The 897,789-nt window shown below is 65.4% G+C and carries 858 protein-coding genes, 8 tRNA genes, 2 pseudogenes and 3 riboswitches (2 of these 871 cut by a window edge); of the genes and pseudogenes, 461 read left to right on the plus strand and 407 right to left on the minus strand.

The genetic code is table 11. The features are described from left to right. From ACM1PE_RS26360 to ACM1PE_RS26395, 8 genes are all read left to right on the plus strand, one after another. On the plus strand, positions 1–614 hold the 3' portion of the coding sequence (locus tag ACM1PE_RS26360; protein WP_059377534.1) for a branched-chain amino acid ABC transporter permease. Its footprint begins 385 nt before the window's first position; 614 of the gene's 999 nt are visible here — the last part of the coding sequence; its start codon lies beyond the left edge, outside the window; its stop codon occupies positions 612–614. After that, positions 611–1,375 (plus strand): ABC transporter ATP-binding protein, encoded by a 765-nt coding sequence (locus tag ACM1PE_RS26365; protein WP_059377532.1) that lies wholly within the window; start codon positions 611–613, stop codon positions 1,373–1,375. The genes ACM1PE_RS26360 and ACM1PE_RS26365 overlap by 4 nt, the downstream gene beginning before the upstream one ends. Further along, positions 1,368–2,087, plus strand: coding sequence for an ABC transporter ATP-binding protein (locus tag ACM1PE_RS26370; RefSeq protein ID WP_059377529.1), 720 nt, complete (start codon positions 1,368–1,370; stop codon positions 2,085–2,087). The genes ACM1PE_RS26365 and ACM1PE_RS26370 overlap by 8 nt, the downstream gene beginning before the upstream one ends. A gap of 19 nt (positions 2,088–2,106) precedes the next feature. Further along, positions 2,107–2,859: an SDR family NAD(P)-dependent oxidoreductase gene (locus tag ACM1PE_RS26375; protein ID WP_059377527.1), complete on the plus strand. Its 753-nt coding sequence runs from the start codon at positions 2,107–2,109 to the stop codon at positions 2,857–2,859. Positions 2,860–2,868: 9 nt separating this feature from the next. Next, positions 2,869–3,597 (plus strand): SDR family NAD(P)-dependent oxidoreductase, encoded by a 729-nt coding sequence (locus ACM1PE_RS26380; protein ID WP_059377524.1) that lies wholly within the window; start codon positions 2,869–2,871, stop codon positions 3,595–3,597. Between the two features lie 5 nt (positions 3,598–3,602). Beyond that, positions 3,603–5,309, plus strand: coding sequence for an FAD-dependent oxidoreductase (locus ACM1PE_RS26385; RefSeq protein ID WP_419341485.1), 1,707 nt, complete (start codon positions 3,603–3,605; stop codon positions 5,307–5,309). A gap of 25 nt (positions 5,310–5,334) precedes the next feature. Further along, positions 5,335–5,934: a glutathione S-transferase gene (locus tag ACM1PE_RS26390; protein WP_059377518.1), complete on the plus strand. Its 600-nt coding sequence runs from the start codon at positions 5,335–5,337 to the stop codon at positions 5,932–5,934. Positions 5,935–6,134: 200 nt separating this feature from the next. After that, complete coding sequence (locus ACM1PE_RS26395; protein ID WP_251878771.1) at positions 6,135–6,641, plus strand: hypothetical protein; 507 nt, start codon at positions 6,135–6,137, stop codon at positions 6,639–6,641. Between the two features lie 60 nt (positions 6,642–6,701). Here ACM1PE_RS26395 and ACM1PE_RS26400 read toward each other — a convergent pair whose 3' ends face one another. Beyond that, a complete protein-coding gene (locus ACM1PE_RS26400; RefSeq protein ID WP_419341486.1) occupies positions 6,702–8,039 on the minus strand; it encodes a DUF3100 domain-containing protein in 1,338 nt (445 codons plus the stop codon). Positions 8,040–8,331: 292 nt separating this feature from the next. Between ACM1PE_RS26400 and ACM1PE_RS26405 the strand changes: the two genes are divergently transcribed. From ACM1PE_RS26405 to ACM1PE_RS26420, 4 genes are all read left to right on the plus strand, one after another. Continuing rightward, positions 8,332–9,267, plus strand: coding sequence for a LysR family transcriptional regulator (locus tag ACM1PE_RS26405; protein WP_419341487.1), 936 nt, complete (start codon positions 8,332–8,334; stop codon positions 9,265–9,267). Positions 9,268–9,341: 74 nt separating this feature from the next. Then, positions 9,342–9,533 (plus strand): DUF2970 domain-containing protein, encoded by a 192-nt coding sequence (locus tag ACM1PE_RS26410; protein WP_059377509.1) that lies wholly within the window; start codon positions 9,342–9,344, stop codon positions 9,531–9,533. Between the two features lie 343 nt (positions 9,534–9,876). Further along, positions 9,877–11,619: a nitrite/sulfite reductase gene (locus ACM1PE_RS26415; protein ID WP_059377508.1), complete on the plus strand. Its 1,743-nt coding sequence runs from the start codon at positions 9,877–9,879 to the stop codon at positions 11,617–11,619. Continuing rightward, the gene (locus ACM1PE_RS26420; protein ID WP_059377506.1) at positions 11,612–12,157 is read left to right on the plus strand and encodes a DUF934 domain-containing protein; all 546 of its coding nucleotides are present in this window, start codon (positions 11,612–11,614) and stop codon (positions 12,155–12,157) included. The genes ACM1PE_RS26415 and ACM1PE_RS26420 overlap by 8 nt, the downstream gene beginning before the upstream one ends. Here the strand turns inward: ACM1PE_RS26420 and ACM1PE_RS26425 are convergent. Further along, positions 12,154–12,951: an IclR family transcriptional regulator gene (locus ACM1PE_RS26425; protein ID WP_059377503.1), complete on the minus strand. Its 798-nt coding sequence runs from the start codon at positions 12,949–12,951 to the stop codon at positions 12,154–12,156. The genes ACM1PE_RS26420 and ACM1PE_RS26425 overlap by 4 nt on opposite strands. Positions 12,952–13,053: 102 nt before the next feature. Between ACM1PE_RS26425 and ACM1PE_RS26430 the strand changes: the two genes are divergently transcribed. From ACM1PE_RS26430 to ACM1PE_RS26440, 3 genes are read left to right on the plus strand one after another with little or no spacing between them, the layout of a single operon-like run. Continuing rightward, the gene (locus tag ACM1PE_RS26430; protein WP_059377500.1) at positions 13,054–14,037 is read left to right on the plus strand and encodes a tripartite tricarboxylate transporter substrate binding protein; all 984 of its coding nucleotides are present in this window, start codon (positions 13,054–13,056) and stop codon (positions 14,035–14,037) included. 10 nt (positions 14,038–14,047) lie between these two features. Next, positions 14,048–15,565: a class I adenylate-forming enzyme family protein gene (locus tag ACM1PE_RS26435; protein WP_419341489.1), complete on the plus strand. Its 1,518-nt coding sequence runs from the start codon at positions 14,048–14,050 to the stop codon at positions 15,563–15,565. Further along, positions 15,562–16,347 carry a citryl-CoA lyase gene (locus ACM1PE_RS26440; protein ID WP_419341491.1) on the plus strand — a complete coding sequence of 262 codons (786 nt, stop codon included), beginning with the start codon at positions 15,562–15,564 and terminating at the stop codon, positions 16,345–16,347. Before ACM1PE_RS26435 ends, ACM1PE_RS26440 begins: the two co-directional genes overlap by 4 nt. A 63-nt stretch (positions 16,348–16,410) precedes the next feature. Here ACM1PE_RS26440 and metH read toward each other — a convergent pair whose 3' ends face one another. Continuing rightward, the gene (metH, locus tag ACM1PE_RS26445; RefSeq protein WP_118933646.1) at positions 16,411–20,184 is read right to left on the minus strand and encodes a methionine synthase; all 3,774 of its coding nucleotides are present in this window, start codon (positions 20,182–20,184) and stop codon (positions 16,411–16,413) included. A 443-nt stretch (positions 20,185–20,627) separates the two neighbouring features. On the opposite strand from metH, the gene ACM1PE_RS26450 reads away from it, so the two are divergent. From ACM1PE_RS26450 to ACM1PE_RS26475, 6 genes are all read left to right on the plus strand, one after another. Further along, positions 20,628–22,673: a TonB-dependent receptor gene (locus ACM1PE_RS26450; protein ID WP_059377493.1), complete on the plus strand. Its 2,046-nt coding sequence runs from the start codon at positions 20,628–20,630 to the stop codon at positions 22,671–22,673. Between the two features lie 53 nt (positions 22,674–22,726). Then, complete coding sequence (locus tag ACM1PE_RS26455) at positions 22,727–23,665, plus strand: cobalamin-binding protein (protein WP_419341493.1); 939 nt, start codon at positions 22,727–22,729, stop codon at positions 23,663–23,665. A gap of 148 nt (positions 23,666–23,813) precedes the next feature. Continuing rightward, a complete protein-coding gene (locus ACM1PE_RS26460; RefSeq protein WP_054454980.1) occupies positions 23,814–24,617 on the plus strand; it encodes a thiazole synthase in 804 nt (267 codons plus the stop codon). Beyond that, positions 24,614–25,456 carry a bifunctional hydroxymethylpyrimidine kinase/phosphomethylpyrimidine kinase gene (gene thiD, locus ACM1PE_RS26465; RefSeq protein ID WP_419341494.1) on the plus strand — a complete coding sequence of 281 codons (843 nt, stop codon included), beginning with the start codon at positions 24,614–24,616 and terminating at the stop codon, positions 25,454–25,456. The genes ACM1PE_RS26460 and thiD overlap by 4 nt, the downstream gene beginning before the upstream one ends. Positions 25,457–25,557: 101 nt before the next feature. Further along, on the plus strand, positions 25,558–26,238 hold the full coding sequence (locus tag ACM1PE_RS26470; RefSeq protein WP_059377489.1) for a protein-L-isoaspartate O-methyltransferase family protein: 681 nt from the start codon (positions 25,558–25,560) through the stop codon (positions 26,236–26,238). Between the two features lie 79 nt (positions 26,239–26,317). Continuing rightward, the gene (locus ACM1PE_RS26475) at positions 26,318–27,649 is read left to right on the plus strand and encodes a TolC family outer membrane protein (protein WP_059377668.1); all 1,332 of its coding nucleotides are present in this window, start codon (positions 26,318–26,320) and stop codon (positions 27,647–27,649) included. A gap of 19 nt (positions 27,650–27,668) precedes the next feature. Here the strand turns inward: ACM1PE_RS26475 and rfaE2 are convergent, their stop codons facing one another. The 6 genes from rfaE2 to ubiE form a co-directional block, all read right to left on the minus strand. Continuing rightward, positions 27,669–28,157, minus strand: a complete 489-nt coding sequence (rfaE2, locus tag ACM1PE_RS26480) for a D-glycero-beta-D-manno-heptose 1-phosphate adenylyltransferase (RefSeq protein ID WP_059377488.1) — start codon at positions 28,155–28,157, stop codon at positions 27,669–27,671. A 22-nt stretch (positions 28,158–28,179) separates the two neighbouring features. Further along, positions 28,180–29,058 carry a ferritin gene (locus ACM1PE_RS26485; protein WP_054454988.1) on the minus strand — a complete coding sequence of 293 codons (879 nt, stop codon included), beginning with the start codon at positions 29,056–29,058 and terminating at the stop codon, positions 28,180–28,182. A gap of 184 nt (positions 29,059–29,242) precedes the next feature. Next, a complete protein-coding gene (ubiB, locus tag ACM1PE_RS26490) occupies positions 29,243–30,796 on the minus strand; it encodes a ubiquinone biosynthesis regulatory protein kinase UbiB (protein WP_059377486.1) in 1,554 nt (517 codons plus the stop codon). A 3-nt stretch (positions 30,797–30,799) separates the two neighbouring features. After that, positions 30,800–31,438, minus strand: coding sequence for a ubiquinone biosynthesis accessory factor UbiJ (locus tag ACM1PE_RS26495; RefSeq protein ID WP_059377483.1), 639 nt, complete (start codon positions 31,436–31,438; stop codon positions 30,800–30,802). 185 nt (positions 31,439–31,623) lie between these two features. Then, positions 31,624–32,631: a Tim44 domain-containing protein gene (locus ACM1PE_RS26500; protein WP_059377480.1), complete on the minus strand. Its 1,008-nt coding sequence runs from the start codon at positions 32,629–32,631 to the stop codon at positions 31,624–31,626. 176 nt (positions 32,632–32,807) lie between these two features. Then, positions 32,808–33,584 (minus strand): bifunctional demethylmenaquinone methyltransferase/2-methoxy-6-polyprenyl-1,4-benzoquinol methylase UbiE, encoded by a 777-nt coding sequence (gene ubiE, locus ACM1PE_RS26505; protein WP_059377478.1) that lies wholly within the window; start codon positions 33,582–33,584, stop codon positions 32,808–32,810. 161 nt (positions 33,585–33,745) lie between these two features. Here ubiE and phoB point away from each other — a divergent pair, with 161 nt between their 5' ends. The 6 genes from phoB to serA all read left to right on the plus strand — a co-directional run bounded on the left by phoB (position 33,746) and on the right by serA (position 39,816). After that, complete coding sequence (gene phoB / locus ACM1PE_RS26510; RefSeq protein WP_006227196.1) at positions 33,746–34,444, plus strand: phosphate regulon transcriptional regulator PhoB; 699 nt, start codon at positions 33,746–33,748, stop codon at positions 34,442–34,444. 12 nt (positions 34,445–34,456) lie between these two features. Continuing rightward, a complete protein-coding gene (gene phoR / locus ACM1PE_RS26515) occupies positions 34,457–35,764 on the plus strand; it encodes a phosphate regulon sensor histidine kinase PhoR (protein WP_118933466.1) in 1,308 nt (435 codons plus the stop codon). A 65-nt stretch (positions 35,765–35,829) separates the two neighbouring features. Further along, positions 35,830–36,519 carry a heavy metal response regulator transcription factor gene (locus ACM1PE_RS26520; protein ID WP_054454998.1) on the plus strand — a complete coding sequence of 230 codons (690 nt, stop codon included), beginning with the start codon at positions 35,830–35,832 and terminating at the stop codon, positions 36,517–36,519. Further along, the gene (locus ACM1PE_RS26525; RefSeq protein ID WP_419341495.1) at positions 36,516–37,916 is read left to right on the plus strand and encodes a heavy metal sensor histidine kinase; all 1,401 of its coding nucleotides are present in this window, start codon (positions 36,516–36,518) and stop codon (positions 37,914–37,916) included. Before ACM1PE_RS26520 ends, ACM1PE_RS26525 begins: the two co-directional genes overlap by 4 nt. Positions 37,917–37,991: 75 nt before the next feature. Continuing rightward, positions 37,992–38,450, plus strand: coding sequence for a DUF411 domain-containing protein (locus ACM1PE_RS26530; protein ID WP_059377471.1), 459 nt, complete (start codon positions 37,992–37,994; stop codon positions 38,448–38,450). Between the two features lie 166 nt (positions 38,451–38,616). Further along, positions 38,617–39,816, plus strand: a complete 1,200-nt coding sequence (serA, locus tag ACM1PE_RS26535; protein ID WP_118933464.1) for a phosphoglycerate dehydrogenase — start codon at positions 38,617–38,619, stop codon at positions 39,814–39,816. A 50-nt stretch (positions 39,817–39,866) separates the two neighbouring features. On the opposite strand, the gene ACM1PE_RS26540 is transcribed toward serA, so the two are convergent. Beyond that, positions 39,867–40,733, minus strand: a complete 867-nt coding sequence (locus ACM1PE_RS26540; RefSeq protein WP_059377665.1) for a LysR family transcriptional regulator — start codon at positions 40,731–40,733, stop codon at positions 39,867–39,869. 150 nt (positions 40,734–40,883) lie between these two features. On the opposite strand from ACM1PE_RS26540, the gene ACM1PE_RS26545 reads away from it, so the two are divergent. From ACM1PE_RS26545 to ACM1PE_RS26560, 4 genes are read left to right on the plus strand one after another with little or no spacing between them, the layout of a single operon-like run. Further along, the gene (locus tag ACM1PE_RS26545) at positions 40,884–41,315 is read left to right on the plus strand and encodes a VOC family protein (RefSeq protein WP_054455008.1); all 432 of its coding nucleotides are present in this window, start codon (positions 40,884–40,886) and stop codon (positions 41,313–41,315) included. Between the two features lie 24 nt (positions 41,316–41,339). Beyond that, positions 41,340–42,071, plus strand: coding sequence for a 5-oxoprolinase subunit PxpB (gene pxpB, locus ACM1PE_RS26550; protein WP_118933463.1), 732 nt, complete (start codon positions 41,340–41,342; stop codon positions 42,069–42,071). Then, positions 42,068–43,063 (plus strand): biotin-dependent carboxyltransferase family protein, encoded by a 996-nt coding sequence (locus ACM1PE_RS26555; RefSeq protein ID WP_118933462.1) that lies wholly within the window; start codon positions 42,068–42,070, stop codon positions 43,061–43,063. Before pxpB ends, ACM1PE_RS26555 begins: the two co-directional genes overlap by 4 nt. A 13-nt stretch (positions 43,064–43,076) precedes the next feature. Then, on the plus strand, positions 43,077–43,844 hold the full coding sequence (locus ACM1PE_RS26560) for a LamB/YcsF family protein (RefSeq protein ID WP_419341496.1): 768 nt from the start codon (positions 43,077–43,079) through the stop codon (positions 43,842–43,844). Positions 43,845–43,870: 26 nt separating this feature from the next. On the opposite strand, the gene ACM1PE_RS26565 is transcribed toward ACM1PE_RS26560, so the two are convergent. Beyond that, positions 43,871–44,572, minus strand: a complete 702-nt coding sequence (locus tag ACM1PE_RS26565) for a GntR family transcriptional regulator (RefSeq protein WP_419341498.1) — start codon at positions 44,570–44,572, stop codon at positions 43,871–43,873. 111 nt (positions 44,573–44,683) lie between these two features. Then, the gene (locus ACM1PE_RS26570; RefSeq protein ID WP_059377459.1) at positions 44,684–45,322 is read right to left on the minus strand and encodes a trimeric intracellular cation channel family protein; all 639 of its coding nucleotides are present in this window, start codon (positions 45,320–45,322) and stop codon (positions 44,684–44,686) included. A 223-nt stretch (positions 45,323–45,545) separates the two neighbouring features. On the opposite strand from ACM1PE_RS26570, the gene ACM1PE_RS26575 reads away from it, so the two are divergent. Then, positions 45,546–46,415: a universal stress protein gene (locus tag ACM1PE_RS26575; protein ID WP_059377457.1), complete on the plus strand. Its 870-nt coding sequence runs from the start codon at positions 45,546–45,548 to the stop codon at positions 46,413–46,415. A 78-nt stretch (positions 46,416–46,493) separates the two neighbouring features. On the opposite strand, the gene ACM1PE_RS26580 is transcribed toward ACM1PE_RS26575, so the two are convergent. From ACM1PE_RS26580 to ACM1PE_RS26595, 4 genes are all read right to left on the minus strand, one after another. Then, positions 46,494–47,744, minus strand: coding sequence for a muropeptide transporter (locus ACM1PE_RS26580; RefSeq protein WP_059377456.1), 1,251 nt, complete (start codon positions 47,742–47,744; stop codon positions 46,494–46,496). Between the two features lie 102 nt (positions 47,745–47,846). Further along, on the minus strand, positions 47,847–48,461 hold the full coding sequence (gene metW, locus ACM1PE_RS26585; protein ID WP_054455023.1) for a methionine biosynthesis protein MetW: 615 nt from the start codon (positions 48,459–48,461) through the stop codon (positions 47,847–47,849). Continuing rightward, the gene (gene metX, locus ACM1PE_RS26590; RefSeq protein ID WP_181953334.1) at positions 48,458–49,717 is read right to left on the minus strand and encodes a homoserine O-succinyltransferase MetX; all 1,260 of its coding nucleotides are present in this window, start codon (positions 49,715–49,717) and stop codon (positions 48,458–48,460) included. Before metX ends, metW begins: the two co-directional genes overlap by 4 nt. After that, a riboswitch (SAM riboswitch) is annotated at positions 49,707–49,788 on the minus strand. (Overlaps the previous gene by 11 nt.) An 87-nt stretch (positions 49,789–49,875) precedes the next feature. Next, the gene (locus tag ACM1PE_RS26595; protein WP_419341499.1) at positions 49,876–50,631 is read right to left on the minus strand and encodes a GntR family transcriptional regulator; all 756 of its coding nucleotides are present in this window, start codon (positions 50,629–50,631) and stop codon (positions 49,876–49,878) included. 186 nt (positions 50,632–50,817) lie between these two features. Between ACM1PE_RS26595 and ACM1PE_RS26600 the strand changes: the two genes are divergently transcribed. The 5 genes from ACM1PE_RS26600 to ACM1PE_RS26620 all read left to right on the plus strand — a co-directional run bounded on the left by ACM1PE_RS26600 (position 50,818) and on the right by ACM1PE_RS26620 (position 55,494). Further along, positions 50,818–51,099 (plus strand): UxaA family hydrolase, encoded by a 282-nt coding sequence (locus ACM1PE_RS26600; RefSeq protein ID WP_042795507.1) that lies wholly within the window; start codon positions 50,818–50,820, stop codon positions 51,097–51,099. Positions 51,100–51,126: 27 nt separating this feature from the next. Next, positions 51,127–52,302 carry a UxaA family hydrolase gene (locus ACM1PE_RS26605; protein ID WP_059377451.1) on the plus strand — a complete coding sequence of 392 codons (1,176 nt, stop codon included), beginning with the start codon at positions 51,127–51,129 and terminating at the stop codon, positions 52,300–52,302. Between the two features lie 179 nt (positions 52,303–52,481). Beyond that, positions 52,482–53,492, plus strand: coding sequence for a Bug family tripartite tricarboxylate transporter substrate binding protein (locus tag ACM1PE_RS26610; RefSeq protein WP_059377449.1), 1,011 nt, complete (start codon positions 52,482–52,484; stop codon positions 53,490–53,492). A 20-nt stretch (positions 53,493–53,512) separates the two neighbouring features. Continuing rightward, a complete protein-coding gene (locus ACM1PE_RS26615; protein ID WP_251878737.1) occupies positions 53,513–54,448 on the plus strand; it encodes a hydroxyacid dehydrogenase in 936 nt (311 codons plus the stop codon). A 38-nt stretch (positions 54,449–54,486) separates the two neighbouring features. Continuing rightward, positions 54,487–55,494, plus strand: coding sequence for an Ldh family oxidoreductase (locus ACM1PE_RS26620; RefSeq protein ID WP_059377446.1), 1,008 nt, complete (start codon positions 54,487–54,489; stop codon positions 55,492–55,494). Positions 55,495–55,587: 93 nt separating this feature from the next. Here the strand turns inward: ACM1PE_RS26620 and ACM1PE_RS26625 are convergent, their stop codons facing one another. Then, positions 55,588–56,484 carry an AEC family transporter gene (locus ACM1PE_RS26625; protein ID WP_419341501.1) on the minus strand — a complete coding sequence of 299 codons (897 nt, stop codon included), beginning with the start codon at positions 56,482–56,484 and terminating at the stop codon, positions 55,588–55,590. Positions 56,485–56,695: 211 nt separating this feature from the next. Between ACM1PE_RS26625 and ACM1PE_RS26630 the strand changes: the two genes are divergently transcribed. Further along, positions 56,696–56,935 (plus strand): helix-turn-helix domain-containing protein, encoded by a 240-nt coding sequence (locus ACM1PE_RS26630; RefSeq protein WP_118933458.1) that lies wholly within the window; start codon positions 56,696–56,698, stop codon positions 56,933–56,935. Here ACM1PE_RS26630 and ACM1PE_RS26635 read toward each other — a convergent pair. Continuing rightward, entirely contained in the window at positions 56,925–57,464 is a 540-nt protein-coding gene (locus ACM1PE_RS26635; protein ID WP_059377439.1) for a hypothetical protein, read from the minus strand. The genes ACM1PE_RS26630 and ACM1PE_RS26635 overlap by 11 nt on opposite strands. A gap of 60 nt (positions 57,465–57,524) precedes the next feature. On the opposite strand from ACM1PE_RS26635, the gene ACM1PE_RS26640 reads away from it, so the two are divergent. The 3 genes from ACM1PE_RS26640 (at position 57,525) to ACM1PE_RS26650 (ending at position 60,625) form a co-directional block, all read left to right on the plus strand. Continuing rightward, a complete protein-coding gene (locus ACM1PE_RS26640; RefSeq protein WP_187524003.1) occupies positions 57,525–58,418 on the plus strand; it encodes an alpha/beta hydrolase in 894 nt (297 codons plus the stop codon). Between the two features lie 32 nt (positions 58,419–58,450). Next, the gene (gene gshA / locus ACM1PE_RS26645; protein WP_251878732.1) at positions 58,451–60,022 is read left to right on the plus strand and encodes a glutamate--cysteine ligase; all 1,572 of its coding nucleotides are present in this window, start codon (positions 58,451–58,453) and stop codon (positions 60,020–60,022) included. Between the two features lie 81 nt (positions 60,023–60,103). Then, positions 60,104–60,625, plus strand: coding sequence for a lipocalin family protein (locus ACM1PE_RS26650; protein ID WP_059377434.1), 522 nt, complete (start codon positions 60,104–60,106; stop codon positions 60,623–60,625). Positions 60,626–60,641: 16 nt separating this feature from the next. On the opposite strand, the gene ACM1PE_RS26655 is transcribed toward ACM1PE_RS26650, so the two are convergent. From ACM1PE_RS26655 to ACM1PE_RS26710, 12 genes are all read right to left on the minus strand, one after another. Continuing rightward, positions 60,642–61,586, minus strand: a complete 945-nt coding sequence (locus ACM1PE_RS26655; protein WP_419341503.1) for a succinylglutamate desuccinylase — start codon at positions 61,584–61,586, stop codon at positions 60,642–60,644. A 49-nt stretch (positions 61,587–61,635) separates the two neighbouring features. Continuing rightward, positions 61,636–62,625 carry a Bug family tripartite tricarboxylate transporter substrate binding protein gene (locus ACM1PE_RS26660; RefSeq protein ID WP_419341504.1) on the minus strand — a complete coding sequence of 330 codons (990 nt, stop codon included), beginning with the start codon at positions 62,623–62,625 and terminating at the stop codon, positions 61,636–61,638. Positions 62,626–62,775: 150 nt separating this feature from the next. Next, positions 62,776–63,690 (minus strand): LysR family transcriptional regulator, encoded by a 915-nt coding sequence (locus tag ACM1PE_RS26665; protein ID WP_059377426.1) that lies wholly within the window; start codon positions 63,688–63,690, stop codon positions 62,776–62,778. 31 nt (positions 63,691–63,721) lie between these two features. Continuing rightward, complete coding sequence (locus ACM1PE_RS26670; RefSeq protein WP_059377423.1) at positions 63,722–64,606, minus strand: alpha/beta hydrolase; 885 nt, start codon at positions 64,604–64,606, stop codon at positions 63,722–63,724. Next, positions 64,599–65,372, minus strand: coding sequence for a GntR family transcriptional regulator (locus ACM1PE_RS26675; RefSeq protein WP_118933452.1), 774 nt, complete (start codon positions 65,370–65,372; stop codon positions 64,599–64,601). Before ACM1PE_RS26675 ends, ACM1PE_RS26670 begins: the two co-directional genes overlap by 8 nt. 81 nt (positions 65,373–65,453) lie before the next feature. Further along, positions 65,454–66,146, minus strand: a complete 693-nt coding sequence (locus tag ACM1PE_RS26680) for an ABC transporter ATP-binding protein (RefSeq protein WP_118933469.1) — start codon at positions 66,144–66,146, stop codon at positions 65,454–65,456. After that, a complete protein-coding gene (locus tag ACM1PE_RS26685) occupies positions 66,133–66,903 on the minus strand; it encodes an ABC transporter ATP-binding protein (RefSeq protein WP_118933451.1) in 771 nt (256 codons plus the stop codon). Before ACM1PE_RS26685 ends, ACM1PE_RS26680 begins: the two co-directional genes overlap by 14 nt. After that, positions 66,893–67,879 (minus strand): branched-chain amino acid ABC transporter permease, encoded by a 987-nt coding sequence (locus tag ACM1PE_RS26690; protein ID WP_059377416.1) that lies wholly within the window; start codon positions 67,877–67,879, stop codon positions 66,893–66,895. The genes ACM1PE_RS26685 and ACM1PE_RS26690 overlap by 11 nt, the downstream gene beginning before the upstream one ends. After that, complete coding sequence (locus ACM1PE_RS26695) at positions 67,876–68,790, minus strand: branched-chain amino acid ABC transporter permease (RefSeq protein ID WP_054455060.1); 915 nt, start codon at positions 68,788–68,790, stop codon at positions 67,876–67,878. Before ACM1PE_RS26695 ends, ACM1PE_RS26690 begins: the two co-directional genes overlap by 4 nt. Continuing rightward, complete coding sequence (locus ACM1PE_RS26700; RefSeq protein WP_419341507.1) at positions 68,787–69,971, minus strand: ABC transporter substrate-binding protein; 1,185 nt, start codon at positions 69,969–69,971, stop codon at positions 68,787–68,789. Before ACM1PE_RS26700 ends, ACM1PE_RS26695 begins: the two co-directional genes overlap by 4 nt. A gap of 54 nt (positions 69,972–70,025) precedes the next feature. Continuing rightward, positions 70,026–70,937, minus strand: a complete 912-nt coding sequence (locus tag ACM1PE_RS26705; protein WP_251878726.1) for a fumarylacetoacetate hydrolase family protein — start codon at positions 70,935–70,937, stop codon at positions 70,026–70,028. Positions 70,938–71,025: 88 nt separating this feature from the next. Next, positions 71,026–72,150: a cupin domain-containing protein gene (locus tag ACM1PE_RS26710; protein WP_059377411.1), complete on the minus strand. Its 1,125-nt coding sequence runs from the start codon at positions 72,148–72,150 to the stop codon at positions 71,026–71,028. Between the two features lie 198 nt (positions 72,151–72,348). Between ACM1PE_RS26710 and ACM1PE_RS26715 the strand changes: the two genes are divergently transcribed. Both ACM1PE_RS26715 and ACM1PE_RS26720 read left to right on the plus strand, forming a co-directional pair. Further along, positions 72,349–72,594: a hypothetical protein gene (locus ACM1PE_RS26715; RefSeq protein WP_054455066.1), complete on the plus strand. Its 246-nt coding sequence runs from the start codon at positions 72,349–72,351 to the stop codon at positions 72,592–72,594. A gap of 180 nt (positions 72,595–72,774) precedes the next feature. Continuing rightward, the gene (locus tag ACM1PE_RS26720) at positions 72,775–73,767 is read left to right on the plus strand and encodes a Bug family tripartite tricarboxylate transporter substrate binding protein (protein WP_419341510.1); all 993 of its coding nucleotides are present in this window, start codon (positions 72,775–72,777) and stop codon (positions 73,765–73,767) included. A 34-nt stretch (positions 73,768–73,801) separates the two neighbouring features. Here the strand turns inward: ACM1PE_RS26720 and ACM1PE_RS26725 are convergent, their stop codons facing one another. Together ACM1PE_RS26725 and ACM1PE_RS26730 are read right to left on the minus strand one after the other, a co-directional pair. Beyond that, positions 73,802–74,722 carry a LysR family transcriptional regulator gene (locus ACM1PE_RS26725; protein WP_306635049.1) on the minus strand — a complete coding sequence of 307 codons (921 nt, stop codon included), beginning with the start codon at positions 74,720–74,722 and terminating at the stop codon, positions 73,802–73,804. Positions 74,723–75,421: 699 nt separating this feature from the next. Then, on the minus strand, positions 75,422–76,321 hold the full coding sequence (locus tag ACM1PE_RS26730) for an MBL fold metallo-hydrolase (RefSeq protein ID WP_059377402.1): 900 nt from the start codon (positions 76,319–76,321) through the stop codon (positions 75,422–75,424). Between the two features lie 232 nt (positions 76,322–76,553). On the opposite strand from ACM1PE_RS26730, the gene ACM1PE_RS26735 reads away from it, so the two are divergent. The 3 genes from ACM1PE_RS26735 to ACM1PE_RS26745 all read left to right on the plus strand — a co-directional run bounded on the left by ACM1PE_RS26735 (position 76,554) and on the right by ACM1PE_RS26745 (position 79,132). Continuing rightward, on the plus strand, positions 76,554–77,432 hold the full coding sequence (locus tag ACM1PE_RS26735; protein WP_118933447.1) for an RNA polymerase sigma-70 factor: 879 nt from the start codon (positions 76,554–76,556) through the stop codon (positions 77,430–77,432). Between the two features lie 118 nt (positions 77,433–77,550). Next, positions 77,551–77,985 carry a cupin domain-containing protein gene (locus tag ACM1PE_RS26740; protein WP_059377400.1) on the plus strand — a complete coding sequence of 145 codons (435 nt, stop codon included), beginning with the start codon at positions 77,551–77,553 and terminating at the stop codon, positions 77,983–77,985. A 142-nt stretch (positions 77,986–78,127) separates the two neighbouring features. Next, positions 78,128–79,132, plus strand: a complete 1,005-nt coding sequence (locus ACM1PE_RS26745; protein WP_118933445.1) for a LysR family transcriptional regulator — start codon at positions 78,128–78,130, stop codon at positions 79,130–79,132. A 3-nt stretch (positions 79,133–79,135) separates the two neighbouring features. On the opposite strand, the gene ACM1PE_RS26750 is transcribed toward ACM1PE_RS26745, so the two are convergent. The 6 genes from ACM1PE_RS26750 to ACM1PE_RS26775 all read right to left on the minus strand — a co-directional run bounded on the left by ACM1PE_RS26750 (position 79,136) and on the right by ACM1PE_RS26775 (position 84,844). Further along, entirely contained in the window at positions 79,136–79,630 is a 495-nt protein-coding gene (locus tag ACM1PE_RS26750) for an Ohr family peroxiredoxin (RefSeq protein ID WP_059377396.1), read from the minus strand. Positions 79,631–79,650: 20 nt separating this feature from the next. Next, a complete protein-coding gene (locus ACM1PE_RS26755; RefSeq protein ID WP_059377393.1) occupies positions 79,651–80,406 on the minus strand; it encodes an SDR family oxidoreductase in 756 nt (251 codons plus the stop codon). A 9-nt stretch (positions 80,407–80,415) separates the two neighbouring features. Next, positions 80,416–80,895: a carboxymuconolactone decarboxylase family protein gene (locus ACM1PE_RS26760; RefSeq protein ID WP_059377655.1), complete on the minus strand. Its 480-nt coding sequence runs from the start codon at positions 80,893–80,895 to the stop codon at positions 80,416–80,418. A gap of 135 nt (positions 80,896–81,030) precedes the next feature. After that, positions 81,031–83,556 carry a DNA ligase D gene (ligD, locus tag ACM1PE_RS26765; RefSeq protein ID WP_419341512.1) on the minus strand — a complete coding sequence of 842 codons (2,526 nt, stop codon included), beginning with the start codon at positions 83,554–83,556 and terminating at the stop codon, positions 81,031–81,033. 2 nt (positions 83,557–83,558) lie between these two features. Continuing rightward, a complete protein-coding gene (locus ACM1PE_RS26770) occupies positions 83,559–84,482 on the minus strand; it encodes a Ku protein (RefSeq protein ID WP_059377389.1) in 924 nt (307 codons plus the stop codon). A 182-nt stretch (positions 84,483–84,664) separates the two neighbouring features. Next, entirely contained in the window at positions 84,665–84,844 is a 180-nt protein-coding gene (locus ACM1PE_RS26775; protein WP_059377386.1) for a hypothetical protein, read from the minus strand. 424 nt (positions 84,845–85,268) lie between these two features. On the opposite strand from ACM1PE_RS26775, the gene ACM1PE_RS26780 reads away from it, so the two are divergent. The 3 genes from ACM1PE_RS26780 to ACM1PE_RS26790 all read left to right on the plus strand — a co-directional run bounded on the left by ACM1PE_RS26780 (position 85,269) and on the right by ACM1PE_RS26790 (position 89,008). Further along, positions 85,269–85,445, plus strand: a complete 177-nt coding sequence (locus tag ACM1PE_RS26780; RefSeq protein ID WP_165867897.1) for a hypothetical protein — start codon at positions 85,269–85,271, stop codon at positions 85,443–85,445. Between the two features lie 105 nt (positions 85,446–85,550). After that, a complete protein-coding gene (locus ACM1PE_RS26785) occupies positions 85,551–86,834 on the plus strand; it encodes an HlyD family secretion protein (protein WP_419341513.1) in 1,284 nt (427 codons plus the stop codon). Next, positions 86,831–89,008 carry a peptidase domain-containing ABC transporter gene (locus tag ACM1PE_RS26790; RefSeq protein ID WP_419341514.1) on the plus strand — a complete coding sequence of 726 codons (2,178 nt, stop codon included), beginning with the start codon at positions 86,831–86,833 and terminating at the stop codon, positions 89,006–89,008. Before ACM1PE_RS26785 ends, ACM1PE_RS26790 begins: the two co-directional genes overlap by 4 nt. Here the strand turns inward: ACM1PE_RS26790 and ACM1PE_RS26795 are convergent. Beyond that, the gene (locus ACM1PE_RS26795) at positions 88,947–89,573 is read right to left on the minus strand and encodes a response regulator transcription factor (protein WP_059377378.1); all 627 of its coding nucleotides are present in this window, start codon (positions 89,571–89,573) and stop codon (positions 88,947–88,949) included. The two genes, ACM1PE_RS26790 and ACM1PE_RS26795, sit on opposite strands and share 62 nt — an antisense overlap. Then, a complete protein-coding gene (locus ACM1PE_RS26800) occupies positions 89,570–91,399 on the minus strand; it encodes a hybrid sensor histidine kinase/response regulator (protein ID WP_059377375.1) in 1,830 nt (609 codons plus the stop codon). Before ACM1PE_RS26800 ends, ACM1PE_RS26795 begins: the two co-directional genes overlap by 4 nt. A 208-nt stretch (positions 91,400–91,607) precedes the next feature. Here ACM1PE_RS26800 and fdx point away from each other — a divergent pair, with 208 nt between their 5' ends. Then, complete coding sequence (gene fdx, locus ACM1PE_RS26805) at positions 91,608–91,946, plus strand: ISC system 2Fe-2S type ferredoxin (RefSeq protein ID WP_059377373.1); 339 nt, start codon at positions 91,608–91,610, stop codon at positions 91,944–91,946. Between the two features lie 28 nt (positions 91,947–91,974). Here fdx and ACM1PE_RS26810 read toward each other — a convergent pair whose 3' ends face one another. Genes ACM1PE_RS26810 through ACM1PE_RS26830 form a run of 5 tightly spaced genes read right to left on the minus strand, consistent with a single transcriptional unit; the run spans position 91,975 to position 97,396 of the window. After that, on the minus strand, positions 91,975–92,823 hold the full coding sequence (locus ACM1PE_RS26810) for a class I fructose-bisphosphate aldolase (RefSeq protein ID WP_419341515.1): 849 nt from the start codon (positions 92,821–92,823) through the stop codon (positions 91,975–91,977). A gap of 13 nt (positions 92,824–92,836) precedes the next feature. Further along, positions 92,837–93,817 (minus strand): aldo/keto reductase, encoded by a 981-nt coding sequence (locus ACM1PE_RS26815; RefSeq protein ID WP_419341516.1) that lies wholly within the window; start codon positions 93,815–93,817, stop codon positions 92,837–92,839. Then, complete coding sequence (locus tag ACM1PE_RS26820) at positions 93,814–94,800, minus strand: ABC transporter permease (protein WP_419343861.1); 987 nt, start codon at positions 94,798–94,800, stop codon at positions 93,814–93,816. The genes ACM1PE_RS26815 and ACM1PE_RS26820 overlap by 4 nt, the downstream gene beginning before the upstream one ends. Before the next feature lie 41 nt (positions 94,801–94,841). Then, the gene (locus ACM1PE_RS26825; protein ID WP_419341517.1) at positions 94,842–96,365 is read right to left on the minus strand and encodes a sugar ABC transporter ATP-binding protein; all 1,524 of its coding nucleotides are present in this window, start codon (positions 96,363–96,365) and stop codon (positions 94,842–94,844) included. Further along, positions 96,362–97,396 (minus strand): substrate-binding domain-containing protein, encoded by a 1,035-nt coding sequence (locus ACM1PE_RS26830; protein ID WP_419341518.1) that lies wholly within the window; start codon positions 97,394–97,396, stop codon positions 96,362–96,364. Before ACM1PE_RS26830 ends, ACM1PE_RS26825 begins: the two co-directional genes overlap by 4 nt. A gap of 178 nt (positions 97,397–97,574) precedes the next feature. Here ACM1PE_RS26830 and ACM1PE_RS26835 point away from each other — a divergent pair, with 178 nt between their 5' ends. Genes ACM1PE_RS26835 through ACM1PE_RS26845 form a run of 3 tightly spaced genes read left to right on the plus strand, consistent with a single transcriptional unit; the run spans position 97,575 to position 101,583 of the window. Then, positions 97,575–99,065 (plus strand): FGGY family carbohydrate kinase, encoded by a 1,491-nt coding sequence (locus tag ACM1PE_RS26835; protein ID WP_419341519.1) that lies wholly within the window; start codon positions 97,575–97,577, stop codon positions 99,063–99,065. Next, on the plus strand, positions 99,062–100,831 hold the full coding sequence (locus ACM1PE_RS26840) for a glycerol-3-phosphate dehydrogenase/oxidase (RefSeq protein WP_419341520.1): 1,770 nt from the start codon (positions 99,062–99,064) through the stop codon (positions 100,829–100,831). The genes ACM1PE_RS26835 and ACM1PE_RS26840 overlap by 4 nt, the downstream gene beginning before the upstream one ends. After that, positions 100,828–101,583, plus strand: a complete 756-nt coding sequence (locus tag ACM1PE_RS26845) for a GntR family transcriptional regulator (protein ID WP_059377355.1) — start codon at positions 100,828–100,830, stop codon at positions 101,581–101,583. Before ACM1PE_RS26840 ends, ACM1PE_RS26845 begins: the two co-directional genes overlap by 4 nt. A 100-nt stretch (positions 101,584–101,683) precedes the next feature. Here the strand turns inward: ACM1PE_RS26845 and ACM1PE_RS26850 are convergent, their stop codons facing one another. The 3 genes from ACM1PE_RS26850 to ACM1PE_RS26860 form a co-directional block, all read right to left on the minus strand. Beyond that, positions 101,684–101,998 (minus strand): XRE family transcriptional regulator, encoded by a 315-nt coding sequence (locus ACM1PE_RS26850; RefSeq protein ID WP_419341521.1) that lies wholly within the window; start codon positions 101,996–101,998, stop codon positions 101,684–101,686. Next, a complete protein-coding gene (locus tag ACM1PE_RS26855; RefSeq protein ID WP_419341522.1) occupies positions 101,991–102,356 on the minus strand; it encodes a type II toxin-antitoxin system RelE/ParE family toxin in 366 nt (121 codons plus the stop codon). Before ACM1PE_RS26855 ends, ACM1PE_RS26850 begins: the two co-directional genes overlap by 8 nt. A gap of 387 nt (positions 102,357–102,743) precedes the next feature. Next, a tRNA-Arg gene (locus ACM1PE_RS26860) sits at positions 102,744–102,818 on the minus strand. A 232-nt stretch (positions 102,819–103,050) separates the two neighbouring features. Between ACM1PE_RS26860 and ACM1PE_RS26865 the strand changes: the two genes are divergently transcribed. Continuing rightward, positions 103,051–103,968, plus strand: a complete 918-nt coding sequence (locus ACM1PE_RS26865) for a c-type cytochrome (RefSeq protein ID WP_059377346.1) — start codon at positions 103,051–103,053, stop codon at positions 103,966–103,968. A gap of 75 nt (positions 103,969–104,043) precedes the next feature. Here the strand turns inward: ACM1PE_RS26865 and ACM1PE_RS26870 are convergent, their stop codons facing one another. The 4 genes from ACM1PE_RS26870 to ACM1PE_RS26885 are packed head-to-tail and all read right to left on the minus strand — an operon-like array spanning position 104,044 to position 107,222. After that, positions 104,044–105,009, minus strand: coding sequence for a tripartite tricarboxylate transporter substrate binding protein (locus tag ACM1PE_RS26870; protein WP_059377344.1), 966 nt, complete (start codon positions 105,007–105,009; stop codon positions 104,044–104,046). 44 nt (positions 105,010–105,053) lie between these two features. Then, a complete protein-coding gene (locus ACM1PE_RS26875) occupies positions 105,054–105,566 on the minus strand; it encodes a carboxymuconolactone decarboxylase family protein (RefSeq protein ID WP_059377342.1) in 513 nt (170 codons plus the stop codon). A 23-nt stretch (positions 105,567–105,589) separates the two neighbouring features. Then, a complete protein-coding gene (locus ACM1PE_RS26880; RefSeq protein ID WP_118933367.1) occupies positions 105,590–106,411 on the minus strand; it encodes an SDR family NAD(P)-dependent oxidoreductase in 822 nt (273 codons plus the stop codon). Positions 106,412–106,427: 16 nt separating this feature from the next. Then, on the minus strand, positions 106,428–107,222 hold the full coding sequence (locus ACM1PE_RS26885; protein ID WP_059377338.1) for an SDR family NAD(P)-dependent oxidoreductase: 795 nt from the start codon (positions 107,220–107,222) through the stop codon (positions 106,428–106,430). Between the two features lie 92 nt (positions 107,223–107,314). Between ACM1PE_RS26885 and ACM1PE_RS26890 the strand changes: the two genes are divergently transcribed. Further along, on the plus strand, positions 107,315–108,220 hold the full coding sequence (locus ACM1PE_RS26890; protein ID WP_419341524.1) for a LysR family transcriptional regulator: 906 nt from the start codon (positions 107,315–107,317) through the stop codon (positions 108,218–108,220). Between the two features lie 18 nt (positions 108,221–108,238). Here the strand turns inward: ACM1PE_RS26890 and ACM1PE_RS26895 are convergent, their stop codons facing one another. Further along, positions 108,239–109,012 carry an IclR family transcriptional regulator gene (locus ACM1PE_RS26895; RefSeq protein WP_118933368.1) on the minus strand — a complete coding sequence of 258 codons (774 nt, stop codon included), beginning with the start codon at positions 109,010–109,012 and terminating at the stop codon, positions 108,239–108,241. 212 nt (positions 109,013–109,224) lie between these two features. On the opposite strand from ACM1PE_RS26895, the gene ACM1PE_RS26900 reads away from it, so the two are divergent. The 3 genes from ACM1PE_RS26900 to ACM1PE_RS26910 are packed head-to-tail and all read left to right on the plus strand — an operon-like array spanning position 109,225 to position 112,710. After that, positions 109,225–110,289, plus strand: coding sequence for a CobW family GTP-binding protein (locus ACM1PE_RS26900; RefSeq protein WP_419341526.1), 1,065 nt, complete (start codon positions 109,225–109,227; stop codon positions 110,287–110,289). A 10-nt stretch (positions 110,290–110,299) separates the two neighbouring features. Further along, positions 110,300–111,703 carry a dihydroorotase gene (locus ACM1PE_RS26905; RefSeq protein ID WP_280015278.1) on the plus strand — a complete coding sequence of 468 codons (1,404 nt, stop codon included), beginning with the start codon at positions 110,300–110,302 and terminating at the stop codon, positions 111,701–111,703. A 41-nt stretch (positions 111,704–111,744) separates the two neighbouring features. After that, positions 111,745–112,710 (plus strand): Bug family tripartite tricarboxylate transporter substrate binding protein, encoded by a 966-nt coding sequence (locus ACM1PE_RS26910; protein WP_059377320.1) that lies wholly within the window; start codon positions 111,745–111,747, stop codon positions 112,708–112,710. Between the two features lie 94 nt (positions 112,711–112,804). On the opposite strand, the gene ACM1PE_RS26915 is transcribed toward ACM1PE_RS26910, so the two are convergent. The 4 genes from ACM1PE_RS26915 to ACM1PE_RS26930 form a co-directional block, all read right to left on the minus strand. Further along, positions 112,805–114,331: a 3-hydroxyacyl-CoA dehydrogenase gene (locus tag ACM1PE_RS26915; protein WP_118933372.1), complete on the minus strand. Its 1,527-nt coding sequence runs from the start codon at positions 114,329–114,331 to the stop codon at positions 112,805–112,807. A gap of 30 nt (positions 114,332–114,361) precedes the next feature. Beyond that, positions 114,362–115,591, minus strand: a complete 1,230-nt coding sequence (locus tag ACM1PE_RS26920; RefSeq protein WP_059377315.1) for a CaiB/BaiF CoA transferase family protein — start codon at positions 115,589–115,591, stop codon at positions 114,362–114,364. 185 nt (positions 115,592–115,776) lie between these two features. Beyond that, entirely contained in the window at positions 115,777–116,925 is a 1,149-nt protein-coding gene (locus tag ACM1PE_RS26925; protein WP_059377313.1) for an acyl-CoA dehydrogenase family protein, read from the minus strand. A gap of 46 nt (positions 116,926–116,971) precedes the next feature. Continuing rightward, complete coding sequence (locus ACM1PE_RS26930; RefSeq protein ID WP_054455146.1) at positions 116,972–117,595, minus strand: TetR/AcrR family transcriptional regulator; 624 nt, start codon at positions 117,593–117,595, stop codon at positions 116,972–116,974. Between the two features lie 194 nt (positions 117,596–117,789). On the opposite strand from ACM1PE_RS26930, the gene ACM1PE_RS26935 reads away from it, so the two are divergent. Together ACM1PE_RS26935 and ACM1PE_RS26940 are read left to right on the plus strand one after the other, a co-directional pair. Beyond that, positions 117,790–118,761: an NAD(P)H-dependent flavin oxidoreductase gene (locus ACM1PE_RS26935; protein ID WP_059377647.1), complete on the plus strand. Its 972-nt coding sequence runs from the start codon at positions 117,790–117,792 to the stop codon at positions 118,759–118,761. Beyond that, complete coding sequence (locus ACM1PE_RS26940; RefSeq protein WP_059377311.1) at positions 118,758–119,498, plus strand: enoyl-CoA hydratase-related protein; 741 nt, start codon at positions 118,758–118,760, stop codon at positions 119,496–119,498. Before ACM1PE_RS26935 ends, ACM1PE_RS26940 begins: the two co-directional genes overlap by 4 nt. 46 nt (positions 119,499–119,544) lie before the next feature. On the opposite strand, the gene ACM1PE_RS26945 is transcribed toward ACM1PE_RS26940, so the two are convergent. Further along, on the minus strand, positions 119,545–120,378 hold the full coding sequence (locus ACM1PE_RS26945) for an enoyl-CoA hydratase/isomerase family protein (protein WP_013391155.1): 834 nt from the start codon (positions 120,376–120,378) through the stop codon (positions 119,545–119,547). Positions 120,379–120,490: 112 nt separating this feature from the next. Between ACM1PE_RS26945 and ACM1PE_RS26950 the strand changes: the two genes are divergently transcribed. The 3 genes from ACM1PE_RS26950 to ACM1PE_RS26960 all read left to right on the plus strand — a co-directional run bounded on the left by ACM1PE_RS26950 (position 120,491) and on the right by ACM1PE_RS26960 (position 123,705). Next, positions 120,491–121,351, plus strand: coding sequence for an NAD(P)H-hydrate dehydratase (locus tag ACM1PE_RS26950; RefSeq protein WP_059377308.1), 861 nt, complete (start codon positions 120,491–120,493; stop codon positions 121,349–121,351). A gap of 120 nt (positions 121,352–121,471) precedes the next feature. Next, positions 121,472–121,705, plus strand: coding sequence for a hypothetical protein (locus ACM1PE_RS26955; protein ID WP_054455155.1), 234 nt, complete (start codon positions 121,472–121,474; stop codon positions 121,703–121,705). Positions 121,706–122,091: 386 nt separating this feature from the next. Next, entirely contained in the window at positions 122,092–123,705 is a 1,614-nt protein-coding gene (locus tag ACM1PE_RS26960; RefSeq protein ID WP_059377307.1) for an ABC transporter substrate-binding protein, read from the plus strand. A gap of 63 nt (positions 123,706–123,768) precedes the next feature. Here the strand turns inward: ACM1PE_RS26960 and ACM1PE_RS26965 are convergent, their stop codons facing one another. Then, positions 123,769–124,683, minus strand: a complete 915-nt coding sequence (locus ACM1PE_RS26965) for a LysR family transcriptional regulator (RefSeq protein WP_419341529.1) — start codon at positions 124,681–124,683, stop codon at positions 123,769–123,771. 281 nt (positions 124,684–124,964) lie between these two features. Between ACM1PE_RS26965 and ACM1PE_RS26970 the strand changes: the two genes are divergently transcribed. The 10 genes from ACM1PE_RS26970 to dapD all read left to right on the plus strand — a co-directional run bounded on the left by ACM1PE_RS26970 (position 124,965) and on the right by dapD (position 135,836). Further along, positions 124,965–125,936 carry a succinylglutamate desuccinylase/aspartoacylase domain-containing protein gene (locus tag ACM1PE_RS26970; protein WP_118933377.1) on the plus strand — a complete coding sequence of 324 codons (972 nt, stop codon included), beginning with the start codon at positions 124,965–124,967 and terminating at the stop codon, positions 125,934–125,936. A gap of 70 nt (positions 125,937–126,006) precedes the next feature. After that, the gene (locus ACM1PE_RS26975; protein ID WP_419341530.1) at positions 126,007–127,638 is read left to right on the plus strand and encodes an ABC transporter substrate-binding protein; all 1,632 of its coding nucleotides are present in this window, start codon (positions 126,007–126,009) and stop codon (positions 127,636–127,638) included. 49 nt (positions 127,639–127,687) lie between these two features. Beyond that, positions 127,688–128,665, plus strand: a complete 978-nt coding sequence (locus ACM1PE_RS26980; RefSeq protein WP_013391148.1) for an ABC transporter permease — start codon at positions 127,688–127,690, stop codon at positions 128,663–128,665. 6 nt (positions 128,666–128,671) lie between these two features. Continuing rightward, positions 128,672–129,589 carry an ABC transporter permease gene (locus ACM1PE_RS26985; protein ID WP_059377300.1) on the plus strand — a complete coding sequence of 306 codons (918 nt, stop codon included), beginning with the start codon at positions 128,672–128,674 and terminating at the stop codon, positions 129,587–129,589. A 132-nt stretch (positions 129,590–129,721) separates the two neighbouring features. Further along, on the plus strand, positions 129,722–130,705 hold the full coding sequence (locus ACM1PE_RS26990) for an ABC transporter ATP-binding protein (protein WP_059377297.1): 984 nt from the start codon (positions 129,722–129,724) through the stop codon (positions 130,703–130,705). Next, positions 130,702–131,712, plus strand: a complete 1,011-nt coding sequence (locus ACM1PE_RS26995) for an ABC transporter ATP-binding protein (RefSeq protein WP_013391145.1) — start codon at positions 130,702–130,704, stop codon at positions 131,710–131,712. Before ACM1PE_RS26990 ends, ACM1PE_RS26995 begins: the two co-directional genes overlap by 4 nt. Next, the gene (locus ACM1PE_RS27000) at positions 131,712–132,617 is read left to right on the plus strand and encodes an alpha/beta hydrolase (protein WP_118933378.1); all 906 of its coding nucleotides are present in this window, start codon (positions 131,712–131,714) and stop codon (positions 132,615–132,617) included. The genes ACM1PE_RS26995 and ACM1PE_RS27000 overlap by 1 nt, the downstream gene beginning before the upstream one ends. Before the next feature lie 39 nt (positions 132,618–132,656). Further along, on the plus strand, positions 132,657–133,787 hold the full coding sequence (locus tag ACM1PE_RS27005; RefSeq protein ID WP_419341532.1) for a M20 family metallopeptidase: 1,131 nt from the start codon (positions 132,657–132,659) through the stop codon (positions 133,785–133,787). A gap of 7 nt (positions 133,788–133,794) precedes the next feature. Beyond that, complete coding sequence (locus ACM1PE_RS27010; protein WP_419341534.1) at positions 133,795–134,793, plus strand: autotransporter outer membrane beta-barrel domain-containing protein; 999 nt, start codon at positions 133,795–133,797, stop codon at positions 134,791–134,793. Between the two features lie 59 nt (positions 134,794–134,852). Continuing rightward, entirely contained in the window at positions 134,853–135,836 is a 984-nt protein-coding gene (gene dapD, locus ACM1PE_RS27015; RefSeq protein WP_059377291.1) for a 2,3,4,5-tetrahydropyridine-2,6-dicarboxylate N-succinyltransferase, read from the plus strand. Positions 135,837–135,861: 25 nt separating this feature from the next. Here dapD and ACM1PE_RS27020 read toward each other — a convergent pair whose 3' ends face one another. From ACM1PE_RS27020 to ACM1PE_RS27100, 17 genes are all read right to left on the minus strand, one after another. Continuing rightward, a complete protein-coding gene (locus tag ACM1PE_RS27020) occupies positions 135,862–136,482 on the minus strand; it encodes a hypothetical protein (RefSeq protein ID WP_059377288.1) in 621 nt (206 codons plus the stop codon). A 124-nt stretch (positions 136,483–136,606) separates the two neighbouring features. Then, on the minus strand, positions 136,607–137,461 hold the full coding sequence (locus ACM1PE_RS27025; protein ID WP_306634997.1) for a class II glutamine amidotransferase: 855 nt from the start codon (positions 137,459–137,461) through the stop codon (positions 136,607–136,609). A gap of 104 nt (positions 137,462–137,565) precedes the next feature. After that, positions 137,566–139,629, minus strand: a complete 2,064-nt coding sequence (locus tag ACM1PE_RS27030) for a UvrD-helicase domain-containing protein (RefSeq protein ID WP_059377283.1) — start codon at positions 139,627–139,629, stop codon at positions 137,566–137,568. A gap of 208 nt (positions 139,630–139,837) precedes the next feature. Continuing rightward, positions 139,838–141,925 carry a primosomal protein N' gene (locus tag ACM1PE_RS27035; protein WP_059377280.1) on the minus strand — a complete coding sequence of 696 codons (2,088 nt, stop codon included), beginning with the start codon at positions 141,923–141,925 and terminating at the stop codon, positions 139,838–139,840. 304 nt (positions 141,926–142,229) lie between these two features. After that, the gene (gene hemE / locus ACM1PE_RS27040; RefSeq protein ID WP_419341536.1) at positions 142,230–143,303 is read right to left on the minus strand and encodes a uroporphyrinogen decarboxylase; all 1,074 of its coding nucleotides are present in this window, start codon (positions 143,301–143,303) and stop codon (positions 142,230–142,232) included. 174 nt (positions 143,304–143,477) lie between these two features. Then, a complete protein-coding gene (locus tag ACM1PE_RS27045) occupies positions 143,478–144,290 on the minus strand; it encodes a helix-turn-helix domain-containing protein (protein ID WP_059377277.1) in 813 nt (270 codons plus the stop codon). A gap of 256 nt (positions 144,291–144,546) precedes the next feature. Beyond that, positions 144,547–144,972, minus strand: a complete 426-nt coding sequence (locus tag ACM1PE_RS27050; protein WP_013391134.1) for a F0F1 ATP synthase subunit epsilon — start codon at positions 144,970–144,972, stop codon at positions 144,547–144,549. 9 nt (positions 144,973–144,981) lie between these two features. Beyond that, complete coding sequence (gene atpD / locus ACM1PE_RS27055) at positions 144,982–146,382, minus strand: F0F1 ATP synthase subunit beta (RefSeq protein ID WP_059377274.1); 1,401 nt, start codon at positions 146,380–146,382, stop codon at positions 144,982–144,984. A 43-nt stretch (positions 146,383–146,425) separates the two neighbouring features. Continuing rightward, complete coding sequence (gene atpG, locus ACM1PE_RS27060; RefSeq protein WP_054455186.1) at positions 146,426–147,331, minus strand: F0F1 ATP synthase subunit gamma; 906 nt, start codon at positions 147,329–147,331, stop codon at positions 146,426–146,428. A gap of 98 nt (positions 147,332–147,429) precedes the next feature. Then, positions 147,430–148,971, minus strand: a complete 1,542-nt coding sequence (gene atpA, locus ACM1PE_RS27065; RefSeq protein WP_054455187.1) for a F0F1 ATP synthase subunit alpha — start codon at positions 148,969–148,971, stop codon at positions 147,430–147,432. Between the two features lie 28 nt (positions 148,972–148,999). Further along, on the minus strand, positions 149,000–149,539 hold the full coding sequence (locus ACM1PE_RS27070) for a F0F1 ATP synthase subunit delta (protein ID WP_059377271.1): 540 nt from the start codon (positions 149,537–149,539) through the stop codon (positions 149,000–149,002). Positions 149,540–149,551: 12 nt separating this feature from the next. Continuing rightward, positions 149,552–150,022 (minus strand): F0F1 ATP synthase subunit B, encoded by a 471-nt coding sequence (locus tag ACM1PE_RS27075; protein ID WP_013391129.1) that lies wholly within the window; start codon positions 150,020–150,022, stop codon positions 149,552–149,554. Positions 150,023–150,166: 144 nt separating this feature from the next. Further along, positions 150,167–150,409 (minus strand): F0F1 ATP synthase subunit C, encoded by a 243-nt coding sequence (atpE, locus tag ACM1PE_RS27080; RefSeq protein ID WP_003815363.1) that lies wholly within the window; start codon positions 150,407–150,409, stop codon positions 150,167–150,169. 118 nt (positions 150,410–150,527) lie between these two features. Further along, positions 150,528–151,409, minus strand: coding sequence for a F0F1 ATP synthase subunit A (atpB, locus tag ACM1PE_RS27085; RefSeq protein ID WP_054455191.1), 882 nt, complete (start codon positions 151,407–151,409; stop codon positions 150,528–150,530). 82 nt (positions 151,410–151,491) lie between these two features. Next, positions 151,492–151,908 carry an ATP synthase subunit I gene (locus ACM1PE_RS27090; RefSeq protein WP_347881390.1) on the minus strand — a complete coding sequence of 139 codons (417 nt, stop codon included), beginning with the start codon at positions 151,906–151,908 and terminating at the stop codon, positions 151,492–151,494. Between the two features lie 435 nt (positions 151,909–152,343). Then, the gene (locus tag ACM1PE_RS27095; protein WP_251878652.1) at positions 152,344–153,894 is read right to left on the minus strand and encodes a DUF1254 domain-containing protein; all 1,551 of its coding nucleotides are present in this window, start codon (positions 153,892–153,894) and stop codon (positions 152,344–152,346) included. A gap of 256 nt (positions 153,895–154,150) precedes the next feature. Then, entirely contained in the window at positions 154,151–154,927 is a 777-nt protein-coding gene (locus ACM1PE_RS27100) for an enoyl-CoA hydratase (RefSeq protein WP_054455195.1), read from the minus strand. A 31-nt stretch (positions 154,928–154,958) separates the two neighbouring features. On the opposite strand from ACM1PE_RS27100, the gene ACM1PE_RS27105 reads away from it, so the two are divergent. Beyond that, positions 154,959–156,737 carry a M61 family metallopeptidase gene (locus ACM1PE_RS27105; protein WP_419341562.1) on the plus strand — a complete coding sequence of 593 codons (1,779 nt, stop codon included), beginning with the start codon at positions 154,959–154,961 and terminating at the stop codon, positions 156,735–156,737. 273 nt (positions 156,738–157,010) lie between these two features. Here ACM1PE_RS27105 and ACM1PE_RS27110 read toward each other — a convergent pair whose 3' ends face one another. Then, positions 157,011–157,892: a LysR substrate-binding domain-containing protein gene (locus ACM1PE_RS27110; protein WP_059377260.1), complete on the minus strand. Its 882-nt coding sequence runs from the start codon at positions 157,890–157,892 to the stop codon at positions 157,011–157,013. A gap of 238 nt (positions 157,893–158,130) precedes the next feature. On the opposite strand from ACM1PE_RS27110, the gene ACM1PE_RS27115 reads away from it, so the two are divergent. Continuing rightward, positions 158,131–158,892 (plus strand): Asp/Glu racemase, encoded by a 762-nt coding sequence (locus tag ACM1PE_RS27115; protein WP_286012378.1) that lies wholly within the window; start codon positions 158,131–158,133, stop codon positions 158,890–158,892. A 16-nt stretch (positions 158,893–158,908) separates the two neighbouring features. Here the strand turns inward: ACM1PE_RS27115 and ACM1PE_RS27120 are convergent, their stop codons facing one another. The 11 genes from ACM1PE_RS27120 to ACM1PE_RS27170 form a co-directional block, all read right to left on the minus strand. After that, positions 158,909–159,538 carry an ANTAR domain-containing response regulator gene (locus tag ACM1PE_RS27120; protein WP_054455204.1) on the minus strand — a complete coding sequence of 210 codons (630 nt, stop codon included), beginning with the start codon at positions 159,536–159,538 and terminating at the stop codon, positions 158,909–158,911. Next, a complete protein-coding gene (locus ACM1PE_RS27125; protein ID WP_059377640.1) occupies positions 159,538–160,692 on the minus strand; it encodes a transporter substrate-binding domain-containing protein in 1,155 nt (384 codons plus the stop codon). Before ACM1PE_RS27125 ends, ACM1PE_RS27120 begins: the two co-directional genes overlap by 1 nt. 97 nt (positions 160,693–160,789) lie before the next feature. Next, positions 160,790–162,769 (minus strand): nitric oxide reductase activation protein NorD, encoded by a 1,980-nt coding sequence (locus ACM1PE_RS27130; protein ID WP_419341564.1) that lies wholly within the window; start codon positions 162,767–162,769, stop codon positions 160,790–160,792. A 2-nt stretch (positions 162,770–162,771) separates the two neighbouring features. Next, on the minus strand, positions 162,772–163,578 hold the full coding sequence (locus ACM1PE_RS27135) for a CbbQ/NirQ/NorQ/GpvN family protein (RefSeq protein WP_059377251.1): 807 nt from the start codon (positions 163,576–163,578) through the stop codon (positions 162,772–162,774). Positions 163,579–163,647: 69 nt separating this feature from the next. Beyond that, the gene (locus ACM1PE_RS27140) at positions 163,648–164,685 is read right to left on the minus strand and encodes an aliphatic amidase (protein WP_419341565.1); all 1,038 of its coding nucleotides are present in this window, start codon (positions 164,683–164,685) and stop codon (positions 163,648–163,650) included. 25 nt (positions 164,686–164,710) lie between these two features. Continuing rightward, complete coding sequence (urtE, locus tag ACM1PE_RS27145; protein ID WP_059377235.1) at positions 164,711–165,400, minus strand: urea ABC transporter ATP-binding subunit UrtE; 690 nt, start codon at positions 165,398–165,400, stop codon at positions 164,711–164,713. Between the two features lie 14 nt (positions 165,401–165,414). After that, positions 165,415–166,176 (minus strand): urea ABC transporter ATP-binding protein UrtD, encoded by a 762-nt coding sequence (gene urtD, locus ACM1PE_RS27150; RefSeq protein ID WP_118933397.1) that lies wholly within the window; start codon positions 166,174–166,176, stop codon positions 165,415–165,417. Between the two features lie 32 nt (positions 166,177–166,208). Continuing rightward, positions 166,209–167,255, minus strand: coding sequence for an urea ABC transporter permease subunit UrtC (gene urtC, locus ACM1PE_RS27155; protein ID WP_419341567.1), 1,047 nt, complete (start codon positions 167,253–167,255; stop codon positions 166,209–166,211). 4 nt (positions 167,256–167,259) lie between these two features. Continuing rightward, a complete protein-coding gene (urtB, locus tag ACM1PE_RS27160) occupies positions 167,260–168,162 on the minus strand; it encodes an urea ABC transporter permease subunit UrtB (RefSeq protein WP_419341568.1) in 903 nt (300 codons plus the stop codon). 69 nt (positions 168,163–168,231) lie between these two features. Next, the gene (gene urtA, locus ACM1PE_RS27165; RefSeq protein ID WP_059377226.1) at positions 168,232–169,425 is read right to left on the minus strand and encodes an urea ABC transporter substrate-binding protein; all 1,194 of its coding nucleotides are present in this window, start codon (positions 169,423–169,425) and stop codon (positions 168,232–168,234) included. Positions 169,426–169,780: 355 nt separating this feature from the next. Next, entirely contained in the window at positions 169,781–170,704 is a 924-nt protein-coding gene (locus ACM1PE_RS27170; protein ID WP_059377224.1) for a LysR family transcriptional regulator, read from the minus strand. Positions 170,705–170,804: 100 nt separating this feature from the next. On the opposite strand from ACM1PE_RS27170, the gene pcaD reads away from it, so the two are divergent. Then, positions 170,805–171,602, plus strand: coding sequence for a 3-oxoadipate enol-lactonase (gene pcaD / locus ACM1PE_RS27175; RefSeq protein WP_419341570.1), 798 nt, complete (start codon positions 170,805–170,807; stop codon positions 171,600–171,602). Between the two features lie 11 nt (positions 171,603–171,613). Here the strand turns inward: pcaD and ACM1PE_RS27180 are convergent, their stop codons facing one another. Then, on the minus strand, positions 171,614–172,516 hold the full coding sequence (locus ACM1PE_RS27180; protein ID WP_419341571.1) for an NAD(P)/FAD-dependent oxidoreductase: 903 nt from the start codon (positions 172,514–172,516) through the stop codon (positions 171,614–171,616). A gap of 124 nt (positions 172,517–172,640) precedes the next feature. Here ACM1PE_RS27180 and folB point away from each other — a divergent pair, with 124 nt between their 5' ends. Next, positions 172,641–173,000, plus strand: coding sequence for a dihydroneopterin aldolase (gene folB / locus ACM1PE_RS27185; RefSeq protein WP_008164827.1), 360 nt, complete (start codon positions 172,641–172,643; stop codon positions 172,998–173,000). A gap of 2 nt (positions 173,001–173,002) precedes the next feature. Next, positions 173,003–173,971: a tRNA 2-thiocytidine(32) synthetase TtcA gene (gene ttcA / locus ACM1PE_RS27190; protein WP_059377215.1), complete on the plus strand. Its 969-nt coding sequence runs from the start codon at positions 173,003–173,005 to the stop codon at positions 173,969–173,971. Positions 173,972–174,035: 64 nt separating this feature from the next. Here ttcA and ACM1PE_RS27195 read toward each other — a convergent pair whose 3' ends face one another. The 5 genes from ACM1PE_RS27195 to apaG all read right to left on the minus strand — a co-directional run bounded on the left by ACM1PE_RS27195 (position 174,036) and on the right by apaG (position 178,876). Next, entirely contained in the window at positions 174,036–174,992 is a 957-nt protein-coding gene (locus ACM1PE_RS27195) for a D-2-hydroxyacid dehydrogenase family protein (RefSeq protein ID WP_419341572.1), read from the minus strand. A gap of 61 nt (positions 174,993–175,053) precedes the next feature. Next, positions 175,054–175,851, minus strand: coding sequence for a DsbC family protein (locus ACM1PE_RS27200; protein WP_059377211.1), 798 nt, complete (start codon positions 175,849–175,851; stop codon positions 175,054–175,056). Between the two features lie 144 nt (positions 175,852–175,995). Continuing rightward, a complete protein-coding gene (locus ACM1PE_RS27205) occupies positions 175,996–177,165 on the minus strand; it encodes a UbiH/UbiF family hydroxylase (protein ID WP_059377208.1) in 1,170 nt (389 codons plus the stop codon). Then, complete coding sequence (locus ACM1PE_RS27210; protein WP_059377206.1) at positions 177,162–178,463, minus strand: murein transglycosylase A; 1,302 nt, start codon at positions 178,461–178,463, stop codon at positions 177,162–177,164. Before ACM1PE_RS27210 ends, ACM1PE_RS27205 begins: the two co-directional genes overlap by 4 nt. A gap of 38 nt (positions 178,464–178,501) precedes the next feature. After that, the gene (gene apaG / locus ACM1PE_RS27215; protein WP_039882644.1) at positions 178,502–178,876 is read right to left on the minus strand and encodes a Co2+/Mg2+ efflux protein ApaG; all 375 of its coding nucleotides are present in this window, start codon (positions 178,874–178,876) and stop codon (positions 178,502–178,504) included. Positions 178,877–179,005: 129 nt separating this feature from the next. On the opposite strand from apaG, the gene rpe reads away from it, so the two are divergent. From rpe to ACM1PE_RS27250, 7 genes are all read left to right on the plus strand, one after another. Continuing rightward, a complete protein-coding gene (gene rpe / locus ACM1PE_RS27220; RefSeq protein ID WP_054455236.1) occupies positions 179,006–179,734 on the plus strand; it encodes a ribulose-phosphate 3-epimerase in 729 nt (242 codons plus the stop codon). 14 nt (positions 179,735–179,748) lie between these two features. Then, positions 179,749–180,456: a phosphoglycolate phosphatase gene (locus tag ACM1PE_RS27225; RefSeq protein WP_059377203.1), complete on the plus strand. Its 708-nt coding sequence runs from the start codon at positions 179,749–179,751 to the stop codon at positions 180,454–180,456. A gap of 263 nt (positions 180,457–180,719) precedes the next feature. Further along, positions 180,720–182,240 (plus strand): anthranilate synthase component I, encoded by a 1,521-nt coding sequence (gene trpE / locus ACM1PE_RS27230; RefSeq protein ID WP_054455241.1) that lies wholly within the window; start codon positions 180,720–180,722, stop codon positions 182,238–182,240. A 56-nt stretch (positions 182,241–182,296) separates the two neighbouring features. Beyond that, on the plus strand, positions 182,297–182,863 hold the full coding sequence (locus ACM1PE_RS27235) for an aminodeoxychorismate/anthranilate synthase component II (protein WP_059377201.1): 567 nt from the start codon (positions 182,297–182,299) through the stop codon (positions 182,861–182,863). Between the two features lie 12 nt (positions 182,864–182,875). Then, the gene (gene trpD, locus ACM1PE_RS27240) at positions 182,876–183,907 is read left to right on the plus strand and encodes an anthranilate phosphoribosyltransferase (protein ID WP_054455246.1); all 1,032 of its coding nucleotides are present in this window, start codon (positions 182,876–182,878) and stop codon (positions 183,905–183,907) included. After that, a complete protein-coding gene (gene trpC / locus ACM1PE_RS27245; protein ID WP_059377198.1) occupies positions 183,904–184,692 on the plus strand; it encodes an indole-3-glycerol phosphate synthase TrpC in 789 nt (262 codons plus the stop codon). Before trpD ends, trpC begins: the two co-directional genes overlap by 4 nt. Positions 184,693–184,710: 18 nt before the next feature. Further along, on the plus strand, positions 184,711–185,574 hold the full coding sequence (locus ACM1PE_RS27250) for a LysR family transcriptional regulator (RefSeq protein ID WP_059377196.1): 864 nt from the start codon (positions 184,711–184,713) through the stop codon (positions 185,572–185,574). Positions 185,575–185,582: 8 nt separating this feature from the next. Here the strand turns inward: ACM1PE_RS27250 and ACM1PE_RS27255 are convergent, their stop codons facing one another. From ACM1PE_RS27255 to ACM1PE_RS27290, 8 genes are all read right to left on the minus strand, one after another. Beyond that, positions 185,583–186,755, minus strand: a complete 1,173-nt coding sequence (locus ACM1PE_RS27255) for a thiolase (protein ID WP_419341575.1) — start codon at positions 186,753–186,755, stop codon at positions 185,583–185,585. Beyond that, entirely contained in the window at positions 186,752–187,138 is a 387-nt protein-coding gene (locus ACM1PE_RS27260; RefSeq protein WP_059377191.1) for a Zn-ribbon domain-containing OB-fold protein, read from the minus strand. The genes ACM1PE_RS27255 and ACM1PE_RS27260 overlap by 4 nt, the downstream gene beginning before the upstream one ends. Beyond that, complete coding sequence (locus ACM1PE_RS27265; RefSeq protein ID WP_419341577.1) at positions 187,135–188,379, minus strand: CaiB/BaiF CoA transferase family protein; 1,245 nt, start codon at positions 188,377–188,379, stop codon at positions 187,135–187,137. Before ACM1PE_RS27265 ends, ACM1PE_RS27260 begins: the two co-directional genes overlap by 4 nt. Before the next feature lie 35 nt (positions 188,380–188,414). Then, positions 188,415–190,493 (minus strand): 3-hydroxyacyl-CoA dehydrogenase NAD-binding domain-containing protein, encoded by a 2,079-nt coding sequence (locus ACM1PE_RS27270; RefSeq protein ID WP_419341579.1) that lies wholly within the window; start codon positions 190,491–190,493, stop codon positions 188,415–188,417. A gap of 37 nt (positions 190,494–190,530) precedes the next feature. Beyond that, positions 190,531–191,508, minus strand: a complete 978-nt coding sequence (locus tag ACM1PE_RS27275; RefSeq protein ID WP_419341581.1) for a Bug family tripartite tricarboxylate transporter substrate binding protein — start codon at positions 191,506–191,508, stop codon at positions 190,531–190,533. A 40-nt stretch (positions 191,509–191,548) separates the two neighbouring features. Next, the gene (locus ACM1PE_RS27280; RefSeq protein WP_059377178.1) at positions 191,549–191,941 is read right to left on the minus strand and encodes a MaoC family dehydratase; all 393 of its coding nucleotides are present in this window, start codon (positions 191,939–191,941) and stop codon (positions 191,549–191,551) included. A gap of 10 nt (positions 191,942–191,951) precedes the next feature. Further along, a complete protein-coding gene (locus tag ACM1PE_RS27285) occupies positions 191,952–192,389 on the minus strand; it encodes a MaoC family dehydratase (RefSeq protein WP_059377174.1) in 438 nt (145 codons plus the stop codon). 164 nt (positions 192,390–192,553) lie between these two features. Then, the gene (locus ACM1PE_RS27290; RefSeq protein ID WP_419341582.1) at positions 192,554–194,419 is read right to left on the minus strand and encodes a sigma-54-dependent Fis family transcriptional regulator; all 1,866 of its coding nucleotides are present in this window, start codon (positions 194,417–194,419) and stop codon (positions 192,554–192,556) included. Between the two features lie 307 nt (positions 194,420–194,726). Between ACM1PE_RS27290 and adh the strand changes: the two genes are divergently transcribed. Then, positions 194,727–196,256 (plus strand): aldehyde dehydrogenase, encoded by a 1,530-nt coding sequence (gene adh, locus ACM1PE_RS27295; RefSeq protein ID WP_059377164.1) that lies wholly within the window; start codon positions 194,727–194,729, stop codon positions 196,254–196,256. A gap of 57 nt (positions 196,257–196,313) precedes the next feature. Further along, on the plus strand, positions 196,314–196,691 hold the full coding sequence (locus ACM1PE_RS27300; RefSeq protein ID WP_054455269.1) for a DUF779 domain-containing protein: 378 nt from the start codon (positions 196,314–196,316) through the stop codon (positions 196,689–196,691). Positions 196,692–196,719: 28 nt separating this feature from the next. Here ACM1PE_RS27300 and ACM1PE_RS27305 read toward each other — a convergent pair whose 3' ends face one another. The 3 genes from ACM1PE_RS27305 to ACM1PE_RS27315 are packed head-to-tail and all read right to left on the minus strand — an operon-like array spanning position 196,720 to position 197,842. Then, positions 196,720–196,887, minus strand: coding sequence for a hypothetical protein (locus ACM1PE_RS27305; protein WP_419341583.1), 168 nt, complete (start codon positions 196,885–196,887; stop codon positions 196,720–196,722). 41 nt (positions 196,888–196,928) lie between these two features. Beyond that, entirely contained in the window at positions 196,929–197,582 is a 654-nt protein-coding gene (locus ACM1PE_RS27310) for a 2-hydroxychromene-2-carboxylate isomerase (RefSeq protein ID WP_419341584.1), read from the minus strand. Between the two features lie 23 nt (positions 197,583–197,605). After that, a complete protein-coding gene (locus ACM1PE_RS27315) occupies positions 197,606–197,842 on the minus strand; it encodes a DUF2917 domain-containing protein (RefSeq protein ID WP_059377636.1) in 237 nt (78 codons plus the stop codon). 143 nt (positions 197,843–197,985) lie between these two features. Here ACM1PE_RS27315 and ACM1PE_RS27320 point away from each other — a divergent pair, with 143 nt between their 5' ends. Then, positions 197,986–198,903 carry a LysR substrate-binding domain-containing protein gene (locus ACM1PE_RS27320; RefSeq protein ID WP_118932347.1) on the plus strand — a complete coding sequence of 306 codons (918 nt, stop codon included), beginning with the start codon at positions 197,986–197,988 and terminating at the stop codon, positions 198,901–198,903. Positions 198,904–198,998: 95 nt separating this feature from the next. Beyond that, on the plus strand, positions 198,999–201,065 hold the full coding sequence (locus tag ACM1PE_RS27325; protein ID WP_419341585.1) for an LTA synthase family protein: 2,067 nt from the start codon (positions 198,999–199,001) through the stop codon (positions 201,063–201,065). 22 nt (positions 201,066–201,087) lie between these two features. Here ACM1PE_RS27325 and selD read toward each other — a convergent pair whose 3' ends face one another. Beyond that, positions 201,088–202,152, minus strand: coding sequence for a selenide, water dikinase SelD (gene selD / locus ACM1PE_RS27330; RefSeq protein WP_059377154.1), 1,065 nt, complete (start codon positions 202,150–202,152; stop codon positions 201,088–201,090). A gap of 139 nt (positions 202,153–202,291) precedes the next feature. Here selD and ACM1PE_RS27335 point away from each other — a divergent pair, with 139 nt between their 5' ends. Further along, the gene (locus tag ACM1PE_RS27335; RefSeq protein WP_059377152.1) at positions 202,292–203,392 is read left to right on the plus strand and encodes a transglutaminase-like domain-containing protein; all 1,101 of its coding nucleotides are present in this window, start codon (positions 202,292–202,294) and stop codon (positions 203,390–203,392) included. Between the two features lie 31 nt (positions 203,393–203,423). Further along, entirely contained in the window at positions 203,424–203,963 is a 540-nt protein-coding gene (locus tag ACM1PE_RS27340) for a TlpA disulfide reductase family protein (RefSeq protein WP_251878624.1), read from the plus strand. Positions 203,964–203,979: 16 nt separating this feature from the next. On the opposite strand, the gene ACM1PE_RS27345 is transcribed toward ACM1PE_RS27340, so the two are convergent. The 7 genes from ACM1PE_RS27345 to fdnG form a co-directional block, all read right to left on the minus strand. After that, positions 203,980–204,075, minus strand: a tRNA-Sec gene (locus ACM1PE_RS27345). Positions 204,076–204,098: 23 nt separating this feature from the next. Then, the gene (selB, locus tag ACM1PE_RS27350) at positions 204,099–206,033 is read right to left on the minus strand and encodes a selenocysteine-specific translation elongation factor (RefSeq protein WP_251878622.1); all 1,935 of its coding nucleotides are present in this window, start codon (positions 206,031–206,033) and stop codon (positions 204,099–204,101) included. Then, entirely contained in the window at positions 206,030–207,460 is a 1,431-nt protein-coding gene (gene selA, locus ACM1PE_RS27355; protein ID WP_419341587.1) for an L-seryl-tRNA(Sec) selenium transferase, read from the minus strand. Before selA ends, selB begins: the two co-directional genes overlap by 4 nt. Then, positions 207,460–208,416 (minus strand): formate dehydrogenase accessory protein FdhE, encoded by a 957-nt coding sequence (gene fdhE, locus ACM1PE_RS27360; RefSeq protein ID WP_251878620.1) that lies wholly within the window; start codon positions 208,414–208,416, stop codon positions 207,460–207,462. The genes selA and fdhE overlap by 1 nt, the downstream gene beginning before the upstream one ends. Before the next feature lie 138 nt (positions 208,417–208,554). Then, a complete protein-coding gene (locus ACM1PE_RS27365; RefSeq protein ID WP_059377141.1) occupies positions 208,555–209,187 on the minus strand; it encodes a formate dehydrogenase subunit gamma in 633 nt (210 codons plus the stop codon). Further along, positions 209,180–210,079, minus strand: coding sequence for a formate dehydrogenase subunit beta (fdxH, locus tag ACM1PE_RS27370; RefSeq protein ID WP_054455293.1), 900 nt, complete (start codon positions 210,077–210,079; stop codon positions 209,180–209,182). Before fdxH ends, ACM1PE_RS27365 begins: the two co-directional genes overlap by 8 nt. Positions 210,080–210,089: 10 nt before the next feature. Continuing rightward, positions 210,090–213,158 carry a formate dehydrogenase-N subunit alpha gene (fdnG, locus tag ACM1PE_RS27375; RefSeq protein ID WP_306634956.1) on the minus strand — a complete coding sequence of 1,023 codons (3,069 nt, stop codon included), beginning with the start codon at positions 213,156–213,158 and terminating at the stop codon, positions 210,090–210,092. A 299-nt stretch (positions 213,159–213,457) separates the two neighbouring features. Here fdnG and ACM1PE_RS27380 point away from each other — a divergent pair, with 299 nt between their 5' ends. Together ACM1PE_RS27380 and ACM1PE_RS27385 are read left to right on the plus strand one after the other, a co-directional pair. Next, positions 213,458–214,924, plus strand: coding sequence for a DUF1254 domain-containing protein (locus tag ACM1PE_RS27380; protein WP_059377138.1), 1,467 nt, complete (start codon positions 213,458–213,460; stop codon positions 214,922–214,924). A 50-nt stretch (positions 214,925–214,974) separates the two neighbouring features. Continuing rightward, positions 214,975–215,478 carry an acyl-CoA thioesterase gene (locus tag ACM1PE_RS27385; RefSeq protein ID WP_059377136.1) on the plus strand — a complete coding sequence of 168 codons (504 nt, stop codon included), beginning with the start codon at positions 214,975–214,977 and terminating at the stop codon, positions 215,476–215,478. Between the two features lie 93 nt (positions 215,479–215,571). Here the strand turns inward: ACM1PE_RS27385 and ACM1PE_RS27390 are convergent, their stop codons facing one another. The 9 genes from ACM1PE_RS27390 to ssuE all read right to left on the minus strand — a co-directional run bounded on the left by ACM1PE_RS27390 (position 215,572) and on the right by ssuE (position 223,241). Beyond that, complete coding sequence (locus tag ACM1PE_RS27390) at positions 215,572–216,579, minus strand: sterol desaturase family protein (RefSeq protein WP_419341593.1); 1,008 nt, start codon at positions 216,577–216,579, stop codon at positions 215,572–215,574. A gap of 2 nt (positions 216,580–216,581) precedes the next feature. Next, positions 216,582–217,391 (minus strand): polysaccharide deacetylase family protein, encoded by an 810-nt coding sequence (locus tag ACM1PE_RS27395; protein ID WP_419341595.1) that lies wholly within the window; start codon positions 217,389–217,391, stop codon positions 216,582–216,584. After that, on the minus strand, positions 217,375–218,355 hold the full coding sequence (locus tag ACM1PE_RS27400) for a beta-propeller fold lactonase family protein (RefSeq protein WP_013391071.1): 981 nt from the start codon (positions 218,353–218,355) through the stop codon (positions 217,375–217,377). Before ACM1PE_RS27400 ends, ACM1PE_RS27395 begins: the two co-directional genes overlap by 17 nt. 173 nt (positions 218,356–218,528) lie before the next feature. Then, positions 218,529–219,377 carry a DUF2950 family protein gene (locus tag ACM1PE_RS27405; RefSeq protein ID WP_240633235.1) on the minus strand — a complete coding sequence of 283 codons (849 nt, stop codon included), beginning with the start codon at positions 219,375–219,377 and terminating at the stop codon, positions 218,529–218,531. A 23-nt stretch (positions 219,378–219,400) separates the two neighbouring features. Then, a complete protein-coding gene (locus tag ACM1PE_RS27410) occupies positions 219,401–220,831 on the minus strand; it encodes a DUF3300 domain-containing protein (protein ID WP_419341598.1) in 1,431 nt (476 codons plus the stop codon). 122 nt (positions 220,832–220,953) lie between these two features. Beyond that, complete coding sequence (locus ACM1PE_RS27415; RefSeq protein WP_054455309.1) at positions 220,954–221,169, minus strand: TOBE domain-containing protein; 216 nt, start codon at positions 221,167–221,169, stop codon at positions 220,954–220,956. Positions 221,170–221,232: 63 nt separating this feature from the next. Next, positions 221,233–222,129 (minus strand): ATP-binding cassette domain-containing protein, encoded by an 897-nt coding sequence (locus ACM1PE_RS27420; protein WP_419341600.1) that lies wholly within the window; start codon positions 222,127–222,129, stop codon positions 221,233–221,235. Continuing rightward, entirely contained in the window at positions 222,126–222,617 is a 492-nt protein-coding gene (locus ACM1PE_RS27425; protein WP_059377120.1) for an ABC transporter permease subunit, read from the minus strand. Before ACM1PE_RS27425 ends, ACM1PE_RS27420 begins: the two co-directional genes overlap by 4 nt. A 3-nt stretch (positions 222,618–222,620) precedes the next feature. Continuing rightward, positions 222,621–223,241, minus strand: coding sequence for an NADPH-dependent FMN reductase (gene ssuE, locus ACM1PE_RS27430; protein WP_059377112.1), 621 nt, complete (start codon positions 223,239–223,241; stop codon positions 222,621–222,623). 239 nt (positions 223,242–223,480) lie between these two features. Here ssuE and ACM1PE_RS27435 point away from each other — a divergent pair, with 239 nt between their 5' ends. Beyond that, positions 223,481–223,918, plus strand: coding sequence for a universal stress protein (locus ACM1PE_RS27435; RefSeq protein ID WP_059377110.1), 438 nt, complete (start codon positions 223,481–223,483; stop codon positions 223,916–223,918). Between the two features lie 18 nt (positions 223,919–223,936). On the opposite strand, the gene ACM1PE_RS27440 is transcribed toward ACM1PE_RS27435, so the two are convergent. The 4 genes from ACM1PE_RS27440 to ACM1PE_RS27455 all read right to left on the minus strand — a co-directional run bounded on the left by ACM1PE_RS27440 (position 223,937) and on the right by ACM1PE_RS27455 (position 228,645). Further along, positions 223,937–224,944 (minus strand): 2Fe-2S iron-sulfur cluster-binding protein, encoded by a 1,008-nt coding sequence (locus ACM1PE_RS27440; protein ID WP_059377107.1) that lies wholly within the window; start codon positions 224,942–224,944, stop codon positions 223,937–223,939. A 12-nt stretch (positions 224,945–224,956) separates the two neighbouring features. Beyond that, on the minus strand, positions 224,957–225,436 hold the full coding sequence (locus ACM1PE_RS27445) for a GlcG/HbpS family heme-binding protein (RefSeq protein ID WP_419341603.1): 480 nt from the start codon (positions 225,434–225,436) through the stop codon (positions 224,957–224,959). Between the two features lie 38 nt (positions 225,437–225,474). Beyond that, entirely contained in the window at positions 225,475–226,935 is a 1,461-nt protein-coding gene (locus ACM1PE_RS27450) for an aldehyde dehydrogenase family protein (protein ID WP_419341605.1), read from the minus strand. Between the two features lie 177 nt (positions 226,936–227,112). Beyond that, entirely contained in the window at positions 227,113–228,645 is a 1,533-nt protein-coding gene (locus ACM1PE_RS27455) for a hypothetical protein (protein ID WP_059377097.1), read from the minus strand. A 229-nt stretch (positions 228,646–228,874) separates the two neighbouring features. Between ACM1PE_RS27455 and ACM1PE_RS27460 the strand changes: the two genes are divergently transcribed. Both ACM1PE_RS27460 and ACM1PE_RS27465 read left to right on the plus strand, forming a co-directional pair. After that, complete coding sequence (locus ACM1PE_RS27460; protein WP_118932329.1) at positions 228,875–229,618, plus strand: sulfite exporter TauE/SafE family protein; 744 nt, start codon at positions 228,875–228,877, stop codon at positions 229,616–229,618. Positions 229,619–229,696: 78 nt separating this feature from the next. Continuing rightward, complete coding sequence (locus tag ACM1PE_RS27465) at positions 229,697–230,416, plus strand: GntR family transcriptional regulator (RefSeq protein ID WP_059377095.1); 720 nt, start codon at positions 229,697–229,699, stop codon at positions 230,414–230,416. Between the two features lie 96 nt (positions 230,417–230,512). Here the strand turns inward: ACM1PE_RS27465 and ACM1PE_RS27470 are convergent, their stop codons facing one another. From ACM1PE_RS27470 to ACM1PE_RS27485, 4 genes are all read right to left on the minus strand, one after another. Then, positions 230,513–230,863: a 2Fe-2S iron-sulfur cluster-binding protein gene (locus ACM1PE_RS27470; RefSeq protein WP_041652092.1), complete on the minus strand. Its 351-nt coding sequence runs from the start codon at positions 230,861–230,863 to the stop codon at positions 230,513–230,515. Further along, positions 230,860–231,189, minus strand: coding sequence for a ferredoxin (locus tag ACM1PE_RS27475; protein ID WP_118932328.1), 330 nt, complete (start codon positions 231,187–231,189; stop codon positions 230,860–230,862). The genes ACM1PE_RS27470 and ACM1PE_RS27475 overlap by 4 nt, the downstream gene beginning before the upstream one ends. Before the next feature lie 5 nt (positions 231,190–231,194). Next, positions 231,195–231,494: a 2Fe-2S iron-sulfur cluster-binding protein gene (locus ACM1PE_RS27480; protein ID WP_054455328.1), complete on the minus strand. Its 300-nt coding sequence runs from the start codon at positions 231,492–231,494 to the stop codon at positions 231,195–231,197. Between the two features lie 71 nt (positions 231,495–231,565). Then, positions 231,566–232,297: a TenA family transcriptional regulator gene (locus ACM1PE_RS27485; RefSeq protein ID WP_054455904.1), complete on the minus strand. Its 732-nt coding sequence runs from the start codon at positions 232,295–232,297 to the stop codon at positions 231,566–231,568. A 237-nt stretch (positions 232,298–232,534) separates the two neighbouring features. Between ACM1PE_RS27485 and ACM1PE_RS27490 the strand changes: the two genes are divergently transcribed. Further along, complete coding sequence (locus tag ACM1PE_RS27490; RefSeq protein WP_419341607.1) at positions 232,535–232,750, plus strand: hypothetical protein; 216 nt, start codon at positions 232,535–232,537, stop codon at positions 232,748–232,750. Positions 232,751–232,801: 51 nt separating this feature from the next. On the opposite strand, the gene ACM1PE_RS27495 is transcribed toward ACM1PE_RS27490, so the two are convergent. Next, complete coding sequence (locus tag ACM1PE_RS27495; protein ID WP_059377089.1) at positions 232,802–233,197, minus strand: DUF2809 domain-containing protein; 396 nt, start codon at positions 233,195–233,197, stop codon at positions 232,802–232,804. Positions 233,198–233,321: 124 nt separating this feature from the next. Here ACM1PE_RS27495 and ACM1PE_RS27500 point away from each other — a divergent pair, with 124 nt between their 5' ends. The 3 genes from ACM1PE_RS27500 to ACM1PE_RS27510 all read left to right on the plus strand — a co-directional run bounded on the left by ACM1PE_RS27500 (position 233,322) and on the right by ACM1PE_RS27510 (position 236,750). Further along, positions 233,322–234,557, plus strand: coding sequence for a molybdopterin-dependent oxidoreductase (locus ACM1PE_RS27500; RefSeq protein ID WP_118932327.1), 1,236 nt, complete (start codon positions 233,322–233,324; stop codon positions 234,555–234,557). A 10-nt stretch (positions 234,558–234,567) separates the two neighbouring features. After that, positions 234,568–234,912: a sulfite:cytochrome C oxidoreductase subunit B gene (locus tag ACM1PE_RS27505; RefSeq protein WP_419341609.1), complete on the plus strand. Its 345-nt coding sequence runs from the start codon at positions 234,568–234,570 to the stop codon at positions 234,910–234,912. 146 nt (positions 234,913–235,058) lie between these two features. After that, positions 235,059–236,750 carry an MFS transporter gene (locus tag ACM1PE_RS27510; protein ID WP_059377079.1) on the plus strand — a complete coding sequence of 564 codons (1,692 nt, stop codon included), beginning with the start codon at positions 235,059–235,061 and terminating at the stop codon, positions 236,748–236,750. Positions 236,751–236,769: 19 nt separating this feature from the next. Here the strand turns inward: ACM1PE_RS27510 and ACM1PE_RS27515 are convergent, their stop codons facing one another. The 3 genes from ACM1PE_RS27515 to ACM1PE_RS27525 are packed head-to-tail and all read right to left on the minus strand — an operon-like array spanning position 236,770 to position 239,726. Next, positions 236,770–237,507, minus strand: a complete 738-nt coding sequence (locus ACM1PE_RS27515) for a phosphoribosyltransferase (RefSeq protein ID WP_419341610.1) — start codon at positions 237,505–237,507, stop codon at positions 236,770–236,772. A gap of 26 nt (positions 237,508–237,533) precedes the next feature. After that, positions 237,534–238,718 carry a M20 aminoacylase family protein gene (locus ACM1PE_RS27520; protein WP_118932325.1) on the minus strand — a complete coding sequence of 395 codons (1,185 nt, stop codon included), beginning with the start codon at positions 238,716–238,718 and terminating at the stop codon, positions 237,534–237,536. Positions 238,719–238,745: 27 nt separating this feature from the next. Next, entirely contained in the window at positions 238,746–239,726 is a 981-nt protein-coding gene (locus ACM1PE_RS27525) for a Bug family tripartite tricarboxylate transporter substrate binding protein (RefSeq protein WP_280014527.1), read from the minus strand. A gap of 129 nt (positions 239,727–239,855) precedes the next feature. Between ACM1PE_RS27525 and ACM1PE_RS27530 the strand changes: the two genes are divergently transcribed. Next, complete coding sequence (locus tag ACM1PE_RS27530) at positions 239,856–240,821, plus strand: LysR family transcriptional regulator (protein ID WP_419341611.1); 966 nt, start codon at positions 239,856–239,858, stop codon at positions 240,819–240,821. Positions 240,822–240,839: 18 nt separating this feature from the next. Here the strand turns inward: ACM1PE_RS27530 and ACM1PE_RS27535 are convergent, their stop codons facing one another. After that, positions 240,840–241,817, minus strand: a complete 978-nt coding sequence (locus ACM1PE_RS27535) for a tripartite tricarboxylate transporter substrate-binding protein (protein WP_419341613.1) — start codon at positions 241,815–241,817, stop codon at positions 240,840–240,842. A gap of 188 nt (positions 241,818–242,005) precedes the next feature. Between ACM1PE_RS27535 and ACM1PE_RS27540 the strand changes: the two genes are divergently transcribed. Beyond that, complete coding sequence (locus ACM1PE_RS27540; protein ID WP_118932322.1) at positions 242,006–243,415, plus strand: MFS transporter; 1,410 nt, start codon at positions 242,006–242,008, stop codon at positions 243,413–243,415. 7 nt (positions 243,416–243,422) lie between these two features. Here ACM1PE_RS27540 and ACM1PE_RS27545 read toward each other — a convergent pair whose 3' ends face one another. From ACM1PE_RS27545 to hutC, 7 genes are all read right to left on the minus strand, one after another. Then, the gene (locus tag ACM1PE_RS27545; protein ID WP_419341615.1) at positions 243,423–244,175 is read right to left on the minus strand and encodes a carbon-nitrogen hydrolase family protein; all 753 of its coding nucleotides are present in this window, start codon (positions 244,173–244,175) and stop codon (positions 243,423–243,425) included. Between the two features lie 147 nt (positions 244,176–244,322). Beyond that, positions 244,323–245,540 (minus strand): imidazolonepropionase, encoded by a 1,218-nt coding sequence (gene hutI / locus ACM1PE_RS27550; protein ID WP_419341617.1) that lies wholly within the window; start codon positions 245,538–245,540, stop codon positions 244,323–244,325. A gap of 26 nt (positions 245,541–245,566) precedes the next feature. After that, positions 245,567–247,096 carry a histidine ammonia-lyase gene (hutH, locus tag ACM1PE_RS27555; RefSeq protein WP_059377048.1) on the minus strand — a complete coding sequence of 510 codons (1,530 nt, stop codon included), beginning with the start codon at positions 247,094–247,096 and terminating at the stop codon, positions 245,567–245,569. A gap of 27 nt (positions 247,097–247,123) precedes the next feature. Beyond that, on the minus strand, positions 247,124–248,542 hold the full coding sequence (locus tag ACM1PE_RS27560) for a purine-cytosine permease family protein (RefSeq protein ID WP_419341619.1): 1,419 nt from the start codon (positions 248,540–248,542) through the stop codon (positions 247,124–247,126). A gap of 66 nt (positions 248,543–248,608) precedes the next feature. After that, positions 248,609–250,288, minus strand: a complete 1,680-nt coding sequence (gene hutU, locus ACM1PE_RS27565) for a urocanate hydratase (RefSeq protein ID WP_118932319.1) — start codon at positions 250,286–250,288, stop codon at positions 248,609–248,611. Positions 250,289–250,490: 202 nt separating this feature from the next. After that, positions 250,491–251,093, minus strand: a complete 603-nt coding sequence (locus tag ACM1PE_RS27570) for a HutD family protein (protein ID WP_419341620.1) — start codon at positions 251,091–251,093, stop codon at positions 250,491–250,493. Next, entirely contained in the window at positions 251,090–251,833 is a 744-nt protein-coding gene (gene hutC, locus ACM1PE_RS27575; protein ID WP_419341621.1) for a histidine utilization repressor, read from the minus strand. The genes ACM1PE_RS27570 and hutC overlap by 4 nt, the downstream gene beginning before the upstream one ends. Positions 251,834–252,042: 209 nt before the next feature. Between hutC and ACM1PE_RS27580 the strand changes: the two genes are divergently transcribed. From ACM1PE_RS27580 to ACM1PE_RS27590, 3 genes are all read left to right on the plus strand, one after another. Next, positions 252,043–252,333, plus strand: a complete 291-nt coding sequence (locus tag ACM1PE_RS27580) for a metal-sensing transcriptional repressor (protein ID WP_041652083.1) — start codon at positions 252,043–252,045, stop codon at positions 252,331–252,333. A 29-nt stretch (positions 252,334–252,362) separates the two neighbouring features. Further along, on the plus strand, positions 252,363–253,472 hold the full coding sequence (locus ACM1PE_RS27585; protein WP_059377025.1) for an S-(hydroxymethyl)glutathione dehydrogenase/class III alcohol dehydrogenase: 1,110 nt from the start codon (positions 252,363–252,365) through the stop codon (positions 253,470–253,472). A 168-nt stretch (positions 253,473–253,640) separates the two neighbouring features. After that, complete coding sequence (locus tag ACM1PE_RS27590; RefSeq protein WP_419341622.1) at positions 253,641–255,563, plus strand: bifunctional metallophosphatase/5'-nucleotidase; 1,923 nt, start codon at positions 253,641–253,643, stop codon at positions 255,561–255,563. 22 nt (positions 255,564–255,585) lie between these two features. On the opposite strand, the gene ACM1PE_RS27595 is transcribed toward ACM1PE_RS27590, so the two are convergent. Together ACM1PE_RS27595 and ACM1PE_RS27600 are read right to left on the minus strand one after the other, a co-directional pair. Further along, positions 255,586–256,710, minus strand: coding sequence for a glycosyltransferase family 4 protein (locus ACM1PE_RS27595; RefSeq protein ID WP_419341624.1), 1,125 nt, complete (start codon positions 256,708–256,710; stop codon positions 255,586–255,588). After that, positions 256,707–257,699 (minus strand): hypothetical protein, encoded by a 993-nt coding sequence (locus tag ACM1PE_RS27600; protein WP_419341625.1) that lies wholly within the window; start codon positions 257,697–257,699, stop codon positions 256,707–256,709. Before ACM1PE_RS27600 ends, ACM1PE_RS27595 begins: the two co-directional genes overlap by 4 nt. 321 nt (positions 257,700–258,020) lie before the next feature. Between ACM1PE_RS27600 and panB the strand changes: the two genes are divergently transcribed. The 3 genes from panB (at position 258,021) to ACM1PE_RS27615 (ending at position 260,463) form a co-directional block, all read left to right on the plus strand. Further along, on the plus strand, positions 258,021–258,866 hold the full coding sequence (gene panB / locus ACM1PE_RS27605) for a 3-methyl-2-oxobutanoate hydroxymethyltransferase (RefSeq protein ID WP_059377014.1): 846 nt from the start codon (positions 258,021–258,023) through the stop codon (positions 258,864–258,866). A gap of 56 nt (positions 258,867–258,922) precedes the next feature. Further along, a complete protein-coding gene (locus tag ACM1PE_RS27610; RefSeq protein ID WP_059377011.1) occupies positions 258,923–260,032 on the plus strand; it encodes a YcjF family protein in 1,110 nt (369 codons plus the stop codon). A gap of 218 nt (positions 260,033–260,250) precedes the next feature. Beyond that, on the plus strand, positions 260,251–260,463 hold the full coding sequence (locus tag ACM1PE_RS27615; protein ID WP_059377009.1) for a DUF1059 domain-containing protein: 213 nt from the start codon (positions 260,251–260,253) through the stop codon (positions 260,461–260,463). A gap of 97 nt (positions 260,464–260,560) precedes the next feature. Here the strand turns inward: ACM1PE_RS27615 and ACM1PE_RS27620 are convergent, their stop codons facing one another. Beyond that, positions 260,561–261,601 carry an ornithine cyclodeaminase gene (locus ACM1PE_RS27620; protein ID WP_419341628.1) on the minus strand — a complete coding sequence of 347 codons (1,041 nt, stop codon included), beginning with the start codon at positions 261,599–261,601 and terminating at the stop codon, positions 260,561–260,563. A gap of 124 nt (positions 261,602–261,725) precedes the next feature. On the opposite strand from ACM1PE_RS27620, the gene ACM1PE_RS27625 reads away from it, so the two are divergent. From ACM1PE_RS27625 to ACM1PE_RS27635, 3 genes are all read left to right on the plus strand, one after another. Then, positions 261,726–262,151 (plus strand): Lrp/AsnC family transcriptional regulator, encoded by a 426-nt coding sequence (locus ACM1PE_RS27625; protein ID WP_059377005.1) that lies wholly within the window; start codon positions 261,726–261,728, stop codon positions 262,149–262,151. 266 nt (positions 262,152–262,417) lie between these two features. Further along, entirely contained in the window at positions 262,418–263,887 is a 1,470-nt protein-coding gene (gene hydA / locus ACM1PE_RS27630; RefSeq protein ID WP_306634923.1) for a dihydropyrimidinase, read from the plus strand. A gap of 83 nt (positions 263,888–263,970) precedes the next feature. After that, on the plus strand, positions 263,971–264,903 hold the full coding sequence (locus ACM1PE_RS27635; protein WP_187523969.1) for an N-carbamoyl-D-amino-acid hydrolase: 933 nt from the start codon (positions 263,971–263,973) through the stop codon (positions 264,901–264,903). Here ACM1PE_RS27635 and ACM1PE_RS27640 read toward each other — a convergent pair. Beyond that, positions 264,900–265,856, minus strand: coding sequence for a LysR family transcriptional regulator (locus ACM1PE_RS27640; protein ID WP_059376999.1), 957 nt, complete (start codon positions 265,854–265,856; stop codon positions 264,900–264,902). The two genes, ACM1PE_RS27635 and ACM1PE_RS27640, sit on opposite strands and share 4 nt — an antisense overlap. Positions 265,857–265,933: 77 nt before the next feature. Here ACM1PE_RS27640 and ACM1PE_RS27645 point away from each other — a divergent pair, with 77 nt between their 5' ends. Continuing rightward, positions 265,934–266,593, plus strand: a complete 660-nt coding sequence (locus ACM1PE_RS27645) for an aspartate/glutamate racemase family protein (protein WP_419341630.1) — start codon at positions 265,934–265,936, stop codon at positions 266,591–266,593. Positions 266,594–266,598: 5 nt separating this feature from the next. Here the strand turns inward: ACM1PE_RS27645 and ACM1PE_RS27650 are convergent, their stop codons facing one another. From ACM1PE_RS27650 to ACM1PE_RS27670, 5 genes are all read right to left on the minus strand, one after another. Beyond that, positions 266,599–268,359 (minus strand): ABC transporter ATP-binding protein, encoded by a 1,761-nt coding sequence (locus ACM1PE_RS27650; protein WP_118932308.1) that lies wholly within the window; start codon positions 268,357–268,359, stop codon positions 266,599–266,601. Positions 268,360–268,371: 12 nt separating this feature from the next. After that, positions 268,372–269,826 carry an amidohydrolase family protein gene (locus ACM1PE_RS27655; protein WP_306634917.1) on the minus strand — a complete coding sequence of 485 codons (1,455 nt, stop codon included), beginning with the start codon at positions 269,824–269,826 and terminating at the stop codon, positions 268,372–268,374. A 66-nt stretch (positions 269,827–269,892) separates the two neighbouring features. Continuing rightward, the gene (locus ACM1PE_RS27660; protein WP_419341633.1) at positions 269,893–271,470 is read right to left on the minus strand and encodes an ABC transporter substrate-binding protein; all 1,578 of its coding nucleotides are present in this window, start codon (positions 271,468–271,470) and stop codon (positions 269,893–269,895) included. Positions 271,471–271,521: 51 nt separating this feature from the next. Further along, the gene (locus ACM1PE_RS27665; protein WP_059376989.1) at positions 271,522–272,427 is read right to left on the minus strand and encodes an ABC transporter permease; all 906 of its coding nucleotides are present in this window, start codon (positions 272,425–272,427) and stop codon (positions 271,522–271,524) included. Further along, positions 272,424–273,362 carry an ABC transporter permease gene (locus ACM1PE_RS27670; protein WP_059376986.1) on the minus strand — a complete coding sequence of 313 codons (939 nt, stop codon included), beginning with the start codon at positions 273,360–273,362 and terminating at the stop codon, positions 272,424–272,426. The genes ACM1PE_RS27665 and ACM1PE_RS27670 overlap by 4 nt, the downstream gene beginning before the upstream one ends. A 414-nt stretch (positions 273,363–273,776) precedes the next feature. Between ACM1PE_RS27670 and ACM1PE_RS27675 the strand changes: the two genes are divergently transcribed. Then, complete coding sequence (locus tag ACM1PE_RS27675; protein ID WP_059376984.1) at positions 273,777–274,721, plus strand: ornithine cyclodeaminase family protein; 945 nt, start codon at positions 273,777–273,779, stop codon at positions 274,719–274,721. Between the two features lie 19 nt (positions 274,722–274,740). Here ACM1PE_RS27675 and ACM1PE_RS27680 read toward each other — a convergent pair whose 3' ends face one another. Beyond that, positions 274,741–275,640 (minus strand): LysR substrate-binding domain-containing protein, encoded by a 900-nt coding sequence (locus tag ACM1PE_RS27680; protein WP_059376982.1) that lies wholly within the window; start codon positions 275,638–275,640, stop codon positions 274,741–274,743. A gap of 122 nt (positions 275,641–275,762) precedes the next feature. On the opposite strand from ACM1PE_RS27680, the gene dkgB reads away from it, so the two are divergent. The 5 genes from dkgB to ACM1PE_RS27705 all read left to right on the plus strand — a co-directional run bounded on the left by dkgB (position 275,763) and on the right by ACM1PE_RS27705 (position 284,649). Continuing rightward, positions 275,763–276,566 carry a 2,5-didehydrogluconate reductase DkgB gene (gene dkgB / locus ACM1PE_RS27685; protein ID WP_251878578.1) on the plus strand — a complete coding sequence of 268 codons (804 nt, stop codon included), beginning with the start codon at positions 275,763–275,765 and terminating at the stop codon, positions 276,564–276,566. 178 nt (positions 276,567–276,744) lie between these two features. Further along, positions 276,745–278,766: a hypothetical protein gene (locus ACM1PE_RS27690; RefSeq protein WP_251878575.1), complete on the plus strand. Its 2,022-nt coding sequence runs from the start codon at positions 276,745–276,747 to the stop codon at positions 278,764–278,766. 46 nt (positions 278,767–278,812) lie between these two features. Continuing rightward, positions 278,813–281,641 carry a PAS domain-containing protein gene (locus tag ACM1PE_RS27695; protein WP_419341636.1) on the plus strand — a complete coding sequence of 943 codons (2,829 nt, stop codon included), beginning with the start codon at positions 278,813–278,815 and terminating at the stop codon, positions 281,639–281,641. Then, positions 281,599–283,287: a CHAT domain-containing protein gene (locus tag ACM1PE_RS27700; protein ID WP_124260359.1), complete on the plus strand. Its 1,689-nt coding sequence runs from the start codon at positions 281,599–281,601 to the stop codon at positions 283,285–283,287. The genes ACM1PE_RS27695 and ACM1PE_RS27700 overlap by 43 nt, the downstream gene beginning before the upstream one ends. A gap of 24 nt (positions 283,288–283,311) precedes the next feature. Continuing rightward, positions 283,312–284,649, plus strand: a complete 1,338-nt coding sequence (locus ACM1PE_RS27705) for a hypothetical protein (protein ID WP_306634905.1) — start codon at positions 283,312–283,314, stop codon at positions 284,647–284,649. Between the two features lie 15 nt (positions 284,650–284,664). Here the strand turns inward: ACM1PE_RS27705 and ACM1PE_RS27710 are convergent, their stop codons facing one another. Beyond that, positions 284,665–285,444 carry a fused MFS/spermidine synthase gene (locus ACM1PE_RS27710; protein ID WP_419341639.1) on the minus strand — a complete coding sequence of 260 codons (780 nt, stop codon included), beginning with the start codon at positions 285,442–285,444 and terminating at the stop codon, positions 284,665–284,667. Positions 285,445–285,602: 158 nt separating this feature from the next. Between ACM1PE_RS27710 and ACM1PE_RS27715 the strand changes: the two genes are divergently transcribed. Continuing rightward, positions 285,603–286,658, plus strand: coding sequence for a DnaJ domain-containing protein (locus tag ACM1PE_RS27715; protein ID WP_419341641.1), 1,056 nt, complete (start codon positions 285,603–285,605; stop codon positions 286,656–286,658). Between the two features lie 18 nt (positions 286,659–286,676). Here ACM1PE_RS27715 and ACM1PE_RS27720 read toward each other — a convergent pair whose 3' ends face one another. From ACM1PE_RS27720 to ACM1PE_RS27740, 5 genes are all read right to left on the minus strand, one after another. Next, on the minus strand, positions 286,677–287,096 hold the full coding sequence (locus ACM1PE_RS27720) for a universal stress protein (protein ID WP_419341642.1): 420 nt from the start codon (positions 287,094–287,096) through the stop codon (positions 286,677–286,679). A 23-nt stretch (positions 287,097–287,119) separates the two neighbouring features. Further along, positions 287,120–288,103 (minus strand): TerC family protein, encoded by a 984-nt coding sequence (locus ACM1PE_RS27725; RefSeq protein WP_419341644.1) that lies wholly within the window; start codon positions 288,101–288,103, stop codon positions 287,120–287,122. A gap of 169 nt (positions 288,104–288,272) precedes the next feature. After that, entirely contained in the window at positions 288,273–289,049 is a 777-nt protein-coding gene (locus tag ACM1PE_RS27730) for an SDR family oxidoreductase (RefSeq protein WP_059376956.1), read from the minus strand. A gap of 12 nt (positions 289,050–289,061) precedes the next feature. Further along, positions 289,062–289,976: a 3-keto-5-aminohexanoate cleavage protein gene (locus tag ACM1PE_RS27735; protein WP_192330587.1), complete on the minus strand. Its 915-nt coding sequence runs from the start codon at positions 289,974–289,976 to the stop codon at positions 289,062–289,064. Between the two features lie 5 nt (positions 289,977–289,981). After that, positions 289,982–291,205, minus strand: a complete 1,224-nt coding sequence (locus tag ACM1PE_RS27740; RefSeq protein WP_373429040.1) for an ABC transporter substrate-binding protein — start codon at positions 291,203–291,205, stop codon at positions 289,982–289,984. Positions 291,206–291,345: 140 nt separating this feature from the next. On the opposite strand from ACM1PE_RS27740, the gene ACM1PE_RS27745 reads away from it, so the two are divergent. Both ACM1PE_RS27745 and ACM1PE_RS27750 read left to right on the plus strand, forming a co-directional pair. Beyond that, a complete protein-coding gene (locus tag ACM1PE_RS27745) occupies positions 291,346–292,095 on the plus strand; it encodes a Crp/Fnr family transcriptional regulator (RefSeq protein WP_223283354.1) in 750 nt (249 codons plus the stop codon). A gap of 132 nt (positions 292,096–292,227) precedes the next feature. After that, a complete protein-coding gene (locus ACM1PE_RS27750; RefSeq protein WP_419341645.1) occupies positions 292,228–292,722 on the plus strand; it encodes an Ohr family peroxiredoxin in 495 nt (164 codons plus the stop codon). Between the two features lie 58 nt (positions 292,723–292,780). Here the strand turns inward: ACM1PE_RS27750 and ACM1PE_RS27755 are convergent, their stop codons facing one another. From ACM1PE_RS27755 to ACM1PE_RS27775, 5 genes are read right to left on the minus strand one after another with little or no spacing between them, the layout of a single operon-like run. Continuing rightward, a complete protein-coding gene (locus tag ACM1PE_RS27755) occupies positions 292,781–293,443 on the minus strand; it encodes a hypothetical protein (protein WP_419341646.1) in 663 nt (220 codons plus the stop codon). Then, positions 293,440–294,255 (minus strand): SDR family oxidoreductase, encoded by an 816-nt coding sequence (locus tag ACM1PE_RS27760; protein ID WP_059376945.1) that lies wholly within the window; start codon positions 294,253–294,255, stop codon positions 293,440–293,442. Before ACM1PE_RS27760 ends, ACM1PE_RS27755 begins: the two co-directional genes overlap by 4 nt. After that, complete coding sequence (locus ACM1PE_RS27765) at positions 294,252–294,923, minus strand: TenA family transcriptional regulator (RefSeq protein ID WP_251878555.1); 672 nt, start codon at positions 294,921–294,923, stop codon at positions 294,252–294,254. The genes ACM1PE_RS27760 and ACM1PE_RS27765 overlap by 4 nt, the downstream gene beginning before the upstream one ends. Before the next feature lie 6 nt (positions 294,924–294,929). Further along, on the minus strand, positions 294,930–296,408 hold the full coding sequence (locus ACM1PE_RS27770; protein WP_419341648.1) for an AMP-binding protein: 1,479 nt from the start codon (positions 296,406–296,408) through the stop codon (positions 294,930–294,932). Continuing rightward, positions 296,405–297,034, minus strand: a complete 630-nt coding sequence (locus tag ACM1PE_RS27775; protein WP_059376938.1) for a thermostable hemolysin — start codon at positions 297,032–297,034, stop codon at positions 296,405–296,407. Before ACM1PE_RS27775 ends, ACM1PE_RS27770 begins: the two co-directional genes overlap by 4 nt. Before the next feature lie 126 nt (positions 297,035–297,160). Between ACM1PE_RS27775 and ACM1PE_RS27780 the strand changes: the two genes are divergently transcribed. After that, complete coding sequence (locus ACM1PE_RS27780; RefSeq protein WP_059376936.1) at positions 297,161–297,832, plus strand: response regulator; 672 nt, start codon at positions 297,161–297,163, stop codon at positions 297,830–297,832. Continuing rightward, the gene (locus tag ACM1PE_RS27785) at positions 297,829–299,199 is read left to right on the plus strand and encodes an ATP-binding protein (RefSeq protein WP_419341653.1); all 1,371 of its coding nucleotides are present in this window, start codon (positions 297,829–297,831) and stop codon (positions 299,197–299,199) included. Before ACM1PE_RS27780 ends, ACM1PE_RS27785 begins: the two co-directional genes overlap by 4 nt. Positions 299,200–299,216: 17 nt before the next feature. Here the strand turns inward: ACM1PE_RS27785 and ACM1PE_RS27790 are convergent, their stop codons facing one another. After that, positions 299,217–300,347 (minus strand): MFS transporter, encoded by a 1,131-nt coding sequence (locus ACM1PE_RS27790; RefSeq protein WP_419341654.1) that lies wholly within the window; start codon positions 300,345–300,347, stop codon positions 299,217–299,219. Positions 300,348–300,439: 92 nt separating this feature from the next. Between ACM1PE_RS27790 and ACM1PE_RS27795 the strand changes: the two genes are divergently transcribed. Then, entirely contained in the window at positions 300,440–301,207 is a 768-nt protein-coding gene (locus tag ACM1PE_RS27795) for an AraC family transcriptional regulator (RefSeq protein WP_419341655.1), read from the plus strand. 30 nt (positions 301,208–301,237) lie between these two features. Here the strand turns inward: ACM1PE_RS27795 and ACM1PE_RS27800 are convergent, their stop codons facing one another. The 12 genes from ACM1PE_RS27800 to glmS all read right to left on the minus strand — a co-directional run bounded on the left by ACM1PE_RS27800 (position 301,238) and on the right by glmS (position 318,842). Beyond that, positions 301,238–302,590: a type II toxin-antitoxin system HipA family toxin gene (locus ACM1PE_RS27800; RefSeq protein WP_419341657.1), complete on the minus strand. Its 1,353-nt coding sequence runs from the start codon at positions 302,588–302,590 to the stop codon at positions 301,238–301,240. A 4-nt stretch (positions 302,591–302,594) separates the two neighbouring features. Continuing rightward, positions 302,595–302,855, minus strand: a complete 261-nt coding sequence (locus ACM1PE_RS27805; protein ID WP_419343862.1) for a helix-turn-helix domain-containing protein — start codon at positions 302,853–302,855, stop codon at positions 302,595–302,597. Positions 302,856–303,039: 184 nt separating this feature from the next. Further along, entirely contained in the window at positions 303,040–304,260 is a 1,221-nt protein-coding gene (locus tag ACM1PE_RS27810; RefSeq protein WP_118932278.1) for a pectate lyase family protein, read from the minus strand. Between the two features lie 12 nt (positions 304,261–304,272). Beyond that, positions 304,273–306,177, minus strand: coding sequence for a Vi polysaccharide transport protein VexE (locus ACM1PE_RS27815; protein WP_419341660.1), 1,905 nt, complete (start codon positions 306,175–306,177; stop codon positions 304,273–304,275). After that, entirely contained in the window at positions 306,170–307,345 is a 1,176-nt protein-coding gene (locus ACM1PE_RS27820) for a sugar ABC transporter (RefSeq protein WP_118932276.1), read from the minus strand. The genes ACM1PE_RS27815 and ACM1PE_RS27820 overlap by 8 nt, the downstream gene beginning before the upstream one ends. Then, on the minus strand, positions 307,323–308,039 hold the full coding sequence (locus ACM1PE_RS27825) for an ATPase (RefSeq protein WP_251878543.1): 717 nt from the start codon (positions 308,037–308,039) through the stop codon (positions 307,323–307,325). The genes ACM1PE_RS27820 and ACM1PE_RS27825 overlap by 23 nt, the downstream gene beginning before the upstream one ends. 9 nt (positions 308,040–308,048) lie before the next feature. Then, positions 308,049–309,389: a sugar ABC transporter permease gene (locus ACM1PE_RS27830; protein ID WP_059376917.1), complete on the minus strand. Its 1,341-nt coding sequence runs from the start codon at positions 309,387–309,389 to the stop codon at positions 308,049–308,051. A gap of 7 nt (positions 309,390–309,396) precedes the next feature. Beyond that, positions 309,397–310,551: a polysaccharide biosynthesis/export family protein gene (locus ACM1PE_RS27835; RefSeq protein ID WP_059376915.1), complete on the minus strand. Its 1,155-nt coding sequence runs from the start codon at positions 310,549–310,551 to the stop codon at positions 309,397–309,399. Positions 310,552–310,592: 41 nt separating this feature from the next. After that, positions 310,593–312,647 (minus strand): glycosyltransferase, encoded by a 2,055-nt coding sequence (locus tag ACM1PE_RS27840; protein WP_419341662.1) that lies wholly within the window; start codon positions 312,645–312,647, stop codon positions 310,593–310,595. Further along, a complete protein-coding gene (locus tag ACM1PE_RS27845) occupies positions 312,644–315,124 on the minus strand; it encodes a hypothetical protein (protein WP_059376911.1) in 2,481 nt (826 codons plus the stop codon). The genes ACM1PE_RS27840 and ACM1PE_RS27845 overlap by 4 nt, the downstream gene beginning before the upstream one ends. A 39-nt stretch (positions 315,125–315,163) precedes the next feature. Next, entirely contained in the window at positions 315,164–316,423 is a 1,260-nt protein-coding gene (locus ACM1PE_RS27850; RefSeq protein WP_118932272.1) for a nucleotide sugar dehydrogenase, read from the minus strand. Positions 316,424–317,009: 586 nt separating this feature from the next. Then, positions 317,010–318,842: a glutamine--fructose-6-phosphate transaminase (isomerizing) gene (glmS, locus tag ACM1PE_RS27855; protein WP_118932271.1), complete on the minus strand. Its 1,833-nt coding sequence runs from the start codon at positions 318,840–318,842 to the stop codon at positions 317,010–317,012. A gap of 152 nt (positions 318,843–318,994) precedes the next feature. Between glmS and ACM1PE_RS27860 the strand changes: the two genes are divergently transcribed. Next, positions 318,995–319,483: an Lrp/AsnC family transcriptional regulator gene (locus ACM1PE_RS27860; RefSeq protein ID WP_419341665.1), complete on the plus strand. Its 489-nt coding sequence runs from the start codon at positions 318,995–318,997 to the stop codon at positions 319,481–319,483. 11 nt (positions 319,484–319,494) lie between these two features. On the opposite strand, the gene ACM1PE_RS27865 is transcribed toward ACM1PE_RS27860, so the two are convergent. From ACM1PE_RS27865 to ACM1PE_RS27890, 6 genes are all read right to left on the minus strand, one after another. Beyond that, a complete protein-coding gene (locus ACM1PE_RS27865) occupies positions 319,495–320,553 on the minus strand; it encodes a glycosyltransferase family 4 protein (protein ID WP_419341667.1) in 1,059 nt (352 codons plus the stop codon). Further along, on the minus strand, positions 320,550–321,872 hold the full coding sequence (locus tag ACM1PE_RS27870) for a UDP-glucose dehydrogenase family protein (protein ID WP_419341669.1): 1,323 nt from the start codon (positions 321,870–321,872) through the stop codon (positions 320,550–320,552). The genes ACM1PE_RS27865 and ACM1PE_RS27870 overlap by 4 nt, the downstream gene beginning before the upstream one ends. 125 nt (positions 321,873–321,997) lie before the next feature. Next, the gene (locus ACM1PE_RS27875) at positions 321,998–323,410 is read right to left on the minus strand and encodes an MFS transporter (RefSeq protein WP_059376892.1); all 1,413 of its coding nucleotides are present in this window, start codon (positions 323,408–323,410) and stop codon (positions 321,998–322,000) included. Next, entirely contained in the window at positions 323,383–324,756 is a 1,374-nt protein-coding gene (gene glmU / locus ACM1PE_RS27880) for a bifunctional UDP-N-acetylglucosamine diphosphorylase/glucosamine-1-phosphate N-acetyltransferase GlmU (RefSeq protein ID WP_419341673.1), read from the minus strand. The genes ACM1PE_RS27875 and glmU overlap by 28 nt, the downstream gene beginning before the upstream one ends. Before the next feature lie 75 nt (positions 324,757–324,831). Then, positions 324,832–325,608, minus strand: coding sequence for a PhaM family polyhydroxyalkanoate granule multifunctional regulatory protein (locus tag ACM1PE_RS27885; RefSeq protein WP_118932266.1), 777 nt, complete (start codon positions 325,606–325,608; stop codon positions 324,832–324,834). Between the two features lie 40 nt (positions 325,609–325,648). Then, a complete protein-coding gene (locus tag ACM1PE_RS27890) occupies positions 325,649–326,326 on the minus strand; it encodes a glycine zipper 2TM domain-containing protein (RefSeq protein ID WP_119449870.1) in 678 nt (225 codons plus the stop codon). Positions 326,327–326,457: 131 nt separating this feature from the next. On the opposite strand from ACM1PE_RS27890, the gene ACM1PE_RS27895 reads away from it, so the two are divergent. After that, positions 326,458–326,676 carry a DUF3717 domain-containing protein gene (locus ACM1PE_RS27895; RefSeq protein ID WP_059376882.1) on the plus strand — a complete coding sequence of 73 codons (219 nt, stop codon included), beginning with the start codon at positions 326,458–326,460 and terminating at the stop codon, positions 326,674–326,676. Positions 326,677–326,697: 21 nt separating this feature from the next. On the opposite strand, the gene ACM1PE_RS27900 is transcribed toward ACM1PE_RS27895, so the two are convergent. From ACM1PE_RS27900 to ACM1PE_RS27920, 5 genes are all read right to left on the minus strand, one after another. Further along, on the minus strand, positions 326,698–327,303 hold the full coding sequence (locus ACM1PE_RS27900) for an SCO family protein (RefSeq protein ID WP_118935101.1): 606 nt from the start codon (positions 327,301–327,303) through the stop codon (positions 326,698–326,700). A 17-nt stretch (positions 327,304–327,320) separates the two neighbouring features. Continuing rightward, positions 327,321–328,214, minus strand: a complete 894-nt coding sequence (gene cyoE / locus ACM1PE_RS27905) for a heme o synthase (protein WP_054455442.1) — start codon at positions 328,212–328,214, stop codon at positions 327,321–327,323. Between the two features lie 13 nt (positions 328,215–328,227). Continuing rightward, positions 328,228–329,262 carry a COX15/CtaA family protein gene (locus ACM1PE_RS27910; RefSeq protein WP_306637389.1) on the minus strand — a complete coding sequence of 345 codons (1,035 nt, stop codon included), beginning with the start codon at positions 329,260–329,262 and terminating at the stop codon, positions 328,228–328,230. 156 nt (positions 329,263–329,418) lie between these two features. Continuing rightward, positions 329,419–330,000 carry an SCO family protein gene (locus tag ACM1PE_RS27915; RefSeq protein ID WP_054455444.1) on the minus strand — a complete coding sequence of 194 codons (582 nt, stop codon included), beginning with the start codon at positions 329,998–330,000 and terminating at the stop codon, positions 329,419–329,421. Between the two features lie 90 nt (positions 330,001–330,090). After that, positions 330,091–330,897 (minus strand): SURF1 family protein, encoded by an 807-nt coding sequence (locus tag ACM1PE_RS27920; protein WP_419341678.1) that lies wholly within the window; start codon positions 330,895–330,897, stop codon positions 330,091–330,093. Between the two features lie 39 nt (positions 330,898–330,936). On the opposite strand from ACM1PE_RS27920, the gene ACM1PE_RS27925 reads away from it, so the two are divergent. Beyond that, complete coding sequence (locus ACM1PE_RS27925; protein WP_059376874.1) at positions 330,937–331,137, plus strand: twin transmembrane helix small protein; 201 nt, start codon at positions 330,937–330,939, stop codon at positions 331,135–331,137. A 104-nt stretch (positions 331,138–331,241) separates the two neighbouring features. Here the strand turns inward: ACM1PE_RS27925 and ACM1PE_RS27930 are convergent, their stop codons facing one another. The 5 genes from ACM1PE_RS27930 to coxB all read right to left on the minus strand — a co-directional run bounded on the left by ACM1PE_RS27930 (position 331,242) and on the right by coxB (position 335,416). Next, positions 331,242–332,117, minus strand: a complete 876-nt coding sequence (locus ACM1PE_RS27930) for a cytochrome c oxidase subunit 3 (RefSeq protein ID WP_042795688.1) — start codon at positions 332,115–332,117, stop codon at positions 331,242–331,244. A 38-nt stretch (positions 332,118–332,155) separates the two neighbouring features. Then, a complete protein-coding gene (locus ACM1PE_RS27935) occupies positions 332,156–332,380 on the minus strand; it encodes a DUF2970 domain-containing protein (protein ID WP_013390978.1) in 225 nt (74 codons plus the stop codon). Positions 332,381–332,389: 9 nt separating this feature from the next. Further along, on the minus strand, positions 332,390–332,515 hold the full coding sequence (locus ACM1PE_RS27940; protein WP_013390977.1) for a cytochrome oxidase small assembly protein: 126 nt from the start codon (positions 332,513–332,515) through the stop codon (positions 332,390–332,392). 31 nt (positions 332,516–332,546) lie between these two features. Beyond that, positions 332,547–334,154 (minus strand): cytochrome c oxidase subunit I, encoded by a 1,608-nt coding sequence (gene ctaD / locus ACM1PE_RS27945; protein ID WP_054455447.1) that lies wholly within the window; start codon positions 334,152–334,154, stop codon positions 332,547–332,549. A 104-nt stretch (positions 334,155–334,258) separates the two neighbouring features. Then, entirely contained in the window at positions 334,259–335,416 is a 1,158-nt protein-coding gene (gene coxB, locus ACM1PE_RS27950; protein WP_059376871.1) for a cytochrome c oxidase subunit II, read from the minus strand. Between the two features lie 288 nt (positions 335,417–335,704). On the opposite strand from coxB, the gene ACM1PE_RS27955 reads away from it, so the two are divergent. Next, positions 335,705–336,517: an NUDIX hydrolase gene (locus ACM1PE_RS27955; RefSeq protein ID WP_059376863.1), complete on the plus strand. Its 813-nt coding sequence runs from the start codon at positions 335,705–335,707 to the stop codon at positions 336,515–336,517. Positions 336,518–336,559: 42 nt separating this feature from the next. On the opposite strand, the gene ACM1PE_RS27960 is transcribed toward ACM1PE_RS27955, so the two are convergent. Further along, a complete protein-coding gene (locus ACM1PE_RS27960; protein WP_059376860.1) occupies positions 336,560–339,274 on the minus strand; it encodes a cation:proton antiporter in 2,715 nt (904 codons plus the stop codon). A 184-nt stretch (positions 339,275–339,458) separates the two neighbouring features. Between ACM1PE_RS27960 and cpdA the strand changes: the two genes are divergently transcribed. Then, positions 339,459–340,298, plus strand: a complete 840-nt coding sequence (gene cpdA, locus ACM1PE_RS27965) for a 3',5'-cyclic-AMP phosphodiesterase (protein ID WP_059376857.1) — start codon at positions 339,459–339,461, stop codon at positions 340,296–340,298. 343 nt (positions 340,299–340,641) lie between these two features. Here the strand turns inward: cpdA and rpoH are convergent, their stop codons facing one another. The 3 genes from rpoH to fghA form a co-directional block, all read right to left on the minus strand. Further along, positions 340,642–341,526: an RNA polymerase sigma factor RpoH gene (rpoH, locus tag ACM1PE_RS27970; protein WP_373429037.1), complete on the minus strand. Its 885-nt coding sequence runs from the start codon at positions 341,524–341,526 to the stop codon at positions 340,642–340,644. Positions 341,527–341,740: 214 nt separating this feature from the next. Then, positions 341,741–342,430: a hypothetical protein gene (locus tag ACM1PE_RS27975; RefSeq protein ID WP_059376854.1), complete on the minus strand. Its 690-nt coding sequence runs from the start codon at positions 342,428–342,430 to the stop codon at positions 341,741–341,743. A gap of 93 nt (positions 342,431–342,523) precedes the next feature. Then, on the minus strand, positions 342,524–343,390 hold the full coding sequence (gene fghA, locus ACM1PE_RS27980; protein ID WP_419341686.1) for an S-formylglutathione hydrolase: 867 nt from the start codon (positions 343,388–343,390) through the stop codon (positions 342,524–342,526). Positions 343,391–343,624: 234 nt separating this feature from the next. Between fghA and ACM1PE_RS27985 the strand changes: the two genes are divergently transcribed. The 4 genes from ACM1PE_RS27985 (at position 343,625) to ACM1PE_RS28000 (ending at position 351,802) form a co-directional block, all read left to right on the plus strand. Next, positions 343,625–344,386: a hypothetical protein gene (locus ACM1PE_RS27985; protein ID WP_059376848.1), complete on the plus strand. Its 762-nt coding sequence runs from the start codon at positions 343,625–343,627 to the stop codon at positions 344,384–344,386. A 368-nt stretch (positions 344,387–344,754) separates the two neighbouring features. Continuing rightward, positions 344,755–349,494, plus strand: coding sequence for a glutamate synthase-related protein (locus ACM1PE_RS27990; protein WP_059376846.1), 4,740 nt, complete (start codon positions 344,755–344,757; stop codon positions 349,492–349,494). 8 nt (positions 349,495–349,502) lie between these two features. Further along, positions 349,503–350,969 (plus strand): glutamate synthase subunit beta, encoded by a 1,467-nt coding sequence (locus ACM1PE_RS27995; protein WP_059376843.1) that lies wholly within the window; start codon positions 349,503–349,505, stop codon positions 350,967–350,969. 194 nt (positions 350,970–351,163) lie between these two features. Further along, positions 351,164–351,802 carry an OmpW/AlkL family protein gene (locus tag ACM1PE_RS28000; protein WP_059376841.1) on the plus strand — a complete coding sequence of 213 codons (639 nt, stop codon included), beginning with the start codon at positions 351,164–351,166 and terminating at the stop codon, positions 351,800–351,802. 34 nt (positions 351,803–351,836) lie between these two features. Here the strand turns inward: ACM1PE_RS28000 and ACM1PE_RS28005 are convergent, their stop codons facing one another. Beyond that, a complete protein-coding gene (locus ACM1PE_RS28005) occupies positions 351,837–352,709 on the minus strand; it encodes a LysR family transcriptional regulator (RefSeq protein WP_118933491.1) in 873 nt (290 codons plus the stop codon). 65 nt (positions 352,710–352,774) lie between these two features. On the opposite strand from ACM1PE_RS28005, the gene ACM1PE_RS28010 reads away from it, so the two are divergent. The 26 genes from ACM1PE_RS28010 to ACM1PE_RS28135 all read left to right on the plus strand — a co-directional run bounded on the left by ACM1PE_RS28010 (position 352,775) and on the right by ACM1PE_RS28135 (position 372,867). Then, entirely contained in the window at positions 352,775–353,995 is a 1,221-nt protein-coding gene (locus ACM1PE_RS28010) for a YbfB/YjiJ family MFS transporter (RefSeq protein WP_419341690.1), read from the plus strand. A 23-nt stretch (positions 353,996–354,018) separates the two neighbouring features. Continuing rightward, on the plus strand, positions 354,019–354,996 hold the full coding sequence (locus ACM1PE_RS28015; RefSeq protein ID WP_059376832.1) for a tripartite tricarboxylate transporter substrate binding protein: 978 nt from the start codon (positions 354,019–354,021) through the stop codon (positions 354,994–354,996). 18 nt (positions 354,997–355,014) lie between these two features. After that, complete coding sequence (locus ACM1PE_RS28020; RefSeq protein ID WP_419341693.1) at positions 355,015–356,076, plus strand: NAD(P)H-dependent flavin oxidoreductase; 1,062 nt, start codon at positions 355,015–355,017, stop codon at positions 356,074–356,076. Between the two features lie 242 nt (positions 356,077–356,318). Then, entirely contained in the window at positions 356,319–357,155 is an 837-nt protein-coding gene (locus ACM1PE_RS28025) for an ABC transporter ATP-binding protein (protein WP_059376827.1), read from the plus strand. After that, entirely contained in the window at positions 357,152–357,940 is a 789-nt protein-coding gene (mlaE, locus tag ACM1PE_RS28030) for a lipid asymmetry maintenance ABC transporter permease subunit MlaE (RefSeq protein WP_013390959.1), read from the plus strand. The genes ACM1PE_RS28025 and mlaE overlap by 4 nt, the downstream gene beginning before the upstream one ends. Before the next feature lie 12 nt (positions 357,941–357,952). After that, positions 357,953–358,450 (plus strand): outer membrane lipid asymmetry maintenance protein MlaD, encoded by a 498-nt coding sequence (gene mlaD / locus ACM1PE_RS28035; RefSeq protein ID WP_059376825.1) that lies wholly within the window; start codon positions 357,953–357,955, stop codon positions 358,448–358,450. Positions 358,451–358,531: 81 nt separating this feature from the next. Beyond that, a complete protein-coding gene (locus ACM1PE_RS28040; protein ID WP_059376823.1) occupies positions 358,532–359,338 on the plus strand; it encodes a VacJ family lipoprotein in 807 nt (268 codons plus the stop codon). Between the two features lie 38 nt (positions 359,339–359,376). Next, positions 359,377–360,003, plus strand: a complete 627-nt coding sequence (locus ACM1PE_RS28045) for an MlaC/ttg2D family ABC transporter substrate-binding protein (RefSeq protein WP_059376820.1) — start codon at positions 359,377–359,379, stop codon at positions 360,001–360,003. Positions 360,004–360,172: 169 nt separating this feature from the next. Continuing rightward, positions 360,173–360,985 (plus strand): ABC transporter ATP-binding protein, encoded by an 813-nt coding sequence (locus ACM1PE_RS28050; protein WP_419341696.1) that lies wholly within the window; start codon positions 360,173–360,175, stop codon positions 360,983–360,985. Further along, the gene (locus ACM1PE_RS28055; RefSeq protein WP_118933486.1) at positions 360,982–361,794 is read left to right on the plus strand and encodes an ABC transporter permease; all 813 of its coding nucleotides are present in this window, start codon (positions 360,982–360,984) and stop codon (positions 361,792–361,794) included. Before ACM1PE_RS28050 ends, ACM1PE_RS28055 begins: the two co-directional genes overlap by 4 nt. Positions 361,795–361,799: 5 nt before the next feature. After that, the gene (locus tag ACM1PE_RS28060) at positions 361,800–362,045 is read left to right on the plus strand and encodes a BolA family protein (RefSeq protein ID WP_059376809.1); all 246 of its coding nucleotides are present in this window, start codon (positions 361,800–361,802) and stop codon (positions 362,043–362,045) included. Beyond that, positions 362,045–363,313: a UDP-N-acetylglucosamine 1-carboxyvinyltransferase gene (murA, locus tag ACM1PE_RS28065; protein WP_059376799.1), complete on the plus strand. Its 1,269-nt coding sequence runs from the start codon at positions 362,045–362,047 to the stop codon at positions 363,311–363,313. The genes ACM1PE_RS28060 and murA overlap by 1 nt, the downstream gene beginning before the upstream one ends. After that, entirely contained in the window at positions 363,310–363,990 is a 681-nt protein-coding gene (gene hisG / locus ACM1PE_RS28070) for an ATP phosphoribosyltransferase (protein ID WP_059376797.1), read from the plus strand. Before murA ends, hisG begins: the two co-directional genes overlap by 4 nt. A 53-nt stretch (positions 363,991–364,043) precedes the next feature. Then, a complete protein-coding gene (gene hisD / locus ACM1PE_RS28075) occupies positions 364,044–365,348 on the plus strand; it encodes a histidinol dehydrogenase (protein ID WP_059376795.1) in 1,305 nt (434 codons plus the stop codon). Beyond that, entirely contained in the window at positions 365,345–366,433 is a 1,089-nt protein-coding gene (gene hisC, locus ACM1PE_RS28080; RefSeq protein ID WP_280014494.1) for a histidinol-phosphate transaminase, read from the plus strand. The genes hisD and hisC overlap by 4 nt, the downstream gene beginning before the upstream one ends. Position 366,434: 1 nt before the next feature. Continuing rightward, positions 366,435–367,022 carry an imidazoleglycerol-phosphate dehydratase HisB gene (gene hisB, locus ACM1PE_RS28085; protein WP_013390948.1) on the plus strand — a complete coding sequence of 196 codons (588 nt, stop codon included), beginning with the start codon at positions 366,435–366,437 and terminating at the stop codon, positions 367,020–367,022. A 35-nt stretch (positions 367,023–367,057) separates the two neighbouring features. After that, on the plus strand, positions 367,058–367,753 hold the full coding sequence (gene hisH, locus ACM1PE_RS28090; RefSeq protein WP_118933482.1) for an imidazole glycerol phosphate synthase subunit HisH: 696 nt from the start codon (positions 367,058–367,060) through the stop codon (positions 367,751–367,753). 56 nt (positions 367,754–367,809) lie between these two features. Then, positions 367,810–368,550, plus strand: coding sequence for a 1-(5-phosphoribosyl)-5-[(5-phosphoribosylamino)methylideneamino]imidazole-4-carboxamide isomerase (hisA, locus tag ACM1PE_RS28095; protein ID WP_054455505.1), 741 nt, complete (start codon positions 367,810–367,812; stop codon positions 368,548–368,550). After that, the gene (gene hisF, locus ACM1PE_RS28100; protein WP_059376785.1) at positions 368,547–369,365 is read left to right on the plus strand and encodes an imidazole glycerol phosphate synthase subunit HisF; all 819 of its coding nucleotides are present in this window, start codon (positions 368,547–368,549) and stop codon (positions 369,363–369,365) included. Before hisA ends, hisF begins: the two co-directional genes overlap by 4 nt. Before the next feature lie 283 nt (positions 369,366–369,648). After that, positions 369,649–370,053 (plus strand): phosphoribosyl-AMP cyclohydrolase, encoded by a 405-nt coding sequence (hisI, locus tag ACM1PE_RS28105; protein WP_054455509.1) that lies wholly within the window; start codon positions 369,649–369,651, stop codon positions 370,051–370,053. After that, positions 370,050–370,400, plus strand: coding sequence for a phosphoribosyl-ATP diphosphatase (locus ACM1PE_RS28110; protein WP_013390944.1), 351 nt, complete (start codon positions 370,050–370,052; stop codon positions 370,398–370,400). Before hisI ends, ACM1PE_RS28110 begins: the two co-directional genes overlap by 4 nt. Before the next feature lie 17 nt (positions 370,401–370,417). Next, positions 370,418–370,786: a histidine triad nucleotide-binding protein gene (locus ACM1PE_RS28115; RefSeq protein WP_054455512.1), complete on the plus strand. Its 369-nt coding sequence runs from the start codon at positions 370,418–370,420 to the stop codon at positions 370,784–370,786. A 14-nt stretch (positions 370,787–370,800) separates the two neighbouring features. Further along, entirely contained in the window at positions 370,801–371,031 is a 231-nt protein-coding gene (gene tatA / locus ACM1PE_RS28120) for a Sec-independent protein translocase subunit TatA (protein WP_054455514.1), read from the plus strand. A gap of 71 nt (positions 371,032–371,102) precedes the next feature. Next, positions 371,103–371,633 carry a Sec-independent protein translocase protein TatB gene (gene tatB, locus ACM1PE_RS28125; RefSeq protein ID WP_059376782.1) on the plus strand — a complete coding sequence of 177 codons (531 nt, stop codon included), beginning with the start codon at positions 371,103–371,105 and terminating at the stop codon, positions 371,631–371,633. Next, positions 371,630–372,421 carry a twin-arginine translocase subunit TatC gene (tatC, locus tag ACM1PE_RS28130; protein ID WP_251878507.1) on the plus strand — a complete coding sequence of 264 codons (792 nt, stop codon included), beginning with the start codon at positions 371,630–371,632 and terminating at the stop codon, positions 372,419–372,421. Before tatB ends, tatC begins: the two co-directional genes overlap by 4 nt. Before the next feature lie 77 nt (positions 372,422–372,498). Beyond that, positions 372,499–372,867 (plus strand): helix-turn-helix domain-containing protein, encoded by a 369-nt coding sequence (locus ACM1PE_RS28135; protein WP_059376775.1) that lies wholly within the window; start codon positions 372,499–372,501, stop codon positions 372,865–372,867. A gap of 27 nt (positions 372,868–372,894) precedes the next feature. Here ACM1PE_RS28135 and ACM1PE_RS28140 read toward each other — a convergent pair whose 3' ends face one another. Next, positions 372,895–374,055: a trypsin-like peptidase domain-containing protein gene (locus tag ACM1PE_RS28140; RefSeq protein ID WP_059376772.1), complete on the minus strand. Its 1,161-nt coding sequence runs from the start codon at positions 374,053–374,055 to the stop codon at positions 372,895–372,897. Between the two features lie 19 nt (positions 374,056–374,074). Here ACM1PE_RS28140 and ACM1PE_RS28145 point away from each other — a divergent pair, with 19 nt between their 5' ends. The 3 genes from ACM1PE_RS28145 (at position 374,075) to ACM1PE_RS28155 (ending at position 377,129) form a co-directional block, all read left to right on the plus strand. Further along, positions 374,075–374,851 (plus strand): Nif3-like dinuclear metal center hexameric protein, encoded by a 777-nt coding sequence (locus ACM1PE_RS28145; RefSeq protein WP_419341703.1) that lies wholly within the window; start codon positions 374,075–374,077, stop codon positions 374,849–374,851. Positions 374,852–375,120: 269 nt separating this feature from the next. After that, positions 375,121–375,747, plus strand: coding sequence for a glutathione S-transferase family protein (locus ACM1PE_RS28150; protein ID WP_419341706.1), 627 nt, complete (start codon positions 375,121–375,123; stop codon positions 375,745–375,747). Between the two features lie 50 nt (positions 375,748–375,797). After that, a complete protein-coding gene (locus ACM1PE_RS28155) occupies positions 375,798–377,129 on the plus strand; it encodes an MFS transporter (RefSeq protein WP_059376763.1) in 1,332 nt (443 codons plus the stop codon). 33 nt (positions 377,130–377,162) lie between these two features. On the opposite strand, the gene ACM1PE_RS28160 is transcribed toward ACM1PE_RS28155, so the two are convergent. Further along, positions 377,163–378,191 (minus strand): AraC family transcriptional regulator, encoded by a 1,029-nt coding sequence (locus ACM1PE_RS28160; protein WP_059376761.1) that lies wholly within the window; start codon positions 378,189–378,191, stop codon positions 377,163–377,165. 144 nt (positions 378,192–378,335) lie between these two features. Here ACM1PE_RS28160 and ACM1PE_RS28165 point away from each other — a divergent pair, with 144 nt between their 5' ends. Then, positions 378,336–379,103, plus strand: coding sequence for an aldolase (locus ACM1PE_RS28165; protein ID WP_118933479.1), 768 nt, complete (start codon positions 378,336–378,338; stop codon positions 379,101–379,103). A 117-nt stretch (positions 379,104–379,220) separates the two neighbouring features. Here ACM1PE_RS28165 and mscL read toward each other — a convergent pair whose 3' ends face one another. Then, positions 379,221–379,667 carry a large conductance mechanosensitive channel protein MscL gene (gene mscL / locus ACM1PE_RS28170; RefSeq protein ID WP_042795720.1) on the minus strand — a complete coding sequence of 149 codons (447 nt, stop codon included), beginning with the start codon at positions 379,665–379,667 and terminating at the stop codon, positions 379,221–379,223. Between the two features lie 140 nt (positions 379,668–379,807). Here mscL and petA point away from each other — a divergent pair, with 140 nt between their 5' ends. From petA to ACM1PE_RS28200, 6 genes are all read left to right on the plus strand, one after another. Then, complete coding sequence (petA, locus tag ACM1PE_RS28175; protein WP_054455534.1) at positions 379,808–380,443, plus strand: ubiquinol-cytochrome c reductase iron-sulfur subunit; 636 nt, start codon at positions 379,808–379,810, stop codon at positions 380,441–380,443. A 74-nt stretch (positions 380,444–380,517) separates the two neighbouring features. Next, on the plus strand, positions 380,518–381,906 hold the full coding sequence (locus tag ACM1PE_RS28180) for a cytochrome b (protein ID WP_059376757.1): 1,389 nt from the start codon (positions 380,518–380,520) through the stop codon (positions 381,904–381,906). Between the two features lie 23 nt (positions 381,907–381,929). Further along, positions 381,930–382,781: a cytochrome c1 gene (locus ACM1PE_RS28185; RefSeq protein WP_059376756.1), complete on the plus strand. Its 852-nt coding sequence runs from the start codon at positions 381,930–381,932 to the stop codon at positions 382,779–382,781. Positions 382,782–382,935: 154 nt separating this feature from the next. Continuing rightward, entirely contained in the window at positions 382,936–383,547 is a 612-nt protein-coding gene (locus tag ACM1PE_RS28190) for a glutathione S-transferase N-terminal domain-containing protein (RefSeq protein WP_006388039.1), read from the plus strand. Between the two features lie 12 nt (positions 383,548–383,559). Then, positions 383,560–384,003 (plus strand): ClpXP protease specificity-enhancing factor, encoded by a 444-nt coding sequence (locus ACM1PE_RS28195; RefSeq protein WP_419341713.1) that lies wholly within the window; start codon positions 383,560–383,562, stop codon positions 384,001–384,003. A gap of 67 nt (positions 384,004–384,070) precedes the next feature. Continuing rightward, a tRNA-Thr gene (locus tag ACM1PE_RS28200) sits at positions 384,071–384,146 on the plus strand. Positions 384,147–384,203: 57 nt separating this feature from the next. Here the strand turns inward: ACM1PE_RS28200 and ACM1PE_RS28205 are convergent. Both ACM1PE_RS28205 and ACM1PE_RS28210 read right to left on the minus strand, forming a co-directional pair. Then, the gene (locus ACM1PE_RS28205; RefSeq protein ID WP_118933477.1) at positions 384,204–385,169 is read right to left on the minus strand and encodes a Bug family tripartite tricarboxylate transporter substrate binding protein; all 966 of its coding nucleotides are present in this window, start codon (positions 385,167–385,169) and stop codon (positions 384,204–384,206) included. A 30-nt stretch (positions 385,170–385,199) separates the two neighbouring features. After that, positions 385,200–386,621 carry an amidase gene (locus ACM1PE_RS28210; RefSeq protein ID WP_419341715.1) on the minus strand — a complete coding sequence of 474 codons (1,422 nt, stop codon included), beginning with the start codon at positions 386,619–386,621 and terminating at the stop codon, positions 385,200–385,202. A gap of 147 nt (positions 386,622–386,768) precedes the next feature. Here ACM1PE_RS28210 and ACM1PE_RS28215 point away from each other — a divergent pair, with 147 nt between their 5' ends. From ACM1PE_RS28215 to ACM1PE_RS28235, 5 genes are all read left to right on the plus strand, one after another. Continuing rightward, on the plus strand, positions 386,769–387,590 hold the full coding sequence (locus ACM1PE_RS28215) for an IclR family transcriptional regulator (protein ID WP_419341716.1): 822 nt from the start codon (positions 386,769–386,771) through the stop codon (positions 387,588–387,590). Positions 387,591–387,655: 65 nt separating this feature from the next. After that, a tRNA-Asn gene (locus ACM1PE_RS28220) sits at positions 387,656–387,731 on the plus strand. Between the two features lie 134 nt (positions 387,732–387,865). Continuing rightward, the gene (gene gcvA, locus ACM1PE_RS28225) at positions 387,866–388,780 is read left to right on the plus strand and encodes a transcriptional regulator GcvA (protein WP_280014487.1); all 915 of its coding nucleotides are present in this window, start codon (positions 387,866–387,868) and stop codon (positions 388,778–388,780) included. 97 nt (positions 388,781–388,877) lie between these two features. Then, complete coding sequence (locus ACM1PE_RS28230; RefSeq protein ID WP_054455544.1) at positions 388,878–389,351, plus strand: RidA family protein; 474 nt, start codon at positions 388,878–388,880, stop codon at positions 389,349–389,351. A gap of 17 nt (positions 389,352–389,368) precedes the next feature. Beyond that, positions 389,369–390,565 carry an aminotransferase class V-fold PLP-dependent enzyme gene (locus tag ACM1PE_RS28235; protein ID WP_118933473.1) on the plus strand — a complete coding sequence of 399 codons (1,197 nt, stop codon included), beginning with the start codon at positions 389,369–389,371 and terminating at the stop codon, positions 390,563–390,565. A gap of 24 nt (positions 390,566–390,589) precedes the next feature. Here the strand turns inward: ACM1PE_RS28235 and ACM1PE_RS28240 are convergent, their stop codons facing one another. Beyond that, complete coding sequence (locus ACM1PE_RS28240; protein ID WP_118933472.1) at positions 390,590–391,483, minus strand: DMT family transporter; 894 nt, start codon at positions 391,481–391,483, stop codon at positions 390,590–390,592. Between the two features lie 155 nt (positions 391,484–391,638). Here ACM1PE_RS28240 and ACM1PE_RS28245 point away from each other — a divergent pair, with 155 nt between their 5' ends. The 8 genes from ACM1PE_RS28245 to ACM1PE_RS28280 all read left to right on the plus strand — a co-directional run bounded on the left by ACM1PE_RS28245 (position 391,639) and on the right by ACM1PE_RS28280 (position 402,401). Next, entirely contained in the window at positions 391,639–392,529 is an 891-nt protein-coding gene (locus ACM1PE_RS28245; RefSeq protein ID WP_419341718.1) for a helix-turn-helix domain-containing protein, read from the plus strand. Positions 392,530–392,618: 89 nt separating this feature from the next. Continuing rightward, complete coding sequence (locus ACM1PE_RS28250) at positions 392,619–394,061, plus strand: DUF2868 domain-containing protein (protein WP_419343863.1); 1,443 nt, start codon at positions 392,619–392,621, stop codon at positions 394,059–394,061. Beyond that, entirely contained in the window at positions 394,054–395,442 is a 1,389-nt protein-coding gene (locus ACM1PE_RS28255; RefSeq protein ID WP_059376731.1) for a GTPase/DUF3482 domain-containing protein, read from the plus strand. The genes ACM1PE_RS28250 and ACM1PE_RS28255 overlap by 8 nt, the downstream gene beginning before the upstream one ends. Positions 395,443–395,798: 356 nt before the next feature. Continuing rightward, entirely contained in the window at positions 395,799–397,406 is a 1,608-nt protein-coding gene (locus ACM1PE_RS28260; protein WP_059376729.1) for an ABC transporter substrate-binding protein, read from the plus strand. Positions 397,407–397,523: 117 nt separating this feature from the next. Further along, positions 397,524–398,495 (plus strand): ABC transporter permease, encoded by a 972-nt coding sequence (locus ACM1PE_RS28265; RefSeq protein WP_059376727.1) that lies wholly within the window; start codon positions 397,524–397,526, stop codon positions 398,493–398,495. Between the two features lie 10 nt (positions 398,496–398,505). Beyond that, entirely contained in the window at positions 398,506–399,432 is a 927-nt protein-coding gene (locus ACM1PE_RS28270; protein WP_059376724.1) for an ABC transporter permease, read from the plus strand. A 7-nt stretch (positions 399,433–399,439) separates the two neighbouring features. Further along, the gene (locus tag ACM1PE_RS28275) at positions 399,440–401,167 is read left to right on the plus strand and encodes an ABC transporter ATP-binding protein (RefSeq protein WP_059376722.1); all 1,728 of its coding nucleotides are present in this window, start codon (positions 399,440–399,442) and stop codon (positions 401,165–401,167) included. Positions 401,168–401,192: 25 nt separating this feature from the next. Next, positions 401,193–402,401 (plus strand): metal-dependent hydrolase family protein, encoded by a 1,209-nt coding sequence (locus tag ACM1PE_RS28280; RefSeq protein WP_059376720.1) that lies wholly within the window; start codon positions 401,193–401,195, stop codon positions 402,399–402,401. A gap of 90 nt (positions 402,402–402,491) precedes the next feature. Here the strand turns inward: ACM1PE_RS28280 and ACM1PE_RS28285 are convergent, their stop codons facing one another. After that, entirely contained in the window at positions 402,492–403,964 is a 1,473-nt protein-coding gene (locus tag ACM1PE_RS28285) for a YdgA family protein (RefSeq protein ID WP_280014482.1), read from the minus strand. Positions 403,965–404,268: 304 nt separating this feature from the next. Between ACM1PE_RS28285 and ACM1PE_RS28290 the strand changes: the two genes are divergently transcribed. The 4 genes from ACM1PE_RS28290 (at position 404,269) to ACM1PE_RS28305 (ending at position 408,886) form a co-directional block, all read left to right on the plus strand. Beyond that, entirely contained in the window at positions 404,269–405,795 is a 1,527-nt protein-coding gene (locus ACM1PE_RS28290; RefSeq protein ID WP_419341723.1) for a DEAD/DEAH box helicase, read from the plus strand. A 32-nt stretch (positions 405,796–405,827) separates the two neighbouring features. Then, complete coding sequence (locus tag ACM1PE_RS28295) at positions 405,828–406,457, plus strand: LysE family translocator (protein ID WP_059376713.1); 630 nt, start codon at positions 405,828–405,830, stop codon at positions 406,455–406,457. Between the two features lie 110 nt (positions 406,458–406,567). Next, the gene (locus tag ACM1PE_RS28300; protein WP_054455568.1) at positions 406,568–408,175 is read left to right on the plus strand and encodes a peptide chain release factor 3; all 1,608 of its coding nucleotides are present in this window, start codon (positions 406,568–406,570) and stop codon (positions 408,173–408,175) included. 24 nt (positions 408,176–408,199) lie between these two features. Next, positions 408,200–408,886, plus strand: a complete 687-nt coding sequence (locus ACM1PE_RS28305) for a hypothetical protein (RefSeq protein WP_187524009.1) — start codon at positions 408,200–408,202, stop codon at positions 408,884–408,886. Positions 408,887–408,967: 81 nt separating this feature from the next. Here ACM1PE_RS28305 and bfr read toward each other — a convergent pair whose 3' ends face one another. Together bfr and ACM1PE_RS28315 are read right to left on the minus strand one after the other, a co-directional pair. Further along, positions 408,968–409,444, minus strand: a complete 477-nt coding sequence (gene bfr, locus ACM1PE_RS28310; protein ID WP_013390908.1) for a bacterioferritin — start codon at positions 409,442–409,444, stop codon at positions 408,968–408,970. Positions 409,445–409,810: 366 nt separating this feature from the next. Then, positions 409,811–410,725, minus strand: a complete 915-nt coding sequence (locus ACM1PE_RS28315; RefSeq protein WP_059376710.1) for a DMT family transporter — start codon at positions 410,723–410,725, stop codon at positions 409,811–409,813. A gap of 128 nt (positions 410,726–410,853) precedes the next feature. On the opposite strand from ACM1PE_RS28315, the gene ACM1PE_RS28320 reads away from it, so the two are divergent. After that, positions 410,854–411,711: a LysR substrate-binding domain-containing protein gene (locus tag ACM1PE_RS28320; protein ID WP_059376701.1), complete on the plus strand. Its 858-nt coding sequence runs from the start codon at positions 410,854–410,856 to the stop codon at positions 411,709–411,711. A 30-nt stretch (positions 411,712–411,741) separates the two neighbouring features. On the opposite strand, the gene ACM1PE_RS28325 is transcribed toward ACM1PE_RS28320, so the two are convergent. Continuing rightward, positions 411,742–412,023 (minus strand): (2Fe-2S)-binding protein, encoded by a 282-nt coding sequence (locus ACM1PE_RS28325; protein ID WP_054455575.1) that lies wholly within the window; start codon positions 412,021–412,023, stop codon positions 411,742–411,744. A 133-nt stretch (positions 412,024–412,156) separates the two neighbouring features. Next, entirely contained in the window at positions 412,157–413,602 is a 1,446-nt protein-coding gene (gene rpoN, locus ACM1PE_RS28330; RefSeq protein ID WP_118934761.1) for an RNA polymerase factor sigma-54, read from the minus strand. Between rpoN and ACM1PE_RS28335 the strand changes: the two genes are divergently transcribed. Continuing rightward, positions 413,601–414,218, plus strand: a complete 618-nt coding sequence (locus tag ACM1PE_RS28335; protein ID WP_118934763.1) for a hypothetical protein — start codon at positions 413,601–413,603, stop codon at positions 414,216–414,218. The genes rpoN and ACM1PE_RS28335 overlap by 2 nt on opposite strands. Positions 414,219–414,737: 519 nt before the next feature. Continuing rightward, entirely contained in the window at positions 414,738–416,450 is a 1,713-nt protein-coding gene (leuA, locus tag ACM1PE_RS28340; protein ID WP_054455581.1) for a 2-isopropylmalate synthase, read from the plus strand. Between the two features lie 66 nt (positions 416,451–416,516). Here the strand turns inward: leuA and ACM1PE_RS28345 are convergent, their stop codons facing one another. Further along, entirely contained in the window at positions 416,517–417,845 is a 1,329-nt protein-coding gene (locus ACM1PE_RS28345) for an amidase (protein WP_118934766.1), read from the minus strand. A gap of 312 nt (positions 417,846–418,157) precedes the next feature. On the opposite strand from ACM1PE_RS28345, the gene ACM1PE_RS28350 reads away from it, so the two are divergent. The 6 genes from ACM1PE_RS28350 to ACM1PE_RS28375 all read left to right on the plus strand — a co-directional run bounded on the left by ACM1PE_RS28350 (position 418,158) and on the right by ACM1PE_RS28375 (position 424,193). Continuing rightward, complete coding sequence (locus tag ACM1PE_RS28350) at positions 418,158–419,171, plus strand: LacI family DNA-binding transcriptional regulator (RefSeq protein ID WP_059376693.1); 1,014 nt, start codon at positions 418,158–418,160, stop codon at positions 419,169–419,171. Positions 419,172–419,210: 39 nt separating this feature from the next. Then, positions 419,211–420,008: a phosphodiesterase gene (locus tag ACM1PE_RS28355; protein ID WP_118934769.1), complete on the plus strand. Its 798-nt coding sequence runs from the start codon at positions 419,211–419,213 to the stop codon at positions 420,006–420,008. A gap of 120 nt (positions 420,009–420,128) precedes the next feature. Further along, complete coding sequence (locus tag ACM1PE_RS28360; protein ID WP_059376689.1) at positions 420,129–421,184, plus strand: ABC transporter ATP-binding protein; 1,056 nt, start codon at positions 420,129–420,131, stop codon at positions 421,182–421,184. 27 nt (positions 421,185–421,211) lie between these two features. Next, positions 421,212–422,507, plus strand: a complete 1,296-nt coding sequence (locus ACM1PE_RS28365; RefSeq protein ID WP_059376680.1) for an ABC transporter substrate-binding protein — start codon at positions 421,212–421,214, stop codon at positions 422,505–422,507. A gap of 13 nt (positions 422,508–422,520) precedes the next feature. After that, positions 422,521–423,396 carry a carbohydrate ABC transporter permease gene (locus ACM1PE_RS28370; RefSeq protein WP_059376674.1) on the plus strand — a complete coding sequence of 292 codons (876 nt, stop codon included), beginning with the start codon at positions 422,521–422,523 and terminating at the stop codon, positions 423,394–423,396. Then, positions 423,393–424,193, plus strand: coding sequence for a carbohydrate ABC transporter permease (locus ACM1PE_RS28375; RefSeq protein WP_042795754.1), 801 nt, complete (start codon positions 423,393–423,395; stop codon positions 424,191–424,193). Before ACM1PE_RS28370 ends, ACM1PE_RS28375 begins: the two co-directional genes overlap by 4 nt. Positions 424,194–424,268: 75 nt before the next feature. On the opposite strand, the gene ACM1PE_RS28380 is transcribed toward ACM1PE_RS28375, so the two are convergent. After that, positions 424,269–424,586 carry a hypothetical protein gene (locus ACM1PE_RS28380; RefSeq protein ID WP_059376671.1) on the minus strand — a complete coding sequence of 106 codons (318 nt, stop codon included), beginning with the start codon at positions 424,584–424,586 and terminating at the stop codon, positions 424,269–424,271. An 89-nt stretch (positions 424,587–424,675) separates the two neighbouring features. Then, the gene (locus tag ACM1PE_RS28385; protein WP_059376669.1) at positions 424,676–425,023 is read right to left on the minus strand and encodes a DUF1840 domain-containing protein; all 348 of its coding nucleotides are present in this window, start codon (positions 425,021–425,023) and stop codon (positions 424,676–424,678) included. Between the two features lie 320 nt (positions 425,024–425,343). On the opposite strand from ACM1PE_RS28385, the gene argS reads away from it, so the two are divergent. The 5 genes from argS to ACM1PE_RS28410 all read left to right on the plus strand — a co-directional run bounded on the left by argS (position 425,344) and on the right by ACM1PE_RS28410 (position 430,803). After that, a complete protein-coding gene (gene argS / locus ACM1PE_RS28390; RefSeq protein ID WP_175181657.1) occupies positions 425,344–427,026 on the plus strand; it encodes an arginine--tRNA ligase in 1,683 nt (560 codons plus the stop codon). Positions 427,027–427,035: 9 nt separating this feature from the next. Continuing rightward, positions 427,036–427,788, plus strand: a complete 753-nt coding sequence (locus tag ACM1PE_RS28395; protein WP_059376663.1) for an SPOR domain-containing protein — start codon at positions 427,036–427,038, stop codon at positions 427,786–427,788. Positions 427,789–427,869: 81 nt separating this feature from the next. Next, the gene (locus tag ACM1PE_RS28400) at positions 427,870–428,499 is read left to right on the plus strand and encodes a thiol:disulfide interchange protein DsbA/DsbL (protein ID WP_054455603.1); all 630 of its coding nucleotides are present in this window, start codon (positions 427,870–427,872) and stop codon (positions 428,497–428,499) included. A gap of 136 nt (positions 428,500–428,635) precedes the next feature. Further along, positions 428,636–429,847 (plus strand): ABC transporter substrate-binding protein, encoded by a 1,212-nt coding sequence (locus ACM1PE_RS28405; RefSeq protein WP_059376662.1) that lies wholly within the window; start codon positions 428,636–428,638, stop codon positions 429,845–429,847. After that, the gene (locus ACM1PE_RS28410) at positions 429,826–430,803 is read left to right on the plus strand and encodes an alpha/beta fold hydrolase (protein WP_187524007.1); all 978 of its coding nucleotides are present in this window, start codon (positions 429,826–429,828) and stop codon (positions 430,801–430,803) included. Before ACM1PE_RS28405 ends, ACM1PE_RS28410 begins: the two co-directional genes overlap by 22 nt. Before the next feature lie 21 nt (positions 430,804–430,824). Here ACM1PE_RS28410 and metC read toward each other — a convergent pair whose 3' ends face one another. Beyond that, positions 430,825–432,018: a cystathionine beta-lyase gene (gene metC / locus ACM1PE_RS28415; protein WP_059376655.1), complete on the minus strand. Its 1,194-nt coding sequence runs from the start codon at positions 432,016–432,018 to the stop codon at positions 430,825–430,827. Positions 432,019–432,100: 82 nt separating this feature from the next. Next, complete coding sequence (locus tag ACM1PE_RS28420) at positions 432,101–432,826, minus strand: nitroreductase (protein WP_419341726.1); 726 nt, start codon at positions 432,824–432,826, stop codon at positions 432,101–432,103. Between the two features lie 133 nt (positions 432,827–432,959). Between ACM1PE_RS28420 and ACM1PE_RS28425 the strand changes: the two genes are divergently transcribed. Then, positions 432,960–433,586: a LysE family translocator gene (locus ACM1PE_RS28425; protein ID WP_059376646.1), complete on the plus strand. Its 627-nt coding sequence runs from the start codon at positions 432,960–432,962 to the stop codon at positions 433,584–433,586. A 181-nt stretch (positions 433,587–433,767) separates the two neighbouring features. Continuing rightward, positions 433,768–434,796, plus strand: coding sequence for a Bug family tripartite tricarboxylate transporter substrate binding protein (locus ACM1PE_RS28430; RefSeq protein WP_419341727.1), 1,029 nt, complete (start codon positions 433,768–433,770; stop codon positions 434,794–434,796). Between the two features lie 8 nt (positions 434,797–434,804). Here the strand turns inward: ACM1PE_RS28430 and ACM1PE_RS28435 are convergent, their stop codons facing one another. After that, a complete protein-coding gene (locus ACM1PE_RS28435) occupies positions 434,805–435,872 on the minus strand; it encodes an MBL fold metallo-hydrolase (RefSeq protein ID WP_059376642.1) in 1,068 nt (355 codons plus the stop codon). Between the two features lie 72 nt (positions 435,873–435,944). On the opposite strand from ACM1PE_RS28435, the gene ACM1PE_RS28440 reads away from it, so the two are divergent. Both ACM1PE_RS28440 and ACM1PE_RS28445 read left to right on the plus strand, forming a co-directional pair. Further along, positions 435,945–436,325: a MerR family transcriptional regulator gene (locus tag ACM1PE_RS28440; RefSeq protein ID WP_059376638.1), complete on the plus strand. Its 381-nt coding sequence runs from the start codon at positions 435,945–435,947 to the stop codon at positions 436,323–436,325. Between the two features lie 10 nt (positions 436,326–436,335). Continuing rightward, positions 436,336–436,668, plus strand: a complete 333-nt coding sequence (locus ACM1PE_RS28445; protein WP_118934054.1) for a YnfA family protein — start codon at positions 436,336–436,338, stop codon at positions 436,666–436,668. Between the two features lie 112 nt (positions 436,669–436,780). Here the strand turns inward: ACM1PE_RS28445 and ACM1PE_RS28450 are convergent, their stop codons facing one another. Beyond that, positions 436,781–437,752 carry a Bug family tripartite tricarboxylate transporter substrate binding protein gene (locus ACM1PE_RS28450; RefSeq protein WP_419341730.1) on the minus strand — a complete coding sequence of 324 codons (972 nt, stop codon included), beginning with the start codon at positions 437,750–437,752 and terminating at the stop codon, positions 436,781–436,783. 58 nt (positions 437,753–437,810) lie between these two features. After that, on the minus strand, positions 437,811–438,986 hold the full coding sequence (locus ACM1PE_RS28455; protein WP_419341732.1) for a M20 aminoacylase family protein: 1,176 nt from the start codon (positions 438,984–438,986) through the stop codon (positions 437,811–437,813). A 246-nt stretch (positions 438,987–439,232) separates the two neighbouring features. Here ACM1PE_RS28455 and ACM1PE_RS28460 point away from each other — a divergent pair, with 246 nt between their 5' ends. From ACM1PE_RS28460 to ACM1PE_RS28490, 7 genes are all read left to right on the plus strand, one after another. Beyond that, positions 439,233–440,411 carry an isovaleryl-CoA dehydrogenase gene (locus tag ACM1PE_RS28460; protein ID WP_059376629.1) on the plus strand — a complete coding sequence of 393 codons (1,179 nt, stop codon included), beginning with the start codon at positions 439,233–439,235 and terminating at the stop codon, positions 440,409–440,411. A gap of 11 nt (positions 440,412–440,422) precedes the next feature. Then, a complete protein-coding gene (gene aceK / locus ACM1PE_RS28465) occupies positions 440,423–442,279 on the plus strand; it encodes a bifunctional isocitrate dehydrogenase kinase/phosphatase (protein ID WP_059376627.1) in 1,857 nt (618 codons plus the stop codon). Positions 442,280–442,314: 35 nt separating this feature from the next. Next, positions 442,315–443,496, plus strand: a complete 1,182-nt coding sequence (locus ACM1PE_RS28470; protein WP_059376625.1) for an acetyl-CoA C-acetyltransferase — start codon at positions 442,315–442,317, stop codon at positions 443,494–443,496. A gap of 225 nt (positions 443,497–443,721) precedes the next feature. Then, positions 443,722–445,329 carry a carboxyl transferase domain-containing protein gene (locus tag ACM1PE_RS28475; protein WP_059376622.1) on the plus strand — a complete coding sequence of 536 codons (1,608 nt, stop codon included), beginning with the start codon at positions 443,722–443,724 and terminating at the stop codon, positions 445,327–445,329. Between the two features lie 56 nt (positions 445,330–445,385). Beyond that, entirely contained in the window at positions 445,386–447,410 is a 2,025-nt protein-coding gene (locus ACM1PE_RS28480; protein ID WP_419341735.1) for an acetyl/propionyl/methylcrotonyl-CoA carboxylase subunit alpha, read from the plus strand. Between the two features lie 84 nt (positions 447,411–447,494). Continuing rightward, positions 447,495–447,914, plus strand: coding sequence for a VOC family protein (locus ACM1PE_RS28485; RefSeq protein ID WP_118934050.1), 420 nt, complete (start codon positions 447,495–447,497; stop codon positions 447,912–447,914). A gap of 107 nt (positions 447,915–448,021) precedes the next feature. After that, entirely contained in the window at positions 448,022–449,242 is a 1,221-nt protein-coding gene (locus ACM1PE_RS28490; RefSeq protein ID WP_059377596.1) for an MFS transporter, read from the plus strand. A gap of 31 nt (positions 449,243–449,273) precedes the next feature. On the opposite strand, the gene ACM1PE_RS28495 is transcribed toward ACM1PE_RS28490, so the two are convergent. The 5 genes from ACM1PE_RS28495 to ACM1PE_RS28515 form a co-directional block, all read right to left on the minus strand. Next, a complete protein-coding gene (locus tag ACM1PE_RS28495) occupies positions 449,274–450,590 on the minus strand; it encodes an NAD(P)/FAD-dependent oxidoreductase (protein WP_419341737.1) in 1,317 nt (438 codons plus the stop codon). A 27-nt stretch (positions 450,591–450,617) separates the two neighbouring features. Beyond that, on the minus strand, positions 450,618–451,388 hold the full coding sequence (locus tag ACM1PE_RS28500) for an ABC transporter ATP-binding protein (RefSeq protein WP_419341739.1): 771 nt from the start codon (positions 451,386–451,388) through the stop codon (positions 450,618–450,620). Between the two features lie 20 nt (positions 451,389–451,408). Next, entirely contained in the window at positions 451,409–452,179 is a 771-nt protein-coding gene (locus ACM1PE_RS28505; protein ID WP_059376592.1) for an ABC transporter permease, read from the minus strand. Positions 452,180–452,251: 72 nt separating this feature from the next. Continuing rightward, positions 452,252–453,253 carry an ABC transporter substrate-binding protein gene (locus tag ACM1PE_RS28510; RefSeq protein WP_059376591.1) on the minus strand — a complete coding sequence of 334 codons (1,002 nt, stop codon included), beginning with the start codon at positions 453,251–453,253 and terminating at the stop codon, positions 452,252–452,254. A gap of 103 nt (positions 453,254–453,356) precedes the next feature. After that, positions 453,357–454,328 carry a LysR family transcriptional regulator gene (locus ACM1PE_RS28515; protein ID WP_059376590.1) on the minus strand — a complete coding sequence of 324 codons (972 nt, stop codon included), beginning with the start codon at positions 454,326–454,328 and terminating at the stop codon, positions 453,357–453,359. Positions 454,329–454,530: 202 nt separating this feature from the next. Between ACM1PE_RS28515 and ACM1PE_RS28520 the strand changes: the two genes are divergently transcribed. Further along, on the plus strand, positions 454,531–455,154 hold the full coding sequence (locus ACM1PE_RS28520) for a TonB-dependent siderophore receptor (protein ID WP_419343864.1): 624 nt from the start codon (positions 454,531–454,533) through the stop codon (positions 455,152–455,154). A gap of 295 nt (positions 455,155–455,449) precedes the next feature. Then, entirely contained in the window at positions 455,450–456,343 is an 894-nt protein-coding gene (locus ACM1PE_RS28525) for a hypothetical protein (RefSeq protein WP_419341740.1), read from the plus strand. 72 nt (positions 456,344–456,415) lie between these two features. On the opposite strand, the gene ACM1PE_RS28530 is transcribed toward ACM1PE_RS28525, so the two are convergent. Continuing rightward, positions 456,416–457,168: an SDR family NAD(P)-dependent oxidoreductase gene (locus ACM1PE_RS28530; protein ID WP_419341741.1), complete on the minus strand. Its 753-nt coding sequence runs from the start codon at positions 457,166–457,168 to the stop codon at positions 456,416–456,418. A gap of 90 nt (positions 457,169–457,258) precedes the next feature. Continuing rightward, positions 457,259–458,137 (minus strand): LysR family transcriptional regulator, encoded by an 879-nt coding sequence (locus tag ACM1PE_RS28535; protein WP_059376583.1) that lies wholly within the window; start codon positions 458,135–458,137, stop codon positions 457,259–457,261. A 148-nt stretch (positions 458,138–458,285) separates the two neighbouring features. On the opposite strand from ACM1PE_RS28535, the gene ACM1PE_RS28540 reads away from it, so the two are divergent. The 3 genes from ACM1PE_RS28540 to ACM1PE_RS28550 all read left to right on the plus strand — a co-directional run bounded on the left by ACM1PE_RS28540 (position 458,286) and on the right by ACM1PE_RS28550 (position 460,734). Continuing rightward, complete coding sequence (locus ACM1PE_RS28540; protein WP_419341744.1) at positions 458,286–459,410, plus strand: agmatine deiminase family protein; 1,125 nt, start codon at positions 458,286–458,288, stop codon at positions 459,408–459,410. 202 nt (positions 459,411–459,612) lie between these two features. Further along, positions 459,613–460,188 carry an isochorismatase family cysteine hydrolase gene (locus ACM1PE_RS28545; protein ID WP_419341745.1) on the plus strand — a complete coding sequence of 192 codons (576 nt, stop codon included), beginning with the start codon at positions 459,613–459,615 and terminating at the stop codon, positions 460,186–460,188. Positions 460,189–460,248: 60 nt separating this feature from the next. Beyond that, positions 460,249–460,734 carry a hypothetical protein gene (locus tag ACM1PE_RS28550; protein ID WP_223283441.1) on the plus strand — a complete coding sequence of 162 codons (486 nt, stop codon included), beginning with the start codon at positions 460,249–460,251 and terminating at the stop codon, positions 460,732–460,734. Positions 460,735–460,815: 81 nt separating this feature from the next. On the opposite strand, the gene ACM1PE_RS28555 is transcribed toward ACM1PE_RS28550, so the two are convergent. Beyond that, positions 460,816–461,772, minus strand: a complete 957-nt coding sequence (locus ACM1PE_RS28555; protein ID WP_419341747.1) for a hypothetical protein — start codon at positions 461,770–461,772, stop codon at positions 460,816–460,818. Positions 461,773–462,505: 733 nt separating this feature from the next. Continuing rightward, positions 462,506–463,051, minus strand: coding sequence for a DUF2846 domain-containing protein (locus tag ACM1PE_RS28560; protein ID WP_225590423.1), 546 nt, complete (start codon positions 463,049–463,051; stop codon positions 462,506–462,508). A gap of 127 nt (positions 463,052–463,178) precedes the next feature. On the opposite strand from ACM1PE_RS28560, the gene ACM1PE_RS28565 reads away from it, so the two are divergent. Further along, positions 463,179–463,889 carry a hypothetical protein gene (locus tag ACM1PE_RS28565; protein WP_419341748.1) on the plus strand — a complete coding sequence of 237 codons (711 nt, stop codon included), beginning with the start codon at positions 463,179–463,181 and terminating at the stop codon, positions 463,887–463,889. Between the two features lie 25 nt (positions 463,890–463,914). Here the strand turns inward: ACM1PE_RS28565 and ACM1PE_RS28570 are convergent, their stop codons facing one another. Then, positions 463,915–464,310, minus strand: coding sequence for a YkvA family protein (locus ACM1PE_RS28570; RefSeq protein ID WP_059376560.1), 396 nt, complete (start codon positions 464,308–464,310; stop codon positions 463,915–463,917). A 28-nt stretch (positions 464,311–464,338) separates the two neighbouring features. After that, the gene (locus ACM1PE_RS28575) at positions 464,339–464,569 is read right to left on the minus strand and encodes a hypothetical protein (protein WP_419341749.1); all 231 of its coding nucleotides are present in this window, start codon (positions 464,567–464,569) and stop codon (positions 464,339–464,341) included. 156 nt (positions 464,570–464,725) lie between these two features. On the opposite strand from ACM1PE_RS28575, the gene ACM1PE_RS28580 reads away from it, so the two are divergent. From ACM1PE_RS28580 to ACM1PE_RS28595, 4 genes are all read left to right on the plus strand, one after another. Continuing rightward, entirely contained in the window at positions 464,726–465,262 is a 537-nt protein-coding gene (locus ACM1PE_RS28580; protein WP_118934036.1) for a DUF4189 domain-containing protein, read from the plus strand. 157 nt (positions 465,263–465,419) lie between these two features. Beyond that, complete coding sequence (locus ACM1PE_RS28585) at positions 465,420–465,794, plus strand: glutaredoxin family protein (protein ID WP_419341751.1); 375 nt, start codon at positions 465,420–465,422, stop codon at positions 465,792–465,794. A 15-nt stretch (positions 465,795–465,809) separates the two neighbouring features. Then, on the plus strand, positions 465,810–466,235 hold the full coding sequence (locus ACM1PE_RS28590) for a hypothetical protein (RefSeq protein ID WP_419341753.1): 426 nt from the start codon (positions 465,810–465,812) through the stop codon (positions 466,233–466,235). Positions 466,236–466,292: 57 nt separating this feature from the next. Next, a complete protein-coding gene (locus ACM1PE_RS28595) occupies positions 466,293–466,850 on the plus strand; it encodes a sugar O-acetyltransferase (RefSeq protein ID WP_419341754.1) in 558 nt (185 codons plus the stop codon). A gap of 41 nt (positions 466,851–466,891) precedes the next feature. On the opposite strand, the gene ACM1PE_RS28600 is transcribed toward ACM1PE_RS28595, so the two are convergent. After that, positions 466,892–467,224 carry a hypothetical protein gene (locus tag ACM1PE_RS28600; RefSeq protein ID WP_419341755.1) on the minus strand — a complete coding sequence of 111 codons (333 nt, stop codon included), beginning with the start codon at positions 467,222–467,224 and terminating at the stop codon, positions 466,892–466,894. A gap of 452 nt (positions 467,225–467,676) precedes the next feature. On the opposite strand from ACM1PE_RS28600, the gene ACM1PE_RS28605 reads away from it, so the two are divergent. The 6 genes from ACM1PE_RS28605 to ACM1PE_RS28630 all read left to right on the plus strand — a co-directional run bounded on the left by ACM1PE_RS28605 (position 467,677) and on the right by ACM1PE_RS28630 (position 477,755). After that, the gene (locus ACM1PE_RS28605) at positions 467,677–468,753 is read left to right on the plus strand and encodes an RES family NAD+ phosphorylase (RefSeq protein WP_419341757.1); all 1,077 of its coding nucleotides are present in this window, start codon (positions 467,677–467,679) and stop codon (positions 468,751–468,753) included. Positions 468,754–469,396: 643 nt separating this feature from the next. Beyond that, on the plus strand, positions 469,397–470,536 hold the full coding sequence (locus tag ACM1PE_RS28610) for a DNA adenine methylase (RefSeq protein WP_419341758.1): 1,140 nt from the start codon (positions 469,397–469,399) through the stop codon (positions 470,534–470,536). 29 nt (positions 470,537–470,565) lie between these two features. Further along, positions 470,566–472,635 carry an ATP-binding protein gene (locus tag ACM1PE_RS28615; RefSeq protein WP_419341761.1) on the plus strand — a complete coding sequence of 690 codons (2,070 nt, stop codon included), beginning with the start codon at positions 470,566–470,568 and terminating at the stop codon, positions 472,633–472,635. 13 nt (positions 472,636–472,648) lie between these two features. Next, positions 472,649–473,998 (plus strand): hypothetical protein, encoded by a 1,350-nt coding sequence (locus tag ACM1PE_RS28620; protein WP_419341762.1) that lies wholly within the window; start codon positions 472,649–472,651, stop codon positions 473,996–473,998. A 304-nt stretch (positions 473,999–474,302) separates the two neighbouring features. Continuing rightward, the gene (locus ACM1PE_RS28625; protein WP_419341764.1) at positions 474,303–475,910 is read left to right on the plus strand and encodes a TIGR04141 family sporadically distributed protein; all 1,608 of its coding nucleotides are present in this window, start codon (positions 474,303–474,305) and stop codon (positions 475,908–475,910) included. A 477-nt stretch (positions 475,911–476,387) separates the two neighbouring features. Then, positions 476,388–477,755, plus strand: coding sequence for a Fic family protein (locus ACM1PE_RS28630; RefSeq protein WP_419341765.1), 1,368 nt, complete (start codon positions 476,388–476,390; stop codon positions 477,753–477,755). A gap of 88 nt (positions 477,756–477,843) precedes the next feature. Here the strand turns inward: ACM1PE_RS28630 and ACM1PE_RS28635 are convergent, their stop codons facing one another. Together ACM1PE_RS28635 and ACM1PE_RS28640 are read right to left on the minus strand one after the other, a co-directional pair. After that, entirely contained in the window at positions 477,844–478,173 is a 330-nt protein-coding gene (locus tag ACM1PE_RS28635; protein WP_419341767.1) for a YegP family protein, read from the minus strand. A gap of 160 nt (positions 478,174–478,333) precedes the next feature. Beyond that, positions 478,334–479,527 (minus strand): acetylornithine transaminase, encoded by a 1,194-nt coding sequence (locus tag ACM1PE_RS28640; protein ID WP_419341768.1) that lies wholly within the window; start codon positions 479,525–479,527, stop codon positions 478,334–478,336. Between the two features lie 211 nt (positions 479,528–479,738). On the opposite strand from ACM1PE_RS28640, the gene ACM1PE_RS28645 reads away from it, so the two are divergent. Further along, a complete protein-coding gene (locus ACM1PE_RS28645; protein WP_119449803.1) occupies positions 479,739–480,704 on the plus strand; it encodes a Bug family tripartite tricarboxylate transporter substrate binding protein in 966 nt (321 codons plus the stop codon). An 87-nt stretch (positions 480,705–480,791) separates the two neighbouring features. Here ACM1PE_RS28645 and ACM1PE_RS28650 read toward each other — a convergent pair whose 3' ends face one another. Continuing rightward, positions 480,792–481,043, minus strand: a complete 252-nt coding sequence (locus tag ACM1PE_RS28650; protein WP_419341769.1) for a hypothetical protein — start codon at positions 481,041–481,043, stop codon at positions 480,792–480,794. Between the two features lie 154 nt (positions 481,044–481,197). Between ACM1PE_RS28650 and ACM1PE_RS28655 the strand changes: the two genes are divergently transcribed. The 3 genes from ACM1PE_RS28655 to ACM1PE_RS28665 all read left to right on the plus strand — a co-directional run bounded on the left by ACM1PE_RS28655 (position 481,198) and on the right by ACM1PE_RS28665 (position 483,250). Continuing rightward, positions 481,198–482,739, plus strand: a complete 1,542-nt coding sequence (locus ACM1PE_RS28655; protein ID WP_118934970.1) for a helix-turn-helix transcriptional regulator — start codon at positions 481,198–481,200, stop codon at positions 482,737–482,739. A 140-nt stretch (positions 482,740–482,879) separates the two neighbouring features. Then, positions 482,880–483,065 carry a CsbD family protein gene (locus ACM1PE_RS28660; RefSeq protein WP_059376519.1) on the plus strand — a complete coding sequence of 62 codons (186 nt, stop codon included), beginning with the start codon at positions 482,880–482,882 and terminating at the stop codon, positions 483,063–483,065. 56 nt (positions 483,066–483,121) lie between these two features. Further along, on the plus strand, positions 483,122–483,250 hold the full coding sequence (locus ACM1PE_RS28665) for an entericidin A/B family lipoprotein (protein WP_013390837.1): 129 nt from the start codon (positions 483,122–483,124) through the stop codon (positions 483,248–483,250). Positions 483,251–483,332: 82 nt separating this feature from the next. Here ACM1PE_RS28665 and ACM1PE_RS28670 read toward each other — a convergent pair whose 3' ends face one another. Further along, a complete protein-coding gene (locus ACM1PE_RS28670) occupies positions 483,333–484,472 on the minus strand; it encodes a DSD1 family PLP-dependent enzyme (RefSeq protein ID WP_118934971.1) in 1,140 nt (379 codons plus the stop codon). Positions 484,473–484,725: 253 nt separating this feature from the next. Here ACM1PE_RS28670 and ACM1PE_RS28675 point away from each other — a divergent pair, with 253 nt between their 5' ends. The 4 genes from ACM1PE_RS28675 (at position 484,726) to gluQRS (ending at position 489,481) form a co-directional block, all read left to right on the plus strand. Further along, positions 484,726–485,685: a TAXI family TRAP transporter solute-binding subunit gene (locus ACM1PE_RS28675; protein ID WP_059376513.1), complete on the plus strand. Its 960-nt coding sequence runs from the start codon at positions 484,726–484,728 to the stop codon at positions 485,683–485,685. A gap of 110 nt (positions 485,686–485,795) precedes the next feature. Then, positions 485,796–487,820 carry a TRAP transporter permease gene (locus ACM1PE_RS28680; RefSeq protein WP_419341773.1) on the plus strand — a complete coding sequence of 675 codons (2,025 nt, stop codon included), beginning with the start codon at positions 485,796–485,798 and terminating at the stop codon, positions 487,818–487,820. A 239-nt stretch (positions 487,821–488,059) separates the two neighbouring features. Then, complete coding sequence (locus ACM1PE_RS28685; RefSeq protein WP_042795808.1) at positions 488,060–488,518, plus strand: DUF494 family protein; 459 nt, start codon at positions 488,060–488,062, stop codon at positions 488,516–488,518. A gap of 66 nt (positions 488,519–488,584) precedes the next feature. Next, the gene (gene gluQRS / locus ACM1PE_RS28690) at positions 488,585–489,481 is read left to right on the plus strand and encodes a tRNA glutamyl-Q(34) synthetase GluQRS (RefSeq protein ID WP_419341775.1); all 897 of its coding nucleotides are present in this window, start codon (positions 488,585–488,587) and stop codon (positions 489,479–489,481) included. Here the strand turns inward: gluQRS and ACM1PE_RS28695 are convergent. Further along, a complete protein-coding gene (locus ACM1PE_RS28695) occupies positions 489,468–492,098 on the minus strand; it encodes a GDYXXLXY domain-containing protein (RefSeq protein ID WP_059376505.1) in 2,631 nt (876 codons plus the stop codon). The two genes, gluQRS and ACM1PE_RS28695, sit on opposite strands and share 14 nt — an antisense overlap. 62 nt (positions 492,099–492,160) lie before the next feature. On the opposite strand from ACM1PE_RS28695, the gene ACM1PE_RS28700 reads away from it, so the two are divergent. From ACM1PE_RS28700 to ACM1PE_RS28720, 5 genes are all read left to right on the plus strand, one after another. Beyond that, positions 492,161–494,785, plus strand: coding sequence for a DNA topoisomerase III (locus ACM1PE_RS28700; RefSeq protein ID WP_251878413.1), 2,625 nt, complete (start codon positions 492,161–492,163; stop codon positions 494,783–494,785). Between the two features lie 141 nt (positions 494,786–494,926). Beyond that, positions 494,927–495,985 (plus strand): ABC transporter substrate-binding protein, encoded by a 1,059-nt coding sequence (locus ACM1PE_RS28705; protein ID WP_419343865.1) that lies wholly within the window; start codon positions 494,927–494,929, stop codon positions 495,983–495,985. Beyond that, entirely contained in the window at positions 495,985–496,755 is a 771-nt protein-coding gene (locus ACM1PE_RS28710) for an ABC transporter ATP-binding protein (protein ID WP_059376495.1), read from the plus strand. The genes ACM1PE_RS28705 and ACM1PE_RS28710 overlap by 1 nt, the downstream gene beginning before the upstream one ends. Positions 496,756–496,768: 13 nt before the next feature. After that, entirely contained in the window at positions 496,769–497,623 is an 855-nt protein-coding gene (locus ACM1PE_RS28715) for an ABC transporter permease (RefSeq protein ID WP_059376487.1), read from the plus strand. Between the two features lie 107 nt (positions 497,624–497,730). Next, on the plus strand, positions 497,731–498,510 hold the full coding sequence (locus ACM1PE_RS28720) for an SDR family oxidoreductase (protein WP_059376484.1): 780 nt from the start codon (positions 497,731–497,733) through the stop codon (positions 498,508–498,510). Between the two features lie 37 nt (positions 498,511–498,547). On the opposite strand, the gene ilvB is transcribed toward ACM1PE_RS28720, so the two are convergent. Beyond that, entirely contained in the window at positions 498,548–500,368 is a 1,821-nt protein-coding gene (gene ilvB, locus ACM1PE_RS28725) for a biosynthetic-type acetolactate synthase large subunit (protein ID WP_251879580.1), read from the minus strand. Between the two features lie 93 nt (positions 500,369–500,461). On the opposite strand from ilvB, the gene ACM1PE_RS28730 reads away from it, so the two are divergent. Beyond that, a complete protein-coding gene (locus ACM1PE_RS28730; protein WP_419341780.1) occupies positions 500,462–500,932 on the plus strand; it encodes an Lrp/AsnC family transcriptional regulator in 471 nt (156 codons plus the stop codon). Between the two features lie 7 nt (positions 500,933–500,939). Here the strand turns inward: ACM1PE_RS28730 and ACM1PE_RS28735 are convergent, their stop codons facing one another. Beyond that, entirely contained in the window at positions 500,940–501,860 is a 921-nt protein-coding gene (locus ACM1PE_RS28735; RefSeq protein WP_059376476.1) for a bestrophin family protein, read from the minus strand. A gap of 104 nt (positions 501,861–501,964) precedes the next feature. Here ACM1PE_RS28735 and ACM1PE_RS28740 point away from each other — a divergent pair, with 104 nt between their 5' ends. Together ACM1PE_RS28740 and ribB are read left to right on the plus strand one after the other, a co-directional pair. Further along, entirely contained in the window at positions 501,965–502,486 is a 522-nt protein-coding gene (locus ACM1PE_RS28740; protein ID WP_118932755.1) for an SET domain-containing protein, read from the plus strand. Positions 502,487–502,598: 112 nt separating this feature from the next. Next, a riboswitch (FMN riboswitch) is annotated at positions 502,599–502,753 on the plus strand. 111 nt (positions 502,754–502,864) lie between these two features. Beyond that, positions 502,865–503,584, plus strand: coding sequence for a 3,4-dihydroxy-2-butanone-4-phosphate synthase (ribB, locus tag ACM1PE_RS28745; protein WP_088143601.1), 720 nt, complete (start codon positions 502,865–502,867; stop codon positions 503,582–503,584). A 39-nt stretch (positions 503,585–503,623) separates the two neighbouring features. Here the strand turns inward: ribB and ACM1PE_RS28750 are convergent, their stop codons facing one another. After that, positions 503,624–504,823: an arabinose transporter gene (locus ACM1PE_RS28750; RefSeq protein WP_059376468.1), complete on the minus strand. Its 1,200-nt coding sequence runs from the start codon at positions 504,821–504,823 to the stop codon at positions 503,624–503,626. 149 nt (positions 504,824–504,972) lie between these two features. Here ACM1PE_RS28750 and ACM1PE_RS28755 point away from each other — a divergent pair, with 149 nt between their 5' ends. Continuing rightward, the gene (locus ACM1PE_RS28755; protein ID WP_059376463.1) at positions 504,973–505,632 is read left to right on the plus strand and encodes a TetR/AcrR family transcriptional regulator; all 660 of its coding nucleotides are present in this window, start codon (positions 504,973–504,975) and stop codon (positions 505,630–505,632) included. 21 nt (positions 505,633–505,653) lie between these two features. On the opposite strand, the gene ACM1PE_RS28760 is transcribed toward ACM1PE_RS28755, so the two are convergent. From ACM1PE_RS28760 to ACM1PE_RS28785, 6 genes are all read right to left on the minus strand, one after another. After that, positions 505,654–506,163, minus strand: a complete 510-nt coding sequence (locus ACM1PE_RS28760) for a nucleoside 2-deoxyribosyltransferase (RefSeq protein WP_419341783.1) — start codon at positions 506,161–506,163, stop codon at positions 505,654–505,656. 5 nt (positions 506,164–506,168) lie between these two features. Continuing rightward, on the minus strand, positions 506,169–506,738 hold the full coding sequence (locus ACM1PE_RS28765; protein WP_054455727.1) for a flavin reductase family protein: 570 nt from the start codon (positions 506,736–506,738) through the stop codon (positions 506,169–506,171). A gap of 10 nt (positions 506,739–506,748) precedes the next feature. Next, positions 506,749–507,207, minus strand: a complete 459-nt coding sequence (locus ACM1PE_RS28770) for a nuclear transport factor 2 family protein (protein WP_118932751.1) — start codon at positions 507,205–507,207, stop codon at positions 506,749–506,751. Positions 507,208–507,343: 136 nt separating this feature from the next. Then, positions 507,344–507,955 carry an NAD(P)-dependent oxidoreductase gene (locus ACM1PE_RS28775; RefSeq protein ID WP_059376457.1) on the minus strand — a complete coding sequence of 204 codons (612 nt, stop codon included), beginning with the start codon at positions 507,953–507,955 and terminating at the stop codon, positions 507,344–507,346. A 265-nt stretch (positions 507,956–508,220) separates the two neighbouring features. Then, a complete protein-coding gene (panE, locus tag ACM1PE_RS28780) occupies positions 508,221–509,147 on the minus strand; it encodes a 2-dehydropantoate 2-reductase (RefSeq protein WP_059376456.1) in 927 nt (308 codons plus the stop codon). Positions 509,148–509,198: 51 nt separating this feature from the next. After that, positions 509,199–510,128: a DedA family protein/thiosulfate sulfurtransferase GlpE gene (locus ACM1PE_RS28785; RefSeq protein ID WP_059376452.1), complete on the minus strand. Its 930-nt coding sequence runs from the start codon at positions 510,126–510,128 to the stop codon at positions 509,199–509,201. A 476-nt stretch (positions 510,129–510,604) separates the two neighbouring features. Here ACM1PE_RS28785 and ACM1PE_RS28790 point away from each other — a divergent pair, with 476 nt between their 5' ends. From ACM1PE_RS28790 to ACM1PE_RS28810, 5 genes are all read left to right on the plus strand, one after another. Then, positions 510,605–511,636, plus strand: coding sequence for a BMP family protein (locus ACM1PE_RS28790; RefSeq protein ID WP_059376449.1), 1,032 nt, complete (start codon positions 510,605–510,607; stop codon positions 511,634–511,636). Next, on the plus strand, positions 511,633–513,162 hold the full coding sequence (locus ACM1PE_RS28795; protein WP_419341786.1) for an ABC transporter ATP-binding protein: 1,530 nt from the start codon (positions 511,633–511,635) through the stop codon (positions 513,160–513,162). The genes ACM1PE_RS28790 and ACM1PE_RS28795 overlap by 4 nt, the downstream gene beginning before the upstream one ends. Positions 513,163–513,211: 49 nt before the next feature. Further along, the gene (locus ACM1PE_RS28800) at positions 513,212–514,285 is read left to right on the plus strand and encodes an ABC transporter permease (protein ID WP_059376442.1); all 1,074 of its coding nucleotides are present in this window, start codon (positions 513,212–513,214) and stop codon (positions 514,283–514,285) included. Positions 514,286–514,295: 10 nt separating this feature from the next. Further along, complete coding sequence (locus ACM1PE_RS28805) at positions 514,296–515,246, plus strand: ABC transporter permease (RefSeq protein ID WP_054455740.1); 951 nt, start codon at positions 514,296–514,298, stop codon at positions 515,244–515,246. Positions 515,247–515,409: 163 nt separating this feature from the next. Beyond that, on the plus strand, positions 515,410–516,690 hold the full coding sequence (locus ACM1PE_RS28810; protein ID WP_059376437.1) for an amidohydrolase family protein: 1,281 nt from the start codon (positions 515,410–515,412) through the stop codon (positions 516,688–516,690). Positions 516,691–516,723: 33 nt separating this feature from the next. Here ACM1PE_RS28810 and ACM1PE_RS28815 read toward each other — a convergent pair whose 3' ends face one another. The 4 genes from ACM1PE_RS28815 to ACM1PE_RS28830 all read right to left on the minus strand — a co-directional run bounded on the left by ACM1PE_RS28815 (position 516,724) and on the right by ACM1PE_RS28830 (position 521,077). Then, positions 516,724–517,557 carry an AraC family transcriptional regulator gene (locus ACM1PE_RS28815; RefSeq protein WP_118932748.1) on the minus strand — a complete coding sequence of 278 codons (834 nt, stop codon included), beginning with the start codon at positions 517,555–517,557 and terminating at the stop codon, positions 516,724–516,726. Positions 517,558–517,636: 79 nt separating this feature from the next. Continuing rightward, the gene (locus ACM1PE_RS28820) at positions 517,637–518,701 is read right to left on the minus strand and encodes an extracellular solute-binding protein (protein ID WP_419341789.1); all 1,065 of its coding nucleotides are present in this window, start codon (positions 518,699–518,701) and stop codon (positions 517,637–517,639) included. 105 nt (positions 518,702–518,806) lie between these two features. Then, positions 518,807–519,970 carry an alpha-hydroxy acid oxidase gene (locus ACM1PE_RS28825; RefSeq protein WP_419341792.1) on the minus strand — a complete coding sequence of 388 codons (1,164 nt, stop codon included), beginning with the start codon at positions 519,968–519,970 and terminating at the stop codon, positions 518,807–518,809. A 210-nt stretch (positions 519,971–520,180) separates the two neighbouring features. Further along, the gene (locus ACM1PE_RS28830) at positions 520,181–521,077 is read right to left on the minus strand and encodes a phytanoyl-CoA dioxygenase family protein (RefSeq protein ID WP_059376419.1); all 897 of its coding nucleotides are present in this window, start codon (positions 521,075–521,077) and stop codon (positions 520,181–520,183) included. A 160-nt stretch (positions 521,078–521,237) separates the two neighbouring features. On the opposite strand from ACM1PE_RS28830, the gene ACM1PE_RS28835 reads away from it, so the two are divergent. Further along, positions 521,238–521,534, plus strand: coding sequence for an acylphosphatase (locus tag ACM1PE_RS28835; protein ID WP_059376413.1), 297 nt, complete (start codon positions 521,238–521,240; stop codon positions 521,532–521,534). An 83-nt stretch (positions 521,535–521,617) separates the two neighbouring features. Here ACM1PE_RS28835 and ACM1PE_RS28840 read toward each other — a convergent pair whose 3' ends face one another. From ACM1PE_RS28840 to ACM1PE_RS28865, 6 genes are all read right to left on the minus strand, one after another. After that, positions 521,618–522,523: an EamA family transporter gene (locus ACM1PE_RS28840; protein WP_280014443.1), complete on the minus strand. Its 906-nt coding sequence runs from the start codon at positions 522,521–522,523 to the stop codon at positions 521,618–521,620. Between the two features lie 42 nt (positions 522,524–522,565). Then, positions 522,566–523,621, minus strand: coding sequence for a threonine aldolase family protein (locus tag ACM1PE_RS28845; RefSeq protein ID WP_419341793.1), 1,056 nt, complete (start codon positions 523,619–523,621; stop codon positions 522,566–522,568). 5 nt (positions 523,622–523,626) lie between these two features. Then, positions 523,627–524,361: an amino acid ABC transporter ATP-binding protein gene (locus ACM1PE_RS28850; RefSeq protein ID WP_041652034.1), complete on the minus strand. Its 735-nt coding sequence runs from the start codon at positions 524,359–524,361 to the stop codon at positions 523,627–523,629. Between the two features lie 57 nt (positions 524,362–524,418). Next, positions 524,419–525,108 carry an amino acid ABC transporter permease gene (locus ACM1PE_RS28855; RefSeq protein ID WP_419341794.1) on the minus strand — a complete coding sequence of 230 codons (690 nt, stop codon included), beginning with the start codon at positions 525,106–525,108 and terminating at the stop codon, positions 524,419–524,421. Between the two features lie 9 nt (positions 525,109–525,117). Further along, positions 525,118–525,864, minus strand: a complete 747-nt coding sequence (locus ACM1PE_RS28860) for an amino acid ABC transporter permease (protein ID WP_059376401.1) — start codon at positions 525,862–525,864, stop codon at positions 525,118–525,120. A gap of 93 nt (positions 525,865–525,957) precedes the next feature. Then, positions 525,958–526,869, minus strand: coding sequence for an amino acid ABC transporter substrate-binding protein (locus ACM1PE_RS28865; RefSeq protein WP_059376395.1), 912 nt, complete (start codon positions 526,867–526,869; stop codon positions 525,958–525,960). Positions 526,870–527,040: 171 nt separating this feature from the next. On the opposite strand from ACM1PE_RS28865, the gene ACM1PE_RS28870 reads away from it, so the two are divergent. After that, the gene (locus ACM1PE_RS28870) at positions 527,041–527,973 is read left to right on the plus strand and encodes a LysR substrate-binding domain-containing protein (protein WP_088143578.1); all 933 of its coding nucleotides are present in this window, start codon (positions 527,041–527,043) and stop codon (positions 527,971–527,973) included. A gap of 16 nt (positions 527,974–527,989) precedes the next feature. Here ACM1PE_RS28870 and ACM1PE_RS28875 read toward each other — a convergent pair whose 3' ends face one another. Beyond that, a complete protein-coding gene (locus tag ACM1PE_RS28875) occupies positions 527,990–528,664 on the minus strand; it encodes a flavin reductase family protein (RefSeq protein WP_280014441.1) in 675 nt (224 codons plus the stop codon). A 17-nt stretch (positions 528,665–528,681) separates the two neighbouring features. Beyond that, the gene (locus tag ACM1PE_RS28880; protein WP_054455770.1) at positions 528,682–529,164 is read right to left on the minus strand and encodes a VOC family protein; all 483 of its coding nucleotides are present in this window, start codon (positions 529,162–529,164) and stop codon (positions 528,682–528,684) included. Positions 529,165–529,329: 165 nt separating this feature from the next. On the opposite strand from ACM1PE_RS28880, the gene ACM1PE_RS28885 reads away from it, so the two are divergent. After that, a complete protein-coding gene (locus ACM1PE_RS28885; protein WP_059376372.1) occupies positions 529,330–530,253 on the plus strand; it encodes a LysR family transcriptional regulator in 924 nt (307 codons plus the stop codon). A gap of 74 nt (positions 530,254–530,327) precedes the next feature. On the opposite strand, the gene ACM1PE_RS28890 is transcribed toward ACM1PE_RS28885, so the two are convergent. The 6 genes from ACM1PE_RS28890 to ACM1PE_RS28915 all read right to left on the minus strand — a co-directional run bounded on the left by ACM1PE_RS28890 (position 530,328) and on the right by ACM1PE_RS28915 (position 536,301). Further along, positions 530,328–530,774, minus strand: a complete 447-nt coding sequence (locus tag ACM1PE_RS28890) for a DoxX family protein (protein ID WP_059376370.1) — start codon at positions 530,772–530,774, stop codon at positions 530,328–530,330. 11 nt (positions 530,775–530,785) lie between these two features. After that, the gene (locus tag ACM1PE_RS28895) at positions 530,786–532,672 is read right to left on the minus strand and encodes an amidohydrolase (RefSeq protein ID WP_205736599.1); all 1,887 of its coding nucleotides are present in this window, start codon (positions 532,670–532,672) and stop codon (positions 530,786–530,788) included. A gap of 128 nt (positions 532,673–532,800) precedes the next feature. After that, positions 532,801–533,064: a XapX domain-containing protein gene (locus ACM1PE_RS28900; protein ID WP_059376366.1), complete on the minus strand. Its 264-nt coding sequence runs from the start codon at positions 533,062–533,064 to the stop codon at positions 532,801–532,803. 41 nt (positions 533,065–533,105) lie between these two features. Continuing rightward, the gene (locus ACM1PE_RS28905; RefSeq protein ID WP_251878392.1) at positions 533,106–533,810 is read right to left on the minus strand and encodes a pirin family protein; all 705 of its coding nucleotides are present in this window, start codon (positions 533,808–533,810) and stop codon (positions 533,106–533,108) included. A gap of 81 nt (positions 533,811–533,891) precedes the next feature. After that, positions 533,892–535,484 (minus strand): MFS transporter, encoded by a 1,593-nt coding sequence (locus tag ACM1PE_RS28910; protein ID WP_059376359.1) that lies wholly within the window; start codon positions 535,482–535,484, stop codon positions 533,892–533,894. A gap of 130 nt (positions 535,485–535,614) precedes the next feature. Beyond that, on the minus strand, positions 535,615–536,301 hold the full coding sequence (locus ACM1PE_RS28915) for a hydrolase (RefSeq protein WP_054455784.1): 687 nt from the start codon (positions 536,299–536,301) through the stop codon (positions 535,615–535,617). Positions 536,302–536,620: 319 nt separating this feature from the next. Here ACM1PE_RS28915 and ACM1PE_RS28920 point away from each other — a divergent pair, with 319 nt between their 5' ends. Continuing rightward, on the plus strand, positions 536,621–537,544 hold the full coding sequence (locus ACM1PE_RS28920; RefSeq protein ID WP_251878390.1) for a LysR family transcriptional regulator: 924 nt from the start codon (positions 536,621–536,623) through the stop codon (positions 537,542–537,544). Positions 537,545–537,586: 42 nt separating this feature from the next. Here the strand turns inward: ACM1PE_RS28920 and ACM1PE_RS28925 are convergent, their stop codons facing one another. The 4 genes from ACM1PE_RS28925 to dnaA all read right to left on the minus strand — a co-directional run bounded on the left by ACM1PE_RS28925 (position 537,587) and on the right by dnaA (position 543,851). Then, positions 537,587–538,477, minus strand: a complete 891-nt coding sequence (locus tag ACM1PE_RS28925; protein ID WP_419341798.1) for a DUF6216 family protein — start codon at positions 538,475–538,477, stop codon at positions 537,587–537,589. A 261-nt stretch (positions 538,478–538,738) separates the two neighbouring features. Next, positions 538,739–541,186 carry a DNA topoisomerase (ATP-hydrolyzing) subunit B gene (gene gyrB / locus ACM1PE_RS28930; protein ID WP_059376348.1) on the minus strand — a complete coding sequence of 816 codons (2,448 nt, stop codon included), beginning with the start codon at positions 541,184–541,186 and terminating at the stop codon, positions 538,739–538,741. Positions 541,187–541,281: 95 nt separating this feature from the next. Then, positions 541,282–542,391 carry a DNA polymerase III subunit beta gene (gene dnaN / locus ACM1PE_RS28935; RefSeq protein WP_054455945.1) on the minus strand — a complete coding sequence of 370 codons (1,110 nt, stop codon included), beginning with the start codon at positions 542,389–542,391 and terminating at the stop codon, positions 541,282–541,284. 2 nt (positions 542,392–542,393) lie between these two features. Further along, the gene (gene dnaA / locus ACM1PE_RS28940) at positions 542,394–543,851 is read right to left on the minus strand and encodes a chromosomal replication initiator protein DnaA (protein WP_419341800.1); all 1,458 of its coding nucleotides are present in this window, start codon (positions 543,849–543,851) and stop codon (positions 542,394–542,396) included. Positions 543,852–544,247: 396 nt separating this feature from the next. Between dnaA and rpmH the strand changes: the two genes are divergently transcribed. The 5 genes from rpmH to ACM1PE_RS28965 all read left to right on the plus strand — a co-directional run bounded on the left by rpmH (position 544,248) and on the right by ACM1PE_RS28965 (position 548,505). Beyond that, complete coding sequence (gene rpmH, locus ACM1PE_RS28945; RefSeq protein WP_003816025.1) at positions 544,248–544,382, plus strand: 50S ribosomal protein L34; 135 nt, start codon at positions 544,248–544,250, stop codon at positions 544,380–544,382. Positions 544,383–544,434: 52 nt separating this feature from the next. Further along, a complete protein-coding gene (locus ACM1PE_RS28950; protein WP_013397083.1) occupies positions 544,435–544,806 on the plus strand; it encodes a ribonuclease P protein component in 372 nt (123 codons plus the stop codon). Further along, positions 544,803–545,075, plus strand: a complete 273-nt coding sequence (yidD, locus tag ACM1PE_RS28955) for a membrane protein insertion efficiency factor YidD (RefSeq protein ID WP_059376344.1) — start codon at positions 544,803–544,805, stop codon at positions 545,073–545,075. The genes ACM1PE_RS28950 and yidD overlap by 4 nt, the downstream gene beginning before the upstream one ends. 48 nt (positions 545,076–545,123) lie before the next feature. After that, complete coding sequence (gene yidC / locus ACM1PE_RS28960; protein WP_059376335.1) at positions 545,124–546,800, plus strand: membrane protein insertase YidC; 1,677 nt, start codon at positions 545,124–545,126, stop codon at positions 546,798–546,800. Positions 546,801–547,056: 256 nt separating this feature from the next. Then, entirely contained in the window at positions 547,057–548,505 is a 1,449-nt protein-coding gene (locus ACM1PE_RS28965) for a catalase (protein ID WP_419341830.1), read from the plus strand. Between the two features lie 79 nt (positions 548,506–548,584). Here the strand turns inward: ACM1PE_RS28965 and ACM1PE_RS28970 are convergent, their stop codons facing one another. The 10 genes from ACM1PE_RS28970 to ACM1PE_RS29015 form a co-directional block, all read right to left on the minus strand. Continuing rightward, positions 548,585–549,463: an ABC transporter permease gene (locus ACM1PE_RS28970; protein ID WP_419341832.1), complete on the minus strand. Its 879-nt coding sequence runs from the start codon at positions 549,461–549,463 to the stop codon at positions 548,585–548,587. Positions 549,464–549,474: 11 nt separating this feature from the next. Then, complete coding sequence (locus tag ACM1PE_RS28975) at positions 549,475–550,308, minus strand: ABC transporter ATP-binding protein (protein WP_059376322.1); 834 nt, start codon at positions 550,306–550,308, stop codon at positions 549,475–549,477. A 1-nt stretch (position 550,309) separates the two neighbouring features. Then, a complete protein-coding gene (locus ACM1PE_RS28980; RefSeq protein ID WP_059376320.1) occupies positions 550,310–551,353 on the minus strand; it encodes an ABC transporter substrate-binding protein in 1,044 nt (347 codons plus the stop codon). A 51-nt stretch (positions 551,354–551,404) separates the two neighbouring features. Further along, the gene (locus tag ACM1PE_RS28985; protein WP_059376317.1) at positions 551,405–552,310 is read right to left on the minus strand and encodes a TauD/TfdA dioxygenase family protein; all 906 of its coding nucleotides are present in this window, start codon (positions 552,308–552,310) and stop codon (positions 551,405–551,407) included. A 325-nt stretch (positions 552,311–552,635) separates the two neighbouring features. After that, a complete protein-coding gene (locus ACM1PE_RS28990) occupies positions 552,636–553,835 on the minus strand; it encodes a M20 aminoacylase family protein (RefSeq protein ID WP_059376315.1) in 1,200 nt (399 codons plus the stop codon). A 28-nt stretch (positions 553,836–553,863) separates the two neighbouring features. Next, positions 553,864–554,880 carry an ABC transporter ATP-binding protein gene (locus ACM1PE_RS28995; RefSeq protein WP_059376313.1) on the minus strand — a complete coding sequence of 339 codons (1,017 nt, stop codon included), beginning with the start codon at positions 554,878–554,880 and terminating at the stop codon, positions 553,864–553,866. Next, positions 554,877–555,878, minus strand: a complete 1,002-nt coding sequence (locus tag ACM1PE_RS29000) for an ABC transporter ATP-binding protein (RefSeq protein ID WP_059376308.1) — start codon at positions 555,876–555,878, stop codon at positions 554,877–554,879. The genes ACM1PE_RS28995 and ACM1PE_RS29000 overlap by 4 nt, the downstream gene beginning before the upstream one ends. Before the next feature lie 11 nt (positions 555,879–555,889). Next, positions 555,890–556,810: an ABC transporter permease gene (locus tag ACM1PE_RS29005; protein ID WP_059376306.1), complete on the minus strand. Its 921-nt coding sequence runs from the start codon at positions 556,808–556,810 to the stop codon at positions 555,890–555,892. Continuing rightward, on the minus strand, positions 556,807–557,781 hold the full coding sequence (locus ACM1PE_RS29010; protein WP_059376304.1) for an ABC transporter permease: 975 nt from the start codon (positions 557,779–557,781) through the stop codon (positions 556,807–556,809). Before ACM1PE_RS29010 ends, ACM1PE_RS29005 begins: the two co-directional genes overlap by 4 nt. 7 nt (positions 557,782–557,788) lie before the next feature. After that, positions 557,789–559,375 carry an ABC transporter substrate-binding protein gene (locus ACM1PE_RS29015; protein WP_059376302.1) on the minus strand — a complete coding sequence of 529 codons (1,587 nt, stop codon included), beginning with the start codon at positions 559,373–559,375 and terminating at the stop codon, positions 557,789–557,791. Between the two features lie 115 nt (positions 559,376–559,490). On the opposite strand from ACM1PE_RS29015, the gene mnmE reads away from it, so the two are divergent. Next, positions 559,491–560,843: a tRNA uridine-5-carboxymethylaminomethyl(34) synthesis GTPase MnmE gene (mnmE, locus tag ACM1PE_RS29020; RefSeq protein ID WP_419341839.1), complete on the plus strand. Its 1,353-nt coding sequence runs from the start codon at positions 559,491–559,493 to the stop codon at positions 560,841–560,843. Between the two features lie 32 nt (positions 560,844–560,875). Here the strand turns inward: mnmE and ACM1PE_RS29025 are convergent, their stop codons facing one another. Then, the gene (locus ACM1PE_RS29025) at positions 560,876–561,232 is read right to left on the minus strand and encodes a transcriptional regulator (RefSeq protein WP_054455821.1); all 357 of its coding nucleotides are present in this window, start codon (positions 561,230–561,232) and stop codon (positions 560,876–560,878) included. 42 nt (positions 561,233–561,274) lie between these two features. Here ACM1PE_RS29025 and ACM1PE_RS29030 point away from each other — a divergent pair, with 42 nt between their 5' ends. Beyond that, complete coding sequence (locus tag ACM1PE_RS29030) at positions 561,275–561,832, plus strand: hypothetical protein (RefSeq protein WP_059376293.1); 558 nt, start codon at positions 561,275–561,277, stop codon at positions 561,830–561,832. A gap of 25 nt (positions 561,833–561,857) precedes the next feature. Here the strand turns inward: ACM1PE_RS29030 and ACM1PE_RS29035 are convergent, their stop codons facing one another. Then, entirely contained in the window at positions 561,858–562,196 is a 339-nt protein-coding gene (locus ACM1PE_RS29035) for a hypothetical protein (protein ID WP_124260365.1), read from the minus strand. Positions 562,197–562,382: 186 nt separating this feature from the next. Here ACM1PE_RS29035 and ACM1PE_RS29040 point away from each other — a divergent pair, with 186 nt between their 5' ends. After that, positions 562,383–562,835, plus strand: a complete 453-nt coding sequence (locus ACM1PE_RS29040; protein WP_419341841.1) for a GNAT family N-acetyltransferase — start codon at positions 562,383–562,385, stop codon at positions 562,833–562,835. 57 nt (positions 562,836–562,892) lie between these two features. Here ACM1PE_RS29040 and ACM1PE_RS29045 read toward each other — a convergent pair whose 3' ends face one another. After that, positions 562,893–564,260, minus strand: coding sequence for a ClcB-like voltage-gated chloride channel protein (locus ACM1PE_RS29045; RefSeq protein WP_419341843.1), 1,368 nt, complete (start codon positions 564,258–564,260; stop codon positions 562,893–562,895). Between the two features lie 489 nt (positions 564,261–564,749). Between ACM1PE_RS29045 and ACM1PE_RS29050 the strand changes: the two genes are divergently transcribed. The 5 genes from ACM1PE_RS29050 (at position 564,750) to ACM1PE_RS29070 (ending at position 570,092) form a co-directional block, all read left to right on the plus strand. Further along, positions 564,750–565,427, plus strand: coding sequence for a response regulator (locus tag ACM1PE_RS29050; protein ID WP_013397059.1), 678 nt, complete (start codon positions 564,750–564,752; stop codon positions 565,425–565,427). A gap of 97 nt (positions 565,428–565,524) precedes the next feature. Beyond that, positions 565,525–566,901: a sensor histidine kinase gene (locus tag ACM1PE_RS29055; protein ID WP_419343866.1), complete on the plus strand. Its 1,377-nt coding sequence runs from the start codon at positions 565,525–565,527 to the stop codon at positions 566,899–566,901. Positions 566,902–567,021: 120 nt separating this feature from the next. Then, the gene (locus tag ACM1PE_RS29060) at positions 567,022–568,020 is read left to right on the plus strand and encodes a Bug family tripartite tricarboxylate transporter substrate binding protein (protein ID WP_059376284.1); all 999 of its coding nucleotides are present in this window, start codon (positions 567,022–567,024) and stop codon (positions 568,018–568,020) included. A 111-nt stretch (positions 568,021–568,131) separates the two neighbouring features. After that, on the plus strand, positions 568,132–568,569 hold the full coding sequence (locus ACM1PE_RS29065) for a tripartite tricarboxylate transporter TctB family protein (RefSeq protein WP_059376281.1): 438 nt from the start codon (positions 568,132–568,134) through the stop codon (positions 568,567–568,569). Continuing rightward, the gene (locus ACM1PE_RS29070; protein ID WP_059376280.1) at positions 568,566–570,092 is read left to right on the plus strand and encodes a tripartite tricarboxylate transporter permease; all 1,527 of its coding nucleotides are present in this window, start codon (positions 568,566–568,568) and stop codon (positions 570,090–570,092) included. Before ACM1PE_RS29065 ends, ACM1PE_RS29070 begins: the two co-directional genes overlap by 4 nt. A gap of 220 nt (positions 570,093–570,312) precedes the next feature. Here the strand turns inward: ACM1PE_RS29070 and ACM1PE_RS29075 are convergent, their stop codons facing one another. Continuing rightward, the gene (locus ACM1PE_RS29075; protein WP_059376277.1) at positions 570,313–571,479 is read right to left on the minus strand and encodes a pyridoxal phosphate-dependent aminotransferase; all 1,167 of its coding nucleotides are present in this window, start codon (positions 571,477–571,479) and stop codon (positions 570,313–570,315) included. Positions 571,480–571,555: 76 nt separating this feature from the next. Between ACM1PE_RS29075 and ACM1PE_RS29080 the strand changes: the two genes are divergently transcribed. Together ACM1PE_RS29080 and ACM1PE_RS29085 are read left to right on the plus strand one after the other, a co-directional pair. Further along, the gene (locus tag ACM1PE_RS29080) at positions 571,556–572,626 is read left to right on the plus strand and encodes an AbrB family transcriptional regulator (RefSeq protein WP_419341847.1); all 1,071 of its coding nucleotides are present in this window, start codon (positions 571,556–571,558) and stop codon (positions 572,624–572,626) included. Between the two features lie 232 nt (positions 572,627–572,858). Then, positions 572,859–573,065, plus strand: a complete 207-nt coding sequence (locus ACM1PE_RS29085; protein ID WP_006216596.1) for a cold-shock protein — start codon at positions 572,859–572,861, stop codon at positions 573,063–573,065. A gap of 819 nt (positions 573,066–573,884) precedes the next feature. Here the strand turns inward: ACM1PE_RS29085 and ACM1PE_RS29090 are convergent. Beyond that, complete coding sequence (locus tag ACM1PE_RS29090; RefSeq protein ID WP_419341850.1) at positions 573,885–574,163, minus strand: hypothetical protein; 279 nt, start codon at positions 574,161–574,163, stop codon at positions 573,885–573,887. Positions 574,164–575,592: 1,429 nt separating this feature from the next. On the opposite strand from ACM1PE_RS29090, the gene mnmG reads away from it, so the two are divergent. The 6 genes from mnmG to ACM1PE_RS29120 are packed head-to-tail and all read left to right on the plus strand — an operon-like array spanning position 575,593 to position 581,796. Next, positions 575,593–577,512 (plus strand): tRNA uridine-5-carboxymethylaminomethyl(34) synthesis enzyme MnmG, encoded by a 1,920-nt coding sequence (mnmG, locus tag ACM1PE_RS29095; RefSeq protein ID WP_419343867.1) that lies wholly within the window; start codon positions 575,593–575,595, stop codon positions 577,510–577,512. Beyond that, positions 577,509–578,198 (plus strand): 16S rRNA (guanine(527)-N(7))-methyltransferase RsmG, encoded by a 690-nt coding sequence (rsmG, locus tag ACM1PE_RS29100; protein WP_059376266.1) that lies wholly within the window; start codon positions 577,509–577,511, stop codon positions 578,196–578,198. Before mnmG ends, rsmG begins: the two co-directional genes overlap by 4 nt. After that, positions 578,195–578,995, plus strand: coding sequence for a ParA family protein (locus ACM1PE_RS29105; RefSeq protein ID WP_059376264.1), 801 nt, complete (start codon positions 578,195–578,197; stop codon positions 578,993–578,995). Before rsmG ends, ACM1PE_RS29105 begins: the two co-directional genes overlap by 4 nt. Before the next feature lie 9 nt (positions 578,996–579,004). Next, entirely contained in the window at positions 579,005–579,829 is an 825-nt protein-coding gene (locus ACM1PE_RS29110; protein ID WP_059376262.1) for a GNAT family N-acetyltransferase, read from the plus strand. Positions 579,830–579,872: 43 nt separating this feature from the next. Beyond that, complete coding sequence (locus ACM1PE_RS29115) at positions 579,873–580,799, plus strand: ParB/RepB/Spo0J family partition protein (RefSeq protein ID WP_059376259.1); 927 nt, start codon at positions 579,873–579,875, stop codon at positions 580,797–580,799. Next, positions 580,792–581,796 (plus strand): asparaginase, encoded by a 1,005-nt coding sequence (locus tag ACM1PE_RS29120; protein ID WP_419341852.1) that lies wholly within the window; start codon positions 580,792–580,794, stop codon positions 581,794–581,796. Before ACM1PE_RS29115 ends, ACM1PE_RS29120 begins: the two co-directional genes overlap by 8 nt. Here ACM1PE_RS29120 and ACM1PE_RS29125 read toward each other — a convergent pair. Beyond that, entirely contained in the window at positions 581,750–582,682 is a 933-nt protein-coding gene (locus ACM1PE_RS29125) for a LysR substrate-binding domain-containing protein (protein ID WP_059376252.1), read from the minus strand. The two genes, ACM1PE_RS29120 and ACM1PE_RS29125, sit on opposite strands and share 47 nt — an antisense overlap. A gap of 116 nt (positions 582,683–582,798) precedes the next feature. Between ACM1PE_RS29125 and ACM1PE_RS29130 the strand changes: the two genes are divergently transcribed. The 4 genes and pseudogenes from ACM1PE_RS29130 to ACM1PE_RS29145 all read left to right on the plus strand — a co-directional run bounded on the left by ACM1PE_RS29130 (position 582,799) and on the right by ACM1PE_RS29145 (position 587,333). After that, positions 582,799–583,386, plus strand: coding sequence for a hypothetical protein (locus ACM1PE_RS29130; RefSeq protein WP_419341853.1), 588 nt, complete (start codon positions 582,799–582,801; stop codon positions 583,384–583,386). 108 nt (positions 583,387–583,494) lie between these two features. Further along, a pseudogene (locus ACM1PE_RS29135) lies at positions 583,495–584,481 on the plus strand (trans-sulfuration enzyme family protein); the annotation flags it as partial. Positions 584,482–584,568: 87 nt separating this feature from the next. Beyond that, on the plus strand, positions 584,569–586,167 hold the full coding sequence (locus ACM1PE_RS29140) for a rhodanese-like domain-containing protein (RefSeq protein ID WP_419343868.1): 1,599 nt from the start codon (positions 584,569–584,571) through the stop codon (positions 586,165–586,167). A 164-nt stretch (positions 586,168–586,331) separates the two neighbouring features. After that, entirely contained in the window at positions 586,332–587,333 is a 1,002-nt protein-coding gene (locus ACM1PE_RS29145) for a Bug family tripartite tricarboxylate transporter substrate binding protein (RefSeq protein WP_118932719.1), read from the plus strand. A gap of 20 nt (positions 587,334–587,353) precedes the next feature. Here the strand turns inward: ACM1PE_RS29145 and ACM1PE_RS29150 are convergent, their stop codons facing one another. From ACM1PE_RS29150 to ACM1PE_RS29165, 4 genes are read right to left on the minus strand one after another with little or no spacing between them, the layout of a single operon-like run. Continuing rightward, on the minus strand, positions 587,354–588,115 hold the full coding sequence (locus ACM1PE_RS29150; RefSeq protein ID WP_059376242.1) for a DeoR/GlpR family DNA-binding transcription regulator: 762 nt from the start codon (positions 588,113–588,115) through the stop codon (positions 587,354–587,356). A gap of 17 nt (positions 588,116–588,132) precedes the next feature. Continuing rightward, positions 588,133–589,815 carry an ABC transporter permease subunit gene (locus ACM1PE_RS29155; protein WP_059376239.1) on the minus strand — a complete coding sequence of 561 codons (1,683 nt, stop codon included), beginning with the start codon at positions 589,813–589,815 and terminating at the stop codon, positions 588,133–588,135. 31 nt (positions 589,816–589,846) lie between these two features. Further along, positions 589,847–590,854 (minus strand): ABC transporter ATP-binding protein, encoded by a 1,008-nt coding sequence (locus ACM1PE_RS29160; protein ID WP_251878360.1) that lies wholly within the window; start codon positions 590,852–590,854, stop codon positions 589,847–589,849. Between the two features lie 49 nt (positions 590,855–590,903). Next, a complete protein-coding gene (locus ACM1PE_RS29165; protein ID WP_119449757.1) occupies positions 590,904–591,911 on the minus strand; it encodes an ABC transporter substrate-binding protein in 1,008 nt (335 codons plus the stop codon). A gap of 195 nt (positions 591,912–592,106) precedes the next feature. Here ACM1PE_RS29165 and hisN point away from each other — a divergent pair, with 195 nt between their 5' ends. From hisN to rpoC, 17 genes are all read left to right on the plus strand, one after another. Continuing rightward, positions 592,107–592,913, plus strand: coding sequence for a histidinol-phosphatase (hisN, locus tag ACM1PE_RS29170; protein ID WP_059376235.1), 807 nt, complete (start codon positions 592,107–592,109; stop codon positions 592,911–592,913). A 57-nt stretch (positions 592,914–592,970) separates the two neighbouring features. Then, positions 592,971–594,356, plus strand: a complete 1,386-nt coding sequence (locus tag ACM1PE_RS29175; protein WP_059376233.1) for a glutamine synthetase — start codon at positions 592,971–592,973, stop codon at positions 594,354–594,356. A 31-nt stretch (positions 594,357–594,387) separates the two neighbouring features. Further along, positions 594,388–595,776, plus strand: a complete 1,389-nt coding sequence (locus ACM1PE_RS29180; RefSeq protein ID WP_419341854.1) for an aldehyde dehydrogenase family protein — start codon at positions 594,388–594,390, stop codon at positions 595,774–595,776. A gap of 24 nt (positions 595,777–595,800) precedes the next feature. Next, positions 595,801–596,964, plus strand: a complete 1,164-nt coding sequence (locus ACM1PE_RS29185; RefSeq protein WP_419341855.1) for an iron-containing alcohol dehydrogenase — start codon at positions 595,801–595,803, stop codon at positions 596,962–596,964. Positions 596,965–597,077: 113 nt separating this feature from the next. After that, positions 597,078–597,164 (plus strand) — tRNA-Tyr (locus ACM1PE_RS29190). Positions 597,165–597,312: 148 nt separating this feature from the next. Beyond that, positions 597,313–597,386, plus strand: a tRNA-Gly gene (locus tag ACM1PE_RS29195). A gap of 10 nt (positions 597,387–597,396) precedes the next feature. Continuing rightward, a tRNA-Thr gene (locus tag ACM1PE_RS29200) sits at positions 597,397–597,471 on the plus strand. Positions 597,472–597,522: 51 nt separating this feature from the next. Further along, positions 597,523–598,713 (plus strand): elongation factor Tu, encoded by a 1,191-nt coding sequence (gene tuf / locus ACM1PE_RS29205; RefSeq protein ID WP_119449751.1) that lies wholly within the window; start codon positions 597,523–597,525, stop codon positions 598,711–598,713. 133 nt (positions 598,714–598,846) lie between these two features. Next, positions 598,847–598,922: transfer RNA gene (locus ACM1PE_RS29210), tRNA-Trp, on the plus strand. 64 nt (positions 598,923–598,986) lie between these two features. Further along, positions 598,987–599,367 carry a preprotein translocase subunit SecE gene (gene secE, locus ACM1PE_RS29215; protein WP_054459362.1) on the plus strand — a complete coding sequence of 127 codons (381 nt, stop codon included), beginning with the start codon at positions 598,987–598,989 and terminating at the stop codon, positions 599,365–599,367. Positions 599,368–599,376: 9 nt separating this feature from the next. Beyond that, on the plus strand, positions 599,377–599,910 hold the full coding sequence (gene nusG, locus ACM1PE_RS29220; RefSeq protein WP_006389586.1) for a transcription termination/antitermination protein NusG: 534 nt from the start codon (positions 599,377–599,379) through the stop codon (positions 599,908–599,910). Between the two features lie 66 nt (positions 599,911–599,976). Continuing rightward, on the plus strand, positions 599,977–600,408 hold the full coding sequence (gene rplK / locus ACM1PE_RS29225; protein WP_006389587.1) for a 50S ribosomal protein L11: 432 nt from the start codon (positions 599,977–599,979) through the stop codon (positions 600,406–600,408). 2 nt (positions 600,409–600,410) lie between these two features. Next, on the plus strand, positions 600,411–601,109 hold the full coding sequence (gene rplA / locus ACM1PE_RS29230) for a 50S ribosomal protein L1 (protein ID WP_054459364.1): 699 nt from the start codon (positions 600,411–600,413) through the stop codon (positions 601,107–601,109). A gap of 249 nt (positions 601,110–601,358) precedes the next feature. Continuing rightward, entirely contained in the window at positions 601,359–601,883 is a 525-nt protein-coding gene (gene rplJ, locus ACM1PE_RS29235; protein ID WP_013397032.1) for a 50S ribosomal protein L10, read from the plus strand. Between the two features lie 81 nt (positions 601,884–601,964). Beyond that, entirely contained in the window at positions 601,965–602,345 is a 381-nt protein-coding gene (rplL, locus tag ACM1PE_RS29240) for a 50S ribosomal protein L7/L12 (protein WP_042795892.1), read from the plus strand. A 163-nt stretch (positions 602,346–602,508) separates the two neighbouring features. Continuing rightward, a complete protein-coding gene (rpoB, locus tag ACM1PE_RS29245) occupies positions 602,509–606,621 on the plus strand; it encodes a DNA-directed RNA polymerase subunit beta (protein ID WP_059380284.1) in 4,113 nt (1,370 codons plus the stop codon). Then, positions 606,621–610,865 carry a DNA-directed RNA polymerase subunit beta' gene (gene rpoC / locus ACM1PE_RS29250; RefSeq protein WP_059380283.1) on the plus strand — a complete coding sequence of 1,415 codons (4,245 nt, stop codon included), beginning with the start codon at positions 606,621–606,623 and terminating at the stop codon, positions 610,863–610,865. Before rpoB ends, rpoC begins: the two co-directional genes overlap by 1 nt. 109 nt (positions 610,866–610,974) lie before the next feature. Here the strand turns inward: rpoC and ACM1PE_RS29255 are convergent, their stop codons facing one another. Further along, positions 610,975–611,370: a TssQ family T6SS-associated lipoprotein gene (locus ACM1PE_RS29255; protein ID WP_059380282.1), complete on the minus strand. Its 396-nt coding sequence runs from the start codon at positions 611,368–611,370 to the stop codon at positions 610,975–610,977. 155 nt (positions 611,371–611,525) lie between these two features. Here ACM1PE_RS29255 and ACM1PE_RS29260 point away from each other — a divergent pair, with 155 nt between their 5' ends. Beyond that, positions 611,526–612,794, plus strand: a complete 1,269-nt coding sequence (locus ACM1PE_RS29260; protein ID WP_419341858.1) for a serine/threonine protein kinase — start codon at positions 611,526–611,528, stop codon at positions 612,792–612,794. Between the two features lie 12 nt (positions 612,795–612,806). Here the strand turns inward: ACM1PE_RS29260 and ACM1PE_RS29265 are convergent, their stop codons facing one another. From ACM1PE_RS29265 to ACM1PE_RS29275, 3 genes are read right to left on the minus strand one after another with little or no spacing between them, the layout of a single operon-like run. Next, positions 612,807–615,128: a CHASE2 domain-containing protein gene (locus tag ACM1PE_RS29265; protein ID WP_419341860.1), complete on the minus strand. Its 2,322-nt coding sequence runs from the start codon at positions 615,126–615,128 to the stop codon at positions 612,807–612,809. 10 nt (positions 615,129–615,138) lie between these two features. After that, entirely contained in the window at positions 615,139–616,248 is a 1,110-nt protein-coding gene (locus tag ACM1PE_RS29270) for a FecR domain-containing protein (RefSeq protein ID WP_059380279.1), read from the minus strand. Positions 616,249–616,281: 33 nt separating this feature from the next. Next, positions 616,282–616,998, minus strand: a complete 717-nt coding sequence (locus ACM1PE_RS29275) for a response regulator transcription factor (RefSeq protein WP_059380278.1) — start codon at positions 616,996–616,998, stop codon at positions 616,282–616,284. Between the two features lie 385 nt (positions 616,999–617,383). Here ACM1PE_RS29275 and ACM1PE_RS29280 point away from each other — a divergent pair, with 385 nt between their 5' ends. From ACM1PE_RS29280 to ACM1PE_RS29360, 17 genes are all read left to right on the plus strand, one after another. After that, complete coding sequence (locus ACM1PE_RS29280; protein ID WP_373429032.1) at positions 617,384–617,974, plus strand: response regulator transcription factor; 591 nt, start codon at positions 617,384–617,386, stop codon at positions 617,972–617,974. Positions 617,975–618,523: 549 nt separating this feature from the next. Beyond that, a complete protein-coding gene (gene rpsL, locus ACM1PE_RS29285; RefSeq protein ID WP_005017264.1) occupies positions 618,524–618,901 on the plus strand; it encodes a 30S ribosomal protein S12 in 378 nt (125 codons plus the stop codon). Positions 618,902–619,067: 166 nt separating this feature from the next. Then, positions 619,068–619,538, plus strand: a complete 471-nt coding sequence (rpsG, locus tag ACM1PE_RS29290; RefSeq protein ID WP_006216561.1) for a 30S ribosomal protein S7 — start codon at positions 619,068–619,070, stop codon at positions 619,536–619,538. A gap of 18 nt (positions 619,539–619,556) precedes the next feature. After that, positions 619,557–621,659, plus strand: coding sequence for an elongation factor G (fusA, locus tag ACM1PE_RS29295; protein WP_054459383.1), 2,103 nt, complete (start codon positions 619,557–619,559; stop codon positions 621,657–621,659). A 76-nt stretch (positions 621,660–621,735) separates the two neighbouring features. Next, positions 621,736–622,926 (plus strand): elongation factor Tu, encoded by a 1,191-nt coding sequence (tuf, locus tag ACM1PE_RS29300; protein WP_119449751.1) that lies wholly within the window; start codon positions 621,736–621,738, stop codon positions 622,924–622,926. Between the two features lie 75 nt (positions 622,927–623,001). Then, positions 623,002–623,313, plus strand: a complete 312-nt coding sequence (rpsJ, locus tag ACM1PE_RS29305) for a 30S ribosomal protein S10 (RefSeq protein WP_003806903.1) — start codon at positions 623,002–623,004, stop codon at positions 623,311–623,313. Between the two features lie 446 nt (positions 623,314–623,759). Then, positions 623,760–624,449 (plus strand): 50S ribosomal protein L3, encoded by a 690-nt coding sequence (gene rplC / locus ACM1PE_RS29310; RefSeq protein ID WP_008168945.1) that lies wholly within the window; start codon positions 623,760–623,762, stop codon positions 624,447–624,449. Between the two features lie 4 nt (positions 624,450–624,453). Next, positions 624,454–625,074 (plus strand): 50S ribosomal protein L4, encoded by a 621-nt coding sequence (gene rplD, locus ACM1PE_RS29315; protein ID WP_013397019.1) that lies wholly within the window; start codon positions 624,454–624,456, stop codon positions 625,072–625,074. Then, complete coding sequence (rplW, locus tag ACM1PE_RS29320) at positions 625,071–625,367, plus strand: 50S ribosomal protein L23 (protein ID WP_006216557.1); 297 nt, start codon at positions 625,071–625,073, stop codon at positions 625,365–625,367. Before rplD ends, rplW begins: the two co-directional genes overlap by 4 nt. After that, positions 625,368–626,195, plus strand: coding sequence for a 50S ribosomal protein L2 (gene rplB, locus ACM1PE_RS29325; protein WP_025136344.1), 828 nt, complete (start codon positions 625,368–625,370; stop codon positions 626,193–626,195). A gap of 12 nt (positions 626,196–626,207) precedes the next feature. Then, entirely contained in the window at positions 626,208–626,483 is a 276-nt protein-coding gene (gene rpsS, locus ACM1PE_RS29330; protein ID WP_006216555.1) for a 30S ribosomal protein S19, read from the plus strand. Positions 626,484–626,486: 3 nt separating this feature from the next. Continuing rightward, positions 626,487–626,816 (plus strand): 50S ribosomal protein L22, encoded by a 330-nt coding sequence (gene rplV, locus ACM1PE_RS29335; RefSeq protein ID WP_043541551.1) that lies wholly within the window; start codon positions 626,487–626,489, stop codon positions 626,814–626,816. A 9-nt stretch (positions 626,817–626,825) separates the two neighbouring features. Continuing rightward, positions 626,826–627,620: a 30S ribosomal protein S3 gene (gene rpsC / locus ACM1PE_RS29340; protein ID WP_042795906.1), complete on the plus strand. Its 795-nt coding sequence runs from the start codon at positions 626,826–626,828 to the stop codon at positions 627,618–627,620. Between the two features lie 2 nt (positions 627,621–627,622). Continuing rightward, positions 627,623–628,039 carry a 50S ribosomal protein L16 gene (rplP, locus tag ACM1PE_RS29345; protein ID WP_006389610.1) on the plus strand — a complete coding sequence of 139 codons (417 nt, stop codon included), beginning with the start codon at positions 627,623–627,625 and terminating at the stop codon, positions 628,037–628,039. A gap of 11 nt (positions 628,040–628,050) precedes the next feature. After that, positions 628,051–628,242, plus strand: coding sequence for a 50S ribosomal protein L29 (gene rpmC / locus ACM1PE_RS29350; protein WP_003806912.1), 192 nt, complete (start codon positions 628,051–628,053; stop codon positions 628,240–628,242). 2 nt (positions 628,243–628,244) lie between these two features. Further along, the gene (gene rpsQ, locus ACM1PE_RS29355) at positions 628,245–628,526 is read left to right on the plus strand and encodes a 30S ribosomal protein S17 (RefSeq protein ID WP_006216549.1); all 282 of its coding nucleotides are present in this window, start codon (positions 628,245–628,247) and stop codon (positions 628,524–628,526) included. A gap of 115 nt (positions 628,527–628,641) precedes the next feature. Next, positions 628,642–629,139, plus strand: a complete 498-nt coding sequence (locus ACM1PE_RS29360) for a hypothetical protein (RefSeq protein WP_419341884.1) — start codon at positions 628,642–628,644, stop codon at positions 629,137–629,139. 12 nt (positions 629,140–629,151) lie between these two features. On the opposite strand, the gene ACM1PE_RS29365 is transcribed toward ACM1PE_RS29360, so the two are convergent. The 6 genes from ACM1PE_RS29365 to ACM1PE_RS29390 are packed head-to-tail and all read right to left on the minus strand — an operon-like array spanning position 629,152 to position 634,851. Beyond that, entirely contained in the window at positions 629,152–630,219 is a 1,068-nt protein-coding gene (locus ACM1PE_RS29365) for a branched-chain amino acid ABC transporter permease (RefSeq protein ID WP_059379393.1), read from the minus strand. An 11-nt stretch (positions 630,220–630,230) separates the two neighbouring features. After that, positions 630,231–631,241 (minus strand): branched-chain amino acid ABC transporter permease, encoded by a 1,011-nt coding sequence (locus tag ACM1PE_RS29370; protein WP_419341886.1) that lies wholly within the window; start codon positions 631,239–631,241, stop codon positions 630,231–630,233. Beyond that, positions 631,238–631,987, minus strand: a complete 750-nt coding sequence (locus ACM1PE_RS29375) for an ABC transporter ATP-binding protein (RefSeq protein WP_059379395.1) — start codon at positions 631,985–631,987, stop codon at positions 631,238–631,240. The genes ACM1PE_RS29370 and ACM1PE_RS29375 overlap by 4 nt, the downstream gene beginning before the upstream one ends. Then, positions 631,984–632,754 (minus strand): ABC transporter ATP-binding protein, encoded by a 771-nt coding sequence (locus ACM1PE_RS29380; protein ID WP_059379396.1) that lies wholly within the window; start codon positions 632,752–632,754, stop codon positions 631,984–631,986. Before ACM1PE_RS29380 ends, ACM1PE_RS29375 begins: the two co-directional genes overlap by 4 nt. Positions 632,755–632,769: 15 nt before the next feature. Further along, entirely contained in the window at positions 632,770–633,942 is a 1,173-nt protein-coding gene (locus tag ACM1PE_RS29385; RefSeq protein ID WP_118933127.1) for a substrate-binding domain-containing protein, read from the minus strand. 12 nt (positions 633,943–633,954) lie between these two features. Then, positions 633,955–634,851: an alpha/beta fold hydrolase gene (locus ACM1PE_RS29390; protein ID WP_118933126.1), complete on the minus strand. Its 897-nt coding sequence runs from the start codon at positions 634,849–634,851 to the stop codon at positions 633,955–633,957. 168 nt (positions 634,852–635,019) lie between these two features. Here ACM1PE_RS29390 and ACM1PE_RS29395 point away from each other — a divergent pair, with 168 nt between their 5' ends. Continuing rightward, entirely contained in the window at positions 635,020–635,979 is a 960-nt protein-coding gene (locus tag ACM1PE_RS29395) for a helix-turn-helix domain-containing protein (protein ID WP_059379399.1), read from the plus strand. A 99-nt stretch (positions 635,980–636,078) separates the two neighbouring features. Here the strand turns inward: ACM1PE_RS29395 and ACM1PE_RS29400 are convergent, their stop codons facing one another. Continuing rightward, the gene (locus tag ACM1PE_RS29400) at positions 636,079–637,506 is read right to left on the minus strand and encodes an NAD-dependent succinate-semialdehyde dehydrogenase (RefSeq protein WP_118933125.1); all 1,428 of its coding nucleotides are present in this window, start codon (positions 637,504–637,506) and stop codon (positions 636,079–636,081) included. A gap of 147 nt (positions 637,507–637,653) precedes the next feature. Here ACM1PE_RS29400 and ACM1PE_RS29405 point away from each other — a divergent pair, with 147 nt between their 5' ends. From ACM1PE_RS29405 to rplQ, 19 genes are all read left to right on the plus strand, one after another. After that, positions 637,654–638,451 carry an aspartyl/asparaginyl beta-hydroxylase domain-containing protein gene (locus ACM1PE_RS29405; RefSeq protein ID WP_059379445.1) on the plus strand — a complete coding sequence of 266 codons (798 nt, stop codon included), beginning with the start codon at positions 637,654–637,656 and terminating at the stop codon, positions 638,449–638,451. Positions 638,452–638,804: 353 nt separating this feature from the next. Then, on the plus strand, positions 638,805–639,173 hold the full coding sequence (gene rplN / locus ACM1PE_RS29410; RefSeq protein ID WP_006216531.1) for a 50S ribosomal protein L14: 369 nt from the start codon (positions 638,805–638,807) through the stop codon (positions 639,171–639,173). A gap of 11 nt (positions 639,174–639,184) precedes the next feature. Next, positions 639,185–639,505, plus strand: a complete 321-nt coding sequence (rplX, locus tag ACM1PE_RS29415; protein ID WP_006389623.1) for a 50S ribosomal protein L24 — start codon at positions 639,185–639,187, stop codon at positions 639,503–639,505. 12 nt (positions 639,506–639,517) lie between these two features. Next, entirely contained in the window at positions 639,518–640,057 is a 540-nt protein-coding gene (gene rplE / locus ACM1PE_RS29420) for a 50S ribosomal protein L5 (protein ID WP_054457265.1), read from the plus strand. 12 nt (positions 640,058–640,069) lie between these two features. Beyond that, positions 640,070–640,375, plus strand: a complete 306-nt coding sequence (gene rpsN / locus ACM1PE_RS29425; protein WP_006216527.1) for a 30S ribosomal protein S14 — start codon at positions 640,070–640,072, stop codon at positions 640,373–640,375. Positions 640,376–640,385: 10 nt separating this feature from the next. Continuing rightward, positions 640,386–640,781 carry a 30S ribosomal protein S8 gene (gene rpsH, locus ACM1PE_RS29430; protein WP_006216525.1) on the plus strand — a complete coding sequence of 132 codons (396 nt, stop codon included), beginning with the start codon at positions 640,386–640,388 and terminating at the stop codon, positions 640,779–640,781. A 12-nt stretch (positions 640,782–640,793) separates the two neighbouring features. After that, entirely contained in the window at positions 640,794–641,327 is a 534-nt protein-coding gene (gene rplF / locus ACM1PE_RS29435) for a 50S ribosomal protein L6 (RefSeq protein ID WP_054457262.1), read from the plus strand. Between the two features lie 21 nt (positions 641,328–641,348). After that, a complete protein-coding gene (gene rplR / locus ACM1PE_RS29440) occupies positions 641,349–641,714 on the plus strand; it encodes a 50S ribosomal protein L18 (RefSeq protein WP_013397004.1) in 366 nt (121 codons plus the stop codon). 15 nt (positions 641,715–641,729) lie between these two features. Then, on the plus strand, positions 641,730–642,251 hold the full coding sequence (rpsE, locus tag ACM1PE_RS29445; protein ID WP_013397003.1) for a 30S ribosomal protein S5: 522 nt from the start codon (positions 641,730–641,732) through the stop codon (positions 642,249–642,251). Between the two features lie 3 nt (positions 642,252–642,254). Next, the gene (rpmD, locus tag ACM1PE_RS29450; RefSeq protein WP_006216520.1) at positions 642,255–642,440 is read left to right on the plus strand and encodes a 50S ribosomal protein L30; all 186 of its coding nucleotides are present in this window, start codon (positions 642,255–642,257) and stop codon (positions 642,438–642,440) included. A gap of 9 nt (positions 642,441–642,449) precedes the next feature. Beyond that, positions 642,450–642,890 (plus strand): 50S ribosomal protein L15, encoded by a 441-nt coding sequence (gene rplO, locus ACM1PE_RS29455; RefSeq protein ID WP_059379401.1) that lies wholly within the window; start codon positions 642,450–642,452, stop codon positions 642,888–642,890. Between the two features lie 14 nt (positions 642,891–642,904). After that, a complete protein-coding gene (secY, locus tag ACM1PE_RS29460; protein WP_013397001.1) occupies positions 642,905–644,230 on the plus strand; it encodes a preprotein translocase subunit SecY in 1,326 nt (441 codons plus the stop codon). A gap of 8 nt (positions 644,231–644,238) precedes the next feature. Next, positions 644,239–644,457 carry a translation initiation factor IF-1 gene (infA, locus tag ACM1PE_RS29465; RefSeq protein WP_003806927.1) on the plus strand — a complete coding sequence of 73 codons (219 nt, stop codon included), beginning with the start codon at positions 644,239–644,241 and terminating at the stop codon, positions 644,455–644,457. Positions 644,458–644,491: 34 nt separating this feature from the next. Next, positions 644,492–644,605: a 50S ribosomal protein L36 gene (gene rpmJ, locus ACM1PE_RS29470; RefSeq protein ID WP_003806928.1), complete on the plus strand. Its 114-nt coding sequence runs from the start codon at positions 644,492–644,494 to the stop codon at positions 644,603–644,605. A 43-nt stretch (positions 644,606–644,648) separates the two neighbouring features. After that, entirely contained in the window at positions 644,649–645,014 is a 366-nt protein-coding gene (gene rpsM / locus ACM1PE_RS29475) for a 30S ribosomal protein S13 (protein WP_006216517.1), read from the plus strand. A 15-nt stretch (positions 645,015–645,029) separates the two neighbouring features. Then, complete coding sequence (gene rpsK, locus ACM1PE_RS29480; RefSeq protein ID WP_006216516.1) at positions 645,030–645,431, plus strand: 30S ribosomal protein S11; 402 nt, start codon at positions 645,030–645,032, stop codon at positions 645,429–645,431. Between the two features lie 11 nt (positions 645,432–645,442). After that, complete coding sequence (rpsD, locus tag ACM1PE_RS29485; RefSeq protein WP_054457258.1) at positions 645,443–646,066, plus strand: 30S ribosomal protein S4; 624 nt, start codon at positions 645,443–645,445, stop codon at positions 646,064–646,066. A 215-nt stretch (positions 646,067–646,281) separates the two neighbouring features. Continuing rightward, positions 646,282–647,268 carry a DNA-directed RNA polymerase subunit alpha gene (locus ACM1PE_RS29490; protein ID WP_006216514.1) on the plus strand — a complete coding sequence of 329 codons (987 nt, stop codon included), beginning with the start codon at positions 646,282–646,284 and terminating at the stop codon, positions 647,266–647,268. A 184-nt stretch (positions 647,269–647,452) separates the two neighbouring features. Then, positions 647,453–647,845, plus strand: coding sequence for a 50S ribosomal protein L17 (rplQ, locus tag ACM1PE_RS29495; RefSeq protein WP_006389635.1), 393 nt, complete (start codon positions 647,453–647,455; stop codon positions 647,843–647,845). Positions 647,846–647,918: 73 nt separating this feature from the next. On the opposite strand, the gene ACM1PE_RS29500 is transcribed toward rplQ, so the two are convergent. Continuing rightward, positions 647,919–648,356, minus strand: coding sequence for an HIT family protein (locus ACM1PE_RS29500; protein WP_059379403.1), 438 nt, complete (start codon positions 648,354–648,356; stop codon positions 647,919–647,921). 122 nt (positions 648,357–648,478) lie between these two features. Here ACM1PE_RS29500 and cutA point away from each other — a divergent pair, with 122 nt between their 5' ends. Further along, positions 648,479–648,826, plus strand: coding sequence for a divalent-cation tolerance protein CutA (gene cutA / locus ACM1PE_RS29505; protein ID WP_059379404.1), 348 nt, complete (start codon positions 648,479–648,481; stop codon positions 648,824–648,826). Continuing rightward, a complete protein-coding gene (gene dsbD / locus ACM1PE_RS29510) occupies positions 648,826–650,715 on the plus strand; it encodes a protein-disulfide reductase DsbD (RefSeq protein WP_059379405.1) in 1,890 nt (629 codons plus the stop codon). Before cutA ends, dsbD begins: the two co-directional genes overlap by 1 nt. A gap of 105 nt (positions 650,716–650,820) precedes the next feature. Here the strand turns inward: dsbD and ACM1PE_RS29515 are convergent, their stop codons facing one another. Further along, positions 650,821–651,669 (minus strand): IclR family transcriptional regulator, encoded by an 849-nt coding sequence (locus ACM1PE_RS29515; RefSeq protein ID WP_118933123.1) that lies wholly within the window; start codon positions 651,667–651,669, stop codon positions 650,821–650,823. A gap of 153 nt (positions 651,670–651,822) precedes the next feature. Here ACM1PE_RS29515 and ACM1PE_RS29520 point away from each other — a divergent pair, with 153 nt between their 5' ends. From ACM1PE_RS29520 to ACM1PE_RS29550, 7 genes are all read left to right on the plus strand, one after another. Then, positions 651,823–653,574, plus strand: coding sequence for an FAD-dependent oxidoreductase (locus ACM1PE_RS29520; protein WP_059379406.1), 1,752 nt, complete (start codon positions 651,823–651,825; stop codon positions 653,572–653,574). Further along, positions 653,571–654,338: an SDR family NAD(P)-dependent oxidoreductase gene (locus ACM1PE_RS29525; RefSeq protein ID WP_059379407.1), complete on the plus strand. Its 768-nt coding sequence runs from the start codon at positions 653,571–653,573 to the stop codon at positions 654,336–654,338. Before ACM1PE_RS29520 ends, ACM1PE_RS29525 begins: the two co-directional genes overlap by 4 nt. A 76-nt stretch (positions 654,339–654,414) precedes the next feature. Further along, a complete protein-coding gene (locus ACM1PE_RS29530) occupies positions 654,415–655,602 on the plus strand; it encodes an ABC transporter substrate-binding protein (RefSeq protein ID WP_059379408.1) in 1,188 nt (395 codons plus the stop codon). A gap of 32 nt (positions 655,603–655,634) precedes the next feature. Next, positions 655,635–656,558, plus strand: a complete 924-nt coding sequence (locus ACM1PE_RS29535) for a branched-chain amino acid ABC transporter permease (RefSeq protein WP_419341899.1) — start codon at positions 655,635–655,637, stop codon at positions 656,556–656,558. Continuing rightward, on the plus strand, positions 656,555–658,330 hold the full coding sequence (locus ACM1PE_RS29540; protein WP_280015342.1) for a branched-chain amino acid ABC transporter ATP-binding protein/permease: 1,776 nt from the start codon (positions 656,555–656,557) through the stop codon (positions 658,328–658,330). The genes ACM1PE_RS29535 and ACM1PE_RS29540 overlap by 4 nt, the downstream gene beginning before the upstream one ends. A gap of 36 nt (positions 658,331–658,366) precedes the next feature. Next, on the plus strand, positions 658,367–659,077 hold the full coding sequence (locus tag ACM1PE_RS29545; RefSeq protein ID WP_054457241.1) for an ABC transporter ATP-binding protein: 711 nt from the start codon (positions 658,367–658,369) through the stop codon (positions 659,075–659,077). A gap of 138 nt (positions 659,078–659,215) precedes the next feature. Further along, positions 659,216–660,100: a DMT family transporter gene (locus tag ACM1PE_RS29550; protein ID WP_251879564.1), complete on the plus strand. Its 885-nt coding sequence runs from the start codon at positions 659,216–659,218 to the stop codon at positions 660,098–660,100. Between the two features lie 57 nt (positions 660,101–660,157). Here the strand turns inward: ACM1PE_RS29550 and hemB are convergent, their stop codons facing one another. The 3 genes from hemB to ACM1PE_RS29565 form a co-directional block, all read right to left on the minus strand. Further along, positions 660,158–661,174 (minus strand): porphobilinogen synthase, encoded by a 1,017-nt coding sequence (gene hemB, locus ACM1PE_RS29555; protein WP_419341903.1) that lies wholly within the window; start codon positions 661,172–661,174, stop codon positions 660,158–660,160. Then, on the minus strand, positions 661,171–661,794 hold the full coding sequence (gene yihA / locus ACM1PE_RS29560; RefSeq protein ID WP_008169015.1) for a ribosome biogenesis GTP-binding protein YihA/YsxC: 624 nt from the start codon (positions 661,792–661,794) through the stop codon (positions 661,171–661,173). The genes hemB and yihA overlap by 4 nt, the downstream gene beginning before the upstream one ends. 114 nt (positions 661,795–661,908) lie before the next feature. Next, complete coding sequence (locus ACM1PE_RS29565) at positions 661,909–662,037, minus strand: hypothetical protein (protein WP_255509206.1); 129 nt, start codon at positions 662,035–662,037, stop codon at positions 661,909–661,911. On the opposite strand from ACM1PE_RS29565, the gene ACM1PE_RS29570 reads away from it, so the two are divergent. The 3 genes from ACM1PE_RS29570 to ccsB all read left to right on the plus strand — a co-directional run bounded on the left by ACM1PE_RS29570 (position 662,036) and on the right by ccsB (position 666,310). Continuing rightward, on the plus strand, positions 662,036–662,737 hold the full coding sequence (locus tag ACM1PE_RS29570) for a c-type cytochrome (protein WP_041656906.1): 702 nt from the start codon (positions 662,036–662,038) through the stop codon (positions 662,735–662,737). The genes ACM1PE_RS29565 and ACM1PE_RS29570 overlap by 2 nt on opposite strands. A 118-nt stretch (positions 662,738–662,855) precedes the next feature. Beyond that, positions 662,856–664,934 (plus strand): cytochrome c biogenesis protein ResB, encoded by a 2,079-nt coding sequence (locus tag ACM1PE_RS29575; protein ID WP_419341906.1) that lies wholly within the window; start codon positions 662,856–662,858, stop codon positions 664,932–664,934. A gap of 8 nt (positions 664,935–664,942) precedes the next feature. Further along, complete coding sequence (gene ccsB / locus ACM1PE_RS29580; RefSeq protein WP_059379413.1) at positions 664,943–666,310, plus strand: c-type cytochrome biogenesis protein CcsB; 1,368 nt, start codon at positions 664,943–664,945, stop codon at positions 666,308–666,310. Between the two features lie 15 nt (positions 666,311–666,325). On the opposite strand, the gene ACM1PE_RS29585 is transcribed toward ccsB, so the two are convergent. Genes ACM1PE_RS29585 through ACM1PE_RS29605 form a run of 5 tightly spaced genes read right to left on the minus strand, consistent with a single transcriptional unit; the run spans position 666,326 to position 673,238 of the window. After that, positions 666,326–666,709: a DUF4150 domain-containing protein gene (locus ACM1PE_RS29585; RefSeq protein ID WP_059379414.1), complete on the minus strand. Its 384-nt coding sequence runs from the start codon at positions 666,707–666,709 to the stop codon at positions 666,326–666,328. Between the two features lie 44 nt (positions 666,710–666,753). After that, positions 666,754–667,812 (minus strand): pentapeptide repeat-containing protein, encoded by a 1,059-nt coding sequence (locus ACM1PE_RS29590; RefSeq protein WP_118933118.1) that lies wholly within the window; start codon positions 667,810–667,812, stop codon positions 666,754–666,756. Then, positions 667,809–670,436: a DUF2169 domain-containing protein gene (locus ACM1PE_RS29595; RefSeq protein WP_419341908.1), complete on the minus strand. Its 2,628-nt coding sequence runs from the start codon at positions 670,434–670,436 to the stop codon at positions 667,809–667,811. Before ACM1PE_RS29595 ends, ACM1PE_RS29590 begins: the two co-directional genes overlap by 4 nt. 2 nt (positions 670,437–670,438) lie before the next feature. Continuing rightward, positions 670,439–670,843 carry a hypothetical protein gene (locus tag ACM1PE_RS29600; RefSeq protein WP_059379417.1) on the minus strand — a complete coding sequence of 135 codons (405 nt, stop codon included), beginning with the start codon at positions 670,841–670,843 and terminating at the stop codon, positions 670,439–670,441. Between the two features lie 7 nt (positions 670,844–670,850). Next, on the minus strand, positions 670,851–673,238 hold the full coding sequence (locus tag ACM1PE_RS29605; protein ID WP_419341910.1) for a type VI secretion system Vgr family protein: 2,388 nt from the start codon (positions 673,236–673,238) through the stop codon (positions 670,851–670,853). 527 nt (positions 673,239–673,765) lie between these two features. Between ACM1PE_RS29605 and tssA the strand changes: the two genes are divergently transcribed. The 10 genes from tssA to tssH all read left to right on the plus strand — a co-directional run bounded on the left by tssA (position 673,766) and on the right by tssH (position 685,150). After that, positions 673,766–674,809 (plus strand): type VI secretion system protein TssA, encoded by a 1,044-nt coding sequence (gene tssA / locus ACM1PE_RS29610; RefSeq protein WP_419343869.1) that lies wholly within the window; start codon positions 673,766–673,768, stop codon positions 674,807–674,809. Positions 674,810–674,848: 39 nt separating this feature from the next. Further along, positions 674,849–675,400, plus strand: a complete 552-nt coding sequence (gene tssB / locus ACM1PE_RS29615) for a type VI secretion system contractile sheath small subunit (RefSeq protein ID WP_059379420.1) — start codon at positions 674,849–674,851, stop codon at positions 675,398–675,400. 31 nt (positions 675,401–675,431) lie between these two features. After that, entirely contained in the window at positions 675,432–676,934 is a 1,503-nt protein-coding gene (gene tssC, locus ACM1PE_RS29620) for a type VI secretion system contractile sheath large subunit (protein WP_059379448.1), read from the plus strand. 71 nt (positions 676,935–677,005) lie between these two features. Beyond that, the gene (locus ACM1PE_RS29625; RefSeq protein ID WP_088607795.1) at positions 677,006–677,473 is read left to right on the plus strand and encodes an Hcp family type VI secretion system effector; all 468 of its coding nucleotides are present in this window, start codon (positions 677,006–677,008) and stop codon (positions 677,471–677,473) included. A 13-nt stretch (positions 677,474–677,486) separates the two neighbouring features. Beyond that, positions 677,487–678,302, plus strand: a complete 816-nt coding sequence (locus tag ACM1PE_RS29630) for a type VI secretion system accessory protein TagJ (RefSeq protein WP_419341914.1) — start codon at positions 677,487–677,489, stop codon at positions 678,300–678,302. Further along, the gene (gene tssE, locus ACM1PE_RS29635) at positions 678,302–678,853 is read left to right on the plus strand and encodes a type VI secretion system baseplate subunit TssE (RefSeq protein ID WP_059379422.1); all 552 of its coding nucleotides are present in this window, start codon (positions 678,302–678,304) and stop codon (positions 678,851–678,853) included. The genes ACM1PE_RS29630 and tssE overlap by 1 nt, the downstream gene beginning before the upstream one ends. After that, on the plus strand, positions 678,853–680,757 hold the full coding sequence (gene tssF / locus ACM1PE_RS29640; protein ID WP_059379423.1) for a type VI secretion system baseplate subunit TssF: 1,905 nt from the start codon (positions 678,853–678,855) through the stop codon (positions 680,755–680,757). Before tssE ends, tssF begins: the two co-directional genes overlap by 1 nt. Before the next feature lie 28 nt (positions 680,758–680,785). After that, positions 680,786–681,418 (plus strand): DUF3540 domain-containing protein, encoded by a 633-nt coding sequence (locus ACM1PE_RS29645; protein ID WP_059379424.1) that lies wholly within the window; start codon positions 680,786–680,788, stop codon positions 681,416–681,418. A 4-nt stretch (positions 681,419–681,422) separates the two neighbouring features. Beyond that, complete coding sequence (gene tssG / locus ACM1PE_RS29650; protein WP_419341919.1) at positions 681,423–682,526, plus strand: type VI secretion system baseplate subunit TssG; 1,104 nt, start codon at positions 681,423–681,425, stop codon at positions 682,524–682,526. 14 nt (positions 682,527–682,540) lie between these two features. Beyond that, positions 682,541–685,150: a type VI secretion system ATPase TssH gene (gene tssH, locus ACM1PE_RS29655; RefSeq protein WP_306637586.1), complete on the plus strand. Its 2,610-nt coding sequence runs from the start codon at positions 682,541–682,543 to the stop codon at positions 685,148–685,150. A 4-nt stretch (positions 685,151–685,154) separates the two neighbouring features. On the opposite strand, the gene ACM1PE_RS29660 is transcribed toward tssH, so the two are convergent. Both ACM1PE_RS29660 and ACM1PE_RS29665 read right to left on the minus strand, forming a co-directional pair. Next, positions 685,155–685,916, minus strand: coding sequence for an FHA domain-containing protein (locus tag ACM1PE_RS29660; protein ID WP_419341921.1), 762 nt, complete (start codon positions 685,914–685,916; stop codon positions 685,155–685,157). A gap of 27 nt (positions 685,917–685,943) precedes the next feature. Further along, positions 685,944–686,315 (minus strand): TssQ family T6SS-associated lipoprotein, encoded by a 372-nt coding sequence (locus tag ACM1PE_RS29665; RefSeq protein WP_059379426.1) that lies wholly within the window; start codon positions 686,313–686,315, stop codon positions 685,944–685,946. 118 nt (positions 686,316–686,433) lie between these two features. Between ACM1PE_RS29665 and tssJ the strand changes: the two genes are divergently transcribed. Genes tssJ through ACM1PE_RS29695 form a run of 6 tightly spaced genes read left to right on the plus strand, consistent with a single transcriptional unit; the run spans position 686,434 to position 695,395 of the window. Then, positions 686,434–686,994, plus strand: coding sequence for a type VI secretion system lipoprotein TssJ (gene tssJ, locus ACM1PE_RS29670; protein ID WP_059379427.1), 561 nt, complete (start codon positions 686,434–686,436; stop codon positions 686,992–686,994). Between the two features lie 18 nt (positions 686,995–687,012). Then, positions 687,013–688,347: a type VI secretion system baseplate subunit TssK gene (gene tssK / locus ACM1PE_RS29675; RefSeq protein WP_419341924.1), complete on the plus strand. Its 1,335-nt coding sequence runs from the start codon at positions 687,013–687,015 to the stop codon at positions 688,345–688,347. A gap of 27 nt (positions 688,348–688,374) precedes the next feature. Next, complete coding sequence (locus ACM1PE_RS29680; RefSeq protein WP_059379429.1) at positions 688,375–689,652, plus strand: DotU family type VI secretion system protein; 1,278 nt, start codon at positions 688,375–688,377, stop codon at positions 689,650–689,652. After that, positions 689,649–693,278 carry a type VI secretion system membrane subunit TssM gene (gene tssM / locus ACM1PE_RS29685; RefSeq protein WP_059379430.1) on the plus strand — a complete coding sequence of 1,210 codons (3,630 nt, stop codon included), beginning with the start codon at positions 689,649–689,651 and terminating at the stop codon, positions 693,276–693,278. The genes ACM1PE_RS29680 and tssM overlap by 4 nt, the downstream gene beginning before the upstream one ends. A gap of 13 nt (positions 693,279–693,291) precedes the next feature. Further along, positions 693,292–694,008 carry a type VI secretion system-associated protein TagF gene (tagF, locus tag ACM1PE_RS29690; protein ID WP_419341928.1) on the plus strand — a complete coding sequence of 239 codons (717 nt, stop codon included), beginning with the start codon at positions 693,292–693,294 and terminating at the stop codon, positions 694,006–694,008. 19 nt (positions 694,009–694,027) lie between these two features. After that, on the plus strand, positions 694,028–695,395 hold the full coding sequence (locus ACM1PE_RS29695; RefSeq protein WP_419341930.1) for a hypothetical protein: 1,368 nt from the start codon (positions 694,028–694,030) through the stop codon (positions 695,393–695,395). A gap of 59 nt (positions 695,396–695,454) precedes the next feature. Here ACM1PE_RS29695 and lysA read toward each other — a convergent pair whose 3' ends face one another. Further along, positions 695,455–696,747, minus strand: coding sequence for a diaminopimelate decarboxylase (gene lysA / locus ACM1PE_RS29700; RefSeq protein WP_059379433.1), 1,293 nt, complete (start codon positions 696,745–696,747; stop codon positions 695,455–695,457). Then, positions 696,744–696,902, minus strand: a complete 159-nt coding sequence (gene lptM, locus ACM1PE_RS29705; protein WP_191295227.1) for an LPS translocon maturation chaperone LptM — start codon at positions 696,900–696,902, stop codon at positions 696,744–696,746. Before lptM ends, lysA begins: the two co-directional genes overlap by 4 nt. A gap of 54 nt (positions 696,903–696,956) precedes the next feature. On the opposite strand from lptM, the gene cyaY reads away from it, so the two are divergent. Further along, entirely contained in the window at positions 696,957–697,286 is a 330-nt protein-coding gene (gene cyaY / locus ACM1PE_RS29710) for an iron donor protein CyaY (protein ID WP_013396958.1), read from the plus strand. 61 nt (positions 697,287–697,347) lie between these two features. Here cyaY and ACM1PE_RS29715 read toward each other — a convergent pair whose 3' ends face one another. Continuing rightward, on the minus strand, positions 697,348–699,795 hold the full coding sequence (locus tag ACM1PE_RS29715) for a penicillin-binding protein 1A (protein ID WP_059379435.1): 2,448 nt from the start codon (positions 699,793–699,795) through the stop codon (positions 697,348–697,350). A 114-nt stretch (positions 699,796–699,909) separates the two neighbouring features. Between ACM1PE_RS29715 and ACM1PE_RS29720 the strand changes: the two genes are divergently transcribed. From ACM1PE_RS29720 to ACM1PE_RS29730, 3 genes are read left to right on the plus strand one after another with little or no spacing between them, the layout of a single operon-like run. Next, complete coding sequence (locus ACM1PE_RS29720) at positions 699,910–700,551, plus strand: shikimate kinase (RefSeq protein ID WP_054457189.1); 642 nt, start codon at positions 699,910–699,912, stop codon at positions 700,549–700,551. Continuing rightward, positions 700,548–701,624 (plus strand): 3-dehydroquinate synthase, encoded by a 1,077-nt coding sequence (aroB, locus tag ACM1PE_RS29725; RefSeq protein WP_280015351.1) that lies wholly within the window; start codon positions 700,548–700,550, stop codon positions 701,622–701,624. The genes ACM1PE_RS29720 and aroB overlap by 4 nt, the downstream gene beginning before the upstream one ends. Before the next feature lie 2 nt (positions 701,625–701,626). After that, complete coding sequence (locus ACM1PE_RS29730; RefSeq protein WP_373429025.1) at positions 701,627–702,775, plus strand: deoxyguanosinetriphosphate triphosphohydrolase; 1,149 nt, start codon at positions 701,627–701,629, stop codon at positions 702,773–702,775. A 46-nt stretch (positions 702,776–702,821) separates the two neighbouring features. Here ACM1PE_RS29730 and ACM1PE_RS29735 read toward each other — a convergent pair whose 3' ends face one another. Together ACM1PE_RS29735 and ACM1PE_RS29740 are read right to left on the minus strand one after the other, a co-directional pair. Next, on the minus strand, positions 702,822–704,015 hold the full coding sequence (locus ACM1PE_RS29735; RefSeq protein WP_419341935.1) for a M20 aminoacylase family protein: 1,194 nt from the start codon (positions 704,013–704,015) through the stop codon (positions 702,822–702,824). A 23-nt stretch (positions 704,016–704,038) separates the two neighbouring features. Then, positions 704,039–705,040, minus strand: coding sequence for a tripartite tricarboxylate transporter substrate binding protein (locus ACM1PE_RS29740; protein ID WP_419343870.1), 1,002 nt, complete (start codon positions 705,038–705,040; stop codon positions 704,039–704,041). A 128-nt stretch (positions 705,041–705,168) separates the two neighbouring features. Here ACM1PE_RS29740 and ACM1PE_RS29745 point away from each other — a divergent pair, with 128 nt between their 5' ends. Continuing rightward, the gene (locus tag ACM1PE_RS29745) at positions 705,169–706,071 is read left to right on the plus strand and encodes a LysR family transcriptional regulator (protein ID WP_118933105.1); all 903 of its coding nucleotides are present in this window, start codon (positions 705,169–705,171) and stop codon (positions 706,069–706,071) included. A gap of 20 nt (positions 706,072–706,091) precedes the next feature. Here the strand turns inward: ACM1PE_RS29745 and ACM1PE_RS29750 are convergent, their stop codons facing one another. Together ACM1PE_RS29750 and uvrA are read right to left on the minus strand one after the other, a co-directional pair. After that, the gene (locus ACM1PE_RS29750; protein WP_419341937.1) at positions 706,092–706,754 is read right to left on the minus strand and encodes a glutathione S-transferase N-terminal domain-containing protein; all 663 of its coding nucleotides are present in this window, start codon (positions 706,752–706,754) and stop codon (positions 706,092–706,094) included. Between the two features lie 45 nt (positions 706,755–706,799). After that, positions 706,800–709,649, minus strand: a complete 2,850-nt coding sequence (gene uvrA, locus ACM1PE_RS29755; RefSeq protein WP_059379441.1) for an excinuclease ABC subunit UvrA — start codon at positions 709,647–709,649, stop codon at positions 706,800–706,802. A gap of 181 nt (positions 709,650–709,830) precedes the next feature. On the opposite strand from uvrA, the gene ACM1PE_RS29760 reads away from it, so the two are divergent. From ACM1PE_RS29760 to ACM1PE_RS29785, 6 genes are all read left to right on the plus strand, one after another. Then, the gene (locus ACM1PE_RS29760; RefSeq protein ID WP_059379442.1) at positions 709,831–711,048 is read left to right on the plus strand and encodes an MFS transporter; all 1,218 of its coding nucleotides are present in this window, start codon (positions 709,831–709,833) and stop codon (positions 711,046–711,048) included. 281 nt (positions 711,049–711,329) lie between these two features. Beyond that, positions 711,330–711,851 carry a single-stranded DNA-binding protein gene (gene ssb, locus ACM1PE_RS29765; RefSeq protein ID WP_054457172.1) on the plus strand — a complete coding sequence of 174 codons (522 nt, stop codon included), beginning with the start codon at positions 711,330–711,332 and terminating at the stop codon, positions 711,849–711,851. A gap of 227 nt (positions 711,852–712,078) precedes the next feature. Further along, positions 712,079–712,660: a PASTA domain-containing protein gene (locus ACM1PE_RS29770; RefSeq protein WP_419341942.1), complete on the plus strand. Its 582-nt coding sequence runs from the start codon at positions 712,079–712,081 to the stop codon at positions 712,658–712,660. Between the two features lie 232 nt (positions 712,661–712,892). Beyond that, on the plus strand, positions 712,893–713,198 hold the full coding sequence (locus ACM1PE_RS29775; protein ID WP_419341944.1) for a DUF4148 domain-containing protein: 306 nt from the start codon (positions 712,893–712,895) through the stop codon (positions 713,196–713,198). An 83-nt stretch (positions 713,199–713,281) separates the two neighbouring features. Continuing rightward, positions 713,282–713,587: a DUF4148 domain-containing protein gene (locus tag ACM1PE_RS29780; protein WP_088143445.1), complete on the plus strand. Its 306-nt coding sequence runs from the start codon at positions 713,282–713,284 to the stop codon at positions 713,585–713,587. 130 nt (positions 713,588–713,717) lie between these two features. Then, complete coding sequence (locus tag ACM1PE_RS29785; RefSeq protein ID WP_059374037.1) at positions 713,718–714,314, plus strand: TetR/AcrR family transcriptional regulator; 597 nt, start codon at positions 713,718–713,720, stop codon at positions 714,312–714,314. Positions 714,315–714,391: 77 nt separating this feature from the next. Here ACM1PE_RS29785 and ACM1PE_RS29790 read toward each other — a convergent pair whose 3' ends face one another. The 3 genes from ACM1PE_RS29790 to ACM1PE_RS29800 all read right to left on the minus strand — a co-directional run bounded on the left by ACM1PE_RS29790 (position 714,392) and on the right by ACM1PE_RS29800 (position 718,409). Next, positions 714,392–715,252 (minus strand): hypothetical protein, encoded by an 861-nt coding sequence (locus tag ACM1PE_RS29790; RefSeq protein WP_059374162.1) that lies wholly within the window; start codon positions 715,250–715,252, stop codon positions 714,392–714,394. Positions 715,253–715,501: 249 nt separating this feature from the next. Continuing rightward, entirely contained in the window at positions 715,502–716,119 is a 618-nt protein-coding gene (locus tag ACM1PE_RS29795) for a TetR/AcrR family transcriptional regulator (protein ID WP_059374038.1), read from the minus strand. Positions 716,120–716,234: 115 nt separating this feature from the next. Then, positions 716,235–718,409 (minus strand): malate synthase G, encoded by a 2,175-nt coding sequence (locus ACM1PE_RS29800; RefSeq protein WP_419341948.1) that lies wholly within the window; start codon positions 718,407–718,409, stop codon positions 716,235–716,237. A 237-nt stretch (positions 718,410–718,646) separates the two neighbouring features. Between ACM1PE_RS29800 and glcC the strand changes: the two genes are divergently transcribed. Beyond that, complete coding sequence (gene glcC, locus ACM1PE_RS29805) at positions 718,647–719,411, plus strand: transcriptional regulator GlcC (protein WP_013396917.1); 765 nt, start codon at positions 718,647–718,649, stop codon at positions 719,409–719,411. Between the two features lie 48 nt (positions 719,412–719,459). On the opposite strand, the gene ACM1PE_RS29810 is transcribed toward glcC, so the two are convergent. The 5 genes from ACM1PE_RS29810 to ACM1PE_RS29830 form a co-directional block, all read right to left on the minus strand. After that, entirely contained in the window at positions 719,460–720,584 is a 1,125-nt protein-coding gene (locus ACM1PE_RS29810) for a saccharopine dehydrogenase family protein (RefSeq protein ID WP_059374041.1), read from the minus strand. 202 nt (positions 720,585–720,786) lie between these two features. Beyond that, positions 720,787–721,179, minus strand: coding sequence for a DUF4148 domain-containing protein (locus ACM1PE_RS29815; RefSeq protein ID WP_118934576.1), 393 nt, complete (start codon positions 721,177–721,179; stop codon positions 720,787–720,789). A 304-nt stretch (positions 721,180–721,483) separates the two neighbouring features. Continuing rightward, a complete protein-coding gene (locus ACM1PE_RS29820; RefSeq protein ID WP_059374043.1) occupies positions 721,484–721,891 on the minus strand; it encodes a DUF1090 domain-containing protein in 408 nt (135 codons plus the stop codon). Between the two features lie 116 nt (positions 721,892–722,007). Then, a complete protein-coding gene (ubiA, locus tag ACM1PE_RS29825) occupies positions 722,008–722,934 on the minus strand; it encodes a 4-hydroxybenzoate octaprenyltransferase (RefSeq protein WP_059374163.1) in 927 nt (308 codons plus the stop codon). A gap of 108 nt (positions 722,935–723,042) precedes the next feature. Beyond that, positions 723,043–724,242: a PLP-dependent aminotransferase family protein gene (locus ACM1PE_RS29830; RefSeq protein ID WP_059374044.1), complete on the minus strand. Its 1,200-nt coding sequence runs from the start codon at positions 724,240–724,242 to the stop codon at positions 723,043–723,045. A 164-nt stretch (positions 724,243–724,406) separates the two neighbouring features. Here ACM1PE_RS29830 and ACM1PE_RS29835 point away from each other — a divergent pair, with 164 nt between their 5' ends. The 6 genes from ACM1PE_RS29835 to ACM1PE_RS29860 all read left to right on the plus strand — a co-directional run bounded on the left by ACM1PE_RS29835 (position 724,407) and on the right by ACM1PE_RS29860 (position 730,749). After that, the gene (locus tag ACM1PE_RS29835; protein WP_059374045.1) at positions 724,407–724,892 is read left to right on the plus strand and encodes a GAF domain-containing protein; all 486 of its coding nucleotides are present in this window, start codon (positions 724,407–724,409) and stop codon (positions 724,890–724,892) included. A 316-nt stretch (positions 724,893–725,208) separates the two neighbouring features. Next, a complete protein-coding gene (dapA, locus tag ACM1PE_RS29840) occupies positions 725,209–726,105 on the plus strand; it encodes a 4-hydroxy-tetrahydrodipicolinate synthase (RefSeq protein ID WP_059374046.1) in 897 nt (298 codons plus the stop codon). Between the two features lie 123 nt (positions 726,106–726,228). Continuing rightward, entirely contained in the window at positions 726,229–727,005 is a 777-nt protein-coding gene (locus ACM1PE_RS29845) for a sterol desaturase family protein (RefSeq protein WP_059374047.1), read from the plus strand. Continuing rightward, a complete protein-coding gene (locus ACM1PE_RS29850; RefSeq protein WP_223283407.1) occupies positions 726,965–727,897 on the plus strand; it encodes a fatty acid desaturase in 933 nt (310 codons plus the stop codon). Before ACM1PE_RS29845 ends, ACM1PE_RS29850 begins: the two co-directional genes overlap by 41 nt. 33 nt (positions 727,898–727,930) lie before the next feature. Next, entirely contained in the window at positions 727,931–729,853 is a 1,923-nt protein-coding gene (locus ACM1PE_RS29855; RefSeq protein ID WP_059374049.1) for a StlD/DarB family beta-ketosynthase, read from the plus strand. Further along, positions 729,853–730,749 carry a DUF6999 family protein gene (locus tag ACM1PE_RS29860; protein ID WP_419341955.1) on the plus strand — a complete coding sequence of 299 codons (897 nt, stop codon included), beginning with the start codon at positions 729,853–729,855 and terminating at the stop codon, positions 730,747–730,749. Before ACM1PE_RS29855 ends, ACM1PE_RS29860 begins: the two co-directional genes overlap by 1 nt. Positions 730,750–730,753: 4 nt before the next feature. On the opposite strand, the gene ACM1PE_RS29865 is transcribed toward ACM1PE_RS29860, so the two are convergent. Next, positions 730,754–731,626 (minus strand): MurR/RpiR family transcriptional regulator, encoded by an 873-nt coding sequence (locus tag ACM1PE_RS29865; RefSeq protein ID WP_059374051.1) that lies wholly within the window; start codon positions 731,624–731,626, stop codon positions 730,754–730,756. Positions 731,627–731,652: 26 nt separating this feature from the next. Then, positions 731,653–732,984, minus strand: a complete 1,332-nt coding sequence (locus tag ACM1PE_RS29870; protein ID WP_419343871.1) for an aspartate aminotransferase family protein — start codon at positions 732,982–732,984, stop codon at positions 731,653–731,655. A 121-nt stretch (positions 732,985–733,105) separates the two neighbouring features. On the opposite strand from ACM1PE_RS29870, the gene ACM1PE_RS29875 reads away from it, so the two are divergent. The 8 genes from ACM1PE_RS29875 to clsB all read left to right on the plus strand — a co-directional run bounded on the left by ACM1PE_RS29875 (position 733,106) and on the right by clsB (position 742,448). Continuing rightward, positions 733,106–734,086 (plus strand): Bug family tripartite tricarboxylate transporter substrate binding protein, encoded by a 981-nt coding sequence (locus ACM1PE_RS29875; RefSeq protein ID WP_118934586.1) that lies wholly within the window; start codon positions 733,106–733,108, stop codon positions 734,084–734,086. Positions 734,087–734,098: 12 nt separating this feature from the next. Beyond that, on the plus strand, positions 734,099–735,595 hold the full coding sequence (locus ACM1PE_RS29880; protein ID WP_419341958.1) for a M81 family metallopeptidase: 1,497 nt from the start codon (positions 734,099–734,101) through the stop codon (positions 735,593–735,595). 160 nt (positions 735,596–735,755) lie between these two features. Then, positions 735,756–737,039 carry a putative Na+/H+ antiporter gene (locus ACM1PE_RS29885; RefSeq protein WP_059374054.1) on the plus strand — a complete coding sequence of 428 codons (1,284 nt, stop codon included), beginning with the start codon at positions 735,756–735,758 and terminating at the stop codon, positions 737,037–737,039. 230 nt (positions 737,040–737,269) lie between these two features. Next, entirely contained in the window at positions 737,270–737,584 is a 315-nt protein-coding gene (locus ACM1PE_RS29890; protein WP_059374055.1) for an FmdB family zinc ribbon protein, read from the plus strand. Between the two features lie 16 nt (positions 737,585–737,600). Next, the gene (locus ACM1PE_RS29895) at positions 737,601–738,266 is read left to right on the plus strand and encodes a DUF502 domain-containing protein (RefSeq protein ID WP_059374056.1); all 666 of its coding nucleotides are present in this window, start codon (positions 737,601–737,603) and stop codon (positions 738,264–738,266) included. Between the two features lie 40 nt (positions 738,267–738,306). After that, positions 738,307–740,094, plus strand: a complete 1,788-nt coding sequence (gene aspS, locus ACM1PE_RS29900) for an aspartate--tRNA ligase (RefSeq protein ID WP_059374057.1) — start codon at positions 738,307–738,309, stop codon at positions 740,092–740,094. Between the two features lie 279 nt (positions 740,095–740,373). Then, positions 740,374–741,240 carry an endonuclease/exonuclease/phosphatase family protein gene (locus ACM1PE_RS29905; RefSeq protein ID WP_059374058.1) on the plus strand — a complete coding sequence of 289 codons (867 nt, stop codon included), beginning with the start codon at positions 740,374–740,376 and terminating at the stop codon, positions 741,238–741,240. Further along, positions 741,237–742,448: a cardiolipin synthase ClsB gene (gene clsB / locus ACM1PE_RS29910; RefSeq protein WP_059374059.1), complete on the plus strand. Its 1,212-nt coding sequence runs from the start codon at positions 741,237–741,239 to the stop codon at positions 742,446–742,448. The genes ACM1PE_RS29905 and clsB overlap by 4 nt, the downstream gene beginning before the upstream one ends. 10 nt (positions 742,449–742,458) lie before the next feature. Here the strand turns inward: clsB and ACM1PE_RS29915 are convergent, their stop codons facing one another. The 4 genes from ACM1PE_RS29915 to ACM1PE_RS29930 form a co-directional block, all read right to left on the minus strand. After that, a complete protein-coding gene (locus tag ACM1PE_RS29915) occupies positions 742,459–743,328 on the minus strand; it encodes a DMT family transporter (protein WP_059374060.1) in 870 nt (289 codons plus the stop codon). A gap of 19 nt (positions 743,329–743,347) precedes the next feature. After that, positions 743,348–744,700, minus strand: a complete 1,353-nt coding sequence (locus tag ACM1PE_RS29920; protein ID WP_059374165.1) for an MFS transporter — start codon at positions 744,698–744,700, stop codon at positions 743,348–743,350. 96 nt (positions 744,701–744,796) lie between these two features. Next, complete coding sequence (locus ACM1PE_RS29925; RefSeq protein ID WP_059374061.1) at positions 744,797–745,366, minus strand: SRPBCC family protein; 570 nt, start codon at positions 745,364–745,366, stop codon at positions 744,797–744,799. A gap of 90 nt (positions 745,367–745,456) precedes the next feature. After that, the gene (locus tag ACM1PE_RS29930) at positions 745,457–746,707 is read right to left on the minus strand and encodes an O-antigen ligase family protein (RefSeq protein ID WP_280015361.1); all 1,251 of its coding nucleotides are present in this window, start codon (positions 746,705–746,707) and stop codon (positions 745,457–745,459) included. Between the two features lie 709 nt (positions 746,708–747,416). Between ACM1PE_RS29930 and ACM1PE_RS29935 the strand changes: the two genes are divergently transcribed. The 3 genes from ACM1PE_RS29935 (at position 747,417) to ACM1PE_RS29945 (ending at position 751,022) form a co-directional block, all read left to right on the plus strand. Next, a complete protein-coding gene (locus tag ACM1PE_RS29935) occupies positions 747,417–748,520 on the plus strand; it encodes an MraY family glycosyltransferase (protein ID WP_280015362.1) in 1,104 nt (367 codons plus the stop codon). A 170-nt stretch (positions 748,521–748,690) separates the two neighbouring features. Next, positions 748,691–749,731, plus strand: coding sequence for a lipopolysaccharide heptosyltransferase I (gene waaC, locus ACM1PE_RS29940; protein ID WP_118933516.1), 1,041 nt, complete (start codon positions 748,691–748,693; stop codon positions 749,729–749,731). Between the two features lies 1 nt (position 749,732). Next, entirely contained in the window at positions 749,733–751,022 is a 1,290-nt protein-coding gene (locus tag ACM1PE_RS29945) for a 3-deoxy-D-manno-octulosonic acid transferase (RefSeq protein ID WP_419341962.1), read from the plus strand. Positions 751,023–751,058: 36 nt separating this feature from the next. On the opposite strand, the gene ACM1PE_RS29950 is transcribed toward ACM1PE_RS29945, so the two are convergent. The 3 genes from ACM1PE_RS29950 to ACM1PE_RS29960 are packed head-to-tail and all read right to left on the minus strand — an operon-like array spanning position 751,059 to position 752,900. Next, on the minus strand, positions 751,059–751,232 hold the full coding sequence (locus ACM1PE_RS29950; protein WP_165867898.1) for a hypothetical protein: 174 nt from the start codon (positions 751,230–751,232) through the stop codon (positions 751,059–751,061). Positions 751,233–751,248: 16 nt separating this feature from the next. Continuing rightward, the gene (locus tag ACM1PE_RS29955; RefSeq protein WP_118933514.1) at positions 751,249–752,055 is read right to left on the minus strand and encodes a type III pantothenate kinase; all 807 of its coding nucleotides are present in this window, start codon (positions 752,053–752,055) and stop codon (positions 751,249–751,251) included. Continuing rightward, a complete protein-coding gene (locus ACM1PE_RS29960; protein WP_118933513.1) occupies positions 752,052–752,900 on the minus strand; it encodes a biotin--[acetyl-CoA-carboxylase] ligase in 849 nt (282 codons plus the stop codon). Before ACM1PE_RS29960 ends, ACM1PE_RS29955 begins: the two co-directional genes overlap by 4 nt. A 93-nt stretch (positions 752,901–752,993) precedes the next feature. On the opposite strand from ACM1PE_RS29960, the gene ACM1PE_RS29965 reads away from it, so the two are divergent. From ACM1PE_RS29965 to ACM1PE_RS30010, 10 genes are all read left to right on the plus strand, one after another. Beyond that, positions 752,994–754,127 carry an MlaE family ABC transporter permease gene (locus tag ACM1PE_RS29965; protein WP_059374082.1) on the plus strand — a complete coding sequence of 378 codons (1,134 nt, stop codon included), beginning with the start codon at positions 752,994–752,996 and terminating at the stop codon, positions 754,125–754,127. Then, positions 754,127–754,966, plus strand: coding sequence for an ABC transporter ATP-binding protein (locus ACM1PE_RS29970; RefSeq protein ID WP_088154656.1), 840 nt, complete (start codon positions 754,127–754,129; stop codon positions 754,964–754,966). The genes ACM1PE_RS29965 and ACM1PE_RS29970 overlap by 1 nt, the downstream gene beginning before the upstream one ends. After that, positions 754,953–755,909: an MlaD family protein gene (locus ACM1PE_RS29975; RefSeq protein ID WP_419341966.1), complete on the plus strand. Its 957-nt coding sequence runs from the start codon at positions 754,953–754,955 to the stop codon at positions 755,907–755,909. The genes ACM1PE_RS29970 and ACM1PE_RS29975 overlap by 14 nt, the downstream gene beginning before the upstream one ends. Next, entirely contained in the window at positions 755,909–756,508 is a 600-nt protein-coding gene (locus tag ACM1PE_RS29980) for an ABC-type transport auxiliary lipoprotein family protein (RefSeq protein WP_419343872.1), read from the plus strand. The genes ACM1PE_RS29975 and ACM1PE_RS29980 overlap by 1 nt, the downstream gene beginning before the upstream one ends. A 33-nt stretch (positions 756,509–756,541) precedes the next feature. Beyond that, positions 756,542–757,195, plus strand: a complete 654-nt coding sequence (locus ACM1PE_RS29985; protein WP_059374087.1) for an alpha/beta hydrolase — start codon at positions 756,542–756,544, stop codon at positions 757,193–757,195. A 164-nt stretch (positions 757,196–757,359) separates the two neighbouring features. Beyond that, the gene (locus tag ACM1PE_RS29990; protein WP_419341968.1) at positions 757,360–758,625 is read left to right on the plus strand and encodes a D-alanyl-D-alanine carboxypeptidase family protein; all 1,266 of its coding nucleotides are present in this window, start codon (positions 757,360–757,362) and stop codon (positions 758,623–758,625) included. A gap of 129 nt (positions 758,626–758,754) precedes the next feature. Then, positions 758,755–759,621 (plus strand): D-amino acid aminotransferase, encoded by an 867-nt coding sequence (locus ACM1PE_RS29995; protein WP_059374090.1) that lies wholly within the window; start codon positions 758,755–758,757, stop codon positions 759,619–759,621. Between the two features lie 162 nt (positions 759,622–759,783). Continuing rightward, entirely contained in the window at positions 759,784–760,059 is a 276-nt protein-coding gene (locus ACM1PE_RS30000; RefSeq protein WP_054457066.1) for a YbeD family protein, read from the plus strand. Positions 760,060–760,077: 18 nt separating this feature from the next. Beyond that, the gene (gene lipB, locus ACM1PE_RS30005) at positions 760,078–760,716 is read left to right on the plus strand and encodes a lipoyl(octanoyl) transferase LipB (protein ID WP_059374092.1); all 639 of its coding nucleotides are present in this window, start codon (positions 760,078–760,080) and stop codon (positions 760,714–760,716) included. Next, positions 760,713–761,432: a tetratricopeptide repeat protein gene (locus ACM1PE_RS30010; RefSeq protein WP_419341972.1), complete on the plus strand. Its 720-nt coding sequence runs from the start codon at positions 760,713–760,715 to the stop codon at positions 761,430–761,432. The genes lipB and ACM1PE_RS30010 overlap by 4 nt, the downstream gene beginning before the upstream one ends. A gap of 61 nt (positions 761,433–761,493) precedes the next feature. Here the strand turns inward: ACM1PE_RS30010 and ACM1PE_RS30015 are convergent, their stop codons facing one another. Then, positions 761,494–762,300: a LacI family DNA-binding transcriptional regulator gene (locus ACM1PE_RS30015; protein WP_419341973.1), complete on the minus strand. Its 807-nt coding sequence runs from the start codon at positions 762,298–762,300 to the stop codon at positions 761,494–761,496. A gap of 170 nt (positions 762,301–762,470) precedes the next feature. On the opposite strand from ACM1PE_RS30015, the gene lipA reads away from it, so the two are divergent. The 9 genes from lipA (at position 762,471) to wecB (ending at position 776,271) form a co-directional block, all read left to right on the plus strand. After that, positions 762,471–763,475 (plus strand): lipoyl synthase, encoded by a 1,005-nt coding sequence (lipA, locus tag ACM1PE_RS30020; protein WP_118933508.1) that lies wholly within the window; start codon positions 762,471–762,473, stop codon positions 763,473–763,475. Between the two features lie 241 nt (positions 763,476–763,716). Continuing rightward, positions 763,717–764,535 (plus strand): ABC transporter permease, encoded by an 819-nt coding sequence (locus ACM1PE_RS30025; protein WP_280015366.1) that lies wholly within the window; start codon positions 763,717–763,719, stop codon positions 764,533–764,535. Beyond that, positions 764,525–765,817, plus strand: coding sequence for an ABC transporter ATP-binding protein (locus ACM1PE_RS30030; protein WP_306634624.1), 1,293 nt, complete (start codon positions 764,525–764,527; stop codon positions 765,815–765,817). Before ACM1PE_RS30025 ends, ACM1PE_RS30030 begins: the two co-directional genes overlap by 11 nt. 120 nt (positions 765,818–765,937) lie before the next feature. Further along, positions 765,938–767,248: a glycosyltransferase family 2 protein gene (locus ACM1PE_RS30035; RefSeq protein WP_306634623.1), complete on the plus strand. Its 1,311-nt coding sequence runs from the start codon at positions 765,938–765,940 to the stop codon at positions 767,246–767,248. Between the two features lie 118 nt (positions 767,249–767,366). Then, positions 767,367–767,912, plus strand: coding sequence for a dTDP-4-dehydrorhamnose 3,5-epimerase (gene rfbC, locus ACM1PE_RS30040; protein WP_280015387.1), 546 nt, complete (start codon positions 767,367–767,369; stop codon positions 767,910–767,912). 305 nt (positions 767,913–768,217) lie between these two features. After that, positions 768,218–771,505 carry a methyltransferase domain-containing protein gene (locus ACM1PE_RS30045; RefSeq protein WP_419341976.1) on the plus strand — a complete coding sequence of 1,096 codons (3,288 nt, stop codon included), beginning with the start codon at positions 768,218–768,220 and terminating at the stop codon, positions 771,503–771,505. Positions 771,506–771,555: 50 nt separating this feature from the next. Then, complete coding sequence (locus ACM1PE_RS30050; RefSeq protein WP_306634619.1) at positions 771,556–773,736, plus strand: glycosyltransferase; 2,181 nt, start codon at positions 771,556–771,558, stop codon at positions 773,734–773,736. Positions 773,737–773,748: 12 nt separating this feature from the next. Beyond that, complete coding sequence (locus ACM1PE_RS30055; protein WP_280015371.1) at positions 773,749–775,080, plus strand: glycosyltransferase; 1,332 nt, start codon at positions 773,749–773,751, stop codon at positions 775,078–775,080. Between the two features lie 69 nt (positions 775,081–775,149). Further along, on the plus strand, positions 775,150–776,271 hold the full coding sequence (gene wecB, locus ACM1PE_RS30060) for a non-hydrolyzing UDP-N-acetylglucosamine 2-epimerase (protein WP_280015372.1): 1,122 nt from the start codon (positions 775,150–775,152) through the stop codon (positions 776,269–776,271). Between the two features lie 110 nt (positions 776,272–776,381). Here wecB and ACM1PE_RS30065 read toward each other — a convergent pair whose 3' ends face one another. From ACM1PE_RS30065 to ACM1PE_RS30090, 6 genes are read right to left on the minus strand one after another with little or no spacing between them, the layout of a single operon-like run. Further along, complete coding sequence (locus tag ACM1PE_RS30065) at positions 776,382–777,128, minus strand: glycosyltransferase family 2 protein (protein ID WP_306634615.1); 747 nt, start codon at positions 777,126–777,128, stop codon at positions 776,382–776,384. 3 nt (positions 777,129–777,131) lie between these two features. Further along, positions 777,132–777,545, minus strand: a complete 414-nt coding sequence (locus tag ACM1PE_RS30070; protein ID WP_419341977.1) for a capsular biosynthesis protein — start codon at positions 777,543–777,545, stop codon at positions 777,132–777,134. Then, complete coding sequence (locus ACM1PE_RS30075; RefSeq protein WP_306634611.1) at positions 777,526–778,992, minus strand: hypothetical protein; 1,467 nt, start codon at positions 778,990–778,992, stop codon at positions 777,526–777,528. The genes ACM1PE_RS30070 and ACM1PE_RS30075 overlap by 20 nt, the downstream gene beginning before the upstream one ends. Further along, entirely contained in the window at positions 778,989–779,867 is an 879-nt protein-coding gene (locus ACM1PE_RS30080; protein ID WP_419341979.1) for a lysylphosphatidylglycerol synthase domain-containing protein, read from the minus strand. The genes ACM1PE_RS30075 and ACM1PE_RS30080 overlap by 4 nt, the downstream gene beginning before the upstream one ends. Next, positions 779,864–780,691, minus strand: a complete 828-nt coding sequence (locus ACM1PE_RS30085; RefSeq protein ID WP_419341981.1) for a glycosyltransferase family 2 protein — start codon at positions 780,689–780,691, stop codon at positions 779,864–779,866. Before ACM1PE_RS30085 ends, ACM1PE_RS30080 begins: the two co-directional genes overlap by 4 nt. A gap of 1 nt (position 780,692) precedes the next feature. Then, a complete protein-coding gene (locus tag ACM1PE_RS30090; RefSeq protein WP_419341983.1) occupies positions 780,693–781,109 on the minus strand; it encodes a GtrA family protein in 417 nt (138 codons plus the stop codon). Between the two features lie 191 nt (positions 781,110–781,300). Here ACM1PE_RS30090 and ACM1PE_RS30095 point away from each other — a divergent pair, with 191 nt between their 5' ends. Next, complete coding sequence (locus tag ACM1PE_RS30095; protein WP_419341985.1) at positions 781,301–783,025, plus strand: hypothetical protein; 1,725 nt, start codon at positions 781,301–781,303, stop codon at positions 783,023–783,025. 25 nt (positions 783,026–783,050) lie between these two features. Continuing rightward, positions 783,051–784,235, plus strand: a complete 1,185-nt coding sequence (locus tag ACM1PE_RS30100; protein WP_280015375.1) for an acyltransferase family protein — start codon at positions 783,051–783,053, stop codon at positions 784,233–784,235. A gap of 94 nt (positions 784,236–784,329) precedes the next feature. On the opposite strand, the gene rfbA is transcribed toward ACM1PE_RS30100, so the two are convergent. The 5 genes from rfbA to ACM1PE_RS30125 all read right to left on the minus strand — a co-directional run bounded on the left by rfbA (position 784,330) and on the right by ACM1PE_RS30125 (position 788,940). After that, complete coding sequence (gene rfbA / locus ACM1PE_RS30105) at positions 784,330–785,211, minus strand: glucose-1-phosphate thymidylyltransferase RfbA (protein WP_280015376.1); 882 nt, start codon at positions 785,209–785,211, stop codon at positions 784,330–784,332. Continuing rightward, on the minus strand, positions 785,208–786,104 hold the full coding sequence (gene rfbD, locus ACM1PE_RS30110) for a dTDP-4-dehydrorhamnose reductase (protein ID WP_280015377.1): 897 nt from the start codon (positions 786,102–786,104) through the stop codon (positions 785,208–785,210). Before rfbD ends, rfbA begins: the two co-directional genes overlap by 4 nt. An 8-nt stretch (positions 786,105–786,112) precedes the next feature. Continuing rightward, entirely contained in the window at positions 786,113–787,075 is a 963-nt protein-coding gene (locus ACM1PE_RS30115; protein WP_280015378.1) for a glycosyltransferase family 2 protein, read from the minus strand. Between the two features lie 66 nt (positions 787,076–787,141). After that, on the minus strand, positions 787,142–788,203 hold the full coding sequence (gene rfbB, locus ACM1PE_RS30120) for a dTDP-glucose 4,6-dehydratase (protein ID WP_280015379.1): 1,062 nt from the start codon (positions 788,201–788,203) through the stop codon (positions 787,142–787,144). A 176-nt stretch (positions 788,204–788,379) separates the two neighbouring features. Continuing rightward, positions 788,380–788,940 carry a cob(I)yrinic acid a,c-diamide adenosyltransferase gene (locus ACM1PE_RS30125; protein WP_419341989.1) on the minus strand — a complete coding sequence of 187 codons (561 nt, stop codon included), beginning with the start codon at positions 788,938–788,940 and terminating at the stop codon, positions 788,380–788,382. Positions 788,941–789,141: 201 nt separating this feature from the next. Here ACM1PE_RS30125 and ACM1PE_RS30130 point away from each other — a divergent pair, with 201 nt between their 5' ends. Then, positions 789,142–789,447: a copper-binding protein gene (locus tag ACM1PE_RS30130; RefSeq protein ID WP_059374168.1), complete on the plus strand. Its 306-nt coding sequence runs from the start codon at positions 789,142–789,144 to the stop codon at positions 789,445–789,447. Positions 789,448–789,566: 119 nt separating this feature from the next. Here ACM1PE_RS30130 and hslU read toward each other — a convergent pair whose 3' ends face one another. From hslU to ACM1PE_RS30155, 5 genes are all read right to left on the minus strand, one after another. Beyond that, the gene (gene hslU, locus ACM1PE_RS30135) at positions 789,567–790,901 is read right to left on the minus strand and encodes an ATP-dependent protease ATPase subunit HslU (RefSeq protein WP_059374110.1); all 1,335 of its coding nucleotides are present in this window, start codon (positions 790,899–790,901) and stop codon (positions 789,567–789,569) included. 73 nt (positions 790,902–790,974) lie between these two features. Then, complete coding sequence (hslV, locus tag ACM1PE_RS30140; protein ID WP_013396837.1) at positions 790,975–791,514, minus strand: ATP-dependent protease subunit HslV; 540 nt, start codon at positions 791,512–791,514, stop codon at positions 790,975–790,977. A 148-nt stretch (positions 791,515–791,662) separates the two neighbouring features. Then, positions 791,663–792,127 (minus strand): RNA polymerase-binding protein DksA, encoded by a 465-nt coding sequence (dksA, locus tag ACM1PE_RS30145; RefSeq protein ID WP_006389752.1) that lies wholly within the window; start codon positions 792,125–792,127, stop codon positions 791,663–791,665. A 126-nt stretch (positions 792,128–792,253) separates the two neighbouring features. Beyond that, entirely contained in the window at positions 792,254–793,360 is a 1,107-nt protein-coding gene (locus tag ACM1PE_RS30150; RefSeq protein ID WP_419341994.1) for a CobW family GTP-binding protein, read from the minus strand. Between the two features lie 388 nt (positions 793,361–793,748). Beyond that, the gene (locus ACM1PE_RS30155; RefSeq protein ID WP_419341996.1) at positions 793,749–794,255 is read right to left on the minus strand and encodes a Fur family transcriptional regulator; all 507 of its coding nucleotides are present in this window, start codon (positions 794,253–794,255) and stop codon (positions 793,749–793,751) included. Positions 794,256–794,418: 163 nt separating this feature from the next. Between ACM1PE_RS30155 and ACM1PE_RS30160 the strand changes: the two genes are divergently transcribed. Genes ACM1PE_RS30160 through ACM1PE_RS30185 form a run of 6 tightly spaced genes read left to right on the plus strand, consistent with a single transcriptional unit; the run spans position 794,419 to position 798,809 of the window. After that, positions 794,419–794,589, plus strand: coding sequence for a hypothetical protein (locus tag ACM1PE_RS30160; protein WP_306634597.1), 171 nt, complete (start codon positions 794,419–794,421; stop codon positions 794,587–794,589). Continuing rightward, complete coding sequence (locus ACM1PE_RS30165; RefSeq protein WP_118933501.1) at positions 794,586–795,305, plus strand: metal ABC transporter ATP-binding protein; 720 nt, start codon at positions 794,586–794,588, stop codon at positions 795,303–795,305. The genes ACM1PE_RS30160 and ACM1PE_RS30165 overlap by 4 nt, the downstream gene beginning before the upstream one ends. Further along, positions 795,302–796,168: a metal ABC transporter permease gene (locus ACM1PE_RS30170; RefSeq protein WP_118933500.1), complete on the plus strand. Its 867-nt coding sequence runs from the start codon at positions 795,302–795,304 to the stop codon at positions 796,166–796,168. The genes ACM1PE_RS30165 and ACM1PE_RS30170 overlap by 4 nt, the downstream gene beginning before the upstream one ends. 21 nt (positions 796,169–796,189) lie before the next feature. Then, positions 796,190–797,170, plus strand: coding sequence for a metal ABC transporter substrate-binding protein (locus tag ACM1PE_RS30175; RefSeq protein WP_419342000.1), 981 nt, complete (start codon positions 796,190–796,192; stop codon positions 797,168–797,170). Further along, complete coding sequence (locus ACM1PE_RS30180; RefSeq protein ID WP_251878256.1) at positions 797,131–797,814, plus strand: DUF1007 family protein; 684 nt, start codon at positions 797,131–797,133, stop codon at positions 797,812–797,814. Before ACM1PE_RS30175 ends, ACM1PE_RS30180 begins: the two co-directional genes overlap by 40 nt. After that, a complete protein-coding gene (locus tag ACM1PE_RS30185) occupies positions 797,805–798,809 on the plus strand; it encodes a nickel/cobalt transporter (RefSeq protein ID WP_306634589.1) in 1,005 nt (334 codons plus the stop codon). The genes ACM1PE_RS30180 and ACM1PE_RS30185 overlap by 10 nt, the downstream gene beginning before the upstream one ends. A 58-nt stretch (positions 798,810–798,867) precedes the next feature. Here ACM1PE_RS30185 and xerC read toward each other — a convergent pair whose 3' ends face one another. From xerC to ACM1PE_RS30210, 5 genes are read right to left on the minus strand one after another with little or no spacing between them, the layout of a single operon-like run. Continuing rightward, on the minus strand, positions 798,868–799,863 hold the full coding sequence (gene xerC, locus ACM1PE_RS30190) for a tyrosine recombinase XerC (RefSeq protein WP_306634587.1): 996 nt from the start codon (positions 799,861–799,863) through the stop codon (positions 798,868–798,870). A gap of 20 nt (positions 799,864–799,883) precedes the next feature. Then, positions 799,884–800,561 carry a DUF484 family protein gene (locus ACM1PE_RS30195; RefSeq protein ID WP_059374119.1) on the minus strand — a complete coding sequence of 226 codons (678 nt, stop codon included), beginning with the start codon at positions 800,559–800,561 and terminating at the stop codon, positions 799,884–799,886. Between the two features lie 3 nt (positions 800,562–800,564). Beyond that, positions 800,565–801,476 (minus strand): diaminopimelate epimerase, encoded by a 912-nt coding sequence (gene dapF, locus ACM1PE_RS30200; RefSeq protein WP_118933495.1) that lies wholly within the window; start codon positions 801,474–801,476, stop codon positions 800,565–800,567. Between the two features lie 30 nt (positions 801,477–801,506). Then, positions 801,507–802,397 carry a lysophospholipid acyltransferase family protein gene (locus tag ACM1PE_RS30205; protein ID WP_251878252.1) on the minus strand — a complete coding sequence of 297 codons (891 nt, stop codon included), beginning with the start codon at positions 802,395–802,397 and terminating at the stop codon, positions 801,507–801,509. A gap of 34 nt (positions 802,398–802,431) precedes the next feature. Next, positions 802,432–803,298 (minus strand): lysophospholipid acyltransferase family protein, encoded by an 867-nt coding sequence (locus ACM1PE_RS30210; RefSeq protein WP_059374122.1) that lies wholly within the window; start codon positions 803,296–803,298, stop codon positions 802,432–802,434. 277 nt (positions 803,299–803,575) lie between these two features. On the opposite strand from ACM1PE_RS30210, the gene metK reads away from it, so the two are divergent. After that, positions 803,576–804,739, plus strand: a complete 1,164-nt coding sequence (gene metK, locus ACM1PE_RS30215; RefSeq protein ID WP_088143368.1) for a methionine adenosyltransferase — start codon at positions 803,576–803,578, stop codon at positions 804,737–804,739. A gap of 65 nt (positions 804,740–804,804) precedes the next feature. Here the strand turns inward: metK and ACM1PE_RS30220 are convergent, their stop codons facing one another. Together ACM1PE_RS30220 and ACM1PE_RS30225 are read right to left on the minus strand one after the other, a co-directional pair. After that, complete coding sequence (locus tag ACM1PE_RS30220) at positions 804,805–806,232, minus strand: amidase (RefSeq protein ID WP_419342004.1); 1,428 nt, start codon at positions 806,230–806,232, stop codon at positions 804,805–804,807. Positions 806,233–806,311: 79 nt separating this feature from the next. Next, entirely contained in the window at positions 806,312–807,628 is a 1,317-nt protein-coding gene (locus tag ACM1PE_RS30225) for an MFS transporter (RefSeq protein ID WP_059374124.1), read from the minus strand. Positions 807,629–807,709: 81 nt separating this feature from the next. On the opposite strand from ACM1PE_RS30225, the gene ACM1PE_RS30230 reads away from it, so the two are divergent. Further along, positions 807,710–808,714 carry an Lrp/AsnC family transcriptional regulator gene (locus ACM1PE_RS30230; RefSeq protein ID WP_059374125.1) on the plus strand — a complete coding sequence of 335 codons (1,005 nt, stop codon included), beginning with the start codon at positions 807,710–807,712 and terminating at the stop codon, positions 808,712–808,714. Positions 808,715–808,748: 34 nt separating this feature from the next. On the opposite strand, the gene ACM1PE_RS30235 is transcribed toward ACM1PE_RS30230, so the two are convergent. Beyond that, the gene (locus ACM1PE_RS30235) at positions 808,749–809,672 is read right to left on the minus strand and encodes a LysR family transcriptional regulator (protein ID WP_419342008.1); all 924 of its coding nucleotides are present in this window, start codon (positions 809,670–809,672) and stop codon (positions 808,749–808,751) included. Between the two features lie 126 nt (positions 809,673–809,798). Here ACM1PE_RS30235 and ACM1PE_RS30240 point away from each other — a divergent pair, with 126 nt between their 5' ends. From ACM1PE_RS30240 to metF, 9 genes are all read left to right on the plus strand, one after another. Then, positions 809,799–810,776, plus strand: a complete 978-nt coding sequence (locus tag ACM1PE_RS30240; RefSeq protein ID WP_306634582.1) for a tripartite tricarboxylate transporter substrate binding protein — start codon at positions 809,799–809,801, stop codon at positions 810,774–810,776. Between the two features lie 36 nt (positions 810,777–810,812). Next, positions 810,813–812,234 (plus strand): 3-isopropylmalate dehydratase large subunit, encoded by a 1,422-nt coding sequence (leuC, locus tag ACM1PE_RS30245; protein WP_118933259.1) that lies wholly within the window; start codon positions 810,813–810,815, stop codon positions 812,232–812,234. Continuing rightward, a complete protein-coding gene (leuD, locus tag ACM1PE_RS30250) occupies positions 812,231–812,878 on the plus strand; it encodes a 3-isopropylmalate dehydratase small subunit (protein WP_419342011.1) in 648 nt (215 codons plus the stop codon). The genes leuC and leuD overlap by 4 nt, the downstream gene beginning before the upstream one ends. Beyond that, positions 812,875–813,765 (plus strand): alpha/beta fold hydrolase, encoded by an 891-nt coding sequence (locus ACM1PE_RS30255; RefSeq protein WP_419342013.1) that lies wholly within the window; start codon positions 812,875–812,877, stop codon positions 813,763–813,765. Before leuD ends, ACM1PE_RS30255 begins: the two co-directional genes overlap by 4 nt. A 105-nt stretch (positions 813,766–813,870) precedes the next feature. Next, a complete protein-coding gene (locus ACM1PE_RS30260; protein WP_054457003.1) occupies positions 813,871–814,107 on the plus strand; it encodes a DUF1289 domain-containing protein in 237 nt (78 codons plus the stop codon). Between the two features lie 78 nt (positions 814,108–814,185). Then, positions 814,186–815,292: a glycosyltransferase family 4 protein gene (locus ACM1PE_RS30265; RefSeq protein WP_419342016.1), complete on the plus strand. Its 1,107-nt coding sequence runs from the start codon at positions 814,186–814,188 to the stop codon at positions 815,290–815,292. A gap of 35 nt (positions 815,293–815,327) precedes the next feature. Continuing rightward, a riboswitch (S-adenosyl-L-homocysteine riboswitch) is annotated at positions 815,328–815,463 on the plus strand. 100 nt (positions 815,464–815,563) lie between these two features. After that, positions 815,564–816,982 carry an adenosylhomocysteinase gene (gene ahcY / locus ACM1PE_RS30270; protein ID WP_419342019.1) on the plus strand — a complete coding sequence of 473 codons (1,419 nt, stop codon included), beginning with the start codon at positions 815,564–815,566 and terminating at the stop codon, positions 816,980–816,982. 120 nt (positions 816,983–817,102) lie between these two features. After that, on the plus strand, positions 817,103–817,438 hold the full coding sequence (locus tag ACM1PE_RS30275) for a phage holin family protein (protein WP_006389784.1): 336 nt from the start codon (positions 817,103–817,105) through the stop codon (positions 817,436–817,438). Next, positions 817,438–818,286, plus strand: coding sequence for a methylenetetrahydrofolate reductase [NAD(P)H] (gene metF, locus ACM1PE_RS30280; protein ID WP_059374132.1), 849 nt, complete (start codon positions 817,438–817,440; stop codon positions 818,284–818,286). The genes ACM1PE_RS30275 and metF overlap by 1 nt, the downstream gene beginning before the upstream one ends. A 76-nt stretch (positions 818,287–818,362) precedes the next feature. On the opposite strand, the gene ACM1PE_RS30285 is transcribed toward metF, so the two are convergent. The 7 genes from ACM1PE_RS30285 to ACM1PE_RS30315 all read right to left on the minus strand — a co-directional run bounded on the left by ACM1PE_RS30285 (position 818,363) and on the right by ACM1PE_RS30315 (position 825,869). Further along, positions 818,363–819,361, minus strand: a complete 999-nt coding sequence (locus tag ACM1PE_RS30285; RefSeq protein WP_306634573.1) for a tripartite tricarboxylate transporter substrate-binding protein — start codon at positions 819,359–819,361, stop codon at positions 818,363–818,365. 131 nt (positions 819,362–819,492) lie between these two features. Further along, on the minus strand, positions 819,493–820,287 hold the full coding sequence (locus ACM1PE_RS30290; RefSeq protein WP_306634571.1) for a DUF3800 domain-containing protein: 795 nt from the start codon (positions 820,285–820,287) through the stop codon (positions 819,493–819,495). Between the two features lie 345 nt (positions 820,288–820,632). After that, entirely contained in the window at positions 820,633–821,496 is an 864-nt protein-coding gene (locus ACM1PE_RS30295; protein WP_306634569.1) for a proteasome-type protease, read from the minus strand. 55 nt (positions 821,497–821,551) lie between these two features. Beyond that, complete coding sequence (locus tag ACM1PE_RS30300) at positions 821,552–822,355, minus strand: transglutaminase family protein (RefSeq protein WP_118933255.1); 804 nt, start codon at positions 822,353–822,355, stop codon at positions 821,552–821,554. Positions 822,356–822,368: 13 nt separating this feature from the next. Then, on the minus strand, positions 822,369–823,340 hold the full coding sequence (locus ACM1PE_RS30305; protein ID WP_059374137.1) for an alpha-E domain-containing protein: 972 nt from the start codon (positions 823,338–823,340) through the stop codon (positions 822,369–822,371). Positions 823,341–823,342: 2 nt separating this feature from the next. Next, positions 823,343–824,776 (minus strand): circularly permuted type 2 ATP-grasp protein, encoded by a 1,434-nt coding sequence (locus ACM1PE_RS30310; RefSeq protein WP_419342025.1) that lies wholly within the window; start codon positions 824,774–824,776, stop codon positions 823,343–823,345. Positions 824,777–825,194: 418 nt separating this feature from the next. Continuing rightward, positions 825,195–825,869 (minus strand): 5-formyltetrahydrofolate cyclo-ligase, encoded by a 675-nt coding sequence (locus tag ACM1PE_RS30315; RefSeq protein WP_059374138.1) that lies wholly within the window; start codon positions 825,867–825,869, stop codon positions 825,195–825,197. A 115-nt stretch (positions 825,870–825,984) separates the two neighbouring features. On the opposite strand from ACM1PE_RS30315, the gene ACM1PE_RS30320 reads away from it, so the two are divergent. After that, the gene (locus ACM1PE_RS30320; protein WP_059374139.1) at positions 825,985–828,135 is read left to right on the plus strand and encodes a lytic transglycosylase domain-containing protein; all 2,151 of its coding nucleotides are present in this window, start codon (positions 825,985–825,987) and stop codon (positions 828,133–828,135) included. Further along, positions 828,132–829,232 carry a tRNA CCA-pyrophosphorylase gene (locus ACM1PE_RS30325; RefSeq protein ID WP_059374140.1) on the plus strand — a complete coding sequence of 367 codons (1,101 nt, stop codon included), beginning with the start codon at positions 828,132–828,134 and terminating at the stop codon, positions 829,230–829,232. The genes ACM1PE_RS30320 and ACM1PE_RS30325 overlap by 4 nt, the downstream gene beginning before the upstream one ends. Before the next feature lie 53 nt (positions 829,233–829,285). Here the strand turns inward: ACM1PE_RS30325 and ACM1PE_RS30330 are convergent, their stop codons facing one another. The 3 genes from ACM1PE_RS30330 to ACM1PE_RS30340 all read right to left on the minus strand — a co-directional run bounded on the left by ACM1PE_RS30330 (position 829,286) and on the right by ACM1PE_RS30340 (position 833,402). Continuing rightward, positions 829,286–830,473 (minus strand): class I SAM-dependent methyltransferase, encoded by a 1,188-nt coding sequence (locus ACM1PE_RS30330; RefSeq protein ID WP_419342028.1) that lies wholly within the window; start codon positions 830,471–830,473, stop codon positions 829,286–829,288. 89 nt (positions 830,474–830,562) lie between these two features. Beyond that, a complete protein-coding gene (locus ACM1PE_RS30335; RefSeq protein ID WP_306634562.1) occupies positions 830,563–832,362 on the minus strand; it encodes a DEAD/DEAH box helicase in 1,800 nt (599 codons plus the stop codon). 278 nt (positions 832,363–832,640) lie between these two features. Then, entirely contained in the window at positions 832,641–833,402 is a 762-nt protein-coding gene (locus ACM1PE_RS30340; protein WP_419342030.1) for a uracil-DNA glycosylase, read from the minus strand. A gap of 473 nt (positions 833,403–833,875) precedes the next feature. Here ACM1PE_RS30340 and ACM1PE_RS30345 point away from each other — a divergent pair, with 473 nt between their 5' ends. Together ACM1PE_RS30345 and ACM1PE_RS30350 are read left to right on the plus strand one after the other, a co-directional pair. Then, the gene (locus ACM1PE_RS30345; protein WP_419342032.1) at positions 833,876–834,133 is read left to right on the plus strand and encodes a hypothetical protein; all 258 of its coding nucleotides are present in this window, start codon (positions 833,876–833,878) and stop codon (positions 834,131–834,133) included. A gap of 8 nt (positions 834,134–834,141) precedes the next feature. After that, positions 834,142–834,591: a hypothetical protein gene (locus ACM1PE_RS30350; RefSeq protein WP_419342034.1), complete on the plus strand. Its 450-nt coding sequence runs from the start codon at positions 834,142–834,144 to the stop codon at positions 834,589–834,591. Here the strand turns inward: ACM1PE_RS30350 and kptA are convergent. Further along, complete coding sequence (gene kptA, locus ACM1PE_RS30355; protein ID WP_419342037.1) at positions 834,540–835,139, minus strand: RNA 2'-phosphotransferase; 600 nt, start codon at positions 835,137–835,139, stop codon at positions 834,540–834,542. The two genes, ACM1PE_RS30350 and kptA, sit on opposite strands and share 52 nt — an antisense overlap. 420 nt (positions 835,140–835,559) lie before the next feature. Here kptA and ACM1PE_RS30360 point away from each other — a divergent pair. The 5 genes and pseudogenes from ACM1PE_RS30360 to ACM1PE_RS30380 all read left to right on the plus strand — a co-directional run. After that, a pseudogene (locus ACM1PE_RS30360) lies at positions 835,560–835,649 on the plus strand (hypothetical protein); the annotation flags it as partial. Beyond that, the gene (locus tag ACM1PE_RS30365; RefSeq protein WP_419342039.1) at positions 835,646–836,179 is read left to right on the plus strand and encodes a contact-dependent growth inhibition system immunity protein; all 534 of its coding nucleotides are present in this window, start codon (positions 835,646–835,648) and stop codon (positions 836,177–836,179) included. The pseudogene ACM1PE_RS30360 and the gene ACM1PE_RS30365, both read left to right, overlap by 4 nt. A gap of 111 nt (positions 836,180–836,290) precedes the next feature. Further along, positions 836,291–836,563: a hypothetical protein gene (locus ACM1PE_RS30370; protein WP_419342041.1), complete on the plus strand. Its 273-nt coding sequence runs from the start codon at positions 836,291–836,293 to the stop codon at positions 836,561–836,563. 121 nt (positions 836,564–836,684) lie between these two features. Continuing rightward, positions 836,685–836,888: a hypothetical protein gene (locus ACM1PE_RS30375; RefSeq protein ID WP_419342043.1), complete on the plus strand. Its 204-nt coding sequence runs from the start codon at positions 836,685–836,687 to the stop codon at positions 836,886–836,888. Positions 836,889–836,896: 8 nt separating this feature from the next. After that, positions 836,897–837,343 carry a hypothetical protein gene (locus tag ACM1PE_RS30380; RefSeq protein ID WP_419342044.1) on the plus strand — a complete coding sequence of 149 codons (447 nt, stop codon included), beginning with the start codon at positions 836,897–836,899 and terminating at the stop codon, positions 837,341–837,343. Between the two features lie 106 nt (positions 837,344–837,449). On the opposite strand, the gene tenA is transcribed toward ACM1PE_RS30380, so the two are convergent. The 3 genes from tenA to nhaA all read right to left on the minus strand — a co-directional run bounded on the left by tenA (position 837,450) and on the right by nhaA (position 839,871). Next, complete coding sequence (gene tenA, locus ACM1PE_RS30385) at positions 837,450–838,112, minus strand: thiaminase II (RefSeq protein ID WP_118933250.1); 663 nt, start codon at positions 838,110–838,112, stop codon at positions 837,450–837,452. Positions 838,113–838,194: 82 nt separating this feature from the next. Next, positions 838,195–838,584 (minus strand): DUF488 domain-containing protein, encoded by a 390-nt coding sequence (locus ACM1PE_RS30390; RefSeq protein ID WP_118933249.1) that lies wholly within the window; start codon positions 838,582–838,584, stop codon positions 838,195–838,197. A gap of 66 nt (positions 838,585–838,650) precedes the next feature. Further along, positions 838,651–839,871 carry a Na+/H+ antiporter NhaA gene (gene nhaA, locus ACM1PE_RS30395; protein ID WP_118933248.1) on the minus strand — a complete coding sequence of 407 codons (1,221 nt, stop codon included), beginning with the start codon at positions 839,869–839,871 and terminating at the stop codon, positions 838,651–838,653. Between the two features lie 230 nt (positions 839,872–840,101). On the opposite strand from nhaA, the gene ACM1PE_RS30400 reads away from it, so the two are divergent. Together ACM1PE_RS30400 and ACM1PE_RS30405 are read left to right on the plus strand one after the other, a co-directional pair. After that, on the plus strand, positions 840,102–840,479 hold the full coding sequence (locus ACM1PE_RS30400) for a hydrogenase (RefSeq protein WP_118933247.1): 378 nt from the start codon (positions 840,102–840,104) through the stop codon (positions 840,477–840,479). Positions 840,480–840,481: 2 nt separating this feature from the next. Then, positions 840,482–841,639, plus strand: a complete 1,158-nt coding sequence (locus ACM1PE_RS30405) for a glycosyltransferase (protein ID WP_419342045.1) — start codon at positions 840,482–840,484, stop codon at positions 841,637–841,639. Positions 841,640–841,652: 13 nt separating this feature from the next. Here the strand turns inward: ACM1PE_RS30405 and ACM1PE_RS30410 are convergent, their stop codons facing one another. The 4 genes from ACM1PE_RS30410 to ACM1PE_RS30425 form a co-directional block, all read right to left on the minus strand. Continuing rightward, entirely contained in the window at positions 841,653–842,117 is a 465-nt protein-coding gene (locus ACM1PE_RS30410) for an HIT family protein (RefSeq protein ID WP_419342046.1), read from the minus strand. Then, the gene (locus ACM1PE_RS30415) at positions 842,114–842,563 is read right to left on the minus strand and encodes a GNAT family N-acetyltransferase (protein ID WP_059374149.1); all 450 of its coding nucleotides are present in this window, start codon (positions 842,561–842,563) and stop codon (positions 842,114–842,116) included. Before ACM1PE_RS30415 ends, ACM1PE_RS30410 begins: the two co-directional genes overlap by 4 nt. Positions 842,564–842,586: 23 nt before the next feature. Then, complete coding sequence (gene pap, locus ACM1PE_RS30420; protein ID WP_419342047.1) at positions 842,587–844,053, minus strand: polyphosphate:AMP phosphotransferase; 1,467 nt, start codon at positions 844,051–844,053, stop codon at positions 842,587–842,589. A gap of 85 nt (positions 844,054–844,138) precedes the next feature. After that, a complete protein-coding gene (locus tag ACM1PE_RS30425; RefSeq protein ID WP_059374151.1) occupies positions 844,139–845,002 on the minus strand; it encodes an MBL fold metallo-hydrolase in 864 nt (287 codons plus the stop codon). A 123-nt stretch (positions 845,003–845,125) separates the two neighbouring features. Between ACM1PE_RS30425 and ACM1PE_RS30430 the strand changes: the two genes are divergently transcribed. Genes ACM1PE_RS30430 through ACM1PE_RS30450 form a run of 5 tightly spaced genes read left to right on the plus strand, consistent with a single transcriptional unit; the run spans position 845,126 to position 848,406 of the window. Then, entirely contained in the window at positions 845,126–845,470 is a 345-nt protein-coding gene (locus ACM1PE_RS30430) for an ArsR/SmtB family transcription factor (protein WP_059374152.1), read from the plus strand. Continuing rightward, positions 845,467–845,898: a YeeE/YedE family protein gene (locus ACM1PE_RS30435; RefSeq protein ID WP_059374153.1), complete on the plus strand. Its 432-nt coding sequence runs from the start codon at positions 845,467–845,469 to the stop codon at positions 845,896–845,898. Before ACM1PE_RS30430 ends, ACM1PE_RS30435 begins: the two co-directional genes overlap by 4 nt. A 1-nt stretch (position 845,899) precedes the next feature. Then, complete coding sequence (locus ACM1PE_RS30440; protein WP_059374154.1) at positions 845,900–846,319, plus strand: DUF6691 family protein; 420 nt, start codon at positions 845,900–845,902, stop codon at positions 846,317–846,319. 18 nt (positions 846,320–846,337) lie between these two features. After that, positions 846,338–847,573: an NAD(P)/FAD-dependent oxidoreductase gene (locus ACM1PE_RS30445; protein ID WP_059374155.1), complete on the plus strand. Its 1,236-nt coding sequence runs from the start codon at positions 846,338–846,340 to the stop codon at positions 847,571–847,573. 8 nt (positions 847,574–847,581) lie between these two features. Then, positions 847,582–848,406, plus strand: a complete 825-nt coding sequence (locus ACM1PE_RS30450; protein WP_059374156.1) for a sulfite exporter TauE/SafE family protein — start codon at positions 847,582–847,584, stop codon at positions 848,404–848,406. Positions 848,407–848,425: 19 nt separating this feature from the next. Here ACM1PE_RS30450 and ACM1PE_RS30455 read toward each other — a convergent pair whose 3' ends face one another. From ACM1PE_RS30455 to ACM1PE_RS30485, 7 genes are all read right to left on the minus strand, one after another. Further along, on the minus strand, positions 848,426–849,694 hold the full coding sequence (locus tag ACM1PE_RS30455) for a phenylacetate--CoA ligase family protein (protein WP_059374157.1): 1,269 nt from the start codon (positions 849,692–849,694) through the stop codon (positions 848,426–848,428). A gap of 28 nt (positions 849,695–849,722) precedes the next feature. After that, the gene (locus tag ACM1PE_RS30460) at positions 849,723–850,562 is read right to left on the minus strand and encodes an ABC transporter ATP-binding protein (protein WP_306634546.1); all 840 of its coding nucleotides are present in this window, start codon (positions 850,560–850,562) and stop codon (positions 849,723–849,725) included. 187 nt (positions 850,563–850,749) lie between these two features. After that, positions 850,750–852,087, minus strand: coding sequence for an ABC transporter substrate-binding protein (locus tag ACM1PE_RS30465; protein ID WP_419342048.1), 1,338 nt, complete (start codon positions 852,085–852,087; stop codon positions 850,750–850,752). Positions 852,088–852,213: 126 nt separating this feature from the next. Continuing rightward, a complete protein-coding gene (locus ACM1PE_RS30470; RefSeq protein WP_059374159.1) occupies positions 852,214–853,278 on the minus strand; it encodes a branched-chain amino acid ABC transporter permease in 1,065 nt (354 codons plus the stop codon). Between the two features lie 26 nt (positions 853,279–853,304). Beyond that, positions 853,305–854,234, minus strand: coding sequence for a branched-chain amino acid ABC transporter permease (locus tag ACM1PE_RS30475; protein ID WP_042796065.1), 930 nt, complete (start codon positions 854,232–854,234; stop codon positions 853,305–853,307). An 11-nt stretch (positions 854,235–854,245) separates the two neighbouring features. Further along, positions 854,246–855,043: an ABC transporter ATP-binding protein gene (locus ACM1PE_RS30480; RefSeq protein ID WP_054456930.1), complete on the minus strand. Its 798-nt coding sequence runs from the start codon at positions 855,041–855,043 to the stop codon at positions 854,246–854,248. A gap of 5 nt (positions 855,044–855,048) precedes the next feature. Further along, the gene (locus tag ACM1PE_RS30485) at positions 855,049–857,025 is read right to left on the minus strand and encodes an AMP-dependent synthetase/ligase (RefSeq protein WP_059374160.1); all 1,977 of its coding nucleotides are present in this window, start codon (positions 857,023–857,025) and stop codon (positions 855,049–855,051) included. A gap of 169 nt (positions 857,026–857,194) precedes the next feature. Here ACM1PE_RS30485 and ACM1PE_RS30490 point away from each other — a divergent pair, with 169 nt between their 5' ends. From ACM1PE_RS30490 to ACM1PE_RS30500, 3 genes are all read left to right on the plus strand, one after another. Beyond that, entirely contained in the window at positions 857,195–857,899 is a 705-nt protein-coding gene (locus ACM1PE_RS30490; RefSeq protein ID WP_059374161.1) for a Crp/Fnr family transcriptional regulator, read from the plus strand. Between the two features lie 63 nt (positions 857,900–857,962). Continuing rightward, positions 857,963–858,424: a MarR family winged helix-turn-helix transcriptional regulator gene (locus ACM1PE_RS30495; protein WP_054456924.1), complete on the plus strand. Its 462-nt coding sequence runs from the start codon at positions 857,963–857,965 to the stop codon at positions 858,422–858,424. Between the two features lie 143 nt (positions 858,425–858,567). Further along, positions 858,568–858,993 (plus strand): organic hydroperoxide resistance protein, encoded by a 426-nt coding sequence (locus ACM1PE_RS30500; RefSeq protein ID WP_013396768.1) that lies wholly within the window; start codon positions 858,568–858,570, stop codon positions 858,991–858,993. Positions 858,994–859,884: 891 nt separating this feature from the next. Here ACM1PE_RS30500 and ACM1PE_RS30505 read toward each other — a convergent pair. The 7 genes from ACM1PE_RS30505 to ACM1PE_RS30535 form a co-directional block, all read right to left on the minus strand. Next, positions 859,885–860,607, minus strand: coding sequence for an ABC transporter ATP-binding protein (locus tag ACM1PE_RS30505; RefSeq protein ID WP_013396767.1), 723 nt, complete (start codon positions 860,605–860,607; stop codon positions 859,885–859,887). 18 nt (positions 860,608–860,625) lie between these two features. Continuing rightward, the gene (locus ACM1PE_RS30510) at positions 860,626–862,548 is read right to left on the minus strand and encodes a branched-chain amino acid ABC transporter ATP-binding protein/permease (RefSeq protein WP_059379992.1); all 1,923 of its coding nucleotides are present in this window, start codon (positions 862,546–862,548) and stop codon (positions 860,626–860,628) included. Positions 862,549–862,551: 3 nt separating this feature from the next. After that, positions 862,552–863,424 carry a branched-chain amino acid ABC transporter permease gene (locus ACM1PE_RS30515; protein WP_013396765.1) on the minus strand — a complete coding sequence of 291 codons (873 nt, stop codon included), beginning with the start codon at positions 863,422–863,424 and terminating at the stop codon, positions 862,552–862,554. A 143-nt stretch (positions 863,425–863,567) separates the two neighbouring features. Further along, positions 863,568–864,731, minus strand: coding sequence for an ABC transporter substrate-binding protein (locus tag ACM1PE_RS30520; protein ID WP_059379993.1), 1,164 nt, complete (start codon positions 864,729–864,731; stop codon positions 863,568–863,570). Between the two features lie 327 nt (positions 864,732–865,058). After that, positions 865,059–866,000: a LysR substrate-binding domain-containing protein gene (locus ACM1PE_RS30525; protein WP_059379994.1), complete on the minus strand. Its 942-nt coding sequence runs from the start codon at positions 865,998–866,000 to the stop codon at positions 865,059–865,061. Positions 866,001–866,052: 52 nt separating this feature from the next. Beyond that, on the minus strand, positions 866,053–866,364 hold the full coding sequence (locus ACM1PE_RS30530) for an antibiotic biosynthesis monooxygenase family protein (protein WP_419342049.1): 312 nt from the start codon (positions 866,362–866,364) through the stop codon (positions 866,053–866,055). A 108-nt stretch (positions 866,365–866,472) separates the two neighbouring features. Next, positions 866,473–867,105, minus strand: a complete 633-nt coding sequence (locus ACM1PE_RS30535) for a LysE/ArgO family amino acid transporter (protein WP_054457287.1) — start codon at positions 867,103–867,105, stop codon at positions 866,473–866,475. 146 nt (positions 867,106–867,251) lie between these two features. On the opposite strand from ACM1PE_RS30535, the gene ACM1PE_RS30540 reads away from it, so the two are divergent. Then, a complete protein-coding gene (locus ACM1PE_RS30540; RefSeq protein ID WP_042796077.1) occupies positions 867,252–868,151 on the plus strand; it encodes a LysR family transcriptional regulator ArgP in 900 nt (299 codons plus the stop codon). Between the two features lie 19 nt (positions 868,152–868,170). Beyond that, positions 868,171–868,671: a copper chaperone PCu(A)C gene (locus ACM1PE_RS30545; protein WP_419342050.1), complete on the plus strand. Its 501-nt coding sequence runs from the start codon at positions 868,171–868,173 to the stop codon at positions 868,669–868,671. A 242-nt stretch (positions 868,672–868,913) separates the two neighbouring features. On the opposite strand, the gene gdhA is transcribed toward ACM1PE_RS30545, so the two are convergent. Continuing rightward, positions 868,914–870,260: an NADP-specific glutamate dehydrogenase gene (gdhA, locus tag ACM1PE_RS30550; protein ID WP_054456908.1), complete on the minus strand. Its 1,347-nt coding sequence runs from the start codon at positions 870,258–870,260 to the stop codon at positions 868,914–868,916. A 429-nt stretch (positions 870,261–870,689) separates the two neighbouring features. After that, positions 870,690–871,301 carry a LysE family translocator gene (locus ACM1PE_RS30555; RefSeq protein WP_118933238.1) on the minus strand — a complete coding sequence of 204 codons (612 nt, stop codon included), beginning with the start codon at positions 871,299–871,301 and terminating at the stop codon, positions 870,690–870,692. Between the two features lie 110 nt (positions 871,302–871,411). On the opposite strand from ACM1PE_RS30555, the gene ACM1PE_RS30560 reads away from it, so the two are divergent. Further along, a complete protein-coding gene (locus ACM1PE_RS30560) occupies positions 871,412–872,344 on the plus strand; it encodes a LysR substrate-binding domain-containing protein (protein WP_306634535.1) in 933 nt (310 codons plus the stop codon). On the opposite strand, the gene ACM1PE_RS30565 is transcribed toward ACM1PE_RS30560, so the two are convergent. Then, on the minus strand, positions 872,326–873,114 hold the full coding sequence (locus ACM1PE_RS30565; protein ID WP_054456902.1) for an exodeoxyribonuclease III: 789 nt from the start codon (positions 873,112–873,114) through the stop codon (positions 872,326–872,328). The genes ACM1PE_RS30560 and ACM1PE_RS30565 overlap by 19 nt on opposite strands. A gap of 132 nt (positions 873,115–873,246) precedes the next feature. Here ACM1PE_RS30565 and pyrE point away from each other — a divergent pair, with 132 nt between their 5' ends. After that, complete coding sequence (gene pyrE, locus ACM1PE_RS30570; protein ID WP_118933236.1) at positions 873,247–873,930, plus strand: orotate phosphoribosyltransferase; 684 nt, start codon at positions 873,247–873,249, stop codon at positions 873,928–873,930. Here the strand turns inward: pyrE and ACM1PE_RS30575 are convergent. The 5 genes from ACM1PE_RS30575 to gatC form a co-directional block, all read right to left on the minus strand. Then, positions 873,903–874,454, minus strand: coding sequence for a type II toxin-antitoxin system VapC family toxin (locus ACM1PE_RS30575; protein ID WP_419342051.1), 552 nt, complete (start codon positions 874,452–874,454; stop codon positions 873,903–873,905). The two genes, pyrE and ACM1PE_RS30575, sit on opposite strands and share 28 nt — an antisense overlap. Next, complete coding sequence (locus tag ACM1PE_RS30580; protein ID WP_059380002.1) at positions 874,451–874,699, minus strand: hypothetical protein; 249 nt, start codon at positions 874,697–874,699, stop codon at positions 874,451–874,453. The genes ACM1PE_RS30575 and ACM1PE_RS30580 overlap by 4 nt, the downstream gene beginning before the upstream one ends. 99 nt (positions 874,700–874,798) lie before the next feature. Then, positions 874,799–876,256: an Asp-tRNA(Asn)/Glu-tRNA(Gln) amidotransferase subunit GatB gene (gene gatB / locus ACM1PE_RS30585; protein WP_059380003.1), complete on the minus strand. Its 1,458-nt coding sequence runs from the start codon at positions 876,254–876,256 to the stop codon at positions 874,799–874,801. 4 nt (positions 876,257–876,260) lie between these two features. After that, entirely contained in the window at positions 876,261–877,796 is a 1,536-nt protein-coding gene (gatA, locus tag ACM1PE_RS30590) for an Asp-tRNA(Asn)/Glu-tRNA(Gln) amidotransferase subunit GatA (RefSeq protein WP_251878226.1), read from the minus strand. Between the two features lie 3 nt (positions 877,797–877,799). Further along, positions 877,800–878,108, minus strand: coding sequence for an Asp-tRNA(Asn)/Glu-tRNA(Gln) amidotransferase subunit GatC (gatC, locus tag ACM1PE_RS30595; protein ID WP_054456891.1), 309 nt, complete (start codon positions 878,106–878,108; stop codon positions 877,800–877,802). Positions 878,109–878,335: 227 nt separating this feature from the next. Between gatC and ACM1PE_RS30600 the strand changes: the two genes are divergently transcribed. From ACM1PE_RS30600 to rodA, 5 genes are all read left to right on the plus strand, one after another. Continuing rightward, entirely contained in the window at positions 878,336–879,379 is a 1,044-nt protein-coding gene (locus ACM1PE_RS30600) for a rod shape-determining protein (RefSeq protein ID WP_006216320.1), read from the plus strand. A gap of 84 nt (positions 879,380–879,463) precedes the next feature. Continuing rightward, complete coding sequence (gene mreC, locus ACM1PE_RS30605) at positions 879,464–880,348, plus strand: rod shape-determining protein MreC (protein WP_042796087.1); 885 nt, start codon at positions 879,464–879,466, stop codon at positions 880,346–880,348. Beyond that, positions 880,335–880,901 (plus strand): rod shape-determining protein MreD, encoded by a 567-nt coding sequence (gene mreD / locus ACM1PE_RS30610; RefSeq protein WP_059380005.1) that lies wholly within the window; start codon positions 880,335–880,337, stop codon positions 880,899–880,901. The genes mreC and mreD overlap by 14 nt, the downstream gene beginning before the upstream one ends. A gap of 15 nt (positions 880,902–880,916) precedes the next feature. Then, entirely contained in the window at positions 880,917–882,842 is a 1,926-nt protein-coding gene (mrdA, locus tag ACM1PE_RS30615; protein ID WP_419342053.1) for a penicillin-binding protein 2, read from the plus strand. After that, positions 882,842–883,978: a rod shape-determining protein RodA gene (gene rodA, locus ACM1PE_RS30620; RefSeq protein WP_059380007.1), complete on the plus strand. Its 1,137-nt coding sequence runs from the start codon at positions 882,842–882,844 to the stop codon at positions 883,976–883,978. Before mrdA ends, rodA begins: the two co-directional genes overlap by 1 nt. Positions 883,979–884,745: 767 nt before the next feature. On the opposite strand, the gene ACM1PE_RS30625 is transcribed toward rodA, so the two are convergent. The 5 genes from ACM1PE_RS30625 to argB all read right to left on the minus strand — a co-directional run bounded on the left by ACM1PE_RS30625 (position 884,746) and on the right by argB (position 889,894). Beyond that, on the minus strand, positions 884,746–885,798 hold the full coding sequence (locus ACM1PE_RS30625; protein WP_059378320.1) for an Ldh family oxidoreductase: 1,053 nt from the start codon (positions 885,796–885,798) through the stop codon (positions 884,746–884,748). Positions 885,799–885,810: 12 nt separating this feature from the next. Then, positions 885,811–887,304 carry a DASS family sodium-coupled anion symporter gene (locus tag ACM1PE_RS30630; protein WP_059378318.1) on the minus strand — a complete coding sequence of 498 codons (1,494 nt, stop codon included), beginning with the start codon at positions 887,302–887,304 and terminating at the stop codon, positions 885,811–885,813. A gap of 314 nt (positions 887,305–887,618) precedes the next feature. Further along, a complete protein-coding gene (gene slmA, locus ACM1PE_RS30635; RefSeq protein WP_059378316.1) occupies positions 887,619–888,194 on the minus strand; it encodes a nucleoid occlusion factor SlmA in 576 nt (191 codons plus the stop codon). 51 nt (positions 888,195–888,245) lie between these two features. Then, a complete protein-coding gene (locus ACM1PE_RS30640; protein WP_059378314.1) occupies positions 888,246–888,992 on the minus strand; it encodes a pyrimidine 5'-nucleotidase in 747 nt (248 codons plus the stop codon). Continuing rightward, positions 888,992–889,894, minus strand: a complete 903-nt coding sequence (argB, locus tag ACM1PE_RS30645) for an acetylglutamate kinase (protein ID WP_013396740.1) — start codon at positions 889,892–889,894, stop codon at positions 888,992–888,994. The genes ACM1PE_RS30640 and argB overlap by 1 nt, the downstream gene beginning before the upstream one ends. A gap of 264 nt (positions 889,895–890,158) precedes the next feature. On the opposite strand from argB, the gene ACM1PE_RS30650 reads away from it, so the two are divergent. After that, positions 890,159–890,947, plus strand: coding sequence for a MetQ/NlpA family ABC transporter substrate-binding protein (locus ACM1PE_RS30650; protein ID WP_059378311.1), 789 nt, complete (start codon positions 890,159–890,161; stop codon positions 890,945–890,947). Between the two features lie 136 nt (positions 890,948–891,083). Here ACM1PE_RS30650 and ACM1PE_RS30655 read toward each other — a convergent pair whose 3' ends face one another. From ACM1PE_RS30655 to ACM1PE_RS30670, 4 genes are all read right to left on the minus strand, one after another. Next, positions 891,084–891,578: a peroxiredoxin family protein gene (locus ACM1PE_RS30655; protein WP_054457775.1), complete on the minus strand. Its 495-nt coding sequence runs from the start codon at positions 891,576–891,578 to the stop codon at positions 891,084–891,086. After that, positions 891,575–892,315: a BON domain-containing protein gene (locus tag ACM1PE_RS30660; RefSeq protein ID WP_059378309.1), complete on the minus strand. Its 741-nt coding sequence runs from the start codon at positions 892,313–892,315 to the stop codon at positions 891,575–891,577. The genes ACM1PE_RS30655 and ACM1PE_RS30660 overlap by 4 nt, the downstream gene beginning before the upstream one ends. Beyond that, positions 892,312–892,905 carry a phosphoheptose isomerase gene (locus tag ACM1PE_RS30665; protein ID WP_054457773.1) on the minus strand — a complete coding sequence of 198 codons (594 nt, stop codon included), beginning with the start codon at positions 892,903–892,905 and terminating at the stop codon, positions 892,312–892,314. The genes ACM1PE_RS30660 and ACM1PE_RS30665 overlap by 4 nt, the downstream gene beginning before the upstream one ends. Before the next feature lie 86 nt (positions 892,906–892,991). Next, on the minus strand, positions 892,992–893,474 hold the full coding sequence (locus tag ACM1PE_RS30670) for a YraN family protein (RefSeq protein ID WP_059378308.1): 483 nt from the start codon (positions 893,472–893,474) through the stop codon (positions 892,992–892,994). A 66-nt stretch (positions 893,475–893,540) separates the two neighbouring features. Between ACM1PE_RS30670 and rsmI the strand changes: the two genes are divergently transcribed. Together rsmI and ACM1PE_RS30680 are read left to right on the plus strand one after the other, a co-directional pair. Then, entirely contained in the window at positions 893,541–894,476 is a 936-nt protein-coding gene (gene rsmI / locus ACM1PE_RS30675) for a 16S rRNA (cytidine(1402)-2'-O)-methyltransferase (protein WP_059378306.1), read from the plus strand. Between the two features lie 3 nt (positions 894,477–894,479). Continuing rightward, entirely contained in the window at positions 894,480–895,064 is a 585-nt protein-coding gene (locus ACM1PE_RS30680; RefSeq protein ID WP_059378304.1) for a methylated-DNA--[protein]-cysteine S-methyltransferase, read from the plus strand. 16 nt (positions 895,065–895,080) lie between these two features. Here ACM1PE_RS30680 and ACM1PE_RS30685 read toward each other — a convergent pair whose 3' ends face one another. Further along, positions 895,081–896,043 carry a septal ring lytic transglycosylase RlpA family protein gene (locus ACM1PE_RS30685; protein WP_059378302.1) on the minus strand — a complete coding sequence of 321 codons (963 nt, stop codon included), beginning with the start codon at positions 896,041–896,043 and terminating at the stop codon, positions 895,081–895,083. After that, positions 896,040–896,912 (minus strand): RNase adapter RapZ, encoded by an 873-nt coding sequence (gene rapZ / locus ACM1PE_RS30690; protein ID WP_059378358.1) that lies wholly within the window; start codon positions 896,910–896,912, stop codon positions 896,040–896,042. Before rapZ ends, ACM1PE_RS30685 begins: the two co-directional genes overlap by 4 nt. 184 nt (positions 896,913–897,096) lie before the next feature. On the opposite strand from rapZ, the gene ACM1PE_RS30695 reads away from it, so the two are divergent. Then, positions 897,097–897,789 carry the 5' portion of a c-type cytochrome gene (locus tag ACM1PE_RS30695; RefSeq protein ID WP_118933594.1) on the plus strand. The gene runs 60 nt beyond the window's last position, so 693 of the gene's 753 nt are visible here — the first part of the coding sequence; the start codon lies at positions 897,097–897,099; its stop codon lies off the right edge, out of view.

The raw sequence follows: 897,789 nt of genomic DNA on the forward strand, positions 1-897,789 counted from the left end.
GGCAATCGGTCACCAATGGCTCGAACGGCTTCCGGATCTCGCCGGCCACGCTGTTCGGCTACGAACTGGTGTCGGACGCGAAGGCCTATCCCTTCGTGGTGCTGATCGCCGCGCTGCTGCTGTGGGCCACCGTCGCCCTATCCCGTTCGCAGCTGGGTTCGGCGTTTCGCGCCGTGCGCGAGAGCGACGTGGCGGCCCAGGCCATGGGCGTGAACGTCAACGCCATCAAGCGCACGGCCTTCACGCTTTCCGCGGCCTACGCCGGCATTGCGGGCGGCATGTACACGACCTTCGCTTCCTTCATCCACCCTGAGAGCCTGGGCTTCCAGACCACCATCCTGATCCTGACGATGGTGGTGGTCGGCGGCATCGGTTCGGTGCGCGGCGCCATCGCGGGCGCGCTGGCCTTCGGCCTGATCTCCGAGCTGCTACGCCAGGCGTTGTCGTTCCAGGAAATCATCTACGGCGTCATCCTGATGGGCTTCATGATGTTCGCGCCCAAGGGCCTGTTCGCAGGCCGCGGCGCGCGCGGACGGGCTCCGGCGCCGGCCGCGCCCTTGCCTTCCGCCACGCGCCCGGCCGCGGCCAAACCGACCCAAAGGAGCGCCGCATGAGCAGCCATCCCTATCTGGACGTGCAAGGCCTGACCGTCAAGTTTGGCGGCCTCACCGCCATCAACGGCCTGTCCATGCAAGTGGAGCGCGGCCGCATCCATGCGCTGATCGGCCCCAACGGCGCCGGCAAGTCCACCACCTTCAATTGCATCTCGCGCTACTACCGTCCCAGCAGCGGCAGCATCTTGTTCGACGGCGCCGACATCACCCGCAAGAAGCCGCACGAAATGGCGGCGCTGGGCGTGGCGCGCACCTTCCAGAACCTGGAGCTGTTCGGCGCGCTGAGCGTGCGCGAAAACGCCCTGCTGGGCACCTACGCGCATGGCGCCAATAGCCCAGGCAAGCTGCTGCGCCCCGCGGCCGCGCAGACGCGCGAGCGCGTCGAACACCTGCTGGAGCGCGTCGGGCTGGCCGACTTCCTGGACACGCCGGCGTGCAGCCTGGACTTCGGCCGCCAGAAGATGCTGGAGCTGGCGCGCGCCCTGGCCATATCGCCCAAGCTGCTGTTGCTGGACGAGCCCGCGGCCGGCCTGCGCAACCGCGAAATCGAAACGCTGGACCGCCTGCTGACGGAGCTGTGCGAACGCGACGGCATCACGGTGCTGCTGGTGGAACACGTCATGCAGCTGGTGATGTCGATCTCGCATCGCATCACCGTCATGTCCTTTGGCGAGAAGATCGCCGAAGGCACGCCCGCTCAGGTACGCAGCAACCCGCGGGTCATTGAAGCCTATCTGGGCAAGGGAGCCGCCGGTGGCTGATCATCTGCTTGAAGTCGACGCGGTATCGGCCGCCTACGGCAATATCCGCGCCCTGCAGGACGTATCGCTGAAAGTGCCGCAGGGCGCCATCGTGGCGCTGCTGGGCGCCAACGGCGCGGGCAAGTCCACCACGCTGAACGTGATCTCGCGCCTGGTGGCGCCCACCGCGGGCAGCGTGCGCTTTGCGGGCGAACCCATACACCGCCTGGCAGCGGACGCCATCGTCGGGCGCGGCATCGTGCAGGTGCCGGAGGGCCGCGAGATCTTCCGCGACATGAGCGTGCGCGAGAACCTGGAGATGGGCGCCTACCTGCGCACCGACCGAGGCGCGGTGCGGCAGGACCTGGACATGGTGTGCGACACCTTCCCGCGCCTGCGCGAACGCTACGAACAAAAGGCCGCGACGCTGTCCGGCGGCGAACAGCAGATGCTGGCCACGGGTCGCGCCATGATGGCGCGCCCGCGCATGATCCTGCTGGACGAACCGTCCATGGGCCTGTCACCGCTGGTGGTCGAACAGATCTTCGACATCGTGCTGCGGCTGAACCGCGAGCAAGGCATCACCATCCTGCTGGTGGAACAGAACGTGAAGCTTGCGCTGTCGGTGTCCAGCTACGCGTACATCCTCGAAAACGGCGAGATCGCGCTGGAAGGCGAGTCCGCCGCGCTCGCCAGCGACGAAGGCGTGCAGCGCGCCTATCTGGGCGCCTGAGGCGCCGAAAGGACCGACCATGATATCGATGCAAGACAAGCGGGTGCTCGTCACGGGCGCGGGCCGCGGCCTGGGCGCGGCCATCGCGCAGGGCTTCGCCAGGCAAGGCGCGGCCGTGATCGTCGCCGACGTGGACGCCGCACTGGCCGCCGCCACCGTGCAGGCCATCCGCGCCGCGGGCGGCAAGGCCGCGGACGCGGTGCTGGACGTGACGGATGCCGCCGCCGTGCGCGACTTTGCGCAACGGTCCGCCACCGAACACGGCAATCTGGACATCCTGATCAACAACGCCGGGATATCGGCGCGCGCCCCGTTCGACGATCCCAAGACGCCCGAGATCTGGGAACGCCTGATGAGCGTGAACCTGCAGGGCACGTTCAACGTCACGCACGCCTTCGTCGAACAGTTGAAGGCCACGCGCGGCGCCATCGTCAACCTGTGCTCCATCGTGGCCTACGGCTGCAGCATCTCGACCGCGGGCTACGTGGTGTCCAAGGGCGGCGTGCGCTCGTTCACCGAGGTGCTGGCGCGCGACCTGGCGCCGCACGGCGTGCGCGTGAACGCCGTGGCGCCCGGCCTGATGGAAACCGAGATGACGGCGGGCCAGCGCGCGCAGGCGCAGGGCACGGATTGGTACATGCAGCGCGCCCCCATGGCGCGCGCGGGACGGGCCGACGAGATCGTGGGTCCGGTTCTTTTCCTGGCCTCGGACATGGCCAGCTACGTGAACGGCGTGGTGCTGCCCGTGGACGGCGGCTACCTGGCCGTGTGAGGAAACATCATGAATCAGGGCACGGCATTGGTCACGGGCGGCGCCAGCGGCATGGGTCTTGCCATCGTGGAACGGCTGGCGCGCGACGGCTTTCGCGTCGTGATGGCCGACCGCAACGCGGAACTGGCCGCGAAAGAGGCCGAATCGCTACGGGCGCAAGGGCTGGACGTGGAACACCGCGTGGTGGACCTGACGGACGAAGCCGCCACCCGCGCGTTGGCCCGGTCGCTCGCGCCGCTGGCCGCATTGGTCAACAACGCGGGGCTGTTCGACGAACGCAAGTTCTTTGAAGTGGGCAGCGCCGACTACCGCCGCGCCTTTGACGTCAACCTGCTGGCAGTGGCGACCTTGACGCAGGAGGCCGCGCGCGACATGGCGCCGGGCGCCAAGATCGTCAACATCGCCTCGCGCGCCTACCTGGGCGCAAAGAATCATCCGCACTACGTGGCCTCGAAAGCGGCCTTGGTCGGCTACACGCGGGCCTCGGCCATGGAACTGGCCCCGCGCGGCATCCTGGTCAATGCCATCGCCCCCGGGCTCATCGATACACCGCTCTTGCGCAACCTAACCCCCGAACGCCTTGCGGCCCAACTGGCCCTGCAGCCCACCGGCCGCGCCGGCCAGCCGCAAGACATCGCCTATGCCGTGTCCTTCCTGGCCGCGCCGCACATGGACTTCATCACCGGCCAGGTCATCTTCGTGGACGGCGGCAAATCGCTGGGCGGATCGGGAGCATAGGCAGCATGGAAGGCATTACTTGGGACAAGGAAGTCGACGCGCTGGTGGTCGGCTCGGGCGCGGGCGGCATGGCCGCGGCCCTGACGGCGCGCGAGGAAGGACTGGACGTGCTGCTGGTGGAAAAGACCGGCCGCATCGGCGGCTCAACCGCGATCTCCGGCGGCGCGCTGTGGATACCGCTGAACGCGCAGACGGACGCCGCCGGCCATCCGGACAGCTACGAGAAGGTCTGGACCTATCTGGAACAAACCGTGGGTGCGGCGGCGCCCGACGACATGAAGCGCGCCTACCTCGAAGCCGGACCGCGCATGATGGATTACCTGGTGTCGCGCGGCATCCTGGACCTGGCCGCGCGCACCGCCTCGCCCGATTACTACCCCGACCTGCCCGGCGCCGCGATGGGCGGGCGCTCGCTCGACCCGCTGGAGTTCGACGGCCGCAAGCTCGGCCGCGACTTCCGCGTGCTGCGCGATCCCCTGAAGGAATTCACGGTGCTGGGCGGCATGATGGTCAACATCACCGATGTGCGTCATCTGCTGCGCGCCACGCGTTCATTTGCGGCCTGGCGTCACAGCATGAAGCTGGTGCTGCGCTATGCCGCCGACCGCGCGCGCGGCTATCACCGCGGCACCCGGCTGCTGCTGGGCAATGCGCTAGCCGCGCAGCTGTTCCACGGCATGCTGGCGCGCAGGATCGAGTACTGGCTGGACACACCCGCGCTGGCGTTGCACCGCGACGCGGCGGGCCGCGTGCAGGGCGTCGCGGTCCGGCGTAACGGCAAGACGCTGAACATCCGCGCGCGCCGCGGCGTGGTGATGGCCACGGGCGGCTTTCCCTGGGATCCGGCGCGCCGCGCGCAGAGCTATCCCCAGCCCACCGGTCTGTGGTCCATGTCGCCGCGGGACAACGCGGGCGACGGCATCCGCCTGTCCGAAGCCGCCGGCGCCGCGCTCGGCTCGGGCCACGCCAGCCCCGCGTTCTGGGCCCCGGTCTCGCTGCTGGAATCCGCGGACGGCAAACCCCTGCATTACCCGCACCTGGTGTGGGACCGGGCCAAGCCGGGTCTCATCGCGGTCAATGGCGCGGGCCAGCGCTTCGTGAACGAATCGGCCTCGTACCACGAGTTCGTGCAGGCCATGTATCGCAGCCATGGCACGACGCCCAGCATTCCCGCCTTCCTGATCTGCGACCAGCGCTTCATCGACACCTGGGGCCTGGGCCTGGCGCTGCCGGGGGGCCGGCCGCGCCAACATCTGATCGACGCCGGCTATCTGCTGCAAGCCGGCACGCTGGCGGCGCTGGCGGCCCGGCTGGGCGTACCCGCCGATGCGCTGCAGGCCACGGTGGAACGCTACAACGCCCACGCGGCCCAAGGCCAGGATCCGGATTTCGGCAAGGGATCGACCGCCTACAACCGTTACCTGGGCGATCCGGAACACGCTCCCAATCCCTGCCTCGCGCCGCTGGCCGAGGGTCCCTACTACGCGGTCAAGGTCTATCCCGGCGACATCGGCACCGCTTGCGGCATCGCCGCCAATCCGCATGCCCAGGCCCTGGACGGCGCGGGCGCGCCCATTGCTGGCCTCTACGTGGCCGGCAACGACATGCAGTCGGTGATGGGCGGCGCCTATCCCGGCCCCGGCATCACACTCGGTCCCGCCCTGACCTTCGGCTGGATCGCTGGACAACATCTGGCCCATGCACAACACTGACGCCTCTCCACCGACAAGGATCCTCATGAAAATCTTCTACTCGCCCGCCTCGCCCTTCGTGCGCAAATGCATGGTCATCGCCCATGAGCTCGGCCTGGCCGACCGCATCGAGAAGCTGCCGAGCGCGGCTGGCCCCGTCGCCCGCGACCAGACCATCATCCCCAGCAACCCGCTGGGCCAGGTGCCCACCTTCATCACCGATGACGGCCAGACGCTGTACGACAGCCGCGTGGTCTGCGAATACCTGAACGAGCTGGGCGGCGGTTCGCTGTTCCCGGCCGGCAAGACGCGCTGGCAGGTGCTGACGGAACAATCCATGGCCGACGGCATGCTGGGCGCGGCGCTGCTGGCCCGCTACGAAACCGTGCTGCGTCCGGAAGCGCTGCGCTGGGACGGCTGGGTCGAGGGCCAACTGGGCAAGGTCCGCGACGGCCTCGCGCTGGTGGAAAAGAACGCCGCCGCGCTGGCTGGCCGCCTGGACATCGGCACCATCACCATCGGCTGCGCGCTGGGCTATCTGGACTTCCGCTTCCCCGACCTGGACTGGCGCGCCGGCCACCCCGCCACCGCCGCCTGGTACGAAACCTTCAGCCAGCGTCCGTCCATGCAGGCCACCAAGCCCTGACCCGGTTTGGGCAGGCGCAGGGCCGGGAGAACCCGCCGGGCTCCCTGGCCATCACCTGCCTTGGTACGGCGCGGCCCCGAGCAGCGTCGCTAGGCCCCTGACGCGTGCAGGGGCCTTTTTTTCGCCCGCATCGCCCCCAGCTGTTACAGTGAAGTCGGCAGGCGGGCCGATCCGCCGGCCATCACCAGAAGAGGCCCAGCATGAACGTCGCTGCGATCTCCGCCATCCACCGGGCTGACGCGCCCTATCCCGCGCGCTCCGCCGCGCTGGACGCCGCCCGCGCATTTCCCGAAACCCAACGCGTGGCCCATGTCCACGCGGCCCGGGCTGCGGCCGCCGGCCACGCGGCGCAAGCCGGCCGCGAACGCGCCAGCCTGCCATTGCCGCTGACCTCCTTCGACGCCTCGAACGCGGACGCGCTGCGCGACCTGCACGCGGCATCGCGCATGCGCCGCGCCGTTGAGGACTTCACCGCGCAGCCCGACCCCGTGGCCCAGCGCGCCGGCTCCGCCAACGACCTGGGCACGATCGAAGGCCTGATGCCATTGCAGGCCTATCGCCTCGCCATGGGTAATCCGCAAGTCCAGGAACTGCAGACCGCCGTGGCCATGAAGGCGGCGGGCCTGGGCGTTCCCAAGGTCGCCAACATCGGCGCGACCGAGAACGTCACGGACAACGCGCGCTACCGGCCGGGTTTCGCGCCCTGACCAAAAAAAACCGCCTGACAAAAAGCATCAGGCGGTTCTTGATTCGGGAACGGGCCGCGATCAGTGGAAGAATTCCGCGATCATGGTCGCACCCAGGAAGGTGCCGGCGTTGGCGGCCAGGGACACTACCACGATCTTCCAGCCCAGCTTGCGGAACGCCGGCAGGTCCTTGAGGATCGACAGGCCGGCCATGGCCAGGATCACGGTCGTGAACGGCAGGAAATTCACCTTGCCGACCATCGCGATGATCTGGTCCGAGTACGGCAGCACGCCGGGGCAGCCCGCGGTCATGGCGATCAGCGACAGCACGAACACGGCCGGCAGCTTGGGCACCACGCGCAGCACCAGGTCGGTAAGGACGACCAGCAGGATGATGATGCCCATGCCCGGCAAGGCGTCGGCGAACGGCACGTTGTAGCCCAGGCGGTTGCCCACCAGCGCGAACAGGCCGCAGATGACATAGGCGGTCAGGCGGTCGCCGAAGCCCATCTTGACGCCGTGCGCCGGCGCATCCTGCGTGACCTCGTCATCAGCGGCGGCGGTCTCGGCCTTGCCGCGCGAGAAGCGGCCCAGCACGGGCTCCAGCTTGCCATACAGGAAGATGGTGGTCGGCAGCGAGATGAAGAGCGTGAAGTACACGCCCACCACGGTGGTCAGCAGGTTGGCGGCGGCGGCCAGCGCGGCCACCTGGTGCGCGACTTCGGGCGTCTGCTGGGATGCGATCGCGCCCACGCCTGCGGCCATCATGCTGCCCGAGCCCACGCCGGCGCCCATGGCGAGCGAGCGCGGATCGAAGATGTTCAGGCTGGTGATGAAGCCGGCCATCAGGGCCACGAACAGCGCGCCGATCACGGTGCCGGTGATGTATTCGGCCATCACGCCGCGGCCTTCGGGCGAGTTCATGCCGTAGCGTTCGCCGATGATGGCCAGGCTGGGCTCGCGGCCCACCGAGAAAGTGGCGCCGATGGCCTCGCGCTTGATGCCCAGCAGCAGGGCCAGCGGCAAGCCGACGGCCATGGTGCCGAAGAAGTGGCCGAACTCCTGGAACACCAGGGCCCAGCCGGCTTCGCGCACCTGCGGCAAGGCGCCACCCACCATCAGGCCCAGCTTGGCCAGGAAGGGCAGCAGCGCGTATTGCAGATAGCCGCTGATGCGGGTCTGCATGGCGGTGTCGATGTTCAGGCCGGCCGGCATGCGCTGGCCGAAGGCGGCCACGATGGCGCCGATGAAAATCGCCCACAGCATCGGCTGCAGGATGATCTTGCCCGGCCCCACGTTGAAGGTGGCGCTGCCGATCGCTTCAGAAATGACGACCACCAGCAAAATGGCGGCGAGCATGCGGATGCGCCCGGATAGCGGCATGGAAGGCGCGGCCAGGCTTGCGCTGGCGTGAGACATCGGATTCCCCTGATGAACGTGAATAGTCGTCGTGGCTGCCCGCCGCAATCCCGGCCGGCCGGCGCCCGCAATGGGCGTCGCAGCGCGGCGGCGGCGACGGCGCGCGCAGCAGGGCCGATTTTCGCCGGCGGCCTTACGCGCAACCATGACAGGGCTGGCGTAGAAACGTTGCGTAAAATGCAACGGATAGGCTTTTCCAGGGAAAATTTTGCATGATCTCGCACCATGCAAGGGTAAACCCTAGATTGTATCTGTGGATCTGCCGCCGCACTCCCGCCACGGAGCCCTCGCCATGGACGAAAAACTCGACGCCCGCCGCACCCACTATTTCATGCAGGTCATGAGCCGCGGCTCGGTGCGCGGCGCCGCCGAAGTGCTGGACATGGACCCGTCCGCCGTCAGCCGCGCCATCGCCGCGCTGGAACGCGACTGCGGCATCGCCCTGTTCGAGCGCCGCGGGCGCGGCGTGGTGCCGACCGACGCCGGCCATATCCTGGCGCGCTACATCAAGCGCCAGCAGGACATCCAGGAGAGCTTCTTCTCCGAGATCGACAGCCTGCGCAAGGCCGAACGGGGACACATAGACCTGGTGCTGGGCGAAGGCTTCGTGGAGCTGATGTTCGAGCGCGTGCTGCCCGGCTACTGGCGCAGCCACCCGGAGGTCACGCTGGACATCGACGTGGCGCGCACCTCCGAGATCGTGCAGCGCATCGTGGATGACCGCGCCTATATCGGACTGGTGTTCCAGCCGCCCAACGACGCCCGCCTGCGCACCCATTACTCACGGCCTGAGCCCATCCGCGCCATTGTCCGCGAGGACCACCCGCTGACCCTGCTGCGCCGTCCCCTGCTGCTCACGGATCTGGCCGACTATCCCGGCGCGTCCATGCAGGAGGGTTTCGGCGTGCGCCAGCACATCCAGGCCGCCGAAATCAGCGAACAGGTCAGGCTGCGCAACGTGCTGACCACCTCGTCCTTCAAGGCGCTGTGGCAGTTCGCCGCCGCCGGCATCGGCTACGCGCTTACGCCGCCCATCGCGGTCACGGCCGACCTGCGCGCCCAGCGCCTGGCCAGCCTGCCGCTGGCCAACCCCATCCTCAACCAGGGCAGCCTGCACGTGCTGAGCCGCGCCGGCCGCCATGTGTCCCCCGCCGCGCGCGAACTGCTGGACCACATCGTGCGCGGCATCGGCGCCCCCGCCGGTCCGGCGTCTGATACGGTCAGGTAAGGCGGATCTGCATCTGTCTCCGCGGACGGCGCCGGCCTACATTTGCAGCATCGCCACGACGCCAGGAGGTCTACATGCTCAGTTTCTTGCGCACGGTCAAATCCGTGCTGTGGGGATTCTTCGGCGTGCGCCGCGGGCGGGGCTACGATGCCGACATCGCCAACAACAAGCCGGCGCCATTGATATTGACCGGGCTGCTGATGGCGGCCTGTCTGGTGGTCATTCTGGTCGTGGTAGCGAAGTGGGCGGTGAACGCGGCGTTGTAAATCGGCTGTTGAATCGACTGTCCCACAAGAATTGCCGTCCCGCCGCCGGGCCGTCCCAAGGCGGGACAGCCCCCTCGGGGGGCAGCAAGCGCGCGTCAGCGTGCGCAGCGTGGGGGTATACATCGGCCGTCCCGCCGCCGGGCCGCCCCAAGGCGGGACAGCCCCCTCGGGGGGCAGCAAGCCCGCAAAGCGGGCGCAGCGTGGGGGCCCCCATTATCTTATTACCAGAATGACTTAGACGGTCGCCGCAGCTGCCTGTTACGGTTATGAACCCCTTTCCCCTGCCGCATTGCGCCAGGCGAGCGCAAGGGCTCAGACCGAGAAGACTTCAAGGGCAGTAGACATGTACGTGTATGACCCCGTCGACCAGCAGCTCGTCGAGCAACGCGTGGCGCAATTCTCCGACCAGACGCGCCGCTTCCTCGATGGCCAACTAACGGAAGATGAATTCCGCGTTTTGCGCCTGCAGAACGGCCTGTACATCCAGCGCCACGCGCCCATGCTGCGCGTCGCCATTCCCTACGGCATCCTGGCGTCGCGCCAACTGCGCACGCTGGCGCACATTGCCCGCAAATGGGACCGCGGCTACGGCCATTTCAGCACCCGCCAGAACATCCAGTTCAACTGGCCCAAGCTGGAAGACGTGCCGGCCATCCTGGCCGAACTCGCCACGGTGCAGATGCACGCCATCCAGACCAGCGGCAACTGCATCCGCAACACCACCACCGACCACTTCGCCGGCGTCGCGCCGGACGAGCTGGTGGATCCGCTGGTGTGGTGCGAGATCATCCGCCAGTGGTCCACGCTGCATCCCGAATTCGCCTTCCTGCCGCGCAAGTTCAAGATCGCGGTCAGCGGCGCGGTGCAGGACCGCGCGGCCGTGGGCGTGCACGACATCGGCCTGCAAGCCGTCGAACGCGACGGCAAGCTGGGCTTCCGGGTCTGGGTCGGCGGCGGGTTGGGCCGCACGCCCATCGTCGGCAAGCTGATCAACCCCTTCGTCGAATGGCAGGACCTGCTGACCTATCTGCAGGCCGCGCTGCGGGTCTACAACCTGCACGGCCGCCGCGACAACAAGTACAAGGCGCGCATCAAGATCCTCGTCAAGGACCTGACGCCGGAAGTCTACGCGCAACAGGTGGACGAACAGTGGCAGCTCATCAAGGGCGGCCCCGACACCATCACCCAGGAATTCGTCGACAGCATCAAGGCCCGCTTCGTCTGGCCGCAATACGACGCCACTGCCGCGCAGGACGTGGACAACACCGCCGCGCTGGCCGCCGCCGATCCGCGCTTTGCGCGCTGGCTGCGCACCAACGTGCATCCGCACAAGGTAGCCGGTTATGCCGCGGTCACCGTGTCGCTCAAGCCCACCGGCGTGCCGCCGGGCGATATCACCGCCGACCAGATGGACGCGGTGGCCGACCTGGCCGACGACTACGGCTTCGGCGAGCTGCGCGTCTCACACGAGCAGAACCTGATTCTGGCCGACGTGCGCCGCGCGCGCCTGCATGAACTCTGGACCACGTTGCAGGCGCTGAACCTGGCCACGCCCAACATCGGGCTGCTGACCAACATCATCGCCTGTCCGGGCGGAGATTTCTGCGCGCTGGCCAATGCCGTCTCCATCCCCGTGGCCGAAGCCATCCAGCGCCAGTTCGACAACCTCGACTATCTCTTCGAGATCGGCGAGCTGGACCTGAACATCTCGGGCTGCATCAACTCCTGCGGCCACCATCACGTGGGCCATATCGGCATTCTTGGCGTCGATAAGGCCGGCGAGGAGTGGTATCAGGTCACCATAGGCGGCCGCCAGAACGGCGCCGCCAAGCCGCTGCCCGACATCGAATCCACGCGCGGCGGCGGCGCCGCCATCGGCCGCATCATCGGCCCGTCATTCGCGCGCGAGCAGGTCGCGGGCGTGGTGGACCGCCTGATCCGCACTTACCTGGGCCTGCGCGACAGCGAAGAGGAACGCTTCATCGACGTGGTAGACCGGGTCGGCATCGATCCCTTCAAGCAGGACGTCTACTCCGATCCCGCCTTCGCCAAACCCGCGCAGCAAGCCGAGGCCGCCCATGTCTGAAATCTATCCGCACGACGCCCCCGGCCCGCACCTGATCCGCAACGGCCGCCTGGAAGCGGACGCCTCGCGCGCCTTCACGCCTGAACCCGAGGTTCCCGCCGAGGGCCAGGTGCCTGGCGACGCGCCGGGCTGGATCGTGCCGCTTTCCGTCTGGAAGACCTCGCGCGCCACCTTGCGCCGCCACCAGCATCCCGTCGCGGTCCTGCTCGCCCCCGACGCGGATCTGCGCGACCTGGCCGAAGCCGACGGCACCCTGGACCCCGCCGGCATTGCCTTCATCGCCGTGGATTTTCCGATCTACACCGATGGCCGCGGCTATTCGCTGGCGCAGCTGCTGCGCACGCGCTACCAGTGGCAAGGCGAACTGCGCGCGGTCGGCGACGTGATGATCGACACCATCCATTACCAGGCGCGCGTTGGCTTCGACAGCTTCCTGGTCAAGCCCGGCCACGATCCGCACAAGGCCCTGGAAGCCTTCAGGACGTTCACGGTGCATTACCAGAAGACCTACCGGGTGCCGACGCCGGCAGCCGCCTAGGCAGCCGGAAACCCCGGCAACGCCCAGCGCTGCGTCCTGACCTCGTCCTGCGCCAGCTGGGCGCGGATCAGGTCGGCGATATTGCGCTGGCGCGCCGCCTGCATGCGGCTGATCAGGCTGGACACGCTGACGGCCAGGCGCGGATATCCGCCTGCATCGCACAAGGCCACGCCCACGCCTAGCACGCCGGGCACCGCCGCGTTGCCCACCACCGACCAGCCGCGTCCGCGCGTGTTCTCCACCAGGCGCCGCATCTGCGCCACCGTCATGCCGCCGTAAGCGCGCAACGCCTGCTCGTTCTGCGCAATCACCTCTTCCGACTCGTCAGGCGGCAGCGCGGCCAATAGCGCCAGCCCGGCCGCCCCCACGCCCAGCGGCTGGCGGTGCCCCACCGTAACCGCCAGCACCTGCACGGGATAGTTGCCCACTTCACGGTGCAGGCAGAGCGAATCGTTGCCCGCGCGGCAGATGAGAAAAGCGGAATCGCCGCTGACGTCGCTGATCTGCCGCAGCACCGGCCGCAGGCTGCGCACGGCCTGCGCATGCGGATCGCCCGCCATCATCACGCCCAGCTCGGCCACGCGCCAGCGCGGCGCTTCGGACTCGCGCAGGGCGTAGCCCTCCTGAACCAGCACGTCGAGATAGCGGTAGGCCGTGGTCCGCTGCATGCCCGCCGCGCGCGCGATGTCGACCACGTGCATGCCCGCCGCGCCCGCCTGCCGCAGCACGCCCAGCACGCGCAACCCGCGGCGCAATACGCGCGGCCCGGAGCCTTCGGATTCTGGCTTGTTCATTTTTTGGACAGCTTGCGTTGATGAGGCCCCTATCAAAGCCCAATATGAATCCGGGCAGACGCAGAGCTGTCCAAATATTAGACAAACAGGACGGAGACAACAATGAAGATGCAAAGCAAGCGGTGGGCCGCCGCGGCGGCCGCCCTGGGCGCGCTGCTCGCGGCCCCGGCCCTGGCGGCCAAGCCCTATCCCGAGCGTCCCGTGACGCTGGTGGTCGGCTACGCCGCCGGCGGCGCCACTGACATCGTGGCGCGCCTGATGGCGAAGTCCCTCTCGGAAGAACTGGGCCAGACTTTCGTGGTCGAGAACAAGACCGGCGCCAACAGCAACATCGGCGCGGAAATCGTCGCGCGCGCCGCGCCCGACGGCTACACGCTGTATGTGGGCTCCATCGCCAACACCATCAACCGCACGCTGTACAGCCAGCTCAACTATGACTTCGTGAAGGGCTTCGAGCCGGTGGGCCTGTTGGCGACCATTCCGAACATCCTGGTGGTCAATCCCAAGCTGCCGGTCAAGACCGTGCAGGAATACGTGGCTTACGCCAAGAAGAACCCGGGCAAGCTGACCTGCGCCTCGTCGGGCAGCGGCTCGTCCATCCATCTGTCGTGCGAACTGTTCAAGATGCAGACCGGCACCGACATCCTGCACGTGCCGTACCGCGGCAGCGGCCCGGCCGTAGCCGATCTGCTGGGCGGCCAGGTGGATTCCATGTTCGACAACCTGCCCTCGTCGCTGCCGCACGTGCAGGCCGGCAAGCTGCGCGCCATCGGCGTCACCTCGCCGCAGCGCCTGCCGTCCGCCCCCGACACGCCCACCCTGGCCGAATCCGGCTTGGCCGGCTTCGACGTCGAATCCTGGTTCGGCGTGATGGCGCCTGCCGGCACCCCCAAACCCATCGTCGAGCGCCTGAACCAGGCCATCAACAAGGCGCTGGCCAGCCCGGCGCTGCAGGCGTCCTACCAGCAGTCCGGCTTCTACGCACCGCAGCAGCCCAACACGCCCGACACCTACGCCAGGAAGATCGCCAGCGAGATCGATAAATGGGGCAAGGTCGTCAAGAGCGCCAATCTCAAAGCCAACTAGGAACACCAGGATGTACCCGATAGATTTCTTCTTCCGCGCTGCCGAGCAGTATCCGGACCGCATCGCGCTGGACGGGCCCGAAGGCCAGGTCACGTACTCACGGTTGGCCGCCGACACGCGGGCGCTGGCCGCGGCCTTGCAGGAACTCGATCCTGCGCCGCAAACGCGGGTGGCGATCTGCGCCGGCAATTCCGCTCGGCACATCCTGGCGCTGCTGGCCGTGCTGGCCAGCGGCAAGGTGTGGGTACCGCTCAACTACCGCAGCACCGAGCGCGAGATCGGGCGCATCCTGGACGCCACCGAGCCGTCCATCGTGATCGTGGACGGCGTGGGCGCGCCGCTGGCGCCCGAGGCCCAGGCGCCGCAAGGCCGCCGCCACATCCATCTGGAAGACGCGGCGGCGCCGCTGGCGCTGGACGCGCTGCTGGCCCGCTGCGTCGGACGCGAACCGCAACGCCATGCGCTGCCGCGCGACGCCATCCAGGCCATCAAGTTCACCGGCGGCACCACCGGCCTGCCCAAGGGCGTGATGCAGCCTTACCACGCGTGGAACGCGGGCATCATCAACCAGATCATGAGCTGGGGCCTGACCCACGAAGACCGCTACGTCGTGGCAGCCCCCATCACGCATGGCACCGGCACCTACCTCTTGCCGGTGCTGGCTTGCGGCGGCGCCCATCTGCTGCTGGACGGCGTCACGCCGGCCAACATCACCGCCGCCTTCCGCGAACGCGGCGGCACGCTGAGCTTCATGCCGCCCACGCTGATCTACATGATCATGGCGCAACCCGGCGTCTCGCGCGCCGACTTCCCGCGCCTGCGCAACCTGATCTACGGCGGCGCACCCATGCCCGTGGAAAAGATCGACCGGGCGCGCGACTTCTTCGGCCCGGTGCTGGGCACCACCTACGGCCAGACCGAGGCGCCGCAGATCATGACGGTGCTGCGGCCCGCCGATCTGGAAGCCCCGGAGAACCGCGCCTCGGTCGGACGCGTCACCTGGCTCAGCGACGTGGCCATCATGTCGCCCGAAGGCGCGCTGCTGCCGCGCGGCGAGATCGGCGAGGTCGTGGTGCAGGGCGACCTGGTCATGTCCGGCTACTGGCGCCTGCCGGAGAAGACCGCCGAAACGGTCGTGGACGGCTGGCTGCATACCGGCGACACCGGCCTGATCGACGCGCGCGGCTATCTGTTCCTGAAGGACCGGCTGCGCGACGTGATCATCACGGGCGGCTTCAACATCTACCCGGTGGACGTGGAGAACGCGCTATCCGCGCATCCTGCGGTGTACGAGTGCTCGGTGTTCAGCCTGCCCGACGACAAATGGGGCGAAGCCGTTCACGCCGCCGTGCAGTTCCATCCCGGTGCGCAGGCCAGCGCGGACGAGTTGAAGACCCACGTGCGCGCCCTGCTCGGCCCCGTGGCCACACCCAAGCAATTCCACATCCATGACAGTCTGCCGCGCTCCAGCGTGGGCAAGGTGCTGAAAAACGCCGTGCGCGACGCGGCCCTGAAGGAGACCCCATGAAAACGCCCGAAACCCGCCTCTGCGCGCATCACCTCACCGGCATGTCCTACCGCGACGTGGACCTGGTCGAGGACCTGATCGGCAAGAAGACCTTCACCGAAGTCATGATCATGCAGATCCTGGGCCGCGAGGCGCGCCCGGTGGACCTGCGCATCGTCGACGCGGTGCTGGTCACGCTGATGGAGCATGGCCTGACGCCCAGCGCCATCGCCACGCGGCTGATCTACATGAGCGCGCCGGAAAACCTGCAGGGCGCGGTGGCGTCCGGGCTGATGGCGGTGGGCAGCCAGTTCGTCGGCACCATGGAAAACTGTTCGCGCCTGCTGGACCGCATCCGCCAGGCCGACGATGGACGCACGGAAGCCCTGGCGATCGCCCGCGAATTCCGCGAATCGCGCAGCGCGTTGCCCGGCTTCGGACACCATCTGCACAAGCCCGACGACCCGCGCTCGATCAAGCTGCTGGCGCTGGCCGAGGCCGAACCAGAGCTCAAGGGCGACTCGCTCAAGGCGCTGCGCCTGCTCTCGGCCGCCATCGACGAGACCTACGGCAAGCACATCACCATCAACGCCACCGGCGCGGTGGCGGCGCTGCTCAGCGAGATCGGCGTGCCGACCGAACTGATGCGCGGCTTCGCCGTCATCTCGCGCGCGGCCGGCCTGGTGTCGCACGTGGCCGAGGAACAGCAAAGCCCGTCCGGGCGCTACATCTGGGAAACCATCGACCACGCCATTCCCTATGTGGGCCGTGGCAAGACGCATCAGGACGCAGAGCAAGCGTAACGGCACAGCCGCATGGACGGGGGAATGGCCGGCGAGTACGCCTGGCCGCTACCCCGGCAGCGCTCAACCCAGGTTCGGCGCCAGGGTGCGCTTCAGGTCTTCGATGCTGCGGCCGCTGCGGGCCGCATAGTCCTGCAGCTGGTCTTCGCCGATCACGCCCACGTTGAAGTACTGCGACTGCGGGTGGCTGAAGTAGAAGCCGGACACGCTGGAAGCCGGGTACATGGCGTAGCTGTCGGTCAGCATCATGCCGATGTCGGCGCCGTCCAGTACGCGGAACATGTCGGTCTTGATGACGTGTTCCGGGCAGGCCGGATAGCCGGGCGCGGGGCGGATGCCCACGTATTTCTCGGCGATCATGTCCTCGTTGGACAGGGCTTCGTCGGGCGCGTAGCCCCACAGGTCCTGGCGCACGCGGGCATGCAGGCATTCGGCGAAGCCTTCGGCCAGGCGGTCGGCCAGCGACTTGAGCATGATGCTGGAGTAATCGTCCAGCGCCTTTTCGAATTCCGCTTCCTTCTTTTCGATGCCCAGGCCCGCCGTGACGGCGAACATGCCGATGTAGTCCAGCTTGCCGCTGGACTTGGGCGCGATGAAGTCGGACAGCGACTTGTTGCTGACGCCTTCGCGCTTGGCGCCCTGCTGGCGCAGGTTGCGGTAGGTGAACAGCACCTCGCTGCGGGTCTCGTCCTTGTAGACCTCGATGTCTTCGTCGTTGATGCTGTTGGCCGGATAGAAGCCCACCACGCCGTTGGCGGTGAGCCAGCGGCCTTCGATGATGCGCTTCATCATGGCCTGGCCGTCGGCGTAGACCTTGCGCGCCTGCTCGCCCACGACCTTGTCGTCCAGGATGGCCGGGAACGGGCCGAACAGGCTCCAGGTCTGGAAAAACGGGCCCCAGTCCACGTACTTGGCGATCTCGGCCAGGTCGTAGCTCTTGAACGTGCGGCGGCCGATGAACTTGGGGCGCGGCGGCGTGTAGTTGTCCCAGTCGATCGCGGGGCGCGAGGCGCGCGCTTCGGCCAGCGGCAGGATGGGCGTGGCCTTGCGGTTGGCGTGGCGGCGGCGCACCTCTTCGTATTCCTGGGCCAGATCGGCCAGGTAGGCTTCCGACTGATCCGACATCAGGCTGGTGGCCACGCCCACTGAACGGCTGGCGTCCGGCACGTAGATCACCGGGCCTTCGTAGTTGGGCGCGATCTTCACGGCGGTATGCACGCGGCTGGTGGTGGCCCCGCCTATCATCAGCGGCAGCTTGCGGCTGCGGAAGTATTCGTCGCGCTGCATTTCGCTGGCGACGTAGGCCATTTCTTCCAGGCTGGGCGTGATCAGGCCGGACAGGCCGACGATGTCGGCGTTCTCTTCCTTGGCCTTTTCCAGGATCTGGGCGCAGGGCACCATCACGCCCATGTTCACGACTTCGAAGTTATTGCACTGCAGGACCACCGACACGATGTTCTTGCCGATGTCGTGCACGTCGCCCTTGACCGTGGCGATGACGATCTTGCCCTTGGCGCGCACGTCGCCGCCGGCGGCCGCGATCTGGCGCTTTTCTTCCTCGATGAAGGGAACCAGGTGGGCCACGGCCTGCTTCATGACGCGGGCCGACTTCACCACCTGCGGCAGGAACATCTTGCCCTCGCCGAACAGGTCGCCCACCACGTTCATGCCGTCCATCAGCGGGCCTTCGATCACTTCGATCGGACGGCCGCCGCGCGCGGCGATCTTCTGGCGCACTTCCTCGGTGTCCTCGACGATGAAGGCGGTGATGCCATGCACCAGCGCGTGCGACAGGCGGGCCTCGACCTCAGCGTTGCGCCAGGTCAGGTCTTCTTCCTTCTTGGCGCCCGAGCCCTTCACGCTGTCGGCGAACTGCACCAGGCGTTCGGTCGGCGTGCGCTCGTCGTCGGCGTCCGTCTTGCCCACGGGCTCGGCGCGGTCCAGCACCACGTCCTCGACCAGGTCGCGCAGCTTGGGATCCAGGTCGGCGTACACGCCCAGCTGGCCGGCGTTGACGATGCCCATCGTCATGCCTTCCTTCACGGCGTAGTAGAGGAACACCGTGTGGATCGCCTCGCGCATCGGCTCATTGCCGCGGAACGAGAAGCTGACGTTGGACACGCCGCCCGAAATGCGGGCGTAGGGCAGGTTTTCGCGGATCCAGCGCGTGCCTTCGATGAAGTCCACGGCGTAGTGGTTGTGCTCGTCGATGCCGGTCGCGACCGCGAAGACGTTGGGGTCGAAGATGATGTCTTCCGGCGGGAAGCCTTCTTCCTCGACCAGGATCTTGTAGGCGCGGCCGCAGATTTCCTTGCGGCGCTCCAGCGTGTCGGCCTGGCCCAGTTCGTCGAACGCCATCACCACCACCGCCGCGCCGTAGCGGCGGCACAGGCGCGCATGGTGGCGGAAGGGCTCCAGCCCTTCCTTCATGGAGATCGAGTTCACCACGGGCTTGCCCTGCACGCACTTCAGGCCTTCCTCGATGACTTCCCACTTGGAGCTGTCGATCATGATCGGCACGCGCGCGATGTCGGGCTCGGAGGCGATCAGGTTGAGAAAGCGCCGCATGCAGGCCACCGAATCCAGCATGGCCTCGTCCATGTTGATGTCGATGATCTGCGCGCCGTTCTCGACCTGCTGGCGGGCCACGGCCAGCGCCTCGTCGTATTTCTCTTCGCGGATCAGGCGGGCAAACATCTTGCTGCCCGTCACGTTGGTGCGTTCGCCCACGTTGACGTAGAGCGTGTCTTCGTCGATGTTCAGCGGTTCCAGGCCCGACAGGCGGGTCTTCACCGGGATGTCCGGCACGGCGCGCGGGGTCAGCGACATGACCTTGGCCGCGATCTCGCGGATGTGGTCCGGCGTGGTGCCGCAACAGCCGCCCGACATGTTGACCAGGCCAGCACGCGCGAACTCTTCCAGCAGCGCGGAGGTGTCGGCCGGGGTTTCGTCGAAGCCGGTTTCGGCCATCGGGTTGGGCAGGCCGGCGTTCGGATAGACGCAGACGTAGGTGTCGCAGATGCGGGCCAGCTCGGCCACGTAGGGGCGCATCAGCGCCGCGCCCAGCGCGCAGTTCAGGCCGATGGTGATGGGGCGCGCGTGGCGCACCGAGTTCCAGAAGGCTTCCACGGTCTGGCCGGAAAGGATGCGGCCGGACGCGTCAGTCACCGTGCCCGAGATCATCACGGGCAGGCGCACGCCGCGCGCCTCGAACACTTCCTCGGTGGCGAAGATGGCCGCCTTGGCGTTGAGGGTGTCGAAGATGGTTTCGATCAGGACGATGTCGATGCCGCCATCCAGCAGGCCGTTGAGCTGCTCCACATAGGCGACGCGCAGTTCCTCGAAGGTGACGTTGCGCGCGCCCGGATCGTTCACGTCCGGCGAGATCGAGGCCGTCTTGGGCTGCGGGCCCAGCGCGCCGGCCACGAAACGCGGCCGCTCGGGCGTGCTGTAGGCGTCACAGGCCTCGCGCGCCAGGCGCGCGGACACCAGGTTCAGTTCGTAGGCCAGTTCCGGCAGCTCGTAGTCGCCCTGCGCGATGGTCGTCGCGCCGAAGGTGTTGGTCTCGATGACATCGGCGCCCGCTTCCAGGTATTGCCGGTGGATCTCGGAGATCACGTCCGGGCGCACCAGCGACAGCAGCTCGTTGTTGCCCTTGACGTCCTTGCCGTGGCCGGCGAAGCGCTCGCCGCGGAAGTCCGCCTCGCCCAGCTTGTAGCGCTGGATCATGGTGCCCATGGCGCCATCCAGAATCAGGATGCGCTTGCCCAGCAGGCGGGCGAATTCACCGCCATGGGTATAGGCTTCGGGCGGGTAAGGCAGGCGGGGATACGACACGGGCAGGTCCGGATGGAGTTGGCGATGGCGGCGCAATGTGGCGAAAAAGCGAAAAACGCCGCAAAAACAAGCCCTGATCGTAACAAAATGGGCCTATCCGCGCCTCCCGGTGATACAGTTTCGGCCCCGAACCGGTGCTTTCGGCGCACAGGGCAGGCAAGAACGCAACACTTGCCGCACCGCGCGCGAAAGGTAAACGGGAAACAGGAAGAACCTCCCAGGACTGCCGCCCCACAAGGCGCCGGCAACCCCTGGCTCCAGCCTGTGCTGCCCCCGCAACGGTCCCCATGCGCGCAATGCGCCCATGGCAGCCCGATACCGGCCTGTTCGATCGTCAGGAAGTCCATGCATTGCCGCCAGGCCTACACCGGCCCGCCGCGGCTTGGGCATCCTCCCCATCGTGAATGGCCTGCGGGGTCGCGGGTCGCATCGAGGTTACGTAGATGAAAACCCGCTCCATCCGGCGCTATGCCGGCGCCCTGCTCTGCTCCGCCCCGGCCATCGCCGCCGCCCAGCAAGCCGCCTCCTCCACTCCCCAGCTCGACGCCATCACGGTCACCGCCCAGCGCGTGCCGACCGACGGCCGCACGCTGCCGGTGTCGATCTCGGTCATCACCGCCGAAGACATCGCCGCGTCCAGCGCCCGCACCATGCAGGACGTGCTGTCGACCCAGGCCGGCATCCACCTGATCAACACCAGCAGCTCGAGCGACAACTCCATCGTCGACCTGCGCGGCTTCGGCATCACCGGCGCCAGCAACACGCTGATCCTGATCGATGGCGTCAAGCAGAACACCAACGACCTGTCGGCGCCCAGCCTCGGCGTAGTGCCGCTGGACCAGGTCGAGCGCATTGAAATCGTGCGCGGCAGCGGTTCCGTGCAATACGGCGGCGGCACCACCGGCGGCGTGATCAACATCATCACGCGTTCCGATTTCACCAAGGAGCCGGTCGCCGCCCGCGCCACCGCCACCTTCGGCAGCTATGGCCTGCGCCAGTACGACGCGGCCGTGTCCATGAACAATGAAAAGGTCGGCGTCGACGCCTACATGCAATCGCTGCACAGCGACGGCTACCGCGACCACAGCGGCGAGCGCCGCGAGGGCGGCGGCGGCGGCATCACGTTCCGCCACGACGACGGCTCGATCCGCCTGTACGGCCGCACCACCACGCAGAAGCTGGAGTTGCCCGGTCCGCGCACGATCAACCCCAAGACCGGCCTGAACGAGTACCAGGACGATCCGCGCGGCTCGAAGAACGACGTCGATTACGTCAAGACCACGACCACTACCTTCGGCCTGCAGCTCGAGCAGGCGATCGGCGCCGGCACCCTGTACGCCGACCTGTCGACCCGCGAGAAAAAGCTCGACGGCCTGACCTACGACGGCTTCGGCGACATCCTGCGCGACCAGAAGCTGGAAGAGAACATCGCCAGCGTGCGCTACCGCCTGCCGATCAACGGCGGCCACAGCATCGTCTTCGGCGCCGACGGCCAGGAAGCCAAGACCACCGCCAACCAGAACGCCTACTACGACTTCCAGCCCTCGAAGTGGCAGTCGCGCCAGCACCAGTACGGCCTGTTCGCCGAAGGCCAGGTGCGCGCCACCGACAGCACCTACGTGACGGCCGGCGTGCGCCGCCAGTACGCCTCCGACGACCTGGACGTGATCTCTGGCTCGGGCACGGCGTCGGACCGCAGCAACCACCTGACCGCCTGGCAGCTGGGCGTGCGCCAGGACCTGCCCGCCGGTTTCGGCGTGTACGGCAAGGTCGGCCGCAGCTTCCGCCTGCCCAACGCCGACGAACTGCTGTCGGTGCAGACCCCGCTGGCGCCGCAGACCTCCACCGACAAGGAAATCGGCGTGACCTGGCAGTCGGCCAGCAGCAGCGCCCGCCTGTCGTACTTCCGCTATGACCTGACCAACGAAATCCAGTACAACCCGCTGGCTGATGGCATCTGGGGCCCGGGCACGGGAGCCAACACCAACCTGGACCCGACCCGCCGCCAAGGCATCGAACTGGAAGGCCACACCGCGATCTCCAGCAGCGTGTCGCTGGACGCCAACCTGACCTGGATGGAAGCGCAATTCCGCTCCGGCACCTACGCAGGCGTGGACCTGGCGGGCAAGACCGTGCCGCTGGCGCCCAAGTGGCTGGCCAACGCCGGCGTGACCTGGCGTCCCACCGACGCGTTCCTGTGGAACGTGACGGCGCAATACGTGGGCAAGTCGCGCATGGACAACGACCAGGCCAACCAGTTCGCCAAGGAACTGGACGCCTACGTGCTGTTCAACACCAAGGTGGCCTACAAGTTCACGCGCAACATCGAAGGCGCCATCGGCGTGAACAACATCTTCGACCGCCAGTACGCCACCTACGGCATCCGCGGCGGCAATGCTTCGTTCGAGATGCTGGGTCCGGTCGCCAATTACAGCCTGTACCCCGCCCCGGGCCGCAATTTCTACGCGTCGCTCACGCTGCGCTACTGATCGCGGCATTCCGATATAGTCGGCGTTCCCCGCTGGCTATATCGGCTTCCTGCATGCCCCTCGCACGTACCCACCCTCGCATCGCTCCGGGGCTGTTCCTGGCCCTGGGCGCGCTGCTGTCCGCGGGACTCGCCGCAGCAGGTCCGGCGACGGATACCGGGGCGGGTTCCGCCGCCGGCGCGGTCATCCAGATCCGCGACGACCAGGGACGCCAGGTCTCGCTGGCCGCTCCCGCCCGGCGCGCCGTCACCCTGGCCCCGCACGCCACCGAGCTGGTCTTTGCCGCCGGCGCGGGCGACCGGCTCATCGCCACCATCCGTGGCAGCGACTATCCGCCCGCCGCCCGCCAGTTGCCCATCATCGGCGACGGCACCCAGCCCGATCCCGAACGCGTGGCTGCCGTACGTCCGGACCTGCTGATCGCCTGGCAGCCCGCCGCCGCCGCGCCGCTGGCGCGGGTGATGGACAAGTTGGGCGTGCCGGTGTTCTACAGCGACCCGCAGACCCTGGCCGCCATCCCCGACGCGGTCGAACGCATGGGCGCGCTGTTCGGCACCGAAGCGCAGGCGCGGCCTGCCGCCCAGGCCCTGCGCGCGCGCCTGGACGCCCTGGCCGTCCGCTATGCCGGCCGCCGCCCCGTGCGCGTCTTCGTGCAGGCGGGGCTGGACCCCATCTACACCTTGAACGACAGCAGCATCGTCAGCGACGCCCTGCGCGTCTGCGGCGGCGTCAATGTCTTCGGCCAGGCGCCCGTGGTGGCGCCCCAGGTCACGCTGGAAAGCGTGCTGGCGGCGCGTCCCGAGGCGGTGCTGGCCGGCATCTCCCGCCCCGAAGACGGCGTCCGCAACCTGGCCGCCTGGCAGGCGCTGGGACTGCCCGCCGCGCGGCTGGGGCATGTGTACGGCGTGGATGCCGACGCGCTGTACCGCCCGGGTCCGCGTTTGATCGACGCCGCCGAGGCGATCTGCGCCGACCTGGACCGCCTGCGCTGAACGTGTCCGCACCACGATCTGCAAATAGTGGAACGCCGCATTTCACCGAGCACGTCTGCCGCGCGGCGCCGTGCTTTATCATTCGTCCAACGTATCGCCAGTCCCCGCGGGTCTCGCATCGTGCGCACCCGCCCTTTGAACCTCCGCCATGACCACTCAAGACACTCTCACCATCGCCGGCCGCGCCTACTCGTCGCGCCTGCTCGTCGGCACCGGCAAGTACAAGGACTTCGAACAGACCCGCGCGGCGTTGGACGCCAGCGGCACCGAGATCGTCACCGTCGCCATCCGCCGCACCAATATCGGCCAGAACGCCGGTGAACCGAACCTGCTGGACTACGTCCCGCCGTCCAAATTCACGCTGCTGCCCAACACCGCCGGCTGCTACAGCGCCGACGAGGCCGTGCGCACGCTGCGCCTGGCGCGCGAACTGCTGGACGGCCACGACCTGGTGAAGCTGGAAGTGCTGGGCGACCCGCAGACCCTCTTCCCCAACATGCCGGAGACCCTGAAGGCCACCAAGACCCTGGTGGACGAAGGCTTCAAGGTCATGGTGTATTGCACCGACGATCCCATCCAGTGCCGCATGCTGGAAGACCTGGGCGCGGTCGCCGTGATGCCGCTGGCCTCGCTGATCGGCTCGGGCATGGGCATCCTGAATCCCTGGAACCTGCGCCTGATCATCGAGCAGGCCCGCGTGCCCATCGTGGTGGACGCCGGCGTGGGTACCGCGTCGGACGCCGCCATCGCCATGGAGCTGGGCTGCGACGCCGTCCTGATGAACACCGCCATCGCCGGCGCGCGCGATCCCATCCTGATGGCCAGCGCCATGAAGAAGGGCGTGGAAGCCGGCCGCGAGGCCTTCCTGGCTGGCCGCATGCCCAAGAAGCTGTACAGCGGCGCCCCCAGCTCGCCCAACGAAGGCCTGATCACGGCGGGCGCCCCCAAATGAACGGCCGCCAGCAGGCCGCCAGCGGCCGCCCCATCCCCAACGCGCTGACCATCGCTGGCGTCGACCCCTCCGGCGGCGCCGGCATCCTGGCCGACGTCAAGGCCATGAGCGCGCTGGGCGCCTACGGCTGCGCGGTGATCGCCGCGCTGACGGCGCAGAACACCCAGGGCGTCACCGGCATCTCGGCGGTCCCGCCCGCTTTCGTCGGCCAGCAGATCGACACGCTGTTCGCGGACGTGCGCATCGACGCGGTCAAGATCGGCATGCTGGGCCAGCAGCCGGTGATCCAGGTGGTGGCCGAGAAGCTCGCCAAGTGGGCACCGGCCCACGTGGTGCTGGATCCGGTGATGGTGGCCAAAAGCGGCGACCTGCTGCTGGAACGCGACGCCGTGGGCGCCATGCGCGAGTCCCTGCTGCCGCAGTCCACCCTGCTGACGCCCAACCTGCCCGAAGCCGGCGTGCTGCTGGAAGAGCGTCCGGTCGAGACCGTCAAGGAAATGCGGCGCGTGGCCGAACGCCTGCGCAACAAGCTGGCGCATTCAGGTGAGCGCTGGGTGCTGGTCAAGGGCGGCCACCTGCCCGGCAGCGAGACCATCGACCTGCTGCATGACGGCGACCGCATGATCGAGCTGCCCGGCCACCGCATCGAGACCGTCAACACCCACGGCACCGGCTGCACGCTGTCGGCGGCGCTGGCCGCGCTGCTGCCGCAAACCGGGGACGTGCCCGAGGCGGCGCGCCGCGCCAAGGCCTACCTCACGGAGGCCATCCGCCACGCAGAGCGCCTGTCGGTGGGTTCGGGCCACGGCCCGGTGCACCACTTCCACGCCTGGTGGTAGATCCGGGCGGCGTCTGAAACATCTGTCGGCGGGGTCGGGCGTCACAGTACGCTACGAATCGGTACAATGGTCTGTTGATTCCTCTGTTTTTTCTGACCGTCATGAACGCTTCGACCCTGCCCGACGTAGAACAAGCCCGCTTCAACATGGTGGAACAGCAGATCCGCCCGTGGGACGTTCTGGACGCCAACGTGCTGCAAGCGCTGTTCGATGTGCGCCGCGAACAATTCGTTCCGCCGGCCCTGCGCGCGCTGGCGTTTTCCGACCTGGAACTGCCGCTTGAGATCAACGCGGTCAACACCCGCCAGAACATGCTGGCGCCCAAGGTGGAAGCCCGCCTGGCGCAAGAGCTGCTGCTGACCAAGTCCGACTGCGTGCTGGAAATCGGCACTGGCTCCGGCTACCAGGCCGCGCTGCTGGGCTACCTGGCGCAGCAGGTCACCTCGGTCGAAATCGACAGCCGCCTGGTGACGTTCGCGCAGCAGAACCTGCAGATGAACAACGTCACCAACGTCAAGGTCGAAACCGGCGACGCCCGCAACGGCTGGGGCTCCACCGAATACGACGCCATCCTCGTCACGGGTTCCGTGCCGACCGTCCCCGACGCGCTGAAGTACCAGTTGCGCGTGGGCGGCCGCCTGGTCGTGATCGTGGGCCAGGCGCCCGTCATGACGGCCTGTCGCATCACCCGCACCACCGCGGCCAGCTTCGAAACGGTGAACCTGTTCGAAACCGTCATCAAGCCGCTGCGCGGCGTCACGGTATCCCAGTTCAAGTTCTGATCCCCAACCCTGCCGCCCGGCGCCTGCCCCTCTGACAGGGCCGCCGCGCCCCGGGCGGCCCGGCGTATCGTTGACCACCATGCGTTTCCGATTGCTAACGGCTTTACTGGTTTTTACCTGCGCCGCAAGCGTCGGCCCGACGCTTGTCCGCGCGCAGAACCTGATCCAGATCTGGCAATCGGCGCTGGGCAATGACCCGATCTACGCCGCCGCGCGCGCCAACTACCGCGCCGGCCTGGAAAAAGAACCCCAGGCCCGTTCCCTGCTCCTGCCCCTGATCTCCGCCGAAGCCGGCGGCGCCTACCAGGAAACCCGCAGCACCCGCGGCATGGGCATCGCCTACAGCGGCGGCCGCGGCGTCTGGGACCTGTCCCTGACCCAGCCGCTGTTCGACTGGGGCCGCTGGCAGAATTTCGAGCAATCCAAGCTGGTCGTCGCCGACGTCGAGGTGCAGCTGCAACAGGCCTATCAGGACCTGCTGCTGCGCGTGGCCGACGCCTATTTCAACGTGCTCTACGCCCAGGACACGCTGACCGCCACCGAGGCCGAAAAGGCCGCCGTGGCCGGGCAGCTGGAGTCCGCCAAGCGCAACTTCGAACTCGGCAACGCCACCATCACCGACACCTACGAGGCGCAGGCGCGCTACGACCTGGTGGTGGCGCAGGAACTGCGCCTGCAGAACGACCTGGAAGTCCGCCGCGACGAACTGGCCAAGATCATCGGCACGGCTCCCGGCGCCTTGTCCGAACTGCCCTATGGCGTGCAGCTGCCCGCGCCGCAGCCCGCCCGCGTGGCCGACTGGAGCAACCAGGCGGAGTCCTCCAGCCTGGACGTGTTGCGCGCGCAGCTCCTGACGCGCATCGCCGGCCGCGAGATCCAGATCGCCAAGAGCGGCCATTACCCGACCCTGAACCTGCGCGCCAGCAGCGGCAGCGCCAGCGACGCCGTGATGCGCAATGCCGCGCCGGGCAAGCCCATCGACAGCACCATCGGCGTGGTGCTGTCGATCCCGCTGTACTCGGGCGGCGGGGTCTCGTCGCAAGTGACTGAAAAGGTCCAGCTGGAACAGAAGGCGCGCCACGATTACGAGGCGGCGCGCCGCCAGGCCGTGCAAGCCGCACGCCAGTACTACACCGGCGTCACCAGCGGCCTGGCGCGCATCCAGGCGCTGGAGGCAGGCGAAAAATCCAGCCGCGCCGCGGTCGAAGCCAACCGCACCGGCTACGAGGTCGGCGTGCGCATCAACCTGGACGTACTCAATGCCCAGCAGCAGCTCTACGCCACCCAGCGCGACCTGGCGCTGGCGCGCTACAGCACGGTGCTCGCCAGCCTGCGCCTGAAGGCCACCAGCGGCATCCTGGCCGAGGCAGACCTGGAAGCGATCAACCGCCTGCTGCGGGAACCGCGCTGAGTCCGCGAAGGGACTCGGTTTACTTGTTCTGGATTTTCTTCACGAGCGCCGTGGTCGAGCGCTCGAACTCGAACGGAATCGCCACCGCGCGGCCGCCCCAGGTCTTGACCAGGGCGGTCTCGGGCAGCTTTTCCATGTCGTAGTCGCCGCCCTTGACGATCAGGTCGGGCTTGAGCTGGCCGATCAGGGCCTCGGGCGTGTCCTCATGGAAGGACGTGACCACGGTCACGAAGCCCAGCGCGGCCAGCAAGGCGGCGCGGTCTTCCATGCGGTTCAGCGGGCGTTCGGCGCCCTTGCCCAGGCGGCGCACCGACTCGTCGGTGTTCACCGCCACCACCAGGGTCGCGCCCAGCTGGGCGGCCTGGTCGAGGTAGGTTGCGTGGCCCCGGTGCAGGATGTCGAAGACGCCGTTGGTGAACACCAGCGGCCGCGGATAGCGGCCGGCGGCGACGGCGGCGACGCATTCGTCGCGGGACAGGACCTTGGATTCGAAACGGGCGGCAGGCATGCGGCGATTGTATCGCCCCGGCTCAGGCGCCGCCCAGGATGATCTGCTTTTCCTTCGGCACGATCAGCGCCGTCATTTCCTTGCGGTAGCGGTTCAGGTCCTTCACCGTTTCGAAGCTGCGGTCCATCAGCTTGGACAGGATGTGCAGGATGCGCGTGGCGACCTTCTGCTCCCAGACGCCGTCAAAGCGGATCTGCGTGTCCAGCCAATGCTCCAGCCAGCCGGGTTCCGGCAGGCGCGACTGCACCGTGTCGTTGGGGAACAGGTCCTTGTTCACGTGCAGGTTGGTCGGGTGCAGGGCCTGCTGCGTGCGGCCGGCCGACGCCATCAGCACGCCGATCTTGGAGAACGCCAGGCGGGCCTGCTCGCTCGTGTCCTGGCCGCGGTCGTGCAGCGCGCGGCGCATGTACTGCAGATAGGCGCCGGCGTGGCGGGCCTCGTCCTGGGCCACCGTCTTGTAGATGGCCTTGATGACCGGCTCCGTGTGCCATTCGGCGGCGCGGCGGTACCAGTGGTTCAAACGGACTTCGCCGCAGAAATGCAGCATCAGGGTTTCGAGTTCGGGCGCGGCGTCGAACTCGAAGCGCACGTTGTGCAGTTCTTCCTCGGTGGGCACCAGGTCCGGACGGAAGCGGCGCAGGTATTCGATCAGCACCAGCGAATGCTTCTGTTCTTCAAAGAACCACACCGACATGAACGCGCAGAAATCGCTGTCGCCGCGATTGTCGCGCAGGAACATTTCGGTGGCCGGCAAGGCGGCCCATTCCGTGATGGCGTTCATCTTGATCGTGTGGGCCTGCTCGTCCGAGAGCTTGCTGCGATCGAAGTCGCCCCACGGGATGTCATGCGCCATGTTCCAGCGCACGGCTTCCATGGTCTTGAAGAGTTCAGGATAAAGCATGGTCTGCCCTTGTATTCGTCCCGCTAGTGGGGCTATAGATATAGAAATTAAGAATGGCGCGCGCGCTGCCGGCGAGGGCGCTGCATTCATCCACCGCAGCGCTATTTTTCGCCGTGTACCGCGAAGCTATGATGACCGTTTCATGAATGAAACATGACAGATACCGTCTAGATCATCGCGCCGCCTATCGGGTCAAGGCCCATATCGCGACCCCGATGGCAACCGCGGCCACCCCAACCAGCGCTGCAACCAGCCGGTTGTTCTGTTCCTGGGCCCGCCGCAACTGGATCATCTCGGCCAGCAAGGCGGGCGAGACGTTGGGACGGCTCAGGTGGTCATGGACCAGCCTGGGCAAAGCAGGCAGCATTTGCGACCACTGCGCGGCTTCTTTTTCCAGGCTCTGCCGCAGCCCCTTGAATCCGACGCGCTGACGCATCCAGCGTTCCAGATAGGGCTTGGCGGTCTTCCAGAGATCCAGGTTGGGATCGAGCTGGCGGCCCAATCCTTCAACGTTCAGCAGGGTCTTCTGCAACAGGACCAGCTGCGGCTGGATCTCCACATTGAACCGGCGCGAGGTCTGGAACAGCCGCAAGAGCACCTGCCCCAGCGAGATCTCCGACAACGGCCGGTCAAAGTACGGTTCGCAGACGGCGCGCACGGCGCCCTCCAGCTCTTCTTCGCGCGTATCGGGCGGCACCCAGCCCGATTCAATGTGCAGTTGCGCCACGCGGCGGTAATCGCGGTGGAAGAAGGCCAGGAAATTCTGCGCCAGGTAATTCTTGTCGAACTCGGACAGCGAACCCACGATGCCGAAGTCCAGGGCGATGTAGCTGCCCAGCGTTTCCGGACGGTCCGACACGTAGATGTTGCCCGGGTGCATGTCGGCATGGAAGAAGCCGTCGGTGAAGACCTGCGTGAAGAAGATCTCCACGCCGGTGCGCGCCAGCGTCGGGATGTCGATGCCGGCCTGGCGCATGCGCTCCACCTGGCCTACCGGCATGCCGTACATGCGCTGCATGGTGAAGACCGTGGACGCCGTGTATTCCCAGATCACCTCGGGCACGATCAGCATGTCGCCGCGGCCGGACTCGGGGCCGAAGTTGCGGCGCAGCTGGCTGCAGTTGGACGCTTCGCGCACCAGGTCCAGCTCGTCGTGCAGATACTTGTCGAACTCGGCCACCACTTCGCGCGGCTTCAGGCGGCGGCCGTCGGCGCCCAGGCGCTCGATGATGCGCGCCACCACTTTCAGCAGCGACAGGTCTTTCTCGATGATGCTGAGCATGCCCGGACGCAGCACCTTGACCGCGACCTCGCGGCCGTCGTGCAGCACGGCGAAGTGCACCTGCGCGATCGAGGCCGAGGCCACCGGATCCACTTCGAACTGCGCGAACAGCTTCTCGGGCGGCGCACCCAGCGCCGCCTCGATGCAGGCAGCGGCCTGCGCCGAGGGGAACGGCGGCACGCGGTCCTGCAAGAGCGCCAGTTCGTCGGCGATATCGGCGGGGATCAGATCGCGGCGGGTGGACAGCACCTGTCCGAACTTCACGAAGATGGGCCCCAGCGATTCCAGCGCCAGGCGCAGCCTCAAGCCGCGCGGCTTGCGCGGACGCGTGCCCAGGCGGATCACACGTAAGAGGCAGGTGGCCAGCGGATGGTTCAGGCTGGAGAGCACCAGCTCATCCAGGCCATAGCGCAGCGAAACCAGAATGATGCGGAAAAGGCGCAGCAGGGGGAACATGTATCAGGCGCCCCGCTTTGCGCTGGCGGACGCCAGGCGGGTTTGCAGCGCGGTGGCCGAACGGGCCAGCGCATCGGCGCGGGCGTTCAGCTCGGCCAGGTCCAGGCGCCACTGTTCCAGCGCCGGTCGGCTGGCCAGCATGCCGCTTTCCTCGGACAGGTATTCGGACACGTTCTCGGCCAGGCGCAGGCTGGCCGTGCGCGCGCCGCCGGCGGCCGCGCGCGCCCCGCCCACCAGGCGCAGCGCGGCGATGTCGCCCACCACCCGGGCCAGCGCGTCCTCCGGATCCCAGCGCAACTGCTTGGAGAGGTCCGACACCACCTGCGCCAACGCCGCGTCGCCCGAAATATGGGTCGCCTCGGCGAAATCGGGGCGCTCGCGGTCCGCGCCCAGGCGCGGCAGCGGCAGTTTTTCAGGCGCGACCGTCAGGGTCACGTCGGGCACCACGGCCGCATCGGCCTGGGCCGCCAGCCCTTCGCTGTCGATGGTGAGGCCCAGGCTGAAGCCGCCCAGCGCGAAACGCACCGTCTTGCCCGCATGCCGCACCAGGCGCGCGCGCGCCCAGTCCTCGCGCCGCAACAGGGCGTTGAGCGCGCTTACAGCCAGTCGCGAGGGGGTGGGCAGGAACGGAAGAGGCAGCATGGCGGTCTGCAACGGCCCCGATTGCGGGGGTTGCGGAAGTTAGTGGGTAAATCGGGAGTGTAACGGGTTAGATGGATGGGTGTTTTGCGCAAGCACATGGAAAAACCGGCCCTGTGAGGGCCGGTTCAAACAGATGCCTTGCGGCATCCGCAACGGAGGTGGGGATCGGCCCCGGCCGGCCAGGCTTAGCTGGCGAGATCCACCGGGATCTGCTGGATGCCTGCGAGCAGCCAGCCGCCATTGGCAGGCTTGAACAGGTTCCAGACTTCCTCGAAGCGGAAGGCCTCGGCGCCCGGCGCTTCGCGCAGCATGCCGGAGAAGCGCACGCTGGCCAGGTGGCCGTCGGACACGGTTTCGATGCCCAGCATTTCAGCGTTCAGCAGGACCACTTCGGTCTTGTTGGGCGCCGCGCCGCGCTCGGCCAGCTGCGGCTTGAGCTCGGTGATCAGGTCGTCGGTCAGGAATTCGCGCAGGCCATCGGTGCTGCCGCTGTCCCAGACGGCCTGGATGCGCACGAACTGCTCCTTGGCCTGCTTCAGGAAGTTGGGCGTGTCGAAGTCACCCGGCACGAACCAGTTGTTGTCGTCGCCCATCTTGGGCATCGCGGCCGGCGCCGCGGCGGCGGCAACCGGAGCTGCTGCTGCAGCGGGAGCCGCCGGCTTCAGCGTTTCGCGCCACATCGGCTGCTGTTGCTGCTGGCCCGGCGCGTTGTTGGCGCCACCTAACGCGCCCTGCGTGGCAGTGCGCGGACCGGCGCCGCGCAGGCGGCGGATGATGAACATGACGGCGAACACGACCGCGGCGATCAGCAGCGCGGAGCCGAGGAACTCGGCGAAAGCGCCCGACAGGCCCATGCTGGAGAGCAGCGCGGCGATACCCAGGCCGGCGGCGATGCCGGCGATGGGGCCGAGCCAGCGCGACGCGCCGCTCTTGGCGGCGGCGCCCGCGGTTGCTGCGCCGGCCGTGGCCGCGCCGGCGGCTGCCGGAGCAGCGGTGGCGCCCGCCGTGTTGTTGGCGGCGGCCGGCGGCGTGGTCGCCTGGCGCTGCTGGGTCACGTTGGAGGATTGTCGGCCGACGCTGCTGCCGCCACCGGCACGGCGGGCTTCGGCGTCAAACGACGCCGTCACCAGTGCCGCGCCGGAAACGGCGATCAGCGCCGCGGCGACAAACCGCGAAAGACAGAATTTGGACATAGGTTTGCTCCCTCGTACTCGCGCCCCTGCCGCCCCGAGCAGCAGGAAGTCCCACGGACCGCGGGACCTTCGTCGCGACTTTTCTTACATTAATCTGAATACCGTAAGAATAACGGACAAGACGCCGCCCCACAAGTTCCCGCAGGGCGGCGAAAAATCCGGATGGCCGGCGCGGATCAGCCCAGCTTGACGCCTTCGTGCAGAGCGGCGATGCCGGCGGTCAGGTTGAAGTACTGCACCCGTTCCAGTCCGGCCGTGCGCAGCATGTCCGCCAGGGTTTCCTGGTCGGGGTGCATGCGGATGGATTCGGCCAGGTAGCGGTAGCTGGCTTCGTCCTTGGCGACCTTCTTGCCCAGCCAGGGCAGCACATTGAAGGAATACCAGTCGTAGGCGGGGGCCAGCGGCTTGGCCACGCGCGAGAATTCCAGCACCAGCAGCTTGCCGCCCGGCTTCAGCACCCGGGTCATTTCAGCCAGGGCGCGGTCCTTGTGGGTCATATTGCGCAGGCCGAAAGCCACGCTGACGCGGTCGAAATAGCCGGTGGGGAACGGCAGGCGCTCGGCGTCGCACACGGCGGTGGGCACCAGCAGGCCGGCATCGGTCAGGCGGTCGCGGCCCACGCGCAGCATGGAATCGTTGATGTCCGTGAGCCAGACCTCGCCGGTAGGACCGGCGCGCTTGGCGAACGCTTTGGCCAGGTCGCCCGTGCCGCCGGCGATGTCCAGCACCTTCATGCCGGGGCGGATGGCGGCGCGGCCGATGGTGAACGCCTTCCAGACGCGGTGCAGCCCGGCCGACATGAAATCGTTCATGACGTCGTAGCGCTGGGCGACCGAGTGGAAGACTTCGGCGACTTTGCGGGCCTTTTCGCCTTCCGGCACCGTCTGGAAGCCGAAATGGGTCGATTGCGAGGCGGAATCCGCGGAATGTTGCGATTCGGAGGGGTTTTGCATGGTGAATTCCCGATATATCGTTCAATGGTAGCCTATCGGGCTCCCGCGGGCGGCCGGCGGACGCAGACGATGATGCCCGGCGGTCACATACCTGAAATATTGCGGCCATACTATCGCAATGTTCGCGCCGCGCCGGCGCTCAGAAGTGTGCCCAATCCGCCATGTCCAGCACCATCCTCGTCGTCGAAGACGAACCCGCCATCCAGGAACTGATCGCCGTCAACCTGTCCTTCGCCGGACACAAGGTGCTGCGCGCCTTCGACGCCGACCAGGCCCAGACCCTGATCCGTGCCGAGCTTCCCGACCTGATCCTGCTGGACTGGATGCTGCCCGGCACCTCCGGCCTGGCCATGGCGCGCAAGCTGCGCAACGACGAGCGCACCCGCGCCGTCCCGGTCATCATGCTGACCGCCAAGGGTTCCGAACAAGACAAGGTGGACGGCCTGGAAGCCGGCGCCGACGACTACATTACCAAGCCCTTCTCGCCCAAGGAGCTGATGGCGCGCATCAAGGCTGTGCTGCGCCGCCGCGCGCCCCAGTTGACCGACGACGTGATCGACGTGGGCGGCCTGAAGCTGGATCCGGTGACGCATCGCCTGTCGGGCAACAGCCAGTCGCTGCAGATCGGCCCCACCGAATTCCGCCTGCTGCATTTCTTCATGACGCACCCCGAACGCGTGTTCTCGCGCTCGCAGCTGCTGGATCAGGTCTGGGGCGACCACGTCTTCGTCGAAGAACGCACGGTCGACGTGCACATCCGCCGCCTGCGCAAGGCGCTGGAACCCAGCGGCCACGACGCGCACGTGGAAACGGTCCGCGGCAGCGGCTACCGGTTTACTGCCCAGCTCCCGACGCGGTAAAACTCCCGCACGATGATCTGGCTGCGCACTCTTTTCCTGGTCGCCCTGTGGGCGGTTGCCGCATTGCTGGCCCAATGGCTCATAGGAGACCCGGCGGGCTGGATACTTTTCTCCTTCGCGCTGGCCGCCATGCTGCTCTGGCGCAGCTGGCGCCTGCACCTGGTGTCCCACTGGGCCAACCATCCCGATACCTCGCCGCCCGCTTCGGTCGGCCCCTGGGACGATATCCTCGCCCCCTTGTACCGCTACACCCGCGCCCGGGCCCGCGAACTGAACGAAACCCAGAACACCATGCAGGGCATGCTGGCCGCGGCGCAAGCGCTGCCGGACGGCGCGGTGACCCTGAACGAGGATTTCCAGATCGACTGGTGCAACCGCATGGCACGCCAGCACCTGGGCCTGCGCCTGCCGGCCGACCGCGGCCATAACCTGTTGAACCTGCTGCGCGCTCCGGAATTCGTCGAATACGCGCACCGCCCATCCTGGCCCGAACCCATCCTGGTGCGCCTGGGCCAGCAAGGCCAGGAACGGCTGATGATGATGCAGTTGACGGCCTACGCCAGCAACCAGCGCCTGCTGATCACGCGCGACGTCACCCAGATCGAACGCCTGGAAACCACGCGCCGCGACTTCGTCGCCAACGTCTCGCACGAGCTGCGCACGCCGCTGACGGTGCTGGCGGGCTTTCTGGAAACGCTGCGCGACATGCCCGCCGACGCCCTGCCCGCCGAACAACGCGAGCAGTACATCGACATGATGCATGAACAGGCCCAGCGCATGCAGGCCATCGTCGAAGACCTGCTGACCCTGTCCACGCTGGAATCCTCGCCGGGCAGCGACCCGCGCGCGGTCAACATGGGCGCGCTGCTGCAGAAGGCGCGCCAGCAGATCGAGGCCCTGTCGGGCGGCCGCCACGTGCTGGAATGGCATATCGACGAATCGCTGGACGTGCTGGGCGCCGAAACCGAGCTGACCTCGGCCCTGTCCAACCTGCTGACCAACGCGGTGCGCTACACGCCCGACGGCGGCACCATCACCGTGCGCTGGGCGCGCGAGGAAGACGGCGGCGCGCGCTATAGCGTGCAGGACACCGGCATCGGCATCCCCGCGCGCCACCTGCCCCGCCTGACCGAGCGCTTTTACCGCGTGGACCGCGGCCGCTCGCGCGCGGTGGGCGGCACCGGCCTGGGGCTGGCAATCACCAAGCACATCGCCATGCGCCATGACGCCGAACTGCTGATCACCAGCGAACCCGGCAAGGGCAGCGTGTTCGCCCTGCGCTTTCCGCCCGACCGCATCGCCATCGACAGCCCGGCCTGAGCCTGCGCAAGGCGGCTGCCGCCATGCGCGGGCCCAGGCGCCGCGCGAATGGTAAATTTCCTGCCATGCGCATCCTGGTCATCGAAGACGAACCCAAACTGGCCGACTACCTCAAGAAGGGATTGTCGGAGCAAAGCCACGTCGTGGACCTGGCGCGCGACGGCGTGGACGGCCTGCATCTGGCGCTGGAAGGCGTCTACGACCTGATCGTGCTGGACGTGATGCTGCCGGGCGTGGACGGCTTCGGCGTGCTGGCCGCTGTGCGCGAACAGAAGGACACGCCCATCCTGATGCTGACCGCGCGCGACGCCGTCGAGGACCGCGTGCGCGGACTGGAAGGCGGCGCCGACGACTACCTGGTCAAGCCTTTCGCCTTTTCTGAACTGCTGGCGCGGGTGCAAGCGCTGCTGCGCCGCGGACGTTCGCAAGAACCCACCCTGCTGCGCCTGGCCGACCTGGAACTGGATCTGGCCCGCCGCCGCGCCCAGCGCGGCGGCCGCCGCCTGGACCTGACTGCCAAGGAATTCAATCTGCTGGCCCTGCTGCTGCGCCGCCAGGGCCAGGTACTGTCGCGCACCACCCTGGCCGAACAGGTCTGGGACATGAATTTCGACAGCGACACCAACGTCATCGACGTGGCGGTGCGGCGGCTGCGCAGCAAGCTGGACGACCCCTACGACACCAAGTTGCTGCATACCGTGCGCGGCATGGGCTACGTGCTGGAATCGCGCCCCGCGGATAGCCGCCCCGCATGAAGCCGCTGCGCATGCGTTCCATGCAGGCGCGGCTGACGCTGCTGCTGGGCGCCATCGCCTTGCTGGTGTCCAGCCTGGCGGGGGCCACGCTGTTCTGGGCCCTCAAGCGCGAAGTGGAACGCCAGGAGATCACCGAAGTCAGCGGCAAGCTGGAATTGATCGATCACCTGATCGACATGCAGAACAACGCCCGCGGCCTGAAGGACCTGGCCGCCACCTTCGACGACATGCGCGCGGGCGAAGGCCAGCTGGGCATCTGGATCGTCGATGCGCACGGCCATTCCGTGTACGGCGGCCCCGCCCCCGAAACGCTGGCGACGGGCGACGGCAGGCAGGTCGTGCTGCAGACCGCCGACGGCGGCCGCATGCGCGGCCTGCGGGTCGCCATGAATGACCGCATCCTGCCCGGCGCGCAACTGACCGTGGCTGTCAGCACGCGCACCAGCTCGCAGTTCCTGTATGCCTACGGCACCGCGCTGGTGCTGATCTGCGCGCTGTGGGTGGGCGCGACCGTGGTGTTGGCGGCCTGGGCGGTCAGGCGCAGCATGGCGCCGGCGCGCAGGCTGTCCGAACAGGCCGCCAGCATCCAGCCCGACAACCTGGCGCGGCGCCTGCCGCTGGAGGACACGGACCGCGAACTGCATGACCTGGTCCGCTCCTTCAACCGCACGCTGGAGCGCCTGCAGGCCGCGTACCAGCAAATGGAAGGCTTCAACGCCGACGTGGCGCACGAGCTGCGCACGCCGCTGGCCACGCTGATCAACGGCACGCAGGTCATGCTGTCGTCGCCGCGCGACGCGGCCGAACTGCGCGACGCGCTGGAATCCAATCTCGAAGAACTGGAAGACCTGAAGCCCCTGGTCAATGACATGCTGTTCCTGGCGCGCGCCGACCGCGGCGAACGGGCCGCGGACCTGGCGCCGGTGTCGCTGGCCGCCGAAGCGCGGCGCGTGGCTGAATACTACGAAGCCACGCTGGAAGAAAGCGGCGTGCATCTGCGCTGCCTGGGCGACGCCATCGTGGCCGCCAACGCCGGATTGGTGCGGCGCGCGCTGGCCAACCTGATTTCCAACGCCATCAAGGCCACGCCTCGGGGCGGTGAAATCGTGCTGACCTGCTCGGTTTCACCCACCGGCGCGCGGGTGGAAGTACGCAACCCCGGCCCCCCCATCCCGTCGGCCGACCTGCCCCGCATCTTCGACCGATTCTTCCGCTCCAGCCAGGCGCGCGCGCCGCGCAGCGAGGGCCATGGCCTGGGCCTGGCCATCGTGCGCGCCATCGCGCGCATGCATGGCGGCGAGGTCGATGCGGCTTCGGGCGCGCACGGCACCGTGGTCGGCATCACACTGCGCGCGCCGGACGGCCACACGTCTCCGGCCAACATTACAGAATCGTAATGTGCGGGACAGAATGGGGTCACTCCCGTTCTTCTACAGTACGCTTGCAACCACATCGTCCCGCAACGGAGCATCATGAACCTTACCCGCCTCACGCGCCGCCTGGCCCTTGCCGCAGCCCTGTGCGCGCCCGTATTCGCCACCGCCCAGACGCCCGTCAAGGTCGAGGTCTGGAAGACCCCGACCTGCGGCTGCTGTGAAGACTGGGTCAAGCACATGCGCGACAACGGCTTCGCCGTCACCACCCATGACGTCCAGGACACCGGCCCCATCCGCCGCAACGCCGGCATGGCCAACTATGGTTCGTGCCACACCGCCGCCGTCGAAGGCTATGCGATCGAAGGCCACGTGCCGGCCAGCGACGTGCGCCGCCTGCTGCTCGAAAAGCCGGACGCCGCCGGCCTGGCCGCGCCCGGCATGCCGCTGGGCTCCCCCGGCATGGACGGCCCCGAATACGGCGGCCGCAAGACGCCGCACGACGTGGTGCTGGTCGACAAGCAGGGCGGCGCCAAGGTCTTCCAGGCCTATCGTTAACGCGAATCTTCAGGTTCTGTTCGGGCATCGCTCTTTGTGGCGATGCCCGAATCATTTGCGCGCCTGAAACAATTCATCCATGCCGCCTCAATGGCTACTCCTTGCACTGCAGCAAAAATGGGCCACAATCAATAAAACGGATTCCTCACCCACCCCTCAGGCTGTCATGGCACAAATCGTCCTGTTCGAGAACATCCACCCGAGCGCCCGCGCTGTTTTTGAAGCCGCCGGCTACTCCGACATCGTCACGCATGCCGCCGCCTTGCCGGCGTCGCAACTGAGCGACGCCCTGCGCGGCGCTCAGGTGGCGGGGATCCGTTCTCGCACGCACCTGGATGCCGCCCTGCTGTCCGGCAACCCCGACCTGCGCGTCGTGGGCTGCTTCTGCATCGGCACCAACCAGGTCGACCTGGACGCCGCCATGCAACGCGGCATTCCGGTGTTCAACGCGCCGTTCTCGAACACCCGCTCGGTGGCCGAGCTGGTGCTGGGCGAAGCCATCCTGCTGCTGCGCCGCATTCCCGAAAAGAACGCCCGCGTGCACCTGGGCCACTGGGACAAGAGCGCCGCCGGCGCATTCGAGACCCGCGGCAAGACGCTGGGCATCGTGGGCTACGGCAACATCGGCTCGCAGATCAGCACGCTGGCCGAAGGCCTGGGCATGCGCGTCGTCTATCACGACGTCGAAGCCAAACTGCCGCTGGGCAACGCCCGGCCCGCCGCCACGCTCAACGAGCTGCTGGAGCAGGCCGACGTGGTGACCCTGCACGTGCCGGGCGGCAAGACCACCGAAAAGATCATGAACGCGGACACCATCGGCCGCATGCGCCGTGGGGCCATCCTGATCAACGCCTCTCGCGGCACCGTGGTGGATATCGACGCGCTGCACGCGGCGCTGAAATCCGGCCATCTGGCCGGCGCCGCGCTGGACGTGTTCCCGACCGAACCCAAGGGCGCGGACGAACCGCTGGCCAGCCCGCTGATCGGCCTGCCCAACGTGATCCTGACGCCGCACATCGGCGGCAGCACGCAGGAATCGCAAGAGAACATCGGCCGCGAAGTGGCCGAGAAACTGGTGCGCTTCCTGCAGGCCGGCACCACCAAGGGCGCGGTCAACTTCCCCGAACTGCCCTATCTGGAACCCGCCGGCGGCACCCGCATCCTGCACGTGCACCGCAACGCCCCGGGCGCGCTGGGCACGCTGGACAACCTGATGGCGCAACACGGTTTGAACATCGTCAGCCAAACCCTGCAGACCCGCGGCCAGATCGGTTACGTGATCACCGACGTGGAAGGCGAAGTCAACGACGTCGTGATGTCCACGCTGCGCAGCCACCCCATCACGGTCCGCTGCGACCGGCTGTAAACCACCGCCGCCATGGCGGGCGGCGCGTCATGCGCCGCCCGCCAAACGGCTCAAGGCTCCGCCGCGGCGGCCGCCAGGCATTCCGCCATCTTCTCCTGCACGCTGCCGGCATCGAACGGCAGCCGGCCTATCAGGCCGATCTCGCGGTGGAACGCGGCCTCCCCCAGCGGCAACAGCCGCAAGCCCGTCATGTCCAGCCGCCGCAGCTGCGGCAACAGCGCCACGCCCAGCCCCAACCGCACCATGTTGGCGATGGCGTCGATCTCGTCCAGCTCGACAGCCTCGCGCACCGGGATGCGCTGCTTCTTCAGGAACAGGTCCACCACGCGCCCGCCGAATGACGCACGGTCGTAGCGGATGAAGGGCTGGCTTGCCAGCAGTTCGCGCCAGGGCGCGACCGGCATGGACGCGGGCATGGCCAGCATCACCGGTTCGCGCAGCAACGGCTGCCAGCCGAGTTCTGGCGGCAAAGCGAAGGGCGGCTTGATCAGTATCGCCATGTCCACCTCGCCCGCATCCACCTGTCCCAAGAGCGACAGCGAGACACCGGGCACGATGCGCACCCGCACGTCCGGATAGACCGCGCGGAATCCCCCCAGCGCGCGCGCCAGCAGGTCCTGCTGCACGGACGCGATGGCACCGATGCGCAACAGGCCGCTGACATGGCCCGCCCCGCCGGCGGTAATCATGCGCTCGGCCATGGCGACCAGCTCTTCCGCCTGCGGCAGCACTTCGCGGCCATGCGCGTTCAGCACCGCGGCGCGCGCGCTGCGGTCGAACAGCGGCCCGCCCAGGTAGTCCTCCAGGCGCTTGATCTGGGCGCTGACCGCGGACTGGGTCAGGCCCAGCCGGGTGCCGGCGCCGGTAAAGGTGCCGTCCCGCGCCACGGCGATGAAGGTCTTGAACTCTTTGATCACGATCAATTATTTCGATGCTAACTAGCAAAAAATATCGTTTTTCAATCAAAAAAACAATACCTAAACTACCCATCGATGCTAGGCCGTCCCAGCTTGCGATGGCCCGCAATCTGATTGATCATTTTTTCTTTGCCTGACCCGGAGCCTTCCATGACCGCTCAAACCAACCTGCCGCCGTTCCACCTCGCCTTCCCGGTCCGCGACCTGGCCGAAGCCCGCGCCTTCTATGGCGAAAAACTGGGCTGTCCGGAGGGCCGCAGCTCGCCCGAATGGATCGACTTCAACTTCTACGGCCACCAGATCGTCGCCCACCTGGCGCCCGGCGAATGCGGCCACAAGGCCACCAGCGCCGTCGATTCCCACAATGTGCCCGTGCGCCATTTCGGCGCCGTGCTTTCCATGGAACAATGGGAAGCGATGGCGAAGCGTCTGACCGACGCCGGCACCGAATTCGTCATCGAGCCCTACATCCGCTTCAAGGGTGAAGTCGGCGAACAAGCCACCATGTTCTTCCTGGATCCGTCGGGCAACGCGCTGGAATTCAAGGCGTTCAAGAACCTGGATTCGCTGTTCGCCAAGTAATCCGTCTCTACAGGTTTCGTGTCGTTGAACGCAAATTCAGAACCTCCTTCTCCGGCCGAAACCTCCTGGCGCATCCTGCCCCAGGGTGACCGCTGCCTGATCGTTTCCTTTGGCGACCAGATCGACGCCGACGTAGGCAGGACCTGTCTGGCCGCGGCCGGCAAGCTGCGCGACGCGCGGCTTCCCGGCGTGACCGACGTGGTGCCCTCCTTCGTCGCGGTGGCGGTGCATTACCGCCCCGGCGCCAGCGGCGGCCCCACTTATCCGCAACTGGCTGAGCGCATCGGACAGCTGTTGTCCGAAGGCATCGCCGCGGACACCCTGGGCGGACGTGAGATCGACATCCCGGTCTGCTACGGCGGCGCACACGGCCCCGACCTCGACGAAGTGGCCGAAGCCGCCGGCCTCACCCCCGAAGGCGTCATCCAGCTGCACAGCCAGCCGCGCAGCATGGTCTTCATGCTGGGCTTCGCGCCCGGCCACGCCTATCTGGGCGTGCACGACGAAAAACTGAATATCCCGCGCCGCGCCTCGCCACGCACCTCGGTGCCGCCCGGCGCCGTGGCGGTGGCCAACCGGCAGACCGTGATCTACCCGAACCGCCTGCCCGGCGGCTGGAACATCATCGGCGCCACGCCGCTCACCATGTTCGACCCGGCCCGCGAACCCGCCGCCCTGCTGCAGCCCGGCGACTCGGTCCGCTTCGTGCCCATCAGCCCCGAGGAATTCGACCGCATCCGGGGAGCCCGGCCATGAGCGTGACCGTGATCAAGCCCGGCATGCTGTCCAGCTTCCAGGACCGCGGCCGCGAGGGCTACCAGCACCAGGGCATCCCGGCCGCCGGCGCCATGGACGAGCGCGCGCACCGGCTGGCCAATGCCCTGGCTGGCAACCAGGACGAACACGCCACGCTGGAAATGACCCTGACGGGTCCGACCCTGCGCTTTGACGCGGCCGCCTGTTTCGCGCTGGCCGGCGCCGACCTCGGCGCCACGCTCAACGGCCAGGACATCCCGGTCCACCGCCCGCTGGTGGCGCGGGCCGGCGACACGCTGGCCTTCGGCGCCCGGCCGGCCGTGGGCGTGCGCGGCTATCTCGCGGTGCACGGCGGCTTCGCGCTGCCGCGCGTCATGGGCAGCGAAAGCACCTACCTGCGCAGCGGCTTCGGCGGCTTCCAGGGGCGCGCGCTGGCCAAGGGCGACCAGGTGCCGCTGCATGCGCCGCTGGCCGCCGGCCGCGACCTGGATGCCTTGCAGGAAGCGCTGTGGAACCAGCGCGTCTACCTGCCCGCAGCGCTGGGCGCCAAGCGCCGCGAGTTCATCCGCTTCCTGCCGGGCCTGCACTGGGAGGAATTCTCCCAGGCCACCCGCCAGGCCTTCGGCGGCGGCGCCGAATTCCGCATCAGCCCGCAGTCCGACCGCATGGGCTACCGCCTGCTGGGCCCCGCACTGACCATGAGCCAGCCGCGCCAGATGCTGTCGGAGGCCGCCTGTTTCGGCACCGTGCAGGTGCCTTCGGGCGGCGAGGCCATCATCCTCATGGCCGACCGCCAGACCACTGGCGGCTACCCCAAGATCGCGCAGATCGCCACGGTGGACCTGCCCGTCCTGGCGCAGTGCGCGCCGGGACAGACGCTGCGCTTCCAGCAGATCGAACTGGAAGAGGCGCAGCGCCTGGACGGCGAGCGCGAGCGCGCCTTCACGCAATTGCAGGACGCGCTGGCGCCGTTGCGCGCGCTCCTGGCCTAGAAAGGAATTTGCCATGACCACCCGCATCGACATGAACTGCGACATGGGCGAAAGCTATGGCGCCTGGACCATGGGCAACGACGCAGCGGTGCTGCAGTTCGTCAGCTCCGCCAACATCGCCTGCGGCTTCCATGGCGGCGACCCGGCCACCATGCGCAAGACCGTGGCGGCCGCGCTGGCGCGCGGCGTGGCGCTGGGCGCGCACCCCAGCCTGCAGGATCTGGCCGGGTTCGGACGCCGCATCATCCAGATCAGCCCCGATGAAGCCTACGACATTGTGGTCTACCAGATCGGCGCCTTGGCCGGCGTGGCCGCCTCGCAAGGCGCGCGGCTGCACCACGTCAAGGCGCACGGCGCGCTCTACAACATGGCCGCCAAGGACGAAGGGCTGGCTCGCGCCATCTGCCAGGCCGTCAAGGACGTGGATGCCTCGCTGATCCTGTACGGACTGGCCGGCAGCAAGCTGATCGACGCGGCCCGGGCCATCGGCCTGGCCGCCGCCAACGAAGTCTTTGCCGACCGCTCCTACCAGGACGACGGTTCGCTTACCCCGCGCAGCCGCGCCGGCGCGATGATCGAAGACCTGGATCAGGCGGTGGCGCAGGTAGTGCGCATGGTGCGCGACGGCAAGGTGCGTTCGGTCGACGGCAAGGACGTGGCGGTGCAGGCCGATACGCTGTGCATCCATGGCGACCAGCCGAACGCGCTGATCTTCGCCGACGGCATCCGCAAGGCGCTGGAACAGGCCGGCATAGAAGTCCGCACCCCGCCGAGGGGATAGGCGCGGCCGGCTCAGGCGCGGCCGGCTCAGGCGCGAGCGTAGCGCGGCTGCGGTTCTTCCGCGTCCTGCAGCGCGGCCTGGCGATATGCCTGCGCCACGCTGGGCAGCACGTCCGCCAGATAACTGCGCGTCAGATTGGCGGCACGCTCGACGTCGCGGCCGGCCAATGCTTCGATGACGCCGCTGGTGCAGGTCTGGATGCCGGTGAACGGCAGCGCCTGCCTGGCCAACAGGTAGCGCAGCGGTTCGATCTGTTCGTAAAGCTTGCTGAGCATGCCGGCAAGCGGGGTATTGCCCGTGCTGCGGGCCGCAGCCAGATAGAACGCGCAGGCCGAAGCAATGGCGGCGCGCCCATCGCCCGAAGCCAATGCCGCCCCGACGGCGGCGTCATGGAAACGCAGTTCGGCCAACAGCGGCGCCAGATCGGCCGCATCCGCCGCCTGGCGGATGCAATAGGCCTCGAGTTCGGCGCGCAGTTGGTACAGATGGCGGATCTGGGCCTCGGTGTACAGGGTGACCCTGAAGCCCTTGCGCTGGATATGGGTGACCAGACCGCTCAACTCCAGCAGGCGCAGCGCTTCGCGGATCGGGCTGCGGCTGGTGCCGAAACGCTGTTCCAGCTCCTGTTCGCGCAGCGGCTGGCCCGGACGGATGGTGCCGTCCACGATCAATTCACGAATCTGTTCCTGCAGGAAATACGGAATCGTGGCGGGCGCTTTGACGTCCAATCGGCTCCCCTTGTACTGCGCAATGCATGGTATGAGACCTAGTGAAGATACTAGAAATTTCTTGAAACATAAATAAGAAAATTGTTGCAGAGCGCCATGCCGCCCTGCCCCTCAGTCCCAATCGTCCCGGTACACGAACTTCGGCATCTGCCAATTGAAGCGCAGGGCCAGCAGGCGCACCGCCAGGCCCGCCGCCAGCGCGATCGGCACCGCGGCATTGGCGGACAAGCCCAGGGCTTGCGAACCCAGATACAGTCCGCCGGTCACGAAGGACACGCTGGCATAGAGTTCCTTGCGGAACAGCAGCGGCACCTCGTTGCACAGCACGTCGCGCAGCACCCCGCCGGCGCAGCCGGTGATCATGCCGCTGATCAGCACCACCGTGATCGGCAGCTGCATCAGCTGCGCCACCTGGCAGCCGATGACCGTGAAGGCCACCAGGCCCAGCGCGTCCGCCAGCAGGAACAGGCTGCGCAGGCGCCGCATGACGGGCGCGATCAGGGCCGTAAAGATCGCCGCGCCCGCCGTCATCCACAGGTATTCGGGATGGACAACCCAGGTCAGCGGGTAATGCCCCAGCAGCACATCGCGCAGCGAACCGCCGCCCAGCGCCGTCACGCAGGCGATGATGCAGACGCCCATCCAGTCCATGTCGCGCCTGCCGGCCGAGAGCGCCGCGGTCATCGCTTCCGCCACGATGGCGACGAGATACAGCGTGTGCAGCAAGACGGGAGACAGATCCGGGAACATGGGCAGACAGGGAGTGGAACTGGCCCCATTGTATTAAGCCGGCGGCGCGGCGGGCGGCCATTGCCTGCGCGCCCGCCATCCCTTACGCTCGACTTTGCGTTGATATCTATCAAGTCCCCCTCCGCGCAGCCGCGGGACAATGGGGATAAGGCCCGCGAGGGCGGAACGGCTGGAGCGCACGCACGCGGGAGTCGGCAGTCCAGCCACAACCGGGAGAGAACGTATGACACAGCAAACTGGCCCCATCCTATTGGCGACCGACCTGAGCGCGCGCGGCGACCGCGCCCTGGACCGCGCGCTGCAGCTGGCCAAGGAACTCAACACCAAGCTCATCGTCCTGCATGTCATGGAATCCCATGCCACGCCGGCCCGCCTCACCACGCCCGTGTGGCGGCGGCTGTCGACGGACCACAAGGCGCTGGCCGAGCGCGAGCTGGCCGAGGACCTGGCTGCCGCCGACGTGCCGACCGAAGTGGTGGTGGTCAGCGGCGATCCGCTGGTCCGCATCATGGAAACCGCCGACAGCTACGGCTGCTCGCTGATCGTCACCGGCACCGCGCGCGATGAAACCCTGGGCCGCCTGCTGCTGGGCACCACGGTTGAAAAGCTGGCCCGCCAGGCGCGCCAGCCCGTGCTGGTGGTCAAGACCCGTCCGCGCCGGCCCTACCGCGATGTGCTGGTCGCCACCGACTTCTCCGCCGGCTCGCGCCAGGCGCTGCGCGCCGCGCTGCAACTGGTGCCGAACGCGGACCTGACCTTGTTCCACTCCTACGACGTCCCCTTCCAGGGCAAGAACACGCCGGATGACGCCATCACGCGCAGCTTCTACAAGGGGGCCGAGCAAAGCGCCCGGGACTTCATCGCCGAAACGCCCGAACTCGCCCAGGTTGCCGCCCCCAAGGTGGTGCTGGAATGCGGCCAGCCGGAAACCGTGCTGTCGGAATACTCGTTCAACCACCGGTCCGACCTGGTCGTGACCGGCACCCATGGCCGCACCGGCATTCTGCGCACCGCCATCGGCAGCGTGGCCGAACGGCTGCTGGAATCCCTGCCCAGCGACGTGCTGATCGTCAGGTTGCTCGGCGACGAATAAGTCCGTCCGGCCATGAAAAAACGGCGCCTCGGCGCCGTTTTTTTGTATGGCCCCGGCGCCAGGCGCCGGCTTCCGAGCCTAGGCCTGCTCGCCCTGCTTCTCCATGGTTTCTATCGTGCCGCGCAGCAAGTGCAGCAGCACCAACCCCGGCAGCGCGATCACAACCGTCAGCAGGAAAAAGCCTGGCCAGCCCATCGCCTCGACCAAAGGAGGCGTGAGCGGGCCCGCCAGATACGTGCGGCCCACCGCCGACAGCGCCGACAGCAGCGCAAACTGGGTCGCCGAAAACTGCTGGCGGCACAGCGCCATCAACAGGCCGACAAAGGACGCCGTGCCCAGGCCACCGCACAGGTTCTCGATGCCCACGCCCGCAGCCATCAGCCAGAGGCTCTTGGGGCTGACGGCGATCAGCCAGTAAGCCAGGTTCGATACCGCCTGCAGCAGCCCGAACGCCATCAGCGACCGGTACAGGCCCCAGCGCGACATGAGCGATCCGCCCGCCAGCGCGCCGATGATGGTGGCGGCCAGTCCCAGCACCTTGTTCACCGTGCCCACTTCCGTCGGCGTGAAGCCCGCGCCGCGGATCAGGAAGGTGGTGGACAAGGCCCCCGCGAACGCGTCGCCCAGCTTGTACAGCACGATCAGCAGCAGCACCGCCAGCGCCCCGCGCCGCGTGAAGAACTCGCGCAAAGGCTCGCCCACGGCCTCGCGCAGCGTGCGCGGCGGGCGGGCGACGTGCTCGGGCTCGGGGGCCCAGATGGTCGCCAACGCACACAGCAGCATCAGCCCGCCCATCAGCACATAGGTATTGCCCCAGCCTATCCACTGGTCCGCCAGGATCAGCGCCAGCCCGCCCGACACGATCATCGCCAGGCGGTAGCCCATGACCTTGATGGCCGCGCCGGCGCCGCGCTCATCCTTGCGCAGCACGTCCGTGCAATAGGCGTCGAAAGCGATGTCCTGCGTGGCCGACAGAAACGCCACCAGCACGGCCAGCAGGGCCAGCGTCTGCAAGGCGGAAGAAGGCGACAAGGCGCCCATCGCCATGATGGCCACGGCCAGCAGCAACTGCGTCAGCAGCATCCAGCCGCGCCGGCGCCCCAACAAGGGCGGCGCATAGCGGTCCACCAAGGGAGCCCACAGGAACTTGAGGGTATAGGCGCTGCCCACCAGGGTCAGGAACCCGATCTGCTGCAGCGGCACGTTTTCCACCGTGGCCCAGGCTTGCAAGGTGCCGCTGGTCAGGGCCAAAGGCAATCCGCTGGCAAATCCAAGGACCAGCAAGGGGGCCACGCGGGGGCTGGTGTAGACGTTGGATGCAGCGGTAATAACGGTCTCCTGATACGCGCCAGCGCGCCGGCCAGGCGCCGCAGACTTGCGGCATTCTAGGCCTTGGCGACCCTGCGTACAAATAGGAAACGTACCAAAACGTCAGGGCGACGCGAAGCGGTACACCGCCAGGGTGCTGCGCCAGCTGGGCAGCAGCTTGACCTCGCGACCTTCGTTGAAGGTGGCGCGTTCAAGGATGGAGAGGCGCAGTTCGCCGGCCAGCTGCTCGAAGTCGCGCAGCGTGCACAGGTGGATGTTCGGCGTGTTGTACCACTGGTAGGGCATCTGCCCCGTCACCGGCATGCGGCCGCGCAGGATGGCCCAACCGTGCGGCCAGTAACCGAAGTTGGGAAACGACACCACGCCGTAGCGCGCCACCCGCGCCATTTCGCGCAGGATGTGCTCGGTCCGGTGCATGGATTGCAGCGTTTGCGACAGCACCACGGTGTCGAACTGCTTGTCGTCGAACAGCGCCAGCCCGTCTTCCAGGTTCTGCTGGATCACTTCCACGCCGCGGCGCACGCAGGCGATGACGCAGTTGTCGTCCAGTTCCACGCCCGCGCCGCGCACCTGCCGGTGGTCGCGCAGGTGCGCCAGCAGCGCGCCGTCGCCGCAGCCCAGGTCCAGGACGCGGCTGCCGGGCTCGATCCAGCTGGCAATGCGCGCCAGGTCGGGCCGCAGGACGCTGTGCGCGGGTCGGGGAGTCACGGGAGTCATGCGGAACGTCCTTCGGTCTGGGCGGCAACGCCGAGCCCGAGCTCGCGCGCGATGCGTTCGTAATAGCCGCGAACCACGGCATGGTAGCGGGCGTCTTCCAGCAGGAAGGCGTCGTGGCCATGCGGCGCGTCGATCTCGGCGTAGGTCACGGGGCTGGCGTTCTTCAGCAGCGCGCGCACGATTTCGCGCGACCGCTCCGGCGGGAAACGCCAATCGGTCGAGAACGATACCAGCAGGAAATCGGCCTTGGCCGGGGCCAGCGCGCGCGCCAGGTCGCCGCCAGTGGTGCGCGCGGGATCGAAATAGTCCAGCGCGCGCGTGATCAGCAGATAGGTGTTGGCGTCGAAATAGCGGGTGAATTTCTCGCCCTGGTAGCGCAGGTACGACTCCACCTCGAACTCGACGTCGTAGCCATAGTGGTAGGCGCCGTTCTCGGCCGGTGCGCGCTGGGCGCGGCCGAACTTCTCGGCCATGTCGTCGTCGGACAGGTAGGTGATGTGGCCAAGCATGCGCGCCACCGACAAGCCGCGGCGCGGCACGGTATCCTGCGCGTAATAGTCGCCGCCGTGGAAATCCGGATCGGTGATGATGGCGCGGCGCGCCACCTCGTTAAAGCCGATGTTCTGCGCCGACAGGCGCGGCGTGCTGGCGATCACCACGCAATTGGCCACGCGGTCCGGCAGCGTGATGGCCCAGCTCAGCGCCTGCATGCCGCCCAGCGATCCGCCCATCACGGCGGCGAACCGTTCGATGCCGAAGTGGTCCGCGACCCTGGCCTGCGCCCTTACCCAGTCCTCCACGGTCAGCACCGGAAAAGCGGCGCCCCAGGGCTTGCCGGTTTCCGGATTGATGCTGGCCGGGCCGGTCGAGCCGAAGCAGGAGCCCAGGTTGTTGACGCCGATGACGAAGAAGACGTTGGTGTCCACCGCTTTGCCGGGGCCCACCATGTTGTCCCACCAGCCCACGTCGCTGGGATTGTCGGCCGCCTGCCCCGCCACGTGGTGCGAAGCGTTCAGCGCGTGGCAGATCAGGACTGCGTTGCTGCGCTGGGCGTTGAGCGTGCCGTAGGTCTCGACCGCCAGTTCGTAGGCAGCCAGCGACTGGCCGCTCTGCAAGGACAGGGGCTCATCGAAACGGATGAAGGTGGGGGCAACGAGACCGACCGAACCGGGATCAGCGGAAGCGGAAGTCGTGACGGTTGCGGGTACGAACCCGCTGGCCGAATCACCGGCCAAATTTTGGGCAGGAGTGGTCATACGGACCTCTTTAGCTGGATTTATTGGAAGGCGCCCGCAAGCGGATCAGGCAAATCGGCGCCGAAAAATTTTGTACTGCGGCAGGAATTCTAGCACTGCTGAAGCGCGCCGCAACGGCGGACGGCCTATCCGGCCCGCCTGGCGCGCGCGGCGGCCCCTCAGGCGCCGGCCTCCCAGGGTTCCTGGCCCAGGTACTCGTAGCGTTCGGTGTTGACGCGCGAGATGCGCCATTCCACCGCTTGCCGCTTGTAGGAAAACGCCACGCGGCGGATCTCCAGCAAGGGGCTGCCTTCGGCCACACCCAGCGCCCGCGCCTGCATGCGTTCGGCCACGCAGGTGCGCAGCCGCTCGTCGGTGGCGATCACGTTGACGCCGAAGACGTCCTGGTACAGCGCATACAGCGTGCTGGCGCGGTCGCGTAGGTGCTCTTCGGTCATGCCCGGAAAGCACGATTCCGGCAGGCAGATCTCATCCATCATCACCACGTCGCCGTTGAGCGACAACAGGTTGAGGAACTCGAACACCATGGCGCCGGCGGGCAGGTTCAGCTTCTCGCGCGCGATGGCCGAGGCCCGCACGCGGCGAAAACGCAGCAGCTCGGTCGCTGGATAGGACTTGTCGCCGTCCTGCCGCACGATACGGAAGAACTTGAAGAAATGGTGGTTGCGCGTGTGCACCGCCACAAAGGTGCCGCGGCCCTGATGCCGCACCAGGATGTTCTCCGCGGCCAGTTCGTCGATGGCCTTGCGCAAGGTGCCAATGGATACCCCGAAGCGTTCCGCCAGCAGCTTCTCGGGCGGGATCGCCTCGCCCTGCTTCCATTCCCCCTGCGCCAGCGCGGCCAGCACGGCCTGCTTGACCTGCGCGTACAAGGGACTGCCCAAAGGCACGGTCGAGGACAGGCTGGTGTTCATGGGTGCATCGCAAAAATCAGGAGTCCACAGTGTAGCGGCGGGGACGGAACCTGCTCAAGTCATACAATTCATATATATGATTTAGTTGACATACATGAAACACGGTCCTAAGATTTCCTGGCCGTAGCGATCCGCGCCCTGCCGCCGTACCTGCCGGGCGCCCCCAAGCCCAAGAGAGGAAGACAAATGATTCACGCCGTATTGCACGATGCCAAGGACACGGTGGCGGTCGCCGTCGTGGAAGGAGTCACCGCCGGAACCGAACTGAACGCCTGGATCATGGATGAAGACAAGATCATCCACGTGCGCGCATCGCAGGACATACCCATCGGCCACAAGGTGGCGATGAAGGACATGGCCGTGGGCGACACCGTCTTCAAGTACGGCGTCGATATCGGCCGCGTGGTGGAGCCCATCAAGGCCGGCCAGCACGCCCATGTGCACAACATCAAGACCAAGCGCTGGTAAGCCCTCCACCCCGCACAGGAATCCGCCATGTCCATCATCACCGCCTCGACCACCTTCCAGGGCTACCGCCGCGACAACGGCCGCGTCGGCGTCCGCAACCACGTCATCGTCCTGCCCGTGGACGATATTTCGAATGCCGCAGCCGAAGCCGTGGCCAACAACATCAAGGGCACGATGGCCCTGCCTCACCCTTATGGCCGACTACAATTCGGCGAGGACCTTGAGCTGCACTTCCGCACCCTGATCGGCACCGGCTGCAATCCCAACGTTGCCGCGGTGGTGGTGATCGGCATCGAAGAAGGCTGGACCAAGCGCGTGGTGGACGGCATCGCCGCCACCGGCAAGCCGGTCATGGGCTTCAGCATCGAACTGCACGGCGACCACGACACCATCATGCGCGCCTCGCGCTGCGCCAAGGAATTCGTGCACTACGCCACGGCGCTGACGCGCAGCGAGTGCCCCATCGCCGACCTGTGGGTGTCGACCAAATGCGGCGAATCCGACACCACCTCGGGCTGTGGCGCCAACCCCACCGTGGGCAACGCCTTCGACAAGCTGTATGCGCTGGGCTCCACGCTGGTCTTCGGCGAGACCTCGGAGCTGACCGGCGGCGAACACATCGTGGCCGAGCGCTGCGCCAACGATGCGGTGCGCGAACGCTTCATGTTCATGTTCAACCGCTACCAGGCCATGATCGACCGCTGGAAGACCAGCGACCTGTCTGAATCCCAGCCCACCAAGGGCAACATCGCGGGCGGGCTGACCACCATCGAGGAAAAGGCGCTGGGCAACATCCAGAAGATCGGCAAGCAATGCCGCGTGGACGGCGTGATCGACAAGGCCGAGATCCCCGACGGCCCAGGTCTGTGGTTCATGGACTCGTCCTCCGCCGCGGCCGAAATGGTGACCTTGTGCGCGGCCTCGGGTTATGCGGTGCACTTCTTCCCCACCGGCCAGGGCAACGTCATCGGCAACCCGATACTGCCGGTCATCAAGATCTGCGCCAATCCGCGCACGGTGCGCACCATGTCCGAACACATCGACGTGGACACCAGCGGCCTGCTGCAGCGTGACATCGACCTGAACCAGGCCGGCGACAAGCTGCTGGAATGCATGCTGGCCACCGCCAACGGCCGCTGGACCGCGGCCGAAGCGCTGGGCCACCGCGAATTCGTCCTGACCCGCATCTTCGAAAGCGCCTGACCGCGCCTGTCGTCCCCGGCAACGGCGTGTCCGCAAGCAGGATTGCGGACACGCCGTCCTGCCGCCAGCATTTCCCCGCAGCATCGTCTCAGAACCACACCAGCAGACCCGGGCGACATCCGCCGCGGCAGCACAGGCGGTTGCATTCCTACCCGGGCGTCCCCCAAGGAGGAAGACAGATGAACAGCGAACACGATCACCATCCCGACGCCGCGCAACGCCGGCGCCTGCTTGCCGCCCTGGGCGCCGCCGGCCTCTGTGCCGTGGCGCCGTGGCAGCGCGCGTTGGCGCAGAAAGCCTGGCCCGAACGGCCCATCAACTATGTGGTGCCGTTCCCGCCCGGCGGCCTGACCGACGTGGCCGCGCGCCAGGTCGGCAAAGCCCTGAGCGACGCCGAGCGCTGGAACGTGGTGGTGGAAAACAAGCCCGGCGGCAGCGCCAACATTGGCGCGGCGCACGTTTCCCACGCCGCCCCGGACGGCTACACCTGGCTGGCGATCACGCTGTCGCATGCGGCCAACGCCACGCTCTTCGCCGGCAAGGCGGGCTACGACCTGACGCGCGACCTCACGCCGCTGGCGGGACTGGCGTCCTCGCCCATCATGGTGGTGGTCAACGCCAAGAGCGACATCAAGAGCATGGCCGACCTGGCCAAGGCCGCCCGCTCGAAGTCGCTTTCTGCCGGGTCCAGCGGCAACGGCACGCCGCCGCACCTGACCCTGGCGCTGTACCAGAAGCTCACCGGCGTGCCGATGATGCACATCCCCTACAAGGGCGGCGCGCCCTCCCTCACCGACCTGATAGGCGGCCACCTGGACGTGGTGTTCTCCAACTACCCGGAATCGCTCTCGCACGTGAAGAACGGCTCCTTGCGGGCGCTGGCCATCACCACCCGCGAACGCAGCGCGGACCTGCCCGACGTGCCCACCGTGAAGGAGGCCGGCCTGCCCGACCTGATCGTCGAAAACTTCACCGGCGTGCTGGCGCCTGCGGGCACGCCGCCCGAGCTGGTGCAGCGCATCGGCGACGCCATCGTGCGCCAGGTTTCGCAGCCCGCCATGAAGCAGGCGCTGCTGCAGCTGGGCTTCGTGCCGCAGCCGCGCGGCCCCGCGGAGTTCGGCGCCTACCTGAAGTCCGAGGTGGAGCGCTGGGCCAAGATCATCCGCGACGCCAACATCCAGATCGCCTGACCACCGTGGAGTCCCCACCGATGCATATCCTCATTTCCGAGTTCATGGACGCGCCCGCGGTCGACGCGCTGCGCCAGCGCTTCAAGGTGCGGTACGAGCCTGAACTGGTGGAGCAGCGCGAGGCCCTGCTGGCCGCGGCGGCCGAGGCCGACGCGCTCATCGTGCGCAACCGCAGCCAGGTGAACGCCGCCCTGCTGCAGGCGGCCCCGCGGCTGCGGGCCGTCGGCCGCCTGGGCGTGGGGCTGGACAACATCGACCTGGACGCCTGCGCCGCGCGCAACATCGCGGTCATACCGGCCACCGGCGCCAATGCGCGCGCCGTCGCCGAGTACGTCGTGGGCGCCATGCTGATGCTGCTGCGCGGCGCCTATGCGTCGACGGCCGAGGTCGCGGCGGGCGCATGGCCGCGCAACGCGCTTTCGCAGGGACTGGAAGCGCACGGCCGCATGCTGGGCATCGTGGGCTTCGGCGGCATCGGCCGGCTGACCGCAAGCCTGGCGCAGGCGCTGGGCATGCGCGTGGCGGGCTGCGACGCGGCGCTGCCGCCGGACCATCCCGCCTGGCGGGAAACCGGCGTCGCCCCCATGACGCTGGACGAGCTGCTGGCCCAGGCCGATGCCGTCACGCTGCACCTGCCGCTCACGCCCGGCACGCGGCGGCTGATGGATGCCGGCCGCATCGCGCACATGCGACCGGGCGCCGTGCTGATCAACACCTCGCGCGGCGGCATCGTGGACGAAGCCGCGCTGGCGGATGCGCTGCGCACGGGCCATCTGCGCGGCGCGGCGCTCGACGTGTTCGAAGCTGAACCCCTGCCCGCCGGCAGCCCGCTGGCGGGCGCGCCCAACCTGATCCTGACGCCGCATATCGCCGGCCTGACGCAAGAAGCCAACACCCGCGTTTCCGACATGGTGGCCGCCGGGGTGACAATGGCGCTTACGGGCGGCGACCGATGAAGCCACACGGCCCGGCGCAAGCCCATGAAGAGAAGGATATGGCTCACATCTATCTGGACGAATTGCAACATCTGGCAGCGGCAGGCCTGGCCGCCGCGGGCGCCAACCCGGCCATGGCCGACACCACGGCGCGCGCGCTGGTCTTCGCCGAAAGCCAGGGGCTCAGCTCCCATGGCCTGTCGCGCGTGCCTTTCTATGCCGGGCACCTGCGCGCCGGCCGCGCCATCGGTACGGCGGTGCCGCGCATCGTGCATGAGCGCGGCGGCGCCGCGCTGATCGATGCCGGCTCCGGGCTGGCCTTTCCCGCCTGCGCCATGGCGATCGAACAGGCCGGCCTGCGCGCCCGCGAGCATGGCGTGGCCTTCATCGGCGTGGCCAACAGCCACCACTTCGGCGAAGCCGGCTACCACCTCGAAGCCCTGGCCGACCTCGGGCTGGTGGGGCTGGCGCTGAGCAACTCGCCCGCCGCCATGCCCGCCTGGGGCGGCAAGCGCCCGCTCTTCGGCACCAACCCCATCGCCGCCGTCTTTCCACGGCGCGGCGGCGCCCGGCTGGTGATCGACCTGTCGCTGTCGCAGGTCGCGCGCGGCAAGCTCATGATCGCGGCCCGCGACAACCAGCCCATCCCCCTGGGCTGGGCGCTGGACGCCGACGGCCAGCCCACCACCGACCCCAAGGCCGGCCTGGCGGGCAGCATGCTGCCCGCGGGCGGCGTCAAGGGCGCAATGCTGGCGCTGATCGTCGAACTGCTGGCTTGCGCGCTGACCGGCTCGCACTTCGGCTTCGAGACCGAATCGTTCTTCGTCGACGAAGGCGGCCCGGCGCGGCTGGGCCAGGCCTTCATGGCGATCGACCCAGGCGCCCTGGCGGGCAACAACGCCTATCTGGACCGCGTCGAAGTCCTGGTTGATGCCATGCTGGAAGACGAAGGCGTACGCCTGCCGGGCGACCGCCGCCGCAAACTGCGCGACGAAGCGCTCAAGCACGGCGTGGAGATTCCCGATGCGTTGATGGCGCAGTTGCGCGCGATGTCGGGCGCGGCGTAACTCAAGCTCAGCGGGCGCCGGGTACGAAGCACGCAAGCGTCTGGACTTGCGGCCATCGCAATTGTCGCGACAGCGTCGCGACAATTGCCGGGCTCAAGCCCCGCGGCTGAACCAAAGTATCACCGGCGCCAGCAGCAGGAACGCCACGGTCGACACCAGCACCGCGCCCGCCGCGGTATCGCCCTGCGTCGTATAGCGCTTGACGTACATGTAGCTCACCACCGCGCAAGGCATGGCCATCTGCAGGCTCAGGGCCCCGGCCAGCACCGGCTCCAGATCCAGCGCCCACACCACCGCCAGCCCCGCTCCCAGGCCCACGGCCAGGCGGATGGCGGCGACCTTGGCGCCGTCGCGCAGGCCGTTGGACGGGATCAAGGCCAGCGCGTGGCCCAGGCTCAGCAGCATCAGCGGCACGGTCACCGCGCCCAGCATGCGCGAGGTCTCGATCAGCCATGCGGGCACCGGCACGTGCATGAGGCGCAGGGCCACGGCGACCAGGGAGGCCAGCAAAATCGGACTCTTCCAGCTGCCCTTGGTGTTCACGCCCGGCAACAGGCGCACCGCAATGGTATGCATGACAAAGGAACTGACGGCGAAGAACGCGACCGCCACTGACAGGCCGGCGTCGCCAAAAGCCATCTGCGAAATCGGCAAGCCAAGGTTGCCGGCGTTGGGCAGGAAGGCCGTGGGCAACAGCGTGCGCACCGGCAGCTTCCATGCCTTGAGCAACAGCGCGCACACCAAGGCGCACAGCAGCAGCGCCAGCAGCGTCGCCATCGCCACGTCGGCCAGCGCGCGGTCGTCCAGGTGGGTGGTGACGAATGTGTGGAACACCAGGGCGGGCGTGGTCACCGAGGTCACCAGCATGGTGATGAAGGAGCCGCCGAACGGCAGGTCCCGCTTGCCCCAGTACACCCCTATGCCTGCGCAGAAGAGCAAAGGCAGCATCAGCACGATCGATGAAAAATAGAACTGCACGACGGCGGACATGCGCTTATTCCGTTAGAGATAAGAGGTTTGATGCGTGAAGGCATCATCGCTTGCCGGACGGCCTGCCGGGGCGGCAGCATGGGGCAACTCGTCAATCGCCAGGCTTTTGCCCCCCACCGCCATGCCAGCCACCGCCCTTTCCGCCACGTCCCCGCATCTCGCCACAAACGCGGCCAAAAACGCGGCCACGAACCCGGCCGCAAATTCAACCGTGGATGCAGGGCCAAGTCCGGCCCGGCCCATCAAACCCCTGTCGGAACGCCAGGCCAGTTGCCTGCACTGGGCCGCCATGGGCAAGACCAGCTGGGAAACCGCCCGCATCCTGGGCGTCAGTGAAAGCACCGTGAATTTCCATCTGTGCAACGCCTGCGAAAAGCTCGGCGTGCGCGGCCGGCGCGCCGCGGTGGTCGCGGCATTGAGACTGGGCCTGATCGCGCCCGTCACGGCTTGATGACGACGGAACGCAGGAATTCATGCGCCCGCTCGGCCGGCAGGCTTTCCACGGTGCCGGCTGCCACGGCCTCGATCAACATGGTGTCGGTCACCCAGACCCTGGCGCGCAGCCAGCCCGGCTTGCCCATGGCCTTGCCCTGGACTTCGATGTCCTGCCCATAGGCAGGCCATTCGTTGGGCGGCGGCGACTGCATGTTGGCGTAGAGCGAATGCATCAGCGCCATGCCCAGCGCCTGCCTGGCGGCCGGATCCTTCGCGATGTCGGGCGGCAGCGGCGCCGACCCCACCGCAAAGACCGCCTCGCCCACGGTCGCGCTGGCCAGGGTAAAACGCAGGGTATGGGTATCCAGCTTCAGGTCGCGGGTATCGGTCGTGACCCGGTCCGGAAACGCGGCGCGCGCGTGGCCGTCGGCCACGTCGACTTCGCGCCAGTTGTAACTGGGCGAGCAGGCCGTGATCAGCAAGGCCAGCGCGACAATCGCGCCGGCTTTCTTGAACATGAAACGAAACAGCGATGAAATCGTCATTACCCGAGGACCTGGACTGTCTATTCATTTCGAGGAAGCCAGAAATTGTCGCCGATTTCGATGACCCCCGCGCCCGACGGCACGCCACTGGCCAACTATGTGTGGCCAGCCGCGCCCAATGTACCCCCGCCGATCGCCGGCCTGGGCACCCCCAGTATCTACCTGCTGCACGGACTTAGCGAGCATGCCGGGCGCTATGACCGCCTGGCGCGCTGGTTGACCGCGCGCGGCTGGACGGTGGGCGCCCACGACCACCGCGGCCATGGCCGCTCCGGCGGCCGGCCCGCGACCCTGAGCCGCGAAGACGATCTGGTCGTCGATGCGGTCGATCGCCTGCGGGCCTGGACCGCGGCGCACGGACGCCCGCCCATCCTGCTGGGCCACAGCCTGGGCGCCCTGGTCGCGGTGCGGATCGCCCTGCGCCGCCTGACCGAGATCGACGGCCTGGCGCTCAGTTCCCCGCCCTTCGTGGTGCATGTACCGCCGTGGGTGCGGCGCACCTTGACCTGGATGTCGCTGCATGCGCCCGACCTGCGCGTGCCCCATGGCCTGGCGCCCGCCCGCATTTCCCACGACCCGGCCGTGGTCAAGGCCTACCGCAGCGACCCGCTGGTGCGGCGCCAAATGACGGGACGCCTGGCGCGCTTCGTGGACGAAGGCGGCCGCGAGTCCCTGCGAGAAGCCCCGCTGCTGGCCTGCCGCACCCTGCTGATGGTGGCGGGCGACGACTCCATCGTCGCTGCCGAAGGCAGCAGACAGTTCGCCCAGCGCGCCCCCGCCGAACTGCTGACCCTGCGCTGGTACGACACCGCCTGGCACGAGATTTTCAATGAAACCGCCCCCATCGCCGACCCGGTCTACGCCGACCTGGACGAGTGGCTGGCGCGCACCGCCCAGGCATTGTCCCTGTCCCCAGTATTGACTCCCTCGGCACAGGAGGCCGGCACCCCGTAAAATCCGGCGACAGACCCAAACGAGAAGAACCCGTGACTGATACTGCCGCCAACCGCCTCTCCCGCCTGGAGGCCAACCGATCGCTGCTGACCCAGACCCTGCGGGGCATCGAAAAGGAAGGCCTGCGCGTGGACGAACAAGGTGTCCTGTCCCGCAAGCCGCACCCCGCCGGCCTGGGATCCGCGCTGACCAACGAACACGTCACCACCGACTACTCCGAATCCCTGCTCGAACTCATCACGGGCACGCACAAGGACGTCGACGCGCTGCTGGCCGAACTGACCAACACCCATCGCCACGTCTACAGCGTGCTGGACCATGAACTGATCTGGAACCAGTCCATGCCCGCCACGCTGCCGCCCGAAGCGGACATCCCCATCGCCTGGTACGGCAAGTCCAACACCGGCATGCTCAAGCACGTGTACCGCCGCGGCCTGGCCGTGCGCTACGGCAAAACCATGCAATGCATCGCCGGCGTGCACTACAACTTCTCGCTGGCCGAAGACCTGTGGTCCGTGCTGGACACGCAGCCCGGTAGCGTCCAGGACCGGCGTTCGCGCGGCTACATCGGCCTGATCCGCAATTTCACGCGCTATTCCTGGCTGTTGATGTACCTGTTCGGCGCCGCCCCGGCCTTGTCCAGCGACTTCCTGCGCGGGCGCGAACATCCGCTGAAAAAGCTGGATGACAGCACGCTGTACCTGCCCTATGCCACCAGCCTGCGCATGAGCGACCTGGGCTACCAGAACAAGGCACAGTCGCAGCTCAAGCTCTGCTACAACGACCTGGACACGTTCCTGGGCCGCTTGTACGACGCCGTTACCCAGCCCTGGCCCGACTACCAGAAGATCGGCACCCACCGCGACGGCGAATGGATCCAGCTCAACACCAACGTGCTGCAGATCGAAAACGAGTACTACTCGAGCATCCGCCCCAAGCGCGCCACCGGCCGCTGCGAACGCCCGATCACGGCCCTGGCCGAACGCGGCGTGCAGTACGTCGAAGTACGCTGCCTGGATATCGACCCGAACTCGCCGGTCGGCATCGACGCCAGCACCAGCCGCTTCGTCGACGCCTTCCTGCTGTTCTGCACCGCGTCCGACAGCCCTTTCTTCCCCGCCAACGGCTACTGTCAGCGCAGCGCCGACAACTTCTCGACCGTCGTCAAGGAAGGCCGCAAGCCCGGCCTGACGCTGGACCGCGAAGGCCAGCCCATCGGCCTGGCGCAATGGGGCCACGAACTGCTGGACCAGATCGCGCCATACGCCGCGCTGTTCGACTCCGCCCTGGGCGGCAGCGCCTATGCCGAGGCCCTGGCGGCCCAGCGCGCCAAGCTCGACCAGCCCGACTCCACGCCGTCGGCGCGCCTGCTGGCTTCGCTGACCGACAGCGGCCTGTCGTTCCATGACTATTCGCTGGACCTCAGCCGCAAGCATGCCGACGCGCTGCGCGCCCAGGCCTTGCCCGCCGACCTGGCGGCAGCCTATGAACAGGCCGCCGCGCAATCCACGGCGGAACAGCTGCGCCTGGAGCAATCGGACACCGAGGATTTCGATACCTATGTGGCCCGCTACCACGCCGCGCTGAAGGCCCCGCGCAAATAAGGCGTATCGTTAGGGTTTTGATCCGCGCCGACCGCCTGCCGGCCGGCGCGGACCGCTCTGTCACATCAGGAGGTTTTCCCCATGCGCCGCACCGCAACATTCCTGTTGGCCTTGGCCACCAGCGTGGCGGGGGTAGTCCATGCCGCACCGCCGCCCATGCAAACCGTGGAATCGGTGGACCTGAAGCGTTACGCAGGCATGTGGTACGAGATCGCGAATTTCCCCATGTTCTTCCAGCGCGACTGCGTGGGAGACACCACCGCTGAATACACCGCGCATCCCGACGGCACGGTCGGCGTGAACAACCGCTGCCGCACCAAGGATGGCGACATCGATTCCGCCTCGGGCACCGCCAACGTGGTGGAAGGCAGCAACAACGCCAAGCTGGAAGTCTCGTTCTTCAAGCCGTTCAAGGGCGATTACTGGGTCATCGGCCTGGACCCCGAATACCGCTGGTCGGTGGTCGGGACCCCGGACCGGAAATACCTGTGGATCCTGTCGCGCTCGCCGCAGCTGCCCAAGGAAGAACTGGACAAGGCCCTGGATGCGGCCAAGGCCCAGGGCTATCAACTGGACGAACTGCGGTTTACGCCTCAGAAGTAAGACGCGCTGCGGCGCTCTATCCCGCGTAGTCGCGTGCCAGCCGCAGCACCGTTACGCCCGGCTTCAGCTGCCGCAACGACGGCATGACCAGCGTGCATTGATCGTACGGCGTCACGATGGGCTGGCCGTCGGCCCAGCCTATCGTCGAACCGGCCCGCTCGAACGTCTCCAGGCCCGTCCAGGGCTGCGAGAAGCGCAGGTCCATGGACGGCGCAACCACCGCGTCCGTCACTTCCAGCACGCGCTGGTTTTCGGCGTCCGGCAACAGCCAGCCCGCCGGCACGTCCGCCGCATCCGCCACGCCCGATTCCAGCAACATGCGCGCCACCATGTCGCGCGCCACGTCGCGCGCAGCCAGCTCGCCATGGAAACCGCATTCGATCAGCAAGGCGCAGGCGTCTTCGCGGGCCGAATCGCCGAACTGGCCGAAGTCGCGCATGCGCACGCCGTCCTTGTGGCCCGCGTCCACGATCACGTGCTGCGGCGCCTTCAGCCTGCGCGCCAGCGCGATGTTGCGCGGCAGAACGCCGGTCAGCAGCAAAGGCGCGCCCGGTTCATGCATGGAGTGCAGGTCCAGCAGCCAATCCGCGCGCTCCACCCAGGGACGCAGTTCGGCGCCGCGCCGGCGGTCCGGCGTCGTGGGGTTGTCCAGGCGCTCGGCGCTCCAGACGCGGTTCATGTCCTCGGCGACGAAGCGCGACGCATCGTGGTTGGCATGGTCGAAACGGTCGAACGCATCGAGATTGCAGAACGCCAGCGTCAGGCTGCCGCGGCGCGGCCGCAGGCCCGCCGCCAGCAGGTCCTTCAAGGCCCAGGCGCCGCACAGCTCGTTGCCGTGCACCAGCGCGGACAGCATCAACGCGCGCCCCGGCAGGCCTGAATCGAAATGCCACACGCCTGGGGTGCCGGTATTGCCGGCGCGCTCGGCGCTCAGGTCGGGTACGGGAAGCTTGAATTCCATGGATGTCGTCCGCTGCGGTGCTAGGGTGTTGCGATGATCCGGTTTCGAATCACTGGGCTTCGATCTTGGCGGCCTTGACCAGCGCGCCGTACTTCCTGGTTTCCTCGGCCTGATAGGCCGCCGGGTCCAGGCCCGGTTGCGACAGCACGCCGCCGGCTTCCTGCATCTTGGCGCGGAACTGCTCCGACTTCAGCGTCTCGGCCAGCGCGCTGCGCAGCTTGGCCGCCACCGGCTCCGGCAGGCCGGCCGGGCCATAGAGTGCGAACCAGACGCTGATGTCCACGGATTCGAACCCGGGGGTTTCAGCCAAGGCAGGCAGGTCCGGCGCCACTGGCGAACGCTTCTTCTCGGTCACGCCCAGCGCCACGATCTTGTCGGCGCGCACTTGCGGCAGGCCCGAGGACAGCACCAGCATGCCGTAGTCCAGCTGGCCGCTCATCAGGTCCGTCACCAGCGGCGCCACGCCGCGATACGGCACGTGCTCGGCGCGCGTGCCGGTCGACTGGTTGATCATCTCGCCGGCCAGGTGCAGGGTCGTGCCCACGCCGGAAGAACCGTAGTTGAAGCTGCCGGGCGTGGCGGCGCGCAGCTTCTGCAGATACTCGGCGGCGGTCTTCACGCCCGAATTCTTGCTGGCGGCCAGCAGCATGGGCTGCGAGGCAATCACGCCCAACGGCGAAAAGTCCTTCACGCTGTCGTACTTGACCGCATTGTTGATCATGCTGGCGATGACCATTTCATTGGTGGAGCCCAGCAGCAGCGTGTAGCCGTCGGGCGCGGCGCGCGCCACGCGCTGCGCGCCGATGGTGCCGCCGGCGCCGCCCACGTTCTCGACCACCACGCTCTGGCCCAGGCGCTTGGCCAGCTCTTCGCCGAACAGGCGCGCGGTCAGGTCCACGCTGCCGCCCGCCGGGTAGCCGACCACCAGCGAGATGGCGCGTTCGGGATACTCGGCGTGGGCGGAAGACGCCGCGGCCAGCGCAGAGACGGCACAGATAGCGGCTAGCGCGCCGCGCAACGGATGCAGGACGGATTTCATGTTTTCTCCCTGGGGTGCTGAGGCGGACGGCGGCGCCGTCTCATTTGATGTTTCGGGAGCTATTCTCGGGCGTACACCAGGGATATTTCGTGCCGAATCGACACATTGCCGTGCGGATTCGGCACACGCCTGGCGCGCGACCAGCGGATTTCAGGCCTTGCGGCTGGCCGTGGCTTCCCAGGCCGCTTCGGCCAGGTCAGCCAGGCGCGCCCGCGACCGGTACAGCCGCACCTCGAACGAGATTTCCTCGCTGCGGCCGCCCAGGGCGGCCAGCGCGCCGCGGCGGCAATCCGCCGCCACCATGGACCAGGGCAGCCAGGCCACGCCCAGGCCCTTGGCAACCGCGCCATGCGCCGCGTCCAGCGAATCGCTGCGCAGAAATGGCGCCAGGGCGTAGGGCGTGGCCTCCAGGCGGTCTCCCACGATGCGCTCCATGGCCAGGCCGCCCGCATAGGTGATCAAGGGCACGGACGGACCGCCTTCCTGCAGCACGTAACGGGGCCGGCCGCGTGAATCCGCCTGACTGACGGGCACGAGCTTGTCGGTGCCCAAGGTCATGTAGCGGTAGCGTCCTGGACTCAGCTGCACGGACAGAGCCGGATGCTCATAGCAGCACAACAGGTCCACCCGGCCCTGCTCCAGCCGGGCCGCCATGTCCTGCATCATGCCGGTGGACAGCTCGACCTGCGTGCCCTCGGTCAACACCTTGGGCGTGCGGTGGCGCAGGCGCGCAATCCAGTCGGCCACCAGCGTCCGGGCCAGGCTGCGGCCGGTGGCGATGCGCAGCACCGCCTCGCCGCCTGCGCCGAAACTGCGGATGCGATGACGCACCTGCGCCATCTGCTCCACCACCTGCGTCGCAGTCTTGAGCAAGGCCTCGCCTTCGGCCGTCAGGACCACGGGCAGGCGCTGACGTTCGATCAATGGCGCGCCGGCCCAGGCCTCCAGCGCGCGGATGCGCCGTCCGAACGCAGGATGGGTGACGTGGCGCAGCTCGGCCGCACGCACGAAGCTGCCGGTCTGCGCCAGGGCAATCAGATCTTCAAGGAGTTTCAGGTCGGCCATGGACGTCAAGCTTACGCCATCGGCCGGCCCTTCACTTGGCGCCCAGCCCCATCATTGCCAGGGTGGCGCGGGTCAGATCGCTGTCCGGATCTTCCAGCTCATTGACCAGGTCGAAATGGTTGCAGTGCGGCGTCGGGATGCGGGTGGAAGCCAGCCCTGCGGCATTCCAGGCTGCTTCGTATGCCGCCGTCTGGTTCTTGAAGCCCTGGGTCTCCAACCCGCCCACGGCCAGCAGCATCGGGCCCGCGCGTTCCGGCAGATGGAAGATCGGGCTTTGATGCGCGGCTTGCTCGGGCGTGAGCTGCAGCCAGGTGTTGGGCAGGACGTCGCACAGCGGACGCAGGTCGAACAGCCCGCTCAACGCCAGCGTGCCCTTGATCACGTCGTCCGGCACGCCGTAGCGCGCCTGCCACGCCGGCGCGACCAGCATGCCGGCCAGATGGCCGCCCGCCGAGCTGCCGCTGACGTAGATCCTCTCGGGATCCACGCCATAGGCCGCCACGTTGCGATACAGCCAGGCCACGGCGGAACGCACCTCGCGCACCACTTCGCCCAAGGTGGCCTCGGGCACCAACGTGTATTCCAGGGTAGCCACCGCGGCGCCCGCGGCGTTGAAGGCCTCGGCCATTACCGGAGCGTCTTCCTTGCGCTGCGCGCGCCAATAGCCGCCATGGATGAACACGAACAGCGGCGCCGGCGCCTGCGAGGCGGCGGGCAGGAACAGGTCCAGCCGCTCGTCCTGGCCCATGCCGTAGCGCAGGTCCAGCACGCCGGGGCGGCGCGTGCGCACCCGCGCCGAGGACTCGGCATACCGGCGCACGCAGGCGTCGAAATCCGGCACCGATTCGCGCGCGTTGTATTGCACCTCGCGCTCGGCGATGGTGGGAAAGAAGAGATCGATGTCGGTGTTATGCATGCCTGGCCTGCGATGTGGGCTGCGATTGGGGCTGGGAAATGATGCGTTCGATGAACTGCGCGGTCTTGCGGTAGTGCGCGGCCAGCATGGCGACCGAACCTTCCACGTCACGCGCAACGGCGGCGTCCAGCAGCTGACGATGTTCGTCGTCGACGTTGCGCTCCGGTCCGTAGGCGGTCGCACCGGCGCGCGCCGGGCGGCGGTAGCGCTCAGTCTGCGCGTAGAGTTGGGTGGACAGGTCCAGCAGCCAATGGGAGCGGCAGGCGCCGATCAGCGCGTGGTGGAATTCCAGGTGGCGCGCCTCCAGCAGTTCGTCCAGTTCTTCCGAAGGTTCGGCGGCGGCCTCGGCCCGCTGCGCGGCCAGCGTCAGCGCATGGTACGCGCCGACCAGGCGCGTTTCCCAGGCGTCGTCGGCATTGGCCAGCGAGCGGCGCAGCGCGTCGCAATCGATCAGTATGCGGGTTTCACAGGCGTCCCACATTTCCTCGACCGACAAGGGCGCGATGCTGAAACCGCGCGATGTGGTGCTGATGACCATGCGCTCGCTGCGCAGGCGGTTGAGGGCTTCGCGGATGGGAGAGAAGCTGCTGCCGTAGCGCTGCTTCAGCAGTTCCAGCCGCAAGGACTGGCCCGGCGCGAAGGCGCCGCGCATGATGTCGCGCCGCAGCAGGCGGTAGACCTGCTCGGACAGCGTGATTTCCTCCACGCCGGCGCTCCCGTCCGATCCGGGATCGTCCTGGCGGGAAGCTTTGATTCTAGGCTTCAAGATGGTCTCCAGATGTCTGCAGCCGGGGCGCGTATCCGCGCGCGGCCCATTCTACCCGCGCCCCAGGGCCGCGCGGCCTGCTCAAATACCCAGGTAACGCTGCGCCAGCTCGGGCTGGGCGGACAGCTCGGCGGGCCGCCCCGACCAGGCTACCCGGCCCTTGTCCACGATGTAATGGCGGTCGACCAGCGTCGCCATCTCGGGCAGGTTTTTGTCGATCACCAGGATGGTCTGGCCTTCGGCCTTCAGCGCCCGCAGGCAGCGCCAGATCTCCTGGCGGATCAGCGGCGCCAGCCCCTCGGTGGCTTCGTCCAGGATCAGGAGCTTGGGGTTGGTCATGAGCGCGCGCCCCACCACCAGCATCTGCTGTTCACCGCCCGATAGCGTGCGCGATGACTGCCCGCGGCGCTCTTTCAAGCGCGGGAACAGCGTGTAGACGCGTTCCAGGTCCCATCCGCCCGGCGCGGCGCGCGAGGTCGCCACCAGATTTTCCTGCACCGTCAGTGAACCGAACACGCGCCGGCCCTCCGGCACCAGCCCCACCCCCAGGCGCGCCACGCTGCTGGGCGCGGAACGGCCCAGCGTCTGGCCGCGGAACTGCACCGCGCCGCCGGTGGCGGGCAGCATGCCCATCAGGGTCTTGATCGTGGTGGTCTTGCCCATGCCGTTGCGCCCGATCAGCGAGATCACCTCGCCTTCGCTGGCCTCGAACGACATGCCGAACAGGACCTTGCTGGAACCGTAGCCGCCAGTCAGCCCTTCAACCTTCAACATGTTCTTCTCCCAGATACGCCGCGCGCACCTCCGGATGGCGGCGCACCTCCTCGGGCGAACCGCTGAACACCACGCGGCCATAGACCAGCACGCTGATGCGGTCGGCCAGCGCGAAGACCGCGTCCATGTCGTGTTCCACCAGCAGGATGCCGTAGTCGCCCTTCATGCCTTGCAAGAGCCGCGTCATGCGCGCCGATTCCTCGGGCCCCATGCCGGCCATGGGTTCGTCCAGCAGCAGCAACCGCGGCGAACGCGCCAGCGCAACCGCCAGCTCCAGCTGCCGCTTCTCGCCGTGCGCCAGGTCCGCCGAACGCACGTGGCGCCGGTCCTCCAGCCCTACATGCTTCAGCCACTGCATGGCCTCGGTCTTCAACGCCGCATCATGGCGCGGGTTGGACCAGGCCTGGAAGGCGCGGCCGCCCTTGAGCATGCGCGACAGGATCACGTTCTCCAGCGCGGTGTATTCCTGGCACAGCTCGGTGATCTGGAACGAGCGGCCCAGCCCCAGGCGCGCACGCTCGAAGGCGCGCAGCCCGGTCACGTCCTGTCCGTCCAGGTGGATGGTGCCGGAATCCGGCCGGATCTCGCCGCAGATCTGCGCGATCAGGGTGGACTTGCCCGCGCCGTTGGGGCCGATGATGGCGTGGATCTCGCCGGCGCGCACGTCCAGGTCCACGCCGTTGGTAGCCACCACCGCATCGAAGGCCTTGCGCAGCTGCGTCAGGCGCAACAGGCTCGCGCTTGCGTCAGTCGGCATGGCGCGTCTCCAGCAGTTTTCCGAACAGGCCCTTCTGGCCCCACAGCACCACCAGCACCAGGATGGGCCCCATGTACAGCAGCCAGTGCTCGGTCAGGGACGACAGCATCTGCTCCAGCCCCAGGAACACCGCCGCGCCCGCGATCGGCCCCAGCAAGGTGCCCACGCCGCCCAGGATGACGATGGCCATGAGTTCGCCGGACTTGGTCCAGGCCGCCATGTCGGGCGTCACCAGCCCGGCATAGTTGGCCCACAGCACGCCGGCCAGCCCCGTGCCCACCGCCGACAGCACGAAGGCGCTGAGCCGGTACGGCGTGGGCGCCACGCCCAGGTTGATGGCGCGCCGCTCGCTCTGGCGCAGCGCCTGCAGCACCATGCCGAAGCGCGAGTTGGTCACGCGGATGCACAGCAGCGTCCACAGGGTCAGCAGCGCCAGACACACATAGTAGAAAACCATGGGGCTTTCCAGATTGATGCCGGGCAGCTCATTGCGCTGCGGAATCATCAGGCCGTCATCGCCGCCGTAGAACTGCAGCGACACCAGCACGAAGTACACCATCTGGCCGAACGCCAGCGTGATCATGATGAACTGCACGCCGCGCGTGCGCAGCGCCAGATAGCCGAACAGCCAGCCGGCCAGCGCGCACACGATGAGCGCTATCGGCCACACCACCAGCGCGGCGTTGCTGCCGGCCCAGCCGAAGATCGGGCCGGCTTCCGAAGTATGGAAGGCAATGATGCCGACCGCATAACCGCCCAGCCCGAAGAACATGGCATGGCCGAAACTGACCATGGCGCCATAGCCGATCACCAGGTCCAGGCTGACCGCCGCCAGGCCGTAGATCAGAAAGCGCGTCACCACGCCGATCAGGAACGGCGAGCCCGAGGCCAGCGCCGCGGCCGGCAGCAGGATCAGCACCGCCAGACCCGCCAGGCCCCAGCGGGCGCGGTTCGTAAGTGTGTATGCCATCTTCATCCTCGCGCCGGGAACAGTCCACCCGGCTTGGCAATCAGCACGATCGCCATCAATACATAGATGCTGGCGGAAGCCATGCCTGCCGCCAGCGGGTCCGCGGTGGCGGGCGAGAACATCGTCGACAGCAGTTGGGGCAGGAAGGCACGCCCCAGGCTGTCCACCATGCCCACCAACAGCGCGCCGGCCAACGCGCCACGCACCGATCCCACGCCGCCGATCACGATGACCACGAAGGTGGTGATCAGGATGCGCTCGCCCATGCCGATTTCGACCGCCAGCAGCGGCGCGGCCATCACGCCGGCCAGGCCGCAAAGCAAGGCGCCCAAGCCAAACACCAGCGTGTAGAGCTTGCGGATGTCTATGCCCAACGCGTCGACCATCTCGCGGTCGTCGGCGCCCGCGCGGATCAGCATGCCGATGCGCGTGCGGTTGACCAGCCACCACAGGCCCACCGCCACCAGCGCGCCTATGGCGATGAACGACAGGCGGATCAGCGGATACTGGAACCCCGGCGCCAGCGTCACCGCGCCTTCCAGGAAGCTTGGGATGCCCACCAGCGGCGGACGCCGGCCGAAGATCAGGCTGACCGCTTCGTTGGAGAACAGCAGCAGGCCGAAGGTGGCCAGCACCTGGTAGAGGTGATCCCGCTTGTACAGCTTGCGTATCACCACCACTTCGACGGAAATGCCATACAGGCCCGCCCCCAGCAACGCCGCCAGTACGCCCGCCAGGAACGAGCCGGTGGTGCCGATGGCGTAGGCCGCGCAATACGCCCCCACCATGTAGAACGACCCGTGCGTCAGGTTGACCACGCCCATGATGCCGAAGATCAGCGTCAGTCCGGCCGCCAGCATGAACAGCATGGCGCCGAACTGCAGCCCGTTGAGCAGCTGTTCAAACAGAAGCGTCATGACGGCATCTTGCAGAGTTGCGCGTAGGCGTCCTTGTCATCGGACACCAGCTTGCGGACCAGCTTCGGCGACAGGCTGCCGTCGCTATCTTTCTCGATGCGCATCAGGTACAGATCCTGGATCGGATGCTGATTGGTGTTCATGCTGAACTTGCCGCGCAGCGACGTGAACTCAGGCTTGCGCAGCGCGGCGCGGAAGTCCGCGGCCTTGGACAGGTCGCCGCCGGTGGCCTTCAGGCCCGCGCCGATCAGCTGCGCCGTGTCGTAGGCCTGCATGGCGTAGTCCGTCGGCACGCGGCCGTAGGCGTCCTTGAACGCCTGCACGAAGGCCTTGGATTGCGCGTTGTCGAAGTCCTGCGACCAGATGCCGGTGATGTAGGCGCCGGCCGAGGCGTCGCCCGTGGCCTGGATCATGCGCGCATCCATCGAGAAGCTGGGCATCAGCATCGGGATGCTCTTGTTCAGCCCGGCCGCCGCGTACTGCTTGACGAAGTTGATGCCCGTGCCGCCCGGATGGAACTGATAGATGGCGTCGGGCGCCAGCGAACGCAGGCGCGCCAGCTCCACCGAGAAGTCCGACTGGTCGAGCTTGGTGTAGATCTCGGCGACCACCTCACCCTTGTAGGTGCGCTTGAAGCCTTCGATGGCGTCGCGGCCCGCCTGGTAGTTGGGCGCCAGCAGGACGACCTTCTTGTAGCCCAGTTCGTTGGCCGCCACGCCGCCGGCCGTGTGGAAGGCGTCGTTCTGGTAGGACGCCACGAAGTAATTGGGATCGCACTTTTCGCCCGCGAAGTTCGACGGGCCGGGATTCAGGCTGACGTAGAACGCGCCCGACTTCACCACGCTGGGCACGACCGCCGCCAGCACGTTGGAGAAGTTCACGCCGGTATAGAGCTTGACGCCCGATTGCAGCAGGCGGTCGGCCGCCTGCTTGGCGCTGGCGGGCTTCAGGCCGTCGTCCTCGATCACCAGTTGCACGGGCACGCCGCCCAGCTTGCCGCCGCCCTGCTTGATGGCCAGGTTGAACGCATCGCGCTCGTCTTCGCCGATGTAGCCCGCCGGCGTGGACAAGGTGGCGATGAAGCCGATCTTGACCGGTTCCGCGGCATGGGCCGCTCCCATGGACGCCGCTGCGCCCAGCGCGACGGACAACGCGCCGCCCAGTATCTGTTTCTTGATCATGTTTTTCCCCTTGGAGACTGCGTTGCCCGCCGCCCGCGTCGGCGGCCGGGCGTTTTAGACCGCCACCACCGGATGGCGCAGCGTGCCGATGCCTTCCACGCAGGCCACCACCACGTCGCCCGGCCACAACCATTCCTGGGGCTTGCGTCCCGCGCCCACGCCTTCCGGCGTACCGGTGGCGATGATGTCGCCCGGTTCCAGCGTGATGCCCGCGCTGATGTCCGAGATCAGGAACGGCACCTTGAACAGCATGTGGCGCGTGTTGGAGCCCTGCTTCTTTTCGCCGTTGACCGTGAGCCACAGGTCCAGCACCTGCGGATCCGGGATCTCATCGGCGGTCACGATGCACGGGCCGAAGGGCGCGTAGGTGTCCATGCCCTTGGAATAGATCCACTGGCCGGCGCGGCGGCAATCGCGCGCGCTCATGTCCAGCATCACGCTGTAGCCGAACACGTACGACAGCGCATCGGCCTCGGCCACGCGCGAAGCGCGGCGGCCCATGATCACGGCCAGCTCCACTTCCCAATCCAGCTGCTGCGTGATCTTGGCGTTGTGCTCGATGGCGTCGCCCGGGCCGATGACCGTGGTGGGCGGCTTGGAGAAGATCACCGGCTGCTTGGGCAGGTCGGCCGAGGTATCCAGCGTGCGGCTGGATTCCTCCACGTGCTCCACGTAGTTCAGGCCGATGCCGAAGATGTTCTTGCGCGGACGCGGAATCGGCGCCAGCAGCTTGACGTTCTCCTGCGGCAGCGCGCTGCCCACGGGCCAGTTGCCGCGATAGGCCTCCATCAGCTTGCTGGCCTGCGCCACCGCCACGGGACCGAGGTCGATGAAAGCCAGCATGTCGTCAGGCAGGTCCACGCCGCCGGCGCGCCCCAGCAGGGCCAGGTCGATCACATAGCCTTCGGCCAGCGCGCCCAGGCGGGCAGCGGCGGTGGGGTGAGCGCGAAAAGTTACCAGGCGCATAAGAACTCCATTGATTCAGGACGAGTTGAGTCAAGCGCGCGGGCCAAGCCCGCGCGGCGGATGAAAATTCGGGAGGGAACGGGCGGCGCTAGATCAGCACTTGATGGCCGTCGTTTTCCTTGACCGCTTCTTCGCGGTAAAGCGCCAGCGCGCGCATCACGGGCAGGTCGTTGAAGCTGAACAGGCAGGCGTCGTCGTTCGATGAAAGATTGACGTGTTCATGGATGGCCCACGAGGGCACGCAGAAGATGTCGCGCTCGGTCCAGTCATAGCGCTTGCCGTCGATGATGGAATAGCCGCTGCCCTTGGCCACCTGGTAGATGAAGCTGCCGGTATGGCGGTGGGCCTTGGTGTGCTCGCCGGGCCGCAGCAGCTGCATGCTGGCGCCGATGGTGGGCATGACCGGGCCGCCCGTGGCCGGGTTGACGTATTCGAGCAGGATGCCGTCGTAGGGGCTGCCCGCAGTGGTGCGCGCATAGCGGCGCAGCGCCTCGTAGGTGGGCTCCCATTCGTACTTGAAGAGCGGCGAATAGGGCTTGGTCCAACCGGACACCTGGGGCCGTAGCGCCGGATTGGCCCAGGCTGCGCTGGTGTCGTCGACCGGATAGGTCACGGTCTGGTTCAAGTCGGGATGCACGGCATAGAAGCCGGCTTCCATGGCGTTGACCAGCGGGATGTCCAGGCCGTCCTGCCAGATGCAGGTGGTGCCGTCTTCGGCCACGCCATGCTCGTGCCAAGTGCCGTTGGGCGTCAGCACGAAATCGTTCGCGCCCAGCGTCATCTTGTGGCCGTCGACCACCGTGAAGGCGCCCCGCCCTTCCATGATGAAGCGCAGCGCCGAATGCGAATGCTTGTGGGCGGAAGCCAGTTCGCCCGGCTTCATGACCTGCAGGCCCGAATACAGCCAGCCCACGGCGGCGGCCACGTCGCGCCGGCCCGGGTTGTTCAGGTAGATCACGCGCCGGCCCGCCTCTTCGGGCGAAACCAGCTCGGACGAACGCAGCACGTGGCCGCGCAGGTCCTGGTAGCGCCACACCACCGGCACCGAGGCAGACCGCGGCGCCCACGGTTCGATCTTGTTCGCCACCGTCCACAGGGCGCCCGTCTCCAGGCGGGCCAGTTCCTGGTAGTAGGCGATCAGCTCGGGCGAGTCGGCCACATTGGCGCGGCCTATGGTGTCCTCGCGGTACGCGTCATAGCGGTTCGCTTCCATCCCTTGCCTCTTTTTATAAAAGTTCGAATATTTTCGAAAATAATAGAGGCCAGCTGAAAATCGGGCAACGAGTGCGCGCTAGGGGTTTTCCCAGGCCGCCTGAAAATTGTTGGCGCGCCGCCAAACAATACTGTACAAAAACACAGTACAACGTGATACATTTCGCTCGCCCAAAAAACTGTCGTCCAGGAGAACCCTGTGTCAGAAGCTGCCCATCTCGTCCAGTACATCGTCGTTCCCTACCGCGCCGCCGCCGATGGCGTCGCGCCCGGTGAAATCCGCGCCGCCAGCAGCGAGTTCGGCGCCATACGCATCGCCAACTCCATGGCCTCCAAGTTCGCCGGCGTCGCCGCCTACGAAGTACTGGTGGACAAGGAAACCGGCGACATGGAATCGCCGCGCATCCTCGCCCAGATCGGGACCGTACCGGCACTGGACGATTGAACGCGAGGCCGCCGTGCGGCGTCGACCCCGGCCCGGCGGCAACGACTGATCGCCGCTGGGCCGTGTCATGAATTTTCTTTGATTGGAATGAATATTTTCTAGCTTCACTAGGGCAAGGATGTCCGACAGGATGCGGGGTTACGTGCAAATCGCCTACCCACCTTGCCACCAAGAAGCCGCATGATCCGCCAACTCCCCTTGCTCCGCGCCACCACGGCCGGACTCCTGTCCCTGGCTTGCGCCCTGACGCATGCGGCGCATTCGCCGGAGTCCTCCGACTGGCCGACCAGACCCGTGACGCTGGTCGTGCCTTTTCCCCCAGGTGGCGGCAATGACGCAGTAGCGCGCCAGATCGCAGGCCCCGCAGGCCAGGCGCTGGGCCAGCTTCTGGTCGTCGAAAACCGGCCGGGCGCGGGCGGCACCATAGGCTCTGCGACCGTCGCCCGGGCACACCCCGATGGCTACACGCTGCTGCTCTGCTCGACCAGCAGTCTGGTCGTGGCAACAGCGCTCTATCCCAGCTTGCCGTACCGCGTCGAGGATCTGGCTCCGGTCGTCCATATTGCCGATACGCCGACGGTCTGGGTGGCCGATCCGGGCGTATCCGCTACCAATCTCCAGGAATTCATCGCGGCCGCCAAGCAGGCGCCCGGCAAATACGGCTACGCCTCGGGCGGCACGAACACCATGCCTCATCTTGCAGGCCGGACGATCAGCGCGCGCAATGGCCTGAACATGCTGCACGTGCCGTACCGCGGATCCACGCCCGCCTATGCGGATCTCGCCACGGGACGCGTGAACCTGATGATGGACAGCATCATTTCAGCGCTGCCCTTCATCGAGTCCGGCCGCGTCAAGGGACTGGGCGTCAGCGCCGATCAACGCCTGCCGCAGATGCCGTCCGTACCGACCTTGGCCGAACAGGGCCTGGACGACTTGGGCTTCGTGGGCTGGGTAGGTATTTGCGCGCCGCGCGACACGCCGCATGAGATCACCGCCAAGGTCGCTCGCAGCGTGCAGCAAGCATTGGCCCAGCCCTCGTTGCGGGAAACGTTTGCGAGGCAGATTGCGAAACCGGTAGGTAACGGCCCCGACGCGTTTGCGCAGAAGATACAGCGCGATACCGAGGCGTGGCGGCAGATCATCGCGGCGTCTCAAACGGGCCAGGATTGAGGCACAGGCAGCGCACGCCGAAGCCCGGCTGCGCTCAGGCGGCTAGCGTCGGCCCGTTCGCCATGCCATCCGAGACCAGCCTGGCGACCTCGCAAATGCAATCGACCATGGCTGCGCGCAGCGGAATCGAGGGCTGGTCGACATAAGCGGCAAAGTAGGTCTGCTTAGGAAATGGCATGGAAAATGGCAGCCGCACAAGCTTGCCCGAATCGAGCTCCCCGCGGATGAGCTCGATCGGCAAGACCGCGTATCCCGCGCCCGCAACGGCCAACCGCAGCATGACCGACAGCGATCTCAACACGATCAGCTTGAAGCCTTGCATCTGAGGAGACGAAAAATAGCTGGCGATGGCAGAGTACAACAGCGAATCCACCGGATAGGACAACAGAGGCAGCCGCTTCAAGTGGCTCACCGACGGCTCGACATCGCCGCGCATCAGGCTTGGGCTGCAGACCCAGACGTAGTCCAGCTCGAGCAACTGCCGGTTTACCACCATCGGCTCTTCGATGCTGCCCAGCAACAGCCCGATGTCGAGCGTGCCCTCACGCAATTGCTGCCGTATGTCCGTGCTGGTCAAAGACTGCAGGTGCACGGTGACATTCGGCCATTGTCTGCAGAGGGCGGCGGCCATGGGCTCGAGTATCGCTTCCGCAACGGTCCCGCTCATGCCGATGCTGATCTGGGTAAGCCTTACGTCCGTGGTCGCGAACCGGCTGGTGAAGGCTCTCGCATGTGCCAGCAGTTCTTCCGCAGGGCCAAGCATTTCTGCGCCTATCGGCGTCAAGCTCAGTTGCTTGCCCTTCTCCCGCACAAAGACCCTTACGCCCAGTTCTTCCTCGAAGGCCGCAATGCGGGCGGAAATAGCCGCCTGGGACGCGTGGAGTTCTTCCGCGGCCAAAGTCATTTTCTTGAGCCTGGCGGCTCGGACAAACGTTTCCAGAAACCGGAGATTCATGCGTGGATATCCTAAGCCTGAGATACACCCCTGTCCCACCGGCCAGCGGCGGAACAGTCCCGGTCAGTATCGGGATGGGTTATCAGAATCCGAAGGGGCTGGGCTCCCCTGCTGCGACGCACCAATACACTCGCCGGATTGGCGAACGACGGCCGACTTTGGAAGAAAAACAAGGACCGTTAACCCGTTTTTCTCATGGCCCGCAGACGTTGGTATACGCCGACGGGCCTAAATGCAAAGCGGGAGACGACGCTCCCGCTCATAATCCCAAGCGATTGATTTTAACTAAATTTCCGGACTTTAAACACGAAATACCCCTATCAAAACTTCGTGTTTTTTCTCGTATCCCGCCCTTGTGAGACTGCGTCAATCGGCATGCAACCATGAAACTCGACGGCTGCAGCATTCCGCATGTTTCACTGCAACAAATTTCGCCGTCATCGGCATCCTGATCCCGGATTCATGTCTCGCTTTATCAAGCATTTATGGATTTATGCGGACACCTCGTCCGGACAAATCAACGCAAGAGTCGCTGTCCAAATTTCCAATAATCAGCAATAAACAATCATTGCCTGAATTCGAAATTCGTCACGCGCAGAGTTAATCAAACGTATCCAAACCGGCCCCGGCCGTTGACCGGCCGCGGGCCAATGCGCGTCGCCGACGCCCAGCCTTTGCAGAATGGGCGTCTCAGCGCACTCAAAAATCCCAGATGACCGGCACCCAGCGGAACGCGTCGCCGTCAACCGCGACTCGCCCGAGGGACGGAAACGGCAAGTGGGCGGCGACCAGCAACCCACGGTTCTGCGCCAACTCCTGGAACAGACCGAGACGGACGCGGGCCGATTCCTCGGGGTCGTGCTCGAAGCCGTTGTGCCATTCGGGATGGTCGAATGCCACCGGGAACATGGCGTCGCCAGCGAAGGTCAGCCGTTCGCCGCCCGAGACCAGATCGACCACGCTGTGTCCGGGCGTATGGCCGCCTGTCATGCGCACGATGACGCCCGGCGCCACCTCATGCCGGTCTTCGAAGAGCCGCAGACGGTCGCGGTATTCGTTGTAGAAGCTGGTGGCGGTCGACTTCAGCACCGCAGGCACCGGCTTGGGCATGACGGTGTGCGAGAAATCCGGCGAAGTCCAGAACGCCACCTCGGTCGCGGACACGTGGATGCGCACATCCGCACGCAAGCGTTCCTTGACGCCGGGTACGAGCAGCCCACCCACGTGGTCCATGTGCATGTGCGTGATGATCACGTCGGTCACGGATTCCAGCGCGATGCCGGCGGACTCGAGCCGCTGGGGAAACAGCCCGGCGCGCGGAAAGCCCGCGAACTGCCCGCCCAGTCCCGCATCAATGAGTATGGTCTGATCGCCGCTGCGCGCCACCATCACGTTCAACGGCCAGTCGAACGCGTCGGGCGGCATGAACATGTGTTCCAGCCAGGCCGCGAGATCGGCGGGATCGGCATTGGTGGCCATCGTCGAGGTCGGCAGCGGCAGCACGCCGTCGCTGACGACCAGCGCGTCGATGTCGCCGATCTGCAGCGCGTAGCGCGACGGAACCAGGTCGATGGATTCGGTGTTTTCAATGGCAAACATGGCGGTATCTCCAGGAAGGTGCGCCACCAAGGTGGCGGCGCGGAGGCTTCTGCGCGTGGCGAAGTTGGGAGGATCGTAGGTCTGGCGCTTCAGGCGCGGTAGGCGTGTGCGGGGAAGCATGCTGTTGTGCGATCCGCACCAATTCGCGGCGGTTCCTTACTCTTGTTCTGCCCGCGCCGCTACGGCAAAATGCCCTGCCTCCCATCCTTCCCTCCAAGCGTTGGCCCATTCCATGACCGGCTCCGTGACTTTGTTCGACCGCCATCGCCCGCGCCTCCACGCGATCGCCTATCGCATGCTGGGTTCGGTGGCCGAGGCGGAAGACGTGGTGCAGGATGCGTGGCTGCGCTGGCATGGCGCCGACCGTGCCACGCTGGAGAACCCCGAAGCCTGGCTCGTCACCGTCACCACCCGTCTGGCGATCGACCGCCTGCGCGCCGCCCGTGCCGAACGGGAAAACTATGTGGGCGTCTGGCTGCCGGAACCAATGCTGATGGCCGCGCCCTCCACGCCCGAACAGATCCATGAACTCGCCGACGATGTGTCAGTGGCGTTTCTGTTCATGCTGGAGCGCCTGTCGCCGGACGCCCGCGCGGCCTTCCTGATGCGCGAGGTGTTCGACGCCGATTACGAGGACATCGCGCAGACCCTGGACAAGACCCAGGCCGCGGTCCGCCAGCTGGTGCGGCGCGCCAAGCAGCAATTGCGCCAAGGCACCCCGCGCGAGGCCGTGCCGCGCGCGACGCTGCATCGGCTGCTGCTGACCTTTGCCGACGCGATGGACCGCAGCGACTTCCACGGCCTGCATGCGCTGCTGAGCGACGACGCCGAACTCATCGGCGACGGCGGCGGCAAGGCCACCGCCTTTGCCAGCCTGGTGGGCGGCAAGCGGCTGGCGCAGCTGTTCTACGCCGGCAAGCGCCGCTACCGCGAGGCGCTGCGCACCGAAGTGGTCCAGGTGAACGGACAATGGACGCTGCTGCGCTTTATCGATGGCGAGCTTGAATCCGTGCAGTCCTACGAGACGGACGGCAAGCGCCTGACCCGGATTCTGGTGCAGCGCAATCCGGACAAGCTGGCCCGCATCGCGGCCGCGCTGGCGCAACGCTGAGGCCGCCCGCGCCGGCGTTGGTGCATGAGGGGCAACATGGTGATCCCTTGCACGGACCTACCGCCGCGCCGCCCGCGCTTCTACGATGGACCTGTCACCCATCCACTCAGGACAGGCCATGCCGAAACTCACCAAACTCGCGTTGTCTTTCATCGCCGCCGGCACGCTGCTGGGCCAGCCCGCCCATGCCGCATCGCACCACGCGGCGTCCGCCGGCAAGCCGGCGGATCCCATCGTCACCGAAGTAATGAGCAAAGACCTGCCGGACATCCCCGGCCGCGATGCCGTGATGCTCGTCGTCGACTATCCGCCCGGGGCGGCCGACCCCCTGCACCGCCATGACGCCTCGGCCTTCGTCTATGTACTGGAGGGCAGCATCGTCATGCAGGTCAAAGGCGGCAAGGAAGTGACGCTGACCCCGGGCCAGACCTTCTACGAAGGGCCGGACGACATACACACCGTGGGCCGCAATGCCAGCCAGACCCAGCCGGCCAAGTTCGTGGTCGTGCTGATCAAGAAAAAGGGCGCTCCCGCCCTGATCCCCGTTCAATAGGGGACACGCACTTATGCCATCCTGGCCAGCCCCGGGCGCCGCTCGCCCGAGGTTGGCCTATTTTTTTTCCGCGGCAGCGTCACAAAACCGGCCTGCCCCACGTCTTAGGGGGTAGGATCAACCAACTTGCGGCGCTGCCACCATGCCTACCCCTCTCCCCGCCTCCCCGGTTACCTCTCCCGCGAACGGCCCGGACTCCCTGGCCGACAGCTTCGCCACCAGCTATGCCGGCGTCATGGCCTTCCTGGCCGTCGCGGCCGAGGGCAACTTCGCCAAGGCCGGCGACCGGCTGGGCATAGGCCGTTCGGCAGTCAGCCGCAGCGTGCAGAAGCTCGAAGACCAGCTGGGCGTGCGGCTCTTCGTGCGCACCACGCGCAGCACCTCGCTTACCGCCGAGGGGCAGCGCTTTTACGAACAATGCCATCCCGGCGTGGAACGGATCATCCAGGCCCTGGACAATATGCGCGACCTGCGCGAGGGTCCGCCTTCCGGCCTGGTGCGCGTCTGTTCCACCGTGGGGTTTGGCCGCAAGATCGTGGCGCCCCTGCTGAAGGCGTTCCGCCAAGCGCATCCGAATATCTCGGTGGAGCTGCTGCTGGATGACGGCCCGACCGACTTCACCACGGACCGCGTCGACGTGTCGTTTCGCAACGGCCGCATGGAAGACAGCCAGGTGATCGCCAAGAAAGTGATTCCCATGCAGATGATGCTGTGCGCCTCGCCGGACTATGCCGCCAGGCATGGACTGCCGCTCAGCGTCGACGAGCTATCCAGCCATAGCTGCGTGAATTTCCTGCTGGCGTCGGGCCGCGTATTCGAATGGGAGTTCAAGGTCGGCGGCCATCTGCGCAAGTTCGCGCCGCCCGCCATGCTGACCTTCAACGATGCCGATCTGGTCTTGCAGGCGGTGCTGGACGGCCATGGCATCGCGCAGATGGCGGCCTATCAGGTCTGCGAGCATCTGCGCGCAGGCACGCTGGTCGCCTGCATGCCGCAGTACTCGCCCGACGACCGCGGACACTACTTATGCTTTCTGAGCCGCCAGCACCTGCCGGCGCGCATGCGTGTCTTCATCGACTTCATGACCGAAGGCATCCGCGCGCAGGATCTGCTGATCATCGACAGCCTGCTGTCGAAACAGGCCTGAGCGCTATTGGGTCAGGGCCACCACGCTCTGGATCCCGCCCTGGGCCATCTTGGCGTACGGACACAGGCGTTCCGTATTGCGCACCAGTTCTTCGGCGACCGGCGCAGGCACGCCTGGAAGGTGGATGTTGACGTCCGCCGTCAGCGCGAAAAAGCCGTCGACGGGGTCCCGGCCGAACGAGATGGTGGCCGTCACGGCAGCGTCCGGGATGGCCAGACCGGCACGTTCGGCCAGCATGCCGAGCGCGCCATGGAAGCACGCCGCAAAGCCGGCGGCGAATAGCTGTTCGGGGTTGGTGCCCCCGCCCGTGCCGCCCAGCTCCACCGGCAGGCGCAGTTCCACCACCAACTCGCCGTCGTCCGAAATGGCCATGCCGGAGGCCCGTCCATCCGCAGCCTCCCCGCCGCGCACCGTCACGCTGGTGGTGTACAGGGCATGGAAATCCTTCCCCCGGTACTTGTCCAGGAGACGCTGGGAAGGAGGCCGCGGTTTGCTCATGAAGGTCCTTGTGCCCGCCGCTACTTTCTTGCGCCCGAACGGCTGAACCAGGTTTCGAAGCCGATCTTGCCCAGCCGTGGGCCGGCTCCCGGAACCAGCGTGTCGTCGTGGAGCTGCGCGCCGAAGTAGCGCGCGCCGGCGTCCGCCCGCACGGTGCGCGCGTCGCCGATCTTGGCCATGTAGCGCTGCGCCAGCTCGGCCAGTCGCACCCGCTCGGGGCCGGCGATTTCCACGATGCCGTTCACTGGCGGCGCCAGCGTGGCATCGGCCATGGCCAGGGCCACGTCGTCCGACGCTATGGGCTGGACGTAGGCCGGCGACAGCCGCACCTCCGTCCCTTCGGTACCCGACTGCACGATACCGCCCAGGAATTCGAAGAACTGGGTGCTGTGCACGATGGTGTACGGGATGCCGGCAGCCACGATCAGCGCCTCCTGCGCGATCTTGCCGCGGAAGTAGCCGCTTTCGGCCAGGCGCTGCGTGCCGACCACCGACAACGCGACGTGGTGGCGCACGCCGGCGCGGGCCTCCGCCGCCAGCAGGTTGCGCCCCGAGGTCTGGAAGAATTCCAGCACGGCGCGGTCTTCGAACGACGGCGAGTTGGCGACGTCGACCACCGTGTCGACGCCGGCGAGCGCGGCATCCAGGCCCTCGCCGGTCAGCGTGTTGACGCCGGTAGCGGGGGACGCGGCAATTGCCTCATGACCGCGCTCAAGCAGCAGTTTGACCAGTTTGGAGCCGATCAGGCCCGTGCCGCCGATAACCAGGATTTTCATGATGGTTCCTCAGTTGAACTTGGCTTTATCCAGGCCATAAGCCTTGTCGGCCGAACCCGGCACGGTGCGGAAACCCACGTTCAGGCGGTTCCAGCCATTGATCGCCATGATCGCGAAGCTAAGGTCCGAGATTTCCTTTTCGGACAACTGCGTGCGGACGCGTTCATAGATCTCGTCGGGCACGCCCTGCGCGCCCAGCGTGGTCAGCGCTTCGGTCCAGGCCAGGCAGGCGCGCTCGCGCGGCGAGAATTCGCCGGATTCGCGCCAGATCGCCACGTGGTGCAGGCGCAGCTCGCCCTCGCCGTGGATCTTGGCATCCTTCACATGCATGTCCAGGCAGAAGCCGCAGCCGTTGATCTGCGAGGCGCGGATTTCGACCAAGCGCAGGATCGGCTGCTCGATCGCGCCGGACTTCAGCAGCATGCCGAATTCGACGAATTTCTTGAACAGTTCGGGCGATTGCGCAAAGGCATTCAGGCGTTGACTCATGGTGACTTCCTCGATGGGTTGAACGACGCCCAAATCGTAGGTCTGCCCGCAGAGCGGCAGTAGATCCGCGGAGGGGACCATGATGTTGCCGCGACGGCAACAATCGTCAACGCGCGCTGACGGCCATGCCGGGCATCAGGATCGCGGCTCGACCCCGAGCTGCTTCATGGCCCGGCCGATGGCCTGGGGCGCGTAATCGTCCCAAGGCTCGTTGCCCGCATCCAGGCGGGTGTGGATGTTGGCGATGGTCCATTGCGCCGACCCTTTCAGCCCCGCCAGTTCGTCCCAGCGGACGGGTACGGACACGCCCAGGCCGGGCCGGGCGCGGGCCGACCAGGCCGCCACCGTCGTGGCGCCGAAGCCGTTGCGCAGGTAATCGGCGAAAATCTTGCCCACACGGTTCTTGGGACCGCTCTTGGCGACGAACAGCTTCGGCAGTGTTTGCGCCAGATGGCGCACCATGGCTTCGGAAAAGTCCTTCACGGCGTCCCAGCCGTATTGCTTGCGGATCGGCACGACCACATGCAGGCCCTTGCCGCCGCTGGTCTTCAGCCAGCCGCGCAGGCCTAACTCCTGCAGCAGCACGCGCACCAGTTCCGCGCCCTGCTGCACCGCAGGCCAATCCACCCCTGCTCCTGGGTCCAGGTCGAACACCATCCGGTCCGGCTTGCCGATCGCGGTCTTGAGCGCATTCCACGTATGGAACTCCACGACGTTCAGCTGGGCGGCGGCGAGTATCGCCGCTACGTTCGATATTTCCATGAGCGGCGGATGCCCCGGGTACAGGCGTTCAGGCAGCGCAAGCACCCCCGGGATGGAAGACTCCGAATGCCGCTGGAAGAAATGCTCGCCCTCGATCCCCGCGGGCGCCCTGACGAATGAAACCGGGCGGCCGCGCAGGTGCGGCATCATCAGCGGCGCCACCAGCGCGTAGTAGCGCGCCAGGTCGAGCTTGGTCGCGCCTGAAGAGGGATCGATGACGCGATCGGGATTGGACAGCTTCATCCCCTTCGCAGACGTTTCAGCGCCCGCTTTTATGGCTTTGGCGGGGCGGTTGCGGGTGGATATCTTTTCAGCCGGCATGGCAACCTCGCGCGTGATCTTCTTGGGTGGTTTGTCAGTCCGCAGCCCGCGGAAGGTCGAATGGCGTACATGGCCGTCGCCAGTCCATTCTCCGAACGAAATCTCACCTACCAGCGTAGGCTGGACCCAGTGGACCTGCTTGAGGGCGCGCGGCTTGCCTTGGGTCAACGCGCTGGCTTTTTGTTCGATGCCGGCCAGCTTACGATGCAGGTCCTGCAGCGTCTTGTCGTCGAACCCTGTGCCCACGTTGCCGGCGTAGCGCAGCCCGCCATCCGGCTCATGCACCGCCAGCAGCAGCGCGCCGAAGCCCTTGCGGCTGCCCTTGGGCTCGGTGTAACCCACGATGACGAACTCCTGGCGTCTGGTGCACTTGATTTTGATCCAGTCGTCCGTGCGGCGCGACACGTAGGGCGCGGACAGCCGCTTGCCGATGATGCCCTCCAGGCCCAGCTTGCAGGCCGAAGCGACCAGGTCTGCCGCCGGCTTGTCGAAGGCCTCGCTGAACTTCACGTGCTTGTCCTGGCTCGTGGCGATGATCCGCCGCAGCAGATCCCGCCGCAGCCTGAGCGGCTCGTCGCGCAGATCGCGCCCCGTGACGTAAGGCAGGTCAAAGGCATAGAAGACGATGTCCGCCGTACTGGCGGCATCGAAGGCGTTCTGCAAGGCCTGAAAGCTGGGTACGCCTTCGCGCGTCAGCACCACGATCTCGCCGTCGATCCAGGCATTGGCGATCTGCAGCGCCGCCAGTTCCTGGGCCAGGCGCGGCATCCTGGCCGTCCAGTCGTGGCCGTTGCGCGTGTACAGCTTCACGCTGCCGTCGTCCAGCCTGGCCAGGATCCGGTAGCCGTCGAACTTCATTTCGTAGGACCAGTCATCCGCGCCCCGCGGCACGCCCTCGACCAGGGTGGCCAGCTGAGGTTTGAGCGATGCGGGCAGGGCGGCGGCCTTGCCCGGTAACGCTGCCACGGCTGCTGCCGCCTTCGCGGCGCGGATTGGCGGTTCGCTGCGCGCAGTCGCCGCCTTCTTCTTGCGCAACGGCACCACGCTGTCCGGTAGCTCGTCCACCACGCTGAAATCCCGCTCAGGCCGCGCGTACTCGTCGCTTTCCTTGATCAGCAGCCAGGGCGGCTGGCGCTCGCCCTCTTTGCCCTTCATGCGGATCAGCGCCCAGCGCCCGCGCATCTTCACGCCTTCGAGCGTGAACTTCAGATGGCCAGCCTTGTATGCCTTCCGGGGATCGCCGATCGGAGTCCAGCGCCCCTCGTCCCAGATGATCACCTTGCCGGCGCCATACTGTCCCTCGGGGATGGTGCCTTCGAACTGGTTGTATGCGATGGGATGGTCTTCGACCTGCACCGCCATGCGTTTGATGGAAGGATCGAACGACGGCCCCTTCGGCACTGCCCAGCTTTTCATCGCGCCGTCCAGTTCCAGGCGGAAGTCATAGTGCAGGTGGCTGGCCCAGTGTTTTTGAATCACGAATGCCAGGCCTTCACCGCCAGAATCGCCGCCGTCCGCAGGTTCGGGCGTGACGGCGAAATTGCGCTTCTCGCGATATTTCTTCAGGCTGTCTGCCATCGCTAGGCCGCCTTTTTCGCCTGCCTGGCGCTCTTGGCCGCCTTCTTCGCGGGCGCCTTCTTCACGGCGGCGCTGCGCGGCGCGGCTTTCTTCGCGGGCCTGGCATCGGCTTTGGCACGCCCCTTGGACGCCCCGCCGCGCAGGCTGCGCTGCAGCAGCTCGGTCAGATCGATCACGTTATCCGCATACGCCGGCGCTTCCTCCTGCGGCTCGACCACGGTTTCCGTCTTGCCCGCCTTTACCTTCTTTTCCACCAGCCCCATGATGGCCGCCTTGAATTCGTCCTGGTAATCGGCCGGGTTCCACTGCGCCGACATCTCGTCCACGAGCATCTTGGCCATCTTCAATTCGGCCGCGCTGGGCGACATGCTCTTGGCACCGGCCTTGGGCAGATCCAGGTCCTCCACGGACTTCACGTCGTCGCCCCAGCGCATCAGGTTCAGGACCAGCGCGTCTCCCATCGGAATCAAGGCCGCCAGATGCTGCTTGGTCTGGATCACGACCTTGGCAATGCCGATCTTGCCGCTTTTCACCAGCGTGTCGCGCAGCAGCGCGTAGACCTTTTGCCCCTTGTTGATCGGAGCAACGTAATAGGGACGTTCCAGATACACGAACGAGACTTCGGACGCCTCCACGAATTGCTGGATTTCGATGGTCTGGGTGGTGCGCGGATAGGCTGCCGCGATTTCATCGGGCGAGATGATGACGTACTGGCCGTCCTCGTACTCGACCCCTTTGACGATGTCCTTGGATTCGATCTCCTTGCCCGTGCGCTTGTTGATGCGCTTGTAGCCGACCGGGTCCATCGACCGGCGGTCCAGCCAGTCGAAATCCACGCCCGATTCCGTCGTGGCGGTATGCAGGCCCACGGGGATGTGGACCAGGCCGAAGGTGATCGCGCCTTTCCAGATGGTTCGCGTGGCCATGAGCATTCTCCCAGAAGATGGGCGCGCGGCCTCGCCTGCGGGCCCAAACATGCCGCCAGGGCTGTGCGGAGTAGGCTGAGCAGCAAATTCCGTGCCTGGGGCTTCGGCTTCGACCGTCCCGTTGTCTCTGGATTATGGCCTCATGGCGGCATGGCTGGGAACCATGCCGCCTGATCCCGCGTTCAACGATAGAAGCTCGCCTTGGTCACGGACGTGGCATTCACGCGCCCGCCTTGCGGCCCGGGAACCCCCGGTTTCTTGCCATTTGCGCCGCCGCTGACCGCCTGGATTTCCTCGGCGCTCAAGGGGCGGATCTGATCCCCGGCAGTCTGCTGCCGGTTCGTTTGCTCCGTTTTCTTCATGTCCTGCTCCTGCTGTGCTGACGAAAGAAGCCGCGCCAGCGTCGGCCAAGCCTCAGCGGACGGACCGCGCTGGCCTCCTGGCCCGAAGGACCGGAACACCGACGCGCCGGCCGTCGAACGGCCCGACGCGGACAGTAGCAGTGGAGCCGCAGCGCCGAATCGGTCTTTGGTCGTAGGCACGCAGGCGATCCGTCTCCCATCCCGGCCGGCGCGAAACCGTTCCGGTCAGATCGCCGGATTTCCGTCCCTACGACTAAAGACCGATGCGCCTGCACTGGTGCGCTGCTACTGTCCGCCCCGAGCATGCCAGTGTTTGGGAGCTTGGCTTCCCGTTTGCAGCGCATCGCGACGGGCGCCTCGTTTCGGACGATGCTCGGCCGACGCTGGCGCGGCTTCCTTCGTCAGCACGCAGCAGGAGATAGAGATGGAAAAAACTGAACAACCCGATCCGCAGCGCGACGCGGAACAACAGATCAGACCCTTGAGCGCCGAAGAAACCCAGGCGGTCAGCGGCGGCTGGGGACCGAACCGTAACACCATCACCTTTGCCCCCCAGAAAGGCAGCTTCCCCGCCGGCAAGACGGTTTACATGCCGAAGTAGTCAGTCGGAATCCCGGCCGCATCGGACGGATGCCCCGGCTGACATCCGATTTCATGGCGCGGCGGCGCGTTCGCCGCGGTTTTTTTCCACCATGCCGGCCGGCTTTTGCTCACCACGCTTTCCTGGGCTGCCTCCAACGCCGTGACGCTCTATCGCAAACAGGCGCTTGCCGCACAACGCTCCGTCGGGCTGGGCGATATCGTCCTGATCCGGCCGGTGTCGTTCGCACTGGTCACCGCCGTGCTGGCGGGTTTCGTGCTGGCCGTCTGTCTCTTTCTTGCCTTTGGCTCGTACACCAAACGCGCGACCGTGAGCGGCCAGCTGGCGCCGGACACCGGGCTCATCAAGCTTTACGTGCCGCAGGCCGGCATCGTGCTTGAACGCCGGGTCCAGGAAGGCCAGCATGTCGCCGCTGGCGAGGTGCTCTACGTAGTGTCGGGCGATCAGCAAAGCGCCCTGGGCGAAACCCAGGAGGCGATCAGCGGCCAGATCCGGCAGCGCGAAGAAAGCCTGCGGCTGGCGCGCCAGAAGACGCTATTGCTGCAGCAGGGCGAACACGACAACCAGGCCACGGCAATCGCCAGCCTGAAGGCCCAGCTGGCCGCCATGGACGGCCAGATCGAGGGGCAGCGCGCCCGCATCAAATTGGCCGAAGACAGCGCGCGCCGCTATCACGGCCTGATGGAAAAAGGCTATCTGTCCGCCGAGGAAGCCGACCAGAAGCGCGCCGAACTGCTGGAACAGCGCAATCAGCTGCAGGCGCTGCTGCGCGACCGCATCGGGCTGGCCATGGACCTGTCCAACCGCCAGGCCGCGCTGGCGGACCTGTCGTTGCGGCAACAGAACCAGCTGGCGCAGCTGGACCGGGACATGGCCGACATTGCCGTGGACCTCAGCCGCAGCGAAGCCAGGCGCCGCGTCGTCATCTCCGCCCCCCAGGCGGGCGTCGCGACCGCCGTCACCGCCGCGGCGGGCCAGGCCGTGGACGCCAAGCGGCCGCTGGCCACCATCGTCCCCGACGGCGCCCGCCTGCAGGCCGAACTGCTGGCGCCCAGCCGCGCCGTCGGCTTCGTCGCGCCCGGCGACCAGGTGCTCATGCGTTTCGCGGCCTACCCGTATCAGACCTTCGGACAGCAGTCCGGCGTGGTCCAGACCGTGACGCGCACGGCCTTGCCCGAATGGCAATTGAATGAAGCCGCCGCGAATGGCGATGTGCAGGAGGATCTGTACCGGATCACGGTGTCGCTGGATACCCCTGCGCGCGGCCCCCACGGAGAGGCGCTGGCGCTGCGGCCCGGCATGCGGCTGGAAGCGGACATCCTGCAGCAGACGCGCCGCCTGTACCAATGGGCGTTCGATCCCGCCCAGCGGCTGTCGGGGAAACTATGAACATGCTCGAACGCCTGACGCTGGGAGTCAAACGGCGCGTGCCCAGACTGCTGCAGACCGAGGCCGCCGAATGCGGCCTGGCCTGCGTGGGCATGATCGCGGGCTATCACGGCCATGAGCAAAGCCTGGCCACCCTGCGCGGCCGCTTTCCCGTATCGCTCAAGGGCGCGACGCTGGCCACCCTGATCCACGTCGCCAGCCAGCTGGGATTGGCGTCGCGGCCGGTCAAGGTCAGCCTGGGCGCCTTGGGCAAGCTGAAGCTGCCCTGCATCCTGCATTGGGAGTTCAATCACTTCGTGGTGCTGACGGCCATCAACGGCCGCTCGGCCACGCTGATCGATCCCGCCAGCGGCACGCGCAAATGCTCCATCGGCGAACTGTCCGCATCGTTCACGGGAGTCGCGCTGGAACTCTGGCCCACGCCCGACTTCCAGGAGGCCCGGGATCACAAGCGCGTGCGGCTGCGCGAGCTGACCGGCAGGGTTTCCGGCCTGGGCGGCGCGTTCTCGCAGGTGCTGCTGCTGGCGCTGGCGCTGGAAATCCTCACCGTGGTCCAGCCGTTCTTCCTGCAATGGGTGGTGGACCATGTGCTGAACACCGGGGATCGGGATCTGCTGACCACGCTGGCGCTGGCCTTCGGGTTGCTGATGATCATGAAGCAGCTGACTTCGGTGGCGCGCAGCTGGATGCTGATGGTCATGGGCACCACGCTGAACCTGCAATGGCGCACCAACGTCTTCACGCATCTGCTGCGCCTGCCGGTGGCTTACTTCGAGAAGCGGCACCTGGGCGACGTGGTGTCGCGCTTCGGCGCCATCGACGCCATACAGCGCACCGTGACGACGTCCTTCCTGGAGGCGTTGCTGGACGGCCTGGTCATGCTGATCACGCTGGTGCTGATGTTCCTGTACAGCCCGCCCCTGGCATGGATCGCGGTGGGCGCCATGGCCTTGTACGGACTGGCCCGCTGGTCCGGCTATGCGCCGCTGCATTACGCCACCGAAGAGCACATCGTGCACGCCGCCAAGGAGCAATCGCATTTCCTGGAAACCGTGCGGGGCGTCAAGGCGATCAAACTGTTCCAGCATCAGGACGACCGGCGCTCCCGCTGGCTGTCGCTGTTGGTCAACGAGATCAACGCCGACCTGCGCGTGCAGAAATGGACGTTGTTCTTCCGCACGTTCAACGGCTTGCTGTTCGGCCTGTCCTCCATCGCGATACTGTGGCTGGGCGCAAGACTGGTGCTGGACGGCCAGTTCACCGTGGGCGCCCTGCTCGCCTTCATCGTCTACAAGACCTTGTTCGACCAGCGCGTGGCGGCGCTGCTGGACAAGCTGGTGGAGGTGAAGATGCTGCGGTTGCAGGGCGAACGCCTGGCCGACATCGTGCGCGAAACACCCGAGCCGGTCGACGAAAGGTTGCCAGTGCAGGATGAGCACCCGCGCTCGCCCGTCATCGAAGTCCGCAATCTGCGCTTCCGGTACGGGCCGCAGGAACCGTATGTGCTGGACGACATCAGCTTCAGGATCGAGCCTGGCGAGTCGGTCGCGATCACCGGGCCTTCCGGCGGCGGCAAGACCACTTTGATCAACATCCTGCTGGGCGTCCTGACGCCGACCGACGGTGAAGTGCTGATAGACGGCGTGCCGGCGCGAGGCGCGGGCGCGGCCGCCCTGCGCCGCATCGCGGGCACGGTATTGCAGGACGACGTCCTCTTCGCCGGATCCATTGGCGAGAACATCAGCTTCTTCGATCCGCAATACGACCCTGACCGCGCCAGCCGCTGCGCCGCAATCGCCGCGATCCACGACGACATCAGCGCCATGCCCATGGGCTACAACACGCTGGTGGGAGACATGGGCACGGTGCTGTCGGGCGGCCAGAAGCAGCGGGTGCTGCTGGCGCGGGCGCTGTACAAGCAGCCCGCCATCCTGTTCCTGGACGAGGCCACCAGCCACCTGGACCTTGAACGCGAACGGATCGTCAACACGGCCATCGCCAGGCTCGACATGACGCGGGTGATCGTGGCGCACCGGCCCGACACGATCGCGGCGGCCGGACGCGAGATCTCGCTCGTGGCCGGCAAGGTCGCCAGCGACAGCGGACAGCCGCCTAGACAGGCTTCCCGAACACGCCGCCGCGCCGCGCCACTAGCGTCGCCTGCGTACGATTGAGCACGCCCAGCGTGCCCAGGATGGCCGACACGTGCGTCTTGACGGTCTTCTCGGTCATGTTCAGCCGTTCCGAGATTTCCTTGTTGCGCAGCCCGTCGCACATCAGGCACAGCACCTCGACCTGGCGCGGCGTCAGCGCGCGCAGCAAGGCCGCTTCGTCCTGGTCACCTGCGGACAACGCGCTGCGCTGCGGTGGCGCCGCCTCGCTGACCGCTTCCAGCGCGGCGGCCAACTCCTGGCAGCTGGCGGACTTGTTCAGGAAGCCCTGCGCGCCAGCGTCCAGCGCCCGGCGCATGTCATCGGGATCTTGCGAGGCCGACAGCACCAGAATGCGCAGCTGCGATCGGCGCTGACGCAAGCGTTTGAGCAGGTCGGCCCCGGCCATGTCGGGCAGATAGAAATCCATGATGACGTGCTGGATCGCGGTATGCCGGTCCAACACCTCCAGCGCTTCCTGGCCGCTGGCCGCGGGATGGATCGTCAAGCCGGGCACGCCCTGGCCCAGCGCCATCACCAGCGCTTCGCGGAACATGGCGTGGTCGTCAACCAATAACACTGCCGTCATTCGGCATCTCCGGTAAGGGACGCAGCCGCTCTGGCATGCAGCAGGCCCGTCACGTGCTCGCGCAGGGCCTGGACTTGCACGGGCTTGTGCAAGAGCGGCACGCCGCGCTCGGCGGCTTCCGTCAGGCGCGCCGGATCGGTGTCGCCGCTGACCAGCAAGGCAGGCAGATCGGGATCGTTGTATTCCTCGCGCAGCCTTTCGATCACGTGGATGCCGGTCTCGTGTTCGCGCAGCCGGTAATCGGTGACGATCAGGGCAGGCGTCTCGGCCAGCGGCAGCACGCGCTCGAACAGTGCATTGCCGCTGGTCGCGGCGATGACGCGGCAGCCCCAGCTTTCGAACAGCATGGACAGGCCCGCCAGGTTCTGCGCGTCGTCGTCCACCAGCAACGCCAGCTTGCCGCGCAGGCTGTCTTCGCTTGCAGGCGCCCGGGGCAGTCCTACATTGGCATCCGTGATCGAAAGGCCTGCCGCGGCCGGATCCGACAGCGGCGCCGTGACCGTGAAAACCGTGCTGCGGCCTTCTTCCGAGCGCAGCGCCAGTTCGTGGGCCAGCAGCCTGGCGGTGCGGCGCACGATGGCCAGGCCCAACCCCAGGCCCTTGCTGCGGTCGCGCTCGGGATTGGCCAGTTGATGGAACTCCCAGAAGACGCGCTCCTGCTCGGCCTTCGGGATCCCCGGGCCGTTGTCCCAGACCTCGATGCGCAATCGGCTTCCGCGCCTGCGGCAGCCCACCAGGACGCGGCCGCCGTCGGAGTGCACGATGGCATTGCTGATCAGGTTGCGCAGCATGCGCTCCAGCAGCACGGGATCCGAACGCACGCTGGCCGCGCACGCGCGCACCCGCAGCCGTATCCCCTTCTCTCCCGCCTGCGGCGCGTACTCGGCCTTCAGCTGGTCCAGCAGCGGCTGCATCCTGAACGTCTCGAAGCGAGGCTCGATGACGCCGGCGTCCAGCCGCGACAGGTTCAGCAAGGCGTCGAACAGATGGCCCATCGCCGACAGCGCGCTGGTGATGTTATCGACCAGATAGCGTCCGTGCCGGGACAAGGGCTCGTTGGCCAGCAGGCCCAGGAACAGGTTCACCGCGTGCACGGGCTGGCGCAGGTCGTGGCTGGCCGCCGCCAGAAAGCGGGACTTCTCCAGGTCGCTGCGTTCGGCGGCTATCTTCTCCTGGCGCACCTGTTCCAGCAGCGCCAGGTTCTCATAACCCAGCCGCAAGGCGTCCAGGTGGGTGCGGTTCATGCGATGGATGAAGGCCAGGGTCGCGATCAGATATGCGAGACCGCCCGTCACCAGCGCCAGATGGATGGCGGAAGGCTGCGCCGCCAGCGCGATGAACATCGGTGCGAAGGCCGGCACCTCGAACGCGTACATCACCGGCAGCATCATGTAGTTCGAATAGATGGCGCCGGTGCCCAGTCCGAACAGGATGACGATGAAGAACAGCTGGTACTCCAGCGGGACGAAAAAGGTCCAATAGGCGAACGGTAAGCCCCACAGAATGCCCGAACACAGGTTGCCGGCCAGCATCCGGCGCACCCAGCGCTGCGCCGCCGACGGATCGGTGTGATGGCGGTCGTAGGCCACCACTGCGGCCCAGCGCAGCGCGCCCACCATCAGCGTGGCGCCCAGCCATAGCAGGATCTCGTGCTGGGGCAGCACGCCGACCAAGGCGAATGCGGAAAAACAGGCGCTGATCAGCGACCCGGCCAGGGCGAACGGAAAGCTTCGGCGCAATGCGTCGACCTGCACCTGATGGATGCGGGCGGCATAGGACGAACTTGGCGGCGCGGAAGCGGAAGTCTGACCGATGGCGGGCTGCAATGGCGTGGGATGTTACGTGCGAGGGACCTGCCGCTTGTGCAGGCACGGATCGAAACGTGTGCGGATTTTAGACCGATCGTGTGGATTTCCACAGGGTTCTCGCGCATTTCTGGCGGCCTTGACATTCCAACGTTGGTAAGCCCCAGGCTTCTCTCACGCCACTACGCCTTCCTTTGAACAGGGAGACGTCCTTGAACAGGAATCAGATATGCCCAAGATCACCGTACTCCCACACGCAGAACTGGCGCCCGAAGGCGCCGAGCTGGAGGTGCAGGCCGGCGCCACGATCTGCGAGGCCTTGCTGGCCAACGGCATTGCAATAGAACATGCATGCGACATGAGTGCCGCCTGCACCACCTGCCATTGCATCGTGCGCAAGGGTTTCGAATCCTTGAACGAAGCGAATGAGTCCGAAGAGGATCTGCTCGACCGCGCCTGGGGATTGGAAGCGCAGTCCCGCCTGAGCTGTCAGGCGATCGTCGCGGAGGAAGACCTTACCGTCGCCATTCCCAAGTACACGATCAACCATGCCAAGGAGGAGCACTAGGAACCGTGCGGCCGAAGCGCCGCGCGCCCTATCGGCCGCCTGCTTCGTAAAGGTCCCACGCCTGCCTGGCGCTGGCGTCGTCATGGATCATGGCCATCAGCGCCCGCACCACTGAGGACGGATCGGCGTGCTGGTAGACATTGCGGCCGTATACCAGCCCCACCGCGCCTTCATCCAGCAATTCGCGCGACCGCTCGAAGACCTGGCGCAGGTCTTCGCGGCCGCCGCCGCGCACCAGCACCGGGCAGCGCGCCGCCTGCACCACGCGATGGAAATCGCGCGTGGCGGTGGTGGGGTCGGCCTTGACGATATCGGCGCCCATTTCACGCGCCAGCCTGACCAGCGTGACGATCTTCTCGGCGTCGCCATCGACCATGTAGCCGCCGCGCGCGGAGTGCGGGGCCATGACCAGGGGTTCGATCATCAGCGGCATGCCGTAGCGGTCGCAGTCCGCACGGACTCGCGCGATGTTGGCGACGCATTGGCGAAACAGGTCGGGTTCGTCCGGCAGCATGAACAGGTTGACCACCACGCAGGCCGCGTCTATCTGAACCGCAGGCAGCACCGGGTCCTGCTCGTTCTGCAGCACGGCCCACATGACGCGATGGGTCGTGGCGTTGTAGGGGTTGCCCATGTCCAGGCGCATGACCAGCGCGGGCTTGTCCCGGCCTGGACGCTGCTGCAGCAGGTCGGCCTGGCCGTAGTTCAGCTGGATGGCGTCGGGCCGCGCCGCGGCCAGCTGTTCCATCACGGCCGGCATGTCCTCCAGTCCGGACAGGAAGCTGGGTTCATTGCAAACGCCGTGGTCGACGGCGATGTCCAGGCAACGGCCGCCGTTCAGCAGCCGGTTCAGACGCGCTTCTTTTCTGTGCAGCATGGGAATTCCTTGTTCAATCCAGTGTTTGCAGGTGGCGCCCGGCCGCCTGGTCGATGGCGCCGAGGTCTTCAGGCGACAGTTCCAGCGCGGCGGCGCCGGCGTTCTGCATGGCCTGCTGCGGCGTGCGGGCGCCGCACAGCGCCACGGACACGCCGCCTGGGCGCGTGGTCCAGGCGATCATCAGCTGCGAAGCCGAGCAGTCCAGCCGCTGGCGCAGCGGCTCCAGTTCCGCGAAGAAGCCTTGCAGCCGGCTGCGGTTGGCGACGCTGAAGCGGGGGTTGCCGGCACGCTGGTCGTCGCCGGTAAAGCGGCGCTCTGGATCGATGGGGCCCCCCAGCAGGCCGAGCGCCAGCGAGGAGTACCCGAGGATGCCGACGTTGTGGCGGCGGCACAGCGGCATCAGCGTGGCTTCGATCTCGCGGTCGATCAGGCTGTAGCGTTCCTGGATGGCGTCGACCGGGCCATGGCGCAGGTATTCCGTCAAGGTGCCGGGATCCACGTTGCTGACGCCGATGGCGCGGATCTTGCCTTGCCGCTTCAGATCCAACAGGGCGTCCATGGTCTCGGCGACGGGCGTGCCGGCGTCCTGCCAATGGGTGATGTAGAGGTCGATATAGTCCGTCTGCAGCCGCGCCAGGCTTTGCTCCACTTCGTGGAAGATGGAGGCGCGGCCCAGGTGGCGGTGCACGGCCTGGCCCTCCTCGTCGAAGAAATGCTCGCCCTGGCGGGTGTGCCAGACCAGTCCGCATTTGGTGGCGATGACGGCTTGCTGGCGGCGCCCCTTGAGGGCCTGGCCGACCAGGCTTTCGGCATGCCCCAGGCCATAGGCAGGCGCGGTGTCGATGAGCCGCACGCCCGCATCGAGGGACGCCTGGATGGCGGCAATGGCGGCCGCGTCGTCCCCGCCGCCCCACATCCAGCCGCCCATGGCCCAGGTGCCCAGGCCGACGGATTCGCAGACGATGCCGGACGCGCCCAGTGTTGTAGTCTTCATCGGGAAACCTTTTTGACGTTCATGAGATGGTCGACGGTGACGGCGCCCAGCAGGATCAGCCCCTTCACGACGTCTTGCCAGTACGGCGACACGTCTAGCAGGATGAGCGAGCTGGTAACGACCGACAGCAGGGCCAGGCCCAACACCGCGCCCAGCACGGTGCCCGAACCGCCCTTGAGGCTGGCGCCGCCGATCACAACCGCCGCGATGACGTTGAGTTCCATGCCCACGCCGAAGTTGGGCGTGGCAGCGCCGAAGCGGGCCGTGTAGACCACGCCGGCGACGCCGGCCAAGGTCGAGCACAGCACCGTGACCCAGAACTTCACGCGGCCGGTGCGGATGCCGGCATAGAGCGCCGCCTTTTCATTGCTGCCGGTGTAGAACACCTTGCGCAACAAGGAGGCGCGGCGCAACGCGAAGTCGCTGACGACGACGATGGCTGCGAAGATCAGGATGACGGCGGGTATGCCCGCAATGGATCCCTGCCCGATGAACTTGAACTGCGGGGGCAATGAGAACAGCGATTGCGGCGTACCCTGGGTAATTGCCAGGCACAGGCCGCGCACGATCACCATGAACGCCAGCGACGCGATGAAATGGCTGAGGCCGATGCGCGTGACGCAGCCGCCGATAAGCGCGCCCACCATCGTGCAGACGGCGATCGCGGCCAGGCTCGCGGTCCATGGGTCCAGCCCCAGCAGGAAGAGCTTGCCGGTGATGACCATGGCCAGGCAGACCACCGAGCCCACCGACAAGTCGATGCCGCCGACGATGACCAGAATGGTCATGCCGACCACCACGATGCCTTCGATGGAAAACGACAGCAGCATGGCGCGCACGTTTTCCCAAGTCAGGAAATGCGGCGATGCGAAACTCATGACGACGCACAACGCGGCAATGATCAGCAGCAGTCCCGCTTCGCGGAAGCTGCCCAGCCGGCGCCCTGAGCGGGGCTCCGTCGGCAGGCCGGCGGCGGGAGGCATCAGGACCGCTTGCGCCGCCGGCTGGGTTTTCAGGTCGCTCGTCATGTGGCCTCCTCGGCGGTCAGGCCCGAGGCCAGCCGCAGCAGTTTTTCTTCCGTCATCTCGCTTGCCGCCAGTTCTCCGGCGAGCCTGCCGTTGCGTATGACCAGGGCCCGGTCGCACAGCCCGATGATCTCCGGCAGCTCGGACGAGATCACCACCACGCCCACGCCCTGATTGGCCAGGTCGCGCAGCAGGTGATGGATCTCGGATTTGGCGCCGACGTCCACGCCGCGCGTCGGCTCGTCCATCAGCAGCACCGAGGGGCGGGTCGCCAGCAGTTTGGCGATGGCCACCTTCTGCTGGTTGCCGCCCGACAGGCAACTGGCATCGATCGCCACGCCGTCCGACTTGAGCCTGAGCCGGGCGCCCAGCTCGACGGCCAGGCTGCGTTCCGCCGCGCGTTTGAGCAGGCCGAAGCGCGAGCTGATGCGGCGCAGCGCCATCGAAGACACGTTCTGCTCGATCGGCATGTCCAGGAACAGGCCGGCGGCCTTGCGGTCTTCGCTCAGGTAGGCGATGCCGTGGCGCAGGGCATCGGCGTAGCGGCGCAGCCGCAGGGGCTGGCCGCGCAGCCGCACGGCGCCTCGCCGCGCGCGCCGCAGGCCGCACACGGTTTCGGCCAGTTCGCTGCGGCCCGCGCCCATCAGGCCGGAGATGCCAAGGATTTCGCCCCGGCGCAGCGTGAACGAGATGCCGTGGACGGCGGCGCCATCGGCGAGGTCCTCGACTTCCAGCAGGGTCTCGGCCGGCGCATCGCCAGCCGCCTGCCGGGGCGGGTAATAGTTGCCCAGGTCGCGGCCCACCATGCAGCGCACCAGCGCATCCGGAGAAAGCGCCGCAATATCGGCGCTGTGCACGTCGCGGCCGTCCCGCAACACCGTGACGCGGTCGCAGTGCTCGAAGATCTCGGCCATGCGGTGACTGATGTAGACGATGCCGATGCCCTGGGCCTTGAGGTCATGCAATACGCGGAACAGCGCCACGGACTCCACTTCCGTCAACGCGGCGGTGGGTTCGTCCAGGATCAGCACCTTGCAGTCCAGCGTCAAGGCGCGGGCGATCTCGACCAACTGCTGGCTGGATATGCCCAGCGCATCGACCCGCAAGCCCGGATCGATGTCCTGGCCCAGCCGCCGCAGCACGGCCGCGGCGCGCTCTTGCAGGCCGGCATAGTCCATCCAGGCCTGCGCGCCGGCGCTGATCATGGGCATGAAGATGTTCTCGGCCACGGTCGCGTCGCCGCAAAGCGAGATTTCCTGGTGGACCAGGCCGATGCCCAGGCGCATCGCATGGGCCGGCCCATTGATGGCCACGCGCTCGCCTTCCAGGTAGATGTCGCCGCTGTCCGGCTGATGGATGCCGTCGATGATCTTCATCAGCGTCGACTTGCCAGCGCCGTTCTCGCCGCACAAGGCATGGATTTCGCCCCGGCGCAGCGTGAAGCGCACGTCGGCCAGGGCTTTGGACGCGCCGAACTGCTTGCTGATGCCTTGCAGTTCCAGCAGCGCTGCGGGCGCCTTCATTCGTTGATGCCCTTGGTGCCGCGACGCGCCAGGTACTTGTCCCAATAGAAGTCGTCGGCGTTCGCCTTGCTGACGATGGACAGGCCGTTGTCCAGGAACGGCACGGCCATGGGGTTGGTGCCGTTGCGCTTGGCGTCGTTCATCGGGTCGATCAGTTGCTGGTTGCGCGCCAGGAACAGCAGCATCATGCCCATGTAGCCCTGCACGCCCTGGTTCGGGTTGACGGAGCCAAAGACCTCGCCCGACTTGATCATGTCCAGGATCTTGGCGTTCACGTCGCAGCACAGGACCTTGATGTTCTTCTTGGTCTCGATGGAGGCCTGCGCCGCGCCCAGCGCCGAATTGGCTTCGGGCATGAACAGCGCGCCCAGGGCGGGGTTGGCCTGCGCCAGGCTCAGCGTGGCCTGGTATGCCTTGTTCGGATCCTGGTTGCTGGCCGCGCGGCCCACCAGCTTCATGCCGGGGTGCTGGGTCTTCATGCGATTGATGAAGGCGGCGACGCGGCGGTCATGGTTGTCCTGGCCGGGGTTTTCCAGCACCGCGTACTCGCCCTTGCCATTGAGCGAGGCCGCAATGGCGTCGGCGGCCTGCGCGCCTTCGCGGTCGTTGTCGGACGTGACAAACGACACGCGCTTGGAATTGGGCGAGTCGGCCGCGAAGGTCACCACCGGAATGCCCATGGCCGCGGCGCGGTTGATGGGTTCGATGAAGGGGTCGGGGTTCATGGGATGCAGCAGGATGCCGGCCGGCTTGCGCGCCAGTTCCTGCTCGAACGAGGCCAGCTGCTTGTTGACGTCGTATTCGGGCGTGCCCGAATAGCGGGTGCGCACGCCGAGCGAATGGCCCAGCTGTTTCATCATTTCGTAGACAGGAAACCAGTACTCCACCCCGGACACCATCACGTTCATCACGTAGACATCATTGGCGTTGCCGCGCAGCCCGGGGGCTTGCGGGGTGTTCTGCGCAAAGGCGTTGGCGCTCGCCAGGCCGGCGCCCGCCGCCGCTACGGTCTTCAAGAAATCTCGTCTCATGTTCCGCTCCTTTTTTCGCATCGTTCCAAGAACCCTGCAGCCCTCGGTGCCTGTTGTTCAACCTGTTTCGGTCGAATCGTTGTTATGACATCGCTGAACTATATTGCAGCCGGATTTTTTAAATTACTAGGGGAAACACTGCTATCCTGCGTGAAATTTCCGTAGACAATGTTATGACATGAGAACAGACATCTACCTCGGCATAGACATGGGTTCCACGGGCTTGAAGGCGGTTGCCTTCGAGGCCGGGAGCGGCGCCACACTGGCCGCATCGGGCGGCGCGCTGCCCTATCGGCAATTGGCGCAAGGCGGTTGCGAGCTGCCCGCGGACGCCATCCACACGGCGCTGGCGCGGGCCTTGCAAGGCGTGGCCGCCCAACTGGGTCCGCGCGTGGCCGACGTGCGCGCGCTGTGCTGCACGGGTCATGGCGCCGGCTTGTATGCGCTGGATGCCAGCGGTCAATTGCTGGGAGGCCGCGCGGTGGCATCGACCGACCAGCGCGCCGCCGCCCGCGCCCGGGCGCTGGGCCGCCGCATGGGCGACGCGCTGTATGACGAAGTCGGCTGCCGGCCATGGTCGGGGCAGTCGTCGCTGATCGCGGCCGAACTCTACGGCGCGGACGCCGGTCAACTCGGCCGCATCCGCCACCTGCTGTTCGCCAAGGACTATCTGGGGTTCCTGTTGACCGGCGAGATCGCCACGGACGCCAGCGACGCCAGTACGGCGGGCCTGCTGTCGCTCGATGCCGGGACTTGGTCCACGATGGCTTGCGAGGCAGCCGGCCTGTCCGGCCTGGCCGCCACGGCGCTGGCGCCCATCGCGCCCAGCGGCGCCGTGATCGGCCGGCTACTGCCAGCCCAGGCGGCCGCCTTCGGCTTGCCGGCCGGCCTGCCCGTGGCGCTGGGCGCAATCGATCTGCTCGCCTCGCTGAAAGCGGTGAATGCAGAACGCCAGGGCCATGCCGTGGCCGTACTCGGCACCTGGTGCGTAAATGCGGTGGTGGCGCCGGCCCGCGAACCGAAGCCGGAAGTTGGCGCCATCGTCAGCTTCGGCGATCCGGATCGCAGGCTCTATCTGGAAAACAGCCCCTCATCGATGGCGAACGTGGCCTGGCTGGCGCGCACCCTGCAGTTCCAGGATGCGGCCGCGGCGGTGAATTGCGCGATGGAGGTGCCCTTGGGAGCCGAGGGTCTGCGTTTTCTGCCCTTCATCAATGGCGGCAGCTGGCCGGCGGGAGCCAGCGCGGGATACGTCGGCCTGCAAGGGCATCACACCCGCGCGCACATGGCGCGCGCCGTGGTCGACGCCGTGGTGGCGTTGCACGCGCGGCATCTGAAACGCCTGGCGGCGCTTGGTCTGGGCGTGCCGGGCAGAGTGGCCGCGTTGGGCGGCGGCGCCCGGGACTTGCGCTTGGCGCGCCTGCTGGCGGGCTTTCTGGGCCACGCCGTGGAACGCTGCGGCGACGACGAAACCGGCGCGCGCGGCGCCGCCTTGTATGCCGCGCTGTCGCAAAACCCTGGCGGCGATGACTTGCTGCCCGCCCCATGCGAACGGGTCGAGCCCCTTGCCGCCGAAGCGCAGGCGCACGCCGACTTCTACGACAGCTTCCATGGCTTGGTGGACAGCATGGCCCTTGCTTTCGGCCATCTTGCGGGACCCGCCCGATGACCCCGCGCACCTCGCCTTTCGTGCGCCCGGCCTCCCTGGCGGGCCGCCATTTTTCCACCGTGATCGTTGGCGCGGGCATCAACGGCGCTGGCGTGTTCCGCGACCTGTCGCTGCAGGGCGTGGATTGCCTGATCGTCGACAAGGGCGATGTGGCCGCAGGCGCCAGCAGCGCGCCATCGCGCATGATCCACGGCGGCTTGCGCTACCTGGAAAGCGGATCCTTTTCCCTGGTGGCGGAAGCCACGCGCGAACGCAATCTGCTGCTGCGCAACGCGGCGCACCTGGTGCAGCCGCTGGAAACCGTGGTGCCGCTATCCAGCCGCTTCGGCGGCCTGTGGGGCAGCATGCTGCGCTTTGCCGGCCTGAACGCCTCGCCGGGCGCGCGCGGGCGGTGCGTGGTGGGACTGGGCTTGCGCCTCTACGACAAGCTGGGCCGCAACCAGCGCGTCATGCCGGAACATCGCATCGAACGCGTGCCGGCGGCGGACAGTACGCTGTTCGGCGCGGCGGTGCGCTGGACGGCCACGTACTACGACGCCTGGATACGGCATCCGGAATGGCTGGTGCTGGAACTGATCGACGATGCGCATCGCGGCCATCCGGCCTCGGTCGCATCGAACTACTGCAGCGTGACGGCTTGCCAAGGCCGCGTCATTACGCTGCGCGATGCGCTGACCGGCGAATCCGTGCAAGTCACTGCCGACACGGTGGTCAACGCGACGGGAGCCTGGCTGGACCGCGCGGCCGGCGCCCTGGAAGGCGATGGCTCGCGCGTCATGGGCACCAAGGGGTCACACCTGATCCTGGACCATCCGGCGCTACGCGCCGCGCTCCAGGGGCGCATGGCTTACTTCGAAGCGTCCGACGGCCGGGTGTGCATCGTCTACCCGTTCCTGGACCGGGTGCTGGTGGGATCCACCGACATTCCGATTGATGATCCCGACCTCGCCGCGACCGAGCCGGCGGAGATCGACTACCTGCTCGACGTGTTGCATGAGGTGTTTCCCCGCCTGCATTTCAGCCGCAAGGACGTGGTCTACACTTACGTGGGCGTCAGGCCGCTGGCCCAGTCGGATGCCGACAAGCCCGGACAGATATCGCGCGATCACGCGGTGGTGATCGACCCGCCCAACGCCCGGCGCGAGGTGCCGATGGTGTGCCTGGTCGGCGGCAAATGGACGACCTTCCGTTCGTTGGCGCAACTGGCGGCCGACGCGGTGCTGCAGCAGCTGGGCCGCGCACGGCGCCAGTCGACCGAGCAGGTGGCTATCGGCGGCGGGGCGGGCATGCCTGCCGATGCGGCGGGACGCCAACGCTTTCTGGACAGCATTCAGGCAGCCGCCGCGCTGGACCGCGGGCGCGTCGCCGAACTGTTCATGCGCTATGGTTCACGGGCAGGCGCCATGGCGGCGGATTTCGCCGCGGCGGGCGATAAGCCCTTGCGCCACGCGCCAGATCATTCAACCGCCGAGATCCGCTATCTGTGCCGCGAAACGGCTGTGCAGCACCTGGCCGACCTGGTGATCCGGCGCACCTTGCTGGCCATCCGCGGCCAAGTCACGCCGGCACTGCTGGCGGAACTGGCGGATATCGCCGCGGCCGAGCTGGGCTGGAGCCTCGCGCGCCGGCAAGACGAGTTACGAGCCTGCACCGCGACGCTGCGGGACCGGCATTGTGTTCAACTTCCTCCAGACGAGGCGTCCTGGGCAGAGCCCGCCGAATCCGCCTTGGCTACAGGTTCGATTTCAAACTCTTTGACGACATGAGCAGCCCCATCTCCACCGAAGCCATATTGGACCGCAGCGCCGGCGCCCCGCTTTGGACTCAGTTCCGCGACGTGGTGCGCGGCAAGATCCTGCAAGGCGAACTGGCCGTCGGCGACAAGCTGCCCACCGAGGCCGAGTTCGGCGAGCAATATGGCATTTCGCGCATCGTCGTGCGCGAAGCGCTGGCGGACCTGGTCCGCAACGGCCTGATCTACAAGATCCGCGGCCAGGGCGCCTTCGTATCGGCGCGCGAGCGCGACGAAGACTTCGTGTCCACCGTGCTGGGCTTTTCGGACGAAATGGAACGCAAGGGCCGCACGGTACGCACCCAGGTGCTGCTGCAGGAACTACGCGCACCCACGACGCACGAAGCCAGTTCGCTGGGGCTGGCCGAAGACAGCCAGGTCGTGGCGCTCAAGCGCCTGCGCAGCGTCGACGGCGAACTGCAATTGCTGGTGGAAACGGCCGTGCCCGCCGATCTGGTGCCGGGCCTGCACCGCACCCGCCTGGAAAACCGCTCGCTGTATGACGTACTGCGCAGGCAGTACGGCCTGCGCATCGTGCGCGCGGAACGTTGGATCGACGCGGTGCAGCCGGACGCCCAGACCTGCGAATTGCTGGGCATGAAGGAACCCGAACCCCTGCTGCGCATCGAGTCCATCGCCTATGGCGCCAACGGGCGCGCGCTGGAGCACTACCGCGCCTTGCACCGCTGCAAGTCCAGCCGGCTGCATGTGCAGACTACGACCTGAGACGGCAGGAAGCTTGCAGATTTGGCGATCGGATCAAGAGCGTTGGCAGTCCGCGCAAGGATCCGCGGCGGACTGGACTGCTCTCCTATGACCCCAGACTCTACGCGGCCAGATCAGAAAAATTGGTGATCTTGACAGCGCCATCCGGGAAACGAGCGACCACTTCAAGCTTGCCACCCATTGCCTCAATGTGGCTTCGTAACGTTGATATATACATGTCCGTCCGCTTCTCCATTTTTGCAATGGACGGCTGTTGAACATGCAACACCTCTGCCAGAACTTTCTGCGACAAACCTCGTGCCTGTCGCAGTTCCTGAAGCGGCATCTCTTGAAGCATCTGCTCTGTGGCAGCCTTGGCGCGAAGCTGTGATTCCGGCGACATGGCGGCGCGGAGCGTCCCAAATTTCCTAGCCATTTATCTGCCCTTCCTTTCGCAATAATCTCAAATGATCGTCATATAGTTTGTCTGCCAACGGCACAAACTCTTCATACCAACGATCGTTGCCCGTCTTGTCCCCGCCTATCAACAAAATTGCCGCTCGCCTTGGATCAAAGGCATACAACGTGCGCAGCGGGCGGCCTCCGGCTTGAGTCCCAAGCTCCCGCATGTGCTCGTGCTTGGAACCGTTGATGCCGCTGGAATGCGGGAAGCCGAGGGTGGTGCCACGAGCTTCCAGAAGACCAACGGTAGCGGCGACAGACTCCTGTTCTCGCTCCGACAGACCATTCCACCAAACCTCAAATTCGTCCGTGAACTCGACTTCCCAGGCCATCGCTCCCCCGTCAGCACGGCAACCGAATTATAGCCCCGAAGGAATATTCCATCAAGGGAATATTCCTTCTGCTTGAATCCTCAGAAGATTGCCTCCGGGGGAGTCGGTACAACTTCCGCCGCGAGTGGATGGCCGGCACCGCAGCCCTCGGAATCTGGAGATCAGAGTTGCGGGAGCTAGACATTCGGGAGCGCATACGCGAGGAGCTGCTCTTCGAGGTCTACTCGAAGTGGATCGACAAGATCGCAAATCAGCGAGGAGGAGACAAGATGCGGCGACTTGCTGCGCGGCACCTTCCGGAGAGGCCAATCAGACCTTCTGAACCGGAGTCGGAACAGCCACGTCAGGCCCAGTGTGGACCCAAGCCATTCTTAGTCTTGGAGTTGGTGGCGCGCCCGACAGGAATCGAACCTGTATCAAGAGCTTCGGAAACTCTCATTCTATCCATTGAACTACGGGCGCAGCGCAAGGAGGCGGTATTGTACCCAGTTTTCGCTGAACTGCATGAACTGGATCAAATCTTCCGTCAAACTCAGCGAAAACCCCGTCGGTTGCATTGGACTCGTGTCTATGACACCGTTATATAATCCAGCGTTTGCTTGCAAGGCGGGCTCTTCATGCCGCCGACTTGTGCAGTACTGATTTTCTGTTGCCGCCGCCAGGCGCCCCCGGTACCCGTTAGCAGGATTTGGTCATGAGCAACGAGCAGGAACACATAGAAGAGCACTCCTCCCCCATCAAGACCCCGAAGCAACTGATCGTCACGATCGTCCTGTCTTTCGTGATCCCGATCGCCATCATCATCCTACTGGTGAACATGGTGGTCTCGGGCACCAAGACAGGAGCGGGTTCGGACACGCTGTCCCAGGAAGCCGTCGCCAAGCGCATCGCCCCCGTCGCGGGTTTCCAGCTGGTCGATGCGAATGCCCCCAAGGTCTTCAAGACCGGCGAACAGGTCTTCGCCGCCGTCTGTACGGCCTGTCATACCGCCGGCGTGGCTGGCGCACCCAAGGTGGGCGATAACGCCGCCTGGGCGCCCTTCATCACCGCGGGCTACGACGCCATGATGAACGTGGCCCTGCACGGCAAGGGCGGCATGCCCGCCAAGGGCGGCAACCCCACGCTGTCCGACTACGAAGTCGCGCGCGCCGTGGTGTACATGGCCAACAAGTCGGGCGCTTCGCTGCCCGAACCCGCCGCTCCGGCTGCGGAAGGCGACAAGAAGGAAGCCGCTGCCGCTCCAGCCGTCGCAGCTGCGGCGCCTGCTGCTGCCCCGGCTGCTGCTGCTCCCGCGGCCGCGGCACCGGCCGCCGCGGCGCCCGCCCCTGCTCCGGCAGCCCAGGCCGCCGCGCCGCAAGCCGCGGCAGTCAACCCGGCCGGCGAAAAGCTGTACAAGAGCGTCTGTTTCGCCTGCCATGCCACCGGCGTGGCCAACGCCCCCAAGTTCGGCGACAAGGCCGCCTGGGATCCGTACATCAAGACCGGCATGGACGCGATGGTCAAGGTCGCCATGCAAGGCAAGCCGCCGATGCCCCCGAAGGGCGGCGCGGCCAACGCCTCGGAAGACGACATCCGCGCAGCGGTGCAGTACATGGTGGATGCGGCGAAGTAAGACTCGCCTCCCATGATGAAAAAAGCCCCTTGAGCAAATCAAGGGGCTTTTTCTTTGCGCGCGCTGGCACGCCGATTATTCGCGGATCAGGCCGATCGCCCTGGAAAACAACGCTCGCTGCTCCTGCAGATAGGCGCCGTACTCCTGCGGGCTCAGCACGCTGATTTCCGCGCCTATGCCGCCCAGGGTCTTGTTCACCTCATCGCCCTGCTCCGCCACGACCTTGCGGGCAGCCTGGTACAAGGCGTCGACCACCTGGGGCGGCGTGCCCTTGGGCGCCATCAGCCCGTAGATGGTGGGGCTGCCGACGTCGTAGCCCAGTTCGCGCAGGGTCGGCACGTCCGGATAGGCCACCAACCGCTTGCTGCTGAAGACGGCCAGTGGCCGCAAGCCGCCGGACTGAATATGCGCCTGCGCCGGCCCCACTGCGGACACGGCGATATCCGTGTGGCCGCCCAGCAAGGCGGTGACCGCCGGCGTGCTGCCCTGGAAGGGAATGTGGCGCAACTTGACCTTGGCCTCCGAGGCGAACGTTTCGCCCAACAGATGGCTGATGCCCATGGCTCCCGAGGTGCCGTAGGAGATGGCATCGGGACGCGCCTTGGCGTCGGCCACCACGTCGGCCAGGGTCTTGTACCTGGACTTCCCGGGCGCGACGATCATCATGCCGCCCAGGGATATCGCGGCGACCGGAGCGAAGGACTCCGTTGTGTACTTGATTTCCTTGTTGGCCAGCGGAACCACTACCAGCGCCCCCGGCGAACTGCCCACGATGGTATAGCCGTCGGGCGCCGCCGAGGCCGTGTATGCCGCGCCTATGCCTCCTCCCGCGCCGGGCTTGTAGTTCATCACGATGGGCTGGCCCAGGTATTTCCCCATCTTCTCGGTGATGGGCCGCAACATCTGGTCGGTATCGCCGGGCGCGAACGGAATGATCAGTTGCACCGGCTTTGCCGGATAGCCGGCATGGGCTGTCGCGCTCAGGGCCAGGCCCAGCGCAAGGGATGCGAACGCGCCACCAAATCGTTTGAAGCTGTGCATGCATGTCTCCTGTTTTCTTATTTACCGGCTGTGCAAGAAGCCGTTCATTCGTGGTCGATCTGTATCGCCTCCAGAAAGCGCGACACCATGTTGTACGCGGCCACCGTGGCCGTGATCTCAACGATCGCGCGGGCATCGAAAGCCTCGCGGATGGCCGCGAACGTGACGTCCCGGACCCGGATGTCGCGCGTCATCTCGTCGCAATACGCCATGGCCGCGCGTTCGCCCAAGTCCAGCGATGCGAAATTGCCGGTCTTCAAGCCCTGCACCTGATCTTCGCTGCAGCCCGCCTTCAAGGCGATCGGCAGATGTTGATCGAACTCGTAATCGGCCTGGTTCAGCACCGCGACGCGCAGGATGAGCATCTCCCGCAGTTTGGGCGCAAGCCCGCTGTGCTGGCGTATCGCCGTGAGATAGGCCAGCCAGCCTTGCGCCACCGGGGGGCTGTTGAGCAGCATCCGATAGAGATTCGGCAGGCTGGACCGCTCCCGTTCGATGCGTTCGACCAGCGGCCGGATCTCCGGCCTGGCGATATCCGCATATTCAATTCGCGCCATCGTGATTCTCCTCAGCTTGGTTTTCAGTCGCAGCGGGCGCTCATGCCCCCGTCCACGATCAACTCGGTTCCGGTGATGAAACGCGCCTCGTCCGAGGCGAGAAAGAGCACGGCATTGGCCGTGTCCCGGCCATCGCCGGAAAACGGCAGCGGAATGCGGCGCCGCCGCCGCTCCAGCAGGGCGTCGATATCGCCCGCGCTCTGCTGGCCAGCGAGGAAGGCATCGACCAGCGGCGTATGGAGCTGGCCCGGCAAGACCGTATTGATGCGCACCCCCTTGCTGGCGTATTCCACGGCGGCCACGCGGCCGAACTGCATCACGCCCGCCTTGGCGGCCGCATAGCCGACCTGCGGCGCGCCGGTCCAGCGTATGGCCGAGGTCGAGGACACGTTGACCACGGCGCCGGCGCCCTGCTCCTCCATGATGGGCAGGACGTAGTGGCAGGTCGTGTACACCGAGGTCAGGTTCAGGTCGAGCTGCCTATGCCAATCCGTTTGCGTAAGCGCCGCCGGACCGCCGGGAATGGGGCCTCCCACGTTGTTGACCAGAATGTCGATCCGCCCGTGCCGCCGCGCCACGGTTTCGACCAACGCGGCGACCTGGGCAGCGTCGCCCACGTCGCAGATGTGGGTTTCGATGCGGGACCGGTAGCGCCCAGCCAACTCCAGAGTCTCGGGCAAGGACTCCGGCCGCATGTCCACCGCGACCACCACAGCCCCCTCCTGGGCGAAACGCACGGCGATCGCTCGCCCGTTGCCCCATCCCGGTCCGACGCAACCTGCGCCGAAGATCAAGGCCACTTTGCCCGCCAGGCGCCCGGCGCTCGCTTGCTCATGCACATGCATCGCGACTGTCCTCCGCTCAACGCGTCGCCATGGTGATGCCGCCATCCACCACGATCTGTTGCCCCGTGATGTAGCGGCTCTCATCGCTGGCCAGGAAAGCCACGGCATGGGCCACATCCCAGGCGTCGCCCATGCGGCCCGCCGGCACCTGGGCATGGCGGTGGGCCACGAACCCCTCGTAATCGCCCTTGGCGTATTTCTGCGCCAGGCGCTCCACCAGGGGCGTGAACATCAGTCCCGGGACCACCGAGTTCAGCCGCACGCCGTCTTGCGCATAGATGACAGCCGTGGTTGCCGTCATCTGCATCAAGGCGGCCTTGGCGGCGGCGTAGCCGACCTGGGGTTTGCCCGCATAACGCAGCCCGGCGATGGATGAAATATTGATAATCGATCCTCCACCGGCGCTCTTCATGAGGGGGATGACGTGCTTGCAGCACAGGAAGGCGGAGGTCAGGTTCACCTGGATCTGATCGTGCCAAAGATCCTCCGGCATGGAGACCGGATCGCCCGGTTCCGAGCGGCCCACGTTGTTGACCAGCACGTCGATGCGGCCGTATGTGTCCATGCAGGCCCGCACCAGTTCCGCCACCTGGCCGCCATCCGTGACATCGCACTGCCGGACCGTAATCTTGCCGCCCTCGGCGGCCACGGCCTGCGCGGACTGGCGCGCCGCGTCGATGTTCAGGTCGCAACCGAAAATCGCCGCGCCCTGCCTGGCAAGCACCGCCGCGGCGGCCTTGCCATTGCCCCACCCCTCGCCCAGCGTGCCGCAACCGGTCACCAGGGCTACCTTGCCATCAAGACGAAACATCCCAGCTCCAGAGAAAGATCGTGATGTAGAGGCTAAGGCAGCCGGCTCCTCCGGTTAAGTTCCAATTTGAACGGCATTGATAGACAAGAAGAATGAATCTGACGACGAGACAACTGCGCATCTTCGTGCTGCTGGCAGAGACCCTGAGCTTCCAGAGGACCGCCGAAATGCTGCATGTGACTCAGCCCACGCTGAGCAAACTGCTGAAGGAAACGGAAGAGACGCTGGGCGTCAAACTCTTCGAGCGCACCACTCGCATGGTGCGCCTGTCGCGCGAAGGCCAGGACATCCTGGAGATCGCGCGCAAGATCACGGCACTGCACGAGAAAGGCATGCTGGAACTGGACCATCGGCTGCGCGACCGCAACAACCGCGTCGCCGTCGCGGCCTTGCCCACGCTTGCGGCGTCGCTCATCCCGCTATTGATCCAGAGTCTCGCGCGCAAGCACCCTCGGGTCCGCGTAGAGGTCTACGATCCCATCGCCAACGAAGCCCTGCAATTGCTGCGCGAGCGGCGGGTGGACATTGCCGTGACCACGATGAACGAGGAAGGCGCTACCGACCTGGTCTATCAGGAGTTGTTTACCGAGCCCTTCGTGCTGTTCCACAGCGTCCAGATCAAACCGGACGTCACGCGTTGGATGCCCACGGAACTGGCCCGGCTGCCCTTGATCAGCATGCCGCCTGGCACCAGCGTGCGCGTCCTGACCGAACGCGCCTTTCAGGCCGCGTCCCAGCCTTTCAATCCACTCTATTCCCTGCGGGACCTGAACACCATCGCGCGCTTCGTGCAGCACAACTGCGGCATTGCGCTGTTGCCGGAGTCGTCGCTGGACAACGCGACGCAGCGCGGCGTGCGCAAGACCCGCCTGCGGCAGGCGCTCTCGCGCTCGGTCGGCATGTATGTCCGGCGGGAGAGCGAGCCCTCGGAGTTGCTGCGCCACACGCTGGATGAATTGCGCCGCCTGGGCCGGGACCGCCAGTTGCGATCCGACTGAGCGGCTGGAGGCCTGTGTTCAGGTGCGGGCGACCCAGGCGCCGTCCACCGCGGCCAACTGGCTGCTGATCTGGCTGGCGGCGTCGATGACCGCCGCGCGGAAAGGCTCGAGACGGCAATGCTCGGTACGCACGATCAGGCTCAGTCCGGCCACCACGCGCTGCTCCAGGAAAATGGGCGCTGCAATGCCTGTGGTCCCCGGCGTGATTTCTGAATCGCTGACGGCGACGCCCGCCTCGCGGATGGCATCGAGTTCCAGGCACAGGTCCTTCAGGCTCTTCCAGTGCGAAATGGCGCGCACTTCCTCTTCATGGGCCAGGTACATGCGCTCCAGGGCGCGACGGCTCTGGTGCGCCAGGATGACCTTGGAGGTAGCGCCTCGGAACATCGGCATGGTGGCGCCGCGTTCATAGCGGCCGACGCGCGCGGCCGGATCGCCGATTTCCTGGTGGATGCACATGACCTTGTCCTGGTAGCTGCGCGTGAGCACCGAGGCCGACGAAGGCGTGGTTGCCGCCACCAGCCGCCGCATCAGCGGCTCCGCCACTTTGAGCAAGGGGTCGCCATGGCGCATCAGCAGATCGAAATGGGCAAACGTCGGCCCCAGCACATAGCGCGCGCCCATCACCGGAGTCAGGAAATCCGCGCGCACCAGTTCCTGCACGTCGCGATAGGCCGAGCTGACCGACACATCCATTTCAACGGCGATTTCCTCCACCGACCATGCGGCGCTCCTGTCATAGAGCTGCAGGATGTGCAGTATCCGGTTGCGCGTCCTGATTTCACCCGCCACGTCGCCCTCTCCCTGTCGTTACGCCTCTACGGCGCGAAATTTCGCATCCATTGCGAAATTTTATTCCCCCGCGATTCTAGCAGCGCCATCCTCCCGTCTGCTCCCCGGGCCAACGGTGCGAAATCGCGGGGGCTTGCCAAAGCGTCAACTCGATGCAAAAATCCATTTAATCGCAATAGTTGCGAATTTAATGTTTTTTGCAAAGGTGGATCATGGCAAACGGTGAGACCCCCGAACCGCGTATTCCGGTCACGTTGCTGACGGGCTTCCTGGGCAGCGGCAAGACCACCTTGCTGAATCATTGGCTGCGCGACCCCGCGCTGGCCGATGCGGCGGTCATCGTCAACGAGTTTGGCGAGATCGGCATCGATCATTCCCTGATCGCCAGCAGCAACGACAACACCATCGAACTGAGCACGGGATGCCTGTGCTGCACCGTGCAAGGCGATCTGGTGGAGACGCTGCGCGATTTGCGCGCCAAGCGCAGCGCCGGCCAGATTCCGGCCTTCGACCGCGTCCTGATCGAGACCACGGGCATGGCCGACGTGGTGCCGGTCATCCAGGCCTTGATGACATTTCCGGTGGCGCGCTCGTTCCGCCTGAACCGCGTGCTGACCGTGGTGGACGCCGTCAACGGTCCGGCCACCCTGGCCGCGCACCCGGAGGCCGTCAAGCAAGTCGCTGTCGCCGATGCCTTGATCGTCACCAAGACTGACCTGCCCGGAGCGCAACTCGCAGCGCTGATGGACACGCTTGCGCGCGTCAATCCGGGTGCCATGCGCGTGGCCTGCAACCTTGCGACCCGGCCGGATGCTTCCGTGCTGGAAGGTCCTGACGTCTATGACATGGACGTGCGCCCGGAGCAGGCCCGGCAATGGCTCAACGCCGCGCCCTACGCGGACGGGCACGGGCATCACCATGAACACGCGCATGCCCATGACCATGACCATGCGCGCATCGACAGCTTCTGCCTGGACTTCGCCGCCCCCTTGCACTGGCCGCAGGTCAGCGCCTGGCTGGATGCGCTGGTCATGGCGCACCCGGACGAACTGCTGCGCGTGAAGGGCATCCTGCACATCGCTGGCCACGAACGCCCCATCGTGCTGCAAGCGGTGCAGCGCCTGTTCCATCCGCCTGCCGAGTTGCCGCAATGGCCCGACACGGACCGGCAATCCCGCATGGTTTTTATCACCAAGGGCCTGAGCAAGGACTACGTCCTGCAGGTCTGGAACACGGTGCGCCAGCGCGCCCTCCCGCCTGCCGCCCGCGCGGCCTGATCGTTTTGGCATTCCCCATCACAAGGAAAACAGCATGGACACTTTGATCAAGAACGGCCTGGTGGTCACTCCCCAGGGCCAGGTGCGCGCCTCCATCGGCATCCGCGACGGCAAGATCGCCGGCTTGTACGAGGCCGGCAGCGAGCCCGACGCGCGCAACGTCATCGATGCCAGCGGCCTGGCAGTATTGCCAGGAGCCATCGACATGCATTCGCACCACCGCCAGGGTTCGCAGAAGGGATTCGAGTACAAGGACACCATCCTCACCGCCACGCAGCAATGCGCCGCGGGCGGCGTCACCACCAGCGTGGGCATGCCCAACGTCAATCCGCCGCCAAACTCGCTGGACCTGCTGGAGAAGCAGTTCGCCATCTACCGCAGCGATGCCGTGGTCGACTGGAACTTCAACCCGGCGCCGACGATAGAGTCGGAAATGGAAGCCATGACCGCCACGGGCATCGCCGCGTTCAAGATCTTCATGGTGGTAGACACGGGACGGGACTATCCGCACATGCCCGGCATCGGCGTGCATGACCACGGCAAGCTGCTGCGCATCATGCAGCGCTGCGCTGAACTGGACGTGCCCTTGATGGTGCATCCACACGACCAGGCCCTGATGGACGTGATCGAACAGACCTATTGGGACCGGGGCGAGCGCGACGCCCTCGCCTATGCGCGCGCCTACGCCGCCCACGACGGCGTGATCTGGGAAACCGCCATCGCCACCTTGCTGCGCCTGCAGAAGGCGGCCGGCTGCCATCTGCACATCCTGCACACCCAGACCGCCGGCAGTGTCCAACTCATCCGCGAGGCCAAGGCGGCGGGCCAGAAGGTCACCTGCGAAATCAATCCCTGGGCCTTGTTCCTGGGTTGCGAATGGTCGGCCATCCAGCGCCTGGGCTCGTATGCGCTGTCGTACTGGGTGCCGGAGAAGAACGTGCCGGGCTTGTGGGAAGGCCTGAACGACGGAACGATCGACATCATCGCCACCGACCATGCGCCGCACACGCGCGAAGAAAAGGAAGTGGGCTGGACCGATGGCTGGAAAGCCCACACCGGTACGCCGTCGACGCAGTTCTACCTGAGCATGTTCCTGACGGCGGCCCAGGAAGGCAAGATCAGCCTGGAACGCGTGGCCGAGGCATGTTCGGCCAAGCCCGCCGAATTGTTCCGGTTGCGCAGCAAGGGCGAAATCCGCGTGGGCCTGGACGCCGACCTGGTGCTGGTCGATCTGGAGACGGAATACGAAGTGCGCGACGAGGACGTGCTCAGCCTGGTGGGCTGGAGCCCCTATGCCGGCCGCCGCCTCAAGGGCAAGCCTGTGCATACGCTGGTGCGCGGCGCCACGGTGTATGCGGACGGTAAAGTGGTCGGCGCCAAGGGCGGCGGCCAGATGGCTGCCGCGGTACGCTGACGCCCAGGCCGCGCACCACTACGACACAAGGGGAAAACATCATGAATCGTCGTCAGTTCTCGCGACTGCTGGCCTCTGCGCCATTGCTGCTGCCCGCGTTGGTCCGCGCCCAGGACGGGACCGCCATCACCTTGATCGTGCCGTATCCGCCCGGCGGCAACACCGACTATGTGGCGCGCATTACCTCCGATTCGCTGCGCCGCACCTTGGGCTCATCGGTCGTGGTGAAGAACCAGGCCGGCGCAGGCGGCACCATTGCCACCGATGCGTTGATACGCTCGCGCAACGACGGCAACACGCTGATGGTGGGCTCCATCGGCCAGGTTTCGCTGGTGCGCTTTCTGTTCAATGTGCGTTACGACCCGTTGAACGATCTGGTGCCGGTCGCCAACATCGCCAGCAATCCACTGGTGCTCACGGTGCCGTCCAGCTCGCGTTTCCAGAACCTGGCGCAACTGATCGAGTATGGCCGGGCCAAACCGGGCGCGCTGACCGTCGCGCACGGCGGCGAGGGGTCGATGTCGCATATGTCGGTGCTGGTGTTTCTCAAGCGCGCGGGTATCGAGGCGACGCTGATCGGCTATCGCGGCGGTGCGCCCGCCCTGCTGGACACCATGGGCGGCACGACCGATCTCTACTCGGCCAACATCTCGGAGATCCTGCCGTACAAGGACAGCGGCCGCATCCGCTTCCTGGGCGTGTCCAGCCGCCAGCCCGTACCTCAGCTGCCCGGCGTCCCGGCCATCGCCGACACCATCTCCGGCCACGAGATCGAAACCTGGAATGGCCTGTTCGCGCCCCCCGGCACACCCGCCGAAGTGGTGGACAGGCTGGCCGACGCCGTGCAGGTCATGCTGCGCGACCCGGACGTGCTGAGCAAATTCGACGCTTCCGGCAGCCAGCCGCGGGCAGGCGAAGTGAAGGAGAAGTTTGCGCGCCGCATCCGCGACGACATCGCGCTGTGGACGCCGCTGGTGTCCCTGATCGGGGTCAAGCCGGCGAACTGAGGCGGCCGGCGTCGCAAAAAAAAGCCCGCAAGACACGATGTCTTGCGGGTTTTTTCTTGCGCATGCCAGGTCGGCGCCTGTCATGCTCATCGCATCACTGTTCGCCAGCCGCCTTGGTCAGCGACATGCCCAGCTGCACACGGCGTTGCAGCCACAGGCTGGGGCGATAACGCGGATCGCCGGTCACGCGCTGCATGCTCTTCAGGATTTCCAGGATGCGGTCGGCGCCGAGCTTGTCGCCCAGGGCCAGCGGACCCACCGGATAACCCAGGCCCAGCGTCACCGCCAGGTCGATGTCCTTGGGCGTGGCGATCTGCTGCTGCGCGATGTCGCTGGCAATGTTGACGATGGTGGCGACGATGCGCTGGGCGATGAAGCCAGGCGAATCCTCGATCACCGTGACGGGCACGCCGTCGGCAGCCAGCAGCGCGTGCGCGGCGTCGCGCCACTTGGCTTCAGTGGCGGGCGACACCATGATGGTGCGGCGCTTGGCGCTGTCAAAGGCGTAGAGCGTGTCCAGGCCGACCGTGCGGGCCGCGTTCAGGCTTTGCGCGGACACGGTGGTGGAGACGTCTTCACCGTAGGGCGTGACCAGGATGAGCGCGTCGGCGTCAGGCGTGGAGCCGGTCACCAGCGTGGCGCCCAGCTTTTCGACCAGCGCGGCGGCGCGGGCGTAGCCTTCAGCGTGCTTGGGGCTGACCCAGACCTTCAGGTTCTCGGGCAGCGCGGGTACGGGCGGCTCGGCCGGCACCTGCTTCTGGCCGTCGGCGTAGACGTAGAAGCCTTCGCCGGCCTTGCGGCCGATCAGGCCGCCGGCCAGGCGCACGGTGGTGATCGGCGAGGGACGGAAGCGCGGCTCGTCGAAGAACTGGCGGTAGATGGATTCCATGACGGGGTGGGACACGTCCAGCGCCGTCAGGTCCAGCAGTTCGAACGGGCCCATGCGGAAACCGGCCTGCTCGCGCATGACGGCGTCGACCTGGGCGAAGGTCGCCACGGCTTCCTGCGCCACGCGCAGGCCTTCGGTATTCATGCCGCGGCCGGCATGGTTGACGATGAAGCCGGGCATGTCCTTGGCGCGCACGGGCGTGTGGCCCATGCGGCGCGCCAGCTCGGCCAGCGCGTCGCCGACTTCGGGCGCGCTGCGCAGGCCGTCGATGACTTCGACCACCTTCATCAGCGCGACGGGGTTGAAGAAGTGGTAGCCGGCCACGCGTTGCGGCCGCTTGCAGGCGGCGGCGATGGCGGTGATCGACAGCGACGAGGTGTTCGACGCCAGGATGCAGTCTTCGGCCACCACGCCTTCGAGCGCGGCGAACAGATCACGCTTGACGTCCAGGCGCTCGACGATGGCTTCCACCACCAGCTGGCAGTTCGACATGTCGGTCAGCGCGGTGGCGGATTCCACGCGCTCCAGCGCCGCCTGCGCGTCGGCGGCGCTCATCTTGCCTTTCTGGGCCAGCTTGTCCCAGGTCTGGCGCAGCGACTCGCGCGCGGCCGCGACGGCGTCCGCGCTGGTGTCGTACAGGCGCACGCGCAGCCCGGCTTGCGCCGCGATCTGCGCGATGCCGCGCCCCATGGCCCCGGCGCCGACGACGCCGATGGTTTGAATCTCCTTCATCACCACTCTCCTGCTTTTATTGGATGGGGTTCAGGCCCGGCTTTGCGCCAGCGCCAGGATTTCTTCGGCCGACAGGCCCAGCTTCTCGGACAGCACCTGCTCGGTGTGCTCGCCCAGCATGGGCGGCGGACGGCGGTACTCGACGGGGCTGTCGGAAAACTTCAGCGGGCTGGCGGCGATGGGCACTGTGCCCGCGGTCGGATGCGGCATCTCGCGCTTCATGCCGCGCGCCAGGACCTGCGGGTCTTCGTAGACCTGGTCCAGCGTGTTGATGGGGCCGGCGGGAACGCCCACGCCTTCCAGCGCGGCCAGCCAGTGGTCGCGCGCGCCGGTGGCCATGCGTTCGGCCAGGAGCGGCACCAGTTCGGCGCGGTTCTTCACGCGCTGCGGATTGGTGGCAAAGCGCGGATCGGCCGACAGCTCGGGCAGGCCGATCGCGCCGCAGTAGTTGCGGAACTGGCTGTCGTTGCCGACCGCCACGATCAGGTGGCCGTCGCTGGCCGCGAAGACCTGGTACGGCACCAGGTTCTGGTGGGCATTGCCTGCGCGCTTGGGCGCCACGCCCGAGGTCATGTAGTTGAGGTTCTGGTTGGCCAGCATGCTGACCTGGCAGTCCAGCAGCGCCATGTCGATGTGCTGGCCCAGGCCGCTGCGCGAGCGTTCGTGCAGCGCGGCCAGGATGCCGACCGTGGAGTACATGCCGGTCATCAGGTCGGTCACGGCCACGCCCGCTTTCTGCGGACCGCCGCCGGGCAGGTCGTCGCGTTCGCCGGTGATGCTCATCAGGCCGCCCATGCCCTGGATCATGAAGTCATAGCCGGGACGGCTGGCGTAAGGGCCGGTCTGGCCGAAGCCGGTGATGGAGCAGTAGATCAGGCGCGGGTTGAGTTCCTTCAGGCTTTCGTAGTCCAGGCCGTACTTCGACAGGCCGCCGACCTTGAAGTTTTCAACCAGGATGTCGCTTTGCAGCGCCAGTTCGCGCACCAGCTCGGCGCCGCGCGGCGAGGCGATGTCCAGCGCCACCGACAGCTTATTGCGGTTGGCGGACAGGTAATAGGCCGCTTCCGTGGTGTCGTTGCCCGCCTCGTCCTTCAGGTACGGAGGCCCCCAGGCCCGCGTGTCGTCGCCCGCGCCGGGACGTTCGATCTTGATGACCTCGGCGCCAAGGTCGGCGAGGTTCTGGGTGCACCAGGGACCCGCCAGGACGCGGGTGAGGTCCAGCACGCGTATGCCGGTAAGGGGAGCGGGACGTTGCGACATTAGTAATCTTTTCGCTAGAAGAGAAATGAAAACGTCTGGCTTGCGGCGGCGCGCAAGCCAGACTGGAATTCCGTCATGCCGGCGGCGCGCGGCCGCTGGCGCGTCATATGCCGGCGCGGCCTGGGGCCGTGCGCCGGATCACCGTCAGTCATGCAGGATATTAGCCTCTTGCGCCGGGTCCGCGCTCAGGAATGCGCCTTGATGGTTTCGCGGGCGATCACCAGCTGCTGGATCTGCGAAGTGCCTTCGAAGATGCGGAACAGGCGCACGTCGCGGTAGAAGCGCTCGACCGCGTATTCCGACATGTAGCCGGCGCCGCCGTGGATCTGCACCGCGCGGTCGGCCACGCGGCCCACCATTTCGGTGGCGTACAGCTTGCAGCAGGCGGCCTGCATGGTGGTGTTCTCGCCGCGGTCGCGCATGCGGGCGGCGTCCAGCACCATGCAGCGCGCGGCGTAGAGTTCGGCCTGGCTGTCGGCGATCATGGCCTGGATCAGCTGGAATTCGGCGATGGGTTGGCCGAATTGCTTACGCTCAATGGCGTACTTCACGGCATCGCTCAGCAGGCGGTCGGCGATGCCCACGCACAGCGCCGAGATATGCAGGCGGCCCTTGTCCAACACCCGCATCGAGGTGCGGAAACCATTGCCCTCTTCGCCGCCCAGCAGCGCGCTGGCCGGGACGCGGCAGTTGTCGAACACCACGTCGCTGGTCAGGGCGCCGGCCTGGCCCATCTTCTTGTCCGGCTTGCCGATGGAGAGGCCCGGCGTGCCGGCTTCGACCAGGAAGCACGAAATGGAATTGGCGCGGCGTTCCGGCGCGGTGCGCGCCATGACGGAGAACAGGCCGGCGATGGGCGCGTTGGTGATGTAGCGCTTGGTGCCGTTGAGCACGTAGCTGTCGCCGTCGCGCACCGCAGACAGGCGCAGCGCCATCGCGTCGGAACCGGCGTCGGGTTCGGTCAGCGCGAACGAGCCGATCAATTCGCCGCTGGCCAGCTTGGGCAGGTAGCGGGCGCGCTGCTCGTCGGTGCCGGCCAGCACGATGGCTTGCGAGCCGATGCCGATGTTGGTGCCGGCCAGCGAGCGGAACGCGGGCGAGGTCTGACCCAGCTCGAAGACCACGCGCACTTCCTCTTCCATGGTCAGGCCCAGGCCGCCATGGTCGGGCGAGATGGACAGGCCGAACAGGCCCAGCTCGCGCATCTCGTTGACGATGTCGGGCGGCACCTGGCCGCTTTCGGCCAGTTCGTCTTCGGCGGGGATCAGGCGTTCGTGCACGAAGCGGCGCACGGCGTCCAGCAACAGGTTCAGGGTTTCGGTATCGAGGGCCATGATGGGAGTCTCACAAAAAGCGGGGCAAGCCGGGGACAGCCGCGCCTCAGGCGCGCATGCCTCCGACCAATAGATCGAAATAGCCGGCGGCGATGGCTTCGGCGCTGTCGCCCTGGCCGGGCTTGTACCAACGCACCATCCAATTCAGCATGGACAGCACGGCGCGGCCCGCAGCGGCCACGTCCAGCGCGCGGAACTCGCCGGCGGCGACGCCTTGCGCGATCAGTTCGCGCAGGCGCTTCTCGTAGCCGTCGCGCAGCCGGGCGGCGTCTTCGCGTTCGGTCAGCGCCATGCCGGAATAGCCGATCAGCATGGTGACGAACTCGGCGTGGTGCTGCTCGAAGTAGCGCGCGTGGCCCACCATGAAGGCGCGCAGGCGGGCCGTGGCGCCCTCGGCCCGCGCGACGTCCTGGGCGACGGCCTGCGTCAGGCCGCTCAGCACGGCCAGGATGATGGCGTCGTAGATGTCCTGCTTGGTGGTGTAGTAGTGGTAGATGGCCGCCTTGGACACGCCGAGCGCGCCGGCCAGGTCGGACACCGAACTGCCGTCGTAGCCGCTTTGGGCGAAGAGCTTGGCGGCTTCTTCCAGGATGCGTTCGCGCGGGGCCGCCACGGTGGGTGGGCGGCCGGCGCGGGCGCGTTTCTGGGCAGGAGGGGCGGAGGTCGCCATGGCAGCCTTTGCAGGGGCCGCGCCGCAGCTGCCGGAGGGACTCGCGTACCTCCATTGACAGCGATTCAGCGCATGCCGTTTAATAAGGATTAATTAATTACCGGACGGTCGGTAGGTAATTATAGGCACACCCGCCTAGGATGCTCAAGTCCCGATGTTCAAGTCCTCCAGTGACCTTTTTCCGCGACGACGCCATGCCCCACTCTCTTGTGACTGATTTGTACGGCCAGATGTCCCTGCCGGTCATCTGCGCCCCGATGTTCATCGTCTCCAACCCCAAGCTGGTGGTGGCGCAGTGCACCAGCGGCATCGTGGGGTCGTTCCCCGCGCTGAACGCGCGTCCGCAAAGCCTGCTGACCGACTGGCTGGACGAAGTCCAGGCCGGCCTGGCCTCGCACCGCGAGGCCAACCCCGGGGCGACGGTTGCGCCATTCGCGGTCAACCAGATCATCCACCAGTCCAACGACCGGCTGGAGCAGGACCTGGCCGTGTGCGCCAGCCACCGCGTGCCGCTCATCATCACCAGCCTGCGCGCCCCCGGAGACCTGGTCAAAGGCGTGCATGACTGGGGCGGCAAGGTATTCCACGACGTGACCACCATCCGCCACGCCGAAAAAGCGCTGGAAGCCGGCGTGGACGGCCTGATCCTGGTGTGCGCCGGCGCCGGCGGCCATGCGGGCACGCTCAGCCCCTTCGCGCTGGTGTCCGAAGTGCGCCGCTTCTATGACGGCCCGCTGATCCTGTCGGGCGCGATCACCTCGGGCGCGCACATCCTGGCCGCGCAGGCCATGGGCGCGGACTTCGCCTATATGGGTACGCGCTTCATCGCCAGCGAGGAAGCCAACGCCAGCGAAGGCTACAAATCCGCCATCGTGGATGCCAGCGCTTCGGACATCCTGTATACCCCGTTCTTCACCGGCATCCCCGGCAACTACCTGAAGGCCAGCATCGCCGCCGCCGGGCTGGATCCGGCCAACCTGCCGCAGCCCGACAGCGGCGCGTCGAATTTCGGCTCGACCCGGGTCAAGCCCTGGAAGGACATCTGGGGCGCGGGCCAGGGCGTGGGCGGCATCGCCAGCGTGCTGCCGACCCGCCAGATCGTGGACACGCTGCGCAGCGAATACGCAGACGCCAAGACCCGTCTGGCCAACGGTTTCGGCGCATGAGCGCCGGTCTGCAGGTCAGCCGCGACGGCGCGGTGTTGACGCTGACCATCAACCGTCCGGATCGCCGCAACGCGCTGGATACCGCCACCTATGCCGCGCTGACCGAACAGATCGCGCTGGCGTCGGCCGACACCGCGCTGGCTGCGGTCATCCTGACCGGCGCGGGCGAGCATTTCACGGCGGGCAACGATTTGCGCGACTTCCAGGCGGAGCGCGGCGCCGGCGACAGCGCCGGCCTGACTTTCCTGCGCGCGCTGACCATGGCGGACGTGCCCGTGGTTGCGGCCGTCGAAGGCTATGCCATCGGCATCGGCGTGACGCTGCTGCAGCATTGCGATTTCGTCCACATCGGCGAAGGCGCCACCTTGCGCATGCCGTTCGTGGCGTTGGGGTTGTGTCCGGAAGGCGCTTCCAGCCTGCTGATGCCGCGCCTGGCCGGCGCCCGCCGCGCCGCCGAATGGCTGTTGCAGGGCAAGGCCTTCACGGCGCAAGACGCCTGCGACGCCGGGCTGGCCACGTCGGTCACGCCCAAGGGCCAGGCGCTGGCGGCGGCGCAGGCCACCGCCGCCGACCTGGCGCGCCAGCCGCCGGCCGCGCTGCGCCTGACCAAGGCCATGCTGCGCCGCCCGGACCGCCAGGCGATCCAGGACACGCTGGACTACGAAGCCCAGCAGTTCCGCATCCGCCTGCAATCCGAGGAAGCGCAGGCGGCGTTCGCGAAGTTCTTCAAGAAGTAGGAAAGCCGGATTGCGCGCCCTGCCCCAACGCGCGCAATCCGCCGCCTCAGAACGGCGAATCCGGCCGGAAGTTCGGCGCGCGGCGTTCACGCAGGGACTGGATCCCTTCGCGTACGTCCGGGCCGCCAAAGCCCATGAATTCCAGGGCCAGCGAGGTATCGAAGCTCGGCCCCGCCATGCGCAGCCAGTTGTTCAACGAATACTTGGTCCAGCGGATCGCTGTCTGGGAGCCTGCGGCCAGCTTGTTGGCGACTTCGAAGGCACGTCCGATGAGTTCGGCCTCGTCCACGCACAGCGACACCAGGCCGATGCGCTCGGCTTCCTCGCCGGTCACGGTTTCGCACAGCATCAGGTAGTACTTGGCGCGCGCCATGCCGCAAAGCAGCGGCCAGACGATGGCGGCATGGTCGCCGGCCGTCACGCCCAGGCGGGTATGGCCGTCGATGATGCGCGCGTCGCGTGCGGCGATGGAGATGTCGGCCAACAGGCCGGCCACCAGGCCCGCGCCCACGGCCGCGCCATGCATGGCGGACACAATGGGCTTGTTGCAGTTGATGATGTTGTAGACCAGGTCGCGGGCCTCGCGCCAGACGCGGGTGCGCACGTCGAAATCGTCGGCCATCTGCTGCACCAGGTCCAGGTCGCCCCCGCCCGAAAAGCCCTTGCCCTCGCCACGGATCACCACCACCCGGGTGTCCGGATCGGTGTCGATATCGCGCCAGATGTCTGCCAGTTCGCGGTGCATGCGGTCGTCGGCGGTGGACAGCTTGCCCGGCTTGCCGCCCTTGGCCCCCATGATCACCTCCAGCACCCCGCCGGGGTGCCGGCGCAGTTTCAGGGACTCATAGGCGGAATAGTGTTCCAGCGTGATGTCGCTCATGTTCGTCTCCACGTCGTCTAGTCTTGAGCCGGACCGGATGCCGGCCGGTTTGGGCGCACTATAGTAGATACGCGCCTTCGCGCCACGCCGCCATCCCCAGGAGCCTCAGCCCATGAACACTACCGCCCCGTCCGCCGGCGGCGCCATCGACCGCGCCGCCCTGCCCGCCCTGTTCGCGCCGCGCGGCCGGGACACTCACAAGGGTAGTTTCGGCACGGTGGGCGTGGTGGGCGGCGGCCCGGGCATGACGGGCGCGGCGCTGCTGGCCGCGCGCGCCGCCCTGAAGACCGGCGCCGGCAAGGTGCTGGTCGGCTTCGCCCAGGACGCCGCGCCGCTGGCCTGCGATCCGCTGCAGCCCGAACTGATGCTGCGCGACGCCCGCTCGCTGCTGGAAGAAGACTGGGGCGTCACCGCCTGGGTGGCGGGATGCGGCATAGGCACGGGCGCCCTGGCGGCCAACGCTCTGTCCGAGCTGTTCGTGCTGCGCCGCGCAGCGCCGCTGGTGCTGGACGCGGACGGGCTGAATCTGCTGGCCCGCGGCGACATCCAACCCAACTGGGGCGAGGGCACCGTGGTGCTGACGCCCCATCCGGCCGAGGCCGGGCGGCTGCTTGGCGTGGATACGGCCGAGGTGCAGGCCGACCGCCCGGCCGCCGCCAGGAAACTGGCGCTACGCTACCGCGCCTGGATCGTGCTGAAGGGCGCAGGCACCGTGGTCAGCTCCCCGGATGGCGATCTGCGGGTCAACACCAGCGGCAATCCGGGGCTCGCCACCGCCGGAACCGGGGACGTATTAGCGGGCATGCTGGGTTCGCTGATCGCCCAGAAGCTGCCGTTGGACCAGGCCGTGGCCGGCGCCGTCTGGCTGCACGGCGCGGCGGCCGATGCGTTGGTGGCCCAGGGTGTCGGCCCCATCGGACTGACCGCCGGAGAGCTGGCGGACGCGGCCCGCGCCCTGCGAAATAGCGGCTAAGTCCCTGGGGAATAAACATTTTTACAACATATAGGGGTTTACCCTAAAAATAGCATTGCATCGACCCTAGGGTTATCCCTATAATGGTTTACACCAAGACGAAACGGACTGGAGCAAACCATGAGCGAACTGACCCTGAACCACACTGCCCGCCTGACCGACGCGCTGGAGCGCGATCTGCTCCGCGGCGCCCTCGAGAACCAACCGAATTCCCATCCGCTGACCAGCCTGAAGAAGGCCGGCCAAGCCGTAGTGGCAGCTGTTGCCGCCGTGTTTTCCTTCATCGACGAAGTGAACGAGTCGATGAACAAGGCCCGCGCCGCCAGCTCGCGCTTCTCCGGTTCGCAGTGGTAAGCCCTGCCGCGCCGGCCTGAGTCGCGATCGATCTCCCGCGATTCAGCCTGGCGCGACCCCGCCGCAACGCCCGCCGGCTTCCCGGCGCCCCTTGCGGCGGTTCTTCGGCGCCCAGTCCCTCACCCGGGCGCCATCGCGCCGCGCAGGCCTCCAGACGAGGCAGCGCGGCGCCCTCTTTCCCCCTCCCTCTCCGCGTTTTCCCTAGCGCCGCGCTTGCCATTGCGCATTGACAGTGCGCGAAGCCCCTACCGATAATCGGCCCCTTGCCGTCGTGCCCGGCGCCAAAACCCCCTGAGCCCCTTCCAGGCGACGCCGCCCGCGCGGCTGGCGCAGGCCGGTTTACACGCAGGCGCGATCCGGTTCGTTCCCCATCCGGAGTTGTCACCATGAAGTTGCGCACTACCCTGGCCCTTGCGGCCGCCGCCATTCCCCTGGCCGCCGCCCAAGCCCAGACGCTGAAGATCGGCCTGTCGGCCGAACCCACCTCGGCGGACCCCCACTATCACAAGATGACGCAGAACGACGCGTTCTCCGCGCACGTCTACAGTTCCCTGGTGGGTCGCAGCGCCGACATGAAGCTGGTGCCCGCACTGGCCACTTCCTGGAAGACGCTGGACGACCAGACCTGGGAATTCAAGCTGCGCGACGACGTCAAGTTCTCCAACGGCAAGCCGTTCACGTCCGAAGACGTGCTGTTCACCATCTGCCGCACGCTGAACAACGAAACCAACGTGTCGCAGTCCTACATGGACATGACCAAGCGCATCACCGACGTGCAGACGCCGGACGCGCACACCGTCATCATCAAGACCGGCGAGCCCTTCCCGCTGATGCCCGCCGAACTGGCGCGCTCGCTGCCCATCGTCTGGAACGGCATCGTCGAGCACGGCAAGCTGACGTTCGACCCCAAGAAGGGTTGCGGCGTGACCGGCGCCTGGCCCACCGTGGCCGACTTCAACAACGGCAAGGATGCCATCGGCACCGGCCCGTACACCCTGAAGTCCTACGTCAAGGGCACCGGCATCGAGCTGGTCCGCAATGAAAACTACTGGGGCCCCAAGCCGTACTGGAAGGAAGTGAAGTTCGTGCCGGTGCCGTCGGCCGGCCCGCGCCTGACCGGCCTCCTGTCCGGCGACTTCGACATGATCGAAAACCCCGCCGCCCGCGACCTGCCGCGCCTGAAGGACAACCCCAAGTTCGGCTTCGTCGCCACCCCGTCGACCCGCCTGGTGTTCTTCCAGCCGGACGTGGGCCGCAACCCGAGCCCCTTCGTCAAGAGCGCCGACGGCAAGAACCCGCTGCAGGACCTGCGCGTGCGTAAGGCCATCTCGATGGCCATCGACCGCAAGACCATCACCGCCCGCATCATGGACGGCATGGCCACGCCCGCCTTCCAGTACATGCCCGACGGCATGTTCGGCGCGCTGCCCCAGGCTCCGGAAATCAAGTTCGACCCGGAAGGCGCCAAGAAGCTGCTGGCCGAAGCCGGCTACCCGAACGGCTTTGAACTGACGCTGTCGTCGACCAACGACCGCTACGTCAACGACGGCCAGGTGGCGCAAGCCGTGGCCCAGTACCTGGCCCGCGTCGGCATCAAGACCAATGTGGACGCCATGACGGCCTCCATCTACTTCCCCAAGCGCGCCAAGCGCGAGTTCAGCTTCTCGATGGGCGGCTGGCCGGCGGAAACGGGTGAAGCCTCGGCGCTGTTCCAGCTGTGGGTGGCATCCCTGGATTCCCCCAACAGCCTGGGCACCAGCAACTACGGCGGCTTCAGCAATGCCGACTTCGACAAGGTCTACAAGGAAGCCATCGTGACGGTGGACGCGGCCAAGCGCGAGAAGCTGCTGCAGCAGTCCACCCAGATCGCATTGGACAACGTGCCGCTGATCCCGCTGCACTTCGAAAGCAGCATCTGGGCCTTCCGCAAGGGCATCACCTACGAAGGCCGTCGCGACCAGTACACGCTGGCCACCTCGGTCACGCCCGAAAAGAAGTAATCAGGTCCGCCTGAACGAAAACGGCTGCCCCAGGGCAGCCGTTTTTTTTGCACCCTTGGCAGACTATGCCGCCGCCCTGCCTTGCAACGCGTCGTCCAGTTCCCGCGCCAGCAGTTCGACGAAGGCTTCGGCCGCCGGCGGCAGCACCCGGCCCGGCATGACCTGGATCTGCAGGGTGCGCGATTGCAGCTCGGCGTTGGAAATCGGCACGGCGATCAGCTCGTCGCGCCGCAGGCTCCAGGCCACCGAGATATAGCCGCTGAGCATGATAGCGTCCGACCCGAAGACAAAGCCGTGCAGCGGCGAGGAATCGTTGCAGGTCAGCGCCGGCTCCAGCTGCACCGACTCCAGCGCGCAGCCCATTTCGAACAGCTGCCGCGTGGTGGTGCCGGGCCCGGTCAGGGCTAGCGGATACTGGCAGAGATCCTGCAGGCTGACGCTGGCGCGGCCCGCCAGCGGATGGTCGGCCGCCATCACCGCATGCACCGGCGCGCGGCGCGAATAGCGCGGACTGACCCCGCCTATGCGTTCGGCGATGAAGACCATCCCCAGCTCCACGCTGCCTTCGGCCACCCGGCGGCTGACCTCGGCCGGCGAACCCACGTGCAGGTCGAAGCGGATGTTGGGCCAGTCGCGGCGAAAACGCGCCATCACCGAGGGCAGGAAGATCCGCGCCACGCCCTCGACCGAGGCCACCCGGATCTCGTTGCGCGCGGCGCCCTTGATGGCGGCGATTTCCTGCAGCACGGAATCGGCTTCCAGCATGGTGCGGCGGGCATGCGCCAGCAGCAGCTGCCCCGCTTCGCTCAGGACCATGCCGCGCGCGGCGCGCTCGAACAGCGGCGCGCCCGCCTCTTCCTCCAGCTTGGCGATCTGCCGGCTGATGGCCGACACCGCCACATGCAGGCGCTCGGACGCGCCGCTCAGGCTGCCCGCCTGGGCAACCTCCAGAAAATACTTCAAGGCGATGCCGTGCACGTCAGCCCTCGCGGTTCTCAGGGATTGGGAATGGGGAACAAGCTTTGCCTTTTCTGCAAAGCTTGAGATAAATATTCTAATTGTAGAGAAAGCAGCCAAGCTCCTAGAATTCGCCCAATACTCAAAGGCGGCGCGCGCCTGACGCGCCCTATATATAAGGGAAAACCCGTGTTAGCAGCCTGTTTCAGCGCCCGCCGCGCCGCGGCGCCCGCTCATGCCGGCGGCTAGCCGCCACCCCAGCGCCATCGCCTATACAATCCCGTCGCTTCATCGGAGTTCCCATGCCCACGTCCGCCCCCGCGTCCACACCGCGCCCATTTCTACTTGCCTGTCCGAACTTGTCGGCGGAGCGGGTGGGCAACACGGATACCCCGGGGGTCTGGCATTTCGATTCGGGCGTGCCGGGCAAGCGCGTCATGCTGAGCGCGCTGATCCACGGCAATGAACTCTGCGGCGCCTGGGCGCTGAAGGACGCGCTGGCGGCAGGCCTGCGCCCGCGCCGCGGTTCGCTGACGCTGGCGTTCTGCAACCTGGCGGCGTTCGACCGCTTCGACCCCGCCAACTATGCGCCCGCGCGCTTCGTCGACGAAGACATGAACCGCGTCTGGAGCGACGACAAGCTGAGCGCGCCCGCCAGCCAGGAACGCCGCCGCGCAGCCGAGATCCAGCCCTGGGTCGAGCAGGCCGACTGGCTGCTGGACTTCCATTCGATGAGCAATTCCGACGTGCCGCTGCAGCTGACCGGCATGGAGCAACGCAATATCGATCTGGCGCTGGCGCTGGGCAACCCCGCCACCATCATCGCCGACGCCGGCCATGCCGCGGGCGTGCGCATGCGCGACTACGGCCGCTTCGGCGAAGCCGGCGACAACGGCACCCGTTCCCTGCTGATCGAATGCGGCTTCCATGGCGCGCCCGAGGCGCGCGGCGTGGCCGTCGACCAGATGGCGCGCTTCCTGGTGGAAGCGGGCACGGTGGACCGCGGCGACCTGCCCGCGGATTGGTTCGCCCCCGCGGCGCCCACGCAGCGCGCACTGCGCGTGACGCATGCGATCGCCGCCAAGAGCGCCGATTTCCGCTTCGCCCAGCCCTGGAAGGGCCTGGAAACGCTGGCCCGCGCCGGCGACCTGATCGGCTGGTCCGAGGGCGAGCCCGTCGTCACGCCTTATGACGACTGCGTGCTGATCATGCCGTCCACCGCCAATCTGCGGCCCGGCGTGACCGTCGTCCGGCTGGCGCAGCCCATCGCCTGAAGACCCGCGACGGCCCGCCAGGAACGCCGCCCTGCAACACCATAACCAATACAACAAAGGGACAAAATCCATGTCTGCCCAGACGCTCTACCGCAGCATGCTCACGGCCTTCGCCATGGCCGCCTGTACCACCGCGGCCATCGCGCAGGACGCCGCCGGCGTTCTGCGGATCGGCCTGTCGTCCGAGCCGACGTCGATGGATCCGCACTACCACCAGGCCACGCCGAACGATGCGATGACTTCGCACATGTTCGAGACGCTGGTGGGGCAAGATGCCAAGATGGACCTGATCCCGCGCCTGGCCACGGCCTGGAAGCCGGTGGACGACACGACCTGGGAATTCACGCTGCGCGACGGCGTCAAGTTTTCCAATGGCCAGCCCTTCACGGCGCAGGACGTGCTGTTCACCTTCTGCCGCGTGGTCAACAACGAGCAGTCCATCAGCAGCTCGTACCCTTCCATCGTGCAGAAGTTCGCTGACGTGCAGGTGCGCGACGGCAACACGCTGGTGATCAAGACGCGCCAGCCCTATCCGCTGCTGCCCAATGACCTGACCCGCATGGGCATGCTGTGGAACGGCATCGCCGAACACGGCCCGATCAGCTTCGACCTGAAGAACAAGTGCGGCGTCACCGGCGTCTGGCCCACCGTGGCCGACTTCAATACCGGCCGCTCCGTGATCGGCACCGGGCCCTACACGCTGAAGAGCTACGTCAAGGGCACCGCGATCGAGCTGACGCGCAACGACGCCTACTGGGGCGCGAAGCCCGCATGGAAGGACGTGAAGATGGTGCCGGTGCCGGCTGCCGGCCCGCGCCTGACGGGCCTCCTGGCGGGCGACTTCGACCTGATCGAAAACCCCGCCGCGCGCGACGTGAAGCGCATTTCGGAGACCCCGGGTTTCGGCCACGTCATCACGCCGTCGGTACGCGTGGTGTATTTCCAGCCCGACGTGGCGCGCAATCCCAGCCCCGGCGTCAAGGCCGCCGACGGCAAGAACCCACTGCAGGACGTGCGCGTGCGCCGAGCCATTTCCATGGCCATCGACCGCAAGACCATCGCCGACCGCATCATGGACGGCGCCGCCACGCCGGCCAACCAATTCCTGCCCGACGGCATGTTCGGCACCCTGCCCAAGCCGCCCGAGCTCAAGTACGACCCGGCCGCCGCCAAGAAGCTGCTGGCCGAGGCCGGCTACCCGAACGGCTTCGAACTGACCGTCTCGTCCACCAACGACCGCTACATCAACGACGCGCAGATCACGCAGGCGGTGGCGCAATACCTGTCGCGCGTGGGCATCAAGACCACCGTCGACACCATGACGCGCTCGGTCTACTTCCCCAAGCGCGCCAAGCGCGAGTTCAGCTTCGCCATGGGCGGCTGGTCGTCGGAAACCGGCGAGGCCTCGTCCTTCCTGCAATACTGGGTCAGCGCGTTCGACAAGGAACACGGCCTGGGCACCAGCAACTACGGCGGCTATGACAACCCCGAGTTCGACCGCGTGTTCAAGCGCGCCCTCGTCACCGTGGACCCGGCCGCGCGCGAGAAACTGCTGCAGGAATCGCTGACGCTGGCGTTGGCCGACCTGCCCAGCATTCCCCTGCATTTCGAAAGCAGCATCTGGGCGTTCCGCAAGGGACTGACCTATGAAGGCCGCGCCGACCAGTACACCCTGGCCATGTCGGCCAAGCCCGCCAAGTAAGACCCTACGCGGCGCCCGCAAACCCTGAGCCCACCAAGGAAATAATCTCGTGGCCTTGTTCATCCTACGCAGACTGATACAGAGTCTGTTCGTGCTGCTGGCCGTTTCGGTCGTGGTCTTCTTCGCGGTCTATGCCGTGGGCGATCCGATCGAACTGCTGGTCAGCCCCGAAGCCAGCCAGGCCGCACGCGAGGCGATGATCGCCCGCCTGGGCCTGGACCTGCCGGTATGGCAGCAATACACAGGATTCCTGTGGCGCGCGCTGCACGGCGACCTGGGCACCTCCTTCGTGCACGGCATCCCCGCCATCGAACTGATCGTGCAGCGCATTCCCGCCACGTTCGAGCTGGTGGTCGTGGCCATCATGCTGACCTGTGTGTTCGGCATTCCGCTGGGGCTGATCGCGGGCCTGTACCGCGACCAGCCGCTGGGCCGCGGCATCATGGCATCCTCGGTGCTGGGTTTTTCGCTGCCGAACTTCTGGCAAGGCATGATGCTGATCCTGCTGTTTGCGGTGTGGCTGGGCTGGCTGCCCGCCACCGGCCGCGGCGACACGGTCACCGTGCTGGGCGTGCCCCTGTCCATTCTGACTGCCGACGGCTGGTCGCACCTGATCATGCCGGCCATCAACCTGGCGCTGGCCAACATCGCGCTGGTGCTGCGCCTGACCGCGTCCGGCGTGGTCGAGGCCCGCAGCCAGGACTACGTGAAGTTCGCGCGCGCCAAGGGCGTCAAGCCCGGCCGCATCGTGCGCCGCCACATCCTGCGCAACATCCTGATCCCCGTGGTCACCGTGATCGGCATGGAATTCGGCACCCTCATCGCCTATTCCACCATCACCGAAACCGTGTTCGCATGGCCAGGCATGGGCAAGCTGCTGATCGACAGCGTCTACCAATTGGACCGCCCGGTCGTGGTGGCCTACGTGATGCTGGTCACCCTGATCTTCGTGATCATCAACCTGGTTGTGGACATCCTGTACGCCACGCTCGATCCGCGCGTGCAGCTCGTGACTCCCGCTCAATAATCCGCCATGGCTCAAACTCCGAATCCCGGCCGCACCCGCACCGTCCAGCCCCTGGCTGAGACGCCCCAGCGCGCCTCCATCCTGAAGAAACTGCACGCGCGCCCGACGGTGCGCGGCTCCGTCATCGCGCTGACCATCCTGATCGTGCTGGTGGTCTTCGCGCCCTACTTCGCGCCGCAGAATCCCTACGACCTCGCCAACCTTTCGCTGATGGACGGCCGCCTGGCGCCGCGCCAGGCGCTGATGGACGGCAGCATCGCCTGGCTCGGCACCGACGACCAGGGCCGCGACATGCTCAGCGCCATCCTGTATGGCCTGCGCATCAGCCTGATGGTGGGCCTGTCCGCCGTGGTGCTGGCCACCGCCGTGGGCGGCGCCATCGGCCTGGTGGCCGCCTATGTCGGCGGCGTGGTCGACACCGTGCTCATGCGCATCGTCGACTTCATCCTGGGCTTTCCGACCATCCTGGTGGCGCTGGTGCTGCTGGTGGTGCTGGGGCGCGGGGTCGACAAGGTGATCCTGGCCCTGGTGCTGGTGCAGTGGGGGCATTACGCCCGCATCATGCGCAGCCGCGCGCTGCAGGAACGCCGCAAGGAATACGTGGAAGCCGCCGCCAACCTGGGCTTCCCGGCCTGGCGCATCATGCTGTTCCACCTGCTGCCCAACTGCCTGGGTCCCGTCATGGTGTTCGCCACCATCCAGATCGCGACCGCGATCGCGCTGGAAGCCACGCTGTCGTTCCTGGGCGTGGGCGTGCCCATCACCGAACCGTCGCTGGGCCTGCTGATTTCCAACGGCTTCCAGTACCTGCTGTCGGGCGACTACTGGATCAGCCTGTTCCCGGGCATCGCCCTGCTGCTGCTGATCCTCTCCATCAATATCGTAGGCGACCGCCTGCGCGAAAGCCTGGATCCCAAAAGATGAGGCCCACCCCCGAAGCGCTGCGCGCTTCCCCCTCAAGGGGGCATGCCTGCGGACCGGCAAAGCCGGCTCCGCGGCATCCCGATGGAGCTATCTCCATTACATGCGCCGCGGTTGGCGCAATGGGCAACTGAAATGAGCGAAAACATTCTTGAAGTGCGCGGCCTGCGCACCGCATTCCATACCGAAGCCGGCGCCTGGCTGGCGGTCGACGGCGTCGACCTGACCGTGCGCCGCGGCGAGATCGTCGGCCTGGTCGGCGAATCGGGTTCCGGCAAATCCGTCACGGGCTTTTCGCTCCTGGGTCTGATCGACCCGCCCGGGGAAGTGGTGGACGGCGAAGTGAAGTTCAAGGGCACGGACCTGCGCAAGCTGAGCGAAGAGCAGATGCGCCAGTTGCGCGGCAACCGCATCGCCATGATCTTCCAGGATCCCCTGATGACGCTCAATCCGGTGCTGCGCATCGGCGAGCAGATGATGGAAGCCATCCTCACCCACGAAAACGTGCCGCGCGCGGAAGCCGAGGAACGCTGCCGCGAGGCGCTGGCCATGGTCGGCATTCCGTCACCCGAAAAGCGCCTGAAGAGCTATCCGCACGAATTCTCGGGCGGCATGCGCCAGCGCGTGGCGATCGCGATCGCCATGCTGAACAAGCCCGACCTGATCATCTGCGACGAGCCGACCACGGCGCTGGACGTCACCATCCAGGGCCAGATCCTCTACCGCATGCAGGAGATCTGCCGCGAGCACAACACGGCGCTGATCTGGATCACCCACGACCTGGGCGTGGTGGCCGAACTGGCCGACCGCGTGGCCGTGATGTACGCCGGCCGCATCGTCGAAAGCGGCCCGGTCGAAGAGGTGCTGGACGCGCCGCGCCACCCCTACACCAAGGGCCTGCTGGATTCGATGCCCGGCGCCACCCAGCCTGGCGCGCGCCTGCACCAGATCAACGGCATGGCTCCCAGCCTCGCCGGCCGCCCCTCGGGCTGTCCATTCCGCCCGCGCTGCACCAGCGCGGTCACGCGTTGCACCGAACAAGCCCCCACCGTCACCACCGAAGGCGCGCGCAACTACCGCTGCTACGTGCCGATTACCCGCGAGGCCCAGCCGGTATGAGCCAAGCCGATACTCCCGTCATCGAGCTCAAGAACGTCCACAAGCGCTTCGAGCAACGGCCCGACCTGGCCCAGCGCATCCTGGCCCTGACCGGCCGTCCCATCGACCGCCGCACCGTGTATGCGGTCAACGGCGTGGACCTGTCCATCAAGCGCGGCGAAGTCGTGGGCCTGGTCGGCGAGTCCGGCTGCGGCAAGTCCACGCTGGGCCGCGTCGTCGCCGGGCTGCACGGCCAGACTGAAGGCCAGCTGCTGTACCAGGGCCAGGAAGCCCGCCGCCTGCGCGGCGCCGACAAGCTCGCCTACACGCTGGGCGTGCAGATGATCTTCCAGGATCCGCAGGCCTCGCTGAATCCGCGCCAGCGCCTGCGCCAGATCCTGGGCGAATCGCTCAAGGTCCACAAGCTGGCGCCCGCCGCCCAGATTCCCGCGCGCATCGACCAGGCGCTGAAGGAAGTGGGCCTGGACCCCGAATACCGCGACCGCTTCCCGCACCAGATCTCGGGCGGCCAGCGCCAGCGCATCGGCATCGCCCGCGCGCTGATGGTGGCGCCGAAGTTCCTGGTCTGCGACGAGCCCGTGGCCGCGCTGGACGTGTCGATCCAGGCGCAGGTGATCAACCTGTTCATGGACCTGCGCGAACAGCACGGCTTCACCTACCTGTTCATCAGCCACGACCTGGGCGTGGTCAAGCACATCTCGGACCGCGTGGCGATCATGTATCTGGGCAAGATCGTGGAAATCTCCACGTCGGCCGAGATCTTCGCGCGCGCCAACCATCCCTATACCCAGGCCCTGATGGCCGAGGTGCCGGACGTGGGCCGCCGCGGCCGCAAGTTCACGCCGATCAAGGGCGAAATCCCGTCGCCGCTGAACCCGCCGCCGGGCTGTACCTTCAATCCCCGCTGCCCCCACGCCATGCCACGCTGCCGCGAGCAGGCGCCGGTCCTGAAAGAAATCTCGGCAGGCCACTGGTCGGCCTGCCACCTGAATGAGGCGAACGCCTGATGAAACCCTCCGAGATGTCCAACGTCGACCGCATCGCCATCGAACTGGGCCATGCCGGCCGCAACGCCATCCTGTATGTGGACGAGGACCGCAACTCCGACCGTCCCTTCAAGCTCCAGACCTACCGCCCCTACGGCTACACGCCCGACATGCCGGTGGTCATCGTGCAGCACGGCGTGCTGCGCAACGGCGACGAGTACCGCGATTTCTGGGTGGAAGCCGCCGACAAGCACAAGCTGCTGATCGTGGCGCTGACCTTCTCCAACGAGATCTGGCCCGGCGTGGAAAGCTACAACAACGGCCGCGTGTTTTCGGCCGGCGGCAATCCGCGCCACATCGACGGTTGGACCTACGCGCTGGTGGGCAACGTCATCAAGGACCTGATCGCCGGCGAAATTACCGACGGCCAGAACGTCTACCTGTTCGGCCATTCCGCGGGCGGCCAGTTCGTGCACCGCCTGATGAGCAGCCAGCCGCACGCGCCGTTCAAGGCCGTGACTGCCGGCAACCCGGGCTGGTACACGCTGCCCACGTTCGACTATCCCTTCCCCGAAGGCATGGACGGCGTCGGCCTGACCGAAGAGCACCTGGTCAAGCTGCTGGCCTACCCGATGACCATCCTGGCGGGCGACCAGGACATCGCCACCGACGACCCCAACCTGCCGTCCGAACCCGCCGCCATGCGTCAAGGCCCGCACCGCTTTGCGCGCGCCCAGAACTACTTCGAGTTCGGCCGCAAGGAGGCCGAGCGCCGCGGCGTGCCGTTCGGCTGGAAGCTGCAGGTCGTGCCCGGCATCGGCCACGACGGCCGCGCCATGTCCGCCGTGTGCGCCAGCCTCTGGTTCGACGGCAAGATGCCCGATGACGCCGAACTGGCCCGCCTGGCCGGCCAGCAGGTCGCCTGACCGCTCCCATTTTCTTCGTTGCAGATATCCGATACCGTCATGTCCAACACCCAGAGCACTGAACAGATCGTCGCCGGCATCAAGAGCTGGCTGCAATGCGAATCGCCCTCGAACTTCCCCGAAGGCATCGCCGCCATGGCGCGCATCATCGCCGACTACGCCGCGGCCGCCGGCCTGACGGTGGAACTGTCGTCGCTGGGCCCGACCACGGGCCCGCTGCTGTACGCGACCAACCGCGCCCCCGGCGACGCGCGCCCCGGCATCCTGATCCTGGCGCACATGGACACGGTGCATCCGGTAGGCACGCTGCTGGAGAACCCGGTACGCATCGAAGGCGACCGCCTCTATGGTCCCGGCGGCTACGACATGAAGGCCGGCATCTACCTGGCGCTGACCGCGCTGTCCGGCCTGGCTCGCCCCGGCGCGACCCAGCTGCCAGTGGATTTCCTGGTGGTGCCCGACGAAGAAACCGGCAGCCACGCGTCGCGCGCGCACATCGAGCGCTTCGCCACCAACGCCAAGTACGCGCTGGTCTGCGAACCCGCCCGCCCCAACGGCGGCAAGTGCGTCACGGCGCGCAAGGGCACCGGCATGCTGAACCTGAACGTCAAGGGCCGTCCGGCCCATGCCGGCATGCAGCACGAGAAAGGCCGCAGCGCCATCCGCGAAATGGCCCACCAGGTGCTGGCGCTGGAAGCCATGACCGACTATGACCGTGGCATCACCGTCAGCGTCGGCACCATCGCCGGCGGCACCGTGACCAACACCGTGCCGGCGCTGTGCCGCTGCGTGGTCGACTTCCGCGTGCCCGACATGGGCGCCGCCGAGGACGTGCTGCGCCGCATGCGCGAGCTGTGCGCCGTGGGTCCGGACGTGGAACTGGACATCGACGTGGAACTGAACCGTCCGCCCATGGTGAAGACCGAAGCCGCCGCCGATCTGCTGGCGCTGGTGCAGGGCTACGCCGAACGCGCCGGCTTCCTGCTGGAAGACGCACCCATGACGGGCGGCGGCAGCGACGCCAACTTCACGTCCGCCATGGGCATCCCGACGCTGGACGGCCTGGGCGCCGACGGCGACGGCGCGCACACCTTGAACGAGTACATCCTGGTTTCGACGCTGGAACAGCGCATGAAATTCTGGGAGCTGCTGCTGAAAGAACTGGCGTAAAAAGTCCTTGCCGCCACCGATAGCCGTGCGCCGGCAACTGCTGGCGCGGGCGCTCGCCATGCAAGCCCTGTGCGCGGCTGGCGCGGCGCACGCCCACACCGGACAGGCCGAACCGGACCACAGCCTGCTTGCCGATCGGCCGACCCGTCCCGCGCCGGCCCAGCCGGGCTGGCTCGTCGCCGTCGACAACTGGCAGACGCTGGAAGGCGGCGCCAACACGGCCCGCATCAAGCAACGCACCACCGGCGTGTATGGCGGCGGCGAATTCGATGCCGGCGCCGGCTGGCGCCTGGGCGGCGCGCTGGGCGCCACCCGCAGCCGGGTCCGCATCGACGCGGCCGATGCGCGGCTGGACGTGTACAGCTATACCGCGGGGATCTATGGCAAGAGGTCGTTCGACGCGGGCCCGGGCAAGCTGAACCTGCTGACGGCCGCCTCCTACACCTGGCACGACATCGACACCCGGCGGCATTTCGAGATGCCCGGCATCGCCCGGCAGACCTTGACCGCCGACTTCAGCGCCTACACCGCGCAGGCCTTCTCGGAACTGGGTTACGAGCTGGCACTGTCGCCACACGCCGCCATCGAACCGTTCGCCGGCTTGGCCGTGCGCAATGTGCGCACGCGCAGCTTCAGCGAATCGGGCGGTTCCACGGCGCTCTCGGGCGACGCGGGACGGATCCGGCAGACCACCACCACGCTGGGGCTGCGCGGCCAGACCGGCTTCGCGCTCGGCCCCACCTTCGGCAAGCTGCATGCGACGCTGGGCTGGCGCCGGGCCTTCGGCGACGTGCAGCCGGAAACCACCCTGGTGCTGGACGGCGGCAGCGTGCTGTCGGTGGCTGGCGCGCCCATCGCCCGGTCCGCCGCGCTGGCGGGCGCGGGCCTGGAAATCGCCGTGTCGCGCTCGGCCGTCATCGGCCTGGCCTACGGCGGCCAGTATGGCGGCGGCAACCGCGAGCACACCGGCTCGCTGAGCCTGCGATGGGCCTTCGGTAGCCTCTGAAAACCGCAGCCCTTTCGCCTTAGAATTACGCACTCAGACTGCGCCCTTCCTCTTTCATCATGGCCGACTCCCCCAAGCCCCTCAGCGCCATCGCCTATGGCGTCGCCACGCTGGCCGCCGACGGCGCCATCCTGGACACCTGGTATCCGCGTCCCTCGCTGGCCGACAACTCGCCGGCCACCGGCACCCGCCACCTGTCGCCCGAGGAAGCCCGCGCCGCGCTGGGCGAACACGTGCCCACCGCCCTGGTCCGCGACACCCGCCGCAAGGTCGACATCGTCGCCGTGCGTACCGCGATCTCGTCGCTGGACGAACCGCCGGTCGATGCGCACGACGCCTATCTGCGCCTGCACCTGCTCAGCCACCGCTTGATCCGCCCGCACGACGCCAACCTGGACGGCCTGTTCAATGTGCTGGCCAACGTGGCCTGGACCTCGGCCGGCCCCTGCGCGGTGGATCAGGTGGATGCGCTGCGCTGGCACCTGCGCGCCTCTGGCCAGATCCTGGAAATCCGCGGCGTGGACAAGATTCCCCGCATGACCGACTACGTCATGCCCGGCGGCGTACGCATCGCCGACACCGCGCGCGTGCGCCTGGGCGCGCATCTGTCGCCCGGCACCACGGTGCTGCATGAAGGCTTCTGCAATTTCAACGCCGGCACGCTGGGCGCGTCCATGGTCGAAGGCCGCATCAGCGCCGGCGTCATCGTCGACGACGGCAGCGACATCGGCGGCGGCGCATCCATCATGGGCACCATGTCGGGCGGCGGCAAGCAGGTGGTGTCCATCGGCAAGCGCTGTCTGCTGGGCGCCAACTCGGGCATCGGCATTTCGCTGGGCGACGACTGCGTGGTGGAAGCCGGCTGCTACATCACCGCCGGCACGCGCGTGCTGACGCCGGAAGGCGCGGTGGTGAAGGCCACCTCGCTGGCGGGCCAGCAAGGCCTGCTGTTCCGCCGCAATTCGCAGACCGGCGCCGTGGAGTGCCTGGTGCGCACCGCCGCCTGGGGCACCTTGAATCCCGACCTGCACTCAGGACATTGACCACTCGCCGCCGGCGTTGTCCTGCTCAGGCGTATTCCGCCGCCTGTCCCAACTGGTCATAGACCAGGTTCACGAACAGGTCCGAGCTGAGCATACGCATGGCCTGGCACGAAAACACGGTCTTGCCGTCTGCGTCCTGCAGGCTGATCGTTTCGGTCCATTGGTTCAGGTCGATGCGCTTGAGCGATTCGTACGGCCATGTGGCGTCGCCAATACGCAGGCCTTCGGCCGACAGGGCTAGCTCCTGCGTCTCCAGGTCCGGAAATTCGCCGCTGCGGATGTAGCGGAACGCGACTCGCGCACCGTCCGCGATCCTCTCTTCCAGTACCGGCAGTCTCTGTGCAACGTAGCGCGAACGGAATGCGTCCATCAGTTTGTTGAATTCGCCGACCTCGGCTGGCACCAGGGTCCAGCCGTGTGCCGCATCGGTGCGGTAGGCAAAATGATTGATCAGGCCAGCGGCTGCGTCTGGTCCGGAGGCGATCAGGCAAAGGTCCTGAATGTCCGCAAAGGCGGTGTAGGTGCGCGCGTCGCCTTGTCGGCTGACAACGCCATGCTCGTGCAACTCAAAGCAATCCGGGGTGCTCCCCGTGTGGTTAAACACCGCCAGCGCGACAGAGGCCTGCGGGGTTTTGCTATCGGTCATGCAACTTCCTTACTGGAATTAGGGTGCTTTCGCGGCCCAGGACGTCGCAAAGTCATGCGATCCGTATTCTCCCTTATATGGGAGATACGTGCTTGATGACCCCAATTCCCTGAATTTCCGGGGCTCAGCTCCCCGGCGGCACCGGCACAAAAGGATAATGCGCCACCGTGCCGCCGCCCGCGATGATGGCGGTGGCTTCGGGCACTTCCTCCCAGGCGCCGGGCATCTCGGTCAAGGGCTCCGACAGCAGCATGAAGGCGTCATCATCCAACGCCGCGATCTGCGGATTGTCGGGATACAGCTGGCGCAGATGGCGCACGCAGGTGTTGTGGAACAGCGTGCGCGAATCGGCCTCGCTGGAATAGCGCACGGCGATCAGGCGCTGGCCGTCCAGCGCGCAGACCGTCATGTTGATGGGCTGCGCCACGCCATGCCGCCTGCCGGTCTCTTCCACCGCGCCCACCATGCGAGCCAGCGCCGCCAGCGGGTCTTCCTCCAGGCCGAAGCTCAAGGCCAGCAGGAACATCACCTCGGAATCCGTGGACCCTTCCAGCGACCCGAAATAGGCCGGCGCGATCATCAGCATCAGGTCGCGCCTGAGCAGCGGATAGTCGCGGATGACGCCGTTGTGCACGAACAGCCACTGGCCATGGCGAAACGGATGGCAGTTGGTTTCCTGCGCGGGCGTGTCGGTGGCGGCGCGGATGTGCGCCACGAACAGCGGCGCATGGATCGCGCGCGCGGCCTCGCGCAGATTGCGGTCGTTCCAGGCCGGATGCACGCTGCGGTAGCGGAACGGCGGCTCGAGCGGCTGGCCTTCGTGTTGACGGCCATACCAGCCCAGCCCGAAGCCGTCGCCATTGGTGGTGGTGGCGCCCAGCCGCGAGTGCAGGCTCTGGTCGATCAGGGAGTGCTTGGCCTTGAACAGCACGCTCTCCATCTGTATGGGACTACCGGTATAAGCCAGCCAGCGACACATGGCGCGCTCCTTCGATCCACGGGGTTGCCGCGCCCCGGACCGCGGGGCGGGCGCAGTCCAGTGTAGGAGCAGGCCGCGGCTTTCCACAAGCCGCCGCCCCGCCCCTATTTCTTCAGCAGCGCCTTGAGCATGGCCATGCGCTCTTTGGGATTCATCGCGGCGGTGGCCGCGTCTTCCTGCATGCGCACATCGCCCAGGCCCATTTCCTCGATGAAGCGCGAAGGTTCGCGCACCAGGTCCTCGCGCGCCCGGCGGCGGCGCTTGCACCAGCTCAGATTCAGGCTGCGCTGCGCGCGCGTGATGCCCACGTACATCAGCCGGCGCTCTTCCTGGATGCGCGAAGCCAGGTTCTCGGCCGCGCGCGCCGGGTCGCCGACCTCGTCGTCCTTGCCCAGGTGCGGCAGCAAGCCTTCCTCGACGCCCGCGAGGTACACGTGCGGATACTCCAGCCCCTTGGAGGCATGCAGGGTGGACATCTTCACGGCATCGGGCTCTTCTTCCTCGCCGCGCTCCAGCATGGTGACCAGCGCCACGTGCTGCACCAGATCGAAGAGCGTCATGTTGTCTTCTTCGGCCTTGCGCTTGAGCCATCCGGTCAGCTCCAGCACGTTCTGCCAGCGCGTCTGCGCGGGCCGCTCTTCGAACAGCTCATACAGATGGCGTTCGTACTGGATGGCCTCCAGCAGATCGTCCAGCAGCACGCCCGCGGGCTCGGACGGCGCGGCGGTCTTGGCATCGGCCGCGCCGCGGCCGGCGCGCCATTGCATGCGGCGGATGAACTCGGTGAAGGTGCGCAGCGGCTCCAACTGCCGTGGCGCCAGCAGGCTTTCCAGGCCGGTCTCGGCCACTGCCGCCAGCAGGGACAGTTCACGGCTGGCGGCGTACTGCCCCAGCGTCTGCAAGGTGGCCTGGCCGATGCCGCGCTTGGGCGTGGTGGCCGCGCGGATGAAGGCCGGGTCGTCGTCGTCGTTGGCCAGGATGCGCAGATAGGCCAGCACGTCGCGCACTTCGGTCTTGTCGAAAAAACTCTGGCCGCCCGAAATCGTGTACGGAATCTTCAGGTTGCGCAGCGCCTGTTCCAGGATGCGCGACTGATGGTTGCTGCGGTACAGGATGGCGAAATCCTTCCACTGCGCCTGGCGCTCGAAGCGCGACGCCGACACCTTCATGGCGATGGATTCGGCCTCCTGTTCCTCGCCGTCCATGGCCGACACGAGGATGGGTTCGCCCACCCCCAGCTCGGACCACAGCTTCTTGTCGAACAGCTTGGGATTCTTTTCGATCACCTGGTTCGCGGCCGCCAGAATGCGCTGCACCGAACGGTAGTTCTGCTCCAGCTTGATGAGCTTGATGTTGGGGTAATCGGTGGTCAGTTTGGCCAGGTTTTCGATGGTCGCGCCGCGCCAGGCGTAGATCGCCTGGTCGTCGTCGCCGACCGCCGTGAACATGGCGCGCGAGCCCGTCAGCAACTGCACCAGGCGGTACTGGCACACGTTGGTGTCCTGGTACTCGTCCACCAGCAGATAGCGCACGCGGTTCTGCCAGCGGGTGCGCACTTCTTCGTTGTTGGCCAGCAGCAGCGCCGGGATGCGGATCAGGTCGTCGAAGTCCACCGCCTGGTAGGCGGCCAGCGTGGCGGCGTAGCTGCGGTAGACGTTGGCCGCTTCCACGTCGGCCGGCGTGATGGCCTCGCGCGCGGCATCGTCCGGTTCCATCAAGCCGTTCTTCCACAGCGAGATGATGCCCTGCACGTGGCGCAGACGGGCCTTGTCGGTAGTGTTCAGCAGTTCCTGGATGATGGCCATGGCATCGTCGGCGTCCAGGATCGAAAACGTCGGCTTCAGCCCCGCATTGCGCGCTTCCTCGCGCAGCATCTTCACACCCAGCGAATGGAAGGTGCTGATGATCAGGCCCTTGGACAGCTTGCGGTCCACCAGGGTCTTCACGCGCTCATCCATCTCGCGCGCGGCCTTGTTAGTGAAGGTCAGCGCCACCACGTTGCGCCCCATGTAGCCGCATTCGCGCAGCAGGTAGGCGATCTTCTGCGTGATCACGCGCGTCTTGCCGCTGCCGGCGCCGGCCAGCACCAGGCAGGGGCCGTCCAGGTACAGCACCGCTTCGCGTTGAGCGGGGTTCATGCCTTGGGCTATAGGTTCGCTGGCGGACATTTGAGTCAGGTGATCATGCATCGCGGCGGCCGCATTGAAGCTGCGGCCAGCAAGCACGGAGCTTGCGGCCGCCCGTCAGCGGGCCGGTAACACGCGAGAAAAAGGGGACGGGCGCAGCCGCCGCAGCGGGCCTGCCGCGCCGGCGCGATAGAGGAGAAAGATCATAGAACAATCGGATCGACGGCGCATTGGCCCCGGCCGCGGCCGATCAGATTTCCAGCGGATCGACTTCCAGTTGCCAGCGCACGCGCGCTTCGTTGGCCAGGTACGGCAGGTGATGCGACCAGGACGTCAGGAAGGCCTGCAAGGCCGGCCTGCTGCTGCTTTCGGCCAGCAGCTGCGCACGCTCGATATTGGCCACGCGTACCACGCGCAGCGGCACCGGGTCGTACAGCATGATGGCGTCCAGGCCCGGGAAGTCGGCCGCCCACTCGCCTTCTGGCAAGGCCCGCGCCCGCTCCAGGAACTCCAGCGCCACCTTCAGCTCGCGCGCCTCGGCGGTCAGCAGGGCTTGGTAAACGAAAGGCGGCAGGCCGGTGCTTTCCCGTTCGTGCAGGGCATGGCGGGCAAAGCCCGCGTAATCGTGCCGCAGCAACGCCTGGTAGACCGGCTGCTCAGGGTAGTTGGTCTGTATCAGCACCTCGCCGTTGCCTTGATGGCGGCCGGCGCGGCCCGCCACCTGCATCAGCTGCGCGAACAAACGCTCCGGCGCGCGGAAGTCGTGCGCGAACAGCATGGAATCCGCGTTCAGCACGCCCACCAGTCCCAGGCGCGCGAAGTCGTGGCCCTTGGCCACCATCTGCGTGCCGACCAGGATGTCCACCTCGCCGGCATGCACCGAGGCGAACAACGCTTCGGCGCTGCCCTTCTTGCGCGTGCTGTCGGCGTCGATGCGCAGGATGCGCGCCTCGGGAAACAACTCCGCCAGATGCTCCTCGACCCGCTGCGTGCCGCGTCCCATCGGCGCCAGGTCCTGGTCGCCGCATTCGGGGCAGGCGCGCGGCACGGGGGCCTGATAGCCGCAGTGATGGCATTGCAGGCGATGGCCGCGGCCATCGGTGCGGTGCAGGACGGTGAACGCGGTGCAGCGCGGGCAATTGCTGACCCAGGCGCAAGACTGGCAATGCAGCACCGGCGAATAGCCGCGGCGGTTCAGGAAGATGAGCGACTGTTCCTTGCGTTCCAGGCGCTGCCCGATGGCGTCCAGCAACTGCGGCGACATGCCCTGCTTCAGTTGCAGGCGCCGCGTGTCGATCAGGCGCATGGACGGCAGGCTGCTGGCGCGCGCGCGGCCCGGCAGGGTCAGTCGCAGGTAGCGACCGCGCTCGGCATGCTGCCAGGTCTCCAGGGACGGCGTGGCCGACCCCAGCACCACCGGGATATTCAGGTCATGGGCGCGCCACACCGCCAGGTCGCGCGCCGAATAGCGCAAGCCGTCCTGCTGCTTGTAGGACGCGTCGTGTTCTTCGTCCACCACGATCAGGCCCAACTGGCTCAAGGGCGCGAACACCGACATGCGCGTGCCCAGCAACATGCGGGCCTCGCCGCGCTGGGCGCGGGTCCAGGCCTGCAGGCGTTCGCCATCGGACAGGCCGCTATGCATGACCGCCAGGCCGTCCGGTCCGACCAGCGCCTCCAGGCGCGCGCGCAGCGCGCCTTCGAGCTGCGGCGTCAGGTTGATTTCGGGCACCATCAGCAACACCTGGCGTCCCGCCGCCAACACCCTTTCGGCCGCGCGCAGGTACACCTCGGTCTTGCCGCTGCCCGTCACGCCGTGCAACAGCACGGGCTTGAACCCGTCCAGCGCGCCGATGGCGTCCACCGCCTCGCGCTGGGCGTCGTTGAGTTCCGGCGGCTGATCCGCCTGGGCCGGCGCGCGCACCACCTTGCGCTTGCGCCCGTCCAGGCGCGCCACGGGTCCGCCGGCCGAGCGCTTGCCCTGGTAGGCCGTGGGCTTGCGCAGCGGCGGCGGCAGCGTGGGCAGCATCACCTCGCCCAGCGGCCGCTGATAGTAGTCGGCGGCAAAGCGGGCCAGACGCAGCCAGTCCTCGTCGAAAGGCGGCAGGTCATCCAGCACCTCTTCGATCGGCCGGATCTGCTTGGGGTCGAAAGACGGCTCCGCCGGGTTGTCCACCACCACGCCAATCAGCTTGCGGCGGCCGAACGGCACGATGACCCGCAGGCCCACCGTCACCGGCGCGTCGCTGCGGTAATCGAAGGGGCCGGGCAAGGGCACGTCCAGCGCCACCCGCACCCAGCAGACCGCTGGGGTCGTATTCGGCAGCGCTTCAGACATGGGAGCTAGGACGGAGCATGTAGACGGATGATCCCGGATGATGCCGGCGCGCCCCATTTTCCGCCTGTGGATAACTTTGGGGAAAAGGCTGGAGCAACATCGAAAATTGGAATTTGACAAGATTGCGCAAACTTGCGAAATCTTGTTGAAAACCCTAATTTAATCATTAAAAACAATGACTTATTAGAGCTTCCGAGATTGTAAACTAGCATCTAAAGGGTTTTCCCCGAGAGCAATCTTGCTGTGCACAAGTGTCCCCGGGGACCCTCCTGCTCCGGCCCTGTAGACCGAAGCGTTCACTCACTTACCCCCGCAGCGAACGGCTGTGCTGATGGACTTCATCAACCAATTCGGCTACGGCTTCTGGCGGAGTAAAACGGGAAATACCGTGTCCCAGGTTGAACACATGGCCGCCCTTGCCCACCGGTCCAAACGCGTCCAGCACGCGCCGCGCCTCGGCACGGATGGCGGGTCCGCCGCCGAACAAGGCCATGGGGTCGAGGTTGCCCTGGAACGCGACCGAGTCCCCGGTGCGGCGCCGCGCGGCGGCCAGATCCACCGTCCAGTCCAGGCCCACGGCATCGGCGCCGCAAGCGGCGATCTGTTCCAGCCACTGGCCGCCGCCCTTGGTGAAGACGATGGCCGGCACGCGGCGGCCTTCGTGTTCACGGGTCAGCCCGGCCACGACCTTGCGGGTGTAGGCCAGCGAGAACTGCTGGAACAGGCCATCCGCCAGCACGCCGCCCCAGCTGTCGAACAGCATCACGGCTTGGGCGCCGGCGGCGATCTGCGCGTTCAAGTACTGCAACGTGGCTTCGGCGTTGATTTCGAGGATGCGGTGCAGCAAGTCGGGACGCGCGTACAGCAGCGTCTTGATCAGGCGGTAGTCGTCGCTGCCCTGGCCTTCCACCATGTAGCAGGCGATGGTCCAGGGGCTGCCGGCAAAGCCGATCAGCGGCACCTTGCCGTCCAGGTCGCGCCGGATCGTGCGCACGGCATCGAACACGTAGCGCAGCTTGTCCATGTCCGGCACTGCCAGGCGCGCCACGTCTTCTTCGGTACGCACCGGACGGGCGAAGCGCGGGCCCTCGCCTTCGGCGAAGTCCAGGCCCAGGCCCATGGCGTGCGGCACCGTCAGGATGTCCGAGAACAGGATGGCTGCGTCCAGGTCGAAACGCTCCAGCGGCTGCAACGTGACTTCCGAAGCGTAGTCCGGGTTCTGAGCAAGGCCCATGAAGGAACCCGCGCGGGCCCGCGTCTGGCGGTACTCAGGCAGGTAGCGGCCGGCCTGGCGCATCAGCCAGATCGGGGTGTAGGGCACGGGCTCGCGCAGCAGCGAGCGCAAGAACACATCGTTCTTCAGTACGGAAGCGGACACGACTATCCTCGATGATCGGAAGCCGTGATTTTACTTCCCCTGGCTGACAAGTCGCAGCCAGGCTCTGCGCCGCACTTGCCGCCGCGCAAGCGGGGCGCTTTCCGGGGCAAGACGGCGCGCGTGACGTCCCGCTGGCTGGCCCCGCGCCGACCAGTTGGCCACCGCCCCGTCGTTTCAGGCTCCCCGCTCCTGCGCGGCCTGCCGGTACGGCGCCGCCTCGATGCCGTGCTTGCGCATCAGGGCCCAGAACGCCCGCCGATGCTTGCAGCACGCCCGCGCCGCCTGCGCCACGTTGCCGCCATGGCGCGACAGCGCATGCCGGATATAGTCGCGCTCGAAGCCGTCCACCACTCGCGCCTTCGCGATCCGGAAGGATTCGTGCGAAGGCCGCGGGTGCTGCTTGCGCATGCCCGACAAGGCTTGCTCGACCTGATCCGCCGGCACCCGCGAGCGCAGGACAGCGTGCCTCGACACCCCGTCCGTACCCAACTGGGGCTGCGCCTCGCGATAGGCCGTCGCGGGCTCGCGGATATCCGTCCGCGCCAAGCCTCGCCCTTGCGCCGCGCCGGCCAGGCGGCCGAGCCGCACCCGCATGCTCTCCAGGCAGGCCGGCTGCATGATGAAATCCGACGCGCCCAGGCTCAGCAGGTCTTCGATGGCGGGCGCCTTCACATCGGAGATCAGCAACAGCACCGGCGTGCTCAAGGCGCTGCCCGCTTGTTGCAGGGCCATCCGCGTCCAGGAGAGCGATGGCGGCGCCACCGGCAGGATGCAGCAGTCGTAGCGCCTGAGCGCCACCGCCAGCCGCGCCAACGCCTGCACGTCCGCTTCCTGGCCTTCGGCCTGCGCATGGGCATCGCTCTGCGCGCCGGATGCGGCATCGCGTGCCGCCACGCCGGGGGCCGCATAGCGCACCGGACTCAGCGACACCAGATGCAGCCGCACACGCGTCTGCCTGGCCGGGTGCAGCGCGACCAGGTCGCGCATCGGCCCATCGTGGCCGGGCGCCAGCAGTACCCCGCAATCCAGGACTTCTCGCACGCTTCCCCCTACGCTTGACTAGGAAGACTGAAGGCTACTGTTGCAACCGCCTTGCAGCTATTCGTAGTGATCGCATTGCGGCTCGCACAAAGGGCGACGCGGCGGACGTTCTCGTGGACATGAAAAACACGAGCATGAAAAAAGCGGCCCGGAGGCCGCTTCTTTCGATTCCGGAGCGAACCCCGGGGCACAGCTTCGCCGCTTAGTGCGAACGGCCGCCTTGGCGCAGCTTGCGCGCCGCGATGGCTTGCGCAGCCAGCATGGCGAGTTCCGCTTCGACCACGGCGATGTCCGCCTTGTCCTTGGCGTTGGCCAGGGCCTGTTCGGCCTTCTGGCGCGCTTCCAGGGCGCGGGCTTCGTCCAGGTCGGCGGCACGGATAGCCGTGTCGGCCAGAACCGTCACGCTGCCCGGCTGCACTTCCAGAATGCCCCCGGCGACGAAGATGTTTTCCTCGCCTTGGTCGGCACGAACGATCTTGACCGTCCCGGGGCGTATGCGCGAAATCAGCGGGGTGTGGCCGGGCAGAATGCCCAGTTCACCCGCTTCGCCAGGCAGCACCACGAACTTCGCCTCACCGGAGAAGATCGCTTCCTCTGCGCTGACGACATCCACATGCAGGGTAGCCATATCGGTTCCTTATTGCAGTTTCTTGGCCTTCTCGAAGGCCTCGTCGATCGAGCCGACCATGTAGAAGGCCTGTTCCGGCAGCGCATCGCACTCGCCGTTCACGATCATCTTGAAACCACGGATGGTTTCGGCCAGCGGAACGTACTTGCCGGGCGAACCGGTGAACACTTCTGCAACGTGGAACGGCTGCGACAGGAAGCGCTGGATCTTACGGGCGCGGGCCACGGCCTGCTTGTCTTCCGGCGACAGTTCGTCCATGCCCAGAATCGCGATGATGTCGCGCAGTTCCTTGTAGCGCTGCAGCGTTTGCTGCACGCCACGGGCAACGGCGTAGTGCTCTTCGCCGACGACTTGCGGGTCGAGCTGGCGGCTGGACGAATCCAGCGGGTCCACGGCCGGGTAGATACCCAGGGCGGCGATGTCACGCGACAGCACGACGGTGGAGTCCAAATGCTGGAAGGTCGTGGCAGGCGACGGGTCGGTCAAGTCGTCCGCAGGGACGTACACGGCCTGGATCGAGGTGATCGAGCCGGTCTTGGTCGACGTGATGCGCTCTTGCAGCTTGCCCATTTCTTCAGCCAGCGTGGGCTGGTAGCCCACCGCCGACGGCATACGGCCCAGCAGTGCCGACACTTCGGTACCGGCCAGGGTGTAGCGGTAGATGTTGTCCACGAAGAACAGGATGTCGCGGCCTTCGTCGCGGAACTTCTCGGCCATGGTCAGGCCGGTCAGCGCCACGCGCAGACGGTTGCCCGGGGGTTCGTTCATCTGACCGAACACCATCGCAACCTTGTCCAGAACGTTCGACTCTTCCATTTCATGGTAGAAGTCGTTGCCTTCGCGGGTACGCTCGCCCACGCCGGCGAACACCGACAAGCCGCTGTGCTGCTTGGCGATGTTGTTGATCAGTTCCATCATGTTGACGGTCTTGCCCACGCCGGCGCCGCCGAACAGGCCGACCTTGCCGCCCTTGGCGAACGGGCAAACCAGGTCAATAACCTTGATGCCGGTTTCCAGCAGTTCCACCGACGGCGACAGTTCGTCGAAACGGGGAGCCGCTTGGTGAATACCGCGCTTTTCGTCGTGCTGGATCGGGCCGGCTTCGTCGATGGGACGACCCAGCACGTCCATGATTCGGCCCAGCGTGCCGGTGCCGACGGGCACCGAGATCGGGGCGCCCGTGCCGGTGACCTTCATGCCGCGGCGCAGGCCGTCGCTGGAGCCCAGCGCAATGGTACGCACCACGCCGTCGCCCAGCTGTTGCTGCACTTCCAGCGTCAGACCCTTTTCGGCGAACGAGGAACCCTCGTCGGCCAGGGTGAGCGCTTCGTAAATCTTGGGCATGTGATCGCGGGGGAACTGAATATCCACCACGGCGCCGATGCACTGAACGATGGTTCCGTTGCTCATGTCGATTCCTTGCTTGATAGCTTGTGACGGGATGCTGCCTGCCTCAAACGGCGGCAGCGCCCCCTACGATTTCCGAAATTTCTTTGGTGATCGCGGCCTGACGGGTCTTGTTGTAGACCAGTTGCAGATCGCCGATGACCTTCTTGGCGTTGTCCGACGCCGCCTTCATGGCGACCATCCGGGCCGACTGCTCCGAAGCCATGTTCTCGGCCACGGCTTGGTACAGCAGGCCTTCAACGTAACGCTGCAGCAGGTCGTCGATCACGCTACGGGCGTCGGGTTCGTAGATGTAATCCCAGCTGTAGTCCGACTTCACTTCCGAGGTCTTGGCCAGGCTATCAGCGCCCGTCTGGTACGGATCATCCAAACCGCTGGCCAGAGGCAGCAGGCGCAAGAACAGCGGCTCCTGCTTCATCGTGTTGACGAAGCGGGTCGAAGCCACGTACAGCGCGTCGATGCGGCCTTCCAGGTAGGCGTCCAGCTGCACCTTGATCGCGCCCAGCAGGCGGTCGAGTTGCGGCTTGTCGCCCAGTTGCACTTCCTGGGAAACCAGTTTGGCGCCGATGCGCGTCAGCACGCCCACGCCCTTGTTGCCGAAAGCGGTCGCTTGCACGGCGATGCCGTTCTTCTCGAACTCTTTCAGCTTGCCCAACGTCACGCGGGTGATGTTGGTGTTCAAGCCGCCGCACAGGCCCTTGTCGGTCGTGACCATGATCACGCCGACCGCCTTGACTTCGCGTTCGACCAGGTACGGGTGGCTGTACTCGGGGTTGGCCTGCATCAGGTGCGCAGCAATCTCGCGCACCTTGGTGGCGTACGGACGGCCAGCACGCATCCGCTCCTGCGCCTTGCGCATCTTGGATGCGGCGACCATTTCCATCGCCTTGGTGATCTTGCGCGTGTTTTGCACGCTCTTGATCTTGGTTCGGATTTCCTTAATTCCGGGCATTGCGCTTTCCTGTGAAGACTGGCCGATGGGTTCCGCTGGCGCCTCATCCATCCGGGAAGGATGGGTGAGGCGTCGCGGACGCCTAACCCATCACTTTCTTAAAAAGCACCGTGCTTCTTGAATTCCTGGATGGCGGCGGCCAATTCGGCTTCGTCATCCTTGGACAGTTCCTTGGTGTCTTCGATGCGCTGGATCAGGGCCGCATGCTTGGCCTTCAGTTGATCCTTCAGCGACTTCTCGAACGACAGCACTTGGGCCACGTCCACTTCATCCAGGTAGCCGTTGTTGACCGTGTACAGCGTGACGGCCAGTTCCCACACTTGCAGCGGCTGGTATTGCGGCTGCTTGAGCAGTTCCACCACGCGCTTGCCGCGTTCCAGCTGGCGACGGGTCGCGTCGTCCAGGTCGGAAGCGAACTGCGCGAAGGCGGCCAGTTCACGGTACTGCGCCAGGTCGGTACGGATACCGCCGGACAGCTTCTTGACGACCTTGGTCTGAGCAGCGCCACCCACACGCGACACCGAGATACCGGCGTTGATTGCGGGGCGGACACCGGCGTTGAACAGGTCGGTTTCCAGGAAGATCTGGCCGTCGGTGATCGAGATCACGTTGGTCGGAACGAAGGCCGACACGTCGCCTGCCTGGGTTTCGATGATCGGCAGCGCGGTCAGCGAGCCGGTCTTGCCCTTGACGGCGCCGTTGGTGAACTTCTCGACGTACTCTTCGTTCACGCGGGCAGCGCGTTCCAGCAGGCGCGAGTGCAGGTAGAACACGTCGCCCGGGTAGGCTTCGCGGCCCGGCGGACGACGCAGCAGCAGCGACACTTGGCGATAGGCCCAGGCTTGCTTGGTCAGGTCGTCATAAACGATCAGGGCGTCTTCGCCGCGGTCGCGGAAGTATTCGCCCATCGTGCAGCCGGCGTAGGCGGCCAGGTACTGCATGGCGGCCGAGTCGGAGGCCGAAGCGGCCACGACGATGGTGTATTCCATCGCGCCGTGCTCTTCCAGCTTGCGCACCACGTTGTTGATCGTGGAAGCCTTCTGGCCGATAGCGACGTACACGCAGGTGACGCCCTTGCCCTTCTGGCTGATGATCGTGTCGACAGCGACGGCGGTCTTGCCGGTCTGGCGGTCGCCAATGATCAGTTCGCGCTGGCCGCGGCCGATCGGCACCATCGAGTCGATAGCCTTGATGCCGGTTTGCAGCGGCTGCGACACCGAGCGGCGGGCGATAACGCCAGGCGCCACTTTTTCGATGATGTCGGTGGCCTTGGCGTTGACCGGGCCCTTGCCGTCGATCGGCTCGCCCAGCGTGTTGACCACGCGGCCTTTCAGTTCGGGACCGACCGGAACTTCCAGAATGCGGCCGGTCGTCTTGACCTGGTCGCCTTCGGAAACGCCGGTGTAGTCGCCGAGAATAACGGCGCCGACGGAATCACGCTCGAGGTTGAGCGCCAGACCGAAAACGTTGTTGGGGAATTCGAGCATTTCGCCCTGCATCACGTCGGACAAGCCGTGGATGCGGGTAATACCGTCGGTCACGGACACGACGGTGCCCTGAGTACGGACATCAGCCGAAGCGCCCAGGCCCTCGATGCGGCTCTTGAGCAGTTCGCTGATCTCGGAGGGATTGAGTTGCATATTGACTCCTGGAATCCTGTTAGTTGCCTTAAGCGGCGAGCTGATCGCGCATGCGGGCCAATTGGGCTTGTACGGAAGTATCGAGCACCTGGTCACCGACGGCCACGCGCACGCCGCCGATCAGCGACGGATCAACGGTGACGCTGGGCTTGAGCTTGAGGCCGAATTTTTGTTCGAGCGCGCTGACCAGCTCTTTGACCTGGGCATCGCTCATTTCGAACGCGCTGGTAATTTCCGCCTGCGCCGTGCCGTCGTGACGATTCCGCAGCACCGCGAATTGCGCGGCGATGTCGGGCAGCAGCAGCAGCCGGTCGTTTTCGACCAGCAGCTCGATGAAATTGCGGGCGGCTTGAGGCAGTTCGGCCTTTACCAGGCCGGAGAACAGCTCGACGCGCTGCTTGTCGCCCAGACGCGGGTCGGCCATGGCCTCGCGCACGTCGGGGTTGGAGGCGACCTGAGCCAGTTCGCTGACCAGATCGGACCAGGCCGGCAAGCCGGCCTTGTCGTCGCGCGCCGCGCTGAAGAGCGCTTCAGCGTAGGGCCGGGCAACAGTGGAAAGTTCAGCCATGACGGTCCCGGATTAAAGCTGCGCGCGGAGCTGGTTGAGCAGCTCGGCGTGTGCGCGGGCGTCAACCTCGCGCTTGAGGATCTGTTCAGCACCCTTGACGGCCAGCGCAGCGACGTCGTCGCGCAGCAGGTCGCGGGCGCGCTGGACTTCCTGCGCGGCATCCTGGGCAGCCTGCGCCACGATGCGGGCGCGTTCGGCTTCCGCTTCACGGCGGGCCTGCTCGATCAGGGAGGCGGCTTGCTTCTCGGCCTCGATGATGCGGGCGTGGTTTTCGGACTTGGCAGAAGCCTCGATCAGACTGACGCGCGCCTGGGCTTGAGCCAAATCGGCTTTGCCCTTCTCGGCGGCGGCCAGGCCGTCGGCGATTTTCTGGCGGCGCTCGTCCATCGCCTTCGTCAGGGGAGGCCACACGAATTTCATCGTGAACCAGCCAAGAACGAAGAACACGAGCATCTGGAAAATGATCGTCGCGTTCAGATTCACGGTCGTTCCTTTAACACCTTGCGGCTCCGACCGCACCCGGAAAGGGGCGTCACGGAGCACTCGATACTTTGCTGGGCGGCGACGGAGCTTGCACCCGCACCGCCGCCAGCGTCATGACCCGCCTTTTCGCCGGCGGGCGGTGCCTTAGCCGACGAACGGGTTGGCGAAGGCGAACAGCATGGCGATACCCACGCCGATCAGGAATGCCGCGTCGATCAGGCCAGCCAGCAGGAACATCTTCGTTTGCAGAGCGTTCATCAGTTCAGGCTGACGAGCCGAGGCTTCCAGATACTTGCCGCCCATCAGTGCGATGCCGATGCAAGCGCCGATAGCGCCCAGACCGATGATAAGACCGCAAGCGAGGGCAACGAAAGCGACGTTGGTCATGACAACTCCTTGGTTAGAAATCTGAAGTCAAAAATTGAAAAATAAGGGGTACTGCTCAATGCAAGATAATCTTGCCATCCCGTGCTGGCCGGAGGGCCAGCACGGGAAATTCGGGGGATCAGTGGCCTTCGTGAGCCTGGCCGAGGTACACCAGCGTCAGCATCATGAAGATGAAGGCCTGCAGCAGAACGATCAGGATGTGGAAGATCGCCCAGATGGAGCCGGCCAGGATGTGGCCGATGCCCAAGCCGATGCTGGCGCCGTTGAAGCCGGTCCAGGCGCCGCCCAGCAGGGCGATCAGCATGAAAATCAGTTCGCCGGCGAACATGTTGCCGAACAACCGCATGCCCAGCGACACGGACTTGGCGGCGTATTCGATCAGGTTCAGCAGCAGGTTGAACGGGGCCAGCACGATGGCGCCGATGCCATGCGCGTGGAACGGCGCGGTGAACAGTTCTTTGACGAAGCCGCCCGGGTGCTTGATCTTGATGCCGTAGTAGAACATCAGCAGCAGCACGCCCAGCGACATGCCCATCGGCACGTTCAGGTCGGCGGTCGGCAGAATGCGGTGGTAGTAGAGCGGATCGCCGTGCTCGGCGCCCAGGCCGGTCAGGCGCCAGATGGAGGGCAGCAGGTCGACGGGCAGCAAGTCCAGCGCGTTCATCAGGATGATCCAGAGGAACACGGTCAGTGCCAGCGGGGCGATGAAAAGACGGCTCTTGGCGTTGTGGACGATGCCCTTGGCCTGATCGTCGACCATGTCGACGATCATTTCCACGAAGGCCTGGAAACGGCCCGGCACGCCACTGGTGGCGCGGCGCGCAGCGCGCCACAGGAAGAAAATGACGATCAGACCCATCAGGCCGGACCAGAACAACGAGTCGTAATTGATGATGTCGAACTGAGCGATAGCGCTCTGTTTCTCACCGGTATTGTTCAGATGCACCAGGTGGTGCTGAATATACGCGGACTGAGGCGACACGTCGCTGGCAGCAGCCATTTGAATCCTACCCTATTTGCTGTGCCCGGCCCTTGCGAACCGGACGATTCCACGATTTCGTTTGCCGCAAACCTGCTCGGCGCTATGACAACTTGCGGAACATCAAGAGCAGGAGATAGCCCTTCAATGTGAGTATCAGACCGAGCAACGCGGCAGGCCATACGAGGCTATCCTGCGCCACACGCGAAAGCAGCCACAACAGCAGCGCCGTTGCGAACAACTTGATCAACTCACCAGAGAGAAAGGTAAAGGGACTGGACTTACCGGCCCGTACGCTGACAGCCAGGCGCAATGCGAACAACGCATTGGGAATGAAATACGCTCCCGCCCCCGCCAGCGCCGACCAACCTGCCGCCGCCCCTCCGACAACCCCCGCAATTACTGCTGCTGCGAGCCCCATGGCACCTTGCGCTGCCAATGCCAACAGGAGCCCGCGACTGGCTTGAGCATTCAGCGCCGCGCGATCCGCGTCACTGAGAACCAGAACTTTATCCGCCATGTCGTGGTCAAACATTGCTTGCTGCTGACCCAGACCGTCAACCGGACCCTGCCGCACTTCATGCTGCATGGAGTTCTGTTGCATCAAACTTCCTCGCTTTGCTTCTTTGCCCCTATCAGAACCGGCGCGTCTCGCTGCCCGTAGCTGCCTCCCATAGCCGGCGCCAAGTCGTTGATTTCAAAAGGCTCATCAACGCCGTGCCCGCTACTTGTCAGCCGCTACGTGTTCTTATCCCGCAAGCGTCAAACCCGCAGAGTATAGCGTGATTCTTTTTACCCTAGCAAATGAACTTTCGGCCGTTTGTAAGGCGCAAACAACGCCTGGATCGGCCGAAATTAGGGACGCGAATCACCCCTCGCAGCATGCTGAGCAAACCCTGCTCAATGAAGCGCGGCCTCCGTCACGGAGGCCGCGCTTTATACCATCAAAACAGGATCAATCCTCCTTGACCGGCGGCGGCGCCCACAGTCCGTCCAGCGCCGTATCCTGCGGCGCGTACAAACGCATGCTGAGCAGGAACGGCGCATCGGCGGCCGGCGTGGCGATCCAGTTCGAGCGCTTGCGCTCGCCGGGGTCGCGGCGCTGGATGTAGATGTCCAGCGAACCGTCGGCGTTGTACTTCAGGCCGTCGGTGCTGCGCAGCACATAGCGGTTGGCCGGATTGTCGGCGAAACCGTGCTTGTCGTCGTAGACGTGCAGCGACCAGTAGGCGTTGACCGGCGGCAGCTGGCCCTTGTCGAAGTGCAGCACGTAGTCTTCATTGGAATTCAGCGCGCGGCCTTTGGAGTCGGACACCGTGACCGGGTACAGCACGTCTTCCGGGGTCGGCGCGCCCAGGCCCGCATAGGCGATGGCGGCGCGGCGCGTGTAGTCGGTGCCATAGGTGCCGATGCCGGACAGCACGGTGCTCCAGCCGTTCATGGGCGTACCCAGGCGCGATACGCCGTCGGCGATGCGCCGGCCCGCCAGCGGCTGGGCCTGCGCCAGCGCCTGCTGCACGGCGGGACTCAGGCGACCATACGAGAACGGCTGACGGCTGTCCAAACCGATGCGGCGCATGCGATCCAGAATGGGCGTGTCGTTGGCGTGCGGCGGGTTATTGCGCATTACGTCGAAGAACAGCGTGAAGAACGAGGCCGCGTCCATGCCGGCGGCCTGTTCGGCCGGCGTGCCGTCGGGCACGGTCACGGGCATGGGCGGCGGCAGGTCGCTGCCGATCGGCGCCGACCCCACGCCGGCCCCGGTCTGCGGATAGGCGCTGCGGGAACCGCGGTTGGCTGCGGGCCTGGCGGTGACGGGCGCGGCCATCGGGCTGGCGGTCATGCCGGCCTGGATCTGATTGACGGCGGCATAGTCCTGCGGACCGCCCGCCTGGGTCCAGCCGATCAGCCAGCCGGTAGCCGTAGGGCTGTGGATCACGTCCATGCCGGGGGGCACGCTGCCCTGCCAGCCAGGGCCGACGATGGCGAAGGACTGGGCGCCGCTACCGTTGGTGCGCGTGCCGCGCGAGGCGAATACGTCGCTCCACATGTCCAGCGCCGACAACACCATATAGCGGTCGCCGGTCGCGGGCAGGTTCACGATCAGCGGGGCGCGCGACACGTCGAACCACAGGCTCGAATAGAGCGCATCGGCGCTGGGCCAGGGCACGTCGCCCGCGCGCGGATCGGGGAAGGCGGCCTTGTGGCCGAACTGGTTCACCGGCGCCTTGCCGTCCAGCGGCGTCTGCACGGCCGTGGCCTTGCGCCGGGCCAATTCCATCAGCACCATCGGATAGGCATAGACATAGGCGTCGATGGCGATGTCGCGCAGCTCTTGCTCGCTCATCTGCGCCGCGGGCGCGGAGGCGGCCGGATACGGCGTCTCGGACACCAGGCGCAACGAGGGGCGCGGCGATTGCGCCTGGGCGGCGGTAACGAAGCAGGCGCTGAGCGCGCCGGCAAGGACCGCGGCGGACCAGCGGCGGGTAGCGATGGATGTACGCATGCAAGGCTCCTTATTGATTTTTTCTGCAAGCGAGCCGCCGCGCCGGACTTGCCAGTTCGGGCAAGCCTCTCTGGCGCGGCACCTCGCGGTGACGCTTTTTCAGGATAGGGCCGAACTCTGCAACAAGGTGCTGCCGAACCGTTTCAAGGCGCAACGCCCCTCATGCGCTTGAAGGCATGCAAAAAAAACGCGCCCTGGGAGGGCGCGCGGGGCGGATCCTGGCGTACCCGGGCTGGCCGCCCGGGCGTAACAAGGATTAACGGTGTTTGAAATCCGGTTTGCGCTTTTCGGTGAACGCGGCCATGCCTTCCTTCTGGTCTTCCGTGGCGAACAGCGAATGGAACACGCGGCGCTCGAACAGCAGGCCTTCGTTGAGCGAGCCTTCGAAGGCGCGGTTGACGCACTCCTTGGCCATCATGACCGACGGCAAGGACATGGAGGCGATGACGGTGGCCGCGTCCATGGCTTCTTCCATGAGCTTGTCGGCCGGCACCACGCGCGACACCAGGCCGGCGCGTTCCGCTTCTTCAGCGCCCATCATGCGGGCGGTCAGCGCCAGGTCCATGGCCTTGGCCTTGCCCACCGCGCGCGGCAGGCGCTGGGTGCCGCCGGCGCCCGGGATCACGCCCAGCTTGATTTCGGGCTGGCCGAACTTGGCGGTGTCGGCGGCGATGATGATGTCGCACATCATGGCCAGTTCGCAGCCGCCGCCCAGGGCGTAACCGGCCACGGCGGCGATCACGGGTTTGCGGATGCGCTTGAGCGTTTCCCAGTTGCGCGTGATGTATTCGCTGCCATACACGTCCATGTATGACCAGTCTTTCATGGCGCCGATGTCGGCGCCGGCGGCGAAGGCCTTTTCGCTGCCGGTGATGACCACGGCGCCGATATCGGCGTCCGCTTCGAACGCCAGCAGGGCCGCGCCGAGCTCATCCATCAGTTGATCGTTCAAGGCGTTCAGGGCCTTGGGGCGGTTCAGCGTCAGCAGGCCGACGCGGCCCCGGGTTTCGACCAGCACAAACGACTCGCTCATTGATGTCTCCGAATAAGTATGAAAGTAAGATATGGCCATGGAAAAAGACTACGCTTTGCCGCTACTTTACCGCCTCGCGCCCCATGATCCGGCCGGACACCGCTACCGGATAACCCTAAGCATCGCAGCGCCCTCCCCCGACGGCCAGCGCCTGTCGCTGCCGGCCTGGATTCCGGGCAGCTATCTGATCCGCGATTTCTCGCGCCAGATCGAATCGCTGACGGCCCATTCGGGCACGCGGCGCGTGCCTGTCGAAAAGATCGACAACCATACCTGGCAGGCTGCGCCCTGCGATGGTCCGCTGCGGGTGGAGTACGAGGTCTATGCCTGGGATCTGTCGGTGCGCGGCGCGCACCTGGACGAGACCCACGGCTTTTTCAACGGCACCAGCGTGTTCCTGCGGGTGCATGGCCAGGACCACCTGCCCTGCCTGGTGGACCTGGCGCCGCCGCGCTCGATTCCGGGCTGGAAGGTCTACACCAGCCTGCCGGAAGCGCGCGGCCACAAGGGCGCCGCGCGCCGCCATGGTTTCGGGCTGTATTTGGCGCCGGACTATGACGCGCTGATCGATCATCCGGTGGAAATGGGCACGCCGCAGGTATCGAGCTTCACGGCGCATGGCGCCGAACATGAACTGGTGTTCACCGGGGTTACGCCCAACCTGGACCTGGCACGGATCACGGAAGACGTGCGCAAGATCTGCGAAACGCAGATTGCGTTCTTCGAGCCGCGCACCAAGCGCGCGCCTTTCCTGGACAGCTCGGACCGCTACGTGTTCATGACCATGGTCACGGGCGACGGCTATGGCGGGCTGGAGCATCGCGCCAGCACGGCGCTGATGACGGCGCGCAAGGATCTGCCGGTGATGGGCCAGCAGGGCCAGGGCGAAGGCTATCGCGGCTTTCTGGGTCTGGTGAGCCATGAGTATTTCCATACCTGGAACGTCAAGCGGATCAAGCCGGACGCCTTTGTTCCCTACGATCTCTCGCAACCCGACCTGACGCGCCTGCTGTGGGTGTTCGAGGGCTTCACGTCCTATTACGACGATCTGCTGCTGTTGCGTTCGGGCGCGATCACGCAACCTGACTATCTGCGGCTGCTGGCCAAGACCATCACCAGCGTGGCGCGTACGCCAGGGCGGTTGAAGCAGTCGGTGGCGGAGAGTTCGTTCGATGCCTGGACGCGTTATTACAAGCAGGATGAAAATTCGCCGAATGCGCTGGTCAGCTATTACACCAAGGGTGCGTTGGTGGCGCTGGGACTGGATCTGCTGATCCGCCGGGAAACGGACGGTGCGCACTCGCTGGACGATGTGATGCGTCTGCTGTGGAGCCGCTATGGGCGTGATTTCTATCAGGGCAAGCCGCAAGGGTTGCCGGAGGATGGGCTGCCGGCGCTGATCCTCGAAGCCACGGGCGTGGATACACGGCGCTTCATCGCGCGCCATGCCTATGGGACGGCGGATGTGCCATTGGCGGAGCTGCTGGAGCCGCAGGGCATCAAGCTGCAATGGAAGACGGCGGCCAACATTCCTTCGCTGGATGTGCGTACGCGCAAGCAGGGGGAATCGCTGGTGCTGGCGACGGTGCTGGAGGGCGGCGCGGGGCATAAGGGCGGGTTGTCGGCGGGGGATGTGCTGGTGGCGGTGGACGGCTTGCGGGTGGATGCGCCGGCGGGGCTGGAACTGCTATTGGCGCAGTACCGGGCGGGGGATCGCGTGACCGTGCATGTATTCCGGCGGGATGAGTTGAGAGCGTTCCGGGTGCGGTTGGGTGCGCCGGAGGCTTTGGATTGCGTGTTGACGGGCTGAGTTGTTTTGCTTTGCTTGGTTTTCTTGGGGCCGTCTTTTTGTGAGACGGTCCCTTGTTTTTGGGGCCGGTCTTTGTGTTCTTAAGACGCCTGGCACGGCGGCCCGGCCGGTGGATGGGTGGTGTGTCTTGCGGGGTCCGCCCCAGGGCGGCCGCGCGGGCGGCCTTCTGGGGCTTGTGCGGTGTCTTGCGATCGGTGATGGCGCTGCGCGCTGGTTGATGCTGCTTCTGAATTTGGCGGGTCTCTCGGCGCGTCGAATGAACGCTTGCGGTTGTCACTCTTCCTTCATTTGCGCCGCCGTCTGCAAGAACGTATCCAGCGCGCGTCTCCTGCCTTGCCGGCGGGTGACGGCATAGACCATGGCGCGGGCGATGTCGGCGGGTAACGTGCAAACGGCAATGCGGTCGGTGGCGTGACGGCAGGCGGAACGCGGCACCAAGGCCACGCCCAGGCCGGCGGCGACCAGTGCCAATTGGGCGGGGACTTCGGCGACGGTTTGGGCGGCTGACAGCGGCAGGCCGGCGCGGGCGCAGGTTTCGGCCAGGGTGCGGGCGAAGGCGGAGGTGTCCTGGCGCAGCATGACGAAGGCTTCGCCGGCGAGGTCGCCGAGTGCCAGCCGCTTGCGGGCGGACAGCGGGTGGCCCTTAGGGAGCACGGCCACGACGGGATCGGGCCATAGGGGCATGGACTGCAGTTCCTCGTCGTCGACGGCGGTGCGCGAGATGCTGACGTCGATGCGGTGTCCGCGCAGCGCGTCCAGCTGCGCGGCGGGGTTCATTTCGTTGAGCAGGACCGAGACCTGGGGATGGGAGGCCTTGTAGCGGGCGATCAGCGCCGGCACGGGGCCCATGAAGTGCGAGCCGGACAGGCCGACCTCGATGCGGCCCGCCAGGCCCTGGTCCACGGCGCGAGCGCGGACGGTGGCGTCCTTCAGGCTGGCGAGGAGCGCGCGCACGTCGTTGAGGAAGGCTTCGCCGGCCTCGGTCAGGGTCACGCGGCGGTTGTTGCGGTCGAACAGCTTGACCTCGAGTTCGCGCTCCAGCTGGGCGATCTGCAGGCTGAGCGGCGGTTGCGAGATGTGCAGGCGCGCCGCGGCCCGGGTGAAGTTCAGCTCTTCGGCCAGCACGGCGAAATAACGGAGTTGGCGGATTTCCATGGCGGCCAGTTATTTGGGAAAGATATCAAACCAGATAAAAACTATATTGGAAAATATCGTTCCCGGCGACCAGAATAAGTCCTGCCGATAGAGCACACGACAAACATCCGGGGACCTGCCATGAGACCAGCGCTCGCCGCCGCAGGCACCGCCACCGGCTGACATCCGCATTCCGCATTGCCGAGTTCCCGCGCGCCGCAGCGGGCCGGCCCTCTTACGCCTTTCGAGGAGCATCGCCATGACCACATCCCCCCGCGCCCTGCGCATCGGCCAGATCGTCCCCAGTTCCAACACCACCATGGAAACGGAGATCCCGGCCATGCTGCGCCTGCGCGAGACCATCGCGCCGGAGCGCTTCACCTTCCATTCCAGCCGCATGCGCATGAAGCAGGTGACGGCGGCGGAACTGGCGTCGATGGACCGGGAGTCGGACCGTTGCGCGCAGGAGCTGTCCGATGCGCGCGTGGACGTGCTGGGCTATGCCTGCCTGGTGGCGATCATGAGCCAGGGGCTGGGCTATCACCGCGTCTCGCAGGAACGCCTGCACCAGGCCACGGTGGACAACGGCGCGCCGGCGCCGGTGATTTCCAGCGCGGGCGCGCTGGTGGAAGGCCTGCACGCCATCGGCGCGCGCAAGGTCGCGATCCTGACGCCCTACATGAAGCCGCTGACCAAGCTGGTGGTGGACTACATCGAGAACGAAGGCATCGAGGTGCAGGACAGCCTGTCGCTGGAGATTCCCGACAACCTGAAGGTTGGCGCGCAGGATCCGATGGCGCCGGCCAGCCATGTGGATCGCCTGAACACGCGCGGCGTGGACGCGGTGGTGCTGTCCGCCTGCGTGCAGATGCCGTCCCTGGCATCGATCCAGCCGGTGCAGGACCGCTTGGGTCTGCCGGTGGTGACAGCGGCCGCAGCCACCGTCTACCGCATGCTGAAGGTGCTGGACCTGGAAGCGCGCGTGCCCAATGCGGGCGAACTGCTGACGGGCAAGTACTGAGGCTGCGCGGCGCGTCCTACTTGCCCAGCGACAGGATTTCGTTGGCGTTGACGATGGCGCCGGCGATCTCTTCGGTGGTGACGCGCTTGTTCATGGCCTGCTCGCGGATCAGGTCGTAGGCCTGGTCCTCGGTGACGTTGCGCGTGCGCATGAGGATGCTCTTGGCTTCCGCGATGCGGCGCACGCCCAGCAGTTTTCCCTCCAGCTTGCGCAGGCGCCGGGCATGCGACTTGATGTCGTCGTAGACCTGGCGCGCCACCACCAATGACGACAACAGGCCGAACGAGCGCACGGGCGAAGGCAGCACCGCTTTCGCGCCGATGCGCAACACCGCCTCGACGATGGTTGGATTCTCGTAGGTGACGATGGCGATGACCATGGGCGCGTCTTCACTCTTGGCCCACTCGAAACCCAGGTCGATCACGTCCGGACGCACGGCCAGGAACACCGCGTCCAGCCCTTCGGGCAAGGTGGGCGCCGGAGGCCAGAAGGTCTGCACCTGGCAGCCGATCCGTTGCAGCTGCTGCGTCAATTGGCGGCCATCGGCATCGTCGGGGTGATAGACGGCGATCCGCAGCGTGCGCAGGTCCTTGAGCAGGGATGGCGTCGCGCGCTCCGCGCGCTGGCGGCTGGCGGTATCGCCCATCAGATATCCAGCGAACTCAGGGTGGCCGTCCAGTCGCCCAGCGAATGGGTGACCAGGTACGGATCGGGATGCACGGACCGCGTGGCCTCGCGCACGATGGTGAATTGGCCCTTGGCGTTGACCCTGCCGACACGCGGATACAGGCAGGTGTGGTGGTTGGTGGGGTCGATGCGCACGCGGCCCTGCGGCGCCTGGAATTCGCTTTGCAGCACGCGCGGAAGGATCTGCGCGATCTCGTCGGTGCCGGTGTCGCGAAAGGCGTTGGCGAAGATGTGCATCTGGAAGTACGCCGCTTCCCAGCAGAGGTTGGGCACGCAGTCATGGCCGAAGCGCCGCCGCAATCGTTCCAGGCAGCGCCGGTTGATATCGGAATCGATGGATTGGAAATACGGCGCCGAAGTGAAGTGGCCGGCCGCCACCTCGGGCTCCATCTGCGAGATCTCCGCTTCGGAGGTTGTCAGGCTGGCGATGGGCATGGTCTTCGGATCGAAGCCCGCATCCGCATAGGCGCGGTACAGGCAGGCCGTGGAATTGCCCACCACGGTGGAGAAGATGAAGTCCGGCCGCTTGTTGCGGATGTCGTCCAGGATCTCCCGGTAGTCGCGCTCCGTCGCGGTCAAGGGCACGTAGCGTTCGCCCAGCTTGGCGCTGTCCTGCCGCTGCAGCACCAGTTCGCCCATGATGCGGTTGGACTCGTAGGGATAGATGTAGTCCGAACCGATCAGGTAGACTCGCGCGCCGAAGTTTGCGGTCATGAATTCCGCCAGCTGCACGCTGTTCTGGTTGGGCGCGGCGCCGGTGTAGATGATGTTGTTCGAAAACTCGAACCCCTCGTATAGCGTCGGATAGAACAGCAGGCGGTTCCATTTCTCGACCACCGGCAGCACCGCCTTGCGGCTGCTGGACATGTAGCAGCCGAATATGACGTTGACGCGGTCTTGCGTGATGAGTCTTTCGGCCAGCACGCTGTAGGTGGCGGGGTCGGACCTCGGGTCGTAGCGCACCGGCACGATCTCGCGGCCATCCACCCCGCCCGCCTCGTTGATCTCGTCGATGGCCAGCAAGGTGCCATGCAGCTGGGACCGGCCTATGGTCGATGTGGCACCTGTTTCGGAAAACAACACGCCTACGCGGATAGGATCTTTGTTTGCCATGATCGGGAGGCCCGCTGGCGCGGACATCCATCCTTTGTCGAGTTCATCAGTTTCAGCACAGCCGCAGCCGCCGTCAACACGTGGATTCCTGGGGTGGTCATGCCGCCGTCCTGGCATAGGCGCGGATCAGCGCCTGCGGCAATGCCGCCGGGCTTGTCACGATCCGGTAACCGCGAAAACCGAACATCGCGCGCAGCTGCGGTTCGGCCTGCGCGTCCAACGCGACGCAATGCACGCTGACGCCTCGCCCGCGCAGTTCCAGCACCGCCTCGCGGGCATCGTCCACCAGATAGCGCGGGTCGTGCACGTCGATATCGGAGGGTTCGCCATCGGTCACGACGATGATGGCGCGCCGCTCTCCCGGCACCTGCAGCGCCAGCGCGCCGGCATGCCGCAACGCCGCGCCCAGGCGCGTCGAATAACGGGCCTGGGCCCCGCCTATGCGGCCCAACGCGGCCGCGATCGGGGCGCCGGCCTCCAGCAGGCGGTAGTAGTACACCGCCGCCCGCGTGTCCGAGCAAAAGCCGTGCACGGCAATCCGGTCGCCGTCGCCTGAGGTGGCCTGCGCCAGCAGCATTGCCGCGCGCTTCTCCAGGTCCAGCACCGCCGCCCCTGCGTCGGACGCCAGGTCGTTGGCCGACGCCGACAGATCCAGCAGCACCAGCGTGCTGCTGGCGCAGGGCTGGCTGCCGGGCCGCATGAAGAAGCGGGCGTCGGGGGCCAGGTCCAGGCGCCGGTCGATCAAGACCTCGATCGCGGCGTTCAGGTCGATGTCATCGCCCTCCCATTGGCGCCTCAAACGGCGCGCGCGGCTCAGGCGGCGCGACTGCGGCAGGGCCAGGCGCTGCGCAGGCCCGGCAGGCGCGGGCGGCGGCGTGCCGGTCCAACCCGGCAGCTTCTCGATCACGGTGCACCAGTCCGGCCGGCTGCGGCCCAGCTTGTAGTCCCATTCGGGATATCGGTAGCGTCCCAGCTCCGTTTCGTCGGCGGCTGGCGCCGGCTCGTCCTGGCCTTGCGGCGCGGCGTCGCGCCGCTCGGGCGCCACCCCCTGCGATCCCAGGGTCAGCTCAGGCGGCGGCTCTGCCGCGTCGCCGTAGTCCCACAGATAGGCGTTGTCGTCACGATAGGGCACGGGCACGGCGTACTGCTGCGGGTTGAAGCGCACCCGCATCTGGCCCAGGTCGTTGGCCAGCACCGACGCCAGGCGGCGAAAGGCCGCCGTGTCGCGCAGGTCGGCGGCTTGCGCCTCGAACAGCGCCCGCGCCTTGTTCACCCAATGGTTGTCGTCGTGCAGCGACGGATCCATCAACAGCCGGCTCATGCGCTGGATCAGCGCCGCGAATCCCAGGTCCGCCGGATCGGGCGGCGGCGGCACGAAGGGCCGGAACCAGCGGCGCACGCCGGGATAGTCGGCCGCCAGCAGCCGCTCCACCCGCGCATCCTCGATAGCCGACACCACTGCGACGCCCATGGGCTTGAGGCTCAGTACCGGCTGCGCGGCCGGCGAGTAGCGCAGATGGGCCGCGGCATGCGCCACGGCCGCGCGGTACAACGCCCGGCGGTCGGCGCCGTCCAGCACGGTATAGCTGTCCGGCACCAGCAAATGCGAAGGCGCGAGGATGGGGCGCGACGGCGGCCCGTCCAGCGTCGGACGCCGCAAGGCCTCGACCGCCATCGCCCTGCCAGCGAGGCCGCACAAGAGCCACGACAGCCCCGCCTGCGCGGCTTCCAGCTCCTGCGCGCCCGCTTCGCTGTTCAAGGCCTCGCGGGCATAGGCATCGCGCAGCTGGAAATACGCGCGCAGCGGACCGGGTTGGCGCTCGTAGCGTCGCAGGCCGGCCAGCATCCAGCGCCCCAGCCCGCCGGCCGTCAGCTTCGCCATCAACTGGTCGAAGCGCTCCGCCACCGCGGCGGCGCAATCGGGGTCTTCGCGGTGCAGCGCTTCGATCCAGCGCCGCGCTTGAACCGCCTGGTCCTCGCCGCCGCGCGCGGCCAGCCGGCGCAGCTTGTCGTCCAGCGTGCCGGCCAGGCGTGCGCCAGCGCCGGCCCCTTCACCCTCGGACAGGACGGCTCGCATGTTCATTCCAGGTTCGCGTCGACCAGCGACCGCAGCGCTGCCGCCATGTCGGGATCGTCGGTCAGCGCGCGCGTCATGGTCATGTCGCAACTTTCGGCGGGACTGACGCCGTCGCGGATGAGGATGCCGGCGTAGATCAGCATGCGGGTGGACACGCCCTCGTCCAAGCCGTGACGCTTGAGCTCGCGCGAACTGTGCGCGATGCGCACCAGCCGCTCTGCCAAGCCGGTGTCTATGCCGGCCTCATGCGCCACGATCTCGGCTTCGCGCCCGGGCTCCGGGTAGTCGAAATCCAGCGCCACGAAACGCTGCCGGGTAGAGGGCTTGAGATCCTTGGCGCTGCTCTGGTAGCCGGGGTTGTAGGACACCACCAGCTGGAAGTCCGGATGGGCCCGCACCACCTCGCCCTTCTTGTCCAGCGGCAGGATGCGCCTGGCATCGGTCAGCGGATGGATCACCACCGTGGTGTCCTGGCGCGCTTCGACGATCTCGTCCAGGTAGCAGATGCCGCCATGGCGCACGGCCAGCGTCAGCGGGCCGTCGTGCCAGGCGGTGCCGTCGGCATCCAGCAGGTAGCGGCCCACCAGGTCGGAGGCAGTCATGTCCTCGTTGCAGGCCAGCGTGACCAGCGGGCGTCCCAGCTTCCAGGCCATGTACTCCACGAAGCGCGTCTTGCCGCAGCCGGTGGGCCCCTTGAGGATCATGGGCAGCCGATGCGCGTACGCATGCTCGTATAACGCGGTTTCCCGTCCCGTGGGACGGTAGAAGGGTTCTTGCGCAATCCGGTAGGTTTCGAGCGGAGACGGCACGGTTCATGTCCTCGGAAGGCGTCCGTCCGGCGCGGCGGGCCGGACGGACCGGATGGTCGGCAGGCACGCCTAGCGGTGCTTGGCGTCCTCGTTGGGGATGCCTTCCATGGGGCACTCCGGCGTGCCCACGGTGGACCGGGTAAAGGACTCGACCATCTTGCGCGTGCCCTCCGGATCGTTGATCCAGTTGGCGTAGAAGTTGTACGGGCAGGCCGCGACGCCCGTGGCCTCTTCGCCGGAATTGATCTTGCCGGTGTAGCCGCGGTGCACCAGCTTGAACAGGTGGTTCTGCGACTGCATGTTCTTGCGCGCGTCGCGGATCAGGCTGGTGGACAACTCGGCGTATTGCACGCCCATTTCTTCTTCACCGCATTCGCCCAGCGTGCGGCCGTCGAAGCCTATGATGGCCGAATGGCCAAAATAGGAATACACGCCGTCAAAGCCCGCGGCATTGGCCACCGCCACATAGACGTTGTTCATCCACGCCATGGCCTTGGACACCATGACCTGCTGATCCTTGGCCGGATACATATAGCCCTGGCAGCGCACGATCAGCTCGGCGCCGCGCATGGCGCAATCGCGCCAGATCTCGGGGTAATTGCCGTCGTCGCAGATGATGAGGCTGATCTTCAAGCCCTTGGGGCCTTCCGACACATAGGTGCAATCGCCCGGATACCAGCCTTCGATCGGCACCCAGGGCATGATCTTGCGGTACTTCTGCACGATCTCGCCCTTGTTGTTCATCAGGATGAGGGTGTTGTACGGCGCCTTGTTCGGATGCTCTTCGTGGCGCTCGCCCGTCAGCGAGAACACGCCCCATACGTTGGCCTTGCGGCAGGCTTCGGCGAACACCGCGGTCTCTTCACCCGGGATGGCCGAAGCGGTTTCATACATCTCCTTGGCGTCGTACATGATGCCGTGGGTGGAGTACTCGGGGAAGATGACCAGGTCCATGCCGGGCAGGCCGCGCTTCATGCCCACGACCATGTCGGCGATCTTGCGGGCGTTCTCCATCACCTCCGCGCGGGTATGCAGCCGCGGCATCTTGTAGTTCACGACGGCCACGCCCACGCAATCGTTGCTGCTGGAGATATCTCCGTGTCTCATGACAATGCTCCTCGGTGGTTGACGGTCATACCGTCAGGAAAGATCTGACTTTGTCTTGGTCCAGGCTCTCGCGGCAGGCTTCGTGCACGATGCGGCCCCGGTCTATCACCAGGAAGCGGTCGGCCAGGTCCAGCGCGAAGCTCAGCATCTGTTCCGACACGACGATGGCGAAGCCGCGTTCCTCGCGCAGCGCGTTCAGGACCCGTGCAATGTCCTTGATGATGGAAGGCTGGATGCCCTCGGTGGGTTCGTCCAGGATCAGCACGCGCGGATCGGAAATCAGCGCGCGGGCGATCGCCAGCTGCTGCTGCTGCCCGCCGGACAGGTTGCCGCCCTTGCGCCGGCGCATCTCGTGCAGCACCGGGAAAAAGCGGTACAGGTATTCCGGCACGGCCTTCAGGCCGCTGCGCTCCGCGCCGGTCAGGATGTTCTGCTCCACGGTCAGGAAGGGAAAGATCATCCTGCCCTGCGGCACGAAGGCCAGCCCGCTGCGCACGCGCTGGTAGCTCTCCATGCCGGCCAGCTCCACGCCATCCAGCCGGATGCTGCCCGAACCCGACCGCAGCATGCCGATCAGCGCCTTGAGCAAGGTGGTCTTGCCCATGCCGTTGCGGCCCATGATGGCCACGGATTCCCGTGGCGCCACGTCGAAGCACACGTCGTGGACGACGTGCGATTCGCCGTAGCTCACGTTCAACTTGTCGATCTGGAACATGGCGCGCCCTCCTCTCAATGGCCCAGGTACACGTCCAGCACGCGCGGATCGGCCTGCACCTCGGCCACCGTGCCTTCGCTCAGCAAGCGGCCCTGATGCAACACGGTGACCTTGTGCGCGATGCGCTTGACGAAATCCATGTCGTGCTCGATGACCACCATAGACTTGCCGCGCGAGATGCGCGCCAGGAGCTCGGCCGTCTGTTCGCGTTCGCGCGGACTCATGCCGGCCACGGGTTCATCCAGCAACAGCAACTGCGGGTTCTGCATCAAAAGCATGCCGATCTCCAGCCATTGCTTCTGGCCGTGGCTCAGGCGGCCCGCCTTTTCCGCCAGGCGGTCCTGCAGAAACACCTGCCCCGCCATGTCCTGGATGCGTTCGCGGATTTCGGCCGTGCGCCGGAATCGCAGCGAGCGCACCACCCCGTGCGCGTTCGGCAGCGAGATCTCGAAGTTCTCCAGCACCGTCAGGTCTTCATAGACCGACGGCGTCTGGAATTTACGTCCGACGCCGGCCCGCACGATGTCGAATTCCGCCATGCGCACCAGGTCGCGTCCCTGGAACATCACGCGGCCCGCTGAAGGCCGGGTCTTGCCGCAGATGATGTCCAGCAGCGTGGTCTTGCCCGCGCCGTTCGGGCCGATGATGACGCGCAGCTCATCCTGCGCCACGCGCAGGCTCAAGCCGTCCACGGCGCGAAAACCGTCGAACGAGACCGTCAGGTCCTCGACGCTCAGGATGGCGCCGGGCGCCGGGCGGTCGCTGCTCATTTCCATGCTGGCGGGCTCCTGCAGGTCCAGGGTGGCACTCATCGCGCGCTCCCCGCGGCGCGGCGCGCCTGAATCTGGCCGAACACGCCGGCCAGGCCGTTGGGCATGACCACGACGACCGCAATGAAAATGGCCCCCAGGAAATACAGCCAGACCTCCGGGAACGTCTCTGACAGATAGGACTTGAGAAAGCCGATCAGCAAGGCCCCGACCACGGCCCCGGGAATCGAAAGCCGGCCGCCTACCGCCGCATAGATCACCATCTCGATCGACGCGACCACGCCGATCGCGCCCGGAGAGATCAGGCCCACCTGCAGCGTGAAGAAGGCGCCGCCGATGGAGGACAGGATCGCCGCCACGCAAAAGATGCAGGCCTTTACGTGCGCGGTGTCGTAGCCCGAGAACCGCACGCGGTCCTCGCGGTCGCGGATGGCGATCAGGATCTTGCCCAGCCGGCTGCGCACGATCGCCAGCGCCGCCAGCATCGCCACGACCAGCGCGCCGGCTTCGATGAAGTACAGCGCCTGCTTGCCTTCATCGCCGACGATGTCCCAGCCCAGCAGCGTGCGGAAGTCGGTAATGCCGTTGGCGCCGCCCGTGTCTCCCTGCTGGCCGATGATGAGCACGGTCAGCGTCATTGCCAGGGCCAGCGTGACGATGGCGAAATACACGCCGCTGACCCGCTTGCGGAAGATCGCCAACGAAAACAGATAGGCCGCCAGTCCCGGCAGGACCACAATCAGCAGCAGCGTCAACGTCAGCGAATGGAATGGCTGCCACCAGACCGGCAGGCTCTCCACGCTGCTCCAAACCATGAAGTCGGGCAGCTCCGGCGCGGACGCCTCCAGCTTCAGGAACATGGCCATCATGTACCCGCCCAGTCCAAAGAAAATTCCTTGGCCCAGGCTCAGCACGCCGCTGTAGCCCCAGGTCAGCACGATGCCTATCGCCACGAAGGCGAACGCCATGTACTTGCCGACCAGGTTCAGCCGGAACGGATCCAGCGACAGGGGCAGGACGGCCAGGATCAGTGCCGCGGCCAGCAGGATCGCGATCTCTTCGGTTTTCCGGTGCAGGGCCTTCATCGCATCACCCCCGAGTCTTGTTGGCGAACAGCCCGTTCGGGCGGAAATAGAGGACCAGGATCACCAGGACCAGGATCGTGACCTTGGCCATCGAGCCGCTCATCAGGTATTCCAGCGTGGTCTGCGACTGTGCGATCGCAAGGCCGGAGAACGCCGTTCCCAGCAGGCTCTGGACGCCGCCGAATACCACCACGATGAATGAATCGACGATGTAGAGCTGGCCCGTGCCGGGGTTGGTCGACCCGATCATGGTGAAGACGCAGCCGGCGATGCCCGCCAGGCCGGAGCCCAGCGCGAAGGTCAGCGCGTCCACGCGCCGCGTGTTGATGCCGACGGCGCCCGCCATCGCGCGGTTCTGGGTGACGGCGCGCACGCGCAGTCCCCACGCGCTGCGGTAAAGCAGCAGATACACGCCCACCGCCACCAGCAGCGTCAGGCCCAGGATGAAGATGCGGTTCAGCGGGAACTGCAGGTCGGGCGTGGGCTCCCACGCGCCGCTGAGCCAGGAGGCCAGCGGCACGCTGACCTCCTGCGCACCGAACAGCGAACGGTAGGCCTGTTGCAGGATCAGGCTCAGGCCCCAGGTCGCCAGCAGCGTGTCCAGCGGGCGGTTGTAGAACCAGCGGATGAAGCCGCGCTCCAGCACATAGCCGAAGGCGAAGGTGACCAGGAACGCCAGCGGAATGGCCGCGAACAGGTAGACGCCCATCCAGCCGGGGGCCCAATGCTGAAACGCGACCGCGACCAGGTAGGTGGTGTAGGCGCCCATGGCCATCAGCTCGCCGTGCGCCATGTTGATGACGCCCATCAGGCCGAACACGACGGCCAGGCCGATCGCCATCAGCAGGAGGATGCTGAACAGGCTGATCCCGTTGAACAGCTGCATTGCCGCGATGTCGATATTCATGGTCACGTTCCTGGCTGCGCCGGCGGCAAGGCCGCCGGCCAAGGGCTTGCGCACATCCGCAAGCGCGGGCTACAGCTTCGGGAAGGGATTGGGCTCGATCAGGTCGGCCGATTCCCAGACGATGTCGAACTGCCCGTCCGGCCGCGCCCGGCCCACCCGCACCTTCTTCCAGACGTGATGGTTGGTCTCGTGCACGCGCACGGTCCCCTCCGGCGCCTGCAGTGTCAGCCCGGCGGAGGCCGCGATCACCTTGTCGGGATCGAACGAACCGGCCTTCTCCACGCCGAGCTTCCACAGGTACACGCTGTTGTAGGCAACCTCCATCGGGTCGCCGATGACGCGGTCCTGGCCGTACTTGGCCTTGAAGGCCTTGACGAATTTTTCGTTGGCCGGATTCTGCAGGCTCTGGAAGTAACCCATGCAGGCGTAGTAGCCCGCCGCGTTGTCCTTGCCGATGCCTTCGATCTCGTTCTCGGACACCACGGTGGACAGCAGCACCACGCGCGTGCCGTCCAGGCCGGCGGCGCGCAGCTGCTTGTAGAACGCCACGTTGGAGCCGCCCACCACGGTGCTGTAGATGCACTCGGGCTTGGCCGCCTTGATCTTGTTGATGATGGAAGAGAACTCGGTATGGCCCAACGGCGCGTACTCTTCGCCCACCACCTTGGCATTCATGCGGGCAATGGCCGGTTTGGCGATCTTGTTGCAGGTGCGCGGATAGATGTAGTCGGAACCGACCAGGAAAAAGGTCTTGCCCTTTTCACGCGCCATCCACTCCACCGCCGCGATCACGGACTGCGTGGCTTCCTGCGACGGATAGAACACCCGCGCGTCCTGCTCCTGGCCCTCGTAGTAGGTGGGGTAGTACAGCAGGCCCTTGCTGCGCGCGAGCACCGGCAGCAGCGCCTTGCGCGAAGCCGAGGTATAGCAGCCCACGATGGCGGCGACCTTGTCGCGGTCGAGCAGCTTGCGCGCTTTCTCGGCGAACACGGCGTTCTCGCTCGCGCCGTCTTCGACCACGGGTTCGATCTTGCGCCCCATCACGCCGCCCGAGGCGTTGATCTCTTCGATCGCCAGCTTCTCCGCGTCCACCAGCGACGCCTCGGCGATGGCGATGGTGCCGGACAGCGAATGCAGCAGGCCCAGTTTGACTGTGTCTTGGGCGTAAGCCTGGCGGGGCAAGGCTGCCATCCCCGACGCGGCGCTCAGTAGGACCATGGAGCCGCTGTGCTGCAGAAAGCGGCGGCGGTTGTATACGCTCATCGTTGCGCTCCTGTGCGTTTCTGAAGGCAAGCCTCCGGCTAGGGCTTGCACGCAAGCCCTGAACTGCCCGGGATTGGGCAGGCGCCTTTGCCCACCACATCACGACGACTGCCGTCCGCCCGCTGCCTGCCACGTTTCTTCAGGCAAAGCTGCGCCCACGGCGCAGCGAAACGCCATTCGAAGAAAAGCGATGGACAAACGGAAAACGAAAAGGCCCGAGCCGGAAATTCCGGCTCGGGCCTTTTTGCCCTACGCCTGACTGGCAACACTGGCAGTCGGCGAAAATTTGAAGACGAACTTGCGTCTGGAAGGCATTCTGAAGAAGCGTGTGGCGCTATGCCATGCGTATTTTCCCTTAGCGGCCGCGGCTCGCTGCCAAGGCGCGGCGCAAGGCTGGCGCGGCATTCTGCAAGTAGTGCCACAAGCGGTTCGAGACCGGACCTTGCGCGCAGTCCGTGCGGCGCGCGGCGACCAGCTCTTCGACACTGCCCGGCAGATGGCGGTTGGCGATCGAGATCAGACGTCCGTCGCGCAGTTCGTCTTCGACGAGAAAACGCGGCATGTGACCCCAGCCCATGCCTTGCAGGATGATTTCCTTCTTCATCAGCTGGTCCGCCACCGTGCACTGGCGCGCGCCTTCCACGGTGAAGTAATCCTGCGGCGGCATGTGCCTGGCGGTGTCGCGCATGACGCATTGCGTGTAGTCGCGCATCAGCGCGGGCTTGATCGCGCGCGGCACGGGTTCACGCAGAAAGCCCGGCGCCACCACGGGTACGAAAGGCACCTTGGCCAGGTCGACCCATTCGATGCGGGCGTCGTTCTTGGCGACGCGATGCAGGATGAGGTCGGCCTCGCCGTCGTAGAGGCGTTCCTGCGGCCCGGACACGGCCTCGAAGTGCAGGTCCAGGCGCGTGGCCGGACAGCCCGCGAAAAAGCGGCTCAGCAAGCCCAGCACGTAGGGGCGCGGACAGAAGTCGCCGATCACGATGCACAGCTCGGTTTCCTCGCCCATGGCCAGTTGTTCGGCGTGCGCGCGCAAGGCGGTCAGCTCGCGCAGCAGCGCTTGCGCGCGCGCATGGAAGGACTGCCCCGCCGCCGTCAGGCTCACGCGGTAGCCGCTGCGGTCCAGCAAGGCCAGATCCAACTGCCGTTCCAGCTTGGCCACGGCGGCGAATACCGCCGGATGCGAACGGTGCAGCGTTACCGCAGCCGCCTGGAAGCCGCCGGCGCGCGCCACCGCGTCGAAGCATTGGAGATCGTGCAGCGTGAATTCGCTCATGTCTGTTTTTCCGACAATGATTGTGCAAACTTTGTAATTTTTTCTTTAATGGCGCGCAACTACGATTTGCCTCACACCAACCACCGCGAGGCCAAGCATCATGCAAGACATCTCCTACTACACCGCCGGCGACGGCGCGCGCATCGCCTACCGTTACGATGGCCGTGCGGATCTGCCCACGCTGGTGCTGGCGAACTCCATCGGCACCACGCTGCACATGTGGGACGCACAGATTCCCGCGCTGACTCGCCACTTCCGCGTGCTGCGCTATGACTACCGCGGCCATGGCGCGTCCAGCGTGCCGCAAGGTCCTTACTCGCTTGACCGCCTGGGCCGCGACGTGCTGGAGCTGATGGACGGGTTGGGCATCGAGCGCGCGCATTTCCTGGGGCTGTCGCTGGGCGGCATCGTCGGTCTATGGCTGGGCGTGCATGCGCCACAGCGCATCCATCGCCTGGTCCTGAGCAATACCTCGGCCTATCTGGGACCCATGCCGCAATGGGACGAACGCATCGCCGCCACGCTGCGGGCAGAGAACATGTCGGAAACGGCCGAGACCTTCCTGAAGAACTGGTTTCCCGCGTCCTGGCTGCAGCAGAGCAATCCCGCCGTCGAGCCGTTCCGCACCATGCTGCTGAACACCGACAAGCATGGCCTGGCGGGCGCATTCGCCGCCGTGCGGGACTTCGACCTGCGTCGCACCATGGCGCTGATCCCGAATCCGACGCTGGTCATCGCGGGCCAGCACGACACGGTCACCGCGGCCAGCCACGGCGAGCAGATCGCCGCCGCCATCCCTGGCGCCAAGCTGCTGACGCTGCCGGCCGTGCACTTGGCGAACATCGAATTGCCCGAGGCGTTCGAGGCCGCGGTGCTGGAATTCCTGCTCACGGCCTGAAGCCCGCGTCCCTACTCCGCGCCGCGCTCCCAGCGGCGCTGGATGGCCTTGGCCGCGACCACCCCGTCGGCCATGGAAGTAACCACGCAGGGATGCATGCGGTGTGCCACCTCGCCCACGGCATAGATATCCGGCACGCTGGTTTCGGCGGTGGCGAAGTCCGTGCGGATGTAGCCGCGCTCGTCGCGGGCCAGGTGCAGGCTGTCGGCAAAGCCGGCCTGGGGCTCCCAGCCGTAGAAGACCAGGATCAGGTCGTACTGCTTGCCGTCCACGCTGCGGGTGGCGGGGTCGACCTTGTACGGTCCGATATGCACGCCTTCGCGGCCGGCGCGCGTCACCCATTGCTGCTGGGCGCGGACGCTGCGGGCATAGAGATGCACGCTGCGGGCGCCGCGGTTACGCACGTAGACGTAGTTTTCGAAGGCGTTGTCGCCGCCGCCCAGCACCGCCACCGACAGGCCCGAATAGTCCTGCGCCACAATGGGCGAGCCCGGGCCGATCAGCACGCCGGGCCAGGATGCGCCCGGCGGATGGTCCGACAGCCCCTTGGCGCGCACGCCCGAGGCGATCACCAGGGTGCGCCCGCGCACCAGGGATTCGGCGCCGTCGGCGCCTGCCAGCGTGGCCTCGATGCCGCCCTTGCAGGGACGCACCCCCGTTACGCGGGTTTCCAGGCGCAGCGGCACGCCGGCCGCGCGCACGCTGGCGTCGATATTGGCGGCCACCTGCTGCCCGGTCACGCCGGGCAGCACGGCGATCCAGTCGTCGGCGAAGGGATTGTCATTGCCCAGCCCGCCCAGCCGGGGGCCAGCCTCGACCAATAGCGGGGACAGGCCCAGGCGCGCCAACCACAGGGCGCAGGAGGCGCCGGCGGGGCCGCCGCCTACAATGACCGAATCGTGCATCTGTTGCATTTCACCCCTTATTGACTGCGCCGGCGCCTCGCGGACGCCCGGACATGGCCGGATTGTAGCCAGCGCGCCGCCCCCGTTCCGCTGTCGCCTTACAATTCCGGGCTACCCCACCCAGGTTTTCATCATGCCTACACGCCGCATCATTCTTTCCGGGCTTGCGCTCGACGCCCGCATCGGCATCCTCGAGCACGAGCGCCGCGCCACCCAGCCCCTGCATGTCGACGCCGACTTCGACGTGGACATCCAGCGCTCGGTCGACGACCATGACATCCACAGCGTGCTGGACTACCGCCGGCTGCGCGAGGCCATCGTGGAAGAATGCACGCAGGCGCACGTGAACCTGATCGAAACCCTGTCGGAGCAGGTCGCGGCGCGCCTGCTGGCCGACTTCCAGGAAATCCGCGCGCTGCGCCTGCGCATCAGCAAGCCCATGGCCTTTTCCGACTGCGCGGCGGTGGGCGTGGAAATCCAGATCACTCGCTGACCATGAACGACATAGCTACCCCCGAGGTGCGCTTTCGCACCGAGGCCGAAGAAAAGGCCCGCCACGAAGGCAACAAGCTGACCAAGCGCCTGGCCCGCGAAACCACGCGCGCCCTGTCCGACTACAACATGATTGGAGAAGGCGACCGCGTCATGGTCTGCCTGTCGGGCGGCAAGGACTCCTACGCGCTCCTGGACATCCTGCTGCAGCTGCAGAAGCGCGCGCCCTTCAAGTTCGAGCTGATCGCGGTCAACCTGGACCAGAAGCAGCCGGGCTTTCCCGACCACATCCTGCCCCAGTACCTGACGGAACTGGGCGTGCCCTTCCACATCGAGACGCAGGACACGTATTCCATCGTCACGCGCGTGCTGGAAGAGGGCAAGACCATGTGCTCGCTCTGTTCGCGCCTGCGCCGCGGCATCCTGTACCGCGTCGCCTCCGAACTGGGCGCGACCAAGATCGCGCTGGGCCATCACCGCGACGACATCCTGGGCACGTTCTTCCTGAACCTGTTCTACGGCGGCAAGGCCAAGGGCATGCCGCCCAAGCTGGTGTCCGACGACGGCCGCCACACAGTGATCCGCCCCCTGGCCTATGTGCCGGAAACCGATCTGATCGCCTACGCCGAACTCAAGCAGTTCCCCATCATTCCCTGCAATCTCTGCGGTTCGCAAGAGAACCTGAAGCGCAAGGAAGTGGGCCGCATGATCAAGGAATGGGACAAGCAGCATCCGGGCCGCTCGTGGAACGTGTTCAACGCGCTGTCGCGCGTGGTGCCTTCGCACTTGATGGACCGCGACCTGTTCGACTTCGTGGGCTTGAAGCCTACCGGTCTGCCTGACGCCAATGGCGACACGGCGTTCGATGCCGAAGACCCGCAGGAAGATGCCGGCGAAGCCTGTGGCGATACGCCGCAAGCGCTGGAGCCCGGCGCCATCGTCGAGAAGAAGGTGACGTTCACGCGCAGCTGAAAACGGCGCGCGGGAATTGAAAAAGGCTGCCCAGGGCAGCCTTTTTCATTTGCAGGCGCTACGCCTACGCGTTCAGCACGCGAATCGGCTGGCCCGACTTCCACGCCTTCACCGCCTCCAGCGCGTTCTGATAGAAGGCTTCGAAGTTCTCGCGGCTGACGTAGCCCAGGTGCGGCGTCAGGATCACGTTGTCCAGGTCGCGCACGGAATCCGTGGGCGACAGCGGTTCCTCGGGATAGACGTCCAGGCCGGCGCCGGCGATGCGGAACTTCACCAGCGCGTCCATCAAGGCTTCCTGATCCACCAGGCCGGCGCGCGAGGTGTTGACCAGGTAGGCGGTCGGCTTCATCGCGGCCAGGGCTGCCGCGTCGACCACATGGCGGCTGCGTTCGGACAGGATCAGATGCAGGCTGACGACGTCGGACGTGGCGAAGAGCTCGTGCTTGTCCACCCGCTTCACGCCCGCCGCCTCGGCGCGCTCATCGGTCAGGTTGGGACTCCAGGCCACCACCTCCATGCCGAAGGCCAGCCCCACCTTGGCCACTGCGGCGCCCAGCTTGCCCAGACCCAGCACGCCCAGGCGCTTGCCCGCCAGCGGCTCGGGCATGCCCGTCTGCCACATGCCGCGGCGCATGGCGGCGTCTTCGGTGGGCAGATGCTTGAACAGGCCGAGGATGTGCGCCCAGGCCAATTCAGCCGTGGCGGTGTTGGCCTCGGCGCTGCCGGGCGCGCCGCACACGACGATGCCCTGCTCGGCGCAAGCCTGCATGTCGATGGCGTTGTTGCGCATGCCGGTCGTGACCAAGAGGCGCAGGTTCGGCAGCGCGCGGATCCGCTCCGCAGGGAATGGTGTGCGCTCGCGCATCGCGACGATCACCTCGAAGGGTTCGAGCGTGGGCTCGACCTGCCCCTCGGGAATGAAGTTGTTGAAGATCCGCACCTCGGCGTTGCCGCCCAGCGAGGTCCAATCCGCATAGCGCTTGGCTACGTCGTGGTAATCGTCGAGTATTGCGATTTTCAAGAGCTGTCTCCGGGGGCTTGGCGCCTGTGGCGCCAGCCTCCCGGCCGGCGCCGCGCGCCGGTCAGTTCAAGCGGGCTTTGAATTGCTCCAGCGGCAAGGCGCCGCTGACGCGCGAGCCGTCTGCAAAGAACGTGGTCGGCGTGCCGCGCACCATCAGCTTCTGGCCCAGGGCCAGCAGCTTGTCCTCGGGTACGTCGCAATTCGCGGTGGCGGGCTTCTTGCCGCGCAGCATCCAGTCGTCCCAGGTCGCGCCCGGGTCCTTCGAGCACCACACGTCGCGCACCTTGTCCTTGGAATCGGGCGACAAGATGGGATAGAGGAAGGTGTAGACGGTGATGTTGTCGACGTTTTCCAGCGTCTTGCGCAATTGCTTGCAGTAGCCGCAATTGGGGTCTTCGAAGATCGCGACCTTGCGCGAACCGTCGCCCTTGACCTGCTTGATGGCGAGGTCCAGCGGCAGCTGGTCGAACGACACGGCGCTCAGGCGCTCCTGCGTTTCACGGGTGACGTCGCGGCGCGTCATGGCGTCGATCAACGGACCTTCCATGACCCAGGTCACCTTTTCATCCGTATAGATCAGGTCCATGCCCAGCTGCACTTCGAACAGCCCGTAGGGCGTGCGGCGCACGGCCGTGACATCCATGCCGTCGAAACGCTGGCGGAAGCGGTCCTTGACCGCGTCCGCCACGGGATCGGCCGGCGCTACCTGGGTGGTGGAGTAGCTCTTGTCGCCCTTGCCGGGCTGGCCCACGGACTGGGTGGAGACGGACTTGTCGCCCTGGGCCGCCGCGCCGGCGGACATGCCCAGGCCCGCGGCCAGGAAACAAGCGGCCAAGGTGGCGGATATGCGGAAATTCATCGGTACTCCTGTACTTATCTATCGTGTTCTTGTGCGGAAAGGGTAACCGATCCGCGCCTGGGCGAATCCGGCCTGCACGGGCAGGCGCCCCCTATGAGTCAGACAATCCGCCCGCGGGCGAGGTTCCGCGGGACGGATCCGGCCCTAGTTGGCCGAAGCGCCGGTGATCAGGCGGCGCTTGATCAGAGGCGCCCGTTCGACCCAGTGCATGCCGGCATTGCGCAGCCAGACCAGCGGCGTCGCCCGCGACGCGAACAGCTTGTGCAGGCCGTCGGTGGCCAGGCGCATGGCCAGCACCGGCTCGGCGCGCGCGCGCTGGTAGCGGTGCAGCACGCGCAGGTCGCCCGCCGCACGGTAGGCTTCGCGGCCGGCGACGACGCGGGCCAGGGCCTCGACGTCGCCCAGGCCCAGGTTCAGCCCCTGGCCTGCCAGCGGGTGCAGGCGGTGCGCCGCGTCGCCCGCCAGCGCGATGCCGGGCGCAACCATCTGGGCGCGCTCCAGCGTCAAGGGGAATCCATGCAGCTTGCTGCGGACCTTCAGCGCGCCCAGGCGGCCTTCGGCGGCGTCGGCCAGCAGGGTTTCCAGGCGGGCAGCCTGCTCCTCGGGCGGCAAGGCCAGCAGCGCCTGGGCCAGTTCGGTGCGCATGGACCAGACCATGGAAACCTGCGCACCGGCGGAGGTATCGGGCAGCGGCAGCAGAGCCAGTACGCCGTCGTCGCGGAACCACTGGAAGGCGGCGCCCTGATGTGAACGCTCCGCGTCCAGATGCACCACCAGACCCGTGTCGTCATAGGACACGGATTCATGCTTCAAGCCGGCGGCCTCGCGCAGCGGCGACGCCGCGCCATCGGCGCCCACGAACAGCTCGGCCTCGATGCGCGTGCCGCTTTCAGTGTCGATGGCGCCGTCGCGGTAGCCCGTGCAGCGGTCCTCCAGCCAGGGAATGCCGAACATGCGGACGGCCTGGATCAGCACGCGCTCGATTTCGCCGGACTCGACGATCCAGGCCAGTTGCGGCAGCGCCGCCTGCCAGGCGCTCAGATTCACCTGGCCGTCGGCGTCGCCGTGGATTTCCATGGCGTTGACCGGCGTCAGCCGGGACGCGGGCATGGCGTCCCACACGCCGAGTTCGGCCAGAAAGCGCTGGCTGGCGGGCGAAATGGCGTAGACGCGCGGATGGTAGCGGTCGGGATCGGCCGGCGGCACGCTGGCGCGCGGCGCCAGCACGGCCACGCGTTGGCCGCGGCGGGCCAGCGCCAGGGCAGTGGACAGGCCGACGATGCCGGCCCCGCAAACGACGATCTGATGGCTCATCTTGCGCTCGGCTCCCCGGCCTGTTTCGGCCACAGCACCCACATCTGGCCGCGCTGCTTCATGCGGCCGGCTTGCTGGCCGGCGTCGTCGCCGTAGCCCCAGTAGAAGTCGGCGCGCGCGGCGCCGCGGATGGCCGTGCCCGTGTCCTGGGCCAGCACCAGGCGCTGCAGCGGCCGGTCGGACGCGGGATAGGTGGTGGCCAGGAATACCGGCGTGCCCAGCGGCACGAAGCCCGCGTCGACCGCGATCGAACGCATGGGGGCCAGCGGCACGGCGTAGGCGCCCTTGGGGCCTTGCTCCGGGTCGACCACCGCCTCTTCGCGGAAGAACACCACCGCCGGGTTGGCGTTGAGCATTTCCGGCACGCGCTTGGGATTGCGCTGGGCCCAGGCGCGGATGTTCTGCATGGAGGCCTGGTCGGCCGACAGCTCGCCCCGGTCGATCAGCCAGCGGCCAATCGAGGCATAAGGCTGGCCGTTATGGTCGGCGTAGGCCACGCGGATGGTCTTGCCGGAATCGGGGCCGTCGGTCAGCTGCACACGGCCCGAGCCCTGCACCTGCAGGAAGAAGTTGTCGACGGGGTCGTCCACCCACACCAGCACGGGCGGACGGCGGCCTGACGATTCGATGGCGGCGCGCGAGTCATAGGGCACCACCCGCTTGCCGTCCAGCTTGCCGCGCACGCGCTTGCCCGCCAGTTCCGGATAGATCGAACCCAGGTCGATGGTCAGCAGGTCCGCCGGCACGGTGTACAGCGGCCATTGATGGCTGCCGCCCTGGCGGCGCGAGCCGCGCACCAGGGGCTCGTAATAGCCCGTCACGGTATTGGCAGCCGGCTTGCCGTCGGCCGCGTTCAGGCGCCAGGGCTGCAGATAGGTCTGGAGGAAGCGGCGCACGCCCTCGCCATCGCCCGCGGCAGGCGCGCGGGACGGATCCGCGGCGGCGGCGCAGACCGGCTGCCAGGCCCGCGGCGTGGCGCGCGCCGGCGCGGCCAGGTTGCCGCTGGTCGGCCGCATCAGGCCGCGGCAATTGCGCAGGAACAGAGGCCAGAAGCGCGACAGGTCATCGTTGGTCCAGCCGGGCATCTCGGCCCAGTTCGCCGCCTTGTACTTGCCCGCCAGCGCGCGCGGCGGGGTATCGGGCAAGGACGCCAGCGACGGCACCACCAGCGGGCCGTCGGCTGCGGGCGCGGACGGGCCGGGGATGCCGGTCGAACCGGAGTCGGGAGGGATATCGGAGGGGGTGGAACATGCCGCCAGCAAGACGGACAGCACGGACAGACTGAGAATGCGCTTCATGAGCAAATGAAAAAACGTGCGACGGATAGCCGGGCCATTCAATGCAGGGTACGCGGCATGGCCAGGACGAATTCGGAGATCGGCACTTCGAACGGAATGCCGTTCTCGCCGACGCAGTGGTAAGTGCCGCGCATCGTGCCCACCGGCGTGGGCAGGGGACAGCCGCTGGTGTACTCGAAGGTTTCGCCGGGCGCGAGCAAGGGCTGCTGCCCGACGATGCCCAGCCCGCGCACTTCCTGCACGCGCTGGTTGCCGTCGGTGATGATCCAATGGCGGCTGATCACCTGGGCGGGATGCTCGCCGGTATTGGTGATGCGGACGGTATAGGCGAACACGAACTGCTGTTCGCCAGGATCGGACTGTTCAGGCACGAAGCGCGGAGAGACAGAGACGCTCAGGTCGTAAGGTTTCACAGTCCTTCCCTGTGTGGTGCTGGCGGGCGGCCGTGGTACGGCGCCTGACGCTGGAAAAGACACGGTTCCCGGACCCGCCGGGCCGGGCCATTCCCGGTACCGCGCCTCAAACTGCAATAATGGCACATTATGCCCTCCCCGATCCCGAACATCATGTCTACCCAACAGGCTTCCACCCGCATCACCCCCAGCATCCTGTCGGCCGACTTCGCCCGCCTGGGCGAGGAAGTCCGCAACGTCGTCGCCGCCGGCGCCGACTGGATCCACGTGGACGTGATGGACAACCACTATGTCCCCAATCTGACCATCGGCCCGATGGTGTGCGCGGCCATCCGCCCCCATGTCCAGGTGCCGATCGACGTGCATCTCATGGTGGAACCGGTGGACGACCTGGTGCCGATGTTCGCCAAGGCCGGCGCCGACTACATCAGCTTCCACCCGGACGCCAGCCGCCACGTGGACCGCACGCTGTCGCTGATCCGTGAAAACGGCTGTAAGGCCGGCCTGGTGTTCAACCCCGCCACCCCGCTGTCCTACCTGGACTATGTGATGGACAAGATCGACCTGATCCTGATCATGTCGGTGAATCCGGGCTTCGGCGGCCAGAGCTTCATCCCGGGTGCGTTGACCAAGCTGCGCGAGGCGCGCGCCCGCATCGACGCCTGGACGCAAGCCGGCGGCCAGGAAATCGTGCTGCAGGTCGACGGCGGCGTGAAGATCGACAACATCGCTGAAATCCGCCGCGCCGGCGCCGACACCTTCGTGGCCGGCTCCGCTATCTTCGGCAAGCCGGACTATGCCGGCATCATCAAGTCCATGCGCGAACAGATCGCCATCGGCGAAACCACCGCCATCTGAGCCGGGGAACCGACATGACCGCTTTTCGCGCCGCGCTGCTGGACCTGGACGGCACCCTGCTGGATTCGATTCCCGACCTGGCCTTCGCCGCCAATGCCATGCGCGTGGAACTGGGCATGTCGCCCCTGCGCGAAGACGTGGTGGCCACCTTTGTGGGCAAGGGCGTGGACAACCTGGTGCGCCGCAGCCTGGCCGGCAGCCTGGATGCAGCCGACCCCTCGGCCGCCGAGTTCGACGTGGCCCGCGCCGCCTTCTATCGCCATTACCACCTGTCCAATGGCGAAAAGGCGCAGATCTATCCCGGCGTCATCGACGGCCTGAAGCTCATGCGCGAGCAAGGGCTGAAGCTGGCCGTCGTCACCAACAAGCCCACCGAATTCACCCTGCCGCTGCTGCAGCGCACGGGCCTGGCGGGCTTTTTCGACGCCGTGGTCTGCGGCGACACCTGCGAGCGCCGCAAGCCCGATCCGGATCAGGTGGTGCATGCCTGCGACCTGCTCGGCGTCGCCATGCACGAAGCCGTGACCATCGGCGATTCGGTCAATGACGCCCAGGCCGGCCGCAGCGCCGGCACCCAGGTCCTGGTCGTGCCTTACGGTTACAACGAAGGCCGGGACGTGCGCGAGCTGGATGTCGATGGTATAGTTGACACGCTAGTCGCCGCTGCCCAGTGGGTCGCGCTCTGGAATCAAAACCAGAACGCGGCAAGAACAGGCTCCTGAACACCCGGCGGCGCACCGCGAATTCAATACTGAACAAAGCTCAATGAACGTTTCCATCCAGAACCAAATGCTCGGCGCCTCGTGGCGCTGGTGGCGTTTGTCTTCCGGGTGGCGATGATCCCTCCCGGCCCTGGACGCGTATGCCGCCTAGTGCCGTAGCTGTGTAAATAATCACAGAGCCAAGCCCGGAACCAGTAACCTGGACCGGGCTTTTTTGTTGCGCGCCTGGTCCGATAGCAGATAAATCGCTCACGAGACCCGACATGACCGAAATCGAATTCAAGGCCCTCGCCGCACAAGGCTACAACCGCATCCCGCTGGTCGCGGAAACCTATGCCGACCTGGACACCCCGCTGGGCATCTACCTGAAGCTCGCGCACGCCGGCCCCCAGGGCGGGCGCATGACCTGCCTGATGGAATCGGTGGTGGGCGGCGAACGCTTCGGCCGCTACTCCTTCATCGGCCTGCCGGCCCGCACGGTGATCCGCGCCAGCGGCACCCGCACCGAGGTGCTGCACGACGGCAAGGTCGCCGAGACCCATGACGGCGATCCGCTGGCCTTCATCGAGCAATACCAGAGCCGCTTCAAGGTCGCCCTGCGTCCCGGCATGCCGCGCTTCTGCGGCGGCCTGGCCGGCTACTTCGGTTACGACACGGTGCGCCACATCGAGCCCTGCCTGGGCCCGGCGGTCAAGCCATTTCCCGCCGGCATGGAAGGCGGCACGCCCGACCTGATGCTGATGCACGTGGACGAGCTCGTCATCGTCGACAACCTGGCCGGCCGGATCTACCTGATGGTCTACGCGGACCCGGGCCAGCCCGAAGCCTACAGCCGCGCCCAGCAGCGCCTGCACGACCTGCGCGCCCGACTGCGACGCCCGGTGGAAATTCCCTACAGCCACGCCAGCATGCAGACCGAAGAGCGGCGCGACTTCAAGAAGGAAGACTATCTGGCGGCCGTGCACCGCGCCAAGGAACACATCGCCGCCGGCGACCTGATGCAGGTGCAGATCGGCCAGGTCATCGCCAAGCCCTTCCGCGATTCCCCTCTCTCCCTCTACCGCGCCCTGCGGTCGCTCAATCCCTCCCCCTACATGTACTTCTGGAACTTCGGCGACTTCCAGGTGGTCGGCGCGTCGCCGGAAATCCTGGTGCGCCAGGAGCGCGTGGTGGAAAACGGCGAGCCCAAGTCGCAGATTACGATCCGTCCCCTGGCCGGCACCCGCAAGCGCGGCGGCACGCCCGAGGAAGACGCCGCCCTGGCCGCCGAACTGAAGGCCGATCCCAAGGAAGTGGCCGAGCACGTGATGCTGATCGACCTGGCGCGCAACGACGTGGGCCGCGTGGCCCAGGTGGGCTCGGTCAAGGTCAGCGACACCATGGTGATCGAACGCTACTCGCACGTGATGCATCTGGTGTCCAACGTCACCGGCACGCTGAACCCCGGCATGAGCAGCATGGACGTGCTGCGCGCGTCCTTCCCCGCAGGCACCCTGACCGGCGCACCCAAGGTCGAGGCCATGAAGATCATCGACGAGCTGGAGCCCGTGCGCCGCGGCATCTACGGCGGCGCGGCTGGCTACCTGAGCTACGGCGGCGAAATGGACGTGGCCATCGCCATCCGCACCGGCGTCATCAAGGACGGCACGCTGTACGTGCAGGCCGCCGCCGGCATCGTGGCCGACTCCAACCCCGAAGCCGAATGGGCCGAAACCGAAGCCAAGGCCCGCGCGGTGCTGCGCGCCGCGGAACAGGTGCAGCACGGCCTGGACGAACCCATCTGAGGCCCCGCCCCCACCGGACATATCCGGGCCGCCGGGCGGCCCCACAGGAGAATTAAATGCTGTTGATGATCGACAACTACGACTCTTTCACCTACAACCTGGTGCAGTACTTCGGTGAACTGGGCGAAGACGTGCGCGTGGCGCGCAACGACCAGATCACGCTGGAAGAGATCGCCGCCATGAATCCGGACCGCATCTGCGTGTCGCCCGGCCCCTGCTCGCCGGCCGAGGCAGGCATCTCGGTGCCCGTGATCCAGACCTTTGCCGGCAAGAAGCCCATCCTGGGCGTGTGCCTGGGCCATCAGGCCATCGGCGCGGCCTACGGCGGCGACATCGTGCGCGCGCAGCAGATCATGCACGGCAAGACCGTGCGGATCTCGCACACGGGCACGGACATCTTTACCGGTCTGCCCACCCCGTACACCGTGATCCGTTACAACTCGCTGACCATCGACCCCGCCACCCTGCCCGACTGCCTGGCCGTGACCGCGACCGCGCCGGACGGCGACATCATGGGCGTGCGCCACAAGACCTTGCCGCTATACGGAGTACAGTTCCATCCCGAGTCGGTGCTCAGCGAGCACGGCCATGCCCTGCTCCGCAATTTCCTGAACCTCGCCTAAGAAGGACGCATCGTGACTATTTCCCCCGCCGAAGCGCTGACGCGCTGCATTGAACACCGCGAAATCTTCCACGACGAAATGCTGCATCTCATGCGCATGCTGATGCGCGGCGAAATGTCGCCGCAGATCGCAAGCGCCTTGCTGATGGGCCTGCGCGTGAAGAAAGAGACCATCGGCGAGATCACCGCGGCCGCGCAGGTCATGCGCGAATTCGCCACGCCCGTGGTCACGCCCAACCCCGCCGACCTGCTGGACATGTGCGGCACCGGCGGCGACGGCAGCCACACCTTCAACATTTCCACCACTGCCATGTTCGTGGCGGCGGCGGCCGGCGTGCCGATCGCCAAGCACGGCAACCGCAGCGCCTCGTCCTCCAGCGGCAGCGCCGACGTGCTGGAAGCCCTGGGCGCCAACCTGGTGCTGACGCCCGAACAGGTGGCCGAGTGCATCCAGGCCACCGGCATCGGCTTCATGTTCGCGCCCGCCCACCATGGTGCCATGAAGAACGTGGCTGCCGTGCGCAAGGAACTGGCCGTGCGCACCATCTTCAACATCCTGGGTCCGCTGACCAACCCGGCCGGAGCCGCCAACCAGCTGATGGGTGTTTTCCACCCCGACCTGGTCGGCATCCAGGTGCGCGTGCTGGAACGCCTGGGGTCGCGCCACGTGCTGGTGGTGCACGGCAAGGACGGCATGGATGAGGCTTCGCTGGGCGGCGCCACCCTGGTCGGGGAACTCAAGGACGGGAAAGTCCTCGAATATGAAATCCACCCCGAGGACTACGGGCTATCCATGATGTCCAACCGGAGCATCAAGGTGTCCAATCGCGAACAATCGCGTGAGCTTGTCATCGAGGCGCTCGAAAATGTCGAAGGCACCGCCCGCGACATCGTCGCGCTCAATGCGGGACTCGCCATCTATGCTGGCAATAAGGCCGATTCCATTCCCGAGGCATTGGCTCTAGCATTTGAACTTATCTCCACCGGCGCGGCGCGAGCCAAGCTGGAAGAATTCTGCGCATATACCCGGAAATTCCTGAAATGAACGATATTCTCGCGAAGATCCTCGCCGTCAAGGCCGAGGAAGTCGCCGCCGCTCGCCAGATGCGCAGCGAAGCCGAAGTCCTGCGCGAAGCGCAGGCGCGGCAGGACGTGCGTGGCTTTGCCCAAGCCATCGAAGACAAGATCTCGCAAGGCAAGCCCGGCGTCATCGCCGAAATCAAGAAGGCCTCGCCGTCCAAGGGCGTGCTGCGCGACCCTTTCAATCCCCCGGAAATCGCCGCCACCTATGCGGTGCACGGCGCGGCCTGCCTGTCGGTGCTGACCGATGTGCAGTTCTTCCAGGGTTCCCACGACCACCTGCGCCAGGCGCGCGCGGCCTGCTCGCTGCCGGTGCTGCGCAAGGACTTCGTGATCGACCCGTACCAGATCATCGTCGCGCGCGCCATGGGCGCGGACTGCGTGCTGCTGATCGTGGCCGCGCTCAGCCCCGCGCAACTGCGCGACTATGAAACGCTGGCAATGGAACTGGGCATGGACGTGCTGGTGGAAGTGCACGACGCCCAGGAACTGGACGTCGCGCTGACCATGAAGACGCCGCTGCTCGGCATCAACAACCGCAACCTGCGCACCTTCGAGACCAGCCTGTCGAACACCCTGGACCTGCTGCCCCGGATCCCCGCCGGCAAGCGCGTCGTGACCGAAAGCGGCATTCTCAAACCGGAAGACGTGCAGCTGATGCGCCAGCACAAGGTCGACGCCTTCCTGGTGGGCGAAGCCTTCATGCGCGCCAAGGATCCGGGCGCGGAACTTGCGCGCCTGATGGGCTGACCGCAGGTCCGGGAGCCCATGGACACTACTTTCCTGCTCAATTTCATCCAAGTCATCGAGCAGGGTTCGATCGCCGAGGTCGCGCGCAAGAACGGCCTGACGCCGGCGGCGGTCAATCAGCGCATCAAGAAGGTCGAGGACGAACTGGGTTTCAAGCTGGTGGTGCGTTCCGGCCGCACCGTCAAACCCACGGTCGAAGGCGCGCAGATCCTGGCGCAGGCCAAGCACGTCATGGAAGAGGTACGCAACCTGAAGGCGGCCTCCCAGGGGCCTGTGGTGTTCGGCCACCTCACCCTGGGCGCGTTCGATTCGGCCATGACCACGCTGATGCCCACGCTGCTGGCGCGCCTCATCGACCGGCATCCCAACCTGGAAGTCAGCCTGGTCAAGGGCTATTCTGTCAATCTCTACAGCAAGATATGCGACGGCGAAATGGACGCGGCGCTGATATTGCAGCCGCAGTTCCAGATGCCCAAGAACCTGGAATGGCGGCGGGTGCGCGACGAACCGCTGGTGGTGCTGGCGCCGGCCTCGCTGACGGAAACAGACCCGCACCAGTTGCTGCGCGCCAATCCGCTGATCTGCTACGACCGCAAGCTGTGGGGCGGGCAGCTCGCCGCCAACTACTTCCGCCAGCACAGCATACGTCCCAAGATACGCATCGAAACGGCGTCCATCGAGGTTATCGCGCTGCTGGTGGGCCAGGGACTGGGCGTGTCCCTGGTGCCGGACGGCGCCGGCGAACTGCGCCCGGACTCCGGATTGCGCAAGATCCCCCTGCCGGGCGACGAGCATTTCCGCAGCGTCGGCCTGCTGTGGAACCGGCAATCGGTCCGCGCCGCCCTGATCGAGGAAATCTACGAGATCGCGCGGGCCGCTTGAGGCGGCCCTCAGCAGGTCCCTTCGGCGCCCAGGATGACCGTGGACTGGCTGGACAGCGTGCCGCCGTTGCCATGCGCCAGCGCCAGGCGGGCATCCCGGACCTGGCGCTCGCCCGCCTGGCCGCGCAGCTGGCGCACCGCCTCGATCACCAGGAACACCCCGTACATGCCCGGGTGGACGCAAGACAGCCCGCCCCCGTTCGTGTTCACCGGCAGCCTGCCGCCGGGCGCAATGCCGCCGTCGCGCACGAAGGCCCCACCCTCGCCCTTGGCGCAGAATCCCAGGTCTTCCAGGAACAGGATGGTGTTGATGGTGAAGGCGTCGTACAGCTGCGCCACATCGACGTCCGCCGGGCGATACCCGGCCATCTCGAACGCCAGCGCGCCCGACTGTCGCGCCGCGGTGGTGGTCAGGTCCTCCATCGCGGATATCTGGCGGTTCCATACGGCGGTGGCGCTGCCCAGGATGTAGGCGGGCGGCTGCGGCAGATCCCGGGCGCGGTCGGCCCGCGTCATCACGAAGGCGCCGGCGCCATCCGTCACCAGGCAGCAATCGCGGACCGTCAGCGGATCCGATACCCTGCGGGCGCTTAATACCTCATCGATCGATAGCGGATCGCGCGAATACGCCTCGGGATTGAGCTGCGCCCAGCGGCGCGCCGCCACGGCGACTTCGGCCAGGTCCTCGCGGCGGGTGCCGAACTCGTGCATGTGGCGCCTGGCGGCCAGCGCATAGGCGCTGGGCGGGTTCAGGGGTTCATAAGGCATTTCGTAGGGCTGGGGATCCAGCGCCTTGCGCGTGGCCGCAATCGCCGAGCGGCCGACGGTCGCGGTCTTCTGCGCGCTGCCGTAGCAGACCAGCAGGGCGTTGCACTGTCCCGAGTCCAAAGCATGGGCCGCCGCCAGGATGTAGGACATGAAGCTGGAACCGCCCAGGCAGGTTCCATCGATGTAGGTGGGGCGGATGCCCAGGGTCTCGATGACGGACATCGGCCACATGCTGGCCGCCACGCTGGAGGTGGCGATACCGTCGATGTCGCGCATCCGCAGGCCCGCGTCCCGCACCGCCGCATGGGCGGCCCGCACCAGCAGCTCCATGTCCGTATAGCCCGGCGCCTGGCCCAGGCCGAAGTGGCCGACGCCGGCGATGACCGTCTTGCCTCGCAGTTGCCGGTAGTTCATTGCCGCGCCTCCTCGAACAGCACGGCTGCCGCGCCGTCGCGCTCGCCGATCACGGCTCTTACCGCCATCCCGATGCGCACCTGGTCGGGCGGCATGCCCACGACGTTGGACATCATGCGCACGCCCTCCTCAAGATCGAGCAGCGAAACGTTGTAGTCGCCGCCGGCCTCGGGCTTGCGCGCTACGGTGGTGCAGCTGTAGACGATGGCCCGCCCCGCCGGCGCGACCCAGCCCAGCGCATCGCTGCCGCAATGCGGGCAGATCTCGCGCGGATGGAACACGTGGCGCGCGCAATCGGCGCAGCGCTGGATCAGAAAGCGGCCTTGCGCCAGATGGTCGAAGTACTGCTTCTGCGTGCCTGCATTGGCGGCTGCGCTGCTCATCGTGGTTCTCCCAGGCTTGCGGGCTGCTGCAGCGCCGCGATTTCGGTTTCGCTGCATCCGAGCCTGGCGCTCAGGACGCTCTGCGTATCGGCTCCCAGCAAGGGCGCCGCGTTGCGGTAGGCGACCGGGCTTTCCGAGAAGCGCATCGGACTGCGGACCTGCGGCACGCTGCCGCACACCGGATGCGGCAGCGAGAATTTCAGGCCGCGCGCGCGCACCTGCGGATTCTCATGGACCTGGGCGATGTCGTTGATCACGCCTACCGGCACGCCCGCGGCATCCAGCAGGCCGACCCATTCGTCGCGCCCCCGCGTGCGGAACAGACGCTCCAGTTCGGGAATGAGGGTGCCCTTGGCGAGCACGCGCCCGGTATTGGTCAGGTAGCGTTCATCCCCGGCCAGGTCGGGGCGTCCCGCGGCGGCGCAGAATTTCTGGAACTGGCCGTCATTGCCGACGCCCAGCACCACATGCCCGTCGGCCGCCTCGAACACCTGATACGGTGCCAGGTTGACGTGGGCGTTGCCTTCGCGCCGCGGCACCTCGCCCGACAGGAAGTAGTTGAAGTTCTGCACGCCCAGCGCCGCCACCTGGCAGTCCAGCATCGAGATATCGATATGCTGGCCCAGGCCGCTGCGGCTGCGCTCGTGCAGCGCCGCGAGGATGGCGCTGGTGGCGTACATGCCCGCCATCAGGTCGGCGGCGGCATTGCCGGCCTTCTGCGGACCGCCGCCAGGCAGCGCGTCCTTTTCACCGGTGATGCTCATCAGTCCGCCCAACGCCTGGATCACGAAGTCATAGCCGGGCTTTTCCGCGTAAGGACCGTCCTGGCCAAAACCCGTGATGGAGCAATAGATGAGGCGCGGGTTCAGCTCCCGCAGGCTGGCGTAGTCCAGGCCGTACTTGCGCAGGCCGCCCACTTTGAAATTCTCGACGAAGATGTCGCATCCGGCTGCCAGCCGGCGCACCGCCTGCGCGCCGGCCTGCGTGGCGATGTCCAGAGCCAACGACTTCTTGTTGCGGTTGGCGGCCAGGTAGTACGCCGACTCCTGCGTGCGCCGGCCTTCGGCGTCCATCAGGTTGGGCGGCCCCCAGCCCCGGGTGTCGTCGCCTGACAGCGGACGTTCTATCTTCAGCACTTCGGCGCCCAGGTCGGCGAGGTTCTGCGTGCACCAGGGGCCCGCCATGATGCGGGTCATATCCAGCACGGTGATGCCGCTGAGCGGCGGTTCTCTGTTAGACATAGGATGTGTGTACGTGGATGAGGGAAGGAAGGACCTCAGCGGGCATAGAAGGCGCCGCCATCGCGCGCCTGGGCGAGCAGCAGCGGCGCGGGCGTCCAGTACTGCTCGCCCGCCAGGCTGGCGTAATGGCGGATGCGTTCGCAGATGCGAGCCGCGCCGATCCGGTCCGCATGGAACATCGGACCGCCGCGGAACCGCGGAAAGCCGTAGCCATTGAGCCAGATGGTGTCGATGTCCTCCGGCCGGCTGGCGATGCCTTCCTCCAGGATCAGCGCCCCTTCGTTGATCATGGCGTAGAGGCAGCGCTCCAGGATCTCTTCGTCGGAAATCTCGCGGCGCATGATGCCGCGCCGTTCCGCGTTGCGCACGATAAGTTCGGATATGGCCGGGTCCACCGACCGTTTGCGCTGCGCGTCATAGGTATAGAACCCCGCGCCGGTTTTCTGCCCCAGCCGTCCCGTCGCGACGATTTCGTCGAGGATGTTGCAGGCCACCTCGCGTGGGCTCAGCCGGTCCAGCCGGCTTTGGCGGTTGCGCCAGGCAACGTCCAGGCCCGCCAGGTCGTTCAGCTGGAACTGCCCCATCGGAAAGCCGAACTCGCACAGCACGCGGTCGACCTGCTCGGGCAGCGCGCCTTCCTCCAGCATGAAGTAGCACTCTCGGGTGCGTCGCGCCAACATGCGGTTGCCGACGAAGCCGTCGGACACTCCCACCATCACCGCCACCTTGCCCAGACGCTTGCCCAAGGCCTGCGTGGTAGCCAGCGCGCGCGGCGAACTGCGCGCGCCGCGCACGTTCTCCAGCAGTTTCATGATGTGGGCGGGGCTGAAGAAGTGCATGCCGACGACGTTCTCCGGACGGCGCAGGCCCGCTGCCAATGCATCGATGTCCAGGAACGAGGTATTGGTGGCGATCAGCGCATCCGGCCGCAGGTTTTCTTCGATGCTGGCCAGCACCTGCCGCTTGACGTCCATGTCCTCGAAGACGGCCTCGACCACGAGGTCGCAATCGCGCAGCGCCTCGTACTGCAGCGTCGGCGTCAGCGCGTCGCTGCGCGCGCGCAGCGTGGCTTCGGTGATGCGTCCCTTCGCCATGTCGTTGCGGTAGGTCTTGCCTATGGTTTCGACGCTGGACGCCAGCACCTTTTCGTTCTGCTCGACCAGCACGACGGGGATACCCGCGTTCAGGAAACACATGGCGATCCCCGTGCCCATCGTGCCGGCACCCACCACGCCCGCCTTGCGCACCGGCGCCGCTTCCTCGGCCGGCAGGCCGGCGGGCTTGGTCGCGACACGTTCGGCGAAGAAGGCGTGGCGCAAGGCTTGCGCCTGGGGCGACGCCACCAGTTCCCGGAAACGCTCGCGGCCATAGGCCACGCCGTCTTCGAAACTCGAGGCGACGCTGCGCACCGCCACGTCAACGCAAGCCTGCGGCGCCACCTGGCCGCGATGGCTGGCCTGGAACCTGGCGCGCGCGGTCTCGAACAACTGAAGCCCGCAGGTCGGCGCCGGCAATTCCCGCGTGCGCCGCGCACCCTGGCCCTCAGCCAACAGGCGCTGGGCGAACGCAATGGCGGCAGCCCGGACATCCTCCTGCGCCAACGCGTCCGCCACGCCGGCTTGCAGCGCCTCGGCCGCGCCTATTGGTTTGCCGCCCGCGGCCATGTCCAGCGCCTTCTCGACGCCCGCCAGGCGCAGCAGCCGGGGAATGCCGCCAGCCCCGGGGATGATGCCCAGTGTGGACTCGGGCAGGCCCAGGCGGGCTTGCGCATCCACCACCCGGTAGTGGCAGCCCAGGGCCAGCTCCAGCCCGCCGCCCAGCGCCGAACCGTGGATCGCCGCGACCACCGGCTTGGCGCTGGATTCGATGGCGTGGATCACCTCCGACAGGTGCGGATCCAGCGGCGGCTTGCCGAACTCCTTGATGTCGGCGCCGGCCACGAAGGTGGCGCCGGCGCAGGCGATGACGATGGCATGGGTATCGTCATCGCCCGCCGCCTGCTCAATGGCGTGCAGCAGGCCGGCGCGCACCGCCTGGGAGGTGGCGTTGACCGGAGGATTGTCGATGACGATGACGCGGATGTTTCCGCTAAGCGTGGAAGTTACGGCTTGCATGGTTGTCCTGGAGTGATGGCGGCCTCGCCGCCGGCGTTCAGCGCGATTTCTGCAGCGGCACCTTGGCCGTCTTGATGACCTGGGCCCACTTGGCCTTTTCCTGGCCGATGTAGCGCCCGAAGCCCTCGGGCGTATCGGTCTGCGGCTCCATGCCCTGTTGCCGCAGCCATTGCGTGAAGTCGGGCTTGCCCACCATCTCGCGCAGCGCGGCGTTGAGCTGCGCCACGATGGGCTGCGGCGTGCCGGCGGGCGCGAGCAGCCCGTACCAGCCCGCCGCCTGGAATCCCGGATAGCCGGATTCAGCCACGGTTGGCACCTGCGGCAGCGACTGGATGCGCTGCGCGGTTTCCACCGCCAGCGGCACCAACTTCCCCGACTGGATCAGCGGCACCAGCGTGATTGCGTTGTCGCTGACCGCGGAGATCAAGCCCGACTGCACGTCGACCAGCGCGGCCGAACTGCCCTTGTAAGGCACGTGCAGCATGTCCACGCCCGCGGTCGACTTGAGCAGCTCCATGGACAGATGCTGCGTCGATCCGGTGCCGGCCGACCCGAAGGTCAGCTTGCCGGGATCCTTCTTCGCCAGGGCCAGGAATTCGCCCAGCGACTTCGGCCCGAGCTCGGGACTGACGGCAATGACCAGCGGCGATACCGCCACGATGGTGATGGGCGCGAAGTCCTCCACCGGGTCGTAGGGCAACTGCTGGTACAGCGAGGGATTGATGGACATGGCCCCCGAGAAGGTCATGCCCAGTGTGTAGCCGTCGGCGGGCGCCTTGGCAATGGCGGTCATGCCCACGATGGCGGCGGCGCCAGGCTTGTTCTCGATGACCACGGGCTGGCCGAATTTCTCCGTCAACCCACGGCCTATCATGCGCGCCAGCGTATCGGCGGCGCCGCCGGCCGCAGCCGGCACGATCATGCGAATGGGCTTGTCAGGGTACGGCGCGGCTAGCGCGACCGTCGCGCTCAAGGCCCCGCAGGAAAGGACCAGGCTTTGCAAGATACGTTTCAAGATTGTCTCCCTATGCTTGTTTTTTGTATTGCGGCCGACTTCAGCCGCGGCGGTGGGTGATGGTTCCCACCTGCACCTTCTTTCCATCAGGCAGCGCGCAGGCATACGCCAGCTCCAGCCATCCGGGTTCGCTGCGGGTCACTTCGAGCTCCACATCCACCTGGTCTCCCGGCCGCGTGAACGCCACGAACTTCGCCTCGATCTCACCGCCATCGAGCCACGCGCCGCCAAGCAGATCGGCGGCCATGTCGAGAACTGGCGCCATCACCAACGCCCCCTGCACGATGACGCCGCCGAAAACGCTGTTGCGCGCATATTCGGGATCGGTGTGCGTCCTGCCGGTGGTGCCGTGCAGCGCGCCGAAGCGGTTGATGTCTTCCTGTTCCGCGCCGCGCGCGGCACTGCGGAACTTGTCGCCTACCTTGAATTCCATGCGAGCCTCCTCAATTGGGCCAAACCAGACTGCGCTCCGCCACCAGAGCGATGCGCGCGTTTTCCAGCTTGCGGACGGTGATCTCCAGCACCACGAAGCGCTTGTCGTTCTTGAGGTACTTGTCCTTCACCAGCACGCTGGCCTCCAGTTCCTCTCCCGGATACACGGGCGCCAGCAGACGGACTTTCTCGCGGGCGTGCAGCACGCCAGTCGGCCAGGCAAAGGCCGCGTGCTGCGGCTGGAAACTGCCAACCAGGACTGGGTGCACGCTGCGCACGGGCGCGCCGCCGCCCTGCCGCGACACGGCGCGGCCGTTGCCGTCGAGGACCGGGGAATGTTCGAAGGTGCCGATGAACGCGTCGCTGTCCGCGGCGCCGATGCTGTAGCGGGTCGGAGGAAAGAGACGGCCTATTTCGAAGTCGTCGTAGAACAGCTCGTTGCTTGCCATGTCATCACCTGGGTTGAAGGGGATGGAGGCATCGTAAGCAGTTCTTGCCGTGTGCTGGGATAGTTAACCTATCTTCAAAAGATAGTTTTTGTGCACGCCCTGCGCGTGCATGGCAAGCGCCTGCGCGCCATGGCAGCGTCGCGCGCAGGGAGCGGAGAATGCCGCTAGGCCGGACGCGGCAAGCGGCGATAAAGCGTGCTGCGGTGCACGCCCAGCGCGCGCGCAGCGCGGCTGACATTGCCGCCATGGGCGGCCAGGGCGTTGTGGATCGCGGCGTCCGTCATGGCTTGCAGATTCGCAGGATCAACGTCTGTGCCTGCGGCTTGCGGCGCAGACGCCGCGCCGCAGATGTCGGCGGGCAGCATGTCGGCCTCGACAACGCCGGCAGGTCCCGCCAGCACGTGCAATGTGCGCAGCACGGCCGCCAGTTGCCGGTAGTTTCCGGGCCATGAATAGGCGGCCAGGATGGCTTCGATCTCGGCCGGCAGCACAGGGCCTGCGCCTTGCGCCGCCCACAAGCCACGCAGCAGCTCCAGACGGTCGGCGCGTGCACGCAACGGTTCCAGCGTGACGGTGTATTCGGCGATGCGGAAATACAGGTCCGGGCGCACCGGCGCGTCGGGCCCCTCGTGCGCCAGCGGCCGGTGCGTCGCGCACACCAGCGCGAAGTCCACGGACACCGGCCTGGCCGCGCCCAGCGGCGAGACTTCACGCGTCTGCAGCACGCGCAGCAAGCGCGATTGCAGCATCAGCGGCATGTCGCCGATCTCGTCCAGGAACAGCACGCCGCCGTGCGCCTGGCGCAGCAGTCCCTTGCTGCCCTGGCGCCTCGCGCCAGTGAAGGCGCCGTCTTCATAGCCGAACAGCTCGGATTCGATCAGGCTTTCCGGCAACGCCGCGCAGTTCACCGCCACGAACGGCCCGCAGGCGCGCTTGCTGCGCGCATGCAGCTGGCGCGCGAACACTTCCTTGCCCACGCCGGTTTCGCCTTGCAGCAGAATCGACACGCCCGCATCCGACAGGTGCACGGCGCGTGCCAGCGCGCCCAGGGTTGCGGCATCGAAACTCGGTTCGGCGGGGCGCGGGCCGGCCGCGGGCGGCAGCGCTGGCCGCGCCGGCGCCTGTGGCGCGCGCGAACGCGGCCAGCGCAGGCGCGCGTGGTAAACGGCGCCCGAGCGCGCCTGCACCCGGCCCGCCGCGTCCGGGCAGCGCTCCATGTCGCCATCGAATACGTCGGCGTAGCGGTACACGCCCAGTGCGGTGGGCGCCAGGCCCAGCGCCTGCAAGGCGCGGCGGTTGGCGCCGATCAGCAGGTCGCCCTGGAAGGCCAGCAGGCCCTCGCCGGGCGCGCCCAGTCCGGAATGGTCCACATGCAGCCGCAGCACGGCGTGCTGCTCGTAGGCTTGTTCAAACAAACGGTGCTCGATCAGGTCCACGGCGGCGCGCACCAGTTCCAGCACATCGGGCCGCAGGTCGCGCGCCGGGCTGGACAGGTCCAGCACGCCCAGCGTGCGGCCCTCGCTGTCGGTAATGGGGACGGCGGCGCAGGTCAGGATGCGGTTGGGTTCGAAATAGTGTTCCGCGCCATGCACGGCGATGGGCCGGCCTTCCACCAGCGCGGTGCCGATGGCGTTGGTGCCTGCCGCCGCTTCGTCCCAGGGCGCGCCGGGCATCAGCGCCACGCGCGAGGCACGCTGAGCGAAACCGGTGTCGCCGTCGGAGTCCAGCACCAGGCCTTGCGCGTCGGACAGGATCACCAGGCCGCCGCTGCCGCCAGCCTGGCGGCGCAGCAGGGATATGGCGGGTTCGGACAGCCTGCGCAGCGCCTCGTTGCGCTGCTGGGCCTCGCGCAACTCGCCCTGGGTCATGAGCTCGGCGCGGCGCACGCCGCGCATGTCGAAGCCCAGGTCGGCGCAGCGACGCCACGACCGCAGGATGGGCTCGGCGACCATGCCGCCGGGCACCGCGCCTTGCTGGTTGAACAGCAGGCGCGCTTGCGTCAGCGCGTGCTGACGGGAATGAGTGGCCATGCATGTCTCCTGGGACAGGCGTTCTGCGACACCTGTTCCGCGACGATGTCGCAAAAAGCGACAGGGAGCGAGCCCTCACGCCGCGCCCGCTACGCGGACTGCCTGCCCCCTGGGGAGCTGACCCGCCCAGGGGCGGCCCGGCGGCGGGCCGGCCCTCTGGGGCATTGCTGCACGTCGCCCCATTTTGGAAACCTACTTTCGCATGCAAGCCGCGGGCTGTCCAGCGGGGAAGCACCGACTGGCACGCTCCTTGCTTGATAAAGGACAGGCAGCCGACTGCCGCACCCCCACAATACCGGAGACAAGCATGGACATCGCGACCCGCATCACCCCCGACTCCTACGGCACGCGCCTGGACCTGAAGACCCAGTACGACAATTTCATCGACGGCAAATGGCAGAAGCCCTCCGACGGCGAATACTTCGACAACGTCACGCCGGTCACGGGCCAGGTGCTGACGCGCAATGCCCGCTCCAAGGAGCGCGACATCGAGCTGGCGCTGGACGCCGCGCATCGCGCCGCGCCGAAATGGGGAGCGACCCCGGCCGCGCAGCGCGCCCGCATGCTGATGCAGATCGCCGACGTGATGGAGGCGAACCTGGAGCGCCTGGCCACGGCCGAAACCTGGGACAACGGCAAGCCCATCCGCGAAGCGCGCGCCGCCGACATCCCGCTGGCGATCGACCACTTCCGCTATTTCGCCTCTTGCATCCGCAGCCAGGAAGGCTCGCTGTCCGAGATCGACCACGACACCGTGGCCTATCACTTCAACGAACCGCTGGGCGTGGTGGGCCAGATCATTCCGTGGAACTTCCCCATCCTGATGGCCGCGTGGAAGCTGGCGCCGGCCCTGGCCGCGGGCAACTGCGTGGTGCTCAAGCCCGCCGAGCAGACGCCGCTGGGCATCCTGCTGCTGATGGAACTGATCGGCGACATCCTGCCCCCGGGCGTGGTGAACGTGGTCACGGGCTTCGGCCTGGAAGCGGGCAAGCCGCTGGCCTCGAACAAGCGCATCGCCAAGATCGCCTTCACCGGCGAGACCACCACCGGCCGCCTCATCATGCAGTACGCCTCGCAGAACATCATTCCGGTCACGCTGGAACTGGGCGGCAAATCGCCCAACATCTTCTTCGCCGACGTGGCCGCGCAGGACGATGACTTCCTCGACAAGGCGATCGAAGGCTTCGTCATGTTCGCGCTGAACCAGGGCGAGGTCTGCACCTGCCCCAGCCGCGCGCTGATCCAGGAATCCCTGTACGACAAGTTCATGGAACGCGCCCTCAAGCGCGTGGCCGAGATCAAGCAGGGCAATCCGCTGGACGCGGACACCATGCTGGGCGCGCAGGCGTCCACCGAGCAGCTGGAGAAGATCCTGTCGTACCTGGACATCGGCAAGCAGGAAGGCGCCGACGTGCTGGCCGGCGGCTCGCGCGCGCAGATGCAGGGCGCGCTGGAAGGCGGCTATTACGTGCAGCCCACGGTGTTCAAGGGCCACAACAAGATGCGCGTGTTCCAGGAGGAAATCTTCGGGCCGGTGGTGGCCGTGACGACCTTCAAGGATGCCGACGACGCGCTGGCCCTGGCCAACGACACGCTCTACGGCCTGGGCGCGGGCGTGTGGTCGCGCGACGCCAACACCTGCTATCGCATGGGACGTGCCATCAAGGCGGGCCGCGTGTGGACCAACTGCTATCACGCCTATCCTGCGCATGCGGCGTTTGGCGGCTACAAGCAATCGGGCATCGGGCGCGAGAACCACAAGATGATGCTCAACCACTATCAGCAGACCAAGAACCTGCTGGTGAGCTACTCGCCGAAGAAGCTGGGTTTCTTCTGACCCGGTTGTGTGCCGGCGCCGGGCCGCGAGGCCCGGCGCGCCTCAAAGGAGCCTGACATGGCAGAGCAAACGCCGCGCGTGGTCGCCACCGACGAGGCGCGCAGCCTGATCGAAACGCTGCGGGCCAAGCACGGCCCGCTGATGTTCCACCAGTCCGGCGGCTGCTGCGATGGCAGTTCGCCCATGTGCTATGCCCAGGGCGAATTCATGGTGGGCGGATCGGATGTGCTGCTGGGCGAACTGGAAGGTTGCCCGTTCTACATGGGCGAGGACCAGTTCGCGTACTGGGAGCACACCCAGCTGATCATCGACGCCGTGCCCGGCCGCGGCGGCGCGTTCTCGCTGGACAGCGCGGAAGGCAAGCGCTTCCTGCTGCGCTCGCGGCTGTACTCGGACGAGGAGTGGGCGCGGGTGGCGCCCGTCAGCAAGGGCTGAGCCCCTAGCCGGCTGGTCGCGCGGGGTCCTAGCGCCCCCGCGGCCCGCCTTGCGGACCGCCCTTGTCCGGCGTGCCGGCATCGGCAGCCTGTTTCCACTGGAACGACACGCGCCGGATGCGCGCGGCGCGGAACTGCGTGAACGAACGGCCGCCCGGCATGGGCGCGCCGCGATAGGCACTGCTGGCGTTTTTCATTGCTGAAGTTGCGTTGACGAAAAAACTTGCTTGGGCAGCGCTCAAGTGCGCGCGGCCGATGTGCTCCAGGCGCTGGCGGGCGCCGCGCGGCGGGTCCATTCCAGCGCATCTTCGAGGCGGTCGTTGCCCCAGAACATCTCGCCGTCCACAAAGAATGTGGGCGCGCCGAACAGGCCCAGGTTGCGGGCACGGTCGACCTGGCGGCGCAGCGCCTCTTTGGCGGCTTCGGACTTGCCACGGGCGATCAAGGCGGCGGCGTCCAGCCCCAGGTCCGTCAGCAGCCCATGCACGACGTCCTCGGACTGGATGTCCAGGTCGTGCTGGAAATTGGCGCGGAACACGGCCACGCAGAAATCGCGGCCCCAGGGCTCGTCCTGCCCCAGCAGCGCGATGCGCGCGGGCAGCACGCTCATGCGCGGAAACAGGCGCGGACGGTTGTAGACCAGGCCGTACTTTTCAGCCAGGCGGGCAATGTCGCGCATCATGTAGGCGCCCTTGCCCGGAAACAGCCGGAACGGCGTGTCGTTCCAGCCCTGGGCCTGGAAGATCGGACCCAGCAGGAACGGCCGCAGATCCACCCGGACCCCGGCCTCTTGCGCCAGGGAGTCGACGCGTTCGATGGCCAGATAGCTGTACGGGCTGGCGAAATCGAACCACATCTCGATGCGGGGCGTATCGGGCAGGGGCGCGGTCATGACTGGAGCTCCGGGACAAGCTGCTACGAAATTAGCGCGACCTGCGCATCCGGCAGGCCGCTGAGAACGACATCGCGATCGCTGCCGACGGTGATGGAATCACCGGCTTGAAGCACGCTGTCATCGAAACGCTGATATTCGGACAGCCACAAGGTGCCGGCGTGACACACGATGCGGACGCCCGAGGCGCGCTTGAGCAGCATAGTCGAGCCGCCGGCCAGACGAAATGACATTCCCGCAGTGCAACATACCTGGATCATGGCGTACCCCTGGGCCGCGGCGGCGGCGATCGCGGCGGATGGCGGGGCTATGCGCCCTACACCCGTCGTCTGAGTCCTATTGAACGCCCTGGAGGTACTATTGCTCAAGCGACATTTCCGTCCGACACGCATGAGTTTTACGAATGCCATATCCGCTGGCCAAACTCCCGCCGCTTGATCTGGTCCGAGGCTTCGTGGCCGTGGGCCGCCGCATGAGCATCACCCTGGCCGCGCAGGATCTGCATGTGACCCAGTCGGCCGTGAGCCGCCAGATCCGGGCGCTGGAGGCCCACCTGGGCGTGCCCCTGCTGGTGCGCGGATTCCGCAGCGTGTCGTTCACCTCCGAGGGCGCACAGCTGTTCCGCATGGCCGACGTATGGCTGAGCCAGCTGGGCGACCTGACCGAGCAGCTGCGCGCCCCCGAGCGCCGCACGCCCGTTACCGTGACCACGACCATAGGCGTGGCCTCGCTGTGGCTGCTGCCGCGGCTGGGGGACTTCCAGGCGGCGCATCCGCACATCGACGTGCGCGTGGCGGCCGACAACCGGCTGATCGACATTGACCGCGAAAGCGTGGACATCGCCATCCGCTACAGCCTGCGCGACGGCGTGCCGGACAGCGCAACCTGGCTGTTCGGCGAGGCCGTGGTGCCGGTGGCCCACCCCTCGCTCAAGGCCCGCCTGCTGGATGCCGAGGAACTGCAACGCCACGTGCTGCTGGAATTCGACGACCCGACGCGTCCCTGGCTGCAATGGTCGGAATGGTTGAATGCGCGCGGCCTGGCCCGCGTGCCCACCCGGGGCATGCTGCGCTTCAACCAGTACGACCAGATCGTGCACGCGGCGCTGGCGGGCCACGGCATCGCGCTGGGCCGGCTGGCGCTGATTGCGCCGATGCTGGCGGACAAACGGCTGGAGGCCGTCGGCGGCCAGGCCGCCAGCGCCACCGAGCACGCCTACTGGCTGGTGCGCAATACGCGCCGCGCCACGCCGGACGCCGAGGTCGTCACACGCTGGCTGATCGAACAGGCCGAAGCCACCGCGCGCGACCTGACCGCGTAGGCGCGGCGCCGCGCTACAAAATTTATACAGATCTTCATAACTTGGGATGGTTGCTCCGGTAGATTGCGGCGCTGATCCGTAACCCTGCTCCCAAGATGTTGATTAGGCATTTCCGTCCGGCGCTCGGGTGGCAAGACTGGTTCGTCAATTTTCAGCGATCCTTCCTGGTCCTGCTGGCCCCTTGGCTGATCAGCGTCCTGGCGCAAAGCGCCGGACGCGTCTACCTGCTGCTGCGCTATGCCGCGCCGGGGACTTATGACGCGCTGCCGCAGGACGTGCGGCGCAGCCTGGCGACAGGGCTGCTGTTCGACATCAAGGTCGCCAGCATCGCCTGTTCGGCGCTGCTGCTGCTGTCCATGGCGGCGGCGGCCAGACCCGGGCTGCAACGGCGTTGGCAGCGCCATCTGCCGGGACTGGGCGCCGCCATGGCGACGCTGTTCGCGGCCATCACGATCGTCAGCGTCTTCTACTTCGCCACATTTTCCCGTTCCATCGACATCTTCGTGTTCGGGCTGGTGGACGACGACACCCAGGCCATCCTGATGACCCTGTGGCATGGCTACCCGTTGGCGCGGGCAGGCCTGCTGCTGGCGGCGGTGCTGGCGGGGACCTGGTGGCTCGGCCGCCGTTGGCGCGGCTGGGTGCAAGGCAGGCGGTTCAAGCGCCGCGCGTTCATTCCCAGCCTGTTGCGGTTTGCGCTGATCATAGGCATCACCGTGCTGGCCTGTAGAGGATCGCTAGGCAAGTTTCCGCTCAACAAGGACGACACCAGCATCTCGTCGCTGCGCCTGCTCAATGACATCGCGCCCAATGGCGTCTCGGCCTTTTCGTGGGCCCTGTCCGACCGCGGCAACGACAAGCGCTTCGAACCCGTCACCTTGCGCGAGGGGCGCTTGCTCTACGAGCGTTTTCTGGGCTGGCCGGACAACGGCCTGCGGCCATTCATGGCCACAACCGCACCCAACTCCGCGGCAGCCGCAAGACCGCCCCACGTGGTGCTGCAGGTCATGGAGAGCATGGGCGCGCATCTGAACGCTTATGACAATCCCGACCGCGACCTGCTCGGCGCACTGCGTCCGCACTGGCGCGAGGACTGGGTATTCGAGCGCTTCGTGGCCGAAGGCAACGGCACCATAGAATCCTTGAGCCTGCTGCTGGTGCGCAGCCCCATTGCCGCCGTCGGCCAATCGTCGGCGGTGGACACGCCATTCGCCAGCAACGCCTTCACGCCCTTTCTGCAACGCGGCTACCGGGTCGTCTTCGTCACCTCCGGCGCCGCCACCTGGCGCAACCTCGGCGTCTTCGCCACCAAGCTGGGCGCGCATGAATTCGTGGATCAGCAGACCCTCAGAATGCGTTATCCCCAAGCACGGACGGGAACCTGGGGCGTGCCCGACGAGTACATGTTCCGCTATATCGAAGAGCGGCTGGCGCAAGGCACCCAGGACGGCCAGCCGCTATTCATCGTGGCCTTGTCCACCACCCATCATCCTCCGTTCATCGTGCCCGATGGCGGCCAGCGCGGCGGCCTGCCCCTGGACGATGTGGCCAGCCTGCCCTACTTCAAGACCTGGGACACGCTGGCGGCCGCATTCGACACGCTGCGCTACGCCAACGATCAGTTGGGGGGCTTCCTGACGCGCCTGAAGGCATCGGACTACGCGTCGCGGACCATCGTCGCCGTGACCGGCGACCACAACATCCTGGGCATCGACTATCAGGATCCGAAGGACGCGGCGCTGGCGCGCGCCGTGCCGTTCTACCTGTATGTGCCGCCGGCCTACCGGACACAGGCGCGTTACGACCCGGCGCGCGTAGGCAGCCACAAGGACATCCTGCCCACGCTGTATCACCTGAGCCTCCCGGAGACTCCCTACTTCCGCAGCGGCTGCGACCTGCTGGCCGCCCAGCCCGATCCGGCCTGGTGTTTCGGCTTCAACAACAAGCACGTGCTGCTGACCGATGAAGGGGTGTTCCGGCAGGGCAAACCCGGCCGCATCCTGCCCTGGGCAGGTCCATCGGGACTGGCGCTGGAGGCGGAGCAGGACGCGACGGCGGAACAATGGGCGGAGCAGGTCCGCCTGAACGCCTACGCCGAGCTGCTGCACTGGCAGATCAACTACCAGGTGCAGGAATTGGGCCGCGCCGGCCAGGCGCGCTAGCGCCCAGGCCTGCCAGGGGTCTTCAGTCGACGCGCACTTCGGGTTCGCCCGCCCGCATGTCGCCGATGACGGCCGCTTGCTCGAAGCCGTGCTGGCGGAACAGGTCCAGCACCGCCTGCGCGGCGTCCGGCGAGCAGGCCACCAGCAGTCCGCCCGCGGTCTGCGGATCGGTCAACAAGGCCCGCTCCGTGTCGCTCACGCCCTCGCCCAGGCGCACGGACGCGCCATAGGAGGCCCAGTTGCGGCCGGACGCGCCGGTGATGACGCCGTCCGCGGCAAAGGCCTGCACGCCGGGCAGCCAGGGCAGCGCATCGCGCCGCACATGCGCCGTCAGTTGCGCGCCGCGCGCCATTTCCAGCGCATGCCCCAACAGGCCGAAGCCGGTCACGTCGGTGATGGCGTGCACGCCTTCCATGGCGGCCAGCGCCGGGCCGGGCCGGTTCAAGCGGGTGGTCTCAGTGATCATGGCGCGGTAGCCGGCGTCGTCCAGCCGGTTCTTCTTCAGCGCGGCCGACAGAATGCCCACGCCCAATGCCTTGCCCAGGATCAGCACATCGCCGGCGCGCGCGTCGGCGTTGCGCTTGATGCGGGCGGGATGCACCAGGCCCATCGCCGCCAGGCCATAGATGGGTTCAACGGAGTCGATGCTGTGGCCGCCGGCCACCGGAATGCCGGCGTCCTTGCAGACGGCTTCGCCGCCGCGCAGGATGTCGGCGATGACGCTGTGCGGCAGCACGTTGATCGGCATGCCCACGATGGCCAGCGCCATGATGGGCGTGCCGCCCATCGCGTAAACGTCCGACAGCGCGTTGGTCGCGGCGATGCGGCCGAAGTCGTAGGGGTCGTCGACGATGGGCATGAAGAAATCGGTGGTGGCGATGAGCGCCTGTTCGTCGTTCAGACGGTAGACCGCCGCGTCGTCGGCCGTCTCGGTCCCCACCAGCAGATCGGGGTAGCTGACCGCCGGGCCGAAGCGCTTGAGCAGCTCGGACAGCACGCCGGGCGCGATCTTGCAGCCGCAGCCGCCGCCGTGCGAAAGCGAAGTCAATCGCGGCACCGCCGCGCTGGCAACATCCTGGGTGGTCATCTCAATCTCCATAGGTCAGTGGAAAAGGATAGCACCGCCCCCGGGATTGGCCCTATGATGATCCAGCAGCACGCAGCAACGGACGGCCGCCCGGCCCCGGGCGCACCGACAGCCAATCTTCACCGTGAGTGAGGGCTACATGGATCGCCGACATTTCCTCCGTTTCTCGGGCGCCCTGTGCGCCGCCAGCGCGACCCTGCCCAGGGCGGCGCGCGCGGGACTCGCCCCCGTCAGCACCGGATGGCGCGCCTTCGAACTGACCACCGACATCACCGTGCAGGATCCGGGCGCGCACGCGCGCATCTGGATTCCGGTTCCCTACGCCACGGACACCCCTTACCAGCGCGGCGCACAGAGCGCCTGGCAGGTCAGCGGCGGCGGCGTCGCCCAGCTGACCCAGGCGCCCGGCTACGGCGTGCAGATGCTGGCCGTGCAATGGCCTGACGCGCAGGCGCCGCGCCAGGTCACGGTCACCAGCCGCTTCCAGACCCGCAACCGGCGCGTGGACCTGAGCCAGCCGCCCTCGGCCGACGCCCCCCGCGAAAGCGCCGCCGCGCTGCGCGAGTTCCTCCAGCCCACCGCGCTGCTACCCACCGACGGCATCGTCAAGAGCACCGCCGACCGCATCACGCGCGGCCACCGCGGCGATCTGGCGCAGGCCCGCGCCATCTACGAATGGGTGGTGGAGAACACCTGTAGGACCGCGTCCACCCGCGGCTGCGGCGTGGGCGACGTGCGCTACATGCTCACGGCCAACGATCTGAACGGCAAGTGCGCCGACATCAACTCCCTGTTTGTCGCGCTGGCCCGCGCCGCCGGCATACCCGCCCGCGACGCCTACGGCCTGCGCGTGGCGGACTCCGAGTTCGGCTACAAAAGCCTGGGCAAGGCTGGCGACGTCACCAAGGCGCAGCACTGCCGCGCCGAGTTCTATGCCGCTGGCTACGGCTGGGTGCCGGTGGACCCCGCCGACGTGCGCAAGGTCATGCTGGAGGAGCCGCCCGGCGAACTGCCGCTGACCGACCCCAAGGTGCGCGCCGCGCGCGTCATGCTGTTCGGCGCCTGGGAAATGAACTGGGTGGCGTACAACCACGGCCACGATGTGGTCCTGCCGGGCGCTACCCACGGTCCCGTGCCGTTCCTGATGTACCCCAACGGCGAAACCTCGGACGGACGGCTGGACAGCCTGGATCCCGCCAGCTTCAGCTACAAGCTCAGCGCCAAGCCGCTTTCCATCTGAGCCCGCCTACTGTCCACCCACGGGGACCGCCATGATCAGCCGCCGCCTACTCCTGCAGTCCGGCCTGTCGCTGGCGGCCCTGCCCTGGTATGCCCGGGCCGCCAGCGACGATGCGCTCAAGAAGGCCACCGGCCCGGACTGGGCGCCCTGGACCGCGTCCACGCCGCCGCTGGCCTTGCCCGACCTGGCCGGCCGCGAGAAGAAACTCGCCTCCTGGCGCGGCAACGTGATCATCGTCAGCTTCTGGGCCACCTCGTGCGACCCTTGCCGCGATGAAATCCCCATCATGTCCGCCATGGCCAAACGCCATCGCGAGGAAGGCCTGCGCCTGGTGGCCGTGAACGTCGGCGATTCGGCGGCCAGGATCAACGCCTTTCTGGCGAAATGGCCGGTCGCGGGTACCGTGCTGCACGACAGGAACAGCACGGCGTCAAAGCAATGGGACGCGGTCGGCCTGCCCGCCAACTATCTGGTGGACCGCGGCGGATCCGTCCGATATTGGCATCTGGGACAGCTGGACTGGAACTCGGACCGGGTAGGCGGCGTGGTGACGGGGATGCTGCGGGCTTAGTGCGCCGCGCAAGAGATGGCGGAAGGCAGCAGGAGTCGAACCTACCTGGGAACGTCTGACGCCCCCAACTGGGTTTGAAGCCCAGCCGTGCCACCGGGCACGAATGCCTTCCACGGTGGCCGCCCATGATACCGGTTACTGCGCCTGCCGCGGGCTTCCGTAGGCGCTTTCCTGGCGCAACACGTGCGCATCGCGCAAGCGCCGGGTATATCCCACGCGGTCGAAGAACTCGAGGATCTGGATCGCGCGCTTCCTGCCCAGACCGGTGGCGTCGCGGAACGAGGCGGCGTTCAAGCCCTCGGGCTGCGCCGCCAGGCCTTGCGCCAGCGCCGCCAGCGCCGCGACCTGGTCGCGATGATAGAACAGGTCCTTCACCACCTGGGCCACTTCGCCGCGCCGCAACAGCTTGCGCAGCAGTTGCCGCATGCGGTCTTCGGGCTCACCCAGCGTGCGGGCGAGATCGCGCACCCAGGGCGGATCGAAGGCGCCGGCCGCCAGCAGCGGCAGCACGCGCCCGGCCAGCGCCGATTCCTCGGGCGCCAAGGTCGCGCTATGGCCCGGCAGGTGCAGCCAGGGGCCATTGCGCACGATGCGGCCATCGCGCTGCAGATCGTCCAGCGCCGCCTGCCACAACGCATCCGGGCCGGCGGGCATGGCCATGCGGCGCAAACGCGGACCGTCGGGGCCTGGTTCGTCGGGCGCGCCTTGATGGAAAGCAGCCAGCGCCTGCTCCACGCGGGCGCGCAGCGCATCCCAATGCGCCGCCAGGATCAGGGTGCGCGGCGCCTGCGGCGTACGCGCCTCCAGCCACACCGCTGCGGGCGGCGCAGGGATCTCGCTCACGGGCTTGCCCGTCAGGCGCTGCAAGGCGTCTTCGTCCAGCCCCAGCGCGGCATGCTCCAGCACGGGATGCAGGCCGGCGCCGTCCAGCATGGCCGCCAGCGCCTGCAACCACTGCATGCGCGCGGCGGACCGGCGCTTGCGGTCCGGGGCGTTCGGATCCAGCACCCGGCCGCCGCCGACCGTGCGCGTGGCCTGCGCGTTGCGCACAATGTAGCGGTCGCCCGGCATGACACAAACAGGATCGTCGAACACCAGCTGCACCCAGCCGGACTGTCCGGGCGCCAGCGATTCCGCGCTCAGCGGCACCACGTGCGCCACGTGGCGCGCGGCGCCGATGTGCACATGCAGCGGCGCCCAGGCGCGCACCGGCGCGTCGGCGGATGCCAGCAGCGTCAGCGCCACGTCGACATGGCGCGACGGCAGGAAGCAGCGCGCATCCGCGATCCAGTCGCCGCGCGCGATGGCGTTCTTGTCCATGCCTGCGAGATTCAAGGCGCAGCGCTGGCCCGCCGCGCCGGTTTCGCTGGCCTGGTTCTGGGCATGGATGCTGCGCACGCGTACGCGCGTGCCGGCAGGCATCAGCCGCAAGTCGGCAGCGTCGTCATCCGCGCGCGCCAGCCCGGCATGGGCCGTGCCTGTCACCACCGTGCCATGGCCGGCCAGGGTGAACACGCGATCGACCGCCAGCCGGAACAGGCCCGCGCTGTCGCGCTGGCGCAGGGCTTGCGCCTCGGCGTGCAGATAGGCCTTCAGTTGCGCCACGCCCGGGTCGTCGGCCTGCGCCGCGCATACGGCGTACAGCGGGGCGTTCTGCAAGAAGGTGCCCGCGGACAGTTCGGCGATTTCCGTGCGCACTGCCTGCAATCTCGCGGCATCGGCGCGGTCGGTCTTGGTCAACGCCACCGCGCCGCGTTCCACGCCCAGCAAAGCCAGGATCGCCAGGTGTTCGCGCGTCTGCGGCATGACGCCGTCGTCCGCCGCCACCACCAGCAGGCCGAAATCGATGCCGCTGGCGCCGGCCGCCATGGTGTGCACAAGCTTCTCGTGCCCCGGCACGTCGATGAAGCCCAGCACGTCGCCGTTGGGCAGCGGGGTGTAGGCGTAGCCCAGCTCGATGGAAATCCCGCGCGCCTTTTCTTCCTTGAGCCTGTCGGTATCGACGCCGGTCAGCGCCCGCACCAGCGTGGTCTTGCCGTGGTCGATATGGCCTGCGGTGCCGATGATCACGCCAGGCGCTCCGCGAGTTGCGCGGCGAAGGCCGCTTCGTCGCGCGCTTCCAGGCAACGCAGGTCCAGCCAGAGGGCGTCGTCGGCAATGCGGCCGATCACGGGCACGGGCAGGCGGCGCAATTGCGTCTCCAGCTTGTCCAGGTGCCGTCCGGCGCGGCCGCTGCCGGTGTAGCGCAGGGCCAGGCCGTAGCTGGGCAGTTGGTCCACGGGCAGGGCGCCGCTGCCGATCTGGCTGAACATGGGTACGGCCTCGACCGCGTAGTGTTCGCCCGCCGCCTGCGCCAGAACGCCGCGCAGGCGTTCGGCCTGCGGCTGGATGTCGCGCTGCGGGCGGGTCAACAAGCGCAAGGTGGTCAAGCGCTGGGCCAGGAACTCGGGCGCACGGTACAGACCCAACACCGGCTCCAAGGCCGCCAGCGTCAGCTTGCTGACGCGCAGGGCGCGCTTGAGCGGGTTCTTCTTGATCTTGCGGATCAGGTCCTTGCGGCCCACCAGCAGGCCGGCCTGCGGCCCGCCCAGCAGTTTGTCGCCGCTGAAAGTGACCAGGTCCGCGCCGGCCGCGATGGTTTCGCGCACGGTGTCTTCCTTGGGCAGGCCGAACTGGGTCAGATCGACCAGCGTGCCGCTGCCCAGGTCCACGGTAGCGGGCAGGCCGCGCGCGTGCGCCAGCGCCGCCACCTCGGCGACGCTCACGCTCTTGGTGAAACCGGTGACCGCGTAGTTGCTGCAATGCACCTTCATCAGCATGGCGGTGCGCGGGCCGATGGCGTTTTCGTAGTCGGCGGCATGGGTGCGGTTGGTGGTGCCAACTTCGACCAGCTTGGCCCCGGCGCGCTTCATGATCTCCGGAATGCGGAACGCGCCGCCGATTTCGACCAGTTCGCCGCGGGACACCACGACTTCGCGCCGGTCCGCCAGCGCGTTGAGCATCAGCAGCACGGCGGCCGCATTGTTATTGACGACGGTAGCGGCCTCGGCCCCCGTCAGTTCGCACAACAGTTCGTCGATCAGGTCGTCGCGGTCGCCGCGCCCGCCGGTGTCCAGGTCGAACTCCAGGTTGGCGGGGGTGGTGAGCGCGCGCAGCACCGAGGCCACCGCCTCGTCGGGCAGCAGCGCCCGGCCCAGGTTGGTGTGCAGCACCGTGCCGGTCAGGTTGTACACGGCCCGCAGCTTCGGCTCGGCCGTCCGGGCCAATGCCGCGGCCACGCGCGCGGCCACGGCGTCGGCGTCGAGCTCCTGGCGCGGCAGCCCGCCGGCCAGCGCGCGTTCGCGCATCGCGTCCAAATCCCGGCGCAGCGCCGCCACCACCTGGGTGCGGCCGTGCTCGTCCAGCGCGGCGCGCATGGCCGGCGCATTCAGCAACCGGTCCAACGAAGGGATCTCCGATACCGCGGCCACGCCGCCTTCGGGCGCTTGTGCGGCCATTACTGCTCTGCTCCCTGATCCGACGCCGGCTCCGATCCGTGCCACAGCAACGGATTGCCGCTGGCCCGCGAATAGCCCGCCTCGCCGACCAGCACGTCCAGCATCAGGCTGGCCAGGTCGTCGGCCACGGGCTCCACCTGCAGGTCCTTGTCCTGGTAGAAGATCTTGCGATAGGTATGGCAGTGGTCGCAGGTTTCCGCCTTGATGGCGGGCGTACGGCCCTCGATGGCCTGATACGCCACCGATTCCACGTCTTCGCAATGCGAGCATTTCACCCGCACCATGTGCCACTGGGTCGCGCACAGGCTGCAGCACAGGTAGCGGTAGCCTTCGAACTGCCCGCCCACGCGCACCACGCTGGCCACCGGCAGGCTGGCGCACACCGGACAGACGCCAAAGGGGCTGGCCACGGGCAACTGCTTTTCGTCGAAACGGCTGGCCAGATCGGTCCAATAGACTTGCAGGGCCGCCATCACGAAGGGCGCCGCGGCGCCGTCCACGCCCTGGTCCTGCTCTGACAGCACCGCCTCGGCCAGATCCTCCAGCGACTCCGGATCCTCGGCCAGCGCACGGCGCAGGCCGGCGCAGACTTCGATGGCCTCGGCCGGCACGTCCTTGGCGCCGGCGACATGGTCCAGCAGCTGGCCCAGGATGTTGCGCCACAAGGGGTCGCGCGGCCAGCCCACGGCCTGCAGGGGCGGCATGCCATGCGCCTGCGCCAGCGAAATGCGCTCCTCGGAAGCCTCGGGCGCCGCGCAGCCCTGCAGGGCGCGATGCTGGGCGTCGACCAGATGCGCCATCAGCAGCAGGTAGTCGGCCACCGGGCTATCCGCCGCCAGTTGCCGCAAGCGGGCTGCGCGCGTGGCGAAAACCGACGCGCGGTCCGGCAGGCTGACTTGGGGAATGCGGTTGTGATCTAGCGCTTCGATCTCGCCGCGCGGAAGAATTCGCTGCACTTGCGTCTCCAGTAAAAAAACACGGCTGCCAGCCTTCAAGGAGAAGGATAGCAGCCGTTGGGCGGGTGCGTGGGGGCCAAGAAAGCCCCATTTGCCGCAGCGCAGAGGGAACGCGCAAACTGCGCGTTCCGTTTTGCACTATTTTCTGATTTGCTCGCGGAACCAGGCGCGATGATGCTTCCACGCCCAACCCGCCGTGACATACCCCCGCAGCATCGCGGTCAGGGAACCCTTGACCCAAATGGCAGCGTAGATGTGCACGATGATGGCGCAGATCAGCACCAGCGCGCTGACGGCATGCACCACCGAAGCGGCGCGGATGACCCAGATCGGGAAGTAGAACGCGAAGTACTCGCGCCAGATCACGATGCCGCTGACGAACAGGCCCAGCATGCAGAGGATCAGCACGTAGAACAGCAGCTTCTGGCCGGCGTTGTACTTGCCGACTTCGGGCAGCTTTTCCTCGCGGTTCTCGACCACGTCGTTCAATTGCCGCATCCACTGGCGGTCGGCCTTCGTCATGAGGTTGTGCCGCCACATGTGGCCGGCGAACACGACGAAGCAGGCGAACATCACCACCCCGATGAAGGGATGCAGGATGCGCGTCCAGGGTCCGCCCCCGAACAGGTTGCTCAGCCAGTACATGGACGGGTGGAACAGCGCCAGCCCGGACAGCGCCAACAGGATGAACGTGAAGGCGATGATCCAGTGGTTGGTGCGCTCGCCCGGCGTGTAGCGCTTGATCCGGCGGTAATGGCGGTCTTCACTCATGGCGCACCTCCTCTTCGGCACGGCGTTCGTCTTCCTCGGACACCTCGTTGCGGCCAACGCGGGCGTAGTGGAAGAAGCCCGCCAGCGCGGTCAGGGCCATGGCGGCCACGCCCAGAGGTTTGGCCAGGCCCTTCCACAGCGAGACCATGGGGCTGATCTGCGGGTCCTTGGGCAGCCCGTGGTACAGCCCGGGCTGGTCGGCGTGATGCAACACGTACATGACGTGAGTGCCGCCCACGCCCTGCGGGTCATACAGGCCAGCCTTGTCGAAGCCGCGCGACTTGAGGTCGACGATCCGCTCCTCGGCGTGCTGCGTCATGTCTTCCTTGGTGCCGAAGACGATGGCGCCGGTAGGACACGCCTTGACGCAGGCCGGCTCCTGGCCGACGGCCACGCGGTCGGAACACAAGGTGCACTTGTACGCCTTGTGGTCCTTCTTGGAGATGCGCGGCACGTTGAACGGGCAGCCGGTGATGCAGTAGCCACAACCGATGCAGTTCTCTTCGTGGAAATCCACGATGCCGTTGTTGTACTGGATGATGGCGCCCGGCGACGGACAGGCCTTCAGGCAGCCCGGATCCTCGCAGTGCATGCAGCCGTCCTTGCGGATCAGCCATTCCAGGTCGCCTTGCGGATTCTCGTATTCGGAGAAGCGCATGACGGTCCAGGAATGCTCGGTCAGGTCGGCCGGGTTGTCGTAGACACCCACGTTGGTGCCGATCTCGTCGCGCAGATCGTTCCATTCCATACAGGCGCTTTGGCAAGCCTTGCAGCCGATGCACTTGGAGACGTCGATCAGCTTGGCCACCGAGCCCGTCACGGGCTCGCGGATGCCCGGCGGCGGCGTGGTGGTGGCGGAGCGCCGCTTGATGTCTAGGGATTGCATGGACATGTCGGTCTCCTTAGGCCTTCTCGACCTGCACCAGGAACGACTTGAATTCCGGCGTCTGGGAATTCCCGTCGCCCACGAACGGCGTCAGGGTGTTGGTGAGGAAGCCAGGCTTGGCCAGGCCCACGAAGCCCCAATGGATGGGGATGCCCACGTGGTGCACCGTCTTGCCCTCGATGGTCAGCGCGCGCAGGCGCTTGGTGACCAGCGCCACCGCCTTGATGTAGCCGCGGTTGGACGACACCTTCACGCGCGAACCGTTGGCGATGCCCAATTCCTTGGCCAGCGCCTCGCCGATTTCCACGAACTGCTCCGGCTGGAGGATCGCGTTGATGCGGACGTGCTTGGTCCAGTAGTGGAAGTGCTCCGTCAGGCGGTAGGTCGTGGCCACGTAGGGGAACTTGTCCACCGTGCCCATCGCGGCCAGGTCGTCCTTGAAGACCCGCGCGGCGGGGTTGCTGGTGACGCCCTTGGCCTTCGGATACAGCGGGTTGTAGCCCAGCGGCGTCTCGAAGGGTTCGTAGTGCTCGGGGAACGGCCCTTCGGCCATGCCCGCCCGCGCGAAGAAGCGCGCCACGCCCTCGGGGTTCATGATGAACGGTCCCATGCCGCCGTCCGGATTTTCGTCGCCCTTGAAGTCGGGGATGTCGGCGCCGGTCCAGAACTTGCCGTTCCAGGAGATCAGGCTGCGGCGCGGATCGAACGGCTTGCCCGCCACGTCACAGGAAGCGCGGTTGTACAGGATGCGGCGGTTGGCCGGCCACGCCCAGGCCCAGTTCAGGGTCTGGCCGATACCGGTCGGGTCGCTGTTGTCGCGCCGCGCCATCAGGTTGCCGGTAGGCCCCCAGGCGCCCGCGAAGATCCAGCAGCCGCTGATGGTGGAGCCATCGTCGCGCAGTTCCGCGAAGCCGGCCAGTTGCTCGCCGGCCTTGCGGGTGACCTTGGAAGGATCCTTGGGATCGGTCAGCTCCACCAGCGCCTTACCCGTGTATTCCTTGGCCAGTTCTTCCGCGGTGGGATTCTGCGGATTGGAGTACGGCCAGGACAGGTTGACGATGGGATCGGGATACTTGCCGCCCTCGTCCTGGTACATCTTGCGCAGGCGCGTGAACAGCAGCGCCATGATCTCGATGTCGCTCTTGGCCTCGCCCGGAGGCTCGGCGCCCTTCCAGTGCCATTGCAGCCAGCGGCCGGAGTTGACGAGCGTGCCGTCTTCCTCGGCGAAGCAGGTGGTGGGCAGGCGGAAGACCTCGGTCTGGATCTTGGAGGGATCCACATCGTTGGCCTCGCCCGCGTTGCGCCAGAACTCGGAGGTCTCGGTGACCAGCGGGTCCATGATGACCAGGAACTTCAGCTTGGCGAACCCGGCGTTCAGCTTGGCCTTGTTGGGCGCGGCCGCCAGGGGGTTGAAGCCCTGGGCGAGGTAGCCGTTCATCTTGCCCTGGTTCATGAGCTCGTAGACTTGCAGCATGTCGTAGAGCTTGTCCAGCTTGGGCAGGTAGTCGAACGCCCAGTTGTTTTCGGCCGTGGCGGACTTGCCCCACCAGGCCTTCATCAGGCTCACGTGGAACTTGCTGTAGTTCTGCCAGTAGCTCAGCTGGTTGGGCCGCAGAGGCTTCTGCGTGCGCGACTCGATGTACTTGCCGTAGTCCTGCTCGGGCTCGTTGGGCAGGGTCATGTAGCCGGGCAGCAGGTTCGACATCAGGCCCAGGTCGGTCAGGCCCTGGATGTTCGAATGCCCGCGCAGCGCGTTCATGCCGCCGCCGGCGATACCGATGTTGCCCAGCAGCAGTTGCACCATCGCGCCCGTGCGGATGATCTGCGAACCGATGGAGTGCTGCGTCCAGCCCAGCGCGTAGAGGATGGTCGCGGCGCGGTTGGTGGTGGCGGTGGACGCCAGCATCTCGCACACCTTCAGGAACTTGTCCTTGGGCGTGCCGCAGACGCGCTCGACCATGTCCTCGGTGTAGCGCGAGTAGTGCTTCTTCAGCAGCTGGTAGACGGTGCGTGGATGCGCCAGCGTCGGGTCCGTCTTGACGTAGCCGTCGTCGCCGCGCTCGTAGTCCCAGCTGGCCTTGTCGTATGTGCGCTTCTCGGCGTCGTAGCCGGAATACAGGCCCGCGTCGAACGCGAAGTCCTCGCGCACGATGAAGGAAAAGTCCGTGTAGTTGCGCACGTACTCGTGCTGGATCTTGTCGTTGTCCAGCAGATACTTGATGACGCCGCCCAGGAAAATGATGTCGGTGCCGGTGCGTATGGGCGCGTAGAAGTCCGCCACGGATGCCGAGCGCGTAAAGCGCGGATCCACGACGATCAGCTTTGCCTTGTTGTGGGCTTTTGCTTCCGTGACCCATTTGAACCCGCAAGGGTGGGCCTCGGCGGCATTGCCGCCCATGATCAGTACTACGTCCGCGTTCTTGATGTCGACCCAATGGTTCGTCATCGCTCCACGGCCAAACGTCGGGGCAAGACCTGCCACCGTCGGGCCATGTCAGACACGGGCTTGGTTATCGAATGCCAGTATCCCCATGCTGCGCACAGTCTTGTGCGTGATGTAGCCGACCTCGTTGCTGCTTGCGGAGGCCGCCAGCATGCCGGTGGTCAGCCACCGGTTGACGGTCTTGCCGTCCGCGGTCTTCTCGACGAAGTTCGCGTCGCGGTCCGCCTTCATGAGCTTGGTGATGCGGGTCAGGGCATCGTCCCACGACATCCGCACCCACTTGTCCGAACCCGGCGCCCGGTATTCCGGGTACTTCAGGCGGTTGGGGCTATGGATGAAGTCGATCAGGGCAGCGCCCTTCGGACAGAGCGTGCCGCGGTTGACGGGGTGGTCCGGGTCGCCTTCGATGTGCATGATGCTGGCGCGGGCGTTCTTGGAGCCGTCGCCCAAGCCGTACATCAGCAGTCCACAGGCGACCGAACAGTAGGGACAGGTGTTGCGCGTTTCAGTCATGCGCGCAAGCTTGTACTGGCGGACTTCGGCCATGGCCGTGCCGGGGGCTGCCCCCAGCAAAGCCAGGCTGGAGCCTGCCAGCGTCGCACCGGTCACCTTGAAGAACTGGCGGCGATTCATGTTGACCATGAAACACTCCTCTCCGGGTGAAATGAAGGAAGCCGTTGGCTGGCCGAAGCAAAAGCCCTACGAATTCCAAGGATATTTTTCCAAGTATAGGCTTTGCGCGACGGGTACGCCATGGGACCCGTCTTAAGGACGACCTTCCTTATGTCTGAGATTTAGCGGCAAAATCGGAGGTTTTCGCAGATTTTGGATGATCCGCCGGCTGCTACCATCTGCGGCTGCCTGGACTGGCCCGCCGACCCTCCCTTTTTTGGGGAGGCCGCGCCGCCAGCCTTCTTTCCCGCATGACCGTAGGAGCGCCGATGCGCCGCCTTGTTGCCCTGGCCTTGTCCATCACCGCCACGCTCGCGCCAGCCACGCTGACCCGCGCGGCCCCGGCCGCCCTGACTCCCGCCGCGGCCGCCACCGAAGCCGCCCACCAGGCGGGCATGGAAGGCTATCTCTACTTCTACCCGCTGGTCACGATGGACCTGACCCGCCGCCAGTTCACCCACCCGTCCCGCGGCGCCGAGGGCGCGCCGGCCAATACCTTTCTGCATGCGCGGGCGCTGCCGCAGCCGGGCGCGGCCACGCCCTGGGCCAATCCGGACATGCTGCGCAGCGTCGGCTGGCTGGACCTGACGTCCGGGCCGGTGGTGCTGTCGGTGCCGGATACCCAAGGCCGGCTCTATGCGCTGACGCTGCTGGACATGTGGACGGATGTGTTCGCCACGCTGGGCAAGCGCAGCACCGGCACGGCCAAGGGCAATACCGTGATCGTGCCGCCGGGCTGGAGCGGCGTGCTGCCCTCGGGCATGGCGCGCATCGACGCGCCCACGGCCTACGTATGGGCCAAGAATCTGATCCAGGCGGATGGACCCGCCGACTACCCAGCGGTCCACGTCTTGCAAGACGGCTTCCAGCTGACGCCGCTGGCGCAATGGAACCTGCCCGCGCAAGCGCAGCGGGCGAAGGCCGATCCCTCCCTGAATCTGCGCATCCCGGTGCGCGAGCAGGTCGAGTCCATGCCGACCGACGCCTACTTCGAATATGCGGCCGAGCTGCTGCGCAAGAACCCGCCGCATGCCACCGATCAGCCCGTGCTGGCCAGGCTGCGCGGTGCCGGGCTGGCCGCCGGCCGGCCGTTCGACTTCGCCCAGCTCGACCATCCCGCCAAACAGGGTTTGCGCCGCGGCCTGCGGGCGGCGCGCGAGCGCATGACGGCGGCGGCCGGCGCCACGGTGCGCAGCGTCAACGGCTGGCACCAGGAAACCGCCAGCATCGGCGTCTACGGCAATTCCTATCTGCGGCGCGCCCTGGCGGCGCAGGCGCAGCCAGGCGCGGGCCTGCCCGAAGACCTGAGCGTGCTGCTGCTGGCGGCCGACAGCCAGGGCGCACCGCTGGATGGCGCGCACGGCTACACGCTGCATTTTGAAAGCGGCCAACTGCCGCCCGCCGCGGCGCTGTGGTCGCTGGCGGCCTACGACGCGCAAGGCATGCCGTCGGCCAATCCGCTGAACCGCTACGCGCTGGGCGACCGTGATCCTTTGCGGTACAACGCCGACGGTTCGCTGGACCTGCGCATCAGCCATGCGCCGCCCGCGCCCGAGGAACAGTCCAACTGGCTGCCGCTGCCCGCAGCCGGCGCAGTCAGCGTGCTGCTGCGCGTCTATGCGCCCGAACCCGCGCTGCTGGACGGATTGTGGACGCCGCCCGCCCTGCTGCGCGACACCCCGCCCGAAGACACCCCGCAAGAATCCCCGGAAGCCGCTGAAAAGACGCAGCCATGACAGGCGCCTGCCGCTACCATAGGCGTTTTATCCAAGATTGAACGCCCGCCATGGACGAAGCCTTTAGCCACCAATTGTCGATGACCATCTTGATGACGCCGGACATGGCGAATTTCTCAGGGAATGTGCACGGCGGAACCATCCTCAAGTACCTGGACCAGGTGGCCTACGCCTGTGCCAGCCGGTACGCCGGCCAATACGTGGTGACCCTGTCCGTGGACCAGGTCGTGTTCCGCGAACCCATCCACGTGGGCGAACTGGTGACTTTCCTGGCGGCGGTGAACTACACCGGCCGCACGTCCATGGAAATCGGCATCAAGGTCGTCACCGAGGACATCCGCAAGAAGCTCGTGCGCCATACCAATAGCTGCTATTTCACGATGGTTGCGGTGGATGAGCAGGGCGCGCCGACCGCGGTGCCGCCGCTGGAACCGCGCAACCTGGAAGAAAAGCAGCGCATGGAAGCCGCCCGGCTGCGCCGCGAACTACGCCAGGAAATGGAACGCAGGCACGGCGAGATCAAGCGGGAAACCACGCACGACGCGCAGCCCTGACACGGGATTCCCTGCCCGCCCAAAACAAAACGAGCCCAGCGGGCTCGTTTTTTCATGCGTGGTCCATGCGTGGCCTCTGAGGCCAGACCGGCTTCAGGCGCGTTCCGCCGAGGCCGGAGGCGACGGCGGCGCGGCGGCGGGTTCGCGGTCGCGGCCCACCATGCGCTTCAAGCCCAGCCACTGCTGCGACCAGAAGCCGCGGCCGTAATCGCGTCCGCCCAGCTCCGCCTGCTGGTCATGGATGCCCGTGGGGCCGTAGCCCACGCCAAAACGGGCAGTGCGGAACAGCACGTCCCAGATGGGGAACAGCGCGCCGAAGTTGTAGCCGCCCACCGGTCCCGGCGACGAGGCGTCGTAGGCGATGGAGTGGTGGTGCCGGTGAAAGCGCGGGCTGACCAGCAGGCGCTCGCCGATGGCGCCGAAATGCATGCGCAGGTTGGCGTGCGAGAAGCTCTGCGCCAACTGAGTGATGGCCACCACCATGACGAACTGCGCCGGCGGCACGCCCACCAGCTGCGACACGAACACCACCAGCACGTCGCGCAGCATGTCGTCCAGCAGGTGGTTGCGGTCGTCGCTCCACATGGTCATCTGGCGTTGGCTGTGGTGCACGGCGTGCAGGGCCCAGAGCCAGCCGAAACGGTGCTGGGCCCGATGGTAGAAGTAGTCCACCGCGTCGAACAGCAACAGGTAGATGATCAGGCTGACCCAGGCCTTGTCCGTCACGCCGGGCCAGTACTGGTCCAGCTGGAACGGCGCGAACCCCCAGACATGCAACTGGCCGAACACGCTATCCCATAGCGGCTCCACCATGAAGAACAGCACCAGCCGGAAAGCGCCCAACCGGTGGATCAGCGTGTAGAGCACATCGATGCCGATCTGGCGGCGGTCGGTGACGGCCTCGACCGGACGCAGGCGCTGCAGCGGGCCGAACACCAGCACCAGCACGGCGACCTGCAGCAGGCCGACCAACAACCACATGGTGGCGTCGTAGCCGTCCTCGATGAAGTTGCTCATGCCCAGGTGGAACAGCGCGGGCTGAATCGCCGTTTCGAAGAGCCATTGCTGGCACTCTCCGAACAATTGACTAAGCGTATCCATGATCAATGATGCGTAGCGATCCAATCGCGGTAGGACGGATGCGTATCCAAGGTAGCAAAACAATAGCCCTTGCGCTGCAAACCTTCAATCAGCGGCTCCAGCACGGCCGGCGCCCAGGGGTCCTGGCGCGACCAGATGCCCAGGTGCGCCAGCAGGATGTCGCCGGGCTTGATGGTGCGCAGCGCCTGGTCCAGCAGGCGGGCGTTGGGGTATTTGTCGCTGGGCAGTTCGTCGCCCAGGAAACCGGCGGGCGCCCAGCCCACGTGCTCGAAGCCGCAGGCCTTGGCCGCCTTCAGCAGCGCGGGCGAGGTCTTGCCGCCCGGCGCGCGGTAGATCGGCAGCATGTTCTTGCCCGTCATCTGATGGAAACGGGTGACGGACCGCTTGATCTCGGCGCAATACTGCTCGGGCGTCCATTCGGCGCGCTTGCCCGCGTCCGGACCGGCGCTGGGCTTGACGCGGAACTTGCCGTCGGGGAGATCCGCCTGCCAATAGACGTGGTCATAGGTGTGCGAGCCGAAGACATGGCCTTCGGCCGCGCGCGCTTTCCACCAGGGCGCCCACACGTCGTCCAGGCTGGAGCCGTCGGTCAGCGTGCGCTCGTTGGCCAGGAAAAACGTCACCTTGACGTTGTGTCGGGCCAGCACGTCGGCGATCAGCGGGGCCACGCCCATGTGGCCGGTATCGAACGTCAGGTAGACCGGTTTGTCGCAGGTGGCTGGCGCCGTTATCCCGAGCGTCGGGAGGAGCAGCGCGAGCAAGGCCGCCCAAACGGGCGCGGCGCGGGGGCTTCTCTTACCGCGTGGGAGCATGGTTCAGCGTCCAGACGCCATGGGGCGACTTGCCCACCGGCACCTGATTGACCACCTTTTTCTGCTCCAGGTCCACCACGGTGAGCTTGCGGGCCCAGCGCGAGGTGACCAGCAGGGTCTTGCCGTCGGCCAGCACGTCCATGCAGTCCGGACCGCCCGGCACCGGGAAGGTATCGGTGACGGCCAGCGTCTGCAGGTCGATGCGGCTGATGGAATTGGCGGTACGGTTGCTGACGAACAGGTGGCGGTGGTCGCCCTGCGCGCGGAAGGCGTGGGCGCCCGCGGCGGTCTTGATGCGCGTCACCAGCTTGGCCGGGCCGTTGCTGACGTCGTAGGCCTCGACGTAGGAGTCGCCGGTCAGTGCCACCAGCAACGTCTTCTGGTCGGGCGTCAGGAACACGTCGGCGGGCGTCTTGCCCACCGACACCGTCCATTTCGGCGTCTGCGTGGCCAGGTCGATGGCAATGAGCTGATCGCTGTCCTGCAGCGTCACGTAGGCCGTGGTGCTGTTCTTGTCGATCATGATGTGGCTGGGCGTCTTGCCGGCCTGGATGCGCTTGACCAGCTTGAGGTCGAAGCCCTTTTCCAGCGGATGCCAGGAATAGATGTCGATGTGGTCCAGGCGGTTGGCCGCGGTCACGAACCACTTCATGTCCGGCGAGAATTGCAGCTGGTAGGGATCGACGATGCCGGTCAGCGTGCGCTGCACTTCACCGGTCTTGGGATCCATCAGCGTGATCGAATCGCTGGTGGCGTTGGCCACCATGAGCGACTTTTCGTCGGGGGTCAGGTACAGGTGATGCGGCTCTTTGCCCGTGGGCACGCGCCGCAATTCCTTGTAGGTGGCCGGATCAACGATGCTAACGTTGGCGTCCAGGGAGTTCAGGACGAAAATCGGGGCCGAGGCGGCCGCGGCGCTAAGCGCCATCCCTACGCCGAACAGGGCGTAGCGGACAAAATGCATGGGGTTCAATTTCTAGGTCCGGCAAAGGGGTATCGGGCAGGGTCCCGGTGCTCGCCATTTTAGGCACAGCGGGCTGACAAAAGGGCATCGTGCCGTGCCAGCCGGACAAACGGACACGCCTGTTGCGACCCAGCAACAGGCGTACGCCGATTACTCCCCGAAAACCGGAAAAATCATTTGCTGCCAACGGGTTGCACGTCGGCATCGGTCCAGGTTCCGGCACGGATATCGCGTTCCCGCAAGGCCGCGGCGCGCGCTGCGGACGAGGGTCCCAGGTCGGCCTCCAACACGCGCCCGTCGGGGCCGACGACGAAGGAGTCGATGCCGGTCTGCCCGTAACGCGCCGGCCAGGCGACGATGTGATACGAGCCGCCGTCCGCGCCCGGTATCACCTTGTACCGGTAGCCGTAATAAGCATCGTCCAGCGGCACCTCCGGCCCCATGCTGAGCGCGTCCAAGCCATAGGCCTGCTGCGGGGCGCCCGGCACCTCGGGCCAGTACAGCCCGTCGCGTTGCCCCGGACGGCTGACCAGGCGGCTCGCGTAGCGCCCCTGGCCCACGCCGTCCTTGTAACGACCTTGCGCGGCCTGCAGCTCCCGCAGGGTCTCGATGGCGGTCAGTTCGTTGCGGCCGATCGCGCGGCGGCGGATTTCCGCCGTGCCCGCCGCCGGGTCGAAACGCCAGCCCTGCCCGGCGCGCACGATGGGCACGGGCAGGGTCCAGCCCGAATCCCCGACCGCCAGCCAGGAACGGCCGCCATCGGCCACGATCTCGTGCTTGCGCGACCAGGCCGCCAGGAAACGGTAGATGTCGTCCTGCGCCACGCCGCCCGGCACGATCTTGCTGTGATTCGGCCCCAACACCTTGGCCAGTCCGTCGAGGTCGCCAGTGGCCATGGCGTCGACGAAGGCGTCGGCGGCGGCCTGCGGGCTCGGATACAGGCTTTGCGCCGCGGCGGGGGCCGCAAGGCCCAGCGCCAGCAGCGACGCGGCGCCCAGCGCGCGCAAACGAGCAATGGTCATGAGAGTTCCCTTGTCCATGGTGCTTATCTCCGGCCGCCGAAATGTCCGCCGCCGCCACCACCACCGCGTCCGCCGCCTGCGTGTCCGCCGCCGCGCGGACCGCCGCCACCGCCGCCGCGGTTCATCTCGCTGCGCGTGTGCTGCTGCCGCATTTGGTCGCCGTTGCCGGCGCCGCTCAGCGCGTTGGCGCTATTGGAGGCGCGGCCACGATCGCGCGCGGCCGCTTCGTCGGCGCGCTGGCGCTGGGCTGCAGCTTGACGGTCCTGCGTGGACACGCTGTTGGACGGCCGGTTGTGCTGCGCCTGCCCGCCGCCTTGCGCCCGGTCGCGAGCCCCTTGCCCCCCCTGCCCGCCTTGTCCAGCCCGTTGTTGCCCTTGGCCTTGCCCGCGGTTCGCCGCAGCATCGCCTCGGCCCGCCCCCTGGCCGCGCCCCGCGCCCGGTTCGGCATGGCCGGGGATGGACTGCCCGGTGCGGCCTTCGAACGACTGCGCCGCGCGCTGGCGCGCGGCATCGCGGGAGTTCGGCGCTGCCGCCGCGCCCGGCGAGCGGCCGCCCTGGCCCTGCGCCCGGTTCTGCACGCCAGCCTGACGCTGGCTGTCGAAACGTTGGCGGCTGGCCTGGTCCGCATACGGGGTGTTGCCGCGGTTGGCCGGGTTGTGCTGCCAGGTGGTCCTGTTGTTGTTGTTGATGTTGTTGCGGTCGATTCGCTGGTTGACGTTGATGTTGTTGTAGCGATTGACGTCGATGTCGACGTCGTTATGCCCCCAATCGAACCCGCCCCACATGGAGTTGACCGCAGCCACGCCCAGGCCGAAGCCGATGCCGGCCACCAGCGAGGTGGCGAACACCGAACCCGGAGGCGGCGGGTAGTAGTAAGGCGGATAGGAGGGGTAGGCCCAGGTGCCGTACACCACCGTCGGGTTGTAGCTGGGCACGTACACGACCTGCGGATCGGCCGGCTCGATCACCACGACGGTCTTGTCGTTGGTCGTGCTGGAGGTGACCTTCTGCTGCGGCGTGCTCTTCAGGTTGCCGGCCTTCTGCGCCTGGACGCGCAGCCGCTGGACCGAATCCATGACGGCGTCGGGCTGCGCCAGGAAGGCGTCGCCCACGGATTTCACCCAGTCCGGCTGGCGGCCCATCATGTCCATGACCGAGGGGAAGGCCACCAGGGATTTGACGCTGGGATCCCAGGATTCGCCCTCGACCGCCTTGACGGCCTGGTCGCCGGATTCCGAGGTATGCGCGGCCGACCATTTGGCGGCCGCCGCGACATCGTCGGGGTAGGTCGCGCCCATGAGGATTTGCGAGAGCAGCGAATCCGGATACAGCGCCACCGGCGCCATCAATTGATCCAGTTGCGCGTTGTCCAGCTTGGTCTGCGCCGTGGCGGGAAGGCACACAGCCAACCCCAGGCATAACCAGCCGATGAACCATCGTTGCAGTCGACGCATTTTCCGTTCTCCGTGAATCGCCAAGCGTAAAGCCACAAGCCAGGAGGAACTGCCGGATATCGCGCTGACAATATATGCCTAACCCCGGCGCAGGGGAAGCGCCGGCGCGGATCTGCTTCGGTTCACAGTTTGGCGACGGAAACCTCGGTCGCCTTGACGAAAGCCAGCACCTCGGTGCCGACCTCCAAGCCCAGTTCCTTGACCGACCGGGTGGTGATCACCGAGGTCACGATGCCGGCCGGCGTATCCACGTCCACCTCGGACACCACCGGACCCAGGATGATCTCCTTGATCTTGCCGCGGAACTGGTTGCGGGCGTTGATGGATTGAATGCTCATGGTCTTGCTCCTGGAGTGAAGAGCGGCGTCATGCCGCCCATGGGGGAATCGCCGAGCGCGGTCTCAGACCGCCAGCCGCAGGTGCCGGATCTGGATGACGGGCGCCAAGGGCCGCGCGGCGTCCGGCGTGTCTTGCAGACGCAACGCGGCGCGCAGCACGCGGGCCTCCAGCGCGGCGAATGCGGCCGAGCCGCGCACCCGAGGACGCGCCAGGCCGACGCGCTCGTCCAGCGCCACGCCGCCTTCGTCCAGCACCAGGATGCGATCCGCCACCGCCACGGCCTCGGCCGCGTCGTGGGTCGCCAGCACGGCGGTAAATCCCTGCCGGCGCCAGATATCCTCCAGCAGCCGCTGCGCCTCGATGCGGCTCAGCGCGTCCAGCCCCTGAAACGGTTCGTCCAGCAACAACAGGCCGGGACGGCGCGCCAGGGCCCTGGCCAGCGCCACGCGCTGGCGCTGCGGCTCGGACAGCTGCGCGGGCCAGTCGCCGCCGCGGCCGTCCAGGCCCACCTGGCGCAACGCTTCGGCCGCCTGCGCCGTGCCGGGCAGGCCCAGGGCGACGTTGTGCAGCACGGTCTTCCAGGGCAGAAGGCGCGCGTCCGGCAGCAGGAGGCGCATGCGGCCGTCACGCTCCCAGACGGGAAAATTGTCGAACAGCAGCGGCGGACGGGCCGGCTCGCCGCCCTGCTCGCCGCTGGGCGCGAGCTTGCCGGCCAGCAGATGCAGCAAGGTGCTCTTGCCGCTGCCTGCGCGCCCGACCACGGCCACGAACTCGCCGGCCGCAATCTCCAGGTCCAACGCCTGCAATGCGATGCGGTCGCCATGGCGCTTGGCGAGCTTGCGCAAGGTTACGCGCAGCGCAGTTCGCGGCTCGGCCTCGGGCATTTCGTCCGGCTCCGTACGCTGGCGCACGTCCAGGTGCTGCAACAGTTCGAACTCATTGGGATTGATGAACATCATCGCGGCCTCCAGCGCAGCAGCCAGCGCTCCAGCGCGCTTACCAGCGCCCCCGAGCCCAAGCTGAGGACCGCGTAGAGCGCAATCGCCAGCAGCAGGATCGTCACGCCCGGCGGACCGTTGCCCAGCCATTGCGGAATTCCCGGCGCAGTCGGCGTCGCGAACAGCTCCAGTGCTATCAGGGTCAGCCATAGCAGTCCCAGCCCCTGCCTCAAGCCCGTCAGGATGAACGGCAACGCGCCCGGCAGATGCACATGCCAATAAAGAGACCAGCCGCTCAGGTCATGGGACCGGCCGGTGTCGACCAGCGCCGGATCCGCCGCGCGTATGCCGCGCACCGCCTGGTACAGGAGCGGCGCAAGCAGGCTCAGCGCCGGCAGCGCCTGCCTGGCCGTCTCGCTGCCGCCCAGCCACAGCGCCGCGAGCAACGCGCCTCCCAGCCAAGGCAAGGCCGGCGTGTCGGGAGCGGCGCGGACGCGGGTGCGGCGCATCGGTCAGACGCAGAAGCCGCCCGCTAGCGCGAGCCGGCCCAGATCGTAGGATGGGTTGGAAACGGCGGCGCGCGGCAATACCAGTTCGGACAGGCGCTCCACCGAGTCCTCCAGCCGCCGGCGGACTTCCCCGTCTATCTCGCCCGCGCCGAACTCGTCCACGCGTACCTGGGTATCGGTGGCGTAGACGCCCGCCAGGATGTGGCGCGCGCCCAGCGCCGACAGCACGGGCTTCAGGCCGTACTCCAGCGCCAACAGATGCGCCGGGCTGCCGCCCGTGGCGATGGGCAACACCACCTTGCCGGCCAGCGCCTTGGGATCCAGCAGGTCCAGTACCGCCTTCAACCCGCCGGAAAAGGAGGCCTGATAGACCGGCGAGGAAATCACGACCGCATCTGCCGCCGCCACGCGGGCACGCAGCGCGTTGGCCGCGGCGCCGGCGTAATTGCCTTCTATCAGGTCTTCGGCGGGGATATCGCGCAAGCCCAGTTCGCCCACGCTCAACCCGCGCGGCTGCAGGATCCCGGCGGCGTGCCGCAGCAGCACCGCGGAACGGGAGCGCTGCGACGGACTGCCGGCGATGGCGAGTACACGGGCGTGAGCCTGGTGACGTGGCGATGACATGGAAGGTTGTTTGCGGCTGTGGGTTCAAGGAGTCGAACCGATTCTGTCATCGCCGCGCTGCGTCGAAAAATACTTAGTCGATATGAGGTTATGTTGAAACGCAGGTTCGGCCGCTTTGGGAAATATACGAAAAGCACAGCCCGCTCTCTCGTCCGTATGCAGGACTGGCTTGCACCAGGCGGCGAGCCTATACTGGATTGGCTAGTTGCTCCCGATTCCTTTTCGAAAGGAGAGGCAACATGTATAAGCACCTGCTCGTCGCCGTGGACGGCTCCCTGCTGTCTGAATCGGCTTTCAAGCGCGCTCTTGTTTTCGCCAAGGAAATGGGAGCCACCATCACGCTCATCCGCGCCATTCCGGAGGACCATCTGCTGGTCTACCAGGCCGAAATGCTGGGCACCACGCAGGCGCACCACACCGACCAGGCGCGCAAGAACGCGCAAACCTACCTGGACAACCTGGAGATGGAAGCGCGCCACGCGCTGGTGCCGTGCAACGCCGTGGTCACGGTCAACGACCATCCGCACGAAGCCATCGTCGAGGCGGCGCAGAACCAGGGCTGCGACCTGATCATCATGGGTTCGCACGGTCGCCACGGCATGACGGGCTTCTTGCTGGGCAGCGAAACCCAGCGCGTGCTGGCGCGCACCCGACTGCCGGTGCTGGTGTACCGATAATCCGGCAGGCGCGGCCGTTCAGGCGGCGGCCAGCGCGTGCTGGAAGGTAAAGCTGTCGGAATACATGTGGTCCAGGCTGGCGCCGCGCGCGGCCAGCAGGCTCTTGGCTTGGTGGATCATGTCAGGCGCGCCGCACAGGTAGAAGGCATGCTCGGACAGATCCTGGTGGTCTTCCAGGACCGCCTGCTGCACGTGGCCGCGGCGGCCCTGCCAGTCCGCGCCCGCGCGCGACAGCACCGGCACGAAGTTGAATTCGTACAGCCGCCCTGCCCAGCTTTCGATTACGTCGCGCAGGTAGAGGTCGGCCTCGGTGCGCATGCCCCAGTAGAGCGTGACGGGCGGGCAGTCCTCGTTGTCCAGCAGCGATTCCAGGATGGCCTTGATCGGCGCGATGCCCGTGCCGGTGGCCATCATGATGAGCGGCCGCCAGTCTTCCTCGTGGTAGCTGAACACGCCCAGCGGCGCTTCGATCTCCACGCCGGCGCCGGCTTGCGCCTGGCCCAGCCACTGGTCGGTGTAGCGGCCGCCTGGAATGCGGCGCACATGGAAATCCACCAGGTTGCCGGCGGGCGCCGAAGCCATGGAAAAGCTGCGCGTCTCGCCGTCGGGCAGCACCACGTTCATGTACTGGCCCGGCACATACTCCAGGCCCGCTTCGGGCAGCGCCAGCGTCAGGTGGATGACGTCGTCGCAATACCGTTCGATGCGGTGGATGGTGGCGGGCAGGCGGCGCGGTTCGGGAAACGACTGCCGGCTGCTGGCCACGCTGATGCAGAGATCGCCCAGCGGCCGGGCCTGGCAGGCCAGCGCGTAGCCTTCGGCCGCTTCTTCGGGCGTCAGGGCCATGGGGAATTCTTCATACTCCACGGCGCCGGACTCCAGCTTGATGCGGCATGTGCCGCAGCCGCCGAAGGTGCACTCGTGCGGCAGCTTCACCGCCGAGCGCTCGGCGGCCTGCAGTACGGATTCGCCTTCTTCGACCTGGAACGATTCGTCGGTTTGCAGGATGTGCACGCGGTATGCCATGGCCGGCCTCGCTTATTTCTTGATGTCCGCCTCGACCAGCACTTTCATGCCGCGCGGCTCCAGCAGCGCCGCCAGCGCGGCAAGCGCGGCCAGGCCGGCCTTGGTGTCCTGTTCGCCGTTGCCGCCGCTCAGGCCCACGCCCCCGATCACCTCGTTGTTCACCACGATGGGAAAGCCGCCGACGAACACGGTGAACTTGCCGTCAAAGCTCCACTGGATGCCGAAGGCCTCGTTGCCAGGCAGCGCCGGACCGTTGGGCGGAGTGTTGAACAGATGGGTGGAACGCTTGTGCCCGGCCGCGGTAAAGGCCTTGTTCCAGGCGATCTGCGGGCCGGTGATGCGGGCGCCGTCCATGCGCTCCAGGGCGATGGGATAGCCGCCGTCGTCGACGATGCAGATCGACTCCAGCACGCCGATTTCCTCGGATTTTGCGATGGCCGCGCGGACCATCACGCGCGCTTCTTCCAGTTCCAGACGATAGACCTGCTTCATGGGGATACCTCTTCTGCTTGCGATTGGGAGCCGCGGCCTCAGCCGGCGCGGTAGACGGTCTTGATCTGCGTGTAGAACTCCAGGCCCACCCGCCCCGATTCGCGGAACGTGGAGGTGCTGGAATGCTTGAGTCCGCCGAACGGCGCGTTGATCAGGTTGCCGGTGGTGGTCCGGTTGATCTTCACCGTGCCGGCCTGGATGTCGCGGGCGAAGCGGTGCGCATAGCGCGCATCGGTGGTGGCGATGGCGGCCGACAGGCCGTATTCGGTGTCGTTGGCCTTGGCGATGGCGTCTTCGTAGCCGTCCACTTCGATCAGCGCGATCACCGGGCCGAAGATCTCTTCGCGGGCGATGCGCATCTGCTGCGTGACGTCGGTGAAGAGCGCCGGCGACACGTAATAGCCGCGCTCGAACCCGGTGCCCGTCAGGCGGTCGCCGCCGTACAGGTGGGTGGCTTCCTGCTTGCCTGCCGCCACATAGCCCAGCACGTTGTCCAGCTGCTTGGCCGTGGCCAGCGGCCCCAGGTCGAAGTTGCCGTCCAGGCCGTTGCCGATGGTCAGCGCCTTGATGCGGGCCAGCAGCTTGTCGGTGTAGGCCTGGCGCACGCGCTTGTCCACCAGCACCCGGCTGGTGCCGGTGCAGGCCTGGCCGCTGAGCGAAAAGCCGCCCTTCACTGCCAGGTCCACGGCGCGGTCCAGGTCGGCGTCCGCCAGCACGATCAAGGGGTTCTTGCCGCCCAACTCCATCTGCGTACGGGTGGTCAGGCCCGCGGTCCGGTGGATCTGCTCGCCCGCGGCAGTGGAGCCGGTAAAGGAAATCGCCCGCACCGCGCGCGCGCCGGTAATGGCCTCGCCCACCGCGCCGGCCGGGCCGGTCAGGAAGTTCAGCACCCCGGCCGGCAGGCCGGCTTGGACGAAGGCTTCGGTCAGGCGGTAGCCCGACATGGGCGCGTCGGACGAGGGCTTGAACACCACGGTATTGCCCGTGATGAGCGCCGGGGCGATCTTGCGGGCGGGAATGGAGATGGGGAAGTTCCAGGGGGAAATCACCGTCACCACCCCCAGCGGCTCGCGCTGGCTGTAGACCACCATGTCCGGGTCGTCATTGGGATAGGTCTCGCCCGTGAAGGACTGCCCCTCCACGGCGTAGAAGCGGATCGTCTGCGCCGAACGCAGCACCTCGTCCTTGGCCAGGTTCAGGCTCTTGCCCTCTTCCCGAGTCAGTTCGCGGGCGATGTCGTTGGCGTGGTCTTCCAGGTACTGGGCCGCGCGGAACAGGATGGCGGCGCGCTTGGAAATCGGGGTATCGCGCCAGCCGGCGAAGGCGGCTTCGGCGGACGCCACCGCCTGGCGGGCGTCTTCCGCGTCCGACACCTGGAAACGGCCCACGATATCGCTGGTGTCGGCCGGGTTGATGTTGGGCGCCGTCTTGCCGGTGCCGCTGGGCACCCAGCTGCCGCCGATGTGGTTCAGGAATGTTTGCTGCGAGAGGTCGTCCACGGGAGCTCTTCCTTAATCTGCGCCCGGCTGGCCGCGATTGCCTGGGCGGGTTGGCTTATGAACATTGTATACTTTAATCAATATGGATCGATACGTGTAAACCCCTGCTTCAGGGCGGGAACCGCCCTGGAAAAAAGGGTCCCCGCAGGGACCCCAAAGCAGCGCCACAAACCGGTATCAACTCCAGATCAGCACCGCGCAGATCGTCGAGACGAATAGCGCCAGCAGCACCGGCAACAGCAGGGCGCGCACCAGCGACAGCACGTTGACCCGCGCAAAGCCCGCCACCGCGATCAGCGAGGACCAGGCGATCAGCGTGCCGCCACCCGTCCAGACCGCACCCATCTGCCCCACCGCCGCCAGCGTCGCCGGGTCCACACCCACCACCGGCCCCAGGGCGCCGGACAGGGTGCCGGTCAGAGGCAGGCCCGCGAAGCCTGAACCGTCGATGCCGGTGATCATGCCGACCAGCAGCACGCCAAAGGCCACCAGGAAATGGTTTTCAGGAATCAGGTGCTGGCCGGCGGAAATCACCTCGAACAGCAGGCCCGGCGCCTGCGCTTGCGGCACGCCCAGGATCTGCGCGGCGGTCTCATTGGCGCCCACGAAGAAGAAGCCCGCGATCGGCAACACCGAGCCCATGGCCTTGAAGGCGAACACGAAGCCGTCGGTGACGTGCTCCGGACAGACGTCCAGCATCTTGCGCGGGCCTTCCGCGGCCAGGGTCACCAGCATCATCACGACAAAGGCCACCCCGCCCACCAGCGCCGCCGCGTCGCCGCCGCGCAGCGCGGGCAGGGACGGGAACAGGCGCGGCAGCACCATGACCGCGATCACGGCCAGAAAGGCCAGCGGCGTCACGACGGCAAAGGTCTTGGACCAGCGCACGCGGCGACGCTCTTCGTCGCTCAGGGCCGGGCCGCTGGGTAGCGCGGGGTCCGCGCCCATGGTGCCGCGGGCTAGCTCGGCCTTGTCGAACGAGCCGGACTGCTCGATGCGGGCCAGGCTGCCATCTTGCGCCCGGGCCTGCCAGGCGGACAGGAGCCCGGCGTCGGCCGGCACGATGTGCTTGCGGATCAGCAGGTAGGCCGCCACCAGCGCGACCCCGCCAGTGATGAGCGACAGCACCAGCGCGCGGTCCGCGACCACGGCGGCGCTGACCGCCGCCCCGGCGGCCTTGGCGCTGATGCTGGGCGCCACGCCGATCACGTAGTCCGAGGACAGCGCCATGCCCTGTCCGGCGATGGCGATGGCCATGGCGCCCGCCAAGGGCGGCAGGCCCGCCGCGATGGCAGCGGGCAGCAGGATGGCCGACACCAGCGGCACCGCAGGCGTGGGCCAGAAGAACAGCGAGATCACATAAGTACAGAGAGCGATGATCAGAAAGGACGAATGTCCGCCCCGCATGACGCGGCGAAACGGCTGCACCATGCGCACGTCCGCCTGCAGGGTTTTCAGCGCGTTGAGCAGCGCCGTCATGAAGGTGATCACCAGGAAGATGTTGAACAGCTCCTTCGCAGCCACGAAGCTGGCCGAGAAAATGCCGATCAGGGCGCTGATCGGATTGCCCGTGATGGCAAGCACCACCAGAAAGGTGCCGATCACCGACGGCACCACCACGTTGGCCCGCAGAATCATCGTCAGGATGATGGCGGCCACGCTGATCAGGTACATCCAATGAGCAGCGTTGAGCACTACGTCCGCTTGCATGAGCTATTCCCCTTGTATGCGTGGCTGTTATGGCGCCACGTTCGGTATACTATATTTCGTTTGTAGCCATACCAATCAAAATATGCAGCGCCTAGGGAAAGCGATAATTCTGAAAAATCCATGAATAACGCCTAAAAATCAGGGGATTACCCTAGTTTTTGCAGCATCTCATGAAATTCAGAAAAATCCTGGATAGACTATCGTATACATAGTAACGATTAAGCCGGGCATGACATCCTCCCTGCCGTACCCCGATCTCCTCCAGTACGCCACCATGGCCGCCGTGGTATTCGGCGCCGCGATCGCACAGGGCGTGGGCGGCGTGGGCTTCGCCATGTTCGCCGCGCCGGTGGCGGCCATGTTCTTCCCGCAACTGGCGCCGGGGCCGCTCTTGACGCTGGGCGGTTTCATTTCGCTGTTGACCGCGTTGCGCGAGCGGGCCGCCATCGACTGGCCTTCGGTGTCCTACGCGCTGGCGGGCCGCGCCGTCGGCACGTTGATCGCGATCTACGCCATGACGCGCTTCGCGCCGCAGGCGTTGGGGGTGCTGTTCGCCGCCCTGATCCTGGTGGCCGTGGCGCTGAGCGCGGCCGGCCTGCACTTTTCCGCCACGCCCGGACGCGTGTCCGGCGCGGGCGTGGCCTCGGGCATCATGGGCACCATGACCTCGGTGGGCGCACCGCCCATCGCCATCGTGATGCAGCACGCGGCGCCGCCGCGCCTGCGCGCCACGCTGGGCATGGTGCTGTTCCTGGGATCGATCTTCTCGCTGGCCATGCTGGCATGGGCCAAGCGGTATACGGGCTATCACGCCGGGCTGGCGCTCAGCCTGGCGCCTTTCCTGCTGGCCGGTTTTGCGGTCTCCAACCGGCTGCGCCACCGCCTGCCGCCGCGCGCGGTGCGCAGCGTGCTGCTGGCGGTATGCGCCTTGGGCGCGCTGGGCGTGCTGGCCAAGGCTTTTTGGGGACACTGATGCGGCGCCCCGCCAAGCCATGCAGCTACACCCGGTAATACAATGGAGACTGTATCCATTACGCCAAACCTGCTCGCCATGACAACCTCACCCGTCAGCCCGCAAGCCGCAGCAACGCAGCATTCCGCCTCGCTGAAGATCGGCGAGCAGCATCCGCAGTTGTTTGCCGTCATCCGCGACAAGCTGCGCGAGCGCATCCTCAGCGGCGAGTTCACGCCCGGCGACCGCTTGGTCGAAGGCCGCCTGTCCGAAGAAATGGGCGTGTCGCGCATCCCGGTGCGCGAAGCGCTGCGCGCCCTGGCCGCCGAAGGCCTGGTGACCATCGAGCCGCGCCGCGGCGCGTCCGTGTCGGTGCTGTCCGACGCGGTCGCCTACGACATGGTGGAAGTGCGCGCCACGCTGGAAGGCCTGAACGCCAAGCTCGCGGCGCAGCGCCGCGATGAGAAAACCGTGGAACGCCTGCAAGCCTTCCTGCGCGAAGGCACGGAAGCCGCGCGCAGCGAACAGCTGGACAAGTTCCTGGCGCTGAATTCCCAGTTCCATGAAATGCTGGCGACCATCGGCGGCAACGTGGTGCTGACCGACCTGATGCGTTCGCTGCGCGATCGCACCGCGCTGCTGTTCGCGCCCAGCAACATGCTGCGCGCCAAGCAGAACTGGGATGAGCATTCCCAGATCCTCAATGCCGTCATCGCCGGCAACGGCGACCTGGCCGCGCTGCTGGCCAGCCAGCACGTGCACAACGCCGCCAAGGCCTATACGGAAGCGCAGCAGCAGCCGCACGCGTCGGTGGCCTGACCCGGCGACACGCCAGAAGCTGACAGCGCCGCGACGGCCGCGCGGCCAGGGGCCTCAGCTGCCGGCCGCGGCCTTGCAGCCCGCGAGCAGCAGCCCTCAGGTCGCTGCTTCCACCGGATCGGACGCCGCGCCGACCACCACGCCCTTGCCATTCTGGATCACCCACGAGACCTTCACGTCGCCATTGACGAAGGTCTGGCAGGCCATGCGGTAGCCGGCCTCGAAGTCTTCCGGACGCAGGTGCTTGCGCTCCTTGGGCTTGATGGCGTCGGTGTTTTCCAGCCCTTCCTCGATGCGGCACTTGCAAGTGCCGCACAGGCCGCCGCCGCACTTGAAGGGAATGCCGCCTTTTTCCTTGAGCGACACGCGCAACAGATTGCTGTTCTCGGGCGCCGTGGCGACCAGGCCGCCATTGGAGATGAATGTGATCTGGACCATGTTGTTCAGTGCTCCGCGGCGACCGCGCCCGGGCGCAGCGTCAAGGTCGATTCCATGCTGCCGAAGCGCGTCAGGTGAGCCAGTTCCTTGCGGGCCGCTTCCACTGACGCGAACTTTTCCAGGAATTTGGAGGGCACGCGATTCACCACGTAGGGCGGCGTTTCCTCGGTGACGATGAGCTTGGTTTCGCCATGCAGGCGGGCGATGCGGTAGACGGCCAGCGCGCGGCCGTAGAACGCGTAATCGTAGGTTTCAAGGATATCCACCGCGCCGTCGTCGGCTTCCGTGCGGAACACGCCGGGCTTGGTGGTCAATATGACGTACACCGGGTCCATGGCCGCTATGCCTCCACGTCCTGGACCAGCTCGATGTCGCTGGTGAGCCAGAGCTGGCACGCCAGCCGGTAGCCCTGGTCGATGCGTTCGCCCAGCTGCTTCTTTTCCTTCCAGTTGACCGGCGGCAAATGCTCGGCCCCGGCCAGCACGCGGCAGGCGCACTTGGCGCACTTGCCCATGCCGCATTCGTAGCGCAGATGCGGATACGGAAACTGCTTGATGCCGGCCCGCACCACCAGGTTGGTGTTGTCCTTCACCACGTCGGTGTAGGTCTGGCCGCCCTTATGAAACACGATGGTAGGCATGGATTTTCTGCTCTGGGTTCTGCGGGGCCGCGGCCGTCCGGCGCGCAGCGCCAGACGGTCTTGCGGTGTGCTCAGGCGGCAAGGCCCAGTTCAGGCAGCGTGATTTCCTGCTGCACGTAGTCGGTGTAGAGCGCGGTCGTGTACAGCAGCCGCATCTGCGCGCCGATCTCGCAGATCTTCAGGCAGCGCTGTTGCAGGTCCACCGTGTTGGCGTGCTCCAGCACGATCTGGTAGCCGCGTTCGCCGTGGATTTCGTCGGACACGATATGCAGGTCGAAGAACTCCACTTCCTCGTCGGTGAAGCCGTACTTCTCGCGCAGAGTCGGCGTCTGCTTGCGGTAGATGGACGGCACTTGCGATTCCAGGCCCACCACCAGCCCGGCCACCGCCACGATGGGATCCTCGCGCATGGCCACGGCGTAGCACCAGCTCTGCAGGGCGCGGGTGGTGGGCGACATGTTGTCGGGGTTGGTGACGCGTTCGCGGGTGGTGCCGCAGGCTTCGGCAAAGCGGATCAGCAGGTCCGTGTGGCGGTCGCCGCCGATTTCCTCTTCATACATATTGGCCAGCAGGAAGTCCTTGGCCTCGGTGTAGGAATCAGGCGTGCGTGCGTACAGGTAGCCCAGGTAGTCGGCGAACGGGCCCACGTAGTGGTAGTGGTTCTCGGCCCAGCGCTGCAGATGCTGGCGGCTGAGCTTGCCTTCTGCCCAGGCGATGGAAAAGGGCGAAGCGTTGGCGCTCTTGCCCTTGATCGCGTTTTCCAACGCGGTACGGAATTCATCTCGGTTCATCAGTTCAGCCATGACGCGCTCCAGGTCCAGTGGTGAAGACTCCAGGCTGGTCTAAGCCCGGGCATGATGAACATTGTATACCGTCTACTATTTTGAACTGCTAGGGCAATCCCGGAGATCGGCCAGATGTTGCCCAATAAACAGGGACAGTCTTTATGGATCAATGACTTGCCGTGCGTAAGCGGGGGTTGGCCGGAATGCGTGCACGCTGGTACAATGAATACACTTTCAATGCAATACGGAAATACCATGAATACCCGCCATCCCCTGGGAGACGCCCCGATCGGTCAACAACTGCTGACGCATTACGCCCGCCGCGATGCCGTGCGCCACGCCACGCCGCTGCTTCCTTCGTCCTGGGCCGAGCTCTTCGCGCCGTTTCGCAACGCCCGCTTGCAGCCGCTGCGCGCGACCAAGCCCGCCGCGCGCGCGCACGACGACGCGCCGGTCTGCCAGGCAGGCTGATTCCCGGTTGGAGGCCCGGCGCGTTCGGCCGGGCAAAAAGATGAAAAGCGCCTAGGCGCCGCGCAGCGCGGCGTCCCGCCGCCGGTTCCAGGCGGCCAGCGCCAGCACCAGGAAGAATCCCAGCGTATAGGCCAGCATGTCCCACCAGTCGGGCACGCTGCCCAGGATCACGCGCAATACCGGCTGCTCCAGCCGCCAGCCGAAATGCCGGGCCAGGTACTGCCCCAGTTCCACCGCGTAGCCGGTGAACAGGGCGGCCAGCGCCAGCGGCAGCACGTCCGCGCGGATGAAGCTGCGATACACCAGATAGGCCCAGCCCACCGCCACCACGTCGCCCACGAAGCCCCGCAACAGGGGATAAGGCGCGCCCAGGGTGGCGATCAGCGCTTCCAGCGCGGTTACGGCCAGCAGCGCGGCAAAGGCGCGCTTGTTGAAGGTCAGGATCATCGGTGCGGAAAACGCGGAAATTGAAACGGGCAGCGCGGACGTTAACGCATTTGTCAGGCCACCGCGCGTAGGCTCGTCTGAACGCGCCGGGGCAGGGCGCTGACAAGAACGAGGAGACACCAAGATGAGCACATTCGACCCGAATGGGCGCCGGCGCTTCCTGCGCCAGGCCTGTACGCTGGGCGCCACCGGCACGCTGGCCGGCCATGCGCTGACCAGCCTGGCGGCGCCGGCCACCGTCACCCTGCCGTTCGCCAACGGCGAGCGCGACCTGATCGCCTATCCGCAGAAGCGGCCCCTGATCCGCCAGACCTCGCGCCCGCCGCAGCTGGAAACGCCGTTCGCGGTCTTCAATGAAAATATCATCACGCCCAACGACGCGTTCTTCGTGCGCTACCACCTGGGCAATATTCCCACCGCCATCGACCTGAACACCTACCGCATCAAGGTCAGCGGGCTGGTGGACAAGCCGCTGGAGCTGTCGCTGGCCGATCTGAAGCAGCAATTCGGCAAACCGGTGGAGCTGGTGGCCGTCACCCAGTGCTCGGGCAACAGCCGCGGCTTCTTCGCGCCGCGCGTGGGCGGCGGGCAGTCGGGCAACGGCGCCATGGGCAATGCCCGCTGGCTGGGCATCCCGCTCAAGCGCGTGCTGGAGAAAGCCGGCATCCGCGCCGGCGCGCGCCAGGTGACGTTCGAGGGCATGGACCGCCCGGTGCTGCCCGGCACGCCGGAATTCGTCAAGGCGCTGGACGCCGCCCATGCGCTGGACGGCGAGGTCATGCTGGCCTATGCCATGAACGGCGCCGACCTGCCCATGCTCAACGGCTATCCCGTGCGCCTGGTGGTGCCGGGGTACTACGGCACCTATTGGGTCAAGCACCTGGCCGACATCAAGGTGCTGGATAAGGAGTTCGACGGCTTCTGGATGCAGAAGGCCTACCGCATTCCCGACAACGATTGCGCCTGCACGCCCCCGGGCAAGGCGCCGGAAAAAACACGCCCCATCGGCCGCTACAACGTGCGCAGCTTCATCACCAGCCTCGCAGAGGGCGCGCGCGTCGCCCGCGGCAAGCCGGTGCAGGTGCGCGGCATCGCCTTCGACGGCGGCAAGGGCATACGCGAAGTCCAGTTCTCGTCGGACGGCGGCAAGACCTGGCAGGCCGCCAAACTGGGCCGCGACCTGGGCCGCTACTCCTTCCGCGAATGGCACGCCGATTTCACGCCCAAGGCCGCCGGCGACTACATGCTGAAGGTCCGCGCCACCAACACGGCCGGCGAAACCCAGCCGCTGGACCCGCTGTGGAACCCGGCCGGCTACATGCGCAACGTGGTCGAAGCCGTCCGCGTCACCGCCGCCTGAGGAGAGCGCCATGAACCGCCATTTCCGTCGCTGCCTGCCGGCGCTCGCGCTGGGCCTCGCCTGTTTGGCCCCGGCCGCCCAGGCCCTGGAGATCAAGCTGCCCCAGGAAACCGCCACCCTGCATCCCGGCGCGGGCGCGGGGGCCCAGCATGCGGCCCTGTGCCTGATGTGCCATTCGGTGGACTATGTATCGTCGCAGCCGCCCATGCCCCTGGGCTTCTGGGACGCCGAGGTCAAGAAGATGGTGGGCACCTACGGCGCCCCCATTCCCGCCGACCAGGTGCCGCTGATCGTGGAATACCTGAACCAGGCCTATCCGCCGGCCCCTGCGCCGGCCCCGGCCGCCAAGCAATAGGCGGCCCCTGGCAGCAGCCCCCGGGGCGGCGCGCGGCCGCCCCGCGGTGGCGCGCGCGCTCCCATCGACCGCTGGCTTAGGCGTACCATTACCCGACCCAGACCACGTCCGACAGGAGCGCCTACCCGGCGCGCCGGAAGAACTCCATGCTGCAACCCGTTTCGGCCAACACCGATCTGCCCGCGGACGCACCCGCCGCTCCCGCCCCCGTGCTGCAGGTCAGCACGCTATCCCCCTTCGCGTTTCCGGCCTTCCGCATCATCTGGATCGCCAATCTGTTCGCCAACCTGGGCACCTGGGCGCAATCCGTCGCTGCCGCGTGGATAATCACCACCGAACAGAGCAGCCCGCTGATGGTCGCCATGATCCAGGTGGCCGCCGCCTTCCCGCTGGTGGCGCTGTCCATCCTGACTGGCGTGCTGGCCGACAACTACGACCGCCGCAAGGTCATGCTGACCGGCATGCTGCTGGAGCTGACGGGCGGCGTCTTCATCACCATCCTGGCCTTTGCCGGCCTGCTGCATCCCATCACGCTGATCGCGTCGGTGTTCTGCATCGCCATCGGCAGCGCCATCGTCACGCCGGCCTGGCAGGCCGCGGTGGGCGAACAGGTCCCGCGCGCCCACGTCGGCAGCGCGGTGCTGCTGAACAGCGTCAACTTCAACGTGGCGCGCGCGGTCGGCCCGGCCATCGGCGGCCTGCTGCTGGGCGCCATGGGCGCGCCCTGGGTGTTCCTGCTGAACTGCTTCTGCTACGGCGGCCTGATCTGGGCGATCTGGCGCTGGAAGCGCGACCTGCCGCTGCGCCGCCTGCCGCCCGAAGGCATCCTGGAAGGCGTGGTGGCGGCGCTGCGCTACACCCAGCACTCCACCGTCACGCGCGTGGTGATGCTGCGGTCATTCGCCTTCGGCCTGTCCGCCAGCGCGCTGTGGGCCTTGCTGCCGCTGCTGGCGCACGAACATGAAGGCGGCAGCGCCCTGCTGTACGGCTACATGCTGGGCGCGCTGGGCCTGGGCGCCATCCTCGGCAGCGCCGTCGTACGCCGGGTGCAGGCCGCCTGGGGCGCGAGCGGCCTGATCAGCGCCGCGGCGGGCCTGCTGGCCGCATGCCTGCTGGCGCTGGGCCTGACCGGCACCCTGTGGGTGGCATTTCCCGCGTTGCTGCTGTCAGGCAGCTGCTGGATCGGCGTGCTGGCCACCTATAACACCACCGTCCAGATGCTGGTGCCGGACTGGGTCAAGGCGCGCGCGCTGGCGCTGTACCAGACGGCCATCTTCGGCGGGCTGGCGGCGGGCTCCTTCATGTGGGGCCATTTCGCCGGCACCATGGGCGTTTCCGGCGCCCTGGCCACCGCCGGCATCATGCTGGGCATCACCGTCGCGCTGATGTACCGCTCGCGGCTGCCCGAACATCTGGACACCACGTCGCTGGCGCGGGCCGACACCACCGAGCCGGCGATGGCCGCGGTAGGCTTCAACACGCAGCACGGCGCGGTGCTGGTCGCCGTGGAGTACCTGATCGAAAAGGAAAAACTGTCCGCGCTGATCGGCGCGACGCACCCGCTGCGCCTCATGCGGCTGCGCAACGGGGCGCAGCAATGGCAACTGTTCCGCGACCTGGAGCGCGAGGGCGTCTGGCGCGAGGTCTTCCTGGTGGAAAGCTGGATGCAATACCTGCGCATGATCGACCGCATGACGCTGGAGGACAAGATGGTGCTGGACAAGGTGCGCGCGCTGCACGCCGGCGACAAGCCGCCGGTGGTGTCGCGCAACGTCAGCTACCTGGCCATGAACGAAGCGCAAGGTTTCTCGCTGCGCCGCGATCCGGAATCCCTGTAGGCGCCCGCGCCGCCGTACTTCAGACGGCCGTTTCCGGCACCCAGCCCGCGGCCGTGCGGCGCATGCGCGGCGACTCGAACGCGCAGGCCACCGATATCGGCGCGCCCTTCGCATCCACCAGCCGCTCGCGCCAGCGCTCGCCCTGGCACATGGCCACGACGATGCCCGCCACTTCCGCGCCGCAGCGCGCCAGCAGTTCCAGCGCGGACAGCATCGTCTGCCCCGTGCTGACGGCGTCGTCCACCACCAGCACGCGGCGCCCCGCCAGGCTGCCCGCCAGATTCGGATCCACGTACAGCAGCTTGCCGGCGTCCGGCGTGGTCAGCGACTGCACCGGCACGGCCAGGCGTTCGTCGTACCAGTACTTGCGCGAATAGCCGAAGGGCACATAGCGCGTGAACCCCAGGCCGCGCGCCACCATAGGCGCGAAAGCGAGGCCCAGCGTCGGCAGGCCCACGACCACCTCGGCCTCGAAGACGCGCGCGCGCTCGGCCATGAAGCCCGCCAATGCGTCGACCACTTCCAGGCTGGCATGATTGGCGATCAGCGAGGCCACGCAGCGGTCAGGGTCGCCGGGCACGCCGCGCAGCGGCAGTACCAGATAGCGGCCGTCGGGCAGCCGCGCGGGATAGCCGCGGGAATAGGGCGGGTCTGCCGGCAGCGTCAGCGCATCGGCGCTGACGATCTCCTGCCAGTAGTCGGTGGTGGCGTCGAAGGCAGGCGCGCCGGCGGTGGTCAGGTCGTGTGAGGCAGTCATGCGTCGCGGAAAGTAGCGGCGGCCGGTCAGCGCGCGCCGGCGGCCAGATAGGCTTCCGCCAGCGTCACCCAGTAGCTGGCCGTGACCGGCAGGATGCCGTCGTTGAAATCGTAGTCGGGGTTGTGCACCATGCAGCCGCCTTCGCCCTCGCCATTGCCGACGATGAAATAGCTGCCAGGCACCTGTTCCAGCATGAAGGCGAAATCGTCGCTGGCTTGCAGCGGCTCCAGGTCGGGGATCAGCAGGCCTTCGCCCAGCCAGCCGCGCGCCACCTCGGCCGCGAACTGCGTGGCATCACGGTCATTGACCACCGGCGGATAGCGCCAGCGATAGTCCACCTGGACGCTGGCGCGGTGCACCGCGGCCTGCGCGGTGGCGATCGCCGTGATGCGTTCGCGCAGCAGCGCGCGCGTTTCAGGGCGGCGCGCGCGCACCGTCAGGCGCAGCTCCACCGTCTTCGGAATCACGTTGGGCGCGTCGCCGCCATGGATGGCGCCTATGGTCACCACCGCCATGTCGTTGGGATCGATCTCGCGCGAGACGATGGTCTGCAGGGCCAGCACGATGCTGGCCGCCGCCACGATGGGGTCCACCGCCACGTGCGGCATGGCCCCATGGCCGCCCACGCCGCTGACGGTCAGGATCACCGTGTCGGACGAGCTGTACATCACGCCGGAGCGGAAGCCGAAATGGCCGGCCGGATAACCCGGCTCGTTGTGAAAGCTGTAGACGGCGTCGCACGGAAAGCGTTCGAACAGGCCGTCGGCAATCATCTTCTGCGCGCCGCCATGGCCTTCCTCGGCCGGCTGGAAGATCAGGTGCACGGTGCCGTCGAAACGGCCGCGTTCGGCCAGCGCGCGGGCCGCGGCCAGCAACGTGGCCGTATGGCCATCGTGGCCGCAGGCGTGCATCTTGCCGGGATTCTGGCTGGCATAGGGCAGGCCGGTGGTCTCATGGATGGGCAGGGCATCCATGTCGGCGCGCAGGCCCAGCCGGCGCGCGCCGCTGCCGCGGCGCAAGGTGCCCACCACGCCGGTCACGCCCAGGCCGCGATGCACCTCGTAGCCCCAGGCCGCCAGCCTTTCGGCCACCAGCTCGGCCGTGGCGACCTCTTGATACGCCAGTTCGGGATTGGCGTGGATGCGATGGCGCAGCGCCACCATCTCTTCCTGGATGGCCTGGATCTCGGGCAGCACGGGGGGTGTATTCATGGCATGGCTTCCTGCAAAGGGGCAGGCCTATTCCTGCTGGATGTTGGCGCTCTTCACGATGTGCGCGTACAGGGCTTTTTCCTTCTTCAGGAAAGCGGCAAAATCCTGCGGCGTGCCCTGTCCGGGCATGGCGCCGCCTTCGGCCAGGCGCTTTTGCACCTCGTCCATGCGCAGCACCGCGTTCAGTTCCTGGTTCAGCCGCTCGACCACGGCGGGGTCGGTGCCTGCCGGCACGAACACGCCGGTCCAGGTGTTGAGTTCAAAGCCCTTGAGCGCCGGCGTCTCGCCAAACGCCTGCACCTGCGGCAGCGTGTCAACGCGCGCGGCGGACGTCACGCCCAGCGCGTGCAGTTTCTTCTGCTGCACCAGCGGCGTGGCGCTGGTGGTCACCAGGAGGCCCAGGTCCACCTGGCCGCCCATGACGTCGTTGGTGATCTGCGCGCCGCCGCGATAGGGCACGTGCACCAGCTTGACGCGGGCCTGGTCCTGCATCACCTCCATGGCCAGATGCAGCACGGTGCCCACGCCGGACGAGGCGTAGGTCAGCGTGTCGGGTTTCTCGCGCGCCAGCGCGATCAGCTCGTCCATGTTCTGCGCCGGCAGGCCCGGACGCGCCAACAGCACCACTGGCGCGGTAGTCACCAGCGCCACCGGCGTCAGGTCGGATTCGGCGTCGTACTTCACGGCCGAGTTGATCAGCCGGGCCACGCTGATCGGACCGTCAAAGCCCATCACCAGCGTGTAGCCGTCCGGCTTGGCGTGCACGGCCTTGGCCACGCCCAGCACGCCGCCCGCGCCCGCCACGTTGTCGACGATGACGGACTGCTTGAGGCGGTCCGACAGCTTCTGCGCCACCAGGCGCGCCGTGGTGTCGACGTTGCCGCCCGGGCTGAACGGCACGATCAGGGTCAGGGGCCGGGCTTCCGGCCAGGTGTCGGCGCCGGCAGCGGGGGCAAGGCACAGCGCGGCCGCCAGCGCGGACACGGACAGGAACAGGCGTTTGAACATGGAAGGAGCGGGATCGGAGCGAGGGGCGCGCGCGGAACCGGCAGCGCGGAGGAGGGCGACGGCGCCATCCTAACCAGATCCTGGTGATAACTGAAATGCTATATTTTTATAGATTCATCAGGCAAATCTATGACCAAGCGTCCCGCTCCCGATGGCCACGCCGCACCCGTCCGCCAGCCCACGCTGCGCCAGCCCACGCTGCGCCAGCTGCGCGGTTTCAAGGAAGTGGCCCGCCACGCCAGTTTCAGCCGCGCCGCCGAGGCCCTGGCGCTGAGCCAGCCGGCCCTGTCCGCCGCCATCCGCGAACTGGAGACGCTGATGGGCGTGGCCCTGTTCGAACGCAGCACCCACCACGTGCGCCTGACGCCCGCCGGACAAGCCGCGCGTGCGCAGATCGAATGGCTGCTCAACAGCTACACGCAGGGCGCCGAAGACCTGCAGCGCCTGCTGGATACCCAGGCCGCCACGGTGCGCATCGGCTGCATCCCGTCCACCATGCACTTGCTGGCGCCGGTGGTGGCGCAATGGCGCCTGCGCCATCCGGAAATCGTGCTGATCCTCAGCGACCACCTCAACGACGAGCTCATGGCCGCGCTGGGCAATGGCGAACTGGACATCGGCCTGGGCCTGGACTTCGGCCTCACGCCCGGCGTGGCCGCGGCCTTCGTGGCCGAGGACGACCTGGTCGCGGTGCTGGCCGACACCCACCGGCTGGCGCGGCGCCAGGCGGTGACCTGGCAGGACCTGAAGGCCGAGCCGCTGGCCGTGCTGTCGCGCGGCAGTACCTACGAAATGATCGTGGCCACGCTACGCCAGCTGGGCTCGGACCTGGCCGCGACCGACACCCTGAATTACACCGACACGCTCTACAGCCTGGTGCGCGCGGGCTTGCGCGTGGGCCTGATCTCGCGCCTGTACACACAGGGGCAGCGGCAGGACGGCCTGGCCATCGTGCCACTGCAGCGTCCGCAACTCACACGGCGCATCTGCCTGATGGCGCGCGCCCCCGAACAGCAGGCCCGCGCGGCGGTCCGGCTCTGCCACGCCGAACTGGCTCAACTGCTGCGCGAACGCGCAGCTATCCGCAGGCCCTAGAGAGCCGGGCGCGGGCGCTCAGCCGCCCGTCCGCGCACGCCAGGCCAGGGCGCGTTCGGCCCAGGCCTGATGAATCGCGTTCATGTTGCGCGCCAGCGTGGCGGCATCGCCGAAACTCACCCGCGACCCCTGCAAGCGCAGCTGCGTGCGGACCTCCTCCGATTCGAGCGCCCGCGCCACCTGCTGCTGCAGTTGCTCGACGCGGGCGGGCGCCACGCCGCGCGGCGCGAACAAGCCGGCCACGCCGCCGTGCTCCAATCCTCCGAAGCCTTGCTCGGCAAAGGTGGGAACATCGGCCAGGTCGGCATGGCTGCCTGGCCCCGAAATGGCGAGCAGGCGCAGCCGCCCGGCGCTTACCGGCTCCCGCAGTTCAGCCAGGGATGTCAGGCCCAGCGCCAGATAGCCGGCCTGCAAGTCGGTCACCAAGGGCGCGCCGCCGCGATAGCACACTGCCGTGGCCGCCACGCCGAAACGCTCGGCCAGCAGCTCCACGGCCAGCTCCGGCACACTGCCGGGCGCCGGCACGCCCACCGGCAGCGGACCTTCGTATCCGCGCAGATCCTGCAGCTTCAGCCAAGGCGAATCCGCCCTGACCGCCAGCGCAATGGCGCTCTGGTCGGTCGTCTGCGCTACCGCCGCGAAATCATCCGGCGACGCAAAGCCGGCCTGCGCATCGATGTGCGGCACGATGGCCAAAGTGTGTTCGTTGGTGAACAGCAGGGTGTGCCCATCGGGACGCGCGGCCAGCAATTCCTGCGCCGCCAGCAAGCCTCCCGCGCCGGGGCGATTCTCGACCAGCACCACTTCGCCCAGGCCGGCTTCCAACTGCCGCGCCAACAGGCGGGCGATCACATCCACCCCGCCCCCCGGCGGAAAGCCGACCAGGATGCGAGTCAGGGGCACGGCGCCAAGACGCCCTGCCGCCGCAGCGCCCAGAACGCCCAGCGCGAGCGCCGGCAAGAGCCGGCGACGGTGCTGGGATACGCCAGATTGCATAGTCGACCACTCCTTGAAAACGCGGCCCGCCGCCGCGCAAGGCGGCAGGATAAGGAGAAACGCCCCGCAAGGAAAGCCAGCTCGCGACCCGGTCCGCGGGCCGGATCCCTTAACACGTTCTAGAATCAGTGATCGCAGCTTCCGGCCCTCTCCCTCTATCCGGACGCGTTGCCCCCGTGGTCCCGCACATGCTCTCGTTCTCCCGCCATACTGTCTATCCGGCCGGCGTCGGCCTGCCGGCAGCCGAACGCCCAGGCGCGCTCCTGGCCGTCATGCTGGCGCTATGCATGGCCAGCCTGGACACCGCCATCGCCAACACGGCGCTGCCCACCATCGCGCGCGACCTGCAAGCCAGCGACGCGGGCTCGATCTGGATCGTCAGCGGCTATCAGCTGGCCATGGTGGCGGGCCTGCTGCCGGCCGCGGCGCTGGGCGAAATTCTGGGCCACCGGCGGGTCTACATCGTGGGGCTGGCCATCTTCATCCTGTCCTCGCTGGCCAGCGGCCTGGCGCCGTCCTTGCCCACGCTGGTGATCGCGCGCGTGCTGCAAGGCCTGGGCGCGGCCGGCGTCATGAGCGTCAACGGCGCGCTGCTGCGCTTCATCTACCCTTCGCACCTGTTGGGTCGCGGCCTGGGCCTGAACGCCATGGTGGTGGGCATTTCCTTCGCGGCGGGGCCGACCGTGGCCTCGGCCATCCTGCTGCTGGGATCCTGGCACTGGCTGTTCCTGATCAACGTGCCCATCGGCCTGCTGGCGTTCGCGCTGGGCCTGCGCAAGCTGCCCGGGACCGCGCGCGCGCCGCATCGCTTCGACGGCCTGGCCGCGGCGCTGTGCGCCCTGACGCTGGGCCTATTCGTGCTGGGGTCGAACGAATTGGCGCACGCGGCTCCCTTGCCGCGCGTGGCGCTGGAATGGGGTATCGCCGCGGCCAGCCTGTGGCTGCTGATGCGCCGACAGGCCGGCCACCCCGCGCCCATCCTGGCGGTGGACCTGTTGCGCCGGCCCTTGTTCGCCCTGTCCGCCGCCACTGCCGTGTGCGCGTTCGCGGCGCAGGCGCTGGCCTTCGTGTCGCTGCCGTTCCTGCTGCAGGCCACGCTCGGCTACAGCCAGGTGCAGACCGGCTTTCTCATCACGCCCTGGCCGGTGGTGGTGGCGGTCATGGCGCCGATAGCGGGGCGACTGTCGGACCGCTATGCGGCCGGCGCCCTGGGCGGCGTGGGGTTGGCGCTGCTGGCGCTGGGCCTGGCCTCATTGGCGCTGATGCCGGCCTCGCCCTCGGTCTGGGACCTCTGCTGGCGCATGGCGCTGTGCGGCGCCGGATTCGGCTTCTTCCAGTCGCCCAACCTGCGCGCCATCATGATGTCGGCTCCGGCCTCGCGCGCCGGCGGCGCCAGCGGCATGATAGGCACGGTGCGGCTCTTGGGCCAGGCCTCGGGCGCGGCCCTGGTGGCCGCCTGCTTCAACATTTCCAGCACGCACGGCGCCATCGCCGCGCTGTGGCTCGGTTGCGTGTGCGCCGCGCTGGCCTGCGTCGCCAGTTTTTCGCGGCTGCGCTTTGACGCGAGCGAACCGGCGCAAGCCAGCTCGACGCGCTAGGAACGCGCTATTCCCGGACGTAGCACGGGTATAGCGACTGCTGCGCGCGCGCACGGGCCGGATCCACCTCGATCACCACGATGGATTCGGTATCGCTGGTTTGCGCCAGGGGTTCGCCATCCGGCTGGAACGCGAACGCCGTGCCCCCGAATACCTGCCCCGCCGCCGTGCGTCCCGCGCGGTTCGAGCTGACCACATAGCAGCCCGACACCAGCGCCGCCATGGCGCCCGCCGTCAGCCAGCGGCGCGTCGACGCGCTGCTGGCTCGCGGCGCCACGATCAGCTCGGCGCCCGCGCGTCCGTAGGCGCGCGAGCGCTCGTTGAACATCAATTCGGTGCATAGCTGCACGCCCAGGCGTATGCCGCCCACCTCGAACACCTCGAACCCATCCATGGCGGCATGGAACCAGGTCGCTTCGAAATAGCCCGGTTCCTCCGGGAAGTATTGCTTATGGTGCAACCGGGTATAGCGGCCGTCCTGCAGGGCGAACGCCTCGTTGGCCAGCCGTTCGCCCGCATGCACCGGCCGCGACGATACGATGGCCGGCACTCCCAGCGCCGCCAGCGCATCCAGGCCCGCCTCATGCATGCGCACTGACGCCGCCGCGCGGGCCGCGTCGTATCGCGGGTCCGCGGCCAGCCACGGCCCGAACGGCATTTCACTGGTCACCAGAAGATCCGGGGCCAGCTCAGCGATGCGTTCGGCGATACCTTCCCAGGTCGCGCCCTTGGGCTCCAGATCAGCCGGCCCTTCCATCATGCATATCCGCATACCCACATCCAAGTTGAGCGCGCGCCCCCGGACGGGGCACGTCATCCATGGATGGTAGACCGCCTGTGGCGATTGCGGACGCGGGCCGGTTCAAGCCGTCCGTTGCGGGCGTGATCCTGTCCGGATCCGCCCGTTTCAGGCGAGTGTTGTGGCGTCGACCAGCGCGCCATGCCGGACCACCCGCTTGGGCAGGTCGCCGCCTATCCAGTAGGCCAGCTCGGCGGGATGCTGCACCTCCCAGGCAACGAAGTCCGCATACTTGCCTGCTTCCAGCGTGCCATGCGTGGCCTGCAGTCCCAGCGCTTTCGCCGCATGCGCCGTCGCCCCGGCCAGCGCTTCTTCGGGCGTCAGGCTGAACAGCGTGCAGGCCATGCTCAGCATCAACCGAAGCGACAGCGCGGGCGAGGTGCCGGGGTTCAGGTCGCTGGAGATGGCGATGGGCACGCCATGGCGGCGCAACAGGTCGATGGGAGGCAGCCTGGTCTCGCGCAGGGCGTAGAACGCCCCGGGCAGCAGCACCGCCACCGTGCCGGCCTGCGCCATCGCCAGCACATCGCTTTCGGTCAGGTATTCCAGATGATCCGCCGACCAGGCGCCATAACGCGCGGCCAGCGCCGCCCCGTGCAACGAAGACAATTGCTCTGCGTGCAGTTTCACGGGCAGTCCCAGTTCACGCGCAGCCTGGAACACCCGTTCGACCTGTGCCGGCGTGAATGCCAAATGCTCACAGAATGCATCCACCGCGTCGATCAAGCCCTCGACGGCCAGCAGCGGCAGCATGCGGCGCGCGACTTCGTCGATGTAATCGTCCGCGCGGCCCGCGTAGTCCGGCGGCAGCGCGTGCGCGGCCAGACAGGTCGCGCTGATGGTCAGCGGCAAGGTCTGGCCCAGGCGCCGCGCCACCCTGAGCATCTTGCGCTCGTTGGGCAGGTCCAGCCCATAGCCGGACTTCACTTCCAGCGTGGTCACGCCGTCGCGCATCAGATGCAGGGCGCGCTTGCGTGCGCTGGCGTAAAGTTCATCCTCGCTGGCGGCGCGGGTGGCGCGCACGGTGCTGGCGATGCCGCCGCCTTGCGCGGCGATGGTGGCGTAGTCCACGCCTTGCAGGCGCTGTTCGAACTCCAGGCTGCGATTGCCGCCGAACACCAGGTGGGTGTGGCAATCGATCAACCCGGGCGTGACCCAGGCGCCGCCCAGGTCGTGCTCGCGCGCGTCGCCCCCAGGCGGCAGTTTCTCCTCAGGACCGATCCACTCGATGCGGTTCTCGCCTGTCACGATGGCGGCCCGTTCGATCACGGAGTACTTACCCTGCGCCATCGTGGCGGCGTGGCAATTGCGCCAGACCTGTCTCATGCGTAGGCTCCTCTTGCGCGCCGGCGTTAAAGACTGGGCAACAGGCCGGCCGGCACCAACGCCGTCAGACCCTGGCCCGCAATGAGCTGACTCGCCGCTTCAATGTCGGGTGCAAAGAAGCGGTCCCGCTCATAGTGCGCCACTTTCTGGCGCAACAGGCCGCGAGCACGCTCCAGCTTGGGCGCAGTCTTCAAGCCCTGGCGGAAATCCAGGCCCTGGCAGGCGCCCAGCCACTCGATCGCGAGGATATCGCGCACGTTCTCGGCCATGGGCCAGAGCCGCTTGCCCGCATTCGGCGCCATGGACACGTGGTCCTCCTGGTTGGCCGAAGTCGGCAGGCTGTCCACGCTGGCGGGGTGCGCCAGCGCCTTGTTGTCGCTGGCCAGCGCCGCCGCGGTCACCTGGGCAATCATGAATCCGGAATTCACGCCGCCGTTGCTCACCAGGAACGGCGGCAGCTGCGACATATGCTTGTCCATCATCAGCGAGATGCGGCGCTCGGACAGCGCGCCGATCTCGGCCAGCGCCAGCGCCAGGTTGTCCGCCGCCATGGCCACCGGCTCGGCATGGAAGTTGCCGCCCGAAACCACATCGCCCTGCTCGGCAAACACCAGCGGATTGTCGGAGACCGCGTTGGACTCGATCTCCAGCACCTGGGCCGCATGGCGTATCTGCGTCAGGCAGGCGCCCATGACCTGCGGCTGGCAGCGCAGCGAATAGGGGTCTTGCACCTTGTCGCAGTTCGCGTGCGAATGCCCGACCTCGCTGTCCTCGGTCAGCAGATCGCGGTACACGGCCGCCACGTCGATCTGGCCAGGCTGGCCGCGCGCGGCGTGGATGCGGGGATCGAACGGCGCGCGCGATGCCAGCATGGCTTCCACGCTGAGGCTGCCGCAGACCAGCCCGGCCGCCAGCAGGTCCTCGGCCTCGAACAGCCCGCGCAGCGCATAGGCCGTCGAAACCTGCGTACCGTTCAAGAGCGCCAGGCCTTCCTTGGCCGCCAGCGTCAAGGGTTCCAGCCCCGCCTGGGCCAGCGCTTCGCGCGCGGGCAGCCAGGCGCCGCGATGGCGCGCCTTGCTCTCGCCCAGCAGCAACAGAGACATGTGCGCCAGCGGCGCAAGGTCGCCGGACGCGCCCACCGATCCCTTCAGCGGAATATGCGGATAGACCTCGGCGTTCACCAGCGCGATCAGCGCATCGATCACCTTGCGGCGGATGCCCGAATAGCCCCGCGCCAGGCTGTTGATCTTCAGCACCATGATCAGCCGCACCATCGCGTCGTCCAACGCCTCGCCCACCCCGGCCGCATGCGACAGCACCAGCGAACTCTGCAGGGCTTCCAGATCCTCGCGCGCGATCCGCGTCGTGGCCAACAATCCGAATCCGGTGTTGATGCCGTAGGCCGTGCGGCCTTCGGCAATGATGCGCTCGACGCAGGCCACGCTGTCCTCGATCGGCCCGGCCGCCGCCGGGTCCAGCGTCACGCGAGCCGGCTGCTGGTAGACGCGCCGCAGGTCGGCCAAGGTCATGTGGCCGGGTGTCAGATGCAATTCCATTGTTGTTCTCCTAGGCGAGTGCCGGCGTCAAAGCGTATGGGTCGCGCGGACGGCGCCGCGATGTTGCGGCACGGCGCCCCGGCGCGCGAACAGGTAATACAGGATGCTGGGTACGACCAGGCCGATGATCCACGAGATATCCACCCCGCCCAGGCGCTCGACCATCGGACCCGTGTAGAGCTTGGTCGAAATGAAGGGCATCTGCACCAGCACCCCGAACAGATAGATCAGGATCCCAGGCCAGTTCCAGCGGCCATAACGCCCGTTCGGATCCGACAGCGCCTCCACGTCGTATTGCTCGCGGCTCACGAAGTAGTAGTCGACCAGGTTGACCGCGCTCCACGGCACGAAGAACGCCAGCAGGAACAGGATGAAGGACTTGAATGCGTTCAGGAAGGAATGCTGGCCGATCAGCGCCACCGCCGTGGCCGCCGCGACGATCGCCAGCACCAGCAGCGCGCGCTGCCGGCGGGAAATCTCCACATGTCCGCGAAAGCCGCTGGCGATGGTCGCGATGCACATGAAGCTGCCGTAGGAGTTCAGCGTCGAGATCGTGACCTTGCCGAACGCGATGGTGAAGTACAGCAGCGCGGCCGTGGCTCCCGTGCCGCCCAGCCCCACGATGTAGGCAACTTCGCGCCCGGCGAACTGGCCGGCCGCCATGGCCGCGGCCAGCACGCCCAGCACCATGGCGATCTGCGCGCCCAGCACCGAACCCAGTCCTACCGCCAGAAAGGTCTTGAACGACGAGGTCCGGCTCGGCAGATAGCGCGAATAGTCCGCGACGTACGGGCCGTAGGCGATCTGCCACGATGCCGCCAGCGAAACCGCCAGCAGGAAGGAACTCCAGGTGAAATGGCGGATCTGCAGCAACTGGCCCACGTCGCCCAGCGCGATGACGCGGCTGAACAGGTAGAAGAAGGCAGTGATGCCCAGCACCGTCGCGATCCGTCCGATGATGTGGATCATGCGGTAGCCGAACAGCGTCACCCCGACGATCACCGCGGCGAAGATCAGGATGCCGGCCGTATCGCTCACGCCGAACAGCTGGCCCAGGGCCTGCCCCGACAGCACCGTGCCCGTGGCCGTGAATCCCAGGTACATCAGGCACACCAGCACGATGGGTATCGCCGCGCCATAGACGCCGAACTGCACCCGGCTGGATATCATCTGCGGCAATCCCAGCTTGGGTCCCTGGGCCGCATGCAGCGCCATGACCGCGCCGCCGAAGACCTGTCCGACGAACAGCCCGATCAGCGACCAGAAGACGTCTCCGCCCAGCACCACCGCCAGCGCTCCGGTGATGATGGCGGTGATCTGGAGATTGGCGCCCATCCACAGCGTGAACTGGCTGTAGAGCTTGCCGTGACGCTCCGTTTCGGGGATGAAATCGATCGAGCGCCGCTCGATGAGCGGTCCTCTTGCTGCCTGGCTGTCCTGAGTCATTATGTCGTCCCGGTCATGGCGATTGGACGGGCGCGGTCACGGCCCGCGGGTATGGGCAGCGCGGTATCAGCGCTTGCCCGCAAGCATGGGCAGATTGAGGTTCTGCTCCTGCGCGCATTCAATGGCGGCCGCGTAGCCCGCGTCGGCGTGGCGCATGACGCCCGTGCCCGGGTCGTTGGTCAGCACGCGGGCGATGCGTTCGGCGGCCTCGTCCGTGCCGTCGCACACGATGACCATGCCGGCATGCTGCGAGAAGCCCATGCCCACGCCGCCGCCATGGTGCAGCGACACCCAGGTCGCGCCGCTGGCGGTGTTCAACAGCGCGTTCAGCAGCGGCCAGTCCGACACCGCGTCCGAGCCGTCGCGCATGGCTTCGGTTTCACGATTGGGGCTGGCGACCGAGCCGGAATCCAGGTGATCGCGGCCGATGACGATGGGCGCCGACAGCTCGCCCGTGCGGACCATTTCATTGAACGCCAGGCCCAGCCGGGCGCGCTGGCCCAGGCCCACCCAGCAGATGCGCGCCGGCAGCCCCTGGAAGCTGATGCGTTCGCGCGCCATGTCCAGCCAGCGGTGCAGGTGCGCGTCGTCGGGGATCAGTTCCTTGACCTTGGCATCGGTCCTGTAGATGTCCTGCGGATCGCCCGACAGCGCTGCCCAGCGGAACGGGCCCACGCCACGGCAGAACAACGGCCGGATGTAGGCGGGCACGAAGCCCGGAAAATCGAACGCGTCCGCCACGCCTTCTTCCTTGGCCATCTGGCGGATGTTGTTGCCGTAGTCGAAGGTCGGAACGCCCTGGCGCTGGAAGGCCAGCATGGCCTGCACGTGCACCGCCATGGACTGCTTGGCGGCCTTGATGACCGCGGCCGGCTCGCGCTTGGCGCGCGCGCGGTAGTCCTGCCAGGTCCAGCCCGCCGGCAGATAGCCGTTCAGCGGATCGTGCGCGCTGGTCTGGTCCGTCACCATGTCCGGCCGCACGCCGCGGCGCACCAGCTCGGGCAGGATCTCGGCGGCATTGCCGCACAGGGCGATGGAGACGGCGCGCCCTTCCTGCGTGTACTTGGCGATGCGCGCCAGCGCGTCGTCCAGGTCGCGCGCCTGTTCGTCGACGTAACGGGTGCGCAGGCGGAAGTCAATGCTGGTCTGTTGGCATTCGATGTTCAGCGAGCAGGCGCCGGCCAGCGTGGCCGCCAGCGGCTGCGCGCCACCCATGCCGCCCAGGCCCGCGGTCAGCACCCAGCGCCCCTTGAGGTTGCCGCCGTAGTGCTGGCGGCCCGCCTCGACGAAGGTTTCGTACGTGCCCTGCACGATGCCCTGGCTGCCGATGTAGATCCAGCTGCCTGCGGTCATCTGGCCGTACATGGCCAGGCCCTTGGCGTCCAGTTCGTTGAAGTGCTCCCAGGTGGCCCAGTGCGGCACCAGGTTGGAGTTGGCGATCAGCACGCGCGGCGCGTTGGCGTGGGTCTTGAAGACGCCCACCGGCTTGCCGGACTGCACCAGCAGGGTTTCGTCCTCGTTCAGGTTCTTGAGCGACTCGACGATCTTGTCATAGCAGTCCCAGTCGCGGGCGGCGCGGCCGATGCCGCCGTAGACCACCAGTTCCTTGGGATTCTCGGCCACGTCGGGGTCCAGGTTGTTCATCAGCATGCGCAAGGGGGCTTCGGTCAGCCAGCTCTTGGCATTCAGTTGCCTGCCGCGCGGGGCGCGGATAACGACGTCGCGGTATCGGTTCGAGTGTTCCAAGAGGCTCTCCTTGATCAGTTCGGTTGCACGCCGTCGCAGGCGCTGCGCCAGTCTGAATCATAGGATGCCTATGCTTGTATATACAAGCTGATGGGAGTCGATTTTTCCTCGGGGATTACCCGAACGAAAAACCGGGACGATGACGTCCCGGTTTTCATGGAAACAGTGGAATGCCGCCGCCCGCTGGCGGCCCCGCCTCCAGTCAGACCTTGCGCGGCAGCAGTTCGATCACGCAGGCATCCAACGGCGCCTCGGCTTCCAGGCGGTACTCGGCCAGGCCGCCCGACGATGCGGCATGCAGGCAGTCGTAACGCGACGGCAGCGCATGCGGCGCGCCATTGATGCGCAAAACGAGCGCGCCGCCCGCCGTCAGCACCAGCACCTCGGACGCGGCGCTATGGAATGCCCACGGACCCGCGCCCGCCACCCATTGCAGCCGGGCATGCCAGCGCGCCGGCGCATAGATCAGGTTGAAATCGCGTATCGGTCCGTTCAACAGGCGGCACTGCACCTGCGCATCGCCCGCAAAGGCATAGGCCTGCCGCGGCGCCAGCGGCGCCTGTGCGCGGCCGTCCACGGTGAGTTCTATGCCCTGGCCTTCGAGCACGGTGATGATGCGCTGATAGCCCGTGAAGGCGGAAAACCCGCCGTCCTGCGCCACGTCGGCGATAGACAGCCGCCAGTCGAACGCGGCGGCGCTGCCGCCCGGATTGCAGGCGACTTCCTGCGTGGTGCCGCCGCCATTGCGCCAGGGCATGCGTGGATAGTCGGCGGCGCGGTACAGATGAACTTCGGGTTGCTTCATGTGGTGAACTTGCCTTCCAGGCGATGCCGGGAACCAGGGTGAATCAAACGGGCCAGGGTGACGGCGCGGTCGCCCGACCAAGTGCGGCGGCTGATCAGCAGACAGGGCTCGTCGCGCTCGATCTGCAGCAGCTGGCATTCGCGCGGCTTGGCGAGGATGGCTTCGACCACGTGCTCGCCTTCGCTCAGCGGCGCCACGCGCGTCAGGTATTCATAGGGCGTGCTCTGCGTGAAATCCTGCTTCAGATAGTCAGGCGCCAGACGCACGTTGACGTAGCGATCCTCTAGCTGGATCGGCAGGTCGTCCTCGTAGTGCACGATGACCGAGTGATACACCGGCTGCCCGGCGCGGATATCCAGCGCCAGCGCCTGTTCGGCGCCTGCGGGCTCTTCGGCCAGGCGCACCACGCGGCTGTGGTGGCAATGGTTGCGCGCCGCGATCTCGTCGGCGATGTTGTTTACGGCGAACAGCGCCGAGCGCGCCTTGGGCTGGGCCACGAAGGTGCCCACGCCCTGCATGCGTACCAGCAGCCCCTCGGCCGTCAACTCGCGCAAGGCGCGATTGATGGTCATGCGGCTGAACCCGAGCTCATCGACCAGTTCGCTTTCCGACGGCACACGGTAATGTTCCGGCCACGCGCCGCTGCGGATCTGCTGCGCGATCATCTGCTTGACCTGCGCATAAAGCGGCGCAGGCGGCGCATTGGCCTGAACGGGCAATTTGGGGGGGTTGGAAGCCATGGGAGATCCTGTAATGCGGCGCAAGGCGACGGACGGCGATCAGCGCCTAGTATAGACAGGTACAGACGGCTATCGGACCCGCGTACCGCGCCCGCACCGGGCTTGTCGCCCGCGCCGCGCCTAGGCATGGTTCCCGGCGCGGGAGTACCGTAGTGGACGTGGGCAGCCAGATTTCCTATACTCCCCCCCTGTATTTATCGGAGCCTGCCGTGCCGCACTCCCCGGAAGAGAAAAAACGCGTCGTCACCCGCTTGCGCCGCATCCAGGGCCAGGCGCTGGCGCTGGAACGAGCCGTGAACGAAGGCACGGAATGCGGCGCGTTGCTGCAGCAACTGGCCGCCTTGCGCGGCGCCGCCACCGGCCTGATGGCCGAGGTGCTGGAAAGCCATCTGCGCGAAACCTTCCTCCAATCCGCCCAGGGCGGCCGCCAGGACGCCACGATCGAACCCGAAGCGGAGATCGATCTCTTGATGCGCCTGGTCCGTTCCTATTTGAAATAACGCCATCTGACATACGTGGAGCCCTAGCTATGAAATCACGCGCAGCAGTCGCATTCGGACCCGGCAAGCCGCTGGAAATCGTTGAAATCGACGTCGCGCCGCCGCAGCGCGGCGAGGTGCTGGTGAAGATCACCCACACCGGCGTCTGCCACACCGACGCCTTCACCCTCAGCGGCGACGACCCTGAAGGCCTGTTCCCCGCGGTGCTGGGCCACGAAGGCGCGGGCGTGGTGGTCGAAGTCGGCGAAGGCGTGACCTCGCTGAAACCCGGCGACCACGTCATCCCGCTCTACACCGCCGAATGCCGCGAGTGCAAGTTCTGCCTGTCCGGCAAGACCAACCTGTGCCAGAAGGTGCGCGCCACCCAGGGCAAGGGCGTCATGCCCGACGGCACCTCGCGCTTCAGCTACGAAGGCAAGCCGCTCTACCACTACATGGGCTGCTCCACTTTCAGCGAGTACACGGTGGTCAACGAGATCTCGCTGGCCAAGATCAACCCGGCCGCTCCGCATGAAAAGGTCTGCCTGCTGGGCTGCGGCGTCACCACCGGCCTGGGCGCCGTGCACAACACCGCCAAGGTCAAGGAAGGCGACACCGTCGCCGTGTTCGGCCTGGGCGGCATCGGCCTGGCCGTGATCCAGGGTGCGGTGCAGGCCAAGGCCGGCCGCATCATCGCCGTGGACACCAACCCCAACAAGTTCGTGCTGGCCAGCGCCATGGGCGCGACCGACTGCGTCAACCCCAAGGACCACGACAAGCCGATCCAGGACGTCATCGTCGAAATGACCGACGGCGGCGTGGACTTCTCGTTCGAGTGCATCGGCAACGTGCACGTGATGCGCGCCGCGCTGGAATGCTGCCACAAGGGCTGGGGCGAGAGCATCATCATCGGCGTCGCCGGCGCCGGCCAGGAAATCAGCACGCGTCCGTTCCAGCTGGTCACCGGCCGCGTCTGGCGCGGATCGGCCTTCGGCGGCGTCAAGGGCCGCACGCAGTTGCCGGGCATGGTGGAAGACGCCATGAGCGGCAAGATCGACCTGGATCCGTTCGTGACCCACACCCTGCCGCTGGAACGCATCAACGAAGCCTTTGACCTGATGCATGAAGGCAAGTCGATCCGCACGGTGATCCACTACTAAGCCCGCATCTTGCGGCAACGACGGGCCCGGCGCGGCATGCGCCGGGCCCGTTGCTTTTCCATGACAGGCGTGCGACATGTCGCGCGCAACATGACAACACTGTCATTCATTTCCGCGTCATCTTGACCCGCGACCATTCGCCCTCCGATGATAGAGGGGTACACGCGAATGAACACGTGGAAGAGGAACGCGGGCGCGGCCATGCTGAGCGCCCTGGCGCTTCTGGCCGGCTGCGGCGGCGGCGATGGCGATGACGACAAGGTCGTCGAACAGCCCGAACAGCCCGCGCCCGGGCGGCCGATGGAACTGACGATCCTGCACATCAACGATCACCATTCCAACCTGGACAGCAAGAAGAAGGACCTCAAGCTCAAGAACGCTTCCGGCGCGCGCGTCGCCGTGAACGCCGATACGGGCGGCTTTCCGCGAGTGACCGGCGCGATCAACGCGCTGGCTGCGCAATCCGCCAACGTGCTCAAGCTGCACGCGGGCGACGCCACCACCGGCACGCTGTACTTCAACCGCGCGGGCGAACCGGGCGAGGCCGACGCCGCCATGATGAACACCGTCTGCTTCGACGCCATGACCCTGGGCAACCACGAGTTCGACAAGGGCGACAGCGGCCTGAAGCGCTTCATCGATCTGCTGCACGCGGGCGCCTGCCAGACGCCCGTGCTGAGCGCCAACGTCACATTCGCCGCCGGCTCGGCGCTGAACCCCTCGCGCGCCCCCGGCATGGTCAAGCCCGCCGTGGTCCTCAAGCGCGACGGCCAGGATATCGGCCTGGTCGGCCTGACCATCGCCGCCAAGACCCAGCAGTCCTCCAGCCCGGACGCCGGCACCGTGTTCTCGGACGAGACCATCGCCGCGCAGCAGCAGATCGACGCGCTGCGCGCGCAGGGCGTGAACAAGATCGTGGTGATGAGCCACATCGGCTACGGCTATGACAAGCAGGTGATCGCGCAGCTGAGCGGCGTGGACGTGGTGGTGGGCGGCGACTCGCACACGCTGCTGGGTCCCGCCTCCATGGCGGACTATGGCGTGGGGTCGCCAGCGGGCGCCTATCCCACCGTACTGCAGGACAAGGACGGCAAGCGCGTCTGCCTGGTGCAGGCCTGGGAATACTCGCAGGTGGTCGGCGAGCTGAAGGTCAGCTTCGACGCCAATGGCGACGTCACCGCATGCGCCGGCACGCCGCACGTGCTGATGGACGGCCCGCTGAAGGTCGCCGGCGCCGCGCCCTCGGCGGCTGACGAAACCGCGATCCAGGCGGACGTGCAGGCCAGCGGCTTCTTGCGCATGCAGACGCTCGACGCGCAGGCCGCTTCCGTGCTGCAGCCGTTCAAGGCCCGCGTCGACCAGTTCAGCCGCAGCCTGGTCGCTTCGGTGCCGCAGGAACTATGCTCCCGGCGCGTGCCGGGCGGTCCCGGTACGCGCGACTACAGCCGCTCCAGCGCCGCCTGCAATACGCTGGGCAGCGTCAGCCTGCGCGGCGGCGACATCCAGCAGCTGGTGGCCCAGGCCTACCTGGACGTGGCCAACGCCAGCTACGGCGGCGCCGACATCTCGCTGCAAAGCGGCGGCGGCGTGCGCGTGCCGCTACTGGGCAACGTCACGGCGGCCAATGTGATCGAGGTGGTGCCTTTCGGCAATATGCTCTGGCGCCTGGACGTGACCGGGGCCGAGGTCAAGAGCATGCTGGAAGACGGCATGCAGGCGGTCTACGGCGCGGGCGGCTCCACCGGCCCCTATCCGTACGCCGGCGGCCTGCGCTGGGACGTGAATGCGGCCCAGGCCCAGGGCAGCCGCGTGTCCAACATCGAAGTCCGGGATCAGGCCAGCGGCAACTGGCTGCCGCTGGACCCAAGCCGCAGCTACAAGCTGTTCGTGCTGAGCTTCAACGCCACCGGCGGCGACGGCTACAAGACCCTGGCCAACGTGCCGGCCTCGCGCCGGCAGGACATCGGCGTGCTGGACGCCGACGTGTTGCAGGCCTACATCGACAAGCAGGCCAAGGACCCCGTCAGCGGCCTGCCGGTGCTGAACCTGCTGCCCGTGAGCCTGTACAGCACCAAGACGTACACCGAATAACGGCGGACGCCGGGCGCGGCCCTCAGGCCGGCTGCGCCTGGCTTTCGCGATAGACGCGTTCGGTCTTGCCGACGAACGTGCTCAGCGAAAATTCCCGCAACGCCGTGCTGCGGGCCTCGGCGCCCATCACGCCCAAGGCCTCGCGGTTTTCCAGGATCTTCGACAGCGCTTCGACGATGCTGTCCACCGAGGCCGGCGGCACCACCCAGCCGTCGCGGCCATCGGTGACGTTTTCGGGCAGTCCGCCCACCGCGCTGACGATCACCGGCTTGCCGGCGGCCATCATCTCGCGGCAGGCGAAGGAAATCGTCTCCAGCTTCGAGGACAGCACAAAGCCCACGTCCAGCGCCGACAGGAAGGGGCCGACATCGTCCAGCAGGCCGGTGAACACCACCTGGTCCGACATGCCCAGCTCGCTGACGCGGCGCATCTGCTCGCCGTCCGGCAGTTTTCCGGCGATCAGCACCACCACCTGGCGCCGCTTGCTTTCAGGCAGCATGGACACGGCAGTCACCATGTCCAACCAGTTCTTGTAGACCGCGGTGCCGGCATTGCTGCCAATGACCAGGCGGCCTTGCATGCCCTCGGGCAGGAGACTGCCGCGCGCTTGCGCCACTTCGCGCCGCGACGCCGGGCTGCACTTTTCCGTATCCACGCCGTTGTGCACCACGCGCAGGTCTTCGTTGCGGAAGACCGACTGCTTCATGCGGCGAAACGTATGGGTGCACACGCAGATGACGCGGTTGGTGCCCCACTTGGCGCGCACCCGCGCGCCCAGGCTGTTGGCGCTGCGGTCGGTATGCTGGGTGTACACCATGAAGGGACGCCGCGTGCCCATGCCCATGGTCGCCAGCATGCACAGGCGATGGTCGGCGGAGCCGTTGGCGTGGACCACGTCGAACTTTTCGTCGCGCAGCAAAGCCCGCAGGCGGCGCAGCGCGCGCAGCTGCTGCAGCGGCCGGCCCTTGAACTCCAGGTCCAGCGTGCGCACGCCGGGCAGCGCAGCGGCCTCGGCCAGCAGGCGGCTGCTGGCGGGCGCCGCCACCGTCACCTCGGACTTTTCGCACAGAATGCGCGCCAGCGACATTACGTAGGTAGTGTGGCCGCCGCCATCGCCTTGGTGGAAATTGGTGTACAGAATCTTCATGGGGTCATACTCGATAACGGCTGCGCGGGCAGCAGGCAGCTCCAATCGCGCTTCTCGAACACGTCGCTCCCCAGCCGGCTGGCGAGCGACAGGTTGTAGACCTTGATGCCGCGTGCGCCAAGCAGCCGGCTGGCTTGCCGGAATGCGGGTTCGATGTGTCCGGAGAATTGCCGGTCCAGCGCGGTGGACAGCTGCGTTGCCGCGCTTTCATAGAAACGGGGTCCCGCCGCGGCCGTCAGGTCCAGGCCGTGCAGGTAGATGGTTTTCGCGCCCAGCCACGCCAGCAGCTGCAAGCCCGTATAGGCGACGGTGCCGCCGCCGAACAGGCCGCGCGGCGGGTCCAGGCTGAAGCCGTGCGCATGTACCGGATTGCGCGCATCGAACAGCACCAGTCCGGGGTCGCCGGCCAGGCGCGCTTCCAGCTCCTCGGGGCGCGCGCGCGGCTGCAGCGCGCGCTGATGCACCTCTTCGAACAGCGCAATGCGGCAGCGCACGTCCTTGCGGTCGAACAGGAAGCCTATCCAGCGGTAGACCTCGGGCGTGACGAACAACGTCAGGTCCTGCGCCAACACTTCCGCCACCAGATCGCGCCTGCGGTTGACGAAACCCGCATCGAGCATCGCGTAATAGACAAAGCGCAGGGTAGGGTGCTGACGCCGCAGCGCGATCGAGCCGTTGACGCCCATCGCCACATCCAGGCGGCAACGCGCGTAGTCGATCCGAGCCACCGAAGGGCCGCTCAGTATCAGATGGGCGTCGGCGCCGATGTCGCGCGGCAGTTGTTCCAGCGGGGTGATGGCGGGGCCTTGCACGCCACGCAGTTCGCAACCTGTCAGCCGCTCTTGCGCATCGCGCCGCAACGTCACGAAGGGCCACAAGGTTTCGTTGTGCCGGTACGCGGCGGGCCGGGTGTGGCGGTAGAAGTAACGCAGGCTCTTGGTCAGCGGACGCGAACACAGCAAGCGTGGAATGAGCCCGGGACTAGGCATGAGCAATGTTGCGCGGAAGCCGCGAAATAACCTGGTGAGCGGCGAATTCTACGCAGGCGGGCCTGTCGAAAAAGCGAGTGAACCCTTGAAGATGTAACGCTTTTGTGGAAACTCCAAAACGTCCCTAAATTTGTTGCGGACGCTTTCCACAGAGCACGGCATCGCGATGTCCGAAAATTTTCGATTACGTTTTGCCGCAAAGATTAGCCTGCTCGACAACGCCATGCGCTAGCTGCAGCGCCGCGCCCGCGGCCTTCCGCTACGATGCGGGTATCGCAATGTCCCGATTCAAGCACTCAACCCTGGATAGGAAGGATTTCGATGTCTACGACCGCCACCCTGAACGCGGCTGCCGCCCACGCCCCCCGCCTGAGCGTGCCGGCGTTCCGCGCACGCAAGCGCCAGGAACCGCTGGTGATGCTGACGGCCTACACGGCGCGCATGGCCGAACTGCTGGACCCGCATTGCGATGCCCTGCTGGTGGGCGACAGCCTGGCGCAGACGATCTACGGACTACCTTCCACCGTGCCCGTCACGCTGGACATGATGATTGCGCACGGCGCCGCCGTGGTGCGCGGCTCGCGCCGGGCGCTGATCGTCGTCGACATGCCTTTCGGCAGTTATGAGGAAAGCCCCGAACAAGCCTTCCGATCCGCGGCGCGCATCATGAAGGAAACGGGCGCGGGCGCGGTCAAGCTGGAGGGCGGCCAAAGCATGGCGCCCACCGTCGCCTACCTGTCGGCGCGCGGCATCCCGGTCATGGGCCATGTCGGCCTGACGCCGCAAGCCGTGAACATCCTGGGCGGCTACGGCGCGCGCGGCCGCGGCGAAGCCGAATACGCCCGCATCGCCGCCGATGCCGCCGCCGTGGCGGACGCCGGCGCCTTCGCGCTGGTGATCGAGGGCGTGGTCGAGCCGCTGGCGGCGTCGATCACCGAGGCCGTCGCCTGCCCGACCATAGGCATAGGCGCATCCGCGCGCTGCGACGGCCAGGTGCTGGTGGTGGACGACATGCTGGGCATGTTCGAGCGCACCGCGCGCTTCGTGAAACGCTACGACGACCTGGCCGGCCGCATCCAGCAGGCGGCACAAAGCTATGCCGGCGAAGTCCGTGCGCGGACCTTCCCCGAATCGGCCCATCTTTACGGCGTGGCGGGCGGCGCCTGATGGCGGCGCGCGTTTCTCGCTAGAATCTTCCCCATGCCTTTCTACGCACACACCTCATGAGCACGCCCCGCATGGACACGCCCCAGTTGCAGGACGCCATCGCGGACGCCATCAGCACCGCGACGCGCGGCGCGGGGCGTGTGAACATCCTGGTCGCGGGCAAGACCGGCGTCGGCAAGAGCACGCTGATCAACGCCGTATTCCGCGGCGACCTGGCCAAGACCGGCGCGGGCAAGCCCGTCACCCAGTCGACCCAGGAATTCACCCGGGCCGGCCATCCGCTCACCATCATCGACACGCGCGGCCTGGAGGTCGGCGACTACGAGCGCTCGCGCCAGCAGTTGGCGGACCTGATCCAGGAACGCTCCGCCTCCGACGACCAGGACCGGCATCTGCATGTGGCCTGGCTCTGCATCCAGGACAGCAGCCACCGCGTCGAAGACGCCGAAATCGAGCTGTGCAACATGCTGTCCGATGCCGGCATCCCCGTCGTGGCGGTGCTGACCAAGGCGCGCAAGAACAGCCCCTTCGTCGACGAAGCGCGCAAGCTGCTGCCGCGCGCCAAACAGGTGGTGGCGGTGCGCGCGCTGCCTGAATGGATCGAGGAACTGGACGCGGAACTGCCGCCCATGGGCCTGGACAACCTGATCGAGGCCACGGCGCTGCACATCCCCGAAGCGCAGCAACGGGCCTATGCCAACGCCCTGTCCACCCGCAACAAGAAAGCCCTGGAAGTAAAAAAAAAGCGGGCTGAGATAGAGGTCAACGTGGCCGCCGGCCTGGCCGCCTCGGCTGCCGCCGCGCCGATTCCGTTCTCCGACGCCGTCGCGCTGGTGCCGATCCAGGTCGGCATGATCGCCAAGATCGGCATCACCTTCGGCATGGAACTGAATACCGCCGCCATCACCACGCTGGTCACCTCCACGCTGGGCGCGTCCGCCGCCACGCTGATCGGGCGCTCGGTGGTTTCGGGGCTGCTGAAATTCATCCCCGGCGCGGGCAGCGCGGTGGGCGGCACCATCGCCGCCACCACCGCCGGCGCCATCACCAAGCTGCTGGGCAATGCCTACGTGGCCGTGCTGTACGACTTCTGCCTGAAGCATCCGGGCAAGGACATCGACATCGCGATGATCGCCCAGGCCTTGAAACAGCGCGTCAGCTTCTGACGGGCCGCGTCCGCGCCGGTGTTTTCGCACCAGTGCGGACGGATCCCTTTGCGCACTGGCGCGGGCCGTTCCTTGCGAACCGCGCCGCGCCCGCGGCGCCAGATCTATACTTTTCGAACCGCCCCCGCCGCTGCGACGCGCCAGCGGCCCGGACTTCCCGCGCCGCGCGCCGGATGTTCTTGCGCAGGCCCACGCTGCCTGCGCACAGGGAGACTCTCATGACTCGCAAATACATCGATTGCCGCGAGTACCCCAGCGAAATGAATTGTTCGGTGGCCTTGGCCGCGGATTCCGAAAAGGAACTGCTGGAAGCGGCCGTGCAGCACGCCACCACGGTCCACAAGCATGCCGACAGTCCCGAGCTGCGCTCGCAGCTGAAGTCGCTGTTCCACGACGGCACGCCGCCGGTTGAAACCCCGCGGCGCGCCTGACCGCGCCGCGGCCGCCATCGCATCAGCGCTGGCGTGGCCCGCCGCGCCAGCGTCGGCCAACACGGCCGCGCCACGAAGACGCGGCCGTCTGCCGGCGCTATGCTCGGGCGAGCGCGGGCTGCGCCGCGCGCACCGCCTCGAACAGGTTCTTCGGATCCGGCAATTGCGGCGCCACCTCGATGCGGGCGCCGATGCCGTGTCGAGCGGCGGCGTCGCGCAGCCAGCGCAGCGCCGAAAAATCCTCCAGCGCAAAGCCCACCGAATCGAAGATGGTCACGTCCGCTGCGCTCCTGCGGCCGGCGCTCTGGCCGGTCAACACCCGCCACAGTTCCGTTACCGCGAAGTCCGCGGGCATCTGCTGCAGATCGCCTTCGATGCGCGTCTGCGGCTCGTATTCCACGAACACCGGTCCCGCGCGCAGCACGTCCTCGTGCAGTTCCGTCTTGCCCGGGCAGTCGCCGCCGACGGCGTTGATATGCATGCCCGGCTCGACCATGTCCGCGGTCAGGATGGTGGCGTAGGCCTTGTCCGCCGTCACCGTGGTGACGATGTCCATGCCCTTGACCGCCTCTGCCGCACTATCGAAGCGCACCACGCGCAAGCCGGGCACTGAAGCCAGATTGCTTTCAAGCTTGCGTGTGGCGCCTGCGTCCACGTCATAGACGTGCAGCGTGTCGAGGCCGAGGATGTAATGGAAGGCCAGCGCCTGGAACTCGCTTTGCGCGCCGTTGCCGATCAGCGCCATCTTGCGCGAGTCCGGCCGGGCCAACGCGCGCGCCGCCAGGGCGGAGGTCACGGCCGTGCGCAATGCGGTGGTCAAGGTCAGCTCGCTGATCAGCAGCGGCTCCCCGGTGCTGACTCGCGCCAGCGCGCCGAAGGCCATCACGGTGGACAGCCCGTCCAGCGGATTGCCTGGATGGCCGTTGACGTACTTGAAGGTGTAGAACTCGCTGTCGGCGGTGGGCATCAGTTCGATCACGCCGGTCGCGGAATGGCTGGCCACCCGCGCGCTCTTGTCGAATTCCTGCCATCGAAGAAAGTCCGACAGCAGATAGTCCAGCAGACCGGAAAAGACCTGTTGCGGGCCTTGCAGGGCCACGATCTTGGCCACGTCGGAAGTTGAAAGCAGCGTCGTCAATTTGTTCTCCCCGAGTTATGGAACAGAAATTCTGGGGGATGGGCAAACCAATTAATAGTGACAATAATCCACACAAAACGCTAAGATTCTGCCATTCTGCCAGCGCCAAATAGCACTATTAACAATGGACACGCTAGATCAGAACCTGCTGGGCCTGCTGCGCGCCGACGCCCGCATGTCCGTCGCCACCTTGGCGAAAAAACTCGATGTCTCGCGCGGCACCATCGACAACCGCATCCGCAAACTGGAAGAGCGCGGCGTCATCCGCGGCTATACCGTGCGCCTGCGGCCCGAGGTGGAAACCGAGGACATCGTCGCCTGGATGAGCATCGCCGTCGAAGGCCATGAAACCCGCAAGATCGTAAGCCTGCTGATGGGCGAACCCAGCGTGGCGGGCCTGCACGACACCAACGGCCGCTGGGACCTGCTGGCCGAGCTGCGCGTGCCCACCATCGACCAGCTGTCCGAAGTGCTGGACCGCCTGCGCACGCTCAAGGGCATCTCCGCCACGGAAACCAGCATCCATCTCAAGACCTTCAAGGCACTCTGAGCGCGGATTGCCCCGGGGAAACCCGATATAAAACTTTGCATAGCCTCCATGATCCAGCGTTATGCATCGTGCGCGGGCAGCCTCTCCCTGTCCGTCAAATAGCCCGCCGAATCATGGCCTTAGCGTAAATCCCGGTGAGCCGCTCGCGGCGGCGCGCGGGCCTGCCGCGTGGTTTCCGATTTCCCGGTACGCATGCATGCTTGCGTCTTCCGCCGGGCACGCCGCCGCGCGCGCCGCGGCATGCCCTTCCCCGCGCTCGGATTCCCATGACAGACTTCGATCTGACCCTGCACAACGGCCGCATCGTGACGGCCGACGCCGACTTCATCGGCGATATCGGCATCGTGGACGGCGTCATCGCCGCGATATCGACATCGTTGCCAGCAGGCCGCCGCGCCATCGACGCAAGCGGCAGGCTGGTCATGCCTGGCGGCATCGACAGCCACTGCCACGTAGAACAGCTTTCCAGCATGGGCGTGCTGTGCGCCGACGATTGGCACAGCGCCTCCATCTCTGCGGCCCATGGCGGCAACACCACCATCGTGCCGTTCGCCGCGCAGCATCGCGGCCAATCGTTGCGCCAGGTGGCGGATGCCTATGCCGCCTCGGCCGCCGAAAAATCGGTGATCGATTACAGCTACCACCTGATCATCTCCGACCCCACACCCGAAACGCTGAACCGCGACCTGCCCGAGCTGATCCGCGCGGGCATCACGTCGTTCAAGGTCTTCATGACCTACGACAAGCTCAAGCTGGATGACAAACAGCTGCTGGACGTGTTCGCCATCGCGGCGCGCGAAGGCGCGCTGCCGATGGTCCACGCCGAAAACAACGACGTCATCAGCTGGATCACGCGCCACCTGCTCGCGGCCGGACACACGGCGCCCAAGTACCACGCCGTCAGTCATGACCCCATCGCGGAAACCGAAGCGACACAACGCGCCATCAAGCTGGCCGCGGTACTGGAAGTGCCGGTCCTGATCGTGCACGTGTCGACCCAGGGCGGCGCGCAGGCGATCCATGCGGCGCAAACGCTGGGCGCGCCCGTGTATGGCGAAACCTGCCCCCATTACCTGCTGCTGACCGCCGAAGACATCGACATCCCCGGCGTCGAAGGCGCCAAGTTCTGCTGCAGCCCGCCACCGCGCGACCCGGTATCGCAGCAAGCGCTGTGGCAGAGCCTGGACAGCGGCACGCTGGCGCTGTTGTCTTCCGACCATGCGCCGTACCGCTATGACGAATCCGGCAAGCTGCCCGCCGGCGACGCCACCACGTTCAAGCAGATCGCCAACGGCCTGCCGGGGCTGGAAGTGCGCATGCCGCTGCTGTTTTCGGAAGGCGTGCGCAGCGGCCGGCTCAGCCTGCAGCAGTTCGTGGCGCTCACCTCGACCAACCATGCCCGCATGTACGGCCTGTATCCGCGCAAAGGCACGCTTTCGGTCGGCGCCGACGCCGATATCGCGATCTGGGACCCCGAGAAGACCGTGACGGTGAGCGCCGCCGGCCTGCACGACGCCGTGGGCTACACGCCGTACGAAGGCCGCCAGGTCACCGGCTGGCCCGTCACGGTAATCAGCCGCGGCGCCGTCATCGTCGACGAAGGCCAGCTGAATGCCGAGCGCGGCCGCGGCCAGTTCATCGCCCGCGGCCTGCCGGCCCCGCTGCAGAAAACGCGCGAGGTCAGTCCGCGCGCGGCCCTGCTGCGCAAGATTTTTCCGACCGTGATCGAGCCGTAGACCACGGCGCATGGCACGCAATCCACAACGACAAGCAATACCTGGAGATCTACATCGTGAGTAACGCAACTCCCGCCCGCAAGATGGGCCTGGCGGTCGCCCAGATGGGCGCAGTCAACCTTGCCGATTCCCGCGCGGCGGTAGTCCGCCGTCTGGTCGAAATGATGCGCGAAGCCGCCGCCCGCAAGGCGGAGTTCGTCGTCTTCCCCGAACTGGCGCTGACCACGTTCTTCCCGCGCTACTGGATGGACGACGCCGAGGCCGTCGAGCGGTACTTCGAGAAGAGCATGCCCAACGCCGACGTGCAGCCGCTGTTCGACACCGCGCGCGAGCTCGGCATTGGCTTTTATCTCGGCTACGCCGAGCTGACGCCCGAAGGCCGCCAGTTCAACACCGCCATCCTGGTGGACCGCAGCGCCCGGATCATCGGCAAGTACCGCAAGATCCACCTGCCGGGCCACTCCGACCACAAGATCGGCGCGCCGTTCCAACACCTGGAAAAGAAATTCTTTGAAGTCGGCGACCTGGGCTTCGGCGTCTGGGAAACCAACGACGTCAAGATCGGCATGTGCCTGTGCAACGACCGCCGCTGGCCCGAAACCTATCGCGTCATGTCGCTGCAAAGCGCCGAGCTGATCGTACTGGGCTACAACACGCCATCGCTGAACATCCACTGGAACGAACCCGCGCACCTGCGCACCACCACGCATGAGATCGTGCTGCAGGCCAGCGCCTACCAGAACGCGGTCTGGGTCGGCGCCGCCGGCAAGTGCGGCCATGAAGACGGCCATCACATGATAGGCAGCTCCATGATCGTGGCGCCGTCCGGCGAAATCGTCGCGCGTTCCAGCGGCGAAGAAGATGAAGTGATCACGGCAAACATCGATCTGGCGATGGGCCAGACCTTCCGCGACCACGTCTTCAACTTCGCCAAGCATCGCAGCCCGCATCACTACCGGCTGATCATCGAACGCACGGGCGCCGGCGATCCGCTGCCGGTGCCGGAAGTGGTCTAAGCCCGGTTGACGATGGCCTGCGTCATCGCAGGCAGTTCTTTTTTGACGATCTGGGAAAACTGGACCAGAAACGCCTTGGCGATGGACGGCGGAGGTTCGATCCGGGAATGGGAAATGTGCACCGAGAGCGCGATCGCGGGTTCGATCCGGCGCACCACGATGCCCTGCATCAGCGCGTCCGTCAGTCCATACGAATCCACCAGGGCGATGCCGACGCCCTGGCGCACGAAGGAGCATGCGGTCTGCGAAGAACGCACCTCGATGGCCGGCGTGAATCCCTGGCCCAGCGGATCCAGATAGTCGTGCAAGGTCTCGCCCAACGGCGTGTCGCGGCCATAGCCCACCAGCATTTCGCCCGCCAGCATCGCCGGCTCGATGACGCTTTCGCGTGCCAGCCGGTGGCCTGCCGGCAGCACGCAGACGATCTCGCCCTGCGCCAGTTCACTGGTAATCAGGTTGGGATGCTCGGGCTTGAACGTGGAAATGGCGATATCCGCATGTCCCAGCAGCACCTGGGGCAGCAGCGCGTCCATGCCCAGCGGCCGGTAGCGGATGCGCACGCCCGGATTGCGCGCGCAGAATTTCGCGGTAGCGGCAGGGATCAGCCATTCGCCGAAGCTGGGGCTGGACACCACGCTGACCAGTCCCGCGCCATGGCCCGCCATGCCGGCGGCCATGTCGTTCAGGCGGCTGACCCCGGCCTGAATCGATTCAACCTCCTGGAAGAGCTTGCGCGCCTCCTTGGTGGGATGCAGGCGCCCCTTGAACCGCTCGAACAAGGCGTAGCCCAGACGCAGCTCTATCGATGCCAGCACCCGGCTGATGGCGGGCTGCGTCACGTGCAGCAGCCGGCCCGCCGCGCTGAGCGAACCCGTGATCATGATGGCGTGGAATACCTCGATCTGCCGCAGGTTCAACGGCCCGGACCGGACCTTTCCAGGTAATTCCGACATGCTGCTTTATTTCCTCCAGACCTGAACCACGCGCGCACCGCGCCTTACCGCCTCTTTCGCAGGGATTCTACTCAATCGTGTCCAACGCCCGCATCACCCTCGTAAACCCGAACTCCCTGGTCAAGGTCACGGAAGCCATCGCACGCGCGACGGCGCCGTTCCAGGGCCTGCCGCTGGATTTCCGCTTCCTGACATCGACCGGCGGCCCCGCCGGCATCCAGACCCAGGCAGAGGCCGACGCCAGCATCGCGCCGATGGCGCAGCTGTTCCGGCAGGAGGCCGCCGCCACCGACGCCTTCATCGTGGCCTGCTTCAGCGATCCCGGCCTGCACGGATTGCGGGACCTGGTCCCGGTCCCCGTGCTGGGCATCGGCGAGTGTTCCGTGCTGACGGCCATGAGCATGGCTACGCGCATCGGCGTGATCGCCATCGCCAGCGCCGCCGTTGCGCGGCACCTGCGCTACTTCCGCGCCATGGGCGTCGCCGACCGCATCTGCGGCGAACTGGCGCTGGACATGAAAGTCAGCGACCTGGCGGATCCGGAAAGAGCCTTCGAGCGCATGACGGCGGTGGGCCGGACGCTGCGCGACGACCACGGCGCCGACGTGCTGATCATGGGATGCGCCGGCATGGCCGACCTGCGCGACAGATTGGAAGAGGCTTGCGGCCTGCCCGTGGTGGAACCCACGCAGGCCGCCGTCGCCATGGCGGCAGGGCGGCTTTTCAGCCGCGCCTGAGTTTCCTAGGCCGCCATCTGGACGTAGTGCCCCGCGGCCACCTGCACCAGTTCGCAGACCTGCGGGTTGTCGCCGACCTTGCGGATCGGGCTGGGAATATCGCGCGCGGTGCTTGCCGCGCGCAGGTGGCGGCGGGCGGGATCGGGAATCGGCACCGCCGACAGCAACCGTTGCGTGTACGGGTGCCGGGGACGATGCAGCACTTCCTGCGTCGGACCGATCTCCACGATCTGTCCCAGATACATCACCGCCACGCGGTGGCTGACTTTCTCCACCACCGCCATATCGTGCGAGATGAACAGGTAGGACAGGTCCATCTCCGCCTGCAGTTCCTTCATCAACTCGATCACGCGCGCCTGCACCGACACGTCCAGCGCCGACACCGGCTCATCGGCCACGATGACCTTCGGGCTCACGCTCAAGGCGCGCGCAATGCACAGGCGCTGGCGCTGGCCGCCCGAGAACTGGTGCGCGTAGCGGTCGAGGAATTCCCGCGGAAGGTTGACCCGTTCCAGCAGCTGAGCGGCACGCTCGCGGCGCTGCTCGCGGCTGAGCCCGCCGTGCACCTTGAGGGGTTCGCTGACCAGGTCCCAGGCATGCAGACGCGGGTTCAGGGAGGCATATGGATCCTGGAAGATCATCTGGATATGCCGCCGCATCTCGCGCATCTGGTCCGGTTTCATGTGAGTCACGTCCTGGCCGGCCAGCCGGATCGCCCCTTCGCTGGGCTGTACCAGCTTCATCAGCAGGCGGCCGGTGGTCGATTTTCCGGAGCCGGATTCGCCCACCAGTGCCAGCGTCTCGCCGGCCCGCAGCGCAAACGACACGCCTTCCACCGCGTGCACGTTCGCCACCACCTTGCCAAACGCCCCCGCCTTCACCGGGAAACGCTTCGCCAGGCCTGCGACCTCGAGCACAACCGGGCGTCCCTGCAGCGCGGCTTCGCCGGGCGAGCCGTCGCCCAGCTTGGGCACGGACGCCAGCAGGTCACGGGTGTAAGGCTGGCCCGGCGCGCCGAACAGCGCGGCGGTCTCGTTTTCCTCGATCTTGTCGCCGTGCCGCATGACCACCACGCGGTCGGCGATCTCCGCCACCACGCCCATGTCGTGGGTGATGAAGAGCACCGCCATGCCCACCTCGCGCTGCAGGTCGCGGATCAGGTCGATGATCTCGGCCTGCACCGTCACGTCCAGCGCAGTCGTCGGCTCGTCCGCGATCAGCAGTTGCGGCCGGCAGGCCAGCGCCATGGCGATCATCACGCGTTGGCGCATGCCGCCGGACAGATCGCCCGGATACTGAGTCATGCGGCGCTCGGGTTCGGACATCTTGACCGCGGCCAGCATGGCTTCGGCCTGCTTCCAGGCCTGCGCGCGCGAGATGTCCTGATGCAGCAGATACACCTCGGCCAGTTGATCGCCCACCGTCATCACCGGGTTCAATGACGTCATGGGCTCCTGGAACACCATCGATATCTCGTTGCCGCGCACCCGCCGCAAGGCCGACTCTTCCAGTTTGAACAGGTCGACTTCGCGTCCGTCGCGTGGCACGAAGCGGGCCGCCCCCGCCGCGATGCGGCCGCCGGCGCGCTCGATGAGGCGCAGGATGGACAGCGCCGTGACTGATTTTCCGGAACCGGACTCTCCCACCAGGGCCACGGTCTCGCCTCGGCCTATGGTGAAGTCCAGCGATTTCACGGCGCGGTAGGGCTGGCCGCGAGGACCGAACTCCACGCTCAGGCCTTCGACCGCCAGTAGTGTCTCGCTCATCCAGGCTCTCCGTTAAGCGCGGCTGGGGAAAACGCGCGGCGACATATCGTCGATGCTGCGGCCGGCATAGTCACGCTGCGCCACGGTCGCGATCGTCTGCGCCTGGGCGCGCTCCACCTGCTGCATCGCGTTTTCGATATCGATGGTCAAGAGCTCGCCATTGCGCACCAGCTGTTCGCCGTCGACGTAGACATCGCGTATGGCCCGGTCCCCGGCCGAGTAGATCAAGCTGCGCAGCGGCTCGCGGCCCGGGCGCATGTATGGATGCGACAGGTCGACCAGGGAAAAGTCTGCCTTGGCGCCCACGGCTAGCCGGCCGATATCGTCGCGCCCCAGCATCCTGGCGCCATTGACCGTGGCGGCATTGAAGACTTCTTGCGTGGACGCTGCGCGGAAATTTCCCGCCTGCAACCGCGCCACATAGCAGGCCAGCCGCATTTCATCCAGCATGTTGTGCGGGAAGGTATCGGTGCCGATGCCCACGTTGATGCCGGCGCGCAGGTAGCGGCCCAGGAAACTCAGCGCAATGCCGCGGCGCACGAAAACGGTCGGACAATGCGCCACGTGGGCGCCGGAACGCTGCAACAGGCCGAAGTCGTCGGCATGGGGCCAATAGAGCGTGCGGTGATCGTTCAGGAAAATGCCATGTCCGATGATCAGGTCGCTGTTCAGCAGGCCCTGGTCGTCCAGCCATTCGATGGGCGTGCGGCCATGTCGGCGCGTCATCTCTGAAAATTCCACCACGCTCTGCGCGGCGTGTATCTGCATCGGCACGCCCAGGCGGCGGGCGGCTTGCTGCGCCTGCTTCAGCAGGCCGGGCGAGCAGGTATCGACTTGCGAGGGGCACAGCATGGCGCTCAGGCGTCCGCTGGGATGATTGATGGCGCTGTCCGCCACGGCCAGCGCCGCCTCGAACGATTTTTCCGCCCCGTCCTCGTCCCAGGTGTATTCGACCGAATGGCCGTCCGTGGTGCGCCATGCGGCGGACCGGAACATGGGTCCCAGTACGCCGCGGATGCCGGTGGCCGCCACCACGTCGGCCCAGCCCGGACGCGGCAGGGACATGTCGACGAAGGTTGTCACTCCGCTCAGCAACATCTCCGACACCGCCACCTGATTGGCATATGGCGCAGTCTCTATGCCCATGCGGAACACGGGCATGTATTCGTACAGCGAGCTTTGGCCCAGCTTATCGCTGCCCAGTTCTTCCAGCAGGCCGCGGTTTCCAGGCTCGGAGGAGGGATGGGTGTGGACGTTGACCAGCCCCGGCATCGCCATCAGGCCGCTGCCGGACACCACCTCATCGGCCGGGCCCGCGTAGCCGGAGCCTGCGTGGATGATGGTGTTGCCGCGCATCACCAGATCGGCGTTTTCGATATAGACGTGCGAGCCCAGTTCGGCGTCCCACGCCACCAGCGTGGACAGGTTCTTGAAATGAGTGATACGGGATTGATTGCTTGCGCTCACGGAAGGCTCTCAGCGACGTGATGAATGATGAAACGGCGGCGCGGACCGGCCGCGCCGCCATCGCGCTTACTTGAAGGCGATGTCCAGGCCCTTGTAGGCCGCCGCGCCGAAGATGCCGTGCGCCTGCATCGGCTTCATGCGCGGTCCGCCCACCAGGTAGAGCGAGTCGTGGTACAGCGGAATCCAGGCGACCCCGTCCGAGATCTTGGTCAACGCCTTGGACAGGATCGCGTCGCCCTCCTTCGGGTCCAGCGCCTGGCCGCCTTCCTCCAGCCACTTGTCGGTATCGGCATCCTTCCAGTTCATGCGGTTCGGCGTCGGGATGCTGGCCGACAGGAAATAGCTGTTGAGGGCCTCGCCCGTGCTCATGTAGCCAAAGCTCATGCTGAACTCGTCGAACTCCTGCGTGGCCAGCTTGCCCCAGGCCGAGGTCGAGTCGAACAGCTGCACGCGCAGGTCCACGCCGACTTTCTTCATGTCGCCCTGCACGGCTTCCATGATGTCCTTCCAGTAGCCCGTGATCCCGTAATGCAGCAGCGAGAGCTTCTGTCCGTCCTTGTAGCGGTAGCCGTCGGACTGCATTTTCCAGCCGGCCTCGTCCAGCAGCTTTTTGGCGGCGGCCGGGTCATAGCGGTAGGCCTCGTTCTTGCCCGCCGGCGTCTTGGTGGCCAGCATGCTGGTGGCGGGCGCCGCCTCGCCGAAGGTGATGGCCTCGGTCAAGGCCTGGCGGTTGACGGACAGGTTGATCGCGCGGCGCACGTTCACGTCCGCCAGCATGGGCTTGTCGATCTTGAAACCCAGGAAGAAGGTCCAGTAGAACGGGTCAGCCTTGCTCACGAAGAGACGCTTGTCGGCCTTGAGGTCCTTGATCGACCACTGCGGCAGGTAGCGCGACAGGTCCGCCTGGCCGCTTTGCAGCGCCGTCAGGCGGGTGCTTTCCTCCGGCACAATCTTCCAGACGATCCGGTCGACCTTGGGCGTGGGATCCTTGTAGATCGTTGGGCCCCAGTCGTATCCGGCATGCCTGGTCAGCACGACCTCGTTGCGCGGCGACCAGCTCTGGAAGCAATAGGGGCCGGTGCCGTCGAAGGCCTTCACGCCATAGTCCTGGCCCAGGGCCTTGACCTGATCGATATTGATGACGGAATGCATGTAGTGCGCCATCTGCTGCAGCAGCTCGTTGTAGGGCTTCTTCAGCTTGTAGACCACGGTGTAGTCGTCGGGCGCCGTGATGCTGTCCACCGGGCCCGCGCGCCAGCGCTCCAATCCCTTGGTTTCCGGATTCAGCCAGCGCTCGTAGCTCGCCACCACGTCCTTGGCCGTCATCTTCTTGCCGCTGCAGAACGTCACGTTGTCGCGCAGGCTGAAGGTGTAGGTCAGGCCGTCGGGCGATACGGTCCAGCTCTTGGCCAGCGCCGGCACCGGCGTCTTCATGTCGTAGTCCAGGCCCACCATCGTGTCGGCAGCCATGAACAGCACCTCGGCAGCGCCGCGCGCGGTGGTGCGGTGCGGGTCGTATTTGTCGGTATCCAGCTCGCGCAGGATCAGGACAGTCTTGTCGGACTGCGCCAGCGCGGGCGTCTGCACGGACAACAGAAAGGTCAACGCCAGCGGCGCGAGGGCCAGGCCCTTGGTGATCGTCATGGTTGTGGTTTCCCCGAAGTTGGTCTGATGTGTGGTCAAGCGCGCCGCGGTTCAGAACCGCAGCTTGGGATCGAGCGCATCGCGCAGGCTGTCGCCCAGCAGGTTGAAGGCCAGCACGATGAAGAAGATCGTCATCGTCGGAATGGTGGATATATGCGGGAACACCTGCAGGAACTTGCGTCCGTCGGCGGCCATGCTGCCCAGTTCGGCGAAAGGCGGCTGCGGCCCCAGGCCCAGGAACGACAGCACCGATCCCAGCAGGATGGTGTGGCCTAGCTGCAAAGTGGCGTAGATCATCAGCATCGACGAACAATTCGGCAGCAGGTAGCGCGTGATCAGGTAGAAGTTGCCGAAGCCCATCGCGTGGCCGGCTTCCATGTATTCCTGTTTCATCACCACCATGGCCGAACCGCGGGCGATTCGCGCCATGCCAGGGATGGCGGATATGCCCAGGGCAAGCACCATGCTCAGCGTTCCAGGCCCCATCAGCGCCGACAGGCTGAGCCCGAACAGGATCGCGGGAAACGACAGCAGCACGTCCACCACGCGCATGATCACGCCTTCCAGCGGACGGTAATAGGCCGCCAGGATGCCGAGCGCCGCGCCGATTCCCGACCCGCCGATGACCGCCAGTACGCTCAGCATCAACGTGGCGCGTATGCCGTAGATGATGCGCGACAGGATGTCCCGGCCCTGCACGTCGGTGCCCAGCAGATAGGCCACGCCCTCGGGCGAGGTCCAGCCCGGCGCCTTGCGGGCGATGGACATGTTGGTGGAATAGGGGTCGTGCGGCGCCAGCCAGGGCGCGAACACCGCCGTCAGCACAATCGCGATCACCGCCAGCAGCGACAGCAGCAGGATGGGGTCGCGTCGCAAGCGCGATGCGAGGCGCGCCAGCGGCGCGGCCATGGCCTGAGGCGGCACGCCGCCCAACGAAGAAGTCGCGCCTGCGCTCATGATTTTTGTCCTCGCGGATCCAGGTAGCCGTAGAGCAGATCCACGATCAGGTTGATGACGATGAAGCCCAGCGCCGTCACCAGGATCGCGCCCTGGGCCAACGGGAAATCGCCGGCGAAGATCGCGCCCACGGCCATGCGGCCGACGCCCGGCCAGGAATAGATCTGTTCGGTCACGACAGCGCCGCCCAGCAGGTTGCCGACTTGCAGGCCCACCAGCGTGACGATGGGCAGGAGCGCGTTGCGCAGCGCGTGGCGCAGCACCACACGGCGCTCGCCCGCGCCCTTGGCCCGGGCCGTGCGCACGTAGTCGCCGCTGAGCGTTTCGATCACGGCGGTGCGAGTGATGCGCGCCACCGGTCCGATCAGCACCGAACCCAGGGTCAAGGCGGGCAGGGCGATGGACTGCAGCCCGGCCAGCGTCCACAAGGGGCCATTGCGGCCGATATAGGGCAACAGACCCGCGCCCCCCACGTGCTGCACCAGCAGCAATCCGACCCAGAACACCGGCAGCGACACGCCGACGACCGACAGCGTCATCACGAACCGGTCGATGAGCTTGCCGCGCCGGTAGGCGGCCAGGGTGCCCAGCAGGATGGCCAGCGGGACCGACCAGACCACGCTGGCCAGCATCAGCTCCGCCGTCGCGCCTATCGTGGCGCCGATCTCGTCGATCACCGGCACGTTGGAAATCATCGACCGCCCCAGGTCCAGATGCAGCAGGCGCCACATGTACATGGACAATTGGTAGGCCATCGGCTTGTCCAGGCCCAGTTCCTGGCGTACCTGCGCCAGCTCTTCCGTGGTTGCCGTAGGCCCGGCGATGACGGCGGCGGGATCGGCCGGCGCCACTTGCAGGAGGACGAAGCACACGACCACCACGCCCAGCAGGACGGGCAGAGAGATGGTGAGGCGGTTGAGCAGTTGCCGGATCATGCGACGCGCGCTCCGGCGGCGGAAATTTGCCCGTGGACAGCCCGGGCCAGCACGGGCCGTCCTGTGGCGGGATGAACTGAACTCGACATGAAACGACCTCTCTTTGCGCGCCCAGGCGCTAACGGTGGTCGAAGCATGCCAGCGGGATTTGCCCCCGTGGACCCAGGGAAATCCACTATGCAGGGATTTTGCGGCGGCTCGGCAAGTTCCAATCAAATCATTGATTCAAAAGGAATTTATGGAACAGAAAAAGCAAGGGGCGCAGGCATGCGATAACGGGGTGTTATGACGCCTGCGCAAAGATTGATAGCCAGCGGCGAGGCCCGCCGCCGCCCTTGCGGCGCGCCACCGACGCGGCGCTGCTAGACTGCCCCTGCTCCCTACGACAGACCGCCCCGCCGCAGGCACCTAACCATGCGCTTCATCGACACCGAACAAACCCGCGACGCCCTGTCCTTCGACGCCGTCATTCCCGCCCTGCGGGAGGCCTTCCGCGGCAGCGCCACCGTGCCGCCGCGGCATGTCCACGCCATCCAGTCGGGCAATGCGCACGGCACCTCGCTGATCATGCCCGCCTGGAGCGACCGCGGCTATTTCGGCGTGAAGATCATCAACATCTTCCCCGAGAACACCCACCAGGGCCTGCCCGGCCTGCACGCCACCTACAACCTGTACAGCGCCACCACCGGCGTCCCGATAGCCCAGGTGGACGGCGACATCGTCACCGTGTACCGCACGGCGGGCGCGGCCGCGCTGGGCGCGGACTATCTGGCGCGCGCCGACGCCAGCACGCTGCTCATCGTGGGCTCCGGCCGCATCGCCGGCCTGGTGGCGCAGGCCATGCGCACGGTGCGCCCGATCCAGCGCGTGCTGGTGTGGAACGTGCGTGCGGCCGGCGCCGAGAAACTGGCCGGCGAGTTGCGCGCGCAGGGCTTCGATGCGGCAGCCGCCGCCGACCTGGAAAGCGCCGCGCGCCAGGCCGACATCATCAGCTGCGCCACCCTGTCCACCGTGCCGCTGATTCACGGCGCCTGGCTGCGCCCCGGCGTGCACCTGGACCTGATCGGCAGCTTCAAGCCCGAAATGCGCGAAACCGACGCGGCCTGCTTCGACGGCACCTCGGTCTACGTGGACACCAGCGAGGCGCCCACCAAGTCCGGCGACCTGCTGGCCGCCTTCGAAGCCGGCGCGCTCAAGCGCGAGGATATCCGCGGCGACCTGCACCAACTGGCCGCCGGTGAACTGCCGGGCCGCCGCGACGATCAGGAAATCACCGTGTTCAAGGCCGTGGGCAGCGCGCTGGAGGACCTGACGCTGGCGACACTGGTGTACGAATCGGTCAGCGGCGAACGCGCCTGAGCCCGCAGCGCCCGCGCCGCTATTCGAAGCCGCGCGGGCCCAGCGCCTGGACCATGTAGTCAATGAAGGATTTGATGCGCGAAGAGATCGCGGTGTTGCGGTAGTACACCGCGTTGATCGGCTGGCGCACGTCCTGCGTCTGCTTCACCAGCAGCTGCTGCAAGGCGCCGCTGGCGCGGTCGCCACGCGTCATGAAATCGGACAGGCAGACGACGCCGCCGTCGTTCAGGGCCAGTTGCCGCAAGGTTTCGCCGCTGAACGCGCGCACGTGCGGCTTGATGTGCAGGGCCTGGCCGTCGGCCTCCAGCAAGGGCCATTCGTTCAACGCTTCCAGCTGGCTGAAGCCCAGCAAAATGTGCGAAGCCAGATCGGCCACACGCCTGGGCGTGCCATGCACGCCCAGATAACCGGGACTGGCCAGCACGCGCACGCGGCTGTGGCCCAGCGGCACCGCATGCAACGATGAATCCTTCAGGCGTCCGATGCGGATGGCCAGGTCGGTGCGGCGCTCCAGCAGGTCGATGTTGCCCTCGTTGCTGTTGAGCTCCAGTTCCACCTGCGGATAGCGCTTGCGATAGCCCGGCACCAGCGGCGCGATCACGTGCAGCATGAAGGGCGAGGCCGCATCCACCCGCAAGCGACCGGCCGGCTGGTTGCGGCGCAGGCTCATCAGCTCCTCGCTTTCCTCCACCGCGGCCACGATCTTGCGCGCCTGCTCCAGGTAGGCCCGGCCTTCCTCGGTCAGCTCCAGCCGCCGCGTGGTGCGGCGCATCAGCGTGGTCTGCAGCTTCTCTTCCAGCCGGCTCATGGTCCGGCTGGCGGCGGAAACGGTCTGTCCAAGCACGTCTGCGGCAGCGGTGATGGAACCGCTGTCCACAATGGCGATAAAGACCTGCATTTCATCGAGGGTCGTCTTCATTCTTGCATTTATATCAAAAGTCTTTCGTGAATACCGGACTTTTTCTGCAAGTATCCGCCAGGCACACTGCAGGCATTCCCGGGCATCTGCGCCCGGATCCGCGAACCCATCAGGAGTTACCCATGAGCATTCCCGCCTTCGGCGTCGGCACCTTCCGCCTGCAGGGCCAGGCCGTCATCGATTCCGTGCGCAACGCGCTGGATCTTGGCTACCGCGCCATCGACACCGCGCAAATCTACGAAAACGAAGCCGAAGTCGGCCAGGCCATCGCCGAATCCGGCGTGCCGCGCGAAGCGCTGTTCGTCACGACCAAGATCTGGGTTCCCAACTACGCCCGCGACAAGCTCATCCCCAGCCTGAAGGACAGCCTGGCCAAGCTGCGCAGCGACTACGCGGACCTGACCCTGATCCATTGGCCCGCGCCCGGCAACGGCGTCGCCATCGACGAATTCATGACCGCGCTGGCCGAGGCCAAGACGCAAGGCCTGACCCGCCAGATCGGCATCTCCAACTTCCCCATCGCCGAAACCCGTGCCGCCATCGCCGCGGTGGGCCGCGAGCAGATCGCCACCAACCAGATCGAACTCAGCCCCTACCTGCAGAACCGCAAGCTCGCCGCCTTCCTGCAGGAACAGGACATTCCGGTCACGTCGTACATGACGCTGGCCTATGGCAAGGTGCTGAAGGATCCGGTCATCGGCCTGATCGCCCAGCGGCATGACGCGACACCCGCGCAGGTCGCGCTGGCCTGGGCGCTGCAACTGGGCTATGCCGTCATTCCGTCGTCGACCAAGCGCGAGAACCTGGCCAGCAACCTGCTCGCCCAGGACCTCCGGCTGACGGACGAGGACATGGCGCAGATCGCGGCGCTGGAGCGCAATGGGCGCGAAGTCAGTCCCGAGGGCCTGGCGGCGCAGTGGGATTAAGCCGTACATAGTGCAAACGCACCATTGCAAATTCACGGATTAATACTTTCGGATACTAGCGAAGCAGAGTAGGCGCGCCTATATATCGCAGCTACGGGCGCAATCTTTGCTGTCGTCATATTGTCTTGCCTGAAACCGCCGCCCTCGCGCTGAAAGCCTGTCTCCACTGGAGTACGCCATGGCTGCAAAGAAGCAAGCGGGGCGCGCCGCCCCGGCACGCAAGACGGCGGCAAAGCGGCAGCCCGCCGCGGCCGGCACGGCAGCGGCCAAGACGCCCCGATCCGACCCGAAACGCAAAAGCCGCGCACTGCCGCCTGCGCTGCCGTTTCGCCGCACGGCCAAGCCTGACGCCTTCGACGTCCGCGATCTCCCATTTCGCCCAAACATCTCGGTCACGCCCAAGACCGAGATGATTCCCGCGATGGGATTGACCGTGAAGCACCAGGAAGACACCTCGGCCTGCACCGGCTTCGCCTTGTCCACGGTGGTCGAATACCTGCTGCGCAAGTCGGAGCGCGAACCGCGCCCGGCCATCTCGCCATTCATGCTGTACTCCATGGCCAGACGCTATGACGAGTTCCCGGGTTCCGTCGACGACACGGGATCGAGCCTGCGCGGCGCGCTCAAGGGCTGGTTCAAGCACGGCGCGTGCGCCCAGGAACTGTTTCCGGCCCTGGCCATGCCGGCTGCGGCCAACGAAACCGCCGACGACTGGTGGCTGGACGCCGTCAAGCGCCCGCTGGGCGCCTATTACCGCATCGACACGCGCAACATCGTCGAAATGCACGCGGCGCTCAACGAGGTCGGCATCCTGTACGCCAGCGCGGGCTGCCATGCCGGCTGGGACGACGGCCATGGCGTCACCCCGCAGAAGGCGCCTTCCACGCCGGGCGCGCAGCCATTCTGGATCATCCCGCCCGACAAGCAGGACTCCGCCACCGACGGCCACGCCTTCGTCATCGTCGGCTATACCCAGGACGGCTTCCTGATCCAGAACTCCTGGGGCGAGGAATGGGGCACCCATGGCCTGGCGGTGCTGACCTACGACGACTGGATGCGCAACGCCATGGATTGCTGGGTGGTGCAGCTGGGCGTGGTCACGCATGAGCACACCAAGATCTCGAACAGCATCACCCTGCGCACCGAAGGCAAGCGTGTCACGCTGGCCGCGGGAACCGTGCTGCGCAACCGCGAGCTCTCGCCCTTCATCGTCAACGTCGGCAACAACGGCAAGCTCAGCAACAGCGGCACGTTCCGCACCACGCCCGACGACCTGCGCGCCATCGTCGATGTGCACATGAACGCCGCGCGCGAGAAGTGGGGCTTGAAGGACAGGCCCATGGACGTCTGCGTGTACGCGCATGGCGGCCTGGTGGGCGAAGAAGATGCGGCGGAAGCCGCCGCCGAATGGATCCCGCTGCTCTACGAGAAACAGATCTTCCCGGTCTTCCTGATGTGGGAAACGGACTTCATCACCACCGTGAAGAACATCATCCAGGACGCCGCCCACAGCGTGCCGCGCACCACGGGCGGCCTGGGCGAGCGGCTGGAGCGCTGGTGGAACCAGCGCCTGGAACGCTGGCTGGCCCGGCCTGGCACGGTGATCTGGGGCGAGATGAAGCAGAACGCCCAGGCCATGAGCGAACCGACGCCCAAAGGCATGGCGCAGGAAGAAGCCGCGATGATCATGCTCTACAAGCACTTCAAATCGCATGTCAGCCAGGGCCGCGTGCGCCTGCACATCGTCGGCCATTCGGCCGGCGCGATCGTCGCCAGCCACTTCGTGCACCGCTTGACGGCTGACGGCGGCGAGCTGGAATCGCTCAACCTGATGGCCCCGGCAGTCACGCTGGACACCTTCCAGAAATTGGTCGTGCCGCACCTGAAGACGCGGGTAAAACGCTATCAGCAGTTCCACCTTTCCGACCGGGCCGAGGAAGACGACCCCACCTGCGGCCCGTATCGCCGCTCGCTGCTCTATCTGGTGAGCGAGTCCTTCGAAGGCGGCACCACCACGCCGCTGCTGGGCATGGAACGCTATTTCCGCGATGCCGGCATCGCTTGCGACGCCGTGCACGTCTCGCCCGAAGGCAGCCCTGCGCCCGGCTCCGCCAACCCGCCCGTGGCAGCCAGCACGCATGGCGGCTTCGACAACGACAAAGGCACCCAGCAGCAGATCATTGCGTTCATCAAACGTTGAGCCGGCAGCCGCGCCAGCAACCGCGGCAGGCAGGGAGGGCTTGGATATGTTTGAGATTCCTCAGGCACAGACGGATCTGGAGCATGACCAGTACGTGCGCGTACCGGCGTCCGCTTCGATACCGGGCGATCCCGCGGAAATGCTGCGGGTAATGTCGCGAGCGGGCGTGCCTTGCCTGCTGCTCGGCCAGAACGGCGCAATCCTGGACGCCAGCGATGCGCTCGACCCCAGCGTCCAGGAGTTCCGCGGCCGCGACGTCGCCGAAGCCTATGGCCTGGGCACGGCGCTGACGATGGGTAACGGCGCCGTCGACGGCATCTACCAAGCCAGGGACGGCGCGCCGGTGCCCGCGCAACTGGTGCCGCTGTGCAAACTGGAAAGCGGTGAACTCGTGGTGCTGGTCAACGACGGCACGCCCTTCAGGAAAGCCGAGTCGCGCCGCTTCGAACGCACGCCCTATGCCGTGTTCCGCCTGGACCTGGAGGGCGTGGTGCGCTTTGCCAACCGCGAGGCGGCCCGCGCGCTGGGCCAGAAGCTCGACGAGGTCTGCGGCGAGCCTCTGGCCCGCCATTTCCGCAAGAGCGACGCGCCCCGCATCGCCGATGCCATCCGCTGCTGCGCCCGCAATCAGGAAGGCGATTCCATGGTGGCCGTGATCGTCGCCATGCCCGGACGCGACGGCGAAGAGCGGCTATTCCAACTGGTCATGACGCCCGACCCCGCGCCCAACGGCGAGCTGCTGGGCGTGATCGCCATCATCCAGTCGCGGGCGCTGGAGTCCGCCCGCGACGAAATTCGGCGCATCGCGCTGGATCCGGCCATCAGCGGTTGGCGCCTCAAGCTCGATGCCATCCTGGAACAGATCCGTCCACTGGTCCCATTCGAGCACGCCGTGTTCGGCATCTACGACGCGCAGGTGTCGCTGTTCCGCGCGATTGCGGTGCGGCCAGAAGGGGTGGAGCTTTGGCCGGCGCGCTGGATGGAGCTGCCGCCCGCGATCCGGCCTTTCCTGGATTCCGGCCAGACCTGGATCGAGGAGATGGAGCCCTTCGTCAGCGGCCATGACTTCGAGCCGGGCGACGAAATCGTGCGCCGCTATCGCGACATGGGCATGCAAGCCAGCGTCACGCTGCCCGTCACGCGCCAGGGTGGCTATAGCTCTGCGCTGAGCCTGTGTTCGCGCCAGCCGGCGCAGTATGGCCAACGCCACTTGGATATCCTGCGCGCCCTGGATCTGGAGCCGGTGCTGATGCGCTTCGAGAAAGAACGCGACGACGAACGCACCCTCTTCGCCGAGTCCTTGCGCCAGACCATCATGACGGCAGATTCCTTGCGCACGGCGGCGCGGGACATCGTGCCCAGGCTGGCCCAGTTCTTCTCCTGGGACTACGTGGCGCTGTTCCGCGTGAACCGCAAGGAAAGCCGCTACGAGATCGTGACCCAGCACAGCCTGGCGCCCGAATACGCGCTGCCCGACGGCTACCTGCAGCCCATCGAGCGCGGCATGCTGGGCCAGACGCTGCGGCAGCGCCAACTGCTATCCCTGGATGACGTGGGCGACGCCGACGATCCCAGGAACGACTACACGGGTCCGCCGCGTCCCCTGCGCTCGGCCATGACGGTGCCGATCCGCCTGAACGGCCGCATCCGCTGGCTGCTGGACGTGGAGTCCTCGGTATCGCATGCGTTCAAGGGACCCGACGCCGACGACCTGCTGGAGATCATTGCGTCGCTGGAGGAGGGGCTGGACCAGCACCTGCTCAGACAAACCAAACAAAGCCTGATGGCCGAAACCGAACAGGCCGTCGTGTTCGTCGGCCGCGAAGGCTCCATCATCGAGATGAACCGGGTCGCGGCCGACATGCTGGGCGCCGAACCCGGCCGCTGCCTCGAAGGCGAGACGCCGGTGTCGATCACGGCCTTCGCGCTGCCGGACGACCCCGCGGCGCAAGGACTGCTGAGTTCGGAGGCCGGCGTCAGGCGCGAACGCATCGAGCTGCGCGGCGCGGGCGGGCAGCCGCGCTCGGTGCTGGCGACCCGGACGGACCTGGATCCCAGCCTGGACATGTCGATCTGGTTCTTCACCGACATCGCCGACATGAAGTGGGCGCGCGACATGCGCTTTCTGCGCGAAACGGTGGCCGAAATCGCCGAACAGACCCGCAGCCCACTGGCGCTGGCCTGCAGCCTCGCCACGCAGACCGCCTTGCTGCACGAGGACGCGGCGCGCGGCGAGCAGTCCGAAGCCATCCTCGCCAAGGCTCAGAACCTCGGCCAACGCATCGTGGCGGAAATCGGCAAGGTGGACATCACCTTCGAGCGGCTGGCCAGCGCCAACGAAGCGCGCCGGCAGGCTCCACCCGAGCATGCCCGCGTGGCGCTGCACGAACTGCTGACGCGGGTCATCACCGCCTTTCCGCAGCGGGACCAAGGCCGCATCGCGCCTTTGGCCCAGGCGGGCGCGGCGGGCGGACCCATGGTGCATGCCGACGCCGAAGCGTTATCCGCAGCCTTCCGGTCCATTCTGGCCTATCTGCTGCGCTGCCGCTCCGACGACGCCCGCGTGGAAGTCGACATCAGCGACGACCCGGATGGATGCTCGGTACGCCTGGGACTTAGCGCAGAACAAGCCTGGGACACCGACCAGCGCACGCACGCCGTGCCCGACGATGCGCTCCTGAACGCGGAACGCGCGGCCCACGATGGCGCCGGCCTGGGCATCGCCCAGATCGTGCGTACCATGCAGGCCCACGGTGGCATGCTGACGACGGACCCGCCCATGGCCGAATCCGCGGCCCCGCCCTCGCAAGCGTATGAATCCGTTCTGCCGCCGTGGCGTTCGTTCACCCTGCGTTTCCCTTCCCGGTCGGGCTAAAGGAGACTGCGATGGAGCAACCTGCACAGAACAGCAGCTGGATCCTGCTTGCCGGCGGCGACGACGGCGACGAGGAATGCTGGGCCGACCGCATCCAGCAACTGCCCAGGCACGAGCAAAAATACCCGCGAATCAAACCCTTCATCGGTGCGCCGTTCCAGCACGTCTTCGACCTGGGCAACACGCGGCAGGAGATCGAGCGTCATGGGTCGCTGCCGGGCCTGCTGATCATTGACGCCAAGCCCGCGCCCCAAGGCGGAAAAAAGAAGAAGAGCGGCGCGACGGTGGTCGAGGTGCTGGAGTGGCTGGCCGAGCAGGCGCCCGTACCCGTGTTGATCGTAACGGAGGATCCGTCCGAGGCCCTGCAGCGCTGCGCGCTTGAACGGCCCGAAAGGCTTATGTGGAGCAACGAGCCCGGCAAGACGCGCGACGGCAGCACAGCGCTCGCCAGGGCGCTGGACAGCCTGGCGGCCACCACTCAACCCCGCCGGCTGATCATAGAAGTCGCCGAAAAAGCGGTCCGATACCGGCTCCAGTCCGGCCCGCACGAATTCAGGTCGCCGGAACTTCCCTATAAGCGGCAATCCGACATCGATTCGCTGCTGATGCGCGTCGATCAGTTCTCGCCCTATCTTGGCAGCCAAAGAGTGGCCAATTGGCTGGAGTCGCTCAGCGACATGGGAAGGCAGGCGTTTGACGTGATGGTGGCCGACACGGTGGGTCCGCCGATCGCCACGCTGATCCAGCTCGCCCGCGACCAGGAAGGCGTCGTGCCCGCCGATAAACTGGCCTGGGCCGACCTGCGATTCGATTTCAACGTGTCGGACCGCCAGAGCGCGGCCTTCTTCAGCTTGCCCTTCGAACTGAGCTGCAACGCCAGTATCAAGGCCAGTGAGCGGCGCTACCTGTGCCAGCGCATACCCATGGCCCGACGCCTGCACATGGAAGGCATGGACTCCGCCAGCGATCAGGAGGAGACCGTATCCCGGCCGGCCGGCCCCCTGCGCCTGCTTTTCATCGGCGCGAACTTCAGCGGCGTCATCTCGTTCCAACCGGAAGATGGCAGCAACGATATCCCGAGCGTCACGCTGAAACCGCTGACGGCCGTCGCCGAGGAGCTCGCCAACCTGCAAGCCCTGGCCAAGCGTCTGGACGGCCGCCTCGTGGTCGAGGACGTGCCGCCGCTCACCGGCTATGAGCTGCAGGATTACCTGGAAGAAAAGGTGACCGGCGGCGGCTACGACATCCTGCATTACTCGGGCCATTCCCATTCCGTGGGCGACAGCACCATGCTGGTATTGCCGGGCAGCCAGGCCGGCAGGGGCCTGCAATTGTCCATACGCCTGGTCGGCAGCTGGATGAAGGCCGGCAATTGCAAACTGCTGGTGCTGTCTTCATGCAGCGGCGCGTCGGTGCGTACCGCGCTGGAGGTCATGCGGGCCGGCGCCATGGGTGTCCTGGCGTTCCGCTGGCAGGTGGAGGATCAAACCTGCGCCCGCTTCATCAGGCGCTTCTACCTCGCTTATTTCGACCTTGCCAATACCCAAGGATTCGCGGAAGCCTACCGGCGCGCCTGCGCCGGCTCGCACGACGAGGCCAGGGGCTCACCCACCTGGGCCTCCGCGCTGGCGATCGTGCGCGACTGAGACCAGCCACCAGGAGTACACGCCATGACTTCCCTATTCGGCATGCTGCGCAAGATCGGCGACCTGGGTTCGTCCACGGACGGCATGGGCGGCTTGGTGCCGACCGTGCCCGCGGGCCGCAATTACTATGCGGAGATCGATCCGCCGCCCGGCGCCGCGTCCTTGGGCGAGCGTGGATTGAATGGGGAAGCCTTCGTCCCCGGGCAATGCTATTTCAGCGTACGCATGGTCGAGATGCGCCTGACCGATGCCGGCAACTACATCGCCGCTTTCCTGCCTCTGTGCGCCTTCTTCCTGCGCTACACCGAAGCGGGTGCGCAGCGCGAGATTCCCTACGTCGTCGGCTATGAGGCGATCCAGCAGGCGATGGGTGAGACGGCGCCAAAATCGGGCGGGGGCAGGGTGGCTTTCCGAAACGTCTACATCGCCCGCAACGTGCCGTACAACAGCGACGGCCTGGAGATGTTCGCCGCGCTGTGCCGCTTCAGCGACACCGGCCTCACCCGCGGCATACTCGACTTCGTCTCCACCACGGTCAGCATGTTCGGCGGCGTAGTGGGTGGCGCCGTCGTCAAGGCTGGAGAAGGCCTGCTCAAACCGCTGAGCAAGCTCTTCGGCACCGACGGCGCCAGCATCCGCTTCGGCATTTTCGACGGCATGGCGCTGCGCCGCAGCGGCTATCGCGTGTTGGCGGGCGCGGACTCGCAAGACAAGCTGCAGGACCTGCAACTGGTCGACGGCGTGCTGCACCGGCAAAATGGAAACGGCGGCCTGGAGCCCGTAAACGACGTGGACTACCTGGTGCTGGCTTTCGAGCAACGCGCCACGCTGGGGGAGGACATGTTCAGCGCCGCCACGGCCTTGCCGTTCCATCGCAAATGGACCGAAATGACCACCGCGCTGGTGAACAAGAACGCCGCAGCCGCCCGCGCCGCATTTCAATCGTTGGCGGTCGACATCGCCGCCTCGCCGCTGCTGATCGAACGGGACCGCTTCGCGCTGCTGGCGGCCTACGCGAGCGAAAGAGAAAAATGGAAGTCCAGCAGTATCCTGAGATCCGCCAGTGACGACAGCAACATCGCTTCCGCCGTTGCGGACAAGCAAAAGGCCGCAGCCGACAGAAGCAGCGCCATCGCGCAACCGCTGGAGGCAGCCATGGTCCTGCTGGCGACCTCCGCGGTCCGCGACTCCGACTCGACGCAAGCCGCAGCCGAACAAGCCGATGCATCGCTGGCGCAGGCGCTCTCCACACTGCTCGCTACGCTGGAGCCCGACGTGGACGGAAAAGCCGGCACCGCACCCGACGCCCTGTCCGGCGCATCCCGGGAAATGTTGTCGGCGATCCTGGAAGAAAAGCCCTAGCGGCTGGCTAGGCCGCTATCTCAGCACCAGCGTCGCGCCGATCACCTTCATCGTCGGCATCAACTGGCGCCAGGCGTCCTTGGGCATGGACGCCGGCCGACGCAGCTCGGCTGCGGCGGGATCGTCCAGCAGATCGCCCTTGCAGGCGAACACGATGCTGTTGGTCATGTCGTCATCCACCACCTCGAACATGGACGAACCGAACGAGGCGCGCACCCGGTCCATGTATTCGTGATGATCCGGGTGATTGACGTGGAAGTTGATCACCAGGATGCCGTTCTCGCGCAGGGCGCGGAAACAATCGGCGTAGAACTCCGCCGAGCACAGCGGACCCGGAATCCCGCCGATACCGAACCCGTCCAGCAGGATCACGTCCGCATGGTCCGACAGGCCCCGCATATGGTCGGCCGCGTCGGCCTGGAGCACGCGGAACCTGTCGTCGTCGCGCGGCACCATGAAGGCTTCGCGCAGGGCAATGACTGCCGGATCGATTTCCACCACGTCGATAGCGCTGTCCGCCAGATAGCGATGGCAGAACTTGGGCAGCGAGCCGCCGCCCAGACCCACCATCAGAATGCGGGCGGGTGCCGGATTGAAAAGCACGAAGCCCATCATCATCCGCGTGTACTCCAGCTCGAGCGCATCGGGGTTGAGGGTGGACATGCTGCTCTGGATTTCCTGCTGCGTGAAATGCAGGGTGCGGCGAGTACCCGAGTTCTGGACAAAGGGCCGCGGAAGTGCCGCTTGCGGCTCAGCGGGCGAGAAGTCTGAGGAGGTTTGGGCGTCGTCGGGCATGAAACGGGGTGGCGTGCAGGAAAATGGGAAAGATACCATTGCGCCGTGCACCCACCCGGCGATGTAGTCTCTTTGGCTGATACCGACGCCCATGATTGCAGCGTAAGCTCGCCGTGCAGGAAGCTGAGCGCCCGGCTTCGGAACGCGGACCCAAGGCAATGGCTGGCTTACATACCCATTACGACACGCTCCAAGTTTCGGAAAACGCCAGCGATGAAGTCATCCGCGGCGCATACCGTTATCTCTCGCAAAAGTGGCATCCGGACAAGAATCCTGACAAGCCCGAGGAAGCAAAGCGCGTCATGGCGCGCCTGAACGAGGCCTACGCAGTGCTTTCCGATCCGAAACGGCGTCAAGAGCATGACGCGTGGATTGCCGAGCAACGCGCCGCTGGCGCGCCCGGCGGCAACGGCAGCGGGACGAACGGGAAAGCACCGCCCGATTCCGGATCCACCGATACCCTGCGCGACTATTACGCCACCGAAATCGCCAAGGGACGCAATTTCTGGATATGGCCGCTGGCCTTCATCGGTTGCGCCATAGCGTTGGGCTTGGCCGCCAACCTCGTTCCATCGCTGGCCAGCCTGCTGATGAAATACCGCTACCTCACCCTGCTGCTGCTGCTGGCCGGGGCATCCGCGGTGACGACCTCGGCCAGGAAAAAACACCGCGATCAACTGCTGCAACAGCACGAGACGCGGATTCTGGAGCAGCGGTACACGGAGCACATGCGGCAGAAGACCGTGCGGCAGGTGGTCATAGGCGTCTCGGCCGTATTGGCAATCGGCGGCCTGCTAGCCTATTACGGCATGGGCTGGAATGAACGGCAAGACCAGCTCCAGGCCGCCAAGCCGGACAGCAAGAAGCCTGCGCCGGCCAAGCCCGCATCCCTCCAGATCGAGAACGCCTGCGGCCGCGACTTGAGATTCGCGGTGCACTATCTACCCGACGGAGGCGAATGGCGCACCGAAGGCTGGTGGAACGTGGAAGCCAACAGTTCCACCGGCCTGCGGGGCGACCTGGGATTGATCGAATCCACCAATACCATCTTCTACTACTACGCCGAATCGCTGGACCGGAAAATAGTCTGGCAGGGCCGCGACGACGACGAGACCGACGCGACCTATGCGTTCAAGGGGCGCAACTATCGCTTCGACCGGGTTCGCCTGGCCCGCGGCGCCGATGGCAGCTATCAGCTCAAGCTCACCTGCTAGCGCATCGGCCGCCGATGCTCAGACCAGCAGCACCGGACAAGGCGCGTGAGCAATAACCCGCGAGCAAACCGACCCCAGCAATGCGTCCAGGAACGGCGCCCGATGGTGCGACCCCATCACGATGGCCGTGGCGCCCACCTTGATCGCATGCGCCACGATCTTGTCCGGCGTGTGGCCGGTAAGCTCGTGGCACTCGAAACCAACCTGGCCCGCGCGCAGGATTTCGACCACGGACTTCATTGCCTTGTCGCTCTCTTCGTGGTGCCAGGCGTCGATGTCGGCCTGGCCGATGAAGGCTTTGACATCGCCCGTCACGTCCGGCTCGCAATGCAATACGTGCACCGTGAAGTCCCGGTTCAGCAAAGGGCCCTCAACCAGATAGCGCGCCGCGGTATCGCTATGGCTGGACCCATCGGTGGCAAGAATGATCGTGTTCATGACAGATCTCCGGTTCGTGGACTTCATCCCTTATGGCGCGCGGCCCTGGCCGCGGCCCGTCTGGGCAGGATCTGGCTGGCGCCCACGGATGCCAGCAGGATAAGGCCTACCGCCCCTAGCGACCACTGCACCGGCACATGGAACCATGGCGCGGCCAGCATCTTGCCGCCGATGATGATGAGCACCGCGGCAAGTCCGTGCTTGAGGTAGCGGAAACGCTCGCGCATGTCGGCCAGCAGGAAGTACAGCGCCCGCAGGCCCATGATGGCGAAGATATTGGAGGTGAAGACCAGGAACGGGTCGGTGGTGACGGCGAAGATGGCGGGAATGCTGTCCACCGCGAACACCACGTCGCTCGCCTCTATCATCAACAGCACGACGAACATGGGCGTGGCATGCCGCAGGCCGCCGATGCGCACGAAGAACGACTCGCCGTGATAGTCCTTGGTGATGCGCATGGACGAGCGCAACAGGCGCACCAGCGGATTGCGGGCAATGTCCGGCTGATGGTCCGCCCGGGCCAGCATCCTGGCGCCGGTCGCCACCAGCAACACGCCGAACACATAGAACAGCCAGTCGAACTTCGACAGCAGCCAAACGCCCGCCAGGATCATGCCGACTCGCATCACGATGGCGCCCAGCACGCCGTACAGCAGCACCCGGCGCTGCAATTCCAGCGGCACCGCAAAGTAGCCGAAGATGAGCGAGAACACGAACATATTGTCCACGGACAGGGACAGTTCGATCAGGTAGCCGGTGTAGAACTCCAACGTCTTGCGGTGCGCAATGTCGCGCCCCAGGGTGGCATCCAGATACCACCACAACAGAGCGCCGAACAACGCCGCCAGCGCCATCCAGACGCCCACCCAGAACAAGGCTTCACGGGGCCGCACGCGGTGCGCATGCCGGCCGCCCAGCACATACAGATCCAGCGCCAGCACGACCAGCACAAAGGCTACGAACCCCGCCCACATCGGCATGGTGGCAAAGGTCTCGACCTGATTCATCAGGACCTCCCGCCGTCGCTGCAAAGCCGCTATGCGACGGCCATCGGTACACAGTGCATGTACGAATCCAGTCTAGAACTTCCAGATGCGCCGAACAATTCGCCTGGGTCGAACTGATGCTCAGGTTTTTTGGAACCGTCGCGGCGCGTGGAGCACCGGCATCGGCAACTCAGCCCAGATACTCCACGTTGCCGCAAACGGAAATGCTCTGGCCGCTGATGATGGCGCCTTCGTCCGAACACAGGTAGGCCACCTGATTGGCCACGTCCTGCGGGCTGGTCATGCGGCGCAACGACACCTTGTCCACAAGCTGCTCGCGCATCGCGTCGTTGCTCACGCCACCAGCCGCGGCGCGGGCGGCTATGACCCGTTCAACGCGGTCGCCCGACACCACGCCCGGCAGCACGGAATTGACGCGGATGTTCGAAGGCCCCAGCTCCATGGCCCAGGTCTGCGTCAGGCCGGCCAGGCCGAACTTGCTGGCGCTATAGGGCGTGCGCAGCGAAAAGCCCAGCCTGCCCGCGACGGACGAGATGTTGACGATGGACCCGCCGCCTGCCGCGCGCAGCAACGGCACGGCGCTGCGTGCGCACAGGAAGGTTCCCGTCAGATTGACATCCAGCGTGCGCTGCCAGGCGTCCAGCGTGGTTTCCTCCAGCCGGTTGGTCGGGCCGGCCACGCCGGCATTGTTGACCAGCGCGTCGAGCTTGCCCCATTTCTTCGCCAGTTCGCCGAACATGGCCTGGACTTGCGCCTCGCTGGATACGTCCGTCACGCTGACGCCCAGGCGCGGATGCGCGGCGGCAGCGGCCTTGCACGCCGCTTCGTCCACGTCGCAGACGTGCACCTCGGCGCCCGCCTCCAGAAACCTGCGCGCGATCGCCAGGCCTATTCCTTGTGCGCCCGCGGTGACGAGGACGCGTTTTCCTTGCAGTGAATTGCTCATGGCGTTTCCTGTTCAGAGCGCAAACTCGGGACGGATGCCGCTTTTGAGCGGCAGTCCCAGGATCTCGCGCGCCTCCGCGGGCGTGGCGGGCTCCATGTCCATTTCACGGATGATGCGCACGATGCGTTCGGTCAGCTGGACGTTGGTAGCCAGTTCGCCGTGGCGGTAGTACAGGTTGTCCTCCAGGCCGACCCGCGCATGGCCGCCCAGCAGCAGAGCGGCCATGTTGGCCTCCAGCTGCGCGGGGCCGATGCCGCTGACGCAGAAGATGCTGTTCCTGGGCAGCAGGTCCACCATCATCTGCAAATGCCGCACCGAGAATGGCATGGCGTTCTGGAAGTTGCGATGCACGTTCATGACCAGGTTGATGAAATGCGGCCCTTCGTCCAGTCCCTCTTCGATCAGCGTCGTGGCGTCCTGGAGGATGTGCGTGGGGCTGAAGACCTCCCATTCGGGCTTGATGCCGCGCGCCTGCATGCCAGCGGCCAGTTCGCGGGCCTTGGTGAGCGGCGTGTTCATCAGGTATTCGCGGTCGCCGAACGCCAGGTTCAAGGTCGTGGCGTCCAGCGTGCACATCTCGGCGCCGGCGTCCATGCCCTTGAGCCGTTCTTCCCAAAGGATCTCCCACGTTCCCGGAGAGGTTTCCTTGACCATGTCGCCATGCACGCCGCCGCCGGTCGAATTGTTCAGCACGATGTCGCAGCGGTCGCGGATGAGCCGGTTCATCTGCCGGTACACCGAAGCGTCGCAAGTCGCCTGGTCGTCGGGACGGCGCGCATGCAGCGCCACCACGCTGGCGCCCGCGTTATAGCAGCGGTACACGTCCTCCGCGATCTCCAGCGGCTGCGTGGGCAGGTGCGGATTCTGGCTCTTGAATGCCATGCCCCCGGTCGGGGCGATGGTCACGATGACTTTGCGTTTGCTCATGAGGTTCACTTCCAGAGCGCGCAGCGGCTCTCTTCCTTGGTGGTGAAGGCCTGGTTGCCGTCGATGGTCTGCACGACGTTGAAGTAGTCCCAGGGTTCCTTGGACTGTTCCGGCGTCTTGACCTGCAGCAAGTACATGTCGTGCACGACGCGCCCGTCCGGCCGCACTACGCCGTTCTTGATGTAGACGTCGTTCAGCTTGTTCTCGCGCAGATAGGCCAGCACGCGGTCGGCGTCATCCGTACCCGTGGCCTTGACCGCGCGCAGGTATTGCAGCGCCGCGGAGTAATCGGCCGCCTGCAGCGAGGAGGGCATGGCCTTGCGCTTTTCAAAGAAGGCGCGAGCCCAGGCGCGGGTCTCGTCCGATGCGTTCCAGTACCAGCTGTCCGTCAGATACATGCCTTGCGAGGCGGGCAGCCCCATGGCGTGGATGTCGTTGATGAACATGATCAGGCCGGCCAGGCGCATCGTCTTGGTGATGCCGAACTCATTGGCGGCCTTGATCGAGTTGGTGGCGTCCGCGCCGGCGTTCGCCAGGGCCAGGATCTCCGCCTTGCTGCTTTGCGCCTGCAGCAGGAACGAAGAAAAGTCGCTGGCCGATAGCGGATGCTTGACCGATCCGACCACCGTGCCGCCGCCGGCCTGGACCACCTTGGTAGTGTCCGCCTGCAGCGCGTGGCCAAAGGCATAATCGGCCGTCAGGAAGTACCAGCTCTTGCCGCCCGCCTTGACCACGGCCGCGCCCGTTCCGCGCGCCTGCGCCACGGTATCGTAGGCGTAGTTCAGCGTGTAGGGCGTGCATTGTTCGTTGGTCAGCGCCGGGGCGCCCGCGCCCACCACGATGATGGGCCGCTTCTTGTCGGCCGCAACCTTGGACATGGCCAATGCCGTGCTGGAATTGGTGCCGCCGATCAGCATGTCCAGGCCCATCTGGTCGAACCATTCCCGTGCCTTGGCCGAGGCGATGTCCGCCTTGTTCTGATGGTCGGCCGTCAGCAGTTCGATCTTCTTGCCGTTGATCTCGCCGCCCATCTCCTGGATCGCCATCTTGATGGCCTCGGCGCCGCCCGGGCCGTCCGGCCCCGAGTACACGCCCGACATGTCGGTGATGAAGCCGATTCGAATAACATCGTCTGAAATCTGCGCCTGGGCCGCAGGGGCGTGCAGCAGCGTCACGGCCAGGCCGCAGGCCAGGGCGCTGCGGGACATCATGCCTTGCATGGGCAACATGCTTGTCTCCTCTTGTGGGTTTTGGCGTCTGGGACCTCGGCTATTCTGGTGCCGGCCCCAGACCGCGGACAGTCATCATGGTGACAAAGCACCCTAGGGTTTACCTGAGCGGCACCACAACGGCTACGAAGGAGGCACACATGGGCGAACGGCTTGCCGACGCCGGCGACGAACCCCTGAGCGCGCGGCGGCGGCGCACGCAAGGGGCGGTGGACAAGATGCTCGACGTCGTCCCTTGGTACAAGGGCTTGCCGGAACTCGAACGCGACCTGATCCGCGCGGAATTGCGCGTCGTGACGCTGGCCGCGGGCCAGTTCCTGTTCCGCGCGGGCAGCCGCTCGCCGGGATGGTACGGCGTGGTGCAGGGGCTGGTGAAATGGTCCTCGCCGGGCGCGGACGGCAAGTCCCTGTCTCTGGCCGGCTTCAGCACCGGCAGCTGGTTCGGCGAAGCCACCATGATCCGCCGCGAGCGGTTCGAGTACGAGGTGGTCGCGCTGCGGCCCAGCCAGATCGTGATTCTGCCGCGCGAAACCTGTGAACGTCTCTGGAACAACAACATCGAGTTCACCAAGGCGCTGATGATGCATCTCGCGCAACGCGTGGACTGGCTGATGAGCAGCTTCACGTCCAACGTGCTGCTCGACGTCGACACCACGGTGGCGCGCGCCGTCGCCGCGCAGTTCAATGCGGAGAGGCATTCCGGCACCAACGGACGCCTGAAGGTTTCCCAGGAAGAAATCGCCGGCCTGTGCGGCATTTCGCGGCAACGCTGCAATGCAGCGCTTGCGAGGCTAGCTCGCGCGGGCGTGCTGGAAACCTACTATGGCGGGCTGGCTATCCTTGACGTGGACGAGTTGCACCGGCTTGCCAATATCAAGAAGAGCGCCTAGGAAGCCGGCGCTGACGGTACAAGAAAAGATGCCGGTCAGAACAGAAATTCTGTCTTTTCGCCCATAGGGGACAACTTTATAGTTGCCGCGGAAAAAACAGCAAACCGCATATCCGCACTTGAGGAGTCCCCCATGAAAGCCCCGTCCGCGCCCTCTGTTTCGCTCCTGGAACCCTATGTCGGCACAGAGGACCTGCCCCTGTACACGACCACCGTGTCCGTGACTGCCGGCGTTTCCGGACACGGCAGATCGTCGGGCCGCGCGATCTCCAACGACGGCGAACTGGAACTCGAACTCAGGTTGCCCAAGGAGCTTGGCGGCAACGGCGGCGGCACCAATCCCGAGCAATTATTCGCGGCCGGCTTTGCCGCTTGCTTTCATGGCGCCATGAAGCTGGTCGCCATGAAGAACGGTGTCCCGCTGCCGGCGGATTTCGCCATTCACTGCACCACCACTTTCGCCCGCGAAGCGTTTGACGGCCTGTTCTGCATCAAGGCCAGGCTGGAGATTTCCTTGCCCGGACTGCCGAAGGACCTCGCCTTGGCGCTGGTCCACGAGACGGAATCGATCTGCCCGTATTCGAAGATGGCGGACCAGGGGATCGCGTCGTCGGTGCATCTGACTTGATCATGGCCAGCGCCCGCCCCGCGCACTGATTACCCGCCTCCGGAGCTGGAACCCCGCCTCAGCCACGAACTTTCTTGAGCAGGGCCTCGGCCTCTTGCCTGCGCCCCCGATCGGCGAGCTCGCGCCCAGGGCGCGCGGGCGCACGCAACGCCTTCTCCAGATATGGGGCCGCCTCCGCATTGCGGTTCCGGTAAACCAGATAATCCGCATATAAATAGTTGGGATCTATGCCATCCGGATTGATCGCAAGCGCCTGCTGCAACAACGCCTCGGCCTTCTTATTGTCCCCAAAGCCGACCGGCCAGCCAGGAACCTTGTAGTACAGCACACCGAGGCTGTTGAGCGCGGACCCGCTTAGCGCGTTGCTGTCGATCTGGATCGCGGTCTCGTATTCGGCCTTGGCCTGCTTCGCGATGCCAAGCGCGCCCAGCCCGCCCTTGGCCCCAGCCCAGGAACTCAGGATGATGCCTTCCCAGATGTGAGGCTCGGCGCGGTTGTTGTACTTCGCGGTCACGGCATGCGCCTTCTGCGCCAGGGCTTCGAAGCCGGTCTCCCGCTTCGCTTCTGGCGTCTGGTATTGAATCTCCGCCCACTCCTTCTGCAAGGCGCCGATGGCGTTGTCCATGTCGGCCGGCTCCGCTTGGGCTGCGGGAAGAAAGGAATATGCGCTCATGGCAAGCATGGCCGATGAAGCGTAACGCAGGAAAGCTCTGCGGATCATGATGAGACTCCTGATTGCGGCGGCGGCGGCCTCAAGGCGCGCCGATGCTTGGTGAATGCGCCGTCGAGCAGGCGCGGAAAGAGTGCGTTGAGCCGGACCGCCAGGGCTTCGAACAGGCCGGCGTAGCGCTGGGCCGTCTCCGCTTCCAGCATGCGCAGCACGGCACGGGCGACCGCCTCCGGGCTGTCCGTCGGCGATCCGGTCGCCTGGTTGAAGGCGATGACGTCAGCCGCATTGAAGGGTGTATCGATGGCGCGCGGGGCGTAATACTGGACACGCACGGGAGAGTCCGCGAGTTCGCGTCTCAGGGATTCCGTATAGACACGCAGGGCTGCCTTGGACGCGCCGTACGCCGCAAAGCCGGGAACGCCCAGGCTGCCCAGCACGGAGCCTATGTTCAAGACCTGAGCGCGCGGCTGGCCAAGCAGCACGGGCAGCAGGCTGGCGGTCAATAGCATGGGCGCGATGGCGTTTGTATCGAAGATCTGCTGGGTCTGCTCAGGGTCCATCGCGCCCGCCGCGCCAAACCCCGCGACCGCCGCGTTGTTGATGAGCACGTTGGCGCGACGCGCCGCGGCGGCATCCGCAATCGCCGCCCGCCCTTCCTGCGTGGTGATATCCACCACGAGGGCGTCTACCGCGCTGCGGTCATGAGCATCCAGGCTCAATGACTTGGCCAGTTCCAGCGTGGGACCGGCGCGCCTTCCGACCAGCAACACGCGCGCTCCTTCGGCGCGCAACATGCGTGCGATGGCGCTGCCCAACCCGCCGGCAGCTCCCGTAAGCACGACCGAGGCCTGATTGATCTTCATGCCGGCACGCTCCCGGCCGCGGCTCGCGGCAGTCCGCGGAAGATCGCACCGTACAAGCGGTAGAACATATGCGCCGCATGGATGACGGCCGCCTGATCGTCGGGATGCTCCAGCCGATTCATCAATTCGGCGAAATGTGCGGTGTGCTCCTGATCAAGCGTGCCATGCGAGCGCAGATAGCTGAAGGCCGTTCCGGGCAGGCCCAACGCCTGCTGGATCCGGTCCGCAGCGTTCAGAGCCAGCGCGACGCTCGTTCCCTCCAGTACGTGGACCATGCCGAAGAAGCCCACCGGGTTGTTCCGCATGATGGTGTCGTAGGCGTAGGCCACCATGATTTCCGTATCCGGGCCAGGGCCCGCGCACTTGATCGCCTCGGCGTCCGCACCCGCCGCGCGCAGGTCGTTCAGTATCCATTCGTCATGGCCGGTTTCCTCCTCGATGTATTCCTCCAGCGCCGCGTCCATCCATGCCAGGCGGCCCGGCATGCGGGTGCGGCACGCGTGCATCAAGGGCACCGTGTGCCGCACATGGTGATAGGCCTCGGCCAGGAAGCGGATGTATGAAGGCAGCGCGACCTCGCCGCGCAGACAGTCCTGGATGATGGGCGCCTGGACCAGCGCTTCCCGGCTGCCCCGCGTTGCGTCCACGAGAGAATCGAAAAATGGCATTTTGGTTTACACCCGAGAAAAGGGCCGGACGCTTTGGAACAGGTCCGGATGCTGTTGAAGAATCGCGCTTCGGCGGGGCCGTCCGTTGGCGGTAGCCATGCCCCCGTCCACCGAGAACTCGGCGCGCGCCTGAAGCCAGCGGCCAATGCGGGCGTAGTCGGGCAGCCGCTGGTTGGCCCGCGCTATGGCCGCGTCGATGGCCGCCGCCGAAGCCATGCCCTGGGGCCAGATCACGGCGCCCAGCTCGGCTTCGCCATCGCCGTACACGACTGCGTGGCGGATCTCGGGCTGATTGCCCAGTTCGATCTCGACCCACTCCGGCGAAACGTTGCGGCCGAAGCCCGTGATGAGAACGTTCTTTTTGCGGCCTTCTACATGCAGGTACCCTGCGGGATCCAGGCGACCAAGATCGCCAGTCGGCCACCAATCGCCGGCCGTCGCCGGAACGCCGAGATAGCCAAGAAACGGCGTCCCGGCGATCTCGATCTCGCCGTCTTCGGCGATGCGGACTCGCGCATGCGGCAATGGCCGGCCCGCCGAGCCCGGCAAATCCGCGCCCGGCAAGTTCAGCGTCTGCACGGAAGCGGCTTCAGACAGGCCATATCCTTCGTAGGCGGGAAGACCAAGCCTGCGCGCCTGCTCCAGCAATGGCGCACCCACCGCGGCGCCGCCCACAGCCATCAGGCGCAGCTGCGGTGGCGCAGGCGCCCGGGTCGCTGCCAGCCAGGCGGCGTAGGCGCGCAGCATCTGCGGCAGCACGATCACGCTATTGGCCTCGGACGCCGTCAGCGCCGCGTGAAATCGCCCGGGATCGAATTGGGAAGATCCCTGCAGCCCGACCTCCGCCAACGGCGATACGTGGATACACGCGCCTTCCAGCAGGGGCGCGTAGACGCCGGCGATGTTCTCCAGCAACACGGGCAAAGGCAAGGCAGTGAGATGGCTGCCGATGCCGATTCCGCGCGTGGCGTCGGCCAGGCCATGCGCGACATCCAGCATCTGGGCGCTGCCCAGACATACGCCCTTGGGCTGCCCGGTGGAGCCAGACGTGAACGTGATCTTGGATGTGCCAGCCGGCAAGGGAATCGCCGGAAAAGGCAGCAGCCTGACCGCCAGGCCGCCGAGCTGGGTGACTTCGGACACATCCATGTCGGAGCTTGCTTGCGCATGCCGGCTGGCCGGCGTCAGCAGCAGGCTGGCGCCGGCCGCGCTCATCGCGGCCTGCCGCTGCTCCGGCGTGAAGAACAACGGCAATGGCAAGTGCACGGCGCCCATCGCCAGGCACGCCAGATCGGCAACGATCCAATCCGCGCCGTTGTCCAACAGCGTCGCGACTACCCGCGGGCCATATGCAGAGAGCGCGTCCGCGCAAACCCGCACCCGCTCCGACAGTTCTGCATAGGTCAATGCCACCGATGAACGCAAGGCAGGTTGCAAGCGACGGTCGCCGCGCGTCAACGACGCAAGAAATTCCTGACCGGTCATGATTGAGACTCGCCGAATCGATTCAGAATAAGGCTCAGGCGCCCGGCAAATACCTGAGGATCATGTTCGTAGTAGTTGCCCCAGTCGCGCCGTTCGCCAGGATCCAGCCGCGCGGGCGTGGCGGCGGCCAGGGGCTGATGAGCCAGACCCATGCGCGAGAACAGGTGGTGCAGTTCGGAGGTCAGGGTGCTGACCGCCCATTCGAAGCCCTGCTGGTGCAGATGCAGTGCCAAATGGGGCACCAGCAGCCGTCCCGCGCCCGGCCGGACGGCGGCGAACTGGCCCGTCTCGACGATGTGGCGACGGGCCACGGACAAGTCGCGCTGACGCAGGTACTGCTCCACCGGCGCCGAAAGATAGCGCTCCAGATACAGGGTTTCAGCCGCGCCGCGAAAACCTGCCGCGGCGAGGATCTGGCCTTCGGCCTGCAGGCTGACCAAGGTCGGCATCCAGTGCTTCAGGCGAGCGCCAAAACGCTGCCGGTAGCGCAGGTAGATATAGGATTCGACACAGCCGCGCTGCGGGTCGTCGTAGGGATGCACGAACAATGCCGGGCGGGGCCGCGCGAGCGGAGCCGTGTAAGGCCAATCGGTCGACTGTGGCGAGGCCTTGCGCTGCGGCGTCATGATTTCTGGTCGGTCCATTTGAAGCGCTTGCTTTAACGATGGCCGCAGCGTACGGGCCGAACCTTAACTCCAAATTAACCGCGCCTCGGTGGTAATCTCATCCAAGCCATTAGTAGGAGTTCTTGAATGCGAATTCTTATCGTCGAAGATGACCCGCTGATAGGCGATGGCCTCAAGAACGGCCTGCGGCTGCTGGGGTACGCGGTGGATTGGTTCGTCAGCGGTCAAGAGGGCGACCATGCCCTGCGCGCCGTGCACTACGATGCGGTGGTGCTGGATCTTGGTCTGCCATCCGAAGACGGGGTGACGTTGCTGACACGTTGGCGCCAAGCCGGAATCGACGTCCCCGTGGTCATACTGACCGCGCGCGACGCCGTCGAAAGCCGGATAGGCGGACTCGACGCTGGCGCGGACGACTACCTGATCAAACCCATCACGCTGGATGAACTGGCCGCCCGTCTGCGCGCCGTCACGCGCCGGCTGGCGGGCAAGCCCGAACCCGTATGGCGCCATGGGGACCTGGAGTATCAGCCGGCCTCGCATGAAGCGCGGTGGAAGGGACTGGCGGTGGATCTGACCGTACGCGAAGCACAGCTACTGGAGCTATTCCTGACGCATCCCAGCCGGGTGCTGACGCGCGATTTCATCCGCGACAAGCTCTACGACTGGGACTCCGACCTGGAAAGCAATGCCCTCGAGGTTCATGTGCATCATCTGCGCAAGAAGATCCATCCCAAGCTGATCCGTACGCTGAGAGGCGCTGGCTACGCGCTGGGTCAGGTGGAGACCGAGGCATGACGCTGCAGCGCAGGCTGATCATTGCCGTGCTGCTGGCCGCTCCCCTGGCATGGCTGCTGACCATTGCAGGCACCTACTGGCGCGCCGCACACGAAATCAACGAGCTCTACGACACCGACATGCTGCGTCTGGCTGAGCAGACGCTTGCGGTCGCGGCCCTGCTTCCCCCCGGCGCCAGCATTCCCGGCCCGCTTCAAGCACCCCATCCGCCGAACTCTGGAGACGCCAGCGGCAAAGACCTGTCCGTGGCGATATGGCGCGACGCAGGCGCGCCGCTTGTACTGGATGCCGAAGCGCTCCAATTCCCGCGCGACCAGTCCCAGGAGGGCTTTGTCGACAGTACGGTCAACGGCGTGCCATGGCGGATTTATTACCTCGCCAGCGACGACAAGACAACGCGCGTCGCGGTGGGCCAGCGCGTCGGTGAGCGCGAAGATCTCATGGTCGCCTACATCGCAAGCCAGATCGCTCCCTGGCTGATCGGACTGCCTGTACTCATCGCGATGCTCATTCTTTCCGTGCGCCGCGCTCTGCGGCCCGTGCGCATGCTGTCCCAGGCCTTGGAGAATCGCCGTCCCGATGACGGCACGCCGCTGTCCGAGTCTGCCGCGCCGGCGGAACTCAAAATTCTCGTGCAAGCCATGAATGACTTGCTGGCACGAGTCGCCAGTCTTATCGAACAGGAACGCCGCCTTACCACGGACGCCGCCCATGAATTGCGCACGCCCCTCGCCGCCTTGCGCGCGCAGTGGGAAGTGGCGCAGCGCGCGCAGGACGCAACGCTGCGAGCGGATGCCCAACGCAGCGTGGGTGCGGGGCTGGACCGCCTGGACCGGCTGGTAGCTCAGTTGTTGACGCTGGCGCGGCTTGACAGCAACGGCCCTTCGGGTTTTGACGACGCCGTCAACTGGAGCCTGGTGGCCGAGCAGGCGGTCGGTGACTGCCTCTGGATCGCAAACCGGCGCGACATCGAGATCGATATCGAATGGCCGGACGGAAAGGAAAACGCGCTTCCGACGGCCGGCAGCAACAATGCGCTGGCCATCATGCTGAAGAATCTGCTGGATAACGCCGTGCGCTATGGCCCGCGGCATACACGCGTGCGTCTGACGCTTGGCGCCCGCGCCATCCTCATCGATGATGCTGGCGCGGGCATCGCGCCCGAGGTCCTGCCACGGCTGGGCGACCGGTTCGTGCGCGCCGCCGGCAATGAAGAATCCGGCAGCGGCCTGGGCGTATCGATCGCGCGCCGCATCGCACACAATCATGGTCTGATGGTGCGCTATGACATGCGCGGCGCGGCTGCCGACTTTCCCGCCGGCCTGCGTGTTTCGATCCTGCGCCGTGAGAGCACCCAATCGACATGAGGCGCAGGAGCCCCGCCTCAAGCGCCGGGGCGCCATTTCACGTGCACGGCGGCCGCCAACAGGGCACAGCAGCCCAACAATAGATCCAGCCTTTGCCCCAGCCCCGCAAGAACCAACGAGGCCCCCAGCAGGTTGTAGTAGATCAGGCTCAGGATCGCGCCAGCCGTCCCCGCGGCGCAGGCATAGGCGCGCAAGGCATGGGCCAGGATGTTGGGTATCGCGATCGCGTAGGCCGCTGCAATCACGGCCATGCCGATGAGAAACGCCGAACTCCCGATAAACGCGGCAACCAGCGCCGCGCCTGGCGCCATCAGACCAATACCCAGCAGCACGAGGCGTTCGGACGCATACCCCCGCCGCAGCAGCGCCGTGTTCAGGAACGCGCCGCACAGCGACGCCGCGGCCAGCGCCAACCCGCTTTCGCCGAACCCCAACCACGCATCCTGCAAGCGGGCGAAAAGGAATGGACCCAGCTGGTAATAGCCGAAAATCGCCAGGTTGAAAATGGCGATCAGCGCCGCGCTGCGCCAGATCGCCCGGTCTTGCAGCATGGCGCGCAGCGTCGGCCAGAAGGGCGCCGCGGCATGTGACTGCGGCCGGGTTTCCGGCCACAGCAACGCGCTGGCCCCAAGCAGCGCGACGGCGAGCAGAACCAGCGCGAGAAAGACGCCCTGGAGCCCGCCGGCCGCCGCGATCTCCTGCCCGGCATACATGCCGACCGCAGGGCTCGCGGCCAACGCCATTCCCAGAATGGAGAAGACCCGGGCCAGCGTCGGACCCTGATAGCTATCCCGCAGCGCCGTCTGCGTTACGATTGAGCCCGCGGCCGCGCCGAAGGCGCAGATCAATCTGGCTGCGAGCAACTGCGTGAAATCGCCCGCTGCCATGGCCCAGCCCGCGCCCAGCGCATATAGCGCCAGCCCTGCCAGCAGCGCCGGCCGGCGGCCCCGGGAATCACATAGACGACCCCAGACCACCACGCCGAAGGCAAAGGCCACGAACCAGAGCGAGAGCGTCTGCGCAGCTTCCTCTGGCGTGGCCCGATAGGCAGTTGCGATCAACGGCAAGGCGGGGCTGTACATCGTCTCGACGATCTGCGGAAAACTCAGCAGCGGAATGACGAGCAGAAGAGGCGGACGGCGGGACATGGCGGTATCGGTAAACGGAGAGTCCGTTTTTTAGCCGGCCGTCGCCTTCGCCGTTGTAGCCAGGAAGACAAAAAACATCGGAACTCGGACAAATGGCCAGGCTCGCACCCACCGACGCGTTCAACCCCGACACCATGGCCCAGCCGGTGACGGGCATCGCATCGCGCCTGATACGGCACGATTCCGGCCTGCATAGCCATGGCCGGGGCCAACTGCTCTTTGCTCACGCGGGCTCCATCCGCCTAGCAATGCCGGGGTTGATCGCGGTACTGCCTCCGATCCGCGCGGCATGGATACCGCCTGGAACCGAGCACCGCGTCATGATCCGCGGCGAAGTCGAGTACCGCTCGATCTATCTGGACACCGCGCGTATCGCGGCGCCCGCGGCCGCCGCGGCCATACTTTCGATGACTCCGCTATTGCGCGAGGTGTTCGAGCGCATCAGCCTGGAACCCTTTGACGCCGACTGGTCCCAGGGCGCGCCGTGCAACCTGCTGGCCGTGTGCATGGACGAATTGCGCGCGGCAAGACAGGAGCCCATGCTGCTGCCCGTGCCCACGGATCGCCGCCTGGCCGGCCTGAACCTGGAGGAACTGCCGCCCGAACTGGATGCGCTATCGCAACGCGTCGGCGCGAGCACGCGCACCATCACCCGGATCTTCCAACGCGAAACCGGCATGAGCTATCAGGCCTGGCGGCAGCTCTGGCGCCTGCTGCGCGCCGTGGATCTGCTGGCTGCGGGCCAGAGCGTGACCGCGGTGGCGTTCGATCTGGGCTTTGCCAGCGACAGCGCGTTTATCGCGTACTTCCGGCAGATGACGGGGGAGACGCCGGGGCGGTATGTACTCAACGAACGATGAATTGCAGTCGCCGCTACGCACGCGCCAAAGCTACGCGGCGAGCCTGTCCGCCGCCGCCTGCAAGCCGCCCAGTATGCCGTCCGCTACCGCCTGCGGAAATCCTGGCGGCAATCTGGCGCGGACCATGCGCACAGCCTCTGGCGTGCGCGCGATCAGATCGTCCACGACGAACTGGACTCCCTGGCCGTCCGGCGTCACGACGCCATGTCGCGCGCCCACCGTCAGCCAGTGGCGGCGCTGGATGTCGCGCATGCGCCAGAGTGGGTTCTTCGAGCGCACGGCCATCGCCATCTTCGCGCGGACAGGCGACAGTTTGCCTGGCCCTTCGCCCAGGATCGGATAAGCGGACAGCACGGCGTATAGCGGGGTAAGTTCATATGCCCCGCCAGGCCGCAAGAACAGGCTGAAGTTCTTCGCGTGGCCGTCCGTTGCGCATAGCATCCAGAACAGGACCTGAGCCTGGAAAAATGTCCGCCGGTCATGCTCTGCATGGCGCGAGGTTTCGAGCAGACCCATAATGCGCTCGATGCCGGGTCCGCCATCCGCCTCGTACTTCAGGTGCGGCGGGGTGCCGGTGGCCTGACACATGTCTTCCTGCGGCAGGCGGATGAGACCACGGGCTCCGTCTCCGCCGTCCTGCCAGCGGCGGTCGAAACGTTCAACGGCGAGCACCTTCATGTCTTCGAAGCTCAGTACTTCCGTGCGCGCCACGGGCATGCCGTAGGCAGCCAGGATCTCCGAGCACAGCCATTCGTTTTCCACCGATTCGCTCAGGTCGAACTTCATATTGCCAACCAGCCCCAACGGCAACTTGAGGATGTGAGTCGTCGGCGTGGCGCCTTGGGGCAAACACCATTGTCCGTCCATCCGCAGCAAGGCGGTCTTCTCTTGCGCACCTGCGATGGAAATGCGGAAATCATCCTCGGCGATGGCCTGGCCGCCGAGAACCGCCGGCGCCGGCACGCTGCGCAACAGCTGCGCCACCTGGGCATCGTTCAAGGGCGAGGCTTGCACCGACGTCACGTCTGCAGGCGCTGTTCTCGCAGGCAGGATCTGCAAGGCGCCGGCGCAATCACGGCCGATCTCGGCAAGCAGGGCGAACGCGTCGGTCGATCCTGCCCGGAACCGGCGCGCAACCCGTTCGCGGATTTCCTTGCTGTCGGGCAGCAGGTTTTCGAAGTATGCGCGGACCACGTCGCCACGATGCGGGCCATTGCCCGGCGTGAAGGGCAGAGACAGCGACAATGGCCTGCCCGGCGCGGAGGCGACCCAGTCCTTGTCGTACTGCAGGACCTCGCCGGCATGGGGTCGATTGCTCCACTCTCCGACATAGGTGCCATTCATCCATAGGCCCAGGATCTGCGCATGTGAACGTCGCCCCATGGCTTTACCAGCTGGGTTCGGATGTTGTTTCGGGTCCCGGCTGCGCCCCTTGCTGGCGCAGGACCATTTCGACCCCCAGGATGCTCAACAGCTGCAGCAGCCGGTCTGCGCTGACCTTGTCGGCATTGCGTTCCAGGGCGGAAAAAGTCTGTTGTGTGACCCCAAGGCGCAAGGCCGTGGCCGCCTGGGTCAAGCCGGCCTCTTTGCGAAACCCCTGGAGCAAGGCCGGTAATTGTGTCGCGGTGCGTACGGTGAAATCCATAATACAAACCTCAAGCTGTATTTCAGATATACAAGGTCTAGGCTGTTAATCTGAAATACACAATGTGGTTTGTGGGTTTTCACAGCCTATGATTTGTATCCTCTGAAAACAAATCATAGGCTGTATTTCACGAACAGCACCTAGCTTCAATCCGCATGGTCCGGCTCCGCTTCTGCGAACCGCGAGACTACTGGCCTGGAGATCCCCCGCAATCCGACCCGGTCCTGGACACCGGCAACGGCGTGTCCCCGCCCGTATTCCCCGCGAACTTGCGGATCTTCTCCGCCAGCTCCGCCGTGGGCTTTTCATAGCCATAGCAATACGGCGGCGTCGGCGCAGCCTCGGGCCGGTAGTCCTGCAACACCGGCTTCGCGTCGCCCAGATACAGATTGTCCTTCAGCCGCAGGAAGGCCTTGTAATCGCGCGTATAACCGTGTTCGTCCTTCCGCGTCTCATAGGCGCCGCGGTCGGATTCGCCATTCTCCAGCGCGCTGCGCTTGGCGGCGACCGGAATGTAGTGGCAATAGTTCACGTTGATGCCTTCCACCGTGGGGAAGAACTCCGGCTCCACGCATTTGCGCTGCGCGGAGTTCTTGAAGATATTGCCTTCGACCAGGGCCTTGGCCTCCAGGCTGAAACTCATGCCATAGAAATCCCAATCTTCCAGCAGATTGTTGAACAGGTGGAAGGTGCCGAACTGCCCGCGCGGATTGCGCTGCACGGTGTTGAGGAAGTAGTTGTGGTGCAGCGTCACGCGCGCAATCGAGTCGCGGTCGTAGTTGGCGTAAAGGTTCTTCGACGTAATGTTGTTGAGCAACATGACCTTGTTCGAATTGTGGAACTTGGTCCATGAGATCGTGACGTCGGTCGACCCGTTCTTCACGTTCAGCAGCCGGTCCGACATCCGCGACAGATCCATGTGATCGACCCACACGTCACGGCTGTTGTTGGCCACGTTCACGGCCTGCGTAAGCCGCGACAGGCGTCCGTCTATCGTCAGGTGCGTGAGGATGACGTTCTTGCTGCCATACACGCCCAAGCCATCGTCGATCAGGGTGACGCGCCTGCCGCGCCCGTCTATCGTCGTGTTGGACGGCACGCGCAGCTGCGTATCCAGGACGATGGTCATGTCGGAGGCGAAGCGTATCCAGGTAGGTCCTTTCTTCGCCTGCGCCAACGCGGCGCGCAGCGTTCCGGGACCCGAATCCTGATCGGACGTGACGTCGATGAACTTGCCGCCCAGGCCGCCCGTGGCCCGGGCGCCGTAGCCCTCGCGCTGCTGCAGCAGCGCCGCGACGGACGGACAATGCTCGTCCGGGCTTTTGCACGTTTCAGCGGCGGTGGCCGTCCCGCCGTACGACATGGCCAGGGCAAGCAGCCAGCCCGCGGTTTTGATTGCAGCCTTCATCGGCACTCGCTCCTATTGCTGCGCGGAATTGTCCGCGGCCGTGACGTGGCGCCAGATGCCGCCGCTCAGGCGCAGGTTTTCCGGAGGACCGGCCAGATGCTCCCTGAGCCGTTCGAAATAGGCCTGCTGCCAGCGCAGGGAATACGCCTCGGCGTCCTCGCCAGGCTTGGCCGCGGGCAGCATCTCCAGCGTGTAGGCGACGCGGCCGTTCTCCCAGCGCGGCGCGTAGAACACCGAGGGCACGCCCATGCGATGCGCCAGGTGGGACGCGAAGCCGGAGTAAGTCACGTCCTGCCCTTCGAAGGTGGTGCGAGGCGCCGCCGGATTGGCCGCGCCGTCTATCGCCAGGCAGAGCACGTAGCCCGACGTCAACGCGCGCATGCAGGCCTTGGCGACCTGCGCCTCGGTCTGGTCGGCGGTGGAGATCAGCGCCGCGGAGTAGCTGCTCTGCGCGATGCTGGGCGCGGTCGCCAGCCAGCGCGACGGGATGCCCACCAGTTCCAGCGCCATCAACCCGGCATACATGGGGCCGACGTGCGCGGTGGCGACCACCACACCCTTGCCCCCCGCCAGCAGCGGCGCAAAGAAGCGCTCGCCGGTATCCAGCTCTCCCAACACCTGCATGGCCTCTTCGACGCTTTCCTCGCGGCATTCGAGCCAGTCGAACAGCAGGTGGTCCACCAGATGGCCCCAGCGCGCGCGGCGCTCCCATTGCGCGCGATCGATACTGGTGTCGCCGCGCATCGACCAGGCCCAGTCCAGTCGCGCCTGCGGGATCGGTGCGGTGTGCAGCCGTTCCTCCAGCTGCGTCATGGCCTCCTGGAAGGTCGCCGGCAGCCGCTGGCCGCGTTGCGCCACGTACTGCCCGAAGAGCGTCTCGGCCTCCTGCTTGCGGCCCGCCTGCGACAGCGCGCTGATGGCCGCACGCTGCCAGAGCTGCTTTTCGGGCGACTTCTCCAGCAAATGCATCATCTGGTCGGCCGCCGCGTCATACTGCAGCGTGTAGCGCAGCGCGCGCGCATAGAAGGCCCGCGTCTGCTCCAGATCCGGCGCCAGGTCGATGGCCTGCTTCAACGGCGTCAGGGCTTCCTTGTAGCGCCCGGCGCGCAGCAGGGTCTCGCCATGCAGCGTCAACAGCCTGACATCCGCAGGCGCCGCGCTCAGACCGGCCTCGAAGTGCGCCAGCGCATGTACCTTGCGGTCGTCTTCGGTGCCGCGCCGCAGATGCGCCAGACCCAGGGACGAACGCAGGACCGCGCAGTCGTGGCCCGCGCCCAGGGCCGCGTCGCCGAAGGCGATGGCGGCCGCCACCCTGCCGTCATCCAGCAGGGCGCGCACGGCCATCGTCGCCACGCGCTCGTTGGGCAGCTCTCGCGGGTCCAAGGCGGCGGCCATGCCTGCCGCCTCGGCCGCATCGCCATTGCGCACGAAGGCCATCAGCCAGGGGTAGGCTTCGCCAGGCTCGTTTTCCGCCAGGTTCCTGGTCGCGCGCGCGACCTCGGCAGCCTCGGCCACGCGGCCGGCCTGCACGCGCAACTGGATGCGCGCCGCATGCAGCGCCGCCGCGCCGGGCTTGATGCCTGCGGCGGCGTCCGCCTCGGCGATGGCGCGGTCCCATTGCTCCGTGCGCCCGAACAGGCTGGCGAGCAGGCGGCGCTCGTCGGCGCGTGCTGGATAGACCGCCACCATGATCTCCAGCGCGGCGATCGCGGCAACCAGTTTGCCTTCCCGCACCAAGGGCGAAACCAGCAGGCGGCGGGCATCGCGCCAGCCCTCCGCAGCCTCGCGCAGCGCCGGTTCCAGCATGGACATGTCGTTCAGCGGCTCGGGCGAGGAGTGAATCTGCCTGATCACGTCACGCAAGCGTGCCGCAGCCTCAGTACCAGCGGGACGATCCGCAATTGCCGTATCAACCATGACGCAATCCTCTCAACAACGCCCACGCCACGCGAGCGATGAACATCAGCACAAAACCCAGCGCCAGCGCCTGCAGCAGCAGGATCCCCGTGCGCGGACTGCTCGGGCGGTCCGTGGGCACCGGCTGCGCAATGATGGACAGGTAACGCTGCAGCCGCAGCGTGTCCGTCATGGCCTGCTGGTAGGTCTGCTGCGCCAGGGTCAGGTTCGAATCCGCGAAAGCCTGGGCGTTGCGCAGCGCCTCGTAGGACTTGAGCTGTTTCGCTTCCGTGTTGCCCGCGCCGCTCAGGCGCTGACGCACGGCCGCGATCCGCTTCTTCAGGGAAGTCACCTGCATCTCGGCGGGCCGCAGCATGAAATGGTCCTTGTTGCCCAACGCGCGGATCTTGTCGAGATTGATCTGCGCAGTGTTGAGCTCGCCTTCGAGCTGGCTGGAGAGGTTCAGCAGCATCGTCACCGTGGCCGTGGGATCGATGTTGCCGTGCGTAGTCCGCCATGCGGTCAGCGTTTCCCGGGCGGCCAGGGCCTTCTGCTCCGCGAGCTTGACCGCTTCCTCGCTCACTTTCAGCTTGTCGGCGACGCCTTTCTCGTTCATCGAGCTGACGAAGCTCTCGGCCAGCTCGATCAGCGCCCTGGACAGCAGCGCGGCGTCCTCCGAGGAAAATGCGCTCACGCGCAGCACGTCGATCTGCTCCAGCGCATTGAACGAGACCTTGACGGAAGCCCGGTAGGCGCGGAAGAGATCGTCCTCGCTGGAGTCTTCGGCCAGGTGATTCACCGGATCCAGGCCCGCACGGATCAGGTACTGGCGCAGGCCGACCTTCTTGTCCAGCTGCTGCATGGCGTCGCGCGACTTGAGGAAGTCGGCGACCGCCCAACCATCCACGAAGCCGCCCAGCATGCCGCCCGCGTTGCCCGTGGTCAGCAGGCTGGCCGCGGCCCCTCCACCGCCTTGCTGGCCCGAGGCCGACTGCACGAAGAAGCGCGACTCCGCCTCGTAGCGCGGCGTGGCGAAGAGCAGCAGGTAGACCAGGGCGCACGCGACCGGCGCCAGCACGATGAGCGTGTTGATCCAGCGGTGGCGGCGCCGCTCGCGCAGCGCCGATTGCCGCTCGCCGCGGCGGCGTTCGATTTCGGACCTGCCTTCAGAGGCCGATTCCGCCCTCATCGAAGCCGCCTCCGAGGACGTCGTCGCCTGTGCCGGATTCGCTCCTTGATCGTCGCGGGGGGAACCTGCGGATGCACTGGTCGAGGTCGTCTTCGATGCTGAGTGCGCTTCGTTCATAAATCAAACCCTTGAAGCAATAGTCCGCCAACTGATTCTGGCGGTAACTGGAAAGAATGAGTGTCCGGCCGACCAGGCGCTCTTCGAACAGAGCCAGCCACAGGCGGGTGAAACGGCAAGGCTCGAAAGGGATGGCCCCTTCGATCACGTAGACATCGAACGCCGGCGCCAGCGCCAGCGCGAAGGAAAACTCCTGCCGCGCGTAGAGCGGCCAATGCTCCATGGGCTTGGCCAGGGTTCTGGGATCGCTGACCAGGTCGGCGACCAGTTCGTGCGTGGCATCCGCGTCGATCTCGTACATCTCGCTGACGAAGTCGATCATGCTCAGGCCGTTGGCCTTGCCGCGGATGAAGCCCTGGCGGCCTATCGCCCAGGACACGTTGCCATCGTGCTTGACGAAACCCTGGCGCGGCGGCCGCAAGCCGCACAGCACATCGACGATCTGGCGATGCAGTTCCGGCGCGGGCGACAGCAGCGCATAGCGCCCGACCGGAATGTCGAGATCCACGTTGGAAAGCAGCGCCTGCCTGCTGCCGAATGCATAGGGCTCGTCAGTGACGCCATTGAGATGGATCATCTTCTTCCCTCACATCGGCTGGACATTGGGACGGGCCAGACGCTCCGCCGCCAACGCAAGCACCATCATGAAAACCAAAGAGGTCAGGAAGTACCCCAGACTCGCATCATGCGAGGTGTAGGCCTCGAAGTACGCGGAACGCAGCAGCTGCATGCCATGCGCCAATGGCAGCCACAGCATCCACGGCCGCAGGTTCTCCGGCAACTGCTCCGACACGAAGAACACCGCCGCGAAGATCTGCAGAAAGCGTTCAATGATCGGCGCGAGCCTGAGAAAGAAATGCCAGTAGGTCGCGATCGATCCGAACAGCACGCCCAGCGCGGCCCCGAAGCATCCCATCAGCACGACAAAAAGCAGGAAACCGGACCAGCTTTTCGGCAAGGTCACGAGTTCCAGCGCATGACCGGCGCTGATCAGCACCAGGAACACCACCAGATACACCGACACATAGATGAACGCCTGCACCAGCGCGCACATCAAGGGCGTGACGCCCTGGAAGTTCAGCAGACCGCGGGCTGACACGTAGGCCGTGCTGCTCCTGAAAGCGATCTGCCGGAACATGATCCAGGTCGTCGCGCCCAACAGCGAGAACGTCTGCACGTCCATGCCCATGATGTAGTGCGTGCCCATCAGGATGTACAGCGACGAAATCAGCGTCAGCAGCACGACCGGGCCCACCAGCGCCCATACCAGGGCGATCCGGCTCTCGCCATGCATCACGCGCAGCTGGTAGATGAACATCGCCAGCAGCGTGCGCCCGACCGGCCGGACCTTCACGGAATGGCTCGGATCGTGCCCCTCATGCAGGCCTTGCAAGCGGGCTCGCAATATCGCGAGATCGCCCGCCTCGTCCTGCGGCACTTCGACCTCCAGCGCAATGTCATTGCGCGAGGCGTGGCGGCGCGCTTCGCGCGCCTCGTCCTGCTTCCGGCGCTCCACGCGCCGCGCGTGCGCCGCGGCCAGGCGCTCGTCTTCGGCCACCAGTTTGGCTGGCATGTAGCCGGGCGCGAACACTTCGACGCCATCGCGGATATCCATTTCCAGCAACCGCACGATGACGCGCAGGCGCCGGCGCGAAAAATCCGCCAGCGTCTCGTCGACGTCGCTGCGCGCGATCTCCGCGTCCAGCTCCGCCTGCACCGCTTCGTACACCGCCCGCCGGGCAGCCACGGAATCGTGCGGCTCGCCCTGCAGGCGCGCGACCAGAGGCTTGAGCAGGACGGCCGGCGTGGCCTTTGCTTCAAACAATGCCGCCGGATCCAGGCGCCAGGCCGCGACGCCGGATCCTACTGCGTAGCTACTTTCCTTACGGCGCGAACGCCAGCCCTTGATCCTGTCCTCGTTACTCATCGACACGCTATTGGCTTATGCCGGACGAGCCGCCCGAATCGCTGTCAATGGCGCGCGTGGCGCTGAAGCCGGCGCTCATCGTGACGCGGAACGCGGACAACACCTTCTGCACCTGCGTGAACGGCGCATCCGAAATATAGATGGCCTGGCCTTCCTGCACGGTGAATTCTCGCGCCAGCGCCACTTGCTCCGGACGCGTGAGATCGAACTGGTAGACCACCGGCAACAGATCCGGCTTGCCTTCGGCGCCAGCCTTGGCGGGCGTGAACAGGAACACGGAACGCGGATCCGCCAGCTTGTCGTCCAGGCCGCGGGAATCCGCCAGCGCATCCAGCACACTGTAGTTGCGCTTGCTGATGGCCACGCGCCCCTGGGTGCCGGCGGCGCCCAGCACGGTCAGGTACTCTTTCGAGTCATAGGCGGTGATGACATCGCCCGCGCGCAGCAGGATGTCGTTGTTCTGGTTGCGGTAGATATCCGACAACCGCACCGACGCCACCTGGTTGTCGCGGCGCAGGCTGATGACGAGCTGCTCGGGGTTCGTCTGCACCGGCGCGGCCTGGGCCAACGCGCTGCTCAGGCGCTGCGAGGTCTGGGTGATGGGATACATGCCGGGCTTGGTCAGGTTGCCCTGCACCGTCACCATCTGGCCGCGCGCATCCGCGGCGCGCGTCACGCTGACGTCGGCGCCCACGACGAGCCTGGCCAGGCGCGCGACAACGGCGTCATGCAACTGCGCCAGGGTCATGTTGGCGGCATGGAACTTGCCCAGAATTGGGAAGCTCACATTCCCCGCCGGGTCTATCTCCTGGTTTCCCAGGTCGCTCACGCCGGACGGATCCGCCGCGAACACGCCCAGCCCGCCGCGCTCCCATACCTTCACGTTGATGCCGTCACCGGGAACCAGGCGGTCGAATCCGGCCTGCGTGAGATCGCGGTAGCGCACGGGAAAGTCGGCCACGTCGGGCACCCGGCTGGCCTGCACCAGTTCGCGCGACACGGGCATCACGATGACGTCCTTGTCATCGTGCGCGCCCGTCATTTCGCTCAGCATCGGGCCGGAACGGGGCAGCTGGCACCCCGCGAGAGTCAGCGTGGCAAGAACCACCATGGTCAGGGCTGCTTTGCGCCGCAGCCCTGAACCCGGGACGTACATATGCATAAGATCCTTTCGTTTGCGCAGCTTGATCGGTTGGACGCCAATCAGGCTTGCATCAGGCGCATGGGCTCGATATCCATGCGTTCGTCGTTCTCGGACACCACGGGCATGCACAGGCCCATGAACTTGGTCAGCATGGCATCGAGCGAGAACAGCTTCTGCGCCCGGTGACGGCTGTGGTCCCTCAGCTGCTCGTTGCTGCGCACCTGGTCCACCATGGACGCGACTTTCTCGCATGCCTCGTGCAGGTCCGGGTGATCGACGCAGCTGAGCAGGTGGCCGGTCTCGTTCTCCACAAAGCACTCGCCGGCGCCGCCCGCGGGAGTCGAGATCACCGGCACACCCACCAACTGGGCTTCGATCAGCACGTTGGGCAAGCCTTCGTAGCGCGACAGCAGGACGCTGGCATCCATTTGCGAATACCAATAGCCCACGTGGTTGGAAAGACCGACCAGCAACAATCTGTCCGTCACGCTCAGCTCTTCAGCCAAGGCCTCGATGTTCTCGCGCAGGCGTCCGTCGCCGACGATGACGAAGCGCGCCTGCGGCCTGTCCTTCAGGTACATCGCCGCCAGCTTGATCCATAGCTGTGGCCGCTTGTCCGGCTCCAGGCGGAACACGCCGCCTATCGTCTCGGTGGCATCGTTCGTGCTTTCCTGGAAGGCTTTCCACTTTTCCTCATCCACGGCCGAGGCGTCCGTCGACAGATCGGGCACGCCGTTGTACAGGATGTGAAAGCGCGTGATCGGGATGCCCAGCCATTCCGAATAGGCTTCCGCGGCCTTGCAGCTGTTACTGACGAAAACCACCCCCGGCACCTGGGCCAGGGCCTGGTAGAGCTCGGGATATTCCTCGCGGAAGCGGTCCTTGCGGATGTTCGGCGGCAGTCCGCGGAAGACCAGATGTATGGTCGGAGCGCCGGCCAGCAGCGCGGCCAGCGCGCCGAACAGGCAGGTCCCGTCCTGCCACAGGCTCACCACGTCGAACGGGTTCTCCCGCAGCACAGGCGTAAGCCGGGTCACGCCGTAGTGCACCGGAGGCGGCAACTGCTCCAGCAGACGGCTCAGGCTGCCTTCGGGCACGGATTGATGAGACACCGAAACAGCCGGCAGCTTGTTGATTTCCGTGACCGGGATCTGTGCCTTCACCAGCACCGGCAGGAAGAAATCCAGCCCCTGCTTCTTGGTGGAGCCCGCTGGCTCGGTGTGCTGCTTGACCATGACTTCGACCTTCTTCGGCATCATGATCACGTCGGCCGGCCGGCGCTCGGGGCACTCCGCCAGGCGTGTCAGTTCGCCCGCAAGCCGCGTCAGCTGACGCTCGGCGCCGCCGGGCCCGAGGCTGCCCGTCACCAGCGCGACCGACACCGGCTTCTCCGCCGACTGATCCACGATCTTGCGGTCGCGGAAGTGCAGGATCGCATGCTTCATCGACACGATCCTGACATCCTTGCCCACCAACCCTTCTTCCGATTCGAAGCGTTGGTAGAAGGCGTAGTCGCTGGCCAGGTCGTTGGCCAGCTCCGCCGCCTTGCTGCCGGGCGTCAGGTGCTTCATGACGGGCGCGATCGCATCGAACGCGTCGGCCAGCAACCCGCGCTTGCGCAGGCGCTTGGCGAACTCGACGCGCATGTTGCGGTCGGTGTTCTCGGAAATCAGCCGGCGAAAGAGTTCGTCGGACTGCTCGTGCGCACGGATGTCGCTCAGCAGCTTGGCCCGCGCGAACAAGCGATTGGGGTTCTGCGTCGAGGACGGAAGATGATGATCGACCAAGGCCAAGGCCTCATCGATCTTGCGTTCCTTCACCAACCGAGTCGCGCAGTAGCGCACGATCAGGAAATCGTCCGGGCACTCCTGCAACAGCGTGGCCCACTGCTCGGCCATGCCTTCGTTCAGGCCCGCCGCCTCCTTCAGTCTGAGCAGCAGGAAGCGGACCTTGGAATCGGCCATGTGGTCGCGCGCCAATTCCTGGGCGCGGGGCAGGTTTTCCTGGGCGACTTGAACCCGCACCGACGCCGTGACGATCTCTTCCAACCGGGCTTGCACCGCTTGCAGATCGGATGCAGCCTCCGCTCGCTCGGTAGTCAATGGGGGATTCATGCTGCCTTCCTCCGGTTGATCTTCTCGATCCACACGAGGCAGCGTTCGATGTAGTGATCGAACTGCGCCGGATTCTCGGAACGTTCCTGCAGCTTGCGCCAGTACGGCAGGGCCTGTTCGAAGCGATGCAGGCGCATGGCGCCCACGGCGGCCAGGCGCAAGCCGATGGGATCTTCCGGAACCAGCTTCAGGATGCGCTCGCCCAACGCCAGGCGTTCGGTCGTGCTGGCCGAATCCAGCGCACGCGCTTCGGCGTACAGCACGGCGATGATGCGCCGCTTTTCATGGTCGACTTCCGACATGCCGGGCCAGGACTGCGCGACGCGCTCCAGCAGATTCCAGGCCGCCTGGTGATCGCCGGAGGAAAGAATCTCCCGCGCGCCGCGGATGGCGCGGGGTCCAAGCCTGCCCAGCTGGCGCTGCGCTTCGTCCTTGGCGCCCTGGTCCGCGCCGGCATGGTCGAGCACGGTCTTGTAGGCGTCGATGGCCTCGCCATACCAGCCGCCGTGGAAGGCCACCCGCGCAAAATGCAGCTGCGTGCTGAACGAGGCGGACTCGCCGGCGGCAGCCTGCTCGAGGTGCCGCATGGCGGTCTTCTTGTCGCCCAGCGCATCGGCCGCGCGGCCGCGCATGGCATGCAGCTCCGGGAAATCGATCTGGCTGTCCAGCGCGATGTCGGTAAGGTCGATGACTTCCTTGTGATTGCCCGCCACCAGTGCGGCCCGCACGCCCAGGCGCATCGCGCGCTCGAAGGCGCGCTGGGCGCGCACGCCGGCCAGCGCATCGGGAGTCAGCAGGCGGTGCGCGCAGATGCGCTCCGCGGCATCGCGCAGGCGTCCTTCTTCCAGCGCGCGGTTGCCTTCCTCGGCCCAGGCTTGCGACTGCGAATTCAGCCAGGCGACGATATCTTCCTGCTCGCTGCTTGCCAGCTTGCACGAAACCGCCAGCGTGGCGGCGGCCATGATGCCGCCGCGCCACGAAGCTTCCTTGACCAGCTCCAGCGCGTCGACATCATTGAGCGCGGGCGATTCGGACGCCAGGTTGCGCAGTCCGGCGCGATCGCCGGCCAGCAGCCGGTCGCGCCACAGCATGGCGAAGCCGCGCCCGTACGCGGGCATGGCCGCGCGGACCTCGTGGATCCAGCGTATGGCGGATTCCATGTCGCCGCTGGCCTGCAGCAGCGCGAGCACGGTGTCGGCGGCTTCCACCGCGACCGCGTCTTCCGGGGAAGAGATGCGGAACAGCTGCTTCCAGTTGCCCAGGGTCTCGTCCACATAACCCAATTGGCCCGCGGAAATCGCCGCAATGCGCACGATTTCGGGGGTTTCGATCTCATCGCCCAGCAAGCCGGCGGCCAGCGAGTACGCCACGTCATGGCGTCCCAGCTTGAACTGGTTGCGCATCAGGATCTGCTCTGCCTTGCTGCCGGACGCCACCGCGCCGTCAGCGCTGCCCAAGAGCGCCAACGATCCTTCGTAGTCGCCCAGTTCTTCCTGGATACGCGCAAACAGCAGCGTGTGGTCGGGCAGGCCGGGATGGCGGCGCAGCACCTCGCGCACGCGGCGCGAGGCTTCGCGCAGTTCGCCCGAATCCCAGAGTTTCTCGATGCGATCAGCGCTTTCGTCGGCGGAAAGCTTGGGCGCGGAGGGCTGCGTCGTCGACGCATCCAGGCGCGGACGCATGTAGGTCTTGAACCACTCTGCGCACAGGCGCTCGGCGAAAGCCGGCGTGTAGTGGGTCAGGTCCAATCCGCCATTTTCCATGGCCTCGGACTGGCCGATCTTGTTCATCAGCGGCGTCGGGTCGTAGCAAGGCACGCCGATGCGCTGCGCGCTGGCGAGCACCGCGGCGATCAGTTGCTGGCGTTGCTCGATGGGCGCGTTGTCCGGCGTCATGGCATTGACGTGCGTGACAAACACCACTTTGTCGCGGCCCAGCAGATCGACCAGCTGGTTCATTTCCTGCTCGATCTCCTCATCCGTCTGGTCGCGCTTGACGATACGGGCGAGCAGATTGCGGTCGTCCGGCGTGAGCGCCTTGAAGACCGGCTCCTGGTCCAGCAGCGCACGGCGCTCGGCCAGACGGTCGGCGTGGGCCATGGACCAGAACATCCGGGTGCGCGTGCGGTCGGCGAAGAACTCGCTGAAGTAGCGCACCAGGTAGTTGGACTGTATCGGGTAGCCGTCTATGGTCAGCAGCTTGCGCGAAGACAGTTCGACCACGTAGAGGTCAGCCGGCTTGTGGGCGCCTTTGCGCGCCTGCTCGCCATTCGAAGGCCGGAAGATCACGCGCTGGACGTCGGCAGGGATGTCGCCCTGGCCAAACATGAATCGCGCCTGCTGCAGCGCCTCGGCGCTGGTGTGCACGAAACCGTAGTTGCGCCCGAGTTGCAGCTTGATCGGGTAGCGGCCCACGGCATCGCGCAGCGGCGTATGGATGCGGCAGGTTCCAATCGGAGCGGTGGTAAAAGCAGCCATTCGGAGGCTCTCCTCTAGTGATCGATAGTGAGCCTGAACTTAAAGAGTCCAGTACAGGAGGTCGGACTGAAGCCGTTTGCTGTCCAGCACGGACTTCAGGTCGCACACCATGCCGCCGCTCTTGACCAGCGTGGGCAGGTCGTCCCAGATGGAGTCCATGGTTTCGCGGTGCGGCACCGCCAGGATCAGCACGTCCATGTCGCGGAACTGGTCGCGTTCCACGAGCTTGATGCCGTACTCGTGCTCCATCTGTTCCGGGTCGACCATCGGGTCGCAGGCGACAGGAGTGATGCCGTATTCGCCCAGGGCGTTGTAGAGATCGACCACCTTGGAGTTGCGGATGTCGGGCACGTTTTCCTTGAACGTCATGCCCAGGATGCCGACGCGGGTCGTGGCATTGAGACGGCCGTTGCGGGCCAGGGTCTGGACCACGCGCGAAGCGACGTGGCTGGCCATGCCGTCATTGATGCGGCGGCCCGACAGGATGACTTCGGGGTGATAGCCAAGCTCCTGCGCCTTGGACGTCAGGTAGTACGGATCGACGCCGATGCAGTGACCGCCCACGAGACCAGGCGAAAACTTCAGGAAGTTCCACTTGGTGCCGGCGGCGGCCAGCACTTCCGAGGTGCGGATGCCGACCAGATCGCAGATCTTCGACATTTCGTTCATCAGCGCGATGTTGATGTCCCGCTGCGTGTTCTCCAGCACCTTCGCCGCCTCGGCGACCTTGATGGAGGAGGCGCGGTGCACGCCGGCATCGATGATCTTCTCGTACACGCCGGCAATGACTTCCAGCGATTCCTCGTCCTGGCCGGACACGATCTTGACGATCTTCTCCAGCGGATGCTCGCGGTCGCCCGGATTGATCCGCTCGGGGCTGTAGCCCAGCTTGAAATCGACGCCGCAACGCAGGCCGGACACCTTCTCCAGCTCCGGTCCGCAGATTTCCTCGGTGGCGCCGGGATGGACGGTGGATTCAAAAACCACGATGCAGCCGGGGCGCAGCACGGGGCCGATCGAGCGGCAGGCGCGCACCAGCAGAGAAAAATCCGGGTTGTTCTTTTCGTCGACGGGGGTCGGTACGGCCACGACGAAGAAATCGCAGCCTTCCAGTTCCGAGATCTGGTCGGTGAACTGCATCGGGGAGGCAAGCAACACGTCGCGTTCGATCTCGCCGGTCCAGTCATCACCCTCTTTCAGCCGTGCGATTCTCCGCTTGTCCACGTCAAAGCCGATGACATCAAAGCGCTTGGAAAATGCGACGGCTACGGGCAGGCCGACATATCCAAGGCCACACACTGCGATTCTCTTTACCACGGGGGACCTCACTGTTTTCGTCGTGTCGGAGACACTAGAAATTGACACCCGGGGGCACGAGATCGATGCAGAATCGAATATGTTTGCCCCGGTTCGGGCGGGCGTATTGCTTAAGAATATTTACAGCTCGATACTTGATCAGACGTGCCAAGCGGCGAGCCAACGAATCGTATAGGTAGCAAACAGCGAAATTCTTTCTAAATATTTTTATTGCTGTGCAAGTAAGTCGGATTCGTCGCAATAAACCCCGGGAAATCCCTCAAATAATTACATTCATTACATAAACCGCAACATGACCCGCCATTGAGGTTGTTAGCAAATATATAAAAGGGTTTTTCTTGGTCCGGTTTAACCAAAATGAAAAAACATAATGCCGGCGCGGGGTTATTTATTAATGGCCGGCGCAATGTCATATTCAAAAACAGCCTGGCTACAGTCATTATTCAGAAATAACAAAGACTGACGCCCGTCCGCAGCACAAGTAAGTATTCGCACACGAGCCGCCCGAAAAGCAAAAAGCCCACCGAGCGGGTGGGCTTTTGCTCGATACGGCTGCGATTGTCCGGCCTTACTCCACCGTCACGCTCTTGGCCAGGTTACGCGGCTTGTCCACGTCCGTGCCTCGCGCGCACGCCGTGTGGTACGACAGCAGCTGCAGCGGGATGGTGTGCAGGATGGGCGAGAGCTTGCCGTAGTGCTCCGGCATGCGGATCACGTGCATGCCTTCGGCGCTCTGGATCTTGCTGTCGGCGTCGGCGAAGACATACAGCTCGCCGCCGCGGGCGCGCACTTCCTGCATGTTGGACTTCAGCTTTTCCAGCAGCTCGTCCTTGGGCGCGATGGTAACCACGGGCATGTGCTCGGTCACCAGGGCCAGCGGGCCGTGCTTGAGTTCGCCGGCCGGGTAGGCCTCGGCGTGGATGTAGCTGATTTCCTTGAGCTTGAGCGCGCCTTCCAGGGCGATCGGGTAGTGCATGCCGCGGCCCAGGAACAGGGCATTTTCCTTGGACGCGAAGCGGTCGGCCCAGGCCATGATCTGCGGCTCCAGGGCCAGCACCGAGCCGATGGCCACGGGCAGGTGGCGCAGCGCCTTCAGGTGTTCGGCTTCCTGCTCTTCGCTCAGATGGCCGCGCACCTGCGCCAGCGCCAGGGTCAGCAGGAACAGGGCGGTGAGCTGGGTGGTGAAGGCCTTGGTGGACGCCACGCCGATCTCGACGCCGGCGCGCGTGATGTACGACAGCTTGCACTCGCGCACCATGGCGCTGGTGGACACGTTGCAGATGGTCAGCGTGTTTTCCATGCCCAGCGAGCGGGCGTGCTTGAGGGCGGCCAGGGTGTCGGCGGTTTCGCCGGACTGCGAGATGGTGACCACCAGCGAGCGCGGGTTGGGCACGCTGTCGCGGTAGCGGTATTCGCTGGCGATTTCCACGGCCACGGGGATCTTGGCGATGGACTCGATCCAGTACTTGGCGGTCAGGCCGGCGTAGTAGCTGGTGCCGCAGGCCAGGATCAGCAGGGAATCGACGTCCTTGAAGATCTTGTAGGCCTGGTCGCCGAACAGTTCGGGCGTGATGGCTTCGATGTCCTGCAGCGTGTCGCCGACGGCGCGCGGCTGTTCGAAGATTTCCTTCTGCATGTAGTGGCGGTAGGGGCCGAGTTCGGCCGCGCCGGTATGCACGTGCACGGTGTGGACTTCGCGGTCCACGTTCTTGCCGTTGGCGTCCACGATCCAGACGCGCGAGAGCTGCAGGTCGACGACGTCGCCGTCTTCCAGGTAGATGATCTGGTCGGTGGTGCCGGCCAGGGCCAGCGCGTCGGAAGCCAGGAAGTTCTCGTTCTGGCCCACGCCCACGACCAGCGGCGAGCCTTGGCGCGCGCCGACCACGCGGTGCGGCTCGTCGCGGCAGAACACGGCGATGGCGTAGGCGCCATGCAGGCGGCGCACGGCGTTCTGCACGGCTTCGAACAGGTCGCCGGCATACAGGTGGTTGACCAGGTGCGCGATCACTTCGGTGTCGGTCTGGCTTTCGAAGACGTAGCCCACGGCCTGCAGCTCGGCGCGCAGTTCGTCGTGGTTCTCGATGATGCCGTTGTGGACCAGCGCGATGCGCGGCTCGTCGTTGCCCAGGCGCGAGAAGTGCGGGTGAGCGTTGTGGGTGGCCGGCACGCCGTGCGTGGCCCAGCGGGTGTGGGCGATACCGGTAAAGCCGCTGACCTTGTCCTGCGCAACCTGTTCGGCCAGTTCGGCCACGCGTTGCGTGCTGCGCGTGCGGCGCAGATGGCCGTCGGCGTAGACGGCGACGCCGCAGGAGTCGTAGCCGCGGTATTCAAGGCGCTTGAGGCCTTCGACGAGGATCGGGGTGATGTCGCGCTGGGCGACGGCGCCAACAATGCCGCACATAGGAGAGTGCTCCGGTAAGTTCGTGTACCGACGCATTGTGCTCGTCCCTGCAAGAAATTTGATTTCTTTATACTGATAAAAATGGAAGTTAATTCCCTTACATGATTGTGATTAAATAATATTTCTTCAGGATCATTTTTTTGAAATTAATCATGCAAAACGCACAGATTTCCCTGCCAGAGCTGGACGATCTGGACCGGCGCATTCTTGAACAGTTACAAGAAGACAGTTCGCTGACCAACCAGGAGCTGGCGCAACGCGTGCATGCCTCGCCCCCGACCTGCCTGCGGCGGGTCCGCCGGTTGGTGGACGAAGCGGTGATAGACAGGCAGGTGGCGATCCTGTCGGCGGAAAAACTGGGCAGCACGCTGACGGCGATCGTGGAGATCACCCTGGACGTGCAGGCGGCTGAAAGCCTGGACGCGTTCGAACAGAGCATGCTGACCGAACCCGCGGTGCTGCAGTGCTACCGGGTGTCGCCAGGGCCGGATTTCGTGGTCATCGCCCAGGTGAAGGACATGCCGGCTTATCACGCGCTGGTGCACCGGGCCTTTACCGCACAGGCCAATGTGCGCAACGTGCGCACCTTCTTCTCGGTGCATCGCGCCAAGTTCGAGACCCGGATAGATCTGCGGACCTGACGCGCGGCGGATCAGCGGCGGGCGAGCAGGCGATCGAACTGCGCCAGGTAGCGGTTGCCCATTTTCTGCACGTCGTGCTCGTCGCGCACGTAGGCGTAGGCGCGTTCGGTGACTTCCTGGCGGAAGGCCGCGTCGTCCAGGCAACGCGCCATGCCCTGCGCCATGGCCTGGAAATCGCCCACGGCGCACAGCACGCCGCGTCCGTCGGCCAGGCTTTCCTTCAGGCCGCCGGCATCGGTGGACACCACTGGCACGCGTTGCAGGAAGGCGTCCAGCACGCTGCTGCCCAGGGCCTCTTCCTCGGAGCTCATGACGAACACGTCGAGGATGCTGTAGAAATCTTCCACGCCCTTGCGAAAGCCTGCAAAGCGATAGACGTCCTCGATGCCGAGCTTGCGCGCCTCGTCCTTGGCCTGCTGCTCGCGGTCGCCGCCGGCGCCGAAGTGCAGGAACACGAAGTCGCGGCGCGTCTTGGCCAATTCGGCCACGGCGCGCACCAGCGTGACCGGATCCTTGTCGCGGATCAGCGCGGCCGACGTGGCCATGACCTTCTTGCCGGTCAGGTCGAATTCGCGCACCAGCCGGGCGACATTCTCGGCGTCGATCTGGTGCGGCTCGACGGCGCTGCGGATGATGACGGGCTCGATCCCCAGGCGGCGCGGTTCGCCCGCGGCCATCTCGCTGATCGCCACGAACAGGTCGGCGTGGCGCCATTTGAAGCCGGTCTTCCATTCATCGCCGGGCTTGACCACGAAGGACGTGCGGCGGGAAAAAGCCACCGGCCGGCGGTGCAGCCATTTGGTCAGGACCGCCCAGGTGATGGTGTTGGCGGTCTGCGCGTGGACGATGTCGTAGCGGCCTGCGCCAGCCAGGAAGGCCAGCTGTCCGGGCACGTTGCGGCAGGTATGGGCCACGAAACCCTCCTGGCGCGCGCGCTCGGCCAGCGGCGCGCCTTCGCGGCACATCACTTCGACATCGTGGCCGGCCTTGCGGAATGCGCGCATGCAGTACAGCGTCTGCCGTTCGCCGCCGCGCCACCCCTTCTCGAAGTTCAGCTGCAGGATCCTCATGCGCGGCCGATGCCCGAGTACTCGAAGCCCAGGCCGCGCACGTCCGCGGGCGTATAGAGGTTACGTCCGTCGATGATGAGCGGGGTCTTGAGCAGGGCTTTGACGCGGTCGAAATCGGGCGCGCGGAAGACCTTCCATTCGGTCGCGATCAGGAGCGCGTCAGCGCCGTCCAGCGCGTCGTACATGTCGGTGGCGAAGCTGATGCCGGGCTTGCCGGTCAGCGCGCGCGCGGCCTCGTGCATGGCGACGGGATCATAGGCGCGCACCTCGGCGCCGCGGCGCGTCAGTTCGGCGATGACGGTCAGGCTGGGCGCTTCGCGCATGTCATCGGTATTGGGCTTGAAGGACAGGCCCCATAGCGCGATCTTGCGGCCCTTGAGGTCTTCGCCGAAACGCGCCACCAGTTTTTCGGACAGGCGGAATTTCTGCGCGTGGTTGGCAGCCTCGGCGGCCTCGATGACGCGCATGGGCAAGGCGTTCTCGGCAGCGGTGTTGACCAGCGCCTGCACGTCCTTGGGGAAGCAGGAGCCGCCGTAGCCCGCGCCGGGGTACAGGAAGTGATAGCCGATGCGCGGGTCGGCGCCGATGCCGCGGCGTACTTGCTCGATATCCGCGCCCAGGGCTTCAGCCAGGTTCGCCATTTCGTTCATGAAGGAAATGCGCGTGGCCAGCATGGCGTTGGCGGCGTACTTGGTCAGCTCGGCCGAGCGCACGTCCATCACCATCAGGCGGTCGTGGGTGCGCTGGAAGGGCTCGTAGATGCGGCGCATGACGCCGATGGTGTAGTCGTCGTCCGCGCCGACCACGACCCGGTCCGGGCTCATGAAGTCGTTGATGGCCGCGCCTTCCTTCAGGAATTCGGGGTTGGACGCCACACTGAACGGAATGTCCACGCCACGCGCGGCCAGTTCACGCGCCACCACGTCACGCACCTTGTCAGCGGTACCCACCGGCACGGTGGACTTGTCCACGATCAGCTTGCGCGACGTCATGTGGCGCGCGATGTTCTGGGCGGCGGCCAGCACGTACTTCAGGTCGGCCGAACCGTCCTCGCCGGGCGGGGTGCCGACGGCGATGAACTGCACGTCGCCAAAGGCCACGCTCTGCGCGACGTCGTCGGTGAAATGCAGGCGGCCCGCCTGCACGTTGCGGCGCACCAGGTCTTCGAGGCCCGGCTCGTAGATGGGAATGCCGCCCTGGCGCAGGAGGGCGATCTTCGCCGCGTCCACGTCCAGACACATGACGTCGTTGCCCATGTCGGCCAGGCACGCCCCCGACACCAACCCCACGTAACCGGTACCCACGACCGTGATCTTCATGCCTGAACGCCTTCAAAATAGGTAATCGTTGCGCCGGGTGACTGAAACCCGGCGCCGGCCGTCATTATAGAAGCGGCCGAGGCCCGGGCCCGCCGGCGCCGTAAAGACGGTCCCTCGGGACCGCCCTACGTCCGCAGCTTGCTGAAGCGGACCGTATTGACCACCACCGCCAGCCCGGCGCAAATGGTGCCCAGCACCAGCGCCAGGCCCGGGCCATGCGCCAGGCTGATGCTGAACGCGATCGCGACCAGCGCCGTGCCGAAACTCTGGCCGAAGACCCGGGTGGTGGCCTGCAGGCCGCCCGCCGCGCCGCTGCGCGAACGGGGCGCGGCCGACAGCATGGCGCGGTTGTTGGGCGTCTGGAAAAAGCCGAAACCCATCCCCGCCACGAACATGCCCGCGACGATGGGCCAGTTCGACACCGTGGCCGGCAGCGCCGCCAGCCACAGCATGCCGACCACCATCGCGGCCGCGCCTATGCCGCTGAGCGTGGCGGCCGAGTAACGGTCGGACAGCCGGCCCGCCAGCGGAGCGATGAGGGCGGTACCCACGGGCCAGGCGCCCATCAGCATGCCCACTTCCAGATAGGGCCGGCCCAGCACCTGCTGGAAATAGAACGGCAGCGACACATAGGACGCCATCTGCGCGGCGAAGGTGCAGGCCGAGGCGCCCACCGCAAAGGCCAGCGGACGGATGCGCAGCAGGTCCACCGGCACCAGCGGCGCCGGCTGCTTGCCGACGCGGCGCACCAGCACGAAGCCGATAACCGTGGCGATCGCCACCAGGCCGATGCCGCGCAGCAGGTCCATGCCCATCATGTCCACGCCCGAAATGAAGACGCCCAGGGTCAGCATGCACAGCAGGGCGCTGATCCAGTCCAGCTTCACGTCGTTGCGCGGCACTTCCGGCAGATGGCGCAGGCCCAGCATCGTCAGCGCGCAGATCGGCAGGTTGACGGCAAAGATCCAGGGCCAGGGCGCCACCGACAGGATGGCCGAGCCGATGGTCGGCCCCAGCACCGACATGATGGCCACGGTGGTGGCGTTGATGCTGATCCCGCGTCCCAGCAGCTTCAGCGGATAGATGTTGCGCACCAGCCCGCCGAACATGCACATGAGCGACGCCGCGCCTATGCCCTGGAACACGCGCGCCGCCGTCAGCTGCCAGAGCGTGCCGGCCAGGGCGCAGCCCAGCGAGGCCAGGGTGAACAGCATCAGGCCGAAGGTGAACATGCGGCGAAAGCCGATGCGCTCGGCCAGCGCCGACAAGGGCAGCAGCATCATCACCACCGCCAGGTTGTAGGCGTTCACGATCCAGACCGCCTGGGCCGGCGACGCATTGAGGTCGACGGCGATCGTGGGCAGGGCCACGTTGGCGATGGTGGTGTCCAGAACCGACAGGCTGATGCCTGTCATCACGGTGGCCGCCGCCCAGTACCGGCGCGGCGTCGGCAGGCCGTCGGGCGGCGCGGGCTTGGCGCCGTTGGCCGGCGCCTCTCCGCTCTGCCCCGTCACGATTTCTTGACCGGGCGCTGCCATCCGTCGACGGTGACCTGCTTGGCGCGCGACACCGTCAGTTTCTCGGCCGGCGCGTCGCGGGTCAGGGTGGTGCCAGCGCCCAGCGTGGCGCCGCGGCCGACACGCACCGGGGCCACCAGCTGCGTGTCCGAACCGATGAAGGCGTCATCCTCGATGACGGTGCGGTGCTTGTTCACGCCGTCATAGTTGCAGGTGATGGTGCCCGCCCCCACGTTCACGCGCGCGCCGATGTCGGCGTCACCGATGTAGGCCAGGTGGTTGGCCTTGCTGTCCTCGCCCAGCACGCTCTTCTTGATCTCGACGAAGTTGCCGACATGGCTGCGATCGCCAAGTTCGGCGCCGGGACGCAGACGGGCGTACGGGCCGACGCGCGCATCGCGGCCGACCTGGGCCTGCTGCAGATGGCTGTAGGCTTCGATGTGCGTGCCCGGGCCGACGCTGACGTCGCGCAGCACGCAATGCGGGCCCACGCGCACGCCGTCGGCCAGCGACACCAGGCCTTCGAACACGCAGCCCACGTCGATGAAAACGTCGCGTCCGCAGGTGAGCGAGCCGCGCACATCGAAGCGCGCCGGGTCAGCCAGGGTGACGCCCGCTTCCAGCTGGCGGCGGGCCTGTTCGGCCTGCCAGCGGCGTTCCAGTTCGGCCTGCTGCACGCGGCTGTTCACGCCCAGCGTTTCCCAGGACGCACCCGGTTGGGCCGCGCCCACCGGCACGCTGTCGACCACCGCCAGGCCGACCACATCGGTCAGGTAGTACTCGCCCTGGGCGTTGTTGTTGTCGATGCGGGACAACCAGTCCTTCAGCTTCGCGGTCGGCGCGGTGAGGATGCCGGTATTCACTTCCTTGATCTCGCGCTCGGCGTCCGAGGCGTCCTTGTGCTCGACAATGCGGCACACGTTGCCGCTGGCGTCGCGCACGATGCGGCCATAGCCGGTGGAATCTTCCAACACTTCGGTCAGCACAGCGGCGCCGGCGCCGCGCGCTGCCAGCAGGCGCTGCAGGGTTTCGGGCTGTACCAACGGCACGTCGCCGTAGAGCACCAGGGTCACGTCGTCCTTGCCATCGCCCTCAAGCAGCAGCGGCACGGCCTGCTGTACGGCGTGCCCGGTGCCTTGCTGCGGCTGCTGCAACACGAAGTGCAGGTCCGCCTGGCCTTCGTAGGCCTGCTTGACACGGTCCGCGCCGTGGCCGACCACGACGATGATGCGCGCCGGCTTCAGTTGGCGCGCGCTGTCCAGCACGTGGCCCAGCATCGGTTTGCCAGCCAGCGTGTGCAGCACTTTGGGGAGATCGGACTGCATGCGTTTACCCAGTCCGGCGGCAAGAATTACTACGTTAAGCATAGGTTCCAGTATGTTGAATGGCGACCGAGAGGCCTTGCGGCCATCTCGCCCGACGATTGAAAGAGAGGACCGACGCTAGTTGGCGTCCGGTCCGGTTTTCTTGGCGGCCTTGCGGGGCGCGGCGGACTTGCGGGCCGCCGGCTTGGATGCCTTGGCGGCGGGCGCGGCCGCGGCCTTGGAATCGCCCGGTTTGGGATTGGATTTGGCCGCCGCATCCGCGCCGGGAGCGGCAGGCGCCGCCGGCATGGAAGCCGCGGTAGCGGCGGCGATCTGGTTGAACTGCTGCTGCAGCAGATCCCACCAGGCCTTGGAAGCCGATTGCGCCGCGGCGCCCATCTGCTCGCTCATGCCTGGCGCGGCGGATTGCTGCTGCCCCGCAGCGCCGGTGGCTTCCTCGTCCTTGTTCTTGCCGCCCTCGGCGGCAGAACCAGAGGCCGCCGCCTTGGTTGCGGACTTGGGCGCAGGTTTCAGACCCAGCACCACTTCCAGCGGCGAGGCCGCGCCGCTGTCCTGGAAGGCGCTCATGTCCATGCTGGCCGCGCTGTCCACGAAGGCTCGCAAGGTGCTGATGGTGGAGCGTTGGACTTCCATGCCCTGGATCGTCCCGGACAGCATGGACAGGTTCATGCGCAGCCAGTTTTCCACCGAACGTAATTCGGCGATACGGCGGTCCAGGTCTTCCAGGTTCATCGGGGGAGCCATGGGCAGGCTGCTGGCCAGACCGCCAGGTCCGGTCAGGCCCGCCCAGGCCTGGCGCATCATTTCCATGCTGGCCAGGAGCGGGTTGCCCGACAGGTCGGAATGCTGGCCCATGCCGGGCAGAACGAACGGGTTCGTGTGTTGGTCGCTCATTCCTGGTCTCCCCTAAGACAGATATCGCCGGCAGGCGGGATCATCCGCGCAGCAGCTGATTGTTCTCCACGCGCACATGATCGCCGGACGCAAAAGCGAACGGCTGCGCGCTGCGGAACTGCCGCGTGCTGCCGTCATTCATGCGCACCGTGAGTTCATAGTGCGTCACCGTTTGTTGCTGTCTGATATTACGCTCAACTTCACGGCCTGCCAAAGCGCCGCCCACCGCGCCCAGCACGGTCAGGGCCGTCTTGCCGCTGCCGCCGCCGAACTGGTTGCCCACGACGCCGCCGACCACGCCGCCGCCGATGGTGCCGATGAGGTGGTCGCTATTGTCCTTGACGGGTACCTGCACTTGTCGGACCGATTCCACCACGCCGCAGGTGGCGCAGGCTTGCGGCGCTGGCGATTGGGGCGCGGGGCGCTGGGCGGGAGCCGGCGCCTGGGCCTGAGCCTGGGGACGCGGCGCAGCGGACGCCTGCGCCCCTTGCGCGGGCGCGGGCGGCACGGCGGCCTGCGGCGCGGGCGCCAGGTTGGCGTCTTCGGGACCGGCCTCGGCCACGGGTTCGTCGGCATGCGGGTTGGCCGAAGGCGAGGGCAGCCAGCCCATCACGGCGGCCACGCCCACCGTACACATGACGATGACGGCGATCGCCGCGGCAGCGACCAGGGGATGGATGGCGCGGCGCGCAGATTCAATTTTGGCGGATGTATTCATGACGATGCTCCATCGTTACTAACCGGCAGTGGTATAGCACCCAGGCACGGTTTCGGCGTGTTGCGATGGTGACGCTTCTTTGCAGGACTTGCGCGGGTGGACAGCATTGCCCATTCGTGGACAATAGCCGGATGGATCCCATTACCCTGCCCCAGCTCGAACAGGCCATCAACTACTGGCGCAATGTTTCGCCGTCGGTGGGCGACGAGTCCCGCCTGTGCCCCGAGGCTGCCGCGCTGGCCACCCCTTACGCGCTGATGATCATGGCGCATCGGCGCGAGATCCCCGCCGCCGAACTGAGCGAGCCGGCCCGCGCCGCGCTGGCCGGTTGGGCCGCCGCCGGCAAGTAGGCCAGGGGCGGGCGCGCCTGCTCAATCCTTGAGCAAGGCTTTGATGTCCTGCGTCAGGGCTTCCACCCCGATGTTGTTGTTGGCCAGCACGCGCGATTCGCCCTTGCCGTCCAGCAGGTAGAACGCGGCCGTGTGGTCCATGGTGTAGCTGCCGTCCTTGGTGGGCGCCTTGGCGTAATAGGCCTTGAAGGACGCGGCGGCCTTCTTCACCTGGTCCGGCGTGCCGGTCAGCCCCAGGAAGCGCGGATCGAAGGCGGTGACATACTGCTTGAGGACTTCAGGCGTGTCGCGCTCGGGATCCACCGAAATCAGCAACACCTGGACGCGGTCGGCGTCCGGACCCAACTTCTTCATGACCTCGGTCAGCTCGGCCAGCGAGGTCGGGCACACGTCCGGACACTGCGTGAAGCCGAAGAACACGACCACCACCTTGCCGGCGAAATCGGACAACTGGCGCGTCTTGCCGTTGTAATCGACCAGCTCCATGCCACGACCCAATTGGGTGCCGCTGATGTCGCTGCCCTTGAAGACGGGCTTGCTGTCGCCGCAGGCGGCCAGAGCGGCGGTGAAAGCGGCGGCTGCGCCCAGGCGCAGGACCAGCCGGCGGCTGGTGGAAAACACGGACATCGACAACCTCCAGGGGATCAGCGCAGCAGGCCGACCCAGTGGTCCACCAGCAGGGCGCCGAACAGCAGCGCCAGGTAGAGAATGGAAAAACGGAACATGCTGCGCGCCAGCTCGTCGCTGTAGGCGCGATAGAGCCGCCATGCATAGGAGACGAACATGCCGCCCAGCACCAGCGCGGAAACCAGGTAGAGTTCGCCGCTCATGCGGATGGCATAGGGCAACAGCGTGGTGGCGACCAGCGCCACGCTGTACAAGAGGATGTGCAGGCGCGTGAACTGGTTGCCGTGCGTGACCGGCAGCATCGGCAGCCCGGCCTTGGCGTAATCGTGGTTGCGGTAAAGCGCCAGCGCCCAGAAGTGCGGCGGCGTCCAGATGAAGATGATCAGCACCAGGATCCAGGCCTCGGCCGGCACCGAGTCCGCCACGGTGGCCCAACCGAGCGCGGGCGGCATGGCGCCCGACAGGCCGCCGATGACGATGTTCTGCGGCGTGCGCGGCTTCAGGATGACGGTATAGATGACGGCATAACCCACGAAGGTGGCGAAGGTCAGCCACATGGTCAGCGGATTGACCAGGTGATACAGCACGAACATGCCGGCGCCGCCCAGCAGGCCGGACATGCTCAGCACCTGGAACGCCGAAATCGTGCCGCGCGCCGTGCCGCGGCGCGCGGTGCGCAGCATGCGGGCGTCGATTTCCTGTTCGATCAGGCAATTGATGGCGAAAGCGGCCGCGGCCAGCAGCCAGATGCCCAGCGTGCCGAACAGCACGCGGCGCATGTCGGGAATGCCGGGCGCCGCCAGGAACATGCCGATCACGGCGCAAAACACCGCCAACTGCGTCACACGCGGCTTGGTGAGGACGAAATACTGGCGGAACAATCCGGGCTGGGGAGCAGCAATACTGGTCATAGTGGGCCCTATTTTAAACGCGCACCGAATTGGGGCCGTAGCCCCCGGCGGGCGCACGTCCAGCTGTGGACAAACGCACCATCAACACCACCGCGGCCAGGGTCAGGCCGGCGGCGCCTCCATTGTGCAGCACCGCGATCAACAGCGGCCACTGGAAAAAGATCGTGGTCAGGCCGGTCAGCAGCTGCGCGCCCAGCAGCGCCAGCATCAGCGTGGCCGGGCCGCGCAGGCCGGGCTCGGCGCGCAGGCGCCAGGCCAGTATGCCCAGGTACAGGAACACCACGAAGGCAAAGTTGCGGTGGACCCAGTGGATCGCGGTCAGCGCCGGCTGGGAGATCATCTCGCCCGAGGGCAATTCGCCCAGCGCCCGGATGACCGAATAGCCGCCATGGAAATCCATTTCCGGCACCCAGGCTCCGTGGCACATGGGGAAGTCCATGCAGGCCAGCGCGGCGTAGTTGGTGCTGACCCAACCGCCCAGGGTCACCTGCACCAGCAGCAGGGCAAAGCCCCCGGCCACCCAGGGCTTCCAGCGCGCGGCCGCCGCGGCCACGGCCAGATGCGGACGCTCGCGCGCCGACAGCCAGGTCATCAACGCCAACACCGACAGGCCGAACACCAGGTGTGCGGTCACGACGACGGGCATCAGCTTGTGGGTCACGGTCCAGGCGCCGAACGCGCCCTGCACGCAAACCGCGATCAGGGTCACGACGGCCAGCTTGGGCGAACGGCCCAGCTGGCTGCGGTAGCGCCAGGCCATGTAGACGATGCCGATGATCAGCATGCCCAGGATGGTGCCGACATAGCGGTGGATCATTTCGATCCAGGCCTTGGACAAGGTGACCGGGCCGAAAGGCATGGCCTGCGACGCTTCGTGGATGTCGCCCATCGCGCCCAGCGGCGTAACGCTGCCGTAGCAGCCGGGCCAATCGGGGCAGCCCAGGCCGGAGTCCGTCAACCGCACGAAAGCGCCGAACATGATGAGGTCCAGCGTCAGGAACCAGGTAAAGAAAACAAGCTTGCGATAACGCGCTTTGATGCGTTCGATTTCCATAAACATCCAATCTGCGGCGCCGCGCGCGACGCATTAAAACCATCCTGCCCCAATCCGGGCCGCCATGGAGCCGGCTGTGCCGGTCCATGCGCGGCGCCCCCTAGGCGGTCCCCCCTTGCGGGGGAAGCGCCGCAGGCGCTCCGGGGGTGGTTACCCTATTCTCGAGCTGTACACCAGCTTGCTGATGTCCTTGCGCACCTTCACGCCATCGGCCTCGGCAGGGTACTGCATCATCAGGTTGCCCAACGGGTCGATCACCCAGATCGGCGCCTCCAGCCCGGGCTGGCCCGCCGCAGTATCGCGCGCCAGCAGGAACCGCGCCAATTGGTCCGGATTCGCGCGCACCATGACCGTGCCCTTGTAGGCTTCCAGCACCTTGTCCGGCACGGGCGCATCGTCCGTGATGAACCAGACACGCGCCAGCCGGTCGACGTTCTTGCCCTGGCTGGCATGGCTGTTGCGCGCGATGAAGAGCTTGCGGGCGCAGCTTTCCGGGCAAGCGCCGCCGTCGGCGGCCACCAGCAGCCACTTGCCCTTCAGGCTCTGCAGGTCGAAAGGCTGGCCATCCAACGTGGTCAGGCGCAATTCCGCGGCCGCGGGCATGGGCCGCTGCGGATTCAGGAGCGCGCCGTAATTGCTGGACTCATCGGGCCACCACTGCGGATTCATGTAGACCACGACCGCCGCGACGATGGGCGCCAGCGAGCACAGGAACACCAGCAGCATCGGCATCAGGGAGCGCTTGCGTGCGGGCTTGGTAGAGGAAAGGTCGCGAGCCACTTTGTATCCTGTCGTCTTGCGGGTTAAGAATCGGCGTCCCGGTCAGGCGCCGGGCGCGTTCTGCGCGCGCCGCATGCGCCGGATGGCGCCCCCCAGCACCACCAGCCATGCGACGGCGGCAATCGAGGCAAAGGCAAACCACTGTATGGCATAGGACGTGTTCTGCTGGAAGTCCACGGACGGCTGCGGCCAATCGCGCACCAGGCCGTCTTCAGCACCACTTGCGGATTGCGACAGCACCGTGGGCAGCAGCGCCAGACCGGTGGACTTGGCGTATGCGTCCAGCGGCAGGTTCTGCACCTGCGGCAAAACGCCGCCAGCCGCGGGCAGCGACGCCGGCAAGGCGGATTGCTCCGTCCCGCCCAGCGACCAGATCTCGAACAGGCGCGGCACGCGCGGCGACAGTTCGCCCGTCACTGTCTGCTGCCCTTCGGGCGTGGCGGGCAGCGGCGGCTGCGCAGGACCCTGGCCCTGGATGCCCATGACGCGCGGAATCCAGCCGCGCAGCACCAGCACGGCGCGGCGCGCATCGGCGTCCAGCAGCAAGGGCGTGGCCAGCCAATAGCCGGGCTTGCCGTCGTGGTTGCGATTGTCCAGCAGTACACTGAATTGCGGCAGCCAGACCCCGCTGGCCTGGGCCGAACGCCAGGCGGTCATCTCGGCGGGATCGGTGGCCGGGGTCAAGGGCAGCGGCGCTTGCTTGCGGCCCGCTTCGATAGCGGCCAGAATGGCGCGTCGCTCATCGCCGCGGCGCAATTGCCATTGCCCCAGCGATGCCAGGATGACCACGGCGGCACCCAGCAACAGCAAGGCGGCTACCGTGTATCGGGTTGAATGCGGTCGGGCCATATTTCTACAATAACTACTCTGATTCGTCCGGAGACCACCATGCGCGTTTTCGTCGTCCTGGCCTTTATCGGGATTCTGGCCAGCCTGGCATCGGCTCTGGTCTACCTGATGCGGGACAAGGGAACCACCAGCCGCACGGTCAACGCGCTGACGGTGCGCATCGGATTGTCGGTGGCTCTGTTCCTGTTTGTGCTGTTCGCCCATTACATGGGCTGGATCGAAAGCACAGGCCTTAGATAGGCATCCGGGCCGCGGGTTCCCGCAAGTGCATCCCGATCGCAGATGAGTAAAACGCGCCAGTTCTCACACAAGAACTGGCGCGCTTCATAGTTTCCGCGTAACGCTCAGAACCAGTACACGAACAGGTACAGGCCCAGCCACACCACGTCCACGAAGTGCCAGTACCAGGCGGCGCCTTCGAAACCGAAGTGATGGTCGGCCGTGAAATGCCCGCGGATCAGGCGGATCAGGATGACCGTCAACATGGTAGCGCCCAGCAGCACGTGGAAGCCGTGGAAGCCCGTCAGCATGTAGAACAGCGAACCGTAGGCGCCCGAATTGAACTTCAGGTTCAACTCGGTATAGGCGTGGTGGTATTCGTAAGCCTGACAGGCCACGAAGACGAAGCCCAGGACCACGGTGGCCAGCAGCCAGAAGATGGTCTTGCCGCGATGGTTTTCGCGCAGCGCATGGTGGGCGATGGTCAACGTGACGCCGGAGCTCAGCAGCAGCGCCGTGTTGATGGTGGGCAGCCAGAAAGGTCCGACGGTCTGGAAGTGCTCGACCACGCCGGCGGGACCGAAGTTCGGCCACACGGCCTGGAAGTCGGGCCACAGCATCAGGCGGTGGTCCATGTCGCCCAGCCACGGCGTGGTGATGGTGCGCGTGTACCAGAGGGCGCCGAAGAACGCCGCGAAGAACATGACTTCCGAGAAGATGAACCAGCTCATGCCCCAACGGTAGGAACCGTCGATGCGCTTGCTGTTCAGGCCGATCTCGGATTCGTGGATGGCGTCGCCGAACCAGTAGTACAGCACCACGATCAAACCGATGAAGCCCGCCAGCAGGGTCCACTTGGCCCAGCTGACGCCGTTGATCCAGGCCGCGGCGCTCAGGCCCATGAACAGCAGCGCCACAGCCGTACGCACGGGATGACCCGAGTCGGCGGGCACGAAGTAGTACGGTGCCTCTTTACCTTGAACCGAGTGGCTTGCACTCATGGCTTTCTCCCTGGTACAGATTTATAGAATTAAGTGATTCAAGTCAGGCTGGAAACGGCCCAACGCACAATTAATACCAGCACAGTAACGAAGATAGCCGCTGCCAGCAGCCCCGCCACGATCACATGGACCGGGTTGAGCTTGGCGACGTCTTCCCGATGGCCCGCCCCCTTGCGCACGCCGAAGAACCCCCACGCCACCGCCTTCATGGTCTGAAGGAAACTCAGCTTGCGCTGGGAGGTTTCGCGCAGGTCGTCGCTCATGGCCCGCGCCTAACTGACCGCGACGCCAGACAGCAGGGCCGAGCCGCGCAGCACGGTCCAGGCAAACACGGCAATGACGAAAGCCAGCAGGACCAGACCTGCGATCTTGTTGCGGCGGCGCTGCTCGGGTGTCATTGCTGTGCTACCTGAAACATGAAAGGCTGCCTTACTTCACTTCGGGCGGGGTTTCGAACGTATGGAAGGGAGCAGGCGACGGCACGGTCCATTCCAGGCCTTCGGCGCCTTCCCACGGCTTGGCCGCGGCGGGTTCGCCCTTGCCCATGTAGCAACGCACCATCGCCCACAGGAAGATCAGCTGCGACAGGCCGAACCAGAACGCGCCGATGGTGGCCATCTGGTGGAACGTCGTGAACTGGCCCGCATAGTCGGCGTAGCGGCGCGGCATGCCTGCCAGGCCCAGGAAGTGCATCGGGAAGAAGGTGACGTTGAACGAGATCAGCGTCGACCAGAAGTGCAGCTTGCCCAGCTTTTCGCTGTACATGCGGCCGGTCCACTTGGGCACCCAGTAGTAGGCGCCGGCGAACAGGGCGAACAGCGAGCCCGCCACCAGCACGTAGTGGAAGTGCGCAACCACGTAGTAGGTATCGTGGACCTGGATATCGATCGGCGCCACCGACAGGATCAAGCCGGTGAAGCCGCCCATGGTGAACACGAAGATGAAGCCGATCGAGAACAACATCGGGGTCTCGAACGTCATGGAGCCGCGCCACATGGTGGCGACCCAGTTGAACACCTTCACCCCGGTGGGGATGGAGATGAGCATGGTGGCATACATGAAGTAGAGCTGGCCCGTCACCGGCATGCCGGTGGTGAACATGTGGTGCGCCCACACGATGAAGGACAGCACGGCGATGGAAGCCGTCGCGTAAACCATGGAGGCGTAGCCGAACAGCTTCTTGCGGGCGAACGCGGGCACGATGGCCGACACGATGCCGAACGCCGGCAAGATCATGATGTAGACCTCGGGATGCCCGAAGAACCAGAACACGTGCTGATACAGGACCGGGTCGCCGCCTGCGGCGGCGTTGAAGAAGCCCGTGCCGAAATGGCGGTCGGTCAGCACCATGGTGATGGCGGCGGCCAGCACCGGCATCACGGCCAGCAGCAGGAAGGCGGTGATCAGCCAGGTCCAGCAGAACAGCGGCATCTTCATCAGCGTCAGGCCGGGCGCGCGCATGTTCAGGATGGTGACGATGATGTTGATCGCGCCCATGATGGACGAAGCGCCCATGATGTGCAGCGCGAAGATCGCCAGGTCCATGCCCGGGCCCATCTGCAGCGACAGCGGCGCGTACAGCGTCCAGCCGGCCGCGGTGGCGCCGCCGGGCACGAAGAACGACGCGGTCAGCATGATCGCGGCCACCGGCAGCAGCCAGAAGCTGAAGTTGTTCATGCGGGCGAACGCCATGTCGGAGGCGCCGATCTGCATCGGGATCATCCAGTTGGCGAAACCCACGAAGGCCGGCATGACCGCGCCGAACACCATGACGAGGCCGTGCATGGTGGTGAACTGGTTGAAGAGTTCGGGGCGGAAGAACTGCAGGCCCGGCTCGAAGAGCTCGGTGCGCAGCAATAGCGCCAGCGTGCCGCCTTCCAGCAGCATGACGAACGAGAAGATGAGGTACATCGTCCCGATGTCTTTGTGGTTCGTGGCGAAAAGCCAGCGGCGCCAGCCGGTGGGGATGGCGTGGTGGTGGTCATCGTGACCGTGGCCGTGGCCCGGCGACACGTGGTCTACAGTGACGCTGCTCATGATGGACTCCTTCCTGCTGAGTGCCGGGCCCGATCGACGGGGCCGGCAGGGTATCTCTAACTAAACGGAACCGGTTCTGCGAGGGTGTGGCGAGGCGCGCGCAATCAGCGCGCAGCCTGCACGTCCTTCGGTAGAACCGTCGGGTCCTGCCCCTTGCCTGCATTGCTCCAGGCATGGCGCGTATAGCTGATGACCGCTGCGATTTCGACATCGTTGAGCTGCCCGCCGAATGCCGCCATCGCGGTGCCGGGCTTGCCCTTCAGCACGGTGTTGATCTGTTCGGCCTTCGGGCCCAGAACAACCTTGTCTCCGTCGAGCGGGGGGAAACTGCCCGGGATGCCCTTGCCATTGGCCTGGTGACAGGCAACGCAATTCGCCGCGAAAACCTTTTCGCCGCGGGCAACCAGTTCGGCTTCCGTCCACTCTTTATTGGGATCGTCGGCGTTTGCCGCCATCTTCTTCTTTTGGTCTTCAACCCACTTATCGTAGTCGGCTTGCGCCATGACTTCCACGACGATGGGCATGAATGCGTGATCCTTGCCGCACAGTTCCGCGCACTGGCCACGGTAGATACCAGGCTTGTCGGCGTTGAACCAGGTGTCGCGCAGGAAGCCGGGTATGGCGTCCTGCTTGACGCCGAAGTCCGGAATCATCCACGAGTGGATGACGTCGGCCGCGGTCAGCACGATGCGGATCTTTTTGTTCACCGGGACGACCAGATGGTTGTCCACTTCCATCAGGTAGAACTCGCCCTTGGGTTCGCGGTTCTCGATCTGAGCGCGCGGGGTCGAGAGCGTGGAAAGGAACTTGATGCCGGTGGCCGAGCCGTCGAGGTACTCGTAGCCCCACTTCCATTGGTAGCCGGTGACCTTCACGGTGAGGTCGGCGCTGGAAGTGTCTTTCATCGCAACCACCGTCTTGGTGGCGGGCAGCGCCATGGCGATGACGATGATGAACGGAATGACGGTCCAGGCGACTTCCACGCCCAGATGCTCATGGAAGGTCGCGGCTTTATGACCACGGGATTTTCGATGCGCCCAGATGGAGTAGAACATCACTCCGAAGACGCCGATGAAGATCACGATACAGATCGTGAGCAGCATCCAATGCAACCACATGATGTCGCGCGAGATTGCCGTCACGCCTTCATGCAGATTGAGCTGATTGACCTTCGGGCCGCCGGGCATATCTTGCACCTGAGCACCTGCCACGCTGCCAATCAGCATCGCACAAGCCCCCAGTATCCCTCTCCACTTCTTCATGCTTACCTCGAAACACGGCGCGAAGGTCCGTTCGCTAGTGGCGGAAGTCACCGGAACCGGGCAACGCGCAATTATTAGATGGTAGGGCGTGACGGGGAGATAGAGCGGCCCCTGTCGTTCCCACTCGAAATCACAAAGAAACTGGCGGATTATAGCGGACGCGCAAATAGATGTAAGTTAGTGCCCTTGAATTCGTCAGGCCCGCCCCCATCTCCGCGCGCCCCTTGACCGCGCGCGATAAACAGGGTGGCATAAAATCGTCGGCAACATCATCACCACGGTTCCACGATGCCCAAGCAGTTGTCCGACTTGTACGCCGACCTGCGCGCCCGCGCGCAAGAGCCCGCCCCGGAAGGCGCGCGCGCTTTATATATAGCGGGGCGTCGCTGCGGCTGGGCCACGCATGCGGCGTGCGACGCATTGCGCGATGCGCCCGGCATCGCAACGGACGGCGCAAGCCTGCGCATCGGCGCGGACCTGCAGCCCGGCGCAGACCTGAACGGCGTGCTCGAACAGGCCGCGCAACTGTTGCGCCAAGCCAACTGCCTACGTGGCTGGCGCGACGAATTGCTGGATGTTCTGGACGGCGACGAGCCGCTGGGCGTGATCGAACGCGCGGCGGTGCGGCCGCTGGGCCTGCTCACCAAGGCCGTGCATCTGAACGCATGGACGCCGGATGGCCGCCTGTGGGTCGCGCGGCGCGCGCTCAGCAAATCGACCGATCCCGGTATGTGGGACACCTTGGTCGGCGGCCTGGCCGGCAGCCGCGAAGACCTGGAACTGGCGCTGGTGCGCGAATGCGGCGAAGAGGCGGGCCTGGACGCGCCCGACCTGACGCGGCGCTCGCCCCTGCGCACCATCCTGCGCATCCACCGCCGACTGCCCGAGGGCTATCAGGTCGAGGATGTCCTGACCAGCACCTGCGTGCTGGCAGCCGATGCCCGTCCTGCCAACCGGGACGGCGAGGTGATGGAGATCGCCACCATCGACGCGGCCACGGCCGTGCGCCAGGTTGCGGAAGGCGAATTCACGCTGGAAGCGGCGTTGGTGATCATCGAAGACATCATGCAACGCCGCGCGGCCGGCGAAATCCCGGCCTGAGCCTCGCGGCCCGCGGCTGCGCGGGCCGCCACGACTCCTGAATCAACGCGGAACGATGCCCGGCTCGCCCAGCGCCGGGGTGTCCGTGACGTTGCCGGCGAGATTCCCTGGCAGGCCGCTTGCAGGCGGCGCATCCGCCCCCGCGGCTTCGCGCGCCGCTTGGGTATCGGTGCCGGACGCAGCGCCCGCCGCTTCCGCGGCCTCGGCGGCCTGGGCCGGGCTCGGCGCCGAGGCCGGCGCGGGGACCGGGGCGGGCGCGGCATTGGCCTGCGAAAACTGCTTCCACACCTCGATTGCGCGCAGGCGTTGCTTGGCCACGACCTGGATACGTTCACGCAGATGCTCGTCGCGCGCCAGCAGGGCGTGGAAATCGCGCGAGGACAGCATCAGCAGCTTGCTGTAACCCAGCGACGTCACCTCCGGCATCAGCTGCTGTTCGCCCAGCAGGCCGAGTTCGCCGAAGAATTCACCGCTGCCCAGTTCGATCATGGTGTTGTCCGGCAGGTGCACGGCCACGGCGCCCGAGGCCACGAAACACATTTCTTCGCCATGGCGGCCCTTGTTCAGCACGCGCTGGTCCGGCAGCGCCAGGCGTGGCTTGAGCAGCTTGCTGATGGCCCGCAGGGAATCGGCGGACAGGCCTTCGAACAGCGGCACGCGCTTGATCAGGTCCGCCGCGCTCATTTCGATGTCCAGCGGCGGGTGCTTGTCGATGTGGGCCCAGCGGCTCTTCAACTGCGCCATCAGGTCGGCGTAGACCTCGCCGCTGATCAGGAACTGCTCAAGCATGTCGCGGTAGCGGATGCGCTCCATTTCGCGGGCCACGCGGCCCAGGTAGCTTTCCTGCAGCCACTGGGCATAAGACGGATATTGCAGGTTGAGGGCCTGCATGGCGTTTTCGATCAGGTCCAGGCGGCGCTGATGCAGGGACACGATGCGCTGCGTGGCGTCCTCGCCCAGCAGGGGCGTGATCTGTTCGCGCGCGAAGGCGATCAGGCGCTGCGCGACCGACCGCTTGCTCATCAGGTTGGCGAAGCGCTGGCCCAGTTCACGCGCCAGCCAGCCCTGGAAGCCGAACAGGTAATGCAGCCGCAAGGCCAGCCGGAAACCGGTGGAATAGCGCACGTCGGCAACGATGGCGCGCTCAAAACCCGGAATGCCGCCCAGCCGGATCGCGTCCTCCAGCCGTTCGGCCCGCGCCAGCAGCGTTTCGGCCATGCGCCAGTCCACGATCTGCGCCTTCAGGATGTCGAAGAACATTTCCTCTTCGCGCTGGGCCACGATGGCCAGCCCCACCGCCACGCGCTGGTCGTCCGTCATCTGGCTGACCTGGCCGTCATGCACGCTGGTCAGGCTGGCGTCGAACACGGCGCGAATGCGGTCGCGGACCTCGGTGCCGATATGCTCGGTCTTGGCGACCTCTTCGGTCTTGCCCTGCAGGTCTTCCAGCGCCACGGCCAGCGCCTGGTTGCGGATGGTGCGCTCCACCGGCGACAACTGGTTCAGGCCCAGCATGCGAATCAGCGGCCGCAGGCTGATGCCGTTGATGAACAAGGTCAGCAGCACATAGCTGGTGGTGGCCACCGCGATGAACTGGCGCGCCTCTTCGGCCACCCCGGTCTGCTCCGTCACGGCCAGCGCCAGCGCCAGCGACACCGCGCCGCGCAGGCCGCCCCACAGCATGACAACCTTGTAGGGCCTGCTGACCTTGGTCCCCAGCCGAGTCAGGCCCAGCAGCGGCAACAGACCGAAGACGACGATGGCGCGCGCGACCAGCGTCGCCACGAACACCACGGCCACCAGCGCCAGTTCCTGCCAGTCGGCGGCCGCCATCAGCTTGGGGATCAGCATGGCCGCGAACAGGAAGATCAGCGAGTTGGCCCAGAAGCCGAACTGCTCCCAGGCGCTGGACAGGTATTCGAAGGTGGTCGGCGACATGCGCGTGCGGCCGGTGGATCCCACCACCAGGCCCGCGATCACGGTGGCGACCACGCCCGACACGTTCAGGTAGTGCTCGGAAATGAAGAAGGACAGATAGGCCAGCGTCAGGGTCAGCGTGATTTCCGCGGTGGGAAAGCCGCGCAGCCAGGCGAACAGGAAGCAGGCCAGCCGGCCCATGGCGAAACCCGCCAGGCCGCCGCCGATGAAGTGCACGATGAAGTCGTTGAAGATGCCGCTGGCGGTGAGTTCGCCATGGCCGCCCAGCACGGCCAACAGCACGGAGTACAGGGCAATGGAGGCCGCGTCGTTGAACAGGCTTTCGCCTTCGACCAGGGTGGTCAGGCGCTTGGGCGCGCCCACTTCGCGGAAGATGCCCACCACCGCCACGGGGTCGGTGGTGGCGACGATGGCGCCCAGCAGCAGGCAGACCACCAAGCCGTAGGGCGAAATGGCGTCCAGCGTGACGCCGACCACCACGGTACAGACCACCACGGCCACGATGGCCATCATGAGGATGGGTCCGATATCGTCCATCAAGCGCCGCACGTTCATGGACAGCGCGGTCTCGAACAAGAGCACCGGCAGGAACACCATCAGGAAGGTTTCGGACGAAATCTCGAAGCGTTCCAGCGAATCCAGGAAGTCGCCGATCCAGCTGGGCGCCCAGCCGTGGACGTGCACGATGATGCCCAGCAGACAGCCGACGATGGCCAGCAGCACCGAATAGGGCAGCTTGAGGCGGCCGGCCAGGGGTGGCATGAAGCAGACCAGCGTCAACAGACCCGCCAGGCCGAATACGAGAAAACCTACATCCATGTTCTGTGGGTGGAGCTTGTGTGAAGTTCCACAAGAATAGCGGCTTTTTCCTCCCGGACCGGAGCAGGAACTACCAGGAATCGTGGAGAATGCACGTTTCGTTACCCCAATGCGGACAAGCGATACGCGTCGCGCCGTGTTTTTTGGGTAATGTGGAATCGCACAAACTTTGCAGGAGCGGCACTTGGCCCGGATTCATTCCCTGACCCGGCGCGACGACGCGCCCGCCATGCTGGTCCAGCTGACCGACAGCCATCTGTTCGGCGAACCTGAAACCTCGATGCTGGGCGTCAACACGGACGCCAGCCTGCGCGCGGTGCTGCGCCAGATCGAGGCGGACGGCAAGCATCCCGATCTGCTGCTGGCGACCGGCGACATGTCCCAGGACGGCGAAGCCGCGGCCTATCGCCGGCTGGCGCGCGTCCTGTCCGAGGCGCCGGCGCTGGCGCAGGCCTGCATCCGCTGTCTGCCCGGCAACCATGATCTGCCGGCCGTGATGCGCCAGGAACTGCCGCAATGGTCGGTTCCGGTGACGGACGTGGGCGCCTGGCGCGTGGTCACGCTGGACACCACCGTGCCCGGTTCCAACGCCGGCCATCTGCCCGCGAGCCAGCTCGACCTGCTGGAGGCCGCGCTGGCCGAGGCTCCGGGCCGCCACACGCTGGTCGCCATGCATCACAACCCCATGCAGATCGACAGCCATTGGCACGATTCGATGATGATCGACAACCCGCAGGCCCTGTTCAAGCTGCTGGCGCGCTGGCCGCAGGTCCGCGTGCTGCTGTGGGGCCATGTGCACCATGAGTTCGACCGCCGCCGCCACAACCTGCGCCTGCTGGCCACGCCGTCGACCTGCTTCCAGTTCAGCATCCGCGACGGCAAGCACGTGGTGGACAACATGGCGCCCGGCTACCGCTGGATCAAGCTGTACCAGGACGGTTCGATGGCGACCGGCGTACGGCGCGTGCAGGACGCGCTGTGGCATGGCGCCATGACGGCCTCCGACAACGCCCAGGCGGCCTAGACAAGCCGGGCTTCTTGCTCCGGCTGCGCACGGCGTTGGCCGCTTGAGTCCGGTGCAGGCGCGAACCGGACGCGCATAAAAAACGGGGCACCAGGTATGCATGGTGCCCCGCAAGCATCCGTCTCATAGGGGAGGGGAAAGAGGAGAAGCCGAGACGGATGACAAGACTGCTAACCGAAGTTCGCGGTCTACATGAAGTTAGGCGGTGCGATCCTCATTAAGTTTCTCGCGCCGCGCAAAATTTCCGCCCGAATTTGTATCAATATATTCATGCGCGGTCGCGGCGCGCCGGAAAAGCAAAAGGGCCGCTGATCGCGGCCCTTCGCATGGTTCGACAAGCGCCTCAAGAGGCCAGGTTGCCGCGCATCTTCTTCAGGGCGGCCGCTTCGATCTGGCGGATGCGCTCGGCCGACACGCCGAACTCCTGCGCCAGTTCGTGCAGCGTGGCGCCGCCGTCGTCCTGCAGCCAGCGGGCCTCGACGATGCGGCGCGAACGCGGATCCAGCGCTTGCAGCGCGTCGGTCAGGCCGGCGCTTTGCAGCTGGTCGCGGGCGGCGCGTTCCAGCACCCGGGTGGGTTCCTGGCGGCCCTCGTCGGACAGGTAGGCGATGGGCGCGTAGCTGTCATCGTCATCGTCCTGGTTTTCCAGCGACATGTCGCGGCCGGACAGGCGCACTTCCATTTCGCTCACGTCTTCGCGGCGCACGTTCAGTTCGCGCGCGATGTGGTCGACCTGTTCCGGATCCAGCGTCTGGCCGTCGGGGCGCATGCTGCGCAGGTTGAAGAACAGCTTGCGCTGGGCCTTGGTCGTCGCGACCTTCACCAGCCGCCAGTTGCGGATGATGTACTCGTGAATTTCGGCCTTGATCCAGTGCACGGCGAACGACACCAGGCGCACGCCGCGCTCGGGGTCGAAGCGCTTGACGGCCTTCATCAGACCCACGTTGCCTTCCTGGATGAGGTCGGCATGCGGCAATCCATAGCCCAGGTACTGACGCGCCACCGACACCACCAGGCGCAGGTGCGACAGAATCAGTTCACGCGCGGCGCCCAGGTCTTCCTGGTCGCGCAGGCGGCGGCCTAGCTCGGTTTCACGTTCCGCGGACAAGACCGGCAGGCGGTTGACCGAGGAGATATAAGCGTCGATCGTGCCAAGTGCGCCCGGATTGGCAATGGCCAACGCCAGGGCGTTGCCGGTAGCGGCCAACGAGGTACTGGGTTGCTTCATAGCGGGGGTCTCCGGATGGCGAAGGGATAACGACATGGATTCGATGTTAGCACTCTAGTATTGGGAGTGCTAATTCGACTATTGCGGCGCGTCAAAGTTTCATTCGTCGCCTTGCGTCCCCGTTTATTTTTTCGGGGTGGTTTGCCGCCGTGGGACAAACGAGCGCTGCCGGCGGATGGCCAGCCCCTGAATCCGAACGCGGTTGCGGCTTGTCCTACCAGCCCAGCCGCTTCAAGCCCTCGGCCGTAGCTTCGCCGTCGGGCCGCACGAACAGCGCCCCGCGCGGATCCATCAACACCTGGTAGCGGGCGCCATCGAACAGCGGCATATACGCAGCGCTGCCAAATTGGACATCGACGAACGGGAACCAGTTCGGGAAATTCTTCTTCAGCGATGCCAGATCCGGCGCCGGCCAGTCGTCCAGCGCGTGGACCGAGCGCGTGGCCGAGGCTTCCCGCGCCGCATCGCTATAGCGGCCGGACAGGCGCTCCAGCCGGTACAGCGGCGGCACGCCGGCCATCAGCGCCGGCAGGCGCCAGCGCACGACCCGCGCATCGATCTGCCACTGATCCCCGTAGAGGACGTACTGCTTGGTGCCGGTGCCAGGCGCGCTGGCGTTGAGCTGGAACTGGCCGTCGGCCACCTGCCGCACTTCAATATGCGCCACCGGCTCATCGGTCGTCAGGCGGAAGAATTGCACCAGCGAAAGGGCCAGCAGGCCCGACACGCATCCCAGCAGCACCAGCATCAGGCCAAACAGGCGGCGCACCGGCCGGAACTGGAACATCCTGCGGCCGCGCTCGTCTCGCGGGCCGCCGCGGCCCAGCAGCATGACGATGCCCGGCAGCAGGACGACGACGGCGCCCAGCAGTATCCAGACGAAGGGAGCGATTCCGTTGATCAAATCAGGCGTTCCTATTGAGCACAGACCGCAGGCGGCGCGCCGGGGCGCGCAAGCAGCCTGCCGCGGCAGGCCCGCCAGTATAGAAGCGCGCCCTCAGGGCGCCGGTTTTCCAAGCCGCTCGACGTGAAACCGGATGTGATCCTCGATGAACGTCGAGATGAAGTAGTAGCCATGGTCGTAGCCCGGATGGCGCCGCAGGTCCAGCGGCTGGCCAGCGGCGGCGCAGGCTGCCTCGAATACCTCGGGATACAACTGTTCGGCCAGGAATTGATCCGACTCGCCTTGATCGATCAGGATGCCAGCGGGAAACGGGTTGGTGGCGCCGCGCATCAGCGCGGATGCGTCGTACGCGGCCCAATCCTCGGTCCTGTCGCCCAGGTAGGCGCCGAACGCCTTCTTGCCCCAGGGGCACTGGCTGGGCGCGGCGATGGGCGCAAACGCCGACACCGAGCGGAACTTGCCGGGGTTGCGCAGCGCCAGCACCAGCGCGCCGTGGCCGCCCATGGAATGGCCGAAGATGCCGGTGCGCGACGCGTCGCCGGGCAGGGCCTCGCCCGTGACGATGCCGTGCAGTTCCTGCGTCACGTAGCTGTACATGCGGTAGCGGTCGCGCCAGGCGGGGGTGGTGGCGTCCACGTAGAAGCCCGCGCCGGTGCCCAGGTCCCAGCTTTCGTCCTCGCCGGCCACGTTGGCGCCGCGCGGGCTGGTGTCCGGGGTGACCAGCATGACGCCGAGCTCGGCGGCCAGGCGCTGGGCGCCCGCCTTGATCATGAAGGTCTCTTCCGTGCAGGTCAGGCCCGCCAGGTAGAAGAGCACCGGAACCGGGCCTTGCTCGGCCTGCGGCGGCAGGTAGACGGAGAAGCGCATGGGCAGGCCGATCTCCGCGGACTCGTGGCGGTAATAGCGCTGCCAGCCGCCGAAGCAGCGATGCTGCGAAATGAGTTCCAGGGCGACTGCCATTGCTTTCCTCCGGTCGGAATGATGGGAAAGAACGTCTCGCGGATTAGGGGATATCCACGGTACGACGTTCCGTCGCCGAATGTTAACCTGGGCTTTATGGGGTACGAACGACAGAAAAAAAGCGATTTCCTGCCCTGACCATGATCACGGGACTTGACCAGCGCCCACCGTGGCACTATTTATATACCGTGAGCGAAGACAACCCGTTCTTCCAAATGCGCAAGTCCTGACACTATGGCCCGTCTGCCCCGTCTGTACGCCCCTGGGCTGCCCCAACTGGTGCAGGCCAACTTCATCCAGCCGCTGGCGGCGCCGTCGCAGCCCGCGCCGGCCGACATATTGAACCAACTGGCCACGTGGCTGGGCGAATCCGCCCAACGCCACCGAGTCTCGGTTCACGGCTGGCTGCTTGCCAACGACCGCATCCTGCTGCTGGCCACGCCCGCGGACGAGGAAGGCCTGCCGCGCCTGATGCAGACGCTGGGCCGCAACCTTGCGGCGCGCCTGCGCGGCGGCCGGGTCTTCGCCGGCCGCTACCGCTCTGCCTTGCTGGAACCGGGCGCCTGGGTGCTGCCGTCGCTGGTCTGGCTCGAAACCTACCCGGTGCGCAGCGGCGCCTCGCAGGATCCCGATTCCTGGCCCTGGTCGTCCGCTTCCAGCCATACCGGCAACACCACCGCTGCGCCCGCGCAATGGCAGTCGGACCACGCAGACTACTGGGCCTGTGGCAATACCCCGTTCGACCGCCAGGCCAATTACCGCAAGCGCTTGCAGGACGGCCTGTCGCGCGAGGAAACGCAGCGCATCGACCAGGCTGTCTCCGGACAATGGGCGCTGGGCGGTCCCGCCTTCATCGCCAGCCTGGCCCATACCGCCAGCCGCCGGGTCGCACCTGGCCAGCGCGGACGTCCGCGCAAGAAGCCGGCGGCGGCGTCTACCGACGCGGAACCGAGTTCCTCGCCGCCCACCACGACGCCCACGTCGACCTCCTCCTGATTACGGACCCGCCTGAACGGCGGGTTCTTTCATTGTGGCGCACCACTACGGCGCAGACCGCCGTGCGCATTGGCGTTTCCGCAACGCCGGCGCCAGCCGCAGCTATCAAAATCCCCCAAATAAATGGGGACATATAACAAGAAAAACGGCGCTTTGTCGCATGAGCGAGCACCTTACTGGTGCATACCCTCCTGGCGAGGCCCATTTGGCGCAGCTCTTGATGCGTCACCGAATTAACTATCAATGACAGTACATATTAAAAATAGGGGACATACCCTATTTATTCCTATTGCACCCTACTCATGTCGGGGGTATTGTCCGTCTCCTGCACTGCAACATTACGACGCAGGCCCACTGCGGAGCGCGCCATGCCCCAAATTACCCCGATCGACTCCTGTCCCCCGCCCAAGGCGACCCCCATCGATGCCAGCCGCATCGGGCTGCCTTCCGCCCAGGGCCTGTACAACCCCAAGAACGAGCATGACGCCTGCGGCGTCGGTTTCGTCGCCCACATCAAGGGCAAGAAAAGCCACGCCATCATCCAGCAGGGCCTGAAGATCCTGGAAAACCTGGACCACCGCGGCGCGGTCGGCGCGGACAAGCTGATGGGCGACGGCGCCGGCATCCTGATCCAGATTCCCGACGCGCTCTATCGCGACGAGCTCGGCCATCAAGGCATCACGCTGCCGCCTCCCGGCGAGTACGGCGTGGCCATGGTGTTCCTGCCCAAGGAAACGGCCTCGCGCCTGGCCTGCGAACAGGAGCTGGAACGCTCCGTGCGCGCCGAAGGCCAGGTCGTCCTGGGCTGGCGCGACGTGCCGGTGGACGTGGACATGCCCATGTCGCCTGCCGTGCGCGCCTGCGAACCCGTGATCCGCCAGCTGTTCATCGGCCGCGGCGCCGACGTGATGGTGCCGGACGCGCTGGAGCGCAAGCTGTACGTGATCCGCAAGACCGCCAGCCACGCCATCCAGAACATGCATCTGGCGCACGGCAAGGAATACTTCGTGCCCTCGGCCTCGGTGCGCACCGTGGTCTACAAGGGCCTGCTGCTGGCCGACCAGGTCGGCCGCTACTACCGCGACCTGGCCGACCCGCGCACGGTGTCGGCCCTGGCGCTGGTGCACCAGCGCTTCTCGACCAACACGTTCCCCGCCTGGCCGCTGGCCCACCCGTACCGCATGATTGCCCACAACGGCGAAATCAACACGGTCAAGGGCAACTTCAACTGGCTGCGCGCGCGCGAAGGCATGATGCAGTCGGCCGTGCTGGGCGACGACCTGAAGAAGCTGTACCCCATCGTCTACGAAGGCCAGTCGGACACCGCCACGTTCGACAACTGCCTGGAACTGCTGGTGAATTCGGGCTACTCGCTGGCCCACGCCATGATGATGATGATCCCGGAAGCCTGGGAACAGCACACGCAGATGGACGAAAGCCGCCGCGCTTTCTACGAGTACCACGCCGCCATGATGGAGCCGTGGGACGGCCCCGCCGCGGTTGCGTTCACCGATGGCCGCCAGATCGGCGCCACGCTGGATCGCAACGGCCTGCGCCCGGCCCGCTACCTGGTCACCGATGACGACATGGTCATCCTGGCTTCCGAAGCCGGCACCCTGTCCATCCCCGAGAACCGCATCGTCAAGAAGTGGCGCCTGCAACCGGGCAAGATGTTCCTGATCGACCTGGAACAAGGCCGCATCATCGACGACGCCGAGATTAAGCTGCAGCTGGCCAACAGCCGGCCGTACCGCCAGTGGATCGAACGCCTGCAGATCAAGCTGGAATCGCTGCCGGCCCCGCGCCAGGCCGCCGTCGCCACGCAGTCGCAGGTGTCGCTGCTGGACCGCCAGCAGGCCTTCGGCTGGACCCAGGAAGACTACAAGTTCATCCTGGAACCGATGGCCACGACGGGCGAGGAAGTCATCGGCTCGATGGGCAACGACGCGCCGCTGGCCGTGCTGTCCGATCGCGCCAAGCCGTTCTACAACTACTTCCGCCAATTGTTCGCGCAGGTCACGAACCCGCCGATCGACCCCATCCGCGAACAGCTGGTGATGTCGCTGGTGTCCTTCATCGGCCCCAAGCCGAACCTGCTGGACATCAACAACGTCAACCCGCCGCTGCGCCTGGAAGTGTCGCAGCCGGTGCTGGACTTCGCCGCCATGGCTCAGATCCGCGACATCGAGCAGGTCACGGGCAAGAAGTTCCGCAGCTTCGAGCTGGACATCACCTATCCCGCCGCCTGGGGCCCCGAGGGCATCGAAGCCCGCGTGGCCGCGCTGTGCGCGCGCGCCGTGGACGCGGTGCGCAGCGGCTACAACATCCTGATCGTGTCCGACCGCCTGGTCGACAGCGAGCGCGTGGCCATCCCCGCGCTGCTGGCGACGTCCGCGGTCCACCAGCACCTGATCCGCGCCGGTCTGCGCACCAACACCGGCCTGGTCGTGGAAACCGGCTCGGCGCGCGAAGTGCACCATTTCGCGCTGCTGGGCGGCTACGGCGCGGAAGCCATCCACCCCTACCTGGCGCTGGAATCGCTGGGCAAGATGAACGACCCCGAAAAGGCGGTCAAGAACTTCATCAAGGCCATCGGCAAGGGCCTGAACAAGGTCATGTCCAAGATGGGCATTTCCACCTACATGTCCTATACCGGCGCGCAGATCTTCGAAGCCGTGGGCCTGCAGACCGCGCTGGTGAACAAGTACTTCACCGGCACCGCCTCCAACATCGAAGGCATCGGCATTTTCCAGGTGGCCGAGGAAGCGCTGCGCCAGCACCGCGCCGCCTTCAGCACCGATCCGGTACTGGCCAACGACCTGGACGCGGGCGGCGAATACGCCTATCGCGTACGCGGCGAAGAGCACATGTGGACGCCGGATTCCATCGCCAAGCTGCAGCACGCTTCGCGCGCCAACAACTACCGCACGTACAAGGAGTACGCGCAGATCATCAACGACCAGAGCCGCCGCCACATGACGCTGCGCGGCCTGTTCGAGTTCCGCTTCGATCCGTCGCGCGCGATTCCGCTGGACGACGTCGAATCCGCCAAGGACATCGTCAAGCGTTTCGCCACCGGCGCCATGTCGCTGGGCTCGATCTCCACCGAAGCGCACTCGGTGCTGGCCGTGGCCATGAACCGCATCGGCGGCAAGTCCAACACCGGCGAAGGCGGCGAGGACGAACTGCGCTACCGCGCCGAAATGCGCGAAGGCAAGAGCACCATCAAGGACGGCGACACGCTGGCCTCGGTGCTGGGCTCGGACCGCATCGAAGCGGACGTCGAACTGAAGAAGGGCGATTCGCTGCGTTCGAAGATCAAGCAGGTGGCCTCGGGCCGTTTCGGCGTGACCGCCGAATACCTGTCGTCGGCCGACCAGATCCAGATCAAGATGGCGCAAGGCGCCAAGCCCGGCGAAGGCGGCCAGCTGCCTGGCCACAAGGTGTCGGAATACATCGCCAAGCTGCGCTACTCGGTGCCGGGCGTGGGCCTGATCTCGCCCCCTCCGCACCATGACATCTATTCCATCGAAGACCTGGCCCAGCTGATCCACGACCTGAAGAACGTGAATTCCAAGGCCTCGGTATCGGTCAAGCTGGTGTCGGAAGTCGGCGTGGGCACGGTGGCCGCGGGCGTGGCCAAGGCCAAGGCCGACCATGTCGTGATCGCCGGCCATGACGGCGGCACGGGCGCCTCCCCGGTGTCGTCCATCAAGCACGTGGGCACGCCCTGGGAACTGGGCCTGGCCGAGACGCAACAGACGCTGGTGCTCAACCGCCTGCGCAGCCGCATCCGCGTGCAGGCCGACGGCCAGATGAAGACCGGCCGCGACGTCGTCATCGGCGCGCTCCTGGGCGCCGACGAGTTCGGCTTCGCGACCGCGCCGCTGGTCGTGGAAGGCTGCATCATGATGCGCAAGTGCCACCTGAACACCTGCCCGGTGGGCGTGGCCACGCAAGACCCGGTCTTGCGCAAGAAATTCCAGGGCAAGCCCGAGCACGTCGTGAACTTCTTCTTCTTCATCGCCGAGGAAGTCCGCGAAATCATGGCCCAGCTGGGCATCCGCAAGTTCGACGACCTGATCGGCCGCGCCGATCTGCTGGACATGCGTTCGGGCGTGGAGCACTGGAAGGCCCAGGGCCTGGACTTCGCCCGCGTGTTCCATCAAACGCAATCCGACGCCGACGTGCGCCAGACCGAAGAGCAGGACCACGGCCTGGCCGGCGCGCTGGACCACCAGTTGATCGAGCGCAGCAAGCCCGCGCTGGAACGCGGCGAGAAGGTCTCGTTCATCGTCCCGGTGCGCAACCGCAACCGCACCATCGGCGCCATGCTGTCGGGCGCGGTGGCCGCGCGCTACGGCCATGATGGCCTGCCGGACGACACCATCCACATCCAGTGCAACGGCACGGCCGGCCAAAGCTTCGGCGCGTTCCTGGCCCACGGCATCACGATGGACCTGGTGGGCGAAGGCAACGACTACGTCGGCAAGGGCCTGTCGGGCGGCCGCATCATCGTGCGCTCGCCCAACGACTTCCGCGGCTTCGGCCCCGACCACATCATCGCCGGCAACACCGTGCTGTACGGCGCGCTGGCGGGCGAGGCGTTCTTCAACGGCGTGGCCGGCGAGCGTTTCGCGGTGCGCAACTCGGGCGCGGCCACCGTCGTGGAAGGCACCGGCGACCACGGCTGCGAATACATGACCGGCGGCACCGTCGTCGTACTGGGTGCCACGGGCCGCAACTTCGCGGCAGGCATGTCGGGCGGCGTGGCCTACGTGTGGGATCCGGAACGCACGCTCAAGCAGCGCGCCAACCTGTCCATGGTCGAACTGGAAAGCATCGTGCCGCACGCGGAACAGCTTGCCCAGAACAACATCGACGTCTGGCACAGCGCGCAGCGCGGCGGTGAACGCGAAACCGACGAAACCATCCTGCGCCGCCTGGTGGAAGACCACTTCCGCTACACCGGCAGCTTCCGCGCCCGCGAAATCCTGGGCGACTGGGAAGCCTCGCGCGGCAAATTCGTGAAAATCATGCCGACGGACTACCGCCGCGCATTGGGTGAAATGTGGCGTGCAGCCAACCCGCAACAACTGGCTGCGTGAGGGATACCATGGGAAAGATTACCGGCTTTATGGAATTTCAGCGTCTGCAGGAGGCCTCCGAGGCCCCGCAGAAGCGGCTGAAGAACTGGCGCGAATTCGTGCTGCACCTGAGCGACGACCAGGCCAAGCAGCAGGCGGCGCGCTGCATGGACTGCGGCATCCCGTTCTGCAACAACGGCTGCCCGGTCAACAACATCATCCCGGACTGGAATGACCTGGTGTACCGGCAGGACTGGAAGCGCGCGCTGGACGTCCTGCACTCCACCAACAACTTCCCCGAGTTCACCGGCCGCATCTGCCCGGCGCCTTGCGAAGCTGCCTGTACCTTGAACATCAACAGCGACGCTGTCGGCATCAAGTCCATCGAGCACGCCATCATCGACAAGGGCTGGGCCGAAGGCTGGGTGTCGCCGCAGGTGCCGGCGCGCAAGACCGGCAAGAAGGTTGCCGTGGTGGGCTCCGGCCCCGCCGGCATGGCGTGCGCGCAGCAGCTGGCCCGCGCCGGCCATTCGGTGACGCTGTTCGAAAAGAGCGACCGCATCGGCGGCCTGCTGCGCTACGGCATCCCCGACTTCAAGCTGGAAAAGCACCAGATCGACCGCCGCATCTCGCAGATGGAAGCCGAGGGCGTGGAGTTCGCGCCGTCGACCTACATCGGCAATCCCAGCGACCCCGTGGCCGACGGCCTGACGGTGCGCACGCCGGAATCGCTGCTGGCCGAGTTCGACGCGGTAGTGATGAGCGGCGGTTCGGAAACGCCGCGTGACCTGCCGGTTCCCGGCCGCGAGCTGTCGGGCGTGTACTTCGCCATGGACTTCCTGCGCCAGCAGAACAAGGCGGTGGCGGGCGACCGGCTCACCAACCAGACGCTGGCCAAGGGCAAGCACGTGGTGGTGATCGGCGGCGGCGACACGGGTTCCGACTGCGTCGGCACCAGCAACCGCCACGGCGCAGCCTCGGTCACGCAATTCGAGCTGATGCCCCAACCGCCGGAAAGCGAAAACAAGAGCATGACCTGGCCGTACTGGCCGCTGAAGATGCGCACCTCGTCCTCGCACGAGGAAGGCTGCGAGCGCGACTGGTCCGTGACTACCAAGCTGCTCCAGGGCAGCAATGGCAAGGTCGAAAAGCTGATCGGCGCGCGCGTCGAATGGTTCAAGGACGAAGCCACCGGCCAAATGAAGATGCGCGAAGTCGAAGGCTCTGAATTCGAGATCAAGGCCGACCTGGTGCTGCTGGCCATGGGCTTCGTGTCGCCCGTGCAGACGGTGCTGGACGCCTTCGGCGTGGACCGCGATGCGCGCGGCAACGTGCGCGCCAATACCGACGACTACCGCACCAACGTCGAGAAGGTCTTCACCGCCGGCGACATGCGCCGCGGCCAGTCCCTGGTGGTCTGGGCCATCCGCGAAGGCCGCCAATGCGCGCGCTCGGTGGACGCCTACCTCATGGGCAGCAGCGAACTGCCGCGCTGATCGCCACGATCAGGCTCAACCGGATCGCCGCCGAGCGCATTGCGCCGGCGGCGATTTTTTTGCCTGCCCTCCGGCCTGTTGCAACATAACCACTTTCCGATTGCGGTCTTTTCACGATTTGACACACATCAAGCGGGCCGGACGCCAGGTTTGAGAACCTGTCGTCTCACCCAATGGAAAGATCGGAGAAGAGAATGTTTTCGCTGAACGGCCGTATCCGCGCCACCGCCATCGCCGGCCTGCTCGCCGCTGGCACGCTCGCCGCCCCCGCGCACGCCCACGAAGCGGGCGACGTGCTGTTCAAGGTCGGCGTGACGCAGGTCCGCCCCTCGTCCAACAACGGCACCGTGCTCAATGGCAGCGTCGGACTCGACGTGAGCAACAACGTGCGCCCGAGCTTCACGCTGACCTACATGGCCACGCGCAACATCGGTATCGAACTGCTGGGCGCCTGGCCCTTCCAGCATGACGTCAGCGGCAGCGGCCTGGGCAAGATCGGCTCGACCAAGCAATTGCCGCCGACGCTGAGCCTGCAATGGCACATCCTGCCCGACAGCATGATCCAGCCCTACATCGGCGTGGGCATCAACTACACCCACTTCTTCGACACCCAGGCCGAAGGCGCGCTGAAGGGCTCGGACCTGAAGCTGGGCGACTCCTGGGGCGTGGCCGCGCAGCTGGGCGCGGACTTCAAGATCAACGAGCGCTGGTTCATGAACGCGGACATCCGCTACATCGACATCCGCTCCAAGGTGAAGCTGGACGGCCAGCACATCGGCACCGCGCGCATCGATCCGTGGGTCGCGACGCTGGGCGTCGGCTACCGCTTCTAAGCGCAAAAGGGCCGCGCATCACGCGCGGCATGCCTCAGCCTTGCGGCGAATCGAGCTTGTGCCGCAGGGCCTGCAAGGCCGGCGTGTCGTCATCGGCGCGCCAGACCAGCTGAGTCAGGGCCCTGCCATGCGAGCCGGACAGGGCGCCGATGCGCACCGTGTGCTCCGCCCCCAGCACCGCCAGCACCGAACGCGGCACGATGGCCACGCCCGAACCCGCCGCCACACAGGCGACGATGGCGTGGTACGAGGCGAACTCCATCACCTTGCCCGGCGCGACGCCTTCCTGGTTCAGCCAGGACTCCAGGATGCGCCGATATGAGCATCCCGCCGCGAAGGCGATCACGCTGCGCTCTCCCAGATCCTTGGGGCTGTCGATCGGGTCCCAGGCCAAGGGCGAAATCAGCGCCAGTTCTTCCTTGAACGCATCCATCGCCGCCAAGCCCTCGGCCGGAAAGGGCTGCGCCACGAACGCGGCCTCGATCTCGTAGTTGCGCACCTTGGCTGCCAGCGCCCCCGACGTGCCGGTCACCAGTTCGATCCGCACTTGCGGCCAGGCCGCGTGATAGGCCGCCAGAATGGGCGGCAGGCGCGCGGCGGCCGTACTTTCCATGGTGCCGATGCGCAGCACGCCCTGCGGGGAACCGTCGCGTACCGCGGCCTGGGCTTCGTCAGCCAGGCGCAGCAGGCGGTCGGCGTAGGACAACAACACCCGCCCCTGGTCCGACAGCACCAGCCGGCGATTCTGGCGCCGGAACAGCGGCGCCTCCAGCGAGGCCTCCAGCTGCTTCAGGCGCGTCGACACATTGGACTGCACGCGGTTCAGGTGGGCAGCGGCGCGCGCCACGCCGCCCTGATCGGCAACCGCCTTGAAGATCTGCAGCGCATCGAGGTCCAAGTTTCTCATTTTGAGAACTCGCTATCTTAATAATTCACTATTAATGATATTAGTACAGCCGTAGAGTAGGGGCCATGTCAACGCCCATTTACCCTTCCGCCTCGCGCGGCGCCGCTGCCCTGGCATGGCCCGCAGCGCTGGCCCTGGCCGCCGCCATGGGCATAGGCCGGTTCGCCTTCACGCCGGTCTGGCCCCTGATGGCGCAGGAGGCCGGGCTGTCGCTGGCGCAGGGCGGCTGGCTGGCCTCCGCCAATTACGTGGGCTATCTGCTGGGCGCGCTGGCGGCGGTCGCCTGGCCCATCCGCCGGTTGCGCGGCACGCTGGCGGCCAGCCTGCTTGCGGTGGCGCTGCTGACGCTGGCCATGCCGCTCTGGCACGGCATGGCAATGTGGTGCGCGCTGCGGCTGGCCGCAGGCTACGCCAGCGCCAGCGCCTTCATCTGCGTGGCGGCATGGCGGGCGGTGCCTGCGGGCGATCCGCGCGAGGCGGGCGCGTCCGCCGTGACCTACGCCGGCGTGGGCGCGGGCATTGCGCTGACGGGGCTGGCCTGCCTGGCGCTGGCGGCGTGGGGCGCGCGCGCCGACACGGTCTGGCTCGCGCTGGGGGGGCTGGCGCTGGCGCTGTCCGCAATCGCCTGGTCAGGGCTGCGCCGCCAAGCCACGCCAATGCCGGCGCGATCGGCCAGCGCGGCTCACGCCGCCCGGCTGCCGCGCGACATCCCTGCGCTGGCGCTGCACTACGGCGCGTTCGGCGTGGGCTACATCGTCCCAGCCACCTTCCTGCCGGCGATGGCCAAGGAAATCATTCCCGACCCGGCCATCTTCGGCTGGGCCTGGCCCCTGTTCGGCCTGGCCGCGGCGGTGTCCTGCCTGCTGGTGCCTCGCCTGGCGCGGGGCCGCGACAGCGTGCAAATCTGGCGCGCCGCCCAGGCTCTCATGGCGCTGGGCATGCTGGCCGTGGCCGTCTGGCACCACATCGCCGCCGTGATCGTGGCCGCTGTGCTGGTGGGCGGCACCTTCATGGTGATCACGCAGGCGGGCATGCTGGCCGCCAGACGCTCGGCGGGTGCCTCCGCGCCGCGCGCGGCAGCCCTCATGACCGCGGCGTTCGCCGCCGGGCAGATCCTGGGACCGTTGCTGGCGTCCTGGGCCGCGCAGTGGAGCGTCGGCCTGCCGCAGGTGCTGGCGGCCAGCGCCGCGCTGCTGATGCTATCCGCGTGGCGCTTGGGAAAGATCACGACAGATGACAATGCCGCTGGGCATAATGCGATCGGCCCGCGGGCCCGTTCACACTAAAAACAAAACCAGGAGTCATCTGCATGAAATCGTTGCGTCCCCTTATTGTCGCGCTGGCAGCCGCCACCGCCTTCAGCGGCGCCGCCCAGGCCCAGACCACCGACTGGCCGGCCAAGCCCATCACCATGATCGTGCCCTACGCGCCGGGCGGCTTCGCCGACACCCGCGTGCGCCTCCTGGCCCGCAAGCTGGGCGACTCGCTGGGCCAGCCTATCGTGGTCGAGAACAAGGCGGGCGCGGGCGGCGTGGTCGGCACCAACCTGATCGCGCGCGCCGCGCCCGACGGCTACACCATCGGCACGGGCAACCTGGCGCCCATGGCGGTCAACCCGACGCTGATGAAGGACATGCCCTACGATCCGCAGAAGGATCTGGCCCCGATCATCCTGATCGAGAACAGCCCGCTGGTGCTGAGCGTGAACAACGAGCTGCCCGTGAAGACGCTGGCGGACCTGATCGCGCTGGCCAAGAAGCAGCCCGGCAAGCTGTCGTTCGGCTCGTCTGGCGTGGGCGGCGCGCACCACCTGTCCGGCGAAATGTTCCGCGAGCAGGCCAAGATCGACATCGTCCACGTCCCGTACAAGGGCGGCAGCCTGGCGGCGACCGACCTCATGGGCGGGCATATCTCGATGATGTTCGAAATGGGCTATTCCGCGCTGCCTGCGATCCAGGGCGCCAAGATCCACCCCATCGCGGTCACCTCCGCCAAGCGCCTGGCCGTGCTGCCCGACGTGCCGACCATGGCCGAATCCGGCCTGCCGGGCTTCGAGTCCTATAACTGGCAGGGCATCGTCGCCCCCGCCGGCACGCCCGCGCCCATCATCGCCAAGCTCAATGCCGAGTTCAACCGCATCCTGAAGGAACCGGACGTGCAAAAGGCCATCGCCGACACCGGCAGCCAGGCCGGCGGCGGCACGCCCGAGGAATTCGGCGCCTTCATCAAGAGCGAAACCGAGAAGTGGGCCCACGTCATCAAGGCTGGGAACATCCAGCTTCAGTAACCTTCCAGGAGAAATTCCATGGCTACCCGTCTGATTGATCTGCTCAAGCTGCACCATCCCATCGTCCAGGCCCCCATGGCCGGCGGCGCCACGACGGTGGAGCTGGTTTCCGAGGCATCGAAGGCGGGAGTCCTGGGGTCGCTCGGGGCGGCCTACATGAGTCCCGAGCAGATCGAGGCGGCGGCGCGCGACATCCGCGCGCGCACGCCGCTGCCGTTCGCCATCAATCTGTTCGCATCGGTGCCGGAAGAACCCATGCGCGGCGACGCCGACCGCATGCTGGCGCTGATGGCGCGCTACCACCAGCAGCTGGGCCTTCCGGCTCCCGCCGAGCCCGGCCCGCAGGCCGACCCGCTGCCGCAACAGATCGAGGCCATCCTGCGGGTACGGCCGGCCGTCTTCAGCTTCACCTTCGGCCGCATGCCGGCCGCGGCCATCGCGCGCTGCCGCGAGCTGGGCATCCTGACCGTGGGTACCGCCACCACCGTGCGCGAGGCGGTCGCGCTGGAACAGGACGGCGTGGACGCCATCGTGGCGCAGGGCGCCGAGGCTGGCGGCCACCGCGGCACCTTCCTGGGCGGCTTCGAGGAATCGTTGATCGGCACCATGGCGCTGGTGCCACAGGTCGCCGACGCAGTATCCGTCCCTGTTATTGCGTCCGGCGGCATCATGGACGGCCGCGGCATCGCCGCCGCGCTGGCCCTGGGCGCCGATCTGGCACAAATGGGGACGGCCTTTCTGACCACCACGGAATCCGGCATCAATGAAGCCTACAAGGCGCTGCTGCCTGCCTCCCGCGCGGAGCAATCGCGCGTGACCCGGGCGTTCTCGGGACGGCCCGCCCGCGGCATCGAAAACGCCTTCATGCGCGAGGCCGACGCCATCGCGGCCGACATCCTGCCGTACCCCCTGCAGAACGCGCTGACGCGCCCCATGCGCACGGCGGGCGGCAAGGCCGGCAACACCGATGTGCTGTCCCTGTGGGCCGGCCAGGGCGCGCCGCTCGCGCGGCGCGAGAGCACCGCCGACCTGGTCGCGCGGCTGGTCCGGGAGACTGCGACGGCACAGGCGCGGCGCTAAGCATATTGTTCCCTGAACCGAAAACACTGTTCCACGCGCGGGCTATCGCGTTGTGATTACAAAGCGTCGGGCTACAATGGCGCCTCGCCGCCGGGAGCCCAGGCCTAGTCTCGCCCCCGGCATATGAGTAACAGGGCGCTTCCCGACGCCGCCTGTCTTCGCCGCGCCGGCTATGAATTTTGCCGGTTGCATCGACCGGACAGCAGGGCAAGCTCCGCCGCCGAAACACCCTTTCGTTGCCCATGCCCGCTCAAACCAGCAAGACCCCGGACTTCGCCCTGCGCCTGGAAGGTGTGGCGCTAGGCTATGGTGATTTCACCGTCTTGCGCGACATTTCCATGGACGTGCGCGCCGGCCAGGTCGTCGCCATCATGGGCGGCTCCGGTTCGGGCAAGACCACGCTGTTGCGCGCGGCCACCGGCCAGCTCACCGCGCAGCGGGGCCGGGTGCTGGCCTTCGGCCAGGACATGGCCCATGTCAGCCGCACCGAACTGCAATCGCTGCGCAAGCGCATGGGCGTCCTATTTCAACAGGGCGCGCTTTTCACCGACCTGAACGTGTTCGAGAACGTGGCCTTCCCGCTGCGCGAACACACCAAACTAACGGAACCCGAAGTCACCGAGCGCGTGCTGGATAAGCTCGACGCCGTCGGCCTGCGCGCAGCCGCGCACCTGAAAGTAGCGGAAATCTCCGGCGGCATGGCCCGGCGCGTGGCACTGGCCCGCGCCGTGGTGCTGGAGCCCGAACTCATTCTGTACGACGAACCGTTTGCGGGGCTGGACCCGATCTCGCTGGGCATCACCGCCCGCCTGATCCGCAACCTGGCCGACCGGCTCGGCTGCGCCTCGGTGCTGATCACGCACGACGTGCATGAATCGTTCGCCATCGCGGACCAGGTGTACCTGGTCGGGCAGGGCAAGCTTGCCGCCGCCGGCACGCCGGAAATGCTGTCGGCCTCGCAAGACCCCTACGTGCAGCAGTTCCTAAAAGGGGAGCCCGACGGCCCCGTCGCGTTCCAGTATCCCGAAACGCCCGCTTTCAAGAAGTGGCTTTCGCAACAGGAGGGCCGCCGCGCATGAGCGGATCCAACAACGCCATCGGCGCGCTGGGCGGCTGGGTACGTACCCGCGTTTCCGGCATCGGCTACTTCACCCGGTTCTTCGGCGCCATGCTGGCGCGCAGCGGCATTGCGCTGTCGCGTCCGCGGCTGGTGTCGCAGCAGGTCCATTTCATCGGCAACTACTCGCTGCTCATCATTGCCGTCTCCGGCATGTTCGTGGGCTTCGTGCTGGGGCTGCAGGGTTATTACACGCTGAACCGCTACGGTTCGGAAGAAGCGCTGGGCCTGCTGGTGGCCCTGTCGCTGGTGCGGGAACTGGGGCCCGTGGTCACGGCGCTGCTGTTCGCCGGCCGCGCGGGCACCTCGCTCACCGCGGAAATCGGCCTGATGAAAGCCGGCGAGCAACTCGCGGCCATGGAAGTCATGGCCGTCGACCCCATACGCCGCGTGCTGGTGCCGCGCCTGTGGGGCGGCATCATCGCCATGCCCATCCTGGCGGCGGTGTTCTCCATGGTGGGCATCCTGGGCGGCTGGGTCGTGGGCGTGCTGCTGATCGGCGTGGACGCCGGCGCGTTCTGGTCGCAGATGCAAAACGGCGTCGACGTCTGGAAAGACGTGGCCAACGGCGTCATCAAGAGCCTGGTCTTCGGCGTCACGGTGACGCTGGTCGCGCTCTACGAGGGTTGGCAGGCCAAGCCCACCCCGGAAGGCGTTGCCCGCGCGACCACTCGCACCGTGGTGGTGGGCTCCCTGGCGGTACTTGGGCTGGACTTCCTGCTCACCGCCTTGATGTTTGGAAATTGATACGGATCGATCATGTCTCGCGAAAAAACCGACTTCTGGGTAGGCCTGTTTGTATTGCTGGGCGCGGTCGCGCTGGCGTTCCTGGCGTTGCGCGCCGGCAACTTGAGCACCTTTTCTTTCGCCCCGACCTATACGCTGACGGCCAACTTCGATAACGTAGGCGGCCTCAAGGTGCGCGCGCCCGTCAAGAGCGCGGGGGTCGTCGTGGGCCGGGTTGCCGGCATCTCGTTCGATGACAAGACCTTCCAGGCGATCGTCTCGGTCAACCTGGAAACGGCCTATCAGTTCCCCAAGGACACTTCGGCGTCCATCCTGACGTCGGGCCTGCTGGGTGAACAATACCTGGGCCTGACCGCGGGCAGCGAAGAGGAAAACTTTGTCGACGGCGGCAAGATCCGCTACACGCAAAGCGCCGTGGTGCTTGAACAACTGATCAGCCAGTTCCTGTACGGGTCGGCCGAGAAGCAAGGCTCGAGCGCGTCGGAACCCGCCGCGAAAACGCCAAATTAAAGACAATGCGACAGACGCGGTAACAGCAGCGCGTCCAAGGTACGCAATATCATAAGAATCGTTGATAGGGATGCCCTGATCATGAACAAGAAAGCTATTTGCAGGATTGCCACCGTCGCCGCCGCGGGCGCGCTGATGGCAGGCTGCGCCGCGCCGCAGAACCCGGATCCCCGCGACCCCTGGGAAGGCTTCAACCGGGGCGTGTACAAATTCAACGACACCGTCGACCGCGCCGTCTTCAAGCCGGTGGCGCAGGCCTATACCTTCGTCACGCCGCAGCCGGTGCGCAGCTGCGTGCACAACATCTTCAGCAACGTCGGGGACCTTTGGTCCGGCGCCAACAGCTTCCTGCAGGGCCGCGGCCACGACTTCGTCAACACGCTGGGCCGCTTCCTGTTCAACACCACCATGGGCGTGGGCGGCTGCTTCGACGTCGCCTCGGCCAATGGCGCGCGCCGCATCCCGAACGACTTCGGCACCACGCTGGGCGTGTGGGGCTTCAGCCAGGGTCCGTACCTGGTGCTGCCGTTCTTCGGCTCGTCGTCGGTACGCGACGGCGCTGGCCTGATCGGCGATTACGCTGGCACCACCTACGGCTACATGGGCGTCGATTCCATCGACAACGTCCGCCTGCGCAACTCGCTGTGGGGCCTGCGCGTGGTCGACACGCGCGCCAGCCTGCTGAGCGCCACCGACACCATCGACCGCGTCGCGCTCGATCCCTACAGCTTCGTGCGCGATGCCTATCTGCAGCGCCGCGCCGCCATGGTGCTGGGCCAGAAGGTGGACGACGAGTCCTCGCTGCCCAACTACGAAGACGACGAGGACGCCGCCGCCCCCGCCGCGCAGCCGGCGGCTCAACCCGCGGCGCAACCTGCGGCCAAGTAAGCCGCGGGGTTGCGCCCCAGTACAAGTAAGGAGTTTTGATGCGAGTTTCTTTTGTTTCCCTGCAGCGTCTGGTTTTCACGGGCCTGCTAGCCCTGGGCCTGACCGCCGGCGCGCAGGCCAAACCCGACCCCAACGGTTCTCCCGACCAGTTCGTGCTCGCCACGGCCAATGAGGCCCTGGACGTGCTGAAGGCCGACGGCTCCGTCAAGGCCGGCAACCCCGCCCGCATCAATCAGGTCGTCAACGAGCACATCCTGCCCTACGTCAACTTCCAGAAGACCACGCGCCTGGCCGCTGGCCGCTACTGGCGCCAGGCCAACGACGTGCAGAAAAAGGAACTGGCCGACGCCTTCCGCGGCACGCTGGTGCGCACCTACAGCGGCGCGCTGACCCGCGTCACGTCCAGCACGACGGTGCGCGCGCTGCCGTTCCGTGGCGATCCCAAAGCCGACGACGTGGTCGTACGCACCCTGATCTCCCAGGGCAACGACCAGCCGGTGGGCGTCGACTACCGCCTGGAAAAGACGGCCCAGGGCTGGAAGATCTACGACATGAACGTCGAAGGCATCTGGCTCATCGAAAACTACCGCAACCAGTTCGCCCAGCAGATCAACCGCGACGGCATCGACGGCCTCATCAAGGCGTTGAACCAACGCAACCAATGACCGGCCTTGCGGCTGTCGCGGCCCGGCGCGCCCTAGTGGCCCGCCGGGCCGATTATTTTAGGGACAGACCATCCGGATACCCAGGGGGATGCCAGGGCTACCGGCCAGGGCAGCGGCGGCGCGCTTATATAATGATCAATTCGCTCTTTCCGGGCCATTTCCCGCCGTCATGTCCGCCGTCAGTCTAGAAAACGTCTCCAAGGTCTATACCCCGCGCCAGCGCGGCTGGCAGAAGCTGCTCGGGCGCACGCCCGCCGCCGGCTTCCAGGCGCTGGACAATGTCAGCCTGAACATCGAGCACGGCGAGTTCTTCGGCCTGCTCGGGCCCAATGGCGCCGGCAAGACCACGCTGATCTCGATCCTCGCCGGTCTGGCGCACGCCAGTTCGGGCCGCGCCACGGTCTGTGGATACGACGTCGTGGCCGACTACAAGTCGGCGCGGCGGGCGTTGGGCGTGGTGCCGCAAGAACTGGTCTACGACCCGTTCTTCACGGTGCGCGAGACCCTGCGCATCCAATCCGGCTATTTCGGCCTGCGCAAGAACGACGACTGGATCGACGAAATCCTGTTCAACCTGGGGCTGGCCGACAAGGCCAACTCCAATATGCGGGCGCTGTCCGGCGGCATGAAGCGCCGCGTGCTGGTGGCCCAGGCGCTGGTGCACCGTCCGCCCGTGATCGTGCTGGACGAACCCACCGCCGGCGTGGACGTGGACCTGCGGCGCACGCTGTGGGAATTCATTTCGCGCCTGAACAGGGCCGGCCACACCATCATGCTGACCACCCACTACCTGGAAGAAGCGGAAGCCCTGTGCGGCCGCATCGCCATGCTCAAGCGCGGCCGCATCGTGGCGCTGGACACCACCCAGGCCCTGATGGCCCGGGTCGGCGGGGTCGACCTGGAAGACGCTTTCGTGCGCATCATGCACGAAGGCGACGAGCAACCCGCGACCGCCCTGCAACCCGAAGAGATCTCGTCATGACCCAGCCCGCCGCGACCGCCAGCCAGCCGCTGGTGCAGCCCCGCCTGGATGCGGGCTCCGGCTTCCCGACCTTGCTGCGCAAGGAATTGCTGCGCTTCTGGAAGGTCAGCTTCCAGACCATCGCCGCGCCCGTCATCACCGCGCTGCTATACCTGCTGGTGTTCGCCCACGTGCTGGAAGGGCGCGTCATGGTGTACGGCAGCGTGCCCTACACGGCGTTCCTGATCCCCGGGCTCATGATGATGAGCATGCTGCAGAACGCCTTCGCCAATCCCTCGTCATCGCTGATCCAGAGCCGCATCACCGGCAACCTGGTCTTCATGCTGCTGCCGCCGCTGTCGCACCGCGACATCTTCGCCGCCTACGTGCTGGCGGCCATCGTGCGCGGCCTCGCGGTCGGGCTGTGCGTGTGGGTGGTGGCGCTGTTCTTTGTCTCGCTGGTCCCCGCCCACCCGCTGTGGCTGGCCGTCTTCGCCGTGCTGGCCTGCGGCATCATGGGCGTGCTGGGCCTGATCGCGGGCCTCTGGTCCGAGAAATTCGACCAGCTCGCGGCCTTCCAGAACTTCCTCATCATGCCGGCCACATTCCTGTCCGGCGTGTTCTATTCCATCCACACGCTCCCCGCCTTCTGGCAGGGCGTGTCCCACTGGAACCCCATCTTCTACACCATCGACGGCTTCCGCTACGGATTCTTCTCGGTGTCGGACGTCTCCCCCTGGCGCAGCCTGGCGGTGGTGACGGGGGTGTTCCTCGCGCTATCGCTCTATGCGCTGCGGCTACTGGCCAGCGGCTACAAACTCAGGAACTGACGTCCATGCTTCCCACTCCCGCGCAAGTCCGCCAATACATCGCGGACGGCCTGCCCTGTGAACATCTCGACGTGCAAGGCGACGGCTCGCATTTCGACGCGGTCATCGTCAGCGCCGCCTTCGAAGGCAAGCGCCTGATCCAGCGCCATCAACTGGTCTATGCCGCGCTCGGCGACCGCATGAAGGCCGAGATCCATGCGCTGTCCATGCGCACCCTGACCCCCGCCGAATACCAGCAAGCAGGCAAGTAATGGACAAGCTACGCATCACCGGGGGTTCGCGCCTGCATGGCGAAATCTCCATCTCCGGCGCCAAGAACTCGGCCTTGCCCATCCTGTGCGCGGGCCTGCTGACCGCCGACGCGCTGACCCTCAGCAACGTGCCGCACCTCAACGACACCGCCACCATGCTGCGCCTGCTGGGCCGCATGGGCGTGCGCGCCGAGCGTGACGCGGACGGCACGGTCACGCTGCAGGCCAACCAGGTCGACAAGCTGGAAGCTCCCTACGACCTGGTCAAAACCATGCGGGCCTCCATCCTGGTGCTGGGCCCGCTGTTGGCGCGCTTCGGCGAAGCCCGCGTCAGCCTGCCCGGCGGCTGCAGCATCGGCCAGCGTCCGGTGGACCAGCACATCAAGGGCCTGGCCGCGCTGGGCGCCGAAATCAGCATCGAACACGGCTTCGTGGTGGCGCGCGCCAAACGCCTGAAGGGCGCCTCGGTGCGCACCGACATGGTCACCGTCACCGGCACCGAGAACCTGCTGATGGCCGCCGTGCTGGCCGAAGGCCGGACCGTGCTGGAAAACGCCGCCTGCGAACCCGAAGTGGTGGACCTGGCGGAACTGCTCATCAAGATGGGCGCGCGCATCCAGGGCCACGGCACCAGCCGCATCGTGATCGACGGCGTGGAGCGCCTGCACGGCGCCGAACACCGCGTCATCTCCGACCGCATCGAGGCCGGCACCTTCCTGTGCGCGGTGGGCGCTGCGGGCGGCGACATCGTCCTGCGCAATACCGACGCGGACATCCTCGGCGCCACTCTGGGCAAGCTGACCGAGGCCGGCCTCACCATCGAGACCGGCCCCGACTGGATCCGCTGCGCCATGTCCTCGCGCCCCCGCGCCGTGGGCTTTCGCACGCTGGAATATCCCGGCTTCGCCACCGACATGCAGGCTCAGGTCATGGCGTTGAACGCCGTGGCCGAAGGCACCTCGGTCGTCGTCGAGACCATCTTCGAAAACCGCTACATGCACGTGCAGGAACTGCGCCGCATGGGCGCGGACATCGACATCGACGGCCACACCGCCGTCGTGCGCGGCGTGCCGCGCCTGTCTGGCGCCACCGTCATGGCCACCGACCTGCGCGCCTCGGCCAGCCTGGTCATCGCCGGCCTGGCGGCCGAAGGCGAAACCCTGGTCGACCGCATCTACCACCTGGATCGCGGCTACGACCAGATGGAAGTCAAACTGCGCGCGCTCGGCGCGAACATCCAACGCGTTACCGGCAAGGAACAGGCATGAACGATGCCCCCACCACCGTCGCCCCCCTGACCCTGGCACTGTCCAAAGGGCGCATCTTCGAAGAGACCATGCCGCTGCTGGCCGAGGCCGGCATCGAAGTCCCCGAGAATCCCGAAAGTTCGCGCAAGCTGATCCTGCCCACCAGCGATCCCGGCCTGCGCCTGATCATCGTGCGCGCCTCGGACGTGCCCACCTACGTGCAGTACGGCGCGGCCGACCTCGGCATCGCGGGCAAGGACGTGCTCATCGAGCACGCCAAGGAACAGCCCGGCGGCCTGTACCAGCCGATCGACCTGAACATCGCCAAGTGCCGCCTGGCCGTGGCCGTGCGCAAGGGCTTCGACTACGAAGGCGCGGTCCACCAGGGCGCGCGCCTGCGCGTGGCCACCAAGTACGTGCAGTCAGCCCGTGAACACTTCGCGGCCAAGGGTGTGTACGTAGACATCATCAAGCTGTATGGTTCGATGGAACTGGCGCCGCTGGTGGGCCTGGCCGACTGCATCGTGGACCTGGTGTCCACCGGCGGCACCCTGCGCGCCAACGACCTGGTCGCGGTGGAAGACATCATGCCGATTTCCTCGCGCCTGATTGTCAACCAGGCCGCGCTGAAGACCCGCGGCGCCCGCCTGCAACCGCTGCTGGACGCCTTCGAAAGAGCCGCTGCCCGCAACGCCTGACCCTCGCCCGCCGCGACGCCGCGGCGGCCGTTACCTGCTTGCTCCATGACGCCATGGCCCTGATCAATCGTCTCGACTCCCGCGATCCCGGATTCAAATCCGCCCTGTCCACGCTGCTGGCCTTCGAAGCCACCGAGGACGAATCCATCGACCGCGCCGCGGCCGGCATCCTGGCCGACGTGCGCGCCCGCGGCGACGCCGCGCTGGTGGAATACACGCAGCGCTTTGACCGCATGCCCGGCGCATCGGCCCAGACGCTGGAGATCCCCAAGGCGGACTGGCATGCGGCCCTGGCCGCGCTGCCCGCGGCCCAGCGCAACGCGCTGGAAGCCGCCGCCGACCGTGTGCGCAGCTACCACGAACGCCAGCGCGCCGAGACCTGGACCTATACCGACGCCGACGGCACCATGCTGGGCCAGCAGGTCACCCCGCTGGACCGCGTGGGCCTGTACGTGCCCGGTGGCAAGGCCGCCTATCCGTCCTCGGTGCTGATGAACGCCATCCCGGCCAAGGTCGCGGGCGTGCAGGAACTGGTCATGGTCACGCCCACGCCGGACGGCGTGCGCAATCCCATCGTGCTGGCCGCCGCGGCCATCGCCGGCGTGGACCGCGTCTTCGCCATCGGCGGCGCGCAGGCCGTGGGCGCGCTGGCCTACGGCACCGCCACCGTGCCGGCCGTGGACAAGATCGTCGGCCCGGGCAACGCCTACGTCGCCGCCGCCAAGCGCCGCGTGTTCGGCGTGGTCGGCATCGACATGATCGCCGGCCCCAGCGAAATCCTGGTCATCTGCGACGGCAAGACGCCCGCCGACTGGATCGCCATGGACCTGTTCTCGCAGGCCGAGCACGACGAGCTCGCGCAGTCCATCCTGCTGTGCCCCGACGCCGCCTTCATCGAAGAAGTGCAGGCCTCGATCGAGCGCCTGCTGCCCACCATGCCGCGCGCCGACATCCTGCGCGTCAGCCTGGCCAACCGCGGCGCGCTGATCCTGGTCCAAGATCTCGAAGAAGCCTGCCGGATCGCCAACGACATCGCGCCCGAGCATCTCGAGATCTCCACCGAGCAGCCCGAAAAATGGACCGCGCAGATCCGCCACGCCGGCGCCATCTTCATGGGCCGCTTCAGCTCCGAATCGCTGGGCGACTACTGCGCCGGCCCCAACCACGTGCTGCCGACCTCGCGCACGGCGCGCTTTTCCTCGCCGCTGGGCGTCTATGACTTCCAGAAGCGCTCCAGCCTGATCCAGGTTTCGCACCAGGGCGCCCAGAAACTGGGCCGCATCGCCGCCGAACTGGCGCTGGGCGAGGGCCTGCAGGCGCATGCCGCCAGCGCCCAATACCGGATCGACCAGCCATGAGCGTGCCGGGCCGCATCGCCGGCACCGTCCGGGCGGACATCCGCGAACTGGCCGCCTATCCCGTGGCCCACGCCGAGGGCTGCATCAAGCTCGACGCCATGGAATGTCCCTACGAACTGCCCGAGGCGGTTCGCGAGGACATCGCCCGCGCCGTGCGCGACACGCCGCTCAACCGTTACCCGGCGGCCGACCTGTCGGCGCTGCAAGCGGCCGTGAAAACGGCCTTCGGCGTGCCGGATGCGGCGGACGTGCTGTTCGGCAACGGCTCGGACGAACTCATCCACATTGTGGTGCAGGCCTGCTGCAACCCGGGCGACGCGGTGCTGTCGCCCTGGCCGTCGTTTGTCTATTTCGACATGGCCGCGCGCTTCGACCACGCCCGCTTCGTCGGCGTGCCGCTGACCGCCGACCTGACCCTGGACTTGCCGGCCATGCTGGCCGCCATTCAGGAACACCAGCCCAAGGTGGTGTTCCTGGCCGTGCCCAACAACCCCACCGGCGGCCTCTGGTCCGATGAGGACGTAGCGGCCATCATCGCCGCCGCGCCCGGCCTGGTGGTGCTGGACGAGGCCTACCAGCCCTTCGCCGACCGTACCTGGATGCCGCAGGTGCTGGACGCGCCCAATGTGGTCGTCATGCGCACGGTGTCCAAGATCGGCCTGGCCGGCTTGCGCTTCGGCTACCTGGCCGGCCATCCGGCCTGGATCGCGGAACTGAACAAGGTCCGCCCGCCCTACAACCTGGACGTGCTGACCCAGGCCACGCTGTCGGCCGTGCTGCGCCACAAGCCGGTGCTGGACGAACAGGCCGCCCGCCTGCGCGCGGACCGCGAACCGCTGGCCGCCGCCCTGGCCCAGTTACCCGGGGTGCGGGTATTCCCTTCCGCCGGCAACTTCGTTCTTGCCCGCTTTTCCGGCAAGCTGGACGGCAACGCCGTGCATCTTGCCCTGAAAACGCGCAAAATATTGATTCGCAACTTCTCCAACGCCCATCCGCTGCTGGCCGACTGCCTGCGCATCTCGGTGGGCGCCCCGGCCGAAAACGCCGCCTTGCTATCCGCCCTGCAAGAGATTTTGAGTGCTTAACATGCGTACCGCTGAGATCACCCGCAACACCAACGAAACCCGCATCCGCGTGGCCGTCAATATCGACGGCACCGGCAAGCAGACGATCGACACCGGCGTGCCGTTCCTGGACCACATGCTGGACCAGATCGCGCGCCACGGCCTGATCGACCTCGACATCAAGGCGGAAGGCGACCTGCACATCGACGCGCACCATACGGTTGAAGACGTGGGCATCACGCTGGGCATGGCCATTGCCAAGGCGGTCGGCACCAAGGCCGGCCTGCGCCGCTACGGCCACGCCTACGTGCCGCTGGACGAAGCGCTGTCGCGCGTGGTGGTGGACTTCTCCGGCCGCCCGGGCCTGGAATACCACATCCCCTTCACGCGCGCCCGCATCGGCGACTTCGACGTGGACCTGACGCGCGAATTCTTCCAGGGCCTGGTCAACCACGCCCTGATCACGCTGCACATCGACAACCTGCGTGGCGTCAATGCCCACCACCAGGCGGAAACGGTCTTCAAGGCCTGTGGCCGCGCCCTGCGCATGGCCATGGAAGTCGATCCCCGCATGGGCGACGTCGTGCCCTCCACCAAGGGCGTGCTGTAACACCTCCGCCATCCACCCGCAGCAGGCAGAAAGAAGTGACCACTATCGCCATCGTCGACTACGGAATGGGCAATTTCCATTCCGTCGCCCGCGCCCTGAAATACGCCGCCCCCGATGCCGACATCCGCATCTGCAGCCAACCCCAGGAAATCGCCGCGGCCGACCGCGTCGTGTTTCCCGGCCAGGGCGCCATGGCGGACTGCATGCGCACCCTGAACGAATCCGGCCTGCGCGAGGCCGTCGTGCGCGCCGCGCGCGAGAAGCCCCTGCTGGGCGTCTGCGTGGGCGAACAGATGCTGTTCGATTCCAGCGAGGAAGGCGGCACCTCCTGCCTGGGGCTGTTCCCCGGCGTGGTGCGCCGCTTCTCGGGCCCCAGCTTTGCCGACCCCGTCAGCGATGACGCGGCCTGCCTGACCGACACCGGCGCCGCCGGACTGGCCGACACCCGCCCCGAGCGCCTCAAGGTCCCGCACATGGGATGGAACAAAGTGCGCCAGACGCGCTCTCATCCTATCTGGGCCGGCATTCCGGACGAAACGCACTTCTATTTCGTCCATAGTTACTACGCCGACCCGGAAGATCCGGACCTGACTGTTGGTGAAACCGAGTATGGCCTTGCCTTTACCTGCGCGGTGGCGGCAGCTAACATTTTCGCGGTGCAGTTTCACCCCGAAAAGAGCGCCGAGCACGGTTTGCGCCTGTATCGCAATTTTGTAGACTGGCAGCCGTAGGCTCCGAGCCCACGCCCGCCAGCCCTTTCAACCCATATATTTTTTCGCTGCCCACCATGCTGCTGATCCCCGCCATCGATCTCAAAGACGGGCGCTGCGTGCGCCTGCGCCAGGGAGACCTGGACGATGCAACGGTGTTCTCTGAAGACCCCGCCGCCATGGCCACACGTTGGCTCGACCAAGGCGCGCGCCGCCTGCATCTGGTCGACCTGAACGGCGCCGTCGCCGGCAAACCCAAGAACGAAGCCCCCATCAAGGCGATCCTGGACGCTGTCGGCGACGACATCCCCGTGCAGATCGGCGGCGGCATCCGCGACCTCGACACCATCGAACGCTACCTCGACGCCGGCATTTCCTACGTGATCATCGGCACGGCCGCGGTCAAGAACCCCGGCTTCCTGCAGGACGCCTGCGGCGCCTTCCCGGGCCAGATCATCGTCGGCCTGGATGCCCGCGACGGCAAGATCGCCACCGACGGCTGGAGCAAGCTGACCCGCCACGACGTGCTCGACCTGGCCAAGAAGTTCGAGGACTACGGCTGCGAAGCCATCATCTACACCGACATCGGCCGCGACGGCATGCTGTCCGGCGTCAACGTCGAAGCCACGGTCCGCCTGGCCCAGCACGTGCGCATCCCGGTCTACGCATCGGGCGGCATCGCCGGCATTCAGGACATCGAAGCCCTCTGCGCCGTCGAGGAAGACGGCGTCGAAGGCGCCATCCTGGGCCGCAGCATCTACGAAGGCACGCTCGACTTCCAAGCGGCGCAGGCACGCGCCGACGAACTGGCAAAATGACCACCTCCAGCAGCACCCCCGCGGCCGGCGCGCCCGTGCAAAGCGCGCTGACCCGCCGCATCATTCCCTGCCTTGACGTCACCGCGGGCCGCGTCGTCAAGGGCGTGAACTTCGTCAACCTGCTCGACGCGGGCGACCCCGTCGAGATCGCCCGCCGCTACAACGAGCAGGGCGCCGACGAACTCACCTTCCTCGACATCACCGCCACCAGCGACGGCCGCGACCTGATCCTGCCCATCATAGAGCAGGTGGCCTCGCAGGTCTTCATTCCGCTGACCGTGGGCGGCGGCGTGCGCCAGGTGTCCGACATCCAGCGCCTGCTGAATGCCGGCGCCGACAAGATCAGCATCAACAGCGCCGCCGTGGCTAATCCGGAACTGGTCCGCGCCGCTTCGGACTACCACGGCTCGCAATGCGTGGTGGTGGCGATCGATGCGCGCCGCGTCTCGGCCCAGGGCGAACCCGCACGCTGGGAAGTCTTCACCCATGGCGGCCGCAAGGCCACCGGGCTGGACGCCGTGGCCTGGGCGCGCCGCATGGCCGCCTACGGCGCGGGTGAAATCCTGCTGACCAGCATGGACCGCGATGGCACCAAGTCCGGATTCGACCTGGAACTCACGCGCGCCGTCTCGGACGCCGTGCCCGTGCCCGTCATCGCCTCCGGCGGCGTGGGCAATCTGCAGCATCTGGCCGATGGCGTCACCACCGGCCGCGCCAGCGCGGTCCTGGCCGCCAGCATCTTCCACTTCGGCCAGCACACCGTGGGCGAGTGCAAGCGCTTCATGGCTGGCCTCGGCATCCCAGTACGGATGTAGCCCCCCCGAAGCGCCTGCGGCGCTTCCCCCCAGGGGGGGCGCCGCAGCGGACCGACGGAGCCCGGCTCCACGCGGCCTCGCTTGAGTGGCGCCTCGAGTTGCATAGGCCGGATTGCTTGGCACGCATTGAAAAACCCAGCTCGCCTGGCCTGAATTGGGGATAGTCTGGATCAGTTTGGGAAGCCCCTCTCAGGCGTGCAACAAGGTATTGCCGTAAGATGATGAGTCCCCACGCGCCAGTGGCGGCCTGCAAGGCGCCGCGCGAGGACAACGGATGAATGAGATGAGCAACGAACCCGCCTGGATGGCCGACGTCGTCTTCGACGAAAACGGCCTGATACCCGCCATCGCGCAGGACGCCGAAAACGGCCAGATCCTGATGGTGGCCTGGATGAACCGCGAATCGCTCGCCGAAACGGCCGCCACCGGGCGCGCCGTTTACTGGTCGCGTTCCCGCCAGCGCCTGTGGCGCAAGGGCGAAGAGTCCGGCCATGCCCAGGAAGTGCACGAACTGCGCCTGGACTGCGACGGCGACGTGATCCTGCTCAAGATCCACCAGCAAGGCGGCATCGCCTGCCATACCGGGCGCGCCAGCTGCTTCTACCGCCGCCTGGAAGGCCAGACCGACCAGGCTTCCTGGATCACGGTGGACCCCGTGCTGAAAGACCCCGAACTGATCTACAAATGACCGCTCAAGCCGCAAGCGCCGCCGAAATCCTCGCGCGCATCGCCGATACCCTGGAAACCCGCCGTCCCGAAAATGGCGGCGATCCCCAAGCCTCCTATTCCGCCAAGCTGCTGGCCAAAGGCCCCGACGCCTTCCTCAAGAAGATCGGCGAAGAAGCCACCGAACTGGTCATGGCCGCCAAGGACGGCGTGCCCGACCGCATCGTCAGCGAAACCGCCGACCTGTGGTTCCATTGCCTGGTGGCCTTGACACATTTCAAGCTTCGGCCCGAAGACGTACTGGCCGAACTGGCTCGCCGCGAGGGCCTGTCCGGCCTGGCGGAAAAGGCGAGCCGCCCGCAAGACTGAACACGGAACCCGGAAAAATGAGCGACAACTGTATTTTCTGCAAGATCGCCGCTGGCGACATCCCGTCCAAGAAAATCTACGAGGACGAGGACTTTGTTGCGTTCCACGACATTAATCCGGCCGCGCCGGTACATTTATTGCTGATCCCTCGACGTCATGTCACATCCATGCAGGATATTAAGGGGGAGGACGCAGAATGGTTGGGTAGAATGATGTCGTTAGCGCCGCGGTTAGCCGCTGAAAACGGTTGCAATCCGGGCCCTGATGGCGGATTTCGCATCATGATCAATTCTGGCGTCGAAGGCGGCCAGGAAGTCCCGCATCTGCATTTCCACATCATCGGCGGCTCGCGACCCTGGAAAGGGCGCGTGGCCCCCAACGCGTAATTCGGAGAAACATCATGGGTAGTTTCAGCATCTGGCATTGGTTGGTTGTCCTGGTCATCGTGGCGCTGATTTTCGGCACCAAGAAGCTGCGCAACATCGGTTCGGACCTGGGCGGCGCGGTCAAGGGCTTCAAGGAAGGCATGAAGGACGCCAACGGCGGCGACAAGCCGGCCGAGCCGATCGCGCAGCAACGCGTCTCCGGCGACACCATCGACGTGCAGGCCAAGGAAAAATCCAACTCCTGAGCGCCTGCTCGGCTCCCGGGCCGTCCTGAACAGGCCGGCCCTTATTGCATCCACTCCCGAGCGGCCGTCGAATGTTTGATGTCAGCTTCACTGAACTGATGGTGATCGGCGTCATCGCCCTGATCGTCATCGGCCCCGAACGCCTGCCCAAGGTTGCCCGCACCGTCGGCCACCTGCTCGGGCGCGCGCAGCGTTACGTCAATGACGTGAAATCCGATATCCAGCGCGAAATCGAGCTCGACGAACTGCGCAAGTTCAAGAGCGAAATGGAAGATGCCGCCCAGGGCGTGCAGAAGTCGCTGAACGAAACCCAGGCCTCGCTGCAGGAACCCGTCCAGCAGTTCCGCGCTGAACTCGACGAGGTCGCGCGCGAAGCCAACATCAAGGCCGAACCGTCCGTGGCCAGCGAAACGCCTGCCGAACCAGAACGCAGCATCGCGCCGCCGCCCAGCCAGAACCACAGCCTGAACCTGGACCTGGATCTGCCGCCGGTGGCTGCGCCCGCGCCCGCCGCGACCCAACAACCCGCGCCCAGCGCACCCAAGGCCGACGACGCCGCGCCCGCCGCCAAGCCCGTCGCGCCCTCCGGAACCCCGACGTGACCCAGGACGCCTCCCAAGAAGAAGGCCAGCAGGAGACCTTCATCTCCCACCTGGTCGAGCTGCGCACCCGCCTGCTGCGCGCCGCCGCCGCCGTGATCGGCATATTCATCGTGCTGTTCATCTACCCCGGCGCGTCGGCCATCTACGACGTGCTGGCCCAGCCCATGCTGGCTTCGCTGCCCGAAGGCACGCGCATGATCGCCACCGGCGTCATCACGCCGTTCATGGTGCCGGTCAAGGTCACGATGATGGCCGCGTTCATCCTGGCGCTGCCCGTGGTGCTGTACCAGGCCTGGGCCTTCGTGGCGCCCGGCCTGTACCGGCACGAGAAGCGCCTGGCGCTGCCGCTTATCGTTTCCAGCACCTTTCTGTTCATCGCGGGCATGGCGTTCTGCTATTTCGTGGTGTTCCGCACGGTGTTCCACTTCATCGCCACGTTCGCGCCGCAGTCCATCACGCCAGCGCCGGACATCGAGGCCTACCTGAGCTTCGTCATGACGATGTTCATGGCCTTCGGCATCACCTTCGAAGTGCCCGTGGCCGTGGTGCTGCTGGTGAAAATGGGCGTGGTCGAACTCTCCAAGTTGAAGGCCGCGCGCGGCTACGTGGTGGTGGGCGCCTTCATCATCGCCGCCGTGGTCACGCCGCCCGACGTGGTCAGCCAGTTCATGCTGGCGGTGCCTCTGTGCCTGCTGTATGAGGTCGGGCTGATCTGCGCCCGGCTGGTCACGCCCAAACCAGAAGCAGAAAGCGAGACCGATTCGGACTCGCTGACAGAGCGCCACTGATCCCTTCGGACGGTCCTGCCCACAAAGCAGGACCGTTTCACCTTGTGGGCGGCTCACGGCAACTCTACATTGCCCTCATGTCACTCGCCCAAAGACTGCACACCCTGATGCGCTGGCGCGGCATCAAAAGCCAGAACCAGCTGGCTCGCATTTCTGGCGTGCCGCAATCGTGCATCCATCGGATCCTCATGCGCGAAGACTGCTACTCGCCGTCTCGCGCTACCTTGCTGCGCCTGGCGCGGGCGCTGGACACCAGCGTGCCGTGGCTGACCGACGGCGTGGGGCCGGGCGGGGATGCGCCGCACAACGGCGCGTCCCCGCCGGACGACGGCCCGGACGGCTATTGCACGGAAATCTGGGCGCTGCTGCGCAATCAATCCGAAAGCACCAAGAAAGCCATCTTGTCGGCGGTGCGCCTGATGGCCAAGGACCCCGCCGCAACCTGAACCCCCACCCGCGGACCCGGCGCGGTCCTAGCGCGGCTTGCCCGGGCGCGTGCCCACCACCACCGCCAGCTCGGCTGGCTTACCGCTGCGCAATATGCCCAGCTTGGCGCTCTGGCCCGGCGGCAGCTGCGCGATCTCCGATAGCAGGCTGGCGGTGTCCATCATGCGCTTGCCGTTGACCGACTGCACGATGTCCCCCACCCGCAGGCCGCCGCGCGCCGCCGGCCCGTCGCGCATCACGCCGGCGATGATCACGCCCGCGGTATCGCGGTCCAGCCCGAACGCACGCGCCAGCTCCGGCGTTACGTCCTGCGGCTCCACGCCCAGCCAACCGCGCTTGACCGCGCCGGTCTTGACGATCTCGTCCATGACCTTGCGCGCGATCTCGATGGGGGTGGCAAAGCCTATGCCCATCGACCCGCCCGATTCGGAATAGATGGCGGTATTGATGCCCACCAGATTGCCCGCGGCGTCGACCAGCGCGCCCCCGGAATTGCCGGGGTTGATCGCCGCGTCGGTCTGGATGAAGTTCTCGTAGGTGTTCAGTCCCAGCCCGTTGCGGCCCAGCGCCGATACGATGCCCAGCGTGGTGGTCTGCCCCACCCCGAACGGATTGCCGATGGCCAGCACCACGTCGCCCACCCGCAAGCCCCGGTCCGGCGCCAGCGTGGCCGCGGGCAGGGACCGCAAGGTGGCCAGCTTCAGCACGGCCAGATCGGTGTCCGGATCCGCGCCCACCACTTTCGCGGTATCGCGGCGGCCGTCGGACAGCGCAACCTCGATCGCTTCCGCGGCCTGCACCACGTGGTAGTTGGTCAGCACGTAGCCGTCCTGGTTCACGATCACGCCGGATCCCAGGCTGGTCGAGGCCTGGCGCCGCGTCACGCCCGGCACCTGGCCAAAGAACTGGCGCAGCACCGGATCATCGGGCAGCGGAATCAGCGGCACGTTAACGTGCTTGGTGGTGTATACGTTGACCACGGAAGGCGCGGCGCGGGCCACGCCGTCCGCATAGGACGCCGTGGCCTGGGCGCGCGCAACGGGCGGTCTTGCGGCGGCCGCCGCGGACTGAGGTCCCGCCGCCGGCCCCGCCAGCCGCAGCAGGTCGGGCCGCAAGGTCGTCACGACGAATAGAATACCCAGGCAGACCGTGACGGCCTGAGCAAAGATCAGCCAATATCGGCGCATGATTCTGATAGGACTAGCTATGAGTAAAGTGGACTCCCAAGTCCTGGCCAACTGGCTGGACGACACCCTGCAAACGGCGCGCTTCAAGGACTATTGCCCCAACGGGCTGCAGGTGGAAGGCCGATCCGAAATCGCACACATTATCGCCGGAGTCACGGCCAGCGAAGCCCTGCTGCGCGTGGCGGTCGAACGCGGCGCGGATGCGGTGCTGGTGCACCACGGCTGGCTCTGGCGCAACGAAGACCGCCGCGTCATCGGCACGCGCCGCGCGCGCATGGCCCTGGCCCTGAAAAACGACCTGAACCTGTACGCCTACCATCTGCCGCTGGACGCGCATCCCACGCTGGGCAACAACGCGCAGCTGGCGCGTGTGCTGGGCCTGACGCCCGCGCTGCACGATGACGGCGCGCCGCAAACCTGTGGCCCAGACAACCTGGTCTGGCTGGGTACGGCGACGGGCGTGGCAACGCTGGGCCAGTTGGGCGAGCGCGTGGCCGAACGCCTGGGCCGCCAGCCGTTGGTGGTGGGCGACCCGGACATGCCCCTGGCGCGCGTAGCCTGGTGCACGGGCGGCGCGCAAGGCATGCTGGGCGATGCGGCGGACGCGGGCGCCAGCGCCTACATCACGGGCGAGGTTTCCGAATCCACCGTGCACCTGGCGCGCGAAACCGGCGTGGGCTTCATCGCCGCGGGCCACCATGCCACCGAGCGCTACGGCGCGCAGGCGCTGGGCCAGGCGGTCGCGGAACGCTTCGGCATCAAGGTCGAATTCGTCGACATCGACAACCCGGCATAACCGGCTCCGCCTCCTCAAGATCGCCCCCGCAAGGGGGCGTTTTCATTGCACGGCGCCCAGCGCGACCGTGCGCGCCGTCCGTGCCGAATCCGCAGGACTCGGCTAGGGGAAAACCAGAGGGCGCGATCAAGGCGGCGCCTGTGCGTCGCATCTGGTCAATCGCGGTTCTCTCCCTGTCAATTCCGCGCGCAGTCCAGCGCCCTAGCATTCCATGCAGCCGCCCGCTGCCGGCCCTTTCCGGCCGGGCCTCCTACACACGGAGCCATTGAATGCTGACCCTCTACGACCACCCGCGCTCCGGCAACTGCTACAAGGTGCGCCTGTTTCTCGCGCTCATCGGCCGGGACTACCAAAGCAGGTTCGTCGACGTGCTGGCCCGCAAGAACCAGACCGCGGAGTTCGAGCGCGTCAGCGCCTTCCAGCAGATCCCCGCGCTGACCGATGGCGACACGGCCATCTGGGACAGCCACGCCATCCTGCTGCATCTGGCGCATCACTACGCCCCCGAATGGCTGGCGCCGCTGCCTCGCATCGGCGCCATGCATGCCTGGATATCGGTGTCCGCCAACGAGATCGCCAACAGCCTGCAGCCGCTGCGCCTGACGCGCGTGGTCAGCGACGCCGAGGCCGCGCACCACCTGGACGTGAGCGAGGCCTTGCTCGACGTGCCCGGCATGCAGGCCCGCACCGACCGCGTGCTGCAGCGCCTGGAAAAGCGCCTTGCGGACCACGCCTGGCTGGCGGGCGGCGAAGCGCCGACCGTGGCCGACATCGCCTGCTACGGCTACCTGGCGCTGGCCGAGGAAGCCGCCATCGACATCGCCGCCTATCCCGCCATCGCGGCGTGGCGCAAGCGCATCCAGCAGTTGCCAGGGTACGTGCCGCCAGGACCCTGAGTCCCGCGCACAACGACAAGAACCATTACTACAAGACAAGAGGGAACCACATGGACGCCATCCAGGCCGCGCAGCCTATTGCCCAATCACACAAGAAACCGAACCTGTTCCGGGTCGCCGTTGCCACAGTCATCGGCACCGCCGTGGAAGCCTTCGACTTCCTCGCCTACGGCACCGCCGCGGCGCTGGTGTTCAACAAGATTTTCTTCCCGCAGTTCGACCCCGTCACCGGCACGCTGGCAGCCTTCGGCGCCTTCGCCAGCGGCATGCTGGCGCGGCCCATCGGCGGCATCCTGTTCGGCCATTTCGGCGACCGCATCGGCCGCAAATCCATGCTGACGCTCAGCCTGCTGCTGATGGGGATCTGCACGGTGCTCATCGGGCTGTTGCCGACCTATGAACAGATCGGCATCTCGGCTGCGGTGCTGCTGGTGGTGCTGCGCATCGGCCAGGGGCTGTCGTTCGGCGGCGAGATGGGCGGCGCCATGCTGATGGCGGTAGAACACGCGCCGCCCAAATGGAAGGCGTTCTTCGGCAGCCTGCCGCTGGTGGGCGCGCCCCTGGGCATCCTGCTGTCGGTGGGTTCCTTCGCGCTGGTGACGCGGTTGCCGGAAGCGGACTTCCTGTCCTGGGGCTGGCGCCTGCCGTTCCTGGCCAGCGCAGTGCTGATCGTCGTCGGCCTGTTCATCCGCCACGGCATCGACGAATCGCCTGAATTCGAAGAGGTCAAGCGCGAGAAGGCGCGCAACAGACAGTCCGTGCAAGACAAGATGCCCTTGGGCGAATTGCTGCGCGCGCACGGCAAATCGTTGCTGCTGTGCATAGGCTGCAAGATTGCCGAGGTCACGCTGATCTACACCTTTCTGGTGTTCTCGGTTTCCTACGCGGTGTCCAAGCTCGGCTTCAGCCGCGCCGACGCGCTGCATGCCTTGCTTTACGGCGCTGGCGTGCTGATGTTCACCATTCCGCTGTTCGGCGTGCTGGCCGACCGCATCGGCGCGCGCCGCGTCTGTGGCTGGGGCGGCATGCTGCTTGGACTCATGGCCATTCCGATCTTTCTCGCGGTGGGCAGCGGTTCGCTGATGGCGTACAGCCTTGCCGTCTTCGTCGCCATGGCCTTCAACTACGCGATCATGATCGCGCCGCAATCCAGCCTCTACAGCGCGCAGTTTCCCGCGGAGCTGCGCTATTCCGGATTGTCCATCGGGGTCCAGTTCTCGGCCGCCATCGGCGGCGGGCTGGCGCCGCTGATCTCGGCCACGCTGGTGCAGAAGTTCGACAGCATTCTTCCCGTCGGCGTCTATCTGGCCTTCCTCGGCATCGTGGCGGGTAGCTCCGCGTTTCTCATGAAGCCCACCCCGCAGGACCTGCGCCGGGGCTGACGCGCAGGAACGGCATGAGCAGGCGGCGCGGCGCTAGGCGCCGCCGTTGCCGCTTCTGGCGGTCTTGCGATACAGGGCCGGCGACATGCCGAAGCGTTCATGAAAGCGGCGAATGAAATGGCTCGCGTGCTGAAAGCCGCAAGACGCCGCGATGTCCTTGACCTCGACGTGCGCGCGCCGCGGATCCTCCAGCGCCTCCCGGGCCAGCTGCAGGCGGCGTTCACGCACATAGCTGGTGTATTGCAGCGAGCGCATCTTGAACAGCCGGTGCACCCAGCGCGTGGTCACGCGCAGCACATCCGCCACCGCCTGCACCGACAGTTCCGGATCGGTGATGTGGGCATCGATATAGCTGGCCAGCACCTGCCAGTTGTCGGCGGGCGCGCGCGCATCGCCCGGTATCTTCTCCAACGCCTGGCTGGTGTAGATCGAGGCCAGCAGCGCCAACAGCGCCTGCTCGGCAAATAGCGACGACGTCGGATTCGATTCCGCCTTGTCGAAGAACACATGATGCAGGCAGCGATGGGCGGTCTGCACCATGGGCAGGACCGCCACGCCGCGTTGCGCGGTGAACTGCGACATCGCCAGGCTATGCGCGCCCAGCAGGCGCGACAGCGGCCCCTTGACCACCACGATGCGCGAATCGGTGTACATCCGGATTTCCGATGGCAGGGCGGTCGTGCGGAAGATGATGTCGCCGGGTTCCAGCGGCAGCGTCGCGTCGTTCTGCACGATGACGCCATGGCCCGCAATCACAAAGCTCGCCAGGAACTCCGCATGCTCCAGATCGGCCGCATGCTCCGCGCGGTGGTGCACGCTGATCGGCGTGGACTCCAGGCTCACCACCAGCCCGCCCGCGCGCAGCCTGCAGGCCTGCAATAGCAGCCTGGGCGGTTCGGTCAGCGCCCTGAATTCGCCCGGCAGCACCAGCTTGTCCAGCTCGCGCTCGTAGCCGGCGATCTCCTGCGCATAGAAAGGGCGGAACTGCGGCGCAAAGTTCAGATCCGCCTCGGAACAGGCAGGCCGGGCGGATGGATTCACTGTCTGGCGGGCGCGTGGCATGCTCGGAACACTCTGTCGGGTCGGCCAACACTGGCCGAAAGGCGCCGGTCTTCCTGTCGCATTGAGTCAACCCTCGTTCGTGATCGGTCAATCGCGGGCGGCGGAGGCCGGCGTGTAATGGAGCCATTATCCCAAGGAGACCCCATGCTGGAAAAACAAGCCCATGCCGACGCCTTCTTTGCGCGCTCCGCGAACAAGCTCGACTTCGGGAACTGGAGCGAAGAAGAAAAGGTGGCGCTGAGCTGCCGCATTCTCGCCAGCGAAGGCCATTCGGAAACCCTGGCGGGCCAGATCACCGTGCGCAAGGAAGACGGCACGTTCCTGACGACGCCCTTGGCCCAGGCCTTCGACGAGATCATCCCGGCCTCGGTCATCCGCATCAACGACAACATGGAGGTGCTCGACGGCCCCGGCACGCCCAACCCCGCCGTGCGCTTTCACTTCTGGGTCTATCGCCAGCGTCCCGACGTGCAGTGCATCATCCACACGCACCCGCCCCATGTCTCGACGCTGTCCATGACGGGGCAGCCGCTGGTGGTCGCGCACATGGACGCGACGCCGTTCCACAACGACTGTGCCCATTTGAAGGAATGGCCCGGCCTGCCCATCGCCGACCAGGAAGGCGAGATCATCTCGGCGGCGCTGGGCGGCAAGCGCAGCATCCTGCTGGCCAACCACGGCTTTCTGGCAGCGGGCTCGTGCATCGAGGAAGCGCTGTACCTGTCGGTGCTGATCGAACGCGCCGCCCGCAATCAACTACAGGCAGCCGCCGCCTATGGCGAGGTGAAACCGGTGAATGACGCGCTGGCCGCCGAATCGCACGATTTCCTGTTGAAGCCCAGCATCGTGCGCGCAAGCTTCGCCATGTTCGCACGGCGCGTCGAACGGCAAATGGCAGCAGAACGGGACTAGGGGAAGGGAACAGGCAGCGGATCGTTCAGCGGGGGCCGGCATGCGCCGGCGGGAACGTCCGCCAGCCGCGGCCCGGATCCGCGTCCATGCGGATCCCGGGCCGGCGGCAGCATCGGATCAGGGCTTCTTGAGCAGATCGCGGATTTCACGCAGCAGCGCCACGTCTTCGGGCGTCGCGGCGGGCGCCGGCGCTTCCTCGGCCTTGGTGCGGGCCTTGTAGATGGCCTTGACCATCCAGAAGATCACGAAGGCCAGCAACACGAAGTTGATGATGATCGTGACGAAGTTGCCCCACGCAAATACGTTGGCGCCGGCCTTGGTGAGGTCGGCGTAGGTCATGGGGCCGTTGTAGCCGGCCGGCATCGACAGAACCAGGAACTTGTTCGAAAAATCGACCGAGCCTCCGAGGATGAAGTTGACCAACGGCATGACGATGTCCTTGACCAGCGAATCGACGATCTTGCCGAACGCCGCGCCGATGATGACACCGACCGCCAGGTCCACTGCGTTGCCTTTGACAGCGAAATCTCGGAATTCTTTGACGAAACCAGTCGCTTTGCTCATAAAAGCACTCCCTTCGTGATACGCCCGTGAGTGGGCTGGCGCTATAATACGCGGTTGCTATGTTGTTACAAATTCCCGCGAACCCGATGCCGCAGAAGTGATGCTACTCGTAGAGCGGGCGCATCAACAAGGATAGGAAGATGAGTCAGGATACGCTGGTGCACGATGATGACGGTGCGGTTGATCCCAACCTGCCACCTGATCCTTCGCGACGTTTCTGGGTTACCACCGCCTGTGCTGTGGGTGGCGTAGCAGGTGTCGCAACGGCAGTGCCGCTTGTGAGCACGTTTTCTCCCTCCGAAAAGGCCCGCGCTGCCGGGGCTCCCGTTGAAGTGGACGTCGGCGACATTCCCGTCGGCACCATGAAGACGGTTGAATGGCGCGGAAAACCGGTCTGGATCATCCACCGGTCGCCTGAACAACTCGCTGGTCTCAAGACCCAGGACGCGCTGCTGGCCGATCCTGATTCCAAGCGCCCCGGCTTCACGCCCAAATACGCCGAAAACGAAGGCCGCTCGCGCAAGCCCGAGCTCTTCGTCTGCGTCGGCATCTGTACCCACCTCGGCTGCTCGCCCACGTCCCACTTCGAAAAGGGCGGCAGTCTGGGCGCCGACTGGCAGGGCGGCTTCCTCTGTCCTTGCCACGGCTCCACGTTCGATCTGGCCGGCCGTGTCTACAAGAACAAGCCCGCTCCCGACAACCTCGAAGTCCCGCCGTACCAATATCTCACCGACACCCGCATCATCGTGGGCGTCGATGAAGACAACAAGGCCTGACGCGCGCGTCGCGCTTTTTTCCCGAATTACGTAAGTAAATCCGCATTACGCCACGTGAGAGAAGGAGCCGTTACATGGCTGGCGAGAAAACCGTCGAGACGACAGGCCTGTTGGGCTGGCTGGACCGGCGCTTCCCGGTGACCTCTACCTGGAAAGCCCATCTGTCCGAGTACTACGCACCGAAGAACTTCAACTTCTGGTACTTCTTTGGCTCACTGGCCCTACTGGTGCTGGTGCTGCAGATCGTGACCGGCATCTTCCTGGTCATGCACTACAAGCCGGACGCGGAACGCGCGTTCCAGTCCGTCGAATACATCATGCGCGAAGTCCCGTGGGGCTGGCTGGTGCGCTACATGCACTCCACCGGCGCGTCGATGTTCTTCGTCGTCGTGTACCTGCACATGCTGCGCGGACTGCTTTACGGTTCCTACCGCAAGCCGCGCGAGCTCGTGTGGATCTTCGGCGTCGCGATCTTCCTCTGTCTGATGGCGGAAGCCTTCTTCGGCTACCTGCTGCCCTGGGGCCAGATGTCCTACTGGGGCGCACAGGTGATCGTGAACCTGTTCGCGGCCATTCCCTTCATCGGTCCTGAGCTGTCGATCTGGATCCGCGGCGACTACGTCGTGTCGGACGCCACGCTGAACCGCTTCTTTGCCTTCCACGTCATCGCCATCCCGCTGGTGCTGGTGGGCCTGGTCGCGGCCCACCTGGTGGCGCTGCACGAAGTCGGTTCGAACAACCCGGACGGCATCGAGATCAAGCAGGGCCCGAAGGACAAGTACGGCCGCCCGAAGGACGGCATCCCGTTCCACCCGTTCTACTCGGTGCACGACCTGATGGGCGTCGCCGGCTTCCTGCTCGTGTTCGCGTTCATCGTGTTCTTCGCGCCGGAAATGGGCGGCTACTTCCTCGAGTTCAACAACTTCATCCCCGCTGACTCGCTGAAGACGCCCCCGCACATCGCGCCGGTCTGGTACTTCACGCCGTTCTACTCGATGCTGCGCGCCACCACCGACGAGTTCACCTGGGTGCTGGCGGGCGCTTCCGTGCTGGGCGCCATCGCGCTGCTCGTCAAGAGCAACCTGAAGGGCTTCATGCGCATCGCCGTCCCCGGCATCCTGATCGTCGTGGCCGTGCTGCTGCGCGTGATCGACGCCAAGTTCTGGGGCGTGGTCGCCATGGGCGGCACGGTCGTCATCCTGTTCTTCCTGCCGTGGCTGGACCATTCCCCGGTCAAGTCGATCCGCTACCGCCCGACCTGGCACAAGTGGATCTACGGCATCTTCATGGTCAACTTCCTGGTGCTCGGCTACATCGGTACGCAGCCGCCCAGTCCGCCGTTGAACGTCACCTCGCAGATCGGCACGCTGTTGTACCTGGCATTCTTCTTCCTGATGCCGGTATGGAGCCGCCTGGGCACTTTCAAGAAGGTGCCCGACCGCGTCACGTTCCACGCCCACTGAGCCCACCAGATAACGGATTAACCATGATCAAGAAGCTGATTGGTGCCGTGGCCTTGATGCTCACGTGTACCGCCACCCTCGCCGCCGGAGGCGGCTACCCCCTGGACAAGGCCCCGTACCGCGTCAACGACATGGCGTCGCTGCAGAACGGAGCCAAGCTGTTCGTCAACTACTGCCTGAACTGCCATAGCGCGTCCTCGATGCGCTACAACAAGCTCAAGGACATCGGGCTGACCGACCAGCAGATCAAGGAAAGCCTGCTGTTCACCGGCGAAAAGGTCGGCGACATGATGAACGTCGCCATGACCCCGAAGGACGCCAAGCAGTGGTTCGGCACGACGCCCCCGGACTTGTCCGTGATCGCGCGCGCCAAATCCGTGAACGCCGGCCCCTCGGGCGCCGACTACATCTACACCTACCTGCGCACCTTCTACCGCGACACCGCGCGTCCCACGGGCTGGAACAACCTGGTCTTCCCGTCGGTGGGCATGCCCCACGCGCTCTGGGAAGTGCAGGGTCCGCGCGAACTCACGACGGTCGCCATGCACGAGGTCGAAGGCAAGGAAGGCGCCCCCAAAACCTGGGAACGCGTCACCACGGTGTACGATGCACAGGGTTTTTCCACGGTCAAGGCCGAACCGGTAGCCAACTACCACGGCCATGCCACCTTCGATGCCAAATTCAAGGCCGCTAACCCGGCCCAAGTCGCAACATACGACAACGACGTCGCCGACCTGACTGCGTTCATGTCCTGGATGGCCGAACCCGTCCAGACATTCCGCGTCCGTCTCGGCGTCGGTGTCATGTTGTTCCTGCTGCTGTTCTTCCTGGTTACCTGGCGCCTCAACGCCTCGTACTGGAAACACGTGCGCTAACCGCAACGCCCCGCCAGGTTCTTATCCGTCCCCGATTGCAAATGGGGACGGCATCAGCGGATAGGGCTGTACGCCTATCCCGCCTGGCAATTGGGGCCAGCGCCTGCTAGATTAAGGCGCTGGCCTTTCGTTTTTCAATAAAGGACTTACCGCCATGATGGTGCTCTATTCCGGAACCACGTGTCCGTTTTCGCAACGCTGCCGCTTCGTGTTGTTCGAAAAAGGCATGGATTTCGAGATCCGCGACATCGACCTGTACAACAAGCCCGAAGACATCTCGGTGATGAACCCGTACGGTCAAGTGCCCATTCTGGTCGAACGCGACCTGGTCCTGTACGAGTCGAACATCATCAACGAGTACATCGACGAGCGCTTCCCGCATCCCCAGCTCATGCCCGCCGACCCGGTCATGCGCGCCCGCACCCGCCTGTTCCTCTACAACTTCGAGAAGGAACTGTTCGTCCACGTCTCGACGCTGGAAGACCGCAGCGCCAAGCCCGACGAAAAGAAGCTGGCCAACGCCCGCCAGAACATCCGCGACCGCCTGGCCCAGCTGGCCCCCATGCTGCTGAAGAACAAGTACATGCTGGGCGAGGAATTCTCCATGCTCGACGTGGCCGTGGCTCCGCTGCTGTGGCGCCTGGACCACTACGGCATCGAACTGCCCAAGAACGCGGCTCCGCTGCAAAAGTACGCCGAACGCATCTTCTCGCGTCCGGCCTACATCGAAGCGCTGACGCCTTCGGAAAAAGTGATGCGTCGCTAAGGCTGTTGCGTGATGGGTGAAACTTCGACCAAACCGTACCTGATCCGCGCGCTGCACGAATGGTGCACCGATAACGGCTATACGCCCTACATCACCGTGCAGGTCGACGAGCACACCATGGTGCCCGTCGCCCATGTGCGCGACGGCCAGATCACGTTGAACGTGGGCACGCTGGCCACCAACCGCCTGGTGCTGGGCAACGAATTCATCGAATTCCAGGCCCGCTTCAGCGGCGTGACCGAAAACGTCTACGTTCCCGTGGGCGCCGTCAGCGCCATCTACGCGCGCGAAACCGGCGCCGGCATGGGCTTCGAAGTGCAGCCCTACGAACCGCCGGAAGCGGGCGCCCAGGGCGCGACGGCCACCGCCGCGCCCGAAGGCTCCGACGCCGCCCCCGGCGACGACGGCGGAGACGACGACGAACCCAAACGTCCGCGCCTGACCATCGTCAAATAAGGCATCCCCGCAGGGCCGGCATTTTTTTCATTACAATGCAGCCCTTCGCGTGCCCCGGGTACGCAGCGCCGGTGTAGCTCAGTTGGTAGAGCAGCTCACTTGTAATGAGAAGGTCGAGGGTTCGATTCCTTTCACCGGCACCAAGAACGAATGAAAAAGGCCGACTCCAGGAGTCGGCCTTTTTTCTGCGCAGCCGGGATTCAATCCGGCTTGATCCCCGCAGCCTTGATGATCGCCACATTGCGCTCCAGTTCGGTTTCCACCTTGCGGCGGAACGCGGCCGGATCGGCGTACGTGGCGTCGAACCCCAGTTGCTCCAGCTTGGCGCGTGTATCGGGTTCAGCCATGACCGCTTCGATCTCCTTGGACAAGCGGGCGACGATGGGCGCGGGCGTGCCCTTCGGCATCACCACGCCGAACCAGGTTTCAAAGTCGTAGTTCGCCACGCCGCCTTCCGCGACGGTGGGCACGTCAGGCACCAGGGCCGAGCGCGCGTTGCCGGTCAGGGCCACGGCGCGCGCCTTGCCCGCCTTGATCTGCGGCAAGCCCGCGACCAGCGTGTCGATCGACAGCGGGATCTGATTGCCCAGCAGGTCGGCCATGGCGGGCGCGCTGCCGCGATAGGGCACATGCAGCAATTTGGCGCCGGTACGCTGCGCCAGCGATTCACCCGCGATGTGCGGCGTGGAACCGTTGCCGAAGGAACCGAAGCTCAGCGGCTGGGCGGCCGACTTGCTCTTGATGTCGGCAACGGTGGCGATGCCCGTCTGCGGATTCGTGAGGATCACGAAGGGCGTGCTGCCGGCAATCGCGACATACTCGTAGCTCTTGATCGGGTCGTAGTTCAGATTCGGATAGAGCAGCGGGTTGAGCGTGAAAGTGGGCGCTCCGGTGATCATGAACGTATAGCCGTCCGGAGCAGCGCGCGCGACGGCCGCTGCGCCGATGCCGGTATTGGCGCCCGGCTTGTTCTCGACCACGACGGTCTGCCGCAGGCGATCGCCCAGCTTGGCGGCGAACAGGCGGCCAATGACGTCCGTCGAACCGCCCGGCGGGAATGGCACGACCATCGTGATCGGCTTGCTTGGATAGTCCTGCGCCGCGGCCAGAGCCGGCCCGACAGCCAGAGCGCACAAAAATGCGCTCTTGGCGATGTGCTTGATCATGCGTAATTCCCCTTGTGTTGGTTGTGTGGTTCAGTCGGCCAGAGCCGGCGTCCGGCGCCAGCATTGCGTGGCTTGCTCAAACGCGTGGGCAAGCTGCAGCAGGGCGCGCTCCTGGCGGTAGCGCCCGACGATCTGGATGCCTACCGGCAGCCCCTCGGCGGTAAAGCCACAGGGCACCGAAATGGCTGGATGCCCCGTCAGGGACAGGTAATAGCCCGAACGCATCCAGTCGATGTAATTGAGCATCGGCGTACCCTCGATGCTGCCGACGGTTTCCTGCTCGACCGGAAACGGCAGCACCTGGCTGACCGGGCCGATCATGAATTCGTATGTCTGCATGAAGGCGTGCATGCGCGCGAACAGCGCGGCGCGGTCCCGCTCCGCCTGCACGACGGCGGCGGCGGATTGCCGCAGGCCGAGCTCGATGTTCCAGATCACCGTGTCCTTGAGCAGATGCCGGTGCTCAAGCAACGCGGCCTCATAGCCCACGGCAAAGGTCTGTCCGCGCAGGGCCTGGAATGCGGCATCCGCGCCGGAAAAGTCGGGGCAGGCCGGCTCCACGCGTGCGCCCAGATCCGCAAACACAGGCAGCCGCTGTTCCAGGGCCTGCACCACCGCGGGTTCGACGGGCAAATCCCCCCAGGTCGGCGCATAGGCGATGCGCACGCCTTTGAAATCGCGCTCCAGGGCGCCAAGAAAGCAGGCCGGATCCTGTTCAATGGCCAAGGGATCGCGCGAATCGGGACCGGCAGTGGCGGCCAGCAGCAAGGCCACATCGGCCACGGAGCGAGCCATGGGTCCGGCCACGGTCAACGTGTTGTAGGGACTGGCCGCGGGCCATTGCGGCACGCGACCCGGAGAAGGACGCAGGCCCACGACATTGCAGAACGAGGCTGGATTGCGCAACGAACCGCCCATATCCGTGCCGTCGGCCAGCGGCGCCATGCCGGTAGCCAGCGCGGCGGCGGCGCCGCCGCTGCTTCCGCCGGCGGTCATGCGCGGGTCATAGGGATTACGGGTGGCGCCGAATACGGTATTGAAGGTTTGCGAGCCCGCGCCGAATTCGGGCAGATTGGTCTTGCCCAGGGTGATGGCGCCAGCGGCGCGTTCGCGGCTGACGATCAGGCTGTCCCGCTCCGGCACAAAGTCGCGGTATAGCGGCGAACCATAGGTAGTGCGCATGCCCGCCGTCAGGAACGAGTCCTTGTGCACGATGGGCAGGCCGTGCAACAGACCCAGAACCTGCCCGCCTGCCTGACGCTCGTCGGCCCGGGCCGCGCCGGCCATTGCGGCTTCGGCGTCCAGCGTGACGATGGCATTGATCCGCGGATTCCAGGCCTCGATGCGCCGCAGATGCGCCGCCATGAGTTCCCGGGCGCTCAGATGCCCGGCTGCGATTTCCCCGCGCAGCGCGACGGCGGTCATGTCGCATAGGGTCGATTCGATAGTCATTTGCTGCCTAAAAGTATTGCTATGCAATACAAAGTATTGAATACTTAACTTTATAGTGGGTATTGCCAAGCCGGACAATCCGGGGAAACTAGCGCCTGCCCAGCCCCCGGCTGCCATCGCCGCCTGTCCCGCACTCGAGAAACCTCCATGAAAAAGCGCCAGCCATCCCCTCCCGATGTCGCACCGGCAACGTTGCCGCCAGAGCCGGCGGCCGCCGACGATCCGCTGTACGTCGCATCGCTGGAAAAAGGCGTCCGGGTGCTGGAAGCATTCCGCGATGCCGGCGACTCGCTGGGCCTGACCGACATCGCCACGGTGACCGGCCTGGGCAAGAGCGCCGCGCAACGCTTCGTGCATACCTGGGAACGCTTGGGCTATCTGGTCAAGGAAGCCGCCTCGCGACGCTACCGCCTAGGGCCGCGCGTGGTGGAGCTCGGCTACTTTTTCCTGCGCAGCGACCGGCTTGTGTCCATGGCCGCGCCGCACCTGGTCGCGCTGCGCGATCGTTGCGGGTTGGCGTTGCATATGAGCGTGCTGGCGGGTAGCGACATGATCTATCTGTTGCGCCTGCCCAGCCGCCAAATGACCCTGGCGGAAATGCTGCCGGGACGCCGCATGCCGGCATGGTGCAATAGCGCGGGACGCATACTGCTAGCGCAGCTGGACGACGAAGCCGTGCGACAGGCGCTTCTGCGTTCGCCCCCGCGCGCCTTCACCCCTCGCACCGTGATCGATCCCGAAGCGTTGCTGGCGCTGGTCCGGCAAGCCCGGGATGAGGGCTACGCCCTGACCGAAGACCAGGTCCTGCAGAATCAGGTGGGCGCGGCCGTGCTGCTGCGCGATGCCCGCGCCATGCCGCTGGCCGCCATCAGCGTCAGCGCGCCGCGCCACGACTATTCCACCGACCGCCTGGTGCGCGACATCGTGCCCCAGCTGTTCCGCACGGCGCAGGCGATCCAGAGCGCCTGAACCCGCGCGCGGGGCCGTTTTGCATTCTTCCGTTTTTTTGTGCATAATTCGCCCCCTCTACCTGTTCCCCGATAGCTCAGTCGGTAGAGCGACGGACTGTTAATCCGCAGGTCGCTGGTTCGAGCCCAGCTCGGGGAGCCAAAGAATGCAGTACTGAAGGGCCCGCAACTTGTTGCGGGCCTTTTGCATTTGGACGCGGCGCAAGCGGCCTGTTTGCCGGGCCGCGCGCGGCGTACGATGATGCGCATTCCCTCATCACCACATCGCCTGCCTCCATGCGTTCCGCGCGATCCCTGCCTGCCCTGGTTTCCCTGCGCGCCTTTGAAGCGGCCGCGCGGCGCATGAGCTTTTCGCTGGCCGCGCAGGAACTCTTCGTGACGCAAAGCGCCATCAGCCACCATATCCAACGGTTGGAAGCCGAGCTGGGCGTGGCGCTGTTCGAGCGGCTCACCCGCGCCGTGGCGCTGACCGCGGCGGGTCAGGCCTATTACGAGCGCGTGCACGCGGCCTTCGAACTGCTGCGCCAGGGTACCGACGAGATCCGTGCGCCCGAGACTGTGCGGCAGACGCTGCGCGTCGGGCTGCTGGCCTCGTTCGCCACGCGCTGGCTGGCGCCGCGCCTGGCGGCGTTTGCCGCCGCTCATCCCGACATCGATCTCCAATTGCAGCCCGACATCGGTTTGGCGGACGTCGCGGGCGGCGAGGTCGACGTCGCCATCCGCTACGGGCGCGGCGTGTGGCCCGGCGTGCGGGCGCGGTTGATCATGGCGGAGCGGCTGTCGGTGGTCTGCGCGCCCGCGCTGATCGCGGGCAGGAAACGCCCGCGCACGCCGCAGGATCTGCTGCGCTTTCCGTTGCTGGCCTCGCATGCCCGCCATCCCTTCGAATGGGACGCCTGGGCCCGGCATCATGGCGTGGACCTGGGCGGCGTGCGGCCCGTGCGTCTGCATGACTACAACATCGTTGTGGAAGCGGCGCTGGCGGGGCAAGGCATGGCGATGGGCCGCCACCGCCTTATCGCCGCCCAGCTCGCCAGCGGCGCGCTGGTGGAGGCCCTGCCTGACGCCGCGCTCGAAGCTCCCCGTATCGGCTGGTGGTTCGTGACGCCGCGCGGCGCGCTTGGCGACGCGGCGCAGCGCTTCCACGCGTGGCTGGCGCAGGTAGCCGCGGAGCAAGACGATACACATTAGTTTTACTCATGTGTACTGCGCGAAAATTGATTGGTCAGGGTCCGCAGTGGCCGATAGCATGAGGCTTGCCCTTAGTTTCCCTATTCAGGAGTCCCTCATGACCCGCTCGATCTCCGGCCGCGTGGCCGAACTTGGCCTGACCCTCGAAGCCGCCGCCGCTCCCGCCGCCAACTACGTGCCCTTCGTGCAGGAAGGCAACCTGCTGTATATCTCGGGCCAGATCTCCCGCAAGGACGGCAAGGCCGCCTATCTGGGCCGCCTGGGCGACCAGGTTTCTGACGCCGATGGCGTGGCAGCGGCGCGCTTGTCGGCGCTGGGCCTGCTGTCACAGATCGCCGCGGCCACCGGCGACAAGCTGGACCGCGTGGCGCGCGTCGTGCGCCTGGGCGTGTTCGTGGCCAGCACGCCGGATTTCAACCGCCAGAGCGCCATCGCCAACGGCGCCTCCGACCTGATGGTCGAAGTGTTCGGCGACGCCGGCCGCCATGCGCGCAGTGCCGTCGGCGTGGCGTCCCTGCCGCAGGGCGTGGCGGTGGAAATCGAAGCCGTTATCGCGCTCACGCAAGCCTGATCCCCGCCGGAGCCGCCATGTCCGCCCCCTTGACTCCCAGCGCCGTGGAGGCGTTGCGCGCCCAGACCCCAGGCGCGCACACCACCGTCCATTTCAATCACGCCGGCGCGTCGCTGCCCTCGGCCGCCACGCTGCACGCCATCCACGCCCACCTGCACCGCGAAGCCACGCAAGGGCCTATGGAAGCGGGTGTGCGGTCGCGGGAGCTGATCGAGCAGGCTCGCACGCTGGCGGCCCGGCTGCTCAACGCGGACGCGGCCGAGATCGCGCTGACCGGCGGCAATTCGCCCGGCTGGGGCGCGGCCTTCGCGGCGATGGCGCCGTGGCGCGCCGGCGACCGCATCCTGGTGGGCCGCCACGAATGGGGCGGCAACCTGGCCGCCATGCGGCTCAAGGCGCAGCGTGCTGGCGCCACGCTGGAGACCATCCCCTCGGACGACAGCGGCTGCGTCGATCCGCAGGAGCTGGAGGCCATGCTCGATGAGCGGGTGCGCTTGATCGCGCTGACCTGGCTGCCCGCCAACGGTGGCCTGATCAATCCGGCCGCCGCCATCGGCAGCGTGGCGCGCCGTCACGGCATCCCGTACTTCGTGGACGCGGCGCAAGCCGTCGGCCAGTTGCCCGTGGACGTGGCGCAGATCGGCTGCGATGTATTGAGCGGGGCGGGACGCAAGGCATTGCGCGGCCCGCGCGGCACCGGCCTGCTATATGTGCGGCGCGACTTCCTGGACCAGCTCACGCCCGCCTTCGTCGACACCCATTCCGCGCCCCTGGGCGCCGATGGCGAACCCGTACTGCGCCAGGACGCCGCGCGCCTGGAATCGGCGGAGGCCTCGCTAGCGCTGCGCTGCGGCCTGGCCAACGCCTTGCAGGAAGCCCTGGACATCGGCCTGCCAGCCATCCGCGCGCGCATCGCCGCCACGGCCCAGGCCCTGCGGACCGAACTGGCAGCCATCCCCGGCATCACGGTGCTGGACCAGGGCCGCGAACGCTCGGGCCTGGTGTCCTTCGACCTGGCCGGCCAGGACGCGGTATCCGTGCAGCGCGCCATGGCCGCGCAGGGCATCACCATCGGCAGCAACGGCGTGTCCTACACGCCGCTGGACATGCAGGCGCGCGGCCTGACCCAGATCGCGCGGGCCTCGGTCAGCTATCTGACCAACGACGCGGAAATCGATCGCCTGCTGGAAGGGCTGCGCGCGCTGACCCGCTAGGGCTTGCCCGGCCCTGGGCCAAGCTCAAGCCGCCGCGCCCCGCGCGAACGGCGTCCACTTGGTGAAGACCAGCAGGTTGCCCAGCATCACCAGCGCCAGGCCCAGCAGGGCCGGCGCCGTCCATTGATACCCTTCGGCAAAGGTGGACACGCTCAGGGCCACAACCGGGAACAGCACCGTGCAATAGGCGGCCCGCGCCGGGCCCATGCGGCCCACCAGCGTCAGATAGGCGGTGAAGCCGATCACGGAGCCCGGAATCGCCAGATAGAGCAGGGCGCCGACGTAGGAAGGCGAGGTATCGAAGTCGAATGGCAGACCCGCCGCCAGGCACCCCGCCAGCAGGATGGCTGCGCCATAAAGCATGCTGTAGGCATTGCCGGTCAAGGGCCGGATGCCGGCGCGCTGCTGCAGCGACGACAGCATGTTGCCCGTCGAAAAGCAGAACGTGCCCAACAGGGCAAAGCCCAGGCCCAGCAAGGTTTCATGGCTGGCCTCCTGCCCCGCCAATTCGGGCCAGAACAACAGCACCAGGCCGGAAAAGCCCAGCGCGCCGGCCACCATCACGCGCGGCGCGACGCGGGTGCCGAACCACAGGCGGGCATTCAGCGCGTTCCACAGCGTCGCCGCCGAAAACACCACCGACACCAGGCCGCTGGGAATCCACTGGGTCGCCGTGTAGAAGCACAGGAAGTTCAGGCAGAACAGGCACAGCCCCTGGCCCACGCAAAGCCAGTGGCCGCGCCGGTCCATTTTCTGCAGCTTGCGGGTCAGGGCCAGGGCCGCGAACAGCACCAGGCCCGCCAGCGCAAACCGGTAGAAGATGGAGACGGGAATGGCCACCACGCCCAGCTGCAGCTTGATGGCGATCCAGGTGGTGCCCCAGATGACGACAGTGAGGAAATACAGGAAGAGGTTCACGATGCGATGCTGAAACAGGGACGCGGAAGGGCGGTCCGCAAGACCGTCGGGAAACCAAGTTTGCGCCTCCCCGGCCCGCAAGAATTGCCGGTTCTTGCGGTTTTCTTTCGCGCGCGCACGCGTCGCGCGCGGGATCGCAGTAGCATTCCACCCATATGGCTACCGTCGCCTCGGCCCCGGCCGATTTCTCCGTCTTCCGCACCCTGGCGGGTTCCACCGCAACGCTGGGGCGCGCCGCCGCGCTGGGCGATGGCATCGCCATTTCGCAATGGTCGCGCAGCGCCCACGAAACCATGGGCTACGACAACCCGGGCCATCACACCCTGTCGCTCTATCTGCGCGGCGGCGACAAGTCGTTCCGCCTGGGCCCGGACCGGCTGCACGGCGGCGCCGGCAAGTTCTGCGTGCTGCCCTCGGAGCACTATTCGCGCTGGTGCATGAACGACAGCGTGCAGTTCCTGCACCTGTACATCGCGCCGGAACGCCTGGCCCGCGAAGCCGTCATGCGGCTGGACTGCGAGCCCCGCACACTGGAACTGCGCGACCGCACCTACATCCACGACGACTCGCTGATCGACGTCTGCCGGCAGCTACTGGAAACCGACTGGAACCAGCAAGCCGACCGGCTGGCCGCCAGCAGCGCCGCCGAAACAGTCCTGCACCATCTGCTGAACCAGGGTGTGGCGCGCAAGCCCGCGGCAACGCTGCGCGGCGGCCTCGCGCCCGTCGTGCGCCGGCGCATCATGGACTACGTGGACGCGCATCTGGCCGAGCCGCTGACGCTGGACGAACTCGCGGGCGTGGCGGCGCTCTCCACCTACCACTTCGCCCGCATGTTCCACACCTCTTTCGGCGAGCCGCCGCACGCCTGGGTGCGGGCGCGGCGGCTGGCGCATGCGCGCAAGCTGCTGGCGGCCGGCAAGGGCGACCTGGCCGGCATCGCCCAGGCCTGCGGCTTCGGCAACGCCAGCCATCTGGCGCGGGTCTTCCGCGACACCGTCGGCGTCACGCCCGGACAGTACCGCAGCGCCCGCGCCAGCCACTGACGCGTGGGGGCTGCGGCCCCGTTTCCCGTCCCGCCCGGTCTACAATGGTCCACCGCCCCCAGGGCCTGACCGTACCGCCGCCCGACGCGATGCCGTCTACGACCTCTCGCGATTCCACCTCCACGCCTGACCCCCTTGGCGCCGGCCCCGTGCGCGCGCACTGGCTGGCGGAGCTGATACGCCTGCGCGAAGCGCATTGGGGGCCCTTGGAAGACGCTGCCGCGGTGCGCCGCGTGCGGCAGCAGGACGCCGATCTGCCCACGCGCATCCTCGCCCGCGCCGCGTTGCTGGCGCAGCGCGAGAATCTCATCCCCCTGGTCGACAAATGGCGCCGTAGCGCGCTCGCCATGTTGGCCGCGTTGTTCCTGCTGGCCGCGATTTCCGGCGCCGGCGCCGCGCTGGGCGCGCTGGGCGACGGCTCCCGGCCGGTCAACGTGCTGTGGGCGCTGGCCGCCTTGCTGGGCCTGCATGCGCTCACCTTCCTGCTGTGGCTGGCCAGCTTCCTGCTGCGGGCGTCCTCCGTCACGGGACTGGGACGTCTCTGGCTCTGGGCCACGCGCAAGCTGGCCCGCGGCCCCGACAGCGCGCTGGTACCCCAGGCTTTCCTCAACCTGCTGGCCCGCGCGGGCGCCTTGCGCTGGCTCTTCGGCAGCGTCAGCCACCTGCTGTGGCTGACGGCTCTGTGCGCAGCGCTGGCGGTGCTGCTGGCCGTGTTGTCCACCGCCAGCTACCGCTTCATCTGGGCCACCACCTTGCTGGCGCCCGACACCTTCGTGAGCCTGACGCAGGCGATCGGCTGGCTGCCAGCCCAGCTGGGCTTTCCCATGCCGGATGCGGCCATGATCCGCGCCAGCGATGGCGCACAGGTCTTGCCCGCCGAGGCGCAGGCGCAGTGGTCGCTCTGGCTGATCGGCGTGCTGGTGGTCTACGGCATCCTGCCCCGCCTGCTGGCCGGCGTCCTGTGCGTGGCGGGATCGCTACGCAGCTTGCGCCGCCTGCGCATCGATCCCTCACTGCCCGGCTTCTCCGCCCTGCGCGACCGCCTGGAGCCGCCCGCCCTGTCCACCGGCATAGACCGCCCCGTCGATCCCCTGCACGAGCCGCGCGTCGGCGCGCCGCCGCTCGCGGGCCTGGGCGGCCAGCCCGTGCTGCTGGGACTGGAGCTGCCGCCGGACCTGGCCTGGCCGCCCGCCGACATGCCCGCGGGCGTCCAGCAGGCCGGCAACCTGGATACCCGCGAAGAGCGCAACCGCGTGCTGGACGCGCTCGCCGGCCAGGCCGCCACGCGCATGCTGATCGCCTGCGATGCGCGCCAGACGCCGGACCGAGGCACGCTGTCGCTGATCGCCGAACTGGCCGCGCACGCGGAGCAGACGCGCGTATGGCTGGTCACGCCGCGCGCGGACGCCGAAGCTCCCGCCACCCGCGCCTCTCTATGGCGCGAACGCCTGCTGGCGCTGGGCCTGCCCGCCGACGCCGTGCTGCAAGCGCCCCTGGCCCCGCTTGCGTGGCTGGAGTCCGGCCATGGCTGAGGATCTCATCAAGATCGCGCTGGTCGGCCATACCAACACCGGCAAGACCTCGCTGCTGCGCACGCTGACGCGCGACACCACCTTCGGCGAAGTCGCCGACAGCCCCGGCACCACGCGCCACGTCGAAGGCGCGCGCCTGCGGCTGGAAGGGCGGGCCGTATTGGAATGGTTCGACACGCCGGGCATGGAAGACAGCATCTCGCTGTTGGAATACCTGGAAACGCTCGACGGCCCGCAAGAACGCCTGGACGGGCCGGCGCGCATCCGCCGCTTCCTCGACACGCCCGAGGCGCATGGCCGCTACGAGCAGGAAGCCCGCGTACTGGCCAAGATGCTGGACTGCGACGCCGCGCTGTACGTCATCGACGCGCGCGATCCGGTGCTGGGCAAGCACCGCGACGAACTCGCCATCCTGGCCGCTTGCGGCCGTCCTCTGCTGCCGGTACTGAACTTCGTCAACGCGCCCGCGCATCGCGCCGACGAATGGCGCGCCGCCATGGCCCGGCTGGGCCTGCACGCGGTCGTGGAATTCGACACCGTCGCGCCGCCGCTGGATGGCGAACAGCAGCTCTACGCCAAGCTCGGCGTGCTGCTGGACCGCCACGCTGCGGCACTGGCCCGGCTGTCCGCCAACCTGGCCGAGCAACGCCGCGCGCGCCGCGGCGCCGCCTACGAACTGCTGGCCGACCTGCTGATCGACGTAGCGGCCTTGCACGTCTCCAGCGCCAGCGACGAGGCAGCGCTCGCGGCCGCCTCGGGCAAGCTGCGCGATCAGGTGCGCCAGCGCGAGCAGACCTGCGTCAACGCCCTGCTGGCGCTCTACAACTTCCGCGCGGCCGACTTCACCGATGATGCGCTGCCCTTGCAAGGCGAGCGCTGGGGCATGGACCTGTTCCATCCCCAGGCCTTGAAGGACATGGGCGTGCAGGTGGGCATGGGCGCCGCCGCGGGCGCCATGGCCGGCGCGGCGGTGGATCTGTTCAGCGCGGGCTTGAGCCTGGGCACCGGCATGCTGATCGGCGCCGCCGCCGGCGGCCTGTGGCAAGGCGTCGAAAAGCTGGGCAAGCGCGTGGCGGGCAAGCTGCGCGGCTGGCGCGAGATCAGCGTCGACGACGCGGTGCTGCGTCTTTTGGCCCTGCGGCAGCGGCAACTGATCGAAGCGCTGGAGCGCCGCGGCCATGCCGCGCGCGAGCCATTGAGACTAGACCATCCGGAGGACGAAGCCTGGCGCAAAGGGCCCTTGCCCGAAGCGCTGAAAGAGGCCCGCAGCCGACCCGAATGGTCGGCCCTGGGCGAGCACTACGAAGACAGCGACCGCCGCAAGCGCGTGGTGCGCGAATTGGCGAAAACCCTTGCCGACGCGCCGCCGCCCGGCGCCTGAGCACGACGCCGCCAGCCTTGCCGCACGCACCATTCCACGCCGCCGGCAAGCAAGTACTAACCCCAATCCAAACCGATTGACGCTTAAACGAATGCGTCTATAAGATTCGTCCTACATCGATGCGGGTCCGTCCCCGTCATGATAATCACAAGGGGTTGGGTCTATCGTGAAGTCGAAGTCCTACGCAGTGATACCCGGCAGCGCCATCACCGGCGCGCACGCAGCTCGCGCTGCGTCCCGCCAGACCCCAATCCGTTTTTCGTCGTAAGCAGCAACGCCATGCCCCGGATCCCCATGGGGCCGGGGCCCTGTCACTTCTGTCGCGCTATCCGCGCACCACACGGAGCATGAGGGCTATGCGTACTTTTCCCCACCTGAAGCAAGCTGCGCTCGCCGCTGCCATCGCCGCATCGCTGGCATTCAGCGCCGGCGCGGCCGCCAAGACCTTTCACTGGTCCTACCAAGGCGATGCGACGTCCATGGATCCGATGGCCCTGAACGAAACGTTCACGCTGGGCTTCCAGGGCAACATCTACGAAACGCTTGCCGGCTACGACGGCAATCTGAAACTGACTCCGCTGCTGGCGGAAAGCTGGGAAAACCCCGAACCCACGAAGTGGGTGTTCAAGCTGCGCAAGGGCGTGAAATTCCATGACGGTTCACCGTTCACGGCGGACGACGTCATCTTCTCCTGGAAGCGCAGCCTGACCCCGGGTTCCGACATGAAGGGCTACGGCGCCAAGGCCTCCGACATCAAGAAGGTGGATGACTACACCATCGAAGTCACCACGCCCACGCCCAACCCGATCCTGCCGCGCGAATGGGTGTTCCTGTACATCATGAGCAAGTCGTGGTCGGAAAAGAACAAGACCACCGAAGCCACCAACGTCAAGGGCGACAACCAGGGCAACTACGCCAACCTCAACGCCAACGGCACCGGCCCCTTCATGCTGGCCTCGCGCCAGCCCGACGTGAAGACCGTGCTCAAGCGCTACGACGGCTACTGGAACAAGAACATCAAGACCAACGTCGACGAGGTCATCTTCCAGCCCATCACGCAGGAAGCGACGCGCGTGGCCGCGCTGATCTCCGGCGAAATGGACCTGGTGCAGCCGGTGCCCGTGCAGGACTGGAAACGGCTCGAAGACGCCAAGGGCGTCAAGCCGCTGACCGCGCCCGAAGCGCGCGCCATCTTCATCGGCATGGACCAGGACCGCGACGAGCTGCTGTTCTCGGACGTGAAGGGCAAGAACCCCTTCAAGGATCCGAAGGTACGCGAAGCCGTGGTGCTGGCCGTGGACACCAAGGCCATCAACGAGAAGATCATGCGCGGCGCGGCCAAGCCGCTGGGCTCGCTCATCGCCACCGCCATCAACGGCTATGACGATTCCTTCGGCGCGCCGTACAAGCCGGATCCCGAACGCGCCAAGAAGCTGCTGGCCGAGGCCGGCTATCCCAAGGGCTTCACGGTCACCATGGACTGCCCGAACGACCGCTACGTCAACGACGAAAAGGTCTGCCAGGCCGTCGCCGGCATGCTGGCGCGCGTGGGCATCAAGATCAACCTGCTGGCGCAGACCAAGTCGAAGTACTTCGGCAAGATCCTGCTGCAGGCCGGCAACCAGACCAGCATGTACATGCTGGGCTGGACGCCCAGCTCCACCGACGCGCACAACACGCTGCTGAACCTGACCTCGTGCCGCAATGCCAAGACCGCGGCGGGCCAGTTCAACCTGGGCGGCTACTGCAACAAGAAGGTCGACGAACTCACCGACAAGATCGGCGTCGAAACCGACCAGGCCAAGCGCAACGCCATGATCAAGGAAGCCTTCGAGATCGTGCGCAACGACTATGGCTACCTGCCGCTGCACCAGCAGCCCATGTCCTGGGGCGTGAAGGACAACATCAAGGTCATTCAGCGCGCCGACGACGTGCTCGACCTGCGCGACGTCGTCCTGCCGTAAACCGGCGACGCGAACCCCGGGCGGCGCATGCCGCCCGGGCGCGCCCGGCCCAGCCCCGGCTCCCACTATCCGAGGGAAACGCGGCCCGGCGTCATCTGAATCCGAGGGCTCCCGATAATGCTTTCCTTTATTGCGCAACGGCTTATCCAGTCGGTGCTGGTGATGTTGACGGTGGCGCTGATCGCGTTCGCCATGTTCCGCTATGTGGGCGACCCGATAGCCAGCATGGTGGGCCAGGACACCACCCCTGAACAACGCGCGGAACTGCGCGAACAGCTGGGCCTGGACGATCCCTTCGTGGTGCAGTACGCGCACTTCGTGGCCAACGCCGTGCGCGGCGACTTCGGCATGTCGTACCGCCATCGCCGACCCGTCAGCGAACTGCTCGAAGAGCGCATGCCGGCCACGCTGGAACTGTCCTTCGTATCTGCCGTAATGGCGCTGGCCCTGGGCATACCCATGGGCATCTACACCGCGCTCAAGCGCCACGGCGTGCTGTCCAAGGCCTTCATGGCGATCTCGCTGGCCGGCATCTCGCTGCCCACCTTCCTCATCGGCATCCTGCTCATCCTGTTCTTCGGCGTGCAGCTGCGATGGCTGCCCAGCTTCGGGCGCGGCGACGTGGTCAGCCTGGGATGGTGGACCACCGGTTTTCTGACCAAATCAGGCTGGCTGGCGCTGATCATGCCGGCCATCACGCTGGCGCTGTTCCAGATGACCCTGATCATGCGGCTGGTGCGCGCCGAGATGCTGGAAGTGCTGCGCGCCGACTTCATCAAGTTCGCGCGCGCCCGCGGCCTGCCGGAACGGCTGATCAATTTCCGCCATGCGCTGAAGAACACCATGGTGCCCGTCATCACCATCACGGGCCTGCAGCTCGGCTCCATCATCGCCTTCGCCATCATCACGGAAACCGTGTTCCAGTGGCCGGGCATGGGCCTGCTGTTCATCCAGGCCATCAGCATGGTGGACATCCCCGTCATGGCGGCCTATCTGGTGCTGATCGCCTTCATGTTCGTGGTCATCAACCTGGTCGTGGACCTGCTGTACTTCGCCGTGGACCCGCGTCTGCGCGTGCAGAGCAAGTAAAGGACTCATCATGATTGCTCGCATCGCTCCCTTCTTCGCCCGCGCCGCCGACAGCGATCTCTGGCACAGCTTCAAGCGTTCGCCCGGCGCCATCATCGCCGCGATCGTCACGCTGGCCATCCTGCTGGGCGCGCTGTTCGCCCCCGTGGTCGCGCCGCACAACCCCTTTGACCTGGCGTCCCTGAGCATCATGGACGCCAATACGCCGCCGGCCTGGGAAGAGGGCGGCAGTCCCGATTTCCTGCTGGGCACCGACGACCAGGGCCGCGACATCCTGTCGGCGGTGCTGTATGGCTCGCGCGTGTCGCTGCTGGTGGGCTTCGCCTCGGTGCTGTTCTCGATGGTGCTGGGCGTGACGCTGGGCCTTATCAGCGGCTACGCCGGCGGCCGCATCGACAGCTTCATCATGCGCATCGCCGACGTGCAGCTCTCGTTTCCCGCCATCCTGGTGGCGCTGCTGATCGACGGCGTGGCGCGCGGCCTCCTGCCGCGCGACATGCACGACCAGCTCGCGCTCTACGTGCTGATCTTCGCCATCGGCATCTCCGGCTGGGTGCAATACGCGCGCACCGTGCGCGGCTCCACGCTGGTGGAACGCAACAAGGAATACGTGCAGGCGGCGCGCCTCATCGGCATCGGCCCCTTCACCATCCTGCGCCGCCACATCCTGCCCAACGTGATGGGACCGGTGCTGGTCATCGCCACCATCCACCTGGCCATCGCCATCATCACCGAAGCCACGCTGTCCTTCCTGGGCGTGGGCGTGCCACCCACGGCGCCTTCGCTGGGTACATTGATCCGCATCGGCAACAGCTACCTGTTCTCGGGCATGTGGTGGATCTCCATCTTCCCCGGCATCGCGCTGGTGGCGCTGGTGCTGTCGGTCAACCTGCTGGGCGACTGGCTGCGCGACGCGCTCAACCCCAAGCTGCGCTGAGGACGCCATGGCCCTGTTGAACATCGAAGATATCCGCATCGAATTCCCCAGCCGCCGCGGCACGCTGGTAGCCGTGGACGGCGTCTCGCTCTCCTTGGAAAAAGGCGAGATCCTGGGCGTGGTGGGTGAATCCGGCGCCGGCAAGTCCACCATCGGCAACGCCGTGATCGGCCTGCTGGAGGCTCCTGGCCGCCTGGCGGGCGGCTCCGTGCTGCTGAACGGCGAACGCATCGACACGCTGACCCCGGCGCAACAGCGCAAAGTGCGCGGCCGCCGCATCGGCATGATTTTCCAGGATCCGCTGACCTCGCTGGACCCGCTGCAGACGGTGGAAAGCCAGCTGGTCGAGACCATGCAGGTGCACCTGAACCTGTCCCACGCCGAAGCGCAGAAGCGCGCGGTGCAGTTGTTGGCGCAGGTCGGCATCGACAAGCCGGAACTGCGCGTCAAGCAATACCCGCACCAGTTCTCCGGCGGCATGCGGCAACGCGTGGTGATCGCGCTGGCGCTGTGCTGCGAGCCCGAAGTCATCATCGCCGACGAACCCACCACCGCGCTCGACGTGTCGATCCAGGCGCAGATCCTGGAACTGCTCAAGAAGCTGTGCCGTGAAGAGCAGGTGGGCATGATCATCATCACGCACGACATGGGCGTGATCGCGGACGTGACGGACCGCGTGGCGGTGCTGTACCACGGCAAGCTGGTGGAACAAGGCCCCACATCCAAGATCCTGGGCGACCCCGACCATCCCTACACGCGCAGCCTGATCTCGGCCGTGCCGCGTCCCGACATCAAGCTGCGGCGCTTCCCGCTGGTAACTTACATCGAGGACGTAAAGAAGCCGGCGCAACCGCTGGACCTGGCCACGCACTGGCTGGGCCAGCGCCGCGACTTCGGCGCGCGCACCGGCGGACCGCTGGTGCAGGTCAACGACCTGAGCATGCGTTTCGTATTGAAGAACGCCCTGCTCAAGCGCAACCAGCGCACGCTGGACGCCGTCAAACGCGTCAATTTCTCCATCGGCGAGGGCGAGGTCTTCGGCCTGGTGGGCGAGTCCGGTTCCGGCAAGTCCACGGTGGCGCGGCTGATCTCCGGCCTCTACACGCCGAGCGAAGGTTCGGTCAATTTCGGCGGCACGGACCTGACCGCGCTCAAGGGCGAGAAACAGCTGAACCCATTCCGGCGGCAGATCCAGATGATCTTCCAGGATCCGTTCTCTTCGCTCAATCCGCGCATGCGGGTACTGGACATCGTGGCCGAGCCGATCCGCTTCCACAAGCTGGCGGCCAGCGAAGCGGAAACGCGCCGCATCGTGGCCGACCTGCTGGACGTGGTGGGCCTGGCCGATCGCGCCGCCGAGCGCTTTCCGCACGAGTTCTCGGGCGGCCAACGTCAGCGCATCTGCATCGCGCGCGCGTTGGCCACGCGACCGCGTTTCCTGATCTGCGACGAACCGACCTCGGCATTGGACGTGTCCATCCAGGCGCAGATCCTGAACCTGCTGAAGGACCTGCAGGAAGAACTCGGGCTGACCATGCTGTTCATCAGCCACGACCTGCCGGTGATCCGCCAGATGTGCGACCGCGTGGGCGTGATGCGCTATGGCGAACTGCTGGAAGTGGCCAACACCGAAGACCTCTTCGAACGTCCGCAGCATCCCTACAGCCAACACCTGCTTGGCCTCATGCCCCGCCTGCAATCCATGTCCCGCGAAGGGCTGGACGTGGCGGGGTAGCGTCAGGCGCAACCCGGAGCGAGACATGACGGCGACACGACAGACCCTGTTCATAGGCGGCCAGGTTTTCGACGGCAAGGGCACGCTGCTGCCCAACCACGGCGTGCTGGTCGACGGCCGGCACGTGGCGCGCGTGGCGCCGGCCGGCGAGTTTTCCGGCTATGCCGGCGCGACCGTGCGCACGGACGGCATGACGCTGATGCCCAGCCTGGCCGACTGTCACGTCCATCTGGTCTACACCGGCGGCGCGGATCCCAATGCGCAACTGAGCAAGCAAGGCCCCGCGCAGATCACGCTGACGGCGCTGGAGAACGCCCAGGCCAGCCTGCGCGGCGGCGTCACCGCGCTGCGCGATTGCGGCGGCAAGGACTACCTGGAATTCGGCGTGCGCGACGCCATCGCGCGCGGCGTGTTCCCCGGCCCCACGATCAGGGCTTCGGGCCGCATCATCTGCATGACGGGCGGCCACGGCAACCGCATCGGCCGCGTGGCCGACGGCTGTGAGGACGTGATCAAGGCGGTGCGCGAACAGGTCCACGCAGGCTGCGACCTGGTGAAGATCATGGCCACGGGCGGTGTCATGACGCCGGGCGTCAGCCCCATGGACGCGCACTACAGCTTCGACGAAATGAAGGCCGGCGTGCATGAGGCCAAGCGCTTTCGCAAGAGCACCGCCAGCCATGCGCAGGGCACGCTGGGCATCCTGAATGCGGTGCGCGCCGGCATCGATTCCATCGAGCACGGCATCTTCATGGACGACGAATGCCTGCGCGAGATGCTGGACGCCCAGACCTATCTGGTGCCCACCATCGCCGCGGTGCGCAACATCATCGCCAACGCCGACAACGGCATCCCCGCCTACGCGGTCGAGAAGGCGCGCGCGGTGGAGCAGCGCCACCGCGAGTCGTTCCAGATGTACTACAAGGCAGGCGGGCGCATCGCGCTGGGCACCGACGCCGGCACCCCGTTCAACCTGCACGGCGAGAACGCCATGGAACTCGCCTACATGGTCGAGTTCGGCATGACGCCCGTGGACGCCCTGATCGCCGGCACCTCGCGCGGACATGACCTGATGGGCATGGACCAGCACGGCGCCATCGCCGAGGGCAACGTGGCCGATCTGCTGCTGGTGCAGGGCGATCCCACCGAGGACATCATGAAGGCGGCCGACAAGCGCTTCCACGTCGCGGTGCTGCGCAACGGCGAAGTGGCTGCCGGCGCCTTGCCGCGCTGAAACGCAACAGCCTCGGCCCGCAATAAAAAAAGGCCGCCGCGCCCAGGGCGCGGCGGCCTTTGTACAGCTCGATGCGAGAGACTGGCCGGCTTAGCGGGCGCCGCCCATCGCGCCGCTCATGACCATCATCAGGAACTGTTCGACCGGCATCTTCTTGCCGTTGAAGTCGACCTGGCCGTCAGCGTAGTTCAGGTAGGTCACGATGTTGTTGTTTTCGACCTTGGCCATGCCCATGGCGGTGGCCATGGTGCCAACCATTTCAGCCTGGCCCTTGGCGGTCTGCTGAGCCTGCTCGGCCGGCACGCCGCGCACCTGGGGTTCGATGGCCATCAGGTCGCTCAGGTTGCCCTTGGACAGCACCAGCTTGGCGTTGAGCTTGCGGATCACCTGCTTCAGCGTGTCGGCGAACTCACCGTCCAGCGAGGCCGGCTTGGCCATGTCCAGGTCCAGGTTGAAGGTCGACGTACCGTTGGCCGTGCGCACTTCCAGCGGCGACACCGCCAGCGTCGGGTTGCCGGCCAGCAGCAGTTCGACGTTGGTCTTGATGACCTGCTTTTCTTCGTCCGTGAACTGGGGCGACTGCTCTTCGCCCTTGCTCTGCATCATGCGGCGCGAAGCGGCTTCATAGACGTCGTTCAACGCCTTGAAGGCCTTCGAATCCAGCTTCTGCGCGTCCAGCACCAGCTTCAGGCCGGCCATGTCCTTTTCTTGCACGTTGATCATGCCGAAATCCATGGCCATCTTCACGCCCATGAGCGAGTTGGCTTCGGTCATGTCGACGGTGATCGCGGTGTCCTTGAGCTGGACCGGCGGCTTTTCCTTGGACGTGATGGTCCAGTTCTTGAGCGCGACCTTCTGGCTGCCGACATACATGTCGTTCGACGCCGGCGTCATGTCGCTGGTCAAGGTCAGGCCGGTCATGGCCATGCTGACGATGTCGCTTTCTTCGGATTCGCCCGCCAGCGTCAGGCTGTCGGCCTTCAGCGCGACCGTGCCGTGCTTGCTGCCGGTGGCGTAGGTCACGTCACCCTTCATGCCCGAGAACTTCAGGCTGTTGGCGTCCTTGGCGAACTCGACCGGAGCCATGTCGAAGTTGCCGCTGATGTTCTTGGCGTAGCTGACGCTATAGGCGCCGGACAGCGGCACCGCGCCCTTGGCGGCGGCGAACCATTCCTTGACCAGGGGCGTTTCTTCCAGCTGGAAGCGGCTGGCCACCATGGCGGGCGCGAAGGAACCCGACTTCAGGTTGGACAGCGGGAAAGGTCCATGGTCCAGGTGCTCGACGAACAGCAGCTCGTGCTCCGTGACCGGCTGGCCCTCGGCGGGCGCCTCGGTGAACTTGATGCGGTAGCGCTCGGTGGACGAGAACACGCCACGGTCGAAGGACACCAGCTCAACCACGGGGGTCACGCCCCACTTTTCGCCGACCTTCTTCAGTTCAAGGTTGGCCTGCTCGATCGATTGCTTGACGAAAGCCTCGGCCTTCTGGCCCGTATACCAAGCCGTGCCGGTCCATACTGCGCCCAGCGCGACGACTACGCCCACAATTGCCGATTTTTTCATTGCGATCCTTTATTCTTCAAATGGATGAAAGCGGACGGATTATAGGGATTGCAGCCTAGGGAAAACACTTATTTCGTGCAAAGGCGCAGCAATGTGTTGCTTATTGATACAGAACTGGCCCGCCCGGGCGGTGCTGCAACGCCACATCAGCTACAATCCGTCGGTGCGTTTTGCCAATCTGCGCACGTCCGCTAGGCCCTTCGCTGCCGAGCTTCGCCCATCAGGGCGCTTCCCTTTTCTCCTTTATTCGTCCGCCTGGATTGGAGTCTCTCAACTTGAGCGACGGGCTGCCGCTGGAGTTGTTTTGACTACCTCTTCCCCTTTTGCCGACCTCGGGCTGGCTGATTCCCTGTTGCGCGCCATTGCCGAAACCGGCTACACCGCGCCCACCCCTATTCAGGCCCAGGCCATTCCCCAGGTCCTCAAGGGTGGCGACCTGCTCGCCGCCGCACAGACGGGCACCGGCAAGACCGCCGGCTTCACGCTGCCCATCCTGCACCTGCTGATGCAGAAAAAACCCGAGCTGCGCAAGCCCGGCCGTCCGCGTTGCCTGATTCTGACCCCGACGCGTGAGTTGACCGCGCAGGTCGAGGAATCGGTGCAGACCTATGGCAAGTACACCCCGCTGTCCTCCATGGTGATGTTCGGCGGCGTCAATATCAACCCCCAGATCTCCGCGCTGAGAAAGCCGCTGGACATCCTGGTCGCCACCCCCGGCCGCCTGCTGGACCACTGCGGCCAGAAGACCGTGGACCTGTCCGGCGTCGAGATCCTGGTGCTGGACGAAGCCGACCGCATGCTGGACATGGGCTTCATCCGCGACATCCGCAAGGTCCTCGCGCTGCTGCCCAAGCAGCGTCAGAACCTGCTGTTCTCGGCCACCTTCTCCGACGAGATCCGCACCCTGGCGCGCGGCGTGCTGAACAATCCGGGCGAAGTCTCCGTCACCCCGCGCAACACCGCCACCGAGCTGGTCACCCAGACGGTGCACATGGTGGAACAGCACCACAAGCGCGACCTCATCAGCCACATCATCCGCGAAAGCGGCTGGCACCAGGTGCTGGTGTTCACCCGCACCAAGCACGGCGCCAACCGCCTGGCCGAAAAGCTGGTCAAGGACGGCCTGACCGCCGCCGCCATCCACGGCAACAAAAGCCAATCGGCCCGCACCCGCGCCCTGGCCGGCTTCAAGGACAGCACCGTGACGGTGCTGGTCGCGACCGACATCGCCGCCCGCGGCCTGGACATCGACCAACTGCCCCAGGTGGTGAACTTCGAACTGCCCAACGTCCCTGAAGACTACGTGCACCGCATTGGCCGCACCGGCCGCGCCGGCGCCACCGGTGCCGCGGTCTCGCTGGTCGACAACAGCGAAATCAAGCTGTTGAAGGACATCGAGCGCCTGATCAAGAAGACCATCGAGCGCAAGCCCGTGGAAGGCTGGACGCCGCCGACCACGACCGCCGCGGCTTTCGACCGCCAGGAACGCGACGAAGACAACCGCAGCCCGCGCGGCGGCGGCGGCCGCAATGGCGGCCGTAGCGGCAACGGCAATGGCAACGGCGGCCGCTCGCGGCCGGCCCAAGGCCAGGGCCAGTCCCGCGCCGCGGCTGGCGGCCGCGCCCCCGCCCCGGCCCGTGCCGGCGGCGAAGGCCGCGCCAACCATGGCTCGCGCGACGGCAAGCCCGCCGACCGTCCGGCCCACGCTGGCCGCAACGAAGGCCGTCCGCAGCAGAACCACCGCCGTCCGGAAGGCTCCGGCCGCGCCGCAGGCAATGGCGGCTCCGGGCGCCCCGCGGGCGCGCCGCGCGCCGCGCTGCTGAGCAAGTAATATCACCGCAACCGCCCCCACGGACCCGCGCCATGCCCTTATCTACCTGGTTGACGTTCTTCCTGGCCTCCTGGGCCATTTCGTTCTCGCCTGGCGCGGGCGCGATCTCGGCGATGTCCTCCGGCCTGAAATACGGCTTTGCGCGCGGCTACTGGAACACGGCCGGCCTGATCATGGGCATCCTGTTCCAGTTCGTGGTGGTGGCCGTGGGCCTGGGCGCGGTGCTGGCCACGTCCGAGATGGCCTTCAACGTGGTCAAGTACCTGGGCGTGGCCTACCTGATCTACCTGGGCGTGCGCCAGATCCGCACGGATGCGGCGCCTGTCACGGTGGATTCCGGCGACCCCAAGCGCGCCACGATCCGTGAACTGGTGCTGCGCGGTTTCCTGATCAACACCATGAACCCCAAGGGCACGGTGTTCCTGCTGGCCGTGGTGCCGCAGTTCGTGGACACCGCGCTGCCGCTGACGCAGCAATACGCGGCCATCGCCGCCACGCTGGCGTTCACCGACCTGGTGGCCATGGGCGTCTACACGCTGCTGGCGGCGCGCGTGCTGCGCCTGCTGCGCAGCGCCAAGCATATCCGCTGGATGAACCGGACCTTCGGCTCGCTCTTCATCCTGGCCGGCGTGTTCCTGGCTTCGTTCCGCCGCCATTCCTGAACCTCATGCGCGGGGCATGCGCCGGCGACGGTGCATGCCCCGCGCGTTTTCATGCCCGATACCGGACCGCGCCGGGCCCAAAAGCGGCGCCAAGTAAAATCCTTCCGATCATGAATATCCCTCACGAAGTAGCGCGGCGCCGTACGTTCGCCATCATTTCCCACCCCGACGCGGGCAAGACGACACTGACCGAAAAGCTGTTGCTGTTCGCAGGCGCGATCCAGATCGCCGGCAGCGTCAAGGCGCGCAAGGCTTCGCGCCATGCCTCGTCCGACTGGATGGAAATCGAAAAGCAGCGCGGCATTTCCGTGGCGTCCTCGGTGATGCAGATGGAATACCGCGATTGCGTCATCAACCTGCTCGACACCCCGGGCCACGCGGACTTCTCCGAAGACACGTACCGGGTGCTGACGGCGGTGGACGCCGCGCTCATGGTGATCGACGCCGCCAACGGCGTGGAACCGCAAACCATCCGCCTCTTGCAGGTCTGCCGCGCGCGCAACACGCCCATCATCACGTTCATCAACAAGATGGACCGCGAAGTGCGCGAACCTTTGGAACTGCTGTCCGAGATCGAAGGCCACCTGGGCATGGACGCGGTGCCGTTCTCCTGGCCGGTCGGCATGGGCAAGGCTTTCGGCGGCGTGTTCGACATCCGCCAGGACCGCATGCGCGTGTTCCGTCCTGGCCAGGAGCGCCGCTCGGACAAGGACGACTTCATCGAAGGCCTGAGCAATCCCGAAATCGCCCGGCGCTTCGGCTCGGCGTTCGAGCAGGCCAGCGGCGAGATCGAACTCATCAACGAAGCCGCGCCCGCCTTCGACCGCGAGCAGTTCCTGGCCGGCAAGCAGACGCCCGTGTTCTTCGGCTCCGCCATCAACAACTTCGGCGTGCAGGAAGTGCTGGACGCGCTGGTCGAACAGGCACCGCCCCCGGGCCCGCGCGAGTCCATGCAGCGCCTGGTGCAGCCCGTGGAACCCAAGTTCACCGGCGTGGTGTTCAAGGTGCAGGCCAACATGGATCCCGCCCACCGCGACCGCGTCGCGTTCGTGCGCGTGAGCTCCGGCCGCTTCGAGCGCGGCATGCGCCTGAAGGTCGCGCGCACCAACAAGGAAATGCGCCCCAACAACGTGGTGTCCTTCCTGTCGCAGCGGCGTGAGCTGCTGGACGAGGCCTATGCCGGCGACGTGATCGGCATTCCCAACCACGGCGTGCTGCAACTGGGCGACGTGCTGACCGAAGGCGAGACGCTGCAGTTCACCGGTCTGCCGTTCTTCGCCCCCGAGCTGTTCCAGGCCGTGGAAGTGAAGGACCCGCTGCGCACCAAACAGTTGCGTACCGGCCTCACCCAATTGGGCGAGGAAGGGGCCATCCAGGTGTTCCGTCCCGAGGCCGCCGGCGGCTCGCTGCTGCTGGGCGCAGTCGGACAACTGCAGTTCGAAGTGGTCGCGCACCGCCTGAAGACCGAGTACGGCGTGGACGCGCGGATGCTGCCTTCCCGCTACACAATGGCACGTTGGATTACGTCTGAAAACCCCAAGGCGCTGCGCAAGTTCATGGATGCCAATGCCGCCCATATCGCCTATGATGTTGTGGATGCGGCGGCGTTTTTGATCGGTTCTCCCGCGCAGTTGCGCGTGGCCGAGGAACTGTATCCCGATGTGAAATTCCATGCCATGCGGGAGCACGGCGGCAAGGTTTTCGGAGACAAAGCGTAGACCCGTTGGGGTCCCGCACGGCAGATGAGGGTAGCAATGTCTTGGCGTTTCTTATTCGCAACGCTCCTGATCGCGCTTGGCGCGTCGGCCTGGGGCGGTATTCAACTGGGTGATTGGCTGGTGGCGCATGCGCCGGTGGCCGCGCCCGCTCCTGGCCAGGATGCCGCGGCATCCCAGCAGCCCGTGCTGGATGCCAACGGCCGTCCTTACGTGGCCCAGCCTCCGCAGCCGCGCATCGACGGCACCTTGGGCGTGCCCGACAAGCCGTCCGACCGCGAGTGGCAGGTCAACACCGTTTCCCTGTTCGACAGCGTCAGCGATCCCGCGGTGAAGATCTCGCGCGAACGCATCAGTCCGGATCAGGCCCGCGAAATCGCGGCGGCTTCGCAAGTGCCGCTGCCCTCGGGCGCGTCTGACGTCAGCACACTGGATCTGCAGGCTCCCGGCACGTCCACCGCCATCAATGGCGGTCAGGTCCAGGCCGGCGGCTACGGCACGCCGCAAATGGTCCAGGCGCCCCCGCCGCCCCCGAACACCGCTCAGGCGCCCGGCGCCCTGGGCTGGCAGGACGCGCTCAAGCGCGAACTCGCGCATTGCGCCACGCAAGGCTTCTTCGAGCGCCCTTCGTGCTCCTGGGCCGCGCGCAACAAGTACTGCGGGCCCAACCGCGCCTGGGGCACCATGGCCGAGTGCCCGGCTCGCCCGAATTGACGTATCGGCGCGCGGCATGCGCCGCGTGGCACCGACAAAAAAAATGGAGCCCCACGGGGCTCCATTTTTATGACCGGAACATTACTCCGGCACGGACATCTGGCTTTGCAGATAGTTCTGGATGCCGACCTTGTCGATCAGGTCGATCTGCGTTTCCAGATAGTCGATGTGCTCTTCGGTGTCGTCCAGGATGTCCTGGAACAGATCGCGCGAGACATAGTCGCGGACCGATTCGCAATGCGCGATCGCTTCCTTCACGGTCGCCTGCGCGCCTTGCTCCAGCTTCAGGTCACAGGCCAACAATTCCGGCACGTCCTCGCCGATCAGCAGCTTGTGCAGGTCCTGCAGGTTGGGCAGGCCGTCCAGCATGAAGATGCGCGCGATCAAGCGATCCGCATGCTTCATTTCGCCGATGGACTCTTCGTACTCGTGCTTGCCCAGCTTGTCGAAGCCCCAATGGTTCAGCATGCGGGCATGCAGGAAATACTGGTTGATGGCCGTCAGTTCGTTGGTCAGTTGCTTGTTCAGGAACTGGATGACGGTTTTGTCGCCTTTCATGATGGACTCCTTGCAGTCAGGCGCGACGCAGATGCATCGCGACAAAGGAGCGCACGATGCCGCGCGTACGCAACCCCGGCAGACTACCATCTGGCGCGGGGCCGCGCCTAGCCTTGCGCTGTATTTGGTAAACCGCTTTAGGACCGCTACAAGAAAGCGACAAGCTAATGAGAATGAGTATGCGTGCCTGATGCCTTGCATACGCGCATCAATGCCTGCGCGGCCTGACGCTGCGCGATGCGGCGGAATCCTTCGTCCGATCGGCGCAACCGCATGCGCCGATATGCCATCTGCCTGCACGAAACGCGCCAGCTTGCGGCCGGCGGCGTTTCGTTGCGGATCGGCAACCCCGGCTGCGGCGGCGCGTTACTCGGCGCGCCGCGTCGCCAACCAGATGCCCAACGCGATCGGAACGATGCCCATCAAATCCAGCCACGACACGTGCTCACCCAGCACCAGCCACCCGAACAGCAGGCCCAGCGGCGGCATCAGGAAATGCAGCGCGCTCGCCGCCGTGGCGCTGGCGCGGCCCAGGATCATGAACCACAGGTAGTAGCCGCCCATCGACACCGCGACGATCATGTAGGCCATGCTCCAGAACAGGCTGGCGGTCATGCGCGCGTCGCCGATGTTCTCGTGCATCAACGCGAAGGGCAGCAAGGCTGCGGCGCCGGCCAGGGACTGTATGCCCGTGGACGTCCACAGGCCCGAGGATGGCTTCAAACGCTTGTAGAGCAGCGTACCCGCCACCAACGCCACCAGGCCGCCCGTGACCAGCAGCGTGCCATGCAGGTCCTCCTGCATGCCCGACAAGCGCGAACGCAGCACCAAGGCCACGCCCGCCAATCCCAGGCACAGGCCCAGCAGCTTGCGCCAACCCAGCCGCTCGCCCAGCACCGGACCGGCCAGCACGCCGATAAGCAGCGGGTTGGTGCTGATCAGCACCGCAGTGAACGCCGACGACACCGTCGTCATGCCCGACCAGCTCAGGCCCAGGTACAGCGCGTTGTTCAGCGCCCCCAACAGGATCAGCGCAGCCAGGTCACGCGCGCCCGGCATCTTCCAACGGCCGCTCGCTGCCGCCAGGCCCAGCATCAACGCTCCCGCGATCAGGAAGCGGATGGTCAGCAAGGTCAGCGGCGGACAGTCCCGCACGGCGATCTTGGCCGCGGCGAACGCCGAGCTCCACAGAAAGCAAAACGCTGCGATGGGCGCCCAACTGATGCCCGGCGAGGCTTGAGCGGGAAGGGCGGCGGCAGAAAGGGTCGAGGTGGCCTTCATGATGAGTCCGGGGGGTGGCGCTGAGCCGCGGTGGCGGCGGATGGACGAATTCTGCGCGGCCGCCCATCCATTGACAAACTCTTTATTCGGATCGAAAGTATTTAAAAAATGAATGCATGGAGCGGCCGATGCCAGACCTCGATCTTTTGCACAGTTTCGTGTCCGTCGTGGATGCCGGCGGCTTCACGGCGGCGGGCGAACGCGTGCACCGCAGCCAATCCACCGTCAGCCAGCAGATCCGCAAGCTGGAGGAATCCTTGGAATGCGCACTGTTCGTGCGCGAAGGCCGCCAGGTCTCGCTGACCGAGGACGGCGAACGGCTTCTGGGTTACGCGCGGCGGATGCTGGCCCTGTCCACGGAGGTCCGGGAAGCCGTCAGCGGACGCAAGCGCGTGGACGTGATCCGGCTGGGTATCCCGGACGACTTCGCGGCCGACACGCTGACCATCCTGGTATCGGAATTTGCGCGGTCCCGTCCGGGCGTGCGGCTATCGGTCCGCTGCGACCTGACCTCGGCGCTCACCCGCGCACTGGAACGCGGCGACCTGGACGTGGCGCTGCTCAAGCGCGAGCCCGGCGCGGGCGCCGCGTTGGCCGCCTGGCCCGAACAATTGCATTGGATCGGCGCCCCGGGGCTGGACGTCCCGGCAACCGAGCCGGTACCGCTGGTCGCGTTTCCGCAGGGCTGCATCTACCGCAACCGCGCCATCCATGCCCTGGAAGCTGCGGGCCGGCACTGGCGCATCGCCTACGAAAGCCCGAACCTGATGGGCTTGCAAGCGGCATTGACTGGGGGGTTGGGGGTGGCGCTGCTGGAGCGGCGCTGCCTCTTGCCGGACCATCGGATCATCGATGCGGGCCTGCCTGCGGTGCCCTCGACCGAACTGGCGCTATGCCTGGCCGACACGGTGCGCGAGCCTGCGCGTCAGCTGGCAATGGCTATCCGGGAATTCTGCGAGAAAGAAGCGACACGGCCCGCTGCGTGACGGCAGCGAGCCGGAAAGAAACGACTATCCTCAGGCGATCGCGACCAGGGGAATCGGGAAGCTGCTGTTGGCAGCAGGCGCGCCCGACTCAACCAAGGCGGCCGGAGGATTGACCGGAACGGCAATGGAACGCACGTCGCACACGCTGGAGCAGCGGCCGCCTGGCAGGTATTCGGTGGCGGTAGCCGCGCAGCAGCCGCAGCACGTAGCCACGCCCAGCTCGAATTGCAGGTCGGAAAGCGTCGTCGCGCCCGCGTCCACGCTGGCGCGGACTTGGCGTTCGGTGATGGCATTACATACGCAAATGTACATGAGAATAATTATCGAAAATTATTCTGCTACTGACAAGCCCCGCGTGCAAATAAATTTGCAACCAAAGTGTCACGCAAGTCTTTGAAATTAGGGACGAATTTTCCCAACCCCGTCCCTCATTTCAAGAACTCGCTCAGCGGGCTGCCGCCTGCGCCTTGCGCAACGCCGCCGGGGCGATCCGCAGCGCTTCCCGGTACTTTGCCACCGTCCTTCGGGCGATGACTATCCCCTGATCAGCCAGCTTTTGCATGATCTGGCTGTCGGACAAAGGCTTGGCCCGGTTCTCTTCGGCCACCATCTGGCGGATGAAGGTCTGCACCGCCGTGGCCGAGGTGGCATCCCCGCCATCCGTCGAAACCCCCGTACCAAAGAAGCGCTTGAGCTCCAGCGTGCCAAACGGAGTGAGCATGTACTTTTGTGTTGTGGCCCGTGAAATGGTGGATTCGTGCAAACCGAGCTCACCGGCGATGTCCTTCAGGATGAGAGGCCGCATGGCGGCCGGCCCCTGGCTGAAGAAGGCCGTCTGGTGCTGCACGATGGCTTGGGCCACGCGCAGGATGGTGTCGAAGCGCTGCTCCACGTTGCGGATCATCCAACGGGCCTGCTGCAGCTGCGATTGCAGCCCCGCATGCGCGGATTCCTTCTGGTTGCCCAGCATCTGGGCGTACAGCCCGTTGATCTGCAGCTTGGGCACGGCGGCGCTGTTGAGGGTGACCTGCCAGCCGCCGCGCGTCTTGCGCACGATGACGTCCGGCACCGCGTAGTCGGCCGCGGGCACGGTCCAGGCACGCCCGGGGCGGGGCTCCAGGCGCAGGATGAGGGCATGGGCCGAGCGGAACGTGGCCTCATCGCAGCCCACGGCCGCGCACAGGCGCGCGGCATTGCCCGTCGCCAGCAGCGCGAGGTGCTGCGCGCAGATCTGGCGGGCACAAGCCAGGACCGCGGCGTCCGCCGCTTCGGGCAGCCGATCCAGATCCGGGTTGCGTAGCTGCAACAACAGGCATTCCGCCATGTCGCGCGCGCCTATGCCGGGCGGATCGAACGACTGCAACAGCGACAGGGCCGCCTTCAGCTCGTCGATGTCCGGTTCCAGTTCGGGTGGCAACCAGTCCAGGATTTCCTCCAGCGGCGATCCCAGGTAGCCGTTTTCGTCCAGCTCATCGATCAGGAGGCCGGCCAGCGCAGCGTCGCGCGGCGCGGCGCGCGTCAGCATCAGCTGGCCCAGCAGATGTTCGCGCAGCGTATCCGGCCGGGCGGCCTCGGGGCGGCTGGAATCTTCGTCGGGGTAGACCCCGCCCGAGCCCGGCATTTCGTCCACCGGCGTCTCGCGTTCGGCGGCGGGCTCGTCATCCTGCACCGAGGATTCGCGGTCGGACTCGGCCGGCGCCTCGGCCGACGGCGCTTCGTCCTGCCGCTCCAGCAGCGGGTTCTCCGCCAGCACCTGCGAAATCTCGGCTTCGAGGTCGAGCGTGGACAGCTGCAACAATCGGATCGATTGCTGTAGTTGTGGCGTCAGCGTCAAATGCTGACCTGGTCGCAGTTCTAAAATTGGACGGGTCATAGGTACAATATTTTGCATGATGAATCTGACTTCGCCCGCAAGCGTCCGCCAGGACTGCCGCCTCATAGGCCAGACCCTGCTCAAACTGGCGCTTCCCCGACTCATACTGCGTGCGATCGTCATCGCCGTCGCTGTGGTCATCTGGTATCTGGCCGCCAACTGGATACTGAATTTCGGCCGCACCGTGAACTACGAGTTCCTGCACTCCCTGGGGCAGCCGACCATGGACATGGTGCAGAAGGTCAACCCCTACATCTGGTGGGTGGTGGCCGGCATCTGGACCCTGATCGTGTTCTTCACCATGCGCGCCTGGCTGTCCGCCAGCCTGGCTTCCGGCAGCGCCACGCCGGTCGAAACCAGCGTGCTGGCCGACCTGGCGCCCAACCTGTCCGACGAGACCCTGGGCGTGCTGCGCTGGACCTGGGGCGATCGCCAGGAGCCCTTCACGGTGGGCGATCTGCGCCGCTCCCTGTCTGAAATTCGCCACAATCGCGCCGGCAAGATCGCCATGGTCGCGGAACAGGCCCGCATCCTGGAGTCATCCGACCGCCAGCCTCGCGATCCGCGCGACGAAGTCCGCCGCGAAGCGCGCAGCGAACGCTACGTGGAGCCGCGCATCGGCCCGGCCCGCTAAGCCCGTCCTTCCTTCCCTCCAATGCCATAGCAGGCCGCCGACAGGCGGCCTGTTTTTGTTTCGGCCGTACGCTTGGCCAGCCACATAGCGCGCCCCTCAGCCCCATCCAACCCGTTTGGCTGAATATTCTTCAGCAAAATACGCTGTCACGCGCCCGTACTCCACCCCATCACAAAAGAGTATTCAGTTGCACTTCTGGCGAAAATATGTTCGACTAGCAACTTATGGCCGCTAACCGCACCCCCTTCGCGATTGCCACCGGACGCTACGACGCTCCGGTTGCCGGCCTGCGCGCTCGTTTCTCCTCCTACGCGCTATCGCTATACCTACCGATCGGTTGCCGGGCCTAGTGTCCCCGTGGTAGCTCGGCAACCACGTTTGCCACACGCGATTTCCCCCTTTTATCTCTGAATCCTGCCGGTCAATCACGGCAACTCCTGGCACAAGACCGCAATCCGGTCGCGTAGCCGCCTAGGGAAGCATTCCCGGGATTCAAAAGAAACCGATCGAGGTGTAGTAATGATGCTTGCCAACCCCGCCACCAAATACGTCCCCTTCGCGCCCTTTACCCGCGACTTTTCCGAACGCACCTGGCCCAGCCGCCGCATCACCAAGGCGCCGATCTGGATGAGCACCGACCTGCGTGACGGCAACCAGGCCCTGATCGAGCCGATGAGCGTCGAGCGCAAGCTCCGCTTCTTCGAACAGCTGGTGAAGATCGGCTTCAAGGAAATCGAAGTAGGCTTCCCGTCCGCTTCGCAGACCGACTTCGATTTCGTGCGCAAGCTCATCGACGAGAAGCGCATTCCCGACGACGTCACCATCATCGTGCTGACCCAGTCGCGCGAAGACCTGATCAGCCGCACGGTGGAATCCGCTGCTGGCGCCAAGCAAGCCATCGTCCACCTGTACAACGCCTGCGCCCCGGCGTTCCGCAAGGTCGTGTTCAACATGAGCAAGGACGAGATCAAGAACATCGCCACCACCGGCACGCGCCTGGTGAAGCAGTACATGGCGCAGCACCCGGAAACGCAATGGCGTTACCAGTACTCGCCCGAAGTCTTCAGCACGACCGAACCCGAGTTCGCATTGGAAGTCTCCAACGCCGTGGCCGACGTATGGCAGCCCACGCCCGAGTGCAAGATGGTGCTGAACCTGCCCGCCACCATCGAGGCCACCAGCCCCAATCTGTACGCCGACCAGATCGAATGGATGCACAAGAACCTGGCGCGCCGCGACAGCATCGTGCTCAGCGTGCACCCGCACAATGACCGCGGCACCGCCGTGGCCGCCGCCGAATTCGCCGTGATGGCCGGCGCCGACCGCATCGAAGGCTGCCTCTTCGGCAGCGGCGAGCGCACCGGCAACGTCGACCTCGTCACGCTCGCATTGAACCTCTACACGCAGGGCGTGCATCCGGGCCTGGACTTCTCGGACATCGACGAAGTGCGCCGCTGCGCCGAGTACTGCAACCAGTTGCCGGTCCACCCGCGCCACCCGTACGCGGGCGACCTGGTCTTCACCGCGTTCTCCGGCTCGCACCAGGACGCCATCAAGAAGGGCTTTGCCCAGCAGCAGGCCGACGCCGTCTGGGAAGTGCCTTACTTGCCGATCGACCCGGCCGACCTCGGCCGCAGCTACGACGCCGTCATCCGCGTGAACAGCCAATCGGGCAAGGGCGGCGTGTCCTACCTGCTCGAACAGGAACACGGCCTGGTGTTGCCGCGCCGCCTGCAGATCGAATTCAGCCGCGCCATCCAGCGCGTCACCGACGAGACCGGCCGCGAAGTCACGGCCGACGATGTGCACACGATCTTCAACCGCGAGTACCTCGAGCAGAAGTCGCCGTGGAAGCTGGTGCGCCACCGCATCGACGGCAATCCATCGGCCGGCGAAGGCCAGCATTTCAGCATCGAAGCCGAATTGGAATACAACGGCGAACGCCGCATCGTGACGGGCAAGGGCGACGGCGCCATCTCGGCCTTCGTGGCCGCGCTGGACGTGCCCGTTCGCATCATGGACTACCACGAGCACGCCATCGGCACCGGCACCGACACGCGCGCCGCTTCGTATGTCGAACTGCGCGTCGGCGAATCCAGCACGGGCTTCGGCGTGGGTATCGACCGCGACATCGTGACGGCTTCGTTCCAGGCCGTGCTGAGCGCCGTCAACCGCCACATCAATGCCGGCGCCGTGACCGCAACCGAGCAAGAAACCGCCGAAACCGCGTGATCCGCAATCCGGCGTAAAAAAAGCCAGCCTTATCGGGCTGGCTTTTTCTTTGCGCGCGCGCCGCGCTTATCCGCGCGGCCAGATGTCGGCCGCGCCGATATCCGGCGCAGTGGCGGCCAACAGCCGCTGATGAACCCACTGCGCCATCGCCAGCGTGCGATGGTCGCTATAGCGCGCACCGACCAGCTGCAGCCCCACGGGCAAGCCCTGCGGGCCGGTAGCGAAGGGCAGGCTGAGGGTAGGATGGCCGAATACCGTCCACGCGCGCGAGAACTGCGGATCCCCCGTCCCCAGGTCCGCGAACGGCGCCTCGCCGCTGGCGCTGGGCGCGAGCAGCACATCGTATTTGTCGAACCACGTGTCCACGCGCGCGCGCGACTCGGCGACGCGCATCAGGTTCTTCTGATGTTCTTCAGCGGTAATGCGCGAGCCCGCTTCCAGGATGGCCTGGATCTTGGGGCTGAGCTGCGCCGCATGCTCCAGGCGCTCGTAGGCCAACGCCTGCGAAGCTTCAAACGCCATGATGTCCGAATGCAGCTGCACCAGCACGCAATGCTCTGGCGGCAGCGGCAATTCTTCGACCACGGCGCCTGCGCGCGACAGAATGGCCGCGGCCTGCGCGTAGGCTTCTTTGGTTTCGGGCAGCGCATGCCGCCATTGCAGGCTGCGGTACATGCCGATACGCGGCTTGCCGTCATAGGCCAGATCGAGCATGCGCGGATCGCGCATCAGCACGGAAGCAAACAGCGCCACGTCCGGCACCGAGCGCGCGAAACCGCCGATGGTGTCCAGGGACTCCGCCAGGCTTTTGACGCCCGCGCGGGAAATGCTGCCAAAGGTGGGTTTGAAGCCCACGATGCCGCAATAGGAAGCGGGGCGGATGATGGAAGCCGCGGTCTGCGTGCCCAAGGCGAAGGGCACCATGTCGTCGGCCACCGCCGCAGCCGAGCCGCTGGACGAGCCGCCCGGCGAGTAGGCTTCGTTGCGAGGATTGCGCGTGGGGCCTGCCAGATAAGTGGCGAATTCCGTCGTCACGGTCTTGCCGACGACGATCGCGCCCGCGCCCCGGCACAGCGCCACCGAGGCCGCGTCCAGGCCCGGAAGGTGGCGTTCGTAGATGGGCGAGCCGTAGCGCGTGGGCAGGTCGACCGTGTCGAACAGGTCCTTCACGCCCATGGGCAGGCCGTGCAGCACGCCGCGCAGCGCGCCGCGGTCCAGCTCCTGCGCACGCTCCAGCGCAGCCTGCTTTTGCAACGCGGTCCAGGCATGGATGGTGCTTTCGCGTTGTTCAATGCGCGCGAAGCAGGCGCGCACCAATTGCTCTGCGGTCAATTCGCGCCGTTGCAGCTTGCGCGCGGCTTCCAGCGCGCCAAGTCTGTTCAAGGCAGTAGACATGGTCCTTTCCTCTTTACCGGCGCCGCGCTACGCGCGGCGGCTCAACTACGCACCCGGTCCCCTTGACCGAGGATCCGCCATGCCGCGCGGTTTTCTGCCGCGACGTTCAAGTGGACCAATCCCAACCATTGTGCGCCTTGCGTCAATTAGGAAATACCCAAGAAAGTCTGATTTTTCCCTGGAAATTGCGCGCCGCGCCTTGGCTTTGTGTTGTTGCGTCGGCATCAGCATAGCGCAAACCCGTGCAACACAAAGGTCATATTTGTCGAGTAAGATGAAATCGTTTTCACGAATCCCGGCAGCAATCCCGCCATGGCCTCGCGCTCGTCGCCCCGCTTTTCCATCATTGAAGTGGCCCGCAAGGCCGGGGTGTCCCCGGCGACGGTTTCGCGCGCGTTCAACCAGCCCGAGATCGTGCATCCGGACACGCTCGCGCATATCCGCAACGTCGCCAAGCGGGCCGGCTTCCGGCCTAACCGCGTGGGCCGCAGCCTGCGTTCCGGCAGCACGCGCACCATCGGCCTGATACTGCCCACGCTGTCCAACCCAGTCTTCGCCGAATGCTTCGAAGGCGCGGAGCGGCGCGCGCGGGAATCGGGCTACAGCGTCATGCTGACCGCCACCGGCTACGATCCCGCGGTGGAATCCGCCGCGGTCCAGGGCCTGATGGACCATCAGGTCGACGGCCTCATCCTGACGGTCGCCGACGCCGCCAAGAGCGCCACGCTGGACGACCTGGACCATGCCGGCATTCCTTACGTGCTCGTCTACAACGAATCTGGCGCCCATCCCTTCGCATCGGTCGACAATCGCGCCGCCGCCAGCGACATGGTGGCGCATCTGGCCGCGCTGGGCCATCGGCGCATTGCGTTGGTCACGGGCCCCTTGACCGCATCGGACCGCGCCCGCCGCCGGCTGACGGGCGCGCGCGCCTGCGCCAAACGCCTGGGCCTGGACGCCATCCAGCACATCTCCATGAGCTCGCACACGGGCAGCGACCTCGACGCCCTGAAAGCGGCGCTGCGCGGCAAGCAGGCACCCACCGCCTTGTTCTGTTCCAACGATCTGCTGGCCACCGCCGTGATCGCGGACCTGGTGGGCCTGGGCCTGTCGGTGCCCGCCGACATCTCGGTATGCGGCTTCGACGGCATGCGCTTTGGCGCCTTGCTGACGCCGCCCCTGACCACCGTGGCCCAGCCCAGCGACGGCATCGGCGAAACGGCCTGCTCGAACCTGCTGGCGCAGATCCAGGGTCAAGCGCCGCATTCGGACCGCCTGCCGCATTGCATCGTCGTCGGCGGCACCGCCGCGCCGGTGCGCCGCTGAGGCCTCTCTCTACAACAACCATTCTTCTGCATACGCGTCATGCTCATCGCACAAATCACCGACCTGCACATGCGCACTCCGGGCGACAAGGCCTACGGCATCATCGATCCGGCGGCGTTCCTGGCGCCCGCGGTGCGCGCGCTCAATGCCCTGACCCCGCGCCCCGATTGCGTGCTGATCACGGGCGACCTGACCGACCTGGGCCGCCCGCACGAATATCAAGTGCTGCGCGAACACCTGCAGGCGTTGGAAATTCCGTACTTCCTGCTGCCCGGCAACCACGACGACCGCGCCCAGCTACGCGCGGCCTTCCCGGACCACGCCTATCTGCAAGGCGAGAGCCCCTTCATCCAGTACGCCATCGAGACCTATCCGCTGCGCATGCTGGCGCTGGACACGGTGGTACCCATGAAGAGCCATGGCGAACTCTGCCAGGACCGCCTGGACTGGCTGGCCACGCGCCTGGCCGAACAGCCCGAGCGGCCCACGCTGGTCCTGATGCACCATCCGCCTTTCCTGACGGGTATCGAGCACATGGACGCCATCGGCCTGCTGGCTGGCGCCCCCGAGCTCGAACGCATCGTGGCGCGCTTTCCCAATGTGGAGCGCGTGCTTTGCGGCCACCTGCACCGCACGATCTTCCAGCGTTTCGGCGGCACCATCGCGTCCACCTGTCCGGGCACCGCGCACCAGCTCGCAATGGAGCTGGGGCCGCGGCCAACGCTGCAATACATCATGGAACCGCCGGGCTACCAGCTGCACTGGTGGCAAGGGAAGAACCTGGTCACGCATCACGCAGTCATTGGGGAATACCCCGGCCCATACCCCTTCGGCTGAGGCCGACGCTAGACTACGAAAGTTTGTCCTGCCATACATCCGTCATGTTTGCGCTGCACAATGAAAAGGTTTTCATAACAGGCAACAATGCGGATCTAACTATTAGATCTTCGAGACAGCATGTCATCCATCGTCCTGGATAACCTCACCAAACAGTACGGCAACGCTGCCGCCATCCATGGCGTGAGCTTCACGGTTCCCGCCGGCAGCTTTACGGTCCTGCTGGGGCCGTCCGGCTGCGGCAAGTCCACCACGCTGCGCATGATTGCCGGGCTGGACACGCCCACCTCCGGCACCATCCACATCGGCGACCGCGACGTCACCCAGCTGCCGCCCGCCAAGCGCCGCATCTCGATGGTGTTCCAGTCGTATGCCCTGTTTCCGCACCTGTCCGTGCGCGAGAACATCCTGTTCGGCCTCAAGGTGCGCAAGGAGCCCGCGCGCGACTATGATCGCCGCCTGCAACGCGTGGCGGGCCTGCTGGGCCTGAACCATCTGCTGGACCGCAAGCCCTCGCAATTGTCGGGCGGCCAGCAACAGCGCGTGGCGCTGGGCCGCGCCGTGATTTCCGAAGCGCCGGTGTGCCTGATGGACGAACCGCTGTCCAACCTGGACGCGCAGCTGCGCCATGAAATGCGCCGCGAGATCCGCGCCTTGCAGCAGGACCTGGGCATCACCATGGTTTACGTGACGCACGACCAGACCGAGGCCATGAGCATGGCCGACCAGGTGGTGCTGCTGCGCGGCGGCAAGATTGAACAGCACGACACGCCCGACGGCCTGTACGCGCGTCCCGCCACCGAATTCGCGGCGCGCTTCATCGGCACGCCGCCCATGAACCTGATCGGCCTGACCTCCGCGCAGGGCGCCACCGTCATCGCCGGCACGCAGAGCCGCGCCATCGCCGGCGCCCCCGCGGGCGCCGTGAAGCTGGGCGTGCGTCCCGAACACATCCGCATCGACGCCGACGGCGTTCCCGCCACCGTGGAAAGCGTGGAGTACTTCGGCGCGGATTCCATCGTGGTCTGCCGCGTGGGCGACACCAGCGGCGTGGCCGTGCGCGTGGGCGGCCATCTGCGCGCTGGCGCAGGCGAAACACTGGGCCTGTCCTGGGAGGACGGCCAGCAGCACTTCTTTGCCGCCGATTCGGCGGTCATCAACTCCGCTGGCCGCTAGGGCCCGTACACAGGAAAGGAAAACAACATGCGTCGCATCGTACTGAAAACCCTGGCCGCCAGCCTGGCCGCCGCCTGCCTGTCGCTGCCTGCGCAAGCGCAGAACAAGCCCGTCGAGGTGGAGTTCTATTACCCCGTCGCGGTCGGCGGCCCCATCACCAAGATCGTCGACGACATGGTGGCGGATTTCCAGAAGGAAAATCCCGACATCAAGATCAAGCCGATCTACGCGGGCTCCTACCAGGACTCCATCGCCAAGGCGCTGACCGCGCTCAAGGGCGGCACCCCGCCGCAGCTGGCGGTGTTGTTGTCCACCGACATGTTCACGCTGATCGACGAAGACGCCATTGTGCCGATCGACAGCCTGGCCAAGAGCGACGCCGACAAGAAGTGGCTGGGCGGCTTCTATGACGCCTTCATGCAGAACAGCCGCACCGGCGGCCATACCTGGGGCGTGCCGTTCCAGCGTTCGACCATCGTCATGTACTACAACAAGGACCTGTTCAAGGCCGCGGGGCTGGATCCCGAGCGCGCGCCGGCGACCTGGGCCGAACTGGTCGAGTACGGCAAGAAGCTGACCAAGCAGGACGCCTCCGGCAACACCACGCAGTGGGGCATCGAGATCCCCTCGGGCGGCGCGTTCGCCTACTGGCTGTTCCAGGCGCTGACCACGCCCAATGGCGCGATCCTGATGAACGAGGCCGGCAACGAGGTCTATCTGGACAAGCCTGCGGTGGTGGAAGCCGCGCAGTTCTGGCACGACCTGTCGGCCAAGCACAAGATCATGCCGACCGGCACCATCGACTGGGGCACCACGCCCAAGGACTTCCTGGAAAAGAAGGCCGCCATGGTCTGGACCACGACGGGCAACCTGACCAACATCCGCAAGAACGCCGACTTCCCGTTCGGCGTGGCCATGATGCCGCAGCAAAAGCGCGGCGGCAGCCCGACCGGCGGCGGCAACTTCTACATCTTCAAGAGCGGCACGCCGGCGCAGCAGCAGGCCGCGCTGAAGTTCGCGCAATGGGTCACCACGCCCGAGCGCGCCGCCGACTGGAGCATCGCCACGGGCTACGTGGCCGTGACCCCGGCCGCCTGGCAGACCGAAAAGATGAAGAAGTACGCGCAGGAAGTGCCGGCCGCTGCGGTCGCGCGCGACCAGCTGGAAGTCAGCGTGGCCGAGTTCTCCACGCATGAGAACCAGCGTGTCACCAAGACCCTGAACGACGCCCTGCAAGCCGCCCTGACGGGCTCCAAGACGCCGCAGCAGGCCCTGACCGACGCGCAACGCGAGGCCGACCGCATACTGCGTCCCTACAAGTAAGCCGACAAGCACGATGAGCCGCTCTTTAAACGCGCTGTACGGCTGGCTGCTGTTGCTGCCAGCCCTCGTGCTGCTCGCCGCCTTCACGCACTACCCGGCGGTGGCGACGCTATGGCACAGCTTTTTCTCCACCCCCAAGGGCGCGCGCCCCGCGCGCTTCGTGGGGCTGGACAACTACGCCGTCATGCGCGACGACCCGGTGTTCTGGCAGTCGCTGTGGAACAACCTGTGGTTTGCGCTGGGGACCATTCCCACGTCCATCGGCATCGCGCTGGTCATGGCGCTGTGGGTCAACCGCAACCTGAGCGGGCGCGGCTTCCTGCGCATGGCCTACTTCACGCCGACGGTGCTGCCCATGGTGGCGGTGGCCAACATCTGGCTGTTCTTCTACACGCCGCAGTACGGCCTGATCGCCCAGGTGATGCAGCTGTTCGGCGCTACGGGCCCCAACTGGCTGGGCAACCGCGAGACCGCGCTGCCCGCGCTGATGCTGGTGACGGTCTGGAAGGAAGCCGGCTTCTTCATGATCTTTTACCTGGCCGCCCTGCAGACGGTATCGCCGTCGCTGCGCGAGGCCGCGATGCTGGAAGGCGCATCGCGCTGGCAGTACTTCCGCCGCATCCTGTGGCCGCTGCTCATGCCCACCACGCTCTTCGTGCTGATCAATGCCCTGATCAACGCGTTCCGGCTGGTGGACCACGTAGTGGTCATGACGCGCGGCGGGCCGGATAACGCCAGCACGCTGTTGCTGTACTACATCTACCAGGTGGGTTTCAGTTTCTGGGACACGGCTTACGCCGCCACGCTGACCGTCGTGTTGCTGGTGGTGCTGGCGCTGACCGCGCTGGTCAAGTTCCGCTGGCTGGACCGCAGGACGCACTATCAATGAAAGACAAGCTCGATACCTTGGGCGCCTGGGCGCTCGGCCTGCTGTGGATCCTGCCCCTGGCCTATGCCATGTGGGCGGCGTTCCACCCGCCCGCCTACGCGACCCGCTTCGACCTGTTCGCGCCGCTGACGCTGGACAACTTCGTGCGCGCCTGGCACGCGGCGCCGTTCCCGCGTTATTTCCTCAACACCTTCCTGCTGGTCACCATGGTGCTGGCGGCGCAACTGGTGCTGTCGACCCTGGCCGGCTACGCCTTCGCGCGCTTCGAGTTCCGCGGCCGCGATTTCGTCTTCATGCTGGTGCTGCTGCAGCTGATGATCATGCCGGACGTGCTGCTGGTGGAGAACTACCGCTCCATGAGCCAGCTGGGCATCCGCGACACGGTGTTCGCCATCGGCCTGCCTTACTTTGCATCCGCATTCGGCATCTTCCTCTTGCGCCAGACCTTCAAGACGGTGCCGCGGGAACTGGAAGAAGCCGCGCGCATGGAAGGCGCCAACGCGCTTCAGGTGCTATGGAAGGTATATGTGCCGCTGGCCAAGCCGATCTACGTGGCCTACGGGCTGGTATCGGTCAGCCACCACTGGAACAACTTCCTGTGGCCGCTGATCATCACCAACTCGGTCGAATCCCGGCCGCTGACGGTGGGCCTGCAGGTGTTCTCGTCAACCGACCAGGGCATCGACTGGTCGGTCATCACGGCCGCCACGCTGATGTCGGCGGCGCCGCTCCTGATCGCCTTCCTGCTGTTCCAGCGACAATTCGTGCAATCGTTCATGCGGGCTGGCATCCGCTAGACCCGCCTGCGGGACCGGCCCAAATGAAAACTGCCCCTATGGGGCAGTTTTTTCTTGGGGATGAGGCCGGATCGCTCAGTAACCTACCGTCAGCCCCGGCAAGTCCACGGTGATGCGCGGACGCTCCAGCGCCAGCGCCAGGTGCTCCGCGAACTCGCGCGCCTCTTTTTCGTCGGAGGACAGGGTGTCGTAGCCCAGCGCATCGGCCACGCCCAGCACCTTGTCCAGCAGCAGGACCTTGCCGCTGGGACGCAGCGGTTCGCAGCCCAGCGTTTCCCAGGCGCTGTCGAACCAGTCGCGCGCATCGCTCTGGCGCTGCGGCGAGGGCTCGACGCTGGCCGAGAGGTCAAGCGAACGGCGGGAATCGAAAACGATGGTGATGTCGCTGCGCATGTCAGGGTTCCTTGGGGTGGCGTCAGGCGAGTAGGGTAGGCAAAAAACGCCGGGCAGATTGTCCGCCCGGCGACATTGGGCTCGCCGGCTTACCAGCCGCGCGACACCTCCCAGGTGACTTCGGCGTTTGCCGCCAAGGACTGGCGCATCATGTCGAGCAGGGGAAAGGCGCGCTCCTTCAGGCCCACCATGCGGGCCATGGGCGAGGCCGGGGCCTTGTCCTCGTCCTCTTCCTCGGAGCCGTCATGGGCGCTCTGGTATTCCTCGATCGCGCGTTCGATGCCGCTGATGGCCGGCCCCAGCTGCTCGACGGTGAAAACGCCGCGCTCCGGGATCTTGTCCTTGAAGGACTTGCCCGCCGCCAGCAGCAGCGCGCCGGCATGGTCGGTCAGCATCAGAACCTCGGCCACGACCTTGGAATGAAAGGTGATCAGCATATTCCAGTCTCCCACATTGATTACTTACATACACTACCGCAACACCAGGGGACTGCCAACTGGCCTGGGGAAGCAGGTCCGACGACCGGCGCCATGTGTCCCCCCGGACCCTTCCTTGCGGCGTTCCCGCCCAGGGCGCAGGCCGGTTCCATGGCCAAATCAAGCTATGATTCAGGAGATTCCCGTGACAGCGGGACCTGACGCGGCCATGAAGCCGGCGCGCGCGGTCCGCCCGGCTACGCCGCCCCTGTCCGCTCCGCCCGACAGGCCCGGCCTGTGCGGGCGCGTCCGTCACTAACTCAGAACTTCTCCAGACGCCCATGCTCCTCGAGCAACAAAAACAGCTTATCTCCCTGATCCAGGCCGCCGTCGCGCAAAGCCTGCCCGACGCCGTGGCAAATGTGCTGCTGGAGCGCCCCAAGGTCGCCGCCCACGGCGACGTCGCCACCAACGTGGCCATGCAGCTGGCCAAGCCGGCCCGCCGCAACCCGCGCGAACTGGCCCAGGCCATCGTCGACGCCCTGATGGCCCAGCCCGGCGCCGCCAGCCTGATCGAGTCCGCTGAAATCGCCGGCCCCGGCTTCATCAACCTGCGCATCACCGCCGCCGCGCGCCAGGCCGTCATCGCCGCCGTGGCCGAGCAAGGCGCCGCCTTCGGCCGTGCGCCGCGCAACGGCGAGAAGATCCTGGTCGAATTCGTGTCGGCCAACCCCACCGGCCCGCTGCACGTGGGCCATGCCCGCCAGGCCGCGCTGGGCGATGCCATCTGCCGCCTGTACGACGCCATCGGCTGGGACGTCACCCGCGAGTTCTATTACAACGACGCCGGCAACCAGATCCAGAACCTGGCCATCAGCGTGCAGGCGCGCGCCCGCGGCCTGACGACCGATTCCCCCGAGTGGCCCGCCGACGGCTACAAGGGCGACTACATCGCCGACATCGCGCGCGACTTCCAGGCCGGCGCGACCGTTCACTCCGATGGCGTGGACGTCACCGCCACGGGCAACGTCGACAACCTGGACGACATCCGCGTCTTCGCCGTGGCCTACCTGCGCCGCGAACAGGACCTGGACCTGCAGGCCTTCGGCCTGGCGTTCGACAACTACTACCTGGAAAGCTCGCTCTACACCTCCGGCCGGGTCGAAGCGACCGTCAAGGCGCTGATCGCCGGCGGCCACACCTACGAGGAAGGCGGCGCGCTGTGGCTGCGCACCACCGAACTGGGCACGGGCGACGACAAAGACCGCGTCATGCGGAAAAGCGAAGGCGGCTACACCTACTTCGTGCCGGACGTGGCCTACCACAAGGCCAAATGGGAGCGGGGCTTCCATCGCGCCGTGAACATCCAGGGCAGCGACCACCACGGCACCGTGGCGCGCGTGCGCGCCGGCCTGCAGGCGCTGGAAGAGGGCATTCCCAAGGAATACCCGGCCTACGTGCTGCACAAGATGGTCAAGGTCATGCGCGGCGGCGAAGAGGTCAAGATCTCCAAGCGCGCCGGCAGCTACGTGACCATGCGCGACCTGATCGACTGGGTGGGCCGCGACGCGGTGCGCTACTTCCTGATCCAGCGCCGCGCCGACACGGAATTCGTGTTCGACGTGGACCTGGCGCTGTCCAAGAGCGACGAGAACCCGGTCTATTACATCCAGTACGCGCACGCCCGCATCTGCTCGGTCATCAACAACGCCGCCATGCCGGCCGCCGACGTGGCCCAGGCCGACGCGGCGCTGCTGACCGCCCCGACCGAATTCGCGCTGATGCAGCGCCTGGCCGAATTCCCCAACGTGGTGGCGCTGGCGGCGCAGGAACTGTCGCCGCACCATATCGCCTTCTGGCTGCGCGACTGCGCCTCGGATTTCCACGCCTGGTACAACGCCGAGCGCGTGCTGGTCGACGACACGGCCCTGAAGCTGGCCCGCCTGCGCCTGGCCTCGACCACGCGCCAGGTGCTGGCCAACGGGCTGGAGCTGATGGGCGTATCGGCGCCCGAGCGGATGTAACATCGGTTCATGGCAACCAAGCGCAAAACCACCCGCCGTTCCTCCGGCGAAAGCGGCAGCACCCTGTACGGCGCGCTGGCCGGCTTGCTCATCGGCCTGATCGTGGCCGCCGTCGTCGCCTTCTACGTCACCAAGGCGCCAGTGCCCTTCGTCGACCGGGCCAGCCGCCAGGGCGACAACGGCAAGCTGCCGGACCCGCGCCAGGCGCCAGACCCCAACGCCGGCCTGTACGGCCGCGACGGCGGCGCCGGCACCCCGTCCACCGGCCCGACCGCCACGGCGCCCGCGCCGCTGCCCGGGGCCGGTACCGGCCAGGCCACCGGACCCGCCGCCTCCAAGGGCGACGATACCCCCGCCAAGCTGGACGACCTGGGCGCGCTGATTGCCACCCTGCCTACGTCCAAGGCGCCCGCCGTGGCTTCGGCCGCGCCGTCCGCCACCCCCAGCCAGGCGCCCACGCCTATCTCCAAGGCCGCCCCCGCCGCCGCGCCCGCGCCGGCTCCCAAGCCGGCCGCCACCGCGTCCGCGGCCAACGGCACGTATTACCTGCAGGCTGGCGCCTTCCGGGGCGAGAACGACGCGGAATCCCTCAAGGCCCGCATCATCCTGCTGGGTCTGCCGGTGGCGGTGCAAAAGGCCGAAGTGAACGGCAAGCCCATCAATCGGGTCAGGGTGGGCCCGTTTGCCCGCCTGGACGACATGAACCGGGCACGCGGCCGCCTGGGCGAGAACAAGATCGAAACCGCGGTGGTGCGCCAGTAATGTGGGCCGCCGCGCGCGCAAGCATTGAACTTATCCGGCCCCGGGCCTGTCTGTAACTTTTTACTCAGGAACCTCTCATCCATGCTGTCCCCCAAGATAATCCGCATCCTGGCCGCGGCCGCGCTGACCGCCACGGCATTCTTCAGCCCGGCTAGCCACGCGCAAGGCACGCAGCAGTCCATCGCCATCAACCCGCCGCTGCCGTCGGACACCCCGGGCAAGATCGAGGTCCTGGAATTCTTCGCCTATACCTGCCCGCACTGCGCCGCCATGGAACCCATGGTTGAGGACTGGGCCAAGACCGCGCCGCCGGACGTGGTGCTCAAGCAGGTTCCGATCGCGTTCAACGCCGGCATGAAGCCGCTGCAGCAGCTCTACTACACGCTGCTGGCGCTGGACCGCCCGGACCTGCACCCCAAGGTCTTTGCCGCCATCCACGGCGAGCACAAGCGCCTGTTCGACAAGAAGGCGATGGGCGAATGGATCGCCACGCAGGGCGTGGACCGCGAGAAGTTCGACTCGGTCTTCGATTCGTTCAGCGTGCAGACGCAGGTGCAGCGCGCCACCCAGTTGGCCGACGCCTACCGCATCGACGGCACCCCGTCGTTCGCCGTCGGCGGCAAGTTCATGACCTCGCCGGTCATGGCGGGCAACAGCTACGAAGGCGCGCTGAAGGAAGTGACCCGCCTGATCCCGCTGGCGCGCAACTGATACGTTCCAGCCGGAATCCACAACGCCCCGAGCCTGCCGGCCGGGGCGTTTTTCTTTGCAGTTCCCGCCTGGGCCCGCGCTACACTTTCCGCACAACAAATCGCCGCAACAGCGGCACACAATGGGTGGAAGACAAATGAAGCAGCGATTCCCGCGCAAACGCGCGATGCTGGGCCTGTGCCTGGCGCTGGCCGCCGGCCTGGCGCAAGCCAACGAAACCGACGGCGTGAAGATCGGCGTACTCACGGACATGGCGGGCGTCACCGCCGACGCCACCGGCCGCGGCTCGATCGAAGCCGCCCGCCTGGCCATCGAGGAAATGGGCGGCACCCTGCTGGGCAAGCCGATTTCGCTGGTCTCGGGCGACCACCAGCACCGGCCCGACATCGGCAGCGGCATGGCGCGCAAGTGGTACGACACCGACGGCGTGGACGTGATCGTGGACGTGCCCAACTCGTCGGTCGCGCTGGCGGTGCAGGGCATCGCGCGCGACAAGAAAAAGCTGGTGCTGTTCTCCAGTCCTGGCACCACCGCGCTGACCCAGGCGCAGTGCTCGCCCTACGGCGTGCAATGGACCTACACCACGTATGCGCTGTCGCGCGGCACGGCGACCGCGGTGGTCAACGAGGGCAACAAACGCTGGTTCATCCTGGCGTCCGACTATGCTTTCGGCAAGCAGCTGGCGGCGGACACCGAGGCCGTGGTCAAGGCCAACGGCGGCGAGGTCGTCGGCACCGTCTACCACCCGCTGAACGCCTCGGATTTCGCGTCCTTCCTGCTGCAGGCGCAGGCATCCAAGGCGCAGATCATCGCCATCGCCAACGCCGGCGGCGACACCATTTCGGCCATCAAGCAGGCCGCGGAATTCGGCATCGGCGGCGCGCAGCAGCTGGCGGCCATGCTGCTGCTGATCACCGACGTGCACAGCCTGGGCCTGCAAGCCGCGCAGAAAACCTATCTGACCGTGCCGTCCTACTGGGACATGAACGACGGCACGCGCGCTTTCGCCAAGAAGTTCGAGGCCCGCGTGGGGCGTCCCCCCACCTTCCTGCAAGCCGGCGTCTACGGCTCGGTACGCCATTACCTGCAGGCCGTGAAGGCGGCAGGCACGGTGGACGCCGACGCCGTCATGGCCAAGATGAAATCGCTGCCCATCGACGACCCGTTCAGCCTCAACGCGCACATCCGCGAAGACGGCCTGGTGGTGCGCGACATGATGCTGGCGCAGGTCAAGACGCCGGCGCAGTCGAAGGCGCCCTGGGACTACTACAACATCGTGCGCAACATCCCCGGCGCGGCGCTGGCCTGGCCCTTGTCGGAAAGCCAATGCCCGCTGGTCAAGCCATGACGCAGGCGGTTCCCCAGGCAGTGGCCCTGGCCGACTTCGGCAGCTTCTACGCGGGCGGGCGGCAGGTGCGCATCGACGGCCTGCCTCGGCGCGATATCGCGTTCACGCAAAGCGCTTCGCTGGCGTATGACCCCAACGGGCTGTATCACTTCGAGCAGGCCTACGTGCAGTACTTCATCCCGGCGCGGCTGGCGCATCCGCTGCCCATCGTGCTGCTGCATGGCGGCGGCATGACGGGCGCGATGTGGGAGCAGACGCCGGATGGCAGGCCGGGCTGGATGCAGCATTTCCTGCGGCAGGGACATGCGGTGTACGTCGTGGACAACGTCGAGCGCGGCCGCGCGGGCTGGGCGCCGTTCACGCAGGTCTGGCCCGAGCCGCCCATCATCCGCAATGCCGAGGAAAGCTGGACGCTGTTCCGCTTCGGCCGCGCCGAGGACTATCCGGCACGGCGTGCGTTCGACGGGCAGCGCTTTCCGGTCGCCGCGTTCGACGACTTCATCCGCCATGCAGTGCCGCGCTGGCTGGGCAATAACGATGCGGCATTGCAGGGGTTCTGCGCGGTGCTCGACCGCGTCGGACCGTGCCTGGTGATGGCGCACAGCCACGGCGGCGAAGTCGCCTACCGCGCGCTGCACGCGCGGCCGGACCTGGTGCGCGGGGTCATCGGCATCGAGCCCTCGGGCTACTCGTCCGAGGTGACGGCCCAAGCCGTGGCGGACAAGCCCTTTCTGTTCGTCTATGGGGATTACCTGGACGCGACGCCGCTATGGGAAAAGCTGTGCGCCACCGGCCAGGCCTATGCCGATGAGCTGACGCGCCAAGGCGCCCGCGTGCAAACCTGGCGCCTGGCCGACATGGGCATTGCCGGCAATTCGCACATGCCCATGATGGACGACAACAGCGACGACATCGCCGCGCGCATCGGCGCGTGGATACGCGGCGCGGCCGCCTGAGGCCGCCGCGCCTTGCGCCGCTCAGCCCTGGACGGCGGCGGCCTTTTCCAGCGCCTGGGTCAGGTCGGCAATGATGTCGTCCGGCGACTCCAGGCCGATGTGCAGGCGCACCAGGGCGTTGTCGCCTTCGCCCCAATAGCGGTGCTTGGCCAGGTCCTTGCTCGACACCAGCTGCACCAGGCTTTCATAGCCGCCCCAGGAAAAGCCGATGCCAAAGAGCGTCAGTGAATCCACGAACACGCGCGCGGCCGCCGGCGACAGGCGCAGCTCGACGGAAAGCATGCCATTGGAGCCGGTGCAATCGCGCTGCCACAGGGCGTGGCCCGGATCCTGCGGCCAGGCCGGGTGAAACAGGCGCACGGTCTCGGGACGGCTCTTGAAGAATTCGCATACCTGCAAGGCATGGCGCGCGTGCTGGGCCATGCGGATGGGCATGGTGCGTACGCCGCGCAAAGCCAGCCAGGCGTCGTCCGCGCTGATCGAATAGCCCATGGCGTACTGCGTGCGGTTGAGCTTGCGGGCAATCTGTTCGTCATTGGTGACGACGGCGCCCAGCATCAGGTCGGAGTGCCCGCCCACGTACTTGGTGCCGGCGATGACGGATACCTGCGCGCCCAACGTCAGGGGACGGTAGATGTAGCCCGAACCCCAGGTATTGTCGGTGGCCAGCACCAGCCCGTGGCTCTGCGCGAAAGCGGCCATGGCGCCCATGTCCAGCATCTCGAACAGCAGCGATCCCGGAGATTCGACGTACAGCAGCTTGGTGTTGGGACGCACCAGCGCTTCGAGGTCCTCGCCGGCCGCGAAGTAGGTGATCTCGATGTTCATGCGCTTGAGCACCGCGTCGTCGAGTTCGCGCATCGGACCATAGACGCAGTCCGAGATCAGGGCGTGGTCGCCGGCCGAGCACAGGGCCATCATGACCATGGTCATCGCCGATAGGCCCGAGGACGCCAGGTAGCAATGCGTGCCGCCTTCGAGCTGGGTGAAGACTTCTTCCAGCGCCGCATGCGTGTCCATGCCCATGCGCCCGTAGGTGGAGGCGCGGCCGCCTGCCGCCTTGCTGCGCTGGGCCTTTTCGAGCGCTGCGAGGTTCTCGAAGCGCACCGTGCTGGCCCGCATCGGCGGCAGGGGTACCGGCGCGGTGCCGGTTTCCGGGTTGAACGGGGCGGTGCCTGCGTGCTGCAGAAGCGTATCGATGTGTTTGGTGGGCATCTTCAGTGGACTGCTTGCGTATGGACAGGGACGGAATAAAAGCGATCAGGAAGAACCATATCAGGCCAGGCGCAGCCTGTCCCTATTCGCCGATCCAGGTAACGGTTTCGGATTGCGGCGCGCGGCTGGTGCGATAGCTGTTGGCGGGGTGCTCCGTGTCGGCATAACCGAAGGAAATGCCGCAGACCACGCGACGATCCGCGGCGATGCCGAGTTCATCGCGCAGCACTTCCGGATACATGGCCAAGGATGCCTGGGCGACGGTCGCCACGCCATTGGCCTGGGCCGCCAGCAGGAAATTGGCCACATAGCCGCCGCAATCCATCGCGCCGTATTCGCCCAGCGCCTCGTCGGTGGTGACGATGGCCACGTGCGGCGCATCGAACAGCTGGAAATTGCGCATTTCCTGGCGGCGGTATGCCTCGCGGTCGCCACGCGCCACGCCGACCGCGCCATACAGCTGGAAGCCTGATTCGCGCCGGCGGGCCAGGTACTCGCCCTGGTATTCGCGCGGAAACGGAAAATCCGGCGTGAAGCCAGACTGTTCCGCGCGGCGTTGCAGCGCGTCGCGCAGGCGTTCCGTACCCGCGCCTTCGGTGATCGTCACCTGCCAGGGCTGGCAGTTGCACCAGGACGCGGCGCGCTGCGCCAGATCCAGGATGCGTTCGATGGTGCCGCGCGCGACGGGCTGGGGCAGAAAGGCGCGGCAGCTGTGGCGCGCATGCAGCCACGCTTCGAGTGCGGCATCGGGGCGCGCGTCTGCGTCCTGCAAGGGTTGCGGGGAATGCGGCATGGCGGTGAAGGGCATGGCGGTCGTCTCTCCTGATCGGGTCGCACACGCCCGCCAGGGACGCATGCGGCATGCATGATGAGCACGTCTTTCCCTTTATGATGCCACTTCCGGCCTTCCAGAGCCGGCCGAACCGTTCCAGGCGACCCCCATGCTGCCCATCGACACCCTGATTGCATTTTTCGGCATTGCCGTCCTGCTGGCCCTGACCCCGGGGCCCGACAACCTGTTCGTGCTGATGCAATCCGCCATCTGGGGCCGCAAGGCCGGCATGTTCGTGGTGCTGGGGCTGTGCACGGGACTGCTGGGACATACGGCCGCCGTGGCCGTCGGGCTGGCGGCCGTGTTCGCGGCCTCGCCCATGGCCTTCACCGTGCTCAAGCTGGCGGGCGCCGCGTACCTGGCGTATCTAGCGTGGCAGATCCTGCGCGCGCCGGTCGAAGCCGAGGACGGCAAGCGCCCCGAACCCATGAAGCCCGGCGCGCTCTATCGCCGCGGCATCGTGATGAACCTGACCAATCCCAAGGTGTTGCTGTTCTTCTTCGCCTTCCTGCCGCAGTTCACCTCGCCGGCGCTGGGCCGGGTGGGCCTGCAGACCATGCAGCTGGGCGCGGTGTTCATGGTGTCGACGCTGCTGGTGTTCGGCGCCATCGCCTTCTTCTCGGGCGCGTTCGGGGAATTGCTGCAGCGTTCGGTGACGGCCAAGCGCTGGCTGAACCGGATCGCCGCGCTGGTATTCGTCGGGCTGGCCGTGCGGCTGGCGACGGCCTCGCGTTGAACGGGCGGGGCAGGCCCTCGCAAATGCGCCCGCTCTGAGAGAGCCACGCGCATTCTTCATGAGCATATGTGGAATTTGACGTTTGCGGACCTGGGCCGGCGGTTCAAGATTGCCGCATCGCCCCAGGAAAGGCATAGGCACGGACACCGATAGCCCCCCTTGCGGCGCAAGGAGCGTGGCCATGAATCTAAGCAGACACTTGCGCAGGAAAGCCCCCACCCAAGCGCTGGCCACGGTTGCCAGGCGGGCCGGATGGGCTGCCGTTGCGCTGGCATGCCTGTCCTTGCCTGCGCACGCCCAGACCGACTATCCGTCCAAGCCCTTGCGCCTGGTCGTGCCTTACCAGGCTGGCGGACAGGTCGACGTCATTGCACGATCGGTAGCCGAAGGCCTGGGCAAGCGGCTCGGCCAGCCCGTGCTCGTGGAGAACAAGCCTGGCGCAGGCGGCATCATCGCCACCAATCACGTCGCCAAATCGGCCCCGGACGGTTACACCCTGCTATTGACCCTTGCCACGCCGATCACCGCCAACCTCGTGCTCTACAAGAAGCTCCCCTACGATCCGCGCACCGAGTTGCGGCCGATCTCCGATATCTCCAAGAGTTCGGGCGTGATCGTGATCCACGGTTCGTTGCCCGTAAAGAACATGGACGAGCTGATAGCGCACGCAAGAAAAGAACCTGGCGCGCTTCGAATGGGTTCGTGGGGACCGGGCTCCCCGCCGCACGTCATTCAGCGCTACATGAACAAGACTTATGGCATCGACATCCTGAACGTGCCCTATAAGGGTGAACTGCCGATCGTGACGGCATTGCTTGCCGGCCAGATCGACGTGGCCCTGGCTTCCGCGTACACCCTCAGGCAGCACCTCGCCACCGGCAAGATACGCGCCCTCGCGGTGCTCGGCGGAAAGCGGATCAGCAGCTTGCCAGACGTACCGAGCATGGCCGAGGCAGGCTACGACGATGAGGCGTATCGAACCGTGACGCCGACGACGCTGCTTGCCCCTGCCCAAACGCCCGCCGACATCGTCGAACGCCTGGGTCGCGAGATCAGCGCCACGGTGCAGAGCCCTGAGGTCCGCGAGCGGCTGCTCGCGATGGATCTGGAGCCGATCGGAAACCTGCCCCACGAAGCCGAGGCCGAGTACCAGACCTATCTTCCGATCGTTCTAAAGCTGACCACCGATGCAGGTGTGACGCTGGACTGAGGCCGGATTCAGGCGGCCGAGAACCGCACGATGCCGTCCGCGCCCAGCGCGCGCTTGAGCTTGCCTTCGAAATACAGCGCGTGCAGGTGCGCCAGCGCCTCGCCCATGGCGAAGGTCAGCTGGTGCAGGTCGAGCTTGCGCTTGAACAGCACCGGCACGATGTCCGTGGTCGATTGCGGCTGAACGGCACAAGCTTCCAGCACTTCCGCCAGGCGGTCGCGATGGTGTTCGTGCTGTTGCGCGATGCGCTCGTGCAGGCCCTTGAAAGGCCGGCCGTGCGATGGCAGCACCAGCGTGTCTTCGGGCAGGTCGGCGTAGCCATCCAGCGAACGCAGGTACAGGGGCAGGGGATTCGCGTCGGGCTCGTAATCGAACACGCTGACGTTGGTGGAAATGCGCGGCAGCACCATGTCGCCCGAAATCAGCACGCGCAGGTCCGGGGAATACAGCGAGGCATGTTCCGGCGCGTGGCCGTAACCCACGATGACGCGCCAGTCGCGCCCGCCGATGCGCACCTCATCGCCGTTCATGATGCGGGTGTAGCGCGCGGGCACGGCCGGCACCAGGTTGGGGTAGTAGTTGGCGCGCTGGCGGATCTGCTCCTGCGCGTCCGGGTCGGTCAGGCCATGGCGCGCGAAGTGATCCACCGCCGATTGGCCGCCCGGACCGCCGCCGGCCTCGCCGCGGCGCGAGGACCACAGCGACGCCACCATGAAGTCCGTCATCGTCATCCACAGCGGGGCGTTCCAGCGTTCGCACAGCCAGTGCGCCAGGCCGATGTGGTCGGGGTGCATGTGGGTGACGATCACGCGCAGCACCGGCAGGCCTTCGAGCTCGGTCTCGAACACGCGTTCCCACAGCGTCTTCACTTCATCGCGCGTGATGCCACAGTCGACGATGGTCCAGCCGTCGCGCCCGTCGATGTTGTCGCGCAGCAGCCAGAGGTTGATATGATCCAGCGCGAACGGCAGAGGCATCCTGATCCACTTGACCCCATCCGCCACCCCGTGCGAACGGCCGGCTTCGGGCTGGAAATCGGCCCAGGGGTACTGCAGTTTCTGTTCGTTCGGATTCATTGCCTCTCCTCCACGCTTGACGATTGGGTCAAGTCATCATAATTTACGTTTACGTAAACTGCCACAAGCCGCATGTCCCCGTCAACCTGGACTATCTCAGAGCTCTCCCGCGAGTTCGACGTCACGCCCCGCACGATCCGCTTCTACGAAGACCAGGGGATCGTCAGCCCGGCGCGTGAAGGACGCAACCGGGTCTTCGGGCCACGCGACCGCACGCGCCTGAAACTGGCCCTGCGCGGCAAGCGCCTGGGCCTGCAATTGTCCGAGATCCTGACCCTGATCGACATGTACGACGGGCCGGGCGACACCGAGGTCCAGCTGCGCCAGTACCTAAGCGTGCTGGAACAACACCGCGCCACGCTGGAACAGCAGCGCCGCGACATCGAGGATACCCTGCGCGAGATCGCGCAGCAGGAACAGCAATGCCGCGAGTTGCTCGCGCAAAAGCCCTAGGGGCGCACGCATGGCCGCCCTGCAAACCCTCGCGCTGTTCGTCCTGACGGCGCTGGCCGAGATCATCGGCTGCTATCTGCCTTACCTGTGGCTGCGCAAGGGCCATTCGATCTGGCTGCTGGCGCCTGCCGCGGCCAGCCTGGCGCTGTTCGCCTGGCTGCTCACGCTGCACCCCACGGCCTCGGGCCGCGTGTACGCGGCGTATGGCGGCATCTATATCGGCATGGCGCTGCTATGGCTGTGGGCCGTGGACGGCGTGCGTCCCAGCATGAGCGACTGGCTGGGCGTGGGCCTGTGCCTGGCGGGCATGCTGGTGATCATGTTCGGGCCGCGCAGCGCGTAGGCTGCGACAAACCGCCACAAGAAAGACCCCACTGGGCGCCCGCTGTCTTGGGGCAGGCCGAAAAAAAAGCGCGCGTACCCACAGGGTCGCGCGCTTTTTGTTGGGGCAAGGCTTACTCAGCCTTGATGTTGCCTTCCTTGATGACCCGCGCGTTGTTCGCGAATTCCGCCTGCACCTGCTTGGCGAAGGCCTCGCCCGTGGCGGTGCCTGGCTGCAAGTACGACTTGGCCAGCAGATCCTGGAATTCAGCGCTGGCGACTGCCTTGGCCAAAGCCGCCTGCAAGGGCTGGGCGACCGTCGCCGGCAGCTTGGCCGGCGCAAACACGCCGAAGTTCGAGTAGTACTGCGCCTGCGGCATCTTCAGTTCCGCCATGGTGGGCACGTCCGGCCAGGCGGCCAGGCGCTCGGGCGCCATCACGGCCAGCGGCTTGAGCGCGCCGCTGGCGACGTGCGGCAGCACCACGTCGCTATTGACCACCAGCAACTCGACCACGCCGCCCAGGCCGTCGGTCAACGCCTGGCTGTTGCCGCGGTAAGGCACGTGCAGCATCTTGGTGCGGGTCTGCGCCGTGACGGCCGACATGCCGATGTGGGCCACGGTGCCCTGGCCCGGCGTGCCGTAACGCACGCCGTCGGGATGCGACTTGGCGTAGTCGATCAGGCCGGCGAAGTCCTTCACCGGCAGCGCCTTGGTGGCGACGATGGCGACGGGCGCGACCGCCACGCTGGCCACCGGCGTCAGGTCCTTCATCGGGTCGTAGTTGGTCTTGGCCAGATGCGGGAAGATCGTCAGCGGGCTGGTGGAGGCCAGCAGCAAGGTGGTGCCGTCCGGCTGCGCGCGCGCCACAAAGTCGGTGCCGACGGACGCGCCCGCGCCCGGCTTGTTCTCAACGATGACGGTTATGTTGCTTTCCTTGCGCAGGACGTCGCCCAGGCGGCGTCCGATCGCGTCGGCGCTGCCGCCCGCGGTGTAGGGCACGACCAGCGTCACCGGCTTGGCCGGCCAGTTCTGCGCCATCGCGCCGCTGGCCATGATCGCCAAGGCCGCCCCCGCGGCCTTGATCAGCAATGTCTTCTTTTTCATATCGTCCTGGTAATGTTGCGTGGCACTGCGTCAGATAAAACGAAAAGCGTGAAGCACATCAGGCCAGATAGCGTTGCGCCAGGCGTACCCAGTACGACGCGCCAGCCGGAATCAGGGAATCGTTGAAGTCGTAGCTGGCGTTGTGCAGCATGCAGGGACCCAGGCCGTGGCCTGCCATGCGGTGCTCGCCGTCGCCGTTGCCCAGGAACACGTAGCAGCCGGGTTTTTCCTGCAGCAGGAAGGCGAAGTCCTCCGAGGCCATGGCCGGTTCGATCACCATTGCCTTGTCCTCGCCCACGACCTCGCGCATGACTTCCATGCAGAACTCGGTTTCGGCGACGGTGTTCACCAGCGCCGGGTAGCGGCGCTCGAAGAATACGTCGGCTTCGCAGCCGTGCGCGGCGGCGATATTGCCTGCAATCTCGTTCATGCGGCGTTCGATCAGATCGACCACGTCCGTGCTGTAGGCCCGCACCGAGCCACCCAGCCAGGCACTATTCGGAATGACGTTAATGACGCTGCCGCCCGCCTGCACCTGCGTGATCGACAGCACGGCCGCATCCAGCGGGCGCTTGCTGCGCGTGAGAATGGTCTGCAGCGACTGGCCGATGGCGAACAGCGCAGGCACCGGATCGCTGCAGTCCTGCGGCGCGGCCGCGTGGCCACCCTTGCCGCGCACGGTGATCTTGAAGCCGTTGGCGGCCGCCATCATCGGGCCGGAGCAGACGCCGATGGATCCGGCGGGCAGCCCCGGCCAGTTGTGCAGGCCGAACACGGCTTCGCAGGGAAAACGTTCGAACAGACCGTCCTGGATCATGGCGCGGCCGCCCGCGCCGCCTTCCTCGGCCGGCTGGAAGCACAGGTACACGGTGCCGTCGAAGCCGCCTTCGGCCTGCAGGTGGCGCGCGGCGGCCAGCAGCATGGCGGTGTGGCCGTCATGGCCGCAACCGTGCATCTTGCCGTCGTAGCGCGAGCGGTGCTCGAACTGGTTCTCTTCCTGCATGGGCAGGGCGTCCATGTCGGCGCGCAACATGATGGCGCGATCCGACGTGCCGCGCTTGATCACGCCGACCACCCCGGTCTTGGCGATGCCGGTGTGAACCTCGATGCCCCAGCCGCGCAGCGTGTCCGCCACCACCTTGGCCGTGCGGTGCTCTTCGTAGCAGAGCTCCGGATGCATGTGGATGTCGCGCCGCAGCGCCACAATTTCGTCCAGGTTGGATAGTTCGAGCACGGCAGACTCCATCGCAATGATTCAGGATTCAAGGATCGGCTGGCATCTTACTCAGCGCAACTCCCTGGGCAGGCCGGAATTACCTAGGGATAACCCGACTCCAATTTACGTTTACGTAAACGTAATATTTGCGGTGCATCATTGCGCAGCGATGGCCGATCGGCGCATCATGAGCCACGCGCGGCAAGCTGGCGCCGGACACGGGCGCCCACAAAATAGTAAGTACCTACTATCACGGAGACAGCGATGAACCTTCCCGGCCTGAACTTCGACCTGGGCGAAGATCTGGACATGCTGCGCGACGCGGTGCGCAATTTCGCACTGGCCGAGATCGCGCCGCGCGCCGCAGAAGTCGACCGCAGCGACCAGTTCCCCATGGATCTCTGGCGCAAATTCGGCGACCTCGGCGTGCTGGGCATGACGGCCGACGAGGAATACGGCGGTGCAAAAATGGGCTATCTGGCCCACATGGTCGTGATGGAGGAAATCTCCCGCGCCAGCGCCTCCATCGGTCTGTCCTACGGCGCGCACTCCAACCTGTGCGTGAACCAGATCAACCGCAACGGCACCCCCGCCCAGAAAGCCAAATACCTGCCCAAGCTGATTTCGGGCGAACACGTGGGCGCCCTGGCCATGAGCGAGCCGGGCGCGGGTTCCGATGTGGTCAGCATGAAGCTGCGCGCCGACAAAAAGGGCGACCGTTACGTACTGAACGGCACCAAGATGTGGATCACCAACGGCCCCGACGCCGACACCCTGGTGGTCTACGCCAAGACCGACCCCGAAGCTCACCAACGTGGCATCACCGCCTTCCTGGTGGAAAAGGGCTTCAAGGGCTTTTCCGTGGCGCAGAAGCTGGACAAGCTGGGCATGCGCGGCAGCCACACCGGCGAACTGGTGTTCCAGGACTGCGAAATCCCCGAAGAAAACGTGCTGGGCCAGGTCAACGGCGGCGTCAAGGTGCTGATGAGCGGCCTGGACTACGAACGCGCCGTGCTGTCCGGCGGCCCGGTAGGCATCATGCAGGCCGTGATGGACGTGGTCGTCCCCTATATCCATGACCGCAAGCAGTTCGGCCAGGCCATCGGCGAATTCCAGCTGATCCAGGGCAAGGTCGCTGACTTGTACACCACGCTGCAAGCCAGCCGCGCCTTCTGCTACCAGGTCGGCAAGAACCTGGACCGCCTGGGCGCCGAGCACGTGCGCCAGGTGCGCAAGGACTGCGCCGCGCTGATCCTCTACACCGCCGAAAAGGCCACCTGGATGGCGGGCGAGGGCGTGCAGATCCTGGGCGGCAACGGCTACATCAACGAGTACCCGGTGGGCCGCCTGTGGCGCGACGCCAAGCTGTACGAAATCGGCGCCGGCACCAGCGAAATCCGCCGCATGCTGATCGGCCGCGAACTGTTCAACGAAACCGCCTGAGCCACGCCGCCATGATCCGCATGTCCGACGTCCAGCACATCGAGCAGGCGCCCGCTCCGGGCCCCTCGCCGCTGGACGTCGCGCGGCTGATCCTGGCGGGCTTCGACCGCCACTACGCGCTGTTTCGCTACAGCGCCCAGCGCGCCAAGGCGCTGTTCGAATCCGGCGACTGGCACGGCATCCAGCGCCTGTCGCGCGAGCGCATCGAGTACTACGACATGCGGGTGCGCGAATGCGCCACCCAACTGGAAGGCGTGCTGCGCGGCCGCCCCGAAGGCGCGGTCGGCGCCAACGGCAGCGCGGCGCCCGCCCTGAGCGATGCGCAGACGGCATTCTGGCAACAGATCAAGCAGGAATTCGTGGGCCTGCTGGGCGACCACCGCCAGCCCGAATGCGCCGAGACGTTCTTCAACTCGGTGTCCTGCCGCATCCTGCATCGCGACTACTTCCACAACGCCTTCCTGTTCGTCCGCCCGGCCATCGCCACCGACTACCTGGACAGCAGCATCCCGTCGTACCGCGTGTATTACCCCGCCACCGACGGGCTGGAAAAAAGCCTGATCCGCATGGTGGCGGATTTCGGCCTGGCGCTGCCCTTCGAAGACCTGCCGCGCGACACCCGGCTGCTGGCGCGCGCCGCGGTCAAGCAGCTGCGCGCGATCCTGCCGCGCCACGTCGGCCGGCGCATCGCCAGCGATTGCCAGATCCACGCGCTGGGCTCGCTGTTCTTCCGCAACAAGGGCGCCTACATCGTCGGCCGCCTGATCAACCAGGGCACGGTGTACCCCTTCGCAGTGGCGCTGATGCGCAACCCGGCGGGTCAGGTCGTGCTGGACGCGCTGCTGCTGGGCGCCGACGACCTGAGCACGCTGTTCAGCTTCACGCGCGCCTATTTCCTGGTGGACATGGAAACGCCGGCCGCGGTGGTGAACTTCCTGTCCAGCCTGCTGCCGCGCAAGCCCAAGGCCGAGCTCTACACCATGATCGGCCTGCAGAAGCAGGGCAAGACGCTGTTCTACCGCGACTTCCTGCACCATCTGGCCCATTCGCGCGACGCTTTCGACATCGCCCCCGGCATCAAGGGCATGGTGATGTGCGTGTTTACGCTGCCGTCCTATCCCTACGTGTTCAAGCTCATCAAGGACCGCATCGACAAGGACGGCATGGACCATGCCACCGTGCGCCGCAAATACCAGATGGTGAAGCTGCACGACCGCGTCGGCCGCATGGCCGACACCTGGGAATATTCACAGGTGGCGCTGCCGCGCGCCCGTTTCGCGCCGGCGCTGCTGGAAGAGTTGCGCCGCCTGGTGCCCAGCCTGATAGAGGAAACCGGCGACACGGTGGTCATCCGCCATGTCTACATCGAACGGCGCATGACCCCGCTGAACATCTATCTGCGCCAAGCGTCGGACGCGCTGCTGGACCCGGCCGTGCGCGAATACGGGGACGCCATCCGCCAACTAGCGGCGGCCAATATCTTCCCCGGGGACATGCTCTACAAAAACTTCGGCGTCACGCGCCTGGGCCGGGTCGTTTTCTACGATTACGACGAAATCCAGCGCATGACCGAAATGAATTTCCGGCGCATTCCGCCCGCCCCCAACGAAGAGGCGGAGCTGGCGTCGGAACCCTGGTATGCCATCGGTCCGAATGATGTCTTCCCCGAAGAATTCGGACGCTTTCTGCTAGGCGACCCGCGCGTGCGCGGCGCCTTCATGCGTCACCATTCCGACCTGTTGGAACCGGAGTGGTGGCAGGCCTGCCGCGCCCATGTGGCGCAGGGCCGGATTGAAGAATTTTTCCCTTACGATACGGACAGACGCCTGCGTCCGGAACGCCCTACGGGCGAACCCGCGGCCTCGTAACCCCAGAGCTGTCCCGACCCTCACAGGAGCTAGCCATGTCAGATCCCATCGTCATCGTTTCCGTCGCCCGCACGCCCATGGGCGGCATGCTGGGCGCCTTGTCCGGCCTGGCCGCGCACGAGCTGGGCTCGATCGCCATCAAGGCCGCCGTCGAACGCGCCGGCATCAAGCCCGAGCAAGTCGAAGAAGTCATCATGGGCAACGTGCTGCAGGCCGGCCAGGGCCAGGCCCCGGCGCGCCAGGCAGCACTGGGCGCCGGCCTGCCGCTGGGCGTGGCTTGCACCACCATCCACAAGGTCTGCGGTTCGGGCCTGAAGGCCGCCATGTTCGGCCATGACCTGCTGGCCGCGGGCAGCGCCAACATCGTCGTCGCTGGCGGCCAGGAAAGCATGAGCAACGCGCCCTACCTGCTGCTCAAGGGCCGCCAGGGCTACCGCTACGGCCACAACACCGTGTATGACCACATGGCGCTGGACGGCCTGGAAGACGCCTACGACAAGGGCAAGGCCATGGGCGTGTTCGCCGAAGATTGCGCCGCCAAGTATTCCTTCACGCGCGAACAGCAGGACGCGTTCTCGCTGGAATCGCTGCGCCGCGCCCGCGCCGCGTCGGAAGACGGCAGCTTCAAGTGGGAAATCGCCCCCGTGACCGTGGCCGGCCGCAAGGGCGACACCGTGATCGACACCGACGAAGCCCCCACCAAGGCCATGCCGGAAAAGATCCCCACCCTCAAGCCCGCCTTCAAGAAGGACGGCACCGTCACCGCCGCCAACTCCTCGTCGATCTCCGACGGCGCCGCCGCCATGGTGCTGATGCGCGCCTCCACCGCCGAGAAGCTCGGCGTGAAGCCGCTGGCCCGCATCGTCGCCCACAGCCAGCATTCGCAAGAGCCGAACTGGTTCACCACCGCCCCCGTGGGCGCGCTGAAGAACCTGTTCGCCAAGACCGGCTGGAAGGCCGAGGACGTGGACCTCTACGAAATCAACGAAGCCTTCGCGGTGGTCACCATGGCTGCCATGGCCGACTTCAAGCTGCCGCATGACAAGGTCAACGTCCACGGCGGCGCCACCGCCCTGGGCCACCCGATCGGCGCGTCCGGCGCCCGCCTGATGGCCACCCTGGTCGGCGCGCTGCGCAAGACCGGCGGCAAGCGCGGCGTGGCCACGCTGTGCATCGGCGGCGGCGAAGCCGTTGCCATGGCGATTGAAATGATCTGACGCAACGCCGGGGGGCTTCGGCCTCCCGGCTTTCGATGGATTCCGCTGCGCCTTTCTTGCATGGCGTCATAGCGCGACGGGTCGGTCGCGCGCCATGCAGGAAAGGCGCAACGAAATCCCTCTTCGGTACCCCTGACCGACAAGAATGCCCGGCCCACCGGGCAGCGAGACAAACCGCTCCACGAGCGCCTTCAAATTTCCAACAAGCAGGACGGGTGGAACCCCATGCCCATCATCGAATCCCGCATCAATCCGCGGTCGCAGGACTACACCGACAATGCGCAGGCCATGCAGGCGCAGCTGGACGATCTGGACCAGCAACTGGCCCATACCGCGCTGGGCGGCAGCGAAGCCGCGCGTGCCAAGCACGTGGCGCGCGGCAAGCTGCTGCCGCGCGACCGCGTTGAACACCTGATCGATCCGGGCACGCCATTCCTGGAACTGTCGCCGATGGCGGCGCACGGCATGTACGGCGGCGAAGCCCCCGGCGCCGGCGTCATCACCGGCATCGGCCGCGTGGCCGGCACCGAATGCGTGATCGTCTGCAACGACGCCACGGTCAAGGGCGGCACCTACTACCCGATGACGGTCAAGAAGCACCTGCGCGCGCAGGAAATCGCCGCGCAGAACCATCTGCCCTGCGTCTACCTGGTGGATTCGGGCGGCGCCAACCTGCCGCAGCAAGACGAGGTCTTCCCCGACCGCGAACACTTTGGCCGCATCTTCTACAACCAGGCGCAGATGTCCTCGCAGGGCATTTCGCAGATCGCCGTGGTGATGGGCTCCTGCACCGCCGGCGGCGCCTACGTGCCCGCCATGAGCGACGAGTCCATCATCGTCAAGAACCAGGGCACCATCTTCCTGGGCGGTCCGCCGCTGGTGAAGGCCGCTACCGGCGAGGAAGTCAGCGCCGAGGACCTGGGCGGCGGCGACGTGCACACGCGCCTGTCCGGCGTGGTCGACCACCTGGCCGCCAACGACATGCACGCGCTGCAACTGGCGCGCAACGCCGTCGCGCGCCTGAACCGCAAGAAGCCGCAGCCGCTGGCCACCATCCCGGTGCGCGAGCCGCGCTACGATCCGAACGAACTCAACGGCATCATCCCGGCCGACACCCGCAAGCCCTACGACGTGCGCGAAGTCATCGCGCGCATCGTGGACGGCTCCGAGTTCGACGAGTTCAAGGCGCGCTTCGGTCCCACGCTGGTCACTGGCTTCGCGCACATCCATGGCATGCCCGTGGGTATCGTGGCCAACAACGGCATCCTGTTCTCGGAGTCCGCGCAGAAGGGCGCGCACTTCATCGAACTGTGCGCACAGCGCAAGATCCCGCTGGTGTTCCTACAGAACATCACCGGCTTCATGGTCGGACGCAAATACGAAAATGAAGGCATCGCCCGCCACGGCGCCAAGATGGTGACGGCCGTGGCCACCGCCAACGTGCCCAAGTTCACCGTGCTGATCGGCGGCTCGTTCGGCGCCGGCAACTACGGCATGTGCGGCCGCGCCTATTCGCCGCGCATGCTGTTCATGTGGCCCAACGCCCGCATCTCGGTCATGGGCGGCGAACAGGCCGCAAGCGTCCTGGCCACGGTCAAGCGCGACGGCATCGAGGCCCGCGGCGGCCAGTGGTCGGCCGATGAAGAAACCGCCTTCAAGGCGCCGATCCGCGAACAGTACGAACGCGAAGGCCATCCCTATTACGCCACCGCGCGGCTGTGGGACGACGGCATCATCGCGCCGGCCGACACGCGGCGCGTGCTGGGGCTGGCCCTGTCGGCGGCCTTGAACGCCCCCATCGAGGACACCAAGTTCGGCGTGTTCCGCATGTAGGGCGGCTTGGCCGTCCCCATTGCAGCCCAAGAATAATTTCAGCCTGGATGACATCCATGTTCGACACTTTGCTGATTGCCAACCGCGGTGAAATCGCCTGCCGCGTGGCCGCCACCGCCCGCCGCATGGGCATCCGCACCGTCGCGGTGTATTCCGACGCCGACGCCAACGCCCGCCACGTCGCCGCCTGCGACCAGGCCGTGTACATCGGCGGCTCCGAACCGCGCGCCAGCTACCTGCGCGCCGACGCCATCCTGCAAGCCGCGCGCGATACCGGCGCGGGCGCCATCCACCCCGGCTACGGTTTCCTGTCTGAGAACGAAGCCTTCGCCGAGGCCGCCGAGAAGGCCGGCATCGCCTTCGTCGGGCCGCCGGCCTACGCCATCGCCGCCATGGGCAGCAAGTCCGCCGCCAAATCGCTGATGGAAAAAGCCGGCGTGCCGCTGGTGCCCGGCTACCACGGCGACAACCAGGACCCGCAATTCCTCAAGACCCAGGCCGACGCCATCGGCTACCCCGTGCTGATCAAGGCCAGCGCCGGCGGCGGCGGCAAGGGCATGCGCGTGGTCGAATCGTCCGGCGCGTTCCTCGATGCGCTGGCCTCATGCCAGCGCGAGGCCGCCTCCAGCTTCGGCGACGACCGCGTGCTGATCGAACGCTATCTGCAGAAGCCGCGCCACATCGAAATCCAGGTATTCGCGGACACGCACGGCAACTGCGTCTACCTGTTCGAACGCGATTGCTCGGTACAGCGCCGCCACCAGAAGGTGATCGAAGAGGCCCCAGCGCCCGGCATGACCGAAGAGCGCCGCCGCGCCATGGGCGAGGCCGCCGTCGCCGCCGCGCGCGCCGTAGGCTACGTGGGCGCAGGCACGGTGGAGTTCATCGCAGAACCCGACGGCCGGTTCTACTTCATGGAAATGAACACGCGCCTGCAGGTCGAGCACCCGGTCACCGAAATGATCACGGGCCACGACCTGGTCGAATGGCAGCTGCGCGTGGCCGCCGGCCAGCCGCTGCCGGCGCGCCAGGAAGACTTGCGCATCCAGGGCCACGCCATCGAGGCCCGCATCTACGCCGAGAACCCCGAGAAAGGCTTCCTGCCGTCCATCGGCACGCTGGCCTACCTGGGCCTGCCGGCGCACACCGCATTCGCCAACGGCGACATCCGGGTCGACGGCGGCGTGCGCATGGGCGACACCATCACGCCGTTCTACGACCCCATGATCGCCAAGCTGATCGTGCACGGCGCCGACCGCGACCAGGCCCGCGCCCGCATGCTGCAGGCCCTGGCCCAGACGCAGGCCGTGGGCGTGCAGACCAACGTGGCCTTCCTGTCGCGCCTGATGCAGGACAGCGCCTTCGCCGCGGCGGACCTGGACACCGGCCTGATCGAACGCCAGCGCGCCACGCTGCTGCCCGAACCCCAGGCGGCCAATCCCGCCACGCTGGCCCTGGCCTGCGCCGCAGTGCTGGTGCGCCAAGGCCTGGCGCAGCCGCAGGCTACGGGTGGCAAGCAGCCCGCCGACCCCTGGGACGCGCGCGACGGCTGGCGCCTGGGCGGCCGCTACCAACGCCAACTGCAATGGGTGGACAACGGCGAGACCCGCCACGTCACCGTCGCCCGCCAGGGCGGCGTCTGGACCCTGGACAGCGGCGCAGGCCCGCAGGCCTTCCTGTGGCGCGCCCACGCCAGCGCCAACCCCAATCTGGCCTACGGCCTGCGCATCACGCTGGACGGCCATGAAAGCGCCGGCACCGTCGTGCTGCACGCCGAAAAGGCCCACGTCTTCGGCGAAGCCGGCGTGCACGTGCTGGACCTGTACGATCCGCTGGCGCATTCGCAGGACACCCAGGGCGAACACGGCGGCGGCCTCACGGCCCCCATGCCCGGCAAGATCATCTCGATCTCGGTCAAGGCCGGCGACACCGTGGAAAAGGGCCAGCCGCTGCTGGTGATGGAAGCCATGAAGATGGAGCACACCATTTCCGCGCCCGCCGACGGCAAGGTCTCGGAAGTGTTCTACGGCGTGGGCGATCAGGTAACGGAAGGCGCCGAGCTGGTCGCCATCGGCGAGTAGCCAGGCGCGCAGTAACAAAATCGTCATCCTCCCCGCCGCCCGCGGGTGCATCATGGGCGCTCCTGCATTTTCACAGGAGTACCCATGATGAGTGCTATGCCCTCCGAATCCGCGGCGCCCCGGCTGTTCCCAACCCTGCGTTGCCGCGATGCGGACGCCATGCTGCGCTGGCTTACTGGCGTACTGGGTTTCACCGAACACGCCGTCTATCGCGACGACGGCGCGGTGCAACATGCGGAACTGGCTTATGGCAGCTCCCTTTTGATGCTGGGTCCTGACCGCGACGACGCCCATGGCAAGCTGGTAGGCGACCTGCAAGGACGCCGCACCGACGCGCTGTATTTGGCGGTGGATGATCCCGACGCCCTGCACGCGCAGGTCCAGGCGTCCGGCGCCACCATCGAAACCCCGCCCTACGACACCGCCTACGGCAGCCGTGAGTTCGCCTGCCGCGATCCGGAGGGCAACCTGTGGAGCTTCGGGACGTATTGGCCGAAGGCATAACGGCAGGCACGGCCGGGGGCACATGAGCCGCTCTTAGTTTCCCGTCAGCGACTTCTCCCTAGAATGCGGGGTCCGGCGCCCGTCGCGCGCCCAAAGCGCAATCCCTGATGCCCGCCCCCGATTCCCCCAGTCCGCTTCAACGTCCCGCCTTCCTGCATTACCTGTTCGCGCGCATCGGCGCGTCGCTCGCCTTCCAGATCGTCTCCGTCGCGGTGGGCTGGCAGATCTATGCATTGAGCGGCAGCGCCCTGGACCTGGGCCTGATCGGCCTGGCGCAATTCCTGCCCATGGCGGCGCTGACCCTGGTGGTGGGCCACGTAGCCGACCGCTACGACCGCCGCAAGATCGTGGCGGTATGCATGGCGCTGGAGGCGCTGGCCACGCTGGTGCTGGCGATCGCGGCCCTGCACGGCGTGGGCGGCAAGACGCTGATCTACGCCACCATCATCATCATGAGTTCGGCCCGCGCCTTTGAAGCGCCGACCCTGGCCACGCTGATCCCGGCGGTGGTGCCGCGCGAATGGCTGCCGCGCGCGACCGCGCTGGCCTCGTCCGGCGGACAGATCGCGCAGATCGCGGGTCCTGCGCTGGGCGGCGTCGGCTACGGGCTGGGAGCAGGGTGGATCTATTGCGTGGCGGCGGCCCTGTACCTGTCCGCCTTCGCCTCCATCGCCACGCTGGTCATCGAACGCGCCCCGCCGCGCAAAGAACCGACCACCTGGCGCACGCTGTTCGCCGGCATCACCTTCATCTTCCAGCGGCGCCTGCTGCTGGGCACCTTGTCGCTGGACCTGTTCGCCGTGCTGCTAGGCGGGGCCACGGCCTTGCTACCTATCTTCGCCAAGGACATCCTGAACGCCGGCCCCTGGGCGCTGGGCGCGCTGCGCGCCGCTCCCGCTTGCGGCGCCGCGCTCATGTCCTTGACGCTGGCCCGCCTGAGCCTGGGCGAACACGTCGGCCGGCTGCTGTTCGGCGCGTTGATCGTGTTCGGGCTGGCGACCACGGTATTTGGCCTGTCGACCTCGATCCCGCTGTCCATCGGCGCGCTGGTGGTGCTGGGCGCGGCGGACGCGGTCAGCGTGGTGGTGCGCTCGTCGCTGGTGCAGCTGAACACGCCCGACCATATGCTGGGACGAGTAAGCGCGGTGAACACGCTATTCATCGGCGCCTCAAATCAGCTGGGCGAATTCGAGTCCGGCGTCATGGCCGCGGCCTTCGGCGCGGTGCCCGCGGTGGTAATCGGCGGGGTCGGCACGATTGCCGTGGCGGGGTTGTGGATGCGGTGGTTTCCCGAGCTGCGCAAGTTGAAAACCATCCACGCGTCCTGACGCGGCGCGTCCGCGCCGCGCATCGGCCAGCTCAGCGCTCCAGCCCTGCCTTCTTCGCCTGGCTGGCGATCGCGATCATCACGCCGATCCGCCGCAGCGGATCGGGTGGCAGCCAGTTCGGCCGCTCGAACGCTTCCAAGTCGTCGAGCATCGGGCTGCGCCTGCCCGCGATCTGCTCGGCCAGCAGTTTGCCGTAGATGGTGCCCTTGATCACGCCCGCGCCGTTGCAACCGACCGAGGCGTACAGGCCCGGCCGCACCTGGCCCACGAAGGAAGCGCCATTGCCCGTCAGCGCCGTGGATCCGCTCCAGACGTACTCGAAGTCATGCGATGCCAGTTCGGGATAGCGGCGCTGGAACGAATCGCGCAGCAATTGCTCCATGCGATCCAGGGGTTGCTCGGCCTCATAGGAATAGGCGCTGCGCACCATGAAGCGGCCGCCGCGGATGCGACGCAGCGTGGTGCCCAGGCGATTGGCCGGGATGACGCCCCACTGGTCGCGCTGGCCCAGCAGCGCCTGCTGCGTCGGACTCAGCACGGGCGTGACGCCAGCGTAGGTAAAGATGGTGACGAGGCGGCTGCGCAGGAAACCCAGCTTGCGCGCGAAGGCATTGTTGGCCAGGACCACGTTGTCGGCAGTGAACTCGCCGCCGCGCGCGCGCACCGTGTAGGGGCCTGCGCCACCGACCGCCAGCACAGGATTGTTCTCCATGAGCCAGACGTTTTCAGGGAGCGTGTCGGCCAGACCTCGTATCAGCGCGGCTGGCTGCACGAAGACGTTGTTCATCGAGTGGTATCCGAACTCGTAATAGCTGGTGCCCAGTTGTTCTCGCAAGGCGTCCCGATCCAATTCGGTGTACGCGACGCCCCAATCGCGGTACTGCGCCAGCGACGCGTTCAACGTGCTGCGCCCTAGTTGCGTGGCCGCAGCGTGGTACTTGCCCGCGACATCCCAGCCGCAGTCGAATCCGCCCCGCTCCGCCAATTCCGCCAGCCAGTCCAGTCCGGACTGGTACATGGCGATCTGCTTGCGCGCGACCTGCAGCGGACTGTGGTGGCCGCTCATGCGGGTGTTGTGCGGCAGGTTGATCAGAAAGCCGGAATTGCGCCCTGCGGAGCCTTCCCCGGCAGCGGTAGCGTCCAGCACCAGGATGTGCTCCTGGGGCTGCAATTCGGCCAGCCGGCGCGCAGCCGCCAGGCCGGTGTAGCCGGCGCCGATGATTACGTGCTTGAAGCGCGCATGCGGCGGCGCAGCGGCGCGTGGCGCGCGCTTGGGCAGCATGGCGTTCCAGCCCGAGCCGCTCTGGTATTGAGGATAAGTCTGCGGTTGCCCTGATGGGTGAGACATGATGGGTTCAGTGTTGCGGTTGGCGGATCATTGATCTGCGCGCGCCTGCAGGCTGCGCATGACTTCGTTCTGCACGATGCCCCAGATCTGCGACTTGAGCTCGATGTAGCGCGGCGAAAGCTGCGCGTCGGCATTGCGCGGATAGGGAAGATCGTTGGGCATGTCGCAGGCGACGCGGCCCGGCCGCGCGCTCATGATGACCATGCGGTTGGACAGCAGCAGAGCCTCGTCGATGGAGTGGGTGATGAAGATGATGGTCTTGCCGCTGCGTTCGTAAATGCGAGTCAACTCTTCCTGCAGCACCTGGCGGGTCATGGCGTCCAGCGCGGCAAAGGGTTCGTCCAGCAAGATGACATCGGGATCGTTGGCCAGCACCCGGGCGATGGACACGCGCTGGCGCATGCCGCCGGACAGAGCCTTGGGATAGGCGTCCTCGAAGCCCTTCAGCCCCACCATCTCGATGAACTTCTGCGCCGTCGCGCGACGTTCCGAAGCGGGAACGCCCTTGAGCTTCAGGCCAAAGGCCACGTTCTCGGCCACGGTCAGCCATGGAAACAAGGCGTACTGCTGGAACACCATGCCGCAGTGCGGATCCACGTCGCGCACTTCGCGGCCATTGACCACGATGCGTCCGGCGCTGGGTTTTTCGAATCCGGTGATCAGGTTGAGCAGCGTGGACTTGCCGCAACCCGACGCGCCCAACACCACCAGGAACTCGCCGCGCTTGACCTGCAGGTCCACGCCCTGCAAGGCGTGAAAGGAACCGAACGACTTGGAAATTCCTTCGATCGATATCATCGTATTGTTTGCTTCGTGGTTTATCGCGACCATGCCAACACCCTGTTTTCAATGACTCGGAAGACCACGTCGGTCACCAGCACGGTGACGCTGATGAGCGCCATGCCCAGCACCACGGTGTCGGTCTGGAAGAACTCCTTGCCGTTCATGATGAGAAAGCCCAGGCCTTCCTTCGCGGCAACCAGTTCGGCGGAAATGACGCAGGTCCACGACAGGCCCAGGATCACCTTGAAGCCGCTGAAGATCTGCGGCAGGCTGGCCGGCAGGATCACCATGCGCATCACTTGCGGACCGCTGGCACCCAGGTTGCGAGCGGCGCGGATCAGCAGTGGGTCGATGTTGCGCGTGGCTTCGATCACGTACAACAGCGCCGGCGCGAAGGTGCCCATGAACACGATGCTGTACTTCTGCGTTTCGGTAATACCGAACCACAGCAGCGACAGCGGAATCCAGCTCATCGAGGGCAGCGGCCGCAAGAAGGACAGGATGGGGTCGAAGGCGGCACGGGCGCGCAGCGAGGTGCCCAGGAAAATTCCCAACGGAATCGCCAGCGCCGTGGCGGCGGCAAAGCCCACCATGACCCGGCGCGCGGACGCCAGGATGTGGCCCATTAGCGCGCCTTGCTCCCACATGCCGGCCAGGCGGGCGAAGACGGACGAGGGCGGCGGCAGGAATAGCGGATCCACCCATTGCAGGCGGCAGACGCCTTCCCAGAACAGCAGCAGCACGATCACGGACACGCTGCTGATCAGCAGCAGGTCCGGACGACGCTGACGGTTTGATGCATTCATCGTTCAATTCCTGACAGAAAGAAGGGCGGGCGGCATGCGCCCGCAGGCGTATCGGTGTGGCCGCCTTCGCAGTTACAGGTAGGCGGGATCAACCCAATCGCGTACAGCTGGTGCCTTGTCGATCTGTCCGTAACGCACCATCATTTCCGCCAGCTTCTGCAAGCCATCGATGTACTTGCTGCCCGGCGCCAGCAGTGGCCCTTGTTCCGACGCGGCATACCAATCGGCGCCCTTGACCATTTCCAGCTGGTCGGCAGCGGTAAGTTTGGTCAGTTCCGTCAAGGCGGCCACCGTGCTGTCCGGCTGCGCGCGCAACTGCTCGTTGGCACGGAAATACGCCTTGAGGAAGCGCTTGACGGCTTCGGGGTGCTTGTCCAGGAATGCGCGGCGCGCAACCAGCACGTCCGGCCCCGGCGTGACGCCGTAGTCCTTGTAGAGCGAGAACTGCGTATCGTCGGCCAGCATGCGCGCGCCCGGCATGGCGCGAATGGCGTTGAACTGCGGCGTCCATGCCGCTGCCGCGTCGATCTGGCCTGCCTTGAAGGCCGCCGGCATTTCCGGGGCGGGCACGTTCAGCACGGTGACGTCCTTGTCCGCCTTCAGGCCCGCCTGGTCCAGCAAATTGAGCACCAGCAGGTGCGCGCTGGAGGCGAACGTGACGCCGACCTTCTTGCCCTTCAGGTCTTGCATGCTTTGCACGCCGTCGCGCACGATCAACCCTTCGACCCGGCCGAAGTTCTCAGGCACGCCGATGATGGCGAAATGGCGCGAACCCCGCGCCATCACCGCCAGCGCAGCGGGCGCGGCGGTGACCGCCATGTCGATATTGCCCGACAGCAGGGCGCTGACGCGTGCCGAGGTCGTGCCGAAAGACTCCCAGCCTACGTCCAGCCCTTCATTCTTGAAGTAGCCGGCCTGGATGGCCAGCCAGGCTGGGTAGTGGCCCAGCCACGCCGAGCCGCCGTAGCGCACGGCCTGCGCTTGCGCGGCCCAGACCCGTCCTGCCATCGGCAGCGCCAAGGCTGCGGCGCTCAGGGCGGCGCCTTGGATGAATCTGCGTCTAGTCTCCTGCATGTCCTTCTCCTTTTTTTGTCGTCGGGCTATCCTGCGGCGAAAAACCGGCTGCGCGCGGCGCCTCGCGAGAGCGTGGCGTCTTGCCCAGGCGTTTCCCGCCGGGTCAACAAAGCCGCATCTGCCGCCCGAGCCAGGGCAAATGCGCGCTTACCTGCGGGAAGATTTCCGTCTCCAGCGCCTTGCGGCTGATCTGCCAGAACATGTCGGCCATCTCTTCGAATTCGTCCTGCCGCGACACCTGGTGCAGCGTGCGCGCCAGGCCCGGTCCCGGCAACGGCAACACCGCCACCTGATCCAACCACGAACGCCCCTGCAACAAGCACAGCGGCGTCATCAGCGCCCAACCCAGATTGGCCGCGATCATCGCCATGACCACGTCGCTGGTGTCGATCTCCAGGAACGGCGGCGCGGTCACGCTGCAGCGGCGCAGATGACGTTCGATCATGGCGCCGAAGTGCGAGCGGCCGCTGAAGCGGATGAAGGGCGCGGCCTGGGCCACTTGGCGCAGGTCCATGCGCGCAAACTCGTCGGCGCGCGCCGCCGGCACCACCAACGCAAAGGGCTCGGTCAGGATGGCGCGCCGCGCCAACCCGTCCACGTCGTCCAAGGCGTCGGTGGTGACGATGATGTCGACCTGCCGGTTCAGCAGCGCCTGCGCGTGGCCGTAGGCCAGCCCGGACCACACCAGCACCTGGCTGGCGCTCTGCGTCAGCCGCTTGACGATGGCTGGACCGGTGGTCGCGGCGAAGGAATCAATCATGCCGATCCGGATGGCCGGCCGGTTCATCAGGTCCGCCTCGCGCACCTGCGAAATCAGCCGATCCACGTCATCCACGATCTGCCGCGACTGGCGGTGCAAGGTCACCCCCGCCGGCGTCAGCCGGTATGGCCTGCGCGACCGGTCCAGCACGCGCATGCCCAGCGTGCTCTCGATCTGAGAGATCGTCTGCGACACGGCCGACTGCGTGATGTTCAAGGCTTGCGCCGCCGCCGACAAACTATCGGCCGCCGCCACCGCCGCGAAGATGCGCAGCATGCGGATGTCCAGGCTGGAATCGTTTTTTAGTGCGCCCATGGTGTCTCCTATCAGTGATGCTAAGAATGCCGGAATGACGGGTCAAAAAAAACGGGCAACTTAAGCAAATCTAATAGTCGACATTAGGAAGCGTGAAACAACGATGGTTGTGGAAACGCGGACTTACCCCGAGCTATCTCTTGGAGGATAGGTTCGCCCATACAGTCCATGGCACCTCGTCCCACAGTCCGATGCTGTTGATATCAACGGCCAGTTGCTGGATCCTCGCACCGGCAAGCAATACGAGATCGGCCTGAAGGGCGAATTCCTGGACAAGCGCCTGAACGGCCACGCCGCGCTGTTCCGCATGGAAGACGAGAACCGCTCCATGACGGACCCGGACAATCCGCTGTTCTCCATGGCCGCGGGCAAGATGCGCAGCCAGGGCTTCGAGGCGGAAATCAGCGGCAGCCCCGCGCCGGGCTGGGACATCACCGCCGGCTACGCCTACACCACCACCAAGACCCTGAAGGGCACAGAAGAACAGAAGTCGCAGCAATACGCCTTCATCACGCCGCGCCACACCTTCAACCTGTGGACCAAGTACACCTTCGCCACCGGCACGCTGGAAGGCCTGTCGCTGGGCGCGGGCGTACGCAGCGTCAGCAGCATGTACCGCCTGAACGGTCCGGTGAAATTCGAGCAGCGCCCGTACACCACCGTCTCCGCGCAAGCCGGCTACCGCTTCAACAAGCACCTGGAAGGCACGCTGACGGTGAACAACCTGTTCGACAAGGTCTATTACCAGCGCGTGTGGGCGGCGTATGGATCGAACTACTACGGCGAGCCGCGCAGCGTGATGCTGAATCTGCGGGCGACGTACTGAGAGAACGCGCCGCGCGAAACCCATCCCCGTGCTGCAACGGGCGATGGGTTTCGCGCGTTGCAGGACAGTTCTGTCCGCCACGTCTTTCTTGCGCCACACCCATCCTACGATCCCCGAGCAAAACGCCGATTCCGTGGCAGACTAGCCACAGGCGCTCCATGCATTGCAGTCCGACACAATTGGCAAATTGTTGTCCGACGCGGATTGCAACGGGCGATTAGGATGGCGCCGCACAGACAGAGACAGGCGATCACAAGGCTTTCCCGCCTGAGGCCGACAAGAAGATGTCCGACACATGAAAACCATTCAGAAAACCCGCCCCCGTAGCCGTTTGCTCCGCACCGCCATGGCCGGCCTGCTGACGTCCACCTTGGCCGCGCTGTTCAGCCCCGCCGCAACCGCCGCCGAATCCGCCAGCGCCGCCGCGCTACCACCCACCGCCCAGGCCGCCGCCATCGCGCCGCCCGATGTGGCTACGGTGATGTATTCCATCTACCAGATCGACGGCAAGGGCGCCGACTCCTACGAAGTCGCCAACGGCAGCATCGCCACCTTCTGGTTCGGCCACGCCTTCGAACTGGGCGGCACGCGCTACTACACCGGCTTCACCTGGGACACCCGCGAACGCTACGGCAAGCCCGGCGAGGACGAAGTCGGCCCCGGCGTCCAGGTCAACCTGGCCGAAGCCACGTTCACGCAAACCGGCTCCACGCCCGACCGCCCCTGGCAATTCCGCGGCATGAAGCACTCGGTCGGCGAGTTCGGCGCCTACGAAAAGCCGGAAGACGTGGACACCCGCCGCAAGCCGGTGGAGTACCGCACGCCCGCCGGCAAGCTGCTGCTGGCCGTACCCACCGAAGGCTTCGACAACGGCATCAGTTTCAGCGGCTACGCGCTGCTGGTCTTCAATCCGGCGGGCCCGGACGAAGGCGCGGGTTGGACCTACGTAGGCAGCATCAATACCGGCGAAGACAACAGCGCGGCCTGCGCCGAAGGCGACGTCATGCCCTGCGTGGCCAGCTCGGGCGAACTGGTCTTTTCCGCGCATGGCGGCAGCGACATGCCGCGCGTGACCGTCAAGCGCAGCGGCACGGAAATCTCCGGGCCGGACAAGACCCGCCAACTGGGCGCGGGCGATGCCGTCATCTACGCCTACGACACGGCCAGCAAGAAGTACGCGGAGAAGTAAGGCCGGCGTCGATGGGGGCAGGGCACGCAAGCCGGCTTGCCAACGGCTGCGATGCCCGCGCGGCTTGTGCTGCTACGTGAGATTCAAACCGCCATCGGAGAGCAGGATCTCGCCGGTCAGATAGTCCGACGCGGCCAGCATGGCGACCGCCTGCGCGATATCCTCCGGACTGGCCGCGCGGCGCATCGGCGCCTTGTCGCGCCACAATGCTTGGGCCTGCGTCCAATCGGCCGTCATCGGCGTATCCACCAGACCCGGCGCAACCGCATTCACCCTGATATGCGGCGCCAGCGAAAGCGCGAGCAAGCGCGTCACATGATTGAGCGCCGCCTTGGTTGCCGCATAAGGAATGGACGCGCCTTTGGGCCGCACGCCCGCGTGCGAACTCACGTTGACCACGCAAGCAGGCCTGCCATGCGCCGCCGCCGCTTGCAACGCGGCCTGCGCTTCGGCCACCAGGCGAAACGGCGCCACCACGTTGACCTCATGCAATTCATGCCAGATGTCCGGCGTGGCCGCGGCCAGGTCCGCATGGGGAATGACGTGGCTGATTCCGGCGTTGTTGACCAGCACGTCCAGCCGCCCCCATGCCGCGACGGCTTCCCGAACCAATCGGACCCGGTCGGCATCGTCCGCCAGATCCGCCTGCACGTAGACAGCGTCGCCCAGCTCGCGCGCCAGGGCATGGCCGGCTTCGGCGGAACGGCGTGAATGCACGACCACCGCATAGCCCTCCCGCGACAGGCGGCGGGCAATGGCCTCGCCTATGCCGGAGGTAGAACCCGTAATCAGGGCGACGGGACGCGTGGATTGCAGATTGGACATCGATGAATCTCTTGCTCTGGAATGTGCCGCATGCGGCGGTTAGGCTACAACTTAACACCGTGATGTAAGCCCCAACCTGAGAGGCAAGATTCAGGCTGCCGCGCCGCCGTCCTCGCGCGACGCTTCCAACTCTTCGGACACCCACTCGCAGAACGCGCGCGTCAGCGGATCGTCCTGGCTGTCCCGATGCACCAGCCAGGCCCACTTCGGACCGCGCACGGTCTGCTCCGTCAACGCCGCCAACGCGCCGTCGCGGCGCGAGCGCTCGGCCAGCAGGCTACTGACCAGCGCCATGCCCAGGCCTTCGCGCGCCGCATCCAGCAACAGGCCGGGGTCGGAAAAATTCATGCCCTGGCCATGCTGGCCCACGTCGGTTCCGCCCTGCGTTTCCCAATGGCTCCAATCCATCTCGCGCTCGCCATGCAGCGTGGCGCGCGTGTCCGCCGCCAGCAGGCGCGGATGGCAGGCTGGGTACATACGGTCCTCGACCAGCACGCGGAACGCGCAATCGGCTTGCGGACCCAGATCGTCGCGCAGCGCGATATCGATGGTCTGCTTGGCCATGTCCGGCGCGGCATCGCTGGTGTACAGCCACAGGTCCGCCTCGGGATGCAGGGTGCGGAAGGCTTCCAGCCTGGGCAGCAGCCAGTGCCGCGAAAACGCCGGGCTGGTGTTCACGATCAACTGATTCGGCTTGCGGTACTGGTCCAGCCTGCGTATGCCGGCCGCCAACTGCTGCAACATCGCCTGCGTCGTGCCCAGCAGATCCCAGCCCGCATCGGTCAGCGACACCGCGCGCCCCTGACGGAAGAACAGCGGCTGGCCCAGATAGTCCTCCAGGCTGCGCACCTGCTGGCTGATCGCCGACTGGGTCAGGTGCAGCTCGTCGGCCGCCTTGTGGAAACTGCCGAGGCGGGCGGCCGCCTCGAAGCCGCGCAGCACGTTCAGGGGAGGCCATTGCTTGAGCATATCGATAAGCCCTGCTAATCATAATTCCGCTAAATATATCGCTAGTCCACGCGACCAGGCGGGAAATACACTGCAATTCAAGCGGTGCGCACCGTTGACTCCGGCATAACCGTTTTTTATCGATCATCCCGAATTCCAGGAGCCCGACGTGCCCACCCGCCGCCAACTCATCCAACACACCGCCACGTTCATGGGCGTCCACGCCGCCGCCTCGCTGGGCCTGGGTCTGCTCGCCTCCGGCGCGCGGGCGGCGCAAGCGCCCCGGTGGCACATGCCTGACGAGGGCGCCCCCCAGGCCCGCGCCTTCATCGCCTTCGGCGCCCAGGACGCCATCTGGGAAGACTTCACCGCCGACGTCCAGGCCGCGCTTGGCCGCATCGCCCGCGCCATCGCCGCGCACCAGCCCGTCACCGTGTTCTGCCGCAGCCGCGAACGCAGCCTGGCCGAACGCCATTGCGGCGCGGACAACGTGAGCTTCGTCGAAACCCGCCTGGACGACATCTGGATGCGCGACATCGGCGCCAACTTCGTGCTCGACGGGCGGGGCGCGGTCACCGGCGTGGACTTCAACTTCAACGGTTGGGGCAACAAGCAGCGCCATGCAGCCGACGCCAAGATCGCCGCTGAAACCACCGAGATCACTGACACCGAATACCTGCAAAGCGAACTGGTCGGCGAAGGCGGCGGCATCGAAGTCGACGGCCGCGGCACCGGCATCATGACCGAAAGCAGCTGGATCAACGCCAACCGCAATCCCGGCTGGAGCAAGGCAGAGGTCGAGGAGGAGCTGAAGCGCTGCCTGGGCCTGCGCAAGATCATCTGGCTGCCCGGCATCAAGGGTAAGGACATCACCGATGCCCACGTCGATTTCTACGCCCGCTTCGCGCGGCCAGGCGTCGTCGTCGCCAACCTCGACATGGATCCCGACTCCTACGACTACGCGCTGACCCGCAAGCACCTGGAGATCCTGCGGCGCGCAACGGATGCCGACGGCAAGCCGCTGGAAATCCACACTGTGAGCCCGCCGCTCAATCCGCGGGATAGCAAGTTCCTGCGCGACAACCCCGACTTCGCGGCCGGCTATATCAACTATTTCGTCATCAACGGCGCGGTCATCGCGCCGGAATTCGGCGATGCGGAGGCGGACGCGAAGGCGCGCGATCTGCTGGCCCGCCTGTATCCGGGCCGCAAGGTCGTGCAGTTGGATATCGACGCCATTGCATCAGGCGGCGGCGGGATTCATTGCGTGACGAATCAGTTGCCGATGGTGTAATTCCCGGGCTCGCGCAAGGGATCGCGCGGCGCCAGAACCTCCACCCGCTTTCCATGCGCAGTTATGCCATGGCCGCCGTGGTAGAGTCGTTCGTCCTTCCTGTCGCACCCCATCACCTCGCCAAGCGTCACACCATTGCGGGCCGCCCAGGCAGCAGGCCGACCCGCAAGGCGCGCATGGCAAACCCTTTGCGGAGCGGAGCATGAACACCCAGACCCTGGCCATCATTCCGGCGCGTACCGCCTTGCTGGTCTTGCACTACCAGACCGACATCATGGAACTGTTCCCATCGGTCGCCCCCGCCTTGCTCGGCGACACGCGGCAACTGTGCGACGCCGCGCGGCGCGCCGGCGTCAGCGTCTATTTCGCCAAGATTCATTTCAGCCCTGGCTATCCTGAAGTCAGCCCCTTGAACAAGAACGGGCAGGGCATCAAGCAGCTGGGACTTTTCGTCCACGACCGCATCTCGCCAGAGCTCGACCGCCGCGAAGACGAGCCCATCATCCTCGCCCACCGCGCCAGCGTGTTCTTCGGCACCGATCTGCAAGTGCGGCTTTCCGCGCAAGGCATCGATACGCTGATCATGGCCGGCGTCGCGTCGACTGGCGTAATGCTGTCGTCGATTGCGCATGCCAGCGATGCGGACTATCGCCTGCTGACGGTCAAGGACTGCTGCTACGACCCGGACCCGATCGTGCATGAACATCTGTTCGCAACCGCCTTTGCATCGCGCACCACCGTGCTGTCGCTGGACGATGCCTTGTCCTTGCTGGCCTAGCGGCCTGCCGGAAGAATGCCTGCCTCCATGATCCCGAAGAGGTCACCCTCGCTGCCCATCATGTCTTTTCGAACGATTCCTGCAGAACCTTACGCGCCGCGCCGCATGGCGTTCATCGAGCAATGGCGCGAAGACGGTCTGGCCATCAAGGCCTACGCGATACAACGCAATCCCGATCCCACGGTTGCGCTGCTCTCCGCTGAAGTAGCCGCAGCCGCCCGCAAGACCGCAATGGCCACGTTGCAAGACGCCGCCCGCGACCCGCGCGCTACGGGCCTGGGCTTCTGCATCGTGCACGTGGGCGAGGAAGCCGTCTGGCTGCTGGCGGACTGGTGGATATCCGGCGGCATCCTGTGCCAGCAGATGTACTCGGCGCCGCTGGAACGACCTGAGCAATTCGAGCCCGTGCAAGGGCCGTTCATTGCCTGCGTGTGGGAGCTGGAAGTGACCGCGCATGAGCGCGGCGCGTGGATGCGGCATGTATTGCGCAATGAACCAGATACCGTCGCCTATTTGGCAGATGTGCTGCCCACCGGAAGTTATTGAGATAGCCGTCAACGGCGGTAGTCTACGGCCCTCAATGTCCGGCAGCGCGCGACACGCCATGCAGGCGCCGGCGCGAGCGCTTTAGCGCCTCGGCGACGAACACATGACAGCCCGATGCTTGTCGATGTACGCCTGCACCTGCTTCGACATCCAGTTGTGCGCGTCTACCGACACTTGCGCGATCTCGTCGGACGCCAGATCGCCAAAGTAGTAGGCGATCTTCCGCCCCAACTTCTGCTCATCGTTCAGCGTATGCACGTCGGAATCCTCGACCGGTCCCTTGCGTTGATACGCCTGCAATGCCTGTAGCCCCTGATTCACCCGTTCTTCGAACACATCCTCTGCCATCGCGTCGATTGACTCTTGCGGCACGGCAAACCAGTAGGCCAGCTGCACAGTATTGCCCGCCTTATCCAGCCAGGTAGCCACCTCGTACCATTGCTGGATCTGCTCGTCCTTCAACGGCAACTCCGTCGGCAGTGACTCGAACAATGCCGCCTTGGCAGCATCAACCTGCGCGAAAGCCTTGACCACCGGACCCAGCTGACCAGCCTTGGCCAGCGTCTCCTTCATCGCCAGCAACACCGCCAGATTCAACTGGCCGCTGCTCACGTCCACGGAATTCTCCAGGTACTGACTCAGGATCGTGCCCACATCCCTCACATTGCGTAGCGGCAGCGTATTGGCGCTGGTCAGCCAGCGCAGGGAGCGCTGATATTCCGCCTCGGTCAACTGGTCTGCTGCCCACAGCTTTGTCGTGCTGGCCATCGCGCTGGCTGGGTCCGAATCCTGGAGATAGCGGCGATAAGCCCCGCCCACGGTCTCGGCGTAAGCCCGATAGTTGGGATCCAGCAACCGTTCCCCGCCAGGTTTCGCGCAGCGTGTGTACAAAACCGCACGCTGCAACTTCGGTTCAACGGCAATCAGAACCGCGTACCGTTCGCGCCAGGCGGCGTAGACGGGGCTCGAACTCTCAGCCGCGGCCAGAAGCTGCTGCTGCCGCGGTGTCATGGCGGGTGTCGCGGCTTGTGCCAGCACGGGCCACGCCAACGCCATCACGGTCCCCAAACACCATCTACCGACCCGGAGCTTCATCAGATTCCTCGCGCATTCTGTTTGATCGAAGCGTGAGTTTAGGTGCTGGATGCCCGAACCAATTGGAGGAATTACGGCCATACACATCGACACGGAGCCCGGATGGAGCAAGGCCAGACGGCAATCCCTGCGACTGCATCCAGCTCGTACACGTGAGCGAAGAAGCCGTCTGGCGGCTGGCAGACTAGTGGATATCCGGCGGCGTCCTGTGCCAACAGATGTACTCCGCGCCGTTGGATCAGCCCGAACAGTTTCAGCCCGTGCAGGGGCCGTTCATTGCATTGTTGAGACGGCCTCAAACAGCGCAGCGCTTATTTCCTGAGATAGGACTTCTTGCCGCTATCGGTGTAGCAGTACGTTCCGCCCCGCGGCCCGGTGCAGTATTGACCATCACGGCAGCTACATGCGCCATTCGAACCAGACGCCGAGGGCTTGGAAACAAGGGGCTGTGCGCCGGAATCCGGACTTGAGCACACGCGTTTCGATGCGCTGATCGAACCGTCGCGGCACAGAAACTGTTCTCCGACGCAACGCTCCACGCCGCCCTTCTTTCCTGAGCAGGGATAGTTCGCCGCATGGGCCGTCGCGGCAAACAGCAGGGCCGCCAACAACAGACCAAGACGCATCGTTATTCCCATTGCAAGTAGGCAAGAACAGCGGCGGGAGCGGACTGCGATCAGCCCGTGCAACGGCCTTCGGCCGCCAGGTTCACTTCGGACTTGGAGATCACCCGCTGACCTTCCTCTTCCGTCACCTGCTCCACGCCGGCGCCGCCCACGAATACGCCCATCTTGATGAATTGGCGCACGAAGTAATTCTTGCCCGCCTCCATCATTACCATCAGATCGTTCGGCGAAAACTCCGACTCGGTGGAAACTTTGTGCTGCTCGTTGCCAGCCACCTGCGTGTAGAAGAACACGCGGTCTGCCGTTTCGCCCAGACACTTGCCATTGACGTACACGTCCTTCTTGAGCGCCTTGCCCACAAAGCTGTCCCGATAGACGTACAGGCCGGACTTTCCTTCGTCCGGCGCCGGGAACGATTTGGCCTGCTTGTTTTGTTCAGCTGGCGCCATCGGCACATTGGCGCATCCCGCGACCGTCATCACGCAAGCGGCAGCGGCCGCCAACTTCAACATCTTTTTATTCATGTGATTCATCTTCTTCAGCTTAGTTATCTGCCGCTTCCTGCCCTCCGCAGGGGAACGGGTAAATGTATCCAAGAGATTCTAATAATGTCACATGAATACCAAATAAGCTATCTCGCAGTAGGAAATGCTGCTATTCCGGCATTAGAACTGGCAGACTACGAGTCCCCGGCGACATCGCAGCCTGACATCTCCCTCGCCCATGAATAAAACCGAAGGCGCAACCTTCCTGATGGCCTACGACAAGGGCAGCTCGCACTTCAGCGATCTGCACTTCCACGACTGCACCTTCGACAACGGCGCCCTGTCCATGGTCAAGACCCCACAGCGCATGTCGCGCGTGCAGAACGTGCGCCTCTCCAAATGCCGCGCCGTCAACTCGATGATCCAGCCCTGCATGTTTGAAGATGTGCTGATCGAGGACTTGTCCACCAATCCCATCCTGCTGGTGTGGGCCTCGTTCTTTCGCCGGGTCAAACTGGTGGGCAAGATCGGCAAGCTCAATCTCAACCTGACGCCCACCGCGTTCTGCAAGGACGAGCGCCTCCTCGATCAGTTCGCATCCGCGCGCGCCGCCTTCTACGCGGAGACGGATTGGGCCTTGGACATCAGCGAAGCCAAGCTGCTGGGCCTGCGTTGCGAAGGCGTGCCGCTGCACCTGATCAGGCGCGATCCGCAGACGCAGGTCATCGTGGACAAGCAGGGGCGTTATCCGGGGTATGAGGCGCTGGGAGCAGATTTCATTCAAGCCTTCCCGGGCATCGCCAGCGTGCTGCAGGGCTTTGACGAATCACCCGACCAGTCCAAGCTGCTGACCGCCTCGCTGGCCGCGCCCACGGCGCGACGTGAGGAGGAGAAGGGCGCGATCGCGGAACTCCGGACCTTGGGGTTCGTGGAAGAAGGTTCAGCGTAGTTCTGCGCGCAAGCCGGTCAGGGCGTTACCGGAAATACGGCGCAAGCCAAAACCACGCCACAACACTTATCCCCAGCCATAGCGTCACGATCATCACCGCGCCTGCCACACTGCGCGGCTTCTTGCCCTGCGACTGCATCCAGCCATCCGCCTGAACCCTGCATTCCTGCAGCACATCGGGCGGCAACAGCTTGATGGCCAGCCAGATCAGGCCGGGCAATAACAGCACGTCATCGACGTAACCCAGCACGGGAATGAAGTCGGGAATCAGGTCAATGGGGCTGAGCGCATAGGCCACCACGAACAGACCCAGCGCCTTGGCGTACCAGGGCGTGCGGGCATGCCTGCCGGCAAACCAGAGCGTCAGGCCGTCGCGTTTGATGCGCTTGGCCCAGGCTTTCAGGCGATCACTGAGGTTCATGCGTGTAGTCTGACATGCCGTCAAGCCGTCAGGGGCCAACCGGAAACAGAAGCCGCGGCATAGGCAGCAATTCCGTCCCCACCGCCCGGATCAGGCTCGGCGCGGCCCCGGATTCCGGCTTGTAGTGCCGCGTGGGCGCACGGTACACCAGGTCGCGCAGCGCCTCATTCAGCTTGGGCAGCTTGAAACTGCTTGCGTCCAGCGCCTGACGAAAGTCCCCCAGGCTCGCCGGCAGGCGCGTCAACGTGATCGAGTCCATCGTGCAGACCGGATCGAAAACCAAGAAGTCAGACTACACTTCCCCGGGGCGAATCCGCAGCCTGACGCCTTGCTTCGGACGGCTCTGACTGCCCGGGCTCGGCCCGCGGGACGCACGGCCTCCGGATTGAAGAACACGACAACTGCGAGACGACACATGCGTGCTTTGAAACTGGTTTTCCTGCTGGCAATGCTGCATCTCGGCATCCCAGGCCTGGCGCAGGCCGAACAAGGCTGCCCCGACGGCTTCATGCCCAACGCCGCCGGCACCCCGGGCCAGCAATGCGTGCCGATTCCCGGCCAGACCCGCCCACAGGGCGGCACCGGCGCGCAAACCGCGCCCGACCAGCCACGCTGGACCACCCGCTGGGGCGCAATCGCCTACGACCCGCCGTCCGGCTCCGTCGGCATCGCTGCCGACAAGACCAGCAAGGCCAAGGCCGAACGAGCCGCGCTGGAACATTGCGCGTCCAAAGGCGGCAAAGGTTGCGAGACCAACATCACGTACTACAACCAATGCGTAGCGGTGGTGTATGGCCCTTCACCCAAAGGCGAAGGCGTGTTGATGAATTCCGCCAGCGCCGAAACCAAGGAACTGGCGCAATCCCTGGCCATCGAGACTTGCGAGAAGGGCACCGGCACGAGCTGCAAGACCTTCTATACCGGCTGCAGCTATCCAGTACGGATTCAGTAACGCACCGGCTGCGAATTCCGGACCATGACGTGGCACAGAATATTCGCCACGTCACGCAGGACGACAAGCGGCGGTCATGGCTGACTGCATACGCAGTGCCGGAACGCATCGCGCAGGGTAGACTGGCCCCCTGTCCATCCCTATCGAGTCCTACTCCATGCTAGTCAAAGCCCTGCGTGTCGGCCTGGGTCAAATCATCGTGTTGGGCGACGCCCTCACGCGCCCACGCCCGCAACAGCGCTCCGCGCAAGGCCAGGCCGCGGTCAACGCCGAAGCGGCCCACCTGTCGCTCTACCAATTCCACGCCTGCCCCTTCTGCGTCAAGACGCGGCGCGCCATCCACAAACTGAACGCGCCCATCGCGCTGCGCGACGCCAAGGGCGATCCCGAAGCGCGCGCGCAACTGCAGGCAGGCGGCGGCAAGGTGAAGGTGCCGTGCCTGCGCATCGACGATGCAGCAGGCACGCGCTGGATGTACGAGTCCAGCGACATCATCGCCTACCTCGAACAACGCTTCGCCAGCGTGGTCTGACGGGAGCGCATGGGCATGACCCGCGTGGCTCGCCTGTTTCTCATCACCCTGGCCGCCATGGGTGCACTGGCCGGCTGCGATTCCTCGTCCTTGAAGCCCGCGCCGCCCGGATCAAAACTCAACGCCGAAGCCATCGCCACCCGCGACACGCCGCCGGAGCTGCAGTTCAAGGGCATGCTGGCCGGGCAGCCCGTGCATCTGCTGGTGCATGAATGCAAGGTGTACAAGGTCGGGCCGGCCGAAGGCGAGAACGTGAAATGGACGCTGGTGCTTGAAGGCGACTTCTCTCTGCTGCCGACCCTCTGCGTCCAGCAGCGGTTGACCGAGAGCAAGGGGGTGGTGACTGCGTTCTTGGGGCGGCAGGCGTTTGGCGCGGGTGGGTGTTGCACGGGGACGCCGGAGTATCGGTCCAAGGATGGCGTGAATTGGAAGCCGCGTTGAGTGCGGGCGTTGTGCTCGCCGGCGCTGACTACGCCGTACCCAAAAGGAAAACCGCAGATGGCAAATGACGACCGCAGCCTGATCATTCCCAGAAGAACGCCCGAATCAGCGGCCATGACGGCCAACATCAAACGCGCGATGACGATCACCGCCGCCCTCAACCGCCTGACCTTCAACGACGCCGCCGAAGTCCGCGCCTTGTTCAGCGAGCTGATCGGCAAGACGGTCGATGAGAGCTTTCTGTTGATCCCGCCGTTTTATACGACCGGAGGCGCTGACATCAGCGTCGGGCTCAACGTCTTCGTCAATCAGAACTGCACTTTCTATGACTTGGGTGGGTTGAGTATTGCAGATGATGTGATGATCGGGCCGAACGTCAGTCTGATCACGTCTGGACATCCCATCGAACCTTCGCGGCGTCGTGATTTCGTCACTGCGAAGCCCATCGTGATTGAAAGGAATGTCTGGATCGCGGCGGGTGCGACCGTTATTGGCGGCGTGACTGTGGGCGAGAACTCGGTGGTCGCGGCGGGTTCGGTGGTCACCAAGGATGTGCCGGCGAATACGCTGGTGGGTGGGAATCCGGCTAGGGTGATTCGGTCGATTGCTGAGTAGGGCGGGCGCGTAAGCGCCGCGCCTCCGGCTGCTGAGTTTGGCTACTGGATCGACGACGGCGCGCCGTGCGTGACGTCGCCGAGATCCGCATCCACCTCGCAAAAGCGCGCCTGCACCAGCATGGCATCGGTCAAGGTGCCCAGGTGATCGCACAAGCCTTCCACTCCGCCCATCAATGCCGCCACCGTCCACGCGTCTAACGGCTGCCCGCCAGTTGCGTCGGGTTCGGATGCGCTATTGCCGACCATGCGGGCGATGGCCTCGATGGCGTGGCGGGCGCGGTCTATGTGGTGGAGATGGGAGAGGGGGACTGGGCCGAGTTCGGGGTCGGATTCGACGGACCAGGGGTTTTGGGTTAGGGGGTGGGATTGCATGACAGCCTCCAAACGCCAAAGACACTATCCGGCTTCCAAACCGGGCCACCGTTGGGCAATGGCGAAGTGAGTATATAGGGCATGACCAGTAAGTCTCCGCCGGCGATGACAATTCCGCCACGCTAAGTCGCCGTTTAACGCGAGACGCTCCGCCGCCGATTAGCAGTCATAGCTAAAGATCACGACCTACAAACTGGGCTCAACAGGAAGCCGAAATCCGCGTGGCACAGGACGACCAATGTCGTATCGACCGATGAACGGAATTGCTGCGGCGAACTCGACGTATTCGCAGCTTTGTAGTTCATGCCCCTTACGCATGGACAGATCAGATGGCGTTAAATATAGGCGCCCGACTACAATCTGGCAGCACGTGGCTGGTGAAATGGTAGTCTTACACGTTTATTTGCATGTTATTTCGTACTTCACTCTTCAGCAAACTTGAAGGATCTGGAATGACCGACGAAGCAGCGAACACTGCTCACTTTCTACTTTGCTCTAATTGCTTTGCAGACGAGGGATTGCGGATTGACTCGTGGAAGCATGGGGTCAAACAGGAAGGGGAGTGCCCAAACTGCAAGAGCCATGATGGGAAAAAGCTGACGAAGGAGCACGTATCGGAGATCGCACACCGCTTCTTTGTCAGCGGCACAACTATCCGATTTGTTTATGGCGCGGCACCGCGCGTGCAATGCAACGAGCACCACTACGGCAAGAGCGATATCTCGCCGTCGCCATGGCTGGGAAACGATGTAAAACTGATCGAGGATGCGGCGAAGATCGGTTTCTTCCATTATGGTCCGCGTTTCTGGATGTTTGGAGAGGTCGAGCCGTTGAAGGCGTTGCAAGATCCGGCGACACGTCCTCAGATCATTAACCGTGTATTAAAAGAATATCCTGTACGAACACTCGCGAAAGACGAATTGTTTTATCGCGTTCGAGTGAACCCTCAGCATCATGCCGAACCACACGAATATGACAGTCCCCCATTGCCCTTCGCCGGGACGGGACGACTCGATTCTGCGGGCTTCCCGGTCATGTATGGATCACAAGATATAGATATCTGCATCCACGAATGTCGCGCCACGGTCGAGGATGATATGTATGTTGCCACGTTGCAGCCCGTCAGAGATTTCCGGCTTTTGGATCTTACGGCGGTTCTCAAGGAGGAGGTCACCGAATTCGAGAGCTTGGACATGGCTATCCATATGCTCTTTCTTGCGAAGTCACATTCGTACGAAATCTCTCGCGAAATTGCGGTGGCTGCGAGATGCGCAGGTTTCGACGGTGTTATCTATCCCTCCTATTTCAGCCTACTTCGCACTGGCGGGCGTCCCTTTGAGACCGCATATGGCCTTTCGCTACGCCGTTTTCATCCACAAGCTGAGCAGTACGCCAAGGCGTATACGATTCCTAACTTCGCTCTATTCGGTCGACCGATCGAACAAAGCGCCGTCGCCGTGAAGTGCATAAATCGAATGATCTTGACTCAGATTGGCTATTTGGGCCATTTTGGACCTGTCGCCTACTGATTTCACACGAAGCATTCGCGATTAGCCAAGGTCCGCCATTGGCATCGCAAGCTGTCGTACGGACCGGCCGCTTTGGTTGATGAGGGAGCGCTTACTTCTTGTCTTCGCAAGTGAATGGCCAATAACAGACGGGTGCCGACGCCCGAGCGTCTCATCGACCAGACAAGTGAGACTGCCCCTTGTTCGCCGAAAGCGATCACTACCGATCGCTAGAAACCTCAGTTTCAGACTACAACTTCGCAGCATCTAGATAACGAAATTGTAGTCTGACACCATTATCCGACACAGATTCGCTTGTCTACCGATTATCGCGGAGATCCGATTGGACTTTCGATATTCTTGCTCGATGCCGAAGTCGTCTACAACAAAGATAATTTAAGAGGTAAACTTCCTATTTTTCTACAGAACACTCAACCTCCCGCGGTTGTTCAGGGCTCGTATTTTTCAGGCTACGAAAAAGGCACACTCGCGCAAAACAAAGAGGTGGCCGAACGATTCATAGCTTGCCTCTTGACGAAATAGTCATTCAAGATGGAATTTCAGGAGCGCTCGAATCTTGGCTGCAGGCGCCTGCCGAGAGCTAACCCATCATCCGCCAGGAAAGCCATGTAGGTCGGTATTAAAAAGTGTCAGACTAAAGCATATGAATGGCAGAACCGTAGTCAGACGTTTTTCTCTGCAACGGTCCGCCCATCGGCCGAAGCCGAGACAAGCTATCAGTCATCGACTTGCCATTCAGATCATTCCGGTCTGGCATCCACCAACTAGCTTGGCCAGAACCGACGCAGTTCATTTAAATGAGAAGACGAGGACGGAGAACCTTTTGTCCACGAATACAAGAAGCATCTTGCGGTACCCCGGAAGCAAGGCACGGTTCCGCGATTTCATTGCGAAAGCGATTGCACTAAACGTTGCGCGGCCTCGGCTTTTCGTCGAGCCCTTTTGTGGCGGAGCCAGCGTGTCTATCGCTCTGCTCGAAGATAGGGTAGTGGACCAGATCGCGATCAACGACGTGGACCCCTTGATCTCACAGCTTTGGTCAACCGTCTTCTCTAAAGAGGGCGCGAAGCGGCTCGCCGAGCAGGTACTCGAAGCTCCACTGTCCGTTGACGAGTGGAAACGACAGAAGGCGCTCCAGCCGAAAAACCAGCACGATGCGGCCTTTAAGTGTCTCTACCTTAACCGGACGTCATTCAACGGGATCATTCACAAGTCGGGGCCACTCGGCGGTTGGGGCCAAAAGAGCATCCAAATCGGCGTGCGCTTCAATCGCCAGCGTCTGTCCGACCGCATCCTTGCGCTTTCGGAGCTGCGCGACAAAGTGACGGTGGGCAATCAAGGTTGGTTCGACTTCTGCGAGCGATTTTCTTCTAGTGAAAGCGCAGTGTTCTATCTAGATCCGCCCTACTACCACAAGGCTGAGCAGCTCTATGGGCATACCTTCGACGAGAACGAGCACGAGGATCTGCGCAATTTCCTCCGTAAGCTGAATCGACCTTGGTTGTTGTCGTATGACGATGCTCAGGAAGTTCGCGATCTCTACGAGACTGTGACGAGCAAGGCGCGCGTGATCGACAACACATACTCGACCCACCCTTTGGGAGGGTGCGCTTTTATTGGTCGCGAGCTAGTTTTCACCAATATGAAACGACTACCAGCCGCCACCAGCGGCAAGCATGGTCACGTGGGGTTGAGCGTTAAGGAGCCGCGCAAGTCGCGCGCGGGCAGCACCGATGCCTTGCGCTTTCCGATTTCAGCGGCAGCGGCAGCATCCCAAGCATAGTAAACGTAAAGCGTATCAGTGGAGCAAGCATGTCCAACGTCTTCGACAACGCAGTCCTTCCGAACAAACTCATGCCGCTGTTGGGCGATTTCGATACAAACCATGTCGGCTATGTATATGGCATAGACTTTCAGAAAGCGACAGTACTGACTAACGATAACTGGAAGGCGCGCGTCGCTGGTATTCCCCATAACAGCTTCTTGATCGCTACCGCGATCAATCCGCAGAGCCCGTCAAGCGCTACGCAATTCGATAACGAGCTCGTGCTTTTGAGAGTGGTGGGGCCTGCCCGCCTGCCATCAGATGGCGAGTTGCTACAAACGCGAATCGAGCACAACCAGCGTCGTGAGGCTAACGAGCGGTATCCTTCGAGTGAGACGGATGGCTTCGATCCGATGACCCAAAGTGAGCTGCAATATGGTGGCCTCGAATGCCGCATATTGGGCACGTTCTTCCTAGATGACGATGGCGAGATTAGGCTAGGCAGCGACGTGGAGAACTACTTCGCGTCGACTCGCCTCCGTGTCTACAAGCCTCGAGCCGACGCACTCGAAAGGATTGTCAATCACATAAACTCTGACCGCCGCAAAACTATGCTGGCCGACGCGGAGGCTGCAGGATTCAAATCTGCTCCGAGCTCGATTCCCATTGGCACAGTACGCTACACGTCGACCTCGCGCCTACATAGAGGCAAGGACGAGCCTAAGGTCCCCGTCTTTATCCAACCCTCTGACTTTCTGGCCAGACGCACGGCGGTATTGGGTATGACCCGCACAGGTAAATCAAACACCGTCAAGACTACAGTAGCGTCGGTGGCCACCGCTGGCACTCGAAGCGGGATCAAGATCGGCCAGATCATCTTCGACCTCAACGGAGAATATGCGAACGCAAACCACCAGGACGATGGGAGCTCCATTGCCGCGGTCTTTGGCGACAACTGCGTCCGGTATCGGGCAATCGAGACACCGGGATTCCTCGACCTGCGAACCAACTTCTACGAGCAGCCTGCCGAAGCCCTCAACTTGATCTCGAAGCTGCTGATCAACGATCCGTTCCGGAACCAGACTGATTTGCAGCAGTTCCTCGACTCCGGACTCGAGGAACCCGAAGCCACGGACATTTCCAACCACAAGCGTTGGCAGCAACGCGTCGCGGTCTTTCAGGCGACCCTCTGCGCGGCTGGATTTCCTGTGCCAGCTGGCTTGGCTGTGACGTTTCCTGCGAACAAGGATGTCTTGGAGGCGGTTAAAAATGCGGGAGGTCCCCTCGCCACCCCTGTTGGCAGGGGCTCATGCACTCTTTCGCCTCAGCTAGCGGTCGATTTCTTCACCACTGTCCGCAGCCTCAACTACGAACTACGCGAACAGCAGAAAACAGAGAATAGGCCGCAGAAGGGCTTCACAAACTCGTCGGGCAACTCGTGGGTGGACCCCATGATGGAGTCCTACTTGAACGTGCTCGCGAGGGCGAACGCCACGGGCACTTCGATCCGTGGCTTTCGAGCGCTGATCGGATGTATGGAATATCACTCACCCAAGCGCCAAGGCGACGTCGTAAAAGAGGTCGTTAGCCATCTATGGGCAGGCAAGATCGTGATCCTCGACCTGTCAGCGGGACCCGTCGAAGTGCGCTCCGTCCTATCCAAACGCATCGCTCAACAAATCTTCGACACGTCCTTTCGTGAATACAACTCGGGCCGGACTCCGCAGAACATTGTGATCTATGTTGAGGAAGCGCACAACCTCATTGGTAAGAAGGAGGAGCTCACCACGACATGGCCACGTATAGCGAAGGAGGGGGCTAAGGCCAAGATCGCCTTCGTCTATGCAACGCAGGAGCCGTCCTCGATCCATCCCAACATCCTCGCCAACACGGAGAACTGGTTCGTCACGCATTTGAACAACGATGACGAGCTGAAGGCCCTCGCCAAGTTCTACGATTTCGCAGATTTCATTGCATCCTTGAAGTCCGCACAGGACGTCGGCTTCGCACGCATCAAGACACTCTCATCTCCCTTCGTCATTCCTGTTCAAATCGACCGGTTTACACCCGCCGACCTGGAGCAACGGCTCGCGGCGATCGCTTCAGTCGCCGATTGATCACGGAGAACTTATGCCCTACGAAGGACAGCAGGCGAGCAAACGAGGCCACATTGACATCGTCAAGAATGACGACGTCAAAAAATTCCTTTCAGAATGCACCTATCTGACACATCCGGGTGACCAAGCTGGCGAAGTGATCGCTGCGCTTTACCAGCAAGCTCCTGTGTGCACTGAACTACCGCGATTGGTCATTGCCTCCGACGGGAGCACCTATTCCGAGGCGATCGATAAGAAGTTCCCGTCGACTCAGGTGGGCTATGTGAAGACGAGCTTCATGGCGTTCGATATGGGCGACTACAACGGGCTGGTGAAGCCTGGGAGCCAGTTTGTTGACCCATATGCGGCAGCAAGCCTGCACAATAGGGCTCGAGCCGTCGCGTTCACGTTGCCCGGCTCGAACGTCCGATACAAGGGTCTGCAAGTGCAGGACGGGTTTCGCCAAGCGGTCTACGAGCAGCTCTCCGACGAGCGGACTCAAATCCCCAGAGGGGGCTTCTCCGTCAAGGACATGCTCTACCACTTGGAGGGCGGACAGATTGTCATCGAAAAGTGCCCTTCTTGCGGCGCAGCCGGCTCCCACGTTTTTAAGAAGGGGGAGGACGAGAGAGACTGCTCGAGTTGCAAGGCTGTCGTGTATGTGACCGATTCGCTTCGAATCCACGAACAAATATCCGATCAAGGAGACAACTCCTCCGCGATCACACGCTTCATGAACGCGGTAGAACATCTCCAACTGGCCACGCTCTTGAAGGCGATGGCAGACAACAGTCTCTCTACGGTTTCGAGTGCCGCGATCATGGTCGACGGCCCGCTCGCACTTTTCGGCCAGCCCGCGCGATACCACGCCTCGATTCAAGCGTTCTACAACAAGCTATTCGAGCGCTGTGCTGCGGCGGATCTTCCACCGCCATTGATCATGGGCCTTCAAAAGGATGGCATGGTGATGGAGCATGCCCGTGCGCTCTCGTCGCATCTAAAAAGCGGCACTTTCTGCCCCATCTCGGACGAATATCGCGCAAAATTTATTAATGGCATCGCGCCGCTGACCGATAACTTCGGCCACGAGACCTACTACGGACAAGACTTCATCTACAAAACGGATAGCGGCCGAATTTTCGACCTCTGTCTCGCTTATCCGTTTGCTAACAAACAGAACCGCAAGGAATTTTCCCGCCAAAAAGCGGCGCCCCAGAACTACGACCGTTGGCTCGCGCGTGCGTTTGCGCTCATTCGTCACCTAGAGTTCGACCTCTATGAAAACTCGGTCGTACCAGTGGCCTTGGCTCATCGCCATGCATCAATCAGCCTCTCGCCGGGTGGAACCCTCTTGGACGTTCTCACTAGGAAGCATTTGAGTTGATCCAAGAAGGCGAGCGTATTCTGATGATGGCTTCCAGGCCGAAACCGACAACACTTTAATGTATAAATTAAACGACTACCGCAAGTAGCTCGCTGGGAATTATATTTCAAACTAAAAATTGTCCGCGTTGTCTTAGTCTGACACCATTAATCTGGACCATCAGAATGCGCGTTTCCATATCAAAAAAACTCGAACGCTGAAATACGCAAAGCGACATGACATATCAATAAATATTGCTATTTTCTCTATTCGAGCTCCACATAATTCTGGAAGCACCGACGTCAAACAAAAAGTGGGATATAAGATGGCAGAATCTTACCGTCGACTGAACCTCTTTATGGCAAAGTCCATAGGCGACGACCAAGTTTTCTCGGATCTCCTAACGGACGCACCAGTGAATGCCTATCCGCTCGCAGACGACTTAGGGCTCGACGGAGTTCTTTACATAAGACAAAGCATGGACAAGAGGCCCAACTGGGGTTCTCTGCTCGATGAAGTCGCAGGTCAGGCTATACCGGATCTCACAAATCGATCAAGTTCTGCGGTGCTACTACTCAAAGTAGACGGCGATATCTTTGCTTTTACCTTTGGCTACGGCCGCTATTTGATTGAGCAGTCGTTGTTCGTTCAAGATTTTGGGCTCCGCACAGCTCTCAACACGCTCGACGAAAAGTCTTTGCGCAGCGTCGACTTGCATACCCTAGAAGACCAGCCTGTTCAGAAAAAGTCGCAGGCTGCTCGCGACTCGGAAGTGGGCGTCTTCGGAATCGACATCCTGCGTGACGTTCTGCGCGCTGTGACAGGAGTCCCTAAAAGCGGAGTTGACCTTAAGCAGATCTCTGGTGGAGACGCAATGTTCTCCTTCAGTATCACAATGGAAGCCACAGACTTCCCTGCCTTAGCTCGTAGCGTCAAAGCCTACTATGGCAACGATAACTACAAGGCTTCTTTTGCGTGGGTGGATAACGTCCGCAAAGTAAGGGATGAGGCGTCTATCGACGCGCTCAATACACAGTTGGCTCAAGCTGTCTCCGCGCGCAATCCCGGCATAATGATCACTTTGCCAGAGATCGGTGCATGGGACACGATTCTCGGTTTCAGCTTTACGCGAAATAAGGATGCGGTGCGTCCCGTCATTCAGGCGACCGACTACGTCAACACTATTGCGGATTTGGCGCATTTGACCGTAGAAGGTTTGAAACGCGACCGACTTTTTGTCCACGACGTCGATGGCAACATCACGGATCACCCAGTGTATCGCTGTATCTACTTTGAGATCTCTGATGGTGAAAAAACGAAGATCATCTTCGATGGAAAATGGTACGAGGTTGATACAACATTCATTGGGCGCATTTCTGAAACATTGAACTTGGTTCAGATATCTACCCTTGAATTCCCTCCAGTTGAAGTCTGGGATGAGGAAGGCAAATCGAAAATTGAGTCCGAGGGTGACTACAACACGCGAGCAGCGGCGGCGCACGGATACTTCCTGCTTGACAAGAAACTTGTCAAAACTGATCGGACCACATCGCCCATAGAACTCTGTGACCTTCTCACTCCTACTAAGCAGTTGGTGCACGTAAAGCATCGCAAAGGAGGATCGGCTGGCCTGAGTCATCTGTTTGCTCAGGGTGGCGTGGCAGCTGAAATCATGCTCGGTGACAGAGGATTTCGCAAAAAGGCCCGAACGGTACTGCGCACGGTAAGCCCGGCCGCAAGTGATCTTCTACCGCTGGACAAATTAAAAAGCGCTGACTATGAGATTGTCTTTCTGATCTTGGGCGAGAGCAGTGCAACGCTCAAGCAGAACTTACCATTTTTCAGCAAAGTCAACCTATCGAAGGCATTTGAAAACCTTACCCAACGCGGGTTTCGAGTTTCGATCGCTGGCGCTCCGACGACTCCCCGCTGAAATAGTTTTGTATAGTTTGCTAAATGCCTGGCGCGTGGACGGAGCGGTACATGTGCAGAGCGCGATCACCCTGCCTCGCAACATGGGTGCACCATCCCGGCTAAAGCATATGGAAATAATGGTGTCAGACTACAATTTTCCGCCAGCTCTCTGAATGCTTGGCCCATCGGCGGGGCGATGCGCGCATAGCACTCGCTTGCCCGCATACAACGTGCTCCGCCCCGGCTACAGCCGTTGGGACGCTGTGGTGGCTATCGGACCAGCCTCACCTCGGATAACAACCACGTCGGAATGCCGCAATCATCTCTGTTGGCGGCAAAGCACTCGTTTTGGCGTTGATGCGTAAGTGACACAATCGTCGCAATCGATTTCCTCCGGCGGACGCATTGGGAATCAGCTCAAAATCAGACCAAATCAGCTCATTTCTTGAGCTGATTACTGCTAAATTGAGCTGATTCAACATCTTCGGCTCTTGCCATGACCGTCCGCGAAGACATTCTTCAGTTTCTGCGCGCGCAGCAGCGCGAGAGCCTCCCCTGGGTGAGTTCCAGCGAACTGGCCTACCGAACCGGCGTCAGTTGGTCCACGGTTAAGCGCCAATTGGAAAACCTGCGCAAAGCCGGCGCGATACTACGCGAGGGGCAGGGCCGAGCAACCCGCTACCGGATTGCGGACGAAACACCCGCATCGACGCTCCCAACGACCATTGCCATGCGGCTGGCGGAGCCAGCGTCCGGGGCCACCGGAATGATCTGGTCTGAGCGTGGTCAAGCCCTGCTGGCCCGGCTTCGGCAGCCGTTATCCGCCCGGACGCCCGTGGGATACGAACGCGCCTTCGTGGAAAGCTATGTGCCAAACCAGAGCTCCCTGTTGCCGCCTTCGCTGGCTCAAAACTTGGCCGACGAAGGCCGCATGCCAGGTCAGTCGCCAGCCGGGACTTACGCGCGCCGCGTCCTGGAGCCGCTGCTGCTCGACCTGTCCTGGTCATCCTCTCGACTGGAAGGCAACCGGTATTCCTTGTTGGCCACGCAGGAACTCTTCAAGCACGGAATGGCCGGGGAAGATCTGGATGCAGTGATGCTGCTCAACCATAAGAGGGCCATCGAGTTCCTGGTCGATGCGGTGCCCGCACATGGCCTGACGTCCGCCGTGATCGGCAACCTTCACGCGATCCTGCTGGAGGAACTATTGGCCAATACCGACGGCCTGGGCCGCATCCGCCAGATCGTGGTCAACATCGGGGACACGACTTACGTGCCGCTCCAGGCGCCCTTGTTGCTGCAGGAAATGTTCGACCAGATTGTGGAGAAAGCTCGGCTTATCAAGAACCCGGTCGAAGCGGCATTCTTTCTGTGGGTGAACCTTGCATATCTTCAGCCTTTCGAGGACGGCAACAAGCGCACCAGCCGCCTATCGGCCAACATTCCGCTGATGCTTTACAACTGCGCGCCGCTGTCCTTCCTGGACGTAGAGGTACAGGACTACGTCTACGCCATGTTGGGAGTCTATGAATACGGCGATGTGACGCTGGCGGCGGAGTTGTTCGCCTGGGCCTATCGGCGCTCGATCCGCAAGTACGCCGTGCAACTGAACGCTGGGGGCGTGCCGGATCCGGTGCGATTCCGATTCAGGGAAAAACTGAACGAAGCGATTGGCCGGGTACTACGTGAGCAGCGAACGGCCGACGCCGCAACAGCGGCGCTGGGCTTATCCGACGACGATGTTCAATTGTTCCGCCCGATACTGGCGCAAGAATTGCGCATACTGGATGTGTACAACTGCGCGCGCTATCGCTTGTCGATGGACCTGGTGCAACAATGGGTCGAGGCCGGGCGGCCACATTGATGCAAACCAGCGGAACAAGAGCCGCAAACATTGCGGCTCTCTAGTCCCGACACCTATAGATGCGAATCAGGGCTTACGCCCAAACCACTCAGGTATTGTCTTTCACTACAGTGCTTGGCCCATTGGTCTTCACAGACGCAATCCCCGCATCCCGAGCCGCGGCGCTCGAATACATTTCACTGCGTCCAATGGACTGCCCATTCGCCGCGGTCAACGTGAAATAGGGTGAACCGTTAGTTGCCGTCTTGCGCTGATAGCGCTCATCGATCGGCGAATTCTGCCGAGCAGACGCAATGCCATCCTGAGCGCTGGCTTTAGTGGTGTACCGCTCGCTCGTCAGAATGACTTCATGATTCCCGGCTTTCAGATTGAACATGTACTGATCGCCGCTGCGCTTCAACTCGTAGTAACCGCTCATGGAAACCTCCAATATCTGGCTAGTTCAACAATGGGTCGATACTGTGATGCACACACATGAATGCCGCTTGATGATAGTCCATGCATTACGTACAGGACATACCAAAGAAAAGGGCCGCTAAACGCGGCCCTCATCGTCACTGCTCAACGTATCGCGTCAATTACGCCTTACGCACCTGAGCAATCAGCCCATCCAACTGCGCCAGCATCGTATCGATTTCCTCAGCCGTCACATTCAACGCCGGCATGAACCGCAGCAGATTCCCCCGCGGCGCATTCAGCAGCAGACCATTAGGCGCCAGATTACGCGCAGCCTCAACGATGGCAGGACCATCATCCCGATCCATCACCAACGCACGCAGCAGACCCATCCCACGCTCACCCTTCATGCCCCACTTGGCCGACAGAGCCAGCAAACCTTCGGACAGCTGCTTGGCGCGAGCATTAACCGATTCCATGAAGCCCGGCGCAGCCAGCGCATCAAACACTGCAACGCCAACAGCAGCCATAAGCGGGTTGCCGTTGTACGTGCCGCCCTGGTCCCCATGCGAGAACACGCAAACCTCCTGGCGTGCCAGCAGAGCAGCCAGCGGCACGCCGCCGCCAATACCCTTGGCCAGCGTCATGATGTCCGGCACGACATCCGATTGCTGGTAGGCGAACATGGTGCCCGTGCGACCCATGCCCGTCTGCACTTCATCAACGATGAACAGCAGCTTGTGCTCGTCGGCCAGCTTGCGCAGGCCTTGCATGAATTCCTTGGTGGCGGGGATGACGCCGGCTTCGCCTTGCACGGGTTCAAGCATGATGGCGACGGTCTGGTCGTCGATCAGCTTGCGCACGGATTCCAGGTCGTTGATTTCGGCCTTGGGGAAGCCTTCGACCTGCGGGGCGAACATCTTGTCCCAGCCCGGCTTGCCGGACGCGGACATGGTGGCCAGCGTGCGGCCGTGGAAGCCGTGGTTCATGGTGATGATCTTGTAGGCGCCCTTTTTATTGACCTGGCCCCATTTGCGCGCCAGCTTGATGGCGCCTTCGTTGGCTTCGCCGCCGCTGTTGGCGAAGAAGACGCGGTCGAAGACCGAGGCGCTGGTGAGGCGCTCGGCCAGTTCGATGGAGGGCAGGTTGTAGAACGCCGGCGACGGGTTCATCAGCAGCTTGGACTGATCCAGCAGGGCCTTCTGCATTTCCGGGGCGCAGTGGCCCAGGGTGTTGACGGCCCAGCCCTGGACGAAGTCCAGGTATCGCTTGCCCGCGTGATCCTCCAGCCAGGATCCCTGGCCGCGCACGAACACGAGGTCCGGACGGGAGGTGATCTCCATGAGGGCGTTGGTCTTGAACTGGCTGAATTCCATGGCGGTTCCTGCGGAATGAGAGAACAGGGATTAAAAGTAATTGGACGATGCCAATAGGCGAATTTAGCACCGACGGGGGGATGCTATCGTGACGCACCCCCAGCCGATCCGCCCCGGGCCGCCTCAAAAGGGCAGACAACGCGGGCGCTCTATTTTATGCAACAGGCGCGACCCCGCGCGCAGCCCTTTTGTCGCTTTTTACTGACCAATCATGAAACGTATTCTTTCCAGTCTTGCCGCCGGCCTGGCGCTGGCGACGGCCGCGGCTACCGCGCATGCCGATTATCCCGAGCGCCCCATCCGCCTGATCGTGCCGTTCCCGCCCGGGCAGGCGACCGATATCTTTGCGCGCGCGCTGGCCGAAAAGCTGGGCGCGGCCGTCAAGCAGCCCATCGTGGTGGAGAACCGCGCGGGCGCGGGCAGCAACATTGGGATGGAGCAGGCGGCGCGCGCGACGCCGGACGGCTATACGCTGGTGATCGCGGGCTCTGCCGCGGCGGTGAACCAGACGCTGTACAAGACCATCAATTACAGCCTGACCAAGGACTTCGCGCCGGTGTCGGGGGTGTTCTCGGTGCCGCTGATGTTCCTGGCGACGCCGGCTTCGGGGATTACCTCGCTCAAGCAGCTGGTGACGCAGGCGCGCGCCAATCCGGGCGAGCTGGCCTATGCCAGCGCGGGCATCGGCGGCACGCAGCATTTGTCGGCCGAGATGTTCAAGGCGGCGGCGAACATCGACATCCGCCACATTCCGTACAAGGGCAGCGGCCCGGCGCAGGCGGATTTCCTGGGGCACCAGGTGCCGTTGATGGTGGACTCGGTGACCGCCGGCCTGCCGCATGTGCAGAGCAAGAAGGCGGTGGCGCTGGCGGTGACGACGGCCAAGCGGCTGCCGCAGCTGCCTGATGTGCCGACCGTGGCGGAATCGGGTTATCCGGGTTTCGAAGCGATCGGCTGGGCAGCAGTGCTGGCGCCGCGCGATACGCCGGCCGAGGTTACGGGCTATCTGAGCAAGCAGATCGGCCAGGTGCTGAATTCGCCGGACATGCAGAAGTTTTTCCGCGACCGCGGCGCGGAGCCGATGCCGCTGACGCCTGATGCGACCGGCACTTTCATTGCCGGCGAAGTGAAGAAGTGGGGCGAGGCGGTGAAGCAGTCAGGCGCTCAGGTCGACTGACGGACGCGCAAGACGCCATGCCAGCAGCAAACCGCCCCGCATCGCCGGGGCGGTTTGCATGATGGGCTGAGGTAAAGCGATGACGGCTTAAGCCGGATCACCCGGCTGGCCCGGCCGTCCGGGCTCACCCGGTTGCCTGGGTTCTTCCGCAGGTTGCCCCGGATTGCCGGGCACTTCCGGCGGCATGCGGCCCGGATCAATATCATCCGGGCCAGGCTTGCCCGGCACCTGGCCGGGTGCCTGTTTTTCCGGCGTGTCGCCGGGTTCCTGTCCGGGGCGCTGGGACGGGTCGATGCCGGGTTGGTAGGCGGGATCGCCGGGCTTCTGGTTCGTGTTCATGGATGTCTCCTGAAGATTCACGTGTAGCGCTCACGCGCAGCGGCACGCGTATCGTGCAAGCCCACGATAGAAGCCATGTTCGCGCTCGCCCAGATCACGCGGGACGACTTTATCTAGTACTTTCTTCTTATCTCTTGCTCAACCAGGAGCCGGAATGAAGAAGACTGCCACGGCGTTCACCACGGAACGCCGCCATCTGCTGGAAATCATCGACGGCCTGATCGAGGGCATCATCCTGCTGGACCAGGACCGCCGTATCGTCTGGGCCAACGACACGGCGCTGGCCATGCACGGCGTGACGGATCTTGCCGCGCTGGGCGGCACCGCCGTCGGCTACCGCAAGGCATTTGCGCTGCGTTACCGCAACCGTCGCGCCTTGCGCGCGGCGCAGTATCCGCTGGACCGCGCGCTGGCGGGCGAGGCTTTCAAGGACGTGGTGGTGGAAGTGACCAGCCGCCGCGATCCGGATTTAAGCCGCATGCACCAGGTGCGCAACCTGGTGCTGCGCGATGCGCAGGGCGCGGCTGAAGGCATGGTGCTGGTGCTGCTGGATGTGACCGAGCAATACAGCGCGGAAGAGCGCTTTGAACGCACCTTCAACGCCAATCCCGCGCCGGCCGTGATCTGCTCGCTGGCGGATCTGCGGCACATCAAGGTCAATGACGGTTTTCTGGCCATGACGGGCTACACGCGCGAACAAGTGCTGGGCAAGACGCTGCGCCAGCTGGACGTGCTGGGCGACACGCCGCAGCGCGAGGATGCGCTGCACCGGCTGGCCGAAGGGACGACGATTCCGCAGACGGAAACCATCATCGCGGTGCAGGGCGGCAGCGACAAGCTAGTGATCGTGGCGGGCCAGCCCATCGAGGTCGCGGAGCAGCCCTGCATGCTGTTCACCTTCAACGACCTGGAGCCGCGCCGCAAGGCCGAGACGGCGCTGCGCGATAGCGAACAGCGCTTCGCCACGGCGTTCCGTCTTGCGCCCGTGCCCATGACGCTGAGCACCACGGCAGGCAAGCTGCTGGAGGTCAACGATGCCTTCGTCGCGACCACCGGCTACGACGCCAAGACCTTGGCGCGCGATGAAGATGCGCTGGCGCAGCTATGGACGGACCCGCAAGCCTATGACCGCGCCATGGCCTCGCTGGAGCAGGGCGCCAGCGTACGCAGCCAGGAGATGGCGCTGCGCACACGCGACGGCGCATTGCTGGACTGCCTGGTGTCGGCCGCACCGGTGTCGATCCAGGACCAGCCCTGCGTGCTGGCGGCGATCCAGGACATTACCGAACGCAAGCGCAACGAGGTCGAGCTGATGGAGGCGATCGAGACGGTGATGCAGGACACCTCGTGGTTCAGCCGCACCGTCATCGAGAAGCTGGCGCAGATCCGCACGCCCCAGGGCGCCCCGCAGGGGCAGAGCGAATTGGCCGACCTGACGCCGCGCGAGCGCGAGATCCTGGGCCTGATGTGCCAGGGTCACACGGATCCCGAGATTGCGGCCAGCCTGCATCTGTCGCGCAACACGGTGCGCAATCATGTGGCGGCGCTATACAGCAAGCTGGATGTGCACCGGCGCAGCGCCGCCATCATCTGGGCGCGGCAGCGCGGCATCGTGGGATATGAAAAGCCGGCGCGCAAGCAGGCACAGAAACAGCCCGGCAAGCAGACTACAAAGCAGGTCCACAGGATTCGGTAGAAAAGTACCAGTCGATCTGATGCGCGCGCTTCTTACACGCGCGCCATGCGCTTCCTATAGTGGGTTCGTCCGCAGCCGGAGCCAGGCTTCGCAGGCCTCTCCAGCGCGGTTTCACGCAACCTGGAATTAGGAGCGACAACATGGATAACGACCGCATCAAGGGCGCAGCCAAGGAAGTCAAAGGCTCGATCAAGGAAACGGCAGGCAAGTTGACCGGCAACCGCGAGACCGAGCTTGAAGGGAAGGCGGAAAAAACCGTGGGCAAGGTGCAGCGCAACGTCGGCGAGGCCAAGGATCAGGCACGGGACTTGCTGAACAAGAAATAGCGCGGCTGCCTGTCGGCATGGCCCGCTACGCCCATGAACGCCGAAAGGAGAAAAAAATGACGCATCGAATCTGGCTTGCGCTGCTGCTGGCAATCACCGCCATCACGGCCGGTTGCAACACGATGGAAGGCGCCGGCAAGGACATCGAACGTGGCGGGGAGAAGATCCAGCAGAAAGCCCAGTAAGCCCTGAACCGGTAGCCTGCCTTATCGGCCGGCGCGCTAACCGCGCGCCAGCCTTTTTGCGTTTGGGCGCCGGCGCCGCAATTCAGCGCGAGAAGCCGCGCGCCGAAATCTCCCAGATGTCCTGCACCACGCCGTCTTTGAACACGACCAGTCCGTCGTGCAGATTGAAGGTCGGGTCCACGTGCGCAGGCACCAGGCGCAGCACGCTGCCCAATGCGGGCGCCGTAGCGCCGGGTTCCACACGCACCACGCTGTGCTCGTCGTTGATGGCGGTGCAGGTCAGGCCGGACTCGCCGTAAACCGCGGGCGGGCCGCACTCGGCGGAGGCCGATTTGAGGCCGGCGTCCAGCACTACGCGGTCGGGCGTGGGCGCGCTCATCACGGTGGATAACAGGAACAGGCTGTTCTTGAAATTGAGCGGGCCGCCCCATTCGTTGGCGCCGTAGTCGCCATCCATGAAGGCATAGGATCCGGCCTGCAATTCGGTGTAGACGCCGCTGGCCGCGTCGAACTCCACGCTGCCGGTGCCGCCGCCGGTGATGGTGTCGCAGGCGATGCCGCTTTCACGCAGTAGCTGCGCGTAGGAAGCTGCGATGCGCGCGGCCTGGCGGGAGACGGTGGCGCGTTCTTCGCGCGTGCGGTAGTGCTGCACCGACCCGTGATAGGCCTGCAGGCCCGCGAAGTTCAAACCGGGCAGCGCGCGCGCCTGCTGCGCCAGCGCCAGGACGGTGGCGTCGTCGGACACGCCGCAGCGGCCCTGGCCCACGTCCACTTCCACCAGCACGTCGATCTCGGCGCCAGCCTGCACCATGGCGGCCGACAACTGCGCCAGGTTCTGGGCGTTGTCCACGCAGACGCTGATCTTGGCGGCGCGCGCCAACTGGCCCAACAGCGTCATCTTGGCCGCGCCGACGACTTCGTTGCTGATGTGGATGTCGCGGATGCCGGCGGCCACGAAGGGCAGGGCTTCGCTCACCTTCTGGCAGCAGATGCCGCGCGCCCCCAATGCCACCTGCCGCAATGCAATCTGCGGGCACTTGTGGGCCTTGGCATGCGGCCGCAGCGCCACTTCGTGGCGATCAGCCCAGGCCTGCATGGCGCGCAGGTTGGCTTCGAAGGCGGTCAGGTCCAGCGCCAGGCTGGGCGTGTCGACGCGGGCGAGGGGATCGCCCGGCTGGGCGGCGGGGGGCAGCGCAATGCCGCGTATGACTTCCTGGGACATCTTGGAAACTCCGTTATCAGCACTGCAGGGATGTAACCGCACACCATAACCAAAGCGGGACCACCCATAACCTTGGGCGATGCGACCCCCTGGAAAACCATAGCCCTGTAATCATTGGCTACAGGGGGTGGGCATGACAGAATTTCATCATAAAGAAAGCCCCCGAGGGGAGGCAGATTTTTGCCGGGGGAATTCGCCCATCGGCAGAAATCACATTACTGATACCCGTCAGCAAGAATTCGGAGAAGCTCGCATGAAACTCAAGACCTGGATCACCGCCCTGACCATCGCGGCAGCCGCCGTCGGCGCCGCCGGTTCGGCGCAGGCCCAACAGTTCTTCCGCATCGGCACCGGCGGCACCGCCGGCACCTACTATCCCGTGGGCGGCATCATCGGCAACGCCGTGTCGCAACCCGGTAAGCTCATCGCCACCGCGGTGGCCTCCAACGGCTCGGTCGCCAACATCAACGGCGTCATGGGCGGCTCGTTCGAAGCGGGCTTCACGCAATCCGACGTGGCCTTCTGGGCCTATAGCGGCACCGGCACCTTCGAAGGCAAGCCCAAGGCTCAGGACCTGCGCCTGATCGCCACGCTGTACCCGGAAAGCATCCACCTGGTGACGCGCAAGGGCTCGGGCATCAAGGGCGTGGCCGACCTGAAGGGCAAGCGCGTGTCCATGGACGAGCCGGGCTCCGGCACGCTGGTGGACGTGCGTCTGATCCTGGGCGCCTACGGCCTGACCGACAAGGACATCAAGGCGGAATACCTCAAGCCCAACCAGGCTGGCGACAAGCTCAAGGACGGCGGCCTGGACGCATTCTTCTTCGTGGGCGGCGCCCCCGCCGGCGCGATCGCCGAACTGGCCTCCACCGGCAATATCGAACTGGTGTCGCTGGTTGGCCCGGAAATCGACGCGCTGCGCGGCAAGCAGGAATTCTTCACGCCTGACGTGATCGCCGCCAACACGTACCAGAACATTCCTGAAGTGAAGACCATCTCGGTCAACGCGCAGATGGTCACCTCGGCCAAGATCCCCGACCAGGTGGTGTACGACGTGACCAAGGCGCTGTACAGCGACGCCACGCGCAAGACGCTGGACGCCGGCCACGCCAAGGGCAAGCTGATCACCAAGGAAAACGCCGTCAAGGGCGCGGGCATCCCGTTCCACCCCGGCGCGGAGAAGTTCTACAAGGAAGTCGGCCTGCTCAAGTAAGCGAGCCGGGACTTCTTTCACGGATAGATCACGGCGCAGTCTGACCCGCCGTGTTTGAGCAGGGCCGCCACGAGCGGCCCTGCTTGCTGCATCACCAGAGACTCACCGCGATGGAAATTGACCACGAGAAAACCCAGCAGCTGGCGGAAAAGTACGACTCGGAAATCCGCTTCCGCCCGCTGGACAAGACGGCCACCTGGATCGTGTCGGGCCTGCTCGTCACCTTGTCCCTCTTTCATTACTACACGGCCGGCTTCGGCCTGTTGCGCGAAGCCACGCACCGCGGCGTGCACCTGGCCTTTGTACTGAGCCTGATCTTCCTGGTGTTCGGTTTTTCCAAGTCGCACTACCAGCGCCAGCCCAAGTCCACCTGGTACTCGCCCGGCGGCATTCCGCTGTACGACTGGATCATCGCCATCGTGCTGGCGCTGTCGGTGCTGTACATCCCCTACATCTTCGAGGATCTGGCGTTCCGCGTGGGCAATCCCATGCCGATGGACGTGCTGATGGGTTCCATCCTGCTGATCGGCCTGTTGGAAGCCACGCGCCGCGCCATGGGCTGGCCGCTGCCCATCATCGCCATCGTGTTCATGGCGTATGCCATGTTCGGGCCGTATTTCCCGGGCCTGCTCAAGCATGCCGGCAACACGTGGTCGCAGGTCGTCAACCACATGTACCTGACCAGCCAGGGCGTGTACGGGGTGGCGGTCGGCGTGGTCGCGACCTACGTCTTCCACTTCGTGCTGTTCGGCGTGCTGGCCACCCGCATCGGCCTGGGCCAGCTGTTCCTGGACGTGGCCTCGACGGTCGCCGGACGCTATGCCGGCGGGCCGGCCAAGGTGTCGGTGTTCGGTTCGGCCATGTTCGGCATGCTGTCGGGGTCGTCGGTGGCCAACGCGGTCACGGTCGGCTCGCTGACCATTCCGGCGATGATCCGCATCGGCTATCCGCGGCACTTCGCCGCGGGCGTGGAAGCGGCCAGCAGCACGGGCGGGCAGATCACGCCGCCCATCATGGGCGCGGCCGCCTTCCTGATGATCGAATTCCTGGGCATTCCGTACCAGCAGATCGCCATCGCGGGCATCTTCCCGGCCTTCCTGTACTTCTTCGGCATGTTCATGCAGGTGCACTTCGAGGCCAAGCGCGAAGGGCTGCGCGGCCTGACCGAAGAAGAAATGCCCAAGCTCAAGCAGTCGTTCAAGATGCGCTGGCCGACGCTGATCCCGCTGGTCCTGCTGATCGGCGTGCTGGCCAGCGGCCGCACGCCCTACCTGGCGGCGTTCGCCGGCATCACGGGCTGCATCGTGGTGGGCCTGCTGAATCCGTTCCAGCGGCTGCGCCTGCGCGACCTGTACGAAGCCTTCGAGACCGGCGCCAAGTACGCGCTGGCAGTGGGCGCGGCCGCGGGCACCGTGGGCATCGTGATCGGGGTGGTGACGCTGACCGGCGTGGGCTTCAAGATCTCGTACATCGTGATCTCGGCCTCTCAGGCGCTCGCCGGCGGCGCGGCCATGATCATTCCGGACGCGCTGGCCAACATGCAGACGCTGACGCTGATCGCGGCGCTCATCATGACCGGCATCGTCTGCATCCTGATGGGCTGCGGCGTACCCACCACGGCGAACTACCTGATCATGGTGGCGGTGGCCGCCCCGACGCTGGTGCAGCTGGGCGTGCAGCCGATCGCGGCGCACTTCTTCGTCTTCTATTTCGGCATCCTGGCGGACATTACGCCGCCCGTGGCGCTGGCGGCGTATGCGGCAGCCGGGATGGCGGGCAGCGATCCATTCAAGACCGGCAACACGGCCTTCAGGCTGGGCATCACCAAGCTGATCGTGCCGTTTGTGTTCGTGTTCTCGCCGTCCCTGCTGATTTCGGTGCAGGGTTTCACCTGGTACGACTTCTTCGTGACGCTGTTCGGCTGCATGGTCGGCCTGGTGCTGCTGTCGGCGGCGTTCTCGCGGTTCATGCTGGTGGGCATGAAGAGCTGGGAGCGCTGGCTGTGCACCATCGGCGCCTTGCTGACCATCCTGCCGGGCCTGACCAGCGGCCTGATTGGGCTGGCGATCTGCATCCCGGTATTCATGCGCCAACTGGCGCAGCTGAAGCTGGAAAGCGCCCCCAAGGCCGCCTGACCAGCGGCCCGGATACAAAAAGGGGCGGATCTGCAGGGTCCGCCCCTTTTTGCTCCGAATCATGAATATTGGCAGCTTTTAAGGTGAAAATGTGTGCACATTAGCGCAGGGTGACTCCATACAACATTCCACCCTCCCGCCGGTTGCCCACCCCTATAAATCAGCGTAAAGTAAAATTCATGTTTGCTGGTCTGCCGATATGCGGGCCGACTGTGCAAACAGGCACAAAACTGCGCCATATGTTCGATATCCTGGTTTATCTGTACGAGAATTACTACACGCCGCAAGCCTGTCCTGCGGCCGACGTGCTCGCAAAGCGGCTTGCCGCCGCCGGTTTCGAGCACGAAGACATCGACGACGCCCTCGGCTGGCTCTACGGCCTGGCCGAAACCACCGAACGCTGCGTCGATCTCGCCCAGGCCCCCGCCACCGGCACCCGGATCTACACCGACAACGAATACCAGCAGCTCGGCACCGAATCCATCGGCTTCATCGCCTTCCTGGAATCGGCCGGCGTGCTGCCCGCGCCCTTGCGCGAGATCGTCATCGACCGGGGTCTGGCGTCGCCGGAAACGCCCGTGCCGCTGTCCAAGATCAAGATCATCGCCCTCATGGTTCTCTGGAGCCAGGAAGCCGAGATCGACAATCTGGTCCTGGAAGAGCTGCTGGACGAAGACGGCACGCGCTTGCTGCATTGAACGGTATCCGCGTCGCTTGATGCCGTTACTCCTTACCCGCGCGCCGCGTCGCGCGGGTGTCCCATCGTGAATTACGTCGGCCGCTTCGCCCCCAGTCCCAGCGGCCCGCTGCATGCGGGCTCGCTGGTTGCCGCGCTAGCCAGCTGGCTGGACGCGCGCGCCCATGGCGGACGCTGGCTGCTGCGCATCGAAGACGTGGACACGCCGCGCACGGTGCCGGGCGCGGCCGAGGTCATCATGGACCAGTTAAAGGCGCTGGGCCTGGACTGGGACGGCGACATCATGTGGCAGTCGCGCCGTCATGACGCCTACCAGGCCGCCTTCGACTCGCTGGCCGCGCGCGGCCTGATCTACGGCTGCGGCTGCACCCGGCGCGAAATCGCGGATTCGGCGCTGCGTGGCCAGACCGCGCCCGGGGCCGACGGCGAACGGCCGTATCCCGGCACCTGCCGCCACGGCTTGCCACCAGGCCGCGAGGCCCGCGCCTGGCGCGTGATCATGCCGGAAGGCGTGGAACATTTCGTCGACCGCTGGCTGGGGCCGCAGGAACAGGACGTGGCGCAGGCGGTGGGCGACATCGCGCTAAAGCGGGCTGACGGCCTGTGGGCGTACCAACTCGCTGTAGTGGTGGACGACGCCGCGCAAGGCGTGACCGACGTGGTGCGCGGCGCGGACCTGCTCAGTTCCACCGCGCGCCAGCGCGTGCTGGGCCGGCTGCTGGGCCTGCCGCCGGTGCGCTACCTGCACGTGCCGCTGATCCTGGACGCTTCCAGCGGCCTGAAACTGTCCAAGCAGAACGGCGCCCCGCCCATCGACACCGGCGCGCCCCTGGCGGCGCTGATGGCCGCCTGGCGCGCCTTGGGCTTCGACCCCATCGATGCCGCGGACCGCGGTCATTTCCTGCGGGAAGCCACCGCGCAGTGGGCGCGGCGCTTCCCGCTGCCCGCCGCTACAGCGGCTTGAGGTCCTGGTCCAGCATCCGGACGAGCAGGGCCTCGCCGTTTTCCGCCACGCGCAACTCGCCGTACTTGGCGACCTGATAGCGCTCGGCCTGGCCTTCCGGGAAGAAATAGGCGTTGGTCACGATGCGCACGCTGTTGTCGCGGATGCGGTAACGCAGCGGCACTTCGGCATCGGTATGCGGGTGCGTATCGGGCTGGATGCGTAGCGGCTGCCCGACGCCGCGCGCGTCCGTCTGCAGCATGACATAGCCGTCCGGCTCGTAACCCATGACGGAGTCCTCGGCTTCGGGACGCTCGCCGCCTAGCCGCAAGCGCGTGACTTCCCGGCTGGCCGCGAAGTTCAGCGCCATGTAGTCGCCTTGCATCAGCGAACGGGGATCCACCGGAGCCAGTTCCAGGATGACCACCTTGCCCGACGCCAGCAGTTTTTCACGCTGCCAGATGCCGCCGTTGGCGACCGCCAGCACCAGCACCAGGCCGCCCAGGATGGCCAGCGTGCGCCAGCGCAAGGGCGCCGACACCGGCGGCAGGGCCCCGCGTCGGCTGGGTGCGATGGTGCGCATCAGGCGCGGCACCAGCCACACCAGGGCGCGCAACACGAACAGCAGCACCGCGGCGCCGCCCAGCCACAAGGCCTTTTGCAGTAGCGGCACGTCCAATTGGTAGTAATAGACACCCAGATAAGCCAGCAGGCTGATCACCGCGAACACGACCAGGCGGAACTGGTTCAAGCCGAAGCCCAGCAGCAGCCAGGCCAGCGCGAAACCCACGCCTGGACTGGGCAGCCAGAACAGCGACAGGATCAGCAGAGCTATCGGGACACCCCAGGTGACGCCCGCAGTCAGTACATGGCGGCGGGGCCAGAGCACCGCGAAGGCGGCCGCGACGGGCAACAGCGCGCCCGCAATGACCAGCACGGCCGTGTGCGGATTCAGCTGCCACATGGCGGGCAGTTGCTGGGCGGAGATGCCCCCGGCCAGCCATACCATGCCTTGCACCGACAGCAGGAAGGCCCAGGCCAGCGGTTGCAGCGCATGGGCGCGCTTGCCGCCCAGGCGGTGGCTCAGGCTGAAGATGACGGCGGTGGCCCAGGCGCCGGTCACGGCAATGGGCAGCCACACGAAGGTCGCGCGCATGGCGTCGAAGCCCAGCCATGCGTCCAGCAGGTCTTCGCCGCTCAGGTCGGGCGACAGGCCGCGCCAGATCAAGCCCGCCCCCGCCGCGGCAATCAGCAAGCCGCTCAGGAAGCGCAGGATGACGTCGGGTCCGACGGCATAGACCGTAGCCGCCATCAGCAGCACGAACACGCAGGCGCTGGCGAACGAGGTCGAGCTGGATAGCCCGAAGATGATCAGGATTTGCCCTGCGAAGGCCATGGCCGTGCCGCACTGGCGCCAGAACGGGCCAGCATCGCTGCGCAGCACCGCCACACCGGCCGCGCACAGCACCAGCCCGGCCACCAGCGCGCCGCTTTCAGAGGTAATAAAGCCCGAGAACGCGATGAACACCAGCAGCAGCACAGTCGACAGCCAGGCGCTCAGGCCAAGCAGGCACTGCACGTACCAGGGCGGATCCGCCTGCGGCGCCGGAGCGGGCGCCAGCTGCGCGACCGGCGCGCTGGCGTCGGCCGGGTCCACCGAGTTGCCGGCCGAAGCCGCTGCCGGTTCGGAATCGGCGGCCGCGGCCACCGCCGTCTGCGGGTCGCCGGCAAGCCGGCGCAGCCAGCGCGCGGCCAAGACGGCCTCGGCCATGAGCAGCGCCGCCAGCGGCAGGGCCGCCCAGACGCCGGGTTCCAGGCGCAGCAGCCATTCGCCCGCCACCCGCAGCGACACGCAGATGACGCCGGCGGCCAGCATGGCCAGGATGATCAGGTCGCGCCGGCCCTTCTGATAATAGAAGCCCAGGCCCAGGGTCACCGCGACCCAGGCGATGCCGTTATAGAGGCCCAGGCCGCGGCCCAGGAAGTCACCAAGCATCTGGGTCAGCACCAGCACGCTGATTGCCAGGGCGGCCAGGACCCGCGGACCGACCAGGGTGCTGGCGCGCCAGCGGCGGGCAGCCAGCTCCCAGCCCAACAGCAGCACCAGGTTCAGGCCGGCCATCATCAGGCCGGGCACGCCCGGGCCGCCGAATATCAGCACCCAGGAGAACACCCGCTCGCCCAGCCACAAGGCCACCGCCACGTTCAACACCAGTGCCCATAGCAGCCAGACGGCCTGGCTGCCGGCGGCCAGCGCCCAGGGCAGCAGCAGCAGCGCCCACCAGGCGAACAGTTCCCAGGTATCGGCGCCAGTCTGGTAAGTTTGGCCTAGTAATGCGAGCAGCGCGCCCAGGAGGATGCCGGCCAGGGCGAGCAGGGCGCCAGGTATGGTGCGGCGCACGCCAGGACTCGCCCGCAGGCGCAGTCCGGTCCAGGCAGCGGCCAGCGCGCAAACCGCCAGGAGGCCCTGGATACCGGCGAAACGCTGGATTTTGGTCATGTCCTGCCAGTTGGCCGCGACCCAGCAAACCGCCGCGCTGCCCAGCAGCAAAACACCTAGCCAGAGGGTGCTGCGCGCCAGAAATTGACGCCAGGCGTGTAGTTCGGATCCCGCTTGTCTTTCAGTGCCGACTTGCATCTGGCGAATCTCCGATCTTATTATCCGCGCTACTACGGCGGGACTGCCGCCACTGGATACACATGAATAAAACGCTGATTATTGCCGAGAAGCCCTCGGTAGCCCTCGATATATCACGCGCCTTGGGAGGCTTTGCGCGCGAGGGCGACTATTTTGAAAGCGAACGTTACGTCCTCGCGTCCAGCATAGGCCACTTGCTGAGCTTGGTCGCGCCCAACGATCCGGTCAAGGGAAAATGGAGCTTCACGCACCTGCCCGTGATTCCGCCCGAGTTCGAACTGGGCCCCACCGACAAGAAATCGGCCGAACGGCTCAAGCTGCTGGTTCGCCTGGCCAAGCGCAAGGACGTCGATGCCATCATCAACGCCTGTGACGCCGGGCGCGAAGGCGAACTGATCTTCCGCTACATCATTCAGTACGCGGGCGTGAAGAAGCCGATCCAGCGCCTCTGGCTGCAGTCGATGACCCAGGCTGCCATCCGCGAAGCCTTCGCCAACCTGCGCGACGACGTCCAGCTCAAGCCGCTGGAAGCGGCCGCCCGCTCGCGCGCCGAAGCCGACTGGCTGGTGGGCATCAACGGCACCCGCGCAATGACCGCCTTCAACAGCAAGGACGGCGGCTTCTTCAAGACCCCGGTCGGCCGGGTGCAGACGCCCACGCTGGCCATCGTGGCCGAGCGCGAGGAGCGCATCCGCCGCTTCGTGCCGCGCGACTACTGGGAAGTGCGCGCCACCTTCGTGGCGGCCGCCGGCCTGTACGAAGGCCGCTGGATCGACCCGGAATTCAAGAAAGACGACCGCGACCCCGAAAAGCGCGAATCGCGCCTGTGGTCGCAGGCTGCCGCCCAGAGCGTGGTGGCTGCCTGCCGCGAACAGCCCGGCAGCGTCACGGAAGAGTCCAAGCCGTCGACCCAGATGTCGCCGGCCCTCTACGACCTGACTTCGCTGCAGCGCGAGGCCAACGGCCGTTTCGGCTTTTCGGCCAAGACCACGCTGGCGCTGGCGCAGACCCTGTACGAACGGCACAAGGCGCTGACCTACCCGCGTACCGACTCGCGCTACCTGCCCGAGGACTACATCAACACCGTCAAGGAGACCATGCGCGCATTGGCGCAGGGCGGCTCCAACGCGGTGGGCGGCCTGGCCCGCCACGCCGGCACGGTGGTCAGCGAAAACTGGGTCAAGCCCAACCGCCGCATCTTCGACAACAAGAAGGTGTCGGACCACTTTGCCATCATCCCCACGCTGCAGATCCCGCACGATTTGAGCGAAGCCGAGGCCAAGCTGTACGACCTGGTGCTCAAGCGCTTCCTGGCCGTGTTCTTCCCCGCCGCGGAATACCGCGTCACCACCCGCATGACCGAAGTGCAGGGGCACCGCTTCCGCACCGACGGCAAGGTGCTGGTCAGCCCGGGATGGCTGGCCGTCTACGGCAAGGAAGCCCAGGGCGAAGACGCCAACCTGGTGCCTGTGGCGGACGGCGAGACCGTGCGCACCGAGGACGTGGAAGCCGTCGGCCTGACCACCAAGCCGCCGGCGCGCTTTAACGAAGGCACGCTGCTGTCGGCCATGGAAGGCGCGGGCAAGCTGGTGGACGACGAGGAACTGCGCGAGGCCATGTCCGAGCGCGGCCTGGGCACGCCGGCCACGCGCGCCGCCATCATCGAAGGCCTGCTCAACGAAAGCTACCTGCGCCGCGAAGGCCGCGACCTGGTGCCCACCGCCAAGGCGCGTCAGCTGATGACGCTCTTGTCCGGCCTGGACGTGACCGAACTGACTTCGCCGGAACTCACCGGCGAATGGGAACACAAGCTCAAGCAGATCGAGCAGGGCGGGCTGGGCCGCGAGGCCTTCATGCGCGAGATCGCGCAGATGACCCAGGTCATCGTCAAGCGCGCCAAGGAATACGAGCGCGACACGGTGCCGGGCGATTACGCCACGCTGCAGACGCCGTGCCCCAAGTGCGGCGCCGTGGTGAAGGAAAACTATCGCCGCTTTGCCTGCACCGCCTGCGACTTCTCCATCGGCAAGCACCCGGGCGGCCGCACCTTCGAGCTGCCCGAAGTGGAAGAGCTGCTGGCCAAGCGCGAGATCGGCCCGCTGCAAGGCTTCATCAGCAAGATGGGCCGTCCGTTCGCCGCCATCCTGCGCATCAGCGACGAGTACAAACTGGAATTCGACTTCGGCCAGAACGACGAGGACGACAGCGAGGCCGTGGACTTCTCCGGCCATACGCCGGTGGGCTCCTGCCCCAAGTGCCAGTCGCGCGTCTTCGAGCATGGCATGAGCTACGTCTGCGAGAAATCCGTCGGCCCCGAAAAGAGCTGCGATTTCCGTTCGGGCAAGGTCATCCTGCAGCAGGAGATCTCGCGCGAACAAATGGAAAAGCTGCTGACCAACGGCCGCACCGACCTGCTCGACGGCTTCGTCTCCAGCCGCACCAACCGCAAGTTCAAGGCCTTCCTCGTCCGCCAGCCGGACGGCAAGATCGGCTTCGAATTCGAGCCGCGTCCTGAAAAGCCGGGCCGCGCGCCGGCCAAGACGGCTGCCAAGACCGCGACCAAGACTGCCGCGAAAAAGGCGCCGGCCAAGAAGGCTGCGGTGAAGAAGACCGCAACCAAGACGGCCACGAAAACGGCGGTCAAGAAAGCGGTGAAGAAGGCGGCGCCGAAAAAAACCGCCGCGTAAAACGGGCGCGGCGCCTGGCGCGCCGCCTCCCGACCATCGCGCACAACGCCCGGGCAACCGGGCGTTTTCCATTGTTGGACGCCAGTGGCTGGGGTATTGTCTACGCCAAACCGCTGCAACCAGACCTATACCGAGGACGACATGAGCAACAGCCCCGACTTCACCACCCGCCGCCGCGTGCTGGCCGCCGCTGGCGCGCTGGCCGGCATCAGCCTGGTCAATGGCCGCGTCGCATTCGCGCAGCCCAAGCTGGGCCGCGTCGTCTACGGCCAGGGCAGCATCGACCCGTTCTTTGCCGCGGGTTATGTCGCGCTGAAGAAAGGCTACTTCGGCGAGGGCGGGCTGGAAGTCGAATACCTGAACTCGCAGAGCGGTCCGCGCACCAACCAGCTGCTGGCCGCGGGCCAGATCGTGTTCGGCGCCACCGCCGCCACGGCCGCCCCCGCGCTGACGCTGGCCGGCAAGCCCGCCACGCTGGTGTTCGGCTTTGACCGCAAGCTCACCTACGCCAACGTCATCGTGCGCCGCGAAGACTTCGAAAGCGGCAAGATCAAATCCCTGAAGGACCTGGCCGGCAAGCGCGTGGGCGCGACCCAGCCGCAGTCCAGCACCTGGCTGATGGCGCTGTACCTGATGCAGAAGGCCGGCGTGGCCGACAAGGTGGACATCCGCCCGCTGGGCGACCTGGCCACCATGCTGGGCGCGCTCAAGACCGGCTCCGTGTCGGCCAGCATGGCCACCATGTCCATGATGGAACAGGCGCAGCAGGAAGGCTGGGGCGTGCCCATCTTCGATGCCACCACCGAGAGTTCGTGGAACGAATTCATGGGCGGCGACGTGCCCGGCATCGCGGCCCTGACCTTGCAGGACACCATCCAGAAGCGCCCCGAAGTGGTGCAGGCCTTCGTCACGGCGCTGGTCCGCGCGCAGGACTTCATCAGCGCCAACAGCGCCGCGGCCGTCACCGACGCGATCTACGACGATTACCTGAACGCCTTCCCGCGCGCGGCCATCGAGAAGACGCTGGGCGTCTACAAGGAAACGGTGTTCCTGAAGGACAACATCATCACCCAGGACGCCTATGACCGCATGACGGCCATCATGGGCGACGGCCGCCAGTTCTCCAATGACGAGATCAAGACCGTGCCCTACGACCGTTGCGTGAACATGAGCTTCGTGCGCCGCGCGCGGGGCCTCTGATGATCACGCTGGACAAGGTAGGCAAGGCCTACCAGACCCGCCAGGCGACCACGCACGCAGTGGGCGAGGTCAGCCTGACGATCCCGGAAGGCGAGTTCGTCTCCATCGTCGGGCCGTCCGGCTGCGGCAAGAGCACGCTGCTGAACATGATCGCGGGTTTTCTGCGCCCGACCACCGGCACGATCCGCGTGGACGGCCGCGTCGTGGACGGACAGGTGCCGCCAGCCCTGGGCTACATCTTCCAGAAGGACACACTGCTACCTTGGTTCAGCGTAAGGAAGAACGTGGCGCTGGGCCTGAAGTTCCAGGGCGTGGCCGCCGACAAGATCGAGCGCCGCGTGGCCGAGCTGCTGGAAATGGGCCACTTGAGCCAGTTCGCCGACGCCTTTCCGCACCAGCTATCGGGCGGCATGCGGCGGCGGGTGGCGCTCTTGATGAGCCTGGCGGTCGAGCCGCGCATCCTGCTCCTGGACGAGCCCTTCGGCGCGCTGGACACGCACACCAAGACCCACCTGCACCGCGAGCTGATCGAGATCTGGCGCAAGCTGGGCCAGACCATCGTCATGGTCACGCACGACCTGGACGAGGCCATCCTGCTGTCGGACCGTGTGGTGGTGCTGTCCGGGCCGCCCAGCCGCGTGCTGCTGGACGAGCGCATCGAGATCCCGCATCCGCGCGATGTGTTCACGCTGCGCGAAACGCCGCAGTTCGTGACCCACGTGCAAAGCCTCTGGAGCGTGCTGGGACAGCAGTTCCGCGCCGCCGCCTGAATCCCTACGCGTCATGACCACCTCTTACTCCGCCGATTCCCTGCAGGACCAGCTGCGGCTGGACCGCCGCGCCAGCATCGCGCGCCGGCTGCGCATCACCATGTGGCAGGTGCTGATCCTTGCCATCATCCTGGGTTCCTGGGAAATACTCACGCGCATCCCCTGGTTCGCCCAGAACACGCTGTTCGATCCCTTCTTCATCAGCCAACCCTCGCGCGTGGCCGTGCGCCTGTGGGAATGGCTGCAGCCCGGCCCGCGTTCGGTCTGGCCGCACCTGTGGCTGACCTTGCAGGCCACCATGGTGGGACTGCTGGTGGGCGTGGGCAGCGGCTTCGTGGTGGGCATGACGCTCAGCCGCAGCCGCTTCCTGGCCGACGTGTTCAACCCCTTCATCGTGGCCTTCAACTCGATGCCGCGCATCGCGTTCGTGCCGCTCATCACCATGTTCTTCGGACTGGGCCTGGCTTCCAAGGTGGTGACGTCCTGGTTCGTGGTGTTCTTCCTGGTGTTCTTCAACACCTACAAGGGCGGACGCAGCGTGGAACGCGAGCTGGTGGACTTCTGCCGCACGCTGGGCGGTTCGCCGCGCCAGATCCTGTGGCGCGTACGGATCCCGACCGCGGCCGCGTGGACCTTCGCCGCCTTGCCGAATGCCATCAGCTTCGCGCTGATCGGCGTGGTGCTGGCGGAGTTCGTGGGGTCCACGACGGGCATGGGCTATCTGATGATCACCGCGCTGGCGACGCTGAACGCCACCGACATGTTCGCGGCCGTGACGCTGCTGTCCATCGTCGGCATCGCGCTGGTTTATTGTGTGACCTGGCTGGAACGCCGGCTGCTGCATTGGGCGCCGGAGTTCCGGGAATAGGTAGATCCCCCGCAGCGTTGCGCGCTTCCCCCGGGGAGCGCCGCTGCGGACCGGCGGAGCCGGATCCGCGCGGCCCTGATTGAGACCAAGCACTTTGGACGACTGACATGAACACGCTGCCGTATCTGCGCAACTTCGACCTGACGGGACAAGTCGCCCTGGTGACCGGCTCGGCCCGCGGGCTGGGCTTCTGTATCGCACGCGCGCTGGCCGGCTGTGGCGCACGCGTGCTGATCAACGGCCGCAACGCCGAAGCCGTCGCGGCGGCGGCGGCTGAATTGACCGCCGCCGGCCTGGACGCGCATCCGCTGCCGTTCGACATCAGCGACGACGCCGCGATGGAACGCGCTTTCCAGGACATAGACCGCGACCACCGCCGCCTGGACATCCTGGTGAACAACGTCGGCGCGCGCAACCGCAAGACGCTGCGCGACACCAGCCCCGCCGAAATCCGCGAGCTTATCGACACCGACATGGTCGCCGGCATGCTGCTGGCCAAGTTCGCCGCCGAACGCATGGTGCGCCAGGGCAGCGGCCGCATGATCGCGATCACTTCGGTGGTAGGCGAACTGGCGCGCTCGGGCGATGCGGTCTATCCCGCGGCCAAGCAAGGTTTGACGGGCATGGTGCGCGCGCTGGCGGCGGAATTTGGCGGTCACGGCATCACCAGCAACGCCATCGCGCCCGGCACCTTCGCCACCGAGACCAATGCCGCCATGGTGGCCGACCCCGACGTGGGACCGCGCATCGCCACACGCAACCCCATGGGACGTTGGGGCGAACCGGAGGAAATCGCGGGCGCCGCCGTGTTCCTGGCGTCGCCCGCGGCGTCATACGTGAATGGACACGTGCTGGTGGTGGACGGAGGCTTGTCGATCCAGTTCTGATGCAGGGTGCTGGGTTGCGCAGGCGGCCCGGCGGCGGTCAGGTCGTCTCGTCCTGATACCAGACGCCCTCGGCCAGCATCATCTTCTGATGCCCGTGCCCCGCAGGCATCATCGGGAAGCAGTTCTCCTGCGCCGTCACGGCCACGTCCAGGAAGTAGGGGCCGTCGTGCGCCAGGCACTCGGCCAGCGCGGCGTCCAGCTGCGCCGGATCATCCACGCGCGCGGCGCCCCAGCCAAAGGCGCGGGCCAGCGCCACGAAGTCGGGAAGCGAGGCGTTGTAGCTGTGGCTGTAGCGCCCGCCGTGGATCAGTTCCTGCCATTGCCGCACCATGCCCATGTAGCCGTTATTGCACAGCACGACCTTGACGGGCGTCTGGTGCTGCATGGCGGTGGACAGTTCCTGGATGTTCATCAGCACCGACGCGTCGCCGCTGACGCAGACCACGGTCTTGTCCGGATGGGCGACCTGCGCGCCGATGGCGGCAGGCACGCCGTAGCCCATGGTGCCGGCGCCGCCCGAGGTCAGCCAGCGGTTGGGCCTGTCGAAGCGCAGGTATTGCGCGGCCCACATCTGGTGCTGGCCCACGTCGGTGGAGACAATGGCGTCGCGGTCCGCCAGCGCCGCATTCAGGCGCGACATCAGGTGCTGCGGCAGGATCGCGTCGGCGGCCGGGGTATAGCCCAGGCAGTCCTGGGCGCGCCAGGCGTCGATGCGCTTGTACCAGGGCGCCAGCCGCGCTGCGTCCATGGGATCGTCGCCGAGTTCGGCGCGCAGGGCGCGCACCAGCGGCAGGCAATCGCCCACCAGCGCCACGTCCACGCGCACCACCTTGTTGATGGAAGCCGGGTCGATGTCGATGTGGATCTTGCGCGCATGCGGGCAGAACTCCGACAGCTTGCCGGTAATGCGGTCGTCGAAACGGGCGCCGATGCAGACCACCAGGTCCGCGTTATGCATGGCGAGGTTGGCCTCGACCGTGCCGTGCATGCCCAGCATGCCGACGAACTGCGGGTCGGACGCGGGGAATGCGCCCAGGCCCATCAAGGTCAGGGTGCAGGGCGCGCCGGTATGGCGCACCAGATCCGTAAAGGCCTCGCAAGCCTCGGGACCGGCGTTCACCAGCCCGCCGCCGCCGTAGAAGATGGGGCGCTTGGCCTGGGCGATCAAGGCGGCGGCGCGGCGCACGGCCGACTGCGGCAGCTTGGGAGCCAGCTTGCCCGCCTGGCGGCGCGCGCGCAGCGCGGCCAGCTTCTGTTGCGAGGGCACGGCATCGTCGTCCGCGTCGCGCGGCACGGCCAGCTGCACGTCCTTGGGGAAATCCAGCAGCACCGGGCCGGGGCGGCCCTGGCGGGTCAGCTCGAAGGCGCGGGCCGTCACCGCGGCCACATCGTCCACCGAACGGACCTGCGTATTCCACTTGGTCACGGAGCGCGAGATGCCGATGGCGTCGCATTCCTGGAAGGCGTCCGTGCCGATGGCGGCCGTGGCGACCTGGCCGCTGATGCAGAGCACCGGGATCGAGTCGCACATGGCATCCAGCAGGCCGGACGTGGTGTTGGCCATGCCCGGGCCGGACGTGACGAAGACCACGCCGGTGCGGCCCGTGCTGCGGGCGTAGCCCTCGGCGGCGTGCACGGCAGCCTGCTCGTGGCGCACCAGCACGTGACGCAGGCGCGGCTCGGCGTACAGGGCGTCGTACAGCGGCAGCACCGCGCCGCCGGGGTACCCGAAAATGGTATCCACACCGCACGCGATCAGCGTATCGAGCAGAATTTTCGCCCCGTTATCGGCGGGGCGTTCAGTGGCGGCAAGCGCGGCGGCGGCGGTGGGGTGCAGGCGATCGTTCATGCTATCTATCTTATTCGTAGATCGGAAGAATATTTATCTTCTTTTCCACGGATAACCGATGAACGGAGTAAATTTATCTTTGATTTTAAGAAATCAAAGAAAATGAACCTGGACAAGTTTGATCTCGCCATACTCAAGGTGCTGCAGGACAACGCGCGCGCCAGCCTGAACGACATCGGCGCGGCCGTGGGCCTGTCGTCCACACCGTGCTGGAACCGCATCAAACGCATGGAAAGCGCCGGCGTGATCCGCGGCTATACCGTCGACATCGATCCGGCCAGCCTGGGCTTCATGGACACGGTGATCGTGCACGTCACCCTGGAAAGCCACAGCGAGGAAACGCTGTACGAGTTCGGCTGGGCGCTGGCGCAGATCCCCGAGGTGCTGGAGGCCTTCCTGGTCTCGGGCGACTACGACTATTACATCCGCATCGCGGTGCGCGACACCCGCGACTACGAGCGGCTGCTGCGCGAACAGCTCTACCGCATCCCGGGCATCCGGCACAGCAAATCCTGCTTCGTGCTGCGCCGGTTGAAGGAAACCAAGCTGCCGCTGACCGGATTGGCGGAATAAGCGCGCGTTAGCGCAGCACGAAGTCCACCGGCACGGCAGGCTCGGGCAGGGGCCGCACGCCCAGTCCTTCCAGGAGGTCGATCTCGATCACGCGGGCCAGCGCCGACAGCGGCAGGTCGTTTTCGTCGGAGCCGAAAGGATCTTCCAGTTCGTCGCCCACCGCGTCCAGGCCGAAGAAGGTATAGGCCACGATGGTGACGGCCGCCGGCATCATGTATTCCAGCGTCCCCACCAGGCCGAAAGGCAGCAGCAGGCAGAACAACCAGGCCGTGCGATGCAGCAGCAGCGAATAGGCGAAGGGCGACGGCGTGAACTTGATGCGCTCGCAGGCCGCCTGGATGGCGGCGCAGGCAGCCACGCGCTGGGTCAGGGCCTGGTACAGGATGTCGCTCAGCTCGCCGCGCCGCAGACAGGCCGCCAGGTCGCGGTTGATGGCCATGAGCAGGGCGTCGGGCACGTTGCGGCAGCCGTTGAGGGTCTCGGCCTCGTCCTGCTGCACCCAGGGGCGCGCGGCGCTGGCCATGTCTTCCTGCCGCAGCCGCGCCGCCAGCGCGTAGCCGAAGCCGATGCAACGGCGCACGATGCGTTCCTGCACCGGGTTGGCGGTGCTGGCCGCCAGCAGCACCGCGCTTTCGCGCGCCAGGCTGCGCGCCTGCACGATCAGCTCGCCCCATTGCTTGCGCGCTTCCCACCAGCGGTCGTAGCAGACGTTGTTGCGAAAGCCCATGAACACGGACAGGGCCAGTCCGAACAGCGAAAACGGCACCGCCGACAGATGCGCGGGCGAGAACCATTCCTGGTGGTACATCCACACCACGAAGCAGGACAGCGCCGTGATGACGAGGATGCGGCTGAGGATCCGCGGGATGATGGACCCGCGCAAGACAAAGAACAAAGCCAGCGCGGAAGGACGCGGACGGACAATCATGGTGCTAACCGAAGGAACGAGGCGGCGCACACTATACGCCTGTCGAGCTGTCAAAAACGCGCCGATATAATTCTGTTTCGTCTCACCGCCACTTCCATCGAGCAATGACCACCGAAGACACCCCGATCAAGCCCTGGCATGTCGTCCGCCGCTCCAAGCTGCACGGCAACGGCGTCTTCGCCGCGCGCAAAATTCCCGCGGGCACGCGCATCATCGAGTACGGCGGCGAGCGCATCAGCGCCAAGGAAGCCGACCGCCGTCATCCGACCAATCCGGACGATCCCTTCCACACCTTTTTCTTCGCGCTCAGCTCCGGCCGCGTGATCGACGGCGGCGACCAGGGCAACGACGCGCGCTGGATCAACCATTCCTGCCAGCCCAACTGCGAGGCCCAGGAAGGCAAGCACGGCAAGCGCGTCTACATCGTCGCGCTGCAGGACATCCCGCGCGGCACCGAACTCTCGTACGACTACGGCCTGGTGCTGGACGGCCGCATCACCAAGAAGCTGAAGGAAGGCTACCGCTGCCTCTGTGGCACGCCGCCGTGCCGCGGCACCATGCTGGCGCTGCCGGCCAAGAAGAAAAAGAAAGCGGACGCGCCCGAGGCCGCCGAAACCGTCGCCTGAGCATCGGCGGGGTCCGACCCCGCTCACGCCGAAGACCCCAGACGCGGCAAGCGTATTCCAGGCCCCGCTCCGGACAGGCGTACAATCCGTCAGGTCGTTAACACGACATGCAGTACGTCTTCAGGGCGGGGTGCAATTCCCCACCGGCGGTATGCCATGCAATGTGGCGAGCCCGCGAGCGCCCGGCGTCCTTTGTGGACACCGGGGTCAGCAGATCTGGTGAGATGCCAGGGCCGACGGTCATAGTCCGGATGAGAGAAGATGTGCCGGCACAACGGTAGCACCGGGCGCACCTGCGCCCGGACTGCCGTATTGCGTTCGGCTGTCGAGTAGCCCTGAAACGTTTTTCGCCCCTTTCAACTTGCGAGAGCGTTTCAAATGTCCAACGTTACCCTTACCCCACAGTCCCCCATCCCCAGCCTGGCTTCTCAGCCTTTCGCCGCTCGCCTGCAGCGCGCCCTGCATCATCTGCGCCTGGGCCGACCCGTCATTCTCATGGACGACTTCGACCGCGAGAACGAGGCCGACCTGATCGTGGCCGCCGACAAGCTGACCGTGCCGGTCATGGCGCAGCTGATCCGCGATGGCAGCGGCATCGTTTGCCTGTGCCTGCCCGGCGAAACCCTGGACCGGCTGGAACTGCCGCCCATGGTCCAGCGCAACCAGAGCCGCTTTGCCACCGCCTTCACCGTTTCCATCGAAGCGCGCGAAGGGGTCAGCACCGGCGTATCGGCCGTGGATCGCGTCACCACCATCCGCGCCGCCATCTCGCCGTCGGCGCAGAGCGAAGACATCGTCAGCCCGGGCCATGTGTTCCCGCTGCGCGCCCAGCCGGGCGGCGTGCTGACCCGCCGCGGCCACACCGAAGGCTCGGTGGACCTGGCCGTGCTGGCCGGCCTGCGTCCGGCCGGCGTACTGTGCGAACTGATGAATGCCGACGGCACGATGATGCGCGGCGCCGCGCTTGAGCGCTATGCCGCGCAGCACGGACTGGTGGCGCTGACCATCGCCGAACTGGCAGACCATCTGCAACAACTGAAGGACGGCCAGGCCGAAGCGATCGACGACGAAGTGCTGGAGATGGCCGCGACGGTCTGATCTTTGTGCAGGCGGCGCCGAAGCCGGCGCCGCCATTTTTTACCTCCGCGTCCTGAGCGCCATGGCCACGACCATCGCCGCCAGCGCGCACGCGCCGCCCATCGCATACACCGCGCCATAACCTTGCTCGCCGGCCAACCAGCCGGCAGCCGGGCTGCTCAGACCCAGAGCCACGTCCAGGAAAGCCACATACGCGCCCATGGCCGCGCCCCGGCTGGCCGCGGGTACGCGGCGCACGGCCTCGACGCCGAAGGCGGGAAACGCCAGCGAGTAGCCCGCGCCCGTCAGCAGCGCGCCGGCAAAGGCCCATGCCGGCGTGGTTCCAGTCCAGATCAGCCACTGCCCCGCCGCTTCAATCAGCACGCAGACGAGCGCCACGCGCGCGCCGCCCAGCTTGTCCGGCAAGCCGGCAAAGAACACCCGCGCCAGGATGAAGCCCGCGCCGAACGCGGTGAACATCCACGCCGCGCCGTCCCAACCGCGCTGCGAAAACAGCAGGCTCACGAACGCGGTGATCACGCCGAATCCAACGCTGGCCAGGGCCAGGCCTGCGCCGGGCAGCAGCACCAGGCCCAGCACTTTGTAGAAAGGCGTGCGCACGCCCCCCGCCGCGCGTACCCCGCGCAGCGGCAGCACCAGCGCCAGGGCCGCCAGCGGAATCAGCGCCGTGGCCCAGGCAATGCCCGCAAAGCCCGTGACGCCGTAGAGCCGCATGCCGGCGGGCGCGCCCAGCGCATAGGCGGCGTAGATCGCCACGCCGACCCAGGCCATCACGCGGCCCGCGTTCTGCGGCCCCACGCGGCCCACGCCCCAGCTCAGCGCGCCAGTGACGATAAGACTTTCGGCGCAGCCCATGAGCGCGCGTCCGGCCAGCAGCGCGGCCAGCGCCGCCTGCGGCCGCGCCGACAGGTCGTCGGCCAACAGATAGAACAGGCCCGCGATGGAGCCCAGCACAAAACCGCCCACCACCGCGCGCTTGGCGCCGCGGCGGTCAGCGAGCGAGCCCGCGTAGGCGCGCGACAGCAAGGCGGCGGCGAACTGCAGGCCGGCCACCACGCCAACCACCAGCGCGCCCAACGCCAGCGTGCCGTCTACATACAGAGGCAGCACCGGCATGGGCAGGCCGATCATGAAGAACCCGACGAATACCGCCAGCGCCAGCGGCAGCACTTGCGCGAAAACGGAGCGCACGGGCCCCTGGGCCGCGGGCATGGCCCCGGCCGTCGATGAATGCGACATTGAATTTCCTTAAGTGAGAGATGCGCAATCCGGAACCAGTTTGAAAACCGCCGATGGCATAATCGCCGTGTGCGGGCGATGAACCGGATTGCCTGCTGGAAATTTTATGAGCCGTTGCTCATATTCGATACTCGCCTTTCACAGTACCCATGACTGCCATCCCACAGCCCCGGAAATCGCCGCGTCAGCTCAGATCCCAGCACACCGTAGAGACAATTTTGCAAGCCACGGCTCGCGTTCTGGCGACCCATGGCTATGCGGGCACCAATACCAATCTGATCGCGGAGACGGCCGGCGTCAGCGTCGGTTCGCTGTATCAGTACTTCCCCAACAAGAACGCCCTGATCGCGGCGCTGCATAACCGCCACGACAACCAGATGCTGGACGTGATAGACGCGGTCCTGGACAGCAATCCCGCGGCCACGCTGCGCGAACGCGTCGCGGCCATTGTCGAAGCGATGCTGCACGCCCACATGCTGGAGCCCGCGCTGCACCGCGTGCTGGAAAGGGAGTTTCCGCTGTTCGACCAGCCGCACGAGCACAGCCGCGCGGATCAGGATATCCACAGGCGCATGCGTCATCTGCTGGAACTGCATCGTGCCGAAATCGCGCAGCAGGACCGGGATCTGGCGACCTATGTGGTGTTGCGCATCATGGAGTCGCTGGTGCATGCCGCAGCGCTGGAGCCGCCCGCGGGATTCTCGACGCGGCAGCTGGAACAGGCGGTGGTCGACGCGGTGATGGGGTATCTGGGCGAGCCGGCCGCGCGTCCCGCGCCGCGCAAGACGGCGAAGACTGCGCGCCGCTAGCCGCGCAATGGTTCGGGGCCGTCAGCGCCCCGGTTCGCGGGCCATCTGCGCCAGGCAGTCGGCCGCGCTGCCCGTGACGATGCGGGCGCTGCACGCCAGCATCAGATTCAGGTTCAGGCCAAAGTCTTCCACGGTGTAGCCATGCGCATCGACCATGCGCGATGCGCCATCGTCTGCCGCCGCGCCCACCGCCACCTGATCGATCAGCGAACCGACCTGGCCGGTATAGCCCCATACCGGCTTGCCGCAGGCGATGGCGTAGCCGACTTCGAAGGCCGTGCCGGAATCGGGTTCGGCGCCGCGGAACGGATTCAGGTTGGCCATCACCATGTCGGCGCGCCGTATCAGCGCGACGTTCTCGCGGTAGATCCATTGCGCCAGCGACGGACCCGATAGATCGTGCGGCGCCTCGTTGTCCAGCGGGAACAGACCGTCGAACCCATAGGTGGCGCAGAGCGCCTTCAAGCGTTTTCCGTGCGCCGCCGCATCGGGCAGGAACACGTCGAAACCCGCCAGATATACGCTGCGCATGTTGGTTACTCCGGATCGGAAACGTTGAAGGCTTCGCCAGTGGCGAAGAAGGAGCCGCCGGCCACGTAATGCACCGAACGGCGCTCGTCGTCAGGGAAATGCCAGCGGTTGCCGGAAAACACTTCCGGCGCGGCCCACGCGGCCACGACTTCGCCGATGAAGAGATCGTAGGCCTGCTGATTGTGCGGCTCGGGCACGACGCGGCATTCCAGCCAGCCCAGGCAACCGCTGATGAGCGGCGCGCCGATCTTGCTGGCGGGGAACGTCGTCAGGCCGCTGGCCTGGAACTTGTCCTCGTCGCGCCCGGAATCGGTGCCCACCCGCAGCGTGGCGCGCGCCTGCGCACGCGACGGGATGCACAGCGCGAACTCGCCCGAAGCTTCGATCAATCCGCGCGTGTAGGTGTTCTTGTCCACCACCACCAGCATCTTGGGCGGACTGAAATCCAGGGGCATGGCCCAGGCGGCCGCCATGACGTTGCGCGCATCGCCATGAGCGCTGGTCACCAGCACCGTGGGGCCGTGGTTCAGCAGCAGATAGGCGCGGGACAGGTCTACGGGTTCGATGCTGGACATGCGGCGCTTCCTAGAACATGCCGTTCTTGTTGGCGGGGTTCTCGGGGATTTCCTGGCTAACGTCCCAGTGTTCCACGATCTTGCCGTCTTCCACACGGAAGATATCCATCACGGCCTGGCCGCGGTCTTCCGGCGAATCGCGCCACAGGTTGTGGATAAGCACCAGGTCGCCCTCGGCGATCACGCGCTTGATCTCGACGATGGACTGCGGATGCTGCTCGAAATAGGCGGGAAAGAAATCCACCAGGGGACCGACGCCGTCCTGCATATAGGGGTTGTGCTGGACGTAGTTCGGGCTGACGTACAGGCGCACCGCCTCGTCGACATCGCGGTCCTGGAACATCATGCGGAAAAACGCCACCACAAGGTCCTTGTTGGACTGAGGCGCTGCCGCGCTTGCCGGCGCGGCAGCCACACAGGTTGCGGCGACCAGCAAGCAAACGGCCAACGATTTCAACTTCATACGCATACGGGGCAAACTCAGGTATCGGAACGCCGGCTGGCGGTGCGCCAGTTTACAAACAAAAACATGGATCCCGGGCCTTGGGCCCCAATGAAAAAGGGCCTCTTGCCGAGGCCCTTCGTGGTCCCGCCGACGGCCGGGCTCAGTAGCCGACGGTGTAGCGGCGGCGCGAATGCTTGGGCGTCTCGAGTTCATCGACCAGCGCAATGGCATAGTCTTCCATCGAAATCCAGCTCTTGCCTTCGTCGTCGGCCAGCAGGGTGTCGTCGCCCAAACGGAACGTGCCGGTGCGCTCGCCCGGCTCGAACAGCGCCGAAGGCGACAGGAAGGTCCAGTTCAGCACTTTTTCATGGCGCAACGTGTCCAGGAACACCACGCCGGCGCGCGCTTCGGGCTTGTAGGCGTCGGGGAATTCGGGGGTGTCGATCAGCATCTTGCCGGGGGCGACCAGCAGGCTGCCCGCGCCGCCGACCACCAGCAGACGCGGCACGCCCGCGTCCTTCACGGCGCTCAGGAGCGGCTTGGCGTCCGACGACACGAAGCGCGACGCGCTGATCACGGCGTCGTGGCCCTTCAGCAACGAGGTCAGCGCTTCGGGATCGGTGGCGTCGCCCTGCTTGATGGTCAGGCCGAGCTGCGGATTCACGTCGGACAGGTTGCGGGCGATGCCCGTGACCTGGTGGCCGCGCTTGAGCAATTCGTCCGCCACGCGCGAACCCACGCGGCCGGTGATTCCGATCAATGCAACTTTCATGGTCTTGCTCCTTGGGTAGGGGGAGCCAGGGCCGCCGCGACTTGCGGCGCAACACGTTTTGGCTCAGGCAAAGCCATACTATTCGTACAAATCCGATCGAAAAACCCGTAAAACCGGATGAGTTTTTTGCAATTTATGCACCAATACTTGGCAAACCCGCCCGCAACGGACCGAAGAGGCAGCCCTGCCGGCGTTTTCGCCGCCCTCAGACCAGTGTGCTCCCGACGGCACCGCTTGAACAGGGGGCCGCCGGGAAGCGCAGCGATCAGGCTGCGGCGCGCTGCGCCTGATAGACCTGCAGATGCGCGTAAGCCGTGCGCAGGTAGGTCGCGTCCACGCCCAGGGTGCGGGCGCGCCGCACCATGTCGCCGACGATATGATCGGCCTCGACCGGCAGGCCCTGGCTCAGGTCGCGGAACATCGACGCGGTCACGGGCTGGGTGCGGTCCCCGATCACCTTGCGCGCCGAGGCGTCGGCCTCAGGCCGCACCGCATGGCCCGAGGCGGCGGCAACGGCTTGCGATTCCTGCAGCAGCCCGGTCATGATGTCGATGCCGTCATCAGAAGAGGCAATCTGCCCGATCGTGCCGCGCATCAGGCAGGTGGCGGCGGCCATCGTGGTCAGGAACACGTATTTCTCCCAGATGTCCTGGTAGATGTCGGTGCTCAGGCGGCTGACGTACTCGCCGCCGGCCAGGGCCTGTTCCAGCGCGACGCAGCGTTCGCTGCGGGCGGGGCCGGCGCGCTCGCCGAAGACGATGTTGGCGTACTTGCCCAGATGCACCACTTCGCCCTCGGGGCCCAGGGTGGCGTTGATCTGGCACAGTCCGCCCAGCACCCGGTGCGGCTCGAACTCGCGGTCCAGCACGTCGTACTGCAGCACGCCGTTCATGATGGGCAGCACGGCGGTGTCGGGTCCGACCGCGGGGCGGATGGCCTCGATGGCGCTGGCCAGGTCATAGGCCTTGCAGCTCAGCACCACCACGTCGTAGCTGCCTTGTAGCGTCTGTTGCGTGACCAGCTGCGGCTGCAGCGTGGCGTCGCCCAGCGGACTCTTGATGCGCAGGCCCTGTTCGCGGATCCGCGCGGCGCGCGGCTCGCGCACCAGGAAGGTCACGTCCGCGCCCGCCTGAGCCGCCCGTCCGCCGAAGTATCCGCCGGTGCCGCCGGCGCCCAAGAACAACATCCGCATGCCTGTCTCTCCTTGTAGGCTGCCCGCCGTCTGCGCGGGCTCATGGCGGCATTATGCGCCTTGCGGGGGGAGCGGGTGCTCGTGCTCCTGCCAGGCTTGATATCCGCCGCGCAGCGCCCAGGTCTTGGGATAACCGGCAGCGCGCAGCCGCGACGCCAGCAATGCCGCCGACACCTCGTTGGGGCAAGCGCAGTACACGACGATGTCGGACTCCAGCGCCTGGGCGTCCAGCCGAGGCAAGGGGGCTTTCAGGTCCACGGCGATGGCGCCGGGGATGCGCTGCTCTTCGCGCAGCGCTTCGGGGCGCACGTCGAACACCAGCGCGTTGCGGCCGTCCTGGCGCCACTGCATCAGCTCATCCACCGACAGCCGCGGAATCACGCGCAGGCTGCGCAGCAGGATCCGGCGCCGCAGGAAACGCGCCAGGATGTACAACGCCAGCACCGCCGCCAGCACGCCCAGCCCCATGGCGCCGTAGGTGCCCAGGATCTCCAGCACGTCGTTGATCACGTTGTGGAACAGGCCGCCCAACAGCAGGGCCGAACCCGACCAGATCAGCGAGCCCACGATGTCGTAGCCCAGGAAACGCCGGTAGGGCGTGCCCGTCAATCCCGCCATAACGGTGGACAGCGCCCCCGCACCCGGCAAGAACTTGCACACCAGCAACGCACGCACGCCTATGCGCAGGTACAGGCGCTGCGTCTGCCGGATGCAGGAATCCTGCGACAGCGACATCTTGCAGATCACGCCCAGAAGACGCGAGCCGTAGCGCTGGCCAGCGGCATACCAAAGGCTGTCGGCCAGCAGGCAGGCGACCGTAGCCGCCATCCAGGGCACGAGCCACCCGCCCGCGCCGGCCAGCGCGCCGGCAGCGATCAGCATGGGATAGGCGGGTACCGGCAAGCCGGCCTGCTCGACCAGCACGTTGGCAAACACCAGCCACCCGCCGTACTGTTCCAGCAGCAGTTGTATATCTTGCATGGGGTCTTCCAGCTTGCCGCGCCACGCGCGCGGCTCATGCCTGCGATTTTAGGCGCGCAGACCGGAGATCGGCGCATCGGCGGCCGCAACGGCCCGTTCCATACGGCCGCTCTGTCCACCCCTTGAAACGCCGCGCACCGTCCTGGTGCCACCAATCCCCGCCAGGGTGCCTATAATCCTGCCCGGCCATCAGGTTTCCCCGACTTGTCGCGGGAATGCCCCATGGCATACAACTTGCTTCGCCAGGGCTGGCAGCGAACCCGACCATTCGGATGGGGCGCGTCGCCTGGCGCTCCCCATCCGATGACCGATCCCACGCCCTCGTTTCCGTACGCTAGTCCCGGCACGTCTGCCGGCGGCCGCCATATGGAACCGGGCCGCGGCCGCGCGCGCGCTCCAGCAGCGCGCGGATCGGTGCCCAGCGCGCATCGCCACCAATCCCCATCCCTTTCCCTCCCTTCGCAGGAGTCACCCGCATGAAAGCCTTTTCCACCCCGTCCGTCGCCGGCATCGCCCGCCGCGGCCTGCTCAAGCTGGCCGCCGCCGCCGCCGGCGCGCTGCTGTTCTCGGGCGCCGCCCAGGCTCAGGCGCCCGCCAAGACCAAGGTCGCCGCCATCTACACGGTGCCGGTCGAACAGCAATGGGTGTCGCGCATCCACAAGGCGCTGGTCGCGGCCCGCGATCGCGGCGAGATCGAATACACGTTCTCGGAAAACGTCACCAACGCCGATTACGAGCGCGTGATGCGTCAGTACGCGGAACAAGGCAACAAGCTGGTGGTGGGCGAGGCCTTCGCGGTGGAAGCCGCCGCCCGCAAGGTGGCCAAGGACTATCCGCAGACCGCTTTCCTGATGGGTTCCTCGGGCAAGCCGCAGCAACCCAACTTCTCGGTGTTCGACAACTACATCCAGGAACCCGCCTACCTGACCGGCATGATTGCCGGCGGCATGAGCAAGACGGGCAAGATCGGCCTGGTGGGCGGCTACCCCATTCCTGAAGTGAACCGCCTGATGCACGCCTTCATCGAAGGCGCCAAGGAAGTGAACCCGCAGACCGAATTCACCGTGACCTTCATCGGCTCCTGGTTCGATCCCCCGAAGGCCAAGGAAGCCGCCTTCGCCATGATCGACAAGGGCGCGGACGTGCTCTATGCCGAGCGCTTCGGCGTATCGGACGCCGCCAAGGAGCGCGGCAAGCTGGCCATCGGCAACGTGATCGACACGCAGCAGCAGTATCCGGAGACCGTGGTCGCCTCGGCGCTGTGGAGCATGGAACCCACCATCGACGAAGCGCTCAAGCAGGTGCGCGCCGGCACGTTCAAGGCCGATGACTACGGCCAGTATTCGCTGATGAAGCACAAGGGCTCGTCGCTGGCGCCGCTGGGCACCTTCGAAAGCAAGATTCCCGCCGACCTGATGGCCAAGGTCCAGGCCAAGCAGAAGGCCATCCTGGACGGCAGCTTCAGCGTCAAGGTCAACGACAAAGAACCCAAGTCCTCGGCACGATGAACCACGCGCCTCTCGCCCTGCAACTGTCGGGGATCACCAAACGCTTTGGCAGCCTCACGGCCAACGACGACATATCGCTCACGCTGCGCCAGGGCGAAGTGTTGGCCTTGCTGGGCGAGAACGGCGCCGGCAAATCGACCTTGGTGTCGATCCTGTTCGGCCATTACGTGGCCGACGCCGGCAACATCGAAGTCTTCGGCCAGGCCTTGCCTGCCGGCCGGCCCGACGCCGCATTGGCGGCCGGGGTCGGCATGGTGCATCAGCACTTCACGCTGGCGGACAACCTGACCGTGCTGGACAACATCATGGTCGGCACGGAATCGCTGTGGAAGCTGGCGTCCGGCCGCGGCAAGGCCCGCCAGCGCCTGGTCGAACTCGGCCAGCGCTTCGGCCTGAGCGTGGATCCGGACGCGCGCGTCGGCACGCTGTCGGTCGGCGAGAAGCAGCGGGTCGAGATCCTGAAGGCGCTGTATCGCGGCGCGCGCGTCCTGATCCTGGACGAGCCCACCGCCGTGCTCACGCCGCAGGAAGTGCAGGACCTCTTTGCCACCTTGCGCGGCTTCGTCGACGAAGGCCTCGCGGTGATCTTCATCTCGCACAAGCTCGACGAAGTCATGGCGGTGTCGGGCCGCGTGGCGGTGCTGCGCCAGGGCAAGCTGGTGGCCGAGCGCGAAACCGCCAGCACCAGTCCGGCCGAATTGGCCGAGCTGATGGTGGGTCGCAAGGTCGTCATGCCGCACGCCGAAGCCGTGGCTGCGGCCGAGCAGGCCGCGCCCGTGGTGACCTTGTCGCAAGTGACGGTGCGCGACGGCCGTGACGGCGCGACGCGCCTGGACAGCCTGGACCTGGTTGTCCACAAGCACGAGATCGTGGCGATCGCGGGCGTGGCCGGCAACGGCCAGCAGGCGCTGGTGTCGGTGCTGACCGGTTTGCGCCAGCCCAGCGACGGCACCATCCGCCTGGGTCCCGAGCATGCGGCGGCGCCCACCACGCCGGCCGGCTGGACCGCGGCCCACGTCGGCCGCATCCCCGAAGATCGCCACGGCGAAGGCGTGATCGGCGACAGTCCCTTGTGGGAAAACGCCATCGTCGAAGACCTGAAGGACCCGCGCTTCGCGCGCTGGGGCCTGGTCCGGGCGCGAGCGGGCAAAGCCTATGCGCAGGCCCTGGCCAAGCAGTTCGACGTGCGCGCCGCATCGCTCGACGTGCGCACCCGCAGCCTGTCCGGCGGCAATATGCAGAAGCTGATCCTGGGCCGCACGCTGGCCCGCGAACCGCGCTTCATCGTGGCCGACCAGCCCACCTGGGGCCTGGACATCGGCGCGGTCGCCTATGTGCGCGAGCAGCTGCTTGCGGCGCGCACGCGCGGCGCGGGCGTGCTGCTGGTGTCCGAAGACCTGGAAGAGATCTTCGCCCTGGCCGACCGCATCGCCGTACTGTGCGGCGGCAAGCTGATCGCCGTGAAGCCGGTGTCCGAATGGACGCCCGCCACGGTGGGCCTGGCCATGACGGGCACGCAGGGATGAAAACCCGCCACGTCCCGCGCGTCTCCACACCCTACCGAGCATTACTCGCATGAAACTGATCCTGGAACGCCGCCCGGAGCCCAGCCGCCTGGCGCTGGCCGTGGCGCCCTTCGCGGCCATCGCCTTCACGCTGGCGGTCTGCACCCTGCTGGTGGCCTGGGCCGGCGCCCCCGTGGGCCGCACCTATGCCTTGCTGTTCGAAGGCGCATTCGGCTCGCGCTTCGCGCTATCCGAAACCCTGACCCGCGCGACCCCGTTGATGCTGACCGGCCTGGCCTGTGCGGTGGCATTCCGCGCGCGCTTCTACAACATCGGCGCCGAGGGCCAGCTATACCTGGGCGCTCTGGCCGCGGTGGCAGTCGGCGGCCTGCATGACGGCACCGGCTTCGACCTGCCCGTGCCTGCGCTGTTTGCCGGCATGATGCTGGCGGCGGCGCTGGCTGGCGCCTTGCTGCTGTTGATCCCCGCCATCCTCAAGACCCGGCTGGGCGTGGATGAAGTGGTGACCACGCTGCTGGGCAACTTCATCGTGCTGCTGTTCGTGTCGATGATGCTGGACGGCCCCATGAAGGACCCCATGGCCATGGGCTGGCCGCAGTCCGTGGCGCTCAACGGCGACCTGGAGCTCGGCAAGCTGATCGAGCGCACCCGCGCCCATACCGGCCTCTTGTGGGCTGCCGGCCTGGCGCTGGGGCTGTGGCTGCTGAACCGCTACACCGTATTCGGCTTCCAGATGCGCGCGGTCGGCGCCAACGCGCACGCCTCGCGCTTCCTGGGCTTGCCGGTGAACCGTGTGATGCTGGGCACCGCCATGCTGTCGGGCGCGCTGGCTGGCCTGGCGGGCGCGATCGAAGTGGCGGGCCGCACCGGCTACGTCACGCTCGACATGTCGCCGGGCTATGGCTACACCGGCGTGGTGGTGGCTATGCTGGCCGGCCTGCATCCGCTGGGCGTGATCCTGGCCAGCCTGTTCGTGGCTGGCATGCTGGTGGGCGCGGACAGCATGAGCCGCGCCATCGCGGTGCCGAACTACATCGCCGACGTCATCGTCGCCACTTCGTTGCTCGCCATGCTGGTCGCGACGCTATTTGCGCAGTACCGCCTGCGCCGCAACCGGGCCTGAGGAGCGCGCCATGGAATGGATGGATCTGATGAGCTCGTCGGCGTTCTGGGTGGCGGTGCTGCGCCTGGCAACGCCGCTGATACTCGGCACGCTGGGCGTGCTGCTGTGCGAGCGCGCGGGCGTGCTGAACCTGGGCATCGAAGGCATCATGGCCGCCGGCGCCTTCACCGGCTGGCTGGTGGTGTATCTGGGCGCGCCGCTGTATGTGGGCGTGCTGGCGGCCGCTTTTGCGGGCGCGGTGTTCGGCCTGCTGCACGCGGTGCTGACCGTGCCGCTGGGCCTGTCGCAGCACGTGTCCGGCCTGGGCGTGACGCTGCTGGCCACCAGCCTGAGCTACTTCGCCTACCGCGTCACGTTCCCCAGCGTGAACACGCCGCCCACGATCACGCCGTTTGCAGAAATGAAGTTCCTGGACGGCATTCCGCTCATCGGCCCGGTGCTGGCCGGGCAGACGCCCATGACCCTGCTGGCCCTGGCAGCGGTGCCGATACTGGCCTGGGTGCTGAACCGCACGCCGGTCGGCCTGGCGATCCGCATGGTGGGCGAGAACCCGGCCGCGGCCGAAGGGCAAGGCCTGTCGGTCACGCGCTTGCGCATGGGCGCCATCGTGGCCGGCTCCGCGCTGATGGGCGTGGCAGGAAGCTTCCTGACGCTGGCGGCGTTCAATGCCTTCTTCTTCAACATGGTCAACGGCCGCGGCTGGGTCTGCGTGGCGCTGGTCGTGTTCGCGTCGTGGCGGCCCGGCAAGGCGCTGCTGGGCGCACTGATCTTCGCCTTCTTCGACGCGCTGCAATTGCGCATGCAGCAAGGCGGCGCAGCGCTGCCCGGCCTGCCGGAGTTGCCGTACCAGGTCTATCTGATGCTGCCCTACGTCCTGTCCATCCTCGCCCTGGTGGTGATGGCGCGTCGCGCCGCCTACCCGCAGGCGTTGATGAAGCCCTACCGCAAAGGAGAGAGGTAGAGGAAGGGTCCACCCCCGAAGCGCTGCGCGCTTCCCCCTCAAGGGGGCGACGCTACGGACCGGCAAAGCCGGCTCCGTGCGCCCCGGATGGGATACGCCAGCTCAACGCGAAGAACGGGGGCCGCAGTACCATGAACAACAGAAACCTTCCGCAAGGAATTCCATGCTCGATCTGATTCTTAGACACTGCACGCTGCCCGATGGCCGCCAGAACATCGACATCGGCATCGCCGGCGGCCGCATCGCGGCCTTGGAGCCAGCGCTGAAGGCCGAGGCCGCGCAGATCGTGGACGCGGCCGGCCAGCTGGTGGCGCCGCCTTTCGTCGACGCGCACTTCCATATGGACTCCACGCTGTCCTTCGGACTGCCGCGCGTGAACCAATCCGGCACGCTGCTGGAAGGCATCGCGCTGTGGGGCGAGCTCAAGCCGCTGCTGACGCAGGAAGCGCTGGTCGAACGCGCGCTGGCTTATTGCGACTGGGCCGTGGCGCGCGGTCTGCTGGCCATCCGCTCGCATGTGGACGTGTGCGATCCGCGCCTCCTGGCCACGGAAGCGCTGCTGCATGTGCGCGAGAAGGTCAAACCCTACCTGGACCTGCAGTTGGTGGCCTTCCCGCAGGACGGCGTGCTGCGCGCCCCCGGCGCCCTGGACAACCTCAAGCGCGCGCTGGACATGGGCGTGGACGTGGTGGGCGGCATTCCGCACTTCGAACGCACCATGCAGGACGGCGCGGAATCGGTGCGCATCCTGTGCGAACTGGCCGCCGAACGCGGCCTGCGCGTGGACATGCACTGCGATGAAAGCGACGATCCGCTGTCGCGCCACATCGAGACGCTGGCGTACCACACGCAGCGCCTGGGCCTGCAAGGCCGCGTGACGGGTTCGCACCTGACGTCCATGCACTCCATGGATAACTACTACGTCTCCAAGCTGATTCCGCTGATGCGCGAAGCCGGCGTGTCCGCCATCGCCAACCCGCTGATCAACATCACGCTGCAAGGCCGCCACGACACCTATCCGAAGCGCCGCGGCATGACGCGCGTGCCCGAGCTGCTGGCCGCCGGCGTGCCGGTGGCTTTCGGCCATGACTGCGTGATGGACCCCTGGTACAGCCTGGGTTCGGGCGACATGCTGGAAGTGGCGCACATGGGCCTGCACGTGGCCCAGATGACGGGCCAGGACGCCATGCGCGCCTGTTTCGAAGCCGTCACCACCACGCCGGCCAAGATCCTGGGCCTGGACGAAACCGGCCTGGCGGTCGGCAAGCGCGCCGACCTGGTGCTGCTGCAGGCGCGCGACGCGGTCGAAGCGCTGCGCCTGCGCGCCACCCGCCTGATGGTGCTGCGCGCGGGCCAGGTGGTGGCGACCACGCCGCCCGCCACCGCCACCCTGAACCTGCCGGGCCGTCCGGCCCAGGTCAGCTTCCAGACGCCGGCGCGCTGAGCACGTCTGGCGCGGCGCACACGCCGCCGCGCCTTACTTCAGCGGCATGCAGATGCGCGTCTGCAATTGCGCCGGCGGCGTAGTGCGCGGATCGTTCAGATACTGCTCGAACATGGGAAAGTCCGCCGGCACCTCGCCGCTGGCCGGCAGCCATTGCGAGAACATCCAGTTGTAGGCCTTGTCCATCTCGTTGTAGGGCCCGGTGTACGTCAGGATGGCGCAACGGCCTTCCGGAATCTCGAAGCGCTCCAGCTCGCCCCCCAGGTCCGCATCCGGCGCCACCGACATGCCGGCCATGGAACGCAGCTGGCTGGCCGGTACCTGCTCCGGGTCGTCGAGGTACACGCCGTAGCCGATGGAATCCGGCTGCGCGATGCCGCGGCTGACGGCCAGCATGAAGGCGCGCGTGAACAGCGGGCCGATTTCCTGATAGCTGCCGCGATGCGGCAGGACCGCCAGCGTCGCGCCCGGAAAGGTTTCGATCTTGATGGGATACATGCCTAGCTCCTGTGGGTCGAAGGGACGGGAGCGGACAGCCCGGTAACGCCCCGGCGATATGCCGAAGGTCGCGCCGAATGCCCGGTTGAACGCCGCGTCCGACTCATAGCCGGCGCGCTGCGCCACCTCGCGCAAGGAAGCCTCGGAATTCCCCAGCGCCACCGCCGCGCGGTGCATGCGGATGCGCTGCACGGTAGCGTTCACCGTCTCTCCCATCATGGCGCGGTAGACGCGATGGAAGTGGTACGGCGACAGGCAGGCCAGCTCGGCCAGCCGGTACAGGTCCGGGTCGGCGTCGGGGTGGCTTGCCAACCAGCGCAGGACGGGTTCCAGGCGCTGGCCATAGAGGTTCAGGGTTGCGGGCTTCATGCGGTCTCCTTGGAGAGCAATGTAGCGGGCCGGCCTTTGCAGATTTTGCGCTTTTTGGCCGGCCGCGGGCAGGGGGCCGTCAGCGCCCGATCTCCCGGTTCCAGCGCGCGTTGAACGCGGGCCGGGTCTCGTTGATCTGATCCCAGTTCGGTATCTTGGCGTTCGACATATAGCCCTGGAAGCGCTGCAACGCATCCGCGTGGCCCGCTGGCGCCAGCACGTTGCGGTTGGACGGGAAGTGTCCGCCCATCTCCAGCGCCTTCGTCTGCGCCTGCTCGGACAGCAGGTACAGCGCCAGCTTCTGCGACAGCTCCGGCTCGCTATTGCCGGCGACCACGCACTCACCCACCATCAGGATCATCGAACCCTCCTTGGGCTGCGCGTATTCCACGTGCACGCCCCGCATCTTCAGGCGGGAGATGGCCGTGGGCGTCCAGGGAAACAGCACCGCCTCGTCGGCCTGCACCATATCGGCCAGGCGCGCCGAATCCGGCAGGTATGCACGCACGTTCGGACCGACCACGGCCGGCCAGTGCGCGAAGCCCGGTCCGTAGTTCCGGTCGTCTCCGCCCAGGATGCGGTTGATCATCAGGAATGCGTGCAGGCCAAAGGTGCTGCTGGAAGCCGACTGCACCACGACCTGGCCCCGGTACTTCGGATCGGCGAGGTCCATCCACGACGTCGGCGGCGCCCAGCCCCGCTCGGCGAACACCTTGGTGTTGTAGCCCAGGCCCGTCATGCCGATGTCGATGCCCGCGGCCATGCGGTCCTTCTTCAGTGCGGTGGGATACAGCTCCTTCAGCACCGGATCGTCGTTGAGCTGCGTGCACAAGCCCATGGAGATCGCGCGCGCCATGATGCCGTCGTCCAGGAACATGAGGTGCAGCCGCGGCTTGCCCTTGTCGGCCTGGGCGCGCGCCAGCACCTCGGTCGACATGCCCGGCACCACCACGATCCTGACGTTGTGGGCGCGTTCGAAATCCGGAAACACATACTGCGAGAACGCGCGTGCCATGTCGCCGCCGTTCATGCCTACGTACAGTGTGGTCTGCTGCGCTGCGGCTCCGGCCGACAACAGCGCCGCCAGGGCCGCGCCCAGCACCGCCCCCACGCGGCGCCGCCCGTTTTGTTTGTTACGCGTCATATTGGTTCCTGCATGGGCTCATGCGACCTCCCGAATCGGCGTGCCAACGAAAAAAGCCTGGCACGCTACCGTATCCAGGCTTTTTCTCATGGGCTGCCGAACCGTTCAGTTCGGGTAGGTTCCGGGCAGCAGGATGCTGCGGTCGCCGGGCTCGATCGAGCGACGGCCGCACAGCGCCATCGTCGTATCCATTTCCTTGTACAGGATCTCCAGCACGCGGGTCACGCCGGCCTGGCCATAGGCGCCCAGGCCGTACAGGAATGCGCGGCCGATCATGGCGCCGCGCGCGCCCAGCGCCACGGCCTTCAGGATGTCCTGGCCGGAACGCACGCCGCCGTCCATCCACACTTCGATCTTCGAGCCCACGGCGTCGGCGATCGAGGGCAGGGCGGCGATGGACGACATGGCGCCGTCCAGCTGACGCCCGCCGTGGTTGCTGACGATGAGCGCATCGGCGCCGCTATTGGCGGCCAATTGGGCGTCCTCGACATCCAGGATGCCCTTGATGATGAGCTTGCCGCCCCAGCGCTGCTTGATCCATTCGACGTCGTCCCAGCTCAGGCGCGGGTCGAATTGTTCAGCCGTCCATGCCGACAGCGAGGACAGGTCACTCACGCCCTTGGCGTGGCCGACGATGTTGCCGAAAGTGCGGCGCTTGGTGCCCAGCATGCCCATGCACCAGCGCGGCTTGGTGGCCAGGTTGATGAGATTGCGCAGGGTGGGCTTGGGCGGGGTGGACAGACCGTTCTTGATGTCCTTGTGGCGCTGGCCCAGGATCTGCAGGTCCAGCGTCAGCACCAGCGCCGAACAGCCGGCGGCCTTGGCGCGGTCGATCAGGTTGGCGACGAACTCGCGGTCGCGCATCACGTAGAGCTGGAACCAGAACGGCTTCCTGGTGGCCGCGGCCACATCTTCCAGCGAGCAGATGCTCATGGTGGACAGGGTGAAGGGCACGCCGAAGTCGGCCGCTGCCTTGGCCGCCAGAATTTCGCCGTCCGCGTGCTGCATGCCGGTCAGGCCCGTGGGCGAGATCGCCAGCGGCATGATCACGTCGTGGCCCACCATGGTGGTGCGCAGCGACCGGCCTTCCATATTGACCGCCACGCGCTGGCGCAGCTTGATCTTCTGAAAATCGCTTTCGTTGGCGCGGTAGGTGCCTTCGGTCCAGGCGCCGGAATCCGCGTAGTCGTAGAACATGCGCGGCACGCGCTTCTGCGCAATGGCGCGCAGATCTTCGATGCAGGTGATCGTAGAAAGGTTAGCGGTCATGGAGTGGTCTATGGAGTGTTGGGGCGCCAGCTGCGGCTCGTTATTCTTGGACGCCGGGCCGCCAGCTGCGGGCAGCTCCAGCGATTGCGCGGCCCTCCCAGGCCCCGCAACGCCGCCCAGTATACGCGCCGAGGCCGGCAAGCGTCGCTTGCCGGCCTCGTTCGCGCCCCCCCTTTTATCGCAGGGACTCTTGCGGCCCCTGCGCCCCCGTTATCGCGGCCAGACCTTGGACACCGCCCGAATCGTGGCCCAGGCCACCCAGCGCGGGCTGGTCAGCCGCGCGGCGGGCAGACGGCGCATCACGTCCACGGCCAGTCCGCCGCGCTTGTGCCACTGTTTCTTGCGGGTCTGGCTGTCGGTCCAGCGGCCTTCCAGCCACGGGAATTCGCGGCGGCCCGGCTTGTAGACCGGCGGCGTGTTGTAGATCAGGATGTAAGCCAGCCGCGGCGCCTGCGAGGTATTCGGCCCGGTGAAGTGCAGCGTGCGGGCGTCATGCACCGTGATGCCGCCCGGGTCCAGCGGCTCCGGCACCGCCTGGTCGCGCGGAAAATCGCCGCAGCATTCAAGCGGATGCAGGGTCTTGTCGCCGCCCGGCGAACGGTGCTCCAGCACGTCCCATTTGTTGGAACCCGGGATGAACTGCATGCAGCCGTTTTCCGTGGTGGCCGGCTGCAGCGCCAGCCAAATGCTGAGTTCGTTGTAGATGAAGTCCGGCGAGCGGAAAGCCTCGTCCTGATGCCACGGCGTTTCCGGTCCGTGCGGCCCTGGCTTGAGCAGGGCGTGTTCGCCGTACAGGGCCGCCTCGGGGCCCAGCAACTGGCGCGCCAGCTCCAGGGTGCGCTCGTGGTACTCGGTCTTCAAGAGGCCCGGGGCATAATGGCGAGGATCGTGCAAGCTGGGAAACTTGGCAGGTTTGGACGGGTCGTCGCGGCTCACAAAGTCATACTGCGCCCCCTCGTTGTAGCCGGTCTTGTTCGCGAACAGGTCGAGCAGCGTCCTGCGGATGTAACCCACCTCGTCCTGCGGGCACATGTCCTTCAGGGCCAGGTAGCCCTGTTCCCTGTAGCGCGCTGTCTCGGCTTCCGACAACAAACTGGTCTCTTCCATAATGGCTTCTCCAAGCTCTGGTAACGGGTGTTCCCGCTGGCACGTTTTGACATGAGCTCTAACGTATCGCCAGGCGCCCCCCCGGCCTATAGACCATCCGCCGTAGTCACTACCGTCTACGTACATCGCCGAGCGCGGCGCCTCATCCAAGAGAGAATCGATGCAAGACCCTAAAGCCGATACCCATATCGAGACCGTGCACGTCACGGTCACTGGCACCGTGCAAGGCGTGGGCTACCGCCACGCCACGGTCCGGCGCGCCCACATGCTGGGCGCCAAGGGCTGGGTGCAGAACCTGCCGAACGGCACGGTCGAAGCCATGGTGCAGGGCACCGCCGACCAGGTCGACCACATGCTGGAATGGCTGCGGCGCGGCCCCCCGGGCGCCAGCGTGCAGGAGATCACCACCCGCCGGGAGTACACCGATAAGCGTTACATCCGTTTCGAGCAGCTGTGAGGCCGTCGCCTCTGCTCGCCGTTATGGGCTAGTCTGGTCGGCCGATACGGACGCGAAAGGAAAAAAGGCGCCTGCCGAAAGACTCAGCGCGTGCGCAGCCAGCGCCCGCCCAGCTGGTTGAAAAGCAGGCCGGCCAGCACGCAGGCCACGCCCACCCATTGCAGCGTCTCCAGGCGTTCGCCGAAGGCAACGGAAGCGGCCCATAGCCCCACCACGGGCACCAGCAGCGAAAACGGCGCGATCTTGGCGGCGGCGTGGCGCGTGAGCAACTGCGTCCACAGCGTGTAGGCCACCAAGGTGGCCAGCACCGCCAGGTACAACACCGACAGGATCTCTCCCCAGCCTATGTTCATGATCATGCCGACCACCGGCTGCCAGCCGTCGATCAGCACGGCCAGCAGCAGGAAAGGCAGCACCGGCGCGGCGCTGCTCCAGGCGATGAAGGCAAACGGGTCGTAGCCCGGCGACTTGCGGCTGGCCAGGCGCACGATGATGTTGGACACGGCCCACATGAACGCGCCGCCCAGCGTCAGCACGAACCCCGCCATGGTCATCTGGCCCGGCCCTTCGCCGCGGCCGCCGGCGATGACCGCCAGCCCCAGCGCCGCCACGCCCAGCCCGATCCAGTGATGGCGCTGCGCGCGCTCATGCAGGATGGGCGCGGCCAGCAGCAGCGTGAAGAATGCCTGCGTCTGGATCACCAGCGACGCCATGCCGGCCGGCATGCCGAACTTCAAGGCGGTAAAGAGCAGCCCGAACTGGCCCAGGCCCTGCACCAACCCGTAAGCTGCAACCCAGCGCCACGGCAGCCTGGGCGCACGCACGAAGAGAATCAGGGGGAAGGCCGCCAGCGCGAATCTCAGGGCGCCCAGCAGCATGGGAGAGAGGCCCCGCATGCCGACCTTCATGGCGACGAAGTTGGTGCCCCAGATGACCACGACCGCCAGTGCGCAGAAATAGTCTTTTCGGGAAAGATGGGTCGTGGTCATGCGGCATTATCGCATCGCGCCACCGCCGCCGAACGGAGCAGATCAGCCTGCCTTCAGCACCGTTTCGAAGGCTCGCACAGCCGCGTCGATGTCGGCATCGCCGATGTGGCGGTGGGTCACGCAGCGCAGCCGCGTGCGGCCCCAGGGGCGCACCAGCAGGCCCGCCGCCTGCAGGGCCGCCACCCACTCCGTGTTGCTCATGCCCGTGCCGGCGGTCTCCACCTGCACGATATTGGTCTGCGGTTCGGTGGCCGAGATGGCCAGTCCCAGGCGGTTGACGCCCGCGCTCAGGCGGCGCGCGCGGACGTGATCCTCCGCCAGCCGCCCGGTCATGGTCTGCACGCCTTCCAGGCCGGCCGCGGCCATGATGCCCGACTGGCGCTGGGTGCCGCCCAGCATGCGGCGCAGCACGCGCGCCCGCGCCATGACGGGCTGGCTGCCGGCCAGCACCGCGCCCACCGGCGCGCTCAGGCCCTTGGACAGGCACAGCGACACGGTGTCGGCATGGCGGGCGATCTCGCCCGCCGCCACGCCCAGGGCCACGGCCGCGTTGTAGAGGCGCGCGCCATCCAGGTGCACCGGCACGCCCGCGGCACGCGCCAAGCCATGGACCGCCTGCATGTGATCCAGCGGCAGCACCGCGCCGGCGGCGTTATTGTGCGAGGTCTCCATCGTCACCAGCGCCGTCTTCAACCGGTGGCCGCCGGCCAGCAAGGCGTCCTCCAGGCGGTTCAGGTCCATGGCGCCGTCAGTACCGGGCAGGCCCAGGTAGAACGAGCCGGTGAACGTGGCCGCCCCGCGTTCGGACGTGTACATGTGGGCGGCCGATTCCAACACCACCTGCTCATTGCGCTGCGTCTGCGCCAGCACCGCCAGCAGGTTGGCCATGGTGCAGCTGGGCACGAACAGCCCGGCTTCCTTGCCCAGCTGGCCGGCCACATACGCCTCGAGCTCGCGCACGGTAGGATCGCCGTCCAGGCCGTCATCGCCGATGGGCGCGGTGCGCATGCGTTCGTACATGGCCGCGGTGGGATGGGTGACCGTGTCGCTGCGCAGGTCGACGGGTGCGCGGGCGGCGGCGGGGGAGGTCTGGGTCATGGCTGTCAGTGCTGCAGGATTTTGGAAAGAAACTGGCGCGTGCGCGGCGCACGCTCCTCTACATCGCCGAAGAACTGCTCCTTGTCGCAGTCTTCCACGATCTTGCCGCCGTCCATGAAGATCACACGGTCGGCGACGCGGCGCGCGAATCCCATTTCATGGGTCACCACCATCATCGTCATGCCCTCGGCGGCCAGGTCGGTCATCACGTCCAGCACTTCGTTGACCATCTCAGGGTCCAGCGCCGAGGTCGGCTCGTCGAACAGCATCACCACCGGGTCCATCGACAGCGCGCGCGCGATCGCCACGCGCTGCTGCTGACCGCCCGACAGTTCGCCGGGGTGCTTGTCCTTGTGCGCCGACAGGCCCACGCGCTCCAGCAGGGCCAGCGCGCGCTGGCGCGCTTCGTCCTTGCCGCGCTTGAGCACCTTGAGCTGGCCCAGGCACAGGTTCTCCGTCACCGACAGGTGCGGGAACAGCTCGAAATGCTGGAACACCATGCCGGCCACCGCGCGCAGCTTGGGCAGGTTGGTGCGCGGATCGCCCACCGAAATGCCGTTGACCTGGATCTCGCCTTTCTGGAAGGGCTCCAGCGCGTTCACGGTCTTGATCAGCGTGGACTTGCCCGAACCCGACGGTCCGCACACCACCACGACCTCGCCGCGGCCCACGGTGGTGGAGCAATCGTCCAGCACCTGGAAGTCGCCATACCACTTGCTGACCTGCTTGATCGCTATCATCGGGGGCTTGGAAGAGAGTTGCATTGTTGAAACCTGTGGATAACTGGAAGCGCTGCGCTAGCGCAGCACCCGCGTGCGCTTTTCCAGCAGCTTGACCAGGCGGGACGCCGTGAAGCAGATCACGAAATACACCACCGCCACGAACAGATAGAGCTCCACCAGACGGCCGTCACGCTGGCCGATCTTGGCGGCCGCGCCGAGGAAATCGGTCAGGGACAGCACATACACCAGCGAGGTGTCCTGGAACAGGATGATGATGCGCGTGAAGAGCGCCGGCAGCATGTTGCGGAACGCCTGCGGCAACACCACATAGCGCATGCCCTGCCAGTGGTTCAGCCCCAGCGCCATGCTGGCCGACACCTGGCCGCGCGCGATCGACTGGATGCCCGCGCGCATGATTTCGCAGAAGTACGCGGCCTCGAAAAGGGTGAAGGTGATCACCGCCGAATTGAACGCCCCCACGCGCAACGGCGTGGGCGACCCCACCACCCAGGCGGCGATGTAGGGCATCAGGAAGTAGAACCAGAAGATCACCAGCAAGAGCGGGATCGAGCGCATCACGTTCACGTAGATGCCCGCCGGCACCGACAGGATCTTGAAGCGCGACAGCCGCATCATGGCCAGCAGCGTGCCCAGCGCCAGGCCCATCACGCCGGCCAGCACGGTCAGGGTCAGCGTGAAGGTCATGCCCGTCTTGAACAGATAGGGCAGCGCCGCCCAGATCACGTCGAAATCGAATTTGCCCATGGCGTCGTCCTAGGGCCTTTTCGCCGAACCGATCAGTCCGGGAACCGCGACATGGCGTTCGAGCAGCCGCATGCCCAGCACCACCATGCCGTTGATGATCAGGTAGATCACCGTGGCCGCGGAAAACGCCTCGAAGATGTGGAAGCTGAATTCCGCCATCGAACGCGCCTGGCCGGTCAGCTCCAACAGCCCGATCGTCAGCGCCACCGACGAATACTTGATGGTGCCCATGAACTCGGAGGTCAGGGGCGGCAGCACAATGCGGAACGCTTCCGGCAGGATGATGTAGCGGTACACCTGCGCCTCGGTCAGGCCCAGCGCGGTGCCCGCCTGGAACTGGCCGCGCGGCAGCGACTGTATGCCCGCGCGCAGCTGCTCGGCCACCCGCGCCGATCCATAGAACCCCAGGCACAGCACCGCGGGTACGAACTGGCCCCAGGGTTGCGGCATCTGCTTCATGGCCAGGCCCCAGGCATGCGGCAGCAGTTCGGGCAGCACGAAGTACCAGAGGAACATCTGCACCAGCAGCGGGATGTTGCGGAAGACCTCCACATAGGTCGCGCCCAGCGCGTTCATCAGGCGCGAGCTGGCGGTGCGCATCACGCCCAGCACTGACCCCAGCAACAGCGAGAACACCCACGCGGTCAGGGCCAGCGCCAAGGTCCAGCCCACGCCGATGAAGATCGTCTCCAGAAAGGTATGCACGCCGTCCGGCGACATATCCAGGAAGATGCTCCAGCTCCAGTTGTAATTCATGCCCCGTCCCTTGATGGCGATGCCAACCGCGCCTGGCAGCCGGCTTTCTTGCACGCAAGCCGCGGGACGCCGGGCGTCCCGCGCGCAGCCTGCTTACTCGTACGCCTTGGGATCGCCGGAATCGGTCGGATTGGCCAGCGCGCGCTTGAGCGCATCGCTCATCGGGTACTTCAGGTTGATCTGCTTGGGCGGGATCGGTGCATTGAAGTACTTGTCGTAGATCGCGGCCACCTTGCCCGTCTTGATCAGATCGCGCACGGCATCGTCCACCACCTTCTTGAAGGCCGGATCGTCCTTGGGTTCCATGATGCCGTAGGGCGCCATTTCCAGGCCCTTGGTGCCAATCACGAAGGCGTCGGGATTCTTCGACGACGCCACCGCGCCATAGGCGATGCCGTCATCGTTGGCCGAACCCGCGGCGCGGCCCGATTCCACCATCAGGATGGTTTCGGCGGTGTCCTTGGTGGGCGCCATGGTGATGCCCAGGTTGCCCTTGGCGTTCAGCTGCGAGATCAGCCGGAAGGTCTGGCCGCCGGCCTGCGCGGCGATCGACTTGCCGCGGAAGGACTCCAGGTTGTTGGGATCCACGCCGCCGTCCTTGCGCGCCACCAGCACCACCTGCGCCACAAAGGTCGTGGGCGCGAACGACACCAGCTTGTGGCGTTCGAGGTTGTTGGTGGTGTTGCCGCATTCCAGGTCGATGGTGCCGTTGGCCAGCAGCGGAATGCGCGTGGCGGAAGTCGTTGGGTTGTAGCGCACCTCCAGCTTGGGCAGCTTCAGGGCGGCCTTCACGTATTGGGCGACTTCCTGGCAGATCTCCACCGTGTAGCCGATCGGCTTCTGGTTGCCGTCCAGATAGGCAAACGGGACCGAGGTCTCCGGATGGCCCAGCGTGATCACGCCGGTTTCCTTGATCTTGTCCAGGCGGCTGGGGCCTTCGGCCTGGGCGGTTGCGGCGCTGCCCAGGAAGGCCGCGGCGACGGAGATCGCAGCAAGTGCTTTCATCTGATTCCCTTGGCGCCGTTCGAGCGGCGCATGTTTATGTTCACGATCGACGGCGCCAGCCAGGCTGACAGCCGCCTCGTCCCGCGATGAGCCCCGCGGCTGGCGAAAAGTATCAACTAGCGGTATGGTTTTATCCAGTTCCAATCGAGTATTCCTCTATACGGATTTGACATGGCCATTCCACGGATGGGCTTGAGACACATCGAGGCGTTCCGCGCCGTGATGATGACCGGCTCCATGACCGCCGCCGCACGGCGCGTGCACACCTCGCAGCCGCACGTTAGCCGCTTAATTGCGCAATTGGAAGCCATTACCCAGTTCGCCTTGTTCGACCGCAATGGCAGCCGCCTGACCCCGACCCAGGACGGGTCGCGCTTCTTCCAGGAAGTGGAAAAGACCTTCATCGGCCTGGCCGGCCTGGAATCGGCGGCGGCCAGCATCCGCTCGTTCAGCGCCAGCCGCCTGAGCGTGGCCGCCATGCCGCGGTTGGCAGGCGGGCTGCTGGCGCGCATCGTCGCGGCCTTCAAGACGGAATACCCGGACGTGATGGTGTCCATCCATTCCGGCAACGCCAGCACGGTGCACAACTGGATCAGTTCGGGGTTCTGCGACACGGGCCTGGCCATGCTGTCGGGAGATTCCCCCGGCATCCAGGTCGAGCCGGTGCTGACCATGAGCTGCGTCGCGGTGGTGCCCAAGGGCCATCGCCTGGCCAAGCTGAAGAAACTCAAGCCCGCCGACTTCGCCGGCGAACCGTTCGTGGCCTTCACCAGCGGCACGCCGCTGCGCGAAAAGATCGACACGATATTCAAGACAGCCAAGGTCGAACGCCAGACGGTGGCCGAAGCTGGCCTGGGGTCGTCGATCTGCGCCCTGGTCGGCGCGGGCTTGGGCGTGGCGCTCATCAACCCGCTGGCCGCGCGCGAGGAATACGCCGCCCACAACGTCGAGATCCGCCCCTTCAGCCCCGCCGTGCCGGTGACGGTGGCGCTGCTCTATCCGCCGTACCACACGCGCACGCGACTGGTCAGCGTGTTTTCACGTTATGCGCACCAGCTCATGCAGGAAGAGATGGGGGATCTGAAGGCGCGGCCGGGGCGGTGACGCCGCGCTGGTGCCATCAGCGCTCTGCGGCGCCTTGCTCCAGATACCGCTCGGCCTCGCCCGATTGCTTCAACGCATCCCACTGCGCCAGCGTCAGCTGAGGCATCTGAAAGGCCGCCTGCGGCCGGCAATACCAGCCTGGATTGTGCAGGCGCGCCAGCAGGTCCATCGCCGGACCATCCAGATAGAGATGCTCCCGGTCCGCCACCACGTCGTCGCGCACATGCATGGCCGCCACCTGCGCCACGATCAGGCTGCGGCGGTCGATGCGCAGCAGTTCATGCACGCGGCACTCGAACGCCACGGGCGACTGCGCCACCCAGGGCACCTCGATGCGCCGCGACGGCGACAGCTCCAGGCCAGCCTCCAGGGACTCGTCCACGCCCGCCGGAAAATCCACCGCCGTCACGTTCATCCGGCCGGCCTGCGGGGCGGACACCAGGCTCACGGTGAACTCGCCGCGTTCGGCGATGTTGCGCGCGGTGTCCTTGGGCGCATCGCCGCGCACGCCGATGCCGACGCAGATCAGCGGCGGATCGCCCGACATCAGGTTGAAGAACGAGAACGGCGCCACGTTCGTCGTCCCTGCGGCGTCGCGCGACACGATCCAGGCGATGGGCCGCGGCACGATCGCCGCGGTCAGCAGCTTGTAGCGCGCCGGGCCCGCCAGGTCATTCAGATCGATGAACATGGCTTATCCCCAACCCCTCAGTCCCGGCCCTGCGACGGCGCGGCGCCTTGCGCGGCCTTCGCGTCGGCGAAGGCGCGGTCGCTGCGCTTGCAACGGCAGCGGCCGATCTGGTGCAGCTCGATCAGGTTACCCACCGGGTCGCGCAGGAACAGCTGCATGAGCTCGGGCGCGGCCACGTTGTCCAGCTTCCAGTAGTCCACCGCCAGACGCTGCAGTTCCGTCTCGGCCGCCGCGATATCGCGCACGGCCAGCGCCACGTGGTTTTCCACAGGATCACAGCCCGGGCCTTGGGAATAGGGCGACGGGCCGTCGCTGCCCAGCAGGTGGATCTGGCAGTCGTTGCCCATGTCCAGGAAATAGCCGGCGATGCCCGGAATCTCCCAACGGCCGCGGTCCGTGTCCAAACCCAGCACGTCTCCATAGAACGCGCCCATGGCCGCGACCTTGTCCAGCGACATGCGCACCGCGTGATGATGCAACTCCAGAACTTCCAGCGCCATTTGTCTCTCCTCGGTTCTCATACGGCCTGCGCCCACGCGCGGCCACGGCTCGAATGTTGGTCCCGGACGGGACGCCGGGGAATGCCGTATGGCGCAATCCAGAAGTGCATCAGACGCAACCCTGAAACGCCCGCCCGGTTTGCCGGCCGCGCTATGCTTGGTCACATGAAACCGCTAGACCTGAATCTGCTATTGACCCTGGACGTGCTGATCCAGGAAGGCAGCGTCGTCGGCGCGGCGCGCCGGCTGAACCTGAGCACCCCCGCCATGAGCCGCGGCCTGGCGCGCATCCGGGAGGCCGTTGGCGACCCCGTGCTGGTGCGCTCCGGCCGCGGCCTGGCGCCCACGCCCCGGGCGCTGGCCCTGCACGCGCAGGTGCGCCACGTCATCGAACAAGCGCAGGCCGTCTTCACGGCCTTCGGCGAGGACATCAACCTGGCAACCCTGACGCGCGTCTTCACCCTGCGCGCCAACGACGTGTTCGTGGGCGGTTACGGCGGCCGGCTGCGCGAACACCTGCGCCGTTATGCGCCGCGGGCCGTGCTGCGCTTCGTCTCCGAAGGCAACCACGACGCCGACGCGCTCAGCGGCGACGCCGATCTCTATATCGGTTCTTCCCAGAAGTTCGGCGCCGACATCAAGGTGCAGACCCTGTTCACCACCGCGTTCTGCGGACTGGCGCGCAAGGAACACCCGATCTTCAAGGCGCCCATCACCCCGCAGCGCTTCTGCGCCTACGACCACGTCAGCGTGTCGCGCCGCGGCCGCGCGCAAGGCCCGATCGACGACACCCTGGAAGAACTCGGGCTGGCGCGCCACGTCACGCTGATCACGCCCACCTTCCACGCCGCGATCTTCGCGCTGGCCGATTCCGACCTGGTGCTGCCGTCCATGCCGCAGAACCTGATGTCCGGCGTCGAACGCCTGGGCCTGAAGCTGAGCGCCTTCGAGGTGCCGGTGCCCATGCGTCCGGTCACCGTGGTGCAGGCCTGGCCGCCGCGGCTGGACAGCGACCCCGCGCACCGCTGGCTAAGGCAAACGATCAAGCAGGTTTGCGGTACGCCGCCGGATGCGGCGGCGGGGTTGTAGATAGTTCGCCGTCGACGTAGCAGCTTGCGCGGGAAAACACCCTGAATTCGATCACAAGGCGCTTAAGGATCGATTTAAGGAGCCTTCTCGATCTCCCGCAAATCCAACCACGCCACAAGCAGAAACCCGCCGGCCAACCCCAGATGTTCAAAGAACGAGTTGGCCGCCATGAAGCGTTCCTGCCCCACGGGCATCTCCCAAAAGCGCAACGCAATGCCGGTCGCCACCAACGTGAATGCAGCTAGCGCCAGCGCGCCCAACCATCGCAGCCGGCCCGTCAGGATCATCAGGGAAGCAACCAGTTCCAGCGCAATCACCAGCACCGCGAACAACGGCCCGGGCGACAGCCCGAAATGCGCCATTTCGCGCAGCGCACCGGGAAAATCGAAGAGCTTCACCAGCCCGCCCTGCAGGTAGGCGGCGCACAGCCCCAGATAGGCCAGGAACCGCAGCGCCGAGGCGCCGAACAGCGGGCGGGCCAGGTCGGCCAGGCGACGTTCCCATTGGAAAGCAGCGTTCATGGCCAGCCTCCTCAGACGGCCCAGCAGGAGCAGCCCAGCGCGCCGAAGAAGCCCTGCGGATCGGAGCTGGGCGCATTCGACGCCCATGCGCGGGCATGGTCGTGTCCATGCAGGCCGCAGGAGCTGGCGCACGCGCAGGCCGCCATGTTGCGGTAGCCCAGCGAATTGCGGCCGGCGCCGTCTGGATCGCCCCAGGCGCCATAGCCGCCGAACAGCCGGGTAGGCGACCAGTCGGGCATGGCAGGCGGCAGCGGGTTGTCGTCCAGCGGCGCGAATTCGCCCGCGCCGTAGACCACCCGCCCGCCCACCACGGTCAGGTCCGAGGTCAGAAAGGAGATCTCGTCCTCGGTGCAGCTGAAGTAGTCCTTGTCCGGCACGATGAAGTCGGCCAGCTGGCCGGGTTCGATGCGGCCGCGCTTGCCTTCCTCGTTGGAGAACCAGGCCACATTCTCGGTCCACATGCGCAGCGCCGTCTCGCGGTCCAGGCAGTTGCGCGCAGGGTAGAGGCGGGTGCCGCCCACGGTCTTGCCGGTAACCATCCAGGACAAGGACACCCAGGGGTTGTAGGACGCGACCCGGGTCGCATCGGTGCCGGCCGAGACCTTCACGCCGCGCTGCAGGATCTTGGCGACGGGCGGCGTGGCTTCGGCGGCCTTCGCGCCGTAGCGTTCGATGAAGTATTCGCCCTGGTAGGCCATGCGGTGCTGTACGGCAATGCCGCCACCCAGCGCGGCAATGCGGTCGATCGATTTGTCGGAGATGGTCTCGGCGTGGTCGAAGAACCAGTTCAGCCCCGTCAGCGGCGTATCGCGATGCACTTTCTCGAACACGTCCAGCGCGCGCGAGATGGTCTCGTCGTAGGTGGCGTGCAAACGCCACGGCCACTTGTTCTGCACCAGCACGCGCACGACCTCTTCCAGTTCGCCTTCCATTTCGGGCGGCATGTCCGGACGCTCGACGCGGAAGTCCTCGAAGTCGGCCGCCGAGAACACCAGCATTTCGCCCGCGCCGTTGTGGCGGAAGTAGTCGCTGCCCTGCTTGTACTTCACGCTCGACGTCCAGTTGAGGAAATCTTCCTTTTCCTGCTTGGGCTTTTGCGTGAAGAGGTTGTAGGCCAGGCGCACCGTCATCTGGTTCTCGTCGGCCAGCTTCTGGATCACGGCGTAGTCGTCCGGATAGTTCTGGAAGCCGCCGCCCGCATCGATCACGCCGGTCACGCCCAGCCGGTTCAGCTCGCGCATGAAGTGGCGCGTGGAATTGACCTGGTAGTCGAAGGGCAGCTTGGGACCCTTGGCCAGGGTGGCGTACAGAATGGTCGCGTTAGGTTTGGCCAGCAGCAGCCCCGTGGGATTGCCCTGACCATCGCGCATGATCTCGCCGCCCGGCGGATTGGGCGTGGTCTTGGTATAGCCCACCGCGCGCAGCGCTGCGCCGTTGAGCAGCGCGCGGTCATACAGGTGCAGGATGAACACCGGCGTGTCGGGCGCGATGGCGTTGATCTCCTCGATCGTGGGCAGGCGTTTCTCGGCGAACTGATGCTCGGTAAAGCCGCCCACCACGCGCACCCATTGCGGCGCGGGCGTGATGGCGACCTGGCGTTTCAGCATGGCCATGGCGTCGGCCAGCGAGCGCACGCCGTCCCAGCGCAGCTCCATGTTGTAGTTCAGGCCGCCGCGGACCACGTGGGTGTGGTTGTCGTACAGGCCCGGCAAGGCCGCGCGGCGCTTCAGGTCGACGACCCGCGTGCCGGCGCCGGCCAGCGGCATGACTTCGGCGTCCGAACCGACCGCCACAAAGCGGCCGTTCTTGATCGCGACGGCGCTGGCCTGCGGCTTGCCGCGGTCCAGCGTGGTGATGCGGCCATTGTGGAAAATGACGTCCGGCGTGGCGTTGGACATGTTGGAATCTCCTTTTGAACTGGCGATGGCGGGGCGTCCCAACATACCGTTGAGCGCCAGGGCGGAAGCTACACCGATGAGATCGCGGCGGGTAGGCATGCAATATCTCCTTGGATGCGGGAACCGGCTCAGCCGTGTTCCTTGTCTTGAGCCTGGTGGCGGCCAGGCAATTGCCCGAGCACGTGGCTCACGGCCTTTTCCTTGTCACAGGCCGCGACGAAGGCGGTGCCCTTGAGCAGTTGCTTGCCCACGGGAATGACCTGCTCGCCGACCAATATGCCCAGCAGGCCGATCAACGCCACCAGCGGCGGAGCGGGCGAGCGGACCTGCAGAAGGCTGTAGACCACGCCGACCAGCAGTCCGGCGCCCAGGGAAAGTAGATAGATCTTCATGTGCGTCCTCGCGTTGTGTAGGGGTTATGAGCGCGCGCCGCTCATGCGTGCGTATCGGCCAGGAGCACTTCGGCATCGTCCAAGGCCATGAGGCGCACATCGGTTTCGTCGCGGATGGCGGCGCCATCGCCTGAGCCAATCTCCACGCCGTTGACTTGCAATCTGCCCTTGGAGGCGACCAGATAGCCGCGGCGGCGGCCGCGCGCGAAGCGGTAAACGACGGCTTCGCCTGCTTTGAGCGCCACCGCAAGCACGCGCGCGTCGCTGCGGATGGGCAGCGCATCATCGTCGCCGTCGATGCCGCTGGCCAGCGTGATGAAGCGTCCCTTGCAGGCTTCGCGGGTAAAGGACTTCCGGCCCCAACTGGGCGGCGCGCCGCGGCGGTCCGGCTCTATCCAAATCTGGAAGACGTGCGCGGGTCCGCCTTCCATATTGAATTCGGCATGCGTCACCCCACTGCCCGCGCTCACGACCTGCACTTCGCCAGCGCGGGTGCGGCCGCGATTGCCCAGATCGTCTTCATGGGTGAGCGCGCCTTCCCGCACGCAGGTAATGATTTCCACGTCCGAGTGCAACAAGGGCGGAAACCCTGCGCCCGGCGCGATGGTTTCATCGTTCCATGCGCGCAGCGCGCCCCAGCTCATGCGCTCGGGGTCCTGGTAGGCCGCGAAGGAAAAGTGATGCTTGGCATCCAGCCAGCCGCGGCGTTCGTGGCCCAGGCTCGCAAGCGGACGGCGCTCAATCATGATGCGCCTCCGTGGCCGGACTGTCGCCGATCATGGCGGCAGGCTTCATGTGATTCATGGACGTGCTCCCGATGCTGCCCGTCAGCGCTTCAAGGCCAGGAAGTGATGCACTTCGGGCTTTTCCGGCCCCATATGAAAGCGCAGCGCTTCCGCTTGCAGATCGGCGTCGGCATGCGACACCCGGTGATGCTGGCGCAGGTGTTCGGCCCAGGATTCGACGAAGAACCACTCGACCACCCGCTGCGGGTCACTGGTGTGCTCGACCACGCCCCAGGCATAGGCGCCATCGCGCAGTCGCTCTTGCGACAGGCGCTGCATCGCATCCAGAAAGGCAGGGCGGTCTTCCTGGCGGATGCGGTACTCGACCTGCACCAGCACCGGACCGCGGTCGTGGGCCACCGGTTCAGCGACCAGCGGCTCCGGCCAGTGATTCGACGCCTGCAGATCCGCCTCGCCGACCGGCAGGCTGGCGCGATGAAACAGCAGCGCAACCGCGACCAGTCCGGCGGCGCTGACCGCCAGAGCGTAGGGCACGCCGATCTCGCGCGCCACCAGGCCCCAGCCCAAACTGCCGGCGGCCATCGCGCCGTTGAAGACCATCAGGTACACCGCCAGTCCGCGGCCGCGCACCCAGTTGGGCAGCACGGCCTGGGCCACGCCATTGAACGTGGTGAGCGCGGTAATCCAGCCCATGCCCAGCACCACCAGCATCAGCACGGCCAGCCATTGCGGTGGCGCGAACACCAGCACGGCCATGACCGCCGCGCTGGCCACCGACGCCAGCAGCACCAACCCGTCGGCATTCAGGCGGGCGCCCAGCCTGGGCAGCAGCAGGGCGCCGATGATGGCTCCTGCGCCCACCGCGCCCAGCAGCACGCCGTAAAAGCCCGAGGAGCCGCCCAGCATCTGCCGCGCCACCAGCGGCAGCAAGGCCCAGACCGCGCTGGCGAACAGGAAGAAGACGGCGGCGCGCAGCAACACGCGGTGCAGCTCCTTGCTGGCCCGCGTGTAGCGCAGGCCGGCGCGGAACGCGCCGAAGAAGTTCTCCGACAGCGCGCTATCGACGGCCGCGGGACGCTTCCACCACAGCAGTGCGGCAATGACGAACACGTAGCTCAGCACGTCCAGCCCATAGGTGACGGCCGCGCCGAAGCTGGCCAGGATCAGGCCGCCCGCCGCCGGACCGATGGCGCGGGCGATGTTGATGCCCAGCGAATTGAGCGCCACCGCGCCCTTGAGTTCTTCGCGCGGTACGAGTTCGGGGACGATGGATTGCCAGGTCGGTCCCATCAAGGCCGCGCCGATGCCGCCGACGAAGGTCAGGGCGATCAGGTAATCGACCGTCAGCGCGCCGAAATGCGACAGCAGCAGCAGCGTGCCGCTGACCGAGGCAAGCAGCAGCTGCACGAAGATCAGGAAGCGGCGCCGGTCCAGGATGTCGGACAGCACGCCAGCGGGAATCGCCAGCAAAAAGATGGGCAGGGTCGCCGCCGTCTGGATCAGCGCCACCGCGGCCGGGCTGGCCGACAGGTCGGTCACCAGCCACGAACTGGCCACGTCCCGCATGAAGCTGCCCACGTTGCCCAGCACGGTCGCGGCCCACAGCACGGCGAACACGGACTGGCGCAAGGGCGCGAAGGTGCCGCGCGCGGCGGGATTCTTCTGGTCTGGCATGGGACTCTCCTGGATCGCGCCAGGCGGCATTCGGACCCGCAAGTCCCGCCGCCCGCCGTGTTCAAAACGCCGTGTTCAAAAACAAGGCGCCGGACCGGCCAGACGCTGTCTGGACGATCCGGCTTGCGGTTTACTTGGCGGGGTTGGGGCCGATGCGTTCACCGTGCTGCACGCGCTCTGCCAGCTTGTGCACGTGGGTGACGGCGTAGTCGATGCCCATGCCGTAGGCGCCGGAGTGTTCCTTCACGATGCCGGTGACGGCGTCATAGGTCTCCTTGCGGGCCCAGTCGCGCTGCCATTCCAGCATCACCTGCAACCAGGTCATCGGCACGGCGCCAGCCTGCACCATGCGGTCCATGGCGTACTTGTGCGCGTCCACCGAGGTGCCGCCCGAAGCATCAGCCACCATGTAGATTTCGTACTCGCCTTCCAGCATGGCGCACAGCGCGAAGGTGGTGTTGCAGACCTCGGTCCACAGGCCGGCGACGATGACCTTCTTGCGGCCGTTGGCGGCCAGCGCGTCGCGCACGTTCTGGTCGTCCCAGGAGTTCATGGAGGTGCGCTCCAGGATCTTGTTCTCGGGGAACACAGCCAGCAGTTCGGGGTAGGTGTTGCCAGAGAAGCTGTCGGTTTCGACGGTAGTGATGGTGGTGGGGATATTGAAGGCGCGTGCGGCCTTGGCCAAGCCCACCACATTGTTCTTCAGCGTCTGGCGGTCGATGGACTGCACGCCGAAGGCCATCTGCGGCTGCTGGTCGATGAAGATGATCTGGCTGTTCTGCGGGGTCAGGACTTCGAGGTATTTGTTGGCGGACATGGCGGATCTCTCTCTTTAAGGAAAACTATCAAGGAAGGCGGCAGCGAAGAATTCGGTGTAGCTGGCAAACCATCCCGGTCTGCACCGTTGCGACGATGGCGGGGTGCCGCTGGAAGGGCCCGTACATCTCGTCTGTCGGTGTATGCATAGTAGGGAGCGGCCGCGTTCCTGAGAACCCGCAGCATGGAATTCCATCCTTTCCATTTCTTGCATGATGACCATGGCGTGACAGTCCTTTGCTGCGCTGCGTTCAACACCATTCTTGTCCATGCCATAGGCAGGGGCTATCATCGGCGCGGGCATTTCCCAGGAACACGAGATGAGCAAGCTGCCGGATTTAGAAGGTTGGGCGATCTTCGCCAAGGTCGCCGAGACCGGATCATTCGCCAAGGCGGCGGCCGAGTTCGCCTTGTCGCAGGCCACGGTTTCCAAGACCATCAGCCGTCTGGAAGCCCGCATGAAGACGACGCTGTTTCATCGGACGTCCCGCAGCATGACCTTGACCGAATCCGGCTACGCGGCGCTGGAACGCGCAGCGCGCATATTGGAAGAGGGCGAGGCGGTCGAATCCGAGGTGACGGAAAAGTCGAGCAGCCTGCGCGGCAAGATCAGGCTGTCCGCGCCCATGTCCTTCGGCGTCACGCATCTGGCGCCGATGCTGCCTCCCTTCATGCAGGCCAATCCCGACGTGGCCCTGGAGATCGAATTCAGCGACAAGCAGGCCGACCTGGTCTCCGAACGCTTCGACCTGGCGCTGCGCATCTCCAACCTCGTGGACTCGACGCTGCTGGCACGCCGCCTGTGCTCGGTGCGCATCCTGCTGGTAGGCGCACCCAGCTACTTCAAGCGCGCGGGACGGCCCAAACATCCAAAGGACCTGGCGCAGCACACGGCGCTGCAATACATGTATGCACGCAACGGCGCGAGCTGGCGTTTCCGTCATGAAAAGCACGGCGAGTTTTCACAGTCGCTGCCCGTGCACCTGAACGTGAACAACGCCGAAGCCCTGACGCCGGCGCTGCAGGCCGGCATGGGGCTGGCACTGCAGCCGGAGTTCCTGGCGTGGAAGGATTTGCAATCAGGTGCGCTGGAAACCGTGATGGACGACTGGCAGGTCGATCCCATCGCGCTGCACATCGTCACGCCGCCGGGACGCCGCCGGCCGGCCCGGGTGCAGGCGTTCATTGAGTATCTGGCGGAGCGCCTGACGGCGGAGCCTTGGGCCAATGATGTGCAGGTGTAGAAGGATTCCGAGTCCGGCCTATACCAAGAAATGCGCATCCAACTAGGCGGATCCCTCGGCGCGGTCATTTTGAGGCGTGCATCCGCTGTTGATGGGCGGGATCCTGCTCGGCTCAATTGCCTTGGGTACGGCAGGCGCGCAATACAACTCCTTCCAGAGCTTTTCCGCCTCGCCCGCGCCTAAAGCTGCGCGAACAACAATAACCAGCCCCACAAGAGAGGGGACAAGCAAGAGTAGGGCTAGCCACCTCTGCTGCTTCACGAGCGAACGCACATGGTCTTTCATGCTGCCACTTGCCAATGCCTTGCATAGGTCGAGCAGCTCCGATTTCCGAAAGCCTGTTTTCTCCTGAAGATCTGGACCTTCCGCAGTGCATTCCGTGGCAGTGAAAACCCAGTCATCGCCCCATAGGGTCATGCTTTTCACCGTATTCGCGTCGGTCTTGAACCAGACCTTGGACTCTTTCATGTGAAAGTACCCGTTGGGCGAAGCGAGCAAGGAACCCGTGCTAAACGATATGGTCCACAACACGCCGAGGAGGAGGAAGAGACCCCGTTTCGACGCCCTGCGCGGCCTGAGCACGATCTCCGAATTGCGCACATCGACCCAGCGCCACAGAATTTTCAGCCTCAACATCCCGACGTTATGGGCTTTCGCCCAGCTATTGAGCTTGTGCAAGTCGGCCAAGGATTGCACGGGTATGCGATAGGAGAACCTGAAGATCTCCAGGTCGCGACTTTCCTGTTGAATATCTCTCAGCACTACATCCTGGACGTCGCGCCGACCTGCTGCGATTCGCCAAAGTCGGTCCAAGAGAAAGTGCGCGGATCCCACGCGCGTCCTGATCCAAAGGTATAGCAGCGAAAAAAGTCCTGCCCAAAGAGCAGGCGCGATCCAGGGGTTTTGGGCGAGAGGGGTGAACAGTTGAAGCATCTATCTTCCTTGCTCTGAGGGACAAGAGCCCAGATGCTAACCACCTTCGCAACAATCCATTCCATCAAAAAACAATGGGCTGCCCGCGGTTTCGAACGGGAAGCTGACCATCCCCCATGAGATCCGCATGCGCCTTGGGCTCAAGCCTGGAGATAAGGGTTGCTTCGTCATCCAGAAAAAAAGGGGGCTGCAAAAGCAGCCCCCTTGAACGAACTCTAAATATTCAGAGAAAGACTGAATATTCACGGGATCCTACAACCATCAGGCGTCGATATTCCCCGCCGACAACGCATGCGTTTCGATGAAGTTGCGGCGCGGTTCCACGTCGTCGCCCATCAGCGTGGTGAAGACTTCGTCGGCCGCGATGGCGTCCTCGATCTGCACGCGCAACAGGCGGCGCACCTTCGGGTCCATGGTGGTTTCCCACAGCTGTTCCGGGTTCATTTCGCCCAGACCCTTGTAGCGCTGCTTGGAGATGCTGCGGTCGGCTTCGCTGCGCAGCCACTGCATGGCTTCGCGGAAGTCGGACACAGTCTGTTCCTTGCGCTTGTCGCCTTCGCCGCGGGCGGCCAGCGAACGCGAGCCGACCTTGCCCAGGAAGCTCTTGGCGGCCTTGGACAGAACCGCGTAGTCCGAACCGTTGACGAAGTCCGCGTCGATGATGCTCACGCGCACGTTGCCGTGGTGCATGCGCTGCACCGACAGGCGATGGCGCTCAGTGGCCTCGTCGAACTCCGGCACGACTTCCACGCCGTTGCCGCTGACCGGGTCGCGCATGGCGTCGGCCAGGCGGCGGGCGGAGTCGGCGGTGGACTCGGCCGACTCCAGGTTGATCTCCACGCCTTCAGCCATGGCCGACAGCGCGCCCACGTCGAACACGCGCGACAGGCGCGCGATCACGGCGTCGGCCGCGACGTACTGGCGGGCCAGGTCGTTGAGTTCGTCGCCGCGGATGATGTTGCCACCCGAGATGATTTCGGCATCCTTCAGCGCCAGTTGCAGCATGAACTGCGCTTCTTCCTGGTCATCCTTCAGATACCGTTCTTCACGGCCGACCTTGACCTTGTACAGCGGCGGCTGGGCGATATACACGTAGCCGCGCTGCACCAGCTCAGGCATCTGGCGATACAGCAGCGTCAGCAGCAGGGTGCGGATGTGCGCGCCGTCCACGTCCGCGTCGGTCATGATGATGAGGCGGTGGTAGCGCAGCTTGTCGACGTTGAAATCAGGACCGATGCTGGTGCCCAGCGCGGTGATCAGCGTGGCGATCTGCTCGCTGGCGATCAGGCGGTCAAAACGCGCCTTCTCGACGTTCAGCACCTTGCCGCGCAGCGGCAGGATGGCCTGGAACTTGCGGTCGCGGCCTTGCTTGGCCGAGCCGCCTGCGGAGTCACCCTCGACGATGTACAGCTCGCACAGCGCGGGGTCCTTTTCCTGGCAGTCGGCCAGCTTGCCGGGCAGGCCTGCGCCTTCCAGCACGCTCTTGCGGCGAGTCATTTCGCGCGCCTTGCGCGCGGCTTCGCGGGCGCGGGCAGCTTCGACGATCTTGGCGCACAGCGCCTTGGCGTCGTTCGGGTGTTCCAGCAGCCAGGTTTCCAGCGTACGCGCCACGGCTTCTTCGACGGCCGGACGCACTTCGCTGGAGACCAGCTTGTCCTTGGTCTGGCTGCTGAACTTGGGCTCGGGCACCTTCACCGACAGCACGCAGGCCAGGCCTTCGCGCATGTCGTCGCCGGACGTTTCGACCTTGGCCTTCTTGGCCAGTTCGTTGTCGGTGATGTACTTGTTGATGATGCGGGTCATCGCCGCGCGCAGGCCGGTCAGGTGCGAGCCGCCGTCGCGCTGCGGGATATTGTTGGTGAAGCACAGCACGCTTTCGCTGTAGCTGTCGTTCCACTGCATCGCCACTTCGACGCCGACCGGCACGCCGCCCGCCGAGGACTCGGTGGTGACCGAGAACACGTTCGGGTGCAGCACGGTCTTGCTGCGGTTGATGTATTCGACGAAGCCCTTCACGCCGCCGGAGAAGGCGAAGTTCTCTTCCTTGCCCTGGCGCTGGTCGATCAGGCGGATCTTCACGCCATTGTTCAGGAACGACAGCTCGCGCAGGCGCTTCGAGAGGATCTCGTAGTGGTACTCGATGTTGTTGAAGATGATCGGGTCGGCCAGGAAGCGCACTTCGGTGCCGCGCTTGTCGGTCGTGCCGGTCACCGCCAGGGGCGCGACGCGCTCGCCCTGGCGGAACTCCATCTGGTGCACTTCGCCGTTGCGGCGGATGGTCAGCCGCAGCCATTCGGACAGCGCGTTCACGCAAGACACGCCCACGCCGTGCAGGCCGCCGGACACCTTGTAGGAGTTCTGGTCGAACTTGCCGCCGGCATGCAGTTCGGTCATGACGATTTCGGCCGCGCTGCGGTGGAATTCGTCATCCTTGTGGATGTCGGTGGGAATGCCGCGGCCGTTGTCGGTGACCGAGATCGAGTTGTCGGTGTGGATCGTGACGACGATGTCGTCGCAATAGCCGGCCAGGGCTTCGTCGATGGCGTTGTCGACGACTTCGAACACCATGTGGTGCAAGCCGGTGCCGTCGGATGTGTCGCCGATGTACATGCCGGGGCGCTTGCGCACGGCCTCCAGCCCCTTGAGCATCTTGATCGAGTCAGCGCCGTAGCCGCTGTTCTCGGGAGTGGTGTTCTGCTGATCTGACATGTCTGTATCGATAACGCTTTAAAGAACGGCCTGGCGGCCGGACCGCCCACGGGCCCTCAGGCCCGCAAGCGGCACAAACCCACGATGGGCGCGGATCAAATCCGCATGGGCATGACGACGTACTTGAACTGGTCGTCTTCGGGCAGGGTGATGAGCGCAGACGCGTTGGCGTCGGGCATGACCGACCACTGGATGTTGTCCACCTTGACGTTGGACAGCACGTCGAGCAGGTAGCCGACGTTGAAGCCCACATCGAGGGCTTCATGGCCGTAGTCGATGTCGATTTCTTCCTGCGCCTCTTCCTGCTCGGCGTTGGAGGACGAGATCTTCATCTGGTTCTGCGCCAGTTGCAGGCGCACGCCCTTGAACTTGTCGGTGGTCAGGATGGCGGCGCGCTGCAAGCTGCCCTGGAGCGCTTCGCGGCCGACCAGGAAATGGCGCGTGTAGTTGGTCGGGATCACGCGCGTGAAGTCCGGGAACTTGCCTTCCACCAGCTTGGAGACGAGTTCCACGTCGCCGAAGCGGAAGCGGATCTGGCCCGGCGCCACGTCGATGGAAACGGGCTCGTCGGAGTCTTCCAGCAGGCGCTGCATTTCCAGCACGGTCTTGCGCGGCACGATCACTTCATGGCGTTCGCTGATGCCGTCGGCTTCGGTCGAGCAGTGCGCCAGGCGGTGGCCGTCGGTGGCGACCGCGCGCACGCGGCCCGGTTCAAACACCAGCAGCATGCCGTTCAGGTAGTAGCGGATGTCCTGTTGCGCCATGGCGAAGTGCACCATGTTGAACAGGTGGCGCAGCGTGCGCTGCGGCATGGTCAGCGACACGTCCCACTGCTCGGGCTGGGCCACGGTGGGGAATTCGCTGGCGGCCAGCGTCTGCAGGGCGAAGCGGCTCTTGGCCGACTGCACCGACAGCTTGTTGCTGGCCAGCGCCAGGCGCACGTCGCCGGTGTCCGGCAAAGCCTTCAGGATATCCAGCAGCTTGCGCGCCGCGACCGTGGTGGATTCGTTGTCTTGACCCACGCCGAAGTCGGCATGGGTGGTGATCTGTACTTCCAGGTCGGTCGCAATGAAGGCAACCTTGTTGCCTTCCTTGCGCATCAGGATGTTCGCGAGGATGGGCAGGGTATGGCGTCTTTCGACGATGCCCGCCACAGTCGACAGCGGTTTCAGCAATGCATCGCGTGTGGTTTGTACGAGTTGCATGTTCATCCTTTTAGAGTTTGTTCCAACACGTGCAGGGTATGGTTGAGCTCCGCTTGCTTGGCGCGGGCGTCGGAAATCTTGCGTACGGCATGCAGCACGGTGGTGTGATCACGGCCACCGAACAGATCGCCGATTTCCGGCAGGCTTTTCTGGGTCAGCTCCTTCGCCAGGTACATCGCGACCTGGCGCGGCAAAGCGATATTGGCGGGCCGGCGTTTCGAGTACATGTCGGCCACTTTGATCTTGTAGAAATCCGCCACCGTCTTCTGGATGTTCTCCACGGTGATCTGGCCGTTGGACACGGACAGCAGGTCCTTCAGGGCTTCCTTGCAGACATCCACCGTGAGCACGTCGCGGCCGTGGAAGCGCGCATAGGCCAGCACCTTGCGCAGCGCGCCTTCCAGCTCGCGCACGTTGCTGCGCAGATGCTTGGCGATGAAGAACGCCACTTCCTCGGGCATGGGCACGCCTTCGGATTCCGCCTTGCGCAGCAGGATCGCCACGCGCATTTCCAGTTCCGGCGGCTCGATGGCCACCGTCAGGCCGGAGTCGAAGCGCGAGATCAGGCGGCTGTCGATGCCCGACAGTTCCTTCGGATAGGTATCGCTGGTGATGATGATCTGCTTGCGCTGGGCCACCATTGCTTCGAACGCGTAGAAGAATTCTTCCTGCGTGCGGTTCTTGCCGGAGAAGAACTGGATATCGTCGATCAGCAGCAGGTCGAGCGAATGGTAGTAACGCTTGAAGTCGTCGAACGCCTTGCGCTGGTAGGCCTTCACCACGTCGGACACGTACTGGTCGGCATGCACGTAGCGCACGCGCACGCCGGTGCCCGCCGCCACCATCGCATTGCCGATGGCGTGGATCAGGTGGGTCTTGCCCAGGCCCACGCCGCCGTACAGGAACAGCGGGTTGTAGGACGTGCCAGGGTTCTCGGCCACCTGCAACGCAGCGGCGCGCGCCAGCTGGTTCGCCTTACCCGTCACGAAGTTCTCGAACGTCAGGTCGGTGTTCAGGCGCGAACGCTCGTACACGATGCTTGCCGCGTCCGCGTTCACCGCTTGCGCGGCCGCCGTGGTCGCCGGGGCCGCGGGGGCAGGCGCTACCGGGGCCATCGGTGGCGGCGCGCCGCCTGAAGGGGAAGCAGCGGACGGATACGCGGGCGCCGCGGGTGCGGCGCGTACGGGCGCGACCGGCATGCGCGGCGTGGCGCCTTGCGTCGGCAACTCGAACAGCACCTGCACCGGACGCTCGAACCACTCCGCGGCCAACGCTTCGATCTGGTGGGAAAAGTTCTTCCGTACCCAATCCAGTTTGAACCGGTTGGGAGCGGCAACGCGCAGCACCGCCTGCGTTTCGTCGTACGCAAGCGGGACCAGCGGTCGTATCCACGCGCTGATTTGTTGGGGGGGGAGTTCCTGCTCAAGACGACTGACGCAGGTCTGCCAGAATTCTTTCATGTCGCTCTTATTCAAACCTCGATTCTACCTTGCCTGGGCTGGGGTTATCCACAGGGTAGGGCATAAGCGTCCGCGTGGCGCAGTCTTAACTGTTTGACAAGACAGGGAAAACTTGCTGAAATGGTGGGCTTTTCCGAATTCTGTCTGTCAGAAGGTTCCACAGAGAGCTTAGCCGCGCTTTGTTGGCGGTGGTGTCTAACGATGCCTACCGCCCAAGCAACTGCCTGGTTTTGCTTCTAATAGGTCGCCCGGGGTTTCCCGGTCAGAGCCCCGTCTACGAGCTGTTTTTTTGCACCTGTTGCAAAAATGCTCATTAGATACCCGCTTCCTGAATACGCGACCAGGAACCCTTCCGGGCAGGTCCCTTCTGACTTTTGTTCTTTTTGTGGATCGTCCATGAAACGTACCTACCAACCTTCCGTTACCCGTCGCAAGCGCACCCATGGTTTCCGCGTGCGCATGAAAACCCGCGCTGGCCGCGCCATCCTGAACGCCCGCCGCGCCAAGGGCCGCAAGCGTCTGGCCGTCTAAGTCCTGTTTTTCCGGCTTGTCCGGAAAAGCCTGACGCCTGATTTTGCAGTCCATGCCGCGCTCCACGCTTCCGCCGGAGGCGCGGCTGCATCGCCCCTCCGAGTTCGCCGCCGCCCTCAAAGGCCGGCGTCTTGCCCGAGGGGCGTTCTTCATTGTGAGCGCGGCTCCCAATGATCTGCCTCCCGGCCAGGACGCCTGCGCGCGTCTGGGCCTGGTGATCGCCAAGCGGTTCGCCGCCCACGCCAGTACGCGCAACGCCATCAAGCGGGTCATCCGCGAAGCGTTCCGCCACCGGCGCCTGGGATTGCCGGCCAAAGATTACGTCGTGCGCCTGCATAGCAAGGTTGCGCCCGCCACGCTTACCGCGCTGAAACGCGCGGCCAGAGCCGAAGTGGACGCTCACTTTGAGCGGATAGCGCGATGATCAAGGCTTTACTCATTGCCCCGATCCGGTTCTACAGGTTTTTCCTGAGCCCCTGGATCGGCCGGCAGTGCCGCTTTACCCCGACCTGCTCGGCGTATGCGATCGAAGCGATCGAGCGCCACGGCGCCTGGCGCGGCTTCTGGCTGGCAGTCCGGCGCATCGGCCGCTGCCACCCTTGGTCGCCGGGCGGATTGGACCCGGTTCCGCCGTCCAAGGGAACCAATGGCCCCTCGTGCTGTTCCCACAGCCACCGCACCGAGCACGATTGACGCTAAACTGGCGGGCTTTGCTGGCCCGTATTCACCTCAGTAGGCACCATGGATATCCGACGAACCGTCCTCTGGATGATTTTTTCCTTCTCGCTGTTGCTCCTATGGAACAACTGGCAGATCCATAACGGCAAGCCGTCGCTGTTCGGCCCCACGCCTGCCGCCACCACGAGCGAGCCGCAGGCCGCCGCGAACAACGCAACGCCTTCGGTGCCCAGCACGCCCGCCCCGGCGGCTGCCGCCGCGTCCGCCGTGCCTGGTGCCGCCGCACCTGCTGCCGCGCGCTCGGAAGAGGTCGTCATCACGACCGACGTGCTGCGCCTGACGTTCGACACCATGGGCGCCCAGCTGGTGCGCGCCGAACTGCTGAAGTACCCGGCCACCGGCCAGCCCGACAAGCCCACGGTGCTGCTGGACCGCGCCGCCGGCCTGAACTATGTGGTGCAGACCGGCGTGGTCGGCGCCCCCAACGGCCAGAGCTTCCCCACGCACCAGACGCCTTTCCGCGTCGTGTCCTCGGAGCGCCAGCTGACCGGCGACAACCTGGTGGTCGCCTTCGAAGGCGAATCGGGCGGCGTGAAGGTCACCAAGACGTTTACCCTGCACCGCGGCCGCTATGACATCGACGTGCGCCACGACCTGGCCAACGTTAGCGCCGGCCCCGTGTCGCCCGCCCTGTACCTGCAGCTCGAACGCGACGGCAACGACCCCGCCGACACGTCCAGCTTCTATCACACCTTCACCGGTTTCGCCGTCTACTCGGAACAGGACAAGTTCCAGAAGATCACCTTCAGCGACATCGAAAAGAAGAAGGCCAGCTACATCAAGCAATCGGACAACGGCTGGATCGCCGTGGTTCAGCACTACTTCGCCACCGCCTGGGTGCCCCCGCAGGGCAAGCCGCGCACCAACGAACTGCTGGAAGTGCAGAAGAACCTGTACGCCGCGCGCAGCATCGAGGCCGTGGGCGAGATCGCCCCTGGCGCCGCCACGCGCGTGGATTCGCACCTGTGGGTCGGTCCCCAGGACCAGAAGGCCATGGCCGCCCTGGCCCCCGGCCTGGAACTGGTGGTCGACTATGGCTGGCTGACCATCATCGCCAAGCCGCTGTTCAAGCTGATGACCTGGCTGCATTCCATCCTGGGCAACTGGGGCTGGACGATCGTTGCGCTGACCGTGCTGATCAAGGCCGTGTTCTATCCCCTGGCCGCCGCCAGCTACCGCTCCATGGCCCGCATGAAGCAGGTGGCTCCGCGCCTGCAGGCCCTGAAGGAAAAGTACGGCGACGACAAGCAGAAGCTCAACGCGGCCATGATGGAGATGTACCGCACCGAGAAGATCAATCCCCTGGGCGGCTGCCTGCCCATGGTGGTGCAGATCCCGGTGTTCATCTCGCTGTACTGGGTGCTGCTGGCCAGCGTGGAAATGCGCGGCGCGCCGTGGATCCTGTGGGTGCACGACCTGTCGATCCGCGATCCGTACTTCATTCTGCCCGCCATCATGATGGCCACCATGTTCCTGCAGATCAAACTGAACCCGACGCCCCCGGACCCCGTCCAGGCCAAGGTCATGATGATCATGCCGCTGGTGTTCGGCGGGATGATGTTCTTCTTCCCGGCCGGCCTGGTGCTCTACTGGTGCGTCAACAACACCCTGTCGATCGCCCAGCAGTGGTCCATCACCCGCGCCATGCAGCGCAAGACGGAAGCCGCAGCCAACCGCTGATATCTGCTCCCGCACCAGAAACCGGTCCCTTGCGGACCGGTTTTTTTTCGCCCCGCGGCCGCCTTCCGATGCCGATCCCTGATTTTCTTGATAGTTATTCTTTATCAGGTTTTATAGATCAATCAACTTCACACAGTAAGGCAAGACCCCTATGATGTGTCGGAGATGGCCCCAGGCCGGCAATGCCGGGCTATCCCAGACACGGCGCGGGCCCTTCTGCGGCCCCGCATTCCAGGCATTTCATAGGGAGTGTGCTATGACCGACAAGAAGACGCATCTGACCACCGCCGCTGGCGCGCCGGTGGCCGACAACAACAACACGCTGACGGCCGGCCCGCGCGGCCCGGCGCTGTTGGAAGACTTCTGGCTGATTGAAAAGCTCGCCCACTTCGACCGCGAACGCATCCCCGAACGCGTGGTGCACGCCAAGGGTTCGGGCGCCTACGGCACCTTTACCGTCACCCACGACATCTCGCGCTACACCCGCGCCAACATCTTTTCCCAAGTCGGCAAGCAGACCCCGCTGTTCCTGCGTTTCTCGACCGTGGCCGGCGAGCGCGGCGCGGCCGACGCCGAGCGCGACGTGCGCGGCTTCGCCATCAAGTTCTACACCGAGGAAGGCAACTGGGATCTGGTCGGCAACAACACGCCGGTCTTCTTCATTCGCGATCCGCTGAAATTCCCGGACTTCATCCACACGCAGAAGCGCGACCCCAAGACCAATCTGCGCAGCGCCACCGCCGCCTGGGACTTCTGGTCGCTCAATCCCGAATCGCTGCACCAGGTCACCACCCTGATGAGCGACCGCGGCATTCCGGCCAACCTGCGCCAGCAGCACGGCTTCGGTTCGCACACGTTCAGTTTCATCAACAAGGACGGCGAGCGCTTCTACGTGAAGTTCCATTTCAAGTCGCAGCAAGGCATCGCCTGTCTGAGCGACGAGGAAGCGGCGCAAGTGGTCGCCCATGACCGCGAAAGCTCGCAGCGCGACCTGTTCCAGAACATCGAAAAGGGCAACTTCCCGAAGTGGACGCTGAAGGTGCAGATCATGCCCGAGGCCGAAGCCGCGACGTACCACATCAACCCCTTCGACCTCACCAAGGTCTGGCCGCACGGCGACTATCCGTTGATCGAAGTCGGCGTGCTGGAGCTGAACAAGAACCCCGAGAACTACTTCGCCGAGGTGGAGCAGGCCGCCTTCACGCCGGCCAACGTGGTCCCCGGCATCGGTTTTTCGCCGGACAAGATGCTGCAAGGCCGCCTGTTCTCCTACGGCGACACGCACCGCTACCGCCTCGGCATCAACCACCACCAGATCCCGGTGAACGCGCCGCGCTGCCCGTTCCACAGCTTCCATCGCGACGGCGCCGGCCGTGTCGACGGCAACGTCGGTGCAACACTGAACTACGAGCCCAACAGCGCGGGCGAGTGGAAGGAAACCCCCTCGGCAGGCGAGCCGCCGCTGGCGCTGGACGGCCAGGCCGCAGCGCGCTGGAACCACCGCGTGGACGATGACTACTACTCCCAGCCGGGCGCCTTGTTCCGCCTGATGACGCCCGCACAGCAGGAGCTGCTGTTCGGCAACATCGGCCGCCACATGGCTGGCGTGCCGGAAGAAATCCAGCGCCGCCAGCTGGAACACTTCCGCAAGGCCGATCCTGCCTACGCCGCCGGCGTGGCCAAGGCGCTGGGACTGAAGCTGTAATCCGCGACGTACACAAGTGCAAGGCGGCCCCCTCGGGGCCGCCTTTTTTTGACTGCTGCGCGGCTCTGCGCCGAGGCTATCAGCGCTGCATGCCCCAGCGCCTGACCGTGAAACGCTCCACGGTATCGAACACCAGGTTTTCCACAAGCAGTCCGATAATCACCACCGCCGCCAGCCCCGCGAACACGCGATCTGTGTATAACTCGTTGCGGTTCTGGAAGATGTACCAGCCCAGCCCGCCCTTGCCGCTGGAAGCTCCGAATACCAGTTCCGCGGCGATCAATGTGCGCCACGCAAAGGCCCAGCCTATCCTCAGTCCGGCCAGAATGGCGGGCAAGGCGGCAGGCACCAGAATCTGCAACACGTAGCGCAGGCCGCTCAACCCATAGTTGCGGCCCGCCATGCGCAAGGTATCCGATACCCCCAGAAAACCCGCGTACATGTTCAGCGCCAGCGCCCACAGCACCGAGTGGATCAGCACGAACACCAGGCTGCCTTCGCCCAGGCCGAACCACAGCAACGCCAGTGGCAGCAGCGCGATCGCGGGCAGGGGATTGAACATGGCGGTCAAAGTGGACAGCAGATCGCGCCCGAAACGCGTCGACACCGCCAGCGTGGTCAGCACGAAGGCCAGCAACACACCCGCCGCATATCCCTGCGCCAGCACGCGCAGCGATTGCCCGGCGCGCGCCAGCAGCTCGCCGCCGGCGATGCCCTGCACAAGGGCGACCGCCGTTTGCGATGCGCTGGGCAGCAGCAGGTCGTTATCGGTATAGCGCGCCGCCAGCTCCCAGATGCCGGCCAACAGCGCCAGGATCGCCAGCTTGCGCAGGCTGGCGTGCTGCCACAGGCGTTCATGCCAGGGCAGGGGCGCTTCGGCCGCCTGTGCAGGCAAGGGCGGCAGCTCGTACTCCGCTTCGGGACGGATGGGCACGGCGCCTGCATATGCGTTGTTCATGCGGGAGTCCTTCAGGCCGCGGCCCGTTCAGCGGGCGGTTCCGCCGCCGCCACGTCGAACAGCAGATCATGGACGCGCCGGGCCGCGGACTGGAACGCAGCCGAGCCCTGGCTGTGCAGTCCGAAGGCATGAGCGTTCAGCTCCGCGCGCACGCGGCCCGGATGCGGCGACAGCAGCAGCACGCGGCTGCCCAGCACCAATGCCTCTTCGATCGAATGGGTGACGAACAGCAGCGTGAAGCGCACCTCTTCCCACAATGCCAGCAGCTCTTCCTGCATGCGGCGCCGCGTCAATGCGTCCAGCGCCGCGAAAGGCTCGTCCATCAGCAGCACGCGCGGCTGCATCGCCAGGGCGCGCGCGATCGCCACGCGCTGCTTCATACCGCCGGACAGCGTATGCGGATAGGCATCGGCAAACGCGGACAGCCCGACCTTGTCCAGATAGTGCATGGCCCGCTCGTCGGCCTCGCGTCGGCCGAGCTTGCGCGAAGCCACCAGCGGAAACGCCACGTTCTGCCGCAGCGTCTTCCATGGCGGCAGCTGGTCGAATTCCTGGAACACCACGATACGGTCAGGCCCGGGGCCGCGTACGGCGTTGCCATCGACCGCGATGCGGCCTTCGGTCGGTTCAATGAAGCCCGCGATCGCCTTGAGCAGCGTGGACTTGCCGCAACCGGACGCGCCCAGCAGGATGAAACGCTCGGCATCGTGCACGTCGAAACTGACCTGATGCGTGGCGCGCACGCGCCGTTCGCGCGTCTTGTATTCGATCGACACCTTATCCACAGCCAGCAAAGGCGTGGTCTTTTCGGCGTTATCCACAGGGGACGCAGCGCTCAAGCCCATTTCAGCTGCCTTGGGCCGTGAGGGGATCGTCAAAGAAGTAGTCGCGCCAGCTGGCCGGCGCATTCTTGATCGCGCCCACCTTGTGCATGAACTCGGCCAGCGCGTAGGTGTTCTGCGGTTCCAGCTTGAACTGCACGTCGGGGTTCTTGATCACCTTGATCAGGAAATCGCGGTCCAGCTTGGCGCCCGTGACGCGCAGATAGATATCCGCGGCCTGTTCCGGATTGGCGGCGGCGAACTGCGCCGCTTCCTTCAACGCGGCCTGGAACGCCTTGTAGGTCTTGGGATTTTCCTTGCGGAACTTCTCGGTGGCAAACAGCACCGTGGACGAACTGGGCCCGCCCAGCACGTCATAGGAATTGAGCACGATGCGCGCCTTGGGATTCTCGGCCAGCTCCTGCTCCTGGAACGGCGGGTTGCCGAAATGTCCCGTGATTTCGGTGCCGCCCGCGATGATGGCGGCGGCCGCGTCGGGATGCGGCAGAGCGACCGAAATCTTGTCCAGCTTGTTGAACTGCGCGTCACCCCACAGCTTGGCCGACGCCAGCTGCAGCACGCGCGATTGCACCGACACGCCCACCACTGGCACCGCGATACGGTCCTTGTCGGTGAAGTCCGCAATCGTCTTCACGTTGGGATTGTTGCTGACCAGGTAATAGGGAAAATTGCCCAGCGAGGCCACGCCCTTCACATTCTGCTTGCCGCGCGTGCGGTCCCAGATCGTCAACAGCGGTCCGACGCCCGCCCCCGCGATATCCACAGCCCCGGACAGCAACGCGTCATTCACGGCGGCGCCTCCGGACAGCTTGGCCCACTCGACCGAGATATCCACACCGTCGGCCTTGCCGTGCTTCTCGATCAGCTGCTGATCGCGCGCCACGTTCAACAGCAGGTACACGATGCCGTACTGTTCGGCGATGCGGATGCGGCCTTCCGCCATGGCCGGCGTGGGCGAAGCCAGCGCCAGCACGGCAAGTATCAGCGCCAGGCCCGCGCCGGTGGCGGCCTGGACCAAACGATCACGTACAGCGGAGGAAAAACCCATGGCGGACCCTGTGGATAAATGGTTTTGCGCGAAATTTAGGAGAGCAGGACGTCAGAACGGCACGTCGCCTTCGATCGTCGTGCGGTACAGCTTGCGGCGCAGGTGGTCCGGCGTACCGCCGGCCAGATGGATCAACGAGCGGTTGTCCCAGAACACCAGATCATGCGGCTGCCATTGGTGGCGGTAGATGTGTTCGGGCCGGATACTGTGGGCAAACAGCTCGTCCAGGATCTGGCGGCTTTCGTCTTCGGGCAGGCCCTCGATGCGGGTGGTGAAGCCTTCGCTGACGAACAGCGCGCGACGGCCGGTCTCCGGATGCGTGCGCACGACCGGATGCACTACTTCCTGCACCTGCGCCACCTGTTGCGCGCTGAGGTTGGGACGCCACGAGCCTTCCTTCTGCAGCTGGCCGTACTTGGCCAGGTAGGAATGCACGGCGCGCTTGCCTTCGATGGCGTCGCGCAACGCGGCAGGCAGGGTGTCGTACGCCACATGCATGTCGGCGAACAGCGTGTCGCCACCTTGCGCGGGCAGCTCCTGCGCGTGCAGCAGCGAACCCAGGCTGGGCAGTTCCTTGTACGAGATATCCGAATGCCAGTACTTGCCGGCATCGCCCAGCCCTATAGGCTTGCCGTCTTCAACGATGTTGGAAACGATGAGGATCTCGGGATGCCCAGGCAGATGGAATTGATGCAGCACGTGGATCATCAGGCGTCCAAAACGGCGGCTGAAATCAACGTGCTGCTGCGGCGTGATGCGCTGATCGCGGAACACCAGCAGGTGATGGTCCAGATGGGCGCGATGCACCTGCGTGAAATCGGCCGGGGTCAGCTCGCGCGACAGATCGATGCCGATGATTTCGGCGCCGGTCACGGCGGCCAGCGGGCGGATCGAAAAGGCTTGCGCCGCGGGTTCGGCATACGCCTCGGACCGGCGCAGCGCGTTGCTCTGGGACATGGATCGCTCCTTGCGCGAATACCGGCCAGGCCGGCTCAGGAACGATCCATTATGAAAACGCGCGACCCCTACGCAAACGATTTATTCGGCCTTTGTTCAAGCCTGCGCGTCATATGGGGGACGGCTGCCATCGCATTCAAGCCTGTGGATAAGTCTTGGGATAAGCCTGGTGGCAAGCCAGGGAAAAGCGGTGGATTGTCGGGGGATATCCCGGTGGATAGGCGGTGAATAGCAGGTGGACAGCCTGTGTACAACTGGGCATCGCCACGAAAAAAGGCGCGGGCTGTTAAGAGCCCGCGCCTTTTAAATCAAAGACTTGCGTGGATCAGGACTTCGGCAGAAACGCCTGAACCAGTTTTACCCAATACGTTGCACCCACCGGCAGCAGGGCGTCGTTGAAGTCGTAATTCGGGTTGTGCAGCTGGCACGGACCCATGCCGTGATAGGTCTCCATGCGGTGGTCGCCATCGCCGTTGCCCAGGAACAGGTAGGTCCCGGGCACCGCCTCCAGGAAGAAGGAAAAGTCCTCCGCCCCCATGAAGGGCGGCATCTCGCGCTGCACGTTTTCAGCGCCGAACGCGTCTTCGGCGACCTGGGCGGCAAAGGCGGTTTCGTTTTCCCAGTTCACCAGAGGGGGATACGCGCGCACGAAATCCAGTTCGCCCGTACCGCCGTAGACCTGCGGCAAGGTCGTCGCGATGCGGCGCATGTCGGCCTCGATCTTGTCCAGGGTCTCCACCGAATACGTGCGCACGGTGCCGCGCAACACGGCTTCACCCGGGATCACGTTGTAGGCGTCGCCCGCATGGATCTGCGTGATCGACAGCACAGCCTGTTCCAACGGGTTCTTACTGCGCGAGATCACCGTCTGCAGGGCGTGCACCATGTCGGCCGCGACAATGATGGGGTCCACCGATGCATGCGGCTGCGCCGCGTGGCCGCCCACGCCCTTGATGACGATATCCCAGCGGTTGCTGGATGCCATGGTCGGCCCCGCCCGGAAACCGAACTGGTTGACGGGCATGCCAGGCATGTTGTGGATGCCGAACACCGCGTCGCAAGGGAATTTATCGAACAGGCCGTCCTGCATCATGGCGCGCGCGCCAGCGTTGCCGCCTTCCTCGGCCGGTTGGAAGATGAACACCACCGTGCCATCGAAATCGCGATGTGTGGACAAGTATTGCGCCGCCCCCAGCAGCATCGTGGTGTGTCCGTCGTGGCCACAGCCATGCATGCGTCCGCTGATGGTGGACTTGTGCGCAAAGCGATTGTGCTCGGGCATGGGCAGCGCATCCATGTCGGCGCGCAGGCCGATGGTCTTCTTGCCGCTGCCGCCGCGCAAAACACCCACCACGCCGGTTTTCCCCAGCCCGGTGTGGACTTCCAGGCCCCAGCCGCGCAGACGCTCCGCGACCAGCGCGGACGTGCGCGTTTCCTGGAAGGCGAGCTCAGGATGGGCGTGGATATCCCGTCGCAATGCGGTAAGGTCGCCGTGGGCGCGTTCGATTTCGTCTATGGTTTTCATGGCTGTGGATAAGGCGTAAGGGTTGAATTCACATATCGTTCAGATGACAGGCGCTGAACTGGCCCGGGGCAATTTCGCGCAGCAGCGGCCGCTCGGCCTTGCAGCGCGGCATCGCATGCGGGCAACGCGGGTGGAAGGCGCAGCCCGTCGGCGGGTCCAGCGGCGACGGCAGTTCGCCCTTGATGGGCTGATACGTGCGTCGCCCCGGCTGCAGCGTCGGCAGTTCCTTCAGCAAGGCCTGCGTGTACGGATGGTTGGCGCGCTGGAAGACCGTGTCGGTAGGCGCCAGCTCCACCACACGGCCCAGGTACATGATGGCCACGCGGTCCGAGATGTGACTGACCACGCTGAGGTTGTGGCTGATGAAAAGATAGGTCAGGTCCAGGTCCGCGCGCAACCGTTCGAACAGATTAAGCACCTGCGCCTGGATCGAAACGTCCAGCGCGGCGACCGCCTCGTCGCAGACGATGACCGAGGGTTTGAGCGCGAGCGCCCGCGCAATGCCTACGCGCTGCCTCTGGCCGCCGGAGAATTGATGGGGATAACGCTGTGCAAAAGCCGGATCCAGCCCCACCTGGCGCATCAGGCCGGCCACGTACTCGGCCTTGTCGCGCGCGCGAACCAGGCCGTGTGCCACGGGCGCCTCGCCGATGATCTCGCGTACGCGCATGCGCGGGTTCAGCGAGGCATACGGGTCCTGGAAGATCATCTGCACGCCCAGCTCATAGGCGCGCCGCTCCGGACCCGCCATGGCCTTCACAGCGCGGCCCTTGTAGCTGACTTCGCCCGCGGTCGGCGGCAGAATGCCGGACACGATGCGGCCCAGCGTGGATTTTCCACAGCCGGATTCGCCCACGATACCTATCACTTCGCCCGGCCGCACATCCAGGTCCACGCCCGCCACTGCATGCACGACCTGCGTCTTCAAGCCCGCGCCCAGCAGGTTGGCGATACGGCCGGCCAGGTCCACGGGCTGCACGAAGCGCAACTCGACCTCGCGCAACGACAGGATAGGAACGGCGGGATCTCGTTCTGCGGCATTCATTTGGTATCTGGTCCTCCGGCATGCCAGCAACGCACCCATTGCGCCGGGCGCACCTCCACGGGTTGCGGTTCGACCAGACAGGCGTCGGTGGCGCGCGGGCATCGCCCGCGAAACGCACAGCCTTGCGGCAGGTTGAGCAGCGACGGCGTCATGCCGGGAATCGGGACCAGCGGCTTGCCGCGGGATTCGGGCGTGGGAATGGAAGCGATCAGGCCATGCGTGTAGGGATGCATGGGATGGCTGATGACGGCCTGCGTCGTGCCCGTTTCCACCACTCGTCCCGCGTACATGACCGAAACGCGGTCCGCCAGCCCCGCCACCACCGCCAGGTCGTGCGTGATCCAGATCAGGGCGGTGCCGGTCTCGCGGCACAGCTTCTGCACTTCGAACAGGATCTGGCCTTGTATGGTCACATCCAGCGCCGTGGTGGGCTCGTCGGCGATGATCAGGCGCGGCGAATTCAAAAGCGCAATCGCGATCGCCACGCGCTGCCGCATGCCGCCTGACAATTGATGCGGATAGGTGCGCAGGCGCTCCTCGGGCGAGGGAATACCCACCATGGCGAGCGTCTGCAGCGCGCGCTGGCGCGCCTGCTCGCGCGATACCTTGCTGTGCGCCTGCACCGCCTCGATCATCTGCGTATCGACACGCAGCACCGGGTTCAGGGTCATCATCGGATCCTGGAAGATCATCGCGATCTCCTGGCCCCTGAGCTCGCGCCAGCGCGCAGGCGTCGCGCCGCGCAGGTCCTCGCCGTTGAGCCGCAAGGTGCCGTCGACGATGCGGCCCGGCTCGTCCAGCAAACCCATCAGCGAAAAGCCGGTGATGCTCTTGCCCGATCCCGATTCGCCCACCAGCCCCAGGATCTCGCCTTCGGCGAGCATCAGGTCCACGCCATCCACCGCCTTCACCACGCCATTACGCGTGTAGAAGTGCGTCTTCAGGCCATGCACCTCGAGTATGGGCGTCGCCAGGGACTTTTCCACAGGTGTCTGCATTGCGCCCGCCCTCAATTCGCGTGGCGCGGGTTGAGCACATCGCGCAGATGGTCACCCACCAGATTGATGGCGATGATGGCCAGCGCCAACGCGATGCCGGGAAAGAAGGAGATCCAATACTGACCGGACAGCAGGTACTCGAAACCGTTATAGATCAGCATGCCCAGCGACGGCTCCGTCACCGGCACGCCCACGCCCAGGAACGACAGCGTGGCCTCCAGCGCAATCGCATGCGCCAGGTCGATGGTGGCGATCACGATCAAGGGCGGCATGCAGTTGGGCAGCACGTGGCGAAACAGCACGCGCCCCCAGGACAGCGACATGCAGCGCGCCGCTTCGACGTATTCCTTGCCGCGCTCGACCAGCGCGGCACCGCGAGCGGCGCGCGCGAAATACGCCCACTGCACCACGATCAGCGCGATGATCACCTTATCCACACCCTTGCCCAGAATCGCCAGCAACATCAGCGCAACCAGGATGGCGGGGAACGACAACTGGATATCCACAACCCGCATCAGCAAAGCATCGATGCGGCCGCCGAAGTAGGCTGCGATCAGGCCCACCGTAGCGCCGATGCCGAAGGCAGCGAGCACCGACACGCTGGCCACCAGCAGGCTGGTGCGCATGCCATACAGAATGGCCGAGAACAGGTCGCGCGCCAGGCCATCGGTACCCAGCCAATAGCGCATGCTGCCGTCGCCGCTTTCGCTACCCGGCTTGAGCTTGGAATCCATGATGTCCAGCGTCGCCAGGTCATAGGGATTCTGCGGCGCGATCCATGGCGCGAGCAGCGCGGCTCCCACGATCAGGACCAGCATGATCAAGCCCAGCGTGGCCAGCTTGCTGGCGAAGAAGTCCGACAGGAAGCGGCGCCACGGTGTTTGCTCCTTGGCCTGAACCGGGGGCGCGGCGGCGGTGGCGGGTGTGTTCATCGGCGGCTATCCAAACGTACGCGGGGGTCCAGCACCGTGTAGATGATGTCCACCACCAGATTCAACATGACCAGGAAGAACACGATCAAGAGCAGATACGCCACCACCACCGGACGGTCCAGGTTGATGATGGAATCGATCAGCAGCTTGCCCATTCCCGGCCACGAAAACACGGTTTCCGTGACGACCGCGAAGGCCATCACCTGGCCGAATTCCAGGCCAGCCACCGTCACCACGGGAATCAGGATGTTCTTGAGCAGATGCACGCCCAGCACGCGCTTTTCGGACAGGCCCTTGGCGCGCGCGAACTTGATGTAGTCCATGGGCAGGGCTTCACGCGTGGCGGCGCGCGTCACACGGATGATCATCGCGCACTTGGCGAAGGCAATCGTGGCCGCGGGCAGCGCCAAACTCAGCCAGCCGTCCAAGGTCAGCACGCTCAACTGCAGCGAGCCAATACTGACGGTCTGGCCGCGCCCGCCGGCCGGCACCCAGCCCAGCATCACCGCGAACACCATGATCAGCATCAGGCCGACCCAGAAGTTGGGCAGCGAGAAACCCAGCACCGAGCCCGTCATGATGGCGCGCGAACCCACGGCCTTGGGCTTGAGCCCCGCCAAGATGCCCAGCGGCACGCCGATCAGCACCGACAGCAGCATGGCCACGCAGGCCAGTTCCACCGTGGCCGGCATGCGCTCGAGGATCAGCCTCATGGCCGGTTCGCCCGTCAGGAAGCTGTTGCCGAAATCGCCGCGCACCGCCTGGCCCATGAAGATCAGGTACTGCCGCCACAGCGGCAGATCCAGGCCCAGCGATGCGCGCACCGCGGCGCGCTGCGCTTCGGTCGCTTCCGGGCTGGCCAGCATCGACACCGGGTCGCCCACCATGTAGATGCCGGCAAAGACCAGCGCCGACATGACCAGCATGACGACGATGGTCTGCAGCAGCCTTCTTACGATCGTTGCAAGCACTAGCGCCTTACTTCTTCAGCGTTGCAAACTGTGCGAGCGTGACTTGGTCTGGGCGGCCTTGATAGCGGATGTCGCTCTTCATTGCCCATACCGACAACTCGAAATGCACAGGGAGCATGGCGTAGTCATCCATGGCGATGTTGCTGGCCTTGGACAAGAGGTCCGCACGCTTGGCATCGTCCATGGTCGACGACGCTTCCTTCACCAGCGCGTCCATCTTGGGATTGGAGTAGCGGCTGCGGTTGGTGGTGCCCAAGCCCGCTTCGGGATTGCGCGTCACCAGCAGCGAGGTCAGCGCGTTGGACATTTCGCCACTGGTCACGGACCAGCCCGCCAGATAGGCCGAGAACGCATAGCTGTCGCGGTTCTTGAAGAACACCGGGGGCGCCATCGCATCCACGCTGGTCTTCACGCCGATGCGGGTCCACATCGACGCAATCGCTTGCGCCACCTTCGAATCATTGACGTAGCGGCCCGACGGCGAACCCAGCGTGATGGAGAACCCGTTGGGATAGCCGGCTTCCTTCAGCAAGGCCTTGGCCTTTTCCACGTCGGCCTTGGGAGCCTTGGAATGCTCCTTGCTGGAACCGAACATGGGGTAGGGCAACAGATTGCCCGCGGGCAACGCCACCCCGCCCATCACGCGCTCGACCAGCGCATCGCGGTTGATGGCGAGCGACAACGCTTCGCGCACGCGCTTGTCCTTCATGGGGTTCTTTTCGGTGCCTTGCACGCCTGGCGAGGGCTCGGCGAACTGGTCCAGCGCCACGTAGACGACACGCACCGACGGCGTTTCCTCTACATAGAGTTTCTTGTCGCCCTTGAGCTTGGGCAGGTCGTCGGTCGGGGGATCCTCGATCATGTCGACGTCGCCAGCAAGCAGCGCCGCCACGCGCGCGGCCGCGTTGCTGATGGGACGGTAGACCACGCGGTCCCATTCTGGCTTCTTGCCCCAATAGTTGTCGTTGCGCGCCAGCACGAATTCGGCGCCGCGCTTCCAGGACACGAACTTGTAGGGACCGGTGCCGATCAGGCCGTCGCCGCTATTGAGTTCCGTCGTCGTCTTGCCTTCTGCCGCAGGACCGGACGCCGCCTTCTTTGACATGATGGGCAACTGCGCCAGGTTGACCAGCAGGTTCGGCGCCACGTCCTTGGTGGTGATGCGCACGGTGCTGGCATCGACCGCTTCGGTCTTCTCGACCGAACCCAGATACAGCGTGAACGGCGAAGGGCTGTTGGGCACCTTGGGGACCCGCGCATACGTAAAGACCACGTCTTCCGCGGTGAACGGCGTGCCGTCGGAGAACTTCACATTGGGGCGCAGCTTGAAGGTCCACACCTTGCCGTCCACGGTCCAGGACTCGGCCAGCGCGGGCTGCGGCTTGAGCTGCGCGTCGGTGGCAACCAAGGTATCGAAAATGGTCTGGGAGATCTGCGTATTGGGCGTGAGCGCGTGATACTGCGGATCCATCGAGGAGGGTTCGGTCTTCAAGGCGATCACCAGATCGCGGGCCATAGCCGAACTGAAGGTGCCGAAGGCCAACATCACCGCGGCTGAGCCGCAGGCCAAGACACGCGAAAACCGAGATGCCATTGTGATCTCCCTGGATTGTTTCGGGTTTTGAACCTCCGGGCCACATTAACCAGCAAACAAGGGACGGCGCAACAGTTATATTCCCTTATTGTTCTCGCCTTGCCTTGCCCGAAATATGTCCGCCTACGCCCCCATCGCCGCCATCGCAACCGCCCCCGGAAGAGGCGGTATCGGCGTCGTCCGCATCTCCGGCACGGACCTGTCCGAACTCGTGCGCCGCCTGTTCCAACGCGAACTCACGCCGCGCCATGCGCACTACCTGCCGTTCAAATCCGGTACGGGCGAATTGCTGGACGAAGGCATCGCCATCTATTTCCGCGCGCCGCATTCCTATACCGGTGAAGACGTGTTGGAACTGCAAGGGCACGGTGGCCCCGCCGTGCTGCGCCGCGTGCTGGAAAGCTGTCTGGCCGCCGGCCGCGACCTCGGCATCCGGCTGGCCGAGCCGGGCGAGTTCACGCGCCGCGCCTTCCTCAACGACCGCATGGACCTGGCTCAGGCCGAAGCCGTAGCCGATTTGATCGAGGCCTCGTCGGTGGCCGCCGCGCGCGGCGCCATGGCGTCGCTGTCGGGCGACTTTTCCGCGCGCGTGAACGACCTGTCGGACCGCATCATCCATTTGCGCATGCTGGTCGAAGCGACGCTGGATTTCCCCGAAGAGGAAATCGACTTCCTCGAAAAGTATCAAGCCCGCCCGACCCTGGAGGCGCTGACCGCGGACCTCGCCAAGCTGATTGCGCAGGCGCGCCAGGGCGTGATTCTGCGCGAAGGCCTGCACGTGGTGCTGGCCGGCCAGCCCAACGTCGGCAAGTCCAGCCTGCTCAATGCGCTGGCCGGTGACGACATCGCCATCGTCACCCCGATCGCAGGCACCACCCGCGACAAGGTGGTGCAGGAAATCCACATCGACGGCGTGCCGCTGCACATCGTCGATACCGCCGGGCTCAGGGAAACCGAGGACACGGTGGAAAGCATAGGCATTGCGCGCACCTGGCAGGAAATCGAGCGTGCCGACGTCATCCTGCATCTGCAGGATGCCACCCAGCCTGGCGACGAGCTGGACGCCCAGATCACGGCGCGCCTGCCGCCGCGCACGCCTGTGCTGAAGGTCTTCAACAAGGTGGATCTGCTAGCCACGCCTTTTGCCGCCGCTCCTCAGGAACTTGGCATCTCGGCCAAGCGCGGCGCGGGCCTGGACGAATTGCGCGCCGAATTGCTGCGCATCGCGGGCTGGAATCCCGGGGGAGAATCTCCGTGGCTCGCGCGCGAACGGCACCTGCACGCCTTGCAAGACGCGGCGGAACACCTGGAGCTTGCCGCTGCGCACGCGGAACACGACGACCGGGTGCTGGACCTGTTTGCGGAAGAACTGCGGCTGGCGCATGACAGCCTGTCCAGCATCACGGGCAAGTTCACCAGCGACGATCTGCTGGGCGAGATCTTTTCGAGCTTCTGTATTGGAAAATAAGCCTGCGCTGCGGCGTTTTGCGGCGCTGCAGCTCAGGGCTTGCGCGCCGCTTCCACCAGGCATTCCGACAAGCGGTCGAAATGCGACAACGCCGCCTGGCTGAGTTCGACCTGCTTGCGGCGCGCGTCCTCGGTATCGACGAGCAGTACCCAGCCTTTCTCGCGCATCGATTTCAAGCGTGCGTGCAAGGTCGCGGGCGACCCTATGCTGTCCACCGCCATCACATCGCGCACAGACAGGCGGCGTTGTTCCTGCGACGCGCGCGCGATCAGTGTGAGTATGCGTTCTTCCAGGGGATCGAGCGACGGCAGCGCAGGCAGGCCGCGCAGCGCATCGGTCAGGCGCAAAAAGCGCATGTAGATGTCGGCGGGCCTCTTTTTTTCTTTCATGGATAATGGACGCAGCGACTGACAAGCGGCGGAATTCGAAGTATGGGGAACATTCTAGATCAGGGTAAGTGGGCTCTGGTGACGATGGCGCTGTTCCTGGGCAGTCTGGCGGTCAATGAATGGGTGTTCACCAATCTTGAGTTTGTGCGCGGCATCAATTGGATCTATCTGCCGGCGGGCGTGCGCCTGATATGCACCTTGCTGTTTGGCCTGCCCGCGGCGCTCGGACTGTTGGCTGGATCGTGGATCGCCTGCTTCTGCTACTACTTTCCGGACGACATGCTCCGCTCTGTCGCGGGGGGCATCATGGCCGCTGCCGCTCCCTACCTGGCGTACCGCTGGGCCCGTTCGGCACTGCGATTGCAGCCCGACCTGGGCAACCTTACCGCCTGGCGCCTACTGATCTGCGCAGTGGTCTATGCGGTAATGAATACGACCATTCACCATCTCTGGTTCTTTCTCCAGGGAGAGAGAGTCGCGCTCGCCGACGGCTTCATCGCGATGCTGACCGGAGACATTACGGGATCGTTGATCGTGTTGTACACGCTCAAGGTAGTCAGTGCCTTGGGACGCTCGTTGTTGCGCCGACGCGCGGCCTGACTGCCCTAAGGGACCAGCCTCAGGTTTAGCCCGCCACCGCGGCCGGGTTGCCTTCGGATTCGCTGTCTTCCTGTACCGGCGCAGGCGGCGAGGCCGCTTCGGCATTGCCCAAGGCCCGCTGGGCGCGCTCGGCCAGCAGGCGCATTTCCCGCGCTCTTTTGCCATGCAGCACCCGGCCGAATGTGTTGAGGTTGAGCGCCATGGTTCTCAGTTCCGACAACTCACTATCCGACAAGGCGATGCCGCTATCCCTGTGTTGCTCGACCCGGTCCAGCACGCCTGAACAAGCCTCGTGGAACGTTGCATACTCGTTCCACAGATTGTCGGACGCGCTGTTCCCCGGGAAAGACGTACTAGGTGCCATTGACACTCCTTTGCGGGATCACTGAACCAATTTCTTCGGTGATCGCACATCATCTTCGGGGTATACACGCGAACTATTAGTTATAAATTTTATAACTAATTGGAAAAACAATCTTGCGACCTTGCCGCACGTCCTATATTTCTGGAAAATCCGCCCACACCGGGCGGCGCTCTATCCGGAACTCGCATGCACCCCGACATACGCCTCGCCAGCCTTGACGACCTGCCCGACATCGAGCGGATCGTCGCGCAAGCCTACGGCCACTATGTTGCGCGCATCGGCGCAACACCTGGACCGATGCTCGACGATTACGCCATCCGCGTCGCACAAGGCGTGGTCCATGTGCTGCGGGTGCACGATACCGTGCAAGCTGTGCTGGTCCTGATTCCGGAACCCGACTGCCTGCTGCTGGACAACATCGCGGTGGATCCGCAAGCGCAGGGCAAAGGCTATGGCCGCGACCTGATGCAATTCGCAGAAAATGCAGCGCGCCAGGCCGGGTATACCTGCATCCGGTTGTACACGCAGGAGAAGATGACCGAGAACATCGCGATCTACACGCGGTACGGATACATGGAAACCCATCGCGCGGAAGAAATCGGGCTGAAGCGCGTTTTCATGAAAAAAGCCCTTATATAAGGGCTATTCTTACTTTTTTATTAACACGAGTATTTGCTCATATTAATAAAAATCCATTCACTCATCGCGGTCCTGGGCAACGACGCGCTGCGCGCGCCGATTGCTGGCCAACGATTTCGCATATACCGAATCCGGCCGTATGCGATGCGCAATCACGTAACCCGTGATGCAGGCCAGCATGAGCGGCAGCATGACTTCATAGCTGAGCGTCATCTCGAAAATCATCAGAATGGACATCAATGGCGCATAGGTGGTGGCAGCCAGCAACGCCCCCATGCCCACCACCGCATAGCTCGATACCGCCGACAGATCCCCCGCGGGAAACAAAGCCTGCAGGCCGGTTCCGTACAAGGCGCCCAGCGCCGCCCCCACGAACAACGTCGGCGTGAACACGCCGCCTACCGCGCCCGATCCCACGCTGGCCGCGGTGGCCAGCGTTTTCAAAAGCAGGATGGCGGCCACCGCCTGCCAGGCCCACTGCGTATGCAACATGCTGTTGACCACGCTGTAGCCATTGCCCCAGACCTCGGGATTCACCACAGACAAAGCGCCGACGATCAGTCCGCCCAATGCCATGCGCGCCCACAGCGGCGCGGGCACGCGGCCGAACGCGGCGCGCGCCGTGTCCAGGAAACGCAGGAATTGCGGCGCTGCGAGGCCGGCGATCACCCCCAATCCCAGATAGTTGATGACCTCCCAGCCAGACACGAAAGTGAAGGGCGGCATATGGAAAACCGCGTCGTAATGCAGGATCTGACGCGTCACGATGTTCGCCACGACCGACGATACGACCAGCGGCACCAAGGTGGCCGAAGCGATCGCGCCGTAAACAATCTCGGATATGAACAAGGCGCCGGCGATGGGCGCGTTGTAGGCGGAAGTAATCCCCGCCGTGGCGCCGCAGGCGACCAGAAGGCGCAGATGCCTGGGCGGAAGCACCAGATAGCGGCCGGTCAGGGATGACAACATCGCCGCCAGTTGCACCATGGGACCTTCGCGGCCGATGGAGGCGCCAGAACCGATGGAAAAAATCGACGACAGGCTGCGCGCGACCGTCTGGCGAAAGCCGATGACCCCGCGGCCGATGGAAATCGCCTCCATATAGTCCGCCGCGCCGCGCCTGGGCAGCCATCTGGCCGCCATTTGCAGTATGGCGCCCGCGATGGCGCCACCTATGGCCGGCATCAGGAAGCGTTGCCAGGAACTCAGCCCGCGCGCCAGGGACACCATGCCATGAGGAGTGTCCTCCCCACCCAGCAACATTTGCGTCCAGGCCAGCATTTCCCGGAAGACCACGGTGGCCAGCGCCCCCAATAGGCCCATCAGCGCCGCCGCGCAGAGCGTGGCCGGCAAGTTGTCCGCCAACAAACGGCTACGCAGCCAGATTGCCCAGCCCGGTTTCTTGATTCTGATTTCTGTCGCCATGGCGGAATTCTACGGCGGAACCTGCTCACTTTTTGTTCAGTTCCCAGTCAAGAAGAGCTGCACGTCTCCCCTCGAATGCCTCTTTCCGCGAACGCCTTGGAGAGCTTCTAAAGGCCTCCAGAAGGCCGAAAAAGCAGGGTGGCAACCCGACGTTTTTCGGGGTAAAAGTGCCGTTTTTGGAACCCGTCCGGCAGAAACGCCCTGTGGATAACTCCTAAGTAGCCGCCTTGTGCACATTTTGTGGAGGCAAGTTGAACAAGCGGGGGTTTCGGACAGGGTCCAAAATCTTGTCCAACTTCAGCTTTTTTCCCACACAGAGTTCTTGCACAGCCAAAAACGGCTGCAAGCTGATGAAAAAAAAGAGGTTTTCAAGGTTAAGGTAGTTATCCACAGGCCTTATTAATCATTAGTCTTTATATAAAGAGAAATAAAGGAAAAGCCAAACATGCTCTCCCATTCCGCCCAGCCATCCCCCCCCGGACTCCGTCCATGCGCATCCTTCTGATAGAAGACGAAGCCGAACTTGCACGCTGGCTTTCAAGAAGCCTGGCCAGGCACGCTGGTTTCGTCGTTGAGTGGGCTGATGACGGGCTGGTCGCCGAAAGAAGGCTGGCGATGGAAGAATTCGACGCGGTCATCCTCGATCTGGGACTACCGGGCATGGATGGCCATGCTTTGCTCGCGAAGATTCGCGCGCGGGACGACCGTACGCCGGTCCTGGTCTTGACCGCGCGCGATTCGTTGGCCGAAAAAATCGGGACACTCCACCAGGGAGCAGACGATTTCCTGCCAAAACCGTTTGTTGTGGAAGAGTTGGAAGCGCGGTTGATCGCACTCATCCGACGCAGCCGTGGGAGAGAACACCCGCGCCTTACACTGGGAAACCTGGTTTTCGAGACTTCCGCTCAAAAATTCACGGTCAATGGACAGCCCTTGCAGTTATCCCCACGTGAACACTCGGTTCTGCGGGTGCTGATCCAAAAAAGCGGCGAACCCATCAACAAGCAGCAGATCCTGGACCGCATCCTGACCGACGATGCGGACATCAACCTGGAAGCCATCGAGGTGGTGGTGCACCGTTTGCGCAAGAAATTGGCCGACACCGGTGTGCAGATCGTGACCATGCGAGGCATGGGCTACTGCCTGGAGAACCTTGTTGACAACTAGAAGTGCGCAAAAAAAAGGGTTTTTCAGTGCAAAAAAGCGCAATCGCACACTGAAGACCCAGCTCCTCTGGTGGCTGATCCCGACCCTGGTCTTCGTGATGATGGGCGCCCTGTGGCTGTCGAACCACCAGCTGCGCAACCAGGTCGACATTGCCTATGACCGTTCGCTTTCTGGCGCGCTGCGCGCGATCGACCACAACATATCCACAGCCAGCGGTGGATTAGCCATGGAGCAGCCATACCTGATGCTGGAATTTTTCGAGCTGACGGCCAATGGCAGCGTGTTCTACCGGGTCGCCACCGAGGACGGGCTGGCCGAAATCGGCAGTCCGGGACTGCCCATGCCTGCCGAACCGCTGATTTCGGGCGAACCGCGCTTTTTCTACGCCGATTACCAGGGCACGCCAGTACGGGTTGCGGCGCTGGCGCGGCCCATGGATCCACCTCTGTACGCAAATAAAGGGGGACGGGTTATCGTGCAGGTAGCCGAAGGCCTGGATACCCGCCAGGCCTTCCTGCACCAGGTGCTGGTACGCTCGGTGGAGCGGGACCTGGCCGTGATCCTGATCAGCGTTCTGGTGATCATCCTGGGGGTTTTTATGGCCCTGCGCCCCCTGGTCAGGCTGCGTCAGGAGGTGGAAGGGCGTTCCGCGGACGATTTAAGCCCCGTGAGCGCGTCGGACATGCCAGGTGAGGTCCTACCCCTAGTCGCGGCCGTAAACCTCCACATGGCCCGTTTTGCGGCCCAGGCGAGGGTCCAGAGCCAGTTCCTGGACGACGCCTCGCACCAGTTGCGCACTCCATTGTCGGTTTTGCGGACCCAGACCGCCTACGCCCTGCGCGAAACAGACCCCCAGGAGGTCCGTACAGCCCTTCTGGCGATGCAGGAGGGCCTGGACAGGGCCGTACGCACCACCAACCAAATGCTCGCCCTGGCGCGCGCTAAAGACGCCTCCCTGGCCGAAGGCGGCTTCAGCCCCGAACCGGTGGATCTGGTGGAGCTGGCTGACGGGGTCATCCGCAGCCTGCTTCCGACCGCCCGAGCCCGCCAGCTCGACATCGGCCTGGAGGCCGAGATCCGCCCGGTGGCGGTCCAGGGGGCGGACTGGCTGCTGAGGGAAGCGGTCAGCAACCTGGTGGACAACGCCATCCGTTACACCTCGCCTGCGGGGGAGGTCACGGTAAGGGTGCAGATCGACGCCGGGCAGGCCCGGCTGGTGGTCGAGGACAGCGGCCCGGGCATGTCGGCGGAGGACATCGCCCGCGCCGGCATCCGCTTTCGCCGGGGAGCTGCTGGCAAGAACAAGCCCGGAGCCGGCTTGGGGCTGGCCATCGTCGGGACGATTGCCGAGATCCTGGGGGCGCGGCTGGTCCTGGAGAACCGGGTGCCCTTGCCAGGCCTTAGGGCGGCATTGGTGTTTACCCTGGAAAAACAGGAAGATGCTGCGGCGCACCAGGAAAACGCCGGAATTTGAAAGCTTTTGGAAAGCTTCGTTTTTGTACGGTTGCGTCCACTGGGGCCGTTATCACGGAAAGAACCGTCTGAGCAGAGCTTCCAGCCATACCTAGACCTATAAATCTCGGAGACGCAAAAAATGCAGACTAGTCTGAAACTGCGCCTGGCCGCCGTCGCGGCGCTGGGCACGATTACCTTGTCCCTGGGCGCCGCCCACGCGGCCGACGAGCCGCGCCGCCCGGAATGCATCGCGCCCGCCCAGCCTGGCGGCGGTTTCGACCTGACCTGCCGCCTGGCCACCGAAGGCTTGAAGCAAAGCGGCGCGCTCAAGAGCACCATGCGCATCGTCTACATGCCTGGCGGTATCGGCGCCGTGGCCTACAACAACATCGTGGCCCAGCACCCGAACGAACCGGGCACCATCGTGGCCTTTTCCGGCGGTTCGCTCCTGAACCTGGCCCAGGGCAAGTTCGGCAAGTACAACGTCGACGACGTGCGCTGGCTGGCCGCCATCGGCACCGACTATGGCGTGGCTGTCGTCCGCAACGATTCTCCATACACCGACCTGAAGAGCCTGATGGACGCCTTCAAGCAGGATCCGACCAAGATCGTGCTGGGCGCCGGCGGCACCGTGGGCAGCCAGGACTGGATGAAGGCCGCGCTGACCGCCAAGGCGGCGGGCGTGGATTTCAAGAAGATGCGCTTCGTGGCGTTTGAAGGCGGCGGCGAAGCCGTGACGGCCTTGCGCGGCGGCCATATCCAGGCCTACATGGGCGATGCGGCGGAAGCCTTCACCATGTTGGAAGGCGGTGCTCCCATCCGCGTACTGGCGGTGTTCAACGACCAGCGCCTGCCGGGCAAGCTGGGCACCGTGCCCACTGCCAAGGAGCAAGGCTACGACATCGTCTGGCCGATCATCCGCGGCTTCTACGTCGGCCCGAAGGTATCGGACAGCGACTACCAATTCTGGGTCAACGCCTTCAACAAGGCCACGGCCTCGCCCGAGTTCGACAAGCTGCGCCAGCAGCAGGGCCTGTTCCCCTTCAACAAGACGGGTCCCGAGCTGGACGCCTACGTGAAGAACCAGGTCAAGGTCTACGGCGAACTGGCCGACTCGTTCGGCCTGGTCAAGAAGTAAGCCGCAAGGCTCTCCTCCCTATCGCGTTGTTCTAGCTTCCCCGCCGCCGGCATAGCCGCGGCGGCAGGGGAGCGCTGCGCCGCGCGATGCGACTACAACGGAAAAGTGATCATGAACGATCGAATACTGGGTGTGGCGGCGCTGGCGCTGGCCGCCTTCATGACCGCGGCGGGTTGGGGAATCGAAGCCCCCTTCGCCTATGAACCGGTGGGCCCGCGTGCCTTTCCCTTGCTGCTGGCGCTGATCATCGGCGTGTGCGGCCTGTGGCTGGTCTACAAGGGCGGTCATCAGGTCGAGGCCAATCCGCCCGGCGCCAATGCCCGCATCGCGCTGATGATGGCATTCGCGGTGGCGTATGCCTTCCTGTTCCAGTGGCTGGGTTTCGTGATCGCGACCACTTTGATGACGATATTCGTCGGCCGCCTGTTCGGAGGCGGCTGGATCAAGTGCGCCATCGGCGGCGCCGTCATGAGCGTGCTGTTTTTCTTGCTGTTCGACAAGGTGCTGGACGTGGTCCTGCCCACCGGTTTGCTGGAGACCCTGATATGAGCGGCATTCTTGATCACTTGGCGATAGGCTTCGGCGTCGCCTTTTCGCTGACCAACGTGCTGGTGGCCATGATCGGTTCGTTCATCGGGACCATGGTGGGCGTATTGCCCGGCCTGGGACCGGTCAACGGCGTGGCGATGCTGATCCCGATCGCGTTTGCCATGAACTTGCCGCCCGAGACCGCGCTGATTCTGTTGGCTGCCGTCTATGTGGGCGCCGAGTACGGTGGCCGCATCACCGCCATCCTGTTGAACGTGCCGGGCGAGGCCAGCGCCATCATGACGACGCTGGATGGCTATCCGCTGGCGCGGCAGGGCATGGCCAGCGTTGCGCTGTCGCTCTCCGCCTGGTCTGCGTTCTTCGGCGCCATCGTGTCGGTCGTGGGCATCATCCTGCTCGCGCCGTTGCTGGCCAAGTGGGCGTTGGCCTTCGGCCCCGCCGAGTACTTCGTGTTGATGATTTTCGCGTTCTGCTGCCTGACCAGCCTGCTGGGCAAACAGCCCGTCAAGGGCGTGCTGGCGGCGATGATAGGCCTGTCGATTTCGGTGGTCGGCGTGGACGCGAACTCCGGCGTCTATCGCTACACCTTTGAATCGGTGCATCTGGCCGACGGCATCGAGTTCGTGGTGGTGGTGATTGCGCTGTTCGCGGTCAGCGAGATGCTGGAAATGCTGGAAAAGGTCATGTCCGGCCATAGCGTCGAGGTCAAGCCCAGCGGCCGCAAGCTCTTCAACCTGAAGGAAATGGCGCTCACCTGGTGGAGCGTGGTGCGCAGCTCGCTGGTAGGCTTTGGCGTGGGCGTGTTGCCCGGCGCCGGCGCCAGCGTGGCCGCGGCCGTGGCGTACTCGCAGGAAAAGCGCATCATCGAAGCCAAGGATCCGGACGCAAAGTTCGGCAAGGGCGACATGCGCGGCCTGGTCGCGCCGGAAGCCGCCGCCACGGCATCGGCCATCGGCTCGTTCGTGCCGATGCTGACGCTGGGCGTGCCCGGTTCGGGTACCACTGCCGTGATGATGGGTGCGCTGACGCTCTACAACATCACCCCGGGTCCGGTGCTGTTCGACACCAAGCCCGAGCTGGTGTGGGGCTTGATCGCGTCGCTGTTCGTGGCCAACGTGCTGCTGTTCGTCATGAACGTGCCGCTGGTGCGCTTCTTCGCCAAGGTGCTGTCGGTGCCGGGATGGCTGATGGTGCCTGGCATCTTGTGCATCAGCTACATCGGCGTCTACGCCATCAACGCGGGCACCTTCGATTTGCTGCTGGTGGCGGGCATAGGCGCGCTGGGCTACTTCTTGCGCAAGTTCGGTGTGCCGATGGCCCCGCTGGTACTGGGCGTGGTCTTGGGCAACATGATGGAGCAGAACCTGCGCCGCGCCCTGTCGATGACCGATGGTGATGTCGGCGTGCTGTTCGCCAGCCCGGTGTCGATTGCGATGTGGGTGGGGGCGGCCGCTGTCGTGGTCGTGCCGCAAATCATGCGCCGCATGCGCAAAGCGAAAGAGCTTGCCGCTGGTCCGGCCTGATTCCATGGCGGCGCGGCTGTTGTAAAGGGCAACAGCCGCGCTGCGGGATCTGGTTCGGGAATTGCATAGGGCGCCTTATGGGTGCCCTTTTTTTTCGTGAATCCGCTTTGAATCGGCTCTATCTTTAATGCGAGCTTTTATTCATGTTTTTCAACTGGAACGCTTGTATATAGAGCCAGCGAGAAAATTCAATCCACCATGGAGTATTGAGTAGAGGGCGTCAAACCTGCGCCAGACGCTCCAGGGCTGCATCGAGCGTCGCGTCTTTTTTTGCGAAGCAGAAACGCACGATGCGGTGGTTCGATTCGGCGGCATCGGGCTGGCGATAGAACGCCGATACCGGTATCACCGTGACGCCATGGTTCACCGTCAGATCGCGCGCGAAGTCGGCCTCGTTCTGTTTGGAAATCTGGCTGTAGTCCGCCAGCAGGAAAAATGTGCCCGGGCTGGGGAGGGGGCGGAATCGGGTCTTGGCCAGCCCTTGAGCGAGGCGGTCGCGCTTGGCCTGATAGAAGGCGGGCAGGTCGAGGTAAGGCTTGGGATCGCGCATGAACTCGGCCAGCGCGAACTGCATGGGCGAGGGTACGGTGAACACCATGAATTGATGCACCTTGCGCAATTCGGCGCTGAGCTGACGCGGCGCGCAGCAATAGCCGATCTTCCAGCCGGTGGTGTGATAGGTTTTGCCGAAGGACGAGATCACGAAGGCATGCTCGGCCAGCAAAGGGCGGCGCGCCACGCTGGCATGCGGCTTGCCATCGAACACAATGTGCTCGTAGACCTCGTCGGACACCAGCAGCACGCCCGTGTCGCGCACGATGGCTTCCAGCGCGTCCAGGTCGCTGTCATCCAACACCGCGCCGGTCGGGTTGTGCGGAAAGTTCAGCATCAAGAGGCGGGTCTTGGACGTGATGGCATCGCGCACACGCTGCCAATCGATGCGGTAGTAGGGATCAGCCTCGGTGGGCGCGCGCAGCGGCACCGGCACGGCAGTGCCGCCTGCCAGCCGGATAGCCGGCAGATAGGAATCGTAGCAAGGTTCGATGACGACGACTTCGTCGCCGCTACCTACGGCGGCCAGCACGGTTGCCATCAACGCTTCGGTCGCGCCGCTGGTGACGGTGATCTCGGTTTCCGGATCGTAGGCATGGCCATAGAGTTCGCGCGTCTTGGCAGCGATGGCTTCGCGCAAGGGCGCCACGCCTGGCATGTAGGGATACTGGTTGTGGCCGTCGGCCATGGCCTTGGACACGAGGGCGCACAAGGCGGGATCGGGATCGAAGTCGGGAAAGCCCTGGCCCAGGTTGATGGCTTTGTGGTCGATGGCCAGGCGGCTCATCACGGTGAAGATGGTGGTGCCAACGTCGGGAAGTTTGGATCGGATCATGGTGGACGCGAGAGTGAACGTTGCTAGCAGAGAGAGTTTTCGTAAGTATCCCACTAACTCATAATTCGGTTTTCACATGAGCTTCAGGTGCGGCGGTATCGTGGGTCAGAACATGTTGTGGAGGGTGTTGGGCGGTTTGGCGCTGGCGTTGGCTGGCGCATTATTGGCGTTATGGGCGCACATCCCGCTGCCGTGGATGCTGGGCGCGTTGCTGGTGACCGCAGCTACGCGCATTGCGGGTTTGGGCACCGCGTGTCCGAGGCCGGCGCGCAATGCGGGCCAGTGGGTCATCGGTACTTCCTTGGGCCTTTACTTCACGCCGCAGGTGATTGGCCACATAGGCAGCAACGCCGGACCTATCATCGTCGGGATGTTGTTCGCGTTGGGTCTGGCCTTCATGGGCACGGCGATCCTGCGCCGCTACACCGATGTAGATTTCAAGACGGCCTGGTTTTCTTCCGCCATCGGCGGAGCGAGCGAAATGGCGAACCTGGCCGAGCGCCACGGAGCGCGCATAGATCGGGTGGCGACGGCGCATAGCGTGCGCGTGCTGATGGTGGTGGTCGCCGTGCCCTTCATCTTCCAGTGGTGGGGCGTGGCAGGGCTGGATCCCACGATTCCTGGACCCAAAGTGGTCCATGCTTTGGGGCTGGCGGCACTGGTTACGCTGACCTGCGTCGGCGGCGCTGCCTTCATGAAGCTGCGGCTGCCGAATCCCTGGGTGCTGGGCCCGATGTCGGTCGCCATGATCCTGACGGCCAATGGCATCGAGCTGTCGGCCTTGCCAGACTACGTGCCGAAGATTGGCCAGTTGCTGATAGGCTGGTCGCTGGGCGATCGCTATCGGCCGGATTTCTTTCGGGCCGCGCCGCGTTTCATTGGGGCTGTGGCCGGCTTTACGGTGGCTGCGCTGGCGCTTGCGTTTGGTCTGGGTGCCTTGCTGTCGCTATGGTCCGCCGCTCCCATTCCCACGTTGATTCTCGGTACTACGCCGGGTGGCATTGCCGAGATGGCGATCACGGCCAAAGTGCTGCAGCTAGGGGTTCCTGTGGTCACCGCCTTCCACGTCACGCGCATGGTTTTTGTGGTGATTGTGACTGGTCCGATCTACGCATTCATGGCGCGCCGGCAGAGTCGTAAACCCTAGCGGAACGAGACCCAGTATTAAAAATACGACATTGGGGTAAACAACTATATGAGTCTGTAATGCGTGCTGAGTATGCTGATTACGCAGTTGATTCAAGCAGCGCGCGGACTCGTTCTGCAGCTAGGCGGCAAGCGGGAACGCAGCAGCAACGCAGGTACTACTACCGGTCGTTCAGTTCTCACGGCGTCCTTGATTCATTGCATTTCGAGTTAATTACAGGACGCTAGAAAAAATGGCTCAGAAGGGCAAAGTTAAGTGGTTCAACGCTGACAAGGGTTACGGTTTCATCACGCCGGACGTTGGTGGTACCGATGTTTTCGCACACTTTTCCGCCATCCAGGGCCGCGGCTATCGCAGCCTGAACGAAGGCCAGGAAGTCGAATTCGAAGTCAAGGATGGTCCGAAAGGACCTCAAGCGGCCGAAATTCGCCCGCTCTAAATCGGGAAATCCCAATTTCCCGTCCGCCAGGCTCGGCCTGGCTACAACGCCCCAAGACCGGAAGGTCTGGGGCGTTGTTTCATTTGGGGCCTGCGCCTGCTCTGCTTGCTCCACTCGGGTAGTTAGTATTCACTAACATATTCTCTGCCCGTGGATAAGTTTGTGGATAATTATTTTCGGGTATGAGTATTTTCTTGCTCAGCAATGAAGCAATTGCATCTCGGTACCCGGGTTTTGCACAGTTATCCCGTCTTTCTTGGAACGCTGTCGCGGAGTGGCTGCGCTGCTTTGGTTTAGTTGGCTTAGCCGTGATAGCTACGCTTCAACATGGCCTTTCCCTAGGAAATACAGGCATTTAAGGCGATATTGAAGTGAATCTCAGGCGGCATCGGGGCGGCGGCGCCATATTGTTCTGAGGCCGCTCTGGCCCGTTTTTGCTCGGATGGTGGGCGGTTGTTCACAAAGATATCCCCATCCCGGTTATGCACAGAATTACACCCTTTGGTGCCCTGAGGCGGCTTAAGCGCCTGTGGATAGAAATGGGGATAGGGTCCGAAAGATAGGGCGGGGTGAAGATATCCAGAGCTCTGTGCGCGACTTGGGACTGCGTGGGCGGAACCGGATTGAGGGCACTGTGGTCAATACATGGGTGAGTCTGAATTCCCGCTCGGCGAGTTTTCCACAGGGTTTCACATGAAAGGCCGGGTCTCACCCATAAGGATGATGGCGCGGGTTACCGCGGACGGGCAAGATGGTTGTCCGGTCAATGAATCCGTGCGGCGTGGTCAACGGTGTACGCGTAGTGGGAGGCCGCAGGGTTCAAATCTGTGGATAGCTTTGTGAATAATCTGCTTCCACCATTTTGTGCGGTATTTGGACCTGAGTACGGCGGTAGAGTTCCTGGACACATTCAAGGGCGAATGTCGTCATGGTGGGTTTTCGAAAATTCGTTGTGGCAGTGACGACGATCTTATCCACATAGTTTTCCACGGTTTTTTGCGCCACTATTGCATTAGTTTGATCGGCACTTTTCCCAAGCTTGGCAAGCATCCAAAATAGAAATAATCGATTGCTGCCATAGAGAAGACAGTTGGGCATTTGTGCTTTTTCATACTTCTTGGCACTTTGCCGAGCTCGTCAGCCACAGCCGTTTTGCGGCCCGCGACGCACTGGCCTGCAATGACTTATCCCCAGAGTTGTTCCACGTGAAACCGCGAATGTCGGTAGCTATCGGATCTGCTAGCTGTTGATAACACTGTGCAGTATCCGAGGGTCTCTGCCGCGATTTTTTTCTCCCCCCGACTCGTGGCTTCCGAGTTATCCCGAGCTGTCGACTTGAGCGAAAGATATCGCCTCAGGCCGAGATAGAACGTGTACAACCCGCGCTTTGCTAATAGGCGGAGCCGGGCATTTCAGGTACTAGCCAGTTTTGATGCTGGGATGGATAAGCGCAAATCCGACAGGACGATTTCTTATCTAGGGACTGACGTCGTAGTAGAAGTCGTGCGCATGGATTCCACTACCGATAAGTGGCGCGCTTTCGATACCTGTCAGCGCTTTAGTTTCACGTGAAACGCGAAAAAGTCTCTTTGATTTGGGTAAGGGGTAGGGTAGGGGTTGAAAAATGGCTTTCTTTTGAATGAACCTTTGGAAGATTGAAATTGGAGGATTTCGTGCGTCAAATGATTGGGTAGAAAGTTGGGGTAGGTTCGTATGACGAGGTTCGAACGTCTGCCTGTATTTTTATCCACGCGGGTCCTGCCCTTGTGTTTCACGTGGAACATTCTCGAGTGTGGAACAGACCTCTTGCCGCTATTCGCCCACTTAACGATGAACGTTTCACGTGAAACGTTGATCGCCAGCGGTGCAGAGAAGCAATGTTTCACGTGAAACATCGGAGGTGTAGGGAATAGGAATGTGCGTGTGAGATGCTCAAAAAGCAGGCACGACTCATCCAACCTATGAGCTGTACGATGCTCGGCCGTCGCGGTCCTGTGATGCGAAAGCATGACCTCTTTGTTTGAAGGAGAGGGCGACTGCGGTACCTGGCGTGGCACCGCGCAAAGGGTATCTGTTTCACGTGGAACATTCGCCGGTCCAGCACTTTGATAAGAAATGAGCAAGTACTCGAGGCAGTGGGCAGGGTGCATTCATGCAGGAGCCATGCTGGGAGTTTTGACATGTTTCACGTGGAACATGTCCGCTCATCCTCTACCCGCTTATGGCGAATTTCATCCAATACAGAGGTACATGGATGGGAGAGATTCTGATGCCGACGATTTGGTGGCACGCCCGGGTAGGAGGTGATCAGCTCCGAAAAGTACGACGTTTCACGTGAAACATAGTGGGCAAAGCAGTGGCAAATGCCGACATATTCACCCCTCCCGGGCTTCTGAAGTTGCCTTTTGCCGACGGCGTCTCGGCCCTAACCAGGTTCAAGCTGCGCCGAAGCATGTTTCACGTGAAACATGCAATCCCTGCCTCTATAATGAGCACCGAACGCTCTCTTACCTTCCCCCCCCCCATCATGGACTATCCCCGCGAATTCGATGTCATCGTCGTCGGTGGCGGCCACGCCGGCACCGAAGCTGCGCTGGCTGCCGCCCGTGCCGGCGCCCAGACGCTGCTGCTGACGCACAACATCGAAACCCTAGGCCAAATGTCTTGCAATCCCTCCATTGGCGGGATCGGCAAGGGCCACCTTGTCAAAGAAGTCGACGCCCTAGGTGGCGCGATGGCCTTGGCGACGGATGAATCGGGGATTCAATTCCGCATCCTCAATGGATCGAAGGGGCCAGCAGTCCGCGCTACGCGCGCTCAGGCCGATCGGGTGCTGTACCGCAAGGCTATCCGTGGCCGCCTGGAAAACCAGCCAAACCTCTGGTTGTTCCAACAGGCGGTCGAAGACCTGATGGTGGAGGGCGATCGCGTGGTCGGTGCCGTTACCCAGATCGGTCTGAAGTTCCGCGCCAAGTCCGTGGTGCTGACTGCGGGTACGTTCCTGAATGGCCTGATTCACGTGGGCCTGCAGAACTATTCGGGCGGCCGTGCCGGCGATCCTCCCGCTATCTCCCTGGGGCAGCGCCTGAAGGAACTGGCCTTGCCGCAAGGGCGCTTGAAGACCGGCACGCCGCCGCGCATCGATGGCCGCTCGATCAACTACAGCATCCTGGAAGAGCAGCCTGGCGATCTGAATCCGATTCCCGTGTTTTCCTACATGGGCAGCGTGGCCATGCACCCGCGCCAGCTGCCTTGCTGGATCACGCATACCAACGTCCGTACCCATGACATCATCCGCGGCGGCCTGGACCGCTCGCCGATGTACAGCGGAGTGATCGAGGGGGTGGGGCCGCGTTACTGCCCGTCCATCGAAGACAAGATCCATCGCTTTGCCGACAAGGAGTCGCACCAGGTCTTCCTGGAGCCCGAAGGGTTGGATACGCACGAGGTCTATCCGAACGGCGTGTCGACCAGCCTGCCGTTCGACGTGCAGTTGGCCCTGATCCATTCTTTGCCTGGCCTGGAAAATGCGCACATCCTGCGCCCCGGCTACGCCATCGAGTACGACTACTTCGATCCACGTGGATTGAAGAGCACTCTGGAAACCAAGGCGATCACGGGCCTGTACTTCGCAGGACAGATCAACGGCACGACCGGCTACGAAGAAGCGGCCGCTCAAGGGCTGCTCGCTGGCGTCAACGCCGCGTTGTACGCGCTGGAGCGGGAGCAATGGACTCCGCGCCGCGATGAGGCTTATCTGGGCGTGTTGGTCGACGACCTGGTCACGCGCGGCGTGACTGAGCCGTACCGCATGTTTACGTCCCGGGCCGAATACCGGTTGAGCCTGCGTGAAGACAACGCCGATCTGCGTCTGACCGAAATCGGCCGTCGCCTCGGGATTGTGGATGACGCGCGCTGGGATGCCTTCAATCGCAAGCGCGACGCCGTGTCCGCGGAAGTCGAACGTTTGAAATCCTCTTGGGTGAATCCGCGTATACTGCCCGCCGAAGTTGCGGAACCTCTGCTGGGCAAGGCGATTGAACGTGAGTACTCACTTTCAGACCTGCTGAAACGGCCCAATGTTTCCTATGAAGCGTTGATGGCTGCCCGCAATACCGACGGCTCGCTCCTGGCCGGCCCCGGCGTGGTGGAAGACGAAGTGCTGGCCGAGCAAGTCGAGATCCAGGTCAAGTACGCCGGCTACATCGATCGCCAGCAGGTCGAAGTCCAGAAACAGATCGCGCATGAACAACAGGCCATCCCCGTTGATGTCGACTACGATGCCGTGACCAGCCTGTCGTTCGAAGTGCGCCAGAAGCTCAAGTCGCATCGCCCGGAAACCATCGGCCAGGCCGCGCGTATCTCCGGCGTCACTCCCGCTGCAATTTCATTGCTGCTGATCCATCTGAAGCGCCTGCATTACGGCTCGCGCAAGCAAGCGGCATGAGCGCGTACGCCGATACGGCCGGCGCGGACATGGCCGGCCGCCTGTCTCGCGCATGCGAGCAACTGGGGCTGGACGCCGACGCCGCCACGATGGCCAAGCTGCTGAACTATCTGTCGCAGATGCAGCGCTGGAACCGGACCTATAACCTCACCGCCATCCGCGATCCGCAGCAGATGCTGATCCAGCATCTGTTCGACAGCCTGGCCGCCGTGGGACCGTTCAGCGAGGCGCTGGGCGCTTCGGACACGCCGGCCAAGGTCTACGACGTCGGATCGGGCGGCGGCTTGCCAGGCGTCGTTCTGGCGATCATGCGACCCCATTGGTCTGTGACCTGCGTGGACGCAGTCGAAAAGAAGACGGCATTCGTGCGCCAGATGAGCGGCGTGCTGGCCTTGCCCAATCTGCAGGCCAGCCACGCGCGTATCGAAACCTTGCCGCCCGCCGAGTGCAATGTGGTGACGTCACGCGCCTTTGCTTCCTTGGACGATTTTGCGCAACTCGCAGGTCGCCATGTACGCAACGATGGTACCCTCGTCGCCATGAAGGGCAAGGTCCCCGAGGACGAAATACAGGCGCTGCATGCGCGCGGAGAATGGCAAGTCGATCACATCCAGCCGTTGCGCGTGCCTGAGTTGCAGGCCGAACGCTGCCTGATCTGGATGCGCCGTAGTCAAGGAACCCTATGAAGAACATACCCCCCAGCACCTCCGCCCGCATTTTCTGCATTGCCAACCAGAAGGGCGGTGTGGGCAAGACGACGACCGCCATCAATCTGGCGGCGGGCCTTGCCACGCACAACCAACGTGTGCTGCTGGTGGACCTGGACCCGCAAGGCAATGCCACGATGGGCAGCGGCATCGACAAGAACTCGCTCGAGTCGAACCTGTACCAGGTGCTCATCGGCGAATCCAACATCGAGCAGGCCCGGGTGAAGTCCGAGTCGGGCGGCTACGACGTGCTGCCCGCCAACCGCGAACTATCTGGCGCCGAGATCGACCTGGTGCAGATGGAACAACGCGAGCGCCAGTTGAAGGCCGCGATCGACACGGTCGCCACGCAGTACGACTTCGTGCTGATCGATTGCCCGCCCACGCTGTCGCTGTTGACCTTGAACGGCCTGGCCGCCGCCCATGGCGTCATCATTCCGATGCAGTGCGAGTACTTCGCGCTGGAAGGCCTGTCCGACCTGGTCAACACGATCAAGCGCGTGCACCGGAATATCAACGACGACCTGCGCGTCATCGGATTGCTGCGCGTCATGTTCGATCCGCGCATGACCCTGCAACAGCAGGTCTCCGCGCAGCTCGAGGCGCATTTCGGCGACAAGGTTTTCAAGACCGTGGTGCCGCGCAACGTGCGCCTGGCCGAAGCCCCCAGCTACGGCATGCCCGGCGTGGTGTACGACCGCGGCTCGCGTGGTGCGCAAGCCTATATCTCGTTTGGCGCTGAAATGATCGAGCGCGTGAAGAAGGATCTGAAGTAGACCGCAACCATGTCCGCCGTTCCGCTCTTTTCCCAGACCGAAATGTCAGTCTCCGGTACGCCGCGCATCGACGCGCGCGACGGCCTGCGCACGCGTCTGGAAGAGGCCGCGCTGAACGCGACGGCGGTCGGTGCGCAGGTGCTTTTCGATGGCTGGCTGGTGCGGTTCGCGCCTTCGTCGGCCAAGCGCGCACGCAGTATCAATGTGCTGGGGTTATCCACACGTCCGTTGGACGAGCGGCTGGCGTATTGTTCATCGTTGTATGCGCGCCATGGCTTGCCCATGGTGCTGCGCATTACCTCCATCGGTCCCGATTTTTCCCTCGACGCCGAACTGGAGTCCCGCGGTTATACCTTTACCGACGAGACCCGAGTCATGTGCATGCCGCTCGCTCCCAGGCCCAGCGTCCGGGGCGATCTGCTTTTCAATATTGTCGATACCGGACGCTTCGCGGCGGCGGTCGGGGCAATGCGCAACTCGGAATCCGCGCACATCGCCGAACATCGGACGCGCTTGCAAGGACTGGCTGTGGATATCTCGCCGGTGCTGGCAACCGACGCGGCGGGGCAGTGCGTTGCCGCGGGCCTGGCCGTCCGCGACGGCGACTTGCTGGGCCTGTTCGATATCGTCACCGACCCGGGGCAGCGGCGCAAAGGCTACGCCGCCGCCCTGATTGAACACTTGTTGGCAACAGGCGCCGCCGGCGGCGCCACGACAGCCTATTTGCAGGTTGAGCCGGAGAATACAGCCGCGCGCGCCTTGTATGGCCGCTACGGTTTCAAAGACTGTTACGCGTATTGGTACCGCCTGCCCGCCGAGCAGACGGACGCCTGAGCCAGGCTCGGGATACAAAAACAGAAGGAAAGAGGATTTAATTATGGCCACCAAGAAACCCAAGGGATTGGGCCGCGGACTGGACGCCTTGCTCGGCGCCGACGCGCCTGCCATCGAGAACATCGGCAAGGCTGCTGCCGCCGCCAAGCCCGAGGGTCCGCCGTCCACCTTGCCCGTCTCGAAGATGCGCGCCGGCAAGTATCAGCCGCGCACGCGCATGGACGAGGGCGCGTTGGGCGAACTGGCCGAATCGATCCGCACACAAGGCATCATGCAACCCATTCTTGTGCGCGCACTGGGCGAAGCTGCGCCCGGCCACTATGAAATCATTGCCGGCGAACGGCGCTTCCGCGCTGCGCAGATTGCCGGCCTGAAGGAAGTGCCGGTGCTGGTGCGTGAAGTGGCCGACGAGAACGCGGCCGTCATGGCGCTGATTGAAAACATCCAGCGCGAAGACCTGAATCCGCTGGAAGAAGCGCAGGGCGTGCGCCGGCTGCTCGACGAATTCGGCCTGACGCATGAACAGGCCGCGCAAGCGATCGGCCGTTCGCGTTCGGCCACCAGCAACCTGCTGCGCCTCCTGAACCTGGCGGCGGCCGTGCAGACCATGCTGCTGGCGGGCGACGTGGACATGGGCCATGCGCGCGCGCTGCTCGCCGTGGACGCGGCTACGCAGATCCAGCTGGCCAACCAGATCATCGCGCGCCGCCTGTCGGTGCGTGAAGCCGAAAAGCTGGTCGCCAAGACCGCCAAGGAAGCGGAGTCGTCGGCTGCGCCCAAGAAGAAGGCCAACGGCGCATCGCGCGACCTGACCCGCCTGGAAGAGGCGCTATCCGACCATCTGGGTACGCGCGTCGCGCTGAAAGTGGGCGCCAAGGAAAAGGGCCAGATCGTCATCGACTTCCATGGCTGGGAACACCTGAATTCCCTGCTTGAGCGCCAAGGCCTGTCCGGAGTGGTGGATGCCTGAGCGCGCGCTGCCTGTCATCGCAGTACTGGCGACGGGCGGCACGATCGCTGGCGCCCAGGCTGACGCGACCGCCGCCGGCTACAAGGCCGGCTCGTTCTCCGTCAACGAGCTGTTGGCTGCCGTGCCGCAACTGGCGGGCATCGCCGAGATCCGTGCCGAGCAGGTTGCCAACGTCGGCAGCCAGAACATGACGCACGCCGTCTGGCGCGCGCTGGCCGAGCGCGTGGATGCGCTGAGCCGCGACGCCTCGGTGGCGGGCATCGTCATCACGCACGGTACCGATACGCTGGAAGAAACGGCGTACTTCCTGAGCCTGGTGATACGCCACGACAAGCCCGTGGTGCTGGTGGGCGCCATGCGTCCGGCCACCGCCCTGGGCGCCGAAGGCCCGGCCAATCTGTACAACGCGGTGGCGCTGGCGCGCCATCCCGAGGCGCGCGCCCGCGGGCCGCTCGTCGTCATGAACGAAGACGTGCACTACGCCCGCGAGATCCAGAAGATCGCCAGCGCCGGCCTCTGCGCGTTCGCTTCGCCTAATCGCGGCCGCGCCGGCGTCATGCACGGCGGGGTTCCATTCTTCTATTCGCGCAACACCACGACGCATTCCGTAGAAAGCGAGTTTTCACTCGCATTGCTGGAAAAGGCCGGTTGGCCCCGCGTGGATGTTGTCTATGCCCATGCCGACCTGCAGGGCGATCTGATCGATTTCCTGGCCGATGCCGCCGACGGCATCGTGCTGGCCGGCGTTGGCGACGGTAACGCCACCGATCTGGCCATTGAAGGCCTGAGCCGCGCCGCGGCCAACGGCGTGGCGGTCGTGCGCTCCAGCCGCACGGGCAGCGGCTTCGTGGCGCGCGACGTCGAACTCGATGACGCGCGCCTGGGGTTTGTTGCCGCGCGCGACCTGAATCCACAGAAAGCCCGCATCCTGCTGATGCTGGGTCTTTCCGTCACGCGCGATCCGGCAGCCCTGCAGGATCTGTTCGACCGCTATTGAGGCGCGGCGGCTGGGCCGCCGCATCGTCCTGCTGCGCCAGCCGCAGGCTGGTCTTGAGCATCTCGTAGACCTGCCGCGTCAGCGGATTGATCAGGTCAGGCCTTATCCACAGGAAGTACGTCACGTCGGGCAAGGGCGGCAATCCTTCCTTTTCGCCCAATACGCGCATTTCGGGCCCCAGCAGTTCCACGCTGCGCGCGGTGACGCCTAAACCGGCGCGCAGCGCCGCCTTGATCCCCACCAGCGTCGGCGCCACGTAGTTGGTGTGCCAGCGCACGCGCGCCTGTTCCAGAGCCGTGAGCGCCAGCCGGCGGAAGATGCTGGGTTCATCGGCCAGTACCAGCGGCACCGGCGCATGCATGTCGTGCACGTAGTCGGCCGAGGCCAGCCACACCGTGGGCGAAGTGCGCAGCGCCACGCCCTCGAAGTCCTGGTCGAAGCGCGTGGATATCGTCAGGTCGAGTTCGCCCGCGCGCAGGGCATCCATCAGAAAGGGGCTGCGGTCCGTGCGGATTTCCAGTTTCACGCGCGGCGCCGAACGCGCGATGTGCGTCAGCAGCGTGGGCAGGATCGAATCCGCCACGTCCAGAGGCGCGCCCAGCTTCAGGTCGCCTTCCAGCGGTCCGTCTTGCAAGGCGCGCAGCGCCTCATCGTTGATGGCCAGCATGTGGCGGGCGTACTCCACCAGGCGGCGTCCATGCGAAGAGAGCACCTTGTTGCGGCCTTGTTTCTCGAACAAGGGCTGGCCGATGAGAGATTCCAGCCGCTGCATCTGCTGCGTCACGGCGGACTGCGTCTTGTGCAGCCGGTTGGCGGCTTCCGAGAAAGTGTCGTGCCGGGCGATGGCGGTCAGCGTGCGGAGCAGGTCCAGATCCAGATTGCGCATGGTGCTCTACGAAGTATTAGAGATGCTAATGGAATCTTAAGGCAATTTAAATTGTTCCGCGTGAGGAGGGGGGATACATTCAATGCCATAACTCGTGAAAATAGGGAAAACACAAAGTGAGCAACGCACACCCTCATCAGGCCGGCATCACCAGTGCCATCGAAAATATTAAAAAAACTTTAGGAAATAAGGGGCTGAACCGCGACAGCCTGCAAACCGTGCTGGATGAATTGATCGGCCTGGCCGGCCACTCCGACTGGTGGGCCGCCGATCGCTATCCCGCTCCGGAAGACGGCGAGCGTCAGGCCCGCTACCTGATCGCCGAAGACGCCGACAAGAGCTACGCGCTTTATCTGAACGTCATGCGTCCCGGCAAGCAGATCGTTCCGCACAACCACACGACCTGGGCCTGTATCGCGGCCGTGGAAGGCGTGGAATACAACTACGTCTACGATCGCAGCGACGACGGCTCCGTGCCCGGCGTGGGCCGGCTAGAAAAGACCGGCACCGTGGTGGTCGGTCCCGGCACGGGCATTGCGCTGATGCCGGACGATATCCACGCCGTGGAAATCCAGGGCGACAGCGTCATCCGCCATCTGCACATGTATGGCCGCGCACTGGAAACGCTGACCGAGCGCCTGGCGTTCGATCTGGCTGCCGGTACCTGCAAAGTCATGCCGATCGGCGTGCAGACGCGCCGCTGATCATGGACAAGCCCTATCGGTCCGCCACGCGCCTGTTGCGCGCCGGCCGCCCTCATCGCGGCTGGGTCAATACGCCCGTCACGCGCGCCAGCACTTGTCTTCGACAGCGTGCAGGCGTGGCGCGACACGCGCAGCCGCCGCGACCAGGAGCGCCTGCCGTCCTACGGCGCGCGCGGCACCGATAGCACGCATGCGCTTGAAGACGCGTTGGTGGAGCTGGAAGAGGGCTATCGCGCCAAGCTATATCCCACCGGACAGGCCGCCATCGCCACCGTGCTGCTGGCCTACCTGCGCGCCGGGGACCACGTGCTGATCACGGATGCGGTGTACGAGCCCGTGCGCCGCTTCTGCGCGGAACATCTGGCGCGGCTGGGCATCGCGTACACGTACTACCGGCCTGACGGCGCTGGCATCGAAGCGCTCATCCGTCCTGAAACCCGCATGATCTATGCGGAATCGCCGGGCTCGTTGACTTATGAGATGCCGGATCTGCCGGCGCTGGCCGCGTTGGCCCGTGCCCATGATTGCTGGCTGGCTGTGGATAACACCTGGGCCTCCGGATTGCTGCACAAACCCCTTACGCTGGGCGCCGACATCTCCATCCTGGCGGCCACCAAGTATCTGGGCGGGCACGCCGACGTGATGATGGGCGCTGCGATCACCAACGCGCGCGCCTGGAATGCGCTGGAGCGCGCCACCGTGGACCTGGGGCAGACCGTTGGTGCCGATGACGCGTATCTGGTGCTGCGCGGCATGCGCACGCTGCCCTTGCGCATGGCGCAGCACGCCCGCAGCGCCATGCGCGTGGCGGACTTCCTGTTGGGCCGCCCCGAGGTGGCGTGCGTTCTATGTCCGGCCCTGCCCGGCGATCCTTCCCATGCGTTGTGGCTGCGCGATTGCAGCGGCGCGAATGGCCTCTTGACGGTGGAGTTCGCCGCCGCGGCCGGCATCGACGCTGTCGAGCGACTTATCAACAGCCTGCGGCTGTTCGGCATCGGCGCATCGTGGGGCGGCTTCGAAAGCCTGGTGATACCCGTCAATCTGGGCGCGGCGCGGTCCCTGCCGGATCCCAAGCCGCGCGGCGCCATGCTGCGCCTGCATGTGGGCCTGGAGGATCCCGACGACCTCATCGCCGACCTCGATCAAGCGCTATCCCAACTTTCTCCGTCTTCCCTGAATACCATGATGCACCCCACCCAAGACCAGCCCGTCATCGACATTGATCCGCACACGCTCAAGCAATGGCTCCATGATGACGCGGAAATCGCGCTGCTGGACGTGCGTGAGCACGGCCAATATGGCGAGGGGCATCTGTTCTACGCCGCGCCCGTGCCCTACAGCCGGCTGGAAGTCGATATCGTGCGCCTGGCGCCGCGGCGCGATGTGCGCATCGCGCTCTACGACGACGGCGGCGCTGATGACACGGCGACGCGTGCCGCACAGGCCCTGGCCGCGCTCGGATACCGCAACGTGCATCGTCTGAGCGGCGGCATTGCGCAATGGCAGCGCGACGGCTATGCCATCTTCGCAGGCGTGAACGTGCCCAGCAAAACCTTCGGTGAACTGGCCGAAGAAGTTTTCCACACCCCCCGCATCGGCGCGCGCGACCTGGCCGAACGCCAGCGCCGCGGCGACGACCTGATCGTGCTGGACGGCAGGCCTTACGCGGAATACCAGAAGATGAGCATCCCGGGCGGCATCTGCTGCCCCAATGGCGAACTGGCGCTGCGCGCCCATACGCTGGCGAGCAATCCGCAGACCACCATTGTGGTGAACTGCGCCGGCCGCACGCGCAGCATCATCGGGGCGCAGACGCTGATCAATCTGGGCGTGCCCAACCCTGTCTACGCGTTGGAGAACGGCACGCAAGGCTGGTACCTCGAGGATCTGCAGCTCGAACACGGCGCACGGCGCCGCTACGACGATGGCGTTGCACCGCAGGACCTGCCCGCGCTGGCACAGCGTTCCTTGCGATTGGCAGAAAGTCATGGCGTGCCGGTGGTCGGTGCGGAAGAGGTGCAAGCCTGGTTGCGCGACCAGACCCGCAGCACCTTCCTGTGCGATGTGCGCAGCGCCGAAGAGTACGCGCAAGGCTCGCTGCCCGGTGCGCAGCACACACCGGGCGGCCAGTTGATCCAGGCCACCGACCAGTACCTGGCCGTGCGCGGCGCGCGTATCGTCGTGTTCGACGCCGAAGGCGTGCGCGCGCCAGTGGTCGCCAGCTGGCTGCGGCAGATGGGCTGGGACGCCAGCGTGTTGCGCGAAGGCTTGCAGGCGCAGCTGGAGAACCCTGTGGAAAAGACGCTGGCGCCGCAATTGCCCCTGCTGGGCGATGCGCAACTTGCAGCCGCGCTTGCGCAGGGCGCGCAGCTGGTCGATCTTCGTCCCAGCATGCGCTATCGCGCCGGCCATATCGCAGGCGCACGCTGGTCCATCCGCCCGCGCCTGGCCAGTCTGCACCTGGATGCCGCGCGTCCCGTGGTGTTGCTGGCCGAGGACGCGGCCCTGGCCGCCTGGGCAGCACAGGACTTGCGGGCGCTGGGCGTGCAAGACATCCAGGGCAACACCGGCGACCCCTCTGGCTGGGCCGCGCAGGGCATCGCATTGGCGGCCACGCCGGCCGAGCCTGCGAACGCCGACTGCATCGACTATCTGTTTTTCGTGCATGACCGCCACGACGGCAACAAGGCCGCCGCGCGCCAGTACCTGGCCTGGGAGACCAATCTGGTCAAGCAGATCGACGAACGTGAATTGGCGGGCTACCGCTTTCCGGCCCGCTGATCCCGGACCCGCCGCGCCCGCCCGACCCGGCGCCCGCGGCACAGCAGACGCTTCAATCCGAAAAGTACGCCCCGGCCCTTGCGGCCGGGGTGCGGACGGTTCATGCCGAACCGGAATGCAAAGGACGGCCGAGTATGCGGCCGCCAATCACAAGGGGAACTCAGATGAAGCATCATGCATCGCACGTACGCAAGGCCGCAGCCGCGGCGCTGGCCGGTCTGCTGTGGGGGACCGTTGCCCACGCCGAGGCGCCCGCGCCGTTACCCGACTATCCCAAGCAGGCCATCACGGTCGTGTCGCCGTTTCCTCCGGGAGGCGGCAACGATGGTGTCGCGCGCCTGATCGCGCAGGAACTGGGCGCCATCACGGGCCAGAGCGTGGTGGTGGAAAACCGTTCGGGCGCGGGCGGCAACGTCGGCACGGCGCAAGTGGCGCGCGCCAAGCCCGACGGCTATACCCTGGTGATGTCGCAGACCAGCGTCATGGCCGTCAATCCGCGCCTGTACAAGAACGTGGGCTTTGACCCGGTCAAGGACTTCACGCCCATCTCGCAGATCACTTCGGCGCCGCTGGTGCTGGTGGCGCGCAGCGAGAGCCCGTACCGCACGCTGAACGATTATCTGGAAGCCGCGCGCAAGCAGCCCGGCGCGATAACCTACGCGACGCCCGGCAATGGCACCATGAGCCATCTGATGGGGGCGCTGCTATCGCAGAAGGCCGACGTGAAGCTGGTGCACGTGCCTTATCGAGGCGCCGCGCCCGCCATCACCGACCTCATGGGCGGCACGGTGGACATGTTGATAACTTCACCGGCGTCGGCCGAACCCATGGTCGCCGCCGGCAAGCTGCGCATTCTGGCGCTCAGCCACGAGAACAGCATCGGCATCTTCAAGGGGGCGCCCACGCTCAAGCAGGCGGGCATGGAAGGCATTACCGCCGATGATTGGTATGGACTGTTCGCGCCCGCCGGCACGCCGCCCGAGCGCATTGCCTACCTGGCGCAAGCGGTGGGGCAGGCGATGAAATCGCCCGCGGTGATCGCCAAGATCAACAGCGGCGGCAGCTGGGCGGTGGGCAGCCAGCCCGCCGCGTTCAAGACGCGATTGCAGGAAGACACTGTGTATTGGGCCGACATGGTGAAGACTGCGGGCGTGTCGCTGGACTGATGCGCAAGTCGATGATTGCGCTACACCGCCACGATCTTGCCTACGGCGGATTTCAGGGCGGCGTAGGCGGGTGACTTCTGCGCGCTGGTGTTGGTGACCAGATGGTCGATGCGGTCCGCGCTGCAGTACGACACGCGGCTGCACAGGCCGATCTTGCTGAAGTCGGCCAGCAGTACCAGCTGCTTGGCGCTGGCCGCCATCGCGCGCGCCACTTCGGCCTCGCGCAGGTCATAGTTGGTGGCGCCGAATTCGGCGTCCACGCCGACCGGCGACAGCAGCGCCAGATCCGCGCGATAGCGGTGGATCTCGGCGATCGTGATGTCGCCGGCCGTGGCGCACACCGGGCCGCCCACGGAGCCGCCCAGCATGATCAGCTGGTTTGCGCCGTTGCCGGCCGCGCCCACCTTCAAGGCGACGTCAAACGAGTTGGTGATGACGGTCAGGCCCGACAGCTTGGCCAGCTCGTCGGCCAGCACGCTGGTGGTGCTGCCAGCGTCCAGGAACAGGGTCTGTCCGCTGGATACCAGCCCTGCGGCCGCGCGCGCGATGGCGCGCTTGTACTTGACGCGGGTATGCACGCGTTCCGCGATGGGCGGTTCGCTGTGCACCGGCACGGCGCCGCCGTGCACCCGGCGCAATTCGCCCATGGCCTCCAATTCCAGCAGGTCACGCCTGACTGTCTCCCTTGAAACCCCTAGTTCGCCGACGATACGGTCGGTCGATACCTGCTGCAATGAAGACAGCAGGGCGCGGATTCTCTGATACCGCTCTTCTTGCCACATGTCCGATGTTTCCTAATCTATGTCCGGCGCCGCGCGGCTGCGGCGATCAGCGCGCGCAATGCCAGCAGGGAGCCTCCCACGACCAGCATGATAAGGGTTGAATAGGCGGCAGCCTGCGAGACGAACCCCGCTTCGTCCAGGCGCAGGACGGAAACGGGCGCCACGCTCACGGATGGCGTGACCAGGAAGATCACCGCCGACAGCGTCACCATGGACCGCATGAACAGGAAGAAGAATACGCCCAGCACGGTCGGGCCGATCAGCGGCAGCACGGCGTCGCGCAGCACCCGCAGCGTGCCGCCGCCCAGGCAGCTGACAGCCTCCTCCAGCGCTTGCGGCACGGCGCGCATGCCGGTCATCATCGTCAGGAAACCCTGCGTGTGGTAATGGTAGAAGTTGCACAAGGCAATCAGCGCGGCGCTGCCGTACAGCGCATACAACGGCGTGCCGGGAGCGTTGAAGGCGAAGATGTACGACAAGCCCAGCACCAGGCCGGGAACGCCCACCGGCAGCACCGAGACCAGGTACACCAGCTTGGCCCACGCGCGCGGAATGCGGCACACCCCGAAGCTCAGGAAGAACAGCAGCAGCACGCCGCCGCCTGCCGCCGCTAGCGAGAGGTACAGCGACGTCCAGAGTGGTGTGTAGCCGCCGCTGACTGTGATGTCGTAATGCTTCAGCGTCCATTCCATGCGATAGGGCCACAGCCGCATGAAGCTGGCGAAGATCACCGTGGCCACGGTCAGGATGATGGTGCCGCTGGCCAGCAACACGCCGGCGGTGAACGCCGCATCGCGCCCGCGAGCCGGTTGCGGCGTGACCCGCAATCCGCTGGGCGAGGCCGAGCCGAACTGGCGCTGCGAGGCGACGCGTTCGATCTGCACCGAAATCAGCGATGGCAGCAGCAGCAGGATGCCGACCACCGAGCCCATGCCGAAGTTCATCTGCCCGGATACCTGGCTGTAGATCTCGGTGGCCAGCACCCGGTAGTTGCCGCCGATCACGGCGGCGTTGCCGAAGTCGGTAATGGTGATGACGAACACCACGAAGGCCGCGCTCAGCAAGCCGAACTTGCAGTTGGGCAGGGTGATGTCGAGGAACTGGCGCGAGCCGGACGCGCCCATCACTTCGGCCGCGTCGTAGTAGCGCGCATCCATGTTGCGCAAGGCCGCCTGCAGGATCAGCACGGCCTGGGGCAGGGCGTAGAACACGTTGGAGATCAACAGGCCCCAGAAGCCGTAGATATCTATTTCCCAGCCTGTCCAGCGATGTACCAGCCCGTTGCGGCCCAGCAGGAAGATGAGCCCCAGGCCCTGCACCAGCGAAGGCGCCAGCAGCGGCAGCACCAGCGCCAGCCGCACGGCGGCCTTGCCGCGCATGCAGCTGCGATCCAGGCCGTAGGCGATGGCAAAGCCCAGCGCGACGCTGACCACCGTGGTGGCGGTGCTCATGACCAGGCTGTTGAGCGTGGCGGTGAGCACGCCGCGCGTGGCGAAGACCTCGGCATAGTTGCCCAGGCCGACCGAGCCGTCCTTCTCGACCAGGCTGCGCCACGCTACAGTCGCCAGCGGATAGAGGAAGAACAGCGCCAGGCCCGCCAGAGGGATGCCGACGCAGCTCCATAGCAGCACACGGTCGGCGGACCAGGGGGCGCGGCCGGTTGGCGCCGCGATGGCCGGGCTGGCGTGGGCGGCGCTCAAGCGGCGGCCCCGGTTTGCGTGGTGCGATCCGTCATACACTGACCCAGGCGCACTGGCCCGGCTCCATGTCCAGCCGCACGGGGGCGCCGCGCGACAGGCCCGCGGCGCCATGTTGTTCCACCAGCAGTTCGCGTCCCTGCCAGGCGATGCGCAGGCGGGTGAGGTTGCCCATGAACGTCATGTCCTGCACGCGGCCCGGGCCGTGTTCGTCCGCCGCGATGCGCAGGTTCTCGGGCCGCAGGCAGGCCTCGTAGCGCTCGCTGGCGCCCTCGGGCCGCGTCGCCAGCAGTTGGGGCATGGCCTCGCGCACCCAGTCGGTGGGCAGCAGATTGCTCAGGCCCACGAAGTTCGCCACAAAGCGGGTGCGCGGGCGCAGGTACAGATCGGAAGGCGAGCCCACCTGCTCGATGCGGCCGTCGTTCATGCACACGATCTTGTCGGCCAGCGTCAGCGCTTCCTCCTGATCGTGCGTGACCATGACAGTGGGAATTTTCAGGCGCCGCTGCACGTCGTGGATCTCGGCGCGCATGTCGGTGCGTACGCGCGCGTCCAGCGCGGACAGGGGTTCGTCGAGCAGGATCAGCGCCGGATCCACCGCCAGCGCGCGCGCCAGCGCCACGCGCTGCTGCTGGCCGCCGGACAACTGGTGCGGATAGCGCTCCGCATGTTCGGGCAGTTTGATCAGCGTCAGCAGTTCCTTTACGCGCGCGCCGATGCGTTCGCGCGATTCGCCGCGGATGCGCAGGCCGTAACCCACGTTTTGCGCCACGGTCATGTTGGGGAACAGGGAATACGACTGGAACACGATGCCGAAGCCGCGCTTGCGCGCCGGCAGCGCGCTCAGGTCGCGCCCGCCCAGCGTGATGGTGCCGCGGTCAAAGGGCAGCAAGCCCGCCACGATGCGCAGCAGGGTGGTTTTGCCGCAGCCGCTGGGGCCCAGCAGGCAGACGAATTCATGTTCGCCCACGGACAGGTCGATGTCTTGCAGCGCTACCGACGCATCGAACGTCTTGCGGATTCCGCGCAATTCCAGATACATGGCGTCTCCAGGACAGGCTGCGGCCGGCTTTGCGCCGGCCGCGGCACCGTCAACGCTTGATGGTTTCCTGCCAGGTCTTAATGGTGGCGTCCCGCTCCGCGGCCGACTTGGGGAAGTCCACGGGATACAGCACGGCGGTCAGGTCCTTGGGCAGGCCGGCGGCTTCGGCGGCCTTGTTGGGTGTGGCGCCGGGGATGGTCACCAGTTCCTTGTACTTGCTGTACAGGCCGCCGGCCTGCGCCGACAGCGTCCAATCGAGGAAGCGTTTGGCGTCGGTGGGATTCTTGGCCGTTTTCATCAGCCCCGAGGCTTCCAGTTCGTAGCCCACCCATTTGGATGGAATCACCATCTTGATGGGGAATCCTTCCTCGATGGACTGCATGGCGGGGAAGGCGAAGGACACGCCGATGGCGTACTCGCCGGCGCGCGCCATCTTGCAGGGGCGCGAACCGGACGGCGTGTACTGGGCCACATTCTTGTCCAGGTCCTTGAGCAGCGCCCAGCCTTTCTCCTTGCCCATACCCTGCAGCAGCGCGACGATCTGCAGATAGCCGGTACCCGAGGCGGCAGGGCTGGGGATAACTATCTCGCCCTTGTAGACCGGCTTGGTCAGGTCTTCCCAGGAGGTCGGCATGGGCAGATTCTTGGACTTGAGCCTGTCCGTGTTTACACAGAATGCGGCTACGTAGCCGGTGGCGGCGAACCACTTCTGGTCGGCGCCCTTGTACTGCGCGGGCAGGGCGTCCATGCCCTTGGCCGCATACGGCTCCAGCAGGTTTTGCAGGCGCGGATCCAGCATGTTGCTGACGGCGAAGCCCCAGATCACGTCCTGCTGCGGGTTGGAGGCCTCGGCGATCAGGCGCGCGCCCAGATCGCCGGTGGACAGCCGCAGCACGTTGACCTTCACGTCCGGCATGGCGGCGTTGGCGGCTTTCAGATAGGCCGCGATTTCATCTTCTTCGAGGGCGGTGTAGACGGTGATGGCGCCGGCGTGGGCCTGCGTCCAACCTAGGGAAATTACTGCAACCACAAGGCTAAGCTTCTTCATACATTGCATGATGGAACTCCGGTTGGAATACACGGCAACGGTGGCGAGCTACGTAGTTGGACAGCCTTCTGCAACAAATCCGGCAAGTTGCAGTTTTATGTATGTTTGCAAATTTGTGGCAACGTGTCTAGACTGGAAAAACCAGTATTCAAGGGTTTTTTTTGGCGTAGGCGCATCCTCCCGCGCCACGCCTGGAGCTCATCGATGCAAACTTCACCGCCGTTATCCGCGCAGCAGCTGGCCGCGTACTCCTCGTTCGCCCAAACGCTGGCGGACCGCGTCCGCCCCTTGTCGCGCAAGTGGTTCCGGCATCCGCTGGACGTGGACACCAAGGCGGACGAAAGCCCGGTCACGCAGGCCGACCGTGAGGTCGAGGCCGCCTTGCGCGAGGCCATCGCCCAGCATTATCCCGAGCACGGCATCTTTGGAGAAGAGTTTGGCGCCTCGCATGCCGAAGCCGAATTCGTGTGGTCGCTGGACCCCATCGACGGCACGCGCGCCTTCATTTCCGGCAACCCGTTGTGGGGCACGCTGCTGGCGCTGCTGCATCGGGGCAAGCCTGTGCTCGGCGTAATCGACATACCCATGCTGGACGAGCGCTGGGTCGGCGCGGCCGGCGTGGCCGCGCAACTGAACGGCGCCGCCTGCCGCACCAGCGCTTGCGCCGAACTGCGCCAGGCCGTGCTGTACGCCACTTCACCCGACATCTTTGCCGGCGCCGAGTTGGCCGCCTTCGAGGCGCTGACGCAGGCCGCGCGCATGCGCCGTTACGGCGGCGATTGCTACAGCTACGGCCTCCTGGCGAGCGGACACGTCGACCTGGTGGTCGAGTCCGGCCTGCAGCCGTATGACTATCTGGCGCTGATGCCCGTGATCGAAGGGGCGGGCGGCGTCATTACCGATTGGTCGGGGCAGCCGCTCAGTCTCGAATCGCAGGGCCGCGTCGTCGCGGCCGCCACGCCGCAGCTGCATCGCCAGGCGATGCGGGTGCTGGGGGCGGCCATGACCTGAACGCCGCGCCGCCCGCCCGCAGTCCAACGCAACGCTTCAGTCACAAGGTGAAAGAGCATGCATGCACTAGGGGTAGCAACGGTGGAAGACGCGGAGCGGCTGGTGCAAGCCAGCCAGCTCTCGCACATCAAGGTAGGTTTGTCCGACGTCGATGGCGTCATGCTGGGAAAGTACTTGCGGCGCGACAAATTCCTGGGCGCGCTGCGCTCGGGGCTGGCGTTCTGCGACGTGGTGTTCGGCTGGGACCTGGACGACCAGCTGTACGACAACACCAAGTACACGGGTTGGCACACGGCCTATCCGGATGCCAAGCTCAGGATCATCCCGCAAAGCGGCCGCCGGCTGCCGCTGGAGCAGGGACCGGGCGGCGAAGACATGCTGCTGTTCCTGGCGGAATTCGAAGGCGACGCGGGCGCCATCTGTCCGCGGCGGTTGTTGCACCGGACGCTGGACCGGGCCGCGGGCATGGGCTATGACGTCTATGCCGCGCTGGAGTACGAGTTCTTCATGTTCCGCGAAACGCCGCACTCGGTGCGCGCCAAGAACTACCGCAACATGGAGAACTGGACGCCGGGAAATTTCGGCTACTCGGTGCTGCGCAGCACGGTCGAAGGCGACTTCTACCGCAAGCTCCTGGACATGTGCGAACGCATGGACATGCCCATCGAAGGCCTGCACACCGAGACCGGGCCGGGCGTGCTGGAAGCGGCCCTGGCAGTGGACCTGGCCGCGGCCGCGGGCGACAAGGCCTTTCTCTTCAAGACTTTCACCAAGGCGTTGGCGCAGCAGAACGGGCTGATGGCGACCTTCATGGCGAAATGGTCGCATGATCATCCCGGCCAGAGCGGACACATCCATCTGTCGCTACGCGACCACAAGACCAACCGTTCGGCCTTTTACGACGAATCCCGGCCGCACGGCATGAGCGCGACGCAAGCTTCCTTCATGGCCGGTGTGCAGCGCTACCTGCCGGAATTCATGGCCATGTATGCGCAGACCATCAACAGCTATTCGCGCCTGGTACCCGGGTACTGGGCGCCGCTGGATGCGACCTGGGGCATGGAAAACCGCACCACTGCGCTGCGGCTGATTCCAGGCAGCGACAAATCGCAGCGCGTCGAGGTGCGCATCGGATCGGCCGATGCCAATCCCTATCTGGCCTTGTCCGCCGCCCTGGCTTCGGGCCTGTATGGCATTGAGCAGGGCCTGGAACCCGAGCCGATGGTGCAGGGCAACGCCTATACGCAGCAGTTCCCGGCACATCTGCGCTTGCCCACCACGCTCTGGGAGGCCGCGCAGCGGCTGCGCGAATCCGAGGCCGCGCGCCATCTGTTTGGCGATGCCTTCGTCGAACATTACGCGGCGACGCGTGAATGGGAAGAACGGCAGTTCCGCCGCCACGTGACCGACTGGGAACTGGCGCGCTACTTCGAAATCATCTGAATCCAAACCACACCGCTTGCGCAGGGCAGACATGACCCAGGAACTCATCACCATCAGTCCCATCGACGGGCGCGAGGTCGTGCGCCGTCCCTACGCCAGCGAGGCGCAGATCGCACAGGCGCTCGCCGACGCCCAAGCCGCGCAGGGCGCGTGGCAGGCACTGGGCGTGCAGGAGCGGGGGCGCATCGTGTCCGAGGCCGTCGACCGCTTCGTCGCCGCGAAGGACGAGATCGCGCGCGCCATTACCATCCAGATGGGCCGGCCGCTGCGCTATACGCCCGGAGAGGTGGCGGGCTTCGAGGCCCGCGCGCGCCACATGATCGCGATCGCGGGTGAGGCGCTGGCGCCCATCCAGGTTGCGGAAATGGCGGGATTCACGCGCTTCATCAGCCGCGAACCCATAGGCGTGGCGCTGACCATTGCGCCGTGGAACTATCCCTTGCTGACGGCGGTGAACAGCATCGTGCCCGCGCTGATGGCCGGCAATACCGTCATTCTCAAGCATTCCGACCAGACGCCCCTGTGCGCGGAACTGATCGAACGCGCATTCCAGAAAGCCGGCGCGCCCAAGGGCGTGTTCCAGTACCTGCATGCCAACCATGACATCGTGCGCAGGCTGATCCGCGCGCCGGAGATTGGCTACGTCTCGTTTACCGGTTCGGTGCGCGGCGGGCATGTCGTGGAGGAAAGCGCGGCGGGGAGGTTCATCGGCGTCGGCCTGGAGCTGGGTGGCAATGATCCAGCCTATGTGCGCGAGGACGCGAAGATCGACCATGCGGTCGAGACGTTGGTGGACGGCGCCTTTTTTAATTCAGGCCAATCCTGCTGCGGCATCCAGCGCATCTATGTGGCGCGTGCGCGGTACGACGAGTTCGTCGAGCGTGCGGTCGAATTGACCCGCAGCTACGTGCTGGGGAATCCGCTGCACGCCGAAACAACGCTGGGGCCGGTGGTGCGCGCAAAAGCCGCCGCCGAGATCCGCGACATCATCGGGGCTGCGGTTTCCGCCGGCGCCAGAAATATGATTGATAGCTCGTATTTTAAGGAAGCGAGCATAGGCTCGCCTTACGTCGCGCCGGCGCTGCTGACGCAGGTCGATCATCGCATGCGCATCATGAGTGATGAATGCTTCGGTCCCGCTGTCGGCATCATGGCGGTGGACAGCGACGAGGAGGCGGTCGGCCTGATGAACGACAGTCCCTACGGCCTGACGGCGGCGGCTTTTACGCAGGACCAGGATGCGGCCCTGCATATAGGCCGCCAGGTGCAGGCGGGTACGTTCTTCATGAACCGTTGCGATTACCTGGATCCCGCGCTGGCTTGGACCGGCGTGAAGAACTCCGGCCGCGGCGTCTCCTTGTCTGTCGTGGGCTACGAGCAGCTCACCCAAGCCAAATCCTTCCATCTGCGCAGCGTCTGACACGACGCCATCAGGAAACCCGCCATGACCGTGCCCAGTGTTAATTGGAACTATCCCACCGCCATCAAGGCCGGCCCCGGCCGCATCAAGGAACTGCCCGAGCTATGCCGCGGCCTGGGCATGAAGCGACCTCTGCTTGTGACGGATCCCGGGCTTGCTGCCTTGCCGATGGTGACGCAGGCCGTGCGAGCGTGCCGCCAGGAAGGGCTGGAATGCGGCCTGTTCCACGAGATCAAAGGCAATCCCACGGGCCGTAATGTGGACGATGGCGTGCAAGCCTATCGGCAAGGCCGCCATGATGGCGTGATCGCATTCGGCGGCGGCTCCGCGCTGGATGCCGCCAAGGCCATCGCGCTGATGGCCGGGCAGCGGCGGCCATTATGGGATTTCGAGGATGTCGGCGACAACTACCTGCGCGTCGACGTCGCGGGCATGGCCCCGGTGGTGGCCGTGCCGACCACCGCGGGCACGGGTTCCGAAGTAGGGCGCGCTTCCGTCATCACCGACGAGGCCGCCGAGGTCAAGCGCATCATCTTCCACGCGCGCATGCTGCCTGCCGTGGTGATCCTGGACCCCGAGCTCACTGTCGGCCTGCCGCCCAAGATAACGGCGGCGACCGGAATGGACGCGCTGTCGCATAATCTCGAAGCCTACTGTTCGCCTTTCTTCCATCCCATGGCGGCGGGCATCGCGATCGAAGGCATGCGCCTGGTCAAGGAATACTTGCCGCAGGCCGTCGCCAACGGCAGCGATTTGCAGGCGCGGCTGCAGATGCTGGTGGCGTCCAGCATGGGCGCGACGGCGTTCCAGCGCGGGCTGGGCGCCATGCATGCGCTGGCGCATCCGTTGGGCGCGCTGTACGACGCGCATCACGGCATGCTCAACGCAATCCTCATGCCGTACGTGCTGAAAGCCAACGAACACGCGGTGGCGCCGCGGCTGCAGGCCTTGGCGCGCTACCTGGATCTGCCGGAGTCCGGCCCGGGGGCGGTGCTGGACTGGGTGTTGCGTCTGCGCGAGACCGTGGGCATCCCCCACACCCTGGCAGAAATCGGCATCGACGACGCCCAGGCCGAGCGGGTGGGGCGCATGGCGGCCGAGGATCCATCGGCCGGCACCAACCCCGTCAACTACACCCCTGAGCAGTATTCCGATCTTTTTCGTGCAGCAATTCGCGGAAACCTGTAAGCTTCGCCCCCTCTGCGCGGAAACGCTGCGGTGGTTGAAGAAGAATTTTGAATATTTCGTCCCAAGCGTTTGACAGCGGATTTGAAAGTGTTCATAATCTCGAATTCTCCTGTGGAGGAGTGCCCGAGTGGTTAAAGGGGGCAGACTGTAAATCTGTTGGCCTTGCGCCTACGTTGGTTCGAATCCAACCTCCTCCACCAGAGACCCACACCTAAATCCAGGCGCGGTTTGCCTGGATTTACAATGTGAAGCCCAGAAAGCTGAGCAGCCTTCGCAAAGAAGGTTGTAAGGCTCTCCCGGGCTTCGGATTGAAAAAGGTTTGGGAAAGAGAAGGTGAAAGGGTATGCCGCGGGTGTAGCTCAATGGTAGAGCAGAAGCCTTCCAAGCTTACGACGAGGGTTCGATTCCCTTCACCCGCTCCAAGATTTATTTGCCCATGTGGCTCAGTGGTAGAGCACTCCCTTGGTAAGGGAGAGGTCGCGCGTTCGATCCGCGCCATGGGCACCACTAATTTCTCTCTTCTTCAGTCAGAAGCGCAATCCAGGTCAGGAGTCAGCCATGGCAAAAGGCAAGTTTGAACGTACCAAGCCGCACGTGAACGTGGGTACGATTGGTCACGTTGACCACGGCAAAACGACGTTGACGGCGGCCATCACGACCGTTCTGTCGAACAAGTTCGGCGGCGAAGCCAAGGGCTACGACCAGATCGACGCGACTCCTGAAGAAAAGGCTCGCGGCATCACGATCAACACGGCTCACGTCGAGTACGAAACGGAAGCGCGTCACTACGCGCACGTTGACTGCCCGGGCCACGCTGACTATGTGAAGAACATGATCACGGGCGCCGCGCAAATGGACGGCGCGATCCTGGTCGTGTCGGCCGCTGACGGCCCGATGCCGCAAACCCGCGAACACATCCTGCTGTCGCGCCAGGTTGGCGTGCCGTACATCATCGTCTTCCTGAACAAGGCCGACATGGTTGACGACGCCGAGCTGCTCGAGCTGGTGGAAATGGAAGTCCGCGAACTGCTGTCGAAGTACGACTTCCCGGGCGACGACACCCCGATCGTGAAGGGTTCGGCCAAGCTGGCGCTGGAAGGCGACAAGGGCGAACTGGGCGAACAGGCCATCATGGCTCTGGCCGCTGCGCTGGATTCGTACATCCCGACGCCCGAGCGCGCCGTGGACGGCACGTTCCTGATGCCGGTTGAAGACGTGTTCTCGATCTCGGGTCGCGGCACCGTGGTGACCGGCCGTATCGAACGCGGCGTGATCAAGGTCGGCGAAGAACTCGAAATCGTCGGTATCGTTCCGACGGTCAAGACGACCTGCACGGGCGTGGAAATGTTCCGCAAGCTGCTGGACCAAGGTCAAGCCGGCGACAACGTGGGCATCCTGCTGCGCGGCACCAAGCGTGAAGACGTCCAGCGCGGCCAAGTTCTGGCCAAGCCGGGCTCGATCACCCCGCACACGGACTTCACGTCCGAGGTGTACATCCTGTCCAAGGAAGAAGGCGGCCGTCACACCCCGTTCTTCCAAGGCTATCGTCCCCAGTTCTACTTCCGCACGACGGACGTGACGGGCACGATCGAACTGCCGGCCGACAAGGAAATGGTTCTGCCGGGCGACAACGTGGCCATGACGGTCAAGCTGTTGGCTCCGATCGCCATGGAAGAAGGTCTGCGTTTCGCCATCCGTGAAGGCGGTCGTACCGTCGGCGCCGGCGTCGTCGCCAAGATCCTGAAGTAAGCAATACCCGGATGGGTAGAGTGGACTCTCAAGTCCCTCTATCCATCTTTGCTGTAAAAGTAGTATGATGTATGGTTCCGCAAGTTGTTGCATGTAAGGCGGAAGCAGCTGTGTAGTGCAAGTGTAGTGTTTTAGGGGCATAGCTCAATTGGCAGAGCGTCGGTCTCCAAAACCGAAGGTTGTAGGTTCGATTCCTACTGCCCCTGCCACCGCCAGGATAAACCCGCGGGAGATCATCGCGAGTTACGCATTCACGGCGGCTCGCGTCGCAATATGTCTAATACCAGCGTAGAAACCGTAACCAGTACCGCCGACCGGGTGAAGCTCGGGCTGGCGGTTCTTGTCGTTATTGCTGGCATCGTCGGGTTTTCCGTGCTCAGCGCGCAACCGATGCCTGCACGTATCGGCGTATTCGTCGGCGGCCTTGTGATCGCAGCCGTGATCGCCTGGTTCAGCGAACCCGGCCGCCGCACCCTGAGCTTCGCCAGCGAGTCCTACAACGAAGTCAAGCGTGTCTCGTGGCCCACGCGCAAGGAAACGACCCAGATGACGGGTATCGTTTTCGCGTTTGTGGCGGTCATGGGCCTTTTCATGTGGGTGCTCGACAAGGGCATCGAATGGATTCTTTACGGCCTGTTGTTGGGCTGGAAATAAGGACGGCGAATGAGTAAGCGTTGGTATGTCGTCCATGTGTACTCCGGCATGGAAAAAAGCGTACACAAGGCCCTGAACGAGCGCATCGAGCGCGCGGGCCTGCAAACGTCTTTTGGCCGCATTCTTGTGCCCTCCGAGGAAGTCGTCGAGGTCAAGGGTGGCCAGAAGTCGATCACCGAGCGCCGCATTTTCCCCGGTTATGTCCTGGTTGAAATGGACTTGACCGACGAAACGTGGCACCTGGTCAAGAACACCAACCGCGTCACCGGCTTTTTGGGTGGCTCGGGCAACCGTCCGACCCCGATTTCCGAAAAGGAAGTCGAGAAGATCCTCTCCCAGATGGAAGAGGGCGTCGAGAAACCCCGCCCCAAGATCCTGTTCGAAGTGGGCGAGATGGTTCGGGTCAAGGAAGGTCCGTTTGCAGACTTCAACGGCAACGTCGAAGAAGTCAATTACGAAAAGAGCAAGGTTCGCGTGTCTGTCACCATTTTTGGTCGCGCCACGCCCGTCGAACTCGATTTCAGTCAGGTCGAAAAGACCTAATTTCAACCCCCGGGGAGCTCCCAGGCCTGAACGCCCAGGAGCGATATAACCCGCAAGGAGCAAAGCATGGCGAAGAAGATCGTCGGCTTTATCAAGCTGCAAGTGCCGGCTGGTAAGGCTAACCCCTCCCCCCCGATTGGCCCGGCCCTGGGTCAGCGTGGCCTGAACATCATGGAATTCTGCAAGGCGTTCAACGCCAAGACCCAAGGCATGGAGCCTGGTCTGCCGATTCCGGTGGTGATCACCGCCTTCGCCGACAAGAGCTTCACCTTCATCATGAAGACCCCGCCCGCGACGGTCCTCATCAAGAAGGCCGCCGGCGTGCAAAAGGGTTCGTCCAAGCCGCATACCGACAAGGTCGGCACGCTGACCCGCGCTCAAGCTGAAGAGATCGCCAAGGCCAAGGGCCCCGATCTGACCGCCGCTGATCTGGACGCCGCCGTGCGTACGATCGCTGGCAGCGCCCGCAGCATGGGCATCACGGTTGAGGGGATCTAATCATGGCAAAACTGTCCAAGCGCGCCGCCGCCATTGCGCAGAAGATCGACCGCACCAAGCTGTACCCGGTCGCTGAAGCCCTGACCCTGGTCAAGGAAACCGCCGTCGCCAAGTTCAATGAATCCATTGACGTGGCCGTGCAACTCGGCATCGACCCGAAGAAGTCGGACCAACTGGTTCGCGGCTCGGTCGTTCTGCCCGCCGGCACCGGCAAGTCGGTCCGCGTGGCCGTGTTCGCCCAAGGCGACAAGGCTGAAGCCGCCAAGGCCGCTGGCGCCGACATCGTCGGTCTGGACGACCTGGCTGACCAGATCAAGGCCGGTCAAATGGACTTCGACGTGGTCATCGCCTCGCCCGACACGATGCGTGTCGTGGGTGCCCTGGGTCAGATCCTGGGTCCCCGTGGCCTGATGCCGAACCCGAAGGTCGGCACCGTGACCCCGGACGTCGCTACCGCTGTCAAGAACGCCAAGGCCGGTCAGGTTCAGTACCGCACCGACAAGGCTGGCATCATCCACGCAACGATCGGCCGCGCGTCGTTCGGCGTGGAACAGCTGCAAACCAACCTGGCCGCTCTGGTCGACGCCCTGCAAAAGGCTCGTCCCGCAGCTGCCAAGGGCATTTACCTGCGCAAGCTGGCCGTTTCGTCCACGATGGGCGGCGGTGCGCGCGTGGAAATTGCCTCGCTGTCGGCCAACTAAGCCGATAGCTGTAAACGTACTTTGGGCTGCATCCGGATTCCTCCGGATGTTGCTGTCAAAGACCGCTGGAGCAGGGTGGTTCAAGCAGTACCGGACCCCTCCGCTTAATACCGATGCCCGTAAGGTTCGGATCCAGCGTAGACGGCGTCCCCAGGAAGATTTCTTTACACGAAGAACTCGACCAGGCGCCGCATTCGGTTGACGCGCAAGGCTCAGGCCCCAGGCGTCTTTTGATGGAGTGTTCAAACCGTGAGTCTCAATCGTCAAGAGAAAGCGGTGGTGATCGAGGAAGTCTCGGCGGAAGTCGCCAAGGCCCAATCGATTGTTATCGCTGAGTACCGTGGTCTGGACGTCGCCTCTGTCACCGTACTGCGCAAAACTGCGCGTGAATCGGGCGTGTATCTGCGTGTTCTGAAGAACTCGCTGGCCCGTCGTGCTGTTGCCGGCACGGCTTTCGAGCCGTTGGCTGAGCAACTGACCGGTCCGCTGATCTATGGCATCAGCGCTGATCCGGTTTCGGCGGCCAAGGTCCTCGCAGGTTTCGCGAAAAGCAACGACAAGCTGGTCATCAAGGCGGGCGCTCTGCCCAACAGCCTGCTGAACCAAGACGGCGTGAAGGCCCTGGCCACCATGCCCTCGCGCGAAGAGTTGCTGTCGAAGCTGCTGGGCACCATGCAAGCCCCCATCGCGCAATTCGTGCGTACGCTCAACGAAGTTCCGACCAAGTTCGCCCGTGGCCTCGCCGCCGTGCGCGACCAGAAGGCTGCGGCTTAATCGCCTGCCTTCACGGAATTCGCTGAACGACCGAGCGACACCCAAACCCTGGCATTACCAAAATATTTGGAGTTCTGAAAAATGGCACTTAACAAAGCTGAAATCCTTGACGCCATCGCTGGCATGACCGTGCTCGAGCTGTCCGAGCTGATCAAGGAAATGGAAGAGAAGTTCGGCGTGTCGGCTGCTGCCGCCGCTGTCGCTGTCGCTGCTCCCGCCGCTGGTGGCGCTGCCGCCGCCGCTGAAGAGCAAACCGAGTTCACCGTCGTCCTGACCGACGCCGGCGCCAACAAGGTCAGCGTCATCAAGGCCGTGCGCGAGCTGACCGGTCTGGGTCTGAAGGAAGCCAAGGACCTGGTCGACGGCGCTCCGAAGCCCGTCAAGGAAGCTGTGGCCAAGGCTGACGCCGAAGCCGCCAAGAAGAAGCTGGAAGAAGCTGGCGCCAAGGTCGAAGTCAAGTAAGACCTGCGTCAATTTGCCCGGGGACAGCGCAGTTTGCAGTCCCCGGGCTTTTGCGTTTCCAGGAAACCCCTACTGGGGGTATGCCCTTTACAGGGGGGTTTCCTGGAGTCGTATCACCTGGGGCCGTGGTTGACGGCCCATGCAACCTCGAGTCGGAGTGCTCATGCCTTACTCGTACACCGAAAAAAAGCGCATCCGCAAAAGCTTCGCCAAGCGTGAAGACGTTCAAAACGTTCCCTTCCTGTTGGCGACACAGCTTCAATCCTACCTAACTTTCCTGCAGGCGGATACCGCCCCGTCCGATCGCGTAGCCGACGGTTTGCAGGCGGCGTTCTCGTCGATTTTCCCGATCGTTAGTCACAACGGTATGGCGCGCTTGGAGTTCGTGAGCTATGTGCTCGGCGAACCGGTGTTCGATGTCAAGGAATGTCAGCAACGTGGCCTGACCTATGCCTCGCCCCTGCGAGCCAAGGTCCGCCTGGTGCTGCTTGACCGCGAAGTCAGCAAGCCCACCGTGAAGGAAGTGAAGGAACAGGAAGTCTACATGGGCGAAATTCCGCTCATGACGGGCACGGGTTCCTTCGTCATCAACGGCACCGAGCGTGTCATCGTTTCGCAGCTGCACCGCTCGCCTGGCGTGTTCTTCGAGCACGACCGCGGCAAGACCCACAGCTCCGGCAAGCTCCTGTTCTCGGCCCGCGTGATTCCTTACCGCGGCTCGTGGCTGGACTTTGAATTCGATCCGAAGGACGTCCTGTTCTTCCGCGTCGACCGCCGCCGCAAGATGCCCGTCACGATTCTGTGCAAGGCCATCGGCATGACGCCGGAATCGATCCTGGCCAACTTCTTCGACTTCGACAACTTCGAATTGAAGAGCGAAGGCGCGATGATGGAATTCGTGCCTGAGCGTTGGAAGGGCGAAATGGCCCGTTTCGACATCAGCGACCGCAGCGGCAAGGTCATTGTCGAAAAAGACAAGCGCATCAACGCCAAGCATCTGCGCGACCTGGCTGCCGGCGGCATCCAGCGCATCTCCGTGCCGGAAGACTTCCTGTACGGCCGCGTGCTGGCCAAGAACATCGTCGACCCGGACACCGGTGAAGTCATCGCCAACGCCAACGACGAAATCACGGAAAGCGTGCTGGGCGCCTTGCGCGCCGCCAACGTGCACGACATCCAGGCCCTCTACACGAACGACCTGGACCGCGGCCCGTACATCTCGCAAACGCTGCGCACCGATGAAACCGCCGACCAGATGGCCGCGCGCGTTGCCATCTACCGCATGATGCGTCCTGGCGAACCGCCCACCGAAGAAGCGGTGGAAGCGCTGTTTCAGCGTCTGTTCTACAGCGAAGAAACGTACGATCTGTCGCGCGTCGGCCGCATGAAGGTCAACAGCCGTCTGGGCCGTGGTGAAGACATCACGGGTCCGATGACGCTGACCAACGAAGATATCCTTGAAACCATCAAGGTGCTGGTCGAGCTGCGTAACGGCCGTGGCCAGATCGACGACATCGATCACCTTGGCAACCGTCGCGTGCGTTGCGTCGGCGAACTGGCCGAGAACCAGTTCCGCGCCGGCCTGGTGCGCGTCGAGCGCGCCGTCAAGGAACGTCTGGGCCAGGCCGAGACGGAAAACCTGATGCCGCACGACCTGATCAACTCCAAGCCGATCTCGGCCGCCATCAAGGAGTTCTTCGGTTCGAGCCAGCTGTCGCAGTTCATGGACCAGACCAACCCGCTGTCGGAAATCACGCACAAGCGCCGCGTTTCCGCACTGGGCCCGGGCGGTCTGACCCGCGAGCGCGCCGGCTTCGAAGTCCGCGACGTGCACCCGACCCACTACGGCCGCGTCTGCCCGATCGAAACGCCGGAAGGCCCGAACATCGGCCTGATCAACTCCATGGCGCTGTACGCTCGCCTGAACGAGTACGGCTTCCTGGAAACGCCGTACCGCAAGATCATCGACGGCAAGGTCAGCGAGCAGATCGACTACCTGTCGGCCATCGAAGAAAGCCACTACGTCATCGCGCAGGCCAACGCCGCGCTGGACGAGGAAGGCCGTTTCGTGGACGACCTGGTGGCTTGCCGCGAAGCTGGCGAAACCATGCTGACCGCCCCGGCCAACGTGCACTACATGGACGTTGCCCCGTCGCAGATCGTGTCGGTCGCCGCCTCGCTGATTCCGTTCCTGGAACACGACGACGCGAACCGCGCGCTGATGGGCGCCAACATGCAACGCCAGGCCGTGCCTTGCCTGCGTCCGGAAAAGCCGGTCGTGGGTACGGGCATCGAGCGCACCGTGGCCGTTGACTCGGGTACGACCGTGCAAGCCCTGCGTGGCGGCCTGGTCGACCACGTCGACGCCGAGCGCGTCGTGATCCGCGTGAACGATGAAGAAAACGTCGCTGGCGAAGTCGGCGTCGACATCTACAACCTGATCAAGTACACCCGTTCCAACCAGAACACGAACATCAACCAGCGTCCCATCGTCAAGCGTGGCGACAAGGTCGCCAAGGGTGACGTGCTGGCTGACGGCGCATCGACCGACCTGGGCGAACTCGCCCTGGGTCAGAACATGCTGATCGCGTTCATGCCCTGGAACGGCTACAACTTCGAAGACTCGATCCTGATCTCCGAAAAGGTTGTTGCCGATGACCGCTACACCTCGGTGCACATCGAGGAACTGACGGTTGTCGCCCGCGACACCAAGCTGGGTCCGGAAGAAATCACGCGCGACATCAGCAACCTGGCCGAGACGCAACTGAACCGTCTGGACGATTCGGGCATCACGTACATCGGCGCCGAAGTCAGCGCCGACGACGTGCTGGTCGGCAAGGTCACGCCCAAGGGCGAAACCCAGCTGACGCCGGAAGAAAAGCTGCTGCGCGCCATCTTCGGTGAAAAGGCGTCCGACGTTAAGGACACCTCGCTGCGCGTGCCCTCGGGCATGACCGGCACCGTGATCGACGTGCAAGTGTTCACGCGTGAAGGCATCGTGCGCGACAAGCGCGCCCAGTCCATCATCGACGATGAACTGCGCCGCTATCGCCAGGACCTGAACGACCAGCTGCGCATCGTTGAAAACGACCAGTTCGACCGTATCGAAAAGATGCTGGTCAACAAGACCGTCAACGGCGGCCCGCGCAAGCTGGCCAAGGGCGCCACGATCACCAAGGCTTACCTGGCTGATCTGGACCGCTGGCAGTGGTTCGACATCCGCCTGGCCGACGAGCCGCACGCCGTCGTGCTGGAGCAGGCCAAGGAATCGCTGGAGCAGAAGCGCCACCAGTTCGACCTGGCTTTCGAAGAAAAGCGCAAGAAGCTGACGCAAGGCGACGAGCTGCCCCCGGGCGTGCTGAAGATGATCAAGGTCTACCTGGCCGTGAAGCGTCGTCTGCAGCCTGGCGACAAGATGGCAGGCCGTCACGGCAACAAGGGCGTGGTCTCGCGCATCACCCCGGTGGAAGACATGCCGCACATGGCTGACGGCACGCCGGCCGACATCGTTCTGAACCCGTTGGGCGTGCCCTCGCGGATGAACGTCGGCCAGGTGCTGGAAGTGCACTTGGGCTGGGCTGCCAAGGGCGTGGGCCACCGCATCGCCGACATGCTGCGCGACGAGCGCACTGCGCAGGTCAAGAACGTCCGCGCCTATCTGGACAAGGTCTACAACACGACCGGCACCGGCGCGCGCATCGACGAGCTGACCGACGAAGAAGTCATGGAAATGGCCCAGAACCTCAAGAACGGCGTGCCGTTCGCGACGCCCGTCTTCGACGGCGCGACCGAAGAGGAAATCACCACGATGCTGGAACTGGCCTATCCGGACGACGTCGCCAAGCGCATGGCGCTGACGCCTTCGCGTACGCAGGCGTGGCTGTACGACGGCCGCACCGGCGAGCAGTTCGAGCGTCCGGTCACGGTTGGCTACATGCACTACCTGAAGCTGCACCACTTGGTCGACGACAAGATGCACGCGCGTTCGACCGGCCCGTACTCGCTGGTTACCCAGCAGCCTCTGGGCGGCAAGGCGCAGTTCGGCGGTCAGCGTTTCGGGGAAATGGAAGTGTGGGCGCTGGAAGCATACGGCGCCGCCTACACCCTGCAGGAAATGCTGACGGTGAAGTCCGACGACATCACCGGCCGTACCAAGGTATACGAAAACATCGTCAAGGGCGACCACGTCATCGACGCCGGCATGCCGGAATCGTTCAACGTGCTGGTCAAGGAAATCCGCTCGTTGGCCCTGGACATGGATTTGGAGCGTAACTAATGAAAGCGCTACTCGACCTCTTTAAGCAAGTCTCGCAAGACGAGCAGTTCGATGCCATCAAGATCGGCATCGCCTCGCCCGAGAAGATCCGTTCGTGGTCCTACGGCGAAGTTCGCAAGCCCGAGACCATCAACTACCGTACGTTCAAGCCCGAGCGCGACGGCCTGTTCTGCTCCAAGATCTTTGGCCCGATCAAAGACTACGAGTGCTTGTGCGGCAAGTACAAGCGCCTGAAGCATCGTGGCGTGATCTGCGAAAAGTGCGGCGTGGAAGTCACCGTCGCCAAGGTTCGCCGTGAACGCATGGGCCACATCGAGCTGGCCAGCCCCGTCGCGCACATCTGGTTTCTGAAGAGCCTGCCGTCGCGTCTGGGCATGGTGCTCGACATGACCCTGCGCGACATCGAACGCGTGCTGTACTTCGAAGCCTGGTGCGTGATCGAACCCGGCATGACGCCGCTCAAGCGCGGCCAGATCATGTCGGATGACGATTTCCTCGCCAAGACCGAAGAGTACGGCGACGACTTCCGTGCCCTGATGGGCGCGGAAGCCGTGCGCGAACTGCTGCGCACCATCGACATCGACCGCGAAGTGGAAACGCTGCGCGGCGAACTGAAGGCCACCAGCTCGGAAGCCAAGATCAAGAAGATCTCCAAGCGCCTGAAGGTGCTGGAAGGCTTCCAGAAGTCCGGCATCAAGGCCGAGTGGATGGTCATGGAAGTGCTGCCCGTGCTGCCGCCGGACCTGCGTCCGCTGGTGCCGCTGGACGGCGGCCGCTTCGCGACCTCCGACCTGAACGACCTGTACCGCCGCGTCATCAACCGCAACAACCGCTTGAAGCGCCTGCTGGAGCTGAAGGCTCCGGAAATCATCCTGCGCAACGAAAAGCGGATGCTGCAGGAAGCCGTCGACTCGCTGCTGGACAACGGTCGCCGCGGCAAGGCCATGACGGGCGCCAACAAGCGCCAGCTCAAGTCCCTGGCCGACATGATCAAGGGCAAGAGCGGTCGTTTCCGTCAGAACCTGCTGGGCAAGCGCGTCGACTACTCGGGCCGTTCGGTCATCGTGGTGGGTCCGCAGCTCAAGCTGCATCAGTGCGGCCTGCCCAAGCTGATGGCCCTGGAACTGTTCAAGCCGTTCATCTTCAATCGTCTGGAGATGATGGGCCTGGCCACGACCATCAAGGCTGCCAAGAAGCTGGTGGAAAGCCAGGAACCGGTGGTCTGGGACATCCTGGAAGAAGTCATCCGCGAACACCCGGTCATGCTGAACCGTGCGCCTACGCTGCACCGTTTGGGCATCCAGGCGTTCGAGCCGGTCCTGATCGAAGGCAAGGCCATCCAGCTGCACCCGCTGGTTTGCGCGGCGTTCAACGCCGACTTCGACGGTGACCAGATGGCCGTGCACGTGCCGCTGTCGCTGGAAGCCCAGCTGGAAGCGCGCACGCTGATGCTGGCCTCCAACAACGTGCTGTTCCCGGCCAACGGCGAACCGTCGATCGTGCCGTCCCAGGACATCGTGCTGGGTCTGTACTACACGACGCGCGAGCGCATCAACGGCCGCGGCGAAGGCATCTTCTTCACCGACGTCGCTGAAGTGCAGCGCGCCTACGACAACGGCGAAGTCGAACTGCAGTCGCGCATCACCGTGCGCCTGAAGGAACACGAGCGCGACGAGAACGGCGAATGGCAGCCGGTGATCCGCCGTCACGAGACGACGGTCGGCCGCGCGCTGCTGTCCGAAATCCTGCCCAAGGGCCTGCCCTTCACGGTGCTGAACAAGGCGCTGAAGAAGAAGGAAATCTCGCGCCTGATCAACCAGTCGTTCCGCCGCTGCGGCCTGCGCGACACGGTGATCTTCGCTGACAAGCTGATGCAGTCGGGCTTCCGCCTGGCCACGCGCGGCGGTATCTCCATCGCCATGGGCGACATGCTGATCCCGACCGCCAAGGAAGGCATCCTGGCCGAAGCCAGCCGCGAAGTGAAGGAAATCGACAAGCAGTACTCGTCGGGTCTGGTCACGTCCCAGGAACGCTACAACAACGTGGTGGACATCTGGGGCAAGGCCGGCGACAAGGTCGGCAAGGCGATGATGGAACAACTGGCCACCGAGCCCGTGATCAACCGTCACGGCGAAGAAGTGCGCCAGGAATCGTTCAACTCCATCTACATGATGGCTGACTCGGGCGCCCGCGGTTCGGCCGCCCAGATCCGCCAGCTGGCCGGTATGCGCGGCCTGATGGCCAAGCCGGACGGCTCGATTATCGAAACGCCGATTACCGCGAACTTCCGTGAAGGCCTGAACGTACTCCAGTACTTCATCTCGACTCACGGCGCGCGTAAGGGTCTGGCCGATACGGCACTGAAGACCGCCAACTCGGGTTACCTGACCCGTCGTCTGGTCGACGTGACGCAGGACTTGGTGATTACCGAGGACGATTGCGGCACCTCGCAGGGCTACAACATGAAGGCCCTGGTCGAAGGCGGTGAAGTCATTGAACCGTTGCGCGATCGCATCCTGGGTCGTGTGGCTGCCGTTGATATCGTCAACCCGGACACGCAGGAAACGGCCATCGTCGCCGGCACCCTGCTGGACGAAGACATGGTCGACACCATCGACCGCATCGGCGTGGACGAAGTCAAGGTCCGCACGCCGCTGACTTGCGAAACGCGCCACGGTCTGTGCGCGCACTGCTACGGCCGCGACCTCGGCCGCGGCTCGCCGGTCAACCAGGGCGAAGCGGTTGGCGTCATCGCCGCTCAGTCCATCGGTGAACCGGGCACGCAGCTGACGATGCGTACGTTCCACATCGGTGGCGCGGCGTCGCGTTCGGCCCTGGCCAGCGCGGTGGAAACCAAGTCCAGCGGTACCGTCGGCTTTGCCAGCACGATGCGCTACGTCACCAACGCCAAGGGCGAACGCGTGGCGATCTCGCGCTCCGGCGAACTGGCGATCTTCGACGACAACGGCCGCGAACGCGAACGCCACAAGATCCCGTACGGCGCGACCGTGCTGGTTGGCGATGGCGAAGCCGTGAAGGCTGGCGCGCGTCTGGCGACGTGGGATCCGCTGACCCGTCCGATCGTGTCGGAATACGGCGGCGCCGTCCGCTTCGAGAACATCGAAGAAGGCGTGACCGTTGCCAAGCAGGTGGACGAAGTCACCGGCCTGTCGACGCTCGTTGTCATCACGCCGAAGACCCGTGGCGGCAAGATCGTCATGCGTCCGCAGATCAAGCTGGTCAACGAGAACGGCGAAGACGTCAAGATCGCCGGCACCGATCACTCGGTGAACATCTCGTTCCCGGTGGGCGCGCTGATCACGGTGCGTGACGGCCAGCAGGTTGCCGTGGGTGAAGTTCTGGCGCGTATTCCGCAAGAATCGCAAAAGACTCGCGACATTACCGGCGGTCTGCCGCGCGTGGCCGAGCTGTTCGAAGCCCGTTCGCCGAAGGATGCCGGCATGCTCGCCGACGTCACCGGCACGGTCTCGTTCGGCAAGGACACCAAGGGCAAGCAGCGTCTGGTCATCACCGACCTGGAAGGCGTGAGCCACGAGTTCCTGATTCCGAAGGAAAAGCAGGTTCTGGTGCACGACGGCCAAGTGGTGAACAAGGGCGAAATGATCGTGGACGGCCCGGCCGATCCCCACGACATCCTGCGCCTGCAAGGCATCGAGAAGCTGGCGACGTACATCGTCGACGAAGTGCAGGACGTGTACCGTCTGCAGGGCGTGAAGATCAACGACAAGCATATTGAAGTGATCGTCCGCCAGATGCTGCGCCGCGTGAACATCGTCGACGCCGGCGATACCGAGTTCATCCCGGGCGAGCAGGTCGAGCGCTCCGAGCTGTTGAACGAGAACGACCGCGTCACGGCTGAAGACCGCCGTCCGGCCAGCTACGACAACGTGCTGCTGGGTATCACCAAGGCCTCGCTGTCGACCGACTCGTTCATCTCGGCCGCTTCGTTCCAGGAAACCACCCGGGTCCTGACCGAAGCCGCCATCATGGGCAAGCGCGACGACCTGCGCGGCTTGAAGGAAAACGTCATCGTCGGCCGCCTGATCCCGGCCGGTACCGGCCTGGCTTACCACCATGCCCGCAGGGACAAGGAAGCGCTGGAGGCTGCGGAACGCGAAGCCGCCCGCCAGCTGGCCAACCCGTTCGAAGACTCGCCGGTCACGGTGGGCTCGGATGCGGAAACGCCGGCTTCCGACCTGGGCGCCGAGGATTCCGCCGAATAAGCGGAAACACCCGGCAGGGATGCCGCGCGCAGTCCGGCGCGGCATGCCCGGAATCAAAAAGGCCGCTGATGCAAATCAGCGGCCTTTTTTTTGTCTGGCGCAGGGGAAGTTACTTTGGAACCTGTGCCTGCGCGTGCCGGAAGACGGGTCCCCAGACCGGATGGCCGGCTTCGTTGGGCGCCAGTTCGAAGGCGGGGTCCAGGGCCAGAATGCGGGCGAAACTGTCTTCGCACAGCCGCGGATACTTGCTCACGCAGTAGCTGAACGCCTGCAGCTTGTAGGCCTCGATGCGTACGGCCTTGGTGGAAGTGGCCAGGGCGTCGGAGGTGGCGACGCCGCGGATGACTTCTCCGTAGCGGCCGGCGCTATATTTGTCGCGTACCTGCTGCAGCTGGTCCAGGGCTTCCGCGGTGGGAGGCGCTTCCGGCTTTTGGGATGAGACGCCGGCGCAGCCCGCCAGCAGGGCCGATAAGCCGAGCAGACTACTCAGAACGCGAATTTTCATGGCTTCCAAAGGTGTAGAGAGGTTTAGCGGTACGCTATCGTGCCACAGCCTGATGCGCTCGGACATTTTCGGCAATGTCCTTGCGGTGCGGATTGGATAATATTCGCCTTATTCCATAGTTAATTCAGCTGTCGCGCGACAGCGCAGTCCCGATCATGTCTTCTTCCGCCGGCCTCCTGACGCCGCGTGGCCCTTTTTCCGGTGCCGCGCCGCTTGCACTGCGTCCGCTGAGCGCCATCGCCGCCAGCACGGCGGGGGGCGTGCCGGAAACCCGCATCAAGCGGCTTTTGTCCGATCTGCTGCCGTCCTTGATGGCGCTGCATGCCCAAGGTGAAATCTGCGGCGATATTTCGCTGGACACGGTGGGTATGGACGAAAACGCCCGTGCCCATCTGGTGCCCGAACTGGTCGTGGCGCGTTCGCGCCGCGCTACCCGCACGCCGACCCCGGGGTTTGCGCCGTTCGAGCTCTACACGGATTCGATGGAATGGCCGCGCGGCCCTTGGAGCGATATCTACGCCTTGTGTGCGGTGATGCACGCCCTGATCATTGGCAGCAAGCCCGTCCCGGCGCCCGAACGCCGGGCTGAAGATACCTACGAACCGCTCGCGTCCCTGGGTTTGCCGAAATACAGCCCGCACTTCCTGTCAGTGATCGACGCCGGCCTGGCCATGGCGCCCGCCGACCGCCCGCAGACGCTGGCCGATCTGGCCGGCATGCTGGGCATCGCCGCGCAGGTCGAAACGGCGCCGGATCCGGTGATTCCGGCGCCGGCTTCGCGCGCGGCGCCGGCGGCTGCTGCCGCAGTGCATCAACCCGCCCGCGGGCGCCATCCGCTGCTGGTGCTGCTGCTCATCGTGGCATTGATTGGCGCGGGCGTATATGCCTGGTTCGAGTCTGGCATGGGCGCGCCCAATGCACTGATCACCCGGTCCGAAGTGGTCCAGCCGAACCCGCCGGCGGTGCATCCCCTGCCGCCGCCATCGGCGCCGGCGCCGGGCGCCACGTCTGCGGCGCCGCCATCGCTGCCCGAGGTTCGAACCCCGCAGGAATCCGTGCCTCAACCCCCAGTCGCGGGAAGCGCGCCAGCTCAGGGCGACACTCCGGCTCAGCCGGCGCTGCCTGCCGAGGCGTCTGGGACTGCGCCAACTTCACCCGCGGCCGCGCCGGCCGAGACTCCCGCCGTGGCCGAAGAGGCTCCCAAGCCCAAACCGGTTCCCGTGCTGGTGCGATTGGACATCCGCCCATGGGGCGAGGTCTGGATCAATGGCGTGGCGCGTGGCATCAGTCCGCCGGTCAAGGAACTGCGGCTGATTCCCGGCAAGTACCAGGTGGTGCTGCGCAACGCCGATCTGCCGCCCTACCGCATGACGCTGGAGGTCAAGGCGGGCAAGCCCGCCGTGATCTCGCACGTCTTCCAATAGGGAGCGCCGCGGCTACGCCGCGGGCATTTCCTCCGGCGCCATCGGCAGGCGCAGCGTGAAGACCGAACCCACGCCCAGCTCGCTGCTGACCTCGACCGATCCGCCGTGGCGTTCGGCCACCGTGCGCACGAATGCCAGGCCCAGGCCCGCGCCGCCAACATCGCCGCGGGTTTCCACACCCACGCGCGAGAACGGCTCGAACATGCGGGCCAGGTCCTGCGCTGCGATACCCTGTCCCTGATCGCGGATGTTGACGCGCCAGAAGCCAGGTTCCTCGTCGATGCCGCATTCGATCCGCGTGTCCGCCGGGCTGTATTTGATGGCGTTGTCGATCAGATTGCACAGCGTGCGCATGAGCAGGGTCTGATCGCCGCGGACGTAGGCGCCGGGCAGCGGTAGCGCGAGGGTGAGTTCGATGCCGCGTTTCTGTGCCGAGGCCCAGAATTCGTCCACGGCGTCCTGCAGCAGGCTACCCAGATCCAGCTCCACCGCGCTGATCGTCATCGACTCGGCGCGCGTGAGGTGCACGAAATCGTCGACCAGGCGCAGCGTGCGGTTGGCCAGCGCGGCGATGCGGCCCAGGGTTTCACCCTGGCCTTCGGTCGAACCGCTTTCCTGTTTCATTTCGACCAGCGCGAGGATCGAGCTTTGGGGCGCGCGCATGTCGTGCGAGATGAAGCGCAGGGTTTCCTCGCGTTGGCGTTCCGCCTGGCGGATGCGCGAGATGTCCGTCAGCGTGGTGACGGTGCCGGCGAAGTTGCCTTCGGCGGTATGGATGGGGGCGCATTTCAGGATCAGGTCACGCCCCGCGTGGTCGCGTATTTCCAGGTCGGCGCTCCAGGGCGATGACGCGGCGACCGGGCCTTGGCCGCTGAGCGCTTCGGCGACGCGTTGGCGGGTGGCGGGATCGGAGATGGTCTTCTCGAGCAGGTGCGCGGCCGGACGGCCGACGCGGGGAGGGCGCATGCCCAGCCGCTGGAAATACATGACAGCAGCCTGGTTGCGGAATTGCATGCGGCCGTCCTGATCGAAAACCAGCGTGGCGTCCGGCATGCCGTCCAGGCTGTCAGCGAGGAAGCGGCGCAGGTTGCGCACGCGGGCCAGCGCCCGGCGCAGCTCCCCGACGCGGCTCTCCAGCGACACGCTGGGTCCCGCGCCCTGGGCGCCGGCCTCGTTCAGCACCGGCGGGTACTCGCGCTGCAGGCGGCGCAGTTCGTTGTCCATGTAGCGCAGCGCGGCCTCCTGGCTGCGCCAGCTCCAGAGCGGATAGCACAGCGTCACGCCCAGCAGCGCCGCAGCGGGCGCGAACCACACATAGGCGTAGGCCAGCAGCAGCAGCGCGGTCAGCAGGATGAGGGCGAACAGCGCCAGGCTGACCAGCAGGGCCCGCTTGGGCGACAGCCGCCACAGGGCCAGGCAGGCCAGCAGCACGGGCAGCGCCGCAAACAGCGCGTTGCACCAGGCGGGCGGCAGCCTATAGGCGATGTCGTCGCGTGCGGCGTGCAGCAGGTTGGCGATGATCTCCACCCCCGACATGCCGCTGACGTCATGTGAAACCGGTGTCGGGTAGGCGTCGCCCAGGCCGGTGGCCCAGGCGCCGACCAGCACGTACTTGTCGCGCAGTTCCTCCGGCGACAGATCGCCGCGCAACACGGACAGGTAGGACACGGTCCGCGTATGCGCGGTGGGGCCGGCGTAGGGAATCAGGATGCTGCCGTCAGGCGCGGCACGTTGCAACAGCTTTTGCGCGGAATCCGGTTCGCCGCCGACGTCGAGCATCGCCAAGGCCAGATGGTTCCAGCGGCGGTCTCCAAGCCGCGCGGTCAGGGTGGCTTCGCGCACCACGCCATCGGGGTCGATCCGCGCGTTGATGAAGCCTTTCGCGGCGGCGGCCTGCGACACGCCGGGGATGGGTTCGTTGACGGCCGCAGGGCGGTCGAGCCGGTCCAGCACGACCGGCAGGACGGTACGGCCGTGGCGCCGGATGCTGTCGGCCAGAATGCGGTCGTCGTTCGGATTGGCCATGTCCGGCTCGGCGAAGATCAGGTCCAGCGCGACGGCGCGAGCGCCCTGGAGCCGGTCCAGCAGCGCCGCGTGGACCGCGCGCCGCCAGGGCCAGTGGCCCAGCGCCTTGACGCTGTCATCGTCTATCGCGACGATCAGGATATCGGGATCGGCACCGCGTCCGGTCATCGACAAGGCGCGGTCATAAAGAATCTGGTCGAAACGGCCCAGGCCGTTGAAAGCGCCCAGGATGGCGGCAAGCGCCGCCAAAGCCACAGTCAGCCACAGCCCTGAGCGCGAGGTCCGGTCCTGCGGATCGGCATCGGCCATGGGGCGGGCTCTAGTAATCGGTCAGCGTGATCAGGCCGCCCGTGCCGCTGGCCACGCCAGAGCCGTCGGAGGTCAGGAGCATGTTCGCGCCCTCGAAGGTGGCGATCGCGTCGCGCCCGTTCAGGCCCAGGTCATCCACTGCGCGCACCGACACGTAGTAGGTGCCGGGACCGGGCGCCGTAAAGCGGATGTCGTTGCTGGGGAAGCTCGTCGACGATACCGGCAACGCGCCTTCGGCATCGCGCGAGACGCGCACCAGATAGCTCTGTGCGCCGGACACGGGCGAGACGTCGGCGGTCCAGGCGCCGCCGCCCGCCCGCGTGGGCGTGCCCAGCTGCGGCGCATCCAGCAGCGCACGCATGCCCGAGACCACGCCGTCCGAGCCGACCGCCGCGCCGTAGCCCGTGGCGACCGCCACGGGCTTGGCCGGAGCCGATCCGGGGGCGTGGGGCTGCAGCCGCACGCTGCCTTCCAGCACTTCGCTGTGCACGCCTTGTGCGCCGCTTTGCACGCGGAAGCGCGTGCCGCGTACGCCGGTGACTGCGACCGGCGTGCGGATTTCGAAACGGCCCACGCCTTGTCCCGCGGGTGCCACGGACGATTCCACGCCGCCCTTTTGCACCTGGACGACGGAATCCGTCAGCGCGGTGCCTTCGAACTGGCGCAGGCGCGTCAGCTCGACCGAACCGCCAGCCGGCAGCGTCAGCTTGGAACCATCGGCCAGCTCCAGCGTCACGAAGCCGTTGGCGGCGGTGCCGACCGTACTGCCTTCGGCCACGGTGTCGCCAGCCCGCAGGGCCTTGCCGTCGACGTTCGCCTGGCCGCTGACGTGCACGACACGGGCATCGGCGGGCCGCACGGGAATCATGGACAGCGGAATGCGCAACTCCAGCCCGATGGGCAGGGCTTCGGGCGTGACGACCTTGTTCAGGGTCTGCAACTGGTTCCAGTTGGCCGGCTTGTGCGTATAGCGGGTCGCCAGGTCGATCAGCGTATCGCCTTGGCGGATGCGGTAGATGAAATCATCCCCCAGCGCGCCGGCGGGCTGGCTGTGCGCCGGCGCCATCAGCGTGAGGCAGGAAATCAGGCCAAGCAAAGAAAGCGCGCGGCAGCGGCTCATGACTCTCGTTTCTCCAGGGATGCGCGCAGGCGCTTACTGCGGATTGACTGCGATGTCTTCCGGCGAGCTGATCAGCTCGAGCCGGTAGCCCAGCGCATAGGAAGACGTGAGGCGCACGCCATGTTCCGGACGCAGCTGCAGCTTTTGCCGGATGTTCGACAAATGGGTGTCCAGGGTGCGCGAGGTGGCCGGAATTTCCCGGTTCCATACGCATTCGGCCAGCACGTCGCGGGACATGAGGCGGCCGACATTGCGGAAAAACAGCAGCGCCAGTTCGAATTCCTTGGGGGCGAGCGGCACAACCGCGGAATCCAGGGTGATGCTGCGGGCGGCGGGCTCGATGCGATAACGCGCTACGTCGAAGGCATCGTCCGCAGGTTCGGCGATCTGGCTGCGGCGCAGCAAGGCCGCCACCCGCGCCAGCAGCTCCAGGGGGCGCAACGGTTTGACGATGTAGTCGTCCGCGCCGGCGCGCAGGCCTTCCACCAGATCGTCCTCGCTGGACCGATTGGTCAGGAAGATGACTGGGATGCGCGGACCGATATTGGCACGCAGCCACCGCACCACATCATCACCATCGATGTCGGGCAGATGCCAGTCCAGCAGCACCAGGTCGAAATGCTCAGTGCGCAGCGCGGCCAGCAGATCGCGGCTTTGCTGATAACTGGTGCAGTCGTATCCGGCAGTGGTCAGAACTTGCTGGATGCGGCGTGCTTGATCCAGGTCGTCTTCCAGCGACGCGATTTTCATCAGACGTGTTCTCGCGAAGGTTTGCTACGCAAGCGCGCGCTATGGCGCCCTACTGCAAGATGAGAAAGGAATATATAGGTGTAAACGAATGATAACTCGGGAGAGGCCCCGGCTGGCTACGTTATGGCAAGAACTGTCAAACATTGCAAAGTTGACGAATCTTGACTGGAGTTGTTGCGTAACAACGCGCCACACTGTCTCAATCGTTCTCCCCCTCCCTCAGTATGGCGAGGGCGGAGCCGGTCGAGGTTGTTGGTCGGATGGAACAGATATGAATCAATTGCGCATACTTATGATGTCACCGGACGAGGCCGCTCGCGGCATTGCCGTGTCCGCATTGTTGCAAGCTGGTATTTCTGCACGCGGTTGCTCGACGTCTCTCGAATTGTTTGGATTGCTCAACGGCGGCGGCTATGACGTCGTGGTCCTGGATGTCGGGACCTTGGGCGAAATCGGCTACGCCCTGGTGGCGCGTTTGCACGGCTCGTCGTCGATGGGCATCGTGGTCACGGGGCGCGGCATGTCGGTGGATAGCCGCCTGCGCTGCCTGCAAAGCGGCGCGGACGCCTGTCTGCCAGATCCGCAGGATCCGCGCGAGCTGGCCTGCATCCTGCTGTCCCTGGCCCGTCGCCTGCCCGCGGGGCAGGAAGCGGCGTCCGTGGGCGAGGCCGCCCAGAACGGACAGTGGGAACTGCGCGACCAGGGCTGGACTCTGGCGGCGCCCTCGGGGGCGACCATCTCCCTGTCCGCCAATGAACGCCTGATCGTGCGCTCTCTGCTGGAAGTCGCGGGCAAGGCCGTGGGCCGCACCGAGCTGGGTGATGAGCTGCAGGTCGAGGGCGGTTCGGTGCGCGCCAGCGGTTCGCGCAGCATCGACGTGATCGTCAGCCGCTTGCGCCGCAAGGCCGAGCTGGCCGGGGTGATGTTGCCGATACGCACGGTCTACGGTAGCGGCTACCTGTTCGCCGACCAGTAGCGCGGGCGGGTACACTGGCCGCCGCGCCAGGCGCCGGCCGCCGCCGGAAAGTCTGCTATCGTTTTCCCGCAGTCGGCCGCGCTCAGTGGCCCTGGTTTTCGGTTCCGCTTTTTGGCGTATGTGGCCCTAATTTCCGCGAGCGCCGCCGAACTGGCGTTCTTCTGCCGGCAATATGCCACGTCGCCTGACTTACAATTTTCTTTGACAGCAAGCCTTTATCTCAGTTATGCTAAAGGGCTTACTGCTTTATTTCGCGCGCAAAAACTGGCCGCGGTAGGGCTCAGAAGTACGGTGTCTGGGAACGGGGTGCGTCACGAGCCTTTCGTCTTCCAAACCACACGGCTTCGCGGCATCGGGTCTTTCCGGCGTCGTCGCTCCACGGCATCCAGCTTTGTGCGTTTTGTCATAGTTTGTTGGCAAGCCCGCTCTTTTACGTATACGAACGTTTGAGGCGGTTTTGCGCGAACTGCCTTCTCCGAAAGTTCACTGCTTGAGGAGACGAGTACGTAAGTACTTACCCAGTGGTACGTAAAAGGGATTTCAAAGGTCATGCCTACCATTAGCCAACTCGTGCGCAAGCCGCGCGAAGTCAGCATCATCAAAAGCAAGAGCCCCGCGCTCGAAAACTGCCCGCAACGCCGCGGCGTGTGCACTCGCGTGTACACCACCACCCCCAAGAAGCCGAACTCCGCTCTGCGTAAGGTTGCCAAAGTGCGTCTGACCAACGGTTACGAAGTCATTTCGTACATCGGCGGTGAAGGCCACAACCTGCAAGAGCACTCGGTGGTTCTGGTGCGTGGCGGTCGTGTGAAGGACTTGCCCGGTGTGCGTTATCACATCGTGCGCGGTTCCCTCGACCTGCAAGGCGTCAAGGATCGTAAGCAAGCCCGCTCGAAGTACGGCGCCAAGCGTCCGAAGAAGGCTTAATAACGAGTCAGCAGTACCCCCGTGTGGCGGAAGTCCGTCACTAGGGAAGTGCGACCGCGCCATCCAGATGATGGGAATGTGCGCGGCACGTAAGGGGTCGTCTCCATGGACGGCCATGGCCGTGTAATGAAACACGGTTCAACTGAACAGACACAAGGAAGCAACAATGCCCCGTCGTCGCGAAGTACCCAAGCGCGAGATTCTGCCCGATCCCAAGTTCGGCAGCGTCGAACTCGCCAAGTTCATGAACGTCGTCATGCTGGACGGCAAGAAGGCCGTCGCCGAGCGCATCGTCTACGGTGCCCTCGAGCAAGTGCAAACCAAGACCGGCAAGGAGCCGATCGAAGTTTTCAGCCTGGCGATCAACAACATCAAGCCGATCGTCGAAGTGAAGAGCCGCCGCGTTGGCGGTGCCAACTACCAAGTGCCGGTTGAAGTGCGCCCCGTGCGCCGCCTGGCCCTGGCTATGCGTTGGCTCCGTGAAGCCGCCAAGAAGCGTGGCGAGAAGTCGATGGATCTGCGTCTTGCTGGCGAACTGATCGACGCCTCCGAAGGTCGTGGCGCCGCGATGAAGAAGCGCGAAGACACGCACAAGATGGCAGAGGCCAACAAGGCCTTCAGCCATTTCCGCTGGTAATTTAAGGACTAACCCACCATGGCCCGCAAAACCCCGATCGAGCGCTATCGCAACATTGGTATCTCTGCGCACATCGATGCAGGGAAAACCACCACGACCGAACGTATCCTGTTCTACACCGGCGTCAATCACAAGATTGGCGAAGTGCATGATGGCGCAGCCACCATGGACTGGATGGAACAAGAGCAAGAGCGTGGCATCACCATTACGTCGGCTGCTACGACGGCGTTTTGGCGTGGCATGGCCAAGAACTATCCCGAACACCGCATCAACATCATCGACACCCCGGGACACGTGGACTTCACCATTGAGGTGGAACGTTCCATGCGCGTCCTGGACGGTGCTTGCATGGTCTACTGCGCGGTGGGCGGTGTTCAGCCCCAGTCCGAAACCGTGTGGCGCCAAGCCAACAAGTACGGCGTGCCGCGTCTGGCCTTCGTCAACAAGATGGACCGCACCGGCGCCAACTTCTTCAAGGTCTATGACCAGCTGAAGAACCGCCTGCGCGCGAACCCCGTCCCCGTCGTGATCCCCATCGGCGCCGAAGACACGTTCAAGGGCGTGATCGACCTGGTCAAGATGAAGGCGATCATCTGGGACGAAGCCAGCCAAGGCATCAAGTTCGACTACGAAGACATTCCGGCCGAACTGCAAGGCGCGGCTGAAGAATGGCGCGAAAAGCTGGTCGAAGCTGCCGCCGAGTCGTCCGAGGAACTGATGAACAAGTACCTCGAGACCGGTTCGCTGGAAGAAGCCGAGATCAACCTGGCCATCCGTCAGCGCACCATCGCCGGCGAAATCCAGCCGATGCTGTGCGGCACCGCCTTCAAGAACAAGGGCGTGCAGCGCATGCTCGACGCCGTCATCGACTACCTGCCGTCGCCTGTGGATATTCCGCCGGTCGAAGGCACCGATGACAACGGCAACGAAGTCCTGCGTCAAGCCGACGACGGCGAGAAGTTCTCGTCGCTGGCGTTCAAGCTGATGACCGACCCGTTCGTCGGCCAATTGACCTTTGTCCGCGTGTACTCGGGCGTCCTGAAGTCGGGCGACACCGTGTTCAACCCGATCAAGGGCAAGAAGGAGCGTATCGGCCGCATTCTGCAGATGCACGCGAACAACCGCGAGGAAATCAAGGAAGTTCTGGCTGGCGACATCGCCGCCGTCGTGGGCCTGAAGGACGTGACCACCGGCGAAACGCTGTGCGATGTCGATTCGCACGTGACGCTGGAGCGCATGGAGTTCCCCGAGCCCGTGATTTCGCAGGCCGTGGAACCCAAGTCCAAGGCTGACCAGGAAAAGATGGGCCTGGCGCTGTCGCGCCTGGCGCAGGAAGATCCGTCGTTCCGCGTGCGCAGCGACGAAGAATCCGGCCAGACCATCATTTCCGGCATGGGCGAACTGCACCTGGAAATTCTGGTTGACCGCATGAAGCGCGAATTCGGCGTGGAAGCGAACGTCGGCAAGCCGCAAGTGGCTTACCGCGAAACCATCCGCAAGACCTGCGACGAAGTTGAAGGCAAGTTCGTCAAGCAGTCGGGCGGCCGCGGCCAGTACGGTCACGTGGTTCTGAAGGTCGAGCCGTTGGCTCCTGGCGGTGGCTACGAATTCGTGGACGCCATCAAGGGCGGCGTGGTTCCTCGCGAGTACATCCCCGCGGTGGACAAGGGCATCCAGGAAACGCTGCCTTCGGGCGTGTTGGCTGGCTACCCGATCGTCGACGTCAAGGTCACGCTGTTCTTCGGTTCGTACCACGACGTGGACTCGAACGAAAACGCGTTCAAGATGGCCGGCTCCATGGCATTCAAGGAAGGTCTGCGCAAGGCCAGCCCCGTGCTGCTGGAACCGATGATGGCCGTTGAAGTCGAAACGCCTGAAGACTACGCTGGCACCGTGATGGGCGATCTGTCCTCGCGTCGCGGCATGGTTCAGGGCATGGACGACATGGTTGGCGGCGGCAAGACCATCAAGGCCGAAGTTCCGCTGGCCGAGATGTTCGGTTACGCCACGAACCTGCGTTCGCTGACGCAAGGTCGTGCCACGTACACGATGGAATTCAAGCATTACTCCGAAGCTCCCAAGAACGTCGCTGACGAAGTCATCGCCGCTCGGGCCAAGTAAATAACCCTCGCCGCGTCCGCCCAAAAGGCGGCGCGGCAAATATCGAAATTTCCTTGAAAGTCAAAGGATAGAGATCATGGCAAAAGGCAAGTTTGAACGCACCAAGCCGCACGTGAACGTCGGCACCATCGGCCACGTTGACCACGGCAAGACCACCCTGACGGCGGCCATCACGACCGTTCTGTCGAACAAGTTCGGCGGCGAAGCCAAGGGCTACGACCAGATCGACGCGACTCCTGAAGAAAAGGCTCGCGGCATCACGATCAACACGGCTCACGTCGAGTACGAAACGGAAGCGCGTCACTACGCGCACGTTGACTGCCCGGGCCACGCTGACTATGTGAAGAACATGATCACGGGCGCCGCGCAAATGGACGGCGCGATCCTGGTCGTGTCGGCCGCTGACGGCCCGATGCCGCAAACCCGCGAACACATCCTGCTGTCGCGCCAGGTTGGCGTGCCGTACATCATCGTCTTCCTGAACAAGGCCGACATGGTTGACGACGCCGAGCTGCTCGAGCTGGTGGAAATGGAAGTCCGCGAACTGCTGTCGAAGTACGACTTCCCGGGCGACGACACCCCGATCGTGAAGGGTTCGGCCAAGCTGGCGCTGGAAGGCGACAAGGGCGAACTGGGCGAACAGGCCATCATGGCTCTGGCCGCTGCGCTGGATTCGTACATCCCGACGCCCGAGCGCGCCGTGGACGGCACGTTCCTGATGCCGGTTGAAGACGTGTTCTCGATCTCGGGTCGCGGCACCGTGGTGACCGGCCGTATCGAACGCGGCGTGATCAAGGTCGGCGAAGAACTCGAAATCGTCGGTATCGTTCCGACGGTCAAGACGACCTGCACGGGCGTGGAAATGTTCCGCAAGCTGCTGGACCAAGGTCAAGCCGGCGACAACGTGGGCATCCTGCTGCGCGGCACCAAGCGTGAAGACGTCCAGCGCGGCCAAGTTCTGGCCAAGCCGGGCTCGATCACCCCGCACACGGACTTCACGTCCGAGGTGTACATCCTGTCCAAGGAAGAAGGCGGCCGTCACACCCCGTTCTTCCAAGGCTATCGTCCCCAGTTCTACTTCCGCACGACGGACGTGACGGGCACGATCGAACTGCCGGCCGACAAGGAAATGGTTCTGCCGGGCGACAACGTGGCCATGACGGTCAAGCTGTTGGCTCCGATCGCCATGGAAGAAGGTCTGCGTTTCGCCATCCGTGAAGGCGGTCGTACCGTCGGCGCCGGCGTCGTCGCCAAGATCCTGAAGTAATTCGGATCACTTAAGCAGCACACAACCAGCGAGGGCGGCCTCGTCGCCTTCGCCTCTCGTTCTTTAGGAAACGCCATGAAAAACCAAAAGATCCGTATCCGCTTGAAAGCCTTCGATTACAAGCTGATCGATCAATCGGCCGCTGAAATCGTCGATACCGCCAAGCGTACCGGCGCTGTTGTCCGCGGTCCGGTGCCGCTGCCCACGCGTATCCGTCGCTACGACGTCCTGCGTTCGCCGCACGTCAACAAGACCTCGCGCGACCAGTTCGAAATCCGTACGCACCAGCGTCTGATGGACATCGTTGATCCCACCGACAAGACCGTTGACGCCCTGATGCGTCTGGACCTGCCGGCCGGCGTCGACGTCGAAATCGCGCTGCAGTAAAGCGCTTCGAGCCTGCTACCTTCGCCGGCAGGCACGAAATAAAGATGGCCGCATTCCTCGGGAGTGCGGCCATTTTGTTTTGGTCGCGCTTCTGGCGCGACACCTGCCCCCAAGAGCGGGCAGGGTAGTCAAACCCTTTTCCAGATTTAGTTAGCAGGCGCTCACTACCGCATTCAGCCCCGGCCAGTGCCGCCAATATCACCAAGCTACACAAGCTGTGGTGGATTTACCCTCTGCGGTGGCGCCGAAGCGCGCTAAGTGCTTGTGTCCACTGGAAAAAACGTGCTAATATGCGAAGCTTGCCATTTTGTGGCAAGAGCAACTATGGGAAAAAGAAAGGCGGCCCCCGCCGGAATTCGTACCAGGTTGAACATAGTCGTAGGGCAAAGGCCGTTACCTTTTGCCTGATTAGCCCCGACCAATCGCAGTCGGGAATGGAGAAAACGATGTCGAATTCGACACCCACGCCCGCCGCTCACCGGCTGGGGCTGGTGGGTCGCAAGGTCGGCATGACCCGCATTTTTACCGAGGAAGGTGAATCCATCCCGGTGACCGTGCTGGACGTGTCGAACAACCGCGTGACCCAAGTTAAGTCGCTGGAAACCGACGGCTACGCCGCCATCCAGGTGGCTTATGGCACTCGTCGTGCCTCGCGTGTGGCTCAGCCGCAAACGGGCCACTACGCCAAAGCCGGCGCTGAAGCCGGTAGCATCCTCAAAGAATTCCGCCTTGATCCCGCTCGCGCCGCTGAATTTGCGGCGGGTTCCGTGATCGCCGTGGAATCGGTGTTCGAAGCCGGCCAACAGGTCGACGTCACGGGCACCACCATTGGTAAAGGCTTCGCCGGTACCATCAAGCGTCACAACTTCGGTTCGCAACGCGCGTCGCACGGTAACTCCCGTTCGCACCGCGTCCCGGGCTCGATTGGTCAAGCTCAAGATCCGGGCCGTATTTTCCCGGGTAAGCGCATGGCCGGTCACCTGGGTGATGTCACCCGCACCGTTCAAAACCTCGACGTCGTTCGCGTTGACGTTGAGCGCGGCCTGCTGCTGGTCAAGGGCGCTGTCCCCGGCCACGCTGGCGCCGACATCGTCGTGCGCCCGGCCATCAAGGCCCCGGCCAAGAAGGGAGCGTAAGTAAATGGATCTCAAGCTCCTGAACGACCAAGGTCAGGCCGCTGCTACGTTCAGCGCACCCGACACCATCTTCGGCCGTGACTTCAACGAAGCGCTGATTCATCAGATCGTGGTGGCTTTCCAAGCCAACGCCCGTTCGGGTAACCGCGCTCAGAAGGATCGCACTGAAGTCAAGCACTCGACCAAGAAGCCCTGGCGCCAGAAGGGTACCGGCCGCGCACGCGCTGGTATGACTTCGTCGCCGCTGTGGCGTGGCGGTGGTCGGATTTTCCCGAACTCGCCCGAAGAGAACTTCAGCCAGAAGGTCAACAAGAAGATGTACCGCGCCGGGATCCGTTCGATCCTGTCGCAGCTCGCTCGCGAAGACCGCATCGCCGTCGTCGAATCGTTTGATCTGGCATCGCCCAAGACCAAGGACGCAGCTGCCAAGCTGAAGAGCCTGGGCCTGGACTCGGTCCTGATCATCACCGACAGCGTTGATGAAAATGTTTACCTCGCCACCCGCAACCTGCCGCACGTTGCTGTTGTCGAGCCCCGTTATGCCGATCCGTTGTCGCTGGTCCACTACAAGAAAGTGCTGATCACCAAGCCGGCCATCGCTCAACTCGAGGAGATGCTGGGATGAACGCTGAACGCTTGATGCAAGTCATTCTGGCCCCGATCGTGACCGAAAAGGCCACCTTCGTTGCCGAGAAGAATCAGCAAGTCGCTTTCCGTGTCGTGGCTGACGCTACCAAGCCGGAAATCAAGGCTGCCGTCGAACTGCTCTTCAAGGTGCAGGTCGAGTCCGTGCAGGTCCTCAACCGTAAGGGCAAAGTCAAGCGCTTTGGCCGATTCGTTGGCCGTCGTCGCAATGAGCGCAAGGCTTACGTGTCGCTCAAGGACGGCCAGGAAATCGACTTTGCGGAGGTGAAGTAAATGGCCCTCGTAAAAGTTAAGCCGACTTCGGCTGGCCGCCGTGGCATGGTGAAGGTTGTCAGCCCGAACCTGCACAAGGGTGAGCCCTACGCGCCGCTGCTGGAAAAGAAGACCCGTGGTTCTGGCCGTAACAACAACGGTCACATCACGATCCGTCATCGTGGCGGTGGCCACAAGCAGCACTACCGCGTCGTCGACTTCCGTCGCGACAAGGATGGCATCCCGGCAAAGGTCGAGCGTCTGGAATATGACCCCAACCGTACGGCGCACATCGCTCTGCTGTGCTACGCCGACGGCGAACGTCGTTACATCATCGCTCCGCGCGGTCTGGAAGTTGGCGCCACGCTGCTGTCGGGCGTCGAAGCCCCGATCCGCGCTGGCAACACGCTGCCGATCCGCAACATCCCGGTGGGTACGACGATTCACTGCGTCGAAATGCTGCCTGGCAAGGGTGCTCAGATGGTCCGTTCGGCCGGCGCTTCCGCCGTCCTGCTGGCTCGCGAAGGCATCTACGCTCAAGTGCGTCTGCGCTCGGGTGAAGTCCGCCGTGTGCACATCGAATGCCGCGCCACCATCGGTGAAGTCGGTAACGAAGAACACAGCCTGCGCCAAATCGGCAAGGCCGGTGCAATGCGTTGGCGCGGTGTCCGCCCGACGGTTCGTGGCGTTGCCATGAACCCGGTGGATCACCCGCACGGTGGCGGCGAAGGCCGTACCGGCGAAGCACGCGAACCGGTCAGCCCGTGGGGCACTCCGGCGAAGGGTTTCAAGACCCGTCGCAACAAGCGGACGAACAATATGATCGTCCAACGGCGCAAGCGCAAGTAAGAGGCGAACACTATGTCACGTTCGATCAAGAAAGGCCCGTTTGTCGATGCTCACCTGATCAAAAAGGTGGACACGGCCGTCGCGGGCAAAGACAAGAAGCCGATCAAGACCTGGTCGCGTCGCTCCACGATCCTGCCCGAGTTCATCGGTCTGACGATCGCTGTGCACAACGGCAAGCAGCACGTTCCCGTTTACATCAACGAGAACATGGTCGGTCACAAGCTGGGCGAGTTCGCGCTGACCCGTACGTTCAAGGGTCACGCCGCGGACAAGAAGGCGAAGAGGTAAGCGATGGAAACTACTGCCATTATCCGTGGGGTTCACATCTCCGCTCAAAAGACCCGACTGGTTGCGGACCTGATCCGCGGCAAGTCCGTCTCGCAAGCGCTGAACATCCTCACCTTCTCGCCGAAGAAGGCGGCCGCCATCCTGAAGAAGGCTGTCGAATCCGCCATCGCCAACGCCGAGCACAATGACGGCGCCGACATCGACGAACTGAAAGTCACCACGATCTTCGTGGACAAGGCTCAGTCGATGAAGCGCTTCTCCGCTCGCGCCAAGGGCCGCGGCAACCGTATCGAGAAGCAGACCTGCCACATCACGGTCAAGGTCGGAGCTTAAGGAGTCACGATGGGTCAGAAAATTCACCCCACTGGGTTCCGTCTCGCGGTCACCCGTAATTGGTCCTCGCGTTGGTTCGCCGACGACAAGGCCTTCGGCTCGATGCTGGCCGAAGACATTCGCGTTCGCGAGTACCTGAAGAAGAAGCTCAAGAGCGCCTCCGTCGGTCGCGTGATCATCGAGCGTCCCGCCAAGAATGCCCGCATCACCGTCTACTCGGCTCGTCCGGGCGTGGTGATCGGCAAGCGCGGCGAAGACATCGAAAGCCTGAAGGCTGATCTGCAGCGTCTGATGGGCGTGCCCGTGCACGTCAACATCGAAGAAATCCGCAAGCCGGAAACCGATGCTCAACTGATCGCCGACTCGATCTCGCAACAGCTCGAGAAGCGCATCATGTTCCGTCGCGCCATGAAGCGCGCGATGCAGAACGCCATGCGTCTGGGTGCCCAAGGCATCAAGATCATGAGCTCGGGCCGTCTGAACGGTATCGAAATTGCTCGCACCGAGTGGTATCGCGAAGGCCGTGTGCCGCTGCACACCCTGAAGGCCAACATCGACTACGGCACCTCCGAAGCCCACACGACCTATGGCGTGATCGGCATCAAGGTCTGGGTCTACAAGGGCGACATGCTGGCCAACGGCGAATTGCCGCCGGAAACCGCTGCCCCGCGCGAAGAAGAACGTCGTCCGCGCCGCGCTCCGCGTGGTGATCGTCCGGACGGTGCTCGCACCGGTCGTCCGGGTGGTCGTGGTCGTGGTGGTCCCCGCAAGGCGGACGCTGCTCCGGCGCCTGAAGGAGAATAACCATGCTGCAACCCTCTCGCAGAAAGTATCGCAAAGAGCAGAAGGGCCGCAACACCGGTCTGGCGACCCGTGGTACCCACGTGTCGTTCGGCGAATTCGGTCTGAAGGCCACCGGCCGTGGCCGTCTGACCGCTCGCCAGATCGAAGCTGCTCGTCGTGCCATCAATCGTCACATCAAGCGTGGCGGCCGCATCTGGATTCGCATTTTCCCGGATAAGCCCATCTCGCAGAAGCCTGCCGAAGTCCGTATGGGTAACGGTAAGGGCAACCCGGAGTACTGGGTCGCTGAAATTCAGCCCGGCAAGGTGCTCTACGAAATGGAAGGGGTTAGCGAAGAGCTCGCGCGTGAAGCTTTCCGCCTGGCCGCTGCCAAGCTGCCGATTTCGACCACGTTCGTCGCGCGTCATATCGGTGCTTAAGGAGTACTAACATGAAAGCTAGCGAACTCCGTTCGAAAGATGCCGCCGAGCTCGGCAAAGAGCTCGAAAGCCTGCTGAAGGCACAATTCGGTCTGCGTATGCAGAAGGCCACGCAGCAACTGGCCAACACCAGCCAGCTGCGCAACGTGCGTCGCGACATCGCGCGCGTTCGTACCTTGCTGACCGAGAAGGCAGGGAAATAAAGATGAGCGAAACTCAAAACACCCAAGTGGCCAAGCGCCAGCGCACGCTGGTTGGCAAGGTCGTCAGCAACAAGATGGACAAGACTGTCGTCGTGCTCGTTGAGCGCCGCGTCAAGCACCCCATCTTCGGCAAGATCATCATGCGTTCCGCGAAGTACAAGGCGCACGATGAATCGAACCAGTACAACGAAGGCGATACGGTTGAAATCGCTGAAGGCCGTCCCATCTCGCGCTCGAAGTCGTGGCGCGTGGTGCGTCTGGTTGAAGCCGCACGTATCATCTAAGTAAAGCAGTACATCGGAACGGCGCGCCGTTCTGATATAAGACGGCAAGGGATCAAACCCTTGCCGTTTTTTTTCGTCCGAACTTTCGGCTTTTGAATTCAGGGATCAGGACACCATGCGCGGTTTCATGAACGCGGCCCGGCTTGGCTTGTTGATGGCTTGCGCCTGGACGTTATCGGCTGCGGCGCAGACGAGGCCGGATCCGGCGCCGTCGCAGGATCCGGCTGTCCTGGGGCGGGCCTTGCTCGATGCCGGTCCCGACGCGCGGGTGCGCCTGGATGGCCAGTCGCTCGATCACGCGACCATGTTCGGGACCGAGGACGCAAACGAGCAGGCGTTGCTGGACCAGGAACGCGCCATCGCGCAACGCAGGGAGCAGATGCGGGTGCTGGAAAAGCTGCTCAGCGAGAAGCCGGCGGCCGACCCGCATCCGCCGGCGATGATTCCTTTGAAGCCTGGCGTCGACATGACCATGCCCAGCCTGGCGCCGGCGCCATCCGGTTCGCAACTGAACCGGGGAACCCTGGACACGCGCCGAAGTCTGGACGACATGCAGCGCCGTGTCGACGCCCTGCGGCGCGAGGCCGATACGCTGAGTCAGCGCGGTCGCTGAGCGGACCCCGCCTTAGCGGCGCGCCGCGAGCTCGCGCAACCGTCCCGCGATGCCCGTGGGGAAGTAGTACACCGACACCACGAACAGGATCCCCAGCCACAACAGCCAGCGGTCCGGCTCGAACAGCAGCGCCAACGGCGCCACGCCCGACACCGCGTCGTGGATCACGTGCAGGCCATCTTGCAGATAGCTCTGCGCGAACACGAACAGGCTGGCGCCCACCACGGCGCCGTACATGGTGCCCATGCCGCCGATCACCAGCATCAGCAGGATGTTGAGCATGATCTCGAACGACAGCGAGGTATCCGGTCCGTTGTAGCGCAGCCAGAGCGCGTACATGGCGCCCGCCAGCGTGGCGAAGGCTGCGGCCAGCAGATTGGACAGGCTGCGGTACAGCACCGTACGGTAGCCGATGGCTTCGGCGCGGAACGGGTTCTCGCGTATGGCCTGCAGCACCCGGCCGAACGGCGAATTCACGATGCGCAGCAACAGCAGGAACAGCACCACGCAGACCGCGGCGATCAGGTAATAGGTGATCACGCGGCCATCCACCGTCACGCCGAAGATCTGTTCGGAGAACGGCCGGAAGGCCGGCCGCAGCATCTGCGGCACCTTGAAGTTCAGGCCGTCTTCGCCGCCCGTCAGATCGGACAACTGCGACACCAGCGTCTGGAACGCCGCGGCGACGGCCAGCGTGATCATGGCGTAGAAGATCGCGCGCACGCGCAGGCTGGCCAGGCCGATCAGCAGGGCGAACGCGAGCGACACCACCAGGCCGCCGCCCAGACCCGCGAACACCGCGGTCCAACCCGGTTCCATGCGGATGCTGGCGATCGCCACGCCATACGCGCCAATGCCGAAGAACATGGTGTGCGCGAAGCTGACGATGCCGGTGTAGCCCAGCAGCAGGTCATAGCTGGCGACCAGGATCACGAACACCAGGATCTTCGCGGCCACCGCCAGCGATTTGGGGCCGGGAAACAGAAAGGGTGCGGCGGCCAGCAGGGCCACGATGGCGATCAGCGCCATGGCCAGCAGCGTGCTGCGCGGAGGGTCGCCGGAAAGCAGGCGTACGGACATGTCGGCAGTTCCTAGCGATTCGTGACCGGATACACGCCCTGCGGCCGCCACAACAGGATGGCGACCATCAGCGCAATGTTCGAGAACAGGGCGGCCTTGGGCAAGAGGAAGCCGGTGTAGTTGGCCATCAGCCCAACCAGCAAGGCGCCGATCAGGCAGCCCACGGTCGACCCCAGGCCGCCGATCATGATGACGATGAAGATCAGCACGTTCACCTGCGCGCCCAGCTGCGGCACGACGGATTGCTGGTACATGCCCCACAGCACACCGCCCAGTCCCGCCAGCATCGAGCCGGCCACGAACACGCCGACGAACAGATGACGGATGCGGTAGCCCAGGCTTTCCACCATCTCGCGGTCCTCGACGCCAGCGCGGATCAGAAGGCCCAGCTTGGTGCGGTTGAGCAACCACAGCATGCCGCCCAGCACCAGCAGGCCGGTCAGCAGGGCGACGATGCGGAACTTCTCGATGGCGGCATCGCCCAGCAGGAACGCGCCGCGCAGCGCCTCGGGCAGCGGCAGGGAAATCGTCTGCGGACCCCACAGCATCTTGATGATCTCTTCGCCGATGATCATGCCGCCCATGGTGATGAGGATCTGCTTCAGATGCTGGCCGTAGACGGGGCGCACGATGACGCGTTCGAACACCACGCCCACGGCGCCCGCGACCAGCATGCCTACGATCATGGCGGGCAGCACCGCGCCCAGGTTGATCCACAGGCTGCCCGACTGCGTCCAGTCGGCCATGGAGCCCAGCACGGTCGCGGCCATGTACGCGCCAATGGCGATGAAGAGGCCGTGGCCGAAGTTCAGCACGTCCATCAGGCCGAACACCAGCGTCATGCCCGAGGCCACGATGAAGATGATCATGCCCATGGCCAGCCCCGCCAGGGTCAGGGTGACCCAGGTGGAGAAGGATCCGACCAGGGGCAGGGCCAGCGCGGCCAGGGCCAGCACCAGGAGGACAGGACGCAGGTCCGCGCGTACGCGCGGCAGCGGGGTATCGAGTTCGAGCGTGCTCATTGGTGGCTTCCCAGCGACAGGCCCAAGAGGCGCGTCTGTAGTTCGTCGTCCGCGGCCAGTTCGGCCATGCCGCCCGCGTGGACGACGCGGCCGTTGTCCATCACGGCGACGTGATCGCCGACCAAGCGCGCGAAGTTGAAGTTCTGCTCGACCAGCAGGATGGTGGTGGACGCCTGCTTCAGTTCGATGAAGGCGTCGATCATGTTCTGGATGATGGCGGGCGCCAGGCCTTTGCTCGGCTCATCCACCAGCAGCAGCCGGCGCGGCTCGATGATGGCGCGCGCCACGGCCAGCATCTGCTTCTGCCCGCCCGACAACTTGCCGGCGGGATGCAGCCAGAACTTCTTCAATGCAGGAAAGAAACCGAAGATCCATTCCAGCCGCGCCGTATCCAACTGGCTGGCATTCCTGGCCTGGCGCGCCGCCAGCAGGATGTTCTCCTTCACGGACAGGTCGGCGAAGATGCCCATGTTCTCCGGCACGTAAGCCATGCCCAGGCGCGCCATGTCGGGCGGCGAGGTGCGCGTGCCGGGGCCGCCGACGGGCGCGCCGTCAAAGCTCACCTGGCCTTGCGACGCCCGCCACAACCCCATGATGGTGCGCAGCGTGGTGGTCTTGCCGGCGCCGTTGCGGCCCAGCAGCATGGTCACGGCCGCCGGCGCGACGGCCAGATCCACGCCGTGCAGGATGTGGTACGCGCCGATATGCGTATGCACGTTCTTCAATTCCAGCAGCGCTTGCGTCATGCCGCCTTCTCCACTGGACTCACGCCCAGATAGGCCTGCTGCACGATGGGCGAGGCGATCACCGTCGCCGGGTCGCCGTCGGCCATCAGCTGGCCGTTGTGCAGCACCACGATGCGGTCCGCCAGTTCCCGCACCACGTCCATCTTGTGCTCCACGAGCAAGATCGTCTTCGACGGATCATTCTTGAGTTCGCGGATCAGTTCCAGCACGACGGGCACGTCGTCCACGCTCATGCCTGCCGTGGGTTCGTCGAACATGAAGACCTGCGGTTCCAGCGCGATCAGCATGGCGATCTCCAGCTTGCGCTGGTCGCCGTGCGGCAAGTCGGCGGCAGACTGGTCACGGCGCGCAGACAGGCGGGTGCGTTCCAGCAGCGCGTCGGCGCGTTCGATCAGGCCGCGGTCGTCGCTCCAGGTGCGCCAGAACCGGATCTGGCGCCAGCCCATGCCTTGCTGGCGCGATTGCAGGGCCAGGCGTACGTTCTCATGCACGCTCAGGCGCGGAAACAGCTGGGTCAGCTGGAAGGCTCGGCCCAGCCCCGCATGCATGCGCGCGGGCGCGGCCAGCGGCGTCAGGTCGCGCCCGTTCAGGCGCACCGTGCCGGCGCTGGCGCGCAGCTGGCCGGAGATCAGGTTGAAGTAGGTGGTCTTGCCCGCGCCGTTCGGGCCGACGATGGCGGTCAAGGTGCCAGGCGCAAAGCTGCAGCTGACTTCATTGACCGCCACGTGTCCGCCGAAACGGATCGTGAGCGATTGGGTTTCCAGCATGGATGGGCAGCGCGCTCAGCGTTTGTTCTGAATCGGCACCGACATCTGGTCCGGCGTGATTTCCTTGACCAGGTCCTGCACGGCCCACGGCACCGACGGATCATTCTTGATGCGGAAGTGGTACATGGACTGCATGGCCTGGTGGTCTTCGGGACGGAAGGTCATCTTGCCCTTGGGCGTCTCGAAGCTCATGCCTTCCATGGCCTTGATCATCGTGTCGGTATCGGAATTGCCGTTGGTCTTGGCCAGCGCGGTGGCGATCGCGATGCCCGAGGCCATGCCGCCCGCGGTGAAGAAGTCCGGCGGCTGGCCGTAACGCTTCTGGTGTTCGGCCACCAGCCAGTCGTTGATCGGATTCTTGGGAATGCCATAGTAGTAATAGGTGGCGCCTTCCATGCCGGCCAGCGATTTCAGCGGCGTCATCGCGGCCAGCGTGTTGCCGCCGGTGGCGATCTCGATGCCGAAGCGCTTGGGATCCAGATCGGCGATCTTGAACGGATTGCCCGCGCCCGCCCACAGGATGAAGATGATCTTGCGGCCCGGCTTGTCCTTGAGCGCATCGAACAGGCGCTGCGCGCCAGCCGTGAAGTCGGTGGCGTTGGCCGGCAGGTATTCCTCGTGCACGATCTTGGCGTTCTTCAAGGCGCCCTTGAACGCCTTTACGCCGTCGCGGCCGAAGGCATAGTCCTGCGCCAGCATGGCGATCGACGTGCCGGCCTGGTCGAAGGCGACCGCATTGGCGATGGCGTCCTGCGACGAGTTGCGGCCGGTGCGGAAGATGTACTTGTTCCACTTGTCGCCGGTGATCGAATCCGCCACGGCAGGCTCGACCAGCAGGATCTTTTCGTATTCCTCGGCGATGGGCAGCATGGCCAGCGCGACGCCGGACGAGGTGGGGCCGACGGCGATGTCGGCGTTGTCGTCCGCATAGGCCGAGGCCAGCTGGGCGCGCGCCACGTCGGGCTTGCCCTGGTTGTCCTTTTCGATCACGCGGATCTTGCGCCCGGCGACCGTCATGGTGCCTTGCGTCGCATATTCCAGCCCCAGCATCAGGCCGTTCTGAGTTTGCTTGGCGTAGGCCTCCAGCGGACCGGTCTTGTCGTAGACGTGGGCCACGACGAAGTCTTTCGCCGCGATGGCGGAATTCATGCAGAGGCCGGCGAGCGCGGCGAGCAGGACGCGTTTCATGGGAGTCTCCTGTTATTGGGGGCGGTCAGCCGCCGTGTGATCCGGCGTGGCAAGGAATAGGCGGATGGCGTCGATCTGGGGAGCGACGTTCAGGGCGGGGGCGTGGCCGCAATCGGGGAAGTCGATGCGTTGCGCGCGCGGCCCGCGGCGGGTCATGGCGTCGGCGACCTCGGGCAGCAGCAGGTCCGAATCGGCGCCGCGCAGCAGCAGCAGCGGCATGCGCAGCGAGTCGTAGCCGCTCCAGCGGTCGTAGTCGGCGGGATGGTCGTTGAACTGGCCGACGATGGCCGGGTCATAGTGCAGTGTGATCCGGCCGTCCGGCAGCCGGCGTACGGATGTTTCGGCCATCCGGCGCCATTGTTCGTCGCTTTGCCAGCCGTAGGGCTTGTAGGCGACGCGCAGCCAGGCTTCCAGCTCCGTGACCGTATCGAAGGCCGGCGGCGCGCCGACATAGGCCACGATGCGGTCGATCGCGGCCTGCGGCAGTTCGGGCCCGATGTCGTTGACGACCAGGTGCGAGATCCGGTCGCGCAAGGTGGTGGCGGCAGCGTGCATGCCGGTGGCGCCGCCCATGGACGTCCCCACCCAGCGCACGCGGTCCAGCGACAGCCCGTCCGCCAGGGCGCGGGCCAGTGTTGCATAGAAGTCCAGCTGGTACTCGGCGACCGGGTCGGGGCTCCATTGCGACAGGCCCCGGCCGATCGCGTCCGGACAGATGATGCGGTAGTCGCCGGCGAGCGCTTGCGCCAGATCGTCGAAGTCGCGGCCGGTGCGTGCCAGCCCATGCCACATGATGATGGGGGGCGCGTCCGCCGCGCCCCATTCGGTGTAATGCAGCTCGCGGCCTGCGCAGCGCAAATAGCGCGAAGCCGGCGCGTGGCGGCCGGCTGGTGCGGGCGCTGGTGCCATGAGTCTCCTCCCGGGTTGTCCAGGTTGTGTGCTTATCGGGCTGAATATAGACTTGCGCCAAGCGCGCCTTCAAGGCGCCAGACGCCCCGCAGCAGGGTGAGTCAAGAATATGTAGACGCAGGATCACGAGCGCCCGGCCGCGGCGCAGGCGTCCAAGGAGACCGAACCATGTCCGATACGGAATTCGCCATTTCGGCCAGCGCTGGCGCTGACCGGCGCGACGAATGGCGCGCGGCGTTGTCGCACGCGTTCGGTCCCTTCGAGGTGCATGGCGGCGGGCCCGACAGCTTCGCCGGACATGTGCGCTATGCGCGGCGGGGCAGCCTGCAGTTCAACGATCTCCATTACCAGGGGCAGAAGCTGGAGCGCACCGCCGGCAACGTGTCGCGCCTGGATCAGGAGTTCTATACCTTTGGTCTGCCGCTGGCGGGACCCCTGGCCGTGCAGCAGCAGGGGCGAGAGTTCCAGGTCGAACCCGGCTGCGTCTATCTGATGAACCAGAGCCTGCCCTACCAGGCCACGGCGCAGGGCGCGGCGGGCTACCGCAGCCTGAGCGTGTCCTTTCCGCGCAGTGCGCTCTTGCAGCGCGATTCCCGCGTCGGCGCCTTCTACAAGCTGCGCGTCGATGACGGTTCGCCGCGAGGCGCCTTGCTGGCCAGCTACATGGACCACTTGTTCAAAGGGGTGGACGGCTGGTCGGATGTCGAAGCGGCGGAACTGGGCGAACGCCTGATCGACCTGATCGTGCTGTTCCTGGTGCAGTCAGGCCAGGGGCAGGTGTCGGAGTCGGACAGCAGCGTCACGCTGGCGCACCGGCAGCGCGCGCTGGCCTACATTCGCCAGCATCTGGCGGATCCGGCCCTGTCGCCGCAGCAGGTGGCGCAGGGCTGCGGCTTGTCGGTGGCCTATCTGCACCGCATCGCGCGTGCGGGCGGCCTGTCGGTGGAATCCTTCATCTTCGACCAGCGGCTCGACAAGTGCCGCGAACTGTTGTTGAACCCGCAGCACAGCCACCGCAGCATTGCCGAACTGGCCTATCAGGTGGGCTTCTCGCACCCCTCGCATTTCAGCCGCCTGTTCAAGCGCCGCTTCGGCATGACGCCGCGCGACTTGCGGGCAAGTTCCTGAGCGGCCTTCTGCCGCGAACTGCCCGGCCCGGTTCCCCCGGCGTGAGGCATAAAAAAAGCCCCGCAGAAAATCCTGCGGGGCTTTTTTGTCACTGCCAGGTCAGATGTGCGTAATGAATTTCGTGACCAGGTAGCCGTCGAACGTTTCCAGGCCGCCTTCGCTGCCGATGCCGCTGTCCTTGATGCCGCCGAAGGGCGTCTCGGCCAGGGCGCTGCCGAAGTGGTTGATGTTGACCATGCCGGCTTCCAGGCCGTTGGAGACCTTGGTGGCCGTCTGCAGCGAGTTCGTGAACACGTAGGACGACAGGCCGAAGGGCAGGCTGTTGGCGCGGCGCAGCACTTCATCGGTATCCGTGAAGCGGACCACCGGCGCGACCGGGCCGAAGGGCTCCTCGGTCATCAGCATGGAGTTGTCGGGCACTTCGGTCACGACCGTGGGGGCGAAGAAGAAGCCCTTGCGGTCCAGCGGGCCGCCGCCGACCACCACCTTGCCGCCGTGCTTCTTGGCGTCGTCGATGAAGGCGCTCATGGCGGGGACGCGGCGCTCGTGGGCCAGCGGACCCATGTCGGTACCGGCTTCCAGGCCGTCGCCGACCTTGATGTTCTTCAGCACTTCCGAGAAGCGCGCGAGGAACTGCTCGTAGGCGCCGTTCTGGACATAGAAGCGGGTCGGCGACACGCACACCTGGCCGGCGTTGCGGATCTTGAACTTGGCCAGCATGGTGGCGGCGCGGTCGATGTCGGCGTCGTCGAACACCAGCACGGGCGAGTGGCCGCCCAGTTCCATGGTGACGCGCTTCATGTGGGCGCCGGCCAGTGCGGCCAGCTGCTTGCCCACCGGCACGGAGCCGGTGAACGACACCTTGCGCACGATGGGCGAGCGGATCAGGTAGTCGGAGATCTTGGCGGGTTCGCCCCAGACGATGTTCAGGCAGCCCTTGGGCAGGCCGGCGTCGTGGAACATGCGGGCAATGGCCATGACGGCGCTGGGCGAGTCCTCGGGGCCCTTCAGCACCACCGTGCAGCCGGCGCCGATGGCGGCGGCGATCTTGCGGATGGCCTGGTTGTACGGGAAGTTCCAGGGCGTGAAGGCAGCGCAGACGCCGATCGGTTCGCGCACCACGATCTGGCGCACGTCAGGATTGCGAGGCGGGACCACGCGGCCGTAGATGCGGCGGCATTCCTCGGCGTGCCAGTCGGCGTGTTCGGCGCAGGAGGTGACTTCGCCCACGGCTTCCGCCAGCGGCTTGCCCTGGTCCAGCGTCATGTTGCGGCCGATTTCCTGGGCGCGTTCGCGCGACAGCGTCGCGACCTTGCGCAGGATGGCCGAGCGGTCCATGGGAGAGGATTTCTTCCACGACTCGAACGCGCGCTGGGCGGCGGCTAGCGCCCGATCCAGATCCGCTTCGGTGGCGTGGGGCAGCTGGCCGAGAACTTCCAGCGTGGCCGGGTTGATGACGTCCTGGGTGCGCCTGCCCTCTCCGGCGACGAATTCGCCGTCGATATACAGCGCCAACTGTTCATACATGCCTGTCTTCCCTTGCGAAATAGGAGTGGATAGCGATCACTGTCGCCCACGCCAGTCTAAACCAGCTTGTCGGCGGCGGGGAGGGCCAATGCCCGGCCGCGCATTGGAGCCAATATGTCGGCGCAAGTCTTGCATGCGCGCGCCGGCATGGACAAAATGGTGCATCTTTGGCTGTCTATCGGGCTAATTATTGTGCAACCCGTCGATGCGCGTCCGCCCAGCAAGCCCAGTTTCTACTCGCGCGTCTTTTTCCGCTTCATAGACTGGTTGCGCAACCGCATCGCCCAGGCCTCGCTGGTCGGCGACCGTCCCATTTTCGACAACAGCCAGTTCCCCTGGGTCGCCGCGCTCGAGGCAGAAGCGCCCGCCATCCGCGCCGAGCTGGCCGGCCTGCTCTCCGAGCGCCAGCATCTGCCCGCCTTCCATGAGATCTCCCCCGACGTGGGCCAGATCACCTCGGACGATCAATGGAAGACCTTCGTCTTCATGGGCTACGGCCTGCGCTCCGAGCGCAATCTGGCGCGCTGCCCGGCGACTGCCCGGGCGCTGCAGGGAATCCCTGGTATCCGTACGGCGTTCTTCTCCATCCTGGAGGCCGGCAAGCGCATCCCCCTGCACACGGGTCCGTACAACGGCGTCCTGCGCCTGCACTTGGGACTGGTGGTGCCGGAACCGGCCGAGCAATGCTGGATCGAGGTCGGAGGTGAGCGTTACAGTTGGCGGGAAGGGCGGGCGGTGGTGTTCGACGACCTCTACCCGCATCAGGTCCACAACGACACCGCCGGACTGCGCGCAGTGCTCTTCGTGGACTTCGAGCGCCCCTGCCGCGTTCCGGTAAAATGGCTCAACCGCCTGGTGCTCATGGCCGCCCCGTTCACGGACGAGATCCGTCGCGGCAAGGCCAACCACGATGCCTGGGAAAAGGGCTACTACCGCCAGAAATAGGGGGCAGATAGCCTCGGTCCACCCCGGTCACGGGGAAAGCGTCGCTTTTGTGGGTTATCCACACAAAGTGCTTGCGCTCAAAAATTAACCACGTTAGAATTATCAGCTTTCCCAGATTGTCGATCGAGTTGGCCCGCGCCTATGCAGGTTAGCCCGACGTGTTGGGGGAATACCCGCAGGATTTCAACCCAGGGTCGTTGCGTTGCCAACCAGTTGCGTGAGTAGGGCGAAAGCTCCAGACATGCCAACACTAAAGCAGGGCGGCAGACCTGACGGGACCAAAACTGGCAGGAATTGCAGTGTTCCCTTGTTGGGAAAACCGTATTTCCAGTTAAGTTGGAACAGGAAAAATCATGATCCAAATGCAGACCACGCTGGATGTGGCCGATAACACTGGTGCGCGTCATGTCATGTGCATTAAGGTGCTCGGTGGCTCCAAGCGCCGTTATGCCGGTATCGGCGACATCATCAAGGTGAGCGTCAAAGATGCGGCTCCGCGCGGACGCGTCAAGAAAGGCGAAATTTACAATGCCGTGGTGGTTCGTACCGCCAAGGGCGTGCGCCGTAAAGACGGTTCGCTGATTCGTTTCGGTGGCAATGCCGCCGTGTTGCTCAACGCCAAGCTGGAGCCCATCGGCACCCGCATCTTCGGACCCGTTACGCGTGAACTGCGTACCGAGAAGTTCATGAAGATCGTGTCGTTGGCCCCGGAAGTGCTGTAAGGAGCCCTACGATGAACAACATTCGTAAAGGCGACGAAGTCATCGTCCTGACCGGCCGCGACAAGAAGCGTCGCGGTACCGTGCTGGCGCGCGTCGATGCCGACCACGTTCTGGTCGAAGGCGTCAACGTCGTCAAGAAGCACGTGAAAGCCAACCCGATGGCTAACAACCCGGGCGGGATTGTCGAAAAGACCATGCCGATTCACATCTCGAACGTCGCGCTGTTCAACCCGGCCACCGGCCGCGGCGACCGCGTGGGCGTGCAAGAAGTCGAAGGCCGCAAGGTTCGCGTGTTCCGTTCCAATGGTGCCGTTGTCGGCGCCAAGGCGTAAGGGGCGATAGACATGTCTCGTTTGCAAGATCTCTACAAGAGCAAGGTCGCTGCCGACCTGCAAGCCAAGTTTGGCTACAAGAGCACGATGGAAGTGCCGCGCATCACCAAGATCACCCTGAACATGGGTGTGTCGGAAGCGGTGTCGGACAAGAAAGTCATTGAGCACGCTGTTGGCGACCTGACCAAGATCGCCGGCCAGAAGCCCGTCGTGACGAAGACCAAGAAGGCTATCGCCGGGTTCAAGATCCGCGAAAACTACCCGATCGGTTGCATGGTCACGCTGCGCGGTCAACGCATGTACGAATTCCTGGATCGCCTGGTGGCGGTTGCGCTGCCTCGCGTGCGCGACTTCCGCGGCATCTCGGGTCGTGCGTTCGACGGCCGTGGCAACTACAACATCGGGGTGAAAGAGCAGATCATTTTCCCCGAAATCGAGTACGACAAGATCGACGCGCTGCGTGGGCTGAACATCAGCATCACCACCACCGCGAAGACCGACGAAGAAGCCAAGGCGCTGTTGACGGCCTTCAGCTTCCCGTTCCGTAACTAAGGGGCTGATGACGTGGCTAAACTTTCCCTCATCAATCGCGACATCAAGCGCGCCAAGCTGGCTGACAAGTTCGCCGCCAAGCGCGCTGAGTTGAAGGCGATCATCGACGACCAGTCGAAGACCGACGAAGAACGTTACCAAGCTCGGCTCAAGCTGCAACAGCTGCCGCGCAATGCCAACCCGACGCGTCAACGTAACCGTTGCGTGGTCACCGGTCGTCCGCGCGGCGTGTTCCGCAAGTTCGGCCTGACGCGCCACAAACTGCGTGAAATGGCGATGAAGGGTGAAATCCCCGGCATCACCAAGGCCAGCTGGTAGGAGAAACAATATGAGCATGAGCGATCCCATCGCCGATATGCTGACCCGCATTCGCAATGCGCAGCAAGTGGACAAAGTTACGGTGAGCATGCCCTCCTCGAAGCTGAAGGCGGCCATTGCCGCTGTGCTGAAGGACGAAGGCTACATCGACAGCTTTGAAATCAAGGGCACCCAGGCCAAGCCTGAGCTCGAGATCACCCTGAAGTACTACGCTGGCCGTCCGGTCATCGAGCGCATCGAACGCGTTTCGCGCCCCGGTCTGCGTATCTACAAGGGCCGTACCAGCATTCCTCAGGTCATGAACGGCCTGGGCGTGGCTATCGTTTCGACCTCGCGCGGCGTCATGACCGACCGTAAGGCTCGCGCCAACGGCGTCGGCGGCGAAGTGCTGTGCTACGTGGCCTAAGGAGAAATTCGAATGTCACGTATCGCTAAGTATCCGGTCGAACTGCCCAAGGGTGTTGAAGCCAACATCCAGCAGGATCAGATCACCGTCAAGGGCCCGCTGGGCTCCCTGACCCAAGCCCTGACCGGCGACGTCACGATTGCGTTGGACAATGGCAAGCTCACGTTTGCCGCCGCCAACGACAGCCGTCACGCCAACGCCATGTCGGGTACCGTGCGCGCTCTGGTGGCCAACATGGTCACGGGCGTGAGCAAGGGCTTCGAGCGCAAGCTGACCCTGGTCGGCGTGGGTTACCGCGCATCGATCCAAGGCGACGCCGTTAAGCTGCAGCTCGGTTTCTCGCACGACGTTTTGCACCAGTTGCCGGCCGGTATCAAGGCCGAGTGCCCGACCCAGACGGAAATCGTCATCAAGGGCGCCAACAAGCAAGTCGTCGGTCAGATGGCCGCTGAAATCCGCGCGTACCGCGAACCCGAACCCTACAAGGGCAAGGGCGTGCGTTACTCGGACGAACGCGTCGTCATCAAAGAAACCAAGAAGAAATAACGGCGCACGCAAGGACGAATCATGGACAAAAAAGTTTCCCGTTTGCGTCGTGCGGTTCCGACCCGCCGGAAGATCAACGAGCTGCGCGTTCATCGCCTCTCGATTTTCCGCTCGAACCAGCACATCTACGCCAACATCATTTCGCCGGAAGGCGATCGCGTTCTGGTCAGCGCCTCGACGGTCGAAGCCGAAGTGCGCGCGCAACTGGCCGGCCAAACCGGCCAGGGCGGCAACAAAGCCGCTGCGTCGCTGGTTGGCAAGCGCGTGGCCGAAAAGGCCAAGGCTGCCGGTATCGAACTGGTCGCTTTCGATCGCTCGGGCTTTCGTTACCATGGCCGCGTGAAAGCGCTGGCCGATGCCGCGCGTGAAGCCGGCCTGAAGTTCTAAGCGAGGATCTGTCAAATGGCTAAAGTACAAGGCAAGAACGCCGCGGAAAAAGAGAACGATGACGGCCTCCGCGAAAAGATGATCGCGGTCAACCGCGTGAGCAAAGTGGTCAAGGGTGGTCGCACCATGAGCTTTGCCGCGCTGACCGTGGTTGGCGATGGCGATGGCCGCATCGGCATGGGTAAGGGCAAGGCGCGTGAAGTGCCGGTGTCCGTTCAGAAGGCTATGGAACAGGCCCGTCGCGGCATGTTCAAGGTCGCTCTGAAGAACGGCACGCTGCACCACACCGTGGTTGGCAAGCATGGCGCCGCTACCGTGCTGATCTCGCCCGCTGCTGAAGGTACCGGCGTTATCGCCGGCGGCCCGATGCGCGCTATTTTTGATGTGATGGGTGTGCGTAACGTGGTTGCCAAGAGCCTGGGCTCGAGCAACCCCTACAACATGGTTCGCGCCACGTTGAACGGCCTGCGCGCCTCCATGACCCCGGCTGATGTTGCTGCCAAGCGCGGCAAGTCGGTCGAAGAAATCCTGGGGTAAATCATGGCTCAGAAGCAGATCAAAGTGACCCTCGTGCGCTCGGTGATCGGTACCAAGCAATCGCACCGTGACACGGTTCGCGGTTTGGGCTTGGGCCGTATCAACAGCAGCCGCGTGCTGGTCGATACGCCCGAGGTGCGTGGGATGATCCGTAAGGTGGATTATCTCGTTTCCGTCTCGGAAGCCTAAGGAATCACCATGTCGGATATGCAACTTAATTCGCTGAAGCCCGCCGAGGGCAGCAAGCACGCCAAGCGCCGCGTCGGCCGTGGCATCGGTTCGGGTCTGGGTAAGACCGCCGGCCGTGGTCACAAGGGTCAGAAGTCGCGTTCGGGCGGTTTCCATAAGGTTGGCTTCGAAGGCGGTCAAATGCCGCTGCAGCGTCGTCTGCCCAAGCGTGGTTTCACCCCGCTCGGCCAGCACCTGTACGCCGAAGTCCGTCTGTCGGACCTGCAAGCCCTGCCCATCGACGAAGTCGACGTGCAAGTGCTGAAGGCCGCTGGCGTGATTGGCCAGGCGGTTCGTTTCGCCAAGGTCATCAAGTCGGGTGAACTCTCGCGCAAGGTCGTGCTCAAGGGCATTACCGCGACGGCCGGCGCTCGCGCCGCCATCGAAGCCGCGGGCGGCTCGCTTGCTTGATCACGAGGTGACGAGTGGCTAACGCGCAGGCATTGGGCAAAACCGGAGCACGGTACGGCGATCTGAAGCGCCGCCTCGTGTTCCTGGTGCTCGCCCTGGTGGTTTACCGTTTGGGTACACACATCCCCGTGCCGGGCATCAACCCGGATGCGCTGGCGGACCTGTTCCGTCAGAACCAGGGCGGGATCCTGGGCCTGTTCAACATGTTCTCGGGCGGGGCGCTCTCGCGCTTCTCGATTTTTGCCCTGGGGATCATGCCGTACATTTCGGCATCCATCATCATGCAGCTGATGTCTGTGGTGGTGCCGTCGCTGGAATCGCTCAAGAAAGAGGGCGAAGCCGGCCGTCGGAAGATCACCCAATACACCCGCTACGGCACGGTCGTGCTGGCGCTGGTGCAGGCTGTGGGCATTTCGGTAGCGTTGGAGTCCCAGCAGGGACTGGTGATCGATCCGGGCATGCTGTTCCGCTTTACGACCGTCGTGACCTTGGTCACCGGCACCATGTTCGTCATGTGGCTGGGTGAGCAAATCACGGAACGTGGTCTGGGCAACGGGATTTCCATCCTGATCTTCGCAGGTATCGTTGCGGGTCTGCCCGCGGCGCTGGCTGCACTGTTGGACCTGGTCCGCACCAACTCGATGTCCGTGCTTTCGGCACTGTTCATCGTGGCTCTGGTGGTGCTGGTTACCGCTTTTGTGGTGTTCGTGGAACGCGGACAGCGCAAGATCACGGTGAACTACGCCAAGCGTCAGGTCGGCAACAAGGTCTACGGTGGTCAAAGCTCGCATTTGCCGCTGAAGCTGAACATGGCAGGGGTGATTCCGCCGATCTTCGCATCGTCGATCATTCTGTTCCCGGCCACGATCACGAGCTGGTTCTCCAGCAGTGAGAACATGCGCTGGCTTAGCGACCTGGCTGCGGCCCTGTCGCCTCGTCAACCGCTCTACATCACGCTGTACTCGGTCGCGATTATTTTCTTCTGCTTTTTCTACACGGCTCTGGTGTTCAACAGCCGCGAAACGGCGGACAACCTGAAGAAGAGTGGTGCGTTTGTTCCGGGCATCCGTCCGGGCGAACAAACAGCGCGCTACATCGACAAGATCCTGATGCGTCTGACGCTCGCAGGTGCCATCTACATCACGTTGGTGTGCCTGTTGCCGGAATTCTTGGTGATGCGCTGGAACGTTCCCTTCTACTTCGGTGGTACGTCCCTGTTGATTATTGTGGTGGTGACGATGGATTTCATGGCGCAGGTTCAGGCCTACATGATGTCTCACCAGTACGACTCGTTGCTCAAGAAGGCTAACTTCAAGGGCGCGGGTTTGCCGATGCGGTAAGCAAAAGAATGTCCAAGGACGACGTCATTCAGATGCAAGGCGAGGTTCTTGAGAACCTCCCGAACGCGACATTTCGCGTCAAGCTCGAAAACGGCCACGTGGTGTTGGGCCATATTTCCGGCAAGATGCGTATGCATTACATCCGGATCCTGCCGGGTGACAAGGTCACAGTGGAGCTCACGCCCTATGATCTGACGCGAGCCAGGATAGTTTTCCGCTCCAAATGAGCGGAACCGGATTACGGAAAATTAGGAGTCAACCATGAAAGTAATGGCATCGGTTAAGCGGATCTGCCGCAACTGCAAAGTTATCAAACGTCACGGCGTGGTGCGCGTTATCTGCACCGACCCGCGTCATAAGCAGCGTCAAGGCTAACCCGGGTTAGCGACTACGCAACAGATTTATTCAAGGAATAGTCATGGCCCGTATTGCTGGCATTAACATCCCGCCGCAACAGCACGCCGAGATCGGACTGACCGCCATTTTTGGCATCGGTCGTACGCGCGCTCGCAAGATTTGCGAAGCGGCAAACGTACCCTTTGACAAGAAGGTCAAGGATCTGAACGACGCTGAATTGGAACGCGTCCGCGAACATGTTGGTCTGTTCACGGTTGAAGGCGACCTGCGTCGTGAAGTACAGCTCTCGATCAAGCGTTTGATCGACCTGGGAACCTACCGCGGTATGCGTCACAAGCGCGGTTTGCCCGTGCGCGGCCAGCGCACTCGCACCAACGCCCGGACCCGCAAGGGCCCGCGTCGTGCTGCTGCGTCCCTGAAGAAATAATCGAGGAACTGGATTATGGCGAAAGCTTCCACCAGCGGCGCTTCGCGCGTGCGCAAAAAGGTCAAGAAGAACGTCTCGGACGGCATCGCGCACGTTCACGCTTCGTTCAACAACACCATCATCACCATCACCGATCGTCAGGGCAACGCGCTGTCGTGGGCCACGTCGGGCGGTGCTGGTTTCAAGGGCTCGCGCAAGTCGACCCCGTTCGCCGCGCAGGTCGCTGCTGAAACGGCTGGCCGCGTCGCGCTGGAGTACGGCATCAAGACGCTGGAAGTGCGTATCAAGGGCCCCGGTCCTGGTCGCGAATCGTCGGTCCGCGCTCTGAACGCGCTGGGCATCAAGATTTCGTCCATCGCCGACATCACGCCCGTTCCGCACAACGGCTGCCGTCCGCCGAAGCGTCGTCGTATCTAAAGGGAATCCACATGGCTCGTTATACTGGACCCAAATGCAAGCTCTCGCGTCGCGAGGGTACTGATCTGTTCCTGAAGAGCGCCCGCCGCTCGCTGGATTCCAAGTGCAAGCTGGATTCCAAGCCTGGCCAACACGGCCGCACTTCGGGTGCCCGCACTTCCGACTACGGTCTGCAACTGCGCGAAAAGCAAAAGCTCAAGCGCATGTACGGCGTGCTGGAAAAGCAATTCCGCAAGTACTTCGCTGAAGCCGAGCGTCGCCGTGGCAACACCGGCGAAACGCTGATCCAGCTGCTGGAATCGCGCCTGGACAACGTCGTCTACCGCATGGGCTTCGGCTCGACCCGCGCCGAAGCTCGCCAGCTGGTGAGCCACCGCGCCATCGAACTGAACGGCCACACGGCTGACATCGCTTCGATGCTGGTCAAGGCTGGCGACGTCGTGTCGGTCCGCGAAAAGGCCAAGAAGCAAGGCCGCATCAAGGAATCGCTCGACCTGGCCACCAGCATCGGCATCCCCCAGTGGGTGGAAGTCGATACGACCAAGTTGACCGGTACGTTCAAGTCGGCCCCCGATCGCGCTGACGTCGCTCGCGACATCAACGAATCGATGGTCGTCGAACTGTACTCGCGTTAATCAGGCCTGCCGGCGCTACCTTCGCAAGGCGCCGGCGAGCTGGTCTCACGACCCGTTTGCACGTCCCGCAGCAGCCCGCTTTTCGCCTTCAGGCGGAGCGGGCTTTGCGGTAAGTATCGGCCGGTGTTTTTCGCATCGTCCGCGTTTCAAGTTTCACCCTGTCCATCAGCCTTATCGGTGTAACGAGCCGAGGGTATTGAAAAGGAACACAGTAAATGTCCACTCAAGGTTTCCTGAAGCCGCGCTCCATTGAAGTCGAACCGGTCGGCACGCACCATGCCAAGATCGTGATGGAGCCGTTCGAGCGTGGCTACGGTCACACGCTGGGCAACGCCCTGCGCCGCATCCTGCTGTCTTCGATGACCGGCTACGCGCCGACCGAAGTCCAGATGACGGGCGTGGTGCACGAATACTCGACCATCCCGGGCGTTCGCGAAGATGTCGTCGACATCCTGCTGAACCTGAAGGGCGTGGTCTTCAAGCTGCACAATCGCGACGAAGTGACCCTGGTTCTGCGCAAGACCGGCGCGGGCACCGTGCTGGCCAGCGACATCGAGCTGCCGCACGACGTCGAGATCATCAACCCCGGCCATGCCATCTGCAACCTGACGGACGCAGGCAAGCTGGAAATGCAGATCAAGGTTGAAAAGGGCCGTGGCTACGTGCCGGGCAACGTGCGCGCGCTGTCGGAAGACCGCACCCACACCATCGGCCGCATCGTTCTGGACGCTTCGTTCAGCCCGGTCCGCCGCGTGAGCTACGCGGTTGAAAGCGCCCGTGTGGAACAGCGTACCGACCTGGACAAGCTGGTCCTGGACATCGAAACCAACGGCGTGATCTCGCCCGAGGAAGCGGTGCGCCAGTCGGCCCGCATCCTGATGGACCAGATCTCGGTCTTCGCCGCCCTGGAAGGCGCTGGCGATTCGTACGAAGCCCCGGTCCGCGGCACGCCGCAGATCGATCCGGTGCTGCTGCGCCCGGTCGACGACCTGGAACTGACCGTGCGTTCGGCCAACTGCCTGAAGGCCGAAAACATCTACTACATCGGCGACCTGATCCAGCGTACCGAAAACGAGCTGCTCAAGACCCCGAACCTGGGTCGCAAGTCGCTCAACGAGATCAAGGAAGTCCTGGCCGCACGCGGCCTGACGCTGGGCATGAAGCTCGAAAACTGGCCCCCCCTGGGCCTGGAGCGTCCCTAAGTCTTGAAAGGGTGCCGCCTCTGGAAAGAGGCGGTTCCCGCAGGCAGCCGGCCTTGCGCCGGCCAGTTTGCGAAACCGTCGTAAAATGCACCGTTTTCTACCGGACCGCGGCCTGATTGCAGGTTGATAGAAGAGCCGGCAACCCGATGGCTGACGCCATCTTTAGATTCAAAGGAAACTTATCATGCGTCACGGTAATGGCTTGCGTAAGCTCAACCGCACCAGCAGTCACCGTCTTGCCATGTTCCGCAACATGGCCGTTTCGTTGATCACCCACGAAGCCATCAAGACCACGCTGCCGAAGGCGAAAGAATTGCGCCGCGTCATCGAACCCCTGATCACGCTGGGCAAGGAGCCCACGCTCGCGAACAAGCGTCTGGCTTTTGCCCGTCTGCGTGATCGCGATGCGGTGGTGAAGCTGTTCGCCGAAATCGGCCCGCGCTACGCGGCTCGTAACGGCGGCTACACCCGCGTGCTGAAGATGGGCTTCCGTCAAGGCGACAACGCTCCCATGGCTTTCATGGAACTGGTTGACCGTCCGGAAGTCGATGAAGCCGCTGAGGACAGCGCCGAATAATTTCGGTAGCTCGATAAGCGACAAGGGCGGGTCTTCGGACCCGCCCTTGTTTTTTTTGTGCGGCCGCCGCGCGTTACGAGGCGTGCAGCTCGCCGCGCAGTTGCGCGGCTGTCGCGGCCAGCGCCTCGGCTGCGGGCTGGGGCGGCATCTTGAAGGTCAGGTCCTGCTGCTCGATGTACTGGGTGGACGTGACGTCCTGCGGATGATGCATGGGGATGACGTGGGCGTGCGCATGTGCCACGTGGATGCCGGTGAAGGCGAAGCCCACGCGCTCGACGTCATACAGGCGCTTCATGTGGCGTCCGAGCTTCTGGCCCAGGTTGAGGATGCTGCCCGCCAGGTCGGCCGGCATGTCCTCGTAATAGGGATAGTGCTGCTTGGGGATGATGAGCACGTGCCCGGGGCGCACCGGGTGGATATCGAGAAAGGCCAGCAGGCGTTCGTCTTCGTGGATCACGTGCGCGGGGATTTCGTGACGGGCAATGCGGCAGAACAGGCAGTTATCGGACATGCGTGCCTCGGTGGGTGCGGGTGGCATGGCGGCGCGTTCTGGCCCGGCGGATCCGGACGATGGCCGCAATACCGATAAAATACCCCGAGTTACATCCCATACGGGTATTCCGAGGAGCCTCCATGTTGCGAGATGACGACGTTGTGCTGGTCATCAGCAATGCGCCCGACCTGCTGCTGGCCAAGCGGATTGCGCATGTCCTGGTCGAAGACGGATTGGCCGCCTGCGTGAACCTTGGCGCGCCGGGCCTGTCCATCTACATGTGGAAAGGAGAGGTCGAAGGGGCGGAAGAAATCCCCATCCACATCAAGACCACATACGCGCGCCACGAGGCTGTAGTGCAGGCCCTGGCGCAGATGCATCCCTACGATGTGCCCGAGATCATCGTGCTGCCCGTCATCGGCGGCGCGGCGCCCTATCTGGATTGGGTGCGTGAACAGACGGCCGTCACGCAGAACAAGAGAGACTGATGTTGCAACTAGTCGGTATCGGCGCGCTCCGGCGCGAGTCCCGCGCGTCGCGCGCCTTCTTCAGGCAGTGGTTGGCCCTGTTGGCCATGATGCTGCTGTTGCTGGGCTGGCAGGCTGCCGCGCGCGCCGAGGCCGAGTTCCTGGAGCCCGAGAAGGCCTTCGTATTCAGCGCCGAGATGGTGGCGCCTGAAATGCTGGAACTGCGCTACCGCGTCGCACCCGGCTACTACATGTACCGCGAGCGCTTTGGCATCACCATCAGTCCCATCGGCGCGGCCAAGCTGGGCGAGGCCGTCTATCCCAAGGGCGAGGTCAAGTACGACCCGACCTTCGAGAAGGACATGGAGGTCTTCCACCAGGACGTGGCGATCCGCGTGCCGGTGGCCGCGGGCGGACAGCCCTTCACCCTGACCCTGACCGCGCAAGGCTGCGCCGATGCGGGGCTGTGCTATCCGCCCATGGATAGCAGCGTGAAGCTCACGCCAGTGGCTGGCGGTTATGCGCTGGCCGGACCGGGAGGTATTTCCGCAGCCGCATCCGGCGCATCCGGCGGCCTTGGCGCGCTGGTCAATGCCGGCGACACCGGCCTGGCCGACGCCTTGGGCGGCCTGGGTTGGGTGAAGACCGCCGGCGTGTTCCTGGTGCTGGGGTTGCTGCTGGCTTTCACGCCCTGCGTGTTGCCCATGATCCCCATCCTGTCCTCCATCGTGTTGGGCGGCGCCGCGCAGGCCAGGCCGTCGCGCGGTCGCGGTCTGGCCCTGGCCGCGACCTACGTGCTGGGCATGTCCGTGGTCTATACCGCGCTGGGCGTGGCGGCCGGACTGAGCGGAGCGGGACTCGCGGCCTGGCTGCAGACGCCTTGGATCCTGACGCTGTTCGCCATCCTGTTGGCCGTGTTGGCGCTGGCCATGTTCGATGCCTTTACGTTCCAGATGCCTGCAGGCATCCAGGGCTGGCTGTCGCAACGCTCTGCGCGCATTCCGGGCGGGCGCTACACCGGCGCGCTGGTGATGGGCGCGCTGTCGGCGCTGATCGTCGGCCCTTGCGTGGCCGCGCCGTTGGCGGGCGCACTGCTGTACATCTCGCAGACCGGGGACGTGGTGCTGGGCGGGTCGGCGCTCTTCGCAATGGCCTGGGGCATGGGCGTGCCGCTCTTGATCGTGGGCGCGTCCTCGGGCGCCTTGCTGCCCAAGGCGGGTCCCTGGATGGACGGCGTGAAGCGATTGTTCGGCATGCTCTTGCTGGGGACCGCCTGGTGGATGCTGATCCCTGTGGTGCCGACCTGGGTGCAGATGACGGGCTGGGCTTTCCTGGCTGTGGTTGCTGCGGTGATGCTGCGGGCGTTCGATGCCTTGCCCGATGGCGCGGGCGCCGCGCGCATGTTCGGCAAGGGCGTAGGCCTGTTGCTGGCGCTGGCGGCTGCGGCCTGGCTGATCGGCGCGGCCAGCGGCGGACGCGACGTGCTGCAGCCGCTGTCGCACTTTGCGGCGCGCGCCGATGCGCCCGCAGGCGTGGCGGCCAGCAGCGGCGAAGTGCATTTCCAGCGCGTGCGCAACAACGCCGAACTGGATGCCTTGCTGGCGCAAAGTCGTCAGCCGGTGATGCTGGATTTCTACGCCGACTGGTGCGTGTCGTGCCGCGAGATGGAGCGCTTCACCTTTACCGATCCGGGCGTCGCGCAGCGCATGTCGGGCATGCTGCTGGTGCAGGCCGACGTGACCGCGAACAACGCCGATGACCGTGCGCTGCTCAAGCGCTTCCGCCTGTTCGGTCCACCCGGCATCATGTTCTTCGAGCCGGGCGGCAAGGAGCTGCCCGAGGCGCGCGTGGTGGGCTTCCAGGATGCCAAGCGCTTCACCGAATCGCTGGACAAGGTGTTGCTGCGTTGAGCATCGCAGCCTTGCCGCAAGGCTGACTCGAAATACACAAAGGCCGCTGCGCGGATGCATCCATGCAGCGGCCTTTTGCCGCGTGGCGATATTGCGTTGCCGGTCCTAGCTCTGGCGCGTCGCGCGCACGTCGCGGTTCTGCCAGCCCAGTTCAGCCGAGATGGCGTCGGCACAGCGTTTGATGTCATCGATCAGCGGACTGGTCCAGCGTACGTCGAACACGCCGGCGGCGCCGATGGCGGTGATCACCAGCACCACGTTGCCGTTCGAGTCGAACACCGGCGCGCTCAGGCCGTTGATGCCGGGGATGGGATCGCCCATGGCGCGCGCGACGCCGCGCTGGCGGACTTCGCGCAGGGTCCGTTCGAACTTTTCCGTCTTGCCCAATGAAGGCACTGCGCCCAGGCGCAGATGGTCTTCGTGCAGCAGGCTTTCTATCTTCTTGGGCGGCAGCAGCGCCGCGAACACCTTGCCCGTTGCCGTGTTGGTCAGCGACATGACCGTGCCGGTGCGCATGTTGACGTGAATGGGGTAGTTGGATTCGTGCAGATGCACGATGACTGGCCCCAGGTTGCCCAGCACTGCAATGGCGATGGTCTGTCCGGTTCTTTCGGCGAACTCGCGCGTCATCGGGATGGCGATCTTGATGGGATCGAGCCGGTGCAACGCCGCCAGCCCCAGCTGCAGCGCGAGCGGTCCCAACTCGTATTCGCCGGTGTTTGGGTCTTGCCTGACCAGGCCCAGATTGCCGTAGCTGACGAGATAGGCGTGGGCGTTGGCGCCCGACATGCCAGCGGCCTTCGCCAGCGCGCCCAGTGGTAGCGAAGACGAGTGTTCCAGCAGCGCCAGCAGGATCTTGCCGCCGACTTCGATGGACTGGATGCCGCGTCTGCGCGGCGGCGAGGCGGGAGCGTGATCGGCATTGCGCTTGCCGGAGCTGGGTCTGGTGGCCATTTTCTTTTATCGAATGAGGTTGCCTATGTTAGTACTTTCGCTAATCGTGAACCATATTGACATTATCAAATGCGTTCTCTACAGTCCAAAGAATAAGAAGGCTGCCCTGGTTTCGCGATCGGGAGCAAGCCGCCCCAAGGGTATGGAGACAACGTGGAAGATTCTCGTCAATACGACTGCGACGTGTTGGTGGTCGGGTCGGGCGCGTCGGGCATGGCAGCTGCAATCACCGCGGCAACGTCAGGCCTGAAGGTCCTTATCGTTGAAAAAGAGCCGCGCTTTGGCGGCTCCACCGCGCGTTCCGGCGGCTGGCTGTGGATACCGGGCACCTCGTTGGCCAAGGTGCAGGGCATCCATGAAACACCGGACGAAGGCCGCGCCTATCTGCGTCACGAAGCCGGCGACAGCTACAACGCCGAACGCGTGGATGCCTTTCTGGAGCAGGGGCCGCGCGCTGTCGACTTCTTCACGTCGAACACCGAAGTGCAGTTCGACATGCCGCTGGTGTTCCCCGACTATCACGCGGAAGCCCCCGGCGGAAAGCAGGGCGGACGTTCAATGGTGGCGCGGCCCTACGATGGCCGCAAGCTCGGCGCCCACGTCAGGGACCTGGCGCCCGCGCTGCCCGAGTTGACCGTGTTCGGCATGATGCTGGGCTCGGGCAAGGAGATCGTGCATTTCATGCGGGTCACGCGCTCGCTGGCCTCGGCCTGGTACGTGGCCAAGCGCCTGAGCCGGCATTTCCTGGATGTGGCCAAGCATGGCCGCGGCATGACGCTGACCAACGGCAATGCGTTGGCCGGCCGGCTGGCTGCCTCCGCGTTCAAGCTGGGCGTGCCTCTGTGGCTGAACGCGCCGGCCAGGTCGCTCATCATCGAAGATGGCGCCGTGCGCGGCGCGGTGGTGCAGCGCGATGGCGCGACCGTGCGCGTGCGCGCCGCGCGCGCCGTGGTGTTGGCTTCCGGCGGCTTTCCCTATGACATCGAACGCCGCAAGCAGCTGTATGCGCACGCACCCAACGGCACGGAACACTATTCGCCATCGCCCACGGGCAACAGCGGCGACGGGCTGCGCCTGGCCGAGAGCGCGGGCGGGCAGGTCAATACCACCCTGCCCAATGCCGCGGCATGGGTGCCGGTGTCCGTGGTGACACGCAAGGACGGCAGCCCGGGTTACATGCCGCACTTCATCGACCGCGCCAAGCCGGGCGTCATCGCCGTCACGCGCAATGGCCGCCGCTTCACCAACGAAGGCAGTTCGTACCATGACTTCGTGCAGGAGATGGTGCGCGCATGCGAGGGACAGGGCGAGACCTGCGCCTGGCTGATCTGCGACCACAAGACCCTGCGCAAATATGGCCTGGGCAGCGTGGCGCCGTTCCCGTTGCCCATCAAGCGCTACCTGGACACAGGCTATCTGACTCGCGGTGCGTCGGTGGCGGAGCTGGCGCAGAAGACCGGCATCGATGCCGGCAGCCTGCGCCAGACGGTCGAAGCGTACAACCGCGAAGCCGCGCTGGGCCGTGATCCGCAATTCGGCAAGGGCAGCAAGGCCTACAACCGCTATCAAGGCGATGCGCTGCATGGCCCGAATCCCTGCGTGGCGCCCATCGTGAAAGGGCCGTATTACGCGATCAAGGTCATGATCGGCGATATCGGCACCTTCGCCGGCCTGAAGGTCGATGGTCAGGGCCGCGCATTGAACGAGCTGGGCGCGGTCATACCCGGCCTGTACGCCGTGGGCAACGACGCCTGCAGCATCATGGGAGGCAACTATCCTGGCGCGGGCATCACCTTGGGTCCGGCGCTGACCTTCGGCTACGTCGCGGGCCAGAGCATTGCAGCCGCCGGCAAGGCCGCTGCGCGCGAGCAAGCCGCGGACGCTTCCGCGCAGGCGGCCGCATGAGCGCCGCGACGGCGGGGCTGCTGCAGGGCAAGCTTGCCCTGGTGACGGGAGCGGGGCAGGGCAACGGACGGGCATTGGCGCTGGGCCTGGCGGCTGCGGGCGCGCGCGTGGTGGCGACCGACGTGCAGGCCGATAACGCCATGCAGACGGCAAGCGCCATCATCGCCGCGGGCGGAGAGGCCTGGAGCCACGCGCTCGACGTGACGGACCCCGAGGCATGCACGGCGATCGCGGCGCAGGTGCAGCTGGAAGTGGGGCCGATCGACGTGCTGGTCAACAACGCCGGCATCCTGATCCGCGAAGGCATAGACAGTCCGCGCGCCGCCGAGAACTGGCGTCGCGTGCTGGACGTGAACCTGAACGGCAGCTTCAACATGATCCACGCCTTCCTGGGGGCGTTGCGCGCCACGCGCGGCGTCATCATCAACGTGGGCTCCATCGCGTCGTTTGCCGGGGTGGGCGCGACCCTGGGCTATTCGCCGTCCAAGGGTGGCGTAAAGATGATGACGCAGGCCATGGCGCGCGACCTCGCGCCGGACGGCATACGGGTCAACGCCATTGCGCCGGGTGTCATCGAAACGCCGATGACGCAGTACACGCGGGACGATCCCGCCCGGCTGGCGAACTTCATGCAGCGCATTCCGCTGGGACGGGTGGGACAGCCCGAAGACCTGGTGGGCCCCGCCGTGTTCCTGGCTTCGCCGATGGCGCAGTACGTGACGGGCGTGTCCCTGCCGGTGGATGGCGGCTACCTCGCGGTATAGCGCCAGGCTCCTGGGGCGAGAGGCAGAAAGAAGAATCATCGACGTGCAGCACATCTGAAAAACACTGGAGACAACGATGAAAGCAGCGGGGATTTTTTCCACCTTGTCCAAGGCGGCCGCCTTGTGCGCGCTGGCCGTGGGCGCGCAGGCCTATGCCCAGGACATCAAGATCGGCTTCAACGGCGACCTGTCGGCTTCGCCGTCCGCGCAAAGCGGGCAGGCCGCGGTGCTGGGCCTGCGCACGGCCATCGACGACATCAATGCCAATGGCGGCTTGCTCGGACGCAAGCTGGTGCTGGTGGTTCGCGATGACTTGTCCCAGCCGCCCAAGTCGATCCAGAACATGACGGACCTGATCGACAACGAAAAGGTAGTGGCCATCGTCGGCCCCACCAACTCGGGCAACGCGCTCGCCTGGAAGCACATCCCGAACCAGAAGAAGATCCCCGTCATGGGCGCCATCGGTTCCGGCACCGACATCACCAAGCCCATGCGCGCAGGCGCCGACAACTACATGTTCCGCGTCGGCATGGTGGACCGCGAACAGGTCGATGGCGTGATCGGCTACCTGAAGAAGAATCCCAAGGTCAAGAACGTGGGCTTCATGATCGAGACGACCGGCTACGGCCAGAGCGCGCTCAAGGACCTGGAGGAAGTGGGCGCGGCGCAGGGCGTCAAGGCCGTCGCGGTCGAGAAGTTCGGCGTGGCCGATACCGACATGACCTCGCAGCTGAACAAGCTGAAGGCGGCGGGCGTGGACACGGTGGTGATCTGGGCGCAGAGCACGCCGATCGCGCACGTGTTCCGCAGCATGGAGAAGATCAACTGGTTCCCGCTGACGCTGACCTCGTGGGCGGCGGACAACATCGCGTTCTACGACACGGCGGGCAAGACGCTGTCGGAAAAGCCTTTTTTCCTGCGCACCATCACCGACAACCGCACGGCCGCGCAGCAGAAGCTGTATGACCGCGTATCGGCCAAGATGACCTCGCCCACCGCGTTCGGCTTTCTGGCGCATGCCTATGACGGCATGAATCTGCTGGGCATGGCGATCAAGCAGGCGAACTCCACCGATGGCGACAAGGTGCGGCTGGCGCTGGAGAACCTGGATGGCACCTACGAAGGCGCGATGAAGACCTACACCAAGCCGTTCTCGGCCACGGTGCATGACGCGCTGCTGGTAAGCGACTACAAGTGGGCGCACTGGCAGGACGGCAAGCTGGTGCCTTACGCGGATGACGTGACCGTCGCCGTCGCCAAGTAGCAGCAGGACAGCGACAGGCATAAGGGGCCATCATGTTGGCGACATTGTTGCAGGCGCTCGTCAGCGGGCTAGCCGTAGGGGGCGCGTATGCGTTGGTGGCGCTGGGCTTCAGCATCACGTTCACGACCACGCGCACGCTCAACTTCGGACACGGGGAATTCGTGTCCGTGGGTGCGTTCATCGGGGTAGGCGCCTTGTTCCTGTTTGCCGGCAAGCCGATCACTACCGCGGCCTTCACAGGCCTGGAACTGAATGGTTGGGAGTACTTGCTGGCCGGGCTGGCGGCGGTGCTGGTGATGGGCTTGCTGGGCGTGCTGCTGTACGTGTTCGGCGTGCGGCCGTTCGCCTCGCGCCCGGGCATGGCCTGGGTCATGAGCACGCTAGGCTTCGGCATCCTGCTGCAGAGCGCCGCGTTCGCGGTCTGGGGACCCGCGCCGGTCACGGTGCCGGCGCCCTTCGGCGACGAGGTGATCCGCGTGTTCGGCGCGGGAGTGCGCAGCCAGGAACTGCTGCTGCTCGCCGTGGCGGTGGTGGTGATGGTGCTGTTCGACCGCGTCATGAACCGCACGGTGCTGGGCAAGGCGATGCGGGCCGTGGCCGCCAATCCCGCGGTCGCCAACCTGATGGGCATCAATGTGAACGCAGTGATGACCGGAGCCTTCTTCGCCAGTTCGGCGCTGGCCGGCCTGGCGGGTTTTCTGGTCGCGCCGATCACGTCGGCTTCGATATTCATGGGCCTGGCCATCGGCCTGAAGGGCTTTTCCGGCGCGATGATAGGCGGCCTGTCGAATCCGCGCGGCTGCGTGTTGGGCGGCTTCGTGCTGGGGCTGCTGGAGTCCTATGTGAACCTCTGGCAGTCGCAATGGCGTGAAGTGGCGATCTTCGGGTTGGTGATCCTGGTGTTGGCAGTCAAGCCCACCGGCCTGTTCGGCAAGCGTCTGGCGGAGAAGGTATGAAGCGGCACGGCCAGACCCTGATCGCCGTGGCGCTGGCGGCGGCGCTCGCCGTATTCGCCGCCCTGGTGGACAACGATTACTACCTGCGCATCGTATTCATGGCTTGCGTGTACTACCTGTGCGCGGCGGGCGTGAACGTGCTGGTGGGGTATGCGGGACAGAAGTCGCTGGGCCAGGCAGGCTTGTTTGCGGCCGGCGCCTATACGGCGGCCTTGCTGACCTCGCGTTGGCAAGTCGATCCGTGGCTGGCCCTGGCCGCGGCGCCGGTGGTGGCCGGCGTGTTCGGCGTGCTGATCGCCCTGCCGTCGCTGCGCGTTAAGGGGCCGTACCTGGCCATGGTGACGCTGGCTTTCGGCATCGTCATGGAGAAGATCGTCACAGAATGGGTGGACGTGTTCGGCGGCCCTTCGGGCCTGTTCGGCATCATGCCGTTGACCTGGGGCGGCAACCCGTTCACCAACCAACAGTGGGTGTGGTTCGCGCTGGTGCTGTGCGTGGCGACGCAGCTGCTGCTGCGCAACGTGCTGGACGGACGCTTCGGACGCGCATTGCTGTCGGTGCAGGCCGATGAGATCGCCTCGTCTTCCGTCGGGGTGCGCGTGTATCGCGCCAAGGTCATCGCCTTCGTGGTGGCGGCCGTGACCTGCGGCATCGCGGGCGCGCTGGTGGCGCAGCAGAACCAGTACATCAACTCGGATTTCATCGGCTTCAATCTGTCGATCTTCATTCTGCTGCTGGTGCTGTTCGGCGGGGCGGGCTCAAAGGCGGGGCCGGCCGTGGGAGCGATAGCGCTGACCATCATCGACGCGATGCTGGCGCGCTGGCCGTCGGTGCAGCATTTCTTCTACGGCGCGTTGCTGCTGTTCGCTCTGTACTTCATGCCGGGCGGCGTGATGGGTCTGTTCTCGCGCCGCGCGCGCCGGGTCGCGGATGCGCGGCCGCAAGGCGGCGGCAGCGAGGCGGCGGCGCCGGCCATGGCCAAGCCGGCGGTTGCGGCGCAGGAAGAGCTGCTGCTCGTGGTCGAGAGCCTGTCCAAGGCCTATGGCGGGGTGAAGCCGGCGCAGGACATTTCCTTCTGTCTGCGGCGCGGCCACGTGCACGCCCTGATCGGACCGAACGGCGCGGGCAAGAGCACGCTTATCAACATGCTCAGCGGCGTGGTGCTGCCGGACGCGGGCGTGGTCCGCTTCCAGGGCACGGACATTGCGGGCGAGCGGCCGCACGTCATCTGCAAGCTGGGCATAGGCCGCAGCTTCCAGAACCTGCGCCTGTTCGGCGAGCTGTCGGTGCTGGACAACGTGCTGCTGGGCCGCCACAGCCGCATGAAGAACGGCTTCTGGGCATCGCTGCTGGGTCTGCCGAGCGCACGCGCCGAGGAGCGCCGCGCGCGCGAGCACGCCTATCGGCTGGTGCGCATGGTGGGCCTGGAGCATCTGGCCGACACGCCGGCGGGCAGCCTGCCGTATGGCCTGCAGCGGCGCGTGGAACTGGCGCGCGCATTGGCGACGGAGCCGACCCTGCTGCTGCTGGACGAACCGGCGGCTGGGCTGAACCCGCAGGAGACCGCGGAGCTGGGCGAGCTGCTGGTGCGCATCGGCGCATCCTGCGGCATCACGCTGCTGATGGTCGAGCACCACATGGATCTGGTGATGGCGATTTCCGATCACGTGATTGTGCTGGACTACGGCATCAAGATCGCCGAGGGCAAGCCCGCCCAGGTGCAGGCGGACAAGCGCGTGATCGAGGCGTATCTGGGAACCGGCATGGCCTGAGGCCAGGCCATAGGCATAGGAACAGGCCGCAAGACGATGCTGAAACTAGAATCCGTGCAGATTTCGTATGGCGCCATCCAGGCGGTGCGCGATGTGTCGCTGGAGATCCGCGCGGGCGAGATCGTGACCATCATCGGCGCCAACGGCGCGGGCAAGAGCACCTTGCTGAAGGGCGTGGCGGGCCTGGAGCCCTTGCAGGGCGGACGCGTGACCTTCGATGGGCGCGACATCACGCAGGTCGCGGCGCATCAGCGCGTGGGCCTGGGCCTGGCGCTGTCGCCGGAGGGGCGCGGCGTGTTCGCGGACCAGACCGTCTACGACAACCTGGTGCTGGGCGCCTACATCCGGCGCAGGGACCCCGCGGCAGTGGCCGAAGGCGTGGAGCGTGGCTACCGGTTGTTCCCGCGGCTGCGCGAACGGCGCGAGCAGCTGGCCGGCACCTTGTCGGGCGGCGAGCAGCAGATGCTGGCGATGGCGCGCGCCCTGATGAGCGAGCCGCGCCTGCTGTGCCTGGACGAACCCTCGCTGGGGCTGGCGCCTTTGATCGTGCAGGACATCTTCGCGGCGATCTGCAAGCTGCGCGACGACGGGCTGACCATCGTGCTGGTGGAGCAGATGGCCAACCAGGCGTTGGGCGTGGCGGACCGGGCCTATGTGCTGGAGACCGGACGCATCACGTTGAGCGGCTCGGGCGCGGAACTGCTGCGCGACCCCAACGTACGGGCGGCGTATCTCGGCGCGCATTGAGTCCAGGCCCCAGGCGCGATACCATGTCCGCGGCGCCGCGTGGGCGGCGCGTCCCATTTCCCTTCCAGGCCGGCGCCCGTGACGTCCCCGACAGTTGATGCAAGCCAGGACCGCACCGGTCTTATCTATCTTCAATTGATGTTCGTCATGGCCACATGGGGCTTGAACATCGTCTCGGTCAAGTACCTGACGCTGCACATGGATGTGCAGGCCTTGGCGGCCGTGCGCATCGTCATCGCGTTCATCACCGTCACCCTCATCATCAAGGCCCGCCGGGGCCGCATTCCGCGGCTGGGCCGCGCGGAGCTGGGCTGGGTCGCGCTGGCGGGCTTCCTGGTGGTGTATGCGCACCAGATGGCGCTGGTGACGGGACTGCGGGTGTCCTCGGCCGCGAACGGCACGCTGATCATGGCGACCAGCCCTTTGCTGTCGGCGCTGCTGGCAGCCATCTTCTATCGCGAGAGGCTGACGCTGGTGCGCATTTCCGGCGCCTTGCTGGGCCTCTTGGGCGTGGGCATGGTGGTGGTCGGCAGCGGCGCGCGGATTGGCCTGACGGGGTGGGGCGATGCCATCGTGTTCGTGGCGGTGCTGGTGTTCGTCTGCGGCGGGCTGGTGATCCAGCGCATGTCGCGCAGCATGGATCCGCTGGGCATGCTCTGGTACATGTACCTGGCCGGCGGCCTGATGCTGGTGGTGCACGCGGCGCTGACGCCCGCGTCCTACCAGGGCGATACCTGGCAGATGACGTGGTGGCCGTGGCTGGTGCTGCTGTTTTCGGCGGTGATCGCCTCGGGCGTCAGCAACATCGTCTGGAATGCCGGTATTGCGCGGCTGGGCATCAGCCGCGCCGCCTTGTTCGTGAACTGGCTGCCGATCTTCGGCCTGCTGTTCGCGGCCCTGTTCCTGGATGAGCACGTCACGCCCACGCACGTCGCGGGGCTGGCCTGCGTGCTGGGGGGAACCTGGCTGGGATTGCGGCGCGGGGCGCCGGCGGCGGGCCGCAATGCGGCCGCCAAGACCTGATCCGCGGCAAGCGTCGCGGCCGGCCGGTACAGGCCCGGCCCGCGATGCCGCAAGCGCTTAACGCTGGCTCTTCAGCAGCTTCGCGGCTTCGACCGCGAAGTACGTCAGGATGCCGTCGGCGCCGGCGCGTTTGAACGCCAGGAGCGCTTCCATCATGACCTTGTCGTGGTCCAGCCAGCCGTTGGCGGCGGCGGCCTTGATCATGGCGTACTCGCCGCTGACCTGGTAGGCGAAGGTGGGCACGCGGAACGTGTCCTTGACCCGGCGCAGCACGTCCAGGTAAGGCATGCCGGGCTTGACCATGACCATGTCGGCGCCTTCCTGCAGGTCGGCCGCGACTTCGCGCAGGGCTTCGTCGAGGTTGCCCGGATCCATCTGGTAAGCCATCTTGTTGGACTTGCCCAGGTTGGTGGCCGAGCCCACGGCGTCGCGGAACGGGCCGTAGAAGGCGCTGGCGTACTTGGCGGAGTAGGCCATGATCTGCGTGTGGATGTGGCCGTTGGCTTCCAGCGCGCGGCGCACGGCGCCGATGCGGCCGTCCATCATGTCGCTGGGGGCGACCATGTCGACGCCGGCCTCGGCTTGCGTGAGCGCCTGCTTGACCAGGATTTCGACGGTGGCTTCGTTGATGACGTAGCCGTTGTCGTCGATGACGCCGTCCTGGCCGTGGCTGGTGTAGGGGTCCAGCGCCACGTCGCACAGAATGCCGAGTTCGGGGACCTGCTTCTTCAGTTCACGCACCACGCGCGGGATCAGGCCGTTCGGGTTGGTGGCTTCGATGCCGTCGGGCGTCTTGAGCGAGGGGTCGATGGCGGGGAACAGCGCCAGCACGGGAATGCCGAGTGCGACGCATTCGCGGGCCACCGGCAGCAGCGTGTCCAGCGAATAGCGGACCACGCCCGGCAGCGACGGCACGGCCTGTTGCAGGCCGGTGCCTTCCGCCACGAACACGGGGTAGATCAGATCGTTGACCGTCAGGGCGTTCTCGCGCACCAGGCGGCGGGTGAAGTCGTCGCGGCGCAGGCGGCGCGGGCGGGATACCGGGAATTCAGGGGAGATGATCTGCGGGTTCATGGTACGACCTTGGGTGAAATCCAGTTTTCTATATGCGCGCCGGCCTCTTCCAGGCCGATGCGTTCGGGCGCCGAGAAGGGGATGGTGTGCAAGGCGCCGATGTCGGCCAGGTCCTTGCGCACGGAGAACACGGTGCGCATGCGCTGGCCGTAGGGCAGCTTGTCGGCCTTGGTCAGCAGCGCCAGCACCGGGCGTCCGGTGGGGGCGATGAAGTTGGCGAGGCGGCGGTCCAGTTCGGTGACGCCGCGGCGGATGTCGATGAGCAGCACGATGCCGACCAGCGATTCGCGGTCACGCAGGTAGCCGCCCAGGATGTCGGCCCACTTTTCCTTTTCGTTGCGGGCCACGGAGGCGTAGCCGTAGCCGGGCAGGTCGACGAGATAACCGATGTGGCCTTCCGGATCCAGGGGGTCGGGCAAGCCGAACATGTTGATCAAGCGCGTGCGGCCCGGCGTCTTGCTGGAGAAGGCAAGACGACGCTGGTTGCACAGCACGTTGATGGCCGTGGATTTGCCGGCGTTGGAGCGGCCGACAAAGCAGACCTCGGGAGCGCCGGCGGCCGGCAACTGGTCGAGGCGAGCCGCGGAAGTGAGGAAAGAGGCGCGATGTAGGAGGGACACGGGTGGCTTTGGATACGGTTGGTTTCGAGCCCTATTGTATAATCCGGCGTTTGCAACAGTGGTCCCCGTGCGCGGAGCCGTCTTTTTTGCTTACTGTTTGGCTTGCTGATCGCTTTATCCGGCAAGCTCGCAGCAACATCGCAGGCAGGAAGGCAAAACAGGTTCGATACGGTATTCCAGGGTGTGCGGGCAGGCGTGGGCGCCTTTTTGCGCCTTGATCGATGCGATCGTCGAGGTCTTCATGAAGCGTGTGCTGTCCCGGATGTTGGTTGCGAGCGGGCTGTTGCTCGGCGCCTCCGCCTTATCTACTACGAGTTTCGCCGCCGAAGGCGCCGCGGGCCCGGTAAAACCAGATGCCGCCAAGGGCGGACAGCTGTTTGACCAGGGTGATGCGGCCAGGGGCATCATCGCCTGTGCGTCCTGTCATGGCGCGGCGGGCAATAGCACCATCCCGGTGAACCCCAATCTGGCCGCGCAATCCCACGAGTACCTGGCCAAGCAATTGGCGGACTTCCAGATCAAGCCTGGCGCCAAGCTGCCGGTGCGCAATGGCGCGGGCGGCAATCCCACCCCGATGACGGCCATGGCGCAGAACCTGACGCCCGCCGACATGCAGAACATCGCGCTGTACCTGGCGCAGCAGCCGCTCAAGGAGCCCGCCACGGCCGGCCAGGAGAAGCTGGTTGATCTGGGTCAAAAGATCTGGCGCGGCGGTTTGCCGGATCGCAAGGTTCCGGCCTGCGCCTCGTGCCATTCTGCCAATGGCGCGGGCATTCCCAGCCAGTACCCCCGGTTGTCGGGCCAGTTCCCCATGTACATTGAAGAGCAGCTGAAGCTGTTCCGCAGCGGCGACCGCAAGAACGACGTCATGTTCGCGATCGCGGACCGCATGTCGGACGCCGACATCAAGGCCGTGTCGGACTACGCCGCCGGTCTGCGGTAGGCGCCAGCCCGCCACGCGCGCGGCTGGTCCGCGTTCTGCAAACTCAGCGCAGCGGAACCTGGTTCCGCCGCGCGTTGTCTATGAGGGGGGTAGCCGATAGCGCGGCCCCCCTTTTTTCATGAATTCGACCCGTACACACTCCCGTCCTTCCCTGCGCAGCCTGCCCGGCGATTTCTTCGAATTGCTGGGCTCGATGCGTTTCGCCGTCAGCCTGCTGATGTTCATCTGCGTGGCGAGCCTGGTGGGAACGGTCTTGCAGCAGAACCGCTCGTCCAACAATTACATCGACCAGTTCGGGCCGTTCTGGTTCGAAGTGTTCGACAAATTCTCCATCTGGCACGTCTACAACAGCTGGTGGTTCCTGCTGATCATGGGGTTCCTGGTCGTGTCGACCTCGGTCTGCCTGATCCGCAACGCGCCCAAGATGCTGCGCGATGCCCGTTCGTTCCGCGAGCACGTGCGCGCCAGCAGCCTGCGCGCCTTCCCGCACCGGGTGGAAACCGAAGAGCCCACCGACGTGCCGCAGACGGCCGCGGGCCTCAAATCCCTGCTGGGCCGGCTGGGCTATGCCGTACGCGAACGCCAGGACGCGGACGGCGTGCTGCTGGCGGCCAAGAAGGGCAGCGCCAACCGCCTGGGCTATGTGTTCGCCCACGCGGCCATGGTCATCATCTGTATCGGCGGCTTGCTGGACAGCGAGTTGCCGGTGCGTCTGCAGGTCATGTTTGGCGGCAAGAAGCCCATCGTCGAGAACATGCTGATCTCGGAAGTGCCGGAAAGCGGCCGCCTGTCGGTCGACAACCCGAGTTTCCGCGCCAGCGTGCTGGTGCCGGAGGGCGGTCAGGCCAGCACGGCGGTCGTGATGGTGGGCGACGGCGCCCTGGTGCAGCCCATGCCCTTCACGCTGAAGCTCAAGAAGTTCGTGGTCGACTATTACTCCACCGGCATGCCCAGCCGCTTCGCCAGCGAGGTCGAGGTCACCGACCCGGACACCGGCAAGAGTTTCGACTCCACCATCGAGGTCAACGAGCCGCTGCGCTTCAAGGGCATGACGGTCTACCAGTCCAGTTTTGACGACGGCGGCAGCGCGGTGACGCTGAAAGGCTACCCGCTAGTAGGATCTGACGCCGCTACCTTCGCGGTTGACGGCACGGTGGGCAAGACCAGCGAAGTAACCGCTCACACTGCCCGTGGCGCGCGCAGCATGGGCATCGAGATTACGGCCCTGCGGCCCATCAACGTCGAGGATCTGACCGGGGGCGCGCCCAAGGGCGGCAACCAGAGCTTCGCCGACCATGTCGCGTCGGTATCCGGCAGCGCCGCGGGCAAAAAGAACGAAAACCTGCGCAACGTCGGCCCCAGCGTCGAGTACAAGCTGATCGATGACGCCGGCCAGGCCCACGAATTCCAGAATTACATGCTGCCCGTCGAGCTGGACGGCGCCGCCGTGTTCCTGGCCGGGGTGCGCAACAACGCCTCCGAGCCGTTCCGCTACCTGCGCATTCCGGCCGACGACGACAGCTCGATCGCCGAATTCATGCGCCTGCGCGCGACGCTGGCCGACCCCGCGGCGCGCCAGGAAGCCGCGCGCCGCTTCGCGGAACGCAACAGCCCTGCGGGGACGGATCGCCAGCCGCTACAGACGGCCGCCGAGCGCGCCCTCGAAACCTTCTCCTCCGGCGGCTTGCAAGCCGTGGCGGCGTTCCTGCAGGCCAATACGCCGCCGCAGGACCTGGAACGGGCAGCCGACGTGGTGATCCGCCTGATCGGCGCCAGCATGAACGAACTGCGCGCCATCGAGCGCGAGCGTGCCGGCCTGCCGCCCGTGGCCACCGAGGGCCCGGAGGCCGAACGCGCCGCCGTCTGGTCGCGCCTGTCCGTGGCCGCGCTGTCGGACCTGACCGTCTATCCGGCGCCGGTGTTCCTGTCGCTGGCGGACTTCAAGCACGTGCAGGCCAGCGTGTTCCAGGTCAGCCGTACGCCCGGCAAGAACACCGTCTACCTGGGCAGCCTGCTGCTGGTCCTGGGCGTGTTCTCGATGTTCTATATTCGAGACCGCCGCATCTGGATCTGGATCAAGCCGCAAGGCGGCGGCAGCAGCGTCCTGGCGGCCATGACGTCCCAGAAGCGTACACTCGACTTCAACCAGGAGTTTGAACGCTTCAAGCAGGCGCTGCAGCGCCAGAAGAGGTCTTAAGGTTTCCTATGTCCACTACGACCACCACGCATCCCTCCTCGCCGCAGTCGCTGGCAGCCTCGCCGGACCAGCTCTGGCAGGACGCCTTGTCCGAAACCGGCGATGGCCGCGCCCAGCGCGGCAGGCCTGACTGGACCGACGTCGTCTTCTTTTTGTTGCTGGCAGTGGGTGCGGGCTTCGCGCTGACCCGCTACAGCAACGCGATGGACTATTACGAGAAGATCATCCTGTGCGGCACCGTGCCGGTGCTGGCCTGGATGGGCTGGTTGTGGCGTCCGCTGCGCCACCTGATGGTCGCCTGTGCCATCGCGGCCGGACTGGCGCTGATGCTGTACGGCAACGACCTGGCCCGCGCCGAGCAGGTTTTCTTCCTGAAGTACCTGTTCTCCTCGCAATCCGCCATCCTGTGGATGTGCGCGCTGTTCGCGCTGGCCATGGTCTGCTACTGGATCGGCTTCTTCAGCCCCACGGCCGCCTGGCTGGGCACGGCGCTGAGCTGGGGCGCGGTGTTCGCCGGCGTCACGGGCCTTTTGGTGCGCTGGCGCGAAGGACACCTGATGGGCCCGGACCTGGGCCACATCCCGGTCAGCAACCTGTATGAAGTGTTCGTGCTGTTTGCGCTGATCACGGCGCTGTTCTACCTCTACTACGAACGCAAGTACGCCACCCGCGCGCTGGGCGGCTTCGTGATGCTGGTGGTGACGTCGGCCGTGGTGTTCCTGCTGTGGTATTCGTTCACGCGCGATGCCGGGCAGATCCAGCCGCTGGTGCCGGCGCTCAAGAGCTGGTGGATGAAACTGCACGTGCCCGCCAACTTCATCGGCTACGGCACCTTCTCGCTGGCCGCCATGGTGGGCTTTGCCTACCTGGTCAAGCAGCACGGCCAGACCACGTCCTGGGCCAAGCTGGCCCCGCTGTTCGTGCTGGGCGTGCTGTTGTGCGCCGAGCCCATGGTGTTCCGCACCGACGGCCTGTCGGCCACCTGGATGCTGTATTTCGGCGTGGGCGCGGTGATCGTGGGCGCCATCCTGCTGGGACGCCGCCGCATCGCAGCGGCGCTGCCCTCGCTGGAAGTGCTGGACGACATCATGTATCGCGCCATCGCGATCGGCTTCGCGTTCTTCACCGTCGCCACCATCCTGGGCGCGCTGTGGGCGGCCGACGCCTGGGGGGCGTACTGGCAGTGGGACCCCAAGGAAACCTGGGCGCTGATCGTCTGGCTCAACTACGCGGCCTGGCTGCACATGCGCCTGATCAAGGGCCTGCGCGGCACCATGGCGGCCTACTGGGCGCTGATGGGCCTGCTGATCACCGGCTTCGCCTTCCTGGGCGTGAACATGTTCCTGTCCGGGCTGCACTCCTACGGCGAGCTGTAGTCGCTGACGGCCTGTTCAGGCCTTCAGCACGACCATCACGGGCTGGGGCGAGTACACCTTGACGCCGGGCGCATTGATGGTGTTCTGCAAGGTCAGGCTGGTCATGCGGACGATGGGCGCGCCGCGCACCAGCATGGTGAACGCGCCCGTCATGTAGCGCGACTGTCCCATGAAGGTCTGCGAGATCAGGCCGCCGCCCACGCCGGCGGTATCGCCCAGCGTGACGGGTATCAGCGTGGCCATGTTGTGCACGGGCGCGGCCATCAACCATACATTCCAGACCACGGGGATACCCATGGACGACGTCGCCGTGTCGATGTGCGGCACCGGCGGCACCGGGGTCTTGCAGACGTCGGGTACGCCCACAGCCAGGCTGGGCAATTGGCAGACTGCGAGCATATTGATCTCCTTGTGCGGCGAGGGGGCGGCGATGCCGCGTGGGGTCAAAGGGGGGCGCGTCCGGCTGACCAGAGTTCGGCTTCAAGCAGGGGCGCGTCGTTTTCGATGATGCCGCGGCGCTGCGTCCAACGCGCGCCGTGCGTCAACGCGCGATGCATGCGCGTGCGCAGGAACGTGGCGTCGCGCAGGTCGGCCCCGCCCAGGTCGGCCAGCGAGAAATCGGCGTCGGTCAGGTTGGCGCCGCGGAAATCGGTGTCGGCGCAGCGCGCGCGCTGGAAGACGCACAGCGACAGGCTGGCGCCGCGCAAGGACGCGCCGTCCAGCGTCGCCTCGGCCCAGATGGCGCCGTCGAAACGGCCGCCCTGCAGGTCGGCGCCGCTCAGGTCGGCCTGAGGGAACAAGCACTGTGGGGCCGACGCGCCAGCGAAGCGCGCGCCGCGCAGCGTTGCGCCCTTGAAGCCGGCCTGGCGCAGGTCGGCATTGCGGAAGTCCGCGCCGTCCAGCTGGCTGTCGGTGAAATGGCAGAGCGGGTAGGCTTGCGAGGAGAAGTCCTGCGCCGTCAGATCGCATTCGATGAACATGGTGCTTTCCGCGCTGGCGCCCGCCAGCACGATGCTGCGCAGGTCCAGCTGGTGGAGCAGGGTGTAGCTCATCCGGGCCTGAGACAGGTCGGCACGCGCAAGCGCGCCGCGCGAGAACACCGAGCGCTCCACGCGGGCGGAACGGAAGGAGGCCGCTTCGAGCGAGGTGGAGTTGAAAGCCGCTTCCCGCAGCTCGGCCCCTTCCAGGCTGGCCTGTCCCAGATCGCATTCGGTGAAGCTGACGCCATGGGCGTGGCTGCGGTCCAGCACCGCGCCGCGGGCCTGGCAGCGAAACAGCCGGGCCATATCCAGATTGGCGTCCGCGGCGTCCACGCCAGCCAGCACGCAGTTGAGGAATTGGCTGTCCTGCAACTGGCAACCGCTCATCCTGGCGCCGCTCAAATCCACCTGATCGAAGAACGCGCCCGCCAGGTCCAGGCCGCGCAGGTCCTGGCCCGCCAGGCTGAGGTGCGCTATCGGCTCGCCGTGGCGCACCTGGTCCAGCAACTGGTCCAGGTTCATGCGGCGTTCTCCGGCTGCCGGGCCGGCCAGAGCTTGGCGCCCTGGGTATGGGCGTCGTCCAGCCCGGTGCTGCCGTCCATCTGCGCCTGCGCGACATCCGCGCGAAAGAGGTTGGCGCCGGTCAGGTCGGCGCGCAGCAGGATGGCCTTGCCGAGCAGGCTGTTGATCAGGTTGGCGTTGCGCAGCCGGGCGCCGGTGAAATCGGCGCGCACGAAGTGGGTGTCGGGGACGGCCACGCCGCTGAGGTCTGCTTCCCGCAGGCTGCAGTTCGAAAAGTCACTGGCGGCAAGTTGCGCGCCACGCAAGTCGGCGCGATCGAGCATCGCGCCACGCATGCTGCCCACCTTGAACTGCATGCCGCGCAGGCATGCGCCGGCAAGCGCTACGCGTCCCGCGTAGGCGCAGCCATCGAGCGTGGCGTTCTCCAGGCTATGGCGGCCCGAAAACTCCACGTCCATGAAGCTGACGCGCAGCAGGTCCGCGCGGGAGAAATCGGCGTTCGCCATCGTTCCCTGCATGAACACGCACTGATTCAAGCGCGCTTCGTGAAAGCGGCAATCCTCGAAGGCGGCCATCATTGCGGCCCATTGCTCGAATGACGCGCCGCTCAGGTCGCAACCGCGCAGGCGCGCCTGATGCAGGCGTCCCAGCAGCCAGACGCTGCCGGCAAAGCTGCAATCCTCGCAGCTGGCATGGTCCCAGATGGTCTCCGTGATGCGGCTTTCGGTGAAGTCCGTCTGCACGCATTGCGTGCGGCCCAGGTTCGCGCGCGACATGTCGGCGCCGCGCACGCTGGCGCGCGTCAGGTCGGCGCCGGCCAGCACGGCGTCGGCGAGGTTGCAGCCGTCCAGCCGCGCGCCGGCGAGCCGGGCGCCGGCCAGGATGGCGCGCTGGAAGTCGACCCCGGAAAGATCCATGCCGCTCAGGTCCGCGCCGGTCAGGTTCATGTCCCGGCAATCGCGATCGCCTTTCAGGCGCGCTTCCAGCTTCATGCGCGTGCGCCGTGCGCGCAACGGCGGCATGGGCGGGGGCGGCGCGAACTGATGCGCCGATTGCTGATAGGCCTGATGCACCTGCGGGCCCAGGGTTTGGCTGAGCGATGGCGGCGAATCTGCGGCTTGCTGTACGCCGCGCTCGGCCTGCGCGTGAGGGTTGGCATCGAAGTCGGCGATGTGCCGCTTCACCACGCGCGGGTCGAAGCCGGCGGGAAGCTTGCCGTCATCTTCCAACTTGCGCAGCGCGTCCACGTCGACGCCCGAGACCGCGGCCATGGACGGCAGGTTGGGATCGGCCAGCGCGCGCGCGGCGGGTCCGCCGGACAGGCGTTTGGCCTCTTCCAGCTCCTGCTGCATGCGCAGGATGGTCTGAGGCAGATCGGCCAGGTCCGGCGCCTTTGACGGCGGCTCCAGGGGAACCATGTACAGGTCGGGATCCAGGCCCTGGGCGAGCAGCGATTCGCGCTCGCGGGCATGCCGCCTTGCCGCGCCGGCATGGAGGTTGCGGTTCGACGGCCGCTGGACCGTGGCTTCCATGGCCGCCTGTGGCAGCTCGCCGCAGATGTCTTCCGGCACGAGCTGGGCATCCAGCAGGGCATGGACCGCGCCGAGCTCGGTCTCGAGGCGCTGTCCCATCACCGTCTGGTAATGCGCCATGTCGCGCGCCTGGCCGGCGTGTTCCAGCGCGGGCATGATGTGCAGGATATCGGCCGCGTCATCTTCGCGCACCGGCAGCGCGCCGTGCCAGATCAGCGCCAGCTGCGCGCGGTCGGGGAAGAACCAGGCCGTGGTCAGGCGCAGCGCGACTTCTTCAAGCGCGTTGCCGTCGGTCTGGCGGCTGACGAAGCAGCGGGCGCGCCAGTCGGGCAGGCGGCCGCGCAGCACCTCGTGTTCAGGGTGCATGTTCCACAGCTCAAAGTCGGCGCCGCCAGCAAGCGCCGAATTTGCGGGGCCCCATTGGTCGGGCGGCGCGGCATTGAAGAAGCGCCAATCCATGTCGGACGCGAAACCCGGGAAGTCATGCTCCAGCCACTGCTGGCCATACTGGCGGCCCAGCAGCGCGGCCCGTTGCGGCCAGTCCATGGGCATGGCCGTAAAACCGGCGGGGGCGACGCGCTGGGAGGGCGACGCGACGCGCTCCTGCGGGTGCTCGATGTTGGGCAGCCGGCGCACGCGCACGCCGTTGACGTCTTCTTCCTGCGCGCCGATGCCCAGCGGGTTCTCCGCGCAGCCGGGGCCGCCGTAGGCGCGGCTCCAGTCCAGACGCATGCGCTCGAAGGGCTGGGGGGCGGTGGCCTTGCCATCGAGCCAGTAGCGGTCGCCGAAGACCAGCAATGATTTGTCGATCGCGCCCACCTTCAGGCGCACGGCGCAGGCGCCGGGACTCGCGGGATCATGCGGGTAGGCGTGGCCCGCGACCAGCACCTCCGGACATAGCTTGGGCGTGGCCAGGTCCAGCAGGCCGCCGGCTTCGGCGCCGGCCAGCTTCCACAGTTCCTGGTCCATGAGCAACGTGGGCGCCTGCGCGATATCGACCAGCGCGAAAACCGCCACGCCCAGCACGTCGCGGCGCTGCCAGCGGTAGGGGCGGGTAAGCAGGCCCAGGCGGAACGGCTTGATGGTCTTCATGGCTATCCGGTGGCCTGGTCCACGACAACCTCCCGGGTCGCGGGATCGACCCGCACCTGTATGGTCTTGCCGGCGCTGAAATCGGCCAGGTGCAGGGGCGACAGCGGCACGCTGAGCGTGCGTGACAGGGCGGGTGTGGCGCTGGTGGCGGCGACCTCCAGGTCCAGTTCGATGATGAAATACAAGGTGTCGCCGATGCGGCGGCGCGTGTCGCGCGCCGCAGTCACCCGCGCGGTGCCGGGCAGTCCGCTGGCGCGCAAGCCGTCCTGCCGCCGCACTTGCTTGCGTCCCGCCGCGCGGCGTTGGCGCTCGCGCCACAGCATGTACGCCGCTTGCGCCAGGGACAGCAAGAGACCCAGCCACACCCACTTGGCCCAGCCGGGCCATGCATCGATGAAGTCGGACATGGCGGCCTTAGATGATGCTCCAGAGGCCGGCCATCGACGCGCGCAGCGGGACCTGTTCAGCCTTGACACCATCGTAGGCATAACTCGAGCCGGTGGTGCGGTAGGACACTACCTGTCCGATACTGCTGACGATGGCATAGTTGGTGAACGACGTATTCAGCATGACCGTCGTGCGGAACAGCGCCATGCGATGCATGCCGAATTCCGCCTTGGCCACCGCCAGGCCGATGGAGAAGGGCGTGGCCTGCAGCCAGCTCTTCTTGGAAAGATCCTTGACGTTGGCGGCGTCCATGACGACGTCGGCGGGCGTTTTTAAAGTGATGTTGCCATCGGCCTTGACCAGCACGGTGGATCCTGTCGACTCCATGTCTATCTTGCCCTTGGCTTTGAGATCCATGGTGGCCGTTTCGGACTCCACGTGCATCGCGGTCTTGGCCTTGACGTCCATGTTCGCGTCAGTGGAAAGCACCTCGACCTTGCCCTTGGCCTTCTCGGTGAGCGCGCCGGTCTTGACGTGATGGAGCGAGTCGCCTTCGTTCACGTAGACCTGTTCGCCATTCTTCAAGGTTTCCTTGAAGAGTCCCGTGATCTCGCGTTCCTCGCCCTTGGCCGCGACCGTCGTCTTCAGGCCGTTGTCGAATTTCTCGTCCATCAGGCCGTCTTTCACGTTGACCGTGCGCGATGCCTTGACGGTGTATTCCTCGTGTCCCTTCACGAACACGTCGCGCGTCTTTTCGACGTGCAGCTTGTCGGTGCCGGTGACCTTGATGTCGCGGTTGCCGCCGATCTTGGTGGTGTCGTTGTCGCCGATGGTGGTGGTGCGGTTCTCGTCGGTCGAGTGGAACTCGTTGGCCTCCACTTCGGTGCACAGTTCGCGTTCCGCGTGCAGCCAGATGCGTTCGCTGCCGCTCTTGTCCTCGAACATGAGCGCGTTCGCAGTCGCGGGCGTGCCGCTCTTGGAGCGGCTGAGAAAGCCGCTTTGCGTGGCATTGTCCGGCAGGTCCCAGGGCGGCAGATTGTTGGCGTTGAAGACGCGGCCGATCACGATGGGGCGGTCGGGCTGGCCGCCGATGAAGTCGACGATCACTTCATCGCGCACGCGCGGCAGCTGGATCCCGCCAAAGCCGCCGCCGGCCCAGGGGCTGGACACGCGCACCCAGCACGAGCTGTTCTCGTCCTTCTTGCCGTAGCGGTCCCAATGGAACTGCACCTTGATGCGGCCCATCTTGTCCGTCCAGATTTCCTCTCCTTCCTTGCCCACTACCGTGGCGGTCTGTGGGCCATGGGTGCGAGGGACGGGAGTCACGCGCGGCGCGCGGAACTGGGTGCTGGACGGCAGCACGACGAATTCCAGGTCGAAGTCGCCGGGATCGGGCTGGCCGCTGGCATAGCCTGTTTCACGGATCCGGTAGTAGGTGCTGACGACGAGGTACTCGCGGTTCTCGGCCTGGCGCGGATGATTGCGCAGCGTGAAGAGATGGCCCGTGGCCAGCCCGCGGGCGTTGGAGCCGCCTGCGCTCTGCTCCTTTCGGCATTGCAGGTCTTCAAGCCGCACGCGGGTGTAGTGCTCCGCGTCATCGGGGTTGGTGTAGCCGCCTTGCCATTCGTACATTTCCAGGTCGCCGTGATCGTGGGCGCCGGGGTTGTTGCGGCGGGCTTCCAGGCTGGCGGCGGGCGTGAGCGGGTGATAGTCCGTGGTGGCAAAGGCGCCGGGCGTGATCTGTTCGGCCACTTCCCATTTGTAGACATGGTCTTCGCGCGGGATGGTGATGCGGTCCGGCCCGTAATAGGGAATCTGCTCGTAGCCGGGGACGGGCTCGTGCTGCGTGATGTCGTCGGTGAGGACCAGGGTGTGCTTGCCCTTGTCGTGCTTGAACCAGAAGTAGATGCCCTCGTGCTCCATCAGGCGGCTGATGAAGGCGTAGTCGGTTTCCTGATACTGGACGCAGTATTCCCAATTGCGGTAGCTGTCCACCAGCTTGAACTCGATGGGATAGTCGTAGTCCTTCAGCACTTCCCGGATGACGTCGGGCACGCTCTTGTTCTGGAATATCTTGTTGTCCGAGGTCTGGGTCAGGTACCAGAGCCACGGCCGCACCGTGGCGCGGTAGATGGTGTAGCGCGAGGTGTTGTTCTCGCGGCCTACCAACGCGCAACGCGTGATGTGTCCGCTGAGATAGCGCGGCGCGGCGGACCCGGTTTCGATCTCCAGCGTCAGCGGCTTGCCCAGCAGCGACTTCATGTCCAGCGAATAGGATTCCGAGACCAGTTCGATCTCCAGCTCGTACAGCTGCGAAAGGCTCTCGGCGCCGTGCATGGCGCGGAACTTCAGTTGTTCCGGCGGCAGGGGCGTATGCGCCTTGACGACACGTTCGCTGGGCACGTTGCGGTCCATCTCACCGTCTCCTTATGAGAATGCTTCGCCTGTTGCTGCGTGTGCTGCTTTCGATTTCTTCGCGGCCGCGCGTGAAGCGCGTCGCGATGACTGCAATGGGATGTCCGGCCACGCGATGGGGCCGCTTGCAAAGGGCGGGCAGGGCTCGTCACGAACGGGTCTGCGCCGGGGAAATCTGTCTCTGGATCTGATGCGCGCCGGTCTTGCCGCCAGCGTGAGCGCCGATTGTAGGCAGGGGCGAAAGCGCCCGAGAAGCGCTCTCACATGCTTTTGTGTTTTTTACGCTTCGGTAACAGTCCTTCCGCGCCGGGCTGGATTCCGTAAGGTCTGTGTCTAAAAATCAATGCAGCAGGGAGAGAAGTGTTCAATTATTTACTCGGGTGTTAGTTATCTGTAAGAAAAATCTGTAGTTGTTAGGTTGCCGTTGCATGCGGAAAGAGATGCCTAGAATTCACCCTTCCGTGAAGCAGCGCGGAGCGTAGTGGTTGTATCCAGGCAGCATCCCAGCAGGCATTTAACTGATGACTATGGAATTCGCCGACATCCTCAATACACTCGATTCACGTCTGCCCTGCGGGGAAGACCTCGAATACGACGCCGACTTCCTGCAACTGCAGCAAGCCGCGGCGGGTCGCGACGAACAGCAGTTCGGCTCGACCATCATTGCTGCGCAGCCGCCCGACTGGCGCGAGGTCGAACGCCTGGCGCGCGCACTGCTGGAGCGCACCCGCGACCTGCGCATCATCGGCCTGTTGACCTCTGCCTGGACCGAGATCCGCGGCCTGCCCGGCTATAGCGACGGCCTGGCGCTGGCCGTCGATACGCTGGAACGCTATTGGGATCCGGTGCATCCGCGGCTCGACAGCGTCGGCGAAAACGATCCCATGCCCCGCATGAATGCGCTGGCGGCCTTTGGCGACATGCAGGGCTGTGCGCGCAGCGTGCGCTCGGCCAGCCTGGTCAGTGGCGTGCACGGGCAACTGAGCTTGCGCGATACCGAGGCGCTGCTCGATGGCAGTCGCCAGGACGCGGACGCCTATCCTGGCGGACGGCCGCGCCTGGTCGAGCGCTTGCGCCAGGCCTGGGCGCAGGGCAATGCCGAGGCGCACGCGCTGCAGTCGGCCGCCCAGGCGCTGCGGCGCATGCAGAAACTCGTGGCGGACAAGCTGGGCGCCGCCTGGGCGCCCGATTACGCCGCCATTCTCCGCACCCTGGACCTGGTGCTGGACGCAATGCGGGACGTTCAACCCGCGCCGCCGGCCGCGATGCCCGCGGACGATGCGCCGGCCGCCGGCGACATCGCCGCCATGCCGCTTGCCGCCGCCGAGGGCGCGCCGCGCTGGCGGGACATGCCCATCCAATCGCGCGACGAGGCCGTGGCGATGCTGTCCAAGGTCTGCGCCTACTTCGAGGCCAACGAGCCCGGCCATCCCGCGCCCTACCTCATCCGCCGGGCCCAGCAGCTCATCCCGATGAGCTTTCACGACATCATCAGGAATCTGGCGCCCCAGGGGCTGGAGCAGTTCGAGGCATGGCTGCCGCGGTCCGAAGCAAACCGGCAGGAACCGTAAGGCGGGCCAGCCGCCGCACCAACAAGAGGAGACGACATCATGGCGACCAGCCTGAAGGGAAGCGGCCAGAAGTTCATTGCAAGAAACCGCGCGCCGCGGGTGCAGATTGAGTACGACGTGGAGATCTACGGCGCGGAACGCAAGATCCAGTTGCCGTTCGTGATGGGCGTGCTGGCGGACCTGGCCGGCAAGTCCGAAACGCCGCAGCCGGAAGTGGGCGAGCGCAAGTTCCTCGACATCGACATCGACAACTTCGATGAACGCATGCGCTCCATCCAGCCGCGCGTGGCGTTCCAGGTGCCCAACACGCTGACGGGCGAAGGCAACCTGAACGTCGACGTCACGTTCGAGAGCATCGACGATTTTTCGCCGGCCACCGTAGCCCGCAAGGTTGGCGCGCTGAATGAACTGCTGAGCGCGCGCACCCAGCTGGCGAACCTGTTGACGTACATGGACGGCAAGACCGGCGCCGAGGAACTGATCGGCAGCGTGCTCAAGAATCCGGCGCTGATGAACGCGCTGGCGGCCGCGCCGAAGCCGCAGGAGGATCCGCGCGCATCCGATGCCCCCGCGCAGGATCCGGCCGCCTGATTTCCGCTTGAATCGCTTTTCGGAGAATGCCATGACCGCAGTGGCCAAACGCGCCGACGCGCGCGCTGTCGAGACCCTGCAGGCGGACGATCTTTCCGCCCTGCTGAAGAAGGAATTCAAGCCCAAGACCGAGCAGGCGCAGGAGGCGGTGGAGCATGCCGTGCGCACGCTGGCGCACCAGGCGCTGGAGAACAGCGGCGTCGGCCTGTCGTCGGACGCCTACCGCACCATCCAGGCCATCATCGCCGAGATCGACCGCAAGATGTCGGAGCAGATCAACCGCGTGATGCACCACCCCGACTTCCAGCAGCTGGAGGGCGCGTGGCGCGGCCTGCATTACCTGGTCACCAACACCGAGACCGATGAGCTTCTGAAGATCCGCGTGATGTGCCTGTCCAAGTCGGAGCTGGGCCGCACGCTCAAGCGGCACAAGGGCGTGGGCTGGGACCAGAGCCCCATCTTCAAGCGCGTGTATGAGGAAGAGTACGGCCAGTTTGGCGGCGAACCCATCGGCTGCCTGGTCGGCGACTACTACTTCGACCACAGCCCGCCCGACGTGGAACTGCTGGGCGAGATCGCCAAGATCTCGTCCGCCGCGCATTGCCCTTTCATTGCGGGCGCTTCGCCCAACGTAATGCAGATGGATTCGTGGCAGGAACTGGCCAACCCGCGCGACCTGACCAAGATCTTCACCAACACGGAATACGCCGCATGGCGCAGCCTGCGCGAATCCGAGGACTCGCGCTACATCGGGCTGGCGATGCCGCGCTTCCTGGCGCGGCTGCCGTACGGCGCGCGCACCAACCCCGTCGACGAATTCGACTTCGAGGAAGACACCGACGGCGCGAATCACGACCGCTACACCTGGACCAATTCCGCCTACGCCATGGCGGCCAACGTGAACCGCTCGTTCAAGCTGTACGGCTGGTGCACCTCCATCCGCGGCGTGGAGTCGGGCGGCGCGGTGGAAAACCTGCCGTGCCACAGCTTTCCCACCGATGACGGCGGCGTGGACCTGAAGTGCCCGACCGAGATCGCCATCAGCGACCGGCGCGAGGCCGAACTGGCCAAGAACGGCTTCATGCCGCTGGTGCATCGGAAGAACTCCGACTTCGCCGCCTTCATCGGCGCGCAGTCGCTGCAAAAGCCGCACGACTACTACGAGGCCGACGCCTCGGCCAATGCCAAGCTGGCCGCGCGCCTGCCGTATCTCTTCGCGTGCTGCCGCTTTGCGCATTACCTGAAGTGCATCGTGCGCGACAAGATCGGCTCGTTCCGCGAACGCGACGACATGGAGCGCTGGCTGAACGACTGGATCATGAATTACGTGGATGGCGATCCCGTGAACTCCTCGCAGGAAACCAAGGCGCGCAAGCCGCTGGCCGCCGCCGAGGTGCAGGTGCAGGAGATCGAGGACAACCCGGGCTATTACTCCGCCAAGTTTTTCCTGCGGCCGCACTATCAGCTGGAAGGGCTGACGGTGTCGCTGCGATTGGTTTCCAAGCTGCCTTCGCTCAAACAGAACGAAGGCTGAGTGGCGCTGACAAGTCGGGGCGCAACCGTGCCCCATAACTCCAGGAGACAGATGTGGCAGTGGATATGTTCATGAAGATCGATGGCGCCAACGGTGAGTCCAAGGACGCCAACCACAAGGACTGGACCGATATCGTGTCCTTCTCATGGGGCGCCACCCAGCCAGGCAACCTGGCCAGCGGTGGCGGCCTGGGCGCGGGCAAGGCCAGCTTCAACGACCTGCACGTAGTGGCCCGCATCGACAAGGCCGCGCCGGCCGTGATGAAGCACTGCGCCAGCGGCAAGCACCTCAGCAAGATCGAGCTGTCCATGTGCAAGGCGGGCGGCGAGCAGATCGAATACTCCAAGATCACGCTGGAAGACGTGCTGGTGTCGTCGGTGCAGATATCCGGGGACCGCAGCGCCGAAGGCGTGGTGGTGAACTTCGCGTTCCAGGCGGCCAAGGTCAAGCAGCAGTACTGGGAGCAGACCGACAAGGGCGGCAAGGGCGCGGAAAGCCTGGTGGCCTGGGATATCAAGCAGAACAAGGAAGTGGGCTAGGGCGGAGGCACCCATGTCCATCGCCGCGGTTCCTTTCGGCGCGCTCAGCCTGGCTGGCCAATTGGACGAGCTGCAGGCGCAGGTGCGCAGGCAGCCCGCCGACGCGGACCTGCGCGCCCAGCTGTTCCAGCTGCTGGCGGTGCAGGGCGATTGGGCGCGCGCGGCCGAGCAGCTCAATGTCTGCGGGCATCTGAACGCGCAGGCGCGGCCGACGCAGGTGCTCTACGCCAGCGCCATCGCGGCGGAGCGCGAGCGCGAGGCCGTGCTTGCCGGGCAAGGCGAACCCGCGCTGCTGGGCGAGCCCGCCGATTGGCTGCGGGCCATGATATCGGCGCTGCGCCTGGACGGTACCGTGCCAGCCCAGGCGGCCGAGCTGCGCGGCAAGGCTTTCGAGGATGCCAGCGCGCGCGCCGGTCTGCTGGAACTGGCGGCGCAAGAGACTGCGCAGCCGTTCCAGTGGATCTGCGACGGCGACAGCCGCCTTGGGCCGGTGTTCGAGTTCCTGGCTGGCGGGCGCTACGTGTGGCTGCCCTTCGCCGCGCTCAAGCGCGTGCGTCTGCTTGCGCCGGAAGGCCTGTGCGATCTGGTCTGGGCGCAGGCCGAGATCGAACTGGAAGACGGCCGGGTGCGGCAGGGCCTGGTGCCGGCGCGCTATCCCGCGGCGCCCGGCGCGCGCATGGTGGAACTCTCCGACTCGGCCAAGCTGGGCAGGACGACCGACTGGCGCGCGTTGCAGGGTGATACCTACGCGGGCGTGGGGCAGAAGATGTGGCTGACGGATGCGGCGGATATTGCGCTGCTCGAGGTACGCAGCCTGGAGCTGGCGTGATGGGCCACGCCGACCGTCCGGGCGATTGGGAGCCGCTCTCGCGCGGCCAGCGCGCGGCGCGCGACCGGCTGCAGCCGTCGCTGCTGGACCGCCTGATGGACAACGAACCCGCCAAGCGCGAAGAACCGCGCGAAAACGCCATGCTGACGCATGAGGCGCTGCGCGCGGCGGTGCTGCGGGACCTGCGCTGGCTGCTCAATACCGTCAATCTTCAGGCGTCCCAGGATCTGTCGGCGCACCGCCCGGTGGCCGCCTCGGCGCTGAACTTCGGCGTGCGCGCCATGGCCGGGAAGCGCATGTCGGAGATCGACTGGATCGACGTCGAAGAGTCGATCCGCGAAGCGATCGCCGCGTTCGAGCCACGCATCCTGGATTCGTCGGTGGAAGTGCGCTGCGTGTCCGATGCCGGCACGCTGGAGCACCACAATGTGCTGAGCCTGGAGATACGCGGCATGCTGTGGTGCGTGCCGCAGCCGCTCGAGTTCCTGTTCCGCACGGACATCGACCTGGAAAGCGGCCACATGGATCTGCGCGATCTGGGCGGTGCCTGATGGACGATCGGCTGCTTGATTACTACAACCGGGAACTGGTCTATCTGCGGGAGCTGGGCGCGGAGTTTGCGCAGGCCCATCCCAAGGTGGCGGCGCGGCTGGGCATGAATGCCACGGAGGTCGCCGATCCTTATGTCGAACGCCTGCTGGAGGGCTTCAGCTTTCTGACCGCCCGCATCCATATGAAGATGGATGCCGAGTTTCCGCGCTTCTCGCAGCGGCTGCTGGAGGTGGTGTATCCCAACTACCTGGCGCCCACCCCGGCGATGGCCATCGTGCAGTTCGCGCCCAGCATGAACGAGGGCACGTTGGCGGGAGGCTTCGAATTGCCGCGCGGCACGCTGTTGCGCGGCCGTGTGGCGCGCGGCGAGCAGACGCCGTGCGATTTCACCACCGGCCACGCCCTGCGCCTGTGGCCGCTGCAGGTCACGCAGGCGGAATTCACGGCCGCGCCGCAGGATCTGCCGCTGGCGAGGCTGGGCCTGGCCGGGCGCACTGCGCGCGTGCTGAGCGCGCTGCGCATCCGGATAGAGGTTTGCGGCGGGCAACGCCTGGAGGACCTGGATCTCGATCAGCTGGTGTTCCACCTGAACGGCCAGGACCTGCAGATGCAGCGTCTGCTTGAAGTCGTCATGGGGCATACCGTGGCGGTGCTGGGCCACGACACCGCCAGGCCGGTGGCATGGATCAACAGGTTGCCGCCGGACGCGGTGCGTCACGAAGGTTTTGCCGACGAACAGGCGTTGCTGCCGGGCGACGCCCGCGTGTTCCAGGGCTATCGCCTCTTGCAGGAGTATTTCGCATTTGCGCAGCGCTATCTGTTCTTCAGCGTCAACGGATTGAAGCAGGGTCTGCGCACGCCCGCGCTGCCCCAGGGCGCGCAGCGCGAAACCCGTGCTTTCGACCTGACCCTGCTGTTCTCGATGGCGGCGCCGGAACTGGAAGGTGCGATATCGGCCGCCAACCTGGCGCTGCATTGCGTGCCGGTGATCAACCTGTTCGCCAAGCGGGCGGACCGCGTGGCGGTAACGCCCAGGACTTCCGAGTACCACGTGGTCATCGACCGCAGCCGCCCGCTGGACTACGAGGTCTACGGCGTGACGCGCGTCGCCGGCCATGCTGCCGCGCAACGGCAGGAGCAGGAGTTCCGGCCGTTCTACGGTTCGCTGGGCAGCGACCCCGACGAGCATGGCGCGTACTTCTCCATGCGCCGCGAGCCGCGGCTGGTGTCCGATAGCGCGCAACGCAACGGCACGCGCAGCGGCTACATCGGCAGCGAAGTGTTCCTGTCGCTGGTGGACCGGCGTGAGGCACCTTTCTCGGGCGACCTGCGCCACCTGACCCTGGAGACCCTGTGCACCAATCGCGATCTGGCGTTGCTGTTGCCACTGGGCGGCGACACCGACATGACCTTGCGCGTGTCGGCGCCGGTGCGCGCGGTCAAGGTGCTGCACGGGCCCTCACGGCCGCGCGCGGCGCTGGCCGAGAACGCCGCTACCTGGCACCTGATCAGCCACCTGGGCCTGAACTACCTCAGCCTGACCGACCTGGACGCCGAGCAGGGCGCGCAGACCCTGCGCGAGATGCTGCATGTGTACGGCAACCTGGCCGAGCCGGGCATGCGCCGGCACATCGCGGGCCTGCGGCACGTCAGCGCGACACCGGTGCATCACCGCCTGCCCGTGCCCGGCCCCATCGTCCACGGGCGCGGCGTGCGCATCGCGCTGCAGGTGGACGAGACCGCGTTTTCGGGCATCAGCCCCTATCTGTTTGGCGCCGTGCTGGAGCAGTTCTTCGCACGCCATGTATCGATCAACCTGATGTCGGAGCTGGTCCTGTCGACCCTGCAGCGCGGCGAGATCGCCCGCTATAAACCCCGCATGGGACGCCGGCCCGTGGTCTAGGGGCTGTGCACACTAAAAGGAGCGCGTGATGAAGTCCGCCGCACATCTGAGCCGCATGGCTTACGACCCCGTCCATTTGCTGGGCGAACTGCTGCGCCGCGAAGACGACGGCAGCTATGCCGTGGCCTGCGATGGCCGCGTCTGGACCGTGCAGCGCGCCGCCAGCTGCCTGCTGGAGCCGCAGCCGGGCGACGAGGTGCTGATCAGCGGCCCGGACCCCGCCCGCATTTACCTGATCGCCGTGACCGTGCAGGCCGATCCCGCGCGCGCCACGCTGCAAGCCGAGGGCGATCTGGTATTGCGCTCGCGCAGCGGCGGCGTGCTGCTGGAGGGCGAGAGCGCCGTGCGCGTGCGGGCGCCCGAGTACGCGGTAGAGGCCGGAGAGGAACGCCATACCTGCGGCAGCATGCGCATGGTGGCGAAGCAGCTGCATGCCACCGTGGGTGAAGTGCGGCTGGTGGGCCGCAGTTACGAGGCGGTGATGGACCGCATGACGCTGATGGCGCGGCTGTCGCAGCGCAGCGTCAGCGAGATGGACCAGGTGCGCGCCGGCGCCATCGATTTCCAGGCCGAGCAGAGCGCGCGGCTGCACGCGGCCTACACGGTGGTGACGGGCGGCGACCTGGTCAAGGTGGACGCCAAGCAGATACACATGGGGTAGGACGGTGGACATCGCCCAGCCCGTCGCCGATCCCGTCCATCCGTCCGCCGCGCCTGTCGGCGCGCTGGCGCAATGGTGGCGCGCAGTCGAGCGTGAACCGTACGCCCATGATCTGTTCCATGCCTTGCGCTGGATCGATGCGCTCTCGGGCGCGCGCAAGCCCTTGGGACGCGATACGGTTGCGCGCCACGAACCCGTGCGGCTGCGGCAGGAGCCGTCGATGGCATTCGCGCCGTCCACCGTGGCCGCCGCGCGCGCCGCCACGGGCGGGCGGCCCGCGGAACTGTCGATCTACAGCTTCGGCCTGTTCGGTCCCAACGGACCCTTGCCCCTGCACCTGACGGAGCATGCCCGCGAGCGCCTGGCGCATCACGGCGACCGCACGCTGTCCGCATTTGCCGACGTGTTCCATCACCGGCTCATCCTGCTGTTCTACCGCGCCTGGGCGGATGCGCAGAGCACGGTCAGCCTGGACCGCAAGGACGAGCGCTTTACGCGCTACGTGGCCAGCCTGTTGCACATGGGCGAGCCGTCGATGCGGCGCCGCGATGCGGTGCTGGACCACGCCAAGTACCACATGGCGGGCCACCTGACGCGGCAGACCCGCAACCCCGAAGGACTCAAGCACATCCTGCAATCGTTCTTCGGCCTGCCCGTGCGTATCCGCGAGTTCGTGCCGCAATGGATCCGCCTGGAGCCCGGGCAGCGTCTGGGCCTGGGCGGTTTTGCGGGACTGGGACGCGACACGGTGCTGGGCGTGGCGGTGCGCGATGCCCAGCACAAGTTCCGCATCGAGATCGGCCCGCTGGCGCTGGAGGACTACCAGAGCTTTCTGCCGGGAGGCGCACGCGCCCGCCAACTGACGCATTGGGTCAGGCATTACATCGGCATGGAACTGGCCTGGGACCTGAGACCGGTGCTGCGTGCGGAAGACGCGCGCGGACTGAGCCTGGGCGCAAGTCGTCCGCTGGGCCTGTCGTCGTGGCTGGGCAAACGCCGGCCCGAACAAGGCGAGGCGGGCGATCTCCTGCTGGACTACGAAAGCCGCGGCGCTCGGCCGCCACGTGGCCGTGCGCCGGCCTCAACCTCAACGACGACGCGCGTATGACGCGCCACCATGCCATGTCCGATATCGGCCGCATCGACCTCTTCGGAAAGCTCAATCCGCTGCTCTACCAGACGCTGGAGGGCGCCACCGCGTTCTGCAAACTGCGCGGCAATCCCTATGTGGAGCTGGTGCATTGGGTGCATCAGATCCTGCACGCGCAAGACAGCGACCTGCACCGCATCGCGCGCCGCTTCGGGTTGGACCTGGCCATCCTGCAGGCCGACCTGACCGCGGAGCTCGACCGCCTGCCGGCCGGCGCGGGCTCGGTTTCCGACCTGTCCGAACACATCGACCATGCGGTCGAAAGAGCCTGGGTGCTGGGCTCGCTGCGCTATGGCGCGGCGCGCATCCGCAGCGGCCATCTGCTGGCGGGACTGGCGCGGACCTACGCGCTGCGCCATGTGCTGCTGGGCATGTCGGCCCAGTTCTCGCGCATCGCGCCAGACACGCTGTTGGAACAGCTGCCGGAGATCGTGCAGGGCTCGCCGGAAGACGCGGCCGAGACTGCATCCGTCGCCGCTGCCGGGGCGCCGGACGCGGGTGGTTCCGCGCTGGCGCGGTTCGCCGTCGACCTGACTGCGCGGGCGCGCGCGGGCGAGATCGACCCGGTGTCCGGGCGCGACGAGGAAATCCGCCAGCTCATTGACGTGCTGATGCGGCGGCGGCAGAACAATCCGTTGCTGGCCGGCGAGGCCGGCGTCGGCAAGACAGCCGTGGTGGAAGGGCTGGCGCTGCGCCTGGCGGCAGGCGAGGTGCCGCCGCAACTGCGCGACGTGACGCTGTATCTGCTGGATATCGGCCTGCTGCAGGCGGGCGCGGGCGTGAAGGGCGAATTCGAGCAGCGGCTGCGCGGCGTCATCGACGAGGTGCAGGCCAGCGAGAAGCCGGTGGTGCTGTTCATCGACGAGATCCATACGCTGGTGGGCGCGGGCGGCGCGGCAGGCACCGGAGACGCGGCCAATCTGTTGAAGCCGGCGCTGGCGCGAGGCCAACTGCGCACCATAGGCGCCACCACCTGGTCGGAATACAAGAAGTACATCGAGAAAGACCCCGCATTGAGCCGCCGCTTTCAGGTCATACAGGTGCACGAGCCCGACGAGGCGCGCGCATTCGGCATGCTGCGCGGCCTGGCTGAAACGCTGCAGGCGCATCATGGCGTGCTGCTGCTGGACGAGGCGATCGAAGCGGCGGTGACGCTGTCACACCGCTACATTCCGGCGCGCCAGCTGCCCGACAAGGCCGTCGCATTGCTGGACACGGCCTGCGCGCGCGTCGCGGTCAGCCAGCATGCGGCACCGCCCAGCCTGGAGGACGCGCGCAGGCGGGTGCAGGCGCTGGAGCTGGCGCTACGCATCGCCGAACGCGAGCTGTGTCTGGGAGAAGGCGACGCGCAGCGGATCGAACGGCTGGCGGCCGAGCAGGCCGTCGCGGCGGAGGAGGAGCGGGCGCTGGCGGAGCGCTGGGATTCCGAGCGCGGGCTGGCCGAGCGCGTGCTGACACTCCGCCAGACGCTGGAACTCGCGTCCTCCGACGCCCAGGAAGATCAGCGCCACGCGTTGGCGCAGGCGCGTGCAGCGCTGACGGCCAGCCAGGGCGAGACGGCGATGGTGCATTGCGCGGTCGATGCCGCCGCCGTGGCCGCGGTGGTGGCCGACTGGACCGGCATACCCGTGGGCCGCATGCTGCGGGACGAGGCGCGCGCCGTGCTGGACCTGGCGGACACGCTTTCGGCGCGGGTGATCGGCCAGCGTGAAGCGCTGGATGCGGTGGCGCGCCGCGTCCAGACTTCGCGCGCCGGCCTGACCGACCCGGACAAGCCGGTAGGCGTGTTCCTGCTCTGCGGTCCCAGCGGCGTCGGCAAGACGGAGACCGCGCTGGCGTTGGCCGAGGCGCTTTACGGCGGCGAACAGAACCTGATCACCATCAACATGAGCGAGTTCCAGGAGTCGCACACGGTGTCCACGCTCAAGGGCGCGCCGCCGGGATATGTCGGGTATGGCGAGGGCGGCGTGCTGACCGAGGCCGTGCGCCGGCGGCCCTACAGCGTGGTGTTGCTGGACGAGGTGGAGAAGGCGCATGCCGACGTGCACGAGATCTTCTTCCAGGTCTTTGACAAGGGGTGGATGGAGGACGGCGAGGGGCGTTACATCGATTTCCGCAATGCGGTGATCATCCTGACCTCCAACGTGGGCGCGGAACGGATTGCGGCTCTATGCCGTGATCCGGAGCTGCTGCCTGACGCAGCCGCGTTGGCCGCGGCATTGCGCGAGCCGCTGCTGCAAGCCTTTCCGGCCGCGCTGCTGGGGCGGCTGGTCGCGGTGCCCTACCTGCCGCTGCCGGACGCCATGCTGGCGCGCATCGTGGACCTGCAGTTCGAACGCGTGCGCCGCCGCCTGTTCGAGCAGCACGGCATCGTGCTGGAGGTGACGCCCGAGGCTACTGCGCTGGTGGTGGCGCGCTGCGCCGAAGTGGAGTCGGGGGCGCGCATGGTGGATGCCGTGCTGACCAACACGGTGCTGCCGCGGATCAGCCGGGAACTGCTGGGCGCCTCCATGCAGGACCGCAGGCTGAGCAAGGTGAGCCTGTCGGCCGCCGACGGGGAGTTCCGCTATGACTACGCCTGAGACCTCAACGGTTCTTGTCGCCGGACTCGGGCTTGACGGGCGCGGGCCGCAGGTAGCCGCCGATCTCGCGCAGATGGTCGGACGCGCTGCGGGCGTCTGCCGCGTCGCGCGGGCGGCCCAGCGTGTCGTCGACGGGATGAGTGCGGTGCTCGGCCAGCGCGTCGTGGGCGGGCAGGGCGGACGGGGTGCCGTCCGAGAAGATGCTGGGCGTGCCGTCGCCGGGCGCATCGAACAGCGCCAGCGGATCGGTGGACGGGCGCGACACCGCGCCGTCGCCGGGCGGCAGGTGGCGCAGGGGATCCTCCGGGTTGCGCGCTTGCGCGGAGTCCAGATCGAAGGGGTGCGTGGAGACGTCCGGCGCGCTACCCACGGGCAGGGTGCCCGGGCCGATCAGGTCGCTGAAGATGTCGTCGTCGGCCGCGGCGGCCACGCTGGTTGCCGGCGCCTCGGGCGCGGCCGCTGCGGCGCGCAGCCGGTAGTCGCCGATCTGCAGTTCGTCGCCTGGATGCAGCGGCACTTCCTGGTCGCGCGCGAGCGCCTGGCCATTGACGCTGACCGTGCTCATGTCGCTCAGGTTGAGCAGAAAGCCGGCGTCCTCGTCGTTGACGCGGATCGCCGCCTGCACGCGGCAGATGCCGCGCGTCGGGTCGGGCAGGGCCAGTTGGTTGTCGAGACTGCGGCCTACCGTGCCGCCGGGCGCCGTGAACACGGCGTGGATGGGTTCGAAGGCCGGATCGCCGGCACGCTGGAACACGGTGAGCTTCACGCCTGTCTCCTGGGCGCCGTCGGCGCGTTAACGGGTCTGGGACGCTTGCGCCGCCTGGAACGCCGGTCCCCACTGGGGGTGTCCGGCCTCATTCGGCGCGAGCTGGAACGAGGGCTGCAACTGCAGGATGCGCGCGAAGCTGTCTTCGCACAGCTGGCGATAGTTGGTCACGCAGTAGCTGAAGGCCTGCAGCTTGAGCGCTTCGACCCGCATGGCCGTGGGCGCGGTGGCAAGCGCGTCGGAAGTGGCCACCGTGCGCACGACGGCGCCGAAGCGGCTGGCGGCGTATTCGTCGCGCACCTGCTGCAAGGCTTCCACAGCCTGCGGCGATGGGGTGGAAGCACAGGCCGCAAGCAGCGCGAGCGTGGATATCAAGCAGATGCGTGCGGGCTGTTTCATGGCGCGGGCGTGTCGTTTGGAGTGTGTAGGCCTGGTCATTCCGCCGATGATAGCGGCCCGCCGTGCAAGGTATGCGTCGCGGCGTAACAGACGTGTGTACTTTTATTTCCGAGGTCTTATGAGCAGTCCATGCCTACGAGTGATTCCGACGAAACGGCGGCGCATCGCGGCGATGCTCGCGGCTGCGTTGACGGCGGCGATGCTCGCGGCATGTTCGTCGACGGCCAAGCGCGTGCCCGTGCCGTACGCGATCGAACTGCGCGCGGATCCGAAAGTGAACCAGAACGCCAGCGGCAGGCCGTCGCCGGTGCAGGTGACCATCTATGAACTGAAATCGGCCAGCATCTTCGAATCGCGTGACTTCTTCACACTGCAGGGCGATGCGCACGCGGCGCTGGGCGCGGAGCTGCTCAATGTCGACCAGGTCATCCTGAAGCCGGGCGAAACCAAGGTGGTGCAGTACCCCGGCAACGCCGAGGCGCGCGTGGTGGGCGTGGTGGCGGCCTATCGCGAACTGGAGCAAAGCAAGTGGCGGCTGCTGGTGTCGTTGCCCGAGGCGCAGAACACCAACATCTACAAGGTCTGGCAGTTTTCGCCGAACGAGGAGACGGTGAAGGTCGCGGTCAAGCGCGACGGGCTGGAAGAAGTGGATCGCAGCCGTTCGTGGTGGCCCTTTTAGAAGCGAAGAGAACCGCACATGGTGAGCAGAGACAAAGTGATCTGGTCGGAGGGCATGTTCCTGCGGCCGCAGCATTTCCAGCAGTTTGAACGCCATATGCTGCACGCCGCGCAGCAACGCGCAGCCATGCTCCAGGGATGCTTCTGGGGCTTTGGCCAGCTGTCGCTGGACCGCGACGCGCTGGCGATCGGCAAGGTGGCGGTGACCAGGGCGCAAGGCGTCATGCCCGACGGCACGCCTTTTGATTTCTCGCATCCGGACGCGGCGCCTGCGGCGTTCGAAGTGCCGGCCCAGACGCGCGGCGCGCGCGTCGTGCTGGCCCTGCCGCGCGTGCGCGCCGGCGCCAGCGACGTCATCTACGAAGGCGAGGAAGACACGTTGGCGCGCTATCTGGTGCACGAAGCCGAAGTGGAAGACAGCGGCTCCGTGGCTCTGGAACCCGTCCTGATGCAGCTCGGACGCTTGCGGCTGCGGTTGATGCTGGAAGACGAACTTACCGACGACTGGCTGGGCCTGGGGGTGGCGCGCGTGCTGGAGCGGCGTTCGGACAACCGGGTGGTGCTGGACGAAGGCTATGTGGCGCCGTGGCTGGCGGCGGGCGAGCATCCGGTCCTGCGCGGCTTCGTCGATGAACTGCAGGGGCTGCTCGACGCGCGCAGCGAGGCGCTGGCCTCGCGCCTGTCGCAGCCCGGCCGCGGCGGCGTTTCCGAGGTGTCGGACTTCATGCTGCTGGAGACCGTCAACCGCTACATGGGTTCGATCTGGCATGCGCGGCAGCTTCCGGCGCAGCATCCCGAACGCCTGTTCCACGACTGGCTGATGCTGGCCTGCGACCTGGCCACCTTCACGTCCGCCACGCGGCGGCCCGGCGTGCTGCCGGACTACGTGCACGACGATCTGCAGGGCAGCTTCACGCCGTTGATGAATGAGCTGCGCCGATCGCTGTCGGCCGTGCTGGAGCAGCGCGCCTTGCAGATACCGCTGCAGGACCGCGGCCAGGGCGTGCGCGTGGCGCAGATCCAGGACGCGGAACTGTTGCAGTCGGCCGGCTTCGTGCTGGCGGTGCATGCGGACATGGGCGTGGAGACCGTGCGGGCGCGCTTTCCGGCGCAGGTCAAGATCGGTCCGGTGGAGCGCATCCGCGACCTGGTGCACCTGCAATTGCCGGGCGTCGGCGTGCGCGCGCTGCCCGTGGCGCCGCGGCAGATTCCGTACAGCGCCGGACACGTCTATTTCGAACTGGATAAGAGCGGCGAGTTCTGGAAGCAGCTGGAGCGCACCGGCGCGCTTGCGTTGCATCTGGCGGGCGATTTTCCCGGGCTGACGATGGAGTTCTGGGCGCTGCGCGACTGAGCGCGGCCAAACCAGGCGGAGACAACTATGCATGCTTCGGATCACACGCTGGCCGGCCCCCCGGGCGGCATCGGCGAAGGCGCCGCCAATACGGCGGGCAGGCTGCGGCCTCACGACTACGTCATCAGCGGCGCCAATCCGCTGGTGGCGGCGGCGAACCCGCTGCTGGACCTGATTCCGCAGATCCGCGCCACGGCGACGCATCCCTCGCCCGCGATGCTGCGCGAGCACTTGCTGGACGAGGTGCGTCAATTCGAACTGCGCGCGCAGCAGGCGGGCATCCCCAACGAAACCATACTGGGTGCGCGCTATTGCCTGTGCACGGCGCTGGACGAGGCGGCGGCGCTTACGCCATGGGGCGGGGGCGGCGTATGGTCCGCGCACAGCCTGCTGGTCACGTTCCACAACGAGACCTGGGGCGGAGAGAAGTTCTTCCAGCTGCTGGCCAAGCTGTCGCAGAATCCGGGGCAGCACCTGGATCTGCTGGAATTGCTGTATTACTGCCTGCTGCTGGGTTTCGAGGGACGCTATCGCGTCATCGACAACGGCCGTTCGCAGCTGGAAACGCTGCGCCAGCGCCTGTTGCGCATCCTGCGCGGCGCGCGCGGCGACTATCCGCTGGCGTTGTCTCCGCATTGGCGCGACGAGCCGGCGCAGACGCCATTGCGCCGCCTGCCCGTGCCGCTATGGGTGTTCGGCGCGTTGGCTGCCGTCCTGGCGCTGGCCTTGTATTGGGGCCTGGGCTGGCGCCTGGGCAGCGAATCCGACGCCGTGTTCGCGTCCATCGCCAAGCTGCGTCCGCCGACCGTACAGATCGCCCCGACCACCGTGAAGCGGCCCGCGCCCGCGCCGCGGCTGGCGGTGTTCCTGGCGCCCGAGATCCGCGACCAGTTGGTCACCGTGCGCGACGAGGTGGACCGCAGCGTGGTGGTGCTGCGGGGCGACGGCGTATTTGAATCCGGCGCCAGTTCCGTGCGCGACCAGTACCTGCCGGTGCTGTCGCGCGTGGCCGACGCTTTGCGCGAGACGCAGGGCAGCATCCTGGTGCGCGGCTACTCCGACAACACACCGATGCGCAGCGCGCGCTTTCCGTCCAACTGGCATCTTTCGCAGGCGCGCGCCGATGCGGTCAAGGACATGCTGGAGCAGCGCCTGGGCCAGACGGCCAGGGTGCGCGCCGAAGGCCGCGGTGACGCCGATCCGGTTGCGCCCAACGATACGGCCGCGGGCCGCGCGCTGAACCGGCGGGTGGAGATCACGGTGCTGGTGCCGCCGGTGGCGCACGAGCAGGGAGGACAGGAATGATCTACAGGCTGTTCGGATGGTTCTTCAGCCGCCGCGTGTGGAACTTCCTGGGGCTGGTGGCCCTGGCGGTGCTGATCTGGATCGCGGGGCCTCTCATCGCCATCGGCACGGTGCGCCCGTTGGAAAGCGAAACGGTGCGCATCGCTGTCATCGTGGCGATGTTCGCTATCTGGCTGCTGCGGCTGTTGTGGCGCAAATGGCGCGAAGGGCGCTTGAACGCGCAGCTGCTGAGCCAGTTGCGGCGGCCCAGACCCAAGGCGGAAAAGCCGCTGGAGGAAGCCGCCGGCAACGATGAGATACGCCAGCTGGAAGCGCGCTTTCACGAAGCCGTGGAACTATTGCGCAAGACCCGCTTCGAGAGCCGCGGCAGGCGCGGCGCGCTCGACCGGTTCTCCAAGCAGTACCTGTATCAGCTGCCCTGGTACGTGATCATCGGCGCGCCGGGCGCGGGCAAGACCACCGCGTTGGTGAATTCGGGGCTGAACTTTCCCTTGGCCGAACGCTACGGCAAGGTGGCCTTGCGCGGCGTGGGCGGCACCCGCAATTGCGACTGGTGGTTCACCGACGATGCGGTGCTGCTGGACACGGCGGGGCGCTACACCACGCACGAAAGCGATCCGACCGGAGACGAAGAAGAGTGGCGCGGCTTTCTCGGCCTGCTGTCCAAGTACCGCGGCCGCCAGCCCATCAACGGCGCCATGCTCACCGTCAGCGTCGAAGACCTGCTGTCGGCGTCCGACGCGGAGCGCGCGCAGCATGCGGCAGTGCTGCGGCGCCGCCTGCAGGAATTGCGCGAGCAGCTGGGCATCGCGTTCCCGGTGTACGTGCTGGTGACCAAGACGGATCTGCTGTCGGGCTTCGAAGAGTACTTCGCTTCCTTTACCCGCGACGAGCTGGCGCAGATCTGGGGCTTTACCTTGCCGTATGCGCGCGCGCAGGAGCCGGGTTTCGACCTGTATGAAGCCTTTCACGAAGAATATGCGCTGTTGCAGCGGCGCTTGGATGACGCCTTGCCTGAAGTGGTGGCGGCAGAGAGCGATCCGGCGCGGCGCGCGCTGGCCTACATGCTGCCGCAGCAGTTCGCGGGCCTGCAGGCCATCCTGGGCCATTTCCTGAGTGACGTGTTCGCGACCTCGAAGTTCGAGGCGCGCGTGATCCCGCGAGGCGTCTACTTCACCAGCGGCACGCAGGGCGGAGAGACCTTCGACCAGGTGACTGGCCATTTGAAGCGCTACCTGCGCATCGACGGCGGCGCCGCGCCCGCGGCCAGCGTGCCGGGCGAGGCGGAAGGACGCAGCTACTTCCTGAAGAACTTGCTGCAGGACGTCATCTTCCGCGAGGCGGGCCTGGCCAGCCGCAACCTGCGCTGGGAACGTCGCTATCGGCAGCTGCACTGGGCGGGGTACGGCCTGGTGACGGCGGCCTTCCTGGCCCTGGTCGCGGGCTGGGCCATGAGCTATCGCAACAACGCGGATTACGTGGAAGAAGTGGCGCGGCGGGTGCCGGCGGTGGAGAAGCTGAGCCGCGACATCAAGATCACGCGCACCGGCGACCTGTTGGGGCTGATGCCGTTCCTGGACAGCCTCTGGTACCTGCCCCAGCACGAGGGCTTCGAGATCGACAATCCGCCGCTGAGCTATCGCTATGGCCTCTACCAGGGCCAGAAGCTGCGGGCGGCGGCGCAGGGCGTGTACGGCAATACGCTGGACCAGGTGCTGCTGCCGCAGGTGGCGCGGCGTGTCGAGACGGCCCTGCGCGACGCCTCGGCCAGCGACCTGGAGTATTCCTACGAGGCGCTGCGGGCCTACCTGATGCTGTACGAGGCCGAGCGCTACGATGCGGAGTTCATGCATGCGTGGCTGCTCTCGGACATGCAGGCCACCCTGCCTGACGGCTACACGCGGCGCCAGTACGAACAGCTGTCGCTGCACCTGCGCAACCTGACGCAGAGCCACGTGCTGGCCTCGCCGTTTCCCAAGGACGACGCGCTGGTGGCCCAGGCGCGCGAGAAGCTGGCGCGCTACACGCTGGCGCAACGCGCATACAGCCGGCTGCGCCGTACCCTGGCCAACGCCGATGCGGCGCCCGAGATCACGGTGGTGACGCTGGGCGGCGCGCAGGCCAGCGCCGTCTTCGTGCGCAAGAGCGGCAAGCCGTTGAGCCAGGGCATTCCCGCGCTCTACAGCTATCGCGGCTATTGGGACGTCTTCAACAAGCGCGTGACCGGCGTGGCCGAGGTGTTGCGTTCGGATGATGCGTGGATCCTGAACATCCCATTGCGCAGCCAGCTGGACCAGACGGCGCAACGCCAGCTGGTGGTGGACATCAAGCGCTTGTACATGAACGATTACGTGGCGCAGTGGGACGGCTATCTGAACGATATGCAGCTGGCGCCCAGCAAGTCGCTGCTGCAGAACATCCAGATGGCGCGCACCTTGTCCGCGCCGGAGTCGCCGCTGGTGCAGCTGGTGCGCGGCGTTGCGCGAGAGACCTCCTTGCTGCGCGATACCGGCAAGGATGACCGCTCGCTGGTGGACCAGGCGCGCGACCGCGTCAGCAGCACGCGCGAGGCGCTGGAGCAGATGTTCGGGCCAACCGGACCCGGCGCGGCCATGCGGGCCGACGCCACGGACGAGAAGCTCGAGCGCATCGTGGACCAGCATTTCGAGCCGTACCGCCGGCTGGCCGAAGGCGAGGGCGCGGCGGCCGGCGCCACCTCGCCGATCGCCGCCACCACCGGCCTCATCAACGAGCTCTATACCTACCTGACGGCGGCGGATGCGGCCTTGCGCAGCGGCAGCCCCGCGCCCAGCTCGGATTCCGTGACCAAGCTGCGGGCCGAGGCGGGCCGCTTGCCGGGGCCGCTGCGCGACGTGCTCAATGCGCTATCGGTGAACGCGTCCGGCGAGGTGTCCGACGTGGCCCGCGCGCGCATGGGCGAGACCGTGTCCGCCACCATCGGCATGTTCTGCGGCCAGTCGGTGGCCGGACGCTATCCGTTTTCGAGCCGTTCGGCGCGCGACGTGGCGCCCAACGACATGGCGCGGCTGTTCGGGCCCAACGGCCTGATGGACGACTTCTTCCAGAAGAATTTGGCGAACCAGATCGACGTTTCCGGACAGCGGTGGCGCTTCAAACCGGGCATCGACGGCAAGTCGGGGGAGAACTCCGCCACGCTGGACGCGTTCCAGCGCGCGGGCGTGATCCGCGACGTGTACTTCATGGCGGGCAACCCCATGCCCTCGTATCGGGTGGCCATCAAGCCCGTGGAAATGGACGCGGGCATTACCCAGTTCGTGATGGACGTGGACGGCCAGGCGGTGCGCTACGCGCATGGCCCGCAGGTGGCGACCACGGTGCAGTGGCCCGGCCCCCGCGGCAGCAACCAGGTGCGCATCGAGCTTACGCCACAGGTCGGGGCGGCGGGCATGACCACGTCCGGTCCCTGGGCGCTGAACCGCATGCTGGACCGCGCCCAGCTGCGGCGCGGGGCCACGCCGGAGGTCACGCTGGCCACATTCGACCTGGGCGGACGCAAGGTGGTGCTGGAGATCACCGCCAGCAGCGTCAAGAGCCCTTTCCATCTGGGCGAGATGCAGGCGTTTGCCTGCCCGGGCGCGTCGTGAACAGGACAAGGACATGGAGCTAGCAGTGGAGCGTGGGCGTGTGGGCTGGTACGGCAAGATTCCGGCGGCGGGCGACTTCGTGCACCGGCGCCTGCCGCGTGAGCTGATCACCTGGTGGGACCGCTGGCTGCAGTTCGGGCTGGCGGCGCTGAAGCAGGCGCCAGACATCAATGCCGCGCGCGGCTTCGCGTCGGCGCCCATCTGGAATTTCGCGATTCCGGCCGGGCCGGGCGCGGGCGTCGCACAGCTGGGCTGCATCACGCCCAGCCGCGACCGGGTGGGCCGGGGCTATCCGCTGTGCGTGGTCATGGCCGTGCCGCCCGCGCAATACCACAGCAGCATCCTGGATGGCGCCAGCGACTACTACCGGCAGATCGGCGCCAGCATGCTGGCGGCGGTGCGCCATGGCTGCCCGGCGGAACAGTTCGACCGCAGCCTGCAGCAGGTGCGTACGCCTGCCGCGGCGCCGGGCACCGCCGCGCCGCGCGGCGGCAGCGACATCATGGACATCCTGAGCGCCGGCCGGGAGCAGGACTCCGCGCCGCTGGCGCGCCGCGCGCTGGGCGCCTGGCCCGATCTGCCGTTCTGCTTCAACCCCAGTTCCCACACCAGCTATTGGTGGACCAACCAGGCGGACGGCGCGGCATTGCAGACCTACATCCATGGCGGCGCGTTGAACGCGACGCTGTTCGCCAGGCTGTTCTCATCCCTGCCGACCTGGCATCCCTGAAACTGCCGGAGGACCGCGCATGCCACGAACTTCAGCTGTGCCGCCTGAGCCGGGCGCGGCAGGCTTCCCGGCCGCTTCAGATGCGGCACGCCTGGACGATATCCTGCGCCTGGCGCCCGGGGGGCTGCGTGAACAGGAGATCCTGCGAGTCGTCGCCGGCTTGTCCGCGTCCCTGGCCGCCATGCACGAAGCCGGCAGGGCGCATGGCGGCATCAGCCCTGATGCCGTGGTCCGTGACGGACAGGATTTTGCCGTCCTGGCGCCGCCTTCCGATGCGGCGCCCGATGATGAAGACGCCGCACGCCATGCCGGTTACGCCGCGTTCGAACAGTACACGGACGATCCGGGCCATTCTTGCGGCCCCTGGACGGACGTGTACGGGCTGGCGGCGCTGGCGTACTTCCTGGCGACGGGCGCGGCCCCGCCAGGCGCGCTGGCGCGCCGCGTGCGCGACGATTGCCTGCCTCTGGATGCATGGCAGCCGGGCGCCTATCGCGCGGCGTTCTGCGCCGCCGTGGACGAGGGCCTGGCGATGGACGAGCAGGCGAGGCCGCGCACAGCCGCGGCGCTTGCTGCGGCGATGGGGATGATCCCGCCGGCGGTGCCGGCGCCTGCGGCGGCTTCCGTACCCGGTCCGATGGAGGATCCGGAGCCGGACACGGCCCCGCCTTCATTGATGGCGGAGACGCCCGCCGACGAGTTTGACGATCCACCGCCGGCTGCGGCGCGCCTGACGGCGATGCGGCCTGAACACCCGGGGCCGGCGCGGCGCATGCTGCCGCTGGCCGTGGCGGGCCTTCTGCTGCTCGCGGCGGGGGGATATGCATGGCTGCGGCCGGCACAGCCGCCGGTCGAACTGGCTGGCGTGGCGCCGCCCCAACCCCAGCCGCAACCTCAGCCGCAATCGGAGCCACCGCCCCAACCCCAGCCGCAATCGGAGCCACCGTCCCAACCGCCGCCGCAACCCCAGCCGCAGTCGGAACCACAGCCGCAACCCGCGCCCGCGCCGGCTCCACCGGCCTTGCCAGATTCCCCCGCCGCGGCCGTACCAGCTTCGCCGCCGCAGGCCGCGGCCATTGGCTCTGCCATGCCGTCCGCCGGCCCGAAACCAGAAAGCGCCTCTGAGCCTGAAGCCGCGGCAGCCCCCGCCGCGCCCGTGACCCCGCCGCCTCAGGCGGCGCCCGTCACGGTGCGCGTGGCCGTGCGTCCATGGGGAGAGGTGCTGGTCAATGGCCGCTCGCGCGGCGTCAGCCCGCCGCTGCGCGAACTGTCCCTGCCGCCCGGCCGTTACCAGGTGACGGTGCGAAACGCATCAGCGGGCGACTACCGCATGACCCTGACGGTGGCAGCCGGCCGTCCGGCTTCCATTACGCATGAGTTCGAATGAACGATTCGGTATCGGACCGCCTGCGGCGCGCGGTCCGTGCCGCGAGTGGCGGCAGCCCCTCAGGGCAGCGTGGACTCGCCCTTGAGCAGGTCTTCCAGCGTTTCGCGCTGGCGCACGACGTAGTACTTGTCGCCATCGACCATGGCTTCGGCCGCGCGGGGGCGGGCGTTGTAATTGCTGGCCATGGCCATGCTGTAGGCGCCCGCGGACTCCACCGCCAGCAGGTCGCCCTGTTGGATGGCCAGCTTGCGCTGCCGGGCCAGCCAGTCGGCGCTTTCGCAGACCGGGCCGACGATGTCGTATAGGGTTTCGTCGCCCGCGCGCGGATGCACGGGGCGCACGCCGTGGAAGGCTTCGTACAGCGCGGGACGCAGCAGGTCGTTCATGGCGGCGTCGACGATGGCGAAGTTGCGCGCTTCCGAATGCTTCAGGTACTGGACCCGCGTGAGCAGCACGCCGGCGTTGCCCACCAGCGAGCGGCCGGGCTCCAGCACCAGGTGCAGATGGCCGAAGCCGCGCGCGTTCAGGCGTTCGAAGACACGGTCCAGCAGGGCCTGGGGCGAGGGCGGAATTTCATCCGTATAGCGGATGCCCAGGCCGCCGCCCAGGTCCAGATGGGCGATCCGGATGCCGGCCTGATCCAGCTTTTCGATCAGGTCCAGCAGTTTTTCCAGCGCGTCGAAATAGGGACTGATATCCGTGAGCTGCGAACCGATATGGCAGTCCACTCCCACGATTTCCAAGGCCGGCAGCGACTGGGCCAGGCGGTAGACGTCCAGCGCCGACTCGATGGCGATGCCGAACTTGTTCTCCTTCAGGCCGGTGGAGATGTAGGGATGCGTCTGCGCGTCCACGTCCGGGTTCACCCGCAGCGAGACGGGTGCGCGCAGGCCCATGCCATGCGCAATTGTCGATAGCAGGCGTAGCTCGGCTTCGGACTCGACGTTGAAGCACTTGACCTTGGCCGCGAGCGCGGCGCGCATTTCCCAGGCCTGCTTGCCCACGCCGGAAAACACGATCCTGGACGGGTCCGCACCCGCCGCCAGGGCGCGCTTGAGTTCGCCGCCGGAAACGATGTCGAAGCCCGCGCCCAGGCGCGCGAATTCCTTCAGGACGGCCAGGTTGGAATTGGCCTTCATGCCGTAGCAGACCAGCACCGGATGCTGGCCGACGGCGTTGCGGTAGGATTCCCAGGCAGCCTTGAGCGCGGCGCGCGAGTACACGTACAGCGGCGTGCCCAGCTTTTCGGCCAGGTGGTCCAGCGGCACGTCCTCGGCGTACAGGACATTGTTGCGGAACTGGAAGTACGGATGACCGGCCAGTTCAGGCTGCGCGGGGAATCGGGGTGTCATGGCAGCGATGGCGCCGGCGGAATGACCGTCTGCGGCGGTTGCTCCGTACGCGAGGGCGGCTTGCCGTCCGGCGTCGGCATGTACAAGGGGCCTTTATACCCGCAGGCGGCAACCATGCCGGTCGCCAGCAGCGTGGCTACAATGCGAAGGACCATGCGGCGAAATGCCAAGTGGAACACTGGGAACTCCTAAATCTTGCAGGCTCGATTATGACCGAAACCGAATTTCTTGCGTTGATCGACCAGGTGCTGAACAGCATCGAAAGCCAGGCCGATGACTGGGCGGCTTCGCTCGATGTCGATGTCGAAACCAGCCGCAGCGGCAATGTGCTGACGATGGTTTTCGAAGACAACACCCACGTGGTGGTGAATAGCCAGGCTGCCATGCAGGAACTGTGGGTCGCGGCGCGCAGCGGCGGCTTCCACTACCGCTACGATGGCCAGCACTGGAACGATACCCGAGGCGGCCCGCAGTTGCCGGACGCCCTGTCGCAGATCTGTTCCGCGGCCGCGGGCGTGCCCGTGACGATACGCCTGTAAAACACCAGGTTCAGGCGAAAAAAAAGGCCGGCCCCATGGGGCCGGCCTTGTCATTTGCGCGTCAGAACGGAATCTTCTGGGACCAGGGCGTGTTGCCTTGCGTGCCCACGCCCGGCGCTACCTTGATCTTGGTTTCCTCGCTGGTGCTGCCGTTCAGGCCGTTGAGGAATTCACCCAGCGTGTCGGCCTCGGGCAAGCCCAGGCGCGCCACCGCCTGCCCGGGCGGGAATTCGGAGAAGTAGAACTCGCCGTTTTCGACCAGCAGGCCATCGGGACGGGGGCGCGGCTTCTCTTCGGGCACGCCCTTGAGGACCGTCTGCATGTAATCGACCCAGATCGGCATGGCGACGCCGCCGCCGGTTTCGCGCGAACCCAGGGACTTGGGCTGGTCAAAGCCCAGCCACGCGGTGGCGACCAGCGACGGGGTGTAGCCGGAGAACCAGGCGTCCACAGATTCGTTGGTGGTGCCGGTCTTGCCGGCGATGTCGTTGCGCTTGAGCAGGACGCGGGCGCGCGCCGCGGTGCCGTAGGTGGCCACGCCGCGCAGGATGTCGTCCATGACCCAGGCGGTGCGCGGATCGATGGCGCGGGCGGCGGCGTCGCCGGCCACGACCGGCTTGGACTGCATGATGACCTTGCCGCTGCTGTCGGTGACGCGGTCGATCAGGTAGGGCGTGACGCGGTAGCCGCCGTTGGCGAACACCGAGAAGGCGCCGGCCAGCTGCAAGGGCGTGACCGAGCCCGCGCCCAGCGCCAGCGGCAACACGGCGGGCTGGCGGGCCTTGTCGAAGCCGAAGCGGGTCAGGTAGTCCTGCGCGTACTGCGGGCCGATGGCCTGCAGGATACGGATCGACACCATGTTCTTGGACTTGTACAGGCCCTGGCGCAGGGTCAGCATGGGTTCGTACTGGTTGCCGTAGTTCTTCGGGTTCCAGGCCTTGGAGCCGGTCTGCGCGGCCGTCAGTTCGAAGGGCTGGTCCGAGATCTGCGTGCCCGGGGTCAGGCCGCGCTCCAGCGAAGCGGCATAGATGAAGGGCTTGATGTTCGAACCGGGCTGGCGCCAGGCTTGCGTCACGCGGTTGAAGTTGCCGCGGTAGAAGTCAAAGCCGCCGACCATGGCGCGGATGGCGCCATCTTGCGGCGACAGCGCCACGAAGGCCGCCTGCACCGAAGGCAGGTTGATGATTTCCCAGTTGTCGCCGAACTTGCGGATGTAGACCACGGAGCCGCGCTTGATGCGCTGCTCGGGTTTGGCCTTGTCGTTCAGTGCGCGCGCCACGACGCCCAGCACTTTCTTGTCGGTGACGGTGATGATCTCGCGCGAGCTGCGCGCCAGCTTTACTTCGGTGGGGCTGGCCGACAGCACCAGCGCGGTCAGCAGGTCGCCGCTGTCGCTGAACTTGTCGAACACGCCGTCCAGGAATTCGTCGAGCGCCTGCGGATTGTTCTCGGTGCCCGGCGGCAGGTCGAGCTGTTCCTCGGGGCCGGGGTAGGGCGCGCGGCGCGTGTATTCCAGCACGCCTTCGCGCACGGCGCGATAGGCCGCTTCCTGGTCCTTGGACTGCACCGTGGTGTAGATGTTGATGCCGCGCGAATAGACGTTGTCCTGGTACACGTTGAACAACAGCTGGCGCGCCAGTTCCGCCACGTATTCGCCATGGACGGAATAGCCGCCGGCCGGCGTGCCTTCCGCGGACTTCATGACGATGGGCTGGGCCAGCGCCTGTTGGTATTCCGGTTCGGTCAGGTAGCCCAGCGAGTGCATGCGGCCCAGCACGTAGCGCTGGCGCAGCTCGGCGCGCGGACGGTTGGCGATGGGGTTGAAACGCGACGGCGCCTTGGGAATGCCGGCCAGCATGGCGGCTTCCGCGGGCGTGACTTCCGACAGGGGTTTGCCGAAATAGGTGCGCGAGGCGGCCGCGAAACCATAGGCGCGGTGGCCCAGGTAGATCTGGTTCATGTAGAGCTCGAGGATCTGGTCCTTGGTGAGCTCCGACTCGATCTTGAAGGTCAGCAGCAGTTCATAGAACTTGCGCGAATAGGTCTTTTCCGACGACAGGTAGAAATTGCGCGCCACCTGCATCGTGATGGTGCTGGCGCCCTGCGACTTCGACATGTTGACCAGGTTGGTCAGGCCCGCCCGCACCACGCCCATCCAGTCGATCCCGCCGTGCTGATAGAAGCGGTCGTCCTCGGCCGCCAGCACCGCGGACTTCATGACGTCCGGGATTTCGTTGAAGCGCAGCACGTTGCGGCGCTCTTCGCCGAATTCGCCGATCAGGACGCGATCCGCCGTAAAGACGCGCAGCGGCACCCGGGGGCGGTAGTCCGTCATGGCGTTCAGGTCGGGCAGGTTGGGCCAGGCCAGCGCCAACGCCATCCCAGCCAGCAACACGCCGCACAGGAACAGGCCGGCAAAGAAAATGCCGGTTTTTACGAAGAATCGCAGTATCGGGGAACCGCTCTTGGCGGGCTTGTCTTTCTTGGAGGAATTCTGGGGCTTGCTCATCGCGGCGATTTTACGGGTATCTCCGGGTCCGTCTTGGCACGGGGCACCGGTTTCTGTAACAAAATCGTTCAGTGTGGTAGGCGGGCAACTGGCGGCTGATGTGATAATGCCGTCATGAACTTTTCCGCTAACTCATGTCCGGAGGCTGACCCGGACCCGGCGTCCTCCTGCGAGACGCCCGAAAACCAGCCTTGCGCGATCGAGTGCACAGGCAAGGCCGCCACGCTGCCGCATGACCTGCCGGTTTTCCTGGTCGGGATGATGGGCGCGGGCAAGACCACCATAGGGCGTGGCTTGGCGCGTGCCCTGGGGCGCGAGTTTATGGACTTGGATCATGAGCTCGAGGCGCGTTGCGGCGTGCGGGTGCCGGTAATCTTCGAAATCGAGGGCGAGGCCGGTTTTCGTCGCCGGGAATCCGCCGCCTTGGAAGAGTGTACCCAACGGCGCAACATAATTCTTGCCACCGGCGGCGGCGCGATCCTGGCGCCGGAAAACCGCCAGCGCCTGCGCGAACGCGGCATCGTGGTCTACCTGCGCGCCAGCGTGGACGAACTGTTCCGCCGCACCTGCCGCGACCGCAACCGTCCCCTGTTGGCCACGGCCGACCCGCGCGGCACGCTGCGCGACCTCATGACCCTGCGGGAACCCCTCTATAAGGAAGTGGCCGACCTGGTGGTGGAGACGGGCGCCATGCCCATCCACACCCTGGTCAAGGCGCTGCTGCCGCAACTGCAAGCCTTCGAGAAGCGCATATGAACGTTGTACACGTGGACACCCCGGGCGGGGCCTACCCGATCCATATTGGCCCCGGCCGCCTGGACGTCCTGGACCAGAGCATTCCGGCGGACGCCACCGCGATCGCCGTGGTCACCAATCCGACCGTCGCGGCCCTGTATGGCGAACGCGCCGAAGCCGCGCTGGCCCGTACCGGCAAGCGGGTGCTGCGCATCGAATTGCCCGATGGCGAAGCCTACAAGGACTGGCAATCGCTGAATCTGATCTTCGATGCCTTGCTGGGCAACCGCCTGGACCGCCGCTGCGTGCTGGTGGCGCTGGGCGGCGGCGTCATCGGCGACATGACCGGTTTCGCGGCCGCGGTCTACATGCGCGGCGTGCGCTTCCTGCAGGTGCCCACGACCCTGCTGTCGCAGGTCGATTCGTCCGTGGGCGGCAAGACCGCCGTCAACCATCCGCTGGGCAAGAACATGATCGGCGCGTTCTACCAGCCGGTGGCCGTCGAGATCGATACCGACGTGCTGAACACGCTGCCGGCGCGCGAGGTGTCCGCGGGCCTGGCGGAAGTGATCAAGTATGGCCTGATCCTGGATCCGGCCTTCTGGTCCTGGTGCGAGGAAAATGCGCAGAAACTGCGCGAGCTGGATGCCGAGGCGGTGGCCTACGCCATCCGCCGCTCCTGCGAGCTCAAGGCCCAGGTGGTAGGCAAGGACGAGCGCGAGTCCGGCCTGCGCGCCATACTCAACCTGGGCCACACCTTCGGCCACGCCATCGAGTCCGGCCTGGGTTATGGCGCCTGGCTGCATGGCGAGGCGGTCGGTTGCGGCATGGTGCAGGCTGCCGAGCTGTCGGCCGATGTCGCCGGTTTCGACCGCGCCGACGTGGCGCGGGTGCGCGCCCTGGTGGCCGCCATCGGTTGCCCCGTCGTGGCTCCTGACCTGGGCGCTGACCGCTGGCTGGACCTGATGCAGGTGGACAAGAAGACGGAAGGCGGCTCGATCCGCTACGTGCTCATGCCGCGCATCGGCGAAGCCATGACCCGGGCAGCTCCCGACGACGCCGTGCGCGCCGTCCTGGCTCGCACCACTCAATAGACATGCTGGAGACGGTGTTGCAGATGAAAGAGCTGGCTTCCTATGCATCCCACCCGTCTCAATCGCGCGGGCGGACCTATGCCGAGCCGCCGCCGGAAAATCGGACGGAGTTTCAACGCGATCGTGATCGCATCGTCCATTCCGGCGCCTTCCGGCGCCTGGAATACAAGACCCAGGTCTTCGTGAACCACGAGGGCGACCTGTTCCGCACCCGCCTGACCCACAGCCTGGAAGTGGCCCAGATTGCGCGCACGCTGGCGCGCAGCCTGGGCCTGTCCGAAGACCTGACCGAAGCCATTTCGCTGGCGCATGACCTGGGCCACACGCCGTTCGGCCATGCCGGCCAGGACGAGCTCAACGCCTGCATGCGCGAATTGGCGCCCGAGGCGGGCGGCTTCGAGCACAACCTGCAAAGCCTGCGGGTGGTGGACGAACTCGAAGAACGCTACGCGGACTTCAACGGCCTGAACCTGTGTTTCGAAACGCGGGAAGGCATCCTCAAGCACTGCTCGGCCGCGCACGCGCGCCAGTTGGGCGAGGTCGGCCAGCGCTTTCTGGACCGCACCCAGCCCTCGCTGGAGGCGCAGTTGGCCAACCTGGCGGACGAGGTCGCTTACAACAACCACGACATCGACGACGGCCTGCGGTCGGGCCTGATCACGCTGGAACAGCTGAAGGAAGTATCGATCTTCGAGCGCCATCACGCCCATGTGCTGGAAAGCTATCCGGGGCTGGCTGCGCGCCGCGCCGTGGCCGAGACCATACGCCGCATGATCAATACGCTGATCGTCGACCTGACGCGGACCTCGCTGGCGCGCATCCGCGAGTTCGCGCCCGCCACCGCCGACGACGTGCGCCGCGCGCCGCCGCTGGCGACCTTCTCGCCCGAGATCCGTAGCGAGGCCGACGAGCTGAAGAAATTCCTGTTCGACAACCTGTACCGTCACTACCGCGTGCTGCGCATGACGGCCAAGGCGCGCCGTATCGTGCGCGAGCTGTTTGCGGCTTTCCTGGACGATCCGCGCCTATTGCCGCCCGACTATCGCCGTCCGGCTTTCAACGAGCAGGCCCGCGCCATCGCCGACTACATTGCGGGCATGACGGACCGCTACGCCATCCGCGAACATAAGCGCCTGTTCGAGATGGCCTGAGGCCCGCAAGCCTGAGGCCCGCGGGCCTCAGGCTTGCGCCGCGGCTTCAGCCCGCCAGATAGCGCTGCGTCAGCAGCACCCAGTAGGCTGCGCCTACGGGCAGGCTATGGTCGTTGAAGTCATAGCCCGGGTTGTGCACCATGCAGGCCCCATGCCCGCTGTTGAAGCCTTCCGCCGAGCCATCGCCATTGCCCATCAGCAGGTAGGAGCCGGGCACTTCCTCCAGCATGAAGGCGAAGTCCTCGCTGCCGGTCAGCGCCCGGGTCTGGAGGTCCACTTGCTCGGCGCCCACCAGTTCCACCGCCACCTGGCGCGCGAAATCGGTTTCTTCGCGAGTGTTGACCAGCACGGGATAACCGCGACTGTAGTCGATGGTGGCGCGCACCTGATAGCTGGCCGCCTGGCTGTGGACCAGTTCCGTGATGCGGGCTTGCAGCGTGTCGCGCACGCCACGGTCCAGCGCACGCACGCTGAGTTTCAGCGTGGCGGTCTGGGGGATGACGTTGTTGGCTTTACCCGCATTGAATGCGCCGACCGTGATCACCGCCATGTGCAGGGGATCGATGTTGCGCGCGACGATGCTTTGCAGGCCCAGCACGATGGCCGCGCCGGCCACCACCGGATCGGCGGCGCAATGCGGCATCGCGCCGTGCCCGCCCACGCCTTCCAGCACGATGGTGACGTTGTCGGATGAGGCCATCGCAGCGCCGTCGCGCAGCAGCAGGCGGCCTTGCGGATGGCCCGGCATGTTGTGCATCGCGAAGATGGCGTCGCAGGGATACTTGCGGAACAGTCCGTCCTCCATCATGCGCTTGGCGCCGCCCAGGCCTTCCTCTGCGGGCTGGAAGATCAGGTTGAGCGTGCCGTCGAAGCCGCCATGCTTGGCCAGATGGTGCGCCGCCGCCAGCAGCATGGCGGTGTGGCCGTCGTGCCCGCAGGCATGCATCACGCCTTCGTTGCAGCTGGCGTGCTCCAGGCCGGTCGCTTCCTGGATGGGCAGGGCGTCCATGTCGGCGCGCAGACCCAGGCGCTTGCCGCCGCTGCCGCGGCGCAACTGCCCCACCACGCCGGTGCCGCCCAGTCCGCGTTCCACTTCATAGCCCCATTGCGTCAGGCATTGCGCCACCAGATCGCTGGTGCGGAACTCCTGGAAGCCGAGTTCGGGGTGGCGGTGGATGTCGCGGCGGATCGAGACGAACTCATCGGCCTGGGCGGTCATGGCCTGCAGAACGGGATGCATGGCGGAGAAGTCCTGGAATCGGGTCACGGATTGCCTGCCAGTTTCATGTGGCTGGAGATTTCGCGGAAGCGCTCGGTCTCGGCGCGGTACATGGCGTCAGCCTGTTCCGCGCTCATGGGGGCGGAGACTTCGATGTTCTGATGCGCCAGGCTGTCCTTCACCGAGGGATCCTGCATGGCGGCGTTGAGCGCGGTATTCAGCCGCAAGACCACGTCCTGCGGCGTGTCGCGCTTGACGAAGTAGCCGGTCCAGGTGGTGAAGTTGAACCCTTTTAGCAATTGGCCTTCGTTGACCGACGGCACGGTCTTGAGCGCGGGCAGCTGGCTGCGCTGCGGCTCCAGGGTGGCCAGCAGCTTGATGCGGCCTTGCTCGGCCAGCGCTACCTGCTGCTGCGACAGCGGCAGAATGGCCAGGTCCACCTGACCGCCGCCGATGTCCTGCATCAGCGGCGCGCCGCCCTTGTAAGGCACGTGCATCATGTTGGCGCCGATGGTGCGGGCCATGTGTTCGCCCAGCACGTGGTACAGCGAACCCACGCCCACGCTGCCGAAGCTCAGCGGCTGGGTGGCCGAGCGCGAGCGCGCCAGCGTGACCAGTTCGTCGGCGTTGTTGGCGGGCAGGTCGGCGCGCGCCACGATCACCATGGGCGCCATACCTATCATTTGTACCAGGCGGAAATCCTCGCTCTTGAGCTTGATTGCGGGGTTGGCTATGGGGGACAGAATCAGTTCGTTGGGCGAGCCCTGGAACAGGTAGTAGCCGTCGGCCTTGGCTCCCAGCACCTTTTGCGCTCCCAGCGCGCCGCTGACGCCGCCCAGGTTCTCCACCAGCACGGGCTGGCCCAGTTGCTTGGATACGGGCGAGGCCACGACCCGGGCGATGGAATCGGATGCGCCGCCGGCCGGGTAGGGCACCATCATCATGACGGCACGGTCGGGATAGTCTGCGGCGCGGGCGCCCTGGCCCAGCAGCGTCGCGCCCAGCGCCAGCGCGCAGCCGGCCAGGCGCAGGCCATTGAAAAGCATGCTCACGAAATTCCCCTTGGAATGATCTAGTCGTGATTCGCATGCTAGGGACAGGCCTCGCTAGTTGTCTAACGAATTGTTATTCTGGAAGCTAGAAAAAAAACTCATAGATAAACGGGGACTCGAGCATGAATCTCAAGCAGCTCGAACATCTGTTGGCCGTGGCCGAGGCGGGTTCCTTCAGCCGCGCGGCCGAACGCCTGTATCTGACCCAGTCGGCGCTCAGCCGCAGCATCCGCCTGCTGGAAGAAGACTTGGGGGCGCGCCTGCTGGACCGCATGGGCAAGCGCACCGAGCTGACTCCGCTCGGCCTGACCGTCGCCAGCCGCGCGCGGCGCATCCTGTTCGAATCGGGCGAGCTGCGCCGCAGCGCGGAACTGCTGACCCAGGGCGACCGGGGCAGCATCAGCATCGGGCTGGGTTCGGGGCCGGGCGTCATGCTCATGACGCCGCTGCTGGCGCACGTGGCGCAGCACTATCCGCAATTGCGGCTGGACGTGATGCGCGGTTCGCCGGAGGCGCATCTGGCGCTGTTGCGCCAGCGGCGCCTGGATGCGCTGGTGGTCGATACGCGCGGCATCGTGCCGGCGGCCGATCTGCGCATCGAACCCATTTCGGAAATGCGCGCCGGGTTCATCTGCCGCCGCGGCCATCCGCTGGCGCAGACGGGTCGGCCGGCGCGCTTCGCGGAGGTCGCGGCCTATCCGTTGGCGTCCACGTTTCTCGCGGCCGATACCGTACGCATCGTGGTCGACCATTTCGGTGTTGAGGCCGACCCGCAAACCGCGATGCGCCTGCGCTGCGATGAAATCGGCAGCGTGCTGGAAGCGGTGCGCGTGTCGGACGCGGTGTTCCTGGGCATCGTGGGCGCGGCGCGGGTCGGCATCGCCGCGGGCGAATTGACGGAGTTGCCCACCGATCCGCCGCTGCGCAGTCACGCGCTGTTCGCGATGGTGACGCTGACGGGCCGCACCGAAGCGCCGGCGATGGCGCTGGTGCGTGAATTCGTGGCCCAGCGCCTGCGCGATTGAACGCGTCGATTGAACGTGCTTCAGCGCCGCTTGCGGTAGGGCTCGTCTTCGGGCACGAAGGTGGCCTCCGCGAGCGCGTCGCGGGTCCATTCCTGCATGGCGGGCAGCGCCAGTACGGCGTCCATGTAGTCGCGCACCGGGCCGGACGCCGCGATGCCATAGGTCGTGAAGCGCGAGACCACCGGCGCGAAGAAGGCGTCGGCAATCGAGAACTCGCCGAACAGAAACGGCCCGCCCTGGCCGAATGCCGCGCGCGTGTCGTGCCAGATCGCTTGCAGGCGCGCGATGTCCTGTAGCGCAGCCGCGGGAAAGTCGATGCCGGGCAGATGCGCTTCGACGTTCATGGGCAGCGCCTGGCGCATAGCGCCGAAGCCGCTGTGCATCTGCGCGGCGAGCGACCGCGCCCGGGCCCGGGCCCGCGCGTCCTGGGGCCACAGGCGGGCTTCGGGATGGCGTTCGGCCAGATATTCGCAGATCGCCAGCGTGTCCCAGATCGCGAATTCGTCATCCAGCAGCACCGGCACCAGGCCCGCGGGCGATACCGCGCCCACGCGGCGCGAGAATTCCTCGGTGAAGAAACCGAGCTTTTGCTCGGTAAACGGGATGCCCGCGACGCGCAAGGCGATCCATGGCCGCAGGGACCAGGACGAGTAGTTCTTGTTGCCGATGATCAAGGTGTACATGCCGCGATCCTTCCTAGCCGTTGATGTGATGATTCAGGCGCCGGTTCAGCGGCGCAGCAGCTTGCCCAGGTATTGCCCGGTGTGGCTGGCGGACGTGCCGGCCACGTCTTCGGGCGTACCCTGCGCCACTACGCGCCCACCGCCGTCGCCGCCTTCGGGACCCATGTCGACCACCCAGTCCGCAGTCTTGATGACGTCCAGGTTGTGCTCGATGATCAGCACCGTATTGCCGCTGTCGACCAACTGGTTCAGCACCTGCAGCAGCAGTTCGATGTCGCGGAAGTGCAGGCCCGTGGTGGGCTCGTCCAGGATGTAGAGCGTGCGGCCGGTGCTGCGTCGCGACAGTTCCTGCGACAGCTTCACGCGCTGCGCTTCGCCGCCCGACAGGGTGGTCGCGCTCTGGCCCAGCCGGATATAGGACAGGCCCACGTCGATCAGCGTGTGCAGCTTGCGGGCGATGGCCGGCACGGACTCGAAGTATTCCAGCGCCTGCTCGACCGTCAGGTCCAGCACTTCGCTGATGTTGCGGCCGCGATAGCGGATTTCCAGTGTTTCGCGGTTGTAGCGCTTGCCGTGGCAGACGTCGCAAGGCACGTACATGTCTGGCAGGAAGTGCATCTCTACCTTGACCACGCCGTCGCCCTGGCAGGCCTCGCAGCGGCCGCCCTTGACGTTGAAGCTGAAGCGCCCGGGGTCATAGCCGCGGGTGCGCGCTTCCGGCACGCCCGCGAAGAGTTCGCGGATGGGCGTGAACAGGCCCGTGTAGGTAGCGGGGTTGCTGCGCGGCGTGCGGCCGATGGGGCTCTGGTCCACGCTGATGATCTTGTCGAAGTTCTCCAGCCCCTGCATCGACACGTAGGGTGCGGGTTCGCTCTGCGCATGGTGCAACTGGCGCGACACGGCGACCGCCAGCGTGTCGTTGACCAGCGTGGACTTGCCCGAACCGGACACGCCGGTCACGCACACCAGCCGGCCCGCCGGGATGCGCAGGTCCACGTTCTTCAGGTTGTTGCCGCTGGCGCCCGTCAGGGTGAGCCAGGACAGTTCGTCGTTGACGGGGCGCCGCTTGGGGATGGCGATGGCGCGCGCGCCGCTCAGATACTGGCCGGTCAGCGACTGGGGGTCGCGCTGCACGGTTTCCGGGTCGCCCTGCGCCACCACCTGGCCGCCGTGTTCACCCGCGCCCGGTCCCATGTCCACGACCCAGTCGGCCATGCGGATCATGTCTTCGTCGTGCTCCACGACGATGACGCTGTTGCCGAGGTCGCGCAGGTGCTGCAAGGTGCCGATCAGGCGATCGTTGTCGCGCTGGTGCAGGCCGATGGAGGGCTCGTCCAGCACGTACATCACGCCGGTCAGGCCCGATCCGATCTGGCTGGCCAGGCGGATGCGCTGCGCCTCGCCGCCCGAGATGGTGTCGGCGCTGCGGTCCAGCGACAGGTAGTTCAGGCCCACGTTATTTAGGAAGCTCAGGCGCGCCTCGATCTCGCGCACGATGCGCTGCGCGATTTCCTGCTTGGCGCCCGTCAGGCTCAGGTCGCGGAACCAGGCCAGGCAGGTCGACAGCGGCATGGCCTCGACTTCGTAAATGGCCTGGCCGTGGCGTTCGCCGCCCCGCGGATCCTGGCCGATCAGCACGTTGCGGGCCTCGGGCCGCAAGCGCGATCCGCCGCAGTCCGGGCAGGTCTTGATGTTGCGGTACTTGCCGAGCTCTTCGCGCACGGTGGCCGAATCGGTTTCGCGCCAGCGGCGTTCCAGGTTCGGGATCACGCCCTCGAAAGTATGGCGCTTGACCGTGCTGCGGCCTTTCTCGTTCAGGTAGAGGAACGAGATCTCTTCGTCGCCGGAGCCGTACAGCACCTTGTCGCGCAGCGCCTCGGGCAGTTCCTCGAAGGGCGCCTCGATGTCGAATTCATAGTGCGCCGCCAGGCTGGTCAAGAGCGAATGGGTGAAGGCGTTGCGGCGGTCCCAGCCGCGGATGGCGCCGGCCGCCAGGCTGAGTTCGGGGAAGGCGACCACGCGCTTGGGGTCGAAGAAACCGACCTGGCCGATGCCGTCGCAACTGGGGCAGGCACCCATGGGGTTGTTGAAGCTGAACAGGCGCGGTTCCAGCTCGGGCAGGCTGTGGCTGCATACCGGGCAGGCGTAGCGGCTGGAGAAGACCTGTTCGCGGCCGTTGTCCATGTCCAATGCCAGGGCGCGGCCTTCGGCCAGCTGCAACGCGGTCTCAAAGCTCTCCGCCAGGCGCTGCTTGCTTTCGGGCTTGATGCGCAGCCGGTCGATGACGACGTCGATGTCGTGCTTCTCGGTCTTTTTCAACGGCGCCATGCCGTCGATTTCGGTCAGCTGGCCGTCCACGCGCAGGCGCACGTAGCCCTGCGCCTGCAGGCTGGCGCATTCGTCCTCGAAGCTGCCTTTCTTGCCGCGCGCGATCGGCGCCAGCACCGCCAGCCGGGTTTCGGGCGTCCAGGACAGCACCGCGTCCACCATCTGGCTGACGCTTTGCGCCTGCAGCGGCAGGCCATGGTCAGGGCAGTAGGGCGTGCCGACCCGCGCGTACAGGAGCCGCAGGTAGTCGTGGATCTCGGTAATGGTGCCGACGGTGGAGCGGGGGTTGTGGCCCGCGGCCTTCTGTTCGATGGAGATGGCCGGGGACAGGCCCTCGATCAGGTCCACGTCCGGCTTGTCCATCAGCTGCAGGAACTGGCGGGCGTAGGCGGACAGGCTTTCCACGTAGCGGCGTTGGCCCTCCGCGTACAGCGTGTCGAAGGCCAGCGACGATTTGCCCGAGCCGGACAAGCCGGTGACGACCACCAGCTTGTGGCGTGGCAGGTCGAGCGAGACGTTCTTGAGATTGTGGGTGCGCGCACCCCGAATGCGTATTGTCACGTCCATCGGGCTCTTTTAAGCGGTTTCAAAGGCCAACTTGGTACTATAGCGCGCCGAATCCCCCTGCGTTCGGGGCAGTACTCCAGCCTGGATAGACCCGGGGGGCGGCGCCGCACCGCCAGATCAGACCGTGAGCGTGTGACATCCACGCGCGCAGGCGAGCCCTAGTCATCGTTGAATTTTTCGCATGCAGGCAGATAAAAAACTGAAATTGACCCCGTCCGAGCGCCGCGCCAGCGTGGCGCTGGCCGGCCTGTTCGCCGCGCGGATGCTGGGGCTGTTCCTGTTGCTGCCCGTCTTTGCCGTGGCCGCCGCCGGCATGCCGGGCGGCGACGATCCCGCCCGCGTCGGCCTGGCGCTGGGCATGTACGGCCTGACGCAGGCCTTCATGCAGATTCCTTTCGGCCTGGCGTCCGACCGCTGGGGCCGCCGCCCCGTGGTGCTGTTCGGGCTGCTGCTGTTCGTGGCGGGCAGCATCGTCTGTGCGCAAGCCTCCGACGTGTACTGGATCACCATCGGCCGCGCCATTCAGGGCGCGGGCGCGATTTCCGCGGCGGTCACCGCTTGGTTGGCGGACTCGACCCGTGACGAGGTCCGCACCCGCGCCATGGCCATGGTGGGCGGGTCGATCGGCCTGTCCTTTGCCGTCTCGCTGGTGCTGTCGCCCGTGCTGGTGGGCTGGTGGGGCCTGTCCGGCCTGTTCTGGACCATCGCCTGCCTGGGCGTGATCTGCCTGGCCGTGGCCGGCTGGGTCGTGCCCGTGGTGCCGCTGACCCAGGCCCGCACCATGCAGGCGGCCCGGCCGCGCGAAGTCCTGACCCACAGCGATCTGCTGCGCCTGAATTTCGGCGTTTTTGTCCTGCATCTGATCCAGGTGGCGCTGTTTGTCGTGGTGCCGGCCCTGCTGGCGAAGGTGGGCGGCCTGGACGCGCGCGAGCTCTGGAAGGTCTACCTGCCCGTCATCCTGGTGTCCTTCGTACTGATGGTGCCGGTGGTGTTCGTCGCCGAAAAGCGCCGCGCCCATCGCGGCGCCCTGCGCGCCGCCGTGGCCGGATTGGTGCTGGTGTGCGCCTTGCTGCCCGCGGCCAGCCATGGCTTCTACACCTTGGCCGCCGCCCTGACAGGCTTCTTCGTGGCCTTCAACGTGCTGGAAGCCCTGCAGCCCTCGCTGGTGTCGCGGGTTGCGCCGCAGGCCTACAAGGGCCTGGCGCTGGGCTTCTACAACACCGCCCAGGCCGCAGGCCTGTTCGCGGGCGGCGCGCTGGGCGGCTGGCTGGCCTCGCATTCCGGTTCCAACGCCGTTTTCATCGCCGCCGCCGGCCTGTCGGCGATCTGGCTGGCGGTGACCTGGGCGCTGCGGCCGCTGCCCGAGGCGGACCGCCCCGCATCGGCGCGGGCCGGCTGAAACATCTCGGATCGCACCCCCAAAAGCGGTCAATAGCCACGAAAATCGGCTCGCCAGGGTGGACGGCTTTGTCACATCCTGGTTTGGCGCGGCGGGCTCTTTTCGTCGATAATACGCATCAAATCAGGGCTTCACTCAGGGTTCAACCCGGCGTCGCCGGTCATCGTTGCGGTGACCGGCGTGTTTCATGAAGCCGGTCTTCAACATCATCGCTTTTATGTTGTTGCCGGCGCGTCCGCGGCAACGCACACGCAGGCTGTCAACAACAGAGGGACAACGGCATGGCATCGGTTAACAAAGTCATACTCGTGGGCAATCTGGGACGCGACCCGGAAGTCCGCTACAGCCCCGAAGGGGCGGCAATCTGCAATATGTCCATTGCCACCACCTCCACCTGGAAAGACAAGGCTTCGGGCGAACGCCGCGAAGAAACGGAATGGCACCGTGTCGTCATGTACAACCGCCTGGCTGAAATCGCCGGCGAGTACCTGAAGAAGGGCCGCTCGGTCTACATCGAAGGCCGCCTGAAGACGCGCAAGTGGCAAGACAAGGACACCGGCGCTGATCGCTACAGCACCGAAATCGTTGCCGACCAGATGCAGATGCTGGGCGGCCGCGAAGACGGCGGCGGCGGTGGCGCAAGCTTTGGCGGCGGTGGCGGCTACGACGACGCGCCTTCGCGTCCGGCACAGCAGCGCGCCCCGGCCCAACGCCCGGCCCCGCAGCAGCGCCCGGCCCCCGCGGCGGCTCCGGCCAGCAGCGGCGCCAATCTGGCGGATATGGACGACGATATTCCGTTCTGATCCCACGTCAGCGGAATGTGGTTTGGAAGGCCTCTGCCCATTTGGGCAGGGGCCTTTTTCTTGCGTGTTGCCAACGAGACGCTTGCCGCGCCAGCACCTGGCCAGGCAGGGCTTCCGAGACCCGGTCTTCCGCAGTAATCTGATTCCCGTTCAGGCGGGTCGGCCGGCGCGGCCTGGACAACTGGCCGGCCGCTACGCTCAGCGTTGTTCTTGGATGGGAGGACGCCATGCCCGGAGGACCCGACTACCCCTGCGACCATAGCGAGAAGTACTCGCTTGCAGCGCGCAACAGCATCCGCTACACCCCGGCCGCCAATAATGTTCAGGGCTTGTTCCTCACTCCCGAAGGCGATTTGCGGACCTGGCTGATCGCCTCTTATGTGCAGGACAGTCATCGGGATCTGATCACGGCGCTGGCCTACCTCGATGTCGCGGATCGGGCCGCCGCCGAGCGCAACGTGCGCGAGGCGCAACAGGACGCCACCCTCAAGGCCGAGCTTGCGGACCTGCGCGACGAAGTCCGGCAACTCCGGGACACGGTGCAGGCCAGCGCCAAGCTGGTGCAGGCGCTGGTCAGTTCGCTAGGGGTGATCGTGCCGGCCTGGCACACCCGCAAGGAAATCGAGGAGGGTGACGACATGGGCCTGACCCTGCCGAGCGCCCAGGCCCTCGGTTTGGTCATCGAGATCATTGCCCTGCAGCGCGAACTGGGCTTTGGCCACGAGGACATCGTTTCAATGGAACCCGAGGCCGGAACGCTCGTGGCGCGGGGCAGCACCGTCCGCGTAAAAATGAACTTCATGGGCTGATTGCCAGCGCGCAAGGCCTCGCTTTTTCGCAACAGAAGCATTTTGTTTCACAAATCCCCCTTGTGCTATCTACCTAGTAGTAGATAAGATTCATCCATCGACGCAGCAAACCAAACACCCGCCGACGTCGAAACCAGAAATACAGTAGGACCGCTTTTTTATTTCCTCAGTCATCTACCTATAAGTAGATAGTTTTCTGAACCGCTACGCAATCGTTATCTGGAGATCAACCATGAAGACCCTCGTATCCGCCCTGATCCTGTCCGCTTCCTTCATCGGCGCCGCCCAAGCCGGCGAACTGGACTATCCGCCCGCCCTGAATACCGAAAGCACGGTGACCCGCGCTCAGGTGCAACAAGAGCTGGCCCAGGCCCGCGCCAATGGCGAACTGGTGTCTGGCGAAGAAGGCTACGCCCCCACGATCTTTGCCGACTCCGGCAACAAGACCCGCGCTCAGGTGCAGAAAGAACTGGCCGCCGCCCGCGCGCAAGGCCTGACCGACAGCGCCGAACTGGCTTATCCGCCCGTGCAAGGCTGAGTTTTTTTCCTTGATATCTATCTATAAGTAGATAGCTCTATCGGAACCCTGATGCAGCACCTGATCCTTACTGGAGATCAACCATGAAGACCCTCGTATCCGCCCTGATCCTGTCCGCTTCCTTCATCGGCGCCGCCCAAGCCGGCGAGCTGGACTATCCGCCTCCCCTGAACACCGAAAGCACGGTGACCCGCGCCCAGGTGCAGCAAGAGCTGGCCCAGGCCCGCGCCAATGGCGAGCTGGTGTCGGGCGAAGAAGGCTACGCCGCCACGATGTTTGCGTCGGCTGGCGACAAGAGCCGCAAGCAGGTGCAGCAGGAATTGGCCGCCGCCCGCGCGCATGGCCTGACCGACAGCGGCGAGCTGGACTACCCGCCCGTGCAAGGCTGAGTTTCATGCTGGCACATGCGGATCCCGGGGGGCGGGATGATTCCCGGCCGGGGTCCGCAAGGGTTTTGGAGCAGTGGCAACGCTGCCGGAACCGATGACGAATCAACCTATTAGTAGGTAATATTCAGCCATGGACACTCCTACTTCCAACACCACTCGCGAACAGCTTCTGGCCCACGCCGAGAAGCTGATCCGCACGCGCGGATGCAACGGTTTCAGCTACCGCGACCTGGCTGAACATGTGGGCGTGAAGACGTCCAGCATCCACTATTACTTTCCGGGCAAGGACGACTTGCTCTACGAGGCTGTCGAAGCCTACAGCGCGCGCGCGTTGGCAGCCATGCGCGGCATCGACACGTCGCTGCCGGCGCAAGCGCAGCTCGACCAATACCTGTCGATGATGGAATCGCGCGCCTGCGGGTCCGGCGAACTCTGCCTGGCTGGCATGCTGGCGGCCGAGGTCAATTCGCTGCCCGAACGCGTGCGCGGCGCACTGCAGGGATTCTTCCGCGCGCACGAGGCCTGGCTGGCCCGCGTGCTGGCCGAAGGCGCGGCGCAGGGCACGATGAAGTTCTCCGGCACGCCCGAGGCGGCCGGCCGCGCGGTGTTCGCGACGGTGCAGGGCTGCATACTGGTTGCGCGCCTGTTCCAACAGCCCGCGGCGCTGTGCGAGGCCATCGGCGCCCTGTACGTGGAGTGTGACGGCAAGCGCAGCGGCGCAGCCTGACCGTTCCCGCTCCAAACAGCCCATCAGTCACGGCCGCCATGCGCAAGCAGGCGGCCGTGGTCTTTTGCGCGGCGGGTTCAGGCCGCGAGCAGCGCCCGCGCCATGTCGACGCTGGTGCGCGCCTGGATACCCAGGTCGCGCATGCGTTGCTGGAATGTTGCCTGCGCGTCTTCGAAACCGGCGACGGGACTCATGCAGTCCGTCAGCAGCACCAGGCGCGACAGGTCGCGGCCGGGCAGGTGCTCGGCCAGGTGCTCGACGGTAGCCTTGACGCAATGGCTGCCGGCCTGGCCGGCGATCAGGATGAGTTCGGCGCGGTCCAGCGAATCCAGCAGGCTGCGGTTGAGCTGGCTGCGCGGATCGTCGGCGTCTGGAACCTCTGCCATCAGCGCGCTGTAGTGCTCGGTCCAGGGGTTCATGCCCTTGGGCACCTTGCGCACGATGAACTGGCGCTCGTCTTCCCACCGGCTGTAGGCGGCGCGCACGTCGGCATGCACGTTATGGCCCCAGGTGCCGATTTCGCAATGCAGCGGCCACACCATCAGCGTGTAGCGGCCGCGCGCTTCGAGTTCGTCCAGATACGACAGGGTGCGCGGCAGGTCGTCGTCGTGGCGCGGACGGAACTCGCCCGCGCGCAGCTGTGCCGCCGTGATCTGCGTGTACGGCCCCACGGGCTGGCCGTCGCCGGTGGACCAGAAGGTCGGATGGGCGATGTCCAGGCGATGGTGCGAATCCAGCGTCACCGTGATCGAGGTAAGCGCAGGCGCGGCGGTGTCGATAAAGTGCGCGAGCCGCTGCATGTCGGCGTGCGCGCCGGCCACGGGCAATGCGGGCGCGTGCGCGGCGCCCGTCACAGGATCCGTGGGCAGGTAGGACTCGGGCAGATCGCAGAAGTCATTCTGCGGATCGATGATCAGGAGATGATTGGAGCGCGGCATGACGACGTTCGGTACAGGCGAACTCGAAATATAGAACGGGATGGCCATGTCTTTCTAGAAAAGTACCAGATGCTCGGCGCGGTCCGGTAGCTGCTTGAGCAGCTCGCGCCACTGCAGCCAGACGCTGCCCCCCGCTGAAACGGCGATCACTGCGATAACGATCCACATGTCAGGCTCCTGGATAATTTCGCACGATCGTGCGAAATTAAAGTGAAGAATTGCCGGCACGGGCCGGCGCTGGAAATACGGCTACTCGAGGTACTTGAAACTGCGGTAGGTCGAAATCAATCGCTCATAGGCCGCCCGAACGCGTTGGGGGGCCTTCGGATCCCGCAGGAAGCGGGCATCGTGCATCAGCCCGATCATCAGGCTGTAGACCTCGAACACAAGCTGTTCGGGATCCGTGTCCGGCCTGACGTGGCCAGCTTCCAATGCCTGGTTGACCGTGCGCAGCATGGCGCCGCGCCAGCGCCGCAGATTGCCCTCCAGCACCGAGCGCAGCGGGGATTCCACGTCGTCGTACTCGAAGGCGCCGGCCACATAGATGCAGCCCGTCAGCGTTTCGACATTGCTGGCGCGCTCGATCCAGAGCGAGACCAGGGCGTTCAAGCGCGGCAGGCCGCGCGGATAGGCCAGGGCCGGGGTGAACACCGCCTCGAGGAAGCGCCGGTCGTATTCGTCCAGCACCGCCTGCTGCAGGGCTTCCAGCGACCCCACGCGTGAGAACACGCCGCTTTTACTGATGCCCAGGCGCTTGGCCACCTGGCCGAGCGACAGGCTCTCCATGCCTTGCGCGGCAGCCATGTCGAGGGCCGCGTCCACAATGGCCGCGAAGGTCAGCTCGCTTTTCTCGGTTTTGGCAGTCATGCGGCAAATTTAGCACGACCGTGCGAAATTGAGCGGATTATTTTCCAGGGTCGCGTCCCGAAAAAAAACCGGACAGCCTGGCTGTCCGGTCTTGTTGCGGCAAAACGCGCGGGGATCAGGCCTGGGCGGCCTTGAACTCCAGGCGGTACTTGTGCAGCAGCGGCTCGGTGTAGCCGTTGGGCTGGGTCAGGCCTTCGAACACCAGCGCGCAGGCGGCCTTGAACGCCAGCGAGGTGTCGAAGTTGCCGGCCATCGGACGGTAGAGCGCGTCGCCCGCGTTCTGGCCGTCGACCACCTTGGCCATGCGCTTGAAGGTTTCCATGACCTGCTCGCGGTTGGTCACGCCGTGGCGCAGCCAGTTGGCGATGTGCTGGCTGGAGATGCGCAGCGTGGCGCGGTCTTCCATCAGGCCGACGTTGTGGATGTCCGGCACCTTGGAGCAGCCCACGCCCTGGTCGATCCAGCGCACTACGTAGCCCAGGATGCCCTGCACGTTGTTGTCGAGTTCCTGCTGGATGTCCTGCGCGGACCACTTGGACGGATCGCCGACCGGCACGGTCAGCAGGCCGCCCAGCAAATCGTCGCGCACGCTGTCCAGCTTGGTGCGTTCCAGTTCCTGCTGCACGGCCTGCACGTCGACCTGGTGGTAGTGCAGCGCGTGCAGCGTGGCGGCGGTGGGCGAGGGCACCCAGGCGGTGTTGGCGCCGGCCTTGGGATGGGCGATCTTCTGTTCCAGCATCGCGGCCATCAGGTCCGGCATGGCCCACATGCCCTTGCCGATCTGGGCGCGGCCACGCAGGCCCGCGTCCAGCCCGACCAGCACGTTGTTGCGTTCGTAGGCGGTGATCCAGGCGGTGGACTTCATGTCGCCCTTGCGCAGCATCGGGCCGGCTTCCATGCTGGAGTGCATTTCGTCGCCAGTGCGGTCCAGGAAGCCCGTGTTGATGAAGGCCACGCGCGCGGCGGCGGCCTCGATGCACGCCTTGAGGTTGATGCTGGTGCGGCGCTCTTCGTCCATGATGCCCATTTTCAGGGTATTGCGCGGCAGCTTGAGCAGGTCTTCGACGCGATCAAAAAGTTCGCTGGCGAAAGCGGCTTCGACGGGGCCGTGCATCTTGGGCTTCACGATGTAGACGGAGCCGGTGCGCGAATTCAGCTTGTACTTGCGGTCCTGCAACGCGGCCAGGCTGGTGACCACGGCGTCCAGGATGCCCTCGGGGATTTCGCGGCCCTCGCGGTCCAGGATGGCCGGGTTGGTCATCAGGTGGCCGACGTTGCGCACGAACATGAGCGAACGGCCGTGCAGGGTCAGCGGCGAGCCGTCGGGACGCGTGTAGTCACGGTCGGCGTTGAGCTTGCGGGTGAAGGTCTTGCCGCCCTTGGTGACTTCTTCGGTCAGGTCGCCCTTCATCAGGCCCAGCCAGTTGCGGTAGACGTGGACCTTGTCCTCGGCATCCACGGCGGCGATGGAGTCCTCGCAGTCCATGATGGTGGTGAGCGCGGCTTCCACCAGCACGTCCTTGACGCCGGCGGCATCGGTGGCGCCAATGCTGTGGCTGCGGTCGATCTGGATTTCGAAGTGCAGGCCGTTGTTCTTGAGCAGGATGGCCGTGGGCGCTGAGGCCTCGCCTTGGTAGCCGGTGAACTGCGCGGGGTTCTTCAGGCCCGTGGAGCCGTTGGCCAGCGCCACGCGCAATTGGCCGTTTTCAACGGTATAGGCGCGGGCGCCGGCGTGCGAGCCCTGGGCCAGCGGGGCGGCGGTGTCCAGGAAGGCGCGGGCGCGGGCGATGACGGCGGCGCCGCGTTCCGGGTTGTAGCCGCGGCCGGTGTCGCCGGGCGTGGCGGGAATGGCGTCGGTGCCGTAGAGCGCGTCGTACAGGCTGCCCCAGCGCGCGTTGGCGGCGTTCAGCGCGTAGCGCGAGTTGGACATGGGCACGACCAGCTGCGGGCCGGCCTGCTGCGAGATCTCGGTGTCGACGTTGTCGGTGGTGGCGCGCACGCTGGCCGGCTGCGGCAGCAGGTAGCCGATGCCTTCCAGGAATTTGCGGTAGGCGGCCGGGTCGGCGATGGGGCCGGGGTGGGCGCGGTGCCAGGCGTCGAGCTCGGCCTGAAGGCGGTCACGCTCGGCCAGCAGCGCGCGGTTCTTCGGGGCCAGGTCGTCCACCAGGGCCGCGAAGCCTTGCCAGAAGCCTTCGGCATCCAGGTCGGTGCCGGGCAGGGCTTCCTGTTCGATGAATTGATTGAGATTGGCCGCCACTTGCAGGCCGTGGTGCTGGATGCGTTGAGTCATGCGGTTCTCTAGCGGTAAGGGACTGGCCGACGCCGCGCGCCGGGCGTATCTGGTCTCGACATCATCGTTCGCGCCTGTCGCAATGTCCATATCAAAACCCACTGGTCATACCAGTTTGTGCGCTGCCGTATGGGCAAACCTGTAATTTTTATGGTTTTATATCAGCTACTTACAGGGGTGTGATGCAAGAGGTCCGATCGGGGATGCCCTTGGTCATACCACTGGTGCGGAGAGTGCATGTACGCGGAAACTGAAGAAAAGCCTCGCCAGGTGGCGGACGAGGTCGCCGAACGGATCGAACGCCTGATCCTGGACGGCGTGCTGAAGGCCGGCCAGGCGCTGCCTTCCGAACGGCGCCTGACCGAGAAGCTGGGCGTGTCGCGCACGGCCTTGCGCGAAGGGCTCAAGCTGCTGCGCGCGCGCGAAATCATCCATACCGCGCAAGGCAAGGGCTCGTATGTGGCGCACATCTCCAAGGTGGATGCGGGCCCCTTGATGCATCTGTTCAATTCGCAGCCGCGCACGCTCTATGACCTGCTGGAAGTGCGTTCGCTGCTGGAAGCCGAGTCCGCCCGGCTGGCGGCCATACGCGGCACCGAGGCGGACTTCATCATGATCCGCCGCCGCTATGACGAAATGGTGGCGGCGCAGGGCACGGCCACCGACACGGCGACGCATGCGCATCTGGACCACGCGTTTCACCTGGCGATTTGCGAGGCTTCGCACAATCCGGTGCTGGTGCATACGCTGCAGTCCTTGACGGATCTGCTGCTGGGCTCGGTCTTCGCCTGTGTCAACAACCTGTACCACCGCCAGCCGGAGAAACGCCAGATCGACCGGCAGCACACGCGGCTGTTCAACGCCGTGACCGCGCGCCAGCCGGAACAGGCGCGCAAGGCGGCCGCGGATCACGTGGACAGCGTGCGCCAGAGCCTGGCCGATATCGAGCAGGAAGAGCAGCGTCTGGTGCGCGCGACGCTGCGGCTGGAAGGCTGGAGCTAGCGTCCCGCGCTATGGCAGGGCGGGACGCCAGAGGCTGCGCGTCCTGGTTCAGCGGTCGGCCATGGCGCCGCTGCCCGCCAAGGCCAGCGGCTTGCCCGCGTAGACCCGGCCAAAGCGGTTGTTGACGAACGCATCCAGATCGATGGCTTCCTGCCCGACGAACCCGCGTTGCGGCAGTGCGCCTTGCGCCACGAGGTCCAGCGCGGCGCAGATGCCCGCAGCCGTGGACAGTTGGATGGCGCTGAGACGATGGCCGTCGACGTCCGCGCCGAAGATGCGGATGGGGTAGGACTCTTCTTCCAGGCGTCCATGCCGGCGGCCTGAAGCCGAAGCCTGGATCACGATCACGTCCTGTTCGGTCGTGGGAATGGCGGCTTCGAAGATTTCCTTGAGCAGGTCGCGGCGGTCGCGCAGGCGCAGGTCATTGAGCAGCAGCTTCATGATGCTGCAGTGGCCCGGGTAGCGCACGGACTTGTAGTCCACGTTGCGGGCGCGGCCGCGCAAGGTGGCGGGCAGGGTGCCCAGTCCGCCGGAGGTGTTGAAGGCTTCGTACTCCACGCCGTCCAGCGCGAAGGTCTCGTAGCCTTCGAGCGCGGGCACGCTGGTCAGCTGGCCGTCGACGATGGCTTCGCAAGGGTTGCAGTACTCATTGATCAGTCCCTCCGTGCTCCAGGTCAGGTTGTAGCGCAGGCTGTTGGAGGGATAGCGCGGCAGGGCGCCCACGCGCATGCGCAGATCCAGCAGGGTATCGAAGCGGCGCGCCAGCGCGTTGCCGACCACGCCGATGAAACCCGGGGCCAGGCCGCATTGCGGCATCAGCACGCTGCGGGCGCTTTCCGCCAGCGCCTGGATGGCGTGCGTGCTGGCCACGTCTTCGGTCAGGTCGAAGTAGTGCACGCCCGCCTTTGCGCACAGCCCCGCCACCGCGGCGGCGCGGTGAAAAGGCAGCGCGTTGATGACCGCGTAACGCCCCTCGATGCATTGCGCCACGGAGTCGTCGCCGGAAATCTGGCGGGTTTCGCAGCCCAGTTCGGCCACGATGCGCAGCCGCTCGGGATCCTGGTCGGCGACCAGCACCGAATAGCCGCCGCTGCGTTCCAGCATCAGGGCAATGGCGAAACCGATTTTTCCGGCGCCCAGAAGTAGGACGGGCCGGGGAGAGGCGGTGGTCATGGTGCGGCTCCTGCATGGATGGGGGAGTAGGTGAGCTCATCCTATGCGCGGGCGCTGTCGATGTGTAGAGACTAAATAGTCGAATCGGCTGTAGGTAACGTCAATTCGACTTAATCAAATATCGAAACGTCAAAAACAAAGCCCTCCGGTTTGGGGCCGGAGGGCTTTGGGGCGCTGCCTGGCCGGGGAGGCCAGGGGGGGATCAGCTGCCCAGGGGCGGGTAGTCCAGGTTGCCGAAGGTGACCAGGCCTTCCGACTTGGCTTGAGCCAGTTCGGTGCGGACTTGGGCGCGGGTCAGCGAGGTGGCTTGTTCAGCCGCGGCGACGGGCGGGTAGTCCAGGTTGCCGAAGGTCACTTCACCGGCGTTCTTGGCTTGTTGCAGTTCAGCTTGCACTTGCTGCGAGGTCAGGGTCGACTTCGGGGCGATGGCGGCGGGGTAGCCTTCTTCGCCGAAGGTGTATTGGCCCGAGGCCTTGGCTTGTTGCAGTTCGGCTTGGACCTGAGCGCGGGTCGGGCCCTGATCAGCCTCGGCGGCTTGGGCGCCGGCAGCCAGAACGGACATGGACAGCATCAAAGCGGTAGCAAGGGTTTTCATAGCAGACCTCCAATGTCTTGAGCTTGGGAGCCGAACCGCTGGCCTGATTGCCTGGGGTTCGCTTGCTGTGTCCCGATGAGATGCATTCTGGGCGCAAATCATCTCCGGATAAACCCTGATTCCCTGAAAACATCTTTCCAAAAAGAAGACTAATAGGTTTCCATTTCACCAAATGGCACCATGGGTGGTGGAATTTCCATTTGATGACACCATAGGAAGTAGTCCCCCCGGGAGGGGAGAGATCTGGCGGCGGGGGAAATGGGGCGCGCAGCCCCGGGAAGGCGCCGGGGCCGGCTGGAAGGAATCAGCGGTTCAGTTCGACCAGCGCGGCGTTGTACTCCGCCTGGGCTTCGTCCAGCTTGCGCTGGGCTTTGTCGATCTTGTCCTGCTTGCCCTTGGCGCGGGCCTGCTTGAGCTCGCTTTCGCGCTCGGCGACCTTGTTCTGCTTCTCGCGCACGTCCGCTTCGCGCTGGGATTGCAGGCGGCTGTCGGTGCAATTTGCCCGGGCTTCGGCCAGGGCCTTGCGCAGCCCGGCCTCGCGGCGGGTATTGTTTTGCGCCTTGGCGGCGGCGATGTCGTTTTCGATTGCGCAGAACTTGGCTGCGCAGCCGCGCTGGGCAGAGCAATCGCTGGCGGCGGCCTGTGCTGGAATGGCCACGAACGCGGCGGCTGCGGCGGCCGTCAAGGCCAGGGATTTGAGCAATGAGGGCATGCGTGGTCTCCGTAGTGCGTTGCGGAGACTCCATCATGGCCCCAGTCGGCGCCACGGGCAATGCGCGGCGTCAACGGGGCATCGGCGCGGTCGCTAGTGCGGCGCCGATGCTGCTTTTAGCGGATCAGCGTACCCGCCAGCGCGGCGGCAACCAGCAGCGCGCCCAGCCAGAGGTTGGCGCGGAACAGCATGAAGTTGCGGTCGGGGCGCTGGATGTCGAAGACCTTCAGCTGCCACGCCAGGTGCGCCGCCACGGCCACCATGCCGACCTGGTAAGCCCACGACAGACCGATGGCGTAACCGCCCCAGGCCCACAGCGCCACGGTGGCCACGTAGAAGCCGCCGATCCAGAGCTTGCCCTGGTCGCCAAATCGCATGGCGGTGGAATGCAGGCCCAGGCTGCGGTCGTCGCGCACGTCCACGTAGGCGTAGATGCTGTCGTAGCCCACCTGCCACAGCACTGCGCCGGCCCACATGGCGACGGCGGCCAGCGGCACGTGGTTCTGCGTATCCGACCAGGCCATCAGCATGCCCCAGTTGAAGCAGATGCCCAGCACCACTTGCGGCCAGTAGGTGACGCGCTTGCACAGCGGGTAGATGAAGACGAAGGGCAGCACGGCCACGGCCAGCCAGCGGCTCATGTCGTTCAGGAAGAACAGCAGCGACCCGCAGACCAGCAACTGCCCGAGCAGGAACCAAACCGCGTTCTTCATCGTCAGCTGGCCGCTGGTCAGCGGCCGGAAGCGCGTGCGCTCGACGTGCTTGTCGAAATTGCGGTCGCACATGTCGTTGACGGTGCAGCCGATGCCGCGCATCAGCAGCGCGCCCAGCGAGAACACGATCAGCCGCTGCAGGTCGGGCAGGCCGCCCGCGGCCTGGATCAGCGCGGCAATGGCCGGCAGCAGGGTCAGCCAGGTGCCGATGGGGCGGTCCAGGCGGCACAGGCGGGCATAGGGCCGCCAGGACTTGGGTAGCCAGCGTTCGACCCAGTCGGTGAAAACGATGTCGCTGAGGTCGACGGGAGATTGTTGGGGAGCGCTCACTGTCACGGCGAAACGGAATGGGAAAACCAAGAGCATAAAACAACGGCGGCCGGACATCGCGCCCGGCCGCCGCTCATGTTCCGCAGCGCCGCAGGCGCTTCGGGAGGATCAAACCTCTTCTTTCAACAGCTTGCCCAGGATGGCGATGCCGCGGCGGATCTTGTCTTCCGGCACGGTGGCAAAGCTCAGGCGCAGCGTGTTGGCACCGCCGCCGCCGCTGTAGAACGGCGCGCCGGGCACGAAGGCGACGTTTTGGGCGACGGCCTTTTCCAGCAGCTTGGTGGCGTCGATATGCTTGGGCAGCGTGAGCCAGATAAACATGCCGCCCTCCGGCTTGGTCCAGCTGACGGTGTCAGGGAAGTCCTGCTTGATGGCTTCGAGCATGCAGCTGCCCTGGGCGCGGTAGATCTCGCGCACGTTGGGCAGGTGTTCTTCCAGGAAGCCGTCCTTGACGATCTCGTACACGGCCATCTGGGTTAGGGTGGGCGTGTGCAGGTCGGTGGCCTGCTTGGCTTGCTGCAGCTTGTTGATGAGCGCCTGTGCGCCGACGATGTAGCCCAGGCGCAGGCCGGGGGCCAGCACCTTGGAGAACGTACCCAGGCGTACGACGTTGGCGCCGTACTCGGCGGCCAGGGCGATCAGGCCGGGCTGAGGCTCGCCCGCGTAGCGGAGTTCGCCGTAGGGATCGTCCTCAACGATGGTGAGGTTCAGTTCGGCGGCGCGCTTGAGCAGTGCGATGCGGCGCTCCAGGTTGAGCGTGCGGCCGGTGGGGTTCTGGAAGTTGGGCAGGGCGTACAGGAAGCGGGCGCCGTCGGCCAGTTCGGGCGTGATGGCTTCGGGGATCAGGCCACCGTCGTCGCTGGGTACTGGCACGAACTTGGGCTGGTACAGACCGAACGATTGCAGCGCGCCCAGATAGCTGGGGTCTTCGACCAGGACCTTGCTGTTCTTGTCGATCAGCACCTTGCCCAGCAGGTCCAACGCCTGCTGCGAGCCCGACACGATCAGGACCTGGTCCGGGTTGACGTTGACGCCCGCCTTCTTCATGTCGTCCGCGACCCATTGGCGCAGCGGTGCGTAGCCTTCCGTGGGGCCATACTGGAGTGCCGCGCGGCCGTTGGTGGCCAATACCTTGTCGAATGCCGCACGCACCACCTCTACCGGGAAGCCGCCGGGCGCCGGCAGGCCGCCAGCGAACGAGATGACCTCGGGGCGTTCCGTTACCTTGAGGATTTCACGAATGGCGGAACTGGTGAGTTGCTGGGCGCGTTCCGAAAAGGAAAATGCGGGTTCGAGAGGTTTATCCATGAGTGCTCTTTGGAAGGGTAAGGAAATGCGGGCAGTTTGTCCGTTGGGGGTGGGCTAGGGCAATCTAGAAATTATTGTCCCACACGACCGTCACCCGGCCCTCTTAATGGCCGCAGCCCCTAAAATCACCTGCATCGATAACCGCCTGTACAGTTACATTTCCCATGTTCGAAGCCGCTCCCATCGTCGCCGATTCCAAGGCCGCCCTGTATGCCGGACTGGTCGCCCAGGCCCGTGCCCTGCTCGAAGGCGAGCATGACCGCATCGCCAATGCCGCCAACCTGAGCGCGCTGGCCTATCAGGCCCTGCCCGAACTGAACTGGGCGGGTTTCTATTTCTTCGACGGCACCGAACTGGTGTTGGGCCCGTTCCAGGGCAAGCCGGCCTGCGTGCGCATTCCGCTGAACCGCGGCGTGTGCGGCGCGGCCGCCAGCCAGCGCCAGACGCAGCTGGTGCCTGACGTGCACGCGTTCCCCGGCCACATCGCCTGCGATGCGGCCTCGCGTTCCGAAATCGTGGTGCCGCTGGTGCACCAGGGCCAATTGATCGGCGTGTGGGATGTGGACAGCCCCGTGCCCGACCGCTTCGACCAAGACGACCGCCAGGGCATGGAAGCCCTGTGCGCGGTGTTTCTGGCCAGCCTGGGCTGAGGCGCGGCGTTGACAGCGTTGCGGGCTCCCGGTAGATTCCCGCATCTGCGCTTGCAGACCACTGCATTCAATCCATACATGATTCATCAGGCCAACCAATCCGCTTTCCCGTTCCGCGCCCAGGGCGTGGTGCTGGTTTGCGCCGGCCTGAAATCCAAAAAACAGCCGCTCATCTGACCGGAGCATGCTGTTCCGTCAGATGGGCGACGGAACAGCGGCCTCCTGGCGGCGCTTGGCGCCGTCCGCGCATCCCCTGACATCCCGAGCACTTCTGTACGGTCCAACCACGGTCCGCTTACACCGAAGGAGTGTTCTCATGCAATCTCATCATCAATCTCCGATCCAGGGCGTCTGGGTGCCTCTGGTCACGCCGTTTTCCGGCGGCGCCGTCGATGGCGGGGCCTTGCGCCGCCTGGTGCGCCACTATGCCGCCGCGGGCGTGGACGGGCTGGTCGTGTGCGGCAGCACCGGCGAAGCCGCGTCGCTGGATGATGCCGAGCAACTGGCGGTGCTGGACGCCGTGCTGACCGAGGCGGGCAGGCTGCCCGTCATCATGGGCCTGGCGGGCAATCATCATGGACACGTGATGCAGCGCCTGGCCGCCTTCGGCACGCGTCCGCTGGCCGGCATCCTGGCGCCCGCGCCGTACTACGTGCGCCCCGGCCAGGAAGGCGCCGCCCTGTATTTCCGCTGCCTGGCCGATGCCTCGCGTTTCCCCCTGGTGCTCTACGACATTCCCTACCGCACCGGCACTACGCTGGATACAGCGACCCTGCTGGCGCTGGCCGCGCATCCCAACATCGCGGCGATCAAGGACTGCGGCGGTTCGCTGGAAAAGACCATCGCGTTGATCGCCGACGGCAACATGAACGTGCTGGCGGGCGAGGACCTGCAGGCGCTGTCCGTGATGAGCCTGGGGGGCGCGGGCATGATCGCGGCCGCCGCGCACATCCGCCCCGACCTGTTCGTGGCCATGCACCAGGCGGTGAAGGCGCAGCAACTGGACCTGGCCAGGAAGCTGTTCCACGCGCTGGTCCCCATCATCCAGCTGACCTTCGCCGAGCCGAACCCCGGCCCCTTGAAGGCGCAACTGGGCCGCCAGGGCCTGCTGAGCGACGAACTGCGGCTGCCGATGCCGGCCGCAAGCACGGGTCTGGCCGCGCGCATGGACGCCGCCGTGGCTGGGCTGAACCGGCAATATCCCTGCCAGTAGCCCGAACTTGGTGAGCAGTCCGCCAGCTTTGTGGTCTTCGGATTCATTTTGTAATAAATGTCCTACCGGGAAGCTGACGGATTGCTTATCATGCGCCCATTCTTCGGGTGAAACAGAACGTTCATGGCCCAAGCTTTTGTAGCCTTGTCCGCCTGGCAAGTCATGCTGGCGGGCCTGCTTTTCTTCGGCGGCATCTATCTGGTCTTCGGCGCGGCCACCTGGCTGCTGACGCACCATATCCTGCCCGCGCTGGGCATCGGACGTCCGCTGGATCCGCGTCCGCTGGCGCCGGGCCAGCTGCGGCGCGAGTTCGCGCAATCCGGCTTGTCCATCCTGCTGTTCGGCACGGGCATGATTTTTCCGTGGGGCCTGCTGCAGCTGGGCTGGGCGCACCTGGACCCTGACGCCAGCTGGCAAAAGATCACGCTTGAAATCCTGGTGCTGGTGGCCTGGAACGACGTGCATTTCTGGATCAACCACCGCCTGCTGCACACCAAGCTTTTGCGCCGCTTCCACCTGCCGCATCACCGCTCGGTGGTGACCACGCCATTCTCGACCTACAGCTTCCATCCCATCGAGGCGCTGATGCTGGGCAACGTGATCATGCTGCCCATGGTGCTGCATGATTTCAGCTTCTGGGCGCTGGCCTCGGTGCCGCTGTTCAGCCTGTTCTTCAACTGCATCGGCCACGCCAACTACGACTTCTTCCCCAATGTGTCCTACGCGCATTGGTTCGCCGCCAGCCGCCGGCACCACCTGCACCACGCCTGCTACAACGGCAATTACGGTTTCCAGTTCACGTTCATGGACCGCCTGTTCCGCACCCGCCTCAAGGCCGAGGCGGCGCAGTCCCAGCTGAATGCTTTCCGGCAGCGAGAATCGCTTGGCGGGCGCGCTTAAGCGGCAACGCAGGCTGCCGTCGCTGCGCAATTGGCGCGACTGGCAAAGCCTGGCCTATCTGGCCGCGCTGCCCGCCCTGGCGGCTTGGCAGTGGGTGCACGGGTTCTGGTGGCCGCTGTACGGCCTGATGCTGTTCCTGACCCTGGGCGTGGGCGTCATTCACCACAATCACACGCACATCCGCATGTGGCGGGGGCGCTGGACCAACCGCGCCACCGACTTCTGGATCACGCTGCTCCAAGGGCATCCGACCTTCGTGTTCTATCCGGCGCACGTGGCCAATCACCATCGCTACAAGCACGGCGCGCGCGACGTGGCGCGCACCTATCGGTTCGGCGGCGACACCAATCACCTGTGGGGCTACCTGATCCATCCCTTGCAGGCCGGCTGGGTGCTGTACCCGCTGTTCTTCGCGTGGCTGGGCCGCCTGCGCCGCCACTGGCCGGGCGCGTGGCGCTATTGCATGGCGCAGTACGGCGTGTGGCTGGGCCTGTGGGGCGGGCTGTTGGCGGTGAACCCCATGAAGGCGCTGGTGTTTGTCATCGTGCCGCAGCTGCACGGCCTGCACTGGCTGCTGGCCACCAACTATCTGCAGCATGCCCATGCCGATGGCGGACCCCGGTCCGTCGCAGGCCTGAACTATGCGCGCAATTTCGAAGGGCTGGTCAATCCGCTGCTCTTCAACATCGGCCTGCACACCGCGCACCATGAGCATCCGCGGGCGCACTGGTCCGAACTGGTGCGCCTGCACCGCGAGCAATACCGCAGCCGCGTGAATCCGGCCTTGAACGAGCCCGGCCTCACGCCCTACATGTTCCGCGTGTTCGTGCTGGGCGCTTTCCTGCCGCGCTTTCGCAGCCGTTCATGCATGGCGCCCGAGCACATCCGCTAGCGCCGCACCCCCTATATCCACCAGAGGCCTCTCATGCCCATCGCGTTTCATCGTGTCTATCTGGAAAGCGCCGGTTATTTCATGCCGGGCGAACCCGTGTCCAACGATGCCATGGACAGCTACATCGCGCCGCTGAATCGCATGTCCAGCCGCATCAAGAGCCGCATCCTGGCCGAGAACGGCATCAAGCAGCGCTACTACGCGATCGACCCCGAAGGCGCCACGGTGTTCAGCAACGCGCAACTGGCGGCCAACGCCATTCGCGATTGCCTGCGGCGCAACGACAGCGACCTGTCCGCCGTGTCGCTGCTGGCCAGCGGCTCCTCGGGCGGGGACGCGTTGATGCCGGGCTTCTCCAACATGATCCAGGGCGAGTTGGCCGCGCATCCGATGGAAACCCTGTCGGTGCACGGAATCTGCGCGGCGGGCGTATCGGCCATCCAGACGGCCGCGCAGGGCGTGGAACTGGGCGGACATGCCAGCGCCCTGGCCGTGGCCAGCGAACTGCCGTCGCGGCTGTTCAAGCGTTCGCGTTTCGCGGCGCGCGGCTATGACGCGGACTTCGACGCGCATTTCCTGCGCTGGATGCTTTCGGACGGCGCGGGGGCGGTGCTGTTGGGCAATAGCGGCCGGCCCCTGCCGGGCGCTTCGCAAGGCGTGCGCCTGCGCCTGAAGTGGGTGCACCAGCGCTCGTTCTCGGGCGACTATCCGGTGTGCATGCAGCTGGGCCTGTCGGCCGACCGCGCCCGCGGCCATCTGGACTATCCGTCCTGGAACGAGGCCGAGGCCGACGGCGCGTTGTCGCTGCGCCAGGACATCCGCCTGCTGCCGCACTTGTTCGACATCGGCATCCATGAATACGCCAAGCTGGTGCGCGACGGCTGGGTGGATCCGGACCAGGTCGATCACTTCCTGTGCCACTACTCGTCGGAGAAATTCATTCCGGTGGTGGAAGACCTGATGGAGAAGGCCGGCCTGGTGATCCCGCGCGAACGCTGGTTCAGCAATCTGGCGTGGCGCGGCAACACCGGCGCGGCGTCCATCCTGATCATGCTGGCGGAGTTCCTGGAAACGCGCGAAGTGAAGCCGGGCGAACAGATCTTCTGCTACATCCCGGAATCGGGCCGTTTCATGGCCGCCTACATGCTGCTGGAGGCCGAGGCGGTCCATGCCCCGCAGATCGCCGCGGGCGCGCCGGCGGCGGCTGCGCCGCGCGAGGACGCGAACAGCGATGACGCTGCAGCCATCGCGCCGCCGCATGACCCGGACATGGCGCCCCAAGGCCTGGGCCAGCTGCTGACCGAACTGGCCGCGATCTGGCACGACTACCGCTCGCGCGTGTGGCGCACGCCGGTGGTGCGGCGCCTGCGCAACCGCCAATTCCAGACGGCCGACTACCTGAACTGGATGGAGAACTGGATTCCGCAGGTGCGCGAAGGCAGCAAGTGGATGCGCGAAGGCGCGGCCTCGCTGACGGAGCAGTACGCGCCGCTCGCGGCCTTGATCGACACGCATGCGGGCGAAGAGCAGAACGACTTCCAGATCCTGTTCCAGGACTATCGCACCGCGGGCGGCGCGGTCGCGGACATCGACGCCCTGCGCCGCAACCCCGGCGGCGAGGCGCTCAACGCCTATCTCCACGGTTTGGCCGCCACGCGCGACCCCATTGGCCTGCTGGGCGCCATCTACATCATCGAAGGCACGGGCCAGCGCATCGTGCCGGCGCTGCTGCCGCTGCTGAAGGCCAGCCTGAAGCTGCCGCCGGACGCCTTCCGCTTCCTGGAGTACCACGGCCACAACGACGAGCATCACCTGGCGCGCTGGCTGTCGGCGGTGGAGCTGGCGCTGGACTGCGACGAGGACGGCCGCGCCGAGCAGCGCATCGTCGACACGGCGCGCCGCACGGCCGCGCTGTACCTGATGCAGTTCCACCATGTGATGGAAGGCGAAGCGTAATGAGCAAAGAACCCGAATTCCTTGCCAAACCGCACGATCCCGCCGACCCCAGCCCCTGGCTTGCGCTCTACCTGGACCGCAGCACGCCCTTGCCGGACAAGGTGAAGAAGGCCTGGCTGACCGATTCCAGCTGCGCCTCGCGCCAGTACCTGCTGCCGTTCCTGCGGCCGTTGGCGCGCGCCTTCATCATCCTGATCCAGGTCATCAAGACCTTCCTGCCGCGCCGCTGGTCGCATTCGAAGCTGTTGCACCGCATCCTGGCCTGGGGCCTGAAGCGCTTCGTGTCGCCCGAGGCCAACTGGCTGATCCTGCGCCACTTCCATCTGGGCGCGCAGATCCTGTCGTTCATTGCCGCCAACTCGCCGGTGCGCGTCACCACCACGCCGCTGGAACCGCGCAACATCGATGATCTGAAGGACGAACTGTTCGTCAAGCACGACCTGAACCTGTTCAACTTCGTCATCCGCCTGAACCAGGCTCTGCGCGATGCGGGGGTGGAGATGCACGCGCCGCAACAGGTCGATTTCTCGATTATCCGCGACCCGGACCTGTTGCTAGAAGACATGCCGCAAGGCAAGCTGAATTTCCTGGACCTGCAAAGCGCCATCGAGCTCTTCACGCCGCTGTATCAGCTGATGCTGACCGACAACGACTTCTGGCGCGCGGCCAATTCGCTGCAGCTGGACGAGACCATCGGCATTTACGCGGCCAAGCTGCTGGGCGCGCCGCAGCACCTGATCCTGGTCAATAACAACCATCCGCTGGTGCCGATGTCGACCCTGCGCGCGGGCTACCGGCTGGTGCTGCACGGGCTGTCCACCGAAATGCTGCACAGCCTGCTGATGGAAATGAAAGAGGCGCAGCAAGGCGGCGAGCCGCCCGCGCCGATCGCCTGAGTCCTCAGCGCTTTTCGGCGTACACGCCGAAGCGCTGCAGCTGGGCTTCGCTGTTGGCGATTTCGCGCAGGCTTTCCTCGCCGCTGTGCGCGACCAGCATCGCGGCCAGCGTCTGGGCGATGGACAGCGCAGGCACCACCGAGGGAAACAGCGAGGGCGTGTCGTTGGCCACCAGCAGCAGCGCCTTGGCGCCCGGGGCGATGGGCGACACCGCGCTGTCCGTGACCGCCACCACGCCGGCGCCGCGCTCACGCGCGAATTCCACGGCCGTGACTGCCGCCTGCGCATAAGGCGCCTGGCTGAAGGCGACCAGCGCGTCGTCCGGTCCGATGCGGCGCAACTCGTCGGCCAAGGTGCCGCCGACGCCGCTGAGCAGGGTGACCTTGTCCAGGAACATGCCGCAGGCATAGCTGAAGTGATAGGCCGCCGGATACAGGCTGCGCAGGCCGATGACATAGACGCGGCGCGCGCCCGCCAGCAGGCCGTGGGCGGCCTTCAGCGCCGGCAGTGCGGAGGGACCGAGGCTGCTGCCCAGGTTGCGCACTTCGGCGTCGAGGATGTCGGCGACCAGCCCGGCGTCGGCGTCGTGCTGCGGACGCTTGCGCAACGCGGTGGCGCGGCCCGAGAAGCTGGATCCGCCGGCGGCCAGCCAGTCGCGGTAGGGCTGGCGGAACGCTTCGTAGGTATCGAACCCCAGTTGCCGGGCCAGGCGCAGCATGACGCCGGCCTGCACGCCGGCGTGGCCGGCCGCGGCGCGCATCGACTCCAGGGCGATGTCCTTGGGATGATCGATTGCATAGCGGGCCGCCTGCCGTAGCTTGGGCGGCAGGGAGGAGAACTGGGTTTCGATCAGTTTGTCGATGGCGGCTTTATCCATCTGCGCTCCGGGTAAGGTGCCGCGTATTATGGCGTATCGTCCGCCAGCGCCAGGTCGATGGCGCGGGCCAGCGCGTCCGCCGCAAAGGCCAGCTCATCGGCCGTGCTGAGGTAAGGCGGCGCCAGCAGCACGTGATCGCCAAGCTTGCCGTCTATGGTTCCTCCGCCCGGATAGCACAGCAGGCCCAGTTCGCGCGCCTGAGTCTTGATGCGCGCATGCAGGCGGCGCTGCGGCGCGAATGCGCGCAGGCTGCCGGGATCCTCGGCCAGCTCCACGCTCCAGAACATGCCGCGGCCGCGGATGTCGGCGACGTGCGGATGCCTTTCCAGGCGCGCCGCCAGCACGGCGCCGAACTGCGCGCCCATATCCGCCACGCGCGCCACCAGCTTGTCGCGCAGCACGATGCGCTGCACCGCCAGCGCCGCGGCGCAGGCCACCGGATGGCCGACATAGGTGTAGCCGTGCTGGAACGCGCCCGAGCCCGCGTTGATGGCGCCGATGACGCGGTCGTGCGCCAGCACGGCGCCGATGGGCACATAACCGCCGCCCAAACCCTTGGCCAGCGTCAGCAGGTCAGGCGTTACGCCTTCCTGTTCGAAGGCGTGATAGCTGCCGGTGCGGCCCAGCCCGCACATGACCTCGTCCAGGATCAGCAGCACGCCATGGCGGTCGCATACCTGGCGGATCTTGCGGAAGTAGCCCGGTACCGGCGCGACCGTCCCCGCAGTGGCGCCGACCACGGTTTCCGCGATGAATGCGGACACGGTATCCGGACCCAATCGCAAGATATCTGCGTCCAGTTCCGCCGCCAGGCGGTCGGTGTATTGCTCGTCGCTTTCTCCGGCTTCGCGGTAGTGCAGGGCAAAGCAGGGCGAGACGTGGTGGCTTTCGATCAGCACGGGCTGATACAGCGCGCGGCGTCCAGCGTTGCCGCCTACCGACAAGGCCGCCAGCGTGTTGCCGTGATAGCTCTGACGTCGGGCGATGTAGCGATAGCGCCCGGGCTCACCGCGCTCGACGTGGTACTGGCGCGCCATCTTCAAGGCGGTCTCGACGGCTTCCGAACCGCCCGAAACGAAGTAGGCATTGCCCAGGCCCGCCGGGCTGTTGGCCGCCAGCAGTTCGGCCAGTTCTTCGGCGGCCGGGGTGGTGAAGAAGCTGGTGTGCGCGTACTCCAGCGCATCCAGCTGCGCGGCAGCCGCGGCGCGCACTTCGGGGTGCGCGTGTCCCAGGCACGAGACCGCCGCGCCGCCGGAGGCGTCGAAGTAGCGCCGGCCTTCCTGGTCGACGATGAAGCTGCCTTCGCCCTTGATGGCGACGGGCAGGGGGCTGGAGTTGCGATGGATGATGCGGCTCATGGCGTCGTGCGTGGTGTGGTTGGTAAAATAAAACACATGGTATATTTGTTGTGAAAATAAACCAAACGGTTTTATTGTCGCGTAGGCCGTTGCATCGTCATCATTCGCTCAAGGGGGCGTCATGAAGTTTTCCCATCTGTTGCGTCGTTGGACTTTCGGGATTGCGGCGGCTGCCGCGTTGGGCGCGGCCGGGCAGGCCAGCGCCGCGTGGCCGGAGCAGCCGGTGCGTCTGGTGGTGCCGTTCGCCGCCGGCGGCACGACCGACTTGCTGGGCCGCTTGATGGCCGAGGGCCTGGGCGCCGAACTCGGCCAGTCCGTGGTGGTGGTCAACAAGGCCGGCGCGGGCGGCAGCCTGGGCGCATCCGAGGTGGCGCACGCACAGCCGGACGGCTACACCTTGCTGCTGGGCACGCCTGGCACGCAGATCATCAACGCCTACGTCTACAAGAAGATCGGCTATGACCCGGTCAAGGATTTCGCGCCGGTCGCCTACGTGGCGCAGGTGCCCAACGTGGTGCTGACGCATCCCGGCTCCGGCCTGAAGAACATGGACGATCTGCTGCGCACCGCGCGCGCCGAGCCCGGCCGCTTGAACTGGGGTTCGCCCGGCGTGGGCAGTTCTGGCCATCTGGCGCTGGAGATGATCAAGCGCATGGGCAAGGTGGACATCCGCCACGTGCCGTACAAGGGCGCGAGCCAGGCCAACAATGACCTGCTGGGTGGGCAGATCGATCTGTCGGCCGACAACCTGCCCACCGCCTTGCCGCTGATCAAGGCAGGCAAGCTGGTGGCCCTGGGCGTGACCTCGGCCCAGCCGGTTGCCGCGGCGCCGGGCGTGGCCGCCATCGCGCAGTCCGTGCCGGGCTTCGAGCTGACTTCGTGGTTCGTGTTGATGGCGCCCGCCGGCACGCCGCAGCCGGTCGTCGACAAGCTCAACGCCGCCGCCCAGCGGGTGCTGCAATCGCCCGCCACGCGCGAACGGCTCGAGGCGCTGGCCGCGCAGCCCGTGGGCGGCACGCCGCAAGCGCTGGGGCAGCATCTGCAGACGGAGCGCGAGAAGTACCGCGTCCTGATCGAAGGCACCGATATCCGTCCGGAATAAACGGGGAAACGCATGGGCAAGGGCACGAAGAAACGGCTGGCGGTGGCACGCTTTTGGTACGAAGGCAACGCCTTCTGCCCGGCGCCTTGCACCATGGCGGATTTCGAGCGGCGCGAGTGGCGCAAGGGCGGCGACGCCCTCGCGGCCGCCGCTGGCACGGCCACCGAACTGGGCGAAGTGGTCGAGTTCGTCCGCGCGCATCCGGACTGGGAGGTGGTGGCCTTGCGCTGCGCGTCCGCCCTGCCTGGCGGGCCGATAGACGACGCCGTGCACCGCGCCTTTACCGAAGAGGTGCTGGCCGGACTGGCCGCGGACGAGGATGGCTGGGATGCCGTCTACCTGTCGCTGCATGGCGCCGCCATCACCGACCTGCGCCAGACGCCCGATCTGGATTTCGTGCGGGCCGTGCGGGCCTTGCTGCCCGAAGTGCCTCTGGGCGCGAGCTTCGACTTGCACGCCAACCTGGCCCCTGAGCTGGGCGGCCTGCTGGATTGCGCCAGCGGCTATAAGACCTACCCCCACATAGACATGCGCGAAGCGGCTGGGCGGGTGCTCGGCATGCTGTTGCGCACGCAGGCCGGCATGCTGTCGCCGCGCGTGCTGGTGGCCAAGCCGGATTTGCTGTTGTCCAGCTTCAATATGCGCACCGATGCCGGACCCATGCGCGAATTGCAGGATCTGGCCGCAGCCCAGGTGGGCGAGGGCGTGGTGGAAGTCTCGGTGTTCGGCGGCTTTCCGTATGCCGATACCGTCGATACCGGCGCATCGGTGCTGGTGGTGGCCGACATGGCGCGCGATGCCGCAGGCGCGCGGTCGCAGGCCGTGACCGAGACCATGACGGCGGCGATGCGGCGTCTGGCGCCCGCGTTTGCGGTCAGCTTGCCGACACCGCAAGAGGGGCTGGCGTTGGCCATGGAAGCGGCGCGCGCGGGCGGCTTGGTGGCAGTCACAGACCCGGGGGACAACCCCTTGTCGGGCGGCGCATGCGACACGCCCGCGCTGTTCCGCGCCTTGCTGGATGCGTCGATCGACCTGCCTTGCGTGTTCGCCAGCTTCGCGGATCCGCAGGCGGTACGGCGCGCTTACGAAGCGGGTTTGGGCGGCGCTTGCGAACTGGACCTGGGCGGCCGCGTGAGCCGCGATTTCGGCGCGCCGGTGCGTGCGGCGTTCCGGGTCGAACGCTATACCGATGGCGAATTCCGCAATGCCGGCCCGATGGAAACGGGCGTGCGCACGAGCTGCGGACGCACCGCGCTGCTGTCGCTGCGCGACAGGCCCAACGTGCAGGTCATCATCACCGAGCTGGTGGCGCCAGCCAACGATCCGGGCTTCTTCACCTTGCATGGCATCGACCTCGGTCAGGTGCGCTTGCTGTGCGTGAAGGCCAAGAACCACTTCCGCGCGGCTTTCCTGCCGCTGTGCGCCGCGATCATCGACGTCGACGCGCCCGGCCCCGCGGCGCTGGACCTGCGGCTGCTGCCGTTCCGGCATGCGCGCAGGGCGCAGTGACCCGCCCGCGAGACTTGGGAAACTAGCGGCGCGGACCCGCGCATCTTGGTGTTGACCCTGCGTTACACGGCAAGGGCCTTGCGCTATATTGCGACCCTTGTCCCGCAGGCCCGCCGGGCGGTGTCCGCGCTGTCGTATCCCTCTTCCGGAAGTCGTTTACATGCCCCAGACACTTGAAGTCATCGCCACCCTCCTGTTCGCCGTGGCGGTTCTTCATACCTTCTCGGTTCCGTTCTTCGCGCGGCTCGCGCATCGTGGCGGACCGCATGCGGGCATCTGGCATCTGTTCTCCGAAGTCGAGGCTGTGTTCGGCGTCTGGGCCTTCGTGCTGATCGTGGCGATGGCGGCGCTGGCGGGCCCCTCGCATGCCATCGAGTACATGGACACGCGCAACTTCACCGAGCCGCTGTTCGTCTTCGTGATCATGGTGGTGGCGGCCAGCCGGCCGATTCTGGAGCTGGTGGGCATGCTGGTGCGGCTGGTGGCGCGCGTGCTGCCGCTGCCGCGCGAACTCGCCACGTTTTTTGTCGTGATGTCGCTGGTGCCGCTGGGCGGCTCCTTCATCACCGAACCCGCCGCGATGACGCTGGCCGCCATCCTGTTGCGCGACGCCTATTTCCGCAGCAGCGGGCGCGCGGGCTTCAAGTACCTTACGCTGGGCGTGCTGTTCGTCAACGTCTCCATCGGCGGCGTGCTGACTTCGTATGCCGCGCCGCCCGTGCTGATGGTGGCTTCCACCTTCGGCTGGGACTCGAGCTTCATGGCGCAGCATTTCGGCTGGCGCGCCGCGATCGCCGTCTGCCTGAATGCGGCGCTGTTGACCTTCATCTGCCGCAAGGCGCTGCTGGAGCGCTCGGTGGGCACGGGCGGCGGCGTGGACGCGCCCGAAGGCGGCGATGCGCGCGGGCCGGTGCCGCTGCTGGTCATGCTGGTGCACCTGGTCTTCCTGGTCGCCGTGGTGCTCAGCGCGCATCATCCGGCCATCTTCCTGGGTCTGTTGATGATGTTCATTGGCTTTGCCGAAGCCTACAAGCGCCACCAGAGCCGCCTGATGATCAAGGAAGGCCTGATGGTCGGCTTCTTCCTGGCCGGGCTGGTGGTGCTGGGCGGCCTGCAGAAGTGGTGGCTGCAGGACCTGCTGGGCGGGCTTGAACCTTTCGTGCTGTTCTGGGGCGCGACCGCGCTCACCGCCATCACCGACAACGCCGCGCTGACCTACCTGGGTTCGCTGGTCGAAGGCACCAGCGAGGCCTGGCGCTACATGTTGGTGGCCGGCGCCGTCACGGGCGGCGGGCTGACCGTGATCGCCAATGCGCCCAACCCGGCCGGTTTCGCCATCCTGAAGAACCACTTTCCGGACGGCAGCATTTCATCGGGGCGGCTGTTCCTGTCGGCCCTGGCGCCAACCCTGGTGGCGGCGGTCATGTTCCTGCTTCCCGTATAGGGAGACGGGCCCCCGGGAGGCCCCTGAGGCGCCGTCCAAGGCGGGCCGCCGGGGCCGGACACCGGCCGTTCACGAAAAACCGCTAAAATTCAAGACTTTCCCGTATTTTTTCCGGCCTCGCCCACCCGCCGCTTCCGTTCGGACCAGGTCTTGCGACCCGATCCGGCCCCGGACATTGCGTCCGGCGACAGCGGCTCTTGATACGCCGGGCCCGCGCCTGGGAGCCCTAGATGCCCATTTACGCTTACAAGTGCAGCGCCTGCGGCCATGCCAAAGACGTCTTGCAGAAGATTTCCGATGCGCCGCTTTCGGTTTGCCCCGAATGCGGCGAAAGCACGTTCTCCAAGCAGGTGACCGCGGCTGGGTTCCAGCTCAAGGGCTCCGGCTGGTATGTCACGGACTTCCGCGGCAACGGCAGCGGCGGTTCGGCCTCGGCCAGCACGACGGCCCCGGCCGAAAGCGCCGCGCCCGCAGCCGCACCTGCCGCCGCGCCCGCAGCCCCGGCCGCTCCTGCGGCGCCCGCTGCCGGTAGCACCGCCTCCTAGAGCACACGCGATGCGTATGCGCGTCATCAAGAAGTACTTCATCACCGGCCTGCTGATCTGGGTTCCCCTGGTCATCACGGTGTGGGTGCTGGGCTTGCTGGTCGCGACCCTGGAAGGGTTCGTGCCTGGCTTCCTGTCGTCCGAATCGCTGTTCGGCGTCGACATTCCCGGCTTCCGCTTCGTCCTGGTCGTGGTGGTGGTGCTGCTGACGGGCATATTCGCGGCCAACCTGATCGGCCGTACCATGGTGGACCAGTGGGAAAACCTGCTGGGCCGCATACCGCTGGTGCGTTCGATCTACAACTCGGTCAAGCAGGTCAGCGATACCGTGCTTGCCCCCAACGGTCAGGCGTTCCGCCGCGCGGTGCTGGTGCAGTATCCGCGCGCCGGCAGCTGGACCATTGCTTTCGTTACCGGGACGCCCAGCGGCGAAGTGGCCGACCGGCTTCCCGGCGATCACATCAGCGTGTACGTGCCGACCACGCCGAATCCCACGTCCGGCTTCTTCCTGATGGTTCCGCGCGCTGACGCCATGGATCTTCAGATGAGCGTGGACGCGGCCCTGAAGTACATCGTTTCCATGGGCGTGGTCGCCCCGGTCCAGGCGGCGACGCCCGCGGACCGGCCGGCCGCGCCCGTCCCGGCTCCCGGCGTGCAAGACACGCCTCGCGCCGATTCGTAACCCTTACGCTATAACCAAGCACATAAACGGAGTCCCCCGCATGCGTACCTGCTACACCGGCCAGGTTTGCCGTGACCATCTCGGCCAGACCGTCACCCTGTACGGCTGGGTGAACCGCCGCCGCGACCACGGCGGGGTCATCTTCATCGACCTGCGCGACCGCGCGGGCCTGGCGCAGATCGTGTTCGATCCGGACAACGCCGCCTTCGCCACCGCGGAACGCCTGCGCAACGAATTCTGCATCCGCGTCACCGGCCTGGTGCGCGAGCGTCCGGCGGGTACCGCCAACGCCGAGCTGGCTTCGGGTGAAATCGAAGTGCTCTGCAAGGAAGTCGAGATCCTGAACGCGTCGGTCACGCCGCCGTTCCAGCTGGACGACGACAACCTCTCGGAAACGACGCGCCTCACGCACCGCGTGCTGGACCTGCGCCGTCCGCAGATGCAGCGCAACCTGATGCTGCGCTACCGCGTGTCCATCGAAGTGCGCAAGTTCCTGGACCAGCTGGGCTTCATCGACATCGAAACCCCGATGCTGACCAAGAGCACGCCCGAAGGCGCGCGCGACTACCTGGTGCCTTCGCGCGTCAACGCCGGCCACTTCTTCGCGCTGCCGCAATCGCCGCAGCTGTTCAAGCAGATGCTGATGGTGTCCGGTTTCGACCGCTACTACCAGATCACCAAGTGCTTCCGCGACGAAGACCTGCGCGCCGACCGCCAGCCCGAATTCACCCAGATCGACTGCGAAACCTCGTTCCTGAACGAGTTCGAGATCCGTGAAATCTTCGAAAACATGATCCGCCACGTGTTCAAGGTGGTGCAGGACGTCGATCTGCCGACGCCGTTCCCGATCATGACCTGGACCGAAGCCATGCGCCGCTACGGCTCGGACAAGCCGGACTTGCGCGTGAACCTCGAATTCACCGACATGACCGACGTCATGCGCGACGTGGACTTCAAGGTGTTTGCCGCCGCCGCCACGGCGCCCGGCAGCCGCGTGGTCGCCTTGCGCGTGCCCGGCGGCGCCGAGATGTCGCGCAGCGAGATCGACGGCTACACACAGTTCGTCGGCATCTACGGCGCCAAGGGCCTGGCCTACATCAAGGTCAACGAAGTGGCCAAGGGCCGCGACGGCCTGCAATCGCCCATCGTCAAGAACCTGCATGACGCTGCCCTGGCCGAACTGGTCAAGCGCACCGGCGCGCAGGATGGCGACATCATTTTCTTCGGCGCTGACCGTGAAAAGGTCGTCAACGACGCCATCGGCGCGCTGCGCGTGAAGATTGGCCACAGCGAATTCGGCAAGAAGACCGGCCTGTCCACCGCCGGCTGGAAGCCGCTGTGGGTCGTCGACTTCCCGATGTTCGAATACGACGAGGAAGACGGCCGCTACACCGCCGCCCATCACCCCTTCACCAGCCCGAAGGATGGCCACGAGGACTTCCTGGAATCCGATCCCAGCAAGGCTTTCGCCAAGGCCTACGACATGGTGCTGAACGGTTGGGAAATCGGCGGCGGCTCGGTCCGTATCCACCGCGAGGAAGTGCAGAGCAAGGTGTTCCGCGCACTCAAGATCGGCGCCGAGGAAGCCCGCGAGAAGTTTGGCTTCCTGCTGGACGCGCTGCAATACGGCGCGCCTCCGCACGGCGGTATCGCCTTCGGCCTGGACCGCATCGTCACGATGATGACCGGCGCCGAATCGATCCGCGACGTGATCGCTTTCCCGAAGACCCAGCGCGCCCAGTGTCTGCTGACGCAAGCGCCGTCCGAGGTCGACGAGAAGCAGCTGCGCGAACTGCACATCCGTCTGCGCAACGTAGAAGGGAAGTGACCCCCCCGAAGCGCCGTAGGCGCTTCCCCCCCAGGGGGGCGCCGCTACGGACCGGCGGAGCCCGGATCCGTGCGGCCCCGATTGTGGGGCGCTGTTTGCTAGCAGCGCTCCTGCCTCGAATGAGCAGGAGCCGTTGCTTGCATGGACCGGGTGCTCGCCGCGACGGTGGGAACGGTCTTCTGAATTGGAGTAATCTGGCAAACGCCGCCTGATCTGGCGGTGCTGGCCGGGCTTTTTTTACGGCCGGTGGTTTCCCAGTTTTGAAAGGCGCCATTCTCCATGTCGCTCATCCGCGTCGTCAGCTACAACATACACAAGGGCCGCTCGGCATTGGGCCGTCGCGACTCCCTGAATGAATTGCGTCTGGGCCTTTATGGCCTGCGTCCGGATCTGGTCTTCCTGCAGGAAGTCCAGGGCCGCAATGAGCAGAAATCCCTGCTCGACGCCCAGCACGAATCGCTTGCCGCCGCCTTGCGGCTGGATGTGGCCTACGGCCGCAATGCCATCCGCAGCGAGACGGACCATGGCAACGCGCTGTTGTCGCGTTTCCCCATCCTCGAGCACGAAAATCAGGACATCTCCGACCATCGGCTGGAGCAGCGCGGGCTGTTGCATGCGCGCATCGAGCTCGACGGGCGCGCGGTGCATTGTTTCGTGGTGCATCTGGGCCTGTTCGCAGGCAGCCGCAGCCGCCAGATCCTGGCGCTGACCGAGCGCATCCGCCGCATGGTGCCGGATGGCGAACCCATCCTGATCGCGGGCGATTTCAATGACTGGGGCGATCGCCTGGCGCCCCTGTTCGTGCAGCAGCTGGGCCTGTACGAAGTGTTCTCGCATGCCCCGCGCAGCCATGGCGGCGAATTGCCGCGCCTGCGCGACTCCGTGAAGCGCCTGAGCAATGCGCTACGCGGGCTGCCCAATAGCGGCGTATCCGTCATGGAACGCACCAATCAGCTCGGCATGGATGGCAATTCACGCCTGCTGCTGCCGCCGCCGCGCACCTTCCCCGCGGTGTTTCCCTGGTTCCGCCTGGATCGCATCTACCAGCGCGGCTTTGCCGTGCGCAGCGCCCGCGTGCTGCGCGGCCGCGAATGGGCCAGGCTTTCCGATCATTCTCCCTTGCTGGCCGAGCTGGAACTGCCGTGAGGGCAGAGCAGTCCAAGCTGGACTGGACGCTGGGCAACGACATCCAGTTGCTCCAGAACGGTTCCGACTTCTTTCCCGCGCTGTGCGCGGCCATCGACGCCGCCCAGGTCAGCGTGCACCTGGAAACCTACATCTTCACGCCGGACCGCACCGGCTCCCAGGTGCTGGACTGCCTGGAGGCGGCTGTCCGGCGCGGGGTCAAGGTGCGCGTCGTGCTCGACGGCTTCGGCAGCGCCGAGTTCGTCGACCCCGTGCGCACGCGGCTGACCAATGCCGGCGCGCAGTGCCGCATCTTCCGCCCCGAGCCGCGCTGGTTCGCGCGCTATATCCCGTCGCGCAGCCGCCTGCGGCGCCTGCATCGCAAGGTCACTGTGGTGGATGGACGTGTCGCCTTCATCGGCGGCATCAACATCCTGGATGACTACGACGACCGGGATCCGACAGACGGGCTCACCGGCCCCCGTTTCGATTTTGCGGTGCAGGTGCAGGGGCCGCTGGTAACCGAAGCCGCCTACGCCCAGGAACTGCTATGGGTGCGGCTGAACTGGGCGCGCCTGCGCCGCCATCCGCGCGACTGGAACCGCATGCGGCTGCTCAAGCCGCGCCACGCCTCCGTCGCGCCCTGTGGCAACCTGCGAGCGGCGCTAGTGCTGCGCGACAACCTGCGCTTTCGCCAGACCTTCGAGCGCGCCTACCTGTACGGCATCGCGCATGCGCGCCGCGACATCCTGATCGCCAACGCCTATTTCTTTCCCGGCCGCCAGTTCCGGCGCGCACTGGCCAAGGCCGCCGCGCGCGGGGTGCGCGTGCGCCTCTTGCTGCAGGGCAAGGTCGAGTACCGCATGCAATACCATGCCACGCGGTCGCTGTACGACCAGTTGCTGCGCGATGGCATCGAGATCTACGAATACATGCCGAGCTACCTGCACGCCAAGGTAGCGGTCATCGACAACGTGGCGACGGTGGGCTCGTCCAACCTGGATCCCTTCAGCCTGTTGCTGGCGCGCGAAGCCAACGTGGTGGTGGACGACCAGCCCTTCTCCTGGGACCTGCAGGAACGGCTGGAGACGGCCATCCGGGAAGGCGGGCGCTTCATCCGGCCGCTCGAGTACCAGCGCCGCGGATGGTTGCGGCGCTGGGTCGACGCGGTGTCCTATACGTTGCTGCGTATCGGGGTGGCGCTGACGGGAACCTCGGACAAGTACTGAGCGCGGGCGCTCAGGCGCGCCGCTTCAGCAGTCCCAGCGCCAGCGCGGTGCCGACCAGGATGATGGCCGCGCCTGCGGCGATCGACGGCGTGATGCTCTCGTCCAGGAGCCACGACCCCCACAGCACGCCGAAGATCGGCACCAGGAACGTGACGCTCACGGCGCCGGTGGGGCCGACATTGGCGATCAGGCGGAAGAAGATGATGTACGCCGCGCCCGTGCACACCACCGCCAGCAGGATGGTGGCGATCCAGGCCTGCATGGACGCGGGTGATTCGGGCCAGTGGGTAAGCGCCAGGGGCAGCAGCACCAGCGTCGCGCCTATCATGCTGCCGGTGGCGTTGGCCAGGGCATCCACGCCGGTCAGGAAGCGCTTGGTCCAGTTGGCGGCGATGCCGTAGAACACCGGCGCGGACACTGCCGCCAGGACCGCCGGCCCCGTGCCGCCGTCGCTGAAATTCAGCTTGTCCCACACCAGCACCACGATGCCGACCACGCCTATCATCAGCCCCAGGCAGCGGGTCCAGGGCAGCTTGTCCTTGAGCCACAGCCAGCCGATGACCGCGCCCCACACTGGCGTCACGGCATTGGCCACCGACAGGAAGCCGGCGCCCAGCGATTGGGCGGCATAGGCAAACAACAGGAAAGGCACGGCCGCGTTCAGCACGCCCACCATCAGCAAGGCTTTCCAGTGCCGGGCGATGACGGGCAGCTTGCCGCGCCACAGCGCGGCGGGCAGCAGGACTAGCGCGGCCAGGCCCACGCGCAGCTCGATCAGCGCGATCGGCCCGAATTCCGGGACCGCCAGGCGCATGAACAGAAAGGAGCCGCCCCAGACTGCGGCCAGGAGCAGCAGATCCAGCAAGTTGCGTTGACGCATTTTCAGTCCCGCGAGGGGCTCATTTGCGGTTTGTAGCCAGGTTCTTCATCTTGACCCGGTAGGCCAGCAAGGCGCAGGTCAGTGACAGGACAATACACAGCACCAGGCCCGCGCGCACTCCGTTTAGTACCGTGCTGTGGGAAATGATGATGCCGACGACAGCCGTCCCCAGCGCGCTGCCTATCGCGCGCGTGGTCTGCACCAGGGCCGATGCCACGCCCACGTCGCGCCGTTCGCTCAGCATCTGCATGAACAGGGTCAGATTCGGCAGCAGAAAGCCCAGCGCGCAGCCGTTGACGAAGAAGGCGGCCAGGATCCACCAGGCCGAGGTTCCGGGCGAGATCAACAGCACCATCAGCGAACCCGCCGCCAACAGACAGCCGCCGAACACCATCAGGCGCTGCGGTTCGGTCTGCTTGGGAAACAGGCGGCCGTTGATGATGCTGCCCACCGAAATCGCGGCAACCAGCGGCGTCAGCAGCAGCCCGGCTTCGCTGGGCGTGTAGTTCAGCACCTGCTGCAACAGCAACGGGCTGTAGAAGATCAGCACGAACATGACCGCGCCCACCATCATCGCCGCCAGGTTCAGCAGGCGTGATTCGGCTCCGCCCAGCACGCGCAGCGGGAAAATGGGGGAACTCACGCGCCGTTCCGTCGGGATCAGGATGGCGATGGCCGCCACGCCCACCACGGCCAGGGCCAGTCCCAGCATGGGGTGGGCGTGGTCGCCGCTGGCAAACGCCAATTCCAGCGCGGCCAGCGGCGCGCCCACCGCCAGCACCAGCAGGATGGCGCCCAGCCAGTCGATCTTGCGGCTGCCGTCGTGGATCGGTCGGATGCGGGGGAAATAGCGGGCCAGCAGGAAGAACGCGCCCGCGGCCGCGATCGGCGCGATGAAGAAGGCCGCGCGCCAGCCCAGCGCCTGCGTCGCCGCTCCGCCCAGGACCGGGCCGATGCCGCTGGCCATGGCGAACGCCGCTGACACCAGCGCCATCCAGCGCACCCGCTGCTTGGCATCGGGGAACAGGTCAGCCGGCGCGGCGAACGCGGTCGCGATCATCATCCCGCCGCCTATGCCCTGCAGCGACCGGAAAATGATCAGTTGGGTCATGGTTTGCGAAAGGCCACAGGCGATGGAACCCAGCGCCACGATCAGCACCGACAGCAACATCAGGGGCTTGCGGCCGAACATGTCGCCCAGCCGCCCGAAAATCAGGATGGACGCCGCGGTGGCCAGCAAATAGCCCGTTCCCACCCAGGCGTACAGCGCCATGCCGTTCAGCGCCTCGGCCACGCGCGGCAGCGTGGTGCTGATGATGGTGGAATCCAGCGCGGCCAGCACTACTGTCGCCGAAACCCCCGCCATGCCCATCAGCAGGTCGCGTCGTGTATGGGCGGGGGTGGTGGGGGGCGGTGATTCGGGCGGCGGCGTCATGCCGCAGAGCATATCACCCGCGCGTCAGGGATTTCACTTATAGAAGGCGTGATAACCCCAGAAGACCGCGATGACCAGCACCACCATGATCCACGACCAACGCGAATTGGACAGCCCGCGCGGCTCCGGTTCGGGGGGAGGGGGCGGCGGTGCCAGGCGAGGCTGGACGGCCATGTAGTCGATGAAGGCGGCGAAGAACTTTTCGATGATCTTCTCGCCAGCCTTCAGCACCACCCCTTCGCCGTATTCGGCCAGCTTGCCCCCCGTCATCCCGGCGACCGTGTAGGCCACCCGAGTGCCCTGGTCCTTGGTGCTGAGGTTGATCTGGGCGGTGCCGATGGCCAGACAGGCCGCGCGGCCCTTGCCTTCGAACACCAGGGTGCAACTGTCAGGCGCATTGACGTCCGAGAGCAGGATCTCGCCGTCATAGTCCGTGTCCAGGCCGGCAATCTTGGCCCGGAGCGTGACCGCATATTCCGTGTCGCTGCGCTTGTCGACAGCGATGCATCCGGGGATACATCGCTGTAAAACGGCCGGATCCGTCAGAGCGTCCCAAGTCTGGTGCTGGGTTGAAGGAATCCACTGGGCATCTGCAATGCGCATGGCTGTCTCCTTGGGAGAGTCACAGCCCTATTGTGGTCCTAGTTGCGCATTTTGACTATGGTCGCGGTGGGCGCAGGCGTTCGACTTTTTTTATTGGGTGTACGAATTTCGCTTTTTGTCGCTCAAGACCAGCAGCCATGCCAGCAACGTCACATATAGCGAGATATTGTGCATCGAGCGAAACATGAGCTCCGTCAGACCAAAAATCGCGAACCCCAATGTAAGAGCGGTCCCCATGGCGGCAGCGACGCGAACCGGCTCGGGATTTGTTGCGGTCATTCTGCGCAAGAAGATGCCGGCAGGAACAAAATACAGCAGCGCCAGCGCCAAGCCGCCCAGCAGCCCATAGCTGGCCAGCATTTGCAGCATGTCATTGTGGGGCTCGCCGAAGTCTTGCGCGACAAAGGGCGAAACGACTCCCGTGGCGACTCGCGCCTCAAGTTCTGGAACGAATCTGGCGGTACCCCCCAGGCCGAAGATGGGCTCCGCTTCGATCATTTCGCTCGTGGCCCGCCACAACTGCAGCCGGATACAGACGGAGGTGTCCGCTGTGGCGTTGGCGCCTTGGCATGCTTGAAATTCGTTGATGCCTTGCTCAACGCGGGTGCGCAGGGCTTGATTGGTAGATCCGATGGCAACGAGGATAGCCACACCTGCGACCAGCAGGCCGAACGCGCGGAAAGGATGCCGCAGATGGCCGAACAACCACATCGCAACGAACAGGAACAGGGGGATCGCCATCCACCCGGTGCGCGTCTGGGTGAGCACGAAGCCCGCGAAAACGACGATGACGGTCAGTGCTTTGACTGACTTTTCAAGTCGCGGGTGCTTTGTCAGTTGCCATCCCATGCTGCAAAAGGTGATGAAGAGCCAGAGCAGCATCAGATTGCTGTAGGTGACCGCGTTGTACTGGGGCGTATTGGGACGATTCCAGGCGGGAAAGACCAGCCAGAAAACGATACAGGCCGAAACCCAGCCGGCAACCAATATGCCCCAGGACGCATTCCGGAGCGTCGCCGGGTTGATGCTAAGCAGCGCGCCCAGGATGATGGGGAAGCCAAGGCTGATGCGCAGACCTCGTTCCAGGGAAGGGCCGTGGGTGATGCCATGCGCATATTGGCTGAGTCCAATTGCACAGAAAGAGACGAGCAGGGCCGCGATGACCCACGTGTAGTCTTTTAGGTCGCGCCAGGTCGCCTGCCATCCTCCTTCCCGGGTGAAGCACCGAACCAGGCACAGGGAAAAAATTAGGTAGAACAGCGCGCTACCGCCGCCGACCGTCATGGTGGCGATAGGCAAGACCCCGAGCAGGGTGACAAGGAGGGAAGGCAGAATGGCCATGGCTGGAGGCGAAGATAGGGGTACCAGAGGCCGAACGCCGGCGTAGGGGCGTTCACCACTAATCGATTTCTATAATTACGGGTGAGGATTCGATAAATTAAATCGAACGCAAAAAAGGGATGCACAACGGGACATTGTATCGTCGTATCCCTGTCACCCGCAGTTCGTGCGCCTTGCTGTGCTGCTGGGCCCAGATCGAGGCCCTATGTCGGGTCGAAAGATCGTGGGGCGCCCGTGGGCACCTCGACGCGCGCTGTCGAAGCGGGAGGGCGGCAAGTCGATGCCGGCGTCTGGGCTGCGGGGAGGGGACGTGACCTATGCACTCAGATCGACGGTAAGGTTCGCCGTTTCCATCAGTCGGAGCTCATCGAGAACGTACGACGCATCCTGAAAGGCTGTGACGCAGGCACGCTATTCAGGAGTTTGCGACAGATTCGCCCGTACAGCAGGGTCCATAGGCAGCATGCTTGTGAGAATATGTCCAGTTGCTCGAATGAATGCCTGGATCCCTTCCAGGTCCAGGCGGCCCACGCATCAAGTCGTATCGAAGAGGTGCGAGTTTGGCTACTGGCAGAATTCAGGTGGAGGTCTCTTTATATTATTTTGCAAACCCTGGTTCCATTCTTTTCCAGAACGACCCAATTCGTTTGCATGTTTTATCTCCGTCTGACGCTACAATCGTGCCAGCTCCCTTCTGGTTACCTTCTCAATGCTGTACGTCCTTGTAGCGTTCTTGGTTTCGCTCATATCAACTTTGTTGATTGTGCGCTACCGCTCTTGGCATGATGGCCTAACGGCTGATCATGATGTCGAGGGCGTGCAGAAGTATCATTCGGTTCCCGTTCCCCGAATCGGCGGATTGTCGCTGCTAATGGCCAGCGGCGTCACATGCGCCCTGGTCGCAATCCGTGAGCCAGAAGTGCTGCCGGACCTGGTGGTACTGCTTGGGGCCTCCATGCCCGCCTTCCTGGGCGGATTTGTCGAAGATCTTACCAAACACGTCAGGGTTTTGGTTCGGCTTGGTTTGGCGATGCTGTCTGGGGTAATCGCTTATTATTTTTTGGGCGCGGCGATAACCCGGTTGGATATTATTGGGGTTGATTGGTTATTGCAGTTCTCGGTGGTGTCGCTTATTTTCACTGCTGTGGCTATCGGTGGTGCCGCCAACGCGATAAATATAATTGACGGATATAACGGTTTGGCGGCGGTGGTGTCGGCAATGATACTGGCCGGGTTTGCCTACGTCTCTTTTTATCTAGGCGACCGTTTCTTGTTGATCGTGGCGTTGAGCACGCTGGGAGGCATTGTGGGATTTCTGGTATGGAATTACCCGCATGGCCACATATTTCTCGGAGACGGCGGAGCCTATTTTCTGGGCTTTATCATCGGTGAATTGTCAGTGCTGATGCTGGCACGGCATCCGGAAGTTTCAGCCTGGTTTCCGCTGCTGCTGTGTATCTACCCCGTGTTTGAGACCTTGTTTTCCATCTATCGCAAGAAGTGGTTGCGTGGTCGTTCGCCGGGAGCACCGGATGGCGTCCACTTGCATATGTTGATCTACAAGCGGCTGGTGCGCTGGGCGATCGGCTCCCGGGAAATGCGCCACCAGACACAGCGCAACGCCATGACCTCTCCCTATTTGTGGCTGCTGTCGTCGCTTGCCGTGATACCCGCCGTATTGTTTTGGCAGGAGCCCTATCTGCTGATGTTCTTTACGGCGGTGTTCTCGACGACATATGTGGTGCTTTACCGTCGGCTGGTCTTGTTTCGCATGCCCAAATGGATGATCTTGAAAAAAAAGAAGGGGCACTGACTTGGCCGCAGCAAGCGTAGCTGCGCGGCTGTTTTAGCGCCGGACGCGATCCAGCGCGCGGGGCTGGGATCGATCGCGGGAATGCTCAATGTTGTTGTAAAGTTCGGGCTGCGTTGAGCGGCGTCTGCCACCATCAGGCCGAAGGTCGCGCCAAGCACGAATCTTTGCACATGCCTACAAGAATCCTCATCGTCCGCACCTCATCCCTAGGTGATCTCGTGCACATGTTGCCGGCAATATCCGACATTGCCCGCCATGTGCCCGATGCCCAGATCGACTGGATCGCGGAAGAAGCCTTTGCCGACATTCCTGCCTGGCATCCGGCGGTCAATCAGGTCATCAAGGTTGCTCATCGCCGTTGGCGCAAAGCCTGGTGGTCGGCGGAAGTGCGGGCGGAGCGCAAGGCGCTGAAGGAGCGGCTGCGCTCGGTGCAGTACGACATTGTCCTGGACATGCAGGCGCTCTTGAAATCCGCCTGGCTGGTGCGCCAGACCCGCGGCGTGCGGCATGGGCTGGACTGGCGTTCGGCGCGCGAGCCGCTGGCTTCGCTGTTCTACAACGTGCGGCATCGGGTGGAGTTCTGGCAGCCGGCGGTGATCCGCCAGCGCAAGCTGGCCGCCCTGACGTTCGGCTACCAATACGCCGGCGCGCCCGATTTCGGCTTGCAGGCTTTTGCGCGCCAGGCGACGCAGCCTGCGGCGGACCCGGTGCTGGAAGTCGGCAGCGAAGGCCTGAACGTCGGCGAACTGCCGCGTTTGCACCACCTGGATACGGACCGCGGCTATGCCGTGATCATGCCGTCGGCTAGCCGCGACGACAAGCTCTGGCCGGAAGAGGACTGGCGCGTCGTGTTCCGCCGTCTGCGGGACGCAGGCTGCACCCTGAAACTGCTGGCGGGGAATGAGCAGGAGGCCGAACGGGCCCGGTTGCTGATTGCCGGCATGGATGGCGCCGAGGTGATGCCCCGCATGGACCTGACCGCGGTGGCGCGTTTGCTGGCTGGGTCCCGCCTGATGGTGGGGCTGGACAGCGGCCTGACCCACCTGTCGGCCGCGTTGGGCCGGCCCACCATCGGCATTTACCGTGCTTCCACCCCGGTGCGCACGCCGCTGGTCGGTTCCAGCTACACCGCCAGCCTGGGCGACCGCGGGGCGTCGCCGTCGCGCGAAGCCGTGATGGCGGCGGTGGAGCAGGCTTTGGCCGCACAGTGACATGAACCGCGGCGTCTACTCGCTGGCGCTTAGGGCTCTGTCACCGCTGGTCTGGCTCTGGATGGGCCACCGCGCCCGGCGCGCGGGCGGGCAATGGGAAATCTTCTCTTCTGAACGCTTCGGCCATGTCGGGCCCGCCGCTGCCACGTCCTGGACCGCTCCGGTCTGGGTGCACGCGGTCAGCCTGGGCGAGACGCGCGCCGCGCAGCCTCTGCTGCAAGCCTTGCTGGACCGCGGCCTGCCGGTGCTGCTTACGCACATGACAGCCACCGGCCGCGCCGAGGGCGCGCGCCAGTACACGGAAGCGATTGCCCGCGGCCAGTTGCGTCAGGCCTGGCTGCCTTATGATTTTCCCGGCGCGACCCGCCGTTTCATGGCGGCGTATCGGCCGCGCTGCGGCCTGCTCATCGAACGCGAGATCTGGCCGAACCTGCTGGCGGCCGCGCGCGCTGCGGGCGTGTCCATGGCGCTGGTCAGCGCCCGCTTTTCGGCGTCGTCGCTGCGCCAGGCGGGCAGGATGGGCGGCGTGATGCGCGAAGCGCTGGGCGGACTGGACTCGGTGCTGGCGCAGACCGCCGAGGACGCGGACCGGCTGGTGCAGGCCGGGGCGCCGCAGCCCGTCGTGACGGGCAATCTGAAATTCGATCTGGTCCTGCCGGCGGCGCAGGTTGCCGCGGGGCAGGCTTGGCGCGAACAGCTGGGCCGGCATGTGGTGGCGGTGGCCAGCACGCGCGAGGGCGAGGACAGCGGCTTCATCGAGGCCATCAAACGCCATGCGGCTGCGCCTGGTGCGCCCCTGTTCTTGTTGATTCCGCGCCATCCGCAGCGCTTTGACGAGGCCGCGCGCCTATTGTCGGATGCAGGGTTGCCGTACGTCCGGCGCTCCGAAGGCGTGGCGCCGGGGCCGGGCACGGCCGTGCTGCTGGGCGACACGTTGGGCGAGATGGCGTTCCACTACGCCGCGTCGGATGTCGCGATCGTGGCGGGCAGCTTTGCGCCGCTGGGCGGGCAAAATCTGATCGAGGCCTGCGCGGCAGGCGTGCCGGTCATCGTCGGCCCGCACACCTTCAATTTCAAGCAGGCGGCGGAAGACGCCATCGCGGCGGGCGCCGTGCTGCGCGCGGCCGACGCCGGCCAGGCGGTGGAGGCGGCGATGGCGCTGCTGGCGGACGAACCGCGCCGCCAGCGCACGGCTGAGGCGGCGCTGGCATGGTTCCGCATGCATTCGGGAGCCACGGGGCGCACGCTGGACGCGCTGGCACCCTGGCTGGAGGCAGGAAAGGCGGGCTAGCGCCCACGCTCACCGGCGCGTGCGCCGGATGGGGCTTCAGGGGGCGGCAGGCGCGGTCTTGGGAACCAGGGTCACCGCGCCCGGATTCAGTTCCTGGTTGAAGCGGCGCGGATCGCGGCCTTCGTCCTCGGGGCGCACGCCCAGCCAGCCCTGGCCCAACGCATAAACCCCCAGATTCGCCAGCAGGATGAGGATGAAGAGCACGCGCATGGCCGGGGTCTCCCGTTCAGGCTTGGTCGTCCAGGGTGGCGCGGGCGACCGCGGCCAGGCCGTCCAGGACGGGGTGATCCAGATAGATGGGTACGGGGGCCGCACCTTCGGTGCCGCCCGCGTCCGCCAGCAGGCGTTCGATTTCCTGGTGCACTTCGGGCCAGCCGCCGCCCGCCGCGTAGATCTGCGGCGTCTGGCCGTAACGCTGGCGTCCGGCCAGCCATTGGCGCACGACGGCGCCGGCCTGCGCGGCGGCGATGCCGGAGGCGATGGCCTCGTGCGTGTCCGTGGGATAGGCCACGACCTGGCCGTTGGCGATGGGTAGGTTGGCGGTGCCGTGGGCCAGCGCGCTGCGCATCATGGCCGGACCCGGCAGGATCAGGCCGCCGGCAAAGACGTTGTCGGGGCCGACGGTGTCGATGGTGGTGGCGGTGCCAAAGCTGGCCAGCACGAAGGGCGGGTGTGCCCCCGGCAGGCGCGACAGCACGCCCAGCAGCGAGGCCCAGCGGTCGGCGCCCAGCTGCGTGGGCGTCTTGTAGCTGTTGATCAGCCCCAGCGTGGTTGCCTGTGACGGCGACCAAGTCACCGCGCAGCCATGTTTTTGCAGGATGGCGGCGATGGCCGCGCCGCGCGCCTCGCCGGCAACGTTCACACCCAGCGCGCGCAGGGGACGGCGCGGCAGGGCGGCCAGCCAGCGGTCCAGGGCGTCCAGGTCCAGGCCGTCGAAGGCGACCGCCGCGGGTTCGCGCGGCGCGTCGGAGTTGCCGGCGTCCAGCCAACCCACCTTGAGACGGCTGTTGCCGGAGTCGATGAGAATAATCATGCTTGGCGTCGAATCGAGATTTCACCGACCAGGATCGGCTGAGTGCCCTCGGGGGTTTGCACCAGCAGGCGGCCTTGTTCGTCCACGCCGCAGGCGGTTCCGCCTAGAAGAATAGCGCCCTTGTCCAGCACGTTGACCTTGCGGCCGGCCAAAGCGTCCACTTGGTCGAAACGTGGCTTGAAGGCGCCAAAGCCCTCGCGCTCCAGCGTCCGCACCGCTTCCAGCCAGGCCATGGCGCTGGCGCAGACCAGGTCGGCGGCGGAGGCCTGGCGGGCGGCGGCTGCCTGCACCTGGCTCCAGTCGGCGACTTCGCGTTCCAGCGCGAGCGACAGCCGGGCGGCGTCGGTCAGGTTCACGCCCATGCCGATGACGACCGTATGGCCGGCCTCGCTGCCGCCGGGGTTGCGGGTGGTCTCGACCAGTACGCCTGCCAGCTTGGCGTCGTGCCACTGCACGTCGTTGGGCCATTTCATGCACAACCCGGCGGCTTGCGGGCCGGCGACGGTGCGCAGAGCTTCGCAGGCGGCGATGCCGGCCAGCGGCGACAGGGCGGGCAGTTGCGCGGGCGGCAGGTGCACGTCGAAGGCACAGGAGAACATCAGCGTGGAGCCCGTGCGGTTCTGCCACGGACGGCCGGCGCGGCCGCGGCCGGTTTCCTGCAGGTGCGTGCCCAGCAGCCAGGGTTTGCCGCCGCCGCCTGCGCGAGCGCGGGCCAGGAGGTCGGCATTGGTCGATCCGGTGCTGCCGGTCCAGGAGATGTCCTGGAAGGCGGGCAGGCGCGTGCTGAGCATGCGGGCCAGGGTTTCCGGCGCGGGCAGGTCGATGGGGCTGGCTTGAGCGGACATGGCGGCGATTGTAGGGCACGCGGCCTGCGCTCGCGGCCGGACGGCGCCAGCGTTTATGATTGGCGATACATTTTGCATCGGTATTCTGTCTTCATGCCGCATTCCGCTTCGTCCACACCTGCCGCCGCCGCGCCCTTCCGTTTCGAAGGAGGCGTGTGCCATGTGGCCGGCGACTGGAGCGTGCTGGCGCTGGCCGAGCCGGGCGAGGTCCAACGTCGCCGCGAGGCGCTGGCCTGCGCCACGGATGGCGGCGCGCGCTGGGACCTGCACGGCATCGGCCGGCTGGACACCATCGGCGCGCTGCTGATCTGGGAAGCCTGGGGCCACAAGCTGCCCGAGCGCGTGCGCTGGTCCGCCGGCCAGCAGGACGTGTTCAACGCGCTGGCCATGAACAAGGGCGAGACCCCGGCCGCCGCGCCCAAGCGCGATCCGTGGGGCTGGCTGAGAGCGGTGGGCGAGGCGATATTTCAGGCTATCGACAATGGCCGCGCCTTGCTCATCATGCTGGGGCAACTGGTCCTGGACCTGGGCGGAATGCTGCTGCGGCCGCGGCTGGGGCCATGGCGCGAGATTTCGGCGCAGGTGTACCGCACCGGCGCGCAGGCGCTGGGTATCACGGCGCTGGTCGGCTTCCTGATCGGCGTGGTGCTGTCCTACCTGTCGGCGCAGCAGCTGCAGATGTTTGGCGCCGATCGTTTCATCGTGCGCCTGCTGGGCGTGTCCATCGTGCGCGAGCTGGGTCCGGTGCTGGCCGCCATCCTGGTGGCGGGCCGTTCGGGCTCGGCCATCACGGCGCAGATCGGCGTGATGCGGGTGACGCAGGAATTGGACGCGATGCTGGTCATGGGCATTTCGCACGGGCAGCGGCTTATCCTGCCGCGGGTGGTGGCGCTGGCCATCACCATGCCGCTGCTGGTGTTGTGGACGGACGCCATGGCGCTTTTGGGCGGCATGCTCGCCGCGCAAATGCAGTTGGGCGTGTCGGCGCAATGGTTCCTGCAGTCGCTGCCGGACGCGATTTCGCTGACGAACTACTGGATCGGCATCCTCAAGGGCGTGACGTTCGGCATGCTGATCGCGCTGATCGCCTGCCATTTTGGCCTACGCATCCAGCCCAACACGGAAAGCCTGGGGCGCGGCACCACCACCTCGGTGGTCACCTCGATTACCGGCGTGATCCTGCTGGATGCGCTGTATGCCGTGATCTTCAGCTCGGTGGGCATCTGATGAATAGCGCCGCCCAGCACAAGCTCTTCGCCGAGGACGGCGTTACGGTAGAACCCGTCATCACGGTGCGCGGGCTGCGCACGGCGTTTGGCGATCATGTGGTGCACGACAATCTGGACCTGACCGTCTTCCCGGGCGAGATCCTGGTACTGGTGGGAGGTTCGGGCACGGGCAAGACGGTGCTGCTGCGGCAGATCATCGGGCTGGACCGGCCAGCCGCGGGCACGGTGCGGGTGCTGGGCCATTCGTTGTTTGAACTGACGGCGGCTGAACGCCGGCGGCTGTCCTATCGATGGGGCATGCTGTTCCAGGCGGGGGCGTTGTTCTCCGCGCTGTCGGTGTTCGACAATGTGGCTCTGCCGCTGCGCGAATTGCGCACGGTGCCGGAAGATCTGGTGCGCGACGTGGTCATGTGCCGGCTGGCGATGGTGGGCCTGTCGGCGCGCGACGCCGACAAGCGGCCGTCGGACCTGTCGGGCGGCATGGTCAAGCGCGTGGCGCTGGCGCGCGCGTTGTCGCTGGATCCGGAACTGCTGTTCCTGGACGAACCCACGGCCGGCCTGGACCCGCTGCGCTCCGACGAGTTCGTGGACCTGGTGCGCAGCCTGCACCGGCAATTGGGATTCACCGTCGTCATGGTGACGCACGACCTGGACACGCTACTGGCGTTGGCCACGCGCGTCGCCGTGCTGGCGGACAAACGGGTGATCGTGTGCGACACGGTGCCGGAAGTACTGAAGGTCGATCACCCGTTCATTCACACATTCTTCCTGGGCGAGCGCGGTTTGCGGGCGCTGGGGGATCTGGCGCCGAAGGGATTGCATCATGGAAAACCGTAGTCATGCGCTCATGGCCGGCATCTTCACGCTGGCCTTGCTGGCCGCAGCCGCCTTGGTGGCCATCTGGATCGGACGCGACCGGACTCAGCTTCAGCCATACGAAATTATCTCCGCGACCGCCGTCAGCGGCCTGAATCCGCAGTCCACGGTGCGCTACCAGGGCGTACCGGTGGGCAAGGTGCAGTCGCTGGCCCTGAACCCGGACAAGCCCGGGCAGGTGCGCATCCGCATCGGCGTGGCGCCGAACACGCCGATTACCGAGTCCACCTGGGCCGAACTGGGCGTGCAGGGCGTGACCGGCATTTCCAATGTGGAGTTGCGCGACGACGGTTCCTCGATGAAGCGGCTGGCCTCGTCGGCGGCGAATCCGGCCGCGATTCCGCTGCGTCCGGGCTTTCTGGACCGCATCGAGCAGCGTGGCGGCAAGCTGATCTCCAACGTGGAAGAGGTCACCGAGCAGTTGCGGCGCGTGCTCAGCGAGCAGAACGTGCAGGCGCTCACCGCCACGCTGCAGAACGCCACCGACATCACCCAGTCGCTCAGGGGCACCAGCCAGGATCTGGCGCCCACGCTGGCCAAGCTCGGTCCCCTCATTGATTCGCTGGACAAGACCTCGCGCCAGGCCGACCGCGCCGCGCGGGAAGTCGGCGACCTGGCTGCGCAGGCCCGCCAGTCGCTGGCGCGCCTGAACGCGCCCGACGGCCCCCTGTCCGCCGCCACCAGCAGCCTCAATGACATCGCCCTGGCCGCCGCGCGGCTGGATGGCGAGACCTTGCCCGCCATCACCAGCATGGCCACCAACGTCAGCGCGGCCGCGCGCGGCGCCACCGTTACCCTGCGCCGTGTGGACAACACGCCGCAATCGTTCCTGTTCGGCCCGGCGCCCCGCGAGCCCGGGCCCGGCGAGGCCGGCTTTGCAGGCTTCGGGAGATCGCCCAAATGATGAAGATGCGTACCGCCGTTCTAATCCTGACGCTGGCCCTGGCCGGTTGCGGCATCGGCCGCGTGGCTGCCCCGCCTTCGGTGTTCGACCTGGGCCTGGACTCCCGGCCCACGCCGGTCTTGCCCGCGCGGGCGCCGCTTGCGCTGGTATTCCAGGCCGTGCCCAGCCTGTCCGACACGGGGGTGATCTGGCGCGTGGGCGACAGCGCCGCGCCCAAGGCCTATGCCAGCTACCGCTGGGCCTCGCCGCCGGCGGACCTGGTGCGTCAGCGCCTCACGGAGCGCCTGTCGCGCCAGGGGCCGGTGCTGGACGAGCGCGTCACCCTGCAGACGCCGCAACTGCAGGTGTCGTTGTCCCAGTTCGAGCAGGTATTCGCCGCCGACGGCCAGTCCAGCGAAGGCCGCGTGCTGCTGCAGGCGGTCTTGCTCAGCGGCCGCAGCGTGGTGGGCCAGACGCGCATCGAGGCGCGCGCGCCCGCACCCACGCAGGACGCGCAGGGCGGGGTCGCGGCATTGCGCCAGGCGACGGACGATGCCGCGGATCAATTGGCGCAGTGGCTTGCCACGACGCTGAAGCCCGCCGCCAGGCCGGGCGGTTAAGATCGCTGTTTTTCCCGCATCCTGAGTCACGCCATGTCCGCACGTACTGAAACCCATGCCTTCAACGGAGCCGCCGGCCGCATCGATTGCGCCGTGGACTGGCCCGCGGGTACGCCGCGAGGCTGGGCGCTGGTCCTGCATCCGCACCCGCTGCAGGGCGGCGCGCGCGAGAACAAGGTGGTCACGACCCTGTCGCGCGCCTGCGTGCAGCATGGCCTGGTGGCGGTGCGGCCCAATTTCCGCGGCGTCGGGCAGTCCGAGGGCACCTTCGACAAATCTGTCGGCGAAACCCAGGACATGCTGGCGGTCGTGGCGCAGATGCGCGAACTGCATCCGGAATTGGCCCAGGCGCCGTGGGTGCTGGCCGGCTTTTCGTTCGGCACTGCCGTCGCGGCGCAGACCTATGCCGCACTCGCCGAACAGGGCGATACGGTACTGCCCTCCGCCCTGATGCTGATGGGCCCCGCCGTGAACCGTTTCCAATCGCACGAAGTGCAGGTGCCGGACGACACGCTGATGGTGCACGGCGAGGAAGACGAAGTCGTGCCGCTGTCCGAAGCCATGGACTGGGCGCGCCCGCGTTCCATCCCCGTGGTGGTGGTGCCGGGCGCATCGCACTTCTTCCACGGCAAACTGCTGGTGCTGCGACAGCTGGTGCAGGCGCGGCTGAAGGTCGCGCTGGACTGATCCGATTTGAGGCAACGCGCCTGAATGCGGCCGCAGGTTGCATCAGGTTGCATGTTTTCGACCCACGGGAACCCCGGGCGGGCCGGACGGGTCTGATCGACTGCCTATAATTGTCAGCCACTTGCCCCGCGCCGGCGGGCGTCATTACTGGACCCACGTTGCCGATGAAGAATTTGCCTTACTCCGCTCACTCCCCCGTTGTCTTTACCCGCCGCCTGCTGTCAGGCGCGGTGCTGTCAGCCATGCTGGCGGCTTCGATGCCGGTCTGGGCGCAGCAGGCTCCCGCCGCGGCACCCGCTGCAGCTGCCGGCGCCGCGGCCCCGGCGCCGAATGCTTCGGCGGCGGTGCCCGTGGGCGACGTCTCGGCCGTGCCGGCTCCCACGATCGCAGCCAAGGCCTGGATCGTGATGGACGTGAACAGCGGCCAAACCCTGGCCGCTTCCAACCCGGACATGAAGGTGGAACCGGCCTCGCTCACCAAGATCATGACGGCCTACGTCGTGTTCAATGCGCTGGACGAAAAACGCCTGACGCTGGAGCAGACCGTGCCGGTGTCCGAGCGCGCCTGGCGCACGGGCGGTTCGCGCATGTTCATCGAACCGCGCAAGCCGGTCACTGTCGACGAGCTGAATCAGGGCATGATCGTGCAGTCCGGCAACGATGCCTCCGTGGCCCTGGCCGAGGCCGTGGGCGGCAGCGAGGCCTCGTTCGCTTCGCTGATGAATCAGGAAGCCGAACGCCTGGGCATGCGCAACACGCACTTCATGAACGCCACGGGCCTGCCGGATCCGCAGCACATGACGTCCACGCGCGATCTGGCGATCCTGTCTTCGCACCTGATCACCGACCACCCGGATCACTTCCACTACTACAAGCAGAAGAGCTACACCTACAACAAGATCACCCAGCCCAACCGCAACCGCCTGCTGTGGGCCGACCCGTCGGTGGACGGCATGAAGACCGGCCACACCGATTCGGCCGGCTACTGCCTGGTGTCGACCGCGGTGCGCGGCGACCGCCGCATCCTGGTGGTCGTGGTGGGCACGGACAGCGAAGCCACGCGCGCCGAGGAAAGCTTGAAGCTCCTGAACTGGAGCTTCCAGAACTTCGACACCGTGAAACTGTTCGACAAGAGCCAGCCCGGCATCGACGCGCGCGTCTGGGAAGGCACGGTTGAAAACGTCAAGCTGGGCCCGCCCAACCCCGTGTCGATCGCAGTGCCGCGCGGCAAGGCTGGCGATCTGAAGCCGGTGGCGCAGCGCACGGATCCGCTGATCGCCCCGCTGGCCAAGGGCCAGCAGGTCGGCACCCTGCAGTTCACGCTGGACGGCAAGGTGCTGCGCACCGAACCGCTGGTGGTGCAGGACGCGGTTGAACGCGCCGGCTTCTTCGGCCGCATGGTCGATACCGTCAAGCGCTGGTTCGAGTAATCCTGCCGCGCCGCGGGCGCTATCGCGGGTGTAAGCTAGCAACGGGCGTTTCGCATGAAACGCCCGTGCTCTATTCACGGGACGGACCGGACGGTTCGTCCCTCTCCATTTCATATTCAGGAGTGCCTCATGATTCCGGGCGTGCCGGGCGAAAGCCAGGTGTATCTCAACGGTGAGTTTCTGCGTGTGGACGAGGCCAAGGTTTCCGTCCTGGACCGCGGCTTCATTTTCGGCGACGGCATCTACGAAGTCGTCCCCGTGTACCAAGGCAATGCATTCCGCATGGCCGAACACCTCGACCGCCTGGACCGCAGCCTGGCTGCCTTGCGGATCGCGCAGCCCTTCGACCGCGCAGGCTGGATCGACCTGATCCAGCAGCTGCTGGCGCGCACCAACCTTGAAACCTGCATCGTCTATCTGCAGGTGACGCGTGGCGTGGCCAAGCGCGACCACCAGTTCCCCTCGACGCCCGTCGCGCCGACGGTCTTCGGCATGATCTCGGCCTGGGCGCCGCCGCCTGCCGCGCAGCGCGAACGCGGCCTCGCCGCCATCAGCATCCCCGACGAACGCTGGCTGCATTGCGAGATCAAATCGGTGTCGTTGCTGGGCAACGTGCTGGCCAAGCAGCAGGCGGTGGATGCGCAGGTCGACGAAGTGGTGCAGTTCCGCGACGGCTACCTGACCGAAGGCTCGTCCACCAACATCTGGGTGGTTTCCGGCGGCAAGCTGCTGGCGCCGCCGAAGAACAACCTGATCCTGGAAGGCATCCGCTACGGCCTGATGGGCGAGCTGGCCGCCGAGGCCGGCATCCCGTTCGAGTCGCGCCCGATCTCGCGCCAAGAGGTGGAAGAGGCCGACGAGCTGATGCTGTCCTCGGCCACCAAGGAAGTGCTGGCCATCGTCTCGCTGGACGGCAAGCCGGTGGGCTCGGGCAAGCCCGGCCCCGTTTTTGCGCAATTGCGGGCGGGTTATGATGCCCGCATCGCCGCGCTCTGAGTCCGGCGTTACCGGGCGGCTCCTGCGGGGCCGCCCCGGCGGCCTTGCCGGCTGGCGGTTTGCCCCCATATAGACAGGATCTGGCCGCCTCGTGGCAGGCATCCTCGGGTGCAGTATCGAGCCGTGGCCGCGCCCTGTGGGGCAATACCTTATAGGCACATCATGCAACATATCCCGCCCGAAGACTCCCTCATCGAATATCCCAGCGACTTTCCCATCAAGGTCATGGGCAAGCAGCATCCCGAATTCGCGCAGACGCTGACCGAAGTCGTGTTGCAGTTCGATCCCGAGTTCGACGCCGCCACGGTGGAAATGCGGCCCAGCAAGGGCGGTAACTACATGGGCCTGACCTTCACGGTGCGCGCGACCTCGCGCGAGCAGCTGGACGCGCTCTACCGCGCCCTGCATGGCCATCCGATGGTGTCCATCGTCCTCTAGCGCAAGAGCGGGACAGCTGTGATCAAGTGGCTCGCGCGGCCGGCCGACTACCTGTCGGTCTGGCACGACATGCAGGCGTACACCAATCTGCGCGGCGCCGATACGCCTGACGAGATCTGGCTCTGCGAACACGCGCCGGTCTACACCTTGGGGCAGGCCGGCCTGCCCCAGCATGTGCTCAACCCCGGCAACATCCCCATCGTCCATTGCGACCGCGGCGGGCAGGTGACCTATCACGGGCCTGGCCAAGTCATGGCCTATGCGCTGTTCGATCTGCGCCGCGCCGACATCTACGTCAAGGAATACGTCAATTTGCTGGAAGGCGCGGTCATCGACACGCTGGCCCAGATGGGCGTGGCCGACGCCTGCCGCAAGCCCGGCGCGCCGGGCGTTTACGTGCCCGATCCGGACGGGGGCGAACTGGCCAAGATCGCCGCGCTGGGCATCAAGATCCGCAATGGCCGGGCCTATCACGGCGTGTCGCTGAACGTGCAGATGGACCTGGCGCCGTTCCTGGGCATCAATCCCTGCGGCTATGCGGGCCTGCGCACCGTGGACATGGCGGCCTGTGGCGTGCGCCGCGAGCCCACCGAGACCGGCGAGGCGTTGGCGCGCAACCTGGCGCAGGCCTGGGATCGCGCAAGGAACAAGACATGAAGACCTATACCGCGGCCGATGTAGCCGCAACCACGCCAGAAGAACTGGCCCGGCTGCGCGAACAGGGGCCGGCCGAGGCCTACGCGGCATGGATCCGCGCGGCGGCCGAACTGGGGCTGATCGAAGCCCAGACCATCTACGGCCAGATGCTGCTGGACGGCACGGGCGTGGAGCGCGATCCGGAACAGGGGCTGACGTGGTTCAAGCGCGCCGCCCATGCCGATCACCCCATGGCCATCAACATGGTGGGCCGTTGCTACGAGAATGGCTGGGGCGTGCCGCAGGACGACACGGTCGCCGCCTACTGGTTCCGCCTGGCCGCGGACAAGGGGCTGGACTGGGGCATGTACAACTACGCCCACATGCTGCGCAGCGGCCGCGGCAGCGTGGCGCAGAATCCCGCGGCGGCGCTGGCGCTCTATCAAAAGGCGGCAGACGCCGGCCACGTGAAGTCCATCGGCGTCGTCGGCCGCTTTTACGAGGCCGGCGAGGTGGTCGAGCAGGACATGGAGCGCGCCTTCGACTGCTACCAGCGCTGCGCCGAAGGCGGCGACTTCCGCGGCATGTTCCACCTGGGCCGGCTGCTGTTGCTGCGCGGACGGAAGCAGGATGCCGCGCAATGGCTGGTGCGCGTGCCTGAAACCGCCACGCCTGCGTTTCTGCGGGAAGCCAACATCATGCTGCAGGAAAGCGGTTTTCCGGCGCTATATGAGTAGATTCGTGTAGCGCGGCCGGGGCAGGGCAAGCGCGCTTGGCTCCCACCGCGTGCAACTCGTCCTACGTACTCAATCTTTCCTCAAAAGCCACTTCCACCGTAATCCTTTCGCCCGTGCCGCGTTCGCCGTCCAGGCGGTCCAGCAGCAACTGGCCGGCGCGCCGGCCCAGAATGGCGGCGTCGGCGCCCAGGGTGGTCAAGCCCTGCGCCCACTGCGCGGCGCTGCCGTCGTCCGAGTAGCCCAGCACCGCCAGGTCCTGCGGCACTTGCAGGTCGCGGTTGTGGGCTTCCGAGACCGAGGCCGCGGCCAGCAGGTCGGTCGTGCAGAACACCGCGTCGAAGATCGTGTTGGTGGTCAGCAGGCGCAGGAAGGCCATGCGGCCGTCGTTCATTTGCTGCACCTCGGGCTGCACGATGTCCGCCACCAGCTCCAGCCCAAGTGCGGCCGCGCTGCTGATGAAGCCTTCACGCCGGGCGCGTTCCCAGGGGGTGTCGGCGCTGACGCAGGCGACGCGCGCATGGCGCTTGGCGGCCAGGTGCCGCGCCGCCATGCGGCCGGCTTCCGCGTTGTCGACCACCACGGCGCTGTCCAGTGGCTGGGCGGATGCGATCCAGGTTTCCACCGTGGGAACCTCCAGCGCCGCCACGGCGGCGCGCAGGGCCGGGTCGTCCAGCGGACCGATGACCAGCGCTGCGACGGGGCGCAGTTCGCCAAGCCGGGCCTGGGCCTCGCGCCAGGGGCCCGCTGCCAGGTAGTAGCCGGCGGACAGCAGCAATTCGGCGCAGGCCTGGATGGCGCGGGCCGCGGGCGCCCAGTCCAGTCGGGGCGCGATCAGGGCGATGGGGCGGGGCGGGGGCAGGGAAGACATGGGTAAAACCGGCGGATTCATCAGGCGTGACGATAACCCAGCCTGGCTCCGGCCGAGGAGGCCCGCCGCCTGGGGGCGGGACCCCGCCCGGCGGATCTGGTCGGCGAAGGGTAAAATGCCGTTTTTGTCTCAGACCCGGCGCGCCCGCGCGCCGGTCGTGAAGGTGCTCCATGTCCACGCTCGCCGAGTCTCCTGTCCCCTCGAACGAATCCGCCGCCGCGCCCGCGGAAGCGGTCTACGATCCGACGCAAAAGCAGAAATCGCAGGCCAAGACCGCGCGCATCCCCATCAAGATCGTTCCGGCCGAGCGCCTGAAGAAGCCTGAATGGATCCGCGTGAAGGCCGCCGCGCCCGGCTCGCGCTTCTACGACATCAAGCGCATCCTGCGCGAGCACAACCTGCACACGGTGTGCGAGGAAGCGTCCTGCCCGAACATCGGCGAATGCTTCGGCAAGGGCACGGCGACGTTCATGATCATGGGCGACAAGTGCACCCGCCGCTGCCCCTTCTGTGATGTGGGCCATGGCCGTCCGGATCCGCTGGACACCAACGAGCCCCTGAACCTGGCGCGCACCATCGCCGCGATGAAACTGTCCTATGTCGTGATCACCTCGGTGGACCGCGACGACCTGCGCGACGGTGGCGCCGGCCACTTCGTCGATTGCATCACGCACATCCGCGAACTGTCGCCCACCACCCGCATCGAGGTGCTGGTGCCCGACTTCCGCGGCCGCCTGGACCGCGCGCTGACCATCCTGAACGCCGGTCCTCCGGACGTCATGAACCACAACCTCGAAACCGTGCCGCGCCTGTACAAGCAGGCGCGTCCGGGCTCGGACTACATGCATTCGCTGAAGCTGCTGGCCGAGTTCAAGAAGCTGCACCCCGAAGTCCCCACCAAGTCCGGCCTGATGCTGGGCCTGGGCGAGACCGACGAGGAAATCCTGCAGGTGATGCGGGATATGCGCGAGCACAACGTGGATATGCTGACCATTGGCCAGTATCTGCAGCCGTCGGAGCACCATCTGCCGGTGCTGCGCTATGTGCATCCGGATACCTTCGCGATGTTCGAGCGCGAGGCTTATGCGATGGGCTTCTCGCATGCGGCGGTGGGGGCGATGGTGCGGTCTTCGTACCATGCGGATGAACAGGCGCATGCGGCTGGGGTGAATTGATCTGCCGGCATCAGAAGCGCCGTTGGTGGTTGGGTCTTGGTGGCGGCCGCGTGTCCGCGGAAATTCTTGAGAAATAGCGCATGACCCTGCCAGAGACATATACCGATAGCATGCGCGCCTGCGTCATGCCGGGTTGTCCTTGTTCGGCATCCGAATCCCGAGTTCACTTGCGCTATCTGTCGTGGCCCATCGGTACGATGGGTGGGCGTCGCGCTGTGGCATCAATGGAGGTATTTCCACAATGAGGCAGTTTCCGAGCAGTCCGCTTGCGCTTGTGTCGAGCGGGGTGCGTAACGGAGGTTTGATCGTCGCTTCAATCAAGCGAGAAGTGATTGGGCGCTATAAAGGCTCCGTCATGGGATTGATGTGGTCGTTCATCAACCCCATCATCATGCTTGCGATCTACACCTTTGTGTTCAGTGTCGTCTTTAAAGCACGATGGAATACTGGCAGTGACTCGCGGACCGAGTTTGCCTTGGTATTGTTTTTGGGCCTGATCGTCTTCAACCTTTTTGCCGAATGTTTTAACAAGGCGTCTGGATTGATTGTTGGTAATCCAAATTTCGTCAAGAAGGTAGTATTTCCGCTGGAAATTCTCCCCTGGATTACGCTAGGTGCCGCTCTGTTCCATACGTTGATAAGCTTGGTGGTATGGCTGCTGGCATACATGGTCCTATTCGGGGTGCCTCACCTGACCACGCTTTATGTGCCTCTGATCCTGGTGCCGTTTTGCCTTTTTATCTTGGGACTGTGCTGGATATTGGCATCTCTGGGTGTGTACTTGCGTGATGTGTCCCAGTTTATCGGAATCATGACGACCGTGGTGATGTTCATGTCGCCCATATTTTATCCGCCCCAACAATTGCCTGAGCCATACCGTCACTTGCTGTACCTGAATCCGCTTACTTTCATTGTCGAGCAAATGCGCGCAGTAGCCTTTTTCGGTAACCCGCCGGATCCGTTGGGATTGGCGCTATATGCTGCTGCGGCGGCAGTGTTTGCATGGCTGGCATTCGCGTGGTTCCAGAAGACCAGGAAGGGGTTTGCTGATGTCCTCTGAGACTTCGATATCGGTATCCAATGTCAGCAAGTGCTATCACGTCTATGAACGTCCGCGCGATCGTCTTTTGCAAATGTTGGCGCGTGGTCGTAAGCAGTTCTTTAGGGAATTCTGGGCGCTGAAGGATATCTCGTTCGAGATAAAGAAAGGCGAGGTGATCGGCATCGTTGGCCGCAACGGCTCTGGCAAGTCGACCCTTTTGCAGCTTATTTGCGGCACCTTGAATCAGAGTTCGGGTGAAGTGTCTACCGTCGGACGGGTTGCAGCGCTGCTTGAGTTGGGCTCAGGCTTTAATCCCGAGTTTACGGGGCGCGAGAATGTCTTCCTCAATGGCGCAATCCTGGGTCTGACTCGTCAAGAGATTGCTTCCAAGATGGATCGCATTCTCGCCTTCGCGGAAATCGGCGATTTCATTGATCAGCCGGTCAAGACTTATTCCAGCGGAATGTATGTCCGATTGGCGTTTGCCATCCAGGCTAATATCGATCCGGATATTCTGATCGTCGATGAAGCCTTGGCGGTTGGGGATGCCTATTTCACCCATCGGTGCATGTTGCGCTTTGAGCAGTTGCGGGAACGTGGAACTACGATTCTCTTCGTATCTCATGACGCGAATGCGGTGAGGTCGTTGTGCGAGAAATGCATCTGGTTGGAAAACGGTCAAATGGTCGCTTTCGACACGGCATCGAAGGTGGTCGACCGTTACTTGGCGGCGCTTTTCGGGTATGAACAGGGCGAGGCCCAAACGCCTGCGACTCAGGTGGAAGATCAGCCTGCTCTTATCAGTCCAGCAGTGGGCATCGAACGGGAAATTCCCAATATCGATCGGCGTATCGGGGATGGTATCTGTTCGATTATCGGTGTAGGTCTTTACGACGAAGAGATGCGTCCGGCGCAGACAGTCATCCATGGTTCTCGAGTCGTTCTTCGGTTTAGTATCAGAAATGAGTCTATGGAAGCAGGTGCGAAGATCATTGCAGGTTATATTTTTCGTACTCAGAAAGGCATAGAGCTGGCCAGCACGAATAGCGATGTCGAGAAGGCGACTGTGAATGTTGGAGGGGTGGGTAGCATTACGACGGTAACGTTCACTGTCGATTTGCCTCTGCTACATCCCGGCTCTTACGCATTCAGTCCTGCAGTCGCCTACCGTTCCGAGCTGGGTGATATAAAAATGGCAGACCGCGTAGAAAATGCCATTGTTTTCATGGTGTCATCAGAGAGACAGGTGCACGCGATGATGAATTTGCCGACCACCGTTTCGGCGATGTGCGGCGAATGATTGTCAGAATCAGGCCGCCAGCTGTGTCCAGCGCACGAAGGAAATTTCAGGCGTTGTTCGCGTGGCGGGATTTTTAAAGGTTGTGTGTTCGCAACTCGCCGAACAATAGCAGGGGCATTTATGAGTAGCCATCCATCCAAGACTGACATTCACGCTTCCATCATTGTTTTGGCGTACAACAATCTCGAAGAGACCACGGCGCCTTGCCTGGAGTCGATACTCGAGCATACCGATCTGATTCGCCACGAATTGATCGTTGTCGATAATGCTTCCAGTGATGGTACGGCCGAGTATCTGCGCCAGTTTCAATCGAAGCATCCGTATGTTCGGCTGTGCTTGAACGATGTAAACAAGGGATACGCCGGCGGCAACAACGACGGCATGCGGCTCTCCAATGGACGCATCCTTGTCTTGCTGAATAACGATACGCTTGTGGGGCCGGGCTGGCTGGAGCCGTTGGTAGAGGTGCTGGATAAGGATCCCGGTGTTGGAATGGTCGGTCCTGTAACCAACTCTGCTGGCAATGAGCAACGAGTCGTGCTGCCAGAAGTCACTCAAGACACCTTCGTGCCAGCTACCATCTCTTATCTGACCCTACAAAGCGGCATCTATTCCGAAACGGAGAAATTGGGATTTTTCTGCGTGGCCATACGTCGGGATGTCATTGACAAGATCGGGATGTTGGACGAAGCCTTCGGCATCGGCATGTTCGAAGACGATGACCTCTGCGTGCGGGCGCGAAAGGCCGATTATCGACTGCTGATCGCGGAAGGCTCTTTCGTATATCACAAGGGTAGTGTCTCTTTCAGCAAGTTGGGGGCTGAAAAATATCAGGGTTTGTTTTTCAAGAACCTCGCCTATTTCTTTGAGAAGCACAACATAGCGTGGACTTACACGGATATTGCCATCGCTGCATGGAGGCGACTTAAACAGGACATGCGGAGCGCGATGTCGGGAGATGCGGCCGCGACTGCCAGGGTGAACAGTAGGGCTTCACTGATGGACGAAACCTTGAGTCAGGCGCGACGCCAGGAAGAGACTGCCTTGCAGTCGTCGTCTACTGACCTGTCCAATCGGATTGCCGCGAAGAAGCACGCTGAACTGATGGCAATATCAGATTGGGCAACGTCGCTCAAAGAGGAAAACGCAAAGCTGTTGCACGAGCACGGTCAACTGATGGAAATGTCGGATTGGGCAGCGTCGCTCAAAGAGGAGAACGCAAAGCTATTGCGGAAGCATGCCGAACTGATGGAGATGTCAGATTGGGCAACGTCGCTCAAGGAGGAGAATGCAAAGCTGTTGCGTGTGCTGGACGAGCAGGGACAAGTGCTCGAAAGTACTGCGCCGACAGCCGCCCCCGGGGTGCTGCCCGCCGCTCGCGCGTTGGCGCGCGCGGTGAAAGGCAGTCTCAAACAGCTCATCCGCGGATAACCGAGCCGTGCTTTAGCGCCATGGCTTGGAGCTCATGGCGACGGGCAGCATCTTTGGAAAAATGCGGCCAAGCCGCGGCCATTGTCTGCTTGAATGTGTTGAAGAACGAGATGCTTATATGAATATTATTCAAACCGAAATACCTGAAGTCCTACTTGTCGAGCCCCGCGTTTTTGGCGATGAGAGGGGATTTTTCTTTGAGAGTTTTAATAGTCGAAGTTTCAATACTGCGGTAGGCCGGGATGTCAATTTCGTTCAAGACAATCACTCTCGCTCCGCACAAGGAGTGCTCAGAGGCCTGCACTATCAGATCGCTCAACCGCAAGGTAAGCTGGTGCGGGTGGTAACGGGATCAGTATTCGACGTTGCGGTCGATATGCGCAAGGGCTCTCCCACGTTCGGAAAGTGGGTAGGTGAGGTTTTGAGCGCGGACAACAAGCGGATGTTGTGGGTCCCTGAGGGCTTTGCGCATGGCTTTCTGGTGCTATCCGAGACTGCGGACTTCTTGTACAAGACCACGGATTTCTATGCACCGCAGCATGAACGCTGCGTGATCTGGAACGATCCTACATTGGCGATAGATTGGCCTGCCGATGTGGTGCCTCGTTTGTCGAAAAAGGATGAACTGGGCGTCAAGTTCGTGGAAGCGGATGCGTTCGCCTGAAACCTGGTCATTGTGCTTGCTGTGATGTGCGGTCCCTAAAGGTTTTTTTTCTGACCAAATTATCAGTGTCTCCTGGTTGCACTCGTCTTGACCATCAGTGAGCAACTGACTGGAAGTAAAAGGCACTTTTTGCCTTTCGCATGTTTGTGCCCGAGATCAACCATGGCTATTCATCTTTCCCGTAGGTGGCGGTGCGAATTTCCACTTGACGCTTGTATGACGTGCCGTCGCGCCCGGTGGAATGGGCGAGAATTCCATTTGAATAGCAGTTTTATAGAGGTATAGCGATGTGTAATGCCTGGTGCATGGATTGGGGAAAGGAAGCCTTGCCGCACGTCAAGAAGGGGGCGCGCGTGTTGGAGGTGGGATCTCGCGACGTGAATGGAACTTTGCGGACGATCTTCGCTGATCCGCAGAGCGAGTACGTGGGTATCGATATTTTCGAAGGCCCCGGGGTCGACCTCGTATTGGATGCTTCGCGCATTGTCGGCCAATTCGGAACGGAAGCCTTCGATGTTGTGCTCTCCACAGAGATGCTGGAGCATTGCTACGATTGGCAAGGCGCGCTGTACCAGATGGCTGCCACCTTGCGGGAGGGGGGCATACTTGTGCTGACGACTCGCTCCCCTGGATTCGAGCTACATGATTATCCCGCCGATCATTGGCGCTTCTCGCACCAGGACTTTGTCGACATTTTTTCGCCCTTGGGCGAGTTGATCGCCGTCGGCGACGATATGACGTTGGGCTGGCCCTGCGGTGTCGGCGTGATCGTTCGTCGTACCTGCTCGGCGGAAGAGCTTCAAGCCTGGGTAAAGCGCCTGCGGGGATTTCCCGTGTACTCAATGGAAGAAGAGGCGCGTAGCCAGGAAGTCGAAGCGCGTAGCAGCACGGACTCCCCCACCGCTGATTCCATGGTCTTTGATCAATACAGCCGCTATCAAGGTTGTGTGCGCATTCTGCGCGATGCTGGTCTACAACCGGGTGCTACGGTGCTGGACGTCGGCAGCGGGCCCGAATGTCTGCTCGGTTCTTTCCTTGGAGAAGCAACCATCACGTATGTCGATCCGTTGCTGGCGGGTAAGGATGGCCCGCATCGTATCAGCGGTGACGTGTTCACCCAGCGCCTGGATGATTGCAAGTTTGATTACGTGTGTGCGGTGGATGTGTTGGAGCACGTTCCCGCGCAACACCGCGAAGCGTTCTTGGATCGACTGACTGAATTGGCCGACAAGGCAGTGCTTGTGGGTTTTCCGCCAGAAGAGGGTGGCTATGCCCGCGAGACGGATGACATGGTCAACTCGGAGTACGAGCGGATCCATGGCAGTGTTTACAGCTGGTTGGCGGAACACTATCACTACGGCCTTCCTGTGGCGGCGTCGATCAACGAGCACTTCGCCCGAAACGGGTTTCCAACAACCTCCGTGGGCCATGGCCACGTGCCCTGGTTGAAGCGCCTGCTCTCCAAAGTGATTTGCTATTGGGACGTACAGCCGCTCAAGCCGGAGGTTCTGGATGTCTCGAAGAGCTTCAACGAGGACCTGGCTCCCTATGACTTTGCTCCGCCACACTACAGAATCTTCGTCCTTGCGTCGAAGTCGGGGACACCGATCAAGTTGCCCGACTACCAGCCATCGCCGGAACTGCAGGCAGTTCTGGATTCCAAATTCGAATCGTTGGCTTCCGCTTTGGACGATATGATTCTTAAGAGAGCTGTGGGGCTGCTCAAGCACCAAGAACAGGAGTTGGCGTCTGCCAAGTCAGACGCACATACCGCTTCGCTCTGGGGAGTGCGGGCGACTGAAGAAATCAAAACTCGCGATGATGAGATCCGCCGCCTGCAATCTGAACTCAGTCGCATGGCCGAGTGGGGCGGGGAGGCGAATGAAGAAATCAAAAGTCGCGACGATGAGATTCGCCGCCTGCAATCCGACGTCGGCCGTATGAACGAGTGGGAGGGCGGGGTAAAGGAAGAGATCAAAAATCGTGACGATGAGATTCGTCGTCTGCAATCCGACATCAGCCGTGTAACCCAATGGGGGGGGGAAGTGAATGAAGGGGTCAGAAGTCGTGACGATGAGATCCGTCGCCTGCAATCCGAGGTCGGTCGTATGAGTGAGTGGGGCGGGGGAATGAACGAAGAGATCAGAATTCGCGACGATGATATCCGTCGCTTGCAATCCGACGTCAATCGCATGACAGAGTGGGGGAAATCGCTGGAGATCCAGCTCGCGCAACGAGACGCTGCACTCGAAAAAGCCCATGCGGAAATGGAGGACTATACCCGTGTGAATCAACGGGGGAGCGTTCGCATGGGTGTGCGTCTTATCAAAGCGGCTGCACGGCGCCATTTGGCGGCATCGCCGGTTGGCGACGTCGTACGCAGCGTCCGTAGCTACAAGGCGAGACGGCAGTCTCGTACCAATGTCGACGCGATTACCCAATCCTTGAAGCGGAACAATGGCCGTCTTTTGCTGGTGTTTCCAATTATCACATGGGACTTCCGTTGGCAGCGGCCCCAGCATTTCGTGACGCGGTTGCGCGATAACGGATATTCGGCGTGCTATTTGGCGATGTCGATGACCCCTTTAGGTAGAAAATTCGCCTCGCCTACGGAAGCTGCGGCCATGCTGAGCCTGAATGAGCTGGACAGGGACGTAGCCCAGGTATGGTTGCATACCAAGGATCCAATCAATATCTATACTGACACCCTGGCTGGCGACGATCTCGACAACGTCGTGGCAGGCTTGTCCGAGTTGATACGTGATACCAAACCCAAATCCATCCACTACCTGCTCCAGTTTCCTGGATGGTGGCCGGTCGCCCAACAGCTCAAAGAAAAATTCGGCGGCAAGATAGTCTTTGATTGCATGGATGACCACGCGGGATTCAGTACGAATACGGCACAGGCGCTGAAGGTTGAACAAACCCTCATCGAGGCCGCAGATCTGGTCATAGCGTCCTCGGCATTGCTGGAAGATCGATGCCATTTGCTGAACCCGCGTACTGTTCAGATTAAAAACGGGACCGAGTTCCAACACTTTGCGCAACCCGTGCGTAATGGCTTGCTCGAAGCCTACAGTGATAAGCCCATTGTGGGATATTACGGTGCAATATCGGATTGGTTTGACACTGAACTTATCGCACATTGCGCCCGGGCAAAGCCAGATTGGAATTTCGTGCTCATCGGGGCCACCGCGGGAGCAGACCTGAATCCCCTCCAAGGGTTGCCGAACGTTCATCTGTGCGGGGAGAAACCGTATGTCGACCTTCCCGGATATCTGGCGTACTTCGACGTTTGCACGATTCCATTCAAGTTGGTACCCCTGACTCTCGCCACCAACCCGGTCAAGTTCTATGAATATATGAGCGCGGGTAAGCCGGTCGTTTCCATCGATCTACCCGAGCTGGCTGCTTATGCAGATGATTGCTATCTGGCTCACAATGCGCGTGAATTCATCGAGCAGCTGGAAAAGGCCATGGAACAGCGGCAAGATGAAGAGAAAATCAGGCGGCGTATTGAGCTTGCCAAGGAAAACTCATGGGACGCTCGGGTAAAATCACTGCTGAAGACCGCCGCTTTTTCCAAGCCGTGATGCTAGTGTTTTTACCCTGGCAAGTACTTTCCAATTTATTGTGAAGACCCATGGACGCATCCATCGTCGTTCTGACTTATAACAATCTAAACGAAACCACAGCTCCTTGCCTTGAATCGATCATCGCGAACACGGACCTGACACGTAACGAGTTGATCGTTGTTGACAACGCGTCCGCTGACGGCACGCGTGAGTATTTGCTGGAATTTCAACGCAAGTACCCATTCATCCATCTTCGCTTGAATGAAACGAATAAGGGTTACGCTGGGGGGAACAACGACGGCATGAAAATGGCGCGGGGCGAAGTGGTCGTTTTGCTCAATAACGACACGTTGGTGCCTCCTGGATGGCTTCCTCGCTTGACCCGGCTGTTCACTGAAAATAAGCAGATCGGACTGATCGGTCCGGTAACGAACTCGGCCGGCAACGAGCAGAGGCTCGAACTCGACGGGGTCAACGAAAACACCTACGAAGAAATAACTTCGGCATATATCCAGCGTCACCAAGGAGTTTGGTTTGCAACCGAGCGCCTTGGATTCTATTGCGTTGCGGTTCACCGGCGAGTTATAGAAAAGATCGGATATCTGGACGAAGGTTTTGGCCTGGGCATGTTCGAAGACGATGACTATTGCGTACGAGCCAGGCGCGCGGGTTTTGTCTTGGCCGTAATTGAAGACTGCTTCGTCTATCACAAGGGTAGTGTGTCTTTCGGCAAATTAGCTACCCAAAAATACAAGGCCTTGTTTGAGCGAAACAAAGCCTTGTACACAAAAAAACACGACGTCACGTGGTCGTTTTCGGAAATCGCACTAAGCTATTGGGAAAAACTGGATAAAGACCTCAGAGTCATGTTTGAAGGTCCCCGGACTCCGGAAGCTGTGGCGGCGCTGGAGCGAATTGAGTTGCGGTGGGAAAACTTTCGTCACCTACTTGTGCAAGTTCATTCCGCTGAAGTATCAAATCAGATTTCCGGCGGACAGCCACCTGCTGTGCTGGCTCGTTCCAAATGGCAGACCAGGTGGTTCAACTTTCGTCGGAACGTCTTGCGCGGAACTTGGCGTGAGAGGGTTCGCTATGGACGATATATAGCATCGCGCTTGGCGATTCGAGCCGGTGTCAAGGGAGCGGAATCCGACCCCTCGAAGGAGTTGATGGAGAAGGTAAGGCGGACGCTGGGAAATTTGGAACAGCGGCGTGTGGTGATTTTTCCCGCGACCATTGATTACTCCTATATGCGGCAGCGCCCGCAGAGTTTGGCGAAGGCATTCGCCGACATGGGATTTCTCGTCATATATGGCACGCTCAATCACACAACAGACAAGGTCAAGGACATAGAGGAGGTCTCCCCTGGATTGTTCGTAGTGCAGGAATGGGATATTTTCCCGTTGCTGCCGCATATCCTTGAGCCTGGAAACGTAATTTATTATTGCCTCTGGCCAAACAATCTTCGGCATGTGGAATACCTGCCATATTCCAGGCTTGTGTATGACTACATGGATGATTTGTGCTTGCTCGATTTGCCTTCAGAGCAAGTAGAGGCCATGCACGATGAAATGCTGCAACGTGCGGACCTCATAACCGTCTCGGCGCAGCGTTTGTACGATACCTTGCCGGCGGATCGTCGGGATGCAGCGTTGATACTGCCCAATGCTGTTGGCGAAGAGTTCATTGCTGCCTTGGCGGTGCCGCAGGCCGTGCCTGAAGCTCTCAAGGATTTTGAGCGGCGCCCGGTGATCGGCTATTACGGAGCATTGGCGCCGTGGATCGACTTCGAACTGTTGGAGCACCTCGCCGATAGTCTGCCCGATCATGTCCTCGTTATAATTGGTCCCGTACTCGACGGCGCCGATGAGAGCCTAAATTCACTTTGCACTCGGGCCAACGTACGCCATTTCCCGGCGATGGAACAATTGGATTTGGTGCCATACCTGCAGCGTTTCGATCTTTGCCTCATTCCCTTCGTAGTCAATCAGATCACCAACTCCGTCTCGCCTGTCAAACTCTATGAGTACTTGGCGGCTGGCAAACCGGTTATCGCGACTGCAACAGAGGAGTGTGGTCGGATCCCATTCGTGAAGATCGCGGTCGATAAAGATGATTTTGTGACGTTGGTGCGTAGCTCCTCTCTACTGGAGGCCGAGGCGGCTGAGAGTCGCGCTTACGCAGCTTCGCACACCTGGTCGGCACGCGCCGCTGAGGTGGCGAGCCGGCTGAAATTGGATTCGTACTAGGGCGGAAACATCGTGCTCGGAAAACTCAAGGCTTTGGCCAGCTTTGCACTGAGCGATCCGAAACTGACGCTTCGTTTGTTGACTTGGCGGCGTGTGCGCAATGCCTTTGCGGCGCTCTTCGGCCAGCAAGGCAACATGGGGCAGCTCGTAACGCGTTACGAGGCGATCTACCGGCCAGACGCCGGCGGTGAAACCGTAACCGACTGGGGGCTGCCCGCCGCGGCGGGAGACGTCTTTTTCTTCTCCGTCATAGACTGGGACTTCCGGTTCCAGCGGCCCCAACATCTCGCGTTGGGACTGGCAAGTCAAGGATATCGGGTCATCTATATCTGCCCGACGCCCCTCGTGGCTGGGGGGAAGCGCGATTACGTCGTTCTGAAGAGTCCTGCGCCAGGGCTTTTTGTAGTGCAAATCTCCTCTGGAAAATTCCGCCTGCCCGACTTGCATCAGAGTGATATCACCGAGCAGGAGGCACGGGGTTTCTTGCAGTCCCTGCATTCTCTGTTCAACGATATGGGTGCCAAAACGGCGTCCGCAATTGTGGAGCACCCGGCCTGGTATCCCGTCGTGAGTTGCCATTCCTGGCGCAGTCTTGTATATGACTGTCTGGATCAGCACGCAGGATTCGGAGGGGCCGCGTCAGACCGATTGGCGACGGTGGAGCGAGCATTGGTTCAACGCGCGACGTGCAATGTTGCCAGTTCGCAAGCGTTGTTGAACAGACTCCAAGAGTACGGAGGGGATGCTAGCGAATACATGCTTATCCGCAACGGCTGCGAATTTGACAGATTCGCGGCGGTGAGCCGAGAGCAACGTAGCGCGATGCCCGTTATCGGCTATGTTGGAGCAATCTCCGAGTGGTTTGATTTTGACCTGCTGCTCGCTGTTGCCGAAGGAAATCCGAAATGGACCTTTGTTTTGGTCGGGGCCTCGGTTGGGGCTGAAGAAAAGAAAGCGAATCTTCCTTCGAATGTGAAACTTGTCGGCGAAATCCCCTACGGCGATGTCCCTGGGATGCTATCGACCTTCGATGTTTGCGTGATTCCGTTTATCCTCTCTCCACTAACCATCGCTACCAATCCCGTCAAGCTTTACGAATATTTGGCCGCAGGTTGCCCTATTGTTGCCACGCCACTGCCGGAATTGGCTGGCCTCGAAGCGTTAGGTGTGTGCTGTGCGGAGAACGCGTCGGCGTTTGCAGAAGCAATCGAAAAATTGCTTCCCTACGCTCGTGATGCGGAATCGGTGGCGCGGCGCCGAGAATGGGCCGCGCAGCATGGTTGGTCGAGGAGGAGTACTTCGCTTGCGCAAGCGCTTGAAGTCGGCGGTGGCCGCCGGCACTGAGATGGTCAAGATGCTTTAGAATCTCGTAAAAATGACTGAGTTCCCAAAAATTATAAAGTTGAGCATCAAATGAAGATACTAGTTGTGTTCGGCACGCGTCCAGAGGCCATCAAGATGGCTCCCGTCGTGCACGCTTTTCAGGCCGATTCAGGCTTTGAGTGCAGAGTTTGCGTGACCGGACAGCACCGCCATATGCTCGATCAGGTGCTTTCGTTGTTTGAGATCAAGCCGAATTATGACCTGAATATCATGCGACCCAATCAGGATATAACCGACGTCACTTCGTCGATTCTGCTGGGCTTGCGTGAGGTTTTTTCCCAATTCAAGCCGGACTATGTCCTGGTGCATGGAGATACCGCTACGACGCTAGCTGCGTCGCTTGCGGCCTACTATCATCGAATTCCGGTCGGTCACGTTGAAGCCGGTTTGCGAACCGGAAATTTGTATTCGCCGTGGCCGGAAGAGGGAAATCGAAAAATTACCGGGGCGCTTGCGAAATTGCATTTCGCTCCGACCGGGCTGTCGCGTGACAACCTTCTGCGCGAGGGCGTCGCCGAAGAAAACGTAGAAGTCACCGGAAATACGGTGATTGACGCCCTTCTTTGGGTAAAAGAAAAGCTGGAATCAGATCCCGAGATTCGGCTGCAGGCATCGGCCGGATATGAGTACTTATCGCCAGACCGAAAAATTGTCCTGATTACAGGTCATCGCCGAGAGAGTTTTGGCGACGGTTTCGAGCGGATTTGCACGGCGATCCAGCGGTCGGCTAGCGAGTTTCCCGAGGTGGACTTCGTCTATCCAGTCCATATGAATCCAAATGTCAGGGAGCCCGTCCAGAGGATCCTGAGCCGACTGCGGAACGTGCACATCGTGGAGCCCATCGACTATCTACCCTTTGTTCATTTGATGAATCAGTCCCACATCATCTTGACGGACTCGGGAGGAATTCAGGAGGAAGCGCCATCGCTTGGCAAGCCTGTACTGGTCATGCGCGATACTACGGAGCGGCCAGAGGCGGTCCAAGCAGGCACGGTACGTCTCGTGGGAACGGATGTCGAAGCCATTGTCGGCGGTATACGGCTGCTGCTGACGGATGCAGACGTCTACGCCAGCATGAGTCAAGCCCATAACCCGTATGGCGATGGAAAGGCGTGCTCGCGTATCCTCAATCGATTGAAAATGGCTGATTGAAGGCGACAGGCCAATAGCGGGGAACCAAGGTGCTGCGGCAATGGTATCCCCGCTTGTCTCTGATTGCTCGATGCGCTCGCCGTAAATAATCGGCGATCATGTGTACTAGATTACTCTATCCTCGGACATTCACGAGCCAGAAACTGCTTCAATTCATCGGGTGTTCCGAGTACGTGCACGGTAGAAACCGGCACGTCTTGAATAGAAATATTCAATCCCTTGTCGATCAGATGATTGTACAAAGGGGCAACATATTTCTCCCCTTTTACCAAATTGTCGGCATTGCTGAAATAGTCGTTATAGGCCTTTTCATAGTCCGCGGCCTTGGCAAACCAATATAAGCCAATCGATGCGTGATCGGAGATTCGCGTTTTCTCCGTTACGCGTGTCGCCCATTGCTGGTCGGACAATTCTACAAAGCTCCAATGATCCCCGGGTGCGGAAAAACAGGGTATCCAACCATCGGACTGCGGGCGGATATCGGTTGGCTGTAGCGCCTTCGGCTCGACAAATGTATCTATGTTGTAGATCAGGAGAGGCTGGTCTTTTCGCCAAATATCACTTGCCTGCATTGCGGTTGTTGCTTGTCCATCAGTGACTGCCGAGAGTTCGATAATGTGAAAATCCTGTATGTCCAAGGCTGCGCAGCGGGTGCGCACATAGTCAGCGGAGGCGTTGGATTCCAGGGTTACAAAGATAATCCGACTCTCAGGAGTAATGAAATTACGTAACGAAAGCAATGACCAGTCGAATAGGCTCCTGCCGTGAGCGATGATCTCGTATTTGGGAACGGTGTAGCCTGCCGTGTAAAAACGGGAGCCGCGGCCAGCCATGGTTATGACTATATTGGTGGCCATTGTTCAATGTTCCTTGCCGAGCATGGTGTGGATCTCTTCTTCGGAAAGGCTGAGAAATTCGTTTGGTCGGATTGCTCTGTCGTCGATGTAAAAGCCATTTTTTCGAGGCCAGGGCTTGCCGAATAAAATCTCGTCGTACGGCACGTTCCATCTCTCGAGCCAATCCAGCAAGACCGGTGCGGTGTGGCGGTTTATCAGGCCTACATTGTTGCTATATGTCTTCATGTTCCGGGACGTGTACAGCAATATGCGATAGCCCTTGTTGTGATACTCGCGCAATTTCTCTATGAAATCAATTCGCGGGCGCACATCGCTATAACTCTCGCCTTCGCGCTTTATGTCACAGATGGTTCCATCAACGTCAACAACGAGCGTTCCGTCCTGATTTAAGTGCTTTTCATCCATTTTCAATTTCATCCAGAATACTCTTCGCTCGAAGAAGAAACGCTACGATTTTGTTCGGGTGATCTATATGAAGCGGCAACATGGAAAGAAACAGCGAGGCCTCGGCGAGGCGCACGGTTCTCGTATCGTATCCCATCGCCGACAATTGGTTGGTGAATATCTGCTTCAGTTGCGGCGGATGGCTATAGTGTATGTCAAGCGTCAAATGGTTGCTCGCCGTGAAGCCAATCGTGTATAGGCCATTGTTTATAAAATCGTAATCCCCTAACACGCTGTGCGAAACCTTGGCAAAATCATAGAATGGATGAGTCCATAGCTCGTCCTCTGAAACGGCGCCTTTTGGATCAATCAGCATTAACAGATAGCGCTGTGGGTCGTACAATAAATTGGAGAAACACGGATCTCCATGCCCGATCGCCAGGTAGTTCAGAGCGAAAGACTTTTCCATTTTGGAATACAACCGCAGATATCGCTCCAGTTGTTGTTCCATACCAAGTTCGGTATTGGCCGCCAACACCAGGTTATTAATCCTGGCGCCCTCCGGCAGTGCGAGAAAGGCCGCGGCACGTTCTTCTACTTTTTTGACGAACAAGCTATGTGCATAACCGGCGCAGTCGACCAGGGATGCTTGCTTGCGAGGACGTTCCTGCAGAAAGAAGAGCAACTTGCTGACAAAGGGTGGAAAGGACTCGGTGCTGAACGCACCGTGCACCCACTGCAAGGCTGCGTCGGCCAAGTAGTAGCGAAGCATGCGGTAGGACGCGGTATCGCCTTCGTCCTTGTAGTCGAACGGTTGAATAAGCCAAGGCCGCATCGACTCGGGGACCAAATGGTGGAAGGCGTACTCGCTGCGCATCTTCCTTTTGTCACGAGAGCGCTTGGTGTAGTAGTAAGCGTCAATGTGAACTTCATTGAAATGCCTGGTGGCGGTTGAGCCCGTCGTGAAAGTCAGGAAGTCCTGAATACGGCTCAAGTCCAGCGGCCGAATCGACTCCAGTCGCTGCGCCTGTTGCCATGCAGGGCTGCCTTCATGCAGAGGTGACACCTCAAATTCTGGCCATAGATCAGCCAATGCGTGGACATTGCTCAGAAACACCATCAGAGGCTTATACAGGCGATCCGTGAAGTCTTCCTCGGCGTAAGGCAGGCGTTCGATGAGCTGAAACAGACGCTCGGGTTGAGGAAAGCCGGCACGCGCGGCGACAATGCATATTGCCGTGTCTTCAGGACTTATGCTGATCCGCGCCAGAAGATCCTCTTGGTCGCTTTTCGAGCGCAGCCGAATCAAATTCTCCTGCGCCCATTGGGGAATGCAGCTGCGGAAGTGTTCGAAAAGGCTCTGACGGCGAAAAATAATGTCGCCAAAGCGACGGTTTCCGACAATCGCCTGCAATTCCGTGCCGACCAGTTCCCGGTCATCGTATACCAATAGGATATTTCGTCGCGAAGAGTTGTTCATTTGGTTCTGCGAATGCGATGAAAAGTCAAAGTGAGCAAGATGACGAACAGCAGAGACAAAGCAATCACCGATACGGACTGATAGACGAGAGCCGCTGTTTCCACCTGCTCGTTTGAACTGGCGATGCTTGCGAGCAGGCCAGAGGTCACGATTTCTGCAATGTCGGGGTATGCCGTCATGATCTGGCGTGTGGCCACAGTCACGGCAGCTATTTCACAGCCCCAAATCAGCATAGAGATCAAGAGCAGTGCAGAAAGACGGCCTTCAATGGAGCGTGGGATTGTTGCCTCAAACGCTCTCAATGCATAGCTGGCTTTCAATATCCAGAGTCCCCGGGGAGTATGACTTGACAATACTAGATGACGATTGAGATACACGAAGACTTTGGTGACGGCGAAAAAAATAGCAAGGCCCAGGCTGCTCGCAATCACGAAAATGAAAAATAGCGCGCGCACCGAGGAGGGCACCTCGAAGTTGAACAGATAAAGACAAAGAATTAAACCTGTCAAAACTACAACGTCACCAAACCTCTCGGATACCCATACTGCCAGCGCTTTTTGCCTGCCGTCGTAGACGTGAAAAAATGCGGAAAGCCGTAGAATTTCGCCCAATTTGAACGGAATCAAGCTGCTTGGGAACGCGGTCAAGGCGTGGGCGGTAACAAGATCGAAGGAGGCCTGCCGCTCGTCCAGTGTGAGTAGCGTAAGCCTGGCCATGCGCAACACGTGCCCAAGCGTGTAGAACACGGCAGCCACGGTCAGAGTTATTATTCCGAAACTCGACGTGGCAACTCCCAAGGCGTCAAAATGGTATGCGAGCCAGCCAAAAATAAGAATGAGCAGGCCAGCAAGATATATTCGGATTCCGCGACTCATGAGCCGGTACTTTGAGGAGGGCTATTAACCTGCACGGCGTCAGATGCATAGGTGGCATGAGGCCGTGCGCGCATCTCGTGCGTTAGAAAACGCCCGCGACCGATAAAGTATCTTCCCAAAAGTCCAAGTACTTTGAATGCCTGTTGGAAGAGCTTGACATTGGAGCGTTGGTCCTCTTCTCGCCAGCTGATTGGAACGAACTTTACATTCTGGCGCCTGTGGTAACTCCCCAACAGCATCACATAATTGAATGTCAAGTCATCCGGGAATTTCTCGTAGTAGAAATCGCGGAATGTCGATAGTTTGTAAAGGTTGAGGCCGGACCCAAGGTCCTTGATCCCCCGCCAGGCCACCAAGGAGAAGAGAAAGTTGTATACGATATTTCCAAAAGTTCTGAACTTGGAATAGCCCTTTAACTTACTGCCTTGCATGAAGCGGGATCCCAACAAGCAATCGATGTCTGAAGGTATTCCATTGGACAGTATGGGTCCAAGATCTCGAATGTCGGCTTGGTCGTCACCGTGTAATACCACCAAATAATCAAATCCATGCTCGACGCCATAGCGAAAAGCAACCTTGTGCGAACCGCCAAGTCCATAATTGTCTTGATTCCGGCAAGCCAGAAAATGACATTCGGTGAACTTCTTGGCGCCATGCGATGCGGCGACTTGCAGAGTGGCGTCAGGCGACCGGTTGTCCAAAACCATGACTGTGTCAAACAGCCTCTGGGTATCTCTATCGAACTGATCCAACACGCGGGTTATTTGTGCTTCACATCGGTACGCGGGAATGAAAACCAGAATCTTTGGTTTGGTGTTTGTCATTTTAGTGCGCCGGCATACGCTTGGTAAGCAGCTTCATAAAAATAAAGTTCGTGAAAAGATTGATTGGTGTGATTATTATCTTTGCAATTATGCCGAGAGATCCGGGGTCGCTATATGTCGTGAAGGCGCGGTAATCGGATATGCCGATGCTTAGAAGCGAAAGCGCCTTGGAATAGAAAAGGATGGACGCTAGTTGGTAAGCCCAATATACAAGTAGGAATTTACCTCGCGAGCGCGAGTCGATATGGAATACCGACCTTAAGGAGGTAAACCAGACGAATGTTATTCCGACATAGGAAGACGCAAGATTACCCCAAAAAGCAGGAAGGCCGGCCCATTTGACTAGTATGGTGAAGGTGAGTAAATCACATAACCAGCCAACTCCCGAAAAGATAGCAAATCCTAAGAAGCGTTTCATCGAATGTCGACCGAGCACCGGCGGCGTTGAGGGAGGAGGACGGTGGGCCCCAGCCCGACCGCGTCACGGCTAGCGCGCCGTACATACTTTATTGTACCCGGATGACGCTGTTTTGGTGTACCGGACGTGGACGTCCTACGCTATACTGGTCGATTAGACATTCGATGCCATCTTTGAGTCCCGCTTGCGCCTTGGCAAGCGACATCACAGAAAATATGAAGAATCATTTTAAAGGTAATTGGATTTATCTAGCTCCGGTATTGCTTTTTGCAATTCTCGGGCTGAGGGACTTGATGTTGCCGGGCATCTATATGGACGCCGCGAATCCGGATTACCACGCTGCCTTTATGCTGCGAGGGGACGTTCCGGCGCCGTCGTGGACCTATCCAGATAACTATCTTTTCAGAAATTTCCCTTTATTGAATTCCCTCTACGGAGGGAATTTTGCTGCTTATCCGGCGATGGCCTTCTTCTCGGCCCTGGGGTATGGAATACCGCAATTTCGGATGTATCACGTTCTCTTGGGAATCGTCCTTCTTGTTTGTTTGATGTGGTGCTTGCGTAAATGGCAAACCCCGAGGGCAGCCGTCGCACTCGTGGCGTGTGTGCTGGCAATCGATCCGACATTCCTTTTTTCCTGGAGGACGCAGTACTATCTGCAGTTGGTTCCCCTCATATTTTTCTTTCTGGCGCTTGGGCTGCTTGCCCAGTGGCATATCGATGCGGCCGCAGCCAGGCGATCCAGCGCTCGATATTGGTGGGCGGGAATATTCCTGGGTTTTGCAGCCTATTGCTATTTCGTTTTCGCCTTCTATGCTGCGGCGATCGTATTGGCCATGGCTTTTCAGATCCGACGTTCTTGGAATTGGCGCATGGTCACTGCGTTGGTGTTGGGAACGCTGATTGGGTGGCTGCCATATGTTTACGCCCACTTGTCCATTATTTTGAACATGGGCCTGCATGGCTATCTGGATCAGCTGCGCGGGCTGCAAAGCATGTACGGAGTGGTTAACGCTACGCAAAGTTTTTCCGAGCGATGGCATACCGTGATTGATCGCATTTTGTTCTTGCGAGCCGGATCCACCATCGAAGACATGATCTTTGCCGGTGCACGAGTTGGCGCGATAAGCAAGACTATCGGTGCGGTCGTGCTGGCTATCGGTCCGGTTCTTTGGCTGTTTTTTCGACTCTGGCCGCGTGGAGCGACCGTTGATCACGCTGTAGCGGCCGCGTCGAAGCGGGCATTGCTCGGGGACGCCATCTTGTTGGTTTTCATCAGCCATATCGCGCTGGGGATCATCGTGGGTACGCCGCTGAGCCTTCAGCATTACATCATGCTGCTTCCCTTGGCCTATGTAATGCTGGCTCTGGCGTGGCCGGCATCTGGGGCGGGAAGTACGAGCACGGGTGAGGGGCGGTCTAGCGGTTTGCGCCCTGCGGCGAATCTTGCATTTGCATTGTTGTGCGTTGCGATGCTCGCTTTCAACTTTTCCTTGACCCGCAAGTTTGCAGAGAGGTTGGTGCAGGAGGGCGGCGCGGGGATGTACACCGAAGCTATCAACGTCGCCATCACACAATTAGCCACTGAGCCACGCGATACTACACTCTTGTTTCCCCAATGGGGCTATTGGATGGGTGCCCTTACCGCTATCGGGCCAAGGCTGCCCATGTTTGAAGCGCCAACGCTGGAAAGGATGAAGGAGAGACTAAATACAGATCCAGAATTGATGCCGCGTCAGAGCTTCGTGTTGGCGCTCGGTACGGCAGATCTGGACGCCAACGACGAAATCAGTCGTCAGAAAATCGAGCGGTTCGCGGAAGCGGCGCGCCTCCGAGTGGAAAGCATTGTTCCTTGTCATGGCCGCAGTGGTCATGAGCGTATCTGGCTTGTCAAGATGAAGAGGATTGGCGCCTAAGAGGCGCCCGTCGATAAGGAACGTCATGTCTAGCGTCTTATTACCCAAATCGAATAACTTTAATGCGGTGCGTTTGCTCGCCGCGCTCTTGGTTATCTATGCCCACAGCTACGCATTTACAGGTCAGGCGGAATGGGTCGCCCGGAAGTCTGGGGTGACTCATGCTGGTGAGCTAAGCGTGGTAGTGTTCTTTTTTATTAGTGGAGCGTTGATTACCAAAAGTCTGGACAGCAGTCGCAGTATTGGTGGTTACGCAGTTAAACGCGTGATGCGGATTTATCCCGCATTGATACTATGTTGTTTCTTGGTGCCCTATGTTTTTTCTTGGATGTTTGGTGGAGCGAAGTTCACCGAAATCTTGGCTAGCAAGGATGCGTTAAATTATTTTATTACAAACTCTCTGGGTGTTTGGAATCTGTATTTTGTGCCAGGGATATTTGAAAATCACCCTGAAAAGGCGTTGAATGGATCGTTATGGTCCATTACGCTGGAATTGCGCCTGTATCTTGCTCTAGGAGTGCTTTCGCTGTTGGGGTTGATGAAAGACAAAAGCATGCAATGTTTGGTTTTTTTGTTCTTGATCCTATGTCTTGCACTCATCCCTGATAAGGTGCCGCTGCTGGGTAATAACCCCGCGCTCTACGGCACGCCGGCTTACCCCGCGTTTTCCATCATTTTTCTAATTGGGGGTCTCTTTTACGTCCTCGAAGACAAGATCGAGTTCCGCCCTGTCGCGATGATCATCTTCTTTGCCGTATTGATGCTCTGGGCGCACAAGGCTGGCTTCGTGGATTTGAAGCGTTTTGTAATTTTCGGCCTCTCAATAGCTGTCGCGATGTGGCTGGCTACGCTAGGTCCTTTGATCAAGCGCCTGCCGATCACGCATGACTATTCCTACGGCGTCTATCTTTACGGATGGCCCAGCCAGCAAATCGCGTATTCCATTTTGGTGGATTTCCAAGTGCGTCCTACGGCGATTGCCGTGACGGCAATTGCAATGCCCCTTGCGCTTTTGCTGGCCGCGCTATCTTGGCATTTGCTGGAAAAGCCTAGCCTGAACTTTGGTCACCGTTTTGCGCGTCGACTCGATGATGCACGGCTTCGCTTTAAATTGCGTTCCGGGTCAGCACAGGCTGCGGCGGCGGGAACTGCCGATGCCAATCTTGAGGGCGGGTATGCGGCGACCAGCCCACAGGCTGCACGGCGCTAAACAGACGGGGCGCTTGACCGTCTCCGCCGGTTAAGCGAAAGGTTGGCCTTGGGGGCTGGCGCAGTAGCCATGTCGGTTGCTGCCCCGGCTTCGCTTAGTAAACTTTCTCGACGAGCAAGCGTTGCAGATACTTGCCGTAGCCGTTCTTGGCTAACGGTTCCGCTAATGTCTCCAGCTGTTCAGGCGTAATCCATCCATTGCGGAATGCGATTTCTTCCGGGCATGAGACTTTCAAGCCTTGGCGGTTCTCCAGAGTGGAGATGAACTGGCTGGCTTCGAGCAACGATTCATGGGTGCCGGTATCGAGCCAGGCATAGCCGCGGCCCATGATTTCGACATTCAGTTTGCCTTGGCCGAGGTAGACTCGATTCAGATCGGTAATCTCGAGTTCGCCGCGGGCCGATGGCTTGATTTGCTTGGCGATTTCGACCACGTCCTTGTCGTAGAAATACAGGCCCGTGACCGCGTAGTTGGATTTAGGTTTGGCCGGCTTTTCTTCGAGGGACAGGACAGTCCCGCTGTTGTCGAATTCCGCAACACCATAGCGTTCGGGGTCGTGTACGTGATAGGCGAACACGCTGGCGCCGTCGGCGCGGGCGCCGGCATTGGCCAGTAGTTGGTGGAAGTCGTGGCCGTAAAAGATATTGTCCCCAAGCACGAGTGCGGACAGGTCATTGCCGAGGAATGATTCTCCGATGAGAAAGGCTTGAGCCAGGCCATCGGGGGACGGCTGGACGGCATACTGGAGAGCCAGGCCCCACTGCGACCCGTCGCCGAGCAGCTGCTGGAAGCGGGGAGTGTCCTGGGGGGTCGAAATAATGAGAATGTCCCGGATCCCCGAGAGCATCAGGGTGCTTAAGGGGTAGTAAATCATCGGTTTGTCAAAAACCGGCAGCAATTGCTTGCTGATTGCTAGGGTGGCTGGGTGCAGCCGGGTACCGGACCCCCCAGCCAGGATAATACCTTTGCGTTTCATGTCGAAAGTTCCGTAGACGTAAGTTGGTCCACTGTGCGGTCGACGTGGACCGTCCAATGAGGTAACTGTAGTTTCAAGGGGGACGCCAATGCGCTGGTGTTCAGTCTAGAGTTCTTGGGTCGGACAGCCGGGACCGGATACTCCTCGGTCGTAATGGGTTTGATGTGGTCCCGGTCGGTCTTTAGCTTCACACCATTGCGCCACGCGCGATCCACGACATGCGATGCCAAACCGTGCCATGTCGTGTCGCCGGAAGCGGTCAGGTGATAAATGCCGCAGGCCAGGCGGCCCTGCAGCCACCCTGCGATGGCCAGTGCCGTGACATCAGCAATGAGTTCGGCGGAAGTCGGAGCGCCATGCTGATCGGCAACGATACTCAATGCATCGCGCTCCTTGGCCAGGCGGAGGATAGTCTTGATGAAGTTGCCACCATGCGCCGAGAATACCCAACTGGTGCGCAGCATCAGGGCATTGCAGCCGCTCGCTAGGATGGCCGATTCGCCCGCCAGCTTGGTGCGGCCATACACGCTTTGCGGGTTGGTCTGATCATCCACGTCGTAGGGACCGTTCTTGGTGCCGTCAAATACGTAGTCCGTGGAGTAATGCACTAGCAATGCCTGCTTTTCCTGAGCGTAGCTGGCAAGCACAGCAACTGCGTCGGCGTTGACCCGGCGGGCGACATCTTGATGTGTTTCGGCCTTGTCTACCGCTGTATAGGCCGCAGCATTGACGATGATGTCGGGCATTTGCGCTTCCAGTAAGCGGCCCAGGCTGTCTGGATCTTCAAAGTTGGCGTCTCCGCGGCCAGAGGCGTGGACGTCGCCGAGCGCCAGCAGAGTTCGCTGCAACTCGTGACCAACTTGGCCGTCTTTACCCAGCAGTAGAATTTTCATGGCTACCTTCAAATCCGGTTGGATATTGCAGCGGCGAGCAACCCCAGATTTCCCAAGGCCGTCTGGCGATAGACGCCCGAGCATTTGAGTCCGATGATGCGGGGCAGAAGGCTGCGTTGGCGAGCTTTGACAAAACGCTCATAGATCTTGCGGTTGACGGGCGTCAGCCTGGGTAGCAACGGCGCCAGCGCAACGATATGTTGATCGGTCCAGGTCTTCAAACGACCGCGGAACAACAGCCGGATCCTTTGCAGCCTTGCAAACAATCCAGTATTGGCGCCGATGAGGTTGCCGCCATGCTGACGATACTTTAGTGACGGTTGACTGTCATAGTGAACACGACCGCCACAGGCGCTGATTGCGATGTACATCCACCAGTCATGGGCGACGACATCAAGGCCGGCGCCGGCCTCCAGCAGTAAGGTGCGCGCCGCATTATTGATTACCATCGTATTGCCACCCGCTACATTCTGTACAAGCGCATTGGCAAAAGAAGGCGGTCGTTTGAACAACGGCGAATAGCCGAGCGAACGGCCCGCTTCATCTATGAGTTCGGTGCGCGTACAGTAGAGCGCCGGCACGTCTTCGGGTATTTGGCGCAGCCAATCCGCGGCCCGCTGCAGTTTGTCAGCGTGCCAGATATCGTCCTGGTCGGAAAGCGCGTAATAATCGGCGGCAAGCTCCGGGCTGCACAGCAACGACATGAAATTCGCAACGAAACCCTTGCGCGGGCCGGCGAGTATCATCAGTTGGCCGCACGCCCAGCGGCGTTGGTAGTCCTCAAGCACCCGTGGCGTGGCGTCGGAAGAGCCATCATCGGACGCCCAGACGATCCAGTCGGAATGAGTCTGTGCGGCGAATGAGTCCAGTTGCTCTGGCAGGTACGTTTCACCCTGGTACGTGCACAGAAGGATAGCAATCCGCTCATTCACCTGCTCGTCCGTGCGGATAGGTTGTTGGCTAATTGGCAATGCGGAAACTCGACTTATCGTGATGGGCGGTGCGCGGTGTGTCGTGGTTATGCGAACGCCGATCCGTCAGGTTGCGTATTGCGTGCTGATCCAGTCGCGATAGGTGCCGCTGGTGATACCGGCCACCCATTGCTGGTTCTCCAAATACCACGTTACGGTTTTGCGGATGCCGGTTTCGAAGGTCTCCGCGGGTTTCCAGCCCAACTCGCGCTCAAGACGCGACGCATCGATGGCGTAGCGTTGATCGTGGCCGGGCCGGTCCTTCACGAACGTTATCTGATTCTTATAAGGCTGGCCATCAGCCCGGGGGCTGAGTTCGTCCAGCAAGGCGCAGAGGGTGCGGACGACTTCCAGGTTGGTCTTTTCGTTCCAGCCGCCCACATTATAAGTTTCGCCCAACTGTCCGGCGGCAAGGACGCGGCGTATCGCTGAGCAGTGGTCCTTCACATACAGCCAGTCACGGATCTGCTGACCGTCCCCATAGATTGGCAGCGGTTTGCCGGCGAGAGCGTTGTGGATGACCAGCGGAATCAACTTCTCGGGAAAGTGATAAGGGCCGTAATTGTTTGAGCAATTGGTGGTCAGCACCGGCAAACCGTAGGTATGGTGATAGGCACGCACCAAGTGGTCGCTGGCGGCCTTGCTGGCCGAGTACGGGCTGTTGGGTTCGTAGCGGTTGGTCTCGCTGAAGGCGGGATCGTCTTTTTCCAGGGAGCCGTAGACTTCATCGGTGGACACATGCAGGAAGCGGAACGCGGCGCGTTCATCGTCCGGCAGACCGTTCCAATATGCGCGCACGGCTTCGAGCAAGTGGAAGGTGCCCACGATGTTGGTCTGGATGAATTCACCGGGACCATGGATCGAGCGGTCGACATGCGATTCAGCGGCGAAATTCAGAACGGCGCGGGGCTTGTGTTCGGCAAGCAGGCGGCTGACCAGCTCAAAGTCTCCGATATCGCCCTGGACCAGCTTGTGAGCGGCATTGTCCTTGAGCGAAGCAAGGTTTTCGGGGTTGCCCGCGTAGGTGAGCTTGTCCAATGTCACGACGGGTTCACTGCTTTGCTGGAACCAGTCGAGTACAAAATTGGAGCCGATAAACCCTGCTCCGCCGGTAACAATGATACTCATTCTTGTCTAGTCCTTGAGCTTTGAGCGTGCATGCAAACCCGCTAATTAACCCTCAATTATGCCGCAAGTGCTTTAGCCCGACCTAAAAAATGAAACAAACCATGGGGTGAAATAGAGACGTTCCAGGTACGCCTCCAGCGATGGCCAGAATTTCATCTTGCATTTCATCTCATGAGTTACGTGGTCTTACGCGCATTGGGGCCGGCCCAGAACACATCAGCCGTTCCCCGTGCGCGATTAATGCAGCGCGCCAGGACAAAGAGCAGATCCGACAGCCGGTTCAAGTATTGCCGCACCGGCGGGTGCACCAGATCGACCCGCGCCAGTGCCACCACGGCCCGTTCGGCCCGGCGGCAGACCGTGCGCGCCACATGCGCCTGCGCCGAACCGCGCGAACCGCCGGGCAGGATGAATTCGCGCAGAGGCGGCAAGGCCGCGTTGTAGTGGGCCAGGCGCGCGTCCAGGCGGGCGATGTGCTCGTCCGTCAGGGCGGTGTGACCTGGGATGCAAAGTTCCGCGCCCATGTCGAAAAGGTCATGCTGGATGGCCAGCAGATCCGCGGATATCTCGGCGGGCAGATCCTCGGTCAGCAATACGCCGATTACGCTGTTCAGTTCGTCGACGTCGCCGATGGCCGCGATGCGCGGGGCGTCCTTGGGCGTGCGGGATCCGTCCCCCAGACCCGTGGTGCCGTCGTCTCCCGTGCGGGTGGCGATGACGGATAAGCGGTTGGCCATGGGAGCTCCTGAAATGAGTGACGAAAGGTAGGGGTTTTGCGTCCAGCCATGTATCGGGGCGGCGCGGCCCGCGTATTCCGCAATCAACTGTCAGAATTGTTGCGTCAGGGCGGGGGAACTGTTGCACGAGGGCGGTATCCTAGCACTATGGAAAGCGGGGACGCCGGTTCCGCGCTTTCCCTGCAATCGGAGGATATCTGCATGATTTTTGACCGCAAGTATGCAATGCCCATGGCCGCCGCGGCGGCGGTGGCCGTCGTCACGCTGGCCGCGCCGCTGGCGTTCGCGCAGCAGGCCGAGGCCAGCGGGGAAGTGCGGCGGGTGGATCCGGCCGGCGGCAAGGTCACGATCAAGCATGACGCCATCAAGGCGCTGGACCTGCCCGCGATGACGCTGGTCTATGAAGCCGATCCGGCGCTGCTGGCCAAGATCAAGGCGGGTGACAAGGTGCGCTTCACGGCGGTCCGCAAGGACGGCAAGTACATCGTGACCGCGATCAGCAACTAGCGTTCCGGGTAGGCGCCGCGTCCAGGCCGGGCCTGCCGCCCGGCAAAAGAAAACGCCGTCCGCAGCGCCAGGCTGCGGACGGCGTTTTGCTGGCGGCGCGCAAGGCGCGGCCGCGGGGACTACAGCACGTAGCGCGCCAGGTCCTGGCTGCTGGCGGCTTCCGCCAGTTGCGCGTTGACGTAGGCGGCGTCGATCTTGACGTTCTTGTCGCTGCTGGCGGTGGCGTCGAAGGACAGCTCGTCCAGCAGTTTCTCCATCACCGTGTACAGGCGGCGCGCGCCGATGTTCTCGGTGGTTTCGTTGACTTCGAAGGCCAGCTCCGCCAGGCGGCGCACGCCTTCTTCGGTGAACTCCAGCTGCAGGTCCTCGGTCGCCATCAGCGCCGTGTACTGCTTGGTCAGCGAGGCATCCGTGTCGGACAGGATGCGCACGAAGTCCTCGGCGGTCAGCGATTCCAGTTCGACGCGGATCGGGAAACGGCCCTGCAGTTCAGGGATCAGGTCCGAGGGGCGCGACAGGTGGAAGGCGCCGGACGCGATGAACAGGATGTGATCGGTGCGGACCATGCCGTAGCGCGTGTTGACGGTGGTGCCTTCGACCAGCGGCAGCAGGTCGCGCTGCACGCCCTGGCGCGAGACGTCCGCGCCGCCAGATTCCTGGCGGGCCGCGATCTTGTCGATTTCGTCCAGGAAGACGATGCCGTTCTGCTCGACGTTGTTGATCGCCACGGTGCGCAGGTCTTCTTCGTTTACGCGCTTGGCGGCTTCTTCGTCGACGATCAGCTTGAAGGCTTCGCGCACCTTCATCTTCTTGGGCTTCTTCTTGTCGCGCGCCATGCCGGCGAACATGCCGCGCAGCTGTTCGGCCATTTCTTCCATGCCGGGGGGCGTCATGACGTCCATCTGCGGCACGGCCTGGGCAACTTCGATCTCGATTTCGAGGTCGTCGATCTTGCCTTCGCGCAGGCGCTTGCGGAAGGTCTGGCGGGCACTGTTGTCCTCGCCGCGTTCCGGTTCGCCGGAGGCGCCGCGCGGGGGCGGCACCAGGGCGTCCAGGATGCGGTCTTCGGCGGCGTCTTCCGCTTGCGTGCGCACGCGGCGCATTTCCAGTTCGCGGGTCTGCTTGATGGAGTATTCGGTCAGGTCGCGGATGATGGTGTCGACGTCGCGGCCCACGTAGCCCACTTCGGTGAACTTGGTGGCTTCGATCTTGATGAAGGGCGCGTTGGCCAGCTTGGCCAGGCGGCGCGCGATTTCGGTCTTGCCCACGCCGGTGGGGCCGATCATGAGGATGTTCTTGGGGTGGATCTCGTGGCGCAGGGGTTCGGCGACCTGCTGGCGGCGCCAGCGGTTACGCAGCGCCACGGCCACGGCGCGCTTGGCGCGGTTCTGGCCGACGATGTACTTGTCGAGTTCGGAGACGATCTCTCCGGGCGTCATGTTGGATGCGGACATGAGGGCGGATCCTTGAAGCTAGGGCAGGCTGGGGTGGCGGCCGCGGCGCGACGGGCGCGCCGCGTGGCGGGCGTCAGTCGCCCAGCGTTTCGATGACGTGGTTCTGGTTGGTGTAGATGCAGAGGTCGCCGGCGATTTCCAGCGATTGCTTGACGACGGCTTCCGGCGAAAGCTCGGTGTTGCGCAGCAGCGCCAGGGCGGCCGACTGGGCGTAGGCGCCGCCGGAGCCGATGGCGGCCAGGCCGTGTTCCGGTTCGAGCACGTCGCCGTTGCCGGTCAGCACCAGCGTGTGCTCGGCGTCGGCCACGATCAGCATGGCTTCCAGGCGGCGCAGGACGCGGTCGGTGCGCCAGTCGCGGGTCAGTTCGACCGCGGCGCGCATCAGGTTACCCTGGTGTTTTTCCAGCTTGGCCTCGAAGCGTTCCTGCAGGGTGAACGCGTCGGCGGTGGCGCCGGCAAAGCCGGCCAGAATCTTGTCGTGGTACAGGCGGCGGATCTTGCGGGCGGTGCCCTTGATGACGATGTTGCCCAGGGTGACCTGGCCATCGCCGCCCAGTGCGACGCGGTTGCCGCGGCGCACGCACACGATGGTGGTGGCGTGAAATTGTTCCATGCGTTCCTTCCTATGAAGGGATTAGCTGGGGGCGGTTGCGGGGAAATCAAGGCAGGACGCTTGCGTCCCCTTTGCGTGCCGGCCAAAGAAAAAGGCCATGCTGGAAACCAGCATAGCCTTTCAGCGTAGGGCCTGAATACGGGACGGATCAGTCGCCGTAGAGCTTCTGGCGCATCTCGCGGCGTTCCTGCGCTTCGAGCGACAGGGTGGCCGTGGGGCGGGCCAAGAGGCGCGGGATGCCGATGGGTTCGCCGGTTTCCTCACACCAGCCGTATTCGCCGCTGTCGATGCGGGCGATGGACTGTTGCACCTTCTTCAGCAGCTTGCGCTCGCGGTCGCGGGTGCGCAGCTCCAGGGCGTGTTCTTCCTCGATCGTGGCGCGGTCGGCGGGATCGGGCACGAACTGCGTTTCGCGCAGGTGCTCGGTGGTTTCGCCGGCGTTGGCCAGGATGTCCTGCTCGAGTTGTTTGAGCCGTTCCTTGAAGAACGCCAGTTGGCGTTCGTTCATATAGTCGGACTCGGGCATGGCCAGCAATTCCTTCTCGCTGGGCAGATCAATCGCCGTATCGCTCGTCGACTTGCTTGATTTCTTGGTTGCTGCCTTGGTAGCCATGAAAACACTCCACTATGAATCGATCCTGGCGCGGGCGTTCATTCCCGGTCCGTATTACTTGTTGCCTACGCTATTCGTACCTCACAGTACTGCCTTCGTCGCATCACGTCACGTCAGGAAGGGGGATTACCCCGCCAGGCACTGCTCCAAGCCCCGGGTGAAAATCTCCTGGGGCAGCTTACGGCCGATGAAAACCATCTTGGTGGACGGTTTTTCGGCTGCGGTCCACGGCTTGCCGGGTTCGGCGCCCATCATCATGTGCACACCCTGGAACAACATGCGGCGGTTGATGCCCTTCATGTACAGGATGCCCTTGTAGCGCATCAGGTCGGGGCCATAGACCTGCACCACGCCGCCCAGGAATTCCTCAAGGCGTGCGGGATCGAACGGCTTGTTGGAACGGAACACGAACGCGCCGATTTCGTCGTCGTGCTGGTGGTGGTGATGATGGTGGGCATGATTGCAATGCGCCCCGCAGTCGCCTTCGTGATCATGGTCATGATCGTGGCCATGGTCATGTCCATGGTCGTGATCATGGGCGGCGTCGGGGTGCTCATCGGCCAGGAAATCCGGGTCGATGTCCAGAATGGAATTCAGGTTGAAGCCGCTGATGTCGATGATGGACTTCAGGTCGACTTCGCCGAAGTTGACCGGGGTGATCGGCGCACGCGGGTTCATGTGAACCAGGCGGTGGCGCAGCGCTTCGTAGTCGACTTCGTTGACCAGGTCGCGCTTGGAGATCAGGATGCGGTCGGCGAAACCGACCTGCTTCTGGGCTTCGGGTTGGGCGTCGAGGGTGGCCATGCCGTGCTTGGCGTCGACCACCGTAACCACCGCGTCCAGGCGGTAGTACTCGGCAATGTCGTCATCCATGAAGAACGTCTGGCACACGGGGCCGGGGTTGGCCATGCCGGTCGTTTCGATGATGACGCGTTCGAAAGACAGTTCGCCGGCTTCGCGCTTGGCGCGCAGTTCGCCCAGCGTGCGCATCAGGTCGCCGCGCACGGTGCAGCAGACGCAGCCGTTGGACAGCTCGATGATTTCTTCGTCGCGGTCCTGCACCAGCAGGTCGTTGTCGATGCTTTCCGGCCCGAACTCGTTTTCGATGACCGCCACGCGGCGGCCATGGTATTCGGTCAGGATGCGTTTGAGCAGGGTGGTCTTGCCCGCACCGAGAAAGCCGGTGAGGATGGTGACGGGAACCATTTTGTCCAAACTGCGCGGGGTGTTCATGGCGAAGCTGCTAGCGTGAAGTCAAGGCGTTAAACAGGAACTCTCGGCGGGGATCGCAACCCTGTCTTGCAACGCCGTCTTGCGACGTTTGGACGGGGTTTCCCAGTCTTTGCCGGAGGATGTTTGCCGCAGGCTGCGTGGGCCGCCTGCAGCGGCCGGACGCAGGATTACAGCACAGTCGGGGGCAGGGGGCAAACCCAGGGTCAACCCTGGGGCCGTAGCCATCCAGATGGCGTCCGTACGCCGTCAAGTATCGGGCGATACCACTATTTGGGGGCGGTTTGCCCGATTTCAAGAGCGCGATGCGCGCATCCGGATGAAACGTTCTGCGCGGGCTTGCGTCCGATGGCGGAGAAGTGGCGGGCGGGCTGCCTGCCGGCACTAGTTCTTAATGATGGTGGTGGCCGTGGCCGGCGTCCGCGGCGGGCTGCTTCTGCTGGCACTGGGGGCACAGCGCGCGGATTTCGGTTTCGTGCGTGGCCAGGGAATAGCCGGTCTGGGCGACTCGTTCGGCCAGTTGGCGGCTCATGGCGGGGTCGGACACTTCCGCGACCGCGCCGCAGCCCGTACAGACGACCAGCAGGTCGTGGGGCGCGCCGCCCGCGTCGTGGCAGGCGCTCCAGGCATTGACGGCGTCCAGGCGGTGGATCAGGCCCTCGTCCATCAGGAAGTCCAGGGCGCGGTACACGGTGGGGGGCGCGGCGCCCGGATGCACGGCGCGCATCGCATCCAGCAATTCATAGGCCTTCAGGCTTCGGCCGTGGCGCAGCAGCAGTTCCAGCACCTTGCGGCGGATGGGGGTAAGGCGGCGCCCGCGCTGCTCGCACAGCGCTTCGGCGACGCTGAGCTGGGCGCCGACGGTATCGCTGCGAGGGGGGCGGGACGGTGCGGACATGGCTGGCTTTATCTCTATGGAAAACGCGCGCGATGCGCGCGAGATGCCTGGAAGGTAGCAGAAAACATCCAGATGCGGGCGAACGCCGTGGAATCAAGCCGTTTGGTTATGATATAACATAATAAAACTGGCTGTAGCCGCTATTCGCCTCCGCATTCTTTCCATGTCCCATTTCACGCTTTTGCCCCGGCGGCCCGAAGCCGCGCCGCGGCAAGCTCCCCCGCCGCGTTCCGCCTTCCTGGTCTCCGCCTGGCGCCGCATGGCCGCCGCCCTGGCTGCCGCGGCCGCCTTGTGGGCCTTGACCGGGTGGGCGCTGGATTGGTGGGCGCGATGAACGCGCCGGTCACCATCGAACTGGCCGACGCGTCCTTCGGCTGGCATGGGCACGCCGCGCTCAAGTCGGTATCGGGGTGTTTCGCCGCGGGCGGCATGACCGCCGTGGTCGGTCCCAACGGCGCGGGCAAGTCCACCTTGATCAAGGGCATCATGGGCGTGCTGCGTCCCATGGCCGGCAGCGTGCGCATCGGCGGCGCGGGCCGTTCGGAGTTGGCCTGGCTGCCCCAGGCCGCCGAACTCGACCGTTCGTTCCCGGTGTCGGTGCTGGATCTGGTGGCCATGGGCGCCTGGCGCCGAGTGGGGGGATGGCGCCGGTATGCGAACCAGGAGCTCGAGCGCTGCATGGACGCGCTGGAGACCGTGGGCATGGCCGACGCGGCCGGACGCGGCGTGGACGCGCTGTCGGGCGGGCAGATGCAGCGCGCGCTGTTCGCGCGGATGCTGGTGCAGGATGCGCCCGTACTGTTGCTGGACGAACCCTTTGCCGCCGTGGACAGCCACACGGCCGACGACCTGATGGCCCTGCTTTGCGGCCTGCACGGCCAGGGCCGCACCGTGATCGCGGTGCTGCATGACCTGGATTTGGTGCGCGACCATTTCCCCGAATGCCTGCTCCTGTCCGGTTCGGTGGTGGCGTGGGGGGACACCGAGCACACGCTGAACGACGCGCATCTGAAGCGGGCGCGGCAGTGGTTGGCGGAGGCCCGCGCATGAGCCTGGCGCAATGGGTCGTGTCGCCCTTCCTGGACTATGGCTTCATGCGGCGCGCGCTGGCCGGCGCCTGCGCCCTGTCGTTGGGCGCCGCGCCGCTGGGCGTGTTCCTGGTGCTGCGGCGCATGAGCCTGATGGGCGATGCCATGTCGCACGCCATCCTGCCCGGCGTGGCGGCGGGCTTTCTGCTGGCCGGTCTGTCGCTGGGCGCGATGATGCTGGGCGGCATCGTCACCGGGCTGGCCGTGGCGCTGCTGGCAGGACTGGTGGCACGCATGACGCCGCTGCGCGAGGACGCCAGTTTTGCCGCCTTCTATTTGATATCGCTGGGGCTGGGCGTGCTGCTGGTGTCGCTGCGCGGCTCCAATATGGATCTGCTGCATGTGCTGTTCGGCACGGTGCTGGGGCTGGACGACGCGGCATTGCTGCTGGTGACGGCGACGGCCAGCGTGACTCTCTTGGCGCTGGCGGCGATCTACCGGCTGCTGGTGGCCGAATGCCTGGATCCGGGTTTCCTGCGCGCCAGCGGCGGCGGCGGGGGCTGGGTCCACATGGCTTTCCTGGTGCTGGTGGTGGTGAACCTGGTGGCGGGCTTTCAGGTGCTGGGCACGTTGATGGTGGTCGGCATCATGATGTTGCCGGCCGCCGCCGCGCGCTTCTGGGTCCGCTCCGCCGCCCGCCAGGTTCCGCTGGCTGCGGGCCTGGGCGTGGCGGCGTCCACGGCCGGTCTGCTCATTTCGTACCACTTCAACGTGCCGGCCTCGCCCGCCATCATCCTGGCGGCCGGCGCCTGCTATCTGTTTTCCATCGTAGGCGGCCCGCAAGGCGGGCTGCTGCCGGCGCGGCGCCGCATGCGCCGCGCCTGACTCATCCAAAGGAGATACGCCATGCGTTTCCATTCCCTGGCGCGCCGCCGCGCGCTGCTCGCCACGGCCGGCCTGTGCCTGTCGGCGCTGTTCGGAACCGCGCAGGCCGCCGAGCCGTTGAAGGCCGTGGCCAGCTTTTCGATCCTGGGCGATATCGTGCGGGAAGTGGGCGGCGCCGACGTCAGCGTGGCCACGCTGGTGGGGCCCGATGGGGACGCGCACGAATATGAGCCGACGCCGGGCGACGCGAAGAAGCTCGCAGCGGCGCGCGTGCTGTTCGTCAACGGTCTGGATTTCGAGACCTGGATGCCGCGCCTGGCGAAGGCGTCGGGCTTTGCCGGCGCCACCGTGGTCGCGTCCCAGGGCGTGAAGACGCGCACGTTCGCGGGCGGCGGGCATGATGATGGCCACGACCACGACCACGACCACGACCACGACCACGACCACGACCATGGTCATGGCCATCATCACAGCGGCGCCGATCCGCACGCATGGCAGAACCTGGCCAATGGCGTCATCTACGCCCGCAATGTGGCCGAAGGCCTGGCCGCTGCCGATCCCGCGCATGCCGACGCCTACCGCCAGCGCGCGCAAGCCTATATCGCGCGCCTGCAGGCGCTGGACGCGCAGGTCCGCAAGACCTTTGCCGCGATTCCGGCCGAGCGCCGCAAGATCGTGACTTTCCATGACGCCTTCGGTTATTTCGGCGATGCCTACGGCGTGGCGTTCATTCCCGTGATGGGCGTGTCGACGGATGCGGAACCCGCCGCAGGCGACGTGGCCCGCATCATCGAACAGGTCAAGCGCGAGCGTGTGCCTGCGGTATTCGTGGAGAACATCAGCAGCCCCAAGCTGGTCCAACAGATCTCCCGCGAAACCGGGGCCAAGGTGGGTGGTACGCTTTATTCCGACGCCCTGTCCAAGCCCGGACAGCCCGGCGCCACCTACCTGGAAATGTTTGAATGGAACGCACGTCAGCTCGCCGCGGCCATGCAGCCCTGACCGCGGCGGCGATGCTGCTGGCGGCGGGCGCCGCCAGCGCACACCCGCATATGTGGATCGATGCCCGCGCGGCGATCGATATCGATGGACAGCAGCGCATCACGGCGCTGCGGCAGGTCTGGCTGTTTGACGAGATGTTCGGCGCCTACGCCACGCAGGGATTGAAGAAGGGCAAGGACGGTTCGCTGTCGCCCGAGATCCTGCAGGGCATGGCGCGCGATTGGATGCAGGCGCTGGGCGAGCCGATCTCGCACTACTTCACCCGCGTCACCGTGGACGGCAAGACCTCGGCTTTCGCAGCCCCGCAAGATGCGCGCGTCGACTGGAATCCGAAGACCACGCGGCTGACGCTGTCCTTCACCTTGCCGCTGGCCACGCCCGTGGCGCCGGGTGCAGGCGGCGCGCAGGTGGACATCTACGATCCCACCTATTTCGTGGCCTACGCCTTCGATCAAAGCGGCGCGGTATCGCTGGGCGGGCAAGGCGCCAAGACCTGCACGTCCGCCTACCGCAAGCCCAAGGAACTGGATTGGAAAACCATGCAGCAATTGGCCGCGATCCCGGCCGACCCGGACGCCTTGCCGGACGAGTTATTCGCGATCACCAAGGGGTTGACGCACCGCATCGAGGTGCGATGCGAGTAGTGCTCGCGCTGCTGGCCGTGCTGCTGCTGGGCGGCGCGGCTGCGGCCGCGGCCCAGGGCGCGCATCCCTTCGGCGTGCCGGAGGGCGGAGCGAGCGTGGGCGGGCCGGGCTGGCTGGCCGGCTTCTTTGGCCAGGTGTCGGTCTGGCAAAGCCATTTCTACCGGCAGCTGACGGGCGCCGTTCGCGCCTGGCAGGCCGAGGGCGGCGCGGCCTGGGCCTTGATCGGGCTGTCTTTCGCCTACGGCGTATTCCATGCGCTGGGGCCGGGGCATGGCAAGGCGGTGATCTCTTCCTATGTGCTGGCCAACCGCCAGACCGCACGCAACGGCGCGCTGCTGGCGCTGGCGTCCGCGCTGATCCAGGCGTTGGTGGCGATCGCGCTGGTGGCGGTGCTGGCGCTGATCTTCAACGCCACCGCGGCCACGATGAACAACGCGACGCGCTGGCTGGAACTTGGTTCGTATGCGCTGGTGACCTTGTTGGGCATGTGGCTGGTGTGGATCAAGGCGATCCGTCCGCTGTTGCGGCCCCGCGCAGGGCCAGCGCCCGCGGAATCGATGCTTGATCACGGCCATGGGCATGAGCACTCTCACCATCAGCACCACGATCACGATTGCGGCTGTGGCCACGCACATGTGCCTGCGCCCGCGCAGGTGTCGGGTCCGCTGAATTGGCGCCGTGCGGGTACGGCCATCCTGGCCGTGGGCTTGCGCCCGTGCAGCGGCGCGTTGATCGTGCTGGTGTTCGCCCTGGCGCAGGGTTTCTTCCTGGCCGGCGTGGCCTCGGCCTTGGCGATGGGCTTGGGTACCGGGCTGACGGTGGCGGCGCTGGCGTGCCTCGCGGTCGCGGCGGGCGGCGCGGCTACGCGCATCGGCAGCCGCCTGTCCAGCGCCGGCGCGGCGCGCCTGCGCTACGGCGTGGAAGCGCTGGCGGCACTGGCGGTGCTGTTGCTGGGCGTGATGCTGCTGGGCGGCGTGATCGCGGGTGGCGGTTAGGAAGCGGCCGTGCGAATTCGCGCAGCCGTTTCCGCGGAACGCGCGGGGCCCGGGGCGTTCAGGATTTGCGTCCGGCCCGAGGATGCGCCTGATCGTAGGCGCGGGCCAGATGCTGGAAATCCAGCCGGGTGTAGATCTGCGTGGTCGAGATGTTGGCGTGGCCCAGCATTTCCTGCACGGCGCGCAGGTCCTGCGCGGATTGCAGTACGTGGCTGGCGAAGCTGTGGCGCAGCACGTGCGGGTGCACATGCGTGGGCACGCCGGCCTGCTGCGCGATGCGCGCCAGTTGCAGCTGCACCACGCGCGGCGAAATCCGGCGGCCGCGCGCGCCCAGGAACAGTGCGGCCGCGTCCTCGGGCTGCGCCGTGAAGGGCGCGAGCTGCGGGCGCGCCGCGATCCATTTGCGCAGGGCCGCCAGCGCGGCCTGGCCCACGGGCACCGAGCGGCGCTTGCCGCCCTTGCCCAGGACGATGACTTCGGCCTCTTCCAGGCTCAGCCAGCCGCGCGATTCGTAATTGCCGGAACGTTCATAGCGCAGGTCCAGCCCGACCAGTTCCGACAGCCGCAGGCCGCTGGAATAGAGCAGTTCGAACATGGCCTGGTCGCGCAACGCGGCCGGTTCGTTCGCCACTTGTGCGGGCGCGCGGTCCAGCAGGGCCTGGGTCTGTTCCACGGACAGGGCCTTGGGCAGGCCGCGCGGCGCCTTGGGGGCGCGCACGCCGGCCACGGGATTGCCAGCCAGTTCGATGGCCGGCGCCCACCATTGATAGAAGCCGCGCCACGCCGCCAGGGTGCGCGCCAGGCTGCGTGGCCCGCGGCCCTGGGCGTGCAGACGCGCCACGAACTGGCGGATGTGGCCGTTGCCGATCTTGTCCAGCGGCAGCTTGGCCTGCTCGGCAAGCTCGCGCAGGAAATGCAGTTCGCGGCGATAACCGTCCAGCGTGTGGGGCGAGTAGCGCCGGTTGGTTTCCAGATGGCGCAGCCAGGCGCTCATGGCGTCCGGCAGGGGAGTTTCGGGCGGGGCCGCGTCTTGCGCTTGCGTGGTTTTCGCCATGGCGTCCGCCCGTGTCGGTGCTAGGCCTTGGGCGAGGCCGGATTCAGGCGATGCAGCGCCGCCGAAGCCAGCTGGCCGATGGATTCCAGGAAGGTCGTGCCCATTTCAGGCGTGAAGCGCTCGGCGTCGTCCGAACCCAGCACCAGCAGGCCGACGGCGGGACCGTCGGCTTCCAGGCGCAGCGGCACCAGCGCCAGGGATTTGGGCTTGGCATCCAGCCAGCCGGCCGCTTCGAATTCGGTGTCGGCGCCACAGTACGGCGTCTTCAGGCTGTCGGTAAAGGTGCGTACGTCTTGCGTGACGGGTTCGCCGTAGCCGGTCGCCGGCAGTTCCGACAGATCCCACAGGCGCAGCGCCACGTGGTTCAGCTCGAACTGTTCGGCCAGTCCCAGGGCGATCTCGCCCGGCACATGCTGCGGATCGCATTCGGACAGCAGACGGCAGCACCATTTGGCCACATGCGTGCCGATGCTTTCATTGGCGGTGGCGTTGCGCACGAGTTCGTTCAGGCGCCATTCGAGTTCGCGGTTGCGCTCGCGCAGCGTCAGGATCTGGCGTTCGCCCAGCGAAATGGCGCGCGAACCGTGCGGATGCGGCACCTGCAACGTGGCGAAGACGTCTGCGTGATCGTCGAAGAAGCCAGGGTTCTCTTGCAGGAAATCAGCGACGTCCTGAGCGGTAATAGCGGTATCAGTCATGGCTTATCGGTTCAGCCCCATGGAGAAGACGAGCTTGTCGATATCGACCTGCCCCGTGAAGACGGACTCGGCTGGGCCGGTCATGCGTAATTGCTCGCCGTTCCAGGCGACGGTCAGCACGCCGCCGCGCGCTTGCACGCGCACCGGCGAGTCCAGCAGGCCGCGGCGAATGCCTGCCGCGACGGCGGCGCAGGCGCCCGTGCCGCAAGCCAGGGTTTCGCCGGCGCCGCGTTCGAACACGCGCAGGCGGATGTTGTTGCGGTCGACGATCTGCATGAAGCCGGCGTTGACGCGGCGCGGGAAGCGCGGATGGGTTTCGATCAGCGGGCCGAGCACGGCTACCGGCGCGGTGTCGACGTCGTCCACCACCTGCACGGCGTGCGGATTGGAAATCGCCACGGCGGATAGCGCGACCGTGCGCGGCAGGCCGGCGGGCGCGTCCAGTTCCAGTTCCCACAGCGTGTCCTGGCCTTCGATGCGCGAGGAGAGGCCGGCGGTGTCGAACGGAAGCGCGGCGGGCTCGAAACGCGTGCTGCCCATGTCGACGGTGACTTGTTCGTCGTCGCCTTGGTCCAGCACCAGGATGCCGGTGGCGATTTCGGCGCGCAGCGGATTGCGGTCGGACAGGCCCTGCTCATGCACGAAGCGCACGAAGCAGCGCGCGCCGTTGCCGCAGTGCTCGACCTCGCTACCGTCGGAATTGAAAATGCGGTAGCGGAAATCGGCGTCGGGCCGGGTCGCGGGCTCGACCAGGAGGATCTGGTCGGCGCCTATGCCGAAATGGCGGTCGCCCAAGGCGCGGGCGCGCTCGGGCGTCATTTCGATGGTCTGGCGGACCCCGTCGAGCACGACGAAATCGTTGCCCGCGCCATGCATTTTGGTGAAGTTCCAGTTCATCACTGGATTATCGCCCATATTGGGGCGCGAGCGGCGCGGGCCGCGGACTCAGTAGAGTTTGGGTTCGCCCGGCGGACGGGTCTTGAAGCGGCGATGGACCCAGTAGTACTGGCTGGGGCAGCGGCGCACCCAGGATTCCAGCTCGCGGTTCAGACGCGCGGTGGCGTCTTCCAGCGAGTCGGTTCCGGGGAAGTCGGCCAGCGGCGGCAGCACTTCGACGTGGTAGCGGCCGGTATCCGGGTTCCAGAAGTCCAGGATGGGCAGCACGGCGGCATCCCATTTCTTGGCCAGTTGGGCGGTGGCGAGCAATGTCGCCGCCGGCACGCCGAAGAACGGCGCGAAGGTGGCGCCCTGGCGGCCGAAGTCCATGTCCGGCAGGTAGTAGACGGGACGGCGCTCGCGCAGGTGGCGGATCAGGTCGCGCACGCCGTCCTTGCGGCTGACCAGGAACACTTCGTTGAAGCGCTTGCGGCCGGCGGCGACGATGGCGTCGACCTGAGGATCGCTTTGCGGCGTGTACATGGTGGCGCCGCTGGGCACCTCCATGGTGAGCCGCGTCGCGGCAGCGTCCAGCCCGATGAAATGGGGCGCCAGCAGGATCACCGGGCGGCCCTGGGCAGTCAGTTCGTTGATGCGGTCAGCGCCAGTTTGCGTGACCATCTCCTTGATGGCCTCGGGTGTGCCGTACCAGAGCACGCCGCGGTCGACGATGGACTGCGCCAGTGCGCGGAAGTGGTCCGCGACCCACTGTTCGCGCACGTGTTCGGGCTGGTCGGGAAAGCACAGTTCCAGATTGCGGCGCACGATGCGCGTGCGCGACTTGGCCAGCCGCGGCGCCAGCCAGCCCAGGGTTGCGCCGATGCGCTGCCGGGTCGACGGCTTGATGCGGCCGAACCATTTCATCAGGGATACCAGCGCGCGCGTTTTGAAATCAGTCATGGTGGGAAATAGGGAGCGGACGGGGCGCGGCGGTTCAGCTGGCCGAAGCAGGAGTGTCGGCGGCGGGGGCCGGCGGGGCGCCACGCGGCGTCTTGTAGCGGTTGTAGCTCCAGAGGTATTGCTCCGGACAGCGGCGGATCAGCGTTTCCATGGCGGCGTTGAGCAACGCGGCCTGCTCGGCGGCATCGGCGGGCAGCGGTTCGGGCACGCGGACATAGTGGATGCGCCAGCCCCGGCCTCCCGGCAGCCGTTCGCCAGCGGTCAGGATGATGGGCACGCCCGTTTGCGTGGCCAGCTTGCCGGGCAGCGTCATCGTGTAGGCCATGCGCCCGAAGAACGGCGCCCAGACGCCGTCGCCCACGCTGGGCGCCTGGTCGGGCAGCATGCCGACGGATTCGCCGCGGCGCAGGGCGCGCACGAATTCGCGCACGCCCTGCATGGTAGCCGGCACGGCATTGACGGCCGAGGTATTGCGCGCGGTTTCCAGCAGCGGGGCCAGGATGTCCTTGCGCGGCGGCCGGAACATGACGGTCATGGGCATCTGGCGGGCCAGGTAGCGCGCGGTGATCTCGAAGCAGCCCAGGTGCGGCGTCAGGAACAGGATGCCGCGGTTCTCGGCGCGGGCCGCGCTGACCACGTCGTTGTCGTCCGAGATCACCTGAGCCAGGCTTTGTTCATTGCGGAACCAGACGCGCGGGCTCTCCAGGATCATGGCGCCGATTTCGCCCGCCGCGCGCCGCGCGAAAGCCGGATCGGGGTAACCGGCCTGGGCCGCGTTGGCCTGCAGCCGCCGGCGGTACTTGCCCGGCCAGGCGTAGATCGCGCGCCCGGCCAGCCGCCCCACGGCGTGCGCGACGGAAAGGGGCAGGGCGGCGAATGATCTGAACAGGAAGAGCAGCATGCGGCAGAAAAATGGGACGGACAGAAAGTGCGCCTGGGGCCGGGATATATGCATACGTCCCCCAGCTTTGGCGGCAGAACCGCATTTTCGCTTAAAATAGCGCAGTCGCCGAGTTAACCGACAACTTGCGGGGCGACGGCAAGGGTACAGCGCTTTGCGCGCCTCTTGCCAAATCCGCTAAAGCGTCGCGCCCAGATTTGCGTATGTCATGCGGTCAGGGGTGCAACGCGCCTCGTGAACCTATGCGCCGGCAATGCCGGCCACCAAGGACGCATCTGTGGCCAACAACGACTTTCTCTTTACTTCCGAATCCGTCTCCGAAGGGCACCCCGACAAGGTTGCCGACCAGATCTCCGACTCGATCCTGGACGCGATCTTCACGCAGGACCCGAATGCGCGCGTCGCAGCCGAGACCCTCTGCAACACCGGTCTGGTAGTGCTGGCTGGCGAAATCACCACCACCGCCAACGTCGACTACATCCAGGTCGCGCGCGACACGATCCGCCGCATCGGTTACGACAACACCGAGTACGGCATCGACTACAAGGGCTGCGCGGTGCTGGTCGCCTACGACAAGCAGTCGCCGGACATTGCCCAGGGCGTGGACCGCAGCTCTGAAGACTATCTGAACCAGGGCGCGGGCGACCAAGGCCTGATGTTCGGCTATGCCTGCGACGAAACTCCCGATCTGATGCCCGCTCCGATCTGGTACGCGCACCGCCTGGTGCAGCGCCAGAGCGAGCTGCGCAAGGACGGCCGCCTGCCGTGGCTGCGTCCCGACGCCAAGTCGCAAGTGACGTTCCGCTACATCGACGGCCGTCCGGCTGAAGTCGACACCGTTGTGCTGTCGACCCAGCACGCACCCGAGGTTTCGCAAGAAACCATCCGCGAAGCGGTGATCGAAGACATCATCAAGCCCAGCTTCCCCGAAGGCCTGATCACGCCGCAAACGAAGTTCCTGGTCAACCCGACCGGCCGCTTCGTCATCGGCGGCCCGCAAGGCGATTGCGGCCTGACCGGCCGCAAGATCATCGTCGATACCTACGGCGGCGCTTGCCCGCACGGCGGCGGCGCGTTCTCGGGCAAGGATCCGTCCAAGGTCGACCGTTCGGCCGCCTACGCGGCCCGCTACGTGGCCAAGAACATCGTGGCCGCCGGCCTGGCGCGCCAGTGCCAGGTGCAGGTCAGCTACGCCATCGGCGTGGCCGAGCCCATCAACATCACCGTCTACACGGAAGGCACGGGCGTCATCCCCGACGACCAGATCGCCAAGCTGGTGCGCGAGCACTTCGACCTGCGTCCGAAGGGCATCGTCAACATGCTGGACCTGCTGCGTCCGATCTACGCCAAGACCGCCGCCTATGGCCACTTCGGCCGTTCCGAGCCGGAATTCTCGTGGGAAGCCACGGACAAGGTCCAGGCGCTGAAGAAGGGCGCATAAGCCTTCCCGGCGCTTGAACAAGAAAGCCCCCGCAGTGCGGGGGCTTTTTCATTGCGGCAGCGACCTTACAGCCCCCAGCCTGACAAATCCGGCCGGCGCAGCGCCGGCGCCAGCACCGGCTCCAGCGCCGCGGCGCAATCCAGCATTGCGGCGTCGCCACCTGCCGGCGCTAGCAACTGCACCGCCATGGGCATGCCTTCGGCATCGAAGCCCACAGGCAGCGAGATGGCGGCCGCGCCCAGGAAGTTGGCGGGGCGCAGCAGCTTGCCCAACCCGGCGTGGCGCGTATCGTCGGCGTCCAGCGCTTGCGCGGCCTGGTCGCAGGCGGGCATCAGCAGGGCGTCCAGGCCTTGCATGGCTTGCGCGAATGCGGCCATGTCGGCGGCGCGGCGTTGCAGCGCGGCTTCATAGTCGGCCTGCGCGATGCGGCCGCCGGCCGCGATGCGCTTGCGCACCACGTCCCACAGCGGCGTGGCCGGGTCTTCGGCCAACGCGCCGTAGTAGCGGTAGGCCTCGTAGGCCAGCACCACGGAGTTGTCGTCGGCCATGCGGGCAAAGGACAGCGCCGCGGGCGGATGCCAGGGCGTGGGCGTGTAGCCGGCGCGCGCCAGGTTTTCCTCTGCCTCGCGCCAGGCGCGCAGGCCGGCCTCGGCCAAGGGGGCGGGCCAGGCCTCGGGCGCCAGCACGGCCACCGGACCCGGGCCGCGCGCGGCGGGCTGGCGCAAGGCGGCGATGGCGCTTGCGGGAAAGCCCCGCGTGGCCGCGTCGCCGATGTCGGGGCCGGCCAGCAGTTGGGTCAGCAGGCGGGCGTCGGCCACGGTGCGCGTGATCGGACCCAGCACGTCCAGCGTATCCGACAAGGGCAGACAGCCGGTGCGGCTGATGACGCCGGTGGACGGCTTGTAGCCCACCAGGCCGTTGAGCGCCGCCGGCGCGCGCACCGAGCCGCCGGTGTCGCCGCCCAGCGCCAGCGGCGCCAGGCCGGCGGCCACGGCCACGCCCGCGCCGCTGGACGAGCCGCCCGGCGCGCGCGCGGTCTGCGCGTCCCAGGGATTGCGCGCGGTGCCTTGGGTGGGGTTCTGGCCCGACAGGCCGAAGGCGAATTCGGTCATGCGGGTCTTGCCCAGCACCACCATGCCTTGCGCGGCCAGCTGTTGCAGCGGGGCCGCCGTGACGTCGCTGATCCGGCCCTGCAGGGCGAGCGAACCCAGACAGACGCTGACGCCCTCCCATTGCACGCTGTCCTTCACCGCCACGGGCACGCCGTGCAGGGGACCCAGCAGAGTGCCCGCGGCCAGCAGGCGGTCGGCGGCGTCGGCCTGGGCCAGCGCGCGCTCGGCCGTGACTTCGCTGTAGGCGGCCAGCGCGGGGGCGCGCTCGATGCGGTCCAGGAAGTGGGTGGTGACCTGGCGCGAACTCAGTTCGCGCCGGCGGATGGCGCCGGCCAGGGCTTGGGCGTCTTGGAAGTGCAGGGCGGTGTCTAGTGCTGGCATGGGTCTCATCGGAAAAGAAAAAGCTTTCCGGTCCCGCGGGAACCGGAAAGCGCTGGTGCGTGACGTTCGTTCTCTCTGCTTACTTCAGGCTCTGGCCCTTGGTTTCCGGCATGCGGATGAAGGTGATCAGGGTGATCACGGCGCCCGCCAGCACGTAGTAGAAGAACCAGCGCTCCATGCCCTTGCTCTGCAGCCAGGTCAGCAGATAGGGCGTGGTGCCACCCAGCAAGGCGACGACCAGGTTGTACGGCGTACCGATGCCGACGGCGCGCACGCTGGTGGGGAACTGTTCGGACATGATGGCCGGCGCGATCGAGGTGTACATGGCATACAGCACCAGGCCGAACAGCTCCACCGCCAGGATCGAACCGAACGAGGGACCCAGCGTGGTCATCAGCGGGTAGAAGAACACCAGGTAGCCGGCGGCGAAGAAGATCAGCTGCGGCTTGCGGCCGATGCGGTCGGACAGGATGCCGAAAAGCGGCTGCACCAGCATGAATACGATCAGCGCGACGGTGTTTGCGGCGAACGCGGTCTTCGGGTCGGCATGCACCTGGCGGATGGCGTAGGTGGGTACGTAGGCCACGAAGATGTAGAACGCGAACGTGGTCAGGATGGAAAAGCCCACGATGCGCAGCACTTCACGCGGGTGGTCGCGCAGCAGGGTGCGCAGCGGCTGCTTTTCGACGCCGGCCTTCTTGGCGTGCGAGAACGCTTCGGTTTCCGGGATGGAGCGGCGGATCCACATACCGGCCAGGCCGCCCAAGGCGCCCAGGAAGAACGGGATGCGCCAACCCCATGCGGCCATCTCGGCCTTGGTCAAGGTCGAGGTCAGCACCCAGCCGATGGCCGAGGCGGCCAGGATGCCCACGGCGGCGCTGAAGAACACGAAGCTGGAGTAAAAGCCGCGCTTGTTGGGCGGCGCCATTTCCGCCAGGAAGGTCGTGGCCGAGGCATACTCTCCGCCCAGCGACAGGCCTTGCAAGAGGCGCGCAGCGGTCAGCAGCAGCGGAGCGGCCAGGCCGATGGAGGCGTAGGTGGGGGTGACGGCGATGATCAGCGAGCCGCCGGCCATCATCAGGATGGTCAGGCCCAGCGCGGCCTTGCGGCCGTAGCGGTCGGAGAAGATGCCCAGCAGCCAGCCGCCCACCGGGCGCATGAAGAAGCCCACGGCGAAAATGCCGAAGGTCGCCAGCAGGGCCGTGGTTTCGTTGCCCTCGGGGAAGAACTGGCTGGAGAAGAAGATGGCGAAGGACGCGTAGATGGTCCAGTCGAACCATTCGACGGCATTGCCTACACTACCGGCCAGAATGGTGCGCGAGCGGGAGACGGGCGCGGTGCCGGCCGAGGCGGCTGCCCCCTGCGGCTTGCGCAGGGGCGCTGAAGTGCTGCTCATGAAAACCTCAAATAAGAATTTATTTTTGGTCAAAAAGACCGTTTAATTTTGTGTTTTTATCAATGCGCGAACGTTAAATTAATGAATATGGACACGTCAAGTAAGGGTAAGCCCCTAGCTCCGGGGCTGGACGACACCGATCTCGCCTGTCTCATCGCGCTGCAGGCGGACCCCCGCGCATCCTGGCGCGAGCTGGGCGCCGCCACCGGCATCCCCGAGCGCACCGTCGCGCGGCGCATCAAGCGCCTGATGGATGCCGACGCCCTGCGTGTCATCGCCGAACCCGATCCCTTGGCTACCGGCCGTGGCGTGGTGCTGCACGCCTGGGTGCGCTGCCGGTCGGGCCGCGTGCCAGAGGTGGCGGACCAGCTGGCGCGGCTGGACCTGAGCCAGCTGGTGGTCACGCTGGCCGGTTCGGCCGATCTGATGGCCGAGCTGACGCTGGCGGACGCCGCCGACATGCCGGACGTGGTGACGCGCGTGCTGCCGTCCATCGACGGGGTGGAGCACGTGGAGGCGCGGCTGGTGCTGCGGCCGTTCCGCCGCGCCGGCCAGTGGCGTATCCAGGCCCAACCCGATGGGGCGGCGGCCGAGCCCGCCGCGGCGCAGCCGCCCGCGGCATTGACGGACGCTGAACAGCGCATGGTGGCCTACCTGATGCGCGACGGCCGCGCCAGCCTGGCGGAACTGGCCGAGCATGCCGGCGTCAGCGAGCCCACCGCGCAGCGTCTCTTGCACAACATGGTGGAGCGCCGTGCGCTGAGTTTCCGCGTGGAAGTGGAGCCGGCGTTGGTCGGCTTTCCGGTGGAGGCGGTGATTTCGGTGCAGGTGCGCCCGCAAGCCGTGGACGCGCTGGCCGCGCATCTGGCGCTGGACCCCAACACCCGCTGCCTGTTCGGCACCAGCGGCGCGTCGCAGCTGTTCTGGCACGTGCTGTGCCGCGACAGCCTGCATCTGTGGGATGTCGTGACGCGCCGCCTGGGCGAGCTGGACGGCGTGTTGAACAGCGAAGTCGGCGTGGTGATGCGGGCGCACAAGCGTTGCGGCATCGTGCGCGCCGGCGGGCGGCTGGGGGCGGACGCGTAGCTTCGCGGCCGCGCCGGAGCGGGACGCGACCGGTTCACCAGACCGCGTCGTCCGAACCTGGTGCGCGCAGATGCCGGGCAAAGCGCTGCGACAGGAACTCCACGAAGGCGATTGTCTTGGCCGGCAGGTTCAGGCGTTCGGGATACAGCGCATGGATGTCCGCGGGCGGCGTGCGCCAGTCGGCCAGCACCGCGCGCAGACGGCCGGCGCGCAGATGCTCGGCCGTTTCCCATTCCGAACGCATGACGATGCCGTGGCCGTCCAGCGCCCATTCCAGGGCGCTTTGCCCATCGTTGGAGCTGAGCGGGCCGCGCACTTTCACGGTCTCCGCGCGCTGGCCCGATTCCAGCCGCCAGGTGCCATAGGCCACGTCGTTCTCGCGTACCACGATGCAGCGGTGACGTTGCAGGTCGCCCGGCGCGCGCGGCTCGCCATGGATTTCCAGGTAGCGCGGCGACGTGCACAGCAGCCGCCGGTTGGAGGCGATCTTGCGCGCGGTCAGGCGCGCATCGGGCAGGTCGCCAAAGCGCACCGCCACGTCGAAGCCTTCTTCGATCAGGTTCAGCGGCCTGTCGGTCAGGCGCATCTGGACTTCCACTTCCGGGTACTGGCGGGCGAAGTCCGACACCGCGGGCACGATGTGGGCGCGGCCAAAGCCGAATGTGGCATTCAGCCGCAGCAGCCCCTGGGGACGGGCGCGGGCGCTCGATACGGAACGTTCCAGCGCTTCCAGGTCCGTCAGGATGCGTGCGCCTTCTGCCAGATAAAGCTCGCCTTCCTGCGTGACGCTGACCCGACGGGTGGTGCGGTTCAGCAGCCGCACACCCAGGCGCTGCTCCAGCTTGGCCAGGCGCGTACTGACCGCGGGCGGGGTCAGGCCCAGTTCGCGGGCGGCGGCGGACAGGTTGCCGTGCTTGACCACCAGCGAGAAGAAGGCGAGATCGGAAAGGGCGTCCATGCGCTTATTTATAAACTTAATTTAATAAAGCTTTATCTGGAGAAGTAATTATAAGAACCGGACCGGCTTATACACTGGCCTCACCACTAAAGAGCCGCCTGGCGCGGCCAACCGAGGAGACCAGGAATGAAGATCAACAAAGCTGCCGGCGTTCTATGCGCGGCCATTGCCGCATCCTGTTGGACCCAGCCAGCCGCCGCCGACGCCTTTCCCCAGCGCGCCGTGACGCTCATCGTGCCGTTCGCGCCCGGCGGCAGCGTGGACATCGCCGCACGCCTGATTTCGGATGCCTGGGGCCGCGCCCTGGGGCAGAGTGTGGTGGTGGAGAACCGCGCCGGCGCTTCCGGCAACATCGGCATGGCCGCGGTGGCGCGCGCCGAGCCCAACGGCTACACGCTGGCCGTCAACACCATGTCGCTGGCGATCAACCCGGCGTTGTTCCAGAACATGCCGTTCGACACGACCAAGGACCTGCGTTCGGTCGGCACGATAGGGACGTCGCAGCACGTGCTGACGGTGACCAACCAGTTGCCCGTGGCCAATGTGAGCGAGTTGCTGGCCTATGTGCGCGCGCGGCCCGCCAACGACCTGAGCTTCGGTTCGGCAGGCACGGGCAGCACCTTCCACATGGCCGCGGAACTGTTCAAGTCGGTGTCCAAGACCCAGATCCTGCACGTGCCTTACAAGGGCGGCGGCCCCGCCATGGTGGACACCATCAGCGGCCAGGTGCAGATGAGCTTTCCGGTGCTGTCCGCCGCCAAGCCGCAGGTCGACGGCAAGAAGCTCAAGGCGCTGGGCGTGACCGGCACCACGCGTTCGCCGCTCTTGCCCGACGTGCCCACCATCGCCGAGTCCGGGCTGCCCGGCTACGAGTTCAACACCTGGTTCGTCATCAGCGCGCCCGCGGGCACGCCGCAAGCCGTGATCGACACGCTGAACGCCAAGCTCGAACAGGCCTTGCGTTCGCCCGAGCTGGCGCAGCGCATGGGCCGCGAAGGCTTCGATCCGCTGATTTCCACGCCCGCCAAGACCGACGCGATGGTGGCCGCCGAGATGACGCGTTGGGCCGGCATCGTCAAGGACGCCGGCATCCAGGCCAACTGATCGGGCCGCAAGACCCAACTACGAAGGACGCAAGACATGCCCGGCAAGACGCTGTACGACAAACTGGTGGCCAGCCATGAGGTGGCCCGGATCGACGATGAGCACATCCTGCTTTACGTCGACCTGCACATCATGAACGAATACACCAGCCCGCAGGCCTTCAGCGGCCTGGCCGCACGCGGGCGCGGCGTGCTGCGTCCCGGGCAGCAGATGGCGGTGGTGGACCACATCATCCCCACGCATCCGGTGCCGGCGGCGCTGCGCGTGATCGCCGACGACGCCTCGTCGCGCCAGGCGCTCAACCTCAAGCGCAACTGCGACGCGCAGGGCATCGCGTTGTTCGACACCACCGATCCGCTGCAAGGGATCGAGCACGTGATCGCGCCTGAGCATGGCATGGTGCTGCCGGGCATGGTGGTGCTGTGCGGCGACAGCCACACCACCACCTACGGCGCGCTGGGCGCGCTGGGCTTCGGCATCGGCACGTCCGAGGTCGAACACATATTGGCCACGCAGACGCTGGCGTACCGGGTGGCGCGCAACATGCGCATCCGCGTCGACGGCGCGCTGCCGGCCGGTGTCACCGCCAAGGACCTGGTGATCTGCGTCGTGCACCGCATCGGCGCGCAAGGCGCGCGCGGGCATGCGGTGGAGTTCTGCGGCGAGGCCATCGCCGCGCTGTCCGCCGAGGCCCGCATGACCTTGTGCAACATGACGGTGGAAGCCGGCGCCCGCGCCGCGCTGATCGCGCCGGACGCCACCACCGAGGCCTACATCGCCGCGCATGCGCCCGAACTGCAAGGCGAGGCGCTGGCGCAGGCGCGCGCCCATTGGGCCACGCTGCGCTCGGACGAGGACGCCGCGTTCGACGCCGAGCACGTGCTGGATGCCGCCGCGATCGCGCCCTTCGTCACCTGGGGCACCAGCCCGGACCAGGCCATGCCGGTGGACGGCGTGGTGCCGGACCCGCAGGCCGAGCCCGACGCGCTGGCCCGCCTGGCGCTGGAGAAGGCCATGGACTACATCGGCCTCGCGCCGGGCACGCCGATAGCCGGCGTGCCGATAGACCGCGTGTTCATCGGCTCCTGCACCAACGGACGCATCGAGGATCTGCGCGCGGCGGCAGCCGTGTTGCGCGGCCGCAAGGTGGCGGCCGGCGTGCGGGCCATGGTGGTGCCCGGATCGGGCGCGGTGCGCGCGCAGGCCGAGGCCGAGGGCATCGCGGCGCAACTGATCGAGGCCGGCTTCGAATGGCGCCAGCCCGGCTGTTCCATGTGCCTGGCCATGAATGACGACGTGCTCAGCCCGGGCGAGCGCTGCGCCTCCACCACCAACCGCAATTTCGAAGGCCGGCAGGGGCGCGCGGGCCGCACGCACCTGATGTCTCCGGCCATGGCCGCCGCCGCCGCGCTGGCCGGCCGCATCGTCGACGTCCGCGTCTGGGAGCAACACGCATGACCGCAATCATCGAGGGCGTCGCCGCGCCGCTGCCTTTTTCCAATCTGGACACCGACCAGATCATGCCCAAGCAGTTCCTGCGCATCATCGACAAGGCAGGGCTGGACCGTGGCCTGCTGCATGACCTGCGCTTTGACGCGGGCGGCGCGCCCAGGCCCGATTTCGTGTTGAACCAGCCCGCCTACGCCGGCGCGTCCATCGTGGTGGCGGGGCCGAACTTCGGCTGCGGCTCCAGCCGCGAGCATGCGGTGTGGGGCTTGCAGCAGTTCGGCATCCGCGCGGTGATCGCGCCCAGCTTCGGCGAGATCTTCTACTTCAATGCGGTGAACAACGGCCTGCTGCTGATCAGCCTGGCGCCGGCCGAGATCGACGCCTTGCTTGCCAGGGTGTCCAATACGGCCTCCAACCGCGTCGGCATCGATGTGGCGGCCGGGCGCGTCACCGCCATGGACGGCTGGACGGCGGCGTTCACGCTGCCTGAACGGCACCGCCGCATGTACGCGCAGGGGCAGGACATGGTGGGCGCATCATTGCAGCGGCTGGACGAGGTGGAACGTTTCGAGGCCGGCCATTGGGCGCGGCATCCCTGGATGAAAGATCTGGCGCGCCGTGTGCGCGACCGCCTGAACCAAGAGGCCATATGACCGCATTCTTCGACCTGCCCGTGCGCCGCATCGCGGCCAACGGCATCGACATCGCAGCCCGCGTCGACGGCGCTGGCCCGCCGCTGCTGCTGCTGCATGGCCATCCCCAGACGCACGCCATCTGGCACCGCGTCTGGCCGGAACTGACGCGCCACCGCACGTGCGTGGCGGCGGACCTGCGCGGCTACGGCGATAGCGACAAGCCGGCCGCGTCGCCGGACCACGCGGCCTATTCCAAGCGGGCGATGGCGGCCGACATGATCGATTTGATGCGCGCCTTGGGCCACCAGCGCTTCGAGGTGCTGGCGCATGACCGCGGCGCGCGCGTGGCGCACCGGCTGGCGCTGGACCATCCCGCCGCCGTCAGCCGCATGATGCTGCTGGACATCGCGCCCACGCTGGACATGTACGAAGGCACCACGCGCGCCTTCGCTCAGGCCTATTACCACTGGTTCTGGCTGATCCAGCCGGCGCCGCTGCCCGAAACCATGATCGAGCGCGACCCGGTGTTCTACCTGCGTTCCGTGATGGGCGGGCGGCCCGGCGGGCTGGCGCACTTTTCCATCGAGGCCATGGCCGAGTACGAACGCGCGGCGCAACTGCCCGGCTGGGCCACGGGCATCTGCGAGGACTACCGCGCTTCCGCCACGCTGGACCTGGAGCACGACCGCGCCGGCCGGGAGGCCGGCGAACGCCTGAGCCTGCCATTGCGTGCGCTGTGGGGCGAGCGCGGCGCCGTGGGCCGCAACTTCGACGTGCTGGCGCTATGGCGCGCGATCGCGGACGAGGTATCCGGCGGTCCGTTGCCGGGCGCGCACTATCTGGCGGAAGAATGTCCGGACGCGCTGCTGGCGCAGGCCAGGGAGTTTTTCGGCTGGCGCGAATAGAGGGCTGCCCGCGTGTAGCACCGTGCGCGCGGGCAGGTATTCAAGTCCGGGCGGGGCATAGGGCCATCCAAAAGGGGACGCACTCCGGGTGTTAATCTACACCCGATGAATCAGCACCACGTCGACCTCTCCAAACTCCCCGACGCCGAAGACGCGCAACGCGCCTTCAAGGCCTCGGATTCGCCCTGCGTGGCCGTCTGCTCCACGTTGTTTGACGACATTTGCCGCGGCTGCGGCCGCACCGCCATGGAAGTCGCCAACTGGGTGTTCATGACGGAAGAGGAAAAGCGCGAAGTCTGGGTGCGCATCACGGCGCAAGGGTATCCCCGCCGCAACAATTAGCCGGCGGCCGCGCAGGCCGTCTTGGGCATGTCACATGGCGCGGGCTAAATCGCGCTATTGCCCACTTCCGGCTCCATCATGCGCATCGTCCTGGTCACGGATGCCTGGCATCCGCAAGTCAATGGCGTCGTCCGCACCTGGACGACCATGCAGCAGATCCTTGGAGAATGGGGCCACGAGCTGATCGTGGTGAACCCGCAGGGCAGCCGCACCGTGCCGGCGCCCTCCGAGCCCGACCTGCGGCTGTGTCTGCAGCCCGGCCGGCAATTGCGCCGCATCCTGGGCGACATCGTGCCCGACGCCCTGCACATCGCCACCGAAGGCCCGCTGGGCCTGGCCGCGCGCCGCATGGCGCTGGCGCGGGGCTGGCGCTTCACGACGTCGTTCCACACCATGTTCCCGGACTACCTGCAGGCGCGCATGGGCATCCCGGCGGCCTTGCCCTGGCGTTATCTGCGCTGGTTCCACCGGCCCTCGCAACGGGTGCTGGTGCCTACGCCCACGGTGCGAGACGTGCTGGCGCGGCGCGGCCTGGGGAACCTGCAGATCTGGTCGCGCGGGGTGGACCCGCGCAAGTTCCAGCCGGGGGCAGGCCAGGCCTTCCCGGACCTGCCCCGTCCCGTATTCCTGAGCGTGGGCCGCGTGGCGCGCGAGAAGAATCTGGACGCCTTCCTGTCGCTGGACCTGCCGGGCAGCAAGGTGGTGGTGGGGGCGGGGCCGGATGAGGCGCGGCTGAAGAAGCGCTTTCCCGGCGCGATTTTCCTGGGCATGCGGCACGACGAAGCGCTGCCGGCGCTCTACGGGTCGGCCGACACCTTCGTCTTCCCCAGCCTGACTGACACCTTTGGCCTGGTCATGCTGGAGGCCATGGCCTGCGGCACGCCGGTGGCCGCTTTCCGCAGCGAAGCGCCGCTGGCGGTGGTGACCCAGGGCGTCACCGGTTTCCTGGACGAAGACCTGGCCCATGCCTGCCGCTCGGCCCTGTCGCTGGACCGCCATGCGGTGCGCGAACACGCCCTGACGCGCAGCTGGGATTCGGTGGCCGCGACCCTGCTGGCTGCACTGGTGCCGCTGGACGGGAGCGCCCGCGGCGCGGAGCATGCGCAGGCGTCGTGCGTGCCCGAAGGGGCCGTGCTTGCGCGGCGGCCTGGCGGCGAAATGCCCGCCAGGGAGCCAGGGGTTTGATCCTTGGCGGACGGTTCCCGGGTACAATGCCCGGCAATCCTGAGGAGCGTTGCGACGACCCTGCGGTTCCCGCCAGCCGGCACGGCAAGCGGGGCCAGGCTCGCCAGGCTCAGGAATCCTTGTTCAAGCGGCGCGCCTTGCGCGGCGCTACAGCAACGGCGCTCACCTTTGTCGCATATGGCGGGAAAGGCGAGCACTCGACCTTCGTGGTGCCTTCGCGTTGTCCGGCCATATCCTGCGCCGTTCGTATTTCACGTGGAGCCTACACACCATGAACGCTGTGACCGATAAATCCTTTTCCGACTACCTCGTCGCCGACATGTCGCTGGCCGGCTGGGGCCGCCGCGAACTCGCCATCGCCGAAACCGAAATGCCCGGCCTGATGGCCATCCGCGAGGAATTCGCCGCCAAGCAGCCCCTCAAGGGCGCGCGCATCGCCGGCAGCCTGCACATGACCATCCAGACCGGCGTGCTGATCGAAACGCTGGTGGCGCTGGGCGCCGAAGTGCGCTGGGCCTCGTGCAACATCTTCTCGACGCAGGACCACGCCGCCGCCGCCATCGCCGCGTCGGGCACCCCGGTCTTCGCCGTCAAGGGCGAAACGCTGGAAGAGTACTGGCAGTACACCCACAAGATCTTCGAATGGCCCAATGGCGAAAACGCCAACATGATCCTCGACGATGGCGGCGACGCCACCTTGATGCTGCACCTGGGCACCAAGGCCGAGAAGGACATCTCGGTGCTGGCCAACCCGGGCAGCGACGAAGAGCGCATCCTGTTCGCCGCCATCACGGAAACCCTCAAGCGCGATCCCAAGTGGTATTCGACCCGCCTGGCCCTGATCAAGGGCGTGACGGAAGAAACCACCACCGGCGTGCATCGCCTGTACCAGATGTCGCAAAAGGGCGAGCTGGCCTTTGCCGCCATCAACGTCAACGACTCGGTCACCAAGTCCAAGTTCGACAACCTGTATGGCTGCCGTGAATCGCTGGTCGACGGCATCAAGCGCGCCACCGACGTGATGGTCGCTGGCAAGGTTGCCGTCGTGGCCGGCTACGGCGACGTCGGCAAGGGCTGCGCCCAGGCGCTGGTCGCGCTGCGCGCCCAGGTCTGGGTCACCGAAGTCGATCCGATCTGCGCCCTGCAGGCCGCCATGGAAGGCTTCAAGGTCGTGACCATGGAAGAAGCCGCCGCCCACGGCGACATCTTCGTCACCGCCACCGGCAACTACCACGTCATCACGCGTGAGCACATGAACGCCATGAAGGACCAGGCCATCGTGTGCAACATCGGCCACTTCGACAACGAAATCGACGTCGCCAGCCTGGCCGACTGCAAGTGGGAAGAGATCAAGCCGCAAGTCGACCACGTCATCTTCCCGGACGGCAAGCGCATCATCCTGCTGGCCCAGGGCCGCCTGGTGAACCTGGGTTGCGCCACCGGCCACCCCTCGTTCGTGATGTCGTCCTCGTTCGCCAACCAGACCATCGCCCAGATCGAGCTGTTCACGCGCAACGAAGCCTACACGTCGGGCCAGGTCTACGTGCTGCCCAAGCACCTGGACGAGAAGGTCGCCCGCCTGCACCTGAAGAAGCTGGGCGTGAAGCTCACGACCCTGCGCCAGGATCAGGCCGACTACATCAACGTGCCGGTGCAAGGCCCCTACAAGCCCGAGCACTACCGCTATTGATGGTTGTAGCAAAATAGGCAAGTGCCGCGCCATGTCGGCGCGGGCTTTCCGGTCTGCGGGACCCCTGTCGCGAACGTATCGCCGCGGCAGGGCCGGCGGGCTCACAACAGGAGATCGAACATGGCATTGATACTCGTCTGGATCCTGAACGCGGTGGCCTTGCTGGCCGTGGCCTACCTGCTGCCCGGCATCACCGTGGCCAGCTTCGGATCGGCGCTCATCGCCGCGCTGGTGCTGGGTCTGGTGAACATGCTGGTCAAGCCGGTGCTGGTGCTGCTGACGCTGCCGATCACGATCGTCACTCTCGGTCTCTTCCTCATCGTCATCAACGCCTTGTTGTTCTGGTTCGTCGGCTCCGTGCTGAAGGGCTTCCAGGTCAACGGGTTCTGGTGGGCCGTGGGCGGTGCGATTCTGTACAGCATCATCTCTGGCCTGCTCACGAAGCTGATCCCCTAATGTCTGATTCGACTACTCCCGCTTTCAGTCTGGAATTCTTCCCGCCGCGCGACTTGGCCGGCCAGGAACGGATGGTGCGCGCGGCCAAGCAGATGCTGGCCATCCAGCCCAAGTACGTCAGCGTGACCTTCGGCGCGGGCGGTTCCACCCGCGCCGGCACGGCGGACGCCGTGCGCACGCTGCGCAACCTGGGCTGCGAGGCGGCGCCGCACCTTTCGTGCGTCGGCGCCACGCGCCAGGATCTGCGGGACATCCTCCAGGCCTACAAGAACGACGGTGTGCGGCGCGTGGTGGCCCTGCGCGGCGACCTGCCCTCGGGCATGGGCGGCGATGCGGGCGAACTGCGTTACGCCAACGAGCTGGTGTCGTTCATCCGCGAGGAAACGGGCGACTGGTTCCACATCGAAGTCGCGGCCTATCCCGAAATGCACCCCCAGGCAGCCAATCCCTCGGCCGACCTGGACCATTTCGTGAACAAGGTCAAAGCTGGCGCCGACGCAGCCATCACGCAGTACTTCTTCAACGCCGACGCTTACTTCGACTTCGTCGACCGGGCCCAGGCCAAGGGCGTGAACGTGCCTATCGTGCCGGGCATCATGCCCATCACGAACCACACGCAGCTGCTGCGCTTCTCGGAAATGTGCGGCGCGGAAGTGCCGCGCTGGATCCGTCTGCGCCTGGCCGAGTTCGGCGACGACAAGGCCTCCATCCGCGCCTTCGGCGTGGACGTGGTCACCGAGCTGTGCCAGACGCTCCTGGACAACGGCGCGCCGGGCCTGCATTTCTATACCTTGAACCACGCGGAAGCGCCGCTGGCGGTGTGGAAGGAACTAGCGGTGCAGGCGTAACAGGTTGCCCCGCCATAAAGGCCAAGCCCACCCGAGAGGGTGGGCTTTTCTTTGGCCGCGCGCCCGGTGTGCGCCGTCAGTCGGCGTACACCCCCGCCTTGCGGATGATGCCGCCCCATTTGTCGACCTCGGATTGCAGCCAGGTCTGCAGGCCCTGCGGGGTCTGCTTGGATTCAGGCACGATCTCGGCGCCCAGTTCCGCCATCTTCTGCGTGAAGGCGGGGTCCTTCAGCGCGGCGCGCAACGCTTCGTTGAACTTGGCGATGGCTTCCGGCGGCGTGCCCTTGGGCGCGTAGACGCCATGCCACACCTTGACCTCGAAGCCCTTCAGGCCATTCTCCTGCAGGGTCGGCGCATCGGGCAGCGTCTTGATGCGGTCCAGCGTGGTGACGCCGTACAGCTTCACGCGGTCGGCCTTGATCTGCGGAATGGTTTGGGTGGTCTGATCGCACAGCACGTCCACCTGCCCGCCCAGCAGCGCGGTCATCGCCGGCGCCGTGCCGGCATAGGGCACGGTGGTGAACTGCACGCCCAGCGATTCCTGCAGCAGCATGCCGCAGAGCTGCGACACCGCGCCCAGCCCGGCGTTGGCCAGGTTGATCTTGTTGCCGTTCTCCTTGGCGTACTTGATGAAGTCCTTCATGCCGTCTGCGGGCAGGTCCTTGCGGCCCAGCAGCGTCATGGGAACGTCGGCCACCTGGCCGACATAGGCGAAGTCCGTCAGCGGGTTGAACGACAGCTTGCGGTACAGCGCTGGCGCGGTGGCCATGCCGTTATGGTGTATCAGGAAGGTGTAGCCATCGGGCGCGGCGCGCGCCACGTGCTGCGACGCCAGCGTGCCGCCGGCGCCCGTGCGGTTCTCGATGATGATGCTTTGGCCCAGCGTCTTGGACATGGACGCGCCCAGGCTGCGCGCCACCACATCGGTCGGCCCGCCCGCCGCGAACGGCACGACCAGCGAAATGGGATGGTTGGGATAGGCGCCTTGCGCGCCGGCGGTGCCAGAGACCAGGCAGGACAGGGCCAGCACGGGCCAGGCCGCGCGCTTGAGCGCGCGCGCGTAGATAGGGGGCATGTCTCGCTCCTTGTGGTGTTGTCGGGGCCCCCAAGGCAAAGCATGACGGCCGGACACCAGTGTGGCGCGACAGCGCCCGGATGAGAATTCGCGGTTCCGCAAGCCGGGTTTCGGTTGCTGGAAAGGAGGGTTTACGCGGAAGGCGATATGAGCGGGGGATTTTCCTGTTCGTCCTGCGAACCGAGTCCGCTGCACGGGAGGGCTGCGGCTTGCAGGCGGTCATGAAAGTAACGGTGAAAAATCTCCCAGTCTCGGTACTGCGCGGACGCCACCTGGAAGGCGCACAGCCGGCCCACCAGGCTGCAGATCCAGTCAGCGCATTGAAGGGTCTGGAACAGGTGGCTTTCACCTTGAATCAGCGGCTCGACCAGCGTTCTGCATCGGTCGGTGGCATCTTCGATCATCGCCAGCGTGCAGGCTTCGACATTCATTTCGCGCCACCGGCTGCCCGCCTGTTGTTCGTCGATCAAAAGCATGAAGGTGGCCTGTCTTGCCGAGAAAAACCGATCCGCGCGTCGGACTATGCGTAGCAATTGCTGCTTGAAGATCTCTGCGGGTTGATGCGATGTCGCGTCTGTTGTCTTTTGCTCACCGCTGTAGATCACGTGCCCGCCGATTTGTCTGATCCGGTTCAGCAAACGCCCCGTTGCGGTCCGCAACTGCTGGTACTTTTCAACATTCCGGACGGTATAGAGTTGTGCGCCTTTCTTTTCCCAGCGGTACGCAGGTTGGTCTTGCCGTTCCAGTTCGAACTTCAATAGATGGCATTTCAGTTTGTAGAAGTAGATGGCGAATTCGCGCACGGTTTCCACAGGCAAAACCAACCCGCCGAATCCGAACTCCGGGCTCGTCCGGTGTTTGCCATGATCACGGGAGACGAAGGGTCCGATGTGGCCGAACTCGTCCAGGTACATGACGTAATGCATGACGTAACCCTTTGCCCGACACATGGCTTGTATGCGAATCGAAGCAGTGTAGGGCGCGGGAGACGGTCGATTTTCCTTCAGTGAATGGAAAGATCGCACTCAAATTCATCATGGCAACGATCATGCCGCACAAGAACACGAAAGCCCGCAGCAGTGAATTGCGCGGGCCTCGGAAGGTGGGCATATGGCGTGCATATACGTTGAAGAAACTCTATGCCGATTCCGGTCGTGCCACAAGGGATCAAGGTGTCCGGAACACGCAAATGTGCGCGGGAACCTGCGGTATCAGACGGAATCCCGGGTTTCAGCCTGGGAGACTCGGCGTGTTCCTGTCGGCAACGGTCCCTAGTTCGCCTGATCCTTCCCCGGATCTTCCGCCAGCACCTGCGGCGCCGAATAGTTCGACACGGGCGCATCCACCGGCTCCGCACGCAGCGGCTGGTGCACGCGGCTGGGAGGGACCAGCGAATCGGGCGAGTCGGGATTGGTCCAGAGCGGGTCCGGGATCTCGGCGAAGACCTGGCGCAGGCGTTCGCCCCAGGTGCCGCGGATCATGCGGAAGTACTCGTTGTGCTCGTCGATGCTGGCGAAGTGCGTGACGCGCAGCGAGTGCGTGTCGTAGACCAGCAGGTCCAGCGGCAGGCCGACCGAGATGTTCGACCGCAGCGTGGAATCCATGGAGATCAGGGCGCACTTGGCGGCTTCGTCCAGCGAGGTGTCGGGGCGCAGCACGCGGTCCAGGATGGGCTTGCCGTACTTGGCCTCGCCGATCTGGAAGTACGGGCATTCCTGGCCGGCTTCGATGAAGTTGCCCGCCGAATACACCTGGAACAGGCGGCAGCGCTCGGTGCCGATCTGGCCGCCGAAGATCAGGTTGACGTTGAAGTCCACGCCCTGCTCGCGCAGGGCCGGGGCTTCGTGGTGGTAGACGCTGCGCACCGCCGCGCCGACGCGGCGGGTGGCCTCGAACATGTCGGGGGCGTTCCAGACGGTTTCGCCGTCTTCGTCGTGTTGACGCGCCAGGGCGTTCAGCACCGACTGGCTGACCGCCAGGTTGCCGGAACTCATCAGCACCATGACGCGGTCGCCCGGGCGTTCGAACACGGTCATTTTGCGAAAGACGCTGATCTGGTCGACTCCGGCATTGGTGCGGGAGTCGGCCAGGAACACCAGGCCGGAATCAAGGCGGGCTGCGACGCAGTAGGTCATGATCAGAAATAGGGAAAACCACGCCGCATTGTATTGCGGCGAGGCCGGCGGGATGTTACTGCTGGGCGCTGGACTGGACCTGCACGCTGACCTCCATGGATTCCTGGCCGCCGCCGTTGCGCACGCCGCGCACCGGCGAAGCCGAGTCATAGTCCCGCGCCACCGCCAGCCGGCAGTGGCAGTCCGAGGCGAACTGGCGGTTGGTGATGTCGACGCTGGTCCAGCCCACGTCGGGCAGCCAGACGTCGGCCCAGGCATGGCTGGCCGCGTGTTCGGCGGTGGTGTACAGGTAGCCGCTGACGTAGCGCGCGGGCACGCCCAGGCCGCGCACGCAGGCCAGAAAGAGGTGGGCGTGGTCCTGGCAGACGCCGTGGCCCATGGCCAGCACCTGGTTGGCCGCGGTGGTGACGTCGGTGGTGCCGGGCTCGTAGGCGACGCGATCGCTGACCGCCGTGGCCAGGGCCAGGATGTCGTCCGGCGTATGCAGGCCGCCAGGCAGCGCCTCGCGCACGAAGGCCATGACGGTGTCGTCGGCCTGGGTCAGCGGCGTCTGCACGCAATAGGCGTGCACCGGCAGGCGGCTGTCCTCGCTGCCGAGCAGGCCGCGTTCCAGCGGCGCCACCAGCACCTGTCCGACCACGCGCAGCTCGATGTCGGTATGGGGCTGGTTGAGCGTCAGCGTGTGCGTGATGTTGCCGTAGGCGTCCACCTGCTTGTCCAGGTCGCCGGGCGCTTCGATGTGCCAGCGCAGCACGCGCTGGTGTTCGTCGTCGCGCGGGGTCAGGCGCAAGGTCTGGATGCTGTAGGTGACCGGGGCGGTATAGCGATAGTGAGTGACGTGGGTGATGATCTGTTTCATTCTGCTCTCCTGCCTAGGCCGACAGCGGCACCAGGAAGTCCTGGCTGATCCGGTTGCCCAGATCGTTGATGCGGTCGAGGAAGTGCTCCAGGTACTGGTGCAGGCCGCTGGCCAGGATGTCCTCGACGCGGCCGTATTGCAGTTCCGCGCATAGCATGCCGGCGCGCCTTTCGGTTTCGGTCGAGCGCTGGTTGGAAACGCGCGCCAGGTCGTCGGCCACCGCGCGCATCGAGGCCAGCAGCGAGCGTGGCATGTCGCCGTGCAGGATCAGCAGCTCGGCCACGCGGTCGGGGGTGATGACGTCGCGGTACACCTTGCGGTAGATCTCCAGGCCCGACACCGAGCTGAGCAGCGCCGACCAGCGGTAGAACTCGCTCTGCAGCGCCGCCGCGCCGGCGGGCTCAGTTCGGCCGTCATGGCCGTTGGCGCCGCGTTCATGGAACTTCACGTCCAGCATGCGGGCGGTGTTGTCGGCGCGTTCCAGGTGCATGCCGATACGCAGGAAGTACAGGGCCTCGTCCTCCAGCATGGTGCCGATGGTGACGCCGCGCGCCAGGTGCGAACGGAACTTGACCCATTCGAAGAACTCGCCCGGATTGCGCTCCAGCAAGCCCGTATGCAGGTGCTTGAGCAGTTCCAGCCAGGTGGTGTTGTAGGTTTCCCAGACCTCGGTGGTGAGGCTGCCGCGCACCGCGCGCGCGTTCTCGCGGGCGGCGCGCATGCAGGAATAGATGGACGATGGGTTCTCGGGATCGCGCACCATGTACTGCAGCACGTCGTGCGGCGAGATGGCGGCGTACTTGCTCTGGTACAGGCCTTGCAGCTCGGAGATGCGCAGCACGGCCAGCCACGAGCCTTCGCGCCGCTGCGCGTCCTGCGGCAACAGCGACATCTGCAGGTTCACGTCCAGCATGCGGGCGGTGTTCTCGGCGCGTTCGGTGTAGCGGCACATCCAGAACAGATTGTCTGCGGTTCGGCTCAGCATGTTCAGTCCTCCTCCAGCACCCAGGTGTCCTTGGTGCCGCCGCCCTGGCTGCTGTTGACCACCAGCGAGCCCTCGGTCAGCGCCACCCGGCACAGGCCGCCCGGCACGGTGCGGATGTCCTTGCCGCACAGCACGTAGGGCCGCAGGTCCACGTGGCGCGGCGCCACGCCCGATTCCACGTAGGTCGGCACGGTGGACAGCGCCAGCGTGGGCTGCGCGATGTAGTTGGCGGGGTTGGCGCGCACGCGGTCCTTGAAGGCCTCGACCTCGGCGCGCGAGGCCGACGGCCCCACCAGCATGCCGTAGCCGCCGGAGCCGTGGACTTCCTTCACCACCAGTTCGTGCATGTGGGCCAGCACATGTGACAGCTCGTCCGGCCGGTTGCAGCGCCAGGTGGGGACGTTGGACAGTATCGGCTCCTCGCCCAGATAGAAGCGGATCATGTCCGGCACGTACAGATAGGTGGACTTGTCGTCGGCGATGCCGGTGCCGATGGCGTTGGCCAGCGTGACGCGGCCGGCGCGGTACACCGACAGCAGGCCCGGTACGCCCAGTGCGGAATCGGCGCGAAACGACAGCGGATCTAGGAAGTCGTCGTCCAGGCGGCGGTAGATCACGTCCACCTTGCGGGGCCCCTGCGTGGTGCGCATGTAGACGGTGTTCTGCTCGACGAACAGGTCCTGGCCTTCCACCAGTTCCACGCCCATCTGCTGCGCCAGGAAGGCGTGTTCGAAGTAGGCCGAGTTGTACATGCCGGGCGTCAGCACCACCACGGTGGGATCGTCGCCGCCGTGCGGCGCGACTTCGCGCAGGTTGTCCAGCAGCAGGTCAGGGTAGTGCGCCAGCGGCTCCACCTTGATGCGGCTGAAGGCGTCGGGCATCAGCCGCATCGACATCTTGCGGTTCTCCAGCATGTAGGACACGCCGGATGGCACCCGCAGATTGTCTTCTAGCACGTAGAACTCGCCCGCGCCGGCGCGCACGATGTCCACTCCGGCGATGTGGCAGTAGATGTCCTCCGCCACGTCCACGTCCTGCATCTCGGGGCGGTACTGGGCGTTCAGGAACACCTGCTCGGCGGGCACCACGTCCGCGCGCACGATGTCGTGCCCGTGATAGATGTCGTGGATGAACATGTTGAGCGCGCGTACCCGCTGCTTCAGGCCGGCTTCCAGCAGACGCCATTCGGCGGCGGGAATGACGCGCGGGATCAGGTCGAAGGGGATCAGGCGTTCGGTGCCGGCCGCGTCGCCCGCCACCGAGAACGTGATGCCGACCCGGCGGAAACTCAGGTCCGCTTCCAGGCGGCGCGCGGCCATGGCCTGCGCGGACTGCTCGTCATGCCAGCGCTCGAAAGCCTGGTAGTGGGAGCGTATGCCGCCGGCGCTGTCGCGCATTTCGTCATAGGCGGGGGGACGGGGTGATCTGTCCTTCATGGCTCCTCCGGTACAGTGCCGGCGGCCGGTCTGCGCGCGGCCGCCGTCCGGCCGATATCCGGCCGGTTGCTAGGGATTAAGCAACCCGCATGCCAGCCTGGCCGGCACGCGCGGGGGCGCCCCTGAGGACCAATATCCTCCGAAGGGCGTTGCGGCGCCATCGCCGCGGCGGCTGAGGCCAGGGGATGGCGTGGGCGCCGGGCGCGGATTGGCCGGGCCTGGCGGGTGGAACGGGGTCAGCGGGGCTGGCGCGGAAATGCCTGGCCAGGGGAACGGGCGGGGCGGCGCTGCCGAAGAAAGCGCGCGGAAGTGCGCGGGCGCCGCGTGCTGCGGCCGGGGTCTGGGCTAGGCCCGGCGGCAGTCTCTATGATAGGCCGTGCACCGTTTTGGTGCAAACCGGTGGGGCAAAGCTGGTGCGTCAGTTCATGCGGAAGCTGTGCAGCGTGGTGCCGCCGGTGCCGCCTTGTTCCAGCGGCGCCTGGGGCACCCAGCCGTCCTGGGTCAGCACCGCGTCCAGCGGGAAGTCGTGGCTGGCGGGTTCATAGCCGGCGTCCAGTTCGCCGCAGCTCCAGGCGATGCCGATGGCGATGAACGGATGGCCGCGGTCGCGCAGCGCGGCCAGGGTGCGGTCGTAGTAGCCGCCGCCGTAGCCCAGGCGATCGCCCTGTTCGGTATAGCCCAGGGTGGGCACCAGCACCACGTCGGGCAGCAGTTCAGCGCCGGCGACGGGTTCCTGGATGCCATAGGGGCCGGCGCGCAATTCGGCGTCCGGCGTCCAGGGCAGGAAGGCCAGCGGGGCGTTGCGTTCGCGCACCACGGGCAGCGCCACGGCCACGCCGTTTTCGACCCATTGCTCGAGCAGCGGGCGCAGGTCGGGCTCGTCGGCCATGGGCCAGAAAGCGGCCACGGTGGCGGGCGCGGGGCGGCCCGCGCGCACGGCTTCGTCGCGCGCCACATTCAGCCAGGTGAACAGCCGCGCGCGCATGAGCAGGCCGCCGCGGCTACGCTGGTCTTCCGGCAGTTCGGCGCGCAGTTTCCGCAATCGCGCGCGTAGCGGTACTGCGGTATCCTCTGGAGTATTTTGCGTAGTCATGCGGTGGCTGTAAGAGGGATGGACAAATGATGGCGAATGTGCGGACGCATGCGGACGAACATGTGGATTTCCGGCATGCTGGCGTACGGCAAGGCCAGTGTATGAGGGACAGGGCATGACACAGACTCTGCAACCCGGACGGTATCAGAAAACCGCGCGGAAATCCGGGTCCGCCGCCGCCGCCGAAGCTGCTCCCGGCCTGCGCCGCTGGTTGCCGCTGCTGGCGCTGTTTACCGCGGCCTGTGCGCCCGTGGATGCGCAGCAGCGCAGCGCATCGGTCAACACCCAGCCCCAGCCTCAGCCAGCCGTCCAGGCTGCGCAACCCGCCATTTCCGTGCCGCCCGCGGTGCTGGCCGGCCTGCCGCCGACATCCCAGACCCCCGCGCTGGCCGCCGTGGTCGCCGCGCGCGAAGCCATGAACCGCAAGCAGTGGTCCGTGCTGGGCGCGCTGGTGCCGCAGGCCAAGCCGGATCCGCTGGGCATGTATCCCGAATACTGGCTGCTGCGCTACCAGTTGTGGACCCCGCCCGCCACTGGCCGGCCCACCGCCGACCTGCAGAAGTTCATCAGCGGCAATTCCGACGCCTACCTGGCCGACCGCCTGCGCGGCGACTGGCTGCTGGCCGCGGCCCGCAGCGGGGACTTCGAAACCGTGCGCAAGCTGGCGCCCGTGAAGAACAGCAATGCGCAGATCGAGTGCGCCATCCTCGATGCCAAGCACATGACCGGGCAGCGCGCCACGGCGGCGCAGGCCGCGGCCGTGTTCGCGCCCGGCGGCGCCTGCTGGGCGCTGTACGACCAATTGGTTGCCGACGGCATCATGGGCTGGGAGCAATTGGAGCCCCAGTTGCGCGACGCCATCGAAGCCAACAAGACGGCCGATGCGCGCAAGTTCGCGCAGTACATGTTCGAGCCGGGCGACCTGAAAACCTATGACCTGCTCATGAAGGATCCCATGAAGTGGCTGACGCGCCAGAGCCGTCAGCCAGTGGGCCGCAACGAGAAGGAACTGGTGACCATCGCCTTGGCGCGCCTGGCGCGTTCGGACGTCAGCGTGGCCGACTCCTACTTGCGCCGCGAATGGGGCAAGTCCGGGGACTGGTCCAAGTCCATGGCCAAGTCGAACCTGGCCTGGGTGCGCGGCCAGTACGCGCTGGTCGCCGCGCTGAATCTCGACAGCCGTGCGGACGACTGGTACCACGAGGCCGGCCACATCCGCATGACGGAGTACAACGCCGCCTGGAAGGTGCGGGCCGCCTTGCGCCAGCCCAAGATCGACTGGAAATGGGTCATCGAATCCATCGACCAGATGCCCGCCTCGCAGCAGGCCGACTCGTCCTGGATCTACTGGAAGGCCCGTGGCCAGGCCGCGCGCGGCAACAAGGAACAGGCCGCCACCGCCTACGCCAGCATTGCCGACCGCTTCGACTTCTACGGCCAGCTGGCCGCCGAGGAACTGGGCCGCCGCATCACCGTGCCGCCGCGCCCCGCGCCCCTCAGCGACCAGGAAATCACCGAGGCCCGCGCCAATCCCGGCCTGCGCCGTGCGATCCAGCTGTTCCGCCTGGGCTGGCGCGCCGAAGCCGTGCCGGAATGGAACTTCACGCTGCGCGGCATGAGCGACCGCCAACTGATGGCCGCCGCCGAACTGGCGCGTGCCGAGAACATCTACGACCGCGTGGTCAACACCTCCGACCGCACGGAAAAAGAGTTCGACTTCAGCCAGCGCTTCATCGCGCCCTTCGAGGGCCGCGTCACCGCCAAGGCCAACGCCATCGCGCTGGATCCGGCCTGGGTCTATGGCCTGATCCGCCAGGAATCGCGTTTCATCATGGATGCGCGCTCGCACGTCGGCGCCTCCGGCCTGATGCAGCTGATGCCGGCCACGGCCAAGTGGGTCGCGGGCAAGATCGGCATGAGCAATTTCACGCCCGACAGTGTCAACGACTTCGACACCAACACCGAACTCGGCACCAACTACCTCAACATGGTGCTGCGCGACCTGAATGGTTCGCAGATGCTGGCCAGCGCAGGCTATAACGCCGGCCCGCGCCGTCCGCATAACTGGCGCTCGACCTTTACGCATCCGGTGGAAGGCGCGATCTTCGCCGAAACCATCCCGTTCAACGAGACGCGTACCTACGTGAAGAACGTGATGTCCAACTCGGTGTATTACGCGGCCATGTTCACCGGCCAGTCCCAGTCCCTGAAGGAACGCCTGGGCAACATCGTGCCGCTGGGCGCGGAAAGCACCTCGATCCCATGACGCGGGATCCGGCCACGGACGGCCTGCAGGTCTATATCGTGGGCGGAGCGGTGCGCGATGCTCTGCTCGGCCTGCCGCCCGGCGACCACGACTGGGTCGTGGTCGGCGCCACGCCCGAGGACATGGCGCGCCGCGGCTTCGTGCCGGTCGGCGGCGACTTCCCCGTGTTTCTGCATCCGCGCAGCAAAGAGGAATACGCGCTGGCGCGCACCGAACGCAAGTCGGGGCGTGGCTACAAGGGCTTCACGTTCTATACCGGCGCCGACGTCACGCTGGAAGAGGATCTGCGCCGCCGCGACCTCACCGTCAACGCCATCGCGCAGAGGCAGGACGGCGAGCTGGTCGATCCCCTGGGCGGCGCCGCCGACGTGCGCGATCGCATCTTCCGTCACGTTGGCGAGGCCTTTGAAGAGGATCCGGTACGCATCCTGCGGCTGGCCCGCTTCGCGGCGCGCTTTGCCGATTTTTCCGTGGCGCCCGAGACCCTGGCGCTGTGCCGCAGCATGGTCGAGGCCGGCGAGGCTGACGCGCTGGTGGCCGAACGGGTCTGGAAGGAATTGTCGCGCGGCCTGATGGCGGCGGCGCCGTCGCGCATGCTGGGCATATTGCAGCAATGCGGCGCGCTGGCCCGCGTCATGCCCGAGCTGCAAGGCGTGGAACAGACCGCGGCCGATGTGGATCGCGCGGCCTCGCAGGGCCTGTCGCTGCCGGGGCGCTATGCCTTGCTGTGCCGGCTGACGCCCGAACGCGATGCCATGGGCCGTCGTCTGCGCGTGCCTACCGAATGCAACGATTACGCACGGCTGTTGCCGGAGGTGCTGGCGGGCCTCGATGCCGTGGAACAGGGTGGCGATGCTGCCGATGCGCAACTGGCGCTGATGGAGCGCGCCGATGCGTTGCGCAAGCCGGAGCGTTTTCTGGATTTGCTGGACACGGCTGCCGTGCTGCGTTCCGTGGACCGCGCGGCCTGGCAGTCGCGCGTGGCGATCGTACGCGGCGTGGATGCCGGGGCCATCGCCAAAGCTTGCGCCGGGGAGCCAGCGCGCATCAAGGAGCAGGTGCGCGCCGCGCGCCTGGAGCGCCTGCGGGCGCAGTGATTCCGCTATCGATTTGAAACGTGGCGGCCATGCATGCGGGCCGCCACGCGTTTTTACAGCTTGCCTAGCCGGTCGCCGCGCGAGAACCCTGCCAGCGGTTCAGTAATGTCGCGTCCCACCGCCAATACCTTGAACAGTTCGCCCATCTCCGATTCGGACAGGAGTTTCTGCACGGGCGCCACGGCCTGCGCGTATTGCTGCACGTCGCTCGGGTCCAGTTGCGCCAACAGATCCATCAGCCCCGCGTTCATCAGGAAGCGGGCCTGCGAGGTATAGCCCAGGACCTGCAGGCCGGCCTCGAGCGCGGCATCCGCCATGGCGGTGAAATCGACATGGGCGGTGATGTCCTGCAAGCCCGGCGCGGTGAATGGATCCCCGTGGGCGTGGTGGCGCAGGTGGCACATGAGCGTGCCGCCGGCGCGCTGCGGATGGTAGTACTCGCTGCGCGGAAAGCCATAGTCCACCAACAGCGCCGCGCCGCGCTCCAGCCAGCCGCCCATGGCGGCGATCCAGGCTTCGCCTTGCAGGTTGATCTCGGACACGTAGCCGGGCAGGGCTGGCATGCGGGCGGCGACGGCGGCGGCCAGCGCCGGCGGTGCGGGTCGGTCTTCCCAGACGAAGCCTTGCGCGGCGTCCACCGCCACGCCGCGTTCCAGCACTTCGCCGGTCTCGCTCCAGCGGAAGATCGACACCGGCATCGCGTCCAGCACTTCGTTGGCCAGCACGCAGCCGGCAAAGCGCTGGGGCAGCGCGTCCAGCCATTGCACACGCTCGCCGAATGCCGCCAGCCGTTCAGCCTGGCGGGCGCGCAGGTCGGCCGACACTTCCAGGATCAGGTAGCGGGTCTGATCCAGGCCCATCGCGTCCAATTCGCGTAGCACGCCTTCGGCCAGGGCGCCGGTGCCGGCGCCGAATTCCAGCACGGCGTCGGTCTGCGTCTGGCGCAGCACCTGGGCCGCCTGGCGGGCCAGTGTGCGGGCGAACAGCGGCGTCAGCTGGGGCGCGGTGACGAAGTCGCCGGCGGGCGCGCGGACGTCACCGTCGGCGTCGGCCAGCTTGACGTTGCCGGCCGCGTAATAGCCCAGCCCGGGCGCGTACAGCGCTTGCGCCATCCAGTGGTCGAACGACAGCCAGCCGCCGTGGGCGGCGATGGTGGCGCGCAGGTGAGCCGCTGCGGCAGCGCTGTGTTCCTGGGCGGCGGGAGAGAGGGCGGGCAGGTTGGCGGGGGCGGATCGTTGCATGGTCGGGCGGTGCGTGGACAAGCGGACATTTTCCCAAAAAACAAACCCCGCGACAGGCGCGGGGTTTGTGTTGGGCTCAAGCGGGCGGATTAGCCGCGGCGGTCAGCCGGCTTGGCGAAGCGCTTGGCGGGGCCGCCGGGGCGCTTGTCGAACGAGGGCTTGCCACGGAAACCGCCTTCCGGACGGTCGCCGCCGCGGAAGCCGCCTTCACGCTGCGGACGGTCGCCGAAGCTGGGACGATCGCCAAAGCTCGGGCGGTCGCCGAAGCTGGCGCGGTCGTTGTAGCTGGGGCGCGAATCGCGGTCGCCGCCACGGAAACCACCTTCACGCGGGCCGCGCTCGCTGAACGGGCGGGCATCGCGCTGGGGGCGGTCGCCATAGCTCGGACGGTCGCCGAAGCTGGGGCGCGAATCGCGGTCGCCGCCGCGGAAGCCGCCTTCGCGCTGGGGACGGTCACCGAACGGGCGGTTGCCCTGGTAGCCGCCTTCACGCTGCGGACGGTCGCCGAAGCTGGGGCGATCGCTGAAGGAACGGGCCGGGCGGTCGCCGAACGGGCGATTGCCTTGGTAGCCGCCTTCGCGCGGACCGCCCTCGCGGTTGCCTTGATAGCCGCCTTCACGCGGCTTGAACTCGCCACGCGGGCCGCCGAAGGAACGGCCTTCGCGGTTGCCTTGGTAGCCGCCGCCGGGACGCTTGCCGAACGGCTTGCCGCCGCGCGGGCCGGCGCCGCCAGCCGAGGGACGCGGGGTGCGCTTGGGTTCCAGGCCGGCGATCACTTCAGGGGTGATCGATTGGCCGATGTAGTGCTCGATGCGGCGGACCTTGTGGCGCTCGGAATGCGTGGCCAGCGTAAAGGCCAGGCCGCTGCGGCCGGCGCGGCCGGTACGGCCGATACGGTGCACGTAGTCTTCGGCTTGCATCGGCAGGTCGAAGTTGACGGCGTGGCTGATGCCTTGCACGTCGATGCCGCGGGCAGCCACGTCGGTGGCGACCAGGATGCGCAGCTGGCCGCGCTGCAGTTGCGACAGCGTGCGGGTGCGTTGGCGCTGGTTCATGTCGCCGTGCAGGGCGGCGGCGGCAAAGCCCTGGTCGGCCAGGCGGTCGGCCAGATCGTCGGCGCCGCGCTTGGTCGACGTGAAGACGATGGCCTGGTCCAGCGAGGCGTCGCGCAGCACGTGGTCCAGCAGCTGCATCTTGTGGCTGGCGTCGTCCGCGTACAGCAGGCTTTGCGTGATGTTGGTGTGCTTTTCCTTGGCGCCGGCGATCTCGATGCGCTGCGGCTCGCGCATCATGCGCGAGGCCAGCTTGGCGACGGTGCCGTCCAGCGTGGCCGAGAACAGCAGCGTCTGGCGGCCTTCCGGCAGGCGGCTGACGATGGTCTCGATATCTTCGATGAAGCCCATGTCCAGCATGCGGTCGGCTTCGTCCAGCACCAGCGTGTGCACGGTGTTCAGCTTGACGCGGCCCGAGTTCAGGTGGTCGATCAGGCGGCCGGGGGTGGCGACCAGCACGTCCACGCGGCGCGACAGCGCCTTCAGCTGCGCGCCGTAAGGCATGCCGCCCACGACGGTGGCGGTGCGCAGGTCGGCCAGCTTGCGGCCGTAGGTGGCGGTGGCGTCCGTGACTTGCAGGGCCAGTTCGCGGGTCGGGGTCAGCACCAGCACTTGCACGCCGACGCCCTTGTTGGCGGGCATCTGGGCGATGCGGTGCAGGGCCGGCAGCATGAAGGCCGCGGTCTTGCCGCTACCCGTCTGCGAGGACACCATCAGGTCGTGGCCAGCCAGCGCTTGCGGAATGGCCGAAGCTTGGACAGGAGTGGGGGAGGTGAAGCCAGCGTCTTGAATGGCCGACAACAGAGCGGGCGCAAGACCCAGGTTTTCGAAAGACATTACTTTCCCTTGCCGCAATCAATGCGACGCAGTGCTTGGTCGGGCCAGGGGATTAGGCGGCCGGATCCAGGCGACGGTTGATGGAGCATCGTGCCGACCGAATCAACCATGCGCGTGGCGCGTTCTCGTGTACTGAGTGGAACGCAGGGCGAAAGGAAAGGAGGTCAGGAATCGATGATAGTTCGGCATGGGGCCGGGACTGTGTCACCCGGCAGACTGCGAAAACTTCCGCTAAATCAAGGCGGTAAATGCCGAACTCGTTTTGTGCAGTGCGGCGATCATAACCCGAATTCGCCCTGCATGGGAATTATTTTTTTGTCCAGCGCCCAATCAATAGGGTTTTTCCCTTGGTTGGTCAGCCACTGATTGGTGGCCAGGAAATGGCCACAGCCCAGGAAGGGCACCGGGGGCCGTCTGGCGGACAGAGGGGAGGGGTGGTTGGACATCAGGACCAGGTGGCCGCTGTTGTCCGGCAGCAACGCCCGCTTGGCCTGGGCATGGGCGCCCCACAGCATGAAAACCTTGGGCGACGGGTCGCGCGCGACCAGAGCGATCAACGCGTCCGTCACCGTTTCCCAACCGCGCTTGGCATGCGAAGCGGGCTGGCCGTCTTCCACGGTCAGCGCGGTGTTCAGCAGCAACACGCCCTGATCCGCCCAATCGCTCAGATCGTTGCCCGCCGGCACGCGGGTGCCCGGAAACTCCTGGGCGATCTCATTGAAGATGTTGCGCAGGCTGGGCGGCCGCTTGCAGTCGTCCGGCACCGAGAAGGCCAGGCCTTGGGCCTGGCCCGGGCCGTGATAGGGATCCTGCCCCAGGATCACCACGCGCACGTCCGACGGCTCCAGGCCGTGCAGGGCGCGGAAAGGCGTGGCCGGATAGACCACCGCGCCTTCTTCCAGGCGCTTGTCCACATGGGCGATTACGCCGGCCAGCGCGTCGGCCACGGCGCGCGTCGCGAAAGCGGCTTTCCAGGCGGGGGAGAGCTGTGCGGCCTGAGTGGTCAGGGAGGAAGGGAGCAGGCGGTTGTCCAGGTGCATGGGCGCAATTGTGGCACAGCCCTTCGAGGGCGCCGGATGGCGGCATTCAGGGCCGAAAAAGGGCCTTACCCCTGTCAACTATCAGAATTTTCTGGTGCGGGAGCGCTCTTCAATCGCTTAACTTGCCACAAATATTGCAGACCAGAATTCGCGCGTTGAGCCAAACAACCAAAACCGCGCATCTGCACGCAGTCCATCCCCAATGAGAACGACCGAACCCTTGCGGGCAGGCGGAATAGCTGCGCGCGGTGACGGTTTCATCAAGAAAAATATTGAATTAATAACTTTCAAATGAAGTTGATGTCAGTGGCGTTGCTGGCGATGTTCGCCATCCCCCTTGGCCGCCCAACCCATACCGCCCGTGTGACCGTTCCCTTGTATGCGCCTGCCCTATAAGGCACCACGGACATGCCCGCCTCGATCTGCTTGGTGGTGCCGCCGTAGATGACCGGCTCGTCCAGGCGGTCGATGAATTGGCTGATGCACTAAAGGCGGGAACTGTTCGGCCGAATCAGCTTCCTGTTGATTATGTGGATATGAATGGTACTCGTCTTATTTTGAACACGCGGACTTCGACGGCGCTTGAGCAAGCTGGAATTCCACGTAGCGAATGGTTTGGGCGAAATCAAACGGGCGTTGAAGCCTATGGAGGAAAGACATTCAATGATTTAGCTGCAGATCAATTGAGAAAAAACAAACTGCCGCCAACAGGTGCGGAAAAACTGAAGTAGGTGCGTTCATGAAAATTGGTAAGCCAAAACTAATTTTTAATCCATATGATTGGCTGCCAGGTTATGGTGAGTCAAAAGTATCATTTCGTTCTTTCGGGCTAGATGTGGTGCTGACCGTCGAATATGATAGGGACGTACCGAACGCGGAAGGCCGTGATGCTGTTAAGAAGATGCGACGGGAGATCACATTTAGAGCCGTGCGATTTTTTATGCGAACCCCATTTCCTGGGAATCTGATTTTTGATTTTCATGGTGATCCAAGTGAATATGGGCTCGGAGAATTAACAGAGTTTTTGGATTCCGAGTTGATCGGTTCTAGCACGGATGCATGTCGCGCTGTATTTTCTTGCAGGGCTTCAGAAGTAAGGCACTTCAGCATTCAGTTTTTGTCTGAAAATGTCGCGTTTCATGTGTTGGCGGAAGCTGTCTCTCTATCGGATGAAGAATTGGTTGCTTGATCCTCTTCTACGATGGAGCTGCTGGGTACCTCGGCCGTTAACCAAACCCCATTCTCGGCTTGAAAGAACTTGAAGCCCTGTTGATACATTCGCAGGGCAAAAATTCTCAGTACTACAGGTTGCCCATGGCGCTGCCCAACCGCGATAGCTGTTGGCTTGTCTGTCGACAGATGCACATGGTGCCGAGAGCCTGCGATTAATCCTTGCTGTCGGATTGACGTTAAGAAGCGTGTGGTGGTGCCATGATAGAGAAACTCAGGAGGTTCTTTCTCTATATGTTGAATGCGTACGCTCGATGTTGAGTGACCCTGCGCCGCGCGAATACACAGACCATCATTCGAAATGCTGAAGCGCTTCTTATCACTATTGCTGACGACTGCATGAATCAGGGCCCTATCTAAGGAGCGCCCGTATTTGGCCGCGCTCACTATCAAGCATTCAATATCCACCCAACCTTCGCTATCTAGCTCCAGGTCGATAGCATGTGGCTCATGTCTGAGTACATAACTAAGAAACTTGCTGATCTCGTTGAGTCGCTTGGTATTCATGTCGCTTGAAGAGTCGATGTGGTTTGCTAGCTGATAATTCTCGCCGGTCTGCGAGTTTGCTCACAAATTAATGTGAGCTAATGGCAGTGCTCCAGCGAGAAAAGACAAGGAAAATTGAGTTTTTTCAGGCGCTGACGTTTTCTCGTGAACGCATCGAAGGACACTGATACCCCCCCTTTGAGTCACGTAGTGCTTGAAACTGCCATATGGTGACGCATCGGTCAATGCCTGAGCTTGCTTAGCATAGATTTCAGATTTGATTTTTGCTGGAAGTCGACAGCCTCAGAATAGAGACGCCACCAGGTGTGGGTAGTAACAACTGGCACGCAAACGAGGCTCGTGTAGTGGCATCGACAGCCGAATCGCAAGCTTCGTTCCGGTAGACACTGCTCGGCGGAATTTCCGAACCTTCCCAAGGCCACCACAACGGCGCAATGGGCGGAAATTAGCAAGGCATCTAAATATGCCGAAAGTCAAGGCGTAAAACTGAAAGTGACGGTGATCGAATGAAAAATGAAATAGTGCCTAGAGCTTGGGCGAGTGTGAAACTGAATAAGGAGTTTCTTTGTATCCAAACCTATTCGGGCTATGGAAGTAGCCGGGCTGATTACAAAGGCGCCATGTATCTAATGTCTCCCGATGCTGCTGATCAAGAGGTTGGTGAAGCTGTGCTAGATGCCCTGTCAAAAAGCCGCTTTGTTTTGCCGGAGCCAAGGACGGATGTCTGGATCCATCCGGCGGCTACATTCGATAGAGATTTATATGATCTGGATTCCATGATGAAGCGCTATAAAGATTGGGTTGTGGGGCTGATGGGCAAATACGGATATAAGACCAAGAGGCCGCTATTTAAAGATATGAAGAGTTGCAATGTGGAAGGTAAGCTCGGAATTTTGAAAATGACACCAAGTCATCACGAAAAACTGGAGGCTTGGAGCGGTGATGGATTCACCGAGTCTGATAATGTCGTCATTGCCGCAGATAGTTCGCCTGATCAAGTAGGCTTTGCTCTTCGTTTGGCGCTGAGTCGCTGCACATGAATAAATCTGCAACATAGAAGCAAGAGGCCCGGCCGGCATCGCAAGCAAGAGTTGGGAGAAAATCATCGATTCCGCAAGCCGCCCTGGTGGCAAAGATCTGGGGTTCTAAAGATGGCAAGTGAAATGGTGGTAATCGTTCTTGGAGATGAGTACGACAATGCTCTCAGGGACGCCCTCCGTGCCGTTCTAGCAAATAGCGGTGCGGTTGAGATTGACAAATCTTGGGGAGTCGGTGGGTCTCAAGAAATCGAGCGTCTAGTCGTCGCGCTCGGTGACGCATCTATATCGATTGAAGCAGAGACCTTTGTCGGGATCACTATTTCCGGACCGAAGGGGGTTGTGGAGGATATTGCTTTGCAAGTTAAACGCAGATTGTTGGTATGAAAATAGGATGCCAACCTAAAATTCTCCCGTTGATAGTGTGGGTTGGCTCCAATTTTTGTCTGAGCTAGCCCGGGTTTTCCGGACACCCGAAGAAGTAGACAATACTTGAAGGAGGTGTCCCATGGATAAATCCAAGCCCGAAGGTAAGCCGCTTGAAGCCAAACGCCAGTATCACAGTCGAGAGTTCAAGATCGAGGCGGTGAGACGACTGGAGGAAGGCAAGGTGCTGGGCGTGAAGCGCTCGATCATCTACCGATGGAAGAAAGAGCTGGCGACAGTCCGACAGAAAACAAAATTCAGAAATATGAGTTGGGTGAAAGAATGAGCTTTAGCATGAATTTGTCCCATGAGGTACTGACAAGGTTTGATGAGGCGGGATTGCTCGGAGAGATAGAAATCAATGGATATAAGGAAAATTTCTTTTCTCCGGTGAGATTCTGGTCTCGTATGGATTATCTGAGGAGCTGGAAGAAATCACTGGACCAGGGGTTGCGAGATCGTGGGCATGCTGCTCTGGCGACATCTATGTATGATCCGGATTCATGCAATTTTGTATTTTGTTGGGTGATTTATATCGAGGGTGAGCAGGCTCACATTCAAAATAATGTACTGCTTTTGAATGAGTTGCCAGTTCCGTTTGTCCCGGAAGATATAAATCTACATGTTTCTGCGAGGAAGGAAATCAATGATGATGGGATGAAGATCTCTCAGTGGAACGTTGATACTGCCTCGATTGCAAAATTTTCTGAAATATTGGGAAAGTGGATTTCAGAAAAATAAACACGCCCCAAACCCGTTGAAACAAAAACGCCAGGCATCAACAGCCTGGCGCTCAAGTGTGCCGCCAAAGCCTGGCGGCGGCGGCTCAGAAGTCGCTACCCTCGATTCAAACCGGCCACCCATCCTGCCGATAAGCCGAATCCCAGAACATCCATTCCAGCTGCGCGGCACGCGTATACGCGGCGTGCATCTGCGCCAGCGTTTCGGCGGACGCCTTTTCGGCGACGCGGTCGACCGTGGTGATGACCCGGCGCACCAGGGCGTGGAAGTCCTCGCAGGCATAGGCCTCGATCCAGGCCGAATAGGGATTGGGTTGGGCCGCGCGCGCATGGATTTCGCGGCCGATCTCGGCGTAGATCCAGAAGCACGGCAGCAGGGCCGCCAGCGCTACCGGGTACGGCGCGCTCCAGGCGGTGGCGATCAGGTAGCTGGTGTAGTGGTGGCAGGCCGGGGTCAGTGGCGTCGCTTCGAAGGTGGCGTCATCGATGCCGAACTGCTTCAGGAAGCCCGCGTGCAGCGTGCGTTCGGCCACCACCGCGCCCTTGGCGGCGTCGGCGAACTGCACCACGCCGTCGGCATCGTCGGCCTTGGCAGAGGCGATGGCCAGCGCGCGTCCGAAGGCCACCAGGTAGTGCGCGTCCTGGATCATGTAGTGCTTGAATGCGTTCTCGTCGAGCTGGCCGCTGGCCAGTTCGCGGTTGAACGGCATGTCGCGCGTGGTTTCGTAGAGTGCGGCGTTGCGCGCCCAGGCGTCGGAGCTGAAAGACATGGGGTTCCTCAAGACAGACTGTCGGCGTGCGGCTGCGCGCCGGTCGATAAAAGCGGGCTAGGGTAGCAAAACGTGGGGGGCGTCAGGCCTTGCGCTTGCGGTGATGCCGGACATAGTCCTGCAGGACCTCGCGCAGCACCACGGCCTGGTTGTGTTCAGTATTGCGGGCGCCGTAGAGCAGGGTCAGCGGACGGTCGCCGGCCGCGTCCAGCAGGGCAGCCATGCGGGCCTGCTGTTCGGGTTCCGCCAGTTCGGCCTGGTAGCGCTGGCGGAATTCTTCCCAGCGGTCTTCGATGTGGCTGAACCATTTGCATAGTTCCAGGGTGGGCGCGATGTCGCGGGCCCATTCGTCCAGGTGCAGGTCCGCCTTGCGCAGTCCGCGCGGCCACATGCGGTCCACCAACGCCCGGTAGCTGCCTTCCGGGCCCAAGCCCTCGTAGACGCGTTGCACAGCGATGGCGGACGGTTTCATGGCGGCTCCAGGGAAGGGTGGCGGACCTCGTTACTTTAGCGCCCGCCGTCCCTACTCAACCGGCGTTCAAGGATTTTCCGCGGCGCCGGCGCGCGTGCCGCAGGTGCGCAGCACCAGGAAGCCGACCACGGCGGACGCCAGCGAGCCCGTCAGCACGCCGATCTTGGTGGCGTCGATGGCGGCCGGGTCGCTGAACGCCAGGGCGCCGATGAACAGGCTCATGGTGAAGCCGATGCCGCACAGCAGCGACACACCGTACAGCTGCATGTAGCTGGCGTGGCGCGGCAGGGTGGCAATGCCGCTCTTGATGGCCAGCCAGGCAAAGCCGAACACGCCCAGCTGCTTGCCCAGGAACAGGCCCAGCGCCACGCCCATGGGCACGGGCGCCGCCAGGCTGCCCAGGCCCATGCCGGCGAACGAAACGCCGGCATTGGCGAAGCCGAAAATCGGCACGATCAGCAGGGCGACCGGCTTATGCAGCGCATGTTCCAGCGCATGCAGGGGCGAATGCGCGCCCGGATGGCCCTGGTTCTGCGGGCGCAGCGGAATGGTCAGCGCCAGCGCCACCCCGGCCAGCGTGGCATGCACGCCGGACTTCAGGACGAAGTACCAGAGCACGGCGCCGATCAGCAGGTACGGCGTCAGGCGCAGCACGCCGGAGCGGTTCAGGCAGAACAGGCAGACCAGCAGGGCGCCCGCCATGCTCAGCGCGAACACGTTGAGTTCGGCGGTATAGAACAAGGCGATGATGACGATGGCGCCCAGGTCGTCCAGGATGGCCAGCGCCGTCAGGAAGATCTTCAGCGAGGTCGGCACGCGGCTGCCCAATAGCGCCAGGATGCCCAGCGCAAAGGCGATGTCGGTCGCGGCCGGAATGGCCCAGCCGCGCAAAGTGCCGGGGCTGCCAAAGTTGATCAGCACGTAGATCAGCGCGGGCAGCGCCATGCCGCCCAGGGCGGCGATGCCGGGCAGCACGATGCGGGCGGCGCCGCGCAGCTGGCCGTCCAGGACTTCGCGCTTGATCTCAAGCCCGACCAACAGGAAGAACACCGCCATCAGGCCGTCGTTGATCCAGTGCAGCACGGTTTCCTTGAGCACGACCGGACCTGCCTGGAAGCCAAGCTTGGTCTCCAGCACGCTGAAATAGGCCGGCGCGGCCGGGCTGTTGGCCACCACCAGGGCGACCAGCGCGGCCAGCATCAGGACATAACCGCCCAGCGCTTCGGAGCGGAGAAACGATTGCAGGAACGAGACCGGCTTGTGGGGAGGGACGGTAGGGGCGCTCATGCAGTACCGCCCTTGCTTACGTTTTGATAAGATGCGCGTTTCATTCCTGAATTTTACCTGAATCCAACTTTCGGGATTCCTCTACTTCGTCGAACATCTTTCAATTATTCGAAAAAATAGCTCATCAGCGTCGAATATTTGGCGTTGCTTGTCCGGCGGCCAAACCCCTTTCCCTCGAATCCCGACCAGTCCGTGGCTCGCAACGCCGCCTGGCGACTCATGCTAGCCAAATGCCATTACGCCCTCTTACGGTATTGACCTACACGCCTGGCAAACCCGGCGCCGCGAGCCGTCTGGTGGATGTCGGCGACGCACTGGTCGTGCCTGCGGCGCCGACGCCGCACGGTGTCTATCAAACCCGTCAACTGATTCCCAGCGCGCGTCTGTTGGGCTGGGCCCGCTCGGGTGCGCGCTTTGAACTGTCCCGCACGGGCGCGGCCCGCGTCTGGTCCGAAGGCCGGATGCAGGCTTCGGAGTGCCCACGCGATCGCGCCAGCGCGGGCGCGGCCGAGTTGAACCAGGAAGACATCGCCTACCTGGAGGCCTACCTGTTGTCGCAGGGCCGCCGCTGGAGCGACGCGCACGCCACCCATAGCGGTCATCCCTGATCATGCGCGATCCCATCGAATCGTTCCAGCGCGTGGCCGCCACGGATACGCGCCTGCGCATCCTGCATACCGAAGCCGCCACCTCGTTCGGCGGCCAGGAGTTCTGCATCTACAAGGAAATGATCGCCATGCGCGAGCGCGGCCATCATCTGGAAGCGGTTTGCCAGCCGGATGCGGAGCTGGGCAGGCGTCTGCGCGAGGCCGGTTTCACGGTGCATCTCGTCCCCATGGACGGTCCGCTCAATTTCGTGCGCTGCGTCGCCTTCGTGCGCCGGCTATTGCACAGCGGCCGTTTCGACGTGGTCAATACGCACAGCCGGCGCGACACCGTCCTGGGCGCCATCGCGGCGCGGCTGGCCGGCACGCCGCTCATCGTGCGTACCCGCCATCTGGCCAAGCCCATCAATTCCCTCTACGCCTACACCTGGCTGGCGCACCGCGTCATCGCCGTCAGCCGCTACGTGCGCGGGCAATTGCTGGACGGCGGCGCGCGCCCGGACGCTGTCGCCACCATCCATTCGCCGGTGGTGCTGCCGCAGGTGCACCCTGGCGTCTGCGTCAGGCGCGAACTCGGCTTGCCGGAGGACGCGCTGGTGGTCGGTTGCGTGGCCGTCATGCGACCGGACAAGGGCCATTGTGACCTGATCGACGCCTTCCATCGCATCGCCGCCACGTTTCCGAATGCCCATCTGGTGCTGGTGGGCGAAGGCCAGCCCATGGCTGGGCAGCTGCAGGCGCAGGCGGCGCAACTGGGCCTGGCGCCGCGGGTGCATTTCACCGGCCGCCGCGACGATATCGGCAATGTGCTGACGGCCTTCGATGTGTTCGCGTTGCCGACGCGGCGCGAGGCCTTGGGCACCGTTTTCATCGAGGCCGCGGCCATGGGGGTGCCGGTGGTGGGCGCCAACGTGGGCGGGGTGCCGGAAACCATGGAGGCCGGCGTGACCGGATTGCTGGTGCCGCCCAGCGATCCGGCGGCATTGGCCAGCGCGCTGGAAAGTTTGCTGGCCGATCCGGCGCTGCGCCGCCGCATGGGCGATGCGGGCCGTGAGCTGATCCGGGGCCAGGGCCGGTTTTCCGCCGAACGCGCGGCTGCGCTGGTGGAACAGGCTTACGCCGGCTGGCTGGCGGAACTGCGGGGGGCTGCGCGCGCCGCCTGAGGCGGGCGGCGGCTCAGTGCCAGAGCAGGGCGTTCATGGCCTCGACCAGCCGGTCCCGGTAGCGCGGCAGCAGCGCCTGCACGCGCGCCTGGCGCTCTTTCCATTCCAACGATTCGGCGCCGGTGGCGATGCGCGGCGGCGCCCAGATCGGGTCGGGAAAATGGCGGTCGCCGCGCCAGCGCGGGATCACGTGCCAGTGCAGGTGCGGCACCATGTTGCCCAGCGAGGCCAGGTTGATCTTGTCCGGTCCTAGGACCGATTGCTGGGCTTCTTCCACCACGTACACGGCCCGCATCAGCAGGTCGCGGCCGTGGGTGGACAGGCTGGTCATTTCGGCCAGATGGCCGTTCCAGATTACCCGCGTGAAGCCCGGATAATCGGCGTCGGCGACCTCGATGATGCGCAGGTGCGGACCGCGCCACAGCAGCGTGCCGCCGTCTTCCTGGCACAGCGGACAGTTGGGGTCGCGTGCGCTCACGGCATCACCTTGCGGTACTGGATGAAGCCCGAGCGGTCGGCGATGCGGTCGTAGAGCTGAATCGCGGTGGCGTTGGTTTCATGGGTCAGCCAGTAAACGCGCGCGCAATTGGCGGCGGCCGCCTGCGCGTACACGTGCTCGATCAGCTTGCGGCCGGCGCCGGTGCCGCGCACGTCCGGGTCCACGTACAGGTCCTGCAGATAGCAATAGTCGCCCGCGGTCCAGGTGGAGCGGTGGAAGATCCAGTGCACCATGCCGACGGCCCGGCCGCTTTCGTACGCCAGCGCCGCGTGCATGGGTTCGGCGGGGTCCAGGAAGCGCGCCCAGGTGTTGCGCGTGACCGCGTCGTCGATGTTGACGCGATAGAACTCCTGGTAGCCCTTCCATAGCGGCAGCCAGGCTTCGAAGTCGGCGGCGACGATGGGACGGATTTCTGCGGTACTCATGGCTTGCGGCCTCCAGGCGGGATTCAGAGTTGATCTTCCATGGCTTCGACGATGTGTCGCAGCACTTGCAATCGAGCGTAGCGCTTGTCGTTGGCCGAAACCAGATGCCACGGCGCGTGCGCGACGTCGGTGCGCGTCAGCATTTCGTTGGTGGCGGCCGCGTAGTCCTTCCATTTGTCGCGGTTGCGCCAGTCGTCGGGCGTGATCTTGAAGTTCTTGAAGGGCGAATTCTCGCGCTCCTTGAAGCGCTCCAGCTGCACGTCGGGCGTGACCGCCAGCCAGAACTTCAGCACCAGCGCGCCGCTGGCGGCCAGTTGGCCCTCGAAGTCGTTGATCTCGGCATAGGCGCGGCGCCAGTTGGCCGGCGCGGTCAGCTTCTCGACGCGCTCGACCAGCACGCGGCCGTACCAGGAGCGATCGAAAATGGCGATGCGTCCATGGCGCGGCACGTGGCGCCAGAAGCGCCACAGATAGGGCCGGGCCAGTTCCTCGGTGGTGGGCGCGGCGATCGGCGTGATGTCGAACTGGCGCGCATCCAGCGCATGCGTCACGCGCCGGATCGCGCCTCCCTTGCCGGCCGCGTCCTGGCCCTCGAACACCAGCACCAGCGAGCGTTCCTGGAATTTCTTGGAACGGGCCGCGCGCGCCAGCCGCCCTTGCAGCAGGCCCAGTTCGGATTCGTAGTCGTCCTTTTCGGTCTTGGCGTTGTAGTCCAGGTCGCCCAGGCGGTCGACGATGCGCGTGGGGCTGGCATGCGCCACGAAGGCGGGCGGGATGCGCGGCACGCCGCGCTGGCGCATGGCAGCCAGCACCGCTTCGGCCGTACGCGCCGCGCGCATGTCCTCGTCGGCGCTGGGGATCACGACCCAGGGGGCGTGGCCGCTGTCCGTATGGTTCAGCACCACCTGGCCGGCGTTGCGGATGCGGTCGTATTTCTTGTAGACCTTGAGATCGACCGGGCTGACCTGCCAGGAGGTTTCAGGGCTGGCCAATAATCGCTCGGCACGCGCTTTCTGGGCCTGGGCCGACAGATGGAACCAGAGCTTGACGATCTGGACGCCCTCGGCCGCAAGCATGGCCTCGAAGCGGCGGATCGCGGCGGCCTGGGCTTCTATGCTGTTCTGGTCAGGCTTCTTGCGCGTGGCTTCGAGCACCAGCGGCGTATACCAGGAACCGAAGACGATGCCGGTGCTGCCCTTGGGCGGCAGATCGTGCCAGTAGCGCCAGAAGGGCGGACGCTCTAGCGCGGGGCCTTCGCGCGGTCCGTAGGCCAGCGTCTTGATATGGCGCGGATCCATCCATTCGTTCAGCAGGTTGACGGTGGCGCCCTTGCCGGCGCCGTCGATGCCGGCGATGACCACCAGCAGCGTCTTGTCCGCGTTCTGCAGGCGCTGGTATTGCGCGTTCAGCAAGGCGACGCGCAGCTTCGCTTCCAGCGGCTTGAATTCTTCCTTGGACAGGCTGGGGTCGGCTTCGGCTTCTGCAAACATGGGGGGATCCGTCTGATCGGCAATTCTGCGATCAGCCGATCTTGCGGGATAAGCCCCAGGCGCGCAAGCCCGGATCGCGGCGCGGTCAGAGCGCGTCGACGGGGATCTTCAGGTAGCGCACGCCGTTGTCCTCGGCCGGCGGGAAGTGGCCGGCGCGGATGTTGACCTGGATGGCGGGCAGGATGAGGGTGGGCATGGAGAGCGTGGCGTCGCGCCGGGTGCGCATGTCCACGAATGCATCTTCGCCTATGCCGTCGCGCACGTGGATGTTGGCGCGGCGCTGTTCGGCCACCGTGGTCTGCCAGGAGGCTTCGCGCCCGGCGGGCGGGTAGTCGTGGCACATGTACAGCCGGGTTTCGGCGGGCAGGCTCAGAAGGCGCTGGATGGAACGGTAGAGCTGATGGGCGTCGCCGCCGGGGAAGTCGCAGCGCGCCGTGCCCACGTCCGGCATGAACAGCGTGTCGCCGACGAAGGCGGCATCGCCGATCAGATAGGCCATGTCGGCCGGCGTGTGGCCGGGCACGTGGATCGCCTGCGCCGTCAGCGCGCCGATGCGGAAGGTCTCGCCGTCCTTGAACAGATGGCCGAACTGCGAGCCGTCCAGCTGGAACTCCGGCTCCAGGTTGAAGATCTTCTTGAAGACGCCCTGCACGGTCTGGATGCTTTGGCCGATAGCGATGACTCCGCCAAGCTGGCGCTGCAGGTAGGGCGCGGCCGACAGGTGGTCGGCATGGGCATGGGTTTCCAGCAGCCATTCCGTCTTCAGGCCGTGCTGGCGCACGTAGTCGGCCACGCGGTCGGCGCTGGCGGTGCTGCTGCGGCCGGACTTGGGATCGTAGTCCAGCACCGAGTCGATGATGGCGCAGGCGCCGCCTGGCGCGGGCTCATGCACCACATAGGTGACGGTGGCGGTGACGGTGTCGAAGAAGGCCTGGATCTGGGGAGACATGGACGCTCGCGTCGCAGCGAGTGGCTGCATCAGGAAACAATATATGTATTTCAATAATATTGTTGAATATTATATTAGTCAATATAATGATCAAATCCTACCCAGCAGATTGATGCGCATCAAATGAATCATGTCCTGACCGAGTGCGAAGCCGCCGCCCTGCGCGAATCCGCCTCCCAAGCTTGCGCCTTGCTCAAGGCGCTGGCCAATGAAGACCGCCTGCTGCTGCTGTGCCAACTGGTCCAGAACGAGCGCAATGTGAGCGAGCTCGAATCGCTGACCGGCATCCGCCAGCCCACCTTGTCCCAGCAGCTGGGCGTACTGCGCGACGAAGGGCTGGTCGCGACCCGGCGCGAGGGCAAGTACGTCTATTACCAGATGGCCAGCTTCGAGGTCAGCCAGGTGATGAAGACCTTATCCAGTTTGTACTGCGGCCGGACCATGGAGTCACTGGAGTCACTGAAATGAGCATTGCCTGGACCTCCTTCACTCCTGTATCCGCCGGCGCGGGCGGCTTGCTCATCGGCGCCGCGGCCGTGCTGCTGATGGCGGGTGCGGGCCGCATCGCCGGCATCAGCGGCATCCTGGGCGGGCTGCTGCCTCCCGAGCGCGGCGGCATGTGGCGCGTGGCCTTCCTGATCGGCCTGTTCGCCGCGCCATGGCTGTACCGCCTGGGCAGCGCCTTGCCGCCCGTCGTGGTCGAAGCCAGCACGACGCGCCTGATCGTGGCGGGCCTGCTGGTGGGCATCGGCACCCGTTACGCCTCGGGCTGCACCAGCGGCCATGGGGTCTGCGGCGTGTCGCGCGGATCGCGCCGCTCGCTGACCGCCACCGCCCTGTTCATGGCTGCCGGTTTTGTCGTGGTCTATGCCACGCGCCATCTGGGAGGACTCTGACATGGTTGCGCTGATCGCTTTCGCGTCAGGCCTGGTATTCGGGCTGGGTCTGATCATTTCCGGCATGGCCAACCCGGCCAAGGTGCTGGGCTTTCTGGATATCGGCGGCGCCTGGGACCCGTCGCTGGCCTTCGTCATGGGCGGCGGCGTGCTGGTCACGGCGGTGGGCTTCGCTTTCCTGCGCCGCCGCCGCGCCAGCCTGTCGGGCGAACCCCTGCGCTGGCCCACGGCCACGCGCGTGGACCTGCGCCTGGCCGCGGGCAGCCTGGCGTTTGGCGCGGGCTGGGGGCTGGCCGGCTTCTGCCCGGGGCCGGCGCTGGTGGCGGCATCCGCCGGCGTGTCCGAGGCCCTGATCTTCGTGGCCGCCATGGTTGCCGGCATGGCAATATTTTCAGTCCTGGAAAAATTCAAAAGCCGGTAGACCGGCAAGGAGACAAGCATGCCGATAGCAGAGGCGCAGCGCGATTTCGATGTGGTGGTGGTGGGCGGAGGATCGGCGGGCATAGGCGTCACCGCCAGCCTGCTGCGCCGCCGCCCGGACCTGCGCATCGGCGTGATCGAACCCAGCGACAAGCACTACTACCAGCCGGCCTGGACGCTGGTGGGCGGAGGCGCCTTCGACGTCGCCAAGACCGTGCGCCCGACCCGCGAAGTCATGCCCAGGCGCGCCACCTGGCTGCAGGCGGCCGCGGCTGGCTTCGAACCCGAGGCCAACCGCGTGCTGCTGTCCGACGGCCGGGCGGTGAGCTACCAGCAGCTGATCGTCTGCCCCGGCCTGCGCCTGGCCTGGGACAAGATCGAGGGCCTGGCCGACACGCTGGGCAAGAATGGCGTCAGTTCCAACTACCGCTACGACCTGGCGCCCTATACCTGGGAACTGGTGCGCGGGTTGAAGGGCGGGCAGGCGCTGTTCACGCAGCCGGCCATGCCCATCAAATGCGCCGGCGCGCCGCAAAAGGCCATGTACCTGGCCTGCGACCACTGGAAGCGCACCGGCGTGCTGGACCGCATCGACGTGGAGTTCGACCTGGCGGGCGCGGCGCTGTTCGGCGTGCCCACGTTTGTGCCGCCGCTGATGCGCTATGTCGAAAGCTACGGTATCGCGCTGGCCTTCAACTCGGCGCTGGTGGCGGTGGACGGCGCGGCACGCAAGGCCTGGTTCGATCTCAAGGACGCCGACGGCGCGGTGACGCGCGTGGAAAAGTCCTTCGACATGCTGCACGCGGTGCCGCCGCAGGTGCCGCATGACTTCCTGAAGAACAGCCCGCTGGCTGACGCCGCCGGCTGGTGCGAAGTGGATCCGTCCACGCTGCTGCACGTGCGCCACGGCAACGTATTCGGACTGGGTGACGGCATTTGCACCAGCAATGCCAAGACCGCCGCGGCCGCGCGCAAGCAGATCGTCACGGTGGCCGAAAACTTGCTGGCGCTGCGCGAGGGCTACGCCATGCCGGTCAAGTACGACGGCTACGGCTCCTGCCCGCTGACGGTGGAGCGCGGCCGCATCGTGCTGGCTGAGTTCGGCTACGGCGGCAAGCTGCTGCCCACCTTCCCGCTGGACCCGACCGTGCCGCGCAAGAGCGCCTGGTTCCTCAAGGCCACGATGCTGCCCTGGATCTACTGGAACGGCATGCTCAAGGGCCGCGAATGGCTGGCCCGTCCGCTGGGTAACTGAGCGTCTCCATGATCGATACGGTGTTGGCCGCCAGCGCGGCGCTGGGGGCGTGCGTGGGCCTGATACTCGGGCTGACCGGCGCGGGCGGCGCCATCATGGCGGTGCCTCTGCTGGTCTTCGGCCTGCACTTGCAGGTGTCGCAGGCCGCGCCCATCGCCCTGTTGGCGGTGGGGCTGTCGGCCGCCCTGGGCGCGGTGCTTGGCCTGCGCAAAGGGCAGGTGCGCTATCGCGCGGCGGGCTTCATGGCCGTTACCGGCATCCTGGTGTCGCCGCTGGGTCTGTGGGCGGCGCGGCGTTTGCCCAATGCGCCGCTGGCCATCATCTTCGCCGGCGTGCTGGGCATGGTGGCTTGGCGCATGTGGAACCAAGGCAACAAGCCGGCGGCGCAGGCCGCGCCGCGCACGCCGCCCTGCCAGCTCAACGCCAGCACCGGCCGGCTGCGCTGGACCGCGCCCTGCGCGCGCGCCTTGACGGGTGCGGGGCTGATCGCGGGATTCCTGTCCGGCCTCTTGGGCGTGGGGGGCGGCTTCGTCATCGTGCCCGCGCTGCGGCGCGCTACCGACCTGACCATGCAGGCCATCGTCGGCACGTCGCTGGCCGTGATCGCGCTGGTGTCCGCCAGCGGCGTCGTGGCCGCGGCGGCGGGCGGGCATCTGGACTGGCGTATCGCCGCGCCTTTCACGGCGGCGGCGGTGCTGGGCATGCTGGGCGGGCGCAAGGTGGCCGACCGGTTTCCCCCGCGCCGCCTGCAGCAGAGCTTTGCGCTGTTCGCGGGCCTGGTGGCCGTGGCGATGCTGGTGAAGGGCGTGCTGGCGCTGCTCGCGGCCGCATGAGGCCGCGAGCCCGCGTCGCTTACTCGTAGGTGCGGATATCGTCGATGACCTTGCCGTCGTTCGGCAGGCCATCCGCATCCACCCATTCCACGTCGCTGCGCAGCTTGGTCACGTCGCGCACCGATTCGGCGATGCGCTTGCCCAGCTCTTCGCTGCGTACCCGCGATTCCACTTTGAGCACCATGCGGTCGGACCCCGTGCTGCCGCTGATCACCAGCCGCGCGCGCAGGATCTCGGGATGGCGGCGCGCCACGTCGGCCACCTGCGACGGATGCACGAACATGCCGCGCACCTTGGTGGTCTGGTCCGCGCGCCCCATCCAGCCCTTGATGCGGGTGTTGGTGCGCCCGCAGGGCGAAACACCGGGCATGACGGCGGACAGGTCGCCGGTGCCGAAGCGCACCAGCGGATAGTCCGGATTCAAGGTGGTGACCACGACCTCGCCGACTTCGCCGTCCGGCACGGGTTCGCCGGTGCCGGGGCGCACGATTTCGACAATGATGTCCTCGCCCAGAACCAGGCCTTCACGGGCCGGGGTTTCAAACGCGACCATGCCCAGGTCGGCACTGCCGTAGGCCTGGTAGCCGTCGATGCCACGCGCGGCCAGCCAGTCGCGCAGCGACGGCGGAAAGGCTTCGCCGGACACCAGCGCGCGGCGCAGCGAATCCAGCTTCACGCCCAGCTCGTCGGCTTTTTCAAGGATGATCTTGAGGAAGCTGGGCGTGCCGGTATAGCCGGTGGGCGCCAGGTCCTGGATCGCGCGCACTTGCTGTTCTGTCTGGCCAGTGCCGCCGGGAAACACGGTGCAGCCCACGGCATGCGCCGCGGTTTCCATCATGGAGCCGGCGGGGGTGAAGTGATACGAAAAGCAGTTGTAGGCCAGCTCGCCGGCGCGGAATCCCGCGGCGTGCAGGGCCCGGGCGAAGCGCCAGTAATCGCTGCGCGCGCTTTCCGGCTCGTAGATGGGACCGGGGGACGCGAACACCCGCATCGCCTCGCCCCAGCCGATGGCGGAGAAGCCGCCGAAGGCTTTCTGCGGTCCGGCAGGCGCGGCCGCGTCGGCGCGGCTGTGCTGCTGGCGTTCCAGCAGTTCGTGCTTGCGCAGCACCGGCAGGCCCGCGAGGGCCGCGCGCGACGTGATGGCGGCGGGGTCGATGCCGCGCAGCTGCTCGGCGATGGCGGGCGCGCGCGCAATGGCCCGCGCGATCGCGCCGGGCAGGGCGGCCATCAGCTCGCGCTCGCGTTGCTCGGGCGCTCTGGTTTCGAGAACATCAAAAAACTGGGACATGGGATCACACCCTCTCGTATGCCAGGGATCACGCCAGCCAGCGCTTGCGCCGGCGGTAGAACTTGTTGTCGCGGAAACTCTTGCGTTCGCCGCTGGAGATGCCCAGATAGAACTCCTTCACGTCCTCGTTCTGGGCCAGGTCGGCTGCCGCGCCGTCCATCATCACGCGGCCGTTTTCCAGGATGTAGCCGTAGTCGGCGTAGCGCAGCGCAATGTTGGTGTTCTGCTCGGCGAGCAAAAAGCTGACACGCTCGCGCTGGTTCAGGTCGCGCACGATCTCGAAGATTTCCTCGACGATCTGCGGCGCCAGGCCCATGGAGGGCTCGTCCAGCAAGATCATGTTCGGGTTGGCCATCAGTGCGCGGCCGATCGCGGTCATCTGCTGTTCGCCGCCCGAGGTGTAGCCGGATTGGCTGGCGCGGCGCTGCTTCAGGCGCGGAAAATACTGGTAGACGCGGTCCAGCGCCGCCGCAGTGTCGGCGCGGCTCATGCTGCGCGTGTAGGCGCCGGTCAGCAGATTTTCCTCGATGGTCAGGTGGGCAAAACAATGCCGGCCCTCCATCACCTGCACCACACCGCGCTTGACCAATTCCGCCGGCGACAGCTTCTCGATGCGCTGGTCGCGGTATTGGATGTGGCCCTTGGTGACGTCGCCGCGCTCGCCCTTGAGCAAGTTTGAGATGGCGCGCAACGTGGTGGTCTTGCCCGCGCCGTTGGCGCCCAGCAAGGCCACGATCTTGCCTTCCGGCACTTGTAGGGAAACGCCCTTGAGCACCAGGATCACGTGGTTGTAGATCACCTCGATGCCGTTCACGTCGAGCAGCACCTTGGGGGTGTCTGTCGCGGCAGCAATATTGGCGTCGTTCATAAAGATTCCTGCGGTGTGGCGGCAGCCAGTCCCAAGGGATGGCTGCCGGTTCGTATCAACGTCCTTTGCATCTGCGGTGCCCGCGCCGCATGCAGCCGGCGCGGCTCAAGCGGGCCGCCGCGGAGCCGGCTTTGCCGGTCCGCGCGCGGCGCCCCTTGGGGGAGGCACCGCAGGTGCTTCGGGGGGACTACTCACACTTGCGGGGCGTGATGTTCTTTTCCTTGGCGTACTTCGCTGCGCCTTCCTTCACCATGGGGTCCAGGATGGTCTTGTCCGACTGATACCAGTCGGAAACCACCTTGAACTTCGCGCCGTCCCACTGCACGATGCGGGCCCAGTCGTCGCCCTTGTGGTTGCTGCAAGAGGTCTTGACAGGACGCATGATCTGGCCGAAGCCCAGCTTGTCCAGCTTCTCCTGCGTCAGGTCCAGGTTCTCGAAGCCCCAGCGCACCTGGTCCGGCGTCAGCGCCTTGCCCTTGCCGAACTTTTCCTGCGCGGTGCGGATCGCTTCCACCTGCAGCATCGAGATCATCATGCCGCGGGTATGGGCGATGGTGCCCAGCGTGGTCTTGCCGGTCTTGTCCGAACCCTGGCCCTTGTCGTAGACGAACTTCTTCAGGTCGTCGTAGACCTTGTCGTGTTCGGCGCCGCTGTTGTGGATGGTGATGGCGTTGTAGCCCTTGGCGACATCGCCCAGGTCCTTCACGTCGCCTTCCGAGCCGGCCCACCAGATGGCGTACATCTTGTCGCGCGGATAGCCGCTGGCCTGGGCTTCGCGGATGGCGGTCGGCGTCATGATGCCGGCGCTCCACAGCAGCACGTAGTTGGGGCGCGCCTGGCGGATCTGCAGCCAGGTGGACTTCTGTTCCACGCCGGGGGCGGTCACGGGATAGAGCACCAGCTCGAAGCCTTCCTTGGCCGCGCGCTTCTGCAGCAGGGGGATCGGCTCCTTGCCATACGGCGAGTCGTGGTAGACCAGGGCGATCTTCTTGCCCTTGAGCTTGTCCATGCCGCCTTCTTTCTTGGCGATGTCCTGGATCATCACGTCGGCCGCGGTCCAGTAGGTGCCCAGCAGCGGGAAGTTCCACTCGAACACGCTGCCGTCGACCGACTGCGACAGGCCGTAGCCCATCGTTTCGACCGGCACCTTGTCGACCATGGCCTTGTCGCTGACGGCGAAGGTGATGCCGGTGGACTGGGTGTCGAAGCCCGATGCACCGGTGCCCTTGCCCTTCAGGCGCTCGTAGCATTCCACGCCGCGGTCGGTGGCGTAGGCGGTTTCGCACTCTTCGTACGTGATCTTGACGCCGTTGACGCCGCCATCGCGTTCGTTGACCAGCTTCAGGTAGTCCAGCTTACCGTCGGCCCAGGGAATGCCCAGGGGCGCGAAGGACCCGGTGCGATACACCAGCAACGGAACGAACTGCTCTTCCGCCGCCATTGCCGGCGTGGCCACGGCGCCTGCGGCGCCGGCTGCGGCCATCAAAGCTGCCGCCAACTTCAGGTTAAGACGCTTCATCTCCATTTACCTCCTGCGTGGTGTTTGGGTCAGTAAACCCTGGGACACCGGGATTGGCCCGGTCTTGAGCCGGGTATTCAGGGCGGGTCCGCCGCGCTTGTGCCGCCGCGGACCGCGGAAATCAATGCGAAATCAATGCGGGAACGGCCAGATGCGCAGCTTCTCCTTGCCGATGCTCCATAGTCTGGCCAGTCCGTGCGGTTCGGCGATCAGGAAGAACACGATCAGCGCGCCGAACACCATGTGTTCGATGTGCGCCGCCGTGTCCACCGACAGCGGGATGCCCAGCGCGTGCGGGATGTTGGACAGCGCCACCGGCACCAGCACGATGAACGCCGCGCCGAAGAAGCTGCCGATGATCGAACCCAGCCCGCCGATGATGACCATGAACAGCAGCTGGAACGAACGCGTCAGGTCGAACGCCAGCGGTTCCCATGAACCCAGGTGGATGTAGCCCCACAAGGCCCCGGCCACGCCGACGATGAACGAGCTGACCGCGAAGGCCGTGAGCTTGGCGTACATGGGGCGGATGCCGATGACGGAGGCTGCCACGTCCATGTCGCGGATCGCCATCCATTGGCGGCCGATGGCGCCGCGCACCAGGTTCTTGGCCAACAGGCTGAAGATGACGACCAGGATCAGCACGAACAGGTACTTTTCCAGCGCGCTCTGCACCGGCAGGCCGAAGGCCGTCAGCGGCGGCACCGAGACGTTGCCGGACGACGAGTAGTTGGTGAAGAAGGGAATGCGCAGGAACGCCCAGTCCACGAAGAACTGCGCGGCCAGCGTCGCCACCGCCAGGTACAGGCCGCGGATGCGCAGGCTGGGTATGCCGAAGATCACGCCCACAATGGTGGCGAAGAAGCCGCCCAGGAGGATCTGGACGACCAGCGGCATGCCGGGAAAGCGCACGCCGAAGTTCCAGGCCGCATAGGCGCCCACCGCCATGAAGGCGCCGGTGCCTAGCGAGATCTGGCCGCAATAGCCCACCAGGATGTTCAGGCCCACGGCGGCGAGCGCCAGGATCAGGAACGGGATCAGGATGGCGCGCAGCAGGTAGTCGCTGGCCATGGCCGGGATGGCGACGAACGCCACCGCCAGCAGCAGCCAGATGAAGATGCGGTCCTGGCGGATCGGGAAGATCTGCTGGTCAGCGCGATAGCTGGTCTTGAACTGGCCGTTTTCGCGATAGAACATGTTTTTATCCTAGAGGGCCTTTGGGCTCAGACACGGTCGATGATCTTCTCGCCGAACAGCCCTTGCGGACGGAACAGCAGGAACACCAGCGCCAGCACATAGGCGAACCAGATTTCGATACCGCCGCCCACCAGCGACCCCAAATAGACCTCGGACAGCTTTTCGCCCACGCCGATGATCAGGCCGCCCAGGATGGCGCCCGGCACCGAGGTCAGGCCGCCCAGGATCACCACCGGCAGGGCGCGCAGCGCCGCGGTGGACAGCGTGAACTGCACGCCGAACTTCGAGCCCCAGATGATCCCGGCCACCAGCGCGACCAGCCCGGCCACGCTCCAGACGATCACCCAGATGCGGTTCAACGGAATGCCGATGGACTGCGCGGCCTGGTGATCGTCGGCCACCGCGCGCAGGGCGCGGCCGGTCGAGGTGTACTGGAAGAACAGCGCCAGCGCGGCCACCAGCAGGGCGGCAATCACCGCTGCGGTAAGGTCTTCCAGGTTGATCAGTAAGCCGCCTTCGAAGACCGAGTCCAGGATCATCAGCGGATCCTTGGGCATGCCGACGTTGATGGAATACACCGAGCTGCCGAAAGTGATCTGGCCCAGGCCATCCAGGAAGTAGCTGATGCCCAGCGTGGCCATCAGCAGGGTGGTGGCTTCCTGGTTGACCAGGTGGCGCAGCACGAAGCGTTCGATGGCGACCGCCAGCAGGAACATCACGATGGCGCTGACGATGAATGCCAGCACGTTGGCCAGGATCATGTTGTCAAAGCCGAACCAGCGCGGCAGCCACTCCGAGAAGCGGGCCATGGACAGCGCGGCGACCAGCACCATCGCGCCCTGCGCGAAGTTGAAGACGCCCGAAGCCTTGAAGATCAGCACGAAGCCCAGGCCGATCAGGGCATACAGCATGCCGCTCATCAGGCCGCCGAGTAAGGTCTCTAGAAAAAATCCCATGTCTGTCCGCCTTAGTGCGATACGCCGAGGTAAGCTCGGATGACGTCTTCGTTGGCACGGACCTCGTCCGGCTTGCCGTCGCCGATCTTCTTGCCGTAGTCCAGCACCACGACGCGGTCCGAGATATCCATGACCACGCCCATGTCGTGCTCGATCAGCACGATGGTGGTGCCGAACTCGTCGTTCACATCCAGGATGAAGCGGCTCATGTCCTGCTTCTCTTCGATGTTCATGCCGGCCATGGGCTCGTCCAGCAGCAGCAGGCGCGGCTCCATCGCCAGCGCGCGGCCCAGGTCCACGCGCTTTTGCAGGCCGTAGGGCAGGCGGCCCACGGGCGTCTTGCGGTAGGCCTGGATTTCCAGGAAGTCGACGATGTTCTCGACGAATTCGCGGTGCTTGATCTCTTCGCGCTCGGCCGGCCCCAGGCGGAAGGCCTGGGCCAGCAGCCCGCACTTCATGCGCAGGTTGCGGCCGGTCATGATGTTGTCCAGCACGCTCATGCCCTTGAACAGGGCCAGGTTCTGGAACGTGCGCGCGATGCCCATTTCAGCGGCGCGGCGCGGATTCATGCGCGAGAAACGTTCGCCGCGGAATTCGATGCCGCCCTGCTGCGGCGTGTAGACGCCGTTGATGACGTTGAGCATCGAGCTCTTGCCGGCGCCGTTGGGGCCGATGATGGCGCGGATCTCGTGTTCGCGCACGTTGAAGGATATGTCCGTCAGCGCCTTCACGCCGCCGAAGGACAGCGAGATGTTCTGCATGTCCAGCATGACGTCGCCGATACGCTGGTCGCGGTCGTTGTTGCTCATGATCTCTACGCGGCCTTGGCAGTAATGGCGGGAAACGTCTTGACCGGGCGGATCTTCAGATCCGCCGAGATCTTGCCGGTGCGTCCGTCTTCGAATTTCACTTCGGTCTCGATGAACTGCGACTGCTTGCCGCCAAAGAGCGCGTCGATCAGCACGCCGTACTTCTGCGCGATGAAGGCGCGGCGCACCTTGCGCGTGCGGGTCAGTTCGTCGTCGTCCGGATCCAGTTCCTTGTGCAGGATCAGGAAGCGGCTGATCTGCGAGGCCGACAGCTTGGGATCGGTGGCCAGGTCGGCGTTGACCTGTTCCACGCATTCGGCGATCAGCTGGTAGACCTCGTCCTTGGACGCGAGGTCGGTGTAGCCGGCATAGGGCATGCCGCGGCGTTCGGCCCAGTTGCCCACGGCTTCCAGGTCGATGTTGATGAAGGCGCACACGTCGTCGCGGTTGGCGCCGAAGGCGACCGCTTCCTTGATGTGCTGGAAGAACTTGAGCTTGTTCTCGATGTACTTGGGCGCGAACAGGGCGCCGTTGGCGAGCTTGCCCACGTCCTTGGCGCGGTCGATGATCTTCAACTGGCCGTCGGTGTCCAGATAGCCCGCGTCGCCCGTATGGAACCAGCCGTCGGCGCTGCGCGCTTCGGCGGTGGCCTCGGGGTTGCGGTAGTACTCCTTGAAGAGCCCGGGGCTCTTGACCAGGATCTCGCCGTTGTCGGCCACGCGGATCTCCACGCCTTCGACGGGCGGGCCCACGGTGTCGTCGCGTACCTGGCCGTCGGGCTGCACGCAGACGAAGACCGAGGTTTCGGTGGAGCCGTAGAGCTGCTTGAGGTTGATGCCGATGGAGCGGTAGAACACGAACAGGTCGGGGCCGATGGCCTCGCCCGCGGTATAGGCCACGCGCACCCGGCTCATGCCCAGCGCGTTGCGCAGCGGACCGTAGATCATCATGTTGCCCAGCGCGTAGCGCAGACGGTCCCAGGCGCCGACCTGCTCGCCGTCCAGGATCTTGGCGCCTACGCGGCGCGCGAGCTTCATGCAGGCCGCGAACAGCTTGCGCTTGATCAGTCCCGCGTCTTCCATGCGGATCATCACGTGTGTCAGCAGGCCTTCCAGCACGCGCGGCGGCGCGAAGTAATAGGTGGGGCCGATGTCGCGCATGTCGATCGACACGGTGTCGGGCGATTCAGGATGGTTCACGGTAAAGCCCGTTACCAGCAGCTGCGTGTACGAGAACATGTTCTGGCCGATCCAGGCGGGCGGCAGATAGGCCAGCACGTCTTCCTGGTCGGTCAGCTTTTCCATATCGGACACGGCGCGCGCGCGGTCGATCAGCGCATGGTGCGTGAGCACCACGCCCTTGGGCTTGCCGGTGGTGCCGGAGGTGTAGAACATGGCGGCCGGATCATGCGGCTGCACGGCTGCGACGGCCTGGTCGAAGAAGCCGGGATGCTGTTTGGCGTACTCGCGGCCCAGCTCTTCCAGCTGTTCATACGAGCGCAGCATCGGGTCGGTGTAATGGCGCAGGCCGCGCGGATCGTCATACACCACGTGCTTGAGCGCGGGACATTGCTCGTGGACTTCGAGCATCTTGTCGACCTGTTCCTGGTCTTCGACGATGGCCACGCTGATCTCGGCGTCCTGCAGCACGTAGACCATTTCCTGCGCCACGGCATCCTGGTAGAGCGGAACCGGTATCGCACCGAGCGACTGCGCAGCCATCATGGCCATGTACAGGCGCGGGCGGTTTTCGCCGATCACGGCCACGTGCATGCCGGGTTTGATGCCCAATGCGGCCAAGCCATGCGCGACGTGCCGGACATGCTCCGCCACTTCGGACCACGTGAGGGTCTGCCAGATCCCCAGATCTTTTTCGCGTATGGCGGGCCGCGACCCGCGAACGCTGGCATGCGTGAACAGCAGCGCCGGAAAGGTATCCAGCGCCGCCGGCATCTGTGCAGATGCGGGCGGTGTATGTGCCACGATGTCTCCTCCGGTTTGGGCGCATCGGGCCGGGAGGCCGCGAGAGCGGCGGCGGCGATGGGGCGCTTGACCAGTTGGTTTTAGATTTACGGCAGGAGTTAAGGTATAAGGTTGGGTTGCTACCAACTGTCACCATCGCGACATTCAAGGAACTTTTAGGGTATTCCCGATGCAGCTATCCGACTCCCTGCAACTCGCCGCCGCCTGGTTTCGCGTGCTCAGCCGCGATCAGCAAGAGCGCGTCGAGCGGGACCTTACCGTGCAGCAGGTGGTTGCCGGGTCGATCATAGAGCGCAAAGGTGAACTCGCCCAGGCTTGGATAGGAGTGCTGGCAGGGTTGGTCAAGGTTTCGGTGGGCAATGCGGAAGGCAAGGTGGCTTCGCTGACCGGCGTGCCTGCGGGCGGCTGGATCGGCGAGGGTTCGCTGCTCAAGCGCGAGATCCGCAAGTACGACATCGTTGCGCTGCGGGATTCGGTGGTGGCGCGTTTGCCGGCCACCACGTTCGACTGGCTGCTGGACAGCAGCATCCCATTCAACCGCTATCTGCTCCACCAATTGAACGAGCGCGTGGCGCAGTTCATCGGCAAGGCGGAGTATGACCGTTTGCTGGACCCGGATGCGCGCGTGGCCCGCTGCCTGGCCGAACTCTTCAACCCTTTGCTGTATCCCGGCATGGGCATGCGCCTGGCGATTACGCAGGAAGAAGTCGGCTATCTGGCTCGGGTGTCGCGCCAGCGCGCCAACCAGGCGCTGCGCAAGCTGGAAGAGGCGGGCCTGCTGAACGTGGAATACGGCGCTGTCCGGGTGCTGGACCTGGACGGTCTGAAACAATACGGGTCGGACCGTGCCGCGGCCGAGGGCGAGCCGGCATAGGCGCCGGCGGTTTTGCTCGAAATAGTTGTTGACGATAAATCGCGCGCTATTTAATATTGCGCAATGAAATCTCGATCCAAAGCCAAGGCTGCATTCAATCCGCTGCTGCTGGACAGCCAGCTGTGCTTCGCCCTGTACTCGACTTCGCTGGCGATGAACAAGGTGTACCGCAAGCTGCTGCGCGGGCTGGATCTGACCTATCCGCAGTACCTGGTGATGCTGGTGCTGTGGGAAGGCGACGAGATTACGGTGACGGATATCGGCGAGCGCCTGTTCCTGGATTCGGCCACGCTGACGCCGCTGCTCAAGCGCCTGGAAGCGGCGGGCCTGGTGACGCGCAAGCGCGCCGTGGAAGACGAGCGCCAGGTGATCGTCGGGCTGACCCGCCAGGGCCGCGAACTGCGCGCGCAGGCCGAGGCCGTGCCGCACTCGATCGCGGGCGCCGCGCAGTGTTCGCTGGAAGAGGCGCAAGGTATGATGAAAACGCTGCATGCGCTGCGGGAGAAGCTGAGCGCAAGTCTTTGAAGTAGCGGGCCAGGCCCGCTACTGTTAGGTTAAATAAATAGTGCGCTATTTAATATTGCGCTATTTAAATAGTAAGGGTCGCAGCGGGATGTTCCCGCCAGGCCTGGCAGTTCAACCCCCACTTCCCTACAAGGAAACGCATCATGTCTATCGAAAAAGTGCTGTACCGCGCCCATGCGCACGTTACCGGCGGCCGTGAAGGAACGGGCGCGACGGACGACGGCAACCTGAACGTCAAGCTGACCACGCCGAAGGAACTGGGCGGCGCGGGCGCGGCCGGCACCAATCCGGAACAGCTGTTCGCCGTGGGCTATTCGGCCTGCTTCATGGGCGCCATGAAATTCGTCGCCGGCCGCGACAAGATCGCCATGCCGTCGAATGCGACGATCGACGGCGCTGTTGGCATCGGTCCTATTCCTACGGGGTTCGGGATCGAAGTCGAATTGAAGATTTCGTTGCCGGGGATGGAGCGGGCCGAGGCGGAGAAGCTGGTCGCTGCGGCGCATATCGTTTGCCCTTATTCGAATGCTACGCGGGGCAATATTGATGTGACGTTGACGATTGTTTGATCGTTGATGGGTTGTTGATGTTCTGGTGGCGGGCGGTCTTGTTCGTAGGCCGCCCGTCGTCGCGTGCGGCGTGGCGGCTCGCGCCCACGATTGCGGTCCGGAGCGTTCGCTCCGGACTGCCCCTTCGTCATCCTCGTCCAGGCCTTCGGCCTTCCCTTCGGATTCCCTCGGGCGCATCGAGGTTGCGAGCCGCCACGCCGCCCGCGCCGACGGGCTACTGTCGTCTTGGGTCGCTGCGCTGTTAGATCCGTGGCCAGTGTCGAGTCTTGTGCTGCCCGTCATTTATGGCCGCGCGGGCGGCCATAAATGACATACGTGATTTTTGAAATTTCGATAGTGCTCGCTGTCGCGAATGTGGACAGCTGTTTTCTGATGGCATCGCCGTCCTGGGGGTGGGGCGGTGATGGGCGGCGCGCGTTGAGCAGTGACTTGCGCATGAGGAGTGTCTCGCGCGCGCCGCCCATCCGGCATCGGAGTTGAAATGTAGATGCTGGGCTGGGCTGGGCTGAATAGCCGTTATGCCGCAGCCACTGCGCGCAGCGCCATCACGCGACGCAAGACACCGCGTAGGCCCCAAAAGGCCGCCCGCGCGGCCGGCCTGGGGCGGGCCCCGCAAGACCCGCCACCACACCCCGATGCGAAAAAAAACGCCAAGCACACCACTCGCCCCAGCGCCCGTGAAGATTCAGACAATGCAGCCTGCCGCGTTGGGGACTCGCGCTGCGCGGGGCGTCGATAAGCCCGAGGGAATCGGAAGGCAGCCGCCGTAGGCGGCAACGACGATGACGAAGGGGAAGTCCGGAGCGAAGGCTCCGGACCGCAATCGTTGCCCCGCGCAGCGCGAGTCCCCAACGTGGCAGGCGTCAAAAGAACGCCAACAACGCCATCCCTCTAATGCGACCCACCAAGATAAGCCGCCACAACAGCCGGATCATGCTTCAACTTATCCGCACTCCCATGCACCGAAATCCGCCCGTTCTCCAACACATACCCATAATCCGCCACATTCAATGCAGCAGCAGCAAACTGCTCCACCAGCAGCATCGTCACCCCTTCATCCTTGAGCCGCGCAATGATCCGGAACACTTCTTCCACCAGGATCGGCGCCAGCCCCATTGAAGGCTCGTCCAGCAGCACCAGTTCCGGATTCAGCATCACCGCGCGCGCCATGGCCAGCATCTGCTGTTCGCCTCCAGACAGCGTGCCGGCCAACTGATCGCGTCGCTCCTTCAGGCGCGGAAACAGATCCATGGCCCGGCCCAGGTCGGACTGCACGTCTCCCTTGGGACGGCTGCCTGTCAGGCGCGGGAAAGCGCCCAGCAGCAGGTTGTCGGTGACCGACAGCGTTGGGAACACGCGCCGGCCCTCGGGTGAGTGCGCCAGGCCCAGCCGCGCGATGCGGTGGGACTCCAGGCCGTCGATGCGCTTGCCGCTCAGCGTGACCTCGCCCGCGGTGGGGCGGATCATGCCGGACAGCGCCCGCATCGTGGTGGTCTTGCCGGCGCCGTTGGAGCCGATTAGCGTCACCACCTTGGCCTTCGGCACTTCCATGCTGATGCCGTGCAGCACCTTCACCTTGCCGTAGCCCGCTTCCAGATTCTTGATCGATAGCATCTTGTTGTCCCCTTGGCGTCAGGCGGGCGCGCCGCCCAGATACGCCTCGATGACCTTGGCGTTGCTTTGCACTTCGTTGGGCAAGCCCTCGGCGATCTTCTGGCCGAAGTCCAGCACCGACACGGTGTCGCAGACTCCCATCACCACGTCCATGTGGTGTTCGATGAGGATCAGCGTGATGCCGTGGTCGCGCACCTTGCGGATGATGGCCAGCAGTTCGACGATGTCGGGCGCGGTCAGGCCGGCCGCGGGTTCGTCCAGCAACAGCAGTTGCGGGTCCAGCGCCAGCGCGCGGGCGATTTCCAGGAGGCGCTGCTTGCCGTAGGGCAAGTTGCGCGCCTCTTCGCTGGCCAGGGATTCCAGGCCCACGAATTCCAGCAGCGCCATGGCGCGGGCGCGGGCGCCCTGTTCCTCGCCCTTCCATTTGGAGGTGCGCAGCGCGATGCCGGCCAGGCCCGTGGTGAAGGTGTGGTGCAGGCCGACCAGCACGTTTTCCAGCGCCGTCATTTCGCCGAACAGCTGCACGTTTTGGAAGGTGCGCGCGATACCGGTTTCGGCAATGTCGGCCGGTGTCATGCCGACCAGCGACTTGCCCGAGAACTCCACCGCGCCGGCGGTCGGCACGTAGATGCCCGTCAGCACGTTCATCATGGTGCTCTTGCCGGAGCCGTTGGGGCCGATCAGGCCATGGATGGTGCCGCGCTTGACGGTCAGGTCGACCTGGTTCAGCGCCTTCAGGCCGCCGAACTGCATCAGCACGCCCTTGGCCGCGAGCAGCGTGTCGCCCTTGCCCTTGGCCGCATCGGGCACGGCTTCTTGCGCCTTCACCAGATCCGATTTGACCGAGAGCGCGGCGCGGCGGTTGGAGAAGAACAGGTTGCGCACGAAGCCCACGATGCCGTCGGGCAGGTAGTACACGACGAACAGGATCATGGCGCCGAAGATCGTCAGGCGCCAGTCGGTGACCGCTTCCAGCCAGTATGAGAACACCGCCAGCAGGATGGTGCCGATCACCGGCACGGCGACGCGGCGGGGTTCGGTGCGGCCCTTGGAGATCGCGATGGCGCTGCCTACAGTGACCAGGATTGCCACGGCCAGCGCGATCAGCCGGAAGGTCGCGATGTCATCCAGCATCTTGGGAAGCAGCACGATGATGGACGCGCCCAGCAGCGCGCCCGTGCGGCTCTTGCGTCCGCCCATGATGATGGCCAGCAGGAACAGGATGGTCAGTTCGAAGTTGTAGGTGTTGGGCGAGATGTACTGTTCCGAATACGAGTACAGCGCGCCGGCCAGGCCGGCGAAGCCGGCGCTGATGACGAAGGCGAACACCTTGTGCCGGTAGACCGACACGCCCATGCAGTCGGAAGCGATGGGGCTGTCGCGCAGGGCCTCGAACGAGCGGCCCAGGTGCGACTTCAGGATGCGGTGCACCACGATCAGCGACAGCACCAGCAGCGCCGCGACCAGCCAGAAGTATTCGCTCTTGGTCAGCACGTGTCCGGCGATGGCGGGCTTGGAGATCTTGATGCCCAAGGGCCCTTCGGTCATGAAGGTCATCTCGTTGATCAGGATCTGGATGATGGTGCCGAACGCCAGCGTCACCATCGCCAGGTACGGCCCTGTGACCCGCAGCGCCGGCAGCGCCAGCACCGCGCCGAAGGCCGCCGCGATCAGGATGGCGGCGGGCAGGATCACCCAGATGGGCATCTGCAGATGGAAGAACAGCACGCCGGCGACGTACGAGCCGATGCCGAACAGGCCGGCGTGGCCCAGCGACACCTGGCCGGTATAGCCCACCACGATATCGAGCCCGAACAGCAGGATCGAATAGATCATGATGGTTTCGATCAGGTGCAGGTAGTACGTGTTGGTCACGCCCAGCGGCACGGCGGCCAGGCAGGCCACGGCCACGATGGATAGCAAAAGGTGCAAGGGTTTCATCGCTTACACCTTCTTGATCGCGGTCTTGCCGAACAGGCCGGCGGGCTTGAAGGTCAGTACGAGCAGCAGCAACACCAATCCCGGCACGTCTTTGTACCCCGTTGAAAGATAGAAACCGGTGGTCGTTTCGGCGATCCCCAGGATCAGTCCGCCCACCACCACGCCCATGCCGCTGGACAGCCCGCCGATAATGGCGACGGCGAAGGCCTTGAGGCCCAGCACCGCGCCCATGGTGGCGCCGGTCAGGGTCAGGGGCGCGACCAGCACGCCGGCGAACGCGGCCGTCAGCGAGGACAGCGCGTAGGAAAACGTGATCACCATGCCGGTGTTGATGCCCATCAGGCCGGCGGCGTCGCGGTCGTTGGACGTTGCGACGAAGGCCTTGCCGTAGATGGACTTGCGATTGAAGATTTCCACCAGCAGCATCATCGCCAGCGCGCCGAACACCACCAGCAGTTCCATGGGCAGCACGTTGGCGCCCAGCACCTGGATCGGCGCTTCCGGCAGCGGCGAAGGGAAGCGCAGGTCGTCGCGGCCCCAGATGTTCTCGGCGACGTTCTTGAAGATGATGCCCAGCGCGATGGTGGCCATGATCCAGCCGAACTCCGAGCGGGTCTTGATGGCGGGCCTGACGCCCACGCGTTCGACCAGCGCGCCTTGCGCGAATCCGAAGATGCAGACGATGGGTATCATCACCCAGTAGTTCACGCCCAGGCCGACCAGCGTCAGGCCGACCAGCGCGCCCAGCATCAGGGCTTCGCCCTGGCCGAAGTTCAGGGTGCCCGACGTGGCGAACGTGAGCTGGTATCCGAACGCGATGACGGCATAGATCATGCCCAGCGCGATACCGCTATAGATGAGCTGTAGAAGAATCATGGTGTGTGTCGTGTGGCGCTGTGGTTCCGTCCCAACCCCCTTGGGCAGAACGCGGTTTTCAGGCGGCGGCAAGCCCGCGCCCTGGGCGACAGGGCGCGGCTGGCGGCGGCCGGGCAGCCGCCGCCGGGATGCGCTGCGGGACCTTAGTTGGCCTTGATGACGCGGCCGCCCTTGACCTCGCCGATGACCACTTCCTTCGCGGTGATCGCGTCGTGGTTGTCTGCGCTGAAGGGCTTGTTGTAGGTCATCACCACGCCCTCGACGGGCGTCTGCAGGTTTTCGAGGGCCTCGCGGACCTTCGGGCCGTCGGTGGAGTTGGCCTGCTTGAAGGCCGCGGCCAGCAGATAGATCGAGTCATAGCCCTGGGCGGCCGACACCGGCGAGTCGATGCGGTTGTTCTTGGGCTTGAACTTGGCCAGGTAGGCGTCGATGAAGGCCTTGCGCTTGGGCGTGTCCGGGTCCTGGATGAAGGTCTGCGGCATGCGCGCGCCTTCGCCGTTGGCGCCGGAGTTGTCGATGTAGTTGGCCATGGACAGGGTCCAGCTGCCGATGATCGGCACCTTCCAGCCCAGCTTGGTCATGCCGTTGGCGACCTGGGCCAGTTCTGGGCCGATGCCGTAGGTCAGCACGGCTTCGGCGCCGGCGGCCTTGGCTTTCAACAGCTGGGCCGTCATGTCGACGTCCTTGATGTTGAACTTCTCCACGGCCACGGGCTTGATGCCCTTGGCGTCCAGGGCCTTTTCCAGGTCTTCGCGGCCGAGCTGGCCGTAGTTGGTGGAGTCGGCCAGGATCGCGACCTTCTTGAAGCCGCGGCGGGTCACCGCTTCTTCCACGATCATCGGGGCCTGGATGCTGTCGTGCGCGGCGTTGCGGAACACGTAGTTGTTCGGGTATTCCGGCGCCTTGAACTGGTGCGTGATCACGCTGCCCGTGGCCACGTTGTTGAACACGGGAATCTTGGCGTCCTGGTAGAAGCGCTGCGAGGCCAGCGCCACGCCGGTATTGATGTAGCCGACGGTGGCCGCCACCTGTTCCTTGTTGATCAGCTCTTGCGCGATCTGCACGCCGCGCTCGTTCTTGGCTTCGTCGTCGCGTTCGACGGCGATCAATTGGCGTCCCATGACGCCGCCGTTCTTGTTGATTTCTTCAATGGCCAGGCGCACGCCGTCGCGCATGCTGACGCCCATGGAGGACGAGCCGCCTGTATAGGGGCCGGCCACGCCGATCTTGATGGGGTCGGCGGCGTGGGACGCGGCCGTTGCGGCAAGTGCAAGGGTTCCTGCAAGCAGCTTCAAACGAAAATCCATGGATGTCTCCGTTGTAATTGGTAGAACTGCGTGGAAAACCGTGTGCCGGCGCCAGGCGGCGGAAATCGTTGCTGCGGCGCTCTCCTGTGTGGCGTGTCGTGACTGTCTGCCTAATCACTTACGCGAAACTGACCCGGCAGGGTTTTTCCGCGTAAATACCTAGTACAAACGTATAGGGTGTCCTGCCATGCGCGATGGCGCGGCCTGGGATTGGGAAGGGGGGCGGCTGCGTGCCGTTGAGGACATGGGCGGGACGTTGCATTGGCCGCATCCTAGCCAGCGCGGCGACGGATTGCGCGGAATTTCATTCCGCCCCGGTCTGGAAATTTATTCCTTACCGGCCTGCGGGCCTTGCGGCCATTGGGAAACCTGTTTGCACACGCCTTCCAACCATAGGGAAAACGCTTGGACTGCCCTGCCCGGCGGGCGCGAGGTTTCGGTGCACAGGTAATACTGGCATTCGCCGGGGATTTCGATGTCCAGGACGCGCACCAGCTTGCCCTCGTCCAGCCATTCGGCTGCCAGCGCGCGTCGCGTGAGCGCCAGGCCCTGGCCGGCGCGCGCAGCCGCCAGCATGATGCCCAGGTCCACCAGCCACACGCCGCGCGCGGGCTCGGGCCAGTCCAGCCCGGCGGCGGCCAGCCAGGGCCGCCACGGCTCCATGGGGCAGCGCAGCAGTTGCGCCCGCGCCAGATCGGCGGGCCGCTCGAAGGGGCCGTGCTGGTCGCGGTAGCCGGGCGCGCAGACCGCGAACACGGGATCGGCCGTCAGTTGGCGTGCGTTCAAGCCTGGATATTTGCCGCTGCCGAAGCGCACCCAGACGTCGGCATTGGGCGGCATGATGTCCAGGTAGGGAATGGACAGCATGATTTCCAGCTCCACCTCCGGATGCGCGGCGGTGAAGCCGGGCAGCGCGGGGATCAGCACCTGGCGGGCGAACGTGGGGGTAGAGACGACACGCAGGGGTTCGAGCTTGGGTTCGCCGCGCTTGTGCAGGGAGGCGTCCGACAGCAGGTCCAGCGCGGTACGTACCTGGTCCAGGTATTCGCGCCCGGCGGAGCTCAGCGTGGCGCCGCGGCTGCTGCGAATGAAGAGGGTGACGTCCAGCAAGGTCTCCAGCGCGGCGATGCGCTTGCCGATGGCGCTGGCGGTGACAAACAGCTCTTCGCTGGCGCGTTCGAAGGAACCCAGGCGGGCAGCGGCTTCGAAGGCCTGGATGGCGGCAAGGGGGGGCAGGCGCACATCTTTGGAAGGGGAGGGACCGCGCATGATCGTCTGGCGGGCCGGTGTTGCGCCCGACGAAAGAATGGCAACCGGCAGATTATAAGGACGGCGGGGCCAGCCCCTCGCCGTAGCGCCTGAGCACCTGGCAGATTTCCACGCGATAGCCGTCCAGCCAGCGCGCTTGCGCGGCCTTGGCCTGCAGGTGCGCGGGGTGGCGGATCAGTTGTTCCAGCGCCTCCAGCGATTCCCAGTAGTAGACGTTGGAGATCAGGCCGCGCGTGGCGTCAGCCCAGCTCTCTTCGCCCGCGTAGCCTGGAATGGCGCGGGCGGCGGCGGCGATGGCTTTATCCAGGCGGTGGAAATCATCGTCGAACTGCCTGGTGGCGAAGATGAAGGTGGAGCTGTACATGAGGGACTCCGGACGCGGCGGCCGCCGCAAGAAAACCGGCCGCCGGGAGGTCCGGGCGGTCGTTCTGGGGAACTGCTGGGGGCGTAGCTTAAACGTCTTTGTACGGCGTCAAACGCCCTTCAGCGCCAGGCTGACCGCCAGCGCGGCCATGACCACCGCGATGATGCCGTCCAGCACGCGCCAGGCCGATGCGCTGGCGAAGAACGGGGCGAACAGGCGCGAGCCGATGCCGAGCACGGCGAGCCACAGCAGGCTGGCGGTGAAGGCGCCGGCGGCGAATGCCATGCGTGCTTCCTCGAAGCCGTGCGCCAGCGAGCCGACCACCACCATGTCCAGCCAGAAATGCGGATTCAGCAGCGAAAAGCCCAGCGCGCCCAGCATGGCGGCGCGGCGCGAAGGCACCACGTCGCGGGCGGCGGCCAGGCCGCCGGTGGCGGTCCAGGCGCGGCGCGCCGACTGCAGCGCGTACCACGACAGGAAGGCCACGCCGAACCACAGCACGGCGGTCGTCAGCCAGGGGAACCAGGCGGTGAGCGCCTGCAGGCCGGAGACGCTGGCGAAGATGAAGACGGCGTCGATCAGCGCGCAGATGGCGACCACGCTCAAGAGGTGGGCGCGCATCAGCCCCTGTCGCAGGATGAACGCGCTTTGCGCGCCCACGACCGCGAACAGGCCCAGCCCGGTGGCCGTGCCGCTGGCCCAGGCAGTGAAAAAGAGGGGGGATGACAACGTGGCGAACATGACCTGCACCTGTGCTGCTACGCCTGTGGCGGCGCTTGGATGACAACGCCGGGCGATATCGGCGCTCCGGTAATAAGGCATTTTCGCTTGCGATGAATATGAAATAAAGCTAATTTTCCTTCACTATCTTAAGCAAAACTAATCTTATGAAAATCGATCACGGCAACCTGCGGGCCCTGGCCGCGGTGGTGCGGGAAGGCAGTTTCGAGCGGGCGGCGCTATCGCTCAGCGTCACGCCATCCGCGGTGTCGCAACGGATCAAGGCGCTGGAGGACCGCATGGGCCGCTTGCTGGTCCAGCGCACCGTGCCGGCGGTGGCGACGGCGGACGGCCAGGTGCTGGTGCGGCTGGCCGAGCAGACGGCGCTGCTGGAGCATGACGCGCTCGACCGCCTGGGCGTGGCGGACGACGATGTGCCGTATGCCAGCATCCCGGTCGCGGTCAATCACGACAGCCTGGAGACCTGGTTCGTCGACGCGGCCGTACAGTTTTCGGCGCGCACCCGCGCCACGCTGGACATGCAGTCCGAAGACCAGGACCACACCGCGACGCTGCTGCGCAATGGATCGGTGCTGGGCGCGGTGACCGCGCTGGCCGAGCCGGTCCAGGGCTGCCGCATCCATGCGCTGGGCAGCATGCGCTACGTGGCCACCTGCACGCCGGAATTCCACAAGCGCTACTTCTCGCAGGGCGTCAACGCCCAGACGCTGGCGCAGGCGCCGGTGCTGGTGTTCAACCGCAAGGACGCGCTGCAGGCGCGCTTCGCGCACAAGATCGCCGATCCCGCGCCGTGGCAGCCGCCGGTCTGGTGGGTGCCCTCCACCCGCGCGTTCGTACAGGCCACGCTGGGCGGCCTCGGCTGGACCATGAATCCGCTGCCCTTGGTGCAGGAGCACCTTGATGCAGGTCAGCTGATGCTGCTTCGAGGCCGCGCCTGGGAGGATGTGCCGCTGTATTGGCAGCATTGGCGGGTAAACTCCGAAGCGATGGAAGCCCTGACGGATTCGGTCCTGTCAGCTGCCCGCAGCCTGGTCAGGCGGCGTTAACCCACTAGGAGAACAACCCATGAACATCCGCAAGTTCGCTGTCATCGCCGCCCTGGGCCTGTGTACGGCCGGGTCGGCCTGGGCGAAGGACTACAAGGTTGGCCAGATCGAGGTCGACGACCTCTGGGTGCGCGCATCGGCGCCCGGCCAGTCCAATGGCGCGGGGTATATGGATATCGACAACGACGCCAAGACCGCGGACCGCCTGCTGTCGGTCTCGTCCGACGTGGCCGAGCGCGTCGAACTGCACACGGTCCAGACCGAGAACGGCGTCTCGAAGATGCGTCAGGTTGAAGGCGGCATTGCGTTGCCGGCCGACACCGAGGTCAAGCTCAGCCCGGGCGGCTACCATGTCATGTTCATCAAGCTGAAGGCTCCGTTTGCCGAAGGCGGCACGGTCCCGGCCACGCTGAAGTTCGAAAAGGCCGGCGAAGTCGTCGTGCAATTCACGGTCAAGCCGGCCTCGCACAACCCCGGCATGAACCACGGCAGCATGAACCACGGCACGATGAAGCATTAAGCGCTACGCGCTGCCCGCGCCTGATGGCGCGGGGGTGTAGTCGCATGAAAGACTAAGCCGGCCCAGGGGCCGGCTCAGGCAGCTCCCCGCCGTCGCGGCAGGTCCGTCCAATCAGACAAGAAGAGGCAGACCCGCTCGCATTAGGCCGGTCTCCCCCAATCGGGGCCGCGCGGAGCCGGGCTCTGCCGGTCCGCAGCGGCGCCCCCCTGGGGGGGAAGCGCGCAGCGCTTCGGGGGGGGGGATTAATACAAGCCTTGCTGACGCATCGCGTCAGCCACCTTCACGAAGCCAGCGATGTTGGCGCCGTCCAGGTAGTTCACGTACTCGCGCTCGCTGTGGCCGTGGCGCACGCAGTTTTCATGGATGTCGCGCATGATGGCGTGCAGGCGCGCGTCGACTTCCTCGCGCGTCCAGGACAGGCGGGCCGAATTCTGGGCCATTTCCAGGCCGGACACGGCCACGCCGCCGGCGTTGCTGGCCTTGCCCGGGGCGTACAGCACGCGCGCCGCGATGAAGGCCTTGGCGGCTTCCAGCGTGGCGGGCATGTTGGCGCCTTCGGCGACGCACAGCACACCGTTCTTGATCAGCGTTTGCGCATCGGCCAGTTCCAGTTCGTTCTGGGTGGCGCAGGGCAGGGCCACGTCCACCGGCACGTGCCAGGGACGCTTGCCGGACTCATAGGTCAGGCCGAATTGGCGGGCGTAGGTGTCCAGGCGGCCGCGCAGGTCGTTCTTGATGTGCATCAGCGCAACCAGCTTCTCGTGCGTGAAGCCGGCTTCGTCCACCACGGTGCCGTTGGAGTCGGAAACGGTCACGACCTTGGCGCCCAGCGCCATGGCTTTTTCGATCGCGTACTGGGCGACGTTGCCCGAGCCCGACACGGACACGCGCAGGCCGTCGAAGGACTTGCCCACGCGCTTGAGCATTTCTTCAGCGAAGTACACGGTGCCGTAGCCGGTGGCTTCGGGGCGGATCAGGCTGCCGCCGAAGGTCAGGCCCTTGCCGGTGAACACGCTGGCGGTCGAGTTGGACAGCTTTTTCATCATGCCGGCCATGAAGCCGACTTCGCGCGCGCCCACGCCGATGTCGCCGGCCGGCACGTCGGTGTCCGGACCCAGGTGGCGGTACAGCTCGATCATCAGGGCCTGGCAGAAGCGCATGACTTCTGCGTCGGACTTGCCCTTGGGATCGAAGTCGGAGCCGCCCTTGCCGCCGCCCATGGGCAGCGTGGTGAGCGAGTTCTTCAGGGTCTGTTCGAAGGCCAGGAACTTGAGGATGGACAGGTTCACCGAGGGGTGGAAGCGCATGCCGCCCTTGAAGGGGCCGATGGCCGAGCTGTGCTGGATGCGGAAAGCGCGGTTGACCTGGGCCTGGCCGCGGTCATCGGTCCAGCACACGCGGAACTGGATCACGCGTTCCGGCTCCACCAGGCGCTCGAGCACGGCATGCTCGGCGTAGTGGGGGTGCTTTTCGATGAAAGGCCAGAGACTCAGCATCACCTCCTGGACGGCTTGCATGAACTCAGGCTGCTGCGGGTCGCGCGCGGCGACGCCACGCAGGAAGTCGTCCAGACTCTGCACTTTCAACATGATCTCCTTGGGGGTGCTTCGAATAGGTGCGGACTGCGCCGGATTGGGGCGCGAAATTTCTTTTTTGGTGCACGGCTGCACCGGTATGGTGCGAGGATTGTAGGGGCAAAATGTTGCCCTGCGCAAAGCCGAAAAATAGTGCCATCACCTTGATATCAAAGCACTTTTTCTTTTAATTTAATAGGGACGCATTAATGCCTGGAATCAAGGGGATGAACCATTTCTATAAGGGTTTTGGGCAGAAATGCTTGAATTTCCTAGGGAAATATATGTGTCCCCATTTATTTCTCCCAAGAGGGATTGCGTTCTTCCGATTTCCGGAGAGGAAAGAAAGGTCGATTTCAGGCATATTCAGGGAGGTATGAAGGCCATTGCCGCCATTATATGTCCCCATTATTTATTTGAGCGAAATCAGACCCTGCGGCAGGATTACAACTGCACGGCGGCCAGCGCCGCGCCCAAGGCCATCAGGACCGCTCCCACCACCCGATCGGCCGCAAGCTGATGATCCAGCAGCATCCGCCGCAAGAATGGCGAGGACACCGACCACGCGACCGCGCCGAACCAGACCCAATGCGCCAGCGACATGAACAGGCCATACCCGAACTGCCGCGACAGCGGCGTGCCGGGCGACACGACCTGCGTATAGGTGCTGACCACGAATAGCGTGGTCTTGGGATTGAGCGCATTGGTCAGAAAGCCGTTGTATAAGGCCTGCCAGCCGGTGATCGGCGGGCGGGCCGACAGGTCGCGGCTGACCTGGGTGCGGTTGAAGAAAGTCTTCCAGCCCATGTAGACCAGATAGCAGGCGCCCGCGAGCTTGATGCCCTGCAGCACCGGCTGCGCGTAATGCGCCAGCAGACTGACGCCGAACATCGTATAGAACACGTGCACCTGCACGCCCAGCGCGATGCCCAGCGCGCAGATCAGGCCGGTGCGCCGGCCGAACAGATAGCTGTTGCGCGTGACCATGGCGAAGTCCGGTCCGGGGCTGATGACGGCAAGAATGGTGATGAGGGCGACGGCGATCAGTTCGGTCATGGCGACAGGACGGCGGGTTTCGAAACGGAGCCGGCATTTTGGGATGCTGGCGCGCGCCTGAAAAACGATTTCTAATGCCGGATATTCGTGAAAAAAACTCACCTTTCACCATGAAACTGCCACCGCTCAATACGCTGCGGGTGTTCGATGCCGCCGCCCGCCATCAGGCCTTCGGCAAGGCGGCCGAAACGCTGCACGTGACGCATGGCGCCGTCAGCCGGCAGATCCGGCTGCTCGAGGATGCGTTGGGCGTGGCGCTGTTCGAACGCCGCAACCGGGCTGTTTTTCTGACCGATGCCGGCAGGCAGCTGTTCGAGGTGACTAGCGCCCTGTTCGAGCAGCTGGCAACGGGCCTGGCCAAGCTGCGCCAGCCGGCGGCAGATGCGCCGCTGGTGCTGTCCTGCGAACCCACCATCGCCATGATGTGGTTGATCCCGCGGCTGCCGGACTTCCAGCGCGCCCATCCCGGCGTGCAGGTGCATCTGTACGCGGCGGGCGGACCGGTGGATTTCGCCGCCCAGGGCGTGGACGTGGCGCTGCGCCGCAATGACTTCGATTGGGACGCGGCCCTGCATGCCGAGCGCGTTTGCGAGGAATGGACGGGACCGGTGTGCCGGCCGGGACTGCTCGGCGCCGCGGGCGCGGACCCGGCCGCAGCGGATTGGGGCGGGGCGTCTGCGCTCAGCAGCGCGACGCGTCCGCAAGCCTGGCGGCACTGGGCGCGGGCGGCGGGCGTGAAGCCCCCGCGCCGGGCCGGGCCGGCCTACGAGCATTTCTATTTGAGTTTGCAGGCCGCCGCCGCAGGCCTGGGGGTGGCCATAGGTTCCGCCTTGATGGCGTGCGACGCCTTGCGCGACCGCCGGCTGCAGGCGCCTTGCGGCTTTGCCCGCGACGGCTCGGCCTACGTGCTGCTGTCGCCGCGGCCTTGTTCAGAAGATCCGCGGGCGGCAGCCTTTCTGGAATGGTTGCGCCGGGAAGCCGCCGCAACGCTAAGGGAGGCGGCGGGGGATCCGGAGGATGCTGCTCAGAGCGTGGCGTCGTAGTCGATCGTCAGGGGCGCGTGGTCCGAGAAGCGCTCGTCCTTGTAGATGGCCACGTTGCGGGCGCGGGCGGCGATGCCCGGCGTCGCGATCTGGTAGTCGATGCGCCACCCCACGTTCTTGGCCCAGGCCTGGCCGCGGTTGCTCCACCAGGTGTATTGGTCGGGGCGGTCGTCGATGGTGCGAAACACGTCGACGAAGCCGCGCTTGTCGAACACGTCGGTCAGCCAGGCGCGCTCTTCGGGCAGGAAGCCCGAGTTCTTCATGTTGCCCTTCCAGTTCTTCAGGTCGATTTCCTTGTGCGCGATGTTCCAGTCGCCGCAGATGATGAACTCGCGGCCGGTGGTCTTGTGCTCGTGCATCAGGGCGTCGATCCAGGGGCCGAAGCGGTCCAGGAAGCGGTACTTGGCCTGCTGGCGCTCGTCGCCGCTGGAGCCCGAGGGCAGGTAGGCGCTGATGACCGACAGGTTCTTCCAGTCGGCGCGGATGATGCGGCCTTCGGGATCGAATTCCTCGCATTCCAGGCCGGCGTTCACACGCTCGGCCGCGTCGCGCAAATAGATACCCACGCCGCTATAGCCCTTCTTCACGGCATGGTGGAAGTGCCCGGTATAGCCGGGCGGGTGGCGCAGGTCGTCGGTCAGGTCTTCGTCGGATATCTTGATTTCCTGAAGGCACAGCACGTCGGCGGCGTGCTTTTCCATCCAGGGTTGCAGGCCCTTGCGGAAGGCGGACCGGATACCGTTGAGATTGATCGACGTGATGCGCAGCAAAGCGAAACTCCTGTTGAGCGGCCGCCAGGGCCGGGGCAATGGCAGCAATTTAACCGACTCCGCGCCGCCGCCCGGGAATAGCCCCGACAGCGGATAAAATGCTGGCGTTTGCCATCTACCGGACCTTTACGCATGCCCGCCGCCCAATCTTCCGCCACCGCCCTGGATTTCGTCCGCTTCGCCTTGAACGAGGGCGTGCTGCGCTTCGGCAGCTTCAAGGTCAAATCGGGTCGAATCAGTCCCTATTTCTTCAATGCGGGCCTGTTCAACAGCGGACGCTCGGTCGGCAAGCTGGCGCAGTTCTACGCCCAGGCGCTGCTGGATTCGGGCGTGGAATTCGACATGCTGTTCGGTCCGGCCTACAAGGGCATCCCCCTGTCCACGGCTACCGCCGTGGCGCTGGCCGGCCACCCGGACATGAAGGGCGGCGACGTGCCATTCGCGTACAACCGCAAGGAAGCCAAGGACCACGGCGAGGGCGGCACCCTGGTCGGCGCGCCGCTCAAGGGCAAGGTCGTCATCATTGACGACGTGATCACCGCGGGCACCTCGGTGCGCGAGTCGGTCGAGATCATCCGCGCCGCCGGCGCCGAGCCGGCCGCCGTGCTGATCGCCATGGACCGCATGGAACGCGCGGGTCCCGACGACGCGCTGTCGGCGCATTCCGCCGTGCAGGACGTGGCCAAGACCTACGGCATTCCGGTGGTGTCGATTGCCTCGCTGTCGGACATCCTGGCGTTGCTGCAGGATGATGCGTCGTTCGCCGAACACCGCGAGGCGGTGTTGGCTTATCGGACGAAGTATGGGGTGAAGTGATCGGGCATGCGCCAGTTGGGGGCGTCTGCCTTGTTGTTCGCCGAATAGCGAGCGCTTTCGGCGTCGAAGGAGCCGTATTGGACGATAGGCTCCGTCAAGCGGGACAGAACTCCCAGGATATCGAGGTTACAGGCCTGGGCGGCCTCATGAAGTCGCTGATCAAAGGTGGCCAGCGTCGCGCCCAGGGTAGTCGCCAGTTCCAGGTATGACGCGTCATAGACGGTGAGCCGGTATTCCCGGGCTAGCGAGACGCTCCGAGAAAGCCAAAGTTGCGTTGGGCGCGATTCCTCGATGATGGGAACAGCCTCCAGAATTTCTCGGAACCGCGCCAGCATGCCGGCGTCCGCCATTCCCGTACGCTCTGCCCGCAATGCTCCGTGGGCGATTTCCAGCGGCCATATGGTTGGCACGCACACGCTGTAGGTGTCGAGATCCTGCAGAATGCGGAACGCCTTGGTACGTAGCGGCTGATCGGGCAGGTTCATCCAGTTCAGGGCGACCGAGGCGTCGAGCACCAATTTCATTCGTGCACCGGCTTGACGGCGGCCCACCAGCTTTCATAGGTGGGATGCTCGATTCCCGGGAACGTCGCGAGCGATTCCAAGGCTTGGTGTGCCTTCTCGCTCATCATGGGGTTGACTGCTTTTATCTGGGCGTAGGGTTCGCCTTCGTGCATGATGACGATGCGAGATCCGTCTCTCGCGGCGACTAGCAGAGTGTCGAGCGTGTCTTTCAGGCGCTCAAGGGGTACTTCAACATAAGGGGTCATGTCTGCCTCCGGCCAGTAGTTGATCTGGCCATTCTCGGCAAAAAAAAGGCTGCGGCAATGCGCCGCAGCCCCTTATCAGACCGATCCTCAGTAAAAGCGTCAGCTATCCAGCTTCTGCTTCAACAGATCATTCACCTGCTGCGGATTCGCCTTGCCGCGGGCGGCCTTCATGATCTGGCCGACCAGCGAATTGAACGCCTTCTGCTTGCCGGCCCGGTACTCTTCCACGATGGCCGGGTTGGCGGCCAGCACCTCGTCGATCATGGCGCCGATGGCGCCGGTGTCGCTGATCTGCTTGAGGCCGCGCGCCTCGATGATGGCGTCCGGCTGACCCCCGTTTTCGCCGGCCCACATGGCGCCGAAGACTTCGCGGGCGATCTTGTTGGAGATGGTGCCGTCGATGATGCGGCCGATCAGGGCGGCCAGCGCCGGCGCCTGGACCGGGGACTCGGCGATGCTCTTCTCGTCCTTGTTCAGGGCGGCAGAGACTTCACCCATGACCCAGTTGGCGGCCAGCTTGGCCTGGCCGGCCGGCAGCGCGTTCGCCACCGCCTGGAAGTAGGCGGCGAGGTCGCGGCTGACGGTCAGCTGGGCGGCATCGTAGGCGGGCAGGCCGTATTCGGATTCGAAGCGGGCGCGCTGGGCGGCCGGCAGTTCGGGCATGGCGGCGCGGACCTCGTCGACCCAGGCGCTGGAGATCACCAGCGTGGGCAGGTCGGGGTCGGGGAAGTAGCGGTAGTCGTGCGCGTCTTCCTTGCTGCGCATGCTGCGCGTTTCGTCGCGGTCGGCGTCGTACAGGCGGGTTTCCTGGACCACCGTGCCGCCGTCCTCGATCAGCTCGATCTGGCGCCGCGCCTCATAGACGATGGCGCGTTCCAGGAAGCGGAACGAGTTGACGTTCTTGATCTCGGTGCGGGTGCCGAATTCCTTCTGGCCCACAGGGCGGACCGACACGTTGGCGTCGCAGCGGAACGAGCCTTCCTGCATGTTGCCGTCGCAGATGCCCAGCCACACGACCAGGCTGTGCAGGGCGCGGGCGTAGGCCACGGCCTCGGCGGCCGAGCGCATTTCGGGTTCCGTCACGATTTCCAGGAGCGGCGTGCCGGCGCGGTTCAGGTCGATGCCGCTGCCGGGGGCGCCGTTGGCCAGGCTGAAGTCGTCGTGCAGGGACTTGCCCGCGTCTTCTTCCAGGTGAGCGCGCGTCAGGTTGACGGTTTTTTCTTCCTCGCCCACGAAGAACGACAGCGAACCGCCCACGACCACCGGCAGCTCGTACTGGCTGATCTGGTAGCCCTTGGGCAGGTCGGGGTAGAAGTAGTTCTTGCGCGCGAACACCGAACGCGGCGCGATGGTGGCGCCCACGGCCAGGCCGAAGCGGATGGCGCGTTCGGCGGCGCCGCGGTTCATGACCGGCAGGCTGCCCGGCAGCGCCAGGTCGACCACGTTGGCGTGGGTGTTGGGCGCGGCGCCGAATTCGGTGCTGCTACCCGAAAAAATCTTGGAGTCGGTGGAAAGCTGGGTGTGCGTTTCCAGGCCGATGACGATTTCCCAGTTCATGTTCTCAGCCTTGCTGGACCGGGGCACGCGTGTGCCAGTCCGTCACTTGTTGGTAGCGGTCGGCGACGGCCAGCAGGCGGCCTTCGTCGAAGTAGTTGCCGATGATCTGGAGACCGACGGGGCGTTGGTTGCCAGCGCCGCCGAAGCCGCAAGGGATCGACATCGCAGGCAGGCCGGCCAGGCTCACGCCCAGCGTGTAGACGTCGGCCAGCCAGTCGGCCGTGGGATCGTCGCGGTTGTCGCCGATGTTCTTGGCCACCGTGGGCGTCACCGGGCCCATGATCACGTCGCACTGGTCCGCATAGGCGCGCTGGAAGTCCTGCGCGATCATGCGGCGCAGGCGCTGCGCCTGCAGGTAGTAGGCGTCGTAGTAGCCGTGGGACAGCACGTAGGTGCCGATCAGGATGCGGCGCTTGACCTCGTCGCCGAAGCCTTCGGCGCGCGAACGGCTGATCATTTCGTTCAGGTCGCCGTACTGGGCGGCACGGTGGCCGTAGCGCACGCCGTCGTAGCGCGCCAGGTTGCTGGACGCTTCGGCGGGGGCGATGACGTAGTAAGCGGGAATGGCGAGTTCGGTGCGCGGCAGCGACACCGGCACGCGCACGGCGCCCAGCGCCTCGAACTGGACCAGCGCGGCTTCGACCGCGGCGGCCACGTCGGGGGCCAGGCCGGCGCCGAAGTACTCGGCGGGCACGCCGATGCGCAGGCCCTTCAGGGGCTGGCTGCCGGCGGCGTCGAAACGGCCCTGGGCCGCCTCGAAGTCACGCCGGACGCGGCCGGGCGCGTTGGCGGCGGCGTCGCATTTTTCCAGGCTGGTGGCGTCGCGCGGGTCGAAGCCGCTGATGACGTCCAGCAATTCGAGCAGGTCGCGGGCGCTTTCGGCCAGCGGGCCGGCCTGGTCCAGGCTGGAGCCGAAGGCCACCATGCCGTAGCGGGACACGGTGCCGTAGGTGGGCTTGATGCCGCTGACGCCGCACAGGGCGGCGGGCTGGCGCACCGAGCCGCCGGTGTCGGTGCCGGTGGCGGCGGCCACCAGGCGGGCAGCCACGGCAGCGGCTGAGCCACCCGAGGAGCCGCCGGGCACGGCGGCATGGTCCCAGGGGTTCTTGACGGCGCCGTAGGCGGAGTTCTCGTTGCCGGAACCCATGGCGAATTCGTCGCAGTTCAGCTTGCCCAGCGACACGGCGCCGGCCTCGCCCAGGCGTTCGACCACGGTAGCGTCGAACGGGCTGACATAGCCGTCGAGCATCTTGCTGCCGGCGGTGGTGCGCCAGCCGCGGGTGACGAAGGCGTCCTTGTGGGCGATCGGGATGCCGGCCAGGGGGCCGGCCGAACCGGACGCCAGCGCGGCGTCGGCGGCGCGGGCCTGGGCCAGCGTCAATTCGGCGTCAATATGTAAAAAGCAATTCAGGCCGCTGGCCGCTTCGGCGGCCGCCAGGCCGCTTTGGGCGAGCTCGACGGCGCTGATCTGGCGTTGCGCAAGGGCCGCGCGCAGGGCGGCGATCCCCTTGAATTGGGTGTGCAGAGCGGGTTTCGTCATGACTTAATCCAGGACCTTGGGAACCAGGAACAGGCCTTCCTGGGCGTCGGGGGCGTTGGCCAGCAGCTCCTCGCGGCGGGCCTCCGAGCTGGGTTCGGTCACGACATCTTCACGCAGGCGCAGCACGATGTCCTCATGGGCGGACAGCGGGTGGGCCAGGGGTTCGACCCCCTGGGTATCGACGGACTGGAGCCGTTCGATCAGGTGGAGGATGCCGTTGAGTTCGGCCTGCGCGACGGTGCGCTGGTCGGGGGTCAGTTCGATTCTGGCCAGCCGGGCAATGCGGGCCACATCTGTGTCATTGAGCGCCATGGGGGATTGCAAATCGATAAGCGAAGGCCGAGGGGCGGGACAGGGCAGTATGCATATGCCGAACCCGTTACAAAGCTTGAATAGCCTGCATTTATGCGCTATTTCCGGGGAAATTATAAGTTATGATTCACGGTTTAATCGCCGTGATGAAAGGCGGACCCGTTGTTTTACGGGCCCTACGCCCCGCGGCATGTACCTCATTCCCCCCAGAATTTAGCTGAGCTCCCATGTTCGGATTCCTGCGCAGTTATTTTTCCAGCGATATGGCGATCGACCTCGGTACCGCCAACACGCTGATCTACGTCCGCGGCAAGGGCATCGTGCTCGATGAACCGTCCGTGGTCGCAATCCGTCATGAAGGCGGTCCCCACGGCAAGAAGATCATTCAAGCCGTCGGCCATGAAGCCAAGCAGATGCTTGGCCGCGTTCCCGGCAATATAGAGGCCATCCGGCCCATGAAGGACGGCGTGATCGCCGACTTCACGGTCACCGAGCAGATGCTCAAGCAGTTCATCCGCATGGTGCACCCCCGCAACATGCTGGCGCCCAGCCCGCGCATCATTGTTTGCGTACCCTGCGGCTCCACCCAGGTCGAACGCCGCGCCATCCGTGAATCGGCCCTGGGCGCGGGCGCGTCCCACGTCTTCCTGATCGAAGAACCCATGGCCGCGGCCATCGGCGCCGGCCTGGCCGTGTCCGACGCCAGCGGCTCCATGGTGGTCGACATCGGCGGCGGCACCACGGAAGTGGCGGTCATCTCGCTGGGCGGCATGGTCTACAAGGGTTCGGTGCGCGTCGGCGGCGACAAGTTCGACGAAGCCATCGTCAACTATATCCGCCGCAATTACGGCATGCTGATCGGCGAGCCCACCGCCGAACTGATCAAGAAGGAAATCGGCTCGGCGTTCCCGGGATCCGAAGTCCGCGAGATCGAGGTCAAGGGCCGCAACCTGGCCGAAGGCGTGCCGCGCAGCTTCACGGTTTCGTCCAACGAGATCCTCGAGTCGCTGACCGACCCGCTGAACCAGATCGTTTCGGCCGTGAAGATCGCGCTGGAACAGACCCCGCCCGAACTGGGCGCCGACATCACCGACAAGGGCATCGCCCTGACCGGCGGCGGCGCGTTGCTGCGCGACCTGGACCGCCTGCTGCAGGAAGAAACCGGCCTGCCCGTCGTGGTCGCGGACGATCCGCTGACCTGCGTCGTGCGCGGTTGCGGCGAGGCGCTGGAACACCTTGAGAAACTGGGCGCCATCTTCATCAACGACTAATTTTGCCCGCCAGCCCGGAGCCCCGCTTTTTCACGGCTCCGGCCGCTGCCGGAGCGACGGACGCGGGCGTCCGGGCTGAGATTCATGCAACGACAAGGGACTCCTCCCCTATTCAGGCGCGGCCCACCTGCGGAGGTGCGGCTGGTCGTTCTGGTCGTCCTTGCGTTGGCCCTGATTGTCATGGATTCGCAATGGCGCATGCTGGAACCGGCGCGCCGGGCGATGTCCGTGGCGCTGTACCCCTTCCAGCGCGCCGTCATGGCGCCGCGCGACCTCGTCCAGCAAGTGAACGAATGGGTCAACGCGGCCAATCTCATCCGTAGCGAAAACGAAGCCTTGCAGCGCCAGCGCATCGAGCTGGCCCAGGTGACCACGCATGGCGCCCAGCTGGCTGCCGAGAACTCGCAGCTGCGCCGGCTGCTGGGCGTGACCGATACCGTGGCGCAATCCGCCGTGGTGGTCGAAGTCATGTACGAACCCACCAATGCGTTCACGCAGCGCCTGGTGTTCAACAAGGGCAGCAAGGCGGGCCTGGCCCCGGGCATGCCGGTCATCGACGAAGGCGGCGTGGTCGGGCAGATCGTGCGCGTCACGCCCATGACGGCCGAGGCGGCCCTGGTCACCGACGAGCAGGTCTCCATCCCCGTGCAGCTGCTGCGCAACGGCCTGCGCCTGATTGCGTTCGGCGGCAACTCGCCGGGCAAGATGGAAGTTCGTTACCTTGCCGCCAACGCCGACATCAAGGAAGGCGATACCATCGTCACCAGCGGCGTCGGCGGGCTGTTCCCGGCCGGCCTGCCGGTGGCCAAGGTGACCTCGGTCGAACGCGATACCGCTTCCGGCTTCGCGCGCGCCGTATGCGAACCGCTGGCCCATCCCGAACGCTACCGCCACTTCCTGGTCCTGCAGGTCGATGTGGAGCGCGCCGAGTCCAACCGTCAGGAGGTCGATTCCGGTGGATCGGACTAATCAATCCTCGGGGCAGGCCGCGCGCCGCCTCGGCACCCCCAGCAACGTGCAGCCCGACCGGCTTTCCGGCCCGGCGCACGGCGTGTTCGTCTGGGCCACGGTGCTGGTGGCGTGGCTGGTATCGCTGCTGCCCTGGCGCCTGTGGCAGGGCGCGCCCGACATCCTGCTGCTGATCATCGCCTTCTGGTGCGTGCACGAGCCGCGCCGCGTCGGCCTGTTCACCGCCTTCTTCTTCGGCCTGCTGATGGACGTGCACGACGCCGGCCTGCTGGGCGAACACGCGCTCTCGTACACGCTGGTCGCCTACGGCGCAGTGGTGCTGCACCGCCGGCTGCAGCGCTTCGACCTCTGGAGCCAGGCCATGCACATGCTGCCTGTGTTCTTCATCGCCCGCTTCGTGACCCAGATCATCCATGCATGGCTGGCCGGCAAATGGCCGGGCTGGGACTGGGGCATCAGCGTGCTCCTGACCACCGCCTTGTGGCCGCTGGCGGGCTGGGTTCTGCACTTGCCGCAGCGCGGTGTCGACGACGCTGAATCCTCCTCCGCCTGACGGCGGCGCCGCGTCATGTTCGAATTCAAGAAAACTGGCCAGCAGCAGAAGCAGCGTTTCCGCCTGCGCGCCTGGGTGGGCGGGCTATTCGCGCTGGCCTGCTTCGGCGTGCTGATCGGCCGGTTCTGGTACCTGCAGGTCGACCGCTACGAAGGCCTGTCGGAACGCGCCGACCGCAACCGCATCGCGGTCGTGCCCATCCCGCCGCGGCGCGGCGAGATCCTGGACCGCAACGGCGAGGTGCTGGCGCGCAACTACCGCACCTATACGCTGGAGGTCGTGCCGGCCCATGCCGGCAATCTGAGCCAGCTGTTCGAACGCTTGACCGAGGTCGTGTACATCAGTCCGGCCGACCAGCGCCGCTTCAAGCGCCGCGCCGCCGAGTCCAGCCGCTACGCCAGCCTGCAACTGCGCAACAACCTCAACGAGACCGAAGCCGCCTGGTTCGCGGCGCATTCCTTCCAGTTCCCCGGGGTGGAGCTGCGCGCGCGCTGGGTGCGCGAGTATCCGCAGGGCGCGTCGGCGGGCCATGTGGTCGGCTATATCGGCCGCATCGCCGAAGGCGACAACGAAGAGCTGGAGCGCGCCGGCCAGTTGGGCAACTATCGCGGCACCGAGGTCATCGGCAAGAAGGGCATCGAGAAAACCTGGGAAGAGCAGCTGCACGGCCGCACCGGCCTGGAAGAGGTCGAAGTGACCGCGGGCGGACGGCCGATGCGCACGCTGCGCCGCATCGATCCGGTGCCGGGCTCCGACATCATGCTCTCGATCGACCTGGGCCTGCAGAAGGTGGCCGAAGCGGCTTTCGAGGGACAGCGCGGCGCGCTGGTCGCCATCGATCCCGACACCGGCGAGGTGCTGGCCTTCGTCTCTCAGCCTTCGTTCGATCCGAACCTGTTCGTGGACGGCATCGACGTGGACAACTGGCGCATGCTGAACGAGTCGCCGGATCATCCGCTGATCAACCGGCCGCTGTACGGCACCTATCCCATCGGTTCGACCTACAAGCCTTTCGTGGCCCTGGCGGCGCTCGAACTGGGCAAGCGCCGCGCCACCGACCGCATCTCCGACCCCGGTTACTACGAGTTTGGCGGCCAGAAATTCCGTAACGCCGGCGGCGCGGCCTATGGCATGACGGACATGCACAAGGCCATCGTCGTGTCGTCCGACACCTACTTCTATTCGCTGGGCCCCGAGATCGGCGTGAACGCACTGCACGATTTCACCAAGCAATTCGGTTTCGGCCAGATCACCGGCATCGACCTGGAAGGCGAAAAGCGCGGCGTGCTGCCCTCGACCGACTGGAAGCGCTCGGCCTACAAGGACAAGGACCGCCAGCGCTGGTACGCGGGCGAGACGATTTCCGTGGCGGTGGGGCAGGGTTACAACGCCTTTACGCTGCTGCAACTGGCGCAAGGCACGTCCACGCTGGCCAACAACGGCCTGTACCGCCGCCCGCACCTGGTGCACGCGGTGCGCGATCCGCGCACCGGCGAGGCCAAGCCCACCGAGTCCGCGCCCGACTATCGCATTCCCCTTAAGCAGGCCAACGTGGACGTGATCAAGAACGCCATGGCGGACGTGGTGCGGGCCGGCACGGCGCGGCGCGCGTTCGCCAACACCCCCTACCAGGCAGCCGGCAAGACCGGCACCGCGCAGGTGTTCAGCTTGCGCGGCGGCCATTACCGCGCCAGCGCCATTGACGAACGTCTGCGCGACCACGCCTTGTTCATGGGCTTCGCGCCGCTTGAGCATCCGCGCATTGCGGTGGCGCTGATCGTCGAGAACGCTGGCTGGGGCGCGAGCGTCGCCGCCCCGGTCGCGCGCAAGGTGTTCGACTATTGGCTGGCCAAGGACCGCCAGGACAAGATCGTGCGGCCCGACCGCGCCGACCCCCTGGCCTCGGTCGACGAAATCGCTTCCGACGTGGTGCGCCGATAATGAAACGCCTGGGCCTTATCCTGCTACGTGTGTTCACGGCCTTCGATTGGCCGCTGCTGGCGATCCTGCTGATGTTCGCCGCGCTGGGCATGACGGTCATGCATTCCGCGGTGGGCGGCACCGACTGGCGCTTCGCCGAACAGTCGCGCAATTTCATCATCGCTTTTTTCGCCATGTGGACCATGGCCCTGATTCCGCCGAAGTGGCTGATGAAGCTGGCCTTGCCTTTCTACGTGGTGGGTGTGGTGCTGCTGCTGGGCGTGGAGTTCTTCGGCGAGACCAGCAAGGGCGCGACCCGCTGGCTGAACCTGGGCGTGACCCGCATCCAGCCCTCCGAGATGATGAAGATCGCCGTGCCCATGATGCTGGCCTGGTATTTCCAGCGTCACGAAGGCGCGGTGCGCATCCGCGACTTCCTGGCGGCCGCCGCCATGCTGGCCGCGCCCTTTGGCCTGATCGTGCTGCAGCCCGACCTGGGCACGGCCCTGCTGGTGTTCGGCGCCGGCTTCTTCGTGATCTATTTCGCGGGCCTGTCGTTCAAGCTGCTGGTGCCGGTCATGCTGGCGGGCATCATCGGCATAGGCACGCTGATCTACTACGAAGACCAGTTATGCGAGCCCGATGTGGACTGGGTGGTGCTGCACGACTACCAGAAGCACCGGGTGTGCACGCTGCTCAATCCCAGCTCCGATCCGCTGGGCAAGGGCTTCCATACGATCCAGTCGATGATCGCGGTGGGCTCGGGCGGGGTGTACGGCAAGGGTTACATGAAGGGCACGCAGACGCACCTGGACTTCATCCCTGAACGCACCACCGACTTCATCTTCGCGGTGTACGCGGAAGAATTCGGACTCTACGGCGGCATCGCCATGCTGGTGCTGTATGGCCTGATGATGGCGCGAGGACTGACGATCGCGTCACGGGCATCGTCGCAGTTCGGCAGGTTGCTGGTTGGGGCGCTGACGATGATGCTGTTCATCTATGTGTTCGTGAACGTGGGGATGGTGACGGGGATTCTGCCTGTGGTGGGGGTGCCGTTGCCGTTCATGAGCTATGGGGGGACGGCTTTGTTCACCATGGGGATTGCGTTTGGGATCATGATGAGTATTAGCCGGCATCGGTCGGTTAAGACTTGATCTTTTTGGCGGCCGGGGGTTCTTCGTAGGTCGCCCGTCGGCGCGGGCGGCGTGGCGGCTCGCGCCCACGATTGCGGTCCGGAGCGTTCGCTCCGGACTGCCCCGTCGTCATCTTCGTCCAGGCCTTCGGCCTTCCCTTCAGATTCCCTCGGGCGCATCGAGGTTGCGAGCCGCCACGCCGCCCGCGCCGACGGGCTACGTACGTCTTGGTTCGCTGCGCTGCTGGATCTGTGGTCGGTGGCGACTCTTGCATCGCCCGTTGCCTACGGCCGCGCGGGCGGCCGTAGGCAACATACATGGTTGTGGGCGTCGTGGCGATGGTCGCTAGCGCGTTTGCGGAGGGCGGTTTGCTAGTGGCCGCTCATCGTTGGGGGTGGGGGCGGTGATGGGTGGCGCGCGGCGGGCAGCGGTATGCGCTTGAAGACTCTCGCGCGCGCGCCACCCATCCGGCACCGTGGCTTAGCGGCAGGTGATGATCAACGGCCTGGTGACGTTCGGTGATGAGCAGCCACCTGCGAGGCGTTAATGCTGACAGGTGTTTCATGTGCGCGCAGCGCCATCCTCAACCGCAAGACACTGCGGAAGCCTCGGAAGGCCGCCCGCGCGGCCGGCCCGAGGCGAGCCCCGCAAGACCCACCGCCATACCCCGCCCGTTGCCAGAACGCCAAGCACATCGCTCGCCGCCGACGCGACGGGCGTCTTAAGAGCCCAAGACGCCCGAAAGCAAGCAAGCAAACAAACGTTACCCGCAAGAGCCGCCTACAACCTCAAGCAGGCAACGCCTCAGGCACCCCAAGGTCGACGGCCAGCTTGGTAAGCCCATCCCAGATCCGGCTATCAAACGTCAGCGTGTCCTCGTTCAGCGCCCGGTTGCGAGCTTCGTACTCGCCCGGATACTGCACGCCTTCGACGCCCGGTTGCGGCTTGCAGGCGTGCAGGTAGTCGATGAATGCGCCCACCTCCATCGACCGCCAGTCCGTGTTGAAGTCCACCTGCGGATCCAGCAGCAGCGCGAACATGTTGTTCGTCGCCACGCCGGTGCGCGGATGCTGCGGCTGGATCGTGCCGCCGCCGGACAGCACGCCGGCCAGCAGTTCGGCTACCAGGCCCAGCGCGTAGCCCTTGTGGCCGCCGAACGGCAGCAGGGCGCCGGGCGGGTCGGTGAACAGCGCGTTGGGATCGGTGGTCGGATTGCCCTGGGCGTCGATCAGCGAGCCCGGGGGCGCCTGCTCGCCCTTGGCGGCCAACACGCGCGCCTTGTTGACGGCGATGGAGCTGGTGGCCATGTCCACGATGAACGGCGGACGGCCGCCGGGCAGCGGGCCGGCGAAACACAGCGGGTTGGTGGTCAGGCAGGCCTGCGCGCCGCCGAAAGGCGCCACGGTGGGCGAGCGGTTGATCACGTTGGTGAAGGCCAACAGGATCAGACCCTTGGCCGCCACCATTTCCCCGTAGTGGCCCATGCGACCCAGGTGATGGCTGTGGCGCAGGGTCAGGATGCACTGGCCGTGCTCTTGGGTGCGCTCAATGGCCTTCTCGATGACGACCTTGCCGACATATTGGCCCAGCCCGTGGTGGCCGTCATAGGCCAGCATCGCGCCGCGGTCGTTGACCAGTTCGGGCCGGCCGTCGGCCTGGGCCAGGCCCTCGGACAGCACGCGCCGGTAGTTGGTCAGGATGGACAGCCCGTGACTGGTGTAGCCGACCCGGTCGGACTCGACCAGGTGCTCGGCCACGTCGCGGGCGATGTCCTCGGGCACGCCCTGCGCCATCAGCACGCGGCGACCGTATTCATTGGCTTGGGCGATCGAAATCTTCATAATGCGACCTCCTTACAGCCAGCCCAGCCAGCGCCAGTAGGTCATGCCCATCAGCAGCATCAGCAGGTAGCCGACGATGGTGACGATGATGCCGACCTTGGCGAACTGCTTGGCGTTGAAGGTCTCGGTACCCAGGCACACCATGTTCTGCGGTGCGTTGATGGGCAGGATGAAGCCGTAGCTGACGACGAAGCCCAACAGCATGGTCATGCCCAGGCGGCTGAATTCGCCCGGCAGCGTGGCCAGCACCGAGATCAGGATCGGCAGCATGGCCGAGGTCAGCGCGGTGGCGCTGGCGAAACCCAAGTGGATGACGATGAGGAAGGCGGCCAGGATCGCGAAGATCGCCAGCGGTCCGAGGTGGTCCAGTCCGGTGTGCGCCACGACCTGGTTGCCCAGCCATTGGCCGGCCTGGGTCGTCAGCAGGGCGGTGCCCAGGCTGATGCCGACGCCGAACACGATCACGGTGCCCCATGGGATACGCGATTGCACGTCTTTCCAGGTCATCACGCCAAAGCGCGGCAGCAGCAGCAGGACCAGGCCGAAGTAGGTGGTCGAAGTGGTGTCGAACTTGTGCAGCTTGCCTTCGGTCGACCAGAACAGCAGCAGCATGAGCGACACGGCCATCAGGCGCTTTTGCGCGCCGGTCATGGGGCCCAGTTCAAGCAGCGACTTCTCGACGGCTTCCTTGCCTCCCGCGATGCTGTCGCTTTCCGGCGGCAGCAGCTTGAGCACGATGATGATCAGCACGGCCGACATGATCAGCGACCAGGGGGCGCCGGCGATCAGCCAGTCCGACCACGCCACGCGCTGGCCCAGCATCTTCTCCATGAAGCCCACGGTCAGCAGGTTCTGCGCCGCGGCGGTCTGGATGCCGACGTTCCAGATGCTGGTGGCCTGCGCCACGATGATCATGATGCCGGCGGCGATGTTGGAGCGCTTGTCCACGCCGAAGGCCGCGATGACGCCCATCATGATGGGCACCACGGCCGCGCTGCGCGCGGTGGCGCTGGGCACGACCAGGCTCAGCACGATGGTCACCGCGATACATCCGATCAGGATGCGGCGCGTGCTGGTGCCTACCTTGGACAGGGTCACCAGCGCGATGCGCCGGTCCAGCCCGGTGAATGTCATGGCCGCGGCAATGAACAAGGCGCCGGTGACCAGCGCCAGCGCCGAGTTCGAGAAGCCCGCCAGCGCCATGCTGATCGCGGCCGAGGTGCCGTAGATGACTTGCGGGTCTTTGATTGTCGGAGCCGTGCCCAGCAGGAAGGCCATCAGCGTCGTGATCATGATCGCGCTGGCTTCGTAGGACACGGCTTCGGTAATCCAGACCACCACTGCGAATGCCAGGATGGCGAGCATCCGGTGGCCCGCGACGGGCAGGTCGGCGGGCAAAGGCATCATCAGCACGCCGATCATCACTAGGACGCCGGCGACGAGTCCGATTGGAATTTTGGTTTTCTTTGGGGCTTGCGAGGCAGGGACGGCGGCTTGCGCGGTCATATCCATCTCCGGTTGAGGTCAAACTGCCGACACACCGCCCCGCGAGCAACGGGATAGGTCAAATCGGTGTGTCGACGCTACAGCATGATCGTGACGGCATTGCGGAAAACCCGTATTGATACTGATCAAGCCTGTGGAGATTTGGGCTTGTGGAAAACCTTTGACGGGCATTATGCTCGTCGCCCCGCGCCGCCGGCAAGCGGAGATTGTTGCATGGAACAATGCTAATAGGCGGGAATAGAGACGAAAAGGAAGTTAATTAGATCGTGCCACGATGCTAATCGGCGCCGAAGCCGGGAGGCGGCGCGGGTCGCTCAGCCCAGCGCCAGGCGCAGCTGTTCGTCCAGATGCAGCGTGGGCGCAATGCGCCACCCACTCTGCGCGTACCGCAGCCACCGGCCCAGCACCAGATGCGTCAGCAGGCTGGCATGCGCCGCGACATTGGCCTGCGGCGGCAGGCCGCCATCGGTGACGGCGATGCGCAGCGATTGCTTCAACGACGCCTCGATGCGGTCGTTGATGTGATTGATGCGTTCCTGCAGGCGGTTGTCTTCCGTGACCAGCGCATCGCCGGTCAGCACGCGCGTCATGCCCTTGTTGCGTTCCGAGAAGGTCAGCAGCATGGAAACGGTCTGGTGGGCCTGGGTCAGGCCATGGGGCTCGGCGATGGCGATCTGGTTCACCAGCGTGAAGATGCTGGTTTCGATGAATTCGATCAGCCCTTCGAACATCTGCGCCTTGCTGGCGAAGTGCCGGTACAACGCGGCTTCAGAGACTTCCAGGCGCGCGGCGAGGGCCGCCGTGGTGATGCGGGAGGCGTGCGGCTGCTCCAGCATCTCGGCCAGGGTTTGCAGAATCTGGGTCTTGCGCTCGCCGGGTTTGCTCGCCATGGAGGGGTCTGCTCTCGCGCAGGCTTGACGGTGGAGGGGAGGAGCGCGCCGCTATCCCCGCAGGGGGCGTCGGCGTAACAGCAAATCACTGACGGAGTTTACCCGCAAGTCGACGTAGGCCGGCCGCTGCGAGCGGCCGCGGGCGAACGGCGTGCCCGGGTGATACACGTGAACGGTGCGCAGGCCGGCCTGGCGCGCGCCGCGCAGATTGGCCAGGGTGTCTTCCACCAGCACCGCGTTGCGTGCCTGCACGCCTTCGCGGGCCAGCACATGGCGCAACAAGGCGGGCGAAGGCTTGGGCCGGAACTCGCCATGCAGGCGCATGTGCTCGATGGCCCAGAGGCTGTCGAACTGCCGCAGGATCCCCAGGCGCGCGAGCACGGCGCGGGCGTAGTGCAGCGGCGCGTTGGTCAGCAGCACCTTGCGGCCCGGCAGCCGGCTCAGCTTGTAGGCCAGCGCCTTTTCCGCGCGCACCAGCGGACCGACATCGAAGTCGTGGCTGCGGTGCAGGAACTCATGGGGGTCCACGCCATGATGCCGGACCATGCCTATCATGGTGGCGCCGTAGCGTTTCCAGTACTGCGAGCGCAGGCGGTTGGCGGTGTCGATGTCGACGTTCAGCGCCTCGACCACGGCCATGGTCATGCCGTGGTCGATCTTCGGGAAGATGGCGTGCGAGGTGTCGTGGAGCGTATTGTCCAGGTCGAACAGCCACAGGCGCTCGGAGTCGCCCGCGGCCGCGCGGCGCGAGCGGCGCATGCGCACCGCCGGCCGCAGCAGGTAACGCTGTGCCCGCATCAGTGCGAGCTGATCATCGTGCCCACGCCCTGGTCGGTCAGGATTTCCAGCAGCAGGCAGTGCGGCACGCGGCCGTCGACGATGTGCACGGAGTTCACGCCGTTCTTGGCGGCGTCCAGCGCGGACGAGATCTTGGGCAGCATGCCGCCGGAGATCGTGCCGTCGGCGAACAGCTCGTCGATGGTTTGGGCCGACAGGCTGCGCAACAGCTTGCCGCCCTTGTCCAGCACGCCCGGGGTGTTGGTCAACATCAGCAGCTTTTCGGCACCCAGCACTTCCGCCATCTTGCCGGCGACGACGTCGGCGTTGATGTTGTAGGCCGTGCCGTCCTCGCCATAGCCGATGGGCGAGATGACGGGGATGAACTGGTCGTCCTGCAGCGCCTTGACCACGGCCGGTTCGACCATGGTGATGTCGCCCACGAAACCGATGTCGATGGGTTCGGACGGATTGTCCTTGTTGGCCATCAGCTTCTTCTGGGCCTGGATCAGTCCGCCGTCCTTGCCGGTCAAGCCCACGGCCTTGCCGCCGACCTCGTTGATCATCATGACGATGTCCTGCTGGACCTGGCCGCCCAGCACCCATTCGACCACTTCCATGGTCTCGGCGTCGGTGACGCGCATGCCCTGGATGAAGGTGCCTTGCTTGCCGATGCGGCGCAGCGCGTCGTCGATCTGCGGACCGCCGCCGTGCACCACCACCGGATTCAGACCCACCAGCTTCAGCAGCACGACATCGTGCGCGAAGCTGCGCTGCAGACGCTCTTCCGTCATGGCGTTGCCGCCGTACTTGACCACGATGGTCTTGCCGTGAAATCGTCGGATATACGGCAGTGCTTCAGACAGCACAGCGGCTTTGACAGCAGGAGACGAAACGGCAGCAGGGTCGGGGGTGTCGGTCATGGCAGCTAAGTCGGCAAATATACGTATGAGTGGTTAGAAAAAATGCCTGCACAAAAACGCGTTCGGGACGCGGTAGCGCAAGCATACGACGGATTGTAGTACCCACAGGTTTCTTATGCTTTAAACCCATGTTCATATGCCCGACAAATAACCGGCATTCAGGTAAATTGGGGGCGTTTTCGCAACGGCGACCCCCGCAAAAGGGGGCGAGGCCGCACCGGCAGGGCATCAGCCCCTAATTTTTACCCATAAAAGAGGCAACACATGCGTTTGAACTTTGTCCGGTCCGCTCTGGCGGCGTCGGTGTTCCTGGTGGCGGCGAACGCCGCCCATGCCGAAAAAATCGTGGTGGGCGCGACCCAGGTTCCCCATGCCGAGATCCTGGAAGTGGTGAAGCCGCAGCTGGCCAAGGAAGGCGTGGAACTCGACATCAAGGTGTTCAGCGACTACGTGCAGCCCAACCTGCAACTGGCCGACAAGCAGCTCGACGCCAACTTCTTCCAGCACAAGCCCTACCTGGATTCCTTCAACAGGGACCGCAAGGCCACGCTGGTGCCGGTGGCCCTGGTGCACGTCGAGCCCTTCGGCGGCTATTCCAAGAAGATCAAGAGCCTGTCCGAACTCAAGGACGGCGCAACCGTCGCGATCCCGAACGATCCCTCCAACGGCGGCCGCGCGCTGGTGCTGCTGCAGAAGCAAGGCGTGATCAAGCTGAAGGATCCGTCCAACATTCTGGCGACGGCCGCGGACGTGGTCGAGAACCCCAAGAAGCTGAAGTTCCGCGAACTGGAAGCCGCCATGCTGCCGCGCTCGCTGGATGACGTGGACCTGGCGCTGATCAACACCAACTACGCGCTGGAAGCCGGCCTGGTCCCGACGAAGGACGCCTTGTTCATCGAAGGCTCGGATTCGCCCTACGCCAACATCCTGGTGACCCGCGAGGACAACAAGGACGCGCCGGGCATCAAGAAGCTGGTGCAGGCCCTGCACACGCCCGAGGTGAAGAAGTTCATCCAGGACAAGTACAAGGGCGCCGTGGTTCCGGCGTTCTGATTCCGGCCCGTCGCGGCCTGATCTGGAAACCGCCCGCCGTGGGCGGTTTTTCTTTTGGGCGCCGCCGCGGCGGGGCCGGTCGCCGGACGAAAAAAAACCGCCCTGTCGGGGCGGCCATTTTGGGGGGCTGCGGGGCTCAGCCTGCCGCCAGGGCCTTTTCCACGGTGGCGTGGAACTCCGCCACGTCGTATTCGCCCAGGTAGCGCTTGATGATGCGGCCTTGCTTGTCGATCAGGAAGGCCGTGGGCGTCAGGCGGATGTCGCCGAAGGCGCGGGCGATGTCGCCCTTGGTGTCCAGGGCCACCGGGAACGGCAGCTTGCGCGTTTCGGCGAAGTTCAGCACGAAGTTGGGCGGGTCGTAGTTCATGGCGACCGCGACCGCCTGGTAGCCCTTGGCGGCGTACTCGTTGTAGGCCGAGATGGTTTCCGGCATTTGCTTCACGCAGGTCACGCAGCTGGTGGCCCAGAACTTGACCAGCACGACCTTGCCGCGCAGATCCTGCATCGAGAAGGTCTTGCCTTCCAGCGTGGTGAAGGTGACGTCGGGCGCGGTCTGGGCGGGGCGCATGACGAACCAGGCGCCGATGCCGACCGCCACCAGGACGGCCAACGCGATGATGGCTTTCTTCATTTGATGGGCATGGCCTCTACGCCGCTGCTGGTGCCGGCCGCGTTGTCGCTCGCTGCGCCGGCGCCGCTCTCGATGGGCGCTTTGGTTTCCGTGGAAGTGTTGGACTTGGAACCGGTATTCGACAGCCGGATGGCTTCCTCGCGGCTGATCGTCTCGAACAGTTTAACCACCTTGGCCACGCCGCCGACGTCGGCGGTGGCGTTGGCGGCATATTCGCCTTCGGCCTGCGTCACCTTGCCCATCAGGTAGACCACGCTGTGGTCGGTCGTGACCGCGATGGTGCCGGACGGCACGTACTTGGTGTTGAGCAGGGCGGTCTTGACCTTGGAGGTCAGCCAGGTGTCGTTGGAGCGCGTGCTGAATGAGGCGATGGGGCCGACGTTCAGCTGGTTGATGACCTGTTTGACGTTTTCCACGCCTTGGGCGATGGCGGTGGCCTGGTTCTTGGCCTCTTCGGTGGGGACGTCGCCGGTCAGCAGCAGATGGCCGCCGTAGGCCATGGCATTCACGCGGGCGGTGTCGCCCAGCTTCTGCGAGATCTGGCTCTGCGCCTTGAACGCCATGTTCTGGTCTTCGAGCTGGATGCCGGAGGTGCGGCGGTCGGTCACGACGACCGCGGTGGTGGCGGCCGCGCCGCCCACGATCAGGGGCGCGCAGGCCGACAGCGAGAGCGCGGCGGTGGAGAGCGCCGCGGCGAGCATCAACGGGCGGACTGCGGTACGGACGTCAGAAATCATTCGGTGTCTCCAAGCAGAAGAGCGTCAATGCCGTCGCACAGCGCGTGCAGCAGCAGAATATGGACTTCCTGGATGCGCATCGTGCGATCGCTGGGAACACATAGATGGACGTCCATCGGCGTAATGAGTTCCCCCATGACGCCGCCGCCCTTGCCGGTCAGGGCAAGCACGTGCATCTCGCGGGCGCTGGCGGCTTCCATGGCGCGCACCACGTTGGGGGAGTTGCCGCTGGTGGATATGGCTACCAGCACGTCGCCAGCCTGGCCGAAGGCGTTGACCTGGCGTTCGAAGATTTCGTCGAAGCCGTAGTCGTTGCCCACCGCGGTGAGGATCGAGGTGTCGGTGTTGAGGGCGATGCCGGCCAGGGGCAGGCGTTCGCGTTCGAAGCGGCCCACCAGTTCGGCGATGAAATGCTGCGCATCGGCGGCCGAGCCGCCATTGCCGCAAGCCAGAATCTTGCCGTTGTTTGCCAGGGCGCCGAACAGCACGTCCACCGCCACTGCCAGCGGCTCGGCCAGGACGTTCATGCTTTGTTCGCACGCAGCCATGGCGTCGCGAAAGTGCGACGTCATTCGAGAGGTCATATCCATGGGCGCGATTATCTCACGGGGCCGAGGCGTGGTTCTGTCCAGGCGTAACGACTGTTAGGCAGGTCGTTACCGGGGCGGCGCGGACTTCAGGCCTGCCAGAACGCGCCGCGCAGCCACTGGGGATCGCCGGCGTCGAAGACGACCGCGTCAAAGCGCGCCGCCGGCAGCCTGCCGCGCCAGTGGCGCCGGGCCAGCTCCGGCAGCCAGCAGGCCGCGGCGCTGGCCAGCCGTGCCTGCTTGTCCGGGCCGATGCTGGCTGCGGCGCCGCCGTAGCGGCTGGGGCCGCGCGATCGGACCTCGACGAACACCAGCGTGTCGCCTTCGCGCATGGCCAGGTCGATCTCGCCGGCGCGGGTCTGCAGATTGCGCGCCAGCAGGACCAGGCCGCGCGACTGCAGCAGGCGCAAGGCGGCGTCCTCGTGGTGGTCGCCCTTGCGTTGGGCGGGCGAGCGTCGCGGGGGCGGGCGATCCGCTGGCGCCGCGCGCGCGGCACGGCGCCGGCGTTTGGCGGCGCGGCCGCGGGCGGCCAGGGCCAGTTCGCAGGCCAGTCGCAAGGTGTCATCCGTCATGGGCGCTCCGGAAGTCGCGGGCATAGGCGGCTACACTGACATGGTTTCCCGTGTCTGTAGGCTGCAATGAATCAAAATGTCTCACCTCCCCCTGCCGGAGATGCCTGGTCTCGCGTTTCTGAACGCGTGGCGGGGCAGCATTGGCCCGCTGCGACGCTGTATGTCGTGGCCACGCCGATCGGCAACCTGGGCGACCTGGGGCTGCGCGCCTGGCACGCTTTGCAGCGGGCCGATGTAATCGCCGCGGAAGACACGCGCGCCAGCCGCGCCTTGCTGGACGCCTGGGGCGTGGGTACGCCGCTCATGGCCGCCCACCGCCACAATGAAGCTGCCGCGGCCCAGGCCATTTGCGAGCGTCTGGCCCAGGGCCAGCGCGTGGCGCTGGTGTCCGACGCCGGCGCGCCCGCCGTCAGCGATCCGGGCGCGCGCATTGTGCGCGCCGTGCGCGAAGCCGGCTTCGGCGTGGTGCCGGTGCCTGGTCCCAGCGCGGTCATCGCCGCGCTGATGGGTAGCGGCGTTACCACCGACGAAAACCCGGGCTATGCCTTTGCCGGATTTCCTCCGCCCAAGGCGGCGGCGCGCCAGCGCTGGCTGCGCACCTGGTGCGCCTTGCCCGCGCCGGTCGTCATGTTCGAATCGCCGCACCGGCTCGCGGCCACGCTGGCCGACCTGCTGGAAGTGTGCGGCCCCGACCGTCTTCTGACCGTGGCGCGCGAACTGACCAAGCGTTTCGAGGAGATCGCAACGTTCCCGATGGGCGAAGGCGCGGCCTGGCTGGCTGCGGACTCGCACCGCGAGCAGGGCGAATTCGTGCTGATCGCGCACGCGCCCGCGGAACAGGAAGCGGATGAAGAGGCCGATCCGCGCACCGATGCGCTGCTGGACGCCTTGCTGGAGTCGCTGTCCTTGCGCGACGCCGCGCGCGTGGCCGCCAAGGTTTCCGGCCTGCCGCGCGACGTGCTGTACAACCGGGCCCTGGCCCGCAAGAAATCGGCGGAGTAAGACATGGTGTATTCGACTATCGTGTCCAACAAGCCCGCGGATCCCGACGAACGCCTGGTCTACCGCGACATTTCCACGCCGCTGGGCGACATGCGTCTGGTCGCCAGCGCCAAGGGCCTGCGTGGCGCCTGGTTCACAGATCAGGAACTGCTGCCCGCGGCGGATGGCTGGATCCTCACGGACTCCGATCCCATCCTGGAGCAGGCGCGCCGCGAACTGGAAGAATGGTTCGCCGGCAAGCGCCGCGTCTTCGACGTGGTGCTGGATCCCGTCGGCACCACTTTCCAACACCAGGTCTGGCATGCGCTGTGCGACCTGGAATTCGGCGTGCTGGCCAGCTACGGCGACCTGGCGCGCACCGTGGGGCGGCCCAAGGGCGCGCAGGCGGTCGGCGGCGCCGTCGGACGCAATCCGATCAGCATCATCATTCCCTGTCATCGCGTGATCGGGGCCGACACCTCGCTGACCGGCTTCGGCGGCGGGCTGCCGCGCAAGCAGGCCTTGCTGGCGCACGAAGGCAATCGCTACCGCAGCCGTAGCGCAAGCGCGCGCCGGGTGTGCGACGGTCAGGCCGAACTGCCCTGGTAGGCGGGCAGCGGGGCGTTTACTGCGAGGCGATGCTGGGCAGGATGCCGATGCGGTCCGACACCATCGGCACGGCGTCCAAGGCGCTCTGCCGGTCGGGGTAGGGGCCGATCTTGACCCGATACAGATTGTTTGACTGTTCGACCGATGCGGGCGGCGCGCCTTCGGCGCCCAGCTGCGTGTTGATGCGGCTGACCAGCGATTGCGCATTGGCCGGCTGGCTGAACGCGCCCACCTGCAGATAGACGCTGCCGATGCCGCCCGCTGCCGGCTGGCGCACCGGCGCGGAACCCGGAGCGGGCCCCGACAGGGGTTCGGCCGCCAGCGCCACCGGCACGGCGGCGATGGGCGCGGCCACGGGCGACGAACCCGTGGCCGATGCGGGTTCGGGTATGGCCGTGGCAGGCGCGCCCTGCGAGGCCAGCCGCCGGATCTCGTCCTGCGGGATGGCTTCCACGATCACCTGGCCGCTGCCGGGGCCGATGATGCCCAGCTTGTACGCGGCGACATAGGACAGGTCCATGATGCGGTCGCTGTGGAACGGGCCGCGGTCGTTCACCCGCACGATGATGGTCTTGCCGTTGACCATGCTGGTGACGCGGGCGTAGCTGGGCAGTGGCAGCGTGGTGTGGGCGGCCGTCATGGCGTACATGTCGTAGGACTCGCCGATGGACGTGGAATTGCCGTGGAACTTCTTGCCGTACCACGAGGCGGTGCCGCGCTTTTTATAGGGCTGGCCGCTGGTGTCCGGCACATAGCGCTGGCCGAACACCACATACGGCCGGTTCGCGCCGCTGGCATAGGGTTCGATCCTGGGCACCGCGTCGGGCACCTGGTCCAGGTTCGAGGGCGGATTCGCGTCTGGCCCGTCGTCCTTGTAATACCCGCCGCCCTTCTTGCGTCCGCCGGTGGAAGAGCAGCCAGCCACGGCAATGGCCAGCAGCAGCATCATGAACAGGCGGGTCGGGCGGGACAGGGTCATGCGGATTCGTCAGGCAGTTGGGTGCGATGGCGCACCAGCAGCGGGTCGTGGTCGGCAAAACGCAGCGCCAGCTGTTCGACCACGTACACCGAACGGTGCTGGCCGCCGGTGCAGCCGATGGCGACCGTAAGGTAATTGCGGGTGTCTTGCGTGTATTGCGGCAGCCAGCGGTTCAGGAAACCGGCGATGTCGTCGATCATCTGCCCCACCAGGTCGAAGCCCGCCAGCCAGGCGGCCACGGGTTCGTCACGGCCGGTCAGCGGCCGCAGGTCGCGGTCGTAGTAGGGGTTGGGCAGGCAGCGCACGTCGAACACCAGGTCCGCGTCGCGCGGCACGCCGCGCTTGTAGGCGAAGGACTCGAAAGTCAGCACCAGCGGCGCGCGGTCGGCCTTGATCAGGTCGCGGATCCAGACGCGCAGTTGGCCCGGCGTCAGGTCCGAGGTGTCGATGACGTGTTCCTGTTCGCGCAGCGGCGCGAGCAGTTCGCGCTCCACAGCGATGCACTCGGACAGCGTCGGGGTCTTGCCACCGTGCTGCAGACGGTCGGTCAGCGGGTGGCGGCGGCGCGATTCGGAATAGCGCTGCACCAGCGTTTCCGTGCTGGCGTCCAGGAAGACCACGCGCAGGCTGGTGCCCATGGCGCGCAGCGCGGTGACCACGTCGGGCAGTTCGGCCAGTTCGCCGGGGGAGCGGACGTCGATGGCGACCGCGACGCGCTCCATGCCGTCATCGCGGGCGTTGGCGATGAACTCGGTCAGGAACCGCACGGGCAGGTTGTCGACGCAGGTATAGCTTGCGTCCTCAAGCATGCGCAGGGCGACGGACTTGCCTGAGCCTGAGATGCCGGTGACGAGGACGACTTTCAACATGGACATGATTGTGGCACGCTTTTCGAGGACGATGCCGGCGGGATGACATCTGATATGGCCGTAAACTGCCAATCTGCGCCTGTACCGCTTTGGTCCCCCTGGCGTAAGCTGGGGGCCGGATACTCGACAGATTCACATACGCGCCCCGCCGTCATGCGTTTCGGGGGAATGGAATTCGACCTAGATGTTAGCCTTCATTTCCTTTCGTAGTGTTTCACTGCCGCGTTTTTGGGCAATTTCCCTATTTGGGGTGGCTGCCGCCTTCCTGGCAGCGCCCGCGCCGGCCCAGCCTGCGCCCCAGGAAATCCTGCGCCCGGACACCATGGACGCCCGCGTCGCCGCCTGTACGGCCTGTCATGGTGCGCAGGGCCGGGCCGGCAACGACGGCTACTATCCGCGCCTGGCGGGCAAGCCTCAGGAGTACCTGTACCACCAGCTGCTCAACTTCCGCGACGACCGGCGTCAGTACCGGCCCATGACGCATTTGTTGACCGGCCTGCCCGACGACTACCTGCGCGAGATCGCCGCGTATTTTTCCTCGCAGCATGTGCCGTATCCGCCGCCGACGCGCGCCGACGTCTCCGCCGCCACGCTGGAAGCCGGGCGCAAGCTGGCCCTGAACGGTGACGCCGCGCGCGGTCTGCCCGCCTGTGCCGCCTGTCACGGTGCCGCTCTGGGCGGCGTGTTGCCCGCCATTCCCGGCTTGCTTGGCCTGCCGCGCGACTACATCGGTTCGCAGATCGGCAGCTGGAAGAACGGCTTGCGCCGCGCTGCCGAGCCGGACTGCATGGCCGACATCTCCAACAAACTCACTCCCCAGGACATCGGCGCGCTGGCCGCGTGGCTGTCCTCGCAACCCGTCGTGGAACCCTACGCG

This window comes from Achromobacter sp. PD1 (assembly GCF_048541815.1).
Classification (GTDB): Bacteria; Pseudomonadota; Gammaproteobacteria; order Burkholderiales; family Burkholderiaceae_B; genus Achromobacter; species Achromobacter bronchisepticus_A.

Bases quoted from the DNA above. Each gene is read 5' to 3' on its own strand.
- ACM1PE_RS29115 (WP_059376259.1), top strand. From the start codon at position 579,873: ATGGCCACCAAGAAACCCAAGGGATTGGGCCGCGGACTGGACGCCTTG.
- ACM1PE_RS29180 (WP_419341854.1), top strand. From the start codon at position 594,388: ATGACCCAGGAACTCATCACCATCAGTCCCATCGACGGGCGCGAGGTC.
- ACM1PE_RS28680 (WP_419341773.1), top strand. From the start codon at position 485,796: ATGGAAATTGACCACGAGAAAACCCAGCAGCTGGCGGAAAAGTACGAC.
- ACM1PE_RS27625 (WP_059377005.1), top strand. From the start codon at position 261,726: ATGGACACGCTAGATCAGAACCTGCTGGGCCTGCTGCGCGCCGACGCC.
- ACM1PE_RS29885 (WP_059374054.1), top strand. From the start codon at position 735,756: ATGCCCCAGACACTTGAAGTCATCGCCACCCTCCTGTTCGCCGTGGCG.
- ACM1PE_RS26615 (WP_251878737.1), top strand. From the start codon at position 53,513: ATGCATATCCTCATTTCCGAGTTCATGGACGCGCCCGCGGTCGACGCG.
- dapF (WP_118933495.1), bottom strand. From the start codon at position 801,476: ATGGGCGATAATCCAGTGATGAACTGGAACTTCACCAAAATGCATGGC.
- ACM1PE_RS29065 (WP_059376281.1), top strand. From the start codon at position 568,132: ATGAACGATCGAATACTGGGTGTGGCGGCGCTGGCGCTGGCCGCCTTC.
- ACM1PE_RS28285 (WP_280014482.1), bottom strand. From the start codon at position 403,964: ATGAAAAAATCGGCAATTGTGGGCGTAGTCGTCGCGCTGGGCGCAGTA.
- ACM1PE_RS29715 (WP_059379435.1), bottom strand. From the start codon at position 699,795: ATGAGCAAGCCCCAGAATTCCTCCAAGAAAGACAAGCCCGCCAAGAGC.
- ACM1PE_RS29515 (WP_118933123.1), bottom strand. From the start codon at position 651,669: ATGGCCACCAGACCCAGCTCCGGCAAGCGCAATGCCGATCACGCTCCC.
- wecB (WP_280015372.1), top strand. From the start codon at position 775,150: ATGAAGATACTAGTTGTGTTCGGCACGCGTCCAGAGGCCATCAAGATG.
- ACM1PE_RS27985 (WP_059376848.1), top strand. From the start codon at position 343,625: ATGGCCCGTCTGCCCCGTCTGTACGCCCCTGGGCTGCCCCAACTGGTG.
- ACM1PE_RS28570 (WP_059376560.1), bottom strand. From the start codon at position 464,310: ATGAACCTCAGTGATCGCCTGAAAGCCTGGGCCAAGCGCATCAAACGC.
- ACM1PE_RS29735 (WP_419341935.1), bottom strand. From the start codon at position 704,015: ATGCATCCCGTTCTGCAGGCCATGACCGCCCAGGCCGATGAGTTCGTC.
- ACM1PE_RS26970 (WP_118933377.1), top strand. From the start codon at position 124,965: ATGCCCACGTCCGCCCCCGCGTCCACACCGCGCCCATTTCTACTTGCC.
- ACM1PE_RS30535 (WP_054457287.1), bottom strand. From the start codon at position 867,105: ATGTTCGCCACGTTGTCATCCCCCCTCTTTTTCACTGCCTGGGCCAGC.
- ACM1PE_RS27870 (WP_419341669.1), bottom strand. From the start codon at position 321,872: ATGAAGATCACGGTCGTGGGTACCGGTTACGTGGGGTTGGTGTCGGGG.
- ACM1PE_RS26885 (WP_059377338.1), bottom strand. From the start codon at position 107,222: ATGTTTCGTCTTGATGGCAAGGTAGCCCTGGTGACCGGTTGCGGCACG.
- ACM1PE_RS26985 (WP_059377300.1), top strand. From the start codon at position 128,672: ATGGCTCAAACTCCGAATCCCGGCCGCACCCGCACCGTCCAGCCCCTG.
- ACM1PE_RS28380 (WP_059376671.1), bottom strand. From the start codon at position 424,586: ATGCGCAGCGACATCACCATCGTTTTCGATTCCCGCCGTTCGCTTGAC.
- ACM1PE_RS29375 (WP_059379395.1), bottom strand. From the start codon at position 631,987: ATGACGCAAGCGCTGCTGGAATTGAAGAACGTGCATACGCATATCGGC.
- ACM1PE_RS29730 (WP_373429025.1), top strand. From the start codon at position 701,627: ATGCTGGAGACGGTGTTGCAGATGAAAGAGCTGGCTTCCTATGCATCC.
- rodA (WP_059380007.1), top strand. From the start codon at position 882,842: ATGAAACGCCTGGGCCTTATCCTGCTACGTGTGTTCACGGCCTTCGAT.
- ACM1PE_RS26815 (WP_419341516.1), bottom strand. From the start codon at position 93,817: ATGAAGACTACAACACTGGGCGCGTCCGGCATCGTCTGCGAATCCGTC.
- gdhA (WP_054456908.1), bottom strand. From the start codon at position 870,260: ATGTTGAAAGTGCAGAGTCTGGACGACTTCCTGCGTGGCGTCGCCGCG.
- ACM1PE_RS30630 (WP_059378318.1), bottom strand. From the start codon at position 887,304: ATGACCGCGCAAGCCGCCGTCCCTGCCTCGCAAGCCCCAAAGAAAACC.
- ACM1PE_RS28165 (WP_118933479.1), top strand. From the start codon at position 378,336: ATGCTGGAAAAACAAGCCCATGCCGACGCCTTCTTTGCGCGCTCCGCG.
- ACM1PE_RS29880 (WP_419341958.1), top strand. From the start codon at position 734,099: ATGGGCAAGGGCACGAAGAAACGGCTGGCGGTGGCACGCTTTTGGTAC.
- ACM1PE_RS30470 (WP_059374159.1), bottom strand. From the start codon at position 853,278: ATGTTCTATCGCGAAAACGGCCAGTTCAAGACCAGCTATCGCGCTGAC.
- ACM1PE_RS30230 (WP_059374125.1), top strand. From the start codon at position 807,710: ATGAATATGGACACGTCAAGTAAGGGTAAGCCCCTAGCTCCGGGGCTG.
- ACM1PE_RS26685 (WP_118933451.1), bottom strand. From the start codon at position 66,903: ATGCCGACTGACGCAAGCGCGAGCCTGTTGCGCCTGACGCAGCTGCGC.
- ACM1PE_RS28230 (WP_054455544.1), top strand. From the start codon at position 388,878: ATGACCCGCTCGATCTCCGGCCGCGTGGCCGAACTTGGCCTGACCCTC.
- ACM1PE_RS29810 (WP_059374041.1), bottom strand. From the start codon at position 720,584: ATGACCACCGCCTCTCCCCGGCCCGTCCTACTTCTGGGCGCCGGAAAA.
- ACM1PE_RS26950 (WP_059377308.1), top strand. From the start codon at position 120,491: ATGAACACTACCGCCCCGTCCGCCGGCGGCGCCATCGACCGCGCCGCC.
- ACM1PE_RS29550 (WP_251879564.1), top strand. From the start codon at position 659,216: ATGTTCGTCATGGCCACATGGGGCTTGAACATCGTCTCGGTCAAGTAC.
- ACM1PE_RS28180 (WP_059376757.1), top strand. From the start codon at position 380,518: ATGGCTGGCGAGAAAACCGTCGAGACGACAGGCCTGTTGGGCTGGCTG.
- ACM1PE_RS30685 (WP_059378302.1), bottom strand. From the start codon at position 896,043: ATGACCCTGTCCCGCCCGACCCGCCTGTTCATGATGCTGCTGCTGGCC.
- ACM1PE_RS28045 (WP_059376820.1), top strand. From the start codon at position 359,377: ATGCGAGTTTCTTTTGTTTCCCTGCAGCGTCTGGTTTTCACGGGCCTG.
- rpoN (WP_118934761.1), bottom strand. From the start codon at position 413,602: ATGCAAAATATTGTACCTATGACCCGTCCAATTTTAGAACTGCGACCA.
- serA (WP_118933464.1), top strand. From the start codon at position 38,617: ATGGCACAAATCGTCCTGTTCGAGAACATCCACCCGAGCGCCCGCGCT.
- ACM1PE_RS29850 (WP_223283407.1), top strand. From the start codon at position 726,965: ATGCTTTCCGGCAGCGAGAATCGCTTGGCGGGCGCGCTTAAGCGGCAA.
- ACM1PE_RS27895 (WP_059376882.1), top strand. From the start codon at position 326,458: ATGGATCCCATTACCCTGCCCCAGCTCGAACAGGCCATCAACTACTGG.
- ACM1PE_RS28000 (WP_059376841.1), top strand. From the start codon at position 351,164: ATGTTTTCGCTGAACGGCCGTATCCGCGCCACCGCCATCGCCGGCCTG.
- ACM1PE_RS30495 (WP_054456924.1), top strand. From the start codon at position 857,963: ATGAAATCTCGATCCAAAGCCAAGGCTGCATTCAATCCGCTGCTGCTG.
- ACM1PE_RS29075 (WP_059376277.1), bottom strand. From the start codon at position 571,479: ATGATCCGATCCAAACTTCCCGACGTTGGCACCACCATCTTCACCGTG.
- ACM1PE_RS29110 (WP_059376262.1), top strand. From the start codon at position 579,005: ATGTCCGCCGTTCCGCTCTTTTCCCAGACCGAAATGTCAGTCTCCGGT.
- ACM1PE_RS28900 (WP_059376366.1), bottom strand. From the start codon at position 533,064: ATGAAGATCTATCTACTTTCCCTGGGCGCCGGACTGCTGGTCGGCGTG.
- ACM1PE_RS26910 (WP_059377320.1), top strand. From the start codon at position 111,745: ATGAATCGTCGTCAGTTCTCGCGACTGCTGGCCTCTGCGCCATTGCTG.
- ACM1PE_RS28510 (WP_059376591.1), bottom strand. From the start codon at position 453,253: ATGCAGGAGACTAGACGCAGATTCATCCAAGGCGCCGCCCTGAGCGCC.
- ACM1PE_RS26710 (WP_059377411.1), bottom strand. From the start codon at position 72,150: ATGGAAGCGAACCGCTATGACGCGTACCGCGAGGACACCATAGGCCGC.
- ACM1PE_RS28655 (WP_118934970.1), top strand. From the start codon at position 481,198: ATGAAGAAGACTGCCACGGCGTTCACCACGGAACGCCGCCATCTGCTG.
- ACM1PE_RS29960 (WP_118933513.1), bottom strand. From the start codon at position 752,900: ATGTCCGCTCAAGCCAGCCCCATCGACCTGCCCGCGCCGGAAACCCTG.
- ACM1PE_RS28140 (WP_059376772.1), bottom strand. From the start codon at position 374,055: ATGCGCCGATATTGGCTGATCTTTGCTCAGGCCGTCACGGTCTGCCTG.
- ACM1PE_RS28315 (WP_059376710.1), bottom strand. From the start codon at position 410,725: ATGAAGGCCACCTCGACCCTTTCTGCCGCCGCCCTTCCCGCTCAAGCC.
- hslV (WP_013396837.1), bottom strand. From the start codon at position 791,514: ATGGAACAATTTCACGCCACCACCATCGTGTGCGTGCGCCGCGGCAAC.
- coxB (WP_059376871.1), bottom strand. From the start codon at position 335,416: ATGAAGAAGTGGAGAGGGATACTGGGGGCTTGTGCGATGCTGATTGGC.
- glcC (WP_013396917.1), top strand. From the start codon at position 718,647: ATGTACGCGGAAACTGAAGAAAAGCCTCGCCAGGTGGCGGACGAGGTC.
- ACM1PE_RS28490 (WP_059377596.1), top strand. From the start codon at position 448,022: ATGCCCGCCCCCGATTCCCCCAGTCCGCTTCAACGTCCCGCCTTCCTG.
- ACM1PE_RS27120 (WP_054455204.1), bottom strand. From the start codon at position 159,538: ATGGGCGATACCGCCAGCCGCCAGCGCGCGGAGCGCGCGACGCCATCC.
- ubiE (WP_059377478.1), bottom strand. From the start codon at position 33,584: ATGCAAAACCCCTCCGAATCGCAACATTCCGCGGATTCCGCCTCGCAA.
- ACM1PE_RS28645 (WP_119449803.1), top strand. From the start codon at position 479,739: ATGAAACGTATTCTTTCCAGTCTTGCCGCCGGCCTGGCGCTGGCGACG.
- ACM1PE_RS28365 (WP_059376680.1), top strand. From the start codon at position 421,212: ATGCGTCGCATCGTACTGAAAACCCTGGCCGCCAGCCTGGCCGCCGCC.
- ACM1PE_RS27955 (WP_059376863.1), top strand. From the start codon at position 335,705: ATGCCCAAGCAGTTGTCCGACTTGTACGCCGACCTGCGCGCCCGCGCG.
- ACM1PE_RS30045 (WP_419341976.1), top strand. From the start codon at position 768,218: ATGGATTGGGGAAAGGAAGCCTTGCCGCACGTCAAGAAGGGGGCGCGC.
- ACM1PE_RS29125 (WP_059376252.1), bottom strand. From the start codon at position 582,682: ATGCGCAATCTGGATCTGGACCTGCTCCGCACGCTGACCGCCATCGCC.
- ACM1PE_RS29500 (WP_059379403.1), bottom strand. From the start codon at position 648,356: ATGTCCGATAACTGCCTGTTCTGCCGCATTGCCCGTCACGAAATCCCC.
- ACM1PE_RS29005 (WP_059376306.1), bottom strand. From the start codon at position 556,810: ATGAACACACCCGCCACCGCCGCCGCGCCCCCGGTTCAGGCCAAGGAG.
- ACM1PE_RS28150 (WP_419341706.1), top strand. From the start codon at position 375,121: ATGCTGACCCTCTACGACCACCCGCGCTCCGGCAACTGCTACAAGGTG.
- ACM1PE_RS28850 (WP_041652034.1), bottom strand. From the start codon at position 524,361: ATGATAGCGATCAAGCAGGTCAGCAAGTGGTATGGCGACTTCCAGGTG.
- mnmE (WP_419341839.1), top strand. From the start codon at position 559,491: ATGTCCGCCTACGCCCCCATCGCCGCCATCGCAACCGCCCCCGGAAGA.
- ACM1PE_RS28325 (WP_054455575.1), bottom strand. From the start codon at position 412,023: ATGTACATTTGCGTATGTAATGCCATCACCGAACGCCAAGTCCGCGCC.
- ACM1PE_RS29750 (WP_419341937.1), bottom strand. From the start codon at position 706,754: ATGTACACCTTGATCATCGGCAACAAGAACTACTCGTCCTGGTCCCTG.
- ACM1PE_RS26790 (WP_419341514.1), top strand. From the start codon at position 86,831: ATGAACATGCTCGAACGCCTGACGCTGGGAGTCAAACGGCGCGTGCCC.
- ACM1PE_RS29785 (WP_059374037.1), top strand. From the start codon at position 713,718: ATGGACACTCCTACTTCCAACACCACTCGCGAACAGCTTCTGGCCCAC.
- ACM1PE_RS30070 (WP_419341977.1), bottom strand. From the start codon at position 777,545: ATGAAATTGAAAATGGATGAAAAGCACTTAAATCAGGACGGAACGCTC.
- ligD (WP_419341512.1), bottom strand. From the start codon at position 83,556: ATGGCAGACAGCCTGAAGAAATATCGCGAGAAGCGCAATTTCGCCGTC.
- ACM1PE_RS27600 (WP_419341625.1), bottom strand. From the start codon at position 257,699: ATGCCTAGTCCCGGGCTCATTCCACGCTTGCTGTGTTCGCGTCCGCTG.
- lipA (WP_118933508.1), top strand. From the start codon at position 762,471: ATGTCCACGCTCGCCGAGTCTCCTGTCCCCTCGAACGAATCCGCCGCC.
- rpsQ (WP_006216549.1), top strand. From the start codon at position 628,245: ATGAGCGAAACTCAAAACACCCAAGTGGCCAAGCGCCAGCGCACGCTG.
- ACM1PE_RS26915 (WP_118933372.1), bottom strand. From the start codon at position 114,331: ATGAAGGAGATTCAAACCATCGGCGTCGTCGGCGCCGGGGCCATGGGG.
- rpsD (WP_054457258.1), top strand. From the start codon at position 645,443: ATGGCTCGTTATACTGGACCCAAATGCAAGCTCTCGCGTCGCGAGGGT.
- ACM1PE_RS27660 (WP_419341633.1), bottom strand. From the start codon at position 271,470: ATGACGATCACCAAGGGCCTGGCCCTCGCGCCGCTGGCGTTGACCTTT.
- cyoE (WP_054455442.1), bottom strand. From the start codon at position 328,214: ATGACCAGTATTGCTGCTCCCCAGCCCGGATTGTTCCGCCAGTATTTC.
- ACM1PE_RS28440 (WP_059376638.1), top strand. From the start codon at position 435,945: ATGTCCCCGTCAACCTGGACTATCTCAGAGCTCTCCCGCGAGTTCGAC.
- rpsG (WP_006216561.1), top strand. From the start codon at position 619,068: ATGCCCCGTCGTCGCGAAGTACCCAAGCGCGAGATTCTGCCCGATCCC.
- ACM1PE_RS28600 (WP_419341755.1), bottom strand. From the start codon at position 467,224: ATGCAATCCCACCCCCTAACCCAAAACCCCTGGTCCGTCGAATCCGAC.
- ACM1PE_RS28055 (WP_118933486.1), top strand. From the start codon at position 360,982: ATGACCCAGCCCGCCGCGACCGCCAGCCAGCCGCTGGTGCAGCCCCGC.
- ACM1PE_RS28925 (WP_419341798.1), bottom strand. From the start codon at position 538,477: ATGCTTCAACTGTTCACCCCTCTCGCCCAAAACCCCTGGATCGCGCCT.
- ACM1PE_RS27695 (WP_419341636.1), top strand. From the start codon at position 278,813: ATGTTTGAGATTCCTCAGGCACAGACGGATCTGGAGCATGACCAGTAC.
- cutA (WP_059379404.1), top strand. From the start codon at position 648,479: ATGTTGCGAGATGACGACGTTGTGCTGGTCATCAGCAATGCGCCCGAC.
- ACM1PE_RS30130 (WP_059374168.1), top strand. From the start codon at position 789,142: ATGATTTTTGACCGCAAGTATGCAATGCCCATGGCCGCCGCGGCGGCG.
- ACM1PE_RS26485 (WP_054454988.1), bottom strand. From the start codon at position 29,058: ATGCTTTATCCTGAACTCTTCAAGACCATGGAAGCCGTGCGCTGGAAC.
- ACM1PE_RS29770 (WP_419341942.1), top strand. From the start codon at position 712,079: ATGCCCGGAGGACCCGACTACCCCTGCGACCATAGCGAGAAGTACTCG.
- ACM1PE_RS30025 (WP_280015366.1), top strand. From the start codon at position 763,717: ATGAGGCAGTTTCCGAGCAGTCCGCTTGCGCTTGTGTCGAGCGGGGTG.
- urtD (WP_118933397.1), bottom strand. From the start codon at position 166,176: ATGGAAATGAGCAGCGACCGCCCGGCGCCCGGCGCCATCCTGAGCGTC.
- tssK (WP_419341924.1), top strand. From the start codon at position 687,013: ATGGTGAGCAGAGACAAAGTGATCTGGTCGGAGGGCATGTTCCTGCGG.
- ACM1PE_RS28190 (WP_006388039.1), top strand. From the start codon at position 382,936: ATGATGGTGCTCTATTCCGGAACCACGTGTCCGTTTTCGCAACGCTGC.
- ACM1PE_RS28660 (WP_059376519.1), top strand. From the start codon at position 482,880: ATGGATAACGACCGCATCAAGGGCGCAGCCAAGGAAGTCAAAGGCTCG.
- ACM1PE_RS28425 (WP_059376646.1), top strand. From the start codon at position 432,960: ATGCTGCCCATCGACACCCTGATTGCATTTTTCGGCATTGCCGTCCTG.
- hemB (WP_419341903.1), bottom strand. From the start codon at position 661,174: ATGAACCCGCAGATCATCTCCCCTGAATTCCCGGTATCCCGCCCGCGC.
- ribB (WP_088143601.1), top strand. From the start codon at position 502,865: ATGTCCAACGTTACCCTTACCCCACAGTCCCCCATCCCCAGCCTGGCT.
- pcaD (WP_419341570.1), top strand. From the start codon at position 170,805: ATGCAAGACATCTCCTACTACACCGCCGGCGACGGCGCGCGCATCGCC.
- ACM1PE_RS27340 (WP_251878624.1), top strand. From the start codon at position 203,424: ATGATCAGCCGCCGCCTACTCCTGCAGTCCGGCCTGTCGCTGGCGGCC.
- ACM1PE_RS28965 (WP_419341830.1), top strand. From the start codon at position 547,057: ATGACCGACAAGAAGACGCATCTGACCACCGCCGCTGGCGCGCCGGTG.
- ACM1PE_RS27560 (WP_419341619.1), bottom strand. From the start codon at position 248,542: ATGACTCAGGACAGCCAGGCAGCAAGAGGACCGCTCATCGAGCGGCGC.
- ACM1PE_RS28605 (WP_419341757.1), top strand. From the start codon at position 467,677: ATGACCGACGAAGCAGCGAACACTGCTCACTTTCTACTTTGCTCTAAT.
- ACM1PE_RS27845 (WP_059376911.1), bottom strand. From the start codon at position 315,124: ATGGCTGCTTTTACCACCGCTCCGATTGGAACCTGCCGCATCCATACG.
- ACM1PE_RS27205 (WP_059377208.1), bottom strand. From the start codon at position 177,165: ATGAGCCATCAGATCGTCGTTTGCGGGGCCGGCATCGTCGGCCTGTCC.
- ACM1PE_RS28740 (WP_118932755.1), top strand. From the start codon at position 501,965: ATGACCACCGAAGACACCCCGATCAAGCCCTGGCATGTCGTCCGCCGC.
- rpmJ (WP_003806928.1), top strand. From the start codon at position 644,492: ATGAAAGTAATGGCATCGGTTAAGCGGATCTGCCGCAACTGCAAAGTT.
- ACM1PE_RS27255 (WP_419341575.1), bottom strand. From the start codon at position 186,755: ATGAACTACCGGCAACTGCGAGGCAAGACGGTCATCGCCGGCGTCGGC.
- ACM1PE_RS29975 (WP_419341966.1), top strand. From the start codon at position 754,953: ATGGAAAACCGTAGTCATGCGCTCATGGCCGGCATCTTCACGCTGGCC.
- atpA (WP_054455187.1), bottom strand. From the start codon at position 148,971: ATGCAACTCAATCCCTCCGAGATCAGCGAACTGCTCAAGAGCCGCATC.
- ACM1PE_RS27860 (WP_419341665.1), top strand. From the start codon at position 318,995: ATGCAAAACGCACAGATTTCCCTGCCAGAGCTGGACGATCTGGACCGG.
- ACM1PE_RS26670 (WP_059377423.1), bottom strand. From the start codon at position 64,606: ATGCATAACACCGACATCGATCTCTTCTTTCCCACCATCGCCGAGCGC.
- ACM1PE_RS26620 (WP_059377446.1), top strand. From the start codon at position 54,487: ATGGCTCACATCTATCTGGACGAATTGCAACATCTGGCAGCGGCAGGC.
- ACM1PE_RS27070 (WP_059377271.1), bottom strand. From the start codon at position 149,539: ATGGCTGAACTTTCCACTGTTGCCCGGCCCTACGCTGAAGCGCTCTTC.
- ACM1PE_RS27415 (WP_054455309.1), bottom strand. From the start codon at position 221,169: ATGAGCATTCAATCCATCAACGCCCGCAACCAGTTCCGCGGCAAGATC.
- ACM1PE_RS30375 (WP_419342043.1), top strand. From the start codon at position 836,685: ATGGATAAATCCAAGCCCGAAGGTAAGCCGCTTGAAGCCAAACGCCAG.
- rsmG (WP_059376266.1), top strand. From the start codon at position 577,509: ATGAGCGCGTACGCCGATACGGCCGGCGCGGACATGGCCGGCCGCCTG.
- atpG (WP_054455186.1), bottom strand. From the start codon at position 147,331: ATGCCCGGAATTAAGGAAATCCGAACCAAGATCAAGAGCGTGCAAAAC.
- dsbD (WP_059379405.1), top strand. From the start codon at position 648,826: ATGTTGCAACTAGTCGGTATCGGCGCGCTCCGGCGCGAGTCCCGCGCG.
- ACM1PE_RS29865 (WP_059374051.1), bottom strand. From the start codon at position 731,626: ATGGATAAAGCCGCCATCGACAAACTGATCGAAACCCAGTTCTCCTCC.
- ACM1PE_RS30080 (WP_419341979.1), bottom strand. From the start codon at position 779,867: ATGAGTCGCGGAATCCGAATATATCTTGCTGGCCTGCTCATTCTTATT.
- ACM1PE_RS30670 (WP_059378308.1), bottom strand. From the start codon at position 893,474: ATGACGGATGACACCTTGCGACTGGCCTGCGAACTGGCCCTGGCCGCC.
- ACM1PE_RS30265 (WP_419342016.1), top strand. From the start codon at position 814,186: ATGCGCATCGTCCTGGTCACGGATGCCTGGCATCCGCAAGTCAATGGC.
- rplE (WP_054457265.1), top strand. From the start codon at position 639,518: ATGTCTCGTTTGCAAGATCTCTACAAGAGCAAGGTCGCTGCCGACCTG.
- ACM1PE_RS26440 (WP_419341491.1), top strand. From the start codon at position 15,562: ATGAAAACGCCCGAAACCCGCCTCTGCGCGCATCACCTCACCGGCATG.
- rfbB (WP_280015379.1), bottom strand. From the start codon at position 788,203: ATGAGTATCATTGTTACCGGCGGAGCAGGGTTTATCGGCTCCAATTTT.
- ACM1PE_RS29255 (WP_059380282.1), bottom strand. From the start codon at position 611,370: ATGAAAATTCGCGTTCTGAGTAGTCTGCTCGGCTTATCGGCCCTGCTG.
- tenA (WP_118933250.1), bottom strand. From the start codon at position 838,112: ATGTCTTTCAGCTCCGACGCCTGGGCGCGCAACGCCGCACTCTACGAA.
- ACM1PE_RS29015 (WP_059376302.1), bottom strand. From the start codon at position 559,375: ATGGCATCTCGGTTTTCGCGTGTCTTGGCCTGCGGCTCAGCCGCGGTG.
- ACM1PE_RS26575 (WP_059377457.1), top strand. From the start codon at position 45,546: ATGACACAGCAAACTGGCCCCATCCTATTGGCGACCGACCTGAGCGCG.
- ACM1PE_RS30545 (WP_419342050.1), top strand. From the start codon at position 868,171: ATGAACATCCGCAAGTTCGCTGTCATCGCCGCCCTGGGCCTGTGTACG.
- ACM1PE_RS29890 (WP_059374055.1), top strand. From the start codon at position 737,270: ATGCCCATTTACGCTTACAAGTGCAGCGCCTGCGGCCATGCCAAAGAC.
- ACM1PE_RS27735 (WP_192330587.1), bottom strand. From the start codon at position 289,976: ATGAGCAAACGCAAAGTCATCGTGACCATCGCCCCGACCGGGGGCATG.
- ACM1PE_RS26945 (WP_013391155.1), bottom strand. From the start codon at position 120,378: ATGAGCGACATCACGCTGGAACACTATTCCGCCTATGAGTCCCTGAAA.
- rplL (WP_042795892.1), top strand. From the start codon at position 601,965: ATGGCACTTAACAAAGCTGAAATCCTTGACGCCATCGCTGGCATGACC.
- ACM1PE_RS28295 (WP_059376713.1), top strand. From the start codon at position 405,828: ATGCCCTTATCTACCTGGTTGACGTTCTTCCTGGCCTCCTGGGCCATT.
- pyrE (WP_118933236.1), top strand. From the start codon at position 873,247: ATGCCCGCCGCCCAATCTTCCGCCACCGCCCTGGATTTCGTCCGCTTC.
- ACM1PE_RS26940 (WP_059377311.1), top strand. From the start codon at position 118,758: ATGAGCGCCGGTCTGCAGGTCAGCCGCGACGGCGCGGTGTTGACGCTG.
- ACM1PE_RS29385 (WP_118933127.1), bottom strand. From the start codon at position 633,942: ATGAAACGCGTCCTGCTCGCCGCGCTCGCCGGCCTCTGCATGAATTCC.
- fghA (WP_419341686.1), bottom strand. From the start codon at position 343,390: ATGGCAGTCGCCCTGGAACTCATTTCGCAGCATCGCTGCTTCGGCGGC.
- ACM1PE_RS27930 (WP_042795688.1), bottom strand. From the start codon at position 332,117: ATGAGTGCAAGCCACTCGGTTCAAGGTAAAGAGGCACCGTACTACTTC.
- fdx (WP_059377373.1), top strand. From the start codon at position 91,608: ATGCCCAAGATCACCGTACTCCCACACGCAGAACTGGCGCCCGAAGGC.
- ACM1PE_RS27770 (WP_419341648.1), bottom strand. From the start codon at position 296,408: ATGACCGGTCAGGAATTTCTTGCGTCGTTGACGCGCGGCGACCGTCGC.
- ACM1PE_RS30125 (WP_419341989.1), bottom strand. From the start codon at position 788,940: ATGGCCAACCGCTTATCCGTCATCGCCACCCGCACGGGAGACGACGGC.
- ACM1PE_RS30515 (WP_013396765.1), bottom strand. From the start codon at position 863,424: ATGATTCTTCTACAGCTCATCTATAGCGGTATCGCGCTGGGCATGATC.
- ubiB (WP_059377486.1), bottom strand. From the start codon at position 30,796: ATGTTCCCCCTGCTGCGCCTTTTCCGCATCATTCTGGTTTCGCTGCGC.
- ACM1PE_RS27290 (WP_419341582.1), bottom strand. From the start codon at position 194,419: ATGGCCACTCATTCCCGTCAGCACGCGCTGACGCAAGCGCGCCTGCTG.
- lysA (WP_059379433.1), bottom strand. From the start codon at position 696,747: ATGACACCCCGATTCCCCGCGCAGCCTGAACTGGCCGGTCATCCGTAC.
- ACM1PE_RS28565 (WP_419341748.1), top strand. From the start codon at position 463,179: ATGAATAAAACCGAAGGCGCAACCTTCCTGATGGCCTACGACAAGGGC.
- ACM1PE_RS29060 (WP_059376284.1), top strand. From the start codon at position 567,022: ATGCAGACTAGTCTGAAACTGCGCCTGGCCGCCGTCGCGGCGCTGGGC.
- ACM1PE_RS27030 (WP_059377283.1), bottom strand. From the start codon at position 139,629: ATGTCCGCCAGCGAACCTATAGCCCAAGGCATGAACCCCGCTCAACGC.
- ACM1PE_RS29930 (WP_280015361.1), bottom strand. From the start codon at position 746,707: ATGGCCATTCTGCCTTCCCTCCTTGTCACCCTGCTCGGGGTCTTGCCT.
- hisA (WP_054455505.1), top strand. From the start codon at position 367,810: ATGCTGCTGATCCCCGCCATCGATCTCAAAGACGGGCGCTGCGTGCGC.
- ACM1PE_RS27420 (WP_419341600.1), bottom strand. From the start codon at position 222,129: ATGATGTTCATCAATCCCAATGAGTTCGAACTGTTGCAGCACCTGGAC.
- ACM1PE_RS26450 (WP_059377493.1), top strand. From the start codon at position 20,628: ATGAAAACCCGCTCCATCCGGCGCTATGCCGGCGCCCTGCTCTGCTCC.
- ACM1PE_RS26795 (WP_059377378.1), bottom strand. From the start codon at position 89,573: ATGACGGCAGTGTTATTGGTTGACGACCACGCCATGTTCCGCGAAGCG.
- ACM1PE_RS29070 (WP_059376280.1), top strand. From the start codon at position 568,566: ATGAGCGGCATTCTTGATCACTTGGCGATAGGCTTCGGCGTCGCCTTT.
- ACM1PE_RS28835 (WP_059376413.1), top strand. From the start codon at position 521,238: ATGCAAGACCCTAAAGCCGATACCCATATCGAGACCGTGCACGTCACG.
- ACM1PE_RS29950 (WP_165867898.1), bottom strand. From the start codon at position 751,232: ATGCGCGTGCTCTTCATCCTCATCCTGCTGGCGAATCTGGGGGTTTAT.
- ACM1PE_RS29160 (WP_251878360.1), bottom strand. From the start codon at position 590,854: ATGTATCTGGAATTGCGCGGAATCCGCAAGACGTTCGATGCGTCGGTA.
- tagF (WP_419341928.1), top strand. From the start codon at position 693,292: ATGGAGCTAGCAGTGGAGCGTGGGCGTGTGGGCTGGTACGGCAAGATT.
- ACM1PE_RS29145 (WP_118932719.1), top strand. From the start codon at position 586,332: ATGAAGCATCATGCATCGCACGTACGCAAGGCCGCAGCCGCGGCGCTG.
- ACM1PE_RS26660 (WP_419341504.1), bottom strand. From the start codon at position 62,625: ATGAAATCCGTCCTGCATCCGTTGCGCGGCGCGCTAGCCGCTATCTGT.
- ACM1PE_RS30010 (WP_419341972.1), top strand. From the start codon at position 760,713: ATGAAGACCTATACCGCGGCCGATGTAGCCGCAACCACGCCAGAAGAA.
- tatA (WP_054455514.1), top strand. From the start codon at position 370,801: ATGGGTAGTTTCAGCATCTGGCATTGGTTGGTTGTCCTGGTCATCGTG.
- ACM1PE_RS27595 (WP_419341624.1), bottom strand. From the start codon at position 256,710: ATGAAGATTCTGTACACCAATTTCCACCAAGGCGATGGCGGCGGCCAC.
- ACM1PE_RS28975 (WP_059376322.1), bottom strand. From the start codon at position 550,308: ATGGGCTTGAGCGCTGCGTCCCCTGTGGATAACGCCGAAAAGACCACG.
- ACM1PE_RS26955 (WP_054455155.1), top strand. From the start codon at position 121,472: ATGAGCGAACTGACCCTGAACCACACTGCCCGCCTGACCGACGCGCTG.
- ACM1PE_RS26395 (WP_251878771.1), top strand. From the start codon at position 6,135: ATGAACGTCGCTGCGATCTCCGCCATCCACCGGGCTGACGCGCCCTAT.
- ACM1PE_RS28485 (WP_118934050.1), top strand. From the start codon at position 447,495: ATGATGAGTGCTATGCCCTCCGAATCCGCGGCGCCCCGGCTGTTCCCA.
- ACM1PE_RS26405 (WP_419341487.1), top strand. From the start codon at position 8,332: ATGGACGAAAAACTCGACGCCCGCCGCACCCACTATTTCATGCAGGTC.
- ACM1PE_RS27810 (WP_118932278.1), bottom strand. From the start codon at position 304,260: ATGAAGGCTGCAATCAAAACCGCGGGCTGGCTGCTTGCCCTGGCCATG.
- ACM1PE_RS26705 (WP_251878726.1), bottom strand. From the start codon at position 70,937: ATGCGCCTGGTAACTTTTCGCGCTCACCCCACCGCCGCTGCCCGCCTG.
- ACM1PE_RS30030 (WP_306634624.1), top strand. From the start codon at position 764,525: ATGTCCTCTGAGACTTCGATATCGGTATCCAATGTCAGCAAGTGCTAT.
- ACM1PE_RS27995 (WP_059376843.1), top strand. From the start codon at position 349,503: ATGGGAAAGATTACCGGCTTTATGGAATTTCAGCGTCTGCAGGAGGCC.
- hydA (WP_306634923.1), top strand. From the start codon at position 262,418: ATGACAGACTTCGATCTGACCCTGCACAACGGCCGCATCGTGACGGCC.
- ACM1PE_RS26850 (WP_419341521.1), bottom strand. From the start codon at position 101,998: ATGGCTAGGAAATTTGGGACGCTCCGCGCCGCCATGTCGCCGGAATCA.
- ACM1PE_RS26930 (WP_054455146.1), bottom strand. From the start codon at position 117,595: ATGGCGACCTCCGCCCCTCCTGCCCAGAAACGCGCCCGCGCCGGCCGC.
- ACM1PE_RS29985 (WP_059374087.1), top strand. From the start codon at position 756,542: ATGTCCGCACGTACTGAAACCCATGCCTTCAACGGAGCCGCCGGCCGC.
- ACM1PE_RS30450 (WP_059374156.1), top strand. From the start codon at position 847,582: ATGATCGATACGGTGTTGGCCGCCAGCGCGGCGCTGGGGGCGTGCGTG.
- secE (WP_054459362.1), top strand. From the start codon at position 598,987: ATGTCTAATACCAGCGTAGAAACCGTAACCAGTACCGCCGACCGGGTG.
- ACM1PE_RS27725 (WP_419341644.1), bottom strand. From the start codon at position 288,103: ATGAATCAGGTCGAGACCTTTGCCACCATGCCGATGTGGGCGGGGTTC.
- atpD (WP_059377274.1), bottom strand. From the start codon at position 146,382: ATGAGCAACGGAACCATCGTTCAGTGCATCGGCGCCGTGGTGGATATT.
- ACM1PE_RS28005 (WP_118933491.1), bottom strand. From the start codon at position 352,709: ATGAGAAACTTGGACCTCGATGCGCTGCAGATCTTCAAGGCGGTTGCC.
- ACM1PE_RS30155 (WP_419341996.1), bottom strand. From the start codon at position 794,255: ATGTCCGCACCGTCCCGCCCCCCTCGCAGCGATACCGTCGGCGCCCAG.
- glmS (WP_118932271.1), bottom strand. From the start codon at position 318,842: ATGTGCGGCATTGTTGGCGCCGTCGCCCAGCGCGACATCACCCCGATC.
- phoR (WP_118933466.1), top strand. From the start codon at position 34,457: ATGATCTGGCTGCGCACTCTTTTCCTGGTCGCCCTGTGGGCGGTTGCC.
- ACM1PE_RS28580 (WP_118934036.1), top strand. From the start codon at position 464,726: ATGCGTGCTTTGAAACTGGTTTTCCTGCTGGCAATGCTGCATCTCGGC.
- ACM1PE_RS30325 (WP_059374140.1), top strand. From the start codon at position 828,132: ATGACGCGGGATCCGGCCACGGACGGCCTGCAGGTCTATATCGTGGGC.
- ACM1PE_RS26875 (WP_059377342.1), bottom strand. From the start codon at position 105,566: ATGGCGCGAATTGAATATGCGGATATCGCCAGGCCGGAGATCCGGCCG.
- ACM1PE_RS30305 (WP_059374137.1), bottom strand. From the start codon at position 823,340: ATGCTGAGCCGAACCGCAGACAATCTGTTCTGGATGTGCCGCTACACC.
- ACM1PE_RS29680 (WP_059379429.1), top strand. From the start codon at position 688,375: ATGCATGCTTCGGATCACACGCTGGCCGGCCCCCCGGGCGGCATCGGC.
- ACM1PE_RS27715 (WP_419341641.1), top strand. From the start codon at position 285,603: ATGGCTGGCTTACATACCCATTACGACACGCTCCAAGTTTCGGAAAAC.
- ACM1PE_RS30050 (WP_306634619.1), top strand. From the start codon at position 771,556: ATGGACGCATCCATCGTCGTTCTGACTTATAACAATCTAAACGAAACC.
- ACM1PE_RS28720 (WP_059376484.1), top strand. From the start codon at position 497,731: ATGAACACGCTGCCGTATCTGCGCAACTTCGACCTGACGGGACAAGTC.
- ACM1PE_RS30255 (WP_419342013.1), top strand. From the start codon at position 812,875: ATGACCGCATTCTTCGACCTGCCCGTGCGCCGCATCGCGGCCAACGGC.
- mrdA (WP_419342053.1), top strand. From the start codon at position 880,917: ATGTTCGAATTCAAGAAAACTGGCCAGCAGCAGAAGCAGCGTTTCCGC.
- ACM1PE_RS28505 (WP_059376592.1), bottom strand. From the start codon at position 452,179: ATGAATGCATCAAACCGTCAGCGTCGTCCGGACCTGCTGCTGATCAGC.
- hisG (WP_059376797.1), top strand. From the start codon at position 363,310: ATGAACGATGCCCCCACCACCGTCGCCCCCCTGACCCTGGCACTGTCC.
- ACM1PE_RS30475 (WP_042796065.1), bottom strand. From the start codon at position 854,234: ATGGGATTTTTTCTAGAGACCTTACTCGGCGGCCTGATGAGCGGCATG.
- trpC (WP_059377198.1), top strand. From the start codon at position 183,904: ATGAACGATATTCTCGCGAAGATCCTCGCCGTCAAGGCCGAGGAAGTC.
- ACM1PE_RS27455 (WP_059377097.1), bottom strand. From the start codon at position 228,645: ATGCAAGCGGACGTAGTGCTCAACGCTGCTCATTGGATGTACCTGATC.
- ACM1PE_RS28160 (WP_059376761.1), bottom strand. From the start codon at position 378,191: ATGCCACGCGCCCGCCAGACAGTGAATCCATCCGCCCGGCCTGCCTGT.
- ACM1PE_RS28480 (WP_419341735.1), top strand. From the start codon at position 445,386: ATGTTCGACACTTTGCTGATTGCCAACCGCGGTGAAATCGCCTGCCGC.
- ACM1PE_RS30035 (WP_306634623.1), top strand. From the start codon at position 765,938: ATGAGTAGCCATCCATCCAAGACTGACATTCACGCTTCCATCATTGTT.
- ACM1PE_RS29185 (WP_419341855.1), top strand. From the start codon at position 595,801: ATGACCGTGCCCAGTGTTAATTGGAACTATCCCACCGCCATCAAGGCC.
- ACM1PE_RS28430 (WP_419341727.1), top strand. From the start codon at position 433,768: ATGAATCTAAGCAGACACTTGCGCAGGAAAGCCCCCACCCAAGCGCTG.
- ACM1PE_RS30195 (WP_059374119.1), bottom strand. From the start codon at position 800,561: ATGACTGATACCGCTATTACCGCTCAGGACGTCGCTGATTTCCTGCAA.
- hutI (WP_419341617.1), bottom strand. From the start codon at position 245,540: ATGAGACAGGTCTGGCGCAATTGCCACGCCGCCACGATGGCGCAGGGT.
- ACM1PE_RS28350 (WP_059376693.1), top strand. From the start codon at position 418,158: ATGGCCTCGCGCTCGTCGCCCCGCTTTTCCATCATTGAAGTGGCCCGC.
- ACM1PE_RS27675 (WP_059376984.1), top strand. From the start codon at position 273,777: ATGCGCTTCATCGACACCGAACAAACCCGCGACGCCCTGTCCTTCGAC.
- dapD (WP_059377291.1), top strand. From the start codon at position 134,853: ATGGCCGACTCCCCCAAGCCCCTCAGCGCCATCGCCTATGGCGTCGCC.
- ACM1PE_RS27765 (WP_251878555.1), bottom strand. From the start codon at position 294,923: ATGCCATTTTTCGATTCTCTCGTGGACGCAACGCGGGGCAGCCGGGAA.
- ACM1PE_RS27815 (WP_419341660.1), bottom strand. From the start codon at position 306,177: ATGGTTGATACGGCAATTGCGGATCGTCCCGCTGGTACTGAGGCTGCG.
- ACM1PE_RS28335 (WP_118934763.1), top strand. From the start codon at position 413,601: ATGATGAATCTGACTTCGCCCGCAAGCGTCCGCCAGGACTGCCGCCTC.
- ACM1PE_RS27690 (WP_251878575.1), top strand. From the start codon at position 276,745: ATGGCTGCAAAGAAGCAAGCGGGGCGCGCCGCCCCGGCACGCAAGACG.
- ACM1PE_RS28995 (WP_059376313.1), bottom strand. From the start codon at position 554,880: ATGAATGCCGCAGAACGAGATCCCGCCGTTCCTATCCTGTCGTTGCGC.
- ACM1PE_RS28060 (WP_059376809.1), top strand. From the start codon at position 361,800: ATGCTTCCCACTCCCGCGCAAGTCCGCCAATACATCGCGGACGGCCTG.
- ACM1PE_RS28755 (WP_059376463.1), top strand. From the start codon at position 504,973: ATGACTGCCATCCCACAGCCCCGGAAATCGCCGCGTCAGCTCAGATCC.
- ACM1PE_RS30065 (WP_306634615.1), bottom strand. From the start codon at position 777,128: ATGGCCACCAATATAGTCATAACCATGGCTGGCCGCGGCTCCCGTTTT.
- ACM1PE_RS30300 (WP_118933255.1), bottom strand. From the start codon at position 822,355: ATGAAACAGATCATCACCCACGTCACTCACTATCGCTATACCGCCCCG.
- ACM1PE_RS27650 (WP_118932308.1), bottom strand. From the start codon at position 268,359: ATGAGCGAGACACTACTGGCGGTCGAAGGCCTGAGCGTGGAGTTCGGT.
- uvrA (WP_059379441.1), bottom strand. From the start codon at position 709,649: ATGGACGTGACAATACGCATTCGGGGTGCGCGCACCCACAATCTCAAG.
- ACM1PE_RS27105 (WP_419341562.1), top strand. From the start codon at position 154,959: ATGGCCATGGAAAAAGACTACGCTTTGCCGCTACTTTACCGCCTCGCG.
- ACM1PE_RS26735 (WP_118933447.1), top strand. From the start codon at position 76,554: ATGACCGGCTCCGTGACTTTGTTCGACCGCCATCGCCCGCGCCTCCAC.
- ACM1PE_RS26470 (WP_059377489.1), top strand. From the start codon at position 25,558: ATGAACGCTTCGACCCTGCCCGACGTAGAACAAGCCCGCTTCAACATG.
- ACM1PE_RS26755 (WP_059377393.1), bottom strand. From the start codon at position 80,406: ATGAAAATCCTGGTTATCGGCGGCACGGGCCTGATCGGCTCCAAACTG.
- ACM1PE_RS26365 (WP_059377532.1), top strand. From the start codon at position 611: ATGAGCAGCCATCCCTATCTGGACGTGCAAGGCCTGACCGTCAAGTTT.
- ACM1PE_RS26925 (WP_059377313.1), bottom strand. From the start codon at position 116,925: ATGGCCCTCGATACCGAAACCCTGAACCTGTTGCTGGACGCCGTGCGC.
- ACM1PE_RS29270 (WP_059380279.1), bottom strand. From the start codon at position 616,248: ATGAGCCGCTGCCGCGCGCTTTCTTTGCTTGGCCTGATTTCCTGCCTC.
- ACM1PE_RS30295 (WP_306634569.1), bottom strand. From the start codon at position 821,496: ATGACCTACTGCGTCGCAGCCCGCCTTGATTCCGGCCTGGTGTTCCTG.
- ACM1PE_RS28195 (WP_419341713.1), top strand. From the start codon at position 383,560: ATGGGTGAAACTTCGACCAAACCGTACCTGATCCGCGCGCTGCACGAA.
- ACM1PE_RS28795 (WP_419341786.1), top strand. From the start codon at position 511,633: ATGAACCACGCGCCTCTCGCCCTGCAACTGTCGGGGATCACCAAACGC.
- rpsH (WP_006216525.1), top strand. From the start codon at position 640,386: ATGAGCATGAGCGATCCCATCGCCGATATGCTGACCCGCATTCGCAAT.
- ACM1PE_RS27210 (WP_059377206.1), bottom strand. From the start codon at position 178,463: ATGAAGCGCATTCTCAGTCTGTCCGTGCTGTCCGTCTTGCTGGCGGCA.
- ACM1PE_RS30350 (WP_419342034.1), top strand. From the start codon at position 834,142: ATGAAAATTGGTAAGCCAAAACTAATTTTTAATCCATATGATTGGCTG.
- rplX (WP_006389623.1), top strand. From the start codon at position 639,185: ATGAACAACATTCGTAAAGGCGACGAAGTCATCGTCCTGACCGGCCGC.
- ACM1PE_RS29105 (WP_059376264.1), top strand. From the start codon at position 578,195: ATGAAGAACATACCCCCCAGCACCTCCGCCCGCATTTTCTGCATTGCC.
- ACM1PE_RS27090 (WP_347881390.1), bottom strand. From the start codon at position 151,908: ATGGCGGATAAAGTTCTGGTTCTCAGTGACGCGGATCGCGCGGCGCTG.
- ACM1PE_RS29695 (WP_419341930.1), top strand. From the start codon at position 694,028: ATGCCACGAACTTCAGCTGTGCCGCCTGAGCCGGGCGCGGCAGGCTTC.
- gatB (WP_059380003.1), bottom strand. From the start codon at position 876,256: ATGAACTGGGAAATCGTCATCGGCCTGGAAACGCACACCCAGCTTTCC.
- leuA (WP_054455581.1), top strand. From the start codon at position 414,738: ATGATGCTTGCCAACCCCGCCACCAAATACGTCCCCTTCGCGCCCTTT.
- ACM1PE_RS29365 (WP_059379393.1), bottom strand. From the start codon at position 630,219: ATGTCCGTACGCCTGCTTTCCGGCGACCCTCCGCGCAGCACGCTGCTG.
- ACM1PE_RS30440 (WP_059374154.1), top strand. From the start codon at position 845,900: ATGGTTGCGCTGATCGCTTTCGCGTCAGGCCTGGTATTCGGGCTGGGT.
- ACM1PE_RS26680 (WP_118933469.1), bottom strand. From the start codon at position 66,146: ATGTTGAAGGTTGAAGGGCTGACTGGCGGCTACGGTTCCAGCAAGGTC.
- ACM1PE_RS27590 (WP_419341622.1), top strand. From the start codon at position 253,641: ATGAACACGTGGAAGAGGAACGCGGGCGCGGCCATGCTGAGCGCCCTG.
- ACM1PE_RS27280 (WP_059377178.1), bottom strand. From the start codon at position 191,941: ATGGAATTCAAGGTAGGCGACAAGTTCCGCAGTGCCGCGCGCGGCGCG.
- ACM1PE_RS29775 (WP_419341944.1), top strand. From the start codon at position 712,893: ATGAAGACCCTCGTATCCGCCCTGATCCTGTCCGCTTCCTTCATCGGC.
- thiD (WP_419341494.1), top strand. From the start codon at position 24,614: ATGAACGGCCGCCAGCAGGCCGCCAGCGGCCGCCCCATCCCCAACGCG.
- nhaA (WP_118933248.1), bottom strand. From the start codon at position 839,871: ATGAGCGCCCCTACCGTCCCTCCCCACAAGCCGGTCTCGTTCCTGCAA.
- hisN (WP_059376235.1), top strand. From the start codon at position 592,107: ATGCAAACTTCACCGCCGTTATCCGCGCAGCAGCTGGCCGCGTACTCC.
- waaC (WP_118933516.1), top strand. From the start codon at position 748,691: ATGCCTACAAGAATCCTCATCGTCCGCACCTCATCCCTAGGTGATCTC.
- ACM1PE_RS30315 (WP_059374138.1), bottom strand. From the start codon at position 825,869: ATGACTACGCAAAATACTCCAGAGGATACCGCAGTACCGCTACGCGCG.
- ACM1PE_RS27285 (WP_059377174.1), bottom strand. From the start codon at position 192,389: ATGGCAAGCAACGAGCTGTTCTACGACGACTTCGAAATAGGCCGTCTC.
- ACM1PE_RS27670 (WP_059376986.1), bottom strand. From the start codon at position 273,362: ATGATCCGGCAACTGCTCAACCGCCTCACCATCTCTCTGCCCGTCCTG.
- ACM1PE_RS26725 (WP_306635049.1), bottom strand. From the start codon at position 74,722: ATGAATCTCCGGTTTCTGGAAACGTTTGTCCGAGCCGCCAGGCTCAAG.
- ACM1PE_RS28545 (WP_419341745.1), top strand. From the start codon at position 459,613: ATGAACACCCAGACCCTGGCCATCATTCCGGCGCGTACCGCCTTGCTG.
- ACM1PE_RS29605 (WP_419341910.1), bottom strand. From the start codon at position 673,238: ATGGACCGCAACGTGCCCAGCGAACGTGTCGTCAAGGCGCATACGCCC.
- ACM1PE_RS26960 (WP_059377307.1), top strand. From the start codon at position 122,092: ATGAAGTTGCGCACTACCCTGGCCCTTGCGGCCGCCGCCATTCCCCTG.
- rpoH (WP_373429037.1), bottom strand. From the start codon at position 341,526: ATGAAGCAACCCAGTACCTCGTTGGCCGCTACCGGCAACGCCCTGGCG.
- rfbA (WP_280015376.1), bottom strand. From the start codon at position 785,211: ATGAAACGCAAAGGTATTATCCTGGCTGGGGGGTCCGGTACCCGGCTG.
- ACM1PE_RS28595 (WP_419341754.1), top strand. From the start codon at position 466,293: ATGGCAAATGACGACCGCAGCCTGATCATTCCCAGAAGAACGCCCGAA.
- rplQ (WP_006389635.1), top strand. From the start codon at position 647,453: ATGCGTCACGGTAATGGCTTGCGTAAGCTCAACCGCACCAGCAGTCAC.
- kptA (WP_419342037.1), bottom strand. From the start codon at position 835,139: ATGAATACCAAGCGACTCAACGAGATCAGCAAGTTTCTTAGTTATGTA.
- hslU (WP_059374110.1), bottom strand. From the start codon at position 790,901: ATGTCCGCATCCAACATGACGCCCGGAGAGATCGTCTCCGAACTCGAC.
- ACM1PE_RS27885 (WP_118932266.1), bottom strand. From the start codon at position 325,608: ATGAGCGACCAACACACGAACCCGTTCGTTCTGCCCGGCATGGGCCAG.
- ACM1PE_RS27435 (WP_059377110.1), top strand. From the start codon at position 223,481: ATGTATAAGCACCTGCTCGTCGCCGTGGACGGCTCCCTGCTGTCTGAA.
- ACM1PE_RS27335 (WP_059377152.1), top strand. From the start codon at position 202,292: ATGGATCGCCGACATTTCCTCCGTTTCTCGGGCGCCCTGTGCGCCGCC.
- ACM1PE_RS29990 (WP_419341968.1), top strand. From the start codon at position 757,360: ATGAAGAATTTGCCTTACTCCGCTCACTCCCCCGTTGTCTTTACCCGC.
- ACM1PE_RS28870 (WP_088143578.1), top strand. From the start codon at position 527,041: ATGGCCATTCCACGGATGGGCTTGAGACACATCGAGGCGTTCCGCGCC.
- ACM1PE_RS27665 (WP_059376989.1), bottom strand. From the start codon at position 272,427: ATGAGCGCAGGCGCGACTTCTTCGTTGGGCGGCGTGCCGCCTCAGGCC.
- ACM1PE_RS26425 (WP_059377503.1), bottom strand. From the start codon at position 12,951: ATGAACAAGCCAGAATCCGAAGGCTCCGGGCCGCGCGTATTGCGCCGC.
- ACM1PE_RS30575 (WP_419342051.1), bottom strand. From the start codon at position 874,454: ATGAAATTGGTGCTCGACGCCTCGGTCGCCCTGAACTGGATGAACCTG.
- ACM1PE_RS28585 (WP_419341751.1), top strand. From the start codon at position 465,420: ATGCTAGTCAAAGCCCTGCGTGTCGGCCTGGGTCAAATCATCGTGTTG.
- ACM1PE_RS27325 (WP_419341585.1), top strand. From the start codon at position 198,999: ATGTTGATTAGGCATTTCCGTCCGGCGCTCGGGTGGCAAGACTGGTTC.
- ACM1PE_RS28025 (WP_059376827.1), top strand. From the start codon at position 356,319: ATGCCCGCTCAAACCAGCAAGACCCCGGACTTCGCCCTGCGCCTGGAA.
- ACM1PE_RS26430 (WP_059377500.1), top strand. From the start codon at position 13,054: ATGAAGATGCAAAGCAAGCGGTGGGCCGCCGCGGCGGCCGCCCTGGGC.
- rplR (WP_013397004.1), top strand. From the start codon at position 641,349: ATGGACAAAAAAGTTTCCCGTTTGCGTCGTGCGGTTCCGACCCGCCGG.
- ACM1PE_RS26740 (WP_059377400.1), top strand. From the start codon at position 77,551: ATGCCGAAACTCACCAAACTCGCGTTGTCTTTCATCGCCGCCGGCACG.
- mnmG (WP_419343867.1), top strand. From the start codon at position 575,593: ATGGACTATCCCCGCGAATTCGATGTCATCGTCGTCGGTGGCGGCCAC.
- ACM1PE_RS27680 (WP_059376982.1), bottom strand. From the start codon at position 275,640: ATGAAGACGACCCTCGATGAAATGCAGGTCTTTATCGCCATTGTGGAC.
- ACM1PE_RS27385 (WP_059377136.1), top strand. From the start codon at position 214,975: ATGGACGAAGCCTTTAGCCACCAATTGTCGATGACCATCTTGATGACG.
- ACM1PE_RS27515 (WP_419341610.1), bottom strand. From the start codon at position 237,507: ATGACTGCCTCACACGACCTGACCACCGCCGGCGCGCCTGCCTTCGAC.
- panB (WP_059377014.1), top strand. From the start codon at position 258,021: ATGTCTACGACCGCCACCCTGAACGCGGCTGCCGCCCACGCCCCCCGC.
- ACM1PE_RS27495 (WP_059377089.1), bottom strand. From the start codon at position 233,197: ATGATCCTGACCTTCAACAAGCGCGCCTTTGCCGCGCTGCTGGCCGTA.
- ACM1PE_RS30640 (WP_059378314.1), bottom strand. From the start codon at position 888,992: ATGCGGGCACAGCGTTACCTGCTGCGGCCGGCGGTGCGCATGCGCCGC.
- ACM1PE_RS28275 (WP_059376722.1), top strand. From the start codon at position 399,440: ATGGCCCTGTTGAACATCGAAGATATCCGCATCGAATTCCCCAGCCGC.
- ACM1PE_RS27740 (WP_373429040.1), bottom strand. From the start codon at position 291,205: ATGTTGCCCATGCAAGGCATGATGTCCCGCAGCGCCCTGGCCTGCGGC.
- ACM1PE_RS28370 (WP_059376674.1), top strand. From the start codon at position 422,521: ATGAGCCGCTCTTTAAACGCGCTGTACGGCTGGCTGCTGTTGCTGCCA.
- ACM1PE_RS27960 (WP_059376860.1), bottom strand. From the start codon at position 339,274: ATGGATGTAGGTTTTCTCGTATTCGGCCTGGCGGGTCTGTTGACGCTG.
- ACM1PE_RS27925 (WP_059376874.1), top strand. From the start codon at position 330,937: ATGCGCGTTTTCGTCGTCCTGGCCTTTATCGGGATTCTGGCCAGCCTG.
- ACM1PE_RS26745 (WP_118933445.1), top strand. From the start codon at position 78,128: ATGCCTACCCCTCTCCCCGCCTCCCCGGTTACCTCTCCCGCGAACGGC.
- ACM1PE_RS27865 (WP_419341667.1), bottom strand. From the start codon at position 320,553: ATGAGGATCCTGCAGCTGAACTTCGAGAAGGGGTGGCGCGGCGGCGAA.
- ACM1PE_RS29740 (WP_419343870.1), bottom strand. From the start codon at position 705,040: ATGCTTTTCAATGGCCTGCGCCTGGCCGGCTGCGCGCTGGCGCTGGGC.
- ACM1PE_RS26650 (WP_059377434.1), top strand. From the start codon at position 60,104: ATGCGCCGCACCGCAACATTCCTGTTGGCCTTGGCCACCAGCGTGGCG.
- ACM1PE_RS28665 (WP_013390837.1), top strand. From the start codon at position 483,122: ATGACGCATCGAATCTGGCTTGCGCTGCTGCTGGCAATCACCGCCATC.
- ACM1PE_RS28845 (WP_419341793.1), bottom strand. From the start codon at position 523,621: ATGACCCAGACCTCCCCCGCCGCCGCCCGCGCACCCGTCGACCTGCGC.
- tssC (WP_059379448.1), top strand. From the start codon at position 675,432: ATGACCGCAGTGGCCAAACGCGCCGACGCGCGCGCTGTCGAGACCCTG.
- ACM1PE_RS28450 (WP_419341730.1), bottom strand. From the start codon at position 437,752: ATGAAAAAGAAGACATTGCTGATCAAGGCCGCGGGGGCGGCCTTGGCG.
- ACM1PE_RS29800 (WP_419341948.1), bottom strand. From the start codon at position 718,409: ATGACTCAACGCATCCAGCACCACGGCCTGCAAGTGGCGGCCAATCTC.
- ACM1PE_RS27410 (WP_419341598.1), bottom strand. From the start codon at position 220,831: ATGCGTCGACTGCAACGATGGTTCATCGGCTGGTTATGCCTGGGGTTG.
- ACM1PE_RS28615 (WP_419341761.1), top strand. From the start codon at position 470,566: ATGTCCAACGTCTTCGACAACGCAGTCCTTCCGAACAAACTCATGCCG.
- infA (WP_003806927.1), top strand. From the start codon at position 644,239: ATGTCCAAGGACGACGTCATTCAGATGCAAGGCGAGGTTCTTGAGAAC.
- ACM1PE_RS29490 (WP_006216514.1), top strand. From the start codon at position 646,282: ATGTCCACTCAAGGTTTCCTGAAGCCGCGCTCCATTGAAGTCGAACCG.
- lptM (WP_191295227.1), bottom strand. From the start codon at position 696,902: ATGGTCCTTCGCATTGTAGCCACGCTGCTGGCGACCGGCATGGTTGCC.
- ACM1PE_RS30220 (WP_419342004.1), bottom strand. From the start codon at position 806,232: ATGCCAGCACTAGACACCGCCCTGCACTTCCAAGACGCCCAAGCCCTG.
- ACM1PE_RS26775 (WP_059377386.1), bottom strand. From the start codon at position 84,844: ATGAAGAAAACGGAGCAAACGAACCGGCAGCAGACTGCCGGGGATCAG.
- dnaN (WP_054455945.1), bottom strand. From the start codon at position 542,391: ATGCAACTCGTACAAACCACACGCGATGCATTGCTGAAACCGCTGTCG.
- tuf (WP_119449751.1), top strand. From the start codon at position 597,523: ATGGCAAAAGGCAAGTTTGAACGTACCAAGCCGCACGTGAACGTGGGT.
- ACM1PE_RS29390 (WP_118933126.1), bottom strand. From the start codon at position 634,851: ATGGCACCAGCGCCCGCACCAGCCGGCCGCCACGCGCCGGCTTCGCGC.
- hisD (WP_059376795.1), top strand. From the start codon at position 364,044: ATGGCCCTGATCAATCGTCTCGACTCCCGCGATCCCGGATTCAAATCC.
- ACM1PE_RS27520 (WP_118932325.1), bottom strand. From the start codon at position 238,718: ATGAATACACCCCCCGTGCTGCCCGAGATCCAGGCCATCCAGGAAGAG.
- ACM1PE_RS28775 (WP_059376457.1), bottom strand. From the start codon at position 507,955: ATGAAAGTTGCATTGATCGGAATCACCGGCCGCGTGGGTTCGCGCGTG.
- trpE (WP_054455241.1), top strand. From the start codon at position 180,720: ATGACCGAAATCGAATTCAAGGCCCTCGCCGCACAAGGCTACAACCGC.
- ACM1PE_RS28345 (WP_118934766.1), bottom strand. From the start codon at position 417,845: ATGTCTACTGCCTTGAACAGACTTGGCGCGCTGGAAGCCGCGCGCAAG.
- ACM1PE_RS29945 (WP_419341962.1), top strand. From the start codon at position 749,733: ATGAACCGCGGCGTCTACTCGCTGGCGCTTAGGGCTCTGTCACCGCTG.
- ACM1PE_RS28635 (WP_419341767.1), bottom strand. From the start codon at position 478,173: ATGAGCGGTTACTACGAGTTGAAGCGCAGCGGCGATCAGTACATGTTC.
- ACM1PE_RS26825 (WP_419341517.1), bottom strand. From the start codon at position 96,365: ATGAAGGCGCCCGCAGCGCTGCTGGAACTGCAAGGCATCAGCAAGCAG.
- ACM1PE_RS27800 (WP_419341657.1), bottom strand. From the start codon at position 302,590: ATGGGGCGACGTTCACATGCGCAGATCCTGGGCCTATGGATGAATGGC.
- leuD (WP_419342011.1), top strand. From the start codon at position 812,231: ATGACCGCAATCATCGAGGGCGTCGCCGCGCCGCTGCCTTTTTCCAAT.
- ACM1PE_RS28260 (WP_059376729.1), top strand. From the start codon at position 395,799: ATGCGTACTTTTCCCCACCTGAAGCAAGCTGCGCTCGCCGCTGCCATC.
- ACM1PE_RS28405 (WP_059376662.1), top strand. From the start codon at position 428,636: ATGAAGCAGCGATTCCCGCGCAAACGCGCGATGCTGGGCCTGTGCCTG.
- ACM1PE_RS26375 (WP_059377527.1), top strand. From the start codon at position 2,107: ATGATATCGATGCAAGACAAGCGGGTGCTCGTCACGGGCGCGGGCCGC.
- fusA (WP_054459383.1), top strand. From the start codon at position 619,557: ATGGCCCGCAAAACCCCGATCGAGCGCTATCGCAACATTGGTATCTCT.
- ACM1PE_RS29000 (WP_059376308.1), bottom strand. From the start codon at position 555,878: ATGCAGACACCTGTGGAAAAGTCCCTGGCGACGCCCATACTCGAGGTG.
- ACM1PE_RS28475 (WP_059376622.1), top strand. From the start codon at position 443,722: ATGCCCATCATCGAATCCCGCATCAATCCGCGGTCGCAGGACTACACC.
- pap (WP_419342047.1), bottom strand. From the start codon at position 844,053: ATGTTTGCAGAAGCCGAAGCCGACCCCAGCCTGTCCAAGGAAGAATTC.
- ACM1PE_RS29995 (WP_059374090.1), top strand. From the start codon at position 758,755: ATGATTCCGGGCGTGCCGGGCGAAAGCCAGGTGTATCTCAACGGTGAG.
- ACM1PE_RS27050 (WP_013391134.1), bottom strand. From the start codon at position 144,972: ATGGCTACCCTGCATGTGGATGTCGTCAGCGCAGAGGAAGCGATCTTC.
- ACM1PE_RS30000 (WP_054457066.1), top strand. From the start codon at position 759,784: ATGCAACATATCCCGCCCGAAGACTCCCTCATCGAATATCCCAGCGAC.
- ACM1PE_RS27705 (WP_306634905.1), top strand. From the start codon at position 283,312: ATGACTTCCCTATTCGGCATGCTGCGCAAGATCGGCGACCTGGGTTCG.
- bfr (WP_013390908.1), bottom strand. From the start codon at position 409,444: ATGAAAGGCGACAAAACCGTCATCCAGTTCCTGAACAAGCAACTGACC.
- ACM1PE_RS26890 (WP_419341524.1), top strand. From the start codon at position 107,315: ATGAATCTGACGACGAGACAACTGCGCATCTTCGTGCTGCTGGCAGAG.
- rplN (WP_006216531.1), top strand. From the start codon at position 638,805: ATGATCCAAATGCAGACCACGCTGGATGTGGCCGATAACACTGGTGCG.
- ACM1PE_RS27460 (WP_118932329.1), top strand. From the start codon at position 228,875: ATGACATCCTCCCTGCCGTACCCCGATCTCCTCCAGTACGCCACCATG.
- ACM1PE_RS29525 (WP_059379407.1), top strand. From the start codon at position 653,571: ATGAGCGCCGCGACGGCGGGGCTGCTGCAGGGCAAGCTTGCCCTGGTG.
- ACM1PE_RS29875 (WP_118934586.1), top strand. From the start codon at position 733,106: ATGAAGTTTTCCCATCTGTTGCGTCGTTGGACTTTCGGGATTGCGGCG.
- nusG (WP_006389586.1), top strand. From the start codon at position 599,377: ATGAGTAAGCGTTGGTATGTCGTCCATGTGTACTCCGGCATGGAAAAA.
- ACM1PE_RS26560 (WP_419341496.1), top strand. From the start codon at position 43,077: ATGACCACCCGCATCGACATGAACTGCGACATGGGCGAAAGCTATGGC.
- tuf (WP_119449751.1), top strand. From the start codon at position 621,736: ATGGCAAAAGGCAAGTTTGAACGCACCAAGCCGCACGTGAACGTCGGC.
- ACM1PE_RS27540 (WP_118932322.1), top strand. From the start codon at position 242,006: ATGCTCTCGTTCTCCCGCCATACTGTCTATCCGGCCGGCGTCGGCCTG.
- ACM1PE_RS29575 (WP_419341906.1), top strand. From the start codon at position 662,856: ATGAATTCGACCCGTACACACTCCCGTCCTTCCCTGCGCAGCCTGCCC.
- ACM1PE_RS27200 (WP_059377211.1), bottom strand. From the start codon at position 175,851: ATGAATTTCCGCATATCCGCCACCTTGGCCGCTTGTTTCCTGGCCGCG.
- ACM1PE_RS27640 (WP_059376999.1), bottom strand. From the start codon at position 265,856: ATGTCGGAATTACCTGGAAAGGTCCGGTCCGGGCCGTTGAACCTGCGG.
- ACM1PE_RS30505 (WP_013396767.1), bottom strand. From the start codon at position 860,607: ATGCTATCGATCAAGAATCTGGAAGCGGGCTACGGCAAGGTGAAGGTG.
- ACM1PE_RS26720 (WP_419341510.1), top strand. From the start codon at position 72,775: ATGATCCGCCAACTCCCCTTGCTCCGCGCCACCACGGCCGGACTCCTG.
- ACM1PE_RS27720 (WP_419341642.1), bottom strand. From the start codon at position 287,096: ATGAACACGATCATTCTTGCCACCGATGGGTCCAGCCATAGCGATACC.
- ACM1PE_RS29360 (WP_419341884.1), top strand. From the start codon at position 628,642: ATGCGCGGTTTCATGAACGCGGCCCGGCTTGGCTTGTTGATGGCTTGC.
- ACM1PE_RS29845 (WP_059374047.1), top strand. From the start codon at position 726,229: ATGGCCCAAGCTTTTGTAGCCTTGTCCGCCTGGCAAGTCATGCTGGCG.
- ACM1PE_RS27045 (WP_059377277.1), bottom strand. From the start codon at position 144,290: ATGCGCGACCTGGTCGCGCTGCACCCGGCCAGGCAGACGCGTGTGCGG.
- ACM1PE_RS29895 (WP_059374056.1), top strand. From the start codon at position 737,601: ATGCGCGTCATCAAGAAGTACTTCATCACCGGCCTGCTGATCTGGGTT.
- ACM1PE_RS27445 (WP_419341603.1), bottom strand. From the start codon at position 225,436: ATGAAGCAGGTCTATCGTCTGGAACTGGAAGAAGCGCGCGTGATGGTC.
- ACM1PE_RS29980 (WP_419343872.1), top strand. From the start codon at position 755,909: ATGAAGATGCGTACCGCCGTTCTAATCCTGACGCTGGCCCTGGCCGGT.
- ACM1PE_RS28215 (WP_419341716.1), top strand. From the start codon at position 386,769: ATGAAAAAGCGCCAGCCATCCCCTCCCGATGTCGCACCGGCAACGTTG.
- ACM1PE_RS29625 (WP_088607795.1), top strand. From the start codon at position 677,006: ATGAAGATCGATGGCGCCAACGGTGAGTCCAAGGACGCCAACCACAAG.
- rpsS (WP_006216555.1), top strand. From the start codon at position 626,208: ATGTCACGTTCGATCAAGAAAGGCCCGTTTGTCGATGCTCACCTGATC.
- ACM1PE_RS27730 (WP_059376956.1), bottom strand. From the start codon at position 289,049: ATGAGCAATTCACTGCAAGGAAAACGCGTCCTCGTCACCGCGGGCGCA.
- ACM1PE_RS27320 (WP_118932347.1), top strand. From the start codon at position 197,986: ATGCCATATCCGCTGGCCAAACTCCCGCCGCTTGATCTGGTCCGAGGC.
- cyaY (WP_013396958.1), top strand. From the start codon at position 696,957: ATGACCGAAACCGAATTTCTTGCGTTGATCGACCAGGTGCTGAACAGC.
- ACM1PE_RS30225 (WP_059374124.1), bottom strand. From the start codon at position 807,628: ATGAGCAGCACTTCAGCGCCCCTGCGCAAGCCGCAGGGGGCAGCCGCC.
- ACM1PE_RS27940 (WP_013390977.1), bottom strand. From the start codon at position 332,515: ATGACACCCGAGCAGCGCCGCCGCAACAAGATCGCAGGTCTGGTCCTG.
- ACM1PE_RS26845 (WP_059377355.1), top strand. From the start codon at position 100,828: ATGAGCAGCCCCATCTCCACCGAAGCCATATTGGACCGCAGCGCCGGC.
- ACM1PE_RS28115 (WP_054455512.1), top strand. From the start codon at position 370,418: ATGAGCGACAACTGTATTTTCTGCAAGATCGCCGCTGGCGACATCCCG.
- ACM1PE_RS27425 (WP_059377120.1), bottom strand. From the start codon at position 222,617: ATGCGCCGCACCCGCGTCCGCGCCGCTCCCGACACGCCGGCCTTGCCT.
- ACM1PE_RS27505 (WP_419341609.1), top strand. From the start codon at position 234,568: ATGAACCGCCATTTCCGTCGCTGCCTGCCGGCGCTCGCGCTGGGCCTC.
- gatC (WP_054456891.1), bottom strand. From the start codon at position 878,108: ATGGCGCTCAATGACACAGATGTGGCCCGCATTGCCCGGCTGGCCAGA.
- ACM1PE_RS26995 (WP_013391145.1), top strand. From the start codon at position 130,702: ATGAGCCAAGCCGATACTCCCGTCATCGAGCTCAAGAACGTCCACAAG.
- ACM1PE_RS29780 (WP_088143445.1), top strand. From the start codon at position 713,282: ATGAAGACCCTCGTATCCGCCCTGATCCTGTCCGCTTCCTTCATCGGC.
- ACM1PE_RS26920 (WP_059377315.1), bottom strand. From the start codon at position 115,591: ATGTCGCAACGTCCCGCTCCCCTTACCGGCATACGCGTGCTGGACCTC.
- rplB (WP_025136344.1), top strand. From the start codon at position 625,368: ATGGCCCTCGTAAAAGTTAAGCCGACTTCGGCTGGCCGCCGTGGCATG.
- ACM1PE_RS28855 (WP_419341794.1), bottom strand. From the start codon at position 525,108: ATGGGCAAATTCGATTTCGACGTGATCTGGGCGGCGCTGCCCTATCTG.
- ACM1PE_RS28825 (WP_419341792.1), bottom strand. From the start codon at position 519,970: ATGACCGCTAACCTTTCTACGATCACCTGCATCGAAGATCTGCGCGCC.
- ACM1PE_RS29790 (WP_059374162.1), bottom strand. From the start codon at position 715,252: ATGCCGCGCTCCAATCATCTCCTGATCATCGATCCGCAGAATGACTTC.
- ACM1PE_RS26400 (WP_419341486.1), bottom strand. From the start codon at position 8,039: ATGTCTCACGCCAGCGCAAGCCTGGCCGCGCCTTCCATGCCGCTATCC.
- ACM1PE_RS29905 (WP_059374058.1), top strand. From the start codon at position 740,374: ATGTCGCTCATCCGCGTCGTCAGCTACAACATACACAAGGGCCGCTCG.
- ACM1PE_RS30100 (WP_280015375.1), top strand. From the start codon at position 783,051: ATGTCTAGCGTCTTATTACCCAAATCGAATAACTTTAATGCGGTGCGT.
- ACM1PE_RS30175 (WP_419342000.1), top strand. From the start codon at position 796,190: ATGCGTTTCCATTCCCTGGCGCGCCGCCGCGCGCTGCTCGCCACGGCC.
- tssE (WP_059379422.1), top strand. From the start codon at position 678,302: ATGGGCCACGCCGACCGTCCGGGCGATTGGGAGCCGCTCTCGCGCGGC.
- urtC (WP_419341567.1), bottom strand. From the start codon at position 167,255: ATGAAGGCCCTGCACCGGAAAACCGAAGAGATCGCGATCCTGCTGGCC.
- ACM1PE_RS26385 (WP_419341485.1), top strand. From the start codon at position 3,603: ATGGAAGGCATTACTTGGGACAAGGAAGTCGACGCGCTGGTGGTCGGC.
- ACM1PE_RS28500 (WP_419341739.1), bottom strand. From the start codon at position 451,388: ATGATATCGATCGAAGGAATTTCCAAGTCGTTCGGTTCCTTTCACGCC.
- rapZ (WP_059378358.1), bottom strand. From the start codon at position 896,912: ATGTTGAAAGTCGTCCTCGTCACCGGCATCTCAGGCTCAGGCAAGTCC.
- ACM1PE_RS26820 (WP_419343861.1), bottom strand. From the start codon at position 94,800: ATGCCTCCCGCCGCCGGCCTGCCGACGGAGCCCCGCTCAGGGCGCCGG.
- ACM1PE_RS29590 (WP_118933118.1), bottom strand. From the start codon at position 667,812: ATGAACCTGGACCAGTTGCTGGACCAGGTGCGCCACGGCGAGCCGATA.
- ACM1PE_RS28675 (WP_059376513.1), top strand. From the start codon at position 484,726: ATGAAACTCAAGACCTGGATCACCGCCCTGACCATCGCGGCAGCCGCC.
- ACM1PE_RS27825 (WP_251878543.1), bottom strand. From the start codon at position 308,039: ATGATCCATCTCAATGGCGTCACTGACGAGCCCTATGCATTCGGCAGC.
- argS (WP_175181657.1), top strand. From the start codon at position 425,344: ATGCTCCTCGAGCAACAAAAACAGCTTATCTCCCTGATCCAGGCCGCC.
- ACM1PE_RS29540 (WP_280015342.1), top strand. From the start codon at position 656,555: ATGAAGCGGCACGGCCAGACCCTGATCGCCGTGGCGCTGGCGGCGGCG.
- ACM1PE_RS28710 (WP_059376495.1), top strand. From the start codon at position 495,985: ATGATCACGCTGGACAAGGTAGGCAAGGCCTACCAGACCCGCCAGGCG.
- ACM1PE_RS26810 (WP_419341515.1), bottom strand. From the start codon at position 92,823: ATGCTGCACAGAAAAGAAGCGCGTCTGAACCGGCTGCTGAACGGCGGC.
- ACM1PE_RS29275 (WP_059380278.1), bottom strand. From the start codon at position 616,998: ATGAAAATCGCGTCGCTGGAAGACGACCTGGATCAAGCACGCCGCATC.
- gatA (WP_251878226.1), bottom strand. From the start codon at position 877,796: ATGACGAAACCCGCTCTGCACACCCAATTCAAGGGGATCGCCGCCCTG.
- ACM1PE_RS28705 (WP_419343865.1), top strand. From the start codon at position 494,927: ATGAGCAACAGCCCCGACTTCACCACCCGCCGCCGCGTGCTGGCCGCC.
- ACM1PE_RS28395 (WP_059376663.1), top strand. From the start codon at position 427,036: ATGGCAACCAAGCGCAAAACCACCCGCCGTTCCTCCGGCGAAAGCGGC.
- ACM1PE_RS27395 (WP_419341595.1), bottom strand. From the start codon at position 217,391: ATGCTCCCACGCGGTAAGAGAAGCCCCCGCGCCGCGCCCGTTTGGGCG.
- ACM1PE_RS26760 (WP_059377655.1), bottom strand. From the start codon at position 80,895: ATGAGTCAACGCCTGAATGCCTTTGCGCAATCGCCCGAACTGTTCAAG.
- ACM1PE_RS28320 (WP_059376701.1), top strand. From the start codon at position 410,854: ATGCCAGACCTCGATCTTTTGCACAGTTTCGTGTCCGTCGTGGATGCC.
- ACM1PE_RS27485 (WP_054455904.1), bottom strand. From the start codon at position 232,297: ATGGCTGAACTGATGAACCGAGATGAATTCCGTACCGCGTTGGAAAAC.
- atpE (WP_003815363.1), bottom strand. From the start codon at position 150,409: ATGACCAACGTCGCTTTCGTTGCCCTCGCTTGCGGTCTTATCATCGGT.
- ACM1PE_RS27390 (WP_419341593.1), bottom strand. From the start codon at position 216,579: ATGGATACGCTTAGTCAATTGTTCGGAGAGTGCCAGCAATGGCTCTTC.
- ACM1PE_RS27610 (WP_059377011.1), top strand. From the start codon at position 258,923: ATGAGCACGCCCCGCATGGACACGCCCCAGTTGCAGGACGCCATCGCG.
- ACM1PE_RS27125 (WP_059377640.1), bottom strand. From the start codon at position 160,692: ATGGCAAACAAAGATCCTATCCGCGTAGGCGTGTTGTTTTCCGAAACA.
- rplA (WP_054459364.1), top strand. From the start codon at position 600,411: ATGGCAAAACTGTCCAAGCGCGCCGCCGCCATTGCGCAGAAGATCGAC.
- ACM1PE_RS28685 (WP_042795808.1), top strand. From the start codon at position 488,060: ATGTTCGATATCCTGGTTTATCTGTACGAGAATTACTACACGCCGCAA.
- ACM1PE_RS28445 (WP_118934054.1), top strand. From the start codon at position 436,336: ATGGCCGCCCTGCAAACCCTCGCGCTGTTCGTCCTGACGGCGCTGGCC.
- ACM1PE_RS28300 (WP_054455568.1), top strand. From the start codon at position 406,568: ATGAATATCCCTCACGAAGTAGCGCGGCGCCGTACGTTCGCCATCATT.
- ACM1PE_RS29025 (WP_054455821.1), bottom strand. From the start codon at position 561,232: ATGAAAGAAAAAAAGAGGCCCGCCGACATCTACATGCGCTTTTTGCGC.
- ACM1PE_RS26975 (WP_419341530.1), top strand. From the start codon at position 126,007: ATGTCTGCCCAGACGCTCTACCGCAGCATGCTCACGGCCTTCGCCATG.
- ACM1PE_RS29820 (WP_059374043.1), bottom strand. From the start codon at position 721,891: ATGCCCTCATTGCTCAAATCCCTGGCCTTGACGGCCGCCGCAGCCGCC.
- ACM1PE_RS30580 (WP_059380002.1), bottom strand. From the start codon at position 874,699: ATGACCCCTTATGTTGAAGTACCCCTTGAGCGCCTGAAAGACACGCTC.
- ACM1PE_RS30075 (WP_306634611.1), bottom strand. From the start codon at position 778,992: ATGAACAACTCTTCGCGACGAAATATCCTATTGGTATACGATGACCGG.
- ACM1PE_RS30330 (WP_419342028.1), bottom strand. From the start codon at position 830,473: ATGCAACGATCCGCCCCCGCCAACCTGCCCGCCCTCTCTCCCGCCGCC.
- rpsE (WP_013397003.1), top strand. From the start codon at position 641,730: ATGGCTAAAGTACAAGGCAAGAACGCCGCGGAAAAAGAGAACGATGAC.
- rpsK (WP_006216516.1), top strand. From the start codon at position 645,030: ATGGCGAAAGCTTCCACCAGCGGCGCTTCGCGCGTGCGCAAAAAGGTC.
- ACM1PE_RS27305 (WP_419341583.1), bottom strand. From the start codon at position 196,887: ATGAAAAACGCCAGCAGTGCCTATCGCGGCGCGCCCATGCCGGGCGGC.
- ACM1PE_RS28210 (WP_419341715.1), bottom strand. From the start codon at position 386,621: ATGACTATCGAATCGACCCTATGCGACATGACCGCCGTCGCGCTGCGC.
- ACM1PE_RS27265 (WP_419341577.1), bottom strand. From the start codon at position 188,379: ATGTCTAACAGAGAACCGCCGCTCAGCGGCATCACCGTGCTGGATATG.
- ACM1PE_RS27180 (WP_419341571.1), bottom strand. From the start codon at position 172,516: ATGCAACAGATGCACGATTCGGTCATTGTAGGCGGCGGCCCCGCCGGC.
- ACM1PE_RS29040 (WP_419341841.1), top strand. From the start codon at position 562,383: ATGCACCCCGACATACGCCTCGCCAGCCTTGACGACCTGCCCGACATC.
- ACM1PE_RS29085 (WP_006216596.1), top strand. From the start codon at position 572,859: ATGGCTCAGAAGGGCAAAGTTAAGTGGTTCAACGCTGACAAGGGTTAC.
- ACM1PE_RS27750 (WP_419341645.1), top strand. From the start codon at position 292,228: ATGAAAGCCCCGTCCGCGCCCTCTGTTTCGCTCCTGGAACCCTATGTC.
- ACM1PE_RS30275 (WP_006389784.1), top strand. From the start codon at position 817,103: ATGGCATTGATACTCGTCTGGATCCTGAACGCGGTGGCCTTGCTGGCC.
- ACM1PE_RS26420 (WP_059377506.1), top strand. From the start codon at position 11,612: ATGTCTGAAATCTATCCGCACGACGCCCCCGGCCCGCACCTGATCCGC.
- ACM1PE_RS29855 (WP_059374049.1), top strand. From the start codon at position 727,931: ATGCCCATCGCGTTTCATCGTGTCTATCTGGAAAGCGCCGGTTATTTC.
- ACM1PE_RS27535 (WP_419341613.1), bottom strand. From the start codon at position 241,817: ATGCAATCTGGCGTATCCCAGCACCGTCGCCGGCTCTTGCCGGCGCTC.
- ACM1PE_RS29860 (WP_419341955.1), top strand. From the start codon at position 729,853: ATGAGCAAAGAACCCGAATTCCTTGCCAAACCGCACGATCCCGCCGAC.
- ACM1PE_RS29760 (WP_059379442.1), top strand. From the start codon at position 709,831: ATGCAGGCAGATAAAAAACTGAAATTGACCCCGTCCGAGCGCCGCGCC.
- ACM1PE_RS27545 (WP_419341615.1), bottom strand. From the start codon at position 244,175: ATGATGGAAGGGCCGGCTGATCTGGAGCCCAAGGGCGCGACCTGGGAA.
- ACM1PE_RS27380 (WP_059377138.1), top strand. From the start codon at position 213,458: ATGCGCCGCCTTGTTGCCCTGGCCTTGTCCATCACCGCCACGCTCGCG.
- ACM1PE_RS27315 (WP_059377636.1), bottom strand. From the start codon at position 197,842: ATGATCCAGGTATGTTGCACTGCGGGAATGTCATTTCGTCTGGCCGGC.
- aspS (WP_059374057.1), top strand. From the start codon at position 738,307: ATGCGTACCTGCTACACCGGCCAGGTTTGCCGTGACCATCTCGGCCAG.
- ACM1PE_RS29395 (WP_059379399.1), top strand. From the start codon at position 635,020: ATGTCCGATACGGAATTCGCCATTTCGGCCAGCGCTGGCGCTGACCGG.
- ACM1PE_RS27110 (WP_059377260.1), bottom strand. From the start codon at position 157,892: ATGGAAATCCGCCAACTCCGTTATTTCGCCGTGCTGGCCGAAGAGCTG.
- gyrB (WP_059376348.1), bottom strand. From the start codon at position 541,186: ATGTCAGATCAGCAGAACACCACTCCCGAGAACAGCGGCTACGGCGCT.
- hisB (WP_013390948.1), top strand. From the start codon at position 366,435: ATGCGTACCGCTGAGATCACCCGCAACACCAACGAAACCCGCATCCGC.
- ACM1PE_RS28920 (WP_251878390.1), top strand. From the start codon at position 536,621: ATGAGCAAGCTGCCGGATTTAGAAGGTTGGGCGATCTTCGCCAAGGTC.
- ACM1PE_RS29920 (WP_059374165.1), bottom strand. From the start codon at position 744,700: ATGGGCATGGCGGGGGTTTCGGCGACAGTAGTGCTGGCCGCGCTGGAT.
- ACM1PE_RS29645 (WP_059379424.1), top strand. From the start codon at position 680,786: ATGAAGTCCGCCGCACATCTGAGCCGCATGGCTTACGACCCCGTCCAT.
- ACM1PE_RS26530 (WP_059377471.1), top strand. From the start codon at position 37,992: ATGAACCTTACCCGCCTCACGCGCCGCCTGGCCCTTGCCGCAGCCCTG.
- ACM1PE_RS30460 (WP_306634546.1), bottom strand. From the start codon at position 850,562: ATGAACGACGCCAATATTGCTGCCGCGACAGACACCCCCAAGGTGCTG.
- ACM1PE_RS28885 (WP_059376372.1), top strand. From the start codon at position 529,330: ATGAAACCGCTAGACCTGAATCTGCTATTGACCCTGGACGTGCTGATC.
- ACM1PE_RS27875 (WP_059376892.1), bottom strand. From the start codon at position 323,410: ATGGCAGCGCCCGGTCAAGAAATCGTGACGGGGCAGAGCGGAGAGGCG.
- selA (WP_419341587.1), bottom strand. From the start codon at position 207,460: ATGGCCGCACAAGCGCCCGAAGGCGGCGTGGCCGCGGTATCGGAGATC.
- rfaE2 (WP_059377488.1), bottom strand. From the start codon at position 28,157: ATGCCTGCCGCCCGTTTCGAATCCAAGGTCCTGTCCCGCGACGAATGC.
- ACM1PE_RS27465 (WP_059377095.1), top strand. From the start codon at position 229,697: ATGACAACCTCACCCGTCAGCCCGCAAGCCGCAGCAACGCAGCATTCC.
- ACM1PE_RS30210 (WP_059374122.1), bottom strand. From the start codon at position 803,298: ATGCTGCTCTTCCTGTTCAGATCATTCGCCGCCCTGCCCCTTTCCGTC.
- ACM1PE_RS26690 (WP_059377416.1), bottom strand. From the start codon at position 67,879: ATGAAGATGGCATACACACTTACGAACCGCGCCCGCTGGGGCCTGGCG.
- ACM1PE_RS30380 (WP_419342044.1), top strand. From the start codon at position 836,897: ATGAATTTGTCCCATGAGGTACTGACAAGGTTTGATGAGGCGGGATTG.
- ACM1PE_RS26655 (WP_419341503.1), bottom strand. From the start codon at position 61,586: ATGGAATTCAAGCTTCCCGTACCCGACCTGAGCGCCGAGCGCGCCGGC.
- rpmH (WP_003816025.1), top strand. From the start codon at position 544,248: ATGAAACGTACCTACCAACCTTCCGTTACCCGTCGCAAGCGCACCCAT.
- ACM1PE_RS30625 (WP_059378320.1), bottom strand. From the start codon at position 885,798: ATGAAGATTTCGATCGCCCAAGCCAATGAATACGGTCGCCGCGTGCTG.
- ACM1PE_RS27310 (WP_419341584.1), bottom strand. From the start codon at position 197,582: ATGACCGCGCCCCTGCCCGATACGCCCCGCATCGAGATGTGGTTCGAT.
- ACM1PE_RS27225 (WP_059377203.1), top strand. From the start codon at position 179,749: ATGACCGCTTTTCGCGCCGCGCTGCTGGACCTGGACGGCACCCTGCTG.
- ACM1PE_RS27935 (WP_013390978.1), bottom strand. From the start codon at position 332,380: ATGAGCGACGACCTGCGCGAAACCTCCCAGCGCAAGCTGAGTTTCCTT.
- ACM1PE_RS29720 (WP_054457189.1), top strand. From the start codon at position 699,910: ATGAACTTTTCCGCTAACTCATGTCCGGAGGCTGACCCGGACCCGGCG.
- mlaE (WP_013390959.1), top strand. From the start codon at position 357,152: ATGAGCGGATCCAACAACGCCATCGGCGCGCTGGGCGGCTGGGTACGT.
- ACM1PE_RS30260 (WP_054457003.1), top strand. From the start codon at position 813,871: ATGAATCAGCACCACGTCGACCTCTCCAAACTCCCCGACGCCGAAGAC.
- ACM1PE_RS26555 (WP_118933462.1), top strand. From the start codon at position 42,068: ATGAGCGTGACCGTGATCAAGCCCGGCATGCTGTCCAGCTTCCAGGAC.
- ACM1PE_RS28715 (WP_059376487.1), top strand. From the start codon at position 496,769: ATGACCACCTCTTACTCCGCCGATTCCCTGCAGGACCAGCTGCGGCTG.
- ACM1PE_RS29965 (WP_059374082.1), top strand. From the start codon at position 752,994: ATGCCGCATTCCGCTTCGTCCACACCTGCCGCCGCCGCGCCCTTCCGT.
- ACM1PE_RS28765 (WP_054455727.1), bottom strand. From the start codon at position 506,738: ATGTCCAGCATCGAACCCGTAGACCTGTCCCGCGCCTATCTGCTGCTG.
- ACM1PE_RS29530 (WP_059379408.1), top strand. From the start codon at position 654,415: ATGAAAGCAGCGGGGATTTTTTCCACCTTGTCCAAGGCGGCCGCCTTG.
- ACM1PE_RS27835 (WP_059376915.1), bottom strand. From the start codon at position 310,551: ATGCATATGTACGTCCCGGGTTCAGGGCTGCGGCGCAAAGCAGCCCTG.
- aceK (WP_059376627.1), top strand. From the start codon at position 440,423: ATGATCCGCATGTCCGACGTCCAGCACATCGAGCAGGCGCCCGCTCCG.
- ACM1PE_RS26700 (WP_419341507.1), bottom strand. From the start codon at position 69,971: ATGATCAAGAAACAGATACTGGGCGGCGCGTTGTCCGTCGCGCTGGGC.
- rpsM (WP_006216517.1), top strand. From the start codon at position 644,649: ATGGCCCGTATTGCTGGCATTAACATCCCGCCGCAACAGCACGCCGAG.
- ACM1PE_RS27300 (WP_054455269.1), top strand. From the start codon at position 196,314: ATGGCAGAGCAAACGCCGCGCGTGGTCGCCACCGACGAGGCGCGCAGC.
- ACM1PE_RS30310 (WP_419342025.1), bottom strand. From the start codon at position 824,776: ATGAAGGACAGATCACCCCGTCCCCCCGCCTATGACGAAATGCGCGAC.
- ACM1PE_RS29030 (WP_059376293.1), top strand. From the start codon at position 561,275: ATGGGGAACATTCTAGATCAGGGTAAGTGGGCTCTGGTGACGATGGCG.
- ACM1PE_RS30180 (WP_251878256.1), top strand. From the start codon at position 797,131: ATGGAACGCACGTCAGCTCGCCGCGGCCATGCAGCCCTGACCGCGGCG.
- ACM1PE_RS28915 (WP_054455784.1), bottom strand. From the start codon at position 536,301: ATGTCCGCCAACAAATACCTCGAAGTCCTGACCCCGCAGAACAGCCAG.
- ACM1PE_RS28860 (WP_059376401.1), bottom strand. From the start codon at position 525,864: ATGAATTACAACTGGAGCTGGAGCATCTTCCTGGATATGTCGCCGGAC.
- ACM1PE_RS28460 (WP_059376629.1), top strand. From the start codon at position 439,233: ATGAACCTTCCCGGCCTGAACTTCGACCTGGGCGAAGATCTGGACATG.
- ACM1PE_RS27440 (WP_059377107.1), bottom strand. From the start codon at position 224,944: ATGGCATACCGCGTGCACATCCTGCAAACCGACGAATCGTTCCAGGTC.
- ACM1PE_RS28270 (WP_059376724.1), top strand. From the start codon at position 398,506: ATGATTGCTCGCATCGCTCCCTTCTTCGCCCGCGCCGCCGACAGCGAT.
- ACM1PE_RS28970 (WP_419341832.1), bottom strand. From the start codon at position 549,463: ATGAACAACGCATATGCAGGCGCCGTGCCCATCCGTCCCGAAGCGGAG.
- rpoC (WP_059380283.1), top strand. From the start codon at position 606,621: ATGAAAGCGCTACTCGACCTCTTTAAGCAAGTCTCGCAAGACGAGCAG.
- ACM1PE_RS27020 (WP_059377288.1), bottom strand. From the start codon at position 136,482: ATGACCGATAGCAAAACCCCGCAGGCCTCTGTCGCGCTGGCGGTGTTT.
- tssB (WP_059379420.1), top strand. From the start codon at position 674,849: ATGGCGACCAGCCTGAAGGGAAGCGGCCAGAAGTTCATTGCAAGAAAC.
- ACM1PE_RS28625 (WP_419341764.1), top strand. From the start codon at position 474,303: ATGGCAGAATCTTACCGTCGACTGAACCTCTTTATGGCAAAGTCCATA.
- yidD (WP_059376344.1), top strand. From the start codon at position 544,803: ATGATCAAGGCTTTACTCATTGCCCCGATCCGGTTCTACAGGTTTTTC.
- ACM1PE_RS28280 (WP_059376720.1), top strand. From the start codon at position 401,193: ATGACGGCGACACGACAGACCCTGTTCATAGGCGGCCAGGTTTTCGAC.
- ACM1PE_RS26840 (WP_419341520.1), top strand. From the start codon at position 99,062: ATGACCCCGCGCACCTCGCCTTTCGTGCGCCCGGCCTCCCTGGCGGGC.
- ACM1PE_RS27820 (WP_118932276.1), bottom strand. From the start codon at position 307,345: ATGAGGGCGGAATCGGCCTCTGAAGGCAGGTCCGAAATCGAACGCCGC.
- ACM1PE_RS26770 (WP_059377389.1), bottom strand. From the start codon at position 84,482: ATGGCCACGCGAACCATCTGGAAAGGCGCGATCACCTTCGGCCTGGTC.
- rpmC (WP_003806912.1), top strand. From the start codon at position 628,051: ATGAAAGCTAGCGAACTCCGTTCGAAAGATGCCGCCGAGCTCGGCAAA.
- ACM1PE_RS28620 (WP_419341762.1), top strand. From the start codon at position 472,649: ATGCCCTACGAAGGACAGCAGGCGAGCAAACGAGGCCACATTGACATC.
- ACM1PE_RS26520 (WP_054454998.1), top strand. From the start codon at position 35,830: ATGCGCATCCTGGTCATCGAAGACGAACCCAAACTGGCCGACTACCTC.
- ACM1PE_RS30600 (WP_006216320.1), top strand. From the start codon at position 878,336: ATGTTCGGATTCCTGCGCAGTTATTTTTCCAGCGATATGGCGATCGAC.
- ACM1PE_RS27635 (WP_187523969.1), top strand. From the start codon at position 263,971: ATGGGCCTGGCGGTCGCCCAGATGGGCGCAGTCAACCTTGCCGATTCC.
- panE (WP_059376456.1), bottom strand. From the start codon at position 509,147: ATGCGGATGTTGTTCTTGGGCGCCGGCGGCACCGGCGGATACTTCGGC.
- ACM1PE_RS27920 (WP_419341678.1), bottom strand. From the start codon at position 330,897: ATGGCCCGACCGCATTCAACCCGATACACGGTAGCCGCCTTGCTGTTG.
- mlaD (WP_059376825.1), top strand. From the start codon at position 357,953: ATGTCTCGCGAAAAAACCGACTTCTGGGTAGGCCTGTTTGTATTGCTG.
- ACM1PE_RS30150 (WP_419341994.1), bottom strand. From the start codon at position 793,360: ATGAACACCCCGCGCAGTTTGGACAAAATGGTTCCCGTCACCATCCTC.
- ACM1PE_RS28785 (WP_059376452.1), bottom strand. From the start codon at position 510,128: ATGCAAGATATACAACTGCTGCTGGAACAGTACGGCGGGTGGCTGGTG.
- ACM1PE_RS27130 (WP_419341564.1), bottom strand. From the start codon at position 162,769: ATGCGAGCCGTCCTGTCCGAGGGTGAAGGGGCCGGCGCTGGCGCACGC.
- ACM1PE_RS26830 (WP_419341518.1), bottom strand. From the start codon at position 97,396: ATGAGACGAGATTTCTTGAAGACCGTAGCGGCGGCGGGCGCCGGCCTG.
- ACM1PE_RS29050 (WP_013397059.1), top strand. From the start codon at position 564,750: ATGCGCATCCTTCTGATAGAAGACGAAGCCGAACTTGCACGCTGGCTT.
- ACM1PE_RS28015 (WP_059376832.1), top strand. From the start codon at position 354,019: ATGAAATCGTTGCGTCCCCTTATTGTCGCGCTGGCAGCCGCCACCGCC.
- slmA (WP_059378316.1), bottom strand. From the start codon at position 888,194: ATGGCGAGCAAACCCGGCGAGCGCAAGACCCAGATTCTGCAAACCCTG.
- ACM1PE_RS30500 (WP_013396768.1), top strand. From the start codon at position 858,568: ATGTCTATCGAAAAAGTGCTGTACCGCGCCCATGCGCACGTTACCGGC.
- hutC (WP_419341621.1), bottom strand. From the start codon at position 251,833: ATGGCTTCCAACCCCCCCAAATTGCCCGTTCAGGCCAATGCGCCGCCT.
- yidC (WP_059376335.1), top strand. From the start codon at position 545,124: ATGGATATCCGACGAACCGTCCTCTGGATGATTTTTTCCTTCTCGCTG.
- ACM1PE_RS30240 (WP_306634582.1), top strand. From the start codon at position 809,799: ATGAAGATCAACAAAGCTGCCGGCGTTCTATGCGCGGCCATTGCCGCA.
- ACM1PE_RS26835 (WP_419341519.1), top strand. From the start codon at position 97,575: ATGAGAACAGACATCTACCTCGGCATAGACATGGGTTCCACGGGCTTG.
- ACM1PE_RS28525 (WP_419341740.1), top strand. From the start codon at position 455,450: ATGAAAACCATTCAGAAAACCCGCCCCCGTAGCCGTTTGCTCCGCACC.
- petA (WP_054455534.1), top strand. From the start codon at position 379,808: ATGAGTCAGGATACGCTGGTGCACGATGATGACGGTGCGGTTGATCCC.
- ACM1PE_RS27400 (WP_013391071.1), bottom strand. From the start codon at position 218,355: ATGCATTTTGTCCGCTACGCCCTGTTCGGCGTAGGGATGGCGCTTAGC.
- ACM1PE_RS29120 (WP_419341852.1), top strand. From the start codon at position 580,792: ATGCCTGAGCGCGCGCTGCCTGTCATCGCAGTACTGGCGACGGGCGGC.
- ACM1PE_RS29815 (WP_118934576.1), bottom strand. From the start codon at position 721,179: ATGAAAACCCTTGCTACCGCTTTGATGCTGTCCATGTCCGTTCTGGCT.
- ACM1PE_RS29835 (WP_059374045.1), top strand. From the start codon at position 724,407: ATGTTCGAAGCCGCTCCCATCGTCGCCGATTCCAAGGCCGCCCTGTAT.
- ACM1PE_RS30425 (WP_059374151.1), bottom strand. From the start codon at position 845,002: ATGTCTCCCCAGATCCAGGCCTTCTTCGACACCGTCACCGCCACCGTC.
- ACM1PE_RS29565 (WP_255509206.1), bottom strand. From the start codon at position 662,037: ATGAAGACCTCGACGATCGCATCGATCAAGGCGCAAAAAGGCGCCCAC.
- ACM1PE_RS28010 (WP_419341690.1), top strand. From the start codon at position 352,775: ATGTCAACGCCCATTTACCCTTCCGCCTCGCGCGGCGCCGCTGCCCTG.
- rplC (WP_008168945.1), top strand. From the start codon at position 623,760: ATGTCGAATTCGACACCCACGCCCGCCGCTCACCGGCTGGGGCTGGTG.
- ACM1PE_RS28730 (WP_419341780.1), top strand. From the start codon at position 500,462: ATGAACCTGGACAAGTTTGATCTCGCCATACTCAAGGTGCTGCAGGAC.
- ACM1PE_RS26900 (WP_419341526.1), top strand. From the start codon at position 109,225: ATGGCAAACGGTGAGACCCCCGAACCGCGTATTCCGGTCACGTTGCTG.
- ACM1PE_RS30085 (WP_419341981.1), bottom strand. From the start codon at position 780,691: ATGACAAACACCAAACCAAAGATTCTGGTTTTCATTCCCGCGTACCGA.
- ccsB (WP_059379413.1), top strand. From the start codon at position 664,943: ATGTCCACTACGACCACCACGCATCCCTCCTCGCCGCAGTCGCTGGCA.
- ACM1PE_RS26415 (WP_059377508.1), top strand. From the start codon at position 9,877: ATGTACGTGTATGACCCCGTCGACCAGCAGCTCGTCGAGCAACGCGTG.
- ACM1PE_RS28575 (WP_419341749.1), bottom strand. From the start codon at position 464,569: ATGGACTCGATCACGTTGACGCGCCTGCCGGCGAGCCTGGGGGACTTT.
- rpsJ (WP_003806903.1), top strand. From the start codon at position 623,002: ATGAAAAACCAAAAGATCCGTATCCGCTTGAAAGCCTTCGATTACAAG.
- ACM1PE_RS30480 (WP_054456930.1), bottom strand. From the start codon at position 855,043: ATGAGCAACAACGACCGCGACCAGCGTATCGGCGACGTCATGCTGGAC.
- murA (WP_059376799.1), top strand. From the start codon at position 362,045: ATGGACAAGCTACGCATCACCGGGGGTTCGCGCCTGCATGGCGAAATC.
- ACM1PE_RS28495 (WP_419341737.1), bottom strand. From the start codon at position 450,590: ATGTCTCACCCATCAGGGCAACCGCAGACTTATCCTCAATACCAGAGC.
- ACM1PE_RS30320 (WP_059374139.1), top strand. From the start codon at position 825,985: ATGACACAGACTCTGCAACCCGGACGGTATCAGAAAACCGCGCGGAAA.
- ACM1PE_RS27480 (WP_054455328.1), bottom strand. From the start codon at position 231,494: ATGCCTACCATCGTGTTTCATAAGGGCGGCCAGACCTACACCGACGTG.
- ACM1PE_RS28375 (WP_042795754.1), top strand. From the start codon at position 423,393: ATGAAAGACAAGCTCGATACCTTGGGCGCCTGGGCGCTCGGCCTGCTG.
- ACM1PE_RS27270 (WP_419341579.1), bottom strand. From the start codon at position 190,493: ATGCAAGCCGTAACTTCCACGCTTAGCGGAAACATCCGCGTCATCGTC.
- dnaA (WP_419341800.1), bottom strand. From the start codon at position 543,851: ATGAAAGAATTCTGGCAGACCTGCGTCAGTCGTCTTGAGCAGGAACTC.
- ACM1PE_RS30335 (WP_306634562.1), bottom strand. From the start codon at position 832,362: ATGTCTTTCGAAAACCTGGGTCTTGCGCCCGCTCTGTTGTCGGCCATT.
- ACM1PE_RS26390 (WP_059377518.1), top strand. From the start codon at position 5,335: ATGAAAATCTTCTACTCGCCCGCCTCGCCCTTCGTGCGCAAATGCATG.
- ACM1PE_RS30655 (WP_054457775.1), bottom strand. From the start codon at position 891,578: ATGAAGAAAGCCATCATCGCGTTGGCCGTCCTGGTGGCGGTCGGCATC.
- ACM1PE_RS28760 (WP_419341783.1), bottom strand. From the start codon at position 506,163: ATGCGCAGCGTATATCTGGCGGGTTTCGACGTGTTCCTGCCCGATGCG.
- ACM1PE_RS28145 (WP_419341703.1), top strand. From the start codon at position 374,075: ATGAGTAAAGTGGACTCCCAAGTCCTGGCCAACTGGCTGGACGACACC.
- ACM1PE_RS28435 (WP_059376642.1), bottom strand. From the start codon at position 435,872: ATGAATCCGAACGAACAGAAACTGCAGTACCCCTGGGCCGATTTCCAG.
- ACM1PE_RS28640 (WP_419341768.1), bottom strand. From the start codon at position 479,527: ATGGAATTCAGCCAGTTCAAGACCAACGCCCTCATGGAGATCACCTCC.
- ahcY (WP_419342019.1), top strand. From the start codon at position 815,564: ATGAACGCTGTGACCGATAAATCCTTTTCCGACTACCTCGTCGCCGAC.
- ACM1PE_RS30660 (WP_059378309.1), bottom strand. From the start codon at position 892,315: ATGATTTCTGACGTCCGTACCGCAGTCCGCCCGTTGATGCTCGCCGCG.
- ACM1PE_RS30205 (WP_251878252.1), bottom strand. From the start codon at position 802,397: ATGACTGATTTCAAAACGCGCGCGCTGGTATCCCTGATGAAATGGTTC.
- ACM1PE_RS26380 (WP_059377524.1), top strand. From the start codon at position 2,869: ATGAATCAGGGCACGGCATTGGTCACGGGCGGCGCCAGCGGCATGGGT.
- ACM1PE_RS29970 (WP_088154656.1), top strand. From the start codon at position 754,127: ATGAATAGCGCCGCCCAGCACAAGCTCTTCGCCGAGGACGGCGTTACG.
- ACM1PE_RS29570 (WP_041656906.1), top strand. From the start codon at position 662,036: ATGAAGCGTGTGCTGTCCCGGATGTTGGTTGCGAGCGGGCTGTTGCTC.
- ACM1PE_RS30015 (WP_419341973.1), bottom strand. From the start codon at position 762,300: ATGTCTTCCCTGCCCCCGCCCCGCCCCATCGCCCTGATCGCGCCCCGA.
- mreC (WP_042796087.1), top strand. From the start codon at position 879,464: ATGCAACGACAAGGGACTCCTCCCCTATTCAGGCGCGGCCCACCTGCG.
- urtB (WP_419341568.1), bottom strand. From the start codon at position 168,162: ATGAATATCGACATCGCGGCAATGCAGCTGTTCAACGGGATCAGCCTG.
- ACM1PE_RS30445 (WP_059374155.1), top strand. From the start codon at position 846,338: ATGCCGATAGCAGAGGCGCAGCGCGATTTCGATGTGGTGGTGGTGGGC.
- ACM1PE_RS28820 (WP_419341789.1), bottom strand. From the start codon at position 518,701: ATGACGCGTAACAAACAAAACGGGCGGCGCCGCGTGGGGGCGGTGCTG.
- glmU (WP_419341673.1), bottom strand. From the start codon at position 324,756: ATGCTTAACGTAGTAATTCTTGCCGCCGGACTGGGTAAACGCATGCAG.
- ACM1PE_RS27500 (WP_118932327.1), top strand. From the start codon at position 233,322: ATGAGCACATTCGACCCGAATGGGCGCCGGCGCTTCCTGCGCCAGGCC.
- ACM1PE_RS30415 (WP_059374149.1), bottom strand. From the start codon at position 842,563: ATGAGTACCGCAGAAATCCGTCCCATCGTCGCCGCCGACTTCGAAGCC.
- ACM1PE_RS27840 (WP_419341662.1), bottom strand. From the start codon at position 312,647: ATGAATCCCCCATTGACTACCGAGCGAGCGGAGGCTGCATCCGATCTG.
- ACM1PE_RS27140 (WP_419341565.1), bottom strand. From the start codon at position 164,685: ATGAGACACGGAGATATCTCCAGCAGCAACGATTGCGTGGGCGTGGCC.
- ACM1PE_RS29600 (WP_059379417.1), bottom strand. From the start codon at position 670,843: ATGTCCGACTTCATCGATGCATGGCCCGGCTGGGCCAAGTGGGTGTGG.
- metF (WP_059374132.1), top strand. From the start codon at position 817,438: ATGTCTGATTCGACTACTCCCGCTTTCAGTCTGGAATTCTTCCCGCCG.
- ACM1PE_RS28895 (WP_205736599.1), bottom strand. From the start codon at position 532,672: ATGTCCAACGCCACGCCGGACGTCATTTTCCACAATGGCCGCATCACC.
- ACM1PE_RS28385 (WP_059376669.1), bottom strand. From the start codon at position 425,023: ATGCTGATCACCTTTCATTCCAAGGTCGTGGCCGAGGTTCTGATGCTG.
- ACM1PE_RS30285 (WP_306634573.1), bottom strand. From the start codon at position 819,361: ATGCCCCCTATCTACGCGCGCGCGCTCAAGCGCGCGGCCTGGCCCGTG.
- ACM1PE_RS26610 (WP_059377449.1), top strand. From the start codon at position 52,482: ATGAACAGCGAACACGATCACCATCCCGACGCCGCGCAACGCCGGCGC.
- ACM1PE_RS26475 (WP_059377668.1), top strand. From the start codon at position 26,318: ATGCGTTTCCGATTGCTAACGGCTTTACTGGTTTTTACCTGCGCCGCA.
- hisC (WP_280014494.1), top strand. From the start codon at position 365,345: ATGAGCGTGCCGGGCCGCATCGCCGGCACCGTCCGGGCGGACATCCGC.
- ACM1PE_RS28670 (WP_118934971.1), bottom strand. From the start codon at position 484,472: ATGTCCCAGGAAGTCATACGCGGCATTGCGCTGCCCCCCGCCGCCCAG.
- tssM (WP_059379430.1), top strand. From the start codon at position 689,649: ATGATCTACAGGCTGTTCGGATGGTTCTTCAGCCGCCGCGTGTGGAAC.
- ACM1PE_RS30650 (WP_059378311.1), top strand. From the start codon at position 890,159: ATGCGTTTGAACTTTGTCCGGTCCGCTCTGGCGGCGTCGGTGTTCCTG.
- ACM1PE_RS27100 (WP_054455195.1), bottom strand. From the start codon at position 154,927: ATGAGCGAGTCGTTTGTGCTGGTCGAAACCCGGGGCCGCGTCGGCCTG.
- ACM1PE_RS28590 (WP_419341753.1), top strand. From the start codon at position 465,810: ATGACCCGCGTGGCTCGCCTGTTTCTCATCACCCTGGCCGCCATGGGT.
- ACM1PE_RS30555 (WP_118933238.1), bottom strand. From the start codon at position 871,301: ATGACCGAACTGATCGCCGTCGCCCTCATCACCATTCTTGCCGTCATC.
- ACM1PE_RS28155 (WP_059376763.1), top strand. From the start codon at position 375,798: ATGGACGCCATCCAGGCCGCGCAGCCTATTGCCCAATCACACAAGAAA.
- ACM1PE_RS26665 (WP_059377426.1), bottom strand. From the start codon at position 63,690: ATGGCCGACCTGAAACTCCTTGAAGATCTGATTGCCCTGGCGCAGACC.
- ACM1PE_RS28530 (WP_419341741.1), bottom strand. From the start codon at position 457,168: ATGTCCAATCTGCAATCCACGCGTCCCGTCGCCCTGATTACGGGTTCT.
- ACM1PE_RS30160 (WP_306634597.1), top strand. From the start codon at position 794,419: ATGTCCCATTTCACGCTTTTGCCCCGGCGGCCCGAAGCCGCGCCGCGG.
- ssuE (WP_059377112.1), bottom strand. From the start codon at position 223,241: ATGTCATCGCCACGTCACCAGGCTCACGCCCGTGTACTCGCCATCGCC.
- ACM1PE_RS29055 (WP_419343866.1), top strand. From the start codon at position 565,525: ATGATGGGCGCCCTGTGGCTGTCGAACCACCAGCTGCGCAACCAGGTC.
- ACM1PE_RS28990 (WP_059376315.1), bottom strand. From the start codon at position 553,835: ATGAAAACCATAGACGAAATCGAACGCGCCCACGGCGACCTTACCGCA.
- ACM1PE_RS30540 (WP_042796077.1), top strand. From the start codon at position 867,252: ATGAAAATCGATCACGGCAACCTGCGGGCCCTGGCCGCGGTGGTGCGG.
- ACM1PE_RS28235 (WP_118933473.1), top strand. From the start codon at position 389,369: ATGTCCGCCCCCTTGACTCCCAGCGCCGTGGAGGCGTTGCGCGCCCAG.
- ACM1PE_RS28980 (WP_059376320.1), bottom strand. From the start codon at position 551,353: ATGGGTTTTTCCTCCGCTGTACGTGATCGTTTGGTCCAGGCCGCCACC.
- ACM1PE_RS29915 (WP_059374060.1), bottom strand. From the start codon at position 743,328: ATGCGTCAACGCAACTTGCTGGATCTGCTGCTCCTGGCCGCAGTCTGG.
- ACM1PE_RS27525 (WP_280014527.1), bottom strand. From the start codon at position 239,726: ATGTTCAAACGCCTGTTCCTGTCCGTGTCCGCGCTGGCGGCCGCGCTG.
- ACM1PE_RS29080 (WP_419341847.1), top strand. From the start codon at position 571,556: ATGAGCTTCAGGTGCGGCGGTATCGTGGGTCAGAACATGTTGTGGAGG.
- rplV (WP_043541551.1), top strand. From the start codon at position 626,487: ATGGAAACTACTGCCATTATCCGTGGGGTTCACATCTCCGCTCAAAAG.
- ACM1PE_RS27235 (WP_059377201.1), top strand. From the start codon at position 182,297: ATGCTGTTGATGATCGACAACTACGACTCTTTCACCTACAACCTGGTG.
- ACM1PE_RS29405 (WP_059379445.1), top strand. From the start codon at position 637,654: ATGGACAAAATGGTGCATCTTTGGCTGTCTATCGGGCTAATTATTGTG.
- ACM1PE_RS27830 (WP_059376917.1), bottom strand. From the start codon at position 309,389: ATGAGTAACGAGGACAGGATCAAGGGCTGGCGTTCGCGCCGTAAGGAA.
- ACM1PE_RS26455 (WP_419341493.1), top strand. From the start codon at position 22,727: ATGCCCCTCGCACGTACCCACCCTCGCATCGCTCCGGGGCTGTTCCTG.
- ACM1PE_RS30530 (WP_419342049.1), bottom strand. From the start codon at position 866,364: ATGTACAGCTCCACCTTCATCTTCGCCACCAGGCAGTTCGACGATGAT.
- metX (WP_181953334.1), bottom strand. From the start codon at position 49,717: ATGACCACTCCTGCCCAAAATTTGGCCGGTGATTCGGCCAGCGGGTTC.
- ACM1PE_RS26750 (WP_059377396.1), bottom strand. From the start codon at position 79,630: ATGAGCAAACCGCGGCCTCCTTCCCAGCGTCTCCTGGACAAGTACCGG.
- ACM1PE_RS30435 (WP_059374153.1), top strand. From the start codon at position 845,467: ATGAGCATTGCCTGGACCTCCTTCACTCCTGTATCCGCCGGCGCGGGC.
- ACM1PE_RS26865 (WP_059377346.1), top strand. From the start codon at position 103,051: ATGAGCAACGAGCAGGAACACATAGAAGAGCACTCCTCCCCCATCAAG.
- ACM1PE_RS27585 (WP_059377025.1), top strand. From the start codon at position 252,363: ATGAAATCACGCGCAGCAGTCGCATTCGGACCCGGCAAGCCGCTGGAA.
- ACM1PE_RS28840 (WP_280014443.1), bottom strand. From the start codon at position 522,523: ATGACCACGACCCATCTTTCCCGAAAAGACTATTTCTGCGCACTGGCG.
- ACM1PE_RS27890 (WP_119449870.1), bottom strand. From the start codon at position 326,326: ATGAATACATCCGCCAAAATTGAATCTGCGCGCCGCGCCATCCATCCC.
- rplD (WP_013397019.1), top strand. From the start codon at position 624,454: ATGGATCTCAAGCTCCTGAACGACCAAGGTCAGGCCGCTGCTACGTTC.
- ACM1PE_RS30455 (WP_059374157.1), bottom strand. From the start codon at position 849,694: ATGTCCCAGTTTTTTGATGTTCTCGAAACCAGAGCGCCCGAGCAACGC.
- ACM1PE_RS30520 (WP_059379993.1), bottom strand. From the start codon at position 864,731: ATGGATTTTCGTTTGAAGCTGCTTGCAGGAACCCTTGCACTTGCCGCA.
- rpmD (WP_006216520.1), top strand. From the start codon at position 642,255: ATGGCTCAGAAGCAGATCAAAGTGACCCTCGTGCGCTCGGTGATCGGT.
- ACM1PE_RS26880 (WP_118933367.1), bottom strand. From the start codon at position 106,411: ATGCATGTGCATGAGCAAGCGAGCGCCGGGCGCCTGGCGGGCAAAGTG.
- ACM1PE_RS27900 (WP_118935101.1), bottom strand. From the start codon at position 327,303: ATGTCCGTGTTTTCCACCAGCCGCCGGCTGGTCCTGCGCCTGGGCGCA.
- hisF (WP_059376785.1), top strand. From the start codon at position 368,547: ATGACCACCTCCAGCAGCACCCCCGCGGCCGGCGCGCCCGTGCAAAGC.
- ACM1PE_RS29595 (WP_419341908.1), bottom strand. From the start codon at position 670,436: ATGAAGACCATCAAGCCGTTCCGCCTGGGCCTGCTTACCCGCCCCTAC.
- ACM1PE_RS28830 (WP_059376419.1), bottom strand. From the start codon at position 521,077: ATGGAAGAGACCAGTTTGTTGTCGGAAGCCGAGACAGCGCGCTACAGG.
- ACM1PE_RS28610 (WP_419341758.1), top strand. From the start codon at position 469,397: ATGAATGGCAGAACCGTAGTCAGACGTTTTTCTCTGCAACGGTCCGCC.
- ACM1PE_RS27365 (WP_059377141.1), bottom strand. From the start codon at position 209,187: ATGAGTGAAGACCGCCATTACCGCCGGATCAAGCGCTACACGCCGGGC.
- metC (WP_059376655.1), bottom strand. From the start codon at position 432,018: ATGCCCACCAAACACATCGATACGCTTCTGCAGCACGCAGGCACCGCC.
- phoB (WP_006227196.1), top strand. From the start codon at position 33,746: ATGTCCAGCACCATCCTCGTCGTCGAAGACGAACCCGCCATCCAGGAA.
- ACM1PE_RS27785 (WP_419341653.1), top strand. From the start codon at position 297,829: ATGACGCTGCAGCGCAGGCTGATCATTGCCGTGCTGCTGGCCGCTCCC.
- ACM1PE_RS27570 (WP_419341620.1), bottom strand. From the start codon at position 251,093: ATGAAGCAACCCGAAGTTCATCTGTACCGCGCCGCCGACTATCCACGC.
- ACM1PE_RS28400 (WP_054455603.1), top strand. From the start codon at position 427,870: ATGCTGTCCCCCAAGATAATCCGCATCCTGGCCGCGGCCGCGCTGACC.
- ACM1PE_RS26545 (WP_054455008.1), top strand. From the start codon at position 40,884: ATGACCGCTCAAACCAACCTGCCGCCGTTCCACCTCGCCTTCCCGGTC.
- ACM1PE_RS27530 (WP_419341611.1), top strand. From the start codon at position 239,856: ATGACCAAGCGTCCCGCTCCCGATGGCCACGCCGCACCCGTCCGCCAG.
- ACM1PE_RS27005 (WP_419341532.1), top strand. From the start codon at position 132,657: ATGTCCAACACCCAGAGCACTGAACAGATCGTCGCCGGCATCAAGAGC.
- ACM1PE_RS30400 (WP_118933247.1), top strand. From the start codon at position 840,102: ATGCCATTACGCCCTCTTACGGTATTGACCTACACGCCTGGCAAACCC.
- rpoB (WP_059380284.1), top strand. From the start codon at position 602,509: ATGCCTTACTCGTACACCGAAAAAAAGCGCATCCGCAAAAGCTTCGCC.
- ACM1PE_RS26870 (WP_059377344.1), bottom strand. From the start codon at position 105,009: ATGCACAGCTTCAAACGATTTGGTGGCGCGTTCGCATCCCTTGCGCTG.
- ACM1PE_RS28880 (WP_054455770.1), bottom strand. From the start codon at position 529,164: ATGGCGCTGGAAGTTCTGGAGTTGCATCATCACGCGGTGCGCATGTCG.
- ACM1PE_RS30370 (WP_419342041.1), top strand. From the start codon at position 836,291: ATGGCAAGTGAAATGGTGGTAATCGTTCTTGGAGATGAGTACGACAAT.
- dksA (WP_006389752.1), bottom strand. From the start codon at position 792,127: ATGGCTACCAAGGCAGCAACCAAGAAATCAAGCAAGTCGACGAGCGAT.
- ACM1PE_RS28020 (WP_419341693.1), top strand. From the start codon at position 355,015: ATGGCTACCCGTCTGATTGATCTGCTCAAGCTGCACCATCCCATCGTC.
- ACM1PE_RS26695 (WP_054455060.1), bottom strand. From the start codon at position 68,790: ATGACGCTTCTGTTTGAACAGCTGCTCAACGGGCTGCAGTTCGGCGCC.
- ACM1PE_RS28420 (WP_419341726.1), bottom strand. From the start codon at position 432,826: ATGCCCTTCACCGCCATGCCGCATTCCCCGCAACCCTTGCAGGACGCA.
- ACM1PE_RS27000 (WP_118933378.1), top strand. From the start codon at position 131,712: ATGAAACCCTCCGAGATGTCCAACGTCGACCGCATCGCCATCGAACTG.
- ACM1PE_RS30365 (WP_419342039.1), top strand. From the start codon at position 835,646: ATGAAAAATGAAATAGTGCCTAGAGCTTGGGCGAGTGTGAAACTGAAT.
- ACM1PE_RS29400 (WP_118933125.1), bottom strand. From the start codon at position 637,506: ATGTATGAACAGTTGGCGCTGTATATCGACGGCGAATTCGTCGCCGGA.
- ACM1PE_RS28735 (WP_059376476.1), bottom strand. From the start codon at position 501,860: ATGATTGTCCGTCCGCGTCCTTCCGCGCTGGCTTTGTTCTTTGTCTTG.
- ACM1PE_RS26435 (WP_419341489.1), top strand. From the start codon at position 14,048: ATGTACCCGATAGATTTCTTCTTCCGCGCTGCCGAGCAGTATCCGGAC.
- rplP (WP_006389610.1), top strand. From the start codon at position 627,623: ATGCTGCAACCCTCTCGCAGAAAGTATCGCAAAGAGCAGAAGGGCCGC.
- ACM1PE_RS29380 (WP_059379396.1), bottom strand. From the start codon at position 632,754: ATGCTGGAAACCCAATCGCTCACGATCCGTTTCGGCGGACACGTGGCG.
- rplK (WP_006389587.1), top strand. From the start codon at position 599,977: ATGGCGAAGAAGATCGTCGGCTTTATCAAGCTGCAAGTGCCGGCTGGT.
- ACM1PE_RS28770 (WP_118932751.1), bottom strand. From the start codon at position 507,207: ATGCGTATGAAGTTGAAATCGTTGGCCGTTTGCTTGCTGGTCGCCGCA.
- ACM1PE_RS30165 (WP_118933501.1), top strand. From the start codon at position 794,586: ATGAACGCGCCGGTCACCATCGAACTGGCCGACGCGTCCTTCGGCTGG.
- ACM1PE_RS30185 (WP_306634589.1), top strand. From the start codon at position 797,805: ATGCGAGTAGTGCTCGCGCTGCTGGCCGTGCTGCTGCTGGGCGGCGCG.
- tssA (WP_419343869.1), top strand. From the start codon at position 673,766: ATGGAATTCGCCGACATCCTCAATACACTCGATTCACGTCTGCCCTGC.
- ACM1PE_RS26855 (WP_419341522.1), bottom strand. From the start codon at position 102,356: ATGGCCTGGGAAGTCGAGTTCACGGACGAATTTGAGGTTTGGTGGAAT.
- ACM1PE_RS30340 (WP_419342030.1), bottom strand. From the start codon at position 833,402: ATGCACCTGGACAACCGCCTGCTCCCTTCCTCCCTGACCACTCAGGCC.
- gcvA (WP_280014487.1), top strand. From the start codon at position 387,866: ATGCGTTCCGCGCGATCCCTGCCTGCCCTGGTTTCCCTGCGCGCCTTT.
- ACM1PE_RS27250 (WP_059377196.1), top strand. From the start codon at position 184,711: ATGGACACTACTTTCCTGCTCAATTTCATCCAAGTCATCGAGCAGGGT.
- urtE (WP_059377235.1), bottom strand. From the start codon at position 165,400: ATGTTCCAGATCGACAAGTTGAACGTGAGCTACGGCGAATCGCACGTC.
- ssb (WP_054457172.1), top strand. From the start codon at position 711,330: ATGGCATCGGTTAACAAAGTCATACTCGTGGGCAATCTGGGACGCGAC.
- dkgB (WP_251878578.1), top strand. From the start codon at position 275,763: ATGAGCATTCCCGCCTTCGGCGTCGGCACCTTCCGCCTGCAGGGCCAG.
- ACM1PE_RS28205 (WP_118933477.1), bottom strand. From the start codon at position 385,169: ATGATCAAGCACATCGCCAAGAGCGCATTTTTGTGCGCTCTGGCTGTC.
- urtA (WP_059377226.1), bottom strand. From the start codon at position 169,425: ATGAGCGTATACAACCGCCGCCGCTTTCTGCAGCACAGCGGCTCCATG.
- ctaD (WP_054455447.1), bottom strand. From the start codon at position 334,154: ATGAGCAGCGTCACTGTAGACCACGTGTCGCCGGGCCACGGCCACGGT.
- ACM1PE_RS27405 (WP_240633235.1), bottom strand. From the start codon at position 219,377: ATGACCATTGCTCGTTTGCGCGCGCTGGGCGCCGCGTCGCTGCTGGCG.
- ACM1PE_RS26410 (WP_059377509.1), top strand. From the start codon at position 9,342: ATGCTCAGTTTCTTGCGCACGGTCAAATCCGTGCTGTGGGGATTCTTC.
- ACM1PE_RS27475 (WP_118932328.1), bottom strand. From the start codon at position 231,189: ATGGACCCGGTGTACGTCATATTGACCACCAAGCCCGGCGTGTTCCGC.
- ACM1PE_RS26635 (WP_059377439.1), bottom strand. From the start codon at position 57,464: ATGACGATTTCATCGCTGTTTCGTTTCATGTTCAAGAAAGCCGGCGCG.
- ACM1PE_RS30390 (WP_118933249.1), bottom strand. From the start codon at position 838,584: ATGAAACCGTCCGCCATCGCTGTGCAACGCGTCTACGAGGGCTTGGGC.
- rfbD (WP_280015377.1), bottom strand. From the start codon at position 786,104: ATGAAAATTCTACTGCTGGGTAAAGACGGCCAAGTTGGTCACGAGTTG.
- ACM1PE_RS30430 (WP_059374152.1), top strand. From the start codon at position 845,126: ATGAATCATGTCCTGACCGAGTGCGAAGCCGCCGCCCTGCGCGAATCC.
- ACM1PE_RS30235 (WP_419342008.1), bottom strand. From the start codon at position 809,672: ATGGACGCCCTTTCCGATCTCGCCTTCTTCTCGCTGGTGGTCAAGCAC.
- ACM1PE_RS28865 (WP_059376395.1), bottom strand. From the start codon at position 526,869: ATGAAAGCACTTGCTGCGATCTCCGTCGCCGCGGCCTTCCTGGGCAGC.
- ACM1PE_RS27035 (WP_059377280.1), bottom strand. From the start codon at position 141,925: ATGTCTGAAGCGCTGCCGAATACGACCCCAGCGGTCTGCTGGGTGCGG.
- ACM1PE_RS28185 (WP_059376756.1), top strand. From the start codon at position 381,930: ATGATCAAGAAGCTGATTGGTGCCGTGGCCTTGATGCTCACGTGTACC.
- tssJ (WP_059379427.1), top strand. From the start codon at position 686,434: ATGAGCAGTCCATGCCTACGAGTGATTCCGACGAAACGGCGGCGCATC.
- ACM1PE_RS28800 (WP_059376442.1), top strand. From the start codon at position 513,212: ATGAAACTGATCCTGGAACGCCGCCCGGAGCCCAGCCGCCTGGCGCTG.
- rpsC (WP_042795906.1), top strand. From the start codon at position 626,826: ATGGGTCAGAAAATTCACCCCACTGGGTTCCGTCTCGCGGTCACCCGT.
- ACM1PE_RS26460 (WP_054454980.1), top strand. From the start codon at position 23,814: ATGACCACTCAAGACACTCTCACCATCGCCGGCCGCGCCTACTCGTCG.
- ACM1PE_RS28135 (WP_059376775.1), top strand. From the start codon at position 372,499: ATGTCACTCGCCCAAAGACTGCACACCCTGATGCGCTGGCGCGGCATC.
- ACM1PE_RS29830 (WP_059374044.1), bottom strand. From the start codon at position 724,242: ATGGATAAACCTCTCGAACCCGCATTTTCCTTTTCGGAACGCGCCCAG.
- ACM1PE_RS27755 (WP_419341646.1), bottom strand. From the start codon at position 293,443: ATGATCCGCAGAGCTTTCCTGCGTTACGCTTCATCGGCCATGCTTGCC.
- ACM1PE_RS30090 (WP_419341983.1), bottom strand. From the start codon at position 781,109: ATGAAACGCTTCTTAGGATTTGCTATCTTTTCGGGAGTTGGCTGGTTA.
- ACM1PE_RS27095 (WP_251878652.1), bottom strand. From the start codon at position 153,894: ATGCGTACATCCATCGCTACCCGCCGCTGGTCCGCCGCGGTCCTTGCC.
- folB (WP_008164827.1), top strand. From the start codon at position 172,641: ATGCCTACACGCCGCATCATTCTTTCCGGGCTTGCGCTCGACGCCCGC.
- atpB (WP_054455191.1), bottom strand. From the start codon at position 151,409: ATGGCTGCTGCCAGCGACGTGTCGCCTCAGTCCGCGTATATTCAGCAC.
- ACM1PE_RS28815 (WP_118932748.1), bottom strand. From the start codon at position 517,557: ATGAAGCCCGCAACCCTGAACCTCTATGGCCAGCGCCTGGAACCCGTC.
- ACM1PE_RS29870 (WP_419343871.1), bottom strand. From the start codon at position 732,984: ATGAGCCGCATCATCCATCGCAACTCCAGCCCCCTGCCCGTCGCCATC.
- ACM1PE_RS29035 (WP_124260365.1), bottom strand. From the start codon at position 562,196: ATGGCACCTAGTACGTCTTTCCCGGGGAACAGCGCGTCCGACAATCTG.
- ACM1PE_RS28040 (WP_059376823.1), top strand. From the start codon at position 358,532: ATGAACAAGAAAGCTATTTGCAGGATTGCCACCGTCGCCGCCGCGGGC.
- ACM1PE_RS29955 (WP_118933514.1), bottom strand. From the start codon at position 752,055: ATGATTATTCTCATCGACTCCGGCAACAGCCGTCTCAAGGTGGGTTGG.
- ACM1PE_RS26600 (WP_042795507.1), top strand. From the start codon at position 50,818: ATGATTCACGCCGTATTGCACGATGCCAAGGACACGGTGGCGGTCGCC.
- ACM1PE_RS27025 (WP_306634997.1), bottom strand. From the start codon at position 137,461: ATGTGTCGCTGGCTGGCTTATACCGGTAGTCCCATACAGATGGAGAGC.
- ACM1PE_RS28110 (WP_013390944.1), top strand. From the start codon at position 370,050: ATGACCGCTCAAGCCGCAAGCGCCGCCGAAATCCTCGCGCGCATCGCC.
- ACM1PE_RS30290 (WP_306634571.1), bottom strand. From the start codon at position 820,287: ATGCATTACGTCATGTACCTGGACGAGTTCGGCCACATCGGACCCTTC.
- rpsL (WP_005017264.1), top strand. From the start codon at position 618,524: ATGCCTACCATTAGCCAACTCGTGCGCAAGCCGCGCGAAGTCAGCATC.
- ACM1PE_RS28470 (WP_059376625.1), top strand. From the start codon at position 442,315: ATGTCAGATCCCATCGTCATCGTTTCCGTCGCCCGCACGCCCATGGGC.
- ACM1PE_RS28535 (WP_059376583.1), bottom strand. From the start codon at position 458,137: ATGCTCAAGCAATGGCCTCCCCTGAACGTGCTGCGCGGCTTCGAGGCG.
- ACM1PE_RS29665 (WP_059379426.1), bottom strand. From the start codon at position 686,315: ATGAAACAGCCCGCACGCATCTGCTTGATATCCACGCTCGCGCTGCTT.
- ACM1PE_RS28255 (WP_059376731.1), top strand. From the start codon at position 394,054: ATGGCTGAGGATCTCATCAAGATCGCGCTGGTCGGCCATACCAACACC.
- ACM1PE_RS28355 (WP_118934769.1), top strand. From the start codon at position 419,211: ATGCTCATCGCACAAATCACCGACCTGCACATGCGCACTCCGGGCGAC.
- ACM1PE_RS28905 (WP_251878392.1), bottom strand. From the start codon at position 533,810: ATGATTGAGCGCCGTCCGCTTGCGAGCCTGGGCCACGAACGCCGCGGC.
- ACM1PE_RS29535 (WP_419341899.1), top strand. From the start codon at position 655,635: ATGTTGGCGACATTGTTGCAGGCGCTCGTCAGCGGGCTAGCCGTAGGG.
- ACM1PE_RS29045 (WP_419341843.1), bottom strand. From the start codon at position 564,260: ATGGCGACAGAAATCAGAATCAAGAAACCGGGCTGGGCAATCTGGCTG.
- ACM1PE_RS26625 (WP_419341501.1), bottom strand. From the start codon at position 56,484: ATGTCCGCCGTCGTGCAGTTCTATTTTTCATCGATCGTGCTGATGCTG.
- ACM1PE_RS27790 (WP_419341654.1), bottom strand. From the start codon at position 300,347: ATGTCCCGCCGTCCGCCTCTTCTGCTCGTCATTCCGCTGCTGAGTTTT.
- ACM1PE_RS27260 (WP_059377191.1), bottom strand. From the start codon at position 187,138: ATGAGCAGCGCAGCCGCCAATGCAGGCACGCAGAAGCAGTACTTCGAC.
- ACM1PE_RS26570 (WP_059377459.1), bottom strand. From the start codon at position 45,322: ATGTTCCCGGATCTGTCTCCCGTCTTGCTGCACACGCTGTATCTCGTC.
- ACM1PE_RS28810 (WP_059376437.1), top strand. From the start codon at position 515,410: ATGCTCGATCTGATTCTTAGACACTGCACGCTGCCCGATGGCCGCCAG.
- rplW (WP_006216557.1), top strand. From the start codon at position 625,071: ATGAACGCTGAACGCTTGATGCAAGTCATTCTGGCCCCGATCGTGACC.
- leuC (WP_118933259.1), top strand. From the start codon at position 810,813: ATGCCCGGCAAGACGCTGTACGACAAACTGGTGGCCAGCCATGAGGTG.
- ACM1PE_RS28630 (WP_419341765.1), top strand. From the start codon at position 476,388: ATGACCGTCCGCGAAGACATTCTTCAGTTTCTGCGCGCGCAGCAGCGC.
- ACM1PE_RS26595 (WP_419341499.1), bottom strand. From the start codon at position 50,631: ATGAACACCAGCCTGTCCTCGACCGTGCCTTTGGGCAGTCCCTTGTAC.
- ACM1PE_RS28985 (WP_059376317.1), bottom strand. From the start codon at position 552,310: ATGTCCCAGAGCAACGCGCTGCGCCGGTCCGAGGCGTATGCCGAACCC.
- ACM1PE_RS28790 (WP_059376449.1), top strand. From the start codon at position 510,605: ATGAAAGCCTTTTCCACCCCGTCCGTCGCCGGCATCGCCCGCCGCGGC.
- mscL (WP_042795720.1), bottom strand. From the start codon at position 379,667: ATGAGCAAAGCGACTGGTTTCGTCAAAGAATTCCGAGATTTCGCTGTC.
- ACM1PE_RS28650 (WP_419341769.1), bottom strand. From the start codon at position 481,043: ATGAACACGAACCAGAAGCCCGGCGATCCCGCCTACCAACCCGGCATC.
- ACM1PE_RS29150 (WP_059376242.1), bottom strand. From the start codon at position 588,115: ATGTGGCAAGAAGAGCGGTATCAGAGAATCCGCGCCCTGCTGTCTTCA.
- ACM1PE_RS26525 (WP_419341495.1), top strand. From the start codon at position 36,516: ATGAAGCCGCTGCGCATGCGTTCCATGCAGGCGCGGCTGACGCTGCTG.
- ACM1PE_RS30170 (WP_118933500.1), top strand. From the start codon at position 795,302: ATGAGCCTGGCGCAATGGGTCGTGTCGCCCTTCCTGGACTATGGCTTC.
- ACM1PE_RS28695 (WP_059376505.1), bottom strand. From the start codon at position 492,098: ATGCAAGTCGGCACTGAAAGACAAGCGGGATCCGAACTACACGCCTGG.
- ACM1PE_RS28950 (WP_013397083.1), top strand. From the start codon at position 544,435: ATGCCGCGCTCCACGCTTCCGCCGGAGGCGCGGCTGCATCGCCCCTCC.
- ACM1PE_RS27760 (WP_059376945.1), bottom strand. From the start codon at position 294,255: ATGAAGATCAATCAGGCCTCGGTCGTGCTTACGGGAGCTGCCGGCGGG.
- ACM1PE_RS27745 (WP_223283354.1), top strand. From the start codon at position 291,346: ATGGGCGAACGGCTTGCCGACGCCGGCGACGAACCCCTGAGCGCGCGG.
- ACM1PE_RS27115 (WP_286012378.1), top strand. From the start codon at position 158,131: ATGACCACATCCCCCCGCGCCCTGCGCATCGGCCAGATCGTCCCCAGT.
- ACM1PE_RS29140 (WP_419343868.1), top strand. From the start codon at position 584,569: ATGATGCACCCCACCCAAGACCAGCCCGTCATCGACATTGATCCGCAC.
- ACM1PE_RS27615 (WP_059377009.1), top strand. From the start codon at position 260,251: ATGACTCGCAAATACATCGATTGCCGCGAGTACCCCAGCGAAATGAAT.
- ACM1PE_RS26730 (WP_059377402.1), bottom strand. From the start codon at position 76,321: ATGTTTGCCATTGAAAACACCGAATCCATCGACCTGGTTCCGTCGCGC.
- ACM1PE_RS26495 (WP_059377483.1), bottom strand. From the start codon at position 31,438: ATGCTGCCTCTTCCGTTCCTGCCCACCCCCTCGCGACTGGCTGTAAGC.
- ACM1PE_RS29260 (WP_419341858.1), top strand. From the start codon at position 611,526: ATGTCTTCTTCCGCCGGCCTCCTGACGCCGCGTGGCCCTTTTTCCGGT.
- adh (WP_059377164.1), top strand. From the start codon at position 194,727: ATGGACATCGCGACCCGCATCACCCCCGACTCCTACGGCACGCGCCTG.
- ACM1PE_RS28360 (WP_059376689.1), top strand. From the start codon at position 420,129: ATGTCATCCATCGTCCTGGATAACCTCACCAAACAGTACGGCAACGCT.
- ACM1PE_RS28805 (WP_054455740.1), top strand. From the start codon at position 514,296: ATGGAATGGATGGATCTGATGAGCTCGTCGGCGTTCTGGGTGGCGGTG.
- ACM1PE_RS28910 (WP_059376359.1), bottom strand. From the start codon at position 535,484: ATGCCAGACCAGAAGAATCCCGCCGCGCGCGGCACCTTCGCGCCCTTG.
- ACM1PE_RS30665 (WP_054457773.1), bottom strand. From the start codon at position 892,905: ATGGATATGACCTCTCGAATGACGTCGCACTTTCGCGACGCCATGGCT.
- ACM1PE_RS28750 (WP_059376468.1), bottom strand. From the start codon at position 504,823: ATGTCGCATTCATCGACGGCCGGGGCCATGCCCGCGGCCCAGGGGCCC.
- ACM1PE_RS30465 (WP_419342048.1), bottom strand. From the start codon at position 852,087: ATGGAGATGAAGCGTCTTAACCTGAAGTTGGCGGCAGCTTTGATGGCC.
- ACM1PE_RS29370 (WP_419341886.1), bottom strand. From the start codon at position 631,241: ATGAGCACGCTCGAACTCGATACCCCGCTGCCGCGCGTACGCGCGGAC.
- ACM1PE_RS28305 (WP_187524009.1), top strand. From the start codon at position 408,200: ATGAGGGTAGCAATGTCTTGGCGTTTCTTATTCGCAACGCTCCTGATC.
- ACM1PE_RS28515 (WP_059376590.1), bottom strand. From the start codon at position 454,328: ATGGGCGCACTAAAAAACGATTCCAGCCTGGACATCCGCATGCTGCGC.
- rplF (WP_054457262.1), top strand. From the start codon at position 640,794: ATGTCACGTATCGCTAAGTATCCGGTCGAACTGCCCAAGGGTGTTGAA.
- ACM1PE_RS27780 (WP_059376936.1), top strand. From the start codon at position 297,161: ATGCGAATTCTTATCGTCGAAGATGACCCGCTGATAGGCGATGGCCTC.
- ACM1PE_RS29585 (WP_059379414.1), bottom strand. From the start codon at position 666,709: ATGCTCGCAGTCTGCCAATTGCCCAGCCTGGCTGTGGGCGTACCCGAC.
- aroB (WP_280015351.1), top strand. From the start codon at position 700,548: ATGAACGTTGTACACGTGGACACCCCGGGCGGGGCCTACCCGATCCAT.
- ACM1PE_RS28550 (WP_223283441.1), top strand. From the start codon at position 460,249: ATGTCTTTTCGAACGATTCCTGCAGAACCTTACGCGCCGCGCCGCATG.
- hisI (WP_054455509.1), top strand. From the start codon at position 369,649: ATGAGCAACGAACCCGCCTGGATGGCCGACGTCGTCTTCGACGAAAAC.
- ACM1PE_RS27775 (WP_059376938.1), bottom strand. From the start codon at position 297,034: ATGACGCCGCAGCGCAAGGCCTCGCCACAGTCGACCGATTGGCCTTAC.
- ACM1PE_RS28700 (WP_251878413.1), top strand. From the start codon at position 492,161: ATGAATAAAACGCTGATTATTGCCGAGAAGCCCTCGGTAGCCCTCGAT.
- ACM1PE_RS28250 (WP_419343863.1), top strand. From the start codon at position 392,619: ATGCCGTCTACGACCTCTCGCGATTCCACCTCCACGCCTGACCCCCTT.
- ACM1PE_RS28410 (WP_187524007.1), top strand. From the start codon at position 429,826: ATGCCCGCTGGTCAAGCCATGACGCAGGCGGTTCCCCAGGCAGTGGCC.
- ACM1PE_RS26640 (WP_187524003.1), top strand. From the start codon at position 57,525: ATGACCCCCGCGCCCGACGGCACGCCACTGGCCAACTATGTGTGGCCA.
- ACM1PE_RS29545 (WP_054457241.1), top strand. From the start codon at position 658,367: ATGCTGAAACTAGAATCCGTGCAGATTTCGTATGGCGCCATCCAGGCG.
- ACM1PE_RS28050 (WP_419341696.1), top strand. From the start codon at position 360,173: ATGTCCGCCGTCAGTCTAGAAAACGTCTCCAAGGTCTATACCCCGCGC.
- rplO (WP_059379401.1), top strand. From the start codon at position 642,450: ATGTCGGATATGCAACTTAATTCGCTGAAGCCCGCCGAGGGCAGCAAG.
- ACM1PE_RS30560 (WP_306634535.1), top strand. From the start codon at position 871,412: ATGAAACTGCCACCGCTCAATACGCTGCGGGTGTTCGATGCCGCCGCC.
- ACM1PE_RS26500 (WP_059377480.1), bottom strand. From the start codon at position 32,631: ATGTCCAAATTCTGTCTTTCGCGGTTTGTCGCCGCGGCGCTGATCGCC.
- ACM1PE_RS27490 (WP_419341607.1), top strand. From the start codon at position 232,535: ATGAATACCCGCCATCCCCTGGGAGACGCCCCGATCGGTCAACAACTG.
- ACM1PE_RS27795 (WP_419341655.1), top strand. From the start codon at position 300,440: ATGGCCAGGCTCGCACCCACCGACGCGTTCAACCCCGACACCATGGCC.
- ACM1PE_RS26605 (WP_059377451.1), top strand. From the start codon at position 51,127: ATGTCCATCATCACCGCCTCGACCACCTTCCAGGGCTACCGCCGCGAC.
- ACM1PE_RS27990 (WP_059376846.1), top strand. From the start codon at position 344,755: ATGCCCCAAATTACCCCGATCGACTCCTGTCCCCCGCCCAAGGCGACC.
- ACM1PE_RS26780 (WP_165867897.1), top strand. From the start codon at position 85,269: ATGGAAAAAACTGAACAACCCGATCCGCAGCGCGACGCGGAACAACAG.
- ACM1PE_RS29745 (WP_118933105.1), top strand. From the start codon at position 705,169: ATGAATCTCAAGCAGCTCGAACATCTGTTGGCCGTGGCCGAGGCGGGT.
- ACM1PE_RS29175 (WP_059376233.1), top strand. From the start codon at position 592,971: ATGCATGCACTAGGGGTAGCAACGGTGGAAGACGCGGAGCGGCTGGTG.
- tssF (WP_059379423.1), top strand. From the start codon at position 678,853: ATGGACGATCGGCTGCTTGATTACTACAACCGGGAACTGGTCTATCTG.
- ACM1PE_RS27710 (WP_419341639.1), bottom strand. From the start codon at position 285,444: ATGCCCGACGACGCCCAAACCTCCTCAGACTTCTCGCCCGCTGAGCCG.
- ACM1PE_RS30490 (WP_059374161.1), top strand. From the start codon at position 857,195: ATGCAGCTATCCGACTCCCTGCAACTCGCCGCCGCCTGGTTTCGCGTG.
- ACM1PE_RS28890 (WP_059376370.1), bottom strand. From the start codon at position 530,774: ATGAACGCTGCTTTCCAATGGGAACGTCGCCTGGCCGACCTGGCCCGC.
- xerC (WP_306634587.1), bottom strand. From the start codon at position 799,863: ATGGCGAAAACCACGCAAGCGCAAGACGCGGCCCCGCCCGAAACTCCC.
- argB (WP_013396740.1), bottom strand. From the start codon at position 889,894: ATGACCGACACCCCCGACCCTGCTGCCGTTTCGTCTCCTGCTGTCAAA.
- ACM1PE_RS26990 (WP_059377297.1), top strand. From the start codon at position 129,722: ATGAGCGAAAACATTCTTGAAGTGCGCGGCCTGCGCACCGCATTCCAT.
- ACM1PE_RS29265 (WP_419341860.1), bottom strand. From the start codon at position 615,128: ATGGCCGATGCCGATCCGCAGGACCGGACCTCGCGCTCAGGGCTGTGG.
- ACM1PE_RS29090 (WP_419341850.1), bottom strand. From the start codon at position 574,163: ATGCCCAACTGTCTTCTCTATGGCAGCAATCGATTATTTCTATTTTGG.
- fdxH (WP_054455293.1), bottom strand. From the start codon at position 210,079: ATGTCCATGCAATCCCTAGACATCAAGCGGCGCTCCGCCACCACCACG.
- ACM1PE_RS27510 (WP_059377079.1), top strand. From the start codon at position 235,059: ATGCTGCAACCCGTTTCGGCCAACACCGATCTGCCCGCGGACGCACCC.
- ACM1PE_RS28875 (WP_280014441.1), bottom strand. From the start codon at position 528,664: ATGTTCATCGATCTGAATGACCTGGCGGGCCCGGCGCGCTACAAGCTG.
- ACM1PE_RS29165 (WP_119449757.1), bottom strand. From the start codon at position 591,911: ATGCAATGTATGAAGAAGCTTAGCCTTGTGGTTGCAGTAATTTCCCTA.
- ACM1PE_RS30525 (WP_059379994.1), bottom strand. From the start codon at position 866,000: ATGCGCGGTCCCTCCCCTTCCAAAGATGTGCGCCTGCCCCCCCTTGCC.
- rpe (WP_054455236.1), top strand. From the start codon at position 179,006: ATGCCCTCCCCGATCCCGAACATCATGTCTACCCAACAGGCTTCCACC.
- rsmI (WP_059378306.1), top strand. From the start codon at position 893,541: ATGAATCAAAATGTCTCACCTCCCCCTGCCGGAGATGCCTGGTCTCGC.
- ttcA (WP_059377215.1), top strand. From the start codon at position 173,003: ATGAACGACATAGCTACCCCCGAGGTGCGCTTTCGCACCGAGGCCGAA.
- ACM1PE_RS30405 (WP_419342045.1), top strand. From the start codon at position 840,482: ATGCGCGATCCCATCGAATCGTTCCAGCGCGTGGCCGCCACGGATACG.
- tatB (WP_059376782.1), top strand. From the start codon at position 371,103: ATGTTTGATGTCAGCTTCACTGAACTGATGGTGATCGGCGTCATCGCC.
- ACM1PE_RS29630 (WP_419341914.1), top strand. From the start codon at position 677,487: ATGTCCATCGCCGCGGTTCCTTTCGGCGCGCTCAGCCTGGCTGGCCAA.
- ACM1PE_RS28245 (WP_419341718.1), top strand. From the start codon at position 391,639: ATGGCTACCGTCGCCTCGGCCCCGGCCGATTTCTCCGTCTTCCGCACC.
- ACM1PE_RS29935 (WP_280015362.1), top strand. From the start codon at position 747,417: ATGCTGTACGTCCTTGTAGCGTTCTTGGTTTCGCTCATATCAACTTTG.
- ACM1PE_RS29795 (WP_059374038.1), bottom strand. From the start codon at position 716,119: ATGACTGCCAAAACCGAGAAAAGCGAGCTGACCTTCGCGGCCATTGTG.
- dapA (WP_059374046.1), top strand. From the start codon at position 725,209: ATGCAATCTCATCATCAATCTCCGATCCAGGGCGTCTGGGTGCCTCTG.
- ACM1PE_RS28265 (WP_059376727.1), top strand. From the start codon at position 397,524: ATGCTTTCCTTTATTGCGCAACGGCTTATCCAGTCGGTGCTGGTGATG.
- rfbC (WP_280015387.1), top strand. From the start codon at position 767,367: ATGAATATTATTCAAACCGAAATACCTGAAGTCCTACTTGTCGAGCCC.
- ACM1PE_RS29925 (WP_059374061.1), bottom strand. From the start codon at position 745,366: ATGCGCATTGCAGATGCCCAGTGGATTCCTTCAACCCAGCACCAGACT.
- hutH (WP_059377048.1), bottom strand. From the start codon at position 247,096: ATGGAATTGCATCTGACACCCGGCCACATGACCTTGGCCGACCTGCGG.
- ACM1PE_RS26935 (WP_059377647.1), top strand. From the start codon at position 117,790: ATGCCCCACTCTCTTGTGACTGATTTGTACGGCCAGATGTCCCTGCCG.
- ACM1PE_RS27170 (WP_059377224.1), bottom strand. From the start codon at position 170,704: ATGAGCGAATTCACGCTGCACGATCTCCAATGCTTCGACGCGGTGGCG.
- selD (WP_059377154.1), bottom strand. From the start codon at position 202,152: ATGACCACCCAGGATGTTGCCAGCGCGGCGGTGCCGCGATTGACTTCG.
- ACM1PE_RS30510 (WP_059379992.1), bottom strand. From the start codon at position 862,548: ATGAAACCCTTGCACCTTTTGCTATCCATCGTGGCCGTGGCCTGCCTG.
- ACM1PE_RS30680 (WP_059378304.1), top strand. From the start codon at position 894,480: ATGGTGTATTCGACTATCGTGTCCAACAAGCCCGCGGATCCCGACGAA.
- metW (WP_054455023.1), bottom strand. From the start codon at position 48,461: ATGACTCCCGTGACTCCCCGACCCGCGCACAGCGTCCTGCGGCCCGAC.
- tssH (WP_306637586.1), top strand. From the start codon at position 682,541: ATGTCCGATATCGGCCGCATCGACCTCTTCGGAAAGCTCAATCCGCTG.
- ACM1PE_RS27915 (WP_054455444.1), bottom strand. From the start codon at position 330,000: ATGCCGATGCTGCTGGTGTTCCTGTGCTCGCTGGCGCCCATCGTCGCG.